Here is a 907308-nt window from a genome sequence, read left to right on the forward strand (position 1 = left end):
CCCGGGCGTCGCGCGACGCGGCCCCGGTCGCCGCCGACGCCGGTGACGGCACGCGCGCGGTGCGGGCCGGACTGCCCGAGGCGGTCAAGTACGAGCCCACGCTGCCCGGACCGGTGTTCGCGGCCCACTTCCATCTGCCGGGAGACCCGACCGGCCCGTACACCTACGGCCGGGACGAGAACCCGACCTGGACACTGCTCGAGCGCGCCGTGGGCGAGCTGGAGGCGCCCGGCCGGGACGATGCCGAGACGCTCGTCTTCGCGTCGGGCATGGCCGCGACCTCGGCGGTGCTCTTCTCCCAGCTGCGCGCCGGCGATGTGTGCGTCCTGCCCGACGACGGCTATCAGGCACTGCCCCTGGTGCGCGCCCAGCTGGAGACATACGGCATCGAGGTGCGCACCGCGCCGACCCGCGGCGACGCCCAGCTCGACGTCCTGGACGGCGCGAAGCTCCTGTGGGTCGAGACACCGTCGAACCCCGGGCTCGACGTGTGCGACATCAGGCGGCTCGCCGAGGCGGCACACGCGCGTGGTGCCCTGGTGGCCGTCGACAACACCCTCGCGACACCGCTCGGCCAGCGCCCGCTGGAGCTCGGCGCCGACTTCGCGGTGGCCAGCGGCACCAAGCAGCTCACGGGGCACGGCGACATCCTCCTGGGCTACGTCGTCGGCCGTGACACCGAGGCCATGGCCGCCGTACGCCGCTGGCGCAAGATCGTCGGAGCGATTCCCGGGCCCATGGAAGCCTGGCTCGCACACCGTTCGATCGCGACGCTGCAGCTGCGCGTCGACCGGCAGAGCACGACCGCCCTGGCGGTCGCCCAAGCCCTGCGCGAACGTCCTGAGGTGACCGGACTGCGCTACCCCGGACTCCCCGACGACCCCGCGCACAAGATCGCGGCTCAGCAGATGCGGCGCTATGGCTGCGTGGTGTCGTTCACCCTGCCCACGCGTGCGCGGGCCGACCGTTTCCTCGACGCGCTGCGGCTCGTGGACGACGCGACGAGCTTCGGCGGAGTACGGTCCACGGCCGAACGACGCGGCCGCTGGGGCGGCGACGCGGTCCCGGAGGGCTTCATCCGCCTGTCGGTCGGCGCCGAGGATCCGGAGGACCTGGTGGCGGACGTGCTGCGCGCACTGGACACGTCGACGGCCTGACCATCCCCCACGGACGGTCCGAGCCTCCCCCCTCGTGGCTCGGACCGTCCTCCGGTTCCGCGCGCAAGAACCGCGCGACCAAGGCTAGTTGACTCTCTGTCAGTGTCCAATCACAGTAGCGACAGAGACCTATCGACTTATTTATAGTTGAGCGCGGCCGGAGGGCCAGGAGCGGGGCCGAAGAGGGGAGAGCGTGCGGTGGATCTGGCCTTGCTGCGGACCTTCGTGACCGTGCACCGGGCCGGCTCCTTCACCCGCGCCGCCGCCCTGCTCGGCCTCTCCCAGCCCGCCGTCACCTCGCAGATACGGACCCTGGAGCGGCAACTGGGCCGCCCCCTGTTCCTGCGGCAGGCCCGCGGCGTGACCCCGACGAGCATCGGCGACGAGCTCGCCCACAAGGCCGCACCGCATCTCGACGCCTTGGTGGAGATAACGGAGACCGGCCTCGACGACGACTCCTCCTTACGGACGCTGCACCTGGCCGGACCTCCGGAGTTCACCGCCGAACGAGCCCTGCCCGCGCTCACGGAGCTGATCGGCGAGGACGGTCAGGGCTTCGCGCTGCGCGCCTCCTTCGGGAATGCCGAGGAAACGCTGGAAGGACTGTCCGCCGGGCATCACGATCTGGCCATCAGCACGGCCCAGCCGAGGGGCGCCCTGCTCACGGCGACTGCGCTCTGCGACGAGGAGCACGTCCTGGTCGCCGCCCCGCGCTGGGCCGAACAGATCGGCGCCGGGCAGCCGGACCGTAAGCCGGAACCGTCCCTGGAGCAGGTGCCCGTGGTGGAGGTGCACGAGTCGCTGCCCTTCGTCTCCCGCTACTGGGCCTCCGTCTTCGACTCGCGCCCCGCCGCCCCGGGCACGGTCATCGTTCCCGACCTGCGCGCGGTCCTGGCGTGTGCGGTCGCGGGGGCGGGCCTGGCGGTGCTCCCGCGCTATCTGTGCGCGGCCGCGCTGGAGCGGGGTGACGTCGTCGCCCTGCACGAGCCGGCGGTGCCGCCGCTGCGGACCTACTTCCTGGTGGTCCGCACCGGGACGCTCGCGATGCCGCATATAGCGCGGGCCCACGAGTGGTTGCAGCGCGCCTCGACCGACTGGTGTTGAGGCGCCCGGGACGGTGCCTCACTCTGAGGGCTCGGCCGGTGACGATTCGCGATGTTTCACGTGGAACCAGCCGGGCCACATTTCACACATGACCGTCCGACCCGTGGTCAAGCGCACCGCCCGTGCCGTCCTGCTGGACGGTGACGACCTGATCCTGATCAAGCGCACCAAGCCGGGCATGGATCCCTACTGGCTGACTCCCGGCGGCGGGGTCGAGCCCGATGACTCGACCGTCGTCGACGCCCTGCACCGGGAGGTGTACGAGGAACTCGGCGCCAAGATCACCGACGTGGTGCCCTGCTTCGTGGACACCGTGGAGCACATCGGGGAGGACGGCGGCGCGACCGGTGTGAAGGTGCAGCACTTCTTCGTCTGCCACCTGGAGTCCATGGACCCGTCCCTCCGCCACGGCCCCGAGGTGGACGAACCCGTCGGCGAGTACGAGATCGTGCGCGTGCCCTTCACCCGCGTAGGGATCGCCTCGGTCCATCTGGTGCCGCTGGCGCTGCGGCACTACCTGGACGGAAACATCGAGGGCGTACGGGCCATGCACTCCCCCGACCTGGGCTGACACGGGCAGCGGTTCAGGACCCGGCCGCGACCAGTTCCTCCACGGAGTCGTGCCGTATGCGGTCCGACGGGATACCGACGTCCCTCAGGGCGTCCACACCGCTGCGGATCATCCCGGGCGGGCCCGAGAGATACGCGTCGAACTCGTCCCATGGCCCGTAGGCGCGTATCGCGTCCGGCAGCTGCTGGTTCGCCTGCTGGTCGATGATCGCGCGGACCGCGAGCCAGGGATGGCTCTGCTGGAGGCGGAGCATGGTGTCGATGTCGTACAGGTCGTGATCGGTGCGGGCCCCGTAGAAGACCTCGACCGACCGGCGGTCCCCATGCTCGGCGACGTCTTCGACCAGTGCCTTGATGGGCGCTATGCCCGTGCCACCGCCCACACAGAGCAGGCCGCTCTCCGTGGTGTGGTCGACGGTCATGGCGCCGGCGGGCGGGCCGAGCCGGATGATGTCGCCGGGGCGGGCGCGGTGCACCAGGGCGTTGGAGACCCAGCCCGCCGGGACGGCCTTCACGTGGAACGACAGCAGGCCGTCGGAGCGTGGCGCCGAGGCGAAGGAGTAGTGCCGCCAGATCCGGGGCCACCAGGGCGTCTCCACGCTCGTGTACTGCCCGGCGAGGAAGGGGTACGGCTGGTCGGGGCGGACGGTGATGACCGCGACGTCCGGAGTTCTGAGGTCGTGCGTGACGACCTCGGCGTACCACCAGGCCGGTGCACGCAGTTCGTCCCTGGCCGCCGCGTCGATCATGACCTGCGAGATGGTGGTGTACGCCCGGACCCAGGCCGCCTCCATCTCCTCGTTCCAGACCTCGGCGGCGTACTTGCTCAGCGCGCCGATGAGGCATTCGCCGACGGCCGGGTAGTGCTCGGCCCGCGTTCCGTACTTCCGGTGACCCCGGCCGAGGTTCTGCAGGTAGTCGACGAGGACGTCGGTGTTGTCGATGTGCTCGGCGGCCGTGAGCAGCGCCTTGAGCAGCCGGTCCCGCTGGGTGTCCATCGCGGCCGGGAACAGCGGCCGCAGGTCCGGATAGCGGACGAAGAGCAGGGCGTAGAAGTACGACGTGACCTTCTCGGCCACGGGTGCGACCTCGGCCATGGCACGGCGGATGAGGATGGCGTCCGGGGACGCTTCCCCGGCCGGGGCGGAGGCGGCTTGGCCAGGGGCCGACACGGGGGCGGGCCGCTGCGCGGGGACCCGCGGCTCGTCGGGGCCGGTTGCGGAGGGAGCGGTGGAGGCAAAGGGCGCCGGTGTGAGCGTCGCGGGCGCGGGGCCTGCCGACGAGGCCGCGGCGACGCCTGCGGCCGCGGGAGACGAGGCGTACTGGGCGGGCGTGGGTATCGCTTCCGGGGGCTCATGCCGCTGCTCCGGCCCACCGGTGCTCGCGCTGCCGGTCGTCGAAGCGGGCGGCACCGCCGTGCCGTCGGCCGGCGTCTCCGGAGCGTCCGTTGGCCTGCCCACGGGGCGTATCGCCGCCGGGCGACGCGCCTCGGGCGTACCGGGTTCGCTGTCCGGCGTCGTCGTCGGCTTCTTGCGGGGCGTGAACCAGCCGCCTCCGCCGCCGGAAGTGCCGTTGTCGGCCGACGTGGTGGTCGGAGCGTCCATGGTGTGCCTCGCCTCGAGCATCTTTCGGTCGGTCTGCGCACTTCCCTAGTCGGAAGGTGCCTGCTTTCCCCCGTGGACGGTCTGCGTTCCCATCCATGTCGTGGCCAATGCGGCCATATTCAACCCGTATTTCGGCTCCGTACGGACAAGTAGGCAAGAGTGTGACATTACCCGCAGTGCCCTCACCCGAGCTTCCCACTCGTCTGGACGGCTCAGTCGTGTACCCGAAAACGCGGGTCTTCGATCTCTCCGTCCCATTAGGCTGCATTGCCCTGCGCTCGGCCCGCACGGAACGGGTCACCCGCCCCGAATGCGAACCGGAGTCGACCCTACCGGCCACCGCCGTGCACACAAGTCCCCCCTTCCCTCGTCACGAATGAGGGCACCGCGCGAATCATCAGTACCGCCAACTACTGGACATCGCGCCCGTGTTTCACGTGAAACGTCCGGCGTCTGACCGCTCTCTGTGCAGACGGCTACAACTGGCCAAAAGCTCGTACGGGTCCGGGGAAAGAGGTGGACGTCAGGGGCCCCTGTCGGACAGCCTGACCTGCGTGCCGACTCCTTCCCTTGCCTCTCTGCCCATCCGCCGTCTGACGCTCCGCGATCTCGCCGCCTGCGCCGACTTGTCTCAGGACCGGGGGTGGCCACGGGAGGAGCACAAGTGGGGCTTCCTCCTCACAGCCGGGAAGGGCTACGGCATCGACGGCCCCGACGGCGGCCTCGTGAGCGCCTGCGTCGTCACCGAGTACGGACCGCACGAGCACCCCGCCCTCGCGGCGATCGGCATGGTCCTGGTCGCCGAACGGCATGCGCGTCAGGGCGTGGGACGCCGGCTGATGCGCCATGTCGTCTCAGCGATGGGCCCCACGCCACTCACCCTGCACGCGACCCCGAACGGCCGCCCCCTCTACGAGGAACTCGGCTTCAAGGTCACCGGGCGGGCGGAGATGGTGTGCGGACACTTCACTCCCGGCGGAGCGGATCCCAGGGTCGCCACCCGTGCCGCGACCGCCGAGGACCTCGCCGCCATCCTCCGGCTCGACGAGCAGGCGTTCGGGACCGACCGCACGCACATCGTCACGCGACTGCCCGCCTTCGCCGACCAGTTGCGCGTGGCCGAGGAGGACGGGCGGATCATCGGGTACGCGGCCGCCTGGCCCAACATGGACACCCACGTCGTCGGCCCGCTCATCGCGCGCGACACGGCGGTCGCCCAGGCGCTCATCGCCTCCCTCGCGGCCCACACCGACCGCCCTCTGCGCACCGATATCGACGTGCGGCACGAAGAGCTCCTGGTGTGGGCGAAGGAGCGCGGCCTGGCGTCCATCGCCTTCAACTCGGTGATGGCGTACGGGATCACCGAGCTGCCCGGAGACTGGACCTGCCGGTTCGCGCCGGTCACGGTCGCGGCGGGCTGAAGGCCCCGGATACGCGGGCTGAAGGGCCCTGGACACGACGACGCCGGCTCCCCGGGGAATGGGGGAGCCGGCGTCGTCGCGTTGCGGGCCCGGGTCAGGCGAGGGCCTCCACGGCGGCCGTGGCGAAGGCGTGGTCCTGCTCCGGGGCGCCACCGCCGACGCCGATCGCGCCGATCAGGCGACCGTCGCGGTGCACCGGCACGCCGCCCGCGATGAACAGCAGCGGCCGGTCGAGCGCGGTCGGCAGCGTGTGGAAGAGGCCTCCGGGCTGCACGGCGTCGACGAGGTCGGCGGTGGGGGCATTCAGCTGGAGAGCCGTGTAGGCCTTGCGGGTGCTGGTCTCGCCGGAGATCAGGACGGCACGGTCGTCACGCCGGAAGGCGAGCAGATGGCCGCCTGCGTCCAGGACGGTGACGCTGACGGTCACTCCTGCGACCTCGGCGGCACGACGGGCGGCGGTGACGAGGGCGTCGGCGTCCTGGGTGGTCAGCGGGGCGACGGCTGTGGTGGTGCTCATGAGGGGGTTCTCCTAGGGAACTTGCTGGTTGGTTCTGGTCTGGCTCTGGGGCGGGGCCGGCCCGGTTCCTCAGTGGTGGACGGCGGTCCGCTGCTCGGCCGGCGCGGCCCCGGTGACGACGGTGCCGGCGACACCGGCACGGCGCTCCAGTGCGGCCGAGAGGAAGGCCAGGAGCAGGGCGCCCGCGGCCAGGGCGGCACCGACCCAGTTGGGGGCGGTGTAGCCGAAGCCCGCCGCGATCACGAGGCCGCCGAGCCACGCGGAGAGAGCGTTGCCGAGGTTGAAGGCGCCGATGTTCACGGCGGACGCCAGCGTCGGCGCACCGTGCGCCTGGTCGAGGACCCGCTTCTGGAGCGGCGGGACGGTGGCGAAGCCCAGGGCGCCGATCAGCGCGATCGTGACGGCCGACAGCAGCTTGTCGTGCGCGGTGAGGGTGAACAGCGCCAGGACGACGGCCAGGGCGCCCAGGGAGATGTACAGCATGGGCATCAGGGCGCGGTCGGCGAACTTGCCGCCGACGAGGTTGCCGCCGACCATGCCGAGGCCGAAGAGGACCAGCAGCCAGGTGACGGAGCCGTCGGCGAAGCCGGTGACGTGGGTCATCATCGGCGCGATGTAGGTGATGGCCGCGAAGACCCCGCCGAAGCCGAGGACGGTCATCGCCATCGCGAGCAGCACCTGCACGTTCTTGAAGGCGGCCAGCTCGTGCCGCAGGCGGACGCCCTCCGGCTTGGGCATGTCGGGGACGAGCCGGGCGATGCCGGCCAAGCCGATGATGCCGAGGGCGGCGACGATGGCGAAGGTCACGCGCCAGCCGACGGACTGTCCGACGAGCGTGCCCAGCGGGACGCCGACGACGTTGGCGACGGTCAGCCCGGTGAACATCATCGAAATGGCTCCGGCCTTCTTGTCCGGGGCCACCAGTTCGGCCGCGACGACCGCGCCGATACCGAAGAAGGCGCCATGGGCCAGCGAGGCGACGATCCGGCCGATCAGCATGACGCCGAAGGCAGGGGCGAGAGCCGAGAGCAGGTTGCCGACGATGAACAGGCCCATCAGCGCCATCAACATCCGCTTGCGGGAGACCTTGGTGCCGAGAACGGTCATCAGCGGGGCGCCGAGCATGACACCGAGCGCGTAGCCGGTCACCAGGTACCCGGCGGTGGGGATGGAGACCCCGTAGTCGCCCGCGACCTGGGGCAGCAAGCCCATGATCACGAATTCCGTCGTTCCGATCCCGAAGGCCCCGATCGCGAGGGCCAGAAGCGCGAGAGGCATGGAGGGGTTACCTTCCAGAAGATTGCAGGAGCGCTTTGCGTGCGTCCACAATAGTTGCACACGCGGGCTATAGGCAAGCGCCGTCAATTGCGATGCTGCTCTATCCTGGGTGTCAGCCGCTCCGGGACGGAGGAAACGCCAATGACAGCGACGGACCCCGCGCTCACCGCGCTCGCCCAGGGCTGGTGCGCCCTTTCCCTGCTGCACGGGAGGATCGAGGGCCACATCGAGCGCGCCCTGCAGGCCAAGCACGACCTGAGCGCGCGGGAGTACTCCCTGCTGGACGTGCTCAGCCGGCAGCACGACGGGGACGGAGGCCATCTGCAGATGAAGCAGGTCGCCGACGCGGTCGTGCTCAGCCAGAGCGCCACCACCCGTCTGGTCACCCGCCTCGAGGACCGCGGGCTCCTGGAGCGCTATCTGTGCCCCACCGACCGCCGGGGCATCTACACGAACGTCACCGAAGCAGGCCTCGAGTTGCTGGAAGCGGCGCGGCCGACCAATGACGCCGCCCTGCGTGAGGCTCTGGACGAGGCGGCGAAGAACCCCGAGCTGGCCCCGCTGGTCCGGGTCGTCGAGACGCTGAAGGCCCCGGTGCCCGCATAGGCCGCTTCTGCGCCGGCCATGTCTGCGTAGGGTGCGTCCATGGGAGATCTTGAGATACGTGCCGCCGTCTCCGACGACGTCCCCGCGATCGTCGGAATGCTCGCGGACGACCCCCTGGGCGCACAGCGCGAGTCGCCGGACGACCTCGCCCCGTACCTGACCGCGCTGGAGCGGCTCAGCGCCGACCCGAACCAGCGTCTGGTCGTGGCGGTCCGGGAGGGCCGGGTCGTCGGCACGCTCCAGCTCACGATCATTCCCGGGCTGTCCCGACGCGGTGCGACCAGGTCGATCATCGAAGGCGTGCGCGTACACGCCGATGAGCGCGGCAGCGGCCTGGGAACACAGCTCATCGAGTGGGCGATCAGCGAATCCCGGAACTCGGGCTGCCAGTTGGTCCAGCTGACCTCCGACACATCGCGCGCCGAGGCCCACCGCTTCTACGAGCGGCTCGGCTTCACGGCCTCCCACACGGGCTTCAAGCTCCCGCTGTGACGACACGGGGCGCTCTGTTTCACGTGAAACAGAGCGCCCCGTGTCGTCGCTGCCTACCCGATCCCGCGCCACCCCTCCGGGTCGACCCCGCCCGGCACAGGAGCCCCCTCCTCGTACGGCTGACGCGTGAACACGAACGAGCCGAGGTCCAGATGGCTCACGGATCCGTCCGGCCGCCGTACGGCCTTCAGGAGCTCTCCGGCGTAGTAGCCCTCCAGTCCCGTCCATGTGCCGTCGCCGTTCGGGCGGAACCGCGAGCGGCGGCCGCTGCCGGACAGCGGCCCCAGCGAGACGAGCCCGTCGGCCGTCAGCCGCAGTGCGAAGGCGTGCGTGCCCCAGTACCACTGGCCCGTCAGCTCCAGCACCGACGGGTCGACATCGCTCAGCGGCTTCCACGGGGAGGGGATGCGCGGTTCCGCCTCGGCGACGATGCGGACCAGGTCGGCGGCGACGGAGAACAGCAGCGGTCCTGAGGTGCAGTTGGCCAGGACGACCGCCGCCACGTCCTCCTCGACACCGATCATGAGGCACGCGAGGAAGCCGGGCAGCGAACCGGTGTGTCCGACGAGGGACCGCCCGTTCCGCCGGCGGATCTCCATCCCCAGGCAGTAGGCGTAGCCGCTCGCCACGTCCGCCGCGTCGTGGGGCGCTGCCGGTGTCCTCATCTCCCGCAGCGACTCGGCGCTCAGCACCCGCTCGTCGCTGTTGACCAGGAAGGCCGCGAAGCGTGCCAAGTCACCGGTCGTCGACCACAGTTGACCTGCCGGGGCCATGCGCCCCAGGTCCTCGGTGGGCTCCGGGAGCATCACGTCGGCCCAGGGATGCACCGCCCAGCCACCCGCATGCGGCGCCTGAGGCCGCACGCTCGTGCGGTGCAACAGCAGGGGTTCGAGCACTTCGCGCCGAAGGACTTCCTCCCAAGAGGCGCCACGCAGCTTCTCGATGAGCGCGCCGAGCAGCGCGTAGCCCGGGTTCGAGTAGTGGAACCGGCGGCCGGGCGCAGACAGCAGGGGCCGCTCGCCCAGCACATCGGCGAGTTCGGGCCGCAGCGATCCGGGGCTCCGCTCCCACCACGGACCCGGCGTCTCGGCCGCCAACCCTCCCGCGTGCGCCAGCAGTTCGGCGACGGTCGCCTCCCCCACCCCGGTGCCCGGCAGATGCTTCTCCAGCGGATCATCGAGGTCCAGCGCGCCCTCGTCGCGCAGCCGCAGGACGAGAACCGCCGTGAAGGTCTTGGTGATCGAGCCGATCCGGTACTGCACGTTCTCGTCCGGCGCATGCCCCTCCACCGAGGTCCGCGCGCCTGTCCACACCGGCTTCCCGTCCCGCACGACGGCCGCGACGAGCGATGGCGCCCGTCCTTCGGCCTGGGCCACGGCGATCCGGTGCAGCAGTGCGCGACGCGTGCCGGGAAGCAGCTCTCCCTGAGATGTCGTCATGGGCCCCAGTCCACCCGCCCCGGCATCCCCGCGTCGAGCACATTCCGTGCTCGCGTTGCGATCGCGGGACCACGCTCAGGTCAGGTCTGCGCCATGTCGACGAACCGTGAGTAGTGACCCTGGAAGGCGACCGTGATCGTCGCCGTCGGGCCGTTTCGGTGCTTGGCCACGATCAGGTCGGCCTCGCCCGCGCGCGGCGACTCCTTCTCGTAGGCGTCCTCGCGGTGCAGCAGGATGACCATGTCGGCGTCCTGCTCGATGGAGCCGGACTCACGCAGGTCGGAGACCATCGGCTTCTTGTCCGTGCGCTGTTCGGGACCACGGTTCAGCTGGGAGAGCGCGATGACCGGGAGCTCCAGCTCCTTGGCCAGCAGCTTGAGGTTACGGGACATGTCCGAAACCTCCTGCTGACGGCTCTCGGCCCGCTTGGACCCACCGGACTGCATCAGCTGGAGGTAGTCGATGACGACCAGCCTGAGGTCGTTGCGCTGCTTGAGGCGGCGGCACTTGGCGCGGATCTCCATCATCGACAGGTTCGGGGAGTCGTCGATGTAGAGCGGCGCCGCGGAGACGTCCGGCATCCGACGGGCCAGACGCGTCCAGTCCTCGTCCGTCATCGTGCCGGACCGCATGTGGTGCAGGGCGACCCGGGCTTCGGCGGACAGCAGACGCATCGCGATCTCGTTGCGCCCCATTTCGAGCGAGAAGATCACGCTCGGCAGGTTGTTCTTGATCGAGCAGGCTCGCGCGAAGTCCAGCGCGAGCGTGGACTTACCCATGGCGGGACGCGCGGCGATGACGATCATCTGGCCCGGGTGCAGGCCGTTGGTGAGCGAGTCGAAGTCCGTGAACCCCGTGGGCACACCGGTCATCTCACCGCTGCGCGAGCCGATCGCCTCGATCTCGTCGAGCGCGCCCTCCATGATGTCGCCGAGCGGCAGGTAGTCCTCGCTGGTGCGCTGCTCGGTGACCGCGTAGACCTCTGCCTGGGCGCGGTTGACGATCTCGTCGACGTCGTCGTCGGCCGCGTATCCCATCTGGGTGATGCGCGTACCGGCCTCGACCAGGCGCCGCAGGACGGCCCGTTCGTGGACGATCTCCGCGTAGTAGGCGGCGTTCGCAGCCGTGGGCACCGTCTGGACGAGGGTGTGCAGATACGAGGCCCCGCCGACCTTGTTGATCTCACCGCGCTTGGTGAGTTCGGCGGCGATGGTGATGGGGTCGGCCGGCTCGCCCTTGGCATAGACGTCGAGGACGGCCTGATAGATCGTCTCGTGAGCCGGCTTGTAGAAGTCGTGGCCCTTGAGGATCTCGACGACGTCGGCGATGGCGTCCTTGGACAGGAGCATGCCGCCGAGGACGGACTGCTCGGCCTCGATGTCCTGCGGCGGTACCCGTTCGAACGACGTGCTTCCGCCGCCGTCCCAGTCGCCGCTGTCCCTGCCGCGCTCGTGCTGCTCGTCGCGGCCCCGGGCGCCGTCACCACGTCGGCGGGAGGAGGGCAGACGATCACTGGGCCCGCTGTCGGCCCACGGGTCGTCCAAGGGCTCGGAAATGCTCACCGAGCCACCTCCTCCCGTCCGCCGCAGCAGACCTAGCCGTGCCTCTCTTTTCTACGGCACGGCACTGACAAATGAGAGGCCCAACTCCGGTTACTGGACGCCGGTTTTGTGACGTTTTCCAAACCGACGGACGGAGCGGGCGCCGGACTACCGTAGGCCCGTCGGCACCGTCAGCCAATCTGGTTATCCACAGGCCATGTGGACGACGGCCCAGATGCTGTGGAGAACTCGGCGAAACCTGTGCACGACCCGGTGGACAGGCCTGTGAACAAGCACCCACCCATCACAGAGAAACCGCCCTGACCTGCACCTTTACCGTCCACCGGCTGTGCAGAAGAAAAACTTCCCCAACCGGCCCAAGATCGCTTCGAATGGTGCACAGCAATGCGCACCTCTGGACGAATGGTAAGGGCCACAAAGCTTTGCATCTCTTACCTGTGGACGATTAGATTGGTGCACATGACACAGGCCCCCGCGCGCCCTCGATCCGGCCGGAGACAGCACGACCGAGAGATCGTCGCACTCGCCGTGCCGGCCTTCGGCGCGCTCGTCGCCGAGCCCCTCTTCCTCATGACCGACACCGCCATCGTCGGCCATCTGGGCACGGCCCAACTCGCCGGTCTCGGCGTCGCCTCGGCCCTGCTGATGACCTTCGTCAGCGTCTTCGTCTTCCTCGCCTACGCCACGACAGCGGCGGTCGCCCGTCGCGTCGGCGCGGGTGATCTCCCGGCCGCCATCCGCCAAGGCATGGACGGTATTTGGCTGGCTCTGCTTCTCGGCGCCGGTGTCGTCGCCGTCGCCCTGCCGATGGCACCCCACCTCGTGGACCTCTTCGGCACCTCGGACGCGGCGGCCCCCTATGCGATCACGTATCTGCGCATATCCGTGCTCGGCATACCGGCCATGCTCGTCGTCCTCGCCGCGACCGGCATCCTGCGCGGCCTGCAGGACACCAAGACCCCGCTCTATGTCGCCATCATCGGTTTCGTGGCCAACGGCGCTCTCAACGCGGGGCTCGTCTACGGGGCAGGCCTGGGGATCGCCGGCTCCGCCTGGGGCACCGTCATCGCCCAGTGCGGCATGGCCGCGGTCTACCTCGCGGTGGTTCTGCGGGGAGCGCGGAAGCATGGCGCCTCCCTGCGCCCGGACGCCGCCGGGATCAGGGCCTCCGCTCAGGCCGGAGTGCCCCTGCTGGTCCGCACCCTCTCCCTGCGGGCGATCCTGATGATCGCAACGGCGGTCGCCGCCCGACTCGGGGATGCCGACATCGCCGCCCACCAGATCATCCTGTCCTTGTGGAATCTGCTCGCCTTCGCTCTCGACGCCATCGCCATAGCAGGGCAAGCCATCATCGGGCGCTACCTCGGAGCCGGTGACACACAGGGCGCCCGAGCCGCATGTCGTCGCATGGTGGAGTGGGGTATCGCCGTCGGAGTCGTACTCGGTGTCCTGGTCGTGCTCACCCGACCGGCGTTCCTGCCCCTGTTCACCAGTGACTCGGCGGTCAAGGACGCGGCTCTGCCCGCCCTGGTCATAGTCGCCCTCTCGCAGCCGATCTCCGGCATCGTCTTCGTCCTGGACGGAGTTCTGATGGGCGCCGGCGACGGTCCCTACCTCGCCTGGGCGATGGTTCTCACCCTGGCGGTCTTCACCCCGGTCGCCCTACTGGTACCGGTACTGGGCGGTGGCCTCACCGCCCTGTGGGCCACCATGACGCTGATGATGACCATGCGGATGCTGACCCTGTGGCTCCGGAGCCGCTCAGGCCGCTGGATCGTGACCGGCGCGACCCGCTGACGACCGGGCTCGGCCGACGGACTGTTTCACGTGAAACACGGTGTTTCACGTGAAACCAGATACCGCGCATCCGGAAACGACGAGACGCGTCCGGATACGACGATGGGGCCGCACCCCGAAGGGTGCGGCCCCATCGCTCACTGCATCAGCGAGCGCGGCACTCAGGCCGCGACGACCTCGATGCTGACCTTGGCGTCAACCTCGGGGTGCAGACGCACGGACGTCTCGTGAGCCCCGAGCGTCTTGATCGGCGAGCCGAGCTCGATGCGGCGCTTGTCGACCTCGGGACCACCGGAGGCCTTGATCGCCGAAGCGATGTCGGCCGGGGTGACGGAACCGAAGAGCCGACCGGCGTCGCCGGAGCGAACGGCCAGACGGACCTTGACGCCCTCGAGCTGGGCCTTCACCTGGTTGGCCTGCTCGATGGTCTGGATCTCGTGGATCTTGCGAGCACGACGGATCTGCTCGACGTCCTTCTCGCCGCCCTTGGTCCAGCGGATAGCGAACTTCCGCGGGATCAGGTAGTTGCGAGCGTAACCGTCCTTGACGTCGACGACGTCGCCCGCGGCACCGAGGCCGGAGACCTCGTGGGTGAGGATGATCTTCATGAGTCGGTCACCCTTCCCTTATCGCGCGGTGGAGGTGTAGGGCAGCAGCGCCATCTCACGGCTGTTCTTGACGGCCGTGGCGACGTCACGCTGGTGCTGCGTGCAGTTGCCGGTCACGCGGCGGGCACGGATCTTGCCGCGGTCGGAAATGAACTTCCGCAGCATGTTCGTGTCCTTGTAGTCCACGTACGTGACCTTGTCCTTGCAGAATGCGCAGACCTTCTTCTTCGGCTTGCGCACAGGCGGCTTCGCCATGGTGATTCTCCTGTGTGATCAAGAAGTTTGGGTGCGAACCCGCCCTAGAAGGGGGGCTCGTCCGAGTAGCCGCCGCCGCCACCGCCGCCGCCGGAGTTTCCACCCCAGCCGCCGCCACCGCCCTGGTTGCCACCGGCGGGAGCGCCGGTCGCCCACGGGTCGTCAGCGGGAGCGCCGCCGCCCTGCTGGCCGCCGCCGGGGCCGCCGCCCCAGCCGCCGCCACCCTGGCCGCCGCCGCCACCGCTGCCGCCGCCGTAGCCGCCCTGGCCACCGCGGCCGGTGGTCTTGGTGACCTTGGCCGTGGCGTTGCGCAGGCTGGCGCCGACTTCCTCGACGTCCAGCTCGTAGACCGTGCGCTTGACGCCCTCGCGGTCCTCGTAGGACCGCTGCTTCAGCCGGCCCTGCACGATGACGCGCATGCCTCGCTGGAGCGACTCGGCGACGTTCTCAGCCGCCTGACGCCAGACCGAGCAGGTCAGGAAGAGGCTCTCGCCGTCCTTCCACTCGTTCGTCTGGCGGTCGAAGGTGCGGGGGGTGGACGCGACACGGAACTTCGCGACGGCCGCACCGGAGGGGGTGAAGCGCAGCTCGGGGTCGTCGACAAGATTGCCGACCACCGTGATGACGGTCTCGCCTGCCATGGGGAACCTCTCGGCGGGTTTGCTGCTGGCTGCTTGTGCTGCTACTCGAATCCCGGAATCAGCTGAGCGGGAGAGCTCAGTGGGTCTCGGGACGGAGGACCTTGGTCCGGAGGACCGACTCGTTCAGGTTCATCTGGCGGTCGAGCTCCTTGACGACCGCAGGCTCGGCCTGCAGGTCGATGACCGAGTAGATGCCCTCGGGCTTCTTCTTGATCTCGTACGCGAGACGACGACGGCCCCAGGTGTCGACCTTCTCGACCTTTCCGCCGCCGTCACGGACGACAGAAAGGAAGTTCTCGATCAACGGAGAGACAGCGCGCTCCTCGACCTCGGGGTCGAGGATGACCATCACCTCGTAGTGACGCATGTGGAACCCACCTCCTTTGGACTCAGCGGCCACGGTCGCTCCGTGGCAGGAGGGTTGTGATGCGTAGCAACGGTATCGGCCACCACTGACAGTCAGGGTTCTGTCGAGAACCCCTGCCGTGATGTGGGCAGACACCGGTGCGGACGGTACAGAGTACCCGCACAGCGGCTTGCGGTTGAAATCCGGCCGCGAGGGCAGCCAATCTGTACACATCGGGTGTGTATGGCGCTACGATGCGCCGACTTTCGCAGGAGGTGCCCTATGGCACAGGCATTGCGACCCAACACCGCCGGCGGCCTCTTCGCCACGGACGGCAAGCCCCATCCCCTCCAGGACACTCTGCTCGCGGTGACCCTGGTGCTGGGCATCACGTCGTTCGTCACGGCACTCGTCGACGATGACCTGCACCTGCTCAGCTCCTGGACCGGCCTGGTGGGCATTCTCACCGGTGCGTACGGCCAGTGGGTCTCAGTGACGACCCGTGAGCGCTTCGGCCTGATTCTGGGCCTGGGAGCCTCGGCTGTCGGTTTCTTCCTGGGCATGGCGCACGGCGGGTTGTTCGGCGGGCTCATCGACTGACGCCAGGGACACCCCCTCCTGAACATCGTGTGACGCCCCGGCCGCTCACGGGCCGGGGCGAAGGTTCCGTACGCCCAACCGGCGCGCTCCCAAGGCGCAGTAGGCTTCGCGCGAGAGCCGGAGCCCCTGAACCCATGGGGACACACCAGCCCGAGGAGCGCCCCGAAATGAGCCTGACCCTGAGGACCATCAGCCGAGAGCAGCATCTGGCCTACATCCAGAGCCTGCCGTCGGCGAGCCACATGCAGGTCCCGGCCTGGGCTGACGTCAAGGCGGAGTGGCGCTCCGAGCACCTCGGGTGGTTCGACGACAGGACCGGCGAGCTCGTCGGTGCCGGCCTGGTCCTCTACCGGCAGCTCCCCAAGATCAAGCGCTACCTCGCCTACCTGCCCGAGGGCCCGGTCATCAACTGGTTCTCGCCGAATCTGCAGGACTGGATCGAGCCGATGCTGGCTCACCTGAAGCAGCAGGGCGCCTTCTCCGTGAAGATGGGCCCGCCGGTGATCATCCGGCGCTGGGAGGCCGCCTCCATCAAGCAGGGCATCCAGAACCCCGACGTCAAGCGCCTGCGCGACATCGAGGCCGACCACATCGAGCCGCGCGCCTTCGAGGTCGCCGACAAGCTGCGCCGCATGGGCTGGCAGCAGGGCGAGGACGGCGGCGCCGGCTTCGGCGACGTCCAGCCCCGCTACGTCTACCAGGTGCCGCTGGCCAACCGCTCCCTGGAAGAGGTCCACAAGAACTTCAACCAGCTGTGGCGCCGCAACATCAAGAAGGCCGAGAAGGCCGGTGTCGAGGTCGTCCAGGGCGGTTACCAGGACCTCGAGGAATGGCAGCGGCTGTACGAGATCACGGCCGTGCGTGACCACTTCCGGCCGCGCCCGCTGTCGTACTTCCAGCGCATGTGGACGGCCCTCAACAGCGAGGACCCCAACCGCATGCGGCTGTACTTCGCCCGGCACAACGGCGTGAACCTCTCGGCGGCGACGATGCTGATCGTCGGCGGGCACGTCTGGTACTCCTACGGCGCCTCCGACAACATCGGCCGTGAGGTCCGGCCCTCGAACGCGATGCAGTGGCGGATGCTGCGCGACGCCTACGCGCTCGGCGCCACCGTCTACGACCTGCGCGGCATCTCCGACTCGCTGGACGAGACCGACCACCTCTTCGGTCTGATCCAGTTCAAGGTGGGTACGGGTGGCCAGGCCGCCGAGTACATCGGCGAGTGGGACTTCCCGCTGAACAAGCTGCTGCACAAGGCGCTCGACATCTACATGTCGCGCCGCTGACCCCGCACTCACCCCTCATCCCGCACCTCTGACAGCCACGAGAAAGGTTCCAGGTCCGGCCATGGCGCTCACGCTCTACGTCGACACCGCGCGCTGGCGTGCGCACCACAAGCACGTGCAGGATCAGTTCCCTGGGCTCGTCCCGGTCTGCAAGGGCAACGGCTATGGCTTCGGGCACGAGCGGCTGGCTGAGGAGGCCACCCGGCTGGGGTCGGACATCCTCGCCGTCGGCACGACGTACGAGGCCGCGCGCATCAAGGACTTCTTCGGCGGCGACCTGCTGGTGCTGACGCCGTACCGGCGCGGCGAGGAGCCGGTGCCGCTGCCGGACCGGGTCATCCGCTCGGTCTCGTCGATAGACGGCGTGTACGGCCTGGTCGGTGCCCGCGTGGTGATCGAGGTGATGTCCTCGATGAAGCGGCACGGCATCAGCGAGCAGGACCTCGCCCAGCTGCACGCCGCCATCGAGAACGTCCGCCTGGAGGGCTTCGCCATCCACCTGCCGCTGGATCGCACCGACGGCTCGGACGCGGTCGAAGAGGTCATCGGCTGGATGGACCGGCTGCGTGCGGCCCGGCTGCCCCTGCACACCATGTTTGTCAGCCACCTCAAGGCCGATGAACTCGCCCGTCTCCAGCAGCAGTTCCCGCAGACCCGGTTCCGTGCCCGCATCGGCACGCGGCTGTGGCTGGGGGACCACGAGGCCACCGAGTACCGCGGCGCGGTCCTGGACGTCACGCGCGTCGCCAAGGGCGAGCGCTTCGGCTACCGGCAGCAGAAGGCGGCCTCCGACGGCTTCCTGGTGGTCGTGGCGGGCGGTACGTCGCACGGGGTGGGTCTGGAGGCCCCCAAGGCGCTGCACGGCGTCATGCCGCGCGCCAAGGGCGTCGCCCGCGCCGGCCTCGCGACGGTCAACCGGAACCTTTCCCCGTTCGTCTGGGGCGGCAAGCAGCGCTGGTTCGCCGAGCCGCCGCACATGCAGGTCTCGATCCTGTTCGTGCCCTCGGACGCGCCGGAGCCGAAGGTCGGCGAGGAGCTGGTGGCCCATCTGCGGCACACCACCACGCAGTTCGACCGGCTCATGGACCGCTGACCGGCGCGGTGCGCTGAGGTCGCACAGCTCAGCAAGAAGGCCGTACACGGCTTCCCGTGTACGGCCTTTCGCATCGTTCGCTCAGAGCGAACCGCCGGTCGCACCCCGCTTGCCCCACTGGACCTGCGTCCCGTCGAAGCGGGCAGTCGTGTGCCGCGCGGGAGGGGCCGCCGGACCGAGGACGAAGACGTCCTCGGCTCCGTCGAGCACTCCGCCCGAGGGGTCGTCGTCGCCGGACCGGCGCACCGGATCCCGCTCCGGCATGAAGATGTCGCGCACGATCATGACGCACAGGTACAGCGTCCCCAGCAGATGCAGGCCGATGGCCCAGTGGTAGCCGTCGGTCGGCAGGCCCTTGTGGGCCTCTCCGCTGGTCGTGTACGCGAGGTACAGCCAGATCCCCAGGAAGTACGCCACCTCGCAGGCCTGCCAGATCAGGAAGTCCCGCCACTTCGGCCGGGCGAGGGCGGCCAGGGGAATCAGCCACAGGACGTACTGCGGCGAGTACACCTTGTTGGTGAGGATGAACGCCGCGACGACCAGGAAAGCGAGCTGAGCGAACCGCGGGCGGCGCGGGGCGGTCAGGGCGAGTGCCGCGACAGCCGCGCAGCACACGAGCATCAGCAACGTGGCGAGCGTGTTGACAGTGTCGATGCTGAGCGGGTCGTCCGAGTTCTGGGCCATGATCAGCCAGAAGGAGCCGAAGTCGACGCCCCGTTCCTGGCTGAACGTGTAGAACTTCGACCAGCCCTCGAACGCGAAGAGCATCACCGGACCGTTCACGACGACCCAGGCGATGATCGCGCCGCCCAGAGCCGTCCCGAAGGCACGCCACCTGCCCGCGCGCCAGCACAGCACCAGCAGTGGGCCGAGGATCAGGAACGGATAGAGCTTGGCGGCCGTGGCGAGCCCCAGCAGGACGCCGAAAGCGAGGGGGCGGCCGCGTGACCACATCAGCATCGCCGCGGCCGTCAGAGCGACCGCCAGCAGATCCCAGTTGATGGTCGCCGTCAGTGCGAAGGCCGGTGCCAGCGCCACCAGCAGACCGTCCCAGGGACGCCGGGCGTGGGTACGGGTCACGCAGACGGCGATGACCGACGCACACACCATGAGCATCCCGGCGTTGACCATCCAGTACCACTGCTCCTGGTACTGGATGGTGCCGCTGCCGGGCGTGAGCCAGGAGGCGACCTCCATGAAGACACCGGTCAGCACCGGGTACTCCAGGTACTGCATGTCGCCGGGGAGCCGGTCGAAGTACGGCACGAGTCCGTCGGCGAAGCCGCGCCCCTGGTAGAGGTGCGGGATGTCCGAGTAGCACGCGTGCGTGTACTGGGAGCTGGCACCGAAGAACCAGGCTCCGTTGAAGCAGGGCGCCTTCTGGACCAGGCCGAGAGCGAACATGCCGATCGCCACCAGCGCGATCACCCGCACGGGAGTCCACCGGGACGCCCCGATCAGGGCACGCCGCCCCAGCGGGCCGCCGATCAGCTCGCTGCCGGCCGCGGCGACCTCGTCCTCCTTGGTCGGCCGCACCGGGTCCGGCTCGTGGACGCTCGCTTGCGTCGATTCTGCACTGGGCATGCCGCACATCCTGCCGTACGTGTCTATCAATACGCCGAGGGCCGCCGTACCCGAGGGGGTACGGCGGCCCATGTTTCACGTGAAACGGCTTCGCGTTTCACGTGAAACACCCAAGCCGGGCGATCGGTCGGCTAGCCGGTGGGGCCTCCGAAGATGCCTCCGTTGCCGTTTCCTCTGCTGTTGCCGCCGTTCTCGCTCGTATCCGTTGGCGAGGGCGAGGTGCTCGGCTCTCCGCCCGTGCCGCCGTTCTCCGTACCACCGTCTTCCTCATCGCAGCCGAAGAAGCCGCAGGTGTCGGTGGGCGAGGGCGACGGCAGCGACGGCGTCCCGCTGGGCGTGGCGCTCGGGGACTCGGTCGCGGTCTCGCTGGGCTCCACACTGGGAGTCGGCGTCGGCGTCGGAGCGCCCACCGCGTCCTGGATGTCGCCGATCTTCTCGGGATTCGGGAAGCCGAGGTCCGTCTCGCCCTTCAGGGCGGCCTTCATGTACTCGGTCCACACCAGCGTGGGGACGTCACCACCGTGGATGGACGCCTCGCCCGCCGTGCCGTTCATGGAGAGCAGCTTGGCGCTCTTGGGGTCCTCACGGAACATCGCGACCGAGGTCGACAGCTGCTGGGTGTAGCCGACGAACCAGGCCGACTTGTTCTCGTCCGTCGTACCGGTCTTGCCGGCCGCCGTACGACCCAGGGACAGCGCTTTCTTGCCCGTACCGTTCTGGATGACGTTCTCCAGAACGTTCGTGACATTGTTCGCCACGTTCTCGGGCATCGCCTGCGTGATCCTCGGCTTCTCGAAGCCGGGAACCTCCTGCCCGTTGGACTTGACGCTCGTCACCGAGTACGGCGCGGCCTGCTTACCGGCGGCGGCGAACGTCGCGTAGGAGTCGGCCATGCGGATCGCGCTGGGAGTCGACGTACCGAGCGCGAACGACGCGTTGAGGCCGGCGAAACTACTGTCCAGGATGCCGGCCTTCTCGGCCAGATCAGCCACGTTCTTCATCCCCACGTCCATGCCGAGCTGCACGAACGGGGTGTTGACGGACTGCTCCATCGCCTTGCGCAGGGAGATGTAACCCCACGGGCGATCACTCTCGTTCTCCTGGAAGAAGGGCGTGTTGTCCTTCTTCATGACATAGGAGCCGTCGTTGTTTCTGATCTTGAGATGGTCGTTGCCGTTGTACTTGCTGAGCGGCGAGAGAGGACCGTCGCTCCGGTAGGTGCCGTGCTCCATGGCGGCGGCGAGTACGAACGGCTTCCACGTCGAACCGACGGGGACACCCGAGGTGTCCGCGTTGTTGTTGAAGTGGCCGTTCTCGTACCCCGCGCCACCGTAGAGCGCGACGATCGCGCCGTCCTTGGGCTTCACCGATGCCGCGCCGAACTGGACGTGCTTGTCCAGCTCACGCTTGTCCGGGTCGAGCTTTTCCTTCTCGACCTTCTTGACGGCCTTGGTCAGCGCCTCGACCTTGGCTTTGTCGAAGGTCGTCTTGATCTGGTAGCCGCCCTGATCGAACTGCTTCTCCGTGATGTTGGAGTGGTTCAGGACGTACTTCTTGGCCGTGTCCGCCAGGTAGCCGATCTGGCCGCTCATGCCCTTGGCCGCCTTGCGGTCATCGGGCATGGGGTACTTGCCGATCGCCTTCTGGTAAGCGGCGTCCGAGAGCTTCTTGTCGTTGTGCATCTGCTGGAGGATCCAGCCCCAGCGGTCCTTGGAGCGCTTGAGGTTGGCATCCTTGCTCGCCGTGGTATCGAGGCTCTCGTTGCCAGCGGGGTCGTAGTACGTCGGCCCCTTGAGCAGGGCCGCGAGGAAGGCGCACTCGCTCGGCTCGAGGTCGACCGCGTCCTTGCCGTAGTACGTCTGGGCGGCGGCCTGGATGCCGTAGGCGCCGCGGCCGTAGTACGAGGTGTTGAGGTACCCCTGGAGGATCTCGTCCTTGGAGAGCTTCGTGCCCACCTTGATCGAGATGAACATCTCCTTGAACTTACGGGTGACCGTCTGGTCCTGGCTCAGGTACGTGTTCTTGACGAACTGCTGCGTGATGGTCGAACCACCCTGCGTGTCGCCACCCCGGGCCATGTTCGCCAGCGCCCGGGCGATGCCCATGGGGTCGACGCCCGAGTCCTGGTAGAAGCTCTTGTTCTCGGCCGAGATCACCGCCTGCTGCATGGCCTCGGGGATGCGGTCGATCGTGACGTTCTGCCGGTTCTGGCCACTGCCGGTCGCGATCATCTGCTTGCCGTTGGCCCAGTAGTAGACGTTGTTCTGCGACAGGGCCGCCGCGTTCTCCTCGTTGGGGACGCCCACCATGGCGTACCCGATGCCCGCCACGGCCACCAGGCTCCCGAAGAAGCCGATGCACAGTCCGGAGACGAGCCTCCAGGACGGCATCCAGCGCTGCCAGCCGTACTTGCCGGCCCGCGGATAGTCGATCAATCGCTTCTTGTCGTACATGACCGGGCGCCCCTTGCCCCGTCCGGGCCCGTTCGGCCCGCCGGGGGCGGCGCGCCGGCCGCCACGTGTCGGTTCGGCCGCTCTGCGGCGGCCGCCTCCACTTCTCTGCGCCGCACGCCGGGCCTCTGCACGGCCGCCGTACTGGCGCTCCTCACCCCCCGAGTCGTAGGAGTCCGACCCATAGGAGTCGGACGGAGACCCGGTGGCGCCTCGCGGTGCCGCGCGGCGGCCGGAAGACGAGCCGGACTGGCCGCGTCGGGTCGCGGCACGTCCGCCTCCCTGCGGCTGCGGCGGTTTGCGACGGTGCTCGCTCATCGAACGACTACTCCTCGGGCAGGCGCACCCCTGCGCGCCTGGAAACGGCAGCTTGTTTCCGGTCCCCCCGAAGTACGGATGCGGTCGGCTTGGTATTCATCGGTCCCGGATGCACCCGTACTACACCGAAGACGAGGACGCCCTCAGGCGTCCCACGGTTCCCGGTGATGTGCATGGCGCACAGACTACGCACCGCCAAAACCTGCCGAGGACCGAAGTTCACCTCAAATCAGGCAACTCGCGTCTGACGAATCGGTGATGTGACCCCGGTCACCACACCCCCTCTTGTCGCATCCGCAAGGCCGTTCTATCGTCGTGATGTATCGAGTCGATACATCAGCTCGACACATCGGACCGAGACATCGGTACCGCGGGAGAGAGGAGGCGACGATGAGCCGGCGTTCCGGGATCCTCGAGTTCGCCGTACTCGGCCTGCTCCGCGAATCTCCGATGCACGGCTATGAGCTGCGCAAACGACTCAACACATCACTGGGTGTGTTCCGTGCGTTCAGCTACGGGACGCTGTACCCCTGCCTCAAGACGCTGGTCGCCAACGGCTGGTTGATCGAGGAGCCGGGGAACACCACCGAGGACGCCCTCGCAGCTCCCCTCACGGGGCGGCGCGCCAAGATCGTCTACCGGTTGACGGCGGAGGGCAAGGAGCACTTCGAACAGCTGCTCTCACAGACCGGGCCCGACGCGTACGAGGACGAGCACTTCGCCGCCCGTTTCGCATTCTTCGGGCAAACCTCACGCGATGTACGCATGCGCGTGCTGGAAGGCCGCCGCAGCCGGCTGGAGGAGCGCCTCGAGAAGATGCGCGTCTCCCTGGCCCGGACCCGGGAACGCCTCGACGATTACACGCTTGAGCTTCAGCGCCACGGGATGGAGTCCGTGGAGCGCGAGGTGCGCTGGCTGAACGAGCTCATCGAGAGCGAGCGGGCGGGGCGGGACCTCAACGGTTCCTCCTCCGGAGAGCCCGACTCGCGTGACACCACATCTGGAGCGTCGGGCGGCCTGCCCCGGCCGGGGGGCGACCCCCGTCCGGATACGCCCGACGACACCGCCACGTGAGAGCCCCTTGAAGGGCCTCACTCATACACACAGGGAGCAACCGGAATGGGTTCGGTTCGCGTAGCCATCGTCGGCGTGGGCAACTGCGCCGCATCGCTGGTACAGGGAGTCGAGTACTACAAGGACGCCGACCCGGCGTCCAAGGTGCCGGGCCTGATGCACGTCCAGTTCGGCGAGTACCACGTCCGCGACGTCGAGTTCGTCGCCGCGTTCGACGTGGACGCCAAGAAGGTCGGTCTCGACCTCGCGGACGCCATCGGCGCCTCCGAGAACAACACCATCAAGATCTGCGACGTGCCCAGCACCGGCGTGACGGTCCAGCGCGGCCACACCCTCGACGGCCTCGGCCGGTACTACCGGGAGACGATCGAGGAGTCCGCCGAGGAGCCGGTCGACGTCGTCCAGATCCTCAAGGACAAGCAGATCGACGTCCTCGTCTGCTACCTGCCCGTCGGCTCCGAGGACGCGGCGAAGTTCTACGCCCAGTGCGCCATCGACGCCAAGGTCGCCTTCGTCAACGCCCTTCCGGTCTTCATCGCCGGCACCAAGGAGTGGGCGGACAAGTTCACCGAGGCGGGCGTCCCGATCGTCGGCGACGACATCAAGTCCCAGGTCGGCGCCACCATCACGCACCGCGTCATGGCGAAGCTGTTCGAGGACCGGGGCGTCGTCCTGGACCGCACGATGCAGCTGAACGTCGGCGGCAACATGGACTTCAAGAACATGCTCGAGCGCGACCGCCTCGAGTCGAAGAAGATCTCCAAGACGCAGGCCGTCACCTCCCAGATCCGCGACCGCGAACTGGGCGAGGGCAACGTCCACATCGGCCCGTCCGACTACGTCGCCTGGCTGGACGACCGCAAGTGGGCCTATGTCCGCCTCGAGGGCCGCGCCTTCGGTGACGTCCCGCTGAACCTGGAGTACAAGCTGGAGGTCTGGGACTCCCCGAACTCCGCCGGCGTCATCATCGACGCCCTGCGCGCCGCGAAGATCGCCAAGGACCGCGGCATCGGTGGTCCCATCCTCTCCGCGTCGAGCTACTTCATGAAGTCCCCGCCGGTCCAGTACTTCGACGACGAGGCCCGCGAGAACGTCGAGAAGTTCATCAAGGGTGAGGTCGAGCGCTGACGCGCCGCAACGAGTCGCTCCTGCCAGGGCTGTGAGGGTCCCCGGGTCGTACGACCCGGGGACCCTCCCCGTATGTGAGGCTGTGCCCCATGGCCGTCGTCCGTGACCTGCGCGTCCTGTTGCGCTTCCAGGGCTTCCGGCGTCTGCTCGCCGTGCGCCTGCTCTCCCAGGGCGCCGACGGCGTGTACCAGGTCGCGCTCGCCGCGTACGTCGTCTTCTCGCCGGAGAAGCAGACCTCGGCCGCGGCCGTCGCCTCCGCGATGGCGGTGCTGCTGCTCCCGTACTCCCTCGTCGGCCCCTTCGCCGGTGTCCTGCTGGACCGTTGGCGGCGCCGCCAGGTCCTGCTGTACGGCAGCCTGCTGCGCGCCCTGCTGGCCTCGGCGACGGCCTTGCTGATGCTCAGCCCGGCTTCCGACTGGCTCTTTTACGTCTCCGCCCTGTGCGTCACCGCGGTCAACCGTTTCGTTCTCTCGGGCCTCTCCGCCGCCCTGCCGCGTGTGGTCGACGCCGAGCGCCTGGTCATCGCCAACTCCCTCTCCCCGACCGCCGGGACACTGGCGGCGACCGCGGGCGGCGGCCTGGCGTTCGCCGTCCGCCTGGTGGTGGCGGACTCCGACGCCGCCGTGGTGCTCGTGGGGGCCGGTCTGTATCTGTGTGCGGCCGTGGCGTCGCTGAGCATGGCGCGGGAACTCCTCGGCCCCGACCGGACCTCGGTGGGCGAGCGGCTCGGGCCCGTTCTCTCGGGCACCGCTCGCGACCTGGTGGCCGGCGTACGTCACCTGGCCGCGCCGCAGCGCAGGGGGGCCGCCTGGGCGCTGGCGGCGATGTCGCTGATGCGGTTCTGCTACGGCGCCCTGCTGGTCATGCTGCTGATGCTCTGCCGGTACGCGCTCACCTCGACCACGGACGACGGACTCGCCCTGCTGGGGCTGGCGTTGGGCGTCTCCGGCGCGGGATTCTTCGCGGCGGCCGTGGTGACGCCCTGGGCCGCGGGGCGGCTGGGGCCGGGCCGCTGGATCGTCGTGTGCGCGGGGGCCGCCGCACTGCTGGAGCCCGCTCTCGGGCTGCCGTTCGCCACCACCCCGCTGCTGGTCGCGGCCTTCGTCCTGGGGCTGACCACCCAAGGCGCGAAGATCGCTACGGACACCATCGTCCAGTCCTCCGTGGAGGACGGCTTCCGTGGCCGGATCTTCTCCGTTTACGACGTCCTGTTCAACGTCTTCTTCGTCGGCGCCGCCGCCGTGGCGGCCCTGATGCTGCCTCCGGACGGCCGATCCGTGCCGCTGGTGATCACGATCGCTGTTATCTACGCGGCAGTAGCGGCAGCTATGGCCCGGTTTGGCCACCGGTAAGTGTCACATCAATGACACAGAGCCACTTCTGACTACTGCGTTGTCAGTGGGGACCGATAACTTACGTGCGTCTTATCTCGCGACATGTTCGCGTCATTCACCATGTACTAGGGGGACCCCCGAATGACCACTCCGCCGCCCCAGGGCAACCCGTTCGCACAGGGCCAGCCCGCGGGTCAGCCCCAGGCTCCGTACCCGCCGCAGGGCGGCTACCCCCAGCAGCCCGGCCAGCCCGGCTTCCCACCCCAGGGCGCTCCGTACGCCCCGGTCCCGCCGCAGCCGTCCGGCCGCAAGCTCAGCTTCAAGACCATCAAGAACATCGTGATCGTCATCGCGGTGGCGGGCATTGCCATCGGCGGCTGGATAACCAGCCGGGACGACGCCAACACGGCGGCCGTCGGCGACTGCATGCACCGCGGCAGCACCAGCGACAACAACCCGGACCTCGAAGTCGTCAAGTGCAGCGACGCGAAGGCTCAGTACGTGGTGCTGGCCAAGATCGAGGGCTCGTTCCTCACGGACACGCTGGCGTCGAGCAAGTGCGAGGCCAAGGCCAAGGACTTCCAGTACTCGTACACCGAGAGCGGTGACGGCAAGGACTTCCTGCTCTGCCTGAAGGACTACAAGAAGTAGGGCAGACACGCAGACACAGAGAGGGGCGGTGTTTCACGTGAAACACCGCCCCTCTGGCTGTCTCCTGCGGGTTCATGTTTCACGTGAAACATGAACCCGTTTCACAGCCTCAGCCCTCCTGCTCGGCCCACCACTCCTTGAGCGCAGCGAGAGCGACGTCGTGCTCCATCGGCCCGTTCTCCAGCCGCAGCTCCAGCATGTGCTGGTAAGCGCGGCCGATGACCGGGCCGGGACCCACGCCGAGGATCTCCATGATCTGGTTGCCGTCGAGGTCCGGGCGGATGGAGTCCAGCTCCTCCTGCTCCTGAAGGCTGGCGATCCGCTCCTCCAGGCCGTCGTACGCACGCGACAGCGCCGTTGCCTTGCGCTTGTTGCGCGTGGTGCAGTCCGAGCGGGTCAGCTTGTGGAGACGGTCGAGGAGAGGGCCGGCGTCACGGACGTAGCGGCGGACCGCCGAGTCCGTCCACTCGCCGGTGCCGTAGCCATGGAAGCGCAGGTGGAGTTCGACCAGACGGGAGACGTCCTTCACCAGCTCGTTGGAGTACTTGAGTGCCGTCATGCGCTTCTTGGTCATCTTCGCCCCGACCACCTCGTGGTGGTGGAACGAGACCCGGCCGTCCTTCTCGAAGCGACGGGTGCGCGGCTTGCCGATGTCGTGGAGGAGGGCGGCCAAGCGGAGCGTCAGGTCGGGACCGTCGTCCTCCAGCGCCATCGCCTGCTCCAGGACGATCAGCGTGTGGTCGTAGACGTCCTTGTGCCGGTGGTGCTCATCACGCTCCAGGCGCAGGGCGGGCAGCTCGGGCAGCACCCGGTCGGCGAGGCCGGTCTCGACGAGCAGCGTCAGGCCCTTGCGCGGGTACCGCGACAGGACCAGCTTGTTCAGCTCGTCCCGCACCCGCTCGGCCGAGACGATCTCGATACGCCCGGCCATGTCCGTCATCGCCGTGACGACCTCGGGGGCGACCTCGAAATCGAGCTGAGCCGCGAAGCGCGCGGCCCGCATCATCCGCAGCGGGTCGTCCGAGAAGGACTCCTCCGGGGTGCCAGGGGTGCGCAGCACACGCGCCGCGAGGTCCTCGAGCCCGCCGTGCGGATCGACGAACTCCTTCTCCGGCAGTGCGACGGCCATCGCGTTCACGGTGAAGTCACGGCGGACCAGGTCCTCCTCGATGGAGTCGCCGTACGACACCTCAGGCTTGCGCGAGGTCCGGTCGTAGGCCTCCGAACGGTAGGTCGTCACCTCGATCTGGTAGCCGTCCTTCTGGGCACCGACGGTGCCGAAGGCGATCCCGACCTCCCAGACGGCGTCGGCCCACGGGCGCACGATCTTGAGGACGTCCTGAGGACGGGCGTCGGTCGTGAAGTCGAGGTCGTTGCCGAGCCGGCCCAGCAGCGCGTCCCGGACCGAGCCGCCGACCAGGGCGAGTGAGAACCCGGCCTCCTGGAAGCGGCGGGCGAGGACATCGGCGACAGGAGCGACCCGCAGCAGTTCACTCACCGCGCGGTGCTGCACCTGGCTGAGGGCACTGGACGTTTCTTCGTTGGCGTTCGGCACAACAGAAGAGGGTACGTGGCCCGGGCCACCGCAGGCTCCCCCTATTGCGCGTGCGGACTCGTCTCAAGCGTGCGGACTCGTCCGTGAATAGGCCCACAAGACCTGCCCTTGAGATGTAAAGAACCGCTCCCTTTTATACGGTCACAAAGCGGGCAGGACGGTGCCCGCCCGCGATCTTGTGGAGCGGACCGCGGCACTTCCCCTCAGCGCGCATCGTTACCATGCGTGGACGCACATTCCGACGACCACTGACGACGACGAGGGACGGGCGAAGCGCGTGGCCGACGCGGCAGACTTCCAGGGGACCAGTGCCTCACCTGCCCGCCGGTGGCTGCGGCGCACCGGGGCACTGCTCGCCGGTGCGCCCCTGCTGGCCGGGCTGCTCCAGCTGCCCGCCGCGGCCCCGGCGGACGCGGCCGGACAGGAGACCCCACAGGCGGCCGGCGGCGCGGGCTCTGTGTCCGTCGCTGTCGACTCGCTCAGCCCCACCGCCCCCACCGAGGGGGACACGGTGAACGTGTCGGGCACGGTCACCAACAACGGCAAGCAGGCGGTCACCGACGCGCACGTCGATCTGCGGGTGGGCCCCTCGCTCGACACCCGCTCCTCCATCGACGCCCTCGCCAAGAAGAGCGACGACGTCCAGGGACCCGCCGGCAAGGCGGTCGGCGGCAAGTACAGCGAGAAGTTCGCCAAGCTCACCCCCGGCGTGGCCGAACCCTTCAACATCTCCGTGCCGGCCGACGAGCTGGACCTCGGTCCGGACGGCGTCTACCAGCTGGCCGTCGCGCTCTCCGGGGAGACCTCCGCGCAGCCCTGGGACCAGGTCCTGGGGGTCCAGCGCACGTTCCTGCCGTGGCAGCCCGAGGAGGCCGGCACCAAGACGAAGACCACGTTCATGTGGCCGCTCACCTCCACCGTCCATATGACGGCCGAGACGGGGTCGAACGAGCAGCAGACGCCGGTCTTCCGCAACGACGACCTCGCCAAGGAGATCGCCCCGGGCGGCCGTCTCGACCAGATGGTGTCGCTGGGCAAGGGTCTCGACATCACCTGGGTGATCGACCCGGACCTGCTGGCATCCGTCGACGCGATGACGCGGACCTACCAGGTCAGAGGCGAGGACGGCACCACCACCGCCGGCCGGAACCAGGCGCTCGCCAAGCAGTGGCTCGCCCAGCTCCAGCAGGCCGTCACGGGCAAGGAGGTCGTCGCCCTGCCCTTCGGCGACCCGGACCTGGCCTCCCTCGCCCACAACGGCACGAACGTCACCGGCTCGCTGAGCCTCCTCAAGGAGGCCACCGACGTCGTCGACGACACGGTGGAGACGATCCTCCACGTGAAACCGTCCACTGACTTCGCCTGGCCCGCGGACGGCGCAGTCGATCCGTCGATCGTGAAGGTCGCGACCTCCGCGGGCGCCGACAAGGTGGTCGCCCGCAGCGACAGCCTCCAGGACAACCTGTCGTACACGCCCTCAGCGGCCCGGCCCGTCGGAGGCGGCACCACGGCGGTCGTCGCGGACTCCAGGATGTCCACGGCGTTCCAGGGCAACCTGACGAAGGCCTCCGCCTCCACGCAAGCCGTGCAGCGTTTCCTGGCCCAGAGCCTGACGCTCGGCCTGCAGTCGGGCAAGCAGCGCAGTGTCGTCGTCGCCCCGCAGCGCATGCCCTCCGTGAGCCAGGCGCAGGCCATGGCCGAGGCGCTGGCGACCCTGCAGAGCGGGAACTGGTCCGAGTCGCAGGACCTCGCTGACGCCGCCAAGGCCAAGCCGGACCCGGCGGCGAACACCAAGGTGCCGTCGACCTCCGCGTACCCCTCCTCGCTGCGCAACCAGGAGCTGCTGCGGGCCGGCTTCGAGCAGATCGCGAGGACACAGGGCAAGCTCGACAGCTTCAAGGTGATCCTCACCGACCAGTCCCGGGTGGTGACCCCCTTCGGGCGGGCCATGAACCGCGAGATGTCCACGTCGTGGCGCGGCCGGGGTGTCGCGGCGGTGGGGTACCGCGACGGCGTCGAGTCGTACCTCGACGGGCTCACCGACGGGGTCAAGCTGATCGAGAAGTCGGAGACCAAGCTCTCCGGCCGCAGCGCCACGATCCCCGTGACCGTCCAGAACAACCTGGTCCAGGGCGTCGAGCACCTCGAGCTGCGGCTCACGTCGAAGAACCCGACGCGCCTGAAGATCGGCGATTCCGCCTACGAGGAACAGCCCGTCACCGTGAACGGCGGCCACAGCCAGTCGGTGAAGTTCACCACGTCCGCCAACGCCAACGGCCGGGCCGAGGTGGTCGCCCAGCTGTACACCGAGGACGGCCAGAAGTACGGCGCACCCGTCACCTTCGACGTGAAGGTCACCGAGGTCACGGCCACCGTGATGCTGGTCATCGGCGGCGGTGTCCTGCTCCTGGTCCTCGCCGGCTTCCGTATGTACACCCAGCGCAAGCGCGCCGCCGCCCGCGAGACGGACGAGGACGGCACCGCCGAGGCGGACGACGACGCCGGCAACCCGCAGAACCCCGAGGCCCCCGGCGACCGTCTCAAGCAGGAGACCGAGGCCGAATCGCGCGCGGAGGGCCCGGAGCAGCCGAGTGACCCGGCTCCGGACACCGCAGCGGAAAGCGCCGACCCGTCCGGCACGGGTGAGAGAGTGGACCGTTAGATGTCGTGGCCGGTGGGCCGGGGACGATGAGGTGGGGTAACCATGAACGCGCCGTACGACGGTGACCGCGGCCGTGCCGCGGGCAGCTCGGGCTACCCCGAGTCGGGCGGGCCCGAGGGCGCGCCGGCCGAGCACGGCCAGGTACCGCAGCCGCCCCCCGCGGACATGTACCTCCAGGACGCCTACGACCAGGACCCCTACCGGGCACAGGACCTCTCCGCCCAGGACCCGGTCGCCGAGGCGCTCTACGACCGCGCCGCGCACCCACCGCCCCCCGCGGGCACGTACCAGCCGCAACAGATGTACGCCCAGCCGCCGCAGTCGCCGTACGCGCCGGACCCGCAGGTGTGGGCCCAGACGCCCGCGCCGGAGCCGGAGGGCCCGACGCGGCACCTGCCGTACGGCGACGACCCCAGGACCACCCAGTTCGTGGGGGTGGACGATCTGGTCTCCCAGGCGGGCGAGCCGCGCCAGGAGCCGGACGCCTTCGCCCACCTCTTCAGGGACCAGCAGCAGAACAGCGGTCACCCGTCGTACGAGCAGCCGTCGGTCCCCGGCCCGTCCCAGGCCCCGGGGCAGATGGGACAGGGCCAGTACGCGGCACAGGGCCAGTACGGGGCGCAGGGTGGGTACGGCGCGCAGGGTGGGTACGGCGCGCCCGGCCAGACCGCTCCGACGCCGCCCCTCGTGGACGAGCCCCCCGCCGCGGAGCCGGCTGCCTCGCCGGCCGCCAAGAAGGGCGGCCGCGCCGCGGGCCTCATGAAGTCCAGCGCCGTGATGGCGGCGGGCACGATGGTCTCCCGCCTCACCGGCTTCATCCGCTCCGCGCTGATCGTGTCGGCCATCGGTGTCGGCTTCCTCGGTGACACCTTCCAGGTCGCCTACCAGCTGCCGACGATGCTCTACATCCTCACGGTCGGCGGCGGTCTCAACTCCGTCTTCGTACCGCAACTCGTGCGCGCCATGAAGGATGACGAGGACGGCGGCGAGGCGTACGCCAACCGCCTGCTGACCCTCGTCATGGTGGCGCTGGGCACACTCACCGCGCTCGCGATCTTCGGCGCGCCACTCCTGATCCGCCTGATGTCCCCCTCGATCGCCAGCGACCCCGCGGCGAATCAGGTCGCCATCACCTTCGTCCAGTACTTCCTGCCCTCGATCTTCTTCATGGGCGTCCACGTGGTGATGGGCCAGATCCTCAACGCCCGCGGGAAGTTCGGCGCGATGATGTGGACCCCGGTCCTGAACAACATCGTCATCATCGTGACGCTGGGCATGTTCATCTACGTCTACGGCACGGCGGCCGACTCCAAGATGGAGGTCTCGACCATCCCGCTGGAGGGCCAGCGCCTCCTCGGCATCGGCGTCCTGCTCGGCCTCGTGGTCCAGGCGCTGGCGATGATCCCCTACCTGCGCGAGACCGGCTTCCGGCTGCGGCTTCGCTTCGACTGGAAGGGCCACGGCCTCGGCAAGGCCATGACGCTCGCCAAGTGGACGGTGCTGTTCGTCCTCGCCAACCAGGCGGGCGCCATGGTCGTCGTCTGGCTGTCCACCGCGGCGGGCAAGGCCTCGCCCGTCGACGGCACCGGCTTCTCCGCCTACGCCAACGCACAGCTGATCTGGGGCCTGCCGCAGGCCATCATCACGGTCTCCCTGATGGCCGCCCTGCTGCCGCGTCTGTCGCGCTCGGCGGCCGAGGGCGACGGCGGCGCGGTCCGCGACGACATCTCCCAGGGCCTGCGCACCACGGCGGTCGCGATCGTGCCGATCGCGTTCGGATTCCTCTCGCTCGGCATCCCCATGTGCACGCTGATGTTCGGCTCCTCGGGCACCAGCGAGGCCACCAACATGGGCTTCATGCTGATGGCGTTCGGTCTCGGCCTGATCCCGTACTCCGTGCAGTACGTCGTGCTGCGGGCCTTCTACGCCTACGAGGACACCCGAACCCCCTTCTACAACACGGTCATCGTGGCCGCGGTCAACGCGGGCGCGTCGGCGGTCTGCTACTTCGTCGTCCCGTCCCGCTGGGCCGTGGTCGGCATGGCCGCCTCGTACGGCCTGGCGTACGCGATCGGTGTCGGCGTCGCCTGGAGCCGGCTGCGCAAGCGGCTGGGCGGGGACCTCGACGGCGCCCGTGTCCTGCGGACCTACGCCCGGCTGTGCATCGCGTCGATCCCGGCCGCACTGCTCAGCGGCGCGGCCTGCTACGGCATCGGCCACACCCTCGGCCAGGGCGTCGCGGGCTCGCTCGCCGGGGTACTGGCCGGCGGTGCCGTGCTCCTCGGGATCTTCTTCGTCGCCGCCCGCCGCATGCGCATCGAGGAACTCAACTCGCTGGTCGGCATGGTCCGCGGACGCCTGGGACGCTGAGTCGGGGGGTAGGCGCACAACCATCGTCAGCCGCCGCGTGTCGTGCATAGCGGCGGACTGTGGGCACAATTGGTTTCGGCGTCGGACGGCGCGCAACGGATGCCGGCCGGCGCGCACATGGATGGGGAGGCAGGAACGACGGTGGCGGAACGTAGTACGGCTGCCGTCGACGTGGCAGACAACAGCGACGACACGTCGCTGACCGCGAAGGCGGACCAGTCCACGGCCGACGGGGTGGCCAAGAACCGGGAGCGGGACACGGACAGCGACGAGGTACAGGAGAGCACCCGGACCGACGGGCCCGGAACGACCTCGCCGCCTGAACTGCACAGTGGGCACAAACTCGCCAGACGCTACCGCCTCGAGGAGTGCGTCACCCGTCTGGACGGTTTCAGCAGCTGGCGTGCTGTGGACGAGAAGCTCCGCCGTGCCGTCGGCGTGCACATCCTGCCCGCCGACCACTCACGGGCCCGCTCGGTCCTGGCCGCCGCACGCTCTTCCGCGCTCCTCGGCGACCCCCGCTTCGTCCAGGTGCTGGACGCGGTGGAGGAGAACGACCTCGTCTACGTCGTCCACGAGTGGCTTCCCGACGCGACGGAGCTGACCCCGCTCCTCGCCTCCGGGCCACTGGAGCCGTACGACGCCTACCAGATGGTCAGTCAGATCTCCTCCGCCATGGCCGCCGCGCACCGCGAGGGTCTCGCCCATCTGCGGCTGAACCCCAACGCCGTGCTGCGCACCTCGACCGGTCAGTGGCGTATCCGCGGGCTCGCCGTCAATGCCGCCCTGCGCGGCGTCACGACCGACACCCCGCAGCGCACCGACACCGAGGCCATCGGCGCCCTGCTGTATGCGGCGCTCACCCAGCGCTGGCCGTACGAGAGCGACGCATACGGCCTGTCGGGCCTGCCGAAGGACATCGGCCTGATCGCACCCGACCAGGTGCGTGCCGGTGTGCACCGCGGGCTCTCCGAACTGTCCATGCGCGCGCTCGTCAACGACGGTGCCACCGCGTCCCGGCACGATTCGCCGTGCACCACGCCCGAGGAGCTGGTGAAGGCGATCGGCGAGATGCCCCGCATCCGCCCGCCGGAGCCGACGTTCACCGCCCCGCCCGAGTACCAGCGCACGACGTACCAGCAGGGCTCGTACGGCCGCCAGGCCCCGCGCCTCGGCGCCACCCAGCCGGTCCCGACCCCGCCGCCCCCGCTGCAGAGCCGCACGGGCAAGGCCCTGAAGTGGGCCGTGTCCGCGCTCCTGATCGCCGCACTGGGCCTCGGCAGCTGGCAGCTCGCGGACGCGCTCATGGACCAGGGCGGCAAGAACGAGGAACCGGGCCAGACGCAGACCAACGACGGGAACGACAAGAGCCCGAAGAAGCCGACGGGCGGCAAGCCCATCGCCATCAGCGGTGCCCGCGACTTCGACCCCTTCGGCGCGGACGGCTCCGAGAAGCCGTCCGACATAGGGAAGGTCTACGACAACAGCACGGCCACGTACTGGCAGACGGACTTCTACCTCAGCTCGGACTTCGGCCGCCTGAAGTCGGGCGTCGGCGTCATCCTCGACCTCGGCAAGGTCCAGCAGGTCGGCAAGGTGAAGGTCACCTTCGTCGGGGACACCTCGGTCGAGCTCCGCAGCGCGAGCGCGGACGCGAGCTCGGAGCCGACGTCCTTCGACGCCTACAGCAAGGTCGCCGAGGGCAACGGGACGACAGTGGAACTCAAGCCCAAGTCCCTCAAGAGCCGCTACCTCCTGGTGTGGCTGACCGAGCTGCCCACGCAGGCGGACGACGGCAAGTGGCGCGGCAGGGTGGCGGACATCAAGGTGACCAGCTGACGGCATCTGCCTCGAGGAAGGAGGCCGATGGCAGACGGCACCGGGTACGACGGAGTAAGCGATCAGGATCTGCTCGCCCGCCATGTCGAAGGCGACCCCGACGCCTTCGGTGAGATCGTGCGGCGTCATCGCGATCGTCTCTGGGCCGTCGCCCTGCGGACGCTGGGGGACCGCGAGGAGGCCGCTGACGCGGTGCAGGACGCCCTCGTGTCCGCCTACCGGGCCGCCCACACCTTCCGGGGCCAGTCGGCCGTCACAACCTGGCTGCACAGGATCACGGTGAACGCCTGCCTGGACCGCGCCCGCAAGGCCGCTTCCCGGAAGACCTCTCCCGTCGACGACACCGAGCGCCTCGAGCAACTGCTGGAGCCTCACGAGTCGGCCTCCGCGCCCGCCGAGCGCAACGATCTCCACCGGCAGCTGATCGAAGCCCTGGGCACCCTGCCGGCCGACCAGCGCGCGGCGCTCGTCCTGGTGGACATGCAGGGATACCCGGTCGCGGAGGCGGCCCGCGTCCTCGACGTGCCGACCGGCACGGTGAAGAGCCGATGCGCACGCGGCAGAGCCAGACTCCTGCCGCTGCTCACCCATCTACGGCCGGACAGCGGCGGCAAGGACAAGAACCCGGGCGGGGAACGGAACCGGACGCAAGAGCCAACCGTCCCACCCGCAGCGGGACCACGCCGAACGGGACCGCCGGACACAGGACCGAGCGACTCAGCTGCAGTGAAGGGCGGAGGTGGACGAGCGTGACGTCGACGACAGACATGGCCGGGCACCCGGACGTCGCGGAGATCTCCGACCTCTCCGAAGGCATTCTCCCGCCGTCCCGGAGCACCGACGTGCGCCGCCATCTGGACGACTGCGAGCTCTGCGCGGACGTCTACGCCTCCCTGGAGGAGATCCGCGGTCTGCTCGGCACGCTGCCGGGCCCGCCGCGCATGCCCGCCGATGTCGCAGGCCGCATCGATGCCGCACTCGCCGCCGAGGCTCTGCTGAACGCCACGGAGCCCGAGGCCGCAAAGGAGCCGGCGTCGGTCGGTGCTCCCCGCTCCGCTTCCGAGGACGACAGCGGTGCGCATGTTTCACGTGAAACATCGACGCCCGCCGACCGGCCCGCGGGACGCCCGCGCTCTTCCACCACGGGACCGGGCCGCAAGGGGCGCACGCGGAACGGGCGCCGCAGGATCGCTGTTCTGGGGACCGTCTTCACAGTGGCAGCCCTGGGGCTGGGCTCCGTCCTTCTGTCATCACTCGGCGACAACAAGCCGCCCCACGACACAGCGGGCGGCCGGCAGACCACCGCCGCGGACACCTTCTCCGAGGGAAAGCTGCAGAAGCAGGTCACCGATCTCCTGGCCGAGAGCCAAAGCGAGGAAGGCGGCGATTCCCGCACCCCCCTCGGCGCAGCGACCGCCCCCGGCACCAACCACCCCAGGGTCCTCAGGGAGCCCACCGTGCCCGGCTGCGTCCGTGACGGCATCGGGCGCAAGGACGCGGCCCTGGCTGTCGAGAACGGCACGTACCAGGGGAAGAAGGCCATGCTCGTGCTGCTTCCCAATGCCTCCGACGCCACCCGGGTCACCGCTTATATCGTCGACGCGACCTGTGTGGATCACCAGGCTTCCACGGCCAGGGGCAAGGTCCTCCTGGAGCGCTCCTACCCGTCCTCCTGAGCGCGTGCATCGTCGTTGCCCTGCGTGGTATCCAGCACAGTGCCGCATCTCCGTGTGCCCGGACACAGCGGGAATGCGCGCCCCTTAGGATCCGTTGGGTGGTGTGAGAGTTCCGAGAGACGCTCCCACCGGTCGAACGATGCAGACCAGAGACGAGGAAACAAGCCGTGAGCGACGTCCGTAACGTGATCATCATCGGCTCCGGGCCCGCCGGCTACACGGCGGCGCTCTACACCGCGCGCGCGTCGCTGAAGCCACTGGTGTTCGAGGGCGCCGTCACCGCCGGCGGCGCGCTCATGAACACCACCGACGTCGAGAACTTCCCTGGCTTCCAGGACGGCATCATGGGCCCCGAGCTCATGGACAACATGCGCGCCCAGGCGGAGCGCTTCGGTGCCGAGCTCGTCCCGGACGACGTCGTGACTGTCGACCTGTCCGGCGAGATCAAGACCGTCACGGACACCGCCGGTACCGTCCACCGGGCGAAGGCCGTCATCGTCTCCACCGGCTCGCAGCACCGCAAGCTCGGTCTGCCGAACGAGGACGCTCTCTCCGGCCGTGGAGTGTCCTGGTGCGCCACGTGCGACGGGTTCTTCTTCAAGGACCAGGACATCGCCGTGATCGGTGGTGGCGACACCGCCATGGAGGAGGCCACCTTCCTCTCGCGGTTCGCCAAGTCCGTGACCGTCGTCCACCGCCGCGACACCCTGCGCGCTTCCAAGGCCATGCAGGAACGCGCCTTCGCCGACCCGAAGATCAAGTTCGTGTGGGACAGCGAGGTCGCCGAGATCCAGGGCGACCCGAAGCTCTCGGGTCTGAAGCTGCGCAACCTCAAGACCGGTGAGCTCTCCGACCTGCCGGTGACCGGCCTGTTCATCGCCATCGGCCACGACCCCCGCACCGAGCTCTTCAAGGGTCAGCTCGACCTGGACGAGGAGGGCTACCTGAAGGTGGAGGCGCCGTCGACGCGCACGAACCTGACCGGTGTCTTCGGTGCCGGCGACGTGGTCGACCACACCTACCGTCAGGCGATCACCGCGGCCGGGACCGGCTGCTCCGCAGCGCTCGACGCCGAGCGCTTCCTCGCCGCCCTCGCGGACGAGGAGCAGCCCGAGCCCGAGAAGACCTCTGTCTGACCCCTCATACCCGCCCCACGCACCAACCAGTTAAGGAGCCCGCCGTGGCCGGCACCCTGAAGAATGTGACCGACGACTCCTTCGAGCAGGATGTCCTCAAGAGCGACAAGCCTGTCCTGGTGGACTTCTGGGCCGCCTGGTGCGGTCCCTGCCGCCAGATCGCGCCGTCCCTCGAGGCGATCGCCTCCGAGTACGGCGAGAAGATCGAGGTCGTCAAGCTGAACATCGACGAGAACCCGGGTACGGCCGCCAAGTACGGCGTCATGTCCATCCCGACCCTGAACGTCTACCAGGGTGGCGAGGTCGCCAAGACCATCGTGGGCGCCAAGCCGAAGGCCGCGATCGTTCGCGACCTCGAGGAGTTCATCGCCGAGTGAATCGGCTGAGCCGTCGCACCGGCGGTGCATGTTTCACGTGAAACACGAATGGGCCAACCCTTGAAGGGTTGGCCCATTCGTTTGACTGCTTGCCTCTACAGCGGCCGCAGCGCCGGCTCCTTCTGTACGGCGCCCAGGAGCCGGTCCAGCGCCATCTCGACGTCCTCCTTCCAGGAGAGCGTCGATCTCAGGTCCAGCCTCAGCCGGGGATTGGTGGGGTGCTGCCTGACCGTCTTGAAGCCCACCGCCAGGAGATGGTCGGCGGGCAGCACACAGGCCGGCTCCTTCCAGCGCACATCTCCGAACGCCTCGATCGCCCTGAAGTCGCGCCGCAGTAGATCCTTGGCGACCGTCTGGACCATCACCCGGCCCAGTCCCTGCCCCTGGTAGCCCGGCAGGATGAACGCGGTCATCAACTGAACCGCGTCGGGGGAGATGGGACTCGTGGGAAACGCCGTGGAGCGGGGGACGTAGGCGGGAGGGGCGTAGAGCACAAAGCCCACCGGCACATCGTCGACGTACACCACCCGACCGCAGGACCCCCAGTCCAGCAGAACAGCCGAGATCCAGGACTCCTTCTCCAGAGCGGGCGTGCCTGCCTTTACCGCGGCCTCACCGCTGACTGGGTCGAGCTCCCAGAAGACACACGAGCGACAGCGCTTGGGGAGGTCCTGAAGGTTGTCCAGCGTGAGCGGTAAGAGCCGACGCCCCATGAAGGCTGTTCCTCGCTTCCTTCGCCCGCAGCGTCGCGGGCGGCTGTCAGAGCGCTCCGTTCCCTGATGAGACTGCCGATGAACCCACCGACCGCTCCCAGTCCCAAACCGGCGCTCACCAGTCCGGTGCGGTTCATCGTTCCCATGGCCCCTGCCTGCCTTTCAGAGGTGCTGCCGGGTGGTCGCGCCGTATCCCAACGCATCGTATCCACGATGCGATTCCATCGATACCGCCAGAAAGGAAAGAGCGGGCCATGTTCCGGTACACACCGGACACGGCCCGCTCTGTCGGATGCACAGCGGAGGCTCCTGCCGGAGGCTCAGGAGTCGCTCTCCTCGGAGTCGCTCTCCAGAAGGCTCTTCTGCAGGACCGGTCCCTCTCCGGGAGCGAAGGACCCGAGAATCCGCTCGAGGTCCTCCATGGAGGCGAACTCGACGGTGATCTTGCCCTTCTTCTGCCCCAGGTCGACCTTCACCCGCGTCTCGAAGCGGTCCGACAGCCGCGTGGCGAGGTCGGACAGCGCGGGAGAGACCCGGGCACCGGCACGCGGGCCCTTGGGCCGCTGCGTCTTCTGAGGCCGTGAGCCCATCAGGGTCACGATCTCCTCGACGGCCCGCACCGAGAGCCCCTCGGCCACGATGCGGTGGGCCAGCCTGTCCTGCTCCTCCGAGTCCTCGACGGACAGCAGTGCCCGTGCGTGGCCGGCGGAGAGCACCCCGGCGGCGACCCGGCGCTGCACGGCCGGAGAGAGCTTCAGCAGACGCAGGGTGTTGGAGACCTGCGGGCGGGATCGGCCGATGCGGTCCGCCAGCTGGTCGTGCGTGCAGTTGAAGTCCCTCAGCAACTGGTCGTAGGCGGCTGCCTCTTCCAGCGGGTTCAGCTGGGCGCGGTGCAGGTTCTCCAGCAGAGCGTCCAGGAGGAGCTTCTCGTCCTCCGTGGCCCGCACGATCGCCGGGATCGCCTCCAGTCCCGCCTCGCGGCAGGCACGCCAGCGGCGCTCGCCCATGATGAGCTCGTAGCGGGCGGGACCCACCTGCCGTACGACGACCGGCTGGAGGAGCCCGACCTCCTTGATGGAGGTGATGAGCTCGGCCAGCGCGTCATCGTCGAAGACCTCACGCGGCTGCCGTGGGTTCGGCGTAATGTCGTCGAGGGGGATCTCGGCGAAGTGCGCACCCAAGGGCGCCGCAGGCGCGGCGGGAGCACTGGGCTGAACCGGCTCCTCTGTTTCACGTGAAACAGTCGGCAGAGTCGCCACCTTCGCTGCCGCCACCCCACGGTCGTTCGGCAGCGAAGGCACTGCCGTGGGGGATGCGGAAGCGGCTCCTCCTGCCGCTGCCTGGGCCACCGACTTCTCCGTGGGGGCAGCAGGGATCAGTGCGCCGAGTCCACGCCCCAGTCCCCTCCGTCGCTCGCTCACTGGATGCCCTCCACCATGCTCGGGTCGTTCTGCTGTACGCCGATGTGGGCGTGCGTCGCTTCATAGCTGATGCCGACGCCCTTCAGCGCGATCTCTCGTGCTGCCTCAAGGTAAGAGAGGGCACCACTCGATCCTGGATCGTATGTCAGTACCGTCTGCCCATAACTCGGCGCCTCGGAGATACGGACGGAGCGGGGGATGCTCGTCCGCAGTACCTCGTCGCCGAAGTGGGTGCGCACCTCGTCCGCGACCTGGGAAGCGAGTCGCGTCCGGCCGTCGTACATGGTGAGCAGGATGGTCGACACATGCAGGGCGGGGTTGAGGTGCCCGCGCACGAGGTCGACGTTACGCAACAGCTGACCCAGGCCCTCCAGCGCGTAGTACTCGCACTGGATGGGGATCAGGACCTCCTGGCCCGCCACCAACGCATTGACCGTCAGGAGGCCGAGTGAGGGCGGGCAGTCGATGAGGATGTAGTCCAGCGGCTGCTCGTACGCCTGGATGGCACGCTGCAGCCTGCTCTCCCGGGCCACCAGGGACACCAGCTCGATCTCAGCACCGGCGAGATCGATCGTGGCGGGGGCGCAGAAGAGGCCTTCTACATCGGGGACGGGCTGGACGACCTCGGAGAGCGGCTTGCTCTCCACCAACACGTCGTAGATGGACGGGACTTCTGCGTGATGGTCGATACCCAGTGCCGTGGACGCATTGCCCTGTGGGTCGAGGTCGACCACCAAGACACGGCCGCCGTGCAGGGCCAGCGACGCGGCCAGGTTGACGGTCGTCGTCGTCTTGCCCACACCGCCCTTCTGGTTGGCGACCACCATGATTCGGGTCTGCTCGGGCCGTGGCAGGCCCTCGCCGGCGCGGCCCAGTGCCTCCACCGCCAGTTGGGCAGCACGACCGATGGGAGTGTCGTCCATCGGAGGCGGTGTTTCACGTGAAACATCCGCCCCCATCGACTCGGTACGGGGACCGGGGACCGGATCGGTCATCGGTCCCGCGATGTTGGCGTCGGACCGCAAGGATTCACTCTCCTCGACTTCAGGCTCGCTATGAACAGAGCCTCCCATGCCTTCGGGGTCGTGAACCAGTGAGGCCTGGCGTTCTGTGGAGAAATCCACCTCTGTGGACAACTCGGCTCCCTCACCGAGTGAACCGAGAGGCTTACGGTCGCGGGGTTCGGCCGCAGCGCGGCCACGACTGATGATGCCGTGCAGCAGTGAGCGACGTTTCACGTGAAACACGATGCACAGCAGCCGGGGCCGAACTGCCGCGACACTCCGGCATGCATCGGTTTGGCAGCTTGTGTGGAGTACGTCTCGTCGTCAGGACGGATCAGCGTCGCCGGCGTGTCCGGCCCGTGCGAGCCGCCTTGGCGCGCTTCGCGGCGAAGCGCACACCGCCGGGGCTCTCCCCGACCTCGACCCGCACGACCGTGGACATCGGGTCCACCACGCCCTCACCCACATGCAGGATGGACGTCTCCACAGCACCCAGCTTGCTCAGTGCCGCGGACGCGCTCTTCAGCTCCTCCTCGGCGGCATCGCCCTTGAGCGCGAGCATCTCCCCGTAGGGCCGCAGCAGCGGGACGCCCCAGGTGGCGAGACGGTCGAGCGGCGCGACGGCTCGGGCGGTCACGACGTGGACAGGCTGGATCTTCCCCATGACCTCTTCGGCCCGGCCGCGCACGACCGTCACGTGATCCAGGCCGAGCAGCTCCACGACCTCGGTGAGGAAGTTGGTGCGCCGCAGCAGCGGCTCCAGCAGCGTGATCTTCAGGTCCTCCCGGACGAGTGCCAGGGGAATGCCGGGCAGCCCGGCGCCCGAGCCGACATCGCACACGGTCACACCCTCGGGCACGACCTCCGAGAGCACGGCACAGTTCAGCAGGTGCCGCTCCCACAGGCGGGGCACTTCACGCGGACCGATGAGACCGCGCTGCACGCCGGCCTGAGCGAGCAGCTCGGCGTACCGCACCGCATCCGCGAAGCGATCACCGAACACCTCGCGCGCCTGCTCGGGCGCGGGGGGAAGCTCCGCTGCCTCCGTCACGGGGGACCGTCCTTCCGTACGGCGTCGGCGCGCCCAGCGCCGACGCCAGAACCACCAGAACTATCAGGCTGACAAAGTTCGGCCCCGCCTGCGCAACAGACGGGGCCGGGGAACGTAAGGGCCGATCAGGCGGGCAGCACGACGACGAAGCGCTGCGGCTCCTCGCCCTCGGACTCGCTGCGCAGGCCCGCGGCCTTGACCGCGTCGTGCACGACCTTGCGCTCGAACGGCGTCATCGGCTGCATCTTCACGGCCTCACCGGTGCTCTTGGCCTCGGCGGCGGCCTTGGCACCCAGCTCGGACAGCTCGGAACGCTTCTGGGCGCGGTAACCCGCGATGTCGAGCATCAGACGGCTGCGGTCGCCGGTCTCCCGGTGCACCGCCAGACGGGTGAGCTCCTGGAGCGCCTCCAGCACCTCGCCGTCGCGGCCGACCAGCTTCTGCAGGTCGCGGCCCGCGTCGCTGATGATCGAGACGGAGGCACGGTCGGCCTCGACGTCCATGTCGATGTCGCCGTCGAGGTCGGCGATGTCGAGCAGACCCTCCAGGTAGTCCGCAGCGATCTCGCCCTCCTGCTCCAGGCGGGACAGGGTGTCTGCACCCTCGGCAGCGGCGGAGGTGGTGCCTTCCGTCACGGGATGGACTCCTTCTTACTTCTTGGACGGGGACTTGGGCCGCTGCGGGCCCTTGCGCTGTCCGGACTGGGCCTTGCTGCGGGTACCACCGCCGGACTTCCCGCCGCCCTTCTGGGCAGCAGCGGCGGGCTTGGCGTCGTCGGGCTCGTCGGACTTGCTCAGCGACGTCTTCGGCTCGGCCTCGCCGGCCGCCTTCGCGGTGCCGGACTGGCGCTGAGACTTGCTCTGGCGCTTGGGCTGCTGGCGCTTCGGGGTGGCCGTGGTCGGCGTACCGTCCTCGGTCTCGACAGCGGCAGAGGTGTCGCCCTTGATCACGGTGCCGTCGGCCTGGGCGACGAGTCCGGCCTTGCTGAGGCCGTTGATGAACTTGCGCTCGAACTCGTTGCGGTCGCGTCCCTTGGCGACGATCGCCTTGACGATGACCCGGTCGCGGCGCCGGCCGACCTTGCTGTGCTGTGTGACGTGCTTGTTCAGGCGCTCCAGGTACGAGGCCTGGGCCTTGGAACCCGGGGTCGGGTTGTTGTGGATGACGTACATCTGCTGGCCCATGGTCCACACGTTGGTGGTCAGCCAGTAGACGAGGACACCGACGGGGAAGTTGATGCCGAAGACGGCGAACATGACGGGGAAGACGTACATCAGCATCTTCTGCTGCTGCATGAACGGCGTCTTCACCGTGGTGTCGACGTTCTTCGTCATCAGCTGGCGCTGCGTGAAGAACTGCGACGCCGACATCAGGACGATCATGATGGCGGTGACCACACGGACGTCGGTGAGGGAGGCACCGAGTGCTTCCACCTTCGACGCGCTGTCGGTGAACTTCGCCGCCAGCGGCGCACCGACGATGTGGGCCTTCTGCGCGCTCTGCAGCAGGCTCTGGTTGATCACACCGATGGTGTCGCCCGTCGCGATGCTGTTGAGCACGTGGTACAGGGCGAAGAAGAACGGCGACTGCGCCAGGATGGGAAGGCACGAGGAGAGCGGGTTGGTGCCCGTCTCCTTGTACAGCTTCATCATCTCTTCGGACTGACGCTGCTTGTCGTTCTTGTAGCGCTCCTGGATCTTCTTCATCTCGGGCTGCAGCGTCTGCATGGCCCGGGTCGACTTGATCTGCTTCACGAAGAGCGGAATGAGGCAGATACGGATCAGGATCACCAGGGACACGATCGACAGGCCCCAGGCCCAGCCGGTGTCAGGGCCGAAGAGGGCGCCGTACACCGAATGGAACTGGACGATGACCCAGGAGACGGGTGTGGTGATAAAGCTGAAGAGGCTGGCAATCGTGTCCACTAATCATGCTCCTTGGGCATGGGACGGTGTCTCTGCGGCCGGGCTCGAAGGACTGGACTGACTTGTGGGAGAAGTCTGTCCCTCGGTGGCCGGGTCGGCGGCGGAGGGCCCGCCCTTGCGTGCACGCCACGCGGTACGCAGCATTTCGTGCCACCGCGGACGCTTGCGCGGCGGGACATGGTCCACACCACCCAGCGACCACGGATTGCACCGCAGGATGCGCCAGGCCGTGAGTGCCGTTCCCTTGATGGCACCGTGCCGGTCGATGGCCGTGTAGCCGTAGTGGGAGCACGACGGGTAGTACTTGCAGACCGGCCCGAGCAGCGGACTGATCGTCCACTGGTAGAGCTTGATCAGAGCCAGCAGCGGGTACTTCATCGCGCGCCCCCTCCCAGCAACCGCTGGAGAGCGGCATCCAGGTCTCGGGCCAGCTGTGCATGGTCGGCGTCGCCCGATCCGGGCAGCGCTCGTACGACTACCAGGCTACCGGGGGGCAGCTGGGCGACTCGCTCGCGCATCAGATGGCGAAGCCTGCGCTTCACCTTGTTGCGCACGACCGCGCCACCCACAGCTTTGCTCACGACGAAACCCGCACGCGTCGGGGGAGCGCTCTCCCCAGGCGCGTGCGGGTCCGTGGCACCGCTACGTAGGTGGACGACGAGGAGAGGGCGTCCGGCCCGGCGTCCTCGTCGTACCGCGGTCGCGAAGTCCTCGCGCCGCCTCAGCCGATGCTCGGTAGGCAGCACGACGTCATGACCTGATCGGGATCAGGCGGACAGGTTGGCGCGACCCTTGCTGCGGCGGTTCGCGAGAATCGCGCGGCCGGCACGGGTACGCATCCGCAGGCGGAAGCCGTGGGTCTTCGCGCGACGACGGTTGTTCGGCTGGAAGGTGCGCTTGCTCACTCGGGGGCTCCAGAAGAAATCGGTAGATGCGGGGTGCCGTCCTGGCTGTCACCGTGCGCCCACGAGTAGCTCGCAGTTACGCCCGAGTGCACCGCTGACCGATCACCCAAATGACCTGTGCCCATCGGAGGCAGGCGGCAGCAGCCATCGACAACTCGACCTGGTTACGGTACGCGCGGCTACGCCATCCGGTCAAACCGGGAGCCGCCGGGAGACACTTGTCCACAGGCTGGGGACAACAACTTGAACCCTACCGGCCGCCCTGACTACCGTGACGGAACTCCGATTCGTTCCCTTATCCCTGCCCCACCCGATTTACATCCCGAGCCGTCCCAGAACCACACGTTCGTGGGACCTGTGAGAGAGCGTGCCCTGTGGCTGACGTACCTGCCGATCTTGCCGCAGTGTGGCCACGCGTATTGGAGCAGCTCCTCGGGGAGGGTCGCGGTCAGGGGGTCGAGACCAAGGACGAGCACTGGATCCGGCGCTGCCAGCCGCTCGCGCTGGTCGCGGACACCGCTCTGCTCGCCGTACCGAACGAATTCGCGAAGGGCGTACTCGAGGGCCGTCTGGCGCCGATCGTCAGCGAGACGCTGAGCCGCGAATGCGGCCGCCCGATCCGGATCGCGATCACCGTCGACGACTCCGCGGGCGAGCCCCCGGCTTCGCCGGCGCCCCCGGCCCGCCCCCAGCAGCCGCGCTACGAGGAGCCCGAGCTCCCCGCCGCGCGCCAGGACCGCGACGGATACGAGGGGTACGGCCGCCACCGCGCCGACCAGATGCCGGGGGCACCCGGCGATCAGCATCCGCCTACGCGCGGAGATCAACTGCCCACCCCGCGTCCCGCGTACCCGTCCGAGTACCAGCGCCCCGAGCCCGGCGCCTGGCCGCGGCCCACGCAGGACGAGTACGGCTGGCAGCAGCAGCGCCTCGGCTTCCCCGAGCGTGACCCGTACGCGTCACCGGGGCAGGACTCCTACGGCTCGCAGGAACAGTACGGCGGTCAGGACCAGTACGGCGGTCAAGATCAGTACGGCGGCGGTCAGGACTCGTACAACGCGCAGGACTCCTATAAATCCCACGGGTCCCAGGACTCATACGGATCCCATGGATCCCACCAATCCCACGGCTCGCAGGACTCCTACGGCTCTCACGGACCCCGTGGCTCCCACGGCTCACAGGACTCGTACGGCTCGTCCGCCCAGGACTACCGCCCGCAGTCCATGGAGCGCCCCTCCTACGAGCCGTCGCGCTCCGACTACGACACCTCACGCCCCGAGTACGACCAGCGCGACGCGGTCCGCCGGGAGCTGCCCGAGCCGCCGGCCGGCTCGGGGCACGTGCACCGCGGCGGCCCCGTCGGCCCGAACCTGCCCACCACCGGTGCGCCCGGCCCGCTGGCCGCGCAGCCCGCGCCCGCGACCGGCCCCGGCGAGCCCACCGCGCGTCTGAACCCCAAGTACCTCTTCGACACGTTCGTCATCGGCGCCTCCAACCGCTTCGCGCACGCCGCCGCGGTCGCTGTCGCCGAGGCGCCGGCGAAGGCGTACAACCCGTTGTTCATCTACGGGGAGTCCGGGCTCGGCAAGACCCACCTGCTGCACGCCATCGGGCACTACGCCCGCAGCCTCTACCCGGGCACCCGGGTGCGGTACGTGAGCTCGGAGGAGTTCACCAACGAGTTCATCAACTCCATCCGCGACGGCAAGGGCGACAGCTTCCGCAAGCGGTACCGCGAGATGGACATCCTGCTCGTCGACGACATCCAGTTCCTGGCGGACAAGGAGTCGACGCAGGAGGAGTTCTTCCACACCTTCAACACGCTCCACAACGCGAACAAGCAGATCGTGCTGTCCAGCGACCGGCCGCCGAAGCAGCTGGTCACGCTGGAGGACCGGCTGCGGAACCGTTTCGAGTGGGGCCTGATCACCGACGTCCAGCCGCCCGAGCTGGAGACTCGTATCGCGATCCTCCGCAAGAAGGCGGTGCAGGAGCAGCTGAACGCGCCGCCGGAGGTGCTGGAGTTCATCGCGTCCCGGATCTCGCGCAACATCCGCGAGCTGGAGGGCGCGCTGATCCGGGTCACGGCGTTCGCCTCGCTCAACCGGCAGCCCGTGGATCTGGGACTGACGGAGATCGTCCTCAAGGACCTCATCCCCGGCGGCGAGGACTCGGCCCCCGAGATCACCTCGACGGCCATCATGAGCGCGACGGCGGACTACTTCGGGCTGACCGTCGAGGACCTGTGCGGCACGTCCCGGGGCCGCGCCCTCGTCACCGCCCGGCAGATCGCCATGTACCTCTGCCGTGAGCTGACGGACCTGTCGCTGCCGAAGATCGGCGCGCTGTTCGGCGGCCGCGACCACACGACGGTCATGCACGCGGACCGCAAGATCCGCAATCTGATGGCCGAGCGCCGCTCCATCTACAACCAGGTCACCGAGCTGACCAACCGCATCAAGAACGGCTGACGTACCGAGCGGCAGACCGCCGAGGGCGCTCCCGGAGGAGGTTTCCGGGGGCGCCCTTCGTCATGTCGCGGTCCCCGGCTGTTCGATTACCTGCCGGGTTACGGCCACCCTCCACAGATTCGGTGACTTTTTCCCGTCCACATCCTGGGGACTGGGAAGTTGTCCAGACTGTGTCCACAGAGGCTCCTGCTGAGGGGCCATCAGGCCAGGTCACCTGCATGTGGATTCGTGGACGAACGATCTCCACAGACTGTGGACAGAGAGGAGATCCACAGGCTGTGCATCGAGTTTTCCACCGACAACCCACAGGCTGGGGCTAGTTGTCCCCAGCGATCCCGGGCTTCTCCACATCGCTGTCCACTGTTCGGCAACACGACGCGCCTTCTCACCGGGTCGAGTGAAAGGCGTCACACAAAGCTGCCGGGTTGGGCTGTGGGAAAGGTGGGTAAAGCTGGGGACGGCGCTGGGGAGAACTCGCCTCTCCCTGTGCACGGGGTGTGCAGAACTTTCCGTTCTCCACAGAGACACCAGGTTGTCCACTGCCTTCACCCACAGGCCCGGTGGACAAAATTCCCGCTCTGAGCTGGGCAAACGGGGTTATCCACGGTATCCACAGCCCCTACTACTACTCCCAACTAGAGAGAGCTGGGAATTCGTTTCGAAGTGGGTCCTGTGCACAACTCGCTCTTCGGCGCCCGACTGCCCCTCGTCACGACTTGACCCCGAGAGGCACCTACTGTCAGTGCGGTGCGTCAGACTGGTCCCCGGTGTCCTCCCCATCCCAGGGACCGTCGACACCGAGACAGACGACGAGGGCCAGGCAGAGCGAGAAGCGCCGGCAACAGCAGGAGGCGGCAACAGTGAAGATCCGGGTGGAACGCGACGTACTCGCGGAGGCAGTGGCCTGGGCAGCGCGCAGCCTCCCGGCCCGGCCGCCGGCGCCTGTCCTCGCCGGACTGCTGCTGAAGGCCGAGGAAGGCCAGCTGAGCCTGTCCAGCTTCGACTACGAGGTCTCCGCGCGGGTGTCGGTGGAGACGGAGGTCGAGGAGGAGGGCACGGTCCTGGTCTCGGGCCGCCTGCTCGCGGACATCTGCCGCGCGCTCCCCAACCGGCCGGTGGAGATCTCCACAGACGGTGTACGGGCGACCGTGGTCTGCGGTTCCTCCCGGTTCACACTCCACACCCTGCCTGTGGAGGAGTACCCGGCCCTGCCGCAGATGCCGAACGCGACGGGCACGGTCCCCGGCGAGGTCTTCGCCTCCGCGGCCGCCCAGGTGGCCATCGCGGCCGGCCGCGACGACACGCTGCCCGTCCTGACGGGTGTGCGCATCGAGATCGAGGGCGACACCGTCACGCTGGCGTCCACCGACCGCTACCGCTTCGCGGTCCGCGAGTTCCTGTGGAAGCCGGAGAACCCGGAGGCCTCCGCGGTCGCCCTGGTGCCCGCCAAGACGCTCCTGGACACCGCCAAGGCCCTCACGAGCGGCGACAGCGTCATCCTGGCGCTGTCGGGCGGGGGCTCGGGCGAGGGGCTGATCGGTTTCGAGGGCGCGGGCCGTCGCACGACCACGCGTCTGCTGGAGGGCGACCTCCCGAAGTACCGCTCGCTGTTCCCGACCGAGTTCAACAGCGTCGCCGTGATCGAGACGGCCCCCTTCGTGGAGGCCGTCAAGCGTGTGGCCCTGGTCGCCGAGCGCAACACCCCGGTGCGGCTCAGCTTCGAGCAGGGCGTGCTGATCCTGGAGGCCGGTTCCAGCGACGACGCACAGGCTGTGGAGCGGGTCGACGCCCAGCTGGAGGGCGACGACGTGTCGATCGCCTTCAACCCGACGTTCCTGCTGGACGGCCTGAGCGCGATCGACTCCCCGGTCGCCCAGCTGTCCTTCACGACGTCCACGAAGCCCGCGCTGCTCAGCGGCAAGCCGGCGCTGGACGCCGAGGCGGACGACGCCTACAAGTACCTGATCATGCCGGTGCGGCTCAGCGGCTGAGCAGCGTCGGTTGTCCACAGGCTGGGGGCAAACCCGCAGGTGGGGGCCTACGACTGAGCGCGTATGCCCACAGATGTGCGCGAGCGTCCGGGTTTAGGCTCGGACGTGGCACGCGAGTGCCGCAACGCCACATCGGACACCTGTACACCTAAGGAAAACAACTGATGGAGCTCGGTCTCGTCGGCCTCGGCAAGATGGGCGGCAACATGCGCGAGCGGATCCGCCGCGCGGGCCACACCGTCCTCGGATACGACCGCAACGCGGATCTCGCCGATGTCCACAGCCTGCAGGAGCTTGTGGGCAAGCTCAGCGGCCCCCGCGTGGTCTGGGTGATGGTCCCGGCAGGCGAGGCCACGCAGTCCACGATCGACGAGCTCGCCGAACTGCTGGAGCCCGGTGACGTCGTCGTGGACGGCGGCAACTCCCGCTGGACCGACGACGAGAAGCACGCCGAGGAGCTGGCGGCCAAGGGCATCGGCTTCGTCGACTGCGGTGTCTCCGGCGGCGTCTGGGGCCTGGAGAACGGCTACGCGCTGATGTACGGCGGCGACAAGGAGAGCGTCGCCAAGGTGCAGCCGGTCTTCGACGCCCTCAAGCCGGAGGGCGACTTCGGCGCGGTGCACGCGGGCAAGGTCGGCGCGGGCCACTTCGCGAAGATGGTCCACAACGGCATCGAGTACGCGATGATGCAGGCCTACGCCGAGGGCTGGGAGCTCCTGGAGAAGGTCGACTCCGTGACCGACGTCCGGGATGTCTTCCGCTCCTGGCAGGAGGGCACGGTCATCCGCTCCTGGCTGCTGGACCTCGCGGTCAACGCGCTCGACGAGGACGAGCACCTGGACGGGCTCCGGGGTTATGCACAGGACTCCGGCGAGGGACGCTGGACTGTGGAGGCAGCGATCGACCACGCGGTGCCGCTGCCGGCGATCACCGCGTCGCTGTTCGCGCGGTTCGCCTCCCGCCAGGAGGACTCGCCCCAGATGAAGATGATCGCGGCGCTGCGGAACCAGTTCGGCGGCCACGCGGTCGAGAAGAAGTAAGCAACACCCGAGCGCCTGGGAGGTCGGCGAAACGACCATGCACGTCACGCATCTGTCGCTGGCCGACTTCCGCTCCTATCCCCGGGTCGAGGTCCCGCTCGATCCGGGGGTGACGGCCTTCGTCGGGCCGAACGGGCAGGGCAAGACCAACCTCGTCGAGGCCGTCGGCTATCTCGCCACCCTCGGCAGTCACCGGGTCTCCTCCGACGCTCCCCTGGTCCGCATGGGCGCCGAGCGCGCCATCATCCGGGCCCAGGTCCGGCAGGGCGACCGGCAGCAGCTGGTCGAGCTGGAGCTGAACCCGGGGCGCGCCAACCGCGCCCGTATCAACCGGTCCTCGCAGGTCAAGCCGCGTGACGTGCTGGGGATCATACGGACGGTCCTCTTCGCGCCCGAGGATCTCGCCCTGGTCAAGGGCGACCCCGGTGAGCGGCGCCGGTTCCTCGACGAGCTGATCACCGCCCGCTCACCGCGCATGGCCGGGGTCCGCTCCGACTACGACCGGGTCCTCAAGCAGCGCAACACCCTGCTGAAGTCGGCCGCGCTGGCCCGTCGGCACGGCGGCCGCAGTGTGGACATGTCCACGCTCGACATCTGGGACCAGCACCTCGCGCGCGCGGGCGCCGAGCTGCTCGCCCAGCGCCTGGATCTGATCGCCGCCGTCCAGCCGCTCGCCGACAAGGCGTACGAGCAGCTCGCCCCAGGTGGTGGCCCCATCGCCCTGGAGTACAAGCCGTCCGCGCCGGGCGAGGCGCACACCCGCGAGGACCTCTTCGAACAGCTGATGGCGGCGCTCGCCGAGGCCCGCAAGCAGGAGATCGAGCGGGGCGTCACCCTGGTCGGCCCGCACCGGGACGACCTCCAGCTCAAGCTCGGCCAGCTGCCCGCCAAGGGCTACGCCTCGCACGGCGAGTCCTGGTCCTATGCGCTGGCCCTGCGCCTGGCCTCGTACGACCTGCTGCGTGCCGAGGGCAATGAGCCGGTGCTGGTGCTGGACGACGTCTTCGCCGAGCTGGACACCCGTCGCCGTGAGCGCCTGGCCGAGCTGGTCGCGCCCGGTGAGCAGGTCCTGGTGACGGCGGCGGTCGAGGACGACGTACCGCATGTGCTGTCCGGGACGCGGTTCGCCGTGTCCGAGGGGGCGGTGGAGCGCGTATGACGGAGAACACACCCGGGAGCGACCCCAAGCCCCCGTCCGCCAAGCCCCCTGCCCCTGAGCCCTCCGGCGTCGACCTCGCGCGCGTGGCGCTCCGCGCGGCGAAAGAAGCCGCACGCGCGCGTGGAGACGCGGCTCAGCAGAAGAGGCAGGCGCGGCGCGGCGGGCTGCGCTCCGGCGCGCGCGCCGACGGCCGCGATCCGATGGCGCTCGGCTCGGCGATCAACCGGCTGATCACCGAGCGCGGCTGGGAGGCCCCGGCCGCGGTGGGCGGTGTGATGGGCCGCTGGCCGCAGATCGTCGGCGAGGACGTGGCCAACCACTGTGTGCCGGAGAAGTACGACGAGGACGAGCACGTCCTGATCGTGCGCTGTGACTCGACGGCCTGGGCGACGAACCTGCGGCTGCTCGCCCCGACCCTGGTCGCACGCCTCAACGAGGACCTGGGCCACGGCACCGTCCGGCAGATCAAGGTGCTGGGCCCCAGCGCCCCCACCCGCCGCTACGGCCCCCTGCGTGCCCCGGGCAGCAGTGGACCTGGTGATACCTACAGGTGACTTACGTCACGTCTGGCTGGGCCGTGGCGGCCCGGTCGGAGCCGTTCCGGGCACCCTTTTCTGCCACCGCACACGGTTGCGAATAGCGACCTGACTCCGAAGTAGCCAAGGGTTGACGGCCGGAAGCGCTGAGTGCCTCCGTGAGCCTCTTGGAGCCCCCATCCGCATATCGGGAGTCGGGGAAGACCCGTCGAGGGCGGCACATGCGGACTCAGGTACCGGCAAACCCCCATCAGTGTCGGTGCTACCGGTAGACTGGAAGCAATCCCGCCCCACTCGCTGGGGACCGTCCGGGACAAGCTGAGCAACGCTGATCAAGGCTTACCAACGCAACATGCCGCAGCCGCTCCGGCAACCCGCCGGCGAGCCTGGCTCGTGCTGTGCCAGAAAGGGCGCTTCGTGGCCGATTCCGGCAACCCCAACGAGAACATCCCGTCCACCGACGAAGGCGTGACCAGCGAGGCGATCACCTCCCACGGCGAGGTCACCGCCTCGTACGACGCCAGTGCCATCACCGTCCTCGAGGGTCTGGACGCGGTCCGCAAGCGGCCCGGCATGTACATCGGCTCGACCGGTGAGCGCGGCCTGCACCACCTGGTGCAGGAGGTCGTCGACAACTCCGTCGACGAGGCGCTGGCCGGGCACGCGGACACGATCGACGTGACGATCCTCGCCGACGGCGGCGTACGGGTCGTGGACAACGGCCGTGGCATCCCGGTCGGCATCGTCCCCTCCGAGGGCAAGCCGGCCGTCGAGGTCGTGCTGACCGTGCTGCACGCGGGCGGCAAGTTCGGCGGCGGCGGCTACGCGGTCTCCGGTGGTCTGCACGGCGTGGGTGTCTCCGTCGTGAACGCCCTGTCGACCAAGGTGTCCGTCGAGATCAAGACCGACGGCTACCGCTGGACCCAGGACTACAAGTTGGGCGTCCCGACGGCGCCGCTCGCCCAGCACGAGGCCACGGACGAGCACGGCACCACGGTCACCTTCTGGGCCGACCCGGACATCTTCGAGACCACGAACTACTCCTTCGAGACGCTGTCGCGGCGCTTCCAGGAGATGGCGTTCCTCAACAAGGGCCTGCGCATCAACCTCGCCGACGAGCGCGAGTCGGCGAAGGCCACGGCCGGTGCGGACGAGGCCGGTGAGGACGAGAAGCACGAGGTCAAGGCTGTCTCGTACCACTACGAGGGCGGCATCGTCGACTTCGTGACGTACCTCAACTCCCGCAAGGGCGAAGCGGTGCACCCCACCGTGATCGACCTGGAGGCCGAGGACAAGGACAAGCACCTGTCCCTCGAGGTCGCCATGCAGTGGAACGGCGGCTACACCGAGGGTGTGTACTCCTTCGCCAACATCATCCACACGCACGAGGGCGGTACGCACGAAGAGGGCTTCCGGTCCGCGCTGACCTCGCTGATCAACAAGTACGCGCGTGACAAGCGGCTGCTGCGCGAGAAGGACGACAACCTCACCGGTGACGACATCCGCGAGGGTCTGACCGCGATCATCTCGGTCAAGTTGAGCGAGCCCCAGTTCGAGGGTCAGACGAAGACCAAGCTGGGCAACACCGAGGTCAAGACCTTCGTCCAGCGCGTCGTCTACGAGCACCTGGCCGACTGGCTGGACCGCAACCCCAACGAGGCCTCGGACATCATCCGCAAGGGCATCCAGGCGGCCACCGCGCGCGTGGCGGCCCGCAAGGCCCGTGACCTCACCCGCCGCAAGGGGCTGCTGGAGACCGCGTCCCTGCCGGGCAAGCTCTCCGACTGCCAGTCGAACGACCCCACCAAGTGCGAGATCTTCATCGTCGAGGGTGACTCCGCCGGCGGCTCGGCCAAGTCCGGCCGAAACCCCGAGTACCAGGCGATCCTCCCGATCCGCGGCAAGATCCTCAACGTCGAGAAGGCGCGGATCGACAAGATCCTGCAGAACCAGGAGATCCAGGCGCTGATCTCCGCCTTCGGCACCGGGGTCCACGAGGACTTCGACATCGAGAAGCTGCGCTATCACAAGATCATCCTGATGGCGGACGCCGACGTCGACGGCCAGCACATCAACACCCTGCTGCTGACCTTCCTGTTCCGCTTCATGCGGCCGCTGGTCGAGGCCGGGCACGTGTACCTCTCCCGTCCGCCGCTCTACAAGATCAAGTGGGGCAAGGACGACTTCGAGTACGCGTACTCCGACCGCGAGCGCGACGCCCTCATCGAGATGGGCCGCAACGCCGGCAAGCGCATCAAGGACGACTCGGTGCAGCGCTTCAAGGGTCTCGGCGAGATGAACGCCGAGGAACTGCGCATCACGACCATGGACCAGGAGCACCGTGTCCTCGGCCAGGTCACCCTCGACGACGCCGCCCAGGCCGACGACCTGTTCTCGGTCCTCATGGGTGAGGACGTCGAGGCCCGCCGCGCGTTCATCCAGCGCAACGCCAAGGACGTCCGCTTCCTCGACATCTGAGTCGGTCTCAGCTGACCGCACCAGGAAGGACCTTCACCAGCAATGACCGACGAGAACACTCCCGTGACGACGCCCGAGGGTGACGCCTTGGCCATGCGCGTCGAGCCCGTCGGGCTCGAGACGGAGATGCAGCGCTCGTATCTCGACTACGCGATGTCCGTCATCGTCTCGCGTGCGCTTCCGGACGTCCGCGACGGCCTCAAGCCCGTCCACCGCCGTGTGCTGTACGCCATGTACGACGGCGGCTACCGCCCCGAGCGCGGCTTCTACAAGTGCGCCCGTGTCGTCGGCGACGTCATGGGCAACTACCACCCGCACGGCGACTCCTCGATCTACGACGCGCTCGTGCGCCTCGCGCAGTCCTGGTCGATGCGCATGCCGCTCGTGGACTCCAACGGCAACTTCGGCTCTCCGGGCAACGACCCGGCCGCGGCCATGCGGTACACCGAGTGCAAGATGGCGCCGCTGTCGATGGAGATGGTCCGTGACATCGACGAGGAGACCGTCGACTTCACGGACAACTACGACGGCCGCTCCCAGGAGCCGACCGTCCTGCCGGCCCGCTTCCCGAACCTGCTGATCAACGGCTCGGCCGGTATCGCGGTCGGCATGGCGACCAACATCCCGCCGCACAACCTCCGCGAGGTCGCGGCCGGCGCCCAGTGGTACCTGGAGAACCCCGAGGCCTCGCACGAGGAGCTCCTGGACGCGCTGCTGGAGCGCATCAAGGGCCCCGACTTCCCGACCGGCGCGCTCGTCGTCGGCCGCAAGGGCATCGAGGAGGCGTACCGCACCGGCCGCGGCTCCATCACCATGCGCGCGGTCATCGAGGTCGAGGAGATCCAGAACCGCCAGTGCCTGGTGGTGACGGAACTGCCGTACCAGGTGAACCCGGACAACCTCGCCCAGAAGATCGCCGACCTGGTGAAGGACGGCAAGATCGGCGGCATCGCCGACGTCCGCGACGAGACGTCCTCGCGCACGGGCCAGCGCCTGGTCATCGTGCTGAAGCGTGACGCGGTCGCCAAGGTCGTCCTGAACAACCTGTACAAGCACACCGACCTGCAGACGAACTTCGGCGCCAACATGCTGGCGCTGGTGGACGGCGTGCCGCGCACGCTCTCGCTCGACGCGTTCATCCGCCACTGGGTGACGCACCAGATCGAGGTCATCGTCCGCCGTACGCGCTTCCGGCTGCGCAAGGCCGAGGAGCGGGCGCACATCCTGCGCGGTCTGCTGAAGGCCCTGGACGCCATCGACGAGGTCATCGCGCTGATCCGGCGCAGTGACACCGTCGAGATCGCGCGCCACGGCCTGATGGACCTCCTGGAGATCGACGAGATCCAGGCCAACGCCATCCTCGAGATGCAGCTGCGCCGGCTCGCCGCCCTGGAGCGCCAGAAGATCGTCCAGGAGCACGACGAGCTCCAGGCGAAGATCAACGAGTACAACGAGATCCTCGCCAGCCCGGTCCGCCAGCGCGGGATCGTCAGCGAGGAGCTGGCCGCGATCGTCGAGAAGTTCGGCGACGACCGCCAGACGAAGCTGATCCCGTACGAGGGCGACATGTCCATCGAGGACCTGATCGCCGAGGAGGACATCGTCGTCACGGTCACCCGGGGTGGCTACATCAAGCGCACCAAGACCGACGACTACCGGGCCCAGAAGCGCGGCGGCAAGGGCGTGCGCGGCACGAAGCTCAAGGAAGACGACATCGTCGACCACTTCTTCGTGTCCACCACGCACCACTGGCTGCTGTTCTTCACGAACAAGGGCCGCGTCTACCGCGTCAAGGGCTACGAGCTGCCCGACGCCGGCCGGGACGCGCGCGGCCAGCACGTCGCGAACCTGCTCGCCTTCCAGCCGGACGAGGCGATCGCCGAGATCCTGGCGATCCGCAACTACGAGGCGGTTCCCTACCTCGTTCTCGCCACCAAGGCCGGGCTGGTGAAGAAGACGCCTCTGAAGGATTACGATTCGCCCCGTTCCGGCGGTGTGATCGCCATCAACCTCCGTGAGCAGGAGGACGGTTCGGACGACGAACTGATCGGAGCCGAGCTGGTCTCGGCAGACGATGATCTGCTTCTGATCAGCAAGAAGGCCCAATCGATCAGGTTCACCGCGTCGGACGAAACTCTGCGACCCATGGGCCGTGCCACCTCGGGTGTCAAGGGCATGAGCTTCCGCGAGAGCGACGAGCTGCTCTCGATGAATGTTGTTCGACCCGGTACGTTCGTGTTCACTGCCACAGACGGCGGGTACGCGAAGCGGACCAACGTCGACGAGTACCGCGTCCAGGGTCGCGGCGGCCTCGGCATCAAGGCCGCCAAGATCGTCGAGGACCGTGGCTCCCTCGTCGGCGCGCTGGTGGTCGAGGAGACCGACGAGATCCTCGCCATCACGCTGTCGGGCGGTGTGATTCGTACGCGAGTCAACGAGATCAGGGAAACCGGCCGTGACACCATGGGCGTCCAACTGATCAATCTGGGCAAGCGCGATGCCGTGGTCGGCATCGCTCGCAACGCCGAGGCGGGACGCGAGGCGGAAGAGGTCGACGGCGACATCGTCGTCGACGAGACCGCCGAAGGCGCCGCGACCACCGGCACGGACGAGGGTGAGGCGCCCTCGTCTGAGTAGCACGAGGAGTGAGTCAGCGTGAGCGGAGCCACGGGCGCCGGACCGAGCGGTACCTCGAGGGGTACGGACACGGACGACGGCGGCCGTGGCTCCGCCGCGCGTGCGGCTGACCCGCACACGACCAACCTGAAGGCGGTCAAGCCGACCGCGAAGGACGACTCGCCCTCGCCTGACACGCATGGATCCCAGGGGGGAACTGTGACGGACACCCGAGGTCCGCAGACCCAGCAGCACAGCGCTGGAGCGGGCCCGGCCGCATCCGGCGCCCAGCCACAACCGCAGCCTCAGGGGGCCGCGCAGGAGCAGGGCACCTCGCACACGGCCTCCCCGCTGCCGGGAGAACGGCAGGCACAGCAGCAGGCCGGGCCGTACCACCCGCCGCAGGCCTATCCGGCGCAGCAGGCGGCGGCCGGTGCCGGCGCCGGTGCTTCCGCCGGTGCCGTACGGCGCCCCCGCACGGGAGCGGCCCGCACCGTGCCCCGTGTCCGCAAGGCGCGGCTGCGGGTGTCGAAGGCCGACCCCTGGTCGGTGATGAAGGTCAGCTTCCTGCTCTCCATCGCGCTGGGCATCTGCACGATCGTCGCGTCCGCCGTGCTGTGGATGGTGATGGACGCGATGGGCGTCTTCTCGACGGTCGGCGGCACGATCTCGGAGGCGACCGGCTCGAACGAGTCCAACGGCTTCGACCTGCAGGCTTTCCTGTCGCTGCCCAACGTCCTGATGTTCACGTCGGTCATCGCGGTCATCGACGTCGTCCTGGCGACGGCCCTCGCGACCCTCGGCGCGTTCATCTACAACCTGTCCGCGGGCTTCGTCGGCGGTGTGGAGCTGACGCTCGCCGAGGACGAGTGACACGAACCCTTTGACATGGTTTGACGTTGTCCCGACAACCGATTTTGGGACTGCCCATGTCGTGCGCTAATCTTCAGGAGTCAGCGCGCGGGACACACCCCCGCACAGCGCGGCGGGGCTATAGCTCAGTTGGTTAGAGCGCATCCCTGATAAGGATGAGGCCACAGGTTCAAATCCTGTTAGCCCCACCAGCATGATGAACCCCCAACCGGTAGCGGTTGGGGGTTTTCTGCGTCCCGGGGACCAGGTCATGGGGGTCAGAGCGACGGGACATGAGGAAGCCCGGCGGCTCTGTCGAGCTGCCGGGCCTGTACGCGGGGTCGCCGTTCGGATGAGCCGGGGGATCAGCGCTGCAGGGGAGCGAAATAGTCCGCCGTAGGGTCTGAGTCCGCGTCCGTGTCCTCGTCGGTGCGGTCGTCGGCGGATGATGCCGTCGCGTCCGTGAGCGGGCGGTGGCGGCAGCGGGGGGTCTTGCCGTGGGCCTCGGCCCGGATGCGCTGTTTCATCGTGGGGGGCAATGCCTTGGCCTGGGACGCGGGAGATGTCGCCGACGCCGTTCGCTGGTGCGGGATGCGCTCGCTGTTGCGCTCCGGCTCGGTCTGGAGTACCGCCGGGGCGGTGGTCCTGGTGACGAATCCGAGCGTCGTGCACAGCGCCAGGAAGGCGGTGACGATGGCGGTCCACAGCTTCATGACCTTGTTCCGGGCCATGGCCCCTCACTTTCGGGTCGGGCGATTTGCGTACTTTCCTCATGATGTGTATGGGGGTCGAGAAGTGGTGGACCGACGCCCGTGGCGCGGCGATGTTCCGATGAACACCACTCGGATGGACGCAAGAGGGGTGAAAATGTAGGGAGAGAGGAGAAAAGCGCCCGAAGTAACCGTCCGTCGGGGTGTGATCACCCTCCGATCGGAGCGGTGAACTCCGCTTCTATCCCGGTCCACCGGACGGGAGTTGAGGTCCGACTCAGGTCACCGATCGGTATCGGTCGGTGTGTATAGTCGGGCGCCAGAGGTCCCCTACGTCAACGAAAGACGAGGTCGCGCGGTGAAGAAGCTTCTCCTGGTCGCACTGGCCGCCATCGGCGGGCTCCTCGTGTACCGCCAGATCCAGGCGGATCGCGCCGAGCAGGATCTGTGGACGGAGGCGACTGACTCCGTGCCCACGGGTTCGTGAGTCACGACATCCCCGAGCACACCCCGGCCGCCTCGCGGTCGGGGTTTTGTGTGTCCTGGGGCCGGCCGTACGGGCAGGATGGGCCACGGCTCGCGGATTCATGGTCCTGAGGTCCGGTGACATGAGGGGTGGCGCGTGAGGGGACGGTGTCGTACGGGGTGGGGGCGTGCGGGCGCGTGGCGTGGTCGTCCGCCGGTGGCCGTGCGCCTGGGGGTCGTGGGGGTGGTGCTGGGCGCGACGGCTGCCGTGGCGCCGGGCCCGGCCGCCGTGGCCGCCGCCGGGGCCTCCGGTGCGGCCGTGACGCCGAGCCCGTACGCCTTCGCCGACGGTGCCCGGAGCATCGAGGGAGCGAGGAGCACCGCGGACGCCGTGATCCTGAAGCCCGGCACGGCCTACAAGAGCTCGCTCCCGAGCAGCGGCAAGGTCAGCTACAGCATCGAACTCGACGCCGTGTCGAACGCGTACGTGTCCGTCACCGCCGCCCCCTCCCCCGACAGCACCGTCTCCGTCATCGACGGGCTGCGGGTGTCCATGCAGGACGCCGAGGGCAATTCCTGCTCCGTCGACACCGCGAGCTTCGGCGCCGCCCGTAGTCCGCACCCGATCGCGGCCTGGGGCATGCGCGAGATCTCGCCCGCCAAGCCCCTGTGCCGGAAGGCCGGCACCTATTACGTGTCCGTCGAGCGGGTCGACCCGAAGGGCGAGGGCTCCTCGCCGGACGCCTGGGACCTGGAGCTCCTCGCCATGACGGAGCCGCGGACGGCGAAGGCGGGGGCGACCAGCGCGCCCGAGGTGTGGGACTCCGCCACTCCCCAGCCGCTCCAGGGGGAGGCCGAGCGTCGCCGGGGCGGGGCGGGATTCGCCGTGGCGACCCCTCTCGACCAGGGCGTCTGGCGGGACGACATCCGGCCCGGACAGACGGTCTTCTACGAGGTGCCGGTCGACTGGGGACGGCAGCTCCACGTCACCGCCGAGCTGGGCAGCACGGACGCCGGCGGCACCGGCTACACGCCCGGCGCCCTGGACCTGGCCCTCTACAACCCCGCCCGCGGTCACGTCGCCGACGTGAGTGTCGGCTACGACGGCGACCAGAAGTCCGGCAGCCTGCCTCCCCTGCCGCCGGTCGACCACGCCAACCGCAATGCCGCCGTCGGCCAGGTCGGCGCCATGCGCTTCGCCGGCTCCTACTACCTCGTCGCGCATCTCGCGGAGAGCGTGGCCGACAGCTTCGGCGACGGGCCGTTCAAGATGACACTGCGCGTCCGGGTGAGCGGAGCGGCGAAGAGCGGGCCCGAGTACGCGGGGGAGTCCCGGCCCGCGGGCGTCTTCGAGGTCTCGGACCAGGAGCGTCAGGCGGCGGCGGAGGGCGTGGCCGGGGGCGACGACACCGCGATGAGGGCGGTCGCCGTGGGCGGGATCGGCACCGGGAGCGCGCTGCTGGTGGGGCTAGGGGTGTGGACCGTGGTGGCGCGGCGGAGGAGCGCCGTGTAGCGCTGGGCCGGGCCAAGGGGCGGGACTGAGGGCCCGCGCGGGCTCGGATGCGGGCTCAGATGCGGGTCAGGGCCCAGAAGCCGACGGCGTAGCAGGCCAGGGCGAGCAGCAGGAGCGGGACCGCCACCTTGGCCGGAGGGCCGGGGCGGCGGCGCGGCCGTTCCGCGCGATGCCGTGAAGCGGCCCGGGCGGGCGGTGGGGCCTGCGGGGACTGGTGCGGGACCTGGGCGGTGTACGAGGCCGTGGAGGCGTCGGTGCGGTGGTGCGCCGCGGGGGGCAGGGGCTGACCGGGGTAGCCCGTGTGGCTGGAGTACGCCGGTGGGAGCGGCTGGGAGGTGTGCAGCCGGTGCGTGGTGTCGTAGGGGGAGACGGGGGTCTCCGGCTGGTACGGGGCGTGCGCCTGTGCCTCGTGGGGCCGGCCGTCGGGCGCGGGGGAGGAGGTGCCGGTGGCCTGCGGGGGCGGCAGGTGGAAACTGCCGGTGTCCGACATGGAGGCCGGCTGAGGCCGAGCAGGGGTGGACGGGGTGGCTGACGGGTCGGTGTCCTGGCGGGGGCCGGGCTGTACGGCCCCGGGGCCCGGGACCGACCAGGCCTGGCCGTTGTCGTCCGACGGTGCCTCGTCCGGCCCCGAGGCGGACGGCTCTTCCCTCCGGCCCAGTCCCCGCGCTCGCTCCAGCGGGCCCGCGGGGGCGAACCCCGGGGGAAGCGGGCCGAGTTGGTCGAAGATCTCGATCAGCTCGTCGTCCGGGCCGGGCTCCGGGAGGAGCTCCGCGGCGGCGGCCAGCGCCTTGCGCGCCCCCGTGGCCGTACGGAACCGCGCCTGCGGGTCCGGCTGCAGCAGCGTGGCCACCACCTGCCACAGCGGCTCCGGAATGCCCTGGGGCGCACCGGGCGTCCCGTGCTCGGCGAAGTACTGGATGAGCGCCTTGCTGTCCGGCTTGGCCCCCTCCAGCAGGTACAGCGCGACCAGTCCTACGGCGAACAGGTCGGCGGGGAAGTCGGGTTCGGCGCCCATCAGCTGCTCGGGCGCGAGATAGCCGGGCGTTCCCACGACGAGGTTGGTCTCCGTCAGGCGGGGCTCGCCCAGCCGCATCGCGATGCCGAAGTCGGACAGCCGCAGCCGCGGCCGGCCGGTGCCGGTGGCCTCCAGCAGCACGTTGGCGGGTTTGACGTCACGGTGCACGACGTCCTCCGCGTGCACTGCGGCCAGCCCCGCCAGCAGCTGGTCGAGCAGGGTGCAGACGAAGGCCGGCGGGACGGGGCCGTAGTCCCCGACGAGGTGGACCAGGGAACCGCCTGCGACCAGGTCCATGGTGAACAGGACCTTGTCGTCGTCGGCCGCCCAGCTGGAGGGGGCGAGCACATGGGGGTGGTCGATCCGCAGGGCCTGTTCGCGGACGAAGCGCAGCAGCGAGTGCGCGTCGCTCTGGAGCAGGACCTTGGCGGCCACGTAGCGGCGGCGGCGGTGGTCCCAGGCGCGCCAGACGGCACCGACCCCTCCGCGCCCGATCGGGTCGACCAGTTCGTACCGGCCGGCGAAGACCTCACCCATGGCTGTACGTCGCTCCTCCCCCTGCGGCTTCCCCCCTTGCCTCCCCCTCGACGAGCACTGCGACTCCCCGACGAGCGAGACGACTCCCCCGATGAGTGATACGAATCCCCCGTTGAGCGGGAGAACCCGCTCGCGCCGATCGGTCCCCCGTGCGTGACACGCCCCCTCGTGCCCGCCCGTACCGTGCGTTGTCCCCCGTCACGCCGATCAGCGTCCCCCGTCAGATCACCCGCGTCGGCTGCCGAACCCCCTTCGGCGGCCGGGCGGTGTGATCAGCTCTGGTGGGACTGGTAGTGCGCGACCGCGTCCGAGGTGCGGCCGGCGCCGTACACCCGGAGGAACTCTGCCAGTTCCGGGTGGGTCGGGGCGAGGGTCTCCGCGGCCTCGATGATGTCGCCCGCCGCCGCGACCGAGCGCAGCAGCGACTGGATCTCCCGGACCACGCGCTTGACCGTGGGCGCTCCCGAACTGGTCGTCGTCTGCGTGGTGTTGCTCAGCACCGAACCCCCCTGTGACTTCTTGATCTCCTCCATGCGCTCAGTGGCCTCGGCCGCGCTCACGCTGCCGTCCGCGACCTGCCCCGCCAGGTCCTGCAGCAACTGCACGCGCTGCACGACGGCCGGGTTGCCGATCTTCGCCCGCTGCCCGCTCATCAGCTGCGACAGCATCGGTGCGGACAGTCCCAGAACCCCCGCGAGACGAGCCTGGTTGAGACCAAGATCGTCGATGAGCCTACGGAAGAGCGCCCCCAACGGCTCCCCGTACCAGTTCCGCTGCAGTTCCCGCGCTCTTGCGGTGGCTTCCTGCTGTGCGGCGTCCATTGCGTCTCCCCATCGCTTCCCCATGTACGGCGGTTCGCGGTAGCGAACCACGCCGAGCATCTTACGGAGAGTGGTCGGCGACGGGGACCCCCAATCCTTTTGCGGAATCACGGGGGTGACCCGGTACTCTGGTCTCCGACGCCCGCCGGGACATGCTTCGTCCGGGCGGATGTCCCCTTCCGGGGCCTTAGCTCAGTTGGTAGAGCGCTGTCTTTGCATGGCAGATGTCAGGGGTTCGACTCCCCTAGGCTCCACTTGATCAGACCCCTCTGACCTGCGAAAACGCAGGCAGGGGGGTCTTTCTCGTGCCGGTCGGCGCATCGGGTCAGGCGGTGCTCACGGGTTCGGCCTCGTTCACGTCGTACGTGCCGAGGTGACGGTTGAAGACGACCCAGGCGATGGAGGTCGCGAGACCGCAGGACGCGATGACCAGGGCCGTGGTGGGACTGAGGAACTGGGAGACGGTGCCGCCCACGATCGCGCCGACGGGTTCGAAGCCCAGTGTCGTGAAGCGCATCGCGGAGGTGACCTGACCGATCATGTGCGTCGGCGTCACCATCTGCTTGATCGTCTCGCTCATGACCAGGTTCACGACGATGGCGAAGCTCCACAGGAACATCCCGGCGGCCACGGCCAGGAACCTCAGGAGGGAGGAGTCCAGCAGTTCGGAGCCGGGGACGAGGAAGGCGCCCACGGTGGGCACGACCAGGGACAGGACGTAGAGCAGCCGGGTCCGCACCCTGCTCATGAACGAGGAAGCGGCTGTCGCGGACAGCACACCGCCGAGGCCGCCGGCCGCGCTCGCGAGGCCGACGAGGAGGGGGCTGAAGCCCAACTCCTTGACCACATAGAAGGTGTAGACGGCGAAGAACATCGCGGTGAAGAAGTTGAAGTGGGCCGCGGAGACGATCACCGGTCGCAGCACGGGGTGGGAGAAGGCCCAGGTGAAGCCGGTCAGCGCGCCCTTGACCGACTCCTGCTCCGTGTCCTCCTGCTCGGCATCCTCGTCGGCGGCGTCCTGCCCGGCCTCTTGCGCGGTGGTCTCCTCGCCCTTCTTCGTGCTGCCTCCGGACCCGAGCAGCAGCACCGTGCTCGCGACGTAGCTGCAGACATCGGCGACCAGGGCCATGGGCGCGCCCAGTGCCTGGACCAGGAGCCCTCCCAGGCCCGGTCCCGCGACCTCGCTGACCGCGGTGCTGCCCTCCATATACGAGTTGATCTTGGGGAGTTGGCGGCGGTCGAACGTCAGCACCATGTGCGAGGACAGCGCGGAGTCGTACAGGAGGGTGAGGGCGCCGACCAGGAAGACGGTCGTGAAGAGCAGGGGGATGCTCAGCATGTCCAGCGCGTAGGCCACCGGGATCATCCCGATCAGCAGCAGACGCAGGATGTTCGCCGTCACCATGACCGACCTGCGCGGGTAGCGGTCGGCGGTCATGCCCACCCACAGCCCCAGGAGCAGCACGGCCAGCGACTCGGCACTGCCGAGCAGGCCCATCTCGAACGCGGAGGCGTCGAGGGTTCCCAGGGCGAGCAGCGGGATGATGACCACGCTGGCCTGGGTACCGAACAGGGACACGGTCTGGGCAGTCCACAGGTTTCTGAAACTGCTGTCTTTGAGCACGTCTGGACTCCTGGCGGCACGCCGGTAGATCTGATGAGAGCGGTGCGGACGTCACCGCACGGCCCTGCCTGTGGCGGCCAGAGCCGTGCGGGGATCAACAACCGGCCGCCGGAGGCTCGTTGGGGCCGTCGTCTGTGAGCGGCCGCTACTTGGCCGTGCCGAAGTGTACGGCGATGGAGTAGCGCACCCAGGACTGCGAGCGGATCCCGCACACGCTGTGGTGGTATCCGGGGTTGATCCGCAGGAGCGCCACGCGTCCCTGCTCGGGCTGCGTGGCCAGGGCGGCGCCGCTGGGCGCCTCCACCACGAGTTCACCGCCGTCGCCCGCGGCCCACCCGGGGGAGAGGAAGAAGACGAGGCCGAAGCGCCGGTCGTCGAAGGTGTCGGAGTGGCGGCGCAGATAGTGGCCGGCCTCGTACTTGGCGATGTCGGCCGAGCGGAAGGACACCCGCTCGCCGAAGGCCTCCGAGAACGCGTCGGCCACGTCGGTGCTCTTGAGCGCGGAGATGAAGGCGCGGATGCCCAGGGCGGACCGGGGGATGTCACGCAGACAGCCGCTGCGCGAGAAGCGCCGTTCGGGGGCGGCCTCGGCGAACTCCTCGGCGTCGCACGGCTTCACGTTGTCATCGGGAGTGAGCAGCCAGTGCTCCGTGGCCCAGGTCGGCAAGGCGGCCAGCTCGGAGACGAGGGGGTGTGTCATGTCCGCAGGCATCAGGGGCAGGCTGGTGGCCGGAGCGTCGCTTCCTGGCCGCAGCCGGCCGAGTGCTTCCGCCACGGGGGCCGCGGTCAGCATGTCGATCGTCTTGCCGTGGAAGGCGATCGCGGCGTCCCTGCTCATGTGGTCCATGACGGAAGCGGTCTGCGCCGAGTCCTGCATCTTGCCTCTCCTTCGGTCGGTAGGGGGCCACGCCAAGGGATCAGCGGGCCCTGGTCACCCGGTTCTCGTCCCACACCGGTTCCTGCGTCTGCACCACCTCGCCGTCGGAGCGGAAGAGGAGGTAGCGGTTGAAGGAGCTCGCGAGCCAGCGGTCGTGGGTGACCACGACGACCGTGCCGTTGAACTCCTCGATGGCCTGCTGCAGGGCCTCGGCCGAGACCAGGTCGAGGTTGTCCGTCGGTTCGTCGAGCAGGAGCAGCGTCGCGCCGCCGAGTTCCAGGAGCAGGATCTGGAACCGGGCCTGCTGTCCTCCGGAGAGCGTTTCGAAGCGCTGGTCCGCCGCGGCCGCCAGTTCGTACCGCGAGAGCATGCCCGCGGCGGCCCCGCGGTCCAGGCCCTCGCGGATGCCTTCACCGCGGCCCATGATCTCCACGAGCGTCTTGCCCACCCACTCCGGGTGCTGGTGGGTCTGGGTGAAGAAGCCGGGTACGACCCGTGCGCCCAGCCGCCAGGAGCCCGCGTGGTCGACGTCGAGGCCGGCCAGCAGCTTCAGCAGGTGGCTCTTGCCGGAGCCGTTCGACCCCAGCACCGCGACCCGGTCTCCCAGGTAGATCTCCAGGTCGAACGGCTTCATGAGCCCGGTCAGTTCCAGTCGCTCACAGGTGATGACGCGGGTTCCGGTACGGCCTCCCGTCAGACGCGGGACCACACGCTGCTCCCGGGGCAGCTCGGGCGGCCGGCCGGCTTCCTCGTACTTGCGCAGCCGGGTCTGGGCGGCGCGGTAGCGGGGCGCCATGGCGGCGCTGATCTTCGCCTGTTCGCCGAGGGTGTGCACCAGGTCCTTGAGTCGTACGTGCTCCTCGTCCCACCGGCGGTGCAGCTCGACCAGCCGTTCGCGCCGCGCCTGGCGGGCTTCCTTCCATCCGGTGAAGGAGCCGCCGTGCACCCAGGTGCCGCGGCCTTCGAGAGCGACGACCTTCGTGGCGACGTTGCCCAGCAGGGCCCGGTCGTGGCTGACCAGCAGTACGGCCTTGTCGGTGGTACGCAGCTGCTCTTCCAGCCACCGCTTGCCCGGGACGTCCAGGTAGTTGTCCGGCTCGTCGAGGATGAGCACCTGCTCGCGCCCGCGCAGCAGCGCCTCCAGGACGAGGCGCTTCTGCTCGCCACCGGAGAGGGTGTTGACGTCGCGGAAGCGGGCGCGGTCGAAGGGCATGCCGAGTGCCGCGGTGGTCACCACGTCCCACAGCACTTCGATCTCGTAGCCGCCGGCCTCGCCCCAGGTGCTCAGCGCCTCGGCGTACCGCATCTGCGTGGCCTCGTCGTCGCGCTCCATCAGCTCGAGTTCGAGGGCGTCGATGTCCGCCGCGGCCGCGGCGATCCGCTCGGGGGCTGCGGCCAGCAGCAGATCGCGCACGGTGGACTCATCACGCACCGAACCGATGAACTGCGGCATCATCGCCAGGCCGCCCTGCACGTGGACGGTGCCGGCACGCGGCTTGAGCCGCTTCCCCGCGACGTTGACCAGGGTGCTCTTCCCCGCGCCGTTGTGGCCGATCAGGGCCGCGACCTCCCCTGCCCCCACGGAGAAGCTGACGTCTTCGAACAGTGTTCGCCCGTCGGCGAGATTGCACCGGACACTGTTGAATTCAAGGAATCCCATGATTCTGAGCTTCGTTCTCTCGCTTTGGAAGATGCGCTGCGTGCGGCGCGGAATTTAACGCTCCGGTTTTAGGTGGTCCGCCCAAAGGGTCCACTACCCCTCCCCGGTGGCACTTCAATCCCCCCGCATCAATCCCCCCGTAGCGCGGCGTCAAAGGCGTTCACGCGTTTCACGGATCCTGCCTGGCCAGATCCCTGAACACAAGAGGAAGAAATGTCCGTGTTGAAGGCATTGAGCATGCTTTGCGGTGAAAAATAAATCTGGATGAGAGATGCTTGACAAGCGCCTGTCCGAATGGTGAAGCTTCCTGACGTCAGAGCAATTCAGTTCCGCTGCACATGAGGAGCGACAGTGAACGAGAACGTTGCTGAGTCCGCAATTCAGGTTGCCTCGCAGGAGCAGGATGACATCTTCTTTATCGAGGAGATGGACGTGGCCGACGCCGCTCAGGTGATGGTCCACCGCTGTTGACAGTGTGAGCGGGAGTGCGGCCCCGGTGAAACGGGGCCGCACTCCCGCTCCGTGCATCCCTGAGTGGTATCCGCTTCCTGCCTCGAGGATGTGTTCGCGCGCTATGCGTGTATGGCTGAACCCGGCCTGGCAACTGGAATCGGCCGACGGCACGGTGACGTTCCAGGGCGAGAAGAAGAAATACGTCCTCGATGACAGCAAGGGCACCGTCAGCCGGCTGCTGGAAGCCCTCGAAGGCGGCTGCGACAACGAAGCCCTCGAAGCGCTGACGCGCCGTGACTCCGCATGCGAGGGCCTCGTCGGAGCCTTACGGAAACGCGGCCTTCTCATCGAGTCGCCCTCGGGACCCGCGGGCGACGACAGCCTCCATGCCCGGCAGTGGGGGCATCTGGCCCTGCACACACAACGCCCTGACGAGGCACAACGCCGCATCTGCGGCGCCAAGGTCATGGTCATGGGCGTCGGTGGCACCGGCAGTGTGATCCTCCAGCACCTCATCGGAGCCGGCGTCAGGCGCTTCGTCCTCGTCGATGCCGACAAGGTGCAGCTGAACAATCTGAACCGCCAGTTCACCTTCCCCAGGGCAGCCGTGGGCGAACCCAAACTGGACGCGGCCCGCACCTATGTCAGAGACCGTGTACCGGACGCCGACATCTCGCTCGTCGACCGGTTCGTCCGCTCGTCCGCAGAAATCGGCGAAGTCCTGGAAGCGCATGCGGACGTCGATGTCATCGCCGTGTGCATCGACCAGCCGATCGGCAGCATCTCCGATGCCGTGGCCGAATCTGCCTGGGGCCGGAATATACCGTCCATATTCGGCGGTGTGGGCATGCAGCGGGGCTTCTACGGGCCGCTCTTCGCACCGGGGAGATCAACCGTCACTCCCGAGCAGCTCTCCTTTCCGGTGCGCACCGACGCCGCGCCGGAGAATGATGCCGGGAATCTTCGGAGCACGCGCTATTCCTTCGGCCCCAACAACACCATCATCGGTGCCTGGATGGCCGCTGCCATCATTCATCACCTTGCGGGAATCACCGAGCTCGTCGAATACGACGTGCGGAAAATCATTGACTTCGAAACCGGTCATATCATCGCCCAGGCCCAATAAGCGGGCGCTCGGCATGCTGTGGTGAAGGATTGAGCGGCTGTACCTCGCCCCAGCGGCACGGTTCGCGCCAAAAACGCAGCAGTATCGCGCCAAAGGGGAAGCGGCATGTCCAAGCCGATCCGAGTGGAAACGGACCTGATTCCGTCGGGTCTCTACGGCGCGGCCGACGACTGGACCGGCCTGACCATCACGCGCCAACTCGCCCGCCCGCTCTTCGTGGAAGGCCCCGGCCGCACCCTGAGGCCAGGCCTGCTGCACCACGCGCTCCGCCTGGACGAGAAACGCTGGGACTTCGCCCTGCGGCCCGGTGCGCGGTGGTCCGACGGCCGGCCGATCCACGCTCGCGACATCGCCCGCCACATCGCCGCAGTCGCCAAGCAGGCAGGCCCCTTCGCCTGGCTCGTGTCGCTCATCGAGCAGATCCAGCCCCTCGACCCCGACCGGCTGCTGCTGACCACCCGCCACCCCGTCGGCGATCTGCCCGCACTCCTGGCCAACCCCGTCTTCGGCCCCCGGCACAGCGACCCGGCCGTCACCAGCGGCGCCTACACCCCGGCCGCCGGCCCACCCGGTGAAATCCGCCTGCGGGCAACCGGCCCCTGGCCCGATGTCACCTACGTCCTGTCCTCCGGCGCCGAGCACGGGCAGCGCCTCTACGACCGAAGAGCCGTCGACATCACCTGCCCGACGACGTTCCCCGTGCCCCGGTGGGCGCATCGCGCCGACTACCCGGACCTGCAGGTCGACGACCTCGACATCGCCGTCGCCCTCCTGCCGCCGAGCAGCATGGCCGCGGCACACAAGCAGGCCATCGCAGCCGCCCTCGACCGGCAGGACCTGTCCCGCAGGCTGCACGGCGCCCTCAGCCCACTCGACTCCTTCACCGGCCTGTGGGACCCCCACCGACCCACCGCACCGGCCCGCTCGGCACACGAACTGTTCCCCGCGGCCGGGCGCACCCCCATCCGCCTGGTCTTCCCGGACTTCTCACCGAACCAGGAGACGGCCCGCGTCCTCGCCGACCAGATCGGCGAGAACACCGGACTCACCCTCCGGCCCGAGGCCATCGAATACCGGGCCTATCTCACCGAGCTCCACACCACGCACCGCGAAGACTTCCGCCTCGTGCTGATGGCCTCGCCCTGGCCCGACCCGGTTGCCCTCCTTCTCCCCTTCACCCGCCGCCCAGCGGACCGGCTCCCCGGCGGACCCGCGTCCGCGTTCAAGGACATCGTGCACCGGGCCCTCGCCGCGGACGACCTCCAGGACCGGCTCGGCCACTGCGCCCAGGCCGAACAGCTGCTGAGCGCGACCGGCGAAGTCTGCCTGTTCGGACGGCTCAGGTCGGCCGCCCGGCTGCGCGTGAAGAACTACGTCAGCCCGCCGTCCGGCTGGGCCGACCTGTCGGTGTGCGAACCCCCGCAAGACTGAGGACAGGCGATGGCAAAGATCAATTACCTCAAGGTCAACGAGCAGTACTGGGACTCCAACAGCGAGCTCTACCACGATGCCCACCCCGAGCACTTCGACCCCGACCGGCACCCCTCCTGGGGCATCTGGCACCTTCCCGAGAGCGACCTCAAGATCTTCACCGACGACCTCCCGGCCGGCTCCCGGATCATCGACCTCGGCTGCGGCATCGGACACGACACCACCGGGTTCGCCCGCGCCGGATACGAGGCCTACGGAGTCGAACTCTCCTCCGGCCAGCTCTCGCGCGCCCTCGGCGAAGGAGCCGCGGGCTTCGTCCAAGCCGCCGCGGAGCGCCTGCCGTTCCGTTCAGGAGTCTTCGACGCGGCCTTCTGCGACCACGGCGCGTTCGACTTCTCCCCACCCCGGCGCCTGCTCCAGGAAGCCCACCGCGTGCTCCGCCCCGGCGGCATCCTCGGCCTGTGCACCTACTCCCCGCTCCTGCAGATGTGCTTCGACAACCAGAGCGGCACCGTCGGCGAGCGCCTCGCGAACCCCTACGGCGACACCCGGATGCAGTACGGCGGCGATGTGGTCGTCTTCCACTCCACCTACGCCCAGTGGATCGACATGTTCCGGGACTGCGGATTCTCCATCGAACGACTGGTGGAACCCATCGCCCCGGCCGGCGGCGCCACCTACTTCAAGGAGGCCCTCGACCGGAACTGGGCCGAGAAGTGGCCGGCGGAAGTGGTGTGGAAGGTACGCAAGACCTGAGCCCGAGCTTGTTTCACGTGAAACAGCACGGCAGGGCGGGAGACTCGCAAAGTCGGACCTCGAGTCTCCCGCCCCGCCGTGCTGTTGCCCGGGCGGCCGTCAGGAACGGTCGTCGCGCTGAGCGGTCTCTTCCTCTGCCTGCTTCGCCTGGACCTCCGGGTCCAGAACCGACTGGCCGCTGCCGTCCACGGAGGACAGCCGGCCCGACTCGGGAACCTCCGTCGCGGCGGGCGGCTCCACCAGCCAGTCCGGGTTCGCCTGCTTGTCCCACCACTTCCAGGCGGCGAAGGCACCACCGGCGAGGGCGCCCAGAATCGCCAGCGTCTTCACGGCACGGCCGGCCCTCGCCCGCCGCTCCTGCTTGCGGACCAGCTTCTGGATCTCCTTCGACGAGACCTGACCGCGCAGCGCGGCCATCGCGGCCACACTCCGGGCGGCGGCCTCGGTCGTGACGGGCCCGGCCGCGGCCATCGCCTGCTCAAGCCTCGGCCGTGAGTAGTCCGCCGCCTGCCTTGCGGCCTTGCGTGTGCGGACGGCGGCTTCCTGGGCGGCCTGGTCGACCTTCGGCGGCACATGCGTACGGGCCTGCTCCAGATACGGCTGCACATGGGCGCCGTACTGAACGCGTGCCTGTCCGGCGGCCTGGGTCACCTTGGGCGCCAGCCGTACGCGTGCCTCGTGTGCGTAGTGCGTTGCCCTGTCCTTGGCCGTGTCGGCGTAGGGCGCCACCACTTCCGCGGCGTGCAGCACGCTGTCCTTCGCCGAACCGGTCGCGGCGCGCACGCTGTCGATGCGGGTCACGGGTTCCTCCTCCTCGGTGGCGTACGGTATTTCGACTTTCCACCCTTTTACGGATCATGCCTCCGGGTGCGCCGCCAGGCATGCGCGGACGGGCATCCGGGTCACGGGAAACGGCCCCGGGCCGTCTCGGGTCGAACGCCGATCACGTGCAATAGCGGATGAATCGGGGGCAACAGGAGCTTGTCGTCGACAATGCCACGGATCGTCGCCGCGCGCCCCCGCCCCGGGACTACTCGACTGGTTTTCCGCAACCGATCGGCCCTGTTTCCCCCTGGCGAACGGAGGTCAGGCGACGCGGGGCGCCGGCCATGCGAGGATCAGGGAGTCACGGAAAGACAACGGAAGGCAGGATCGTGGCCGAGCAGCTCTACGCCACCCTGAAGACCAACCACGGCGACATCGAAGTCCGGCTTCTGCCGAACCACGCCCCCAAGACGGTCAAGAACTTCGTCGAGCTCGCCCAGGGCGAGCGGGAGTGGACTCACCCCGAGACCGGGAAGAAGTCCACGGACAAGCTCTACGACGGTACGGTCTTCCACCGGGTGATCAGTGGCTTCATGATCCAGGGCGGTGACCCGCTGGGCAACGGCACCGGCGGTCCCGGCTACCAGTTCGAGGACGAGTTCCACCCGGACCTGCGCTTCGACAAGCCCTACCTGCTGGCGATGGCCAACGCAGGCCCGGGCACCAACGGCTCGCAGTTCTTCGTCACCGTCTCCCCGACGGCGTGGCTGAACCGCAAGCACACCATCTTCGGCGAGGTCACCGACGCGGCGAGCCAGAAGGTCGTGGACACCATCGCCACGATCCAGACGAACCCGCGCACCGACCGCCCGGTCAACGACGTGATCATCGAGTCGGTCGTCATCGAGACGCGCTGAGCACGAAGGCCCCCACAGGGGAACCAATCGCCCCGCTCGTCCGTAAGGATGGGCGGGGCGGGGCTTTTCCCACCACGGCTTTCACGACCCACGGGTTCCACCACAGACCCTCGGCTTCCACGACATAGGGGATCTCATGGACGACCAGGCTGCGGGCAGCCCGCAGGACGCCCACAGCGTCCCCATGTGCTATCGCCACCCGGACCGCGAGACCGGCATCCGCTGCACCCGCTGCGAGCGCCCGATCTGCCCCGAGTGCATGGTCAACGCCTCCGTCGGATTCCACTGCCCCGAGTGCGTCCGCACCGGCTCCGGCACAGGTCACGCGCCCACCGCCGCCATGCCCCGGACGATCGCGGGCGGCGCGATCGCCTCCGACCCCCGTCTGCTGACCAAGATCCTCATCGGAATCAACCTGGCGGTGTTCATCGCCGTCCAGGTCCGCGAGTCGATCCTCACCGACATCGTCCTGCTCGGCGCGTGGCCGCCGGCGCCCTTCACGCCCACCCAGGGCGTGGCGGGAGGCGAGTGGTACCGCATGGTGACGTCGATGTTCACGCACCAGGAGATCTGGCACATCGCGTTCAACATGCTCAGCCTGTGGTGGCTGGGCGGCCCGCTCGAAGCGGCCCTCGGCCGTGTCCGCTACCTCGCGCTCTACCTCGTCTCGGGTCTCGCGGGCAGTGCCCTGGCCTATCTGCTGGCCTCTCCGAACACGGCCACGCTCGGCGCCTCCGGCGCGATCTTCGGCCTCTTCGGCGCCACGGCCGTGCTGATGCGCCGGCTCAACTACGACATGCGGCCGATCATCGCGCTCCTGGTGATCAACCTGATCTTCACCTTCAGCCCGGGCTTCAACATCTCCTGGCAGGCCCACATCGGCGGCCTCGTCGCCGGTGTCGTCCTCGGATACGCCATGGTTCACGCCCCCCGCGCGCGCCGCGCACTGGTCCAGTACGGCACCTGCGCACTGGTCCTCGGCGTGGTCGTCCTGGTGACCCTCCTGAGGACGGCCCAGCTCAGCTGAGCGTGATGTTGTCCACAGCGGGTGGCGAATCTTGTGCATACGGTGCGGGAACACATGTGCCCCCTGTCACCGACCTGCGTTTCCGCAGGTCAGGCAGGTGGCGAACAGGTTTTCGACCTCCGGTACTTCCGTCGTACCGGCGTCAACACTCAACGAGTTATCCACAGATCGTCTTTCTTTTCCACCTGTGGATAACCGCTGTGGATAACTCAGCGAACAGCCCTGGGCAGAGCTGCGGTCAGCGTCCGGTGACCGCTACTTCCACTGTGTGGAGACACCGAATCCGGCGGCGATGAAGCCGAAGCCCACCACGATGTTCCAGTTGCCCAGCGTGTCGATGGGCAGCGAGCCGTCGGTGACGTAGAAGACGACGATCCAGGCCAGACCGATGAGGAACATGGCCAGCATGACGGGCGCGACCCAGGACCGGTTGGTCAGCTTGATGGCGGTCGCCTGCTTCGCCGGCGGCGGCGTGTAGTCGGCCTTCTTGCGGATACGTGACTTCGGCACGAGGGTCTCTCCTGTCGATGCGCTGCGTGGCCGCGCAGGGAACTGGGTCTGGCTCGGGGCAGCGTGAGGGGACTCTGAGTGCTCCCCCGGTCGTCCGTTAGCGTAGTGCTTCCGTGGCGCCGAAGGAGATAAGGGTACGTTGAGCAATTCTGCCGACTCCCCCGGGACGGGATCCACCCCTGAGCGCGCGCGCCGCTTCCGGCCCGTGCGAATCCTCACGGCGGCCGTCTTCGCTCTCGCGGGTCTCATCTTCTTCACCAGCTTCAACACCGCCAAGGGCACCAACATCCGCACGGACAGTTCCCTGCTGAAGCTGTCCGACCTCATCCATGAGCGCAGCCGTGAGAACGGCGAACTGGACGAGACCAACGGAACCCTGCGCCAGGACATAGAGGCGCTCGCCGAGCGCGACGACGGCAGCACCAAGGCGGAGGACGACAAGCTCGCCGCCCTGGAGGAGCGCGCGGGCACCCAGAAGCTCAAGGGCGATTCGCTGACGGTCACCCTCAATGACGCCCCGCCGGACGCCACCGCCAAGCTGCCCGGCTATCCCGAGCCGCAGCCCGACTTCCTGGTGATCCACCAGCAGGACCTCCAGGCCGTGGTGAACGCGCTGTGGCAGGGCGGGGCCAAGGGCATCAAGGTCATGGACCAGCGGCTGATCTCCACCAGCGCGGTGCGCTGCGTGGGCAACACCCTGATCCTCCAGGGCCGCGTCTACTCGCCGCCGTACAAGATCACGGCGGTCGGTGACCCGGGCAAGCTGCAGAGGACGCTCGCGGCGTCCCCGGCGATCCAGAACTACATGGTCTACGTCAACGTCTACGGGCTCGGCTGGAAAGTCGAGGAGAACGGGCCGGTGACTCTTCCCGGCTACTCGGGCACAGTGGATCTGCACCACGCGAAGCCCGTGGAATAGGAGCCAGGCCGGGGGAGCTGCCGGTGCGCGTGATCGTCAGGACCGTCAGCGAACTGTGCATCACCGTCGGCAGCGTGATCGTGCTGTTCGTCGTCTATGTGCTGTTCTGGACCGGTGTGAAGGCCGACCATGTCATGGACGACCAGATCGACCTGCTCCAGAAGGAGTGGTCGAGGCCCCGTCCGTCGGCCGAGGGATCCCCTGCGAGTCCGCTGAGGCCGGCGCCCTACGCCAAGGGCAGGCCTTTCGCGATCATGTACATCCCGCGTCTTGGTTTCACGTGGAACAAGCCGGTGCTCGAGGGCACCGCGACCGGCACCCTGAAGAAGGGCCTCGGGCACTACGCGGACACCGCCCAGCTGGGGCAGAAGGGGAACTTCGCGGTCGCCGGCCATCGCCGCACCTATGGCGACCCCTTCAAGGACTTTCCCAGGCTGCGGCGCGGCGATGCGGTGGTGCTGACCGACGGCACGACATGGTTCACGTATCGGATCGACAAAGGCCCGTACAAAACAGTGCCCTCGGACATCGAGGTGATCGACCCTGTTCCACGTACTTCCGGGTACACGCGTCCGGGCCGGTATCTGACGCTGACCACGTGCGAACCGGAATGGGGTCACAGTCATCGTCTGATCGTCTGGGCGCACCTGGACTCCACCCAGCCTGTGGAGGCCGGGAAACCTGAGGCGTTGCGCCGTTAGTCTGGTGGCTGTACGGCGTGGGTCTGGTGCCGTGGTACGACGGAAGGGACGGCATGTACGGCTGGGTCTGGCGGCATCTGCCGGGGAACACGTGGGTGAAGGCGCTGATCTCACTCGCCCTGGTCGTGGCCGTGGTCTATGTCCTCTTCCAGTTCGTCTTCCCGTGGGCGGAACCGCTTCTGCCCTTCAACGATGTGACGGTGGACAACCAGTGAGCGCGCGGATTCTCGTGGTCGACAACTACGACAGCTTCGTCTTCAACCTGGTCCAGTACCTGTACCAGCTGGGCGCCGAGTGCGAGGTCCTGCGCAACGACGAGGTGTCGACGGCGCACGCCCAGGACGGCTTCGACGGTGTTCTGCTCTCCCCGGGTCCCGGTACTCCGGAGCAGGCGGGCGTCTGTGTGGACATGGTCCGGCACTGCGCCGCCACGGGTGTCCCGGTCTTCGGCGTCTGCCTCGGCATGCAGTCGATGCAGGTGGCGTACGGCGGGGTCGTGGACCGCGCGCCCGAGCTTCTGCACGGCAAGACGTCGCCGGTGGAGCACGCGGGCAAGGGCGTCTTCGCGGGTCTGCCCTCGCCCTTCACGGCGACGCGCTACCACTCGCTGGCCGCCGAGCCGGCCACGGTCCCGGCCGAGCTGGAGGTCACGGCCCGGACGCACGACGGCATAGTGATGGGCCTGAGGCACCGGGAACTGCCGGTCGAGGGTGTGCAGTTCCACCCCGAGTCGGTGCTGACCGAGCACGGGCACCGGATGCTGGCCAACTGGCTGGTGGAGTGCGGCGACCAGGGCGCGGTGGCGAGGTCGGCGGGGCTCGCCCCGGTGGTGGGCAGGGCCTCGGCGTGACGGCGCTGCGCCCCGAGCGCGAGTCCGACACCTCGTACGGGCAGCAGTCGTACGGGGCGCGGGGTGCGTTCGAGGACTGGTCGGGCTCGGGGGCGTACGGCGCTTCCCCGCAGCCGGAACCGCAGCCGAACCCGCAGCCGAACCCGCAGCCACAGCCGTACATGTCAGGGCCGGAGCCGGATCCGTACGCGGCGTCGTACGAGCCTCTTCCTGAGGAGCCGTACCTGCCTCCCGTCGACGAGGAGACGGTGGCGCTGCGGATACCGGATCCGCCGCCGGCGGCCGGTGACTCCATGGCGGGTTCTCCGGGCTCTTCCGCCCCGCGGCAGGCCGGACCCGCCCACGGTGGCCGGGCGGCCCGCAGAAAGGCCGCCAAAGGCCGTCACGGGCGCCATGGCGGCGCTCCGGACACCCGCTCGGCTCAGGATGGCCCGGCGCGGGAGGGGCGGCGGGCGCCGCTTTCACGGGTCGAGGCGCGGCGGCAGGCGAAGGCGCGCAAGCCGGGCGCGGCGGTCGTCGCCAGCCGGGCGATCGGTGAGGTGTTCATCACGACCGGCGTGCTGATGCTGCTGTTCGTCACCTACCAGCTGTGGTGGACGAACGTCCGGGCGCACGCGCAGGCGGGCAGCGAGGCCAGCAGCCTCCAGGACGACTGGGCGAGCGGCAAGCGCAAGCCGGGGGCCTTCGAGCCGGGGCAGGGCTTCGCCATCCTGCACATCCCGAAGCTGGACGTGGTCGTGCCGATCGCCGAGGGCACCAGCAACAAGGGCGTCCTGGACCGGGGCATGGTCGGGCACTACGCGGACGGCGCGCTGAAGACCGCGATGCCGGGCGACAAGAGCGGCAACTTCGGGCTCGCGGGGCACCGCAACACCCATGGAGAACCGTTCCGGTACATCAACAGGCTCACGCCGGGTGATCCGATCGTCGTGGAGACGCAGGACGAGTACTTCGTCTACAAGATGGCGTCGATCCTGCCGGTGACCCCGCCGAGCAACACGAGCGTCCTGAAGCCCGTCCCCACCGGGTCGGGCTTCACCGAGCCCGGCCGTTACATCACGCTGACCACGTGCACGCCGGAGTTCACCAGCAAGTACCGGATGATCGTCTGGGGCAAGATGGTCGAGGAACGGCCGCGCAGCAAGGGCAAGCCGGATGCGCTCGTCAGTTAAGGGCAGATGACCAGTGGCAGCGACCACCGACACGGATCACGAAGAGCACATCGGCGCGCCCGCGTCACGGCCGGCCGCGGCACGCCGCCGGCCCGGCCCGATCGCCATAGCGGTCAGTGTCTTCGGGGAACTCCTGATCACCGCGGGCCTGGTTCTCGGTCTGTTCGTCGTCTACTCGCTGTGGTGGACGAACGTCGTCGCCGACCGCGCGGCCGGCAAGCAGGCGGACAAGGTCCGTGACGACTGGGCCCACGGGCGGGGCGGGCCCGGTGTGCTGGACACCAAGAACGGCATCGGCTTCCTGCACGTGCCCGCGATGAAGAACGGCGAGGTCCTGGTCGAGAAGGGCACGTCGAACAAGATCCTCAACGACGGTGTCGCCGGCTACTACACCGACCCCGTCAAGTCGGCCCTGCCGATGTCGGGCAAGAACGGCAACTTCTCCCTCGCGGCCCATCGCGACGGCCACGGCGCCCGGTTCCACAACATCGACAAGATCAAGAAGGGCGACCCGATCGTCTTCGAGACGAAGGACAAGTGGTACGTCTACAAGGTCTACGACATCCTTCCCGAGACCTCGAAGTACAACGTCAAGGTCCTGTCCAAGGTCCCGAAGGAATCGGGGAAGAAGAAGCCGGGCCACTACATCACCCTGACGACGTGCACGCCGGTGTACACGAGCACGTACCGCTACATCGTGTGGGGTGAGCTGGAGCGGGTGGAGAAGGTGGACAGCGAGCGGACTCCGCCGGAGGAACTGGGCTGATCGTCCTCCTTGGGGGAGGCCGGCCGCTAGCATGACGGAGGCCCGAAGCCGCAACCATCTTTTGCGGCTTCGGGCCTTTTGTCGTGGTCCGGTTTCACTCCAGGACGGTCAGTGGCGCCCCGGCGCTCCACTCCTCCAGCAGCCCGCGGTGTACGGCGGTGATGCCGCTCTCGGCTGCGATGTTCAGGGCGTCGCGGGTGAAGGGGCAGGTCGCCACGAACAGGGCCACCTCGGATTGGTGCAGGACCTTGGCGGCCCCGACGAACTTCTGGACGTCGGGGCTGGTGATGGAGAGGTGCGGCGCGAATCTCTTGCACTGGACGACGATGCGCCGCCCGTCGGCCGTGAGTGCGGTGATGTCGATGCCACGGTCCCTTCCGCCGCCTTGAACGACGACGTTGGTGCAGCCGTCGCGGCGCAGCAACTCGGCGACGCGTTCTTCGAACTCGCGGCCGTTCATGGCGTCCATGGAGGCCATGACTCCGGCGAGGGGACGGTCTTCGCGGGGGCCTTCCAGCCGCTGCAGCCGGGCGTTGTGCTGTCGGAGCCGCTTTTCGATGCGCTGGACGCCTGCCCGTAGGGCGATGAGCTCTCGCTGGTGCTCGCCCGACGTTTCGATCAGGGCGTTGAACATGGGGACGACGGTCTTGCCCAGGATGTGGGTGATGCGCTGGTCGATCCGGTCGTCGAGGGATACGACGTCGGCCGTGACAGGGTTTTCCACAGGCTGTGTGCGGGCCTGGTACTCCATGTCGAGGAGATAGACACGCACGTGACGTGCGACTTCGCTGTCACGGAGCAGCATGGCGACGTTGAGGACGGCGCGTCTGGAGAAGAGGGCGAGGGACCGGGTGCGGGACTGGATTCCACTGAGGTTCTTGAAGGACCTCAGTTCTTCGCCGGTCAGCAGGCCGTAGCCGTTGGCCTCCAGCTCGGTTCGGTTGTCCTTGACAAGTGACTTGATGGCTTCGAGACCGACCTCGAAGTACGTCGCCACCATCGCCGTCGTCACATGCATCCCGTCCGGCAGCAGCGTCAGTGTTTTGACTCTGTCGAGTACGTCCGTGCGGTCTAGCACGCTGCAGCGCAGAGTCGGCGATTCCAGCAGTGCGGTTTCGTTGATCACGTCTTGCCCTTCGGCTCGTACGGCCGGGATGGAGTTCCGATGCCTCACCCCACCCGGTGAACGAGTCATGAAATGTGAAGACACGATCGATGGGCGTACGAGTCTGCGAGGCAGACCTAAAACGCCCTAACGCTGAAGCGGCGCGCCCAGCACCAGGCGGATCCCGGGCTCCGGGTCGAAGTGCTGCTGAGGCAGGACTACCTGACGGAACATCATGCCGTCGAGGCAGTCGAACAGGACGCGGCGGGTCATGTGGGTCAGGGCTTCGACGAAGGCCTCGGGTTCTTCTCAGGACAAAGCCGAAGGGGCCTGCCCGCACGACCTGCGGGCAAGCCCCCTTCGGCTACTCGTCATTCCACCGTGGCTCAGGTGGTGAGGTTGTACTTGAAGCCGCTGAACTTGTCGCCGCTCTTGATGAGCGAGACGCGCACGCCGACCTTGATGTTCTCGGGCACCTGGCTCCCGAAGCACTGGTACTCGTGCGTCAGGGCGGGCTGCTTCGTCTTCAGCTGGGCGATCGTCTTGTAGTCGCTCATCCTGAAGAGGTGGATCTCGACGGCGTAGCCATCGCTCTGGTCGTCGTAGACGGTCAGGCAGTCCCCGTCATGACCGAAAGCGCCCCTGCCGCCCGGGTCCCAGTCCGTCGTCTCGACGAAGCCGCTGTTGGTCCCGGCGTTCGCCGTCCCCGAGGCGAGGAAGGTCAGGGCGCAGGCAGCCCCCAGGGCCGCCACGATTCGCTTCTTGATGATTACCCCCATGTGGTCATGTCGCGTTCAAGACGCGATCATGGCGTGATCATAACCCGGCAGACAGGAAGGCGCCCCAGCACCGAGGGTGCTGGGGCGCCTTCCGTACGGGGCGCGGTCAGTCGTCTTCGCTGCGGCCGTTGAGGCCGCCGAAGATGCCGCCGTTGCCGTTGCCGCCGTTGTTGTTGCCGCCTCCGACGCCGACGGTCTGGAGGGTGACCGTCGTGGCTGCCGGGTCGTCGACCTCCTGGTTGCCCTGTGGGTCCTGGCCGGTGACCAGGGCGGTGTCACTCTGGTCGCTGCCGCCCGCGAACTGGATGTTCGTGAAGCCGGCCGCCGCCAGGGCCTGCTTGGCCTGGCCGACCGTCTGGCCGACGACCTGAGGCACGCGCGCCTTCTGCTTCTCCTTCTTGCCGATCTGGATGTTGACCGACGAGTTCTTGTCGACCGAGGAGCCGGCCTGCGGTGTGGTCTGGATGACCTTGCCGACCTGGTTGTCGTCCTGGGTGTCGACCTCGGTGCAGTTGCCGACCAGGTTGTTGGCCGTCATCTGTGCCCTTGCCTGGTCACAGCTCTGGCCGAGCACGTCAGGGACGGTGGACTTCTCCTCCGCCTTGGCGATGGTGAGGGTGATGGTGGAACCCTTCTCCACCTCCTCGCCCAGGGCCGGGTCCTGCTCGAGGACGGTGCCGGGGTCCTCGGAGTTCTCCTTCTGCTTCGTCTCGACCTTGAACTGGTACTTGTCGCCCTCCAGCGTTGCCCTGGCGTCGTCGATGATGTCGCCGACGACACTCGGCACGGCAACCTTCGGCGCCCCGGTCGACACCACGAGGTTGATGGTGTCGCCCTTCTTGACGTCCGCCCCGGCATTCGGGTCCTGGTCGCAGACCTTGCCCTTGCTCTGGTCCTCGCAGGGCTTGTTGGTGGTGGCCACCTTGAGATCGCTGTTCTTCGCCAGTCTCTTGGCGTCGTTCACCGTTTCGCCGACGAAGTTCGGAGTGGGAACCGCGTCGTTGCCGACCCCGTTGCCACTGAACGCCCACCGCCCGATCAGGATCGCGCCCACCAGCACCAGGATGCCCGCCGCCACCAGCAGGATCGTGGAGGTGCTGGACTTGCGCTGCTGCCCGCGGCGCCGGTCGGGGCGGTCGTCGTAGCCGTAGCCGCCGTCGTCCGGGTTCATGGGGGGCAGCATGGACGTGGCGCCCGCGCCGGAGTCCGCGCGCAGGGCCGTCGTCGGCTGGTCGTCGGGGTAGCCGCCGTAGCCCACCGAGCCCATCGCGGCCGTGGCCGCGACCGGCTGGCCGTCGAGGCAGGCCTCGATGTCGGCGCGCATCTCGTCGGCCGACTGGTAACGGTAGTCGGGGTCCTTGACGAGGGCCTTCAGCACGATCGCGTCCATCTCGGGCGTGATCTCGGGGTCGAAGACCGACGGGGACTGGGGCTCTTCCCGTACGTGCTGGTACGCGACGGCGACCGGGGAGTCGCCGACGAACGGCGGACGGACCGTCAGGAGCTCGTAGAGCAGACAGCCGGTCGAGTAGAGGTCCGACCTCGCGTCGACCTGCTCGCCCTTCGCCTGCTCCGGAGAGAGGTACTGGGCGGTGCCGATGACGGCCGAGGTCTGGGTCATCGTCATGCCGGAGTCGCCCATGGCGCGGGCGATGCCGAAGTCCATGACCTTGACCTGGCCGTTGCGTGTCAGCATGACGTTGGCCGGCTTGATGTCGCGGTGGACGATGCCGGCTCTGTGCGAGTACTCCAGGGCCTGGAGGATGCCGATGGTCATCTCCAGCGTCCGCTCCGGCAGCAGCTTGCGGCCGGAGTGCAGAAGCTCACGGAGCGTCGAGCCGTCCACGTACTCCATGACGATGTACGGGATCGACACGTTGTCGATGTAGTCCTCGCCCGTGTCGTAGACCGCGACGATCGCGGGATGGTTGAGCGAGGCGGCCGACTGGGCCTCCCGGCGGAACCGGGCCTGGAAGGAAGGGTCACGCGCGAGATCCGCGCGCAGCGTCTTCACCGCCACGGTGCGGCCGAGGCGGGTGTCATGCGCGAGGTAGACCTCCGCCATGCCACCACGCCCGAGCACCTGGCCCAGTTCGTACCGGCCGCCGAGGCGACGCGGCTCTTCCATAGCTACCTACCAGCCCTCTCCGTCGGTCCCGACCGGCACGCTTGTACGGTCGGAGGCTGCCGTCCGGGCCTACCGTACCCGGCTCGCTTTGTGTGACCTGGCCAAGCCCGTCAGCCGATACAGGACCGGTATCGCAACGTGCACCGATGTGAAACAGACGTGAGCGGGGTCACTTCTTGCTGTTGATGACCGCCTCCATCACGTTCCTCGCGATCGGCGCCGCGAGGCCGCCGCCGGAGATGTCGTCACGGACGGCGTTGTCGTCCTCGATCACGACCGCCACGGCCACCGGTGCGCCGCCGTCGCTGTCCTTGGCGTAGGAGATGAACCACGCGTAGGGGTTCTCACTGTTGTCGACACCGTGCTGGGCGGTACCGGTCTTGCCGCCCACCTTGACGCCCGGGATCTTGGCGTTCGCGCCCGTGCCCTTGTCGACGACCGTCTCCATCATCGACTGGAGGATCTGGGCGTTCTCCGAGGACATCGGCTGGCTGAGCTCTTCCGGCTCGGTCTTCTCGATGGTGTCGACGCTGCGGGCCTGGAGCTCGTCGACCATGTACGGCTTCATCAGCTTGCCGTCGTTGGCGACGGCCGAGGCGACCATGGCCATCTGCAGCGGGGTCGAGGCGGTGTTGAACTGGCCGATCGACGACAGCGCGGTCTCCGACGGGTTCATGCCGTCGGAGAAGACCGAGGCGTTGGCGCGGACCGGGGTGAACTGCTCCTCGGTGAAGCCGAACTTCTTGGCCATCGCGAGCATCTTCTCGTTGCCGAGGTCGGAGCCGATCTTGCCGAAGACGGTGTTGCAGGAGTACTGGAGCGCCACCCGCAGGGTCGCGTTCTTGCAGGGGATGTTCCCCTCGTTCTTCAGCGGGGTCGTGGTCCCCGGCATGGTCCACGGCAGCGGCGTCGTGGTCTTCTGGTCCGCCTCCGTGTACAGCCCGTCCTCCAGCGCGGCGGCCGCGGTGAGCACCTTGAAGGTGGATCCCGGCGGGTAGGTCTCGCGCAGCGCCCGGTTGAGCGTCGGGTCGTCGGGGTTGTTCTTCTTCTCCAGCTTCTGCCAGGCCTTGGTGTCCGTGGTCGTGGAGTTGCCGGCGAACGACGACGGGTCGTACGACGGGTAGGAGGACAGCGCCAGGATCTTGCCGGTGGACGGCTCCAGAGCCACCACCGCTCCCTTGCCGCCCTGCTTCTTCAGACCGTTGTACGCGGCCTTCTGCGCGGCGCCGTTCAGCGTCGTGACGACGTTGCCGCCCTCTTGCTTCTTGCCCGTGAGCATGTCGAGGGTGTTGCGGAAGAACAGCCGGTCGTCGTTGCCGGTGAGGATGCCGTCCTCGAGGTTCTCCAGCTGCGTGGCACCGAAGGCCTGCGAGGCGTAGCCGGTGACCGGCGCCCACATCGCGCCGTCCTTGTAGGTGCGCTTCCACTTGAAGTCGCTGCCGGACGTCTCCGTGGAACCGGTGATCGGTTTGCCGTCGACGATGATGTCGCCGCGCGGGGAGGCGTAGCGCTCGATGGTGACCCGGCGGTTGTTCTTGTTGGTGCGGAGTTCGTCGGCCTGGACGTACTGGATCCAGTTGTCGCGGATCAGCAGGGCCAGGACGAGGAGACCGCAGAAGATCGCGATCCGGCGCAGGGGCTTGTTCATGACGGGCGGACCACCTGGGTCATCTCGGCGTCGGGGTTGCTTGCCGGGGCGGGGGCCGGGCGGCGTGCGGTGTCGCTGATGCGCAGCAGGATGCCGATCAGGGCCCAGTTGGCGATCACGGAGGATCCGCCGTAGGCGACGAACGGCAGCGTCATACCGGTCAGCGGGATGAGGCCCATCACACCGCCGGCCACGACGAAGACCTGGAGGCCGAAGGCACCGGACAGGCCGATGGCCAGCAGCTTGCCGAACGGGTCGCGGGCCGCGAGCGAGGTGCGCACGCCCCGCTCGATGATCAGGCCGTAGATCAGCAGGATCGCCATGACGCCCGCAAGACCCAGCTCCTCGCCGAAGGTCGCGAGGATGAAGTCGGAGTTGGCGGCGAAGCCGATGAGGTCGGAGTTGCCCTGCCCGAGTCCGGTGCCGAGGGTGCCGCCCGAGCCGAAGGCCCACAGGGCCTGCATGGCCTGCTCGGAGTGGACGATTCCGTCCTGGACGCCGGCCCGGCTGAGCTCGAACTCGTGCAGCGGGTCGAGCCAGGCCTGCACACGGGTCTGGATGTGCGGTTCGAAGCTCGCCACACCGACGGCGCCGACCGCGGACATCAGCAGACCGAAGACGATCCAGCTGGTCCGCTCGGTGGCGACGTACAGCATGATGACGAACATCCCGAAGAACAGCAGGGATGTGCCGAGGTCGGTCTCGAAGACCAGGATGAGGATCGACATCACCCAGACGACCAGGATCGGACCCAGGTCGCGGCCGCGCGGCAGGTACAGGCCCATGAAGCGGCGGCTGGCCAGGGCCAGGGCGTCCCGCTTGACCATGAGGTAGCCGGCGAAGAAGACCGCGAGGGCGATCTTCGCGAACTCACCGGGCTGGAGCGTGCCGAGGCCGGGAATCTTGATCCAGATCTTGGCGCCGTAGACGTCCGCGCCGAGGCCGGGCACGAGCGGCAGGACCAGCAGGAACAGCGCTCCGGCCATGGAGATGTAGGTGTAGCGCTGCAGGACGCGGTGGTCCTTGAGGAAGATCAGCACGGCCACCAGCAGGGCGACGCCCATCGCGGAGTACAGCAGCTGGCGGGGAGCCGCCTCGACGAACGAGCTGGACGCCTGCAGCTTCTTCGACTGGTCCAGCCGCCAGATGACGACCAGGCCGATGCCGTTCAGCAGCGTGGCCAGCGGCAGCATCAGCGGGTCCGCGTACGGCGCGAACTTCCGTACGACGAGATGGCCCACGCCTGCCAGCAGGCCGAGACCCAGGCCGTAGCTCAGCAGGCCGGCGGGCACCTCGTCGTTGATGGCCAGCCCGACGTTGAGGTAGGCGAAGACCGGGATGACCACGGCGAACACCAGCAGCGCCAGTTCGGTGTTGCGCCGGCTCGGCGCACCGATCGCGCCGATCGTGGACGTGTGGTGCGTCGGCGAGTTCGACGTATTCGTACTGCTCATCGTGTGACAGGGCCTCTCACGGCTTGCCTACTGCTTACCGCACAGCGAGACGACCTTCTGCTCTTCCTCCGAGAGGCTGGGGCCGGGGCTGGGAGTAGGTGCGGTCGTGGACGGGTTCGGGGACTTGTCAGGCGCCGACGGAGAGCCCGACGGGTTCGACGGGTTCGGCGTCGGTGTGGCCTTGGACGTGAAGGAGGCGGGAGTGGTTCCCGTGGTGCCCCCGGCCTCGCCTTCGCCGGTCTTGGAGTTGTTCCGGCTCTCGGCGTCGCGCCGCTGCGCTTCCTTCTTGCACGCGGAGGCCTGCACGGACAGTTCCTGGATCTTCGCCTGGGCGTTCTTCAGGCCGCCCTCGGCGATGGTCGCCTCGACCAGCTTCTGCTGATAGGGCGGCAGGTACTTGAGTTCGATCTCGGGGTGGTCCTTCTCGACCTCCGACAGCGACACCCAGGCCAGATCCTGGCTGATGCCCCGGTACAGGGCGACGTGCTCGTCCTCGGTGCCGACGTAGTACTGCGTCTGCGTCCAGCGCCAGCCGCCGTACAGACCGCCGCCGATGACGGCCAGCGCGAGGGCGCCGTAGAAGGATCTCTTCAGCCAGCGGCCCTTGCGCCGCGGCTTGACGAAGTCGTCGTCGCCGTAGTCCAGGCCGGTCGCCGGGATGTAGCCGGTGGTGTCGCCGGAGCCGGGCGGGCCGAACTCGCCTCCGCCGCCGTGCCCGTGCCCGTGGCGGCCGAGGCCGGAGGCGCGGCCGGCGGGGGTCTGCATGATGCCGTTGTCGTGCAGCTGGTGCTGGTTCTCGGCGACGGCGCCGACCACGACCGGGGTGTCGGAGAGCTGGCCCGCGAGGGTGTCGCCGGTGTCCAGGTCGAGGACGTCGGCGACGATCACGGTGATGTTGTCCGGGCCGCCGCCGCGCAGCGCCAGCTCGATCAGGTTCTGGACGGTCTCCTGCGGGCCCTGGTAGCTGGCGAGGGTGTCTTCCAGGGTCTGGTGGGACACCACGCCGGACAGGCCGTCGGAGCAGATCAGGTAGCGGTCGCCGGCGCGGACCTCGCGGATGGACAGGTCCGGCTCGACGTGGTCGCCGGAGCCGAGCGCCCGCATCAGCAGCGACCGCTGCGGGTGGGTCGTCGCCTCTTCCTCGGTGATGCGGCCCTCGTCGACCAGGCGCTGCACCCAGGTGTGGTCCTGCGTGATCTGCGTGAGGACGCCGTCGCGGAGGAGGTAGGCGCGGGAGTCGCCGACGTGTACGAGGCCGAGGCGCTGGCCCGTCCAGAGCAGGGCGGTCAGGGTGGTCCCCATGCCCTCCAGCTGGGGGTCCTCCTCGACCATGGAGCGCAGCTGGTCGTTGGCGCGCTGTACGGCCGTGCCGAGCGAGGTGAGGACGTCGGAGCCGGGGACGTCGTCGTCGAGCGCGACGATGGTGGAGATCGCCTCGGAGGAGGCGACCTCACCGGCCGCGGCGCCGCCCATGCCGTCGGCGATGGCGAGCAGGCGCGGGCCGGCGTAACCGGAGTCCTCGTTGCCCTCCCGGATCATCCCCTTGTGCGATCCGGCGGCGAAGCGCAGTGACAGACTCATGCGCACCTCGCCTGTCGGCTCCGGGTACAGCCGGTCGTGTCGAGCCACACTGCCCACCCTCCGGTCGGGAGCGCGCGGGGGCCCGGGAGGCCCGCCACCGCGTGCTCGCTCCGCTCGCGCTCATTCATTGGTGTAGCACTACTTCCGCAGCTCGATGACGGTCTTGCCGATGCGGATCGGCGCGCCCAGCGCAATCGGTGTGGGAGTCGTCAGCCGGTTCCGGTCCAGGTACGTGCCGTTGGTGGAGCCGAGGTCCTCGACGATCCACTGGCCGTCGCGGTCCGGGTAGATCCTGGCATGACGGCTGGACGCGTAGTCGTCGTCCAGCACGATCGTCGAGTCGTGCGCCCGGCCCAGGGAGATGGTCTGGCCCTGGAGCGCGACCGTCGTGCCGGTGAGGGTGCCCTCGGTCACGACCAGCTTGGTGGGGGCGTTACGGCCGCGTCGGCCGCCGGCGGACTGCTGGCGCTGCTGCGGTGGCGCCTGGCGGGCGGCCTGCTGCTGCCGGCCGGCCTCGCGGCGCGATCCGCGCTGCGTGACACGCGTCCCGAACAGGTCGCTGCGGATGACCTGCACGGCCACGATCACGAACAGCCACAGTACGGCCAGGAAACCCAGCCGCATGACCGTGAGGGTCAGCTCTGACATTGCCCCCGCTTCACCCTTCGGCTTGCCGGTAAATGATGGTGGTGCTGCCCACGACGATCCGCGAGCCGTCGCGGAGCGTAGCGCGGGTGGTGTGCTGCCCGTCCACCACGATGCCGTTGGTGGATCCGAGATCCTGGATCGTCGAGGGCGTTCCGGTCCGGATCTCGCAGTGCCGGCGGGAGACGCCGGGGTCGTCGATCCGCACGTCGGCGTCGGTGCTGCGGCCCATCACGAGCGTCGCGCGGGAGATCTGATGGCGGGTGCCGTTGATCTCGATCCAGTGGCGGGTGCGTCCGCCGGCGGCCGGGGCGGCGGGAGGCCGCTGGCCGCCTGCGGGCTGCGGGTAGCCGTACCCGCCGGGGCGGCCGCCGGGCGGCGGCGCGGACGGCATGGGCGGTGCGCCGGCGGGCGATCCGGCGCCCGGCGGGTAGCCGTAGCCACCGCCGCGTCCGCCCTGCGGGGCGGCGGGCGCGGCGGCGCCGCCTCCCGGGCCGTCCTGCTGGCTGCTGGAGGAGGCGAGCGTACGGCTGCGCACCCGGTACAGACCGGTGTCGAGGTCGTCCGCCTTCTCCAGGTGGACCTTGATCGGGCCCATGAAGGTGTAGCGCTGCTGCTTGGCGTAGTCGCGCACCATGCCGGCGAGCTCGTCGCCGAGCTGGCCGGAGTAGGGGCTGAGCCGCTCGAAGTCCGGCGTGCTCAGCTCGACGATGAAGTCGTTGGGCACGACCGTCCGGTCGCGGTTCCAGATGGTGGCGTTGTTGTCGCACTCGCGCTGGAGCGCTCCCGCGATCTCCACGGGCTGGACCTCGGACTTGAACACCTTGGCAAAGGTGCCGTTGACCAGACCTTCGAGACGTTGCTCGAACTTCTTCAGGACTCCCATGGGGCACCTCCTCCTTGGCTGCCGTCCTGTGTACTGCCCTGCGGGCCGCTTGCCGGGTACTGCTGGTACTGCTTACTGATCGTATCCACGCGCCGGTCGATCGGCTGGTTCCCCCTGTCAGTGCGGCCGACGGGTGTCGACGCCTGACGAAGTTCCCTGTGGAGCTCTTCTTCGAACTCCTCCGGTGGTACTGCTGCGCGTCACCGCTTCGCGTACCCCTGCCAAGGATCGTAGAGGCGGCCGTGGACCAGTGTCCCGCACCGGGCTGCGGACCCGGACCGCCTCCTGGGGAGACAAGGGGTACCGGTACGAGGTTGATACGTGAAGCAGTGCGTGTTGATACGTGGCCAGGGCATCGAAGGTTCGGGGGCGGGTCTGCCTGCGGGGACAAGGGATGTGAACCCACCCCGTGCTGCGTGCTAATGTTCTGGGTGTCGGAAGGCGCCGGCCCGCAAGGTGCAGGAGCCCAGGACACACCCAAATGCGCGGGTGGCGGAATAGGCAGACGCGCTGGATTCAGGTTCCAGTGCCCGCAAGGGCGTGGGGGTTCAACTCCCCCCTCGCGCACAGTGAGAACCGATGAAACGGGTCTCTGCCGGTGACGGAAGTCACGGCAGGGGCCCGTTTCTCGTTTCCGTGATCCCTGTGAGGCATCACACAGCCTGGTCAGGCCCACCGACGGGCCTCGTGCGTGAGCTATCTCACGAGTGGTACCGCGGTACCACTCGGGCGCCGAAGAGTCGCCTCCGGTCCCAGGGTCCGGGCGCGCCGCGCTCCTAGCTTCGAGGGCAGGCATCGCGGCGCGTCCGCGGGCCGGTCCGAGTACGAGGCGGGAAAGGCCCACTCCCATGATCGAAGCGCGAGAGCTGACGAAGCGCTACGGCGACAAGACGGTCGTCGACAACCTGAGCTTCACCGTCGAGCCCGGTGAGGTCACCGGTTTCCTCGGCCCCAACGGTGCGGGCAAGTCCACGACGATGCGCATGATCGTCGGCCTGGACTCCCCGACCAGGGGCTCGGTCACGGTGGGCGGCAAGGCGTACGCCCGGCACGCCGCTCCCCTGCAGGAGATCGGCACGCTGCTGGAGGCCAAGTCCGTCCACCCCGGGCGCAGTGCGCGCAGCCATCTGATGGCGCTCGCGCACACCCACGGCATTCCGCGCCGCCGGGTGGACGAGGTCATAGAGCTGGCCGGACTGACCAGCGTGGCCGGCAAGCGGGTCGGCGCCTTCTCGCTCGGCATGGGCCAGCGGCTCGGCATCGCCTCCGCCCTGCTCGGCGATCCGGCGATCGTCATGCTCGACGAACCGGTCAACGGCCTCGACCCCGAGGGCGTGCTGTGGGTGCGCAATCTGCTGCGCTCCCTGGCCGACGAGGGCCGGGCCGTGATGCTGTCCTCGCACCTGATGAGCGAGACCGCGCTGATCGCCGACCACCTGGTGATCATCGGCCGGGGACGGCTGCTCGCCGACACGACCGTCGACGACTTCACCCGGGAGGCCGGCGGGGGAGGCGTGAAGGTCTGCGCCGCCGAGGCCATGCGGCTGCGCTCTCTGCTGGCCGGACCGGACGTCACGATCAGCTCCTCCTCCGCCGAGGAACTGCTGGTCGCCGGACGGGACGCCCGAGAGATCGGGGCGATCGCCGCGCAGCACGGGGTGACGCTGTACGAACTCACCCCGCAGGCCGTCTCGCTGGAGGCGGCGTTCATGGACCTCACCCGGGATGTCGTCGAGTACCAGAGTGCTCCGGCCGGTCCCGGCGGCTCCGAGCGAAAGGCCGCCTGATGACCGTCACCAGCCTCGCCCCCGCCTCCTCCCCGGTCCGCACCACGAAGTACAGGGTGACCGGCATCCGGGTGCTGCGCTCGGAATGGGCCAAGTTCTGGTCGCTGCGCTCCAGTTGGATCACGCTGGGCGTCGCCGTGTTCCTGCTGGTCCTCTTCGGGGCGATCGCCAGCTACACCTACAGTCCGGATGCCGTCGCGACCGGCGGGCCGCCCGGTCCCGGAAGCGGCGGCGGTGACAGCGACGCGGTCGGTCTCGCCCTGACCGGGGTGACCTTCGCGTCCCTGGCCATCGGGGTGCTCGGGGTGCTGCTGTCCGCGGGCGAGTACAGCACCGGCATGATCCGCTCCACCCTCGCCGCGGTTCCCCGCCGGCTGCCCGTGCTGTGGGCCAAGGCCGCCGTGATCGGGCCCATCGCCCTGGTCCTGGCCACCGTCGGTGCGCTGGCCGCGTTCCAGCTGGGCACGCCGGGCCTGGACGGCGAGAGGATCGCGCTCTCCCTGAGCGACGACGGCGTGCTGCGCAGCCTGGCCGGTGCCGGGGTCTATCTCGGCCTGGTGGCGGTGTTCGGCGTGGCCCTGGGTGTGCTGATCCGCTCCTCAGCGGGGGCCATCGCGGCCCTGGTCGGAGTCCTGCTCATCCTCCCCGGTCTGGCCTCGCTGCTGCCCGACTCCTGGTACGACACCCTCAGCCCCTACTTCCCCAGCAACGCGGGGTCGGCCGTCTACGCCCTGCACGAGTCCTCGGGCGCCCTCTCGCCGGGGGCCGGGCTCGCGGTCTTCGCCGGCTGGGTGGCGCTCACCCTCGCCGGGGCCGCGTTCCGGCTCCGCGGGACCGACGCCTGACCAGGGCACGAGGACAATGGTGTCCATGAGCGCGGAACGCGCGGCGGCCGCCGCGGACACCGCCCGGGGGGCGGCGCTCCCGCCCTCCGGGTTCGACGCCGACTGGGCCCACCCGGTCCTGGGGCGGATGTGGCGCGGTCAGCAGGACCGGCAGCGGCTGGACCGCCGGCATCCGTGGCTGCTCGACACGGTGGTGGTGCTGTTCGTCTTCCTGATCAGCCTGCCCGACCTGCTCGCCGACCGCGGCCACGGTCCCTTCGGTGAAGCGGTCCACCGAGCTCAGCTGCCGTCCGGGGCCCTGTACCTCTTCGCCGCCGCCCTCATCGTGCCGCTGTGGTGGCGGCGCAGGGCCCCGGCCGTGACCTTCTTCGTGATCGCGTCCGTGTCCCTGGTGCAGTGGTCGTTCGGGGTGTGGCAGCAGGCCGGCGTCAGTACGCTCGTCGCCCTGTACTCCCTGGCGCTGCACGGTTCGTTGCGGGCGCTGGGCTGGGCCGCCGCGGTGACGGTCGCCGAGACGACGGTGGCGGTCTGCGTCCTGGTCGACATCGGGAATCCGCTGCGCGGCATCTTCTTCCTGCTGGGGACGGCGACGGCGGCCCTGGCCGTCGGGCTGACCCTGCGGATCCGCCGGATGTATCTGGCGGCGCTGGAGGACCGCGCCCGGCGCCTGGAGGTCGAGCGCGATCAGCGGGTCCGGCTCACCGCCGCGGCCGAGCGCTCCCGGGTCGCCCGCGAGATGCACGACATCGTCGGCCACAATCTCTCGGTCATGGTCAGTGTGGCCGACGGCGCCGCGACCCTCGCCGCCCACCGGAACGAACAGTCCGCCGAGGCCCTGCGGATCCTCGGTGACACCGGCCGCCAGGCCATGAGCGAGCTGCGCCGCATGCTGGGTGTCCTGCGCGAGGACCGGGAGGACGAGCGGCCGCTCGGCCCGCAGCCCGGCATCCGGGATCTCGACGCCCTGCTGGCCCGGGTCCGCGCGGCCGGGGTGCCGGTGACGTACCGGACCGTGGGTGATCTCGACGGGCTGGGCGGCGGGGTGCAGCTCACCGTGTACCGCATCGTCCAGGAAGCGCTGACCAACACCCTCAAGCACGCCGGGGCCGGCACGTCCGCCGAGGTCACCCTCGCCGTCGAGGCGGGCGAGGTACGGGTGCGGGTCGCCGACACCGGGGCACCGCCGGGGGCACCCCCGCGGGCGAGACCGGCGACGCGGGACGACGGCCCCGGCCACGGCCTGGTCGGCATCCGCCAGCGGGCCGCCATGTACGGCGGGACCGTCACCATCGGACCGCGCGACACCGGCCACGGGTGGCTCGTGGACGTCGTGCTCGACGTACCACCGGGAGAACGACTGCCATGACCACCGTCCTCGTCGCCGACGACCAGCCCCTGCAGCGCATGGGCGTCCGCATGCTCCTGCAGGGCACGCCGGGCCTGGAACCCGTGGGCGAGGCCGAGCACGGCGCCGAGGCCGTCCGCATGGCCGCCGAGCTCCGTCCCGACGTCGTCCTCATGGACGTCCGCATGCCCGGCATGGACGGCATCGAGGCCACCCGCCGTATCGTCGCGTCCGGCGGCCGCACCCGCGTCCTCATCGTGACGACCTTCGACCTGGACGAGTACGCCTACGAGGGACTGCGGGCCGGTGCCAGCGGCTTCCTGCTCAAGGACGCCCGCCCCGAGGAACTCGTCGCCGGCATCCACGCGGTCGCGACCGGCGACGCCGTCGTGGCTCCCCGGCTGACCCGGCGCCTGCTGGACGCCTACGCCCACCAGGTCCTCGCACCGGCCGGCACACCCGTGCCGGACCCGCGGCTGCGGGCCCTCAGCGACCGTGAACGCGAGGTACTGGTGGCGATCGGGCAGGGCTGGACCAACGCGGAGATCGCCGAACGGCTCGTTCTCAGCGAGTCCACGGTGAAGAAGCACGTCGGACGGGTCCTCGCCAAGATCGGGGCCCGCGACCGGATCCAGGCCGTGATCACCGCCTACGACGCCGGGCTGGTCAGGGCGAAGTCCTAGACCCGGCGGCCGTCCCCCAGCGTCCGTCCGGGGGCGAAACGCTCCTGTACGGCGGGGTCGTCCAGGAGGCGGGGCGGGTAGCCGGGGCCGGTGCGGGCGGTCAGGTCCTGGTGGCGCAGGGGCTCGCCGCAGGAGGAGCAGACGACCCGGGCCTCGGTGTCGTGGTCGCAGGACGTGTGGTGCAGGACGACCGGGGCGCCCTCGTCGCCGGCCAGCCAGCGGTCGCCCCAGGCGTTGAGCGCGGCGAGGACGCCGAAGAAGTCGCGGCCCTTGTCCGTCAGCAGGTACTCGTGGCGGACCGGGTCGGTCTGGTAGGCGCGCCGCCGCAGGAGGCCCTCGGACTCCAGGCGGCGCAGCCGGTCGGTGAGGGTGTTGCGGGCGATGCCGAGCGAGCCGATGAAGCCGTCGAAGCGGGACTCGCCGTAGAAGACCTCGCGCAGCACCAGCAGGGTCCAGGCGTCGCCCAGGATGTCGGCGGTGCGGGCGATCGAGCAGGGCCAGGTGTCGAACGAGGTCCGTCGCATGGCTCCACTTTATTGGTCTCATGATGAGATCCACCCGGCCCTCGGGACGTCATTCCCGTACGCCTGCCAGTTCCACGGGCCGGCGGCGCAGGGCGACCGCTGCGGGGAGTGTCGCGGAGACGACGGCCAGGAGCGCGCAGGCGGCCGCTGTCGTGCCGAGGGCCTGCCACGGGAGGACGAGGGCGGGCCTGACCGACAGCAGCGCGAGGGCGCTCCACATGCCGGCCAGGTTGACGACGGCGGCCAGGAGGCCGAGGAGCGTGCCGGCCGTGACGACCGTCAGGGCCTCGGCGCCGGTCAGCCGCAGGACCTGCCACCTGGTGGCGCCGGTCAGCCGCAGCACGGCCAGGTCGCGGATCCGGTCGGAGGTGGCCATGACGGTGGTGTTGGCCACGGAGATGCCCGTGTAGAGGAGGGCGATGCCGAGGACGAGCAGGAGGCCCAGGCGGGTGGCGCGGTTGGTGCCGGGGGCGGTGGCGCGGAGCCATTCCTGCCGGGTGAGGACCTGTCCGTCGCCGGTGCCGACCGCTTGGCGCAGGGCGGTGGCGACGGCGCCCGGGTCCGCGCCGTCGGCCAGGGCCACGTCGACGCGGTCGGCCGTGGCGCCCGGGGCGTTGCGCGGGGTGACGTAGACGCCGTTGTCACCGGTGCCGGTGGTCATCACCGCGGCGATCCGCAGGGTCCGCGGTGTGCCGTCGCCGAGCCACACCCGGACCCGCTCGCCGACCCGGTGCCGCTGCCACTCCTCGTTGACGATGATCGAGTCGTCGTCGAGATCGGTCGTGCCGCCCGCGGTGAGCGGAAGGCGTGCGGTGGCCGCCAGGAGGCCGGGGGTCGCGGCGCGGGCCTCGGAGCGGACGAGGGCCACGCCGTCCTCCAGGACGTGCACGGCCGTCGTGGAGGACGGCGACACCTCGGCTCCCGGTACCGCCCGCAGTGCGCGCAAGGTGGCGGCGTCGAAGGCCGTCCCCGCCGCCGGGGTGACGACGAAGGCCGCGGTGGTGCGCTCCCTCGCCTCGGTGGACTTCGCCCCGTTGAGCGTCGCGGTGGCGCCGAGCAGGGAACCCGCGAGGGCGACCGTGACCAGCACGGGGGCCGCGAGTGCGGCGGTGCGGCGTACCCCGGCGGCGGTGTTCTCGCGGACCAGCAGGCCGCCGGCACCGGGCAGGAGGGCGGGCAGCCAGGTCAGCAGCCGGGTCAGGGGGCGCAGGACGAGCGGTGCCAGCAGGGCGGTCGCGGTGATCAGCAGCATCGGGCGGCTGATGTACGTCTTGCGCTGGAGGAGGTCGCCCGGGGCGCCGGTGAGGGCGAGGGCCAGCGTCACGGCGGCCGTCAGGAGGAGGGCCGTGCCGAACAGCAGCCGGCCCGGTGTCAGGGTCCGGCTGTCCGCGGAGGCCTCGCGCAGGGCTTCGGTTGGGCCGGTGCGGCCGGCCCGCCAGGAGGCCGCGGTCGCTCCGCCCAGGGTCACGAGCAGGCCGGTCCAGAAGGCCACGTGGTACGGCCAGGTGTGGTCGCCGATGGTGAACCAGGCCGGGGCGAGGCCCTCGGCGGCCACCCGGGCGGCCAGCAGCGGTGCCCCGTGGGAGCCGAGGGCGCAGCCGGCGGCCGAGGCGAGGGCGCCGACGGCGAGGGCCTCGACGAGGACGGACCGGCGGATCTGGCCCGGGGTCGCCCCTGCGGTGCGCAGCAGGGCGAACTCCCGGCGCCGCTGCGCGACCGCGAAGGCGAAGGTCGACGCCACGACGAAGACCGACACGAAGGCGGTGACGCCGCCGGCCGTGCCGAACAGGGCGTTCATCGCGGTGAGCGCCTCGCTGTCCCGGTCGGGATCGGCGTCGGCGAGGCGGCGCGCGTTCCCGGTGAGGACCTGGCTGCTGTCGCCCACGGCCTGCCGTACGGCTGCCGGATCCGCCGTGACCGCCAGCTGGTGGACCGGAGGGGACAGTTCGGCGGCGCGGGCGTCGGTGAAGAACACGGCGTTCTCGAAGCCGCGGGAGGTCAGGGTGCCGACGACGCGTACGGGGCCCCGGTCGGTGCGGAGCTCCTGGCCGGGGCGTGCCCAGTCGCCGGTGACGGCTGCCTCGTCGGCGGTGCGGGGCGCGCGGCCGGTGGCGAGGTCGTAGGGGGCGAACGCGGCGGTGGACCACGGGTGGCCGACCAGCTCGGCGGGGGCGCCGGCGGCGCGTACGGCGAAGGAGCGGTCCGCCACGACGGGGCCCAGCTTCCGCACCTCCGCGACCGTCGCGGCGGACAGCGGGCGCGGGTGGGCGAGCCGGGACGTGCGGTCGCCGTTCGGGGTCGCCACGCGCAGCGTGTCCTGGCCCTTGACGACGACCGGGGCGGCGGCGAAGCGTTCGGGGCCGCGCTCCGGGGCGGCGGCCGAGGAGGCCAGGGCCAGGCCCATCACCGTGAGCAGGGCCACGCCCAGCGAGAGCGCGACGAAGCTGCCGGTGAAGGTGACCCAGCGGGTGCGCAGGGTGCGCAGGGCGACGTTCAGCACGGCAGGGCCTCCGGGCGGGTTGTGCGGGCGGCGAAGGCCTTCGGGCGGGGCGGGCGCGTGGCGATGGCCTTCGGGCGGAGTGAGCGTGCGGTGATGGCCTTCGGGGAGGGTGGGCGCGTGGCGGCGGCCTTCGGGCGGAGTGGGCGTGCGGTGATGGCCTTCGGGGAGGGCGGGCGTGCGGCGATGGCCTTCGGGCGGGGCGGGCGCGTGGCGATGGGCTTCGGGGAGGGCGGGCGCGTGGCGATGGGCTTCGGGCGGGTCATGCGCACGGCACAGCCTCCAGGCGGGTCATGCGGGCCGCGACGGTCTCGGCGTCCGGGTCGGTCAACTCGCCGTGGACGCGGCCGTCGACGAGGAAGAGCACGCGGTCGGCGTACGCGGCGGCGACCGGGTCGTGCGTGACCATGACGACCGTCTGGCCCTCGCGGTCGACCATGCCGCGCAGCAGCTCCAGCACCTCACGGCCGGTCCGGGAGTCCAGGGCACCGGTCGGCTCGTCGCCGAACAGCACCTCGGGGCGGGTGATCAACGCCCGTGCCAGGGCGACGCGTTGCTGCTGGCCGCCGGAGAGCTGGGACGGTCTGTGCCGGGCCCGGTCGGCCAGGCCGACCTGCTGGAGCGCCTGACGCACCCGGGTCCTCGGGACGCGGCGGCCGGCCAGGCGCAGGGGCAGGGCCACGTTCTGCTCGGCGGTCAGCGAGGGCAGCAGGTTGAACGCCTGGAAGACGAACCCCACGCGCTCGCGGCGCAGCAGGGTCAGCCGCCGTTCGCTCAGGCCGGTCAGTTCCGTGCCGCCGACGGTGACCGAGCCGGAGGTGGGCCGGTCCAGGCCCGCGGCGCACTGGAGCAGGGTGGACTTGCCGGAGCCGGAGGGGCCCATGACGGCGGTGAAGGTCCCGTGGGGGAACGAGAGCGACACCCCGTCGAGTGCGGTGACGGCTCCGTACGTCCTGGTGACCGAGTCCAGCTGAATGGCGTTCATGTCCCTACCTCGCGTCGATTGACCGGGCTTCAAGGACATCGCGCGGGGGCGGTCCGGCGCAGTGCGGCGGGGCCTAGACCTGGGGTAGGGCCAGGCATACCCCCGGGCCTCCGTCTGAGCCCATGGCAGGGCCCCCGACCGGCTTCTACGGTGATCCCATGCACCCTCGGAACGTGTGGCAGGCCCTGTCCCGCCCCGGCTATCCGCTGTCGGCGTGGCCCTGGCGCTCGGCCGGCTACCTGCTCACCGGCGCGGTGACGGGCGCCGTCGTGCTCGTGGGGATCGTGCTGTCGGCGGCGGCGGGCGGGGTGCTCGCGCTCGCGCTGGTGGGGCTGCCGCTGCTCCTGTGCACGGTCCTGGCGGGCATCCCGGTGGCGGCGCTGGAGCGGCTGCGGCTGCGGCTGGTCGACCCGGAGCCGGCGCCCGACCCGCACGAGCCGCCCGGCGACCCGGGCCTGCGGGCCTGGCTGACGACCCGGCTGCGGGAACGGGCCACCTGGCGGGAGTTCGGCCACGCCCTGCTGTTCGCGGGGCTGCTGTGGCCGGTCGACGCCCTCGCCGTCGCCGTCGGCCTGTTGTGCCCGTTGACCGTGGTCGCCACCCCGGTGCTCCTGGCCGTCTTCGGTGAGGCGAAGGTGCTCAAGGTGTGGCTCGTCACCAGCTGGCCGGCCGCCTTCGGGTTCGCCCTCCTCGGGCTGGTCCTCCTCGTCCTGGGCGCCTATCTGCTGGGTGTCGTGGCCGGGGCCAGGGCCGGGCTGACACGGCTGCTGATCGCGCCGCGCGAGGCCGGCCTGGGGGCCAGGGTGGTCGAACTGGCCCGGTCCCGGGTGCGGTTGGTGGACGCCTTCGAGGCGGAACGGCGGCGTATCGAGCGCGATCTGCACGACGGGGCGCAGCAGCGGCTCGTCGCCCTGACGATGACGCTCGGCCTGGCCCGGCTCGACGCGCCGCCCGGCCCGCTGGCCGACCAGTTGGCCAAGGCCCACGAGGAGGCGGGCACGGCCCTCGCGGAACTGCGCGAGCTCATCCACGGCATCCACCCCAAGGTCCTCGCCGACTACGGTCTCGAGGCCGCGGTCGCCGACGCCGCCGACCGCTCGGCCGTGCCCGTGGACGTCGACCTGGAGCTGCCCGGGCGGTTCTCCCAGGCGGTCGAGGCCGCCGCGTACTTCGTGGTGTGCGAGGCGCTCGCCAACGTGGGCCGGCACAGCGGGGCGAGCCGGGCCGAGGTGAGCGGCGGGCACCGCGACGGCCGGCTGTTCCTCCTGGTCCGCGACGACGGGTGCGGGGGTGCGCGGGCCGGAGCGGGCAGCGGACTGACCGGACTCGCCGACCGGGTGTCGGTGCTCGATGGCAGACTCTCCCTGTCCAGCCCGCCGGGCGGACCGACCCTGCTGCGTGTGGAGATCCCTTGTGACCCTGCGAGTTGACCGGCCGTGACCCTGCGAGTCGACCGGCCGCTGCGCGTGGTCCTGGCCGAGGACAGTGTGCTGCTGCGGGACGGGCTCGTCGGGCTGCTCGGCCGCTGCGGACACGAGGTCGTCGCCGCCGTGGGGGACGCCGAGGCGCTGGTCGCGGCCGTCGAGGAGCACCCGCCCGACGTGGTCGTGACGGACGTACGGATGCCGCCCGGCTTCCAGGACGAGGGCCTGCACGCGGCCGTGCGGCTGCGCCAGGAGCGGCCCGCGCTGCCCGTCCTGGTCCTCAGCCAGTACGTGCAGCGCCGGTACGCCGCCGAGCTGCTGGACTCCGGCGACGGCACCGGCGTCGGCTATCTGCTGAAGGACCGCGTCGGCCAGGTCGAGGAGTTCGTCGAGGCGCTCGGCGAGGTGGCCGACGGCGGCACGGTCGTCGACCCCGAGGTCGTACGGCAGTTGCTGCGCCGCCGCCGCGACCCGCTGGAGCGGCTCACCCCGCGCGAGCGGGAGGTGCTGGCGCTGATCGCGCAGGGCAGATCCAACAGCGCCATCGCCCGCGAACTGGTCGTCTCCGAAGCGGCCGTCGGCAAACACATCTCCGGCATCCTCATGAAGCTCGACCTGCCCCCGGCGGACGAGACCCACCGCCGGGTGCTGGCGGTGCTGGCGTATCTGAGGGCCTAGGGCTGCCCCGTTCTGCGGGCAGGAGGCGGCCCCAAGGCCCGTGTGTCGCACGCGCGTTGTATAAAACCAGCGAGTTGGTTTCATTGCGCCGCCATCAGAGCCCTCCAGGGGAGCCACCGGTGACCAAACAGGACCGGGCCGTCCGGACCCGTCTCGCGCTGATCCGGTCGGCGGCCGGGCACTTCGAGGCACGGGGATACGTCCAGGCCAACCTGGCGGAGATCAGCGCGGGGGCCGGGGTCAGCTCCGGAGCGCTGCACTTCCACTTCGCGAACAAGGCAGCCGTGGCCGAGGCCGTCGAGCACGCGGCCGCCCATGCCCTGCGCCGCGCCGCCGCCCGGGGCCGCGACGGCGACGGGTGCGCCCTGCAGCGCCTCGTGGACGTCACGCACCAGGTCGCCCGGCTGCTGTGCGCCGACAGCGTGGTGCGGGCGGGGTTACGGCTGAACGCCGAGGCGGCCGCCGGGCGGGTGCGTGATCTGCGCCGGGAGTGGCGGGAGTGCGTGGACGGCCTGCTCGCCGAGGCGGAGCGCCAGGGCGAACTCGCCGCCGGTGTGCCGCCGCACCGCACCGGCGCCGTCGTCCTCGCCGCCACGACCGGCATCGAGGTGCTGGCCCGCGAGGACCACGGCCGGCTCGCCCGCCCCTCGCTGACCGATCTGTGGCAGCTGCTCCTGCCGAGCGTGGCCGCACCGCACCTGGCGGGCGCGCTGGATCCGGCGGGGACCTGTCCCGGCCCGGTGGATGCCGACCACGCGGAGACGTATCCGTCCCTGGCCAACACTCTGTGAAGCAGTGGCCAAAACAAACCGGATGCCAAGTTTTTTCGGTGGCCGGATCGCACCATTGGTTCCCCAGCCTCTGGACCAAGGAGCGAAGTGTCATGGCACAGCAGGCCTGCCCCTTCCTGACGATCGACCCGTCAGGCCAGGACCTCTACGGCGAGATATCCCGGATCCGGGCCCGGGGCCCGGCCGTCGAGGTGGAACTCCCCGGCGGCGTACGGGCGTGGTGGATCAACGGCCTGGAGCTGAACAAGCGGCTCCTGGCCGGCCCCGAGACGAGCAAGGACGCCTTCCGGCACTGGCCGGCCTGGATCAACGGGGACATCTCCCGCACCTGGCCGCTCGCGATCTGGGTCTCGGTGCGCAACATGGTCACCGCCTACGGCACCGACCACAGCCGGCTGCGCAAGCCGATGTCCGCCGCCTTCACCAAGCGGCGCGTCGAGGCGCTGCTCCCGCGCGTCCAGGAGATCGTCGACCGGGCCCTGGACGACCTGGAGCGGATCCCGCAGGGCGAAGTCGTCGACCTGCGGGCGGCGTTCGCGGCGTCGGTGCCGCACGAGGTGGTGTGCGAACTCTTCGGCGTACCGCCCGGTGAGGACGGTCCGCGCGGTGCCCTGTACCGCATCATCAACCGCTTCTTCGACACGGCGATCTCCCTGGAGGACGCCCAGGCCAACGGGGTCGAGCTGTACGGCACGCTCACCGCGTTCCTCCAGGACAAGCGCGCGCACCCGGCCGACGACCTGACGACGGCCCTCATCGCCGCCCGCGACGAAGGCAGCCTCAGCGAACAGGAGTTGATGGACAACCTGATCCTGTTGCTCACCGCCGGTTTCGAGACGACCGTCAACCTCATCGACAACACCGTGCACAGCCTGCTCGCCCACCCCGACCAGCTCGATCTGGTCCGCTCCGGGCGGGCGACCTGGGAGGACGCCCTGGAGGAGTCGCTGCGCCTCGAAGCGCCGGGCGCCATGTCGGGCCTGCGCTACGCCGTCGAGGACATCGAGATCGAGCCGGGTCTGACGATCCCGAAGGGCGACCCGCTCGTGGTCTCCTTCGCCGGTGCCGGTCGCGACCCCGAGCGGCACGGCCCGGATGCCGAGCGGTTCGACATCACCCGCGCCACCAGCCGCGACCATGTGTCCTTCGGCCATGGCGTGCACCACTGCCTGGGCCGGCCGCTGGCCATGGCCGAGGCCACGGCGGCCCTGACATCCCTGTTCGACCGTTTCCCGCGACTGGCCCTGGCCGACCCGTCCCGCCCGCCGAAGCGGCTGCGCTCCATCATCTCGACGGGGCACGAGGAACTGCCCGTACTGCTGCACGGCCCCCGTCCGGAAGAGCTGGAAGAGGCGGAGTCGGTCAGGTAGCGCCCCGGTCCCGGAGGAACGAGCGGTACCAGGGTGCCGCCCGCGTGAAGGCCGCCGCGAAGCCCTCGCCGGGCGAGCAGTCGAGGTCCTTCCAGAAGCCGTCGTCCACGAACCAGTGGTCGACCGTGAGCATGCCGAGGTGATGGAGGGCGAGCGGTGTCCCGGCGGACCGTTCCAGGGCGGTGGCGACGTCCACCGAGGCATCGGTGCCGGGCACCTCCAACTGCGCGCTCACAGCGCCGAGCAGGTCCGGGACTTTGACCGGCTCGGGGTGGTTGACGTGGTGCACACCGCCGCCGTGCGCCGGGGACAGGGCCGCCGCCACCACCGCACGGCCCAGGGTGCCGACGTCGATCATCGACTGGAGCGCCGCGCAGCCGGTCAGGGTCGCCGACAACTGGCCCAGCAGCCACACCAGTCCGGGGACCACCCAGCGGTCGCCCTCACCGTGGACGAGGTGCGGTCGCAGCACCAGGCCGCCCGCGTCGAGGACGTGCCGTTCGGCGGCGGCCCGGGTGCGGCTGGTGGCCGACGCGGGCGCGATCGGCACCTCCCCGGGGCGTACGCCGCGGAAGGGGCCCCGGCCGTACACGGCGGCCGTGCTCACGTACACGATCCGGCCCACCCCGGAGCGCACGGCCTCCTCGACCAGGGCGCGTGTGCCCAGGTCGTTGACGGCGGCGACGGTCTCGGCGTCGCCGCTGATCCGGGTGGCGCAGTGCACCAGGACGTCGGTGTCCGCGCAGGCGCCGCGCAGGGAGGCCGGGTCGCCGAGGTCGCCGTGGACGGATTCGGGGCCGGGCGGTGTCCGCCGGGACAACTGCCGTACGCGCACGCCGGGTCGCCGGTGTGCGGCGGCGGCCACATGGCTCCCGACGAAGCCGCTCGCGCCTGTGATCAGAAGGTTGACCGTCACGACAGCGACCGTATCCGGGCGGGCCGTGCGGAGGTCAGGGTGGCGGTGAAGACGGACTCGCCGTCCTGCCTCCCCGAGACCCGTACGGTCACCTCCCCCCGGTCCGTGCCGAGCACCTCGGTCTCCAGCCGACAGGGGCTGTGCAGCTCGGCGTACCGGGCGAAGGTGGCCGTCATCGCGCGGGGCAGGAAGGGGTGCTGACCGGTCGCGGCGGTCGCGGCCTGGCGGGCCGCCTCGAACAGGGCCATGCCCGGCACATGGTCGTTGGGGCGGGGGAAGAGGACCGGGTGGCGGGTGTCCACGCGCAGCAGCCAGACCCCGGGGCGGTCGGCGGGGGCCAGGACGACGTCCTCGGCGCGGGAGCGGCCGGCGAGCTCGGGCGCGATGCCCGGCAGCAGCGGCACCGGAGTCTCCAGGGCCGCCAACTGCCGTTCGCGCAGCCGGCGGTAGGCGAGCGGCGAGGTACAGCCGGTGCTGCCGGTGCCGCGGGCGACGAAGCGTCCCGCGCGGCGGAACTCCATCGTGGTCCGCATGCTGCTCAGGCCGCGACCGCGGCGGCGTACCTCGGAGCACACGACGTCGATGTCGACCGGTTCGGCGGCGTCCGACAGCGGAAGAGCGGACGGGTCGGCGTGGACCGTCAGGTCCCACATGACGAAGTGGGTGTCGGCCGGGGCGCCGTACTCGGCGTGGGCGAGCACCATGGAGGCCTGCCGCAACGTTTCTCCCACGATCATCGGGTCCTGGTGGCGGTCGTCCACGGGGCCGAAGAAGGGGTGGGCGGCCGGCCAGTGCGCGGTGAAGCGGAAGCGGGCGTCGGAGATTCGGCGCCACCGGGTGGGGAAGACGTCGGTGTCGGTGGTGCGGTGGGCGAGGTCCGTGGTGACGGCGGTGTGGGGGCCGCGCTCGGTTTGTGGCGCGTTCTCGACGGCCGCAACGGTTCTGTTTGCCGGAGGGGCCTCGCGTCCGGTCTGATCGTCCGTGGGTGCGCTTAAAGGTCCTGTCTGCGGCATGAGAACCCCCAGGATCGGCTGCCTGGCTGCGGTCGGTATGCGATGTGGACGTTTGACTAAGATACGGACGAGCCGGTTTTTTTCAAAGGGTGAGCCAAGCCGCTGGGACGGGCTCTCGCGCCCCCGCTGCACAGTGACTTCACAGGGATCGACGGAGATCAGGAGGCACCCGATGGCGCGACAGGAGCGCGCGATCCGCACCCGGCGGACCATCCTGGAGGCGGCGGCGGCCGTCTTCGACGAACGCGGCTACACCTCGGCGACCATCGGAGAGATCCTGGACCGGGCGGGCGTCACCAAAGGCGCGCTGTACTTCCATTTCGGCTCCAAGGAGGAGCTCGCGATCGGGGTGTTCGAGGAGCAGCTCGCGATCACCCTCCCGCCTCAGTCCAGCAAGCTCCAGGAACTCGTCGACTCCGGTCTGGTGCTGGCCCGCCGGCTGCGGTCCGAGCCGCTGGTGCGGGCCAGTGTGGGGCTCGCCCTCGACCAGGGGGCCATGGACCTCGACCGTACGCAGGCCTTCGGGATGTGGTTCGACCAGAACGTACAGCGGCTGGCCGAGGCCAAGGCGCAGGGCGAACTGCTGCCGCATGTCGACGTGGCGGAGACGGCCGAGCTGCTGGTCGGCAGCTTCTCGGGGGTGCAGCTGCTGTCCCAGCTGCGCTGCCAGCGGCGCGATCTGGAACGCCGTGTCGTCGTGATGTTCGAGCACTTCCTGCCGAGTATCTGCGTGCCCGCGGTGCTGGCCCGGCTCGACGTCTCGGTGGAGCGGTCGGAACGGGTGCTGGCCGAGGTGGCGGAGGTGGCGGAAGGGCAGGCGCTGCCCGCTCCCGCGTGAGTTGTCCACAGCCGGGGAGTCGTCCACAGGGTCTGACGTGTTTCAGCCGCCCGGATGTACGGTCGGCACGAGTTGATGTTCGTGCGCGTGCGGGGGAGGCGGTTGGGATGACCAAGGCTGATGTGGGGGCCGAGGGCATGGCGGCGGACGGGACGGACCGGCGGCTCCCCCGGGTGCGCGGCTTCGCCGAATGGCCGGCCGAGGGCTCGCCCAAGGACGAGGGCAAGGCCCTGCGCAAGCGCATCCCGCGGAGCGCGCACTCCCTGCTCGACCTGGACGCGTCCCGGCCCGACGCCGTGAGCGCGGTCGAGGAGTCGGGCCGCGGCCGGCTCCCCGAGCTCACCCCGATCCGGGTCGGCCGCATGGCCGCCACCCCGTTCGCCTTCCTGCGCGGCGCGGCGGGCCTCATGGCCTTCGACCTGGCGCGCACCCCCATGACCCGGATCCGGGCCCAGATCTGCGGCGACGCCCACGCGGCCAATTTCGGCCTGTACGCCGACGCGCGCGGCGGCCTCGTCATCGATCTGAACGACTTCGACGAAACGGTGCACGGCCCCTGGGAGTGGGACCTCAAGCGCCTCGCGGCCTCCCTGGTGCTCGCGGGCCGGGAGGCCGGCGCGGACGAGGACCGGTGCCGCAAGGCGGCGTACGACGCGGTGGGCGCCTACCGCCGCACCATGCGGCTGCTGGCCAAGCTCCCGGTGCTGGACGCGTGGAACGCGATCGCGGACGAGGAGCTCGTCTCCCACACGGACGCCCATGACCTGCTCGGCACGCTGGAGCGGGTCTCCGAGAAGGCCCGCCACAACACGAGCGGCCGCTTCGCGGCCAAGTCCACGGAGGCCACGGAGAGCGGAGGGCGCCGGTTCGTCGACGCCCCGCCGGTGCTGCGGCGCGTCCCGGACGCGGAGGCCGCGGCGGTCGCCGTGTCCCTGGAAGAGTACGTCGGCACCCTGCCGGAGGACCGCCTGCCGCTCCTCGCCCGGCACGCGGTGCACGACGTGGCGTTCCGCGTCGTCGGCACCGGCAGCGTCGGCACCCGGTCCTACGTCGTGCTGCTCCTGGACCACCGGGGCGAGCCGCTGGTGCTCCAGGTGAAGGAGGCGCGGGCCTCGGCGCTGGTGCCGCATCTGGTGACGGCCGGTTTCGAGGCGCCGGAGGCCGTGCACGAGGGCCGGCGGGTCGTCCTGGGCCAGAAGCGGATGCAGGTCGTCAGCGACATCCTGCTGGGCTGGACGACGGTCGACGGGTTCCCCTTCCAGGTCCGCCAGTTCCGCAACCGCAAGGGCAGCGTCGATCCGGCCGCGCTGGCCGCCGACCAGATAGACGACTACGGCCGGATGACCGGCGCGCTCCTGGCCCGGGCGCACGCCCACAGCGCCGATCCCCGGCTCGTCGCCGGGTACTGCGGCAAGAGCGAGGAGCTGGACGAGGCGATGGCGGCGTTCGCCGTGGCCTACGCGGACCGGACCGAGGCGGATCACGCGGATCTGGTGGCGGGGGTGCGGGCGGGAAAGGTCGCCGCGGAGATGGGGGTCTGACCCTGGGGACGCCTCGGGCGGGTGGCCGTCCGGGGCACAGGGGCAGGCGCCGCGTGGCCTAGGCTGGTCGGGTGACGACCCCGGAAGCTGAGCAGGGCGGTGGCGGCGCCGATGAGGAACGGGTGACGCCCGAGGGCGACGCGGCCCGTGCCGAAGGTGACGCGGCCCGGCCCGAGGAGCGGCTCGAGCGGGCCGTGCGGGCCGCCGAGCAGGCGTTGATCGAGTACGAGATCGCGGTGGAGACCTTCCGCGTCGAGGTCGAGAACTTCTCCCGGCTGCACGAACAGAAGCTCGGTCCGCTGTACGCCCGGCTCGAGGACCTGGACGCCCGGATCCTCGAGGCCAGGGCCGCTCGCAGCGGTGACCCCGACGACCTGCGGCGCGCGGAGGAGGCCAGATCGCGGCTGGCGCCGATCCCCGGTGTCGAGGAGCTGCTGCACGGCTGGATGGACGACAGCGGCCTGTTCCCGGAGGCCGTGTCGATGCTCACGGACCAGGCGGTCCGGCCCCCGCAGCGGGTCCGCCCCAGCGAGGAGGCCCGCAAGCTCTACCGGGACCTGGCCCGCAAGGCGCACCCGGACCTGGCCCAGGAGGAGAAGGAGCGCGAGCGGCGCGAGGAGTTCATCACCCGGGTCAACGCCGCCTACGCCCGCGGCGACGCGGCGGAGCTGCGCGAGCTCGCCGAGGAGTGGGCCAAGGGGCCCGAGCTGAAGCGGGGCCCGAGCCGCGCCGAGGAACTCTACAACCGCCTCGAATGGCTCGCCCAGCGCAAGGAACTGCTCGCCCTGCTCGCCAAGGAGCTGGAGGAGAGCGCCATCGGCCACATGCTCCAGCTGGCCCCGGACGATCCGGACCGCCTTCTGGACGAGATCGGGCAGCAGCTGCTCAGCCAGGTCACCGAGCGCGAGACGGAGCTGGCCACGCTGCTCGGCGAGGGCTGAGCCGAGAGGGCCGGGCCGTGGGGGCTGAGCCGCGAGGGCTGAGCCGCGTCCCGTCCGGCCCGCGGGGCGGGTCGGGTAGCGTCGGAGGCATGAGTTTTGGAGCTGGTGTGCCCACGGTCGAGGTCGCTGACCTCAAGGACGGCGACTTCCTGCTGGACGTCCGGGAGGACGACGAGTGGAAGGCCGGTCACGCCGAAGGGGCGCTGCACATCCCCATCAGCGAGTTCGTCGCCCGGTACGGCGAGCTGACCGAGGCTGCCCCGCAGGACGGCCGCGTCCATGTGATCTGCCGCTCCGGCGGCCGGTCCGCCCAGGTCACGATGTACCTGGCCCAGCAGGGCATCGACGCCGTGAACGTCGACGGCGGCATGCAGGTGTGGGAGGCGGCGGGCCGTCCCGTGGTAACGGACGACGGGCAGTCGGGGTTCGTCCTGTAGGGCCTCTCGCCCCGGGCGGTCAGGCCAGGGGGTGTGCCGCCAGCAGGTCGCCCAGGGCCTCCTCGTGTGCCGCGGCCGGGCCGAGCGACAGCTCCAGGTGCTTGGCCCAGGCGTGGTAGCGGTGCAGGGGGTAGTCGACGTCCGCGCCGAACCCGCCGTGCAGATGCTGCGCGGTCTGCACGACCCGGCGTACACCCTCCGCCGCCCAGATCTTGGCGACGGCGACGTCACCGGCGGCGGGCAGCGCGCCGGGTGCCCCCGAGGCGATCCGCCACGCGGCCTGCCACAGCGTGGCCTCCATCGCGCGCAGGTCGATGTAGCGGTCGGCGGCCTGCACGGCGACGGCCTGGAAGGTGGCGATCGGGAACCCGAACTGCTCCCGCTCGCTCGTGTACTCCCCGGTCATCCGCAGCACGCGCTCCCCGAGCCCGAGCGCCAGCGCGCACGTCCCGGTGGCCAGCAGGTCCCGCAGCCACTCCCACGCCCCGTCGGCGTCGATCACGTCCCGGGCGCTGAGCCGGACCGACTCCAGCCGCAGCTCGCCGAGCCGCTCACCGCTGGTGGAGAACTGCTCGGCGAGGGCGGCCCCGGCGTGCGCGCGGGGCACCAGGGCCAGGACGGTCCGGCCGGTCGCGGTGTGGGCGGGCACGACCGTGACGTCCGCGTCGTAGGCCCACGGCACGGCCGTCTGCACCCCGTCCAGCACCCAGACCTCGCCGTCCTGCCGTGCGGTCACGGCCAGCTCGGCCGGGTCGTGGCCGGTACGGCCGTGCGCGGCGACGGTCAGCACGATCTCGCCCCGGCCGGCCCGGGCGAGCAGGGCGGACTTCGCCTCGTCGCTCCCGAAGGCCTGGACGGCCGCCGCCGCCGCGCTGCTCTCCAGCAGCGGCACCCTGGCCAGCACCCGCGCCGACTCCCGCAGCACCAGGCACAGCGCGATGGCGTCCAGGCCGGCCCCGCCGTACCGCTCGTCGAGCAGCAGGCTCAGCAGGTCCGCGTCGGCGAGCCCGGCCCACAGGGCGCGGTCGTGGCTCTCGGCGACGGCGCCGGGGGTGAGCGCGGGGCTGGGCACGGCGTCCGGGGCGACCCCGGCGAACACGCCCTTCGCCGCCTCGGCCGCCGCCTGCTGCTCCTCGGTGAAGGTGAAGTCCACGGTGCCTGTCCTTCCGGGCCGATCCCGTTGAGCTGACGGGGCGTCAAGATAGAACAGGTTCTAGAAGAAGGGAATGGGCGTACGGGCGGGCGCCGTAGGGTGTCCCTCCTGTGGGCGACCTGCCGGGGCGCCCTGTGGATAACCTGCGGGGGTCCCCTGTGGACGAGGGGGAACGCCGCTCCGGGCGGTCGCGGGCGCCGTACGGTCGGCTTCCGCGGTGTGGCGATGGCCACGGCCGGGACCGGCGGACAGGGGCTGTGCCGGGGTGGGTGGCCTGAGTACCGTGCCCGTGCCGACGCCGCGCGGCGGTGCGCGGGCGGGACGACGGACCGGGATCTGGAACGGGGCGGAATGGACGCGTACGACGAGGGCTCGAACGCCCGGCACGGGCCGGACGCGCCTTCCGGGCTCGCCGAGCCGGGTCCGCCCGACCCGCCCCGCTCCGGCATCGCCGCGCTCTCCCTCCCGTATCAGATCGGGGTCGCGCTGGCGCTCGCGGTCGTCGCGATCGGGGTCTGTGTGCATATCGCGATGACGTTCCTGCATGTCGCGCCGGCGAACACGGTCACCAAGGAGCACGGCCGGGCCGTGGACGACTGGATCTATCCGGAGTTCGAGCAGAACTGGAAGCTCTTCGCCCCGAACCCGCTCCAGCAGAACATCTCGATCCAGGCCCGTGCCGAGGTCCGCGGCGCGGACGGCGAGAAGCTGAGCACCGGCTGGTACGACCTGTCCGCCGAGGACGGCCGGGCCATCGACGGCAATCTGCTGCCCAGCCACACCCAGCAGAACGAGCTGCGCCGCGCCTGGGACTTCTTCACCGCCACGCACGACAGCGAGAGCCGCCCGGTGGGCCTGCGCGGATCACTCTCCGAGTCGTATCTGCGCAGGATCGTGGTGCTGCGCCTCGACCGCGACGACGCGGCGGGCGCCTCGGCCGGGGACGGCGGTGTCATCGAGCGCGTCCAGGTCCGCTCCCGCACCACCAACGTGCCCCCGCCGAAGTGGAGCCGGGAGAAGGTCTCCACGACGCCGTCCTACCGCGAGCTGCCCTGGTGGCCGGTGCCGCGGGACGAGGCCCGGGGAGGCGTGCGGTGAACCGCTTCTCCCTGGCCGTCTCGCGCGGCATCGCCCGTGTCACCGAGGCCGCCCTCGGCCCGTACCAGACCGCCGTGATCCGCATCGGCTTCAGCGCGACCTGGCTGCTGTTCCTGCTGCGCGAGCTGCCCCACCGCCATGAGCTCTACGGTCCCGACGGGCCCTGGAGCTGGGGTCTCGCAGAGCAGCTGATAGGGACCAACAAGGCCTTCACCACCCTGATGTGGTCGGACGGCCGGATCTGGTTCGAGCTCGTCTACGCGCTCGCGATCCTGACCAGCGCCCTGCTGCTGCTGGGCTGGCGCACCCGCACCATGTCGGTGCTGTTCATGGTCGGCGTGCTGTCGCTGCAGAACCGCAGCGTCTTCATGGGCGACGGCGGCGACAACGTGCTGCACCTGATGTCGATCTACCTGGTCTTCACGCGCTGCGCCCAGGTGTGGTCGCTGGACGCCCGGCGGGCCTCGCGTGCCCGGGACGCCCGCGAGCGGGGCGAGCGGGTCAGGGACCTGACCGGCCCGGCCCTGTGGGGCGTACTCGGGGTCGCGCTGCTCGCGGCGACCCTGGCCGGCCGGATGGACGGCGACGACCTGCTGATACCCGTGCTGCTGTGGACCGTGTGGGCGGCGCAGGCCCTGTGGTGGCTGGTCGGGCGCCGCGCGAAGTCCGGCGAACCGCGGATCCTGCTCGACGTCGTCGCCAACATCGTGCACAACGGCGCCCTGCTCGTGATCATGGCCGAGGCGTGCCTGATCTACGCGACGGCCGGCTGGTACAAGATCCAGGGTTCCCGCTGGCAGGACGGCACCGCCGTCTACTACCCGCTCCATCTGGAGTACTTCTCGCCCTGGCCCGCCCTCGCGGACCTGCTGTCCGCCAGCGGGACGATGGTGATGCTCGTGACCTACGGGACGGTCCTCGTGCAGGTCGCCTTCCCGTTCACGCTGTTCAACCGGCGAGTGAAGAACGTCCTGCTGGCGCTCATGATCACCGAGCACGCCGTGATCGCCGTCGTTCTCGGCCTGCCGTTCTTCTCGCTGGCGATGATCGCGGCGGACGCGGTGTTCCTGCCGATGTCCTTCCTGCGCCGCCTGGGCGGCCGGTCGGCACGCGCGCGTGACCGGCTGCTGCGCCGCCGCGGCGGGCGCACGCCGGTGCCCGAGCAGCCGGCCCCCGAGAGTTCCCAGGCCACGCACGTAGGCTTCGGGGCATGACCGACCCCGTGACCGTCTGGCACCGGCTCGCCGGCAGCACCGTCCTGCTCGACGGCTTCCACGCCCTCAAGCACGCGGTGCGGTTCGGCGCCGAGGTGCCGGTGGCGGTCACCGCCGACCGGGCGGCCGCGCTCGCCCTCGCCGACGAGCTGGCCCCGGACGTACGGGACGCGCTGGGCGCGCTGCTCACGGAGGTGCCGCACGAGACGTACGCGTCGTTCGTGCCGCGCCCGCACCCCACCGCCGTGGCCGCGCTCGCCGTGCGCCCCTCTCGTGAGTCCCACCTCGCGCGGCTGGCGCACACGCCCCGCACCACCCCGGTCGTGGTCCTCGACAATCCGCGCAACCTGGGCAACGCGGGGGCGGTGATCCGCCTGGCCGCCGGCTTCGGCGCGACGGGCGTGGTGACGACCGGGACGGTCGACCCCTGGCATCCGACGGTCGTACGCGGCGGGGCCGGACTGCACTTCGCGACGGCGGTGGAACGGCTGGAGGTCCCCGACCTGCCGCCCGGCCCGCTGTTCGCCCTCGACCCCGAGGGCGACGACATCCGGGGCGTCAAGCTCCCGGACGACGCCGTCCTCGCGTTCGGCTCGGAACGCACGGGCCTGTCGACGGAACTACGTGATCGTGCGGACCACTTGCTGTCCCTGCCGATGCGTCCGCAGGTCAGCAGCTACAACCTGGCGACGAGTGTGGCGATGACGCTGTACCACTGGAGCTGCGGGAGTTTTTAGGCCTCCCGCCGCACCTCGACAACCCTGAACCGGTTGGCGACGAACGCCCCGTCACACAGCGCCGCACTGGCCGCCGGATTCCCTCCCGACCCGTGGAAGTCGGAGAACGCGGCCGTCTGATTCACATACACCCCACCCGTCAGATTCAGCGACAGCTGGGCCGCCTCCTCCAGACAGGCCTCCTGCACGTCCTGCTCGACCTCCGGGTCGGTGGTGTACGCCCCGACGGTCATCGCGCCCTTCTCCCGAACGGTCCGCCGCAGCAACTGCACCGCGTCCGAGGCCGAGTCGACGGCGACGGCGAAGGACACCGGCCCGAAGCACTCGCTCATGTACGCGGCCTCCGCGTCCGGCTTGGCCCCGTCCAGCTTCACGATCACCGGCGTCCGCACGACCGCGCCCGGGAAGTCGGGGTTGGTGATCTCCCGGGACGCCAGGGCGACCTCGCCGAGACCCGCGGCGGCCTCCAGACGGGCCTTCACGTCCGGGGTGACGATCGCACCCAGCAGCGCGTTCGCCCGGGCGTCGTCGCCGAGCAGGCCGTCGACCGACTTGGCGAGGTCGGCGACCACCTCGTCGTAGGACTTGGGGCCCTGGTCCGTGGAGATGCCCGCCCGGGGGACGAGCAGGTTCTGCGGGGTCGTGCACATCTGGCCGCTGTACAGGGACAGCGAGAACGCCAGGTTGGAGAGCATGCCCTTGTAGTCGGCCGTGGAGTGGACGACGACGGTGTTGACGCCGGCCTTCTCCGTGTAGACCTGCGCCTGGCGGGCGTTGGCCTCCAGCCAGTCGCCGAACTCGGTCGAGCCCGTGTAGTCGATGATCCGGATCTCGGGGCGCGTCGCCAGGGTCTTGGCGATGCCCTCGCCGGGGCGCTCGGCGGCCAGCGCGACCAGGTTCGGGTCGAAGCCCGTCTCGGCGAGCACCTCCCGCGCGACCTGCACCGTCAGCGCGAGCGGCAGCACCGCGCGCGGGTGGGGCTTGACCAGGACCGCGTTGCCCGTGGCGAGGGAGGCGAACAGGCCCGGGTAGCCGTTCCACGTCGGGAAGGTGTTGCAGCCGATCACCAGGCCGATGCCACGCGGGACCGGGGTGAACTGCTTGGTCATGGCCAGCGGGTCGCGCTTGCCCTGCGGCTTGGTCCACTCGGCGTTGTCGGGTGTGCGCACCTGCTCCACATACGCGTACGCCACCGCCTCCAGGCCGCGGTCCTGGGCGTGCGGCCCGCCCGCCTGGAACGCCATCATGAAGGCCTGGCCGGAGGTGTGCATGACCGCGTGCGCGAACTCGTGCGTCCGGTCGCTGATGCGCTTGAGGATCTCCAGGCAGACCACCGCACGCTGCTCCGCGCCCGCGTCCCGCCAGGCCCGCTGCCCGGCCTTCATGGCGGGCAGCAGCACGTCGAGGTCCGCGTGCGGGTACGTCACGCCCAGGTTGACGCCGTACGGGGACGTCTCGCCGCCCACCCAGTCGTCGGTGCCGGGCTGGCCCAGGTCGAGGCGGTTGCCGAGCAGGGCGTCGAAGGCGGCCTTGCCCGCCGCCGCGTCCAGACTGCCGTGCTCCCCGTAGGCCTTGGGGTGCTCGGGGTGCGGGGACCAGTACGCGCGCGTGCGGATCGCCTCCAGCGCCTGGTCGAGGGTGGACCGGTGCCGGGCGATCAGCTCGTGCGCCGAGAGTGCGGCGGTCATGGGTGACCATCTCCTCGTCTCAAGAACTCTTCGTCGAGTTCATGACCTGGGCAGAAACCTGGGCAGGAACACTCGGACAGAGCTAGAGTAACCGAACGATCGGTCGGCTCAAGGGGGTCCGCCGCATCTGTGGAAAACCCCGTGCGGGAGGATCGCGCACATGACAGCACTCGACCTCAGCAGCCCCGTGGCCGTCGTCGGCACCGGCACCATGGGCCAGGGCATCGCCCAGGTCGCGCTGGTCGCGGGCCATCCCGTACGGCTGTACGACACCGTCCCCGGGCGGGCCCGGGAGGCGGCCGACGAGATCGGCGCGCGCCTGGACCGGCTCGTGGAGAAGGAGCGGCTCACCGGCGCCGACCGGGACGCCGCCCGCGCCCGGCTGCTGCCCGCCGAGGCCCTCGCCGAGCTCGCGGACTGCGCCCTGGTCGTCGAGGCGGTCCTGGAGCGGCTGGACGTCAAGCAGGACCTGTTCCGCGAGCTGGAGGGCGTCGTGGCCGACGACTGCCTGCTCGCCACCAACACCTCGTCCCTGTCCGTCACCGCCATCGGCGGCGCCCTGCGCTCCCCCGGCCGCTTCGTCGGCCTGCACTTCTTCAACCCGGCGCCGCTGCTGCCGCTGGTCGAGGTCGTCTCCGGGTTCGCCACCGACGTCTCGTCGGCCACGCGCGCGTACGAGACCGCCCGCGCCTGGGGCAAGACGCCGGTCGCCTGCGCGGACACCCCCGGCTTCATCGTCAACCGCATCGCCCGGCCCTTCTACGCCGAGGCCTTCGCGGTGTACGAGGCGCAGGGCGCCGACCCGGCCACCATCGACGCCGTGCTGCGCGAGTCGGGCGGTTTCCGGATGGGCGCCTTCGAGCTGACCGACCTGATCGGCCAGGACGTCAACGAGTCCGTCACGCACTCGGTCTGGCAGTCCTTCTTCCAGGACGTGCGCTTCACGCCGTCCCTCGCTCAGCGGCGCCTGGTCGAGTCCGGCCGGCTGGGCCGCAAGACCGGCCAGGGCTGGTACGACCACCAGGACGGCGCCGAGCGCCCGGATCCGGACACGGCGGAGCGGCGGCAGCCGCCCGCGTACGTCGTCGCCGAGGGCGACCTGGGCCCGGCGTCCGACCTGCTCGCGCTGATCCGCGAGGCGGGCATCCCGGTCCGCGACGAGGACGACGACAACGGCACCCGCATGGTGCTGCCGAGCGGGGGCCAGCTCGCCCTCGCCGACGGGCAGACCTCCGTGGAGTTCCGGGACGTCGTCTACTTCGACCTCGCCCTCGACTACCGCAAGGCCACCCGGATCGCCCTGTCCGCCTCCCAGGACACCTCCCCGGGGACCCTCGCCGAGGCCATCGGCCTCTTCCAGGCGCTGGGCAAGCGGGTCAGCCTCATCGGCGACGTACCCGGCATGATCGTCGCCCGCACGGTCGCGCGGATCATCGACCTGGCGCACGACGCGGTCGCCAAGGGCGTGGCCACCGAGGAGGACATCGACACCGCGATGCGCCTCGGCGTCAACTACCCCCTGGGCCCCTTCGAGTGGAGCCGGAAACTCGGCCGCTACTGGGCCTACGCGCTCCTGGACGATCTCCATATGCGCGACCCCTCGGGGCGCTACACGCCGTCCCTCGCGCTGTACCGCCACGCCCACGCCTCCGACAAGCGGGAGGGCACAGCCTCATGACCACCGCAAAGCGCGACACGTACACCCCGGACACCCTGCTGTCCGTCGCCGTCCAGGTGTTCAACGAGCGTGGCTACGACGGCACCTCCATGGAGCACCTCTCCAAGGCGGCGGGCATCTCCAAGTCGTCGATATACCACCACGTCGCCGGCAAGGAGGAGCTGCTGCGCCGCGCCGTGAGCCGGGCCCTGGACGGCCTCTTCGGGATCCTCGACGAGGAGCACGCGCGCGTGGGGCGGTCCGCCGAGCGCCTGGAGTACGTCGTGCGGCGCATGGTCGAGGTGCTCATAGCCGAGCTGCCCTACGTGACCCTGCTGCTGCGGGTGCGCGGCAACACGGACACCGAGCGCTGGGCCCTGGAGCGGCGCCGCGACTTCGACCACCGGGTGGCCGACCTGATCAAGGCGGCGGCCGCGGACGGGGACGTGCGCGGCGACATCGAGGTCCGGCTGGTGACCAGGCTGGTCTTCGGAATGATCAACTCGATCGTGGAGTGGTACCGGCCCGACGGGCGCGGAATGAACGAGCGCGAGGTGGCCGACGCGGTGGTGCGGCTGGCCTTCGGAGGGCTCCGGAAGGACTCCTGAACTCACCCCTGCGGCTCGAGGTCCTCCTCCTCGAACACCAGCAGCGTGCGGGTGCTGAGCACCTGCGGGATCGCCTGGAGGCGGGTCAGTACCAGTTCGCGCAGCGACCGGTTGTCGGAGACGTGCACCAGCAGCAGCACGTCGAAGTCCCCGCCCACCAGGGCGATGTGGGAGGCGCCCGGCAGCCGTCTGAGCTCCTCGCGCACCGTGCGCCAGGAGTTCTGCACGATCTTCAGCGTGATGTACGCGGACGTCCCCTGACCGGCCCGCTCATGGTCGACGCGGGCGCCGAAGCCGCGGATGACACCGTCCTCGACGAGCCGGTTGATGCGGGCGTAGGCGTTGGCGCGTGAGACGTGGACCCGTTCGGCGACCGACCGTATCGAGGCGCGGCCGTCCGCCTGGAGCATGCGCAGGATGTCCTGATCTATGGCGTCCAGGGGCCGCGGCGGCGGTAGCACACCGCCGACGTCCTGTCCTTCGGCCATTTGTTCAGATGCCACCTGCGCCGACCTCCCTACCATGGACGTACTGCGTCCATCACAGGCTGTGGAGAACCGTTTGTCCACAGCCTGGGGCCAGCCATAGCCAAATTGTGCCGTCGACCGAACAATCGGTAGGTGAGGCGGGTCACAGCCGACCCGCCTCCCGTAGCCGCTCCCACGAGGAGGTGCCGTCATGACGGTCATGGAGCAGCGGGGCGCGTACCGGCCGACCCCGCCGCCCGCCTGGCAGCCCCGCATGGATCCCGCGCCGCTGCTGCCCGACGCGGAGCCGTACCGCGTCCTCGGCACCGAGGCCGCCGCGAAGGCGGACCCGGAGCTGCTGCGGACGCTGTACACGCAGCTGGTCCGCGGCCGCCGCTACAACGCGCAGGCCACCGCGCTCACCAAGCAGGGCCGCCTCGCCGTCTACCCCTCCACCACCGGCCAGGAGGCCTGTGAGGTCGCCGCCGCGCTCGTGCTGAAGGAGCAGGACTGGCTCTTCCCGAGCTACCGCGACACGCTCGCCGTGGTGGCCCGCGGTGTGGACCCCGTCGAGGCGCTCACGCTGCTGCGCGGCGACTGGCACACGGGCTACGACCCGTACGAGCACCGGGTCGCCCCCCTGTGCACCCCGCTCGCCACTCAGCTGCCGCACGCCGTGGGTCTCGCGCACGCCGCCCGCCTCAAGGGTGACGACGTGGTCGCCCTGGCCATGGTCGGCGACGGCGGCACCAGCGAGGGCGACTTCCACGAGGCGCTGAACTTCGCCGCCGTCTGGCAGGCCCCGGTCGTCTTCCTGGTGCAGAACAACGGCTTCGCGATCTCCGTCCCGCTCGCCAAGCAGACCGCGGCCCCGTCGCTGGCCCACAAGGCCGTCGGCTACGGCATGCCCGGCCGCCTGGTCGACGGCAACGACGCCGCGGCCGTGCACGAGGTGCTCTCCGACGCCGTACGGCACGCCCGCGCGGGCGGCGGTCCCACCCTGGTCGAGGCGATCACCTACCGCGTCGACGCCCACACCAACGCCGACGACGCGACCCGCTACCGCGGTGACGCCGAGGTCGAGACCTGGCGCGAGCACGACCCGATCCAGCTGCTGGAGCACGAGCTGACCGCGCTCGGCCTGCTCGACGAGGCCGGGAAGCAGGCCGCACGGGACGCCGCCGAGGCGATGGCCGCCGACCTGCGCGCACACATGAACCAGGACCCGGCACTCGACCCCATGGACCTGTTCACCCACGTCTACGCCGAGCCCACCCCGCAGCTGCGCGAGCAGCGGGAGCAGCTGCGGGCGGAACTGGCGGCCGAGGCCGAGACCGGGCCGGAAGGGGACACGCACCGATGACCACCGTCGCCGTCAAGCCGGCCACCATGGCGCAGGCCCTCACGCGCGCGCTGCGCGACGCCATGGCCGCCGACCCCGCCGTGCACGTCATGGGCGAGGACGTCGGCACCCTCGGCGGCGTCTTCCGCGTCACCGACGGACTCGCCAAGGAGTTCGGCGAGGACCGCTGCACGGACACCCCGCTCGCCGAGGCGGGCATCCTCGGCACGGCCGTCGGCATGGCGATGTACGGCCTGAGGCCGGTCGTGGAGATGCAGTTCGACGCGTTCGCCTACCCGGCGTTCGAACAGCTCATCTCGCACGTGGCCCGGACGCGCAACCGCACCCGCGGCAAGATGCCCCTGCCGATCACCATCCGCGTCCCCTACGGCGGCGGCATCGGCGGAGTGGAGCACCACAGCGACTCCTCCGAGGCGTACTACATGGCGACCCCGGGGCTCCATGTGGTCACGCCCGCCACCGTCGCCGACGCCTACGGCCTGCTGCGTGCCGCCATCGCCTCCGACGACCCGGTCGTCGTCCTGGAGCCGAAGCGGCTGTACTGGTCGAAGGACTCCTGGAACCCCGAGGAGCCGGCGCCCGTTGAACCGATAGGCCGCGCGGTGGTGCGGCGCTCGGGCCGGAGCGCCACGCTCATCACGTACGGGCCGTCCGTACCCGTCTGCATGGAGGCGGCCGAGGCGGCCCGGGCCGAGGGCTGGGACCTCGAAGTCGTCGACCTGCGCTCCCTGGTGCCGTTCGACGACGAGACGGTGTGCGCCTCGGTGCGGCGGACGGGACGCGCGGTCGTCGTCCACGAGTCGGGTTCCTTCGGGGGCCCGGGCGGGGAGATCGCGGCCCGGGTCACGGAGCGCTGCTTCCACCACCTGGAGGCGCCGGTGCTGCGCGTCGCCGGGTTCGACGTCCCGTATCCGCCGCCGATGCTGGAGCGCCACCACCTGCCCGGTGTGGACCGGATCCTGGACGCCGTGGGGCGTCTGCAGTGGGAGGCCGAGAGCTGATGGCACAGGTGTTGGAGTTCAAGCTGCCCGACCTCGGTGAGGGGCTCACCGAGGCCGAGATCGTGCGCTGGCTGGTGGAGATCGGCGACGTCGTCGCCATCGACCAGCCGGTCGTCGAGGTCGAGACGGCCAAGGCGATGGTCGAGGTGCCCTGTCCCTACGGCGGTGTGGTCACGGCCCGCTTCGGCGAGGAGGGCACGGAACTGCCCGTCGGAGCGCCGCTGATCACGGTGGCGGTGGGGGAACGGGCGCCGTCCGGCGGCGGTGCGGAGGAGGCCGGGACCGAGGGCTCGGGGAACGTCCTGGTCGGATACGGCACGTCCGAGGCACCCGCGCGGCGGCGCAGGGTGCGCCAGGAGCCCGCGGCCGGTGCCGCGCCCGCCGCGGCGGTGAACGGGCGGGCAGGTGTCCCCGAGGCCGAGGACGGCCCCCTCCCCGTGATCTCGCCCCTGGTCCGCAGGCTGGCCCGGCAGAACGGCCTCGACCTGCGGGAGCTGACCGGCTCCGGGCCCGACGGGCTGATCCTGCGGGCGGATGTGGAGTACGCGCTGCGCGCCGCGCCCCGGCCCGCTCCGGCAGCGGCCCCCGCCCCCCGGCCCGCCGCGACAGCCGCCCCGGGCGAGATCCGCACGCCCCTCAAGGGCATGCGGGGCGCCGTCGCCGACAAGCTGTCCCGCAGCCGCCGTGAGATCCCCGACGCGACCTGCTGGGTCGACGCCGACGCCACGGAGCTCATGCGGGCACGGACCGCCATGAACGCGGCCGGCGGGCCGAAGATCTCCCTGCTGGCCCTGCTGGCCCGGATCTGCACCGCGGCCCTCGCCCGGTTCCCGGAGCTCAACTCCACCGTGGACGCGCAGGCCAGGGAGGTCGTCCGGTTCGACCACGTGCATCTGGGCTTCGCGGCGCAGACCGACCGGGGGCTCGTGGTCCCGGTGGTCCGGGACGCGCACGCGCGGGACGCCGAGTCGCTGACCGCGGAGTTCGCCCGGCTGACCGAGGCGGGCCGGACCGGGACGCTGACGCCCGGCGAACTCACCGGCGGGACCTTCACGTTGAACAACTACGGAGTCTTCGGCGTCGACGGCTCCACTCCGATCATCAACCACCCCGAGGCCGCCATGCTCGGCGTCGGCCGCATCGTCCCCAAGCCCTGGGTGCACGAGGGCGAGCTGGCGGTGCGGCAGGTCGTCCAGCTCTCGCTCACCTTCGACCACCGGGTGTGCGACGGCGGCACGGCGGGCGGCTTCCTGCGCTACGTGGCGGACTGCGTGGAACAGCCGGCGGTGCTCCTGCGGACGCTGTGATTCCTCTCCGGCGCGCGGCCGTTCCCGGTGATCGCGTCGGTTCCCCCGCGTTCCATGTGATCGCGGGGGCACGCATACTCGGGGGGTGACCGCGTACGAGCCTCCCGGTGAACCCGGCGTCGGCCCCGGCCCCGCGCAGGGGACGGACCCCGCCGACCACGACGCCGTCGTGCTCGCCGGCGGCGCCGCCCGGCGCCTCGGGGGCGCGGACAAACCCGGGGTGCGCGTCGGCGGGCGGGCCCTGCTCGACCGGGTGCTCGCCGCGTGCGACGGCGCCCGTACCACCGTCGTCGTGGCCGCGCCCCGGCCGACGGCACGGCCCGTGACCTGGGCCCGCGAGGACCCGCCCGGCGGCGGACCGCTCGCCGCGCTCGACGCCGGCCTCCGGCACACCACGGCGGAACACGTCGTGGTGCTCTCCGCCGACCTGCCGTTCCTCGAGGAGCGGACCGTCGGCCGGCTGCTGGGCACGCTGCGGGGGACCGCCGCCGACGGCGTGCTGCTGACCGACCCCGACGGCCGCGACCAGCCGCTCGTCGCCGCGTACCGCACACGGCGCCTGCGCGAGACGCTCGCCCTCCTCGCCGAGCGGCACGGCGGTCCGCACGGACTTCCCCTGCGGCGTCTCACCGCCGAGCTGGACCTCACCCGCATCTCCGATCCCGTCGCGTCTTTCGACTGCGACACCTGGGACGACATCGCCTCCGCCAGGGCACGCATCAGGGAGCATGGGCACGTGTTGGATGAATGGATTTCCGCGGTCAAGGACGAGCTGGGGATCGACCTCGACGTCGACGTGAAAGAGCTGCTCGACCTCGCCCGCGACGCCGCCCACGGTGTGGCCAGGCCCGCCGCGCCGCTGACCACCTTCCTCGTCGGCTACGCGGCCGCGCGGGCCGGCGGGGGCCCCGAGGCGGTCGCCGAAGCCGCCCGCAAGGCCGTGGCCCTCGCCGCCCGCTGGGCGGAGGAGAGCACCCCGAAAGCCCCGGGGGACCAGCCCGACGTCGCCCCCGACGCGACGCCCGACACCCGCCCGGACGCCGGATGACGCCGCACGGCACCCGCACCGGTGAGGACGCCGAAGATCTCGACGTCGAGGAGGTGCTCGCCCTCGTGAACAACAGCAACGGCACCCACCTGCCCGACCCCGCCGCACGAGGTGAGAAGGACAGCACCCCCACGCCCCGGAAGCCGGACACCCGGCACCGGGCCACCCCCTGGCCACAGGCCCGGGACATCGCCGGACGCGCCGCCCGGAGTGCCACCCGGGCCGCCCGCCGCGACCCCGTCTCCGTGCCGCTGGACGCCGCCCTCGGCCTCACCCTGGCCACCCCCCTCGACGCCCTCACCGACCTCCCCTCCTTCGACACCTCCGCGATGGACGGCTGGGCGGTCGCCGGGCCCGCCCCCTGGGACGTACGGGACGAGGGCGTCCTGGCCGGGCACACCGCGCAGGCGCCCCTGACCGACGGCGAGGCCGTCCCGATCGCCACCGGCGCCCGCATCCCCGCGGACACCACGGCCGTCCTGCGCAGCGAGCACGGCCGCACCGACGACAAGGGCCGGCTGCACGCGACCAGGGGCGTCGTCCCCGGCCAGGACATCCGCCCCCGGGGCCAGGAATGCCGCACCGGCGACCAACTCCTGCCCGTCGGCACCCTCGTCACCCCGGCCGTCCTCGGGCTCGCCGCGGCGGCCGGATACGACACGGTCACCGCCGTCCCCCGCGCCCGCGCCGAAGTCCTCGTGCTCGGCGACGAGTTGCTCACCGAGGGGCTGCCGCACGACGGTCTGATCCGGGACGCGCTCGGCCCGATGCTGCCGCCCTGGCTGCGCGCGCTCGGCGCCGAGGTGACCGCCGTACGACGCGTCCGGGACGACGCCGGCGCCCTGCGCAGGGCGATGACCACGTCCGACGCCGACGTCATCATCACCACCGGCGGCACCGCGGCGGGGCCCGTCGACCACGTCCACCCCACCCTGCGCCGTATCGGGGCCGAACTCCTCGTGGACGGCGTCAAGGTGCGCCCCGGCCACCCCATGCTGCTGGCCCGCATCACGGAGACCCAGCACCTCGTCGGCCTGCCGGGCAACCCGCTCGCCGCCGTCTCCGGACTGCTGACGCTCGCCGAGCCGCTGCTGCGGACCCTCGCGGCCCGCCCGGCCCCGGAGCCGTACACACTGCCGCTCAGGGACGCCGTGCACGGGCACCCGCACGACACCCGGCTCGTGCCCGTCGTCCTGCGGGGCGACCAGGCCGTGCCGCTGCACTACAACGGCCCGGCCATGCTGCGCGGCATCGCGGCGGCCGACGCGCTGGCCGTCGTGCCCCCGGGCGGCGCCCGTCCGGGGCAGGAGGCGGAACTGCTCGACCTGCCCTGGGCGTCCGGAGGTATCGGAGTGTGTTTCACGTGAAACTTCCGGGCCAGGACGCGATCGCCCGCCAGGCGGACGAGCATCTGGTGACCCATCGGGTGAAACTCCCGAAGAAAGTGGTGGAGCACCCGATCCGCCAGGTCTTCAAGCGGCTCTCCATGGCGCTGGGGGTCCTCGTCGTCACCGCGCTGATCGTCTACGCCGACCGCGACGGCTACAACGACAACGCGGGCGGCGGCCTCACCCTCCTCGACGCCTTCTACTACGCCACCGTCACCCTCTCCACCACGGGCTACGGTGACATCACCCCCGCCGGCGACGCCGCCCGGCTCACGAACATCCTCGTCATCACGCCCCTGCGTGTGCTGTTCCTGATCATCCTGGTCGGCACCACCCTCGAAGCGCTCACCGAACGCACTCGCGAGGAGTGGCGACTGACCCGCTGGAGGTCCACGTTGCGCGATCACACCGTCGTCGTCGGATTTGGCACGAAGGGCAGGTCGGCGATCCGGACCGTCTGCGCGACGGGCCTGAAGAAGGAACAGGTCGTCGTGGTCGACCCCAGTTCCAAGGTCGTCGACGCCGCGACCGCGGAGGGGTACGCGGGCATCGTCGGGGACGCGACCCGCAGCGAGGTGCTGAAGCGGGCCGAGGTGCACAAGGCACGTCAGATCATCATCGCGACCCAGCGCGACGACACGGCGGTCCTGGTGACGCTGACGGCCCGGCAGCTCAACCGCGGGGCGAAGATCGTGGCCACGGTGCGGGAGGAGGAGAACGCGCCGCTGCTCAAGCAGTCCGGCGCCGACGGTGTCGTCACCAGCGCCAGCGCCGCAGGCCGCCTGCTCGGCCTGTCCGTGCTCAGCCCCTCCGCCGGCATGGTGATGGAGGACCTCATCCAGCAGGGCAGCGGGCTCGACATCGTCGAACGGCCGGTCGTCAAGGCCGAGGTGGGCAAGACCCCGCGTGAGATCGCCGACCTGGTGGTCAGTGTCATACGCGGTCACCGGGTGCTCGGCTACGACGATCCGGCCGTGGGGAGGCTGGAGTTGACCGACCGCCTCATCACGATCGTGCGGAAGACACCGGCCACACAGGTCGCGCCCGACATCCGTCCGATGCCGCCGATGCCCCGCAACTGATCGAGTATCACTTCCGGTTGTACAGCCGCATCGTGATCGGCCCGAAGACCAGCACGAACAGTCCGGCCCAGCCCAGCGACCAGGCGACCTCGTCGGCCGGCCAGTCGCCGCCCATCAGGCCGCGCACCGCCGAGGCCAGATGGGTGATGGGGCTGTTGTTCACGAAGGCCTGGAGCCAGCCCGGCATGGTCGTCGGATCGACGAACACGTTGGACAGGAAGGTGAGCGGGAAGATCACCATCATGCTGACGCCCATCACCGACTTCTCGGTGCGCAGCATCAGCCCGAACATCGTCCAGATCCACGAGAAGGCGAACGAGAAGAGCACCAGCAGGGCGATCCCGGCGAGCACACCGCCGATCCCGCCGTCCGGCCGGTAGCCCAGGATGATGCCGACGGTGAGCATCACGACCGACGCGATCGTGTACCGCAGGGCGTCGCCGAGCAGATAGCCGACCATGGTCGACGGCCGCCAGATCGGCAGCGTGCGGAAGCGGTCGAAGACGCCCTTCTCGATGTCCGTGTTGACCGAGACACCCGTGTACATCGTGATCATCACGACCGACATCACGAGGATGCCCGGCAGCAGGAACTGGATGTACTCCTTCGGCGAGCCGGCCAGCGCCCCGCCGAACAGGTACGTGTACATCAGCACCATCATGATCGGGAACGCCGTGACGTCGAAGAGCTGCTCCGGCACGTGCTTGATCTTGAGGATCGCCCGCCACCCGAAGGTCATCGAGGCCGACCAGGCGCTGGGCCGTGGGGGCCGCTCCTTGGCGATGAGCAGGGCCGCGAGGGATTCGGTGCTGACCGGGGCGAGATCCTTGGCCTCGGTGGTCGTCGTGGTGCTCATGCCGCCACCTCGTCCTTCGGGTCGTGGGAGCCGGAGCCGGCCGTGCGGTCCGGGGCGTGCGTGTCGTGCCCGGTGAGGGCGAGGAAGACCTCGTCCAGGCTGGGCTGGCCCAGCGAGAAGTTGTCGACGGTGATCCCGGCGTGGGCCAGTTCGTTCAGCGCGCGGGCGGCCTGCTGGGCCGCGCTGTCGTCGCTCGCCGCCGTACCGAGGCGGGCGGTCAGGGCCACCGCGTCGGGCTCCGGCTGCACCTGCGCGTCGAGGGTCCGGCGCAGCAGGTCCGCCGCGAGGCTCCGTTGGCCGGGATCTCGTAGCCGCAGATGGACGGATCCGGCGCCGACGGACGACTTCAGCTCGCCCTTGGTGCCCTCGGCGATCACCCTGCCGCGGTCGATGACGGCGATCCGGGACGCCAGCTGGTCGGCCTCGTCCAGATACTGCGTGGTCAGCAGCACGGTGGTGCCCTGGGCGACCACGGCCCGCACGATGTCCCACACCTGGTTGCGGCTGCGCGGATCGAGGCCGGTCGTCGGCTCGTCGAGGAACAGCAGGTCGGGGGTGCTGAGGATGGACGCGGCGATGTCGATCCGGCGCCGCATACCGCCCGAGTAGTGCTTGACCTGCTTCGCGGCGGCCTCCGTGAGGCCGAAGGCCTCCAGGAGCTGGGCGGCGCGCTCCCGGGCGGCCTTCTTGTGGTGACCGAGCAGCCGGCCCAGCAGGACCAGGTTCTCGGTGCCGGTGAGGTCCTCGTCCACCGACGCGTACTGGCCGGTGAGGCTCACCCGGGCGCGGACATCGTCCGCCTCGCGGACGATGTCGTGGCCGAAGACATGCGCTTCGCCGCCGTCCGGCCGCAGGAGTGTGGCGAGCATCTTCACGGTGGTGGTCTTGCCGGCGCCGTTCGGGCCGAGGACGCCGTAGACCGTGCCGGCGGGCACGGACAGGTCGACTCCGTCGACGGCCCTGGTCTCGCCGAACGTCTTCACCAGGCCCGCGGTCTCGATCGCCAGGCCGGACGTCTGCGTGCTCATGCTTCGGGTCCTTCCGAGTACGTGGGCTACGCATGGGGAGACCTTTACGGTCGCGCAAACTCATCGGTCCCGCATATGGATTTTCGCCAGAACCGGACCAATGACGTAGAGGGAGCCGACCCGGGGACGGAGCGGACTCCGTCCGGCGACCGAGGAGTACCGTCCCAGTCATGTATGCGATCACGATTCCCGAACCTGGTGGGCCCGAGGCGCTGGTCTGGGACGAGGTCCCGGATCCCGTGCCCGGCGAGGGCGAGGTCCTGGTCGAGGTGACGGCCGGTGCCGTCAACCGGGCCGACATCCTGCAGCGGCAGGGCTTCTACGACCCGCCGCCCGGCACGCCCCCCTACCCCGGCCTGGAGTGCTCCGGGCGGATCGCCGAGATCGGCACCGGCGTCTCCGGCTGGAGCGTGGGCGACGAGGTGTGCGCGCTGCTCGCCGGTGGCGGTTACGCCGAGAAGGTGGTGGTCCCGGCCGGACAGCTGCTGCCCGTGCCCGAGGGCATCGGCCTGCGGCAGGCCGCGGCACTGCCCGAGGTGACCTGCACCGTCTGGTCGAACGTCTTCATGATCGCCCATCTGCGCCCCGGCGAGACGCTCCTCGTGCACGGCGGCTCCAGCGGCATCGGCACCATGGCGATCCAGCTCGCCAAGGCCGTCGGTGCCAGGGTCGCCGTCACGGCGGGCACCAAGGAGAAGCTGGACCGGTGCGCCGAACTGGGCGCCGACATCCTGGTCAACTACCGCGAGCAGGACTTCGTCGAAGAGGTCAGGAAGGCCACGGACGGCGCCGGTGCCGACGTCATCCTCGACAACATGGGCGCCAAGTACCTGGAGCGCAACGTCAAGGCCCTCGCCGTCAACGGCCGGCTCGCGATCATCGGTATGCAGGGCGGCGTCAAGGGCGAGCTGAACATCGGCGCGCTGCTCGCCAAGCGCGCCGCGATCAGCGCGACGTCCCTGCGGGCCCGGCCGCTGGAGGAGAAGGCGGCCATCGTCGCGGCCGTGCGCGAACACGTCTGGCCCCTGTTCTCCGGCGGCCATCTGCGCCCGGTCATCGACCGCGAACTCCCCATGGCGGACGCTGCCACCGCCCACCAGGTCGTGGAGGACAGCGGCCACATCGGCAAGGTACTGCTGATCGCCCCGTAGAGCGCCCCGGCACACGGCCGGCCGCGTTCCCCTACGCGCGCCTCAGCCGGAGGCCCACGAACGCCAGGCCCAGCCCGAGTCCGATCAGCACCAGCCCGCTGCCCAGCGGCAGGATCCGCAGCACAGGCCCGACAGATCGGTCGGCCTGTGCCGCGGCCTCGCGTACGGGCGGCTCCGTCGGTGCGGAGGGCTCGGGGACGGCGGGGACGGCCTCCCGGGACGCCTCGGGCACGGCGCTGGCCTCACGAGCCTCCCGCTCCTCCGCGGCCTCCTCCGGCCGCCCCGGCCGCTCCCGCCCCTCACCGGCCCGGGTCCCGGCCCGCGAGGGCTCCCCGGACGCGGACGGGGCCGACGGGGCCGACAAGGCAGAGGGGGCGGCGGCCGCCCCGGCCTCGTCGTACGCGAGGACAGAGGGGACTGAGGAGATATAGAGGGCTGAGGAGACTGAGGCAACAGAACCGTAGGCCTGAACAGAACCGCAGGGTGAGACGACCACACCCGCCCCCAGGGCGACCATCAGTCCGGTCGCCCGCAGTGCGCGTAGCCATGGAGTCACGTTGGTGACCCCCTCCCGCCGCGCCCGGTAGGGCAAGATCGGCAAGTTCGGTCATTTCGAGGCAATCAGCCTCACACCGCCCCGGGCGTCCGGCACTCCGGGTTCGGCCGACGGGCGGAATCGCTGCACAATCCGGTTATGTCCATACGTCACGGGCTGCTCGCGCTCCTGGCGGCCGGCCCCCGCTACGGCTCACGCCTGCGCACCGACTTCGAGGCCCGCACCGGCGGGACCTGGCCGCTGAACATCGGGCAGGTCTACACGACGCTGGGCCGCCTGGAACGGGACGGGCTGGTGGCCCGGGAGGGCGTCGACAAGGCGGGGCGGGCGCTGTACACGCTCACCGAGGCGGGCCGGGCCGAGCTGCGCGCCTGGTACGCCCGCCCCGTGGCACGGACGAGCCCGCCGCGCGACGAGCTCGCCATCAAGCTGGTGATGGCGGTCGGAGCGGACGGCGTCGACGTACGGGAGGTCGTCGAGGCCCAGCGCCGGCACGTGACGCAGGCGCTGCACGACCTCGTGCGGCAGCGGGCCGAGGCCCTGGCCCGCGGGCCGGGGCACCCCCAGGAGATGGCCCGGCTGCTCGTCCTGGAGCAGCTCGTCTTCCAGGCCGAGGCCGAGATCCGGTGGCTGGACCACTGCGAGGCCCGTCTGCTGCGTCTCACCCGTGAGGTGGAACCACCCTCCGGCGAGCAACCCGGGCCCTGACCGATACGTCTGTCGAAACAGGGTGGATCAGCTTCCCGTGGGGGCACCACGGAGGTGAGGTGCAGGCGTGCGAGAGAATGGCGACATGGAGATGCCGAGAAACGAACGGTCGCCGGAGAGCCCGCAGATCCTGGTCGTGGGCCAGGACGGCATGGCGCTCGGGGGCGGCAGCGGAGACGAGGACTCCCGCGAGATCCCGGTCACGGAACAGGTGGAGCAGCCCGCCAAGGTCATGCGCATCGGCAGCATGATCAAGCAGCTGCTCGAAGAAGTGCGCGTGGCGCCCCTGGACGAGGCCAGCCGGGTCCGGCTCAAGGAGATCCATGCCAGCTCGGTGAAGGAGCTGGAGGACGGTCTGGCACCCGAATTGGTCGAGGAGCTGGAGCGGCTGTCCCTGCCCTTCACGGACGAGACGACACCCAGCGACGCGGAACTGCGCATCGCGCAGGCCCAGCTGGTCGGCTGGCTCGAGGGACTCTTCCACGGGATCCAGACGACGCTGTTCGCCCAGCAGATGGCGGCCCGCGCCCAGCTGGAGTCGATGCGCCGCGCCCTCCCGCCGGGCGTCGGCCACGAGGGCCTCGACGAGCAGCACCCGGGAGCCCGTTCGGGCGGGCCGTACCTGTAGGCCCGGTACCAGACCTCCCCGGACAGCAACAGAAAGGGCCCCGCGGCCGAAGCCGCAGGGCCCTTCCTCATGTCCGGGGCGTCAGGACGGCGGGTTGCCCGTCGAGACGTTGAGCTCGATGACCGGCATGTCGTCCGGGTCGACATCGGTGCCCTTGGACGGGAACTGGTTCATGACCGTGCCCTGGCCGTAGGTGTTCTCGTCCACGTTCTTGGTGCTGACCTGCCAGCCGGCCGCCTGGGCGCAGGTCTTGACCGACGTGATGTTCATGAACTTGAAGTCCGGGATCTGGATCTTGTCGGGGTCGTTGTACGACTCCTCCGGCTCCGTGCACTCCTCGGAGTCGATCGTCTTCGACGGGTCCGGCCCGCGGTAACCGGGCTTCTTGGCCGAGGCCGAGGCGCTCGCGCTGCTGCCCCCGCCGCCCTTGTCGTCCTCGCTGCCGCCGTTCATCAGCAGGGCCGCGACCAGCCCGCCGACCGCCACCACGGACACGATGACGGAGGCGATGATCACCGGCTTGTTGCTCTTGCCACCGCTCTGGGAGCCGGGCGCGGTCTGGGGCGTGAGGTTGTACGGCGGCGGGGTCGACGGGCCCTGCTGCGGGGAGTACGCGGCCGGGTGCGGCGTCTGGTAGCCGCCCTGCTGCGGATAGCCGTACGCCGGGGAGTGCGCCGACGGGGCGGGGGTGCCGTACGGGTTCGGGGGCGGGGTCGGCTGGTACGGCGTCTGGACCTGGCCCGAGGCGGCCGGGGGCGCCTGGTCGACCGGCGGGAACACGGCCGAGCCGACGCCCGCGCCGCTCGGCGCCTGGGTTCCCGGGACGATGCTCGGCGGGGCGGCGTGGAAGGACGCCGCCACGCGCAGGCACTCGTCGCGCATGGCCTCGGAGCTGGGGAAACGCTCGTTGGGGTTCTTCTTCAGCGCCCGGGCGATCAGCGCGTCCACGGCGGGCGGCAGCGCGCGGTTGATCGTGGACGGAACCGGCGGCTCCTCCTGGACGTGTGCATACGCGATGGCCAGCGGCGAGTCCGCCTCGAACGGCAGCCGCCCGGTAACCAGTTGGAACAGCATGATGCCGACCGAGTACAGGTCGGAGCGGGCGTCCACGCCACGGCCGAGGGCCTGTTCCGGCGAGAGGTACTGCGGGGTGCCGACGACCATGCCGGTCTGCGTCATCGACGTCACACCGGACTGCATGGCGCGGGCGATGCCGAAGTCCATGACCTTGACCACACCGCGCTTGGTCATCATCACGTTGCCGGGCTTGATGTCGCGGTGGACCAGGCCCATCTCGTGGCTGATCTCCAGCGCGGCCAGCACATCCGCGGTGATCTTCAGCGCCTTGTCGGCGGGCATCGCGCCCTGCTGCCGCACGTCCTCGTCGAGGACCGAGCCGAGCGGGCGGCCCTCGACGTACTCCATGACGATGTACGGCGTCGTCATGCCGTCGAGGGTGTCCTCGCCGGTGTCGAAGACCGAGACGATGTTGGTGTGCGTGAGCTTGGCCACGGACTGGGCCTCGCGGCGGAACCGCTCGCGGAAGGCCTGCTCCCGGCCGAGCTCGGTGTGAAGTGTCTTGATCGCGACCTGCCGGTCGAGCACGCTGTCGTACGCGAGGTGCACCGAGGCCATGCCGCCCTGGCCGAGGAGGTCACGCAGCTGATAGCGGCCACTGGCGAGCGCCCGCCCCGTGTACTGCCCCTGTGCGCCGTCCTGGCTCATGTTCCGTGTCCCCCGTGGCTCCCCGAGGAGCTGCCGACTGCCGCTGATCCGTCTGATCCGTCGTTGATCCAAACCGCCATTCCCGGCCAAGTCTGCCCCAGGGCACGGACACGTCAAGCTCGGTGCCCGTTCCGTGACCGTACGCGAAAGAAGCGTCGCGGAAGCGTTACCAGGGGTGTGCGGCCGGTACACAGAATTTGCACGAGAGTGCTGAGTAAAGGTTTCATGGCGCGTCCGTCCCGTGCCGGTCCCGGCACCCGTCTCGGACCGGCGGCTTGCGCGGAGGCTGTAGCGTGGCCGACGGAGACCGTAACAACACCGCGCGCACCGCGGGCAGAAACGACGGCGAGGACTGATGGCACAGCAGCAGCGCGCTCAGGGCCCGTCCGAACCCGAGGCGACTGGCGGCGGCATGTCGGACGCGCCGGAGGTCTGGGGTAACGGCGGGTTGGTCGGGGACGGCCGGTACCGGCTGACCCACAGACTCGGCCGGGGCGGCATGGCCGAGGTGTTCGCGGCCGAGGATGTCCGCCTCGGGCGCACCGTCGCCGTCAAGCTGCTCCGTTCCGACCTCGCCGAGGACCCGGTGTCCAAGGCGCGCTTCACGCGCGAGGCCCAGTCGGTGGCCGGCCTCAACCACCACGCGATCGTCGCCGTGTACGACTCCGGCGAGGACATCGTCGGCGGCCAGCCGCTCCCCTACATCGTCATGGAGCTGGTCGAGGGCCGCACCATCCGCGACCTGCTGCTGAACGCCGAGGCGCCGGGCCCCGAACAGGCCCTGATCATCGTCTCGGGCGTCCTGGAGGCGCTCGCCTACTCGCACCAGCACGGCATCGTGCACCGCGACATCAAGCCCGCCAACGTCATCATCACGCACAACGGCGCTGTGAAGGTGATGGACTTCGGCATCGCCCGCGCCCTGCACGGAGCGCAGTCCACGATGACGCAGACCGGCATGGTCATGGGCACCCCGCAGTACCTGTCCCCGGAGCAGGCGCTCGGCAAGGCCGTCGACCACCGCTCCGACCTGTACGCCACGGGCTGCCTGCTCTACGAACTCCTCTCGCTGCGCCCGCCGTTCACCGGCGAGACCCCGCTGTCGGTGGTCTACCAGCACGTCCAGGACATCCCGACGCCGCCGTCCGAGGCCTCCGACGTCTGCCCGCCGGAGCTGGACGGCCTGGTCATGCGCTCCCTCGCCAAGGAGCCCGACGACCGTTTCCAGACGGCCGAGGAGATGCGCGGGCTGGTCCAGTACGCGCTCCAGATGCTCTACGACCAGGGCGGCCACACCGGCACCTGGAACACCGGCCCGGTCGACACGCACGAGGGCCGGCACACCCCGTCGGGCGGCTTCGCCCACACGGCCGTGATGGGCCACCCCGGCGATGTCTCCGGCACCGCTCAGATCCCCTCGCCGATACTTCCCGCCGGCTACGGCGGCGGGGACGACGGCGGCTTCGAGGGCCGCGGCAACAAGGGCAGCGGCCGCGGCAAGCTGTGGATCCTCGCCGTGCTCGCGGTGATCGCCGTGGCGGCGGGTGTCGCCCTGGCGCTGCAGAACACCGGCGGCGACAAGAAGGACCCCGCCGACAAGCAGTCGCCGACCACCTCGCAGACGGAAGAGAAGAAGACCCCGAGCGAGACGCCGAGCGACGAGGTGACGGACGAGCCGACCGACACCTCCACGGACACCGACCCCGGCACCAGCTCCGGCGGCGGCGGATGGACCCCGTCGTACACCCCGTCCTACACGCCGTCCCCGAGCACTCCCGAGACGCCGACGGACCAGCCGACGGACCAGCCGACCACCGCGGAGCCGACCGGCGAGCCGACGGGCGAGGAGCCCACGGACCCGGAGACGCCGCCGGAGGAGGAGACGGGCGGTGCCGACGGCGGCGCCACGGGCAGCGTCGTCGGCGGCGCGGGCGGCTGACCGAACTCCTCGGACAGCCGAACCGGACAGCCGAATCCGACAGCCGAACAAGAACACCTCACGCGCGCGTGGGACCCGGAAACGGGCTCCACGCGCGCGTGCCGTTTCGCCGCGCCGACAAGTTGGCTCTTCCCGTGACCTGGGTCACCGGGTTAACGTGCGGTTGCTCCGGCCTCCTGCAAGGCTGTGACCAGGGCCCCTTCCCCGCCTTCCCGATTTACTTGGAAATCCAAGCAAAATCGCAGGTCAGATGGGGTTTCACAGAAATGTGGAGCACTGGGTAACGTGCTGTCTGCAGGGCGCTCGCCGGGGCACCTGTCACGCCTGTTCCCGGCCGAGTGGCACCCACCCCGTGCCCCGGTGGCCGAGAACAGGTGAGCCGCACTGGCCTACCGGCAACCCCGGGGGCCGGACCGACGGAGGAGCACACGTGACCGTGGAGAGCACTGCCGCGCGCACATCGCGACGCAGCGCCGGAAGCAAGGCCGGCACCACCGGCACCAAGGGCACCACCCGCACGCCTGCGAAGAAGGCAGCCGCGAAGAAGGCCGCCGAACCCCAGCTCGTGCAGCTGCTGACGCCCGAGGGCAAGCGCGTCAAGAACGCCGAGTACGACAAGTACGTCGCCGGTGTCACCCCGGAAGAGCTCCGCGGCCTGTACCGCGACATGGTGCTCACCCGCCGCTTCGACGCCGAGGCCACCTCCCTGCAGCGCCAGGGCGAGCTGGGCCTGTGGGCCTCGCTGCTCGGCCAGGAGGCCGCCCAGATCGGCTCGGGCCGGGCCCTGCGCGACGACGACTACGTCTTCCCCACCTATCGCGAGCACGGCGTCGCCTGGTGCCGCGGGGTGGACCCGACCAACCTGCTCGGCATGTTCCGCGGCGTGAACAACGGCGGCTGGGACCCGAACAGCAACAACTTCCAGCTCTACACGATCGTCATCGGCTCCCAGACGCTGCACGCCACGGGCTACGCGATGGGCGTCGCCAAGGACGGCGCCGACAGCGCGGTGATCGCCTACTTCGGCGACGGCGCCTCCAGCCAGGGCGACGTGGCCGAGTCGTTCACCTTCTCCGCGGTCTACAACGCCCCGGTCGTGTTCTTCTGCCAGAACAACCAGTGGGCCATCTCCGAGCCGACCGAGAAGCAGTCCCGCGTCCCGATCTACCAGCGCGCGCAGGGCTACGGCTTCCCGGGCGTACGGGTGGACGGCAACGACGTGCTCGCCTGCCTCGCGGTCACCCGCTGGGCCCTGGAGCGGGCCCGCTCCGGCGAGGGCCCGACCCTCGTCGAGGCGTTCACCTACCGCATGGGCGCCCACACCACCTCCGACGACCCGAGCCGCTACCGGGGCGACGAGGAGCGCCAGGCCTGGGAGGCCAAGGACCCGATCCTGCGCCTTCGCCGGTTCCTGGAGACCTCAAACCACGCGGACGAGGGATTCTTCGAGGAACTGGAGGCCGAGTCCGAGGCGTTGGGCAAACGAGTGCGCGAGGCGGTCCGTGCCATGCCGGACCCGGACCACTTCGCGATCTTCGAGAACGTCTACGCGGACGGACACGCGCTCGTCGACGAGGAGCGCGCCCAGTTCGCCGCGTACCAGGCGTCGTTCGCCGATGAGGGGGGCAACTGACATGGCCGACAAGATGGCACTCGCCAAAGCGATCAACGAGTCGCTGCGCCACGCCCTGGAGGCCGACCCCAAAGTCCTGATCATGGGCGAGGACGTCGGCAAGCTCGGCGGGGTCTTCCGGGTGACGGACGGTCTGCAGAAGGACTTCGGCGAGAGCCGCGTCATCGACACCCCGCTGGCCGAGTCGGGCATCGTCGGCACGGCGATCGGCCTGGCCCTGCGCGGCTACCGCCCGGTGGTGGAGATCCAGTTCGACGGCTTCGTCTTCCCGGCGTACGACCAGATCGTCACCCAGCTCGCGAAGATGCACGCCCGTTCCCTGGGCAAGGTCAAGCTCCCGGTCGTCGTGCGCATCCCCTACGGCGGCGGCATCGGCGCGGTGGAGCACCACTCGGAGTCCCCCGAGGCGCTCTTCGCGCACGTCTCGGGTCTGAAGATCGTCAGCCCGTCCAACTCCTCGGACGCGTACTGGATGATGCAGCAGGCCATCCAGAGCGACGACCCGGTGATCTTCTTCGAGCCCAAGCGCCGCTACTGGGACAAGGCCGAGGTCGCCACGGAGGCGATCCCGGGCCCGCTGCACAAGGCCCAGGTGGTCCGCGAGGGCACCGACCTCACCCTCGCCGCCTACGGCCCGATGGTGAAGCTCTGCCAGGAGGTCGCGGACGCGGCCGCCGAGGAGGGCAGGAACCTGGAGGTCCTGGACCTGCGCTCGGTCTCCCCGCTCGACTTCGACTCGATCCAGACGTCGGTGGAGAAGACGCGCCGGCTGGTCGTGGTCCACGAGGCCCCGGTGTTCTTCGGCTCCGGTGCGGAGATCGCCGCGCGGATCACGGAGCGCTGCTTCTACCACCTGGAGGCCCCGGTGCTCCGCGTCGGCGGCTACCACGCGCCGTACCCGCCGGCCCGCCTGGAGGAGGAGTACCTGCCGAACCTGGACCGGGTGCTGGATGCCGTCGACCGCTCGCTGGCGTACTGAGGAGAGGGTCGTGACGACGATGACGGAAGCGTCCGTACGCGAGTTCAAGATGCCGGACGTGGGTGAGGGGCTCACCGAGGCCGAGATCCTCAAGTGGTTCGTCCAGCCCGGCGACACGGTGACCGACGGCCAGGTGGTGTGCGAGGTCGAGACGGCGAAGGCGGCTGTCGAGCTGCCCATCCCGTACGACGGCGTGGTCAGGGATCTGCACTTCCCCGAGGGCACCACGGTCGACGTGGGCACGTCGATCATCGCGGTCGACGTGGGCGGAGGGGCCGCGCCCGAGCCGGCGCCCGCCGCCGAGCAGCCCGCGGTGTCCCCGCCCGCGGAGGAGCCCAAGGCGGAGGGCTCGGGCCGCCAGCCGGTCCTGGTCGGCTACGGGGTGGCGACCTCGTCCACCCGCCGTCGCCCCCGCAAGGGCCCGGAGGTCCCGGTCCAGCAGGCATCGACCGCGATCCAGACCGAGCTGAACGGCCATGGTGCGGCGCCCTCGGCCGCCGCCGCCGTCAAGGAACGCCCGCTGGCCAAGCCCCCGGTCCGCAAGCTGGCCAAGGACCTGGGCGTCGACCTGACGACGGTCGTCCCGACCGGTCCGGACGGCATCATCACCCGCGAGGACGTGCACGCGGCGGTGGCCCAGCCGCAGGTGCCGCAGCCGGAGGCCCCCGTGGCCGCCGCCCCGGCACCCGCGCCGGCAGCGGTGTCGTACGACACCACCCGTGAGACCCGCATCCCGATCAAGGGCGTCCGCAAGGCGACGGCGGCGGCGATGGTCGGCTCGGCGTTCACGGCGCCGCATGTCACGGAGTTCGTGACGGTGGACGTGACGCGCACGATGAAGCTGGTCGAGGAGTTGAAGGGGGACAAGGAGTTCGCGGGCCTGCGCGTGAACCCCCTCCTGCTGATCGCCAAGGCCCTGCTCGTCGCGATCAGGCGCAACCCGGACGTCAACGCGTCCTGGGACGAGGCCGCCCAGGAGATCGTGGTCAAGCACTACGTGAACCTGGGCATCGCGGCCGCGACCCCGCGCGGCCTGATCGTGCCGAACATCAAGGACGCCCACGCCAAGACGCTGCCGCAGCTGGCCGAGTCGCTGGGCGAGCTGGTGTCGACGGCCCGGGACGGCAAGACGTCCCCGGCGGACATGCAGAACGGCACGGTGACGATCACCAACGTCGGTGTCTTCGGCGTCGACACGGGCACGCCGATCCTCAACCCCGGCGAGTCCGCGATCCTCGCGGTCGGTGCGATCAAGCTGCAGCCGTGGGTCCACAAGGGCAAGGTGAAGCCCCGCCAGGTCACCACCCTGGCCCTGTCCTTCGACCACCGTCTGGTCGACGGCGAGCTGGGCTCGAAGGTCCTGGCGGACGTGGCGGCGATCCTGGAGCAGCCGAAGCGTCTGATCACCTGGGCGTGAGCCGACCGCGGCGGCCCCCTGCCCTCGGGCCGGGGGCCGCCGGCGTCTGTGCGGAGAGTTCGCCGGCCGTATGCCGAACCGCGTATGAAGCTCCCCAGACCCCTCCCAAATACCGCACAGTAAGCGGTTTAGCCGGACATACGATCACTCTCCATGCGCAACGCCATGGTGCTCAGGGCCCAGAGATTCGTGAACTCCGTCTACGGCAGCCGTATCGGCACGACCGTGGAGGAGACCGGCGAGGCCGACTGGGCGACCATGTACGCCCTGACCCGTGCGCTGCAGTACGAGCTGGGCATCACGGCGCTGTCCGACAACTTCGGTCCCACCACGCTCTCCACGCTGACCGCCAAGTACCCCGTGCTCGACGCGGACACGGTCCCCTCGCCCGACTTCTGCCGCGTCATCCAGTCCGGTCTGTACTGCAAGGGGTACGACGGCGGCGACCTGGACGGCACATACGGCGCGCGGACCCGGGCGGCCGTCACGCGGCTGAAGGCGGACATGGGCGTCGAACAGGCCCTGCCCGGCGACGGTCTGACGCCCAAGGTGTTCAAGGCGCTGCTGACGATGGACTCGTACGTCCTCGGCGGCTCCGGCACCCGGCAGGTCCGTGAGGTGCAGCGGTGGCTCAACGGCCGGTACTTCGGCCGGCAGGACTTCTTCGCGGTCGCCTGCGACGGGCGGGTGTCCCGGGACACGGCCAGGGCGCTGGTGTTCGGCGTGCAGTACGAGCTCGGCATGGCGGACGGCACCGCCAACGGAAACTTCGGCCCCGGCACGCAGTCGGCCCTGAAGTCGCACCCGGTGCGACAGGGCGACACGGGCGTCTACGTCCGGCTGTTCTCCGCCGGGATGGTCGTCAACCGGCGGCCCGTCGCCCTCACCGACAGTTTCGACTCCTACCTCGCCGCCGCCGTCCGGGCCTTCCAGAGCTTCGTCGCGCTCCCGGCCACGGGCGACGGCGACTTCGCCACCTTCGCCTCCCTGCTGGCGTCCTACGGCGACCAGTCGCGGCAGGGCCGGGCCTGCGACACGATCGCGAAGGTCACCCCGGAGCGCGCGGCGACGCTCAAGGCGGCCGGCATCACCTACGTCGGCCGCTACCTCACCAACCCGAGCGCCACGTCCCTGCCGGAGAAGGCCGTCCAGCCTGGCGAGCTCACCACCATCGCCCGGCAGGGCCTGCGCTGCTTCCCGATCTACCAGACCGTCAACAACGACGCCTCGGACTTCGACTACGTCGCCGGGCGGACGGCCGGGTACGCGGCGGTCAACGCCGCCCTGGACCACGGGTTCCGAAAGGGCACGCGGATCTTCTTCGCCGTCGACTTCGACGCGATCGACGCCGAGATCACCGCGAACGTCCTGCCCCACTTCAAGGGCATCAAGGAGGCGATGGCGGACTCCGGCCACCCGTACGAGATCGGCGTCTACGGCTCCCGCAACGTCTGCGCGCGGACCGGTGCGGCCGGCTTCTCGACGGCGAGCTTCGTGGCCGGCATGTCCCCGGGCTTCGACGGCAACGCCGGGCGCCCGCTGCCCGGCGACTGGGCCTACGACCAGTTCGTCATCCGCACCCTCGGCTCGGGCGACGGGCAGCTGGAGGTGGACGTCGACGCCGCCTCGGGACGGGACACCGGGCAGGGCGCGTTCGACCGGCCGCGGCCCGCCGTCCCGGACGTCGCCTTCGACGCCCGCCAGGTGCCCGCGCTGCGGGCGGACCTCTCGCGGTACATGCGGTCGATCGGGCGGCCGGACCTGGGCGGCATCGGGAGCGACGCGCGGCTCTACACCAACGCCCAGGCCGTCGGCACGATCCAGGACCAGGACGGGCTGATCACCGAGCTGTCGCACACGTACTCGATGCGCAAGGCGCTGATCCAGACGGCCGTCTACTGGGCCCTACGCGACTACAGCCTCGCCGACCAGGCCAGAGACCAGCAGGTCGCCGACCACCACCTCACCGGCTCCGGCTCCGTCAAGGACTCGCCCACCGGCATCGGGGAGATCAGCGCGACCGACGCCATCCAGGCCTGGAACCACTGCATCGGCTGGGGGTACACCACCGGCGACCACCGCGACCCGGGCAAGGACGCCGACCTCTGGTCCGTGTGGCAGCGGCTGAACAAGGACAACGCGTTCAGCGTGCGCACCGCGGCGCTGATCCATCTGTGGGGCGTACGGGGCAGGCCGGGCGGCCAACTGCCGCCCGGTGACCGGGTCACCACCCCGCGGTCCATGCGCCTGGACCTCGCCGAGTTCGAGATCACCGAACTCCTGCGCCGCTACCGGGCCTGGGACCCCGACGTCGGGGCCCAGACGCACCAGAGCCTGGCCGTCTACCAGATCTTCGAGAAGTACAACAGCATCGCTCGCCACGCGTGAACCGCCGGAATGAGAGACCGTTGAACCTCAACCTCCCCCAGTTCCCCCGCATCACCCGCAGAGGGCCCCGCTCGGCCGCCGCACACCGCCGAGGGCTGTCCCGCCGCGCCCTGCTCGGCCGTATCGCCGCCGTCGGCGGTGCCGTGGGCGTCGCCGCCCTGCCCGTCTCGCAGTTCCTGTCCCAGGCGTACGCCGACGCGCACAACCCCATTCCGGCCCGCGTACGGGACGCCCTGCGCAGCGCGCAGGACCGGACCCGGCGCGTGCAGGCCGGTTCGCGCTCCCACAACGGCTGGGAGATGGAGAACGTCGCCGACGACGGCGGCACCGTCTACACCCGGCCCGTCCCCGGCACCCCGCTCAAGGGGGTCGCCGTGCGGATGGGCGACGTGGAGACCGTCCTCGTCCACCTGGTGCGCCGGTTCCACTACGAGGTCGACGCCCTGCGCCGGGGCGACGTCGTCGGCTGGCACGACCCGTCCGACGTCGGCAGGGGCCGGCCGGAGTCCAACCTGGCGTCGGGCACGGCGGTACGGATCCGGCCGGGCTTCCACCCGCGCGGCGCCCGGGGCGGCTTCTTCCCGGGGCAGGAGGTCGTGATTCGCGACATCCTCGCCGAGCTCGACGGCGTCGTCCGCTGGGGCGGCGACGACCGAACGCCCGACGAGTCGCTGTTCTCCGTCGACGTACGGCCCGGCGACCAGCGGCTGGCCCGGGTCGCGGCACGGATCCGCGGCTGGGGGCTGGAGCCGGGAGCCGGGGCGGGCTCCTCCGTGAACGTGCTGGCCGGCGGGCGGCGCAAGGCGGCCCGGGAGCTGGAGCGTCGCCAGCGGACGGCTGCCTGACGTACGCAGACATACGAAGGGGGGCTCACCGCCGACGGCGGTGAGCCCCCCTTCTGTGGTGCCTGTCCTACTTGGCGAAGCCGTAGTTCAGCAGCTTCGTCGCGTCCGACTTGCGGGTGGGCCCGTCGGTCGAGGCGAGAACCGTGCCGATGACCGTCTTGCCGTTCCGCGTGGCCGCGAAGACCAGGCAGTACTTGGCCTCCGGGCCGGAACCGGTCTTCACGCCGATCGCGCCGGTGTAGCTCGCGAGCAGCGGGTTGGTGTTCTCCCACGCGGCCATCGTCCGCGTGCCGCCGGACTTCGTGGTCGTCTTCGCCGTGTACTTCTTCGTCTTGACGACCGTGCGGAACGTGGAGTTCTTCATGGCGCTGCTGGCGATCTTCGTCAGGTCGCGCGGCGTGGAGTAGTTGCTGCCCTTGCCGATGCCGTCGAACGAGTCGAAGTGGGTGTTCTTCAGACCCAGGTTCTTGGCCGTGGTGTTCATCTTGCCGATGAACGACTTCACGCGCGCCGCCCGCGTCGAGCCCGAGCCGAACTTGTCGGCGAGCGCGTACGCGGCGTCGCAACCGGACGGCAGCATCAGCCCGTACAGCAGCTGGCGGACGGTGACCTTGTCGCCGACGATCAGCTTGGCGTTCGACGCCCAGTTGTTGTCGACGATGTAGTCGCTGTACGCCTTCTGGATCGTGACCTTGCTGTCCAGGTTGAGGTTCGACTGCTTCAGCACCACCAGGGCCGTCATGATCTTGGTGGTCGAGCCGGTGGAGCGACGCGTGTCGGCAGCCTTGGTGTAGAGCGACTTGCCGGTCGCGTTGTTCATCACGTAGCCGCCCTTGGCGACGATCGTGGGCGCCGTGGCGGCCTGCGCCGGCGCAACGGTGAGGGCTCCGGTCGCGAGCATGGCGCCGGTGGTGACGGCGACGGCCGCGGCTCTACGGAGACGGGTGCCCTTAATGCCGGTTATCAAGTGAAGTACCCCGATTGCGTTGAATGCCCCAGGCGTGCGGCCGAATTGAGGACGAGGGGAAGGGAGCCGCACGTGTCTGACTCGTAACTAGCACAGTTGGTTGTGCCGTTGCCGAGGGGGACCCGCCCTTTGCCACAGACGTGTGACATTTGAGCCCGCGTGAGTCCGCATCCTGGACGGATACATCCATGCGTACCTGATGTATCTATCCTGTCGGCATGACCCTGGCCGTGAAGCACCCTCCCGCCGCCGACCGTGTGTACACCCACGTCAAGCAAGGCGTCCTGGAGCGCCGCTACGAGGGCGGGACCCTGCTCACCGAGGGCGAACTCGCCGAGGCCGTAGGCGTCTCCCGCACGCCGGTGCGCGAGGCGCTGCTCCGGCTGGAGGTCGAGGGGCTGATCAGGCTCTACCCGAAGAAGGGTGCCCTCGTGCTGCCCGTCTCCGCACAGGAGATCGCCGACGTCGTGGAGACCCGGCTGCTCGTCGAGGAGCACGCGGCGCGCAAGGCCGTGCCCGCTCCCCCCGGGCTCATCGAGCGCCTCGAAGCGCTCCTCGCCCGGCAGAAGGAGCAGGCCGCCGACGGAGACCTCGCCGCGGCCGCCGTCACCGACCGCTGCTTCCACGCCGAGATCGTCCGCAGCGGCGGCAACGAGATCCTCTCCCGCCTCTACGACCAGCTGCGCGACCGCCAGCTCCGCATGGGCGTCGCCGTCCTGCACTCCCACCCCGACCGGATCGCCAAGACCCTCACCGAACACGAGGAGATCCTCGAAGCGCTGCGCTCCGGGGACGCCGAGGCGGCCGTCGGGCTCGTCCACCGCCACGTCAGCTGGTTCTCGCACCTGGCCCGGGGGGAGGTCCGATGAGCGCCGGCATACTGCCGGGCGATCCACCGGGCGGCCGGCGGGCACTGGCCGTCTGGGGCACAGGCGTCTCGGTCTACTTCGTCGCGGTCATCTTCCGCACGTCCCTGGGCGTGGCCGGCCTCGACGCCGCCGACCGCTTCCACGTCAACGCCTCCGCCCTGTCCACCTTCTCCATCCTCCAGCTGCTGGTCTACGCGGGCATGCAGATACCCGTCGGCCTGCTCGTGGACCGGCTCGGCACCAAGAAGGTGCTGGCGCTGGGGGCGGTGCTGTTCACGGCCGGGCAGCTGGGCTTCGCGTTCTCCCCGTCGTACGGCATGGCGCTCGCCTCCCGGGCGCTGCTCGGCTGCGGTGACGCGCTGACGTTCATCAGCGTGCTGCGGCTGGGCACCCGGTGGTTCCCGGCCCGGCGCGGGCCGCTCGTCGCCCAGTTCTCGGGCCTGGTGGGCATGGCCGGCAACCTCGTCTCCACGCTCGTCCTGGCCCGGCTGCTGCACGGCATCGGCTGGACGGCGGCGTTCGCGGGCAGCGCGGTCGCCGGGGCCGTGGTGTTCGTGCTGGTGCTGCTGTTCCTGAAGGACCACCCGGAGGGCCACGAGCCGGAGCCGCTCCCGCACCAGGGCGCGGCCTACGTACGGCGGCAGATCGCCGCCTCCTGGCGGGAGCCGGGGACGCGGCTGGGGATGTGGGTGCACTTCACGACCCAGTTCCCGGCGATGGTCTTCCTGCTGCTGTGGGGGCTGCCGTTCCTGGTCGAGGCACAGGGGCTGTCCCGGGCCACCGCCGGTGAACTCCTCACACTCGTCGTGCTGTCGAACATGGGCGTCGGCATGGTCTACGGCCAGATCGTCGCCCGGCACCACGAGGCGCGGCTGCCCATCGCGCTCGGCACGGTCGGCACCACGGCGGCCCTGTGGGCGGCGACGCTGGCCTACCCCGGCGAGCACGCCCCGATGTGGCTGCTGATCGTGCTGTGCACGGTCCTCGGGGCGTGCGGGCCCGCGTCGATGATCGGCTTCGACTTCGCCCGCCCGGCGAACCCGCCCGAGCGGCAGGGCACCGCCTCCGGCATCACCAACATGGGCGGCTTCGTGGCCTCCATGACCACGCTGCTCGCCGTCGGTGTCCTGCTGGACGCCACCGGCGACGACTACGGCATCGCCTTCTCGGCGGTGTTCGTGCTCCAGGCCCTCGGCGTCAGCCAGATCCTGCGCCTGCGCAAGCGGGCCGCCCGGCGCGAGCGGGAACGCCTCGTGGCGAGCCGGGTGGAGACGGTGCACGTACCGGCGTGACGGGTGTCAGGCGGTCGGTACGAGGGTGAGGTAGGCCAGCCCCAGGACGCCGCGGTACGACAGCCACCGGGCGCGGTGCCGGTCGGCGTGCTCCCTGGTCTCGGCCGCGAGCGGGTGCCCGGGGTGCTCGGCCAGCCACACCTCGACGTCCGCCAGGTACGCCGACTCGAACTCCTCCCACTCGTCGAGGCTCGCGGTCTCCGTCCACTCCGGCCTGAACCCGGCCTCGATCGCCAGGTCCACGAGGGCCGCGAGGTCGTGGTGGTCGGTGACGGCGGCGTCCGGCCACATGCCGGACAGTTCGGCCGGGGTCGGGGTGCGCTGCCAGAACCCTTCGCCGAGCAGGACACGGCCGCCGTCGGCGACGAGCCGGCGGAGTTCCTTCAGGGCCTCGGGGAGCCGGTCGCCGAGGGCCTGGCTCGCGCCCAGGCACAGGACGAGGTCGGCGGGGTCGTGGGCGGTCTCGGTGGCGGACCCCTCGACGAGACGGACCCGGTCGGCCAGGCCGCGCGCCGTGGCGGCCTCGCGGCCCCGGGCCAGGGCTTCCGGGTCGATGTCGATGCCGGTGCCGGTGGCGTCCGGGGCGGCGGTCAGGACACGGAGCATGAGCTCGGCCCAGCCGCAGCCGATGTCCAGGACGGTGGTGGGGGTGTTGGCGGCCAGGCGTGCGACGAGTCGGTCGGCTCGTGTTTCGGACAGCGGGCCGTGGAAGGTGAGTCGGGTGTGGCGGGGTGGGGTGGTCATGGGCGGGACGCTACGTGGGGTGGTGGGCTCGCGGCACAAGGTTTTCAGGCCCTGGCCGTTGCTGCCGGGGCCGGGTGGGTGCGCGGCTCGGCGCGACGAGGTGCCTCCCCCACTCTCGGCTTCGCTCGAGCGGGGGGACCCCCACCGCCCACCCGTGCCGCCCTGGGGGCACCTCCCAGGCCCTTAAGGCACTGGGGGAGGCACGCATGCCCGCAGTTACGGCTACTGCGTGACCGTGAAGTTGCGCAGGATCGCCGCCGTCAGGTCCGGGTCGCCCTCCGTCTTGAGGCGGTCGGACACCGCCTCCGGCGTCACGCGGCCGCAGGCCAGGCGGACGTAGGTCTCCCAGTCGAGGGTGAGGGTCGCGGCGGGGCCGAGGGCGGGGGCCGTCTCGAGGGTGCCGCGGCCCTGGATGTCGACGCGGATCGTGCGCAGGAACTCGATGGGGCCGTGCACGTCGAAGACGACGGCCGAGCTGCGCGGCGCCTCGGCGTTCTCGGCGACCACGCGCGGGAGTTCGGAGAGCAGCACGTCACGGGCGACGTGCGCGCCGGGGGAGTCGAGGTTGCCGGGCCGGCCGAGGGCCGTGCGCAGGTCCTGCTCGTGCGTCCACACGTCGAAGGCGTGCCGGCGCATGGACTCCTCGAGCGTCACCTCCGTGCCGAGCGGGCCGCGCACCTTGGTGCCCGGGTCACGCGACTCGTTCCGCAGCTGGCGGTTGCGGCGGATGATCACGTACTCCAGCTCGGAGGTCATCTCCGGCGCCGTGTGGTGCCGGCGGACGTCGACCTGCATCTCCATGTAGCGCTGGTGGTCGTTCGTCACGTGGAAGAGGTCACGCGGGAGCGTGTGGATGGGGCGCGGGTCGCCGAGCATCTCGCAGTCCAGGCCGATGACATGGGAGACCACGTCCCGCACCGACCACCCGGGGCACGGCGTCCGCCGGTTCCACTCGGCCTCCGCGAGCGGCTGGAGCAGCTCGGATATCGCATCGATGGAGTGGGTCCAGGCGTCGGCGTAGGGCTGGAGGGTGGGATGCAGACTCACGGAACGGGACCCCTCGGCGGTCGGTGCACGGGCAGGTGGTGGCGGCGTTGCCAGTGGGAGGTGGCGGCTGTCGGCGGGTGTCTTGGCAGCTAAGTTACGCTGCTGTGAGGCACCCCGGCAGTGCTTTCGTGTGACGATCGTAGGCCCGGGGGGAAGCCCTTGTGGACGGGTCGAATGCCAGGACGGTGGTAGTGTGCGCGCCTCTGTGATCCAGATCGCCGTAGATGAGGGCGAATCGGTCGAATCGCGCCGACGGCGGGTGGCGTCGCTCGTCCGGGAGCAGGCCGGTGCCGATCTCGTCGTCCTGCCGGAGCTGTGGACCACGGGTGCCTTCGCCTACGAGGAGTTCGGGCGCGAGGCCGAGCCGCTCGAAGGGCCGACGTACGAGGCGATGGCGAAGGCCGCGAGCGACGCGGGCGTGTGGCTGCACGCGGGCTCCATCCCCGAGCGCGACCCTGAAGGACCGCTCTACAACACCTCCCTCGTCTTCTCCCCCTCCGGCGACCTGGCCGCCGCCTACCGCAAGATCCACCGCTTCGGCTTCGACAAGGGCGAGGCCGTGCTGATGGGCGCGGGTGCCGAGCTGGTGACGGTGCGTCTGCCGGGGACCGTCCTGGGGCTGAGCACCTGCTACGACCTCCGCTTCCCCGAACTCTTCCGCGCTCTCGTCGACGCCGGTGCCGAGACGCTCGTGGTGTCGGCGGGCTGGCCGGAGCGCCGCCGGTCCCACTGGACGCTGCTGGCCCAGGCACGGGCCGTCGAGAACCAGTCCTTCGTCGTCGCGTGTGGAACGGCCGGGACGCACGCCGGAGTTCCGCAGGCCGGTCACTCGATCGTGGTCGACCCCTGGGGCGAGGTGCTGGCCCGGGCCGGCGCCGGCGAGGAGGTCCTCACCGTGGAGTTCGACCCGGGGAAGGTCGCGACGACGCGGGAGCAGTTCCCGGCGCTGAAGGACCGGCTGCTGGGGCTGGAGCCCCCGCGCAGGCCCTGACCTGCGCCTCTCCGCCCTCCCGCTCTCAGTCCTCGCGCTCCTTCTCCGCCAGGTGGATGACACACACCGCCACGGCGATCAGCAGCGCCGGATCGGCGTCCTCGCGGACGACGTCCACGCCGTAGGTGTCCCGCAGGGTCAGCCAGCGCCGGGAGATCACCGCCAGCAGCTCACCGTCGTACTCGACGGCGAACTCCCGGTCGAGGATCTTGCCGCTGACGTCCAGTTCGTTGCCGTCGGCCAGGGACACCCGGTAGTGGTTGCGCAGCAGGGACAGCCGTTTCCTGCGGATCGTCGCCAGCGGCTCACCGGCCCGCTGGAGCACCATCGTGTCGCGCAGGGCGAGCATCTTCTGGTGGATGTCGACGAGGACGCGCCCCTGGGTGTCCTTCAGCTCCCAGGTGTCCCGCAGCCGCAGGGCCTTGCCGTCGACGAGGAACACCTTGCTGCCGCGCTCGTCCTCGATCCAGTAGTCGTCACCGAAGCCGAGGAGCCGGTCGTACACGAGGAATCTCATGACACCAGGGCTTCCCCGCGGCCCGCTGTGAAACGCCGCCGATAGGCCGACGGGCTGAGTGGGCTGTCAGTGACGGATGGCACCCTGGGGGCATGGACCACTCCGCACCCCGACGCGCCCGCGTCCGTGCCCCCGAGCTGATCGGCAAGGGCGGCTGGCTGAACACGGGCGGGCAGCAGTACACCCTCGCCGACCTGCGGGGACGCATCGTCGTCCTGGACTTCTGGACCTTCTGCTGCATCAACTGCCTGCACGTCCTGGACGAGCTCCGAGAGCTCGAGGAGAAGCACCGGGACACGGTCGTCGTCATCGGGGTGCACTCGCCGAAGTTCGTGCACGAGGCCGAGCATCAGGCGGTCGTCGACGCCGTGGAGCGGTACGGGGTGGAGCATCCGGTGCTCGACGACCCGGAGCTCGCGACCTGGAAGCAGTACGCCGTGCGGGCCTGGCCGACGCTCGTCGTGATCGACCCCGAGGGGTACGTGGTCGCGCAGCACGCCGGTGAGGGGCATGTTCACGCCATCGAGCGGCTGGTCGAGGAACTGGAGACCGAGCACGCGGCGAAGGGGACGCTGCGGCGGGGCGACGGGCCGTACGTGGCGCCGGAGCCGGAGCCGACGGTGCTGCGGTTCCCGGGCAAGGCCCTCCTGCTGCCGAGCGGGAACTTCCTGGTGAGCGACACGACCCGGCATCAGCTGGTGGAGCTGGCGGAGGACGGGGAGAGTGTGGTGCGCAGGATCGGCTCCGGCGCCCGCGGGTTCGCCGACGGGGACGCCTCGACCGTCACCTTCAACGAGCCGCAGGGGCTCGCCCTTCTCGACGACGACTCCGTGGTCGTCGCCGACACCGTCAACCACGCGCTGCGGCGGCTGGACCTCACCACCGGCGAGGTCACCACCCTGGCCGGCACGGGCCGGCAGTGGTGGCAGGGCTCACCCACCTCGGGCCCGGCCCGCGAGGTCGACCTCTCGTCCCCCTGGGACGTCGCCCGGTGGCAGGGCAGGGTGTGGATCGCCATGGCCGGTGTGCATCAGTTGTGGGCGTACGACCCGGCTGACGCCACGGTGACCGTCACCGCCGGGACCACCAACGAAGGGCTGGTGGACGGGCCGGGCGGCGAGGCCTGGTTCGCGCAGCCGTCCGGGCTGGCCGCGACACCGGAGCGGCTCTGGCTCGCCGACTCCGAGACCTCCGCCCTGCGCTGGGTGGAGCCCGACGGCTCCGTCCGCACCGCCGTCGGCACCGGCCTGTTCGACTTCGGCCACCGGGACGGCGCCGCCGGCCAGGCCCTGCTCCAGCACCCGTTGGGTGTCACCGCCCTGCCGGACGGGTCCGTCGCCGTCGCCGACACCTACAACCACGCCCTGCGCCGCTTCGATCCCGCGACCGGCGAGGTGACGACCCTCGCCACGGACCTGCGCGAGCCCAGCGACGCCGTGCTCGTCGGCGGCGACATCGTGGTGGTGGAGTCGGCCCGGCACCGGCTGACCCGGCTGCGGCTGCCGGAGGAGGCCGTGAAGGTCGCCGAGGTCGCTCACCGCACCCAGCGCGAAGCCACCGAAGTCGCCCCGGGGCGGCTCCGGCTGGACGTGATCTTCCAGGCACCGGCAGGACAGAAGCTGGACACCCGCTACGGGCCTTCCACTCGCCTGCTCGTCTCGTCCACCCCGCCGGAGCTGCTGAGCACCGGCGAGGGCGCGGGAACAGACCTGTCCCGCGCCCTCGAACTCGACCCCTCCGTACCGGAGGGCGTGCTGCACGTCTCCGCGATGGCCGCCTCCTGCGACGACGATCCGGACAACGAGTACCCGGCCTGCCACGTCCACCAGCAGGACTGGGGCGTCCCCGTCCGCCTCACCGGGGCGGGGACGGACCGGCTTCCCCTGGTGCTGGCCGGGATGGACGCCTGATCGTCGGAGGCGTCACACCCCGTATCCGTCGCTGTATCCGTCACGGCGGTGGTGGGTCGCCGGGTCCTCGACGACGCCGGGCGTCGTGGGGGGCACCACCACGCGCCGGCGCCTCGCGATGCTGCTGAACGTCGTGACGCCGATCAGTCCGACGATCATCAGGATGATGCCGACCAGGTCGAGGTTGACCCCCTGCATGTCCCAGTCGGTCGCGAACGTGAGGATGGCTCCCACGGCGATGAGGATGATGCATCCGCCGAGGCCCATGATGTGTCGCCTCCCTGTACGGTCCGGTCCTTCCGGTCCGCACCCCGGGTACCCCGCTGGGGAACACCCATGCGGTGACGGCCTGTTCTACCTCTCCAGGAACGCGGTGAGCGCTTTCGCGAGGAGGAACGGGTCGTCGGCGCCGCACAGTTCGCGGGCGCTGTGCATCGACAGGATGGCGACGCCGATGTCGACGGTCCTGATGCCGTGCCGGGCGGCGGTGATCGGGCCGATCGTGGTGCCGCAGGGCATGGAGTTGTTGGAGACGAAGGACTGGAAGGGCACGCCCGCCTGCTCGCAGGCCGCCGCGAACTCGGCGCGGCCCGAACCGTCCGTGGCGTAGCGGTTGTTGACGTTGACCTTGAGGATCGGGCCGCCGTTGACGCGCGGGTGGTGCGTCGGGTCGTGCCGCTCCGCGTAGTTGGGGTGGACGGCGTGGCCCGTGTCGGAGGAGAGGCAGACCGTGCCGGCGAAGGCGCGGGCCCGGTCCTCGTAGGAGCCGCCGCGCGCGAACACCGAACGCTCCAGCACGTTGCCGAGCAGCGGCCCGTCCGCGCCGGTGTCGGACTGGGAGCCGTTCTCCTCGTGGTCGAAGGCGGCCAGGACCGGGATGGACGCCGGATGCGACGCGCCGGAGGCCACGGCCACGAGGGCCGCCGTGCCGGCGTGCACCGAGAGCAGGTTGTCCATGCGCGGGCCGGCCAGCAGTTCGCGGTCGCGGCCCAGGTAGGCGGGCTTCTCCACGGAGTGCGTCATCAGGTCCCAGCCGGTGACCTCGCCCGCGGGGAGGCCGGCCGTCTCCTCGAGGAAGGCGATCAGGTCGCCGTCGCGCACGTCGTTGCCCAGGCCCCAGACCGGCTGCAGGTGCCGCTGCTTGTCGAGCTTGAGCCCGTCCGCCGTCACCGAGCGGTCCAGGTGGATGGCGAGCTGCGGGACGCGCAGCAGCGGCCGGTCGACGTTGACCAGGCGCGTCGAGCCGTCGCGCAGGGTCAGCCGGCCGGCGAGGCCCAGGTCGCGGTCCAGCCAGGAGTTGAGCAGCGGTCCGCCGTAGATCTCCACGGCCACCTGGCGCCAGCCGTGCGCCCCGCTGTCGGGCTGCGGCTTGACGCGCAGGTTGGGGGAGTCGGTGTGGGCGCCGACGATCCGGAACGGCGTGTGGGGCGCGGCGCCCTCCGGCACGTACCAGGCGACGATCGCGCCACCGCGCAGCACGTACTTGCCGCCGCTCGTCCCGTCCCACGCGTCCGTCTCGGCGACCTGCTTGAAGCCGGCCTTCTCCAGTCGCTCGGCGGCTGTGGCCACGGCGTGGTACGGCGTGGGGCTCGCCGCCAGGAAGGTCATGAGGTCGTCGGTGTGGCCGCGGTCGAAGCGGACTGGTTCGGTCATGGGTTCACCTTAACGACGGACGAGGGCCCGTTCCCGGCGTAGGGGAACAGGCCCTCGAACAGAGGACGTGAGGGATCTAGAACGCGGCCTCGTCCAGCTCCATCAGGTCCAGCTCGACGCCCTCGGCGACCTTGCGGGCCAGGGTGACGCCCGGCAGGACGTTGGCCGCGAAGAACTTCGCCGCGGCGATCTTGCCGGTGTAGAAGGCCGTGTCCTTGCCGGCGCCGGTCTCCAGCTTCTCGGCGGCGACCGAGGCGCCCTTGAGCAGCAGGTAGCCGACGATCACATCACCGGAGGCCATCAGCAGGCGGGTCGTGTTGAGCCCGACCTTGTAGATGTTCTTGACGTCCTTCTCGGTGGCCGCGAGGTCGGTCAGCATCAGGCCGACGATGGCCTCCAGCTCGACGGCGGCCTTGGCGAGGTGCTCGCGGGCACCGGCCAGTTCCTCGCCGCCCGTGCCGAGGGCCAGGAACTTCTTGATGTCCTCGGCGAGGGAGTTCAGCGCGGCGCCCTGGTTGCGGACGATCTTCCGGAAGAAGAAGTCCTGGCCCTGGATCGCCGTGGTGCCCTCGTACAGGGTGTCGATCTTGGAGTCCCGGATGTACTGCTCGATCGGGTACTCCTGCAGGAAGCCGGAGCCGCCGAAGGTCTGCAGCGACTGGGCGAGCTGCTCGTAGCCCTTCTCGGAGCCGTAGCCCTTGACGATGGGCAGGAGCAGGTCGTTCAGCGCGTGCTCGGTGGAGGCGTCCTCGCCGGCGGTCTCCTTGATGGCGATGGAGTCCTGGACGGAGGCCGTGTAGAGCACCAGGGCGCGCATGCCCTCCGCGTACGCCTTCTGCGTCATGAGCGAGCGGCGCACGTCGGGGTGGTGGGTGACGGTGACCTTGGGCGCGGTCTTGTCCATGAAGTTCGCCAGGTCGGGGCCCTGGACGCGCTCCTTGGCGTACTCCAGCGCGTTCAGGTAGCCCGTGGAGAGCGTGGAGATCGCCTTCGTGCCGACCATCATGCGGGCGAACTCGATGATGCGGAACATCTGGCGGATGCCGTCGTGCTTGTCGCCGATCAGCCAGCCCTTGGCGGGGTGCCGGTCGCCGAAGGTCATCTCGCAGGTGTTGGAGGCCTTCAGGCCCATCTTGTGCTCGACGTTGGTGGCGTAGGCGCCGTTGCGCTCGCCCAGCTCGCCGGTCTCGAAGTCGAAGAGGTACTTCGGGACGAGGAAGAGCGACAGGCCCTTGGTGCCGGGGCCGGCGCCCTCGGGGCGGGCCAGCACGTAGTGGAGGATGTTCTCCGACATGTCGTGCTCACCGGACGTGATGAAGCGCTTCACGCCCTCGATGTGCCAGGAGCCGTCCTCCTGCTGCACGGCCTTGGTGCGGCCGGCGCCCACGTCGGAGCCCGCGTCGGGCTCGGTGAGCACCATCGTGGAGCCCCACTGCTTCTCCGTGGCGAACTTGGCTATGTGCTTCTGGACCTCGTTGCCCTCCTCGAAGAGGATGCCGGCGAAGGCCGGGCCCGAGGAGTACATCCACACGGCCGGGTTGGCGCCCAGGATGAGCTCGGCGTACGCCCAGATCAGGGAGCGGGGCGAGGTGGTGCCGCCGATCTCCTCGGGCAGGCCGAGGCGCCAGTACTCGGAGTCCATGAAGGCCTGGTAGCTCTTCTTGAAGGACGCGGGGACCGGCGCGGTGTTGGTCTCCGGGTCGAAGACCGGCGGGTTGCGGTCGGCGTCGATGAAGGACTCCGCCAGCTCGTTCTCCGAGAGGCGGGTCAGCTCCTCCAGGATGCTCTTCGCGGTCTCGACGTCCATCTCCTCGAACGGGCCGGTGCCGTACACCTTGTCTCGCCCGAGTACTTCGAAGAGGTTGAACTCGATGTCGCGGAGATTCGACTTGTAGTGCCCCATGGCGACGGCTCCCGGCTCCGTAGAGAGATCGGCGAGGCACTGGATCCTCGCGCTAGTTCACGTACCAACAAGTAGCTACGATGATGCTACCCGTCGGTAATAAGAAGCAACCCCGAACCGGTCATCTGTGACGCGTGGCTCATACCGGCATCGTGGAGGCACGGAGCCTCGCTCTCGGTACGCTTGCGCCCATGTACGGCTACGACCAGACAGCGGGCCCGCAAGCGCAGTACGCCCCTCCGCAGCAGCCGATGTCCGGCGGGTACGGGCAGCAGCCGCCGCTGTACCCCGAGCCGTCCCCGCCCTCCCTCACGGACGCGGTGCGCGCGTTCACGACCGGGCAGATGGCCGCCGAGGACTTCCAGCAGGCCTTCGCGACGTCGAAGGTCTACTGCCCGCGCGGCGACAACCCCGGCTTCCTCGCGCTGCACAACACCCAGCAGCCGGTGATCCCGATGTTCAGCACGCTCAAGGAGCTGCGCCGGTACGCGGGCAAGGAGTCCAAGTACTTCGTGATCACCGGTTCCGAGGTGCTGGACCTGCTGCCGACCGGCTACGGGTTCGTCCTCGACATGGAGGGCGAGCACCGGATGGTGTTCGACGCGAAGGCCGTCGAGCAGATGGTCGAGTTCGCGATGCGCCGGATGTATGGCGGCTGACGTCCCTATTCCGGCAGGCGCAGTGCCAGGCCGTCCAGGACGACCTCCAGGCCGTAGGTGAACTTGTCGTCCCGGATCCGGGCGGGGTCGACGGCCTGGTCCGCGGTCCTGGCGTCGGCGGCCGCCAGGTGGTCGTAGCCGGCGGAGACCTCCCGGGCCGTGGGCAGTAGCCGCGCGACGAACTCCGGCTCGGTCTCGCCGGAGCGGGCGACCGTGGTGAGCCAGGCGGCCTCCGTGGTGCTCATGCCGATGACGTACGAGAAGACCGCGTCGATCGCTCGGCTCGGCTCGGGGAACCCCGCCGCGGTGAACAGCGCCGCGAGCCGCTCGGAGAAGGTCATGTAGTTCGGCCCGAGGTAGGCGAGCCCGGCCTGGCCCAGGACCAGGGTCAGCCAGGGGTGCCGTAGCGCCGTCGTACGGAAGGACCCCGCGGCCTCGGTCACCGCCGCGCGCCAGTCGGGGCCGCCGGCCGGCGGGACGTGGATCTCGGCGGCGACCTCGTCCACCGCGAGCTCCATCAGCTCGTCCTTGGTGGCGACGTGCCGGTACAGGGACGTCGCGCCGGCGTTCAGGCGGGCGCCGAGCTTGCGCATGCTGAGCGCCTCGATGCCGTCGGCGTCGAGCATCGCGATCGCCTCCCGCACGATCGCGTCCCGGCTGAGCGCGGGCTGGTCGGGGCGGCGCTGCTCCCGGGTCCATACGGACGGGATCGGGTTCTTCTCCGTCGTCTTGCTCCGGCTCATGGACGCTCCTCCTGCTGGACCTTCGGCACCTTCGTGCGAACAGCGTGCGCAGTCAGCGTACAGAACTCAAGGGTTGCGCACGCTGTTCCGCTGTGCGTACAGTGTTCGCATCGAAGGAACGGTGTTCGCAGGAGGGGAAACTGACATGGACGCTCGCAATCCACGCCGCTGGTGGATCCTGGTGGTGCTCTGCCTGAGCACGCTCGTGCTGGTCGTCGACAACATGGCGCTGACGGTGGCGGTGCCCACGCTGACCGAGGACATCGGCGCGAGCACCCAGGACATGCAGTGGATCCTCGACTCCTACACCCTGGTCTTCGCCGGACTGCTGCTGACCTCGGGAAGCCTGGGGGACCGGTTCGGGCGCCGGAAGGTGATGCTGATCGGCCTGCTGCTGTTCGGGGCGGCCTCGCTGGGGGCGGTGTTCTGCTCCACCCCGGGTGAGCTGATCGCGGTGCGGATCGCGATGGGGGTCGGCGGGGCGCTGATCATGCCGTCGACGCTGTCGATCCTGATCACCGTCTTCGACGAGGACGAGCGGCCCAAGGCGATGGCGGCCTGGGGCTCGGTGTCGATGCTGGGGCTGGTCGGCAGCCCGGTCCTCGGCGGTGTGCTGATCGACCACTTCGCCTGGCAGGCCATCTTCCTGATCAACGTGCCGATCGTCGCGCTGGCGCTGCTGGCCGGTGTGCTGCTGATGCCGGAGTCCAAGGCGCCGTGGCAGAAGCCGGACCCGCTGGGCGCGGTGCTGTCGGCGGTGGGCATGACCGCCCTGGTGTGGTGGATCATCGAGATCCCGCAGCACGGCGCGTTCGAAGGCCGATCCCTCATCGTCCTGGCCGTCGCGGTGGTCGCCCTGGCCGGCTTCGTGATCTGGGAGAACGTCACCCGCTCGCCGATGGTCCCGCTGGTCCTCTTCAAGAACCGCAACTTCAGCGGGGGCTCGCTCTCCCTGTCGCTCGTCCAGATCGGCAACGCCGGCCTGCTGCTGGTCCTGACCCAGTACCTCCAGTTCGTGCTCGGCTACTCCGCCGTCAAGGCGGGCCTGGCCTTCCTGCCGCTGGCCGTGGCCGCGCTGGCCGGCAACGCCGCCGGGGCCCAGCTCGCCGTGAAGGCCGGGAACCGGATCGTCATCCTCGCCGGGATGCTGCTGATGGCCGCCTCCTTCGGGCTGCTGACCACGCTCAGCGCCGACAGCGGGTTCACGGTCCCGGCCGTGGCGCTGGGGATCCTGGGCCTCGGTGCGGGCCTCGCGATGCCGGCCGCGGTGGCCGCGCTGATGGGCACCATCCCCGAGGACAAGGCGGGCGTCGGCTCGGCCCTCAACGACACCATCCAGCAGTCCGGCACCGCCCTCGGCATCGCGATCCTCGGCTCCCTGCTCTCCAGCGGCTACGCCGACGAGATGCCGGCCGGTGCTCCCGGGCAGGCGAAGGAGTCCATCGGCGGGGCCCTGGCCGTCGCCGGCGGCGACACGGGCCTGGTCCGGGCGGCTCGGGAGGCCTTCACCGCCTCGATGTCGACGACCTTCACGATCAGCGCGATCGGTGTCCTGGCGGCGGCCGTGGTGGCGACGCTGGTGATGCGGGACCGCAAGGCCGAGCCCACCGGGGCCGAGAACGAGGAGCACCGGCTGGCCGCCTGACGCCGCGGACTCGAGGCCGGCACCCCGTGAGGGGGTGCCGGCCTTCCGTCATGTCGGTGCCGGGTGGTTCGGGCGGTCCTCCGCTGGGAATGCCCTCCCGGTTTTCTCTGTTTGGGGTAGCAGAAAGTTCAACGCTCAACTAAACTGGGCGTACACGAGGAGGAACCGACATGCCTGCAGTGACCGTCGAGAACCCGTTGACGCTGCCCCGCGTGACCGCGCCGACCGACGCCGTGGCACGTCCCGTGCTCGCCGTCACGACCGCTCCGAGCGGTTTCGAGGGCGAGGGCTTCCCGGTGCGCCGGGCGTTCGCGGGGATCAACTACCGTCATCTCGACCCGTTCATCATGATGGACCAGATGGGCGAGGTGGAGTACGCGCCGGGTGAGCCGAAGGGCACGCCCTGGCACCCGCACCGGGGCTTCGAGACCGTCACGTACATCATCGACGGGATCTTCGACCACCAGGACAGCCAGGGTGGTGGCGGGACCATCACCAACGGCGACACCCAGTGGATGACGGCCGGCTCGGGCCTGCTGCACATCGAGGCCCCACCGGAGCATCTCGTCATGTCCGGCGGGCTCTTCCACGGCCTCCAGCTGTGGGTGAACCTCCCGGCCAAGGACAAGATGATGGCGCCGCGCTACCAGGACATCCGCGGCGGCTCGGTCCAGCTGCTCTCCACCCCCGACGGCGGCGCGCTCCTGCGGGTCATCGCCGGTGAGCTGGACGGGCACGCGGGCCCCGGCGTCACGCACACCCCGATCACGATGGTCCACGCGACCCTCGCGCCGGGCGCGGAGCTCACCCTGCCGTGGCGTGAGGACTTCAACGGCCTGGCGTACGTCCTCGCCGGCCGGGGCAGCGTCGGCGCCGACCGCCGCCCGGTCCACACGGGCCAGACGGCCGTCTTCGGCGCGGGCTCCTCGCTGACCGTCCGCGCGGACGAGAAGCAGGACTCGAACACGCCGGACATGGAGGTCGTGCTGCTCGGCGGACAGCCGATCCGCGAACCCATGGCGCACTACGGCCCGTTCGTGATGAACACCAGGGAAGAGCTCCAGCAGGCGTTCGACGACTTCCAGAAGGGACGGCTGGGCACGATCCCGGCCGTGCACGGGATGTCCGAGGGCGGCCTCTAGGGCTCGCTGAGGCCACAAGCGGACGAGTCCGGCCCGGACACGGGCGGGGCTCGTCCGTGTTTGCTGCCTGGTTCGGTCCCTCGGGACCGGCTCCCCGTCGGCCAGGATGCTAGATGCGGGCGAACCTCTCCGTCTGCTGGGCGAATTCCTTGGCCATGGCGGCGCTGACCGTGGGCTGGGTGCCGTGGATCGTGTCGAGGTAGTCGTCGGTGGTGGCGGCGGTCCGGGTCCCGGTGTCGAAGGTGCGCTCGAACTGGGCCTGGGAGACGGTTCGCGCCGCGTGTGCGATGTCGGCGGGCGTGAACCCTTCGCTGGCCGACGCGAGTGCCGCGCTGTCGGCCTTCGCGTCCGCCCGGGCCAGATAGCTCTCCCACAGCGCGGTCCTCGCGGTGTGGTCAGGGGGGCCGATGGGCAGCACGTAGTCGAAGCGGCCGTGCCGCAGGAAGGCCGGGTCGAGCGTGATCACGTTGTTCGTGGCGCAGACGAGCAGCCGCCCTTCCTGACTCCGGAAGCGGACGATCGCCTTGAGCAGCTCGTTGACGACGCCGACCGCTGTCGCGTCCGCACCGCTGCGTGTCCCGGCGACCTCCTCGACCTCGTCGATGAAGACCAGGACGTGGTCGAGCCGGGTGATCTCGTCGAAGCGCCGGTTCAGCCCGCTCGCCAGGCCGTACTCGGCGGCCAGACGTGCGGGGAAGAGTTCGAGGAAGGGCCACCCCAGGCGGCCGGCGATCGCGTGTGCGAACGTGCTCTTGCCGGTCCCGGGCGGGCCGAACAGCATCACCGCCCGTGGCAGCTCGACTCCGTGCTGGGCGGCCAGTTCGGGATGGGCCAGCGGCAGGACCAGACGCCGCTCGATGAGCCGCTTCTCGTGCTGCATGCCCGCGACCTTCTGCCACAGTCCCCCGGGCGGCAGCTCCGCTCCGAGCGAGGAGAGCGTACCGGCCGACTGCGGGGTCACCGGCCCGCGTTTCTCGAAGAAGACCAGCCCGGGGCGGGCGTCGAATTCGCAGTTGCGCAGAGCGGTGGCACCGGTCTCGCCCTCGGGCAGGGCGGCGTGCACCGCCCGGACGCCGTCGGCGAAGAGCCGCTGCTCAAGAGCGGTGATCAGGTCACTGCCCAGTCCGCGCTGCCGCCAGCCGGGCGCCAGGCAGATGCGAAGGATCCATGCCCGGTCGCCCTCCACCCGGCTCACCGCGGCGCCGATCAGGACGTCGTCCGCCGTGGCCACGACAGCCGGGTGGCGGGCCTGGAGGGCTGTCACGGTGTCCGCGAGCGGGAAGAGCGGCGACTCCTCGGTCGTGCCGCTCTCCGCGTCGACGCGGACCACCGCCTCGAGATCGTCCGGGGAGTAGTCCCTGACCCGCCAACCCGTCATGATCAGCTCCACGTGTTCGGCCGTACTCCCATCATCGGCCGCTGCCCCGAGGACGCGCGCGACAGACGGCGGCCCTGACGCCGGGCATCCCCGGTCCGGGCATCCCCGGTCCGGGCGGCCCCGCGGCGCGGGGCCCGCCAGGTCGCTGCCGATGCCGACGGCGGGTCTCCTCGTTCCGGTCGCCCCGGCGGGCGGAGGCCGCGCGGTCCGTGCCGGCGGCGACGTGACCTGAACCGGCGATCGGAGCGGCGGCGCTGACGCCCCGTCACCCGGGCGGGCCGTTCCGGCGGGACGGGGCGTTCGGGGCGTGGTCGGGTGGAGGGGTGCAGGATTCCGATCCGATCGCGGCCGGGGCCGGGACGCTTCTCCCGGCCCCCCTCCGGCGCCTCGCCGCCTGGTGCGCGCTGATCCTGCTCGTCTCCGGGGTCGTCTACGTCGGGATCCGGCTGTGCGACGAGTTCCGGACCGCTGTCGTGCCCGTGCTGCTCGCGCTGCTGGGGACGGCGCTGCTCGGACCGCTGCACCGGCGGCTCGTGAAGGCCGGGGTGCGGCGGTCGGTCGCGGCCGGGCTCACCTGTGTGGCCGTGGTCGCCGTGGTGGGCGGGGCCGTGTACATCGTGGTCGCCGCGCTCATCGACACGGGCGACGAGATCATCGCCTCGCTCAAACAGGCCGCCCGCGGTGTCTCCGAGCACTTCGGGGCCGCCGGGACCTCGCTGGACGACCTGGCCTCCAACGCGCGGGAGCTGCTGGGGAAGTTCGGCGGCAGCGCCGCCTCCGGTGTGATCAGCGGGGTCAGTGTCGTCGGCGAGTCCCTCGCCATGGCCGTGCTCGCGCTGCTGCTCGTCTTCTTCTTCCTGCGCGACTCCGACAAGGCCACCGGGGCGCTGTGGGCGCTGGCTCCCCGGGGTTCGGCCGACACCCTGGAGGCCATGGCGCGGCGGGCCTTCCACGCCGTCGAGGGGTTCATGCGCGGCACCACCTTCATCGCGCTCATCGACGCTCTCTGCATCACCGTGGGGCTGCTCGTCCTGGATGTGCCGGGTGCGGCGGGACTGGGCGCGCTGGTCTTCGTCGGGGCGTACATCCCCTACCTCGGCGCCTTCCTCTCGGGCGCCGTGGCCGTGCTGGTCGCGCTCGCCGACCGGGGGTTCGTCATCGCGCTGTGGGTGCTGGGGGTCGTACTCGCGGTGCAGGTGCTGGAGGGGCATGTGCTTCAGCCGATGATCCAGAGCCGGACCGTGCAGATGCACCCGGCGGTGGTGATGGTGGCGATCACGGCCGGCGCGTCCGTCGCAGGCGTGCTCGGCATGCTGCTCGCCGTGCCGCTCACCGCGGCCGCCTTCGGCGTCCTCCAGGAGCTCCGTACCCGCTACGGCGACCAGGAGCCGTCGCCCGAGCCGTCCACGGACTCGTAGAGCTCGAACCAGATGCTCTTGCTCTCGCCCCGCGGGTCCACGCCCCAGGCGTGCGCGAGCAGTTCGATCAGGACCAGGCCGCGGCCGGAGGACGCCAGCTCGCCGGGTCTGCGCTTGTGCGGCAGGTCGTCACCGCCGTCGGTGACCTCGATGCGCAGCCGCCGCTCCCCCACCGCGCCGGTGATCTCGGCGACGAGCAGCGCGTCGGAGTCGGTGTGCACGAGGACGTTCGTCAGCAGCTCGGACAGCAGCAGCACCGCCGAGTCGACCTGGTCCGGGGAGGACCAGTCGTGCAGCAGCTCGCGCAGCTGCTGCCGGGCCGCCGCGACCCGCTCGGGTTCGGCCTGCGCGACCGTCAGCACCGTGCGCCGCACCGGGCGCACCGCGGTCATGGTGTCGCCGCACCCGCAGCCGTCGCCCTCCCGGCTCAGCAGCAGCACGGCGATGTCGTCCTCGCGGCGGTCGGCCAGCGGGCCGGTGGTGTGGTGCGAGGACGGCCCGTGCACGGCCTGGACGAGGGTGTCGGCGAGTTCCTCCAGATCGCCCTTGTGCTCCTCCAGGATCACGCGCAGCCGCCGCCAGCCGGTGTCCAGGTCGTGCCCGCCGGTCTCGATCAGGCCGTCCGTGCAGATCAGCATGGTCTCGCCGGGTTCCAGCGCGAGCCGGGTCGTGGGGTAGTCGGCGTCCGGGTCGATGCCCAGCGGCAGTCCGCCCGACGTCGGCCGTGTCAGCACCGTGCCGTCGGCCATCCGGAACGCCGGGTCCGGGTGCCCGGCACGGGCGATGTCCAGCACCCCCGTCGCCGGGTCGACCTCGACGTACACGCAGGTCGCGAAGCGCGGGTCGGACGGATCCTCGTCGCTGATGCCGTGCAGGAAGCGGGCGGCGCGGGACAGCACCGCGTCCGGTCGGTGGCCCTCCGAGGCGTAGGCCCGCAGGGCGATCCGCAGCTGGCCCATCAGGCCCGCCGCCTGTACGTCATGACCCTGGACGTCGCCGATGACCAGCGCGAACCGCCCGTTCGGCAGCGGGATCACGTCGTACCAGTCGCCGCCGACCTGGAGTCCGCCGCCGGTGGGGACGTAGCGGGCGGCGACGCTCATGCCCGGGATGCGCTGCGAACCGAGCCTCGGCAGCATCGTGCGCTGGAGCCCGTCGGTGAGGGCCCGCTCGCTCTCGACCACGCCCGCCCGGGTCAGGGCCTGCGCCAGCATCCGCGCCACCGTCGCCAGCACGGACCGCTCGTCCGGCGTGAAGGCGACCGGGTAGGTGAAGGCGGCCATCCACGCGCCCATCGTGCGGCCGGCCACGGTCAGCGGCAGGAACGCCCAGGAACGGCGGCCGAAGCGCTCGGCGAGCGGCCAGGCCAGCGGATAACGGGCCTTGTACTGCTCGGGGGAGGACAGATACACGGCCCGGCCGGTGCGCGCCGCCTCGGCGGCTGGGTAGTCCGTGTCCAGCGGCATCTCCGAGAACGGGCTCTCGTCGCCCTGCTGTTGCCCGTGGTGGCCGATGATCGTCAGCCGGTCGCCCGCCACACCGAACACCGCGAGCCCGTCCGGCGAGAACCCCGGCATCGACAGATTGGCCGTGACCCGCAGCACCTCCTGGGTGGAGCGCGCCTCGGCCAGCGCCCGGCCCGCGTCCAGCAGGAACGCCTCCCGCGAGCGCCGCCAGTCGCCGGTGACCGCGCTGCGCCCGGCCGGGGTGCCCGGCGTCGGCTCCGTCACCTCCTGGAGGGTGCCGATCAGCCGGTACGCCTTGTGGACCCGGTCGAAGGACGGCTTGGAGCGGCTGCGGACGATCCGGACGATCCGGCCCTGCTCGTCCATGACACGGATCCGCACCTCGGCGAGGGTGCCCTCGGCGACGGCGAGCTGGACCACGCCCGTGATCTCGTTCCAGTCGACCGGGTGCAGCCGGGCCCGGGCTTGTGCCTCCGTGAGGCTGACCTGCTCGGCGGGCAGCCCGAGCAGCCGTGCCGCCTCGGCGTCGACCGTGACCAGCCCGGTAGCGGTGTCCCAGTGCCATAGGCCGGTCGCGAGGGCGGCGAGGGCCTCCCCCACGGCGGGCAGGGGCTCGCCAGTGCGCATTGCCCTACTTTAAGAAGAGGGGATCGAAGACTGCCACCGATGACCGAAGTGTGCTCGATCGTTAACTGTGGAGAGCCGATCTTGCCCTGCCCGGTACGCTGGGGACCAGTTTCACGTGAAACACAGACCCCGATCAGCGAAGACTGGATGAACGACGATGCATCGGTACAGGTCCCACACCTGCGGCGAGCTCCGCGCCTCTGACGTCGGCACCGACGTCCGGCTGAGTGGCTGGCTGCACAATCGGCGCGACCTGGGCGGCATCCTCTTCATCGATCTGCGCGATCACTACGGCATCACGCAGCTCGTCGCCCGTCCCGGCACGCCCTCCTACGAGGCTCTCGACAAGCTCTCCAAGGAGTCGACCGTCCGCATCGACGGCAAGGTCGTCTCCCGTGGCGGGGAGAACATCAACCCCGAGCTGCCGACCGGTGAGGTCGAGGTCGAGGTCGGCGACGTCGAGCTGCTCGGCGCGGCCGCCCCGCTGCCCTTCACCATCAACGCCGAGGACGGGGTCAACGAGGAGCGGCGCCTGGAGTACCGCTTCCTGGACCTGCGCCGCGAGCGCATGCACCGCAACATCATGCTGCGCACGGCGGTCATCTCGGCGATCCGGCACAAGATGACGGCGCTGGGCTTCAACGAGATGGCGACGCCGATCCTGTCCGCGACCTCCCCCGAGGGCGCCCGCGACTTCGTCGTCCCGTCCCGTCTGCACCCGGGCAAGTTCTACGCCCTTCCCCAGGCGCCCCAGCAGTTCAAGCAGCTGCTGATGATCTCCGGCTTCGACCGCTACTTCCAGATCGCGCCCTGCTTCCGCGACGAGGACGCCCGCGCGGACCGCTCGCCGGGCGAGTTCTACCAGCTCGACGTCGAGATGAGCTTCGTCGAGCAGGAGGACGTCTTCCAGCCGGTCGAGAAGCTGATGACCGAGCTGTTCGAGGAGTTCGGCGGCGGACGCCACGTCACCTCGCCGTTCCCGCGGATCCCGTTCCGCGAGGCGATGCTGAAGTACGGCTCCGACAAGCCGGACCTGCGCGCCCAGCTCGAACTCGTCGACATCACCGATGTCTTCGAGGGCTCGGAGTTCAAGGCGTTCGCCGGCAAGCACGTGCGTGCCCTGGCGGTGCCGGACGTCTCGGCGCAGCCCCGCAAGTTCTTCGACCAGCTCGGTGACTACGCCGTCTCCCAGGGCGCCAAGGGCCTGGCCTGGGTCCGCGTCGCCGAGGACGGGTCGCTGTCCGGCCCGATCGCGAAGTTCCTCACCGAGGAGAACGTCGCCGAGCTGACCAAGCGCCTGTCCCTGGCCGCCGGTCACGCCGTGTTCTTCGGCGCGGGCGAGTTCGACGAGGTCTCGAAGATCATGGGCGCGGTGCGGGTCGAGGCCGCCAAGCGTGCCGGGCACTTCGAGGAGAACGTCTTCCGCTTCTGCTGGATCGTCGACTTCCCGATGTACGAGAAGGACGAGGAGACCGGCGCGATCGACTTCTCGCACAACCCCTTCTCCATGCCGCAGGGCGGTCTGGAGGCACTGGAGACCCAGGACCCGCTGGACATCCTGGGCTGGCAGTACGACATCGTCTGCAACGGCGTCGAGCTGTCCTCCGGCGCGATCCGGAACCACGAGCCGGAGATCATGCTCAAGGCCTTCGAGATCGCCGGGTACGACCGCGAGACGGTCGAGGAGAAGTTCGCCGGCATGCTGCGCGCCTTCCGCTTCGGCGCCCCGCCGCACGGCGGCATCGCCCCGGGCGTCGACCGCATCGTCATGCTGCTCGCCGACGAGCCCAACATCCGCGAGACCATCTCCTTCCCGCTCAACGGCAACGCCCAGGACCTGATGATGGGCGCGCCGACGGAGCTGGAGGAGGCGCGGCTGAGGGAGCTGCACCTGTCGGTGCGCAAGCCGCAGCCGAAGTAGGACTTCCGGCGAACGCGTAGGTGGCTCGGAACCGGCGTCGGTTCCGAGCCACTTTCGTACCCAGGGCATTTACCCAGCTCGTACCCAGGTTCCTGACAGACGCGCTCCCTAGCTTCCCTTCCCATGACGGGACAGGAAACGGCCCAAGGGCCGAAACACAAACGGGATCTCACACGCCGTAAGGTCGTCGCCGCGGGCGCCGGTGCGGTGGTGGCGGCGGGCGTCGGCGGTACGTTCGCGGCGGGCGCGTTCGCCGGGGAGGAGCCGAGGGCCGCCAAGGGAACGGCCGCCGCCGGCTCGGGCGAGGCCTGCTACAAGCTGACTTCTGAGACCACCGAGGGCCCCTACTACATCGACGCGGACAAGCTCCGCCGGGACGTCACCGAGGACCAGGAGGGCATCCCGCTCACCCTGCGCCTCAAGGTGATCGACTCCGAGAGCTGCAAGCCCCTCGCGAACGCTGCCGTCGACATCTGGCACTGCAACGCGCTGGGCGTGTACTCGGGTTACGAGGACATGGGCAGCGGCGGTGGCGGCGGGGGCGGTACGCCGCCCTCCGGTACGCCGACCGGCACGCCCACGGGCCCGCCTCCCGGCGGTGGCGGCGGTGGTGGAGGCCACCAGGAGCCGACCGACGACGAGCGCTATCTGCGCGGCACCTGGCGCACGGACAAGCGGGGCTTCGTCGAGTTCCGTACGGTCTTCCCCGGCTGGTACCAGGGCCGCTGTGTGCACATCCACACCAAGGTGCATGTCAACGGCACCTGGACCGACGCCGGTTACGAGGGCGGCACCACCTGCCACACCGGGCAGCTCTTCTTCGACGAGGAGTCCGTGCTGGCCTCCGCCGAGGCCGAGCCGTACTCCACCAACACCACGACCCGCACCACCCTCGACGAGGACACCATCTACCCCGGCAACGGAACCGAGGGCGGGCTGCTGAAGCTCAAGTACCGGAAGAACGCCATCGCCAAGGGCGTCGTCGCCACCCTCACCCTGGGCGTCGACCCCGAGGCGACGCACGACGGCACGGATGACGCGGTCCAGCCGGGCGCGTCGGCGCCGGCATCGACGTCGGCTTCCGCGAGCTGACGTAGCTGACGGACTGGGGGTGTGTGGGGCGGACGTCTACGGGACGTCCGCCCCACATTCACATATATGTACTTCTGCTCAATCCGTTGACCCGGAAGGCGGGCCTCCATAAGGTCCCTTCGAGAACGCGTACGTGATTGCTGTTCACGTATGTGCACATCGAGGGAGACAACGATGTCAGAAGCCGCGACCGCCATACCTGAGGTCGAGCAGCGAGCGGTAAGCAAGTTCCTGCGCCGCATGCTGCCGATCCTGGTCCTGATGCTGCTGGTCAACCAGATGGACCGGACGAACGTGGGCTTCGTCCAGAACGAATTGCGGGCCGACGTCGGAGTCAGCGCCACCGCCTACGGCCTCGGAGCGGGCCTGTTCTTCATCGGATACGCCCTGTTCGAAGTGCCGAGCAACATGCTCCTGGAGCGGCTCGGCGCCCGGGTCTGGCTGACCCGGATCATGATCACCTGGGGTGCGGTGATCGTGGCGATGTGCTTCATCCACAACGTGTGGATGTTCTACTCGCTGCGCTTCCTGCTCGGTGTCGCGGAGGCCGGCTTCTTCCCCGGTGTGCTCCTGTACTTCACCCAGTGGCTGCCGGACTCCAGCCGGGGCCGGGCCAGTGCGATCTTCCTGGGCGGCTCGGCGACGGCGTACATCGTGACGGGCCCGATCACGGGCGCGCTGCTGGAGCTGCACGGCGCGGGCGGCATCGCCGGCTGGCGCTGGATGTTCGCCCTCGAAGGAGCCTTCTCCATCCTGGTCGGCTTCATCGCCGGGTTCTTCCTCGTCTCCCGGATCCAGGACGCCAAGTGGCTCACGCAGGAGGAGAAGGACGCGCTGAGCGAGGCGGTGGCCCGGGACAAGGAGGCGCGGGACCGTGCCCCCTCGGTGTCACGTATGAAACTGATCTTCCACCCGCAGGTCGCTGTCCTGACCGCCGTCTTCTTCGCGATGGCCCTCACCGGCTACGCGATCACCTTCTGGCTGCCGAGCCTGGTGGAGGAGATCGGCGGACTGTCGCCCTTCCAGATCGGCCTGCTGTCGGCGATCCCGTGGGTCTGCGCCGTCATCGCGATGTACACGATGAGCCACTTCACCGACCGCGCCCCGGACCGCCGTCCCTACCTGGCGATCGCCCTGGTCCTCTCCGCCATCGGCACGTTCCTCGCCACCCTCGGCTCGCCCTGGTTCGGCCTCATCGCCCTCACGCTGGCCGCGGTCGGCGGCAAGTGCGCGGCCACACTGTTCTGGCCGATGGCCCAGTCGGGCCTCGACCTGAAGATCGCGGCGCCGGGGTTGGCGTTGGTCAACTCGATCGGCAACCTGGGTGGATTCGTCTCGCCGACGTTGTTCGGGTACCTGAAGGACACGACGGGCAGCACGAACGGGGGGCTGTACACACTGTCGGCGGCGTCAATTCTGGCCGTGCTGGGGGTGGCGTTCGTACGGCACACCAACCGGGGGCCGCGGGCGGGCTCGGGCGGTCGTACGGGGGTGAAGGGGGAGGCGGCAGTGGGGTAGCGCGCTGACTCCTGCGACACGGAGGCGCCCGGGGTGCGGTCACCCCGGGCGCCTTCTGGTGTCCGTCTGCCTGTCAGGCCGGGCTGGCCTGGCCGTCCGCGAACAGCTCCTCCGCCGCGGTGGCCGTCAGGGAGCGGTCGAACCAGAGGGTGAGGGTGTCGAGGTCGGTGCAGGAGGTGATGCGTTCCCTGGCCGTCTCGGGGATGTCGATGCCACGCTTCTCCAGCACGCGGAGGATGAGCATCGTGCGATCTTCTGCCCTGCCTTCTGCCTTGCCCTCCAGGTACGTCTGCTCGAAGAGGGTTCCCCTGCCCGGGAAGTAAGTGCCGACCATTTTCTCCAGCTCTCTCCAGGTTTCCTGGACCGGGGCGGGCTGCCGCTCACTCCTCGGCGAACAGGTCCGCCGCCGTGGTGGCCGTCAGGGAGCGGCCGAACCAGAGGGCGAGAGTGTCGAGGTCGGTGCAGGACGTGATGCGGTCGCGGGTGGCTTCGGAGATGGGGACGCTGTGCTTGTCCAGCACCTGGAGGATGGCTTCGGCTTTGCCTTCGGCCTTGCCTTCCAGGTACGTCTGCTCGAAGAGGGTTCCCCTGCCCGGGAAGTAAGTGGCGACCATTTTCTCCAGCTCTCTCCAGGTATCCCGGACCGGAGTGTTCTCCAGCCCGACTTCAAGCCATTCGCACCAGTATTTCGCTGTGGCCTCGTCGAGCGTCCGCATGCCGCGGGCCACCATGCCGAGTATGGCGGGGGCATTCTGGCTTCCGCTATGCACGATGGCTGAAAGCGTGGCCAGGGCCGGTTGCCGGGCGACAGCGGACTCGTCGGTGATCTCCGGAACGTTGTCGGGTCCCAGCACGAAAGGGCGGGTGCTCTGGGTCGTCCAGGTGCCGACGCGGCACTCAAAGGGGCCGGCCGCCCAAGTCGCGGTCGGCCGGTGCTTGCAGACCGCGACCAGTAGTACGGGCATGCCGAATTTCGCGTGCAGGTACGCCACGTAGTAGGCCCAGCTGGTCCCCTTGCCGGGAGCCCGGGCGGTCTGGGCCTCGATCGCGATGAGGAAGCCGTCCCCCTCGGACGGCTCGACCTTGAGCACCGTGTCCACCCGGCGCTCAAGCGGCTTGATCTCGGTTGCGTCGGGCGTGAGCGCCTCGACGATTGCCTTCGCGGGCGCTGGTAGACCCAACGCTTCGAAGACTGGGGTGAGAACCTCCGGATGGTCCTGGAAGATCCGGTGCGAGGTCTCATGGGTTGATGTGACCATGTGCGCAAGCTAGGTCCAATGGCCCTGGCATATGCGGTGGATGGCCGTGAGTTCACTCTTTCGAGCTTGGGCGAAACGTTCGGGCGCTACCTCGCCACGAACTGGGTCAGGATCGCCTGGACCTCGTAGATGTCGACGCCCTTGGTGAAGGTCTTCTGGATCGGGAGCTGGGAGCCGGAGAGCCAGATCTTGAGTTCGGCGTCGAGGTCGAAGGTGCCGGCGGTTTCCACCGCGAAGTGGGTGATGCTGCGGTAGGGGACCGAGTGGTACTCGACCTTCTTGCCGGTGATGCCCTGCTTGTCGATCAGGATCAGGCGGCGGTCGGTGAAGAGGATGGTGTCGCGGATGAGGAGGTACGCGGCGTGGACCTGTTCGCCGTGGCCGAGGAGGCGGGCGTAGTCCTGCTGGGCCGAGGCCGGGTCTACGGTGTGCGCGTTGCCGAAGAGTGCCATGGAAACCCCCGTGGTGAGTGGCGGCGGCCGGGTGGCCGGGTTGCCGTGCTTTGTGCGATCTTCGCAAAGCGCGGGGCCCGGGAGAAGGTGCTCGTTCTCCCGGGCCCCGCGCTGTAGCGAGCGTGTTACGACCGTTACGCCCTGACCTACTCGCTCTCGCCGCCGAAGCGGGTCTTGTACGACTCCAGGTCCTCGTCCGTGAGCTTGGCGAACAGGACCGGCGGGATGGTGAACGGGGTGCCGGCGGGGACCGAGGACAGGGACTTCGCCTCGTCCCGGGTGACCCAGGTCGCGGTGTCGTTCTCCAGGGAGAACGCCTCGCGCATCGTCTTCGCCGAGGTCGGGATGAACGGCTCGGAGACCACGGCGTAGAGGTGGATCAGGTTCATCGCCGTGCGGAGGGTGAGGGCGGCGCCCTCCGGGTTGGTCTTGATCTCCAGCCAGGGGGCCTTCTCCTCCAGGTAGGAGTTGCCCGCCGACCACAGGGCGCGCAGCGCGGCCGCGGCCTTGCGGAACTGGATGGCCTCCATCTGGGCCTCGTACTCCGCGAGCAGGCGGGCGACCTCCTCGCCCAGCTTCGCCTCCGCCTCGCCGGGCTCGGCGCCTGCCGGGACCTCTTCGCCGAAGCGCTTCTTGGAGAAGGACAGGACGCGGTTGACGAAGTTGCCGAGGGTGTCGGCGAGGTCCTTGTTGACCGTGGCCGTGAAGTGCTCCCAGGTGAAGGACGAGTCGTCCGACTCGGGGGCGTTCGCCATCATGAAGTAGCGCCAGTAGTCGGCGGGCAGGATTTCGAGGGCGTCGTGTGTGAAGACCCCTCGGCGCTGCGACGTCGAGAACTTGCCGCCGTAGTAGTTCAGCCAGTTGAAGGCCTTGATGACGTCGACCTTCTTCCACGGGGCGCGGGTGCCCAGCAGGGTCGCGGGGAACATCACGCTGTGGAAGGGGACGTTGTCCTTGCCCATGAACTGCGTGTAGTGGACGTCCGCGTCCGACTTCCACCACCAGGAGCGCCAGTCACGGTTCTCCGGGTCCTGGTCCGCCCACTCCTTCGTCGAGCCGATGTACTCGATCGGGGCGTCGAACCAGACGTAGAAGACCTTGCCCTCGGCCGCCAGGTCGGGCCAGGTGTCGGCCGGGACCGGGACGCCCCAGTCCAGGTCACGCGTGATCGCGCGGTCGTGCAGGCCCTCGGTGAGCCACTTGCGGGCGATGGACGAGGCCAGCACCGGCCAGTTGTCGGCGCGCTCGTCGACCCATGCCTCGACCTCGCCGGCCAGCACCGACTGGAGGAGGAAGAGGTGCTTGGTCTCGCGGACCTCCAGGTCGCTGCTGCCGCTGATCGCCGAGCGGGCGTCGATCAGGTCGGTCGGGTCCAGGACGCGGGTGCAGTTCTCGCACTGGTCGCCGCGGGCCTTGTCGTAGCCGCAGTGCGGGCAGGTGCCGATGATGTAGCGGTCGGGCAGGAAACGGCCGTCGGCGTTCGAGTAGACCTGGCGGATCGAGCGTTCCTCGATGAAGCCGTTGGTCTTGAGCTCGCGGGCGATCTCCTGCGTGATCTCGTGGTTCTGCGGCGAGGAGCTGCGGCCGAAGTAGTCGAAGGCCAGGTTGAAGCCGTCGTAGATCGCCTTCTGCTGGTCGTGGGCCTGGGCGCAGAACTCGTCCACGGGGATGCCCTGCTCCTTGGCGGCGAGCTCTGCCGGGGTGCCGTGCTCGTCCGTGGCGCAGATGTACAGGACCTCGTGGCCGCGCTGGCGCAGATACCGTGAGTAGACGTCTGCCGGGAGCATGGACCCCACCATGTTGCCCAGGTGCTTGATCCCGTTGATGTACGGAAGGGCGCTGGTGATGAGGTGTCGAGCCATCGCGGGCTGCTCCCAAGTCGCTACGCGGGGTGACGATCTCGTGGTCTCGGTCGTCTACGGAACCTTGAAATCGTAGCTGACATGGGTACGCCGCCCGCCTCCCCTTTTACGGGGTGAGAAGCGGGCGGCGTCGGTGGAGCGCTGAGGGGCTACGGGCGCCAGTTCGCCAGGACGCCCTCGTAGAGCTCCTTGTCCGTGAGCTCGCGGGGGGTTTCGCCGGCGAGGAAGTGGGACGTGTTGGGGGTCTTGAGCTTGCGGAGGTAGTCGAAGGCCTTGTTCTCCGGGTCGCCGAAGGCGACGAAGGAGAAGAAGACGGCGGGGTGGGACTTGGCCGCGTCGGTGAGGGCCTGGGTTGCCGGGGTCTTGGCGTCGGGGGCGCCGTCCGTCTGGAAGATCACCAGGGCCGGGGTGTCGGTCGCCGCTTCCTTGCTGTGGTGGGCGAGGACTGCCTCCACTGCCGCGTGGTAGCTGGTGCGGCCCATGCGGCCGAGGCTCGCGTGCAGGGTGTCGATCTTGTTCTCGTGGTCGGCGAGGGTGATCTCGCCGGTTCCGTCGAGTTCGGTGGAGAAGAAGACGACCTGGACCGTGGCCTCGGGGTCGAGGTGGGCGGCGAGGGCGAGGGTCTGTTCGGCGAGGGCCTGGGCGGAGCCGTCCTTGTAGTACGGGCGCATGGAGGCGGAGCGGTCGAGGACGAGGTAGACCTTGGCTCGGGTGCCGGTGAGGTTGTGGGTCTTGAGGGTGGTGGTGGCGGCCTTGTAGGCGGTGGTGAGGCCGGGGGCGTGGGACTTTACGCGGGTGAGGGGGAGGGCGGGGGTTGCGTCGCCCTCGGTTGCGGGTTCTGTGTCGGCCTCGGCTTCGCCTTCGGCCGAGTCGTTCCCACCCGCACCACCCGTGCGGTCATCGTTGTCGGGTGCGGGTGGCCCCTGTGGGGCGGATTCGCCGTCGGCGGGTGCGGGGGCCTCAGCCTCTGGCTGCGGGGTCGCTTCCGCCTTCGGCTCCGCTTCCGGCTCCGGCTTCAGTTCCGGCTCCGGCTCCGGCTGTTCCGCGGCAGGCTCGGGCTCGGCCTCGTTAACGGCCTCGTCCTGGGCCTCCGGCTTCGCCTGGGCCACCGGCTTCGCTTCTTCCGGAGCTGCCTCGGGCTCGGCAGCCGCCGGCGTCTCGGCAGCGGTCGGTCCTGCGGCTTCCGCCTCATCGGCAGCAGCCGGCTGCTCCTCGACGACTGCCGGCTTTTCGGCGGCCGTCGGCTCTTCGACGGCAGCGGCCTTCTCCGCGGCCTCCGCGACCGCCGGCTTCTCGGTGCCCTCGGGCTCCTCGGCGACTGCCGGCTTTTCGGCGGCCGTCGGCTCTTCGACGGCAGCGGCCTTCTCCGCGGCCTCCGCGACCGCCGGCTTCTCGGTGCCCTCGGGCTCCTCCGCAACCGCCGGTTCCTCGACGACCGCCGGTTCCTCGACGACCGTCGGCTTCTCGACGACCTCCGGTTCCTCCGCGACCGCGGCCTTCTCCGCGACAGCCGGCTCCTCGGCAGCCGTCGGCTCGGCAACCGCCGCCTCCGGCGTCTCCCCCGCCGCAGCCTCAGCCTCAGCCGGCGCCGCCTCGTCGGTCTCCGAAGAGCGCGTCGGCCGAGGTACCGCCGCCACCTTGTCGAAGGCCGCGGAGACCAGGTCGTGTTCGTCGGGGGAGGAGGTGCGGGGTTCGGGGACGTTCGCCGTGGGGGAGGGGGTCTGGCGTTCGCCGGAGGCGGTCGGGGGCTCCTGGGCGGGTACCTGGCCCCGGGGCGTCGATGTGTCGGCCGGCGGCGTTGCCGTCGGCTCCTCCGGGGTCGTCGTCGGCCGCGCCGCACCCTCCGCCTCGGCGGTCCGTGACTTGCGTGACCGTCCGAACGCGTTCCGCAAGAGAGTGAGAATGCCCATGTGCGCGCAACCCTTCGCGTGAGTTGAAGCCCGTCAATCCCTGGCCAGGACGGACACGTAAGGTTAGCGGCCCTCCTGTGTGATCTTGGGCAGGGTCGGGTGTGCGAGGCACAGACTGTCAAGGGGACATCCGGCCCGCGACGGTGTCGCCCTGCTGAATCGAAGCAACTGCCGCACGGATGCCGCAGGTTCACCCGCAGTTCATCCAGGCGCCCGGCTCCCGCACGTATGTGCTCCTACGGTCACGCTGACACCAAGGGCATCCAAGGAGAGAGCAAAGTGCGAAAGCTGCTGCCGTTGATCGGAACGCCGTCCGGTTCGCACCCTGGCGGCCGGTCCGCCATGACCTGTCGTTTCCGGTGTGGTGACGCCTGCTTCCACGAGGTGCCCAACACCAGCTCCAACGAGTACGTCGGTGATGTGATCGCCGGTGCGCTCAGCCGCCGGTCGATGATGCGGGCCGCGGCCGTGGTGACCGTGGGCGCCGCGGGTGCGGGGGCCGTGGGTCTCGGGCAGGCGCAACCCGCCGGTGCGGCACCGGCATCCGCACCGGCGACGGCAGCGGACGCCGCCGCGGTCGCCCGGCGTAAACACAAGGGCGCGCGCGGGCTGCGCTTCGCGCCCGTCGCGCCCAACACCACCGACGCCGTGACCGTGCCGGACGGGTACGGGCAGAACGTCGTCATCCGCTGGGGCGAGCCCATCCTGCGCGGGGCGCCCGCCTTCGACCCGGAGAAGCAGACCGCCAAGGCGCAGGCCGGGCAGTTCGGGTACAACTGTGACTTTCTCGCCCTCCTTCCGCTGCCGGGTGAGCGGGGCAGGCAGCTGCTCGTCGCCAATCACGAGTACACCGACGAGATCCTGATGTTCCGGGGGTACGACGCCGCCAACCCCACCCGTGAGCAGGCCGAGATCGCCTGGGCCGCGCACGGGCTGTCCGCCGTGGTGGTGGAGGGGGACCGGAAGACGGGGAAGCTGACCGTCGTCTCGCGGCATCAGCTCAACCGGCGCGTCACCGTCACCACCGAGTTCCGGCTGACCGGGCCCGTCGCCGGGTCGAAGCTCGTGCGGACCTCCGCGGACCCGACCGGCACCAAGGTGTTCGGCACCCTCAACAACTGCTCGGGCGGGGTCACCCCGTGGGGCACGACCCTGCACGGCGAGGAGAACTTCAACCAGTACTTCGGCAACGCGAGCCGGGACACCGACAAGCGGTACGGGGTCGGGACCGGCGCGACCGAGCGGAAGTGGGAGCGGTTCGACAAGCGGTTCGACGTCGCCCAGGAGCCGAACGAGGTGCACCGGTTCGGGTATGTCGTCGAGTTCGATCCGTACGATCCGGAGTCGACGCCGCGCAAGCACACCGCGCTCGGGCGGTTCAAGCACGAGGCCGCGACCGTGCGGCTCACGCAGGACGGGCGGCCCGTCGTGTACTCCGGTGACGACGAGCGGTTCGACTACTTCTACAAGTTCGTCGGCAGCAAGCGGATGCGTCACGGGTCCTCGCGTGCCGTGCGCGAGCACAACCTCTCGCTGCTCGACGAGGGGACGCTGTACGTCGCCAAGCTCACCGGTGACTCCCCCGCCCTCGAGATCGACGGCACGGGCAAGCTGCCGAAGGACGGGGAGTTCGACGGGAGCGGGCAGTGGATTCCGCTGGCCACCGCCACCGCGAAGGGTGCCGTCTCGCATGTGGACGGGATGACCGCGGAGGAGGTGTTCGTCTTCACCCGGCTCGCCGGTGACAAGGTGGGCGCCACCAAGATGGACCGGCCCGAGGACATCGAGCCCAACCCGGTGACCGGCAAGGTGTACGTCGCCCTGACCAACAACACCAACCGCGGTGTCGGCTCCAACGCCAAGGCGGACGAGGCCAACCCGCGCCACGCCAACAAGCACGGGCACGTGCTGGAGCTCACCGAGCGCTGGAACCGGCCCGAGAGCACGAAGTTCGCCTGGTCGCTGTTCCTGGTCGCCGGTGACCCGGACGACCCGGCGACGTACTTCGCCGGGTTCCCGAAGGACGGCGTCAGCCCCATCTCCTGCCCGGACAACGTCGCCTTCGACCCCTACGGCAACCTGTGGATGTCCACCGACGGCGCCCAGCTCGGCTCGCACGACGGCCTGTTCGGCGTGGCGACGCGGGGTGAGCGGCGCGGTGAGCTCAAGCAGTTCCTGACCGTGCCGAAGGGCGCCGAGACCTGCGGTCCGATCATCCAGGACCGGCGCGTCCTCGTCTCCGTGCAGCACCCGGGCGAGATCGACGGCGCGTCCGTGGAGAAGCCGGCCAGCACCTGGCCCGACGGGCCCGGGAAGTACGTCCGGCCGGCGGTCGTGGCCGTGTGGCGCGCGGACGGCTCCGACATCGGCGTCTGAGCGGCCGCGCCTTCAGCGGGATCAGGGCAGGGCCGGGCTCGGCGGTCTGTGCGGGCCGTCGGGTACCGGTCGTGCCCCGAGCCGCGCCGTGCCATGAGGCGCTCGGTCCAGCCAGTCCCGGTACGCCGGTGCCTGCCGCGCCACCTCCCCGTACGCCTCCTCCAGCGCGGGGTAGACGCCGGCCAGGGCCGTCTCCGTACGAGCCGCGACGAGCAGCCGTACGCCGAGAGGGTCGCCTTTGAGGCGGCGTACGGCCATGTCGGGGCGGGGGGTGCGGGTCGGCTGGCACACGGTGACCACCTCGCCGGTCGCGACCAGGGCGTCGGCCGTGTGGTAGTCGCCGTGCAGCACGTGGGGGCTGACGTCGGCGGCGCGGAACATCCGCTGGACGGCGTCCCATTCGCCGTCGACCGTGGGGTCGATCATCCAGCGGTCGCCGGCCAGGTCGCTCAGGTCGACCTCGGGTTTCGCGGCGGCCGGATGGTCGACGGGCAGCGATACGCACTGCGGCTCGCGTTCGACCAGGACGCGCAGCCGGAGTTCCGGGGGGATGCGCAGCGGGCAGCCCTCCACCTCGTGCACGAAGGCGACGTCGAGCTGGCCGTCGAGGACCATGCGGAGCAGGGCGTTCGCGGAGACGTTCATATGAAGGGTGGGATTCTGGCCGTGGGCGCGCAGGCGGCGCAGCCAGCCCGCCAGGGCCTTGCTCGCGGTCGAGCCGACACGGAGCTCGGCGCCGCCGGCCGCCGCCGCCCTGGCCTCGACCACCAGCAGGTGCATCTCGCCCAGCAGCGGACGGGCGCGGCTCAGGACCAGGCGGCCCAGCGGGGTGGGGCGGCAGCCGGTGTGGGCGCGCAGGAACAGCGGGCCGCCCAGCTCCTGTTCGATACGGCGCAGTTGTGTGCTCAACGATGGCTGGGCAACGCCCAGGTGCCGGGCGGCGCGGTGCAGACTGCCGGTGTCGGCTATGGCGCACAGCGCGCGGAGGTGCCTCACCTCGAGCTCCATGCTCTGTGAGGCTAAAGCGGAATCGCGCCTATAACCAGCCACATAATTCACCGCTAAAGCATGTGAATTGGGCAGCCAATAGTTCTGTCCTATCGCTGGTTGCCATCATCACAGGCGCCGCACAGGCATCGAGACTCACCGGTGACGACTCAATCCCCCACCAAGGAGTCTCGATGCGAAAGTCCATGTCCGCGCTGGCGGTTCTCGGTCTCGGCCTTGCGACGGTCGGCTTCGGTACGGCGGTTCCCGCCGCGGCGGCCCCGGCCCCGCACGCCGGGTACGTCGCCCAGTCCGCCGAATCGGACGCGAGCAAGGCCTTCTTCCAGGCCGTCCTGAAGTCCGTCGCCGAGAAGCGTGCCGCGAACCCGAGTGCCACCGCCGCCGTCACCGTCGTCTACGACGCGTCCCGCGCCCCGACGTTCAGCTCCCAGATAGCGCGCAGCACCCAGATATGGAACAGCTCGGTGTCGAACGTGAGACTCCAGTCGGGGTCCGCGTCCTCCGCCGACTTCAGCTATCGGGAGGGCAATGACTCCCGTGGCTCGTACGCCTCCACCGACGGGCACGGCAGCGGCTACATCTTCCTCGACTACAGGCAGAACCAGCAGTACGACTCCACGCGGGTCACCGCCCACGAGACCGGTCACGTCCTCGGTCTGCCCGACCACTACACGGGCCCGTGCAGCGAGCTGATGTCCGGTGGCGGGCCCGGCACGTCCTGCACCAACGCCATTCCGAACGCCAACGAGCGGTCCCGGGTGAACCAGCTGTGGGCCAACGGCTTCGCGGCGGCGATGGACAAGGCTCTGGAGAAGTCCGGCCGTTAGGACCCATCCTCAGGCCGCTGATGGAGCGTCAGGTCGGTGATCACCGACCGGTGGTCCGTGTCGGCCAGGTCCAGGACGCGGGTGTCGCGGGCCGCGAAGTCCCGCGACACCAGCACATGGTCGATCTGGGCGCCGAGCGTCGGGGCGGTCCGGGCCGGCCAGGTGGCCGTGCGGTCGGCGCCGTCCAGGCGGGAGGCGTCGCGCAGGCCGGTGTCGAGGATGCGGCGGAAGGCGGCGTGGTCCTGGGAGGCGTTGAAGTCGCCGGCCAGGACGAGCGGGGTCCCGCGGTCGGTGACGGCCGCGGCGCGCACGGCGCCGAGTTCCCGCTTCCAGAGGTCCACCTGCCCGGGCAGCGGGGGCATGGGGTGGGCGAGCTGGAGCCGTACGGCGTGCCCGTCCACGTCGGCGATCGCCCCGGGCATGCCCATGGTGGCGGGGACCCCGTCGGTGGGCCGGAGCGCGAAGCGGCTGAGGATGACGGAGCCCTCGGAACCGCCGCCCTCGACGGCACTGCGGTGCGGATAGCCCTGGGAGAGGTCCTTCTTCAGCCGCGCGTCACAGTCGTAGTCGCACTCCTGCACGAAGACAATGTCCGGTTTCTCGCGGCGGACGGCGGCGACCAGGGAGTCGGTGCCCTGCCCGAACTCGACGTTCGAGGTCAGCACGCGCAGGTCGGCGACCGGGCGGCCCGCGGGGTCGTCGACCTTGCCGTACGGCTCGATGAACCAGGCCAGCAGGCCGAGCACGGCGACTCCCCAGACCGTTCCGAGCCACCAGCGGGAGCGCAGGGTGAGCAGCAGCGCCAGGCCGGTGGGCGCGAGCAGCCAGGGGAGGAAGGCGAGGAGCTGCGGGACGGGTGTGATGCCGTCGCTGTCGGCGGTCCGGAAGCCCACGACCACGCTCACACCCGCGAGCAGCAGGAAGGCGAACCCCGCGCCGAACCTCCGCCGGGGCGGGCGGTGCTCCGGCCCGTCGTCCGTGGCGGTCCATTCGGCAGCGGCGGTGTTCACAGGCCGGCCTTCCGTTCGCGGGGTGGTTCGCCCGCATCCTCCCTCAAGGACGGGGTGGGGCGGAGGAAGGTTGCCGTGCGTCGACGCGGGCCAGGAACTCCCCCAGCGCCTGGTCGAACACGTCCGGGCGTTCCAGGTTCGGCATATGGGCCGCGCCGTCGATGATGTGCAGCGCCGCGTCCGGGAGGGCCGCGTGCATGGCCAGGGCGTCGGAGACCGGTGTGAAGGTGTCGTCCGCTCCCACGACGACCAGGGCCGGGACGGAGACGCGGGTCAGCAGATCGTCGTAGCCGGGGCGCCGGGCGCGGGCGCGCAGGGCCGCGGCGGCGCCCTCGGGGGCGGTGGCCGTCATCATGCCGTGGACGTGGGCCTTGACCCCGTCGGGGGCGTAGGGGGCGACCATCCGCTCCAGGACCTCGTCGGCGTAGCCGCCCATGCCCTCCGCCAGGAGGCGGTCCGCCATGGCGTCGCGGGTGCGGACGCCCTGAGGGGTCTCCGCCGACGGGAAGGTGTCCGCGAGGACCAGGCCGCTGACCCGCTCGGGGAACAGGCGGTAGCAGTCCATCGCGATCTGGCCGCCCATCGACAGGCCCGCGAGGACGAACGACTCCACCTTCAGCTCGTCCAGCAGGGCCTCGATGTCCCGGGCGAATCCGGAGAAGTCCGTGACGGCCGGGGTGACCGGAGAGGCGCCGTAGCCGCGCAGGTCGGGGGCGATGACCCGGCGGTCCGCCGAGAACGTCTCGAGCTGCGGGGCCCACATCGTGCGGTCGAAGGGGTGGCCGTGGACGAGAACGAGGGGGACCTTGGGGACAAGGGGCTGCCGGGAGGAGTCGGGGCCTTTGTCCTCGTATGCGAGGAAGGGTGCCATGGGGACGACCCTAGGCCGCCCAACTACTCGGTGCAATAAGATCTTTGCTCTCGGTGCAATGCAAGGGGAGGCCGACCGATGGGTGACTACCGGCGTATCGCCGACAGGATCGCCGACGACATCGCCACCGGACGGCTTCGGCCCGGTCAGCGGCTGCCGCCGCAACGGGCGTTCGCGCGGCGCCGCGGGATCGCCTCGTCGACGGCCGGCCGGGTGTACAGCGAACTCGTACGGCGCGGGCTGGTCGTCGGCGAGGTGGGGCGCGGCACCTTCGTACGGGCCGGCCCGGCGGGTCCGACGGGGCAGGCGCTCGCCGAGCCCGGCCCGGCCGACGCCCCCGTCAACCTGGAGCTCAACTACCCCAGCGCGCCCGGTCAGCCGGAGCTGCTCGCCCCCGTCCTCGCGCCCCTGCTGCGCCCCGACGTGCTGGCCGAGGCCCTGCTGCCGGCAGCCGCCACCGGCACCCCGGAAGCGCGGGAGGCCGCGGCCGCCCTCCTCACCACGCCCGGCTGGCGCCCTGGCCCGGACCGGCTGCTGTTCACCGGCAACGCCCGCCAGGCCATCGCCGCCGTCCTGGCCTCCCTGGTCCGGCCGGGCGGCCGGGTCGGCGTGGAGCAGCTGACGTATCCGCTGGTCAAGGAGATCGCGGCCCGGCTCGGCATCACCCTGGTGCCGCTGGCCGGTGACCCGGCCGGGCTGCTCCCGGAGTCCGTCGCGGCCGCGCACCGCACGGCGCCCCTGTCCGCCCTGTACGTGCAGCCGACGCTGCACAATCCGACGTCCCTGACGACGAGCCGGACACGGCGGCTGCAACTCGCCCAGCTGATCCACCACTTGAACCTCCCGATCGTGGAGGACCGCATCTGGTCCTTCCTGCACGGGTCGGGCGAGCGGCACGGGGCCGGTGATCCCCTCGCCGCCCATGCCCCGGCCCTCGCCCATGTCGTCGACGGGCTCTCCAAGCGGGTCGCCCCCGGGCTCACCGTCGGGTTCCTCGTCGTGCCGCCGCAGCGGGTCGCCGCCGTGGCCGACGCCGTGCGGTCGGGCGGGTGGAACGCGGGCCGGTTCGCGCTGGAGGCGGCCGTGCGCTGGGCGTCGGAGGGGACGGTGGCGCGGCTGGTGGAGGCCAAGCGGGCGGACGCGGTGCGGCGGCAGCGGATCCTCGCCGAGGAACTCGCCGGCTTCGCCGTGCGCTCCGACCCGCGCGCATATTTCGCCTGGTGGGAGCTGCCGTCCCCGTGGCGCGCCGACACCTTCACGGCCGCCGCCGCGGCGCACGGCATCGCCGTCACGCCCGGCCCTGCCTTCGCCGTGGCCCCCGGCCATACGCCCGACGCCGTCAGGCTCGGGCTCGCGTCGGCTTCGGAGGGGGATCTGCGGCGGGCGCTGCGGACGCTCGGCCGCGTCGCCGCGCGGCGGGGGACGGGTTTGTGAGTCACGTGTCTGGTGCCACCGGTGGCGGCTGCGGCGCACGGTATCGCCGTGACGCCCGGTCCTGCTTTCGCCGTGGCCCCCGGCCATACGCCCGACGCCGTCAGGCTCGGGCTCGCGTCGGCTTCGGAGGGGGATCTGCGGCGGGCGCTGCGGACGCTCGCGCGCGTCGCCGCGCGGCGAGGCACCGGCCTGTGAGCCACGAGCCGAGCGCCACCGTCAGGCCGAGGACGAGCAGCAGCCAGGACACCGTGCGCAGGGTGGTCGTGAGGGCGTCGTAGACCGCGCCCGCCGCCGGGCGGTGGAGTGCGTCGGGCAGGTCGGCGAGGGTGAGGCGGCGGCCGATCGCGACGGCGAGGACCAGCAGCCCGCCGCCCAGGGCCGTGCCGAGGCCGAGGGCGGTGACCGCGCGGCGGCGGCAGGCGGCGACGGCGATCCCGGCGACGGCCAGGACGGCGGCGGTGAGCGGCAGCCAGAACGCGGCGGTGTCCAGCACGTGGTATCCCCTGCGCAGTCGGTCCATGTCCCCGGCCGGGAGCACCGGGACCCGGGCGTGTGCGACCGGGATGCGGTGGGCGAACGCCACGTGGTCGTCGGCGAGTTGGCGTTTGACCCGGGCGACGACCGGGGCGAGGTCGACGGTGACCGCGGCAGCGTGCGCCTCGTCGTCGCGCAGGGAGTGCAGCACGGCGGCGTGGACGGCCTGGTTCGCCGCGTCCCAAGCGGCCTGGAACGCCTCGGTGCGGGTGAAGGAACGCGCCGCGTCGTGCACGAAGGGCCCGACCGCGCCGCGCAGGGAGCCGGTGTCGAGCTCGTACCCGGCCTCCCGCATGATGCCGTCCCCGACGGCGTCCGCGACCGCGCGCTGCACGTCCGGGTCGGCGGCCAGCGGCGCCATCGTCCGGACGTAGCGGCCGGTGTCGGTCAGCCCGTGCGCCGCCCAGGACGCGAGCGCCCCGAACGGCACGAGCAGGCACGCGAGGGCCAGCAGAACGGCCGACAGGGCGTTCCGCGGTCGTGGGGGCGCCTTCTCGGGTACGGGCGCCCGGTCTGGCTCGGGCACCCTCCCAGGCAAGCCGCCCCGGGCCCCCTTCGCGCGCGGAGTGACTGCAATCGGCCCCACATGTCGAGCCGAACGAGGGCCGGCCGATCAGCCGATGCGGTGGCCGGTCGCGTCCTCACGCGAGTAGTACCGGTAGAACAGCATCACGAGCACGCCCGCCCCCACCGCCAGCCCCAGCCCGGCCGACTTCAGCACGGATCCGCCGGTCTGGCTGTAGAGGAAGCCCATCGCGCAGCCCGTGAAGACGAACCAGAGCAGCGCGTGCAGCTCGCGGCGCAGCCGCTGGGCGACGTTCCAGACGGCGGCGAACACCACCGCGAAGACGAACGTCGTGAGGAAGCCGAACAGCAGGTTCCAGCCCGTGATGGGCCCGGCGTCGCGCCGCAGGGCCGCGGCCCAGTAGCCGTAGACGAGCCCGACGGCGACGGGCACCGCGACCTTCGCCATGGCGTGGGTGCGCGGGCTGAAGACATCGGGTGTACGGCGCCGCAGGACGATCTCGCGTGAGGCGGGTGCCGCATGAGCCATGAGAGTGCTCCTCTCTCCCTGCCCCTGCCTACCAGGGCACACCTGCGGGGGGCCGCTGGCAAGTCGGCGTACGGGAACGCGGCCCGGGCGACATCGTGCCCGAGGCCGGGGGCGAACCACCCGAAGGCGGACGTTTGCGGTCCTGAGGGCCCCCTTTGCAGCCGCAGAGGTTACGGTGCTGCCGTACGTGATCGACCGGGGGAGGGGAAGAGATGCCCGGAACCGTGCTGCTGCTGGCGGCCTCGCCGCTGGGCAAGGGGCGCCTGGTGGACGCCGCCTCCGTGCTCCCCGTCCTGGCCGCGGTGCCGCCCGCCGTGCTGTCCGGCACGGACACGGCGAACGTCGTCGAACTGGCCGACCCGCTGGAGCCGCAGGCCGTCCTCACCCGGCTCCGTGCCGCCGCCACGGCCCCCGGCCCGCTCACCGTGTACGTCACCGGACAGCTCCAGCTCGACCGCAAGCAGCGCCTGCCGCATCTCGCGCTGGCCCGCACCACCGCCCCGACCGTGCGCTACACGGCCTTCCCCTGGCACTGGTTCCGGGAGGAGCTGCGGCTCAGACCCGCCGGGGCGACCACGCTGATGCTCGACCTGCACGCGGACGCCGAGGCCTGGGAGCTGCTGCGGAGCACCCCCCTGGACTCGGGCCGCGGCACCGCCGTCCACGGGCGTATCGCACCACCGCCGTCCCGGCGCTCGGTGGCGGCACCGGCGTACATGAAGGCCGTGGCGACGATCCTGCGCAGCGGGTTCCGCCCGCCGCCGGAGCAGCTGCACCAGCAGGCGCTGGCCCGGATCGCGCAGGAGAGCGCCGGCCGCGACATCGTGGTCAGCACGCAGGGGCCGGTGAGCGGCGATCCGCACACCGCCATCACCGCCGCGGTCCAGTCCGGCCGGCACCAGGACGCCGACGCGCTCGCCGCCCGGCACGAGCAGGCCGCCGTGGCCGCGCACGGACCCGCCTCCGAAGAGGCCCTGCACTGGGCCGAGGTACGGGCCGACCTGGCGATGTTCGCCGGGGACGCGGCCCGCAGCTGCCGCACCTGGCTGTCGGTGGCCACCGCCCGGCTGAACGCGGGGCAGGCGGTGGACGCGCCCGCCGTCGAGTCGGCCGTCGACCGGGCCCACCACCAGTGGGGGCAGATAGCCGACTCCGCGCAGGCACGTGAACTGGGCTTCGGACTCGCCGAGTTGCGCGGCCGGGTGCCCGGGCGGCGCGAGGGGGCCCTCGACCACGTCCAGCGGCAGTTGCGCCAGCTCCAGACCCAGGGCTGAGCCGCGTGCGCCGGGTGCGCGTGGCGTGAAAGGGGCGTGCAATCGCCTTCGCGGGTCGTGTCAAAGGTCTGCCCCGGGGGCCTGACCCGGTGTCATGATGTCGGGTATGACAGAGGGGGACGAAGTGGCTGTCTTAGGCGTACGCGTCCGGCTGGGCGAAGGCGCGACCGTGGACGATGTCAGAGCCCTGCGGGCCTGGCTGGAACGGGACGAGCCGCTGGAGGAGTTGCTCTCCGCCGGGCAGCTGCGTATCGAGGAGCGGACCAGCACGGACGGGCCCAAGGGGCGTCTGGGGCCCGACATCGAGCTCGTCCTCCAACTGCTCGGTGACGTCGCGACGGTCGTGGCGCTGACCGAGTACACCAACCGCGCGGTGAAGACCTGGAAGAACAACCGCCGCAGGCTCCAGGGCGGCGAACCCGATTCGGAGATCCGTCCGCTGGGCTCCGACGGCGAGTAGCCCGGTGACCCGCTTCGACCCGCGCGGCCGAGCGAACCGTGCGCTGCTCGTCGGCGTGTCCGAATACGACCACACGGCGCCGGATCCGCAGGGCGTGACCGGCCAGCTCCCCGCCGTGCGGCACAACCGGAAGACACTTCAGGACGCCCTGAACCGGAGCGGGGTGTTCGGCGCGGGAGAGGTCAGGGTGCTGGCCTCACCGTCCGAGGAGGACTTCAGGGGCCAGCTGCGAGGCGCCGTGCGCGAGGCCGAGGGCCTGCTGCTGCTCTACTTCGCCGGGCATGCCGTCGTGAACACGTCCGGCGGCGAGCTGCACCTCCAGATGCGCACCGCGCAGGTGGTCGCGGGCGAGCTGCCAGGCGCGGTGAGTTTCGCCCAGGTGCTGGGCCAGATCTGCGTCGCCGAGAGCCGCGCCGAGAAGGTGCTGGTGATCCTGGACTGCTGCTACGCGGGCCACGCGGCGGGGGTCTGGCACCGCTTCGCCGATCCGGAGGGGAACAAGGAGAAGGTCCTCCTCCTGATGAGTGTCCAGCCCAACCGCTGCATCCTGGGCGGGGACGCCGACATCGCGACGCCCTTCACCCGTGAGCTGGCGGAGGTTCTCGACGAGGGCGGGGAGGTGTGGCTCTCCGAGCTGTATCCCACGCTGAAGCAGCGGATGGACGAGGCGGGTTACACGGCGGAGGAGGACGACCCGCAGATACCGCAGGCACTGGCTCCTCCGTGGGATCCGGACGCGGACATCCTGCTGGCGGCGCGTCCGGTGCCCTCGCCTGCGCCTGCGCCTGCGCCTGCGCCCTCGCCCTCGCCTGCGCCTGAGCCCCTGCCTGAGCCCGTGCCTGTGCCTGAGCCCGCGCCCGCAGCGGATCCGGTGCCGGTGCCGGTGCCGGATCCACTGGAGGCGCCGACGCCCGGCCCTCCGCCCCGCCCCCGACGGTCACGCCCGCTCGGGCGCGCGGTCAACAGCGTCCGGGCCGTCGCCGACCGGCTCGGCCGAACCCTGCTCACCTTCCTGCTGGCCCTGCTCGCCACCGGCGCCGGCGGCTACGGGATCTTCGCCCTGATGGGCGACTCCGCGACCTGCGCGCCGTCCCTGGAGTTGCGCGTGCTGACCGATCCCGACCTGGAGCCGGCGATGCAGGCCGCCGCGGACGCCTACTTCGCCTCGGACGCGAACACCACCGACGACGGCTGCCGGCGCGGCGGCGTCACCGTCTACAGCGCCGGTGCCGCCGCCGTGGTGACCGCGCTGGGCGAGCGGACCGATGCCTGGCAGCAGCCGCGCGAGGACGACAACCCGCAGCGGGACATCGGCCCGCAGCCGGACGTGTGGATTCCCGCGACCGGTGCCGACGTCGGCCGGGTCGCCGCCGCGCAGGAGGACCGGGTCTTCGCCCGACTGGAGCCGGACGCCGAGCCGTTCGCCTCTTCGCCGGTCGTGCTGGCCGTCCCTCGGGGCCTCGCCCCCACTCTCGGGAAGCCCACCGGGCGGTCGCTGTCGGAGCTGGTCGACGCCCTGGAGGGAGCACCCGGCGGCGCCGAGGTGCACCGCCCCGACCCCGGCCTCACCGGCGCGGCACTGCTGGCGACCGCGGGCCTGTACGGCCACGGGGACGACGCGCGCGGTGCCGAGCGGCTCATCACCCGGCCCGAGCGCCCCGAGCCCTCGGCCGTCAAGCTGCTGTGCACCCTGCCCGACGACGGCGCCGTGGACGACCGCGGCGCGGCCCTGGTCCCGGAGTTCCTGCTCAGGAGCGGGGTCGGCTGCCACCCGGCCACGCGCGTCCCGCGCACCGCCGCCTACCCGGACGACGTACCCGGTCTGGAACCGACGTTCGTGCGGGTGCGCTGGGATCACGGCGACCTGGACGCGGACGCGCGCGACGACGAGGCGAACCGCTTCCGCACCTGGCTGACCGGTGCGGAAGGCCGGGCGGTGCTCGGCGAGCAGGGCTTCAGGTCCGCGAGCGGTGACCGCGCTCTGCTCGACGCCGGGTCGGCCCCCGACGGGCTGACCGGCGCCGTCCCCCCGGCGGAGTCCGCCGACCCGTCGGATCTGGACACGGCACTGGAGCGGTACGGCAACGCGCACGGACCCGGCCGGGTCCTCTTCCTGCTCGACAGCTCCGGCTCGATGGCCGGTCTGTGGGACGGCCCCAGCGGCGGCCCCGGCATCCTCAAGCAGACCCTGTCCGGGCTCGGCGGGGAGGACGAGTACGGGATGTGGGCCGTGCACGGCCTCACGGGCCGTACGCACACCGAGCTGCTGCCCTTCGGCACGCACCCCCGCGAGGACGCCGAGCAGGCCCTCGACACCGGCAAGGTGCGGGACGCGGAGGCCGATCCGCCCGCCGCCCTGCTGGACGCCCTGACGTTCATGCGCGAGCGCGGCGCCGACGACGAAAGGCCGCAGCTGATCGTGTACCTCACCGACGGCGAGGACGACACCCGCCTGACCGGCGACCGGCTGAAGCAGGTGGTCGACCGGGCCGGGACCGCGGGCATGCCACCCGTGGCCATGGTGACCCTGAACAGCGGCGCCTGCGACAGCGGCCGTCCCGGCACGCTCATCGCCGAGGCCGGCCGGGGCCGCTGCCTGGACGCCGGAGACGACCTGGTCCCCGCCCTGCGCGACGAGGTCGCCCGCATCGGAACGGGGGAGGAATGACGGCCCGCCGCCTGCCCGCCGCCGTGCTGTCCCTGCTGTCGCTGCTCGCCCTGGCCTCCTGCACCGGCGGTGAGGGGCAGGAGCAGCCGCAGGGCGCCGACACCTCCACCCGGATCGTGGTGGCCAGCGGCCAGGACGTCACCGGCAAGAACGGCATCCGCCAGCAGCTCATCGACGCCTGGAACACCAAGGAGGGCAGACACGGCTACCAGGCCCGCCTGGTGGAACTGCCCGGCTCCGCCGACCAGCAGCGCAGCCAGTTGCTCGGCGCCCTCCAGTCGGGCAGCGCCGACTACGACGTGGTGAACCTCGACGTGACCTGGATCCCGGAGTTCGCCGAATCCGGCCTGATCCGCCCGCTGACCGAGGCGGCCGTCAAGTCCCCGAAGGACCTCATCCCGTCCGTGAACAGCACGTCGTACTGGGACGGCGAGCGGTACGCGGTCCCCTTCAACAGCGACGCGGGCCTGCTGTACTACCGCAAGGACCATCTGCGGAAAGCCAGTGCCTACCGGACCGAGCTCAGCGGCGGGGTCACCTGGGACGAGCTGCGGGATCTGATCGACGCCGTCGACCCCGCAGGCGACAACGCGGGCTGGACCACCCAGCTCGCCGCGTACGAGGGCCGTACCGTCAACGCGATCGAGGCGTTCGCCTCGGCCGTCCCCGGCTTCCGGCTGACCGACCGCGACGGCACGTACGTCGCGACCAGGGAACAGCTGACGGCGGGCGTGACCGAACTGCGTGCGCGTACGGCGAAGGCCTACACGCTCAAGGAGGCCACCGAGTCCCGCGAGGCCGAGTCGCTGAGCGCATTCGCGGAAGGCCGCACCACCTTCCTGCGGCACTGGCCGTACGTCTATCCCACCCTCTACGAGACCTTCAAGGGCAAGCTCGGTGTGGCCCGGCTGCCCGGCAAGGCGGTGCTCGGCGGCCAGAACCTCGCCGTCACCTCGTCCATGTCCGGGCCACGGGCCGCGAAGGCCGAGGAACTCATCGCGTTCCTGACCGACCCGGACAGCGAACGCTGCCTGCTGCGCGCCGGGTTCGCCGCGACCCGCGCCTCCGCCTACGAGGAGTCCGGCACCGCCCCCGACTGCCGGCACGCCCCCGCGTACGCCGAGGCGCCCTCGGCGTCCCCCACCGGCGAGAGCACGGTCCGTACGCCTCCCGACCGCTTCGCCGACGGCACCAGCTACTCCCGCGGCATCCTGTACCCGGCCCTCAAAGAGGCCGTGCACCGCCCGGTCACGCCCCTGTACGGCGCGGTGAACCGCACCCTCATCACCGAACTCGACGCCCTGTACGACCCTCCTCCGCGCGGCCCGGGGGGAAGCGGGCTCGGTGACGCGGAAATAGCGAAAAACCTTGACGAGGCGTTGAGGGAAGTTTTACCCGGTTGAATCTCCTCCCAATGATGTTCACAACTCCTCCATTGCGCACGCGTGTCCCCGTGGGTAGCCTCAATTTCGCACTGACCATGCAACAATTGAAGAAAACGGGGACGGACTTCGTGAGCGTACGAAGCAAGGGAATATCTTCCGTAATCGCCTTCGCGATGACCGGTGCGCTGTGTGCCGCCGGAGCGCAGTCGGCACAAGCGGCTCCGGCACAGCCGGAACTCCGCGCCGGAGCGGACGAGATCTGCGCGGTCCTGGGGATCGGCAGCGGCGCGGCGGGCCTCACCAAGGCCCTGGCCAAGGGCGCCTCGTGGGTCGGGATCGGCGCCAGCGTCGGGTGCTACCTGTACACGAAGGCGAAGGAGGCCACGCCTGCTGAGAAGCGAGCGGCCATGATCGCTTCCTACAAGAAGTACCAGGCGATGAGTGACATCAAGAAGCTCGACGCGCTCGGCTACTACTGCCGCAAGAAGGACACCGGCGGTGGCGGCGGAACCGATGTCGCTCCCACCAACCCGACCGTGAAGGTGGGGTACCGCGACATCAGGATGAAGGGCGTGACGTACAAGTGCACGGCTACCGGGGACTGACCGGCCGTCGCGGCCCGGGCTATGGAGAACGCCTGCTGTTCTCCATGGCGCTGGTCGTGGTGAGCCTGCTGTGGATTACGCGGGACATGGCCGCGTGGGCGACGGCTGCGTGTGCCGTCGGTGCGGCCGCAGGGACTCTCGGAGTTTTCTACTTCGGCTGGCGTTATATTCGCGCACGCGGGAATTCGCACTGACTGAATTCCTTAACCGCCTTACGGCTTCGCGTCACATTCGAACCAGACGGTCTTTCCGGGTCGGTCGGGCAGCGGATCCCACCCCCACCGATCCGTGACGGCCTCGACGATCAGCACGCCGCGTCCGTCTTCGGCGAGTTCGTCCACGGCTGTGGACAGCGGCGGTCGCGGGCAGGTGTCCGTGACCTCCACCCGCACCCCACGCCCGTCCGGCCACCGCATCATCAGCACCGCGGCGCGCCGGTCGGGCGTGTGGCGTACGACGTTGGCGACGAGTTCGGTGAGGGCGAGGCCGGCCGGGTCGCACAGTTCACTCATCTCCCAGGCTGTGAGGTACACCCTGAGGATCCGGCGCAGATGCCGGGCGGAGTCGAGTGATTACGCTCGGCTACAGACCGAAATGAACGCCGTGGTCGAGGTCGCCGACCTCGGACCCGGCGTCGCCGTGCGCGACTCCAAGAATCCCGGGGCCGGGATCCTCACCGTCTCGCCGGAGGCCTACGTCGCCTTGAAGGACTGGGCGACGAGGGCTGCCAAAGCGTAGTAGGCGTCGCGGAGTTCGTGGTCGAGTCCGCCGAGGTCGGCCTCTCCCGCGTTGGCCAGGTACGGGCTGTGAGGGATGGCCACGATGCCCCGGCACAGATGGCGCAGTTCGGTGGGCCGATCGACGACGCCCGATGGGTTGAGCCTCTGCCGCCCGTCAGGCGACGCCTTCGACAGGACGATGACGCTCCGCGACAGCAGTTCCTTGTAGCCGAGTCCCAGCAGGCGGCTGAAGTACTCGTTCGCGTGCGATGTCACCAGGGACTGCAGGGACTCCGCCACGATGACCAGCTGATGCGCGGGGCCCAGGACGGCGTGCTTGCTCGCGTCGAGGTCCGTGGAGTGGGAGTCGGTGATCAGGATCTCGTAGTGCTGTCGCAGCAGGTCGTGGACCCGCTGGACGGGCGCCGGGTCCGGCGCGGGCAGACCGACCAGGTCCGTCAGGACGTGCGCGCCCGACCTCATGGTGGACAGGTACGGGTCGAGATCTCGGACGTTGTTGATACGGCTCAGGGCCCGGGTGAGAGCGGTCATGCCCCGGCCCCGGTTCTCGTTCACCCGGAAGCCGAGCGTGCCTACCCCGGGATCGGCGTCCACCACGATGGTCCCGCCGCCCCGCTCGGTGGCGAAGACCGTGGCCAGCAGGGCGGCTGTGGTGCTCTTGCCGGAAGTGCCGCCCAGGCCGAGGACGGCGACCTGGCGGCAGGAGCGGACTCGTGTGCGGATCAGTTCGGTCCTGGCCCGCGCGTCCATCGCGGCGACGAGCATGCCGTCGTCCCCCTGCATGCCCAGCCGGCCGGCCAGTACCTCCGCGAGTTGTCCCGCAGTCGGCCGGAATCCCCGATGGGCGGGATCACACGCTTCGATGAGCTCCCGGAGCTCGCCGAGATCCCCGGGTGCGAAGGTGATCAGCTGGGCGAGGAGGGTCCCCAATGCCGCGATGTCCCGGTCGATGCCGCGATCCGACAGGTAAGAGGACCGGAACCAGTCCGTCAGGATCACCGTACGGCCCAGGCACCGCACCGTCTCGGGAGTGAGGTCCTCGTGCGCCAGGTCGGCTCGGTGACTGGTGTCCACGGCCTCGCACAGGCGCTGGGCCAGTTCCAGGGCGGCATCCGGTTCGAGGTCTCCGCGCGCCAGGACCGTGGCCAGCGGCTCGGCCGGGATGCCGTCCGGTGAGTGGGGAGGACTCTCGGCGATCCAGGGCGGGTCCTCGGTGAGGCCGCGGCCAAGGAGCCGGGGCGCGCACCTGCCGCCGACGAGATGAAGAGCGTTCACCTCGATGCTCAGATGGTTCACGTGCCACCCGTCGGCCGTGAGGACGACAACCTCCGTACCGTCCGCATCGCGCCCCAGGAACTTGCGACACAGCCCGTCGTCGGCCCCCCTGGCGTGCAGGGTGTACGGCCCGATGCGCCACGGGTCGCCCGATCGGAGCGGCCGCCACACGCTCCCCATGCGCCGTTCCAGGCTGCCGACGCCGAAGCGGGCCGCCAGCCGGGGGCCGATGGCCGCGAAGGCCCGGGTCGAGGACGGGATGCGTTCGGTGCCCTCGGGGTGGGCGAGCCAGGCGGGGAACTCGGGGGAGCGGCCGGCCAGTCGCTCCAGGCGGGCGCTCACGGTCCGGCCGGTCTCCACGACATCGGCCAGCGGCACGGCGTTGAGCAGGATGTTTCCGATGTCGCTGTCGAAGTCGAAGAGCTGGTGCTGCGGCGGCAGGGACTCGCCCGGCGGCCCGGGCAGCGGACGCAGCAGCCCGCCGAGGAACACCTCGGCCAGGTTCGCGGTGTCCGCCCAGGGGATGGCCGCCTGCACCAGCCGCATCACCGGGAGGGACAGGGGGGCGACACCGGCCAGATGGGCCGCGAGCCGGTACGCCTCCGGGGAGGCGGCGGCATGGAAGCGCCGTAGCCGGGGCAGCCCGGTGTCCACGGGCCGGGCTCCCGACGACCCGGGAGCGGCCAAGAGGGGCAGCGTCGCGGACGAGGCGGGCGAGGCCACCAGCCGCACCCAGGCGGCGAGTGCGGCCGGTGCGGGCTCCAGCACCGGTACGGGGACCCCGCGGAAGGACACCACGTGCCGCGGTAGCACCGGGTCGGCGACACCCCACTCGGTGTTGGCCGAGCCGCGTCGCTCGCTGGTCACCTGCCAGCGCTGGGAGCGCAGACCGGAGCCGCCCCACATGCGCCTCGGCAGCGCGTGCACCACGGCCGTCGGCCCGCAACGGGCCCAGTTGTTCAGCGTGCTGTGCATACGGCCGTCGCGCCAGGCCCGGCCCACACCGTCGCTCACGAGCAGGACCAGGGTCCGGCCCGTGGGGTCGGCGATCAGGTCCGTCGGGATCCGGTTCGCCTCGGCCGAGAAGGGCCGTCCGCGCAGGTGGACCTCGTCGCCCCGGGTGTGCAGTCCGTAGGCGCGGATCATCCGGAACGCGCCCGCCCGGCGCAACAGGGCGTGCAGTTCGGTGGCGAGGCGCTGCCACAGCAGCATGGACATGCCGTCGTCGACCACCAGGGCGAGGTCGAGCCAGCGCTCCGGAGCCGGCCGCAGCACCACATCGGGCAGCCCCGTCTCCGCCAGGGCGTGCACGGTGGCCTCCTCGTCGAAGTCGTAGCGCAGGGTGCTGGGGCGCGACTGCTTCAGCGGCCGGAGGACGCGTCCGATGAGCAGCTCGTCGGCCAGGGCCTTGGCCTCGGGCACGCGCAGCGGCATCGCCCGTGTCTCGTCGGCCTGGGGCATCGCGGCCGGCTGCGGTGTCTCCGGTTCGGGCCCGGACGAGGCGGTTTCCGGTTCAGCGCGCGTTTCCAGCCGCGGGGCGCCGTACAGACCGGCCCTGCCTCCCGGTGCCGTGTGTGGCCTGCGCCGGTCGGGCACGACCGGGGTGGGGGGAGGGGCGACACTGGGCGTGGCGTCCCGCTGGAGGGGCAGGGACTCGGGTGAGCCGGTCAGCTGTCGCGCCAGCCACAGGGTGTCGAGCAGTTCCTCCTGGGAGAGGGTGACCCCGCAGTCGGCGAGCAGGTTCAGCACGCGCCGGAGCCCGCATCCCGTGCTGTCCTCGGGCATTCAGATGGTCCCGCCGAGCCGGTGCAGTACGGCGTCCAGGAGCCCGTCGGCGTCCAGGTCGACCCCGCCGGCGCGCAGGAACACCGCGTTGAGCAGCTGGTCCGTGGCGAGTCCGCCGCGTTGCTGACGGCTCAGGAAGACCTGGAGCAGGTCCTCGACATCGGCTGCCGCGGCTCCGCCCAGGTGGGCCGAGACGATCTCGCGCAGGCGCTGGCTGTCGGGCGGCGGCAGTTCGAGCCGTACGCACCTGCGCAGGAACGCGGGCGGGAAGTCGCGCTCCCCGTTGCTGGTGATCACCACGACGGGGAACTCGTCGCACCTGACCCGCCCCCGGGTCACCGTGATCCGGGTGTCGGGCTCGGCAGACAGCACGTCGACGACGGACTGGTCCTCGGGGAGCCGGGCCAGTTCGGGGATCTCGTACTCGCCCTCCTCGAACACCGTCAGCAGGTCGTTGGGGAGGTCGACGTCGCCCTTGTCCAGTTCGTCGACGAGCAGGACACGCGGTGTCGTCCGGGGCACCAGCGCCGTGCCGAGAGGGCCGAGCCGGACGAAGGTGCCGATCGGTGGCTCTTCGTGTCCCCGGTCCCGGTACAGGGTGGTCTCGCGCAGCCGGCCGACCGCGTCGTAGCGGTAGAGGGCCTCGCTCACGGTGGACCGGCTGTTGACGGGCCAGTGCAGAACGTCCCCGAGCCGGAGTTCGTGCGCGATGGCCCGGGCCAGGGATGATTTGCCGGTGCCTGGCTGACCGGTGACGAGCAGGGGGCGGCGCAGATGCAGGGCGGCGTTGACGACATCGGCGTCCTTGGGGGAGATGAGGTAAGGGGCCGCGTTCGTGCCGGAGCGCGGGCCGTCGCCGAAGCGGCGCCAGGGCGGAGCGGGCGGAAGACCGTCGATGCCCCGGGGTTCGCCGTCTCCCCGGAAGATCCGCCAGTGTGCGTCGGATGTCATGCGAGCTCCTCCGAGGGGTCATCGAGGTAGAGGTCTCCGGGTGGCGGTCCTGTGTCGTCGCACCAGGCCAGCACGGGTCGTCCGAGGTGTACGGCTGGTTCCTTGAAGGAGTCTCGGCGGTACTCGCGCACCGTCATCGGCAGCGTTGCCGGGGCGTCACGGACGAGCCGGCTCTCGGCCCGCGCCCAGTCCTGCCCGCCCCGCTCGAACAGCACCACCGGCATGCCGACCGCCAGGCAGTACTGCACGACCAGCTCGCGGAAGGCGGGGTCGACCTCGCCGATGACGACCCCTACGGCGTCCATCTCGCCCGCCAGACGTCCGTAGACCTCGTCGAGACTGCTGACCGACGCGTCGATGCGCACCAGGACACCTCGGTTCAGGCGCTTCTTCCGCTCCCGGAGGAACTCCGCGTCGCAGCCCTGCTCGACCAGCTCCGGACAGGTGAAGACCACGGGGAATTCCACGCCCAGGGCCCGGTGGGTGTTCAGCGGGCCCGGTGCCATCCACCAGTGCGGGTTCAGGTCCAGGTCGGCGCGGTCCAGGAGTAGTTCGACGATGGGCCGGGTACCGGGCCGCAACAGTGTGGAGGCGGTGTTGAAGATGGTCGCGGCCGTGTCGGCGGTGTCGCGGGCCTGCCGCTCGTCGACGCGGACGCGCTGCCACGTGGTGCTCTTGCGGCTCCACATGCGCAGGGTGAACCGGCAGTTGTCGCCCTTGCCGTCGACCTTTCGCAGGCGTACGAGCAACCGCGGCGCGTTCTGGTTCGGCGCCGCCAGCCGCCAGGCCAGTCCCTTGGCGTGTGCCAGCCGCTCCTCGAGCGCGGCTTGGTGTCCCTGGGTCCGCCGGACGACCTTGGCGCACCAGCCGACCAGATCGGCCCCGTTCGGGTCGGGTGACGCGGCGGCCACATGGAGGACGAAGCAGACCAGGGCGGGCAGCAGCGGGCTGTGGGACCGTTCGGTCGCGGGGGCGCGGCGGTTGCGCTCCAACTGGTCGAGCAGCGCCGCCAGCGGGGCACTGGCGGTGTCGGCGTTCTGCCAGTCGGGATCGGTGTGCAGGGCGTCGGGAAGGTCGATATCGGGGAGTGCGTCGTGGACGAGGGTGGGGACGGTCGCGACGATGTCGTGGGGCAGTGACGCCAGCAGCCTGTTCAGGCGCTCCCGTTCGGTGTGGGTGAGCAGCGCGCACTGCGGGATTCGGGCGCCCACCTCCAGCAGTTCGGCCACGGCGCCGGGTTTGGCGGACAGCGCCTGTGTGAGTTCGGCCAGGGCGCGAGGGTGGGTGAGCAGGACGCGCGCGAACTCCTCGACGGAGGGGGCGGATCGGTCGCGCGGATGACCCAGACCGCACTTCTTCGCCACCACGCGGCCGGACCTGGCCAGCTGCTTGGTGCCGTCCACCTTCCGGCTCAGGATGTCCGCGAGGTCGAAGGCCTCGCTGGAGGTGTCGGGTTCGTCCGTGTCGGGCGTCGGGTCGAGCAGGTGCGCGACGCCCTCGGCGTCGAGTTCCCTGCGGATGCGCTGGGTGGGCAGAAACCAGCTGAGGTCGTCGACCCTTCTGCGGTCGTGGGCCCTTGGCACGCCATTCACCTTGGCCACCATCATGCCGACGACGGCCCGTTCCTCGTTGCACCAGACCGGGCCGCCGCTGTAGCCGTGCCCGATGGGCACTGCGCTGCGGGTGGTGTCCACGACGGCGAACTCGTACTCCGGTTTGACCGCGATCACTTCGCACAGGGCCAGGGAGAACTCGGGCTGGCCCGACGGATCCCAGGCGCAGACCCGCATCCCCTCGCGGACCTCCAGCCACGGGGGCGGTACGAGGTTCGGCGGTAAGTTGTGCGGGAGTTGGAGCACGGCCAGATCGCCCCTCCAGTCCGTCTTCTTCCGATCGCGTACCGGTATCCAGACCTTGACCCGGGCGTCCTGCCAGTGGTGGCCGACGCGCACGCGCAGCACGGTCTCGTTGCCAGGGTGGGCGGTGTCTTCCGCGTCCTCCCGGCCCAGGGCCATGTTGACGACGTGCGCGGCGGTCAGGACACGGTTGCCGGGCAGCAGGACGCCGGCGCCGACGCACTTTCTGCTCCCGGAGGACGGGAACACGGACACGGTCGCCGGGCGGGACGGGCCCGGCGGGGAGAACCACGGCAAGGTGGCGCCCTAGACGACGGTGTCCGGGACGGGCCGCCACGTCGCCGAGACCTTCACGCTGCTCGTGCTGTTGACGCCCACGATGCCGAGCTTCAGGTCCTGCCCGAGTTGCAGGCCGAACTCGACGCTGAACTCCTGGGGCGGGTCGTCCACCGAGGTGACGGTGGCGTGGACCTCCCGCAGCAGCGGGCCGAGCGGGCTCAGCACACCACGTACCGTCCCGCCGACCAGGACGCGTGCGGCATCACGCAGTCGGCCGATCGGCTCCGAACCCTGGATGCCGTCCGGCAGCTCCTCGTACTCCCCGTCTTCCCCGTACTCCCCCGGGTCGGACTCCTGGCCCTCGGCCTGCGGCCCCCCGACCGGTGACAGCTCCAGGCGTATCACCGTGCTGTCGTCCAGCAACAACTCCGCGTACTGAGTCATGGGTCACAGTGTGCCCATCGCGGGCGGGTCAGGATGCCGGTTTCGAAGAGCCTGACGGGTGTTCGAATTGCGCGGACGGTGGCTCCGACGCTCTCGCCGGCCCCGCGTTCGCCGCGAGCAGTAGTGTCGCGACGGCGATGACGGCCGCGGTGAGACCTCGGGCGTAGCGCTCGGCGGTGCGTGTGCGTTCGAGCACGGCGACCTCGCAACTGGGGCGGTGGCTACGGCGGCAGCGTATTAAGCGTGTACGACAATTCGGCTTAACACTCCGTTTAACCTAGGGGCTGTTCGCGGCGAACGGCAAGAGGGGCAGGGGGAGTTGGCATGGGGGAGCGTGACGATCCGGGGACGATCGGGCGCCGGGTGCAGCGGTTGCGTGTCGAACGCGGGCTGACACAGCGGCAATTGGCGGAACCCGTGTACACACCGGCCTATGTCTCCACCCTGGAGTCGGGCCGGGTGCGGCCCTCCGACGACGCTCTGCGGCATCTCGCCGAGCGGCTCGGCGTCGCCTTCGACGAGCTGGCCACCGGGCGTTCGGCGCGGCTCGTGACCGAGCTGCGGCTGCGGCTGACCGAGGCCCAGCGCACCTTCGCCGTCGGCGAGGCCGAGCCGGCGGCGGAGCAGTACGCCGAGCTGCTCGTCGAGGCCGAGACGCACGGGCTGGCCGCGGAACAGGCCGCCGCGCTGCTCGGGCTCGGCGAGTGCGCCCTGGAGACCGGCGAGCTGGTGGCGGGCCGGCAGTACTTCGAGCGGGCCGAGGCATGTCTGGCCGGGGCACCGCTGCCCGCCCGGGTTCCGGCCCTGCGCGGCCGGGCCGTCGCGCACTATCTCGCCGGGGAGCTCCGGTACGCCGTCTATCTGCTGGAGTCCGCTCTCGATGAGTTGAACCGGGGTGGGCTGCACGATCCCGACGCGCTGCTGCTGCTCTACGCCAGCGTCATCGGGCCCTATATGGACATGGGCGCGCACGCGCGAGCGGCCCAGGCCGCCGAGTTCGCCCTGGCGCTCGCCCCGCAGTCCGGCGATCCGGCCCTGGTCGCCCGGATGCACCGGTCCGTCGCCCGCACCCTCGTCGCCGAGGGGCGTCTCGCCGAGGCAGACGCCTCGCTGGCCAAGGCCGCCGAGCTGTACCGCGGCCTGCAGATCCGCACCGAACTCGCCAACTGCCACTGGATGCGCGGCTATGTGTATGCCCAGGACGGGCAACTCGAGGGCGCGGAGGACGAGTTGCGGGAGGCCCTCGGCATGCTGTCGGCCAAGCGCGCCGCCCTCTACAGCAGCCAGGTCGCCGTCGAGCTGGCCGATGTGCTCCATCGGCGTGGCAAGTCCGACGAGGCCGCCGCCCTGCTGCACGGGGTGCTCGACGACCTCTCCTCCGAGCGCGGCGCCGTCCACTCCGCCGCCGCGCACCGGCTGCTCGGCATCATCGCCGAGGACGCCCGCCGCACCGAGGACGCCGAGGAGCACTACGTCCGTGCCCTGAGCCTGCTGGAGCGGGCGGGCGCGGCCGGTGACCTGGCCGACCTGTGCCGGCTGCTGGGCGATCTGCTGCGGCGGACCGGGCGGGTGGAGGCGGCCCTGGACGCCTACCGGACGGGGCTCGGACACCGTACGGCCCCCGGTACGACCACGCTCGGGCCCGCGCCCGCACAGCCTCCTCTGTGAGGAAGCAGGGGCTTCGCACAGTCGTGCGGGTTAGCCTCCTCCCGGGATGTGAACGACCGGGGCGGGGCACGTGGAGAACGAACGGACGGCGGCGGTGGCCGATGGGCTGCGGACGGCCCTGCGCACCCTCGTGTACACCGTCCTCGGCGGTGCCGCGCTGATCGCCATCGTGACGGTGGGGTCGGTGCTCGGCCCCCTGCTCGCGCTCGATCTCTACACCCCGCCGGTCGCGGCCTGGTGGACGGTCTTCACCGCGATCGCCGTCCAGGGCGTGCCCTTCCTGCTGCTCGGCACGGTCGTGTCGGCGGCGATCGGCGCGTTCGTGCCCGAGCGGGTCTTCACCCGTCTCCTGCCCCGCCGCACGGCGCTGGCCGTGCCGGTCGCGGGCGCGGCGGGGGTCGTCCTGCCCGGCTGCGAGTGTGCGTCCGTGCCGGTGGCGAGCAGTCTGATGCGGCGGGGTGTCGCCCCGGCCGCCGCGCTCGCCTTCCTGCTGTCGGCGCCCGCGATCAACCCCGTCGTGCTCGTGGCGACCTCGATCGCCTTCCCCGGGCAGCCGGAGATGGTCCTCGGCCGGCTGGCCGCCTCGCTCGCCACGGCCGTGGTGATGGGCTGGCTGTGGGCGCGGTTCGGACGGGAGGAGTGGCTGCGGCCGCCGAAGCGGAGCACCGGTCACACGCCGGGTGGCGGACCGCGCGCCTTCGTCTCCGGGCTCCAGCACGACTTCCTGCACGCGGGCGGTTTCCTGGTGCTCGGGGCGGCGGCCGCGGCGACCTTCGACATCGTCGTGCCGAGGTCGCTGCTGGAGGCGTTCACGGGGTCGGCCTGGCTGTCGGTGCTGCTGCTCGCCGTCCTCGCGGTGGTGCTGTGCGTGTGCAGTGAGGCCGACGCGTTCGTGGCGGCGTCGCTGAGCGGCTTCCCGCCCACCGCGCGGCTGGCGTTCATGGTGGTCGGGCCGATGGTGGACCTGAAGCTGATCGCCCTCCAGACGGGCACCTTCGGCAGGGCCTTCGCACTGCGGTTCTCGTCCGCGACCTGGCTGGTGGCCGTGGCGAGCAGCGTGCTGGTGGGGTGGTGGCTGCTGTGAGGCGCTACGGACCGGCCGTCCTGCTCGCCCTCGTCGGCGCGGCGATCCTGCGGGTGTCGCTCTTCAGCGAGCTGTACCTGCGGTACGTCCAGGCGGGGTTGCGGCCGTATCTGGTGGTGTCGGGGGTGGGGCTGGTGCTGCTGGGTGTGGTCGTGGGGGTGGTGGTGCGGACCGCGGGGGAGCATGACGGGCCCGAGGAGCGCGGCGGGCCCGAGGAACGCGGCGGGCACGAGGAGGAGCAGCACGACGGGCACACCCACGGCCCCGCCGGCCCCCGCGTCGCCTGGCTCCTCGCTCTCCCCGCACTGGCCCTGCTGCTGTTCCCGCCGCCCGCCCTCGGCTCCTACAGCGCGGAGCGCGAGGCGGCCCAGCGGGCGGCCCAGGGCGTCGGCGGCTTCCCCGCGCTGCCGTCCGGGAACCCCCTCGACCTCACCCTCGGAGAGTTCGGCTCCCGCGCGGTCTACGACAGCAGCCGCTCGCTGAAGGGACGTACGGTCCGGCTCACCGGCTTCGTCACCCGCGGCGACGACGGCACCTGGTACGTCACCCGCCTCCTCGTCTCCTGCTGCGCCGCCGACGCCACGACCGGCAAGGCCGAGGTGCGCGGCGCCGACGCCCCGCCCGTCGACACCTGGGTCACGGTCACCGGCACCTGGCATCCCAAGGGTGAGCCGGGCTCGGCCGCCGCCTGGCCCCCGGTCCTCGACGTCACCTCCGTACGGCGGGTGCCGCAGCCGGACAACCCGTACGAGAAGCGCTGAGCGGGGGTTTCGCCCCATCTGTGACGGGTAGTCGGGGCTCGATTCCAGGAGGTCTTCGGAGCGCGCGGGTGTCGCCGCCGGGCGTGTGGTGCTGACCGGCCCGCCGGGGTGATCGAAGGAGGCGGTTGTCGTGCGGCCCAGGGACGACCCCGGCGGTGACCCCGGCGGTGACCCCGGCGGTGACCCCGGTGGTGACCTGGACCTGGACGGGATCCGGGCCGCCGATGTGATCGCCGAGGGCGTGCGGGGTGCCGAGCCCGGTGAGGTTCCGGGGCGGCTGTGCGAGGTCGCGGTCGAGCTGCTGCCGGTGGTCGGCGCGAGCGTGTCGCTGCGCGGCGACGGCATGCCCGTGCAGCTCAGCGCCAGCAACGCGCGCGCCGCGCACCTGGCGCAGATCCAGGCGACGCTGGGCGACGGCCCCTGCCAGAGCGCTGTGGAGGACGGCGCGCCCGTGCTCGCCTGCGACCTGGCGACGGGCCGCGACGCCGGACGCTGGCCGGTCTTCGCCCAGGAGGCGACGGCGGCCGGGGTGCGCGCGGTGTACGCGGTGCCGCTGGGCAGCGATGCCGTGTACGTGGGCACGCTCGACCTGTACCGCGACAGCCCGGGCGGGCTCACCGCCCGCCAGCTGCACGTGGCCCGGCTCGTGGCCGGTGTCATGACGGTGGCCCTGATGGCACTGGCGCGCGGGGACGAGCCCGAGGCGCGGGACGGGGAGGCCTGGCTGAGCGGGCTGGCCGCGGACCACGACGAGGTCTGCCAGGCCGTCGGCATGATCATGGCGCAGCTCGGCGTCGGCGCGGACGACGCGCTCGCGCGGCTGCGGGCGGACGCCTTCGCGCACGGGTGCACGGCCCTCGACGTGGCACGCGACGTGCTGGCCCACCGCACGCGCCTCGAACGGGACTGACCCCTCGGGGACCGGTGGACCGGCCGGCCGGTGAGCCGGTCAGATCTGCGCCCGGCCCTGCTTTCTTAGATCGGTCAGCCGCTGTACCCCGAGCTGCACGGTCTGCTGCGTGACCTTCGCGTGCACCTCGTCGAGGCCGGCGTTGGTGACGGTGATGGCCTCCTCGCCGACGCGCGCGGCGGCGAGGTCCATGGTGAGGTACGTCAGCTCCCCCTCCTCCGTCTCGCCGGCCAGCGTCACCCGCAGGGCCTGGCGGGCGTTGCCCACCGGAGGCAGCGGCATCCTGCTGACCTCGACGGTCTGGATGCCGCCGCGCGTGGTCGCGGCCATGAACTGCCCGCATTTGCCCGGCAGCGACTTCAGCCAGTCGAGGGCACGGTCGACGTCCGCCGGGGGGTGGGCGGCGACCTGGTAGCGCAACTGGGCGTCGGTGTCGGCGTCGTCGAGCGCGGACACCGCGTGCGGGCCCTTCGGGGGGCCGAAGAGGTCCTCGGCGTAGAGGGCGTCGAGCAGCCGTTGGCAGTCCCGTTTCTCCGTGGTCGCCTTGAGCAGCCCGTCCCGCCAGGTCCTGGCCCCTCGCGTCGGCCCCCACGGCTCGCCCAGATCGGCCTCGGTGATCAGCGCGGCCTGGGCCTGGGCCTCGGTGAGCGCGGCCCCGGAGCCCGCGGGCTGCTCGACGGCGGGCGAGGCGGCCGAGGCGGGGGCGGAGGCGGAGAACCACCGGGGCCGCGGCTCCTCGACGGAACAGGCGGCCGTGGTCAGCAGTCCGGTCACGGACAGCGCGGAGGCGAGGAGGACACGGGCGGTGGCCGGAGGGTGGGTCATCGGGGGTGCCTCCTGCACGGGGCTCATCAAGGAGGCGCCTTCTGGCGGGCGGGCTCTCCGAGATCGGGTCTGAGATCGCATCTGTGATCGCGTCTGTGCTCATACGGCACCACCGCGACGGGCGGCACACCAGTGCGACGGGCTGTTCGGGTGAGGACGGAAAATCCGTCGCCCGGGCGCCGACGCCCTGTTACGGTCACGCCCATGCAGCGCGCCCAGCCGTTCCCGTCTCTCACGACGACGCCGGAGAGTGTCCCGGCGCGCTGACAGCTGACCCAGATGTCCGAAGCCCCGGGGCGAGTGCCCCGGGGCTTCGTCGCGCGGTGCTCGCCTCAGATCCGAGGGAGACCACCATGCACGACCACCGCAGGCTCGGCCGCGAACTGAACCTCTTCGACACCGACCCGCTGATGGGCGCCGGGCTGCCGTACTGGCTGCCCGACGGAGCGGTCGTGCGGCACACCCTGGAGGAGTACATCCGCGAGGCGGAACGGCGGGCCGGCTACCGGCACGTGTACTCACCCGCCCTCGGCAAACGCGAGCTGTACGAGATCTCCGGCCACTGGGACCACTACGGCGACGACATGTTCCCGCCGATGGACCTGGGCGCGGAACAGGTCCTGCTGCGCCCCAGCCTCTGCCCCCACCACGCCCTCATCTACCGCTCCCGCTCCCACAGCTACCGTGAACTCCCCCTACGCATGGCCGAGTTGGGCGGTATGTACCGCTCGGAGCTGTCCGGGGTCCTCGGCGGGCTGACCCGAGTGCGGGCCATCACCCTCAACGACGCGCACATCTTCTGCACCCTGGAACAGGCCGTCGAGGAGGCGCGAGCCGCGCTGGAGCTGATCGGCCGCGCCTACGCGGACCTGGGCATCCGCGCGTCCCGCCACCGTCTCTCGCTGCCCGGCGAGGGCGGCAAGTACGTGGCCGACCCGGACCTGTGGCGGCGGGCCACCGCCCTGCTGCGGGAGGTCCTGGACGGCTCCGGCGTCCCCTACGAGGCCGCCGAGGGCGAGGCGGCGTTCTACGGCCCCAAGATCGACGTCCAGATCACCGATCCGGCCGGCCGCGAGACCACCCTGTCCACCGTCCAGATCGACTTCCACCAGCCCGAACGCTTCGACCTGCACTACATCGGCGCGGACGGGGCGAAGCACCGCCCGGTCATGGTGCACCGCAGCGTCATCGGCAGCGTGGAACGCGCGGTGGCGCATCTTCTGGAGACCCACGGCGGCGCGTTCCCGGCGTGGCTGGCGCCGGTGCAGCTGGTCGTCCTGCCGGTCGCGGAGGACCAGGCGGACCACGCCCACGCCCTCGCCCGACGGGCCCGCGAACTCGGCCTGCGCGCCGAGGTGGCGGGCCCCGAGCAGGGCACCCTCGGCGCCCGTATCCGGGCCGCCCGGCTGGTCCCGTACCAGGCGGTGATCGGACAGCGGGAGGCCGCGGCGGACCTCGTGTCCCCGCGCCTGCGCGACGGCCACCAGCCCCCCGCCCTCCCCACCGCCGAACTGCTGCGGCGGATCGCCGACCGGGTGGCGTCCCGCGGCACCGGCCTGTGGGACCGGTCGTAGGACGGGCTCAGGGGACGGGCTCAGAACGACCAACGCGTATGGGAGTAGATCCCGTTGTCCCGCCCAAAGCCGTATGCCGTGTCCGGGGCCACCGCGTACACGACGTCATCGCCCCTGCGGAAGGCGTCGCCGATGCCGTGGAAGGTGCCCTCGGGGGAGGTGATGTGCGCCCCGTACTGCTCCTCGTACGCCGCGATGACCTCCTCCAGCAGCGCCGGGTCGGCGACGGGGCGTGCTCTGCCCTCCACCACGAGGTCGAAGCCCTCGGTGAGGGAGTTCGCCCCGGTGGTCAGCGCGCAGTGCGCGTCCCGCGCGAGGTTCTTCGCCTTCTGCTCCTGCCGGCCGGTGGAGAAGTACAGCACCCCGTCGTGCCAGGCGGCGATGACGGGCGTGACGTGCAGCCTGCCGTCGGGCCGGACCGTGGACACCCAGAAGATCTCGGCGGCCCCCAGCCGCCGCTGCGCCTCGTCCCACTGGGTGGCGGTGACGCCCGAGGCGCCCGGGCGGGGGTTGAGCGCGGAGCTGTAGCGGGGGTCGAGTTCGGTGGTGGGCTGCTGCGCGGGACCTGGTGCCGGCATGGCGTCTCTCCTGTCGTCCTCTGCTGTCGCTGCTGTCGTACTCCCAGCGGTCTCCCTACGTCCTTCCCGTGTGCGCCCCGGCGTCGGTTCGCCCGTTCGAGGGGCGCGTAAGGTCGCTCGTAGGAGCCCAGCCCGGGACCAGTGGAAGGAGCCCTCGCCGTGACGGACGGTCAGCCCATCCCGGTGATCATCGACTGTGACACCGGCGTCGACGACGCCCTCGCCCTGCTGTTCGCCGTACGGCATCCGGCGCTCGACGTGCGCGCGATCACCTGCGTGGCCGGGAACACCGACGTGGACGGGGTCGTCCGCAACACGCTGACCGTGCTGGAGGTGGCCGGTGCCGGTGACATCCCCGTGGCCCGAGGCGCCGAGCGGCCGCTGATCGAACCCGTGCGGACGGCGCGGCATGTGCACGGGGAGGACGGCATGGGGGATCTGGGGCTGCCCGCGCCGACCCGTGTGCCGGTCGACGTGGACGCGGTGACGCTGCTGCGCCGCGAGATCCTTGCCTCGCCGCGGCCGGTCACGCTCATCCCCACCGCGCCCCTGACGAACATCGCGCTGCTGCTGCGGACGCACCCCGAGGTGACCCGCAACATCGAGCGGATCGTGTTCATGGGCGGCGCGGTGGCGACCGGGAACGCCACGCCGGTCGCGGAGTTCAACGTGTGGCACGACCCGGAGGCCGCCGCGGTCCTGCTCACCGCGGGGGTGCCGATCACGATGTACGGCCTGGACGTCTTCAAGAGGGTCCTGGTGCCCGCCGGGGAGGTGCAGCGGCTGCGGACCAGCGCGGAACCGAGTCTGCGGCTGGCCGGTGAGCTGCTCGCCCACCGCGATCCGGCGACCTCGGGCGACCCCACGCCGATGGGTGGTCTCGGCGACGCGGGCGCGATCTGCGCGGTCGTCGACCCGAAGGGCATCACCACCGAGGCCCTGCCGGTCGAGGTCGTCCTGGCCCCCGGGCCCGCCCGCGGCCAGACGATCGTCGACCGCCGCCCGCGCCCCGGGGAGTCCGAGATCCACGAGGGGACGCGCGAACAGCCCCTGGTGGACGTGGCGTTGGACGTGGACGTGGAGCGGTACGTCAACCTGTACCTGAAGACGCTGTAGGGCGGGAAGCGGCGCGGGGATCGATTGACTTTCGATCGATACCGATCGAGAATCGATATATGAATGGCTTCCTCATCGCCGCGCTCCGAGCCGGTATCGGCTTCGCGGTCCTGGTCGGGCTCTTCGGGCAGTTCGTGGTCATACCGACGACGGCGGCCGACGAGGTCGACCGTTTCCCGCCCTACGCTCCGTTCGCCACGCCCTATTCGGCCGTGGCGATCGTGGGGGTCGTCTGCGTGCAGGTCGCGCTCGTCGCCGTGTGGATGCTGCTCACGATGGTGCAGCGGGACGCGATCTTCACGCCGCGGGCCTTCCGGTGGGTCGACGTCATCATCGGCGCCTCGGTCGTGGCGACCGTCCTGGCGCTCGGGGTCGCCGGGCATCTGACCGTCGCGGAGATCCCCTCTCCCGGCGACGGCATGGACGTCGAGAGCGCCCTGGTCGCCGCGACGGCGGGAGTCGCCGTCGGGGCGGCCTTCGCGATGCTGATGGTCGTCATGCGGAGTCTGCTGCGCAAGGCGACCAGCCTGCAGGCCGAGATGGCCGAGGTCGTCTGACGCCGAACCCCGCCCTGCCGCAGGCATGGAGGGGTGTCGGCAGGGCGGGGGGTAGGGGGGCCTGGCTCAGGGTCGGTGGCCCTGGCCTGCCGTGGTGGCAGGGCAGGGCTTCACCGGCGGGGCCTGGCTCAGACGCCGGAGGCGTTTCGCTTCGCCGTGCGGCGGCGGGTGACGATCATCATGGCCGCGCCGCCCGCCAGCAGGGCCGCCGCGCCGAAGGCGATCGGGCCGGTGCTGCTGTTGGCGCCGGTCTCGGCGAGGTCGCCGCCACCGCCGTTCGGCTTGGGGGCCGGGGGCGTCGAGGACTCGGACTCGGACGGGGTGGGCGTGTCCGTGTCCGTCGCCGGCGGGGACGAGGGCTCGGACGGCTCCGACGGGGCCGGCGGCGTCGTCTGCTCGGTCGGCGGCTCCGAGGGGCCGGCGGGCGGGCTGGACGGAGGCGGCGTCTCCGCGGGCGGAGGCGTCTGCGTGCAGTCCTTCGTGCCGCCGTTCCAGGCCGCGATCAGCTTGTCCTTGATGACCGGGCGGTCCGGGCCCTTGGGCAGCTCGCCGTGCTCGAAGCCGTCCTTCGCGCCCAGCTCGCCGTCGAACTTCACCGCGCCCCGGTAGAGGTCGATCTGCCCGAAGCAGCCCTTGTCCGGGATGGCGATGTCGAGCGAGTCGGTGCCGCCCGGCTTGACCGTCACCGTGTCGAAGTCGACGAACACCTGCTCGCCCGAGGTCCCGAAGGTCGCGCCGTGGGCGAGGTAGGAGGCGAGGGAGGCCGTACAGGTGGCCGCGTCACCGGCGGTGCGGACCTTGATGTGGACCTTGCCGTCCTCGGTGGGCTTCAGGTTCTGGTCGTCGACCTTCACCGAGTCGTAGAAGTTCGTGCCGTCGAGCGAGAACTGGCAGCGGTCGGTGCCGGTCTCCGTCCCCGCGCCCGTCCCGGGCTTGTAGCTGCCGCCGGACGACCAGCCGTCGCCGCCGGGCGTACCGTGCGCGAAGGCGGTGGTGGCGGAGGCGGCGCAGAGGGCGAGGGCCGCGGCGCCCGTCCCCAGCAGGCGTCGCGCGGTGACACGTCTCGCTATGGACATGCGATCCCATTTCTTGGCGTGTGCCGGAACCCGGGTGACGGCAGCAGGGCAGCACGCGGCGGCCGGCCGTACCGGGGTGAGTGGTCTGAGAAACACTGGGCTCATTGGTCACATGCGCCACAGTGCGACCTCATCGTGGCGGCGCCGCAGCACGCTGTCAACCTGCGGGTATGCAAAGGAAGTTACTCCTCCATCACACTTTCATCACAGCGGGAATGGATCACTCCGACCTCCCTGATGTTTCCTTTTTCCGGCATTCTGGACAGATTCAATGCTGTCGCCCGTATGCCCCGCGAAGGAGACCGCGTGACCGATCGCTCCACTCTCGACCTGTCGTCCCGGGATCCCGACTGGTGGCGGCAGGCCGTCGTCTACCAGGTCTATCCCCGCAGCTTCGCCGACGCCGACGGCGACGGACTCGGTGATCTGCGCGGCATCACCCGCCGCCTCACCCACCTCGCCGCCCTGGGCGTGGACGCCCTGTGGCTCAGCCCCTTCTACCCGTCCGAGCTCGCCGACGGCGGCTACGACGTCGCCGACCCCAGAGACGTCGACCCGCGCCTGGGCACCCTCGACGACTTCGACGCCCTGGTCGCCGAGGCCCACCGCCTCGGTCTGAAGGTCATCGTCGACATCGTGCCCAACCACTCCTCGCACCAGCACGTCTGGTTCCAGGAGGCCCTGCACGCCGGCCCCGGCTCGGCGGCCCGCGACCGCTACGTCTTCCGCGACGGCCGCGGCGAGCACGGCGAACTCCCGCCCAGCGACTGGCAGTCCGTCTTCGGCGGCAGCGCCTGGAAGCGCGTCCCCGACGGGCAGTGGTACCTGCACCTGTTCGCCCCCGAGCAGCCCGACCTCAACTGGGAGAACCAGGAGGTCCGCGCCGACTACCGCACCACCCTGCGCTTCTGGTCCGACCGCGGGGTCGACGGCTTCCGCATCGACGTCGCCCATGCCCTGGTCAAGGACCTGAGCGAGCCGCTGCGCGACCTCGGCACGCACGCGTCGGGCGGCGAGGAGGCGCTCGCCGGCCTGCCGCCGGGCACGCACCCCCTCTACGACCGGGACGACGTGCACGAGATCTACCGCGACTGGCGCAAGATCCTCGACGCCTACCGTCCGCCGCGCATGGCCGTCGCCGAGGCCTGGGTGCCGGGCGCCCGGCGTGCGCTGTACGCCCGTCCGGACGAGCTGGGGCAGGCCTTCAACTTCGAGTATCTGGAGGCCGGCTGGGACGCCGGCGAGCTGAGGCAGGTCATCACCGACTCGCTCGCCACCGCCCGGGCCGCAGGCGCCTCGGCCACCTGGGTGCTCTCCAACCACGACGTCGTACGCCACGCCTCCCGGCTGATGCTGCCGCCCGGCACCGACCTCAACGCCTGGCTCCTCGCCGACGGTCGCGCCCCGGCCGTCGACGAGGCGGCCGGTCTGCGCCGGGCCCGGGCGGCCACCCTGCTGATGCTGGCGCTGCCCGGCTCGGCGTACGTCTACCAGGGCGAGGAACTCGGCCTGCCCGAGGTCGCCGACCTGCCCACCGCGGTGCTCCAGGACCCGATCTGGGAGCAGACGGGCCATGTCCGCAAGGGCCGCGACGGCTGCCGGGTGCCGCTGCCGTGGACGACGGCCGGACCGTCGTACGGCTTCGGGCCGGGCGGCGCCTGGCTGCCGCAGCCGTCCGGCTTCGCCGCGTACGCCGTCTCGGCCCAGGACGGGGTGGAGGGTTCCACCCTGGAGCTGTACCGCACGGCCCTCAGACTGCGCCGCAAGCTCCTTGCCGGAGAGGAGCTGACCTGGGCCGCGGACGCCCCGGACGGGGTGCTCCGGTTCGACCGCGGTGAGGGCTGGCGGTGCGTGACGAACCTGTCCGGTGCGGCGGTCCCGCTGCCCGCGGGTGAGGTGCTGCTGAGCAGCGCGCCGCTGGAGGACGGTCGGCTTGGGCCGGACACCACGGTGTGGCTCGGACGCTGAGCGCTCCGCGGGTGGGTCGTCTTTTGTGTGCGGCGGCGTCGTGGCTGGTCGCGCAGTTCCCCGCGCCCCTTTGGGGGCGTGGGCCACCCGGGCGGCGGATCAGCGCGGGTTGGCTGCGGGGGTGGCCGGGAGGATGGGTGGCGGAGTGCCGTCGACGTCCGTACAGGGAGTCACGTCCGCGATGAACAGGTACAGCAGGACAGCAGCCGTGGCGGGGGTAGTGGTCGTCGGGGTGCTCGCGGTTCCGGGGGCGCCCGCGGCCGCCGAGGGTGGCGGGCTGTGGGGTGCGGCGGTCATCGCGCCCGGGCGGGAGGGCATCGTCGAGGTCGCCGGCTACCTGGGGTCGGCGCCGGGCGCGGGAGCCACGCTGACGCTGACCGCGCCCCGCGGGACCCGGGTGACGGACACGCCGCTCGGCGCGTCCGGCTACCGCGGTTCGGTCGCCGCCGACGGCCGCAGCGGGACGTACACCGTCACCGGCGACGCGACCGGACCGTCCTGGCGGGGCCGTACGTTCCCGTTCGTGCTGGCGGTGCCCGCGGGCGCCGTGCCCGGCACACGGCTGCGGGACTGCGCCCTGCGGATCACCGACGCGCGCGGCGTGCGGCGGGCCGCCGGCCGGTGTGCCGTCACCGTGGGCCTGGCCGGGCCGACGCTGACCCGTCCGCTGTCCGGCGTGCCGCTGCACGCCCGGCCGGAGATCGCAGGCAAGGCGCACCCGGGCGCCCAGGTCACCGTCCGTGACAAGGACGACCGCGAGGCCTGCGCGACGACGGCCGCCCGCGACGGCACCTGGGCGTGCACCCCGGCCCCGGCCCTTCCGGCGGGCGCCAACCGCCTCCAGGCGGTCGCCACCCTGAACGGGGTGAGCGCCATGAGCGAGCAGATCGACATCGCGGTGAGGGAGTCCGGCGTCGGTCGGTAGCGCACGGCCCGGGTAAACCGTGCCGATGTCGCGGTCCTTCGTCCGGGTCTCGCCGGGCAGGGTGTGTGTTGGGGGCAGTGGCGGTGGTGGGGTGGCCTGGCTGTGTGTGTCGGGCGTTGGTGATGACCGTGCCGATGTCGCGGTGACGCGGTCCGGCGTCGTTCAGTAGCGCACGGCCCGGGCCACCTCTGCCCCGACCTCGCCGGACACGTCGTGCGTACCGCGGGCGGTGGCCGTGGCGGAGTGGCCCGCCTGCACGTTGCTCACCGTGACGATGACCGTGTCGATCAGCTGGTTCCCGGCGTCGGTGAAGTTGACCTGGACGGCGAAGGACCGGGCCGCGTCGTCGGTGTTGTCGACGGTGACCTCGGACCGGGCCCGGCCGTCGGAGCCGACGGTGGGCGGGGCGGCCTTCACGTCGCCCTTGACGTCGATGCCGTCCTGGATGTCGTCGAGCCGGCGCTGGGCCTCCGCCGTGGCCGACTCGACCGCCTCGGAGGCGCCCGAGGCGATCGACCCGACCGCCGACTCCGCCTTGCTGGCGGTGTCGGAGGGGCTGTCGTAGCCGCTGCAGCCGGTGAGCGCGGCGGCCAGGGCGAGCGCCAGCGCCGCCCCGCCCGTCGCCCAGCGCGTCCGGTGGCGGGCAGCCATAAAGCCTCCCGGTTGGCCGTCGGCCCGCAGGGCCCGGCCTACGGCGTCACGTGCGTCCGAGGCCGCCGCCGCCGAAGGATCCGCTGGATCCGGGCGACCAACGGCGCGGATTCTGGTCCTTGCCCGTCCTGGTGCTCGCGTGGTGGAGGTCGTGAGGCAGGATCCGGTCGCCGTCCTTCGTCGTGATCGGCATCTCGTCGGGCTCGCGCCTCTCACGCATCTCGTGGACCGGCCCGCCGTCCGGGACGTGTGGCTGTTCCTCCAGGCCGGGGTGGTGGGTGTCCTTGTCCATGACCCGCATCCCGACCCGTACGGCCCAGATCAGGGCGCAGGCCACGATCAGCCCGCAGACGAAGGCGATGGTCACGGCGATCGCGTGATCCGACGACGCCGCCAGCAGTTCATACGTGGCCGTTTTCATACTCCGATTATCGCCGACGGAATGCCATAAAGCGCCCGGAATGTCCGACGGCAAGTGCAGGGCAGCAACCTCTGCCGCGCCGGTGACGACCTCACGGTGATACCCCGTCCCCCACACGAGGGAGATCACCATGCGCAGACATCTCGCGCGACTGATCACCGTGCTCGCCGTCCTGGCCGCGGTCTTCGCGACGCCCGGCCTGGCCAACGGCAAGGCGCAGGCCGCCGACGAGTGGAACCCGCCCGCGAACCTCGTCCAGCCCCTGAACGAGGTCTGGCGGCACGTCGAGACGACCTACCCGAACCTGTACGGCTTCCGGAACTACGGCTGGGACCAGGTCATGGCCAACCGGGGCAGCGTCAACTACTGCGTCCGCTGGGAGTCCGACGCCCCGGTCAGCGCCGCCCTGCGCGACCGGATCCACGCGGCGCTGAAGAAGCAGTTCGGCAAGTGGATGACGGGCATGACCGAGAACGGCAAGGGGCACAACGCCTGGCCGTACACCAACGTCCCGGTCAACATCGTCGGCTGGGCCGTCAAGAACCGCTCCACCCTCCAGTGGACCGACAACTCCGTCGACATCTACACCGGCAATCTCGACGGCGGCGGCGCCCCGCAGTGCGCCCCGGACTGCGGCCGCTTCTTCCACCAGGACGGCAACTACTCGAAGTGTCCGGGCGGCGCCGCCCGCCACTACGACCAGTCACTGTGGCTGACCAAGGGCTTCGGCGGCGGCGCGGGCGGCGACTGGGGCCAGCGCATGGGCCAGGAGTACTTCACCGGCGCCCTCAACCAGGAGAACATCCACATCTACCTGCACGAGGTCGGCCACACCTTCGGCCTCGACGACTTCTACGACTGGTCGCCGACCGGCCAGTGCTGCTTCCTGATGAAGGCGGGCAGCGCCACGCAGATCACCGAGTTCGACAAGTGGATGGCGCGTGACTTCTGGCGCCATCTGAAGAACCGCTACGGCCTCTGACCGGCGGCGGGCGGTGCGGGCGGCCCTGCTCCCGCACCGCCCTGCGGCGTACGGTGGAGAGACCGGGGGTATGTCGCAACCACCGGTGGCTGAACGGTCTCCTGGCCACGTCCCCCCGTTCACAGCAGGAGCCCCGATGACGTCCGCCTCCTCGTCCCCGCCGCCGCTCCCCGCACCGCGGGACGTCCGGCTGCGGCTCGCCGAGCCCACGCGCTTCGGCCGTACGGCACGCCGGATCGACGGGGCGTGGTGGCCCCGCTCGGACGACCTGGCGGAGGAGCTGGCCGGGTTGCTGGGCGTGCTGCCGCGCGCGTGGGGGCGCATCAGCAGCGTCCTGGTCCACGGCGACACCTGGCCGGACTGCCCGGAGCAGATGGTCGTCGCCGGGCAGACGGTGCACGTCGGTCACACCGACTCGCCCACCGCCCCCCACACCGTCTGCCTGCTCGCACCCGGCCGGGGCCGCTACGACCTGCTGGTGGTGCCGCCCGCGACGGCTCAGGCGGAGGCGGACCTGCTGATGGAGCGGGCCGTCACACAGGGCGCGTGACGCCCGGCCCCTGCCCGCTCAGTGCGCGATCAGCACCAGGGCCAGGGCGACCAGCGCCGGGACGGTCTGCACGAAGAGGATCTTCCGGCTGGCGGTGGCCGCGCCGTAGACCCCCGCGACCGCCACGCACACCAGGAAGAACACCGAGACCTGGAAGCCCACCGGGTCGGACGCCACCGCGCCCCACAGCAGGCCGGCCGCGAGGAAGCCGTTGTAGAGGCCCTGGTTGGCGGCCAGGGCCTTCGTCTCCGCCGCGAACTCGGCGGTGGTGCCGAAGGCGGCGCGGGCGCGCGGAGTGGTCCACAGGAACATCTCCAGCACCAGGATGTAGGCGTGGAGGGCGGCGAGAGCCAGCACCGCGAGGGTGGCGAGGGTCGACATGCACGCATCATCCCAGGCGCGCTCCGCCGTCCTCGCCCGACCAGCCTCACCCCGCCGTCCTCACCCCGCCGAACCTCACTCCGCCGTCCTCACCCCGCCGTCCTCACCCCGCCGTCCTCGCTCCGCCGTCCTCGTTCGGGCCTCCCCGGGAGGCGGCGGGCGGTGCCGGGTGGCAGATTGCGGGCAGTGGAAGGCCGGTCCGGGCCGACGCGTCCCCGCGTGTGCCGCTCGGGAGCCCGGCCCGGCCTTCCCGCCTTCCCTGCTCGACCGCGGGTCAGTAGCCGATACGGAACGTCGCGTCCGCCCGGTCCGTGGCGGTGGAGACGGGGTCGATGCGCAGGGCGTAGTCGGCGTGGCGGATGTAGCGCGTCGGGTTGTTGTACGAGCGGAACGACGTCCAGGAGGCGTCCGCGAGCCCGGCGACCTTGTGGAACGTGGCGTCTCCGGCGAACGCCGAGGTGCCGTCATTGACGTCGAGCCGCAGCGCGTAGCCGTAGTGCCGCAGGTACCGCTCCGGGTAGTTGACCGACTGGAAGGACACCCCCGACGCGTCGGCGAGGCCGGGGACGAGCTTCCACTGGGCGTCGGTGTACGGGTCGAAGGGGTAGGGGTCGATCCGGCCCGCGAAACCGGAGTGACGGACGTAGCGGTCCGGGTGGTTGTACGACTTGAGCCGGTTCCAGGCCGGGGCTCCCCAGTGCGCGAGGAGGTTGTCGTACTGCGTGCCCGTGAGCGGCGCGATGCTGCCGTGCTTGGAGTTCACCGGCTGGGTGTAGCGGCGCTGGTCGACCGGCGTCCAGGTGCCGGAGGCCAGGTCGGTGGTCTGCCAGGCGTAGAAGACGCCGTTGGGCGTGTAGGTGTCGCCCCAGAGGTACCAGGTGCCGGTCGACTGCGACCGCACCAGGATCGGCGCCTCGGTGCCGCCGTGGGCCACCGGCGTGCTGAAGACCTGCCAGCTGCCCGGGGCGAGGGTCGCGGACCGGGCGCCGACCAGAGTCTGCTTCGAACTGTCCTTGAAGTACATGTAGTTCGTGCCGCCGACACCGAGGGCGAGGCTGCCGTCGATCACGTCGTAGCCCGGGTCGAAGAAGACCTGGGGCGCGGAGGCCGTACGGAAGTCGGTCGTGTAGTTGACCATCAGCACGTTGTGGCCGCTCGCGTTGACCGACGAGTAGACGACCCCGTACTGCCCGCGCGAGGCGTCCCAGAAGGCCTCCGGGGCCCAGCTGTGGGTGGTCATGTCGTGCAGCTTCAGCAGGCGGTAGCCAGTGAGGGAGCGCAGGTCGGCGGAGTCCCAGACGTGGATGTACTGGCTGTTGCGGCTCCAGTCGGTGCCCTTCAGGTCGGTGGCCAGCACGACGAACGTGCCGTCCTGCTTGCGCAGGACGAACGGGTCGCGCAGGCCGCCGGCGCCCTGGGTGGGCGTGACCACCGGCCTGTTCTGGTTCAGCGGCGTCCACTCCAGGCCGTCGAGGCTGACGGCGAGATGCAGGCCGTAGTCGGTGCCGAGTCCGTTCGGGGACTCGGTGAAGGAGGCCATCACATACGCCGGGCCCGTCGCCGCGCCTGCCCCGCCGGCGCCCAGGGCCAGGTCGGTGGTCAGAGCGAGCGGCAGGGTCGCGGCCATGCCGAGGACATGGCGGCGGGAGGGTCTGCGGGGGGAGGTCATGGCGGCTCGGCCTTCCGTCGGGGGGTACGGAGTGCAGCATGTTCGCGTTCGAGATTGCGAACGAGGTTCGGCAATTCGGCCAGACGGTAGGGCCGGGAGTCGTGTGCCGTCAATGAGTCGGACGCGACGAGGAAATCCCCGACGCGGCGGGATCTACGGGGCGATGGCCTTCCGCAGGGTGTGCAGGCACAGCGTCATGGCGGAGTGCTTCGAGGCGCCGGCGGTGCGGGTGTGTGCCCAGGCCGAGTACAGCAGGGACCAGACCAGGTTGCGGACCCACTCGTCGTCCAGCTCGGGGTCGATGCTGCCGTCCGTGTGCCCGCGCCGGACCGTGTGCAGGAAGTGCTGGTCGGCGGCGGTCTCCTCGTCCCAGCCGGACCAGGTCGCCAGTTGCGGCGTCTCGAACATCAGCGTGAGGCCGTCGCCGAGCTCGAAGTACTCCTGGCAGAGCCGCTCCAGGGCCTTGGCGGCCGGGCCGTCGTCGAGCCGGGCGCGCTCGGTCGCCGCCGCGACCTTCTCCAGGATGTCCGTGCCGATGGCCGTGAGGAGGTCGGAGCGCTCGGGGAAGTAGCGGTGGACCGTCGTACGCCCCACACCCGCCGCCGCGGCGACATCGCCGAGCGACGCGGTCGGGTCACCGGCCAGCAGGCCGATGGCGGCGTCGATGATGGCGCGCCGCGTGCGTGCCCGTGTCCCGCTTCCGGCCGCCCCGCTCCGCTCCTCAACCATGCGCATACGGTAGCGCGTCTTCCATGATGAAAATCTCTTGACCGTTATGGAACATCAGTGTTCCATTCAGCAGCATGACTGTTCCGGATGGTGCGTCTCCCAAAGTGTCCGTTCCGCGGCTGCGGATCCTCTGGTCGTTCGCCCGGCCGCACCAGCGCTCCCTGGCCCTGGCCCTCGTCCTCGCCCTGGTGGGGTCGGGGATGGGGCTGGCCACCCCGATGGTCACGAAGGGCGTGCTCGACGCGCTCGGCGGCTCGGACTCGCTGCGGGGGCCGCTGCTGGCGCTGCTGCTTCTGCTGGTGGTCGGCAGTGCCGTCATGTACTGGCAGTGGACGCTGCTCGGCGCGCTGGGCGAGCGTGTGGTGCTCCGGGCCCGTGAGTCGATGGTGCGGCGTTTCCTGCGGGCCACCGTCCCCGCCGTCACCCGGCGCCCGCCCGGCGAACTCGTCACCCGCGTCACCTCCGACACGGTCCTGCTGCACCAGGCCGCCACCGGCGCCCCGGTCGGCCTGATCAACGCGGTGGTCATGCTCCTCGGGACCCTGGTCCTCATGGGCGTCCTCGACCTGGTGCTGCTGGGCACGGTCGCGGCGGCGGTGGCGGTGGTCGGCGTCCTGTTCGCCGTCCTCATGCCCGGGATCGCGACCGCGCAGCAGCGCGCCCAGGACCACCTCGGACGGCTCGGCGGCAATCTGGAGGGCGCGCTGCGCGCGATCCGCACGGTGAAGGCCGGCCGGGCCGAGGACCGCACGGCCGAGCGCATCGTGGCCGACGCGCGCGTCTCCGCCGAGCACGGCGTCCGCGCGAATCGCCGCGAGGCCCTGGCCTGGACGATCGCGCTGGCCGGCATCCAGCTGGCGATCATCCTGGTCCTGGGCGTGGGTGCCTGGCGGGTCGCCGAGGGGGACCTCGAGGTCTCCAGCCTCATCGCGTTCCTGCTCTACGCGTTCGGGCTGATGGACCCGATCAGCGAACTCAGCCAGAACATCACCACGCTCCAGTCCGGGATCGCGGCGGCGGAGCGGATCCGGGAGACGGATGAGCTGGACTCGGAGGAGGGGGCGGTGCGCGAGGGTCCGGTCCAGGAGGCCGTCGTCGTCGTGGAGAAGACGTCCGTACAGGACACCCCCGTACTGGAACTGAGGGCCGTCACCGCGGCCTACGGCCCCGACGCGAAACCGGCGGTGCGCGGGGTCGACCTGGTCATCCCGCGGCACGGGCACACCGCGATCGTCGGACCTTCGGGTGCGGGCAAGACGACCCTGTTCTCCCTGGTGCTGCGCTTCCTGGAGCCGACCGGCGGCGAACTGCTCCTGGACGGCCGCCCCTACCGCGGCCACAGCCACGACGAGATCCGGTCGCGCCTGGCGTACGTCGAGCAGGACACCCCGGTCGTGCCCGGGACGATCCGCGACAACCTGCTGCTGTCCCGCCCCGACGCGACGGACGCGGAACTGCGCCGGGTCCTGGACGAGGTACGGCTGGCCGAGAAGGTCGACGCCCTGGGCGACGGGCTCGACACGCCCCTGTCCGGCGCGGCCGTGTCGGGCGGCGAGCGGCAGCGCATCGCCCTGGCCCGGGCCCTGTTGCGCACGCCGGACGTGCTGCTGCTGGACGAGGCGACGGCCCAGCTCGACGGGCTCACCGAGGCCGCCGTGCAGAGTTGCGTCCGCGCCCGCGCGGCCACCGGTGCCGTGGTCACGATCGCCCACCGGCTGTCGACCGTGATCGACGCGGACACCATCGTCGTGATGGAGGCGGGCCGGGTCCGGGCCCGGGGCAGCCACGGGGAACTGCTCGCCACGGACACGCTGTATCGGGAGCTGGTGGAGGCCCTGCGCATCGCGGCCCCCGCCGGCCGTCCGGAATCAACCATTCTCGGTTGACCGGCAGCCCCAGGTTTGATCAGCTGTCTCACTGGTCTTGTTCGATTCTGATCGAGCGTTTCATGGCTCCCTGGGGGGGAGCTTGTGACAAGTTGGGGAGTTTTCTTGATGCATCACGATTCCGCTGTGCCGCGCCGGACCAGATTCCGGCGCGGCGCGGCCGCGTTGACGCTGCTGGCGGTGACCGGGGGGACGGCTTTGGCGGGGGGTTCGGCCGCCGGTGCCGCCGTGCCCGCCGGGAAGGCGTGCACGCCGACGGAGGGGTTCTCCGGGTGCCGTCTGTTCGATCCGACCGGCGTTCGCGAGGAGTTCCAGGTCCCGGCCGGTGTCACGGCGCTGGACGTGCGGGCATGGGGCCAGGGCGGCGAGGGCACCCCCCACGCCAATGGCGGCGCGGGCGGCTACACCGCGGGCACGCTCCGCGTCACGTCCGGGGAGCGGCTGTCGCTCGCCGTCGGCGTCCAGCGCTTCGGTGACGCGCTCGGCGGCGCGGGCGGCAAGTACTCCGCGGTCGGCGGCAACAGCAGCGGCGTCCGCACCGCCGACGGGAAGCCGCTGCTCATCGCGGCCGGTGGCGGCGGCGGTGGGTACGGCACCATGGACGCCGGCCAGGGTGGCCCCGGCGGCGGTGAGCGCGGCCAGGACGACACCGAGTCGGAGCGCGGCGGCAAGGGCGCGGTCGGTGCCACCGGCGGCGCGGGCGGCGGCAACGGTTCCGCGGGCGCCGACGCCTCCGGGGGCGGCAAGGGCGGTGCGGGCGGCTCCGGTTCGGGCGGCGAAGGCGGTGGCGGCGGCGCGGGTTACGCGGGCGGCGGCGGTGGCGGCGGTACGGACGAGGCCCCGGGCGGGGTCGGCAGTGGCGCGGGCGGCAGCAGCTACGTCGACGCGGCCCGCGTGAGCGACGCCCGTCTGCTCAGCGGCACCCGCACGGTGGCCCCCGCGAAGAGCGACCCCTTCTGGCAGGCCTCCGGCGAGCCGGTGCGCGGCGGCATCGCCGAGGGCGGCGTCAACAAAGACCGCTCCGGCGACGGGCGGATCGTGTTCCAGTGGAGGACCTCCGCGATCGCGGAACTGACCCAGGTCTCCGGCTCCGACCAGACCACCCAGCCGGGCGCCGGCGCCGACCCGATGGCCGTGGTGGCCCGGGACAAGGCCGGCAAGCCGGTCGAGAACGCCTCCGTGACCTTCACGATCGAGGACCCGGACAAGCTGGGAGCCTTCTTCTTCATCAAGAACGGCCCCGACACCACGAAGCTGGCCGTGCCGACCGACGCACGAGGACGCGCCGAGACCGCACCGCTCGAGGTGGGCGGCAAGGAAGGCGAGTTCACGGTCCGCGCCGCGGCCGACGGTGTGTCGACGGTCTTCACGGTGAAGGTGAAGAAGTCCGCCTACGTCGTGTCCGTCGCGGGCGGCGACGACCAGCGGGCCGAACAGGGCAAGGCCTTCGCGGACGCCCTCCAGGCCCGCGTGGTCAGGTCGGGTGCCTCGGCACCGGCCGGTACGGAGGTGGAGTTCCGGGTCGAGGACGACAGCGACGACGCGCCCCGCTTCGAGGACGGCGAGCAGGTCGTCCGCGTCAAGACCGACGCGGCGGGCAAGGCGACGGCCCCGCCCCTGACCGCCGGTGAGGGCATCGGCACGTACACCGTGGCCGCATCCGTCGGTGACGCCATGACCCAGTTCGCGGTCGAGGTCGTCGCCGGTGACGACGAGTCCGGCTCGCCCTCCCCGAGCCCCTCGGCCGACCCGAGCCCCTCGGCCGACCCGAGCCCCTCGGCCGACCCGAGCCCCTCGCCCAGCGCGAGTGAGTCCGGGACGACCGGCGGCAGCGGTACGAGCACGGGCGGCGGCACGTCGACGAACCTCGACGGCGGCAGCCTCGCCTCGACCGGCGCGGGCGGCATCGGCCTCCTGCTCGCGGCGGCCGCGGCCCTGGCCACGGTGGGCTTCGCGGCGTTCCGCTTCGCCCCGCGCCTGAAGCTCCGCTCGCGCGACTGAGCCCGACACCGGGCCGTCACGACTGCCCGCACCCGATCACGGGTGCGGGCAGTCGCCGTTTCGGCCGTGAGAGAAGTGGCAGATGAGAGAGGGGCGCGTTTTGCGGAACCTTTGCCTGCGGGTCGGGCGTTGATCCGTTGAGCGCGCGGGAGCGGGTTCGTGAGATGACTCCGACTAACACCGAGGTGACTCAATGGCAGTGTGGGACAAGCTCAAGGACCAGGCCAAGGCCTTCCAGCAGAACCAGGGCGGGCACGGCGCGACGGGCGGGCACGGCGCGAGCGGTGGGCACAGCTCGGGTTCGCGGTCCGGCGGTGGCAGCAAGGCGCAGCTGGTCGGCCTGTTCAAGACGCAGCTCGGGTCGCTGAAGAACGAGCTGAAGAGCGGTGCCTACCGGGACGCGAGCATGGCGATGTGTGCCCTGGTCGCGGCGGCCGACGGGCAGGTGGATCCGTCCGAGCGGCAGCAGGTCGAGTCGATGATCCTGAGCAACGACGTGCTGCAGAACTTCCCGCCGGAGCAGCTGCGCCAGCGCTTCAACAAGCATGTGGACCAGCTGACGATGAACTTCCAGCACGGCAAGACCGAGGCGATGCAGGAGATCGCCAAGGCCGCCAAGAAGCCCACCGAGGCCAGGGCCGTGATCCAGACCGGCATGGTCATCGCCGGGGCCGACGGCCACTTCTCCCAGGCCGAGGCGACGGTCCTGCGCGAGGCCTGCGCCGCGCTGGGGGTGTCTCCCGCCGAGTTCCAGCTCTGACCCGCGGACCGGCGCGGCGGCTGCGCGGGCCTACTGGGGAGCGCGCAGCGCGTCCACGGCCAGGCGGGCCGCCGTGCCGATGACGGCGTCGGCGGCGGGCAGCAGCGCTGAGGTGCGGGCCGTGCGCGTGAAGACGGCGACGGCGTAGCGCCCCCCGTCGGGGTACTCCACGACGCCCACCTCGTTGCGCACGGTCGGCAGGCTCCCCGTCTTGCCCGCCACATGGACATCGTCGAAGGGGAAGCCGGAGGCCATCCGGTGCGGCCACACCTGGAGCGCGAGGACGCGGCGGACGGCCGCGCCGTGCTCCGGCGTGCACGCCTCGTCCCGCCAGACGGCGCCGAGCAGGCGCGTCATGTCGCGCGGGGTGCTGCGGTTGGTGCGGGCCGGGTCGAGCGCGCGCAGCCGGGTGACGACGAGCGGGTCGGCCAGCGCCCGTGCGCCACCGGGGCCGGCGTCCTCCTTGATGGTGGCCAGGAGCTCGCCGAAGGTGTGGACGGCGTAGGTGCGGGTGAGGCCCAGGCGGGCCGTGGTGCGGTTGACGGCGTCGAGGCCGACGCGCTCCAGCAGCAGGTCGGCGGCGGCGTTGTCGCTGACGGACATCATCAGATACGCGAGGTCCCGCAGGGACAGCCGGGCACCGTCGAGCATCGCGGCGAGCCCCGTCGGCCCGGTGGTGCGGCCCTCCGGCGGGCACTCGACCTGCTCGGTGAGGTCCAGGATCCCCGCCGCGGCCTGCTCGTGGAGCGCGACGAGCAGACACAGCTTGTGGACGCTGGCGGTGCAGACCGGCTGGTCCGCACCGGCGTCGAGCTGGGTACCGGAGTCGATGTCGACGGCGTGCAGCCGGCCGGTGACCCCGGCGTCGGCGAAGGCCGCGTGGATGCGGGCGAGGGGGTCGGTCACAGCCAGTACTCCGAGGCCGGGCGCAGATGGAGCGGGCGGGAGGGCAGGTCGGGGGTCGCGCCGGCGGTGGTGCGCAGCGCGCGCGTGGCGGCCTCGGCGAAGGCGGCCACGGCGGCGTCACCGCGTCCCCCGGGCCAGGCGACGGAGTGCCGCAGGGCCAGCGGCGCCCCGGTGAGCGGACGCCAGACGACACCTGCGGCCGGGCCTCGGCGAAGACCCTCGTCAGGGTCCGCGCCGCTCTCCCCGGGGCTGTGCGCGTCCCGTGGGCTGAAGGACACGGCCTCCGCCGACAGGACCAGTCCGCGTACGAAGCTGGCGCCCTGGGCGTGCCGTACGGCGGGTGGGGTGTAGCCGTTGCGGGCGCAGGTGGTCAGCAGGTCGTCGTAGACCGCGGGAGCGCCCGTGCGGGGGAAGAGGATCAGGTCGTAGCCGGTGAGGGAGGCGAGGGGGACCTCGTCGAGCCCGGCGGCCGCCGCGCCGCGCGGCAGCAGTACGCCCAGTTCGCGGCGCAGCACCGGGCCCAGCTCCAGACCGGAGACGTCACAGGGGTGGTGGATGAGCCCGACGTCCAGCTCGTGCGCGGCGAACCGCTCCAGTTGCTGTGCGGTGGGCAGCTCGTGCAGTTCGAGTTCCACGCCGGCGCGACCGGCGCCGGCGAAGCCCGCGAGCAGCGCGGCGACCGTGTCGCCGGATATGTCGGGTGGCAGCGCGGCCCGCAGCAGACCGGTCTCGCCGTCGCGGATACGGCGTGCGGTGGCCATGAGCGCCTCGGAGCGGGCGAGCACCTCCCGTGCCTCGGGCAGCAGCAGCGCCCCGGCCTCGGTGATGGTCACCTGCCGGCTCGTGCGGTCGAAGAGCCGGACGCCCAGATGCCTCTCCAGCCGCTGGACGCGCTGCGAGAGCGGCGGCTGGGCCATGCCCAGGCGGGCCGCGGCACGGCCGAAGTGTGACTCTTCGGCAACAGCCACGAAGCACTCCAGGTGCCGCACCAGGTCCACGAACAGTAACCATATCCGGTATTGATCGATGCGAGATCGATAAAGGTCTTGGACAGGTTGCCCACGCCGCTGCTCTTCTCGGCGCATGGACTCCCTTGCCGAATACACCAGCGCAGGCCCCCGGAACCGCAGACCTCGCCGGAACGCCGTGCGGGCCGTCACCGCGGGAGCGGTGGTGCTGGCCGTCGCCGCGGGCGGGGCGTACGCGGCCGGTCTCGGTCCCTTCGCACGGGACACCGGACCCGACCCCGCCGCCGGGAAACAAGCCCGCGCGTTCCTCGCCGACTGGGCCGCCGGCCGGCTGCCGAGCGCGGCCGCCCGGACGACCAGCCCCGGTGCGGCCGGGCGCGTGCTGGACAGCTTCACCGCCGGACTCGAGATCACGAAGCCCGCGCTCAAGGCCGAGGCCGCGACCGAGGCGGAGGACGGCACGGTCACCGTCCCCTTCACCGCCCGGATGCCCGTCACCGGCCTGGGCACCTGGACCTACGCGTCGAAGCTGCCGCTGCGTCAGCAGGGCGACGGCACCTGGAAGGTGGCCTGGAAACTGTCCGTCGTCCACCCGCGCCTGAGCGGCACCGAGAAGTTCCGCCTCGAACGGGAGGAGACGAAGCCCCCCGAGGTCATCGACCGGCAGGGGACGGCCCTGTCCGGCGACGAACTCCCCTCCCTCGCGCCCCTGATGGCCCGGCTCGGCGGCAACGGCACGGACTCCGGCGCGCGCGGCGCGATCCACCTGGTCGACCGGGCCACCGGGGACGTCGAGCGCACGGAGGCCAGGTTCGGCACGCGGACGGTCCGGGCCAAGGGCCCCGTCCGCACGACCCTGCACGCCGGCTGGCAGTCCGCCGCCGAGCAGGCCCTCGCCACCCACGCCGAGGGCAAGAACGCCGCGCTCGTCGCCCTGCGCATCGACGACGGCGAGATCCTGGCCGTGGCGAACTCCCCGTCCTCCGGCTTCAACCGCGCCCTCTCCGGCACCTACGCGCCCGGCTCCACCTGGAAGATCGTCACCAGCAGCGCCCTGCTGCTCAAGGACGCCGTCAAGCCGGACGACGTCGTCGACTGCCCCAAGTACCTCACGGTGGGGAAGCGGTTCCAGAACGTGGAGCTCTCCGAACACCCGGGCGCCACCTTCCGCAAGGACTTCACCGAGTCGTGCAACACCGCGTTCATCAGCCTGCGCGACCGGCTCTACGACGGGGAACTCGGGGATGTGGCCCGTAAGTACTTCGGCGTGGGCCAGGAATGGCACGTCGGGGCTCCCACGTACGACGGCTCGGTGCCGGCGCCGAAGGACGAGACGGAGAAGGCCGCCTCGATGATCGGGCAGGGCCGGGTGCAGGCCAACCCGCTGCTCATGGCGTCCGTGACCGCGACGGCCGTGTCCGGCACCTTCCACCAGCCCTCGCTCACCGACGGCAACGAGGACAGGACCACCACGACCCCGCTCCCGCGGGGCGTCGTCACGCAACTGCGCGCGATGCTGCGGGCCACCGTCACCGACGGCACCGCGGACGTCCTCTCCGATCTGCCCGGCGAGATCGGCGCCAAGACCGGCACCGCCGAGGTCTCCGACGCGCAGGACAACAACGGCTGGCTCGTCGCCCACCGCGGCAACGTCGCCGTGGCCTGCGTCGTCGAGGAGGGTGTCACCGGCGGCGGCTCCGCCGGGCCGATCGTCCACAGCCTGCTGGCCGCCGCGTCCGGCGACCCCGAGTGACAGGAGCACCCCGCATGTCCGTCGACGGACCCGCTTCGTCGTCCCGCCGCGCCTTCCTGGCCGCCGCGGCCCTCCTTCCCCTCGCCGGCTGCGGCACGGGCAACGACCGGGACAGTGGCCGGGCAGGCAGCACCGCCACGACCGGCCCGCCCTCCCCCGCGCCTCCCGTCCGTCGCGCCCGGCTGGCGGATCTGGAACGCGAGTACGGCGCCCGCGTCGGCGTCTACGCCCTCGCCACCGGCACGGGCGCCACCGTGCTCCACCGCGCCGACGAGCGCTTCGCGTTCTGCTCGACCTTCAAGGCACTGGCCGCGGCGGCGGTCCTGCACCACAGCTCCCTCCGTGGCCTGGACCGGCGCGTCACCTACACCCGTGCCGACCTCAAGTCCACGGCGCCGATCACCGGGAAGCACGTCGCGACCGGCATGACCCTCCGCCAACTCTGCGACGCCGCAGTCCGGTACAGCGACGGCACGGCCGGGAACCTGCTGATGCGCGACCTCGGCGGCCCGGCGAAGCTCACCGCCTATCTGCGCGAACTCGGCGACAAGGCCAGCCGCATGGACCACTACGAGCCCGAACTGCACGACGTACGACCCGACGACCCCAGCGACACCACCACCCCCCGGGCGATCGCCACCGACTTCCGCGAGCTGCTCCTGGGCACCGCCCTGCCCGCCGGCGAACGCGCCCTGCTCACGGACTGGCTCTCGCGCAACGCCACCGCCGTCGGCGCCCGGCGCATCCGGGCCGGACTCCCCAAGGGCTGGGAGGTGGCCGACAAGACCGGTACGGGCAACTACGGCAGGGCCAACGACATCGCCGTCGTCCGCCCGCCCCGCGCCGAACCGCTCGTCCTGGCCGTCATGACCGACCGGCCCGGCTACGAGGCCGAGCCCTCGGACGCCTTGATCGCCGCAGCCACCGCACGGACCATCACCGCCCTGGGGTCCCAGCGGACGCTCTCCGGCCGGGGGCTATAACGGGGCCATGATCTATCACGTCGTACCGCTCACCGTCTGGAACACCGCCCCCGGCCGGACGTACGCGCCCGACTCCCTCGCCGAGGAGGGCTTCGTGCACTGCTCCCCGGACGAGCCGGCCACGCTGGCCGTCGTCAACGCCTTCTACCGGGACGCGCCCAGGCCCCTGCTGGTGCTCGCCCTCGACGAGGCGCGCCTCACCGCGCGGGTGGCGTTCGAGGCGGCGGCCCCCGCCCCGCCGCCCGGGGTGGCCGGGGACGTCCTGTTCCCGCACGTGTTCGGCCCGCTCGACCGGGACGCCGTGGACCACGTCCTCGAGGTGCGGTGGGACGAGGAGGGCCGGGCGGCGGGACTGAGCCGGCGGGACTGAGGGCGACCGGATGGCCGGGTGAACGAGTACGACAGGATGACCGGGTGAACGAAAAGGAACCCCCCGTCGCCCCTCAGGCCCCCGCCCCGCGCCCGGTCCGGGGCGCGGCCCGCCTCGCCGTCGTCGCTCTCGCCCTCGCCGGAGTCGCCTGGGCGGCCCGGGCGGTCTGGCACATCCGGCTCGCCATGGCCGGCCAGCCGGCGTCCGGCCCGCCCGACCAGGGCGACGGCGTACACCGTCCCCTGAACGCCCTGGAGAACTCCTACCATCTGGTCGACTCCGCGGGCGGCGCCGTCACGGCGGTCTGCGCCATCGTGTTCCTGCTCTGGCTGGACCGCGTACGGGACAACGCCCGGGCCCTCTCGGGCGCGGAGCCGCGCTACCACCACCTCTGGCTCTTCCTGGGCTGGATCGTGCCCGTCGTGAACCTGTGGATACCCCGGGGCATGGTCGCGGACGTCCACCGGTCGGTCTTCCCCGACCGGCGGCTGCCCGCCGTCGTGAACTGGTGGTGGGGCCTGTGGCTGGCCGGCCTGGCCGGTGGAGTCGGCCTGATCTACGCCGACTCCACCGACGAGGTCATCGCCCGCGCCTACACCGGCGTCTGGCCCCTGCTCGCCGCCGACCTGGTGATCGTGGCCGCGGCCGGGACCGCCGCCCTCATGGTCCGCACCCTCACCGCGGCGCAGCAGGAGCGCATCGACGAGGTCGCGCCGGCCAACTCCTAGTCCCCGGTGGCCGGGTCGGCCGCGGCGCAGGTGCCGCCGTCGCGCGGGACCTTCAGGGCCAGGAGGTAGCCGTCCATCGCGTCACGGGTGCAGTCGCTCCGGTCGTAGACGCGGTGTCCCGCGCCCTCGTACGTCAGCAGGACGGCCGTACCGCGGGTCTGCCGGCGCACCTCGGCCGCCCAGGAGAGGGGGTTGGCCGGGTCGTGCCGGGAGTGCATCATCAGCAGCTTCGGGGCCTCGGTGATGCGCAGCCGGTGCTGCGGGTTGTTCACCCGCTCCGGCCAGCCGACGCACCCGGCCAGCCCGGCGTGCACGCGGGGCGAGCCGCGCATGTGCGGTGCCGCCTGCCGCTCGGCCGCGGCCAGACGCGCGAACTCCCGGTGGTCGCGCGGCCGGAACCGCCAGTCCTGGCAGAACACCGCGGGGAACGGCGCCGCCTCCAGCGGCTGGCCGGTCTCCGGGCCGGCCGCCGCGGGCCGTAGCTCCGGCCGCTGCGCGTCGAGTCGGGCCACGTACGTCGCCGCCTCGGCCCAGTCCGGTCCGTAGAACATCCTGAAGGCGCGCTGTGTGATCTCGTTCGCGCCGAGGGTCCGGCCCGGTTGCTCCGGATCCCGTATCTCTCCCCGGTCGGCCCGCTTCAGCAGTTCGTCCCAGACGGCGGGTACGTCGCGCCCGTGCAGGGCACACGAGCGCGCGCGGTCGCACCACTTCACGAACTGGTGCCATGAGTCCTCGGCGGACGTCGCCGAGGAGACGAGGAACTCCCGCGTGCCGGTGATGCTGTGGTCGACGTTCGCGGTGAGGGACATGGTACGGATCCGGTCGCCGTACAGCTCCGCGTACTGCTCGCCGATCAGCGTGCCGTAGGAGTGGCCGAAGAAGTTGATTCTCCGCTCGCCGAGCGCCTTGCGCAGGGCCTCCATGTCGTGGACGACGGACAGCGTGTCGGCGTGGTCGAAGACCGGGCCGGTGTGGCGGCGGCAGTCCTCGCGCAGCTCGCGGTTGTAGGCCGCCAGCCGTTCGAACTCCTCCTGGTCGCGCGGATACACCGACGGCTGTGCGTCCAGCAGCTTCTTCGAGCACATCACCGGCCGGCTGCCGCCCACGCCCCGCGGATCGAAGCCGACGATGTCGAATCTGGACCGCAGTTCGGCACTGAGCTGGGCCTCGGCCCGCGTCAGGGTGTAGTTCACGCCGGAGTCGCCCGGCCCTCCCGGGTTGACCAGGAGGACGCCGACCCTGCGATCCGGGTCGGTCGCCTTACGGCGGGCCACGGCCAGGTCGAACGTCTCGCCCCCCGGCCGGGCCCGGTCCACGGGCAGCCGCAGCGTCCCGCACTCGGCCGTCGCGTGATCGGGGCACGGCTTCCAGTCGATCGCCGGCTCCGGCGTCCTGGGAGTATCGGCCCCCGCCACACCTCCCCCCAGCACCAGTGCCCCGGCGGCGAGCGCTCCGGCCAACCCCTTGAACAACGAACGCACAGAGTTCCTCCTGTCGGCCATGCGAGCACGGAAACAGGAGTGGCCACCCCCACCCGAGGAGCGTGGCAGCCGGCCCGCCGCCGCCACAACGCTCCCCGGCCCGAATCAGGGGCGGACCGGGGAACGCACGCACAGGGCCTGGGGGTTGGCCCCTAGGGAGCTGCCGGCCTGTACACCGACGCGACGAACGAGGCGGTCACCCGCATCGGCGCGTCCGTCTCCAGCTCCGCGACACGGCGGCCCAGTTCCGCGGCGCCCACGTGGTGCGCGGTGGGGCTCATGGCCACCAGAGCGGCGATGTCCTCGGCGGTGAGGCGCATGGCGTACTCCAGCGGTTCGGTGCGTTCGTGTGCGAAGTGGGCCTCCAGAGTCCGGCGCAGGCGTTCCTCCTTCCGGGGGTCGATCGCCAACAGCCCTACGGTGTCGCGCAGTTCGCGCAGGTGCCGGTCGGTGGGCGTGACGACGAGCAGGGCGCCGTCCGGCCGGAGGACGCGGTGGAACTCCGGACCGTTGCGGGGCGCGAAGACGTTGAGCACGAGGTGGGCGCAGCCGGTGCGGACGGGCCACGGCTGCCAGACGTCCCAGCCGGCGGCCTCCCCACGGGCGTGGGCGCGGGCCGCGGCGCGCAGGGCGGCGGCGGAACTGTCCAGCCCGAGCCCCAGGGCATCGGGAAGGGCGTCCAGGACCGCCGCCAGGTAGTGACCGGTGCCTGCCCCGGCGTCCAGGACAGTGGCGTCGGGCGGGGCCAGTTCCGTGGCGAGTTCCGCGAGGGTGCGGGCGAGCGGGTCGTAGTGCCCGGCGCGCAGGAACGAGGCGCGGCTGCGGACCATGTCGGCGGAGTCGGCGCTCGCGGCACGCCGGTGTCCGGTCAGCAGACTGACGTATCCGTGGCGGGCGATGTCGAAGGTGTGCCGGTCGGCGCAGCGCAGGGCGCAGTCGGCGTGCGCGAGGTCTGCCGGGCACAACGGGCAGGTCAGGACGGTCAGGAGGCGGTCGGACGGGCGGCGTCGGCCGGTACCCGGATGCGTGGGAGGCATGGAGGAGCTCCTCGGAGCGCGGCGCGGCACGACGCGGCGAAGCGCGGGCCGGGCCGCGTGCGGGCGGTGGGCGGTGAGTCGTCGGCGCCCGCGGACCGGTGGTCGGTGGCGGGCGCGCCGAGGACGGCGACGTGAGGGACCCACGTCGCGGTCCTCACCGCGGCGTCAGAGGAAGCAGTGCGGAAGGCCGGTGCATGCCAATGCCATACCGCGAGGTTACCGGCCGCGGCCTCTTCCTTAACTTCGACCGCTACCGTCCGCTGCCTGGTCTGTCTGGTCTGCGTGGAAAGGGGACTGCACGGTGGGTGACGCGATGCGTGAACTGTCGGCCGGATATCCGCCGGAGCCGACCCTCGGGCGGCTGCTGGAGTCATGGCAGCCGGACGTTCCCGCGCTGCTGCTGGTCGGGGTCCTGGGCGGGCTGTACGGCTGGGGTGTCGTGCGGGTGCGAAGGCGCGGCGGGTCCTGGTCGCTCCCGCGGCTGCTCGCCTTCGTGGTCCTCGGGCTGGGTGCGATCGTCGTGTCCACGATGTCGGGGCTGGCCGTCTACGACCACGAACTGTTCTGGCCGGCCGCCGTACAGAACGCCGGGCTCGATCTGCTCGCGCCGCTGGGTCTCGCCCTCGGCGACCCGCTGCGGCTGGCGGTCGAGGCGCTGCCGGAGGGCGGTGCGGGCCGGGTGCGGCGGGTCCTGACCGGACGGCTGGTGCGGACGCTGACGTTCCCCCTCGTCAGCACGGTCCTGGTGCCGGCCACGGAACTGACCGTCTACTTCACGCCGTACTTCGCCACCGCGCTGCGCGTGGGCTGGCTGCACGAGCTGATGTATCTGCATCTGCTGGCGGCCGGCTGTCTGTTCGTCCTTCCGGTGCTCACCCGCGAACAGGCCCTGCCCGCCTGGTGCACCCACCCCGTCCGGGCGGCCCTGGTCTTCCTCGACGGTGTCGTCGACGCGCTCCCGGGGCTGGTGGTCATGACGCACGGCACCCTGATCGCGGGCGCGTGGTACCTGCACCACGCGCCGCCCTGGTCCCCCGACGTCCACCACGACCAGCAGATCGGCGGCGGCGCCATGCTGGCCGTCGCCGAACTGGTCGCCGTCCCCTTCCTGCTGGCGATCCTCGCCCAGTGGGTCCGCGCGGAGCGCGTCCGGACGGTCGTACTGGACCGCCGTCTCGCCGGCGAACCATCCGTTCCGGGGGCGTCTTCCGGGCTGGTCCGGCCCTGGTGGGAGACCGAGGAGAGCGAGGTGGCGGCGCGGGTACGGCGGCAGGGGCGGGGCGGCTGACGTGGGTCACCGGCTGTCGACGGCTACCTCTGGACCGTGCTGGGCCGGGCCGACGGGGTGCGGGGCACGGCCGTCGGGCGTGGGGTGGCGCGGGGGATGTCCGTGCGCGGGCCGGTCGTGTCGGGGGCCGGGGCTTCGGTCGCGGAGGACGGCGCGGAGGACGGCGCGGAGGACGAGGCGGGGTGGGAAGGGGAAGGAGAGGGGGAAGTGGGCGGGGTGGGAAGGGGCGTGGTCGCGGGGGGCGGGGCCATCGGGATCGTCGGAGTGGCAGGGCGGTCCGGGGCCGTGAGGCGCAGGGGGAGTGCGATGAGGGCCGCCACGGCACAGCACACGCCGGCTCCGGCCGCGGTGCGCAGGAGGCGCCGGCGGGTCGCCCTGCGGCGGATCGCCTCGTACTGGCCGGGCGGTGCGCCCAGGTAGTCGGGGGAGGAGGGACGCAGGATCACGGCGAGGGGGTCGTCGGGGCCGGACTCCGGGTCGCCCGGGACGTCGTCAAGGCGTGTGGTCAAGGCTTCTCCTCAGGTGGACGCGGAGCAGTTCCCGGGCCGCGTGCAGATCGGCCTTGACGGTTCCTTCCTTGCGCCCGGTCAGTACGGACACCTCCCGGATCGGCATGTCAGCGTAGTAGTGGAGGAGGATCGGCACGCGCAGTCGCTCCGGGAGCGACTGGACGAGCAGGCGCACCGAGGGGTCGGCCTGCTCGGGGTGGGGCCGTACGGCGGCTTCCGAGGTGACGCGGTGCATGGCCCGGCGCTCGCGCTCCAGTTTGCGCCAGTGGTCCCGGACGAGGTTGGCCGCGGTGACGTAGAGGAAGCCGCGGGGCTCCTCCACGGACGTCCAGCGGGCCCAGAGCCGGGTGAACGCCTCCGAGGCGATCTCGTGGGCCGTCCCGTCGTCGTCGACGAGCCGGCGGCACCAGCCGGCGAGGCGCGGGTAGAGGGCGGCGAACAGTTCGGACGCGGCCTTCTCGCGGGACCGTTTCAACGCTCTCCAGGGGTCGGGGACTCGGCGCCGCTCAGCGCCGCGAAGACGATCACGTTGTCCGCGTATCCGTCGCCGGTACGCGCTCCGCCGCACGTGATCAGCCGCAGCTCCGGGCGGTCCACGTCCCCGTAGACGTCGTCCGCCGGGAAGTCGGTTTTCGGGGTGGTCCGTACGGCCGTGACGGCGAACTCCGCCGCCGTGCCGTTCTCCAGGCGCGCCACGATCCGGTCGCCCCGGCGCAGCCGGTCGAGATGACGGAAGACGCCGTCGCCGTACGTCCCGACCGTGACATGACCGAGGATCACCGACGGCCCGGTCCGGCCGGGGGTCGGCGAGTGCCGGTACCAGCCCGCCCGGTCGTCCGCCGTGACCGGCGGCACCTCCACCGTGCCGTCCGGTGCCAGGCCCAGCCGGATGACCGGCGTGTCGACGCCGATGGCCGGGACGAGCAGCCGGACCGGAGCGGAACGGGCCAGGGGACGCGCCCCCTTGGCCGGAACCGACCGAGGCTTCGGCGGCCTTTCGGTGGTCTCGTGGCTCCCGCACGCCGTCAGCAGGGACGCCAGTGCCGCGGTCGTGAACGCGCGCCTGGAGAACGCGGTCATGCCCCGGTCGCCCGGCGGCGGCGTACGACGAAGACCGCCCCGCCGCCCAGCGCGAACGCCGCGGCGGCGCCCGCGCCGATCGCCGTGCCGTCGCTCCCGGAGGACGACGACGCCGGCGTCACACCGGTGTCGGGCGCGCCGCTCGGCCGGACGGAGACCTGGTCCTCGGCCGGTGCCCGGGTCGGTTCGGGCTTCGGGGCCGGAGGGGTGGCGTCCGGCGCGCGGGTCGGTTCGGCACTGGCCTCCGGCTGGGGGGTGCTCGCCGGGGTGGCCGACGGGACCGGGCTCGGGGTCTTGCCCCCGTCGGCGAACGCGGGCCCGGTGCCCAGCAGTACGGCGGTGCCCGCGAGGGCCAGGGCGCTCAGGACGGTTCGGCGCATGGAATCGCTCTCCTTCGTCGGTCCCGCCCGATGGTTCGGCGGGGTGGGTGACGGGTCGTGCGGAGAGACGAGGCGGCCGCGGGGCAGGTTGTAAAGAGATGGCAAAGTCCTCGGAAGGCGGATGGGTGCTGACCCGTCCGTCGACGCCGAGGGCCGGTCCGGCGCACGATGGCGTGACGACAGGTTCGCCCGCGCGGAACCGCGCAGGACCCCGGAAGGGATGGCCCGTTGACCTCCTCACCCGTCTTCCCCACCGTGCCCCGCACCGCCGACGTCGTGATCATCGGCGGCGGTGTGATGGGCACGAGCATCGCCTTCCACCTGGCCGAGGCCGGGGTCCGGAACATCGTCGTCGTGGAACGCGGCGAGCTGGGCCGCGGCAGCTCGGGCAAGCCGATCGGCGGCGTACGGGCGCACTTCTCGGACCCGCTCAACATCGAACTGGGCGACCGCAGTCTGCGCGCCTTCCGGGACTTCCCGGACCGCCCCGGCGCCGACATCCGCCTCGACACCGTCGGCTACCTCTTCCTGCTCACCACCGAGCGGCAGGCCGCCGACTTCGAGGCCGCCGTCCGCCTGCAGAACTCCCTCGGCGTCCCCAGCCGCATGACCGGCCCCGAAGAGGCCCGCCGCCTGTGCCCCTACGTCAGCACCGACGGCCTGGTGGCCGCCGCCCACTCGCCCGCCGACGGCCACGCCCGGCCCGCACTGGTCGTCCAGGGCTATGCGCGTGCGGCCGCCCGGGCGGGGGTCGTCCTGGCGACCCACACCGCCGTCACCGGCCTCGACACCGCCGGCGACCGGGTCACCGCCGTCCACACCGACCGCGGGCGGATCGACTGCGCCACGGTCGTCTGCGCCGCCGGCGCCTGGTCGGCACGGATCGGCGACCTGGCCGGCGTCCCCCTCCCGGTGCGGCCGGTCCGCCGCCAACTGGCCTTCACCGTCCCGCTCGTACCCCCCGCCCCGCGGATCCCCTTCACCATCGACTTCTCGTCCTCGGCGTACTTCCACAACAGCGACGACGGGCTCCTGTTCGGCCTGGCCGACCCCGCCGAGCCGGACGGCTTCGACACCACCTGGACCCCCGAGTGGCTGGAGCTCTTCCGCGACGTCGTAAGCCACCGCGCCCCCGGCCTCGCCGACATGGAGACGGCGGGCGGCTGGGCCGGGCTCTACGAGGTCACGCCCGACCACAACGCGCTCATCGGCCGCTCGGCCGAGGTCGTCAACTTCCTCTACGCCACCGGGTTCTCGGGCCATGGCTTCCTCCAGGCCCCGGCGGTCGGGGAGATCGTCCGCGACCTGTACCTGGACCGGGCCCCCTGCGTCGACGTCGGCCCGCTCAGCGCCGACCGCTTCCGGGCGGGGGCGGCGATCCGGCCCGAGTCGCACGTCGTCTGAGCCGCGGAGGGTGTCCGGGTCTCCTCAGGGCCTGTCCAGCAGCCCCCGTTCCATCGCCACCACCACCGCCCGTGTGCGGTCGTTGACGTCGAGCTTGGCGAACAGCCGCAGCAGATGGGTCTTCACCGTGGCCTCGGCGATGACGAGGCGGCGGCCGATCTCGGCGTTGGTCAGCCCGTCCGCGACCGCGTTCAGGACGTCCGCCTCGCGGGCCGTGAGCGGGATCTGGGCGGGCTGGCGCATACGGGCGACGAGGCGTTCGGCGACCCTGGGCGCGAGTACCGTCTCGCCGCGCGCCGCCGCGTGGATGGCGTCGGCCAGCTGTTCACGGGTGGTGTCCTTGAGGAGATAGCCGATCGCCCCGGCCTCCACCGCGCGCTCGATCTCCGCGTCCGTGTCGTACGTCGTCAGGATCAGCACCCGGGTGCGGGGGAAGCGCGTCACGATCTCGGTCGTGGTCGCCACGCCGTCCAGGACGGGCATCCGCAGGTCGACCAGGGCGACATCGGGCTCGTGGCGCTCGACGAGGCCGAGGGCCGCGCGGCCGTCGCCCGCCTCGCCGACGATCTCGATGCCGGACTCGGAGGCGAGCAGGGCCACCACTCCGGCCCGCATGACGGTGTGGTCGTCGACCACGATGATGCGCAGCGGTCCGTCGGTCATGCGGAGGCCTCTCTCGCTTCGGCCGTCAGGGGTATCAGCGCCAGCACCCGCGTCCCGTCGCCCACCGAACTCGTCACCGTCAGCCTCCCGCCCAGTTCCGCCAGCCGCTTGCGCATGCCGTCCAGGCCGAAGCCCGACGACTCCGCCACCACGAACCCGGTCCCGTCATCGGTGATCTCGAGCTCCACGCCGTCCGGCTGCCGGGCGAGGACCACGCCGACCGTGGAGGCGCGGGCGTGCTTGCGTACGTTGGCCAACGACTCCTGGGTGCAGCGCAGCAGCGCGATCCGGGTCTGCTGGTCGCACTCCAGGTCCGCCAGCTCGGCGTCGACGGTGAGGCCGGTGTCCTCGGCGAAACGGTCCAGGGTGCGGCGCAGGGTCTGGGCCACCGAACCCGCTGCCGCCTGGCCGGGGCGCTGGGGCGAGCCGACCAGTTCCCGCGCCTCGGCGAGGTTCTCCCGGGCGGTGGACTCGATCGACCGCAACTGCTGGGCGCTGCGGGCAGGTTCGGAGTCGAGCCCGGCCCGGGCCGCCTCGGCGAGCACGATGATCGAGGCGAAGCCCTGGGCGAGGGTGTCGTGGATCTCCCGCGCCAGCCGCTCCCGCTCGTCGGCCGCGCCCTGCCGCTGATGCGCCTCGGACAACCGGGCCTGGGTCTCCTCCAGTTCGGTGATGAGCCGGGCCCGCTCGGCGCTCTGCCCGACCACCGAGTGCGCCCACAGCCCGATCAGCACCCCCACACCGACGACGAGCACCGTGGAGACGAGCGTCTCGGTGAAGAACTCCACCGTCCAGCCGTCCTGCCGCAGCACGCTCGCGGTCAGGGTCGCGGCCGTGGCGAGCCCCAGGAACACCACCGACGCCCGCGGCGTCCGCCCGAACAGCCAGTAGTGCGGCAGCGTCACCATGAACAGCGCCGCGTAGTTGCTCCGCAGATACGCCAGCCCGCCCAGCGCGACCACCAGCACCGACAAGTACACGTGCGGCCGTACGACGGGGTTGGTCGGGAAGCGGTACAGGACCGCGTAGGACACCATCACCCCGCCCAGCAGGACCAGCGCCAAGTACTTGCTCCCGCCGGGCCGGTCGATGGCGACCAGACCGACGGCCATCACAGCGAAGAGCAGCCAGCACACCGCGTTCCAGCGGCGCAGCGACGTGGTCCAGAAGGCGTCGGCGGTGGAGCCGGCGGATGCGGTCATGCCGATCAACGTACGTCGACCGCCGGACGGGAGGAGGACCTTTTCTCCGGGACGGCGAGCGCCCGCCGCACCGCCCGCGAGGGCCACCAGCTCGACTCGCCCAGCAGCAGCATCGCCGCCGGCAGGACCAGGGCCCGGACCACGACCGCGTCGATCAGCACGGCCGCCGCCAGGACGAAGCCGATCTGCTTCATCTCGATGATGTGCAGGAAGACGAAACTGGCGAACACCGTCGTCATCACGACCGCGGCGCTGGTCACCACGCTCGCCGAGGAACGGATCCCGTCCAGCACCGCCTGCCGCGTCGGCACGCCGGCGAGCGCGGCCTCCCTGATCCGGCTGACCACGAACACCTGGTAGTCCATCGACAGTCCGAAGAGGATCACGAAGAGGAACAGCGGCACCCGCGACCCGATCGACCCGGTGGAGTCGAAGTCCAGCAGGCCCTCGGCCCACGTCCCCTGGAAGACCAGCACCAGCAGCCCGAGCGCCGCCGCCGCGGACAGCAGGTTCAGGACGACGCCGAGCAGTCCGAGCACGACCGAGCGGAACGCGTACACGGTCATCGCGAACGTCACCAGCAGCAACGCGCCCAGCACCAGGGGCAGTTTGCCGTTCTGGTGGGCGGGATAGTCGGCGTAGCGGGCGACGTCCCCGCTCACGCCGTACTCGGCGCCGCTGATCCGGCCCACGGTCGCGGGCAGGAAGTCGTCCCGGAGCCGGTCGAGGGAGTCGTAGGCCTCTTCGGAGTTGCCGAGGTACGGCACCTTCAGTTCGAGGGTGCTGGTGCGGTCGTCGGCCGAGGTCCGGATCCGCGACGCCCCGGTGAACAGCCGGTCGTCCTCCGCTCGCCCGGCCACCTCCCGCAGGGCGGCGACGACCTCCGCCGACCGCGCGGCATCCGCCCGCACGACGACCTGGTGGGTCACCCGCTGCTCCGGGAACGCCTCGTTGAGCCGGTCGTACACCCGCATCGCCGGGATGTCGCGGGAGTGGGTGTCCCGGCTCATCTCGGTGATCTTCAGCCCGGCCAGCGGGACGACGAGGGCGAGCAGGGCCACGACCGAGACGCACAGGGTGGCCAGGGGGTGCCGGGCGGCGGGCCGCAGCAGGGCACTCCACACCCGGCCGCCGCCACGCTCACCCCGCACCCGGCGTACGGGCTTCCCGCGCTCGGCCCGCCGCCGCGCCCGGCGTTCCGCCCGCTGCCCGAGCTTGACGAGCAGCGCGGGCAGGGCCGTCAGCGAACTCGCCACCGCCACCAGGACGACCACGATCGTGCCGGTCGCGAGGGACGAGAAGATCACGTCGGAGGCGAGATACAGCGTCGCCGTGGAGGCGACCACCGCCATCCCGGAGACCACGACCGCCCGGCCCGAGGTCGCGGCGGCCAGTTCCACCAGCGCCTCCGAGGACAGCCGTCCGCCGGAGCGGGACCGTTCCTCCCGCTCGCGCTTGAGATAGAAGAGCGTGTAGTCGACGCCGACCGCGAGGCCGATCATCAGGATGACGTTCGTGCCGATCCCGGCGTCGGGCGACACATGCGAGACGACCATCGAGAGGCCGACCGCCGCCGCGATCGACGACAGCGCCAGCAGCAGCGGCACCCCGGCCATGGTCACGGACCCGAACACGACCAGCAGCGTGAGCAGGGTGACGGGCAGGGTGATCGCCTCGGACAGCGCCAGATCGTCACTGCGCTGCTGGTCGACCCCCTTGCTGACGGAGGGGCTTCCGGTCTCCTCCAGCAGCAGCCCGGGGTGGCCCTTCTGCACCGCCGAGGTCTGCGCCACGAGCGCGTCGACCTTGTCCTTGGCGTCCCGCTCCTCGCCCTTCAGCGCCACCTCGACCATCAGAGTCCGGCGGTCCTCGGACAGCAACGGCTCCGCCACTCCTGCCACGTCCGGCAGTCTTCGCATCCGCTCGGTGAGATCCTTCGCGGCGGCCCGGGCGGCGCCCTGGTCGAGAGCACCGCCCGAACGGGAGGAGATCAGCACCTGCTCGGCGGCCCTGCGCTCCAGATGGGCCTCGGCGGCGAGGGCCTCGGCCCGCCCGGCCTCACCGACCCGGTAGTCCGCCGTCTTCGCACTGTTGGTGCCGACGGCACTGCCGGCCCCCAGACACAGCGCCACGAACACCAGCCAGCCGACGATCGCCCGCCAGGGGTGCCGCGCGCTCCAGCGCGCCACGCGCACAGAGAATGAGTTCATGCCCAAAAGGGTTGCCGGGCAGGGCAGTTGACGGACAGAGGTACTCGGTTGAACCTGCCGTCCACCGGTCGGTGGACCCGGTCCCTGGGGAAAACCCCACGTCCCTCAGTCTCAGCTCGGCCTCAGCACGACCGCCTGTCCGCCCGCCGGTGCCATCGCCACGTCGAGGGTGTCGGCCCGGGTCACGGTCCGGGTGCTGACCACCACCGGGGTCTGGTACGGGCTCGCGCCCGGGGTGCCGTCGGCGTAGACCGTCGCCGTGTACGTACCGCGCCCGAGGAAGGACAGCGGCAGGGACAGCGTCCTGGACGACTCGTTCGTCATCGCGCCCAGGTACCAGGTGCCGGCGTCGCGCCGGGCGACCGCGACGTACTCGCCGATCGAGCCGGCCAGGGTGCGGCTCTCGTCCCAGGTGGTCGGGACGGCGTTGAACCAGGGCAGCCCGGGCCAGTTCGCGGGGTTGCCGTACTTGGACGGCTTGTCGTACCAGAAGAGGAAGTTGAGAGGCTGGTAGTAGACGGCGGCCATGGCCATCTGGTGGGCGTTGGTCGTCCTGTCGCGGGATTGGCCGTAGCAGATCGTGTAGTCCATCGGGCCGCCGATGTTGCGGGCGAACGGCAGCGTCACGTTGTGCGTGGCGGTCGGGAACTGCTCGTTGCCGCGCACGCCCTCCAGGCTGATCCAGTTCGGGAAGGTCCGCTCGTAGCCGAACGGCCGGACGTCGTCGTGCATGTCGATCAGCAGCTCGTACTTCGCGGCCGTCTTCGCCCAGTCGATGATCTGGCCGGTCATCGCCTGGGTGCCGTCGTTGATGAACCCGAGCTTGATGCCCCGCACGCCCCAGCTCTTGTAGAGGCCGAAGAGCGAGTCCGCGTCGGTCAGGGCCAGGCGGTTGACGTAGAGGAAGACGCCGATGCCCTTGCTCGTGGCGTACGAGATGACCGACGGCAGGTCGATCGCGGCGATCGGCGCGGTCGCGTCGGGCGTCGTGAACTCCGGGCCGTACCAGCCGGCGTCGTACTCGATGTACTCCAGCCCGCGGGCCACGGCGAAGTCGACGCCCGCCAGTCCGGCCGCGGTGGTGAGCTCGCAGCGGAAGACCTTGCCCGGCTTGATCCAGGAGGGGTCGGGGAGGGCGTTCGGCGGGGCCAGGTTCAGCACCAGCTCGGCGTTGTCGACGAGTTCGGCGTGGGTGGCGCCGATGACGACGGCCCGCCAGGGTGTGGCGAAGGGCGTGGCGACGGTGGAGGTCGTCTCGACGGGGCCGGTGCCCCGGGCGGTGTGCTCCATGAGGAAGGCGGAGAGGGTGTTCGGCTCACCGGCGACCGAACCGAGCATCAGCCGGGGGAAGTCGACGCGCGCGGACTCGCAGACGCAGGCGATGAAGCCACCGGGGAGCGTGGCGGCCAGGGGGAGATCGGTGAGCGGGCCGTTGTCCGTGGTGGCGGTGCCGGTGACGGGTATGGAGCCCGGGGCCACCGGCTCGTAGGCGTTCTCGTCACGGGCGCTGTAGACGGTGGTGCCGTCCGGGAAGACGAAGGTCGTCAGCTCGTCGGCGATGGTGGCGGTGCCGTGGTCGAGGAGGAGGTAGCGCAGGGCGACGCCGGTCCGGTAGGCACGGACCTCGACGGCGAAGCGGATGCCCGTGCCCTTGTCCTTCAGGTCCCAGCGCTGCTCCTGGTAGTGGTCGGTGACGGTCGCGTTGCGCCCGTACACCGGCGTCCAGGTGGAGCGGCGGGCGCGGTGCCGCTTTCCGGTCACCCGGACGTCACTGCCGAGGACGGTGCCGTCGGCGAGCCTGATGCCGAGGGCGGAGGCGCCGATCACCGTCCGGCCGTCGCGCCGGGCGGACCAGCGGAGTGTCCCGTGGGTGACGGACAGCGTGATGGAGGTGCCTCCCCTGCGGGCGGTCACGCTCTCCGGTCGGTCCAGGTGGTCCGGTCGGTCCGGTCGGCTGTCGGCGGCGTACGCGGGGCGCGCGGTGACGATGCCCGCCGCGGCCAGCCCGGCGCCGGCGGCCGCGCCCTTGAGCACCTCCCGGCGGGCCCGTTCTCCCGAAGCTCTCATCGTGAGGGACCTTTCCCTTGCGGTAAATGATGCGCGGCAGTAAGTGGTAGTAACCGTTTTCTTCCGGTGGCGAGTGCAGTTGTACGCGCCGCCGCGAAGGCGGGTCAAGAGGCCGGAGCCACCGGGATGCGCGAACACCCCGGGTGCCGGGCCTGGTGCGGCCCGGCACCCGGGGTGCCGTCGTGCGGGGTCGGTCAGCGCAGGACGCCGAGGCGGTCGAGCCGCTCGTTGACGCCGTTGCGGAGTTCACCGAGGGTCGTGCCGGGCGGGGCCACCTTCGGCGTGGAGGAGGGCGGCTGGGTCTCGTCCGCGCAGGTCGTGCCGCGCGCCGGGACCTTCAGGTCCACCAGGTAGCTCGTGACGGCGTCCGTCGCGCAGGCGCTGCGCCCGAAGGCCGTGTGCCCCTCCGCCTTGAAGGTGAGCAGCCGGCCGTTGTCCAGCTCCCGGGACAGGGCCACCGCGTCCTGGTACGGGGTGTCCGGGTCGCCGGTGTTGCCGACGACCAGAATCGGCGCGGAGCCCTTCGCGCGGAAGGAACCGTCGTAGCGGCTGACCTGTTCGCCCTTCCACTGGGCGCAGGCGGTGGCGTGCTGGTGGTCGTAGAGCGGCGGGCCGTACGCCAGGGCCGGGCCGAGCAGCGGCGCCAGCTTGGCGTTGGCCGTGACCTGCCGCTTCAGCAGGGCCGCGTCACGCGGGTAGGCCTTGTCGGTGCACTCGACGACGACGTTCGGGTTGAGGAAGTCGTAGCTGGCCGCGGACGGCGGCCGGAGCAGGAACGAGGTGGTGTCGCGCTGCTGGGCCTTGCGCAGGGCCTCGCCGAGCGAGGGCCAGATGACCTTGCCCTCGTTGATGTTGAACAGGATGCGGTAGACGAGGGTGTAGCCGTTCGCCTGCCCGCCGTTCGCGGTCGGTACGGGGTCGGCGTCGAGGTCGGCCTTGAGCTTCTCGAACGCGGCCCGGGGGTCGCCGTCGCCGAACCCGCACGTGGCCTGGTCCGCCTTGCACCAGTCGAGGAAGCGGCTCATCGCGCCGTCCAGGGCCAGGTACTGGGGCCGGTCGTAGGCGTACGGCTGGTTCGCGTAGTGCTCGGGGTCGTAGGCGCCGTCGAGCGCGAGGGCACGCACCCGGTCGGGGAACAGGGCGGCGTAGACGGTGCCTATGTAGGAGCCGAACGACCTTCCGTAGTAGGTCAGTTGGTTCTCGCCGAGGGCCTGGCGCAGCAGGTCGATGTCCCGGGCGACGTACTCGGTGCCGACGTACGGCAGCAGGTCGCCGGCGTTGTCCTGGCAGGCCTGGTCGAACTCGGCGGCCTGGCGTACGGCGGGTTCGTAGGCGTCCGGGCCGGGGACGCCCTTGGCCGCGGTGATGGCCCGGGTGTACGTCGGGTCGTCCCAGCACTGGACCTGTGAACTGCGCCCGACGCCGCGTACGTCGTAGCCGAAGACGTCGAAGGAGTCGCGCAGGGAGGCCGGCAGTTCGGCGTAGTTCCCGCGCACGAAGTCGACGCCGGAGTTGCCGGGCCCGCCGGGCTGGAGGAAGAGGGTGCCCTTCTTCTTGGCCTGGTCGGTGGCCTTCTTGCGGATGACCGCCAGGGTGATGGTCCTGCCCTGCGGATCGCGGTAGTCCAGCGGCACGTCGGCGTTCGCGCACTCGAAGCCGTCCTGGCAGTCGGACCAGGCGAGGGACGGCACGGCCGGCTGCTTGCCGGTCTCGTCCGGCTGGGCAGCCATCACCTGGGCGGCGGTTCCGGCGACGGCGAAGGAGACGGCGGCGGCGATGGCGATCCTCAGACGCGGGAGGCGTCTGCGCGCGCGGGTGCCGGAGCCGGACCGGCCGGATCCGTGAGCTGGTGTGGTCACTGTGTGTTCCCCTCGGGCGCGAGTGCCGTGGCGCACCCCTTGGTGTGGTGCGGCCCGGTTCGTTGAAGTTTCTAGCTCACTCGGGAGGGGAAGGGGAGCGGGAGTGGCATCGCGGGCCCGCTTGTGGGTGTCTTGTTACGTGATCTCTCCAGTACCCGGCGGTAGTTGCGGCGTTGTTCACCCAAGATCTGGGTTCATAGGCCGAAGAGCCTCGCCCCGTTGTCGTGGCACACGGCCCGCAGCCACTGCTCCCCGAGTCCCAGCCGCTCCAGCGCGTGGAGCTGGTGCAGGTACGGATAGGGAATGTTGGGGAAGTCGGAGCCGAGCAGAATGCGGTCGCCGAGCCCGGCCAGCCGGGGCAGGGCGCGGCGGGGGAGCGGCATGAACGCCTCGGTGAAGTCGGTGAACGCCATCGTCGTGTCCAGCCGCACCTCCTCGTACCGCTCGGCGAGGTCGAGGAACTCCTCGTACTCGGGCATCCCCATGTGCGCGACGATCAGCCGCAGCCGGGGGTGCTGTGCCAGCACGCGCGCGATCGGCTCGGGCCCGGTGTGCTTGCCGGGCGCGGGCCCGGAGCCGCAGTGGATCACCACGGGGATCCCGGCCTCGGCCAGCACTCCCCAAGCGGGCCGCAGCAGTTCGTCGGCCGGGTCGTACGCCCCCACCTGCACATGCGCCTTGAACACCCGCGCCCCCGCCTCCACGGCCTCCCGGACGTACGCCTCGACCCCCGGCTCGGGGAAGAGGGTCGCGGTGTGCAGGCAGTCGGGCGTACGACGCGCGAAGTCCACCGCCCAGCCGTTCAGCCAGGGGGCCATGCCGGGCTTGTGCGGGTAGAGCATCGACGTGAAGGCCCGTACGCCGAACTCCCGCAGTAGCTCGGCTCGTTCCGCCTCCTCCTTGCGGTAGGTGATGGGCCACTCCAGCCCGCCGGTGAGCGGCCCGAGCCCGTCGAAGTACTCCCAGACCTTGCGCAGGACCCGCTCGGGCATGAAGTGCGTGTGCACGTCGACGAGGCCGGGGAGTCCGAGGCGGCTCCAGAAACGGCGGATCTCGTCGGGCTCGTCACCGTGATCGTTCATGGTGCCCACGATCGGGGCGGGTGGGGTGGTGGGGCCAGTGGCTTGCGCGAAGGGGCCCTGAGGGATCCATCACCCCCGCTCTACTGCCAGGTCGCGGTGTCGGGGTCGATGCCGTGGGCGTGCGCGCTGGCGTCGACGATGCGGCGGAACCACGTGGCAAGGCCGGCGCGGATGCCGTCGTAGTGGGCGGCGAATCCCGGATCGGACTCGTACCTGCGGCCGAGACAGACCTGCATCTGCCTGCTGAGGGGAAAGTACGAAGCGAACACCTCACGGTGCCGCTCGACGAGTTGATTCGCTTCCGGGCCGCCAGGGGTGACGCCGGCGTCCATCGCATCCCCGAGGGCGCGCTCGAAGCCGGCGACGGCGTCGGCGATCTCCTGCCATTCCTCGGGACCGCGAGAGGCCGAGCGTTCGGCGTACTGCCGCCATTGCGTCGTGTCTCCGTAGCGCTGACGGGCCTGGGCGGGCGAGTCCGGGTCCCACTGGGGGCCGAAGATCGAGGCCTGCTGCTCGGTGGTCAGCAGCAGGCCGCGCTCGTGGGCGTCGATCATCCGGTCCAGTCCGGTGCTGAGCTGCTGGAGACGGTCGATCCGTTCACCGACCTGGGTGCGCTGCGCGCGCAGCGCACCGGGCACGTCCGCGGTCGAGTCGTCCAGGACGGCCCGGATCCTGTCCAGGCCGAGACCGACCTCGCGGTAGACGACGATGCGGTGCAGGCGTTCCAGGTCACCAGCGGTGTAGAGCCGGTATCCGGCAGCCGTGCGCAGCGACGGCCGCGCCAGGCCGATCTCGTCCCAGTGGTGCAGCGCGCGGACTGTCACGCCCAGCCGCGCCGAGACCTGACCGACGGTCAGGCCAGCGGCGTCAGTGGCATCAGGCATGCTCCTCATTGTCGCCATGACCGACGCCCGGTGGGGTGATCCCGACGGCTTCAAGGTTCCTTGCCTCCTGGCTGGCCGGATCGTAGGGCTTCGCCGCGGTGAAGACGATCCGTGCGTTCTCGGGGGTGATCACCGCGATATCGCGGGTGGTCCAGGGAGTGTCCCGTGGACCGTCGACCGAGTCCGGGCGCACCGCACGACAGGCCTCGACGAGGGAATCGACCTCGCTGAGCACGCACGCGAAACTGACGCTCATCGCCGGTGCCTGCTCCGGAACGTTCTCCGCCGGGACGAGGAGTACGTCCTGGAACGCCCACCGGCGCAGATGCACCACTCTGCCGGGGATGCCGAACAGCTCGAAGAACCCGAGCCCACGAGTCCAGAAGTCCACCGACGCCGCCAGATCGCTCGTGGGGATCGTCACGAACGCGGGCATCCCGTAGATGCCACGGAACGGCTCCGGCGGAACCGCATCCGGGCCGGGAGCGGGCACGGGACTCATCTCGAACGCGTCGTAGTAGTCGCTCATGCACCCCACCCTCCGGCCTCACGCAACGTGAGGGTCAAGCCTGATTTTCTTGGATCTCGGCCTCCCCCGACGATGCTCGAAATCCAGTGGAGCACCGCCGCTGTGCGCCACTACCGTGCTGCCGACCCAAGTCGTCTGAGCGAGGACGTGCCGTTGTACACCGTGTGAGACCTCCCGAGCGCTGATCTGTCGCGCGTCGCGCATGTGCGCCGCGCTGCTTTTGCTGCGGACTTCTCACTGAAACCGGTGTACTTCTGTGCTCGAGAACTGGGTGGTCATGCCCACCTGCCTGCCGCTCGTCCTCCGCCGTTGCCACACGTGCGCGTCCGAACGCTTCCGGGCAGACGGCAAGTTCCGCGTCAACGCCCACCACAAGCTGCTCGACGCCTGGCTCCTCGTGCTCTGCACCGCTTGCGGGGAGACGGCGAAGCTCACGGTCCTGGAGCGGACGAATGTGCGCTCCGTACGGCCTGAGCTGCTGGACCGGCTGCACGGCAACGACCCCGATCTGGCCGCTGAGTTGCTTCAGGATCCGGTCGTGCTGCGCCGCAATCGCATCGCCCTCGACTGGGACGGCGCCTGGCGCCTCGACACCGGCGGATCGGAACACCTGGACCGCGAGGTGATCGACGTATCGGTCCGCTTCGCGGCGCGGATCCCCCTCCGGCCGGTGCGACTGATCGCTGAGGGCTGCGGTCTTTCCCGGGCCGAGGTCGAGAGACTGATCAGGGAGGGGAAGCTCGTTTCGGCAGTCCGGCTGAGCGGCAGGCTCTCCGGCGACTTCACCTTCACGCTCAAGCGCTGAGCCTCCCCGGGACCAGGGGCCTGTCCGGCACGATCCGCCGTACAGGCCCTGGTCCTCGGTCTTCCGTCTCAGTCGATGCGGGCGCACAGGTCGTCCGTAGTCCCCCGGACAAGGTGTACGGCCTTGTATCCGGTGGCGCTGATGTCCATCGTGTAGACGCCGTCGACGATGTACAGGCCGCGCGGCAGGGTGCCCTGGCCCTCCCCTACGCCGACGAGCACCGGGCCGCGCACCGCCCAGAGTTGTGAGCCGTCGGGCCGGTACTCGACGACGGCCGAGCCGCTCGCGTCGGCGTCGTGGGCGACGCCGGTCTCGGTGTTCGTGACGCGGATGACCAGGTCGCCCTTGTAGGCGACCCGGCGCTCGGAACCGTCGGGGTGGGTGCTCAGGACGCGCCGCACCACCTCGTCGACGACGGGCTCGCCGTGCACGGGGAAGTCGCAGCGCACGCCGGCGGCGACGTCCCACGGTGAGGAAGGTGCCGGTTCCCAGCCGCTCTCCGTGTCGGCCGTCGCGGGCTGCGTCCCGAGGAGCGCGGCGGCAAGTGTGAGCGTCGCGAGGGCGGTTCGTCGCATGGTTCTCCCTGGTCGGAGGGGTGGCAGGAGGGCTCGCCGCAAGGGCGTGCGCCAGTCTGTCCCCGGCCTCTGACCAAAGCCTCACCATCCTCGGCGTGGACACGGGGACGCCGTCCGCGTCCTGGGCGACACTGGTCGCGTGATTGTCGAACGTGCGTACGCCCACCTCTCCTCGTACGACGAGGACACCTGGCCCTGGTCGGTGCCCTGTGTACGGCAGCTGCTCGACGAGGGGCTGCGCTTCACCGCACCGGTGACCTTCCTGGTCGGTGAGAACGGCTCGGGGAAGTCGACGCTGGTCGAGGCGCTGGCGGAGGGTTTCGGCCTGGACTCCTACGGCGGCTCCCACGACTGGCGCTACGCCTCCCCGCGCGGCAAGTCGGCGCTCGGCGAGCGGATCAAATTCGACGCGGCCTCACGCGGGCGCCGCATGGTCACCAACTGGTCGGCCCGCAAGGGCTTCTTCCTGCGGGCCGAGACCGCGCTGGACGCGCTCGGCAGGGAGGGGTTCTCGCCGGACTCGGTCAGTCACGGAGAGGGCTTCCTCGCGGCGTTCCGCGGGAAGTTCCTGCACGCAGGCCTCTACGTTCTCGACGAGCCGGAGGCGGCGCTCTCCTTCTCCTCCTGCCTGGAACTCATCGGGCACATCGACCGGTTGGCCAAGGAGGGCGGCCAGGTCATCTGTGCCACGCACTCCCCGCTCCTCACCGCCCTGCCGGGCGCGGACATCGTCGAGGTCGGCGAGCACGGCCTCCGGAGAGTCGCCTGGCAGGAACTCGGCGTCGTGGACCACTGGCGCCGGTATCTCGCCGACCCGCACGCCTATCTGCGGCACATCGTCGAATCGTAGGCGGCGTCTCCCTCGACTGTCGTCAGTCGTAATAACTGTCGTCAGTCGTAATAGTGGACGCGGACCATTTCGGAATCTTCTCCCGTGCCGATGTAGAATTCCGCGCGATCGTTGGCGCCGTCGACATATGCTCCGATGTCGCGGAATACCCAGCAGCTGGCCTTGTCGACGGTCGTCACCAGCTTCGAGTTCAAGGACTCCGCGTCCTCTTCGTACAGGCCGTAGGTCGCGTCGGAGCTGGTGGAGCTGGTGATGCAGGCCTTGAAGTCACCACCGCTGGACTGCACGGTCTTCGTCCTGTACTCGCTGAAGTAATAGACGTTCTTCGTACCCAGGTCGTCCCAGCTGCCCCCGCCGGCCGGGGCGGCCAGGGCGGACTGCGTGAAGCACATGGAGAGTGCGGCCGCCGCCACCGCGACAACTGCTGCCTTGCATCGATCGAGCGTCTTCACTTTTCCCCCGTGCGTAGAAGTGATGTGCTCCCTCACCCTCTCAAAAGGGGTCTGGCCGGCTCCACGGCGACCCCAGGCGAATTCCATTATCGTGCCCGCTGAGTGAATTGCTCTTTATTCACGGGCGGGTCACAACTGCCGGCCCTGCGGGCTAGGCTGCCCGGTAGCCATGGAGTTCCAGCTGCTCGGTCCGTTCGCCGCCCGCCACGAGGGGCGGCAGGTCCTGGTGGGCAGCCGCCGCCAGGAGCGGTGCCTGCTGGCGGTCCTGCTGCTGCACGCGGGCCGTGCCGTCACCACCGAACGCCTCATCGACCTGCTGTGGGACGGCGACCCGCCCGCCTCCGCCCGCGCCACCGTCCACACCTACGTCGGCCGGCTGCGTGCCGCGCTCAGACCGTACGGGGTGCCCGTCGAGACCCGGTACGAGGGTTACGTCGTAGAGCTAGGCCAACACCGGCTCGACGCACAGGAGTTCACGGCCCTCGCCGGACGGGCGGCGGCTTCCGGCGACCCGGCCGAGCGGATCCGCCTGTACGACGATGCCCTGGGGCTGTGGCGGGGCGAGCTGCTCGCGGACGTGGCCGACGAGCGGCTGCGGACGCGGCTGGGCGGCAGGCTCGCCGAACTGCGGCTGTCCGCCGTGGAGCAACGGGCGGAGGCGCAGCTCGCCATGGGGCTGCACGATCGGGTCGCGGCGGACCTGGCACCGCTGCTCGACGAGCACCCGACGCGTGAACGGCTGGTCGCCGCCCGGATGACCGCCCTGTACCGGACCGGCCGCCAGGCCGACGCACTCCGGCTGTACGACGGCACCCGCATCCTGCTGGCGTCGGAACTCGGCATCGAGCCGAACCGTGAACTGCGCACCCTGCACGAACGCATGCTGCGCGGCGACCCCCGGCTGGACCGGCCACCCGGGCCCGTCTACGCGGTACGGGTCGGCGACCAGTGGCTGCCGTGGAGTACGAGCGGACACCCCGCGCTGGAGTTCTGCAACACCTACGCCGGGTGGGGCGGGGACCCGCTGCCCGGGTCGGACTGGCTGCGGGGCTATGCCGCGCTCGCCGTATGGGCCGGGCATCTGGACCTGATCGAGGAGTGGGCGGTCACGCGGCTGCGGGAACAGGCCGTACGGGAGCCCGCCGAGGCCGACGCCGCGCTCGACGAGGCCCGGCGGTTCCGTACGGACCTGTACGCCTGCCTGACCGATCCGCAGGACGGCCGGGCCTTCAAGGCGGTGGCCGGGGTGGTGGAGGACGCCGCGCGGCTCTCGGTCTTCACCCGGGGCGAGGACGGGTTGGGACGCTGGCGGCCGTCCCCCTCCGCCGGCCTGCGCCTGCCGCTGTGCGCGGTGGCCCGCAGCGCGGCCGAACTGCTCGCCGACGCCCGCCGCTTCAGCATCCGCGCCTGCGCGAGCCCGGACTGCGGCTGGCTGTTCCTCGACGAGAGCGGGCGGCGGAGGTGGTGCAGTCTGGCGACGTGCGGTGCCCAGCGGACCGACTCGCACCGTTGAGGCCGGCGTCAGCGGGCGCGCGTGTTACCGGCCGGCCGGAACCGGTCCGTGGCCGCCAGCACGGCATCCGTCGTGGCGTCCCCGGACAGCCCGTGCCCCTCCCCGCCGATCAGCACGAGCTCCGCGTCCGGCCACACCTGGGCCAGCTGCCACGCGATGTCCGCGGGCCCGCTGATGTCCAGCCGCCCGTGGACCATCACCCCCGGGATGCCGGCCAGCTTCCCGGCGCCGCGCAGCAGGGCCCCGTCCTCCAGGAAGCCCGCGTGCCGCCAGTAGTGCGTGACGAGGCGGGCGAAGCGCAGCCGGAAGCGCGGGTCCTCGTAACGGGGATCGGGCTTGTGCCCGGGGTGGGTGGACACATGCACGTCCTCCCAACGGCACCACTCCCGCGCGGCCCGCTCCCGCACGGCCGGATCGGGGTCGGCGAGCATCCGGGCGTACGCCTCCACCAGGCTGCCGTCACGCTCCCCCTCCGGTACGGCGTCCCGGAACCGGGCCCACTCCTCGGGGAAGACCCGCCCCATGTCCCGGGTGACCCACTCCACCTCGCGGCGCGTGGTGTTGGTGACGCTGAACAGGACCAGCTCCGACACGGATCCCGGGTGCCGCTCGGCGTAGGCCAGCGCGAGGGTCACGCCCCAGGAGCCGCCGAGGACCAGCCATTCCTCGATGCCGAGGTGCCGCCTCAACCGCTCGATGTCGGCGATCAGATTCCGGGTGGTGTTGGCGGCGAGCGAGGTCCCCGGATCGGCGGCGTCGGGCGTGCTCCGCCCGCACCCGCGCTGGTCGAGGAGCACGATGCGGTACGCCGCCGGGTCGAAGAGCCGGCGCCAGAACGGCCCCGCTCCGGACCCCGGACCGCCGTGCAGGACGAGAGCGGGCTTGCCCGTGGGATTCCCGCAGGTCTCCCAGTAGACGCGGTCGCCGTCGCCGACGTCGAGCATGCCGTGTGCGTACGGCTCGATGGGTGGATGGCGCTCGGTCATGTGGGACGTGCCCTCCTCGACGCCGCTGAGATGTAACAGCGCTGTTAGATTAACAAGGTGAGAGACATCCCTGATCCGGCCGCGGTGGGAACGCTGCTCCGCCACGTCCTGGAACTGCTCGACGGTGACCTGTCCAGGATCTACGAGGAACAGGGCCTCCCCGAGTACCGGCCCCGCTTCTCCCCGGCCGTACGGGCCCTCCTGGCCGAAGGCCCGCTGTCCGTAAGCGACTTGGCGACGGCGGTCGGCGTCACGCACTCGGCCGCGAGCCAGACGGCGGCCCAGATGGCCCGCGCGGACCTGGTCACCCACACCCCCGACCCCCTGGACGCCCGCCGCCGCCTCATCGACCTGACACCGAAGGCCCGCGCCCTGCTGCCCCGGATCGAGGCGGAGTGGGAGGCCACGGCGGCGGCGATGGCGGAGCTGGACACGGAACTGTCGATGCCGCTCGCGGAGCTGCTGAGGGAGGTGGCGGAGGCGGTGGGGCGGCGGCCGTTCCGGGAGCGGGTGGGGGCGGTGTATCGGGGCCCGGGGAGTGGGGGTCCTTCGTGAGCCGCAGGGTGATCGGCGGACAGCGGGTCCACCGGCCCTGTCCATGCGGTCGGTATCCCCGAGAAGGGGGCAGGAGTCTCCACCGCATCCTCATGCCCAGGAGGATCCATCTGCGAGCGCCGACGCCTCCACCAATCCGGAGGTGCTTACGCGAACGCTCGCCGGCACTGCCCGAGCAGCTCACGCACCGCAGGGCCGTGCGTCCCCTTCCAGATCAGGGCCAGCAGAGCCGGTGCTGTCACGTCGTCGATGGTGCGGGCGACGATCCGGTCGCCATGGCTCGCGGCCATCGACTCGCTGAGGACGGCGACGCCGAGGCCGCGGGCCGCGAGGTCCACGATGGCGTCCGCGGCGCTGGCCTGCAGGGCGATCGTGGGGTGGAGGTCCTGTGCGGCGCAGGCGCGGTCGAAGAGCGTGCGCAGGCCGGTGCCCGGGGGCATGCAGATGATCGGCTGGGCTGCCAGGTCGCGCAGAACGACCCGCCGTTGCTCCGCCAAGGGGTGCTCGGGCGCCACCGCTACGACGAGTCGCTCGCTGATGAGCGTCAGCGCCTCGAGCCCCTCGGGGGCGGCCGTCGCGGTTCCGACGAGGGCCAGGTCGACGGTGCCGGTGCGCACCGTCTCGACGAGCCGGTCGGAGTTGTCCTCCAGCAGGGAGATCTCGACCCCCGGATGCGCGCGGTGGAACGCGGAGAGCGCGTCGAACAGGGGCGTGAGGGTGCAGCCGATGACCATCCCGACCACGAGCCGACCGCGGATCAGGCCCGTCACCTCGTCGACCGCCTGGCCCACCGCCCCGGCCGCCGCGAGTGTCGCGCGGGCGTGGTCGAGCGCTGCCCTGCCCGCCGCGGTGAGGGTGGCGGTGCGCGCCGAGCGGTCGAACAGCTCGGCACCGAGTTCACGTTCCAACTGGCGGATCTGAGCGCTGACACCGGACTGGCTGATGTGCACCCGCTCGGCCGCCCGCGTGAAGTTCCGCTCCTCGGCGACCGCGACGAAGTATGCGAGCTGCCTCAGTTCCATGACTGGGAATTCTAGTGTGCAGTAGATCCATCTGTTGGACTTCTGATTCCGGGGTGAGCACGCTGGAAGCAGGCATCGACCTTCGACGACGTTCAGGAGACCCGCCATGCCGGAGTACGAGAAGGCCCTGCGCCCCGAGGACCTCACCCGCTTGTTCGTCGAGCGGTCCAACGCCGGTGACGCGGCCGGGGTCGCCGCGCTCTACGAGGAGGACGCGGTGCTGGCCTATCCGCCCGGTCAGCGGACGGTGGGGCGGGACGCGATCCGCGCGTTGTGGGAGAAGGTGCTCGCCGGCCGTCCCCGCTTCGAACCGGAAGCGCCCCTGCCGACGCTGGTCAGCGGGGACATCGCCCTGACGTCGACCCCGCCGAGGGACGGGGCCGGCGCCCGCGCGCAGGTGGTGCGGCGCCAGCCCGACGGCAGCTGGCTGCGCGTCCTCGACCAGCCCGAGTTCACCTCGCCCACCGGCTGATCCCGGGCCAGTGCTGTCGGCCCTACAGCCGTCGGCCCTACCGCCGCCGGACCCCCGTACTCTCCCTCCGCACCAACCGCGTAGGCACCAACGTCGTGCCGTGCTCCGCCCCGTCCCGCCGCATCTTGTCCAGCACCCCCTCCACACACAGCCGTCCCACCTGGGCGAAGTCCTGGTGGATGGTGGTGAGGGGCGGGAGGAAGGACGCGGACTCGGGGATGTCGTCGAAGCCGATGACGCTGATGTCGTCGGGGACCCGGCGGCCGCGTTCGTGCAGGGCGCGCAGCAGGCCCAGGGCCATCTGGTCGTTGGCCGTGAACACCGCCGTGCAGTCCGGCTCGTCGGCCAGCCGCAGACCGGCCCGGTAGCCGGACTCGGCCGACCAGTCGCCGCGGACCAGGGGCGGCGTGACCCGGCCCGCGGCCCTCAGCGTGTCGCGCCAGGCGTTGGCGCGGCGCTGGGCGGCGAAGGAGCCCTCGGGTCCTGCCAGGTGCCACACCGTGTCGTGGCCGAGGTCCAGGAGATGCCGTACGGCGTCCCGCGCTCCGCCCGCCTGGTCGGTGTCGACGACGGTGTAGCGGTCGCCGGCGTCCGAGTCGGCCACCACGACCTGCACGCCGGGCGGGAGCGAGACCGTCGCCGCGTCCAGGAGGTGGATCTCCATGATGACGATGACGGCGTCCACGGCGAGTTCGCCCAGGCGGGAGAAGGCGCCGTTCACCTCGTCCTGGGTGGGGACGGCGACGGGCAGCAGCGTGACGGCGTAACCGTGCTGGGCCGCTGAGGTGGCGATGGCCTCCAACGTGCGGATGTTGCCCATGGTGGAGAGGGAGAAGGTGATCACGCCGAGGGTGCGGAACTCGCCCCGGCGCAGCGCCCGGGCCGCGCTGTTGGGGCGGTAGCCCAGCTCCCGCATCGCGGCCAGGACCTGCCGGCGGGTGTCCTCGGTGACGCCGGGGAAGCCGTTGGAGACGCGGGAGACCGTCTGGGAGGAGACGCCGGCGAGCTGGGCGACGTCGGCCATGGACGCGCCCTGGCGGGGGCGGGCCGTACGCCTTCTCGTACGGCTCGTGCCGCCGGTGCTCCCGGGTTCGCTCTCGCCGTTCACTGTGCCCACCTGCCCCTCGCTCCCCTCGCCGCGCGACCGGCGCGAAAAATTAGGTCCGGAACGACTCCTTGACCCCTGAGATTCGGACAGTGTAGACATCCCGCCAGTGGATGTTTACGTAAACATTGCCAAGCAGAAATCAGCGGAAAACGTACGAGAAGGCGCCACACCGCACCAGAGCCCTGGAGTACTCGAGATGGCACACCGCACCCGTAAGAGAAGGCTCCTCGGCGCCATCGGCGTCACCGCCCTGGCGACCGGAACCGTCCTGGCCACGACCACCCTGCCCGCCGCGCACGCCGAGACCACCGTCCAGGCGGCCGGGGTCACCGTCCGGCCCGACCCCTCCTACTCGGGGGAGAAGTTCGAGGGCTGGGGCACCAGCCTCGTCTGGTTCGCCAACGCCACCGGCGACTACCCGCCCGCGATACGCGAGAAGCTCTACAAGCTCCTCTTCGGCGACGACGGACTCGCGCTGAACATCGCCCGCTACAACATCGGCGGCGGCAACGCCCCGGACGTCAAGGACTACCTGCGGGCCGGCGGGGCCGTCGAGGGCTGGTGGAAGGCGCCGGCGGGCACGACCCGCGAGGACGTCGACTGGTGGGACGCCGAGGACTCCGGCGACTGGAACAAGAACGCCGACAAGACGCAGCGCTGGTGGGTCGACCGCATCAAGAAGGACATCACCCACTGGGAGACCTTCAGCAACTCCCCGCCGTGGTTCATGACCGAGAGCGGCTACGTCTCCGGCAACTTCGACGCGGGCAAGGACCAGCTCAAGCCGGAGTCCGTGGAGGACTTCGCCAAGTACCTGGTGGGCGCGACCGAGCGGCTGGAGAAGGCGCACGGCATCAAGGTCGACACGCTCGACGCCTTCAACGAGCCGAACACCGACTACTGGGGCACCAAGCTGGGCCCGGACGGGGAGCCGACCGGCGGCCGTCAGGAGGGCGCCCACATCGGCCCCGAGATGCAGCAGAAGGTGCTGCGGGCGCTGGGTCCGGTGCTGCAGAAGTCCAAGTCGGACGCGAAGATCTCGGCGATGGACGAGACCAACCCGGGCACCTTCGCCACCAACTGGAACTCGTACCCCCAGGAGGTGCGTGACCTCGTCGACCAGATGAACGTCCACACCTACGGCACCGGGCAGCGCACCACCGTCCGCGACCTGGCCAAGGCCGCCGACAAGCCGTTGTGGATGAGCGAGGTCGAGGGCGACTGGGGCGACGGCCAGAGCTTCACGGACATGCGGCCCGGGCTGGGCCTCGCCCAGCGCATGGTCGACGATCTGCGTGAACTGGAGCCCAAGGCCTGGGTGTTCTGGCAGCCCGTCGAGGACTACGACAACATGAAGCCGGGCGGCGAGTCCGCGAAGGGCGGCAACTGGGGAGAGATCCAGCTCCCGTTCAGCTGCACCTCGAAGGACACGCTGGAGTCCTGCCCGGTCTACACGAACACCAAGTTCGACACGGCCCGCAACTTCACGCACTACATCAAGCCCGGCGACCGGCTGATCAAGACGAACGACACGTCCAGCACGGCGGCGGTCTCCCGCAAGGGCGACGCGGCGACGGTCGTCCACGTCAACAGCACGACCGAGGCCCGTGAGGTCACCCTCGACCTCTCCAAGTTCGGCCGGGTCTCCTCCCGCGCCACCGTCACACCCGTGGTGACCAGCGCCGACGGCAAGCTCGACAAGCAGAAGGCCGTCCGCGTCAACGGCAAGCAGGCCACGCTCACCGTGCCCGCCCAGTCCGTGACGTCCTTCCTCGTCAAGGGTGTCTCCGGTACCGCCAAGGACGCGGCGGAGCTTCGGAAGGGCCACACCTACCGTCTGACCGGCGCCCAGAGCGGCAAGGACCTCACGATCGCCGACAACGGCACGGGCCTGGTCATCCGGAGCGCGAACGCGTCCGACCCGAGCGGTCAGGAGTGGAAGCTGGAGCAGATCCGCGGGAGCGACAACCGCAAGCGGTACGTCTTCACCGAGACGTCCGCTGACAAGCGTCTGGCCATCCGCGACGGCAAGCTGGTCGCCGAGCCGGACGAGGGCCGCCGCGACAAGGCCACCGAGTGGATCATGTCGTCGACCGGCGACGGCACGTGGACCCTCGTCAACGCCGCCACGGGTCAACTCCCGGACGTCTCCGGCCAGTCCACCAGCGACGGCGCGTCCGTCGGCGTGTGGCAGCCGAACTCCGGGGCCAACCAGCGGTGGAAGCTGACGGATGTGACGGGCCACTAGCTCTTCGTCCGTCGTACGCCTTCCCGCGACGCCCCCGCCCGCCGTTGCCGCATGGTGACGGCCGGGTCGGGGGCGTTGTGCCGCCAGGGGCGGAGCTTCTCGGGGTTTCGTACGGCCCAGATACGCCTGATCCGGTCACCCGCGATCTCGAACGCGAACACGGTCGCGACGGTGCCGTCCTGCCACGCCACCAAGCCGGGCAGACCGTTGACCGTGCATTCCCGGAACGTGGTGCGGTCGCCCGACAGCCGGGCGATCTCGGCGTAGGCACGGGCGATCCGCTCACTGCCCACGAGCGGGTGCAGGTGGGTGACGGCCAGCCCGCCGCCGTCGGCGGTCGCGGTGGCGTCGGGGTCGAGCAGGCCGATCAGGGCGTCGATGTCCTTGGCCTCCCACGCCGTTCTGAACTGCCGGACGATGCCTGCCTGCCCGGCACTCGGGCCCGCCGGGGACCGCGCGGTGCGGATGCGACGGCGGGCGGACGAGGCGAGTTGGCGGCACGCCGCCGGAGTGCGGCCGACGATCCCGGCGACCTCGCCGAAGGGGTAGCGGAAGACGTCGTGCAGGACGAACGCGACGCGCTCGGCCGGGGTCATCGCGTCGAGGACGACCAGGAAGGCCATCGTCACCGACTCGTCGAGGGTGATCCGGTCGGCCGGGTCGGTCCCGCCGGGGCCGGAGCGCCCGGTGATCCACTCCGTGGGCTCGGGCAGCGGTTCCGGGATCCAGTCGCCCACGTACGTCTCCCGCCTGGCCCGTGCCGAGCCGAGCAGGTTCAGGCAGATGCGGCCGGCGACCGTCGTCAGCCAGGCGCCGGGCGACTCGATGGCCTGCTGCTCCCGTGCGGACAGGGCGTACCAGCGGGCGTAGGTCTCCTGCACGACGTCCTCGGCGTCGGCGAGGGACCCGAGGAGCCGATAGCCGAGGTTGATCAGCCGGCGCCGCTCGCTCATGATCGCGCTGAGGCCGGGATCGCCCTGATCGCTCTGAATGTCGCCGGGCTCGGCTCTGGTGGTCATGGTCCGGCCGTCTCCCTCACTCGTTTTCCGCGCTTACCCGTTACGACAAGACAGCCCCGCGAAATGTGAGGCCGACGCGCCGCCTCACATTCCGGGGGGCTGTCCTGTCGTAACGGTGAGGACGACAACAGGACCGAGAGGCGACTTCCATGAACGACTTCCAGGCCATCGCGGACCGCGTCGAGATCGAGGCACTGCGCGGCGAGTTCACCGACGCGGCGATGATGCGCGACCGGCCCCGCATGGCGGCGCTGTTCACACCGGACGGTGCCCTGCGCATGCCCAACATCCCCGTCGAGCTGGTCGGCCGCGAGGAGATCCGTGCCGGGGGCGAGCGGCTGCAGAGCCAGTGGGACTTCTTCGTACAGACCACACACCCCGGCACGATCGTGCTCGACGGCGACACCGCGACCGGCCGCGCTTACATCCAGGAACTCGCGCGCACCCTCGACGAACGCCAGGGTCTGAACTACGCCGTCTACCACGACCGCTACCAGCGCACCGTGGAGGGCTGGAGGTTCGCCGAGCGGGTGTACGAGGTCAGATACCTCGACACCTCCCCGCTGGCGGGCACGGCGCCCCGGGCGGGGACCGGCCCGGCAGAGGCCACGGCCACCCCGGCTCCGGCCCCGTCCTTCGCCGACCCGGCGTCGGCCGAACGACTGGAGCGGGCAGCCGCCGCGCTGCGGGCGGGCGGCTTCGCCGCCGAGATCCTCGACGACGCCGCGGCCGCCCGCGCCCGCGTCAAGGACCTGGTCCCCGAGGGCGCCAGTGTGCTCACCGGAGCCAGCGAGACCCTCCGGCTGTCCGGCATCGACGACGACATCAACACCGGCGGCCGCTACGACGCCATCAGGCCGCGCGTCCGGGCCATCGACCGTGCCACCGGCGCCGACGAGATCCGAAAGCTGGTCGCCGGGCCCGAATTCGTCGTCAACAGCGTCGCCGCGGTCACCGAGACCGGCTCGCTCGTTCTCGCCTCGGGCAGCGGCAGCCAGCTCCCCGCCAACGCCGGCGGCGCCGCCCACGCGGTCTGGATCGTCGGCGCCCAGAAGGTGGTGCCCGACCTGAGCACAGCCCTGCGCCGCGTCGAGGAGCACGCCCTCCCCCTGGAGAACACCCGCGCCCAGCAGGTGTACGGCAGGCCCAGCGCCGTCAACCGCCTCCTCATCCTCAACGCGGAGCCCCACCCGGGGCGCGGCACCGTCCTGCTCCTCCGGGAGGCCATCGGCTACTGACCCGGCCCGGGGCCCGCTCGACATGGCCGGTTGATCCATTGCCCGCTCCCGTGCCGTGCAGCAGGATGCGGGGATGCGTTTCTCGGTCAACCTTCCGAACTTCGGTGACTTCGCCGACCCCCGGACCGTGGCGAAGGTCGCCGTGGCCGCGGAACAGGCGGGGTGGGACGGGCTGTTCGTCTGGGACCACGTGCTGCATCGCCGGCACGAGGGCAGGCCCTTCGGGGACCCCTGGATGCTCCTGACTGCCGCCGCGCTGGCGACTTCCCGGATCAGGCTGGGCACGCTGGTCACCCCGGTCGCCCGGCGGCGCCCGCAGCAGCTTGCCCGGCAGGTGGCGACGCTGGACGCCGTGAGCGGGGGCCGGGTCACCTTCGCCGCGGGGCTGGGCGGGCCCATCGAGGACGAGTACGCGAGCTTTGGTGACACCACGGACCCGAAGGTGCTGGCCGAGCGGCTGGACGAGGGCCTGAACCTGCTGCGGCGTTACTGGTCGGGCGAGCCGGTGAACCACGACGGGCGGCACTACCGGGTACGGGACGTGACGTTGCTGCCCGGCACGGTGCAGCGGCCTCGGCCGCCGGTGTGGGTCGCCGGCTTCTGGCCGAACCGTCCGCCCATGCGCCGGGCCGCCCGCTGGGACGGAGCGGTCCCCCTGTTCCACGACGCCCGGCACGGCCATGTGCCGGCTGTCGACCAGGTCCGCGACCTGGTCGCCTACCTCCGCGAACAGCGCGCCGACCGGTCCGGCACTCCCTTCGAGATCGTCCTCGGCGGTGCCACGCCGGGCGGCGACCCGGCCCGGGCACGTGATCTCATCGGCCCGCTCGCCGACGCGGGAGCCACCTGGTGGGACGAGCGGCAGCTCCAGACCAGCGAGGCCATCGACCGACTCGCACCGGTGCTGCGCCGCGTCGAGCAGGGCCCGCCGGTCCTGTAGTCACCTGGCGTTGTCCCGCTCGGGTCAGGCCCTCACCCGGCCTCCCCCGGCGTCACCAGTCCCGCCTCGTACGCCACGATCACCGCCTGCGCCCGGTCGCGGACCTCCAGCTTGGTGAAGAGGCGGTTGATGTGGGTCTTGACCGTGTGGTCGGTGATGGTGAGGCGGTCGGCGATGTCCGCGTTGGAGTGGCCCTGGGCGATCAGGAGGAGGACCTCGACCTCGCGGGCGGTGAGGCGGTCCAGGAGGGGCTTGGGGGCGGTGACCGGGCGGCGGGGGGCGAACTCGGCGATGAGGCGGCGGGTGATGCCGGGGGCCAGCATGGCGTCCCCCGCGGCCACCACCCGGACGGCGTGCAGGAGTTCGGGGAAGGTGGCGTCCTTGAGGAGGAAGCCGCTGGCGCCGGCCGCGAGCGCGTCGAAGACGTACTGGTCGAGGTCGAAGGTGGTGAGCATCAGCGCCTTCGTGGCGCCCTCGGTCTCCTGGAGGATCGTGCGCGCGGCCTGGATGCCGTCCAGCCTGGGCATCCTGATGTCCAGCAGTGCCACGTCGGGCCGGTGGGCCAGCGCGAGGGCGACGGCCTGTTCGCCGTCCTCCGCCTCGCCGACGACGTCGATGTCGTCCTGGGTGGACAGCAGGTTCACGAAGCCGGTTCTCACGACTGCCTGGTCGTCGGCCACGATCGCGCGGATCGGTTCCCCCGCCGTCACTCGTACACACCCTCCGCGAAGCTCTTCGCGCCCGCCCGCACCGGGAGTCCGGCCTCGACGAGGAAGCCGCCCCCGGGGCCGGCCGGCCCGCAGGTCAGACGTCCGCCGAGTAGCGTCGCACGCTCCCGCATACCGCTCAACCCATGCCCGCCCGAGTCGAGTTGGCCCTTCAGAGGGCCCGGGCCTTCGTCGGCGATACGGACCCGCAGCTCGTCCTCCTCATAGGTGAGGAGTATGTCGACCGCGGCGCCCCTCGCGTGGCGGCGGGCGTTGGTCAGGGCCTCCTGGACGATGCGGTAGGCCGTGAGTTCGAGGGAGGGCGGGAGCACCGGGGGCCGGGTGCCCTCGGTGCGCAGGGTGACCTGGCCGCCGCCCGACCGGTGGGCCTCCAGCAGGTCCTCCAGGGAGTCGAGCGTGGGCTGCGGCAGCACCGGTGCCGGGTCCTCGGCCCCGGCGTCCGCGTGCAGCACGCTGAGGAGCTGGCGCAGTTCGGTCAGGGCCGAGCGGGCGGACGAGGCGATCTGCTGGAAGCCGTCGCGCGCGGGCGGCGACAGGCCGGGCGTGGTGTACGTGGCGCTCTCCGCCTGGACCGCGATCACCGACACCGAGTGCGCCACGATGTCGTGCAACTCCCGTGCTATGGCAGCTCGTTCCTGGGCGGCGGCATGCCTGCGCTCCATGGCGATCAGCTCCCGCTGGGCCGTCTCCCGCGCCTGCCGGGACTCCTCCCGGCTGCGGAAGGCGTCCGCGATGCCGACCGTCGCCACCACGCCCACGGCCAGGACGAACGACTCCGTGAAGTACGACAGCGAGCCGTCGGCGCCCAGGGCGGGCGACCGGCCGCCGAGGTCGTACACGCCCGTCGCCACATGGCCCGCGTTGACGAGGAGCGAGCCCGTGATCGCGGCGGCGCTGAGCAGCGCCGGATGCAGGACGCGATGGCGCGCGAGGGTGTAGAGGCCCATGACCCCGGCCACCGCCACCGCCATCAGCAGCTCGGGCCGGAAGAGGAAGTTCAGCAGCGCCGCCGGTACCACCAGGAGTCCGAGCCGGGGTTCGCGCTGCCGCCACAGCAGCGGGAGCACCACGAAGGGCAGGGTCGCCAGCACCGTCGTCGAGGTGATGCGCGCGTGCAGGACCTCGGCCGCGGCCAGGAGGATCAGCAGGACGCCGGTGACGTACGGGTAGCGGGGGGAGCGCGGCCAGGCGGTGGGGCGCAGGGACGGCTTCTGACGCATCCCCACATTGTCGGCCAGGGCCCTCCGGCTCGCGTCACCGTACGGGTTGACCCGGGCGCCGGACGAGTACCACGGGTTGACGCCCAGGATCGGAATCCGGTGTGACGCTTCTCGACCCCCTCTTGCGAAGACTTGCCGGCAGTGGACCGACACCGGCAGGCAGGGGACAGGGGGAGCGGGATGCGGGGCGCTTCGAGAGGGCTGTTCGAGTCGCTGGCGCCCTCGGCGGTAGCCGTGGGGACCGCCCCGCCGGTGCGTCCGGCGGCCGCCCTCCCCGTCTCCCTCCCGCGGCCCCGGCGCCGTACGGCCCGCCGCCCCTGGGAGACGCTCTGCTGGACCGGCTGCGCGGTGTTCGCGCTGCTGCTCTGTCTGCGTACGACCCTCACCCCGCACCAGGTGTGGGGCGCCTGCGCCGCCGCCGGATACGGACTCGCCGCGCTCGTCGCCCACTTCTCCGCCCGGCCCTGGGGCCGGGCGAGCGCGGCGGTGGCCGCCGTCGGGTCGGTGCTGGTGCCGCTGGTGTTCCTGGTCGCCGACGGGGCCCGGCAGATGGAGGTCACGGTCGTCGAGCGGTCCGGCGCGCTGCTGCTGGACTCCGGCACCCCGTACGTATCCGACCCGGCCGAACTGCCCGACTACAACCCGTACTTGCCCGGCATGGCCCTCTTCGGGCTGCCCCGTGCCGTCCTCGGTGACGTCCCGCTCGCGGACGCCAGGCTCTGGTTCGCGCTGGTGTCGCTCGGGGCGATGGGACTCGCGGCGCTGTTGTGCGGGGGGTCCCGGCCGTCCCGGCCCGGCTCCCTCCCATGGTGGGCGGGCTCCCGGTCGTTCCGGCGCGGCATCGCCCTGCTGTCCTCGGGCGACCAGCCGTCCCGGCGGGTCTCCGCCTTGCTGTCCGCGGGCGACCGATCGACCCGGTCCGGCTCCCTCCCGTGGTGGGCGGGCGCCCGGACGTTCCGGCGCGGCACCGCCCTGCTGTCGTCGGGCGACCAGCCGTCCCGGCGGGTTTCCGCCTTGCTGTCCTCGGGCGACCAGCCGTCCCGGCGGGTCTCCGCCTTGCTGTCCGCGGGCGACCGATCGACCCGGCGCGGCACTGTCCCGCTGTCCGCAGGTGAGCTGTCCGCGGGCGACCGACCGACTCGGCGCGGCACCGTCCCGCTGTCCGCGGGCGAACTGTCCGCGGCCGAGCCGTCCGCGGGCGACCGGTCGGCTCGGCGTGGCCCCTTGCGGTCTCTCCTCTGGCTCGCCGCGACCCCCGCCGTCGCCCTCCCCCTCGCCGTCGGCGGGGTCGATCTCCCGGTCATCGCCCTGATGTGTCTCGCGCTCGCCCTGGCGGGCCGGGGCGGGCCCGTCGCCGCCGGGCTCGCGCTGGGCGCCGCCGCAGCGCTGAAGTGGACCGCCTGGCCGCTGCTGCCCGTCGGGCTCGCGCTGCTCGCCGTGACCGCCGGCCGCCGGGCCGCCGTACGGGCCGGTGCCACGGCCGTCGGACTCGCCGTACTGGCCGTGCTGCCGGTCGCGCTCGCCGACCCGGGGGCGTTCGCCGAGCACGTGCTGCTCTTCCCGCTCGGCGAGGGGGCCACCGGGTCCCCGGCGACCAGCCCGTTGCCGGGCTACCTTCTGGCGACGTACGTGCCGGGGGGCTTCGCCCTCGCGGTGGCGGCGCTGGCGCTGAGCGCGCTCGCCCTGGCGGTGTCCCTCGTGACGCGCCCGCCGCGCAGCACCGTCGCCGCCGCCGACCGGCTCGCGCTGGGCCTCGGGATCGCCATGTGCCTGATCCCCGCCACCCGCTTCGGATACGTCGTCTACCCGCTGGTGCTGCTCGGCTGGTTCCGGCTCGTGCCGGCCGGCCGCAGTCCGGCCCGGCCAGGAGCTGCCATGCCCACGCGACTCGCCCCGTCCCGGGAGACCGGGCGTCCCCTGCGCTGGACGTACTCCGCGCTGTGCGCGCTCAGCCGCCGCTTCTCCTTCGTGGAGGACGAGGTCGACGGGCTGCGGCAGGTGGTGGAGGACGGGGACGTCTGCCTCGACATCGGGGCCGAGTACGGGGTGTACACGTACGCGCTGTCGTATGTGGCCGGGCCCAAGGGATGCGTGCACGGCTTCGAGCCGCTGCCCGGGCCGTACCGCGTGCTCGGCGCGGGGGTGCGGCTGCTGTGCAGCGGGCGGGCCCACGCGCACCGGATGGCCCTCGGCGACCGGCCCCGGGACGCGGCGGTGATGAGCCTGCCGTACCGCCGCGGACTGCCCGTCCACGGGCGGGCGTTCCTCACCGACGGAGCTCAAGGGCTCGGGCCCAACGCGGAGTTCGCGGGCGAACGCCGGCCCGTCGTGCGGGTCGGCACCGTGGACGAGGTCGTCGCGGCGGCCGGGCTGCCGCGCGTCGACTTCGTCAAGGCGGACGTCGAGGGCGCGGAGCCGCTGGTGCTGGCCGGGGCGGCCGGGACGCTGCTGCGGGACCGGCCCACACTGCTGCTGGAGATCGAGGAACGGCACCTGGCCAAGTACGGGGCGCGGGCCGGGCGGCTCGTCGGGGAGCTGCGGGACGCGGGCTACTCGATGTTCCTGTGGCGGGACGGCCGGTGGCGTCCCGTGGACCGGGTCACCGGGGCGCACCGCAACTACCTGTTCACCGTGAAGCCGCTGGAGGACTGACCGATCATGCCGCGCACGCTCGTCGTCACCAACGACTTCCCGCCCCGCCAGGGCGGCATAGAGACCTTCGTCCACGCCATGACGGTCCGCTTCCCGCCCGACCGGGTCGCCGTCTACGCCTCCAGCACGCCGGGGGACCGGGCCTACGACGCCCGGCTGCCGTTCCCCGTGGTGCGCGACCCCACCCACATGCTGCTGCCGACCCGGCGGGTGACCGCCAGGGCGGCGGAGCTGGCCCGCCGGTTCGACTGCGACAGCGTCTGGTTCGGGGCCGCCGCCCCGCTCGGGCTGATGGCCGGCGAACTGCGCCGCCGTACGGACGTCGAGCGGCTGGTCGCCACCACGCACGGGCACGAGGTGTGGTGGGCGCGCACGCCCGGCGCCCGCGCGCTGCTGCGCCGCGTCGGCGCCGGGGTGGACAGCGTCACGTACCTCGGTTCCTACACCCGGGCCCGGATCGCCGCCGCCGTCGGGCCGGAGGCCGCGGCGCGCATGCGGCGGCTGGCGCCGGGCGTCGACGCCGAGGTCTTCCAGGGCTCCGGGGCCGCGGCGGCCCGGGTGCGGGAACGGTACGGACTGGGCGACCGGCCGGTCGTGCTGTGCGCGGCGCGGCTCGTCCCGCGCAAGGGGCAGGACACGCTCATACGGGCGCTACGCCTGGTGCGCCGCAGCGTGCCCGACGCGATGCTGCTGCTGGTCGGGGACGGCCCGCACGCACGCGCCCTGCACCGGCTGGCCGCCGAGGAGGGACTGGCCGGGGCGGTGGTCTTCGCGGGGGGCCACCCGCACGAGGACATGCCCGGGTTCTACGCCGCCGCGCAGGTGTTCGCCATGCCGTGCCGGACCCGCCGGGCGGGCATGGAGGTGGAGGGTCTCGGGATCGTGTTCCTGGAGGCGGCGGCGGCCGGACTGCCGGTCGTCGTCGGCGACTCGGGCGGGGCGCCGGACACGGTCCGGGACGGGGAGACCGGCTTCCTGGCCGACGGCCGCGACGTGCGGGCACTCGCCGACCGGCTCACGCTGCTGCTGGGCGATCCGGAACTGGCCCGGGACATGGGCCGCAAGGGCCGGGAATGGGTGCGGGAGCAATGGGGGTGGGACGGCGCCCACGAGCACCTGACGTCCCTGCTGGGGGTGGCCTGAGGCCGGGACGTGGCCGACGGGCCGGGCACAGGGCCCGCCCCGCCGAAGCCGGTCGTCCTTACGCGCAGTTCGTCAGCCACTTGGCGACGATGGCCGCGCGGGAGCGGACGCCGTAGCGGTCGAAGAGACGTTGCATGTGGGATTCCACGGTCTTGGGCGACATCCGGAGGATGCGGGCGATCTCCTTTCCGGAGTAGCCCTCGGCTATGAGGGCGACGATCTCGGCCTGACGTCTGCTGAGCCGCATGGCGTCTTTGTGCCCAACGGCTCCACCGTGCTGCGTAGCTGGCGTGCTCAACGTGTTCTGCCTCTCCGATGTCGTGGGGGTGACAGGCGATGCGAACTTGCGGCCGCACAAGATCCTGACGTGTGTTCGGCCGTTGCGCGCCGGAGGCATCCCCGGGGGACCCGGGCAGCGGGGGACCGTTTTGTGGCGATCCCAGGGTCTTTTCGTCGGCGCGCGTACACGAAATGATCAAGAATTGTTCTGTTCGGAACGGGGGAGCGTGTGCAAAGTGGTGGGACCGTCCTTGTGGAGAGAGAACGAGAAGCGGAACGGATCGAGGACGCCCTCGCGGACGTGTCGGCGGGGCGCGGACGGGCACTGCTCGTCGAAGGCGACCCGGGCTCCGGCCGGTCCGCCGTCCTCGGCGTCGTACGGGAGAGCGCGCGCGGCGCCGGGCTGCTCGTCCTCACCGCGCGCGGCAGCACCGAGGAACGCCAAGTGCCCTACGGGGTCTGCCTCCAGCTCTTCGAGGCGCTGCTGGAGGAGGAGCCGCCCGGGGGCAGAACGGCCGAGCGGGTACGGGCCCTGCTCGAACCGGCCGGGAGACCGACGGAGGCCGAGGTGGACGCCCTGGTCCGGGAGCTCCACCGGCTCACGCTGCGGCTCGCCGCCCGGTCACCGCTCGCCCTGGTGGTCGACGACCTGCAGTGGGCCGACGAGCCGTCCCTGCGGTTCCTGACCCACCTGGCCAACCGTCTGGACGACCGGCCCGTGCTGCTGGCCGTCGCCATGACCGCACCGCACACCGACGGCCCGGCCGCACGGGCGGCGGACCTGCTCGCCCGGCTGGCGCCCACCGCCTCGCTGTGGCTGGCGCCGCTGACCCCGGCGGGGACCGAGACCGTGGTGCGCGGGCACTGGCCGGAGCCGCCGCGCGAGCGGTTCGCCACGGTGTGCCACGAACTGACGGGCGGCAACCCGCTGTTGCTGCGCGAGCTGTGCGCCGAGGCCGCCGGCGACGGCATCGAACCGGACCCGGCCCACCTCGGCCGGCTCCGTACGACGCTGCCGCGCGGGGTCGTACGGCGGACCCGGCTGCGGCTGGCGGGCCTGAGCCGGGAGGCGGCGCGACTGGCCGAGGCCCTGGCGGTGTTCGGCGACAGCGGAGCCACCGTCGACGAGGCGGCCCGGGCCGCCGACCTGCCGCCGGACGCGGCCCACACAGCCGCCGCGGAAGCCGTCGCCGCCGGGCTGCTGCGGGACGAGGAGCACCTCAGGCTCGCCCAGCCCCTGCTGCGGACCGCCGTGCTGGCCCTGACCCCACAGGCGGTGCGGGAGCGCGCCCACGGCGCCGCCGCCCGGGCCCTCGCGGCCCGCAACGCCCCCCTGCCCGCGGTCGGTGAGCATCTGCTGCACACCCCGCCCGCGGGCGACCCGTGGGCCGAGTCCGTCCTGCGCGGCGCCGCACGGCAGGCCGTGACGGAGGGCCGTGCGGACCGGTCGGTCCTGCTGCTGCGGCGCGCCCTGCGCGAACAGGCCCCCGCCACCCGGGAGTACGACCTGCTCGCCGAACTCGGGGCCGCGGCGCTGGCCGCCGGCAGCCCCGAGGCGCTCGCGTATCTGCGCCAGGCCCTGGAGAAGGCGCCCTCCCCCGCGACCCGGGTGGCCACCGGCCTGCACTACGCGCACGCCCTGGCCAGGGAGCACCGGCATCCGGCCGCGCTGTCCCTGCTCGGCGAGCTGGCGGCCGCGCTGCCCGGCGGGGACGAGCGGCTGCGCACCCGGCTCGACGCCGTCACCGCGCTGCTGTCCCTGGGGCAGGTGGAGACCCGGGCCGGTGCCCGTGCCCTCGTCCACTCGCGCTACCCCGCGCGCAGCGCGGCCGGGCCGGACGCCACCCTGCTGCGGGCGCTGCGCCTGGTCGTCGACCGGGACAACGGGGCCACCGCGAGCACTCTCGTGCGGCAGGTCGGCAGCATGCTGCGGATCACCCAGTTCCCCGTCGACGGGCTGACCGGGCTGCCCTCCGTCCACCTCGTCGTCTGTGTCCTGGCCGCCACCGGCCGGCTCTCCGAGGCGCGCGGGCTGCTCCTGGACACCCTGCCCCACAGCACCGACCTCCGCGCCGCCGAACACCAGCCGGACTCCGTGGCGCTGCACGCCATGCTGTCGTACGGCCTGGGGCGGCTGGACGAGGCGGAGCGCCAGGCCCGCGCGGTGCTGGCGTTACGGGCCCGGGGCTGGCCGCCCGGCATGGGCGTGGCGGTGGCGTCGTCCGTGCTGGGCCATGTCCTGCTGGACCGGGGCGAGACGGAGGCAGCGGAGCGGGTCCTGCGCGACGGTGTGCCGCCGGGGAAGCTGCCCGGCCATCTGCTCTTCAGCCCGACCCTGGAGGCCCGGGCCCGGCTCTGCGCCGAATCGGGGCGTCTCGACGAGGCGCTGGAGGTGTGGCGGCACGCCCGCCGGCTGACCTCGGACGGGCGGCTGGGCCTGCGGGTGACCGGCGGGTGGCACCACGTCGCCCTGGCGCTGATCGTGGCGGGCCGCGAGGACGAGGCGGCACCCGTGCTGCGGCTGGAGACGGAGACGGCCCAGGAGTTCGGCGCGGCGGTGCCGCTGGCGCTGGCCCACCGGGTGAACGGGGCCCTGCGCGGCGGCAGCCGGGGCGTGGAGGAACTCCAGCGGGCCGTGACGCTGCTGCAGTCTGCGGAGCAGCCGCTGGAACTGGCGGCGGCGCTCGTGCAGTTGGGCTCGGCCGAGCGCCGGTCGGGACAGCGCGCCGCGGCCCGGCGGTCCCTGTGCCGGGGGCGGGAGATCGCCCGGGAGCGCGGCGCGGCCGTCCTGGCGGACCTGGCCGACACGGAGCTGCGGGTCCTCGGCTCGCGGGGCGAGCGCGGCGGGAACGACCGGCTGACCCCCAGCGAGCGGCGGGTGGCGGAGCTGGCGAGCACCGGGCTGTCCAACCGGGAGATCGCGCGGGGCCTGTACGTCTCCGTCAAGACCGTCGAGTGGCACCTGAGCCATGTGTACCGCAAGCTCGGGGTCCGCTCCCGCCGTGAACTGGCCCCGGCCCTGGCCCGCTCGGCGGGGCGGCCCGACGGTGCGTCAGCCCACCAGCGGACGGCGGAAACCGCGCACGGCCAGCAGGATCCCGACCGCCGCGACGCCGGTGCTCGCCGCCAGCGCGCCCAGCAGCCCGGCCGCGTCCGGCGTCCCCAGGCACAGACCGCGCGCGGCGTCGACGGCGTAACTGAGCGGGTTGGCACGGGCGATCAGCTGGAGCCAGAAGGGCATGCCGTCCACCGGGGCGAATGCGCTTGAACCGAACATCAGGGGAAAGGTGGCCACACCGGCGATGCTCTGCATGGCGTCCAGGCTGCGCAGCCAGCAGCTCAGCGCGAGGAAGACCCACGTCAGTGCCCAGATCACGAACGCCGCCAGCGCCAGGGCGGCGGCCGTGCCCGGGACGCCCCCGGGCGGGCTGTAGCCGAACAGCGCCCAGGCGCAGACCACCATGATGACCATCTGGACGCAGCAGCGCGCCACATCGGCGCAGCAGCGGGCGAAGAGCACCGAGGACAGGGCGATGGGCAGCGAACGCAGCCGGGCCGTCATGCCGTTCTCCATGTCCCGGCTGAGGATCGCGCCCGATGCCGCGGCCGAGCCGATGCCGCTCGTCACCAGCAGCGCCGGCAGCAGGAACTCCATGTACGGCACTCCGCTCGGCAGCAGCCCGGGATCGACCATGCTGCCGAAGAGCTGACCGAGCACCACCAGCAGGAGCAGCGGCTGGACGAGTTTGATCACCAGCACCCGGCGGTCCGCGAACTGGGACCACAGGGCGCGCCGGGTCAGGACGAGAACCTGGGTGACCCGGCCGCTGCCCTGCCAGCTCTCCCGGGTGCCGCCCCGGACCGCCGGGCCGTCCGGGACGGTGACCGGCGTGGCCCTGCCGTCTGCCGGAGCCGTCATCGCTGCTCCTTCCCCGCCGCGGCCGGGGCGCGCTGCCCGCTCCGGGTGAGGGCGAGATACACGTCGTCGAGGGTCGGCGAGCTCAAGTCGAGACCGGTCACCACGACACCGGCCCGGTCCAGGGCCCGGACCACCGCCGGGACCTCGGCGGACGACTCCACGGGCACGCCGACGCCCGTGTCGTCCGTGCCCGGGCCCGGCCGCAGGCCCGAGCGGCGCAGCGCGTCCGTCGCGGCGGCCCGCTCCCCGGGCCCGGCGAAGGACAGCTGCACGGTGAGCGTGCCCACCCGGGCCTTGAGTTCACGGGCCGTGCCCGTCGCGGCGACCGTGCCGGAGTCGAGCAGCACGATGGTGTCGGCGAGCCGGTCGGCCTCCTCCAGGTACTGCGTCGTCAGCAGCACGGCCACCCCGTCCGCCGCCAGTCGCTCGACGATCTCCCACAGCCGCATGCGGCTCTCCGGGTCGAGTCCGGTGGTCGGCTCGTCAAGGAACAGCACATCGGGCCGCCCGACCAGGCCGATCGCCAGGTCCAGGCGGCGCCGCATACCGCCCGAGTACGTCCGGGCCGGACGCCGGGCCGCGTGCTCCAGACCGAACAGGGCGAGGAGTTCCTCGCTGCGCCGCGCCGCCTGCCGTGGGCTCGCCCCCAGCAGCCGGGCCACCAGCAGCAGGTTCGCGTACCCGGTCAGCCGGTCGTCGACGGCGGCGAACTGCCCGGTCAGCCCGATCCGGCGGCGCACCTGATGCCCCTGCCCGACCACGTCGTGCCCGGCCACCGTGGCGGAGCCCGAGGTGGGCGGCAGCACGGTGGTGAGGATGTCGACCAGGGTCGTCTTGCCCGCCCCGTTGTGGCCCAGCAGCCCCAGTACGGAGCCGGCGCCGACCGTGAGGCTGACGTCGTCCAGGGCCCGTACCCGGCCGAACGTCCGCCCGACCCGGCGGGCCTCGATCATGGGCGCCGTCATGCGGCGGAGTACGGCGTGACGTCCATGCCCGGGTACAGCTCCGCCAGTCCGGCCACGGTCTCCCGGTTCCAGTAGGGCGAGCCGGCCGGCGGGAAGCCCAGCAGTTCCCGCTGGCGCGGGGAGGCCTCGACGACGAACCGGGTCGCGGCCGGGCCGTTCGCCGAGGCGGGGGAGCCCACCCAGGTCTGCTTGTCCAGCCAGACCGAGTCGGCGGCGTGGAAGGTGAGATGGAGGGCGAAGCGGTGACCGGTCGCGTCCCGCAGCGCGGAGCAGCGGTGCACGGTCGTCCCCGCCAGCAGCAGCACCGAGCCGGCCCGCGCGGGCACCGGCTCCTCGAGCTCGTACAGCCACGGGTACTCGTCCCGGCTGTAGGCGGAGTATCCCGAGGACAGCAGGGGCACGCCGGCCGTGTGCTTCCTGGGCACCACACAGGTGGGCCCGAGGTCCTCGGTGACGTCCGAGAGGTAGACGAGCGCGACGACGCGCTGGAACACGCCGTCCCCGCGGGGCGGTACGAGGGTGTTGCGCCCCCAGGCCTCGTTGTGCAGCCGCTGGTCGTTGGCCGGCGCGATCCGGCTGCCGTACTTGGCCTGCAGGATCGAGTCGCCCAGCCGGACGTCCCGGGTGCCGGTGACCCGCTCCGCGAACGCGATCAGCTCCGGGTGCAGCGACAGATGGCTGAGCTCGACCGGCTCGTACGGGAATCCCGCCGACCTCCTCAGGGAGGCGTACCGCTCCGGTGCGCGCAGCCGCTCGGAACTCTCCGGGAAATAGCGCAGGGTCGCCGCACGCGCCTTTTCGAGGTCCTCGCCGTCGAGGAATCCGTCCACCAGGACATAGCCGTCGCGCTGGAATTTTTCCAGGTACTCGTCCGTGATACGCATATCCGCCTCCTGGCCGCTCTATATGGCTCACCGTAACCGCGGTGACGTGTATTCAGCTGTAGGTGATTTCCCCTGCGGGAAATGCAGCAGGGGAAAACAACTCGGTGATTCGTCGGAATGGTGCCGCCGTTCGCCGTGGGCCAGAGTTATGGCCATGGGACGAGCCCCCAGGGGTTCGGACCGGATGGGTTCACCCACATATCTAGGAGGTGCCAGATGGAGAAGATCGAGATCGCGGTCGACGACTTCGAGTTCGTCGGCGAGCTGGACGAGGTCACCATGGGCTGGAGCGGCCCGACCGACGACACGTTCGACGGCGACTGGACTCCGTGAGTGTCCTTGTCCTCCGGGGAGCGGAATTGATTCCCTCCCGGTGACACACCCGGGCGTGGCTTTCCTTCGGGAGGGCCACGCCCGGCGCCTTGCCCGGCATTTCGCCCCGTGCAGGAAAAGCAGTTCTTCGAGCAGGAAAGAGGAGAACGTGTCTCCCGCCCCATCAGCTCTCCGGCCGGCCGCCGGATCTCCCCGCGAGACCCCGCGCGAGCTGCGGCGCCGCCTGGTCCGTTCCGCCCTCGCCGACGTACGGGTGCCCGCGGAGGTCCCGGTGCGCGGCCGTGAGCTGCCCCGGGCGGTCGCGGACTACCTGCGCGTCGGCCGCGCCTTCCGCACCGGCGGGCTGGCCGCCGCCCTTCCGCTGCTGCCCCCGGTCGATCCGCGCCGGCCGCGGCGCGCCCTGCGGGACGAGGCGACCGCCTTCTGCGCCCGCGCGGCCGCCTGGCAGATCCAGGGCCTCGCCCGCACGGTCGCGGGCGCCCATCTGTGTCTGCACGAGTCGCTCGGCGTCTGCGCGGCCCTGCGCGGACTGGGCTTCGACGCCGAGGTCGTCATCGGCTACCCCGTCATCGAGCACTCGGACGGCAGCGAGGAACTGCACGCCTGGCCCGCCCTCGGCGACCTCCCCCTGGTCGGCCGCGGCGGGGAACGCCCCCTCGGCTACGTCGAGTTGCTCCGCTACCCACAGGAGGCCTGACATGCAGCTCACCGCTTTCGGCATGGCGGGCCGGGCCCACACCCCGGGCGGCGCGCTCCTGGACACGCCCACGGCCTACGACGCCACGGGCACGGCTTCCCCTCGGGCCGCGGGAGCCGGTTCCTGGCTGTCACGGGGCCCGGTCCACCCCCGGAAGGAGGCCTGACATGCAGCTCACCGCTTTCGGCATGGCGGGCCGGGCCCATACCCCGGGCGGCGCGCTCCTGGACACGCCCACGGCCTACGACGCCACGGGCACGGCTTCCCCTCGGGCCGCCGGAGCAGGCCCTTCGCTGTCTCAAGGCCCGGTCTACGAGAACGGTGCCGCGCTGGACGGTGCCCGGGTGGAGCGGGCCGGGCGGATTCAGTTCACCGGGTGGCTCGACCTGTCCGCTCTGCCCGAGTTCCTGCTCCTCGACAGCGGCCGTGAGCCAGGGGCCGCCCTCACCGGGCTGCAGCGCCTGCTCGATCTGCGCGGCGCCGAGGCGGTTCGCCGGCTGCGCGGCGACTTCGTGCTCGCCCATGTGGCCCCCGACGGAGGGCGGCTGACGCTGTACCGGGCGGTGAACGCCCTCACCCCGCTGTTCTGGACCCAGGACGGCGAGAGCCTGCTGTGGGCCGCCGACCCGGCACGGCTGCTGGGCGACCGACCGCCCCGGCTGTCCGACGTCGACACCGACGTCCTGCCCATGCTCATCGCCGAGCGCGGCATGCCCGACGACCGCTCCTGGTTCACCGGCGTCCGCAGACTGCCGCCCGGCAGCGCGCTGGTGCTGGAGTCCGGCCGGCGGCCCCGGGTCGAGACCTTCGACGAGTTCCGCCCGCACGAGAACCCGCCCCGCACCATCGACGAGGCCGCCGACGGGCTGCGCGAGCGCCTGGCCCGGGCCTGCGGCCGGATGCTCGCGCACGAGCCGGACGCGGTCCTGATGCTCAGCGGCGGCATCGACTCGGCCGCCGTCGCCCACGAGATCGGCTCCGGACCGGGCCGGGCCATGGGACTGCACTTCACCCTGGAGGGCTTCCCGGGGTTCGACTCCGACCGGGAGGCGGCGGAGTCGGTGGCCCGCGCCTGCGGGCTGTCCTGGATGCCGTACGACATGTCCAAGCACACCCGGGCCGGCGGCGACTACATCGACATCCCGGCCACCGGCGCGCTGCCGCAGACCCATGTGCCGCTGCGGGGCATCGCGGCCGCCGTGGACCTCGCCGAGGCGGCCGGCGCCCGGTTCGTGCTGTCCGGGCTGCTCGCGGACCAGATCCTCGCCCACGACCTGCAACGCGGCCTGTTCTCCGTGGCCGGCCCGGCGATCCTCGACCCCCGGGTGGCGGGCGAACCGGTCTGGCAGACGCTCGCGGCGGCGGCGAAGACGTCGTTCGCGGGCGGCGCCCCGGCGACAGCCGGGCAGGGCACCGGACGGCCGGGTGGCAAGGCACTGGCCACGGCCCGGTACCTCTACCGCCTGCTCAGCGGCGACCCCACCACCGCGCTGCCGGACCGCGATGCCATCGTGCACCCCGTCGGCTTCACGGAGGACGCCGGCGCCCGCGTCACCCTCGCCCTGCGCGAGGCCGCCGACCGGGCCCGCGACAGCCTCCACTCCACGATGGAGCGCGGCGGCTGGTCCCGCCGCCGGCTGCCGCAGGGCATCACCTCGCTGTTCATGCTCGGCCAGTCCCTGAGCACCGCCAACCTCCAGGCGGCCTGGATCAACTACGCCCTGCCCAAACACCGGCTGATCAGCACGCCCTTCGCGGACCGGGACGTCGTGGAGTACGCCCTCGCCCTGCCCGCCCGGCACCGCATCGGCTTCGGACACGGCCTCACCGTCGACAAGTTCGCGCTGCGGCTCGCCTACGCCGACCGTGCGGTGCCCGCCGGGATCGGCCACCGCATGCAGCAGGCCCGGATCGACTCGATCTCCGCGATGTTCGTCAACCAGAACGTCGAGGCGTGCCGTGCGCTGCTCACCCCCGACTCGCTGCTGTGCCGCACGGGCGTGCTGAGCCGGACCTTCGTCGACGGTCTGACGCCCGCCCGGGTGCACCGCAACGGGGAGGAGATCGCCCGACTCTGCGTCATCGAGCGCTGGCTGGAAGGACTGGACGATGCGTGAACCGGAAACCGCGGCGGGCGCCACCGTCAGGCTCGCAGAGCACATCGTGTTCCGGGAACTCCCCTTCTGCGGAGTGCTGCTGGACACCAGACGGTTCACCGTGCACCGGCTGTCCCGCCGCGCCAGTCACGTCCTGCGGACCGCGCTCGACCCCGGGACCCCCAACCCGTACGCCCCGCTGCTGCCCGACGGTGACGAGGAGACGGCGGAGCGGCTCCGCCGGCAGCTGCTCGACCGGCTGGAGTCGAGCGGCATGGTGCACCGGGTGGCTGCCGGGAAAGCCGCGGGGGAGCGCGCGTGACCTCCGGTCCGGCGACCCGCCCGGGGACGCTTCCCGAGCCGCTGACCCGCGCCCTGGCCTGGGTCGGCGACCGGCTGCCCGCGTTCCTGCCGCCGTCGGACCCGGCCGCGCCGCGCGACCGCCTCAAGCCGCTGAGCGAACTCGCCCTCGCCCACCACTGGCTGGCAGGACGGCTCGGCCCGGACGTCCGTGAGCTGGACGGCTGGCGAGCCTTCCTCGTCGAGGCCTGCGCCGGCGGACTCGCGGCCCGGGCGGCGACCGCCGAACCGGCCGACGCGCTCTACCTCATGCAGCCGTATCTCTGGCTCCGGGCCGCCGGCCACGTCGTGGAGGAGTGCGAGCACGTCCTGCGCGAGCGGGCCCGCGCCGGGGTGCGTCCCGGCTCACCGGGCGTCCTGCACGCCCTGGAGGCGGCCGGCCTGCTGCGCTCGGGCCAGGACTGGGCCGGGCTGTGCCGTACGGCGGTCCTGGGCCGGGCCCGGACGGAGAAGGACCTCACCCGGGACGCCTACCGCGTCACCCACGCGGTGTTCTACGCCACCGACATGGGCGGCACGGCACCCGCCCTGTCCGCCGCCGAACGGGACCGGATCGCCGCGCTGCTGCACCGGCTGCGCGGCCTCGCCGAGCGGGCCGGCCGCTGGGACCTGCTGATCGAGACGCACATCGCGCTGCGCGGTGTCGGCGCCGGGTCCCCGGCGGCCGAGGAGGAGTGGGCGGCCCGGCGCGAGACGCTGGCCGTCCACTGCCACGGCGGCACACCGCTGGACGAGGCCGCCGCGCGCCGGCTGGCCCGGGACCGGCCCGCGCCGGACGATCCCGCGCTCTTCCGGTCCTGCTATCACGCGACCCTGGCCGATCTGCTGCTCCAGTCCCTGTCGGTGCCGGGAACACGAGAGCCGACAGGGACGACAGAGGTGACAGAGACGACACGGCCGCCAGAGAGGCCAGAGACGCAAGGAGACCCCTCACCATGCCCGAAGCCTCCCTCCCAGCAGCCTCCGTCCCGGCAACGACCGCCCCTGACGCGGACGTCATCGTCGTAGGAGCCGGTCCGGTGGGCCTGATGCTGGCCTGTGAGCTGGCCGTCGCGGGGGTCGGCGTGCTCGTCCTGGAGCGGGCCGCGGACTTCGACCGGCGGCTGCGCGCCCCGGGCATCACCGCGCGCAGCATCCAGGCCCTGGACCGGCGCGGTGTCCTGGACCAGTTGATGAAGGCGACGGCGGAGGCCGAACCGGCCTACCGCACCGAACGTGACGAGGACGGCCGGGCGCCCGAGATGCTCCCGGTCCGCGCCGGGATCCTCGAAGAGGTGCTGTACGACCACTTGGCGGGGCTCGGCGGCAGGGTGCGGCGAGGTCTGGCCGTGACCGGCCTGAGCGATGCGTCGACCGGCCTCGTCACCGTCACCGCCACCGACGGCCAGGGCACCGAGCACACCTTCCGTGCCGCCCACCTCGTCGGCTGCGACGGCGGGCGCAGCGCCGTCCGCAAGGCCCTCGGCATCGGATTCCCCGGGGGCGGCCCGAGTGTGACGGGCTATCAGGCCGTGGTGACCGTCGAGCCCGAGGGCGCCCTGGAGCGGACCTGGCGCCGCACTCCCCGGGGCATCGCCGCCTACGCGCACGGCCCCAGCCGGATCGTCAGCGTCGAGTTCGACACCCCGCCGGTCGACCGCCACAGCGAGGTCACCCTGGACGACGTAGAGGCCAGTCTGCGCCGCACCAGCGGCGTCCAGGTCACCCTGCGCGACCCGGTCTCCCTCGCCCGGTTCACCGGCACCTGCCGGCTGGCCGACCGCTACCGCCGGGGCCGGGTCCTGCTCGCCGGCGATGCCGCCCACGTCCATCCGCCGTTCGGCGGGCAGGGCCTCAACCTCGGCCTCCAGGACGCCGTCAACCTCGGCTGGAAACTCGCCGCCACCGTACGCGGCGACGCCCCCGAGGGTCTGCTCGACAGCTACGAGAGCGAGCGCAGGCCGGTCGCCGCCCGGGTGCTGCGCAACTCGGAGGCGGCCACCAGGCTGCTGCATCCGGGCCCGGACAACACGGCCCCCTACGAGCTGTTCTTCAAGGAGCTGATGACCGACCCCGCGGTCAAGCAGCGCCTGCACGACGTCTACGCCATGAAGGACGTGGTCCATCAAATGGGCGCCGGGGCATCCGAGCCGGCCGGCCTCCTCGGCCGCGCCTGTCCCGATCTCCTCCTGGAACGCCCGCGGCGGGACGGCGGCGGCACGGTCCGCCTGGCCACGCTCCAGCAGGAGGGCCGGGCGGTCCTGGTCCACACCGCCGGCCAGACCGAACTCGCGTCACAGGCCGGGGCATGGCGCGACCGCGTCGCCGTGCTGACCGCCGAGCGGGTCTCACCGGACGTGCCCACTCCGCTGCTCGTACGCCCCGACGGCTATGTCGCCTGGACCCCCGAGGCAGCTCCGGAGACCACCCTCGTCAGCGCGCTCCACCGCTGGTTCGGGGAGCCGCGGGCCGACGCCTGAGCGGCCTGACGCGCGATGTCATCGCTGCTCGACGGCGTCGACCATCCGCAACGCGCGCCTGACGGTCTCCGCCAGGGACGGCCCGGCCGCCGGGTCGGACCGCAGCGCCCAGTCCTCCACCGCGATGCGCATCGCGGTGTTCAGCACGCCCGCCTCCACCCGGACCGCCAGATCGCCGACGGGCCGGCCCGTGCGCTCGGCGATCATCGCGGCGAACGTCGCCTCCGCGTCGTAGTGCGCCTCCAGCCACACCGCCCGCAGCCCCGGATCGTCACGGCACAGCAGCAGCAGGTCGCCCAGGGTCCGCAGACGGGGTGTGGCGTCGTCGTCGTACCGGACGCTCAGGATCGCCTCGGCGAGTGAGCCGTGCTCGCCCCGGTCTTCCCGCAGATGCTCCGTCAGCAGCTCGAGACCCGTGGTGAGCAGGGGGCGTACGCACTCCTCCTTGGAGCGGAAGTACCGCCACAGCGTGCGCGTCGACACCCCCGACGCGGAGGCGATGTCCTCCGCGGTCACCGCCGCCACGCCCTTGGCGGCGAAGAGCCGGACCGCTTCCTCGGCGATCTCCATACGCGTCTCGGCGCGCCGCCGCTCCGTCAGCGGTGGCCGCCCCGTGGCCCCACCTGCTCGTCCGGCCATGCGCCCTCCTCGACTTGCCGTGCTCACTCTATTTTACGTCGCTTCACGTCTGACTGGCGTGAAACGACCTGTTGGCACTTCGCGTCTTTATGTCGCACTGAGACAAAAACCAGTACCGTGCCTGACGCCACACCACATCGCGCCGCGCGACGCGACGAGCAGAGGAGCGCCATGGGAGCCACGGGTCTGTCGGGCAAGAGCGTCATCGTCACCGGAGCCGCCTCCGGCATCGGCCGCGCCACCGCCCTGCGGTTCGCCGAGGAGGGAGCGAAGGTCGTGGTCGCCGACCTGAACGAGGAGGGCGCCAAGGGCGTCGTCGAAGCCATCGAGTCCGCGGGCGGGACGGCCGTCGCCGTTACGGGCGACCTGAGCGACGGCGCGGTGGCCGACGCGGTCGTGGCCGCCGCGGTCGGCACCTTCGGCGGCATCGACGTCCTGGTCAACAACGCGGGCGTCATGGACAGCATGTCCGCCACGGCGGACGTCACCGACGCCGAGTGGGAGCGGATGCTGCGGATCAATCTCACCGCGCCGTTCCTGCTGAGCCGGGCCGCCCTGCCGCACATGATCGCCGCGGGCGGCGGCGCCATCGTCAACACCGCGTCCGAGGCGTCGCTGTGCGGCAGCGCGGCGGGCACGGCGTACACCGTCTCCAAGCACGGGGTCCTCGGCCTCACCCGGTCCCTCGCGGTGATGTACCGGGACCAGGGCATCCGCACCAACGCCATAGCCCCGGGCGGCACGGCCACCGACATCACGGCCGATGTCCACATCGACCGGGAGGCCCACGGACCGTCCGTCATCGGCAGGCACTTCGTCAACATGGGCCGCATCTGCGCACCGGAGGAGCAGGCCGCCGCCATCGTCTATCTCGCCTCCGACGCGGCGAGCGGCGTCAACGGCGTCATCCTGCCGGTGGACAACGCCTGGGCCGCCGTCTGACCCCACCCGACCCCTCACCTACGGCACACCGCGAGAGGAAGAGGACACGCATGTCCACCCCCCACACCCCCGTGTCAGCCCTGGGATTCGACCCGGACGCCCTGCGCGAGCGGTACCGGGCCGAGCGCGACCGGCGGATCCGTCCGGACGGCAACCGCCAGTACCGCCGTACCGCGGGCGAGTTCGGCCACTTCGACGAGGACCCGCACGCCGAGCCCGGCTTCACCCGGGAGCCCCTGCACGACCACGTCGAGGTGGCGGTCGTCGGCGGCGGGTTCGGCGGCCTGCTCGCCGCCGCCCGGCTGCGCCAGGCGGGCCTGCGGGACATCCGGATCATCGAGAAGGGCGCCGACTTCGGCGGCACCTGGTACTGGAACCGGTACCCGGGGATCCACTGCGACATCGAGTCGTACGTCTACCTGCCCCTGCTGGAGGAGCTCGGCTACGTCCCGAAGTGGAAGTACGCGCCGGGCGAGGAGATCAGGGAGCACGCCGAGGCGATCGCACGGCACTTCGACCTCTACCGCGACGCCTGCCTCCGGACGCAGGTGAGCGAACTGCGCTGGGACGAGGCCGAGTCCGTGTGGGTCATCGGCACCGACCGCGGCGACCGGATGACCGCCCGGCACATCGTCGTGGCGACGGGCCTGCTCAGCCAGCCCAAGCTGCCCGGGATCGAAGGCATCGAGACCTTCAAGGGGCACATGTTCCACACCAGCCGCTGGGACTACGACTACACCGGCGGCGACGCGAACGGCGGACTGACGGGGCTCGCCGACAAGCGCGTGGCCCTCATCGGCACGGGCGCCACGGCCATCCAGGTCGTCCCGCATCTGGGCCGGGACGCCCGGCACCTGTACGTGTTCCAGCGCACCCCGTCCTCCGTGGACGTGCGCGGACAGCGCCCCACGGACCCCGAGTGGGCCGGCTCGCTGAAGCCCGGCTGGGCCCGGGAGCGCAGGGACAACTTCCTCGCGGTCGTCACGGGCGGCCGCACCGAGGAGGACCTGGTCGCCGACGGCTGGACCAGCAGCGCCCGCCTCCAGCAGAAGCTCATCCCGACCAACAGCTACGACGCCCTCACGCCCGAGGAGCGCGAACGCCTGGAGGAGATCGCCGACTTCCAGAAGATGAACGAGCTGCGGGCCCGGGTGGAGAGAATCGTCGAGGACCCGGCGACGGCCGAGAAGCTCAAGCCCTGGTACCGCTACATGTGCAAACGGCCCACCTTCAGCGACCTGTACCTGGAGACCTTCAACCGGCCGAACGTCACCCTCGTGGACACGGCCGACCACGGGGGCGTCGAGCGCGTCACCGAGCACGCCGTCGTGGTGGGCGGGGTGGAGTACGAGGTCGACTGCGTCGTCTTCGGCACCGGCTTCGAGGTCGGCGTCTCCGGGCTGCTGTCCGGGCAGCTCCCCGCGTACGGCCGGGACGGCACCGCCCTGCTGGAGTCCTGGCGCAAGACCGGCCCGAGGACCCTGCACGGCTTCTACAGCCGGGGTTTCCCCAACCTGTTCATGCTCGGCTCCGTACAGAGCGCCAGCTCCGTGAACTACGTGCACGTCCTGGACGAACAGGCCACCCATGTCGCCGAGGTGATCGCCGAAGCGGTCAGGCGCCAGGCCCCGTGCGTGGAGCCGACGGCCGAGGCCGAGGCCGCCTGGCGAGACACGATCCGTCAGAAGTCGGCGGACCTGTACACGTTCCAGTCCGAGTGCACCCCCGGCTACTACAACGGCGAGGGCATGCCCAGGCCCCGCAGCGAGTCCTACGGCGACGGCCCGGTCGCGTTCTACGAGCTGATCAGACGCTGGCGCGCGGAGGGCGGCATGTCCGAGGTGCTGGGATCGTGACGGGCGGTTCGAGCCGGTACGACGCGGGTGAGGTGCGCGGCTCCCACCGGCAGGCCGAACGCCTCAACCCGCCCAATCCGCTGTGGGGTTCCAACGGCGTGGCGTTCGGCCCGGACGGGCGGCTGTACGTCGCCCAGTTCCTCGCCGGGAAGATCAGCGCCGTGGACCCGGCCACCGGGGACGTCGAGGTCGTCGTCCCGATGGACGGCCCCGTCGAGTCGCCCGACGACCTGGCCTTCGGGGCGGACGGCTCGATGTACATCGCCGACCTGGTCCCCGGCCGGGTGTGGCGCCGCAGCCCCGAGGGCGAGTACACCCTGGTCTCCGCCGAGGTGCGGGTGCCCAACGGCATCACCTGCGTCGGCGACCGGCTCTTCGTCAACGAGATGAAGATGAACGGCCGGCTGCTGGAGCTCTTCCCCGAGGGCGGCGACCCGGTCGTCCTCACCGACGGACTGGCCTTCGGCAACGCGATGCAACTGGGCCCGGACGGCTGCCTCTACTACCCGCACATGATCAGCAGGCAGGTCTGGCGCATCCCCCCGGACGGCGGGGTGCCCGAGGTGGTCGCCGAGGACGTCCACGACCCGGTCGCGGTCCGCTTCGACCTGGGCGGTGTCCTCCACGTCCTGTCGCGCGGCCCCGAGGGCATCGTCACCCGCGTCGACCTGCACGGCTCGGGCTCGCGCTCACTGGTCACCAGCGGGGTCACGGGCCTGGACAACGCCGCGTTCGACGCGGAGAACCGCATGTTCGTCTCCAGCTTCGCCAGCGGCGGCATCACGGAACTGCGTCCCGACGGCCGCACCCGCCCCGTGGTGCCCCGCGGCCTGGACGGCCCCTACGGCGTGACGATCGACCTCGGCGGCACGGTGTACGCGGCCGACCACTACCGGGTGGCCCGGCCGGAACAACCCGACGAGGGCGGCTCGGGCGACGTGACCACGGAGATCCTCCAGCCCTTCTTCCACGGCATCACGGCCGACGGCGATCTCCTGCACACCACCTCGCAGTTCGGCACCGTCCAGACCTACGACCCCGCGGCCGGGACGACCCGGCTCCGGGCGAACGGCCTGAACCAGCCCCTGGGCATCGCGACCCGGGCCGACGGCGCCCTGGTCGTCGCCGAGACGGGCGCGGGCCGCGTGGTCGCCATCGACGGGACCGACACGGTGACCGTCCTCGCCGAGGGCCTCGACCACCCCGTGGACGTGGCCCTCGACGCCGGGCAGCGCTGTTACGTCAGCGACGACCGGCGCGGAGCGATCCTGCGCATCGACGACGGCGAGGCGGTACCGGTCGCCGAGGGCCTCGGCGCCCCACAGGGCCTCGCCGTCCACGGCGACGAACTCTTCACCGTGGACACCGAGCACCGCCGGCTGTGGTCGGTCTCCCTGACGACAGGTGCCGCCCGTGTCGAGGCCGAATCGCTGGCGGTCGGCATCCCACCGGGCACCGACCCCCGCCCTGCCCCTGCCCTGTTCACCCACCAGGTCCCCGGCCTGGCCCACCGGTTCGCGGGCCTCACCGCGGCCCCGGACGGCTCCCTGCTGCTGTCCGCGAACGGGGAGGGAACGGTGGTGCGGCTGACTCCGGCGCGGAGCGACCCGTAGCGACACGTGGCGAAATGAACAGGGCGGCACGGAGCGCGGATCGCGCTCCGTGCGGCGGTTCAGCGGCGGCGGCCCCGGGAGGGCCTGCCGCGCCGGGCGCGCGGGGCGGTACCCGTGCGGGCGGGGCGGTTCTCGGCGGGCGGCGGGGTGAGGACGACGGGCACGCCCGAGGGCGCCTGGGCGCCGGTGATGCGGTTCAGTTCGGCCTCGCCCGAGCGGACCCGGGTGATCCGCGGCGTGATGCCGGCGTCCGCCATCAGACGGGCCGTCTCGCGCCGCTGGTGCGGCAGGACCAGCGTGACGACGGTGCCCGACTCGCCGGCCCGGGCGGTACGGCCGCCCCGGTGCAGATAGTCCTTGTGGTCGCCGGGCGGGTCCACGTTGACGACGAGGTCGAGGTTGTCGACGTGGATGCCGCGGGCGGCGACGTTGGTGGCCACCAGGACCGTGACCTCGCCGTCCTTGAACCGGGCCAGCGTCCGGGTGCGCTGGGACTGGGACTTCCCGCCGTGCAGGGCCGAGGCGCGCACCCCGACGGCCAGCAGCTTCTTGGCCAGCCGGTCGGCGGCGTGCTTGGTGTCCAGGAACATGATCACGCGTCCGTCGCGGGCGGCGATCTCCGTCGTGGTGGCGTGCTTGTCGTCGTCCTCCACGTGCAGCAGGTGATGCTCCATCGTGGTGACCGTGTTCGCCGACGGATCGACCGAGTGGACCACGGGATCGTGGAGGTAGCCGCGGACCAGACGGTCGACGTTGCGGTCCAGCGTGGCCGAGAACAGCAGCCGCTGGCCATCGGGGCGCACCTGGTCGAGCAGGGCCGTCACCTGCGGCATGAAGCCCATGTCGGTCATCTGGTCGGCCTCGTCCAGGACGGTGACCGAGACCCGGTCCAGCCGGCAGTCGCCACGGTCTATGAGGTCCTTGAGCCGGCCGGGCGTTGCGACGACGACCTCGGCTCCGGCGCGCAGCGCGCTCGCCTGACGGCCGATCGACATCCCGCCGACCACCGTGGCGAGCCGCAGGCGCAGCGCGCGGGCGTAGGGGGTGAGCGCGTCGGTGACCTGCTGGGCCAGTTCCCTGGTGGGCACGAGGACGAGGGCCACCGGCTGCTTGGGCTCGGCCCGCTGCCCGTCGATACGGGCCAGCACGGCCAGGCCGAAGGCGAGGGTCTTGCCCGACCCCGTGCGTCCGCGGCCCAGGACGTCCCGCCCGGCCAGCGAGTTCGGCAGCGTCGCCGCCTGGATCGGGAAGGGCTCCACCACGCCCTCGCCCTGCAGCGCGGTCAGCAGCCGCTCGGGCAGGTCGAGGTCGGCGAACGCCTCGACGGCGGGCAGGGCCGGAGTGAGGGTGGCGGGCGGCGCGAACTCGCCGCCGGGCGCGGTACGGCGCCGGGGGCCGCCGCGTCCCGCGCCGGCCGCACGGGAGGAGTTGTTCCGGCCCCCCGTCCTGCGGGAGTGGGGCGAGCCGTTGTTCTTGCGAGCGGTGCGATCCAAGGGGATCCTTCCTCGATGCGGCACGTATCGGGGAATTCCCGGAGGTCAGACGGCCTCTGGGGGGCCGCACCAGGATTCGCAAGAATGAGCCGGGTAGGGAATGAAACGTGCGGAGGCCCGCACCACATGGGTGCGGGCCCCGATCACGTCGAACGCGTCAGCGTCAGGCGGGAACGATGTTCTCGGCCTGCGGGCCCTTCTGGCCCTGCGTGACGTCGAAGGTGACCTTCTGGCCTTCCTGAAGCTCGCGGAAGCCGGAGGTGGCGATGTTCGAGTAGTGGGCGAAGACGTCCGGGCCGCCACCCTCCTGCTCGATGAAGCCGAAGCCCTTTTCCGCGTTGAACCACTTCACGGTGCCAGTTGCCATAGTGAATCTCCCTTGAGGGGCAAATACCCGAGATCCGCACTTTACGGACTCGGAGTCGCCGCAATGATCACCCTCGGAGAGATCCGAAAATCCTCGGAAACTAAAAAGAGTGCTCGTCGACGAAGGTCGATAGAGCACTCGAAGTCTCTGGGAACCAAAACTGCAACACCAGCCAAGGTAGCACAGGTCGTCGGGGAGGGCCGGGGAATGTCGTACCCGAGGCGGACACAGGGGGCCGTCGTACTGCGTTCTCAGTACCCCGGATTGTCGGCAGCCGCACGACGACGCGGGGGCCTTGTCACGGACACGCTGGGCGGACGATCGACACCGGATGTGGAGACCTGCTGCCGTGGCAACTTTCCTGTATCGAGTGGGCCGTCTGGCCTTCCGGCGACGCTGGTACGTCGCCCTGGTCTGGGCGGCCGTGCTGGCCGCCGTGGGGCTCGGCGCCCTCAAGGCGCCGGGGGCCGTCGACGAGGAGTTCTCGATGCCCGGCATCGAGTCCCAGAAGGCGTTCGACCTCATGGAACAGCGCTTCCCCGGCGCCACGGCCGACGGGGCGACCGCCCGGGTCGTCTTCATCGCGCCGGGCGGCGGGAAGGTGACCGCCGCCGAGAACAAGGAGGCCATCGAGAAGGCCGTGACCGGCCTGGGCGACGGCACGCAGGTCGCGAGCGCCGTCGACCCGTTCCAGGCGAGGACGATCAGCAAGGACGGCTCGACCGCCTTCGCGACCGTCACCTACAAGGTCAAGTCCACCGACCTCACCGACGCCAGCCGGACCCAGCTGGAGCACACCATCGAGGGAGCCCGGGACGCCGGGCTGACCGTCGAGGCGGGCGGCACCGCGCTGGCCGCCGAGGGCGGGCCGGGCGGCATGGCCGAGGTGATCGGCGTCGCGATCGCCGCCGTCGTGCTCCTCGTCACCTTCGGCTCGCTGGCCGCCGCCGGGCTGCCCCTGCTGACCGCCGTCATCGGCGTCGGCGTCAGCATGGCCACGATCCTCGCCCTGGCGAGCGCCCTCGGCCTGTCCACCACCACCGGCACCCTGGCGATGATGCTGGGCCTCGCCGTCGGCATCGACTACGCCCTGTTCGTGGTGTCCCGCTACCGGGAGGAGCGCGCCAAGGGCAGTACGCCGCAGGAGGCTGTCGGCATGGCCGTCGGCACGGCCGGGTCCGCGGTGGTCTTCGCCGGGCTCACCGTCGTCATCGCGCTGGCCGGGCTCGCCGTGGTCGGTATCCCGATGCTCACCAAGATGGGCCTGGCCGCGGCGGGCGCGGTCGTCGTCGCCGTGCTGATCGCGCTGACCCTCGTCCCGGCGTTCCTCGGCTTCTGGCCGAACGCGGTGCTGCCGCGCCGGTCCCGCAAGAGCGGCCGGATCGAGGAGAGCACCGGGACCAACGGCGGCGCCCGCTGGGCCCGGTTCGTCCTGCGGCGCCCGATACCCGTCCTGCTCCTCGGCGTCGTCGGCCTCGGCGCCCTCGCGCTGCCCGCGGCCGACCTCCAGCTGGGCATGCCCGGGGACGAGGCCAAGCCCACCTCCACCACCGAGCGCCGGGCCTACGACGCGCTCGCCGAGGGCTTCGGGCCGGGCTTCAACGGGCCGCTGACCATCGTCGTGGACGGCAAGGGCGCCGCCGACCCCAAGGGGGCCGCGGACTCGATCGCCCAGGAGATCGGCGCCACCAAGGGCGTCGTGTCCGTCTCCCCGGCGCGCTTCAACACCGCCGGCGACACCGCCGTCTTCTCCGTCGTGCCGTCCACCGCGCCGACCGACGAGAAGACCAAGACCCTGGTCACGACCATCCGGGACGAGCGGCCCGGCATCGAGTCCGGCACCGGCGCGAGCTACGAGGTGACCGGCAGCACCGCGATGAACATCGACATCGCCGAGAAGGTGCAGGCCGCGCTGGTCCCGTATCTGATCGTCGTGGTCGGTCTGGCGATCGTCCTGCTGCTGGTGGTCTTCCGGTCGCTGCTCGTCCCGCTCAAGGCGGCCCTCGGCTTCCTGCTGTCGGTGCTGGCCTCGCTCGGCGCGGTCGTCGTGGTCTTCCAGCAGGGCCACGGCGCGGAGCTCCTCGGTGTGGAGCAGACCGGCCCGATCATGAGCCTGATGCCGATCTTCCTGGTGGGCATCGTCTTCGGCCTGGCGATGGACTACGAGGTGTTCCTCGTCTCACGGATGCGGGAGGCGTACGTCCACGGCGAGTCGTCCGCGCAGGCGGTCACGTCCGGCTTCCGGCACAGCGCCCGCGTGGTCGTGGCGGCGGCCCTGATCATGATCGCGGTCTTCGCCGGTTTCATCGGCGAGAGCGACTCCATGATCAAGATGATCGGGTTCGGGCTCGCCTCCGCCGTCCTCTTCGACGCCTTCGTCGTACGGATGGCGATCGTGCCGGCCGTGCTGGCCCTGCTCGGCGACAAGGCGTGGTGGCTGCCGAAGTGGCTGGACCGGGCGCTGCCCCGCGTGGACGTGGAGGGCGAGGCGCTGAGCCGCCGGCCCGGGACGGATCCGGCCGCGGACACCGCCCCCGATCTGGAACCGGCGCGCACCTGACCCCACCCCTCACCAGGGCCGCCCGTGGCGAAGGACACGGGCGGCCCCTCGGGCTTTCCCGCCCGGAGTCGACCACGATGGTCCCCAGCCCCACCGACCGGAGAGCCCGATGAGTATCAGCCTGGAGCGGCGCTACGCCGATCGCCTCGAGGAGTTCTCGGCACGCCACACGTTCCTCGTCGATCTGGTGATGGGCCTGGCGCTGATGGGCTGCGCGGCCCTCGGCGGTTCGCTCACCATGCCCGGCGCCGCCCCGCCGGACCAGGACAAGACCGCGACCGTCCTCATGGGAGTGGCCTGCCTCGTCCTGCTCAAGCACCGCACGCACCCGCGCACCGCCGTCGTCGTGGCCGGGGTCTCCACGGTGGCCGCGGTCGCGCTGGGCTACCTGGTCACGCCCCTGCTGCTGGCCCCGGTCATGGCGGCGCTCTACTGGCTGGCCGCGCTCACCGACCGCAGGTCCATCCGCGTCTACGGCCTCACCACCCTGGTGGCGTTGACGCTCGCGGCCGTGTTCTCCGACTCCATGAACCATGTCTCGCTGGTGCTCAGGACGATCGGCCCGGTCTTCTGGCTGATGCTGCCGCTCGCCGCGGGCAAGACGACCCAGCTGCGGCGCGCCTACCTCCAGTCGGTGCAGGCCCGCGCCGAACACGCCGAGCGCACCCGGGAGGAGGAGGCCCGCCTGCGCGTCACCGAGGAGCGGATGCGCATCGCCCGGGAGCTCCATGACGTGGTCGCGCATCACATGGCCCTGGCCAACGCCCAGGCCGGCACTGCGGCACACCTCGCCCTCACCAGCCCCGAGCAGACCAAGAGGATCCTCACCGACCTGACCGGCACCACGTCCTCCGCGCTGCGGGAGCTGAAGGCCACGCTCGGCCTGCTGCGTGACAACGACGACGACCCCGGCTCCCCGGGGCTGGAACCGTCCCCGGGCCTGGCCCGGCTGCCCGAGCTGGTCGCGGCGTGCGAGTCGGCGGGCCTTCAGGTCACCGTCACGACGGAGGGGGAGCCGGAGCAGCTCTCACCGGGGGTGGATCTGACGGCCTACCGGATCGTGCAGGAGGCCCTCACCAACGTCGCCAAGCACGCCGCCGCCGAGGCCGCCCACGTCCGCCTCGTCTATACCGGCTCCCGCCTGCTGATCGCGGTCGTCAACGACGGCCCCAGCAAGCCGGAGGCCGCCCAGGGCCGCGGCTTCGGCGTGGTGGGCATGCGCGAACGCGCCCACTCCATCGGCGGCGAGCTGTGCGCCGGCCCCCGCCCGCAGGGCGGTTTCGAGGTCACCACCGCCCTGCCGCTGCAACCCTCCCCCGACCTCGCGGAAGGAACCACGCCATGACCATCAGGGTGCTGCTCGCCGACGACCAGGCCCTGCTGCGGGCCACGTTCCGGATCCTCATCGACTCCTGCGCGGACATGGAGGTGGTCGCCGAGGCCTCCGACGGCGCGGAGGCGGTGGAGCTGACCCGCGCCCACCGCCCCGACATCGTCCTGATGGACATCCGCATGCCCGGCACCGACGGCCTCGCCGCCACCGCGGCCCTCTGCGCCGACCCGGAGCTGTCCGCCACCCGGGTCCTCATCCTGACCACCTTCGAGACCGAGGACTACGTCGCCGAGGCCCTGCGCGCCGGTGCCAGCGGCTTCCTCGGCAAGGACGTCACCGCCGACACCCTGCTGACCGGCCTGCGCACGGTGGCCTCCGGCGAGTCCCTCCTCTCACCGGCCGCCACCCGCTCCCTCATCACCCGCTTCCTGCTGGCCCCCGCCCCCGGCACCCATCTGGCACCGCCGGAACGCCTCGCCGACCTCACGGTCCGCGAGCGCGAGGTGATGGCCCTGGCCGCGGACGGCCGGTCCAACAGCGAGATCGCCGAGGACCTCACGGTCAGCCCGCTGACCGTGCGCACCCACATCCACCGGGCCATGACCAAACTGGGTGCCCGCGACCGCGCGCAACTGGTCGTCATCGCCTACCAGACGGGCCTGGTACGGGCGACGCCGCCCGCGGGGTGAGGGGGGCGGGCGGCTAGGGCCTGCCGTACGTCGCCACCATGATGGTCTCGGCCACCTTGTTCATGTCCTGGCCCTTGGCGTCGGTGGAGTTGACGCTGTAGACGAGGGTGCGGGAGCCACCGCGGGTGCCGGCGATGGCCGCGTTGTACCCCCAGCGCCCGCCCGTCTTGCCCCACACCTCGCGGCCGCCCAGCACCTTCATCGAGAGGCCGACGGAGTACGCGGCCGGCTTCCCGGTCTTGGAGTCGGTCACCTTCGGCAGGGTGAACATCTCGTCCAGCAGCGGCCCGCGCACGACCCGGCCCTGGAACAGGGCCTGGGTGAACCGCTCCAGGTCCGCCGTGGTCGACACGATGTCCCCGGCCGCCCACCCGTCCGTCGAGCCCCACACGGACACGTCGCGGAGCCCGACCGTGCCGTCGTCCAGCCGCATCCTCTGGTAGCCGTGGTTGTGCGGCCCGACGATCCGCGGGTTCGCCCCCGGGAAGTAGGTGTCACACAGCCCCAGCGGCTTGAGCACCCGCCGGGCGACCTGACGCTCGTAGGAGTCATCGGTGACCCGCTCGATGATCAGACCGGCGATCGTGTAGCCGATGTTGAGGTAGTGCTGCCGCTCGCCCGGCGCGAACTCCGGTGCCTTCGACGTCGCCGAGCGGACCATGTCCCGGGGGTCGTGGATCTGGAAGCGGTTCGCGTACGCCTCCTCGACCGTGGTGCCGGGGAAGTCGGGGGCCGGGATGCCGTGCGTGTGGTTCAGGAGCTGCCGGACGGTGACGCCCGCGTACGACGCCGGGATCAGCTCCGGCAGATACGAGCGGGCACTGCGGTCCAGGTCCAGCCGGCCCTCGGAGGCCAGTTGCAGGGCGACCGCCGCGGTGAAGACCTTGGTCACGGAACCGGCGCGGAAGCGGGCGGCGGGGTCGGCGGGCCGGTTGGTCCGCAGGTCGTGCACGCCCGAACTGCCCTGCCAGGTGCCCTCCTTGCCGCCGACCCGCACGAGCGCGGCGGTCGCGTCGGCCGTGGGCAGGCCGGCGATGGCGGTCTCCAGGGCGGTGTCGGGGGACTGCGCGGACACCACGGCGGTCGGGGCGGCCGGGCCGGACGCGGCGGCCGGGACGACCGACGGCCCCGCCACGACCACCCCCGCGACGAGCACGGCGGCCAGTAAACGGGTACGGGTCATGGTCAACTCCGTTGATCGGAACCGGTGTTCTGGACGGTTCCATCCTCCGGACCCGAGGCGCCCGGCGGATCGCCCCCGCGGGCGGTTCCGGGGCGTCAGTTCCTCGCCGACGCGGGGGAGGAACCGGCCGGGCCGGGTCCCCCGGGCGGGGGATCACCGGCCGCGATCAGCCCCGACTCGTACGCGCAGATCACGGCCTGGATCCGGTCCCGCAACCCCAGCTTCGCCAGCACGTTGCCGACATGCGTCTTCACCGTGTGGTCGCTGACCACCAGCTCGGCGGCGATCTCGGCGTTCGACAGGCCCCGCGCGAGCAGCAGCAGCGTCTCCCGCTCCCGCCCGGTCAGCACGTCCAGACGGGGATCGGGGCGACGGGGCCGGGCGGCGGCGGGCCGTGTGTACTGCTCGACCAGACGCCGGGCCACGGACGGCGCGAGCAGCGAGTCGCCCCGGGCGACGACCCGTACGGCTTGCACGAGATCGTCCCGGCGTACGTCCTTGAGCAGGAAGCCGCTCGCGCCCGCGTGCAGCGCCTCGTAGACGTACTCGTCGGAGTCGAAGGTCGTGAGCATCACGGTCCGGCAGTCGCCCAGGGCGCTGATCGCGCGGCAGGCCTCGATCCCGTCCATGCGCGGCATCCTGATGTCGAGCAGCACCACATCGGGCGCGTGCCGCCGCACCGCCTCGACCGCCTCGGCCCCGTCGCCCGCCTCGGCGACGACCTCGATGTCCGGCTGCACGTCCAGGATCATCGCGAAGCCGCTGCGCACCAGCTCCTGGTCATCGGCCACCACGACACGGATCGTCACCGCGCCACCTCCGCGGCGGCCGGTACGGGGATCGTCACGCGCACCTCGAACCCCCGCCCGTCCGCTCCCCGCCCGGTCACCGCGCTCCCTCCGTGTGCGGCGGCCCGCTCCCGTATCCCGGCGAGCCCGTGCCCGCGCCCGCCGCGGCCGGGTCGCGGCCCGTGCCCGTCATCGGTCACCCTGACATCCAAGTCACTGCTTCCGTAGGTGAGTTGTACCGCGACGGTACGTGCTCCGGCGTGCCGGACGGTATTGGTCAGGGACTCCTGGACGATCCGGAAGACGGTGGCGGCGACCGCCTCCGGCACGGGCCGGACGTCGCCCGACGTCCCGTACGTGACGTCGAGGCCCCCGGCCCGCACCCGGTCGAGGAGTGCGGGCAGCTCCGCGAGCCCCGGCTGCGGCTCGCGAGGGGCGGCGCTGTCGTCGTCACCCTCCCGCAGCACGCCCAGCATCCGGCGCAGCTGCGTCATGGCGTCCCGCCCGGTCGAGGAGATCGCGTCGAAGGCGGCCTCCGCCCGCTCGGGCGCGGCACGCACCGCCACCGGCCCGGCCTCCGCCTGCACGATCATCAGGCTCACCGCGTGGGAGAGGATGTCGTGCATCTCCCGTGCGATCCGGGCCCGTTCGCGGGCGGCGGCCTGCTCGGCCTCGACGCGGTTCGCCCGCTGACGGGCGTCGGTGAGCCGCCCGAAGACATAGGCGGCCGTGAACACGATGAGGGAGAAGGTCAGTTCACGCGCGGACCGCGTGTTGAGCCACACCCCCACCGGCACGGCGACCAGGAGCACAGCCCCGGTGACGAGCCGCTTCCGCGCGGGCGACAGGGCGGCAATCGTGTAGACGACCACGAGTCCGGTGTACGGCAGCGGCTGCCCGGGCCCGTCCGCCGCCAGCCCGTACAGCGCGTTCGCGGTCAGCACCGCGAACAGCACGGCGAGGGGAGCGCGCCGCCGCCAGACCAGGGGCAGCACGGTGAGTGTGCTCAGCCCGTACGCGCCCCAGGTCGCGGGCGGCAGCCCGGCCGCTCGCGGCACGACGAACGGCATGGTCATCGCGCCTTGCACGAGCAGCGCGATGCCGATGTCGACGACGAGCGGATTGGCCGCCGACAGCGCCCGTCCCCGCTCCCACCACCCTCGCGGATCTCCGCGTAAGCCCCCCATGCCTCCCCAAGGTAATGCGCCCTGACGGGTGCTTACGCTCCAGGCGCGCGAAAGGCGACCTGCCGGCGGGTGGCCTCGTCGATCTCGTCGAGGGTGAGGAGCGGGGTCGCCCGGGACCGCACGGCACCGCTGGCCTTGACGGTGAGGCTGACGGCGGCCATGGAGACGGTGTCGGGAAAGTCCACGATCATCACGAGGTCGTCGGCCCCGAAGGCGAAGTACATGGCCTCGACCTCCCCACCGAGACCGGAGACCACCTGATCGACGACAGCCCGCCGCCCACTGGCACCTTCCTTGAGCAGCCCCTTGGTGCCTTCGGGCGTGTACGTGGCCTGGATCAGGAATTTCGGCATGGGGCATGCCTTCCCGGGGGCCCCTCGGCCGCTACCGGCGCGGCCGCCGCATTCACTCGCCCGCGTCATACAGCCTGGCCGACGCGTCGACATGGGCCAGACGGCGGAGCGAGCTGAGGACCGCCTCGCCGAGGACCGTGCCGATCACCACGCCCTCCACCTTCTCCTCGATCGCCAGGTGCCGGTCCACGTACGCGAGATCGGCGCGGGCGACTTGTTCGGCGGCGTCGGCGTAGGTGTCGAGCAGATCGGCGAAGGCGCCATGACCCAGCCGGGCCATGGCGGCGAGGGCCTCGGACAGATCGGCGGCCGCGGGGTTCGACGGGTGGGTGCGCCAGCCTCGTCGGGAGATGAGGTCGGTGACAGCGGCACGGGCCGCCGCCGACTCGGCGTCGTCGTTCTCGCCGTCCGGCCCGCTCATGGGGCGCGCGGCGGAGCCGAGCACCTTGTGCAGCGGGCGCTCCGGGTCGTCGACGGCCGCCAGGACCTCCGCGATCTCGGCCACCTTCATGCCGCCCACATCGGCCAGGGCGCGGATCAGCTGGAGCCGGCGCTCGTGCGGTTCGCCGTAGCTGGCCTGGTTCCGGCTGGTCAGCTCGCCCCCGGGCAGCAGGCCTTCGCGGACGTAGTACTTGATCGTCGGCACCGGCACCCCGGTCTTCCGGCTCAACTCACCGATACGCAATGCCGGTTCACTCCTCGGTTTTCTGCCTGCCCGCCGCGCCGGCCCTTGCCGACCCGGCTCCCATGATAGATAGTTCAGCTATCGGATAGCGGATAGTGCTGCTATCCATTCACGGGGAGGGGTGGGCATGGTGGTGTCCTTACGTACGTCGTCCTGGCATCGACCGCTGGTGCTGTTCTCGGCCGCGATGGCGGTGATGGCGGTCGTGTCCGCGGTGGGGCTCCTGGTCGACGACCGCGTCCTCGTGGGGGCGCCGATCTGGGCCAAGCCGTTCAAGTTCGCGGTCTCGTTCGTGGCGTACTGCCTCTCCCTCGCCTGGATGCTGTCGCTCCTCCCCGGCAACCGGCGCGCGGGCTGGTGGGCGGGGACCGTCGTCGCGCTGGCCAGCCTCGTCGAGATGGTGATCATCACCGGGCAGGTCGTCCGCGGGAAGCGCAGCCACTTCAACTACGCGACTCCGTTCGACGAGGCGCTGTTCAACGCGATGGCCGTCACGGTCGTCATCCTCTGGGCCGGCACGCTCGTCGTGGCCGTGCTGCTGCTCCGGGCCCGCATCGCCGACCGGGCATCCGCCTGGGCCGTGCGCTGCGGAATCCTCCTGGCGCTGGCCGGGGCCGCCGTCGGCTTCCTGATGACCCAGCCGGCGCCCGGGCAGCGGCGCGGCGTCTCCAAGGTGGTCGGCGCGCACAGCGTGGGCGTGCCGGACGGGGGTCCCTCGATGCCGCTGACCGGCTGGTCCACCACCGGCGGCGATCTGCGGATCCCGCACTTCTTCGGCATGCACGCGCTCCAACTCCTGCCGCTGCTGGTCATGGTGCTGAGCCTCCTGGCCCCGCGGTTCGCCCGGCTGGCCGACGACCGGGTGCGACTGCGCCTCGTGCTTCTCGCCTCGGGGGCGTACGCCGCCCTTTTCGCCCTGCTCCTGTGGCAGGCGCTGCGCGGCCAGCCGCTGACCGGCCCGGACGGAGCGACGCTCGGGGCGGCCGGCCTGATCCTGCTGGCCGTCGCGCTCGGGACGTACGCATCCCTGCGGACGCCCCTTGCGCCCAGGGCCACCGACGCCGAAGCCGCTCCCGACCCGAAGGGCCTCGTGCCATGACCGGATTCCTCTTCGAGCTGTCCTTCCTGCTGGCCGCACCCGTCTGGCTGCTCATGATCTTCGCGCCGGCGTGGGGGCCGACCGCCCGCATCGCCGGGTCCCCCTTGACGGTGGTGCCGGTCCTGCTCGTCTATCTCGCGCTCGCGGTCCCGGTGTTCCCCGAGCTGTGGAGCGCGGTCAGCAGCCCGGACCTCGGCACCTTCCGCGAGCTGACGGCTCTCCCGGACGGGGCGGGGGCCGTCTGGGCGCAGGTCATCGGCTGGGATCTGCTGATCGGGCAGTGGATGTACCGGGAGGGCAGGCGGCTGGAGATCTCCGCCCTGCTGATGGGGCCGTTGCTGGTCCTCACGGTGCTGCTGTCGCCGTTCGGGTTTCTGGGCTTTCTGGGGGTACGGGCGGTGAGGGAGCGGCGGGGAGAGCCAAGGGCCGTCGCCGGCAGCCCGGTTCCGGGTCAGGCGCGGAGATAGGCCAGTACCGCCAGCACACGGCGGTGGTCGTCGGGGGCCGACGGGGGGAGGTCGAGCTTCTGGAGGATGCTCGCGATGTGCTTCGCGACGGCGATCGCCCCGGTGCTGGCGACCGTCGCCTTCGCCGTTCTGATCACCAGCGCCGTGCAGACCACCCAGAGCGCCGACACCACCCGGCAGGCCGCGGCCGTACGGGCCGGGGCGGCGGTCGTGCCTCGGGGGACACCGGGTTTGTCGGACGCCGCGGTCGCCCGGGCCGGGGGCACGGCGCTGCTGTCGACGACCGTCTACGGCGGAGAGGGCAGGGCCGCCCTGTCGGCGGCCGGGGTGTCGCCCGGCTTCGAGCAGGCGTACACGGCACCGGCACCTCGCGCGAACACGGTCGTCGTCACCGCAGCGGTGGCCGCCGCGCACGGCTGGCGGGAGGGCCGTACCGCCGTACTCACCTTCGAGGACGGCCGTGCCGGGCGCCTGCGTGTGACCGGCGTGGTGGACGACTCGATGCCGTACCAGGTGTTCCTGCCGCGCGAACTGGTACGCGCCCACGACCCGTCGGCACTGGCGGACGTCGCCTACCGCACGAGCCCCACCCCCGCCCCGCTCCCCGCCGGACTCGGCGCCGAGCAGGTGCCGGTGGCGGTGTACGCGGCCTCGGACGACGCGGAGGAGGAGCGGCTGGTGTGGCGCTTCACCCTGATCCTCGTCACCATCACGGCGGGCTACACCATGATCTCCGTGGCCTCCACCCTGCTGGCGGCCACCGCCGGCCGGACACGGGACTTCCGCGTCCTGCGCCTGTCCGGTGCGACACCGCGCCAGGTGCTGCTGACGCTCGCGGCCGAGACGTGCTGCGTCGTCACCCTGGGCGCCGCCCTGGGACTGGTGGTGGCCGCCCCCGCCCTGTTCGGCACCGCCCACGGCCTGCGCGAGGAACTGGGCCTGCCGGTCGAGTTGGCGGTGGCCTGGCCCTGGGTCGCGGGCGTGATCACCGGATGCCTGCTGGTCGCCACGGCGGCCACCGTCCTCCCGGCCCGGGCCGCCCTGCGGCGGATGCGGCGGGCGTGACGGCCCGGGAGGAGCCCCGGCCGTGAGGGCAGCGGCCGATGGCCGGGCGGAAGGCGTTGCGTGCGCCCGACCGGCGGCGACCATTCGGTCCGGCTGTGGGACGTGGCCGACCCGGCCCGTGCCGAGCCCGTCGGCCAGGAACTCACCGGTCATCTCGACACCGCCACCACCGTCGCGCCCAGCCCCGCGGCGACGCCCTCGCCCGGGCCGACGGGGTGCGGCTCAGGAGGTGCTGAACCTCAGCACGGCACCGTCCTCGTTGTGCGCGACGATGGTCGCCTTCAGCGAGTCGCCGAACCCCGCCTCGCCGCCGGTGCCACCGAGTTGCATCACCGCGCCGTCCGTCCGGAAGGTGACGTGGTCGTCCGCGACGGAGACACGCACCTTCCTCCCGTTCGCCGTGATGTCCGCCGTGGAGGTCACCAGGACCTCGCACCCGCCGTCCGAGCAGGCCGCGTAGTTCTTGCCGTCCGCCGCCTCGGGCAACGGGCCGGAAGGGTCGGGCGCGGGCGTGTCCGCATCGCCGGACCCCTCGCCGGGCTTCCAGCCCGGGGCGCACTGCTCGGCCTTCCGATACGCGGCCGCGAGTCGCGGATCCTTCATGGCCAGCGCGGGCAGGTCCGGCTTCGGCGGGGTGAGGGTCTGCACCTGCTTGTCGACGTCCGCGGCACTGTCCCCGGCGTCCTCGAGGCCCACCGCCGGTGACACCCCTTCGAGTTTCGCCGCGACACCGCTCACCTTTTTCCGCAAGGCATCGAGCATCCGGTCGGCCGCGGGAACGCCCGACGGGCCGAGGTCCTCCAGACTGCTCTGCACCCTGTCCACCGCCGACGGTGTGCTGGAGAGATAGCCGAGGGCGGTGGCCCCGGCGACGAGATCCCCCTCGCCCGCGCCCCGGATCTCCTTCAGATCCGCGGCGCTCTCCGCCCGCAGATCATCGAGGGCGATCGTCGACTCGCAGACACCGCCCGCCCACGTCACCAATTCCCCGGACGGCGGCCGAACCTGCGTGGACGAGGCCGATTTCCTTCCGGCCGAGCCGTCTGCGTCACCGGCCCCACCGCCCCCACACCCCCCGACGGCCAGCACCAGCCCGGCGACCACGACCGCGACGCTCCCTTTGTTGCCCATCCGACGACCCCTCTCCCTGTCACGACCCGTCTCCCCTGAACAACGCGGTGGGCGGCCGTTGGTGGTGGTACGTATTCCGCAAGTGAATTATTCATGGGATTTCAAGCCCAATTCCCTTCCGTCTCTGGCGAATCTCCCGTCCGTCGAAAAAGAATTCGAGCAAGGTGGGATTCCGTCAATAAGGGCAACCAATGCTTTCCGGACTTTATTCGCCGGTGAAACCACGAAATCGTTTCGCCATATCTACGATCGCTGGCTATGACCGACACTTCTCGGGACAGCTCCGCCACCCGTGCGCGCTGGCAGACCTGTCTCCGGCTCGCCCGCGAACTGCTGCTCGTCGGGCCGGACGGCAAGGACCTCAAACTCGACTATCTGCACACCCTGATAGACACGGGCCGCCTCGGCCCCACCCATCACCCGCGCAAGAAGATCCTCGTCATCGGCGCCGGAATCACGGGCCTCGTCGCCGGGCGATTACTCAAGGACGCCGGCCACGACGTCACCATTCTGGAGGCCAACGCCAGCCGGGTCGGCGGGCGCGTCAAGACGTTCCGGGCCACCAAGCACCACCAGCCCTTCGACGACCCGGCCCAGTACGCCGAGGCCGGTGCCATGCGGCTGCCCGACTTCCATCCGCTCGTCCTCGCCCTGGTCGACAAACTCGGGCTCGGCCGCCGCCAGTTCTACAACGTGGACGTGGACCCCGGCACGGGCAGCGGCCCCGACGTCCCCGTGCCCCCGGTGACGTACTCCTCCTTCACCGGCCGGACCTGGACCTACGGCGACGACAGCCCCGACTTCCGCGAGCCCGACAAGCGCGGCAACTCCTGGATCCGCGTCAACCGCGTCCAGGTGCGGCGCTCCGACTACGCCGCCGGGCCGGAACGCGTCAACGAGGGCTTCCACCTCACCGGCGACGAAGTACGCGCCCCCGTCGTGAAGATGGTCGACGACGCGCTGGAGGCCGTGCGCGACTACTACTCCGACCTCGTCGACGGCCGGCGCGTCAACAAGCCGTTCGAGGAGTGGGTCGAGGGCTGGGCGCGGGTGATCCGCGACTTCGACGGCTACTCGATGGGCGGGTTCCTGCGCGATCACGCCGGGCTCAGCGACGAGGCGATCGAGGCCGTCGGAACCCTGGAGAACATGTCCTCGCGGCTGCATCTCTCCTTCTTCCACAGCTTCCTGAGCCGCAGCGACATCAACCCCGGCGTCCGCTACTGGGAGATACCCGGCGGCAGCTGGCGCCTGCCGCACGCCCTCCACCAGGGCCTGCGCGACGAGGTGCGGCTCGGCCACCGCATGATCCGCCTCGAGTACCACGACCCCAGCCGCGACACCGACCCCGAGGGCACCGGCGCCGTCGGATCCGACGGCTGGGGCGTGGCCGTGCAGACCGTCGCCGAGAACGATCCACAGGCCCCGCCCCGTCTGTGGACGGCGGACCTGGCGATCGTCACCGTCCCGTTCTCCGCCCTGCGCTTCGTGGAGATCGTCCCCTCGATGTCGTACAAGAAGCGCCGCGCCGTCATCGAGACCCACTACGACCAGGCCACCAAGGTGCTGCTGGAGTTCAGCCACCGGTGGTGGGAGTTCACCGAGGACGACTGGCGCGAGGAGCTGGACCGCATCTCGCCCGGGCTGTACGAGCACTACCGGCAGGGCGCGGACGCGGACACCGGTCTCACGGTCGTCTCCACGGACAACGGACCCAGCCTCACCTTCGCCGGGCTGCTCGGGGCCGCCGTCAAGGACAGCGCCGTCACGGAGGAGATGCGGCAGCTCGACAGCGCCCTGCCGCTGCGCGGCCCCGCCGTCCGACCCGCCACCCACTGCTTCGGCGGGGGCTCCGCCGCCGACAACCCCAACCGGTTCATGTACTACCCCTCGCACCGGGTCGAGGGCAGCACCGGCGGCGTCGTCCTCGCCTCGTACTGCTGGTCCGACGACGCCGCGCGCTGGGACTCCATGCGGAGCGCCGAGCGCTACGTCTACGCCCTGCGCAACCTCCAGGCCCTGCACGGCCGCCGTATCGAGGTGTTCTTCACCGGGCGGGGCGCCACGAAGAGCTGGGCCCGTGACCCGTACGCCTTCGGCGAGGCCGCCATCTACACCGCGCACCAGATGACCAGCTTCCACCTGGACGTCTCCCGGCCCGAGGGACCGGTGCACTTCGCCGGAGAGCACACCTCCCTCAAGCACGCCTGGATCGAGGGCGCCCTGGAGAGCGCCGTGCGGGCCGCGCTCGCCGTCCACCAGGCCCCGCCGGTCACCGTCCCGGGCCCGGACCGGCAGGGGGAGAGCTCGTGACCGCGATCGACCGCGGGTGCACGGTCGCCCGCTATCTCGCCCTGCGGCTGGCCGAGTTGGGCATCACCCACCTGTTCGGCGTCCCCGGCAACCACCTCGGCCCGTTCCTGACCACCCTGCGGGCCGAGGACGAGATCGAGTGGGTCGGCACCCCCACCGAGGGCGGCGCGGGCCAGGCCGCCGACGCCTACGCCCGCATCCACGGTGTGGGAGCGGTCGCCGTCACCTACAGCGTGGGCGCGTTCAACCTGCTCAACGCCTGCGGCGGCGCCTACGTCGAACAGGTCCCGCTGGTCGCGGTCAACGCCTCCCCGCCCTACGAGCAGTGGCAGAACTACCGTGCCGTCGGCCTGCTCACCTCGCACATGAGCCCCCGCGCCGAGAGCAACCTGGACGTCTACCGGCAGGTCACCGTGGACGCGCAGGTCGTCTCCCACCCGGGCCTCGCCCCCGGCCAGATCGACGCCGCGCTCACCGCCTGCCTCTCCGAGCGCCGCCCGGTCTACCTGGAGATCATGGAGGACCTCTGGGACGAGCCCTGCCCCGAACCCGAGGTGCCGCTCGTGCCCCGCGAGCGGCCGTTCAGCGCACGCAACCAGACCATGCTGGACCACGCCGTGCAGGCGATCCTGACCCTGGTCGAGGAGCACCCCGGCCCGGACGGCAGGCCCCGCCCGATCGTGTGGGCCGGCGAGGAGATCGACCGGTTCCGCCTCGGCGAGCAGCTCACCGGCCTGGTGGAGGCCACCGGCGTGCCGTTCTGCACCACCGTCGGCGCCAAGGCCGTCGTCGACGAGGACCTGCCGCAGTTCCACGGCGTCTACAACGGCCCGGCCAGCCACCCCGACGTGCACGCCGTCTTCAAGGACTGGGCCACCTGCCGCATCGGGCTCGGCGCCTGGTCCACGTCGAAGAACCTCGGCGGCGAGCAGTCCGTCGGCGGCGACTGGGTGATGGCCGCGCTCGGCGGCGTCAGCGTCGGCACCTCCTACTTCCCCGACGTCCAGCTCCGCCACCTGCTGCCCGCCCTCCAGGACGCGCTGGTGAAGGCCTACGGCTCCGGGGGCCTGACCGCCGACTACTACGCCGAGTCCTACGACCACCACGGCTCGCCGGGCGACCGCCCCGCGGCCCTCGAACAGCACCGCGCCTCCCTCCGCGCCGGCGCCGCGCGATCCCGCCACCCGGACGGGCAACGCCTCACCTACGACGGTGTCTTCGACCGGCTCAACCACTTCCTGAACCACGACACCGGGGAGGACTGGACGGTCGTCTCGGACGCCGCGTTCTCCCTCATCGGCTCGATGAACCTGTCCCTGCCGGCGGGCGGGTTCCTCTCCCAGGTCAGCTGGCTGTCCATCGGCTGGTCGGTCGGCGCGGCCACCGGCGCCGCGCTCGCCCCCGAGCGGGCGGACGCCCGCCCGATGGTGTTCGTCGGCGACGGCGCCTTCCAGGAGACCTGCCAGGAGCTCTCCACCCACACCAGGCTCGGACTCCGCTCGGTGGTGTTCGTCATGGACAACGGCCACTTCTACGGCATCGAACAGATGCTGGTGCACCCGGAGTTCTACGCGGACCGGGACGCCGCGGACGCCGACTTCTACAACGTCCTGCACCCCTGGCACTACGACCGCCTCGCGGCCGTCTTCGCCGGCGGGAAGACCCCGGCCAACGGCGTCAGCGTCACGCACCCCGCCGAGTTGGACGACCTCCTGGCCCGCCTCACCGACCCGGCCGACCCGCTCAACGCCGGACCGCTCCTGGTGCGCGTCCGGCTGCACCGGCACGACTACCCGCGGGCGATGGCCTACAAGGTTCCGCACTCATAGAGGGAGAGAAGAGAATGGCAGATCTCAACGTCCTGATCGCGTTCGACGCGGCCACGATCGTCGAACGGAACCCCAACGCGTCCCGCAACCCCGACGCGCCGACCCAGGTCGACCAGAGCCTGATCTACATGACGACCCGCCACGACCACATCGTCGGCACGTCGGGCGCCGAGCTGAACCTCCGCGCCGAACCCGGCGACACCGTCAAGTGGCGCGAGACGACCGTCTCCCTGGGCAGCGACTACAAGGCCCTGCTCTACCGCTACGTCAGCAGCGACAGCCAGCACCAGCTCATCCGCACACCGGAGATCGAGGTGATCGACGGTATATACCCCCTGCCGAAGGAGGGCAGCGAGGGCCGGCCGGAGTTCGACACCCAGCGGTACCAGGACCACTACTGGCGGACGACCGTCAAGAGGTCCGGCAAGGTCACCTACCACTTCTACTTCCAGATCCTGGACCGCCACCGCCAGTTGAAGGGGTACTTCCAGTGGGACCCCTTCATCACCATCGAGGACGCCTGACGCGTCCCCGGCCGGTCGAATCCTCCCCTCCCTGAGGGGAGGGGATTTCTGGCTCAGGCTGCCTCCTGGAGCAGCGCTCCAGGAGGTCTTGCGCCATCGGCACCAGCCGGGTTGAGACCAGCCCGGACGAGCATCACGCGTGCGGAGTTCTTGTCCCGTGAGGATGCGGTTCCGCAGGTGGTGCAGGTGTAGGTGCGCTCACCCAGCGGCAGTGCGTGCTTGGCTCTCGCATCGCAGTTGGCGCAGTCCATCGTGGTGTGCGCGGGGTGGACCAGGCGGAGAACTCATACGCGGCGTGCCCTGCGGGACTGCGCCGTCCGTACCGACCCTCAGGCGGCGCGCCTAGCGCTTCTGCGCTCTGTAGCGCTTCATCAGCGTGAGGATCCGGGCCCGGTCCGCCCGCCCGTTGAGCTCGGTGAGAAGATCGTCGGGGCACAACTCGTAGAGGTCGCCCCACCAGCGCTGTCCCCGGTTGTCCCAGATGCGATAGCCCCCGGGCACACCCCTGGCCACGTGACTTCTCCTGGCCACGGTCCTCCCACCCTCGGCTCCCCCTGGCCGACTGTCCGGATTCGGTGTTTCTCCGGAGCGGCGTTGATGGCACCCTGGCGAGCACTTCGGAACCGGCCGGCAGAGCGGAAGCGGCAGCATGATCAAGTGGATGCCCCTGGGCACCGGAGCCAGGCCCGTCCCCCAGCCGGTGGCGACCCCGCTGGTCTGGGCGGGGGCCTTCGCGGGCGCGCCGGCGCTGGTGGCGTGCCTCAACACCGTGGTGGGGCCGGACCGTCCGGAACTGGCCCTGCCCGCGCTGTCCGTGCTGGCCGCCGTGCTCGGCCTGGGTGCCCGCTTCACGGCCGCCCCCGGAACGGCCCTGCTCTGCTGGCTGTTCCTCAACGGCTTCGTCATCCCGCCCGCCGGCACCCTCACCTGGGCCGGACACCGCGACACCACGTGGCTGGCCTGCCTGTTCGCCGCCGCCCTCCTGGGCACGGCCCTGGCCCGCCTGGCCCACGCCCGCGCCGCCTACCGCCGCCTCACCCCCAGGAGCGCCCGCTACGACGGCGGGCACGGCGACGGGCCGTACGACTCCTAGTCCGGGCGGGAGAGTTCGTCCAGTTCGGCGGCGAAGAGCTGTGCGGGGTCGATTCCCATCCCCCTGAAGTGGCCCGCGAGTTCCAGGGACAGGACGCCGTGCAGCCGGGTCCAGAAGGCCAGGGCCCGGCGGAGGGCCGCGGGCTGGGCGGGATGGCCGTCCGCCCAGTCCCGGTGGTCTTCGAGGTGCGCGTCGAGCGGCGTCGCCGGGCTGTCCGGCGACAGCGCGGCGCAGGCGTCGAGCAGGGTCGCCAGGATCTCGGACGAGATCGCGGTGACGTCGTCGGGGGCGTGGTAGCCGGGGACGGGCGTGCCGTAGATGAGGAGGTACCGCTGGGGATCCTCCAGGGCCCAGCCGCGCAGGGCGTGCCCCAGCGCGGCGACGTCGGCGCCGGTTCCGGAGGCCGTGCGGAAGGTGTCGGCGAGGCTTCGGTAGGCGTCGGTGACGAGCTCGGTGATCAGCTCGTCGCGGCCGGCGAAGTACCGGTACAGCGCGGGCCCGCTCATCCCCATCCGCTTGGCGATCGCGTTGAGGGACAGCGCGGACGCCCCTGCCGTGGCGATCTGCTCCCACGCGTGTTCCTTGACCTCCGTACGCACCTGGGCGCGGTAGCGCTCGCGCGGGGTCTTCGCTCCTGCTTCAGTCACTGTTAGAGGCTATCACCAAAGTTATTGACACTCTCTCGACTGGTGAGTTACAACTTCTAACGAACGAGAAGACGGATAACCGAACATCGAGAGGGACAGTCATGGTCAGCAACAGCAACGTTCGAGGCGGCGCCGTCACGGGCCTGGTCGCGCTCGCCGTCGCCGGCGTTCTCGCGAGCACCGTCCCCGCCGCCCAGGCCGCCCCGCACGGCGGTACGTCCCAGTGCCGCGGGCGCGGCGTCGACAGCGGCGCCCTCATCCGCTACGAGGCCGACACCGTGATCAAGGCCCCGCTCAGCACCATCTGGAAGCTGCAGACCGACGTCGAGAGCTGGCCCTCCTGGCAGCCCCCGGTCACGACCATGGAGCGTCTCGACTCCGGCCGTCTGCGGAAGGGTTCGCAGTTCCGGTGGACGACCCCGGCGCCCGCCACCCCCACAACCCCCGCCACCACACTGGAGATCACCTCCACCGTCCGGGAACTCCGCGACCGTGACTGCCTCCTGTGGAGCGGACCCGCGATCGGCGAGGGGCTGCGCATCGACGAGGGCGTCCATCTGTGGACGTATCGGAAGGTGAAGGGCGGCGTGCGCGTCCACACCGAGGAGACCTGGACGGGCGCCCAGGTCGAAGCGGACGTCCCCACCGCGACGAAGGCCCTCGGCGACGGTCTCGACGCGTGGCTGCGCGATCTGAAGGCCGCCGCCGAGTCCCGCGCCGCCGCCGAGTCCCGCTCCGGCGCGGCAGACGGCCAGGAAGGTGCGCAGCAGGTTCAGGTCGGCGTGGGCGGGTAGCCGCCTGCCGGTACCGGCGGCCTCGGTCGTCCGGTTCGCCATGACGTCAGCGGAGCCGCCGAGACACACCGGAGTGTCGATGGCCGATATCGACTCTCCTACGGGTACTCCGATGGGAACCGGCTCTGGCGTCGTGGCGACGACGCGGCCGGACCATGCGGACCCACCACCCTCGAACGCGTAGGAGCACCCCATGGCGAAGATCCTTTTCCTGATGACCGGCGCCGACCACTGGACGCTGGCCGACGGCAGCAAGCACCCCACCGGCTTCTGGGCCGAAGAGGCGGTCGCCCCCTATGAGGCGTTCAAGGCCGCGGGTCACGAGATCACCGTGGCCACCCCGGGCGGCGTCGTCCCGCCGGTCGACGCGGGCAGCCTGGCCCCGGAGGCCGCAGGCGGCGCGGAGAACGCCGCGAAGATCAAGGCCGTGGTGGAGGGCGCCGCGGAGTTCCGCACCCCGCTGACCCTGGCCGACGTACGCCTCGACGACTTCGACGCGGTGTACGTCCCCGGCGGCCACGGTCCGATGGAGGACCTGGCCGTCGACACCGACTCCGGCCGTCTTCTCGCCCGGGCCGTGGAGTCCGGGCTGCCGGTGGGCGTGGTCTGCCACGGACCGGCCGCGCTGCTGGCCGCCGTGAAGGAGGACGGCACCAACGCCTACGCCGGCTACCGGATCACCGCCTTCACCAACACCGAGGAGCAGCTCGCCGGCAGCGCCGACAAGGCGAAGTGGCTGCTCGAGGACCGGCTGACCGAGGCCGGCCTGACGGTCGAGACCGGGGAGCCGTGGGCACCGCACGTCCGGGTCGACCGCAACGTCGTCACCGGCCAGAACCCGGCCTCCTCCGCTCCGCTCGCCGCCGAACTGCTCAAGAAGCTCCCCTGACACCGCACTGACGAGAGAGGGCACCCCCGAACGGCGACGGTCCCCGGCCGAGGGCGTCCCCGGCCGAGGACCTGCCCGGCGGCCGGGTGCGGATCCTGACCCAGGAGACGCGGATCGGCCGGCCCGCCGCGGCCCTGGCGGCCGAGCCCCCGAACCCGATGCTCGACGGGCACCAGGCCTGGCTGGACGGCCTCGTCACCGCCGCCTCCAAGGAGCCGCACACCCCGGGGTTCCCGGCCGTGGTCCCGGCGGACGGGTGTGCGACCGGGAGTACCGTGGAGGTACCGAGAGCCCTTCGCGCACCGGCCCCGACACCGGTGCCGCCCTCGGCGACCGACGACCCCGGGTCGGGTCCCCCGTGCCCGGAGCAGGGTTTGCCTCATGACGGTGCACGTTCCGGTCGCGCCGACGACCACAGAGCTTCCCGGGCGGCAGGCCGTCCCCGACCGGCGAGACCGGCTGAGGCCGCGTCCGCCGAGGCCGGAGCGGGGCTCCTCGCCCCGTGAAGGCGCCCGTGTCCGCGAGCTGACCCGGTGTCAGGTCGAGGACCGGCTGGGGGAGCTGGGCGATCTGTACGCGGACACCTCCGGCGGCGGCCCGTGGGCGTGGAACGAGGCCCGCGGCGCCTTCCTGCGACGGCTGGCGGCCGACGCGAGGCGACCGGGGTTCTCGCTGCTGATCGCCGAGACCACCGCCCTGACCGGGTGCGCCTACGGCTTCCCCGTACGCGGCGACGGGCCCTGGTGGGAGGGCTTCGACGGATACCTCCCGGGGAGCCTGCTCCGTCTCGCGGGCTCCGGGCGGCTCTTCGTGGTCTGCGTGATCCTCGTCCAGCCCTGGGTGCGCAGACAGAACCAGGACCGTGCCTGGAACCTCGCCCGGCGCCTCCAGAGGCGGCTGCTCACCGACCACGGCGCCACCGCCGGTGTCACGCTGGTGAACCGCTCCGACACCAGGACCGTCGAGGCGCTGCGGTCCTGGGGGTGGCGGTGCCTCGACGGCGACACCCCGACCACCCTGCCCCCGGGTCCGTTCCGCGTCCTGGTCCTCGGGACCTGAGCACCACGCCCCCCGTCACCGCAGTCACGGCATCGGCAGCCGCAGGGCCAGGAGGGCCACGTCGTCGGTGCTGCCGGGCGGCATACGGGCGAGCAACTGGTCGCACAGCATGTCCAGCGGTGCGTCGGCGAGCGCGAGGGCATGGCGGCGCAGCCGGCGCAGGCCGGTGTCGAGGTCGCTGCCGGGGATCTCGACCAGGCCGTCGGTGTAGAGCAGCAGGGTGGAGCCCGGCGGCAGCTCCTGCGTGGCATTCGGCCGGTCCGCGCCGGTGCCCAGGTGGGCGCCGAGCAGGAGTCCCTGTCCCGCTTCGAGGTACCGGGCGTCTCCGCCGGGGGTGAGGAGGAGCGGCGGCGGATGGCCGGCGCTGGTCCACCGCAGCGTCCACGGGCCGGTGTGGGGATCGCCTTCGACCCGGGCGAGGACGAGCGTGGCCAGGGGGACGGTGGTGATCGCGGGCATGGCGTCGTCGAGCCGGTCGATGACGGCGCCGGGCGGTCCGATGTGGTCCCAGGCCAGTGAGCGCAGGACACCGTGCAGTTGGGCCATCCCGGCGGCCGCGGTCAGGTCGTGGCCCACGACGTCGCCGATGACCAGCGCGAGCGTGCCGTCCTTCAGCTCGAACGCGTCGTACCAGTCGCCGCCGACCTGGGAGCCCGCCGGTGCGGGCTGGTAGCGGGCGGCCAGCAGCAGCCGGCCGGGCTGGGGCAGCGGGGCGAGCAGGTTGCGCTGCATGGCCTCGGCGACGGCCCGCTGGCGGCCGAACCGCCGTGCGTTGTCGATGACCAGGCCGACCCGCCGGCCGATGTCGCTCACCACCGCCACGTCCTCGGCGTCGAAGGGGTGCGCCGGGTCGGTGCGCACCACCGTCAGGGCGCCGGTGATCCGCTGTCCGGAACCCAGCGGCACCGTGAGGGCGGAGGTCGCGCCCGCCGCCCGCAGGAAGTCGCTGTGGACGGTGGCCAGGGGAGAGCCGGGCGGTGTGGCACTCTCCGCCTCGTTCCGCAGTACGGGATCACCGCCGCTCAGCACCTGGACCAGGGGTGAACCGTCCGCCTCGCCGGCCTCGGGCAGGTGCTCACGCCTGCCCTCCAGACCGGCCTCCCGGCCCGCGGGACCGGTCACCGCGACCCGGTGGACCTGCCCGGAAGCGGCCAGGAGGTCCACCGCCGCCCAGTCGGCGAGGCGGGGCACCAGCAGGCGGCCCAGCCGGGCGAGGGCCTCGTCGGTCTCCAGGGTCTGCCCCAGGACGTCGGTGATCTCCGCGACCAGCGTCAGCCGCGCGGTGCGGTCCTCCAAGGCCCTGGTGTAGGCCGCACGTTCCCGACGCACACCCTGGTCGCCGGTGGCGTCGGTGAACAGCACGGCCATGCCCTCGACGGAGCTGTCGTCCGTCAGGGGGGAGGCGGACCAGGAGATCGTGACCAGGTGGCCGTCACCGTGCAGATAGCGGTCGCCCTCCCCGCGCGCGAAGGCCCCCTCGGCCAGCGCCTGGAGCAGGGGGCACCGTTCCCGGCGGAGCGTGCCGCCGGACGCGTCCCGGTGCAGCAGTTCGTGCGCGTCCTGTCCGCGCATCGCGGTGGCGGCACGGCCCAGCAGCCGCTCGGCGGCCGGGTTGACGGCGCGGATCCGTCCGGCCGGGTCGACCACCATCAGGGCTGTGCCCAGCTGCTCGACGACCCGCGGCCAGAGGCCCGGCTCGGCCGCCGGCCCCGACAGTCCCTGATCGCCCACACCGGGCACCGCACCCTCCACCACGCCGCCCCTCAGTCATGGCAGCCTCTCACCGAAGACCGCCGGGCGCATCAGAAACGCCGCGGTGCCCGCCTGTGTGAACGCGATGCCGATTCCGGACAGTCCCGGTTGTTACACAGGCGGGAGTACGGTGGAGAGCACGAGCACTTCCGTATGCCGGAATCGACCGGCCCCGGACCGTCGCCTCGTCTCCGGCGAGTCCATTCGAGCACCTTTCCTCCAGAGCAGGACACCCGTTCTCACTGGGGCAGCCCGTGACCCCGGCCGCGCCATCCGCATCCAGGCCGAGGAGCCACGCATGCCGTCCATTCCGGCCACGCCCACGACGGTCACACCGTCGGATCCGGCACCGCCGCCCCAGGCCTACGACGGGACGTCCCCCTTCCCGGCGGACGCCCCGGCGCCCGCACGCGACGGCGGTGAGCGGCTGTACGTCGCGGTGACGGGGGTGATCGTCGTCCTGCCGTTCGTGGCGATCGGTCTCGCGGGCTGGCTGCTGTGGGGGAGTCTCATCCACCCCGCCGACATCGTGCTCGCCCTCGTCCTCTACACGGTCACGGGTCTCGGCGTCACCGTCGGCTTCCACCGCGGCCTCACCCACGGCGGCTACCGGGCCACCCGCCCCGTGCGGATCGCGCTCGCGGTCGCCGGCTCGATGAGTTTCCAGGGCGACGTCATCGGCTGGGTCGCCACCCACCGCCGCCACCACGCCTTCACCGACCGGCCGGGCGACCCGCACTCCCCGTACCGCTACGGCACGCATCTGCGCGGCCAGTTGCGCGGACTGCTGCACGCACACGTCGGCTGGCTGTTCCGCAACGACCGGACGCCGCCGGAGCGTTACGCCCCCGACCTCCTCGCCGACCGCGACCTCCGCGCCGTCGCCCGCGCCTTCCCGGTGCTGTGCCTCCTCACGCTCGCCCTGCCGTTCGCGCTGGGCTGGGCCATCGGCGGTACCTGGGTCTACGGCATGACCGCCCTGCTGTGGGCGGGACTGGTGCGCATCGCGTTGCTCCACCACGTCACCTGGAGCGTGAACTCCCTCTGCCACCTGATCGGTGAGCGCCCGTTCCGCACCCGGCGCCACGACCGTGCCACCAACCTGTGGCCCCTCGCCCTGCTCTCGTTCGGGGAGAGCTGGCACAACCTCCACCACGCCGACCCCACCAGCGCCCGGCACGGCGTCGACCGCGGCCAGATCGACCCCTCCGCCGCCTTCATCCGCCTCCTCGAACGTCTCGGCTGGGTGCACGACGTGCGCTGGCCGACCGCCGAGCGGGTCGCGGCCCGGCGCGCCTGACCTCAACCACTCGACTTCTTACGGCAGTTGGCAGGAGCTCATCATGACCACCGCACTGCAGCCCGAGATTCCCTCCCACCCCGTCCTCCGGCTGCGTCTCGCACCCCGCAGCGGCATGCCCCGGCCCATCGACGGAGCATGGTGGCCCCGTTCGTACGACCTGCTCGCGGAACTCCCTTCGCTGCTCGCGGGGTTGCCGCGCGCGTGGGGCCAGATCACCAGCGTCACCGTCAACGGGGCGGTGTGGTCCGCGGTGCCCGGCCGCACGCTCGTCTTCAACCAGGTCGTACGACTGCACAGGGCACTCGCCGCGTCCGCCCCGCACACCGCCGTCCTGCTCGCCCCCGGCCGGGGACGCTGGGACCTGCTGGTGGTGCCTCCGGATACGGCCGAGGCGGCGGCGGAACCGCTGATGGCGGCCGCCGCGAGCGATCAGGAGTGACGACAGGTAAGCAGGTGAGTGCGATGACCGACTCCTCCGCCCCGCGGGTGACCAGGCTCCTGCCGGACGCCGTCCACCAGGCCGTGCGGCCGGGGACGGCTGTCGTACGGCTGGAGACGACTCATGAGCGGCAGGGCGTGCTCGACGGGGCGTGGTGGCCGCGCTCCCGCGACATCGCCGCCGAACTGCCCAACCTGGTCTCCGCACTGACCGAGTACCTCGGGCCCATCACACGTGTCGGCCTGGACGCCGGCGCCTGGGAAGGGCTGCCGACGCGGATGACCATCGACGACCGTGTCGTCCACATCGACTCCTTCGCGGCAGGCGACAACACCGTCCTCATCACCCGGGGCGAGCAGGATCTCTTCTCGCTGCTCGTGGTCCCGTCGCACGCGACGCCCGACGCCGCGCGCGCGGCCATGGCCGAAGCCGTCCGCGCCGGCAGCGGGACGCGGGCCGAACGGATCCTCCTGGACACCGGCAGCGCATAGGCCGGGCCCTCCGAACGGTCCGTCGGGCCTGTTCGAGGAGTACGCTGGAATTACCGAGGATATTTCGAACACCGGCTTTCAGGCTCGTGTCGTTTTCGGCGATTGAATATTCCGGGCCGGTCGTGACCGGCCCGGGGCAGGGTTCGCGTCATGACTGCGACCATCTCCCGTCCGCCGACGACCGAAGCCGATGACCGGTTCTCCTCGTCCTCCCCGCGTCTGTCACTGGCTCCCGCCGGTTCCGCGCCGGCTCTGCTGGACGGCGCCTGGTGGCCCCGCTCCCGCGATCTCGCGGCGGAACTCCCGGCCCTGACCGCCGTACTCGATCCGCTGTGGGGGCGGATCACCCGTGTCACGGTGAACCCCACCCAGTGGCCGGTCATCCCACGCAAGGTGCCCGTCGCCGGGCATGTGGTGAACGTGGGCTGGTTCCTGGCCGAGCAGGACCCGCACGAACTGCTGTTGCTCTCCTACCACGTGGGCCGCTGGAACCTCCTGGTCGTCCCACCGCGTACCACTCCCGACTCGGCCGCCTGGCTGATGGCCGCCGCGAGTGACCCACGCGGCATGCTGACCGCGAGCCGGTTGCTGGAGGAGGCGGCGCGTCTGCGGACACTGCGCGACGCCGACCGGGCCGTGGAAGCGGTCTGGGACTCCGAAGGAGGGCATGAGGCCGGCGACCCGGCCGCACGTCGACGCATCCCGATGGGAAGGTGAGGACAGTGGTGACGACGTTCGTGACCGTGGCCGTGATCCTCGCCATGATCGTGGTCGGGGTCCTCCTCATCCGCCTGCTGAACTCACAGCACGGCGACCGCATGGCCGCCATCCACTACGGCCATACCGGGATGCCCGTCGAGGGACCGGCTCCGTCGGCCCGGCGCAAGGCACGCGGGCGACTCCGCCTCAGGCGCCGCGCCCGTAAGCAAGCACGGTACGGCTGACGGTCAGGACCGCGTGCGCCCTTGCCGCCCGGCCTTCGTCTCCGCGGCCCTGGCCGGTTCGGGGGCGGTCAGGTCGAGGAGGAGCATGGCGTCGTGGTCGGGGGTGCCGGGGTCGGCGGTGTAGACGCCGAGGCGCTGGCCGGGGGTGCCTTCGAGTTGCATGCTCTGGCCGGTGAGGGTGAGGACGCCGACCTCCGGGTGGTGGAAGGTCTTCTGGAGCTTCTTGCGCCCGATGACGTCGTAGCGCTCCCACAGCTTGGCGAAGTCCGGGCTCTTGACGACGAGTTCGCCCACCAGCTGGGTGAGGTCGGGCGCGTCCGGGGCGGTGCCGGCCAGGCTGCGGAGCCGGGCCACACAGCCGCGGACCTGTTCGTCCCAGTCGGGGAAGAGGCCGCGTGCGGTGGGGTGCAGGAACAGATAGCGGGCGAGGTTGCGCTGCCCCGCGGGCCAGTCGGCGATCCCCGCGTACAGGGCGAGTCCGCCGGGGTTCCAGGCGAGCAGGTCCATGCTCCGGCTGATGACGTACGCGGGGCTCGGGCGGAGCGTCTCCAGGATCAGCTTCAGGTGCGGGCGCACGGTCCGGCTGGGCGGCGGCGGGGGCTCGGGGGCGTATCGGGCGGCCCGGGCGGCGAGCTCGCGCAGGTGCTGGTGCTCGGCGTCGTCGAGTCGCAGGGCGCGGGCGAGGGCGTCGAGCACGGCGGGGCTGGGGCGGGTCTCCTTGCCGCGTTCCAGACGGACGTAGTAGTCGATGCTCATCCCGGCGAGCGTCGCCAGCTCCTCACGGCGCAGGCCGGGGGTGCGACGCAGACCGGGACCGACCGTGAGGCCGACCTGCTCGGGGAGGGTCTGGGTGCGACGGGCGCGCAGGAACTGCCCCAGCTCCCCGCTGCTCTGCTCGGATGCCATACGGCCAGTGTCACACCGCCCTGACCTGCCCGGCGGAGATGTGGGGGGCCCTGTCACTCCCCCCGAACAGCCCGCCCTGCCACCTCGGCCACCAACACGCGAGGCTCGATCTCCGTAAGCGACCGGCGGCGTCCGGCGTACCCGGCAGCCGGCGCGGGTACGGGTGTGCCCTGGCCCGTCCGGTGCGGGTACGGGTGTGCCCTGGCCCGTCCGGCAGCGCCCGGCGTGTACCCGGCGGCCCGTCCGGTGCGGGTGCGGGCATGACCTGGCCCTCGGCGCAGAGGCCGGAGGCACGCACCCCGCCCACCCGGTGCAGGAGATCTCGATGTCCCCGCGCACGGGCCGACCCGCACAGAGGCACGAAAGGAAACCCCATGCGGCACGTCACCCTCAACAACGGCGTCGAGATGCCGATCCTCGGCTTCGGCGTCTACCAGATCCCGCCGGAGCAGACCGAGCAGGCCGTCGCCGACGCCCTGGCCGCCGGCTACCGCTCCCTCGACACCGCCGCCGCCTACCGCAACGAGGAGGCCGTCGGCCGGGCCGTCAAGGCCAGCGGCATCCCGCGCGAGGACCTGTTCGTCACCACCAAGCTGTGGGTCCAGGACCCGGGCGAGGACAACACCAAGCGCGCGTTCGACGCCTCACTGCGCAGGCTCGGCCTGGACCACCTCGACCTCTACCTGATCCACCAGCCCTACGGCGACGTCTACAGCGAATGGCGCGCCCTGCAGGACCTCCACCGCGAGGGCCGCGTCCGTGCCATCGGGGTCTCCAACTTCTTCCCGGACCGGCTCATCGACCTGATCGACAACAACGACATCGCCCCCGCCGTCAACCAGGTCGAGACCCACCCCTTCCACCAGCGCGTCGCCGACCAGCGGTTCATGCGCGAGCACGGCGTCCAGATCGAGTCCTGGGGCCCCTTCGCCGAGGGCAGGAACAACCTCTTCACGCACCCCGCCCTGACCGCTGTCGCCGAGGCCCACGGCAGGTCCGTCGCCCAGGTCGTGCTGCGCTGGCTCATCCAGCGCGAGGTCGTCGTCATCCCCAAGTCCGTCCGCCCGGACCGCATGGCGGAGAACCTCGACGTCTTCGACTTCACCCTCACCGAGGAGGAGATGGCCGTCATCGCCGCCCTCGACGCGGGCACGTCCCTGTTCTTCGACCACCGCGACCCCGCCATGGTCAGCAGGCTCGGACGGGTCCGCGTCGAGGACTGACCCGCTACCGGGCCGGCAGCTGCCACCACGCGGCCGAGGCGTCGCGCAGGGTGTTGGTGCCGCAGTGCACCTCGCCCATGCCGAGGTGGTACGTGTACCAGTCGTCGATGTACGACACCTTCATGCCGACCCGCGTGTAGACGGCGTTGACGGCCTCCGTGAAGATGTCCTTGCCGCCGATGACCGGCCCCCACTGGCGCGGGGCGAGGTAGCGGTCGCGGCCCAGGAGCACGCCGTTGACCGCGCCGGGCACGTACGCGCTGGTCTCCACCGTTGCCGGAGCCGCCGCACGCGGGGCCGCCGGGTTCTCGGCGAGCCACTTCTGCTGGCCGCGGTCCCGGAGGCTGTCCACGAGGTCGGACCCGGCGCCCATGCGCGTCAGACGCGGCACGGGAACGTCCTGGCCCTCGGCGGTGAAGGCCTCCGACTCACGGGTGTACAGCGCGGGCACCCGCACGATCTCCTCGTCGGTGACACCCGTCTCGCGCTTGAGGATCTCCAGGTTGGCCGCGATGCGCCGGGCCGCCATCTCGTTGTCGGACACCAGGTGCCGGGAGGCGAGCGCCTGGTCGATGGTCTCCTTGGGCGCGGGGCTGTCGCTGCGGCCCGGGACGGAGAACATCTTCGTCGTGCCGTGTCCGTCGCGCTTGGCGTCGCGCAGCAGCCGCAGCCCCGCCTCCGGGTCGGCGACGCCGATGCGCCAGCCGCGCGGGGTGTCGGCAGGCAGGAACTGCACGAACTCGTCGACGTGCCCGACACCCAGCCAGGAGGTGTCCAGCAGCAGCGGGTCCTGCATGCCCTGCGACTTCAGCATCGTCCGCATCACCTTCGACGGGCGTGCCCCGCTGTCCTTGCGCTCGCCCATGATGATGCGCCCGGCCGGGAACGAGCGCCCGTTGTGCGCGTAGGGCGGGATGGTCTCCAGGTTCCCGAAGGAGTTGAGCGACCAGTCGTCGGGCTCCGCCGGGTCGGTCACCTGCACGACCCCCATGTCCCGGCCGCGGATCTTCTCGAACAGCTCGCGGCCCGCGTCCCGGTCCGGCTGGGCGGAGCGCAGCATCACCCGCATCACCTGCCGCTGACCGCCCGGCCCGGTCATGTTGACGTAGGCCGGTTCGACGAAGTCCTGGGCCCAGGGGTCGGCGTACTTCGTGAACTTGACCAGCGGCGTGGTGACCCCGGCCTTCTTGACCTCCTTCCCGAGCTCGGTGACGAACTTCTGCTGGAGGCGGCTGTACTCGCCCTCACCCTGGACCTCGGTCACCATCACCTGCTGGGTGTCCTGCAGGTGATGCTGGGTCAGCAGCGGCGCGACCCGCAGGGTCACGGCGTCGGAGGTCGACGTCTGCCCGGACGTCACCGTCAGCCGGATCACCGCGCGGCCGTCCCACTTCGCCGTGTCCCGGACGATGTCGGTGGCCTCGACCCCGAACTCCACGCCGGAACGCAGCTCGGCGGCGGTCAGCCGGGTCGCGGACGTCACCAGGACCCACTTGCCGTCCCGCTTGAGGAAGAGGTGCGCGTGCTTGCCGCCCGTGGTGAGCTTCAGGCTGCCCTTGGCGTCCGCGGGGAGGCCGGGCAGGGGCACCGAACGGACCCGGGCGAGGTCGGCGGCGTCCGCGGTGCCGTTCACCTTGGTGTCGGTGCCGTCGTTGCACGCGGCCAGCTTGGCGTCGGACAGGGGTCTGCCGCCCGGTCCGGTGACGGGACACCGCTTGGTGTCGTCGTCGATGTTGGGCAGATAGACGGCCCCCCGCCCGACCGACCAGCCGTCCTCGCCGTTCTTGTCGCTGCCACCGGTGACATCGACCCGCCCGTCGCGGTTCACGTCCACGCGCAGATCGGCACGGCCGGCCGTCTCGACGGCGGAGGCGGAGCCGGCCGGCCCGGCCAGCACCGATCCGGCCGCGGCGAGAGCCAGGACCATCGACCCGGCCGGGTTCAGACGTGGACGTATGGAACTACGTGAACGCACAGTGCGGTCCTCTCGATTGAGGGGTTGGGAACTGCTGGGGCTTGACTGACCATGCGGCGGCGAGTTCGTCGGCCGTGGCGACGACGGTGGCGCTGAGCGCGGTCATCGCCGTGGACCCGGCCTGCACCTCGAAGTGGGGCGGCTGCCGCCGTGGCGATCGGACGGCGCGCCCACCAGAACGCCCAACACCGTTCGGGGCGTTCGGCTGAGCACGAGTACCGGCAACAGGACTCACTCCCGCTCAGTCCTCAGGAACGGTGACGTTGTGCAAGAGGCGGAACGGGGCCTGTGCGTTGCTTTTGAAAGGGCGCTTATCGCTCGGGCGCCAGGAACTCCGTCAGTGACTTCGCCGCAGTTGGAGCGGCGTGTGCGGCGGGCCGCACTCCACCGACGTACTCCCCCGGTGGGGCGGAGCGCAGGTGAACAGTGAACCCGGCATCGACCACGGCCCGTGGTCGACCGGCTGGGGCGGCTGGGGCGCGTTACCCGCGGCCGCGGGAGCCCAGGGCTTTCCGCCGGCCGTTCGTGACGTCACCGTGGCAGGGCGGGGGTCTCGCCGTGCCGTGAGCGGAACGTCCGGCGGTAGGAGTCCGGCGGCACGCCGACCGTCCGGTTGAAGTGCCGGCGCAGCGTCGTGGCGGTGCCCATGCCGGTGGCCGTCGCGATGACGTCGACCATGTCGTCGGTGCTCTCCAGCAACTCCTGGGCGCGGCGGATCCGTTGCGTCAGCAGCCATCGCAGGGGCGTTGTGCCGGTCACCGCCTTGAAGTGGCGGCCCAGGTTGCGCGAGCTCATGCCCGCCCGGCGTGCCAGGTCCTCCACCGTGAGCGGCTGGTCGAGGCGCTCGATCGCCCAGGGGAGCAGCGCGGCGAGCGGGTGGTCGTCCCGCGTGGGAACCGGCGCGGCGACGAACTGGGCCTGGCCGCCGGCTCGGTGCGGCGGCACGACCAGACGGCGGGCCACCGCGTTGGCGACGGACGAGCCGTGGTCGAGCCGGACGAGGTGCAGGCACAGATCCATCGCGGCGGCCTTGCCGGCTGAGGTGAGCACGCTGCCGTTGTCCACGTAGAGCACGTCCGGATCGACCTCCACGCGCGGGTGGAGGCCGGCCAGGGCCTCGGTGTGGGCCCAGTGCGTCGTCGCGCGCCTGCCGTCCAGCAGCCCGGCCGCCGCCAGTACGAACGCGCCCGTGCACAGGGAGGCCACGCGCGCACCCGCCTCGTGGGCCGCGCGTACCGCGTCGACGAGCTCGGCGGGCGGGTCCACGTCGACGTCCGCCCAGCCGGGGACGATCACGGTGCCGGCGTGCCGGAGCCGGTCGAGCCCCTGGTCGGGCTCCAGCCGGAACCGGCCGACGCGCACGGCTGCCGACCCGCAGACCTCGACGTCGTACCAGGGGACGGTCACGCCCGCCGGGACCGAGCCGAACACCTCGTACGCCAGGGACAGTTCGAAGTGCAGCATGCCCTCGGTGACGGCGAGTGCGACAGTGGTCATGTCCGAAACTGTACGGGCCACGTCGTTCCGGACACTCACGGCGGTGCGCCCGCCCTCGCCAGGATGGTCGCGACGGGTCAAGCGGATCCGGCGGATCGTTCGAGCAGGGGGAGAAGTCATGGGGTCGGCAATGCGACCGGGGCAGACGGTGACGGTGTTCGGCGCGTACGGGCACACCGGGCGTTTCGTGGTGGCCGAGCTGCGGGAGCGCGGGTTCGTCCCGGTCCTCTCCGGCCGTGACGCCGGCAAGCTGCGGGCGCTGGCGGCGGCCGTCCCCGGCGCCCCCGAGGTCCGGCCGGCCTCGGTCGACGACCCCGCCTCGCTCGACCGCGCCCTGGACGGCGCGGACGCCGTGATCAACTGCGCCGGGCCCTTCGCCGTGACCGCCGCTCCCGTGATCGAGGCGGCACTGCGCGCCGGGATCCCGTACGTCGACGTGGCGGCCGAGATCGAGGCCAACCTCGACACCTTCACGCACTTCGCGGACCGCGCCCGCGCGGCGGGAGCCGTGATCGTCCCCGCGATGGCGTTCTACGGCGGCCTCGGCGACCTGCTGGCCACCGCCGCGATGGGGGACTGGACGACCGCCGACGAGGCGAACATCGCCTACGGACTGAGCGGTTGGCACCCCACCCCCGGGACGCGCGTCGCGGGCACGGTCTCCCGGGAGCGCCGGGCCGGCCGGCGGGTCCGCTACACGGACGGGCGGCTGGAGTACCACGACGACGAGACGACCCTCCTCACCTGGCCCTTCCCCGACCCGATGGGCCCCCGGGAGGTCGTCGGGGAGTTCACGATGGCCGACGTGGTGACCGTCCCCAGCCACCTCTCCGTCCCCGAGGTGCGCACCCATATGACGACCGAGGCGGCGGGCGACCTCTCGGCCCCGGACACCCCGGCGCCCACCGCGGCCGACGAGAACGGGCGTTCCGGCCAGACCTTCCTGGTCGACGTGGTCGTACGGCGCGGCGACACCGAACGGCGTGCCGTGGCACGCGGCCGGGACATCTACGCCGTCACCGCACCGCTCGCTGTGGAGGCGGTGCACCGCATCCTCACCGGCCGGACCCGCACGCTCGGCGTCGCCTCCGCCGGCCGGATCTTCGACGCCCCCGACTTCCTCCGGGCCCTGTCCCCGCACATCACCCTCGACCCGCTCCCGCGGCGGACGGCGTCCTGACGGCCGGAGCGGGCGCTGCGTCCGTCCGACGGTTGTGCGTCGCCGGTACCGGCGAGGTTCGGCGGGCGGGCGGAGACCCTCGACCAGAGTGGCCGGATGCGGTATATGCGGCGTATGGCCGGTGGAGGACCGTCCATGCTGACGCGCGTGGTGCTGGCGACGACCATCGGCACCGCGCTGGAGTGGTACGGCTTCATCCTGTTCAGCACCATGAGCGCGCTCGTCCTGAACCGGCTGTTCTTCCCGCCCGGCGACCCGGTCGCGGCGACCCTGGCGTCCTTCGCCACGTTCGCGGTCGGGTTCGCCGTCCGGCCGCTCGGCGCCCTGGTCATCGGGCACTACGGGGACCGGCTGGGCCGCCGGCGCATGCTGGTGATCACGTTGGTCACCGTCGGCCTGGCCAGCGCGCTGATGGGCGCGCTGCCGACGTACGAGACCGCCGGGGCGTGGGCTCCCGCGCTGCTGGTCGTGCTGCGGGTGATCCAGGGGTTCGGCGCGGGCGCCGAGTACGCGGGCGCCTCCCTCACCCTGGCCGAGTTCGCCACGCCGGAGCGTCGCGGGCGGTACGCCGCCATCCCCCCGGCGGGTGCGGCGGTCGGCGCGCTGCTCTCGGCCGGGGCCGTCGCCGCCGTGGCGGCCCTGCCCCCGGACGACTTCCTCGACTGGGGATGGCGCATCCCCTTCCTGGTCACCCTCCTCGTCACGGCGACCGGCTTCTACATCCGCGTCGGCGTGGCCGAGAGCCCGATGTTCGAGCAGGCCAAGCGGGAGCGGGGAGTCGCACGGGCACCCGCCGTGGAGCTGGCCCGCGGGGCTCCGCGGACCCTCGCCCTCGGGGTGGTCAGCAGTATCGGGCCGAACGTCGCCGCGTACATCCCGGTGGTGTTCGCGCTCGCCTACCTCACCGAGCAGCTCGGGGTCTCCCGTACGGTCACCCTCGTCGGCGCGCTGATCTACTTCGCGTGCAGCGCGGCGGTGACGCCGGTGGCCGGGGCGCTGGGCGACGCGGTCGGCCGCCGGATGGTGCTCGGCTGGGCCATGGTCGGTGCCGCGGCGTTCGCGTTCCCCTTCTTCTGGCTGCTGGACACCGCGGAGACGGGGTACGTGTGGTGCGCGTTCGGCCTGAGCGGGCTGCTGCTGGGGGCCCAGCTCGGCGCCCAGGCCGGCTTCCTGGCGGACCTGTTCACGACCAGGACCCGGTTCAGCGGGGTCGCCCTCAGCCGCGAGGTCGCGGCGGCGCTGGCGGGCGGCACCGCACCCCTCATCGCGGCCGCACTGCTGGAGGCGGCCGGGGGAGAACCCTGGCCGGTGGTCCTGTACATGAGCGTGCTGCTGCTGATCAGCGCGCTGGCGGTGGCCCTGATCCACGGCTTCGGACGGCACGAGCAGCGGGGCGAGGCCGGGCGACGGCCCTGAGGGGGCCCAGGGCCGTTCACCCTTCGGGGAGGCGATCTGTCAGGGCGGGAGCATGCCCACGGCGGTCGAGGCCGCGAGGCGGTGCCAGTCGGCGTCGCCCCGGAGCATCGCGTGGTCACCACCCCGTACGAGGCGGACGTCCGCCCGGGCCCCGGCCGCGCGGGCCCGCCGCACGAACGACACCGACGCGCTCGGGTCGGTGACGCGGTCCCGGTCCCCGTGGATCACGACGACGTCCTTGTCCCGCAGCTGGGCCACCGGCTCGCCGTCCGGGCACCAGGGGGCCAGCGCCAGCACCGCCCGGACCTGCGGCGCGCCCGCGGCGCGCAGGGCCGCCCGGCCCCCCATCGAGTGACCCACGAGAACCACCGGGACGTCACCGGCGCGACGGGCGAGCTCGTCGAGCGCCCGCCGGACGTCCCGCAAGGCGTCGCCCTCGTCGCCGGCACCGCCGTTCCAGCCGCGCACGCGGTAGCGCACCTCCCCCAGGAAGATCCCGTCGTCCGGCAGCGCCGCGGCGACGGCCCGCACGAAGGGCCTCATCCGCAGAGCCGCCAGATGCCAGGGCCGCGACGGGGCCCGGCCCTCGGACCTGCCGCCGTGCAGGAACAGCACGGCCGCCCGCGTCGTAACAGGGGTGCGGCGCGGCACCAGCGCGGCCGTGGCGCCGGGCGCCCCGGGGGTGCCCTCCTGCTCGTGAACCGTCATCCGCGCTCCTCACATGTCTCCTTCGGGGGAGTTCCCTTCAAGGGTCATCCGTAGCCGGCCGACGGTCGGGTCCGGCCGGCCCACCTCGGCGCCGGTGGCCGCCATGGCCTTCCCCGCCCGACGCTCACCTGGGTGGCAGCGGGAAGAAGCCGCTGGTCCGGGCCGCGTACGCGGCATACCCCGGCCGCTCGGCCATGTGCCGCTCCAGCAGCCGCTTCCCGCTGCCCTTGGTCAGCAGCAGGCTCATCACCACCGGCGACACCAGAACGGCCGCCGCCGCGGCGGGCGCGTCGCAGGCGATCAGGAACAGGCCCCACCACACGCAGAAGTCCCCGAAGTAGTTGGGATGGCGGGTGTAGCGCCACAGCCCCCGGTCCATGATGCGGCCCTTGTTCTCCGGATCCGCCTTGAACCGGGCGAGCTGGGCGTCCCCGACCGCCTCGAAGAACAGGCCGGCCGCCCACAGACAGGCGCCCGCAGCGGCCCACGCCGTCATGGGCCCGGTGATGTACTGCGCGGCCTGGACCGGCAGCGACACCAGCCACACCAGCGCGCCCTGGAGCAGATACACGATCCGCAGGGCGTACAGGTTCCGGCTGCCGGGCGCCTTGGCCAGCATCTCCTCGTAGCGCGGGTCCTCGCCGTGTCCGCGCCCGCGCCGGGCGATGTGCCGGGCCAGGCGCAGCCCCCACACCGCCGTCAGCACGGTGACCAGGATCCGCCGCCCCGGGTCACCGGTGCCCGCCGACGCCGCGAAGGTCACGGCGGCGACGGCGGTGAAACCGAGCCCCCAGGCCACGTCGACGATCCGGTGCAGGCCCTTGCGCACGGCGACGGCGAAGGTCACCAGCATCACGGCGAGAGCGGCCCCCGCCGACCAGGCGAGGCCGACCGCGAAGGCGGCCCAGGCGAAGCCGTTCACGGCCGGTCCAGCTCATCTGCGGTAGTCATCGGGGCGTGGCCTCCTTGGTGAGCAGGTAGTGCTGCACGTCCAGGTAGCCGGAGCGGAATCCGGCCTCGGAGTAGGCGAGGTAGAACGTCCACAGGCGGCGGAACGTCTCGTCGAAGCCGAGCGCGGAGACCTCGTCCGCGTGCCCGGCGAAGCGTTCGCGCCACAGGCGCAGGGTCTCGGCGTAGTGGGCGCCGTAGGCGTCCCGGCGGGTGACGCTCAGCCGGGTGTGCTCGCGGACGGTCGCGGCGACGGCCTCGACGGAGGGGACCAGGCCGCCGGGGAAGACGTACTTGGAGATCCAGGTGAAGGTGTCCCGGCCGGCCAGCATCCGCTCGTGGGGCATGGTGATGGCCTGGAGGGCGGCGCGTCCGCCCGGGGCCAGCCGCTCGTCGAGGACGCGGAAGTAGACGGGCCAGAACTCCGCGCCCACCGCCTCGACCATCTCTACGCTCAGGACGGCGTCGTAGGTGCCGCGTGCCGCGCGGTAGTCGCACAGCTCCACCGAGACCCGGTCGGCGAGACCGGCCGCCGCGACGCGCTCGCGGGCCAGGGCTGCCTGTTCCCGGGAGAGGGTCAGCGAGGTGACGTGCGCGCCGCGCGCGGCGGCGCGCAGGGCGAGTTCGCCCCACCCGGTGCCGATCTCCAGCACCCGGGTGCCCTCCCGCACGCCGGCGAGATCCAGCAGTCGGTCGATCTTGCGGTGCTGGGCGGCGGCGAGCAGGTCCCAGCGGGCGGGGAAGCCGCGGAAGAGGGCCGAGGAGTAGCTGAGGGTGTCGTCGAGGAACAGGGCGAACAGGTCGTTGGACAGGTCGTAGTGGTGGCTGATGTTGGTGTGCGAGCCGCCGGGGGTGTTGCGCTGGGCGTCCGGCCGGCGCGGCGCCCACAGTCCGCGCAGCCGCTGCAGCGGTGCGGGAACCAGCTCGGCCAGGTCCGCCGCGAGCACGGTGAGGGCGGCGACCAGGTCGGGCGCGTCCCACTCCCCGGCCATGTACGACTCGCCGAAGCCGACCAGGCCCTGGCTGCCCACCCGGGCGTGGAACGCCCGCGGGTCGTGGAGGTCCAGGGCGGGGCCGCCCTTCCCGAGCGAGGTGCCGTCGGGGAACCGGACGCGCAGCGGCAGGTCCCGCAGGGCATGTCGTACGACGGCTGCCGTGATCGCGGTCCGTGCCCGGGAGGCCTTCGGCGGCCGGGCCACGTCGGGCCAGCGGGCCGCGTCCACGGCCGGCAGGGTCACGGCCCGCCCCGTGCCGCCGGGGCGGAGCTCGGCTGTCGTCATGCGGAGTTCTCCCTGTGCTGGTGGTCGGGTCGGGGCTGAACGGGCAGCCCGCGCAGATACAGACGGATGCCGTGCAGGCGGATGGCCGCGGACACGGCGAGCGTGGACCAGGGATGCCGCAGGGCCAGCCGCAGCAGCGTTCCCGTACGGACTTCGTGACGCGCCCCGCGCACGGTCGCGGTGAACGGCCTGCCGCCCTCCCGTTCCAGGTGCACGGTGAGGTCGAGCCGGTCCCCGGGAGCGGGCAGGCGCATGCGGTAGCGGCCGTCGACGGGGAAGAACGGCGAGACGTAGAACTCCTTGCCGGCCACCGCCGTCCCCGAGGCGTCCGGGCGCAGCAGATAGCAGTGGCGTTCGCCGTAGGTGTTGTGGACCTCGGCGACCACACAGCGCACGGCGCCGTCGGGGCCGTGGCACCAGTAGACGGTGAGCGGGTTGAAGACGTGTCCGAACACCCGCGCGTGCGTGAGCATCACGACCTCGCCGCCGTCCGGCCGCACCCCGTGGCCGGCCAGGAAGGCGTCCAGTCCCGCGCGGATGGAGGGGTGCTCGCCGGAGAAGTGGTCGCGCGCCTCGAAACGCGCCAACGGGCGCAGTGCGCGGGGGAGTTGGGGAGGCCGGTCGGCGTCGATGAGCCACATGTACGTACGGTGGCGCAGCGCGTACCGCAGGGGCGCGGTGCGCACATGGGCGATAGCGCAGCGGTACAGGGCGGGCACGGGCGCGGACAGGGGCGCGGCCGCTGGTACGGGCGCGGGTGCGTACGCCGGTGAGGGGGTGCGTGCGGGCGTCACCACCGCACCCCCAGCGCCGCGGCGGCCGCCACCCCGGACCGGCAGCCGTCCTCGTGGAAACCCCAGCCGTGGTAGGCGCCCGCGAACGCCGTCACGGGGCCGCCCAGTTCGGGCAGCCGCCGTTGGGCGGCCACCGACTCCGGGGTGCAGACCGGGTGTTCGTAGACCATGCGGGCGCGGATCCGGGCCGGGTCGACACGGTCCTCGCCGCCGAGGGTGACCACGAACGTCTCGGCGGCGTCGAGCCGTTGGAGCCGGTTCATGTCGTAGCTGACCCGCACCCGGTCGGCGCCCGCCCCGCACGACGGCATCAGGTAGTTCCACGACGCCCGCGCCCCGCGCGCCCGCGGCAGCAGCCGGGTGTCGGTGTGCAGGAGCGTGGTGTTGCGGGAGTACCGGAAGGCCCCGAGCACCTCCTTCTCCTCCGGCGTGGCATCGGCGAGCAGTCGCAGGGCCTGGTCGGGGTGCGTGGCGAGGACCACCGAGTCGTACGACCGTGTGGTGCCGTCGGCCGTGGTGAGGCCGACGCCGTCGGGATGCCGCCGCAGGGCCCGGACCGGAGCCGCGAGACACACCTCGTCCAGCCGGGCCGCCACCCGCTCCACATACGCGCGGGAGCCGCCGGTGACCGTGCGCCACGTCGGCGATCCGCTCACCGAGAGCAGGCCGTGGTGCTCCAGGAAACGGAACAGGTAGGCGGCCGGACAGCGCTGCGCCGTCGCGGCGTCGCAGGACCACACCGCCGACACGACCGGGGTCATGAAGTGCGTGCGGAAGTAGGACGAGAAGCCCTCGTCGTCGAGAAACTCCCCGAGGGTGAGGTCTTGTTCGGTCCCCCGCTCGAGGTATCGCCGTGCGGAGCGGTGGAAGGCCGGTATCTCCCGCAGCATCCGCAGATAGGCCCCGCGCAGGGCGTTGCGGGGCCGGGCGAACAGTCCGGCGGGGCCACGGGCACCGGCGTACTCCAGGCCGCAGCCCTCGCACCGCACCGACATGCTCATCTCCGACTCCTGCGTGGCGACGCCGAGTTCGCCGAAGAGGCGCAGGAGGTTCGGGTAGGTGCGGCGGTTGTGCACGATGAAGCCGGAGTCCACGTGGTGCGTCGCGCCGCCGGGCGAGGTCAGCTCGTGGGTGTGGGCGTGCCCGCCGAGCCGGTCGTCGGCCTCGAACAGCGTGACGTGATGCGCGCGGGCGAGCACGTACGCGGCGGTCAGGCCCGCCACCCCGCTGCCGATCACGGCCGTGCGCGGCCGCTCCGGTACGGCGTTTCCCGGCACCTGTGACATCGCCTCTCCTCCTGGTCGGACCTGGACCTGGACACGGACCTGGGTCTCGCGCGTAATCCGGAGCCGCCGCGCGAGCGGATGAGACCGGACCACTACCAGGTACTTCCGGGCGCGGACGCCGTCCGGATGCCGGGGCGGCCGTGGAATCCGTAGCGAATCCGGCGGGTGGGTCGGGATCGGACGGGTCAGGAAGGGGAAACCGCGCTCGCCGTCATCGCGCCCCGCCCGCGTGAGCCGTCACCGTCACCGTGCTGATGCCGGGCAGCCGACCGTTCCGCGGGTACCAGGGCAGGTCGTCGGCACGACGGACGCTTCCGCACATGCGTCCGGGGGTAGGGGTCCAGCCGGACGCCGCCCCCACCGACGTCCTGCCCACCCTCACCGCACGCGCCACCCCCATGGAGACGGCCCTGCCCCCCTACAGTGTCCGTACCCACGTCCGTCCCAGCACGTTCTCGCACCGCAGGCGCCATGTCAGCTGAACCACACTCCCCGGCAGCCCACCGCCCGCCCGCCGGCACCGCCCCACGGCCGGGCGTCCGGCTCGCAAGGCCCTGGGCGGCCGCCCTGCGCCGCACCCCGGTGTCGATGTGGCGCGACGACGTGTCGGACTTCGCCGCCGCCCTCACCTACTACGCCATCCTGGCCGTACTGCCCGCCCTGCTCGTCACGGCCATCGCGTTCGGCCTGTTCAGCCCGGGTACGGCCGAGGCCTTCATCGCGCACGTCACCGCCTACGCGCCCGGCCAGTCGGGTGCCCCCCTGCACGACGTGCTGTCCCGGACCCTGCGGGACGGTTCGGCCGTCTGGACCCTGCTGTGCGGCGGCATCGTGAGCGCGGTGTGGTCCGCCTCCAGCTACCTCGCCGTCTTCCGCCGGGCCCTGCACCGTATGCACCGGGAGGCCGACCGCCGCTCGCCCTGGCGCAAGGCCCCCCGCATCCTGCTCACGGCGCTGGCCCTGCTCGGTCTGCTCGTCGTCGGTTCCCTCGTCCTGTTGCTGACCGGCCCCGCCGCCGAGAGCATCGGCCGCTATCTCGGCCTCGGCGCGATGGCCGCATGGACCTGGAGCCTGCTGCGCTGGCCCCTCCTGCTGTGCGTGGTGGCCCTGCTGGTCGTCATCGTCTTCCACACCGGCCCCAGGGCGGCCCGCACCCGCGGCCACAGCCTCCCCGGCGGAGCCCTGGCCGCCGCCCTGTGGCTCACGGTCTCCGCGGGCTTCGCCCTCTACGCCTCCGCACTGAGCACCTACAGCAGGCTCTACGGCTCCCTGGCCGGCGTCGTGGTCTTCCTCGTCTGGCTGTGGCTGTCGAACCTGGCACTGCTGGCCGGCGCCCAGTTCACCGCCGAACTGAGCGAGCCGGCACGCGGACGAGGGCGGTACGACAGCCCGGACGACGGCGGCCCGGACGCCTGACGAGTGTCGGGCGATGGCGGTATCTCACATCTGAGGCTGTGTCACAGGCGCGTGACGGCGATGTCCGGGACGTGAGACGGCGTGAACCGGAAGCCGGAACCGATCGTCTTCATGATCGTAAATGTGCGGTACCGATCAGTTGGTGCCGCGCAGTTGTCGCCCTTGGAGGGAAATCCGTCATGAACCGTCGTCTGCGCACCGCCCTTGCCGTCACCGCCGTGATCGGCTCGGGCCTGCTGATGACTGCGTGTGGGGGCGGTGACGAGTCGTCGGCGTCCGACTCCTCGGCGGCATCCTCCAGCCAGGCAAGCCCGACGGCGTCCGGCGGCGGCGAGGGCGGCAGCGACAGCAGCGGTTCGGGCACCTCGAAGTCCTCCGGCGGCGGGGCCGCGGGCAGCGGCTCTTCGGACAAGTCCGGTACGGGCGGCAGCGACGCGTCCGGCAGCGACTCGGCCGGAGACAAGAGCGGCTACGGGCAGAGCTGCGGCACCAACGACATCTCCTGGAGCGTGAGCTCCGAGGACCAGGCCGGCGGCTACTTCCTGATCAAGGCCACGGCCAAGTCCGGCATCACCTGCATCCTGCCCGCCGAGCTGCCGGTCGTGGCCTTCGGCTCGGACGGTACGCAGGCCGAGCCGGCGGAGCAGTCGGCCGGTCAGCCGATCACGCTGCGCGCGGGGGTCACCGCCTACGCCGGCGTCAACCCGAAGACCACCAAGGAGGACGGCGGCAAGGAGCTGGACAGCCTCATCGTCTCCGTCTCCAACGACGACCCGAACCCGGAGTCCCTGAAGGTCGGTTCGTTCGTCGTCGACAAGCCGATCGTCTCCAGCTGGCACACGTCCGCCGCCGACGCCGTCCCCTTCTCGAGCTGAGAACCAGGGGCAACTCCGGGGGAGCGCAAACAAATTGCGCTCCCCCTCTCGCCGGCCCCCGCTCACCCTCACGCTCCAAGGGCCGGACCACTGGGTGGTCCGGCCCTTGGAGCTGGCGGAGAATCGAGCCCGGTCCGTCCTCAGACGGCCGTCTGCCGCTGCCGCTCTGCCACGGCCCGCACGGCCGAGCCCGAGACGAGCACTCCTGACAATGCGATCAGACTGGTCAGGATGTCCTGGATCTGCGCCGCCGGCGCATAGACGATCACGATGACGATGAGCAGGGCCGCCCAGTCCCGAGGGCGAGCGATGGACAGTACAGAGCGAGTTGGAGCCACAATCATTGCGGTACCTCCTGGTCCTCGTTGCTGCTTGGACTCATAGTGGCCCCTTCTGTCACCAGGACGTCCGTTGAGCACCCGGGTCATGGCCCACGGTCCCTCGAACGGCGGATTGTGCGGGCGAGTTGCTCTTGACTCGCCAGAACCTCCCGCTGTGAGGAGAAGCGGAGTTACGTCAACCGCTTCATGCCGTACGTACACAGCGGACGCCCGCTAGCCGGCGGGTGAGGAACGCGCATCGCCTCTGAAGTCCCGTATGCAGAAGAGGAGTTCGGCCCGGCACGGCGGGGCGTACGGCAACGCCCGGGCGTGTCGTCTGTGGGCTTATCGCATCGGGGCGGCGCACGAACGTCCACGAACCGCGGGATCGGGTCGTACGCCGTCCAGGACCGAGGTCCGTGACGCGGTCTCCGCCGGGGTCCGCCCCGAGACGGCCTCCGGAACTGCCACGTGATCATCGTCGTCGCGGACACCTCCCGTCGCCGGAGGCCCTCGCGGAAGCCGCGTGGTAGCGTCCGTATACAAGGTGTATGCGAGAGCTGGGGGCTGCCGTGACGTCCGGTCGGGAGAAGGCGTACGCGTATCTCAAGGACACGGTGCTGACGGATCCCGGTATGCAGGGCGCCTTTCTGTCGGAGCAGGAGCTCGCGGACCGTATCGGCGTCTCCCGCACGCCCATCCGCGAAGCGCTGCTGCAGCTCGCGGCCGAGGATCTGGTCGAGCTGGTGCCCAAGCGGGGCGCCCGGGTGTCCCCTCTGACGGGACGGGAGATCCGCGAGCTCATGGAGCTGCGGGGCATCGTCGAGCGGTACGCCGCCCAGGAGCTCGTCTCCGGTGGGGGAGCGCCGGTGGCGGAGCTGCGGTCCCTGCTGGAGCGGCAGCGCGAGCTCACCGGTGCCGACCAGGCCCGGGAGTTCATCGCCGTGGACCACTGTTTCCACGCGGCCCTGGTGTCCGCCGTCGGCAACGCCCTCCTCGACCGGCACTACGAGGGCCTGCGCAGCCGCCAGGTCCGTACCGGAGTGGTCGCCCTCTTCAACCAGCAGGGGCGCCAGGAGGCGGTGCTGGAGGAGCACGAGGCCATCCTGGACGCCCTGGAGGCCGGTGACGCGCAGGCCGCGTGCGCCGCCATCGACCACCATCTGGAGTCGACGCTCAAGGTGCTGCTCGCGGGCTAGGGGGTGCCCGGGTAGGTGATCACCAGCATGGTGACCCCGTCCGGGGACGTCCACGGCCCGTGCGGCATCCCGGGCGGGCGGCAGGCGTACATGCCGGCGGTGAAGGTCCGGCCGAGCGTCAGGTCGTGCAGCGCTCCCTCGACGAGGTAGACCTCCTCCCAGAAGTCATGGCGGGTCACGCCGTCCGCCGAGGTGTCGGTGCCCGGCGCCCAGCGGACGAGCGCCGTACGGGATCCGCGCTCGGGGTCGTCGGCCAGCACGCGCTCCTCGACGCCCGGGCCGGAGCCGGCCGGGGTCCGCCACGGTCCGTCGGGGAGGTGGAACTCCAGCTCGGGCTTGCTCATCGCCACATCTCCGGACGCCGGTTCGCGAGTACGGAGGTCCGCCGCCGGACCGCGGCGACCTCGTCGATGTCCAGGTCCGCCACCAGCAGCTCGGGTTCGGCGCCCAGAGCGTGCCGTACGGTCCCGTCGGGTCCGGCGACGAGGCTGTGCCCGATACCCGTCGGGGCGGAACCCGCGCCGGCGCCCGGATCGGCCTGGTCGACGGCGGCGAGCCACACCGTGGCGTCCAGCGCACGGGCCCGCGCCAGCAGCTCCCACTGCTCCGGCTTGCCCGGCCCCGCGCCCCAGGAGGCGGCCAGCAGTGTGGCGGCGGCTCCGGCGTCGGCGTGCGCCCGGAACAGCTCCGGGAAACGGATGTCGTAGCAGGTGGCGAGGCCCAGCCGTACGCCGTCCACGTCGATGACCGTCGTGGCCGAACCCGCGGCGACGGTGTCGGACTCACGGAAGCCGAAGGCGTCGTAGAGGTGGATCTTGTCGTACGAGGCCTCGACGCCGGGGCCGGTGGCGAGCAGGGTGTTGGCCACCCGGCCCCCGGTCGCCGGGGTGAACATGCCGGCCACGACGACCGTGCCGGTGGCGCGGGCGATCCGCCGCACGCCATCGGCCCACGGTCCGTCCAGGGGCTCGGCGAGCGGTGCCAGCGGGGTGCCGAAGCAGGCCATCGTCGCCTCCGGGAAGACGACGACGCGGGCCCCGGCGTCCGCAGCGCGCCGGGTCCATTCCTCGACGAGCAGGAGGTTCTTCTCGGGGTCGGGGCCGGTGGTGAGCTGGCTCAGGGCGATGCGCACGATGTGGTCCTCCTCAGAAGCGGGTGGCGTCGGCCGTCCGCGGCGCCTTCGGCGCGGCGAGGGCGGCGTCCTCGTCGAGGGCGGCCTCGGGGTCGCGCCCCAGCCAGACGCCGACGAGGGAGACGGCCGAGGCCAGCGCGATGTACACGGCCAGCGGCGCCCAGGTGCCGTAGGCGCTCAGCAGGCTGGTGAACAGCAGCGGGGCGACGGCGCCGCCGATGATCCCGGCCAGGGTGTAGGCCAGGGACGAGCCGGTGGAGCGCAGCCGGGGCGCGAACTGCTCGGTGATGAAGGCGGCCTGCGGACCGTACAGACAACAGTGGATCACCAGGCCCACGACGACCCCCGTCGCGAGGGGCAGCCAGGTGCCGCCGCCGATCATCGGGAAGAACACGAAGGGCCACACCCCGGCGGCCACCGCGGCACCGCCGTACAGCAGCCGGCGGTTGACCCGGTCGGAGAGGGCGCCGGCCAGCGGCATCAGGAAGACCTGGATCGAGGAGCCGATGAGCACGGCCGCGAGGGCGGAGCCGCGTGACATGCCGAGTTCCTGGGTGGCGTACGTGAGGACGAAGACGGTGAACATGGCGTACAGCACGTCGGGGCCGACGCGGCACAGGATCGCGGCGAGCAGGGCGCGGGGCTGGGTGGTGAACACCTCGCGGATCGGCGCCTCCGGGCGGGAGTGCTCGGCCTCCATCGCCTTGAAGACCGGGGTCTCCTCCAGCTTCGCCCGGATCCACAGCCCGAACCCGACGAGGACGCCGGAGAACAGGAACGCCACACGCCAGCCCCACGACTCGAACTGCGCCTCGGTCAGCAGCGCGCCGAGGGCGGCCAGGACGCCGTTGGCCAGCAGGTTTCCGGCGGGCGGGCCGACCTGGGCGGCGGATGCGTAGAAGCCGCGGCGGCGTGGGTCCCCGAACTCGCTGGACAGCAGTACGGCACCGCCCCACTCGCCGCCGACGCCGACGCCCTGCGCGAAGCGCAGCACGACCAGGGCGATCGGGGCGGCCACACCGGCCGTCGAGTACGCGGGCAGGACGCCGATCAGGAACGTCGCCGCGCCGATCAGGACCAGCGTGGCGATCAGCACCTTCTTGCGGCCGATCACATCGCCGAGGCGGCCGAAGACGAACCCGCCCAGCGGGCGCGACACATAGCCGACCGCATAGGTGGAGAACGCCAGGAGCGTGCCGGTGAGCGGGTCCTCCGAGGGGAAGAACAGGTCGCCGAAGACCAGGGCGGCCGCGGCGGAGTAGACGGCGAAGTCGTACCACTCCAGCGCCGTGCCGGTCAGGCTCGCGACGAAGGCGCGGCGGACGCCGGAGTGCTTCTCCGCCGCCCCGGCGTCGCTCTTCGGGGTGTCTTGCATGGTGCCCATCCTTGCTCGGGGACATCGACCTTCCGGCATACTTCTTGTATACAGGTCGTATGCGCAACCCCTGCGCCGGAAGTTAACCGCGGAGAAATCAGGATCCGCGGACCGTTCCAAGATCCCTGGGAGTGCCCTCATGGCCGTGCTGACCTTCGAACTGCCCGACGGATCGACGCGCGAGGTCGACGTCGTCCAGGTCCTCAACGCCGGGTACGCCGGACGCAGCCAGGAGGACGTCGCCGCACACGTCGCGGAGCTCGCCGAGCTGGGCGTGCCCGGCCCGTCCGTGACGCCCGCCCTCTACCCCGTCTCCCCCTACCTCGCCCAGCAGACCGACCGGGTCCACGCGCAGCACGGGCACACCTCCGGTGAGGCGGAGTGGGCGCTCGTCGTGGCGGACGGCGGGGAGCTGCTGCTGACCGCCGCCTGCGACCACACCGACCGCGACCTGGAGGTGCACGGCGTGGCCTGGAGCAAGAACGCCGGCCCCGACGTCCTGGCCCGTCGCGCCTGGCGCCTGGCAGACGTGGAGTCCCGCCTCGACGACCTCACCCTGCGCGCCTGGGTCACCCACGGCGGCACCTCGACGCAGATCCAGCACGGCACCCTCGCCGAACTCCTCGCCCCCGCCTACTGGGTCGACGTCCTGCGCTCACGCGACGCGCTCACGCCCGGCACCGTCCTGATCTCCGGCACCATCCCCATGACCCCCGGCGTCGACCAGTTCGCCGACGGCTGGAGCGTGGAACTGTCCGACCCCGCCACGGGAGACACGATCCGCCTCGACTACGACGTCCGGCCGATGCCGGCACCCATCGGCTGACGTTCCTTCCGTCACGCCGAGGCCGGCCGGGCCTTCCTGACGTGCAGCACATTGCCGTCCAGGGGCAGCGGTACCCGGCCCACCAGGGCGAGGCCGGCGTCGGCGAACAGTCTGCCGAAGTGGGCGGCCTGCCGTTCGCGCCCGCCGACGTTGCACATCATGTGGAGATCCCAGGCGGTCGCCAGCGAGACCGAGCCGTCGGAGGGCAGGACGCGTTCGACGACGAGCAGATCGGCGTGATCGGGCATCGCGCGGGCGCAGTGGCCCAGGATCTCGCGGCAGCGCTCGTCGTCCCAGTCGTGCAGGACGCGGGACAGGAGGTAGACGTCACCGCCCGCGGGCACGTCCGCGAAGTCGCCGGCCAGGAAGTCGCACCGCGTGCCGTGACCGGCCTCCTTCAGCAGGCGGCGGGCGGTTTCCACAGCGTGTGGACGCTCCAGCAGCACTCCGTTCAGACGCGGGTGCGCGGCGAGGACGCGCCCGAGCAGTTCCCCGTTGCCACCCGCGACATCGACGACCGTGCCCCCGTCGGGTGCCTCGGCCGCGGCCGTGAGCGCCGGATGCGTGGGGACCGGGTCGAACATGGCGGATCCGGCGGCCATGGACTGGTCGAAGAGTTCCGCGAGGTGCGGGTCGCGGGCGAAATGGTCGAAGTGGTTCTCGCCGAAGACGTGCTCGAAGGCGACCTCTCCCGTGCGTACGGTGTGCCCGAGCCCGGCGAAGGACGCGTAGAACGGGCCGCCGTACATCAGCGCCAGCGCCCGCATGGACCCGGGGGCACCGGCCCGCAGCAGTGCGCCCAGCTCGGTGAGCCGGAAGCCGTCGTGGCCTTCCTCCACCGCGCCCAGCATCGCGAGATAGCGCAGCAGCGTCGCCAGATTCCGCGGCCTCGCGCCGGTCTCCCGCGCCAGTTTTCCGACGCCGGCCCCTCGCTCGCCGTCCATGGCGTCGGGCACCCGGAGCTGGGCGAACGTGGCCAGTGCCTGGGTCGTCCACGCCCCGGTCAGCAGGCGCAGGAGCGTTTCGGCGGGCTGCCGGGCGCGATGCTCGTCGAGGTGGTCGGCGAGCACGTCGCGGTGGTCCCCGGGGACGTACAGCTCCACGCGCCGGTACCCCGCCTTGGCCTCGGCGGCCGCGCCGAAGTAGAAGACCGTGCCGTTCTCGTGCGGGTTGTAGCCGCCGCCGTCCGGGGTGGCTCCGTACCGCGCGAAGGTCGCGCACAGGCCACGCAGCACCAGCGGGTCGGGCGATACGACGTCGAAGGCGACGTGTGCCTCGTGCTGCCGCTCACGCTCGTACGCGGCGACCGTTTCCAGGCCCGATCCCGGCGGCACGGTCAGCGCGAACAGCTCGACCGTACGGTGCTCCCCGTCCGCGCCGACCACGGCGGGGCGCAGGATGCCGACGTCCAGCTCGTCCGCCCGTCGCCGATGCCGTACGGCCAGCCGCTCGCGTACGACGACACTCGGCCGCGGAGGCGGGCCCGCGACGAGCCCGCAGTCGCCGAGCATGGCCCGCAACTCGGCCTCGTCCGACGGGAAGACGAGCAGCGCGGCATGGGAGAAACGGCAGTGCTCCACGAGAGTCCGCAGCTCGGGACCGTCGAGCCCGGGGAACAGGAGCGGGAGCAGGGCGGCGGTGTCCTGCTCCTTGACGAAGTCGACCGTCGCGAGCAGGCGGGACGTGTCGCCCGACAACGTCGTGATCATTGCGGGGATCCTCATTCAGATCTGGGATGACGCGGGGCAGGGAGAAGGTGGGACGGTGGACCTCAGACGCCGACGTAGTGCTCGGCGAACCAGTCCTGGTGGCTGCGCGACGTACGCAGCGACGTGAGGCGGGAGCGCCGCAGGGAGTTGTGGAACGACGACGTGCCGTCCGAGCCGGACGGGCCGTGCAGCAACCGGATCATCCAGTGCGAGAACTCCTGCGCCCGCCAGATGTACGCCAGGCACCGCGCGGAGTAGGCGTCGAGCCCCTCGGAGTCGCCGTGGACGAGGTCGTCGACCAGGGCTCCGGCGAGGATCTCCGCCTCGAGGACCGCGAGATTGGCGCCCTTCGCCGCGCACGGGCTCACGAGGCCGGCGGCGTCGCCCGCCAGGAACAGCGAACCGTGACGCAGTGGTTCGAGGACGTCGGACTCCAGGTCGACGACGGCGCGCTCCACGACGCGGCCGCGGTGCAGCGGGCCGTACTCCGTCCCCCGCATCCGCAGATCCAGCTCGTCCCAGATCCGTTCCTCGGACCAGGCGTCGGCCGGGGTGCCGCGCTCGCACTGCACGTAGTAGCGGGTGATCTCGCTCGTGCGCGCCATGTGCCCGGCGAAACCCCGTTCGTGCACCGCGTACCCGACGGCGTCCAGACTGGGCGGCGCCTCGGCGAGCAGTCCGAGCCAGGTCACGCCGTGGTCGCAGTGGTGCCGGCGCACCGAGCCGGCCGGCAGCGAACGCCGGGCCGCGCCGTGCCGCCCGTCGCACCCGGCCACGTAACGCGCGGCCCATCGGCCGGGGTGCCCGTCCGCCTCGCGCACGGTCACCGAGGGCCGGTCGGTGTCGGTGTCGAGGACGGCCACCGCCTCGGTGGCGAAGTCGACCCGGCCGCCGGAGGCCAGGAACCGCGTCAACAGATCGGTGACCAGCTGCTGTTGGGGATAGACGGTGTGCCGCTCACCGCGCCCGAGCCCGCCGTAGTCCAGCCGGAACCGGCCGTCCGCGGTACGGAACTCGCACGTGCTGTGGACCCGCCCACTCCGGTGCAGCCCCTCGGCCAGCCCGTGCCGCTCCAGGATTCGCACGGTGTTGGCCGCCAGGAACCCGGCGCGCGCCCGCGTCTGGATGTGCGCGCGCTCGGCCCGCTCCAGGACGACGCAGTCGATCCCGCTGTTCTGAAGGAGATTGCCGAGCACGAGCCCCGCCGGACCGGCGCCGAGGATGACCACGTCGGTTGCGCTTCGGGTCTGCCTGTCTGTCACGAGAGGGGATAGTAGATCCCATGAAGTGACTTACCGGACAGAAATCACCTGAATGAGGAGGGCCGTAGCAGTGGGGTGGGGCGTGCGGCCCGGAGAAGCGCGCTGACCGGCACGTGATCAGCTGGAACCGGGAAGGGGACGGTCGGCCGCTTCGTGCTCGGCACGGCGGCGGTACTCGGCGTTGATGCGCTGGGCTTCCTCGAGCTGGTCCTCGAGGATGACGATGCGGCAAGCGGCCTCGATCGGGGTGCCCCTGTCGACGAGCTCGCGGGCGCGTGCCGCGATCCGCAGTTGGTAGCGGGAGTACCGGCGGTGTCCGCCCTCCGAGCGCAGCGGAGTGATCAGGCGAGCCTCACCGATGGCTCGCAGGAAAGCAGGGGTGGTGCCGAGCATCTCGGCGGCCCGCCCCATCGTGTATGCGGGGTAGTCGTCGTCGTCCAGACGACCACTGAGCGGGGTATCTGCTGTCATGTCACCTCGTTGTGCAACGCGTCGAGGGGCCCTGGTGCCGTACGGCACCAGGGCCCCGAAGGAAATTCAACACCATCTGTCGGCCCTACTGCTGTGCCGACCTTCTGTTTCCGCTACCGGCCCTGCTGAAGGGGGGTGCGGGGATCGCGGCTGCGTGACCGGGGACCACCTTCCAATCCGGGGTCTTGCGGTACCCGGCCGAGTGCCTCTCGGGCCGGGCGATCCTGATGGCGTCTCTCCTCCGTCCTTGCCGGTTCGTGTCTGCCGAGCTTCGCTCGACCGTCTCAACGAGAAAAACAGTAACCGCGCTGATGGCCAATGTCTACCCTGGCAAAGGTAGATTTCGTTCCTCTGGTGGACTAGATAGCCTGTGACCTGCAACAACGGGTGACGTAAGCCGTTGTGGGCGGCGAAACGACGGTGAGGGCCCTGCCGACACGTGTCGGCAGGGCCCTCACCGGGATCCTGATGGCGGTTGGCCGCCCGTCGTTATGCCGTCGAACTAGGCAGCCGAGTCGAAGGCGGGCCGCTGCGCCCTGCGCCGCCCCGCTCGTCCGGTCGCGCGTCCCTGGGCGGGGCGGTCGCGACGGCCTCGGGACGAGGGATCCGCGGAGGACACGGCGCGGCGGGGGCGTTGGGCGACGGGCGCGGTGATGACGACGGGAACACCGGAAGGGGCCTGGGCCCCGGTGATGCGGCTCAGTTCCGCCTCGCCCGAACGTACCGGGGTGATCCGGGGGGTGATGTCGGCCGCGGCCATCAGCCGGCTCATGCTGCGGCGCTGGTTGGGGGTCACCAGGGTGACGACGCTGCCGGTCTCTCCGGCGCGGGCGGTACGGCCGCCGCGGTGCAGGTAGTCCTTGTGGTCGGTGGGCGGATCGACGTTGACGACCAGGTCGAGGTTGTCGACGTGGATCCCGCGCGCCGCGACGTTGGTCGCCACCAGTACCGTCACATGCCCGGTCTTGAACTGGGCGAGGGTCCGCGTGCGCTGCGGCTGGGACTTGCCGCCGTGCAGGGCCGAGGCGCGGACGCCGCTGTTCAGCAGGTGCTTGGTGAGCCGGTCCACGGCGTGCTTGGTGTCCAGGAACATGATCACCCGGCCGTCTCGTGCCGCGATCTCGGTGGTCGTCCGGTACTTGTCCGCTTCGTGCACGTGGAGTACGTGGTGTTCCATCGTGGTGACCGCGCCCGCGGACGGGTCGACGGAGTGGACCACCGGGTCGGTCAGGTAGCGGCGGACGAGCAGGTCGACGTTGCGGTCCAGGGTGGCCGAGAAGAGCATGCGCTGCCCTTCGGGGCGCACCTGGTCGAGCAGGGCGGTGACCTGCGGCATGAAGCCCATGTCGGTCATCTGGTCGGCCTCGTCGAGGACGGTGATGGCGACGTCGTCCAGCCGGCAGTCGCCACGGCCGATGAGGTCCTTGAGCCGCCCCGGCGTCGCGACGACGACCTCCGCGCCGGCGCGCAGCGCACCGGCCTGCCTGCCGATGGACATCCCGCCGACCACGGTGGCCAGCCGCAGCCTCACGGAGCGGGCGTACGGAGTGAGCGCGTCCGTGACCTGCTGGGCCAGCTCGCGGGTGGGTACGAGGACCAGGGCCAGCGGCTGCCGCGGCTCGGCGCGCCGACCCGCTGTCCGGGCCAGCACCGCCAGGCCGAAGGCGAGGGTCTTGCCCGAGCCGGTACGGCCGCGGCCGAGCACGTCGCGTCCGGCGAGAGAGTTCGGAAGGGTCGCCCCCTGGATGGGGAACGGTACGGTCATGCCCTCATGACCGAGTGCGGCCAGCAACGGCGTCGGCAGGGCGAGATCGGCGAACGCCTCGACGGCGGGCAGCGCGGGCGTGACCGTCACCGGCAGCGCGAACTCGCCCTGGGCTGAGGTCGGCCGGCGATCGTTGCCCTTGGAACGCCGGGGAGCCCCCGAGCGCTTGCCGGCGGAACCCCAGGAGCGGTCGTTGGTACGGGGCGTGCGGGTGGTGCGTGCGCGGTTCAAGCGGAACCTTTCCTCGATGTGAGCACGTAGGCACGTAGCAAGGAATTTCCGCAGCAAAATGAACTGCGCAGGGAATCGCGAGAACGCGCCGGAGATGATGGGCGCCGAGTCGTATCGACGGGGAAATACATCACCCTTGGGTGAGGTAATGGGGTTATCCCGTCACGCGCCCTGAAATGCAGCGAGCTGGGGCCCGCACCCCAAGGTGCGGGCCCCAGCTGCGAAGTATGCGTTGCTGCCGGTGTCAGGCGGGAACGATGTTCTCCGCCGTCGGGCCCTTCTGGCCCTGCGCGATGTCGAAGGACACCTTCTGGCCTTCCTGCAGCTCGCGGAAGCCCTGGGTGGCGATGTTCGAGTAGTGGGCGAAGACGTCGGCGCCGCCGCCGTCCTGCTCGATGAAGCCGAAGCCCTTTTCCGCGTTGAACCACTTCACGGTGCCAGTAGCCATGTCATTTCTCCTTCGGAGACGATGTTTGGAATTCGCCTTGTGCGGATTCCGCGTCGCCGTGCTGATCAACCCGTCGGAAAATGAACCTTATGGCAACCACACCTGCAACTGAGATAAACACTAGCATGACGCGATCGGCCCCGTGCCATCAAATAATTCCGTTCGGGTCGGCGGTCGAGGAATACTCGCCGTGTGCCGCACCTATTTCTCACCTCGCGGATGCAGATATTGATCCACGCGGATGCGGGGTTCCCGCCGAACGTTTCCGGCCACAGCGCTGTGACCTCCGTCGATGGGCCGTGCGCCGCTGCCGTCGTCCTCAACGGGTGGGACGACGGGGAGCGCGCCGAGACCCGACCACCGCGATGTAGGTCACACGGTCCCGTCCGCGCTCGCTGGTTCGGCGCGTGCGGTGGTCCAGGTGATGTGAGGGGGTTCGACACGTGCGCACAGGGGCCCGCCCTGCGCGTCGGTCAGGCCGAGGCGTCCGATCAGCAGCCCGTCGCGTGCGGCGGCGGCGAGCACGTCGGCGGGGATGACGTCGAGCATGAGCTTGGCGCGGCGGAACATCGTGAAGGTGCCCGACTCGTCGACCGTGCCCCACGACAGGTAGATGAACCTTCGGCCCAGACGGTCCTGGATGTAAGGGCCTTTGATCTCGATGCCGTTCGGCGAGGCGCTCGTGGTGCACTCCAGGGTCCATGTCGCGGACGGTGCGTCACCGGGCTGTGGATCGAGGAGTTCGGCCGGACGGTCGCGGCGTTGCACGGCGACGTGGATCTTGTCGTAGGCAGGGACTCTGCCGTCAGCGGTCGCGGGGCGGGTGAGGCCGGGCAGGTCGACGGCGTCGATGCGGATGCGCATGGCGGCCATCATCCCGCCATCACTTCGGCACTGAGGGGTGGGGTCGGTGCTGTGTGGCGACCGTGCTTTCGATCTCCTGGTCCGCTCAATCGAGGGCGGCGAGATGATCGGCGTCGCCGCCTCGCCACTCGATCAGGAAGATGGTCGCGTCGTCGGTCGTGGTGCCGCCACGTTCGTGTTTCAGGGCGTGCGAGAGCGCTCGCACCACCGCCCGTACCTCGGTGCGGTCGAGGAGGATCCGGTTGGTCCACTCGACGAGCTGCTCCTCACCGAACTGTTCCCCGCCGGTCTGGTGCTCCTCGAACAAGCCGTCGGTGAAGCACAGCACTCGGTCGCCGGGTTGCAGCATCCGCTCGCTGACCACCGGCTCCTCACCGCCGAAGCCGACCGGCAGCGTGGTCGGGCTCTCCAGCCGGTCCACCACAGCGCGGTCCCGGATCAGGAACGGAGCCGGGTGGCCGGCGTTGACCCACTGCAGCCGGCCCGTGGTGATGTCCAGGATCATCATCTGCGCGGTGACGAAGTGGTCGAGGCCGAACTGCTCATTGATGGCCCGGTCCATGAACGCGTACACCTGGGAGAGGTCGGTATGGGACCGTCGTGTGTGGCGATAGGCGCCGATGGCCACCGTCGCCATGGTCGCCGCGTCCAGCCCGTGGCCCATCGCGTCGATCATGGCCACGTGAAGGATGTCGCCGTTGAGGGCGTAGTCGAAGCTGTCGCCGGCCACGTCGTAGGCGGGCTCCAGGATTCCGGCCACCTCGACCTGCGGAACGGTCATCGACAGCGGGGGCAGCAACGACCACTGGATCTCCGCGGCCACACTCATCGGGGCGCTGCGCCGGGCCTGGAAGAACAGATCGGTGTAGGCGTCCTTGGTGACGATCATGTCCGCGACCAGACCGGCGAGTCTGCGGAGCAACCGCCGGTCGTCGTCATCGGCCCTGTCCAGGGTGACGGCCATGGCCCCGATCTGGTCGCTGCCGTCCAGCAGCGGCAGGTACATCCGCACACTGCCGTCCTGCGCCACCTCCACCGTTCTGCGGCTCAGGAACGCCTCGCCGGCGGGGGAGTCCTCGACCGGCTCGGGTCCGCCGACCTTCAGCCTCCGGCCCGGCAGCGGCACCAGCAGCACCTGTTCGTAGTCCTGCAGGAGGATGGAGACCTCCCGCCCCCCGACCCTGGCCACCTCTTCCGCGACCAGGGGGGCGATCAGGTCCGGCGGCATCTCGTGGGCACGGTCCAGCAGAACCCCCAGCAGCCGTTCGCCGAACCCCTCCGACCGGTCCACTCCAAACCTGTCCGGCCGCCGCCCACTGTCCGTCATCGGTGCTCGCTTCCCTTCGACCCGGGGTAGGGCGAACCCTTGGGTGGCTGTGTCCAGCAGGCTCGCAGCGCCGACCGGTCCAACGAGCCGATTACGCCATAGGCGGCATGTCGCCCAAATCGACGTCGCGTGGTGGCGAGAGGCGATGCCCCGGCGTGCAACGGCCCCGGCGTACGCACACCGGGGCCGCCCTTCCGGGCCGTGGCACGTGAGAGTGCACTGACCCACTTATCATGTTATGCCCGATAAGCTCCAAATGCTCAGATGGTGCCCGCCCACCCTTGGCCGCCTTGAGGCACGCCCAGCCGGGCCGAGGCGGCCCGTGCGTCGCGCCCGCTGTCACCCACGCGCGCGATCGGCATGAACGGCGACCGGCACGCCGCGCTGCCTGCTCACGGGCGCCACCGGTTACCTGGGCGCGGCAGGCATCCGAGGGATGCGGAACGCGTGGTCCGCTCGTCGCGACCAACTACGCTCCCACAGTCGGCGGAGCCGGACGTCAGGTCGCCGCCCGTGTCTCGCGCATACGGTATTCGCTGGGGCTGATGCCGTGTTCCCGCTTGAACGCGGCGCTGAAGGCGAAGGCGTTGGCGAAGCCGACGCGGTCCGCCACCGTGGCGAGCGTGGTGCCGGGTTCGCGCAGCAGGTCCGCGGCCAGGGCGAGGCGCTGTTCCCGTAGGTAGGTCATGGGCGGCCGGCCGACCAGGGCGGTGAAGCGTCGGGCCAGGTGGGCCCGGGACACGCCGGTCTTCGCCGCCAGGGCCGGCAGGGTCCACGGGTGGGCGGGGTCGGTTCGCAGCATGCGCAGGGCGGGGCCGACCACGGGGTCGCTGTGGGCCCGGTACCAGGCGGGGACCTGAGCGCCGGGGCGGGTGAACCAGGCGCGCAGGGCGGTGATGAGCATCAGGTCCAGCGCCCGGTCCAGGAGGATCTGCTGCCCGGGCTCCTCGCGGGTGATCTCCTCGAAGGTCGTCCGGCTGACCGGGCAGACACCCACGTTCGCCTCGACGACAGCCACGGGTGGCAGTGCGGCGAGCAGCCGGCCCGGGGTGCCGCTGTCCACGGTGTACAGCCCGCTCAACAGGAGTGTGCCGTCGGCCTCTTCCATGTCCCAGGCGCCGGCACCCGGAACTCGGGGGCCGACCGGTTCCTCGCCCTGAACGTTCGTGCAGTGGCCACCGTGATGGATCACCACGTCCGGTTCGGTGTCCGGGGCGTCGGCGATCACGTACGGTGCGCCGCCGCACAGCACCGCGACATCTCCGGGGCCGATCCGTACCGGGTCGCCGTCCTGGGGAGTGATCCAGGCGGAGCCGTGCACGAGGACCGCGAGGGCCAGCGGCGAGCCGTCCTCGAAGCGCGCTGCCCAGGAGCCGGTCAGGGAGGACCGGTGGAAGACGGCGCCACTGGTCCGTACCCCGTTCAGGAGATCCGTCAGCGGATCCGTGCTGGTCAGCCGCATGGGATCCATGGCGGTCAGCGTAGACGAACGCATATGGACGTGAGCCCGCACGGCATGGCTCGGGCGGATGGCGACTGGTTCTGTTGAGGCCATGAGCGACGAGATGATCCTGGTGACAGGGGCCACGGGCAAGACCGGCCGTCGAGTGGTGCGGATGCTTCAGCAGCGGGGCGTGACGGTCCGCGCCGCGTCCCGTTCCGGTACGCCGTCCTTCGACTGGACGGACCGCTCCACCTGGGAGCCGGCCCTGCGGGGCGTGACGGGGATGTACCTGGTGGCGCCCGGCCTCGGCAGCCCGCAGGCCGCGGAGCACATCGCCGCCTTCGCCCGGCGGGCGTCCGCAGCCGGATCCCGGCGTGCGGTGCTGCTGTCCGTGCCCGAGGGAGGGGCGGACCAGGAGCACGTCCTCGCCGCGGAGCAGGCCCTCGAACACGCGGGCCTGGACTGGACCGTTCTCCGGCCGCGGTGGTTCTTCCAGAACTTCAGCGAGGACTTCCTCCACGACCCGGTGATGAGTGGCGAGGTACGGCTGCCGGCCGGGGACGGCAAGGAGGCGTTCGTCGACGCGGAGGACATCGCCGAGGTGGCGGTCGCCGCCCTCACGGAGGCCGGGCACGCCGGGTGGCACTACGAGCTCAGCGGGCCCCGGTTGATGACCTTCGGGGACGCGGTCGCGGAGATCGCCCGGGCCACCGGCCGCGACCTGCGCTATGTGCCGCTGACCGCGGAGGCCTACGCGGACGAGCAGCGGGCGCAAGGTGTGCCCGAGGAGTGGGTGCAGCTGTCGGCGGGCCTGTACGACTACGTCCGGTCAGGAGGCCTGGCCTCGCTGAGCGACGGCGTCCAACGGGCGCTGGGCCGGGCTCCCCGGGACTTCTCCGAGTACGCCGGCCTCGCCGCCCGGCAGGGTGTCTGGAACATCTGAACCGCAGTAGCAGGGTCATGCAACGAGCCGACAGGCGAGGCTTGGTGAGGAACCGCCAGGCCTTCAGCGGTTCTCCGCGACCGGCCCCCCGCCGCTGCCGGACGGATCATCAGGGCACAAACACAGCCGCACAGTTGCATCAGCTCAGGGACGGCCCGTTCGGGCTCGTCGGCGCGGTTCAGGACCCAGGGCCGCTCGCTCTCGGGACGGGCGGCGGGCTTGCGCTACCGGGCGCCCGGCTGCTGGTCGATCCCGCGGTCCAGGACGCGCCGGGCCGCCTCGGCCTCTGCTGCCGGCGGTGACAGTTCGTCGAGGGTGTCGAGTTCGTCGTCCCCTTCCAGTTCCTGTTCCCAGGCCGCCGCAAGGCGTTCCTGCTCCTGGTGCGGCTTGGCGCCGACGGCCTCGCGCCGCTCGGGGGCCAGGGCCGCCAGGAATCGTCCGACCGAGTCCGTGGGCATGCGGTGCTCCTTGTCGCAAGAAGGGTTCCGCCCTGCCCCAGCATGGCTGAACTCTCCCCGGCTCGCCCCCCGACGCTGCCGGGGATACCCACGACTGCGAAAGGGAGCTCATCAGGCAGCACTGTCCGACCTCGCCCCGCCACCGGTGAGGCGAGGAGTCACAGGTGTGCAAGGTGATTATGTCATAATGCGGGCATATTGCCATTAAAGGGAATCATGTGGGTATGGCATGACTGGGCCGCACATCGCAGTGAGGGCAGCCGTCGCCCTGGCGCTTGCCGGGGCGCTGATCACGGCGTGCGGCTCCGGCGGTGGCGGCTCGACGACGTTGACCTGGTCGATGTGGGCCAGCGGTGGTGAGGAACAGCAGGTCTGGCATGAACTCGCGGACCGCGTGTCCCTCGAGGAACCGCAGATCACGATCAAGCTCGAGACCTCGTCCTTCGAGGACTACTTCGCCACACTCGGCACCCGCCTCGGCAGCGGCGACGCCCCCTGCATCGTCTCGATGCAGGCCCTCCGCACCACGGGCTACACCCAGAGCATGCTGCCGCTCGACGATCTGATCGCCAGGAACAAGTTCGATGTGACGGACTTCGACAAGTCCGTCATGGAAGGACTGAGCGCCGACGGCAAGCAGTACGCGCTGCCGTACGACGTCGGCCCGGTGATCCTCACGTACAACAAGAACATGTTCCGGAACGCGGGGATGCCGGAGCCCAAGCCGGGGTGGACCCTGGCCGAGTTCGAGTCGGCCGCCCGCAAACTGACCGGGGACCGGACGTACGGGTTCGTGGCGTCGCCTCAGGATGTGTGGATGTTCCCCATGGTGCTGACCAAGACCGGGGCGCAGCCCACCGACGGGGCGGGCAAACTGCGACTGACCACCCCCGCCATGACCGAGGGCGTGCAGTGGTACGCCGACCTGGCGGCCAGGAAGAAGGTCGCTCCCCCCGTGCCCGCGGACGATCCCACATTCGCCGACAAGGAGTTCCTCAGCGGCGACGCGGCCATGGCCGCCAACGGACCGTGGGCGCTGCTGACTCTGAAGAACCAGGCCGGCTTCCAGGTGGGCCTGACCACGATTCCCGCCGGCCCGGACGGCAGCAGGACGTACTCGTCCGGTTCCGGATTCGGCATCTCCAAGTCCTGCCCGGACCCGGAGCGGGCGTTCAAGACGATCACGCTGATGACCGCCAGGAAACAACTGGAGTGGCTCGGCGGGGTGGGACGTGCCTATCCGTCACGCGAGTCGGCACAGCACGCGTGGTACGAGAACGCCCGCCTTGCCGGAGCCCGAGAGGTCCTCGAAGCCGCCAACGCCACGGCGATTCCGCTGCGTACGACCAAAAACTGGGAGCGGGTCAACGTACTGCTCAACCAGTCCGGCCCCGACCTCTTCAGCGGGACGAGCTCCGCGAAACAGGTACTGGAGCAGGTGCAGAGACAGGCCGGGCAGGATTGATCGGTGTGTGAGTGGGCTGGGGGGGGGGCGACTGATCGCGGTGGACAGCTTACGGGCACGCCGGATGGCGGTGGGGGAAAGCAGCGTCCGCAGGTGGGTCGCAGCGGGACATCGCGTGAGTTCCGCGAGACGCTGCCGCCGGGGCGGCTCGGAGCGCCGCCCTTCCCTGGTCCTTCACCTGTCCGTTCTCCTCACTGGAGTCCGCCATGGCAGCGCAGTCCGCCTCTCCCACCGATGCCCTGCACCACTACGACGACCTGACCGCGCTCTACATCAACTGCACCCTCAAGCCGTCTCCGCAGCTCAGCCACACCCAGGGCCTCATCGACAAGAGCCGGGCCATCATGGACGGCGCAGGTGTGACCACGGACCTGATCCGCGCCGTCGACCACGACATCGCACCCGGTGTCTACCCGGACATGACCCAGCACGGCTTCGCCGCCGACGCCTGGCCGGAGTTGTACGGGAAGGTGATGGCGGCGGACATCCTCGTCCTGGCCGGACCGATCTGGCTGGGCGACAACAGCTCGGTGACCAAGCAGGTCGTAGAGCGCCTCTACGCGTGCTCCTCTGTGCTGAACTCCCAGGGCCAGTACGCCTACTACGGCCGTGTCGGCGGTTGCCTGATCACCGGTAACGAGGACGGCGTGAAGCACTGCGCCATGAACCTCCTCTACAGCCTCCAGCACCTCGGCTACACGGTCCCGCCCCAGGCGGACGCGGGCTGGATCGGCGCCGCCGGCCCCGGGCCGTCGTACCTCGACGCGGGTTCGGGTGGCCCGGAGAACGACTTCACCAACCGCAACACCAGTTTCATGACCTGGAACCTGATGCACCTCGCCGCCCTGCTGAAGCGTGCCGGAGGCATTCCCGCCCACGGCAACCAACGCTCGGAGTGGGACGCGGGCTGCCGCCCCGGGGCGGACAACCCCGAGCACCGCTGAGCCGCACGGACGCCCCGCGGCTGCGGGCAGCCGGGCGAGGAACATGCAGGGTTCCGCCCCGTCACCAGCCGGTCTTCAGCATGTGGTCCAGGAGCAGGGCGAGTACGGCCTGCGCGGAGGGAGAGAACGTGTCCTGAGCCGTGCCGCTGACCTGACGTGGATCGTGTGGGATGAGCTGGGGGACCGCTTGGAGCCGCTGTTTCCTTGATCACCGACGGGCACGGCACCCCGCTCGCGGTCCTGCTGACCGGCGGCAACCGCAACGACGTCACCCAGCTGATCCCGCTGCTCGATGCGATCCCGCCCGTCCGCGGCCGGGTGGTTCGTCCGCGCCGCAAGCCCGACCCGCTGTTCGCCGACCGCGGCTACGAGCACGACATCTACCGCGACCAGGTCCGCGATCGCGGCATCGTTCCGGCCATCGCCCACCGTGGCACCCGGCACGGTACTGGGCTGGCTACGTACCGGTGGGTGGTCGAGCGCACCTTCGCTTGGCTGCACGGCTTCCGGCGACTGCGCATCCGACGGGAACGCAGGCCGGCATCCACGAGGCGCTTCTCAAACTCGCCTGCTGCTGCGGGCGCCACCCAGCGACAACTCAGCTCATTGTGTCAGCCGCTGTGCTAATCGTTCCTCTGTTCGGCCCAATCCCGGGTCGCTGAGGTTCTCGCGCGAACCTAGCGTCTTCCACCAGGGCCGGTCGCCAGCCGGACGACCGGCTGACCGCCCAGACCCTGCGGTCACGAGGAGCGCAATGAGCGGGGTACCGAAGTGGGGCAGCGGACAAGAACCTGCCCCGACGCACGAAGAGATCCAGGCCAGAATCGGAAAGCGTCTGGACGACGTTGCCAAGATCCTGGCCGGCGCCCTCGTCGCCGTTGCCGGCGTCATGACCCTGCTCGGCCTCAGCAGCGACGTCGTGTTCGTTGCCCTCAACAACGACTCGTGGCCCATCTATGTGGCCTCGCTCTGCGCCATCCTCGCCATCGTCTGCAGCATTGTGGCTCTGCTCGTCCACCCCACACGGCGGGGCAACCTGTGGGAGACCGTGGTGCTCATTCTCGGGGTGATCCTCTACATGGTGGCCCTGAGCGTGGCGGTTATCGGTGCGGCCAAGGCTGCCGGGGGAAACGGGCGGCCGACCATCACCAACATCAAAGTCGACGGTCCTCGGCCCAATCTGAAATTGAGTTTCGCTGTTCATGCTGACGGCGTCGAGACGGGGGCCAGCATCGAGGTGTTTGTAAACGCTGTCAGGGCCGACTTGTCGGAGCCTGTTGTTGAGTCGGTCGACGCCTACTCAAGTGAGCTCAGACCCAACGACAAGGGCGTGGTCGAGCAGCGGGTCAGCATGCCGATCTCCCTTCCACCACAGGCCGCAGGCATCAGCATCATGGCCCTCAACGCGGGCGACGGAACCCAGGACGAGTGTGGCGAGCTCACACGGCGCGGGCCGGCGTGCGCAAGGTTCCGGGTTCCCTAGCAACGGCCAAAGCGCTCACGCCTGCAGCGGTACAACGAATCGTGTCCGGGAGGTGGCGGTGTGCCATGCCTTCCACGCTACGACCCCCACCCCGCGGGGTGGGGGTCGAGCTTGCACCCCCCATAAACCCGACCTGCCACGCCTGGCGCAGAAGCGGTTCGCTGGAATCGCGCCTCGGTCACGACACGACCGACCGTCGCGCCTTTCCTCCACCGATCGAAGATGAGGTCCACTCGATGGAACGTCGCAAAGCGCTCGGACTGATCGCAGCCACCGGCGCCACCGCCTCCTTCACGGCTCTGCCCTCCTTCGGTGCGGAAACCGGCCGCGCCGCAGGCGCCACAGGACAGGGCAAGGCCACGGCCAAGGGCGGCTACACCTTCGCGCTGGACAAGAACGTCAAGCGGACCTCGGTGCGGTTCAAGAACCGCTACGGCATCGAGGTCGCCGCGGACCTCTACGTGCCGCTGACCGCCAGGGGCAAGCTGCCCGCCCTGGCGGTCAGCGGCCCGTTCGGCGCGGTCAAGGAACAGTCCTCGGGGCTCTACGCCAACGAGTTCGCCCGCCGCGGCTACGTCGCACTCGCCTTCGACCCCTCCTTCACCGGGGAGAGCGGCGGCACGGTGCGCGACGTGGCCTCGCCCGACATCTACACCGAGGACTACAGCGCCGCCGTCGACTTCCTCGGCCTGCAGAGGATCGTCGACCGCGAGCGGATCGGCGCGCAGGCCGTCTGCGGCTTGAGCGGTATGGCGCTCACCGCGGCGGCTGCGGACAGCCGTATCAAGGCGGTCGCCGCGGCCTCGATGTACGACATGTCGCGCAGCATGTCCCGCGGCCACGAGGACTACTACGCGCGTGAGCAGCGCCAGAAGATCGTGGACCACCTCAGCCGGCAGCGCTGGATCGACGCCGAGAACGGCACCTTCGCGCGCGGGTCCCACGAGATCCCCTTCGACGAGAACGGCAACGCCGCCCCCTCAAACCGCATCCTGCCCAAGACCCTCCCGGCGGACGCCGACCCGATCACGAAGATCTTCTTCGACTACTACCGCACCGAGCGCGGCTACCACCCGCGCTCGATCAACTCCACCACCGCGTGGAACGCGACCACACCGATGTCGTTCTTCGCCTTCCAGCTGATGACGAACATCGACATGCTGGCGCCCCGCAAGGCCCTCCTGGTGGCCGGCGCCGACGCGCACTCCCGCTACTACTCCGAGGACGTCCAGGCGAAGGCCCCCGACACCGTCGACCTCGTGATCGTCCCGGGCGCGGACCACGTCGACCTGTACGACCGCAAGGACCTCATCCCCTTCGACAGGCTCGACGAGTTCTTCACCAAGAACCTCGCCTGAGCGGAAGCGCCCCCGGATCCGCCGCCTGGACGGGAGTGGTTGCCAGGCTGGCGAGAATCCTGAGGCGTTCTTCGGAGGTGCTGCCCGGTTCAGCGGTGTAGAGGCTCAGATCGTGCACGGCCCGGTGAGACACGGGCAGGTCCAGGGACTGGTAGGTCAGCTCCAGGAGGCCGACCTCGGGGTGCTGCAGCCGCTTGACGCCCTCGTGGCGGATACGGACGTCGTGCGCGGCCCACATGGTGCGGAAGTCGGGGCTGACTGTGGACAGTTCGCCGATGAGTTCGCGCAGGGCCCGGTCACGCGGTTCACGCCCGGCCTCGGCACGCAGCAACGCGACGGATGGGCACCACCGAGTTCGCCGTGGCCGGCCTGGTCCCCGAGATCGCGGGTGACCTGCAGGTCAGCGTCGCCCGGACCGGACTGCTGATCACCGTCTTCGCGGTCGGCATGATCGTCGGCGCGCCGCTGATGGCGATGCTCACGCTGCGGCTGCCCAAGCGGCTGACCCTGATGCTCGCCCTGGGCGTCTTCGCCGCCGGGCACGTCATGGTCGCCCTCAGCTCGAACTTCACCCTGATCCTGGCGGTACGGTTCCTGACCGCGATCGCCACCGGCGCGTTCTGGGCCGTGGCCAATGTGGCCGCCGCGCACGCCGCAGGCCCGGCCGCCAGCTCCCGCGCCCTCGGGGTCGTAGGGGCCGGCGCCATGCTCGCCCACGTCGTCGGCGTGCCGCTGGGCGCGTTCGCCGGGCAGCTCATGGGCTGGCGGGGACCGTTCTGGGCCCTCGCCGTCCTCTCCGCCGCGGCCATCGTGCTGATCGCCCGCACCGTTCCCCACGACGACCTGGCCCAGCACACGGGATCCATCCGCTCCGAGTTGACCGCCCTGCGCTCCGGTCGCCTGTGGCTGGTCCTGGCCGCCTGCGCCACCACGACCGGCGGCGTCCTGGCCGCGTACTCCTCCATCGCACCGCTGCTGACCGACCGGACTGGTCTCGCCGCCGGGCTGGTGCCGCTGGTCCTCGTCGGCTTCGGCCTCGGAGCCCTCGCGGGCTCGATCATCGGTGGCCGCCTGGGCGACCGCCGTCCGCACGCGGTGACCATCATCGCCGCCGCAGGCGCCACCCTCCTGCTGCTCGCGATCGTCCTGCTGGCCGGCTCCGCCCCCACCACCGCCATCGCCCTCACCCGGCGGCGCCACTCCGCAGCAGCCGCCTAGGCCGTGTCCGGCGCATCACGTGACCGCGCTGTGCTTGATGAGCCCTCGGTGGTCACGAACGGAGGTCAGAAGCGCAAGTGATCGGCCGAGGGACAGGTTGGGCCTTCCCGCTCAGTTGACGATGGTGTGGAAGAAGAGCACAGCGACTGTCGGCGACAGAGACGAAGACGGTGCCCCGCCCTCGCCGGGAAATCAGGGGCCAAGGTGCACGACTGCGGCGATGGCGAGTGCGCGGTCCGAGGATTCGGCGATCGCCCTCCGTACGACTTGGTGCAGGACGTGAGCCGAACGCCCCGGGCGAAGCCCTCCGTCCGGGGTCCACAACCGCTCGTACACCTCACGCGCGAGGTCCGCGGCGGCCGCGTCCGCAGCCCATGCCGACAGCGCGATCACATGGTCGAAGCCGGCGGTCTGGAAGCGCGTCGCCAACGCCCATCCACCGCTGTAGTGGGCCAGATCACTACCGCTCGTCTCGCGGACCGAGAGATAGGCCAGTGCTCCGCCGCCGACGGGAGGCAGTGGAGGACGCGGCCGATCACGCCCGTCCTCGGCGCCGAGCCGCAGTCGCGTGACGCCCCCGTCGAGATGTGAACCGCCGATGAAGTGGAAAATGGTGTGCTCGCTGAGCCGTGCCGCGACATTCGCATCCGTGGCCTGCGCGTCGCGCAGGACCTGGGCGTGCGGGACACGCCGATGGATTGCTTCGAGCTCCCGCTGTCCGTGCGGCAGGTCGTCGTCCGCGAGGACCAGCAGCATCGACTGGCCGGGATCGCGGATCAGGTACGTCTCGCGATGGCGTGCGGACGTCAGCGCCTGAAGGCTCGACGTATAGGAATGCACCGCGTAATCCATGGCATTGCCTTGGCGCTGCCCCGCCAGATGGAGAGGCAGCATCGTGAACAGGCCGGTAGGACACCACCACACTCGTGGCAGGACGTCGGACGGGGCAGCCGTGGGACGCTCGTAGGCCGGATCCGGCAGGCCCGGGTCGATGCGAGCGACCATCCCGAAAACGGCGAGGACCGGCCCCACCGCTTTGTCCCACAGCCAGCCGAGTACGGACCAGAGCCCGTGTACATCCAGTGGCGACGGGCCCTCATCCACCGCGGACCGATACCGCTGCGCCTGGTCGGCCAGCCCGGTCAGGCTCACTTCGTGCAGCGGGAGCACCGACACACCCTGGCGGGTCACGAGCAGGGCGTCGCAGCGGTGGGCGGCGGCGTTGAGAACGACGACGGGGCCTTCGCTCGCGGCCGCCACCAGCCGTTCAGCGGGCACGGGGGCGAGGAAGTCCGCAAAGCCGGGAAGGGCCCGCACCGCGTCGACGAGCTGCTCCAGCCGCCGGGCTGGAGCCGTGCCCTTTCGCCGGTGCGTCCGCGACGAGGCCGGCTGGGGGGCGAGATGGAGGAACGCCCACAACCGGCGGAGTTCCGCGACGAGATCCGGCGCGGCTTCCCGCAGCCGGTCCACCTCCGCGTGAGAGTCCTGCCACCAGGCCGACAGGAGAACGCTGCGCTGTTCCAGGAACTCCAGTGCGCGTTCCGGCGCCCCCACCCCGATCGCGTGGGCGGCGGCCTCCCTGCTCAGCTCCTCCCAGGCACTGATGTGGCCCGAGTCTTCCCGGCCGGACGTCAGCAGCACCAGGGGGACAAGCTCGGTGACGGTCTCGTAGCTCAGTACGACGTCCTCGGAGTCGTTGCGGCGTATCGCCAGCTCTCCCCAGAGAAGTCCGGCCCTCAGACGTTGCAACGGCGGCACGTACCGGTTGATGGTGACCTGCCGCGCCTTGTCGGCCGCGCGGCGGAGGGAGGCGTCCGACTGCTTCGGCACGTGTGAGACGAACGCGGCCTGGGCCAGAAGGACGGACGCCCACTCCGGGCCGGCGAACATGGGGTCGAGGTCGTCGTGGAGCAGCAGCGAGTGCAACTCCGTGAGGGCGCTCGTGAGATCCGGCCGCGAGGGGCCGAGTGTGTGCAGTTCGAGCAGCATGGAGGCGTAGGCGTCGCTTCGGGCGTCGCGCTGCGCGAGGCTGAGGTCCCTGGTCGCTCTGAGGCTTTCGACGGCCTGGTCCAGTGACGCGCGGTCCCAGGTCGCCTTGTACCTCAGAACCAGACATTCGCCTTGCTGGACGAGTGCGGTGTGCCGGTACGGCAGATCCGGGTGATGGCGCGACTGCGAGACGACTTCCCGGGAGGCGTTGACGGCGAGGTCGAGGGCGGACACGGCCCCGGACCGGCGGTGGCTGTCGAGCAGGCACCGGTTCAGGCCGATCAGCGCCGCCATCCTCCAGACGGACCTGGTCGGCAGAGCCCCGGCCGCCCGTTCGGCGTGAGTGACCGCCTCGTCGAGATCCGTACGCTCGGACAGCACGGCGGCGCGCACCCGCAGGACGTCACTCAGAGCGTGGCGCAGCCGGGCCCGGAGCAGTTTGTCGCTCCCGGGACAGATCCTGACGGCCGAGCGGCACTGCCTCAGCGCCGCGTCGAGAGCTGCCTGTGAACCGTCGCTCCAGAAGCGGGCCATGTGCACCGAGGTGAGCACGGCGCCGCGCTCGGCCTGTACGAATCGGGGTTCCCGGGGGGAGGGGACAGCCGCCGCCAAGTCCTCGGCCTGGTCGAGGTCGGCCGGATCCCCTTCCGCCTCGTACTGAGCGACGAGGACCCGGGCGAGCGGCAGCGCGATGGCCTCCCGGTCGGCGCGGGACGCGAACGCCACCGCGAGATCCAGAGCCTGATGCAACACACCCTGACGCGGCTGGACCTCGTGGAGGAGCAGGTAGGTCTGGAGAAGCTCCGAGACGAGCGGCCCGACGCGGACAGAACCGCCCGTCAGCCGGTTCATCCAGGTTCGGAGCGCGTCGACGGACCTGTGCAGCAGGGAGAGGTCCCCCGTGTGGCAGAACAGCTCGCGCTGGGCGGCTCCGAGGAGAGCACCGGCCCGCATGTTCAGCTCCGGGGCAGGGGCGTCGCCGATGTGCTGCACGACGTGGACGGTTCGCTGAAGTGACCTTCGCGCACCGAGACGAAGCCCGTGGAGATACAGCGTCTGCGCTGCCTCACAGCCGAACTCGGGGAAGTCCCGCGGTTCGTATCCGGCGTCGAGGGCACGCTCCGTCAGCGTGAGGGCCTGGCGCAGGGGCTCGACGTCGTCCGTCTGGCTCGACCGGTCCAGCAGGTGCCGGATCGCCCGGGTTAGCCGTGGTACCAGCTCGGGATCCACCTCGGGCCCGATCAGATTGGCCAGCCCCTCGAACGGCGGAACGGGTGGCCGCGGGCCCGCGTCGGGTTCGTCGAGGACGTAGACGTGACCCGCACCGGTGCGAAGACTGACGGGGCCGGCCCCCACGACGATCCGGACGACCTCGGCCGCGTCGACCCGCACCGTACGGACGGTGGCGCCCGCGGTGACCTCGACCACCCGCGGCGAGGTGTCGGGGACGAGGACGGCCGCCGCGTCCCTTCCCCGTACCTTCCCCAGCAGCAGCGCGTTCCCGGTGCGCAGGACACCGAGCGTGGCGTCCCCGAGGACCGAGGCGATGGACGACACGGTGGTGAGGGTGAGTTCGGGCGCCGCGATGGGGTCGAGGGACGGAACGTAGGGGCGGGCCGCGTTGGCGAGGCTCCATGCGGTGGCCGTCGTCAGCGTCTCCGAGGGCAGCCGCCGCGATGCTTCCGCGAACCACCCGGCCAGCCCCGACCGGTTCTCCCGCACCAGCGCGTGCAGGGCGCGGTTGAGGTGCTGGGTCGCGCTCTCTGCGTCACCGCTGAGGCTGTGCCAGGTGACTTGCTCCTCGAGGAGCAGCGCGGGCGACAGGCCGCGGTGGAACTCGGTGACGATGCCCATGACCTCCCGGAGCCGTGGCTCGCTCTCCAGCTTGTCCACGAGACCCGCGCGCAGGTAGGGCAGGCATTCGGGGAGCAGCGCGATGGCCTCGGGCGTGCGGGCGCCCACCCAGTCGCAGAACCAGAGATCGGCCTCGGCACCGACGTCCAGGTGAGGCAGGAGCCGGAGCCTGACCGCGCGGATCAGTTCGGGTTCCATTCGGGTCGCGACGCTCAGCACCGTGGCGAGTTCGATCGCGCCGGCGGGCGGTGGGGGTGGCAGTGGCCCCGGGAGTTCGGTCACGGCAGCCTCACGGAGGCCCGGCTCGCGGTGGTGGTGCGGTCCCAGCTGACCAGGGGCAGCAGGCACGTCATCCACCGTGGCCAGCGCCTCGGGGGGTACGGGGAGAGCGCGACGACGCCGCATCCGGCGCGGGTGACGAGACCGACGAAGTGCTCCCAGTCCTGCCGGCCGCCGCGCTGCGGGTCCTCGGGCGGTCCGCCCAGGCCGAGGTCCGACAGCAGCAGGACGGGTCTGCCGGACTCGGGGGGAACGTAGGCCGTGCGTGTCCAGCGTGCGCCGGGCCCTGTGCCGCGCTGGGGGGTGCCTGAGAAGTAGCCCACCTCGACCAGCGAGGATCCGACCACCGCGCGGATCCGTTCGAGGAGCTCGTTCTGGTCGCGCCGGAAGGGCTGCATGCCGGGACCCCGGTCGACCAGCACCTGAACTCCGTAGCGCATCGTGGGCACGGGGAGGCGAGGCAGCCGGCCGACCGGGCGCCCATGGGCGAGTGTGTCGATGAGCGCCGGAATGTCCACGGCGCCCTCGGGTACCCGCCGGGAGACCATGGCTCTGAGGATGGCGCTGGTCCAGCCGGGGGCGAACAGCGGCAGATGCGGGAGCGGGGCCCGTCCGGCCGTCGGTCGCGCGAGTGGCTCCACCGGTTCACGTGGCGTGTGCACGGCCTCGACACGGGCCGGCCGGAGCAAAGGCAGTTCCGCCGTCACGTCGCTGTCCGGCCTCTCCTCTTCCGCGGCGGTACTCGGTAACGGCTGGGGAGCGGGCCCCGGATGCCGTTCCCGACGGACTGATTCGAGAGGGGCCCGGGGCCTGTCCGGGCCGGCGGGAAGAGCGACGTGACCGGTGGCCGGTACGGCGCCCGGGACGAACCCCAGCATCTCCAGGACTCGGGCCCGTTCGCCGTCGGTCCGCGCGGTCTCCAGGGCACGGACGACGTCACCGACCCAGATCTGCGAACGCATCCCGTCACCCGTCCTGTTGCGGAGACTTGGCCAGCGTCAGGCTGCGGACCAGGGGCCACTGCGGATGCCCCGGATGGACATGCAGCTCACGGCAGGCGCGCAGGGCGTCCAGATACTCGGCGGTACTGGGCAACCGCTCCCGTCCGGACTGCTCGTTGTCCCGCACGTGGATGAGCTCGTCGGCCAGTGTCACGGCGAGGTCGACGGTCTCGTTGTCGAAGAGCACACCCTCGTGTTCCAGATGCAGTTGTGCGATCCGCACCAGGTCCTCAGGGGTGGGGGCCGGCAGGGTGTAGGTGACACAGCGGCGCAGAAACGCCTGGGGCAGCTGCCGCTCCCCGTTGGTGGTGATGATGATCAGCGGGGCGGCGACATCCGGCTCGCGCCGGACGATCGTGCCGGTCTCGGCGATGGTGAACTCCTGCGAGCCCAGGGGCACGAGCAGGCTGTTGGGGACGTCCGGGTCGGCCTTGTCGATCTCGTCGATGAGGACGACGGCGCCCCTTGTCCCGCGCTCGTCGTGGAACCGGTTCAGCGGGTCGTGCCGGTGGGTGTCCTGGAGCAGGCCCCCACGAGTGCGGGCGGACTCGGGGGCGAGCGACCACCACAGCACACCGGGGTTGACGTAAACGCCGTCGTTCAGCCTGCCGCGGTGCATCTGAGCGTCTCCCAGCCTGCGCACACTGTCGAACGTCCACAGCAGGTCCGCGGCCTGGGTCTGTGACGTGACCACGTGTTCGTAGTACCGCAGGCGCTTCTCGCGAGCGTAGAACGGGGCCAGGGAGGACTTGCCCGATCCCGGATCACCGCTCAGCAACAGCGGCCGGTCGGTGGCCAGAGCGACGTCGATCGCGAGCTGGAGCTCCTGCGACAGGACGTAGATCCTGCCGTCCCGCGGATCCGGACCATGCGAGACGAATCGGGTCATGAAGGCTCCTAGCACATGCCGGCGAGGCGGTCGGGCAGTTGTCTGAGGCGCTTGCTGCGGAGCGCTGCCGTCTTCTCGTCCTCCGCGGTGAGCAGGGGTTCCAGCAGAACCGCGTTTTTGAAGCCCTGCCTGACCTGGTCGTCAGGGGGCGCGGTGCCCGTGGTCACCAGGACGATCAGCCAGGAGAAGGCCCGGTGGAGCAGGTTGACGGCCTCGGCGAACTCGGCGTCGGGCGGGCGCAGTTCGTTGATGACGAGGTAGTGGGTCCGGGTGCCGAGGTCGTTCGGGAACATCCGCTCCTCCTCGGAGTCGGCGTCGAAGAACTCCTTCCACACCGCGTTCTCCCAGGTGCGGATCCGTTCCCCGACCCGGTCCTCGCCCATGGGCAGGCTGCCGATCGTCTTCGTCTCGAAGCCGTGGATGGCGTTGCACGTGGCCCGGCGTATGTACTGTTCGGCCGTGCTGTTCGAAAAGGCGTTGAGCAGGAGGGTCATCTCTTGCGGCTGTCTGCCCGGGGCCGGGAGCGCACTGCGGGCGGCCTCCTCGTCGACCCAGGTGGCGTTCAGCGCGCTGGTCAGCCTGCGGATGGTCTGGTCCTGAAGGGACGGAGCGAGTACGTCGAGGGCCTTCTCCATCCGTTCGGGAGGGGCCACGAGGAGCTGATGGGCCAGGAATAGGCAGCCGCCGTGCTGAGCGGTGACATGGGCGAGGAACTCTCCCTCGACCTTGAGCGCTCTCGCGGCCTCGGCCAGCACGCTCGGCTGTCTCCGGGCCTCGGACAGATAGAGGGCCAGGTTTCCGAGCCAGAAACTCATCGGGTCTGTGCCCGTGGCCGCCTGGGGAAGCTCGGCGAAGCGTCCCAGTACCTGGTCGGCGAGGTCCTTGGCGTCCGGATCGATGCCTTGCGCGGTGCGCGCGAACTGGATCGGCCGGAGTTCCTCCAGGCCCGCCTGCTTCACGGCTCCGGTCGACAGGCCATCCAGCAGCACGGGCACCACGAGCAGGGGCGCGCCGAGCGCCTTGCGCCACATGAGGATGTTGACCTCGCGCCGTACCCAGGAGGAGTGCTGGGCCGCATTGTTGAGCAGGACGATGGCCGCGTCGCAGCGCGCGAGCCAGTCGACGAGCTGGGGCCGCCACTCGTCGCCCGGTTCGATGCCTGACTGGTCCACGAGCGGGGTGTGGGTCTTTCCCCGGAGGCCTTCCTCGATCTTCTCGAGTACGGCCATCGCGAATGCGTCGCCCCGCGCACTGTGACTGATGAATACGTCCCCCACGCAGCAGATTGTGATCCATCGTCAGCCACCACGCGGGCAAGTCTCACAAACCGGCATCGAACTCGGTCTTGGCGACGATGATGCGCCAGCGGCGGAGTTCCTCGGTGAGGGTCGACTCGACCCGGACGACCAGTGAGCGGAACGGGACGGCACGTTCGGCGCCGGCCGGTTCGGCGAGCAGACGGCGCAGGGTGTGCTCGTGCTCGAGCAGTTCCTGGCGGGTCTCCCGGTAGGAGGACGCCAACCGCTGCGAGGCGAAGAGGTTCTGTACCGCCAGCGCCATGTTGCACAGGGGTGGGAGGACCGCGGCGAGCAGGGCGATGACCGCCGACGTCGTCGACGGACCGCCCCCGGTCCCGCCCGAGTGCAGGAGAACCGCGTACGCGACGGCGACGGCGACCGCCGCCAGGACCGCGGCCTTGGCCGTCCTGCCGAGCTTGTCCTCGGTTCCTTCGCAGGTGCCGGCGGCCAGTTCGAAGAACAGACTCTGCCGCTTGACGCGGTAGTCGAGATACGTCCGCATCCGCTCGGTGATCTCGGCGCCGGTGACGCGCACGCCGTCGTCCCCGAGCAGCCAGACCGCGTCCTGCCAATGCTTCTCCGTGCCGTCCGGGCCGCGTTCGCAGAGCCGGGCGAATGTGCTGAGTTCAGCCGGGCCCGCGGCCGCGAGCAGACTCAGCCGGGCATCGCGGACCTGCTCGGCTTCCTGATCGGTCCGCCCCAGATAGGGGCCGACGGCCGCGAGGAGGAGGAACATCTCGCGGCGGAAGAGTTCCGCCCTGATCCGGCTGGTGACCCATGGCTGGGACGGCTCCTGGCTGGTCCATACCGTCCAGACCATGGAGACGAGGAGCAGGCACTCGGCGAGGACGAAGCCGAGGGCCAGGTCACCGCCGTGCTCCAGGAACACGGTCTGAACCGTCAGGCACGTCACCGCGAGCGCGGGCAGAACGGCGAGACGGATGCCGGTCGCCCGGAACCGTCCCTGCTGGTCCACCGGGGTGTCACCGGCCGGCCGCGGGAGGATGGTCGGGTAGTCGATCGGCCGGCGTATGTCCGGAGCGGGGGACCAGGCTTCACGTCGTGGCCGGGCGACCCGGCGTCGGCGACGGTGTGCCCACTGTCGGCCGAGCAGGTATCCGCAGTCCAGGACGACCAGCAGCCAAAATGTCCCGGCCACCGGCAGGGAGACGACGAGAGCCGATGCTCTGCTCAGCACAGCCGCCACGGTCCAAGCCGACAAGGCGAGGCTCGTGCCGACGATCACCCATATCCGCACCGAAGTTCGCACGTCCCCCCCCCCTCTGTGGCGCGGAGGACGACGGTACCCAAGATGCCGGGAACGGACGCGAGGAAACCGCAACAGGTCGTCGGCCCTGGGCCGTCACGCTCCGCAATCTCATGCGTTGAGCAGTTGTGACCATGACCTTCTCATCCGTCGAACGCTTGCTCGTGGCTGACCCTGCTCTCAGTCTTCGTCCCCTACGAGTCGCCCAGCTCACGCGTGGTTGGGCCGTGGATGTCACCGCGGCCGACCTCGACATGCTCGCTGCTTCCGTCGGGGCTCCGCGCCGGCTCTCGGCCAAGCGCGGCTATCTCGGGGGAACCGGGGCCAACGTGGAGCTGGCGCGGATGCTCGAGGAGCGGCCCGAGGACTTCGGCGCCGCCGGGCAGATCGTGTTGGGCGCGGAAGCGGTCGAGGTCCAGCCCGGTCCGCGACCGTTCGCCGACACTCTGTTCGTCGTCGGACTCGAATGCATCGACGGTCTCCAGCGTTTGAGGGTCATCGCCGACATGAGGGGCCGGCTGTCCCGCGAACACCTGCAGCGTGCCGTTCTCCGCCTGGAGATTCGCTGCGGCGATGAGCGAGACAGGGCTCGTCATGCCTACGACTTCGAGGATCGCTACGTCAACGGGGTGACTGCTCAGGACCGCTTGATCCGCTGCCCGAACATCCGCCGTCTGATGGAGGGCGACTGGGAGAAGGGGGACTTCGATCCCCGCCGGGGCGTGACCGCGGGCCCTCATGGATCACGTTTTTCCATGGCCGATGTGACATCCGCCCTGGCCTGTCTGTCGGACGCGCCGCTGCCGATCGCGGCGAACCTGGCCGCCACCCCGGAAGGGCAGGAAGCTCTCTGGAGCGACCGCACCTCCGCGGTCTACCGAAGTGTCTTCCACGGACGGATGACCCCGGTGGGCGTGATGCGTGCCGTCGAGGCGTGGCGGACAGCTCGTTCGGCCCTGGCCGCCATGCCGAGGAAGTCCCGGCAGGGACACGGCCACCTCATCGAGTACGCGCCAGAACTGATCTGCTGGAAGGCCTGCCGCGGGCTGCCCCTGCTGTCGCTGCACGCCAAGTCGGAATTCCGCTGGGACCGTGCGATCGAACGCGAGCTGCCCGACCGCACAGTTCGGGCAGCGGAGTCGCTGGTGGCTCACTACAAGGAGGTTCATCCGGAACACGGCCGCCCCGGCAACTCGTACAAGTCGGAGGCGCCCAAGCTTGATCTGTGGAGGGAACTCGCGGAGTGCGTGGTGTAAACCCTGAGCGGGTGCCCGCCGGCTCTCCCCAGAGCGTGAGTCGATGAAGGGCCGGGTTCCCGGTCAGCACGGCGAGGCCGATGGTGAGGTTCTCTGCATCCGAGCGTGGTCCGCAGGTCGGAGAAGCCGTCAGACGATCAGGCGGGCGGGTTTCATCATGGAGCGGGTGACGAGAATCGAACTCGCGCTCGCAGCTTGGGAAGCGATGGTGCTTGGGCAGCCGGATAGCTTCTGACCTGGGCATACGTGCGCTGGGGTACGTCCGGGGAGCGCAGGAACGCACCGTTGTTGACCGTGGTTTACCGGTCTTGTGGGCACGCTATGGGCACGCCGTCGGCTCGGAGGTGTGGAGGCCCCTTCTGGCGGCCGACGAGCGGCCGAGCCTTGGAAGCGAGCGTTTGCCTGGAGGCCGCCGTTGCGGGAGCACATAGAGGAGGGATCAGCGGCGGCCGAACAACTCGGGGCGGAGGTGGCTCGGAAGGCTCCCGCGATGCATCCGACACCTGGCCCGCGGGGGTAGCCGGAGCCCGGCAGCTCCACGGCATCGATCAGCGGTTGTCCCCTGATCCGGGCAGGCCCGCGAGGGCGGCGGCCGTCGCGGCGTGGTCGAGGCCATGTGCCAGGTGTGCTGTCCAGGGCAGCCCGATCAGGAATGACCGCGACAGGGTGTGCCCGAAGGACACGGTTCAGGCTCGCCGCGGCCCGGGAGCAGCCGGGCCGCGGCGAGTAACTGACCTGCGGGAGGGGCTCAGCTCCCGGTGAGGGAGATGGCCAGGTCCGTGATGTTCAGGGGGAACTTGGCCCTGTCGGACACGAGCGTGGCCTCGCCGGTGAAGAGGTTGATGCTGTAGAGGGAGGGCCTGTCGGCGCCGGAGGCTGTGAGAGTGGCGAAGGCGGCGTTGCTGACGGTCTTGCCGCCCGACAGGGTGCTGAAGATGTCCATGCCGGCGTTGAGCTGGGCGTCGATGCCGAGGCTGCCGGTCGGTGCCAGCGTGCCGTTGTTGGCCGGGGACTGGATGACGACCTGGTCGCTGGTCGTGTTGATGTCGAACAGCGTGGTCCCGGTGGCCCCGTTGAGGTCATTGTTCGTGTAGGCGGCGGCGGAGACGCCCTTGGTCGTGCCCTCGATCGGCGGGGTGGTGAGGTTCAGGTCCTGGATGGTCGTGTGGTCGTTGAGGTTGTGCCGCAGGTTCTGGCCGTTGTCGCTGATCACGCGCAGCCGGTCGGCGGCCGGGTTGAAGTCGACGCCGAAGTTCGTGCCGTTCAGCGTGTACTGGAGCTGGGACACCTTGGTGATCACGACGTCCGCGGTGGCCGGCGGGGTCTTGATCGTGTAGATGCCGCCCTTGTTGCCGACGCCGTACATCAGGCCGCTCTGCACCCGGAAGTCGATGCCGATCAGAGCCGTGTCGCCACTGAGCCCGATGACGTCCCTGACCCAGTCGAGCACGTTCGGCCGGTCGGTGGTGAACGTGGCCATCTGGGTGCCGTCACCTGTGATCCCGAACGCGCGCAGGCTGGGAGTGGCGGCGGGAGCGGCCGAGCCACTGCCCGGCGCGCTCAGCATGAGCGCTGTCGACGTGGCCATGACTGCTACCGCCGCCGCGATTCTCTTTCTCGTTCCTGCTTTCATCGGTGTTTCCCTCCCGTTTGAACAAGCACCATGGAGCGGCGCGCAGATGAGAGATTCCCGTACCGATTCCCGCGCTGATCCGGAGTGGTGGCCGGAATGATTGCTGCGGTGTTCCCCCACGGGCTGGTACGCGGTTCCCATTAAGGCCAGTTCACAGTGTCTCCACAAGTGGAACAGATGATGGGAATGCCCCGATCCAGGGATTTTGCGCACTGTGACAAAGTGCCCCAGACGCGGTCGTCTCCGATGTGCGCAGAGTGATGAACGCAGTCCGGATCTCCCCTGTCGGCTTCTTCGGCCGCACTGGCATGCTCCCGCCCATGGGGAGCTTCTTCGCCGAGTTGGCCCGGCAGGCGTCGGCCAACGCGCGCCGGGAGGTCGAGGCGTACACGCGCGAGATTCCGGAGTTCGGGTTCCTGGACACGAACTCCCGGGCGCGGGCCGAGACGCTGGAGTACGCGTTGTGGCTGCGGCGCCGTACGGTCGAACTGTCCCCGGACAACAGCGAATTGAGCGACGCCGACCTCGGCTACATCGCGGCGATCGGCGAGTTGCGGGCCGCAGCGGGGATGCCGCTCGATGCCCGGCAGCGGGTCCTGCGACTGCACACCTCACTCATGCTGCGCGAGATCAACGAAGCGACCGAAGCTCAGCGCGGCGTCGGCGTCGACGAACTCATGCGGATGATGAACTGGTTCGCCCCGCAGGGAGAACGCGGTATCCGTGCCTACAGTCAGGGATTCGTGACGGCGCTGCGACACCGTCTGCCGTACGTCGAGCAGGCCGCCCTGCTGGCCAGGTCGCTGCTGAACGGAGACCCCATATCGGCGGAACTCGCTTCGGCACTGGGCATGGAACTGCCCGAGCGCTGTGCGGTGACGGTGATCCGGGTGCCGGACCGTCCCGTCGGCGATCGCGACCTGGAAAGCGAGATCGAGGCGCTGGTGAAAACCCACCACGCGCCGATCACGTGGTGCCCGGGCAGTGGAAGCAGGAGCGGTGAGCTGATTGCCCTGATTCCCTTGTATCCCCCCACACCCCAGGCGTCTCCGGGGCCCAGTACAGCCGAGACCGTACAGCCGCACCCCGTACCCGAACTTGCCCCCGACCTCTTGCCCGACCTCGTATCCGATCTCGTACGGGACTTCGCCCAGGCTCTCGGTCGCCCCTGCGCCGCCGGCACCGCCACCTCACCGCTGTCCGAGGTTGCCGACTCCCTCGACCTGGCCCGGCGGATCAGCAGGGCGGCGCCGCTGCGACGGGCGTCCGCTCGACTGCGGCCGCACACCGTGTCGGACGTGTTCGTCGAACTCGCCGTTGCAGACGCGCCGTTCGTCGATGATTGGCTCCACGCCGTGGGCCGGAGCCTGCAGCCCGGTCCGGACCTCCTTGTCACGCTTGACGCGTACTATCGCCACGACATGCACCGCGGCGCCACGGCGGCAGCCCTCAACGTCCACCCCCGCACCCTGGACTATCGCCTCCGCCGGGTGCGGGAGCTCACCGGCATCGATCCCGGCTCGACGCGCGGCGTGCGCATTTTCAGCTCGGTCGTCACGCGGCGCCTGTCGGAAGCGTGGCACTGAACCGGGCGATCATCCAGTGCCGAGACGGCCAGCTGGAGAGCCCGGACGGCTTCCGCTTCTACGACCTCCGTCACACCGGGCACACCCTGTCGACCCGCTCCGGAGCCACCCTCAAGGGACTCGATGGCGGCCTCTGACCTGGGGGTTTCGTACGGAGCGGGTGACGAGAATCGAACTCGCGCTCTCAGCTTGGGAAGCTGCGATCACCTGCGGCTGGTTCGGGCGCTGACCTGGGCGAACGGCTGGACTGCGGTTGCTGCGGGCTGGGCTGCTTTCCCTGTGATTCCCCGCTGTTCCCCGCTCGATCTGGTGCGCTTGTGGTGCGCGGACTTGCCACCGTAACGGTCGGATGGGGCTGTTGGCGCACCTCCCCACCCGGCCTCGCTGTTGGCCACGGTCAAAGTCGACGCATCTTGGCCCACCTGTAATCATCGAGCGTGTAGCTGAAGTAGTCATTGGGGGGATCTGCCTTGCCGCTGGGCAGGTTATTCAGAGCCAGACTGTACCCCTTGAATGCCGAGACTGAGCGTGTGAGGCAATTACTCCACAGCTTGTGGTACGGCTCGTGTTTGCGCTTATTGAACTCGGCCAGGGCGTTCCTTCCGGAACCGTCTGGTGTGTTTTTGCAGCGATACCAGTCGTATGGCATTCCCCTGATCTTGGCCCGATGCTCTTGCAAGTCCTTGATGGCGTTTTCCCAAAGCGCGGGGCCATGCGCCCAGTGAGTTTCCGGCTTGTTCCAGTCCTGCGCGCCGTAGTAGAAACGTCGCCCGTCTTCGGCTCGTGCCAGCCACCCCACGTGACCAAGTCCTCCTACCGCCTTGTTGGCCACGACCATGCAGACGCGGCCGCCAGGAGCCGCAGAAGCAGTCGGGGCCATCGGGGCAGTCAGTGTTGCTGTGACCAATACGCTGACGCCAGCCAGAGTGCGAATCAATGGGCGGCGAGCCATGCCTTCTCCGTTCTTCATGATCGTTAGTGAAGCTCAACCGGGTAGTCGGCGGGTATGGAATATGGGAGATAGTGCAGGTAAACCCCTCTGCTGGGTGAATTAGTGGTGGATTCAGGGGATGGCCGCTGTCACCTGAGGAATTAGGTCGGCGTAGCGGCTTTGGGCTCGCGCCAAAGTGGCTCCGTAAAGCCGTGGAGCCGACCGCCCCAGCCACGACGTACCCCTTCTCTGACCTCAGCGGTTGATCGCTATGAGCGGAGCGAGCCGCCTTGAACCCGTGAAGAAGGTTGTTACTCAGGAGCGGATGTGATGCGCCACAGGGGTGCGTCGTAGTGCTCCGGGCGGCTGTTGATGAGCAGTTGGCGTAGGTCTTCGCGCAGGGAGCCGTTGAGGTTCAAGGCCTCGGTGATGCGGCGGAATGTCGTGTGGGTGACTCCGCGGTTCCGGGCCTCGGCTTCGAACTGGTCGAGCTGGGACAGTACGGCTTCGGGGGCGAGCTGCAATGGTGGCTGGTCCTTGAGCCATGCGGCCTTGTTGCGCTCGTAGTCGATTTCCGAGTAGCCGCAGATCTCGCGGCTGTGTGCCTCTGCCTCGTCCAGGTCGACCTACGAGGAGCGGCAGCGGGGAGGTGGCCGCCGGGCTCGACGACCTCGTGCGCGCCGAGCGTGCGAAGTGCCACAAGGACGACCACGCGCACCACAGCGAGGAGGCTGCCGAGAGCTAATGGTGCGGTTATGGTGCGCGACCGGTTCACCGGTCTAGACAACAAACAACCCCCGGGTCTCTGACCTGGGGGTTTCATATGGAGCGGGTGACGAGAATCGAACTCGCGCTCTCAGCTTGGGAAGCTGATGTTCTACCATTAAACTACACCCGCGTAAGACGCCGACGGAGTCGGTGTGCGAACGTTCGCCACTTTACCTCATGTCCGGCCCCCGGTGTTGATGCCGTGGGGCCTGAGGGCGTTTCAGGGGCGGGATGAGGCTGCGGGGCACCGGAGTTGGGGCGTACGGTGGGGGCGTCGGCGAGGGTCCGGGCGGGACCGGAGCGCCGCCTCGAAGGCCGTTCCTTTGATCCCGTACTGTGGCTTTTGTCGTCAGGCAAGCACCAGCCAGACGCGGCTCTTGGGGAAGGGACTCTTGGACTTGATGGAGCGCACCGTCGTCCGCTGTGCCGATGGGCACGTGTTCACCACCGCTTCGTTCCCGATGCAGCAGGCCGAGCGACTCGGCCCCGGCCGGCTGCTCCGGTGCCCGCGGTGTACGCGGCTCCGGAGCGTCGTGCCCGTCAGCTACCAGAAGCGGTAGCGAGCGGCGGCGAGCAGGATCGAGCAGCGGACAAAGACATAGCCAAAGGGCATAAGGCGCGCGGAGTCGTCCGGTTGTGGTCGCTCCGCGCGCCTTGCGTATCCTCAGGGCGTGCTTCTCTCAGACAAGGACATCCGGGCCGAGATCGACGCCGGGCGAGTGCGTATCGATCCGTTTGACGACGCGATGGTGCAGCCGTCGAGCATCGATGTGCGGCTGGACCGCTACTTCCGGGTGTTCGAGAACCACCGGTACCCCCACATCGACCCCTCCGTCGAGCAGAGCGATCTGACGCGGCTCGTGGAGCCGGAGGGGGACGAGCCGTTCATCCTGCACCCGGGGGAGTTCGTCCTCGCCAGCACGTACGAGGTCATCACGCTGCCCGACGACCTCGCCTCCCGGCTGGAGGGCAAGAGCTCGCTGGGGCGGCTGGGGCTCGTGACGCACTCCACCGCCGGGTTCATCGACCCCGGCTTCAGCGGGCACGTGACCCTGGAGCTGTCCAACCTCGCCACCCTGCCCATCAAGCTCTGGCCGGGGATGAAGATCGGGCAGCTGTGCATGTTCCGGCTCACATCGCCCGCCGACTTCCCGTACGGGAGCGAGCGGTACGGGTCGCGGTACCAGGGGCAGCGGGGGCCGACCGCCTCCCGGTCCTTCCTCAATTTCCATCGGACCCAGGTGTGAGCGGCCGCATATGAGTGACGTACGGGAGAACCTCTCCTACGAGCAGTTCGGGGTCGCCGTGCGCGAGCTCGCGCAGACCATCGCCGACGACGGGTACGAGCCCGACGTGGTGCTCAGCATCGCCCGCGGCGGTGTCTTCGTGGCCGGCGGCCTCGCCTACGCCCTCGACTGCAAGAACATCCACCTCGTGAACGTCGAGTTCTACACGGGCGTGGGGACGACCCTCGAGATGCCCGTCATGCTCGCTCCCGTCCCCAACGTGATCGACTTCTCCGAGAAGAAGGTGCTGATCACCGACGACGTCGCCGACACCGGCAAGACGCTCAAGCTGGTCCGCGACTTCTGCCTCGACACCGTCGCCGAGGTGCGCAGCGCCGTGGTCTACGAGAAGTCCCAGTCACTGGTGAAGTGCGAGTACGTGTGGAAGCGGACCGATGAGTGGATCAACTTCCCCTGGTCCGTGGAGCCGCCGGTGGTGCGGCGGGCCGGGCAGGTGCTCGACGCCTGAGAGGCGATGAGAAAAGGGGCTCCTCCAGGAGCCCCTTTTTTCGTTCCCGTCAGTTTCCCGTCCGTGTCCTCAGACCGTGCCCAGCTTCACGATCGACAGCAGGGCGATCAGCTGGATCGCCGATGCGCCCAGTGCCTTCGGCCAGGGCAGGTCGTGGGAGCGGCTGACCATGAGGGTCAGGAGGGCGCCGCCCGCGATCCAGGTGGCCCAGCCCAGGAGCTGTACGAACGTCGCGTCGCCGCCGGCGAACATCGCGAAGACCAGGCGGGGCGCGTCCGTGAGGGACATGATCAGCATGGACAGGCCGACCGTGGGCTGCCAGGCACCGTCGCCGCCGAGCTGCCGGGCCAGGGTGTGGGTGACCACGCCCAGGATGAACGCGCTGAGCGCCATCGCGACGGCCGTCGTCAGGACGATCGGGATCGCGTTCGACAGTGTGGCGTTTATCGCGTCCTTGCGGGCGCCGTCGAAGCCGAAGACGGCGAGCAGGCCGTAGAGGAGCGTGACGATGAGGGCCGGGCCCCACATCGAGTAGTCGCGCATCTGGAGGAAGGTCTGGTTGGGGGAGAGCACGATCCCCCGGAGCAGGGCCTTCCAGTGCAGGCGCGGGCCGACCGGGCCGGACGGCGGGGCCGCCGCGCCGGCGCGGTAGGTGTCGCCCTGGTTGTAGGGGTCCTCGCCGACCGAGAAGGCCTGGGTGTGGCCCGGGTTGTTCGCCGCGTACGGATCGGGCGGGCCCTGCGGGCCGGGCGGGTACGCGCCGTCGCCGAAGTACTCCGGCTCGCCCTGGCCGCCGTAGCCGCCGCCGGGCCCGGCGTTCGCCTGCGGCCAGGTGGGGCCGCCGCCGTTGCCGTACGGCTGCTGCTGCGGGTAGGGCTGCGGCGCCGGCGGGTAGCCGTACGACGGTCCCTGCGGCGTCTGCTGCCCGTGCGGGGGGTTATGCGGTCGCGTCTGAGGAGCGCCGTTGTTCCGGCCGCGTCCGATCCTGAATCCAGCCACGTCTTCGAACGTACCTGGTCCCGGGCGGTGGCGTGCCGGGCCCGGGCTTCCGGGCCCGGCTTTGCGGCCGAGCTGTGACATCCCTTAGGGGGTAAGCCCCTTCAGGAACTCATGGGTTGTCAGGGTTCGGACGTAGGGTCCCCGCCCCGAGCCCGAGCGGTGGCGTCAGCGCAGCATGTCCTGGCCCAGCCTCAGATAGTCCGTCGTCGACATGCCGAGGGAGCCGGGTCCGAAGCTGATCGCGTTCTTCGTGATCACGCCCGAGGCCGAGCCGCGCAGGCTGTAGAGGGAGCCGGAGGGGTGGTTCTCGCCGTCGGAGCCGACGGCCAGGTCCGCCTTGCCGTCGCCGGTGAGGTCGGACAGGCGTACGGACGCGCCGAAGCGGTCGGCGGACTCGGCGGTGCCGGGGACGCCTTCCGTGTTCTGGGTGAACGACTGGGCGCCGGTGCCGGTCAGGCCGGCGGCGGAGCCGCGCAGCACGATGACGCTGCCCGCGATCTCGGCGGCGCCGACGGTCTCGTGGAGCACGCCGACGGCCACTTCCGCGTAGCCGTCGCCGTCGACGTCGGCGACCGAGAGGTCGTTGCCGAACGCGTCCATCTCCTCGTCCGCGCCGGGGACGCCCGGGGTGTCCTGGTTGATCGTCGCCTGGGGCTGGGTTCGGACGCCGTTCGCGCTGCCGAGCCAGGAGCTGACGGAGCCGCCGAGGCTCTTGCCGTTCGTGCCCGGGGCCGCCGTGACCACGTCGTCGTAGCCGTCGCCGTTGAGGTCGCCGACGGCCGCGACGTCCCAGGCGTCGCTCTTGAGGAACGTCTGGTAGGCGAGGCCGGAGCCGGAACCGAGATAGATCATGGTGCCGGCGTCGTACGTCGACGCCTCGCTGCCCGTGACGACCAGGTCGGCGGTGCCGTCGCCGTTGAGGTCACCGGAGGCGAGGTTCAGGGCGCCGCTGAGGCCGCTGCCGGTCTGGAGGCCGGTGGCGAGTTCGTGGTGGGAGCCCGAACCGGAGGCCTTGGCGATGCCCTCGTGGATCCAGATGTCGCTGCCGGTGCTGCCGACGGCGAGGTCGGCCAGGCCGTCCCCGGTGAAGTCGCCGACGGTCAGGGACATGCCGTACTCGTCGTGGGCCGCCACGGCCGGGTCGGGGACGCCGCGGCCGCCGGACAGGCCGCTCTTGCCGCCCCAGACGACGGTGACGGAGCCGCCGTCGGCGTCGGAGTCGACGTCCTCGCCGGTGCTGCCGATCACCAGGTCGGCGTATCCGTCGCTGTTCAGGTCGCCGGAGGTGAGGGTCTTGCCGAACCGGTCGCCCTGCTCGGCGGTGCCGGGGATGCCGGCCGTGTCCTGGGTGAGGACGGTACGGCGGTCGGCGCTGATGCCGTTCGCGGAGCCGTAGGTGACGACGACGGCGCCCGCGTCGCTCTTGCCGCCGACCGGGGTGTAGGGCGCGGCGGCGGCGAGGTCGCGGTAGCCGTCGCCGTTGAAGTCGTCGGCGTGCTTGGCGGGAGCGGCGGAGGCCGGGGCCGTGAGGGAGAGGGGGGTGAGGCCCGCCGCCAGGATGGCGGTGACCAGGGTGGTCGCGGTGCGGGTGCGCATGTGGGTGCGTGTCTCCTGTGCGTCGGCCGGTGAGGCCGTGCGGATACGTCAGCCGGTGAGGTCGGTGCGGATACGTCAGCCGATGAGGTTGGCGCCGAACGCGCCGTACGAGCGGGTCTGGCCGAGGCTGCCGGGGCCGAAGGAACGGGCGCCGTCGGTGACGGGGCCGGTCGCGGAGCCGCGCAGGGCCGTGATGGCGCCGATGCCCTCGTCCTCGAAGCCGGCGGTGATCGTGAACTCGGCGTGGCCGTCCTTGGTGACGTCCGCCAGCAGGACGTCGGAGCCGAAGTAGTCGATGGCCTCGGCGGCGCCCGGGACGCCGGCGGTGTCCTGGGTGAGGGTGCGCGCGCCGGTGCGCGAGACGCCGGAGGCCGCGCCGTTCATCAGGATCGTGGCGCCGGCGTCCTCCGTGGTGCCGATGTCCTCGAAGACGACGCCGATGGCGAGGTCACCGAAGCCGTCGCCGTTGGTGTCGCCGATGGAGACGGCGCTGCCGAAGCCGTCGTTGGCCTCGTCGGAGCCGGGGACGCCGGTGGAGTCCTGGGTGAGTTCCGCCAGGGGCGCGTCACCGTTGACCGGGCCGCCCTCCGAGCCGCGGATGACGACGACCCGGCCGCCGAGCGAGCCGCTGTGGTCGTCCTCCTTCGTGAAGACGTTGCCGATGGCGATCTCGTCGTAGCCGTCGCCGTCGATGTCGCCCAGCGCGAGGGAGGTGCCGCCGTTCAGCGGGCGGGGGACCGAGGTGTCCAGGCCGGTGGCGGTGCCGAGGTAGGCGACGCCCTTGGACCAGCTGTTCGCCTCGCCCTCGTCGAGGGGGACGCGGTAGGTGAGGACCAGGTCGGACCTGCCGTCGTTGTTGGTGTCACCCGCCTCCATGGCGTCGACGCTGTACGCGCCCTCCGGGGTGGCGATGTGCTGGACGGCGCCGGTGGTGCCGGTGGTGGTGAAGCCGCCGCGGATGACGTACGTGTCGGCGTAGGCGCCCGCGGCCAGGTCCGCCTTGCCGTCGCCGTCGAAGTCGCCCGCGGTCAGCAGCTTGCCCCAGTTGTCGTGCGCGGAGACCGCCGGGTCCTTCACCGTGGTGCCGTTCTTCAGGCCGCTCGCCGAGCCCCACAGGACGGTGACGGAGCCGCCGTCGACATCGGTGCCGACGTCCTCGCCGGTGGAGCCGACCGCGAGGTCGGTGTAGCCGTCGCCGTTGAGGTCGGCCATGGCCAGGGCGTCGCCGAAGGTGTCCTCGGCCTCCGCCTCGCCGGGCACGCCCGCGGTGTTCTGGCTGACCACGGTGCGCTTGGCCGGGTCGAGGCCGGTGGCGCCGCCGTAGACCACGGCGACGTAGCCGGCCATGCCCTTGCCGTCGACCTTGGCGTACGGGGCGGCGAAGGCGACGTCGCCGTAGCCGTCGCCGTTGAAGTCGGCGGTCGGGCCGGTGGCGGGCGCGGCGGTGGCAGCGGTCGCGGGCAGGGCGGTGAGCAGGCCGGTGGTCAGGGCCGTCGCCAGGAGGAGGGTGCGCTTGCGCATCGAGGTCCCCGTTTTCGGTGTGGAGTGGTGATCAGGAGTTGAGGGCCGTGCCGTACGTCGGTGCCCCGGCCGTCGAGACGCCCGTCGTGCCCGGGCCGAAGTTCGTCGAGCCGGTGGCCGTGAGGCCGGTCGTCGTGCCGCGCAGGGACCAGACGGCGCCGTCGCCGGAGTTCTCGCCCGGCGCGGAGACGGACAGGTCGGCGCGGCGGTCGCCGGTGTGGTCGGTGAGCGTGACGCGCTCGCCGAAACGGTCGCCCTGCTCGGAACCGCCGGGCACGCCCGCGGTGTTCTGGGTGTACGACGTCGCGCCCTTGGTGGTCAGGCCGGACGCCGAGCCGTACAGGACGGTGACGGCACCGGCGGCGGAGTTCTCGCCCGCGGCGCCGATCGCCAGGTCGGCGTACCCGTCGCCGTTGACGTCGCCGAGCGAGACGCCGCTGCCGAAGCGGTCGCCCTTCTCGGAGGCGCCGGGCACACCGGCGGTGTCCTGGGTGAGGACGAGCGGGGCGCGGTTCGTGTTCCGGCCCTCCGGTCCGCCGTAGACGACCGTGACCTTGCCGCCGAGGGCGCCCGCCGGGTCGGCGGAGGTCTCGCGGTCGTTGCCGACGGCGATGTCGGCGTAGCCGTCCTTGTCGACGTCCGCTACGGCGGAGACGTACCCGGCGGGCAGGTTCTGCAGCCAGTCGTTGTAGTTGCCGATCTCCAGGTCGGCCAGGGCGGTGACGGCGTCGTCGGTGCCGCCCGCGCGGCCGTGCAGGACCACCCGGGGGTGGCCGTCGCCGGTGATGGTGCCGGAGGACAGGTGGGTGATGCCGTAGGACGTGGACCACATGTCCTTGCGCGAGCCCGAACCGCCGTTGTGCGCGCCGGTCTTGGTGATCGGGCCGGCGACGAGGGAGAGGGTGATCGGGCCCGTGGAGCCGACGGCCACGTCGGGGTCGCCGTCGTTGTCGAAGTCGCCCGCGGCGAGGGTCTGGCCGTAGCGGTCGTAGTCGGTGCTGAAGAAGCTGAACAGCGAACGGGCGCTGGACAGACCGGACTTCGAGCCCCAGACGATGGTGACGGTGCCGTCGTTGGTGTCGCCGCCGTCCTCGCCGGGCGTGCCGATCAGCAGGTCGGCGTAGCCGTCGGTGTTGAGGTCCGCGGAGGCGAGGGCGGATCCGAAGGCGTCGTCGGCCTCGGCGGCGCCGGGCATGCCCGCGGTGTCCTGGGTGAGGAGCGTGCGCGTCGAGCTCTTCGGCCCGCTCGTACTGCCGTAGACGACGGACACGGCGCCGGCCTTCGCCTTCCCGGCGACCGTGGCGCCCGGGGCGCCGATCGCCAGGTCGGTGCGGCCGTCGCCGTTGAAGTCGTACGGGGCGGCGGCGGTGGCGGCGTGGGCGGCGGGCGCGGTGAGGGCAGCCGTGAGAGGAGTGAGGGCCGCCATGAGGAGAGCGGCGCTGCGCAGGCGCATGGGTTTCCTTGCCGGGTGAGAGAGCTGGCGGGGCGTCACTGGGCGATGGCCCAGGCGAAGTCGGAGCCGCCCTTGAGGGACACGTCGCGGGCCGAGAGGAACTTCGAGCCGGAGGTGGTCAGACCGGAGGCGGCGCCGCGCAGGACGGTGACCGCGCCGTAGCCGTTCTCGTAGCCGGCGCCGCTGACCAGGTCGGCCTTGCCGTTCTTGTCGAGGTCGACCAGACGCACCGTCATGCCGAAGGCGTCCATCGTCTCGTTGCTGCCGGGGACGCCGGCGGTGTCCTGCGAGTACGACTTGGCGCCCTTGCCGGTCAGCCCGGAGGCCGAACCGAACAGGATGGTCACCGAGCCGGCGTCCTCGACCGTGCCGATGTCCTCGGCCCAGGCGCCGACCGCGATGTCGGCGTAGCCGTCGCCGTTGACGTCGCCGGCGCCGACGGCCGAGCCGAACAGGTCGCCCGACTCGCCGGAGCCGGGCACGCCCGTGGTGTCCTGGTGGATCACGGTCGGCTTCTGCGCCGGGTCGGGGCCGGTGGGGCCGCCGTACCAGACGGTGATCTGGCCGCCCTTGTGGCCGGCGGGCCTGGCCGGACTCGGGTCCTGGTAGTCGCCGAGGACGAGGTCGCCGTAGCCGTCGCCGTTGACGTCGGCGATCGTGCCCTTCTCGCCGTCGGCCTGCGGCAGATAGGTGCGGGCGTACTTGGTGCCGGTCCAGCGGTGGTAGCTGATCTCGCCGCCCTCGTCGCCGTCGACGAGGAACGGGTACACGCGCTCGGCCGCGCCGTCGCCGCTCATGTCACCCGCGAACACCTCGTACGTCGAGCCGAACTCGCTGATGCCGGTGTGGCTCGCAGCACCGGTCGTACGGCTGAAGGGGCCCTTGTAGAGGCGGGTGTGGCTCTGGCCGGTGAGCGTCACGTCCGTCGCGCCGTCACCGTCGAAGTCGCCGGTCGCGACGCCGGAGGAGAAGCCGCCCCACTCGGAGAGGGTGGACGGCTGGGGCAGGCCCTTGCCGCCGGACAGACCCGACTTGCCGCCCCAGATGACGGTGGCCGAGCCGACGCCGTCCCGGTCGCCGATGGCCTCGTACTGGGCGCCGACGACCAGGTCGGAGTAGCCGTCACGGTCCAGGTCGGCGGCGGCGAGGCTGTTGCCGAAGCGGTCGCCGTACTCGGCGGTGCCCGGGACGCCCGCGGAGTTCTGCGTGATCACGGTCTTCTTCGCCGCCGAGACGCCGGACGACGAGCCGTACAGCACGACGACGGCACCGGCGCTCTGCACCGAGCCGACGTCGGCACTCATGGCGCCGATGGCCACGTCCCGGTATCCGTCGCCGTTGAAGTCACCGGCGAGCCCGGAGGGCGCGGCGGCGGCCGTGCCGGCGGGGAGGGCGGTGGTGAGGAGGCCGGTGGTGAGGCCGGCGGCCAGGAGGAGAGTGCGGGTGCGCAAGGCGGGGCTCCGGGTGAGGAGGGGTGAGGTGAGGTGGGTTCGGGCCGGGCCTGAGAGCACGGCCGTTCCCGGTGGGGCGGGGGTGTGCGGAGGTCAGGCGGTGGGGGCGAAGGCCCGGGGCGTCGGGGTCGTCCGGGAAGGGGGCGTGGCCCTGCCGGCCGTCGCCCTGCCGGTCGGAGCCGTAGGGGTGCCGGTCGTCGCCGTGCCGGTGATCGCGGGCATGAGCAACCCGCCCGTCGGCGCGGCCGGGGCGGTGGCCTTCGCGAGGGCGGGGCGCGGATGCGGACGCCTCTGCGGGCGTCGTCGCCGGTGCTGGTCCTGGTCCATGCGGGAGTCTCCTGCGGCACGCGGGATGCCTGGCGGGCATCCACCGTCGATGAAGTGCCGGGACCGTCCGTGTTCGCCGGTGGTTGTCCGGGCGTTCACGGGTGGTCGGCGATCAGGAGACCTGTGTGGGGACGTAAGGGTTGTACGTGAGTTCGGTTAATTCGGTTACTTCTTGAGGCTGAGGCGCCGGGTCATGCGGTCCGGACGGTCACGGCTGCCGGCGGACCCGGTAGCGCAGGTGCAGCACCCGGTCGCCCTGGATCACCGTGTGCGGGTCCTCCAGCAGATGCTGGGCGTCGACCGCCCCGAAGTACCGCTTGCCCGAGCCGAAGACCACCGGTACGACGTCCATCGCCACCTCGTCGATCAGACCGAGGGCGAACGCCTGCCCGCCGACGTCACCCGCCGCCACACCGACGTCACGGTCCTCCCCGGTCAGCTCCCTGGCCCTGGCGACGGCCTCCTCCACCCCGTCGACGAAGTGGAACGGCGCGTCCGGGTGCCACCCCTCGGGCCTCGGCCGATGCGACACGACCACCAGGTGCTCGCCCGCCGGCGGAGTCCCCTCCCACCCATTGGTCATGTCGAACACATGCCGCCCGACCACCAGCGTCCCGATCCTCGCCAGCGTCGGCTTCAGATAGTCGGCGGAGACCTTGGAGACCCTGGCGTATTCGTTGAGCGGGGTGTCGCCGTTGCCGTACCAGTCGAAGAGAGGCCCGACCTGGTCGTCCGCGTCGGCGATGAAGCCGTCCACGGACACGACGTTGTGCATGATCACGCTGGTCACGACATCTCCCATGCGTCCGGGGGCCGGGGCGGCCCGTCCGTATGCATGGACCGCGAGGGCACCGGAAACTCATCGCGGGACGCTTGGGCACGACGAAGTCGACGCGGCGGATGCCGGTGTCTACAACGAACAGCGGCGTCGGGTCGCCGACGGCGCTTCCGCCATTCGTGGCCGAGGCGCCGAGGCATCCTTCGCATGACGGAGCATGCGCGATCAAGGCCGTTCCGCGACCGGCACCGGCAGGTTCACCTTGCGCGTCCCCCAGTGGGTGGTACGGGCCTGGGTGAGGGCCCAATACATGGCTGGGCGGACTATGAACAGGTTGAGCAAGGTGACAAGTGGAGTGAGGAAGAGCCAGGCAACGACCTTCTGGCGAGCCGACAACTCGGGGCGCATGGCTGCGTACATGCCGGTCTGGGCGTAGGTCATGATCAACCAGTAGCCAAGGCCCTGCAGGAATAGGAGCTTGTCCTCGGTGTGGTAGGGCAGCACGAACAGGACCCAGGCGTACAGGATCGGCATCGTTGCGGTGACGACCAGGCCGTAGAGGCGGAAGAACAAGGGGGCGGCTGAGAAGTTGGTGAGCTCCCAGCCGACGTAGCGCCAGTACGACTTGAACCACCGCACGCGCTGCGTGAACAGCTCGTTGAGGTCGGTGGGCATGTTGCTGTAGACCCAGGCCTCGTTCACGGCGACGACCTGGCCGCGCTGGAGCGCGTAGTGGGTCAGGCGCCGGTCGTCTCCCGCCGTGCCGGAGGTGACGTAGTCGTCCAGGTTCTCCAGGACGAGTTCCTTGCGGTAGACGGCGAGGATGCCGGAGGTCGGGGCGACCGCGCCGACTTGGGAGCGGGCCATCCTGGTGACCAGACACCAGGTGACGATCTCGACGTCGATCACGCGGGTGAGCAGATTGTGGGCGTAGTTGGAGACCAGCGTCAGGCCGGTGCAGGCCTGGACGCGGACGTCCGACATGGCCTTCAGGCAGTGCCACAGCCCCATGCGGTGGACGACTGAGTCGGAGTCGACGGTCATGATGAGGTCGTACGTCGACGGATCGACGGTACGCAGCACGTTCGCCTGGGCCTCGCGCTTGCCGGCGTTGTCCTGGCGGTGCCAGGTGACCAGCGGGTGGTCGAACGGGACCACAGGGATCCTGGAGCCGTCGTCGACCACGTGGATCGCGTCGGGCGGGCGCACCTGGTTGATGAGGGCCCACACGGTCTTGTGCAGGGCCTCGGGGGGTTCGTTGTACGCGGGGACGATGGCCAGCACTCGGCCCTCGTGGGCGGGCAGGTGGGTGAAGCTTCTGCCCTTGATGACCGAGGCCAGAGAGTAGATGAGGACCGCGGTGATGGCGCAATAGAAGACCAGTGCGGTCCCCCAGGGCTGGGTGCTCCAGTAGAAGTGGTAGACGAGGGTCCAGGCGGTGGCCGCCAGAGTGGCGGCCACACAGACCCAGGTCTGCCACGGGGCGCTGCGGCCCCGCTTGGACGTGGAGAACATGTCAGGCGCGTCCTCGCTGACGGCGGGTGACGCCCCGGTAGGTGAAGGCACCCACCAGGACGAGTGTCACCGCGACGGCCAGGATCCAGTTCAGCGAGACGCTGGCGCCGAACAGGGTGATCGCTCCCACACCGGTTCTGGCGAGTGCTCCGTCGTCGTAACCCATGTCGTTGTTTCCTTCCGGTGTTTCAGGCAGCACGAAGCAGCCCGACAGGTGTCGTGAGGTGGTGGTTGTTCGAGCGCGGAGGCCGGCAGCTCTGGCGGGTGTGCTGCGCCGTGGGCCTCAGAGACGTTCGACGTGCGGCGCCGCTGTCATGACGCCTCGGGTGTCCAGGACGTACGTCGCCTCGGCGGCGACCCGGGTGAGGTCGAACTCGGCGTGCGGCGTGAGCAGTACGACGGCGTCGAAGTCCGCGACACTCGTCCCCTCGGTCACGTCTTGTGTGGTGAAGGGGATGGTCCGGCTGCCGTCGTCGGACAGGTAGGGGTCGACGACAGTGACGTCCGCCCCCATCGCCCGCAATCGCTCGATGACCTCTACGGCCGGTGACTGGCGAGCATCAGCGGTGCCCGGCTTGTACGCGGCCCCCAGCGCGAGAATCCGAGCCCCGTGCACGCTCCGGCGGAAGCGGCGGCTCAGGGAGTCCTGGAGGCGGCGTACGACGTAGTCGGGCTGGGACTCGTTGATGTCCTGGGCCAGTTCGATGAGCCGGAAGGTCTGCCCGTGCCGGGCCTTGACGTGGTGGCTCAGGTAGACCGGGTCGATGGGCAGGCAGTGCCCGCCCACGCCGGGCCCGGGCAGGAACTTGGTGAAGCCGAAGGGCTTGGTCGCGGCCAGCTCCAGGGTGTGCCACACGTCGACACCGAGCGTGTGGGCCATCCGGGAAAGCTCGTTGACCAGGGCGATGTTGACGTGCCGGTAGGTGTTCTCGAACACCTTGGCCAGCTCGGCCTCCTCCAGCCCGGAGGCCGGCACGGTGACGTCGGTGACCGAGTCGTAGAAGGCCTTCACGTGCCGCAGGCAGTCGTCCGTCAGCCCGGCGACGATCTTCGGCGTGTTCTCGAGACGCCAGTCGGCGTTGCCCGGGTCGATGCGCTCGGGGCTGAAGCCGACGTGGAAGTCCCGCCCGGCGACGAGGCCGGAGCCCTCCTCCAGCAGCGGGACGAGCACGTCACGGGTGGTGCCGGGGTGCGTGGTCGACTCGAGTACGACGGTGGCGCCCGGCTCGATCCACGCGGCCAGGACGCGGCCGGCGTCCCGGACGCAGCTGAGGTCCGGTGCGCGGTCGGTCAGCGGAGTGGGCACGGTGATGACCGCGACGTCGAAGCCCTTGAGGTCCTGCGGGTCGGAGGTGGCGGTGTATCCGCCCGAACCCAGCACCGCCTGAAGGCGGCTGGACTCGATGTCCTCGACGTACGACGATCCGGCGGCCAGCCTCTCGCAACGCGACCGGTCGGGTTCGTAGCCGGTCACGCTGTGACCGGCCTCGGCGGCCCTCACGGCCAGGGGCAGGCCGACATAGCCCTGCCCCAGCACACATATGTGCATGGTGGATTCCTCACCCCTGAAGTACGGCCGCCTGTTCCTGAAGCAGGCGGCCGTGGCGTGGTACTGCGTGAGAAGCGGTGTGGGAACGGCACCATCACCGCGTCACCGGTCTGCCAGGCCCCCTTGCCCGAGCATGCGCAAAGCGCAACCGGTGATCTTCACAAACCCCCCTCATTTGTGGACCTTCATAGTTCAACAAAGATTCGCTGAACGGAACCCTGTTTACTGATTCGATACCTGTGAAGTGGTGAGGGAGGGGCGGGCCTTGAGGGTGACGCTTGGTCAAGTGCCAGATAGGAGCCTTATTTGGGGCTGATGATCTTCACATTTCACGGGGTGCGTGACCCCGGGTGACGCATCGGTGCGGGTGCATTCGCGAATACCGCGCGCCCCTCAACGCGCCCCCCCGCACCACCCCTCTGCCCTGCCGTCGGTTACCCACGGTTAGTCCAGGCAGGGCGGCTCCCAACCGCTATGTGCCGGTGGGCGGATCGGCCTCGACGGCGAGCTGGATGAACCACGGGACGAGGCTCGGTTATCGCCCGATGCTCCGGCTCCATCGGATCTCGCCTTCGTGCCATTCGCCGGTGGGTGTGAGCCCGGCGGCGGTGGCGACGGCGGCGGATGCCCGATGGGCGGGGTGGATATGGGCGATGACGGTGTGCACCGGCTGACAGCCGAGCCAGGCGACGAGTCCTCGGGCTGCTTCGGCAGCGATGCCTCTTCCCTGCCACGGTGTCCCCACCACCCAGGCGATCTCGGCGATGTGGCCGTGGCCGGAGGGGCTGACCGTGGCCTGGACCGTGCCCGTCAGACAGGACTCGTCACGAAGCCGGATCACCCAGTTCAGCCAGGACACGGCCGGATCGGGAGAGCCTGCGGTCATGCGCTGGTAGCGCGAGCGCAGGGCTTGCGGGGTGTCCGGAGTGCCGCCGATGAAGGTGTGCAGGGCCGGATCGGACAGTGCCGCAGCCATCTCCTCGGCGTGCTCGATGTGCAGCGGCAGCAGGTTCAGCCTGCGGGTGCTGATGGCCTGGGCCGCGAGGGTGCTCACGCCGCCACCGCCCCGGGGCGCTCGACGAGCCGGCCGCGCTCGCGCGGTGTCAGATACGGCATCGACGTGCTGATCCACCTGTCCGCGCTCACGATGTCGTCCGGCACAACTACCTTCTCTCACAGGCTCGTTCAGGAGTCCTCGGCGTGACCCGCTCCAAAGCCGAGTCTCTCTCCATCAGGGCAGCCGAGTGAGCCGCGGCTCCAGAAGGCCGATGGCCGCCGTCCGACGGAAGCGATCGGCACCGCCGCCCGCCTTGGGCCGGTGTGGCTTGCTCCAGGCTTCGCCGGTGGGCGGGATGCGCAGCCTGGGCGCGGTGGAACAGCGCCACCGCGATCCCGGCGAGGGGAGGGTTCAGTGTGCCGTTCGGCGCGCCGTGTTCTCCCGCCACTCCCGGCCGATCGATCGCATCAGGGCCGGGTACACCCCCAGGTACCGGAAGGGTTTGATGCCGAGCATGTACAGGGAGCCGAGGCGGCCGTTGGGCTTCACCAGGACGGCCAGCTGGCCGCGGTAGCCGCCGTTCCCGTCGGAGACCCAGCCGATGTGCATCACCCCGTGCATGGTCTTGTTGGCGCACTCGGCGGCCCACTCGTCGTCTGTCTGGAAGACCGATGTGAAGGGCGCCGAGCTGAGGTCGGGCCCCCGCGGCCCCGCGCGCAGGTCGTCCGGCAGCCGGTCGCGCAGCGTCGCCACCCGGCCGCCGACGCCCGAGTCCGGCTTGTCCCAGCCGAGCAACGCGCCGAGCTTCCAGCGCACCGCGAAGAGGAAGCGGCCCACGGGGTTGCCGCCGTCCGGACCGTCCTCGCCGTCCGCCATCTGCCGGACCAGGTGGTGCAGGTCGTCCGGGCCGCCCGGCGTCGGCAGCGCCCACAGATCCTCGAGCCGGAAGTCGCCGGTGATCTCGTGGATCCGCCAGGGACGGGACGTGTGGTCGGTCGGGGGAAGGCGCAGATCGCTCATGGCGGATCCTTGTCTATACGGTGGCGTATAGATCGAGCATAGACCCATCTATACGGCTCCGTATACTGGCCGGGACATGTGAGGGGGAGACCCGGTATGGGCGCGATCCGTACGCCGCGGGACAGGTGGATCGAGGAGGGGCTGCGGGCGCTTGCCGCCGGCGGCCCCGAGGCGGTCCGGGTCGAGGTCCTCGCCCGGGCGCTCGGCGTCAGCAAGGGCGGTTTCTACGGCTACTTCCGCAACCGTGCCGACCTGCTGGCGGAGATGCTCGACGCCTGGGAGCGCGGGGTCACCGAGGAGGTCATCGAGCGGATCGAGCGCGACGGGGGTGACGCCCGCGAGCGGCTCGGGCGTCTCTTCGACTTCGTGGGGTCGGGCGAGACGCACGTGACCAGCGCCGGGGTCGAGCTCGCGATCCGCGACTGGGCCCGGCGCGACGAAGACGTCGCGCGTTGCCTGCGCCGGGCCGACAACCGGCGCATGGACTATCTGCGCGAGCTCTACGGGGCGTTCTGTCCCGACGAGGGCGATGTCGAGGCCCGCTGTCTGATCACCTTCTCGCTGCGCATCGGCGACCACCTCATCGCAGCCGACAACGGCCCGCGCAGCCGCACGGAAGTCCTCGCCGCGGTGAGGGACCGGTTGTTGGGCTGAGCGGTCCTGGCCGAGAAACGCTCGAGTCTGCCGGTGTCGGTCATCGCCCCGCCCCCGCCCGCCGCCGATGACGTCCTGGTGGCTCCGGAGCATCCACCCTGAGACCGAGCGGCCGCTCCTGCTGCGGGCGGACGCCCGGGGCGGGCCGCGTTTGAAAAGCTGTCGATCATGACGACCGTCTTACCGCCGGGCCCCGACGGCCTCCCCTATAACCGCCTGGACCACCTCACGGGCCGTCACCGCTGGTGGCGGCCCTTGGTCGGCACTCTGCTGTTCTTCGGCGCCTATCTCGTACTCAGCCTCCTGCTGCTCGCCCTCGCCTACGTCTTCGGTGAGCTGGCCGGAAGCCCTGAACTGCCCGATGGGGGACCCGACTTCGGTCCGCTGAGCAACACGGCACTGGACCTGACGTACATCGCGATCGCCCTGCCGCTGGTTCTGCTGGCCGTGTTGTGGCCGGGGCGGCGGCCGGCCGGGACGCTGTCGTCGGTGGCCGGACGGCTGCGGTGGCGCTGGCTGGGCTGGTGTCTGCTGGCCGCGGTGCTCCCTGTGGCCGTGCTGACGGGGACCGCGTTCCTCCTGCCCGACGGCGAGACCGGCGCGGGGGAGTCCGAGGTGTGGGTGGGCTGGGGCTCGTTCCTCACCTCCCTGGCCGTGCTGGCCGTCTTCGTCCCCGTCCAGGCCGCGGCCGAGGAGTACGTCTTCCGGGGCTGGCTGACACAGGCGGTCGGTTCCTTCGTCCGCTCTCCCTGGTTCGCGGTGCTCCCGCAGGCCGCGCTGTTCGCCGCCGCCCACGGCTGGGGCACCACGTGGGGCTTCATCGGCCTGCTGGTCTTCGGTGTGGTGGCGGGCTGGCTGACCATCCGTACCGGCGGCCTGGAGGCCGCCGTCGCGCTGCACGTCCTGAACAACCTGGTGGCCTTCGGCACCCTCGCCGCGGTCGTCAACGGCCTGACATCCGACGAGACCGCGGCCGACTCGCCCTGGTCACTCGCCCTCGCGGACGTGGCGACGACCCTGATGTACGCGGCGCTCGTGCTGTGGCTCGCCCGACGCCACCACCCGCAGCGCCTCGCCCCGCCGATGCCCCCGCCCGCCCCGCACCCGCCGTACGCCCCGTACCCGCCGTACGCCCCGTACCCGCCTTACGCCACGCCGCAGGGGGCCATGCCCGGCCACCCCTACGGCGTCCAGGGCGGCGTCGCCCCGCCTGGCACTGGCACTGGCACCGCATCTCACGGAGACGTACCGCCCGCTCCAGGGCCGTAGCCTCCGGGCAACCCGATCCCGCCCCGTCGCCGAGGCGGGACAGCGGTGTTACGGCGCCGGATCGAAGGTCACGTTGGTGTCGGGACAGTCCTGCGCGAGTCGGGTGAGTGCCTCGAACTCGACGGTGTCGACGGTGAGGCCCCAGCGGAGCTTGGTCCCGACCCACTCCGAGGTGTACCGGCACGTGACGCCGGCGGCCGGCGGCAGCCACTCGGCCGGATCCTTGTCGGCCTTGCTGCGGTTCGAGGCCGCGGTGACCGCGATGAGGGAGGTCAGGGCGTCGAGGTCGTTGGCGTACGCCTCACGCCGCTGGGCGGTCCATTGCGATGCCCCGGAATCCCAGGCCTCGGCGAGCGGCACCATGTGGTCGACGTCCAGGCCGCCGGCCTCGGTCACCCACCGGGCGTCGTAGTACGACCACCACCGCCCTCCGGAGAGCTTGCAGCCAGGGAGGACCTGGGGCGGGTCGACCGCCTCGGAGATGAGCACCTCCGCGCGCGTGTTGCAGCCGTCGGTGGGGTTCTGGCCCGCGTTCCAGTGCCGGAAGCTCGTGCGCTGGTAGCCGTCCCGCACCTCCTCCGCAAGGGGCAGGACGCCGACCGCGGTCGCCATCGGGAGGGTGCGCGGCTCGGCGGCCCGGCCGTGCGCCTGGGCCGGAGTGGATGCCAGAAGGGCAAGGACAACGAGTGTGACCGCGAGCGCGGCACGCCTGAGGTTTTTGATCACGCATCGCAGAATCGATCGCGTGTACCTCGTTCGAGGGGTTCGACTCGAACGAATGAGCCATATGGCTGCGCAGGTTCACCGGGCAGGTGTTCTATGGGGCACCCTGATGAGGGATTCCGGGAGCGGCGGGGGCCAGGGGGGAACGCCGTAGAGACCCGCCCCGTCGTCGTCGCCTGATCGCCGAGTTGTCGATCAAGGCTCACTGGTAAGCACTGCGACACCAAGAGTATGGTCTCTTGTATGGCGACAAAGAAGGTAACGGTGACGATTCCCGAGGATCTCCTGGACGAGATCCGTGCGGAGGCGGCCGAGAGGGGCCTTTCCGCGTACGTCGCCGAGGCTCTGCGCTTCAAGCGGGACCGGGACCGACTCAGTGAACTGGTCGGCTGGCTGCAGGAAGAACACGGCCCCGTCACTGAGGACGAGCGTGCGGCAGTCGTCGACGAGTTGGAGGATCTCGACGCCGAACACGAGCGGCGCCGCGCCACCGGAAGGCACAACGCCGGAGAGGCCGCGTGACGAAGCGGGTCGGTGAGTACGGACAGCGGCCGCTCCGTGTCTTCGTCCTGGACTGTGAAGCGCTGTCCCTGGCCGTGCGCGGCGACCGGAAGATGATCGCCTGGTTCGACCTCGCGGCGCGAGGGGAAGCCGAGGTGGTGACGTCCCCGATGACACTGGTCGAGGCGTACGACGGCAGGACGACCGAACAGCGCTGGGACTGGGTACTGTCCCGGCTGCAGGTCGTCGACATCGGAAAGGACGAAGCCCGCCAGGCACGTCGGCTCCTGGCCGACGCCAAGTTGCACGGCCACAAGTACGCAATCGACGCCGTGCTCGCCGTTATCGCGCTACAGCAGAAGGGCCAGGTCACAGTCTTCACCTCGGACGTCGACGACCTGGAGAAGCTGCTCCCGGACAGGATCGTCGTCAAGAAGGTGTGACCCGACCCGCTCCGGTGCCCGCAAACCGTGTCGGAGCCTGCGAACGACGACGTCCCCCGCTGTTCTTCCACAGCGGGGGACGTGCGTGGGGGACGGCCGGGAGCGGCGCTACTTCACCGGCTCCGGCTCCGGCGCGTTCTCCGAGTCCGTCGTGCCGGCCGGCGGCTCGCCGCCGTCGTTGTCGTCGTCACCGTCGGAACCCTCCGCGGGGACCGGCGTCTTGACGGAGTCCAGCAGGAGCTGGGCCACGTCCACGACGGTGATCGACTCCTTGGCCTTGCCGTCGTTCTTCTTGCCGTTCACGGAGTCCGTGAGCATGACGAGGCAGAACGGGCAGGCCGTGGAGACGATGTCGGGGTTCACCGACAGCGCCTCGTCGACGCGCTCGTTGTTGATGCGCTTGCCGATGCGCTCTTCCATCCACATCCGGGCGCCACCCGCACCGCAGCAGAAGCCCCGCTCCTTGTGGCGGTGCATCTCCTCGTTGCGGATGCCCGGGACGCTGGCGATGATCTCGCGCGGGGGCGTGTAGATCTTGTTGTGGCGGCCCAGGTAGCACGGGTCGTGGTACGTGATGATGCCCTCGACCGGCGTGACCGGGATCAGCTTGCCCTCGTCGACGAGGTGCTGGAGCAGCTGGGTGTGGTGGATGACCTCGTAGTCGCCGCCGAGCTGCGGGTACTCGTTGCCGAGCGTGTTGAGGCAGTGCGGGCAGGTCGCGACGATCTTCTTCGCGGACTTCGGCTTGCGGGACTCGTCGGTGACCTTGCCCTCGTCGTCCATCTCCTCGCCGAAGGCGGCGTTGAGGGACATGACGTTCTCCATGCCGAGTTCCTGGAACAGCGGCTCGTTGCCCAGGCGGCGGGCGGAGTCACCCGTGCACTTCTCGTCGCCGCCCATGATGGCGAACTTGACGCCCGCGATGTTCAGCAGCTCGGCGAAGGCCTTCGTCGTCTTCTTCGCGCGGTCCTCGAGCGCGCCCGCGCAGCCGACCCAGTACAGGTACTCGACCTCGGTCAGGTCCTCGATGTCCTTGCCGACGACCGGGACCTCGAAGTCGAGCTCCTTCAGCCACTCCAGGCGCTGCTTCTTCGCCAGGCCCCAGGGGTTGCCCTTCTTCTCCAGGTTCTTGAGCATCGTGCCCGCCTCGGACGGGAACGAGCTCTCGATCATCACCTGGTAGCGGCGCATGTCGACGATGTGGTCGACGTGCTCGATGTCCACCGGGCACTGCTCGACGCAGGCACCGCAGGTGGTGCACGACCACAGGACGTCCGGGTCGATGACGCCGTTCTCCTCGGCGGTGCCGATCAGCGGGCGCTCGGCCTCGGCGAGGGCGGCCGCGGGGACGTCCTTGAGCTGCTCCTCGGACGCCTTCTCCTCGCCCTCCATCGTCTTGCCGCCGCCGGCCAGCAGGTACGGCGCCTTGGCGTGCGCGTGGTCCCGCAGGGACATGATCAGCAGCTTGGGGGAGAGGGGCTTGCCCGTGTTCCACGCCGGGCACTGCGACTGGCAGCGGCCGCACTCGGTGCAGGTGGAGAAGTCCAGCAGGCCCTTCCACGAGTACTGCTCGACCTGGGAGACGCCGAAGACGTCGTCGTCGCCCGGGTCGGTGAAGTCGATCGGCTTGCCGCCGGACGTCATCGGCTGCAGGGCACCGAGGGCCGTGCCGCCCGTCGCCTCGCGCTTGAACCAGATGTTCGGGAACGCCAGGAAGCGGTGCCAGGCCACACCCATGTTGGTGTTCAGGCTGACCGTGATCATCCAGATCATGGTCGTGCCCAGCTTGATCATCGCGAAGAAGTAGACGAGGTTCTGCAGCGCGGCGACGCTCAGCCCCTTGAAGGCAAGGACCAGCGGGTACGACGCGAAGTACGCGGCCTCGTAGCCCTCCACGTGGTGCAGCGCGCCCTCCAGGCCTCGCAGCACGTAGATCGCCAGGCCGATGGTGAGGATGACGTACTCGACGAAGTACGCCTGGCCCATCTTCGAACCGGCGAAGCGGGACTTGCGGCCCGGGCGCGACGGCAGGTTCAGCAGCCGGATCACCATCAGCGTGGCGATGCCGAGGGTCGTCATCGCGGCGATGAACTCGATGTAGAGCTCATAGGGGAGGAAGCCGCCGATGACCGGCAGCGTCCAGTCCGCCTCGAACAGCTGGCCGTACGCGGTGATGATCGTCGGCGGCAGCGTCAGGAAGCCGATCGCCACGAACCAGTGGGCGATACCGACGATGCCCCACCGGTTCATGCGCGTGTGGCCGAGGAACTCCTTCACCAGGGTCACGCTGCGCTGGTAGGGATTGTCGGTCCGGGTACCGGCGGGGACCGGCTGGCCCAGCTTGAAATACCGGACGAACTGGCCGATCGCGCGTGCGAGCAGCGCGACGCCGACCACGGTCAGAACCAGCGACACGATGATCGCGGCGAGTTGCATGGGGGCTCCTCGGGCCTGCGAGGGGTTTCTGTCGGGGACTCTCCATAGCGAAGGGTTCCCGAGATTACTAAGCGGTAACTTATGCAGTCCGTCTGAGACTACCCCTATCCTCCGCCGCACTGTAGCCGGGTGGGGGGTGATCTGAATCGCTGAGGGTTGCCTCAGATCCGGTCGCGATCCGGTCGTGTTAGTCGTACCGAATTGTCATAGTCCCGCCTAACTTATATCCGTGCTCTACGGGATCACTGCCGCCGCCATCGCCCTTCTGCTCACCGCCCTGCTCGCGACCCTCCTCCGGGCGCCTGCCCGGTGGTCGCGGCTGGTCGACCGGCGGCGGCAGCGAGAGGTGCCGCTGTCCGGTGGCGTGGCCGTCGTGGTGGTCACCGGCGGGGTGGTGTGCGCCTACGGCTGGGTGGAGGGCGTGCCGACCGGGGGCGAGGTGCGGGAACTGCTCGTCGCCGGGGGCGTGGTGGCCCTGCTCGGGCTGGTCGACGACGTGTGGCGGCTGCGGCGGCGGGTGCTCTTCGCGGGTACGGCCGCGGCGGCGGCGTGCGTCGTGCCGTACGGGGAGACGGGCGTGGGGACCGGGCTGCTGGCCGTCGTGTGGGTCGCGGGGCTGACCCTCGGGTTCCGGGGGGTCGATCACGCCGACGGGCTCGCCGGGACCGTGGGGATCGTCACCGCCTTCGGGGTGGGGGTCTGCGCGGCGGTCGAGGTGATGGACGGGATCGCCGTGCTGATGAGCGTGCTGGCCGCCGCGCTGACCGGGTTCCTCATGCACAACTGGCATCCCGCCCGGGTCGCGCTCGGCGCGTGCGGGTCCATGTCCGCGGGGTTCGTGATCGCCATGGGGACCGTGTACGCGCGGGCCGGGTTCGGGCTCGGGGAGAGCGCGGGGGTGCTGTTCGCGCTGACCGCCCTGGTGTGTGCCGATGCCGGGCTGGTCCTGCTGTCGCGGCGGATGGCCGGCCGGGCCGTTCTCCGCAGTGGCCCCGACCATCTCGCGCACCGGCTGCGGCGGCTCGGGCTGACCGCGCCGGGGGCGAGTCTGCTGCTGGGAACCGGGGCGTTGTCCGGGGTGGCCGTCGGGGTACTCGCCCACGCCGGCTGGGTCGGCAACGACGTGCTGTGGTGGGTGGCGGGTGCGGCGCTCGTCGTCGTCCTCGCTGTGTCACGCGTCTCGGTGTACCCCTCCCGTGGCCCTCGGCGTGAGATGTCGCCGCAGGTCAGAGCCCCGTTGCGTGTAAGGAACGGATAAGACTTGAGTCCGGTCGACTCAGCTCTGTTGACCGGTTGCGGGCCGTCGTGCACACTTGAGTCCGTTCCACTCAAGTCAGCTGGAGGAATCAACCATGGCACGTGCGGTCGGCATCGACCTGGGCACGACTAACTCCGTCGTCAGCGTTCTGGAGGGCGGCGAGCCCACCGTCATCACCAACGCCGAGGGCGCCAGGACCACGCCGTCCGTCGTCGCCTTCGCCAAGAACGGTGAAGTGCTCGTCGGAGAGGTGGCCAAGCGCCAGGCGGTCACGAACGTGGACCGGACCATCCGCTCCGTCAAGCGGCACATGGGCACGGACTGGAAGATCGAGCTCGACGGGAAGCCCTTCAACCCGCAGCAGATCAGTGCCTTCGTGCTGCAGAAGCTGAAGCGGGACGCCGAGTCCTACCTGGGCGAGAAGGTGACCGACGCGGTCATCACCGTCCCGGCGTACTTCAACGACTCCGAGCGCCAGGCCACGAAGGAGGCCGGCGAGATCGCGGGCCTCAACGTCCTGCGCATCGTCAACGAGCCCACCGCGGCCGCCCTGGCGTACGGCCTCGACAAGGACGACCAGACCATCCTGGTCTTCGACCTCGGTGGCGGTACGTTCGACGTCTCGCTGCTGGAGATCGGCGACGGCGTCGTCGAGGTGAAGGCCACCAACGGTGACAACCACCTCGGTGGTGACGACTGGGACCAGCGCATCGTCGACTACCTGGTCCAGCAGTTCCAGTCCGGCCACGGCGTGGACCTGGGCAAGGACAAGATGGCCCTGCAGCGTCTGCGCGAGGCCGCCGAGAAGGCGAAGATCGAGCTGTCCTCGTCCACCGAGACCTCGATCAACCTGCCCTACATCACCGCCTCCGCCGAGGGCCCCCTGCACCTCGACGAGAAGCTCACCCGCGCCCAGTTCCAGCAGCTGACCGCGGACCTGCTGGAGCGCTGCAAGACGCCGTTCCACAACGTCATCAAGGACGCCGGGATCAACCTCTCCGAGATCGACCACGTCGTTCTCGTCGGTGGCTCCACGCGTATGCCCGCCGTCGCCGAGCTGGTCAAGGACCTGACCGGCGGCAAGGACGCCAACAAGGGCGTCAACCCGGACGAGGTCGTCGCCATCGGCGCCGCCCTGCAGGCCGGTGTCCTCAAGGGCGAGGTCAAGGACGTCCTGCTCCTCGACGTCACCCCGCTGTCCCTCGGTATCGAGACCAAGGGCGGCATCATGACCAAACTCATCGAGCGGAACACGACGATCCCGACCAAGCGGTCCGAGATCTTCACCACCGCCGAGGACAACCAGCCCTCCGTGCAGATCCAGGTCTACCAGGGCGAGCGCGAGATCGCGGCGTACAACAAGAAGCTCGGGATGTTCGAGCTGACCGGTCTGCCCCCGGCGCCGCGCGGCGTCCCGCAGATCGAGGTGTCCTTCGACATCGACGCCAACGGCATCATGCACGTCACGGCGAAGGACCTCGGCACCGGCAAGGAGCAGAAGATGACCGTCACCGGCGGCTCCTCGCTGCCGAAGGACGAGGTCGACCGCATGCGCCAGGAGGCCGAGCAGTACGCGGAGGAGGACCACAAGCGCCGCGAGGCCGCTGAGTCCCGCAACCAGGGCGAGCAGCTCGTCTACCAGACCGAGAAGTTCCTCAAGGACAACGAGGACAAGGTCCCGGGCGAGATCAAGACCGAGGTCGAAGAGGCCGTGGGCGAGCTGAAGGAAAAGCTCAAGGGCGAGGACTCGGCCGAGATCCGCACCGCCACGGAGAAGGTCGCGGCCGTCTCGCAGAAGCTCGGCCAGGCCATGTACGCCGACGCGAACGCCGCGCAGGCCGACGGCGCCTCCGCCGGAGCCGGCGCGGGTGCCGGGGCCGGTGACGCCAAGGCCGACGACGACGTCGTCGACGCCGAGATCGTCGACGAGGACCGGAAGGACGGTGCCGCGTGACGGAGGAGACCCCGGGCTTCGACGAGCAGCAGCCCGACGTCCCTTCCGGCGCCACCTCCGATGACGCCGAGCCGAAGGCCGCCTCCTCCTCCGAGGAGGGGGCGGCCCCGGCCGGGGACACGGGACAGGACGTGGCCCTGGTGGCCCAGCTGGACCAGGCCCGCACGGCGCTCAACGAGCGCACGGGCGACCTCCAGCGCCTCCAGGCCGAGTTCCAGAACTACCGCCGCCGGGTCGAGCGCGACCGGATCGCGGTCAAGGAGATCGCCATCGCGAACCTCCTGACCGAGCTCCTGCCCGTGCTCGACGACATCGGCCGCGCACGCGAACACGGCGAACTGGTCGGCGGCTTCAAGTCCGTCGCCGAGTCGCTGGAGAGCACCGCGGCGAAGATGGGCCTGCAGCAGTTCGGCAAGGAGGGCGAGCCCTTCGACCCGACGATCCACGAAGCCCTGATGCACAGCTACGCACCGGACGTCACCGAGACGACGTGCGTGGCGATTCTGCAGCCCGGGTACCGGATCGGCGAGCGCACCATCCGCCCCGCGCGGGTGGCGGTGGCCGAACCCCAGCCGGGGGCACAGACGGTCAAGGCGGACGAGTCCGCCGACGCCGACGACAAGGAGAGCGGTGGCCCGGACGAGGGCTGACGTCATAACGGACGACAGGAAGGAGGGGCGTCGAGGATGAGCACCAAGGACTTCATCGAGAAGGACTACTACAAGGTCCTCGGCGTCCCCAAGGACGCCACCGAGGCCGAGATCAAGAAGGCGTACCGGAAGCTCGCCCGCGAGAACCACCCGGACGCCAACAAGGGAAACGTCAAGGCGGAGGAGCGCTTCAAGGAGATCTCCGAGGCCAACGACATTCTCGGCGACCCCAAGAAGCGCAAGGAGTACGACGAGGCACGCGCCCTCTTCGGCAACGGCGGCTTCCGGCCGGGGCCCGGCGGGAGCGGCGGTTCCTTCAACTTCGACCTGGGCGACCTCTTCGGAGGCGGCCCCCAGGGCCAAGGACAGGGAGCCGGCGGCTTCGGCGGCGGGATCGGTGACGTCTTCGGGGGCCTGTTCAACCGCGGCGGCGCGGGCGCGGGGACGCGCACGCACCCGCGGCGCGGCCAGGACATCGAGTCCGAGGTCACGCTCAGCTTCACCGAGGCGATCGAGGGCGCGACGGTCCCGCTGCGGATGTCCTCGCAGTCACCCTGCAAGGCCTGCTCGGGCACCGGCGACAAGAACGGCACACCGCGCGTGTGCCCGACCTGCGTCGGCACCGGGCAGGTCGCCCGGGGCAGCGGCGGGGGCTTCTCCCTCACCGACCCCTGCCCGGACTGCAAGGGCCGCGGCCTGATCGCGGAGCACGCCTGCGAGGTCTGCAAGGGCAGCGGCCGGGCCAAGTCCTCGCGGACCATGCAGGTGCGCATCCCCGCGGGCGTCAGCGACGGCCAGCGGATCCGGCTGCGCGGCAAGGGAGCACCCGGTGAGCGGGGCGGCCCGGCGGGCGACCTGTACGTGGTCGTGCACGTCGACTCCCACCCGGTGTTCGGCCGCAAGGACGACAACCTCACCGTCACCGTCCCGGTGACCTTCGCCGAGGCGGCCCTCGGCGGCGAGGTCCGGGTGCCGACGCTGGGCGGCCCGCCCGTCACGCTGAAGCTGCCGCCGGGCACGCCCAACGGCCGCACCATGCGCGCCCGGGGCAAGGGCGCGGTCCGCAAGGACGGCACCCGCGGGGACCTTCTGGTCACGGTCGAAGTGAGTGTTCCGACGGACCTGACGGGGAAGGCTCGTGACGCACTCGAGGCGTATCGCGAGGCGACTTCGGGTGAGGATCCGCGGGCGGATCTGTTCCAGGCCGCGAAGGGAGCATGAGTCAGATGGACGGTCGTCGGCGCAATCCGTATGAACTGACCGAGGAAACCCCGGTCTACGTCATCTCGGTGGCGGCCCAGCTGTCCGGCCTGCACCCCCAGACCCTGCGCCAGTACGACCGCCTGGGCCTGGTGTCCCCCGACCGCACCGCCGGCCGGGGCCGGCGCTACTCGGCCCGCGACATCCAGCTGCTCCGCCAGGTGCAGCAGCTGTCGCAGGACGAGGGCATCAACCTCGCCGGCATCAAGCGCATCATCGAACTGGAGAACCAGGTCGCCGCGCTCCAGGCCCGTGCGGCCGAACTGGAGAACGCGCTCGACGGCGCGGCGGCGGCGATGCGCCAGCGCGAGGCGGCGGTGCACGCGTCGTACCGCCGCGACCTCGTGCCGTACCAGGAGGTCCAGCAGAGCAGCGCGCTGGTGGTGTGGCGGCCGAAGCGGCAGCAGCAGTCGGACTGACGCATGCGTGTGTGAACACATGCGAAAGGGGCCGGGAGGCAACTCCCGGCCCCTTTCGCATGCCTTGGCCCGGTTTCGCTGGGTCTCCCGCCGATGGGTGGCCCGTGCAGGGAACCTGGAGATGATTCCGCAGAGTCTTCACAACGCTCGCGGAGCGTGGTGTTGTCATCTCGTTAAGTGCTTCCGCTTGACGCTGGGGGCCGCGTCCGCGTTGGCTTTTCAGTCACATGGGCCACAAAGCTGTGCCCACGTCCGAATCACACGTGAAGTGAGCTCCCGACATGCGTCGTCGTATCTCCATATCCGTGGCCGCGGCCGCGATGTCCGTCACGCTCGCCGGCTGCGGCGCGCTCAACGCGACGGGGAGCAGTGACGACGCGAGCCCGGCCAAGGGCAACGACATCACGGTGGGCCTGTTGCTCCCGGAGAAGGCGAACACCCGGTACGAGAACTTCGACTACCCGATCATCAAGACGAAGGTCGAGTCCCTCACCAACAACAAGGGCCGCGTCGAGTACGCCAACGCCGAGGCGGACGCCGACACACAGGCGGGCCAGCTGCAGAAGATGATCGACGATCGGGTCGATGTGATCCTGCTGGACGCGGTCGACTCGCAGGCCATCGCGAGCGGCGTCAAGAAGGCCAAGGAGGCGGGCATCCCGGTCATCGCCTACGACCGGCTGGCCGAGGGACCGATCGAGGCCTACATCTCCTTCGACAACGAGCTGGTCGGCGAGGTCCAGGGGCGCACCCTGCTGGAGGCCATCGGCGAGGACGCGAGCCTCTCCGACAAGATCGTCATGATGAACGGCTCGTCGACCGACCCGAACGCCAAGCAGTTCAAGGCGGGTGCGATGTCCGCGCTGAACGGCAAGGTGACGATCGCGCAGTCCTTCGACACGAAGGACTGGAAGCCGGAGAACGCCGAGGCCAACATGGCCGAGGCGATCCAGGCGATCGGCAAGGACGACATCGCCGCCGTCTACTCCGCCAACGACGGCATGGCCGGCGGCATCGTCAAGGCGCTGGAGGCCGCGGGCGTGACCGACCTGCCCCCGATCACCGGGCAGGACGCGGAGCTCCCGGCGGTGCAGCGGATCATCGCGGGCGAGCAGTACATGAGCGTGTACAAGTCGTACCCGCAGGAGGCCGAGAACGCCGCGGAGATGGCCGTGGCCAAGGTCCAGGGCCGGGACATCCAGTTCGCCGCCCTCACCCGCGACAAGGTCGACAGCCCCACCCACAAGGGCATCCCGGCCCAGCTCGTGCCCGTGGTCGCGCTGACGAAGGGGAACATCAAGGACACGGTGGTCGCGGACGACATCTACAAGCTGTCGGACATCTGCACGGCCAAGTACCGGGCGGCGTGCCAGGCGATCGGCCTGAAGTGAGCCGGTGAGGAGCTGCTTCGCGCGCACGAGCTGCTTCGTGCGTACGAGCGGCTTCGCGCGTACGGAGCCGCTCAGCCCCGGTGGGCCGCCTCGCGCTCCGGCGCTCCCGGTGTGCCGGCCCTGCCCGGCCGTCCGGCCAGGGTGATCGCCCGGAGCAGCCACTCGGCGGGCCCGTGCCGGTGGCGCCGTGTCCACACCGTGCTGAGAGCGAGCTGCAGCGCGTAGACGGCGGCCGCGAGCAGCAGCACGGCGGCCGGTCCCACCTGCCCGTAGAGGGACAGCCCGTACGCCGTGGCCACGAACATCATGATCAGGGACTGCCCGAGGTAGTTCGTGAGCGCCAGGCGCCCCGCCGGGACGAACAGCCGCCGCACCCGGTCTCCCCGCGACGAGTGCAGGAGAAGCAGCAGGAGGCAGGCGTACGCGGCCGACAGGGCGGGTGCCGTCAGCATGCCGACGCCGATGCCCAGGAGTTGCCACCGGGCCTCCAGCGGACCGTCCGCCGCGGAGGCGAAGAAGAGGGCCCCCGGGACTCCGACGGACAGTCCGACAGCCGTGACGCGCAGCAGTCGGGGCCGGTCCGCTCCGCCGGATGCGAGCAGACGCCGCTTCCCCGCGGCCAGACCGAGGAGAAACGCGCCGAGCACGCCCGGAGCCATGAGGAGGGAACCGAGGAGCGCCTCGGGCAGCCGGTCCAGGTTCTCCTGGACGACGGTGCCGGGACTGCCGCGGTAGGCGGCCACGGGCTGCGCGATCCGCTCGTGCGACGCGGGCTCCTCGTCGTCCACCCGCGTGGCCAGCGCCCCCAGTCCGGTGAGGACGACGACGTAGACCCCGTAGATCCAGGCGGCGGCCTTCACGGCGGTGGCCGGTCCGATCCGGCGAGCGCACAGCAGGATCAGGCCGAGGAGGCCGTAGGTCAGCAGGATGTCGCCGCTGTACAGCAGGATCGCGTGCGCCAGTCCGAGCAGCACCAGGCCGAGGGAGCGGCGCAGAAAGCGCGCGGTGGCGTTTCCTCCGTCCCGCTCGGCGGAGGCCTGTTGCAGGGTGAGGCTGTAGCCGAACAGGAACGAGAACAGCAGGTAGAACTTGAAGGTCGCCAGCGCCGTCACCAGCCAGACGGCGGCCTGGTCCCACAGGGGCGCCCCCGGCCGGCGGATCCCCTCCGCGACGTAAGGGTCCATCATCTGGGCGCTGTTGACCACCAGGATGCCCAGCAGGGCGAAACCCCGCAGCGCGTCGACGGCGGGCAGACGCCGGGGGTCCACCCCGGTGTTGACGGTCACGGGGCCTCCGAGGTGTCCGTGGACGGCCTGGTCGGGACCCGCCCTCACAGAGGGTCACACGCCGGCTGCGCCCGCACCACCCCCCTCAGGTTTCAGCAGCCCGTGAGGGGGGTGTATTCGGCGGCAAAACGGCTGGAAAAGGGCCGTGGGTGCGGGGGAGCCGTGTTGCGGAGCAGGGCCGGTCCGCGCATAGTTGCGCTGCGGAAAGACGGCGACCGGGGGTGGGATGGGCGATGGCCGGGCACGGGGCGGAGGAGCATCCACACGGTGCTGACCGACTGTGCGAGGCCGGGGATCGCGTGTATTCCCGGGCCGTACGGCGGGGCCGCGTGCCGCGCGGGGACGCCGAACCGGTGCCCTGTCTGCTGGAACTCGCCCTGCTGCACCCGGACCCCGACGACATGGACTGGCTGGTGCCGACCTCCCCGCAGGAGGTCATGACCCGGCTGCTGCGCGGGATGTACGACGAGGTCAACGCCAGTCAGCGGCGGGTGGGTTCGGCCGTGGCGGCCGTCGAGTGGTACGCCGGTCTCGGCCGCCGGGTGCGGCCGGTCCCGTCGGCGGGCGAGGGCTCGGCGATCCGGGTGCTGGACGGACTCGCCCGGATCCAGGCGGCGGTGGACGAGGCGACCCAGGCGTGCACGACCGAGGTGCTCACGGTCCAGCCCGGCGGCATCCGGCGCGAGGCGGAACTCTCCGAGGGCCTGCACCGGGCGCTGGCGCTGCGCGGCCGGGGCGTGCGGATGCGGGACCTGTACACGCATGTCGCCCGGCACGGGCAGGGGTTGCTGACGTATCTGGAGCTGATGGGCGACGCCGTGGAGGCGCGCACGCTGGACGAGGTGATCGACCGGCTGATCCTCTTCGACCGGACGGTGGCCTTCATCCCCGCCAACACCGACCGCACGATGGCCCTGGAGCTGCGGCACCCCGCGCTCATCGAGTACCTGGTCACCATGTTCGAGCGGCTGTGGCGACTCGCCATCCCCCTGACCGCGCCGCTCCCCGAGACCGGCATCGAGGGCATCTCCCACCGGGAACAGTCCATCGCGGCCCTGCTGGCGGAGGGCCACCAGGACGCGGTGATCGCGGAACGGCTGGGGATAAGCGTCCGGACGTGCCGGGCGCACATCGCCCGCCTCTCGGAGACGCTGGGAGCGGCCAGCCGTACGCAACTGGGCGTACGCATCGCCCAGGCAGGCCTGGACGGCCCACCGCGCTCGGCCGCGGCCTTCAGGGGTCCAGGTCAAGAATCCCCGACCGTCCGATGAGAAACCCGAGTTGCGCTCGGCTCTGACTGCCCAGCATCGCCGCGAGCTTGGCGATGTGAACGCGGGCGGTACGGATGTTCATGCCGAGCCGGTCGGCGATGACGGCGTCGGTATGTCCCTCGACGAGGAGCGTGGCGATGGCGCGCTGGCGGGGGGTGACGCCGTTGAGGGAGGGCTGGGGGGTGGCGTCCGGGAACACCGGGGTGGCCAGGCGCCAGAGGCGGTCGAACGTGGTGGCCAGGTAGCCGACGATGGCCGGATGGCGGATCTCCAGCGCGAGGCCGCCGTCGCCGTCGGCGGGGACGAAGGCGACCGCCCGGTCGACGACGATGAGCCGGTCGGTGACCTCGTCCAGCGCACGCGCCTCGATGTCGCCCCGTAGCCGTTCGTGGTGGGCGACGGTGATGGGGGAGTGGCGGAGGGTGTGCTGGTAGAGGGTGCGGATGCGGCCGCCGCGGTCCAGCAGTGCCTGGTCGCGGCGGGTGGCGACGGCATAGGCCGCCTCGACCCGTTCCCTGGTGAACCGGGCGCGGGGCTGGACGGTGAGGAGTTCGCGGGACGCGTCCGCCATGGCCTCGGTGATGGCCTTGTTGATCCGCTCCTTTCCGCTGAGGAGCGTCAGCGTCGGGGTGCCGCCCGAGGCCGGGTCGTGCCCTTGGGCGGCAATGAGCGGCCCGAAGGTCTCGGCCAGCCGTTCCTCGCGTCGCCGTTCGCTCGCGATGCGTTCCCCGGAGAGCCGCAGCAGACGGTGGAGGGCGACGGTCGGCGCCACGGGCTCCAGCCGGTGGAGGTCGTCGACGGCGGGGTGCAGCAGGCCGAAGTCCGTCAGGCAGGGCGCGGCGCGGGCCGCTTCGGCGGAGACGTGCCCTTCGCTCAGGGCTCGTTCGTACAGTTCCTTCCCTGCAGGGCACAGTTCTTCCGCGTCGTGCACGGGGTGTAACGCCGACGTCACCCGGGACTTCCTCCCTTTCAGTGGTCCTGCTGCAGGATCCCCGACTGCGCTATGAGATAGCCGAGTTGAGCCCGGCTGCCGCTGCCCAGGGCCGAGGCCAGCTTGGCTATGTGGGCACGGCAGGTGCGTACGTTCATGCCCAGACGGCGGGCGATGGCCTCGTCGACATGGCCCTCGACCAGGAGCTTGGCTATGGAGTACTGGATGTCCGTGATGCCGCCGGTGGCCGCTTCGTAGGGAGTGCCGGTGCTCATCGGGACAGCTCGGTCCCACAGGTACTCGAAGACCTTGATCAGGTAGCGGACCAGTCCGGGATGGCGCAACTCCAGGGCCACTTGCTGGTCGTCACGCGCGGGGATGAAGGCGACCGTCCCATCACAGATGATCAAACGCTCGACCAGCTCGTCGATGGTGCGGTACTCCACCTTTCCCTCGGAGAGCTGGGCGACGTAGGACAGCTTCTCCGGGTTGTACCGGGCGGTGTGCTGGTAGAGGCTCCGGACCTTGACGCCGCGTTCGATCAACGGCCTGTCGCGCTCGAGGCTGCGCAGCAGGCTCCGTTCGGAGACCCGGTCACTGGGCTGCACCGTCAGAAGCTCCGTCTGGCACTGGGAGGTCGCCAGGTTGAGCGCCGCGTTGATGCGCTCACCGCCCTCCAACACCGTGATGGAGTCGCTGGTTGCCGCCGTCTGCGTGCCCAGCGCCATGAACGGCTCGAAGGTGTCCGCGAGTTGCACGGAGAGGCGCCGGCGTTCGGTGATCTCCCGCTCGAGGGGGTGCAGACGCTGAGCCAGGGCGACCGTCGGCGGCACGGGGCGCAGCCAGGTCGGATCGTCGGGATCGGGGTGCAGCAGGGCGAGTTCGACGAGGCAGGGAGCGGACTCGGTGTCAGCCCGCGCGACCCGTCCGGCACGCAGAGCTGTGGTATAGAGACGGCTTCCCGCTTCGCAGAGCTCGGTTATTGGGTGGGGATGTGCACCCTTAGTCCGATTAGTGCTCAAATCTCCACCCCCCAGGGTCCTGAACATGCAGGAACATGATGCACTGATTGTGTGGCCATGACGTGCCTGAATGAGCCATCGTCGTACTCGACGGGGGAAAAGGGGACCTTCAAGTGAGGACGAAGCCGACTATGCGTAACAAAATGCTTCGCTCGGTGCTTGTCGCCGCTTTCTCCGTCGTTGCAGCCCTCGGTGCACTGAGCGGCTTCGCTGGTGAGGAGGGCGAAAACCGGGCGAACACGCAGTGGCCGGCGGTGGCTGTGAATGTCGCAGGAGCTGCTGACAACACCCAGTGGCCGAGCCCCGGGGTCGACGGGGCAAGGAGCTGACCGTGACCACTCCACCCGACGACCGCTCCTTCCGTCGTGAGATGGCCACCGCCTACCGCTCCGGCTGGCACTTCATCGACCTGGTCACCGCCATCCCCCACAGCGGTGACTCGTTGATGGTGACCGTCTTCGGTGAGCCGGTGGTCGTCACGCGGGACGACGACGAGGACGTACGGGCTTACCGGTGTCTGCGGCGGCCTCGGGGGGCGCCGCAGCCTGTGCGATGTGCCGTACGGTACGGAATGATCTTTGTGAACCTGGACCAAAGGGACCACGAGCAGGTGGACGCCGAATCCCCTGCCCCGAGGACCATCTCTGCCACCCCCCGCAGTGCCTGACGCGATTCCCCCGTCGTAACAGATCGCTCAGGTGCTTCCCCCCGCAGCGGCGTCACCGTGACCTGAACACGGTGACGCCGCTGCAGTTTTGGGGGACATTTCCTGGAATCGACCTGGTCACGCCGTGGCCGGAAGCAATCGATCACCGGTGTGGATTTTCACTCCGCTCAACTCCTGGTCACCCTCGCCCCATCGCTCGCGTGAGCTCGATCTCGATCACCACGCGCGCCGGGTTGGGCGACGGGGTCCGGCCGTAGCGCTCCGCGTAGCGGCGTTCCGCCTCCGCGACCCGGTCGGGCTCGCCGTGGACGAAGGCCCGGCCCTCCAGCGTCGCCCACCGCTTGCCCTCCAGCTGGCAGACGGCGACGGCCGCCCCCTGCTCCCCGGCGGCCAGCACGTGGCGCACCTTGGCGCTCGCCTTGTTCGCGATCACCCGAGCCAGACGGGCCTCGGGATCGTATGTGACTCCGACGGGTACCACGTGCGGAGTGCCGTCCGGGCGGGGAGTCGTCAGGGTGCAGACGTGCCGCTCCCGCCAGAAGGCGAGGTACGGCTGGTCGGGGGCACCCGGATCGACGGAGTACTTGGTGGCCATGACCCGGAACTTAGCCCCTCACGTACTCCCGGATCCGTCCTTGAGTGGAATAGACTCAACTTTATGTACGCTGATTGAGTCAGTGCGCTGATCGGGTCAGTGCAAGGAGGAGGAGAACGCGAACGTGGACGCCGAGCTGACCAACCGGAGCCGGGACGCGATCAACGCGGCCAGCAACCGGGCCGTGACCGAGGGGCACCCCGACCTCACCCCCGCCCATCTGCTGCTCTCGCTGCTTCAGGGCCAGGACAACGAGAACATCACCGATCTGCTCGCGGCGGTCGACGCCGACCAGGCGGCCGTACGGGCCGGAGCCGAGCGGGTGCTCGCCGGGCTGCCGAGCGTGACCGGCTCCACCGTGGCTCCGCCCCAGCCCAACCGCGAGATGCTCGCCGTCGTCGCCGACGCGCAGGCGCGCGCCAAGGAGCTCGGGGACGAGTACCTCTCCACGGAGCACCTCCTCGTCGGCATCGCGGCCAAGGGCGGCGCGGCCGGCGAGGTGCTGTCCCAGCAGGGGGCCGACGCCCGGAAGCTCCAGGCGGCCTTCCAGAAGGCGCGGGGGCAGCGCCGGGTGACCACGGCCGACCCCGAGGGCCAGTACAAGGCCCTGGAGAAGTTCGGCACCGACTTCACCGCCGCCGCACGGGAAGGCAAGCTCGACCCGGTCATCGGGCGGGACCAGGAGATCCGGCGGGTCGTGCAGGTGCTGTCCCGGCGGACCAAGAACAACCCGGTACTGATCGGTGAGCCCGGTGTCGGCAAGACCGCCGTCGTCGAGGGGCTCGCCCAGCGGATCGTGAAGGGCGATGTCCCCGAGTCGCTGAAGGACAAGCGGCTCGTCGCGCTCGACCTGGGCGCGATGGTCGCCGGGGCGAAGTACCGGGGCGAGTTCGAGGAGCGGCTGAAGACCGTCCTGGCCGAGATCAAGGACTCCGACGGGCAGATCATCACCTTCATCGACGAGCTGCACACGGTCGTCGGGGCCGGTGCGGGCGGCGACTCCGCCATGGACGCCGGGAACATGCTGAAGCCGATGCTCGCGCGCGGTGAGCTGCGCATGGTGGGTGCCACGACCCTCGACGAGTACCGGGAGCGCATCGAGAAGGACCCCGCTCTGGAGCGGCGCTTCCAGCAGGTGCTGGTCGCCGAGCCGACCGTCGAGGACTCCATCGCGATCCTGCGCGGGCTCAAGGGGCGGTACGAGGCCCACCACAAGGTGCAGATCGCGGACAGTGCCCTGGTGGCCGCCGCGAGCCTCTCCGACCGGTACATCACCTCCCGCTTCCTGCCCGACAAGGCCATCGACCTGGTCGACGAGGCGGCCTCGCGGCTGCGCATGGAGATCGACTCGTCCCCCGTCGAGATCGACGAACTCCAGCGCGCCGTCGACCGGTTGAAGATGGAGGAGCTGGCGATCGGCAAGGAGACCGACGCCGCCTCCCGCGAGCGCCTGGACAAGCTGCGCCGCGACCTCGCCGACAAGGAGGAGGAGCTGCGCGGTCTCACCGCCCGCTGGGAGAAGGAGAAGCAGTCCCTCAACCGCGTCGGCGAGCTGAAGGAACGCCTCGACGAGGTGCGCGGCCAGGCCGAACGCGCCCAGCGCGACGGCGACTTCGACACCGCCTCCAAGCTGCTCTACGGCGAGATCCCGGCCCTGGAGAAGGAGTTGGAGGCCGCCTCCGAGGCCGAGGAAGAGGTCGCGAAGGACACCATGGTCAAGGAGGAGGTCGGCTCGGACGACATCGCCGACGTCGTCGCCTCCTGGACCGGCATCCCGGCCGGGCGTCTGCTGGAGGGCGAGACGCAGAAGCTGCTGCGCATGGAGGACGAGCTCGGCAAGCGCCTCATCGGGCAGACCGAGGCGGTGCGGGCGGTGTCCGACGCCGTACGACGGTCCCGCGCCGGGATCGCCGACCCCGACCGGCCCACCGGCTCCTTCCTCTTCCTGGGCCCGACGGGCGTGGGCAAGACCGAACTGGCCAAGGCCCTCGCCGACTTCCTCTTCGACGACGAGCGGGCGATGGTCCGCATCGACATGTCGGAGTACGGCGAGAAGCACAGCGTGGCCCGGCTGGTCGGTGCTCCGCCCGGATACATCGGCTACGAGGAGGGCGGCCAGCTCACCGAGGCGGTGCGCCGCCGCCCGTACTCCGTCGTTCTGCTGGACGAGGTGGAGAAGGCCCACCCCGAGGTCTTCGACATCCTGCTCCAGGTCCTGGACGACGGCCGGCTCACGGACGGGCAGGGCCGCACGGTCGACTTCCGCAACACGATCCTCGTCCTGACGTCGAACCTGGGCAGCCAGTTCCTGGTCGACCCGGTGACCAGTGAGGAGGAGAAGAAGGAGCAGGTCCTCGAGGTGGTGCGGACCTCCTTCAAGCCGGAGTTCCTCAACCGCCTGGACGACCTGGTCGTCTTCGCCGCGCTGACCAAGCCGGAGCTGGAGCGCATCGCGAAGCTCCAGCTGGAACGCCTGGCCAAGCGCCTCGCCGAGCGGCGCCTCACCCTGGACATCACGCCCGGGGCCCTGGCCTGGCTCGCGGAGGAGGGCATGGACCCGGCGTACGGTGCCCGCCCGCTGCGCCGCCTCGTCCAGTCCGCCATCGGCGACCGCCTCGCCAAGGAGATCCTCTCCGGCGAGATCAAGGACGGCGACACGGTCCGGGTGGACCGCTTCGAGCAGGGCCTGATCGTGGGTCCGGCGACGGGCAAGACGCTCTGACCGGCCGCTCATGCCCCGACGACGGCCCGCCCCCGCACAGGTGGGGCGGGCCGTCGCATGCCGTGATGAGGCGAACCGGACGGGCGTACGAGGTATTCGGCGGTATTCGGCCAACTCTGGCCGCATCTGCACGCTGCGTTCCTTCCGCTTCACGGTGGCTTCACAGTTTCCCAGCAGGGGTCGAACGTCTTTTCGCATCCGCCCGTCGATTCCGCTCGTGAAAGCGGTATCGGCCACGTTCCCGCGGATCTCTGTCGGGCGTGTTGCCCGTGTGTCTAGAGTGACCGGGCTGCCAGTGAAGTGGACCTGACCAGTCCTGCCTGGTGCGTTGACCATTCACGGGGGATTCACGGGGGAATTCAGCCATGCACGTCATTCCGTGCGCCTTCATGCCGCCACCCGTCCGCTGACGGGCATCTCATCGCGGCACGGCACACGCCGACGCCGGCACAGGTGACCAGCCCTTCGACGGCCCCCCTGCTCTGCCTCGCTCCGCTCCGCACTGGCCTCACGCGTACCGACTCCAGCCCAGAAGGAATGCCCATGCGCAAGATCCTGACCGCAGCCGGTCTCACGTCGTCCGCCCTCGCGATCGGCGTGCTGTTCGCCGGCCCGGCGGCCGCCTGGACGGCCTCGTCCCAGTTCGACGTCGTCTTCCCCGGCCAGAAGCCGCAGACGACCTACTACGTGGAGAACACCGGGGCGAACACGACGTCCAACGGCAACATGACCGGGAAGTCGGTCGTCTACTGGCAGCTCGGCGTCGACCAGGTGATCGACGGCTCGAAGCGGTTCACCAGCTTCAAGATCACAACGCGGGTCGAAGCGCGCCTCGGCACGTCCGGGACCGACGAGGTCGTGTCCAAGAAGACCTGCGACATGACCGCGGTCGTCAACGACCACTACCAGTGGTCCTTCGACTCTCCTGAGAACACCTGCGTCGCTCCGTCCGTCACGTACGACGGTGAGCTGTGGTGGTCGTCGGACGCCACGGTCGTCTACGACATCGAGGGCGACGGCAAGGGCGCCATCACCCAGGAGCTCGACGGCACCAGGCTGGTCCACGGCTGACCCGCCGAACCCGTCAGCCGACCACGACACAACCCGGAGAGACAGACGTGATACGCAGATCGCTGACGGCCGCTCTCGTGGCCACCGCCTCGGCCACCGTGCTCGTGCTCACCAGCGGCACGATGGCGCAGGCGGACGAGGAGCCCACCGCCGAGCCGTCGGTCACCGCCACACCGGCGGACGAGGCACCGGCTAACCCCGTGACCGCCGAGTACAACGGGCGGAAGATCAACCTCGCCGCTTCGTGGGAGGGCGCCGACAGCTGTACCGAGCTGCCCAGCGGTGAGGTGCACTGCTACGACTCGGACGCCGAGGCGCTGGCCGACCCCGAGCTGCCCGCCGAGATCCGCGAGGAGACGCTGAAGGCCAACGCCGCCGCTCCCGCCGGGCCCAGCGCGGCCGCCGCGCCGCCCGCCCGGTGCGTCGCCGACTACTGGTGCCTCTATATGAAGGTCGGCTACAAGGGCAAGCTCCTGCGGCTGTACTCCGACGGGGAGAAGGACCTCAAGGAGTGGGGCTGCCGGGACAAGCTGAGCGCCGTCTACTACTGGGTCGGCCGCTACTCGGTGAACTACGGCGACGCGAAGATCACCGACCTGCGCTCCTGGCCCGTCGCGGACCGGGTCCGGCGGCTCGACGCTCCGGGCGGCTGGTCGAACTTCACCAACCTCGACTACCCGGGCGGCGGGAACTGGAACAACAAGGTCGACATCTTCGAGGTCCGTCGCGCCTGACAGCCGTGTGAAGGCTCGGGTGGGTACCCGGTGCTTGCCCCGACCGGCCGGATCCTGTCAGCCGAGGGCTGATGGGGCCGGTCCGGGCTTGCCACCCCCCTCCCCGCATGGGGGAGGATGGCGGAATCCGTACGAAGGGAAATTCACGGTGACCATCGACCCGTCCTCGATTCCGAACTTCGGGGGCCAGCCCGAGCCGCAGCCCGGCGGCCCGGCCGGCCCCGTCGTCCCGGATCAGGACCTCGTGAAGCAGCTCCTCGACCAGATGGAGCTCAAGTACGTCGTCGACGACGAGGGAGACCTCGCGGCGCCGTGGGAGCAGTTCCGCACCTACTTCATGTTCCGGGGTGAGGGAGACCAGCAGGTCTTCTCCGTGCGGACGTTCTACGACCGGCCCCATGAGATCGAGGCGAAGCCGCAGATCCTGGAGTCCATCGACGACTGGAACCGCCGCACGCTGTGGCCCAAGGTCTACAGCCACACCCACGACGACGGCACGGTCCGCCTGATCGGCGAGGCCCAGATGCTGATCGGCATGGGTGTCAGCCTGGAGCACTTCGTCTCCTCGACGGTCAGCTGGGTGCGTGCCGCGATCGAGTTCGACAAGTGGCTCATCGAGCAGCTCGGTCTCGAGGAGGAGATCAACGAGGCGGAGAAGCCCGAAGACGAAGAGTAGGCCCAGCGAGGCCTCGCCCCAGCGGCGCGTCGGCGCGTACGAGCAGGACAGGTACGTGCTGTACGCGCCGTACGCCTTTTCCGGGACCGCCCGTTCGGCCGGGCGTCCCGAGGCGCCTCGCCGCCCTCAGTTCAGCCAGCCCTTTTCATGTGCGAGCAGGGCGGCCTCCACCCTGTTGGCGGCGCCGAGGCGGCGCATGATGGTGGCCAGGTGCTTGCGGTAGGTGCGCACGGACACCCCGAGGCGGCGCGCCGCCGTCTCGTCCTTGTCGGCTTCCCTGAGCATGGTCAGAATCTCGCGTTCGATGTCGGACGGCATGTCCGCGTCCTCGCCGGGGAGCTCCTCCGAGGCCTCCCACATGCGCTCGAAGAGCGTGACCAAGGTGGCCACCAGCCCGGGTTCACGCACCAGCAGCGCCCCCACCGAGGTGTGGGCCGGGTTGATGGGGGTCAGCGCGGCCGACCGGTCGACGATGATCACGCGCTCGATCGGGTGGTGGGAGACCCGCACCTCGGCTCCGTGCGAGACCAGGTCCCGCATATAGGTGAGCGTGGCCTCGTCCTGCATGATCGCGGACCCCATGATCATGCGCATGCGCACCCCACGGCGCAGCAACCGCATGTTGATCGGGTGCGAGACGGCGATCGACTCCTCGGTCAGGAGGCCGGTCGGCTCCGTCGTCAGGTCCTCGGTCCGGGCGAAGAAGGTCAGCTCGTCGATGGCTTCCCGGACCGCCTCGATGCCGTGCAGCTGCGTGATCATCTGGCCGTCGTCGCCGGCGTCCGCGCGGGGCGAGGAGGTGGCGGTCAACCGCTCCAGGAACAGGGACTCGATGATCGAGTTCCGCGTGGCCTCGCTCTCCAGGTCCTCCCGCAGGCGGAGCAGACGGCCTTCGATCAGGGCGTCCACGGCCCGGGGCGGAGGGACCGGGTGTACCGCGCCCTGGGTGTTCCGGGTGGCGAGCCCCAGCGCCACCAGCCGGTCCAGGGCCGATTCCTCGAACAACGTGTGTGAGTCCGGACCGGGTTCCTGGGGGCCGGCCGCGGGAGAGGACGAGCCGCTCCTCAGGAGGGCGCGGTACAGCCGTTCCTCTTCCTCGTTCACGCCCAGGAAAGCAAGCGAATTGCCCATGTGTCTCCCCCTGTTGATGATCGATCACACATGTGGTCCATGGAATCCTCAGACGCCCGTACTCGAGTGTCAATGACGGATTATCAATATATGTCCGTTAGTTCTGGTATCGGACAGCCAATTTGGCGACGGCGGGCGGGCCGGGGTGAGAGGGCCGCTGCAGCTTGAGGAATCCGCGGGTGCAGCAAGCTGCGCGCAGATGGCCTCGTGGCGGCCCCCGCCAGACGGCAGAGTCGTTCTCGCAAGGAAGCACGAGCACAGCGCAGAACGAATGAACGCCGCATCGAGCATCGAGGAGATATCCGTGGCCCGCTCCACGTCCCGCAGCACGCTGTCGTCCCGTCGCCGTGGACACGTCGTCGTCGGTCTGCTGACCGCGGGGATGATCGCCCTGGCCGGCCAGGGGACGGCCTTCGCCGCCGAGCAGCCGGCCAAGAGCCGGACGGCGACGGAGACGGTGGCGGTCACGGAGACGGTGGCGGTCACGGACGCGGTGGCGGTCACGGAGACGGTGGCCGGGCGCGGGGCCGGGAACGGGACGGTGTCCGCGCCGGGGCTCAACCCCTTCGCGTGGCTCCAGATCATCGGCGACCTGCTGCCCGGACCGGCCCCGCTGCCGAAGAACAACAACGACTGGAAGTAGTCAGCGGCCGCGGCCGGCCCGACATCACGACCCAGGAGAACCCGACGCCATGACCGACTACTCCGTGCTCCTCCCTTGCGTACCCCGCCGCCTGGAGCAGGCGCTCCCCTTCGCCGGACTCGTCCGGTGGACCGGGGCGAGGCGCCTCTGGCAGGGACAGGCCATGGTGATGGAGCCCCACCAGACCTTCACCGGTCTGGCCGGGGCCGGGTTCCGGGTCCCGACCGGCTTCGGCGTCACGCTGATGCCCCTGCGCCACCCGTACGAGGCGGCTCTGCAGGCGCGGTCCGTGGCCCTGGCCACCGGGGAACCGGTGATCGCGGGCTTCGGCCCGGGAGCCAGGGCCTTCCAGGAGAACATCCTCGGAGCGCCCTACGAGAAACCGCTCCAGGTGGCGCGCCAGTACGTGACGGCGGTGCGCCGGCTGCTCGACGGCGAGACGGTCGCCATGGACGGCCCGCACTTCACCTTCCGGGGCCAGCTGGCTCCGGCCGCGGCCCCCAGGGTCGACGTGGGTCTGGGCGTGCTGCGGCCGGGTATGGCCCGGCTGGCGGGCGAGGTGGCGGACGTCGTGATCACCTGGCTGACGCCGCCCGGATACCTGCGGGACGTGATCCTGCCCGCGGTGGCCGAAGGCGCCGCACGGGCGGGGCGGACGTCGCTGCCCCGGGTCGTCGCCATGGTTCCGGCGGGACTGGAGAAGGAGGGGCGCGAGGGCGCCGGGCCCGAACGGCTCGCTCTGGCCGGCAACGCGCCGCACCTGCAGGCCCCGCACTACCAGGACATGCTCGGCCGGGCGGGTGTGGACGTCGGCTCCGGGCGGATCGAGGACGTGGCGCGCGGTGTCGTGGAGACCGGCGCGTTCGCGGGTGGCGATCTGCCGCAGGTGGTCAAGGCCCTCCGGGCCTACGAGGAGGTGGGGGTGGACGAGATCGTCCTGAACACCACCGCCGTGCACAAGCTCTTCGGCACCCAGGAGTCGCTCGCGGACCTGTCGGCGATCCTGCGGTCCGTGACGGCACCGCACTGACCGGCCGCTCGCCGGCTGCTCGTGACTGACCGTCGTCGCCCGGCGCGCCGTGGCCGGGGCGCGTCTCCGCCGAACTCGATTCCCTGCTGCCCGAACGCAGAGGGGGAAGCAGACCAGTAAAGGACTACCTGGCATGGACATGACAGATCGTGGACGTCTGAAGCAGCACCTCATCTCCTGGGCCACCGCCTCCCCGCTCGCCGGGCCCGCCGGTGCCGGCGTCGGCACGCTCGTACTGGCCGACGCGGCGCACATCCCCGCCGTCACGGCCGCCGGGCTCGTCGGCCCCCGCACCCTTCTGCTGGCCCCCGACGACGGCACCGACCTCGCCCCCGCCGTCGGCTACCAGGGCAGCCTCACGGAGCCCGGCGACGAGTTCTCCAACGGCCAGGACTTCTTCCTGCAGACCCATGCCTACGCCGCCAGCCCCTTCATGACCGTCTTCGGCCCGACCGTCATCCGCGTCTTCGACGGCAACGACTTCGAGGCCTTCCTCGCCGACGCCGACCGGGCGCTCGCCGAGGGCGTCTTCCCCGAGTTCCTCATCACCTCCTCGGTGCTGCTGGCCGACCCGGCCGCCCTGAGCGGTGCTCACAACCCGGCGGACGGACCGGCCCTGCGCCTGTACGCCGACCGGAACGGGCAGGTGTCCACCAGCCCCACGGGAGCGGTGCTCGGCACGGTCGACGACAGCCTCGACACCCTCACCGAACGCTTCGCCCGGACCGGATCCGGCGCCGCCGCACTGGACGCGGCACTGCCGGCGGAGGCACGAGCCGAGGCCCTGCGCGGCCGCCCCTTCCTGGCCCGCTACCTCGAAGCCGTCAGCGCGCTGCGCGGCCTCATGGCGCGCGGAGCCACCGGCCTGCGGGTCTCCGGGTTCGGCTCCCGGCTGACGCCCGGGCTCGCCGAGTCCGGCGCCGACGCCGACCTGGCGGACCCGACCCTGCCGATCGTGCTGTACGGGGACGGGGACGGGGACGGGGAGGCGCACATCGTCGCCGGCAACCGCCTGTTCGCCGTCGACCGGCCCGCCGCACAGGCCCTGGAGTGCCTGCTCGCCACCTCCGGAGAGGTGGGCGGCCTCGTCCCCGCCGCCGAGGTGGAGCAGCTGGCCGAGCTGTTCGCCCGGCACGACCTGCCGCTGCCCGTCCCGGTGCGTGTCCCGGCGGCCGCCCGATGAGCGCCCCGGCCATGCCCCTCACGACGACCGAAGAGACCACGACGAGCGACGAGATCACGACGGCCGACGGGCCCGCGACGAGCGACGAGATCACGACGGCCGGTGGGCCCGCGACGGGTCACGAGATCACGACGAGCGACGAGATCACGACGGCCGATGGGCCCGCGACGAGCGACGAGATCACGATGGACCACGCGACCGCGACGGACCACGCGACCACGACGGTCAGGGCACGCACCCTCGCCGCCCGCAGGATCGCCGAGCTCGGTGACCGGGCCCGCGTCTGCGGCCTGTACGACGCCCTTGGCGCCCCGCTCTACCACGACCTCGCCACCTACGACGACCCGGAGACCCGGGCCCTGCTGACCGCCGTGCGGACGACGCCCGGCCCCGTGCTCGACCTCGCGGCCGGCTCGGGACGATTCACCCTGCCGCTGCTCGCCATCGGCCGGCAGGTCACCGCCCTCGATCTGTCCACCGACATGCTGGCGCTGCTGCGGACCGCACTGGACCGGGCTCCGGCGTCGATGCGAGCCCGCTGCACCGTGGTGCGGGGCGACATGTCCCGCTTCGCACTCGGACAGCGGTTCCCGCACATCCTGCTCGGCACCACCTCGCTCTCGCTCCTGGACGAGGACGGCCGCGCGGGTCTGTACCGAAGCGTCCTGGCGCACCTTGCCGAAGGCGGCCGGTTCCTGCTGACCGTCCTGGAGCGGGGCGACTCGGACGGCCCCGACGAGACGGCCGTACGGGTCACCGGAGCCGGCGGCACCGTCTACGAGCTGTACGAGCACTGGCCGGCCGGCGCCGACAGCCGCTCGGTCACCCTGCTCCCCGCCGACCCGCCGCAGGACGACAGCCCCGTCACGGTCTGCACGGACCGCGTGGCCGTCCTCGACCTGCCGCGCCTGGAGGAAGAGCTCACCGCGTCCGGCCTGACCATCACCTCCCGCCAGCTCCTCTCCCCGCCCGGCGAGCGTCACCGCGTGACACTCCTGACCACGGAAGCCTCCCGATGACCGCGCTCTGGCCCTACCTCATACCGCCCTCCAGCCACGGCGACGACAGCCTCTGCGCCGTCGGCGCCGCCGGACACCGCGTCACCTTCGCGGACGGCAGCACCGCCCTCGACGCCGACAGCGGGCTGTGGAACGTGAACCTCGGCTACGGCAACCCGCGCATCGCCGAGGCCATCGCCGAAGCCGCCGCCCACGCCTCCTACCTCGGGGCCTTCCGCTTCGAGAACAGCTACGCCCGCCGCGCCGCCGAGGACCTGCTACGGATCTGCGGGCCCGACCACTACGCCCGGGTGCTCTTCTCCACCGGCGGCGGAGTCGCCAACGACGCGGTCATGAAACTGGCGCGGATCTACCACGCCGTGCAGGGCCGGCCCGGACGCAACCTGGTGGTCGCCCTGCGGGGCAGCTTCCACGGACTGACCTTCGGCGGGTTCGCCCTGACCGGGGAGGACCTGGGACAGCGGGTCTACGGAGTGGACCAGCGGCTGATCCGCCACGTCACCCCGAACGACACGGCCGAACTCGGCCGGCTGATGGCCGCCCTCGGCGGCCAGGTCGCCGCGGTCGTCGTGGAACCCGTCGTCGGCACCGGCACGCTCCCGCTCGACGAGTCGTTCGTGGCCGAACTGGGCCGCCTGCGCGACGAGCACGGCTTCCTCCTGGTCGCCGACGAGGTCGCCACCGGCTTCGGCCGCACCGGAAGCTGGTTCGCCTCCGAGAGCTGGCCGGGCCTGCCCGACGTACTCGTCACCTCCAAGGGCCTGACCAACGGGGCCTGCCCCGCCGCCGCCCTGGTGATGTCCCACCGGGTGACCCGGGCCCTCGTGGAGCACGACACGATGTTCGCCCACGCCGAGACCCAGGGCGCGACCGCCCTCGCCTGCGCCGCCGTCAGCGCCACGATCTCCGAGATGGAGCGCCTCGACGCGGTCACGGCGGGCCGGAACGTCGCCGCCTGGCTCCAGCAGGGGCTCGCGGAACTGGTCGAGCGGCACCCGCTCGCCACGCACACCACCGGCGTCGGCTGCTTCCGCACCCTGCACCTGACCCACCCCGACGGGCGCCCCCTGGCCGGAACGGACGTCGCCGGCCTCATCACACGGATCCGGCACGCGGGCGCCATCGTCCATCCCGGTCCCTCCGGCATCCAGCTCGTGCCCTCCCTCACCTACAGCCGCGCCGAGGTCGCCGAGCTCATGACCTGCGTCGAGGAGGGACTCGACAGCCTGCTGCCGGCGACCTCCCTGGCCGCGAGGAGCTGACCCCATGCCCGTCTCCCTCGACACCTACGACCGCGTTCCCGTACTGCTGCGGGAACTGAGCCCCACCGGCGTGACCGTCCTGACCGACCCGGCCGTGGCCGACCACGCCGTCACCCGGAAGGTCCTCGCCGAGATCGCCCGTGCCGGGTTCACGCCCACCCGGGCGGTCACCCCGGCGGACGGAGGGATGCCGGCCGTCGAGGCCTTCGCCTCCCGGTTCTCTCCCGGTGAGCTGGTCGTCGGCGTCGGCGGGGGCAGCACCCTCGACTTCGCGAAGCTCTCGGCCGCCGTCGGCCGCCGCCCCGACCTCCTGCGCTACCTGACCTCCGGGCAGCGCAGCGGACTGGTGGCGCTCCCGCTCCCCTGGGGGGAGCACGCCGAGGTCCTCGCGATCCCCACCACCCTGGGCACCGGCAGCGAGGCGGGACCCGTGGCCTGCTTCCCCCACGAGGACGGCAAACGCATCGCGATGGGGGAGTGCCTGCGCCCCCGTGCCGCCCTCTGGGTGCCCGAGGCCACCGAGTCCCTCCCTGGGCCGCTCGTCATGGACGGCGTGCTGGAAGCGATCTTCAGGACCGTCATCCCGTACAGCAGCGACACCCTCGACCTCGCTGAACAGGACGCCGCTGTCGAGGAGTTGGCGGGCCGGCTGCTCACGGTCGGCGACGAACTGGCCCGGTGCTTCGCCGCCGGCCTGCCGGCCCCCGCGTCCGGGAGGCTGCGGGCCGCCCGGCTCAGTGCCGAGAGCCAGCGCGGCGCCATCAACGTCGGCCGCAACCCGTACGCGGTGAAGTGCTGGGCCCTCGCCAACGAGCTCTCCACCACGCTCGGCCTGGCCAAGATGCGCGCGGTCTCCGCCCTGTGGCCGGTCGTGTGGCGCCAGGCCCTGCGGGGAGACACCCGCTTCGGCAGCGCCGACCGCGTCCACCGGCTGTGGGAGCGCCTGCGGCAGCGGGCCCCGTGGCTCGCGCCGCGGCCCGACGACGGTCTCGAACAGCTGATGCTGCGCTGGCGGATCGACCGCACCGTGCACCTCGCCCCGCACCTGCGCCACCCCATCGCCCTGCGCAGCGTGCGTGCCTGGGGCGCCGGACTTCCCACCCTCGCCGGGTTGAGCGCCGACGACGTCGCCGCGCTCCTCGCCGAGGCCACCGAGCCGACCGCCTCCGTGGCCGGCTCCCCCGAACCCCTCCCGGCGGCCTGAGCGCCTGACCCGGAGGAGAAACCGCACCACCGCACCACAGCACCACCGCACCAAGGCACCACCAAACCGACAACACGAGGAGAACACCATGGCGCACAACAACCCGGTCGAGCAGGAGCTGCAGGAGCTCGGCACCGAGCTGGAGATGCAGGAGCTGGAGACCCTGGAGGCCCCGGGCTGGGCCACCAGCGCCGGTGTCAGCGTCGGCATCTCGATCGTCTCCGTCGCCTGGAGCCTCACCTGATCGAGCCGGCTCCGGCCGTCCGATCCACCGCACCGTGCCCCGCGCACGGCCGGACATCCCCGACGGCGGCCGCCCGGCTCCTCGTGAGCCGCGCGGCCGCCGGGGGGACCCCCGGACCCGCACCACCACATCAGCCGCACCGTCCGACTCCGTCGCACAGCCGAGAGAGGCACTGACATGAGCGAGAACCTGGGCACCGTCGAGAACGTCGAGACCGCCGAGTTCGTCGAGCTGGAGATGCAGGAGCTGGAGGCCCTGGAGGCCCCGGGCTGGGGAACCATCAGCGTCGCCTTCTCCACCGGCGTCTCGGTCGGCGTCTCGGTCACCCTGACCTGATCACCCCGTAGAACCCCCACGAACAACTTCTCAGAGAGGCAACCGACATGAGCGAGAACCTGGGCACCGTCGAGAACGTCGAGACCGCCGAGTTCGTCGAGCTGGAGATGCAGGAGCTGGAGGCTCTGGAGGCCCCGGGCTGGGGCACCTTCAGCGTCGCGTTCTCCACCGGCGTCTCGGTCGGCGTCTCGGTCACCCTGACCTGATCAGCCGGGCAACCACCGGCACTGCTCGTACCACTCACACCAATCCGCAGAACCCCTCAGAGAGGCAACCGACATGAGCGAGAACCTGGGCACCGTCGAGAACATCGAGACCGCCGAGCTCGGCGAGCTGGAGATGCAGGAGCTCGAGGCCCTGGAGGCTCCCGGCTTCTGGACCGGCGTCTCCGTCGGCACGGCCATCAGTGCCTCCGTCGCCACCTCCATCACCCTCACCTGAGAGCGACACCGGCGAGCGCGCTGACGCGACGGGAGACGGAGTAGCCGGTTCCCCGCCACACCCTGGAGCCCCCTCGGGCGATACCGAGGATCTGCGGTGGTCCGGCCGGACCCCGGCCGGACCACCGCAAGGGTGCAACGTGCTCTCCCACTCCCCGCAGCCGTCCCGTTAAGGAAACCCATGAGCGCTGTCACGAGTCCACCACCGCCCACCATCCCGGCCCACGCGCGGCGCCCCCGCCTCGCCCCGAGCGCCGAGGTCCACTCGCCGGCCGACGGCCAGGGCGACTGGGTCCTCCAGCACGGCGCCCGTTACGTACGGATCAACGAAAAGGTCGCGGATCTCGTCCAGGAGCTGGACGGGGAGCGCGACCACGAGGCCCTCGCCGCCCGGCTGGGCGGTGCCTGGAGCACCGAGCGGGTGGGCAGCGCGATCTCGCGGCTCGACTCCCTCAAGCTGCTCGACGACGGCGAGACCCCGGCACCCGCCGTCGCCCCCCGCTTCCAGATCGTCCCGCCGATGACGCTCCAGCTCACGCTGCTGCGGCCGGGACGCACGATGCAGGCCCTGGGCCCGCTGTTCGCCCGCGTCTTCTCCCGGGGCGCGGTGGCGGCCGGGATGCTCTGTGTCCTGCTCGGTCTCGTCGCCCTCGTCGCCCAGCGGGACGCGGTCGCCGCGACGCTGAACAGCCCCCTGTCCGCGGTCGCGTTCGCCGGAGTGCTCTTCGCCCTGCTGCTCGGCGTGTCCATCCACGAGCTGGGCCACGCCGCCGTGCTCATCCGCTACGGGGGCCGCCCCTCACGCATCGGCGTCATGCTCTTCTACCTGATGCCGGCGTTCTTCTGCGACGTCTCGGACGCCTGGCGCCTCCCGGCCCGCCGGCAGCGGGTCCACACGGCCCTCGCCGGGCCCGCGGTCCAGACGTCCCTGGCGGCCGCCTCGGCCCTCGCGGCCTGGCCCCTCGCGGACGGCACGGTCAAGACCTGCCTGCTCTTCTTCGCGGTCACCAGCTACGGAACGGCGCTGCTCAACCTGACGCCGTTCATCAAGCTCGACGGCTACATCGCCCTGATGAGCCATGTGGACGTCCCCTACCTGCGCGACCGCGCCATGGCCGACGCCCGCCGAGCGCTCGCCCGGTTCCTGTTCGGCGGCACCTACCAGCGCGAACTGTCCACCCGCTGGACCATCGCGTACGGCTTCGCCTGCCTCGCCTTCCCCGTGTACTTCCTGAGCGCCGCCCTCCACACCTGGCTCGGCACCCTCCAGCGGGTCGGCTGGGTGGGACTCCTGCTGGCCGCCTCCGGACTCTCGTACCTCGCGTGGATCCTGATCCGCGGCGCCCTCCGGCTCTCCGCCGAGGTGAAGGCCGCCGGCGTCCGCCCCATCCGGGTCGGAGCCGTCTGCACCCTGCTGGCCGCTCTCGCGTGCGCCGCGCTGTTCCTGCCGGCCCGTCAGACGGCCGCCGCCGCCTACGTCACCGACGCCTCCGGCACCCGCCTCGTCCTGCCGCAGGGCTCCGCGGCCGAGCAGATACGCCCCGGGCAGCGCGTGACGCTGCAGACGAACGGCCTGGTCCTCAACGACACCGTCGCCACCGCCCGGGTGGGATCCGCCCGGTCCGGCCGGACCGAGGTCCCGGTCTCCACCTACTTCCCCGTCGACCTGGGAGGTGCCGTGGTCATGGACTCGACCGCCTACCCACTGGACCTCGACCGGATCCCCGCGCCGGCCACCGGCACCGCTGAGGTCGAGCTCGGCAGCGTGCCCCTGTGGAAGTCCCTCCACCGCACCTACGTGCTTCCGTTCCTGCCCTTCTGACCCTGGAGACACCGTGCTCGACACCCGGTTCATCAACTTCTGCCGCGCGGACTCGCTCTTCTACGACGCCCCCGCCACCGAGTCCGTCGGCGCGGACTTCCACGAGGGCCGGAACCTGCCCAAGGGCTGGACGGCCACCCGGGGACGGGAGTGGACGGTCTGCGTCCCACCCGACTCCAGCGTCCCCGACCAGGGGTGGAAGATCCACGTCGCGGCGTCCCCCGGCAACGCGGCCGGACTCCTCGACACCGTCGCGCCGTACTGCGTCGAGCACGGGCTGATGTACAAGTACATATCCGACCCGGAGACGCTCGCCCGCCGGGGCAGCAAGTACGGAGACCGCAGCGCCAGCGGCAAGTTCATCACCATCTACCCCGCTGACGAGACGGAGCTGAAGCAGGCCCTGGACGACCTGGAGCAGCTCGTCGGAGGCACCCCCGCTCCCTCGATCCTGAGCGATCTGCGCTGGCGGGAGGGCCCCCTCCACGTGCGCTACGGGGGCTTCGTACTGAAGACCACGCGGCTCAAGGACGGGACCCTCACACCCGCGATCACCACCCCGGACGGCGAACTCGTCCCCGACGAGCGGCGCCCCGGGTTCCACACCCCCTCCTGGGTCACGATCCCCTCCTTCCTGCAGGAGGCGCTCGCCGAACGGCGCGCCCGCACCCTCGGCGACTTCCCCTTCCGCGTCTACAAGGCCCTGCACTTCTCCAACGGCGGCGGCGTCTACCGCGCCGTCGACAAGCGCGACGGCAACGAGGTCCTGCTCAAGGAGGCCCGCCCGTTCGCCGGCCTCGACGCGGCGGGGGACGACGCCGTCGCCCGCCTCGACCGCGAGCAGTGGGCGCTGTCCCAGCTCGCCGGACTCGCCTCCGTCCCCGCCCTGAGGGACGTGCGCAAGGGAAACGAACACCACTTCCTGGCCCGCGACTTCGTCGACGGCACCCCGCTCACGGAACTCGTGCGCCTCCGCCACCCCTACGGCACCACCGACAACACGCCGCAGGCCCGGGCGGAGTACGCGGACTGGGCGCTGCACATCATCGGCCAGGTCGCCGAGGCCGTGGCCGCCATGCACGAACGCGGTGTGGTCTTCGGCGACCTGCACCCGGGCAACATCCTGGTGTGCCCCGACGACACCGTTGCCTTCATCGACATGGAGACCGCCACCCCCGCCGAGGAGATGCGCGGGCAGGCCATGGGCTCCCTGGGCTTCCGGGCCCCCGACCACCTCCGGGGCCCCGCCGTCGACCTGTTCGCGCTCGACGTGCTCCGGCTGACCATGTTCGTCCCCATGCCGCACGTCGTGCCGTGGGGCACGGAGAAGATCCGCACCCTGATCGACACGGCGGTTCGTGACTTCCCCCTCTCCGAGTCCTTCGTCCGGCAGATCGAGCGTGGCCTCAGCGACGATGTCCTGGGCGCGCGGACGGAGTTCGGCGTGCGCTGGCCCGCCGCCGGGGAGGAGACCGGGAACCTGATAGCGAACATCGCCGCGTCCATCGTCGAGGCGGCCACCCCCGAGCGGACCGACCGCCTCTACCCGGGCGACGTCTCGCAGTTCATCGTCAACGACGGGGGCGTGACCTTCGCCCACGGGGCGGCCGGCGTGCTCTGGGCGCTCCACCGCGCCGGAGCCGAGGTGCCCGCCGAGCACGTCGAGTGGCTGCTCGGCCAGGCCGGGCAGGTCACCGGCGACGGCCCCGGCTTCTTCACCGGCCTCGCCGGCATCGCGTACACCCTGGACGAGCTCGGCCACGCCGACGCCGCCGACGCGGTCATGGACCGCGCCTTCGAGGGATGCGACGCCAACGTGGCGACGACTCTGGCGACCGGCCTCTCGGGTCTCGGACTGACGGCGCTGCACCTGGCCGCCCGGCGGGGGGACGACCAGGGCCTGCGCCAGGCGCTCCAGCTCGCCGAACGGCTGCCCGACGCCCCGGCGCCCCAGCGCATCGGACTGCTGCACGGCCGCTGCGGCAGCGCCCTCCTCCTGCTGCGCCTGTACGAACACACCGGCCGCACCGACCTGTTGGAGCGGGCCGTGGCCGAACTCCACGCCGAACTGGAGCTCATCGAGCGCACCGACTTCGACGACCGCTTCCTCAGCCCCGGGCTCGAGGGTTCCGCCGGCATCGTGCTGGCCCTGCGCGCCGCGCTCCGGCACGCCCCCGGCGACGAGCGGCTGCGCACCGCGGTGAACCGGCTCGTGAACCTGCGGCGGGGCGGCTTCGCCACGTCGTGCGGCCTGCTGCACGGACGCGCGGGCGAGATCCTCGCTCTCGAGGACGGCGGCAGCACGTCCGAGCGGGACGTCCTGCGCTTCCACCTCGAAGCCCTCGGCTGGGAGGCGATCGCCGCCGAACCCGGCCGCGTCGACTTCCTCGGCAACTACGGCTACCGCCTCTCCACGGACCTGGGCACCGGTTCGGCGGGTGTCCTCCTGGCCCTCGCCGCCCTGCGCGACGGCGCCCCGGCCCTGCCCTTCCTCGCACCCGCGGTCCTCGGGGCGCGACGGTGATCGACATCCCGGCCACCCTCGCCCCCGCCTCGGGCATCGCCCAGCGCTACGCGGTGACGCCCCCGCACGACGACGATCCGCTGTGGAGCAGCGCGGTCGAACTCCAGCCGGCGCAGGCCGCTCTCCCGGACGTTCCGCTGTCCGCCCGGTTCGCCGGGGCCAGCGGCACCTCCCGTGTCGACGCCCTGCTGCGCGGAGCGGGCGAGGCCGTCGAGCGGCGTGCCCTGCACCCCTCGGCCGCCCACCCCGCCCGCCCGGGCACCGCGGCCGGCCTGGACGGCACGACGCTGTACGCGCACCACCCGGACCACGCCCTGTCCCACCCGGACGCCGAGGCGGCCGCCCTGTCCTGGTACGAGGCCCGCGACATGGACTCGGACGCCCCCGTACTCGTCCCCGCGGACCTCGTCGACTGGCCCGCCCGCCGGGCGGACCTGTTCGACCCGAGCCCGTCCGGCGCGGCGGCCGGCGCGAGCCACGAGACCGCTCTGGCGGCCGCGATGATCGAGGTGACGGAGCGGGACGCCCTCACCGTCGCCTGGGGCCGGCAGCTGAGCCTGCCCACGTACACCCCGTCGCCCGCCCACACCGGGCTCCGGGCGGCGTGGGAGCGGGCGCGCGCGGCGGGGCTCACCCCCGTGCTCGCCCGCATCCCCACCGCCGTACCCGGTCTCTGGTGCGTGACCGCCTTCCTGATCGACCCGGAGGGCCCGGGCGCCCTGGCCACCGTCGGCATGAAGGCGTCGACCCGGCCGGCCGAAGCCGCCGCCAAGGCGTTCCAGGAGGCGTGGCAGGTACGGGCCGCGCTGCGGGCGCTGCGTGCCCAGGGCGAGACCGGACACCTGGCCCCGGTCGTGACGGAGCACGACCGGCTCTGCCACATGCTGACCGGCCCCGCCTACGAGGCCGTGCGTGACTGGGTCGCGGGCTTCCAGGAGCCGGCCACGCTCCCGGTCTCCCCGCCCGCGCGTGACCTGGGCGCGGAGGAGATCCGGCGGGCCCTGACCGCCGACGGCGCCGGTCTCCTCGCCGTCGACCTCACCCCCCGCCTTCCTTCGGCCGTCGCCGCCATGGGCTGGCACGTCGTCAAGGTGCTGGCCCCCGGCTACCAGAACCTGCGGATGGACGAGACGCATTCGTGGAGCCTGCACCTGCCCCGTCTGGCGTCGGCGGTCGAACGGACCGGCTGCCCCGCCCGCCTGGACGACCCGCGGGAAGCGGCCCCGCACCCGTTGCCCTGACCCGGCGGTGGTCCGCCGCCGCTCGTGCCCCCCACCGAACCACCGATCAACCGAGCTGAGAGAAGACGCAGATGCTGGAACTGGAAGAAGTCGTACGAGACTTCGGTGATCACCGTGCCGTCGACCAGGTGTCCTTCCGGGTGTCCAGAGGCCGGTTGACCGGGTTCGTCGGCGGGAACGGCGCCGGCAAGACCACCACCATGCGCATGATCATGGGCGTACTGGCCACCAACGGCGGCGAGATCCGCTGGGGCGGTTCCCCCGTCACGGCCGCCGACCGCAGGGACTTCGGCTACATGCCGGAGGAACGGGGCCTCTACCCCAAGCAGACCGTCCTCGGGCAGCTCGTCTATCTGGCCCGGCTCCGCGGCCAGAGCACCGCCGACGCCCGCCGCCACATCGTCGAACTGCTCGAACGCCTCGGTCTCGCCGAGAAGAGCCAGTCCCGGCTCGAGTCCCTGTCCCTGGGGAACCAGCAGCGCGTGCAGATCGCGGCCGCCCTGCTCGGCTCGCCCCGACTGCTCGTCCTCGACGAGCCCTTCTCCGGACTCGACCCGCACGCCGTCGACACGATGGCCGAGCTGCTGCGGGAGTACGCCGCCGCCGGCATCCCGGTGCTGTTCTCCTCCCACCAGCTCGACCTGGTCGAGCGGCTCTGCGACGACCTGGTGATCATGGCCTCCGGCCAGGTCGTCGGCAAGGGCACCGCGGACGAGCTCCGTCACCGCGACAGGCCCCGGTACCACCTGGTCACCGGCGCGCCCGCCGGCTGGGCCCGCGCCGTCCCCGGCGTCACCGACGTCGAGGAACTCCCCGACGGAGCCCGCGTCGAGCTGGCCGCCGACGCCGATCCCGGCGCTCTCCTGACCCAGGCCCTGAGCCGGGGAGCCGTGCACGCCTTCACCCCCCTCGTTCCCAGCATCGCCGACGTCTACCGGGAGATGACCTCCGCATGAGCACCGTGACCTCGAACCCCGCAGACCGGGCCGAGACGTCGCCCGGCCCGAAGGGCACGCCCGCGGCTTCCGGCACCCCGTCCCCCGCGGCCCCGCGGGGCTCCTGGCGGATCGTCGCCGCCCGTGAGATCTCGGTGAAGCTCACCAACCGCGGCTTCCTGGTGTCGACGCTGGTCACCCTCGCCCTGATCGTGGGCGCGATCGGACTCCAGCTCTACCTGGCCGACTCGATGGGGAAGATCACCGTCGCGGTGGCCGACCAGCAGGCCGGCCGGATCGCCGGCCAGGCCGAGCAACTGGCCGTCCGGGCGGATCAGGACGTCGAGATCACCGTCCGGCAGAAGTCGTCAGCCGGCCAGGTGCGCGAGACCGTACGGTCCGGTGAGGCCGAGGCCGGGCTGCTGTTCGAGGGCGGCCGCTGGGTCCTGCTCGGCGACACCGGGCAGAACGACATCGCGGCCACCTGGATCGGCGCCGCGGTGCAGACGAACGCCCTCGACCGGAACGCGCAGGCCGCGGGCACCAGCCTGGCGGACCTCAGCGAGGGGGCGCAGGTCAAGCACGTCCTGCTCTCGGCCGACAAGACGCCCGAGAGCGCGGTCCGGATGACGACGTACTTCTTCGGCTTCCTCTTCTACCTGGCCGCGGTCCTGCTCGGTGCAGCCCTGGCGACCAGCGTCGTGGAGGAGAAGCAGAACCGCATCGTCGAGCTCATCGCCAGCTCCGTGCCGCTGCGGTCCCTGCTCGTCGGCAAGATCGTCGGCTCCACGCTCCTGGCGCTCGCCCAGATGGCGCTGTTCTGCCTGGTCGGCGTCGGCGGCCTGATGTTCACGGGCGAGCAGGAGTTCCTCGCCGACATCAGCTCGGGCCTGGGCTGGTTCCTCGTCTTCTACGTCGTGGGCATCGCGGTCCTGGCCTGTCTGTTCGCCGCCGCGGGCGCGCTCGCCACCCGGAGCGAGGACATCCAGTCGACCACGACGCCGGTGAACGCGATCACCGCGCTCGTGTTCATCCTCGGCGTCACCGTGTCCGGCGGTGTGCGGGAGATCCTCTCGTTCATCCCGCTGACCTCGACCGTCACCATGCCGGCGCGTGTCCTGGCGGGAGAGACCGCCTGGTGGGAGCCGGCCGCCGCGCTCGTCGTGTCGGTCGCCGCCGCGGTGTTCATCGTCGGGGTGAGCGGCCGTGTGTACCGCCGGGCACTGCTCCAGACCGACCGCAAGCTCTCGTTCCGCCAGGCCATGAAGCTGACGGACTGACCTGCCCGCACCAACCGAACCGCCGGTCGCACACGCCGGTACAGCCAGGAACCCAACCCCCCACCGGAAGGAAATCCGATGACCGCCTCCCGCTCCACCACCTCCCTCGCCGCCCTTCTGGCCGTGCTCGCCTGCGTGGAGGTGGTGCTGTTCGCCAGCGACGCCGCCGACGGCGTCCGCTACGGCGTCGGCGCCGCTCTCGCCGTCGGGATCCTCGTGGTGGTCGCCCGGCTCGCCAAGGGCCGCGCCTCCGACTGACGGGCCCCCACCCCGTGTCCGGGGCCGGCCGCCCCTACCGTTCGGCCGGCCCCGGACTCCCCTTCCTTCCCTTCCTCATGCGGAGCCGTCCATGAACTCCCTCCACCAGGTGTCGATCACCGGGCCGTCCGGGGCGCCGCCGGAGACAGCAGCGATCCGCTTCCTGTCCCTCCTCCCGGACGGATGGCGTGCCGAGGTCGGCGAGTTCCAGGAGAATCGCGCCCGCCTGCGCATCGAGGCCCCGCCCGGCACCACCACGTCCGAGGCCACCCGGACCGCCACCGACATCCTGTCCCAGCCCGGCCTTCAGGGCTGGCACCTGGCCGACGAATGACACCCGGGCCCGCCCGTCGGGCCCTCACTGTTTCCGCAGCTCAGCCAGCCTCTCGCCGGCTTCGCGCAACAGATCCGTGCGCTTGCAGAACGCGAACCGCACGAACGGCGCGCCCTCCTCGCGGTGGTCGTAGAAGACCGCGTGCGGGATGGCCACGACACCCGCTCGTTCCGGCAGGGCGCGGCAGAAGGCGAAGCCGTCGGTCTCGCCGAGGGGGCGGATGTCGGTGGTGATGAAGTAGGTCCCCGACGGGCGGAACACCCGGAACCCGGCCTCCTCCAGGCCCGCCGCCAGCAGGTTCCGCTTGAGCAGCATGTCGTCCCGGAAGGCGGTGAAGTACGACTCGGGCAGCGCCAGCGCCTCGGCGATCGCGTACTGGAACGGGCCCGCCGAGACGTACGTCAGGTACTGCTTCGCCGAGCGCACCGCCGTGACCAGCTCCGGGGCCGCCGTCACCCAGCCGACCTTCCAGCCGGTGAACGAGAACGTCTTGCCGCTGCTCGAAATGGTCACCGTGCGCTCGCGCATCCCCGGGAACGTCGCCAGCGGCACGTGCTCGGCCTCGTCGAAGACCAGGTGCTCGTACACCTCGTCCGTCACCACGAGCAGATCCCGCTCCACCGCCAGCTCGGCGATCGCCGCCAGCTCCTCGCGGGTGAGGACCGTGCCGGTCGGGTTGTGCGGGGTGTTGATCAGCAGCAGGCGGGTGCGGTCGGTGACGGCGTCGCGCAGCTCGTCCAGGTCGAGACGGAAGCGGGCCTCGTCCTCCTGCGCGCGGAGGGTGACCGGCACCCGGCGCCCGCCCGCCATCGCGATGCACGCCGCGTACGAGTCGTAGTACGGCTCCAGGGCGATCACCTCGTCGCCGGGCTCCACCAGGGCCAGCAGCGAGGCCGCGATGGCCTCCGTGGCCCCGGCGGTGACCAGGACCTCCGTGTCGGGGTCGAAGGACAGGCCGTACCGCCGCTGCTGGTGGGCGGCGACCGCGGTGCGCAGCTCGGGGACGCCGGGGCCCGGCGGGTACTGGTTGCCGCGGCCGTCCCGCAGGGCCCGTACGGCGGCCTCCCTGACCTCCTCGGGGCCGTCGGTGTCGGGGAAGCCCTGGCCGAGGTTGATGGCGCCGGTGCTCAGGGCCAGGGCGGACATCTCGGCGAAGATCGTCGTCCCGAACTCGGCGAGCCGGCGGTTGAGGAGGGGGCGCGCGCTGGAGGTCATGCCGGTCATCCTCCGCCGAAGCTCTGGACTTCCTCAACTCTGCTTTGGGGCGTGAGTGGGCCGGGCATCCCCTGTTCACGCAAGAGCGAGGCGCCCACGGGGGGCCGCTTCGGGGGAAACGAAAGGAGGGTGACGCCATGGTTATGGGCATCATCCTGGCGGTGTTCGCAGTCGTCCTGATCGCGGCGCTGGTGTCCGGTGTGCGCAGGGGCGGCTCCAGGCGGTCGGCGCGTCGTGGGACCTGGTCGTCCTCGGGTTCGGCCGGCAGCAGTGGCAGCTGGTGGGCCGGCGGGGGAGACTCCGGCTCGTCCGGCGGCTCGTCCTGCAGCAGCGGCTCGTCCTGCGGAGGCGGGTCGTCCTGCGGCGGGGGCGGTGGTGGTGGCGGTGGCTGCGGCGGCGGAGGCGGAGGCAGCTGACAGCGGTCGGCCGGCCTTCCCGACGGGGAAGCCGCACCCACCGAACGCGGGGTCCGCACCTGGGGCGGGCCCCGCGTTTGCGTGCCGGGCCGGATCCCGAGATTCCCGTCCGGCGGATCCATCGAACATCTGTCGGGCAACTGTGCGAGGTCTCAGACCACTTCACATGCCTGTAGGACAACCGCGTCCATGAGATGGCGTACCCAGGCGTGACTCCGGCAACTGCGCCCGTCAAACGGCCACTTCGGGGGCGGGCCGCACACCCGGGCGCCCGTCCGTCGCGGCTCCGGTCGCGAGCCACGGCGCACCGGCGCACGCCTCCCCGGCACCGGCGCACGCCGTAGTTGAACAATTGAGCTGTAGAGCCCTCTGAGGGATGGAAACCCTACGAACTTGGGTAAAAACGCTGTGACGGCGCCACAGTTCATGATTCCCTCTCAATCACCAACGCAGCCCCTCGGACGTCCCTGCGGACACCTTCCTGACCGGCCGACTGGGCTGACCCGGGCCGAACCCCCCGGTGCGACCGGGGCGCGGCGGACCCATCTCCCTCTCCTTGTGTGCTTGCGGAGCCGATCCATGCTCACGACCCTGAACACCTCCTACACCGACACGCGCGCGGCCGATCTCGCCTGGGCGCTGGGGCGCGAGCCGCTTCCCGCACTGGCCGCACTGGACCTCGAACTGAAGGGCGCGAAAATGCAGTTGCGACTCCTCGGCGCGTCCCACCAGGTCCTGCTGGAGGAGGAGCGGGGCATCTGCTCGGAGACGGTGGCGTGCATTCCGGGCAGCAGCACTCCGCTCCCGCTCGGCGTCGCCAAGCGGGTGGGCGACTGGGAGTACGAGTTCGCGGCCCGGGTCGAGGTCCTCTCGCCCGGCTCCTTCGAGGGCCGCGCCCAGGAGTTGCTGGCCCTCGTCTCCGACCACCCGCACGGCCTCGCGGGCGTCTTTCCCGGCAGCCCGCACGCCTTCACGGCCCTGCTGGCCCAGCACCACGAGGGGCAGGTGCACTGGCGGACCTGGCACGCGTACCCGCAGGACGGCCAGTTGGTGGCGACCCGTACGAGAGTCGGCGTACGGATGCCGGCGGCGGTCTCCGCCAACTGAACCGCAAACGCCGCACGCGGCGAACCCGATCCCGTACCGATATCGGGCCTCTGTAAACCAGCACCACACGTGTGGGTGACGAACCGCAGTCGAGGCGTGACGTAACGTCGCAGCGTGATCGAGCCGCACGCGCCCGCCCCGCCCGGTTCCCCGCCGCACTGGAGTGCCCCGGGCGGCCCCGGCGGCCCGGCGCGGCTGCCCGTCCGGCCCGGCACCGGACGGTTCCTGGTCCTCGCGGGCGTGTTCGTCTGCGCGGCCTGCGGACTCGTGTACGAACTCGAACTCGTCGCCCTCGCCTCCTACTTGATGGGCGACTCGGTCACGCAGGCGTCGGTCGTGCTGTCCGTCATGGTCTTCGCGATGGGCATCGGCTCCCTCGCAGCCAAGCGGCTGCGCGGGCTCGCCGCGGCCGGTTTCGGCGCCGTCGAGGCCACGCTCGCGCTCGTCGGCGGATGCAGCGCGATGGCCCTGTACGCCGTCTTCGCCTGGACCGGCGACTGGGGCGGCATGTGGGCGAGCGGCCCCCGCTGCCTCCTGGTCGCCTTCTCCCTCGCGACCGGTGTGCTCATCGGCGCCGAGGTCCCGCTGCTGATGGAGCTGATCCAGCGCATCCGCCGCCAGGACGCGGGCGGCGCCGTGGCCGACCTGTCCGCGGCGGACTACGTCGGTGCCCTCGTCGGCGGCCTCGCCTTCCCCTTCCTCCTGCTGCCGTTCCTCGGCCAGCTGACCGGCGCGCTGCTCACCGGCGCCGTCAACGCGGTCGTCGGCGGGGCGCTGGTGCTCGGGCTGTTCCGCCGGGACCTGACCCGGCGCGCCCGCTGGCTGCTGCTGCTCGCCAACGGGCTCGTGCTCGCGATCCTCGCCTCGGCCGCCGTCCTCGTCGACGACTTCGAGCGGGCCGCCCGGCAGGCGATGTACGGCAGGGACGTCCGCGTCGCGCTCCAGACCGGCGTCCAGGAAGTCGTCCTCGCCGGCGGCACGCACGGCCGGCCCCTCGCCCTCTTCCTCGACGGCCGGCTCCGGGTCAGCGGACGCGACGAACTCCGCTACCACGAGGCCCTCGTCCACCCCGCGATGACCGGGCCGCACGCGCGCGTGCTGATCCTCGGCGGCGGTGACGGCCTGGCGGCCCGCGAGGTGCTGCGCCACCCCGGAGTGGACCGGGTCGACATCGTCGAACTCGACGCCGAGGTCGCACGGCTGGCCCGCACCGACCCGGGCCTGTCCGCGCTGAACCGGCACGCGTACGGCGACCCGCGCGTGCACGTGACGGTCCAGGACGCCTTCGGCTGGCTGCGCGGGGCGCCCCCGGCGGCGTACGACGTGGTCGTCTCGGACCTGCCGGACCCGAGGATCACGGCGAGTACGAAGCTGTACTCCCAGGAGTTCTACGGCCTCACGCGACGCGTGCTGACCCCAGGCGGCCGGCTCGTGGTGCACGCCGGGCCGGTCGCGGCGGGGCCTCGGGTGTACTGGACGGTGGACGCGACGGTGCGCGCGGCGGGCTTCCGTACCGCGCCCTACGGCATGAAGGGACGCCGCGCCGGTTTCGCCGCCGGCCCCGACCGCACACCCGCCGACCGCTCCCGGGCCCCCCGGGACTGGGGTTTCGTCCTGGCCGCCCGCACGGACCCGCGGCCACGCCTCGACCCGGACGGTCCGCGCCCGCGGATCCTCACGGACGCGTCCCTCGCGGCGGGGGCGCGGGCGGCGCGGGGGACGCGGATCGCCGGGCTGCCCGCTTCGACGCTGGTGCATCCGCGGTACTGAGGGCACCGGGGAGCGGTGGGGGAGGATACGCCGGGCGGACCCGGATGCGGAGCGAATCCCGGAGGTGGGGGTGCGTTTCCGCCTGTGCTGGGTAGAGTCCGTCGACATGGAGCACGAGGTGTTCGTTCCGGTTCCGGCCGAGCGGCTCAGGGAGGTGCTGGACGACCCCGCGCGGGTCGCCCGGGTGGTTCCCGGGCTCCAGCAGGACGCCGGCGCCGAGCCCGTCGCCGGGCGGCTGAAGATCCGGGTCGGCAGTCACTCCGTCACCTACCGGGGTGCCGTACGGGTCTCCCGGCGGGACGACGGGGCGTACGCCGTGGAGGGTGCGGCGGAGGAGTCGCGCGGCAGCGGCTCGGTCGAGCTCGTCCTGCGGATCGCCCTGCGGGAGGCGGAGGACGGCTGCACCGTCGCGTTCGACGGCACGGCCTCAGCGGACGGGCGGATCAAGGACCTGCCGGCCGACGCGGTGCAGGGCGCCGTCGTCCGGCTGCTGAACCGCTTCGCGGAACACCTGGCCGGGGCGGCACCGGAAACGACCACGTCCCTCGCCACCCAGGACTTCGAACCCCGGGCGACGACCGACCACGAAACGACCCCGGACGCCGACGACGAGGCCCCGCCTCCGGCCAGGGCCGACGGGGGTACGGCGGCGGCCGGGGACGACGAGGGCGCCGGGTCCCCGGGGACCGCGGGGACCGCGGGGAAGCCTTCCGCCACTGGCTCCGGCGGCGGGAGCCCGGCCTCCGGTACGGGCGACGAGAGCCCCGCCCCCGCACCCGACGACGAAGCCCCTGCCCCCGAACCCCCCGCCCCCAAGGGCGACCCGGACGCCGAGTCCATCGCCGAGGCGGCGCACGCGCGGCGGACGATGATCGGGCGCAGTGCCGAGGAGGTCGATCACGCCCCGCCGCGCGGCCGGTACGCGCCGGTGCCCGCGCCGCAGACCGTGACGCCCCCGGCCCCGCTGCGCTGGGCGGCGCCCGCGGCGGCGCTCGCGGTGGCGTCGGCCATCGTGGCGGTCCGGGCCCTGCGCCGCCGGCGCTGAACCGCCCCGAATCGGGTGAGGCCCTCTTGATCACCGCAGTAGGGTCGTCCCGTGAGTGACGAAGACATCACGCTGACCGCGGGCGACGCGGAGGTGACCGTGCAGCCGGGCAACGGCGGCCGGGTCGGAGGGCTGCGGATCGGCGGCGTGGAGATGCTCCGGCAGGGCGAGCGCTTCGGGTGCTTCCCGATGGTGCCGTGGTGCGGCAGGGTCCGCGACGGACGGTTCCTGGACGGCGCCGCCGTGCGGCAGATGCCGCTCAACGCCCCGCCCCACGCCATCCACGGCACCGTCCGCGACCATGCCTGGCGCACCGCCCGCACGAGCACGGCCGAAGCCGTTCTCACATACGACCTCGTCGACCCCTGGCCCCACCCTGGCCGAGTCACCCAGGTCGTCGCCCTCGCCGAGGACGCGCTGACGCTCACCATGTCCGTGGAGACGTACGACGCGTCCTTCCCGGCGCAGATCGGCTGGCACCCCTGGTTCAACCGCACCCTCGGCGGCGAGGACGTACAGCTCGACTTCGACCCCGCCTGGCAGGAGGAGCGCGGCGACGACCACCTGCCCACCGGCAACCGGATCGACCCGAAGCCCGGCCCCTGGGACGACTGCTTCGGGATGCCCGGCGGCGTCGACGTCACCCTGACCTGGCCCGGGCAGCTGGAGCTGAAGGTGGCGAGCCGCGAGGAGTGGGTCGTCGTCTACGACGAGCAGGAGGCGGCCGTGTGCGTGGAGCCGCAGACCGGGCCGCCCAACGGCCTCAACACCCTGCCGCGCCTGGTCACGCCCCTGGAGCCGCTGGAGGCCACCACGACCTGGAGCTGGCGCCGCCTCTAAGCTGGGCGCCATGACGGACACACGCGGCGCGCTGCTGCAGCAGATCAAGGACAAGGCCGTGGTGCACGGCAAGGTGACGCTGTCGTCGGGTCTGGAGGCCGACTACTACGTCGACCTGCGCCGCGTCACCCTCGACGGCGAGGCCGCCCCGCTGGTCGGGCAGGTGCTGCTGGACCTGACGGCGGAGCTGGACTTCGACGCCGTCGGCGGACTCACCATGGGCGCCGACCCCGTCGCCGCCGCCATGCTGCACGCCGCCGCCGCGCGCGGGAAGCGCCTGGACGCCTTCGTCGTCCGCAAGGCCGCGAAGGCGCACGGGCTGCAGCGGCGCGTCGAGGGCCCGGACATCGCCGGCCGCCGCGTGCTGGTCGTCGAGGACACCTCCACCACCGGCGGCTCCCCGCTCGCCGCCGTCGAGGCCGTGCGCGAGGCCGGGGCCGAGGTCGTCGCCGTCGCGACGATCGTCGACCGGGCGACCGGCGCCGCGGAGAAGATCCAGGAGGGGGCCGGGGTGCCGTACCTCTTCGCCTTCTCGAAGGACGAGCTGGGCCTGGACTGACCGGGACCTGACCAGGGCGTGGACGGTGGCCTGGACCTTCCGGCCAAGTCTGGAAAGATGGGGCCGACGATGACGTCGCATCCCAAGGTCTAGGTCAGGGCCGTAAAGAACGCAGTACGCCAACCCGCAGATACAAGGAGCGGACGCATGCCCATCGCAACTCCCGAGGTCTACAACGAGATGCTGGACCGGGCGAAGGCAGGAAAGTTCGCCTACCCGGCCATCAACGTGACCTCCACCCAGACCCTGCACGCGGCCCTGCGCGGTTTCGCTGAGGCGGAGAGCGACGGCATCGTCCAGATCTCCACGGGTGGCGCCGAGTTCCTGGGCGGTCAGTTCAACAAGGACATGGTGACGGGTTCGGTCGCCCTGGCCGAGTTCGCGCACATCGTCGCCGAGAAGTACCCGGTGAACATCGCCCTGCACACGGACCACTGCCCGAAGGACAAGCTCGACGGGTACGTACGTCCGCTGCTGGCGCTCTCCCAGAAGCGCGTCGAGGCAGGTCTGAACCCGCTGTTCCAGTCGCACATGTGGGACGGCTCCGCCGAGACCCTGGCCGACAACCTCTCCATCGCGCAGGAGCTGCTGGAGCTCGCCCGCGCCGCCAAGATCATCCTCGAGGTGGAGATCACCCCGACCGGCGGCGAGGAGGACGGGGTCACCCACGAGATCAACGACTCCCTCTACACGACGGTCGACGACGCGATCCGCACGGTCGAGGCCCTGGGCCTGGGCGAGAAGGGCCGCTACCTGCTGGCCGCGTCCTTCGGCAACGTGCACGGCGTGTACAAGCCGGGCAACGTCGTCCTGCGTCCCGAGCTGCTGAAGGAGCTGAACGAGGGCGTCGCCGCCAAGTTCGGCAAGGCGTCGCCGTTCGACTTCGTCTTCCACGGCGGCTCCGGCTCCTCGGAGCAGGAGATCCTGACCGCGCTGGAGAACGGCGTGGTCAAGATGAACATCGACACGGACACGCAGTACGCCTTCACGCGCCCGGTCGCGGACCACATGTTCCGCAACTACGACGGTGTCCTGAAGGTCGACGGCGAGGTCGGCTCCAAGAAGACCTACGACCCGCGCACCTGGGGCAAGCTGGCCGAGGCGTCCATGGCCAAGCGCGTCCTCGAGGCCTGCGGCAACCTGCGCTCCACCGGCACGAAGATCAAGTAAGTCCGGTTTTCACGGCTTGAGCCCGGCACCTCCTGTGGTGCCGGGCTCTTCCGTATGCTCCCTGCATGCCCGATGTCCGGATGGCCTCGCCCCAGGGCAAGTGGATTTTGTTCACCACCGTCCTCGGTTCCAGCATGGCCTTGCTCGACTCGACCGTCGTCAATGTCGCGCTGCCGCGCATCGGCCGTGACCTCGACGCGAACCTGTCCGCCCTCCAGTGGACGGTCAACGCCTACATGGTCACGCTGGCCGGGCTGATCCTGCTGGGCGGGGCGCTGGGGGACCGTTTCGGGCGCCGGAAGGTGTTCGTCGTCGGGGTGGTGTGGTTCGCGGTGTCGTCCCTGCTGTGCGGGATCGCGCCGAACACGGGCGCGCTGATCGCCGCGCGTGCCCTGCAGGGGGTGGGCGGCGCCCTGCTGACGCCGGGGTCGCTGGCGCTGATCCAGGCGTCCTTCCATCCCGACGACCGGGGCCGGGCGGTGGGGCTGTGGTCCGGCTTCGGCGGGGTCGGCGCGGCGATCGGGCCGTTCGTCGGCGGCTGGCTGGTGGACGGGCCGGGCTGGCGGTGGGTGTTCCTGCTGAACGTGCCGCTGGCGCTGGTGTGTGTGCCGGTGGCGCTGCGGCATGTCCCCGAGTCGGGAGGTGAAGGGGCCCGTGGCCGGTTCGACGTGCTCGGCGCGGTGCTGGGCGCCGTGGCGCTGGCGCTGCTGACGTACGCGCTGATCGAGGCCGGTGACGGCGGTTGGGTGGTGGCCGTCACGGCGGTGGCCGGGGTGGCCACGGCCGTCGCGTTCGTGGTCGTCGAGCGGCGCAGGCCCGAGCCGATGATGCCGCCGGACATCTTCTCCTCCCGCCAGTTCACGGTGATCAACATCGTCACGCTGTGTGTGTACGCGGCCCTCGGCGGGTTCTTCTTCCTCGCGGCTCTTCAGCTCCAGGTCGTCGTGGGCTACTCCGCCCTCGGGGCCGGTACGGCGCTGCTGCCGACGACCGTGCTGATGCTGCTGCTGTCGGCGCGGTCCGGTGAGCTGGCCAACCGGATCGGGCCGCGTCTGCCGCTCACGGTGGGGCCGCTGCTGAGTGCCGTCGGGATGCTGCTGATGCTGCGGGTGGGGCCGGATGCGTCCTACTGGGCTGATGTGCTGCCCGCGCTGGTGGTGCTCGGGCTGGGCCTGGTCATGCTGGTGGCGCCGCTGACGGCGACGGTGCTCGGGTCCGTGGACGTGGCGCGGGCGGGGCTGGCCAGCGGGATCAACAACGCGGCGGCCCGGGCGGCGGGGCTGGTGGCGGTGGCGGCGCTGCCGCTGCTGGCCGGGATGGGGGAGGAGGCGTACCGGGAGCCGGCCGCTTTCGACGCGGCGTTCGGGCGGGCGATGGTGTGGTGCGCCGGGGCGCTGGTGGTGGGGGCGTTGATCGCCGGGGCCACGGTGCGCAGGCCTCCGCCCGGGTGCAGGCAGCCGGAGTGTCTGCGGAACGTTGGCGTCGTGTCGCCGCCGTTGGAGGGGGAGCCGGTGCGGAAACGGCTGGGGTAGGGGACCCAGCCTGCGGGCATGCGTGCCTCCCCCAGTGCCTCAAGGGCCTGGGAGGTGCCCCCGGGGCGGCACGGGTGGGCGGTGGGGGTCCCCCCGCTCGAGCGAAGCCGAGAGTGGGGGAGGCACCCCGCTGCGCCGGGTTGCGTATCCACCCGGCCCCAGCGACAACGTCGGGCACCTCGAAGCGCCGCGTTGCGTACCCACCCCCCTCCACAACGCCGCAGCAGTCCGTGATGCCTCAGACTTGAGGCATGTCCATTCACGAGAACCTTCTCGGGGGTCCGCCCCCGACCCACCTCCCCGATGACCCCGGGCCACGGGAACTGCTCGCTTCGGGTACCGCACCGGTCGACGTCGCCGCCGCGCACCCCACCTCCTCGCTCGCCTGGGCGCAGCTCGCCGACGAGGCGTTCGAGCGGGGCGCGGCCGTGGAGTCGTACGCGTACGCCCGCACGGGCTACCACCGCGGCCTGGACGCCCTGCGCCGCAGCGGCTGGAAGGGCCACGGCCCGGTGCCGTGGGAGCACGAGCCGAACCGCGGCTTCCTGCGGGCCCTGCACGCCCTCGCCCGCGCCGCGCAGACGATCGGCGAGCAGGAGGAGTACGAGCGCTGCTCCCAGTTCCTCAAGGACTCCTCGCCGACGGCGGCGCAGGTCCTGGGCTGACAACAGCGGTCCGTGTACGCGAGGCCCGTCCGGTCAGCGGGCGGGCCTTGCGGTTCCGGGGGATTATTGCGGAGTATGCCCGTGGGGACCGGGGCCCCCGTGCCGGAATTCGGCAGGGGCGGACCGCTACCCGGAGTTATCTGCAGGAGACAGCGATGTCCCACGAGGCTCACGAGCCCGAGACCCCGCATCTCGATTTCCAAGGCACGACGCCGTACGAGGACTACGTCAAGGCGGACGTGCTCACCCACCTCCAGCACACCCTCTCGGACGACCCCGGAGAGATGGTCTTCCTGGTGACGACCCAGGTGATGGAGCTGTGGTTCACCGTCATCGTCCACGAGTGGGAGACGGCCGCGCGGGCGCTGCGCGGCGACGACATCCCCACCGCGACCGCCGCGCTCAAGCGGTCCGTGCGCGAGCTGGAGGCGCTCAACGCCTCCTGGAGGCCGCTCGCCCAGCTCACGCCCGCCCAGTTCAACTCGTACCGCAGCGCCCTCGGCGAGGGCTCCGGCTTCCAGTCGGCGATGTACCGGCGGATGGAGTTCCTGCTCGGCGAGAAGTCCGCGTCCATGCTCGTCCCGCACCGGGGCGCCCCGCGCGTGCACGCCGAGCTGGAGAAGGCCCTGCACGAGCCGAGCCTGTACGACGAGGTCGTCCGGCTGCTCGCGCGGCGCGGGTACGACGTCCCGGACGCCGTGCTGCGGCGTGACGTGGCGAAGCGCTACGAGCCGTCGCCGGAGGTGGAGGCGGCCTGGACGGCCGTCTACTCCGGTGACCAGGGTGCCGAACTCACCCGGCTCGGCGAGGCGCTGAGCGATGTCGCCGAACTGGTGTGGCGCTGGCGCAACGACCACCTGGTCGCCACCCGCCGCGCGATGGGCTCCAAGACCGGCACGGGCGGCTCCGCCGGGGTGGCCTGGCTGGAGAAGCGGGCGCAGAAGAACGTGTTCCCCGAGCTGTGGACGGCGCGGTCCTATGTCTGAACTCGTGATGAGGGCCGAGAAGCTGGACGCCGCCGACGAACTGCGCGGCAAACGGGACGGGTTCGTCCTCGACACCGCGTCCGATCATGCGGCTGACGCCGCGGGCGTCTACCTCGACGGCAACTCGCTCGGCGCGCTGCCGGCCGTCGTGCCCGGGCGGGTCGAGGACGTCGTACGGCGCCAGTGGGGCGAGCTGCGCATCCGGTCCTGGGAGGAGAGCGGCTGGTGGACGGCGCCCGAGCGGATCGGTGACCGGATCGCCCCGCTGGTCGGGGCGGCCGCGGGCCAGATCGTGGTCGGAGACTCGACAAGTGTCAATGTCTTCAAGGCACTTGTGGGTGCCGTACGCATGGCCGGGGACGGCCGTGACGAGCTCCTCGTCGACGCCACGACCTTCCCGACAGACGGCTACATCGCGGAGTCGGCGGCGCGGATGACCGGCCGCACCCTGCGGCCGGTGACACCGGCGGAGGTGCCGGGCGCGCTGTCCGGCCGTACCGCCGCCGTCCTCCTCAACCACGTCGACTACCGCACCGGCCGGCTGCACGACCTGCCGGCGCTGACGGCCGCCGTGCACGAGGCGGGCGCGCTCGCCGTCTGGGACCTGTGCCACAGCGCGGGCGCCCTGCCGGTGGAGCTGGACGAGCACGGGGTGGACCTGGCCGTCGGCTGCACCTACAAGTACCTGAACGGCGGCCCGGGTTCACCGGCGTACCTGTATGTGCGCCGGGAGCTGCAGGACCGCTTCGACTCCCCGCTGCCCGGCTGGAACTCCCACGCCGAGCCGTTCGGGATGCGCGGCGCCTACGAACCGGCCTCCGGTGCGCCGCGCGGCCGGGTCGGCACGCCGGACATCCTCTCCATGCTCGCCCTGGAGGCGGCCCTGGAGGTGTGGGACGGGGTACCGGTCGAGGCGGTGCGGGCCAAGTCCCTCGCGCTGACGGACTTCTTCCTCCAGTGCGTGGCGGAGTACGTGCCCGAGGGCAGGGTCGAGTGCCTGACGCCGGTGGCGCACGCGGAGCGGGGCAGCCAGATCGCCCTGCGCTGTGACGACGCCGGCGAGGTGATGAAACGGCTGATCGAGCGGGGTGTGGTCGGCGACTTCCGGGCGCCGGACGTGCTGCGCTTCGGGTTCACGCCGCTGTACGTGGGCTTCGCCGACGTGGAGCGGGCGGCGCGGGTGCTGGCGGAGACGCTGGGCTGAGCCGACCGTGACGGACGGCCCCCGCCGCCGCGGGGGCCGTTCGTTCCCAACTGGCCGCAGACGCGCCGTAGACGCAAGGAAACGGCTGAACCGGACGATCTTCACCCAGCGTGACATCCGCGTGTCCGCGCACGTCACGTCCCTGGTACCGTCCCGGCCAACGGCCGGCTTCTCACTGGTCCGCCCGTACGTTTCGCTGGAAGGTTGGAGCATGACGGACGACGTCGCAGCAGCACGGGCCGCTGCCGAGGAGAAGTCGGCGTTCTCCCACGAGCCCGTCGGTCCCGACGCCACCGCCGCCTACGGCGACCACCCCGACCAGGTGATCGACTTCTACGCCCCGCGCGGGGAGGCCGGCCCGGGCGGGCCCGCCCCGGTCGTCCTCGTGCTGCACGGCGGTGCCTGGCGGGCGCCGTACGACCGGCGTCACATCAGCCCGTTCGCGGACTTCCTCGCCCGCCGCGGATTCGCCGTGGCCAGTGCCGAGTACCGGTGCGGTGGTGACGAGGACTCCCTCGCGGGCCGCTGGCCCGACACCTTCGACGACGTGGCCGCCGCGCTGGACGCCCTCCCGGCGCTGGTACGGGAACTGCTGCCGCAGGCCGATCCGCGCCGTACGGTCCTCACCGGCCACTCGGCGGGCGGGCACCTCGCGCTGTGGGGCGCGGCCCGGCACGTCCTGCCGGCCGGTTCGCCCTGGCGCACCGGTGGCCCCGCGGCCCTGCGCGGTGTGGTCGCCCTCGCGCCGATCGCGGACTTCGCCGTCGCCGACAAGCTGGACGTGTGCGGGGGTGCCGTACGCCAACTCCTCGGCGGGGACGAGCACTTCGCCGAGCGGCAGCCGTACGCGGACCCGGCGCTGCTGCTGCCCACCGGCATCGCCACCACCCTCGTCCAGGGGCGCGCTGACCTCGATGTGCCGCAGATGGTCGCCGAGTCGTACGCGGAGGCGGCGGCGAAGGCCGGGGAGATGGTGGGGGTGACGCTGCTGGAGGACGTGGGGCACTTCCCGCTCATCGACCCGGCGGCGGACGCGTGTGCCGTGGTGGCCGAGGAGATCGAGCAGTTGGCCTGGTGAGGGGCGGACCCTGGTCATACCCGTAGTACTTGAGAGCCACTCCACAGGTGAGTTCCCCGGTGGGACGCGGACGACGAGTCCGGCTCCGTAACTTCCCTTCCGTGCAGACCCGATGGCCGGGTGCGCTGGAGGGGGAACGACCATGGGGCTCGCATCGAGGTACCGCCGTGGTGAGGGAGATGGCGGCGACGGTGACGGTGACGGCGTGCGGCGCCGCACCGGCCGATGGCGCAGAGCCGCGCTCGCCGCCCTCGTCACCGGTGCGGTGGTCCTCCCTCTCTCCGCGGCGGGCCGGCCGGAGATCCCCGCGCCCGCACCCGCCTCTCTCGCTCCGCTCAGCCCGTCGACGCTGGACGAGGCGTACGCGGCCAACCGCGCCAACGCCGCCGAAGCGGCCCGCATGGCCGCGGGCCATCACGACCGGGCCCGGGCCGCGACGGACCGTTCCCTGGCCGCCCCGGCCCGGCACCTCCTCGCCTTCGACGGCCGCGGCTCCGGCCGGGTCACGGAGGTCCTGGGCGACCTCGGCCGGGCCGACCGGATAGCCGTCCTGGTCCCCGGCTCCGACACGAGCCTGGACACCTACGGCCGGTTCCACGCGGCCGCCGCCGCGCTGTACGGGCAGCTCGTCCGGCAGGCCCCGGCGGGCACGCGCACCGCGGTGGTGGCCTGGCTGGGCTACGAGACGCCGGGCACGGTCAGCACGACGGTCACGACGACCGGCAGGGCGGAGCAGGCGGCCCCGCGGCTGCGCGCCCTGGTCTCCGACCTGCGCGCCATAGCGGGCGACGGACCGCGCCTCTCGCTGCTGTGCCACTCGTACGGCTCGGTCGTCTGCGGGCGGGCCGCCGCCGGGCTCGCCGCCGACGACCTCGCGCTCGTCGGCAGCCCCGGTACCGGCGCGGACTCCGCCGCCGCCCTGCACACCCGCGCCCGCGTCTGGGCGGCCCGCGGCGGTGACGACTGGGTGGAGAACGTCCCGCACCTCGACGCGGACCTGTTCGGCACCACCGTCGGCTTCGGCACCGACCCCGTCTCCCCGGCCTTCGGCGCCCGGGTCTTCGCGGCCGGCGACGGCGGCCACAGCGACTACTTCAGGCCCGGCTCGGCCTCCCTGACCAACCTGACCCGGATCGTCCTGGGCGAGACCGAGGCGGTGACCCATGACTGACATCGGCGTACGAGGTATCCGGCACGCGGTGCTCCGTGGCGCCGACCGCGTCGGCAGGGCCACCCCGGCCGACCGGGACCGGGCCGTGGACGCCCTGCGCGCCGCCGCGGTGCTGGGCGTCGTCCTCGGCCACTGGCTGGTCACCGCCCTGGTCTCCGACGGCCGCGCCCTGCGCACGGCGAGCCCGCTCAGGGACATGCCCTGGCTGACGCCCGTCTCCTGGCTGTTCCAGACCCTCGCCGTGTTCTTCCTGGTCGGCGGCCATGTCGCCACGCGCGGCTATGCCTCGGCCCGCGCCCGGGGCGTCCCGTACCACCGCTGGCTCACGGGCCGTCTGACCCGGCTGTTCAAGCCGGTCGCGGCCGTCCTCAGCCTGTGGACGGTCGCCGCGCTCGCCCTGCTGCTGTCGGGCACCGAGTTCGGGACGGTCCGCACGCTGGTGAAACTGGCCCTGTCCCCCTTGTGGTTCCTCGTGGTGTTCGCCGTGCTGACGGCGGCGACCCCGTTGCTGACCCGGCTCAACCCGCTGTGGCCGCTGGCCGTCGTACTGCATGTGGACCTTCTGCGGTTCGGCCTGGGCGGCCCCTCCTGGCTGGGCTGGGTGAACGTGGCGGCGGGCTGGATGGTGCCCTACACCCTCGGCGCGGCCTGGGCCCGGGGCGAGCTGGAGGGCCGCCGCGCGGGCTGGGTCCTGCTCGGCTGCGGTACGGCGGCGACCGCCGCGCTCGTCGTGTGGGCGGGCTACCCGGCGTCGATGGTCGGCGTCCCGGGCGAGGGCATGTCCAACCTGGACCCGCCGACGCTGGCCGTCGTCACCTTCGGCCTGGCCCAGTGCGGTCTCGCCCTGCTGCTGCGCGAGCGGCTGCGGCACGCGATGCGCCGGCCCGTGGCCTGGGCGGCGGTGGCGCTCGTCAACCTCTCCGCGATGACCATCTTCCTGTGGCACCAGACGGCCCTGATGGCCACGACGGCCACCGGCCTCCTCGCGGGCCGGCTCCCCGGGCTGCACACGCGGCCCGACGGGCTCGACTGGGTCGGGGCCCGGCTCCTGTGGCTTCCCGTGTTCGTCCTGGCCCTCGCGGTCTGCTGGGCCGCCTTCCGGTTCTGCGAGCAGGACGGCGGGCGGGGCGCCCGGCGTGGCCGACGGGGCCGCCGGTCGCGGGTGGTGCGGGCGCACCGTCCGTCCGGCCGGGGGACAGCGGCGAAGGCCCGCCATGTCTAGGCTGGGCCGCGTGACGGACACGGGGGTGGGCCGCGCGCTGCGAGCGCGCGTCAGGGGCTGGCTGCGGGTGCTGCGCGAGGACCTGTGGACGGCCCGGCTCGACCCGCTGCCGCCCTCCACCTGGCTGCGCTGGCTGCCGCACGGCCTGGTGTGCCTGGCCGCCTTCGGCGTCCTGGTCGGGGCCATGGGCGACATGGTGGACAACGGACACCTGAGCCCCGGAGGGGCGTTCCTGGTCGCGGGCGGGCAGGCCGGTGCCATGATCCTCGGGATGTGGCGGCCGGTCCCGGGGTGGTGGCTGTCCACGGTGAGCTGGGTGCTGGGGGCCGCCGTGCTGCACAGCCGGCTGGGCTCCGACGGCGACACCTACACCTGGCCCTGGACGGCGGCCGGGATCATCTCCCACCTGTTCGTGCTGCTGCTGCTCGCGCTGCGTGTGCGCACCCGCGCGGCGGTGGAGGCGCTGGCCGTGACGGTGGTGCTCACCTCCGTCCTCCAGGGCTGGTGGTCGGCCGGTGTGCGCTACGACGCCACCGGCGCGATCGCGGTCCCGCTGTCCGCCGTCGTCGTGGTCGTCGGCACCGCCCTGCGCGGCCGCCGCGAGGCCCGCGCGGAACTCGTCGAGCAGACCACGCTCACCGCCGAGGAGCGCACCCGGCGCACCCTGCTGGAGGAGCGCAGCCGTATCGCGCGGGAGCTGCACGACGTGGTGGCGCACCACATGTCGGTCATCTCCATCCAGGCGCAGGTCGCCCCGCATCTCGTCGAGAACCCGCCCGACGAGCTCAAGGAGAACCTCGCGGGCATCCGGCAGAACGCCCTGGAGGCGCTGACCGAGCTGCGCCGGGTGCTGGGCGTGCTGCGCTCGGAGCACCCCGGGCCGGGGGAGGCGCTCCTCGGCCCGGGCGGCGACACCGCCGCCCACGCACCGCAGCCCACCCTCGACCGGCTCGACGCGCTGGTGGAGAACACCCGGGCCGTCGGCCGCGAGGTCACCACCGAGATCAACGGCGAGCGGCGTCCGCTGCCGCCCGGCGTGGAGCTCTCGGCGTACCGGATCGTGCAGGAGGCCCTGAGCAACGTCCTGCGGCACGCGCCCGGCGCGAGCGCCAAGGTCCGTCTCACGTACCAGTCGGACGGGCTGGAGGTGGAGATAGTCAACTCCCGGCCGACGGGGCCCGCGTCGCCCTCGACGGGAGCGGGGCACGGACTGCTCGGCATGCGGGAGCGCGTCGCCATGCTCGGCGGCACCATGACCGCGCACCCGTGGCATTGGGACGGCTTCAAGGTCACCGCGTTCCTCCCGGACACCCCGCCCGCCGACGCGCCGGGCACCGACCGGATCACCTACCACTTCCCCGACCCCGAGGCAGGAACCCCATGACGAGCGGCGGCACCGGCGATCCCATCCGGGTACTCATCGTCGACGACCAGGCGATGGTCCGGCAGGGCTTCACCGTGCTGCTCGGCATCCAGCCCGACATAGAGGTCGTCGGCGAGGCGAAGGAGGGCCGGGAGGCCGTCGCGAAGGCCGCCGAGACCGCCCCGGACGTCGTCCTCATGGACATCCGCATGCCCGGGGTCGGCGGTATCGAGGCCACCGAGCTGATCACGGCCGCGCACCCGGACATCAAGGTGCTGGTGCTCACCACCTTCGACCTCGACGAGTACGTGTACGACGCGCTGCGCGCCGGGGCCTCCGGGTTCCTGCTGAAGGACGCGTCGTCGGAGCAGCTCGCCGAGGCGGTCCGGGTGGTGGCGGCCGGGGAGGCGTTGCTCGCCCCGGTCATCACCCGCAAGCTGATCGCCGAGTTCTCCCGGCTGGACGACCGGCCCCGGGCCCCGCTCAAGGAACGCATCGGCGATCTGACCGAGCGGGAGACGGAGGTGCTCGCCCTGATCGCGCAGGGCCTGTCGAACGGGGAGATCGCCCGGCACCTCTTCGTCGCCGAGCAGACGGTGAAGACCCACGTGGGCCGGATCCTGGTGAAGCTGGGCCTCAGGGACCGGACGCAGGCGGCGGTGTTCGCGTACGAGTCGGGGCTGGTGCGGCCGTCGGGGTACTGAGGCTCCACCCCCGGGTCCCCGTAGTACCTGAGAGGGACCCCGGGGAACCCCTCTCACTGGGGACGACCGGGACCCGGGGGTGCGCTTACCTTTCTGTACGTGACCGAGACGACTCACCTGCAGACCACGCCGCCGGGGTCCGGGGCCAAGCAGCGCAGCCCGGAGTACCGGGTGGCGGTGGACTCCCTGCGCGGGCTGCGGCAGGACCTGATCCATGACGCCTTCGCCTACCGGCCGCTGCCGGGCCGGCGCACGGACGGGCGGTTCGCCCGGCGGCTGCCGGGCCGCCTGCGGGAGTACGCGGCCTGGACGCCGCATGCCCTGATCGTCGCGGCGGCCCTGATCACCGTGGCTTTCGCCACCGTCGACTCCGGCGGACCCGCCGTGCTGATGGGTCTGTTCTGCGCGGTTCCGGTGCTGCTGACCATGGTGCGGCCGGTGGGGGCGTTCTGGGCGTCCATGGTCTCCACCCCGCTCGTGGCCGTGGTCGGCAGCCGCTGGTTCGAATGGCCGTGGGCGGCCGGCAGCTTCGTCTGCCATCTGACCGTGCTGACGGTGGTGGCGATGCGCACCAGGCCGCGCACGGCCGGGTGGATGTGGGTGCTGACGGCGCTGTACGCGATCATCGCGGACACCGGTATCGGCCCGCGGGACATGTACGGCAGCAACTCCGGCCCCATGCTGATCATCTCGGCGCTGATCCTGCTCTGTGTCACCGTCCGGCACATCCGCCGGGACGCCGTGCAGGAGGTCACCGCCCAGCAGACGGTCACCGCGCACGAGCGGTCCCGCCGCACCCTGCTGGAGGAGCGCACGACGATCGCCCGTGAGCTGCACGACGTCGTCGCCCACCACATGTCGGTGGTCGCCATCCAGGCGGAGGCCGCGCCCTACCGGGTGGAGAACCCGCCGCCGGAGCTGGAGAAGGCCTTCGCCACGATCCGGGAGAACGCGGTGGCGGCCCTGACCGAACTGCGCCGGGTCCTGGGCGTCGTCCGCGCCGAGGACTACGAGGTCCCGGACGCCCCGCAGCCCACGCTCGCCGAGCTGGACGGGCTGCTGGCCAATGTGCGGGATGCCGGGCTGAGCGTCGACAAGGTGGTGACCGGCGCGGTCCGCGAACTGCCGCAGGGCGTGGAGCTGTCGGCGTACCGCATCGTGCAGGAGGCGCTGAGCAACTCCCTGCGGCACGCGCCGGGCGCGACCGCCCGCGTCGAGATCGGCTATGTCCTCGGCGGGCTGGGTCTGCGTATAGTCAACGGCCCGCCGCCGAACCCGAGCCTGATCAAACCCTCGCCCGGCGCCGGGCACGGCGTCACCGGCATGCGGGAGCGGGTGTCGATGCTGAACGGCGAGATGACGGCGGGCCGCACGGACGACGGAGGCTACGAGGTGGCGGTGTTCCTTCCGGTCGCCCTGCCGGACGAGGGTGACGCATGACCATTCGCGTACTGATCGCGGACGACCAGATGATGGTGCGCGAGGGCTTCTCGGTCCTGCTGAACGCGATGCCGGACATCGAGGTCGTCGGCGAGGCGGTGAACGGCCGGGAGGCCGTCGCGAAGGTCCGCGAACTCGCCCCGGACGTCGTGCTGATGGACATCCGCATGCCCGAGCTGAACGGCATCGAGGCGACCCGCGAGATCGTCGCCGCCGACGGCGCGGCGAAGGTGCTGGTGCTCACCACCTTCGACCTCGACGAGTACGTGTACCAGGCGCTGCGCGCGGGAGCCTCCGGCTTCCTCCTCAAGGACGCCTCGGCCCGCCAGCTCGCCGACGGGGTGCGGATCGTGTCCACCGGGGAGGCCCTCCTGGCCCCCTCGGTGACCAGGCGTCTGATCACCGAGTTCTCCAAGCTCTCCGAGACCCCGCGCCTCATGCCCTCCGCGCAGGCGGCGTACGGGGACCTCACCGAGCGGGAGACGGAGGTGCTGGTCCTGATCGCGCAGGGCCTGTCGAACGCGGAGATCGCCGAGCGGCTGGTGGTCGCCGAGTCGACGATCAAGACGCATGTCAGCCGGATCCTGGTGAAGCTGGGCCTCAGGGACCGCACCCAGGCGGCGGTGTTCGCGTACGAGGCACGGCTGGTGACGCCCGGCTAGCCGGGGGGCGTCGCCCCGCGGCCCTCGGGCCCCGGGGGCGACAGACCGGATCAGTCCAGCTGCATCGGCGTGCAGTCGCTCACGTACGACTTGGAGACCCAGCCGGTGGTGCCCTTGGCGATGCCGCTCTTGGACTTCTGGCCGAGCTTCAGCTTGATCCAGGAGCCCTTGGTGGCGAGCTTCTTGCCCCAGTCGTTCTTGTGGAGGATGCCCTTGGACGCGTAGCCGGTGCCGGCGCCCGTGCGGAAGTTCACGCCACTGCTCTTGTAGACGTAGTAGTAGACCTTCGGCTTGCACGGCATCTCGGCGGCGGTGGCGGCCGGGGCGCTGGTCGCGACCGCGCCGGCGGTCAGCGACAGGGCCAGCACGGCCGAGGCGGCCAGACGTGCGGGGACGCGGGTGCGGAGCTTGGCTCGCTGCTGTGTCATGAAGTTTTTTCCTTACGAAAGGCTGGTGCCGCTCAGGCGGCAGGACCAGCTTAACGATCATGAAATCGCCGGTTCATCCGCCTGCCCTGCCCGAACACCCCTGGTCGGAGACGGGGATCCGGGCTAGCGTCCGTCCATGGCAGCTGCTTTCGACCTCGCGTTCGATCCGTGGGACCCGGCGTTCCTCGCCGACCCGTACCCCGCCTACGCCGAGCTGCGGGCCAGGGGCCGCGTGCACTACTTCGAGCCGACGAACCAGTGGCTCGTCCCGCACCACGCGGATGTCTCGGCCCTGCTGCGCGACCGGCGCCTCGGCCGGACGTACCAGCACCGCTTCACGCACGAGGAGTTCGGCCGCACCGCGCCGCCGCCGGAGCACGAGCCGTTCCACACGCTCAACGACCACGGGATGCTCGACCTGGAGCCGCCGGACCACACCCGGATCCGGCGCCTGGTGTCGAAGGCGTTCACACCGCGCACGGTGGAGCGGCTGAAGCCGTATGTGCGGGGCCTGGCGGACGACCTGGTGTCGGCGCTGGTGGCGGCCGGCGGAGGGGATCTGCTCAAGGACGTGGCCGAACCCCTCCCCGTCGCCGTGATCGCCGAGATGCTCGGCATCCCGGAGTCCGACCGGGCCCCGCTGCGCCCCTGGTCGGCGGACATCTGCGGGATGTACGAGCTGAACCCGTCCGAGGAGACGGCGGCGAAGGCGGTCAGGGCGTCGGCCGAGTTCTCCGACTACCTGCGCGAACTGATCGCCGCCCGCCGCAAGGAACCGGGCGACGATCTCATCTCGGGCCTCATCGAGGCACACGACGAGGGCGACCGCCTCACCGAGCAGGAGATGATCTCGACGGCGGTCCTCCTCCTGAACGCCGGCCACGAGGCCACGGTGAACTCCACGGTCAACGGCTGGTACACCCTGTTCCGCGACGAGGCCCAACTGGCGGCCCTGCGCGCGGACCACAGCCTCGTCCCCTCCGCCGTCGAAGAACTGATGCGCTACGACACCCCGCTGCAGCTCTTCGAACGCTGGGTCCTGGACGACATCGAGATCGCCGGCACGACGATCCCGCGCGGCGCGGAGATCGCCATGCTCTTCGGCTCCGCCAACCACGACCCGGCGGTCTTCTCCGACCCGACCCACCTCGACCTGACCCGCACGGACAACCCCCACATCTCCTTCAGCGCGGGCATCCACTACTGCATCGGCGCGCCCCTGGCACGGATCGAGCTGGCGGCCTCCATGACGGCCCTCCTGGAGAAGGCCCCGGCACTCCGCCTCGCCGAGGAGCCGCAGCGGAAGCCGAACTTCGTGATCCGGGGTCTCGAGGGGCTCAGCGTCGCGGTCTGAGACGCCGGAGCAGGGCCCAGGCCGTCAGGGCGGCGGCGACCCCGCCGAGGATCGCCAGCGGCAGTTCGGCGTAGAGCACGCTCCAGTCCGGGGCCGCCTCGAACCGCCAGAGGCGCTCCCGGACGCCGACGGCCCACACCGCGAGTCCCGCGCCCGCGCCGACGGCCGCGGTCAGACATCCCGCCGCGGCCTGCGTACGTTGTCCCATGCCCGGCATGGACGTACGCGGGCCGCTTCGCAGTTCCCGCCGCCGCTCAGGCCGTCATGTCCCGGCGCCGCAACCCCGCCAGGCCGGCGGCCACGAGCACCACGGCCAGCCCCAGCAGGCTCAGCACCGGCCCCCACTCCATGGATCCTCCCGGCAGCTTGGGCAGATGACCGAAGGGGGACAGGTCCAGCACCGCCTGCGGTGCGTCCAGCGCGGGTCCGACCCAGCCGATCAGCAGGACCGCCCCGGCGACGCCCCAGGCCGCCGCTGCCGCCCGGGGCAGTACGCCGGTCAGCAGGACCGCGAGGCCGCCGATCACCCAGATCGCCGGGAGCTGCACCAGGCACGCCCCCAGGATCGGGCCGATGTCCTTGCCGTAGCCGAGGGCGAAGCCCAGGCCGGCCAGCAGCATGAGGAGCGCCGAACCGCCGAAGGCGATCACCAGATGGCCGGCGGCCCAGCGGAGGCGCCCGACCGCGTTCGCCAGGACCGGTTCCGCCCGGCCCGACGTCTCCTCGCCGTGCAGGCGCAGCACCGACGCCACGATGTACAGGGCCGCGACCAGGCCGAGCATGCCGACCATCGATGCCAGGAACGCGTCCGTCAGGCCGGACCGGCCGCCCATCCGCTCGAAGATCCGCCGGGCGTTCTCGTTGTCGCCGACCAGGTCGGCCGCGCCCTCGGTCATGCCGCCGTAGACGACCCCGGCGAGGAGGAAGCCGATGCTCCAGCCCAGCACACCGCCCCGCTGCAACCGCCAGGCCAGTGCGCCCGCGCTGCCCAGGCGGCCGGTCGCCGGCCCGGGCCGGGTGGGCAGAAAGCTCATGCCGATGTCCCGGCGGCCGGCCAGCCCGTAGGCCACCGCGCCCTGGAGCAGAACCGCCCCGGCGAGCAGCGCCGGCACCCACCAGCGTTCGTCCGCGTACGGCCGCAGGTTCTCCAGCCAGCCCAGCGGTGACAGCCACGTCAGTACCGATGAGCCGTCGTTGCTCGCCGAGTCGCCCGCCGCGCGCAGGACGAACGCGGCGCCCAGCACCGCCGCCGTCAGACCACGGGCCAGCCGCGCGCTCTCCGTCAGCTGGGCGACGATCGCCGCCATCGTGGCGAAGACCATCCCGGTTCCGGCGATCCCGAGTCCGAGGGCCAGCGCCCCGGCCGCACCGTGCCCGGCGAGTCCGGCCGTCACCAGCAGCGCCAGGACCGCGTTCGCGACCGCCGCGGCCAGCAGGGCCGACGTCAGGGAGGCCCGGCGGCCCACCATCCCGGACGCCACCAGTTCCTGACGGCCGCTCTCCTCCTCGTCCCGGGTGTGCCGTACGACGACCAGCAGGCTCATCACGGCGGCCAGGGCGCCCGCGTAGACGCCGACCCGCCAGGCCGTCAGGGCACCGATCGAGTCGTCGAAGACCGGGCCGATCATCGCGCGCAGCGAGGAGTTGGTGGCCATCTGCCGGATCAGGTCGGCGCGTTCGGCCGGGGTGCCGTACAGGCCCTCCAGCGTGTTCGGCATGGAGAGGACCATCAGGGCGTTGACCCCGATCCACACCGGGATCATCAGCCGGTCGCGGCGCAGCGCGAACCGCAACAGCGTGCCCGTCCCGGCCAGTTGGCGTGAGCTGCCGGGCCGCACCGCGAAGGTCGTCATCGGGCCGCCGCCTCTGCCGTCTCGTCCGCCTCGTTCTGGTAGTGCCGCAGGAACAGCTCCTCCAGCGTCGGCGGCGTCGACGTCAGCGACCGCACACCCGACTCGCTCAGCGATCGCAGTACGGCGTCCAGTTGGTCGGACTCGACCTGGAGCCGGACGCGGCGCCCCCGCACGTCGAGGTCGTGGACGCCGGGCAGGTCCGCCAGTCCGTCGGGCGGGCCCGCGAGTTCGGCGAGGACGCTGGTGCGGGTCAGATGCCGCAGGTCGGCGAGCGATCCGCTCTCGACCGTACGGCCCTTGCGGATGATGCTCACCCGGTCGCACAGCTCCTCGACCTCGCTGAGGATGTGGGAGGAGAGCAGGATGGTGCGCCCCCGGTCGCGCTCCTCGGCGACGCACCGCTGGAAGACCTCCTCCATCAGCGGATCCAGGCCCGAGGTCGGCTCGTCCAGGATCAGCAGGTCGACGTCCGAGGCGAACGCGGCGACCAGGGCGACCTTCTGCCGGTTGCCCTTGGAGTACGTACGGCCCTTCTTGGTGGGGTCGAGTTCGAAGCGCTCGATCAGTTCTGCCCGGCGCCGGGGATCGAGCCCTCCGCGCAGCCGGCCGTAGAGGTCGATGACCTCGCCGCCGGAGAGGTTGCGCCACAGCGTCACGTCGCCCGGGACGTAGGCGATACGGCGGTGCGCCTCGACCGCGTCCGTCCACGGGTCGCGGCCGAGCACCTGCGCGGCGCCCGAGTCGGCGCGCAGCAGGCCCAGCAGGACACGGATGGTGGTGGACTTGCCGGCGCCGTTGGGGCCGAGGAAGCCGTGGACCTCGCCGGAGGCGACCTCCAGATCGAGCCCGTCGAGTGCGTGCGTCCGTCCGAAGGACTTGTGCAGTCCGGAGACGGTGATGGCCTTCGTCATGCTTCAGAAGGTACGCTTTCTTCAGAAATTTGTGAAGTTAAGGAACCGTATGAATCGCGGATAGGATGAACCGCATGACGGAATCAGCCGGGAGCGGCCGGGACGCGGAGGCCGTGTCGAGGTTCGTGGAGTCCTTCGCGGCGCAGCTCGTCGAGGCCGGCATGCCGCGGATGCCCGCCCGGGTCTTCACCGCGCTGCTCGCCTCCGACGAGGGCTCGATGACCTCCGCCGAACTGGGAGAGCAGCTGCGGATCAGCCCCGCGGCGGTGTCCGGGGCGGTGCGCTACCTGGCCCAGACGCACATGGTCTCGCGCGAACGGGAGCCGGGTTCACGCCGGGAGCGCTACCGGGTGCGCGGCGACCAGTGGTACGAGGCCCTGACCAACCGCGAGGCCGTCCTCAAGCGCTGGGAAGGAGCCCTGCGCGACGGCGTCATCAGCCTCGGCGCCACCACCCCGGCCGGCCGCCGCCTCTCCGAGACGCTCGCCTTCTTCGAGTTCCTGCAGGGCGAGGTCGAGGCGATGATGGAGCGCTGGCGGGTGCACCGGGAGAAGACGTTCGGGCCGGAGTGACCTGGCCGCGGCCGCCGCTCTGCGGGGCGGGATCAGCCCTCCGCCGGCACCGTCAGCCCCCAAGCCCCCTCCCGCACCCTCCACGTCCGGGTCCGTACCGGTCCGGACACCGCCGTGTCCGCCCGGTAGCGGAAATGGGCTCCCGAGACGGTCACCGTGCGGCCCTGTGCGAGCAGGGGGGAGGCCTCGGCGCCCACCGACACCGGTCGGACCTCCACCGACGCGATCCCCGCGGGGCCCGGTGCCACCGACACCGCCTCGACCGGCTGGTTCAGGTCGACGAGGGTCTCCCCGTCCACCTCGACGCGCAGCCGGGACGGCCCGGGCTCCGGCGCGGTGGCGAGCCGGGACGGGCGGCCGGCCGGCACCAGGGTCCGTACCAGGGACTGGCAGGTCCGCAGCCACGGGCGGCCCGTCGCCGCCTCCGGATCCTCGTCCTGGGGCTCCTCGGCCGCCGGGAAGGGCGACAGGGGCGGTATGCGCAACGCGCCGAGCACCACCCCGTCGCTGTCGTCGACCATCAGGTCCATCCGCCGCTCGACCCCGTCGAGCACCGCCCGCGCCGCGGCCACCGTCCCCGTCGGCACCCCCAGCGAACGCGCGAGGGACATCGCGCCCCCGACCGGCACCACCGACAGGGCGCACCCCGCCAGCTCCCGATGCCGGTGCAGCAGCGACACCGCGCGGATCAGGGCCCGGTCGTCGCCCACCACCACCGGGCGCCGGGAGCCCCGCCGGGCCAGCGCCCGGGCGAACTCGTCCGGCCCCTCCGGCAGGCACACCTTCATGGCGGCACCCGCGCTGAGCACGTCTTTCGCGATCCGGACGGACTCGCCGTCCGACCGACGGGCGACGTGGTCGATGACCACCAGCAGCTGCTCGGACGTCGCGGAAGTCGCCACCTCGGCCATGCCTCGCTTCCTCGGGTAGCATCTTTGTGCAAGAGCCCCTTGCGCTATTGCGCCAGGGGCTTCGTCTATTCCGGGGCATCCGGTCCGACGGTTGGCGGCCAACGGTGGTCGCGGTGCACGCGGTGGTACACCGCCGCGTTCGCCCTCGACCATGGACATGCCCCGCCCGGAAGGGGTGTACGCGCGTGCCCGCACTTGTGCTGCTCGGTGCTCAGTGGGGTGACGAAGGCAAGGGAAAGGCCACCGACCTGCTCGGTGGATCTGTGGACTATGTAGTGCGCTACCAGGGCGGCAACAACGCCGGCCACACGGTGGTCGTGGGTGACCAGAAGTATGCACTGCACCTCCTCCCTTCCGGAATCCTGTCTCCCGGCTGCACGCCGGTCATCGGTAACGGTGTCGTCGTCGACCCGTCGGTCCTGCTCTCCGAGCTGAGCGGTCTGAACGAGCGTGGTGTCGACACCTCCAAGCTCCTCCTCAGCGGTAACGCGCACATCATCACGCCGTACAACGTCACGGTCGACAAGGTGACGGAGCGCTTCCTCGGAAAGCGCAAGATCGGCACGACCGGGCGCGGCATCGGCCCGACCTACGCCGACAAGATCAACCGCGTCGGCATCCGTGTGCAGGACCTCTACGACGAGTCGATCCTCACGCAGAAGGTCGAGGCGGCCCTCGACATCAAGAACCAGGTCCTCACCAAGCTCTACAACCGGCGCGCGATCGCCGTGGACCAGGTGGTCGAGGAGCTGCTGGCCTACGCCGAGAAGCTCCGCCCGTACGTCGCCGACACGGTCCTGGTCCTGAACCAGGCCCTGGAGGAGGACAAGGTGGTCCTCTTCGAGGGCGGCCAGGGCACGCTCCTCGACATCGACCACGGCACGTACCCCTTCGTCACCTCCTCGAACCCGACCGCGGGCGGCGCCTGCACCGGCGCCGGCGTGGGTCCGACGAAGATCAGCCGCGTCATCGGCATCCTCAAGGCCTACACGACCCGTGTCGGCGCGGGCCCGTTCCCGACGGAGCTCTTCGACGAGGACGGCGAGGCGCTGCGCCGCATCGGCGGCGAGCGGGGTGTGACGACGGGGCGTGACCGGCGCTGCGGCTGGTTCGATGCCGTCATCGCCCGGTACGCCACCCGCGTCAACGGCCTGACCGACTTCTTCCTCACCAAGCTCGACGTCCTCACCGGCTGGGAGCAGATCCCGGTCTGCGTGGCGTACGAGATCGACGGGAAGCGCGTCGAGGAGCTCCCGTACTCCCAGACCGACTTCCACCACGCGAAGCCGGTCTACGAGATGCTGCCGGGCTGGAGCGAGGACATCAGCAAGGCCAAGTCCTTCTCCGACCTGCCGAAGAACGCCCAGGCCTACGTCAAGGCGCTGGAGGAGATGTCCGGCGCCCCGATCTCCGCGATCGGCGTGGGCCCGGGCCGGGACGAGACGATCGAGATCAACTCGTTCCTGTAACCGAACCGAGCGGCATACGCCCTGCGTCCCGGTGACCCTCGTGGTCACCGGGACGTTTTGCTGCCTGCTCAAGGCGACGCTCGACACGGACAAGGGCAACGAGGCCGTCCGGGGTGGCAAGATGCCGCAGATCATGCGGGAGGCCATGGCGAAGCTCAAGCCGGAGGCGGCCTGCTTCGGGCCCGTGGGCGGGCGCAGAACCTGCTCCGCGCTGACCTCAGCTGAAGACGATCATCGACCCCTGTGCCAGACTCCGCGTGACCGCCGCGTGCAGCCCCAGCCAGACGTGTCGTTCGCGGGCGAACGGGCTGGGGTCGTAGGGGGCGGGGACGGCGGGTTCCTCCAGCTCCGTGGGGGCCAGCGGTGCTTGGGGCGCCGCCGGGGGGTTGGCCGGGTCGATGCCGAGGGCCGGGGCGACCGTCTCCAGCTCACGCAGCAGGGCGTGCGAGGAGCCCAGCGGGCCGCCGCCCGCGAGCAGATCGTCGTCGGCGAGCGGGCTGGGGAAGTCGACGGGGACGTACGCGCCCGCGTGGTCGTAGTGCCAGACGAGGTGCGACTGCTGGGCCGTCGACTCGAACATCTCCAGCAACTGCTCGTAGTCGCCGCCGAGTTCGTCCACGGGCGTCACCGGCAGGCCGCACACCTGGAGCAGATAGGCGCGGCGCAGGAAGTGCAGCGCGTCGTAGTCGAAGCCCGCGACCGGGGCGACCTCGCCGGACAGGCCCGGCATGTACTGGTACACCGGTACCGGTGGCAACCCGGCCTCGGTGAGCACCTTGTTGTATTGCGCGAGTTCCTCGGCGAACGGGTTGTCCGGCGTGTGGCACAAGACGTCGACAAGCGGTACCAGCCACAGGTCACAGGCCAAAGAAGGCTCCTCGCTCAGCTCAGCGGTCGGGTGGCGCCGGGTAGCACGGTGGTCAGGGAAGGGTATCGGTGCGGCACGACAGAGGCTCCTGTCGTGCATGTCCCATACCCATACGGACAGATGCGACGCAGGCCGTCAGGGCCTGTCTGGAGTCGCAAGGCGCTCGATCAGGGCGAGTGAGTGCGCGTTGTAGCCGGCGATGATCGACCGGGCGGTGACGGTGTCCTGGGCGGCCAGGGCGTCGACCAGCGCGGTGTGGCCGGCCCACAGTTCGCCGCGCAGATCCGGGAGCCGGCGCAGATGCTGCACCGCGCCCACCCAGGTCTGGACGCGCAGCCGGTGCAGGAAGTCGCCCAGATACGGGTTGCCGAAGAGGGCGGCGAGCTCGCGCCAGTAGCGCAGGTCGTAGCCGATGAGGACGGTGAGGTCACCGGCCGCGGCGGCTCGCTGGGCCTCCTCGCCGCGCCGCCGGACCCCGGCGAGCACGGCGGCGACCCGGGGATCGTCGGGCTGGAGGGAGGCCCGCTGCCCGGAGGTGAGGGCGTGGAACATCCCCTCGATGACCAGGTCACGGGCCTCGATCATGCCGCGGAAGTCCTCGGCCGAGTACTCGTGGACCCGGAAGCCGCGGTGCTGGTCGGCGTCGAGGAGCCCCTGGGCGGAGAGGTCGACCAGGGCCTCGCGAACCGGCGTCGCGGACACCCCGTACTGCTCGGCGATCTCCTTGACCGTGAACTCCTGCCCCGGCTGGAGCCGTCCGGCCAGCACCTCGTCACGAAGAGCGTCCGCGATCTGCTGGCGCAGGGTGCTGCGCGTCACGGCGCCGTTGCCGGTGCTGCCGGGCATGGTCAGGGCGTCTCCCTCGTCGCGTTCGGGTGGCGTGCACGTATATGTATGTCTACGAGCACGCCACCTTACGCGTTCGAATGAGGCGCGAGGTTGTCGGCTACTGACGGGTTTACAGCTGTTTACTCTGCTGTTTACTCCGCTGTCTACGCCGTGTACTCGTCCGCCACCGACAGCGCCGTGTCCAGGACCGCGAGGCCTTCCTTCAGCTCGGCCTCACTGATGTTGCAGGGCGGCACCACATGCGTCCGGTTCATGTTCACGAACGGCCACAGCCCGCCGCCCTTCGCGGCGGCGGCGAAGGCGGCCATCGGCGCGTTCGCCTCCCCGGCCGCGTTGTACGGCACCAGCGGCTCGCGCGTCTCCCGGTTCCGCACCAGCTCCAGCGCCCAGAACATGCCGGTTCCGCGCACCTCGCCGACGCTCGGGTGCCGCTCGGCGAGCGCGCGCAGCTCCGGCCCGACGACGGACGCGCCCAGCCGGGCCGCGTTCTCGACGACGCCCTCCTCCGCCATGACGTTGATCGTCGCGACGGCGGCGGCGCACGCCAGCGGGTGCCCGGAGTAGGTCAGACCGCCGGGGTACGGCCGCTTCCCGAACGTCTCCGCGATGGCACCGGAGATCGCGACGCCGCCCAGCGGCACATAGCCGCTGTTCACGCCCTTCGCGAAGGTCAGCAGGTCGGGCGTGACGTCGAACAGGTCGGCCGCGAACCACTCGCCGGTCCGTCCGAACCCGGCCATGACCTCGTCCAGGACGAAGACGATCCCGTACTTGTCGCAGATCTCGCGCACGCCGGCGAGGTAGCCGGGCGGCGGGACCATGATCCCGGCCGTGCCCGGGATCGTCTCCAGGATGATCGCCGCGACGGTCGAGGGCCCCTCGAAGGCGATCGTCGTCTCCAGGTGCTCCAGCGCCCGCGCGCACTCCTGCTCCTCGGTCTCGGCGTAGAAGCGGGAGCGGTAGAGGTAGGGCGCCCAGAAGCGCGCGACCCCGGCGGAGCCGCTGTCGGAGGCCCAGCGGCGCGGGTCGCCGGTGATGTTCACGGCCTGCTGCGTGCCGCCGTGGTACGAGCGGTACGCCGAGAGCACCTTGGGACGTCCGGTGTGCAGGCGGGCCATGCGGATGGCGTGCTCGACGGCGTCGGCGCCGCCGTTGGTGAAGAAGATCTTGTCCAGGTCGCCGGGGGTCCGCTCGGCGATCAGCCGTGCCGCCTCCGACCGCGCCTCTATCGCGAACGCGGGCGCGAAGGTCGTCATCCTCGCCGCCTGCTCCTGGATCGCGGCGACGACCTTGGGGTGCTGGTAGCCGATGTTCGTGTAGACGAGCCCACTGGAGAAGTCGAGGTAGCGGCGGCCGTCGTAGTCCCAGAAGTGCGACCCCTCCGCGCCGGCGACGGCGAGCGGGTCGATGAGCTCCTGGGCGGACCAGGAGTGGAACACATGGTCACGGTCGGCGGCCTTGACGGCGGCACCGGCTTCGGGGTTCGGCTGAGGGGTCATGCGGGCGAGCGTAGGCACGCGGCGCGCGGGCGGGAAATCGGCGTCGTGTGTGAGGTCTGGGGGTTTCCGCGACAGGTTGTCGACGCGGAGGTGTCACACGGGGGACCTTCCCATCGGATATTGACAACATGCTGTCCAATCGACAGTATGTTGTCATGCTCGGATCTCCAGGAGGAGCCATGACCGGCAAGCCCGTCCATCTCGCCGTCTACGACACCCTCGCCGACTGGGAGACCGGCCACGCCACGGCCCACCTCGCCCGCGCCGGCCACACGATCCGCACGGTCGGCCCGTCCACGGCCCCGGTCACCAGCACCGGCGGACTGCGCATCCAGCCCGACGCGGCCCTGGACGACGTACGGCCCGAGGACAGCGCGCTGCTGATCCTCCCGGGCGCCGACCTCTGGGACACGAGCGACGACCTCGCGCCCTTCGCCCGCAAGGCCCGGGCCTTCCTGGCGGCGGGCGTACCGGTCGCCGCGATCTGCGGGGCCACCGCCGGACTGGCCCGGGAGGGCCTGCTCGACGACCGTGACCACACCAGCGCGGTCTCCTTCTACCTGGCCGCGACCGGCTACGCGGGCGGCGAGCGCTACGTCGAGACCGACGCGGTCACCGACGGAGCCCTGGTCACCGCGGGCCCGACCGAGCCCGTCGCCTTCGCCCGGGAGATCCTCCGGCTGCTCGGGGTCTACGAAGGGGAAGTGCTCGACGCCTGGTACCGGCTGTTCCACGACTCCGACGCGGCGGCGTACGCGGTGCTGGAGAAGGCCGGCGCGCTGTGAGCCGGGAGCGTCAGGACCTGCTCAGCCGCAGCGCCCTCGGGGTGTTCAGGCTCAACGGCCAGTTCCTCGCCGTCGCGGAGGAACTGGCCCGGCCCGCCGGGCTCACCGCCGCCTGGTGGCAGGTGCTCGGCGCGGTCCTCGGCGAGCCGCTGCCCGTCTCCGGCATCGCCCGCGCCATGGGCATCACCCGGCAGAGCGTGCAGCGCATCGCCGACCTGCTGGTGGAACGCGGCCTCGCCGAGTACCGGCCGAACCCCGCGCACCGCCGCGCCAAGCTCCTCGCACCGACCGAGGAGGGGCGTGCGGCGATCGCCCGGATCGACCCCGGGCACGCGGCCTTCGCCGACCGGCTGGCGGAGGAGTTCGGGGAGGCGGAACTGGCGGAGGCGGTGCGGGCACTGGAACGCCTGTCCACGGTGCTCGACCAGGTGGGTCCGCCTGTTACGGAACCGTAGAGTTCGCCCAGGTCACCCCGCCTCGCCCCCGCACTATTCTCGATCTGTTGCTCACGTGTGGGGGGAAGGCGGCTGAGCGATGGAGAAACTGGGGCCCGGGGATCCCGTACGGATCGGTGCCTATCGGCTGCTGGCGCGGCTCGGCGCGGGCGGTATGGGGCAGGTGTATCTGGCCCGCTCCGAGCGGGGCCGTACGGTCGCCGTGAAACTCGTGCGCGAGGAGTTGGCCGCGCAGGAGGAGTTCCGGGAGCGGTTCCGGCAGGAGGTGCGGGCCGCGCGGCGGGTCGGCGGGTACTGGACGGCGCCGGTGCTGGACGCGGACACCGAGGCGGCGGTGCCGTGGGTCGCCACGGGGTACGTCGCCGGGCCGAGCCTCCAGCAGGTCGTCGGGCACGACCACGGTGCCCTGCCCGAGCGGACGGTCCGCATCCTCGCGGCCGGGCTCGCGCACGCGCTCACGGACATCCACGCCGCCGGCATCGTCCACCGCGACCTCAAGCCGTCCAACGTGCTGGTCACCATCGACGGCCCGCGCGTCATCGACTTCGGTATCGCACGGGCCCTGGAGACCGTGACGGACGGCGGGCTCACGCGCACCGGCGCGCTCGTCGGATCGCCCGGTTTCATGGCGCCCGAGCAGGTGCGGGGCGACCGCATCACCCCGGCCTGCGACGTCTTCTGCCTCGGCTCCGTCCTGGCCTACGCCGCGACCGGCGCCCTGCCCTTCGGCACCGCCAACAGCGGTGTGCACGCGCTGATGTTCCGCATCGCCCAGGAGGAACCGGACCTGGCGGGCGTCCCCGAGGGCATCGCCGACCTCGTACGCGACTGCCTGCGCAAGGACCCCGCCGCCCGCCCGAGTCTCGACCGCGTCCTGGAGCGCACGGGCGCGGACGACACCGTCTCCGACGGCCGCGCCCTCGACCCGTGGCTGCCGAGCGCGCTGGTGGCCCAACTCGGGCGGCACGCGGTGCGGTTGCTGGACGCGGAGGATCCGGAGGGGGACGGTGCCGCGGACGGGGCACCCGAAGGGGCGCGGGGAACTGCGCGACCGGCCCCCACCGGCCCGCAGCCGGAAAGCGGCCACGACGCCACCCCCGAACACGCCCCGGCCGCCGACGAATCGTCGCCGAACCCTGTGCCGCAGGCACCCGCCGCACCCCCCGGCCCGCCCCCGCCGCGCCAACCGGGCGAGGGGCCGCCGCTGAACCACCTGCCCACCATGGTCGCGGGCCAGGGCGTCACCGCACCCCCGCCGGCCGCGCCTCCGGCCCCGGCCCCGGGAAGCCATCCACAGGCACCCCCGCCTCCGTACCCGGCCTACGGATACCCCCAGCAACACCCCCAGCCCGGCGCCGCCCCCGCGTACCCCGCCTACGGCGGCGGCCTCGGCTCCACCCCGCCCTACGGCCCACCGCCGTACGGCACGCCCCCGCCCTACGGCCCCCCGCAGGAGCCGCCACGGAGCGGCCGTTCCACCGCGCTGCTCGTCGTGATCGCCCTGGTCGTCGCGCTGGCCGCGGGCGGCTCGGTGTACGCGTTGATGCAGGGCGATGAGGGCGACCGGGCCGATGACCGCCCCACCCCCACGCAGGACAGCGGCGCCCCCTCGGACTCCGGCCCCTCCCCGGAGACCTCGCGGCCGGACACCACCGCCTCCCCGGCGGACGGCGCGGTCCCGACGGCGTACCTCGGCACCTGGACCACCACCATCGACAACGCCGACGGACAGCACACCCGTTCACTGACCATCCGGCAGGGCGAGCCGGGCGACACGGTCCTGTCCCTCGTGGCGGACGGTCCCACGGCCGGAGGCGGCACCTACCACTGCGTGTTCGAGGGGGAGCTGACCGACGCCCCTGGATCCGACGGCCCGTTGAAGATCGGCCCGTCCACCGTGACCGTCGGGCAGCCGCGCACCGCCTGCACACCGGGAGAGGCCACCGAGGTCACCCTCCTGACGGACTTCACGCTCCAGCGCGTGAACACGAGCAGCGGGGAGCGGCTGACGTACTCGAAGGAGTGAGGCAACTCCCGGTTCAGACGAGGTCGTTGAACGTCCGGCGAATTCAAGCCGACGAAATCCGGATACCCGCTCGTACAGCCGTACGGTGACCGGACGATCGAGTCCGGGCGGCGGCGGGGGCACCCACGGTGGAGTGGTTGAGCGCGGAGAACCTCGTGGCCGTGGCGACGGCCCTCCTCGGCATCGTCGCCTCGGGCGTCATGGTCTGGTACGAGCGCCGGGTGCCACGCCGCAAGCGGGTGGGCTACCGCGTGCAGATGGACAACCCGATCGGCGACGACGTGCGCTCGGGCCGCGCCAACCGCCGACTCGGCCTGTTCGACGAGGCCCCCGGCATGGCCGACGCGACCCTGGTCCTGCTGCGCATAGAGAACGACGGCTCGCAGGGCATCGACCGCGACGACTACACCGGCCCCGAACTGCACGGCCTGACCGCGGTGTTCGCCGGCCGTACCGTCCGGGGCGTCTCGGTGACCCAGCCGTCGGACACCGACCACCTCATGGACCACTTCACCGCGGCCCGCGGCTTCGCCTACGACGGCAACACCCTGCGCATCCCCCGCGTCCCGCTCAACCGGGGCGACCACTTCAAGCTGCTCGTGCTGCTCGCCGGCGGCGATGTCGGCGACGAGATCCGGCTGGTCGGCGGCCTGCGCGACGGCGAGGTGCACCCCAACCGCAGTGCCACGCCGGACGACAAGCCGCCGCTGTTCAGCCGGGCGGCGCGGCTGATCACCATCGCGCTCACGGTGAGCGTGGTCACCCTGGCGGCGATCGTCGTCGTCCAGGACGACACCCCGCCCCCGATCGGCTGCGCGAGCGGCACCCTCACCCTCACCGGCTCGACCGCCTTCGCGCCCGTCCTGCGCGAGGTGGCCGCCAAGTACGAGCGGGACTGCGGCGGCGACCCGGCCATCGAGGTGGACACCCATGGCTCGACGGCCGGGATCCGGGAGCTCGCGGCGGCCGGCGACCGGGCGGCCCGGGACGGGCGGGGCTCCCCGCCGGTGGTGGCCCTGTCGGACGGCCCCAAGCCGGCCGGCCTGCCCGCACTGCGCGAGAACCGGGTGGCGGTGTCCGTCTTCGCGCTGGTGGTCAACGACGACGTGGGCCTGAGGAACCTGTCCACGGCGGACGTACGGCGCCTCTACCGGGGCGAGGTCCGCAACTGGAGGCAGCTCGGCGGCCCGGACCTGCCCGTGCACCTGGTCAGCCGGGACGCGGGCTCCGGGACGCGGCAGGTCTTCCAGCGCCGGGTACTGGGACGGGGCGAGATCGCCAACTCCTCCGTCGACTGCGTCCACAAGGACGACCCGACGGCGGCCGTCATCCGCTGCGAACTCGACTCCACGGAACAGGTGCTGACCACGGTCGCCGGCCTCCCGGGCGCCGTCGGCTACAGCGAACTCAACCTGGCCGCCCGCGCGAAGGGCCTGCACTCCCTGCGCCTGGACGGCGACCCCGCCTCCGTCGACGCCATCGAACACGGCACGAGCGCCTACCCGTACCGCGAGATCGAGTACGCCTACACCTACGGCCGGCCCCCGGCCGACTCCCTGGCGTCGAGCTTCCTGACGTACCTCTCCCGCGGCAACGGCCAGGACGTCATCCGCACGCACGGCCACGTGCCGTGCTGGACGCCGGAGGGCCTCACCCTGTGCGCGCAGGACGCTTAGCCGCGGGCATGCGCACCGCCCCAGCTGCGGGCATGCGTGCCGCTAGGGGCGGCACGTGTGGGCGCAGCGGCACCCCGCTCCGCCGGGCTGCGCACCCACCCGACTTCGGCCACCACCCCGAGCACCAATAAACCCCGAGCAGCTCACCGCGGCTCCGGCGGCCGCTGCCGAGGCATGTTCGGCCGCGCACCCCCCGTCGGCGGCACGGAGAACCGCCCGTTCACACCCCCCGCCTCAGCCCCCCGCCCCCCACCGGACATCACCACCGCCTGCATCCCCACCGGCGCACCCCCGGCCCGGAACTCGCCCATCCAGTCCCCGGTCTCCACCCGGACCAGCTCACTCACGTCCTCGGAGAACCTCCGCAGCACCCCGAGGCACCGCTCGGCGGCCTCACCGGCCGTCCCCTCCGCGGGCCCCAGCACCTCCCGCACGCACTCCGCCGCCCAGTCGAACTGCAGAGCCTGCAGCCGCCGCTGCACGGCCTGCGCGGTGGCCACGTCCCGCATCCAGCCCGACGTCACCCCGAAGTACCGGTCGGCGGCGACACACGCCACCCCCAGCAGCAGTGCCAGGCACCCCCAGGGCGCGACCCCGCCGGCGACCCCGGTCAGATCCAGCAGGGGCAGCGCGACGCCGGTGACCGCCCCCGCCGCGGCCCCGCAGCGCAGCACCCGCGCGCACCGCCGCTTCCACACCCGGTCCTCGAGATACCAGGCGGCCGTCCGGAGCGCCCCGCGCTCCACCCACCGGTACAGCTCGTCCAGCCGGACCGCCGGCTCGCCCCAGTCCCCGAGCGGAAAGGCCCGCCCGGTCAGATCGCCCGGCCGCAGCCGGGCCGCCCCCTCGCCCCGTCCGTCCTGAGGCGGCACCTCGGGCTGCATCTCCGGCTGACCCACCCGGCACTCCCTACTGACCACGAACGACCACGCGCGGTCCCAGCCGACTCACCCTGCGCGACGAACGACACACCTGACGCGCCGGACCCTTCCTACCCCCCAATGGGTGGCGAAGGCGCAGCTTTCGCCTCTTTTCCGCCCGGAAGTATTCCTTGATCCGGTATAGGGCGCGAGGGGGACTCACTCGAAAGAGTGCTGGGGCGACGGCAGGCCTGACCACGTAGGCTCGTGCCGAACGGGAAAACCCGTACCGAGCAAGGAGCTGATCGTGATCCCCGGTGGTGGCCAGCCCAATATGCAGCAGTTGCTCCAGCAGGCCCAGAAGATGCAACAGGACCTGGCGCAGGCGCAGGAGGAACTGGCGCAGACGGAGGTCGACGGGCAGGCGGGCGGTGGCCTGGTGACCGCGACCGTCACCGGCGCCGGCGAACTGCGCGCCCTGAAGATCGACCCGAAGGCGGTCGACCCCGACGACACCGAGACGCTGGCCGACCTGGTCGTGGCGGCGGTCCAGGCGGCCAACGAGAACGCGCAGGCGCTCCAGCAGCAGAAGCTGGGCCCGCTCGCGCAGGGTCTGGGCGGCGGCGGCATCCCGGGTCTGCCGTTCTGAGACGCCCGCCGCCTTCCTCGGACGGGCGGCGGACAACTACCGTACGTACGGGAAGGCCGTACGCGGCGAACGACCTCGATGGCCCAGGAAAGGCAGTCCGTTGTACGAAGGCGTGGTCCAGGACCTGATCGACGAACTGGGGCGGTTGCCCGGCGTCGGTCCCAAGAGCGCCCAGCGGATCGCCTTCCACATCCTGCAGGCCGAGCCGACGGACGTGCGGCGCCTCGCCCAGGCCCTCATGGAGGTCAAGGCGAAGGTCCGCTTCTGCGCGACCTGCGGCAACGTCGCGCAGGAGGAGCTGTGCAACATCTGCCGCGACACCCGGCGCGACCCCGCCGTGATCTGCGTGGTCGAGGAGCCGAAGGACGTCGTGGCGATCGAGCGGACGCGTGAGTTCCGGGGCCGGTACCACGTCCTGGGCGGCGCGATCAGCCCGATCGACGGGGTGGGCCCGGACGACCTGCGGATCCGGGAGCTGCTGGCCCGCCTGGCGGACGGCACGGTCACGGAGCTGATCCTGGCCACGGACCCGAATCTCGAAGGCGAGGCGACCGCCACGTACCTCGCCCGCATGATCAAGCCCATGGGCCTGAAGGTCACCCGCCTGGCCAGCGGCCTCCCGGTGGGTGGCGACCTGGAATACGCGGACGAGGTCACTCTCGGCCGCGCCTTCGAGGGGAGACGACTCCTAGATGTCTGACGCCACGCTGCACGCGACCGATCAGAACCCGGACGACTTCGCGGTCCAGATCGCGGACCAGGTCGAGAGCTTCCTGGTGGCCGTCACGGAGGTCGCGAAGGGCGACGAGCCGGAATCGGCCGTGCCCTTCCTCCTCCTGGAGGTCTCCCAGCTCCTCCTGGCCGGCGGCCGGCTCGGCGCGCACGAGGACATCGTGCCGGACGAGCGCTACGAGCCCGACTCGGGCCCCGAGCCGGACGAGGACGAGCTCCGCGAGAACCTGGCCCGGCTGCTGGACCCCATCGACGTCTACTCCGAGGTCTTCGACCCGTACGAGCCCCGGAAGGCGCCCGTACCGGCCCGGATCTCCGACGACCTGGCCGACGTCATGGCCGACCTGCGCCACGGCATGGCCCACTACCGCGCGGGCCGCACCACGGAGGCCCTGTGGTGGTGGCAGTTCTCCTACTTCTCCAACTGGGGCTCCACGGCCTCCGCGACCCTCCGGGCCCTCCAGTCGGTCCTCGCCCACGTCCGCCTCAACCAGCCCCTCGCCGAACTCGACGGCCTGGACACGGACCAGGGCATGGGCGACGACACCCTGGAATTCGAGGCGGGCAGGGTCATGGCGGAGGAGATCGGCGGACCGCTGGGGATGCGCCCGGCCACGTAGTCGCCCTCGCCTCCGTACCGCCCGCTTCGAGCCCTTCCTCAGAGCCGTACGGCCGGGCCGGTCACGGCGATCCCGGTGTCCGTCTCCGCCGGTACCGTCACCGTGATCGTGCTCGGCCGGCCCATGTCCACGCCCTGGTGGACCGTCAGGGTGGCCGGGGTCGGTACGAGGCCGAGTTCCCGCAGGTAGCCGCCGAACGCGGCCGCCGCCGCTCCCGTGGCCGGGTCCTCCACGACACCGCCCGGCGGGAACGGGTTGCGGGCGTGGAAGACGGTGGATGACTCCCGCCGGACCAGGTCGATCGTGGTCCAGCCGTTGCGGGCCATGAGCGTGCCGAGTGCCGCCATGTCGTACTCCAGGCGGGCCAGCCGGTCCCGGCTCGCGGCGGCGAGGACCGGGTGCCAGGCTCCGGCGAAGGCCGCCCGGGGAGGCAGCGCCGGGTCCAGGTCCGCCTCGGACCAGCCCAGGATCGCCAGCAGTTCGGCCAGGTCGCCCGCCTCGATCGGTGCCGTACGAGGGGCGACGCTGACCAGCGTCGCGACCAGGGTGCCGTCCGCCGACCGGTCGGTGGTGACGGTGACCTGGCCCGCCGCGGTGCGCAGCAGCAGACGCCCGGTGCCGTGCCGCTCCGCGTGGGCCACGGCCATGGCGATCGTCGCGTGGCCGCAGAACGGCACCTCGGCGAGCGGGCTGAAGTACCGCACGTCCAGGGCGCCGTCGCCGGACGCCACCACGAACGCCGTCTCGGAGTAACCGACTTCGGCCGCCGTCGCCAGCATCGCCGCGTCGTCGGCCCCGGTGGCGTCCAGCACCACACCTGCCGGGTTGCCGCCCTGGGGATCCGTACTGAACGCCACGTAGCGCAATATCTCCATGCGCAGACGGTAGCGCCCGTCCCCACGGTCACACCGCGTGTTTTGGGAGCTCCTTGTACGACTCCTGTACGCGGGCTGCACGGGCCCTAACCGGTGAGACGCGAGTCTGGAGTCACTTCACCAACTCCCCTCGATCGCACCGGAGATGACGATGACCCGCCGCCCCGCAGCCACCTCCATACGCAAGCGCGTCGCCGTCGCCACCGCCGTGGCCGTCGTCGCCGCCGGCACCTTCGCCGCCGGTGCCGGGGTCGCCGGAGCCGACTCCGGGAGCAAGGGCAGGAAGTCCGCCAGGACCATCACCGGGGCGCAGGTGCTCGGGCTGTTCGACAACTGGAACGCCGCGCTGCGGACCGGCGACCCGCGGAAGGTCGCCGACCTGTACGCGAAGGACGCGGTCCTGCTGCCGACCGTCTTCGACAACGTCCGCACGGACAGAGCCGAGATCGTCGACTACTTCGAGCACTTCCTGCGGAACAAGCCGTCGGGGAAGAAGATCGAGTCCGTGGTCAACGTGCTCGACCGGGACACCGTGATCGACACCGGGGTGTACGAGTTCACGCTCACCGACCCCGGGTCGGGCGAGAAGAGCAACGTCAAGGCCCGCTACACGTACGCCTACGAGAAGCAGCCGAACGGCACGTGGCTGATCGTGAACCACCACTCCTCGAAGATGCCGGAGGGGTGAGCCGCCTCAGCCGCCGCCCCGGTGGGAGGCCGCCCGGAGCGTGATCGTCACGCACAGGCCACTGCCATGGGGAGCGTCCGTCAGTGCCACGGTCCCGCCGTCGTCCGTCGCCAGTTGCCGGACGACCGCGAGACCGAGGCCGGAGCCGGACTTCCCGGTCAGGCCCTGGCCCCGCCAGAACCGGTCGAAGGCGCGGGACTTCTCGGCGTCCGACATGCCGGGCCCCTCGTCCAGGACCGACACCCCCACCACATCGCCCCGGGGGTCCACCCGCACGGTGATCGTCCCGCCGTCCGGTGACACCTCCAGGGCGTTGGAGAGCACGTTGTCCAGCATCTGGTCCAGATGACCGGGGCTGGCCAGCACAGACGGCCGGCCGTCGACACTCCCCCTGAGCGCGATGGTGACTCCGCGCTCGTCGGCGGCCGGTCTCCACACGGCGAGCCGCTCCCGCACGAGGTCCATCAGCGGGAGCGGCTCGGCCGCCGCCACCTTGGCCTCGGCCCGGGCCAGCACCAGCAGGCCGTTGACCAGGCGGCTCATGCGCACCACCTCGGCCGTCGCCTGCTCCACGTCCTCGCGTACGAAGTCGTCGTCCACGCCGTCCGCGATGTTGTCCAGGGACAGCCGCAACGCCGTGAGCGGGGTGCGCAGTTGGTGAGACGCGTCCGCGACGAAGATCCGCTGGGCCGCGATCAGCGTGTCCAGGCGCTCCGCGCCCTGGTTGAGGGTGCGGGCGAGGGTCTGGGTCTCCGGCGGCCCGGTCACCGGGGAGCGAGCCGTCAGGTCGCCGTCACTGAACTTGCTGGCCATGTCGTTGAGCTGGCGCAGCGGCCGGGTGATGCGGCGGGCGGCGAACGCGCCGATCGCGGCGGCCGCCGCGAGCACGATCACCGCCAGCCCGGCCCGGAAGCCCCAGATCTGCCAGAGCCGCCTGGTCATGTCCGAGGTCGAGTAGACGATCCGCACGGCCGCGTCCCCCCGCGCGGGGACGGTGACCTTCAGGTGCTCGCCCCAGACGAAGTCGGAACCCCAGTCCGTCGTCACCTCGTTCTTCTCCGTGGCCCGGGTCAGCGCCTCGTCCGCGGCGGGCTCCGGCAGCCTCGGGTCACAGGAGGCGGTGGGGGTCGCCTGTACGTCGCCGTACGCCCTGGCCACCTGGGTCAGGGCCTCGCACGAGGCGCCGGTGCCGTTGCTCAGCAGCAGTGCCATCGTGTTCGCCTCGCGCAGGACGGACTGCCTGGTGTCGTCCCGCAGCTGCTTGGTGAGGGTGAACGCGACAGGCACCGTGAACAGGAGGATGGCCACGGCGACCAGGAGGATGTAGCTCCGGATGAGCTGCCGGTTCATGAAGCCCCGTCGTCCTTGGCGATCTCCAGCCGGAAGCCCACCCCGCGCACCGCCTCGATCGCGATCGCCCCCGCGAGCTTCCGCCGCAGCGCCGCCACGTGCACGTCCAGCGTCTTGGTCGGCCCGAACCAGTTCGCGTCCCAGACCGCTTCCATGATCTGCTCGCGCGACATCAGCGCGCCGGGCTCCTCGGTGAGGAAGGCCAGCAGGTCGTACTCCTTCGGCGCGAGGGCCACCTCCGCGCCGTCGAGGCGCACCCGGGCCGCCTTGCGGTCGATCGTCAGGCGCGTGCCGTAGCGGTCGGGGCCGGTCGCGGGGGCGCCTGCCGCGGGCGTACGGGCCTGGGTGCGGCGCATGACCGCCCTTATCCGGGCGATGACCTCCCGGACGCCGAACGGCTTGGAGACGTAGTCGTCCGCGCCGAGCTCCAGCCCCACCACCCGGTCCGTCTCGTCGCTGCGGGCGCTGATCACGATGATCGGGACGTCGCCGCGCCCGCGCAGCGCCTTGCAGACGTCCAGGCCGTCGGTGTCGGGCAGACCGAGATCCAGCAGGACGACGTCGTAGGGGCCCTCGTGCCGCAGCGCCGCCGCGCCCGTGGTCACCCACTCGACCTCGAAGCCGTAGCGCTGCAGGCCACGGCGCAGGGATTCGGCGACCGGTTCATCGTCTTCCACCAGGAGTACGCGCACAGCCGAACCCTAGTGCTTGAAAGTTGGCTTACCGGGGTCGGCCGAGCTGCGATTGTGACGCCGGGCACTTTCTCGCGTGGCCTGTGTCCAGGTGGGCATGAGCAGCTCTGAGCGAGTACCCCGGAAATCTCACCATGCGATATCGCGGAGGGGATTTTCGGACGCTCGTTAGACTGAGCCGACCGCGGTACGAATGCGTATGAGCGGATAGAGACGGATTGAGCGAGGAGCGCACGTGGGCCTTGTCGTGCAGAAGTACGGAGGCTCCTCCGTAGCCGATGCCGAGGGCATCAAGCGCGTCGCCAAGCGAATCGTGGAAGCGAAGCAGAACGGCAACCAGGTGGTTGCCGTGGTTTCCGCGATGGGCGACACGACGGACGAGCTGATCGATCTCGCCGAGCAGGTATCCCCGATGCCTGCCGGGCGCGAGCTCGACATGCTGCTGACCGCCGGAGAGCGGATCTCCATGGCGTTGCTGGCCATGGCGATCAAAAAGCTGGGCCACGAGGCCCAGTCGTTCACCGGCAGCCAGGCAGGTGTCATCACCGACAGGGTCCACAACAAAGCGCGCATCATCGATGTCACGCCGGGCCGGATCAAGACCTCGGTGGACGAGGGCAACATCGCGATCGTGGCCGGTTTCCAGGGCGTCAGCCAGGACACCAAGGACATCACCACCCTCGGCCGCGGCGGCTCCGACACCACCGCGGTGGCTCTCGCCGCCGCCCTCGACGCCGACGTGTGCGAGATCTACACGGACGTCGACGGCGTGTTCACCGCCGACCCGCGCGTGGTGACGAAGGCCCGGAAGATCGACTGGATCTCCTTCGAGGACATGCTCGAACTGGCGGCGTCCGGGTCGAAGGTGCTGCTCCACCGCTGCGTGGAGTACGCCCGCCGGTACAACATCCCGATCCACGTCCGGTCCAGCTTCAGCGGACTCCAGGGCACCTGGGTCAGCAGCGAGCCGATCGTCCAGAAGACGCAGCAGCAAGGGGAAAAGCAGGTGGAGCAGGCTCTCATCTCCGGTGTCGCGCACGACACCTCCGAGGCCAAGGTCACGGTCGTCGGTGTGCCGGACAAGCCGGGCGAGGCGGCTTCGATCTTCCGCACGATCGCCGACGCCGAGATCAACATCGACATGGTCGTGCAGAACGTGTCCGCGGCCTCCACGGGCCTGACGGACATCTCCTTCACGCTGCCGAAGACCGACGGCCGCAAGGCCATCGACGCGCTGGAGAAGAACAAGGCCGGCATCGGCTTCGACTCCCTGCGCTACGACGACCAGATCGGCAAGATCTCCCTCGTCGGCGCCGGCATGAAGACCAACCCGGGTGTCACGGCCGACTTCTTCAAGGCGCTGGCCGACGCGGGCGTGAACATCGAGCTGATCTCGACCTCCGAGATCCGCATCTCGGTCGTCACGCGCGCCGACGACGTGCCCGAGGCCGTCCGTGCCGTGCACTCCGCGTTCGGGCTCGACTCCGACAGCGACGAGGCAGTCGTCTACGGAGGCACCGGCCGCTGATGGCCCACCTCCGACAGGACGCCCGGACCGGCAGGTCCGGGCGTCCGACGCTTGCCGTGGTGGGCGCGACCGGAGCCGTCGGCACGGTCATGCGCCAGATCCTGTCCCAGCGGGCCGACGTCTGGGGCGAGATCCGGCTGATCGCCTCCCCCCGCTCGGCCGGCCGCAAGCTGGCCGTGCGCGGTGAGGAGACCGAGGTCATGGCGCTCACCGAGGAGGCCTTCGACGGGGTCGACGTCGCCATGTTCGACGTCCCCGACGAGGTCGCCGAGCGGTGGGCGCCCCTGGCGGTCGCCAAGGGCGCGGTGGTGGTCGACAACTCCGGCACGTTCCGGATGGACCCGGACGTGCCGCTCGTCGTGCCCGAGGTCAACCCGCACGCCGTGCGGATGCGGCCGCGCGGGATCATCGCCAACCCCAGCTGCACGACGCTCTCCATGATCGTGGCCCTGGGCGCGCTGCACGCCGAGTTCGGGCTGCGCGAGCTCGTCGCCTCCTCGTACCAGGCGGTCAGCGGCGCCGGGCGCACGGGCGTGACCACCCTGCGCCAGCAGCTGTCCCTGGTCGCCGGCACGGAGCTGGGCACCAGCCCCGGTGACGTACGGCGGGCCGTGGGGGACAACACCGGGCCCTTCCCGGAGCCGGTCGCGCTGAACGTCGTGCCCTGGGCCGGTTCGGCGCGCGAGGACGGCTGGTCCTCCGAGGAGCTGAAGGTCCGGGACGAGTCCCGCAAGATCCTCGGCCTGCCCGACCTGCCCGTGGCCGTCACCTGTGTCCGGGTGCCGGTGATCACCACGCACTCGCTGACCGTGCACGCCCGCTTCGAGGGCGAGGTCACCGTCGACAAGGCCCGCGAGATCCTCGCCACGGCGCCCGGTGTCGTGCTGTTCGACAACCCGGCCGCCGGGGAGTTCCCGACCCCCGCCGACGTCGTCGGCACCGACCCGACCTGGGTCGGACGGGTGCGGCGGGCGCTGGACGACCCCACGGCGCTCGAGCTCTTCGTGTGCGGGGACAACCTGCGCAAGGGCTCCGCGCTGAACACCGCGCAGATCGCCGAGGTGGTGGCCGCCGAGCTGGCCTGACTCTCGCGGCAGCGAAAACCTCCGACCGTCGAGGTGGGCGGTTTGTAGGATCTGTGTGCGACATGTGAGCTGATCGATGGTCCGGACCACTTGTCCGCGGCGCTTCGGCATCAGAGGATTTATCTCCCCGTCCTCCGCAACCGTGCGGAGGGCGGGGAGCGTCTTTGCGGTCGCCCTTCGGCCGTGCAAGCGCTTCATCAGGCGTGGGGACGCCTGGAACCGGGCGTGGGGACGTCCGTTCATAATTGGACATAGGGGAAGAGCGGGACGCATGAGGGCATTTGACGCACCATCTGTTGTGCAGCCTGACGCGGGTAGACCGTCGACGGCGACGGTCGGCGTGAAAGTGACGCCCGGCACGTACAACCCTCACAGGGGTCAGCGTGTCCAACAGGCGTGGCAGAGGTACTCGACTTCAGCGCGGCACGCGGCGCGGTCCTTCGACCGCCCCGTCCGGCGGCTTTCCGACCCAGCATGGCCGGTACGCCCGGTGGCATGCCGGTGATCGCGCCCGTGCCCGCAGCGCGGCCGGCCCGCATACCGAACCAGCGCGACGGTGCCGAGGACGAAGCGGCGGCCGGCACCACCGTCGACCACCTCACCGAGACCTACCGCGCGCACTACCGCTCGCTGCTGGGTCTCGCCGCCCTCCTCCTCGACGACACCGCCTCCTGCGAGGACGTCGTCCAGGAGGCCTTCATCCGGGTCCACTCGGCCCGCAAGCGGGTCCGCGAACCCGAGAAGACCCTGGCCTACCTGCGGCAGACGGTCGTCAACCTCTCGCGTTCCGCGCTGCGCCGCCGCATACTCGGCCTGAAGCTGCTGTCGAAGCCCATGCCCGACATGGCCAGTGCCGAGGAAGGCGCCTACGACCAGCTGGAGCGCGACTCCCTCATCAAGGCGATGAAGGGGCTGCAGCGCCGCCAGCGCGAGGTGCTGGTGCTGCGCTACTTCGCGGACATGACCGAGGCGCAGGTCGCCGAGACCCTCGGCATATCCCTGGGCTCGGTCAAGGCGTACGGCTCGCGCGGCATCGCGGCGCTCCGGCTGGCCATGGAGGCACCGGTATGAGCGCCTCGGAGGGCGCGGGGCGTGACGGGCGTGACCGGCACGAGCCGGCCAGGCCGCACGGGCAAGATCCGAAGCAATCGCACGCTGGGAACGCAACTGTGAACCACGGCCCCGACGACCAGAGCCCCGAGGGGTTCGACTCGGACGAGCTGGACCTGCGCACGATGCTGCACCAAGTGGTGCAGGAGGTGGAACCGCGCGACGGCACGCTGGACTATCTCCGCAAGGCGGTGCCCCAGCGGCGGGCCCGCAAGCGGCAGGCCGTCGTCGGCGTGGCCGCCGCCTGCCTCTTCATCGGCACGGCCGTCCCCGCGCTCGTGCACGTCTCCAACTCCACCGGCTCCGACGCCAACCCGTCCGCCATCGGCCATGCCTCCGAGGCACAGGGCGGCGCGAGCCAGGGCAAGGGACCGGACGGCGGCGAGAGCACCGTGAGCGGCACCTCCGGCAAGACCGAGGGCAAGGGCAAGGGCGAGAAGAAGGAGGAGGACAAGGGCAAGGGCACCGGCGCCGCCACCGGCGCGACCCAGGGCGCCGACCCCTCCTCCAGCACCGCCGCCGGCATCGCGGCGTGCACCGCTGCCCAGCTCGGCCCCGCCTCCGGAAGCAGCGCCGCCCCGGACTCCACGGGCGCGGTCTACGGCTCCTTCCGTGTCACCAACGTCTCCGCGGCGAGCTGCACGGTCACCGGCCCCGGCTCGGTGAGCGCGCTGCCGCAGGGCACGGCCGACATCAGCAAGGTCAGCACGGCCCGGCACGCTGCCGGGGACGCGGCGGCGGGCCTGCCCGATCCGTCCCTGGAAGCGGCCCAGCTGGTGCTCGCGCCCGGAGCCGCCTACGACGTGAAGTTCGCCTGGGTCCCCACGGAGACCTGCCCCACCCCCGGCGGCAGCGTCGGCGGCCCCGGCGACCCCAGCCCCGACCCCACCCCGTCGGGCGACGCGACGGACACGGGCGGCACCTCCACCGGCGGCGAGACGGGCACGGCCCCGCAGCTGGCCACGGAGGACGGCACGACCGACGGCAGCGTGGCGGTGACGTACACGCCGGGTACCGGCTCGGGCGCGAGCTCGGTCACGGTGTCCAACGCGTGCGCGGGGACCGTGTACTGGACGGGCGTGCTCGCGGGCGCCTAGGACACCGGCCGGCCTTGCCGGGCAGGAGGGGGAGCGGCCGCCGTCAGGCGACCACGCGCTCCTCTTCCTCCTGGACCAGGCCCAGCTCCGCGTCCCGGGCGAACTCCACCTCGCGCCGCAGCAACCGGAACCACATGAAGATCACGAACCCGACGAAGGCGAACCACTCGGCGGTGTAGCCGAGGTTCTGGAACGCCTTCAGGTCCAGCCCCGAGTCCGGCGGGGCGCTCGCGGGCACCGCCTTCATGCCCGAGTCGCCCTTGGCGAGCGTGACCCACGCGTCGTACACGTCGTACGGCACCAGGTTCACCAGGGACGCCGCGCTGATCGCCGCGGTCTGCCCGGACGGCAGGCCGCCCTGCGCGCTGACGCCGTTGTCGCCCGGGCTCTCGGACGCCTGGAGCGCCCCCGTGACGGTGACGTCACCGGTGGGCGGGGCGGGGGCCTCGGCCGCATCGGGTGAGCCGGGCAGCCAGCCGCGGACGACCGGCAGCGCCTCGCCCGAGTCGGTGCGCAGCAGCGTCAGGACGTAGTAGCCCTGCTTGTCGTCGAGCTCACGGCCCGGCACCAGCAACTGCTTGCCGTAGCGGCCGGTCGCGGTGACCTGCTTGCCGGAGGTCGCCTTGGTCACCGGCAGCATCTCGGCGAGCGGCCGGGGCGCCTCGTGCCGGGCCTCGGAGACCTGCTCGGTCGCGGTGCGGTGGTCCTGCACGCGGTCCTCGAACCGGCCCAGCTGCCAGGACCCCATGAAGATGCAGAAGGGGATGGACAACAGCACGAAGACGTTGATCCCCCACCATCGGGGCGTCAGCAGAAACCGGTACACACCCCAAAGGTACGGGGCTGCCCGAAGGGTCCGGACTGCGGGGTGGGCGCCGCTCGGTACCGCTCGGCCGGGTGCTCCCGAGGCATTCCCTGACCTGCTGGGAAGGGGGACCGGTGGAGGTTATCCACAGGCTGGGGGCCTCGGCAGCGCGATGTCGGTCGAGGCGGGCAGTATGGGGTCATGACTGAGAGCAACGCGTCCGATGCGCGGGACCAGCGGGACCGGCACGAGCAAGTGGTACAGGCGGGACAGCAGGAGCGGATGCCGGACTGGGAGAAGCGCTTCCGGGCGCCCCGGGTGTCCCTGCCCGACTGGGCGGAGGACGCGCCGGACCGCTCCCTGTTCGTGTCGAACGCGACAGGGACGTACGAGCTGTACGCGTGGGACCGCTCGACGGGCGACCAGCGCCAGGTGACGGACCGGCCGAACGGCACGACGGACGGCGTGCTGTCGCCGGACGGCGCGTGGATCTGGTGGTTCGACGACAAGGACGGCGACGAGTTCGGCGTGTGGCGCCGCCAGCCGTTCACGGGCGGCGAGGACGAACCGGCCGCCGCGGGGCTTGAGGCCTCCTACCCGGCGGGCCTCGCCCTCGGCCGCGACGGGCGCACGGCGGTCGTGGGCCGCTCGACGGACGAGGACGGTACGACGATCCACCTCGTCCGCACCGGCGAGGAGCCGGTGGAGATCTACCGGCACCGCGAGTCCGCCGGCGTCGGCGATCTCGCCCACGACGGCTCGCTCATCGCCGTCGAGCACACCGAGCACGGCGACGCGATGCACTCGGCCCTGCGCGTCCTGCGCCCCGACGGCACCCCGGTCGCCGACCTCGACGACACCGAGGGCGGTACGCGCGAGCTCGGCCTCGAGGTCCTCGGCTTCGCCCCCGTCGACGGCGACACCCGCCTCCTCATCGGCCACCAGCGACGCGGCCGCTGGGAGCCCCTCGTGTGGGACGTGGCCTCGGGCGAGGAGACGGACCTGGCGCTGGAGCTTCCCGGTGACGTCAGCGCCGAGTGGTACCCAGACGGCACCGGCCTGCTCATCGTGCACGGCTTCGAGGCCCGCAGCGAGCTGTTCCGCTACGACCTGGCGAGCCGCGCCCTGACGGAGATCCCGACCCCGCCCGGCACGGTCTCCGGCGCCACGGCCCGGCCCGACGGCAGCGTGGAGTACCTGTGGTCCTCGGCCGCCGAGCCGTCGGCGCTCCGCTCCACCGCGGGCGGTGTCGTGCTCGACCCGCCCGGCATGAAGTCCCCCGGCTCGGTGCCGGTGGAGGACGTGTGGGTGGAGGGCCCTGGCGGCCGCATCCACGCACTGGTCCAGAAGCCCGAGGGCACCACCGGCCCGCTCCCCACGGTCTTCGACATCCACGGCGGCCCGACCTGGCACGACAACGACTCCTTCGCGGCGGGCCCGGCGGCCTGGGTCGACCACGGCTACGCGGTGGTCCGGGTCAACTACCGCGGCTCGACGGGGTACGGCCGTGCCTGGACCGACGCCCTGAAGCACCGCGTGGGCCTCATCGAATTGGAGGACATCGCCGCGGTCCGGGAATGGGCCGTCACCTCCGGCCTCGCCGACCCCGACCGCATCGTCCTCACCGGCGGCTCCTGGGGCGGCTACCTCACCCTCCTCGGCCTCGGCGTCCAGCCCGACGCGTGGACGCTGGGCATCGCGGCGGTTCCCGTCGCCGACTACGTCACGGCGTACCACGACGAGATGGAAGCGCTGAAGGCGATGGACCGCACGCTGCTCGGCGGCACCCCGGAGGAGGTCCCCGACCGCTTCGAGGCCTCGTCCCCCATCACCTACGTCGACCAGGTCAAGGCCCCGGTCTACATCTCGGCCGGCGTCAACGACCCCCGCTGCCCGATCCGCCAGATCGAGAACTACGTCAAACGCCTGGAGAAGCGGAGCGCGGTCCACGAGGTGTACCGCTACGACGCCGGGCACGGGTCGCTGGTGGTGGACGAGCGGATCAAGCAGGTGCGGCTGGAGCTGGAGTTCGCGGAGAGGCACCTGAAGGGGGCTTAGCCCGCGGGCAGTCGTGCCGCCTGTAGTCCGCGGGCATGCGTGCCGCCAGGGGCGGCACGGGTGGGCGCGGGCGGCACCCCGCTGCGCCGGGTTGCGCGACGCCCCGGCCTCAGCGCACCGCCGAGCACCTCGTGACGCCCGCGCAGCGAACCGGCGTCACGCCCCCGCCCGCTCCCGCCTCCTCCGCCCCAGCAACTCCGCCAACCCCCGCCGAGTCGCCGCCAGCACCACCCGATCACCGGCTCCCAGCACATACGTAGGAGGCAGATCCCACACCAGCCCCGACGCCGGCACCCGCTCCTCACCCGCGGGCTCGTCGTCCCCTCGCCGCCCAGGAGGTGAAGTATTGAGCGCCAGCACCCGCCAGGCCCCGGCCCGGAACGCCTCCGCCACCGTCCTGCCCTCCAGCTGCGGATGCCCGGCCACCTCCACCTCCGCGAACAGCAGCACCCGCCGCTCCACCGGAATCGCCCCCAGGATCTGCCGCCCCATCATCGCCCCGGCGAACGCGGGCGCGGCCAGATGGGACACACTCCGGCTCCGAGTGAGGGCGAAGGGATGCGCGGCCCGCAGCGTCCGGTACACGGCGGTCGCGAAGTCGTCGTCGTACAGCCGCAGCACGACCCGCAGATCGGGCCGCACGGACCGCGCGTACAGCGAGGCCTCCAGATTCGTCGTGTCCGCACTGGTCAGCGCCAGCAGGGCGTGCGCCCGGTGGATCTTGGCGGCCTCCAGCACCCCTTCCTGCGTGACATCCCCGAGCACCACCGGCACCCGCAGCCGCCGCGCCGTGGCCATCCCCCTGGCCTCCGGGTCGGACTCGACGCACACCACGGGAATGTGCAGCTCACGCAGCCGCGTCAGCACCCGCGTCCCGATCTTGCCGAGCCCGAGCAGCACCACGTGCCCGCCGAGGCCCCGCGGCGGCTTGCGCAGGGTGGACGCGCTGCGGAACGTGCCCAGGGCCTCCAGCACGGCGGCCAGCAGCACCGGCAGCAGCAGCAACCCGACCAGCCCGGACAGCAGTTGCAGGATCTGCTGGCCGGTCGACTCGTGGTACGCGGGATCGTTGATGCCGAAGAGGTCGAGGAGCGTGACGTACGTGGCGTACAGGGGATGCTCCCCGGTCACGACCATCAACGCGACGGCGAGCGCGACCACGCACCCGACCAGCCCCGCCAGCGACCACCGCAGCCGGCGCGAGAACAGCGAGGCGAACGGCGGCACACCGCCCCGTCCGGAGGACAGGGACGGCCCGGAGTACGACACCTGCTCCAGGACGACGGTCCCGCGCCCGGTCGCGGACGCCACCGCCATCTCGTCCGGCAGCAGTTGAGGCCCGTGCTCCCCGCTGCCCTCGGAACCGTCCGCACCGGCCGGGTCGTTGCTCGTCGCGGACAGCAGCGCCAGGGTGCACAGCCCCGGGTCGGCCACCTCGCCCGGCCGCGGCGGCTGCCGCTCCACGGCCCGCAGGACGAGCCCCTCCGTCTGGACGACCTTGCTGGTGCCGACGAGGGCGGTGGCGGCCAGCGCGGGCGCGGCCGTGTCGGCGTCGGACAGCACGGTCGTCGAGGTGTCCATGCCCGCGCCCGGTCCCGCCCCGGAGGCCACGGCCGCCGTCTGGTCGAGCAGTTCCTCGATGTGCTGCCCCAACCGCCGGTTGTAGAGCCGCAGTACGAGCCTCACGCTGGGGTTGATCCGGCGGGCGGTGAGCGCGGCGCGGATGTTGGTCTCGTCGTCGTCGTACACGAGCGCCAGCGCCGCCGCCCGGTCGGCGCCCACCTCGGTGAGCACGGCCTCGGTGATCTCGGCGGCCTCCACGACCTGTTCGTTCGCGGCCGGTTCGGCGCCGCCCGTGCCCGTCCGGTTGACGGCCGCGCTGACCCGGTCGAACAGGGCCGCCGAGGCGGCCCGGGCCCGTCCGACCACCGGCTGCCGCACCCGGCGCACCGACGGCGGCACGACGAGCGTGACCTGTTCGCCGTAGACACCGCGGAGTTCGGCGGCCAGCCGATGGGCGAGCCCGTCGTCACCGCATACGACCATGTGCGTGGCCGGTTCGCCTGGCTGACCTTGATTCGGAACGCTCCCCACAAGGGAGAAGACTGCCTCACCGGGACGGCTGGTTCCAGAAGGGAACCGAGGTGCGTGAACGCCCGGACCCGCCCGTCCGTACCGAAGGGGAGGCAATGCATGCCCATGCGCACCACCGGAGGTACCGGGCCCGTGGCCACCACGAAGACCGTCCCGAGGGAGAGCGGCGAGCACGGGGACATCGCGACGGACCGGGGCCGCGAAGGCCAGGCAGGCCCGGAAGGCCGGGACGAGGGCAGACACCTCGATTCCGCCCTACTGCTGACCCTTCTGCTGGTCACGGCGGTGATGTTCCAGGGCCCGATCCGCGGGGCCCTGGCCGCACCCGTGATGCAGAGCTGGATGACCGTGTTCGTGGCGGTCATGGTCCAGGCGCTGCCGTTCCTGGTGCTGGGCGTGCTGCTGTCGGCGGCGATCGCGGTGTTCGTGCCGCCGTCGTTCTTCGCCCGGGCCCTGCCGAAGCGCCCGGTCCTGGCGGTCCCGGTCGCGAGCGCGGCGGGCGTGGTGCTGCCGGGCTGCGAGTGCGCCTCGGTGCCGGTCGCCGGAGCACTGGTGCGCAGAGGCGTCACCCCCGCGGCGGCGCTGGCGTTCCTCCTCTCCGCGCCCGCCATCAACCCGATCGTGCTGACGGCGACGGCCGTGGCCTTCCCCGGCAACCCGGAGATGGTCCTGGCCCGTCTCGTCGCGAGCCTGCTGGTGGCCTGCGCGATGGGCTGGCTCTGGCACCGCCTCGGCCGCACGGACTGGCTGCGTCCCCCGGCCAGGGCGTCGTACGAGGGGCAGGGCAAGGGGGCGGCCTTCTGGGGCTCGGTGCGCCACGACGTGACGCACGCGGGTGGCTTCCTGGTGGTCGGCGCGATGGCCGCGGCCACGCTGAAGGCGGTGGTACCGGCGGACTGGCTGCGCGCGGCGGCCGGTCATCCGGTCCTCTCGGTGCTGGCCCTCGCGGTCCTGGCCGTCCTCCTCTCCATCTGCTCGGAGGCGGACGCGTTCGTGGCGGCGTCCCTCACCCAGTTCTCGCTGACGGCCCGTCTGACGTTCCTGGTGGTGGGGCCCATGATCGACCTGAAGCTCTTCGCGATGCAGGCGGGCACCTTCGGCCGCGCCTTCGCCCTGCGCTTCGCCCCCGCGACCTTCGCCCTGGCCGTCGTCGTGTCGGCCCTGACCGGAACGGTCCTGCTGTGAACCGCCTCGCCCAGAGCGCCCTCCTCTTCCTCCTGGGCGCCACGCTCCTGCACGCCGGCGTGACCGACCTCTATCTCCGCTACGTCAAGGCGGGCCTGCGCCCGCTGGTCCTGCTGGCGGGCGTGGTACTGATCGCGACGGCGGCGGCGACGCTCTGGTACGAACGCCGCGGCACCGGGCACGAGCACGATCACCACCACGAACCCCGTATCACCTGGCTCCTCACGCTCCCCGTCCTCGCCCTGATCCTGGTCGCCCCGCCGGCCCTGGGCTCCTACAGCGCGGCCCACACCGGCACGGCCCTCCAGAAGCCCTTCGGCTTCCCGGACCTCCCCGCCGACGGCCCCCTGCGCCTCGGCGTGGCCGACTACGCGGGCCGTGCGGTCTACGGCGACGGCCGCTCCCTGCGCGACCGTGAGCTGAGGATCACCGGCTTCGTCACCCTGGACCGGGCGGGGTCCCCGTACCTGGTCCGCATGGGCCTCAACTGCTGCGCGGCGGACGCCCAGCCGGTCAAGATCGCCCTGACCGGCAACATCCCCCCGGTCCTGAGCCCGGACACCTGGCTGGAGATCACGGGCCGCTACACCCCGCGCCGGACCAAGGACCCGGTCAACGACGGGCCGATCCCGTACCTCGAGGTCACCCGCGCCAAGCCGGTCCCCACCCCGCACGACCCCTACGACGAAACGTGGAACACCTGAAGTGGCGTACTAGACCGCCCACTTCCGGGTACCCGTGAAACCCGCTGATCAGCGAGGGGGACGCATGACCACACTCGAAGGCGACCGCATCGCGGAACGCGACAGCGCGCGCTCGACCGTGGCCCGTGAGGAACTGGCGAAGGCCGACAGCAGAGCCGGACTGATCCTGGCGACCCTGGGCGCGGCGCTGACGGCCCTCCTCGGCGCGATCAGCACGGGCGTCATCACGCCAGGACAGTACGCGGCGATCCCCCAGCTCCTCGTCTGGTCCGGCTGCGCGGCCTGCGCCCCGTCCCTAGTCCTGCTCGGCCTGGCGGCCAAGCCCCGGCCGGGTTCCACCGCCGCGACCCCACTGGAGTCCCTGTCCCGCACGACCTCGCTCAAGTACCGCCGCATACACCAGGCCATGACGTGGGGCGCGGTCTTCCTGGTTCTCACCCTGGCGGGGACCCTGGCCGGGGCGCTCACCTAGGGCCTGTCGGCAAGACCGCGACTCAGCCATAGGGAAGGTCGGTGCTTCCTGATCGGTCAGGCCCTCGATCGGGATTGCCGTCCCGGCCGCGGGCCGTCGTCTGTGTGAGGTTGCGGCGGCGAACGTAACGGCCCGTTACCCGCTCCTGCACGGTCACTCGGACGGGTGACGCGGGCTTCCTGGCCGGGGAGGGAGGGCGGGCGGGTAGCTCTTTCCCCCGGTTCTTTCCGGAGGTCAGCGGCCCGCCGGACCCTCGTGGACAAAGGGCCGGTGAGCCCGGAAGACGGACGGTGGCCGGGGCCTGACGGGGGAGCGGTGGTCCGGCGGCGCGGCGCGTTCCCTCCTATCGTGGATTCGCACAGTGACGGGTCGGCGCCGAGGCGGGCAACACATGACGGAACCGCAGATCGACTACGCGGCGGTCTTCCACGCCCTGCCCGGCATGGTGGCTCTGCTCACCCCCGAGCTGGTGTACGCCGACGCCAACGAGGACTTCCTCCGGCTGGCCGGGCGCACGCGCGAGCAACTGCTGGGCCGCTACATCTTCGACGTCTTCCCCGAGAACCCCAACGACCCGGCCGCGGCCGGCATGCGGGAGACCCGGTCGTCGATGCTCCGCGTGGTGGCCACCGGCGAGCGCGACACCATGGCGCTGCTGCGCTACGACATCGAGGACTCCGAGCGGCCCGGCCACTGGGTGGAACACTTCTGGAGCCCGGTCAACGCACCCGTGCTGGGCCCGGACGGGCAGGTGACGCTGATCGCGCACCGGGTGGAGGAGGTCACCGAACTCATCCACGCCCGCGCCCGTGCCCGCGGCGGCACGGGCGGCGAGAGCACCCGCGCCCGCGTGCTGGAGGCCGAGCTCTACACCCGCTCCCGTGAACTGCAGGAAGTCAACGAACGCCTGCGTCGGGCCCACGCGCGCGAACGCGAGGTCGCCCTGGCCCTGCAGGCGGCGATGCTGCCCGCACCGGAGCCGGTCGGGCACCATCGGGCAGCCGTCCGCTACCGGCCCGCCGTCGGCACCCTGAACGTGTGCGGCGACTGGTACGACCTGGTCGACCTGCCCGGCGACCGCATCGCGGTCGCTGTCGGCGACGTCGTCGGCCACGGCCTGGAAGCGGCCGGTGTCATGGGGCAGCTGCGCAGCGCGCTGAGCGCCGCCGCCCGTGTCGCCGACGGCCCGGCCCGGGCGCTGGAGGCCCTCGGCCTGTACGCCCGCCATGTCGACGGTGCGGAGTCGACCACGGTGGTGAAGACCTACATCGACTGGGAGACCCACACCCTCACGTACAGCAGCGCGGGCCACCCACCGCCCGCCCTGCTCCACCCCGACGGCACGGTGCCCTTCCTCGACCAGGCGACCGACCCGCCTCTCGGCGCGCGCCCCGAACACGTGCCGCGGCCGGAGGCCCGTACGGCCTTCGCCGAGGGCGCCACCCTGGTCCTCTACTCCGACGGCCTGATCGAGCGCCGTGACGAGGACATCGACACCGGCCTGGCCCGCCTCGCCGACTCCCTCGTCCGCCACGGCCGAGCCGATCCCGAGGCCCTGGCCGACGCCCTGCTGGCAGACCTCCTCCCACCCTCCGGCAACACGGACGACACGGCGCTGGTCATCATCCGCCTGTGAGGCCAGAATCGGAGTCCTCTCTTCCGTGGGAGATTTTCGGCCGACCCGCAGCAGGGGTTCAGGGGAACGCTCAGGTGACTCGGTGTTCGCGAGTGGCGACGTGCAGACGTTTCACGTCAATCAGCGGGTGAGGCCGCAGTAACCCCTTGTTGCGCGCTGGTGGCCTGTGTCTATGGTGACTGTTGCGTTCGACGGGACATGACAACCCGCTCAAGCGCTTTCAGTCAGCGACCGGGGGGACCGGAGTCGCTACGGGGGAGGGGGAGTTCTCCATGCCGCGATGCCGGCAGCCACCTTCAACATCTGCGGACGCGAGCCCGCCGCCTCCGCGACCGCACAGCGGACCATTCCATCCGTGAATCCCTGCCAGAGGTGAAGGCCGCCGTCATGGCGCCCGCCGAATAACCACTGCTTCACCCGGTTTTCAGCCAGGAAGTTCCCGGTCCTTCAGGGCCGGGAGGACGTCACCACAGTCGGCCGTCGCAGCCCCTGCCCACCTGAGGGCCGCGCCGGCTTCTTGCCCATGCCTGAAAAGTCCCATGAAGGAGAGCAGTTGAGAGTTCGCAGACCGAGCCGGGCAGGGATCGCGGGCCTCGCGGCCACCGCGGTCCTGACCGGGCTCATACAAGCCGCGCCGGCGTTCGCCGACACCAGCCCTCCCGGTCCGAAGCCGTCACCGAAGCCGTCCGGCAGTCCGTCGTCCGATCCGCCGGCACGTGTGCAGAGTCCCGGCAAGAGGCTCGGGAAGGACTGGAAGACCTCGGCGGACCGGGCCGTGACCACCGCGGCGGACAGCGGTGGATTCAAGGTCCTCGTGGCGGACAGCAAGGACGCCTACCAGTGGCGGACCGTTGCCACACTGGCGGAGCCCGGCATGCCGGCGGACACGTGGATCGGCAACTCCTGCGTCATGGACCGTGATCACGCCGCGGTCGTGTATGCGCCGCGCACGTTCACGAACAAGCCGGACCTGATGCAGGGCGGGGCGTTCACCGCGGTCGTCGACCTGAAGTCCGGCCGGGTGACGAAACTGCCCTTCACCGCCTCGCTGGCCTACTTCGACCCGTCGTGCAATCCCGAGACCCGGACGGCCGCGTTCACCGCGTTCCGCGACAGCAGGACCCGGCTTCTCACGGTCGACACCGGCGGCAGGACGACCACCGACACCACGGTCACCGGCCAGGTGACGTCGGCCGTCCCGACGAAGGACGGCCTCGTCGCCGCACACGGCCGTCACCTGGTGCACGTCGATCCCGCGGACAGCAAGCTCCGGAAGCTGGCCGCCGCGGACGGTGTGCCCTTCGACCTCCGCCCCACCAGCAAGGGAATCGCCTTCCTCGACCGCAAGGGCGAAACCGCGCACGCCAAACTGTGGAAGGGCCAGGGCAAGCCGTCGGCGCTCGCGTCGGGGAAGCTCGGGGACCTGGCCCTCGAACAGGGCACGGGGGGCCGGGCGTTCCTCACCGGGGACGTCAAGAATGCGAAGCTCACGGGCACTTCGGTGGCACGCCTGGACGTCGCGGCGGACACGCAGGTGTCCAGCCTCGGCCGACTGGCCGTCGATCCCGTGCTGATGCCCGGCGTGCGCGCGGGCCTGGAGCGGATCGGCAACGCGGGCAAGGGCTTCACCAAGGCGGAACCCTCGCCCCGGACGGGCACCTCTGAGGACCCCACGGGTGAGGGGGCCGACCCGCTGACCATCAGCAGTGTCGCGACCGCCACCGGCGAGAAGCTCACCCAGACGGTCACCGACACGACCAGCGCTACGGGGAAGGGTTCCTTCTCGCCCGCCCTGCGCGTGGCCGGCGCGACAGGGCAGGCGTCCGGGAAGAGTGGGCGAGCCGTGCAGGCGGCCGCCGACCCGAACAATCCGGTCGACACGGACCGCTGGTGCTCCATCCCCCGTAACGACGTCAAGGCGCTCGCGCTGCAGCCGACCCCGAACCAGGTCGAGTGGGCCGTCAACATGGCCATCCGCGGCGAGCTGCGGTCCAAGTGGATCAAGCAGGGCGGCTGGCGCTCAGGCCTGGGCACCGTCGACCCGCAGGGACTGTTCCCGCCCCCGACGCTGAAGGGCAAGGCCGGCGCGCGCATCCCCGCCCAGGTGCTGCTGGGCGTCCTCGCGCAGGAGTCGAACCTGTGGCAGGCCGAAGGCGGTGCCATCCCCGGTCAGATGGGCAACCCGCAGGCGGCGATCGCCGGGTTCTACGGGCACAAGGGGGAGACCTCCGAGGCGTACTGGAAGATCAACTGGAACCTGTCGGACTGCGGCTACGGCGTCGGCCAGGTCACCGACGGCATGCGCCTGGCCGGCCTGGAGAAGCCCGACGAGACGTCCCTGCCTCCGGCGAAGCAGAAGGCCGTGGCCCTGGACTACGCGGTCAACATCGCCGCGTCGATGTACATCCTCGCGGACAAGTGGAACCAGGTGCACACCGCGGGCCAGACCATCACGGTCAACAACGACGATCCGTCGAAGCCCGAGAACTGGTTCGCCGCGCTGTGGAACTACAACCTCGGCTTCAACGAGAACAAGGGTGACGGCAAGCCGTGGGGCCTGGGCTGGTACAACAACCCGGCGAACCCCGTCTACCCGCCCTCGCGGCACCCGTTCATGTCCGACCCGCGCGACGCGGCGAAGCCCCAGAACTGGCCCTACCAGGAGAAGGTGATGGGCTGGTCGGCCTGGTCCATGGACACCGGCTACTCCTACGCCACCGACGGGCGGCAGGACTGGCCCGGCGAGTCCGGGTTCTCCAGCGCCGGTTTCCGGCCCGCCTGGTGGATCAACCCGGGGCAGCGCGACCTGGTCAAGCCGCCCCTGGATGCCTTCTGCAACACCACCAACAACTGCAACTCAGCCAACCCGCCGGACTGTCCGGACGCCGCCTGCTACGAGAAGTACTGGTGGCGCGGCTCGAACGTGACGTGGAAGGCGAACTGCGACGCCGACTGCGGCAACGAGAACATCAAGTACGTCACACTGCGCGAGGAGCCGGGCCGCGGCTATCGCTTGCAGAGCGGCAAGTCGGCGTGCGGCGCCGCCCCCGCGGGGGCGCTGATCGTGGACTCCATCCCGGACAACGTCGAGACGTACAGCGACTGCGGATCGTCCGGAACCGACGCGGGCTCCTTCCAGTTCACGTTCCATCCCAACCCGACGTCGACCGGACCGGGTCTCGGCCCGTACGAGGCCAAGGGAGACCTGCACCAGATCGGCGGTGGGCAGGGCGGTCACTTCTGGTACACGCACACCCGTGACACCGCTCATCTCGGCGGCCCCGGCGCCCGGATGACCATCGACGGCACCTGGACCCTCGACCGCAACGTCGAATGGGCCCGCGTCTTCGCCCACATGCCGGACACCGGAGCGCACACCCAGCAGGCCCACTACGTGATCAAGGGGGTCGCGGGCGGTGACCGCCACCGCTACGTCAACACCCGCTTCGGGAAGAACACCTGGGTCGAACTCGGCGTCTACCGCTTCACCGGCACCCCGCGGGTGGAGCTGACGAACACCACCGACGACGGCACCGCGGACGAGGACGTCGCCTGGGACGCCGTCGCCTTCCAGCCCCTGTCGGGCAAGCCGAAGCACATGGTCGTCGCCATGGGCGACTCCTACACCTCCGGTGAGGGTTCCGGGGACTACTCGCCCGAGTCCGACCGGGGTCACGGGAAGAGCAGCTGGAACGCGTGCCGACGCGGCGACAACTCCTGGCCGCGCAAGGTGATCCTCCCGGGCCAGACGAAGACCGTGGGCGCGCTCGCGGACAGCTCCGATCCGGCGCTGGGCTTCCAGGTCACCGCATGCTCCGGAGCCAAGACGTTCCAGATGACCGAGGGAAACCCCAATGCCTGGGGCTTCGACGGGAACTTCCACGAGAAGACCCAGATCGACTCGGGGGTGCTCAGTGCGGACACCACTCTGGTCATGCTGACCATCGGTGGAAATGACGCGCGATTCGACAAGAAGATCCAGACGTGTGTCATGGAGGGGTGCCCGTCGGAGGCCTCGATGAAGGCAGACATCGACGCTGCCGTAACCGAGACCCGGACGGTGCTGGAACAGATCCATACCCATGCGCCGAACGCGACGATTTCGCTGATGGGCTACCCACTGCTCTTCAGCCGCACTGTGCAGTGCTCGACCTTGGTGAGCGCATCCCAGCGTGTCATTCTGAACGGCATGGCCGAGTACTTCGAGGACGAGCAGCGTGAGCTGGCCCTCTCCATGAACGCGGACAACGTGAGGTACCGGTCTCCGCAGTCGGCGTTCGAGGGAAAGCGCATCTGCGATTCGCCGGAAGGGATCAACGGAGTCGTGGCCGGGCCGAACGGCGACGGCGACTTCCACCACGGCGACGACAACACCCAGCTCTGCTGGTGGTTCACGGGAGACACCTGCCTCAGCCGGGAGAGCTATCACCCGAACAAGACGGGGACCAGCGCTTACGCACAGGCATTCATGACGGCCGGCCCGATGGCTGCCGTCACACGAGAGGACTAGTGAAAACGACTATGTCTGATCACGGCACCGTGACGCGGCAGCCCCGCGTCACGGTGCCGGCCCCGGGATGCCTCGTCGCCCTCTTCGCACCTATCGTCGCCGTGCTGATCGCGGCCCTGGTGCTCGTGGTCATGTACCACCGCCAGGAGCGTGCGAATGAACGGAACGAGTCAGAAGCCCTGAAGAGGACAGCGGCCCTGGCCCGGTCGTACGCGCGTGACGTGATGGCGGTCTCGCAATTCCCTCCTGGTCAAGAAGCCGTGCGCGGCATCGCCGAACGGCACGACGGCAGGCTGACCTCCTACGCACGCTCGGAAGACCGGCTGGCCACCACCGTCCGCTTCTTCGCGGAGTACAAGGACACCACCATGTTCGGCACGTCCTACTCCCGGGCCTATCGCTGCTATTCCATCGTGTTTCGTGAGGACGCCGCGGGCGATCCGCAGGAGAAGACAACCCGGCTTGAGAAGTGCGATGCCGGCTGATTCAGCCGACATGCCGCCGAACTCGCAGGCGTCGCTGCTGCCAAGGGCCGCTCGGGGATGCCACGGATGCCTGTGCCCTGGTCATGGTCGCCGCCAAAAGGCAGCCAGTGCGACCTGACAGAACCGGCGGCGCGGTGGTCACAAGGCGGGCGAACGGCCTCGTGACCACCGGCTGCCTGACCATCCTGATCGCGTTGATTGTCGTTCTCGGCATCGTCGTCTCCTGGTTGTGGTACCGGCACTGGCATGACGGGAACGTCAACAGGGAGCGAGAGGAGAAGGCGTTCGCCTCGATCGGGAAGCAGGCCCGTGCCACGGCTCACGACACGGCCCGCGCACTCGGCACGAGCGGTACCACCGATGCCGACGCTCTCACCGGCGTGATCTGGCAGCACTCCGAAGCCCCGGTGATCACCTACGACGCGTCCCGCCGCGAGTTCACCGCCACGGCCGCGAGATCCGCCCGGTACGACAACAGGCTCTTGCTCCCCGGTGGCGGGCCCGTCGAGGTGACCCGGTGCTTCGTCTTCACCTACACCTACCGCCCCGGCCAGGCCTGGACGTCGAGGATCTCCGAGCGGGACGACGACGTGTGCCGTCCGGGCACTGAGATCGGCCACATGGTCCGTCTGGCCCTGACGCGCATCTCGAGCATGTACGCCGAGGACTTGACGCGCGCCGGCGTACAGGATGCCCTCGACCCCACCGGACGGCGTTCCTTCGACGTCAAGAATGTGGTGCGTGAGGGCGACACGATGACCGTCTCCGTCCTCGTCTCGAGCTCGGGGGCAGCGGTCGACCAGTGCTACCGCTTCACCCGGCCCGTCCCCGGCGACGACGGCCAGGGTTCCGCCACAGCGGTTCCGACGTTGTCGTGCTGACCCTGCGGCCATGACAAAGGGCCTGATCCACTCACTGGATCAGGCCCTTGACCTGGTACTTCACTGTCGGGGTGGCGGGATTTGAACCCACGACCTCTTCGTCCCGAATGAGGTTCGGGCGTGATCGACACCGGCTTGTTTGCTGTTTTGGCTGGTCAGGGCGTTGGGGTGCGGTGGTCTCGGGTGGTCTTGAAGAGGCTCGGGGAGCGGGGCGGCTCCCAGGTGGCTCCCAGCGGGGCATCAGCCAACGGCCGCCGAGTCCGGTGACCCGCCGTATCAGCTCACACGAATCCTTGGCGCCATGGCACTCGACCAGCGGGCTCAGATCACCATTGAGGGCGCCGCTCTGGCCGGCTCACAAAGCTGCCATGGTCGCTCGTCCGCGCCAATCGGCCACAGGGCATCCGGGTCGGCGGGATCCGCAAGACCACACCACTCGGTGGGACCTCGCTGTCGTCATGAGCCGCGGCAAAGAAGCCCTGTTCCCGCGAAAACCGCCTACCACAATTGTGCGCCCAACGGGTATGGAACCAAGGGATTCTGAAGGGGTGTCACCCCTGCTGCTAGCGTTTTTCGGGCAGTCACATCAGCGGACTCAAGCTCCTCACCTTCGCCATGTTGGCGGTGGGCGGCAACGCCGGCAGTCGAAGCCGGTACGTCTCGGAAGTGCGGTCGAGCGTGCTGATGCCGTCTTGGACACATCGGGTCTTGCCCGGGCGAGCCGAGGGGGAGAACGGGAAACAGCGTGACCGATCTCCTTGGACGACCACGGCGTCCAGGTGCGTGCCTGGATGGACACCGGGACGAAGATCGGAGAACACCTGATGGAGCCATCATCCGGCGCGGGCGAGACCGTGCTGCCCCGCCCCGTCGAAGCGCTGCCCCTGCCTGCATTGGCGGCCGCAACACGGAAGCTCGCCGACAAACTCATCGAACACTTCGCCATGGGCGAGCCCGCCGCATTGGCCCTCGCGCAGGCTGTCGTCGACCCATCTGCCGCCCGCCAGGCGGCAGAGTCCCCGGAGCGGCTGCGGGTGCCCGGCGGCGTGATCCTGGCCATCCGGGCTGACGTATGGGCACGCTATATCATCCCGGACCCGCGAAACCCGCGGATCGGTCCGTCGCGCCGACACCCGGCCTCGAACCTGATCGGCACTGGCGAGCGCACGCGCTTCCGTCCGTTGGCCGAGCCGATCGCGGCGTCAGGGAGTCGCCCGGAACTCGTGCAGAGGCTCGCGAACCAGGAACACCTCGCTTGGGCGGCACAACTGTCCAAGGAGTACGTGCTCGACCACAACGACTGGCGCGAGTCCCTCCGCCACCAGGGAGTGATGACAGAGGTGTGGCTGGCCGCGACGGCCTTCCAGCACGAGGACAGCACACCCGGGGTAACGGTTCCGGTCACCGTCGAGGGGTCGAGCCGCGTGACGTGCGCCCACGACTTGCTCGCCCTCAGGTCTGCCGACGTTCCCTACATCCGGGACACAGCGAAGCTGCGGTCCCACATTCGCAAGCTCAATGAGGCAATCACGACCGCGGGCGACCCGGCACAGGTCGACCCCGAAGTGGCGGTCACCGTGCGCTGCGAACGGCTTCCGGCGCTGCTGCTCGTCGGTTTCGAGCCGCACGACGGCACCACCGCTGACTTCGGCGTCGCCGTGAAGTCGTTGGTCGCGCTCCGGCACGTCGATTCCCCCAAGCCGTGGGGTGAAGCCGCGGAGAACGAGGCCCTCGCCGACGCCGTGGTGGACGAGATCGAGCGGCGGACACTGATCACTCCCACTAAGGCTGACTGGCTGCGTGGTGCCCTCACCCCCGACCAGGCAAAGGCCGCCGGATTCAACGACGACCCGTCCGTCCGGGCGGCTGCGATCGTCCGGCTCTTCGCCGAACGCGATCAGTCGATCCACGCCGCTGTGCGGGTCGCCATCACCGGACAGAGCACCCGCAAGAACATCACCACCAAGCTGCTGCTCGACGTCGCTTCCTCTCTGGTCATGCGTTCGGTTTCGGAAGAGGACTCCCGCAGGCGCGAGCGGATGCGGAAGTACCTGAAGTCGGCGTTCCCGGGCGAGCTGGCCAAGGACTGGGAGGCCACGTTCCGCGGAACGGAGGAGCTTGCCCAAGCCGCACTTGCGGAGGTGACAAAGGGAGAGCCAGGCGTGGCGACCCGGGAACTTGCGGCCCGCAGCGCCTATCCCCTGGTGATCAACGGCCAGCTCACGGGTGACCGTGGCACGAAAAACAACGATCAACCCGACCGTCGGCACCCAGGCGAGGTCATCGACCGCATGCGCAGTACCCCGCACGGCGTGCACCAGCTGAAGCAGACACTCCTCGACTCTGCGGCGGGCCGCAGGACCCGCAAGGTCGACGAGACGGGCCAGGTCACTCAGAACGAAGACGGCCGCGACATTCTCGTCACCGACGCAGACCTCCGTCGCACCTTCCCACCCGCTGGCGAAGGCCCATCACCGACTCCGGCTCCCCGAAACGCGGCTGAGATTCTCGGGAACGCCCTGCACGACTTGGCCACTTCGATCCAGGCGGTCGAGGGGGCGGTCAAGGTCGTGGAGGCGGTCAGGGCCGACGACGGGACCCGTGCTATCGATTCGCTGGGCGCCGACCGAGCCGACTGCGAGGCGTGGCGAAACATCCTGCAGGACGTGCTATTCAAGTTGCCCGTCTGGCAACAGCGGAGCGTCCAGCGACACGGGATCATCGCCGAGGACCCGTACGACCTCGACGCGGACCGTGACGACGAGGAAGGCGAGGAACCGGACGACGAGTTCGACGGTCAGCCGACTGACGAAGACACCCCACCTCAGGACGAGGTCGCCTGAATCGCTCGTGCCGCCCGGGTTCTCCGGACAGGCATAACAACCCGGCCGCGGGCCGGGAACGCGACGCGGATAAACGGTGAGGCCCACCCACCCGACCAGGGCGAGGGCGGCAACGTCGGCCTTCCGGGCTTGAGCCCGGGAAGCCGGTACACCTCGGGGCCGAACTGCGATCCGCTGCCGCTTGCCGTCACACCGGGCGTGCCCCCGGAAGACATCAAGTGGGTGCGCCGGGCAGTTCCCAGCTCACCCTAGTTATTCATTGTGGACCGGATATGGCCACGAGCTGGAGCCCCCGATGGACAGCCTGCACTTTCTCGTCGGCCGCGAACAGGAGCTTCGCGATCTGATCCAGTCGTCTCAGCACCGGGACTCAGTCCGTGCGGCTTGCAGGGGCGTGGACGTGAGTCTCTACCATCCCGAGGACGGGGAGCGGCCCGCCGAGGGTCCCTTGGCCGTATGCGTCGGCTGCGAGGGCCGCTTGGAGTGCCTAGCCCTGGCGCTGCGGGCGGAGGACTCGGAAGCCCGTCACGGTTGGTACGGCGGCCTCGGCCCGGCAGAACGCGACCGTATCGCGGTACTGCTCCGGCTTGCCAAGAGTGCAACGCCCCTGCCGGACCGAGCTCTCACGGCCATCCGTCTGGGCCGAGACGGATGGCGGATCAACGACATTGCGCAAGTGCTTGGTTGCTCCAGGCGAACCGTGCAGCGCTACCTCGGTTCCGTGCGCTGACACCAAGGTGGCACTGCCGTACGCGCATGGGGTGCTCACCGGGCTGCCGAGACCGACTCAGAGAAGACACCGCGTCCACGTCGAACTTCACAGTTGAGGTGGCGGGAATTGAACCCACGACCCTTGCGTCCTGCATGAGGATCGGTTGCTGATCTGGCCTGCGTGGACGGTGTTTTCCAGGTCAGGGCATTGGGCTGTCGTGGTTTCGACTGGCCTCGAAGGGGCTCGGGGAGCGGGTTGGCTCCCAGATGGCTCCCAGCGGGACCTCAGCCAGCGGCCACTGAGTCCGCCCTTCCCGCTGTGCCCGCGGAACCAGACTGTGACGAACAGCTCGACCTCGGCTAAGCCGCGCATACTGGCTTAGCGTTCCGCAGTAGGTGAGAGCCACGTGACGCGCGACGCAAGTCCCATTCTTGCCAGCCTCTGGCCTGCCCTGCCCCAGGGCCTGCGGCATGTCCGTAACCCAGCGTTACGCCTTGTCGCGCTCTGGAATGTATGAGTCACAGAGGGTGATACTCGTGGTCGGCTGGCCGACGGACCGGTCGGTGCTCCCCTGGCCGAGTCCCGCCCTACCTGGGGATAGTCCGATCTGATGCCATGGATGAAGAGCGGGTTGGGACACCATCGTTGGGGGCGATGTGGGGACATCCACGCGATGGAAGGGGCCGAACGGCCAGCGGTGGAGCTCCGCTGGAAGGCGGCTGGCTCGCTGGCGAGAGGACTCGCGGAACGCGGATCAGCGGCTGGAGGAGATCGCCGCGGACCATCTGCGTGCCCTGCACGAGACGCTCCGTGCCGATCGGTCGGCTTTCGGGTTGTACGACACGGCCTGTGCGGCCGGTGAACGGCTCGCCAGGGTCCTGGGTTCGCTGGCCGCAGAGGGCGCGGAGTCGGAGAACGCGCTCGTCGCGCGTCTCGTCTCGGAGGTCGGTGGGGACGGCGGCACACTCGCCGACGCCGCGGTGCGCAGGGGGATGGCCGCGGCGGTCCGCGATGTCCGGAGCAGGCATCCCGAGCTGGACGACGCCATGGGCGGGGGTGCCGCCGTCGGCGGCGGCTTCACCTGGGACATCCTGTGCGATCTCTACCAGGTGTTCTTTGCCGACATGGTGGGGGAGTTCCTCAGGGCCGTTGTCGCCGAGCACGTCAAGCTGGCGGTCCCGGTGCTTATCGCGACCGATCCGGAAGGCAGGATCGCCGACTGGGTCGCGGAGAAGGTGGTGGACCTGGTGCCGAGCCCCTGCGAGGAGTCCGCCGAAGCGACGGGCCTTGCGCAGGCTGTGGATACCGCGCAGTCGGTGGTGGGCGCTGTGCAGGATCCGTCGGCCGCACTGCCCAAGATCGCCGAGTTGTTGGTGCCGCGGGCGGTCGGAAAGGTGCTTGGCCTGATCACCGAGGAGATCACCGGCGAAGAGGGAGCTGCGGCGTGACCGATTCCGACGACTTCCTGTGGTGGCGCGGCCCCAGGGGCGACCGGCCTCCTGGGGACCGCTGGACGGAGATCGGCGAGGAAGCGTTCCAGGAAAAGGAGCGCCGCATCACCGGCCGGCACCATCTGCCCGGTCCTGTCCCCGACTGGGCCGAGGATCTGTTCCGCGTCGCCAGGGCCGCGTTCATCGCCGACAAGTACGTACGCCGGACCGGAGCGCGGGACCGGTGGACCCGCCGCATCAGCCTCGCCGTGCCCGTCACGGAACACGAGCGGTGGGGAAGCGCAGCTGTCCGTACCCACCTCACTGCCCTCCTCCAAGTCCTCACCGGAGACCTCTGGGACGTGGACTTCCGGCCTCTCACCGGTCACTACGTCGAGGAGGCGATGGTCTCTCCCGACGACCCGCGTGCATCGGAAGTCGCGTTGTTCTCCGGTGGACTGGATTCCCTCAGCTGGGCTGCCACCCGTTTGCGCGCCGACGACTCCCGACCGCTCTTGCTCGTGATGTTCCGCGAGATCGGCCTGCTTCGTCTCCAGCAACGGGTGTACAAGGCCGTTGAGCGACTGGACGGAGCACGGCCGGTGCTGCTGTTACCGATGAGCCAGACCCCAGCGGGCGACGGCTCGGGGGCACGGCTGGAGACCTCCTCCCGCACACGTGGTCTGCTGTACGCGGCGGGCGCGATCCGCGCCGCCACCGCGCACGGGGTGGGCACCGTCCACATCCCCGAGAACGGCCAGCTCGCCCTCAATCCGCCTCTGACACCGGCGCGTTCGGCCGCTTGCTCCACGCGTTCCGTGCACCCGCGGACGCTGGGCAGTCTGAACGCCTTGGTAACTGCCGTGAGTGACACAGAGAGCACGGTGCAGGTGGTTAACCCTTTGGCACGGCTGACGAAAGGCGAAGTATGCAAGGTCGGACGTGATGCGGGCCTCACTCCGTCCGACCTGGAGTCCACCTTGAGCTGCGGCAAGCCGCCAACCCGCCGAAGCGGCGGCCCTCCCATCGCCAACTGCGGCGTCTGCTTCCCGTGCCTCGTGCGCCGCTCCGGGCTACTCCACGCTAACGGCACCGACGACACCCGGTACGAGACATTGCCATGGGCGGAAGACCTACCGCTTGACCGGAGTGCCGACTGGCGCGCACTGCAGCGGTGGCTGCTCGGTCAGTACACCCTTACGGATGTCCTCACCGATACCCCGCTGCCGCCGGATATGGACCCGGTGGTTGCCTTCGACTTGATCAAGCGCGGGCGGAAGGAGCTGGAGCGCCTGCTTCCTATCGCAGCTGTCGCTGGGGCCGCTGACGCAGCGTAGGCGGCAACGTGCAATACGAATCAACGGCGCACCTGCGAAGCCCAGTTGGGACGTATTCTTCTCTCTGGGCTCAGAGCTGTGGCAGGAGTGACGGTTCCGTATCCATTCCTTGCCGTGAGCGCCGGGCAGCAGAGGCAACAGGGGGGACGTCGTGGAGATTCAGATCACGGTCGATACGCAGGGCGACGACGCGGCGACACATGATCTGTACTACTGGCTCCGGCAGGATCGCGAACTCCGGCGTCACGTGGAGTTCGAACTGGCGCGAGCCTCCGAAGCCTCTGACCGCATGAGCGCGGGCGAGATCATCAACATGTTCGTGAGCAATGGAATTGCCGCGGCAAGCTTGTTGGTGAACGTCGTGGTCGCGTGGCGAGCAGCCCGCCCTTCGCAGCCCGGGGCCGTGACCTTCGAACGCGGCGGTATGACAGTGACCGTGCACGATACATCGGGCGAAACGTTGCGCCGAGTCGCAGAGCTGTTGGCTTCCGAGCCTCATGGCGGAGACCCGGAGGCCACTGGTCTGGGGCAGCCGTCCACACCCTCGGCTTCAGGGAATCGGTGATGGGGCTGCCCGACCCCGACGGAACGCGTGTAGTGCTGATCGGCGCGGACGAGTACCAGAACTTCCCGGGCCTGCCGGCAGTGCGCAACAATCTCGTCAGGCTGGCAGAGCTGTTCACGTCCCCGCACGCCGGGTGCCTACCTGCCGGACATTGCGTGACGGTGCGCAATCCTGCCGCCCGCGATGACGTGCTCGACGCCGTTTACCAGGCAGCGAGCGAGGCGACGGACACGCTGGTGGTGTACTTCGCCGGCCACGGCATGCTGTCACCTGAAGGCTCTCTCTACCTCGCACTGGGGCATTCCGAGCCGGGCCGGAAGTTCTACAAGTCAGTGGCGTACAACGACCTCCGCACCGGAGTGCTGGAAAGCGTGGCGCCCAGGAAAGTCGTGATCCTCGACTGTTGCTACAGCGGTGCCGCGCTGGAGGGGTACATGGGGGGGCCGGATGAGTTCGCGGACCAAACCGCCATCGAGGGCAGCTATGTCATGACCGCCTCAGCAGCGACGCAGGCTGCCATGGCTCCCGTGGGTGCGCGCTTCACCGCGTTCACCAATGAACTCGTGAAAGCCGTTTCCAAGGGCGTTCCAGAAGTGTCTGGCACGCTCGATATGAACTCCCTCTTCCGGCATGTCAGTCGTGAACTGGGATCAAAGGGCATGCCGGTACCTCGGCAACGGTCCGATGACCAGGGGCACGCCATCGCGCTGTTCCGAAACAAGTGGAAGCAGCCTCGGGAGGAGCCCACGCTCGCGACACTGCGTGAGGAGTGGTTCCGCGCGATCCAAGAAGGGCTGCTCTGGCATGTAAGGGATGTCCCGACGCTTGGCAAGGGGCGACTGCGTACCGACTTCGGCGAGCCCAGGCTCATCGGTTCCCTGCTGATCGCGCGGATCGCCGTCCGGCTCGCTCGGGGTGAGAGCACGGCGAGTATCCGCGACTGGCTCGCCGCCAGTCCGTTTTTCGCAGCGCCCGGCCCTGATGGCGATGAGCTCGACGAGCTCATCGCCAAGGTTCAGTTCGGGTTCGAGCACGATGGGCTGGCCACCACCGTTGTGGTCCTCGACGGCCTGGGGTTGCTCCCCTGGAGCCCGGAGAGCACGGACATGCTCCTCATCGAGTACTGGGCTGCCCAACGAGGTCGTACGGTGCCTCGCACGCGTGTGGAACGCGAACTCAGGGAGTTGTGGGACAGCACGGACTCTCGCGTCCACGCGGCACTCTCGGCGCTGCCGTCCTCTCCACTGGAGGCATACCCCGACGTGTGGGAGAGGCTGAAGGGCGAGCCGGACTTCCGAGTCGGCAACGCCGGAGCCATGGCGCTCGGCCAGCTTGGCGGCGACCGCGCCTGGAATCGTTGGATGTCCACCCGCCCCTGGAGCATCCTCAAGGCTCGCCACCTGGTGAGCCTTGGCGGAGATGTCGCCCGCTGCCAGGCCGCGCAGCGTGCTTTGGGCCGTCTCCTCGATCAGGCACCTTCCGGCGATGAATTCCGCGGTGTTCTCGAGCGTGCCGCAAAAATCATCCGGGAGCAGTTGGAGCACATCGCCTTGGCCGTGGACGGCATGAGTGCCATCGAATCCGAGCTGCTACGCGAGCGCAGCCAGGACGAGCACTTCCAGGACGGCTGCCTCGTCACCTTCCAGCAGCATCTGCTGGAGCGGAGCCAGTCCTTCACCCCTTTCCCTGAGCATGCGACAACGCACGGCACTTGGGGCCCACTTCCATGGTGGTCGATCGCTCTTCACGACGAACGCGAACAACGAGCGGCGCAGGAACTGCTCGCCCGCGGCGGTATGCAGCTGGCCATCACCGCCAAGAGCCGCGACGCTGACGAGCTTGTTATCACCTGCCAGGAGCCCGGGCCCGGACCTTCGCGCATCACAGCCCGCCTCCGCTTTCATCTCCGCGACGCGGTGCACGCCTGCGAGCTGCTCCTTCTTGCCCGTCGGCAGAAGGTGGCGGTGGATTTCCTCTCGGAACACATCGACGAGTGGGACGATCGCGAGGTCAACCTCATCGGCACGTTGCCCATCGACCTGGGCGGCGATCTCGGAGCCACTCTTGCTGACATAGCGACCCAGGCGTTGCGCCGACTCATGCCGGGCGCGTCGGGCCCAGACTTTCACCTGGAAGGTGTCCCGTCGCTCGAAACGCTCTTGAAGTCATCACGACTCCCCCAGATCTGCCGCCATCCGAGGTAGCGACGAGCCTGGGCGACCCCACGGGTCCCGGTCCGCACTGGCCGGCTTGCCGTCGAAAGGTAGCCAAGGAATCCCTTCTGGCTGGAATGTCTAGGTCGGTCGACGGTATGCCGCAAAAGACCCGCGTGATCGCGATGGCTCCGCGAGGTTGTGCGGCGTGCGCCCACCGCCGGTGTGCGGCCGAAAGACCATGGACCCGTGCCATGCGGCCGCTCGGTTCCCGTCCACAAACCGGTTTCGGCCGCTTCCTCTCGCGATAGGCTCGACCAGGCACTTTTGCATCGTGGTCCGTGAGGAAAGCCTGGGGAGGCCGGACGGTGACAGCTCAGTCAGGCGCGTCGGGACCGAGGCCCGGCACACCCAAGCCCGGCCCGCCGCGCCCCGTCCGGCAGTGGTTCCAGGAGCGTCCCTCGCCGTACCCGTGGGAGCAGGACGCGCTGGACCACGTGCGTGCTCTCATGCCGCAGGCCGAGCCCTTCCGCGCCTGGGCCACGTTCTCCTTCACCGCGATGTCCGGCCGCGTCAACGAGTGTGATCTGCTGATCTCCGTTCCCGCCGGCCTCTTCCTCATCGAGGTCAAGGGGCATCCGGGGCAGCTCCGCAACACCGGGTCGACCTGGAACTTCCAGGGACCCGACCGCATGCGGACCATCAACAACCCCCTGCACCTGACCGACCTGAAGTCCAAGGAGCTGAAGAGCCAGCTCCAGTGGGCGGCTCGCAAACTGGGCCTCTCCGAGCGGGTGGTCCCGCGCGTCGAGCCCGCCGTGTTCCTGTCGTCGCCCGACCTGGAAAGCCACCTGGACGAGGTCCAGCAGATCAAGGTCTACGGCCGTGACGACGGCGGCAGCGGTCTGAAGCGAATCTGGCAGGACTTCCTCGGCCTGCCTCCGGACCGTCCCGACCGGCGCATCACGCCAGAGTTCTCGCGGCACACCCTGCCGCAGCTGCTGAAGGCGATCGGGATCCGCCAGTCCACGGCCCATCTCCGCTTCGGCGACGCCTGGAAGATGGAGCCGCACCCGCTCGACGCGGGACCCTCCTGGGAGGACCGCCTGGCCACCCGGGACGACGGCCTCGTCCAGGAGGAGGGCCGGGTCCGCATCTATCTGGTGAGCCAGATGGCGACGGAGGCGGCCCGCAAGGCAACCGAACGCGCTGCGCGCCGCGAGTACCAGGTGCTGCAGGGCATCACCCACCGCGGCATCGTCGACGCGCTCGACTACCGCGAGCACCAGGGCGGACCGGCGATTCTCTTCCGCCACCGCCACGGCGATCTCCGCTTGGACCAGTACCTGGACACCTACGGCGGCAGGCTGACGCCCGAGATCCGCCTGGACCTGGTCCGGCAGCTCGCCGAGGCGGTCCGTTACGCGCACAACCGCTCGCTCTACCACCGGGCGCTCGCGGCCCGCTCCGTGTACGTGTCGTTCCGGGCCGACGGGGCTAACCCCGAACTGCGGATCACCGACTGGCAGACAGCGGCGCGGGACTTCGACAGCAATGCCACGTTCTTCCGCTCCATCGGCGGATCCGCTCTCGACGCTGCTCTGATCGAGGACGCGGCCCGCGTCTATCTCGCCCCCGAGTCGGACCAGCCATACGCAGACCCGGCCGACCTGGACATCTTCGGTCTCGGCGCGGTCGCCTACCTCATCCTCACCGGCAAGCCGCCGGCCACCCAGCGCAGCGACATGGCCGAACGTCTTCGCAGCGACGGCGGGCTGCGCCTGTTCGCGGTGGCCGATGGCCTGCCCGACGCCCTCGACGACCTGGTGTTCCGGGCCACCCGGGCTGACGTCAACGAGCGGCTCGGCTCGGCCGAGGCGTTCCTGGACCTGCTCGACGAGGCCGAGCGTGCCAGTATCCTCCCGGACTCTCCGGCGGCGGCCTGCGTCGACCCTCTCGAAGCGGTGCCCGGTCAGGCGCTTGACGCCGAGTGGACGGTACGCCGGGTCCTGGGCACCGGCGCCACCGCCCGCGCCCTGCTCGTGGAGCGGGCCATGGAGGACGAGGACGGCCGCACCCAGATCGACGAGCACGTCTTCAAGGTTGCTCTCGACGAGGAGAAGGCGGGGCGGCTGCGTGCCGAGGAACGGGCGCTGCGCAAGGTCGGCGGCGGCTCTGTCGTCCAGCTTCGCGGCGAGGGGCTGCGGGAGTTCGGCGGGCGGACCGTCCTGGAGCTTGAGTACGCCGGCGCGCAGTCGCTCGGCGAGCGACTGCGCGGCAAGGGTCAACTCACCTACCACGAGCTGGAGCGCTTCGCGGACGACCTGTTCCACGCCCTGGACCAGCTCGCGGCACAGGGCGTCCGCCACCGCGACATCAAGCCGGACAACTTCGGCATCCAGCGCCGCAAGGACCGCACCTGGCAGCTCAAGCTGTTCGACTTCTCCCTGACGGACGCCTCCGACCGGGATGTGAAGGCCGGCACGCGCGGCTACCTCGACCCGTTCCTCGGCTCGATGCGCCGCGCGCACTACGACGACCACGCGGAACGGTACGCCGCCGCCGTCACCCTCCACGAGATGGCGAGCGGTGAGCGCCCGCTGTGGGGCGAGGGGCAGCTCGACCCGCTGACCAACGAGTCGGCCGAACTCCACGTCGCCACCGAGCTGTTCGAGCCCGCGCTGCGTGACGGACTCACCGCCTTCTTCCAGCGCGCGCTGTACCGCGACACCGAGCAGCGCTTCGACACGCTGCGGCAGATGTGGGACGCCTGGCGGGCGGTGTTCCGCGCGGCCGACGCGACCGCGCCCGCCACGACGCCCTCCACCGTGGGCACCACGTCCGACGATCCGGAGGAGGCCCGCGACCGCGCCGCCGCGGCGGCCGACCTGACGACGCCACTGGACGCCGCCGGCCTGTCCCCACGTGCCGTGTCGGTGGCCGGCGGACTCGGCGCCACCACCGTCGGGGAGCTGCTGGACATCCAGCCGTACGCCATCTCCAAGGCGCGCGGTGCCGGTGCTCTCGTCCGCAAGGAACTCAACCGGCGCCGCAAGCAGTGGGCCACCGCGCTGCGCCCGGCGGCGCCGTACGCACCTCGCAGGCAGTCACCGGACGCCGCCGCCCTGAAGCAGTCCGCTCCCGGCGCCGACGAGGCCCGCATCCTGTCGATAGACGACATGGCCGCGCTCCTCGCCCCCGAGCCGGGCCGCAAGGGCTCCCACCGTGCCGACGTCGTACGCCTCACCCTGGGCCTGCCCTCGGACGACGGCGGACTCTCCCCGCTCGGCGCCTGGCCCGTGCAGGCCCGCGTCGCCGACCACTTGGGCATCAAGCAGACCTCCGTCTCCCGGCACCACCGCAACGAGATCAAGAAGTGGGCGGAGGCGGACTGGCTGGACCCGGTCCGCACCGAGCTGACCGAGATCATCCAGTCTGTGGGCCGGGTGATGACCGCCGACGAGGCCGCGGCCGAACTCCGGGCCCGTCACGGTGCGGGGGCGGACACGCCGGAGCGGACCCTTGCCAGGGCCCTGGCCGTCGTCCGGGCCGCCGCCGACGCGGAAACCACCGAACGCCCGGACGAGGATCCCGCCGGGCAGCACGAGCCCCGGTTCGCCGTGCACCGGCGCGGCGAGACGGTCCTGCTCGCCGCCGAGTCCCTGCCGGGTGCGGACGATCCCAGCCCGCGGGAGTTGGCGGACTACGCGGCGCTCCTCGGCCAGGCGGCCGAACGACTGGCACGGCAGGACCCCCTGCCCGGCCGCGGCGAGGTCCTGCGCATTCTGCGCTCCGTGCCCGCACCCGACGGGCTGGCTCCGCTCGCCGACACCCGCCTGGTGTCCCTGGCCGCTGCGTCGGCCCCCGGCGTCGCGGCCACGCCCCGGCTGGAGCTGTACCCGCGTGACCTGAGCCTGGAGCGGGCGCTGCGCATCTCCCAGGCGGGCGCGGGCGTCCGCCGCGACCGGGGTATCACCGTCGCCGAGCTGGTGGCCCGGCTGCGCGCCCGTTTCCCGGGCCTGGACCTGGTGTCGGGCTCGCGGGAACCCACCCATGTGGAGCTGCTGGACGCCCTGGAAGGGGCGCGCTTCGACCTCGTGTACGACGACGAGGCGGAGAAGTTCTTCCCCAGGGCGCCGGAGTCGACGGGCACCTGGAGCTCCACCGGCGCCCTCACCAGTTACCAGCCGCCCACCCCCGTGACCCGGGCCGACCGGGAGGACCCGCACGGCCCGCTGCGGGAGCGGCTTGCCGTCGTGGCGGAGCGAGGCGGTTTCCTCGCTCTCACGGTGAAGGCGAACGCGTTCGCGGGAGCGGCGGAGACCGTCGCGTCCGCCTTCCCGGTCGAGGCCGTCGACCTGTCGGACGTGTTCCTCACCGCCTTCCGCGCCCTGGCCGCAGAGAAGGGACAAGCCTGGCAGAAGGTCCTGCGCGCCGACAGCCTCTCCACCCCGGGCAGCATCAAGCCCGGGCTGGCGTCCTTCGTCCGAGTGGTCTGGCAGCGCGTGGAGGAGGCGGTGCTGGCCCGCGCTGACGCGCCGCGCACTGTTCTGTTCCTCCACGACGCCGGCCTGGTCGCCCGGTACTGGGACGAGGGCGGACACGGCTTCTTGGTCCGGCTCCAGAACGCGGCCCGCCGCCCCGCCGACACGCCGCACGGCCTGTGGCTGCTGTGCACGGTCGAGACACGCGCACAGGAGCCGAAACTGGACGGCCGGACGGTGGAGGTGATCGGCGGCGACGGCGAACGGGAGCAACTGGACCGGGAGTTCCTGGAGTCGTTGCGGGTGCCGGCCGGCACGGGCTGAGCGGCGGCCGGCCGGCACCAGCCGCCGTACCTATCAAGGTTGATAGGTCAAGACTTACGGGGAACCCCGCCCTTGCGGCCGATGTCGAACGCCAGCCGGTACACGTCGGGGAGGTCGAGCGCGCCGCTGGTGCGTTCGGTCAGGACGCCGAGTTCGACCAGTTCCTCTATCAGGCCGATGGGGTCGTCAGCGGCGGCACGGGGACCACTGTTCTCGTCGTCGTCCTCCCGCATACGGCGCAGGATTTCCGCGAGACCGCCACGCTCCCAGCACTGGCGGACGACGGACGGCTCTATCGGCACCTGCTCGCCCTCGAGCTGTTCGATCGCCGTCGCGGCCCAGCCGATGTCCTCCTTCAGCTCGTCCACCCTGACCCGCGACGCCTCGTGCAGACTCTCCCGGATCGCCTCGTAGTGCAGCGGGTACAGCTGCGTGGCGTACCGCTCCGCCGTCAGGTCCGTGGCCGTGCGCAGCGCGAGCAGCCAGGTCCTCGGGCTCACGCGTCCCTTGCCGTCCTGGAGATGGTTCGGTACCCAGGTGAAGGTGTGGCCCTTGCGCCGGTCGGTCCCCATGTACGGCCCCGCGAGGGCGACGAAAGCCCGCTCCTGGCACTTCTCGTCGGCGATCAGGTCGACCGGGGCGACGAATCGCCCCTCACCCTGCGTCAGCCACTCGCCGTACTGCGCCCGGAACTTCTCCGCCTCGGCACTCGGATGGTTGCCCAGCCGGTGGAAGAGCAGCCCGTAGAGGTTCTCCCGGCTCCACGTGAGGTCGGCCGCGTTCGCCCCCAGCTTCGAGGCGTCCGGGAACGTCTTGGGCGCGCTGTCGTACATGTCCGGGCGTACGAAGATCTTGGCACGCAGGGCCCCCGTGGTCAGCCGCAGTTCCAGCGCCACCTGGAACAGCGCCGACACCAGCCGGTCGGCGGTATTGCGGTCCGCGTGGAGGTGGTCCAGGGCGTCGAAGAGCAGCACGCGTGTCTCGCCGCTGTCCCGCGCCTCCCGGTCGGCTTTGCGCAGTGCGTCCTCGTACGCGTCCTCGTTCTCCTCGGCCCACCGGATGCGGTCGGCCCAGTCGGGGATGCTCGCGATCTCCGGAACGCCGAGCGCCATCATCACGACAGCACACCAGAAGACCTCGGGATCGGCCCCCTCGCGCAGCAGCCGGGCGATCCTGCGCTTGCCGGGGTACGGGGTGTCGGCGCCACCCCCCGTGGTGAACCCGGTGGTGACTCTGACCCGCCGCAGCCGCGGCATCATGTACGACCGCGCGGCCACCTCCCGCAACTCGGGATCGGTCAGCGCCTTCGCCCAGTACGTCTTGCCGGTGCCGCGCGCGCCCCGGACCACGGTCACGTCAGGGTCGAGCGCGAGGCGGTGGCTGGACGGCGTGAACAGCCGCCGCAGGTCGGGGCCGTCCGTGTCCGCGTCGAGCGCGACACCGAGGGCCCTGGCGATCAGGGTGCGGTACTCGTCGGTGGTCGGTGCGGCGGTCATGAAGGCTCCGGGGCGGGGTGCGGTGGCGGCAGCAGACGCTCCACCGTAGTCGTGAACGTCCGGTACGCGGCCTCGACGAACGGCAGCTCGGGCCAGTCGCGGCTGCGCAGGGGGTCCAGCCCCACCAGGTCGTTGCCGAAGAGGATGGGGATGGCGGCGTGCGGCGCGTCGTCGTCCTCCAGCGGAGGGTGGTACAGCTCGTCGCCTTCGTCGTCCGCGCCGTCCTCGTCCGTGTCGAGCTGGTCGTAGAGGGTCGAGGCGAACAGTGTCTGGGCGCGGTCGATCAGAGCGGGCAGCCGCTTCGCGTCCCCGGCGGAGTGGAACATGGCCGCCACGATCCGCAGCCGCTCCCTCAGCTCCCGGGCCAGGGCCGGACGCCGCTGCCACTGCGTGAACAGCATCTTGTAGCCCTCCCAGGTGGAGGGGTTGTCCACCGCGAACAGCAGGGCGAGCCCGCTGAGATGGGTCAGGGTGACCGCCGCGATGTCGTGCATGCCAGCCCTGCTGTCCAGCAGGACGACGTCCGGTGGCCGCGACAGCTCGGTGACCTGGTCCTCGCAGGAGGCGATCGCCTCTTCCAGCCGCGCGGCGAACGGCCGGTCGCCGTCACCGGGGTTCAGCCCGGCGAGGTCGCTGTAGATACGGTTCAGCTTGGCGAGGTAGTCGTACGGCTCCCCTTCCAGCGGCGAGCCACCCGCGGGCGCCAGCCACACCTCCCCGTTGCCCTTGAAGGGTAATGCGGAACTGCGCGCCACCAGTTCCAGCCCGTCGGCGTTGCCGACACCGCTCTCTATCAGGTGGTCGACGACGCCGTGGCGGGGGATGCCGGCGGGGTCCTCCAGCAGGTTGGACACGCCCGGGGACTCCAGATCGAGGTCCACCACGAGCACGCAGCGGCCCGTTCCGGCCAGGTACCGGGCGAGGACGGCGGTGGCGGTGGTGCGCCCGACCCCGCCCTTGAAGCCGTACAGCGCCACCCGCCGGTCCCGGCGGCGGGAGGCTCCGGCAGAGGGCGCGGGGGTGCCCCGGGCCCAGTCGGTGCCGATCACGGTCCGCTCCAGGGCGTGGACGCTACCGACGCCGGCACCCTGCTGGGGGCTGACCTGCACGCGGTCATCGGCGTCGAAGTACAGCTCGGGCGCGAACAGTTTGTCGCCGAAGAGGAGGGGTTCGAGGCCGGTGAAGGGGCGCGTGGCGGCGGTGAACGCGTCTCGGAGGGCCACTACGTCGGGGTCGTCGTGGGCGAGGGGGCGTCCCCGGTCGTCGATGAGGATGCAGCTTCGGCCGAGCACGTCACGGGTGAGGACGACGTCCATGCCGAACTGTGCGGCGGCCTGCCGGGCATGGTCGAGGGCGGCTTGCCAGGCGGTGTCGAAACGCGCGCGGGAAGGGCTCATGCGCGGGTCCTCGTTCCCAGGATGCTCGCCTGCTCATGGGCGGCGATGAGGGCGTACGCGGCCTTCAGGTGCTGGTCGATATCCGCCTTGGTGATCGCGGTGCCGTCGCAGTAGCGGTCCGCGACGTCCCAGTTGGCGAACGGGTTCTTCCAGATGAGCTGCGTGAACAGCGCGCCCGCTCCGCCTCCCCGGCGGCGGTGGGCGACGGCGGTGAGGTGTTCCCACAGCTCGGGGAGGTGCCCGTGCTTATTGGTCCACTGCGGCTTCTTGCGGGAGCGGTCCAGGTACTTCACCTCCGGGTGCTCCGGCATGTTCCGCGCATCCAGCCGTGAGCCGAGGAAGTCGATCAGGATGGCCTTCACGGCGCACTCGGCCGCCAGCCCGGCCAGGTGGTCGGCGGATATCCGCAGGTCCTGCTCGGCGGCCAGCAAGGCCGCGTCGTAGTGGTTCCTGCTCGCCGTCGCGAATGCGGGCGGCGGCGGTGTCGCGGAGGGTGTCGAGGCCGTCACGACGATCACTTTAACGAGTCGATCAAGAGGGTTGCGGGGGCTTTCCCAGATCGCGACGACCCTGGGCCGCCGTACGGGGGCGCGGGTGCGGCAGGATGGGAGGTCCGGTCCGCGGATGACGCGGTGGGGCGCTGACGCGGTGCAGGGAAAAGGAAGCGAAGAGTGACGGTGACGACTACGGGCACGGACAAGGCGGCCCTGCTCAAAGATTTGAAGAAGCTGGTCGTCGCACTGGAGGACGACCTGCGGGCCCGCAGCGACTCCGAGGAGGAGTTCCGAACTCGGCTGGACCGCGAGTGGCGCGAGGCGAAGGAGGCGAGGCGTACCGCCCTGTCCTACCCGGCCTGGCGCGACGAGCGTGTCACGCAGGCTGCCGTGGCGTGGGTGCTGGGCTGTGTCTTCGTCCGTTTCTGCGAGGACAACGGCCTGATCGACGAGCCGTACCTCGCCGGCCCCGGCGAACGTCTCGCCGAGGCGGAGGCCCGGCACGAGGCGCACTTCCGCACCTACCCGCACCACAACAACCGCGACTGGATCATCGAGGCGTTCCGCCACCTGGCGAGCACCAACGAGACGGCCGCCGGCCTCTTCGACGAGCGGCACAACCCGCTGTGGGGACTGACTCCCGGCTACGAGACGGCGACGGAACTGCTGATGTTCTGGCGCCGCTGGGGCGCGGACGGTGAGATCCGCTACGACTTCACCGCCCCCGAGTGGGACACCCGCTTCCTCGGCGACCTCTACCAGGACCTGAGCGAGCACGCCCGCAAGACATACGCGCTGCTCCAGACCCCCGAGTTCGTCGAGGAGTTCATCCTCGACCTGACCCTGGAACCGGCGGTCGCCGACGACGGGCAGGGCTTCGGCCTCAACCCCGTGTGGACCGGCCCCGACGGCAGGGAGCGCCGCGGCCTGCGCACCATCGACCCGGCGTGCGGCTCCGGCCACTTCCTGCTGGGCATCTTCCACCGCCTGCTGGACAAGTGGCGCCAGGCGGAACCGGGTACGGACGACTGGACGCTGGTGCGCCGGGTGCTGGAGTCCGTCCACGGCTGCGACAAGAACCCCTTCGCAGCGAGCATCGCTCGTTTCCGGCTCCTAGTCGCCGCGATGCGTGCGGCGGGTACGCGGCGGCTGGCGGACGCGCCGCCATTCCGTATCAACGTGGCCGTGGGGGACTCGCTGCTGCACGGCCGGGACGCGGCGGGCATCCAGACCGACCTGGACACGTTGTTCGCGGAGGCGGTCGTGGGGCGCGAGGAGGGGGAAACGTACGCGTACGCCACGGAGGATGTGTGGGAGTACGCGAAGAGGGCGGACCTGCTGGGACGCGGGTCGTATCACGTGGTGGTGGGGAACCCGCCGTACATCACGGTGAAGGACAAGCAGGAGAACGAGAACTATCGGGCAGCGTACGACGCGTGTGCGGGGACTTATGCGCTGTCGGTGCCATTCGCTCAGCGCATGTTCGAGCTTGCGGTGAAGGGGCCCGGTGGGCGGCTAGGCGGCGGTGGCTTCGTGGGGCAGATCACCGCAAACTCGTTCATGAAGAGGGAGTTCGGCAAGAAGCTCATCGAGGTCGTCTTCCGGAACCGGGTCGAGCTGTCCCACGTGATCGACACCTCGGGTGCCTTTATTCCGGGGCACGGCACACCCACGGTGATTCTGGTGGGGCGCAACCGGGTTCCAAGCCCGCAGCGGACGGTGCGGGCGGTGCTGGGTGTGCGGGGGGAGCCGGGGCAACCGGAGGATGCGACACGGGGCGCTGTCTGGCAGGCAATTGTCGCTCAGGCGAACAAGCCAGGAAGCGAGTCGGAGTGGGTGTCAGTTGAGGACGCAGATGCCTCAGGGTTCGCGGAGCATCCCTGGTCGCTCTCGGGCGCTGGCAGCGCGCCCCTCTTGTCCGCACTCAATTCTTTTGCGTCCATAAGGTTGGGTAGTCGTGTCTCGTCAATTGGTCGGACGACGAACCCGGGAGATGACGAAGCCTGGACCCTGCCTGATCAGCGGACGGCCGAGAGGCTGCGTGAAGGAAGACTGGTTCAGCGCTTTGTTATCGGCGAGGCGGTGCGTGATTTCTCAATCCACGGGAGACTGGTCATCCGTGACCCGTATTGCGGAGAGTCTCACAGTGATGTAGTGCCCGCTCATAACTGGTTGCCGGCGCGTGCGCTTTGGCCGAGCAGGACAATTCTTAGAAATCGGCGTCTGTTTGGGAGGGTGATGGAGGAGGTCGGGAGGGCCTGGTACGAGCATCTGGAAAACTATGCGTACCGCCTGAGCGGCCAGTTCTCTATTTCTTTCGCGTTCGTTGCAACTCATAACCACTTCGTCCTTGAGCGCGGTAAGAAGCTCTTCAAGCAGTCCGCACCCGTGATCAAGCTGCCCGATGGAGCCGGGGAGAACGAGCACCTGGAGCTGTTGGGGATCCTCAACTCTTCGACGGCCTGCTTTTGGCTTAAGCAGATGAGCCAGGCAAAGGGGGGGACTGACAATTCGAGCGGCGGTGGTAATCGGTGGACGCCTGAGGCGTGGATCGACCGTTACGAGTTCACCGGTACTAAGCTGCAAGAGTTCCCCCTACCGGAAAAGCTTCCGCTTCACCTTGGTCGCATTCTCGACGCGCTGGCTCAGAGGCTTGCAACGTTCGAGCCGTCGGCCATGTGCGCCGAGGGCGTACCGCAGCGGCATGCGCTCGATGAAGCTAGGGCTAGCCACGATCGCGTTCGCCAACGCTTGATCGCTCTGCAAGAAGAGCTGGACTGGCAGGTCTACGGTCTTTACGGGCTGCTCACCGACCGCGAAGTCGCCCGGACCGTGACCCCGTCACCCGATCCCGAGACCATCCCGGAGGCTAGGCTCGGTGAGCGCGCCTTCGAGATCGTTCTCGCGCGGAAGGTCGAGGCCGGGGAGGTGGAGACCGCCTGGTTCGCGCGCCACGGTTCGACCCCTGTCACCGAGATCCCCGCCCACTGGCCCGACTGGTACCGCAACATCGTCCAGGCGCGCATCGACCTGATCACCAGCCGCAAGGACATCGCCCTCATCGAGCGCCCCGAGTGCAAGCGCCGCTGGGCTACCGACTCCTGGGAGAAGAAGGAACGCGCCGCGCTGCGGAACTGGCTGCTGGACCGCTGCGAGGACGAGGACCTGTGGTTCGAGGTGCGTGAGGGGATGCGACACCCCCGGACGCTGACCGTCAACAACCTTGCTGATCGGCTCGGTTCCGACCCCGACTTCACCTCAGTGGCCGCACTCTACGCCGCCGACCACCTGAAGAAGCCGGACCTTCCCCTCGCGCAGGTCCTCAGCGAGATCATCGCCGACGAGCACGTGCCCTACCTCGCCGCGATGCGCTACAAGGACTCGGGCTTGCGCACCCGCCGTGAGTGGGAGAAGGTCTGGGAGAAGCAGCGCGAGGAGGACCGTACCGGCACGCGGCTCGATATCGATCCGCCGACCAAGTACAAGTCCTCCGACTTCCTCAAGCAGTCCTACTGGACCCACCGCGGCAAGCTCGACGTCCCCAAGGAACGGTTCATCTCCTACCCGGAGGCGGGCCCGGGCAGCGACTCCACGCTGATGCTCGGCTGGGCCGGCTGGGACCACAAGGAGCAGGCACTGGCCCTCACGGATCTGATCGACACGCGTGTCAGGAACGACGCTTGGGGCACCGACCGGCTCGTCCCCCTGCTCGCCGGGCTGCATGAGGTCATGCCGTGGGTGCACCAGTGGTACAGCGCAGACGACGATGAGTGGGAGAGCTCGCCGGCCGAGGACCTGGAGTCGGAGTACCGGAAACTGTTGCGCACGCACGGGGTGAGCGAGGCGCAGATGAAGGACTGGCGTCCGGTGCGGAAGACACGCGGGCGGAAGGCCGTACAGCGTCGAGAGCCGACCGAACAGCCGGAGGTGGACGAGGCGTAGAGCCGACAAGGGGGAGAGACAGAGTGCTCTCCCCCGAGCTGCCGACGGCGACTCAGCGGGCGGTGCCTGATGCGTTGAGCCGAAGCACGATAGTTGTCACCAAGGCAACCTTGTTGTCACTTCGCGTCTGAGCCTGGCTCTGCCGAGGACGTGGTTCTAGCAACGCCGGTGCACGCCAGTACTGCGGTAGCGGTGGCGTTGAGGAAGAGCATGAATGTCCAGGACGCGTCCGTAGTGTCGATGCGCCCGATACGGATGGGCTCTTCAGATGCCTGGGAGAGAAGGTTGACGGTGGCGGAGAGGGCCAGCGTCGGCTGTCCGCGCTTTTGGGTGCGGCGCAGCCGGGCCCGGTAGATGCCTGCGAGCTGATTGGCGGGAACCAGGCCATCCCAGACGACGAAGGTCCTACCGGCGATCAAGGCGTCGCGTGCAGGGCCACATGCCGTGGTCTGCTCGCTGAGCATCTCGGTCAGGTCGTCGCGTATCACGCCGCGGCCTGGTGACAGGAGAGCCGCTGATGGGGAGTCTGTGACAAGTAGCCTGCCTCCCAGGTGACAACCAGGCTGCTTCGGCCCGGCTTTCTGCCAGCGTATTCGGCTTTGCCGGTGACAACCGTCGTGCTTCGGCATATGCGTGCGCCGTCAAAGCCGACCAGGCGGTTGGGGACACGAGCAGGGGCTGAATCCGGGTGTCCTTTGCCTGGCCCCGCCCGCCGACGCCGACGGGGGACGGGGCCTGCTCCTGGCCGCCGCCCTGGCCTCCCGCTGGGGTGTGACGGAGCGCACGGGGCCGGGGAAGACGGTGTGGGCGGAGGTGGACCTGCGGGCAGGGACCCCCACCAGACACCCGACGTGAGCGCACCTGGAACACCCACCGTCAGACGATCACCCACCGTGATGCCCCACCCTGAAGGTGTCACGATCTCTCCCCCTACTGTCGGACCCACCTGGCAAGATGGACGTCGCGCCAACGCCTGAGGGGGGGCGCTGTCCGGGCCGGCCGCCAGCACAGTGAGGGAATGATCGCCTGATGTCGACCACAGAACTGTTCCTCCGGGATGTCATCGACATCAAGGAGGACGTCCACGCGGGCGATTTCAAGGTCGACCTCTCCCAGGGCTTCCACGAGGCCGCCGAGCGGGTGGCGGAGTACGTCGTCACCGAGCAGCTGCAGAAGGCGTTCCGCAAGGCGCTCGGCATCGTCGCGAAGGCGGTCCGCACGGGCGACTCTCACGCCGCGTACCTGCACGGCTCGTTCGGTGCCGGTAAGAGCCACTTCCTCACCGTGCTGCACGCCGTGCTCAACGGCCACGAGGGGGCTCTGAACAAGCGAGGACTGACGGAGGTTGTCGCCGAGCATCGGGACTGGCTGGGCGGCAGCAACTTCCTAATGATCCCGTACCACCTGGTCGGATCGACCGACCTCGACTCGGCGCTGCTCGGTGGTTACGTCCACACCGTGCGGGAGGTGCGCAAGGACGCGCCGACCCCCGCCGTCTACCGGTCGGACGCGCTGCTCACCGACGCGGACCGGCAGCGGAAGTTCCTCGGCGACGACGACAAGTTCCGGCAGTGGCTCGGTGCCGGGGCGGCAGCCACCGCCCCCGGCGAGGGCGGGGCGTCCGGTGCGGACGACGAGGACGACTTGCCGGGCATCGACGGGGGAAGGGACCTGCCCGGCACGGGCGGCTGGAGCACCGCCGAGCTGGACCGGGCCTTCGCCGCGCCGCCCGGCAGTGAGGAGCGGGAGCGGCTGGTGTCGGCGCTGCTGACCGGGCCCATGGCCGCGTACACGCAGGCCGCCCGCGGCGACGCGCAGTCTTTCATCCCGCTGGAGAACGGCCTGAAGGTCATCTCCCGCCACGCCCAGTCGCTGGGCTACGACGGCGTCGTCCTCTTCCTCGACGAGCTGATCCTGTGGCTCCAGGCGCACATGGGCGACCAGGACTTCGTCCGCGACCAGGTGCAGCGGCTGGTCAAGCTGATCGAGTCCGCCGACAGCGGCAGGCCCGTGCCGATCGTGTCCTTCATCTCCCGCCAGCGCGACCTGTCCCAGCTCATCGGCTCCGACGTGGCGGGCGCCGATGTGCAGAACCTGGAACAGCAGGTCGAGTACCTCGCCGGCCGGATCGACGTCGTGGAGCTGGAGGACAGCAACCTCGTCGAGATCATCAAGCACCGGGTGCTCGCCCCGCGTCCGGGCATGGAGCAGGCTCGCGACGACGCGTTCAAGATCGTCGAGTCGTCGCGGGACGAGGTGCGGCAGGTCCTGCTCGACGCGCAGGGGCGCACGGAGGCGAGCTGGGACGACTTCCGCACCCTGTATCCGCTGTCCCCGGCCCTGCTCAACGTGTTGGTCGACCTCTCCGGTGCGCTCCAGCGCGAGCGGACCGGTCTCAAGCTGGTGCAGGAGCTGCTGCGGCGCCACCGCGACGACCTGCGGCTCGGCCAACTCGTCCCGATCGGCGACCTGTGGGACGTCATCGCCGCGCGGACCGGTGAGGCGTTCACCGCGAAGCTCCGCAAGGAGTCGGAGATCGCGCACCGCTTCCACGCCCGCGTCCGCGAGCACTTGCTGACCAAGTACGGCTCCGAGGACGACAAGCGGTTCCGGACCGACGACCGGCTCGTCAAGACGCTGCTGCTGGCCTCCCTCGCCCCCAACGTGCCCGCCCTGACCCGGCTCACGGGCGGGCGGCTCGCCGCGCTGAACCACGGCACGATCAGGACCCGGGTGGGCGACGCGGGGGCCGTCGCCGTCAAGCGCCTGCAGGAGCTCCAGGCCGAGGGCTTCGACGGCGAACTGCGCAGCGAGGGCGACTCCGCCGACCCCGTGTTCCACCTGCACCTGTCCGACCTGGATGTCGAGCCGCTGCTGGAGGAGGTGCAGGGCGTCGCCGACCAGGACGGCTACCGCCGCCAGTGGATCAAGGACCAGCTGTGGGCGGCCCTGGGCATTCCCGACACTCAGGCGTTCGTCTGCGAGCGGACCGTCGTCTGGCGTGGCACTAAGCGCACCGTCGAGTTCGTCTTCGGTAACGTCCGCGACCCGCACCTGCCCGACGCCGAGTTCGCGCCGCAGACCGAGGGCAACATCCGCTTCGTCTTCGACTACCCCTTCGACGGCCACACCCACTCGCCGATGGACGACGTGCAGCGGGTGGAGCGGATGAAGCGCGCCGGGAAGACGGCGCCGACGATCGTCTGGCTGCCGCACTTCCTGTCCGAGCAGAAGGCCCGCAACCTCGGACGCCTGCTGAAGATCAACTACCTGCTGGAGCGTGACCGGCTCGACGACCACACGGCGACCCGCCCCGCCGAGGAACGCATCCAGATCCGCAATCAGCTCAAGGCGTCCCGTGACAGCCTGACCACCCAGCTCACCGACGCCCTGCTGCAGCTGTACGGCATCAACAAGGCCGAGCCGGGCACTGCGGGTGCCGAGGTCCCCGAGGGGCACCACCTGATCTCGCTCCAGCCCGGCTTCACCCGCACCCGGCCCGAACCGGCGGTCGGCTTCGAGGAGAACCTCTTCCTGCTCGCCGACGGGCTCCTCAGCGCCCGTCACCCCAAGCATCCCGACTTCGACCCGCGCCTCACCCGCAAGGCCGTCACCACCCGCGAGCTGAAGACCACCCTCGAATGGATCACGAGGGCGATGGAGGACGGCTCCCGGCGCGTCGTGGTCGACAGCCAGCACCTGCCCGTCGTCCGCCGGATCGTGCACGCCCTCCAGCTCGGCGAGGTCCACGACGGGCCCCTGAACGTCACCACCGACTGGCGCCTGCGCGTCAACAAGAAGGCCGCCGAGACCCCCGACGCCGGCCCGGACCTGTCCGTGGAGGACATCCGCGACTGGATCGAGCAGCTCGGCTACACCGGCCTCGACCGCCACGTCAGCAACCTGATCATCGCCACGTACGCCCTGCTCGACGACCGCACCTGGGTCTACCAGACCTCGCCGCTGCCCAAGGCCCCGGAGCTGGAGCGGATCGGCCCGGGATATGGGCTGAGGGCCGTGGAACTGCCGACCGAGGACGAGTTCCACACCGCGCTCGGCCGCGCCGGCACGATCTTCGGCAGGACCGTCTCGCGGGTCCTGTTCGCCCGCAACGTCGCCCGGCTCGCCGAAGGCGTGCGCGCGGTCGCGGAGGAGCACCGCGTGGCCCTCGGCGAGGTGCGCACCCTCCTGACGGAGCACGCCCACCACCTGGGGCTGACCGGCGCCGACGCGCCCCGCCTGAAGTCCACCAAGGTCGCCGCCGACCTCGTCGCCCGGCTGCTGCGCACCATCGAACCGGCCGCGTGCGTGCGGGAGCTGGCCGCCGCCGCGTACGACGTGACCGACGAGGAGATCGCGGGCGCTCTGCGGCACGCCCCGGAGGTCGCCGCCGCGCTGCGCGGTACCAGGTGGTCCCTGCTGGAGGATGTGCGCCGCGACATCGCTGTACGCCAGGACAGCCTCGGTGAACGGGCCACCCGGTTCCTGGACGAGGTGCACCGCGCCGCCCGAGAGCACGAGCAGACCGTCTCGCTGGTGCCCGTACTGGACCGGCTCCCGGACACTGTCATGGCCCTGATGCGTGAGGCCACCCGCCTCGCGCAGCCGGCCCAGCCGGTCACTCCGCCCGTCGCGCCGGTCACGCCGGAGCCGACCGCCGAGGACGTCAGCCTCACCGACCATGGCAAACCTCCCGTCCCTTCGACGCCCACCCCGGAACAGCCCTCTACGCTGGACGACGCCTCCCGCAGCGGGGGCGACGCACAGGCCGGTCGCCGACGCGCCGTCCACCTCATCGAACCCACCCAGCTCGAGATGTCGCTGGCCACCACGGTCGCCGAGATCGACGCGGAGATCCGCGCCTACCTCGCTGCCCACCCCGGCACCCGCATTCAGGTCTCCTGGCAGCCGGTCACGGACACCGGGGCCGGGACCGACGGCTCCGCCGAGACTGAGGCGGAACCGGGCGGCGAAGGGACCACCGGCTGATGGCCCCGGCCCTGCCCCGGGTGGGCCGTCGTACCGTCGAGGCCCTGCTCGCCGCGAACGCCAAGGACCTGGGCGAGCGCAGCCTCGTACTCGTCCACGGCCGGTACGCGCCCGGCGCCCCGCCCCGGTTCACCGTCACCCTGGACGGCGAGGCGCGACGCGTCCACGTACGGGACGAAGCCTCCGTCCTCGGCGTCGTCGCCGCCCTGCACGAGCACAGGAGCGCAGCCGCTTCCTCCGACGTGCTCGTGGTGACCACGGGCGTCGACGACGAGCAGCTCGGCTGGGACGTGCGCGGCAGGGCCGTACGGCGCAAGACCCTCACCGTCGAGAACGCCGAGGTCGTCCTCCAGCGCTTCGGCGCCACCGCCCTGGATCCGCGGATGTACCGCGAGCGGTGGCTGCTGGAAGCCCTGGTCGAAGCGGAGCCCGCGGAAGACGGTTGGCCGCGTGTCGGCGGAGTACTGACCCGGGACGCGGCACTGCGCGCCCTGACGGCCGAACGGCTCGGCCTGCGCGCGCCGCACGCCCCCTCCGGCCAGGACAGGCAGGTCACCCTCGACGCGGACACGCTGCTCGCCTGGTCGCGCACGCCCGCCGGTCCCCGACGCTTCGCCGAACTGGGCGTCACCGAGCGCCTGGAACTGAAGAAGTGGCTAGCGGAGGTCGCCGGGCCGGCCGTCCCCGTCCTGCTGTCCCTCGCCGAGGCCGGACTCGGCCACGACGCCCTGCCGCTCGGACTGCTGGGCGCGGCACTGCGGGACCCCGCCGCCCAGCCTGACACGGTGCTCGCCCTCGGCGGACTGTTCGGACAGGTCATGCCCCGGCGGTCGGAACTCGCCGTGTTCACCGACGCCGTGGAGGGAACCCTCACTCGCTGGATCGCCGACGCCCGGACCAGCCATGACGCCCGCCTGCGCGTCGTCGCCGTACTGGACCGGGCCGACGAGCTGGCCGCCAAGGCGGGCCTCACCCCAGGACTCACCGCGAGCCGCTTCCTCCCCTCCAGCTTCACCGCGCAACTCCGCCGGACCGTCACGGAGGCCCGCCGTTCACCGGCCGCCGGCCAGGCCGCGCTGGCCGACCTGCTCGGCCACGCCCTGGCCGGCCTCCGCCCGGACCAGGTCCAGGCTGCCGAGACGGCCGTCCGGGTGGCGCGCTGGCTCAGCAGCCCCGAGCCCGCCGTCACCAGCGTGGCCGCCGCTGTACGGGCGCAAGTCTCCGACTGGGGCTGGGTCGACCGGGCCCTCACCGTGTTGTGGGCGGGCGATCCCGACGGCGACCTGGAGACCGGCCGGGATCTGCGCGCTCTCTACGAACAGGCACGTGAGCGCAGGCAGCGCCTCGATCAGGAGTTCGCCCGTAGGGTCGCCGCCTGGGCCGCGCACGCCACCGCCCAGCACCCTGACGGCTGCCTCGTCGTCGAGAACGTGCTGGACACCGTCGTACGCCCGCTGATCGGCCAGGCCGCTCCGCTCCTCCTCGTCCTCGACGGCATGAGCAGCGCGGTCGCCGCCCAGCTCGGCGAGGAGGCGGAACGCGACGGCTGGCGGGAAATCGTGCCACGCCCGGAGGCGGGAGAGACCCCGGCGCGGCTCGCCGCCGTCTCCATGCTGCCCTCCATCACCCGCGTCAGCCGTGCCTCCCTGCTGACGGGTGAAGCGGCGGGTGGCGGTCAGTCGGCCGAGACGAGCGGCTTCACCGCCTTCTGGAAACGGCGCCGCAAGGCGGCGGCCCTCTTCCACAAGGCCGCCATCGGTGGCGAAGCGGGCCACGCGCTCTCCCACGAACTCATGACCGCCCTCGCCTCCGACGCCGTGGTGGGCGTGATCCTCAACACCATCGACGAGGCACTGGACAACGGCCGGCACGGCCGCGGCACCACCTGGTCCTTGGCCGACGTCACGCATCTGCGTGAACTGCTCGCAGCCGCCCGCAGTTACGGCCGCCCGGTAGTCCTCGTCGCCGACCACGGACACGTCCTGGAGCGGGGCAGTCGCTCCGACGCCCAGACGGCCGTCACCGAGGGCGCGGAGTCCGCCCGCTGGCGCACCGGTGACGTGGTGGGCGAAGGGGAAATCGCCGTCCACGGCCCGCGGGTGCGCGAGGGCGGGGGAGCGGTGGTCCTGCCGTGGCGCGAGGACATCCGCTACACCGGGCGGCGCGCCGGGTACCACGGCGGAGCCTCCCTGGCCGAGGTGACCGTCCCGGTGCTCGTCCTGCTCCCGGCAGGAGAGGAGACGCCGAAGGACTGGGTGCCGCTGCCGCGCGAGCTTGCCACGCCGGGCTGGTGGCGGACGCACGTCACCCGTGACGTTCCGGAGTCTGCGGCCTTTTCCGCTGATCAGCCGACGGTGCCCACGCCCGCGTGGCCCGCGGCGCCCTCCGAGAGCGCGCCGACCACCGAGGCGCAGCCGTCCGCCCGGACGGAAGCCGTACCGCCGGTGGCAGAGTCGCTCGGCAGCACAGTGGTGAGCAGCGAGGTGTACGCGGCCCAGAAGGAGTACGTCCGCAAGGCGCCCGAGGCGAAGGTGGTGGCCGCGGTCATCGACGCACTCGTCACAGCGGGCGGGACGATGTCCCCGGCCGCTCTGGCCGCGGCGATCTCCGCGACCGGGCGGGTCCGGCGCAACATCGAGGGCTTCGTTGCCACGGTGCAGCGGCTGCTGAACGTCGAGGGGTATCCCGTCCTCGGGTTCATCGACAGCGGGCACGCGGTCAAGCTCGACGTGCCGCTCCTGCGCGAGCAGTTCCTGCCGAAGTCGCAGGACGGCGAATGGGACAAGCAGGCGGACGATGTAGCGAGTCGGGGGGAGGAGATGCGATGACCGACCCCGCTTCCGTGAGCGCGGTCCGGCGCCGCGAGGTCATCGACGCGCTGCGGCGCGGCACCGTCCCGCAGTCCGGCCTCGACCTGTTTGCGGTCGGACTGGACCGTTTCGCAGCCGCCCTGGACGACGACCTGGCCACTGTCACCCGTGGCGGCGCCGCCTTCCATGCCGTCCGCGGCGACTACGGCTCCGGCAAGACCTTCTTCGCCCGCTGGCTGGCAGAACGCGCCAAACGCGCGGGACTCGCCACCGCTGAGGTGCAGATCTCCGAGACCGAGACACCGCTGCACCGGCTGGAGACCGTCTACCGCCGGCTCACCGAGCGCCTGGCCACCGCCACCCACCAGCCCAGCGCACTACGCGCGGTCGTCGACTCGTGGTTCTACACCTTGGAGGAGGAGGTCCTCGACGGCTCGGAGATCGACGAGGACGACGAGGAAGCCCTCGCCGCGGCCGTGGACACGCTGATGGAACGCCGGCTCGCCGATGTCGCCCGCACCACACCCGCGTTCGCCGCCGCCCTGCGCGGCTACCGCCGTGCCATCACCGCTGGGGACGGCGCAACGGCGGAAGCTCTGATCGCCTGGCTCGGCGGCCAGAAGTCCGTGGCCGCATCCGCCCGCCGGGCCGCCGGAGTACGCGGAGACCTGGACCACTTCGCCGCGCTGGGCTTCCTCCAGGGACTGCTGACCGTGCTGCGCGACTGCGGCCACCCGGGGCTGCTCCTCGTACTCGACGAGACGGAGACCCTGCAACGCGTCCGCGGCGACGTGCGGGAAAAGGGCCTAAACGCGCTGCGCCAGCTCCTCGACGAGATCGACGCCGGACGCTTCCCCGGTCTCTTCCTCGTCATCACCGGGACCCCCGCGTTCTACGACGGCCAGCAGGGTGTCCAGCGGCTCCCGCCCCTGGCCCAGCGGCTCGCCACCGACTTCGCCACCGATGCCCGCTTCGACTCGCCCCGCGCCGTCCAGCTCCGCCTGGCTGGCTTCGACCTGCCGCGACTCGGGGAACTCGGCCGGAAGGTGCGGGACCTCTACCGGGGAGCGGCACGTCATCCCGAGCGTGTCACCGCGCAGGTCGACGACGCCTACGTGGGCGAACTCGCCACCGCCATCACCGGAGGTCTGGGCGGCAATGTCGGGATCGCCCCCCGCGTCTTCCTACGCAAGCTCGTCGCCGACGTCCTGGACCGCGTCGACGAGTTCGAGGACTTCGACCCGCGCCAGCACTACCAGCTCACCGTCTCGGCTGGTGAACTGACCGACACCGAACGCAACGCAGCCGCTGACCGGGCAGACGACATCGAACTGGAACTGCCGTGAACGCCGTCGACGGCCTGGAACCGGCGCTGGTCCACCACATCGTCAACACCCTGGGTTGGAAGGGACTGCGCCCGCTCCAGGAAGCCGCAGTCGCACCGCTCACCGCGGGAGACGACGCCCTGCTGCTGGCCCCGACGGCCGGCGGGAAGACCGAAGCCGCCTGCTTTCCCCTGCTGTCCCGGATGCACGGCCAGGGCTGGTCCGGCACGTCGGTGCTGTACGTGTGTCCGCTCAAGGCACTGTTGAACAACCTGCTGCCGCGCGTGGAGACCTACACCGCCTGGCTCGGCCGGACGGCGGCCCTGTGGCACGGCGACACACCGGCCGGTGCCAGACGACGCATCCTCGCTGCCCGACCGGACGTAGTGCTCACCACCCCCGAGTCGCTGGAAGCGATGCTGGTCAGCGTCAACGTCGACCACGCGTCCTTCTTCTCCGGGTTGCGGGCCGTGGTCGTTGATGAGGTCCACGCCTTCGCCGGTGACGACCGCGGCTGGCACCTGCTCGCCGTACTGGAACGCCTCCAAAAAGTCGTGGGCCGCTCCGTACAACGCATTGGTCTCTCCGCGACCGTCGGTAACCCCGAAGCTCTGCTCAGCTGGCTCCAGGGATCAGGATCAGGGAGGCGCCCCGGTCGCGTGGTCGCACCCCACCTGTCCGAGGCACAGCCCATGTCGACCGCGTCGGCCTCCGTGCCACCAGGTGATATCCAGCTCGACTACGTCGGGTCGCTCGACAACGCGGCCACTGTCATCAGCGCCCTCCACCGCGGCGAGAAGCGGCTCGTCTTCTGCGAGTCCCGGCGGCTGGTCGAAGAACTAGGCGCCAAACTGCGTGCCAAGGGCGTGACCACGTTCCTGTCACACGCCTCGCTCTCCCTCGACGAACGCAGACGCGCGGAGACCGCGTTCGCCGAAGCGCGCGACTGCGTCATCATCTCCACGAGCACGCTGGAACTGGGAATCGACGTCGGTGACCTCGACCGGGTCATCCAGGTCGACGCACCGACCTCCGTCGCCTCCTTCCTGCAGCGACTGGGCCGCACCGGACGCCGCCCCAGAACGACCCGCAACTGCCTCTTCCTGACCCTCGACCAAGGGGGACTCCTAGCCGCAGCGGGACTGCTGCTCAAATGGTCGCGAGGCTGGGTGGAACCGGTCACCGCGCCGCCCGAGCCCCGGCACATCGTCGCCCAGCAGCTGCTCGCCCTCTGCCTTCAGGAACACCGCGTAGGAGACCGGCTCTGGCAGGAGTGGTGGAACGGCCTGGGACCGTTCGGAGGGTCGGCCGAGCCGATCGTCAGGCATCTGGTCGAGCAGGGATACCTCGCCCAGGACGGCGGCATGCTGTTCATCGGCCCCGAAGCCGAACGGCGATTCGGGCACCGCCACTTCATGAACCTCACCGCCGTCTTCACCGCCCCCCCGCAGTTCACCGTCCTCCAGGGCCGTACCGAGATCGGCCGAACCGACCCTGCCCTGCTCACCGAGCGTGTCGCCGGCCCTCGTCGGCTCCTCCTCGCTGGCCGCAGCTGGCAGGTCACCTACATCGACTGGCAGCGCAAGCGCTGCTTCGTTGAGCCGGTCGACGGCGGTGGAAAGGCCAAGTGGAGCGGCACCGGATTCGGCCAGGGCACCTCCTTCGAGGTCACCCGAGCCGTGCGCGAGGTGTTGCTCGGGACGGATCCGCCCGTCTCCCTGACCCAACGCGCCACCACGGTGCTCAAAGAGGCACGTGACGTCTTCCTGGAGAAGGTCCACCCGGGCGGCACCCTGATCGTGCGGGGCGAAGGGGGGCAACTCCGCTGGTGGACCTGGGCAGGTCACCGGGCGAACGCCACTCTGTCCGCCACGTTGGAGGGGATCGCGGTGCCGGCCCAGCGCATCAACGATCACTGGATCCGTCTTCGGGAAGACCTCACTCCACCGGTGTGGAAGGAAGCCCTGAGCGAGTCTCCGGACCGGCTCTGCCTTCCCGCTGTCGACGAACGGGCAGTGCGGGGATTGAAGTTCGGGGACGCGCTGCCGCCGCGTCTGGCGGAGGCGACGCTGTCGGCCCGGCTGGCCGACTTGCAGACCGCCGAAGCTGTTCTCACTGAGCCTGTGCGTTTCGTCTACACAGGTGCGTAGGACATGAGCTGGTCGGGCAGGGACCGGTCGCAGCGCGGGCGGTGTTGTTGTCAGTGGCGTCCGGTATCAATCGATCTGGAGACGATCACTGGCCGATCTGAGGTTCGAGCTCGTGAAGGGGCCCAACACGCTTTCCAAATGTTCGTCTGAGGGTTCGGCGATGCTCAGGGACGTCCTGACCTGCGGCGGAGCACGGCATCGGGCGGGAGGCGGACGGTCCTGGACGGGGGTGAATTAGACCAGAACTGAGACCAGGCCCGGGCACCGACCTCCCTGTGCGCTCACATATGGCCGAGGGCTGCCATTCGCGCTTTGAGCCGAGCTGCTGCGGTTTCGTAGCGTCGCTCAAGGTCGGCCAACGAGGTCGCGTATCGATCGCCCCATGAGAGGTATGTCTCGACCAGACTCTGCCGTTCCGTGACGACAAGCTGTCTGACGCGCGAGCAGAGGTCGTCCCCAAGGGCATCGAGTACGCGCGCGATGTCTGGCTCGGACGGGATGCGCGAGGTCCCCAACCAGCTCGGGCGAGTGCTGTGCCATCGGTCGACAACGCCGGTAAAGCCGCGGTGGTTGAGGCTTCTGAGGTCTTCCTCGTGGTCCGACCACCACGACGCGAGGGCACCCCTCAATTGGTGCTCGCCCAAGATTCCCAGTGGCATCAGGTCCGCACAGAACGATGAGCGAAGCTGGGAGCGTAGACCGGACGTGAACAGACGGTTTGTGCCGGCCATGTCAGCGAAAAGATGGTACTGCTGCTGCCACCAGTCTCTGGAGCGGAAGATGAACCTGCGTTCCAGATCAGCGGCCAGTTCCGGAATGCGGGCCGCGGTCGCCCCGTACCCCTCCTCGAGGAAGTCCACGTAGTGGAGGCCACTAGGCTGGAACAGACCGTCGAGATCGATACCGAAGGCACGGAACCTGTGGCTTGCCAGGTCGATTTCCCTTTTTGGGACACCGCCTGTCAGTGCAGCTCGGACATCGAGCAGGGGGTCCGCGGACGGGTCGGTGTCGACGTAACGACGGATGTTGAGGTTGAAGTCGTTTGCCGCGATGTCGTCCAGTGAGACGACGCTCGCGAAGCCAGGGATGTCCTCCCAGCCTTGGAAGGATTCGACGATTCTCTCTACGTGCTGTGGTTCCAGCCGGTTCTGTGCGCGGCCTGAGGCGATGTGGTGCTCGGCATTGATGAAGAGAACGCTGCCCCGCCGGTCCGTCGGTAGACCCTGGGTACCCCTCAACACCAGGATGCAGGCGGGTAGAGCTGTGTTGTGGAAGACGTTCGGCCCGATTCCGATGACGGCTTCGAGACGACCGTCATCGATGAGCCTTCGGCGGATGTCGGCCTCCGCACCGCCCCGGAAGAGTACGCCGTGCGGAGCGACCACGGCCCCGACGCCGTCGGGACGGAGAACACTGAGTACGTGCTGGACGAACATCAGGTCGGCATTAGCGCCTGGTGTCCAGCCATACTTCATTCGCTCCGCGTAATCGACCTCCTGCCGAACGTACTTCATTGAGAACGGTGGCGCCGAGAGTACGCGGTCGAATTGCTTGATTCGCCCGTGTTCGAGGAGTGGATCGGCCAGGCAGTCGCTGACGGATACGGACGTGTCTCTGAGGCCGTGCAGGAAGAGGTTCAGCGCGCCGTTGAACCATGCGGCGTTGTTCTTCTCCTGCCCGTACAAGGCGAGATCCGCTTCGTTCCCGTCATGCTGCTCAACGTAGTGCGCCGCCTGGAGAAGCATGCCTCCCGAGCCCGCGCATGGATCGTAGACAGACTGACCCTCCTGCGGTCTTACGAGTTCTGCAAGAAGCCTGCATACGGCACGTGGGGTGTAGAACTCGCCGCTTCGCCTGTCGGACATGGCCACGGCGCTGAGAAAGCCGTCGTAGGCACGGCCGAGCACATCACCAAACTCAAGGTGGTCGTCACTGAGTCGCAGCGGGTCGAAGTGGTAGATCAATCGTTGGAGCGTAGACGGGCCGGGGACCCGCCTGTTGAAGTCGACGCGGTCGAAGAGCCCCTTCAGCTCTCTGGGGTTGCTCTTCTCCAGTGCCCATAGTGCTCTGTTGAGTGCCTCTCCCAGTTCGCGGGGATGGTGTGCAACGACGTGGGACCAGCGGGCGAGGTCCGGAACTGTGAGCAGCCCGGGCTGGTCCGATGCTCTCTTGAGAATGAGCAGCGGCGCGATGACCTCGCCGTAGTCCGAGGCTCGCAGATCACCGCGCAAGATGTCGGCGGCCTGAAAGAGGAGTTTCTCAAGTTGCTCGGTGGCCAGTGGCCCGACATGGTTCTCGTTCACTGGTGCGGCCACCTGTTGGTCAGCTCGTCGAAGACCGACGGTCGAAGGGCCTCCAGACGTGTGGCCATCTCCCGCTGAATCCTGATCTGCTCGTCGATGTCGGCGAGAGCTTCGACGACAGCTCGCTGGCGCTCCAGAGGGACCACGGTGACTGGTAGCTGATTCAACATTGCCGAATTAAGCGAGGGGACCGTGCCGGGAAGCGCCCGCCCCAGCAGTTCTCTGCGCACGGGAGGGTGCGTCAGGTACGCGGCCAGGTATGCAGGCAGTACCACATCGCGATGTGGCCGGATGCGCAGACAGGAAGAGCTGTAGAGCCAGCCCGTGTGTTCGGTTCCGATCAGGGCCAGTCGGCCAAGCGTTCCTTGCCGCACGACAACAAGGTCACCCGCGCGTAGTGCGAATCGGGCGAGTCGCTCGGCCTGTCTCGAGGGCACCCGGCGAACCCGCCGGGCGTCCACGGAGAAGTGTTCTGTGAGGTCCGGTGGTGCGATGACCGGTACCCCGTCGGGACCGTCGTGCAAGTGTTCCAAAAGAGAACCGGACGGGCCGGCTGTCACGCTGCTCAGGTGCCCCAAAGGAATCCGCTCGCCCTGGGCGTCGCCCCAAGCGTCTTGCGGAGCCATGGATCTACGGCTTCCGTGCACAGCTCGACCCGTCCTTCGTATGTCGTCGTGGATCAAACGGCGCGCAGCCAATACCGCAGAGCCGCGCGCAGGAGTTCCTCCGCTGCCACTGCCAGCATGGCCAGGGTGACCGCGGTCAGAGCGGCCCGCCCGTGCCCCGTCAGGGCGGCCGCGACCAAGCCCACGATAATGATCACGACAAGCGTCACCACTGTCTTCCTGGCTTGCGAAGGCCAGGTCCAGGCATGATGGACGTTGGCAGTTCTCATAAGAATTGCCCTTCTGTCCCTGTGAGGGGACGGTTGGGCCGCACCGCCTTGCTTGGTTGGCGCCCGGTTGGGCGGTGCGGCCGTACATGGGTCTCACACCTGCTGTGCGCGATGCCGCAGCGCAGGAAGGGCACGCCCGTTCCCCCGGCACCACACGCGAAACCCGGATCCCCGGGCCTCGGTAGCCCCAACTCTACACGTCCGAAGCTGCGAAGGGAGCTTCGCAGATCCTCAACTCTCCGTTGTGCGGCGGGAATTATGTGAATCACATTTTGTGGCGGGACTTTTCTCCGAGTTTTGTGGCGCCTGCCGCCCGGACAGTGGCGACTGTTGATACCGCTCGCTCCGGTACCTCTGCCACGCCGGCTTGCTTACGCCTGGCCGTAGAGACTGGTCAGGCCGACGAGTTGAACGCTCGGTGAGGCTTCGGCGGCTGCGTATGCCTTGTCGTCGAAGCCTGCTCCGCGGTGACCACCGGAAAGAGCAGCGGACGTCGCTGCCGTTGACGTCCGCGGTGGTCGCGTCGTTCGCCGGACCCACGCTGCCTCGCCAGGCAATCGGGATCCAGACATGGCTGACTTGCGCCCTTCTCGCGCTGCGTCGGGCTGCCCACACTGCCGTACACGGACCTGTGGGGGAGGGCTGCGATCGTGGCTGGGCGTAGACGGGGTACGGCTGCTCGCAGGCGGCGGGCGGCGCGGCTGAAGGCGATGGCGGCCAGCGGTGGTCTGGTGCTGGTTCTGCTGGTGGTGTTCTGGTCGGCCGTTTGGCCGTACATCACGGGCGCACTGGTCCTCGGCGGCGCCGGAGCGGCGGCCTGGTGGCTGTGGCGTGCGGACCGGCTCGTGCGCGGGCGGGACCGTCTCTGGCGGCAGGAAGAGGCGGTGAAGGCCGGTCATCGGACGCTCACCGAGGTGGACGCGATGACCGGCACCGAGTTCGAGGACCTGGTCGCAAGTCTGTGCCGACGGGACGGATGCACAGAGGTCCGGCAGGTGGGCGGTGCGAACGACAATGGCGTCGACGTCGTCGGCCGCCTTCCGGACGGCCGGAGCATGGTGATCCAGTGCAAGCGCTATGCGCCGAGCAGCACGATCGCGAGTCGCGAGCTACGCGATCTGCTGGGTGCCAAGGTGCACTTCGAGGCCGACCTCGCGGTGTTCGTGACGACCACGCGCTTCAGCCGCCCCTCCGAGCGGTTCGCCGTGCAGCACGGCATCCTCGCGGTGCACCGCGACCACCTCGGCCTGTGGAACAACGGAGCCTCCCTGCTCTCCCTGAGTCAGGTGAACGGCCGCGGCCAGGGAGACTCCCGGCACCGAGTGCGCTGGAAGCGCGCGTACGGGAGATGACCGGCCTCGCGGGCGCGCGAGGCCGGTTTCATGGCGGACGTTTCGCAGCGCGGCCTCAGTTAGCGCCACGGCGGTCGTGAGACCCGAGACACCTACGCCCATGACGACGACCGTCACGGCTCTCTCCTCACGCCCCGGCTCTCTGCTCAGCCCCGATGCTCACCGAAAGCCCCGCTGGCGATTCCGCCAACCAGCGCGCGCATCGCCGCCTTCGAGAAGAGCAACGGCCCACGCCCGATGTCCTTGGAATCGCGCACCGCGGCGTGGTCGCCCAGTGCAGCGACTTCCACGCAGTCGTTCGCACCCCCGCTGTACGAGCTCATCCACCACCGCGCGTGCGCGAGATCGACGTCGTGCGGGGCGGCCTCGCTGGGCGTGCTCACTCTTCGAGCTCCTTGCTGATGCGTGCGATGCGGGTGCGGGTCTCCGACGGGTCCAGGGCGGTGTCCCTCAACTGGTCGAAGATCCCCGTGTAGTTGTCCACGTCCTCCGGGGACTCGAGATACACGGAGTTCTTGGGGTTCTCCAGCCACACCAGGTCCGGCGTGGGGGGCGGGAAGGTCAGGACGACGAACGGGCCGTACAGTCCGGGATGCGCGCCGAGCGAGAACGGCAGCAGCTGTACCGTGACGTTCGGCTGCTCGCTGGCCTCCACCAACTTCCGCATCTGGTCGCGCATCACTTCGACGGAGCCGACCGTCCTCCGCAGCACGGCTTCGTCGAGGATTGCCCAGAACCTGGCTGGGGTCTCACCACCCAAGCGGCTGTTCTGCCGCTCGATGCGCACCGTGACCAGGGACTCGACCTGCGGCGCGGACAGGTCCTTCCTCATCTGGGAGATCACGGCACGCGCGTAGTCCTCGGTCTGGAGCAGCCCTGGCACGAGCATCGGCTGGTAGCTGGCGAGGTGCGTCGCTCCGGCCTCGAGCGCGAGGTACCCGTCGTAGCGGGTCGGGGTGAGCACTGTCGAGTACTTCCGCCACCAGGGCTTCTGCTGTTCCTTGTCCGCTCGCACGAGGTCGAGCACGTCGGCGCGCCGGTCCTCGTCCTTGACGCCGTACAGGTCCAGCAGTGCCCGGACGAGGACCGGCGTCGTGCCGCGTTCGCCGTTCTCGATCCGGCTCAGCGACCCCTGGTTGACCTCCAGTTGATCGGCGACCTCGGTGAGGGTGAGTCCGGTCGCGTCACGCAGTTCCTTCAGCCGTGCCGCGAGCTGTCGCCGGTACACCGACTGCGGGACCAGGCTTCTCTTCAAGGCCATGCCGGAAGTCTCTCCGTACCGGCGACACCTCTACAACCCATACGGGTCAACTTCACCAGACATATTGCCTAGTTGGCAGTTGCATCGGCATGCTGTCAGGAGTCACGGCGCGCGTTCGTACGGGCATGCGCCGCAGCCGACCGATGGGCGAGCAGGCCACGACCTCGCTACCGGCACGCGCATCCGCGTCGGTCCTGCACGCCGCACCAGGAGGGTGGGCCATGCCACGGACAACGCTGCTCCGGCAGCTGCTCCAGCAACGGCACCTGACGACGCACGAGGCTTTCGCCGCCCAGTACGAGCGGGCCGCCGTCCGGCTGGCAGAGCTCGACCGAGACCCCCGCCTGGCGTCCCTCCAGGTCTCTCCACGCCAGTTCGACCGCTGGTACGGCGGGGAGTTGCTGACCCTGCCCCGTCCTGACGCCCGCCGGGTTCTGGAGCACATGCTGGGCAGACCCGTGTCCGAGCTGTTCTCCACGGCGGACGGCGGCGACTCCGCGCACGACCGTGACGAGGAGTCGAGCACGCGCCAGCAGGCGACGAGTGCCCCTCCGCCACGAGAGGACGACGAGAACCCACTGGACATCGTCACCCGGACTCGGCAGCTCACCGCCAGCAACGCCGACGACGCGACGCTCGCCTTCCTCGACTCCTTGCTGGAGGGCATCGCCAGCCGGTACGAACAGGACGGGCCGTACGCTCTTCGCCCCCAGGCCCGCCAGGTGCGGCAGCTTGCCCACACCCTCCTCAACGGCCGCCAGCCCCCACGCACGCGCCGGGAGCTCTTCCGCCTCGCCGCCCGCGCCTCCGGCCTGCTCGGCTACATGGCGGTGAACACGGGCGACTTCGCGCTCTCGGAGGCGTACTGCACCGAAGCCCGGGATCTCAGCCGCGAGATCGGCGACCTGGACACCGACCTCTGGGCGTGCGGCACCCTCTCCTTCAGCCTCTACTACGCCGGCCGCTACGACGAGGCGGACGCCTGCGCCGCCGCGGCCGTCGAGCGAGCCCCACGCCACGCCCAGTGCATCCGCCTGCTCGCCAACGGACGGGCCAGGGCCCTCGGCAAGACCGGCGACCGGCGTGCCGTCCAGCAAGCCATCGGACAGGCACTCCGCCTCTCCGACCTCCACGAGGTACCCGTCGGGCTGACCTCCTGCATCTCCTTCGAGCCGTACGGACGGGCCAGGACGCTGGCCAACGCCGTCACGTCACACGTCGCGCTACGCAACACGGCCCAGGTACTGCGCGACGCCGAGCACATCGACGACCTGGTGGAGCACTCGACCTCCTCCTGGAGCCGTTCGCTCGTACGCCTCGACGTCGCCACCGCGCTGCTGCAGCAGCGCACGCCCGACATCGACCAGTCGATGGCACTGGGCCGTGAGGCCCTGCAGTTGTGCGGAGAGACACCGATCAGCTCCGTCTACCAACGCTCCCGTGACCTGCATGAGCAGGCCGGGCCATGGCGTGATCACCCGGCGGTACGCGATTATGACGACGAGTTCCGGACCTGGAGCTCGCAGCCAGCGGCCCTGGCCATGGCGTCATCTGCGTCGTAGGCGCTGAGGGTGTCGTCGCGCTCCGGGGCAGTGTGAAGCCGAAGGAGTACGTCGGGTGCCCCTGCTAAGCGCCGATCCCGCCGCGTTCCCCGCCGAGCCCCCCGTCGACACGCACGATCCGGCGGTCACCGCGGCCCACGACTGGGCGGCGTTCAGCGCACTCGACGAGATGACCGACCACTGGGCACGCCCCGGCTGGTCGGACGGCAGTCGCGCGTACTACTGGATGCTGACCTTCCCGGATGATCAGCGGCTCGCTGCTCTCGCCGGGCACTGCCAGGAGGAGCTGGCCCCTCTCGGCCTCGACCCGGTGCCGACGGACGGACTGCACATCACCCTCGCCCGAGTCGGAACGCCGGGCGTCGTCACCCCAGGCCAGCTGGACAGCCTGGCGCGGGACGCCGAGGCGCTGCTGCCCTCCGCTTTCTTCGTACACGCCATGCCGCTGGCCGGCTCCCGAGGCGCCGTCCGGCTGTCCCTCGGCCCCTGGGAACCCCTGCTCCGGCTGCACCACGTGCTGGCCAAGGCGGGGAGCAGCGTCGGTCTGGCCCCGAAGAAGCCGACGTCCGCTTTCCGGCCGCACCTGAGCCTCGCGTACAACAACCGTCGGCGCCCCGCAGCGCCGGTCGTGGACGCGGTCTCAAGCCTCCGAGCTCTCCCTGCCGTCGAACTCTCCGTGCCCGCCGTCCAGTTGGTGGAACTCCGCCGTGAGGGGCGGACGTACCGCTGGGATGTGCGGAAGAGCGTCCCGCTCGGATAGCACGCCGGCGTCCAGGGCGAGAACCACGACCACTTCCTTGCCGATCGCGGTCGGCCGGACGGACCACGCGGAGGCCAACTCGCCGACGAGCAGCAGTCCGAGACCACTGCCCGTCAACTCATCCACCGACTCCTCCGCAGAGCGTGCCCGGACTCTGGAGACATCCCGTCCCGCGTCATGGACGCGCAGTACCGCCACGTCCCGGTAGACCTCCACACACATGCAGTCCGGTCCACCGGCTGTGTGCCTGAGCGCGTTACCCGCGAGCTCCGAGGCGATCAGAACGGCGTCGTCGACCCGCTCCGGCGCGGCATGGCCCTCGAGGAGCTCTCGTACGTGTCTGCGCGCGAGGCCCGAAGGCTCGGTGCAATCGGCCAGCTTCACCCAATGACGCCGTACTGGCGTCCGCCTGCAGAGGCGCTCTTCGTCCACCGCGTCCATCGCCGCTTCTCGTTTCCGCTTGGCACTGGACCGATCAGCCTCGCTCCGCCTGAGCCGCGGCGGTACGCCGCGGCTCCGCCTCCTCGCGTGCCGCCGGACGGCGGACAAACGGCGTGCTGACGGCGTACCGCCGCCGACTGCCCCCGACGAGGCTCTTCGTCGAGGCGTCGAACCCTTGGCGTCTCGGCTCACCTGGCTGGAGGTAACGCGGAATGAGCGGCAGTGCGAGGCAGACCGCACCACACGAGGTGCCCCCGGGCACGCGCCTGGTGCTGTACGCCTGTCTGCCCGCGTCGCTCGGTGAGGCCGCCGACCACAGTGTGGCCAGCGCACAGCGGTACGTCGCCGATGCCGGCTGGGAGGCGGTCGAGACATACGTCGACCGGGCGGCACCGTTCGAGAGCCGTGCCCTATGCGAGGGCTGGCACAACGCTCTGGCCGCGGTCGAGCAGGGGAAGGCGGCCGGGATCGTCACCCCTCTGCTCGTGATGCTGGGGCATCTGGAGGAGGACAGGGCGAACCTCGCTGCCTGGCAGGCCCGGACCGGGGCGCTGATCACGACGCCGTGGGCGGTCGTCGACGCCGCCGGCTCCACGGCCTTACGGCGGTCGGCGGCGTGATGACCACCATGCGTCAGGGGGTTCTCCGGCAGCTGCTCGGCCAGGTCGGATGGGTGCTGCGGCATCCGGCGACGTACGTAGGTCGGTTCGGCTTCGGCACCTTCCAGGTTCTGTTCCTGCCCGTCCTGGTGACCGGCACAACGCTGACCACGCTCTACGCGGGCCAGTTCCGGTAGCCCCGGCCCGTGTCCTCGACTCCCCTCTCCGGATGCTCCGAATCCATGTCCCCCACGGAATCCGGTCAACCGGAGAGGGGCCGCACCCAAGGTGCGAATGCAGAAACCCGGCCCTGCGGCACTCCGTACGCAGGCCGGACAGCACGACGAACCGTTCGGAACTTTCCGACAGAAGAGGAAGTGCGATGACCGCAACCATGCTCAGCCCGATCATGACGGCCAGCACCGGGGCGTCCGCTGCGACGGCCACCCCCGAGGCGCCCGCCGACCCGTTCGACGTCGACCTGACCATCGTCACGGAGATCGGCGCCGACCTGCTCCCCAAGGCGTGCGGCACCGGTGACGGGTGCGCGGCCTCCTGCGCCTCGTCCTGCGCCAGCGCCGTCTGACGACGGCCCGTGCACGGGGTCGGGGGCGCTGCCGCCCCCGACCCCGCTCGTTCACAGCACTGACGGCGGAGGCATGGGGATGGGAAGCGACGGAAAGCTCTACCAGCACACAGGCGCGGCGCTGCTCCGGGCCGCCGCGATGCCGCTGACGGGTCTGCCGACATGGTGGCCTGACCCGTCCGACACGGAGGCGTGCGGCAGGTGGCTGAGGCAGGTGTGGGCCGATGCGCGGTTCGCCGACGCCGTCCGGCAGGCGAGCGGCGATCTCGCCACGCGGGTCGACGCAATCTGCGCTGGGCAGCCGACACGCTCCAAGCAGGTCCGGCGCGCCGCTTTGGCCACCGTCCGCTACTTGTTGCGCGCTACCGGGCGACCGACCCCGTTCGGCCTCTTCGCGGGAGTCGCCGCGGCCAGCGTGGGTTCGACGCCACACGTGAGGTGGGGCGACACACACCAGGCCGTGGCGCGGGTGGATACCGAGTGGCTGGACGACGTCATCGTCCGCCTGGAGGCGTGCCCGATCCTGCTGGAGCGCCTGGATGTCGTCCTGAACAACCTGGCGGCGCGCCGCGGCGGGCGGCTGCATGTCCCGCACGGCGGACCGATGGGGGCCACCGTCCGGCACACCAGTGCGGTACGCGTGATCGAGCGCCTCGCGGGCGGGCCGGTCAGCTTCGCCGCCCTCGCCGAGCAGTTGGCCGCCTCCTTCCCCCGAACCGAGCCGCAGAACATCCGCACACTGCTCGGCGCGCTGGTGCGCGAGAAATTCCTGATCACCAGTTTGCGCGCGCCGATGACCGACACCGATCCGCTGTCCCACCTGATTGACCGGCTGCACGGCGCGGACGCGGGCACGGTGTCGCAGGTCGCGCAGGTTCTGCACGAGCTGGAAGCGGTGCTACGCGCCGTACACGAGCACAACCAGCGCCCGGCGAGCGCGCAAGGGCTGGCTCGGGAGGAACTCACGGGTCGACTGCGTGGGCTCTCCGACGCGGGCCGAAGCCCCTTGGCCGTCGACCTGAGGCTGGACGCCGAGGTACGGATCCCCGAGAGCGTCGCGCAGGAGATGGAGAGGGCTGCCGATGCCCTACTGCGGCTCACGCGCCGACCGGCGGGCCAGGGTGTGTGGAAGGAGTACCAGGTCGCGTTCTGGGAGCGGTATGGCACCGGCACGCTCGTGCCGGTGAAGGAGGTCGTTGACCCGGCGTCCGGGCTCGGCTATCCAGCCGAGTATCCCGGCAGCCGCATGACCGCTCCGCCCCTGACAGTCTCCGCGCGGGACGAGCGGCTGCTGGCCCTGGCCTGGCAGGCGCTGGCCGACGGCAGCAGGGAGATCGTCCTCACCGACGACCTGATCGACCGCCTGGCCGGCGATGCGCCGACCGGGCAGGAGGCACCACCCCACGTGGAGATGTGCGCGCGCCTGCACGCCGACAGCTTGTCCGCCCTGGAGCGCGGGGACTTCACGCTCACGGTGACACCGGCCCGTGCCGCGGGCACGCTCACCTCCCGGTTCACTCCGGTCGCCACCGGCACGGGACTCGACGAGGTCTACCGCCAAGTCCCCACGGGCGTCGAGAACGCGCTGACCGCGCAGCTCTCCTTCCCGCCGCTGTACCCGCACACAGAGAACGTCGCCCGCATCCCCGCTTATCTTCCACACGTGATCCCGTTGGGCGAGCACCGCAGCCCGGATGACACCGCGCCGACGGTCATCGACGTCGACGACCTCGCGGTGACGGCCACGCACACCCGGCTGTACCTGGTCAGCATCTCCCGCCGTCGCTTGGTGGACCCGCAGGTCTTCCACGCCATGGCCCTGGACAAGCAACCCCCGCCCCTGGCCAGGTTCCTGGCGCACCTGACCCGCTCCTTCGGCCCTGCCTGGACCAGCTTCGACTGGGGGCCGCACGGCGCACGACTGCCGTTCCTGCCGCGCGTCCGCTACGGGCGCGTGATCCTCTCTCCCAGTCGCTGGAACCTGACCGACGACGACCTTCCAAGCCGCGGCGCGGACATGCGGGAGTGGACCGACGCCCTCGGCCGGTGGCGGAAGCGGTGGCACTGCCACGGTGCCGTCGAGCTGCGGGAGGACGACCGGACACGTCGGCTCCAACTCGACGTGCCCGCACACGCCACCGTCCTGCGTGCCCACCTGGACCGGGAAGGCCATGCCGTGCTGACGGAGGCGCCGGCCGAGGAGACCTACGGCTGGATCGGCGGCCACGTCCACGAGATCGCCCTGCCGATGACCAGCACCCGCCGGCCGATACCCGACCCGCTCTCCGGCTTCCTCCCCGTGCTCACCAACAGCACCCTCGGGCCCGTACCGGGGGCGGTGCAGGCACCCTGGCTGAACGCCAAGATCTACAGCCACCCCGAACAGTTCGAGGAGCTGATCGCCACCCACCTCGCGCGGCTCGTGCCCCAACTCCCAGGTACACCCGAGTGGTGGTTCATCCGTTACCGCACCCCGAACGACCTCGACCACCTCCGCTTGCGTATCCGCACCCGCAGCCCCGGACAGTACGCCGCCTGCGGTGAGCTCGTCGCCGGATGGGCCACCGGGCTGCGCCGCGAGGGGCTCAGCAGCAGGCTCGTGTTCGACACGTACACCCCCGAGATCGGCCGCTACGGCCCAGGCGCCGCCCTGCGCTGTGCCGAGGCGGTGTTCACGGCCGACTCGGCCTACGCCCTCGCCGCCTTGCAGGGCCCCGGAGGCGACGGCGTAGACGGACGCGCGCTGGCCGCGGTCGGCATGGTGGACATCGTCTGCGGCTTGCTCGGCCCCGACGAGGGCATGCGGTGGCTGGCGAACCGGCCCGCGCCTCCGGCTCGCGTCGAGCGATGCGTCAGCGACCGGGCCATCGAACTCGTTCGCCGCACTACGCCTCATGCCCGGGGCTGGGGCGAAGCGCTCGCCCAAGCGTGGCACCGTCGCGCCGTGGCCCTGGCGCTGTATCGCGAGGGCCTCGCCGAGAGCATGGACCTCGATTCCGTCCTGGAATCCTTGCTGCACATGCACCACAACCGCCTGCGTGGCCTGGACCGGGAGGACGAGAGGATCTGCCGCCGCCTTGCCCGTCAGTCCGCCGTCGCATGGGCCGCCTGGCCGGGGGAGAGCCGCTGATGAACTACGACGCGCCGCCCACACCCACCGGGCCCGGCTGGGGGCAGTCGCTGTACTCCGGCGCGGCGGGAGTCGCGCTGCTGCACGCCGTCAGGGCCCACACCGGCGAAGACGACAGGGACGCGCTCCGGCCGTGGGCCGCTGCCATGCTCAAGGGCCCGATCCAGGCCGCCCCCGAGGCATGCGGTCTGTACGAGGGTGCTCCGGCCGTCGCGTACGTCCTCAGCTTTACGCACACGAACACCGCCGCTCGCGCCCTGGCGACCCTGGACACACACCTCGCCGACGTCACACGCCAACGACTCCAGCGGGCACACGCCCGCATCGATCACGGCGCGTTGCCCACCCTGGGCGAGTACGACCTCATCAGCGGACTGACCGGGCTGGGCGTTTACCACCTGCACCGCGGCCACAAGCCGGAACTTCAGGAGGTCCTCGCCTACCTGGCGCGGCTGACGGAACCGATCACCTTCGAAGCGCAACGTCTGCCCGGCTGGTGGACGGGAGACAGCCCCGATCTGCGACCGACGCCGCGATGGCCCGGCGGACACGGCAACTTCGGCCTCGCCCATGGCATCACCGGACCGCTGGCGTTGCTGGCCACGGCGCTGCGCCACGCCCACACGGTGCCCGGACAGACGCAAGCCATCACCCGGATCTGCGACTGGCTCGACCGGTGGCGCAACGGCACCGGCTCGCGCGCCTGGTGGCCGGACCTGATCACCCGAGCCGAACACCGGAGCTGCGAGCTCCAGCGTCCAGGACCGAGACGCCCGTCCTGGTGCTACGGCACCCCCGGCATCGCCCGCGCCCAGCAACTCGCCGGCCTCGCCCTCGGCGACCGTGACCGGCAACGGCAAGCCGAGCAGGCCCTGGCCGGATGCCTGGCCGACGACCAGCAGCTCGCCCAGCTCACTGACGCCTCCCTCTGCCACGGTTGGGCGGGGCTCATACAGACCGTCTCCCGTGCCGCCGCCGACGCCCTCGACGACGAACTCGCGTCGCATCTACGCCGCCTGAACGTCCGGCTCAACAAGCACCTGGACCACCACGGACTGCCGGTCGGCGCCGGCCTGATGGACGGCACGGCAGGTATCCACCTGGTCCGTCTCACCGACCCCGTCAACACGGCGATCACCGCCCCCTGGGACCGCTGCCTGCTCCTGACAGGGTGACGCCGCGAACCGCATCCGCACACCAGAACAAATGAGAACGATCTGCCCCTGCCGTACGCACAGACGGGCACCTTCCGAAAGGACGCGATGAACACCACCACTGGCGCCTCCCCCGAGGACCTGCGTAACCGCCTGGTCGACGCCATTCTGGAAGAGGACCTCTCCGGCCTCCACGACGCACGCGTCGAGACCGCCATGCGGACCGTAGCCCGCCACGCCTTCCTCCCCGACGCGCCCATCGAGGAGGCGTACGCCAACAAGAGCGTGACGATCAAGGAGAACCCCGACGAGGACGCACTCCCGCTGAGCTGCGCCTCCCAGCCCGACGTCGTGCACTTCATGCTGGTCCAGCTCGCCGTCCGCGAAGGCGACAACGTCTTCGAGATCGGGGCCGGCACGGGCTACAACGCCGCCCTGCTCAAGCACCTCACCGGGAAGTCCGGACAGGTCACCACGTGCGACATCGACGCCGACGTGACCGCTTACGCCCGCCGGACGCTGGACGCGAACGGATACGAAGACGTTCGCGTGGTCACGAGGGACGGTGCCCTCGGCGCTTCGGAGTTCAGCCCGTACGACCGAATGATCGCCACGGTTGGCATGTGGGACCTCCCCGGTGCCTGGTGGGGCCAGCTCGCCGTCGGCGGACGCCTCGTGGTCCCGCTGCGATGGCGCGGGCTCTCCAGGGCCGTGGCCTTCCAACACGAGGAGGGGCGGATGCGGTCCGACTCCGTCAAGATGTGCGGCTTCCTCCCGGTGATCGGCCAGGACGGAGAGCGGAACGATTACATCGACGACGACCGGCTCGTCCGGCTCTACTGGGACGAGGACCAGTCCGTCGCCCCGGAACTCCTTCGCGACGCGCTCACCCGACCGAAGGCGGTTGTCTGGACCGGCGTGACGGTCGGGCCCGTCGAGTCGTTCGACGGCGTCTGGCTGCGGCTGAGCGCCACCGAGCGAGCGACCTGCCGCATCACTGCGAAGCCCGCAGCGGTGGAGGCCGGCCTCCACCGCCCCGCCTCACCCGCCCTGAGCCCCGCCCTCGTCGAGGGGGACTCCATCGCGTACCTCACTCTGGAGCGGACCGCCGAAGACCTCGAGACAGAACCCCGGTTCTGGCTGGGAGCCGTCGGCTATGGCCCGGCCGGCGCCGATCTCGCCGAGCGGATCTGCGCGCAGATCCGCGCCTGGGGCGCGGCCCGGATCGCCGAACCCGTGGTCACTGCCTACCCCGCGGACACACCGGACAGTGACCTCGCCGACGGAGCCGTGATCGACCGGCCCTCCGTGCGGCTCGTCATCAGCTACTGATCCTGACGTAGGTGGGTGCGGCCGTTGACGGGTGAGGCCGCGCCCGCCGTTGTCGCAGCACGGTGGTCAGCCCTGCGCAAGGTTCGCCTCACAGTGGGGGCACCGTCGCACGGCCCGCCGCCTCGGATTGCCCGCGGTGGCGGTCGCCGGAGAAATACTGCTCAACCGCTCCCAGAGCCCGGGAGGAGGATTCGGGATCCACCCCCAGCGCGGCGGCTGTACGTCGTCCTCGGTCATGTGGTCGCACCATCCCGGCCTGTGCGCGACCTGCTTCGGGGAGATCAGGATCGTGTCCTCCGGGTGAGTACGCCACTCCGTCCTCACGAATGTACTCATCGAACGCGGGGTCGCCGACGCCGACGCGGACGAGCCCGGCGGACACTCGCATCCGAGCCCGATGACGATCTTGCCGCCGCACTCGTCGCAGCGCTCCACGTCCACTGGACTCGTACCACCCTCACGCCGTGCCGGAATCGACCCGGTAGACGATCTTCCCGTCGAACTCGGCGAACCCGAGTGACTTGTAGAAGGCCCGTGCCCCCGGGTTGTCGCTATCAGTCATCCATTCCACGCGGCTGCACCCGGGGCGCGCTGCGGCGATGGCACGGAGTTCGTCCATGAGGCGGGCACCGATGCCCTGCCGTCGGAGCGTGTTGCGGACGTACAGCTCCTTGAGGAACAGAGAGTGTGAGGAGCCAGCGGCCGGCCAGAGGAATGAGTAGGCGGCGAGTCCGACGATGTCCCCGGTCTCGTCCTCGACGAGCAGCGCGGAGGCCAGCGGCGGCGAGCCGAACAGCGCCTCTTCGACCTGGGTTCGGCGTTCCTCCAGTGGCTGGATGTCGGTGTCGGTCGCACCGTAGAACCGCTCGATCTCCTCGATCAGCTCGGCCATGGCCGGGACGTCCCGCTTCTCCGCAGGGCGGATCGTCACGCTCATCGGCGCCTCCTGTCGTTCCTCGGTAGCTTCGGTCACTGCTGCACTCATTCGCTCCAACGCGTGATCCCCTCCTGGCGGTACGGCATACGCGTCTACGGCGACGAGGCGGCCTGCGCATACGGGTCCCAGCCGTGCTGCCGCAGGGAGCCCTGGACGTGTCGGATGAGGTACTCCAGGTCCGCGCAGTAGACAGACGGGTTCCGGTAGCCCTGGGCTTCGCTGAAGCGGTGCGGGAGGTAGCCACCGCCGCACACGTCCACGAGTGGGCAGGCCCGGCACTGCTCGGCGAGCGCCTCTTTGCCGTGCTGCCGGTGCAGCAGCTTCGGGTGCGACAGCGCTTCGTCGAAGGAGTGGCGGAGGACGTCGAGCCCGAGCCAGGAGGCGCCCTCCTCGACCGACCGCAGGGTGTCCACTGCTTCGATGGAGCCGTCGGACTCGATCACGACGCTCGTCGGCGGGGCCAGGCCAAGTGTCTCCACCGAGCCGCGAACGCCAGAGCTGAGGGCCACGATGTCCTCCAGCATCCGGACGCTGTGCCTGTACTCGGGCCGGGCGAGCCAGGCGTCGTACACCCTGCTCATCCACAGTCCGTACTCGGGCACGCTCGGGTCGGAGCGGTGCGGCGGGTCGTCGTGGGTCGCGTGCGGCAGGCCGAAGTCGATCACGGGCGGTTCGAACGCCGCCAGGTAGTCGTGGACCTCCACGGGGTCGTTGGCCAGGTCCACGACGGCGAGCAGTCCCGCGAACAGGTGTGGCCGCGACCGCAGGAGTTCGATGCCGCGCACGGCGGAGGCGGCGCTCGACCGCCCGGCGTGGGTCAGCCGGTGCCGGTCATTCGCAGGTGGCGGTCCGTCGAGGCTCACGCCGACCGCAACCTCGTACCGTTCGAAGAGGTCCAGCCAGGCACCGGACAGAAGAGTCCCGTTGGTCTGGAGCTCGAAGAGGACCCGGGTCCCGGCCGGCGCGGCGTCCCGGACGGCCTCCAGCAGACCGGCCATGTGCCCGATGCCGACGAGAAGCGGCTCCCCGCCGTGCAGTACGACGTGGATGGTCCGAAGGCGGTGTGCGGAGGCGTGTTCACCGATCCGCCGGGCCGCAGCCTGGACCACAGCGAGGTCCATTCGGGCGGGCAGGCGCCGCGCCGCCTGGTCCTTGGAGTTGAAGACGAAGCAGTAGTCGCAGTCGATGTTGCAGCGGTTGGCGACCTTGAGGATGAACGTCTGGAAAGGAGCGGGGCCTTCGGGTTCTGTCATCGAGCGGATGTGCTTACAGCGGCCAGGGCCAGATGAGCGAGGCCGCGTGGGCACCGTCACCGACCCGGCTCGTCGCGCCCTCCTCGGCCTCCAGCCGCTGCCGAACGCGGGCGGCCACGCGGTCCAAGACGGCGGTGCCGGCCACCATCGGCTCCGCGGATGCCGGGCCGACGGGCGTGATGGTGCGTGGCTCGGTGACGGACGTGGGTGACGGCATTCAACGCTCCTCGTGAGGTACGTGCCGGAGGCGGCACGGTGCGACGGGGCTGAAGCGACAGATCAGCCGGAAACGTAGCACCCGCAACCACCCACCTGGCACAGGGAATTCGGCCACCAGGTCGGCGTCAGCCGGACCGCTACACCAGCAACCGTTCGATGTCGTCCACGGACGCGCTCACTCCTAACCGCCGGTACACGGTCACGGCGGCTCGCAGCGAGTCCACGCCGTGACCAGGCCCGTCAATCGTCCAGTCGCAGCGGCCGATGCCCTCCAGCGCCCGCGCCTCCTCCAGCGGGCAGCGGATGTCCCGCGCGACCATGAGCGCCTGATCGAAGTGCCGACGGGCGGCCGGCGGTTCATCGGAGGTGAACAGCAGCGTCCCCCAGTGGTTCAGTACCTCTGCCTCGCCGCACCGGTCGCCCAGGTCCCGCAGAATCTCCAAACCGCGTTGGAACGCCTCGATCGCACCGTCTCGCTCACCGACGATGCCGCGTGCCACGCCCAGCTCGCTCAGCGAGGCGGCCTCACCCCCGCGGCTGCCGAGCTCGCGGTAGGCGTCCAGGGCCTCCTCCAGAAGCCGGATCGCCTGTGTCGCATCCCCGGTCACCCGCTCCACGACGCCAAGGTGGCGGACGCTGGTCGCGCGGCCGAACCGTTCACCGAGCTCGGTGAAGTGCGTCATGGCCTGGTTGTGTGCCGTCCGCGCTCCCTCGATGTCCCCGGTCAGCCGTCGGACGACGCCCAATTCGTTCAGCGCGTAAGCCTGGTGCACCCGGTCATCCAGCTCCAGGTAGATGTCGAACGCTTCCTGGTGATGCCGCGCGGCCAGGTCGTACGCGCCCATGAGGCAGTGCGCGACACCCAGGTCCCGCAGGGAGTTCGCCTCCCCGTACCGGTCACCGAGTTCTCGGTAGATCGCCAGGGCCTCGCTCTGCGCCTCTACCGCCGCGTCGAACCGGCTCATCTGCCGGTGTGTCATGCCGAGATCCGCGAGCGCGTTCGCCTGTCCGAGCCGGTCCCCCAGCTCACGGTAGAGGGCGAGGGCCTCGGTCTGGGCGCGGGCCGCGTCCTCGTTGTCCGTGGTCAGGTACCAGACGATGCCGAGCTGGTTGAGCGCGTCCGCCTTGCCGCGCCGGTCGTCGACCGCGTCGTACGCCGTCACGGCGTCGTTCAGGGCCTCGATCGCCTGTGGGTAGGAAGCCGTGAAGCGGCGTACGACACCCAGCTCGGCGAGGGCATCACCCTGCGCCCGCTGGTCGCCGGTGTGGCGGGCGCCCTCGGCGGCGGTCCGATGGAGCCCGACGGCCTGGTCCCAGGGGCCAGCCTGGCGCAGGAAGGGCGCCATGGCCGCGGCGAGCCGGACCACGAGGTCGTACAGGGCGAGGCCATTCGCCCGCCGGACGCAGGCCAGGACGTTGGCCCGCTCGGTCTCCAGCCAGCTCAGGGCATCCGCCCGCGACTCCAGGACCGGTGTCTCCACCCGCGAGGCGTCGTCCGGCACCGGTGGCACCGCGGCTCCGCTGCGCACGATGTGCCCGTTCGCGACGGCGAGAGCGGCCAGGTAGTAGGTGCACACACGCTGGACGGCCTGTACGTGGTCCATGCCCTCTCCCTCGGCGGTGAGACCGCGAGCGTAGGCGCGCAAGAGATCGTGCAGCCGGTAGCGACTCCCTGGTTGCTCGTCGATCAGGTGGTCGTCGTAGAGCGCCTCAAGATGCCGACGGGCCATCACGACCGAGACCTCACCAAGAGCCGCACCGACGTGCGGGTCGAGATCGGTGCCGGGGAAGAACCCGAGCTGTCGGAAGAAGCGCTGCCGCTCCGGCGCGAGATCTCGGTAGGAGAGATCGAACGTCGCGGTGACGGCGCGTTCCCCGGCGCGCAGCTCTCCCAGGCGGTCCCGTGCCGCCACCAGCCGCCCGCGCAGGTCCTCGGCGTTCCACGACGGATGGTGCCGCAGCCTCGCCGCGAGAAGCGACACGCCCAGCGGCAGACACCCGCACAGCCGCACCAACTCGTCCACCACATCCCGACAGAGAGCGTCGGACGGCCGCCCACTGAGTCGCACGAAGAGGTCGACCGCGTGATCCGGCGGCAGTGCTTCCACCGACATAACCACCTCCTCGTTCGCCACCAGCCGCTTGCGGCTGGTCACCAACACCAGGCACCCGCTCCCGCCGGGGAGCAGCGGCTCCAGCTGCCGGTAGCTGGCCGCGTTGTCGAGAATCAGCAGCGCCTTCTTGTCCGCGAGCCTGCTCCGCCACATGGCCGCCCGGGCCTCCGTGACCGCTCCGACGTCGTCACCGACGGGAATCTGCTGCGTCGGCACGCCGGCGGCCGTGAGAAGTGAGGCGAGCGCCTCGCCGGCCTGCACCGGAGTGCGCCCCGGCGTGTGCCCGTTGAGGTTCACGAAGAGTTGTCCGTCGGGGAAGCGCTCAGAAAGCAGGTGGCCGGCGTGCACGGCGAAGGCGGTCTTCCCGACGCCTGGCATGCCGTCGATCACATGAACGGGCAGCCCCTGACCACGCTCCTGTGAGGCCCGCACTGAGCCCACCAGCCGTTCCAGTTCCGCGGCACGGTCGGTGAACGCGGCTGTGTCGCGCGGCAGCGAACGCAGCACCTGGGCGGCCCCTGGTGGCCCCGCTCCATCCTCCGGTCGCCCTGGCGGGGTGGGAGGCCGCGTCTCGGAGAGCCCGGCGAGCAGGGCCGTCAGCCCCGCCATCGTCACGCCCAACACGACGAACGAGAACCAGGCGTGCTCCTGTAACCACCCCAGCCAGCCGGGCCACCGCGACTCGTCGGACACGGCGTTCGTGACGAGCCCGACCAGCATGGTGGTCACAGCGCCGCCTCCGGCGACGACGGCGATCGCGATCCCGCGCCGGAGTCTCATACGGAGGCCCCAGCAGCAGCCAGGGGAGCGGCCGATTCCCACCTGGCGCCGCTGATGAGATACCACGCACTGCCAACCGACCTGGTCACGAAGGCAACCCCCGAGTAGAACGCCCCGACTTCCCTAACGCAACAGCCCTCGTCGACCTTGGTCAAGGGCGCCTCTGAGCCACGGCGCGCACCACGAAAGCCCCTGGCGATCGCGTGCCGGAGCTACGTGGACACGGCTCGCTACTTTGGGCAAGTGTCTGCTGTCATTCAATCGAGTCGTTTGGCGGCAAACCCAGCCGTTTCGGCTGGCCTTGATGGTGAACCTAATCGCGTGGGGTGAACGTGCCGGAGGGCGCGTGTGCCGGGCGGCGAGCCGTGTGGCCGCTTCCGTGAACGTCACGTACACCGTGGCGGTTGGGAACGCTCTTTACGCGGTCTGTCGCTGTCGTCTGGCGTGCTTCCTCCTCTTTCGTGGAACGCCCGATCATTATGTTCGACGGCGGTCATTAATCATCCCCGGTTGGGGGCGCTCGCGGTCACAGACCAAGCGCTGGCTGTCCTACAGGTGGTCGAGGGGTTCGGCGGCGAAGGTGCCGTCGCCAAGCGGGGCTTCGGTCAGCTCAAAGCGGTGCGAGAGGCTGCCGATCCGGCGGGTGATGACGCTGCCGGGCGCCCGGGTGGTCTCGTACTGCACGGGGCCGCCGTCGGCGCCGGTGGTGCCCAGCAGACTGAAGCGGCGCAGCACGCGAGGTGGCGTCAGGCTGCTTCGGCGACGCCGGTAGAGCCAGCTGGCCGCAGCGGTGAGACCGGTGACGATCAGGCCGACTGCGGCCGGGATCAGGAACTTGTCGAAGAGCGCGGACACGGCGGCATCACTCCTGCGAGGCGGGTAGGGCCCGCCGCTGTGACGGGCCGCGCCGACTTTGCTGCAGACGGGGGCTAGCCGCGCAACCCCCACTCATCTGGCCGTGCCGTTCGGGAAGTTGGGGCTGGCCGGCGGCTCGTCGTCGACCATGTCGAACGCGTTCGGCACGTCGGCATCGGGCGCCCAGCCCGGGTGCGGGGCGAGTGCGGAGGGCGCATCCTCATCCCAGGCGGTCCGGGGCTCGGGGCTGGAGTGGGCGAAGGCGGTGCGGAAGACGGCCAGATCCTCGCCGGACATCTCGTAGGCCGCGGCTTGCCGCCATCCGTCCTGCGGGCCGCCGCCGTAGATGACGGTGACCGGCGCTTCGGTGCCCTCGGGCCACCAGCCGTGCTTGACGCCGCGCTTGAGGGCGTAGGTCAGGGCCACGGTGGGGCCGCGCAGTCCGCGCGGAAATGCCTCGCGCAGCACGGCGGCCTCCAGGTGGCCGTCGGATTCGACAACCAGGCGCACGAAGAGGCGGGCGCTCGCGTTGAGGGTGTTCAGGAAGATCATCGCGCGGTCGACGTTCCATGCGGTGTCGACGGAGACGGCCAGTTCGTCGCGGTGCTCGGAGAGCAGGGCGAGCAGTTTGCGCTCAAAGTCAGCTGAGGAGCCTTCAATGGTGATCCGCACAAGATCCCTCCGACACGCTCTATGTAGTCTCTATCGATCGCTATAGGGAGCGTGGCGGACCGTGGGCACGATTGTCCATGCAGTTCTCAGATACCCATGACATAGCGCTCTGCAGGCGCCCACATTGACGTGAGACGTCGCGTCTCGGCTCGGATAATGTGCCGTATCCGAGCTAAAACGGGCCTGAGCTGCGGCGTTATCGCATCTCAGGCCCATTTCGGTCCCTCAGTCACCTGCTTGCGCTGGAGAGCTCGGCTACCCGGCCGTCTTGCGGTGGCCCTATCTCCCCGCAGTCCACAGTGTGGTCCCGGAGAACCCTTTCCAAGGGTGTGGGCCGGATCTTCGAGGCGATGACCTCCTGCCCCACGTGTCAGGTGCTCGTCGGTGCCACCCCCATCACAGTCACGACGCGCAGCTGCCCACCCCGAAGCTGGGCGAGGAGAGGTGGAGCCAACTGCTCACCTTCACCGCCGGCGGACGCAGCAGCGTGGTCAAGCAGACGGCCGTCCGTACCGAGACGGTGGTCGTAGTGGTCTCTGGCAGCGCGGCCCTGGTTGACGTCCACGTGGCGAAGGCTGTCGACAAAGCTCACGGCGCGGGCTGGGTCTGCCTTTTTGGGGCTATCGCATGAAGTACGTCGGACGTTGCTGATCGTTCTGCTGTCGCACGACAGCTGAACGATCCTCCTCGAGCAGCTGCCCGGTGGGACCGCCCAGCGCCCGCTGAGTATCGATGCACCGTCACACCGCTCGTACGCGCGCGTCGTTCATCGCTCGCGGCCGCCCGGCATGCGCCACAGAGCCCGCCAACCGAAGTACTTGCCCGTTCCCGCGCCACGTCCCGGCGGTAAGCGGCAGACCGACAGCGCCTACCTCCGGCACCGTCAGCGGCCTCGGACCTGTTTGGCCACCCCAGTGGTGTTGTACCGGTACCGGGCCATCTCTTCGGTCACTCCGTAGTGCTCGGCGATCTGCGCCGGCCCCCACTGGCGGCGGACTGCGCCGAGCAGCAGGGGGCGGGGAAGCATGAGTGTTCCGCCAAAGGCAGTGGCTTGCTCTTCCTCGTCGGGGCGGCAGGTCCTGAAGGGCATGCCATTGACTTCGCGGATCTCGGTGAGGTCATGCTTCAGGACGAGGTGGGAGAGCTCGTGGGCCACGTCGCTGGCCCTGCGACCCGGGGTTCGGAGCGGGTTGGTGACGACGATGTTCCTGCCGGAGACCTGGAAGGTCGCGGCGGAGAAGGCGTACGCCTGGACCCGTTCGAGTTCTTCGAGGCGGGTGTGGCTGACGAGCTTCTCGGCGCTGACGATCTTGACCTTGAGGTGGTCGGCGAGGTCGTCGACGTTCAGGGCATCGGTGTCGCTGAGGTCGAGTTCGCGGCGCAGTCGGAGGGCTTCTCGTTCGGCGTTGGCCTTGAAGCCTCGGGGGAGGGTCACAGTTCGCCTGCTTCGACGAGTCGTTCGAGTTCGGTGTTCATGTCGGTGAGCAGGTCGGCGAGCCGCTGGGGGACGCCAGGACGCAGCACCGAGGCAGCCCGGAGGTGGCAGGCAAGGGCGGGTACGGCGGGGACCGCCTCCTTCGCGAGGGCGTCGTAGAGGTCGCGCAGAACGGAGCTGATCTTGTTCGCCGCGTCGTCGGTGAGCCGAGGGTCTGCGTGGAGGTGGGTGATGGCCTGGTCGAGGGGCGACACCTGGCGGGTGGCGGTCGGGGTGAAGAAGCGGCTTGGGGAGACGCCGAGCCAGGCGCAGAGGCGGGTGAAGGTGGCGAGGTCGGGCTGGGCGCCGGCTTCGACCCGGGTGAGGGTGCTGAAGCTGACGCCCGCTTCGGCGGCGGCCTGCCGGAGAGAAAGGGGGCCGCGGTGTTCCTTCAAGAGGCGTCCGAGTTCGGCGATGTCGAACTGTTCGACAGCGTCCGGTCCTGTCGTTTCGGGGTCCGGGAGGGGGAGCTGGCTCCGGTCGGGGCTCATACGGGCAGCGTAGCGCGCAGCAATACGGCGATGAAGCTTGACTGCATCGACCCGAGGTGATCACACTGGACTCACTGACGCTTTGCTGAATCAGCAGAGTGGTCCTGTATCACCCCCGAACGCCTTAGGAGATCGGTATGCCCCAGACCCACGAGATCAAGATCACGGTGACCTCCGCCCTCGCCGAGCACCCGTACCAGCACGACTACGCCCCGCAGATGAACGCCACGAAAGTCCTGTCCGACACCCTCACCGCCTTCGGCTTCGCCAGCGACGGCACCACCCGCTACTACCTGTTCCACGACGGGCACGAGGTCCCTCCCGAGACAACGGTGGGCGAGCTGGCCGGGCACGCCAAGGCCCTGCACCTGAAGCTGCGCACCGAGACCACCAACGGCTAGAGCCCGGGAGTCAGTCGTGGATCTCGAGAGCCGTCTGCGGCTGGCGGGCGACGTCCCGGCGGTCGAGGAGTTCCTCTCTTCGACCGCTGGCCGCCTCCATCACCGCGACCAGGACCCCGACGGCCTGTTCTGGGCCGAGGTGCAACCGAACAACGGTGAGCGCGCAGCGTTCATCGCCCGGATCGAGTGGACGGTCTACCCGGACCGGCCGCCTTCCCTCGTCTTCGTCGAGTCGATCGGCGTCTCCGGAGTCGGAGCGCCCAGTGCCTGGCCGGGAGCGAACGGCTATCGGTACGACTCCAACGACGTGTGCAAGCCGTTCACCGCCGAAGGCCAAAGGCTTCACCCCGAGTGGAGCAGCGGGCCGCACTCCTGGCGGCGCACTGGCAATCCCTTCCTGTACGTGGTGGAGAACGTGCAGGACGACGTCGATCGCGTTGACGGGAGGCGTGCCGGATGACCACCGACACGAGGAAGCTGGTGCTGCCGACCGGCGCGGTCGACCCGGTACTCCAGGAGATTCAGCGCCACGGGCTGGCCGACCAGGAGACCGGCGCGCTGCTGCTGACCGGGCAGTCGCACAAGCACGTGCTGGCCGTGGCGGTGGCCGGGAGGGCGGGGATCGTGCGGGGTCCGGGTCTGTTCACGGTGAGCGCGGTCGCGTACGACCGGCTGTTCACCTTCGCCGAGGAACGGTCCTACCGGGTACGGGCGATGATCCACTCGCACCCCGGGGAGGCTTTCCTGTCGCGGACCGACCGCGCGTACTCGTTGCGGGTGCCGGGGTTCATCAGCGCTGTCGTCCCGACCTACGTGGCGCCGCCCGCCGACCCGGAGTCGTGGGGGTGGTGGCGTTTCGAGCAGGACTGGGTGCCCTGCACCACTCCGGTTGTCGACCCGGCGCTGCCCCCGGTGCGCACGGTGGTGTTCGACGAGGAGGGTGTCCATGAGTACTGACTACAGTCGCAGCGTCCGCCTGGGCGGCCTGGCCGCCGACGTGGACGAGACCACCCTCCGGGAGCGGATGGAGGGCATCCTGATCCACCTGACGGCGGACGGGCATCTGCCTGCGGCCGCCGAGACTCTCGAAGTACTGGTGGCGGACCTGCGCCGGTGGCCGGTCCGGCTGAGTCTGGACCCCGGCTGCGGACCGGGACGGCTCGACGACGAACTCATCCGCAGGCTGGTGGAAACGGCGGCCGGGATCGATCCGGACCGGCCGCTTCGCATCGGCGAGGCCCAGAGCAGGGCGCCGCTGCATCTCCACGTGGGAACCGCACCTCCGCTGGGTACTGCGGTGGCTGGCGCGCCGGACGGGCACGGGGTCCGTCTGCGGCACACCGGTCATCCTTTCCCCCGGCTCAACGCGCCCGGCACCGGGCTGGGCGCGGTCCTTACTGCGGCGATGCTGGCCGGCGAGGCGTTCAAGGTTGTTGCCGGGCTGCCGGAGGGGAAGTTCCAGGTGACCCCGGTGGTGGACTTCTGCCCTGTCCTCCCCGGTGAGCAACCCGGGATCGTCGTCGCCCCGCCGCCTACGCTGGAGCAGGTGCTGCTGGGCGGGGGCGGTGCGATCGGCACCGGCATCGCCCTGGTCCTGGACCTGCTGCAGGTCTCCGGCGAGTTGACGGTGGTGGACAGGGAGGTCTTCGAGGAACCGAACGTCACCTCGTACAGCATCGGTACCCTGGCCGACGCGGCTGTAGGTCTGCCGAAGGTGCGGTTGATCGACGCACGCCTTCGGCGGATCGAGGTGACCCCGTTCCACGGGACGATCCAGGCTTCCATTGAGGCCGTTGATGCGGGCGCCCTGCCGTGGCCCCGGATCGTCCTCGGCGGACTGGACAGCGTCGAGGCCCGGCACGACCTGCAGCGGCTGCAGGTCGATCTCACCCTGGACGGCAGCACCGGCGGCCCGGTCGGTACCACCGTCGCCCTGCACGAGGCACTGGCCTCCGGCCCCTGCCTGCGCTGCTACTTCAAGGCCAACCACACCGGGAAGAGCGCGGAGCAACGACTGCATGAACTGACCGGGCTCCCGCTATCCCGAATCGCCCGCGGGCAGGAGCCGCTGACCGAACGGGACCTGGAATGCTTGGACAATCAACAGCGGGAGCTCGTCAGGCAGTTCCTCGGACGGCCGGTGTGCGGACTGATCAACTCGGCTGAGCTGGCCGGTAGAACGGACGACGGGTTCCGTCCTTCGGCCGCGTTCGTGGCCCAGCAGGCCGCCTGCCTGGTCGTCGGCGCCTGGATCGCACGCGGCACGGGCCTGGTCAGCGGACCTCCACGACGCATCGAATACGACACCCGCTTCGGCCCCCGGCCCGACCAGATGATCGACCACCGGCTTCCCACCCCCGGGTGCGTGTGTCAGAAGGACGCTGCTCTCATCAACCTCATCCGAGAAGCCCGACGCACCCGCCGTTGACGCCCGGCCGGAGGAGCAGCAAGGAGCGGAGTGTGCAGGTGGTGATAGGCCCGACCATGGTGCGGTCGGGCCCGTCATCTGTTTACCGGGAGCTATTCAGGCACCCTCAACGCGTTCGTTGTCGTTGCCGTGATCAACGGCGCTGTGCCCGCGATGCCGGTGGTACCGGCATCGTCCGCGCGACAGACATGTGATCGTTGGGGCGGTTGGCCCGGGTGGCTTCCTGGGCTGGGGCGCACAACGGGAGATCCGCGGTGCGGCGCAGACGCCAGACGAGAACGTCGCTGACGGAATCAGCGGTGTCCAGTTCCCGGCCAGCGGCGGCCTCGGCGAGCAGGGCGCGGGGATTGTGGTCAGCGCGTTCGACGTCGGCGAGGGTTGCGGCCAGGGCGTCCCAGCCGGGCTCGGCCAGGACGGTCTCGGCGAGCTCGGGCAGGGCGGCGCGCACCGTGGTGGCGTGATGGCGGCGCAGGGACGGGGCGATACGGCGGCCACGCTCGCGCAGCAGGGTGAGGGGTTCGGCGGCTGCCTGCTGGTAGGCGGCCCGCAGGTGTGCTGCGGCTCGGCGGGCAGCCTCGGCCTGCTGGGCGTGCTGTCGCTGGGCGTGCCAGTGGGCGGCGGCGATGGCGAGGAAGACCAGCGTGTCCAGGACCATCGCGGTGCCGGCCCCGTCCTCGCCCCGGCCGAATGCGGGCCCGCTGTACACCAGGTCGCGGGCTGCCCGGCGCAGGTCCTGCGCGTGGCGGAACTCGGCTCGGGTATGGGAGCGGGAGGCCCGCTCGAACTCCCAGGCTGCCCGGCGTAGTTCGTCACGGGTGTGCAGTGCCGAGGTCTTGGCGAGAGCGTCGAGGACCTCGCCGGTGGCGGAAATCTGGGCGGCAGCCGCGCCATCGTCGCCGCTGCGGTCGAGGACGAGCAGTGCTGCCCAGGCCGCGTGAGCGGTGGTGCGCCGTGCCACGGCGGGTGCCGAGGGCGCGGTGGGGCGTTCCGGCCGCTGGCTGTCGGTGGTCTCCGGTGAGGCGGAGTCGGTGGTGAAGCGTGCCTGGATGCGGGGCAGGGACAGGTCGGGGGCGAGCGTGGAGCCGGCGTAGTAGATCGGCTCCTTCTCCCCGTTGCGGTCACCGGGCAAGGCGACCGTGTAGCCCTTCAGGTCGCCGGAGGGCAGCACTTTGGTGCGTACGAGAAGCCCGGCGTCCTTCAGGCGTTCAAGGAACTGGTCCGTGGAGGCGGCACCGGCCACCGCGCGGCGAACGGTCTCGCGTAGCTCCTCGCGCGCGGCGCGGTCCCAGCCCAGGCGATCGGCCTTGTGCCGTTCGGCGCTGGTGGTGCGCTTCGCCGCAGTGCCGTCGCCGGGGGCAACACGATGGAGGTCGTAGTCGGCTTCGATGAGGCGGGCTTCGGCCTGGGCGCGTTTGCCGGAGCGGTGGTGGTCGGGGCGGCGGCCGTCTTCGCGGACGAGGGTGGCGATGATGTGGATGTGGTCGTCGGCGTGGCGGACGGCAGCCCAGCGGCAGCCGGCTCCGTCGTCGGGGTCGATGCCGGTGGCCGCGACGATGCGGCGGGCGATGTCGGCCCACTGGTCGTCGGTCAGGATCGGGTCGTCGGGGGCGGCGCGCACCGAGCAGTGCCACACGTGCTGCTCGGTGCGCTGGTCTGCGTCGAGCAGATGGAGGGGCTGGTCGAGGAGGTGAGCGAGGTCCTTCTTCGTGGCCGAGGGGTCACGGCCGGGGTCGGGGGCCAGGTGGTCGAAGGAGGCGACCAGGTGCGGGTCGACGTGCTCCTCGTGCGTGCCCTTGCCGTAGAGGTAGTGGAGCAGGCCGAGGGTGCTGCTGCCCTGCTGGTGGATGCTGGGGATCAAGCCGCCTCACCCTCCTGCTCCTGGCGGTTGGCGACCCGGTCGACGGCCTTCTTCGCAGCATTGGCCGCGCGGTGGACGTCGGCGAGCACCTCCTTGAGATAGGGCACTTCGCCGCCGGAGTTGAGCGCCTTGGCCACCTGGTTGAGGTTGCTGCCAGCCCAGCCGAGCTGCCGGCGCATGGCGAACAGCTCCGTGAGCACATCGCGTTCGGTAGCGATGGTGACGGCGGTGCGGGACTGGTCGCGGGCGGCGGCAAGAGCGGAGTGCGCGAGGAAGCCGGCCACACTCATGCCGACGGCATCGGCGCCCGCCTGAATGATGGCGTGCTCGTGATCGCTGAGGCGGACGCTCTGAGCGGGACGCTGCTTCTTCTCGCGCAGACGCGCCTTCCCCTTGATCTTGGTCCGGCGCGTACGGCCGGCCTTTCCCGCCTGCGATCCGCCCTCGGTCGCAGCCTCTCCGTCCGTCGCCCCCTGGCGCCGGACGGACCCCGCCACCCCCGGGGCGGGGTCGGGTTCGGGCGCTCCCCCTGTGGGGGAGTGTCCGAACCTCCAACTTGCTGCGCTGCCGAGGTCGGTGATCATCTCCTCCTGGGAGGTGGGGAGTTCGTGGTGCGATTCGTGCATTGAGTGGTTTTCCTTGGGCGTTGGGGGTGGTCTCAGTGCGGGTGGCCGACGGGCGCCGTGGGCAGCTCGGCCTTGATGGTGCGGACCACCTCGCCGGCGGTGTCGCTGGCCACGCTGTAGCCGTCCTTGCGTACGGCCACCTCCAACAGGTCGCGGGAGAGACGTCCGTGCTCGCGGAAGAGGTCACGGGCGTATTCGTTGAGGAGGTCCCGTGTAGCGCGCGGTTTGGAGCTCGGGCGCTTCGACTCCGCCCGCGAGGCGGTGCGTGGGTCGTTGCCCGGCGTTTCCCCGCCCGGTTTTGGTTCCGGGCCGACGGTGGTGCGGGCGGGCTGTTGCGGGCGGTTTTCGGGCAGGGGGCGGGCTGCCCGGTCGGCGGCGTCATCGCCCGCGACCTTGTGGGGCGGGAGGCCCGAACTTTCTGCCCGCTCTCTTGCCGTAGCCCGCGGGCGGGCCGTTGCGGAGCCGCCCCTCGTGCGTGCGGCGGCGTCGGGCCAGCGCGCGGGCAATGACCTGGAGGCCAAAACATTGACCTGTTGGCGGGTGGCGAGCTTGCGCAGCAGCAGCTCGTCCTGGCGTTCGTCGCGGTCGACGTCAGCTTGCTCCAGGGCCTGGTGCAGGCGGCGGGTGAGGCGTCGGCCTCGCCACTTGGTGCGCTTGTCGGCTGTCATGGTCTCTGCCCGGAGGATCAGCGTGACGGCCCGGTCGAGGGCGCGGTCGCGGATGATCCGGGCGGCATCCGCGTCCCGGTCGGCAATCCCCAGACGAGCCAGCATCCGTTCGCGTGCCTGTCGGGTGAGGAGGGCGGCCAGGCTGCGGGAGTCGACGTGCGGGCTGCGGTGGCGCAGTTCGATGCCCATGGCCAGGTGCCAGAGCACTGCCGCCAGGACCGGGCCGACGAAGGCCCGCACAGTTCCGCCGACCAGGCCGGACTCGGCGTAGGCGGGCACGATCTGCACGCAGGTGATCACCCAGGTGAGGGTGCCGGGCACCCCGGGCGCCTGCTTGGAACCGTTGAGGTTCGCCCGCGCCATCAGCGCGGTGGCGAACAGCGCTAGTTCGGCGGCGGCGAACATCGCGGCGCGCTCGACGGCGCTGCCCATGTCGAGGTAGTCGGCGGCGAAGCGCCAGCTGGTGTCCGCGCTGTAGGCGGTGCAGCCGATCGCGGCGACGGCGGCGACCGGGATCGCGGCGGTGCTACGGCGCTGTCCAGCGCTCGGCTTCCGTCGGTACTTCCACAGGGACCATGCGGCGGACAGTACGACGACGAGCAGAGCCGCGATGGCAGCAGGCGCAGGGAACCAGTGCGGCAAGGCGGGCATGCCGATGTCGTTGGCGCTGATGAGCGTGATGGGGCCAGGGGGCATGCAGAGGCTCTCCAAGGGACCCGGGCGCTCGAGGGCAGGCGGAAGCCCGGGCGGGTGAGGTGGTGGGACGGGAGGGGCCGCGGGCCGTTCAGATCCTGGGCGCGGTGCGGCGTCGGTCGGAGCCGGTGAGGATGACCCGCTCGGTCATCTCGGCGAGGCGGGAGGCGACGCGGTCGCCGAGCGCGGTGCGGAGCTCGGCGGTGGGGAGGTTGGTGGTGATGAGGGTGGGGAGCATGTGCTCGTACCGGTGGTTGATGAGCCGATAGGTGAGCTCCTCGGTCCATTCGCTGGTCTTGGCTGCGCCGAGGTCATCCAGGAGCAGCAGGGGGCAGCGGGCCAGTGTCTGCAGTTCCCGTTCGCCGTCGTGGCCGGCGCGGGGGCGGAGCCGCGCGTGGAGGTCGGCGGAGGTGGTGGCCTCCCAGCGCAGGCGGACGCCTCGGGTGAGGAGGGCCCGGACGGCGCCGTACGCCTGGTGGGTTTTGCCGGTGCCGGTGGGGCCGGCGATCAGCAGCGACGGGCCCTCGGCGATACCGGGTCCGGTCGGGCCGGGGCGTCCGGCGCGGGCGATCTGGTCGGCCCAGGAGGTGATCTGGGGATGGTCGGCCAGGGCGCGGCGGTAGCGGGCGGGGATGCGGGCGTCGGCGAGTTCCAGGGCGGTGACGGTCTCGGGCGCCGGTTCCTGGGCGGCAGCCGTGGTGGGGTCGATGCCGCGGTTGGCGAGGATCGTGTTGAGCCGGTCGGTGATCGCGCCGACGGGCTGGGGTGCGCGGGTGAGGGTGGCGGTCAGAGCTCATCTCCGTAGGCGGCGACGACGTCGGTGGGGTTCGTCCACGCCCGGTGGGCGGCGGGTGTGGTGGAGGATGCGGCGTTCATGACCTCGTGGACGAGGCTGGGCAGGACGCCAGGGGACAGGCCCTTGACCCGGTGGCGTTCGAGGGCGGCCCGGAGGTGTGCGGGGGCGATGCCCTCGTCGAGCAGCTTGCGCACCTGTTTGCCGAGATGGTTCAGGAAGGCATCTGGCGGGCGGTGGTTGCACGCGGCGATGTACTCGCCGAGGAGCTGCTTGGCCGAGACGGTGTCGGGCGCGTGGGCGCTTGCGCCCCCCGAAGGGATATCTCCTAGATCCACGGTCCTAGGTCCTAGATCCGGACCGTGAGACGTCACTGCTGCCTCACCGAGCGCTCCCTGATCCCTCGCGGAGGACTCCGTGAAGCCCTCTTGACCTGCGACTTCGCTCTCAAGCCCCGGATTCAGCGCGGACTCACGGACCTCGCCGGAGCCCTCAGTGAGGACTGCGTGAGGCGGTAGCGAGTACTCCGTGACACCGGCGCCCACGGCAGGAGCCGACGCGAACGAAGCGTCGTGAACCAGGCAGCTCGGGAGGCGGCTCTTGCTCGCCCGGTTGATCTTCTGATGCTGGTGCCAGGTCACGACGTGCAGGTACCGCTTGTGATCCGGCCCCTTGTAGCGGCAGATCAGTCCCGCGTCGGCGAGCTGGGCGAGGTCCGTCTCGACATCGGACGGGGTGTGCTCCGGGCGCAGCACCCACAACTGCCCGGCGATGATCGCGGCGTGGTCGCGGTGGCGGCCCTGGTCGTCGGCCTGGGTGAGCAGGCCGAGGAAGGTGCGCTCGGCGGCCAGGGAGACGACGGCCAGGGACTCGGAGACGAAGGCTTCGGGCTTGATGGTGCGGATTCGTGCCAAGTGCGGGGCGGTCCTCACTCGGTGGCCTGTGCGCGGGCATCACGGCTCACCGTCGGTCGGGGCGGGATTCGAGGGGGTGTTGGCGCGGACGCGCGCCGGGAAGCGATTGCGTTTCCGGGGGTGTCGTCAACATAGCCACACCCCAGTCGCGCAAGTCCAGCCCTATCCGGCGCAATCTCTCACGGCAGAAAGGCCGCAAGAAATGGGGCTCGGTGACGGGCGGGAGGAAAACCGTAAGGCACGATCCGCTGTTGACCAAATAGTTGCCCGGACCGCAGAGCCAGAAGGATTACATCGGCAAGCCGTTGACGGGCTGCCGACGGGGAAGCTACAACACAACACCGCACTTCAGAGCCATGATCGTCGTGCTGGTCCGTGCCCATTCCCGACTCCCTGGAACCGCATCTCGGCGAACGACGCGAGCGCAACATAGACCACGATCGCCGGTTACCCAAACCGGCGAATGCACCTTTCAATTGGAGCCATGCCCCCACGCCCACTGGAAGTCGGACCCGCAGGAATGCAGGCGGCCCGCACCATCGAAATACTCCGAACCGAACGCGGCCTGTCGCAACGCCAGTTGGCCGACCGCGTGACCGCTTTCGGCCGTCCGATGTCCAACACCATGCTGTCCCGCATCGAACGCGCCCAACGACGATGCGATGCCGACGACCTTGTCGCGATCGCCGACGCCCTCCTGGTGTCGCCTCTCGTGCTGCTGCAGGGGCCGACCGCCACGTGACGAGGACCGCTCAGCACCGCTGACCGAGCACGCCCCCACCCAGTAAGGACCCGCCCTTCTTGCACCACTCCGACATACCCCCTGCCCTCGTACGACGCCTTCCCGGCACCGAGGGCGGAGCCCCCTTGCCTCGTCTCTACCGCCCCGAAGAAATGGCCGAAGCCCTCGGCTGCTCCGCCTGGTGGGTCAAGGACCGGGCCCGACGCGGACTCATCCCGCACACCCGCGTCGGCCGCGCCTACCGCTTCACCGCCGCGCACCTCGCCGAGATCGTCCGCCTCCACGAAGAGCGCCCGAAGCGATCCGTCAGCAGCGCGCCGGCGAGTCGGGCAGCGACAAGCCCTCCCTCGGCACGAACTCGTGCCGCCCGGCCGCCTGAGCCGACTACGGCCCCGAGGCCAGGGCGTCTGCGGGCTCGACCGCCGCGCCGCACCCAGTACGAGACCGTCGCGTAGCGCGCCCGCACCCAGTCACAAGCCGAGAACAGGGGAGGAAGACGGAAGTTGGGTTTCGCGGAGAAGCGCGGAAACTACTGGCGCGGCCGGTACAAGACCGCGCCCGGCAAGCACCTCACGGTGGTCGACGACAACGGCAAAGCGATCCGGTTCGCCACCAAGGGCGAGGCCCAGCGCGCCGCGAGCGAGGCCGAGAACAAGTATCGGCGCGGCGACTGGCGCGACCCGGCACTCGGCCAGGAGACCTTCGGCGAGTACGCCAACCGCTGGTACGAGGCCCAGGACCTGGCCGCCTCGACCATGCAGAACTACAAGCGCCACATCGAGGAGCACCTCCTCCCCGACTTCGAGGACAAGGCGCTCGTCGGCATCCTGCGCACGGACGTCGACCTGTGGGAGAAGAAGGAGAAGGCCGCTTACGCGGCCTCCAGCGTCAAGACCTGGCGCTCGACGCTCCACCTGATCTTCGAGGACGCGATCGACGAGGGCCTGATCACCTCGAACCCGGCCGCCAGACGGCGCGGACGCGGCAAGCGCGCCGGACGCTCCCGCGACCGCGGCCCGGAGAAGGTCGTCACCGACCCCCTCGGCACCCTGCTGACCGCGGAGCGAGCCGCCCTGCTCTCCGGCCGCGACGACGAGTTCGTCGCCGTCGTCCTCAAGGGTTACACCGGCATGCGCTGGGGCGAAATCGTCGGCCTGGAGACGGAGTTCGCCCGCTCCGGGGCCGTCCGCGTCGAATGGCAGCTGTACGAACTCGACACCGGCGAGCTGGTTCGCTGCCCACCCAAGGACGACAGCTACCGCACCATCGACGTGATGGACTGGCTGTCGGCCCTGGTCGCCAACCACGTCGCCCGCACGAAGCCGAAACCCTGCTCGTGCCACGGCAAGACCTACGTCTTCCGGGGCCAGGGCACGGCCCGCACCGGCGGCCACCACGGCGCAAAGCTCGTCGACGTCGCACGCCGAGCCGAAGTCTCCACCGGCACGGTGTCCAACGTCCTCAACCACCCCGACCGCGTCACCGAAGCCAAGCGGGTCAGGGTGGAACAGGCCATCGCAGACCTGGGATTCGTGCGCGGCGGCGCGGTACCGCAGCACGCAGCCCACTGGCGCCGAAACGGCTTTGCCACCTGGCTGTTCACCCCGGCGGTCTCCGGCTGGTACCCAAAGAAGGCGCCGCAGGAAGCCCGCCCCGTGCCTCTCCTCGGCGAGCCGTGGCCCGGCGTCCCAGCCCGAGGGCGTGGCGCCAGCGACCGTGCCGACGCCTGCTGGCTCCCGATCGCCAAGGGCCTCACACCCCACGGCCTCCGCCACACCCACCGGACCGTGATGGAGGACCTCGGCACCGAGAAGGTCCTCATGGACGACCGCATGGGCCACATCGACGGCTCGGTCTCCGCGCGCTATGCCCACGTCACACCCGGAATGCGAAAACGCCTCATGCTTGGACTGACCGAGCAGTGGGAGGCGGCACTCGACACCCGCCTGGCGATGAGCCCCACGTCACCCGTGCGCGTACTCGATGATCTCCTACGTGCGCGCAGGGAATCACGTAAGCCTGCGGAGTCCCAGCGGTGACTGCTGCTGCACCTCTGGTGGTCACCACCAGAGGCACAGCCGTCTCCGGCGACACCTTGCGGGGGCAGCGTCAACCTCGTGGAGGTCACCTCGCTCCGGAGGTTATGGCAAACGCCCGGTGAGAGGGCCAAGGGACCTGGCTCAATAGGCACATGGAGATTGGCGAGCACTGGGCGTACCGCGCGAGGCCGAAGGACCTGGGTAGCGAGGTCCGCCAGGTCGAGGTCGTACGCGTGGGCAGCTCCGGCAGGTCTGGCTGGATCCACGTGCGGTTTCTCGAAGGCGATGCCGCTGGCCTGCAGGAGTGGGTCAGTTCCGGCTCTCTCGTAGCGCCGTGGGCGGATGTTGATACGTTCCGCGCGGATGACGCGGCGGAGCTGGCGCTCGCGGAGTCCTCTCGCCACGTCCGGGGCAGCACGGATTTCGAGGCCGCCCGCATGATCCTCGGCTTCGTCCGTCCGAAGAGCAGGCTCCGCCTGCGCCGAACAGTGGCCGACGCCGGGGTCCTGGAGCTGAGCCGCCTCGACGAGACGGCACCGCTCATCGGCATCGACGCAGCTGAACTCCGCGGTGACGCCATGGTGTACGAGAACCGCCACGGCATGTGTCTGGCTGGGTGGCCGGTCACCGAGCGCGTCGCCCGCCAAGTGGCCGGCCGTCTCGCCGACGAGATCCTTCCGGAGGTGGACCGCAAGCAGCAGGGCATCGAACAGGAGCGTGCCCAGTCCTCTTGGTACTCCTACAGCCGACGGGACGACCGGAAGCTGGACGCAGAGGCAGCTGTCTTGCGAACCGTCCGGGCCTGGTGCGGCGAAGACAAGGCCGACCGCTACGACGAGTTGGTCGCCCTTCGCGCCGAGGTCATCAGACTCGGGGGACTCGTCGAGAAGGCGGTCAAGGCTCTACGCGACCGAGGTCACGGCGTCATCGCCTCCACCATTGAGCGCGACCTTGGCGTCCATATCGCCACCCTTGATCCTGATGTGCGTCGATGACGCCGCGCCACGAGTCCGGCTCCGGCTTGGGAAGCGTTGGCTGAGCCGGAGGCTCCTTCTCCGGCCGGTCCGGCCGCCAGCCGTCGAGGAACGGTCGCAGCTGCTTCTTCGTCGGCTCCACGTTGAAGTCACGGGCGGCCAGACCCCTGCCATTCGTCGTGGGGTCGAGCTGATCGGCCTCTGTGTTCCCCCAAGCCGACCACTCGCGCAGCCTCTCAACTTCGAGGGCGTCCTCCGATGCGGCGGCGACGTCATCCAGCGCAGCACAGAAGGCCCGGATCTCACCGGCGGCCCGCCACTGCTCCAGGGCCGTGCCGAAGTGCTCGGCCCGTACCGCGTGAACCGCCTTGACCGAGGCCGCACTTACCGCAGCCTCCCACTCCCGCCGCTCGCGTTCCTCCCGCTCCGCTGCAAGTCGTCGGCGCTCGGCCTCCTGGTGCTCCCGTTCCTCTCGCAGACGCCGTTGCTCGGCCTCTCGTTCGAGCCGGGCCCGCTCCTGCTCCTCCGCGCGTGCTTTCAACGCCCGGAAGATTGAGCCGATCTGCTCCTCCAACGGCTTCTTGGCCGTGTCGGCCCATTCCTTCTTCCAGCCGTAGTTGTAGCTGTAGCCCGAGTTCTCGCTGACCAGCAGCTCCAGTTCGCCGGACGGCTCGAACTTGTGGGCCGGCGTGACCCGCTGCCAGTCGTACGTGCGCCGACCCGGCTGCTTGGGGACGTAGCGGACCTGCTTCTGCCGCTCACGGAAGCCGATCTCGTACGTCCTGCCGTGGACGGTGAGCAGCGGCCTCGGCTGCCTGCGCTTCTTGGACACCGCGATCTCGCCGTACCGCGCGAGGGCCTGTTCGGCGAGCAGCCGGAGCAGCGCGAGCACCCTCGGTAGGACCTCGTCGGAGATCTCGAAGGCGCTGTGGTCCTTGGTGACCGCGGCGAGCACGTCCTCGACATCGGTGATCACTCGGCTTCGCGCCAGTCGGATTCGGTTCCACTCGGTGTCGTCCTCGCCAGACACCCTCAGCAGACCGAGGAAGAAGTCCCCCTTCGCCCGCCCGCTGTACTTCAGGTGGTACCCATCCGGAGCGCACTGCCGGGCTGCGTCGAACGCCCTGCGATACCGAGCCCGTTCCTCCGCGCTGGGGTCAGGGATCCGAAGAAATCGTCCGGCGTCCTGCACCTGCGCGATGAGCGCCGGCCCGACAGCTGCTGGCGACGGGCGCGGAGGTTTCACAGCCCGTTTCGGGGCGGGCTTTGTCTCGGTCGGAGGATCGGCATCCTGCGACGGACCAGCGGCAACGGGCGCCCCGGCTTCAGACGCCGCCGCGCGAGGCTTGCGTGGAGCCAACTCCGGACGGTCGGGATGATGCCCGTGCTCCAGGTAGAAGCGTCCCACGTCAGTGATCTCCGCCTGCCACCTCCCCTTCTTCCTGGGCATGGTCACCAAGCCCCGGTCCCTGAGCGCGCGAGCCGTGACGGCGAGCTCGGGGCTGTTGGACGTGACGGGGTCGGCTCCGCCCCCGATGCGGGTGAGGAGTGCGAGCTGCCGGTCATTTAACGGAGACCAAGGATGCATGGCGATCGTCGTACCGTCTGTGGTCTCTCCAGCACAAGCCCACGACTCGCTGGAACCGGTGCACACCGAAGCGGCGTGCTGGTGCTCTGGAGCTAAGCGGCGCTTTCCTCCTGAACCACGTCAGCGATCTGCTGCGCGATCTCCTCGATGGAGTAGTCGCTGGTGCTCATCGCCACTTTGTCTGCGAGGGAGGGGCTGTAGCGCCGGACGTCTTCTGCACTCAGGTTGTGCCAGATTGGCAGGAGTGATTGCTCCCCGGCCACATTACGGGTGACGAGTCCGTCGAGTTCGTGGTTGGTCCAACCCTTGGCGAAGAAGGGGGCCGAGAGCACTACGATGCCGAAGCGGCTCGCCCTGATCCCTTCATCGATCTTGCGGCGGAGGCTGTGGCCGATCCGCATCTGGGCTTCGTCGAGCCAGACAGTCACACCCAGCTTGGTAAGCGCGTCTCGAAGGGGGCGGGCAACAGCTCCTTTGTCCTCGGACGCGTGGGAGATGAAGACGTCCCAGGTCTGGCCACCAAGTATGTCGCCAGTAGGCTCCTCCGGTTCATGGACCGCGACGGAGCGGGCCGGACTGCCCTGTGGGTCGCGGGCCGGGGGCAGGAAGCCCCGCGGAGGTGGCTGGACTTGGACAGACGCAGAGATGCGACCGGAATAGCCGCCAAGGTCGATGGCCACGACCCACTGTCCGTTACTGGGGATGGTGATCTGGTGAGGCGAGCGAGTGACGCGACCGCCCAGGTACCGGTATCTCTTCCCCGACTTGTATTTGCTGTACTCGCTGCGCGTCATCACCTGGACGTTGGCTTGGTTGCGCAGGGTGACGATGACCGTGGAACCTCTCTTGAGGTTGCCGAGGTCTTTGTAGAAGTAGTCCACGGGTGCTCCTGGAGATGTGCGGCCGAGCACGTCTCAGAGTAAGGACTGCCACTGACAATCGGAGGCGACGATGTCTGAAGCGGGGTGGAAGCCCACGTCGGCTGGACGCTCGTCTCTCCCCTGACGCTAGGACTCGGGGAGCCGTCCGGGAGCCGCTCACTGAGGTCGGCTCCCAAATGGCTCCCAAACTGGGCCCACAAAGCAAATCAGGCCCGGTTCTGATCTCTCAGAACCGGGCCTGACCTGGTGTTTCAGCTGTCGGGGTGGCGGGATTTGAACCCACGACCTCTTCGTCCCGAACGAAGCGCGCTGCCAAGCTGCGCTACACCCCGATGTCGCTGCTGTCGCGGCGACGACGTTTACTTTAGCCCACCGGTGGCTAGAGACGAAATCCGGTTTTCCAGGGGTGCCGTAGGGGGTTCGGGCGGGCGTGGTCGAGGGCTACGAGGAGGACCGCCAGGGCGTAGAAGGAGAGGCCGAGGAGGAGGGCGTTGCCGAGGACCTTCTTGTAGCCGTCCTGGTCGACGTCCAGGAAGGGGTAGAGGTAGCGGCCGGAGGAGCCCGGGAGGAGCAGTTCGCCTCGGACGAGGGAGAAGGCCAGATAGGCCAGGGGGTAGAGCAGCCAGGTGCTGGCCTGGCGCAGGTGCAGGCGGCCGGGGGGCGTGAGCAGGAGCCAGTCCAGTACGGCCGCGATCGGGGTCACCGTGTGGAGGGTGTAGTGGGTGAGGGCCTGCCAGCCGGCCGGGTGGGCCGCTTCGCCCGTGAGGGAGAAGGGGCTGGCCTCGTTCGCCAGGAGCAGGTGGTACGTGAGGGCGGCGATGACGACGTAGAGGGTCGTCGCGCCCAGTACGGCTCCCGGCAGGGGGCGGTCGGCCGTCCAGGCGCGGCGGGCCGAGAGGGCCATGACCAGCGCCAGCAGGATGTTGCTCTGGATCGCGAAGTACCCCAGGGCCCGGGACGGGTCGCCGAGGAGCAGTTCGAGCGTCACGCCGACGGCCGCGGCGAAGGCGACCAGCAGGCGGAAGGCCGCGGCCGCGGGGCGGCGGACCGGGGTGACGACGGCCGTGGCCGGGACGGGGGAGGGCTTCAGCGCGGGCCTGCCCGGTATCGCGGGCAGGTCCGGGATGTCCCTGGGTATCGGGGCGGTCATGCCCCCACGCTGACAGAAACGGACATAGGGGGCGATGCGGGCGGGGCTGTGTGGGTTATCCGTTACCCCGCCGACCCGACCGCGAGCCCGGCTGCTCTCCCGTTGCTCCCGCTACTCGGCTACTCCGCTACTCCCGGCCCACCAGCGTCAGCAGCGTCGCCTCCGGCGGGCACGCGAACCGTACCGGCGTGTAGCGGCTCGCACCGCAGCCGGCCGACACGTGCAGATACGACGTACGGTCCTCCACCGTGTGCGTCGACAGGCCCTTTACCCGGTCCGTGTCCAGGTCGCAGTTGGTGACCAGGGCGCCGTAGAAGGGGATGCACAGCTGGCCGCCGTGGGTGTGGCCGGCCAGGATCAGGGGGTAGGCGTCGGCCGTGAAGGCGTCCAGGGTGCGCAGGTAAGGGGCGTGGACGACGCCCATCGAGAAGTCGGCGGACTCCGCGGGGCCGCCGGCCACCTGCTCGTAGCGGTCCCGCTTGATGTGCGGGTCGTCCAGGCCCGTCAGCTCCAGCGAGACGCCCTCGATCTTGAGCGTGCCGCGGGTGTTGGTCAGGTTGAGCCAGCCCGCCGCGTCGAAACCGTCCCGCAGGTCCTCCCACGGGTTGTGCACCACACCCACGGCCGGGGCGTTGCCGTTGAGGCCGTGGCGGCCCTGGGCCTTCTCCAGCAGGTAGCGGGCGGGGTTGCGCAGCGTGGGGCCGTAGTAGTCGTTGGAGCCGAAGACGTACGCGCCCGGGAACTCCATCAGGGGGCCGAGCGAATCCAGGACCTCCGGGACGCCCTCCGGGTCGGAGAGGTTGTCGCCCGTGTTGATCACGAAGTCGGGACGCAGGCCCGCCAGGGACCGCAGCCAGCGCTGCTTCTTGTGCTGGCCGCCGACCATGTGGATGTCGGAGACCTGCAGTACGCGCAGAGGGCGCATTCCTGAGGGCAGGACCGGGACGGTGACCCGGCGGAGGCGGAAGGAGCGGGCTTCGAAGCCCGCGGCGTACAACAGACCGGCGGCACCAGCCGCCGCGATTCCCAGGGGGACTCCGTATCGCGCGCGCATACGACCATCGTCGCAGACCCCGGACGCCGACCCTGCCCGGGCGGTGCCCGAAATCCCCTCGCGGCACCGGCGCTTCGATCCGCCGCCCCGCAAAACAAGGGGCGTCTTTCCTCCCGCACCTGCGACAATCAGCCCCATGACCACGCTCAAGTCGAAGCTGCAGGATGACCTCAACGTTGCGATCAAGGAGCGCGACGAGCTCCGCTCCTCGACGCTCCGGCTGACGCTCGCCGCGATCACCAAGGAGGAGGTCGCGGGCAAGACGAAGCGCGAGCTCTCCGACGACGAGGTGCAGAAGGTGATCACCCGCGAGGCGAAGAAGCGTCGCGAGGCCGCCGAGGCCTTCGCCCAGGGCGGTCGTGCCGAGAGCGCCGAGCGGGAGAAGGCGGAGGGCGAGGTGCTCGCCGCCTACCTGCCCAAGCAGCTCTCCGACGACGAGCTGAACTCGATCGTCACGCAGGCCGTCGAGGAGGCGAAGGCCGCGGGTGCCGAGGGGCCCCGGGCCATGGGTGCCGTCATGAAGATCGTGAACCCGAAGGTGGCCGGGCAGGCGGAGGGCGGCCGGGTCGCCGCCGCGGTGAAGAAGCTGCTGGCCGGCTGACCGGCCGTCGAGTCGGCCCGTACGGGGCGGGGCCCTGCGGCTTCGAAAGCCGGTGAGAATCGGAATTCAGCCATTCTGGCCGGATGCCTTGAACAGCGGCGGGCCGACGGAAAAGCTGCGGGTTGAGCCGATTCGGTATGACGGGTGGGGCGAGGGGGGCCGATGGCTGCGGCCAATCGGGGAGACGGAAGAGATCGTGACGTGCTGAGGTTGCTTTACCAAGGGCTCGACGACGCGACCGTTGCCCGACGGCTCGGGGTCAGTCATCGGACCGTGCAGCGTCGCGTGCAGAGGATCATGACGGATCTCGGAGTGAGCGGCCGTTTCGCCCTGGGGGCGAAGGCGCAGGAGCTCGGGCTCATCTTCGGCATCAGCCAGTCGGCGAATTCGCCTGGCGGCACCGCGGCGAACGCTGTCGACCTGCATGCACAAGGTCGCAGAGAGGTCGGCCGTACCGGGTAGGGGGTATCGCGGGCCGGAAGCCCTGTCGGGGTGTGCCGCTTTCCTCTCGAGTCTCCTCGGGAGGGCCGAGAGGAAAGCGGTTCGGAGGCTTCAGCGGCGCACGTTCACCCGCAGTGGACGCGGTTGACACTCCTGCCGGCCCACAGGCCCCCGATGTCCTCGCCACCGCCGAGGTCGATGCAGTGTCCGTTGGTGTGCGTCACCGTGACTGGTCCCGCGTACTGGCTGTACGCACCGGAGTCGAGCTTGGTGTCGCTGCTGCCGGATATGTTGATGCCCACTTCCATGTAGTGGGTCGTTCCGTAGTACTTCTTCGCCAGCAGCACGGCACAGTTGGTCCCGCCGTTCGCCGACGAGTAGTACAGGCGCAACTGGCCCCACACCTCGCCCGACGCGGGTGTGTTGTACGTGTCGACGAGGCTGCCGGGACAACCGTACGCGGAGGCACTCTCGGTGGCGGCGAAGGCGCCGGGGGCGGCGGCCACGCTGAGGCCGGTGAACGCCAGCCCGAGGGCCGCTGCGGTGGCGAGAACTCTGCGCATGTGTCGGTCACACTCCCTTTCTGGTCTTCAGCTGCGGACGCGGTGGGTCAGGCCACACCGTGGCAATTCGAGACGACATTGGAACCGAAATCGATGCCGCCCGTGGTGGTGCCGTCCCAGTTTCCGAGGAAGGCGTTGATGACGACGCTTGTTCCCTCGGCAATGTCGAGGTCGACATCGCGGACGCCGGAGTCCGCGCCGTTCCTGTTCCAGTAGAAGTAGTGGCCGTCGCCGTAGATTTCGATGCCTCCGATGGCGGAGTGCCCGTCGGCGAAGATGTCGTCGACCAGGAGATGTTCGCCGTACGCCTTGAACGTGGCCTTGGCGCCGCCGTTGTCGGAGTAGTCGGTGCAGTTCGTCTCGGCCTGGGCTGTTGCCGTCATGCCGACGGTGAGCGCCGCGAAGATCGGAAGTACGGCAGCGGCGCGTGCGAATTTGCGCATGGGATTACCTCTTCTTTGTCTCGGGTGGATCCGTCGGTTTCTGGTTCAGTCCTTGCGGCAGGAGGCCGCGATCACGAGCCGCGGCTCCAGGTCCGCCGAGAAGGGGGTGCCGGCCGTGGGGCTCTGCTCGCAGACCTTGTATGACCAGCTACGTTCCTTGGACACGGTTCCGCCGGTGGCGTCCACGTGTATGTGCTTCGGTGTGTATCCCGTCAGCACGAGCCGGTCGGTGGCCTTGCGGAGCTCCGTGCCCACGACGTCCGGCGTCGCGTCGGCTTTCCCTTCGGCGCCGACCCTCGGCGGGCAGGTCTCGGAACTCCGGACCGTGAAGAGGACCACCGCGCTGAGGCTCGGTTTCTCCTTCTCGAAACAGACCTTGAATTTCTCCGCGTGGGCGGGGCTTACATACCGGTTCAGGTCTGTCGCATCACGGAGCGAGAACCCTTTGCCCTCGTCCGCTTTTTCTTTCATGACGACATCGAGGGGGCCCTCGGCCGGGTGGGCGGTGGATTCGGCTTCACCATGTGCCGCAACCGGCTCTCCGCGTTCTTCGCCGGACGCGCCCGAGCCGCACGCGGTCATACCGGCCAGAACTGTCAGAGCGGCTGCTGTGCTGGTCAAGAAGACGCGTATTCGCCGCTCGGAGATGTTCTGGAACCTCATGAATCCACTCCCCCCTCATGCGCTTGCTGGTCAAAAGAACACCAGTTCAATTGGGGGGTCAAGGGGTCAAGTGCTGTCCGGATTGGGCGGTTGCTGAGTGATTCTGGGCCTTCGTGGTCGTCTCACGTGGTGCCCTTCGGCGGGCCGCGGCGGGCACCTGCCCGGCCCGCAGCCTCGCGGCCTTCACGATCACGGCGGCCCACCCCGACTCGCCCGGGCCGGCGAGTCCGTCACGCACCGCGACCCGGTGCAGCCGTCGCCACACACCGGCCTCCGTCCAGGCGGTGAAGCGGCGGTGCGCGGTCGCCGGTGAGACCTCGAGCCAGGGCGGCAGCATTCGCCAGGGGCAACCGCTGGTCAGCACCCACACCACCGCCGTGAGCACCATGCGCTCGTCGACGGGCGCGGTGCCCCCTCCCTGCCGGCGTGGTGTGAACGGTGGCAGCAGCGGCTCCGTCAGGGCCCACAGCTCGTCGGTGACCAGTCGTCGGGCGAGATCGCCAGTCATGGTCACCATCGTCGTCGTCACCACATGAGACGGCGGCGTGCTCGACGCAGGTTGTCGTAATTACGCCAGGGCCGACGGAGCGGTGCCCAGCTTCACCCCGCCGTCCCGCGCCCGCACCGTGCGGTGTCGGGCCGGCTCCTCAGCCGAACCGCCCGCCGTTGCCGTTGCCACCCCCGTTGTCCTGGCCCCGGAAGAAGCCCTCGGGGAGGGAGAACGAAGGCGTCGGGAAGGGCTCGCCGCCCCCGCCGCCGTTGTTGTTGCCGCCGACCAGGCCGCCGATGAAGCCGCCGTTGCCGTTGTCGTCGTCGCGGTCGTCGTCACGGTTCTCGTCGCCGCGGCCCTTGTTGCGGCCGTCGGGGATGTGGATGTCGTTGAACTGCTCGACGGGCTTGCCCTCCAGCGCGCCCGACATCATGTCGCGCCAGATCGGACCGGGGACCTCACCGCCGAAGACCTTGCCGTACGGCTGGCCCCCGATGGTGATGTTGGACATCTTCCGCTTGTGCGCGGGGTCGCCGACCCACACCGCGCCGGCCATGTTCGGGGTGTAGCCCACGAACCAGGCCGCGTAGCGCTCGTCCGTCGTACCGGTCTTGCCCGCGCTGGGACGGCTGCCGAGGCCGGCCTTCGAACCCGTACCGTCCTCGACGACGCCCTTCAGCAGCGCGTTGATCGTGTCGGCGGTCTTCTCCGACATCGCACGCGAGCAGGTCGACTTCGGCACCTGGAGCGACTTCGTCTTGTCACCGACCCGCTGGCTGACCGACTCGATGGCGATCGGCGTGCAGTACATGCCGCGCGAGGCGAAGGTCGCGTACCCGTTCGCCATGGTCAGCGGGGACACCTCCTGGGTGCCCAGGGCGATGGACGGCACCTGCGGCATCTTGTCGCCGTCGGCCCGCTCGACGCCCATCTTCTTCGCCATCGTCGTCACCGGGCAGATGCCGATGTCGCTGATCATCTGGACGTAGTAGGTGTTGACCGACTTGGCGGTCGCTTCCTTCATGTCGTACGGGCCGACCTCCGAGCTGTTCTCGTTCTCGAGCTTGGCGGGGTTGCCCCGGTCGTTCATCCACCTCTTGCCGTCGCACGCCGAGACGGGGCTCGGGTAGGCCATCCGGTACGGCGCCGAGTACACCTTGTTCGCCGGCATGCCGTCCTCGATGGCCGCGGCGGCCACGATCGGCTTGAACGTCGAACCGGGCTGGTAGCCCATGCCGCCGCCCATGTCGTCGTTGACGGACAGGTTGAGGGTCGTCTCGCCCTTCTTGATGTCGACGCCGTACGGACGCGACTGGCCCATGGCGAGGATCTTGCCGGTGCCGGGCTGGACGATGCTGGCGGCGGTGGCCACCTCGTCGCTCTTGTAGACGTGGTTCTTGATGGACCGCTGTGCCGAGTCCTGGGCCGCCGCGTCCATGGTGGTGCGGATGGTGAGGCCGCCCTGGTTCCAGACCTTCGCCCTGGCCTCCTTGGTCTTGCCGAAGACCTTGTCGTTCAGGAAGACCTCGCGCACGTAGTCACAGAAGAAGCCCGCGCCCTTGACCGCCGTGATGCAGCCGTTCCTGGGCTTGCTGACCTTGAGGCCGAGCGGTGCCTTCATCGCGTCGGCGGCCTGCGCCCGGGAGATGTCACCGACGGCGGCCATGCGCTGGAGCACGGTGTTGCGGCGCTTGGTGGCCTCCGCCTCGTCGTTGACCGGGTCGTACCGGCTGGGCGACTGGACGATGCCGGCGAGGAGGGCCGACTCCTGGATGTTGAGGTCCTTGGCGGACTTGGAGAAGTAGCGCTGGGCCGCGGCCTCGACGCCGTAGGCCTGCTGGCCGAAGAACGTGATGTTCAGGTAGTTCTCGAGGATCTTCTTCTTCCCGAGCTCTTCCTCGACCTGGATCGCGTACTTCAGCTCGCGGATCTTGCGGCCGATGGTCTGCTGGGTGGCCTGCGCGACCTTCGTCGGGTCGTCGCCCGCCTCCTCGACGAAGACGTTCTTCACGTACTGCTGCGTCAGGGTCGAGGCGCCCTGGGAGACCTCACCGCTGCGCGCGTTCTTGTTGAGGGCGCGCAGGACGCCCTTCAGGTCGACCGCGCCGTGCTGGTAGAAGCGCGAGTCCTCGATCGCGACGATCGCCTTCTGCATGTACGGCGAGACGTCCTTGAGCGCGACCACCGTGCGGTCGCGCGAGTAGACCGTGGCGATCTGCCCGCCGTCGGCGTCCAGGATCGTGGTGCGCTGACTCAGCGGCGGCGTCTTCATGTTGGCGGGGAGCTCGTCGAAGCTCTCGACCGAGCCCTTCGCCGCGAGCCCCAGCGCGCCCACCGCGGGCAGCGCGATACCGGCCAGCACGGCTCCCGCAAGGACACTGACACCGAGGAACTTGGCGGCCTGCTGCGCAGGAGACAGACCACCGCCCGAGCTCTTCTTTGGCATGAGGGCAGCCTACGTTCTCATTCGCCGGACAGGCGTATATGCCTTGGCCTAAGCTGCTCTCAACTGTCACAGCAGTGAGGCCACGTATCAATACGTCCGGCGACCCCGAATCGTTCCGGGTGTTCCCCAACTTTTTTGGTGGGGTCGTGTCCGAATCCGCCTTGTGTGTCATACGGCGTCCGTTGTGACGCAACTGAACTGTCCTGGTTTGCCGGGAAAGTTATGTATGTCGCCAGCTCACTCCCCCGGGTGATCTGCCGCTTACCCATAGTCCGTTCGGGCCATTCAAGATTGGGCCCGAAGGGGGTGTTGCGCTGTGCCCACCTTCCGTAACGTCCTCAACTGGCGGCGGTGAATATGCCGCTGCCGCCGTGGGGGAGCCTCGATTCGGGAGAGGACGGCGCCGGTATGGGCTGGGTAGTCGACTGGAGTGCGCAGGCGGCCTGCCGCACTACCGATCCGGATGAACTGTTCGTTCAAGGAGCAGCGCAGAACAGGGCCAAGGCGGTGTGCACCGGATGTCCGGTGCGTACGGAGTGCCTGGCCGACGCGCTCGACAATCGCGTCGAGTTCGGCGTGTGGGGAGGCATGACGGAGCGGGAGCGCCGCGCACTGCTGCGCAGGCGGCCCACGGTGACGTCCTGGCGCCGGCTGTTGGAGACGGCGCGCAGCGAGTACGAGCGCGGCACGGGTGTCGTGTCCCTCGACGACGACGAGATCTACGAGAACTACGCCGCGGTGAGCTGAGGAGTTCCCACCGGGGACTCCACGGGGGATCCTCGGCACTGATGTCCGGTCGAGGGCCCGTACGGGCCCTCAGGCATCACGGCCGGGCGTCTCCGGCTCGGCCGCGTCGGGAAGCTCGCGTTCGTTCGCCGCGAGCCGGTCGCCGATGTCGCGCAGTCCCACGAGGTCGTGCACATCGCCGGGCAGCGCGGCCACTTCCGTCACCGCCACCTCGGGGTGGAGCGCGGCGAAGCGGTCACGCGTGCGCTGCTCACGGGAGAGCAGCTGCATGCGCTCGGCGTGCAGCCTCAGCAGGCCTGCCGTGAGCTGGTCGACGGACCGCTCGGCGTTCTCGGCGTCGTCTGCGTCCTCGGTGGGGGAGCCACCCTCGGGAGCCGCTGTCGATGCCGGATCTGGAGTCTGAGCTGGGGTTTCGGACGTCGGAGAGGCTGAACTGTCGTATGCGTCGGGGGAGTTACGAAGTCCAGCTTTCCCGCCCTCCTGATCCACAATGCGGGGCTCTTCAAGATTTTCCGCGGCGGCGAGCGCCCGCTCGGCCGACAGCCGGTCGGCCCCGCTGCCGTGGACCCGGTTGAGCACAAGACCGGCGAGCGGCATGTCCTCCGCGGCCAGGCGCTCCACGAAGTACGCGGCCTCGCGCAGCGCGTCCCGCTCCGGGGCCGCCACCACGAGGAACGCCGTCCCGGGCGCCTGGAGCAGCTTGTACGTCGCGTCCGCGCGCGTACGGAAGCCCCCGAACGTCGTGTCCATCGCGGACACGAACGTCTGGACGTCCTTGAGGAGCTGACCGCCGAGCAGCTTGCCGAGGGTGCCGGTCATCATCGACATCCCGACGTTCAGGAACTTCATCCCGGCGCGCCCGCCCAGCTTCGCCGGCGCCGTCAGCAGCCGGATCAGCCGTCCGTCCAGGAACGACCCGAGCCGCTTGGGCGCGTCCAGGAAGTCCAGGGCCGAGCGGGACGGCGGGGTGTCGACGATGATCAGGTCCCACTCGTCCCGGGCCCGCAGCTGCCCGAGCTTCTCCATCGCCATGTACTCCTGCGTGCCCGCGAAGCCCGCCGAGAGTGACTGGTAGAAGGGGTTGCCCAGGATGGCGGCCGCACGCTCGGCGTCCGCGTGCACCTCGACGATCTCGTCGAAGGTGCGCTTCATGTCGAGCATCATCGCGTGCAGCTCGCCGCCCGCGGAGTCGTCGATGCCCTTGACCCGGCGCGGTGTGTTGTCGAGGGAGTCGATGCCCATGGACTGGGCGAGACGGCGGGCCGGGTCGATGGTGAGGACGACCACCTTGCGGCCCCGCTCGGCCGCGCGCAGGCCCAGGGCCGCGGCGGTCGTGGTCTTGCCGACCCCGCCCGAGCCGCAGCACACCACGATCCGGGTCTTCGGATCCGCCAGCAGCGGATCGACGTCGAGCAGACGCGCGGGGGACAGACGAGGGCGGGCCGGGTCGTGTGTGTGGGCCGGGTCCGGACGACTCATGACATCCCCTGCTTCCGACTCATGACCAGTTTCATGACGCCTTGTTCCACGACGGCCTTCATGAACATGCCCCGTCCGGCGGCGGCCCCGCTCATGACACGCCCTGCCCGCGCAGCTCGCGGGCCAGCGCGTACAGCCCGGCCAGGTCCATGCCCTCGGCGAACAGTGGCAGTTCGTGCAGCGGGAGGCCCAGTTCGGCCAGCACCGCACGCTGCTCGTGCTCCAGCGCGTACCGCTCGGCGTACTCCTCGGCCTGCGTGAGCAGCGGGTCCACCAGCCGCTCCGCGCGCCCGCCGCGCCGTGCCCCGCCGAGCCCGGCGGCCGACAGCGACCGCGCGACCGTGGAACGCGTGGCCGTCCGGACGAGTTCCAGATCGGTCTCGTCCAACACCTCCGGCCGCACCATGTTCACGATGATCCGCCCCACCGGCAGCCGCGCCGACCGCAGCTCGGCGATGCCGTCCACGGTCTCCTGGACGGGCATCTCCTCCAGCAGCGTCACCAGGTGCACGGCCGTCTCCGGCGACTTCAGCACCCGCATCACGGCCTGTGCCTGATTGTGTATCGGGCCGATCTTGGCGAGGCCGGCGACCTCGTCGTTGACGTTGAGGAAACGCGTGATGCGCCCGGTGGGCGGCGCGTCCATGACGACGTAGTCGTAGGTGAACCGCCCGCTGCGCTCCTTGCGCCGCACCGCCTCGCACGCCTTGCCGGTGAGGAGTACGTCCCTCAGGCCCGGCGCGATGGTGGTGGCGAAGTCGATCGCGCCGAGCTTCTTCAGGGCCCGTCCGGCGCTGCCCAGCTTGTAGAACATCTGGAGGTAGTCCAGAAGGGCCAGTTCGGGGTCGATGGCCAGCGCGTACACCTCCCCGCCCCCGGGAGCGACGGCGATCTTCCGCTCCTCATAAGGCAGCGCTTCCGTTTCGAAGAGCTGCGCGATGCCCTGGCGGCCTTCGACCTCGACGAGAAGCGTCCGCTTCCCCTCCGTGGCCAAGGCCAGCGCTAGGGCCGCGGCCACCGTGGTCTTGCCGGTACCGCCCTTGCCGCTGACGACCTGGAGCCTGCTCACGTATTCGAGCCTAACCAGTCCGCGCCCGGGCTACTCCGGAGGCTGTGGACAACCGCCGCCGTGGTCGGCCGTGTGCCCCCTGTCCGCCAGGGGCTAGAGTCGGCCGCATGACCAAGTGGGAATACTCAACCGTGCCGCTGCTCGTCCATGCCACGAAGCAGATTCTGGACACCTGGGGCGAGGACGGCTGGGAGCTCGTCCAGGTCGTGCCCGGGCCGAACAACCCCGAGCAGCTCGTGGCCTACCTGAAGCGGGAGAAGCAGTAATGGGCGCCGTCGAGGCGAAGCTGGCCGAGCTCGGTCTGACCCTGCCCGACGTCGTCCCGCCGCTGGCCGCGTACCAGCCGGCCGTGCAGACCGGCCCGTACGTCTACACCGCCGGGCAGCTCCCGATGGTGGACGGCAAGCTTCCGGTCACCGGCAAGGTCGGCGCGGAGGTCACCCCGGAGGAGGCCAAGGAGCTGGCGCGTACGTGCGCGCTGAACGCCCTGGCCGCCGTCAAGTCCGTCGCCGGTGACCTGGACCGCATCGCGCGTGTGGTGAAGGTCGTCGGCTTCGTCGCCTCGGCCTCGGACTTCACGGGCCAGCCCGCGGTGCTGAACGGCGCGAGCGAGCTGCTCGGCGCGGTCCTCGGCGACAAGGGCGTGCACGCGCGCAGCGCGGTGGGCGTGGCGGTGCTGCCTTTGGACGCCCCGGTGGAGGTCGAGATCCAGGTGGAGCTCGCGTAATCCAGGCGGAGCTCGCGTAGAGCCCCTTCCGCGGGCGCGGCATGGGCCCCGAGGGCCACTCGAACATCAGCCCGTCACGGGATAGCCTCGCGACCATGGCGAACGGTCAGTGGTACCCCCCGGAATGGCCGGACCGCATCCGCGCACTGGCGGACGGCACGCTCACGCCGGTCACCCCGAAGCGCGCGGCCACCGTCATGCTCCTGAAGGACACCGGCACCGGCACCGGTCCCGCTGTCCACATGCTGCGCAGACGCGCCTCCATGGCCTTCGCCGGGGGCGCGTACGCGTATCCGGGCGGCGGCGTCGACCCCCGGGACGATGACCACCAGGTCCGCTGGGCGGGCCCCACGCGCGCGTGGTGGGCGGACCGGCTCGGCGTCGACGAGACGGCGGCCCAGGCGATCGTCTGCGCGGCCGTACGGGAGACGTACGAGGAGGCGGGCGTCCTGCTCGCCGGACCGGCGCCCGACTCGGTCGTCGGCGACACCACCGGGGCCGACTGGGAGGCGGACCGTGCCGCCCTGGTCGCCCGGGACCTGTCCTTCGCGGAGTTCCTGGAGCGCCGCGGCCTGGTCCTGCGCTCCGATCTGCTCGGCGCCTGGACCCGCTGGATCACCCCCGAGTTCGAGGCCCGCCGCTACGACACCTGGTTCTTCGTGGCCGCCCTCCCCGAGGGGCAGCGCACCCGCAACGTCTCCACCGAGGCCGACCGTACGGTGTGGATCGCCCCGGGCGAGGCGGCGGCCGGCTACGACAAGGGCGAGCTGCTGATGATGCCGCCGACCATCGCGACCCTGCGCCAGCTGACGCCGTACGACACGGCCGCCCGGGCGCTCGCGGACGCCCCGGGGCGTGACCTCACGCCCGTGCTGGCCACCGCCCGCCTCGTGGACGGCGAGATCGTGCTCTCCTGGCCGAGCCACGACGAGTTCACCAAGCACATCCCGACCACCGGTGGAGCCACCGCATGACGGACGCAGCAGCCCTTCCCGGCCAGCCCCGGGGCGGTGTCCTCACGGGCCCCGCCACCGCGCGGGCCGTCAACGTCCTGGCCCCCAACCCGTCGGCGATGACCCTGGACGGCACGAACACCTGGATCCTCTCCGAGCCCGGCTCGGACCTGGCCGTGGTGGTCGACCCGGGCCCGCTCGACGACGGACATCTGCGCCATGTCGTCGCCACGGCCGAGCAGGCCGGCAAGCGCGTCGCCCTGACGCTGCTGACCCATGGCCACCCCGACCACGCCGAGGGCGCCGGGCGGTTCGCCGAACTGACCGGCACGCGCGTGCGTGCGCTCGATCCTGCCCTCCGGCTGGGGGACGAGGGCCTGGCCGCCGGGGACGTGATCACCGTCGGCGGCCTCGAACTGAAGGTCGTACCGACTCCCGGCCACACCGCCGACTCCCTCTCCTTCCACCTCCCGGCGGACCAGGCCGTCCTGACCGGCGACACGATCCTCGGCCGCGGTACGACGGTCGTGGCCCACCCCGACGGCCGCCTCGGCGACTACCTGGACTCCCTGCGGCGGCTCAGGTCCCTCTCGGTCGACGACGGCGTCCACACGGTGCTGCCGGGCCACGGACCGGTGCTGGAGGACGCCCAGGGCGTCGTCGAGTACTACCTCGCCCACCGGGCCAAGCGCCTCGCGCAGGTGGAAACGGCCGTCGAGGACGGCTACCGCACCCCCACCGAGGTCGTCGCCCACGTCTACGCGGACGTGGACCGCTCCCTGTGGCCGGCGGCGGAACTGTCGGTGCGGGCGCAGTTGGACTACCTGGAGGAGCACGGGCTCATCTGACCCGTGCCCGCGTACGACGTCGGGCCCCGTCTCCGCGAGGAGACGGGGCCCGATGACGTACGGCGCGTACGCGTCAGCGCGAGCGCTTGGCGAGGCGTTCCACGTCCAGCAGGATCACCGCACGGGCCTCCAGGCGCAGCCAGCCGCGCTGGGCGAAGTCCGCCAGCGCCTTGTTGACCGTCTCGCGGGACGCGCCGACCAGCTGGGCCAGCTCCTCCTGCGTGAGGTCGTGGACGACGTGGATGCCCTCCTCGGACTGCACGCCGAACCGGCGGGACAGGTCCAGCAGGGCGCGGGCGACCCGGCCCGGGACGTCCGAGAAGACGAGGTCGGACATCGCGTCGTTGGTCTTGCGCAGCCGTCGGGCGACAGCGCGCAGGAGCGCCGTGGCCACCTCAGGGCGGGCGTTCAGCCAGGGCTGGAGGTCGCCGTGGCCGAGACCGAGCAGCTTGACCTCGGTCAGTGCGGAGGCCGTCGCGGTACGCGGGCCCGGGTCGAAGAGCGACAGCTCGCCGATGAGCTCGCCGGGGCCGACCACGGCCAGCATGTTCTCGCGGCCGTCCGGGGACGTGCGGTGGAGCTTGACCTTGCCCTCCGTGACCACATACAGGCGGTCGCCGGGGTCCCCCTCGTGGAACAGCGAGTCGCCGCGCGCGAGGGTCACCTCACTCATGGAGGCGCGGAGCTCCGTGGCCTGCTCGTCATCGAGCGCCGCGAAGAGCGGGTTGCGCCGCAGAACGTCGTCCACGAGTTCTCTCCTTGTCGACCTGCTCAGGGGACCTGGATCCCCCTTGTATCAAGGCACCGTGGTGCCCATTTTGCCGGACGGTCCAAACAGTGTGATCTGTCACAAGGATGCCGCACAGGTGTCCCGGGGTACGCGGCAGGGGTCCAATTGGACGCCGATCTTCAGGGCCCGGGGCGGATGTCGGTGCCACGCCTTAGGCTGGCCGGGTGTCCAAATCGCCGGTGAGAGCACAGGCCGAGGGGGCTGCGCGGGTGGTTGTACGTCGCGATTCCGCTGTGGGCGAACAGAGCCCCGATGGCGGTAGGAAAACGGCGAAAGCGACAGAGAGGGCGGCGCCTTCAGGCAAGTCGACGCCGCCCAAGAAGGCTGCCGCCAAGAAGGGCGCTGCCAAGAAGGGCGCTGCCAAGACGGCCGCCGACGAGAAGGCCGGGGCCGCAAGCAAGAAGGCATCTGCGAAGAAGGCAGCACCTGTGAAGAAGGCGGCATCCGTGAAGAAGGCGCCTGCCGCCAAGAAGGTCACCGTCGCGCCCAAGAAGGCCACAGCCCGGATCAAGGGCACCGCCCCTGCAAAGGCCGTCGTCCACCCGCCGGGTGACGAGTCGCGCACCGCACTGGTCCGCAGGGCCCGCCGTATCAACCGCGAGCTCGCCGAGGTCTACCCGTACGCCCACCCTGAGCTGGACTTCGACAACTCCTTCCAACTGGTCGTCGCCACGGTCCTGTCCGCCCAGACCACCGACCTGCGCGTCAACCAGACGACACCCGCCCTCTTCGCCAAGTACCCCACCCCCGAGGACCTGGCCGCCGCCAACCCGGAGGAGGTGGAGGAGATCCTCCGCCCGTGCGGCTTCTTCCGGGCCAAGACGAAGTCGGTCATAGGGCTGTCCAAGGCCCTGGTGGAGGACTTCGGCGGCGAGGTCCCGGGTCGGCTGGAGGACCTGGTCAAGCTGCCCGGCGTCGGCCGCAAGACCGCGTTCGTCGTGCTCGGCAACGCCTTCGGGCGGCCCGGCATCACCGTGGACACGCACTTCCAGCGCCTGGTGCGCCGCTGGCAGTGGACCGGCGAGACCGACCCGGACAAGATCGAGGCCGCCATCGGCGCGCTCTTCCCCAAGAGCGACTGGACGGACCTCTCGCACCACGTGATCTGGCACGGCCGCCGTATCTGCCACGCCCGCAAGCCCGCCTGCGGCGCCTGCCCGATCGCCCCGCTCTGCCCGGCGTTCGGCGAGGGCGAGACGGACCCGGAGAAGGCGAAGAAGCTGCTCAAGTACGAGAAGGGCGGCTTCCCCGGCCAGCGTCTGCGGCCCCCGCAGGCGTATCTGGACGCGGGCGGCCGGCCGGCGCCGCCGCTGGGGGCCGGATGAGCTGCCCGAACGGGGGATCGCGGTCGTTCGCGGAACGATCTCGGACCCGCCGCGCGTTGGAAGCGGCAGGACGACGGGGGTGGCGATGACGCGTGCGAGCGACACACAGGGCGGGCCTTTGACGCCGAGCAAGGAGGGCCTGCCCGCCTGGCTGGACCCGGTGGTGCACGCCGTGGAGACGGTCAGGCCCCGGCAGCTCAGCCGCTTCCTGCCGCCGGAGGACGGCGCCGGGCGCCAGTCCGCCGTGCTGATCCTGTTCGGGGAGGGCGAGCTCGGGCCCGAGCTGCTGCTCATGGAGCGCGCGAGCTCCCTGCGCTCGCATGCCGGCCAGCCCTCGTTCCCCGGCGGCGCCCTCGACCCGGAGGACGGCGACCCGCGGGGCGACGGCCCGCTGCGGGCCGCCCTGCGCGAGGCGGAGGAGGAGACCGGCCTCGACCCCTCAGGAGTCCAGCTCTTCGGCGTCCTGCCCAGGCTGTACATCCCGGTCAGCGGCTTCGTCGTCACCCCGGTGCTGGGCTGGTGGCGCGAACCGAGCCCGGTCGGGGTCGTCGATCCGAACGAGACCGCCAGGGTCTTCACCGTCCCCGTGGTGGATCTCACGGATCCCGCCAACCGCGCCACCACCGTCCACCCCAGCGGCCACCGAGGTCCGGCATTTCTGGTCGAATCAGCCCTTGTCTGGGGTTTCACGGCCGGAATCATCGACCGGCTGCTGCATTTCGCGGGCTGGGAGCGGCCCTGGGACCGCGAGAAGCAGGTCCCGCTCGACTGGCGCGCATGACAGGGTGGCCTCCGTGAACGTGCTGGACATCTTGTTGCTGGTCGCTGCCGTGTGGTTCGCGGTCGTCGGGTACCGCCAGGGATTCGTCGTCGGCATCCTGTCGGTGATCGGCTTCCTCGGCGGCGGTCTCGTCGCGGTCTACGTACTGCCCGTCATCTGGGACGCGCTCACGGACAACGCGGAGGTGAACACGACCGCCGCCGTCGTCGCGGTCGTCGTCGTCATCGTCTGCGCCTCCGTCGGCCAGGCCCTCACCACCCACCTCGGCAACAAGCTGCGCCGGCACATCACCTGGACTCCGGCCCGGGCCCTCGACGCCACCGGCGGCGCCCTGGTCAACGTCGTGGCGATGCTCCTGGTCGCCTGGCTGATCGGCTCGGCCCTCGCGGGCACCACACTGCCGACGCTCGGCAAGGAGGTCCGCAACTCCAAGGTGCTGCTGGGCGTCTCGCAGGCGCTGCCGGACCAGGCCGCCACCTGGTTCGCCGACTTCTCCTCCGTCCTCGCGCAGAACGGCTTCCCGCAGGTCTTCAGCCCGTTCTCGAACGAGCCCATCACCGACGTCCAGCCGCCGGACCCGGCCCTGGCCGCCAGCCCCGTGGCGAACCGCGCCCAGCGCTCCATCGTCAAGGTCATGGGCACGGCCCCGAGCTGCGGCAAGGTCCTGGAGGGCACCGGCTTCGTCTTCTCCGGCCGCCGTGTGATGACCAACGCGCACGTGGTGGGCGGTGTCGACGAGCCGACCGTGCAGATAGGCGGCGAGGGCAGGAAGTACGACGCCACGGTCGTCCTCTACGACTGGCGGCGCGACATCGCCGTACTCGACGTGCCGGACCTCAAGGCGCCCGCGCTGCGCTTCACCACCAAGGACGCGGCCAGCGGGGACGGCGCGATCGTCGCGGGCTTCCCGGAGAACGGGGCGTACGACGTGCGAGCCGCGCGCGTGCGGGGCCGCATCACGGCCAACGGCCCGGACATCTACCACCGCGACACGGTCCGGCGCGACGTCTACTCCCTCTACGCGACCGTCCGCCAGGGCAACTCCGGCGGCCCGCTGCTCACCCCCGAAGGCAAGGTCTACGGCGTGGTCTTCGCCAAGTCCCTCGACGACGCCGAGACGGGGTACGCGCTGACCGTGGACGAGATCCAGCAGGACATCACCAAGGGGCGCACCGCCAACCAGCAGGTGGACAGCGACAGCTGCGCGCTTTAGGGCCTGTCGTTCGGATCACGCCGCAGACGCGGGGTCTGGCACGCGCATCTGCCGCGTTGTCGTCGGTCGCCGAAGCTCCGCTTCGACTCCCTCCTCCGCCTTGCAGCCGCACGCACCAGACCCCGCTCACCGGCGCTGACGAGGTGCCGCCGATTCCCTGCGACCTGATCCAAACGACAGGCCCTAGGAGCGGCCCTGCGGTGGGGTGGTCGGGGCGTCACTCGCGCGGGTGGCGCCTCAGTCGCGTGTGTGGCGCAGACGTACGGAGACCCAGCGGGCCCGGCGGCGGAGGATGCGCGGGATCCCGACCCGGGGATCCGCAGTCACCATCTGCGGTGCGCCGCTTCGCTGGTGGGGGTTCGCACCGCCCGCCGAGCGGCGATTGCGGCTTGCGTCACTGTAGTCGTGCGTCCAGCCCATACCTCGACGTCTGCCCCCGCCCCATGGTCGATAACCGCTCCCGGGGCGCCCAATTGGCCTATGCGCCAGGCAATTGGCCGTTCGAAGGACAAGCGTTCACGTGCGGATACCGGGCGGGGTCAGCCGGTCACCGATCGGGTTCGGGATCCTTGAGCCAGTTGATGAGCTCCGAGGAGAACGCGACCGGGTCCTCCTCGTGCGGGAAGTGGCCGAGACCGTCGAACAGGCGCCAGCGGTACGGGGCTTCGACGTACTCGCCGGACCCTGCCGCGCTGCGCGTGCGCATCACGGGGTCGAGCGAGCCGTGCAGATGGAGGGTGGGCACGCGCACGGGCCGCTTCATGCGGCGGTTGAACTGGATGCCGTCCGGGCGGGCCAGGGAGCGGACCATCCAGCGGTACGGCTCGACCGCGCAGTGCGCCGCGGAGGGGATGCACATGGCGCGGCGGTACGTCTCGAGGGCCTCGTCCTCCGGCGGGCGCGGCCCGGACCACTCCTGGATCAGCTCGGCCACGAGCGCCCCGTCGTCGGCGGTGAGCTGCCGCTCCGGGATCCAGGGCCGCTGGAACCCCCAGATGTGTGAACCGGCGCGCGTCTGCTTGACGTCTCGCAGCATGGCCGAGCGCCAGCGCCGCGGATGCGGCATGGACGCGACCGCCAGCCGCCGCACCAGCTTGGGGCGCATCGCGGCGGCGGTCCACGCGAGGTATCCGCCCAGGTCGTGGCCGACCAGCGCGGCGTCCGGCTCGCCGAGCGAGCGGATGACGCCGGTGACGTCGAGCGCGAGGTTGGCGGGGTCGTAACCGCGCGGCGTACGGTCGCTGCCCCCGACGCCCCGCAAGTCCATGGCGACGGCCCGGAAGCCCGCGTCCGCGAGCGCCACCAGCTGGTGCCGCCACGTCCACCAGAACTGCGGGAAGCCGTGCAGCAGCAGGACCAGCGGCCCGTCGCCCAGCTCGGCGATGTGGAAGCGGGCGCCGTTGGCGGCGACGTCCCGGTGGCTCACCTTCCTCCCGCCGGGGAGGTCGAGGAGAACGGCCGAGGCCGGTTGTGCCGAGGGTGTGGCGGGGTCCGTCATGACGACGAGCGTGCCACAGCCTCGATGGCCTCGGGGACCCGGTCCTGCGGGAGCTCCGGACGCGGGTGCGGCTTGGCCTTCTGCAGGACGCCCGCGGTCTCCTTCATCGAGGCGGCGACCTTCTGCGGGCCCTTGCTCTTCTTGGCCTTCTTCGCGAAGACCACGCCGATCAGCGCGAGCACGACCGCGACCAGCACGTTCGCCGCGAAGGACAGCAGGAAGCAGATCGCGAGGTTCCAGTCGCTCCAGGTGCGGATGCCGTACGCCAGCGCGAAGTTCAGCATCGGCAGGGAGAACAGCAGCACCGCGCCGGCCATGGAGAAGGCGCCGCCGCTGGTCGCGCCGCGCTTGACGTCCTGTTTGAGCTGCGCCTTCGCCAGCGCGATCTCGTCGTGCACCAGCGCCGACATTTCCGCAGTCGCCGAGGCGAACAGCTGGCCGATGCTGCGTTCGGCGCCGACCGGGCTGCCGTCGGGTGCGCTCATCGCGGTCTCTCCCTCTTCGTCTTTTTGTACCGTCTCGTCAGATCATGCCGGACCGTCGTGGTCCTCGCCTGCCCCGCCCGGTACTTCGGCAAGCTCGTGGCGCGCGGCTGCCTTCTCCTGGGCGATCCGGCGGTGTTCCGCGGCCTTGGCTTCGTAGCGGGCGGCCAGGCGCAGGTGGTACGCCGGGTCGTCCTCCTCGTAGACGTCCGGGATGCCGTCGAGGTCGTCGTCGCGCTCCTCGTCCTCCCACAGGCGGCGGTACTTGGCGTTCCGTATCTTCAGCAGGACGGTCGCCAGCGTCGCCGCGATGAGCGAGCCCAGCAGCACGGCGGCCTTGACCTCGTTCGTCATCGTCTCGTCGCCGGCGAAGGCGAGTTCGCCGATGAGCAGCGAGACCGTGAAGCCGATGCCGGCGAGGCTCGCCACCGCGAACACGTCCCCCCAGGCGAGATCGTCGCTGAGCGACGCCCTGGTGAAACGGGCCGTCAGCCAGGTCCCGCCGAAGATGCCGAGTGCCTTGCCGACGACCAGCCCGAGGACGACCCCGAGGGTCTCCGGCGAGCCGAACACGTCCGCGAGCGCTCCGCCGGAGACGGAGACACCCGCGCTGAACAGCGCGAAGAGCGGCACGACCAGGCCCGCTGACAGGGGGCGTACGAGGTGCTCGATGTGCTCGCCGGGGGAGTGGGCCTCGCCCTCCGTGCGGTGGCAGCGCAGCATCAGGCCCATGGCGACGCCGGCGACGGTGGCGTGGACGCCGCTGTTGTACATCAGCGCCCAGATCACGAGCGCGAGCGGCACGTACACGTACCAGCCGCGTACGCCCTTGCGCAGCAGCAGCCAGAAGACGCCCAGGCCCACCGCGGCGCCGCCGAGCGCGGCGAAGTTCAGGTCGGCGGTGAAGAAGACGGCGATGATCAGGATCGCGAAGAGGTCGTCGACGACGGCCAGCGTGAGCAGGAAGGCCCGCAGCGCGCTCGGCAGGGACGTGCCGATGACCGCGAGCACGGCCAGCGCGAAGGCGATGTCGGTGGCGGTGGGCACGGCCCACCCGGCCAGGGAACCGCCGCCGGTGACGCTGGTGACGGTGTAGACGAGCGCCGGTACGGCCATGCCGCACAGGGCGGCGACGACCGGGAGCGCGGCGGCCTTGGGGTCGCGCAGATCGCCCGCGACGAGTTCGCGCTTGAGCTCGATCCCGGCGACGAAGAAGAAGATCGCCAGCAGCCCGTCGGCGGCCCAGTGCGCGAGAGACAGGTCGAGACCGAGAGCGGTGGGGCCCAGCTCGAAGTGGGCGACGCTCTCGTAGCTGTCCCGCAGTGCGGGGATGTTCGCCCAGAGCAGCGCGGCGACCGCGGCGGCGAGCAGCAGCACACCGCCGACGGTCTCGGTGCGCAGCGCGTCCGCCACGTAGGTGCGCTCGGGCAGCGAGAGCCGTCCGAAGACCTTGCGAGGGCTGGTGGAGCGGGGCGCGGTCACGGGGAAGACCTCCGGTCGGTGGGCAGGGCTGAACGCATGCCGACCAGACTTCCCGGCGCACCATGAAGCAGTTGTTTTTCTTAGTTTAGGTAATCACATGGCCGGGCGCATCCGATGATCTCCGGGTGCCTTCCGGTGATCTTCAGGGCGGACGCCGAAAGGGCACCCGGCGTGCCGTCCGCCGGGTGCCCTTCGGGTGCTCCGTCATGCCTGAGTCCTGATCAGTCCTCGCTGGGCGCGGCGGGCAGCTTGGACTGGATGAGGTCCATGACCGTGGAGTCGGTCAGCGTGGTGACGTCACCGAGCTGGCGGTTCTCCGCGATGTCCCGCAGCAGACGGCGCATGATCTTGCCGGAGCGGGTCTTGGGCAGCTCGGCCACCGGCAGGACACGCTTGGGCTTGGCGATCGGGCCGAGGGTGTTGCCGACGTGGTTGCGCAGCTCGGCGACCAGGTCCTCGGTCTCGGCGGCCGTACCGCGCAGGATCACGAACGCGACGATCGCCTGCCCGGTCGTCTCGTCCGCCGCGCCGACCACGGCCGCCTCGGCGACCGACGGGTGGGACACGAGCGCGGACTCGACCTCGGTGGTGGAGATGTTGTGCCCCGAGACGAGCATGACGTCGTCGACCCGGCCGAGCAGCCAGATGTCGCCGTCGTCGTCCTTCTTGGCACCGTCACCGGCGAAGTACTTGCCCTCGAAGCGCGACCAGTACGTGTCGATGAACCGCTGGTCGTCGCCCCAGATGGTGCGCAGCATCGACGGCCACGGCTCGGTGAGGACCAGGTAGCCGCCACCGCCGTCGGGCACCTCGCGTGCCTCGTCGTCGACGACCGTCGCGGCGATGCCGGGCAGCGGCGTCTGCGCGGAGCCGGGCTTCGTCGCGGTCACGCCCGGCAGCGGGGTGATCATCATCGAACCGGTCTCGGTCTGCCACCAGGTGTCCACGATCGGGGTGCGGTCGCCGCCGATGTTCTTGCGGTACCAGATCCACGCCTCGGGGTTGATCGGCTCGCCCACCGAGCCCAGCACCCGCAGGCTGGACAGGTCGAACTTGGCGGGGATGTCGTCGCCCCACTTCATGAACGTACGGATCGCGGTCGGCGCGGTGTAGAGGATCGTCACGCCGTACTTCTGCACGATCTCCCAGAAGCGGCCCTGGTGCGGGGTGTCGGGCGTGCCCTCGTACATGACCTGCGTGGCGCCGTTGGCGAGCGGGCCGTAGACGATGTACGAGTGACCGGTGACCCAGCCGACGTCGGCGGTGCACCAGTAGACGTCGGTCTCCGGCTTGAGGTCGAAGACGGCGTGGTGGGTGTAGGCGGTCTGCGTGAGGTAGCCGCCGGAGGTGTGCAGGATGCCCTTCGGCTTACCCGTGGTGCCCGAGGTGTACAGGATGAACAGCGGGTGCTCGGCGTTGAACGCCTGCGGGGCGTGCTCGGCGCTCTGGCGCTCCACGACGTCGTGCCACCACACGTCGCGGCCCTCGGTGAAGGCGACCTCCTGGCCCGTGCGGCGCACGACCAGGACGTGCTCGACGATGCCCGCCTTCTCGACCGCCTCGTCCACGGCCGGCTTGAGCGCGGACGGCTTGCCGCGCCGGTAGCCGCCGTCGGAGGTGATGACCACGCGCGCGTCGGCGTCCTGGATGCGGGTGGCGAGCGCGTCCGAGGAGAACCCGCCGAAGACGACCGAGTGGGCGGCGCCGATCCGGGCGCACGCCAGCATCGCGATCGCGGTCTCGGGGATCATCGGCATGTAGACGGCGACCCGGTCGCCGGCCTGAACTCCCAGCTCCAGCAGGGCGTTGGCGGCCTTGGAGACCTCGTCCTTGAGCTCGGCGTAGGTGATCGCGCGGCTGTCGCCGGGCTCACCCTCGAAGTGGATGGCGACCCGGTCGCCGAGCCCGGCCTCCACATGCCGGTCGACGCAGTTGTAGGCGACATTGAGCTCGCCGTCCTTGAACCACTTGGCGAACGGCGGGTTCGACCAGTCGAGGGTCTCGGTGGGCTCCTTGGCCCAGGTCAGCCGACGGGCCTGCTCGGCCCAGAAGCCGAGCCTGTCAGCCTTGGCCTGTACATACGCCTCCGCGGTGACGTTGGCGTTGGCGGCCAGGTCGGCGGGGGGTGCGAACCTGCGCTCTTCCTTCAGCAGGTTGGCCAGGCTTTCGTTGCTCACGGCATCTGCCTTTCCCAGGGTGTCCGTTGTGTCCCAGGCCACAGCTCATCAGACCTGGGGGTGCGATGACAAGGGCCGACCGCCGATTGGTTTAGACCTCTTGAGGGTCGTTCTCGGCGGCCGGGGTCATCCGTACCCACGGACGCCGACCAGGCAGGGTTCAGCCTTTGTAACGCCTCTCACAGTCCGGCCCAAGTACAGGTGAAGCGCACCGAGAGAGAGGACCGGCGAGTGGACGGCATACGGGGCGGGCCCGCGGCGGCGGCCCACGACCCCCAGCTCTTCGAAGAGTTCTACAGGCGCCACGTGGACGCCGTGATGTCTTTCGTGGCCCGGCGTGTCGCCGACGTCCACACGGTGGCGGACCTGACCGCCGAGGTCTTCCTCGCGGCGCTCGACTCCGCCCACACCTACCGACCCGGCCGGGGCGACGAGCGGGCCTGGCTGTACGGCATCGCCCGCAACATCGTCTCCTCCGAACGCCGCCGGGTCGCCCGGGAGACGGCGCGTGACCGCCGTATCTCGGGGCGGCGGTTGCTGGAGCCCGACGACATCGCGCGGCTCGAGGACAAGCTCGACGCCGAGAGTCCGGGACGCCGGGCGCTGGCCGCGCTGGAGCGGCTGCCGGACGGTGAACGGGCCGTCGTCGAACTCGTCGCCGTGGACCAACTCACGGTGACCGAGGCCGCCGCGGCGCTCGGCATCCGCCAGGTCACGGCCCGGGTGCGACTGCACCGGGCCCGCAAGACCCTGCGGGCGGAGGCGGATTCGGTGCCGAAGGCACCGCCCGGCGCATCCCTGTCGTACGTCACCGGCGGAGCCGGAGAAACCGGAGGAGAGGCATGACCACGAAGACCACGTTCGAGGACCGGCTGCTGGCCGAGCTGCGGCGCGAGATCGAGGTGCGGGGGGCCACCGGTGCCGCCGAGGCGGTCACCGCGCGACGCTCCCCGTTCGCGGGGGTGCTCACGGGACGGCGGCTCGCCCTGACCGCGGGCGCCTGCGCCGTGACCGGGCTGGTGCTCGTCCTCGTGCCGGGCTCACCGGGCGAATCCCCGGCGTACGCGGTGGAGCGGCACGGCGACGGCAGCGTCACACTCACCCTCACGAAGATCGCGATAGGCCAGGACTCCCAGCGCCGGCTGGCCGAACGCCTGCGGGCCGAGGGCATTCACGTGACCATCGACAACCTCTCCTTCGGTCAGCACTGCAAGCAGCCGCGCGGCACGATGCTGGCGGGCAGCGGCGTCGTGGCACGGGGCTTCATCGGCGACGAGCCGCCCGAGGAGGGCTCTGTCCCCGTCGGGGGTCCGACCGACCCGGCCTTCCACCGCAATTGGCAGGTCACCCTGCACCCGGGTGACTCCCTGGGCATGGAGAACACCAGCCGCAAGGACGGGAAACCCGGGCTCAACTCCGAGTCGTTCTACGCGATCAAGGGCAAGATCGCGCCGTGCGAGCCGGAGTCTCAGGGCTGAGGGCGCCGGCGGGCGGCGGGCGACGGCTGGCGGCGTACGGGGGTCGCCGCTCGCCTTCGCCCGGCCCGCCCCGGGCAGGGGCTGTCGGGTGGCGCGGACCGCGGCCTCGGCCGGTTGCCGGGGGGCGGGCCGCGGGCTCACGTCGGCTGCCGAGGGGCGGGCCCCGGGCTCACGCCGGCTGCCATGGGGCGAGGCCTCGGGCTCACGCCGGCTGCCGTGGGGCGGGGCCCCGACTTACGCCGGCTGCCGTGGGGCGGGGCCCCGCGCTCAGGCCGGCAGGCCGGCTTCCCGTACGTGGTCGAACACCCGGTCCCCGTCCACGTCGGTGAGCAGATAGGCCTGGGCTTCGCCGACGTGGAAGTACATGCCGTGGAGCTCCAGCTCGCCCTCCTTCAGGGCGCGGGCGACCGAGTCGTGGGCGCGCAGATGCTCCAACTGCTGGACCACGTTGGTCAGGCAGAGCTGCTCGACCGCGCCCTCGGGCGCCCGTCCGGCGAGCCTGCCCCACGGCGGGCTGTCGTCGGTCACGCGCTCCAGACTGGGCCGGCCATGCCGCAGCCATCGCTCGAGCGGGGTCCGGGTGCCTCCCGGTTCGGAGCTGAGCAGCGCCTGCATGGCTCCGCACCCGGAGTGCCCGCACACCGTGATGGACCGCACCTTCAGCACGTCCACCGCGTACTCGATCGCCGCGGCCACCGAGTCGTCGCCGCTCTCCTCGCCGGGCAGCGGCACGAGGTTGCCCACGTTGCGCACCACGAAGAGGTCGCCGGGACCACTGGAGGTGATCATCGAGGTGACCAGCCGTGAGTCGGCGCAGGTCAGGAAGAGCTGCGAAGGCCGCTGTCCCTCGCGCGCCAGCCGCGCCAGTTCACTGCGCACCAGGGGCGCGGTGTTGCGCTGGAACGCGCTGATGCCACGCGCCAGTTCGTCCCCGCTGGCTCCGCCGGGCCCCGTCGGGTCCGGCTCGGGGCGGTCCGTCCCGTCCGGGTGGTGCTCGGAGTGGGGCGCGGACCGGGGGCGGTCGCACTGGTGGTTGCGCCAGGGTGTCCAGGGCCGGCAACGGCAGCCGGTGAAGGCATGGGGCTCGGAGATACGGGTGCCGGGGTGCCGCCCGGCGATCTCCACGGTGCCGCCCTGCGCGGTGTGCGTCCTCTGCCAGTCCTGCAACGTCTCGTACGCCGCGTGGTCCATGAACGAACCGTCCATCTCGACGACGGCGTCGGCCCCATGGGGTACGAGATGCAGGGTCCGGCTGAGCCGTGGCACCGCGAGGAACGTCAGCTGCCCTCTGACGTGTACGTGATGGACTCCTTCCGTCTCGTCGTGCGTGATGCGGGTGCGGGTGAGGCGGTGCAGGGCGACGCCGACGGCCATGGCGATGCCCAGCGCCACGCCCTCCAGGACGCCGAGGAACACGACGCCCAGGGTGGTGACGGCGTAGACCCACACTTCCCGGTGGCGCGTCACCGTGCGGATGTGGTGCAGGGACACCATCTGGATGCCGACGGCCATCACCAGGGCGGCGAGCGAGGCGAGCGGGATGAGCTCCAGGAGCGGGACCATCAGCAGTGCGGCGATCACTACGAGAACGCCGTGCAGCATCGTGGAGTTCCGGCTCACCGCACCCGCGTGCACATTCGCCGAACTCCGCACGGCCACACCGGCGATGGGCAGTCCGCCGAGCGAGCCGGAGACGATGTTGGCGGCGCCCTGTCCGAGCAGTTCGCGGTCGAGGCGGGAACGCCCGACCTGGGCGGACAGGCCCGGGCGGCCCGCCACCAGCTTGTCCACGGCGACCGCGCCGAGCAGTGACTGCACGCTGCACACCAGCGTGGTGGTGAGCACCGCGGCGACTAGGCCGAGCACGGGGCCCTCGGGCAGCCCGGCCAGGGCGTGGTTGTTCCAGGACGGCAGGTCGACCTTGGGCAGGCGCAGACCCGCGAGGGCGGCGACGGCGGTGGCTCCTGCCACGGCGACGAGCGCGGCCGGGATCTTGCGCAGCAGGCGTCCGGCCCTGCCGGGCAGTCTCGGCCAGAGCAGCAGCAGCGCGAGGGTCAGCGCGCTCACCGAGAGGGCCGCCGGGTGCACGTGTGCCAACTGGGCGGGCAGCGCACGGAGGTTGTCGGGGACGGAGCTCTGCGGTGTGCCGCCGAGCACGATGTGCAGCTGGGCGACGGCGATGGTGACGCCGATCCCGGCGAGCATGCCGTGCACGATGGCGGGGCTGACGGCGAGGGCGCCACGGGCCACGCGCAGGCAGCCCAGGCCGAGTTGGGCGAGGCCGGCGAGGACGGTGATGGCGCAGGTCGTCCGCCAGCCGTAGCGCAGGATGAGGTCGGCGGTGACGACGGTGAGTCCGGCGGCCGGTCCGCTCACCTGGAGCGGGGAGCCGCCGAGCCGTCCGGCGACGACTCCGCCCACGGCGGCGGCGACGAGGCCGGCCTGCAGGGGGGCGCCGGTGGCGAGGGCGATGCCCAGGGACAGGGGCAGGGCGATCAGGAAGACCGCGATCGAGGCCGACACGTCGGCACCCGCGATACGGAAGCGGCGGGGGCCGGTCGGCGGCGGGCTGTGGGGCGGGTGGGTGCGCTCGGTCCGGTTCGGGTCGGCGGCGCGTGTGGGGACGCAGGCAGACATTGTTTCCCGTCTCCTCCGGGGCTGCGCGGTCGCGTGACTGGGGCTCCCGCTCGGGGCGGGGTTCGGTCGCGGCCGTAGGTCACGGCGTAAATCGGCGGGATGAATCAACGCTCGGTAAACGGATCGTAATGCAGAGTAAAGGGCGGGCATAGACTTTACGGGCAAATGGGCGAATAAATCACCCCGACGAGTGAAGTGGCCATTTGATCGGCTTGTCGTACTAATTCCTTCTCGGTCCCGTGCGAATTTGGCGGCGCTGTCGGCACCCGAGAGAAGGAAGAAGGTGGGCGACACATGGCCGCCACCCACAGGATTGCCGCGTGCTCCGTGATCGCCGCGGTCTGCGCCGCATCGCTCGCCGGTTGCTCGACCGGCACTTCCCGGCATGAAGGCCCCGCCCCGCAGACGGCGAAGCCGGCCCAGGCGCCGAAGAGCGCGGTCCGGCTGATCGGAGACGGCTCCACCGCCTACACCGGTGCCCAGCCCCACCTGCCCAGGCCCGAGCGGCTGCGGCCCGGCCAGAAGCCCCCGCAGTTCGTCGTCTTCTCCTGGGACGGCGCGGGCGAGGACAGCCAGAAGCTGTTCTCCCGCTTCCGCGAGGTCGCCAAGGCCAACAACGCGACGATGACGTACTTCCTGAGCGGCGTGTACATGCTGCCGGACGAGAAACGCGACCTCTACCGGCCGCCGCAGCACTCCCCGGGCCGCTCCGACATCGGCTTCAACGACCGCAGCGGCATCGCCGCCACCGCGAAGCAACTGCGCCTGGCGTGGCTGGAGGGCAACGAGATCGGCACGCACTTCAACGGCCACTTCTGCGGCAGCGGCGGCGGGGTCGGCGAGTGGTCGGTGGAGGACTGGAAGGACGAGATCGCCCAGGCCAAGCACTTCGTGAGGACCTGGAAGACCAACACGGGCCTGCGGAACGCGTCCCCGCTGCCCTTCGACTACGACAAGGAGCTCATCGGCGCCCGCACACCCTGCCTCGAAGGCCAGCGGAACTTCATGAAGGCGGCCCGCGAACTGGGCTTCCGCTACGACACCAGCGGCGTCAACGACCAGGTCTGGCCCAAGCGGAAGCAGGGCCTGTGGGATGTGTCCATGCAGCTCGTGCCCTTCCCCGGGCACTCCTACGAGCAGCTCACCATGGACTACAACTTCATGGTCAACCAGTCGGGCACCACCACTCAGGGCGACCCCGGCAAGTTCGACTTCTGGGGCGACCAGATGCGCGACGGCCTGCTCAAGGGCTTCCACCGGGCGTACGAAGGCAACCGCGCGCCCCTGATCATCGGCAACCACTTCGAGTCCTGGAACGGCGGTACCTATATGCGGGCCGTCGAGCAGGTCATCGAGGCGGTGTGCACCAAGCCGGAGGTGCGCTGTGTCTCGTTCCGCCGGCTCGTGGACTGGCTGGACGCCCAGGACCCGAAGACGCTGGAGAAGCTGCGCTCCCTGAAGGTCGGCGAGGCGCCGAAGCAGGGCTGGGCGTCCTTCCTCGCGGGTGGCCCGGCCCCGGCCCCGAAGGGCGTGCCCGGGGCGCCGGCGGCGAAGCGGTAGCGCAGTGAAGAAGGCCACTCCGCCGTGGGGAGGGCTCCCGGGGTGCGTAGGGTCGTACTCATGAGTACAGCAGGTGCGACGGCCGATCCCCTCGCGACCCTTGGGGCGCTGCCAGGCGTGGCCGAGTCCGTGGAGTCCGTGCGCAAGGCCGTGGACCGGGTCTATGGGCACCGGATCATGCGGCGGCGCAGCAACGCGGTCACCTCCGAGGCCGCCCTGCGCGGCGCTCGTGGCTCGGCGGCGCTGTCCGGCGCGGACTGGGCCCTGGAGGAGGTGCGCCGGCGTACGGACTTCAGCGGTGACGACGAGGCGCACACCGTGGGTGCCGCACTGCGGCTCACCGCTGAGGCGGGCCAGTTGCTGTCGATCTGGCGGCAGTCACCCCTGAGGGTGCTGGCCCGGCTGCACCTGGTCGCGGCCGCCGACCAGGCCGACCGGGTGGGACGGCCCCGGCAGGAGGGCGAGCCGGTCGACGAGCCGCTCGTCGCGCTGCCGCTGCCGAGCGCGGCCGAGACGCACGGCCGGCTGGAGGGGCTGGCCGGGCTGATCATCGCGGGCGGTACCGCCCCTGCGCTGGTGACGGCCGCCGTCGTGCACGGCGAACTCCTCGCGCTGCGCCCGTTCACGTCCCACAACGGCCTGGTCGCGCGCACGGCCGAGCGCATCGTCCTGGTCGGCAGCGGTCTGGACCCGAAGTCGGTCTGCCCGGCCGAGGTCGGCCACGCCGAACTGGGCCGCGGCGCCTACCTGGAAGCCCTCGACGGGTACGTCTCCGGTACGCCGGAGGGCGTGGCCGCCTGGATCGCCCACTGCGGCAGGGCGGTCGAACTGGGGGCACGCGAGTCGACGGCGGTGTGCGAGGCGCTGCAACGCGGGGCGGCGTGACACTCGTCCGCAGGGGCCGGAAAGTGATGCGGCGGTACGAGGAACTCGTACCGCCGCTGGCATGAGCATCGAGTTACCAAGCGTCCTCGATATATGCCCATCAGGTCGGGAGCTTTGCCCGTCCCTGGTGCGGCTGGCCCGTATTCGACGGGTCGACGTCGCGTGGGTGCCCGGTGTTCATGCTCGGTCCGTGGGGCCAAATGCGTATTTAAGGTGATCCTCTCGGATGTCCTTGGTCTCGCGGGCCGTTGAGTCCTTTGTACTCCTGCCCCGCAGTAAGTGGAAGTCCAGGCTGCGGTTCTTTACTTTTGGGTTCAAATAGGACTCGGAGTCGTCCCGGGTCAGGCGGCCGTCGCCCGGCGCCGGTTCGCGTACCAGACGAGACCCGCGGTGGCCGCCGCGGCGCCTATCGCGGCGACCGCGACGAGCGCCGGACGCGGCGGTACGGAGAACGCGGGAATGCGCTGCTTGAGCCGGACCGGGCGGTGGAAGTCCAGAATCGGCCACCCGCGCGCGAGGGCCTCGCGGCGCAGCGCACGGTCCGGGTTCACGGCATGCGGGTTGCCGACGGACTCCAGCATCGGGACGTCGGTCGCCGAGTCGCTGTAGGCGTAGCAGCGGCTGAGGTCGTACCCCTCGGACGCGGCCAGTTCCCTGATGGCCTCGGCCTTGGTCGGGCCGTACGCGTAGTACTCCACCTCGCCGGTGAAGCAGCCGTCGTCGCCCACGACCATGCGGGTCGCCACCACGCGGTCCGCGCCGAGCAGTTCACCGATCGGCTCGACCACCTCCGCGCCCGACGTGGACACGATCACGACATCGCGGCCGGCGGTGTGGTGTTCCTCGATGAGGGAGGCGGCCTCGTCGTAGATGATCGGGTCGATCAGATCGTGCAGCGTCTCGGCGACGATCTCCTTCACCTGCCGCACGTTCCAACCGCGGCACAGCGCGGACAAGTAGGCGCGCATGCGCTCCATCTGGTCGTGGTCGGCGCCGCCGGCCAGGAAGACGAACTGGGCATATGCGGTGCGCAAGACAGCCCTGCGGTTGATCAGACCGCCTTGGTAGAACGACTTGCTGAACGTGAGCGTGCTCGACTTCGCAATGACCGTCTTGTCCAGGTCAAAGAAGGCGGCTGTGCGGGGCAACGAGTGGTTTTCCACGCCCCTGAGCATAGGGGCAGCCCATTCGGCGTAAGGTGGGGCGCGTGGGTTTGCCTGAGAGGGCTCTCGGGTACACCATGGAAGTCACGGATCGTTCGCGACCGTGCTAACCCGGCCCGACTCCTCCCCCCCCGAGTCGGCCGTGGGGACGACCCCCGCTCTCCCCCCCGGCGGGGGTCGTCGCATGTCCGGGTGGGTTTTTCCCTTCTTCGCGCGGCCGGATCGCCGCTCTGATGTGGCGTCGGCGACAGTGTTGTCATGTCCATGATTCCTCACGTTGTGTAGCCGTCGGACTGCTCTGTGGAAGTCGCACAGAGGGCCTGCGGCGGTCACCGGTATGGGTGACGGCGATATTCACAACTGTCGAGACGTCCACAGTTATCCACCAAGATCCACACGATTTCCGGGATCGCTGCACCGTGATTCCCACGCACCCCGCTCGCGGCGAGTTCATGGCCGGTTCCGATTGCCGGGGGGCGTTTGGCCGGTTTCTGCCGGCCGTTCATTGGGAGGCCGCCTTGTCGGTTCTTCCACGTTCGGGAATCGCGGGGCCGCAGGGCCGCGCGAGGCAAGCAGTGAAGGGGGATGACCGTGGCCGGAGCCGTCACACACGATCCGCCACCGGCCGCCGGAGGGCGGCAGGGCGGACCACTGATCGTCACCGAGGACACCGACCTCCTCGACGACCTGCTGCGCCTGTGCGCGGCGGCGGGCGCCACACCCGAGGTGCACCACGGGGTGCCGGAGGGCAGAGGCGGCTGGGAGGCCGCGCCGCTCGTCCTCGTGGGGGACGACGCCGCGCGGCGCGTTCGCGGGGCCGTGCACAGAAGGGGCGTCGTCCTCGTCGGCCGGGACCAGGACGACTCGGGGGTGTGGCGGCGGGCGGTCGAGATCGGCGCCGAGCACGTCCTGATGCTGCCCGACGGCGAGCAGTGGCTCGTCGACCGCATCGCCGATGTGGCCGAGGGTGTCGGCCGGCCCGCCCTCACCGTGGGCGTCATCGGCGGCCGGGGCGGGGCCGGCGCGTCCACGCTCGCGTGCGCGCTGGCCGTCACCTCCGCGCGGGAGGGGCTGCGCACGCTCCTGGTGGACGCCGATCCGCTGGGTGGCGGACTCGACGTACTCCTCGGCGGTGAGGCGGCCGAAGGGCTGCGCTGGCCCGCGTTCGCCTCCTCCCGCGGGCGGGTCGGCGGGGGCGCCCTGGAGGAGTCGCTGCCCGAGCTGCACTCGCTGCGGGTGCTCAGCTGGGACCGTGGCGACCGGATCGCCGTCCCGCCTCAGGCGGTGCGCGCGGTGCTCGCGGCGGCCCGTCGCCGCGGCGGCACGGTCGTGGTCGACCTGCCACGCCGCATCGACGACGGAGTCGCCGAGGTGCTCACCCAGTTGGATGTCGGCGTGCTGGTGGTGCCCGCCGAGCTGCGGGCCGTCGCGGCCGCCGGGCGCGTGGCGTCCGCTGTGGGCATGGTCCTGCGCGATCTGCGGGTGGCGGTCCGCGGGCCGTACCCGCCGGGGCTCGACGACCGGGAGGTGGCCCGGCTGCTCGGACTGCCCCTGGCCGGCGAGGTGCCGGTCGAGCCCGGGCTGCTGCGCCCGGACGAGGGCACGGCACCACCGGGTGCCGCCCCGCGCGGACCGCTCGCCCGGTTCTGCAAGGGGTTCTGGGAGCGGGCGCTCGTAGAGGCGGGTGCCCCATGAGCGCGGTGACCGAAGCGGTGTCCGGACCCGAGGGGGCCGGGCTGCTCGACGGGGTGCGGCGGTGGCTGGCCGAGAGCGGGGCCGAGCCGACCCCCGCGCGCGTGGCCCAGGCCCTGCGGGAGCAGGGACGGGTGCTCGGAGACGCCGAAGTCCTGGGTGCCGCGGCACAGTTGCGGTCCGAACTGGTCGGCAGCGGGCCGCTGGAGCCGCTGCTCGCCGACCCGTCGGTGACGGACGTGCTGGTGTCGGCCCCCGACCGGGTCTGGGTGGACCGGGGCGGCGGCCTGGAGCTGACGCCGGTGCGCTTCGCGGACGCGGCGGCCGTGCGACGACTCGCCCAGCGCCTCGCCGCCGTGGCCGGGCGCCGCCTGGACGACGCCCGCCCCTGGGCCGACGCCCGGCTGCCCGACGGGACCCGGCTGCACGCGGTGCTGCCACCGGTGGCCGTGGGCTGTGCCTGTCTGTCGCTGCGGGTCGTACGGCCGCGTGCCTTCACCCTCGGCGAACTGGTCGCGGCGGGCACGGTGCCGCCGGGCGGGGACCGCGTGCTGCGCGCGCTGCTCGACGCACGGCTGTCCTTCCTGGTCAGCGGGGGCACGGGCTCGGGCAAGACGACGCTGTTGAGTGCTCTTCTGGGGCTGGTGGGACCGGACGAGCGGATCGTCCTCGCCGAGGACTCGGCGGAACTGCGGCCGGATCATCCGCACGTGGTGCGGCTGGAGACCAGACCCGCCAACCAGGAGGGCGCGGGCCTCGTCACCCTCGAGGACCTGGTGCGCCAGGCACTGCGGATGCGGCCCGACCGGCTGGTCGTGGGCGAGGTGCGCGGACCCGAAGTGGTGCATCTGCTGGCGGCGTTGAACACCGGCCACGAGGGCGGGTGCGGAACCGTGCACGCCAATGCCGCCGCCGATGTACCGGCCCGGCTGGAGGCGCTCGGCACGGCCGCCGGGCTCGACCGGGCCGCGCTGCACAGCCAGGTGGCGGCCGCCCTCTCCGTGGTGCTGCACCTCGTACGCGACCGGGCCGGGCGGCGGCGCATCGCCGAGGTGCACGTGCTGGAGCGGGATTCGTCGGGGCTGGTGCGGACGGTGCCGGCACTGCGGTGGGGAGCGGAGGCCTTCGTGCTCGAACGGGGGTGGGAGCGGCTGCGGGGGCTGCTGCGGAGCGGGGACGGCGAGGGCAGCGGAAGCGGGCCGGGTGAGGTCGGCCCTGTGCCGGTGAGAGCGGGCGGGCGAGCGACGACGGGGGCTCAGAGGGCTGAGCGATGGCCGGCACTGGGAGGGCCGAGCGATGACAGGGACTGAAGGGGTCGAGTGATGGCGGGGGCGGCTGAGATGTCGATGGGGGCGGCCGTGGCGTGTATGGGGGCGGCGGTCTGGCTGTCGGGGGAGCGGGACTCGGTGGCGCGTCGGGCGCGCTTGCTGCTCGCGGGTGGCGGAGCCGTCGGGAGTGGGCCGCCCGGGTGGCGGCAGCTGACCGGTGGGCTGCGGCGGGTCCGCGGCCGGTTGCGGGCCGAGTGGTGGTCACCGGTGGCCGGGCTGGTGCTGGCGGTGCTCGGGGCGTCGGTGCTGCCGGTCGTCCTGGGAGCGGCCGGGGTGCCGTTGCTGCGGCGGGTCCGGCTGGCCGGCCGGGCGGGGCGGGACCGGGAGCGTCGGGCGGATGCGGTGATCGCGTTGTGCGGGGCGCTCGCCGGGGAGGTGAGGGCCGGACGCCAGCCGGGTGAGGCGCTGTTGCGGGCCGCGCGGGATTGCGGGGGACTCGTGGACGCGCAGGCGACGGTTCTGGCGGCGGCGCGCTTCGGCGGCGACGTGCCGGTTGCGCTCGAGGCGGCGGCCCGGCAGCCGGGGGGCGAGGGGCTGCGGGGGCTCGCGGCGTGCTGGCGGGTGGCCGTGGACCAGGGTGCGGGGCTCGCGGCCGGACTCGACCGGCTCGCCGCCGCTCTGCGTGCCGAGCGGGACCAACGCTCCGATCTGCGCGCCCAGTTGGCGGGCGCCCGGGCCACGGCGGTGATGCTCGCCGGCTTGCCGGCCCTGGGGCTTCTCATCGGCACCGCCCTCGGCGCCGAGCCCCTCCATGTCCTGCTGCACACCGCGGCGGGTCTGGGCTGTCTGGTCGTCGGCGGTGTGCTGGAGGGCCTGGGGCTGTGGTGGGTGCTGCGGATCGTGCGGGGTGCGGAGGAGGCGGCATGAGCGGGGAAGTTGTCCACAGGCTGGGGGTGGCGGTGGGGATCGTGCTGGCCCTCGGGTGGTTTGTGCGGTGGCTGACGGAGGCGCGGCGCCGCCGGAGGATGCGGCGTCGGCTGGCCGAGCTGTCGTCCCGGGAGGAGACCGCTCCCGTCCCGCGCCTTGCCTTACGCCGGGCCGCGCGGACCTGGCTGCCTCCCGTGGGTGTGGCGTGCGCCGGATGGGCGCTGGTCGGCGGCCTCGTCGGTGCCGCCGTGGGACTGGCCGGTGCGGTGGGGATGTGGCGGTGGCGGCTCCGGCAGGAGGCGGTGGATACGGACGCGCGGGCATCCGACCTCGCCGAGGCGGCGCGGCAACTGCCCCTGGCGGCCGACCTGCTGGCGGCCTGCATCGCGGCGGGTGCCGGCCCGGTGATCGCGGCGCAGGCGGTGGGCGAGGCCCTGGGCGGTCCTGTGGGCGAAGCCCTGGCGCGTGGCGCGGCCGAGGTCCGGCTGGGCGGCGAACCGGGCACGGCCTGGCGGAGGCTGGCCGCCGTTCCGGGCGCCGGAGGCCTGGCCCGGCTGCTCGAAGGGGCCGGCGTGTCCGGACTGCCCGCCGCCGCACCGGTCCAACGGCTCGCCGCCGAGGCCCGAGCCGACTGGGGCCGCGCCGCGACCGCCAGGGCCCGCCGAGCGGGCGTCATGGTCAGCGCTCCCGTCGGGCTGTGCTTCCTGCCCGCGTTCATCGCGGTCGGCGTACTGCCCGTGGTGATCGGGCTCGCGGGCGGGGTGCTCGGAGGGGGTGGTGGATGACGCGGATACGGGCCCGGGAGGAGCCGGCGACACCCCGACAGAAGTCAGGACTTTTTCACGGAGGTTGAGATGGATCAGGTGGTACGGGCACGGCTGCGCGCCCTGGCGTGCGGAATGCGTGCGGCGCGGAGGGACGCGGGGATGGTCACGTCCGAGTACGCGATGGGAATCATCGCGGCGGTGGCGTTCGCGGTCGTGCTCTACAAGGTCGTCACCAGCGGCGCGGTCAGCGCGGAGCTGCAGAGCATCGTGACGGAAGCGCTCGATGCGCGGATGTGAGCGGGGATCGGACCGGGGGTTCGTCACGGCGGAGTCGGCCGTGGTGCTGCCCGTACTGGTGATGTTCGCGATGGCGCTGGTGGGGGGTCTGCTTGCCGTGGCCGCGCAGATCCAGTGCGTGGACGCGGCACGGACGGGCGCTCGCGCCGCGGCCCGCCAGGACCCGCCCGACGCGGTCGTGCGGCTGACCCGGGAGGCAGCACCGCCCGGCGCCAAGGTGACCGTCAGCCGGGAAGCGGAACACGTCCGGGTGATCGTCGTGGCCGAACCGCCGGTGCTGCGAGGGCTGTCCTTCGCCGTGCGCGAGGAGGCCGTCGCGTCGGTGGAGGAGGCGGTGGGCACATGAGACGCCGGGGCTTGACGCGCGACGGCTCGGACCGGGGTTCCGCCACCGTCTGGAGCGTCGGGGCGATCGCCGTCCTGTGCGTGGTGTTCGGTGTCGTCCTCGCGCTGGGACAGGCCGTCGCGATCCGGCACCGTGCGGCGGGCGGTGCGGATCTCGCGGCGCTCGCGGCGGCGGACCACTGGGCCGAGGGCGGTACGGCGGCCTGTGCCCGGGCCGGCCGGGTGGCCCGGGCACAGGGCGTCCGGCTCGTGCGGTGCGAGGTCGTCGGCGAGATCTCGGACGTGACGGCGGCGTCGGGACGGGGGCCGTTCACGGCGGAGGTCAGGGCGCGGGCGGGGCCTCCGACGGCTCCCCTGGGGCTCCCGTCGGCGGGGAGGACGGGGGCCGGTCCTCCAGCGGCTCCTCCGGACCTCCGGTCGGCTGGTCGGCCGCCCCGTTCTCCTCCGTCTCCTTCTCCTCGGGGGCGCCCTCCAGCAGCACCGTGAGCAGCCGCACCGCCCCCCTCTTGTGCAGCGGGTCGTTGCCGTTGCCGCACTTGGGGGACTGGATGCAGGACGGGCAGCCGGCGTCGCACTCGCAGGAGGCGATGGCCTGGCGGGTGGCGGTCAGCCAGGTGCGGGCGGTGTGGAAGGCGCGCTCAGCGAAGCCCGCGCCACCGGGATGGCCGTCGTAGACGAAGACCGTGGGCAGCAGCGTGTCGGGATGGAGCGGGATCGACACGCCGCCGATGTCCCAGCGGTCGCAGGTCGCGAAGAGGGGCAGCAGGCCGATCGACGCGTGCTCGGCGGCGTGCAGGGAGCCTCCGAGGATCTCCGGGTTGATGCGGGCCCGGTCCAGTTGGTCCTCGGTGACGGTCCACCACACGGCCCGGGTGCGCAGCGTACGAGGAGGGAGGTCGAGTTTCGTCTCGCCCAGCACTTCACCGGTGATGAGCCGTCTGCGGAGGAAGGAGACGACCTGGTTGGTGACCTCGACCGAGCCGTAGCAGAGGCGGCCGTCGCCCCAGGGGATCTCGGTGTCCGTCTCCAGGACGGAGATCGACGTCGTGTCGCGGGCGACCGTGGAGTACGGCGGGGCGGCCTCCTCGACGAGGGCGACGGAGTCGTCCATGTCCAGGGAGCGCACCAGGTAGGTGCGGCCCTGGTGGAGGTGTACCGCGCCTTCGTGCACCGTCGAGTGCGCGGCACCGGCGTCGACCGTGCCCAGCAGCCGGCCCGTGCCGGTCTCGACGACCTGGACCGGGCGTCCGCCCTCACCGCGGATGTCGGTCAGGTCGGCGGCGCGCTCGCGGCGGGTCCAGTGCCAGGCCTTGGTGCGGCGGCGCAGCAGCTTCGCGGCCTCCAGCTGCGGCAGGAGGCCCTCGCAGGCCGGGCCGAACAGGTCGAGGTCCTCGTCCGTGAGGGGCAGCTCCGCCGCGGCCGCGCACAGGTGCGGGGCCAGCACATAGGGGTTGTCCGGGTCGAGGACCGTGGACTCGACGGGCTGGTCGAACAGGGCCTCCGGGTGGTGGACCAGGAAGGTGTCCAGCGGGTCGTCGCGTGCCACCAGGACGGCCAGTGCCCCCTGCCCGGACCGACCGGCCCGGCCCGCCTGCTGCCACAGGGAGGCGCGGGTGCCCGGGTATCCGGCGATGACGACCGCGTCCAGACCGGAGATGTCGATGCCGAGTTCGAGGGCGTTCGTCGCGGCGAGGCCCAGGAGTTCACCCGAATGGAGGGCGTGTTCGAGTGCGCGGCGCTCTTCCGGGAGATAGCCGCCCCGGTACGCCGCGACACGCCGGGCCAGCGACCGGTCGACCTCGGCCAGACGCTCCTGGGAGATCACCGAGATCAGCTCGGCGCCGCGCCGGGAGCGCACGAAGGCGACCGAGCGCACGCCCTGCACGGTGAGGTCGGTCAGCAGGTCGGCGGCCTCGGCGGTGGCCGTGCGGCGGACGGGGGCGCCCTTCTCGCCGTGCAGCTCGGTCAGCGGCGGCTCCCACAGGACGAACACCAGTTCGCCACGCGGGGAGGCGTCGTCGGCGACCTCCAGCACCGGCAGGCCGGTGAGGCGGCGGGCCGCCACCGAGGGCTCGGCGGCCGTGGCGGAGGCCAGCAGGAACACGGGCGAGGCCCCGTAGCGGGCGCACAGGCGCCGCAGCCGGCGCAGCACCTGGGCGACGTGCGAGCCGAACACGCCGCGGTAGGTGTGGCACTCGTCGATGACGACGTATTTCAGCGATTTCAGGAAGGAGGACCACCGGGGGTGGGACGGAAGTATGCCGCGGTGCAGCATGTCCGGGTTGGTCAGGACGTAGTTGCCGTACTGGCGGATCCACTCGCGTTCCTCGAACGGAGTGTCGCCGTCGTAGACGGCCGCGCGCACCGAATGGCCCAGTGGATGTGAAAGTTCCTTCACCGAACGGCACTGGTCCGCCGCAAGAGCCTTGGTGGGAGCCAGATACAGGGTGGTCGCGCCGCGGCCGTTCGGGGCCTCGGCGCCGTCCAGAAGGGTGGACAGGACCGGCACGAGGTACGCCAGGGACTTGCCGGAGGCCGTGCCCGTGGCGACGACGACCGAATCACCGTCCAGCGCGTGCTCGGCCGCACGGGCCTGATGGGCCCAGGGGTGTTCGATGCCCGCGGCGCGCACGGCGGCGACGACCTCCGCGCGGATCCGGTCCGGCCAGACGGCATGCCGACCCTCGCGCGGGGGCAAGTGCTCCGTATGAGTAATGCGCGAAGCCCTGCTCGGACCGGATGCGAGCCGGTCCAGGACCACGCCCGGCGCGGGTCGGGAGGCGGGGTCCGTCGGGGTGCGATCGGATCGGTGATTCTTGGCCATCGGCACCGAGTGTGTCACTGGCGTGACGGACAATGGAGCCAAGGCGTCGTGCACGCCTGCCGGTAAGTGATTGAATGCCATCGCGGCTGGCGAAGCGTCCAAGGGCTGAAGCCGAGTGCCCCAAGGGCGACCGCTCGATAGCAAGGTGCTGGAGGATCCGTGGACCTGTCCCTGTCGACCGAGACCATGGGCGATCGCACGATCGTCAGGGTCGGTGGCGAAATCGACGTATATACCGCGCCCAAGCTGCGCGAGCAGTTGGTCGAGCTGGTGAACGACGGCAGTTTCCACCTTGTCGTCGACATGGAGGGCGTGGACTTCCTCGACTCCACCGGGCTCGGCGTACTGGTCGGCGGCCTGAAGCGCGTACGAGCCCATGAGGGCTCCCTGCGCCTGGTCTGCAACCAGGAGCGCATTCTGAAGATCTTCCGTATCACCGGCCTCACCAAGGTGTTCCCGATTCACACCTCGGTCGAGGAAGCGGTTGCGGCCACCGACTGACACCGGACCCGGGCCTCGCGCCCGGGCCGGCCGAAGCATGGCAGAGGTTCGGAAGAAGTGAAGACCGAGGGGGCCCGGGCTTTCGGCGGCCCGGAGCCTCCCGACAGCACGCCCGTAGTTGCGAGGGGGATGCATGGCCACCGTTGAGCTCCGCTTCAGCGCGCTGCCCGAGCACGTCAGGACCGCCCGGCTGGTGGCGGCAGCGGTGGCGCGCAGGGCCGGAGTGGACGAGGCCGTCCTCGACGAGGTCAGGCTCGCCGTCGGCGAGGCGTGCACCCGTGCCGTCGGGCTGCACCAGACCGTGGGGATCTCGGCACCGGTGAAGGTGCTGCTGATCGAGGAGGAGAAGCAGTTCTCCATCGAGGTCGGCGACGAGGCCCCGCACGCGGTCCCGGGCGAGCACGCGCCCGGCGCCGGTCCCGGCGACCCCGACGGGGAAGCCGACGAGGACGAGATGGGCCTCGCGGTCATCAGCGGACTCGTCGACGACGTCGAGGTCAGCGCGGGAGAGCACGGCGGATTGATCAAGATGACGTGGCCGACCACGCCGCCGCCGACGATTCTGGTCTGAACCGGCCACGGCGCACACCGTTCCAGACGAAGGGCCCCACTCGTGGGGCCCTTCGTCATGTGCGGCTGTCAGTGGTCGCCTTTACAGTAGTTCCTGTGCCGTTCATCGCGTGAATTCGTTCACGATCATTCGCATGCTCCACGGACGCCTCGGAATGCTTTCAGGGCATTACCTCGGAAGTCCAATTCCGTTTATCGCGCTCTGTTTTGATCAGGTTCCGGTACCTACAATCCCGTCCACATCTTGAGCTCAGCCCAAGCGTCAAGGAGGACGAATGGCGGGGCTTTTCAACTCACCACAGTCGGGCCATCCCACAGACCTCGCAGCCGCCGTACTGACCGATGGCAACCGCGTCCTCATCGTGGTCATCGCGGTCGTCGCGCTGGCGGCACTTGCGGTCGCGGGGGTCCTGGTGCGCCAGGTACTCGCGGCCGGCGAGGGCACCGACAGCATGAAGAAGATCGCGGCGGCGGTCCAGGAAGGCGCGAACGCCTATCTGGCACGGCAGCTGCGCACGCTCGGCGTATTCGCCGTGGTCGTGTTCTTCCTGCTCATGCTGCTGCCCGCGGACGACTGGAATCAGCGTGCCGGACGTTCGGTGTTCTTCCTGATCGGAGCGGCGTTCTCGGCGGCCACCGGCTATATCGGCATGTGGCTCGCCGTACGCAGCAATGTGCGTGTCGCCGCGGCGGCGCGTGAAGCCACACCGGCGGCAGGCGAGCCGGAAAAGGATCTGACCGCCGTCTCGCACAAAGCGATGAAGATCGCATTTCGCACGGGCGGCGTGGTCGGCATGTTCACGGTGGGCCTCGGCCTGCTGGGCGCCTCGTGCGTGGTGCTGGTGTACGCGGCCGACGCGCCGAAGGTGCTCGAGGGCTTCGGCCTCGGGGCCGCGCTGATCGCGATGTTCATGCGAGTCGGCGGCGGCATCTTCACCAAGGCCGCCGACGTCGGCGCCGACCTGGTCGGCAAGGTCGAACAGGGCATTCCGGAGGACGATCCGCGCAATGCCGCGACCATCGCCGACAACGTGGGCGACAACGTCGGAGACTGCGCGGGCATGGCGGCCGACCTTTTCGAGTCGTACGCCGTCACCCTGGTCGCCGCGCTGATCCTGGGCTCGGCGGCCTTCGGCGACGCCGGGCTCGGCTTCCCGCTGCTCGTGCCGGCGATCGGTGTGATCACCGCGATGATCGGCATCTTCGCGGTGGCGCCCCGGCGCTCCGACCGCAGCGGCATGAGCGCCATCAACCGCGGGTTCTTCATCTCCGCGGTGATCTCGCTCGTGCTGGTGGCGGTGGCTGTGTTCGTCTACCTGCCGGGGAAGTACTCGGAGCTCGACGGCGTCACCGATGCGGCCATCCTCGGCAAGGACGGCGACCCGCGGGTCCTCGCGCTCGTCGCGGTGGCCATCGGCATCGTGCTCGCCGCCCTGATCCAGCAACTGACCGGCTACTTCACCGAGACCACCCGCCGGCCCGTCAGGGACATCGGCAAGACCTCGCTCACGGGTCCGGCCACCGTCGTCCTCGCCGGTATCTCCGTCGGTCTCGAATCCGCCGTCTACACCGCCCTGTTGATCGGCCTCGGCGTGTACGGGGCGTTCCTGCTGGGCGGTACGTCGATCATGCTGGCGCTGTTCGCGGTGGCGCTGGCCGGTACCGGCCTGCTCACCACGGTCGGCGTGATCGTCGCGATGGACACCTTCGGGCCGGTCTCCGACAACGCGCAGGGCATCGCGGAGATGTCCGGTGACGTCGAGGGCGCGGGCGCGCAGGTGCTCACCAACCTGGACGCGGTCGGCAACACCACCAAGGCGATCACCAAGGGCATCGCGATCGCCACGGCCGTGCTCGCGGCGGCGGCGCTGTTCGGGTCGTACCGCGACGCGATCATCACCGGGGCACGCGACGTGGGCGAGAAGCTCGGGGGCGAAGGCGCCCCGATGAGCCTGATGATGGACATCTCGCAGCCCAACAACCTCGTGGGTCTCATCGCGGGTGCGGCGGTCGTCTTCCTCTTCTCGGGGCTGGCGATCAACGCCGTGTCGCGGTCGGCGGGTTCCGTGGTCTACGAGGTGCGGCGGCAGTTCCGCGAGAAGCCCGGGATCATGGACTACAGCGAGGAGCCGGAGTACGGCAAGGTCGTCGACATCTGCACCAGGGACGCGTTGCGCGAGCTCGCCACGCCCGGTCTGCTGGCCGTGCTGGCGCCGATCTTCATCGGGTTCACGCTCGGCGTCGGCCCGCTCGGCGCGTTCCTGGCGGGCGCGATCGGCGCGGGCACCCTGATGGCGGTGTTCCTGGCCAACTCCGGTGGCGCATGGGACAACGCCAAGAAGCTCGTCGAGGACGGTCATCACGGAGGCAAGGGCAGCGAGGCCCACGCGGCGACCGTGATCGGCGACACCGTCGGCGACCCGTTCAAGGACACCGCCGGTCCCGCGATCAACCCGCTGCTGAAGGTCATGAACCTGGTGTCGCTGCTCATCGCGCCCGCGGTGATCAAGTTCTCCTACGGCCCGGACAAGAGCATCGGCGTGCGGATCCTGATCGCGGCGCTCGCGTTCGCCGTGATCGCCGGGGCGGTCTACGTGTCAAAGCGGCGCGGCATCGCCGTAGGTGACGAAAACAACGCCGAACCGGAACCCAAGTCACCGGACCCGGCGGTGGTTTCGTAGGGAGGTCCGTCGAGCCCCAGCTCAAGGTGCGGGCGGGCGGCGCGCGTTGGCGCGTCGTCCGCCCGCGCCGTGTGTTCGCACGATCACGTCGTGAGCCTTATCTCGCTTGGAGCAAAAGGTAACAAAAAGGTCTTAATAGGTGCTCGGCGTGCGGTTGCCGTGCCCCTGGCGTGTATGTTCCGGGGCCGAGAGCCATGGAAGGGACCAAACCGGTGAACAAGAAGCTCGCGGCCGCACTGTCCGGCGGTGCGGTACTGGTACTGGCGCTGTCGGGCTGCGGCGGCGACGACAACGAGAAGCTGGACTCCTGGGCCAAGGACGTCTGCGACGCCGTACAGCCGCAGGCCAAGAAGATCGAGTCGGCCAATGCCTCGATCCAGAAGGAGACCTCGGACAACAGCACACCGGAGGACGTCCAGAAGACCGACGCACAGGCCTTCCAGGACATGTCCGACGCCTACAAGGCGATCGGGACCGCGGTGAACAAGGCCGGCGCGCCGGACGTCGAGAACGGCGAGCAGAAGCAGAAGGACGCGGTCAAGGAGCTCAACACGATCTCCGCGTCGTACGCCTCGTTGAAAAAGCAGGTCGACGGGCTCGACACGAAGGACCAGGGCAAGTTCGCCGACGGTCTCAAGGACATCGCCACCGAGCTGGACAAGCTGAGCAAGAGCGGGAACGACGCGCTCAGCAACCTGGAGGAGGGCGAGGTCGGCCAGGCGATGGCCCGGCAGTCGAGCTGCAAGGCCGCGACGGGGTCGGCGTCGGCCACGTAGAGCCGAGCGAGGAACATGCGGCGCCGGGGACCGCTGAGCCGGGAGTGACCGCCGAGGCGGGCAGTGCCGGCGCACCCGATCCCCGGCACGGGCAGGTGCGCCGGCCGTGCCTGCGGCCACAATGGGGGCGTGAGTAACGCCAGCCAGTCACCCCTGTCCCCGCTGCCCGCCCCCGACCGCCCCGAGGTCGCCGCCCGGCTCCGGGACGCCCTGCTCGGGGCCTCCTTCACCGCCGACGGACTGCTCGAACTGCTCGGCGCGCCCGCGTACGCGGCGCTGGCCCGGAGCGAGACCGTGCCCGCGCTCCGGGCGACCCGCGGGGACACTCCGCTGGAGATGCTCGTCCGGCTGTTCCTGCTCCAGCAGCCCGTGCCGCACGCGCGCGTGGCGGACGTCCTGCCCGTCGACGCCTGCCTGGAGACCGGCTGGCTCAAGCGCGCCGGCGCGGACGAGCTCGCCGCCACCGTGGACGTGCGGCCGTACGGCGGGCCCGGCGGCGAGGACTGGTTCATCGTGTCGGACCTGGGCTGCGCGGTCGGTGGCGCCGGCGGGATCGGCAGCCGCGACGAGGGAGTCGTCCTGGGCGTCGGCGGCGCCTCCACGACCCTCGCCGGCATCACCGTCCGTACGCCCGTCGGCGCCGCCCTCGACCTGGGCACCGGTTCCGGCATCCAGGCGCTTCACGCGGCCCGGCACGCCACGCGCGTGACGGCCACCGACCTCAACCCGCGCGCGCTGCACATCACCGGTCTGACGCTGGCCCTGTCCGGTGCCCCGGCCGCCGATCTGCGCGAGGGCTCCCTCTTCACCCCGGTCCGGGACGACGAGACGTACGACCTGATCGTCTCGAACCCGCCGTTCGTGATCTCCCCCGGTGCCCGGCTCACCTACCGCGACGGTGGCATGGGCGGGGACGATCTGTGCCGCACGCTCGTTCAGGAGGCGGGGGAGCGGCTGAACGAGGGCGGGTTCGCGCAGTTCCTCGCCAACTGGCAGCACGTGGAAGGGGAGGACTGGCAGGACCGGCTCAGGTCATGGGTGCCCCGGGGCTGCGACGCGTGGATCGTGCAGCGTGAGGTGCAGGACGTCAACCAGTACGCGGAGCTGTGGCTGCGGGACGCGGGCGACCACGAGGGCGACGCGGCGCAGTACCAGGCGCGGTACGACGCATGGCTCGACGAGTTCGAGGCGCGCAAGGTGAAGGCCGTCGGCTTCGGCTGGATCACCCTGCGCCGGACGGGCGCCGCCGTGCCCTCCCTCACGGTGGAGGAGTGGCCGCATCCGGTCGAGCAGCCGCTCGGGGACACCGTCAAGGCCCACTTCGACCGGCTCGACCACCTCCGCGGCCACGACGACGCCGCCCTGCTCGAAGGGCATTTCCGGCTCGCCGCCGAGGTCGTGCAGGAACAGGTCGGGCTGCCCGGCGCCGAGGACCCCGAGCATGTCGTGCTGCGCCAGCACCGCGGTATGTGCCGGGCGACGCGGGTGGACACGGTCGGCGCGGGTTTCGCGGGCGTCTGCGACGGCACGATGAGTGCCGGGCGCATCCTCGACGCCATCGCCCAGCTGATCGGCGAGGACCCGGTGCTGCTGCGCGACCGCACACCGGCACAGATCCGGCTGCTCGTGGAGCAGGGCTTCCTGGAGCCGGTCCGCTGAGGGAAGCCGGCGAGGCGGCGTGCTGAGGGGGCCCGGCGAAGAGGCCCGCCAATAAATTTCGAGTCGATTTGAACACCTCGTCCCGCACCGGTTCCCAGGGGCCGGTCCTTCCGGATCCACCGCCGAGTCGCCCCGGCGTTCACCTACGGTTCGCCTGCCCGCCGCCCACGCGTGTCAGCCTCCCGAGGCTGGAGAGTCGCGGACTGGGGATAAGGGGCGCGGGGGCCATGGAGAGCGAACCGGCGATCTTCGCGGGAGCGGTGTTCTCCCTGTTCGGAGGCGGACTGCTGGCGTGGACCGTGACGCGCGTACGTCAGCACCGGCCCGTCGCCGAGGGTGTGAGGCCCGTCGCATCGGCGACCCTCGCGAGCGTCGTCGCGGTGCTCGCCCTGGCGGTCGGAACATGGTGCTTCACCCGCCTCTGAAGCCGGTGTCGGCGTCGCGCCCGCCGGTAATCGAGAGGTTGCGCTCCGCATAGGGCCGGGCCTGGGCCGGGCACTCCGGGCGGCAGGAATGGTGGTAGTCGGGTTACCGTTCGAGTGGCCGTTGCGGGCTTTTCCCGTTTGACACGGGGGCGGGCTGTACCGTCACACTCCGCAGCGTCACCACGACCCAGCCCCGGGCAAGCGACTCCGGGGAGGCCCCAGCGTCGACCGGAGAGAAGAGCGAAGTTGTCCCCGACCAGCGAGACCGCAGAGGGCGGCCGCCGACTCGTCATCGTCGAGTCGCCTGCCAAGGCGAAGACGATCAAGGGCTATCTCGGGCCCGGTTACATCGTCGAGGCGAGCGTCGGGCACATCCGCGACCTTCCCAACGGCGCCGCCGAGGTGCCCGAGAAGTACACGGGCGAGGTCCGCCGCCTCGGTGTGGACGTCGAACACGACTTCCAGCCGATCTATGTGGTCAACGCCGACAAGAAGGCACAGGTCAAGAAGCTCAAGGACCTGCTGAAGGAGTCCGACGAACTCTTCCTCGCCACCGATGAGGACCGCGAGGGCGAGGCCATCGCCTGGCACCTCCAGGAAGTGCTGAAGCCCAAGGTCCCGGTCAAGCGGATGGTCTTCCACGAGATCACCAAGGCCGCGATCCAGGCCGCCGTGGCCAACCCGCGCCAGCTCAACCAGAAGCTCGTCGACGCCCAGGAGACCCGCCGCATCCTCGACCGCCTCTACGGCTACGAGGTCTCGCCGGTCCTGTGGAAGAAGGTCATGCCGCGGCTGTCCGCGGGCCGTGTCCAGTCGGTCGCCACCCGGCTCGTGGTGGAGCGGGAACGCGAGCGCATCGCCTTCCGTTCGGCTGAGTACTGGGACCTGACGGGCACCTTCGCGACCGGCCGCGCCGGTGACTCGTCGGACCCGTCGTCGCTGGTCGCGCGCCTGCAGTCCGTCGACGGCAGGCGGGTCGCGCAGGGCCGCGACTTCGACTCCCTGGGACAGCTGAAGAGCGCGAACACCCTCCACCTCGACGAGGCGAACGCCCGCGCCCTGGCCGCCGCCCTGGAGAACACGCAGTTCTCGGTGCGGTCCGTCGAGTCCAAGCCCTACCGCCGCTCGCCGTACGCCCCGTTCCGTACGACGACGCTGCAGCAGGAGGCCAGCCGCAAGCTCGGCTTCGGCGCGAAGGCGACCATGCAGGTCGCGCAGAAGCTGTACGAGAACGGCTACATCACGTACATGCGTACGGACTCCACGACCCTGAGCGACACGGCGGTCGCCGCCGCCCGTGCCCAGGTCACGCAGCTGTACGGCGGCGACTACCTGCCGCCGCAGCCGAGGACGTACGCCGGGAAGGTCAAGAACGCGCAGGAGGCCCACGAGGCGATCCGCCCCTCGGGTGATCGTTTCCGCACTCCCGCCGAGACCGGACTGACCGGCGACCAGTTCAAGCTCTACGAGCTGATCTGGAAGCGGACCGTCGCCTCCCAGATGAAGGACGCGACCGGCAACAGCGTCACGGTGAAGATCGGCGGCGCGGCGGCCGACGGCCGGGACGTCGAGTTCAGCGCGTCCGGCAAGACGATCACCTTCCACGGCTTCCTGAAGGCCTACGTCGAAGGCGCCGACGACCCGAACGCCGAGCTCGACGACCGCGAGCGCCGGCTGCCGCAGGTCTCCGAGGGCGACGCCCTGAGCGCCGAGGAGATCACGGTCGACGGGCACGCCACCAAGCCCCCGGCCCGCTACACCGAGGCCTCCCTGGTCAAGGAGCTGGAAGAGCGCGAGATCGGCCGCCCGTCGACGTACGCGTCGATCATCGGCACGATCCTCGACCGCGGGTACGTGTTCAAGAAGGGCACGGCACTCGTCCCGTCCTTCCTGTCCTTCGCCGTGGTCAACCTCCTGGAGAAGCACTTCGGGCGCCTCGTCGACTACGGCTTCACCGCCAAGATGGAGGACGACCTCGACCGCATCGCCCGCGGCGAGGCGCGGGCCGTGCCGTGGCTGAAGCGGTTCTACTTCGGCGAGGGCACGGGCGAAGGCGGTGCCGCCGACGCCGGCAACGGCGACGGGGACCACCTCGGCGGCCTCAAGGAACTGGTGACCGACCTGGGCGCGATCGACGCGCGCGAGGTGTCGTCGTTCCCCGTGGGCAACGACATCGTGCTGCGGGTCGGCCGCTACGGGCCGTACATCGAGCGCGGCGAGAAGGACTCCGAGCAGCACCAGCGCGCCGACATCCCGGACGACATGGCGCCGGACGAGCTCTCCGTCGACCTCGCGGAGGAACTGCTCGCCAAGCCGAGCGGCGACTACGAACTGGGCCCCGACCCGGCCACCGGCCACACGATCGTCGCCAAGGACGGCCGCTACGGCCCGTATGTGACGGAGATCCTCCCCGAGGGCACCCCGAAGACGGGCAAGAACGCGGTCAAGCCGCGTACGGCCTCCCTCTTCAAGACGATGTCCCTGGACACGGTGACGCTCGACGACGCCCTGAAGCTGATGTCGCTGCCGCGTGTCGTCGGCGCCGACGCCGAGGGCCAGGAGATCACCGCGCAGAACGGCCGCTACGGCCCGTATCTGAAGAAGGGCACGGACTCGCGCTCGCTCCAGGCCGAGGAGCAGCTCTTCACGATCACGCTGGAAGAGGCGCTGGCGATCTACGCCCAGCCGAAGCAGCGGGGCCGGGCGGCCGCCAAGCCGCCGCTGAAGGAACTGGGCGAGGACCCGGTCAGCGGCAAGCCGGTCGTCGTGAAGGACGGCCGCTTCGGGCCGTACGTCACCGACGGCGAGACCAACGCGACCCTGCGCTCCGGCGACAGCGTCGAGACGATCACCCAGGAGCGCGGCTTCGAGCTGCTCGCCGAGAAGCGTGCGAAGGGGCCGGCGAAGAAGACCGCCAAGAAGGCGGCCAAGAAGGCCCCGGCGAAGAAGACGACGGCCAAGAAGACCGCGGCGAAGAAGACGACGACCGCGAAGAAGACGACGGCGAAGAAGACCACCACGGCGAAGAAGACGGCGGCCAAGACGGCCACCGCCTCGAAGCCGGCGGAGGACTGAGGCCCGTTCAGGACCTGTTCGGGACCCGGGCCGCCAAGGCCTGGGTCTTCGCCCAGGGTTCGAAAAGCGAACGCCCCGGCAACACTTCGGTGTCGGGGCGTGCGCATGCCAGACCGGGCCCTCCAGGGTGTCGGCGGCTGCCGATAGGCTGAATGCATGACGCGAGCCGAGCACCCCACGGCCTCTCCGCCGGCCCCCGACGATGCCCTGGTCGCGGACTCCCGCGAGCGCGCCGTCCGCGCCCTGCTGCGCCGTCCGCAGTTGAAGCGGCTCTGGAGCGCACAGCTCGTGGGCGGCGTGGGCGACACCCTGGCCCTTCTCGTGCTGGTCCTGCTCACCCTCCAGGCGGCTGTCGCCGAGGGTGCGTTCGGGGGCGGCTACCGAGGCGTGGCGTTCGCAGTGGCGACCGTTTTCGGGGTGCGCATCCTCGCGACGCTCCTCTTCGGCGCCGTGCTCCTCGGTCCGCTCACGGCGCTCACCTCCCAGGACGGCCCGCTCGACCGCCGCTGGACCATGGTCGGCGCGGACGGGCTGCGTGCCGCGCTCCTCATCGTCGCGCCGCTGTGGATCGACTGGATGCCCGAGGACGCGCTGGCCATGCTCCTCGTCACGGCCTTCGTGACCGGAGTCGCCGAGCGCTTCTGGACGGTGTGCCGCGAGAGCGCGGCGCCCGCGCTGCTGCCCGCACCGCCCCCGGAAGGCGCGACGGTCCGGCCGCTGCCCGACCACCTGGATGCCCTGCGCCGGCTCTCGCTGCGCACCGGTTTCGTCGCGATCCCGCTCGCGGCCGTCGTGCTCGTCGTCGCGGCCCTGTTCAACAACCTGCTGGGCGTCGGCATCGACTGGTTCGGCCAGCACCAGGCGGCCCTCGCCTCGTACGTGGCGGCCGGACTGTTCGCCGCGTCCCTCTCCGTGCTGACCTTCCTCGAGCTGCCCGCGACGCGCACCCCGCGCGCGCGGTCGCCGCTCGAGGGGCTGCGCCGTCCGAAGACCACAGCCGGCGCCGACAAGGGCCGCACCGGCGCGATGCCGCTGCTGGTGCTGGCCTGCGCGGCCGTCGCCGCCGCGGTGTCCGCCTCCGTCGCCGTATCCGTGCTGCACGCCAAGGACCTGGGCGGCGGCCCGGTGCTGTACGGCCTGTTCGTGGGTGCGCTGACCGGCGGTGTCGTCGTCGGTATCCGTACGGCGCCCGCCCTGCTGCCCGCCCTGTCGCGCCGCCGGCTGCTCGCGCTGGTGATCGCCTTCACCGGTGTCGCGCTGCTGGCCGCCGGGCTGGTCCCGGACGTCACCACCGTGCTGCTGATCCTCGCCCTGGCCGGTGTCGGCGCGGGCATCGCCGCCAACATCGGGCACACGCTGCTCGACCAGGAGAGCGAGGAGTACCGGCGGTCCCGTACGACCGAGCACCTGCACGCGGTCGTCCGGGTCTGCGTGGCGCTCGGCGCGGTGATCGCCCCGCTGGTGGCGGCGGGGATCGGGCCGCACCGGCTGGAGAGCGGCAAGTTCGTCTTCGCGCACGGCGGCGCGGCCTTCACGCTGATGCTCGCCGGCGCGCTGCTGCTGCCGGTCGCCGCGCTGGTGCTGGCCAAGGTCGACGACCGTTCCGGCGTGCCGCTGCGGCAGGACCTGCGGGACGCGCTGCTCGGCGGCGACGACCCGGAGCAGGCGTCCGCGTCCTCCGGTTTCTTCATCGCCCTGGAGGGCGGCGACGGAGCCGGCAAGTCCACGCAGGCCGAGGCGCTCGCCGAGTGGATCCGCGGCAAGGGCCACGAGGTCGTGCTGACGCGCGAGCCGGGGGCGACGCCGGTGGGCAAGCGGCTGCGGTCGATCCTGCTGGACGTGTCGAGCGAGGGTCTGTCGCACCGCGCGGAGGCGCTGCTGTACGCGGCCGACCGGGCCGAGCACATCGACACCGTCGTACGGCCCGCCCTGGAGCGGGGCGCGGTCGTCATCTCCGACCGGTACATCGACTCGTCCGTGGCCTACCAGGGAGCGGGCCGCGACCTGTCCCCGACCGAGATCGCCCGGATCAACCGCTGGGCCACGAACGGGCTCGTGCCGCATCTGACCGTCCTGCTGGACGTCGCGCCGGAGACCGCGCGCGAGCGGTTCACCGAGGCGCCCGACCGGCTGGAGTCGGAGCCCGCCGAGTTCCACGCGCGCGTGCGGTCCGGTTTCCTGACCCTGGCCGCGGCCGACGCCGGGCGGTACCTGGTGGTGGACGCGGGCCAGGAGCCCGAGGCCGTCACGACCGTCATCCGGCACCGGCTCGACCAGGTGCTGCCGCTGTCCGAGGCCGAGATCAAGGCCCAGGAGGAGGCGCGGAAGAAGGCCGAGGAGGAGGCCCGCCGCAAGGCCGAGGAGGAGGCCGCCCGCAAGGCCGAGGAGGAGCGCCTGGAGCGCGAGCGCCAGGAGCAGCTGGCCCGGCTGCGCGCCGAGGAGGAGGAGCGCAAGCGGCGCGAGCTGGAGGAGGCGCAGCGGCGCGAGGCCGAACGGCAGGCGGAGGAGGCCCGGCGACGGGCCGAGGAAGCGCAGAAGAAGGCCGAGGAGGAGCGGGCGCGGCTCCTCGCGGAGGAGAAGGCCCGGGCCGAGGAAGAGGCCCGCCGCAAGGCCGAGGAGGACCGGCGCCGCAAGCAGGCCGAGGAAGAGGCCCGGCTGCGCGCCGAGGCCGAGGCGCTCCGTCTGGAGAAGCAGCGCAAGGCCGAGGACGCGCTGCTGCGGGCCGAGGAGGCGCGCCGCCTGGCGGAGGCGGCGGCAGCGGCCGCGGAGGCGGGGCCGAAGAGTTCTGCCCAGGGTTCTGGCCAGGGTGCCGCTCCGCAGGGTGCGTCGCGGGCGCCGGGCGCTCAGGACGCGCCGACCGTGCCGACGCCCGTGGTGACACCGGAGAACGCCCCGGGCGGCTCGGGCTCCGGCTCCGGCTCCGTGGACGAGACGACCGTGCTGCGCCGGGTGCGGGACGACAAGGCCGGCCGCAAGAGCGACGGCAAGGCCTCCGGCCGGGGCCGGACCTCCGGGGGAACGGACGCCGAGGTGACGGCCGAGCTGCCGAAGCCGCCGGTGCCGCCGGGGGCGGGCGAGGAGACCGAGGTGCTGCCTCCGGTTCGCCCCGGGGCCGAGAACACGCCTTCCTGGGCAGGGGACGAGACGGCCGTGCTGCCTCCGGTCCGGCCGGGGGACGCCGAGGAGACGGCCGTGCTGCCGCCCGTACGCGGCGACGAACCGGCGGACCGGTTGCCGCCCGGGTACTTCCGCGACGACTCCCCGGCCGCCCGCCCCGACGGGGCCGAGGACCGGACGCGTGAGATGCCCCAGGTCGATGCCGAGGGCGAGCCGCGCCGCCGCCGGTCCGACTGGGCCGAGGAGACGCCGCTGGACGACCTGCCCTCACTGGCGGACGAGCTGCTCGGACCGCACGAGGACGAGCAGGACGAGGGCCGTGGGCGCCGGGGAAGGGGCCGCGGCCGCTGAGGCCCTGCCCGGCAGGCAGTTCCGGAAGATCACCCGGCCCCGGCCCTCTGAGGGCCGGGGCCGGATTGTCAGTGGCCGCCCCCACAATGGATCTCGCAGCGGCAGTACGGTCCGCACACGCGGACGTGACGGAAGGGCGGCGTGACCCATGACCGTGTGGGACGACCTCGTCGGGCAGGAGAGGGTGAGCGCGCAGCTGGACGCTGCCGCCAGGGACGCCGACGCCCTGGTCACCGCGGCCGCGGCCGACACCCCTCCGCCCGAGGCGTCGAAGATGACCCACGCGTGGCTGTTCACGGGCCCGCCCGGAGCCGGGCGGAACCAGGCGGCGCGGGCCTTCGCGGCGGCGCTGCAGTGCGTCAGCCCCGACCGGGCCCTCGGCGGCTCCCCGGGCTGCGGCTTCTGCGACGGCTGTCACACGGCACTGGTGGGCACGCACGCCGACGTCACCACCGTCGCCGCGGTCGGCTCGCAGATCCTCGCCGACGACATGCGCGACACCGTCCGCAAGTCGTTCACCTCGCCGGCGACCGGCCGCTGGCAGATCATCCTCGTCGAGGACGCCGAGCGGCTGAACGAGAAGTCGGCCAACGCCGTCCTCAAGGCCGTGGAGGAGCCCGCGCCCCGCACGGTCTGGCTGCTGTGCGCCCCCTCCATCGAGGACGTCCTGCCGACCATCCGCTCCCGCTGCCGCCACCTGAACCTGAGCACGCCGTCGGTCGACGCCGTCGCCGACATGCTCGTACGACGCGAGGGCATCGAGCCGAACGCCGCCGCCGCTGCGGCCCGCGCGACCCAGGGGCACGTCGACCGGGCCCGCCGCCTGGCCACCGACCCGGCCGCGCGCGAACGCCGTGCCGCCGTGCTGAGGATGCCGCTGCGCGTGGAAGAGGTCGGCGGCGCGCTCAAGGCCGCCCAGGAACTGGTCGACGCGGCCGCCGAGGACGCCAAGCAGCTCGCCGAGGAGATGGACACCAAGGAGACCGAGGAGCTGAAGGCCGCTCTCGGCGCGGCCCAGGGCGGCCGGATGCCGCGTGGCACGGCCGGCGTGATGAAGGACCTGGAGGACAAGCAGAAGCGCCGCAGAACGCGCACGCAGCGCGACAGCCTCGACCTCGCCCTGACCGACCTCACGGCCTTCTACCGCGATGTCCTCGCCCTCCAGCTCGGCTCCCGTGTGGCCATCGCCAACGCGGACGCCGAGGACGCCCTGGAGCGTCTGGCCCGCGGCAGTTCCCCGGAGTCCACGCTCCGCCGCATCGAGGCGATCGCCGGCTGCCGTGACGCGCTCGACCGCAACGTGGCGCCGTTGCTGGCGGTCGAGGCGATGACGATGGCCCTCAGAGCGGGCTGACACCCGGTGCGGCCGGGGGACGCGAGGGGCCGGACCTGGGATTGACGTTGTAACTCGTACGAGGCACGACACGCACGCACGGCACTCATTCCATCGCGCAGAGTTACGCTCGCTGGATGTACACAAGGCGTACCCCCCGCTCCGCCTCCACCCCCGCTCCCCGCCGCGCGGGCTCCGGCGGCGCCCACCGCAAGGCCCGTGGCGGAGCCAGGACCGCTGTCGGCCTCCTCGCCACGGCCGCGCTGCTCGTCTCCGCCTGCTCCTCGGGGAGCCCGACGACGTCCGCGGCCTCGGCGGCGGCGGAGCCGGCCGCGCTGGCCGCGCTGCCGAAGTCCGTCCCCGCGGCGCTCACGTCGTACTACGCGCAGAAGCCGGCCTGGCGCGGCTGCGGCGTCCCCGGCTTCGAGTGCGCCACCATCAAGGCGCCGCTGGACTACGCCCAGCCGTCCGCCGGTGACGTCCGGCTCGCCGTCGCCCGCAAGAAGGCCACGGGCGAGCGGCTGGGCTCGCTGCTCGTGAACCCGGGCGGGCCGGGCGGTTCGGCGATCGGCTACATGGAGTCGTACGCAGGCATCGGCTATCCGGCCGAGGTCCGTGCCCGCTACGACATGGTCGCGGTCGACCCGCGCGGCGTGGCCCGCAGCGAGCCCGTCGAGTGTCTGGACGGGCCGGACATGGACACGTACACCCAGACGGACATCACGCCGGACGACGGGAAGGAGGGGGACGGGCTGGTCGCGGCGTACCGCACGTTCGCCGAGGGCTGTGGCGCGGACGCGCCCAGGCTGCTGCGCCACGTGTCCACCGTGGAGGCGGCCCGGGACATGGACATCGTGCGGGCGGCGCTCGGCGACAAGAAGCTGAACTACGTCGGCGCCTCCTACGGGACGTTCCTCGGGGCGACGTACGCCGGGCTCTTCCCGGACCGGGCGGGCCGGCTGGTGCTGGACGGCGCGATGGACCCCTCCCTGCCCGCGCGGCGGCTGAACCTGGAGCAGACGGCGGGCTTCGACACGGCGTTCCGGTCGTTCGCGCGGGACTGCGTACGGCAGCCCGACTGCCCGCTGGGCGGCGCGGGCACCTCGCCCGAGCGGGTGGGCAAGAACCTGAAGGCGTTCTTCGAGGAGCTGGACGACCAGCCCGTCCCCACCGGCGACCCCGACGGCCGCCGCCTCACCGAGTCGCTCGGCACGACCGGTGTCATCGCGGCCATGTACGACGAGGGCGCCTGGCCGCAGCTGCGCGAGGCACTGACGTCCGCGATGAAGGAGGACGACGGCGCCGGACTCCTCGTCCTGTCCGACGGCTACTACGAGCGTGACGCCGACGGCGCCTACAGCAACCTGATGTTCGCCAACGCGGCGGTGAACTGCCTGGACCTGCCGCCCGCCTTCGACACCCCCGACCAGGTGCGCAGGGCACTGCCGGACTTCGAGAAGGCGTCCCCCGTCTTCGGCGAGGGCCTCGCCTGGGCCTCGCTGAACTGCGCGTACTGGCCGGTGCACGCCACGGGCGTGCCGCGCCGCATCGAGGCGAAGGGCGCGGCCCCCATCGTGGTGGTCGGCACCACCCGCGACCCGGCGACCCCGTACCGCTGGGCGCAGGCCCTGGCCGGCCAGCTCTCCTCGGCCCGCCTCCTCACCTACGAGGGCGACGGCCACACGGCCTACGGCCGCGGCAGCGCCTGCATCGACCGCACGATCAACGCCTACCTCCTCCGCGGCACCCCGCCCGAGGACGGAAAGCGCTGCTCATAACCGCGGCCCCGGCCCCGGAGGGCCCGCCTCCGGGGCCGGTACGGAGCACCCTTCGAAACTGTGTAGACTTACCGTCGTTGCTGATCGCACCATAGTGCGGACAGCGCGCCGCCTTAGCTCAGATGGCCAGAGCAACGCACTCGTAATGCGTAGGTCTCGGGTTCGAATCCCGAAGGCGGCTCCACTGGAACCCCAGGTCGGATGGAATCCGGCCTGGGGTTCTTTGCGTCAGTGGGAGGCTTCGCGTTCCACCGGCAGCCACAGCTCGGCGTCCGCCCGGGTGCCGTCCGTGGACAGTTCGGTGCGGAGGATCTCCGGGCCGGGGCGGCTGCGGTACGGGTTGGACGGGAACCACTCGGTGAAGACGTCTCGCCAGAGCTCCTGGATGGCCTGGGGGGCCGGGCCGGAGGTGGTGAAGACCGCCCAGGTGCCGGGTGGGACGGGGAGGGGTGCGGTGCCCTCCGGGGCCGGGGCCGGGGCCGGGGCCGGGGACGAGGTGATCACGCCGTGGTAGTAGTCGAGTTCCGTGCCCTCGGCGCGGCTCGGGTCCAGGTCGTCGCAGACCGCGACGAGGCCGCGCGGCTCCTGGTCGGACCGTTTCTTCAGGTGCTCAAGGGCTTGCTTGTCGAGGCCACGGACGAAGTCGATGATCGCCTGGTTGGGGCCTGAGTGGACCAGGGGGATCCGGGCCTTGAAGCCGGTGACGGTGAAGGCCGGACGGTCCACCACTCGGTAGTGCATGCTGCTGCTCCCTTCGACGGTGAGGCGGAAGGTCAGCCGGGGCTGGGAGACGAGCGCGGCGCCGGTGCGCCGGGCCTCGCCAGGGCCCACGCCGTGCATCGTGCGGAACGCCCGGGCGAACGCCTCGCCGGAGCCGTAGCCGTAGCGCACCGCGATCTCCAGCAGCGTCTCGCCGCCCGCGAGGACCTCCGCGCCCGCGACGGTGAGCCGACGGCGCCGGACGTACTCGGACAGGGGCATGCCTGCCAGTGCGGAGAACATACGGCGCAGGTGGTACTCCGAGGTGGCCGCGATCCGCGCCAGTTCCACGGCGTCCACCGAGTCGTCGAGGTGGCGCTCGATGTGTTCCATGGCCTGGTTGAGCCGCTCCAGCACGCCTGTTCCTTCCCTTTCATGCCCCTTTGGTGTGCACCACGCTAGGCAGGGCGCGCCCTGCCGGACCCGACATCCTGTGCCCGATCGGGTCGGGCGCCGGTTCGGCTGAACGGCGTAGGAGAACCGCGGTACGGCAGGCGTACTTAAGGGGGCCTTATCGTGAACGGCTAGCATCGCCCGTCGACCCGTCAGTTGCCGACCGTGATGAGGTGAGGACATGGGGGCGCCCAGGATCGCCGTCGCCGTGGTGACGATGGGCAATCGGCCCGAGGAGGTCGACGCGCTGCTCCGTTCCGTGGCCAAGCAGGACGTGCCGCCCGAGCGGATCGTGATCGTCGGCAACGGCTGCCCGCTGCCCGAGTTCGCCCGGCGGCTGTCGCTGCCCGGTGAGGTCACCCCGATCGAACTCGACGAGAACCTGGGGTGCCCCGGTGGGCGGAACGCGGCCCTGGCCCGGCTGCGGGAGTTCGGTGATGTCGACGTCGTCATCGATCTCGACGACGACGGGCTGCTCGTGGACGCCGATGTGCTGCGCCGCGTGCGAGACCTGTACGCCGCCGACGGACGGCTCGGCATCGTCGGCTTCCGCATCGCCGACGAACTCGGCGAGACGCAGCAGCGGCACGTGCCCCGGATCGGCGGCTCGGACCCCATGCGGGGCGGATACGTCACCGGTTTCCTCGGTGGCGGGCACGCGCTGCGGATGGTGATGCTCGACGAGGTCGGCGACTGGCCCGCCGAGTTCTTCTTCGCCCATGAGGAGACCGACCTGGCCTGGCGCGCTGCCGACGCGGGCTGGCACATCCTCTACGCGCCCGAACTGCTGCTCCAGCACCCCAAGACCTCGCCCGCCCGGCACGCCATCTACTACCGCGTGAACGCCCGCAACCGGGTCTGGCTGGCCCGCCGCCGGCTGCCGGTCGCGCTCGTCCCCGTCCATCTGGGTGTGTGGGTGCTGCTCACCCTCGCCCGGAACCGTTCCGCCGCCGGGTTGCGTGCGTGGTTCGGCGGATTCCTGGAAGGCGTACGGGAGCCGGCGGGGGAGCGGCGGCCCATGCGCTGGCGTACGGTCTGGCGGCTCACGCGGCTGGGGAGGCCGCCCGTCATCTGACCTCTGATGCCGGAGTGGCGTGAGGGAGGTGAGTGGGTCCCGGCCGTTCACCTCCGCCGACCGGGACCCGGAACCGGCCGCGGCGGCGACACTCCCCCGAGTGGCGCGTCGAGACGCGCACGTCGCCGGGCCAGGTCCGACGTAGTGATCACATCAGATCGCGCCAACGGATCGCTAACATATGGCCAACGGTTGCCCGTTGCGTCGTCTGTCGATCGGCGTGCAGTCACCGAACCAAGGGCGGTGACATGGGAAGGCGGGGGAGCGATGGGGGCGTCTTCCTGCTCGGGCAGTGACGAGGGTTCAAGGGAGCGGTGCGAGCTGCGGTTCGGGTTGCTGGGGCCGCCGGGGCTCTACGACGACGGCGGCGGAGGCGGCCGGAGCGAGGTGCGGGGCATCGCGAGCCCCAAGGTCCGGGTGCTGCTCGCCGCGTTGCTGCTCGACGCCGGGCGGGTCGTCTCCGCCGAGTCGCTCAAGGACGCGCTGTGGGGCGGGGCTCCGCCCGCTTCCGCCCAGGCCTCGCTGCACAATCACGTGGCCCGGTTGCGGCGGTTGCTCGACGATCCCGAGCGGCTGCGGACCGTGCCGTCCGGGTATGTGCTGCGTGTCGACGAGGGCGAGTTGGACGTCCATCTGTTCGACGCCCGGGTCGCCGCGGCGCGTGCCGCGCACGCCGGCCGGGACTGGGAGCGGGTCGTCCGCGAGTGTGCCGCCGCGCTCGCGCTGTGGCGGGGCGCACCGCTCGCCGGGCTGCCGTCCGAGGTGGGCGGGTACGCCTTCGCGCAGCGGCTGGGCGAGGCACGGCTGCTGCTCCTGGAGTGGCGCTACGACGCCGAGTTGGCCCTGGGCGGCCCGCGGCTCGACGGGCTGGTGGCGGAGCTGGCGGCGTTGACCTCCGAGTATCCGCTGCGGGAGGCGTACCACCGGCAGCTCATGCTCGCCCTGCACCGCGCCGGCCGCCAAGCCGAGGCCCTGGCCGTCCATCACGAGCTGCGTACCCGCCTCGTCGACCGGCTCGGCATCGAGCCGGGGCCGGGGGTGCGCGAGGCGCATGTGGAGGTGTTGCGGGGGGCCGCGGGGAGCGGTGCTCCGGAGGCGCCCTCACCTGCTCAACTACCTCCACCACCAGCGCATTTCACGGGGCGTACCGGCGTATGTGACGCGTTGCGCCGTACCCTCACGGCACCAGGGCCCCACCCCACCGCCGTCCTCAGCGGCATGGCCGGTGTCGGCAAGAGCGCGCTCGCGCTGCGTGTCTCGCACGAGCTGACGGAGCGTTTCCCCGATGGGCAGCTCTACCTCAACCTGCACGGTGCCACCCCGGGCATGACCCCCCTCACCCCCGGTCAGGCGCTCGCCGCCCTGCTGCGTGACCTGGGCGTCGAGCCCTGCCGTATCCCCGAACTCCCGGACGCGGCAGCGGCTCTGCTGCGGTCCCTGCTCGCGCCGACCCGCACGCTCCTGGTGCTCGACGATGCCGCGAGCGCCGCGCAGGTACGGCCGCTGCTGCCGGGCGGTGCCCGGTGCGCGGTGATCGTGACCAGCCGTTCGCCACTGACCGCCCTCGACGGCGTGACCCGCTTCCCGCTCGCGCCGCTGACGGACGAGGAGAGCGCCGAACTCCTGCGCAGGGCCTCGGGCCGGGCCGACCGGCACGGTCCGCACGGCTCTGACCCGGGCGCTCTCGATGCCCGCCACCCCCTCGTCGCCCTCACCGGCCGGCTCCCGCTGGCCCTGCGTGTCGTCGCCGCTCGGCTCGCCGCCCGGCAGGCCCTCACCCCGGACGTCCTCGCAGGTCAACTGGCCGCCGCGGATGAGCGGTTGCACCATCTGGAGTACGACGACCTGAGTGTCCGCCGGTCCCTGGCCGTCGCGCACGACGCGCTCGCCGCCTCCGAGCGCGAGGCCGACCGGGACGCGGCCCTCGCCCTGCGCCGTATCGGCGCGCTCGACCTGCCCACGTACGGCGTCCCGCTGCTCGCCCGTCTCACCGGCACGGGCGAGCGGCGTGCCGAGGCCGCCCTCGACCGGCTCGTGGACGTCGCCCTGCTGGAGGAGACGGCGTACGGCCGGTACGAGCCGCACGACCTGGTGCGCGACTTCGCGCGTGAACGGGCCGGTGAGACGGCTGGTGAGGAGGTCGGCAGGGACGCCGTCGAGACGGCCCTGCGGTGGTACGCCGCCGTCGCCGAGCGCGTTCTCACCGCGATCGTCGAGCCCGGGCTCGATCAGGACGACCGTCGCCGGCCCACCGCGGGTCAGCCGAACGGCTCCGCGCCTGCCGACGCCGTCGCCCCTTTCGCCGGCCCCGAGGAGGCCTTCGCCTGGGGAGACAGGGAGTTGGCGAACCTCGTCACCCTGGTCGGGCGGCACGCCGACGACCCGATCCGGCGGCGGGCGGGCCTGGTCTCCGCTGTCGTCCGGCTGATCTTCCCCTACGCGCACCGCAGGGGGCGCGTCGCCGAGATGGAGGTGCTCGGACGGGCCGGCCTCGGTGTGGCGCGGCGGCTCGGTGACCGGGCGGCGGAGGCGTGCGCGCTGGTCGACCTCGCCGGACTGCACTTCCTGACCGGCCGGCAGAACGAGGCCCTCGACCTCAACGACCGTGCGCTGGTCATCTGGCGGCGGCTGGACCACCTCTCCTGGATCCGCCGCTGCCTCAACAACCGCGGCCTGCTGCTCGACGGGCTCGGCCGGCACACCGAGGCGGGCGAGACGCTGCTGCTGAGCCTGGAGTACGCACGGCAGCTGGACGACCCGTACGGCGAGGCCGTCACCCACAGCCACCTCGGCAACCTCTACGAGCACACCGACCCGCGGGCCGCCATCGAGCAGCACCGGCGTTCGCTCGCCATCGGGGACGCCATCGGTGCCGTCATCGTGCGGCACTCCGCGCACTGCAACATCGGCTACGCCCATCTGCGGCTCGGCGAACCGGCCGCGGCCCTCCCGCACTTCGAGGAGAGCCTGCGCATCCTCGGCAGCCAGGGAGACTGGCACGGTGAGTCCCAGACCCGGCTCGGGCTGGTCCGTGCCCTGCGGCTGCTGGGCCGCACCGGGCGGGCCGCCCGCGAGTGCGCCGAGCTGCTGGACCGGGCCGATGCCCGCGCCGACCGCTACACCGGCGGTCTCGCCCGCCACCAGCGCGGGCTGCTGCTGCGGGAGCGGGGACGGCCCGAGGCGGCGCACGAGGAGTGGCGCTCGGCGCTCGCTGCGCTGGACGGGACGGACGAGCGGACGGTGGTCACGGAACTCCGCGAACTGCTGGCCCCGGCCGACTGATCAACCGGCCTGTCCCCGCCCCTCACTTGGCATCCGCGTAGCACTCCACCACCGCCGTCGTGAACGGAAACCGCACCGGGGTCTCGCCGAAGGTCAGCCGGCCGGCCAGGGCCGCTGCCTCCTGGATCGCCGCGACGACCGTCGCCGTCTCCTCCTCGGGGCAGTGCACGATGACCTCGTCGTGCTGGAAGAAGACCAGCTCGGCCGCGAGGTCCGCGCAGGTCCGGCGCAGTGCGGCGAGCAGGAGCAGGGCCCAGTCGGCGGCGCTGCCCTGGACGACGAAGTTCCGGGCGAAGCGGCCGCGGGCGCGGGCGTTGGTGGAGGCGTAGCCCGGCACCCAGGGGGCGGCGGCGTCGGGGTGGTCCTCGTCGGCGACGGGGATGCCCGCCTCCTCCGCCGCGTCGTCCGTCGCCCGGGCCGCGGGCGGGCAGGTCCGGCCGAGCCAGGTCCGTACGAGCCGGCCCTCCTCGCCGGCGCGGGCGGCGTCGTCGACGTACGCCACCGCCCTGGGGAAGCGGCGTCTGAGCGCGGCGAGGTTCTTCAGGCCGTCGCCGGAGGTCTGGCCGTAGACCGCGCCGAGCACGGCGAGCTTGGCCTGGGAGCGGTCGCCGGAGAAGGCGCGGTCGGAGACGGACTGGTACAGGTCGGTCTCCCGGCCCGCCACCTCCATCAGCCCGGGGTCGCGGGAGATCGCGGCGAGGACGCGCGGCTCCATCTGGTCGGCGTCGGCGACGACCAGCCGCCAGCCGGGGTCGGCGACCACGGCCCGTCGGATCACCTTGGGGATCTGGAGCCCGCCCCCGCCGTTGGTCACCCAGCGCCCGGTCACCGTCCCGCCCGCGAGGAACTCGGGTCTGAACCGCCCGTCGCGCACCCAGTCCTGGAGCCAGGACCAGCCGTGGGCGACCCAGATGCGGTACAGCTTCTTGTACTCGATCAGGGGTTTCACAGCCGGGTGGTCGACCGTCTCGATCTCCCAGCGGCGGGTCGAGGAGACCTTGATCCCGGCCTGGGCGAAGGCCTTGACCACGTCGGCCGGCAGGTCGGGCCGCACCCGGCGGCCAAAGGCCGTGGACACCTCGTCGGCCAGTTCGGCCAGACGGCGGGGCTCGCCGCCGCCCGCGTACCGGTCGCCCAGCAGGTCGTGCAGGACGGCCCGGTGCACCTCGGCGCTCCAGGGCAGCCCGGCGCGGTTCATCTCGGCGGCCACCAGCATGCCCGCCGACTCGGCGGCGGTGAGCAGCCGCATGCGGTCGGGGTGCTCGGCGCCCGCGTGCCGCCGCTGCTGCTCGGCGTAGACCGCGAGGAGGTCCGGCAGGGGCAGCGGGACGCCCTGCGGCTCGAACAGGGAGGACTGCGAGCCCGGTTCGGCGGACCGCTGGGGCGGATCGGGCGGTACGGGGCCGCCGCGCAGCCGGGCCAGGGCGGCCGCGGCCGAGCGGGGTTCCCCGTACCGCCCCTCGCGGCCGAGGAGGAGTGTCTCGGCGGCCTCGATGTCGTAGCACCGCTCGACTCGCACCCCCGTGGCGAGCAGGCGCGGGTAGACCTCGGCGGTGGACCGCCAGACCCACCGTGTGACGCCGGGACGGCTCCGCACGGCCTCGGCGGGATCCGTCTCCCGCCGCACCGGCCCGGCGGGCAGCCCGTCCGGACCGAGGGGGGCGACGTCCACGCCACCGTCCTCGGCCGGAGCGAGCGCCCACCGGTCGGTCATGCCGCGAGTCTGACAGGGGGGTCTGACAGCGCCCCCCCAACGCCGCCGATCGCCGCCGGTCGCCCCCGGTCGCCCCCGGTCGCCGCCAGGGCGGTGTCACGCCTCGTCGAACGTCTCCTTCTGCGCCTGCACGATCTTCTCCAGCACCTTCACGACGTACTGCTCGGTCCGCTCCTTGCCGATGCCGAGGCCGCTGAGGACGCCCTCGCCGTTCTCGTGCTCCAGCAGGGCCAGCAGGATGTGCTCGGTGCCGATGTAGTTGTGGCCGAGGCGCAGGGCCTCGCGGAAGGTGAGCTCCAGGACCTTCTTGGCGGCCTGGCCGTACGGCACGAGCTCCGGGGCCTCCTCGACGGCGGGCGGGAGCGCCGCCGTCGCCGCCTGGCGCACCGCGTCGAGGGAGACGCCCTGGACGACCATCGCCTTCGCGGCGAGACCGTCGGGCTCGGCCAGCAGACCGAGGACGAGGTGCTCGGGCAGGCCCTCGGCGTTGTGCGCGGCCTTGGCCGCGTTGTGCGAGGCCATCACCGTGTTGCGCGCGCGGGGCGTGTAGCGGTTGAAGCCCTGGCTCGGGTCGAGGTCGGCCGACTCCTTCGGCACGAAGCGCTTCTGCGCGGCCTGCCGGGTGACCCCCATGCTCTTGCCGATGTCCGTCCAGGAGGCGCCCGAACGCCGGGCCTGGTCCACGAAGTGGCCGATCAGATGGTCGGCCACTTCGCCGAGGTGATCGGCTGCGATCACCGCGTCCTGGAGCTGTTCGAGGGGTTCCTGGTGAACCTTCTTGATCGCCGCGATCAGGTCGTCGAGGCGCACGGATGACGTGATGTTGGGGTTCGTCGTCATGGTGTCAACCGTAGGTTGCGCCCCCAGGGGTGTCAACCGAAAGTTGACACTCGCCGCGCTTGCGTCGGCTACTTCGGCGAGGTCGCCACCAACCGCACCGCCAGCCCCGTGAACACCGTCCCGGAGACGATGTTCAGCCAGCGGTTCACCCGGGCGCTGCGCCTGAGGAAGGACGCCAGCCGCCCGGAGACCAGGCCGACGCTGCCGTCCCACAGGAAGCCCATCACGACGAGCGTGACGCCGAGCAGCAGCAACTGGCCCCGGACATGGCCGAGCGACGGGTCCACGAACTGCGGCAGGAACGCCACGTTGAAGAGGATCACCTTCGGGTTGAGCAGGTTGGTGATCGCGCCCTGCCAGAACGCCCGCCGCATCCCGGGCCCCACGGTGCCGGTTCCCTCCTCGCCCGGCACCGACCGGTCGCGGAACGCCTTCACCGCCAGATAGAGCAGATAGGCCGCGCCCGCCCAGCGCAGCACGTGGTACAGCGTCGGCAGCGCCGTGAACAGGGCCGACAGTCCGAGAGCCGCCGCGACCGCGTGCACGAGCATCGCGCATGCCACCCCGAACGCGGCCATCACCCCGGCGGCGGGCCCGCCCCGTCCGCCCATCGCCACGATGAACATCAGGTCGGGACCGGGAGTGATGCAGAGCGCGAAGGCGGCGACGAGGAACGCCGCGTACAGAGACATGTCCACCATGCGGGCCATGCTCGAATCCCCGCCGGGCGAGGGCGACCGAATTCCGGGGAGTGAGACGTACGAGGCCGTGGGTGCGGTGCCGGGCGGTCCGGGACGGCGTGGCACCATCGGCCCGTGAGTACGTCCCCCATCGTCGACCGCGCGTTCGAAGCGGCCCTGTACGCGACCGGCGAGACGGCCCTCGACACCGGCGCGTCCCTGCTCGCCTCCGACCCGGCGGCGGATACCGAACTCGCCCGGCGCGGGGAGGAGTTCGTGGCGGCGTCCTGGCGGCGCGGCTGGCAGCCGGCCGACGTCGTACGGATCGTCCGGAGCGAGCTGGAGGACGTGCACCTGCTCCTGGTGGCCGCGCTGATCCGCGCGCAGGCACCCGGCGACCGTCCCCGCGGCCGCCGCTGGAGCGCGCAGCTCGCGGAACTCCCCGCCGACGCCCCGCCCCGCACCGACCGCTTCTCGCACGCCACCGCCGTGCTGGAGCTGTACCGCCTGCTGCTGCGGCTGCCCGCACTCGAGGCCCTCGACGAGGCGCCCGGGGAGGCGACCGGTGGGGCCAGGGCCGAGTCCCGCATGCTCACCCGCATCCGTGCCCTGCTCGCCAAGGCGGAGGCCACCGGGTTCCCGGAGGAGGCGGAGGCGCTCAGCGCCAAGGCGCAGGAGCTGATGGCCCGGCACAGCGTCGACGAGGCGCTGCTCGCGGCGCGGGCGCCCTCGCCCGACACCCCCGGCGCCTGCCGGATCGGTGTGGAACCGCCGTACGAGCAGGCCAAGGCGGTGCTGCTGGACGCCGTCGCCTCCGCCAACCACTGCCGGGCGGTGTGGAACGAACCCTTCGGCTTCTCCACCGTCGTCGGATTCGAAACGGACCTGGAGGCGGTCGAACTCCTCTACACCTCGCTCCTCGTGCAGGCCACGACCGCGATGACGAAGGCGGAGGCGGCCCAGCGCGCCGGGGGCCGCAAGCGCACCAAGACGTTCCGGCAGTCCTTCCTCGCGGCCTACGCCCACCGCATCGGCACCCGCCTGGCGGACGTGGCCCAGGCCCAGGTGACCGACGACCTGCTTCCGGTCCTCGCCTCCCGCGACGTCGCGGTCACCGGACGGCTGGACCGCATGTTCCCGGAGACGACCACGACCCGCCTGCGCGGGGTGCGCGACGCGGCGGGCTGGACCGAGGGCGCGCAGGCGGCGGACCGCGCCCAGGTCGGGCACCGGCCGCCGCTGCGCTGACCCGCCGTCAGTCGCCCGAGGACTCGAAGCCGCTCACCGAGGCCTCGGCCGCGCCGCTTTCCCCGTCCTTCCGGGCGACTTCTCCGTACGACCACGTCAGGGTGTGCGCGTCCTCGGTGGCGCCGGGCAGGGTGAAGGACGCCTTCCGCACGGGGAGACTCTTGGGCGATCCCGCCTCGCCCCGGACGTAGGTGAGGGTGAAGGACGTGGTGCCGCCCTTGCCGAGCGTGAGCGGCTGGGCCTTCACGCCCTGGTCCGGGGAGACGGACGTCGTGCTGTCGTCGGCCATCAGGTCCACGCCGGGGAAGCCCTTCAGCGTGCACTGCGCGCCCTTGTTCGTGAGCGTCACGGTGACGGTGCCGGTGTCCCCGGCGGCCGGGGCGGCGCCGGCCCCGACCTTCACGCCCATGTCGCCGAGCGCACAGGCCGAACCGGTCGGCCGGTCCGCGTTCTTGACGTCGTCGGCGCCGGCCCCGTCGTCGTCGCAGGCGGTCAGCAGGAGCGTCCCGGCGAGGGCGGCGGCCAGGGCGAGGGGAGGAAGGGTGCGCATGGGGACCTCTGGTGCGTGATGGCGGTGAGCGGTTCCGATGGAGGGATCATCTCGGACAGACGGACCATCACGCACCCGGGCAGGCCGCCCGACGGAGTCGCACTCCTACCCGAGGCCCGCCGTGGGCAGCCCGGTCGGCAGCTTGCCGCCCTCGGTCTTGGTGTAGGTCTCCGTGCCGAGGCCGCCCTCCCAGGTGACCTTCAGGCTGCCCTTCTTCAGGGAGTCGACCATGCCGGTCGTCCGGTCCTTGCTGCCGTCCGTGCACTTCAGGCGGATCATCCGCATCCCGGACTCCTCGCCGGCGGTGCCGCTGCACACGCTCCCGCCGGTGGCGAAGAGCGCGGCCTGCTTGCCGGTGATCACCAGGGCCACGGCCTTGCCGCCGGTCGTCGCGAGCCAGCTGCCCGCCAGCGTGTCGGAGCCGGAGCCGGAGCCGGAGCCTGAACCGGAGTCGCCCGAACCGCCGCCGGTGCCGGCGGACGCCGAGGCGGACGGGGCCGGGCTGGACGCGGAGTCGTCCCCGGAGTCGCCGTCACTGCTGCACGCGGTCAGCGCGAGCGCGCCCGCCAGGCCCGCGGCCACCGCCACGACCCGCAGCCGTCGACGCGCTCCCGTGCGACGCGAGAAGATCACCGAAGTCACTGCAAGCCCCCAAGCTGTTGCCGGCCGACCCGGACGGAACCGGCCGACCCTGTGCCGGAACGACCGAAGCAAGCTACCAGGGCCCGTCAAGAGCCTCGGGGGACGACCCCGCTCGGCTTCTTACCGGGACGGCCGGGCCACGGAGCGGGCCCCCCGCGCCTCGCTACGCCTCACTCCGTCTCACCACGACGACTTCCTCACCCCCGGCAGATACCCCGCGTGCGCCTGCCCTCGCAGACTCACCCGGGACAGCCCGAACGCCCGGAAGTAGCCGCGCGGGCGCCCGTCCACCTGGTCGCGGTTGCGTACCCGCGTGGCGCTCGCGTCGCGGGGCTGCCTGCGCAGTTCCGCCTGCGCCGCCAGCCGTTCGGCCTCCGTCGACGACGGGCGCCGGACGATCTCCTTCAGCTCGGCGCGCCGGGCGGCGTACCGCGCGACGGTCTCCTGCCGCTGGTCGTTCTTCGCGATCTTGCTCTTCTTCGCCATCAGACCTTCACTCCCCGGGCGCGGATCCGGGCGACGGCGGCCTCGACTCCGATCGTGTCGACGGTCTTGATCGCCCTGGCGCTCAGCCGGAGGCGGACGTACCGGCCCTCACTCGGCAGCCAGTAGCGCTTGGACTGGATGTTGGGGTCGAACCGGCGTGAAGTGCGCCGGTGGGAGTGCGAGATGCGGTTGCCGAAGCCGGGCCGGGTGCCGGTCAGCATGCAGTGCGCGGACATGGTGGTGACGTACCTCTCTGACTCAGGAGATGTAAATGGAATTCATTTTCAGTAGTGTAGCGGCATGGCACGCAACGAACTCCGGCCGGTCATCAAACTCCGGTCCACCGCCGGGACCGGCTTCACCTACGTGACCCGCAAGAACCGCCGCAACGACCCGGACCGCATGACCCTGCGCAAGTTCGATCCGGTCGCCGGCCGCCACGTCGACTTCCGAGAGGAGCGCTGACCCATGCGCGAGGGACTCCACCCGGAGTACGGCCCGGTCGTCTTCCGCGACCGTGCCGCGAACTACGCCTTCCTCACCCGCTCGACGCTCTCGGGCACGACGAGCGAGAAGACGATCGAGTGGGAGGACGGCCACACCTACCCGGTCGTCGACGTCGAGATCTCCGACGCCAGCCACCCCTTCTACACCGGCACGGCCCGCGTCCTGGACACGGCGGGGCGCGTGGAGCGCTTCGAGCGCCGGTACGGAAAGAAGGGCTGACCGGTGACTGACCCTTCCGGTCCTTTCGGTCTTTCCGATCCCTCCGGTCTCTCCGTCGTGATCGTCGGCGGGCTGCACGCCGACGCCCGCAGGGCCGCCGTGGCACGGCTGCTCGCCGACGTGCCCGGCAGCGTCGCCCTCCACCACGACCTCGCCACGGCCGCGGCCGGCACGGTCGTACGGACCGTCCGGGACGCCACCGGCGTCCTCGACGCGGGGGAGGCGCCGCTCGTCAACGACTGCGCCTGCTGCGCCCTGCGCGAGGACCTGGTCCCGGAGCTGGAGCGGCTCGCCGACGCCGGGCGGACGCCGCTGGCCGTCGTCGAGCTGTGGGACTCCGTCGAGCCCAAGGCGATGGCCGAGGTGGTCACGGCCGGCGGGCTCACCGTCACCGGCGTGCTCACCGCCGTCGATCCAGCCCTGGTTTTGCCGTACCTCGGCAACGGCGACGACCTGGCCGACGGCGGTCTCGCCGCCGCCGCGACCGACCAGCGCACGGTCGCCGACACCTTCGCACGCCAGCTGGAGTACGCCCCCGTCCTCGCGGTCGCCGCGTCCCCGGAGGCCGACGACGAGGACCGCGAGCTGCTCGCCCAGCTGCACCCGACGGCCCGCCAGGTCCCGATCGGCCACGGCGACCCGGCGGGCCCGCCGGCCGACGACGGCCTGACGGTCCCGGCCCCGCGCCGGCGCCCGGTGTCGCCGCTGGCCGAGGCGGCCCTGGCCGGCTTCGACGTGGAGGCCGCGGCGGCCGCCCAGCACCCGGCCTGCGCCCTGCTGCCCGCCGAGGCCGACGCGCACGGCGTCTCCACCCTGGTCTGGCACCGGAGCCGCCCCTTCCACCCCGAGCGGCTCTACGCCGCCCTGGAGGACCTGACCTGCGCGGCGGCCCGCAGCCGGGGCCGGTTCTGGCTCGCCGACAAGCCCGACACGCTGTTCCACTGGGACGCGGCGGGCGGAGCCCTCTGCGTGGAGAGCGCGGGGCCCTGGCTGGCATCCCTGCCGGACGCGGCCTGGGAGATGGTCCCGCCGGTGCGCCGCGCCGCCGCCGCACTGGACTGGCACCCCGAGCACGGCGACCGCGGCCAGCACCTCGTCTTCACCTCGCCCGGCCTCGACCGGGACGGGCTGGAGGAGCTGCTGGAGTCCTGCCTGCTGACCGACGCCGAGTACGCCGCCGGGCGCGACGCCTGGCAGCGGCTGCCCCACGCATTCGACACCCTCCTGGAGGTCTGATCCCGCATGCCTCGCACGTTCGACCGCAAGCCGCCGGCCAAGAACCGTCCCAATCCGCTGGACCAGGCCGGGATCACGTACATCGACTACAAGGACACCGACCTGCTGCGGAAGTTCGTCTCCGACCGCGGCAAGATCCGCAGCCGCCGTGTCACCCGGGTGTCGGCGCAGCAGCAGCGGCAGCTGGCCAAGGCGATCAAGAACGCGCGCGAGATGGCGCTGCTGCCGTACGCCTCCCGCTGAGAGGATCCGGCCCGGGTGAGGTTCCCCACGCTTGACGCGTGGGGGACCTCATGCCTGCGTTCGGGGCCTTCACCAGGTGCACGCCGGGCGGACCGGCAGGGCCGCGTGGCCCACCGGGTGTCCGCCGATGGTGCGACCCGGACATCGGCCCGCAGGACGACGTCCCGGTCCTGCGAGCGGCCCATTTTTCCCCGGCCCCGCAGGTCACGGTCGTCTTCCGCATCGAGCCCGGCCCGCCCTGCCGCGGCCCCCGGCCCGTGCGCCGCCAGCTCCCTCTTCTCCGTCACGGTCCCCGCCCGTTCCCTCGCCCCCGCCGCCGAGCGGATGCTCCGCCTCCACCGGACCTCCGCCGAACCCGCCGACTTCCCCGTCGGCCTCCGGGAACGCGCGACCGGGCAGGGCCGTCAAACAGGCAGGGCTTCGGTAGAGCGGTCGCCAGAGCTGTAACCGCGGGACCACCCCGCGTGCACGTGCATCTGCTCATGCATCCGCACATGAACAGGGCTATGATCCGGGTCAGTTGACCACTGCATCAATGGCCACATAAGCCAGTGCACCACCGGGGAGCGACCTGTGGACCACGACGTGTACAACGGGATGGCGGCCGCCGGGCTGAACGGTGTGGCCTGGCAGAAGAGCCGGCACAGCAACTCGCAGGGCTCGTGCGTCGAGTTCGCCCGGCTCCCGGGCGGGGACGTGGCCGTACGCAACTCGCGCTTCCCCGACGGACCCGCGCTGGTCTACACCCGCGCGGAGATCGAGGCGATGCTGCTGGGTGTGAAGGACGGCGAGTTCGACCACCTGGTGGGTGGCTGACGAACCGGCGGGCCCCCTACAAACCGGGGGTAATCGGAAATCCACGCGCTGTAACGCGCGTAGAACCGCGGCGCCAGGAAGCGCCGCGGTTTCTTATTCGCTGCCGGGGCGCGGCAGCCGGAACAGCGCCCAGACCACCTTGCCGCTGAGCGCGCCCGCGAGCGGGTGCCAGCCCCAGCTGTCGCTGAAGGAGTCGACGAGGAACAGCCCGCGGCCGGACTCGGCCGAGAAGTCGTCGGTCTCCCGGGCGACGGGGCTGTCGTGACTGGGGTCGCGTACCGCGCACACCAGACGCTCGGTCCAGCGCATCAGGTGCAGCCGCACCGGAGGCTCCCGGTCCGCGGCGCACGCGGTGTCGGCCGGCAGGCCGTGCCGCAGGGCGTTGGTGACGAGCTCCGAGACCACCAGACAGACGTCGTCGAAGCGGTCGCCCATGTCCCACTGGTCGAGGGTTCCGCGGGTGAACCGCCGTGCGTCGCGCACCGCTTCGTAGCGAGCGGGCAGAGCGCAGGAGGCGGCGTCGGACACGGCCGCTGGATCAAGCGGCGGAAGGCCCTGCCGTAACGGCTCGAGCATGGTTGATCCATTCGTCCCCATGCGAGGCACTCCCGGGAATTCGCGGTCGGTGCGATGCGGCGGTGGTGCGGGACCATGGTTTCGGATGCGTTCAGCAGATGCAAGGGCAGATGCACGTGCACGTGACCGGAATGAGCCGTCCCGTACCGCTTGTTGGTCAATTTTTCCGTCATCTTCGCGTCTCTCTCAGGCCGTTCGCATGCCTCCTTCTTGCATTCACGCGCGTGCGTCCTCCGATGCGATTCCGTTTCCGTAACCGGACGAGTACTGCTCGGAGTGTTTTAGTGGCAGACTTCGGCCCCTGAAGACGTTGGGGAGGCTGGCGAACGTGAGCGCGGGAGAGCCGGGATCGGTGGTGCGGCGCATGCTGCTCGGATCACAACTCAGGCGTCTGCGTGAGGCGCGGGGCATCACGCGCGAGGCGGCGGGCTACTCGATCCGCGCCTCCGAGTCGAAGATCAGCCGGATGGAGCTGGGCCGGGTGAGCTTCAAGACCAGGGACGTCGAGGACCTGCTCACGCTGTACGGCATCACGGACGAGCAGGAGCGCGCCTCCCTGCTGTCCCTGGCCAAGGAGGCCAATGTCGCGGGCTGGTGGCACAGCTACTCGGACGTGCTGCCCAGCTGGTTCCCGACCTACGTCGGCCTGGAGGGCGCGGCGTCGCTGATCCGGGCGTACGAGGTGCAGTTCGTGCACGGCCTGCTGCAGACCGAGGCGTACGCGCACGCGGTGGTCCGGCGGGGCATGCAGGGCGCGAGCGAGGCCGATGTCGAACGGCGGGTGGCGCTGCGTCTGGAGCGGCAGAAGTACCTCGTCGACGAGCGGGCGCCCGACTTCCACATCATCCTGGACGAGGCCGCCCTGCGCCGTCCGTACGGCGACCGCGAGGTGATGCGCGGTCAGCTCCAGCACCTCATCGAGATCTCCGAGCGGCCCAATGTGCGGCTCCAGGTCATGCCGTTCAGCCTCGGCGGCCACTCCGGCGAAAGTGGCGCGTTCACGATCCTCAGCTTCCCGGAGTCCGACCTCTCGGACGTCGTCTATCTGGAGCAGCTCACCAGCGCGCTGTACCTCGACAAGGCCGAGGACGTCGCCCAGTACGAGAAGGCGCTCAAGGAACTCCAGAGCGACAGCCCGGGCCCTTCGGAGAGCCGGGATCTTCTCCGAGGACTCCTCCAGCTCTCCTGAAGGGCTCCTCCAACTCTCCTAAAACAGAAGTACGATGACGTGTGATCAGATCGTGAAGGCGCGATCAGAGGTCTGCTTAGGGATCGAGGGATCACATGTCGTCGTCCTACTTCACCGACCTTGCACAGCAGTACATCGACGGTGAGTGGCGCCCGGGTACCGGCTCCTGGGACATCATCGACTTCAACCCGTACGACGACGAGAAGCTCGCGTCGATCACCATAGCCACGGCCGACGAGGTCGATCAGGCGTACCTGGCCGCGGCCCGTGCCCAGAAGCAGTGGGCGGCGACCAACCCGTACGCCCGCCGCGCCGTCTTCGAGAAGGCCCTTCGGCTGATCGAGGAGCGCGAGGCGGAGATCTCCGAGGCCATCATCGCCGAGCTCGGCGGCACCCGTCTGAAGGCCGCCTTCGAGCTGCACCTCGCCAAGGAGTTCCTGCGCGAGGCGGTCCACCTGGCGCTGCGTCCCGAGGGCCGGATCATCCCCTCGCCGGTGGACGGCAAGGAGAACCGCGTCTACCGCGTGCCGGTCGGCGTCGTGGGTGTGATCAGCCCCTTCAACTTCCCGTTCCTGCTGTCGATCAAGTCGGTCGCCCCGGCGCTCGCGCTCGGCAACGCCGTGGTGCTCAAGCCGCACCAGAACACGCCGGTCGTCGGCGGCTCCCTGGTCGCGAAGATCTTCGAGGACGCGGGGCTGCCCGGCGGTCTGCTGAACGTCGTCATCACCGACATCGCGGAGATCGGCGACGCCTTCATCGAGCACCCGGTCCCCAAGGTCATCTCCTTCACCGGCTCCGACACGGTCGGCCGGCACGTGGCGACCGTCTGCGCCCGGCTGTTCAAGCGCTCGGTCCTCGAACTGGGCGGCAACAGCGCGCTGGTGGTCCTCGACGACGCCGACATCGACTACGCGGTCGACGCCGCCGTCTTCAGCCGGTACGTCCATCAGGGCCAGGTCTGCATGGCCGCCAACCGTGTCCTGGTCGACCGGTCGGTCGCGGACGAGTTCACCGAGAAGTTCGTCGCCAAGGTGAAGACCCTCAAGGCGGGCGACCCGCGTGACCCGGAGACCGTCATCGGCCCGGTCATCAACTCCTCGCAGGCGGACGCCGTCTCCGGCGTGGTCGAGCAGGCCCTCGCCGAGGGTGCCACGGCCCTGGTGCGCGGCGGGCGGACCGACAACCTCGTCGAGCCGTCCGTCCTGACCGGCGTCCCCGCCGACTCGGCCCTGCTGAAGCAGGAGGTCTTCGGCCCGGTCGCGTTCCTCGTCCCGTTCGACGGCGAGGAGGAGGCCGTACGCCTCGTCAACGACACGCCGTACGGCCTGAGTGGTGCCGTCCACACCGGGAACATCGAGCGGGGCGTCGCGTTCGCCAAGCAGATCGACACGGGCATGTTCCACGTGAACGACGGCACCGTCCACGACGAGCCGATCGTCCCCTTCGGCGGCGAGAAGCACTCGGGGATCGGCCGGCTGAACGGCGACACGATGCTGGACTCGTTCACCACGACCAAGTGGATCTCGGTGCAGCACGGCCGCAGCGGGTTCCCCTTCTAGAACACGTCTGCCGGAGCACGTCCGCGAGGCCCCGGCAGCCGGTCGAGGCTCACTCGAGGCGCGGTCGAGAGCGGGTGGCCGGTGTCCGGAACTCGTTGCGTGAGGCGGGTCCGGCCCAGCATGCTCGTACCGCGTCCGTCGGGGCTGCCAAAAGCAGTCGTACAGCGCAACTCCCCCTTGAACCAAGTGATTTGAGGGGAAGTACTGAGTGATACTCAAATTGGAGTATCCGGTGATACGTTGTGCCCACCGACGGACGGAGTGAGTGCATGCACGAACAGGACGAGGTGCTCGACAGCCCGACCGGCTGGGTCGCTACGCATGTGCGTCGATACGTGGCCAGCGAGGGTTCGAAGGGGCACATCTGGTACGGAAAGCCCACGCTGCTGCTGACCACACGGGGACGCAGCTCCGGGGCGCTGCGGCGGACCGGACTGATCTACGGGGAGGATCAGGGCAACTACGTCGTCGTCGGGTCCAACGGCGGATCCGACCACCATCCTCACTGGTACCTCAACCTGCTGGCGGAGCCGCGGGTGCGAGTGCAGGTGGCCGCGGACACGTTCGAGGCGGTCGCCAGGGAGGCGGAAGAGGGGGAACGGGATCGCCTGTGGGAGGCGATGACCGTGATTTTTCCGCAGTACAAGAGCTACCGGAAGAAGACCGACCGGAAGATCCCCGTCGTCGTGCTGGAGCCACAGGGGCCCGCACAAGGCTGACGGGTGTCCGACGCCTCCGGTGAGGAGGCGGCTACGGCGATGCTCGGGGGAGTGCGCGTCGGTCGAGGACCCGGTTCGACCCGGGTCCCGCGCGCGGACGGCAGGGGGCCGTGCCGTGAGGGGGGGACGCGTCATCGTGCCGTTCCACCCACTCGTTTCTCATCGAAGGGTTGGGTGTTGTGCCATGGGCGGATTCAGTCGTCGCGGATTTCTGAGAAGCACAGGGGCCGGTGCCGCGGCGGTCGCCACCACGGGGGCCGCCGCGGCACCGGCCGAGGCCGCACGGGCCAGGGCCACCGTGTGCGTGCCGGAGCCGCCGGTCACTACGGTCGCCGCCGCCGACCCCCGGTACGGCGAACTGGTCAGCAGGGGATTCAACGCCCGCTTCGTCGGGGCGCCGGACCTCGTGCACGTGGTCCACACGCCGAAGCAGATCGACCAGGTCGTCACGGACGCCGTGGCGGCCGGGAAGCGGATCGCGGTCCGCAGCGGCGGGCACTGCTTCGAGAACTTCGCCGACCACCGCGACGTCCGCGTGCTCATCGACACCTCGCCCATGCGCGCGGTCTACTTCGACAAGGAGCACCGGGCGTTCGCCGTGCAGCCCGCCGCCACCCTGGGCGAGGTCTACCGCACGCTGTTCTACGACTACGGCGTGACCCTGCCCGCCGGGGTCTGCCCCCAAGTCGGTGCCGGCGGGCATGTCGCCGGCGGCGGATACGGGCCGCTGACCCGTCGCGACGGCACGGTCGTCGACCATCTGTACGGCGTCGAGGTCGTCGTGGTGGACGCCTCCGGCAAGGCCCGCACCCTCACCGCCACCCGCGAGCGGGACGATCCCCACCACGATCTCTGGTGGGCGCACACCGGGGGCGGCGGCGGCAACTTCGGCATCGTCACCCGCTATCTGTTCCGTACGCCCGGGGCCTCGGGCGACGACCCCTCGGCGCTGCTGCCCAAGCCGCCCACCCGGCTCCGCTCCACCTTTGTGACCTGGTCGTGGGCCGATCTCGACCTGGCCAAGTTCACCCGGATCGTCACCAACTTCAGCCGGTGGTACGAGCAGAACCACACCGACGCCCGGTACGGCAGCCTCTACAGCACCCTGCACCTCAACACACACGCGATCGGCTCCATCTCCCTGGACATCCGCTTCGACGGCGGCCGCGCGGACGCCGCCGAACTGATCGAGCGGTATGTCACCGCCGTCAACGCGGGGACCGGCCTGGAGCCGGCCGTCGAGCACACCGACGACCTCTGGCTCCAGGCCACCCTCGGCGCGCGCTTCGACACCGGCGGGTACGACCGGCACAAGTCGAAGAGCGCCTACCTCAGGCGCGCCTGGACACCCGAGCGCATCAAGACCGTCCACAAGCACCTGACCGACCCCGCGTTCGAGGGCTGGGGCGCCGTCGACCTCTACTCGTACGGGGGGAAGGTCAACACCGTGGCGCCCGGGGCCACCGCCGTGCCCCAGCGTGACTCGATCCTCAAGGCGTGGTTCTCCGCCACCTGGATGGATCCGGGCCTCGACGACGTGCACCTGAACTGGATCCGCGAGCTGTACCGGGACGTGTTCCGCGACACCGGCGGCGTTCCCGTGCCGAACGACGACCACGACGGCTGCTACATCAACTATCCCGACACCGATCTGGCCGATCCGCGCTGGAACACCTCCGACGTTCCCTGGCACACCCTCTACTACAAGGACGGATACCGCCGCCTGCAGAAGGTCAAGGCGAAGTACGACCCCCGCGGCGTCTTCCAGCACCCGCTCTCCGTCCGGCTTCCCTGACCCCCGGCTGAAAGGAAACCGTCACCGTGCGACCCGGCCGAGCCGTCGGTACACACATCACCCTGGGAGGCGACCTCACCGTGGGCCGGCTCGGTTTCGGGGCGCTCCGGCTCACGGGCCCCCACCACTGGGGCCCGCCCACCCGGCCGGACAAGGCCGCCGAGGTGGCACGGTGCGCGGTCGAACTCGGCGCGACGTTCATCGACACCGCCGACGTCTACGGGCTCGGGGCCAACGAGGAACTCCTCGCGTCGGCGCTGCACCCCTACGCGCCGGGCCTGGTCGTCTCCACCAAGGCGGGTGAGGTCCGGCCCGGTCCCCATCAGTGGCGGGTGCTGGGCCGGCCCGACTACCTGCGCCAGCAGGCCGAGTTGAGCCTGCGCCGGCTGCGGCTCGAGCGCATCGAGCTCTTCCAGCTGCACCGGGTCGATCCCCAGGTGCCGCTGGAGGACCAGGTCGGGGCGCTGAAGCAGCTCCAGGACGAGGGGAAGATCCGCCACATCGGGCTCTCCGAGGTGACGGTGGAGCAGATCGAGCAGGCCCGGGGCGTGGCACGCGTCGTGAGCGTGCAGAACAAGTACAACCTCTACGACCGGCGTTACGAGAAGGAGCTGGACCACTGCGAGCGGGAGGGCATCGCCTTCATCGCCTGGAAGCCGCTCGCCGGTACGGCCCGGCCGGCGCCGGACAGTGCGCTCGCCCGGGTGGCCGCGCAGGCGGGGGCGACGACGACGCAGGTGGCGCTCGCCTGGCTGCTGCACCGCTCACCGGTCCTGCTGCCCATCCCGGGCACGGCCTCCCTGTCCCATCTGCGCGCCAACATGGCGTCGGCGGACATCACCCTCGACGACGAGCAGCTGACCCTGCTCGACGGGGAGTGAGAAGCCGGGGAGCGGCCGGGCCGGGGGCATCGTCCCCGTCCCGGCACGCGTCCCAGGGGCGGTCAGATGTTCAGTTCGCTCGCCACCGCCATCACGTACTCGCCGTACCCCGACCGGGACAGTTTCGCCCCGAGCCGGTGGCAGGCGTCGGCGTCGATGAAGCCCATGCGGAGGGCGACTTCCTCCAGGCAGGCGATCCGTACGCCCTGTCGGTCCTCGAGGGTCTGGACGTACTGGCCGGCCTGGAGCAGCGACTGCGGAGTGCCGGCGTCGAGCCAGGCGAATCCGCGGCCGAACGTGACGAGTTTCGCCCTGCCCTGTTCCAGATAGATCCGGTTGACGTCGGTGATTTCCAGTTCGCCGCGTGCCGACGGGCGTATTCCGCGAGCGATCTCCACGACGTCGTTGTCGTAGAGATAGAGCCCGGTGATGGCGAGATTCGATCGGGGCTTTTCGGGCTTCTCCTCCAGGGAGACGAGCCGGCCTGATTCGTCGACCTCGCCCACGCCGTAGCGCTCGGGATCGGTGACCGGATATCCGAAGAGGACACAGCCGTCGATGTCCCGGGAGTGCACGTCCAGGAGATCGTAGAAACCGTTTCCGTGGAAGATGTTGTCGCCCAGGACGAGGGCGACCGAGTCGTCGCCGATGTGCTCGGCGCCGGTGAGGAAGGCTTGCGCCAGTCCGTTGGGAACGGGCTGTTCGGCGTAGGTCAGGGAGATCCCCAGGTGGCTGCCGTCGCCCAGCAGTTGGCGCAGCTGGGGGATGTCGCCGGGCAGGGCGATGATGAGGATGTCCCGGACGTCGGCCAGCATCAGTGCCGAGAGAGGGTAGTAGATCAACGGCTTGTCGTTGACGGGAAGCAACTGCTTCGAAACAGCCAGGGTGATCGGGTGTAAACGGCTGCCGTAGCCGCCTGCCAGCACAATTCCTTTCACTGGCTCCTCCTTAGTCTGGGCATTCTCTGCGACAGTAGGCCGGAAGTCTCCCGACCGACAACAATCGCCCCGCCGATATCGACCGCGATGCGAGGTGAGGAGCCCCATGGTCACCTTCTGTTCAAGTCCGCTCGATCGGTTCTCGAGTCTGTTCCTTCTGAATCTGCATAGGGTGAACTTCGTGGCCGTAGCCGACCGCGGTGATGCAACATCAGCCCGGTAACCGATGCGTCGGCCGGCACCGAAGGAGCGAGAGGTATCGACCGCAAGGGGAGGAAGAACTGTCGTGGCGGCACTGACGAGCGAGAAACTCTTTGCCATCCTGCGTGAGTGCGCGGGGGAAGAGGAGTCCGTAACCAGCGCGGAAAACGCAGTTGACATGGAATTCACAGACCTCGGGTATGACTCGCTGGCCCTTCTGGAGACCGCGGCCCGGGTCTCGCGCGAGTACGACGTGGAGATCCCCGAAGAGGATCTTTCCGAGGTGACGACCCCCGCCGGGTTTCTGGCCGTCGTGAATACGCTGCTGAAGGTGGCCTGATTCGTTCGGCGGCACCCGCGCACCCGGGTCGTCTTGTTGATTGCGCAACCGGTTTGTTGCTCACGCAACGAAATTCCGGCGCTGACAGCGCTTTCCTTTCTGGCGACATTCCGTTTCTCCCTGTGGGGAACTTGTGAACCGCCTGAGGCGTTGATGCTCGGTAGACCAGTCTTTCTGCGATCTATGGGGGAACGTCGTGAAGCTGGGTGTTTTAGGCCCACTTTCCGTGCAGGTCGAGGGTGATCTGCACACTCCGAGCGCACCGAAGATGAGAAGCGTTCTGGCCACATTGCTGGTGCACGCCGACCAGGTGGTACCCGTGTCGTCACTGATACGCGAACTCTGGGACGAGGAGCCTCCGGTCAGCTGCCTGACCACGCTGCAGACCTACATCCTCAACCTGCGCAAGTTGCTGGCGTCCGCGACGGGAATGACCGCCCGTCAGGTCGCCTCCGAGATCCTCGTGACCCGGTCCGGCGGCTACCTCTTCCGGACCACCCAGGGGGATCTGGACGTCCACCGGTTCCATCAGCTCGTCTCGGACGGACGCCGGGCGCTGTCGTCGGGGGACGACAGCACCGCGCTGTCCACCCTCTCCAGCGCGCTGCAGCTGTGGCGCGGACCCGCGCTCGTGGACGTCGTCGCCGGCCGGATCCTCGAAGGGCGTCGCCAGCAGTTCGAGGAGTCCCGGCTGGTCGTCCTGGAGTACCTCGTCGACACCCAGCTGCGGCTCGGCATGTACCGCGAGGTGCTCACCGAGCTCGCGGCCCTGACGGCCGACAACCCGTACCACGAGGGCCTGCACGCCCAGTACATGCGGGCCCTCTACCTCAACGGCCGGCGGGCGCAGGCCCTGGAGCTCTTCCAGCGCCTGCGGGTCAACCTGGTGAACCATCTCGGCCTCGAACCCGGCCCGATGGCCCAGGAACTGCACCGTTCCATCCTCAACGCGGAGTCGATCGACGCGCAGGGCAACCTCCGCAGGCCCACCGGGGACATCGTGCGCATGTCGTCCTCCGGCGCGGTGCGCGTCTACTGACACCACGTGGAGCCCTGTCCGAGGGGTGGACCGGGCTCCACGTGCTCCGTGGGGCCGCTCAGTCCGGGACCGACGCGCTGACGAACCGGACCGGGGTGGGCAGATGGAGCGGACCCTCGCCGCGCAGCCGGTCCAGCTCGGTGGTCAGGCGGTGGCGCAGCTGCCGGTTCTCGTACTCCGGGAGGTGCTGCCACAGCAACCGCATTCCCTGCGTGTGGGACCAGTCGACCCAGGTTTCGCCGTCCGGCGCGCGCAGATCGATGTGCTCGTCGGCGATCTCCACGTCCTCGAACCCGGCGCCGACCATCGTCCGGGTCAGGTCGCCGGTGTCCTGAAGCCAGCTGTTGAACCGCCGCTTCAGCGCGTCCGGCCGCCAGTCGGCCGGCAGGTTGCGCAGCAGGCGCTCGGGGATCAGTTCCGTGAACACCGGCGGCAGGAAGGGAAACGTGTCCTCCGTGAAGACCGGGCTGGTGAAAGCGATCCGGCCACCCGGCCGCAGCAGGGCCGCGTACCGGGGGAGCGCGGCCGGCGCGTCGGGCAGGAAGATCAGGCTGTAGCTGCCGGTCACCACGTCGAAGGAGGCGGGCGGGAAGTCCGGGTGCTCGCCGTCCATGACCCGGACCTCCACGTGCCGGGCGCCGAGCGTGCCGGCCTGCCGGCGGGCCTCCTCCACCATGGCCGGCGCGATGTCGATACCGAGCACATGGCCCGACGGGCCCACCCTTTCCGCCGCCACGAACAGGGACGCGCCCCGGCCGCATCCCACATCGAGAACGCGCTGCCCGGGCTGCGGATCGGCCCTTTCCACCAGTCGCCGGCCCATCGGTGTGAAGAACTCGACGCCCAACTGGTCATAAGTCGCCGCGGCATTGTTGAACGCCTCGGTGACCGTCGATTTGTACTTCGTCTTGTCCATGGGTCCTCCGGGTGACGAAAGCCGACCCGACCACCCTGACTCGTCCCTCTGAAATGTGAGTCGGAAGGCGCTCGGCGGCCGCTCGAAACCGGCTTGTCAACGGGTCGAGACGGTGCGGAAAAGGATTGTTGCGGAGAGGTGCGGAAGTCAGGATGAACTCATCGACGACCGACAAGGAGTGCCGACCGTGAGCGATCGCATCGACATTGTTCGCCGCATGGTGAACAGCTACAACACCGGAAAAACGGATGACGTGGCCGAGTTCATCCACGAGGAGTACCTCAATCCCGGTGCCCTGGAACACATGCCGGAACTGCGCGGTCCCGAGGCGTTCGCACTCGCGGTGAAGTGGCTGAAGCTCACTTTCTCCGAGGACGCGCATCTGGAGGAGATCTCCTACGAGGAGAAAGGCAGCTGGGTGCGGGCGAAACTCGCCCTGTACGGACGTCAGGTGGGTGAACTCGTAGGAATGCCCGCCACCGGGCGCAAGTTCTCCGGCGAACAGATTCACCTCATCCGGATCGTCGACGGAAAGATCCGCGACCACCGCGACTGGCCCGACTATCTCGGCACCTACCGCCAGCTCGGCGAGCCGTGGCCCACCGAGGAGGGCTGGCGCCCCTGAGCAGCCCGTCCGGCACACCGACGCCCAAGGGAAGGAAAACGGTGAGCTCTTCCTCACCCGGGGAACCCCTGGAACCGACCGACCAGGACCTCGACGTACTCCTGAAGAACCTCGGCAATCTGGTGACCCCGATGGCCCTGAGGGTCGCCGCGACACTCCGCCTGGTCGATCACCTGCTGGCCGGAGCCGACACCCTCGCCGGCCTCGCCGACCGTACGGACACCCATCCCCAGGCGCTCTCCCGCCTGGTCCGGCACCTGACCGTCGTCGGCGTCCTGGAGGGCGGCGAGAAGCAGGGCCGGCCGCTGCGCCCCACCCGGCTCGGGATGCTCCTCGCCGACGGCCACCCGGCCCAGCAGCGGGCCTGGCTGGACCTGAACGGGGCCGTCTCCCACGCCGACCTGGCCTTCACCGGGCTCCTCGACGTGGTCCGCACCGGCCGCCCCGCCTACGCCGGGCGGTACGGGCGGCCCTTCTGGGAGGACCTCTCGGCGGACGTGGCGCTGGCCGACTCCTTCGACGCGCTCATGTCCTGCGACGAGGACCTGGCCTACGAGGCCCCGGCCGACGCGTACGACTGGTCGGCGGTCCGGCACGTCCTCGACGTGGGCGGCGGCAACGGCGGCATGCTCGCGGCGATCGCCCTGCGGGCCCCGCACCTGCGCGGCACCCTGGTCGAACTGGCCGGTCCCGCCGAGCGCGCCCGGCGCAGGTTCGCGGACGCCGGTCTGGCCGACCGGGTCACGGTGGCGGAGGGCGACTTCTTCAAGCCGCTGCCCGTCACCGCCGACGTCGTCCTGCTGTCGTTCGTCCTGCTCAACTGGTCCGACGAGGACGCGCTGACGATCCTGCGCGGCTGCGTCAGGGCGCTGGAGCCGGGAGGCAGGCTCCTGGTCCTCGACCGTGCCGATGTCGAGGGGGACGGCGCCGACCGGTTCTTCAGCACGCTGCTCGACCTGCGGATGCTGACGTTCATGGGCGGACGGGTGCGCACCCGGGACGAGGTCGTGGACCTGGCCGGATCGGCCGGACTCGCCCTGGCCTCGGAGCGCACGAGCGGCTCCACGACCCTCCCGTTCGACTTCTCGATCCTCGAGTTCACGGCCGTCTCCGAGGAAGCGGCCCCGGCCGCCCAGGCCTCCGAAGCCCTCCCAGCACAGGAGTAGACACATGTCCGAACGCATCGTGCCGAGCGGGGACGTCGAGCTGTGGAGCGACGACTTCGGTGACCCGGCGGACCCGGCGCTGCTGCTCGTCATGGGCGGCAACCTCTCCGCCCTCGGCTGGCCCGACGAGTTCGCCCGGCGGCTCGCCGACGGCGGCCTCCACGTCATCCGCTACGACCACCGCGACACCGGCCGCTCCACCACCCGCGACTTCGCCGCGCACCCCTACGGCTTCGGCGAGCTGGCCGCCGACGCGGTCGCCGTCCTCGACGGCTGGGGCGTCGACCGGGCCCATGTCGTCGGCCTCTCGATGGGGGCGACCATCACCCAGGTCATCGCCCTCGACCACCACGACCGGCTGAGCAGCCTGACCATGCTGCTCGGCGGCGGGCTCGACATCGACTTCGACGCCAACATCGAGCGCGTGATGCGCGGCGAACCCACGCTGGACGGCCTGCCCGGGCCCCAGCAGCCGTTCCTGGACGCGCTCGCCCTGATGAACCAGCCGGCCGAGGGACGCGCCGCCGAGGTGGCCAAGCGCGTGAGCAAGTGGCGCATCCTCTCCGGCACGGGTGTGCCGTTCGACGACGCCGAGTACGCGCGGTGGGAGGAACGGGCGATCGACCACGCGGGGGGCGTCCTCGCCGAGCCGTACGCGCACTACTCGCTGACCCTGCCGCCGCCGTCCCGGGCCGCCGAGCTGCGCGAGGTCACCGTGCCGACCCTGGTCATCCAGGCCGAGCACGACCCCATCGCCCCCGCGCCGCACGGCAAGCACCTCGCCGGGCTCATCCCCACCGCGCGCCTCGCGGAGATCCCGGGCATGGGGCACGCCCTGCCTTCCTCGGTCCACGGGCCGCTCGCCGAGGTCATCCTCGCCCACACCCGCTCGGCGGCCTGACCGTGGCGGACGAGCAGCGGGCGGGAGAGACGATGTACGGGGCCGACCTCGCCCGGGTCTACGACCTGGTGCACCGGGAGCGGGGCAAGGACTACCGGGCCGAGACCGAGGCGGTCGCCGCCGCGGCCCGGCGGAGCAGGCCGGGCGCCGGACGGCTGCTCGACGTCGCGTGCGGCACCGGAGGCCATCTGCGGCACTTCGCCGACCTCTTCGCCCACGTCGAGGGAGTGGAGCTGTCGGAGCCGATGGCCGAGGAGGCACGGGCCGCGCTGCCCGGGGTGACCGTGCACGCGGGCGACATGCGCGACTTCCGCCTCGGCACCACCTTCGACGTCGTGACCTGCATGTTCGGCTCCGTCGGCTATATGACGTCGGTCGCCGAACTCGGCCGGGCGCTGAGGATGTTCGCCCGGCATCTGGAGCCGGGCGGGGTGGCCGTGGTCGACCCGTGGTGGTTCTACGAGACGTTCGCCGACGGCCATGTCTCCGCCGACATCGTGACCGTCGACGGCGTCACCGTCTCCCGGGTCTCGCACTCCGCCCGCCGGGGCCGTACCTCGCACATGGACGTGCACTTCGTGGTCGCCGAACCCGGCGCCGGCGCCCAGCACTTCGTCGACACCCACATCATCTCCCTGTTCAGCCGCTCCGAGTACGAACAGGCCTTCCGCGACGCCGGCTTCGCGGTCGAGTACCTGCCCGAGGCGCCGTCGGGCCGCGGCCTGTTCGTCGGCGTCCGGGGGTGAACCGAGCGACGGGACCCCGCGAGAAACGACGAGAACGACGAGAGCGACGAGAGCGACGAGAGAGGAACGACATGAACGACCACGAGGTCGATGTTCTGGTGGTGGGTGCGGGCCTCGGGGGCCTGTCGACGGCGATGTTCCTCGCCCGGCAGGGCGTCCGCGTGCTCGTGGTGGAGCGCAGGCCGGGCCTCTCGCCCTATCCGCGGGCCGCCGGGCAGAACCCGCGGACCATGGAGCTGCTGCGCATCGGGGGCGTCGCGGACGAGGTGGTCCGGGCCGACGACATCCGCGGCACCCAGGGCGACTTCGTCATCCGGCTCGCCGAGAGCGTGCGGGGCGAGATCCTGCGGACCGTCTCGGAGAGCTTCGACGACATGGTGGCCGCCACCGAGCCGTGCACACCGGCCGGCTGGGCGATGCTGTCCCAGGACAAGCTGGAGCCGATCCTGCTCGCGCAGGCGCGCAAGCACGGTGGCGCCATCCGCTTCGGCACCCGGCTGCTGTCGTTCCGCCAGCACGACGACGACGCCGGCGCCGGCGTCACGGCCCGGCTGGCCGGGCCGGACGGCGAGTACGACCTGCGCGCCGGGTATCTCGTGGGCGCCGACGGCAACCGCAGCCTGGTGCGGGAGTCGCTGGGCATCGGGCGGTACGGGCACGGCACGCTGACCCACATGGTCGGGGTCATCTTCGACGCGGACCTCTCCGGCATCATGGAGCCGGGCACGACCGGCTGGTACTACCTCCACCACCCGAAGTTCAAGGGCACGTTCGGGCCCACGGACCGGCCCGACCGGCACACCCTCTTCGTCGAGTACGACCCCGACGAGGGCGAGCGCCCCGAGGACTTCACACCGCAGCGCTGCGTCGAACTCATCGGCCTCGCCCTGGACGCCCCCGAGGTGAAGCCCGAGCTCGTCGACATCCAGGGCTGGGAGATGGCGGCCCGCATCGCCGAACGCTGGCGCGAGGGGCGGGTGTTCCTGGCCGGGGACGCGGCGAAGGTCACCCCGCCGACCGGGGGCATGAGCGGCAACGCGGCCGTCGCCGACGGGTTCGACCTGGCCTGGAAGCTCGCGGCGGTGCTGCAGGGGCAGGCCGGGGCGGGCCTGCTCGACACCTACGAGGACGAGCGCAAGGTCGCCGCGGAGCTGGTCGTGGCCGAGGCGCTGGCGATCTACGCGCAGCGGATGGCGCCGCACATGGCGGAGGTGTGGGACAAGTCGGTGGGGTACCCCGAGACGCTGCTCGGCTTCCGCTACCGCTCCTCGGCGGTCCTGGCCACGGACGACGACCCGGCGCGGGTGGAGAATCCGCTGACGCCGAGCGGGCGTCCCGGCTTCCGGGGGCCGCATGTCCTGGTGTCGCGGCACGGGGAGCGGCTCTCCACGGTCGATCTGTTCGGTGACGGGTGGACGTTGCTGGCGGGGGAGCTGGGGGCGGACTGGGTCGCGGCGGCGGAGGCGGTCTCTGCGGAACTGGGAGTGCCTGTGCGGGCGTACCGGGTCGGGGCGGGGCTGACTGATCCCGAGAGCGCGGTGTCCGAGCGGTACGGCATCGGGAAGGCGGGGGCGAGTCTGGTGCGGCCGGACGGGATTGTGGCGTGGCGTACGGATGAGGCGGCGGCTGATGCGGCTCAGACTCTCGAAGGGGTTCTGCGTAGGGTTCTTGACCGCTGAAGGAATGGCTTCGCGCCCCGCCGGAGGATTGGCGGGGCGCGGTGTCGTCGGCGGCTGCGGGCGGGTGGGGGGTGTTCGCGCAGTTCCCCGCGCCCCTGACTGCGTTCAGCTGAGCCCTGTGTCCTGCGCGAGGACGTCATGCGGGCGGGACTTCGGGTCGCCTATGAGACGGGCCGCTCGGCGGACCCGGTCGAGCAGCAGGGCCTGGCGCTGGATCGCCGAGGTGTCGGTGAGGGGGCCGGTGTTCGTGAGGGCCGCGCGGACGAAGGCGTCCATCGCGTTGAAGACCTGGTTGTCCTCGGGCAGCGACCGCTCCGTCACCACGTCCTGCTGCTCGATCCTGACCACCGGCTTCAGCTGCTCCGGCGGTGTGAAGGCACGCCGGACGCTCACCCGCCCCCGGTTGCCCCACAGCGCGTAGGTCGACCGGTAGGAGTGCTCGAAGCCGAAGTCCAGCTGGGCCGTCACTCCCCGGTCGTCGCTCAGCAGCACACTGCCCGCCACATCGGCCCCGGTCGTCTCGTCGACGCGCAGACACGCCCCGAGGACGTCGAGTTCCCCGGTGAGATACAGCTGGGCCGCCCGCAGCGGATACACCCCGACGTCGAGCAACGCGCCCCCGCCCAGGGCCGGCTGGTACCGGAACGACTCGGGTGCCAGCGGCGGCACGGCGAACGACCCGGAGAAGAGCCGCAGTTCTCCCACGGACTCGTCGAGCATCGCGCGTACCGCCGCGTGCTGGGAATGGTGCAGGAACATGAAGTTCTCGGCGAGCACGAGTCCGAGTTCCGACGCGGTCGACATCAGCTCGAGAGTTTTCTCGTACGTGTCCGACATCGGTTTCTCGACCAGCACGTGCTTTCCCGAACGCAAAGCCCGCAGCGCCCACTCGTGATGCATGCCGGGCGGCAGCGGAATATAGACGGCGTCAAGGTCGTCCCGCTCGACGAGCGCCGCGTAATCCCCCACGCCACCGCAGCCGAAAGCGGCCCCCACCCGCTCGGCCCGGGCCTTGTCCCGGCTGGCCACCGCGACAAGGTCGACGTGGTCATGCGCGGCGAGCACGGGCATGATCCGGCGAATCGCGATGTTCGCCGTGCCGATCACGCCCATGCGGAGCGCCCGTTGCTGACGGTGCTCTGGCATAGGGATCCTCATCACCTTGCGGGAGTCCAGTGGGTTCCCCACCGTACGACCGGGAGATCAAGCACTGCTTGAGGAACGGTGGATACGGAAAACGGCAGTTCGAGTGTTCTTCTAATTCGGCCCCGTACCTTGCCGAGGTAATCGGATGACGGAGGTGGCGGGGTGACGGCGGCGACGAATGCCCTGGGGCGCGAACTGCAACTCGTCCACGCGGCACAGTGGCTCTACGCGATCAACGCGGAGCCGTTCGTACCGGGGGAGGGTGACCCGTATGCCCGGCTGGTACGGGGGTTCGAGAGCGGCGAGAACGGCACGGACGACGCGGGGGGAACCCTCGCGTCGATCGCGGAGCGGGGGCCGGTGTGGCGCAGCCGGCTCGACACCTGGGTGGTCACCGGCCCCGCGGCGCTGCGGGAGTTGTCCGCCGGCGCGGAACCGGCGGTGTCCGCCGCGGTGCCGCAGGCGGAGGCCTGGCTGCCCGACCCGGAGCGGCAGCGCACGACGGGACTCGCCCGGGACCTGGCGCGGCGGGGCGGGACGAGGGCCGTGGGGAGGCTGGCCGGATCGCTGCGGGAGCAGGCCGGGCAGGCCGCGGCCCGGCTCGGCCCGGGTCCGGTCGACCTGGTGGCCGACTTCGCCGAGCCGCTGACCGCGGCCGGGTACGCCGCGGTCCTGGACGTCCCCGAGGAGCGGCGCGCGGCGTTCGCCGCCGACCTCGCCGCGGCGGCCCCGGCCGTGGACGCGCTGCTCTGCCCGCAGACGCTGGACACGACGCGGCGCCTGGCGGCAGGCGTACGCGGACTCCGGGAACTCTTCGCCGGGCGCGCTCACGCGGAGGCGGACCTGCTGCTCGCGGTGGCCGGGGCCCGGGCCGCGGCGGACCTGCTCGGCGACGCGCTGCGCAGGCTCCTCGACCGGCCGCGGGAGTGGGCGCTGCTGCGCTCGGACCCCGCGCACGCTGCCCGTCTGGTCGAGGAGGTACTGCACCAGCGGCCGCCGTGGCGGGCGTGCCCCCTGGTGGCCCTCGCCACGGCCGAGGTGGCCGGCACCCGTATCGAGGCCGGTGACAGCCTGACCGCCATCACGACCGCCGCCGCCGTGCCGGGTGGGCCCAGCGGCATCGCTGGGCCCACCGGGACCGCCGCGGCCGACGGGGCCAGCCGGACCGCCGGGGGCACCGTGCCCCCCGGCACCGCCGGGATCAGTCGGACCGCCGGGGCCACAGTGCCCGCCGGAGCCGCAGGAGCCGCCGGGACCGGGGCCGCCGGGGGCGTCGGCACCGCCGAGACCACCCACACCGGCCGGGTCGCCGGCACCGGCGGTGCCGGCGAACCCGGCGCGGTCACCGTGCTCGGCGAGGCCACCAGGACCAACGGCGTCCCGACGCCCCTTCCCGTGGCCGCCTGCGCCACCCTGCTCCCGGCCGCGCGGGCGCTCGCCGAGCACGCGCTGGTGGCGCTGGCCGCGCGGTTCCCGCTGCTGCGGCCGGACGGCGAGCCGGTGCGCACGCGCCGGGCGCCCCTGACCCGGCGCCTGGTCAGGCTGCCGGCCCGACTCGGCGAGGAGGAGACGCGATGAGGGTTCTGTTCACCTCACTGGCCCACCACACCCACTACTACCCGCTCGTACCGCTCGCCTGGGCGCTGCGCACCGCGGGCCACGAGGTGCGGATCGCCAGCCAGCCCGAGCTGACCGACGTCATCACGGGTACGGGACTGACGGCCGTCCCCGTGGAGTGGTCGCTCGGCGCCCTGGAGGACCTCGGGCTGCTCGGCAAGCTGCACGACGAGGCCTCGGCCCATGTGCAGGGCTTCGACTACGCAGCCCGGGGCGAACACCCCTGGAGCTACGAGCAGTTGCTGGCACTGGAGAACATCATGGTGCCCACGCTCTACGGCGCGCTCAACAACGACACCATGGTCGACGCGCTCGTGGACTTCGCCCGCTCCTGGCAGCCCGACCTCGTCGTCTGGGAGACCTTCACCCTCGCCGGGGCCATCGCGGCCCGGGTGACGGGCGCGGCGCACTGCCGGCTGGTCTCGGGCCCCGACATCAGCGTGCGGGCCCGCAAGGAGTTCCTGCGGCTGGCCGCCGAGCAGGAGCCGGAGCACCGCGAGGACCCCACCGCCGAGTGGCTGGAGCGCACGCTGCGGCGGCTGGGATCCGACGCCGGGTTCGACGAGGACATGGTCACCGGGCAGTGGACGGTCAACACCACACCGCCCAGCACCCAGCTCGACCTGAAGCTGCCGACCGTGCAGGTGCGCCACGTGCCGTACAACGGCCCCGCGGTGGTGCCGGACTGGCTGCGGGCCGACCCCGGGCGCAGCCGCGTCTGTGTGACGCTCGGCTCCTCGGCCTCCGACGTGGGCGTCGACATGGCCGAGCTCCTGGCCCACCTCGCGGAGCTGGACGCGGAGATCGTCGCGACCGTCGACGAGGCGACCCGCGAGGCCGCCGGTGACCTGCCGGACAACGTACGCCTGGTCGACTTCGTCCCGCTCAACGACCTGCTGCCCACGTGCGACGCGATCGTGCACCACGGCGGTGTCGGCACCAAGGCGACGGCCGAACTGCACGCCGTGCCCCAGCTGATCCTGGCCTTCGGCTGGGACACCGAGGTCATGGGGCGCGGACTGGAGGACATCGGCGCCGGCCTGTGCGTGCCGAGCGCCGACCTGCTGCCGGACGTCCTGCGCAAGCAGGTCCAGCGGCTGGTCGGCGAGCCGTCGTTCGCACGTGGCGCCCGCAGGCTCCAGGAGGAACTGCTCGCGGTGCCCAGTCCCAACGAGGTCGTTCCGGTGCTGGAACGGCTGGTCGCCGAGCACGGCACGCACGGCTCAGTCCACGACCGAGGGTGAGGGATCCAGACGTGACGGACACCAAGGCGCTGGTGCTGGAACTGGCGCGCAAGTACCACAAGGAACAGGAAACGCGCGGGTTCGAACCCGGAGTCACGCCGATCCTGTCCTCGGGCGCGGTCCTCGACGAGGAGGACCGGGGCGCCCTGGTCGAGGCGGCGCTGGAGATGCGGATCGCCGCCGGGGTGCGCACCCGCAAGTTCGAGAGCGAGTTCGCCCGCTACTTCCGGCTGCGCAAGGCCCACATGGTGAACTCGGGATCGTCGGCCAACCTGCTGGCGGTCAGCGCGCTCACCTCGCCGAAGCTGAAGGACCTGCGGCTGCGCCCCGGCGACGAGGCCATCACGGTGGGCGCCGGCTTCCCGACCACGATCAACCCGCTCGTCCAGAACGGCCTGACACCGGTCTTCGTGGACGTGGAACTGGGCACCTACAACGCCTCCCTGGCCCAGATCGAGGCGGCGATCTCCCCGCGCACCAGGCTCATCATGATCGCGCACGCCCTGGGCAACCCGTTCCCCGTCGCCGAGGTCGCGGAACTGGCCCGCCGGCACGATCTGTTCTTCATCGAGGACAACTGCGACGCCGTCGGCTCCACCTACCAGGGCAGGCTCACCGGCACCTTCGGCGACCTGTCGACGGTGAGCTTCTACCCGGCCCACCACATCACGGCCGGTGAGGGCGGCTGCGTCCTCACGTCGAGTCTGGAACTGGCCCGGATCGTCGAGTCGATGCGCGACTGGGGCCGGGACTGCTGGTGCGAACCGGGCACGGACAACACCTGCCTGAAGCGGTTCGACTACCAGCTCGGCACCCTCCCGGCCGGCTACGACCACAAGTACATCTTCTCCCACGTCGGCTACAACCTGAAGGCCACCGACCTCCAAGGCGCCCTGGCACTGAGCCAGTTGAGGAAGGTCGACGACTTCGGCGCGGCCCGGCGGCACAACTGGCAGCGGCTGCGGGACGGTCTGGCCGATGTGCCCGGACTGCTGCTGCCGCGGGCCACCCCCGGCAGCGACCCGAGCTGGTTCGGCTTCGCCCTGACCGTGCTGCCCGACGCGGGCTTCACCCGCAGGGACCTCGTCGACTTCCTGGAGGGCCGCCGGATCGGCACCCGCCGGCTGTTCGGCGGGAACATCACCCGCCATCCCGCCTACGAGGACGTGCGCTACCGGATCGTGGACGAGCTGGTCAACTGCGACACCGTCACGGAGGACACCTTCTGGATCGGCGTCTATCCGGGGCTCACCAAAGACATGCTCGACTACGTCGTCGAGTCCATCACCGAGTTCTGCACGCGAAAGGGCTGATCGGACGATGTCCTCGAGGTTCACACCAACCAGCCGGGTCGCCGTCGTCACCGGCGCCACCAGCGGGATCGGCCTCTCCGTCACACGGTCCCTGGCCGCCGTCGGCCACCGCGTGTTCCTCTGCGCCCGGGACGCCGACCGGGTCGCGCTCACGGTCAAGGAGCTGCGCGCCGAGGGCCACGACGTGGACGGCGCCGCCTGCGACGTACGGGACGTGGCCCAGATCGAGTCGCTGGTGTCCGCGGCGGTGGAGCGCTACGGGCCCGTCGAGGTGCTCGTCAACAACGCCGGCCGCAGCGGCGGCGGCCCCACGCACACCATCGCCGACGAGCTGTGGGACGACGTGATGGCCACCAACCTGGACAGCGTCTTCCGCGTCACCCGTGCCGTCCTGACCACCGGCCGCATGCGGGAGGGCGGCTGGGGCCGGGTCGTGAACATCGCCTCCACCGGCGGCAAGCAGGGCGTGGTGCTGGGCGCCCCCTACTCCGCCTCCAAGCACGGGGTCGTCGGCTTCACCAAGGCCCTGGGGCTGGAACTGGCCAAGACCGGGATCACGGTCAACGCGGTGTGCCCCGGCTATGTGGAGACGCCCATGGCGGTGCGGGTCCGGCAGGGCTACGCCGCCGCCTGGGAGACCTCCGAGGAGGAGGTGCTCGACCGGTTCCAGGCCAAGATCCCGCTCGGCCGCTACACCACGCCCGACGAGGTGGCGGGCATGGTCGGCTACCTGCTGACCGACGCGGCATCGTCCGTCACCGCGCAGGCGATCAACGTCTGCGGCGGGCTGGGAAACTACTGAGGAGAGCCATGTCGGACGAGACCGTGCACACCACCGTCCACGAGATCGAGGTACGGGCCCCGGCCGAGGCGGTGTTCGACCTGGTCGCCGGGGCCTCCCGCTGGCCGGTGCACTTCCCGCCGAGCGTGCACGTCGAGCGCCTGGAGGGCGACGACCGGCAGGAGCGGCTGAGGATCTGGGCGACGGCCAACGACGAGGTCAAGAGCTGGACCTCGCGCCGCGAACTGGACCGGGCCGGATTACGGGTGACGTTCCGGCAGGAGGAGTCGCGGGCGCCGGTGCGGAGCATGAGCGGCGAGTGGCTGCTGGAGCCGCTCGGCGACAAGGGGACCCGGGTGCGGTTCACCCACGCGTTCACCGCCGTGGACGACGCCCCCGAGAACGTCGAGTGGATCCGCCGGGCCATCGACACCAACACCGGGTCCGAACTCGAGGCCCTGCGCCGGGGCGTGGAGGACGCGGACCCGGAGCTCACGTTCACGTTCGACGACAGTGTGCGCGTCGAGGGCTCGGCGAAGGACGCGTACGAGTTCATCCGCGCGGCCGACCGCTGGACGGAGCGGCTGCCGCACGTCGCCCGGGTCGTCCTCACCGAGGACACCCCGAACGAGCAGATCCTGGAGATGGACACGCTCACCGCCGACGGCGCGACCCACACCACCCGTTCGGTGCGCGTCTGCTTCCCCGCCGAGCGGATCGTCTACAAGCAGATCCGGACACCCGCGCTGATGGCCGCCCACACCGGCGAATGGATCTTCGAGGAGGACGACAAGGGCTGCACCGTCACCTCCCGGCACACCGTGCGGATCGAGCCGAACGCCGTGACGAGCGTCCTCGGTCCGGCGGCGGACGTGGCCGCCGCCCGCACCATGATCCGGGAGGCGCTCGGCCGCAACAGCCTCACGACGCTGCGGTGCGCGGCCGACCACGCCGAGCGGCTGCGCGGCGCCGAGCCGGTCCCCGCCGGGACGTACGTCGCCGTGCAGCAGTTCTACGCCCGGCAGATGCGGCTCCTCGACGAGCGGCGGGCCGAGGAGTGGGCCCGGACGTTCACCGAGGACGGCGTCTTCGCGCAGAACATCGCCCCCGAGCCCCTGCGCGGCCGGGACGCCGTGGCCGCGGCCGTACGCCGCAACCTGGAGCGGACGGCGGACACACCGGAGCAGCGGCGGCATGTGTTCTCCATGCTCACCGTGGTGCCCGGGCCGGACGGTTCCCTGAGCACCCGCTGCTACGCACAGGTCCTGGTCACCCCGGCCGGGGGACCGGCCAGGCTGCACCTGAGCGCGGTGTGCGAGGACGAACTGGTGCCGCACGGCGACGGCTGGCTGGTGCGCCACCGCAGGGTCGAGCACGACGGAGTCTGAGCCGCCGCCGGCCGGGCACACACGACGACGGGCCGCACCGGTTGCAGGTGCGGCCCGTCGGCGTGCGGTCGGAGGTCCGTGCGGCCCGACTGCAGGTGCCGCCCGGCTGTCCGTGGAGCCCGGGCGGCGGCGAGACCCCGGCGCCCGCGCGGCACGTGACGGCGGCCCGGGTTTGGGTGAGGCTCCGGCGCTCGCATGGAGGTGTCGGCGGCCCGGACCTCGGTGTGGCCCGGCGGCGGGCGGTCCGGGGCCCCGTGTGGCCCGGCGGGTGCGGTCCGGCCATCTTCCGGCCCGGACACGGAGAGCCCGGCAGGCCTTGCGGCCCGGGCCCTCCGTGTGGTCCGGCGGCGGGCGGTCCGTCCCTCCGTCCGGCCCGGACACGGCGGGCCTGGCCGAGCTTGCGGCCCGGGCGCTCCGTGTGGTCCGGCGGCGTGCGGTCCGGCTCTCCGTGCCCCCCGGGGGCCCGGGGGAGCGGTCAGGTCAGGGAGAGACCGCCGTCGACCGGGACGACCGCGCCCGTCATGTAGCGGCCTTCGGGGTCGGCCAGCGCGGTGATCCACCAGGCCACGTCCTCGGGCGTGGCGACCCGCCCCAGCGGGATGCGCTCGGCGAGCTGTCCGAGGAACCCCTGGTACTCCTCGGCGGACATGCCGACGCGCTCACCGATGCCGGTGTCGGTCACGCCCGGGGCGACCGACACCACCCGGATACCGCGCGGCGCGAGCTCCACGGCCCAGGTGCGGGTGAAGTGGTTCAGCGCCGCCTTCGTCGCCCAGTAGACCGAGTTGTCGGGGAACCCCTGGATGCCCAGCGAGCCGGCCGAGCTGACGTTGACGATGGTGCCGCCGGTCGCCTCCAGGGAGTCCAGCGCGGCCTGCGCCACGAAGGCCGGGGCGATCAGGTTGACGGCGACCTGCTGCTCGGTCGCGGCCCGGTCGAGTTTGGCGAGCGGCGCGAACGTGCCGGTCCCGGCGTTGTTGACCAGCACGTCCAGCCGCCCGAACGCCCGCAGCGCGGCCTCCACCACCGCCTCGCCGGCCCCCGGCTCGGTGATGTCCGCCACCAGGGTGCGGATGCCGTCGTGGCCCTCGGCCGTCTCGTCGAGGGCGTCGGCGGTGCGGCCCACGACCAGGACACGGTCTCCCCGCCCGGCGAAGCGGCGGGCCGTGGCACGGCCGATGCCGGTGCCTCCGCCAGTGATGATCACAGTCCTAGGAGTCATGCCGGGACGCTACTGACGAGGGCTCGAAGCCGGGTCGAGGTCAGCCCGCCGGCCGGTCGTCCCGGGTGATGTGCCGCTCGGCCACGAGCAGTTCGCCGTCCCGCCGGACCAGCCGGTCGCGCATCACGCAGGACAGCTCCAGGCGCGGTGCGCCGCCCCGCGGGGTGGCCAGGATCTGCACGTACGAGACGGCCTCGGTCCCGGCGCCGGTGCTCCGGGCGGTCGTCATGGTCACCCAGTGCCGGTGCGTCTCCCCGGCCGCGGCCCGCCCCTCGACCGCCGCCCGAGCGCCGGCGGCGATGCCGTCCCGGCCCCGGACGGGCTCCGTCATCGACGGGGCCAGGAAGGTGGCGTCGGAGGTGAAGGTGCCTGCCCACGCCTCCGCCTCGCCACCGTCGAGCAGCTGCATGTGGCGGGCGTAGAACTGCTCGATCTCGGTGTCGTCCATGAACAACCTCCCCTACGACGGTTCTCCGGTCCCGACCCTGGCGCACTCCTGTCGAATCCCGCTCGAGACGGCCGCGCGGTCGTCGAGCGGTCTTCCAATGCCTTCCGAGCGGCTGCGGCCAGGCTGGCTGGGTCGTCCAGGAGGTGACCGTGCGCATCATTGACCTGTCCTCGCCGGTGGACGCCGGCTCGTTCGAACCGGACCCGGTGGTCCACGAGGTGATGTCCCCACGCGAGGGCGCGCTGCACATGCGCGACGAGATGCGGCGCCACTTCGACATCGAGTTCGACCCCGACGACCTGCCCGACGGCGAGTTCCTCTCGCTGGACCGGCTGAGTCTGACCACCCACACCGGCACACACGTCGACGCGCCCTCGCACTACGGCTCCCGGACGACGTACGGCACCGGCGTGCCCCGGCACATCGACGCGATGCCGCTGGAGTGGTTCCTCGCCCCCGGAGTCGTCCTGGACGTCCGGGGCCGCGAGGCCGGCGTGGTCGACGCGGCGGACCTGCGCAAGGAACTCGACCGGATCGGCTACCCGCTCGCCCCGTCCGACATCGTGCTCCTGAACACCGGCGCATCCGCGTGGTCCGGCACGAGCCGGTACTTCACCGACTTCGTCGGTCTCGACGCGAGTGCCATCGCCTTCCTGCTCGACGCGGGCATCCGGGTGGTCGGCACCGACGCGTTCAGCCTGGACGCGCCGTTCACCACGATCATCGCCGAGTACCGGCGCACCGGGGACCCCGCCGTGCTCTGGCCGGCCCATGTCGCCGGACGCCACCGGGAGTACTGCCAGATCGAGCGGCTCGCGGGCCTCGAGGAGCTGCCCGCGCCGTACGGCTTCCAGGTGGCCTGCTTCCCGGTGAAGGTCGCCGGCGCCGGGGCCGGCTGGGCGCGCGCGGTCGCCCTCGTCGACGACCAGGCCCCCCTGACCAGCCCCTGACCCGAGGAGAAACCATGTACAGCACCGACCTCGCCGAGGTCTACGAGACGGTGTACCGCAGCCGGGGCAAGGACTGGGCGGCGGAGGCCGAGGACATCGCGGCCGTGGCACGCCGGCACGCCCCGGGCGCCGACACGCTGCTCGACGTGGCCTGTGGCACCGCCGCCCATCTCGGCCCCTTCAGCAAGCTCTTCGCCACGGCGGAGGGCCTGGAGATCGCGGCGCCCATGCGTGATCTGGCGCTCGAGCGGTGGCCCGGCCTGACCATCCACGAGGGCGACATGCGCGACTTCGACCTCGGCCGCCGGTACTCCGTCGTCACCTGCATGTTCTGTGCCATCGGCTATCTGGGCAGCGTCGAGGAGATGCGCTCCGCCGTGGCCTCGATGGCCCGTCACCTCGAACCGGGCGGCGCGCTGGTCATCGAACCCTGGTGGTTCCCCGAGCAGTTCAAGGAGGGGTTCGTCGCCGGGGACCTGGCCCGCGAGGGCGAGAGGACCGTCGCCCGGATCTCCCACTCCACCCTCCAGGGACGCGCGACCCGGATGGAGGTCCAGTTCCTCGTCGGCGAGCCGTCGGGCATCCGGACCTTCACCGAGATCGACGTACTGACCCTGTTCACGCGCGAGGAGTACGAGCAGGCGTTCAAGGACGCCGGATGCTCCGTCACGTACCAGCCGGGCCCGCCGACCGGCCGCGGCCTCTTCACCGGAGTCAAGGAGCGGGAGGTGTCCGGGCGATGACCACCTATGTCTGGGACTATCTGCGGGAGTACGCCGAGGAGCGCGAGGAACTCCTCGACGCCGTCGACACGGTGTTCCAGTCCGGTCAGCTCGTCCTCGGGCAGAGCGTCTCCGGCTTCGAGCAGGAGTTCGCCGCCTACCACGGGCAGCCGCACTGTGTCGGCGTCGACAACGGCACCAACGCCATAGTCCTCGGCCTCCAGGCGCTCGGCGTGAAGCCGGGCGACGACGTGCTGACGGTGTCCAACACGGCGGCCCCCACCGTCCTGGCCATCGACGCCGTGGGAGCCCGGCCGGTCTTCGTCGACGTGCGCGAGGAGGACTACCTCATGCGCACCGACCTGCTGGCGGGCGCGCTCACCGAGCGGACCACGGCGATCGTGCCGGTGCACCTGTACGGGCAGTGCGTCGACATGGCCGCGGTGACCGCCTTCGCCGAGCGCCACGGCCTGAAGGTCCTGGAGGACTGCGCCCAGGCCCACGGCGCCCGCCACCACGGCCGGCTCGCCGGGACCATGGGCGACGCCGCGGCCTTCTCCTTCTACCCGACGAAGGTCCTCGGGGCGTACGGCGACGGCGGTGCCGTGGTCACCCACGACGCCGGCACGGACGCCGAGCTGCGCCGGCTGCGCTACTACGGCATGGAGGACAGGTACTACGTTGTCCAGACTCCCGGGCACAACAGCCGCCTCGACGAGGTCCAGGCCGAGATCCTCCGCCGCAAGCTACGGCGCCTCGACACCTACGTCGAGGGCCGGCGGCGCGTGGCGCGACGCTATGCGGAGGGGCTGGGGGACACCGGCCTGGTCCTGCCCGCGAACGCGGTGGGCAATGATCACGTCCACTACGTCCACGTGGTCCGCCACCCCGAGCGGGACCGGATCATCGAGCGGCTCAAGGCGTACGACATCGAGCTGAACATCAGCTACCCCTGGCCGGTGCACACGATGTCCGGCTTCGCGCACCTCGGCTACCACGAGGGCGACCTGCCGGTGACCGAGCGGCTGGCGAAGGAGATCTTCTCGCTGCCGATGTACCCCTCGCTGCCGCAGCACGTCCAGGAGAAGGTGATCGAGGCGCTCCGCGAGGTGATCGCCGGCCTGTGACGCCGTGTCCCTGTGCGAAACGCCGTGTCCCGGTGAGGCGGACCGCCTCACCGGGACACGGCGTTTCAGGGTCCCTGCCGTCAGCCCGCGTGGTACAGGCTGTGCAGGCAGGCGATCAGGCTGCGCGCCTGGACGTTGACGTAGTGGCTGTGCCGCAGCAGGTCCGACAGCTGGTGCAGCGTCATCCAGCGGTGGTCGGGATGGTCGCGGGGCACGTCCTGGTCGGTCTCCACGATCAGGTAGCGGTTGAGCGCGTGGAAGAAGCGGCCGCCCTCCTCGGAGAGCACCGTGTCGAACCGGACGCGCTCCTCGGGAGCCCCCAGCACCTCGTCGAGGAAGGGCGGCGCGGCCTGGCCGGGCAGCTGCGCGTGGCTCTCCGCGACGCACTGCACGGTGGGGCCCAGCTCCACCACGTCCGCGAAGCCCGGCTCCACGCGCGCGTGCACGAGGACGTGCAGCACCCCCTCGAAACGCCGGACGAGGAAGGCGATGACGCCCTGTCCCACCGGTTCGATCATCGGCTGGCTCCACCGGTGGACCTCACGGCCGCCGGCGTCGACCTGTACGCCGATGACGTCGAAGAAGGCGCCCGCGTCGTGGCGGATGCGGTCGTCGGTGCGGCTCCAGTCGCGCAGGTCGCCGAGCGCGACCCGGCGGACCGCGATGTCGCTGCTGGTGCGCCGGTCGGTGATCCAGCCGAGGATCTCCGCCGCGCTGTGCACACTCACCGCCCCGGGATCGCCCGAGCGCAGCAGCGCCGACCCGAAGTCGTCCCCGTCGGGCTTCTCGGTGTCCGCACCGGTGAACGGCAGGCACGACAGCACGGTCCGGGCGTCCATGTTGACCGTGTCCCGGCGCCCCAGCAGCTCATGGATCTGGCCGAGCGTCATCCAGCGGTACCCGTCGAGAGCCTCCACCGGCTCGGGGAGCTCGACGACCACGTTGCGGTTGCGCTTGCGGTAGAACCACGACCCCTGCTCGGACTGCCGCACGTCGGCGAGCACTCCCGGACGGCTGTGGATGTCCATGAAGTGCTCCAGATACGGCACCGCGCGCCCTTGGTGGACCCGGGTGTAGTTGCTCCGGGTCGCCTGGACGGTCGGGGAGAGCTGGAGCCCCTCGGCGTTGCCGGGCTCGACCTTCGCCTGCATCAGGCAGTGCAGCACCCCGTCGATCGGGGCGGTGAGAATGCCGAGGATGCCGATCTCGGGCTGGTTGATGATCGGCTGGGTCCACCGCGCCACCGGCGCGCCCGGGTTGCTGACCTCCAGCCCGTGCACGGTGAAGAACCGGCCCGTGTGGTGGCGCAGATCGCCGGTGCCCGGGTCGGTCTCCCAGCCCTCCAGGGCGTGCAGGGGGACCCGGTCGACATGGGTGTAGGCCCGCCGGCCGTAGTCGGCGAACCAGTCCGTGAAGTCGGAGAGGTCGCCGAGGGGGCCGGTCCGCAGCCGGGCCGAATCGTCGATCCGCCGTTCGACGGGATCGCGGGTCGCCGCGGACGAGGGGGCAGGGGTGTCGCTCATGAGACCTCCAGGGAGGTGGTGTCCGCTGCCGCTTCCCACATCGCCCGGACGGACTCGCCGAGCGGGATCGTGGGCCGCCAGCCGAGCACCTGGGCGGCGAACCGGATGTCCGCGCAGGTCCAGCCGCCGCCCTTGCTGGCGACCTCGGCGGAGTTGAGCTTCACCGACGCGGCGTCCACGCCGGCCGCGTCGAACAGGGCGTCGACCAGGTCGCGCATCGGCACCGCCTCGCCGCGCCCGATGTTCACGACCAGGCCGGTCACGGGCGCGTGCACCGCGGCGACGGCCGCCCGGGCCAGGTCCCGTACGTCGACGAAGTCCCGCCGGGCGTCGGCGACGTCGAGGCCGAGCACGTCGCCGGGGCCGAGGGCGCGCAGCCGGGCCACGACGGCACCGAGGAAGCTGGCCGTCGGGGTGTGCGGTCCGCAGACGTTGACCGCGCGCAGCACGACCCCGTCCACCCGGCCCGCCCGGGTCCGGTCGAGCAGATGCTCGGAGCCGGTGCGCTTGGTCAGCCCGTACGGGGTCAGCGGGCCGGGCTCGCGCTGTTCGTCGATGCGGACTCCGTCGGGCACGGGCCCGTACTCGTGGATCGATCCCATCTGGACGATCCGCAGCCGCCGGGAGGTCGCGACGCACCCCTCGACCAGGCGTTCCACCAGGTCGATGTGGGCGCTGCGCATCTCCTCGACGGTGGTGCCCCAGCCGCCGGTGGCGTTGATGACGGTGCCGACGCCGTGCCGGTCGAGGAGCGCGGCGAGCTCCTCCGGCGCGGCGGCGGCGACATCGAGGGGGACGAAGGCGTCCGCACGGGTGTGCGGGGCCGGGTGCCGGGCCACCGCGAGCACCTGGTGCCCGGTCCGCAGCAGTTCGTCGCAGAGGCTGCGGCCGACGCATCCGGTGGAACCCAGCACGGCCACGGTCCCGGCGGCCGGCCCGCCCTGGGTGGTGGTGGACATCGCCGGGCTCAGCGCGAGGCGCCGATGCCGGAGGACTGCCACAGGGCCTCCTCGACCGCCAGGGACTCGGCGTAGTCGGGCAGCAGGCCCTGGGCCCGCGCCGAGGCGAAGGACAGCGCGGCGGCGTCCCGGTCCGACTGCACCGTGTCCAGGCCCGAGGGGAGCCGCACGTCCAGGTCCTTGTCGAAGACGTCGACGGCCAGCTCGTTCTCGGCCACGTAGGGGCCCGTGAGCAGATACGACATGACGGTGTCGTCCTCGAGCGCGACGAAGGCGTGGCCGACGCCGACCGGGAAGTACGAGGCGCGGAAGTGGACCTGGTCCATCTCGACCGCGTCCCACTGCCGGAAGGTGGGCGATCCGACCCGCAGGTCGACCACGATGTCGAGGGCCCGGCCGCGCGCGCAGTACACGTACTTCGCGGTGCCGGGCGGCGTGACGGTGAAGTGGATGCCGCGGATGGTGCCGCGCCGGGAGAGGCTGTGGTTGGTCTGCGCCACCGGGAAGTGCGGCCGCCCCAGGGCCTGCTGGAACGCGTCGAGCTGGAAGGGGGAGACGAACAGCCCGCGGTGGTCGCGGAACTGTCGGGGCGTGAACTCGTACGCCCCCTCGACCTTGAGCTTACGGATCTGCATCGCTTGGTTCACCGTCCGGGAGGTAGTCGGGTACGGCAGGGCCGGCGGCCCGGGCGTGTGCGGGTGCGTCGCGCCGGTCACCGGCGGCGGTGCTCGACGGCCAGGCGCTCCAGCGTGGGGACGACCTGCGCGGGGGCGGGGGCGGCGAGCGCCTCGCGCCGCAGGGCCTCGGCGTTGCGCTTGAAGACCGGTTCCTCGAGCAGGCGGACGAGCAGCTCGCGCAGTCCCTTCGCGCTGAGCTTGCCGGGCACGTAGAGCCCGGCCTGGCGCTCTTCCAGGTAGCGGGACTTGTTGATGGTGTCCCAGACGCCGTCGACGACGATGAGCTGGGGCACGGCGTGGATCATCGCCGTGCCGAAGCTGCCCGACCCGCCGTGGTGGATCACCGCGTCGCAGGTGGGCAGCAGCGCGTCGAGCGGGACGAAGTCCACGGCCCGGACGTTGTCCGGCAGGGTGTCGAAGTCCGTCAGCTGCTTCTCGTTGAGCGTGGCGACGACCTCGACGTCCTCCAGCCCCGCGACGGCCTCCAGCAGGTCCCCGATGGAGGCCCGGTCGGCGCCGAGCACCTCGCGGTGCGCCACACCCAGGGTGATGCACACCCGGCGGCCCTTGCGCGGCGGCTCCTGGAGCCACTGCGGCACCGTGGACTGCCCGTTGTACGGCACGTACCGCATCGGCACGTAGTGCAGGTCCACCGGCAGGCGCATGGACGCCGGCAGTGGGCAGACGGTGAAGTCGCCCGTCACCGCGGCCTCCTCGAAGGAGGCGCCGTGCCGCTCCAGGCTCCAGGTGAGCCACTCGCGCAGCGGGTCGTCCCGCAGCTCCGGCGGGCGCGCGGCCAGCTGCCCGAGGAAGGTCTCGCGCATCAGGCCAGCCAGGTCGAGCCCGAACAGCAGCCGGCCGTGCGCCGTCCCGGTGGCCATGGCGGCGATCGCGCCGGCGAAGGTCATGGTGTCCCACAGGACCAGGTCCGGCTTCCAGGAGCGGCAGTGCTCCACCAGCTCGTCGACCATCTGGTCCGAGCAGCAGTTCTGGAAGACGACCGAGGTCATGGCCGTGAACACACCGAGCGTGTAGTCCGGCGTGAGCCGCTCCGGCCGGGTCTCGCTCATGTCGAGACCGACCTGCGCCTGGCTCTCCAGCTGGTCGACGTCCTGGCCGATGTTCTCCTGGGTCTCCTGCATCTGCTCGTCGAGATGCAGTTCCTCCCCGACACCGACGGCGGTCAGCCCCGTCTTGGTGATCTCGTCGGCGAGATCGGGGTGACTGGCGATCCTGACGTCGTGGCCCGCTGCCTTCAGGGCCCAGGCGAGTGTCACCTGGGCGTGCATGTGCGACTTGGCGGCGAAGGTGGTGAAGAGTACCCGCATCCCAACCCCTGTTCCGGCGAACGACCCGTATGCGATGGGCCTCCACACTCGGGCCGTGACCTCGTGCGGGAGTCGAGAGTCGTTGCAGCGGCGCTCGATCCGGGGCGTATCGCGCGCTCCGCCCCTCCCGCGCTCGCGGAGAACAGCAGGTCATGTACTACCGTGGGATCAGCCGGCGGGGCCCGGCCACAGTGACAGGACCCCTTGAGGGCGGAGCACCGGTTGCCGGTCCGTGCCGTGAGGGAGATTCAGCAGGGAGACGATGTCTGCCACGAGATTGCTCGTCCTGGGCGTCGTGCGCATGCACGGCCGGGCGCACGGCTATCTGGTCCGTTCCGAGCTGCTGTCCTGGGGTGCCGACGAATGGGCGCACATCAAGTTCGGCTCGATCTACCACGCGCTCCGGCAGCTGGCCAAGGACGGGCTGCTGAAGTCGACCGACATCCCGGACTGGCCGGGCCGGGTCGACTACGAGATCGCGCCCCCGGGCGACGAGGAGTTCTTCCGGCTGCTGCGTGACGCGCTGCGCCAGGGGAACAACCGGCCCGACATGCTGGGCGCGGCGCTCGTCCTGCTGCCCGCGCTCAGCCGCAAGGAGGCGATCGCTCTGCTGCGCGAGCGCATCGCGTCGCTCTCGGCCGAACAGTCGGAGCTGATCGCCAAGGTCGACGAGACGGCCGGCGAGCGGCCGCAGCGGGCCCACATCCGTGAGCTCCTCGGCCTCTGGGAGCACGGCGCCGCCAGTCAGGCCGCCTGGACCGAGGCGCTGATCGAGCGCCTGGAGGCGGGTGCCTACGTCATGGCGGGGGAGGAGAAGGGCGCCTGACGGGGAGCCCTTCCGGCCGTTGATCGGGATCGGGTGGAGGACGGCACGCCTCCCGTGATACTCAACTTTGTATACCCATGACGCCGGTCCCGAGAGGACGATCGCTGTGCCGATCATGCTGACCTCGGAAGACGTGGACGACGCCTTCGACGACGAGGCCTTCATGGAGGAGCGGTTCTCCGACGTCCAGCGACTGCTCCTCGGCCACGGTCCGGCGCTCGGCCCCGAGACCCTGGTCCTGCTCCCCGCCACGCACTGCCGGCTGACCGTGGGACCGCACGCTTCCGGCCCCTTCGGCCGCTGCTTCGCCGTCCGTCTCGAACCCGGCGCGGACCTGTCCGCCACGTGCGTGGAACTGCTGCTCGCCGACGACGGGTCCCTCCTCGGCCTCGTGGACGCCGGCGCCCTCGACGGCTGGCGCGGCGCCATCCCCGCCGGACTCGCCGCGCGGTACCTCGCCCCGCCGGCCCCCTCCGCGCTCGGCCTCTTCGGCACCGGAGAGGCGGCCTGGTCCTGCCTTCTGGTCCTGCACCACGCCCTGCCCTCCCTCTCCGAGGTGCGTGTCGTCGGCCGGGAGCCGGACCGGGCCCGGGACTTCGCCACCGCCGCCGCCCTGCGCACCGGCCTGAGGGTGCGCGTGTCCGAGGACGCCCGTACCACCGCCGCGGGCGCCGACGTCGTCGCCACCACCGGAGGCCACCCGCCCGTCCGCGCCGAATGGCTCGCGGCCGGAGCGCTCCTGATCGACCAGACCGCGACAGTCGTGACGGCCGCGCCGGGTGACCCCCGCGATCCGGTGATCGGCGTTCGCCCCTTCGGCGGCGACACCGGCCCGACCGCCCGGCCGCCCGGGGCCGCGCCGCCCGCCTCGGCCCCCGCCGTCCGGCACGTCGGCATCGCTCCCCCCGGCGGCCGCTCCGCGGGCACCCCGCAGGAGCCGCTCGCGCTCGCCGAGATCGTCGCGGGCCGGGCCCTGCCCCGGCGCAGCGGCTCCGACATCGTCCGCTACCAGGGCGGTGAGCTGGCCGGCTGGAGTGTCATCGCCGCCGTCGCCGGACTCGGCCACGCCTGGCGGCGGGACGTCGGCACCCCCGTGCGGCTGGGGCGCCGGGGCCCCTGACCGGGGGCGGGATCCAGCCGTCTACTAGGCCGCCGCGAGGAACGCGCCGGAGGGTTTCAGTCTGACCTCGGCGTACGCGTCGCCGGACGCCCGGACGATGAGGAGCACCGATCCCATGTCAGCCGATCAGCCCGGCCCCGCCACCGGCGGCCCGGCCACCTTCGTGAACAGCTTCACGCTTCGCACCTCCCCGGAGGAGTTCGAGGACGTCTTCGCCCGCACGGCACGCTTCATGGAGCGCCAGCCCGGATTCCTCGGCTACACCCTCGTACGCCACCTGGAGAAGCCGCACAGCTACGTCAACATCGCCCGCTGGTCCGATGTCGCCGCCTTCCGTGCCGCCGTCGGCCAGGCCGACTTCCGGCCGCACGCCGAGGCGCTGCGGGCCATCAGCACCAGCAGCTCCAACCTCTACCTGGAGCGGCACAGCGCGATCGGGGAGGCACGATGACCCGGCGGGTCGTGATCACCGGCATCGGCGTGGTGGCCCCCGGCGGCATCGGCACCAAGCAGTTCTGGCAGACCATCACCGGCGGCCGCACCGCCACCCGGACCATCAGCCTCTTCGACCCCGCCCCCTTCCGCTCCCGGATCGCCGCCGAGTGCGACTTCGACGCCGCGGAGCAGGGGCTGAGCGCCGAGGACGCCGAACGGCTCGACAGGGCGGCGCAGTTCGCCCTGGTCGCGCTGCGCGAGGCCGTCACCGACAGCGGCCTGGAGCCCGACCCGGAGACCGCCCACCGCACCGGCGTCAGCCTCGGCAGCGCGGTCGGCTGCACCCAGAAACTCGAACAGGAGTATCTGGCCCTGAGCGGCGGCGGACAGGAGTGGCTGGTCGACCACACCGCCGCGAGCGCCCAGCTCTACGACCACTTCGTGCCGAGCTCCATGGCGGCCGAGCTCGCCTGGGAGGCCGGCGCCGAAGGCCCCTGCACCGTCGTCTCGGCCGGCTGCACCTCCGGCCTCGACTCGGTCGGGCACGCGGTGGCCCTCATCCGCGAGGGCCTGGCCGACGTGATGATCGCCGGGGCCACCGACGCCCCCATCTCCCCGATCACCGTGGCCTGCTTCGACGCCATCCGGGCCACCTCGCCCCGCAACGACGACCCGGCGACCGCGCTGCGCCCCTTCGACCGCACCCGCAACGGCTTCGTCCTCGGCGAGGGCGCCGCCGTCCTGGTCCTCGAGGAACTCACCGCGGCCCGGGCCCGGGGCGCCCATGTGTACGCCGAGATCGCCGGCTACGCCTCGCGCGGCAACGCGTACCACATGACCGGACTGCGCACCGACGGACGCGAACTGGCCGCCGCCGTCGACGCCGCCCTCGACGAGGCCCGCCTCGGCCCCGACGCGCTCGGCTACGTCAACGCCCACGGCACCGCCACCAAGCAGAACGACGTGCACGAGACCGCCGCCCTCAAGCGCAGCCTCGGGGCAGCGGCCCACCGGGTCCCGGTCAGCTCCATCAAGTCGATGATCGGGCACTCGCTGGGCGCGATCGGCTCCATCGAGGTCGCCGCCACCGCGCTGGCCCTCGAACACGGCGTCATCCCGCCCACCGCGAACCTGACCGACCCCGACCCCGAACTCGACCTGGACTACGTCCCCCTGCACGCCAGGGAGCGCGACATGTCGGCCGCGCTCACCGTGGGCAGCGGCTTCGGCGGCTTCCAGAGCGCCATGGTGCTGCGCCGGCCCGAGGGGCGTGCCGCATGACCCCGGTCGTGGTCACGGGCATCGGGGTCGTCGCCCCCACCGGCATCGGACTCGACGCGTACTGGGCGGCGACGCTGCGCGGCGAGGACGGCATCCGGCGCGTCCAGGCGTTCGACCCCACCCGCTATCCCACGCGGCGGGCGGGCGAGGTGACCGGGTTCGAGGCGGGCGACCACCTGCCCAGCCGGCTGATCCCGCAGACCGACCGCATGACCCAGTTCGCCCTGGCCGCTGCCGACTGGGCCGTCGCCGACGCCGGCATCGACCTCGACTCCGTGCCGTCGCTGGCACGCGGCGTCGTCACTGCCGGCTCCTCCGGCGGCTTCGGCTTCGGCCAGCGCGAACTGCAGCACCTGTGGGGCGAGTCCCCCAAGAAGGTCAGCGCCTACATGTCCTTCGCCTGGTTCTACGCCGTCAACACCGGCCAGATCTCCATCCGGCACGGCATGAACGGGCCGACCGGCGTCTTCGTCGGCGAGCAGGCCGGGGGCCTGGACGCCCTCGCCCACGCCGGACGCCAGATCCGCTCCGGTGCACAGCTGATGATCTCCGGCGGCATGGACTGCTCCCTGTGCCCGTACGGCATGGCCGCCCAGCTGGCCGGCGGACGGCTCACCGCCGACGCCTACCTGCCCTTCGACGACCGGGCCTCCGGTCATCTGCCCGGCGAGGGCGGCGCGCTGCTCACCCTGGAGAGCGCCGAAGGGGCCCGTGCCCGGGGGCGTCACCCCTACGGCGAGATCGCCGGATTCGGCGCCACCTTCGACCCGCGCCCCGGGTCGGGGCGGCCCCCGACCCTGCGCCGGGCCGTCGAGCAGGCGCTCGCCGACGCCGGAGCCGATCCGGAGGACATCGCCGTCGTCTTCGCCGACGGCGCGGGCGTGCCCGAACTCGACGCGGCCGAGGCCGAGGCGCTGACCGCGGTCTTCGGCGCGGGCGGAGTCCCGGTCACCGTGCCGAAGACGGCCACCGGCCGGCTCTACTCCGGCGCCGGTCCGCTCGACGTGGTGACCGCCCTGCTGACCCTGCGCGACGGGCTCGCCCCGCCCACGGTCAACGTCACCCGGGTTCCCGACGCCTACGGCCTCGACCTCGTCGTCGGCGGACCCCGGCCGGTCTCCGGCAGCGCGGCACTGGTCCTCGCCCGTGGCCACCACGGCTTCAACAGCGCCATGGTCGTACGGGCCCCCGCGCCCGCCGAAGCGATCGCGGGGTCCGGGCGGAAGGTGGCGGCGTGAACGGCGGCGAGTTGTACATCCGGGTGACGGGGGCGTGGCTGTCGTCCGTCGAGTGGGTCGCGGAGGGTCGCTCCATGTCCGCCGATGCCCTCGCGTGCCCGTCCGGGGAGAGGGGGGCGGTGTGAACGGCGGCGAGTTGTACATCCGGGCGACCGGGACCTGGCTGCCCCCAGTCGAACGGGTCGCGGACGCGGTCGCCGACGGGCGGTGCGATGCCGCCGTCGCCCGCTCCACCCGGATGGAGTCGGTGACGGTCTCCGCGGGGGAGCCGGCACCCGAGATGGCGGCCCGGGCCGCCCGGACCGCGCTGGAGCGGGCCGCGGCCGAACCGGGCGACATCGACCTGGTGCTGCACGCCAGCTTCTACTACCAGGGCTTCGACCTGTGGGCCCCCGCCTCCTACGTCCAGCGGACCGCCGTCGGCAACCAGTGCCCCGCGCTGGAGGTCCGGCAGGTCTCCAACGGCGGCATGGCGGCACTCGACCTGGCCTGGGCCTACCTGGCCGCGGACCCGGCCCGGGTCGCTGCCCTGGTGACCACCGGCGACCGGTTCTGCCCGCCGGGCTTCGACCGGTGGCGCAGCGACCCCGGAACCGTCTACGGCGACGGCGGCACCGCCCTCGTGGTCTCGCGGCACTCCGGCTTCGCCCGGGTCCGCAGCGTCGCGACCGTCTCCGCACCCGACCTGGAGGGCATGCACCGCGGCGACGACCCGTTCGGCCCCGCCCCCTTCAGCCACCGTGACGTCGTCGATCTGGAGGCGCACAAGCGGGACTTCCTGGCCCGCCACGGCGTGGCCCCGACCGTCGCCCGGGTCGCCGCCGCGCAGGAGTCCGTCGTCAAGCAGGCGCTCGCCGACGCCGGGCTCGGCCTCGCGGACATCGACCGGTTCGTGCTGCCGCACCTCGGCCACCGCAGGCTCCATGTCGCCTACTTCGCCAAGTTCGGCATCGACCCCGCGCGCAGCACCTGGTCCTGGAGCCGGACGATCGGGCACCTGGGCGCCGGAGACCCCTTCGCCGGACTCGACCACCTGGTCAGCGGCGGGGCGCTCGGGCCCGGTGACACGTGCCTGCTCTTCGGCGTCGGCGCCGGCTTCAGCTGGTCCTGCGCCGTGGTCGAGATCCTTAACACGCCTTCCTGGAGGGACCGATGAACGGCACCGCTCGCCCGGTCGCCCTGCTGCTGCCCGGCCAGGGCTCGCAGCACCTGCGCATGGCCGCGGGACTCCTGGACGCCGAGCCCGTCTTCGCCGAGGCGATGGACGAGGCCCTGACCGCGCTGACGGACCTCGGCGGCCACAGCACCGGACTGCGCGAGGACTGGCTGGGAACGGATGACACCGCGGTGATGGACCACGTCACCCGCTCCCAGCCGCTGCTGTTCGCGGTCGACTACGCCCTCGGGCGGCTCGTCCTCGACTGGGGCGTACGGCCCGTCGCCCTGCTCGGGCACAGCATCGGCGAGGTGGCGGCCGCGGTCCTCTCCGGCGTCTTCACGCTGCGGGACGCCGCCGCCCTGGTGCACGACCGCGTCGGACGGCTGGCCCAGGCGCCGCCCGGCGGGATGGTCGCCGTCGCGGCCGGCCAGGACGAGGTGGCGCCCTTCCTCACCGACGGCGTGGTCGTCGGCGCCGTCAACGCCCTGCGCCAGACGGTCCTCGCCGGCCTCGACGACCCGCTGCGCACCGTCACGGCGGCACTCGCCGACGCCGGGTTCGTGCTCCAGCGCGTGCCGGCCTCCACGGCGTTCCACAGTCCTTCCCTGGCCCCGGCCATGCGCGGAGCCGGCGAGCGGATCGCCGCCCTCCCCGTCGGCGAGCCCCGCATCCCGGTCATGTCCGGGTACACGGCCCGGTTCCTGACCCCCGCGGAGACCAAGGACCCGGCCTTCTGGTCCCGTCACCCGGTCGCGCCGGTGCTCTTCTGGCCCGCCCTCGACGCGCTCCTCGCCGATGGAGACCTGGTGCTCGTCGAGGCCGGTCCGGGCCAGGGACTGTCCCAGCTGGCCCGCCGTCACCCGGCCGTGCGCTCCGGCCGCTCGGCCGTCGTCCCCCTGCTGCCGGCCAGGCCCGGCACGGCCGACCAGGACGTGGCCGCCGTACACGCCGCAGCCGGGGCTCTGGGCGTGTAGCGCGTGTCGAGTGCCTTTGTAGGCACGCGGCCTAGCGTCGCCGGTGGCGCTTCGCCCCTGCTTCTTCCCTCTTCACCCTTCTTCTTTCGAGGACGGTGTCATGCTGACCGATCAGACCAACAGCGAGTTGGGCCGGCATCTGCTGACCATCCGAGGCGTGCAGTTCATCTTCGGCGCCCAGGGCGATCCCTTCGCCATGATCCTGCGCGCCGGTGACGACGACCCGCTCGACCACGGGGCACGCGCCCGCGAACAGGGCCTGCACGAGAGCAGCGTCGGGGCGTGGGTGACCGCGAGCCGCGAGCTCGGCGCCCGCATCCTCGGCGACCCGCGGTTCTCCCCGCGCCACGCCGAGGAGGGGCCGCAGTCCCACCCGGGCGTCGACGTCTGGGAAAACCCCCTGCTGTGCCATGTCGTCCCGCTCGACGACGCCCGCCTCAACCTCGACCCGGCCGCGTACCGCGCGCTCGCCGAGGCCGCCGCGCCGCTGCTGTCGGCCGAGGCGCTCGCGGCGCGGGCGCCGGAGATCGAGGCGGCCTACCGCGAGACGCTCGCCGCGACGGGCGAACGGTTCGACCTGTACCGGGACTTCGCCGTCCCGGCCGCCCTGCGGGTGGTGGCCGATGTGCTGGGCCTGCCCGCCGAGACCCGCGAGCGCCTGCCCGAACTGCACGCGGGCCTCGCCACCGCTCTGGACGCCGGCCACTGCCCGCAGCAGCTGGGGACCGCCCGGGCGCTGCTCACGGCGGTGTCGGGCCTGTCCGCGGAGCTGACCGGCCTGGTGGAGGCCGGCCGTGCCACCGGGCTCGCCGGGGTGTCGCCGCAGGACGCGGTCGCGATCGGCGCGCTCGCCGTCGTGGTGGGCGTCGAGGTCACGGCGACCGCCGTGTGCAACGCCGTCGAGGTCCTGCTGGCGCACCCGGAGGAGTGGCAGCGGATCGGGCAGGACCCCGCGGCGGCCCCGGGCGCGGTCCGGGAGGCCCTGCGGCTGGCTCCGCCGCTGCGGTTCGAGAGCCGTATCGCCCGCGAGCAGGTCGAGTTCGACGGCAAGACGATCGAGGAGGGCCGCCGCGTGGTGGTGCTCGTCGACGCGGCCAACCGGGACCCGGAGGCCTTCGCCGACCCGGACGCCTTCACGCCCGGCCGCGGTGACGGCGACCGGTCGCTCACCCTCCTCGGCGGCCCCGCCGCGCCGGTCACCGACGCGCTGGTCCGCGTCCAGACCGAGGCCGCGGTCCGCGCCCTGGCCGCACTCCGGCCCGCCCTGCGCACGAACGCCGAGGTACTGCGCCGCATGCGCTCGGCGGTGCTGCACGGCGTTCTGCGCTTCCCGGTCGCATGACCGGGCCGGCCCGTACCAGGGGAGGAGCACCGCGGTGCGTGTACTGCTGACAGCCTTCGCACAGGACGCCCATCTCAACGGCGTCGTCCCGCTCGCCTGGGCGCTGCGGACCGCCGGGCACGAGGTCCGGGTGGCCGGCCAGCCGGCCGCGGTCGAGAGCATCACCCGGGCCGGTCTGACGGCCGTGCCGGTGGGCGAGAACCACCGGATGGACGCCGTCATCCCCACCGTCGGTCCCGGGATGCTCATGCACCACATGGACCGCGACTATCTGGAGAACCGTCCCGAGCGGCTGAGCCTCGACTACCTCCGGGCGTCGAACGCGATGCTGACGGCGACCTTCTACGCCCAGATCAACAACGACTCGATGATCGACGAGCTCGTCGACTACGCCCGCTTCTGGCAGCCGGACCTGGTGCTCTGGGAGCCCTTCACCTTCGCCGGGGCCGTCGCCGCCAAGGCGACCGGGGCCGCCCACGCCCGGCTGCTGGCCTTCCCCGACCTCTTCGCCAACACCCATCTGACGCTGCGCCGGCGGCAGGCGGACCTGCCCGCGGAACTGCGCGACGACCCGCTGGAGGAGTGGCTGGCGTACACCCTGGACCGGCACGGGGCCGCCTTCGACGCCGACGTGGTCACGGGACAGTGGTCGGTCGACCAGATGCCCCCCGGGGTGCGGATGGAGCTGGGGCTGCCGACGGTGCCCACGCGCTACGTGCCGTACAACGGGCCCGGCCCGGCCGTCGTACCGGACTGGCTGCGCCGCCCGCCGGAGCGCCGCCGGGTCTGCCTCACCCTCGGGCTCACCATCCGGGACACGGAGTTCCCCAACGCCGTCGACGTGAACGACGTCTTCGCCTCGCTGGCCGACCTGGACGTCGAGGTGGTGGCGACCCTCGGCGAGAAGGAACTCGCCCAGGTGTCGCGGGTGCCGGACAACACGCGGGTGGTCGACCACGTGGCGCTGCTGGGCCTGCTGCCCACCTGCTCGGCGGTCGTGCACCACGGCGGCGCGGGCACCTGGGCGACCGCCGCCGCCTACGGGGTGCCGCAGGTGGCGCTCGGCTGGATGTGGGACGCGATCTACCGGGCTCAGCGGGTGGAGGAGCTGGGCGCGGGGCTGCATCTGCACTCCGAGGGCCTGACCGTCGACATCCTGCGCGACAAGCTCGTCCGGGTGCTCGACGACCCGGCGTTCACGGAGGGGGCACGGCGGCTGCGCCTGGCCATGCTGTCGGCGCCGAGCCCCAACGAAGTGGTGCCGACGCTGGAGAAGCTGACCGCACGTCACCGGTCGCCGGTCGCGGCTCGCTGACGGGACGAAGGACGGGAGAAGCGTGAACATCCTGGTGACCGGTGCGGCCGGGTTCATCGGCTCGCACTTCGTCAGAACACTGCTGAGCGGCGGTTACCCGGGGCACGAGGACGACCGGGTGACCGTCGTGGACAAGCTCACCTACGCGGGGACGCTGAACAACCTGCCCTCGCACCATCCGCGGCTGACCTTCGTGCACGGCGACATCTGCGACACCCCGCTGCTGGACAAGGTCTTCCCGGGTCACGAGGCGGTGGTGCACTTCGCCGCGGAGTCGCACGTGGACCGTTCGGTGGCGGGCGCCGAGGCCTTCGTCCGCACGAACGTGCTCGGCACGCAGGCCCTGCTCGAAGCGGCGCTGCGGCACGGGACGGGCGTCTTCGTCCAGGTCTCCACGGACGAGACGTACGGCTCCATCGCCGAGGGACGCTGGACGGAGGACGAGCCGCTGCTGCCCAACTCCCCGTACGCGGCGTCCAAGGCGTCGGCCGATCTGATCGCCCGTTCGTACTGGCGCACCCACGGCCTCGACGTGCGCGTCACCCGGTGCGCCAACAACTACGGCCCCGGCCAGCACCCCGAGAAGCTGGTCCCGCTGTTCGTCACCCGGCTCCTCGACGGGCAGCCGGTCCCGCTGTACGGGGACGGCTCGAACCTGCGGGAGTGGCTGCACGTCGACGACCACTGCCGGGCCGTGCGGCTGGTGCTGGACGAGGGCCGGCCGGGGGAGATCTACAACATCGGCGGCGGCACCCATCTGACCAACAAGGAGATGACCGGCCGTCTCCTGAAGCTCTGCGGGCGCGACTGGGACCTGGTCCAGCGGGTGGCCGACCGCAAGGGGCACGACTTCCGCTACGCGGTGGACGACTCCAAGATCCGCCGCGAACTCGGCTACGCGCCGCGGTGGTCGCTGGAGGACGGACTGCGCGAGACGGTCGAGTGGTACGCCGCCCACCGTGACCACTGGGACGTCCGGGAGGAGGGCGCCGACGGGGGGTACTAAAACTTGAATATCCGGGTCGCCCTCCTCTATGCTCGCCGGGTACCCAAATTTGAGCACCCGAAAGAAGGGGCGGGCATGGGCGGCGCCGATTTGGCGATCCAGACCGAAGCTCTGAAGAAGAAGTACGGCGACAAGGAGGCCCTCGCGGGACTCGACCTGGAGGTACCCCGAGGCGTCGTATACGGCCTTCTCGGCCCGAACGGCGCCGGAAAGACCACCGCGGTCCGCATCCTCTCCACCCTGCTGAAGTACGACGAGGGCATCGCCCGGGTCGCCGGCTACGACGTCGCCACCCAGTCGGCGCAGGTCCGCTACAGCATCGGACTCCTCGGACAGCACGCCGCGGTGGACGAGGACCTGAGCGGCCGTCAGAACCTCGTGATGTTCGGGCGCTTATACCACATCGGCAAGCGCAACGCGCAGAGCCGGGCCGACGAACTGCTGGAGCGCTTCGGCCTGACCGAGGCCGCCGGAAAGCCGGCCAAGCAGTACTCAGGCGGTATGCGACGGCGGCTCGACCTCGCCGCCAGTCTCATCCTGGCCCCCTCCGTGCTGTTCCTCGACGAGCCCACCACCGGGCTCGACCCGCGGGGTCGCAACGACGTCTGGGAGTCCGTCCGCGGCCTGGTCTCCGAGGGCCGCACGGTCATGCTGACCACCCAGTACCTCGAAGAGGCCGACCAGCTGGCCGACAAGATCGCCCTCATCGACAACGGCAGGGTCGTCGAGTCCGGCACCCCGGACCAGCTCAAGAACAAGATCGGCGGAGACCGGATCGACGTCGTGCTCCGCCGCTCCCACGACCTCGAACGGGCCGGCCGCATGATCGGCGCCCTGCTGCGGGCCGAGCCCGAGACGGACACCGACAACCGGCGCGTCAGCGTCGTCGTCGACAACCGGGTCGCCGCCCTCACCGCGGTCACCCGGGAGCTCGACGACGCCGGCATCGAGGCCGAGGACATCGCCCTGCGCAGGCCCACACTCGACGAGGTGTTCCTGAACCTGACCGGCAACGGATCGGCCACGTCCGCCGAGCAGAGCCTCAAGGAGGTCGCCCAGTCATGACCGCGATCATCGCGCCCGAACTGCCCAGGAACCCGCTGGCCAAACTGGGCTGGGTCCTCGCGGACTCCTGGACGCTCACGCTCCGCGGACTGTCCCACTGGGCCCGCAACCCCACCCAGATCCTCGCCGGCCTCGCCTTCCCGATCCTCATGGTGCTGCTCTTCGGCGGCATCTTCGGCAGCGGGATGCAGGTCGAGGGCGGCGGGGACTACATGGACTTCCTGATGCCCGGCATGTTCGTCATGTCGATGGCCTTCGGCATCGGCGAGACCATGGCCGGCGTCACCGCCGACGCCTCCAAGGGTGTCACCGACCGGTTCCGCTCCATGCCCATGTCGGCCGCCTCGGTCGTCATCGGGCAGAGCATCGTCAACATGCTCTACAGCACCGTCGTCCTGATGATCCTCATGGGCTGCGGCGTCATCGCCGGGTGGAGCTGGAGCGACGGGTTCATGCAGGCGCTCGGCGCCTTCGCGCTCCTGCTTCTCCTCCGCTTCGCCCTTCTCTGGGTCGGCATCTACCTCGGCCTGATCATCAAGACCCCGGAGGCGGCCTCCGCCGTCTACACCCTGCTGTTCCCGCTGGGCATCGTCGCCAACACCTTCGCCTCCCCGGAGATGATGCCGGGCTGGCTGGCGACCATCGCCGAGTGGAACCCCCTGTCGTCCACCGCCCACGCCACCCGTGAGCTGTTCGGCAACCCCGGGGTCGGCGGCACCTCGTGGATCGCCGAACACGCGATGCTCATGTCCTTCGTCTGGCCGCTCGCGATCTTCGCGGTCTTCTTCCCGCTGGCCGTCCGCAAGTACCGGTCCCTGAGCCGGTAGGAACACCTGAGCCGGGGATGTGAGCCGGCCAATCCCCCGGGCCGGCTCACATCCCCTCGGCTTTCCCGCCAGCCCCTCGACTCGTACGCCGTCGGGGGGCGGGCCGCCCCCCGACGGGACGTCGACCACGACTGGAGCCGGTGAACCTAGCGTGCACGGCATGACCGTTTTCGACATCGCCATCGCGGAACTCAACGGCAAGCCCGACCTGCTGGCCCGGCACCGCGGCCGGACCCTGCTCATCGTCAACGTGGCGTCCCAGTGCGCCCTGGCCGGCCAGTACGCCGGACTCGACACGCTCGCGCGCCGTCACCACGAGGACGGGCTCAGCGTCATCGGAGTGCCCTGCAACCAGTTCGGCGAGCAGGAGCCGGGCACCCCCGAGGAGATCGCCGGCTTCTGCTCCCTGCGGCAGATCTCGTTCCCGCTCACCGAGAAGACCGCCGTCAACGGCGCGGACCGCCACCCCCTCTACGCCGCCCTGACCCCCTGCGCCGACGCGGAGGGCCACACCGGCGACGTGCGCTGGAACTTCGAGAAGTTCCTCGTCTCGCCCACCGGCGAACCCGTGGGCCGGTTCGGCCCCACGGTCGACCCGCAGGACCCCGAACTCCTGCGCGCCGTCCGCGCGCAGACGCAGATGCAGTGAGCTCGACGGGCACACCGGCCCGGCGAGCCACACGATGCGGAAAGGATGATTTGTGAACCAGACGCCGGTTACCGCAACCGACGAGGGCATCCAGGTCGTAGGTGCCCGAGAGAACAACCTGAAGGACGTCTCCCTCGTCATCCCCAAGAACCGGATCTCGGTCTTCGTCGGCGTCTCCGGCTCCGGAAAGTCCTCCCTGGTCTTCGACACCGTCGCCGTGGAGGCCCAGCGGCAGCTCAACGCCACCTTCCCCTGGAACATCCGGCACGACCTGCCCAAGTTCGAACGGCCGCACGTCGACGCGGTCACCCGGCTGACCACCCCGGTCGTGGTCGACCAGCGCCCCCTCGGCGGCAACGCCCGCTCCACCGTCGGCACCGTCACCGACGTCTACACCGTGATGCGCGTGCTCTTCGCCAACCACGGCAACGACGGACTCGGCCAGACCTGGCTCTACTCCTTCAACGACCCCAAGGGCATGTGCCCCGAGTGCGAGGGCCTCGGCCGCGCCCGGCGCCCCAGCCCCGAGCTGATGACCGACCCCGGCAAGTCCATCGCCGAGGGCGCCATCCTCCTGCCCGGCTACACCGTGGGCAGCGCCAACTGGCAGTTCTACGCCAAGTACGAGCACCTGGACGCCGAGAAGAAGCTCGCGGACTACACCGACGAGGAGATGCACACCCTGCTGCACGGCAGCAGCGGCACGGTCGAGGTGACCTACCCCAACGGCAACGTGCTGGCGCTGCGCTACGAGGGCCTGGTGGACAGCTTCGTCCGCCGCCACCTCAAGCGGGACACCGGCGGTATGAGCAAGGCGGCCCGCGACAAGGCGGCCGAGTTCTTCACCGACGGCGTCTGCCCCACCTGCGAGGGCGCCCGGCTCAACCAGAAGGCGCTCGCCACCCGCATCGACGGCCACAACATCTCCGACTGGTCCCGGATGCAGGTCAGCGACCTCATCGGCGTCGTCGCCACGCTCCGGGAGCGGCTCGACACCCCGCTCGTCACCACCATCATCGAGACGCTGGAGCAGATCCAGGCCATCGGCCTCGGCTACCTCACCCTCGACCGGTCCACCACCTCGCTCTCCGGGGGCGAGGGCCAGCGGCTCAAGCTCGTCAACCACCTCGGCAGCGAACTGACCGGCCTGACCTACATCTTCGACGAGCCCAGCGTCGGCCTGCACCCGCGCGACGTCAGCCGGCTCAACGACCTGCTGCGCGCGCTGCGCGACAAGGGCAACACGGTCCTCGTCGTGGAGCACGACCCCGACGTCATGGCGGTCGCCGACCACGTCGTCGAGATCGGCCCGCGGGCCGGCGTGCACGGCGGCACGATCGTCTTCGAAGGCGCCTACGGCGAACTCCGCACCAGCGACACGCTGACCGGGCAGGGACTGCGGCGCACCGGCGGGATCAAGGAGAACCCCCGCCCCTGGGGCCGGACCCTGCCGATCCGCAACGCCACGGCCAACAACCTGAAGAACGTCTCGACGGAGATCCCGTGCGGTGTCCTCACCGCCGTCACCGGAGTCGCCGGCGCCGGCAAGAGCTCCCTGATCGCCCACGCCTTCCGCGACCAGTACCCGGGGTCCGTCTTCGTCGACCAGTCGCCCATCCCGCGCTCCTCGCGGTCCACCCCGGCGAGCTACCTCAAGCTGATGGACCCGATCCGCAAGCTCTTCGCCAAGGCCAGCGGCGAGGACGCCTCCCTCTTCAGCTTCAACTCCAAGGGCGCGTGCGAGGAGTGCGAGGGCCGCGGCCTGCTCATCACCGAGGTCGCCTACATGGACCCGGTCACCACGCACTGCGAGGTCTGCGAGGGCCGCCGCTTCAAGGAGTCGGTGCTCCAGCACCGGGTGCGCGGCAAGAACATCGCGGACGTCCTGGCGATGTCCGCCGAGGAGGCGGGGGAGTTCTTCCTCTCGGGCCCGCTGCGCGCCAAGGCCAACGCCCTGATCGAGACCGGCATCGGCTACCTCGGTCTCGGCCAGTCGCTGGCCACGCTGTCCGGCGGTGAACGCCAGCGGCTCAAGCTCGCCGACCGGCTCTCCGGCTCGGGCACGGTCTACATCCTCGACGAGCCGACCACCGGCCTGCACCTGTCCGACATCGACAACCTGGTCGGACTGCTGAACCGGATCGTCGACCGGGGCAACACCGTCATCGTCATCGAGCACGACCTGGCCGTGATCTCCCAGGCCGACTGGGTCATCGACCTCGGGCCCGAGGGCGGCAACACCGGCGGCGAGATCGTCTTCACGGGCACGCCCGCCGAACTGGCGAAGGCGGCGCACTCGCACACCGGACAGCACCTGAGCCTGTACCTGGAGCAGTAGGCAGTCGCCGCGGACCCTTGCGGACAGAACTTGACCGCAAGGGTCCGTAGTTTCGTCCTTGTCAGGCAGCAGGCCAACCGACGAGAGGCGGCCGTCCATGGTGAAGCACGTGGGACCCGAGGCACCCGGCGACGAGCGCGGAGCGCTCCTGTCCTTCATCGCCGAGCAGCGCGGCGGCATCCGGCGGGCCCTGCTCGGCCTGACGGCGGAGCAGGCATCGTCCCGCCCCAGCGCCAGCGAGCTGTCCCTGGCCGGCCTGCTCAAGCATGTCGCCGAGGTCGAGCAGGGCTGGATCGCCCGGGCCAAGGGCGAGCCGCCGGCGGTGCACCGCGACGAGTCGAACTGGCACGAGTGCTTCGTGCTGGTCGGCGACGAGGACGTGACGTCGCAGCTCGCGTACTACGAGAAGGTGGCGGCCGAGACGGAGGCGTTCATCCGTGCGGTGCCCAGCCTCGACGACACCTTCGAACTGCCGAGGACGTCCTGGAACCCGAAGGACGAGTGGCTCTCGATGCGCTGGCTGTGCCTCCACCTGATCCGCGAGACGGCCCGGCACGCCGGCCACGCCGACATCGTCCGCGAGTCACTGGACGGCGCGACCGCCTTCGCGCTGGTGGCCGCGGAACAGCAGGCGGAGGCCGGGTCCTAACCTGGTTGGCATGTCAGCGATCCGCCTGCTCGTGCTCGGCGCGGTCCGCCAGCACGGGCGGGCCCACGGCTACCAGGTCCGGGGCGACCTGGAGTACTGGGGCGCCCACGAGTGGTCCAACGCCAAGCCCGGCTCGATCTACCACGCCCTGAAGCAGATGGCGAAGCAAGGGCTGCTGCGGGCGCACGAGATCGCCCCGTCCACGGCCGGGGGCCCGCCGCGCACGGAGTACGAGATCACCGAGCAGGGCACCGAGGAGTACTTCAAGCTGCTCCGGCAGTCGCTCACCGCCTACGACCAGAAGCCGGACGTGCTCACCACCGGGCTCGGCTTCATGGTGGACCTCGGCCGCGAGGAGGCCCTGGGCCTCCTCGAACAGCGAGTGCGGTCCATCGAGGAGTGGCGCGCGACCGTCGTCGAGGACTACCTGCCCGAGGACGGCCCGCAGCAGCTCGGCCACATCGGCGAGATCATGAACTTCTGGGTCCACTCGGCCGACACGGGCGCGCAGTGGACCCGCGACCTCATCGAACGCATCCGCGGCGGCGCCTACACCTTCGCGGGTGAGGGCGCCCCGTTCGTCGGGGTGCTGCCGGACGACACCCGCTAGTGGTGGAACCCGGTGGCCGCCGTCTTGTCCCGGATCAGGGGGCGCGGCTGCCGGCGCAGCTCCGGGAGCAGCCGTTCCAGGTCCTGGGTGAGCAGCTCGGCGAGGTCCGCGGAGAAGCCGTTGCGGCACACCACCCGCAGCACGGACAGGTCCTCCCGGTGCGGCGGGAAGGTGTACGCGGGCACCAGCCAGCCGCTCTCGCGCAGCCGCCGGGAGACGTCGAAGACGTCGTACGCCGTCACGTCCGGCGCGGTCGTGAAGGCGAACACCGGCAGCTCGTCGCCCCGGGTCAGCAGCCGGAAGTCGCCGAGCGCCTCGATCCGCCCGGCCATGCCCGTGGCCACGTCCCGCGCGGCCTGCTGCACGGCCCGGAAGCCGTCCCGGCCCAGCCGCAGGAACGTGTAGTACTGCGCCACGACCTGCGCGCCGGGCCGGGAGAAGTTGAGCGCGAAGGTCGGCATGTCGCCGCCCAGGTAGTTCACCCGGAACACCAGCTCCTCCGGCAGCGCCTCCGCGTCCCGCCACAGCGCCCAGCCGACACCCGGGTAGACCAGCCCGTACTTGTGCCCCGAGGTGTTGATCGACGCCACCCTCGGCAGCCGGAAGTCCCACACCAGGTCCTCGTCGAGGAACGGCGCGACCATGGCACCGGACGCCCCGTCGACGTGCACGGGGATGTCGAGCCCGGTCCGCTCCTGCACCGCGTCCAGCGCCGCGCACAGCTCGGCGACCGGCTCGTAGGACCCGTCGAAGGTGGAGCCCAGGATCCCCACGACCCCGATGGTGTTCTCGTCGCACATCTCGGCGGCGGCCTGCGGATCCAGATGGAACCGCTCGCCCTCCATGGGCACAAGCCGGGCCTCCACCTCCCAGAAGTTGCAGAACTTCTCCCAGCAGACCTGCACGTTCACGCCCATCACCAGGTTCGGCCGGGCCGCCGGGTACCGGTCGGCGTTGCGCCGCGTCCAGCGCCGCTTCAGCGCCATCCCGGCGAGCATGCACGCCTCGCTCGACCCGGTCGTCGAACACCCCACGGCCGTCTCCGGGTCGGGCGCGTGCCACAGGTCGGCGAGCATCGCCACGCACCGCCGCTCCAGCTCGGCCGTGCGCGGGTACTCGTCCTTGTCGATCATGTTCTTGTCCCGGCACTCCGCCATCAGCAGCCCGGCCTCCGGCTCCATCCAGGTGGTGACGAAGGTGGCGAGGTTCAGCCGCGCGTTGCCGTCGAGCATCAGCTCGTCGCGCACCAGTTGATGGGCGGTCCCCGGTGCGATGGGCTGGTCCGGGAGCCGGTGCGTGGGCGGGGCCTCGGCCATGTCGCCGAGCGGGTTGGCGGGGCCGTAGAAGGGGTTGACGGACAGCCGGCGCTCGCCGGGCCGGCGGATGCCTTCGTTGAGCGGCAAGGGAGTCTCCAAAGGGATCGTTGGGTTATCGGACCGGCGTCCCGTCCGTCCGCAGTTGCATCTGCGGACGGCCCGTGACCAGCAGCCAGGCGGGCAGTGAGGCGATGCAGAGCAGGACGAGGATCCCCGGCGACATGACCAGCACCGCGGCGACGAAGAGGCTGATCCAGCCCTGCCGGGTGATGGCCAGCAGCACCCCGAGCACACCGGCGGACACCCCCACCGACGGTTGCACGCCGGACACCAGGGCATGCGCGCACAGACCGAGCGCGGTGCCCACGAACACGGCCGGGAAGATCCGCCCGCCGCGGAACCCGCAGGACGCGGCGACGACCAGCGCGGCCAGCTTCACCACCGTCATGACGGCGAACTCCCCGGCCGACCAGCCGTCCGGGTCGTGCGCCAGCTCGGCGATCTCGTCGAGCCCCTTGAACAGCGTCAGATGGCCGCCCAGGGCGGCGAGACCGCCCAGCACGATCCCGCCCGCCGGGAGCATCAGCATCGGGTGCCGCAGCCGCCAAAAGGCCCCGTGGACATAGGGGAGCGCGCGCACGGCGCACATGCCGAGCAGCGCGCCGACGCAGGCCACCACGACCGCCGCCAGCAGGTCCGACCAGCCCGGCCGGCCCAAGGAGGGCAGGCCCAGGTCGAAGTTCGGGCGGTCGATGAGGCTCGCTGTCAGGGCTCCGGCCGCGGCGGAGATCAGCGGCGCGAAGAGGTTGTCCCACAGCAGACCGCGCGTCTCTTCCCGGGCCAGCACCTCGGAGATGACGAGGGCCGCCGCCACGGGCGTGCCGAACAGCGCGCCGAGCGTCGCCGCCTCCGCCAGCGCCGGCCACATCCGGCCCGGCGCCCGTGGAACGGCCTTGCCGCCCAGCCAGACCGCCAGGCCGACGTTCGCGGCGATGATCGGGTTCTCCGGGCCGAGGCTCGGCCCGCCGGCCAGCATCAGCGCGGTCGCCAGCAGCAGCCCCGGCAGCACGAGGGGAGGCAGGACCGGGGCGTCCAGTCCGAGGGTGGCCGGATCGGGGCCCGCGTGACCCGGCACCTTCCACACCACAAGACCGACCGCGATGCCGGTCGCGACGAGGACCACGAACATCCACGCCACGGAGTACCGGCCGATCCCGAGCGCGTCCGGCACGGTCTGCCACAGCACGTCCTCGAGGTGCTCGGCGGCGATCTCCACCCCCACCAGGAGCAGGCTGGAGATCACGCCCACGGCCAGGGCGGGCAGGATCGACGGCAGCAGGGCACGGGCGGGAGTCGCGGGGGTGACGGAAGGCGCCTGCCGCGCGGAGTCCTGGACCACGGGCACACGATAAACGGATCAACAGGGATAAATCGGAAACACGCTTGCACCTCACGTGGCGTGAGGCCCGACCGTGAAGCACGAAAGGAAGCACGAGAACGGCACGGAGGAAGAAGGGAGCGGAAGTGAGCTACTCCGTGGGACAGGTCGCGGGCTTCGCCGGTGTCACCGTGCGCACGCTGCATCACTACGACGACATCGGCCTGCTCGTCCCGAGCGAACGCAGCCACGCGGGCCACCGGCGTTACGGCGACGCCGACCTCGACCGGCTGCAGCAGATCCTGTTCTACCGCGAGCTCGGCTTCCCCCTCGACGAGGTCGCCGCCCTGCTCGACGACCCGGAAGCGGACCCGCGCGCACACCTGCGCCGGCAGCACGAACTGCTGACCGCCCGGATCGAGAAGCTGAGCAAGATGGCGGCGGCCGTGGAGCACGCCATGGAGGCACGCAGAATGGGCATCGATCTCACCCCCGGGGAGAAGTTCGAGGTCTTCGGGGACTTCGACCCGGAGCAGTACGAGGACGAGGTGCGGGAGCGCTGGGGCGACACCGACGCCTATCGGCAGTCACAGCGGCGCACGGCCTCGTACACCAAGGAGGACTGGAAGCGCGTCACCGAGCGGTTCGACGCGATCCACCGGCGCATGGCCGACCTGATGGCCGACGGCACGCCGGCCGACTCCGGGGCGGCCATGGACACGGCGGAGGAGCACCGCCGCTTCATCGGCGGGACGTACTACGACTGCTCGCACGAGATGCACACCTGCCTGGGCGAGATGTACGTCGCCGACCCGCGGTTCACCGCGACGTACGACGCCATCCGCCCGGGCCTCGCGGTGTACCTGCGCGACGCGATCCTGGCGAACGCCGCCCGGCACACCTCGTGACCCCTGGCCCGGGACCCCGTACGGGTCACTCCCGGGCCAGGACCACCGCGGTCCCGTAGGCGCACACCTCGGTGCCCACGTCGGCCGCCTCCGTGACGTCGAACCGGAACGCGAGCACGCCGTTGGCGCCACGCGCGCGTGCCTGCTCGATGAGACGCGCCATGGCCTGGTTGCGGGTCTGCACGAGTGTCTTGGTCAGCCCGCGCAGCTCACCGCCGACCATCGACTTCAGCCCGGCGCCGATCTGGCTCCCCAGGTGCCGGGAGCGCACGGTCAGGCCGAAGACCTCGCCGAGCACCTCCTGCACGCGGTAGCCGGGTAGGTCGTTCGTGGTGACGACGAGGATGTCGGGCTGAGGGCCCTGTCCGCCGCCGTATTCGTCGATGCCCATGGTTCACAGCTTTGACCGGGACCGCCCACAGTGCATCCTGAGTACGCCCATGGAACCTGGGCCATGACGGCCGCGTTGATACTTTGAGGCAGTCAGCCCCAGCCCGTATCCCCCCAGCAGCAGGAGCCACATCCCCGTGACCACGCTTGCGCTCGGCCCCGAGTGGCTCAGCCCGGACTACCTGATCTCCACGTTCAGCCTGCCCGGCATCCTGCTCATCGTCTTCGCGGAGTCCGGGCTCTTCGCGTTCCTGCCCGGCGACTCCCTGCTGTTCACGGCCGGCCTCTTCGTGGCCGAGGGCACCTACATCACCCAGCCGCTGTGGCTGGTCTGCACGCTGATCGTGATCGCCGCCGTCGTCGGTGACCAAGTGGGCTACATGATCGGCAAGTTCCTGGGCCCGAAGCTCTTCAACCGGCCCAACTCCAAGCTCTTCAAGCAGGAGAACCTGGACAAGGCCCACGAGTTCATGGAGAAGTTCGGCCCCAAGGCGATCGTCCTGGCCCGCTTCGTCCCGATCGTGCGCACCTTCGCCCCCATCGTGGCCGGCGCCGGCCGCATGAAGTACCGCACGTTCCTCACGTACAACGTGATCGGCGGCATCGCCTGGGGCACCGGCGTCACCCTCGCGGGCTACTGGCTCGGCCAGATCGGCTTCATCAAGAAGAACGTCGAGTCGATCCTCATCCTGATCGTCCTGCTCTCCGTCGTCCCGATCATCATCGAGTACCTGCGCGAGCGCTCGAAGAAGAAGCGCGCGGCGGCCACGGCCCCGGCCCCCCAGTCCCAGCTGCCCGCCATGGACGACGCCACGACCCAGCTCCGCCGCATCACCCCGGACGACCAGCCCCCGCACCAGCAGCCCCACGGCGACCAGAACGGCTACAACGACCAGCAGTACTACAACCAGTACCCCCAGGCCCCGGGCTACGGCCAGCAGCAGCAGTACGGCAGCCAGCAGGGGAACCAGCAGCCCTACAACGGGGGCTACTGAACCGGGGCTGCTCTTCTTGGGGGCGCGGGGAACTGCGCGAACAACCCCCACCGGCCCGCGGCCGCCAGCGGACAGGAAGCCCCGACCCTCTAGGCAAAGGGCACTAAAAGCCCCTGGTCCGCTTGGCGGCCCGCCGCTTCTCCGCAGACCCGATCCGCAGGAACATCCGCGAGATCTCGGACCCCAGATTCACCCCGATGGCGATGGCCATGGCCAGCGCCACCGCCTTGGACAGCGACACCAGCCCCTCGTCGATCTCGTTCTGCGCGATCGCCAGCAGTCCGAAGTACGTCGCGGAACCCGGCAGCAACGGCCCGATCGCCGCGGTCGTGTACGGCAGAGCCGAAGCGAACTGATACCGCGACAGCAACTGCCCGAACAACCCCACCAGCCCCGCGGCCGCGGCCGTCGAGGCCACCGGCGAGATCTCCCCGGCATAGTGCATCGCGCCGTACACGATCCACGCGACACCGCCGTTCAGCGTCACCCACACCACGGTGGATCGTTCCTGCTGAAGCAGCACGGCGAACGCCAGCGACAGCAGCATCGACGCCCCGATCAGCAGCACCGGCTCGTCGGAGACCCCGAGCGCCGCGTCGGGGTTCAGCCGCGCTCCCAGCTGCACACCGAAGTACAGCACCAGCAGCACACCCGCGACGATGCCCACGAAGAAGTACAGAACCTCCAGCAGACGCGCCGACGCGGTGATGTAGAAGCCGGTCAGCCCGTCCTGCACCCCCGCCACCAGCGCCCGCCCGGGCAGCAGCGCGAACAGCCCACCGGTGATGACCGCTGAGGCGTTCACATCCACGTGGACGAGCGTCAGCGTGACCCCGATCGCGGCCGGCGGCATCGCGGCCACCGTGAACTGGTAGAACTCCGGCAGCCCACGCCCCGCGCACAGCCACGCCAGCCGGTCACCGAGCATCGCGCCGAGCGCGGCCGCGACGAACACGAGCAGATCACCGCCGACGAGCACGGAGGCCGCACCGGCCAGCAGCCCGCTCGCGCCGGTCAGCGCCCAGCCGGGGTAGGGGTGCCGGTTACGCCGGATCTCCGCCAGCCGCCGGTAGGCCTCCTCCAGGGAGACCGCCGTCTCGTCGTCACTGAGGTCGTCCACCAGCTGGTACACGGCCGCCAGCCGTGTGTAGTCGGTGCCTCTGCGGCGCACGGTCCGCGACGCCGTGACCGGGTCGTCGACGAGCGACGGCTGGTAGGAGATCGCCAGCAGCGTGAAGGTGACGTTCGGCTCGCAGCGGTCGAGTCCGTACGACCGGCAGACGGCGAACATGGCCGCCTCCACGTCCTCGGCGCCCTCACCGCCCGCCAGCAGCAACTCGCCGATACGCAGCGTCAGGTCGAGCACGCGCGGCACGGCGGGCCCCGCCTCGTCGCTGCCGCGCTGGCTCGGTTCCGGCGCCGGCCGCTCCGCCACCGGCATGCGCAGCATGGTGCGCATCCGGTCCTGCCAGGGCACGTCCTTGGTCAGACTGACCACGGGGATCCCGCTCGGCGGGGTGAACGCGGACAGAGCGTGCTTCGCGCTGTACGTGCTGGGCGGCGTGAACGCCGACCCCTCCTCGTCCACCGAGGGAGCCTGCGCGACGTCCAGCCCGTCCGGCACGGTGAACTCGGAGGTCGTCTCGGGCTCCGCACCGGTCGTCCGGTGGAGAGCGAGCCCGTCCGGGATCGCGAACTCCGACGTCGTCGACATGTCCCCGTCGACGACGGGCCCGGAGGGAGGCCGGAACACACTCCTCGCCTCGTCCGACTTCGGCTTGCGGTCCTCCGCGTCCGTCACTGCCTGGCGCTCCCTGTACGACACGTCAGCCTCGTACCCCCCACAGCTTCAGTATGCGCACAAACGGACGAACGGGCCGCACGCGCAGGCGTGCGGCCCAAGAGCATCAGGAAGGGTCAGTGCCCGCCCTGCTCCTTGAAACGCTTGTAGGACCGCTCGATCTCGACCTCGGCGTCCGTACGGCCCACCCAGTCGGCGCCCTCGACCGACTTGCCGGGCTCCAGGTCCTTGTAGACCTCGAAGAAGTGCTGGATCTCCAGGCGGTCGAACTCCGACACGTGGTGGATGTCCCGCAGGTGCTCCACACGCGGGTCCGTCGCCGGCACGCACAGCAGCTTGTCGTCGCCACCGGCCTCGTCCGTCATGCGGAACATACCGATCGCGCGGCACTTGATGAGACAGCCCGGGAAGGTCGGCTCGTCCAGGATGACCAGCGCGTCCAGCGGGTCGCCGTCCTCGCCGAGGGTGTTCTCGACGAAGCCGTAGTCGGTCGGGTAGGCGGTCGAGGTGAAGAGTCGCCGGTCCAGGCGGATACGACCGGTCTCGTGGTCCACCTCGTACTTGTTGCGCGAACCCTTCGGAATCTCGATCGTGACGTCGAACTCCACCGGTGGCTCCTCCATGATCAACACATAGTTCTGGTGGTTAAGTGTCCCTCACGCAGGTGTGTGATCGCGAAAGGGGCTGGTGTTCGTGCCAGAGCTGAGGCCTTGGCGGTCCGCGAGACCGCACGTGGTGCGGATCGCGGGTGCCGTACGACCGCGCCTGGCCCGGGCCGCCGCGGCCGCGAAACCGCGGGTCGCGCGGCTTGCACGGGCCGGGAAACCGCAGGTCGCGCGGCTCACGCGGCCGAAGACCTGGCAGTACACCGCGGGTGCCGCCACCGCCGGTCTCGCACTGGCCGCCGGTGTGGTGACCGCCGCCGGTCCCTGGGACTCCTCGGGTCAGCGTACGGCCGAGCGGGACCGGGCCGCCGCCCTGAACCGCCCGGGTGGCACAGATCACGGCGGCACCTCCGGCGCCCCCGGCCGGCCCCGGCCCGCTCCCAGCGCCGCCCCGGTGCTGACCGGCCTCGGCGGCATCAGCAAGGTGAGGTCCGCCCCTGACGGCAAGGCCCTCGCCAACGCCCTCACGCCCCTGCTGGAGGACCCGGCGCTCGGACCCCGGCCCGCCGCGGCGGTCGTGGACGTCACGAGCGGCAGGCGCCTGTACGGCACGGGCTCGGACGCCGCGCTCACCCCGGCCTCGACGACGAAGATCGCCACGGCCGTCGCCGCGCTGTCCGCCCTGGGCGCCGACCACCGCATCACCACCCGCGCCGCGCTGGAACCCGACACGAAGGAAGTCGTCCTGGTCGGCGGCGGCGACCCCACGCTCACGGCCCACGAGGACGACGGGGGCTGGGCGAGCCTGCGCACCCTGGCCGCCGAGACGGCCGGCGCACTCGCCGAACGGGGCGTCCGCGAGGTGACGCTCTCCTACGACACGACCCTCTACGCGGGCGACGAAAAGCACCCGATCGGGGTCAACCCCAACCTCGCCCCCGTCAGCCCCCTGATGGCCGACGAGGGCCGCACCGACGACTCGACGAGCGGCCCGGTCACCCGTGTCCCCGACCCCGCGGCCGACGCGGCCCGCCGGTTCGGGGACCTCCTGAAGTCCCACGGCATCGAGACCACGGCCCCCGGCCCGTCCAAGGCCACCACCCGGGCCAAGACCCTCGCCACGGTCTCCTCGCCCCCGCTGTCGGCCCTCGTCGAACGCATGCTGACCAACAGCGACAACGACATCGCCGAGGCCCTCGCCCGCCAGACGGCCCTCGCGACCGGCGACCGCGCCGACTTCGCCGGCGCCGACCGGGCGGTCAGCGCGCAACTGCGCGAGCTCGGCCTCCCCCTGAAGGGCGCCGCCTTCAAGGACGGCAGCGGCCTGGACCGCGCCGACCGGCTGACGGCGGACCTCCTCACCGCCCTCCTGGCCGAGGCGGCCGACCCCGACCGCCCCGAACTCCGCCCCGCTCTCACCGGCCTCCCCATCGCCGGCTTCACCGGCACCCTGACCAGCCGTTACACGGACGGAGCAGCCGGCGTCGTACGCGCCAAGACCGGCACCCTGACCGGCGTCAACACCCTCGCCGGCACCCTGGTCGACCAGGACGGCCGCCTCCTGGCCTTCGCGTTCATGGCCAACGACACGACCAACCCGGAGGCAGCCCAGAAGGCCCTGGACAGAGCGGCGACGACCCTGGCGGAATGCGGCTGCCGCTAACCACCCCCGCCCGCCTGTGCCCACCCGTTCCGCCCCGCTGTGGGCAGTCGTTCCTCCCCCAGTGCCTCAAGGGCCTGGGAGGTACCCCCATGGGCGGAACGGGTGGGCACAGCCGACAACGCCCAGCACCGGCCGAGCAACCCCGGCGTCAGCCGACCCCGCAAACGCCGAGTACCTGAAAACGGACCCCGGCGTCACCCACCCTCGCCGCCCTGCCCCAGCGGCCAGCGCTCACGTACGGTTGACGCATGACGAGCATCGGTGGTGCTTCAACCGGCATGGTCGACTGGAATCTCGCGGTCGCGACCGCGACCCGGCTCGTACGGCCGGGCCCCGACGTCAGCCGGGACGAGGCCCGCGCCGTCGTCGCGGAACTGCGCCGGCACGCCAAGGCCTCGGAGGAACACGTCCGCGGCTTCACCCGCCTGGGCACCGAGGAGGGCCACGACACCCCCGTCCTCGTCGTCGACCGCCCCGGCTGGATCCGCGCGAACGTCGCCGGCTTCCGGGAACTCCTCAAGCCCCTGCTCGACAAGATGCAGGACCGGCGCGGCAACACCCCCGGCGGCGCGGTGATGAGCGCGGTCGGCGGCAAGGTCACCGGCGTGGAACTCGGCATGCTGCTGTCCTTCCTGGCCTCCCGCGTCCTCGGCCAGTACGAGACCTTCGCCCCCGCCACCAGCCGGCTCCCGGCCGCGCAGAACGGCGGCGGCCGACTCCTGCTCGTCGCCCCGAACATCGTGCACGTGGAGCGCGAACTCGACGTCGACCCCCACGACTTCCGCCTCTGGGTGTGCCTCCACGAGGAGACCCACCGCACCCAGTTCACCGCCGTGCCCTGGCTCCGGGACCACCTCGAGGGTGAGATCCAGTCCTTCCTGGGCGAGACCGACGTCGACCCCATGACCGTCCTGGAACGCGTACGCGAAGCCGCCCAGACCCTCGCCGGGGGCCGCCCCGAGGCCGAGGAGGACGACGGCGGCCGCTCCCTCGTCGAGATCGTGCAGACCCCCGCCCAGCGGGAGATCCTCGGCCGCCTCACCGCGGTGATGTCCCTGCTGGAGGGCCACGCCGACTTCGTGATGGACGGCGTCGGCCCGGACGTCGTACCGACCGTCGGAGAGATCCGCGAGAAGTTCCAGCAGCGCCGCGCCAAGGGCGCCTCCCGCCTGGACATGGCCCTGCGCAAGCTCCTCGGCCTGGACGCCAAGCTCCGCCAGTACCGCGACGGCGAACGCTTCGTGCGGGCCGTCGTCGACGAGGTCGGCATGGACGGCTTCAACCGTGTGTGGACCTCGCCCAACACCCTCCCCACCAAGACGGAGATCGCCAAACCGGCGGACTGGATCGCGCGGGTGCATCGCAGGACCGAGTAGTGAACAACGCGGGAAGGTCGTGAAAGGAATCCGGTCGACGACAGGCGAACGCCCCTCCAATCACCCGTCCGAGGGACCGTGAGGCAGGGGTAGGCGTGCAATGCTCGGGGAACGGCCCGGTTCTGTCACCATCTACACACTCTGCGTGACCGAACCTCGGGCTCACCCCCCGACAACTTCATGAAGGGAACCGGACATGGGTCCCCATCCTGCGGTCGCGGCGATACGCCTGGCGGTCCGCCGCGTCCTCCACGACCTCCTCACCGAACACCACAGCACCACCGCCGCACTCCGGCACGCCCCCTCGCACGAGCCGCCGCCCCCGCCGCTCGTGCTCGTGGCATGCTCCGGCGGCGCCGACTCCATGGCCCTCGCCTCAGCCCTCGCCTTCGAGTCCCCCAAACTCGGCATCAGAGCCGGCGGGGTGACCGTCGACCACGGCCTCCAGCCCGGCTCCGACGCCCGCGCCGCGGAAGTCGTCCAGCGCCTGCGCGAACTCGGCCTCGACCCCGTCGACTCCGTCGCCGTGACCGTCGGCCGCACCGGTGGGCCCGAAGCCGCCGCCCGCGACGCCCGCTACGCCGCACTCGACACCGCGGCCGAACGCCACGGCGCCACCGCGGTCCTGCTCGGCCACACCCGCGACGACCAGGCCGAAACCGTCCTCCTGGGCCTCGCCCGGGGCTCCGGCATCCGCTCCCTGTCCGGCATGGCCGCGGTCTCGGGGGCCGGCGGCCGTTACCGGCGCCCCTTCCTGGAACTCGACCGGCAGACCGCCCGCAAGGCCTGCATGGTCCAGTCCCTGCCCGTCTGGGACGACCCTCACAACGCCGACCCGGCCTACACCCGCTCCCGGCTGCGCCACGAAGGCCTGCCCGCCCTGGAGAAGGCCCTCGGCAAGGGCGTCGTCGAGGCCCTCGCCCGTACGGCACAGCTCTCCCGCGACGACGCCGACGCCCTCGACGGCTGGGCCAGTCGGGCCGAGTCCACCGTCCGCGACGCCACCGGGGTGCTGGAGTGCGCGAAGCTCTACGCCCTGCCCCCCGCCGTACGCCGCCGCATCCTGCGCCGGGCCGCCATCGCGGCCGGTGCGCCGGCCGGCTCGCTGTTCGCCCGCCACATCGAAGAAGTCGACCGGCTCATCACCGGCTGGCGCGGTCAGGGAGCCATCAACCTCCCCGGCAAGGTCGTGGCCCAGCGGCAGGGTGGCAGACTGGTGATTCGGCAAGGCTGAACCACGACCCCTCCGGGCAGTCGATGGAGGGGCCGCTCAGCCGGTGGGACGACCGAAAGTGATGCGGGTGGACGCGAAAGACATGGGTGCCGACCTTCAACAGGTACTCATCACCAAGGAAGAGATCGACGCCAAGCTCGCAGAGCTGGCCGCGAAGATCGACGCGGAGTACGCGGGCAAGGACCTGCTGATCGTCGGAGTCCTCAAGGGCGCGGTGATGGTCATGGCCGATCTCGCCCGGGCGCTGTCCACCCCCCTCACCATGGACTGGATGGCCGTATCCTCGTACGGGGCGGGCACCCAGTCCTCCGGTGTGGTGCGGATCCTCAAGGACCTCGACACCGACATCAAGGGCAAGCACGTCCTCATCGTCGAAGACATCATCGACTCCGGCCTGACCCTGTCCTGGCTGCTCTCCAACCTCGGCTCGCGCGAGCCCGCCTCCCTCAAGGTGTGCACCCTGCTGCGCAAGCCCGAGGCCGCGAAGGTCGCCATCGACGTGGAATGGGTCGGATTCGACATCCCCAACGAATTCGTCGTCGGCTACGGCCTGGACTACGCCGAGAAGTACCGCAACCTCCCGTTCGTCGGTACGCTCGCGCCCCACGTGTACGGCGGCTGAATCCCGGCCGGGGTGCCGTGACGGTGATCGGGAACCCCAGCGGACTTCCCGCCGTTGGAGCATGCGTAGACGGATCGCCAGTCGTCCCGCGCAGCTTCAGGTGACAATGCTGGGGTACCGTCCGAAGAACAGTCTTTATCAAACTCACTATGGCAGGAGGGACGGGGCGGCACCGCTCCGTATGGATGGACGTGAAGCGATACTTCCGTGGGCCGGTCATGTGGATCGTGCTGGCCGTCCTTGCCGTGGTCGTGTTGATGCAGGTCGTCGGCTCGTCCGGCGGCTACAAGACGGTGGACACCGGCCAGGTCGTCCAGGCGATCAATGACAACAAGGTCGATTCGGCCAAGCTGACCACCGGCGACGAGCAGACCATCAAGGCCGAGCTCAAGAACGGCGTAAAGATCGAGGGCAGCTCGAAGATCCAGGCGAGCTACATCGGTGACCAGGGCGTGACGATTGCCAACACGCTCCAGGCCAAGTTCCAGGACAAGCAGATCCCGGACGGCTACACGGTCTCTCCCTCCAAGCAGAACCCGTTCGTCGGGATCCTGCTCTCGCTGCTCCCCTTCGTCCTCATCGTCGTCGTCTTCCTGTTCCTGATGAATCAGATGCAGGGCGGCGGCTCCCGGGTCATGAACTTCGGGAAGTCCAAGGCCAAGCTCATCACCAAGGACACCCCGAAGACGACGTTCTCGGACGTCGCCGGCTCGGACGAGGCCGTCGAGGAACTCCACGAGATCAAGGAATTCCTCCAGGAGCCGGCCAAGTTCCAGGCCGTCGGCGCCAAGATTCCCAAGGGCGTGCTGCTGTACGGCCCGCCCGGTACCGGCAAGACCCTGCTCGCGCGTGCCGTCGCGGGCGAGGCGGGCGTGCCGTTCTACTCGATCTCCGGATCCGACTTCGTCGAGATGTTCGTCGGTGTCGGTGCCTCCCGAGTCCGTGACCTGTTCGAGCAGGCCAAGGCGAACGCCCCCGCGATCGTCTTCGTCGACGAGATCGACGCGGTCGGCCGCCACCGCGGCGCCGGCCTCGGCGGTGGCCACGACGAGCGCGAGCAGACCCTGAACCAGCTGCTCGTCGAGATGGACGGCTTCGACGTCAAGGGCGGCGTCATCCTGATCGCCGCCACGAACCGCCCGGACATCCTCGACCCGGCCCTCCTGCGCCCCGGCCGCTTCGACCGCCAGATCGCGGTCGACCGCCCGGACATGCAGGGCCGTCTGGAGATCCTCAAGGTCCACCAGAAGGGCAAGCCGGTCGCGCCCGACGTCGACCTGTCGGCGGTCTCCCGCCGTACGCCCGGCATGACGGGTGCCGATCTCGCCAACGTGCTGAACGAGGCCGCCCTGCTGACGGCCCGCAGCGACCAGAAGCTGATCGACAACCACATGCTGGACGAGGCGATCGACCGTGTGGTCGCGGGCCCGCAGAAGCGGACCCGGATCATGTCGGACAAGGAGAAGAAGATCACCGCGTACCACGAGGGCGGTCACGCCCTGGTCGCGGCGGCCTCACCCAACTCCGATCCCGTCCACAAGATCACGATCCTGTCGAGAGGCCGGGCCCTCGGCTACACGATGGTGCTGCCGGACGAGGACAAGTACTCGACCACGCGCAACGAGATGCTCGACCAGCTGGCCTACATGCTGGGCGGCCGCGCGGCCGAGGAGCTCGTCTTCCACGACCCGACGACGGGTGCCGCCAACGACATCGAGAAGGCCACCGGTCTGGCCCGCGCGATGGTCACGCAGTACGGCATGACCGAGCGTCTCGGCGCGATCAAGTTCGGTGGCGACAACACCGAGCCGTTCCTCGGGCGTGAGATGTCTCACCAGCGCGACTACTCGGAAGAGGTCGCCGCGCTGGTCGACGAAGAGGTCAAGAAGCTCATCGAGACCGCGCACAACGAGGCGTGGGAGATCCTGGTCGAGAACCGCGACGTGCTCGACAACCTGGTCCTGGCCCTCCTCGAGAAGGAGACGCTGGGCAAGGAGGAGATCGCTGAGATCTTCGCACCGATCGTCAAGCGCCCGCCGCGGCCCGCCTGGACGGGTTCCTCCCGTCGTACGCCGTCCACCCGCCCGCCGGTCCTCTCCCCCAAGGAGCTGGCCCTGACGAACGGGACGAACGGCGCGACGCCGGCGATCACCACCGCGAAGAGCACCGCGGCGGAGCCCGCCCCGGCGCCCGAGCGCACCCCGGAGGACCGCCCCGAGAGCTGATCACCGCTCTCCCGGCGGCCCCCGGGCCCGGAATGGATGCCGCGCCCCCCAGGTTTTAGCCTGGGGGGCGCGGCTTTTCGCCATTTCCGCAGGCCGCCCCCTGAAGAACACAGGAACGAGGCACCCAGATGACCGACCCCGTGACGCTGGCCGGCGAGGGCCAGCTCGGCGAATTCGACGAGAAGAGAGCCGAGAACGCCGTTCGGGAACTGCTGATCGCGGTCGGCGAGGACCCCGACCGCGAGGGCCTTCGGGAGACCCCGGCGCGGGTCGCGCGGGCGTACAAGGAGATATTCGGCGGGCTGTGGCAGAAGCCGGAGGACGTGCTGACGACGACGTTCGACATCGGGCACGACGAGCTGGTGCTCGTGAAGGACATCGAGGTGTACAGCACCTGTGAACACCATCTCGTACCGTTCCGGGGCGTCGCCCATGTCGGGTACATCCCGGCCACCAGCGGCAAGATCACCGGGCTGTCCAAGCTGGCCCGGCTCGTGGACGTCTACGCCCGGCGCCCGCAGGTGCAGGAACGACTCACCACTCAGATCGCGGACTCGCTGATGGAGATTCTGGAGCCGCGCGGGGTCATCGTGGTCGTGGAGTGCGAGCACATGTGCATGTCGATGCGCGGGATCCGCAAGCCCGGCGCGAAGACGCTGACGTCGGCCGTGCGGGGGCAGCTGCGGGACGCGGCGACGCGGAACGAGGCGATGAGCCTCATCATGGCGCGCTGACGCCGGGCGTCAGGTCGTCGGGGCCGCGCCCGTGCCGTCGTGTTCGTCGTCCTCCGGGAGTTTGCAGACGCGCTCCAGGAAGATGGCGGCCGCTATGACGGCGATGCCCGCGACGACGGAGAAGCCGGCGTAGATGGCCTGGTCGCGGCGGGCGGGGATGTCGAGGGACTCCAGCAGGAAGACGCCGGTGCCGCCGTACATGCCGGAGACGAGGGCGGCGACCAGGGCGCTGGCATGGCCGAAAACGACCGCGCGGGCCGCCATCATGGGGTCGACGCCCTTGGCGTCGGGCTGCCGCTCGCGCTGGGCCTTCAGCCGGGCGCGGAGCGAGAGCGCCGTGGCCAGCAGGACCACGGCGATCACGGCGAGGACGATGGGGGCGGCCAGGGGGACGCTGGGGAGGGTGCCGACCGAGTTCCACAGGCGGGCCCCGGCCCAGGACAGCACCCCGGCCACGACGAAAACGCCGACCAGCACCCTGATGCGCAGCTCTCTCACGGTGTCCCTTCAGTTCCCCCGGCGGTGGCCCCGTTCCGCGGCCGTCTTGACCTTAACGGCTACTCGGGCAGCCGGAGTTCCAGGTCCTTGCGGGGCGCCACGCCGTCCCGGGTGACGGCGTCCAGCAGACCGGCGACCGGGCCGCGTCCCGGCAGCTGCGCCTCCGGGTCGAGGTCGTGCCAGGGAGCCAGGACGAAGGCGCGCTCGTGGGCGCGGGGGTGGGGGAGGGTGAGCTGCGGGTCGTCGGAGACGACATCGGCGTAGGACACGATGTCGACGTCCAGGGTGCGGGGGCCCCAGTGCTCGTCCCGGACGCGGTGGAAGGCCTCCTCGACCGCGTGCGCGCGCTCCAGGAGCGAGGACGGCGGCAGGGTGGTCTTCAGGACGACGACCGCGTTGAAGTAGGCGGGCTGGCTGCCGGGGTCCACGCCCCAGGGCTCGGTCTCGTAGACCGGGGAGACGCCCTTGATGCGCAGGCCGGGCGTGTCCTCGAGGGCGTCGACGGCTCCCTGGAGGGTCTCCAGGCGGTTGCCGAGGTTGGAGCCGAGGGCGACCACGGCCCATTTCGGATTGCTGAGCGTGGTGTCGGCGGCGTCGACCTTGTCGACGACGGAGGCGGGTACCGGCTGTACGGTCGGGTCGCTGGGACCCTTGAGGAAGGGTGCAGTCATACTCGGCTCCGGGTGATGGTGACGGTCACGTCGTCGAAGGGGACCGTGATCGGGGCGTCCGGCTTGTGGACGCGTACCTCGACCTCCTCGACCCCCTCGTGCTTCAGACATACCTGGGCTATGCGCTCGGCGAGCGTCTCGATGAGGTTGACGGGCTCGCCCTCGACGACGGCCACGACCTCCTCGGCCACGATGCCGTAGTGCACGGTCTTCGCCAGGTCGTCGTCGGCCGCGGCCGGTCGGGTGTCCAGGCCGAGGACGAGGTCCACGACGAAGGTCTGGCCCTCCCTGCGTTCCTCGGGGAACACACCGTGGTGCCCACGGGCCTTCAGGCCGCGCAGCGCGACACGATCCACGCGAATCACTCCTGCAATCGTCGGTCACGGCCGGTCCGTGCCGTGTGCGGGCGGCACACCGGCCTCAGTCGAATCTACCTGCGAGCCCGGGCGGGGCCGGGCCACGGGGGTCGGCGCCCGGACCGGGCCGGGCAGGATTCATCCAGCGTTTCCCCTGGCGAACCCGGCGGCTCATGGGTTGGTAGCCGCCCATACCCGGGGGTCCGTGATTCCAACCACGTCGTCGTCCCGGTCCGGCCCTTGTGAGGCGCCTACCCACTCAGGAGGGGGTCTCTTCGCCCTCGTCCTCGTCGGTTTCGGCCAGAACGGGGGAAGCGTGGTGCGACCAGAGTTTCCACCCCTGGGGCGTGCGCCGGAACACGTTGGTGGCGACCACGAGCTGGCCGACGAGCGGGCCGAGCTCCTCGTCGCCCTCGGGGGCGGGGCCGCCGCTGAGGATGTTCTCCGTGCAGTTCACCAGGGCCGTGTCGCCGGTGACCGAGACGTGCACATCGGTCAGGAAGAACTGGATGTAGTCGGTGTTCGCCATGATCAGCGCGTACGACCGGAGGACCTCGCCGCGACCGGTGAGCACGGGCCAGCCGGGGTGCACGCAGGAGACCACGCCGGTGTCGGCCGGGTCGTGGTAGGACTCGTCGACGCCCAGGTCGGAGGGGGTCAGCCAGAGCGACGCCAGTACCTCGAAGTCGCCTCGTTCCAGTGCCTCGTAGAAGGCGGTGTTGGCGGCCTCGACCTGTTCGACGTCGGTGTGCGGGGCGCTCACCGGGCTCCTTCTGCGCCGGTGCCCGAGGTACGCGCCCCTTCGATGGCGTGGGCGACCCGTACCGCGTCGGCCGTGGCGCGTACCTCGTGCACGCGTACGGCCCAGGCGCCGGCGTGCGCCGCGAGCGCGGAGACGGCGGCGGTGGCCGCGTCGCGTTCGCGTGCGGGCGGGGGCGGGCCGTCGGGGCCGGCCAGGACCCGGCCGAGGAAGCGCTTGCGGGAGGCGGCGACGAGCAGCGGGTGGCCGAGGCGGAGGACCCGGTCGAGGCTCGCGAGGAGCGCGAGGTCGTGCTCGGCGTCCTTGGAGAAGCCGAGCCCGGGGTCGACGACGACGCGGTCGGGGGCGATGCCGCCGGCGAGGACGGCCTCCACGCGCGTGTGCAGCTCGTCCACGACCTCGCTGACGACGTCGGCGTACTCGCCCTTGACGTTGCCGCCCTGGAGGAAGCCGCGCCAGTGCATGACGACGAAGGGGGCGCCGGCGTCGGCGACGGCCGGGATCATGCGGGGGTCGGCGAGGCCGCCGCTGACGTCGTTGACGAGGGCGGCGCCCGCCGCGAGGGCCCGTTCGGCCACGGAGGCGCGCATGGTGTCGACGGAGACGGTGACGCCCTCGGAGGCCAGGCCGCGGACGACGGGGATGACGCGGCGCAGTTCCTCGGCCTCGTCCACCCGGGCGGCGCCGGGGCGGGTCGACTCGCCGCCGACGTCGACCAGGTCCGCGCCCTCGGTGACCAGGTCGAGGCCGTGTTTGACGGCGGCCGTGGTGTCGAAGAAGCGGCCGCCGTCGGAGAAGGAGTCGGGGGTGACGTTCACGACTCCCATGACCGCGCAGCGGTCCCATTCCGGTAGGCCCGCCACGCGCCCGCGTCCGCTCTGGTTGCTCATATGTTCAGCGTAGGCCCAGGCGGGGGCCGTCAGGCGCTGCGGCCCAAGTGACGGCCCCGTGTGGGGGGCTCGGTCATGCCGCCCGGACGTTGCGTTCGGTCGTCGTGCCGTGGGGGCAGGGCCGGCGGCCCGCCGGGCCGCGGCGGCGCAGGAAGCGCGGCAGGGGGAGGGCGAGGTCGACGAAGCCCTCGGCCTGCATGGCGGCGAATCCGATGCGAGGCAGGTCGGCGGAGGCGCGGTAGACGACGAAGCGGGGCTCCCAGCGTGGCCGGAACTTGGCGTTGAACTTGTACAGGGACTCGATCTGGAACCAGCGGGAGAGGAAGACCAGCAGTCCGCGCCAGGCGCGCAGTACCGGGCCGGCGCCGATCTTCTCGCCGCGTGCCAGTGCCGCGCGGAACATGGCGAAGTTGAGGGAGACGCGGTCGATGCCGAACTTGGGGGCGGCCTGGAGGGCGGCCACGATGAGCAGTTCGTTCATGCCGGGGTCGGCGGAGCGGTCGCGGCGCATGAGGTCCAGGGAGGCGCCGTCGGTGCCCCAGGGCACGAAGTGCAGGATCGCCTTGAGGTCGCCGTAGGGGCCGGGGTGGTCGTCCTGTTTGTGGGCGGTGGCGATGAGGCAGTCGCCGTCGGCGGGGTCGCCGATGCGGCCCAGGGCCATGGAGAAGCCGCGTTCGGTGTCGGTGCCGCGCCAGTCGTCGGCGGCGCGGCGGATGCGCTCCAGCTCGGCCTCGCCGAGGTCACGGACACGTCGTACCCGGGTTTCGTAACCGGCGCGCTCGATGCGCTTGACCATCTGGCGCACGTTGCGCATCGCGCGGCCGGCGAGTGAGAAATCCTTGACGTCCACCACCGCCTCGTCGCCCAGTTCGAGGGCGTCGAGCCCGGTCTCGCGGGTCCACACCTCGCCGCCGGTCTCGGAGCAGCCCATGACGGCGGGGGTCCAGGAGTGGGCCTTGGCCTCGTCCATGAACTGTTCGATGGCGCCGGGCCAGGCCTCGACGTCGCCGATCGGGTCGCCGCTGGCGAGCATCACGCCGGAGACCACGCGGTAGGTCACGGCCGCCTTGCCGCTGGGGGAGAAGACGACGGCCTTGTCGCGGCGGAGCGCGAAGTGGCCGAGGGAGTCGCGGTGGCCGTGCCGCTCCAGCAGGGCGCGCAGCCGGGCCTCGTCCTCCTCGGTGAGCCGGGCGGCCGGGTGTTCGGGGCGGAAGGCCAGGTAGATGGTGGTGACGGCGGTGAGCAGGCCCAGGGCGCCGAGCGAGAAGGCCACCGTCCAGGAGGTGTTGCCCTGGTAGTCGACGGGACCTTCGAAGCCGAACAGGCCGTAGATGACGTGGGTGATGCGGTCGGCCAGGCTCGGGTCGCCGATGATGCGCTCGGAGTGGACGCTGACGATGAGCAGGCCGAGCGTCAGCGAACCGGCGCTCATGAGCACGAAGTTGGCGAGCGCCCGCCAGCGGCTGCGCGGGTCGGGCAGGGCGTCGAACTGGTCGCGGTGACGCAGCAGCGGCGCCAGCAGTGCCAGGGAGATGAGTACGCCCACGAGCGAGTGCCGGTACGTGAACTGCGCGACGGCACCGGCGGGCAGCAGGGCGACGGCCGCGCGCCAGGCCCGGCGCTTGCCGCGCTTGAGGCCGTGGGCGAGCAGCAGCAACAGCACGCCGGTGCTGAGCGACAGGGCCGCCGCGAAGGGGCCGAGCGCGCCGGGCAGTACCTCGGCGATGGCGTGCATGCGGCTGTGGCGGAAGCGCGGGAACACGCCCGCGGCGATGTCCAGGACACCCACGAGGGCGCACGCTCTGCCGACCAGGACGGGGACGGCCTCGGGGCGCGGTCCGCGCAGCTGCCGGCGCAGCCGGTTCACCCGGCCCGGGGAAGCCGCGTCGCTTCTGCGACTCGGAACCTCGACCGACATTTCCTCATCTGTCCTGACAGACATCGCATCCCATAGTTCTGCGAGAGACCTTGGATCCGGTACCGATTCGGGCATCCGGCGACATTGCGCCCTCTAGGACGGTGTCTCGGGGGGAGAGGTTCACTCCCCACGTCAAAGCCGTTTCAAAGGCCAAGGAAAGTCCGGGACAAGCCCTCGCGAAGGTGTGGCCGAGGGGGCGGCCGGACGGAGAGCGCGGACAGGTAACCAACCCATGGGTCTCACGAGCAACAACGTGCTGCTGCTGGCGGTGCTGTCGGCCGTGCTGCTGTTCGCCGGCACGGTCTGGCTGTGGCCACGGCTGGCCCGGCGCGGCTGGCGGGCGGTGGGCGGGCGCGTCGGCCTGCTGCTGGCCACGCAGTTGGCGCTGTTCGCGGCGGTGGGTCTCGCCGCCAACCAGGCCTTCGGGTTCTACGCGAGCTGGGCGGACCTGTTCGGGCAGGAGAAGGACCAGGGTGTGGTCGTCGACCACGCGCGGGGCGACGGCCCGCTGGAGGTGGTCGCCTCGCGGCGGGTGCCGGGGGCGGGCGGCGCGCAGCCCCGGGCCGGCGGCCGGATCCAGGAGGTCGGCATCGTGGGCCGGACGACCCGTATCGCCACCCCCGCGTACGTCTATCTGCCGCCGGAGTACTTCCAGCCGCGGTACCGCACCCGTTCGTTCCCCGCGGCCGTGGTGCTGACCGGCTACCCGGGCACGGCGTCGGCGCTGGTGGAGAAGCTCCACTACCCGCGTACGGCCCTGGAACTGGCCAGGGCCGGCCGGATGCGGCCGACGATCCTCGTGATGCTGCGGCCGACGGTGGCGCCGCCACGGGACACGGAGTGCGTGGACATCCCGGGCGGGCCGCAGACCGAGTCGTTCTTCGCCAGGGATCTGCCCGACGCGTTGCGTTCGCACTTCAGGGTGGCCGAAAAGCCGGGCCGGCTGGGCATCATCGGCAACTCCACGGGCGGCTACTGCGCGTTGAAGATCGCCATGCACCATCCCGATGTGTACGCCGCGGGGGCCGGTCTCTCCGCGTACTACAAGGCGCCGATCGACGCCACGACAGGTGATCTCTTCCAGGGCGACAAGGGGCTGCGGAATCGCGCCGACCTGTGGTGGTACCTGAAGCACAGGCCCGCTCCCGATACGTCTCTGCTGGTCACCAGCAGCAAGGCGGGCGAGTCCAACTACAAGGACACGCTGCGGTTCATCGAGCGGGTGAAGAACACCGGGCGGACGCGTATCTCGTCGATCGTCCTGGAAAGCGGCGGGCACAACTTCAACACCTGGCGGCGCGAGATTCCGGCCACGCTGGAGTGGATCAGCGGGCGGCTGGACGGCCGTTCGCGGATCGCTGGGAATGATCTTGAGAATTGATTGAAGGGCAGATTCCGCTCCGTGCCGAGTTCTGATGCGGTGTGAACACTTCGGTATGGCTTTGTTTTGCGGGGTGGCTCACCATGATTCGCCTACGCGCGGTAAGTTTCTGGCCATGCCACGTGGACGACACCGCCATTCCCCGCCCCTGCACAGGCTGCTCCCCCCGTCGGCGATCGCAGGCGTCTCCCTCGTCTGCGCCCTGGGGCCCTGGGTGTTCACGGATCCGATGGCGCTCCGCGGTCTGGCCGCGGCAGCCGCGGCGACGGCGGTCGTCGGCGCGGTCGTGCTGCGCCGCTGGGACAGCCAGGCGGGCAAGCGCGTCGCCGACCTCACACGCGGGCGCGCGAGCGACGAGTGGCGCTTCGAGGAGCGCGTCGCCGAACTGGAGGGCGACCTCGAGGAGTCCCGCGAGCTGCGCGTGAAGCTCGAGCAGCGGCTGCGCGCCAAGCGCACGGAACTGGCCGGGCTGCGCAACGAACACGCCGCGCTGCTGCGCCGGTACGCCACGGCCGAGACCGAGCGCGCGAGCGTCCTGGAGGAACGCCGGGTGCTCGAGATCGAGGCGACGGTTCCGGTGCGGGCCGCGCTGACCGCGGGGGCGGCGAAGACGGCGGACGCTTCAGCGGAGACGGAAGGGGCACCCACGGCGGAGGCCGAGGCCCTCACCGTCGAGGAGGAGCCGGCGGTTCCCGCCGTCTTCTCGCCGGAGGGCTCCCGGCTGTTCCTGCGCGCGGCGGCAGCGCTCGCCCGGTTCGACGGCGACGCGGCCCCGGACCCGGACGGCGGCCCGGACGGCGACGGCGACGGCGCCCCCGAGGACGACGAGGACGAGCCCGCGCAGGAGGGGAAGGACGAACAGCCGGACCTGCGGGAGCCGTCGCACGAGGACGAGCCGCAGGGCCAGTCCGAGGCGGTGGACGGGCACGAGCGCGCGGCCGCCGGCACGTCCGCCACGGCCGAGACCGAGCGGCTCCCGCAGTCTGCCTCCTCAGGTCACTACACGGTGCCGACCGCGGTGGCCGTCGCACCGCAGACGCCGGTGCGGCGCCCGGTGACCGAGGGCGGGTTCGACTTCTTCGGCGCGAAGCGGGAGACGTCCCGCGCCGCCCTGGAGGCCGTGCAGAACGAGGACCTGGCCGACGTCGTCGGCCAGGAGGCCCTCGCTCTGCACAAGGCCGAGGCCGAGGCCCGGTACAAGCCCGCGGACGAGGAGTCGCGCGGGATCGGCCAGGTCATCGACCTGACCGCGCACGACGAGACGGAACAGATCGACGTGCAGGGGCTGCGCAGCGCGGTTTCCTGAAGCCCGCGCCTTACGGTTCCCGGCCGGTCACGCCATCCAGCGGTCCGGCAGCGCGTCCCTGCGCCCGGTCCGGGACCGCTCCGCCTGCCGGGCCAGCAACTCACGTGCCTCGTCCGCGTCCCGCAGCCGCGCCCGCACCACCTTGTTCGCGCCGGTGTCCACACACACGTCGGCCACGCCCCGGGCCCGCTCCCAGGGCCCCTGCGTCATCCGTACGCTCTGCACCTTGGCGTGCGGCACCAGCGCCAGACTCCGCGCCAGCAGCCCGGACCGCGCCGCGAACACCGCGTCGGTGACGGCGAGTCCGTACCCCCGCCACCACACCGGCACGCACCACCGGGCGCGGCGCGGCGACGGCGACAGGGCCGCGCTCTCCGGCACGGTCACCCCGGGCAGCACCAGCGCCACGACGGTCTCCGCGAGCTCGCGCGGAGCGACCGGCACCAGCACGGAGTTGGACGAGCCCGCCACATCGAGCTCCACGCGCACCCAGCCGCGCCGCCGCCACAGCAGCGGCTCCACGATCCGCACGGTCTGCACCCGCCCCGGCGGCACCGTCTCGTGGGCCCGGTCCAGCAGGCCGTGGTCGATGCGCAGCCCGTCGGGCGACTCGCCCACCGTCCAGTCGTACTCGCCGACGAACCGCCCCACGCTGCTCGCGCCCGCCGCGCCCAGCAACGGCAGGGCGACCGCGAGAACTGTCCACAGGCTGTGGGTGACCAGCCACAGCACCGGCGGAACGACGAGCGCCGCGGCCAGCGACCCCCAGGTCGCGCCCGTCAGCACCAGCGACACGGCGAGGACACCGGGCGGCACCCGCAGCAGCTGCCGGGACGGCGCCTCACCGACCTCGTGCGCGGTCTCGGGCGCGAAACCGGCCGCCCGGGCGAGCAGTTCGGCCCGCAGCGTCCGTGCCTCGTCCGCGCCCAGGAAGGCCAGTTCGTCCTTCTTGTCGGTCCCTATGACGTCGAGTTTCAGCTTGGCGACGCCCGCGACCCGGGCGAGCAGCGGCTGCGTGATGTCGATGGCCTGGATCCGCTCCAGCCGGATGTGCGCGGTGCGCCGGAACACCAGGCCGGTGCGGATGCGCAGTTCGGTGTCGGTCACCGCGAAGTGCGTGAACCACCAGGAGCAGAAGCCGTAGAGGGCGGCGGCCGGGACGATCACGGCGAGGGCGATCAGCAGCGTGGTCGTCGTCAGCCGGGTCAGCTGGCGCTGCGCGCCGTCGGGGTCGTGCACGGCCCAGCCTATGAGCACGGCGACCGGCGCCCAGGCCCGCCGCAGCGGGGTGACGGGATGCAGCCGCCGCTCGGCCAGGGCGCCGGCGGGTTCGAGGGTCATGGCGGGCTTGGCGAGCTCGGTGGTCCCGGCGCCCCCGGTGGTCTCGGTGGCCCCTGCGGCCCCGCCGGCCTCTGTGCCCCGGCCGGTCTCGGCGCTCTCGGGCGTCGTCACAGCCCCGCCGATCGGGCCTCGCCCAGCTCGGTGAGCCGGTCGCGCAGCCGTTCCGCCTCGGCCGGGTCCAGGCCGGGGATGGTGGCGTCGGTGGCCGCTGCGGCCGTGTGCAGTTGCACGCTGGCCAGCCCGAAGTGCCGCTCGACGGGCCCGGAGGTCACCTCGACCAGCTGCATCCGCCCGTACGGCACGACCGTCTCCTCGCGCCACAGCACGCCCCGGCTGATCAGCAGGTCGTCGGCGCGCTCGGCGTACCGCCAGGAACGCCAGTTGCGGTCGATCATCACCCAGCCCCAGGCCATCAGCGCCAGCGGCAGCACCGCGAAGACGGCCCAGGCGGGCCCGGCCAGCAGGCCCGGCAGCAGCCCGGCGGCCAGGGCGAGCAGCCCCAGCCACACCACCAGCAGCAACCGTCGCATCTTCAGCAGCCCGGGCGGCAGCGCGATCCACACCGGCCCGTCCTCGATCGCCCCCGCCGTGCCCTCGACGGACGCCGTCGGCTCCGCCTCCCGCGCACTCCCCGTATCCATGAGGCCAGCGTACGTAGGAGAGACTGTGTCCATGACTCCTACGACGGAGACCATGGTCGGAATCGGCGGCGCCGCGGAGAGCACCGACATGGTGCTCAACATCGGACCCCAGCATCCCTCCACGCACGGCGTGCTGCGGCTGAAGCTGGTCCTGGACGGCGAGCGCATCATGCACGCGGAGCCGGTGATCGGCTATATGCACCGCGGCGCCGAGAAGCTGTTCGAGGCGCGCGACTACCGCCAGATCATCATGCTGGCCAACCGCCACGACTGGCTGTCGGCGTTCTCCAACGAGCTGGGCGTGGTCCTCGCCGTGGAGCGGATGCTCGGCATGGAGGTCCCCGAGCGCGCGGTGTGGCTGCGCACGCTGCTCGCCGAGCTGAACCGGGTGCTCAACCACCTGATGTTCCTCGGCTCGTATCCGCTGGAGCTCGGCGGGATCACCCCGATCTTCTACGCCTTCCGGGAGCGCGAGGAGCTCCAGCACGTCATGGAGGAGGTCTCCGGCGGGCGGATGCACTACATGTTCAACCGCGTCGGCGGCCTCAAGGAGGACCTGCCGGCCGGGTGGACCACGCGCGCGCGTGCCGCCGTAGCGGACGTGCGCTCGCGTATGGACCGGTTCGACGACCTGGTGCTCGGCAACGAGATCTTCCGGGGCCGCACCCGGGGCGTCGGCAGGCTCACGCCCGAGGCCGTGCACGCGTACGGGGTCAGCGGGCCGATCGGGCGCGGCTCGGGCGTCGACTTCGACCTGCGCCGGGACGAGCCGTACCTGGCCTACGGCGAGCTGGGCGACGTCCTGAAGGTGGTGACCCGGCAGGAGGGCGACTGCCTGGCCCGCTTCGAGTGCCTCCTGGAGCAGACGCACAACGCGCTCGACCTGGCCGACGCCTGCCTCGACCGGCTCGCCGAGCTGCCGCCCGGGCCGGTCAACCAGCGGCTCCCGAAGGTCCTGAAGGCACCCGAGGGCCACACCTACGCCTGGACCGAGAACCCCCTCGGCATCAACGGCTACTACCTGGTCAGCAAGGGCGAGAAGACCCCGTACCGGCTGAAGCTGCGCTCGGCCTCGTACAACAACATCCAGGCGCTGACGGAGCTGCTGCCGGGGACGCTGGTCGCGGACATGGTGGCGATCCTGGGGTCGATGTTCTTCGTGGTCGGGGACATCGACAAGTAGGCCTCACACACGCAGCACGTCGGGGACGCCGACCGGCTGCACCAGCCACCCGAAGTCGCCCAGCCCTCCCGCCGCCGTGAGCTCGGCGGCCTCCCCGGCGCTGGCCAGGGCCCGGACGTAGGCGGCGGGGTCGGTGGACGCGAGCGTGAGCGGAGGGCGTGCGCCGGTCACGCCCAGGGCGTGCAGCGCCTCACGCTGGGGGAGGAGCCGCCCGCCGGGCAGCGCGCACGCGTCGAGCGCGACATGGGCGGTGATGTCGCAGGAGCCGTCCGGTACGGCCGTGGTCTCGCGGCCCTCCCGGAACCCGGTGAGCGTCCCGAACGGCGGCCGCGCGTCCGCCGTGTGCGCGTAGTCCACGGCGACGGCGAGCCCCCGGTCGAGCGTGGCGACCGCCGAGGCCCAGGCCTCGTCCCTGGTCAGGCCGATCTCGGCCCGCAGCCCCGCCTCGCCGGCCAGCGGCCACCACCGCCGCAGCCACCGCGCCTGATCCCCGTCGACCGGCTCCCCGAGCCGCTCGCTCCCGTCCTCCCGGACCAGCACCAGCCGGGCCGTGCCCGCGGAGTCCACCTCCGCGACCTCCACCGGCACGTTGTCCAGCCACTCGTTGGCGAACAGCAGCCCGGTCGTCCCTTCCGGGGGCGCGGCCAGCCACTCGATCCGGTGATCGAGCCCTGCGGGCCGCCCGGCGATCTCGACGGCGTACGCGCGCGTGCGGGCCGCCACCTCGGCCGGGAGCGCGGCGAGCACCCCGCCGGCCAGCTCGCCCCGCCCGGCCGCCATGTCGACGAAGTCCAGCGCCGCGGGCCGCCCCAGCGCCTCGTCGACCCGGCACAGCAGCCGCGCCACGGCCCCGGCGAACAGCGGCGACGCGTGCACGGACGTGCGGAAGTGCCCGGCCGGCCCCTCCTCCCGCCGGTAGAAGCCCCCCGTCCCGTACAACGCCTCCCGCACCGCCGCCCGCCACCCACGCCACTCGTGGCCCTCGGCTCCCGTACCTGGTGTCACCGGGCCAGGCTAAGGGCACACAACGAACGCAACTCCACCTTGCGGAGTACGTGCGCCCGGTGCGGATCGGTCCTCCGGTTGACCCCTGCACCTATCGCGCTTCCCTACGCTGGGTTACGTGCAGCGCCTCTATGACTTCCTCCGCAGGCATCCGATGTGGGTCGACGCCTCCTGGGCCGTGGTCCTCCTCGGGATTTCCATGGTCGGCGGAGTGGCGGGCGGATACGGTCCCGTGGCCGCCGCCGTCCCGATCACGCTGCTGCTCTGCCTGGTGGTCGCGCTGCGCCGCCGGATGCCGGAGAAGATGCTGCTGCTCGCGGCCGGGGTCGGTGTGGCCCAGCTGATCACCGACGTCGAGATGGGGCCCGCCGACTTCGCCATGCTGGTGATCGTCTACACCGTCGCGGTGGAGGGTGCGCGCTGGGCCTCCCGCTTCGCGCTGGGCGCCGGCCTGTGCGCGGCCCCCGTGGCCCACCTGCGCTGGCCGAGCGACCAGACGACGAACGTCGCGGGCAACATCGCCCTGACGGTCTTCATGACCGTGCCCTTCGCCCTCGCCTGGGTGCTCGGCGACTCCATCCGCACCCGCCGCGCCTACTTCGCGCAACTGGAGGAGCGGGCCACCCGCCTGGAGAAGGAGCGCGAGGCCCAGTCCAAGGTCGCCGTCGCCGCCGAACGCGCCCGGATCGCCCGCGAGTTGCACGACGTCGTCGCGCACAACGTCTCGGTGATGGTGGTCCAGGCCGACGGCGCCGCCTACGTCCTCGACGCGGCTCCCGACCAGGCGAAGAAGGCCCTGGAGACCATCTCCTCCACCGGCCGCCAGGCCCTCGCCGAGATGCGCCGCCTGCTCGGCGTGCTGCGCACCGGGGAGCACCAGGAGGCCGGCGAGTACGTGCCGCAGCCCGACGTCCAGCAGATCGAGGACCTCGTCGAGCAGTGCCGCACTTCCGGACTGCCCGTCGACTTCAAGGTCGAGGGCACCCCCCGTCCGCTGCCCAGCGGCGTCGAGCTCACGGCGTACCGCATCGTGCAGGAGGCGCTCACCAACACCCGCAAGCACGGCGGGCCCAACGCGGGCGCGAGCGTGCGGCTGGTGTACTTCGACGACGGCCTCGGCCTGCTCGTCGAGGACGACGGCAAGGGCGCCCCGCACGAGCTGTACGAGGAGGGCGGTTTCGACGGCCAGGGCCACGGGCTCATCGGCATGCGCGAGCGGATCGGCATGGTCGGCGGCACCCTGGACGCCGGACCGCGCCCCGGCGGAGGATTCCGCATCAGCGCCCTGCTGCCGCTCAAACCCGCCAACTGACGCCGGCACACGCCCCGCGCTGACACCTGTAACGCTCCCACCCGTAACGCTCCCACCGTAAAAGAGACTTGGAAGAGGCCCCGATGACGATCCGCGTGATGCTCGTCGACGACCAGGTGCTGCTGCGCACCGGGTTCCGGATGGTGCTCGCCGCCCAGCCGGACATGGAGGTCGTGGCGGAGGCGGGCGACGGGGTCGAGGCCCTCCAGGTGCTGCGGTCGACCGAGGTCGACGTGGTGCTGATGGACGTCCGCATGCCGAAGCTCGACGGTGTGGAGACGACCCGCCGGATCTGCGCCGACACCGACCCGCCGAAGGTGCTCATCCTGACCACCTTCGACCTCGACGAGTACGCCTTCTCCGGGCTGAAGGCGGGCGCCTCCGGCTTCATGCTCAAGGACGTGCCGCCCGGTGAGCTGCTCGCCGCGATCCGCTCCGTGCACAGCGGGGACGCGGTCGTCGCGCCCTCCACCACCCGACGGCTCCTGGACCGCTTCGCACCGATGCTGCCGGGCACCGCGAAGGAGCCCCAGCACCAGGAGCTGGAGCGGCTCACCGGCCGCGAGCGCGAGGTCATGGTGCTGGTCGCACAGGGCCTGTCCAACGGCGAGATCGCGGCCCGGCTCGTGCTGTCCGAGGCGACCGTGAAGACGCACGTGGGCCGCATCCTGACCAAGCTGGGCCTCAGGGACCGGGTGCAGGTCGTGGTGCTGGCCTACGAGACGGGGCTGGTACGGGCCGGCGGGCACGGCTGAGCCGAGCGGCGACCGGCCGGCTCCCGTCGGCTGTCCGGGGATCCCCTCTATCTGAGGATCCCCTCCAGGAACTCGCTGCCGAGCCGGGCCACCACCGTCACATCCAGCTGGTGCAGGACGTAGCGCCCGCGGCGGCGGGTGGTGAGCAGGCCCGCCTTCTTCAGCACGGCCAGGTGCCGGGATATCTCGGGGGCCGTCATGCCGTGCACCTGCGCCAGCTCGCCCGTGGTGTACGCGCTGCGGGCCAGATTGCGGCAGATCCGCATCCGCACGGGGTGGGACAGCGCGGTCATGCGCAGGGCCAGCTGTTCGAGATTGGGCGGGGCGGCGAGCTCGGGGGAGCCGACCGGGTAGTGCAGCACCGGCTGCCAGCCGTACCGGTGCAGGACCATCAGATGCGGCCAGCCCAGGCTCGTCGGGACGAGCAGCAGGCCGCCGTCGCCGGTGGACGTGCCGTCGTCCCCGCCCAGCTTGTCGACCGTGATCCGGGCGGCCGCCTCGTCGAGCGTGATCGCCGGGGACACCGCGGCCAGGGCCTCGGTCATGCCCTTGCGCCGGAAGAGGTCCGTCTTCAGCCGCGCGTCCGCCGCGAGCTGATGGCGCAACCGGGACCAGGCCTCCGCGAAGAACGCCTCGTCGCAGTCCTGGAGGAACTGCCGCAGCCAGGCCCGGATCGAGGGCGGGTCGGCCAGCAGCCGCCGGCTGAACCGCAACTGCTGGGGCCCGCGTGCGGCGGCCAGGTCCAGGGCGCGGCGGCGCACCTCGGGGTCGGACAGCGCGGTGGGCCCGCAGGAGCCGTACCCGAGGGCACAGGTGAACTCCAGTGCCGCGTCCACGAACTGCTCGTCCGACAGTTTGTCGAGCAGGTCCAGCTCCTCGGCGAGCGTGCCGCCCGGGAGTGTGCTCCGGCCCGGGACGCCGGCGAAGGGCATGAACAGGTCCGAGAACGTCGACCGCCACAGGAAGTCGGCCTCGCACATCCGGTCGGCCAGATGCGGATCGAGCCGGGCGGACACGCCCGTCACCCAGCCCTGGAGACCCGGGTGGTGCCCCGGCTCGGACAGCGCGTGCAGCGCCATGCCGAGCTCGGCCAAGGGGGAGGGCACGACGGCGATCTCCTCCGGCCGCAGCCCCGTGATGTCGATGTGCACGCTCATGCCTTCATGGTGCACTCCGCCACTGACAACGCCCCCGTCGATTGACGGGCGTCGTCAATCGACGCGACGTCGCCCCCGGCGCGGGCGCAGGGTGGGAGCACCGGGGCAGCCGCGGAGCCTTCGGACCTCCATCACCCCGTCCAGCCAAGGCGATTCACCATGAGCATCACGCAGCAGCACCTCCTCGACGTCTACCGCGCCCAGCAGCTCGGCGAGCCCGCCCCGCCCGCGCCCGGCACGCACGACCGGCAGGTGGTACGCGAGTGGCGCGACGAACGCCGGTTCCGAGCGGTCCTGGCCGGGCGCCCGGCCCGCGGACGGCAGCGGATCCGGCGCGCCCTGGGCCGGTGGCTGCCCTTGAGGCGCCGTACTACACACTGATCCGCCCTGGTCAGCCGCTCAGCCGCTCAGCCGCTCAGCCGCTCAGCCGCTCAGCCGGGCGACGAAGTCGGAGACCGCCGTCTTCACGTCCTCGGCGGTCCACTCCAGCCCGGGGGAGCGCACGCACACCTCCGTGCCGGCCAGGCCCGGACCGCCCCGGCTCCAGGCGGCGGCGAACAGGAAGACGCCCGTCTCCTCGGCCGTCCGGACCGACGCCTCCATGAGGACGTCCGCCTCGTACGGCAGCCAGACCTGGAAGTCGTGGGTGTGCGGTACCTCCGGGTACACGCGCGCCCACGGCACCCCGGCCGCCGCGAACCCTTCGCGCAGGGCGGCTGCGACCACGCGCGCGTGGGCGACGTACTCCGGCAGCCGGGGCAGCTCACGCTCCAGTCCGGCCAGCGCCGACAGGGCCGTGGGGAACTGCTGGAAGACCTGCCCGCCGTACCGGTGCCGCCAGGTCTTCGCCTCCTCCACCAGCTCCTTCGGGCCGGCGAGCGCCGCGCCGCCGAACCCCTCGAGGGACTTGTAGAACGACACGTAGACGCTGTCCGCCAGGCCCGCGATCTCCTCCAGGGACCGGCCGAGGTGGACGGTGGACTCCCACAGCCGGGCCCCGTCGAAGTGCACCACCGCGTCCCGCTCCCGCGCGGCCTCCACCACCTCCGTGAGCTCCTCCCAGGACGGCAGCACGAAACCGGCGTCTCTGAGGGGGAGTTCCAGCATCAGCGCCCCGAAAGGCTCCTCGAAGTCGCGCACCTCGGCGGCGGTGGGCAGCCGCGGCTCGTCCGTCACACGCACCGGGCGCAGGCCGCCGACCTCGCTGAACGCGTTCCGCTCGTGCACCTCGGGATGGCTGAGCGCGTGCAGGGCGACGGTCGGGTTGCCGGTGCGGCCCGCCCAGCAGCGCAGGGCCACCTGCTGGGCCATCGTGCCCGTCGGGAAGAACGCGGCGGCCTCCGTGCCGAGCAGTCCGGCGACCTTCGTCTCCAGCGCCTCGACGACCCCGTCGCCGTACACGTCGGACAGCTCGTCCAGGTCGTACAGGCCCTCCGCCCCGTCCAGCTCCGCCAGACGCTCCCGGAGCGTCTTGTGGAAGCCGAAGCGCGCGAACACCCGCCGTGCCTTGCGATGGGCGGCCAGCCGCCGCTCACGGAGCCGTGCGCGCCGCTCCTGGTCCGACCACTGCCCGGTCGCCTGCTCGTCCCGTTCCGCCGTGTCACTCATGCCCCGGATCCTGCCCCGCGCACGCGCGTGCGAGCATCCGCATTTTCCGCACACCCTGTGGACGACCGAACACCCCTCGAACCGATCGCGTTAACATGACGAGAAATCGTCCGGTACCCGGAGCGGACTGGAACGGGAAGGCCGCCGTCGAGTGAACACAACCCCACAGCCAGAGCCCAAGGACCGCCCCGCGCGGCTCGCCGTCGGCGTCGTCGGCGCCGGCCGCGTGGGACCCGCACTGGCAGCGGCCCTGCAGCTCGCCGGGCACCGCCCGGTCGCCGTCTCCGCGGTGTCCGACACCTCCCGGCGCCGTGCCGCGCAACTGCTGCCCGACGTGCCCGTGCTGCCGCCCGCCGAGGTCCTCCAGCGGTCCGACCTGGTCCTGCTGACCGTTCCGGACGACGCCCTGCCCGACCTGGTCGCCGGACTCGCCGACACGGGGTCCGTACGGCCGGGACAGCTGCTCGTCCACACCTCCGGGCGCTACGGCGCCCGGGTGCTCGACCCCGCCCTGCGCGCGGGCGCCCTGCCGCTGGCCCTGCACCCCGCGATGACCTTCACCGGCACGCCCGTGGACGTCCAGCGGCTGGCCGGCTGCTCCTTCGGCGTCACCGCGCCCGAGGAGCTGCGGCTGGCCGCCGAGGCCCTCGTCATCGAGATGGGCGGCGAGCCGGAGTGGATCGCCGAGGAGAACCGGCCGCTCTACCACGCGGCGCTCGCCCTGGGCGCCAACCACCTGGTCACCCTGGTCGCGCAGTCCCTGGAGCTGCTGAGCGCGGCCGGGGTCGCCGCCCCCGACCGGATGCTCGGCCCGCTGCTCGGCGCGGCCCTGGACAACGCCCTGCGCTCCGGCGACGCGGCCCTCACCGGCCCGGTCGCGCGCGGCGACGCGGGCACGGTCGCGGCGCACGTCACCGAGCTGCGCCGGCACGCCCCGCAGACCGTCGCCGGCTATCTGGCGATGGCCCGCGCCACCGCCGACCGGGCCCTGGCCCACGGCCTGCTGAAGCCGGAGCTCGCCGAGGACCTCCTCGGGGTACTCGCCGACGCGACCGACGGCACCGACGGCACCGAAGGGGACGCCCGATGACCACCACCCTGCTGAGCACCGCCGGCGAACTGCACGCACGCGTGCGGGCGGGCCGCCGCGCCGTGGTGATGACCATGGGCGCCCTGCACGAGGGCCACGCCACGCTGATCCGCACCGCGCGCGGCATCGCGGGCCGGGACGGCGAGGTCGTCGTCACCGTCTTCGTCAACCCGCTGCAGTTCGGTCAGGGCGAGGACCTCGACCGCTATCCGCGCACCCTGGACGCCGACCTCAAGCTCGCCGGGGAGTCCGGGGCGGACGTCGTGTTCGCCCCCGCCGTGGACGAGGTGTACCCCGGTGGCGAGCCCCAGGTCCGCATCACCGCGGGCCCCATGGGCGAGCGCCTGGAGGGCTCCGCCCGCCCCGGCCACTTCGACGGCATGCTCACGGTCGTCGCCAAGCTGCTGCACCTGACCCGCCCCGATGTCGCCCTGTACGGCCAGAAGGACGCCCAGCAGCTCGCTCTGATCCGCCGCATGGTCCGGGACCTGAACTTCGGCGTGGAGATCGTCGGTGTCCCCACCGTCCGCGAGGACGACGGCCTGGCCCTGTCCAGCCGCAACCGCTACCTCTCGCCCGTCGAGCGGCGCACCGCCCTCGCGCTGTCCAGTGCCCTGTTCGCGGGTCAGGACCGGCACGCCGCGCAGGAGGCGCTGCGGGCCCGGGCCCGTGAAGTGCCCGCCACGCGCGCGCGTGCCGAGGCGCTCAGCGCTATCGGCGAGTCCCGCGCTGCGGCCGACGCGCACGCCGTGGCGACTGCGGTCCCGGGCGGCCCGGCGGCCGTCCGCGCCGCCGCCCGCCAGGTCCTGGACGAGGCCGCCCGTCTCGACCCGCCGCTGTCCCTGGACTACCTCGCCCTGGTCGACCCGTCCGACTTCACCGAGATCGGGCACGACTTCACCGGCGAGGCGGTCCTCGCCGTGGCCGCCCGGGTCGGGGCGACCCGGCTGATCGACAATCTCCCCCTCACCTTCGGAGCCGCCTCGTGACCAGCACAGGCATACGACTGCACGCGCCGGCGCCCGGGTGGTCCATCACCGCGGACGTGGTCGTCGTCGGCTCCGGCGTCGCCGGCCTGACCGCGGCCCTGCGCTGCCAGGCCGCGGGCCTGCGGACCGTCGTCGTCACCAAGGCCCGCCTCGACGACGGCTCCACCCGCTGGGCCCAGGGCGGCATCGCCGCGGCCCTCGGCGAGGGCGACACCCCCGAACAGCACCTCGACGACACCCTGGTCGCGGGCGCGGGCCTGTGCGACGAGGAAGCCGTCCGCATCCTCGTCACCGAGGGCCCCGACGCCGTACGCCGCCTCATCGAGACCGGCGCCCGGTTCGACGAGTCCTCCGAGGGCGGACTGGAACTCACCCGCGAGGGGGGCCACCACCGCCGCCGCATCGCCCACGCGGGCGGTGACGCCACCGGCGCCGAGATCTCCCGCGCCCTGGTCGACGCGGTACGCGCGCGTGGCGTGCGCACGGTCGAGAACGCGCTCGTCCTGGACCTCCTCACGGACGCCGAGGGCCACACCGCGGGCGTCACCCTGCACGTCATGGGGGAGGGCCAGCACGACGGCGTGGGCGCGGTCCACGCACCCGCCGTGGTCCTCGCGACCGGCGGCATGGGCCAGGTCTTCTCCGCGACCACCAACCCGTCCGTCTCGACGGGCGACGGCGTGGCGCTCGCGCTCCGGGCCGGAGCGGAAGTCAGCGACCTGGAGTTCGTCCAGTTCCACCCCACGGTCCTCTTCCTGGGCCCGGACGCGGAGGGCCAGCAGCCCCTGGTCTCCGAGGCGGTCCGGGGCGAGGGCGCCCACCTGGTCGACGCCGACGGCGTGCGCTTCATGCTCGGCCGGCACGAGCTCGCCGAACTGGCCCCCCGGGACATCGTCGCCAAGGGCATCACGCGCCGCATGCAGGAGCAGGACGCCGAGCACATGTTCCTCGACGCCCGGCATTTCGGCGCCGAGATGTGGGAAAACCGCTTCCCGACGATCCTCGCCGCCTGCCGCGCCCACGGCATCGACCCGGTCACCAGCCCCATCCCGGTCGCCCCGGCCGCCCACTACGCCTCCGGCGGCGTGCGCACCGACTCCCGGGGCCGTACGACCGTCCCCGGCCTGTACGCGTGCGGCGAGGTCGCCTGCACCGGCGTGCACGGCGCCAACCGCCTGGCCTCCAACTCCCTCCTCGAAGGCCTGGTCTACGCCGAGAGCATCGCGGCCGACATCACGGCGAGCCACGCGGAGAACGGCCTCCTCACGCGCGTGCCCCGGCCGCTCCCGTACCCGGAGACCCCCGAGCACCCCCTGCTCACCGCGGAGGCCCGCTTCACGATCCAGCGGATCATGACCGACGGCGCGGGCGTGCTCCGCTCGGCCGGGTCCCTTGCCAAGGCCGCCGACCAGCTCCAGCGGCTGCACACCGACGCCCGCGACGCCCTCGCCGAGAACGGCAAGACCGCCGAGCCCGGCGTCGACACCTGGGAGGCCACCAACCTCCTGTGCGTGGCCCGCGTCCTGGTCGCCGCCGCCCGGCTCCGCGAGGAGACCCGGGGCTGCCACTGGCGCGAGGACCGCCCCGAGCGCGACGACACCAGCTGGCGGCGCCACATCGTCGTACGCCTGAACCCGGACCGCTCGCTGGCCGTGCACACCACGGACACCACACACTTCCCCTCGACCCTCCCCTCCCAGGCCCCCCAGGAGCAGTGACCGACGTGACCACCCCCGACCTTCCCCTCGCCTCCTCCGGAGGCTGCGGCGACGGCTGTGCCTGCGGCGCGGACGACGAGGCATACCTGGAGTGCGGCCTGGACCCCGCACTCGCCCAGCTCCTGGCCGACGCCGGCCTCGACCCGGTCGAGATCGAGGACATCGCCAACGTGGCCGTCCAGGAGGACCTGGCTCACGGCGTGGACGTGACGACGGTGGCGACGATCCCCGAGGACGCGGTGGCCACCGCCGACTTCACCGCACGTGAAGCGGGAGTCGTGGCCGGCCTCCGGGTCGCGGAAGCCGTCCTCTCGGTCGTCTGCGAAGAAGAACTGGCCATCGAACGCCACGCGGAGGACGGCGACCGCGTGGAGGCGGGCCAGAAGCTCCTCTCCGTCTCCACCCGCACCCGCGACCTCCTCACGGCCGAACGCAGCGCGCTGAACATCCTGTGCCGCCTGTCGGGCATCGCCACGGCCACGCGCGCGTGGGCGGACACGCTCGACGGCACCAAGGCCAAGGTCCGCGACACCCGTAAGACGACCCCCGGCCTCCGCAGCCTCGAAAAGTACGCGGTCCGCTGCGGCGGCGGCGTCAACCACCGCATGTCCCTCTCGGACGCGGCCCTGGTCAAGGACAACCACGTGGTCGCCGCGGGCGGCGTCGCCCAGGCCTTCCAGGCGGTCCGCGACCGCTTCCCCGACATCCCCATCGAGGTCGAGGTCGACACCCTGCACCAGCTCCGCGAGGTCCTGGACGCCGGAGCGGACCTGATCCTCCTGGACAACTTCACGCCGGGCGAGTGCGAGGAGGCGGTGGCCATCGTCCAGGGCCGCGCCGCCCTGGAGGCGTCGGGCCGTCTGACCCTCGGCAACGCCAAGGCCTACGCGGACACCGGCGTCGACTACCTGGCCGTCGGAGCCCTCACCCACTCCTCGCCGATCCTGGACATCGGCCTCGACCTGCGGCCGGCGGAGTAGGGCGGGTACGGGTCATGCTGCTGACGATCGACGTAGGAAACACCCACACCGTCCTGGGCCTGTTCGACGGCGAAGACATCGTCGAACACTGGCGCATCTCCACGGACGCGCGCCGCACCGCCGACGAGCTGGCGGTCCTCCTCCAGGGCCTGATGGGCATGCACCCGCTCCTCGGCGACGAACTGGGCGACGGCATCGACGGCATCGCCATCTGCGCGACCGTCCCCTCGGTCCTGCACGAACTCCGCGAGGTGACCCGCCGCTACTACGGCGACGTACCCGCCATCCTCGTCGAACCGGGCGTCAAGACGGGCGTCCCGATCCTCATGGACAACCCCAAGGAGGTCGGAGCCGACCGCATCATCAACGCGGTCGCGGCGGTCGAGCTCTACGGCGGTCCCGCCATCGTCGTCGACTTCGGCACGGCGACGACGTTCGACGCGATCAGCGCGCGCGGCGAGTACGTCGGCGGGGTCATCTCGCCCGGCATCGAGATCTCCGTCGAGGCCCTCGGCGTCCGCGGCGCCCAGCTCCGCAAGATCGAGGTGGCCCGGCCCCGCAGCGTCATCGGCAAGAACACGGTCGAGGCGATGCAGTCGGGCGTCATCTACGGCTTCGCCGGCCAGGTCGACGGCGTCGTCAACCGCATGGCGCGCGAACTGTCGGAGGACCCGGAGGACGTCACCGTGATCGCAACCGGCGGCCTCGCGCCGATGGTCCTGGGCGAGTCGTCGGTCATAGACGAGCACGAGCCATGGCTGACGCTGATCGGCTTGCGTCTGGTGTACGAGCGGAACGTGTCGCGCATGTGAGCAGGCACCGGCGTCGTCGCTGAGGCCGGGTGGGTCCGCAGCCAGGACAGCCACGACGCACCCGCACCCGCGTACGGCGAGAAGGGGACGTGTCGGGGGGTGCCCGCCCGCAGCGGTTGGCGCGTCAACGCCAGTCAGTCGGTCTCTCACCCCATCGCGCCGTTCCGAGGACGGACACCCCCCGACACGTCCCCGACCCACCACCCGGCGAAAGGCGCGACGCGCACCCGAGTGGTCCCCCACGCCACACCCACCCCCTATGCGTAATTTGTCTGATTAGCGCGTATCGTCGCCACATGCCCACGCCATACGGATCCCGCGGCGGCATGGCGTTCGGCGTGGAGGAGCTGCGTGTGCTCCGCCGCGCTCTCGCCCTCGCCCTCCACCCCACCTCCGCCTCGTCCGACGACGTCCAGGACTGCCTCCGCCTAGCAGAGTCGCTCGACGAGGCGACGCGGGAGGGAGTCAGGCTCCGTGCCTTCCTCGTGGCCGATCTCGGCCGGTACCGCGCCGCCCTGCCCGGCACCGCCGCCGGGTACCTCACCCTCCTGGACGAGGCCCTGGGCGCCGGATACCGCCCCCACCCCCACGACCTCACCGCCCTCCGCGCCCTGCGCGGCAACCCCACCGCCGCAGCCCTCCTGGACCGCTGCCGCCTGCTCGCCGAGCAGCACGTACGCGCCCACGCGCGGCAGCACTCCCGAACCACCCACCCGGTCACCCGGATGACCCCCGCCGCTCCCACCGATCCCGCCACCCCCGCCACCCCCGCCACCCCCGCCACCCCCACCGTCCCCGCCGCCCGCACCCGCCTGCTGGCCCTGGCGGGAGGCCTCTCCACCCCGGCGGACTCCGCCAAGGACACCCCCGGACAGCCGCCCGAGAAGAAGCCCGCCCGCAAGCCACCGGCCCCGAAGCCGGCCCCCAAGCCCGCCCCGGCTCCGACCCCCGCTCCCGCCCCGGGCACCCCGAAGCCCAGCCGTCGCCCGATCCCCACCCCGGGCGAGGTCTTCCCGCGCCGCAAGCCCACCCCGCCGCCCCCCGCGAACCCCCAGCAGCTCGCCGCGGGCTGACGTGGCTACTCTGGATCCATGGACTATGTCTCCGCGCTCCTGCCCCCGGTCGTCATGGCCGTCTTCTTCATCGGCGTGATCCGGGTGATCGTGAAGACACAGGGCGGCGCCAACAAGGCCAAGGAGGACGCGGCCGTGGACGCCGCCCTCGCGCGCGTGGAGGGCGCCCGCCAGTCCTCCGCGAGCACCCCGAAGGCCTGACCGCACCCCACCCCCGCCTCACCCCGCCGACGGCGTACGACTCGGCGCGGCCCGCCCACCGCGAGGCCCGCACCTACGAGTCGTACGCCCTTTTTGTTCCTGTTCGCCGCTGAAGCGCACGTCCGCCACGCCATTACCGAGATCTCCCACTATTGTTCTGAGCTGTGCCTCGCCCATTGGGAGAACTCGAAGACGCGGTCATGTCGCGGGTGTGGAAGTGGAACCGCCCTGTGACCGTTCGAGAAGTCCTGGAAGATCTTCAGAAGGAGCGGTCCATCGCGTACACCACCGTGATGACCGTTTTGGACAATCTCCATCAGAAGGGCTGGGTGCGCCGCGAGGCGGAAGGCCGCGCCTATCGATATGAGGCGGTCTCGACACGTGCCGCCTACGCCGCAGCCCTGATGAACGACGCCTGGTCGCAGAGCGACAACCCCGCCGCCGCTCTCGTCGCCTTCTTCGGCATGATGAGCGAGGAACAGCGACAGGCTCTCCGTGATGCCGTACGCATCGCCCAGGTCCCGGAAACCCAGGAACCGACCGAAGCGTCTGATTCGACTCCGGCCCCCGAGAACCCCGCCCCAGAGAACCCCGCCTCCGCTCAGGACCGCGACGGGCGATAGCGTCCGCCCATGTCCGCGAAGAGCCCCGAAGCCACCGCAAAAGCCATCACCGTCCGACGGGCCCGCACCAGCGATGTCCCGGCGGTGCGCCGTCTCCTTGACGCCTACGTCCGCGGCGGCAACCTGCTCGACAAAGCAACGGTGACGCTTTACGAGGACATCCAGGAGTTCTGGGTCGCGGAACGGGACGACAACGCGGAGGTCGTCGGCTGTGGTGCCCTGCACGTGATGTGGGAAGACCTCGCGGAAGTCCGCACTCTCGCGGTGAAGCCCGGCCTCAAGGGCGCGGGCGTCGGACACCAGTTGCTGGAGAAGTTGCTGCACACCGCCCGCTGGCTCGGCGTTCGTCGCGTTTTCTGTCTGACCTTCGAAGTCGACTTCTTCGTCAAGCACGGCTTCGTGGAGATCGGCGAGACGCCGGTCGACACGGATGTCTACGCGGAGCTGCTGCGTTCCTATGACGAGGGTGTCGCGGAGTTCCTCGGTCTCGAACGAGTGAAACCGAACACCTTGGGCAACAGCCGGATGCTTCTGCATCTGTGATCGTCGGCGATTGCGGATCGACACCTGCCCCGGTGCCCTATGTCCGAAACGCGCACGTTTCCGGACGGAGCCAGGGCTCCCGGTCTCTGCCGAGGGTTTGTGTTTTTCCGGCAAAAGCGGTTTGCTTTCCGACGTACTGCAGTACTGCATATAACAGGGGACGGCGATACGGCGGACGCCGGCACACTCCCCGGCCCTGAAGATATCGATGAAAGGAAATCCGGTGGCACAGAAGGTTCAGGTCCTTCTTGTCGACGACCTCGACGGTGGCGAGGCGGACGAGACCGTGACGTTTGCGCTGGACGGCAAGACGTACGAGATCGATCTCACCACCGCCAATGCGGACAAGCTCCGTGGCCTTCTCGAGCCTTACGTGAAGGGCGGTCGTCGTACCGGAGGCCGCGCTTCGGGCGGGCGCGGAAAGGCGCGCGCGGCTTCGAGCGGCAGCCAGGACACCGCGGCGATCCGCGCCTGGGCGAAGGAGAACGGCTACGAGGTCAACGACCGCGGCCGTGTCCCCGCGACCATCCGCGAGGCCTACGAGAAGGCCAACGGCTGAACAGCGGCACTACTGACCTTGCGTACGCAAGGCCGGCGGCTGGGCGCACGCGCGTCGCAGCCGGACCCGGTGGCAGTGCGTGGCCACCGTGTCCACCAGCCGTACGAGATCGGGGGCGTTTCCACCGCCCCCCAAGGCCGACAGCGTCGGCAGCGAGGCCTCGACCTCGCATCCCGGCTCGGGGGGCCGCAGCCACACGGCGGCCCCCTGGGAACCGACCGGGCCCAGGGCGAACGGCCGGCCGGTGAACGGCCCGGCCAAGGGCGGCAGCGTCACAGCCGCCCCAGGAGGCACAAGCCCGGCCCTCTGGCCGGGCAGCAGCGCGTTCTCACGGGGCACCAGCCGGCCCACCCCGTCCACCAGGCCCGGCACCGGCGCCTCCATGAAGCCGCCCGCGCCGATCGCGATCAGGTCGAGCGCCAGCGTTCCCCACTCCAGCCACTCCAGCAGCCCGGGCAACTCCTCCGCGCTGCCCGCGGCCACCAGCAGCCGCATACGGCCGCCCCGTACGGCCACGGGAGAACCCGGCCCCAGGTGCCGCAGCGCCGCGTGTCCCGCCTCGGCCGGCACGTCCAGGACGTCGAAGCGAACGCCCACCGCCAGCCGCACCGGATCCCCGGGCACCGTCGGCCAGCCCAGTTCCCTCTCGTACCACCGCCGGACCCGACAGCTCTCGTCGAGCGGCCGGCGGGGGAGCGGCACGAGCGGGGACGCGGACGCGGTCACGGGGTGCGGGGCGCCGAACATGCCAAGTGCAACCGCCGGAAGGACGTGCGAGTTACGCTGGGTGTCAGTGCGAGCGCACAGAGTGGCGAAATGGGGGCGCGCGGGGGGAGCCGGGAGGCGCAAGGTTGTTCGCCCGTAGCGGAGGGAACCGGGGCACCCGGCATGGACTTCCGGGCTCTACGGGTAAGACATCCCTAGTGGGAGGGGGCGACACGCAGGAAAGGCCGTCTCACGTTCGCCATCGGCGTACTGGCGATGGGGGTAACTGCCTGGCCTGCGGGAACATCGTCTCGCACCATCGGGTTGGAGCAGATGTCGGCGTTCGGGGTCAGGAGGCCATCGACGGTGTCGGCAGTTGGAATGAGCGGTCCCCGCTTGCGGGACTAAGCTGCGGAAGGACAGGGAGGGGAAGTTCCCCCCACTGCCTGACCGCTCTGAGGAGCGATTAACGATGTTCGAGAGGTTCACCGACCGCGCGCGGCGGGTTGTCGTCCTGGCTCAGGAAGAAGCCCGGATGCTCAACCACAACTACATCGGCACTGAGCACATCCTCCTGGGCCTGATCCACGAGGGTGAAGGTGTCGCCGCCAAGGCCCTTGAGAGCCTCGGGATTTCGCTCGAGGCGGTCCGCCAGCAGGTGGAGGAGATCATCGGGCAGGGGCAGCAGGCCCCGTCCGGGCACATCCCCTTCACCCCCCGTGCCAAGAAGGTCCTGGAGCTGTCGCTCCGCGAGGCCCTTCAGCTGGGCCACAACTACATCGGCACGGAGCACATCCTGCTCGGCCTGATCCGCGAGGGCGAGGGCGTCGCCGCCCAGGTCCTCGTCAAGCTGGGCGCAGATCTCAACCGGGTGCGGCAGCAGGTCATCCAGCTGCTCTCCGGTTACCAGGGCAAGGAGACCGCCACCGCCGGCGGGCCTGCCGAGGGCACCCCCTCGACGTCCCTGGTCCTCGACCAGTTCGGCCGGAACCTCACCCAGGCCGCTCGTGAGTCCAAGCTCGACCCGGTCATCGGGCGCGAGAAGGAGATCGAGCGGGTCATGCAGGTGCTGTCCCGCCGTACGAAGAACAACCCGGTCCTGATCGGTGAGCCCGGCGTCGGCAAGACCGCCGTCGTGGAGGGCCTCGCTCAGGCCATCGTCAAGGGCGAGGTGCCCGAGACCCTCAAGGACAAGCACCTCTACACCCTGGACCTCGGCGCGCTGGTCGCCGGCTCCCGCTACCGCGGTGACTTCGAGGAGCGCCTGAAGAAGGTGCTCAAGGAGATCCGCACCCGCGGCGACATCATCCTGTTCATCGACGAGCTCCACACGCTGGTCGGTGCGGGTGCCGCCGAGGGCGCCATCGACGCGGCCTCCATCCTGAAGCCGATGCTGGCCCGCGGTGAGCTGCAGACCATCGGTGCCACCACGCTGGACGAGTACCGCAAGCACCTGGAGAAGGACGCGGCCCTCGAGCGCCGCTTCCAGCCCATCCAGGTCGCGGAGCCGTCCCTGCCGCACACGATCGAGATCCTCAAGGGTCTCCGTGACCGGTACGAGGCCCACCACCGCGTCTCGATCACCGACGAGGCGCTGGTCCAGGCCGCCACGCTGGCCGACCGGTACATCTCGGACCGCTTCCTGCCGGACAAGGCGATCGACCTGATCGACGAGGCCGGTTCCCGGATGCGCATCCGCCGGATGACCGCGCCGCCGGACCTCCGCGAGTTCGACGAGAAGATCGCCGGTGTCCGCCGGGACAAGGAGTCCGCGATCGACTCGCAGGACTTCGAGAAGGCCGCCTCCCTCCGCGACAAGGAGAAGCAGCTCCTGGCCGCCAAGGCCAAGCGGGAGAAGGAGTGGAAGGCCGGCGACATGGACGTCGTGGCCGAGGTCGACGGCGAGCTGATCGCCGAGGTCCTCGCGACCGCCACCGGCATCCCGGTCTTCAAGCTGACCGAGGAGGAGTCCTCGCGTCTGCTGCGCATGGAGGACGAGCTCCACAAGCGGGTCATCGGCCAGGTCGACGCCGTCAAGGCGCTGTCGAAGGCGATCCGCCGTACGCGTGCCGGTCTGAAGGACCCGAAGCGTCCCGGTGGCTCGTTCATCTTCGCCGGCCCGTCCGGTGTCGGTAAGACCGAGCTGTCCAAGGCGCTCGCCGAGTTCCTCTTCGGCGACGAGGACGCGCTGATCTCCCTCGACATGTCGGAGTTCAGCGAGAAGCACACGGTGTCGCGTCTCTTCGGTTCGCCCCCCGGTTACGTGGGCTACGAGGAGGGCGGCCAGCTGACCGAGAAGGTCCGCCGCAAGCCGTTCTCCGTCGTCCTCTTCGACGAGGTCGAGAAGGCCCACCCGGACATCTTCAACTCGCTGCTGCAGATCCTGGAGGACGGTCGCCTGACCGACTCCCAGGGCCGGGTCGTGGACTTCAAGAACACGGTCATCATCATGACGACCAACCTCGGCACCCGGGACATCTCCAAGGGCTTCAACCTGGGCTTCGCGGCCTCGGGTGACACGAAGTCCAACTACGAGCGCATGAAGAACAAGGTGTCGGACGAGCTCAAGCAGCACTTCCGGCCCGAGTTCCTCAACCGCGTCGACGACGTGGTCGTCTTCCCGCAGCTGACCCAGGACGACATCCTCAAGATCGTCGACCTGATGATCGGCAAGGTGGACGAGCGCCTGAAGGACCGGGACATGGGCATCGAGCTCTCCCAGTCCGCCAAGGAGCTGCTGTCCCAGAGGGGCTACGACCCGGTGCTGGGTGCGCGTCCGCTGCGTCGCACCATCCAGCGCGAGATCGAGGACTCGCTGTCGGAGAAGATCCTCTTCGGCGAGCTGCGTCCCGGTCACATCGTGGTCGTGGACACCGAGGGCGAGGGCGAGGCCAAGACCTTCACCTTCCGGGGTGAGGAGAAGGCGGCCCTCCCGGACGTCCCGCCGATCGAGCAGGCGGCCGGTGGAACCGGGCCGAACCTGAGCAAGGACGCGTAAGCGTCACGGCTGAGTGAAAGGGGCCGGTGCTGAAAAGCACCGGCCCCTTTCGCATGCCCTGCGGCTTTACGACAGCTGCCCGTCGTAATCCGGCAGCTTGTACGTCTTCTCGGCATGGCCGCCCGAGAGATCGGTGGCGCTGTTGCCGATGTTCGCGATGATCGTGTAGCCCTTCTTCTCGATGTCGACGCGCTGGGCCGTCTTGTACTCGGCGACGTTCTTGAAGAGGTCGATGAAGTTCCGGACGTAGAGGCCGGAGACCCGGTAACCGGTCTGCTTGAGGTTGTACTCGGTGAACGAGGAGATGATGTCCGGGCGGGCGGTCACGAAGAACAGGGCGACGCCGTGCTCCTGGGCGTATCTGGCGGCCTCCAGGACCGGCTTGTTGGCCGGCTGCGGGTAACTGAAGCCGAAGTCGGTCTCCAGCGTCGTGTTGTCGATGTCGAAGACGATCGCCTGCTTCTCACCCGGCTTGGTGGCCGCGATCCGCTGCTTCAGATAGGGCAGCGCCTGGTCCATCACCGCCTGGCAGTCCTTCTGCCAGGTGGTGTAGTCGACGTCCGCCGCGGCGGCCGTGGCGGCGGCGGTGGCGGTCGTGGAGGCACGGGTGGCGGTCGTGGCGTCGGCCGGTGCGGCCATCGCCACGAGGGCTGCCGCCGATACGGCGGTCACTGCTGCGCGGCGCAACCAGGGGCGTCGGGTCTGCATGTCGTGGGGGTCCTCTCACGTCCGTGACGCTGCAACATGTCGTGTGCATGTTCGTGGGCGAGGGTGGCGCGAGGGGAACCGTAAGGTTACCGAACGGTAGGTGCCTAGAGGCGTGCGCCACATTTCCGGAATGGCTGAAGAGGGCCTCCGGTGACATGGCGCACAGGCGATATGTCCGTTACTAGGTGGAATAGTGGCTAACGGACCGGGAGGAAAGGGATTCTTGCCGCGCAGAGTGGGGGAAAGTGCGGTGCAGTGCGCGATTCGCCCCGTATGACTGCTGTGTCAAGAGACGTAGAACACTGAACCAAATTACTAACTTACGTCGTAGATCACGCTTTTTGGGGTTTGTCGGACTTCGGGTTACCAAGGGATGGCCATTCGGCGAGCGTCTGTGCGCCGGGTGGTTTCTCCGTCCCCTTCCACACGAGGTTTCGATGTCCCAGCGCGTCACGTCCCGTTCTTCCCGTACGTCCCAGCTCCGCACCCGTGCGACCGTGCTGGCCGCCGGCCTTGGCGTCTCGGTCGCACTGGGAGCCGGGGTCGCGTCCGCCGCCGACACCACGTCCGCGTCCGGCGCCGCCAGTGCCGTCCAGGCGCAGGCCGCCGCCCAGGCCAAGCACGCCAAGGCCGAGGCCGTGAAGGCCGAGAAGGCCGCCAAGGTCGCCGCCGCGAAGAAGGCGGCCGAGAAGCAGGCCGCTGCCAAGAAGGCCGCCGCCAAGAAGGCCAAGCCGTCCTGGGTCGACCCGGTGAAGAAGTACAAGCTCTCCGCGAGCTTCGCCCAGAACGGCGGCATGTGGGCGCACAAGCACAGTGGTCAGGACTTCGCCGTGCCGAGCGGCACCCAGGTCGTCGCCGCCCACGGCGGCACCGTGGTCAAGGCTGGCGGCAACGGCGCCGGCGACGGCCCCGCCTACGGCAACGCCGTCGTGATCAAGCACGGCAACGGCACGTACTCCCAGTACGCCCACCTGTCGAAGGTCACCGTGAACGTCGGCCAGATAGTCAAGACCGGCCAGGAGATCGCCAAGTCCGGCAACACCGGCAACTCGAGCGGTCCGCACCTTCACTTCGAGATCCGTACGACCGCGAACTACGGCTCGGCGGTCGACCCGGTGAAGTTCCTGCGCGCCAAGGGCGTGACGGTCTGACGACCCGCTGACCCGCTAGGAGCCCCCGGTTCCCCGGTGGGCCCGGGTCACGAGCTCGGTGGCGACCTCGAGGACGGCTTTGTCCTTCTCCTCGGGGTCGCCTTCCATTTCCTGGAGCAGGAACATCCCGGCGTGCAGCGTGAAGAGCGCGCTGGCGCAGCGGACCTGGTCGACCAGGTCCGCGTCCGGGTCGATGATGGTGTCCCGCAGGCTGCGGATGCGCTCCTTGAAGGAGTCGCCGATCCGCAGCTCCCGTACCGTCGCCTGGTTCTCGTGCATGAAGCGGAACAGCGGCGCCGCGTGGGACAGCGCCTCGGCGTAACGGCGGACGATCTCCTGCTTGGTCTCGAGGGTGTGCGGCTGCTGCCGGCCCCACTCGACCAGCTCGTCGATCGGCTGGGTGAGGTCCTCGAAGATGCTGACGAGGATCTCTTCCTTCGTCTTGAAGTGGTAGTAGAGCGCCGCCTTGGTGACGTCCAGGCGCTCGGCGATCTCACGCAGGGACGTCTTCTCGTAGCCCTGCTCCGCGAAGAGTCCGAGGGCCACGTCCTGGATGCGCTGGCGGGTGTTCCCGCGGCGCCGCTGCCTGGTGCCGTCCATGGTGCCGCCCATCCTCCTACGCCGCCCGCTTTCCATAAAACTTACTTGACGCCCGGCTAGTTCCGGAGCTAACTTCCCAGTGTAGTCACTAGCCGGTCGGCAAGTAAGTAGCGGTAGCTGGGGGAGTGGGAAGCGATGGCGGACACGACGGAAACACCGGCGGTCGGCGCCGGCAGCGGGGGGAAACAGCCGAAGAGCGTGCGGGTCGTCCTGCTCGCGCTGATGATCGCGATGATGCTCGCGATGCTCGACAACATGATCATCGGTACGGCGATGCCGACGATCGTCGGTGAGCTGGGCGGGCTCGAACACCTCGCCTGGGTCGTCACCGCCTACACGCTCGCGACCGCGGCCTCCACCCCGCTGTGGGGCAAGCTCGGCGACATGTACGGCCGCAAGGGCACGTTCATGACGTCCATCGTCATCTTCCTGATCGGCTCGGCGCTCAGCGGCATGGCCCAGAACATGGGCGAGCTGATCGGCTTCCGTGCCGTCCAGGGCCTCGGCGCCGGCGGTCTGATGGTCGGCGTCATGGCGATCATCGGTGATCTGATCCCGCCCCGGGAGCGCGGCAAGTACCAGGGCATGATGGCCGGCGTCATGGCGCTGGCGATGATCGGCGGTCCGCTGGTCGGCGGCACCATCACCGACAACTGGGGCTGGCGCTGGGCGTTCTACATCAACCTGCCGCTCGGCGTGGTGGCCCTGGCCGCCATCAGCGTGGTGCTGCACCTGCCGAAGAAGCGGTCCGAGGCGCGGATCGACTACCTGGGCGCCGCCCTGCTGACCATCGGCATCACCGCGATCGTGCTCGTCACCACCTGGGGCGGCACGGAGTACGCCTGGAGCTCCGCGCGGATCATGGAGCTGATCGGCATCGGGGTCGCCGCGCTCGTCGGGTTCGTGTTCTGGCAGACGAAGGCCGCCGAGCCGATCGTGCCGCTGCACATCTTCCGCAGCCGCAACTTCACGCTGATGTCGGTCATCGGCTTCGTCACCGGCTTCGTGATGTTCGGGGCCACGCTCTTCCTGCCGCTGTACCAGCAGTCCGTGCAGGGTGCTTCCGCGACGAACTCCGGGCTGCTGCTCCTGCCGATGCTCGGCGCGATGCTCGTCACGTCGATGGTCGCCGGACGGGTCACCACGAACACCGGCAAGTACAAGATCTTCCCGATCCTCGGCAGCGTCCTGATGATCGTCGGGCTCTACCTGCTCTCCACGATGGACACGGGCACCTCCCGCCTCACCTCCGGTGTCTTCATGGCCGTGGTCGGGCTCGGCATGGGCTGTCTGATGCAGATCACCATGCTGGTCGCGCAGAACAGCGTCGAGATGAAGGACATGGGCGTCGCGTCCTCGTCCACCACGCTCTTCCGCACCCTCGGCTCCTCCTTCGGCGTCGCGATCATGGGCGCGCTGTTCAACAGCCGGGTCCAGGACGTCATGGCCGAGCGGGCCGGGGCGCTGGGCTCCAAGGTGACCGAGCAGTCGGCGCAGATCGACGCGAAGGGCCTGGAGAAGTTGCCGGTGCTGGTCCGGGAGGCCTACCAGCACGCGGTCTCGGCCGGCACGCACTCGGCGTTCCTGCTCGGGGCGGTGGTGGCCGTGGTCGCACTCGCGGCGGCCGTGTTCGTGACGGAGGTACCGCTGAAGGGAGCGGGACCGAAGGCATCGGACGACGACACGGCGGACAGCCCGGCCGCGCAGACGCCGGTGGCCGAGTCCGTCTGACGGACCGCACGAAGGCCCCCGGGGTTTCGGCCCCGGGGGCCTTCGTCATGCCCGATCGCACAGGGCCCGTACGCCCTCAGGGCCGCGTCATGCCCCCGACCCCGGCAGCATCGGATAACTCCCCGTGTTCGTCGGCGCGTGCTCCGGCAGCCACAGGACCGCCACCGCGCCCTCGGCCGGCAGCTGCTCCGGTGTCCCGGGCGTGCGGACGTTGCGGAAGGTCAGCCGGGCGCCCAGCACCCGGGCCTGTCCGGCCGCGATGGTCAGGCCGAGGCCGTGGCCGTGGCCGGCCCGGTCCTTGCTGCCGGTGCGGAAGCGGCTCGGCCCCTCGGCGAGCAGGTCCTCGGGGAAGCCCGGGCCGTGGTCGCGGACCCGGATGACCCGGCCCTCCACCGTGACCTCGATGGGCGGCTTGCCGTGCCGGGCCGCGTTGGCCAGGAGATTGAACAGAACCCGCTCCAGGCGCCGCGGGTCGGTCGTGACCTCCGACTCGTGCACGACCCGCACCTCGATGGCCGGGTCCTTGGCCGTCACCCGCCGGGCGACGAACTCGCCCAGCATCAGGTCCTGCAGCTCCGCCCGCTCGGAGGCCCCGTCCAGCCGGGCCACCTCCAGTACGTCCTCCACGAGCGTGCGCATGGCCTTCGCCCGGTCCAGCACCAGCTCGGTCGGGCGCCCCGGCGGCAGCAGCTCGGCCGCGGTCAGCAGCCCGGTCACCGGCGTGCGCAGCTCGTGCGCGATGTCGGCGGTGACCCGGCGCTCCGCCTCGATGCGCTGCCTCAGCGTGTCCGCCATGGCGTCCACCGCGCTCGCCAGGTCGTCGGTCTCGTCCCGGACGACCCCGCCCATGGCGTCCCGCACCCGCACGTCCGTCTCGCCGCCCGCGAGCTGGTGGGCCGCGACGGCCGCCTTGCGCAGCCGCCGCGACAGGTGCCCGCCTATGAGCACGCCGAGCGCGCTGCCGCCCAGGACGACGGCGATGGACCCGATGAGCAGGGCCTGGTCGAGATCCTGGAGGATGTCCGAGCTGCGGTCGGTGAAGCCCGAGTGCAGGGACATCACATGCCCGTTCTTCAGCGGCACGGCGGCCCATATGTCCGGCGCGCCACCCGGCCGGTCCGCCACGTAGGTCGCCCGCTGGCCCACCTCGACCCGGTCCCGCAGCGCCTCCGGCAGATCCGGGTCGTCGATCTTGGTGTTGGGGAAGTTCATCCGCCCGGACAGCTCGAAGTTGCGCTGGGCGATCATGATGCGCTCGTCGGCGAGGTCGCGCGCGTTGTCCAGCATCGACACCCGCGCGGCGTTGTGCACGACCAGGCTCAGCGCGATCGCCACCAGCGCGCCGACCAGCGCGATGGCCGCGCTCAGCTTCCATCTGAGGCCCGTACGGATCCCCGCGCGTTCCACGCCCGTGGCGACCAGGCGCCGGAAGTGCCCCCTCATACCCTGCTCAGGCCTTCAACTTGTAGCCGAAACCACGGACCGTCTCGATACGGTCCTGGCCGATCTTCTGGCGCAGCCGCTGCACGTGCACGTCGACGACGCGGGTGTCCCCGCCCCAGCCGTAGTCCCACACCCGCTCCAGCAGCTTGTCGCGGGAGAGCACCGTGCCCGGCGCCGAGGAGAACTCCAGCAGCAGCCGCATCTCGGTCGGTGTCAGCGCCACCGGCTGCCCGGCCCGGCGGACCTCCATGCCCTCGGTGTCGACCTCCAGATCCCCGAAGGCCAGCATCCCGCCGTTCGCCGGGGAGTCCGGCTCCTCGGCCCGGCCGCCGCCCGCGTGCCCGAAGCGGCGCAGCACCGCGCGGATCCGGGCGACCAGCACGGCCCCGTCGAACGGCTTGGTCACATAGTCGTCGGCACCCGCCTCCAGGCCCAGCACCACGTCGATGGAGTCGGCCCGCGCCGACAGCATGATGACCGGCACGGTCGACTCGTCCCGGATGCGGCGGCACAGGCTGACCCCGTCGAGGCCGGGAACCATGACGTCCAGCAGCGCGATGTCGGGGCGGTCCGTCCGGAACGCCTCCAGGCCCGACAGTCCGTCGGGCATCGCGGTGACCACGAAGCCGTCCCGTTCCAGGGCGAGCTGCGTGGCCTCGCGGATGACGTCGTCGTCCTCGACGAACAGAACGTGGGTCTGGTCTGCCATCCCGGTGCTCTCAGTCCTCGTGTGGGTCGTGGGGTGCGTACATTCAGGGGACGCACGGTCCGTGCATCGCGTTCACCGAGAGATCGGTCCGAGCGGCCCGATCGGTTCACGCACGCCGTGCCCGCGTCAGCTCGCGGGCACCGGCGACGGGCTGTCGCCGACGACCTTGCCGTAGTCGTTGTGCGTGCGGTACTTCTCGCTGAACCGGCCGGAATCCCATCTGTACGTGATCACGTTCTCCCCGGAGGGGCTCGACACCGGGTCGCCCTTGTCGTACACCTGCTTGGTCACCACCAGGTCACCGCGGTCGATCTCCGCGTAGACCGGGGGTTCCTCGGCCTTGAACACATTCTCGTACGAGCCGTCCCGCTCGCGATACACATAACTGCCCACGCCCACCGCGTCACCGCAGGTCAGCACGTTGACGACGACGTCGTCGGCCGCCCCGCCGGTCAGCTTGCCGTAGGACACGTCGACGGGATACTCGTCGGCCACGCACGGCTTCAGCTCGCGCTTCACCTCGGGGGAGACCTTGGGGTCGTCCTTGACGAGCCGGACCGCGTTCACGGTGTCGGGGGTCTTGGACGGGGAGGCCGAGGGGGTGGCGGCGGAGGCGCCCGCCACCGAGTCGGCGTGCGCCGGGCCCTCGTCACGCGCGCCGGTGCCGCCGGCGCCACACCCGGACACGAAAAGGGCGAGGGCGGTGACCACGGCCGATGCCGTGCTCACCGCCTGGATGTTGCCCCGGGTCCGTGCAGACCCCTCGCCGGTCAGGCCGCGCACCGCTCCCGCTCCTCACGCTCCAGCGCGCGTGCGTCCAGATCGCGGGACTCCAGCTCCTCACGGAGCCGGGCGAGCGCCCGGTGCAGCGTGCTTTTGACCGTTCCGGCCGACATACCGAGGGCGGCGGCCGTCTCCTCCGTGGACATCTGCTCCCAGTGTCGCAGCACCACGACACTGCGCTGCTTCGGGGCGAGGACCTTCAGTATGTCCATCAGCAGGGCGCGGTCCGCGTGCTGTTCGGTGGCGTCGTCGACCGAGGCGTCCGGGAGCTGCTCGGTCGGGACCTCCTCCAGCTTGCGGGCCCGCCACCACTCGGTCCGCGTGTTGATCATCACCCGGCGCAGGTAGGCGTCCGCCAGCCGCTTGTCCTCGATGGTCTCCCAGCGGCCGTAGGTCCGTACCAGCGCCGTCTGCAGCAGATCCTGCGCGTCCGTCGGGTCCGGGACCAGGCGGCGAGCACTGCGCAGCAGTGCGTCCTGCCGGGTGCGGACGTACTCCTCGAACTCGAGCACCTCGCCCTGCGCCATGGTGAACCGCCTCCCGTTTCCCCGTTCCGGCCGGCTCCCCGCCGTCCGTGCACTGCCTGTGTTCCTTGGTCGTCCCGTGTCTTCCGGGAACGCTTTGAAGGTACGGAGGCGTTGTCACGGCGCTGTCCGAAGCAGCCTTCGGCTAGCACTCGGCTGTCCGTCGGTTGTGTAACGGCCGTCGGAACGGGGAACAGCGGTGGGGGTGTTGGGGTGACTATGAGGCGATTTGTCCACCCTACGTCTCCGTCACGGGAGACCCATGGCTGTGATCTGTCTGTACGTCAGGCCAGCGGCAGCCGGTACATCCCGCCCGCCAGCGGCTCCACCAGGCCGTCGGCGACCAGGCCGTCCAGGGCGCGGGCCCGCTGCACCGGCTCGTGCCACACGCGGTCGAGCGCCGCCTGCGGAACCGGGGCGTGGGCCTCCCGCAGCACGGCGAGCAGCCGCCCGCGGACCTGCCGGTCGGTGCCCGCGTAGGTCTGGCCGCGGCGCGGCGGCCCGTCGTGCTCCGGCTTGCCCGCCAGCCGCCACGCGCACTGCGCGGCGATCGGGCAACGGTGGCACGACTCGCTCTTCGCCGTGCACACGAGCGCGCCCAGCTCCATGGAGGCGGCGGCCCAGCGGGCGGCGGTCGGCTCATCCTCGGGGAGGAGCGCGCGGGCCAGTTTGCGCTCGGCGGCGGTGGTGGCGTTCGGCGGGTACTGCACACCGGTGACCGCGCGGGCGAAGACCCGGCGCACGTTGGTGTCCAGTACCGGGTGCCGCTGCCCGTAGGCGAAGGAGGCGACGGCGGCGGCCGTGTACTCGCCGATACCGGGCAGCGCCAGCAGCTGGGCGTGGTCGGCCGGTACGTCGCCGCCGTGCCGTTCCGTTATGGCGACGGCGGCGCCGTGCAGCCGCAGCGCGCGGCGCGGGTAGCCGAGCCGGCCCCAGGCGCGGACGGCCTCGCCGGGCGCCTCCTTGGCCAGGTCGGCGGGGCGCGGCCAGCGGGCCAGCCACTGCTCGTAGACGGGCAGGACGCGGCTCACCGGCGTCTGCTGGAGCATGAACTCACTGACCATCACGCCCCACGCCCCGGCCTCGGGGCGCCGCCACGGCAGGTCGCGGGCGTTGTCGTCGAACCAGTCGATGACGGGGGAGTGCAGGTCCCCGCCCGGCGGCGGGCCGGACGCGGTGTCGATGGGGCCGGAGCTGGTGCGCGGGGTGTTCGTGGGAGCAGTCATGGCCATTCGATCCTGCCACGCGAGAGCCGCGAATCGGGCACACCGCGACCCGAGAGGGCGAGGTACCTGACGATCGGCAGCAGTGCCGCCCCGCTGTCCGCCGATAGCGTCGGCCGAATGGAACGTCCTCGTTCGGCGCGGCTCGCCCGGGGCGCCCTCCTCTGGGTCGCCCTCGCCCTTCCCGCGCTCACGGCGGACCGGATCGGTCTGAACGAGCCGCGCACGGTCTGGCAGCAGGCCGCCGGAGTGGCGGTGCTGGCCGGGGCGGCCGGCCTGTCCCGGCGGCTTCCGCTCGCCGCCTTCGGGCTCGCGGCCGCCCTGAGCCTGGCCGCCGCCCCGGCCCTGTTCACCGTCTCCTACGGCCCGGCCCTCGGCGTGTTCGCACTGCTGCTCGGGCTGCGGGCGGGCCGGGCCCGCCCCGCGGTGCTGTGCTTCGCCGCCGTCGGCTGCGCGGGCACCGTGCGGATCGTGCTCGTCGGGGTCGACCCGGCCCCCGAGTGGCTGGTCATGACGGGCACGCTGCTCTTCGGCTGCGTCTTCCCCTGGCTCGGCGGGCGCTACTGGCGGCAGAGCCGCGAGCTGGCCGCGGAGGGCTGGCTGCGGGCGGCCCGCCTGGAGGACGAGCAGCGCCTCACCGAGGAACGCGCCCGGCTGCGCGAACGCTCGCGGATCGCCCAGGACATGCACGACTCCCTCGGCCACGAGCTGAGCCTCATCGCCCTGCGCGCGGGCGCCCTCCAGGTCGCCCCCGGCCTCGCCGGCGAACACCGGACAGCGGCGGCGGAACTGCGCGGGGCGGCCGCCGACGCCACGGACCGGCTGCACCGCATCATCGGCGTCCTGCGGGAGGAGGACGACGAGCCGGTGCCGCTGACCCCCGCGGGCGAGACCCTGGAGCAACTCGTCGCCCGCGCGGCGGAGTCGGGGCTCCCCGTGCGCTGGGAGCAGCCCGCCGGGCAGGGCACGCCCGCGGCGCCCGGCGGGCTCACCGAACGGCTGCTGTACCGCGTGGCCCGGGAGGCGCTGACCAACGCGGCACGGCACGCACCGGGCGCCCCCGTGGTCGTGGCGGTGACCGGGCGGGCCGAGGGGACGTCCGTCACCCTCACCAACGGCCCGTCCACCAAGCGGAGTTCCCGGCCCTGCGGAGGCGGCACGGGCCTGCTCGGTCTGCGGGCCGCCGTGACCGCCGTCGGCGGGGAGTTCGAGGCGGGCCCGCAGGGGGAGGGTTTCCGCGTCAGGGCGTACGTCCCCGCACAGCAGACCGCGACCAGGCCGCCCCGCCCCGCCCTCGCCCCGTTCATCCACTCCCGCCGCCGCGTGGCCGTCGGCCTCGGCACCGCGGCCGGCGTGGGCGCCGTCCTCGTCGGCGCCGCCTTCGGCTGGTACGCGTACGCGGAGAAGCACTCGGTGCTCGCACCCGCCGCCTACGCGACACTGCGCCTGGGCGCCCCGGCCGCCGACGTCGAGCGGGTGCTGCCCGAGCGGGACGTGAACGACCCGCCCGCCGAGCGGGCGCCGACACCGGCACCGGAGGGTGCCGTCTGCCGTTACTACCGGGCGAGCGGTGAGCTGTTCGTCTCCGTCGACCACTTCAGACTGTGTTTCGACGCCGGGCGGCTCGTCGCCAAGGACGTGGTCCCGCGCGCCGGCCTGTCCGGCGAAGGCCGGGAAGAATACGAGGAGTTCTCACAGTGATCCGCGTGCTGCTGGCCGACGACGAGGCGATGGTGCGGGCCGGGGTGCGCGCCATCCTGGGCAGCGGCGGTGAGACGGAGGTCGTCGCCGAGGCGGGCGACGGCCGCGAGGCGGTCGAGCTGGCCCGCGCCCACCGCCCGGACGTGGCCCTGCTCGACATCCGCATGCCGCGCCTGGACGGCCTCACGGCGGCGGAGGAGATCGTCCGGACCGTGCCCGGCACGGCCGTCGCGATGCTCACCACCTTCTCCGAGGGCGCCTATGTCACCCGCGCCCTCGGCGGCGGCGCCACCGGGTTCCTGCTGAAGTCCGGGGACCCGTACGAACTGATCGCCGGTGTACGGGCGGTGGCCGCGGGCGCCGCGTTCCTGTCGCCGAAGGTGGCCCGGTACGTCATCGACGAGGGCCTCGGCGGCGGCCGGCTCACCCGCGAGGCACAGGCACGCGCCCGTGTGTCCGCCCTGAGCCCCCGCGAACGCGAGGTGCTCGGCCTGGTCGGCGCCGGCCTGTCCAACCCGGAGATCGCCGCCCGGCTGCACCTCGTCGAGGGCACGGTGAAGGCGTATGTGAGCGCGGTCCTGGACCGGCTGGGCGTGCGCAACCGCGTGCAGGCGGCGATCGTGGCGTACGAGGCGGGACTGGTGGGACCGTGACACCCGTGACGCCCGTCGGCTCAGGGCCGCGCCTGTGTCCCGTACGACGGTACGGGCGCAGGGCCCGGCCCGGTGACCCACCGCGCGGCCGGTGCCGGCGAGCCGCGCATGGCCCCGGCCAGCCGCGTCATCGGACCCGTCCCCAGCCGTATGGCGACGAGGGCGACGAGCGTGCCGAGGCCCAGCCCCGCGACCACGTCGTGCGGATAGTGCACGCCGACGTAGACCCGGGAGAAGGCCATCAGCAGGGCGAGCGGGGCCGTCAGCCACAGGAGTGTGCGCCGGACCAGGGCCAGGGCGACGGCCGCGGCGCCCGCGATCGTGGCGTGGTTGGACGGGAAGGACCAGTCGCCGTGCGGCGGACACTCGGCCAGGGACGCGGCCGCACCGGCGACCGCCCGGCACGGACGCTCCTGCGTGACAGCGGACTTGAGCACCTCACTGCACACATACGCCACGGCCGTGGCCAGAGGTGCAAGGGCCGCGATCGCGAACGCGCGGGGGGTGTCGCGGCGGGCACGCCACCAGGCTGCGGCGAACAGCAGGGCGAAGACCAGCAGTCCGCCCTCCGTCCATAACCCGGCCCCGTGCTGTATCCACGTCGGGGAGTCGTCGGCGGAGTCGGTGATGTCGCGGTAGAGCGCGGTGTCCTCGAAGTCCATGGTCACGGACGGTAGGTGGCGGGCCCATCCCGTCACACCCAGCGATCGTCGGGTGCCGTACCTGACGAAAGACAGGGGTGGGACGGCTCCTTCCGGCATGATGATCCGGAAAAGTTGTGAGCCTGAGCGGCGGGTGGGACCGGTGAACGCGCCGATCTCTCGTAAGGTTTGCGCCGTGGGATCTCTGCGCAATCCGGTCGGGCCGCTTCCCTCCTCCATCTACTGGCGTCGGAGGGTCGTACTGGTGTCCGTGGCTGCCCTGTTGGCGCTGCTGACCACCTGGCTCGTGACCATGGGCGGCACAGGCGGCAAGGACCGCGACAACGGCGCCAACGGCAAGAATCCCGCGCCCTCCATCACTCCCGGCCCGTCGAGTTCGGGTCCGGCCATCAGCCAAGCGCCGGGCGGGCGCGACGAGTCGGGCGACGAGGGCTCGGGCGGCTCGTCGTCCGGGTCCGGGGCAGGGTCCGGCGGCGGTTCGGGTGACGGCTCGGGCGGCGGCTCCGGGGACGGTTCCGGCACGGGCTCCGGCGGCGGTTCCGGCTCCGGCGGGTCCGAGGGGTCGAGCGGTTCGGGCGGCTCCGGCGGTGCCGGTGGCTACGACGGCGGTACCACGGTGGGCGGCGTCGGCGGGGGCGACACGCTGCCGGCCGGTTCCATGCTGCCCAACTGCACCGCGAGCGCCGTCAAGTTCAGCCTGCGCAGCCAGCACAACAGCTACGACCCCGAGCAGACGCCCACGTTCCTGCTGACCGCGCGGAACGTCTCCGGCCACGACTGCAAGATCGATCTCGGGCCGAAGAACGCCGTGTTCACGATCACCGAGGCGAGCGCCGACGACGACTACTGGTCCTCCAAGGACTGCCCCAAGGTCGCCGGCAGCCGGCTGTACCGCGTTCCCGCTGGCAGCGGCATCACCTACGCCCTGAAGTGGGACCGCAAGCCCAGCGCCCCCGAGTGCGCCACGCCTCCCGCGGGCTCGGCCGGGGCGGGCACATACCTGGTGGAAGCCAAGGCTCCGGGCTATGCGAAGGTGCAGACGTCGTTCGTCCTGAAGAACGATTAGCCGCTTGTCGTTCAGTCGGCCGCTTGGTCTTCATGCGTGAGGGGGGTGTTCCCGACCGGGAACACCCCCCTCACGCATCAGCGTGCGCCGAAGGCCGGACGCTAGACGTACCGCTCCAGGATCGACGACTCCGCCAGCCGCGACAGGCCCTCCCGCACGCTGCGCGCCCGGGCCTCGCCCACGCCGTCCACCGTCTGGAGGTCGTCGACGCTCGCGGCGAGCAGCTTCTGCAGGCCGCCGAAGTGCTCCACCAGACGGTCGATGATCGCGCCGGGGAGCCGGGGCACCTTGGCGAGGAGGCGGAAGCCGCGCGGGGACACCGCCGAGTCCAGCGTCTCGGGCGAGCCCGTGTAGCCCAACGCCCGTGCCACGATGGGAAGTTCGAGCAGCTCGGCGTGGGTGAGGGCGTCGAGCTCGGACAGGGCCTCGTCGACCGTGCGGGACCGCTTGGCCGTGGGCTCGGGGACGTAGTCCCGGACGACCAGCTCGCGCTCGGGCTCCACGCCGGCGATCAGCTCGTCGAGCTGGAGGGCCAGCAGGCGCCCGTCCGTGCCGAGCTCCACCACGTACTCGGCGATCTCCGTCGCGATGCGGCGCACCATCTCCAGGCGCTGGGCGACCGCCGAGACGTCCCGGACGGTCACCAGGTCCTCGATCTCCAGCGCCGACAGCGTGCCCGCGACCTCGTCGAGGCGGAGCTTGTAGCGCTCCAGGGTGGCGAGGGCCTGGTTGGCGCGGGACAGGATCGCCGCCGAGTCCTCCAGGACGCGGCGCTGGCCGTCGACGTACAGGGCGATCAGCCGCATCGACTGGGAGACCGAGACCACCGGGAAGCCGACCTGCCTGCTGACGCGGTCCGCGGTGCGGTGCCGGGTGCCGGTCTCCTCCGTCGGGATCGTCGGGTCCGGGACCAGCTGCACGCCCGCGCGCAGGATCTTCGACAGGTCCGAGGACAGCACGATGCCGCCGTCCAGCTTGCACAGCTCACGCAGACGGGTCGCGGTGAACTCGACGTCCAGCACGAAACCGCCGCTGCACAGCGCCTCGACCGTCTTGTCGGAGCCCAGCACGATGAGACCGCCGGTGTTGCCCCGGAGCACGCGCTCCAGGCCGTCACGCAGGGCGGTTCCGGGTGCCACGGCGCTCAGTGAAGCGCGCATCAGGCCATCGGTACCGGCACTCCCACCGGATTTTCCGGGAGCTGCTGCCCGGTCGTTGGCTGCCACTGCACTCCTCCGGTCGCAGGTTCTGGGGCGCCCCGTGTCGCACACTTGGTTCGCACGGACGGGCGAGACCTGGGCAAAGTCTACCGGCGACCCTCCTCGTCCCGCGGGGCCTCTCTGCGACGGGAGCGCGGAAGGACCCGCAGCGCGTCCCCTATGTCCGAGACTTCCAGAACCTTCATACCCGCGGGGATCTTGCCCGGGTCGCCCGGTACCAGGGCGTGTGTGAAGCCCAGACGGTGGGCTTCCGCCAGCCTGCGCTGCACGCCCGTGACCCGTCTCACCTCGCCCGCGAGGCCGACTTCCCCGATCGCGACCAGGTTCTTGGGGAGAGGTGTGTCACTCGCCGCGCTCGCCAGGGCCAGGGCGACGGCCAGGTCCGCCGCGGGCTCCGAGAGCTTCACGCCGCCGACCGTCGCGGAGTAGATGTCCCGCTTGCCCAAGGCGCTGATCCGGCCGCGCTGTTCCAGCACCGCCAGCATCATCGAGACGCGGGAGGTCTCCAGGCCCGAGGTGGTGCGGCGCGGGGAGGGGATCTGCGAGTCGACCGTGAGCGCCTGGACCTCGGCGACCAGCGGGCGGCGGCCCTCCAGGGTGACGGTCAGACAGGTGCCCGGGACCGGTTCGGCCCGGCGTGTCAGGAAGAGTCCGCTCGGGTCCGCGAGGCCCGTGATGCCCTCGTCGTGCAGTTCGAAGCAACCGACCTCGTCGGTGGTGCCGTAGCGGTTCTTGACGCCTCGTACGAGGCGGAGGCGGGCGTGCCGGTCGCCCTCGAAGTGCAGCACCACGTCCACGAGGTGTTCCAGCAGGCGCGGGCCCGCGATGGCGCCGTCCTTGGTGACATGGCCCACGAGCAGCGTGGACATGCCGCGTTCCTTCGACGCCCGGATCAGGGCCCCGGCGACCTCCCGCACCTGGGCCATGCCGCCGGGCGCGCCGTCGATCTCCGGGGAGGCCACGGTCTGCACCGAGTCCAGGATCAGCAGCGACGGCTTCACCGCGTCCAAGTGGCCCAGCACCGCCGCCAGATCCGTCTCGGCGGCCAGGTACAGATGGTCGTCGATGGCGTTGATGCGGTCGGCGCGCAGCCGGACCTGGCTCGCCGACTCCTCGCCCGTGACGTACAGCGTGCGGTGCTCGTCGCTCGCCGACTTGGCCGCCACGTCGAGCAGGAGCGTCGACTTGCCGACGCCCGGCTCGCCCGCGACCAGCACCACCGCGCCGGGGACCAGGCCGCCGCCGAGCACGCGGTCCAGCTCGGGCACGCCGGTGGTGCGGGCCGTCGCCCGGCGGCCGTCCACCTGGCCGATGGGCAGGGCGGAGGTGGTGACCCTGCCCGGTGCCGTCGTACGGACCGCGGGCGTGCCGTACTCCTCGACCGTCCCCCAGGCCTGGCACTCGGGGCAGCGGCCGAGCCACTTCGCCGTCTGCCACCCGCACTCCGTGCAGCGGTAGGACGGGCGGTCCTTGGTGGTCTTCGTACGGGCAGCCATGGACGAACCGTAGCCGCAGGCACTGACACCGCGGGGACCGGAAGGCGCGGCCACCTGCGCGCCAGGGCCCCGCCACCCCGCGCCAGCGGCGGAACAACAGGTTCCTGTCCCCTATTGAGGGATCGTTTCACCCGTACGGATTAAATGTGCTCAAGCCGCCGGAAGGTAACACTCCCGGCCCCCTACGGTCGCCGAATGACGAGCAGTACGCCGGAGATCTCGACCCGCTCGGCCGGCGCCCACCGGGCGCACCGGGAAGCGCGTGACCGCGGTGCGGCGCGCACGCTGGTGCAGCGGCCGCCCGCGCGCTACGAGCCCTACCTGGACGGCCTGTTCACCTACTGCCTGTCCGTGCTGTGCGACCACGACGCCGCGACCGCCGCCCTGGGCGACGTCCTCGCGCTCGCCGAACGCCGCGGCCGGCACGTCCCCGAGGCGCCCGCGGACCGCAGGGCCTGGCTGTACGCGCTGGCCCGCTGGGCGTGCCTGCGGGGGCTGGCCGAGGCCAAGCAGAAACGTACGAGCAGCCACGCGGCGGGCCGCGCACAACGCGCCGACCGCCCGGCCGCCCCGGCCCTCTCCGAGGAGGTCCAGGAGCGGCGCCGCGGCGAACTGGCCCTGCTGGCCTGGCCGGAGGCCGCCGGAACCACCCCGGAACAGCGGGAGGCGCTCGAACTGGCCGTGCGCCACCACCTCGCCGCCCACGAGGTCGCCGCCGTCCTCGGCATGGACCTCGCCGCCACCCGCGACCTGCTCGCCTCCGCCGCCTGCGAGGTCGAACGCACGCGTGCGGCCCTCGCCGTGGTCGAGACCGGGGCGTGTCCGAGCGTCGCCCACCTCGTCGGCGACGACCGGCTCGTGCTCGGCACGGCCCTGCGCCGCGAGCTCGTCCGGCACGTCGACGACTGCCCGCGCTGCCGCCGCACCGCCGAGCGCGCCATCCCCGGACGCTGGCCCGGCACCAGCGTCACGCCCGCCGCGCTGCCCGTCCTGCCCGCGCCCCTCGCGGCCCTGCACGTCGCCATGGCCCACCATCCACGCGCGCGGGGCGCGGCCCCCCGCTTCGACCGGCGCGGCTACCCGATGGACCCCAAGGACCGCGCCGCCCGAAGGGACCGTCTCCGCGCGCGTGCCGTCACCACGACCGTCGTCGCCACCGTCGTGGCCGCCCCCGTGCTCGCCCTGTGGGCCGCCTACCGGGGCACCCCCGTGGGCGAGGCGCAGGACGGCCGCTCCGCCTCAGCCCTAGAGGTGGACGACCCGCTCGGCCTGGACGGCGAGATGGCGGGCGGCGGCTACGAGAACACCGGCAACGCGAGCACCAGACCCGGCCCCCGCTTCGGCAAGAACGGCAAGGCCGACGTGTCCGTGGAGGTCATCGGCGTCGCCGTCGCCGGCCGCGAGAGCGCTCTGGACGTCACGGCGGACAACACGGGCGACACCACCCTGATCACCCTCGCCGCCACGGGCCCGGCCCCGGTCCGCTGGTCGGCCTCCACGGGAGCCGACTGGCTCTACCTCAGCCAGTCCTCGGGAACGCTGCGGCCGGGCGAGTCGTTGACGATCAAGGTGTACGTCGACCATCTGCGTGAGCCCTCGGGCCCCTGGCACGCGCAGGTGGCGGTCGCACCCGTCGGCGCCGTCGTCCACATCGAGGGCTTCGGCACCGCGCCCACCCCCTCCGATCCCGGCCCCGGCCCGGGCCCCCGCCCCGGCGACCCGCCCCCGACCCAGCCGGACCCGACGCCCACGACCTCGGCGCCGGACCCCGACCCGACGCCGACGACCCCGCCCTCGTCACCCGACCCGGACCCCACGCCCACCGACCCGGGCCCGAGCGACCCGACGGACTCGACGCCACCGCCCTCGGAGGGCGACGACCCGAGCCCGTACACGTCCTAGGGCCTGCCGTCAGTCGACCGGATCCGCCGGATGCGGTGCCAGCAACGGCAGCTGCGAGGCCAGCCGCTCCTCGCACAGCTCGACCAGCCGGTCGTAGCCCGCCTTGCCCATCAGCTCGATCAGCTCCGGCCGGTAGGACACGTACACCGGGTCGCCCGCGCCGTGCGCCGAGGTCGCGGACGTGCACCACCAGTGCAGGTCATGACCGCCCGGCCCCCAGCCGCGGCGGTCGTACTCACCGATCGACACCTGCAGCACGCGCGTGTCGTCGGGCCGGTCGATCCACTCGTACGTCCGCCGCACCGGCAGCTGCCAGCACACGTCCGGCTTGGTCTCCAGCGGCTCGCGGCCCTCTTTCAGGGCGAGGATGTGCAGCGAGCAGCCCGCGCCGCCCGCGAAGCCGGGCCGGTTCTGGAAGATGCACGAGCCCTGGAAGGGGCGTGTCTGCCGGTCACCGTCCTCGTCCTCGGAGACCCAGCCGCTGCTCGTGCCCTCGGCGTGGTTCTGCCAGATGTCCGGAGTGAGCCTCGCCACATGCTCGGCGACCCGCTTCTCGTCGTCCTCGTCGGAGAAGTGGGCACCCAACGTGCAGCACCCGTCGTCCGCGCGGCCGGCCTGGATGCCCTGGCAGCCGCTGCCGAAGATGCAGTTCCAGCGAGAGGTCAGCCATGTCAGATCGCAGCGGAAGACCTGCTCGTCGTCCGCCGGATCAGGAAACTCCACCCACGCGCGGGCGAAGTCGAGGCCCTTCTCGTCGGACACCGCGGCACCCGATGATTTGTCGCGCTTCGCCTTTTTCGTCTTTGGCACATGTCCAGGGTACGGGCCTTGTGCCCACACCGAGGACGGCGGACGGCGCGGCTGGCAGTAGCGTTCCGTACATGAGACTCGGTGTCCTCGACGTGGGATCGAACACGGTGCATCTGCTCGTGGTGGACGCGCATCCCGGCGCGTGCCCGTTGCCCGCGCACTCGCACAAGGCGGAACTGCGCCTCGCCCAGCTCCTCGACGACGACGGCGCGATCGGCCCGCACGGCGTCGACCAGCTGGTCTCGGTCGTCCAGGAGGCGCTCCAGGCCGCCGAGGACAAGGGCGTCGAGGATCTGCTGCCGTTCGCCACCTCCGCCGTGCGCGAGGCCCGCAACGCCGATGACGTCCTCGCGCGCGTGCGCGCCGAGACCGGCGTCGAGCTCCAGGTCCTCACCGGCGCGGAGGAGGCCCGCCTCACCTTCCTCGCGGCCCGCCGCTGGTTCGGCTGGTCGGCCGGAAAACTGCTGGTCCTGGACATCGGCGGCGGCTCCCTGGAGATCGCCTACGGCATCGACGAGGAGCCCGACGCGGCCGTCTCGCTGCCGCTGGGCGCCGGCCGCCTCACCGCCGGCTGGCTGCCCGGCGACCCGCCCTCACCGGACGACGTCCGTGCCCTGCGCCGCCATGTACGCACCGAGATCGCCCGCACGGTCGGCGAGTTCAGCCGCATCGGTTCCCCCGACCACGTCGTGGCCACGTCCAAGACCTTCAAGCAGCTGGCCCGCATCGCCGGCGCCGCCCGCTCCGCCGAGGGCCCCTACGTCCAGCGCGAACTGAAGCGGGAGTCTCTGGAGGCCTGGGTCCCGAGGCTGGCCGGCATGAAGGAGGCGGAACGGGCCGAGCTGCCGGGCGTCTCCGAGGGCCGGGCGAACCAGCTCCTGGCCGGTGCCCTGGTCGCCGAGGGCGCGATGGACCTGTTCGGCGTCGAGCGCGTGGAGATCTGCCCGTGGGCGCTGCGGGAGGGCGTGATCCTGCGGCGCCTGGACCACATGGAGTCCGCGTAAGAGAGCTGCGAAGGACATGCACCCCCGCCGTGGCAAACACCACAACGGCGAAGAGGCCCCCCGCCCCGCCCCGACCACACCCCGTAATCTGTCCTGCATGGCAGAGCCAGCCGTAAAGATCCCGGACGCGAAGGTCGCCCTGTCGACGGCCTCGGTCTACCCGGAGTCGACGGCCACGGCCTTCGAGATCGCCGCACGCCTCGGCTACGACGGAGTCGAGGTCATGGTCTGGACGGATCCCGTGAGCCAGGACATCGAGGCCCTGCGCAGACTCAGCGACTACCACCAGATCCCCGTCCTGGCCGTGCACGCCCCCTGCCTGCTCATCACGCAGCGCGTCTGGTCCACCGACCCCTGGACCAAGCTCCAGCGGGCCCGTGCGGCGGCCGAGAAGCTCGACGCGAGCACCGTCGTCGTGCACCCGCCGTTCCGCTGGCAGCGCCAGTACGCCAGGGACTTCGTCGCCGGGATCTGGCGCATGGCGAACGAGACAGATGTGCGGTTCGCCGTGGAGAACATGTACCCCTGGCGCTACCGCGACCGCGAGATGCTCGCGTACGCCCCCGACTGGGACGTGACGAAGGACGACTACCGGCACTTCACGATCGACCTCAGCCACACCGCGACGGCCCGTGCCGACGCACTGGACATGGTCGACCGCATGGGAGACCGCCTCGGCCACGTCCACCTCGCCGACGGCAGGGGATCGGCCAAGGACGAGCACCTGGTGCCCGGCCGCGGCACCCAGCCCTGCGCCGAGGTGCTGGAGCGGCTCGCCCTGACCGGCTTCGACGGGCACGTCGTCATCGAGGTCAACACCCGCCGTGCCATGTCGAGCGCGGAGCGGGAGGCCGACCTGGCGGAGGCGCTGGCCTTCACGCGCCTGCACCTGGCCTCGGCGGTGAAGGTGCCGCGACGATGAGCGACCGGCCGCCGGACGGACCCCCGGCCGGAACCGGCACCACCGCCCGCCGCCGGGGCCGCCCCCCGCGCACGGAGTCGGCCGACACCCGCGACCGCATCCTCACCGCCGCCCGGGAGGAGTTCTCCGAGCGCGGCTTCGAGAAGACGTCCGTGCGCGGCATCGCCAAGGCCGCCGAGGTCGACTCGGCGCTCGTGCACCACTACTTCGGCACGAAGGAGCAGGTCTTCGAGGCGGCGATCACCCAGTCCTTCGCCCCCGCCATCGAGGCCCCGAAGGCCATCGAGGAGGGACCGCTCGACGGCGTGGGGGAGCGCTTGGTCCGCTTCTTCTTCGGCATCTGGGAGAACCCGGCGACCCGCGCGCCCCTGCTCGCCATCGTCCGCTCGGCCGTCACCAACGAAACGGCGGCCGCCGTCTTCCGCCGGATCGTCGCCACCCAGGTGCTGAGCCGCATCGCCGGCCGGCTGGACCTGCCGGACGCCGAACTGCGGGCCGAGCTCGCCGCCGCCCAGCTCGTGGGCACGGCGATGCTGCGCTACGTCATCAAGGTCGAACCGCTGGCCTCGACGGACCCGGAGCAGATCATCGCGCGCCTGGCCCCGGTCGTACAGGGCCACCTCACCGGCCCCTGACCCGCCGAAGACAGCCGTCGACCGAGACACTCATCCCGCATTTCGGACACGCCGTCCCGCCCTCTGGATGACCGGCGTACGCTCGATAGCAGTCAGAAATCTCCGAATCCTCTGACGCAGTCTCTGAAGGAGCGAGCGACGATGCCCGAGCTGAGGTCCCGCACAGTCACCCACGGCCGCAACATGGCGGGCGCCCGCGCCCTTATGCGGGCTTCCGGTGTACCGGGTGCGGACATCGGCCGCAAGCCGATCATCGCGGTCGCCAACAGCTTCACCGAGTTCGTGCCGGGCCACACCCACCTCCAGCCGGTCGGCCGGATCGTCAGCGAGGCGATCGTCGAGGCCGGCGGCATCCCGCGCGAGTTCAACACCATCGCGGTGGACGACGGCATCGCCATGGGCCACGGCGGCATGCTGTACAGCCTCCCCTCCCGGGACCTCATCGCGGACTCGGTCGAGTACATGGTCGAGGCCCACTGCGCCGACGCCCTGATCTGCATCTCCAACTGCGACAAGATCACCCCGGGCATGCTGAACGCGGCTCTCCGCCTCAACATCCCCACGGTCTTCGTCTCCGGCGGCCCGATGGAGTCCGGCCGCGCGACGCTGGTCGACGGCACGGTCCGCACGCTGGACCTGGTCGACGCGATCTCCGACGCGGTGAACGACAAGATCTCGGACGAGGACATCCTCCGTATCGAGGAGAACGCCTGCCCGACCTGTGGCAGCTGCTCCGGCATGTTCACCGCCAACTCGATGAACTGCCTCACCGAGGCCATCGGCCTCTCCCTCCCCGGCAACGGCTCGGTCCTGGCCACGCACACCGCGCGCAAGCAGCTCTACGTCGACGCGGCGAACACGGTCATGGACATCACCCGCCGCTACTACGAGCACGACGACGACACGGTCCTGCCGCGCAACGTCGCCACCATCGCGGCCTTCGAGAACGCGATGGCCCTCGACATCGCCATGGGCGGCTCGACCAACACGATCCTGCACCTGCTGGCCGCGGCCCAGGAGGCGGACGTCCCCTTCGGCCTGGAGGAGATCGACGCGGTCTCCCGCCGCGTCCCCTGCCTCGCCAAGGTCGCCCCGAACGTCGCGAAGAACCGCACGTACTACATGGAGGACGTGCACCGCGCCGGCGGCATCCCCGCCCTCCTCGGCGAACTGCACCGCGGCGGCCTGCTCAACGAGGACGTGCACTCGGTCCACAGCCCGACCCTCGCCGACTGGCTGAAGACCTGGGACGTGCGCGGCGGCTCCCCGTCCCCCGAGGCCCTCGAGCTGTGGCACGCGGCCCCCGGCTGCGTCCGCTCCGCCGAGGCCTTCTCCCAGTCCGAGCGCTGGGCGTCCCTCGACGAGGACGCCGAGGGCGGCTGCATCCGCTCCGTCGAGCACGCGTACTCCAAGGACGGCGGCCTCGCGGTCCTCAAGGGCAACCTCGCGGTCGACGGCTGCGTGGTGAAGACGGCCGGCGTCGACGAGTCGATCTGGACCTTCGAGGGCCCGGCGGTCGTCTGCGAGTCGCAGGAGGAGGCCGTCGAGAAGATCCTGCTGAAACAGATCACGGAGGGCGACGTCGTCGTCATCCGCTACGAGGGCCCCAAGGGCGGCCCCGGAATGCAGGAGATGCTCTACCCGACCTCGTACCTGAAGGGCCGCGGCCTCGGCAAGGCCTGCGCCCTGATCACCGACGGCCGCTTCTCCGGCGGCACGTCCGGCCTGTCCATCGGGCACGCCTCGCCCGAGGCGGCCGGCGGCGGCACCATCGCCCTCGTCGAGGACGGCGACCGCATCCGCATCGACATCCCGAACCGCACCATCGAACTCCTCGTCGACGACGCCGAACTGGCCCGCCGCGAGGAAGCTCTGAACGGCGTCTACGCCCCGAAGAACCGCGACCGCAAGGTCTCCGCCGCCCTGCGCGCCTACGCCGCGATGGCGACCAGCGCGGACAAGGGCGCCGTACGGGACGTGTCGAAGCTCGGCTGAGCACCCCGGGGCCGCCCCGCAAGGCGGCGGCCCCTACCAGCCGGCCGGATCACGCCCGTCGACTCCGAAGACGGTGCCGTCCGGAGCACCGACGTAGACATGGTCGTCCACGACCACGGGCTCGGGCAGCGTGGCCGGAACCCGGTCCGACTGTGCCGCCAGCCGAGGGGACGTCTGCCCGGCGAGCTTCCCGCGCCGCGCGTCGACGGCGAGCAGCCGCCCGTCCGGCGTGGTGACGTACACGTACCGATCGTCGGCGACGGGCACGGACCCCCGGGCCACACCGGTCTGCAGACTCCACAGCTGCTCGCGCGCCTCCAGATCGACGGCGACCAGCCCTCCGCCCTCCGCCATCAGATGGACGACGTCCCCACGCACACTGCCCTGAACCCCCTGCAACGGGATACGCAACGGCACACGCTCGGTCGTCCGCCCCTCCGGGCTGTACCGCACCACGGCCCGCGCCTCCCCGCGCACGGCATCGACGGAGACGAACACGACTCGCCCGCCCACCGTCCCGATCGGCTGCAACGCGCCTTCGAGCCGCGCGTCCCACCGCACCTCGCCCGTGCCGGGATCCACCGCCGTCACCTTCGTCGTGGACCCATCACCGGACACGGTCGCCGCGTACGCCAGCGGATCCCCGGGGAACGCCGTGAAGTACGGCACCTCCTGCCCCGGAATCGGCTGACGCCACTTCACGTCCCCGGAGGCACTGTCCACACCCGTCACCGTGCCGTCGGCCGCGGTGAGCAGCACCATCCCTCCCACCGCCTGCACCCCGCCCGACATGGACAGGGCCTGCCGCCGCACCACATCCCCCGAGTCCGGATCCAGCGCGGTCAGCCGCTGCCCGTGGCCGAGCCCGCCCAGCACCAGATCACCCGACACGACCGGAGCCCCACTCGGCGGCCCGTCGCCGGCGACCCCCTCCAGCGGGTACTTCCACAGCAGACGCCCGTCGGCCGGATCCAGAGCGAAGACCAGCCCGGTCTGCGCGCAGAGCAACTTCCCGGCTGCGTAGGAGCACTGAGGGGTGCCCGTCCTGGACACCGGCGTCGCCGCCCACGCCGTGAAGGCGGCAGCCGTGGTCCGCGGTGCGCTGACCGCGGGCGCCGGAGCGGGACCGCCCCCGAGCAGGGGCACCGCCGCGAGCGCGCCGACGACGGCCAGCCCGAGGGCACCGGCCCCCAGAGCGGCCCGTCTGCCGAGGCGCGGCCTGGACCGACGCGGGGCCGCGACGGCCGCCGGCTCACCCGCACCCGGCGCCTCACCCGCGTCTGGCGTCTCGTCCACGCGCTGCGCCGGTATGAACACCTGAGTGTCGTACGAGGCCGCCACCGACCGCAGCTCCCGCATCAACTCGTCGGGCGAGGGCCGGTCCTCGGGTTCCTTGGCCAGACACCGCAGCACGAGCGGCGCCAGCTGTTCCGGTACGCCGGCCAGATCGGGCTCGTCATGCACCACCTGGTACGCGACGACGTAAGGACTGTCGGAGTCGAACGGGCCCCGCCCGGTGGCCGCGTGCACCATCACAGACCCGAGCGCGAAGACATCGGCGGCGGGCCCCACTTCCCTGGGCCGCCGGAACTGCTCGGGCGCCATGAAGGGCGGCGTACCGATCAGCTTCCCGGTCTCGGTCCGCAACTCGCTGTCCTTTGGCCGGGAAATGCCGAAGTCGATGACCTTCGGCCCGTCCTCGGCGAGCAGGACATTGCTCGGCTTCAGATCCCGGTGCACGACCCCGACCCGATGGATGTCGCGCAGCGCCTCCGCGAGCCCGGCCATCACCCGCCGCAACTGCGCCGGAGCCAGAGGCCCGTTCCGTTTCACCTCCTGGGCCAGCGTCGGACCCGGAATGAACAACGTGGCCATCCAAGGCCGCCCGGCCTCGGGATCGGCATCCACAACGGGCGCGGTGAAGGCCCCGCTGACCCGCCGGGCCGCAGCCACCTCCTGCCGGAAACGCCCCCTGAACTCGGGGTCCTCGGCGAACTGCGCGTGCACGACCTTCACGGCCACCTTCATCCCGGAGGTGCTCCGGGCCAGATGCACGACCCCCATGCCGCCCGAACCCAGACACTCTTCGAGTCGGTAGTGACCGGCAAATTCAGGAAGTTCCGCTTCCGGGCCCGCTCCGGCGTTTCCCTGCGCCGCCATGGAACCACCCCCGTGCTGTTCGTCCGCGCGCGCGACGCACGGAGCCTAGTCGATGACTCGTACGAGACAGAGGCGGCTTGCTAGCCTCCGCTGGCGAATCGCGCACAAGTGTTTGATGGCGTGATTCAGGGGAATCAACGGGACCCCATGGCTGCCATGGGGTTCAACGGGGGAGGTTTTTCATGTCTGTAGAACAGGTCAGACCCAGTACCGGCATGCCGGTGGTCACCACACTGGCCGCCGCGGCCACGTACTACTCGGTCGCACCCGGCGTCCGTCTCAACGTCCGCAGCGGCCCCGGCACCGGCTACCCGATCGTCAGGAGCCTTTCGGAGGGCGCCCGGGTGGCCATCCACTGCCAGACACCCGGCACCCGCGTCACGGGCCCGTACGGCACGACCACCATCTGGGACAACATCGCGAGCGGCCAGTACATCTCGGACGCCTACGTGAACACCGGCAGCGACGGCTACATCCGCCCCCGCTGCTCCTGATCCGCACCACACAACCGCGAGCGGCCCGCCCCCACTGCGGGCCGCCCGCGGCATGTGGGACCACCCCGCACCCGCGCACGGCGAGAAGGGGCCGTGTCGGGGGGTGTCCGCCCGCAGCGGTTGGCGCGTCAACGAACAGCGAGTCGGCATCCGACCCCATCGCGCCGTTCCGAGGACGGACACCCCCCGACACGGCCCCGACCCACCACCACCGCACAGGCGCGACGCGCACCCCACCGAGACCGCACAGGCCGCCGCAGGCACCCCACACCCCCACGCGATAATCAGCCCGTGAGCGCAGAAAACGGCACCCCGCCCCCCGGCCCGAGCCCCGAACCCATCCGCTTCTTCGGCACGACCTGGCTGAACCACGACAACGGCTACACCCCCCGCCGCATCGCCGTCGCCGTAGGCTCACTGGCCACCGCGGCCGCGGCGTGCGTGGTCCTCCGCCTCGCCTACCAGGGCCTGCAGATCGCCGCGATCGGCGGCTTCGTCTCGCTCCTCATGATCGTGATGTTCGCGATCTGCAGCGCGATGGCCTTCCGCCACACCTGGGACGGCTTCACCCGCCGCCCCGACCCCGACCGCCAGGCATCCCTCCGCGGCCTCCTGGCCATCGGCTTCGTCGGCTCCCTCCTCGCGTACTTCTTCCGCTCCCTCACCGAGGCCCCCGGCGAGAAGCTCCACCGCGAGGAGTACGAGGCGGCCCGCAAGCGACACGAGAAGAGCACCACCCGCCGCTCGGGGAAGAAACGCCGCCGCGCATAGACCTCACCGAAATCTCACCGCCCCCCACCCCACCCCCGGCCACCATGGCCGTATGACCACACCTCCCTCCGCCCACCCCACCCCCGGAGCCGACCCCACCACCGAACGCACGCCCACCGAACCACCCACCACCGAACGCACGCCCACCGAACCACCCACCACCGAACCCGCGCCCACCGAACCCACGCCCACCCGAACCGCCCGAGCCCACTCCTTCAACACCGCCGCAGCCCAATACGCGGCCAACCGCCCCTCCTACCCCCCAGCCCTCTTCGACGCGATAGAAGACCTGGCCGGCCACCCCCTCCCCGGCTCCCGCGTCGCAGACATCGGCGCCGGCACCGGCATAGCGACCGCCCTCCTGAACGCCCGAGGCGCAGACGTCATCGCGGTGGAACCCGGCGACGGCATGGCAGCGCAATTCCGCCGCACCCTCCCCGCCCTCCCCCTCGTCCGAGGCACGGGCGACGACCTCCCCCTCGCCGACGCCTCCGTCGACTTCGTCACCTACGCCCAGGCCTGGCACTGGACCGACCCCGCCCGAGCAGTCCCGGAGGCCCTCCGCGTCCTGCGCCCCGGCGGCGCACTCGCCCTCTGGTGGAACACCGACGCCCTCGACGTCCCCTGGATCGCCGAGGCCGCCGCCCGCACCGGGCGCCACTTCGGCATCGACATCTCCGCCGAGAAGCGGAACGTCAACGCCCGCGCAGCCGACCCCACCGGCCGCCTCGACTTCACCCGCCGCACGGTCCGCTGGAGCCGCCGCGTCCCGGTCGACACCCACCTCGCCAACCTCGCCAGCCACTCGGTCTTCCTGGTCCACGACGAGGAACACACGGCGTCCTTCCTCGCCGCGGAGCGCGAGCACCTGCTCAGGGCCTTCCCGGACGGTTCCGTAGAGGAGGTCTACGAGGTCGTCCTCCTGCTCGCCAAGACTCCTGCTTGACGCGCACCACCCCCGGGAGCATTATTCATCGCATGATGAATAATGCTCCCAGCCCACCACGCCCGGGCGCGAACACGACCACAGACCTCACGGCCGTACACGCCGAAAACCTCACCGTCGCCCGCGGCCCCCGCACGGTCCTGCGAGCCCTCGGCTTCACCGTCCCCCGCGGCCAGATCACCGGCCTGCTCGGCCCCTCCGGCTGCGGCAAGTCGACCCTCATGCGCTCCATCGTCGGCACCCAGGCCAAGGTCACCGGCACCCTCGACGTCCTCGGCCGCCCCGCCGGCCACCCCACCCTGCGCACCCGCATCGGCTACGTCACCCAGGCCCCGTCGGTCTACGACGACCTGACCGTCCGCCAGAACCTCGACTACTTCGCCGCGATCCTCGACCCCGGCCGATCCGCCGCCGACCGCCGCCACGACAACGTCACCCGCGCCACAGCCGACGTCGACCTCACCACCCACGCCGACGTCCTGGCCGGCAATCTCTCCGGCGGCCAGCGCAGCCGCGTCTCCCTGGCCGTCGCCCTCCTCGGCACCCCCGAACTCCTGGTCCTCGACGAACCGACCGTCGGCCTCGACCCGGTCCTGCGCCGCGACCTCTGGAACCTCTTCCACGACATCGCGGCAAGCCGCGGCGCGACCCTCCTCGTCTCCTCCCACGTCATGGACGAGGCCGAGCGCTGCCACCGCCTCCTCCTCATGCGCGAGGGCGAGCTCCTCGCCGACGACACCCCCGAAGCCCTGCGCACCGCCACCGGCGCCGAAACGGTCGAGGAGGCCTTCCTGCACCTGGTGGACGAAGCGAAGGCGGCATCCCGCCCGAAGGAGACGACACGATGACCACCCCCCGCACCACAACCGTCACCCCACCGAACACCCCACCGAACCCCTCACCGAAAGCCCTGAGCGCGGCCCGCACCACCGCCACCACCACCCGCGTCCTGCGCCAGCTCACCCACGACCCGCGCACCATCGCGCTCCTGCTCCTCATCCCCTGCGTGATGCTGCTCCTGCTCCGCTACGTCTTCGACGGCAACCCCCGCACCTTCGACAGCATCGGCGCGTCCCTCCTCGGGATCTTCCCGCTGATCACGATGTTCCTGGTGACCTCCATCGCCACCCTGCGCGAACGCACCTCGGGCACCCTCGAACGCCTCCTCGCCATGCCCCTCGGCAAAGGCGACCTCATCGCCGGCTACGCCCTCGCCTTCGGCACCCTCGCGATCATCCAGTCCGCCCTGGCCACGGGCCTCGCGGTCTGGTTCCTCGGCCTCGACGTCACCGGCAGCCCCTGGCTCCTGCTCCTGGTGGCCCTCCTCGACGCCCTCCTCGGCACGGCCCTGGGCCTCTTCGTCTCGGCCTTCGCGGCCTCGGAATTCCAGGCGGTCCAGTTCATGCCGGCGGTGATCTTCCCCCAGCTCCTGCTCTGCGGCCTGTTCACCCCGCGCGACACCATGCACCCGGTCCTGGAGACCATCTCCGACGTCCTCCCCATGTCCTACGCCGTGGACGGCATGAACGAGGTCCTCCACCACACCGACATGACGGCCACCTTCGTGCGCGACGCCCTGATCGTGGCGGGCTGCGCCCTCCTGGTCCTGGCCCTGGGCGCGGCGACGCTACGACGCAGGACGGCGTGAGCCGGGCCATCCGACATCCCGCCCACCGGACACGCGAGCCACCCCGCCCTCCCCGATGCGACGATGGACACCGGACGACGCACCCCCGGAGGCACCCCGCGCCATGACCCAGAAAGTCGCAGTCCTCGGCACCGGCAAGATCGGCGAAGCCCTGCTCAGCGGAATGATCCGCGCCGGCTGGAACCCGGCCGACCTCCTGGTCACCTCCCGCCGCCAGGAACGAGCCGAAGAACTCCGCACCCGCTACGGCGTCACCCCGGTCACCAACCCGGAAGCCGCGAAGACCGCCGACACCCTGATCCTCACGGTCAAACCGCAGGACATGGGCACGCTCCTCGACGAACTGGCCCCCCACGTCCCCGCCGACCGCCTGGTCATCAGCGGCGCCGCCGGCATCCCCACGGCGTACTTCGAGGAGCGCCTCGCCCCCGACACCCCGGTCGTCCGGGTCATGACGAACACCCCCGCCCTGGTCGACGAGGCGATGTCCGTCATCTCCGCCGGCACCCACGCCACCGCCGGCCACCTCGCCCACACCGAGGAGATCTTCGGCGCCGTCGGCAAGACCCTCCGCGTCCCCGAGTCCCAGCAGGACGCCTGCACCGCCCTCTCCGGCTCCGGCCCGGCCTACTTCTTCTACCTGGTCGAAGCCATGACCGACGCCGGCATCCTCCTCGGCCTGCCCCGCGACAAGGCCCACGACCTGATCGTCCAGTCCGCCATCGGCGCCGCGACGATGCTCCGCGACAGCGGCGAGCACCCGGTCAAGCTCCGCGAGAACGTCACGTCCCCCGCCGGCACGACGATCAACGCCATCCGCGAACTCGAGAACCACGGCGTACGAGCCGCCCTCATCGCCGCCCTCGAAGCCGCCCGCGACCGCAGCCGCGCCCTGGCCTCCGGCAACAACAGCTGAAGCACCCGGGGGCGGGCCGACCACCCGCCCCCGCCGCACATCACACCGTCAGCGCGGCACCCGCCTCAGCCACCTCCGACACGGCAGGCAGCAGCCCGATCGCGCCATAGGCGGCATCCACCGTCGGCCGGGCCATCCCCCGCGCCCGCGCCGCCCCGTCCCGCAGCACGCGCTCCACATACCCGGGATCCGCACACAACTCCTTGTGCCGTTCCTGCAGAGGCCGAAGCACCTCGACGACAGCCTCGGCAGTGTCCTTCTTCAGCGCCCCGTACGACGGATACGCACCGGCCAGCTCCTCAGGACTCCCACCCGAGCACGCGGCGAGAATCTCCAGCAGATTGGCGAGCCCCGGCCGGGCCTCCCGGTCGTACACGACCTCCCGCCCACTGTCGGTCACCGCCCGCATGACCTTCTTCCGCACCACGTCCGGCTCGTCCAGCAGATAGACGATCCCCGGCCCGACGTCGTCGCTCTTGCCCATCTTCGACATCGGATCCTGCAGATTCATCACCCGAGCCGCGACCTCGGGACGCGTGGCCCGAGGCACCACGAACGTATGCTCGTAGCGCTGGTTGAACCGCACGGCGATATCCCGCGCGAGCTCCACATGCTGCCGCTGATCGTCCCCGACCGGCACCTCATCGGCCCCGTAGGCCAGGATGTCCGCCGCCATCAGCACGGGGTAGGTCAGCAGCGACAGCCGCACACTCCCACCCCGCCGCTGCTCCCGCGCGGCCTTCTCCTTGTACTGGATCATCCGCCGCATCTCACCGTCGGTGGCCACACACTCCAGCACGTACGACAGCCGAGCGTGTTCGTCCACATGGCTCTGCACGAACACCGTGCACACGTCCGGATCCAGCCCGGACGCCAGCAGCAACGTCGCCGCCTGCCGGCTCAGCCGGCGCACCCGCGCCGGATCATGCTCCACGGTGAGCGCATGCAGATCGACGACGCAGAACAAGGCATCGGCCTCGTGCTGGTCGACGGCGGCCCACCGCCGCATGGCTCCCAGGTAGTTCCCCAGCGTCAGATGCCCCGTCGGCTTGACCCCGCTGAAGACCCGTGTCATCTCTCCTCCACCTCCTGGCCGGGACCGCCGCCCCGGGCGGCCGTCCCTCGGTGGTTCCGGAGGGAGAAACAAGAACGGCCGCCGAAGCGGCGGCCGTTGAATGCATACGTGAGGACGGCCGCCGTCAGGCGGCCCACCACAGCTGGGTACACGTACGCGTCGTCATGCGTCTGAGACTACGCCCCTGGAGTGCCTCCCGTACCTGAGTTGACACGCCCAGACCCGATCCGTAGTGTTCTCCGAGTTGCCCGACGTGAGCGCCGACTCCGGTCGGTCCCCGGGCAGCCACTCCGCAAGTACCAACCACTCTTTCGACGCGCAGTACATCTGTCGTCGTTTCATTGGTATGCGTATTTACGGAATGAGGAATCCCCGTTCGAAAGGACGCGGCCCCCGATTGGCTCGGGAGCCGGGGAATCCGCTAAAGTCTCACTCGTCGGAACGGCCCAACAGCCGCAAAGACAACCCCCACTGACTGGGGATCAGGCCCGAAAGGATCTGATAGAGTCGGAACCGCCGGAAAGGGAAACGCGAAAGCGGGAACCTGGAAAGCACCGAGGAAATCGGATCGGAAAGATCTGATAGAGTCGGAAACGCAAGATCGAAGGGAAGCGCCCGGAGGAAAGCCCGAGAGGGTGAGTACAAAGGAAGCGACCGTTCCTTGAGAACTCAACAGCGTGCCAAAAGTCAACGCCAGATATGTTGATACCCCGTCTCCAGCATTCGCTGGGACGAGGTTCCTTTGAAAAAACACAGCGAGGACGCTGTGAACGGTCGGGCTTATTCCGCCTGACTGTTCCGCTCTCGTGGTGTCGACCGGATTACCGGTACACATTCACGGAGAGTTTGATCCTGGCTCAGGACGAACGCTGGCGGCGTGCTTAACACATGCAAGTCGAACGATGAACCACTTCGGTGGGGATTAGTGGCGAACGGGTGAGTAACACGTGGGCAATCTGCCCTGCACTCTGGGACAAGCCCTGGAAACGGGGTCTAATACCGGATATTGACCATCTTGGGCATCTTTGATGGTGGAAAGCTCCGGCGGTGCAGGATGAGCCCGCGGCCTATCAGCTAGTTGGTGAGGTAATGGCTCACCAAGGCGACGACGGGTAGCCGGCCTGAGAGGGCGACCGGCCACACTGGGACTGAGACACGGCCCAGACTCCTACGGGAGGCAGCAGTGGGGAATATTGCACAATGGGCGAAAGCCTGATGCAGCGACGCCGCGTGAGGGATGACGGCCTTCGGGTTGTAAACCTCTTTCAGCAGGGAAGAAGCGAAAGTGACGGTACCTGCAGAAGAAGCGCCGGCTAACTACGTGCCAGCAGCCGCGGTAATACGTAGGGCGCGAGCGTTGTCCGGAATTATTGGGCGTAAAGAGCTCGTAGGCGGCTTGTCACGTCGGTTGTGAAAGCCCGGGGCTTAACCCCGGGTCTGCAGTCGATACGGGCAGGCTAGAGTTCGGTAGGGGAGATCGGAATTCCTGGTGTAGCGGTGAAATGCGCAGATATCAGGAGGAACACCGGTGGCGAAGGCGGATCTCTGGGCCGATACTGACGCTGAGGAGCGAAAGCGTGGGGAGCGAACAGGATTAGATACCCTGGTAGTCCACGCCGTAAACGGTGGGCACTAGGTGTGGGCAACATTCCACGTTGTCCGTGCCGCAGCTAACGCATTAAGTGCCCCGCCTGGGGAGTACGGCCGCAAGGCTAAAACTCAAAGGAATTGACGGGGGCCCGCACAAGCGGCGGAGCATGTGGCTTAATTCGACGCAACGCGAAGAACCTTACCAAGGCTTGACATACACCGGAAACGTCTGGAGACAGGCGCCCCCTTGTGGTCGGTGTACAGGTGGTGCATGGCTGTCGTCAGCTCGTGTCGTGAGATGTTGGGTTAAGTCCCGCAACGAGCGCAACCCTTGTCCCGTGTTGCCAGCAGGCCCTTGTGGTGCTGGGGACTCACGGGAGACCGCCGGGGTCAACTCGGAGGAAGGTGGGGACGACGTCAAGTCATCATGCCCCTTATGTCTTGGGCTGCACACGTGCTACAATGGCCGGTACAATGAGCTGCGATACCGCGAGGTGGAGCGAATCTCAAAAAGCCGGTCTCAGTTCGGATTGGGGTCTGCAACTCGACCCCATGAAGTCGGAGTCGCTAGTAATCGCAGATCAGCATTGCTGCGGTGAATACGTTCCCGGGCCTTGTACACACCGCCCGTCACGTCACGAAAGTCGGTAACACCCGAAGCCGGTGGCCCAACCCCTTGTGGGAGGGAGCTGTCGAAGGTGGGACTGGCGATTGGGACGAAGTCGTAACAAGGTAGCCGTACCGGAAGGTGCGGCTGGATCACCTCCTTTCTAAGGAGCACTTCTAAGCCAGGCTTGCCTGGTTCAGAGGCCAGTACATCAGCGAATGTCTGATGCTGGTTGCTCATGGGTGGAACGTTGACTATTCGGCCAGGACCTCGGGTCGGAGGCTGCTAGTACTGCTCTTTTGAGCGTGGAACGCTGATCTTCGGACGGGATCTGGTCGGGCACGCTGTTGGGTGTCTGAGGGAACGAAATTTTCCTCAGTCGCCGGCCCCGGTGAAGCATCGCGTAAGTGGTGTGTGACGGGTGGCTGGTCGTTGTTTGAGAACTGCACAGTGGACGCGAGCATCTGTGGCCAAGTTTTTAAGGGCGCACGGTGGATGCCTTGGCACCAGGAACCGATGAAGGACGTGGGAGGCCACGATAGTCCCCGGGGAGTCGTCAACCAGGCTTTGATCCGGGGGTTTCCGAATGGGGAAACCCGGCAGTCGTCATGGGCTGTCACCCGCTGCTGAACACATAGGCAGTGTGGAGGGAACGCGGGGAAGTGAAACATCTCAGTACCCGCAGGAAGAGAAAACAACCGTGATTCCGGGAGTAGTGGCGAGCGAAACCGGATGAGGCCAAACCGTATGCGTGTGAGACCCGGCAGGGGTTGCGTATACGGGGTTGTGGGATCTCTCTTCTGTTGTCTGCCGGCAACAGGACGAGTCAGAAACCGTTGATGTAGGCGAAGGACATGCGAAAGGTCCGGCGTAGAGGGTAAGACCCCCGTAGTCGAAACATCAGCGGCTCGTTTGAGAGACACCCAAGTAGCACGGGGCCCGAGAAATCCCGTGTGAATCTGGCGGGACCACCCGCTAAGCCTAAATATTCCCTGGTGACCGATAGCGGATAGTACCGTGAGGGAATGGTGAAAAGTACCGCGGGAGCGGAGTGAAATAGTACCTGAAACCGTGTGCCTACAAGCCGTGGGAGCGTCGGAGTGAAGACTTGTCTTCATTCTCGTGACTGCGTGCCTTTTGAAGAATGAGCCTGCGAGTTTGCGGTGTGTTGCGAGGTTAACCCGGGTGGGGAAGCCGTAGCGAAAGCGAGTCCGAATAGGGCGTTTTAGTAGCACGCTCAAGACCCGAAGCGGAGTGATCTAGCCATGGGCAGGTTGAAGCGGAGGTAAGACTTCGTGGAGGACCGAACCCACCAGGGTTGAAAACCTGGGGGATGACCTGTGGTTAGGGGTGAAAGGCCAATCAAACTCCGTGATAGCTGGTTCTCCCCGAAATGCATTTAGGTGCAGCGTCGTGTGTTTCTTGCCGGAGGTAGAGCACTGGATAGGCGATGGGCCCTACCGGGTTACTGACCTTAGCCAAACTCCGAATGCCGGTAAGTGAGAGCGCGGCAGTGAGACTGTGGGGGATAAGCTCCATGGTCGAGAGGGAAACAGCCCAGAGCATCGACTAAGGCCCCTAAGCGTACGCTAAGTGGGAAAGGATGTGGAGTCGCAGAGACAACCAGGAGGTTGGCTTAGAAGCAGCCACCCTTGAAAGAGTGCGTAATAGCTCACTGGTCTAGTGATTCCGCGCCGACAATGTAGCGGGGCTCAAGCGTACCGCCGAAGTCGTGTCATTGCAGCATAAGGGCCAACGCCTGCTGTGATGGGTAGGGGAGCGTCGTGTGCCGGGTGAAGCAGCCGCGTAAGCGAGTTGTGGACGGTTCACGAGTGAGAATGCAGGCATGAGTAGCGATACAAACGTGAGAAACGTTTGCGCCGATTGACTAAGGGTTCCTGGGTCAAGCTGATCTGCCCAGGGTAAGTCGGGACCTAAGGCGAGGCCGACAGGCGTAGTCGATGGATAACCGGTTGATATTCCGGTACCCGCTGTGAAGCGTCAAACATCGAGCATCGTGATGCTAAGGCCGTGAAGCCGTTCCGGACCCTTCGGGGAAAGGAAAGTGGTGGAGCCGCCGGACCAAGCGGTTAGTAGGTGAGTGATGGGGTGACGCAGGAAGGTAGTCCATCCCGGGCGGTGGTTGTCCCGGGGTAAGGGTGTAGGCCGTGCGATAGGTAAATCCGTCGTGCATGTGGCTGAGACCTGATGCCGAGCCGATTGTGGTGAAGTGGATGATCCTATGCTGTCGAGAAAAGCCTCTAGCGAGTTTCATGGCGGCCCGTACCCTAAACCGACTCAGGTGGTCAGGTAGAGAATACCGAGGCGTTCGGGTGAACTATGGTTAAGGAACTCGGCAAAATGCCCCCGTAACTTCGGGAGAAGGGGGGCCACATCTGGTGAGAGGACTTGCTCCTCGAGCTGGGGGTGGCCGCAGAGACCAGCGAGAAGCGACTGTTTACTAAAAACACAGGTCCGTGCGAAGCCGTAAGGCGATGTATACGGACTGACGCCTGCCCGGTGCTGGAACGTTAAGGGGACCGGTTAGTCACTCTTCGGGGTGGCGAAGCTGAGAACTTAAGCGCCAGTAAACGGCGGTGGTAACTATAACCATCCTAAGGTAGCGAAATTCCTTGTCGGGTAAGTTCCGACCTGCACGAATGGCGTAACGACTTCTCGACTGTCTCAACCATAGGCCCGGTGAAATTGCACTACGAGTAAAGATGCTCGTTTCGCGCAGCAGGACGGAAAGACCCCGGGACCTTTACTACAGTTTGATATTGGTGTTCGGTTCGGCTTGTGTAGGATAGCTGGGAGACTTTGAAACTCGCACGCCAGTGTGGGTGGAGTCGTCGTTGAAATACCAGTCTGGTCGTGCTGGATGTCTAACCTGGGTCCGTGATCCGGATCAGGGACAGTGTCTGATGGGTAGTTTAACTGGGGCGGTTGCCTCCTAAAGAGTAACGGAGGCGCCCAAAGGTTCCCTCAGCCTGGTTGGCAATCAGGTGTTGAGTGTAAGTGCACAAGGGAGCTTGACTGTGAGACCGACGGGTCGAGCAGGGACGAAAGTCGGGACTAGTGATCCGGCGGTGGCTTGTGGAAGCGCCGTCGCTCAACGGATAAAAGGTACCCCGGGGATAACAGGCTGATCTTCCCCAAGAGTCCATATCGACGGGATGGTTTGGCACCTCGATGTCGGCTCGTCGCATCCTGGGGCTGGAGTCGGTCCCAAGGGTTGGGCTGTTCGCCCATTAAAGCGGTACGCGAGCTGGGTTTAGAACGTCGTGAGACAGTTCGGTCCCTATCCGCTGTGCGCGTAGGAATATTGAGAAGGGCTGTCCCTAGTACGAGAGGACCGGGACGGACGAACCTCTGGTGTGCCAGTTGTTCTGCCAAGGGCATGGCTGGTTGGCTACGTTCGGGAGGGATAACCGCTGAAAGCATCTAAGCGGGAAGCCTGCTTCGAGATGAGTATTCCCACCTCCTTGAGAGGGTAAGGCTCCCAGTAGACGACTGGGTTGATAGGCCGGATATGGAAGCACGGTAACGTGTGGAGTTGACCGGTACTAATAGGCCGAGGGCTTGTCCTCAGTTGCTCGCGTCCACTGTGTTGGTTCTGAAACCACGAACAGCCCCATGCCAGGTCACGGTATGGTGCGGCAGTTTACAGTTTCATAGTGTTTCGGTGGTTTTAGCGTTAGGGAAACGCCCGGTTACATTCCGAACCCGGAAGCTAAGCCTTTCAGCGCCGATGGTACTGCAGGGGGGACCCTGTGGGAGAGTAGGACGCCGCCGAACAATTTTTCAAAGAAATCCCCGTGCCATTCGGCACGGGGATTTCTGCGTTTAGGGTCATGACATGAACTACGATCTCGTCATCTTCGACAACGACGGTGTCCTCGTCGACAGTGAGCCCATCTCCAACCGGCTGCTGGCCGCGTATCTCACCGAGCTCGGGCACCCGACCTCGTACGAGGAGTCCATTCGGGACTACATGGGGTCGGCGATGCACCGAATTCATGAGCTGGTTCTCGAGCGGACGGGACAGCGGTTGCCGGAGAGCTTCGACGACGTCTTTCACGCGCGGGTGTTCGCGGCGTTCGAGCAGGAGCTCGTGGCTGTGGCCGGGGCCTCCGGCGTCCTGGAGAAACTCGCCGCGGACGGGGTGCCGTACTGCGTGGCCTCGTCCGGGAGCCATGAGCGGATTCGGGTGGGGCATCGGACGACCGGGCTCGACCGGTGGTTCGACGAGAAGCGGATCTTCAGCTCGCAGGACGTCGGGCGGGGGAAGCCGGCTCCCGATCTGTTCCTGTACGCCGCCGAGCGGATGGGGGTCGCGCCGGAGCGGTGTGTCGTCGTCGAGGACAGTCCACTGGGGGTGCAGGCGGCGGTCGCGGCCGGGATGGACGTGTACGGGTTCACCGCCATGACACCGCCGGAGAAGCTCGCCGGCGCCACCCGGCTCTTCTCCGACATGGGGGAGCTGGCCGATCTTCTGGTGTGAGCCCGTGGAAGATGAGGCAAATTCATCTTTGGCTGGATCTACCCACGGGTAGGCCGGGGCCCTACGCTCGCCGCCATGACTGATGTGCTGCGGCGCGGCAGAGGTTCGTTGGCGTTCAGCTTCTTGGTGCAGGGGGTCGCCTTCGCTCTGCTCGTGACGCGGATCCCGGCCATCCAGGACCGGTACGGGGTGTCCGACGCGCTGCTGCCCGCCTTTCTGGCCGCCGTGCCGATCCTCGCCGGGGTCGGGAGCGTCAGCACCGAGCGGCTGGTGAAGCGGGTGCCGCCGAGCCGGCTGCTGCGGTGGTCCCAGCCCGTGGTGCTGCTGGCGCTGCTGGGGGTCGGGGCCGGGGAGCGGATGGTGGAGCTGGGGGTCGCGCTCGCGGCGTTCGGGCTCGCCGTCGGGGTGCTGGACGCGTCGATGAACATGCTCGGGGTGAGCCTGCAGCGGTCGTACGGGCGCAGCATCATGCTCAGTTTTCATGCGGTCTACAGCCTGGGCGGGATCGTCGGGGCCTCGCTGGCGTGGGTGGGGGCGCACTGGGATCTGGCGTTGTGGGTGTCGTATCTGCCGGTCGTGCTGGTGCTGTTGCCGGCTGTGCTGGTGGGGAGCCGGTGGTATGTCGACGGCGGCGACGCGGGTCCGGTGGCGGAGTCCGGGGTGGAGGGGAAGGCCGGCGGGGGGCAGGCCCTCGCGTTCAAGTTGCTGTTGCCGCTGTGTCTGGTGATGACCGTCGCGTACATCGGCGACTCGACGGTCTCCAACTGGAGCGCGAAGTATCTGCAGGACGTGCTGGGGAGCTCGGAGCAGATGGCGACGGTGCCGTACAACGTGTACATGGTCACCACGCTGGTGGGGCGGGCGTTGGGGGACTTCGGGGTGCGGCGGTTCGGGGCGGTCGCGGTCGTGCGGGCCGGGGCGCTGGTCGCGGCGGGTGGGTTCGCCGTGGTGGCGGTGGCGCCCGGGGCGTGGGTCGGGATGCTGGGGTTCACGCTGCTGGGGCTGGGGTTGTGTGTGCTGGTGCCGCAGACGTTCGCGGCGGCCGGCCGGCTGTTCCCGGGGGCTTCGGACGCGGCCGTCGCGCGGCTGAATGTCTTCAACTATGTGGGGTTCTTGATCGGTTCGCCGTTGGTGGGCGCGCTCGGTGATCTGTGGAGTTATCGCGGGGCCATGCTCGTGCCGATGGTGTTGGTGCTGGTGACGCTGGTGTACGCCCGTTCGTTCGCCGCTCAACCGGACCGATACGGTGGCGGGCATGAGCGGCCGCACACAGCTGATGTGGGACGAGGCAGTAACGGGCTATGACTTCGGTCCCGGGCATCCGATGGACCCGGTCCGGCTCGCGCTGACCCGGAGACTGGTCGATGCCTTCGGGCTGGACCGTGAGGTGGAGGTGGTCGCCGCGAAGGCGGCCGGGGAGTCGACGCTGCGGCTCGTCCACCGGGAGGACTACATCGAGGCGGTCAAGGCCGCGTCGGCGGAGCCCGGGGCGGCGGACCAGTCGTACGGGCTGGGGACGATGGACGATCCGGCCTTCGCCGGGATGCACGAGGTGTCGTCGCTGATCGCCGGGCAGTCGGTGGGGGCGGCGGAGGCCGTGTGGCGGGGAGAGACGGCGCACGCGGTGAACTTCGCGGGCGGGCTGCATCACGCGATGCCGGGCGGTGCGTCCGGGTTCTGCATCTACAACGACGCGTCGCTGGCGATCGCCCGGCTGCTGGAGCTCGGGGCCGAGCAGGTCGCCTACATCGATGTCGACGTGCATCACGGGGACGGGGTGCAGGCGGCGTTCTGGGACGATCCGCGGGTGCTGACGATCTCGCTGCACGAGCATCCCCGGACGCTGTTCCCGCAGACCGGGTGGCCGGAGGAGACCGGGGCGGACTCCGCGGAGGGCTCGGCGGTGAATGTGGCGCTGCCGGCCGGGACCGGGGACGCCGGGTGGCTGCGGGCGTTCCACTCCGTGGTGCCGGAGCTGATCGCCGATTTCCGGCCGCAGGTGCTGGTGACGCAACACGGGGCCGACACGCATTTCGAGGATCCGCTCGCGCATCTGGCCGTGTCGCTGGACGCGCAGCGGGCGGTGCAGGTGGCCTGTCACGACCTGGCGCACGAGTACGCCGACGGGCGGTGGGTGGCCCTGGGCGGGGGCGGCTACGCCGTGGTGGACGTCGTACCGAGGTCGTGGACGCATCTGGTCGCGATCGCGGCGCACCGGGAGGTGGAGCCCGAGGCGGTGATCCCCGAGGGGTGGCGGCAGGATGTGTTCGCGCGGACACGGCAGTTGGCCCCGGCGCGGATGACGGACGGGCGCTGGCCCGTGGAGTGGACCGGCTGGGAGGCGGGGTACGACCCGGCGGACCGGCTGGACCAGGCGGTGCTGGCGGCCCGGCGGGCGGTGTTCCCGCTGCGGGGGCTGCTGCCGGGGTGAGGCGCCCCTGGTAGGCCGGTAGGCCGACCGTGCGGTCTTCGCCGGTTCCCGGGACAGGTGAGGCCCTGGTCGCGGACGATCTTCTCGTGCTGACCCCCGAAGTTCTGCGTACGCACCTGGTGGGCGCACGCCTCGCCGGTACCGTGGCCACGTCGCGTGAGGAGAGCCTGCGCAGCTATCGGCTCTTCGCTGCCCGGGACCCCCGTGTGCTGCTCGGCATCGATCCCGAAGGGGCCTGGAAGCAGCGGGAGTTGATCGAGCTGATGGCGGACCGGTGCGGAGTTTCGGTCGATTCTCGGCGGACTTCCGGCCAGGACGTGATCGATCCGCAGCGGACGGTGGCCGCGCTGGACGCCTTCGCGGACCGTCTCGCCGATGCCGCCCAGCGGGGTGCTCCGGTGCTTCTCGGTACCGGGCACCCGCATCGGCTGCTCGGTTTCTACGCCGCTCTGGCAGACGCGCTGTCGGCGGCGGGGTGTGCGGTTCTCACCCCCGCGCAGGGTCGCTGTGTCGACATAACGACCCGGTTCGGCCTACGTACGTACAACCTCGACTACGTACGAGGAGTCGCGTTGGTGCGGGCGCCAGGGGTGGAACGCCCCGGTTGTGAGCCCGGCGCACATACGCACTCACCCCTCCCGGTTCGTACCGCGCTGGCCGCCGCGGCGGAGGCCGGCGGGCCCCTTCCCGAGCTGGTGATCGGGGACCACGGGTGGGTCTGCGGGGCAGGTCAGCTGGGGTTCGAGGCCATCGGGCCGGCCGATACGGACGACCCGGCCCCGTTCGTCGGGCAGGCGGAGGGGTCCGTGTCCGTCGTCGTTCCACTTGATGACGGCGTGCGATCTGATTACTACCTGCCGCTTACCCGCTACGTACTCAATCGGGCGTGTCTGTCACAGTAGGCCGTTGATGGGTGCACCTCTTCCCCACTCGCATCACAGGCCCCTACATTGGGGAGTGAGCACGCAGCGACGAAGAGTCACCGGAAGGGGAAGCCGGTGGCCGTCGAGTGCGGAAGGTTCAGGTGTGTCATGGCTGCAGCTGGCGAGAGGCCTCTGAACGAGGTTCAGTTCCTTACCGTGGCGGAAGTCGCCTCGGTGATGCGAGTGTCGAAGATGACCGTGTACCGGCTGGTGCACAGCGGTCATCTGCCCGCGATCCGTGTGGGGCGGTCTTTCCGCGTCCCGGAGCAAGCGGTTCACGAGTACCTTCGCGAGAGTTACGTGGGGGTGGAAACCGCCTGACGGCTGGGGCGGGGTGATCCCTCACAGGGCACTCGGGATCACCCTGGCCCCCTCGATTACGACCTCAGCGCTCGGGCGGGTAGGCTAGCCCCTCGTAGGTCGTATGGGCCCATGGCGCCCAGCACCGAGTGATGAGAAGTGAGCGAGGGTAGTCGTGGGCTCTGTTATCAAGAAGCGGCGCAAGCGGATGGCCAAGAAGAAGCACCGCAAGCTGCTCAAGCGCACGCGCGTTCAGCGTCGCAACAAGAAGTAAGTTCGCGACGCGGACGCCGCGAGAGCGTCGTTGTGGCCCCCCACCCACTGGTGGGGGGCCACACGTGTATCGCCACGTAAGTCCGGCCGCTTCCCGTCACTTCGCGCATCGGGCGGTCATCACAGCGCAATACCGAACCGCTAAGTTGGCCCCACGGGGGAACGCGGCGGGGACAAGAGGTTGTGGAAGGAAGGCGCTGATCTTGGGCAAGGTCGTGCTCGTGACCGGAGTGGCCCGCCAGCTGGGGGGCCGGTTCGTGAGGCGGATCCAGCGGGACCCCGAGGTGGACCGGGTGATCGCCGTGGACGCGGTGCCGCCCGAGCACCATCTGGGCGGCGCGGACTTCGTCCAGGCCGACATCCGGCAGCCCACGATCGCCCGGGTGCTGGCCGAGACGGCCGCCGACACGATCGTCCACCTCGACGTGACGGGCACCCCGCTGGGCAGCGGCAACCGGGCCTCCCTGAAGGAGACCAACGTCATCGGCACCATGCAGCTGCTCGGTGCCTGCCAGAAGTCCCCGGCCGTGCAGCGGCTGGTCGTGAAGTCCAGCACCAACGTCTACGGCTCCGCGCCCCGCGACCCCGCCGTCTTCACCGAGACGACCCCGCCCAAGTCCCTGCCCAGCGGCGGCTTCGCCAAGGACACGGTGGAGGTCGAGGGCTACGTCCGCGGCTTCGCGCGCCGCCGGCCCGACGTGGCCGTGTGCGTGCCGCGGTTCGCCAACATCCTGGGCCCGACCGCGGACACCCCGCTCGCCTCGTACTTCGCGCTGCCGGTCCTGCCGACCGTGTTCGGCTACGACCCCAGGCTGCAGTTCGTGCACGAGGACGATGTGATCGAGGTGCTGCGGATCGCCTCCCACGAGCCCCGGCGGGGCACGCTCAACAGCGGCACCTTCAACATCGCCGGCGACGGTGTCCTGCTGCTCTCCCAGTGCTCCCGGCGCCTCGGGCGCCCCACCGTGCCGCTGCCGCTCCCGGCCGTCACCTGGGCGGGCTCGCTGGTGCGTACGCTGGGGGTGACGGACTTCTCGCCCGAGCAGATCCGGCTGCTCACACACGGCCGGGTCGTGGCCACGGGTCAGATGCGCGAAACGCTGGGATTCCAGCCCAAATACACGACCGCGGAAACGTTCGCGGACTTCGCCCGCAGCCAGGGACCCGGACTTCTTCCGCCGGAGGCCCTTGCGGGGGCCGTCGACCGGATCGCCGCACTGCCCCTCGCGGGCGACGGCCACCCCCCGACGCAGAGCGCCAACTGAGGAGCGCATCAACGATGGCGGATGCCAAGGTCATTCCGTTCGACGACGACCGGTCCCGCGGAAGCGCCGTGCAGCGCCCCCAGCGGCGCCGGAGCGCGGGGAACCGCCGCTCGGGCACGGAGTCGCCGCCGGTCCGTGAGGTGCAGCCCCTGCCCACCAGGGCTGTTCCGCAGGATGATGTTCCTGTGACTTCTGAGGAGCAGCCGCCGGAGCGGTCCCAGGACGGCGAGGGCGGTCTGGAACGGCGGATCGCGGGCGGGCTCGCGTTCCTGCGCCGGCGCCTCACCGGGGACTACGAGGTCGACGACTTCGGCTACGACGAGGAGCTCACCGACCAGGTCCTGATGTCCCTGCTGCGCCCGCTGTACGACAAGTACTTCCGGGTCGAGGTGAAGGGCATCGAGAACATCCCGTCCGAGGGTGGCGCCCTGATCGTCGCCAACCACTCCGGCACGCTGCCGATGGACGGCCTGATGATGCAGGTCGCGGTGCACGACAACCATCCGGCGGGACGGCATCTGCGCCTGCTCGCCGCCGATCTGGTGTTCATGCTGCCGGTGGTCAACGAACTGGCCCGCAAGCTCGGCCACACCCTGGCCTGTGCCGAGGACGCGGCGCGGCTGCTGGAGCAGGGCGAACTGGTCGGGGTGATGCCGGAGGGCTTCAAGGGCCTCGGCAAGCCCTTCGCGGACCGGTACAAGCTCCAGCGCTTCGGCCGCGGGGGGTTCGTCTCGACGGCCCTGCGCGCCGGGACGCCGATCGTCCCCTGCTCGATCGTGGGGGCCGAGGAGATCTACCCGATGATCGGCAACGCCAAGACGGTCGCCCGCCTGCTGGGCTTTCCGTATTTCCCGGTCACGCCCACGTTCCCTTGGCTCGGACCGCTCGGCGCGATTCCGCTGCCGACCAAGTGGACGATCCAGTTCGGCGAGCCGATCCTCACGGACGGCTATCCGCCGGAGGCGGCCGAGGACCCGATGCTGATGTTCAACCTGACCGATCAGGTCAGGGAGCAGATCCAGCACACGCTGTACAAGCTGCTGGTGCAGCGGCGGTCGGTCTTCTTCTGATGCTTCGCCTACGGCGCTGGGCGCCCCTCACAGGGGCGCCCAGCGCCGTCTAGTGCGCGTCCTCGCCGTCGATGCCCAGGCCCGGCAGCAGGCCGGGCAGGAGCGGCGGGAGCGTCACGTCCGGCTTGGGGACGGGTGCGCTGCCGCCGGCCGACGGTGAGGTGCTCGCCTCACTGTCCTTCGGCGGGTCGAGCAGGCCGCCGGTGTTGCCGCCGAGCAGGCCCTCGCTGTCGCTGCCGGAGCCAGCCGAGCGGCTCGGACTGCCACTGCCACTGCCGGTGCTGCCCTTGTCGGCGCGCCCGCCGCCGCTCTTGCCGGGCTGCGCCGACCGGTCGGTGTCGGACGAGCCGCTGGAGGCCGACTCGGAGGCGCCCTGGCGCTTGCCTTCGCCGCCGTTCCCGGCGGGGGGCTCGGGGAGGAGGGAGCGCAGTGGGGCGACGTCCTCCTCTATGGCGTCGAACACCGACGACACCTGCTCACTGACGTCCCCGAGCTGGACGGGGAGCCTCTCGCGCAGTTCGCCCCAGGCCTCGCGGTGGGAGCGGGAGAACGCCGACAGGGCCTGCATGGGGCCCAGGGAGTCCGGGTCGTGCTCGTACGCCTCGCTCAGCAGCCGGTGGCCTTCGGACGCGTCGTGCCGCATGCCGGACAGGGCGCGGCGGATCTCGCCGAGGGACTCGTGGTCCAGGGGGCCGCTGCGGCCGCGCTCCATCAGGCGGCGGGCTTCGCTGAGCCGGGTGGAGGCGTGGTCGAGGTAGACCCGGCCGCGCTCGTCGGCGCTGTCGGCGAGGCCGAGTTTCACGTCCTCGATGCCGCGCTTGAGCCCGTAGAGCGAATCGCCCGGCAGGGCGTCGGAGCTGGCGGCGGAGACTCCGCCGAAGGCGCTCGCGGCCACTCCGACACTGAGCCCGCCCGCGGTGAGGCCCTTGGCGAGCCGGGAACGCGGCCGGAATTTCTTCAGTGAGTCGGCGCGGTGGGCGCCACGGGAGCGCTGTCCGGGGACCGCTCGGTCCGTCGCCCCGCCTCCTGCGGTGCCCTCCTGGAGCATGGCCTCGAACGCGGCCACCAGCTGGGCCCGCTGGACGACCTTGACCTCCGGGTCGAGCTCCGGCTTGGGCAGCGCGTCGAGACCGGAGGCGAGCGCCGTGAGGCGTGCCGGTTCGGTCTGTTCCGCGGGTGCCGGGGCCGGTGCCGAACCTTCGGGCTGCTCGGCCGCCGTGCCCTGCTCGGACTGCTCCTCCAGGGCCTGGGCGAAGGCGTTCGCCCGCCGGTGTGCCGATACGTTCGCGATCACTGGCGGCACCTCCTCTCGTCATGACGGTCGACTCCCCAGGGGGTCCTGAGGGTTGCACACCCTGACCACAGCCACACGATCGAGTGATCGAGGTCGGCCAGGGGTGACCACAGGGAGCCTGCATCCCTCACAACGAGCGGCGCGGCACTTGGGTTACGGACTCCGGCTGATCGGATGCCGAAGTCAACGGACTGTCACGGAACGTGAGTTGGGTGTCGCCGAGCGTGCGGTCCGGTCAGCGGGCGTCTTCCGGGAGGAGCCGGGCGAGGGTGCGGACGGCCCGGTACTGGAGGGTCTTGATGGCGCCCTCGTTCTTGCCCATCACGCGGGCGGTCTCGGCGACGGAGAGGCCCTGGAGGAAGCGGAGTGTCACGCACTCCTGCTGCTGGGGGTTGAGTCGCCGTACGGCGTCGAGCAGGGCGGCGTTGGAGAGGGACTCCAGGACGGAGTCCTCGGGGGAGCGCTCGACCTCGTTGGCGTCGAGCATCTCGCCGGTGGTGACCTCGAGGCGGAAGCGGCTGGACTTGAAGTGGTCCGCGACGAGGTTGCGGGCGATGGTGACCAGCCAGGCGCCGAAGTCGCGGCCCTGCCAGGTGAACGTGCCGATGCGGCGCAGGGCGCGCAGAAAGGTCTCGCTGGTGAGGTCCTCGGCTGTCGCCTTTCCCCCGACCCGGTAGTAGATGTACCGGTACACGGTGTCGCTGTACTGGTCGTAGAGACGGCCGAAGGCGTCGGCCTCGCCGGCCTGGGCGCGCTCCACCAGGTCCATCATGCGGGCGCTGTCGCTGTCCGCCGCGGGCCGTCGGGCGGCGGCCCCGCCGGACGGGCGCCCTCGTCTGCCGACCGCGGCGCTGCCGTCGGCCAGTGCGTAGCAAGGGCCTACGGGTGCGGCGGTGGCGAATGCGGGGACGGCGGACGCGGTGGGGACGAAGCCGCGCAACAGGTCGAGGACCGTTGCGCGCAGCGTAGCCAGGCCCGAGGCGTCAACCCCGACGTGTGGGTACACGGGACTCCCAGAGGCAGAGCTTCCATCACGTGCAGTGCGGGACCTTTCACCCGTCGTAGCGACGGAGGGGTACCGGTTTGCGTCTGAGGAGAATAACGCTTCGTACAGGCTCTGCTACACCGAGTTGCTCAAATCATCGATTACGTCGCTTCCGTAACCGATTGACGCCGAATCAAGTGCCGGATTGTGAACGGATGTTGATCGGAAGGGTTCGGATTGCGGCTGAGTCCAGGGCGTGTTGTGGCCGTGTGCAGCCAAGAGGACTGGATACGAGGTTTTGGGGGTACGCCAGTTGGATTTACGGGCGTGGTCATCCCGCAAACGATGGTGTCCCGGATTGATCGGGTCGTCAGCGGCGACGGCGGTGCAGGGCGATCGCGGCCGCCGTTCCGCCGGCCACGGCTCCCACGCCGGCCGCCGCGGGGATGCCGACCTTGGCCGCCTTGCGGCCCGTGCGGTAGTCGCGCAGGCGCCAGTCCAGCTCGCGGGCGTGCCTGCGCAGCTTGGAGTCCGGGTTGATGGCGTAGGGGTGGCCGACCAGGGACAGCATCGGGATGTCGTTGTGCGAGTCGCTGTAGGCGGCGCAGCGGGTCAGGTCCAGGCCCTCCGCCGCGGCCAGCGCGCGGACCGCCTCGGCCTTCGCGGGGCCGTGCAGCGGTTCGCCGACGAGCTTGCCCGTGTAGACGCCGTCGACCGACTCGGCGACCGTGCCCAGGGCGCCGGTCAGGCCCAGGCGGCGGGCGATGACCTGGGCGATCTCGACGGGGGCCGCCGTCACCAGCCAGACCTTCTGGCCCGCGTCCAGGTGGGCCTCGGCGAGGGCGCGGGTGCCGGGCCAGATGCGCTCGGCCATGTACTCGTCGTAGATCTCCTCGCCGATCGACTGGAGTTCGGCGACGCGGTGGCCCTTGACGATCGACAGGGCCGAGTCGCGGGCCTCCTGCATGTGCTCGGGGTCCTCGACGCCGGCCAGCCGGAACCATGCCTGCTGCCAGGCGAACTTCGCGAGGTCGCGGGTCTCGAAGAACTTCCGCTTGTACAGCCCTCGCCCGAAGTGGAAGAGCGCGGCGCCCTGCATGACGGTGTTGTCCAGGTCGAAGAAGGCGGCGGCCTGGTCGTCGCCGTGGACCGGGAACTGCGGTTCCTCGGTCGTGCCGGAAGCTTCCTGCGAGGATTTGCGGGCTGCCTCCGCCGAGGCCTCGCCTGCCAAAACGCTCCGCGCCGTGGCGGAGCGCCTACGGGGAGTGAGCCATCCGAGAGCGGCCATGGCGTGAGCATAGCCAGTTTGTTCGGGGGTTCCGGAGTCGAGAGGTTTGGAGCCTGTGAACTCTCGGCGAGCGTGTCGTTAAAGATGCCGCTCGGGGAGGGTGGGGAGGACGCGGAGGGCGGGGTCGGCGTGTCCCGGGCGCGCGACAATGGCTGACATGAGTCCCCTCTTTCGTCGTACGCCCCCTCGGGAGCGGCTCGTCACCCTGATCCGCAAGCCCGGATGTCATCTGTGTGATGACGCGCAGGTCGTTGTGGAGAAGGTGTGCGGTGATCTCGGAGTCCCCTGGGAGCAGAAGGACATCACCGAGGATCGGGAGCTGCACGACCAGTACTGGGAGCAGATCCCGGTTGTGCTGGTGGATGGCAGGCAGCACACGTTCTGGCGCGTGAACGAGGGGCGCCTGCGCAAGGCCCTGACCGACTGAGTCCGGCCGCTGAGCGACTGACCGAGCAGTACAAAGCGGTCGGTGAGGTCGCTTAGGATCGACGGTGGCTGGTCTCGGGGGCGGGATACACAGAGGAGAGTGTGCGGTTTTGCCCCCAGAAGCGAAGGAACGACGGCGCTTGTGCGCCGGTTCCCCGGGAGTGCGCCGGGGGCGCGTGAGCCCGGTCACGTTGGGCGGGCAAAACGGACACCATCTTTGTGCACGCGTTCACAAAGACATAGCCTGCTTTCGACGGGGCGGTCATGTAGGGACGTATGACCGCCTACAGCCCCGCTCTACCCGCAGGAGCACCGTGGCAACTGGCCGAACTCACCGACCGGCGACCCGCAGCCGAGGGATTCCCGAGGCCACCGTCGCCCGGCTTCCGCTGTATCTCCGCGCTCTGACCGCGCTGTCGGAGCGCTCGGTACCCACGGTCTCCTCCGAGGAGCTCGCGGCCGCCGCGGGGGTCAACTCCGCGAAGCTGCGCAAGGACTTCTCGTACCTGGGGTCGTACGGCACGAGGGGTGTCGGCTACGACGTCGAGTATCTCGTCTACCAGATCTCCCGCGAACTGGGCCTCACCCAGGACTGGCCGGTTGTGATCGTCGGTATCGGTAACCTCGGCGCCGCGCTCGCCAACTACGGCGGGTTCGCCTCCCGCGGCTTCCGGGTCGCCGCGCTGATCGACGCCGACCCGGCCATGGCCGGCAAGCCCGTCGCCGGTATCCCCGTGCAGCACTCCGACGACCTGGAGAAGATCATCCAGGACAACGGCGTGTCGATCGGTGTCATCGCCACCCCCGCCGGTGCCGCCCAGGCCGTCTGCGAGCGGCTCGTGGCCGCCGGTGTCACCTCCATCCTGAACTTCGCGCCGACCGTGCTGTCCGTCCCGGACGGGGTCGACGTGCGCAAGGTCGACCTCTCCATCGAGCTGCAGATCCTCGCCTTCCACGAGCAGCGCAAGGCCGGCGAGGAGGCCGCCGCCTCCGACGGGGGCGCCCCGGCCGTCGCCGCCCGCAGCGAGTCCGCCGACCAGGGGCCTGACGGGGACCTGCCCGCCGTGATGCCGGCATGAGCCTTCTCGTCGTCGGACTCAGTCACCGCAGCGCCCCGGTCAGCGTCCTGGAGCGGGCCTCGCTGAACGCGGACGCGCAGGTCAAGCTGCTGCAGGACACGGTCGCCGCCGAGCCGGCCACCGAGGCCGCGCTGCTCGCCACCTGCAACCGCATCGAGCTCTACGCCGACGTGGACAAGTTCCACGCCGGTGTCGCCGAGCTGTCCACGCTGCTCGCCCAGCACAGCGGCGTCGGCCTCGAGGAGCTCACCCCCTATCTCTACGTGCACTACGAGGACCGGGCCGTCCACCACCTGTTCTCGGTGGCCTGCGGGCTGGACTCGATGGTCGTCGGCGAGGGACAGATCCTCGGCCAGATCAAGGACTCCCTGGCCCGGGCCCAGGACCTGCACTCCGCGGGCCGCCTGCTGAACGACCTGTTCCAGCAGGCCCTGCGGGTCGGAAAGCGCGCCCACTCCGAGACCGGCATCGACCGCGCGGGGCAGTCCCTGGTCACCTTCGGCCTGGAGCAGCTGGCGCAGGGCGGTGACATACAGGCATGGGCCCGGGGCAAGAAGGCCCTGGTCATCGGGGCCGGCTCGATGTCCTCCCTGGCGGCGGCGACGCTCGCGCGTGCCGGTGTCGCCGAGGTCGTCGTCGCCAACCGGACCCTCGACCGGGCCGAGCGCCTCGCCCAGATCCTCATGGAGGGCGACGACACGGACGTGGCGGCCCGCGCGGTCCCGATGGAATCGGTGCCGGCCGAGCTGACACGTGCCGACGTCGCCGTCTCCTGTACCGGCGCGACCGGCCTGGTCCTGACGGCGGACGCCATCGCCGCCGCAGCGGAGGGCCGTACGGCCGTGCTGTGGGCCGAGGCCGATGGTGAGGAGCCGGACCGCGCGGCGGGGCCCGACGGACAGCGGGGCAACCTGCCGGCCACCAGCCTCGGCAACGAGGACGGCTGTCCGCTCGACCTGGCCTCGGTGCAGAACACCGCGGGATTCTCCGTGCTGGGCGAGGCGGCCGTGGCCGGGATGGCCGCCGCCGATCTCGAACAGCACGCGGCGTGGGTGGACAACGGCGCGGTGGGCGGCGCCCAGCGGACGGCGGGCGCACCGGCCAGGCCGGGGACGATCGACCCGCTCGATCCCGCCCCGGACGCCGACGCCATCGCCGCGCTCGCCGCGACCGTGGCCACCGTCGGGCGGATCCCCGAGCGGCGCCGGCCCGAGCCGGTCGAGGAGCCGCCGCGGCCGCAGCCCGTGCTCTTCCTGCTGGACCTGGCGATGCCGCGCGACATAGACGCGGCCGTGCACCGGCTCGCCGGGGTGCGGCTGGTGGACATCGAATCGCTGGCGGAAGCCTCCGCGGGCGCTCCGATGGCTGCCGATGTGGACCAGGTCCGGCGTATCGTCTCCGACGAGGTCGCGGCCTTCGGGGCAGCACTGCGGGCCGCGCACATCACGCCGACCGTGGTCGCCCTGCGCACCATGGCCGCCGATGTCGTGGCAGGCGAGATCGCCCGGCTGGACGGAAGGCTGCCCGGCCTCGACGACAAGCACCGCGCGGAGATCACCCAGACCGTGCGGCGCGTGGTCGACAAACTGCTGCACGCGCCGACCGTCCGGGTCAAGCAGCTCGCGGCAGAGCCCGGCGGCGCCGGGTACGCGGACGCGCTGCGGACCCTGTTCGACCTCGACCCCGAGACGGTGGCCGCCGTCTCCCGCGCCGAGGACAGCACTACCGAGAAGAACCGAGGGCCGGCATGAACGACACGCGGGAGCCGCGGGGACGCGCCGCACCGGCTGAAGCGTCCCCCCGTCGAGCGGATGAAGCAGGGGCACTACGGCTCGGTACCCGCCGGAGCAGGCTCGCCATGGCCCAGTCCGGGCAGGTGGCCGAGGCCGTGACCCGGGTGACCGGGCGGCCCGTGGAGCTCGTCGAGATCACCACGTACGGCGACACCTCGCGCGAGCAGCTCGCCCAGATCGGCGGCACCGGCGTGTTCGTGACCGCCCTGCGCGACGCACTGCTCAAGGGCGAGGTCGACTTCGCGGTGCACTCGCTGAAGGACCTGCCGACCGCGCAGCCCGACGACCTGGTCGTGGCGGCCGTACCCGTGCGGGAGGACCCGCGGGACGTGATCGTCGCCCGGGACGCGCTGAAGTTCACCGACCTGCCGAGCGGGGCCCGCATCGGTACGGGTTCGCCGCGCCGCATGGCCCAGCTCAACTCGTACGCGCGCGGCCACGGACTGGACATAGCGACGGTCCCGATCCGCGGCAACGTCGACACCCGGATCGGATACGTGCGGGGCGGTGAGCTCGACGCCGTCGTGCTGGCCGCCGCCGGACTGAACCGGATCGGCCGCGGTGACGAAGTGACCGACTTCCTGTCGGTCGACACGGTTTTGCCCGCCCCCGGCCAGGGGGCTCTCGCGATCGAGTGTGCCGCAGGCAATGCGGACCTCGTCGCCGCGCTCGCCGAACTCGACGACCCGTTCACGCGGGTCGCCGTGACGGCCGAGCGGTCACTGCTCGCCGCCCTGGAGGCCGGCTGCAGCGCTCCCGTGGGCGCTTTGGCCGACTTGCTGGCCGACGGGCAGATTGTCAAGGAAATGCGCCTGCGCGCCGTCGTCGGTACGACCGACGGCACGCGCATGGTGCAGCTGTCCACCACCGGTCCCGTGCCCGAGACGCACGACGGGGCAATGGCGCTCGGTCGCGAACTCGCGGCCGAGATGCTCGCCCAGGGCGCGGCCGGTCTGATGGGGGAGCGAGCACATTGAGCCCCACCACCCTTTCCGCCGGTCCTGAACACGGGCACGTCACCTTCCTGGGTGCCGGACCCGGAGATCCGGGACTGCTTACTCTGCGCGCCGTAGAGGCGCTGGCGAGCGCGGACGTTCTCGTCGCCGAGCACGAGGTGCTCGACGTCGTACGTCAGCACGCCAGGCAGGGCGTCTCCGAAGTGCACACGGATTCGGATCCTTCCCAGGATCCGGCGCCGGGCACAGGAACGCCCCAGCTGACGGTAGTTGACGGCACGTCAACCACCGCCGCGGTCCCCGCGGTGCGGGATGCCGCACATCTTGTCATGGAGGCCGCGCGGGGCGGCAGGCGGGTCGTGCGTGCGGTGTCCGGTGACCCGGGCCTCGACACGTACGCCGCCGAGGAGATGCTGGCGTGCGCCGCCGCCGGGGTGCCTTTCGAGGTCGTCCCCGGTATCGCGAGCGCCGTCGGTGTGCCCGCGTACGCCGGTGTGCCGCTGCGCGACGCGCAGGGCGCGGACGTGCGGTTCGTGGACGCGCGGACGGCGTCGGACCGGTGCTGGACGGAGGTCGGGGCGTCGGACGGCACGGTGGTCGTGTCCACCACGCTGGACTCCGTCGCCGCGGCGGCCGGCGAGCTGGTCTCCGCGGGCCGCAAGCCGGACACCCCGATGACGGTCACCGTCGCCGGTACGACCACCCGGCAGCGCACCTGGACCGCCACGCTCGGCACGATCGCGCAGACGCTGAAGCAGGCCAAGGTGCTGCCGTCGCCGGACGGCGGCCGGCCGGTGATAGCCGTGGTCGGTGAGCGTTCCGCCGCCGCCCAGCGCGACCAGCTCTCGTGGTTCGAGTCCAAGCCGATGTTCGGCTGGAAGGTGCTCGTGCCGCGCACGAAGGAGCAGGCGGCGTCGCTCTCCGACCAGCTGCGGTCGTACGGTGCCGTGCCGCACGAGGTGCCGACCATCGCCGTCGAGCCGCCGCGCACGCCCCAGCAGATGGAGCGGGCGGTCAAGGGGCTCGTGACGGGCCGCTACGAGTGGATCGCCTTCACCTCGGTGAACGCGGTCAAGGCCGTGCGGGAGAAGTTCGAGGAGTACGGGCTCGATGCCCGGGCCTTCGCGGGCATCAAGGTCGCGGCGGTCGGCGAGCAGACGGCCAAGGCGCTGATCGCCTTCGGTGTGAAGCCGGACCTGGTGCCGAGCGGGGAGCAGAGCGCCGCCGGTCTGCTGGAGGACTGGCCGCCGTACGACCCGGTCTTCGACCCGATCGACCGGGTGTTCCTGCCGCGGGCCGACATCGCCACGGAGACGCTGGTCGCCGGGCTGATCGAGCTGGGCTGGGAGGTCGACGACGTCACGGCCTACCGGACCGTGCGGGCCTCGCCGCCGCCGGCGGAGACGCGTGAGGCGATCAAGGGCGGTGGGTTCGACGCCGTGCTGTTCACGTCGTCGTCGACCGTGCGGAACCTGGTCGGTATCGCCGGCAAGCCGCACAACGTGACCGTGATCGCGTGTATCGGCCCGGCCACGGCGAAGACCGCCGAGGAGCACGGGCTCCGGGTGGACGTCATGGCGCCCGAGCCGTCCGTGCACAAGCTGGCCGAGGCGCTGGCCGACTTCGGCGCGAAGCGCAGAGCTGCCGCTGTTGAGGCCGGGGACGCAGTCACCCGGCCGAGCGAGCGGCGGCCGGGGGCGCGGCGGCGGCGTTCGACGACGTGAATCCGAGCCGGTAGGGCGACGGCGGACCGAGGATGTGGGCTGCGGCTACGCGGGAGTCACCGCGTGGCCGTAGCGCAGCAGGTTCGCCGGGTCGTAGGTGGCCTTGTCGTGGCGTAGGCGTGCGTAGACCTCCGGGGTCCAGGCGCGGGCGATGTCCTGTTCGTCGCCCGGGGTGCCGTGGATGTTGACCATGGTGTGGCCCGTCCCGTAGGGGGCCATCGCGCTGTAGAGCCGTGCCGTCGCCTGTTCGAGGGCCTCGGCGGCGGGCGGGGCGGCCAGGATGCCGACCGAGTCGACGAAGTACTGGGCGTCGCGGGAGCAGACGGCGTCCTCGACGGCGGACGGGCGGGCCATCGCGCCGCCCATGTGACGTACCTCGACCATCAGCAGGGGATAGTCGGCACCGGCCGTGGGGCCGGCCTGCTCCAGGAACGTGCGGATGGCGTCGGGGGTCAGGTCGCGCAGGAGCAGGCAGGACTCCCTCGCGGGGAGCGGGTCCTGGGGTTCCATGTGGATTCGGTCCAGGGCCGCGTGGTCCATGACCTCGACCGTGTCGACGGCCACGGGGGCGGCTGCGCGGAGCGGTGCGATCAGGGCCTCGCCCTCGGCCGGGAGGCCGGGCCAGGCGATCGCCACGCGGGCCCAGAAGCCGCCGCGCAGGGGCTCCGGGATCTGGGGGATCGGGGGGAGGCGCAGGATCGTGAACGCGCTGCACATCTCGTCCGGGACGGTGCGGGTCCAGTCCGCCCAGGTCTGGAGGAGAGCTTCCGTGTGCTCGCCCGGGCAGTAGATGCCGCCGCCGTAGAGGCGGGGGAGGGGGAGCAGGTCGGTCACGAGCGAGGTGACGACGCCTACGTTGCCCTTGCCGCCGCGCAGGGCCCAGAACAGTTCCGGTTCGTGCTCGGGGTCCGTCTCGCGCAGCAGGCCGTCCGGGGTGACGACCTGGAAGGAACGGACCAGGTCGGCGGCGTAGCCGTAGGCGCGGCCGAGGACCGGGAGTCCGCCGCCGAGGGTGTAGCCGATGACGCCCGCGTCCGTGGAGGTGCCGCTGAGGCCGGCCAGGCCGTGGGGGGCGGCCGCGGCCATGACGTGGCTCCACTTCGCGCCCGCGGCGATGGTGGCGGTGCGGGAGGTGGGGTCTATCCGCACGTCGGTCATGCGGGCGGTGTTGATCAACAGGCCCTGTTCGATGGGGAAGTTGGCGCCGTGGCCGGTCGCCTGGACGGCTACGGGGGTGTCGGTGGCCTTCGCCCAGCGCATGGCGGTGACGATGTCGTCGGGGCCGGTGGCTCCTATGACGATGTCGGGGGTGTGCAGGGCGGCCAGGTTGAAGCCGGTGACTTCGTCGGCGTAGGCGGGGTCGCCGGGGCGTAGGACCGGGCCGTGTATGTCCGACAGGGCGAAAAGGTCGGGAATGTGGTGGGGGGCGGTCATCGCGTCCTCCGTGGATGGGCGTACGGAGGGACGGCGGCGGCGGGGTGGTGGGGCCAGGCCGTCGGGGTCCTTTTCCTTTGATTTCAGGATGGACCTGGGTGGGTGGGGGCGCATTGTGGGGCTGTGGGCTTCATGGTGCTCTGCGTTGGGGCTGAGGCGCGGGTGGGTGCGCAGCCCGGCGTAGCGGGGTGCCGCCTCTTTGGGACGGGCGCCGCCCTCAGCGGCACGATTGCCCGCGGTTACGCGACAGGGCGTCGGCATCGGGACGTTTCGGGCGGGCGTAGCGTAGGTGGCATGACGACGTACGGATCTTTTCCCGGTACTCGGCCGCGGCGTTTGCGGAGTAACCCCGTCATGCGTCGGATGGTTGCCGAGACCCGGCTCCACCCCGCCGATTTCATCCTTCCGGCCTTCGTGCGCGAGGGCGTCAGTGAGCCGGTGCCGATCGGGGCCATGCCCGGGGTCGTGCAGCACACGCGCGACAGTCTGAAGAAGGCCGCCGCGGAGGCGGTCGCGGCGGGGATCTCCGGGATCATGCTGTTCGGCGTGCCGGAGGAGTCGAAGAAGGACGCCCTCGGGACGCCGGGGACCGACCCGGACGGGATTCTTCAGGTCGCCCTGCGGGACGTGCGGGCCGAAGTGGGGGACGACCTGCTGGTCATGTCCGATCTGTGTCTCGACGAGACGACCGACCACGGGCACTGCGGGGTGCTGGACGCCGAGGGGCGGGTCGACAACGACGCGACCCTGGAGCGGTACGCCGAGATGGCCCAGGTGCAGGCCGATGCCGGGGCCCATGTGGTCGGGCCCAGCGGGATGATGGACGGGCAGGTCGGGGTCGTCCGTGACGCCCTGGACCAGATCGGCCGCGAGGATGTGGCCATCCTCGCCTACACCGCCAAGTACGCCTCCGCGTTCTACGGGCCGTTCCGGGAGGCCGTCGGCTCCTCCCTGCGGGGGGACCGGAAGACGTACCAGCAGGATCCCGCGAATGTGCGGGATTCGATGCGGGAGCTCGCCCTCGATCTCGAGGAGGGCGCCGACATGGTGATGGTCAAGCCGGCCGGGCCCTACCTGGACATCCTCGCCCGGGTCGCGGACGCCGTGGACGTGCCCGTCGCCGCATACCAGATCTCCGGTGAGTACTCGATGATCGAGGCCGCCGCCGAGAGGGGCTGGATCGACCGGGACCGGGCGATCATGGAGGCCCTGACCGGCATCCGGCGGGCCGGTGCGCGGAACATCCTCACCTACTGGGCCACGGAGGCGGCCCAGAAGCTGAACCGTCAGTAGGACTCAGTAGGACAGCGCGTCGTCCATGTCCCGCAGCCAGTACGTGGCCGACAGGGAGCTGTCGTAGTACACGCCCTTGGCCGGGAGGGACGGGAGCGCCGAGGGGCCGCCGCTGCTGTTCGGCGTGCGGCCCTGGAAGCCGACCTCGAGCTTGTGGCCGGTGGTGCCGCCGTCGCCGCTGCCGTCGGCCGCCGACAGCAGGACGCCCGCGTAGCCGGACTCGCCGGGGGCCAGGGTCGTCACCGCCTGCGGCTTGGAGTCCTCGATCGGCCGCGGGGCCCACTGCATCTCGTCGAAGCGCAGCACCGGGTAGTAGGTGAGGTCGCACATCTTCGAGCCGGTGTTCCTGACCGTGATCAGCATGTGGTTGAGCGGGCGGCGGACCGGCTGGGCGGTGACGGTGGTGTTGGTGCCGTTGCAGGAGACACGGGCGGCGGGGGCCGCTTCGGACTTCGTGCCCTTCGCGTCGGTGGCCGTCTGCTGGGGCGCGGTGGTCGCCGTCGTCGACGACGTCAACTGAGGCTTGGCCGCGCCCTCGTCCTGCGTGCCCGTGCCGTCCTCGCACGCCGTGAGGGCGAGTGCGGCCAGGAGGGCTACGGGGAGGGCGTGGTGCTTGCGCATGGGTGGGTTCCCTTTCGGACAAAGGCGGTTGGCGAGAAGGCCCGAGCGAGCCGCCGACCGGTCGGCCGGGAGCGGCGTGCTTGGATGACCAGAGCTTGTGCGGTGATCCGTCCCGGCCGCCACACCCGGCGGATCATCAGGGACGCTGGAACGCCCGTACATGCTGTGACCTGGGGAAACGTCTCTGCTCTGGAACGGGTGAATGGGACATGGGGGTTGGAGGAAGGGTGTCGGGAGGCACGGCCGCGGCGGAGTTCGCCGCGCTGCTGGGGGAGTTGAAGGAGCGTTCCGGGCTGAGCTACGGGGTGCTCGCCAAGCGGCTCCACATGAGTACGTCGACGCTGCACCGGTACTGCAACGGGGATGCCGTGCCCGCTGATTACGCGCCGGTGGAGAGGCTCGCCCGGCTGTGCAAGGCGTCGCCCGGGGAGCTTGTCGAGCTGCATCGGCGGTGGGTGCTGGCGGATGCCGGGCGGGGGCGCAAGGGGGGTGGGGGTTCCTCCGAGCCTGTGGTGGCAGGGGCAGTGGCTCCGGTTGCCGACGGGCCGGCTTCGGTCGCCGAGGCTCCGGCTTCGGGTGCCGATGCGCCGGATGCGGAGGCGGTGCCCGCGGAGGAGGCTTCTTCGGGAGCGGGCCTTCCCGGAGCGGGCCTTCCGGGGGAGTCGGAAGAGGGCGCTAAAGAGGAGCGCCGGTCACGACGTCCTCGGCCCGCACTCCTCGCCGGTATCGCCGTGGCCGTCGTCCTCGGTGGGGTCGGGCTCGCCGTGGCCGTTCCCTCCGGCGGGGCGGACGACGACGGGCGCCGGGGTGCGGCCGCGGTGTCCGACGGTGGACCGACACCGGACGGCGGCACGGGCGGCTCGGCGTCGCCCTCGGGCAGTTCCTCCGCCGGCACCGGCAAGGACAAGAGCAAGAGCGAGGGGAAGGAGTCCGCCGCCGCGACCCCTGCCTCGCGCGCCCCCGCCGCCGGCGGCGACAGCGACCGGCCCGGTCGTACCAGCGCCCCCGCCGCCGGCTCGGTCCCCCTCACCGTGAACACCACTCCGCACGCCTGGGAAAGCCCCTGTTCCCAGCGCTACTTGGTGAACCGTCCGCCGGGGCAGGTCGGGCCGCCGCCGCTGGAGCAGGACGCGCCCGCCTGGGTGGCGGCGAACGGGGCCGTTCCGTCGGGGCAGCAGTTCCTGAAGCTCACCGTGCAGGGCACCGGCAAGGAGACGGTGGTCGTCGACGGGCTGACGGTCCGTATGGCCGGCAAGCGGACGCCGCTCGCCTGGAACGACTACGCCATGGGCTACCCGGGCGTCGGCTGCGGCGGTGGCGTCCCGACGCGCTTCTTCACGGTCGCCCTCGATGCCGCGCGACCCTCCGTCGTCCCCGAGGCGGGCCATGACGACTTCCCGTTCTCGGTGAGCCAGTCCGACCCGGAGGTCTACTACATCCGGGCCGACGCCTCCGCCTACGACGTCAGCTGGTACCTGGAGCTGAGCTGGTCCAGCGGCAGCCGGCACGGCACGCTGACGGTGGACGACAAGGGCCGGCCCTTCCGTACGAGCGGGAACAACGGGCGCCCGGCGTACGAGTTCCCACTGGGCGGTGACAAGTGGGTCGAGGCCGGGACCACTGAGTGACCGACTGATGCTCAGTGGAACTCGTCGAGTTCCTCGGCCGGGACCCACAGTTCGAGGATCGTCCGCCCGCCCGCCTGCTGGACCGGGTAGCGGCTCAGGAACTCGGAGTCGACCTCGAACCGGGAACCAAGTCCAGTTCCTTGGGGCCGGTGGGACGCCACAGGGTCGTCGTCGCTCGCTCGCCGGTCTGCACGGGCACCATCAAATCACTTGAGGCGTTAGGTTGTTGACCGTCGTAGTGGTTGCTGATTGAACCACCTACTCTTCAGGGAGACGTCCATGTCCGGTGACGCGCTCAGCCAGGATCCCGCCGAGCTGCAGAGGAGGATCGACAGCGGCAAGGCGCACCCGGCGCGGGTCTACGACGTCTTCCTCGGAGGCAAGGACCACTACCCCGCCGACCGGGACGCGGCCGCCGCCGCGCTCACCGCCAACCCGCGCGGGTACCTCGACGTCCGGCACAACCGCGACTTCCTGCGCCGCGCGGTGACCACGCTGGTGGAGCAGGACGGCATCCGGCAGTTCCTCGACATCGGCACGGGGCTGCCGACCGCCGAGAACGTGCACCAGATCGCGCAGCGCGTCGCCCCCGAGTCGCGGGTCGTGTACGTCGACAACGACCCGGTCGTGCTCGCGCATGCGCGGGCCCTGCTGACCAGTGGGCCCGAGGGCCGTACGGACTACATCGACGCCGATCTGCGGGACCCGGCCCGCATCCTCGAACAGGCCGCCAAGACACTGGACTTCGACCAGCCGGTCGCGCTGTGCCTGGTCGCGATCCTGCACTTCGTCGAGGACGGCGAGGCGTATCCGCTGGTGCGCGAGCTGCTCGACGCGCTGCCCGTCGGCAGCCGGCTGGTGCTCAGCCACCTCACCGAGGACCTCAACCCCGAGAACATCCGCGCGGTCCAGCGGACGTACACCGAGCGGGGGTTCACCTTCGTGCTGCGGTCCCGGGCGGATGTCGAGCGGTTCTTCACGGAGAACTTCCTGGAGATCGCCGACCCGGGCGTCGTCCCGGCGCACCGGTGGCGGCCCGACCACGCGGCTCCCGTCCCCGAGCAGCCGGAGGAGTCCTTCCTCGCCGGTCTCGACGACATCGAGAGGGTCCGCTACCGCGACATCAACGACGTCACGGACGCGGACATCAACGTGTACGCGGGGATCGGGGCCAAGGGCTGAGCGGCAGACCGGCCGCTCCCGGGCCGAGCAGCGGACCGGCTGCTCCCGTGTCCGGATCCCGGAAACCTTCTTGTAGACAGCACGTATTTCCCTAGGCTGCGGGCACGAGGCGTCACCGCAGCCGAAGGAGCCGTGTCATGACCGTCGCCGACCACGCGCCCACCCGCTCTCCCGTGCCGCCGCTCGCCGCGCGGGCCCGGTCCGTCGGCGGCTCCCCCGTACGGGACATCCTGGCGGTCACCGCCCGCCCTGAGGTGATCAACTTCGCGGGCGGGCTGCCGGCGCCGGAGCTGTTCGACGCGGCGGGCATCGCGGCCGCGTACCGGGCGGTGCTCGCCGAGGTGCCCCAGCGGGCGTTGCAGTACTCCACGACCGAGGGCGAGCCCGTGCTGCGGGCCGCGCTCGCCGCCCGGACCAGCGCGCGCGGCCTGCCGACCGGCGCCGAGGACCTGCTCATCACCACCGGCTCCCAGCAGGCCCTCTCGCTCCTGGCCACCGCGCTGCTCGAACCGGGGGACACCGTCCTCGTCGAGAACCCCTGCTATCTGGCGGCACTTCAGGCCTTCGGCTTCGCCGGAGCGCGGGTCGTGGCCGTGCCCGGGGACGAGCACGGCGTCGATCCCGAGGCGCTGGAGGATCTGGTGGTGCGCGAGCGGCCCAAGCTGCTGTACACCGTGCCCACCTTCCAGAACCCCACCGGACGTACGCTGCCCGCCGAGCGACGCGCCGCCGTGGCCGCCGTCGCCGCGCGGCGCGGGCTGTGGATCGTCGAGGACGACCCCTACGGCGAGCTTCGCTACGAGGGCGAACGCGTGCCCTGGATCGCCTCCCACCCGGGGGCCGAGGACCGTACGGTGCTGCTCGGCAGCTTCTCCAAGGTCATGGCGCCCGGAATGCGGCTGGGCTGGCTGCGCGCGCCCGGTGAGCTGCTGCGCGCCTGTGCCGTCGCCAAGCAGGCCGCCGACCTGCACACCCCGACCGTCAACCAACTCGCCGCGGCCCGGTACCTGGCGGACAACGACCTGGACGCCCATGTCACGCGTGTCGCCGGCGTGTACGGCGAACGCCGGGACGCCATGCTCGCGGGGCTGGCCGGAGCGCTGCCCGAGGGGTCGGTCTGGAACCGGCCCGAGGGCGGCATGTTCCTGTGGGCGCGCCTGCCGGAGCCGTACGACACGACGGCCCTGCTGCCGCAGGTGGTGCGCCACGACGTGGCGTATGTCCCCGGCGCCCCCTTCTACGCCGGCGACCCCGACCGCACGACCCTGCGGCTGTGCTTCGTGACGCAGACGCCGGAGGAGATCGGGGAGGGGCTGCGGAGGCTGGGGGAGGGGCTCAGTCCCACCAGAAGTGCCAGGTCGGCTGATCGATGACCTGGCGCTCGGCGTAGGCCCGCAGGGTGGGGTCGGTGCTCTGCCAGATGTTGTCCGGGCAGAACGCGAAGTGCTCGGCGGCGACGGCTTCCGCCTCCGCGAGGGTGGCGGGCGGGGCGGCGACCGACACCAGCAGATGGTCGAAGCCGAGGGCCACCACCCTTATGCCGAAGCGGTCCTCCCAGGAGCGCAGCACCGCGCTGAGGCGGGCCGTGTCGCCCTCGTGGTTCGCCGGGCCCGTCCAGCCGATCGCCGTCGGGATGTCGGCGCTGCGGCGGGCCGGGACCAGGGCGAGGCGGGGGTCCTTGAGCGGACCGCCGTCCTCGAGCAGCGAGTCCGCGATGTCCGCGGCGACCGCGTCCGGGTCCTGAACCCGGGCGGCCGGCGTGGCCGGCCCGGGCCAGGTGCCGCCCTCCGCCGCGCACTCCTCCCAGTACTCCGCCAGCACCTCCTCGGCGTCGTGATCGCCGGGGTAGGACACCTCGCCGGGCATCAACTCCCAGCTGTCCGGCCCGCCATGCCCGTCCCCCACATCGAGCACGACCGGCAGCAGCCCGACCCGCCGCGTCGGCTCCAGCGCCGTCCAGCCACCCGGCTCGGCCCGCTCCTGCGCGCACCACAGCAACGGCTCGTGCCAGGGGCCCTCGTCGGTGCTGTCGAGCAGTGTCCCGGCGGGGAGCCGGAATCCCAGCGCGCGGCCGCTCGGGTCTGCCGCCAGGGTCGGGAGCGGGTTCGGAAGTGTCGCCATGTGGTGACTGTAAATCCGACCACTGACAAGGGGACATCAGCGGACGCGAGCTGACCTAATTGCTCCGTACGGTCCTTCCATGACCACTTCCTCGGAGAAGACCGACCTGTCGTACGCGCTCGCCGAGCAGCGGGAACTGCTGCTGATCACCGTGCGCGGACTCGACGACGAGCGGGCCGCCCGGCGTACGACCGTGAGTGAGCTGACCCTGGGCGGGATCGTGAAGCATCTCGCTCAGGGGGAGGCGGCGTGGACCCGGGTCATGGTCAAGGGCGACGGTGAACTGCCGGACGGCATGCTCGACATGGGGCAGTACCGCATGGCCGAGGGCGACACGCTCGACGGGCTGCTGGAGGCGTACACGGCGGCCGCGCGGGCGACCGACGAGGCCCTGGCGGGGCTGCCGGATCTGGACCGCGGTGTGCCCCTGCCGATGACTCCCTGGTCGCCGCCGGAGCGCGAGTACTGGTCGGCGCGCCGGATCCTGCTGCATCTGATCCGGGAGACGGCCCAGCACGCCGGGCACGCGGACATCATCCGGGAGGCACTGGACGGCGCGAACAGTACGGCTCAGCGTTGAGACGGAGACGGTGACACCTCAGACGCGGGCCTCGAAGCATTCGCGGCTGCCTCCCGTCACCGGGCGGAAGCAGGCCCGCACGGTCGTGCCGCGCTCGCCGCATTCTGCATCAGCATCCACGCGGTGCCCCCTACCTCGGTTCCGATCCCCCCGCCGCCCCCTACCGATTCGGCCACCGCACGCCGCGAGCGTCCCGCCGTACCGTCCCGGCGGCTGGTGTCCATGCAGGTCAGAGCGGGGGACGTCCCGTGAGTACGTCACTTCTGCGGCGACTGTGGTGGATCCCCGTCCCTGGCCCGCAGTCTCGTTGTCGAGCCGGCCGGTGCGGTCGGCCCACCACGAAGGGGGCAAGCAACATGCGTATGACCAGGAAGCTCGCCGTCATGGCCGGGGGGATCGCGCTGACGGGTGGTCTGCTGGCCGGCAACGCGGGTACGGCCGGCGCGGCGGAGGCCTCGCCGCAGGCGGCGTCGGACTGTCCGTCGGGCTGGTTCTGCGTGTGGGCCGGGCAGAACTACACCGGGCGCATGCAGAAGGTCGCCGGGACCAACAAGGACCTGACCCAGTACGCCGTGTTCCAGAGCTTCAAGTCCTGGTACAACCACGGCGCGTCCTGCGACTTCAAGTGGTTCTCGGCGAAGAACCACGGCGGGTCCAGCGGGGTCATCCCGAGGGGATACAAGACGACCGACAGCGCGAGCCACTACATGAAGTCCAACACGTGGGTCAACTGCAGCTGACCAGCGGCACCCCACAACGCCCGAGGGCGGCACTCCACGGGGGAGTGCCGCCCTCGGCCTGTCGTGCAGGGGCCGGGTTCAGAGCCGCTCGGGCGTCCGGATGCCCAGCAGGCCCATGCCCTGGTGGAGGGTGCGGGCCGTGATGTCGCAGAGGAACAGGCGGTTCTCGATCTGCTCGGGCGTCTCGGCCTTGAGGACCGGGCACTTGTCGTAGAACGTCGTGTACAGGGACGCCAGCTGGTACAGGTACGCGGCCAGCTTGTGCGGGGCGTACTCCGCGGCGGCTTCGAAGACCGTGTCGCCGAACGCGTCCAGGTGCAGACCGAGCGCCCGCTCCGCCGGGGCGAGTTCGAGCTCCGGGTGCGCGACCGGCTTCGTCTCACCGGCCTTGCGCAGGATCGACTGGATCCGGGCGTACGCGTACTGGAGGTAGACGGACGTGTCGCCGTTCAGCGACACCATCTGGTCCAGGTCGAACTTGTAGTCCCGGTTCGGCGACGTCGACAGGTCGGCGTACTTCACGGCACCGATGCCGACCTGTGCGGCCCGCTCCTGGATCTCGTCCTCGGTGAGGTCCTGTGCCTTCTCCCGCACGACCTCGGCGGCCCGCTGCACCGCCTCGTCCAGTAGGTCCTCCAGCCGTACGGTCTCGCCCTCACGCGTCTTGAACGGCTTGCCGTCCGCCCCGAGCACCGTGCCGTAGCCCATGTTGTGCGCGGTGACGCCGTCGCTCAGCCAGCCTGCCCGGCGAGCCGTCTCGAAGACCATCTTGAAGTGCAGCGACTGACGGACGTCCACGACGTAGAGCAGGGACGCGGCGTGCAGGTCCTGGACGCGGTTGCGGATCGCCGTCAGGTCGGAGGCCGCGTAGCCGAAGCCGCCGTCGGCCTTCTGCACGATCAGCGGGACCGGCTGGTCGTCCTTGCCTCGGATCTCGTCGAAGAACACCACGAGCGCGCCCTCGGAGCGCACCGCGACACCCATCTCCTCCAGGAGGCGGGCGGTCTCGGGCATGCCCTCGTTGTAGGCGGACTCGCCGACGATCTCCTCGTCGCGGATCTCCATGTCGAGCTTCTCGAAGACGGAGTAGAAGTAGACCTTCGACTCGTCCACGAACTGCTGCCACAGCTCGAGCGTCTCCTTGTCACCGGACTGCAGGGCGACGACCCGCTTGCGGGCCCGCTCCTTGAACTCCTCGTCCGCGTCGAAGAGCGCACGCGACGCCTTGTACACCCGGTTCAGGTTGCTCATCGCCTGCTCGCCGTCGACGTCGGCCGCGGGGGCCAGCTCGCCGGGGTGCTCGAACAGGTACTGGATGAGCATGCCGAACTGGGTGCCCCAGTCGCCGATGTGGTGCCGGCCGATCGTCTTCTCGCCGGTGAAGTCGAGCATGCCGCGCAGGGCGTCGCCGATGACCGCCGACCGCAGGTGACCGACGTGCATCTCCTTCGCCACGTTCGGCTGGGCGTAGTCGACGACCGTGATGCCCGCGTTCTCCTTCAGCGGCACGCCGAGACGCTCGCCGTCCGCGTGCCGCGCGGCGAGGTTCTCGGCGATCGCCCGGTCGGCGATCGTGATGTTGAGGAAGCCGGGGCCGGAGACCTCGACGTCCTTGATCACGTCACCGGTGACGATGTTGCCGACGACCTCCGTCGCCAGTTCCCGGGGGTTCGACTTGGCCTTCTTGGCGAGGGCCAGGATCCCGTTGGCCTGGAAGTCGGCCCGGTCGCTACGTCGCAGCAGCGGGTCGGCGTCGGCCTCCGGCCGGGTGGCCGACAGGGCGTTCGCGAGACGCTGCTGGACTTGATCGGTGAGCGACGTGACCGAGGTCATGGGATGGATGCCGTTCTCCTCGTGGATCGATAGACACGCTCAGTATCCCACGGGGGGTAAAGCGGTTTTCCCGGGCGCTGTGCCGTCTGGGAGAATGGGCCCCGGCCGTTGACCGTACGGCTGCCCTGGAGAAAGAAGGACGTGCCGATCGTGGCTCAGAGCACCGAGACCACCGACTGGGTCTCCCGTTTCGCGGATGAGGTCATCGAGGAGTCGGAGCGTCGGGCCCCGGGCAAACCCGTCGTCGTCGCGTCCGGACTCTCACCGTCCGGCCCCATCCACCTCGGGAACCTGCGCGAGGTCATGACCCCGCATCTCGTCGCCGACGAGATCCGCCGCCGGGGCCACCAGGTGCGGCATCTGATCTCGTGGGACGACTACGACCGGTACCGCAAGGTGCCGGCCGGTATCGCGGGCGTCGACGAGTCGTGGGCCGAGCACATTGGCAAGCCGCTGACGTCCGTCCCGGCGCCGGAGGGCTCCTCGTACGCGAACTGGGCCGAGCACTTCAAGGCCGCGATGGTCGAGTCGCTGGCCGAGCTGGGCGTGGAGTTCGACGGGATCAGCCAGACCGCGCAGTACACGTCCGGCGTGTACCGCGAGCAGATCCTGCACGCCATCAAGCACCGCGGCGACATCGACGCGATCCTCGGCCAGTACCGGACGAAGAAGGCCCCGGCCAAGAAGCAGCAGCAGAAGCCGGTCGACGAGGCCGAGCTGGAGGCCGCCGAGGGCTCCGGCGCGGCCGGTGAGGACGACGGCAGCTCCGGCACCGCCGGCTACTTCCCGTACAAGCCGTACTGCGGCAACTGCGAGAAGGACCTCACCACCGTCACGTCCTACGACGACGACTCCACCGAGCTGACGTACGCCTGCACCGCGTGCGGCTTCTCGGAGACGGTCCGGCTGAACGAGTTCAACCGCGGCAAGCTCGTCTGGAAGGTCGACTGGCCGATGCGGTGGGCGTACGAGGGGGTCGTGTTCGAGCCGAGTGGTGTCGATCATTCGTCTCCCGGGTCGTCGTTCCAGGTCGGCGGGCAGATCGTCGGGATCTTCGGCGGGCAGCAGCCCATCGGGCCGATGTACGCCTTCGTGGGCATCAGCGGGATGGCGAAGATGTCGTCCTCGCGCGGCGGCGTGCCGACCCCGGCGGACGCCCTGAAGATCATGGAACCGCAGCTGCTGCGCTGGCTGTACGCGCGGCGCCGGCCCAACCAGTCCTTCAAGGTCGCCTTCGACCAGGAGATCCAGCGGCTGTACGACGAGTGGGACCGGCTGGACGCCAAGGTCGCCGACGGCAGCGTCCTGCCGGCCGACGCCGCCGCGCACGCGCGTGCGGTGGGTACGGCCGCCGGTGAGCTGCCGCGGACGGTCCGGCCGATGCCGTACCGGACGCTGGCGTCCGTCGCGGACATCACCGCCGGGCACGCGGACCAGGCGCTGCGCATCCTCAGCGAGCTGGACCCGGAGCAGCCGCTGACCTCGCTCGACGAGGCGCGGCCGCGGTACGACAAGGCCGAGGCCTGGATCAACACGCACGTACCCGCCGACCAGCGGACGATCGTGCGGGAAGAGCCCGACGCCGAGCTGCTGAAGTCGCTCGACGAGGCGTCCCAGCAGTCGTTGCGGCTGCTGCTCGACGGGCTCGCCGGGCACTGGTCGCTCGACGGGCTGACGCACCTGGTGTACGGCGTGCCGAAGGTGCAGGCCGGGTTCTCCGCCGACGCGACGCCGAAGGAACTGCCGCCGGAGATCAAGACGGCTCAGCGGTCGTTCTTCGCGCTGCTGTACCACCTGCTGGTCGGGCGGGACACCGGGCCGCGGCTGCCCACGCTGCTGCTGGCGGTGGGGCAGGAGCGGGTCCGGGCGCTGCTCGGGGAGTAGTCGCCATCGCATGACGAAGGGGCCCTGGTGTCAGGGCCCCTTCGTCATGCGATGTGCTCTTCTTCCATTTCCTGGTAGTGGCGGCTGCTGAAGCGGTCGACCATGCGCTTGGCCTCCGTGGTGTCCAGGCGGATGCCGTACTCCGCCTCCACGTTGTCGAGGAGCTGGTTGGGTGTCGGGTAGCTGCCGTTGATCGACTGCTTGAAGACCTGGTAGTACGACTCCTCGTCCGGTTCGGCGACGGGCGGGGTGCCGCCGCCCTCGCCGAGTTCGCGGGTGCGGTTCGGGCCGACCGGGATGGGGAAGCTGCCGGTGTCTTCCGGGGTGAGGTCCTGCTCGTACTGCGTTTGGTACTGCTCGGCCTCTTGTTGTTCCGCGATCCACTCGGCGTACTGATCGGGGTTGTAGGCCGGGTCGTAACCGCCCTGGTATTCGACTTCCCGCTGGGTGTTGAACCAAGGGCTCTGATCCGGCTCGGGGTCGTAGTCCAGGTGCTCGGCGTCGGGGCCGCGGTCGAGCTCCAGGCGCTGCTCGCTGTGAGGTGCCGCTCTCCGTGGGACGGGTGCCGCCCCGGCGGCACGATCGCCCGCAGCTGGGCCTGTGCCGAGCTCCGGCTGCGGTGCCGGCGGGATCAGCGCAGGCTCTATCCCCGCCGCCGCCAGGCCCGCCGGGGCCGTCTCCGCCAGCGGTACCCCGTAGCGCGCCAGCCTCAGCGGCATCAGGGACTCCACGGGAGCCTTGCGGCGCCAGCTACGGCCGAAGCGGGAACGCAGCCGCGCCTGGTAGACGAGACGTTCCTGCTCCAGCTTGATGACCTGTTCGTAGGAGCGGAGCTCCCAGAGCTTCATGCGGCGCCAGAGGAGGAACGTGGGGACGGGGGAGAGCATCCAGCGGGTGAGGCGGACGCCTTCCATGTGCTTGTCGGCCGTGATGTCGGCGATCCGGCCGATCGCGTGGCGGGCCGCCTCGACCGAGACCACGAACAGGATCGGGATCACCCCGTGCATGCCGACGCCGAGCGGATCCGGCCAGGCGGCCGCGCCGTTGAAGGCGATCGTCGCCGCTGTCAGGAGCCAGGCCGTCTGACGGAGCAGAGGGAAGGGGATCCTGATCCAGGTGAGGAGCAGGTCCAGGGCCAGCAGGACGCAGATGCCCGCGTCGATGCCGATCGGGAAGACGTAGGAGAAGTTCCCGAAGCCCTTCTTCAGGGCCAACTCGCGGACCGCCGCGTACGAACCGGCGAAGCCGATACCGGCGATCACCACGGCGCCGGCCACGACCACGCCGATGAGAACGCGGTGCATCCGAGTCAGTTGCAGTGGCGCGGCCACCCGTCTTCCCCTCCCCTTGCGAGTTGTTGCGCGCAACAGGGTGGCACATGTGTGCGGAGGACGGGTGGCCGGTTCCGGTCGGTGGTGTTCAGCTCTTCTTGGCGGGCGACTTCGAAGGCGACGCGGAGGAGTCCTTCGAAGCCTCCTTCGAGGGCTCCTTGGACGGGGACTTCGACGCCGGCTTCGACGGGTCGCCGCTCGCCTTGCCGCCGCCCGCGCCGTTCGCCTCGGACACCGCGGCCACCGCTTCCTTCGCGGCCTTCTTGGCGTCCTTCGCCAGGTCGTCGGCGCTCGGGGACTTGTCGCCGGCCAGACCCGCGCCGTTGTAGTCCAGCGTCACGACGACATTCTCGACGCGCGCCACGACCGTCTGCTGCTTGAAGGTGCCTTCCTTCTTCTTCAGGTCGTAGCGCACGGCCGTCGCCTGGTCGCCCGTGTCGGGCACCGGCTCCGACTTGACGCCCTTGGCGCCCTCGGCGGCCTGGACGTCCTGGATCTGCTTCTCGTAGTACTGCTGGGCCAGCTTCTCGCCCGAGCCGCGCGTGGCGTCCGACTCGAAGCGCAGCATCGACACGTTCAGCCAGCGGAACTGCGAGCCCTTCACGCCGTTGTTGTCGAGGCTGTTCCAGGAGCAGCTGCCGCGCGTGGAGATATCATCCGACTTGCCCTCCTTGCCGGACTTGCTCTCCGGAACGAGGTCCTTCAGCGTCTTCTTCGACAGCGCCTTGCAGGGCTCCGGAAGCTTGCCGTACGCCGCCGCCTCGACGGTCGGCGACGGGCTCGCGGACGCCGAGGCCGCCGCGTTGGCGGCCTTGTCCGTGCTGTCGCCGGAGCCGGAGTCCGAAGAGCAGCCGGCGGCGACCAGCATCACGGGGACGGCGGCCGCGCAGACAAGGACGCGGTGGAGTCGCTTCGCTCGCTGATCCTGCTGGTCTCGCTGTGCTCGTCGCTGCATGGTTCCTTCACTCATGACGCTCGTGGTTCCCTGCGGTCGGAACGGGGCCGAGTGGTCACCGTACGCGGTGAGGCGGTGGTGTGGTCTTCCTTCGCGTGCTTTGCGGGTGTGCGTGAAGGGGGCGTGAAGGGGCCTCAGTCGCTCAGCGAATCGGCCAGCTGGGAGGCCAGTTTCTGGGCCCTGTCCTGCAATTCCTTGCTGTCCGGGACGACGCCGACGGTGGCCGGCTGTTCGGCGTACTCGATGGTCACGATGACATTCGACGTGCGGAACGCCACAGTCACCGTCCGCTGCTTGGCCGTCGAACCGGAGCTGCTCAGCTCGTCGTCGATGAAGGCCTCGTCACCGAAATCCTCCAGCACGCGGGGCTGGAGTTCCGTCGGGGTGGCGGAGGCGGACGTCGACGGCGACGAGGAGCCGGAGGGGGAGGTGGGGGAGGTGGTCGAGCCGGGAGAGCCGCTCGGGGCGGCGGAGGCGCCGCCTGCCGGGGTGCTGCCCGCGGCGGGGGACTCCGTGGCGGCCGACTCGGTGGCGGCCGACTCGGTGGCCGTCGGCTCGGGGAGGTGGGCCGCGGCCTCCCGCTCCGCGAAGAGCTGCTCGGCCTGGTTGTCGTCGCTGACGGCGTTGTCGTAGGAGACGACCCGTTCGAAGTCGACGAGCAGATGGTCGCTGGCCTCCCGGCCGTCGACCTTCCACTGGCAGCCGACCTTGCGGTCGGTGTCGAACGTGACCGTCGGCTCGCCCTCGTAGGCCTTCTCGCGCTGCTCGCCGTCGGTGATCTGCCGGATGCCGGGCAGGAGTTCGTCGAGCATGCTCTGGCCGACCGCCGTGCAGGGCTCGGGGAGCGTGCGGTAGCGGCCCGGCTCGGCGGCGGCCGAAGCCGTGCCGGTGTCACCCGGGTTGGAGTCGTCCGTCGGGCCGCCGTCGCCCGAGCTGCCGGTGCAGCCGGCCAGCAGGGCCGCGAGGAGCGCGGCGATACCGGGTGCGTACGCCTTCCGTTGCACGTGGTGGCTCCTCTCGGGGCGGATATTGGCTTGCCGTCGCGGGGCAGCCGATGAACACAATGTGTATCGCACGCACTGCCGTGAACGCCGGTCCGGAATCCCTTTCGTAGACCTTGGCTCCGGTATTTGCTCTTGAAGACTTCTGTTCGCGTACGGGGGATTGAGGACGTTATGTCGTATGTAGAGGTACCTGGTGCGAAAGTACCGATCCGGATGTGGGCCGACCCGGCCTCGGTCGAGGGCGGCGCGCTCCAGCAGCTCCAGAACGTCGCCACGCTGCCGTGGATCAAGGGCCTGGCCGTCATGCCCGACGTGCACTACGGCAAGGGCGCGACGGTCGGTTCGGTCATCGCGATGCAGGGTGCGGTGTGCCCGGCGGCGGTGGGGGTCGACATCGGCTGCGGAATGTCGGCGGTGAAGACGTCCCTGACGGCGAACGACCTGCCCGGGGATCTGTCGCGGCTGCGGTCGCGGATCGAGCAGGTCATTCCGGTGGGGCGGGGGATGCATGACAGCGCCGTCGACCCGGGGCGGCTGCACGGGTTCGGTACGGCCGGGTGGGAGGACTTCTGGGGGCGGTTCGACGGGGTTGCGGAGGCGGTCAAGTTCCGTGCGGAGCGCGCCACCAAGCAGATGGGAACGCTCGGCGGCGGAAACCATTTCGTCGAAGTTTGCACGGATACGACCGGTTCTGTCTGGCTGATGCTGCACTCCGGTTCCCGCAACATCGGCAAGGAACTGGCCGAGCACCACATCGGCATCGCCCAGAAGCTCCCGCACAACCAGGGCCTGGTCGACCGCGACCTCGCCGTCTTCGTCGCGGACACCCCGCAGATGGCGGCGTACCGCAACGACCTGTTCTGGGCGCAGGAGTACGCGAAGTACAACCGCTCGATCATGATGGCGCTCCTGAAGGACGTGGTCCGCAAGGAGTTCAAGAGGGCGAAGCCGGCCTTCGAGCCGGAGATCAGCGCGCACCACAACTACGTGGCCGAGGAGCGCTACGACGGGATGGACCTGCTCGTGACCCGCAAGGGCGCGATCCGGGCCGGCTCCGGCGAGTACGGGATCATCCCCGGCTCCATGGGCACGGGTTCGTACATCGTGAAGGGCCTCGGCAACGACAAGTCCTTCAACTCGGCCTCGCACGGCGCCGGCCGGCGCATGAGCCGCAACGCGGCGAAGCGGCGCTTCTCGACGAAGGACCTGGAAGAGCAGACCCGGGGCGTGGAGTGTCGCAAGGACTCCGGCGTCGTGGACGAGATCCCGGGCGCCTACAAGCCCATCGAGCAGGTCATCGACCAGCAGCGGGACCTGGTGGAGGTCGTGGCGAAGCTGAAGCAGGTTGTTTGCGTGAAGGGCTGACGCGCCGGCTCACTCCACGAGGCCCTCCCGGAGGGTCGCCGAGAGGGCTGACGCGTCCAGCTCCAGGGCGTTGGTCACATAGCCGGCTGTCGAGCCGTAGCGGTTCGTCAGGTCCGTCAGGAACAGGTGCATGACCTCGGCGGGGGCGCGGCCGAACGACGGCCAGGTGGGGGAGCGGCCGTCGTTGCGGGATGTCCAGTCGGCGAGGAGGGCGGGGGCCGCCAGGTCCGTGAGGGCGAAGTCCTCGACGACGGTGGGTCGCGGGACGTCGAGGAGCTCCAGGACCAAGGCCGCGAGCAGGCCTGTGCGGTCCTTGCCCGAGGCGCAGTGGAAGACGAGCGGCTCGTCGGCCCGCGCCGCCTGTGTCACCAGTTCCAGGGCCCGACGGATTTCCTTGGTGCCGTCCTGCGCCACTTCCATGTAGCGCTCGGCCAGGTAGGGGCCGGGGGCGATGTCGGGGGTGAGGGCCGCCTGGTCGTAGGGGCGGTGCTCGATGCTGAGGTTGTGGTACGTGAAGGACGGGTGGTCCGGGATGCGGCCCCGTGAGTCGATTTCCCAGGGGTAGCGCAGGTCGACGACCGTGCGGATGCCGAGGGAGAGGAAGCGGGTCCAGTCGTCCGTGCCCGTGCTGAGCTTGCCCAGGGAGTCTGCGCGGTAGACGCGGGCCCGGCGGACGCGGTTGCCGTCTGCGGTGGTGCGGCCGCCCAGGTCACGGAAGTTGTGGAGGGCGTCGAAAGGTATGTGTCTGTCGATGTCCACGAGGGGTGACCCTATGGGCCACCCCGGCTCGGTGCCTGTGCTTTCACGGCTGTGGATGCGGCCCCGCCGGCGTCACAGCTCGCGGTGGACCTTCGTGTTCGAGGCCTGGGCGCGGGGGCGGAGGACCAGGAGGTCCACGTTGACGTGGCTGGGGCGGGTGATGGCCCAGGTGATGGTGTCGGCGACGTCGTCGGCCGTGAGGGGCTCGGCCACGCCCTCGTAGACCTTCTCGGCCTTTTCCGTGTCGCCGGAGAAGCGGGTCAGGGCGAACTCGTCCGTCTTGACCATGCCGGGGGCGATCTCGATGACGCGGACCGGCCGGCCGACGATCTCCAGGCGCAGAGTCTCGGCGAGGACGTGGGCGCCGTGCTTGGCGGCGACGTAGCCCGCGCCGCCCTCGTAGGTGCCGTGGCCCGCGGTGGAGGAGACGACCACGACCGTGCCGTCGCCGCTCGCGTCCAGCTTGGGCAGCAGGGCCTGGGTGAGGTGGAGCGTGCCGATGACGTTCGTCTCGTACATCTGGCGCCAGTCGGCCGGGTCACCGGTCGCGACCGGGTCGGCGCCGAGCGCGCCGCCGGCGTTGTTGACCAGGACGCCGATCGTCTTGAAGGCCGTGGCGAACTCGTCGACCGCCGCGCGGTCCGTGACGTCGAGGGCGTAGGCCGTGGCCTGGTGGCCCGCCTTGTTGATCTCCTCCGCCAGCGCCTCGATGCGGTCCTTGCGGCGCGCGGTGAGGACGACGCGGTAGCCCGCCGCGGCGAGCCGCCGGGCGGTGGCGGCGCCGATTCCGCTGCTCGCACCGGTGACGACGGCGATGCGGGAGGCTGCGGACGGGGCGGCGGTGGCCATGGGAGCTCCTCGGGCGTGGGTGCGGTGTACGGGGCCATCAGAAGGCCCTCAGGGCTTCCGGCCAGGATAGGCGGGGCCCGCGGTGGGAGAATGAGGGCGGGTGGTCCCCTGTTTTCCGGTCTTTCCTGGAGGTGGATCATGGGCGAGGCACGTGAGGTCATGGACCGGCTCACGGACGCGGTCACCACGCACGCCGATCTGAAGGTCATCGGCGAGCTGTACGCCGAGGACGCGGTCGCCTTCACCCCTGACGAGGGCGAGCTGCGCGGGCGCGACAACATCGTCGAGTACTGGCGGGCGATGACGGAGGCGGTCCCCGAGGCGACGTTCCAGCCGTTGCACTCCTACGAGGTCGGCGACACGGCCATCGACGAGGGGTTCTTCAGCGGGCGCAACACCGGGCCGCTGGAGCTGCCCAACGGCGAGACGCTCCCGCCGACGCAGAAGGAGATCAGGATCCGCGGGGTGGACATCGCCACCGTGCGGGACGGGCGGATCGTCGACTACCGGCTGTACTTCGACGAGATGGATTTCCTGGGGCAGTTGGGGTTGCTGCCGCCTGACGAGCCGTTCTGAGATCCCGGGCCGCGGGCCGGTCAGTTTCCTCGCGGGGCGTACATGATGACCGCCATGCCCGCGAGGCAGATCAGTGCGCCCGTGATGTCCCAGCGGTCCGGGCGGTAGCCGTCCGCGACCACGCCCCAGAGGATCGAACCGGCGACGAAGATCCCGCCGTAGGCGGCGAGCACGCGGCCGAAGTGGGCGTCGGGCTGGAACGTCGCGACGAAGCCGTACGCGCCGAGCGCGAGGACGCCGCCGGCCGCCCAGAGCCAGCCCCGGTTCTCGCGCACGCCCTGCCAGACCAGCCAGGCGCCGCCGATCTCGAACAGTGCGGCGACGACGAAGAGGGCGGCGGAGCGGAGGACGAACATGGTGGTCAGCTTCGCATGCTGCCTAGCGGCCGGCCCGGGTCTCCGCCGCGTAGGCAGTGGGAGGCACTCCCACCGTCGTCGTGAAGTCCCGTACGAGGTGGGCCTGGTCGGCGTAGCCGAGGTCGGCGGCGAGGGCGGCCCAGTCGACGTCGTCGCGGTGGCCGGCCTGTTCCAGGGCCTCGTGGATGCGGTAGCGGAGGATGACCCACTTGGGGCTGACGCCGACCTGGGTCGAGAAGAGCCGTTGCAGCGCCCGTACCGACAGGCCCCGGGCGTGGGCGAAGTCGCCGACGCGGCGTACGGTGCGGTCCGCGCGGATGCGGCGGACGAGGTCGATCGCGAGGTCCGCCTGCGGGTCCGGGGCGCAGGGCAGGGAGAGCAGGAAGGCGTCGAGGGCGGCGACCTGGGCGCGGTCGTCGGCGGGGGTGACGACCGCGTGGGCGGTGTCGGCGGTGACCTGCGGGAACACCTCTTGGGCGGGCAGCGTGCGCCCGGTCCAGCGGGAGACCGGCTCCTCGGGGGCGTACGGCCGGAAGCCGCCGGGGCGGAACTTCGCTCCGCAGACCCGGCCCCGCCCGGTCAGCTTCCTGGTGTAGAGGCCGAGCGCGACGCCGGTGACCTCGCCGTAGGGCGGGGCGTCCTCCTCGTCGGCCCCGTCCCACTGGAAGGTCAGGTTCACGGACGGATGCGGAACGATGTGGGAGGCGTAGGGCGCGGGCAGGTCCCAGTCGATGAGCCAGTACCACTCGACGTACCGGCGCAGCGGCTCGGCGGGCTCGTGGCGGCGGAATCGCACGCGGTTCAGCAGCCCGGACGGGTCGACGATCCCGCGGGTGTCGTGGCGGGGTGCCTCCATGGCCGGATCGTACGTCGCGTTTCTTCAAGATGGGCGGTCGTGGCTGTCCCTACGGTCGGAGCATGGACACGAACCCTGTGAGGACGTACCGCATCGCTGAGCTGCTGGGCATGGCGCGGGAGCGGGCGGTGCCGGTGGTGCGGGGCATTCCCGACGCGACGCTCGCCGCGCCCACGCCCTGTGCCGAGTACGACGTGCGGGCGCTGGTCGATCACCTCTTCCAGGTGATCGTGCAGTTCCAGCGGCTGGCCGCGAAGGAGGCGTCGGACTTCGGTGAGGCGCCCGACCCGGTCGCCGGGAGTCCCGAGTGGCGTGAGCGGTTCGCCCGGGAGGCGGACCGGCTGGTGGCGGCCTGGTCGGCGCCGGGTGCCGAGGAGGGCACGACGGGCGGGATGAACCTGCCGGCGCGGCTGGTCGGCTCGATGGCGCTGCTCGATCTGACGGTGCATGTGTGGGACCTGGCGCGGGCGACGGGCCAGGAGTACCCGGGTGCCGACGAGGCGGTCGTGGCGGAGCTGTCCGGCGCGGTGGACGAGCTGGCGCCGACGGCCAGGAAGATGGGGGTGTTCGGGGAGCCGGTGCCGGTGGCGGAGGGCGCGTCGGCCCTGGAGCGGCTGCTCGGGGGGACCGGCAGGGACCCCCACTGGAATGCCCCCGCGCCCGCTGTCGTTCCCCCGAGTACTGTTGAAGGGTAAACAACCTGGAGGGTGAGCGACCATGCAGTTCGGGATCTTCAGTGTCGGCGACGTCACGCCCGACCCGACCACGGGCCGGACACCGACCGAGCGCGAGCGGATCAAGGCCATGGTCGCCATCGCGCTCAAGGCCGAGGAGGCCGGGCTCGACGTCTTCGCGACCGGCGAGCACCACAACCCGCCCTTCGTGCCCTCCTCCCCGACCACGATGCTCGGCTACATCGCGGCCCGCACCGAGCGGCTGGTCCTCTCCACGGCCACCACCCTCATCACCACCAGCGACCCGGTGAAGATCGCCGAGGACTTCGCGATGCTCCAGCACCTGGCCGACGGCCGGGTGGATCTGATGCTGGGCCGCGGGAACACCGCGCCGGTCTACCCATGGTTCGGGCAGGACATCCGGCAGGGCATCCCGCTCGCCGTCGAGAACTACGCCCTGCTGCACCGCCTGTGGCGCGAGGAGGGCGTCGACTGGGAGGGGAAGTTCCGTACGCCGCTGCAGGGCTTCACGGCGACGCCCCGCCCGCTGGACGGCGTACCGCCGTTCGTCTGGCACGGGTCGATCCGCTCGCCGGAGATCGCCGAGCAGGCCGCGTTCTACGGCGACGGCTTCTTCCACAACAACATCTTCTGGCCGGCCGACCACACCCGGCGCATGGTCGAGCTGTACCGGGCCCGGTACGCCCACCACGGGCACGGCACGCCCGAGCAGGCGATCGTCGGGCTCGGCGGGCATGTGTTCATGCGGCGGAACTCGCAGGACGCCGTGCGCGAGTTCCGGCCGTACTTCGACGTCGCGCCGGTGTACGGGCACGGGCCGTCGCTGGAGGACTTCACGGAGCAGACGCCGCTGACCGTCGGCACCCCGCAGCAGGTCATCGAGAAGACGCTGGCCTTCCGGGAGTACGCGGGCGACTACCAGCGGCAGCTGTTCCTGGTCGACCACGCCGGGCTGCCGCTGAAGACCGTGCTGGAGCAGATCGACCTGCTGGGCGAGGAGGTCGTACCGGTGCTGCGCAAGGAGTTCGCCGTGGGCCGACCGGCGGACGTGCCGGAGGCGCCGACGCACGCGGCCCGGCTCGCGCGGGCCCAGGGGTGAGAGGACGGCAGGCCCCCCGGCCCGTGGTTGCGTGAGCCCTGGTGAGAGGCGAGTAAGAAGGACGCTCCGGCGCAGCGCATCCGGTCCCGGGGAGCCGGTCGCCAGGCACACTGGACGCGTGCCCCACACCGTGCTGCTCGCCGAAGACGACCGCGCCATCCGCAACGCCCTGGAGCGCGCCCTGACCCTGGAGGGCTACCAGGTCATGGCGGTCGCCGACGGTGTCGAGGCACTGGCGCAGGCCCACCGCAACCGTCCGGACGTGCTCGTCCTGGACGTGATGATGCCCGGCATCGACGGGCTCCAGGTGTGCCGGGTGCTGCGCGCCGAGGGCGACCGGACGCCGGTCCTGATACTGACGGCCCTCGTGGAGACCGCCGACCGGATCGCCGGCCTGGACGCGGGCGCCGACGACTACGTGGTGAAGCCCTTCGACGTGGAGGAGGTCTTCGCCCGGCTGCGCGCGCTGCTGCGCCGCACCAGCCCGGTGGGGGTGGGCGACCCCCACGGCGGCGCACCGGTCGGCGGCGCTCCCGCCGGTGGCGCTCCCGTCGGCGGCGCGTCCGCGCCCGAGGCGCCCAGGCAGCTCCCCGAGCGGTTCATCGAGGCCGCCGGCATCCGCATGGACCCGCAGGCGCGCCGGGCCTGGCGGGGCGCGCGCGAGCTGGAGCTGACCCGCACCGAGTTCGAGCTGCTGGAGCTGCTGGTCCGCAACGCGGGCATCGTCCTCGACCACTCGACGATCTACGACCGCATCTGGGGCTACGACTTCGGCCCCGGCTCGAAGAACCTCGCCGTCTACGTCGGCTATCTGCGCCGCAAGCTCGACGATCCGGACGGGCCGCAGCTGATCCACACGGTGCGGGGCGTGGGTTACGTGCTGCGGGAGGACTGAGTGGGTCGCCTCCGCCGGCTGCTGAGCGGGCGGCGGCCGAAGCTGGTCTCGCTGCGCACGACGTTCGCGGTGTCGTTCGCCGCGGTCACCGCGGCCGTGACGGTCCTGGTCGGCATCCTGTCCTACAGCGCGGCGGCCCGGCTGGTGCGGGTGGACCAGCAGACGGTGTTCGACGAGGTCGTGCAGGACCTGCGGGACGAGGTGCGGGAGAACCGGATGACGCCCGGGGACTTCTCCTCCGCCGCGCCCGGCCATGACCTCGTGCGGCCCGCCCGTACCGATGTGCAGGTGCTCGGCCCGGACGGCCGTGTCGTCGACCGGGGCAGTCCGGGACTGCCGGTGACCGGGGCCGATGTGCGGATCGCCGCCGCGTCCTTGTCGGGGCGGGTGGCCGAGCACAAGGACGTCGACGTGGGCGACGACGTCTACCGGGTGGCGACCGTCTCCCTCGGCGGCGGGCGGGGCGCGGTGCAGGTCGCGCAGGAGTTCAGCGACGTCGAGGACCTGCTGCGGGCGCTCCAGCGGCGGACGCTGCTGCTGATGGCCGCCGTCGTGATCGCCGCCGGTCTGTTCGGCTGGTGGCTCGCCCGGCGCATCACACGGCGCCTGTTCGTCCTGACCGACGCCGCCGAGGACGTGGCCCGGACCCGTCGTCTCGGCATCCAGGTGCCGGTCGCCGGTCATGACGAGGTGGGCCGGCTGGGCCGGGCCTTCGACCGCATGCTGGGCCGGCTCGCGCAGTCCGAGGAGGACCAGCGCCGCCTGGTCCAGGACGCGGGCCATGAGCTGCGGACGCCGCTGACCTCGCTGCGGACGAACATCTCGATGCTCCGCCGGATCGACGAACTGCCGCCGGAGACCCGGGAGGAACTGGTCGCCGACCTCGGCCAGGAGGCCCGTGAGCTGACCGACCTGGTCAACGAGCTCGTCGACCTCGCGGCCGGGCAGTCCGACACCGAGCCGCCCCGGCGGGTGGACGTCGCCGACCTCGCGGAGGAGGTGGCGGGCCTGGCCCGGCGCCGCAGCGGCCGGCAGATCACGCTCCGCGCGAGCGGCGACACCACGACCGACGGACGGCCCGGGATGCTGACCCGGGCGCTGTCCAACCTCGTCGAGAACGCCGTGAAGTTCGACCAGCGCGGCACGGCCCCCGTCGAGATCGTCGTCGCCGGGCCCGCCCGGCCCGGCACGATCCGCGTCGAGGTCCTCGACCGTGGCCCCGGCATCACCGACCACGACCTCGCCCGCGTCTTCGACCGCTTCTACCGCGCCGCCGACGCCCGCTCCCTGCCGGGCTCCGGCCTGGGCCTGTCCATCGTCCGCGAGGTGGCTCTCGCGCACGGGGGAGCGCCGTTCGCGGTCCGGCGGGACGGGGGCGGGACGGTGATCGGGTTCACGGTGGGCGGCCCCATCCCGGGCGGCCTCGACCGGGAGTGAGGAGAGGCCGGAAGCAGGCGCGGCATGGGGTGAGGAGAAGCCGGGAAACCCGTCACCGCTTCCCCCGCAGGGCCCGGACCACCTCCGCCACCGCCACGAGGATCCGTGCGCGGTCCTTGGAGTCGGCTCCGCCGAGCGCGGAGCGGACGACGAGCACGGCCGCACAGGCCACGATCAGAAGCGTCAGAACGCCGCAGGCGGCAGCGGCGAGCACGGGGTCCATCGGGGTTCCCTCCCAGGGAGTCACAAAGCGGCGGGTCGACGCCGACCGTGCCCCGGGCGCCCCGGTAGAGGTTCAGGCGCAATCGCCGAATACCGGGTGATGCCGCAGGTCAAGGCGGTAGTGTGCGGCTCGACGAGTCGTACGGGTCGTACGAGTCGTGCGGCTCGGCCGACTGGGGCGCCGGTGGGGGCGCGGAAGGGGGACGGCGGCGATGGCGGAACCACAGCGATACGACCAGGCCCTGGCCAGGCTGATCGAGTGGGCCGGGAACCCCAGCTCGGCCGAACTGCGCGAGGAGATAGCACGGGAGCTGGAGCGCGGACGCCGCCCCCCGGGCATCAGCTCGGTCGACTCCCGCCTCGCGGGCGCGATCCCGCGTGACCGCAGGGACCGTCACGACTTCCTGAACGCCCTGGCGAGGATCGCGCACCGGCGCAACGGCCGACGCTTACGGCTGCCCACACTCGCGCAGTGGGACAACATGGCCGAGGAGGCTCGCAAGGCCCGTCTCAGGCGCCCCTCCGGCGCTGCCGCCCCCGCCGATTCCGCCCCCGAGCCCCGGCCGCTCCCGGACTGCCCCGAGGGGCCGGACTGGCGGGACGACACCGCCCGGTCCCAGGCCTGGCAGTTCGTCAGCCCCGGGACCGAGGAACGCGCCGACGCCATGAAAGAGCAGGCTCGCGATGTCGCAGGCCGCCTCGCCGAGCTGTACGCCCCCGCGCGCGACCTCCTCTCCGACGCCGACCCGTGGCACGACCCGGCCCTGGCCCGGCGCATCGCCCACCGGACCAACCTCCTGCTGTACCAGCTCCGTTGCCACCAGCCAGGGATCCTCGCCCCGGCCGAGGCGGCCCTCCTCGCGCTGCTGCCGTTCCTCTACCAGACACACCGGGCCCTCACGGCATCGGCGTTGTCCCACGTGGGCCCGACCGACCTCCAGGAGCTGACGGAAGGGAGTCCCGATCGCCGGGAGTACGAGGTGCTGCTGCGCTCCCGCAAGCGGCTGGTCCGGCAGGCCATGCGCGGTGACCTGCTCAGGGACCGGGAGGACGGCCGCCGGGAGATCGGCTGGTGGCTGTTCCACCAATGGGCGAAGGGACAGCCCGGGGACGTCCGGACCGTACTGACCGCCGCGGACGGGGCCGGGGTGGACATCGCGACCGTCTGCCGACCGGAGCTGGTCTCCCGGCTACTGGCCTGCGCCCAGGTGGCACCACGCACCCTCTACGGACGCGGGACGGCCACGGCGTTGCGCGAGGAGCCCTTCCAGCTCGACTTCGAGGGCGGGGAATGGCAGCAGGTCCGCGAATGGCTGGTGGGACCGCTGTTCGCGATCGCCCACGCCCTGGCGATCGAGGCCACGGACCTGCCCGCTGCGGTCGTCAGACACGTCGGCATCCCCGAACCACTGGACCTGGAGCACCTGTTCACCACCGTTAAGGACGCGTCCTGGACCGTCCACCGGGACGTCCTCGGCCTGAAAGCGGTGTGCGATCACCCCGCCGCCGTGGCCGCGCTGTCCGAACACACCGAACTCGTGGACGCCCTGCTGCGCGGCGCCCGGCGTTCGCGACTGGCCGAGGAGGCCGGCGCCCTGCCGGTGTACGCGCACGCCGACGAGGTGCAGGAAGCGGTCGACGGGCCCGGGCAGGCCGGCGAGGTGATCCGGTTCCGGCTCGACGAGGAGCGCATCCAGGAACTCCTGATGGGCGAGAATCTCTACCGCGACCGCAGCCTCGCCATCCGCGAGCTCTACCAGAACGCCCTGGACGCCTGCCGCTACCGCCGGGCCCGGCAGCACGCCCGTGACGGGCGCGACACCTACGACGGCGAGATCACCTTCACCCAGGATTTCGACCGGGAGGAGGGCCGCTACTTCCTGGAGTGCTCGGACAACGGGATCGGCATGGACGAGACCGTCCTGGCGGACGTCTTCTCCCGCGCGGGCGTCAGGTTCACCGACCTGCCCCGCTACCAGGAGGAGCAGCAGGACTGGGAGAAGCAGGGCATCACCGTCCACCCCAACAGCAGGTTCGGCATCGGTGTGCTCAGCTACTTCATGATCGCGGACGAGATCCGGGTCACCACCTGCGCCATGGACGGCGGCACCGGACGCCCGGAGGAGCTCACGGTCCTGATCACCGGCCCCGGCCACTACTTCCGGGTGCGCCGGACCGGGCGCAGGGGCCCCGTCGGCACCCGGGTGCGCCTCTACCTCCGGGACGGAGACAAGGCGCCGTCCTGCGTACGGGAGTTGCGCCGGCTGCTGGGCCTGGCCGAGTTCCGCACGAGCGCGCGGCACGGAACTCAGGAGGCCAAGTGGAAGCCCGGGCAGCTACGGCTGCGGGAGGCCCCGGGGACCCGGCCCGACGGGTTCTTGGCCCACGGACGGACGGTCGCCTGGCCGGACGGGGCATACGTGGCCGACGGTCAGGTGATCTGGTGCGAGGGGGGCGGGGGCATCCTGGTCGACGGTATCCACACCGAGCCCCGGGTACGGCGAGGGGCGCTGACCGACCCCAGTGATCACCGCCGCCCGCGTGGAGTCGTCGTCAACCTGACCGGGAGGACCCGGCCACGGGACCTGTCGGTGGACCGTACGGAGATCCTGGACGACGACGTGTGCGAACCAGTGGGGCGGCTCATCGAGGAGGCGCTGCCGGCCCTGCTGTCCGCCGATCCTCCCCTGCTCGACTTCGAGTGGCTGTCCGAGGTGGCGGCGCGCAGCCCGCGGCTCGCGGACATCGTGACCGACGCGGCCGGGGCGGCCGGGCTCGTGATGGACCTGCACGGCCACCCGGCACCGGTTGCCAGGGTCGGGTTCTTCCCGCCGGACGCCCGCATCGTCCACCGGGCCGACTCGGGTGTACCCGAGTCCGCGGCGTACGCGGGACGTGCTGCCGAGGGCACCATCTACGGGCTTCCCGACGACAGCACGTTGCTGTGGCGCCTGCTCGCCCATCGGCCGAACCCCGAACTCGCCCTGCTGACCGCGCTGGTGCCGGAGCTGGCCCGGGTCGAGTCGGTGCTCGCCGCCCGGCCCTCGGACGTGCTGCTGCGCACGGAATCCGCGACCGCGTGGAACAACAGGAACTGGCTGGAATCGGCAGAGCCCGGCCTCCCGTCGATACACCCGGGGCATGCCCTGTCCGTGGCGCTGATCTGCGGAACGTCCTACGAAGCGGCCGTCGCTCGCCTGGAGCGACTCCGCCTGCCCGCACCGGGCCGTGCCGACGCCGTTGTGGTCGACCTCACCGGTGCGGCATTGCTCGAGCAAGGCCACACGGCCTTCGGCGGCAACTGGTGCGAGCGCACGGAGGAGGTGCCTCCTGGCCATCTCCTCAAGGCGGCACTGCTGTTGAACATCGGGGTCGAAGAGGCGATCGACCGGATGCGGGCCTTCGGCTTCGACGTCCAGGGCGGGGGAATGCCCACGGAAACCCCCGACGACTGGGTGGTGAGCCTGCTCAGCCGCGACCTGGACGGCGTCAGGCCTTGGCTGGATCTCCATACTCCCGTCTCCGCGGGGCACGTCATGTCCGGTATGGCGGGCTGCCGACGCTCCTTCGGCGAGGTGACCGAGGTGCTCAGAACGTACGGCTTCCACCTGGAACTCGGCCCTCTCGACGAGGAGACTGCCGAGGAACTGATGAGACAGGGCGCGGAGTGGGGCTGGGAGCAGGTCTTCGCAGGGTCCCTCAGGGTGGGAGAAGCTGTACCTCCGGGCCTCCTGGCCCGCGCGGCGCTCAACTCGGGCGTTCCCCTGCCCGACATCACACGCCGCCTCGCGGAGTTCGGCTTTGCCGCCGGTACTCACCCCGAGCATGCCGTTCCCACGGACACGTTGATTCTCAGCACCGGCACCCAGGAGCGCTACTGGCGTGAGGTAGACGACGAGCTCGACCTCCAGTCCGTGGTGGACGCGGTACACAGAAGCGGGCTGCCGCCCAGGGAAGTGGTGGCACGACTCCGTGCCTACGGTTTCCGGGTGCCGGACATGGAACTGCCCGAACGGGTGGGCCCGGACGACGCGGCGATGCTGCACCAGCTCTTGGCCGCCATGCCCCAGGCCGAGGAACTCGTGCCGGATCAGCCTGTGCCCATGCTCGCGGTGATCCAGGTCGCGCAGAGGCTGGGCATCTCTCCTCTGGCGGTCGTCGACCGGCTGGCCCACTACGGCCTGCGCACACCGTGCACCTCGGCGCCGGCCAGGGCGAGCAGGTATGACACCGAACTGGTCGCCCCCTGGGTGGGCAAGTACGCGCGGGAGGCGCTCGCCTGGGACGATCCGGTGCCCCTGCACTACCTGGTCTCCGCACCGCACACCCTGCTCATGGAGGTCGAGGAGGTGGTGGACCGGTTGTCGGCCTTCGGCCTTGACGTGCCCGTCCACGCGCTGAGCGGCCTGGACGAGATCGACCGGCGTCTGTGCCTGGAGGAGCACGAGCACAGTGGGGACAGCCTCCACCTCCCGCTCCTCCTGGACCGGCCGGTCAGCGACTTCCTCGCCATCGCCCGCTTCGCCGGCCTGCCCCTGGACGAACTCCTGCCCCGCCTGGCCCGCCTGGGGGTGGACGTGCCGCGTGTGGCCGCCGCCGTGCGTGCCGCCCTCTCGCTGGTCCCCGGCCTGGTCATGGCGCCCGAGGAGGCACGGGTCACGTCCCCCGCAGCGCCCGGTGCGGATGAAAACGCCCTCCGTGCGTGAGCCGCACCCCGGGCGTTCCCGAGAACAGCTCGTGCCCTTGGTCGTGGTCACCGGCCTCGGCGGCCTCCTGGTGGGCCTCGGCGCTGGTCCACTCCGTGTACAGCAGCACCCGGCTGCCGTCGGCGCTGTGCAGGAAGTGGGCCGAGATCGCCCCGGGGTGGCCGCCTTCGCGCGGCTGGGCCGCGATCACGGCGTCGGTGAACGACCGCTGCCGCTCGGGTCCGTCGACATCGAACGCGGCGGTGATCAGACAGCCCGGGACGCGTGTCTCCCGCTCCTCGGCCAGGCTGCGGTAGAGGCGATAGCGGGGCGGTCCGGCCGGCGGAACCCCGGCGTCGTCCTCCCATCGAGCGAGCGTCAGCACGGTCTCCCCGTCCGTGCTCAGGAACCAGCTGACGTCGGCCGGACCGGCGGGCGACGGTTCCAGTAACGCCGACTCGTCGTCCACGAGGGACTGTTGCCGGTCGGGGCCGTCGGCATAGCGGGTGCCGATCACCCATGTGCCGGGGGCGGACAGATCCGGGAAGAGTGCTGAGGGCACGGACGGAACTCCTTCACGCGTGCGGAGGACGGAAGCGGAACCGTGATCGTGCCCGTGGACAGCGGGGAGCGGTCAACTGCATTTCACCGGCGGCCTACACCGCCAGCCACACTGCCTGGTCCGGCCCCAGCCGGCCGTTCTCGAGCGGGCCGCTGGACAGGAGGAGCCCGGAGTGTGCGGGCAGCTCGTACGGCTCGGCGGAGAGGTTGACCACGCACACGAAGCCCGGGTCCCGGGTGAAGGCCAGCACCCCGTCCGGTGTGTCCAGCCAGGTCAACGTGCCGTCGCCGAGGGCGGGGTGGTCGCGGCGGACGCGCAGCGCCGCACGGTAGAGCTCCAGCATGGACGCCGGGTCGCCGGTCTGGCTCTCGACGGTGTGCTCGGCCCAGAGCGCGGGCTGGGGCAGCCAGGGGCCGGCCGTGGTGCCGTCGGGGCTGAAGCCGTAGGGAGCCGTGCGCCCGGACCAGGGGATCGGGACGCGGCAGCCGTCGCGGCCCCGGTCGGTGTGGCCGGAGCGTTCCCAGGTCGGGTCCTGGAGGACGTCCTCGGGCAGGTCCTCGACCTCGGGCAGGCCGAGTTCCTCGCCCTGGTAGACGTAGGCGCCGCCGGGCAGGGCGAGCATCAGCAGGGCGGCGGCGCGGGCCCGCCGGGTGCCGAGTCCGAAGTCCAGGGGGCCTTCCGGGCGGTAGCTCTCGTTGGCCACCCAGCGCTTGGCGGTGCGGCGGCCGTAGCGGCTCGGGTGGCGCGTCACGTCGTGGTTGGAGAGGACCCAGGTGGCCGGTGCGCCGACCGCGCCGAGCATGGCGAGGGAGTCGTCGATGACCCCGCGCAGGTCCTTCGGGTCCCAGCTCGACATGAGGAAGTCGAAGTTGAAGGCGGTGTGCAGACCGTCCCGGCGGACGTACGCCGCCAGCCGCTCGGGCGTGTCGGCCCAGGCCTCGGCGACGAAGGAGCGGTCGCCGGGGAACTCGTCGGCGACCCTGCGCCAGGAGCGGTATATCTCGTGCACCTCGTCCCGGTCCCAGTGCGGATGGTCGACGTGCCGCGAGGCCGGCCCGGCGTCCGGGTCCCGGCGGGGCGGCAGGTCCGGCAGCTCCGGGTGCTTGATCAGACCGTGGGCGACGTCGATGCGGAAGCCGTCCACGCCCCGCCCGAACCAGAACCGCAGGACGGACTCGAACTCGGCCCGCACCTCGGGGTGCTGCCAGTTCAGGTCGGGCTGCTCGGGAGCGAACAGGTGCAGGTACCACTCCCCGTCGGGCAGCCGGGTCCAGGCCGGGCCGCCGAAGCAGGACACCCAGTCGTTGGGCGGCTGCGCCCCGTCGGCTCCGCGCCCGGGCCGGAAGACGTAGCGCTCGCGTTCCGCGCTGCCCGGCCCGGCGGCCAGGGCCGCCTGGAACCAGGCGTGCTGGTCGGAGGTGTGGTTGGGCACGATGTCGGGGATCACACGGATCCCGTGCGCGTGCGCTTCCTCGATGAACCGCTCGGCGTCGGCCAGGGTGCCGAACAGCGGGTCGATGGTCCGGAAGTCGGCGACGTCGTAGCCGTGGTCGGCCATGGGCGACTTGTACCAGGGGTTGATCCAGACGGCGTCGACGCCGAGGGACTTCAGGTAGGGCAGGCGGGAGCGGAGCCCGGCGATGTCGCCGACGCCGTCGCCGTTCCCGTCGGCGAAGCTGCGGATGTAGACCTGGTAGATGACGGCACTGCGCCACCAGGGTGCGGTGAAAGACACGAGGTGTGGCTCCTTCGAAGTCTCAGGGGGGCGTGTCTACTTGGCGGCGCCGGCGGTGAGCCCGGCGACGATACGGCGCTGGAAGAGCAGCACCATGACCACCAGCGGGACCGTGACGAGGACACCGGCGGCCATCTGGCTGCCGAACGGCGTCTCGTAGGTCGTGGCGCCGGTGAACTTGGAGATGGCGACGGTCGCGGTCTGCATACCGGGCTTGTTGGTCATCGACAGGGCGATGAGGAACTCGTTCCAGGCACAGATGAAGGTGATGATTGCGGTGGTGAAGATGCCCGGCGCGGCCAGCGGCACGATGACCTTGCGGAAGGCCTGGCCGCGGGTGCAGCCGTCGACCATCGCCGCGTGTTCCAGCTCGTCCGGCATCTGCCGGAAGAACGTGGTCAGGTTCCACACCGCCAGTGGCAGCGCGAAGGACATGCTCGGCACGATCATCGACTGGTAGGTGTTGATCCAGCCGATGTCCGTGAACAGCTTCAGCAACGGCACCACGATCGAGACGACCGGGAACATCGAGGTGGCGATGATCAGCGTGAGGATCAGCCGCTTGAAGCGGAACTCCAGCCGGGCCATCGCGTAGGCGGTGAACGTGGCGAGCAGCAGCGCCGCCGCGGTCGTGATCCCGGCGACGATCAGGCTGTTGAGCAGCGCGCGCCCGAAGCCCTGCGTGGGGTCGAACACGGCCCGGTAGTTCTCGAAGGACAGCGGGGCCGGGACGAGCGAGGTGTCGAAGATGTCGCCGGTGCGGCGGAGACTGGAGACCAGCATCCAGTAGAACGGGGCCAGACAGTAGGCCACCACCGCGGCGATCCCCAGATACGGCAGCCACCGCCGCCACTTGACCGTGAGCGTCATGCCGCCACCTCCGTACGACGGCGCCTTCTCCCGCTGTCGCCCCCGACGAGGTCGGCGCCGAGCAGCCGCACAAAGGCGAGCGCGATCAGGAACACGTACAGGAAGAGGATCACCGCGTACGCGGAGGCCGGTCCGAAGCGGACGTTGGCCGCCTCGTTCTGCGCGAGCATCGACAGCGTCTCCACCGAGTGCTTCTGCGCGCCGACGAGGATGTAGGGCAGATCGAACATCCGCAGCGCGTCCATGCAGCGGAACAGCACCGCCACCAGCAGCGCGGGCTTCACCAAGGGCAGGGTGATGTGCCAGAACTGGTGCGCCGGACGGGCCCCGTCCATGCGGGCCGCCTCGTAGACCTCCTTCGGGATCACCTGGAGGCCGGCCAGCACCAGCAGCCCGATGAAGGGCGCGGTCTTCCACACCTCGGCGACAATCACGGCGACCTTGGCGTGGAAGCCCTCGGTGGTCCACAGGATCTGCTGCCCGAGCAGCGCGTTGGCGACGCCGTCGCTGTTGAAGATCCACCGCCACAGCAGTCCGGAGATGGCCGTCGGCACCGCCCAGGGCACCAGGATCCCGGCCCGCACCAGGGCCCGGCCCCGGAACGCCTTGTGCATGATCAGCGCCATGGCCACCCCGACCACCGTCTCCAGGCCGACCGTGACGACGGTGAAGAACGTGGTGTTCCAGAAGGCGTTCCAGAACCGCGCCCCGGCCTCGCCGAAGATCTCGGCGTAGTTCTGGAGCCCGACGAACGGCTCGGTGTCGCTGATGAACCCGGTCCTCGGGTCCAGCTCCTTCGCCCCGTACAGCGACTCCTTCAGTGCCATGAGCGTCGGATAGAGCACGACGATCGTCAGCACCAGCAGCGTCGGCGAGACCAGCAGCGCGGCCAGCCGCCCCGAACCGGCGGTCGCCCGGCCCGGCTTCGGCGTCCGCCGCACTCCCGCACGGACACCGACCTCGGGCGGAGTCTCGGTCATGGCCCCGGCCCTCACAGCGCCACCGCCTTCCGCAGCGCCTTCTGCAGGTCCTTCAACGCCCGCGCGCTGCTCTTCTCGCCGGTCAGGGCGGCGTACGTCTCCTGCTGGACGGCCGAGGTCACATCGCCGTACTGCACCACCCGGGGCCGCGGTACGGCCCGCAGGATGGACTCCTTGAGCACCGGCAGATACGGGTACTGCGCGATGAGCGCCTTGTCGTCGTAGAGGGAGGCGTACGGCGGGGCGACGGAGGCGTCCTCGAGGAAGGTCCTGGTGTTGTCCTCACTGGACATGAACTTGATGAAGTCCAGGGCCGTCGCCTTGTTCCCGGCGGAGGAGGACACGGCCATGTTGTGCCCGCCGAGGCTGGAGGAGCCGGGCCCGTTCAGACCGGGCAGGGGCGCGGTGGCGAACTTGCCCTTGACGCCGCTCCTCTGGGCCAGGGAGTACGCGTACGGCCAGTTGCGCAGGAACACCAGCTTGCCGGACTGGAAGGCCTGGCGGCCGTCCTCCTCCAGGTAGGTGATGGCCTTCCTCGGGATCGTGCCGTCCTTGAAGGAGCGGGCGAGGAAGTCCAGGCCCTTCCTGGCCTCGGGGGTGTCGACGTCCGGCCTGCCGTTCGGGTCGGTGACGGTGCCGCCCGCGGAGTTCACCGCCTCGGCGAAGTTCACCGTCAGGCCCTCGTACTTCTGGAACTGCCCGGCGTAGCAGGACATGCCTTTCGCCTCGGGCAGCCTCTTCACCTTGGCGCAGGCGGCGGTCATCTGCGCCCAGGTCGTGGGAGGCCGGGCGACGCCCGCCTTCTTCAGCAGGTCGGTGCGGTAGTAGAGCAGGCCGCCGTCCGAGCTGCCCGGCACCGCGTACAGACCGCCGCGGTACCGCGAGGTCTCCACCACCGGCTTCAGCATCCTCCCCAGCGGGAACCGCTTCTCGGGCAGCCGGTCGATCCACCGGTGGGCGGCGAACTCCGAGGTCCACACGGCGTCGAGGGACAGCACCGTGTAGGCGTCGGACTTCGTCTCCGCGTTCTGGATCATCTGCTGGCGCTGCGCGTCCGGGTCCGTCGGCAGCTGGATGAAGGTGACCTTCTCCTTCGGGTGCGCCTTGTTCCAGCGGTCGAGCATCGGCTGGACGGTGCCCGTGGTGTCCTTGCCGGCCACGTACGTGATGGGCCCGCGCCCTTCGAACGACGGTGGCCCGGCCTGCCCGGAGCCGCTGCCGCAGGCGGTGAGGAGAAGCCCGGTGGCGGCGAGCGCGGTGGCTCTGCTGGTGGTTCTGGTCGTCATGTCTCTCCTGGTCGCGCGGAACCGGGGTCATGGCTGCTGCTGAGACTGCGTTGTCACGGAGTGAATGAAGGAGATGTGCAGCTCAGAGCGATGCTGATGAAGCTTGCAGGGGTCTCGTCAGGGTCACTCGGACAACGCTTGCAAGCTAGGGGCGTGTTTTGCCGAAGTCAATGCGTTACGCGGGGGTAATCGGCTGACCGCTTGGGCTTCACTCCCGTGAAATCGCTGTCACAACCAGAGGTGGGGGAGCGAATTCCTGTGCTAACGTCCGGCTCATGCCTCCAGCTCAGCGGCACCCCACGATGGCCGACGTCGCCGAACGGGCCGGGGTCTCCACCTCCACCGTCTCGCGCACGCTGCGCGGCCTGTCCACGGTGTCGCCGGAGGTGCGCGCCCGGGTGGAGAAGGCCGCGCGCGAACTGAACTTCGCCGTGTCACGGCAGGCCGCGAGCCTGGTCACGGGCCGGACCGGGACGGTCGCGGTGATGGTCCCGACGCTCAACTCGTGGTTCATGGGATCCGCCCTGTCCAGCCTGGCCCCGCTGCTGCGGGCGGCGGGCCTGCAGCTGAACGTCTACGAGATCCCGGACCTGGCCGAGCGCACGGCCTTCTTCGAACACCTCCCGGCGCGCCGCAACGCCGACGCGCTCCTGGTGTTCTCCTTCGACCTCACCGACGAGGAGACGGCCCGGCTGGACGACCTCGGCATGCCGGTGATCTACGTCAGCCAGCACGTCGACGGCCGCCCGAGCGTCTACGTCGACGATGTGGCCGGCGCCCTGCACGGCACCCGGCACCTGCTCAACCTCGGCCACCGCCGGATCGCCTTCGTCCAGACGCAGGGTGCGAGCGGCTTCTCCTTCAGCTCCGACGAACGGCTGCTGGGCTACCAGCAGGCGCTCACCGAGGCGGGCGTCCCGCTCGACGACGACCTGGTGGTCTCCACCCGGGTCGGAGACAAGCGCGCCGCCGCCGAGGCGCTCGGCACGCTGCTGAGCCTGCGCGAGCCGCCGACCGCCCTCTTCGCCGAGCAGGACGAGGTCGCCGTCGCCCTCGTCTGGAACCTGCGCAAGACGCGGATCGCCGTGCCCGAGCGCATCTCCGTCCTCGGCTTCGACGACCAGCCGCTGGCGGACTGGTTCGACCTGTCCACGGTCGCCCAGTCACCGTCGGACATGGGGCGCGAGGCAGGCGAACTGGCGTTGAAGCTCATCGGCGACGCCGAGGCGGAACACGGCCGGCATCTGGTCCTGCCGACGCATGTGATCCCCCGCTCCACGACGGCGCCGGTGGCCCAGCCGGCTGATCAGCCCTTGAGCGAGTAGAACCGCATCGGGGAGTTCGGCTCGAACCCGATGCGCGGATACACGGGCGCTCCGGCGGCGGTCGCGTGCAGTGTCGCCCGGGTCAGTCCGGTGGCACGACCACCCTCGTACAGCGCCTTGCGCGTCACCGCCTCCCCGTATCCCCGCCGCTCCCACTCCGGATCGGTGGCGACCATCATGACGAAGAGCCGCCCCTGTGCCGCCACCGTGGCGGCACAGCTCACGGGCGTACCGTCCCGTAGCCCCAGATAGGCGTGCACCTCGCTCTTCCACAGCGAGGACGTGGCGAGCCCGTCCCGCCCGTCTTCCAACGGAAACCCGTACGCACGCGAGTTGATGTCCGCATAAGCCCGCAGCAGCTCGTCATCGCTGACGCGCGCGAAGGTCAGCTCGGGGTGGACCGGTTCGGGAAGGGGCAGCAGGTCTCCCGCCATGCCGGTGCCGGGAAACGAGTAGGCGAGCCCCGCTTCCCCGGCGGCCTCCCCGAGCACGGCCCGTGCCTCGTCGTCGAGGAGATCCTCGAAGACCCATAAGAACCCGGACTGTTCCTTCGACCGCATGACCTCCGCCGCCTCGTTCAGCCGTTGCTTCAGAAGCCCCGCGTCCGCGCCGACGTCGGTCAAGGTCACGCAGTTCCAGAAGGCGAACCGGCAGTCGGCCCACCGCACGGCGATCCCGGGAAGGTCGCGGACATCCGCACGCGGATCCCGGTCGAGGACCATCACCCGCCAGACGGCGGCGAGTTGCTCCATCGACTCGATCGAGTCCGCGAGATCGCGCATGAGTACCCCTCAGATCGGTGGCGGGACACGGGAGTTGTCCGCACTCCGCACCCTGCCCTCCACAGACCTTTCTCATCCACACCCGGGAACATTCTCGATCGCGAACCGCGGGGCGCTCACCCCTACACTGAGCCGCGTTTTCAAGATGATCGGAGCACGACATGCGTCGCCTCGCCACCGCTTTCGTGGCAGTCAGCGTCCTCGCCCTCGCCGGATGCGCGCAGGACTTCGACAAGGGCCCGGAGGGCAAGGTCACCGAGAAGGTCAAGGACGGGAAGAAGTTCTACCTGGTCGTTGATCCGGCGAAGGCCGGTGACGAGACGAAGTTCAGGGTCAGCAAGTACGACTATCACGACTGCAACCGGGGCTCGAAGTACCCCAAGTGCGTCGGGGACTGAGCAGCGCCCGCTAGACAGCCGGGCGGGCGACCACGTTGATGTTGAACGTGTGCGAGCCCAGCCCGCCCGCGATGCCCATGAAGAGCAGGGCGAAGTGCTCCTGTCCGCGTGCGGTGCGGATACCGCCGATGTCGAGCTGGGACGACGGCGGCCAGCCGAGGTCGGTGAGCAGCCGTCCGGTGGTCCGCTTCGCCTCGGCGTCGTCGCCGGAGAGGAAGACGGTGCTCGGGCCGTCCAGATCGCCCGGGGCGATCATCACCATGGAGTCCATGGTGCACAGCGTCTTCACGACGGGGGTCAGGGGGAACGCGTCCTGGATCCGTTCCCCCAGGCTGCTGTTGGGGTGCGAGAGCTCGACGAAGTCGTCGGAGAGGCCGACCCCGACATCGATCAGCGGGATACCGGCGAGCGCCGGGGCCCCGATCGAGTGCAGCAGCTCCACGGAGACGGTCCCCGGGGTGGCGTTGACCAGGACCTCCGCGTGAGCGGCCGCTTCGCTCAGACTCCCCACGGGGAGTGCGAGGTCCGTCCGTTCCCCGGGCCGGCGTGAGCCGAGGAGGACGTCATGCCCCGCGGCGCTCCAGCCGTGGGCGAGTGCTCGGGCGACGTTGCCGGTGCCAAGTAGTCCGATACGCATGGCTGGAACGCTAGCCCCGCCGGGACCACGGCGAATCGGGCCCCGGGCCCGGGTCGCCCGGCACGAAAGACCTAGTCCGGTGGTCGCCCACCCGGGACCCTCAGGTCCGTCGCCGCCCTACCGCGCCGTGGGCGAGTGCCCGGCCTCTGCGTCCCCGGGCAGGTCCTCGCGCAGCGGTCGCCGGTCGGCGGCCTTCCGGTACCAGGCGCCGTACCGCTTCGCGAGGACCACCGCGGACATGCCGTGCAGGAGGATGCTGAGCGCGACGGTGACCGCGATCACCCGGCCGAGGAGCTGCAGGCCCGGGACGTGTTCCTCCACCAGGAGGAGCCCGAAGACGACGGAGGCGAGGCCGCGCGGCCCGAACCACCCGATGTAGGCGACCGTGGGCAGGGCCAGGCCGGTCCCGGCCAGGGAGAGGGCGACCGGCAGCATCCGGACCACGGTGAGGCTCAGCACGGCATAGACGACGATCCGCCAGTCGAGGTCGTCCAGCGTCGGCCCGAGCAGGACGGCACCGAAGACCAGGAAGCTCAACGAGGCGAGAAGGTCGGCGAGATGCGCGGTCAGACCGGCGGAGTCGTCGACGGCGGCCGGCGCCTCAGCCGGTGCCTTGTCCGACGCCTCCGCCGGTGCCGCGGCCGGCGTCTCAGCCGGTGCCTCCGCCGGTCCGCTCCGCCGCAGGGAGACACCGAAGGCGAAGCCGGCCACCCAGGCCGCGATGAAGCCGCTCCCGTCGAAGGCGACGGCCACGGCGTACGCGCCCGCGGCCACGGCCAGGACGAAGGCCTGCCGCCAGTCACCACTGATCCAGCCCCTCGCACGCGACCAGCGCAACAGCCACCCGCCGAGCCCTCCCGCGACCAGTCCCCACGCCGTACTGAGCACCAGCGCCCGCCAGAAGACCCCGGCGGCTCCCTCCTCCGAGGTCATGGTTCCGGGCAGCGCCGCGAGGAAGAGCACGAAGAAGGGCAGCGCCATACCGTCGTTGAGGCCGGATTCGACATTCAGGCCGCCGCGCACCAGCGGGGGGACACGCCGGTCGGAGACCGCCGTCTTGCCGAGGGCGGCGTCGGTCGGCGCGAGAACGGCACCGAGCAGGGCCAGTTCCCACAGGGTCAGCCCCGGCAGCAGGGGCCACGCCAGCAGCCAGCCCGCCCCGATGGTCAACGGCAGACCGATCCCCAGCAGGCGGCCGGGGAGGAATCCGCCCAGGCGCAGATCCCGTCGCCGTACGGACATCGCGTCGGTGAACAGGACCAGCGTCAGGGCGGCTTCGACGAGGGTGAGCACGGGGCCCGCGTCGTGCTTCAGGTCGAGCAGACCGAGCCCGATCGGGCCGATGGCGATCCCGCAGCCGGTGAACACCATCGGTGCCGACACGACGGTCGTGGCCAGCCGCCGGGAGAAGAGGGCGTACCCCGCCGTCACGGCGGCCACGGCCGCCCCCGCCCACAGGCTGCCGCTCACCGCGTCCTCGCCGCCGTGTCATCGCGGACGCGGTGGAATCGTGTCGTCCGTGTCGAGGCCCCGGTGCGTGCGGAGCCGTTTGTCACCACTTTGTCAACTTTATCGAGGGTGGGTGAACGGCGCATCGCCGGCACCGACGGCCCCAGGACGCACCGGCCCGCCCGAGTGGCAGCCCTACCGCGGCCTCAGCAACGTCGGCGCGTGGAACTCCCCGAGTCCCGTGACCCGGTCCCGGTCCAGCCAGTAGCGGCGCGGCTCCGCGAGCATGACGGCCACGCTGACGGCGGTGACGCCGGGGATCCTCGCCAACTCGCCGTCGATGAAGCGGGCCAGGGCGGAGCGGTCGGTGACCAGGCCGGTGGCGAGTACGGACAGGTCGCTGGCGACATGCGCGGCGAGGCGGGTCTGGGGGAGCAGGTCGATGCGGCGCATGACCTCGGGGGTCTCGCCGGGGTCGACGCGCAGCCGGAGCATGAACGGGGTCTGGAAGCCGAGCCACTCCGACACGATCTCCAGCCGGGGCTGGACCCAGCGCTCGTCCAGGACCCGGCGTACGACGCGGTGCGCGGTGGACGTGGCCAGGTCCGCGGCCCGGGCGATGCTCGCGGCGGAGGCGCGACCGTCCCGCAGCAGCAGGGCGACGACCGCGCGCTCGGACTCGCTCAGCGGCCGGTCGGGGGGCGTCGCCGTCGCGGTGCCCTCCGGCTGCGTGCCGGTCAGCTCCAGCAGCCCGGCCCGCTCGCTGCCGGTCAGGAACTGCGGGTCCCAGGTGATGCCCCGGCGCAGGGTGCTGAGCGCGGGCAGGGCGTTGACGCGGCGGACGCCGGGGATCGAGAACATCCGGTCGATCGCCTCGCTCGTGGCCGCCTCCGAGGGGGCGTGGACGACGGCGTAGAGGGGGTAGTCGCCGGAGATCTGCGCCAGGAGCTGGAGGTGGGGGAGGGCCCGCAGCCGATCCAGGACGGCCAGCGGGGTTTCGCCGGTGATGTCCAGAAAGACGTGGACCGGCATCGCCGTGGAGTGCATGCCCCAGTCGGCCTGCCCGATCACGCGGACCATCCGGGCCTCGTGCAGCCGGTCGAAGCGGCGCTTCAGCGTGCCGGCGTCGGCGGACAGGATCCCGCCGATGTCGTCCCAGGTCGCCCGGGGGGCCAGGTGCAGCGCCCCGATCAGGCGCCGGTCGAGCTCGTCGAGGAGAGGGCGCGTCATGGTGCCCCACCTTAGACCGCGAGCACCTGCCGATTAATCCCACTGTTACACGCAGGGTCTAGAGAATCCCCCACTTCGCTGTCATCGTTTGCGGGAACGTCCCCCAGCGTCCCTCGGCGCGTCCCCCGCGCGTCGCCTCGAAACCTCCCCTCATGCGCGAAGAGGTACCCATGAGCGCCACCTCCACCGAGCCCCGTCCCACCGAGCCCCCGTCGAGAGCCCTGCGTGCCGCGTTCCGCGCCTTCGCGGCGATCGAGAAGGTCGGCAACAAGCTGCCCAACCCGTTCTGGCTGTTCTGGATCCTCGCCGGGGCCGTGATCGTCCTCAGCGCGATCCTCGCGGCGGCCGGTGTCGGCACCGTGCACCCCGGAACGCACGACACCATCGAGGTACGGAGCCTGCTCAGCAAGGCGGGACTGACGACGATGGTCGAGGGGGCCGTCGACAACTTCGCGACCTTCCCGCCGCTGGCCACCATCCTCATCGTGGGCTTCGGCATCGCGGTCGCCGAGGCCAGCGGCCTGTTCACGACCCTGCTGCGCCGCATGGTCGCGCGGGTGCCGGGCAAGTACCTCACCTTCGCGCTGTCGATGACGGCGATGGTCGCGCATGTCGCCGGTGACGCCGCGTACGTCACGCTCATCCCGCTCGGCGCGCTCGTCTTCCGCGCGGCCGGCCGCAGCCCCGTCCTCGGCTGCGTCGTCGCCTACGTCGCCATCTCCGCCGGCTACGACGCCTCACCGGCGATCACCACCACCGACACCCTGCTGTCGTCGATCTCCACGGCCGCGGCCCACACCATCGACCCGGACCACGTCGTCACCCCGGTCGCGAATTACTTCTTCGGCCTCGCCTCGTCCGTCCTGGTCGCCCTGGTCATCACGGTCGTCGTCGAGAAGGTCATCGCCAGGCGCTCGGACCTGGACCCCGACGAGCCGGTCAAGGCGCTGACCGCCGAGGAGCTGAAGGCGGTCGAGGTCACCCCGGAACAGCGCCGCGCCCTGCGCCGGACCGGCGTGGCCGCGCTCGGCTTCGTCGCGGTGGTCGCGGCAGCCATGTTCCCGGCGGACTCCCCGCTGCGCGGCGAGCACGGCTCCCTGGTCGAGTCCCCGGTGATCACCGGCATGTCGGTCGTGTTGTTCCTGTTCTTCGCCCTGCTCGGCTGGGTCTACGGGCGCGGCGTCGGGACCTTCCGCACCGCGAACGACATCGTCGACGCGCTGGTCGAGGGCGCCCGCAGCTACGCCCCGATCCTCGTGCTGTTCTTCGCGATCTCCCAGTTCCTCGCCTACTTCAAGTGGACGAACATCGGCAACGTCATCGCCGTCGAGGGCGCCGAGGCGCTGAAGGGCATGCACCTCAGCGGCTGGACCGTGCTGGTCGGCATCGCCGTGCTGATCACCTTCATGAACCTGGTCATCACCAGCGGATCCGCCCTGTGGGCGCTGGCCGCTCCGGTGCTCATCCCGATGCTGATGCTCATCGGCATCGAGCCGGAGACCACCCAGGCCGTCTACCGCGTCGCCGACTCGGTCACCAACTGCGTGACCCCGATGAGCCCCTACTTCGCCATGTGCCTCGGCTTCATCCAGCAGCACAAGAAGTCCGCCGGCATCGGCACGCTGGCCTCCTTCACCATCCCGATCGCCGCCGTCGTATGGATCGTCTGGGTCGCCTTCTTCGTGGCCTGGTACCTGCTCGGCATCCCGTTCGGCGTCGGCTGACCCGACCCTTCAGCAGCCCACCCGACACCGTCGTACGAGACGTGCGACAGACACGAGAAAGCCGGTCATGACCACATCGTCACCCGCACCCGCCGCCGTCACCGCCCGCGCACAGGAGGTCTCGTCGGAGATCGTCACCGACATCCTCGCCCTCGTCCGTCAGGAGACCGGAAGCTACGACCTGCCGGGACTCGCGGCGGGCCTGGACCTCCTGCGCGAGCTGGCCGTCCACAGGCTGGGGAAGCCCGACCGCGAGCAGCGGTACGACGGCGGCGCGTGCGGTGACACCCTCACCCTGACGTACCACGGCACCGGACCCGGGCACGTCGCCCTCGTCGGCCACTACGACACTGTGTGGCCCACCGGCACGCTCGCCGGATGGCAGCAGCCGCCGGCCGGCCCCGACGGCCGGGAGAAGCTCAGCGGGCCGGGCATCTTCGACATGAAGACCGGCCTGGCCCAGGGCATCTGGGCCCTGAAGCTGGCCCGCGAGACCGGCACGCCCCTGCCCACCGTCACCTTCCTCTTCAACGGCGACGAGGAGATCGGCTCCCTCTCCTCCCGCCCGGTGATCGAGGAGACCGCCCGGAAGGCCGACGCCACGCTGGTCCTGGAGCCCACCGCCCACGGCGCGGTCAAGACCTCCCGCAAGGGCTCCGGGATCTTCAAGGTCACCGCCACCGGGGTCGAGGCGCACGCCGGGCTGGCGCCGCAGGACGGGGCGAGCGCGATCACCGCGCTGTCCGAGTTCGTCCTCGCCGCGGCGAGGATCGCCCGCCCCGAGAAGGGCACGACCATCAACACCGGCCTGATCAGCGGCGGTTCGGCCACCAACGTCGTCGCAGGTCAGGCCACCGCCAGCGTCGACATCCGGGTCAGCAGCGAGCCCGAACAGGATCGCGTGGACGCCGAGTTCGCCGCCATCGAGGTCAGCGACCCCCGGGTACGCATCGAGGTCGACCACGCCTGGAACCGGCCGCCCATGACCCTGAACGCCGCCTCCGCCCCGCTCCTCGCGCTCGCCCGCGACGTCGCCCGCGCGCAGGGTCGCGCCGATCTTCCCGCCGCCGCCGTCGGCGGAGCCAGCGACGCCAACTTCGTCGCCGCCCTCGGCCTGCCGGTCCTGTGCGGCATGGGCGCGATCGGCGACGGTGCCCACGCCCAGGGCGAGTTCATCCACCCCGACACGGTGCCCGCCCAGACGGCCCTGGTCGCCGGCCTGCTGGCCCGGCTGACGGAGCCACCGCGCGGCTGAACACGGCGGTCGGGGGTAGTCGGGTCCGGCAAGGTCCCTCGTACGGAAGTGATGCCCGCCCCATGACCGAGACACGAGACGTCGTCGAACTCATTCTCCAGGACCACAGAAAAATGGAGGATCTCTTCCACCTGATGCGCAGCGTCGAAGCCGACCGCGCGGCCGCCCTGCGGGAATTCGCCGACCTGCTGATCGCGCACGCGCTGGCGGAGGAGTCCGAGGTGTACCCCGCCCTCAAGCGCTACAAGAAGATCGACGACGACGAGCTCGAGCACGGCGAGGAGGAGCACGAGGAGGGCAACAAGGCGCTTCTCGAACTCCTGGAGGTCGACGAGGTCGGCTCCGCGGAATGGGACGAGAAGCTGGAAAACCTCGTGGAGGCCATCACCCACCACACCGACGAGGAAGAACGCACCATCCTCAACGGAGCCCGCGAGAACGTCGCCATGGACCGCCGGGAGGAACTGGGCGCGGCGTTCCTGGAGGAACGGGAGCGCCTGCTGAAGGAGGGCGGCGGCGCCGTGGACAACGTGCGCTGCATCGTCCGCTCCTGACCGCGACGCGTCGCCGCGTACGCGGCGGGGTCAGCGATTGCGTGGAGTGACCAGGCCGGATTCGTAGGCGAGTACCACGAGCTGGGCCCGGTCGCGGGCATGGAGCTTGGCCATGGCGCGGTTGATGTGAGTCTTCGCGGTCAGCGGGCTGATCACCAGGCGGTCCGCGATCGCGTCGTTGGACAGCCCCCGCGCGACCAGCGCGACGGTCTCTCGTTCGCGGTTGGTCAGTTCTTCCAGCCCCGCGCCGGCACCGGTGGCGAGCGGCTGGGTGACGTACTGGTCGATCAGCCTGCGGGTGATCGACGGGGCCAGCAGCGCGTCGCCGCGGGCCGCGACGCGCACCGCGTGCAGGAAGTCGTCCGGCAGGATGTCCTTGACGAGGAAGCCCGCGGCGCCGGCGCGCAGCGCGTGGAAGACGTACTCGTCCATGCCGTAGTTGGTCAGGATGACGACGTGCACACCGGCCAGGTCCGGGTCGGCGGCGATGCGCCGGGTGGTCTCGATGCCGTCGAGGACCGGCATCTGTACGTCGACGAGCGCGATGTCGGGCAGGTGTTCCCTGGCGAGTGCCAGGCCCTCCATGCCGTCGCCGGCCTCGGCCACCACCTCGATGTCTTCCTCGAGGTCGAGGAGCGCGCGGAAGCCGCTGCGCACGAGCGGCTGGTCGTCGACCAGCAGCACACGGATCATGAGGTGTGCTCCAGGGGGAGTTCGGCCTGGACGGTGAAGCCGCGCTCGCCGCGCGGTCCGGCACGCATCCGGCCGCCGAGGGCGGTGACGCGTTCCCGCATGCCGAGCAGCCCCATGCCGGGCACCGGGGCGCTGTCCGGTGTGGCCTCGCCGTCGTCGTCGACCCGGATCGCGAGGGAGTCGCGGTGGTAGGCGATGCGGACCGACGCGGTGGCCGCGCAGGCATGCCGGGCGACGTTGGTCAGCGACTCCTGCACGATCCGGTAGGCGGTCCGGCCCACCGCCGCCGGCACGTCGGGCCGCTGTCCTTCGATCACCAGGTGCGCCTCCAGGCCCGTCCGGCCGGCCCGTTCCACCAGCTCCGGGATGTGGTCGAGCCCGCACGGCGGGCTGGTGTCATCGTCGCGCAGGGCCTGGAGGGTGGCGCGCAGCTCCCGGGTCGCCTCCCGGCCCGCCTCCTGGATCGCCATCAGCGCCTCCGGCACCTGCTCGCCACGCCTGCGGGCGACGTGGACGGCGACTTCGGACTGAACCTTGATGATCGATATCTGATGGGTCAGCGCATCGTGCAACTCCCGCGCGATGCGCAGCCGTTCCTCATCCGCGCGACGCAGTGCGGCCTCCTCGCGGGTGCGCTCCGCCTCGTCCGCCCGCCGCTCGGCTTGCCGCAGCGCCTCCCCGGCGGCACCGGCCGCGACCAGCCACGCGATCTCCAGGGCGCCGCGGGCCCGCGCGTACGCCTCCTCCATGTCGTGCAGGGAGACCAGGGTGGCGAGCGGCAACGCGGCCACCATGACCACCGACGCGATCACCGTGACGGTGCGGTGCCCCGCCCGCACCGCGGCGTACACCGCGAACAGGAAGGCGACGACCGGCACGTCGAACCCGGCCGCCTGATACCCCATCGAGCACAGCCCGGTGGCGGCCAGCACGAGGACGGGAGCCCGGCGGCGGGCGGCCAGCGCCAGACCGCCCGCTGCCAGCAACGCCCAGCCCAGCAGGCCGAGTTCCGTGCCGGAGTGCTTCCCGGACCGCCCGGCGAGCAGCAACGCCACCGCCACGCCGACGGCGACAGCCCAGTTCATGACACCGGGTGGGACACCGAACCGTCCTCTGTCCATGCGCGCACCCTAGCCACAGGCCGGCGGGGGCGAGTCCCGCTGGGGCATGAGCGCCCAACTACCGCGGGCGCGGTACCGGTACCCCCGCCTGCCGCGTCGGCGGTAGACGGGTGCGCCGTCGGCGGCAGCGCGAAGTGCCTGCGGCCGGGGGACGACCGGAGGTGTCCCCGCAGGCAGCATCGGGTGACATCCGGAAGCCAGCCCCACGAAGCAGGAGGTCCAGCATGCGCACATCAGTGGTTCTGCGCGCCGCGGTCGAGCCGACCGCCGCCGATGTCTACGACATGAGCGCCGGGCGGCTCGGGGCCGTCGCGGCCGGCGTGCTCGCGCTGATCGGCGTGGTGGTCGGTGGGCTGGCCCTGGCCCGCCCCACCGGCCGTTTCGGCACCGGCACCGGACGGCGCGGCGCCGCCACCGCTCTGACGGCGGGGCTGCTCGCCATGGTCCTCGGCGCTCTGGTGGCGGCCACCGCCGACGGAGGGCTAGGCACCGGCAACGGGCTGGGAGGAGCCTTCGTGGCCCTGATCGTGGGACTGATCGCCACGGCCCTCGGAGGGCTGGCACTGACCCGCGATCCTGAGGTGTGACAGGTCAGTGGTGGGAGTGGACGACGGCGTGGCCCTTGCCGCGGCCGATCATCCACTTGTTGACCGGCGTGGTGATCGCGAACGCCACGGCGAAGCCGCCGAGCAGCGCGTACCAGAACAGCCCGTCCGACAGATGGGCGTCCATCGCTCCTGGCGTCAGCGCGATGATGACGTTGTCGACCAGTTCCATCACCGCGATGGAGACGGTGTCGGCGGCCAGGGCCACCTTGATCGCCGCCTTCGGGGACACCCCGGCGCGTACCACCGCGAAGAGGGTGAACGAGTAGCCGAAGACGAAGGCCAGGGCGATCGCCAGGATCATCGTCGGCACGTTGCCCCACCCCAGGGCGGTCCCGATGACCATGCCCAGGATCTCACCGATGGCACATCCGGTGAGGCAGTGCAGTGTCGCCTTCATCGCCGTCGTCCAGGTCGTGCCGTGGTCCATGACCTTCATCTCCATTCGACGCTCCGCAAGAACTCGGACGGCCTCAGAACGGAAACATATACCCCCCGTGGGTATCTGAACAGGGGTGGGGCGGGCACCCACCGGGAGCCCGCCCCACCCTGACGCGCTGCGGTCAGTCCTTGCCGAGCAGCTTGTTCATCTGCTCGATCTCCGCGCTCTGCGAGGTGATGATCTCTCCGGCCATCCTGGTGGCCGGTCCGTAGGCACCGTCGGCCTGCTCGGTCTTCGCCATCTCGACCGCGCCCTCATGGTGTTTGATCATCAGCTTCATGAAGGCGGTGTCGAAGGCCTTGCCCGAGGCGTTCTCGAGCTCGGTCATCTCCCCGTCCGTCATCATGCCGCCCATGTCGTGCGCGGAGTGGTCCATGGCACCCTTCGCGGGCACGTCCTCGCCCCAGGAGGTCAGCCAGCCGGAGAGCGTCTTGATCTCCGGGTCCTGGGCCTTCCTGATGTCCGCGGCGAGCTTGCTCACCTCGGCCGACTGCGCCCGGCCGGACGCGAGGCCGGCCATCTCGACGGCCTGGCGGTGATGGGGGATCATCCCCTGCGCGAAGGCCACGTCGGCGGCATTGCGCTGCCCCTGCGACGCGGAAGCGGACGCGGAGGAAGAGGCGGAAGCGGAGGCGGTGGCCTTGTGGCCGCCGTGTCCGGCCGAGCTGTCGCTGTCGCCGTCTCCACCACAGGCGGCCAGGACGAGCGCGGCCGCACCTGCGGCGACAACGGCGGCACCGCGGCGGGCGAGTGAACGGTTTTGGATCATGGTTGTGCAACTCCTCGACGCGCGCCGTTCGCGGCACGCGGTGGGAACGGATGTGAGGGCGTGCGAAGGCACGGCACCCTTCACCGGAGAACTCCGGACGAGGGGGTGCCGAGCGGGCCGCTCTATATCCGCAGAAGCTGCAGCTCGGAAAGATCGGGCGGAGCCCGGCCGTCATGAGGCGCCCCCGAGGAGGCCGCAGCGGGCGCGGGGGCCTGGGGCGCGTCCGGCAGGACGCCGGTCAGCGCGGGCGGCGTGTACGCCGAACCGATTCCGGCGGCCGCACACGTCCCGTCGGCGTGTTCGAGATGCCCCGAGCCGCCATCCGCATGCGCGCAACCCCCGCTCGCGTGCGGGACACCCGCCGCGGAGGCCATCACCATGTCGTGACCGGCAGCTCCCTGCGTCGCCGGCATCCCCCCGGGAGCGAGCCCGTGCATGCCCAGCACACCGGCCAGCAACGCCATCACCAGCAATTTGAGCAGCCGACCGGCGGGGCGGCTGCTGGATCGGGCGCTGGTGGTCACGGGCCCATCGTACGGGCCCGTCATGGGAGTTCCCCTTCAGCCTCGAAGGGGCTTGACCATGACGGCGTAGACAGGCGAGTCGGCGAACGGCTGTTGCTCGCCCGCCTTGGCGTACCCCCACGCCTCATACAGGCCCTGCACCTTGGGGTGCGTCTCGGTTCGCATGCGGTCTGCCCAGTCCCGGGCGTAGGAAGCGGACGGGGCCAGGACGAACAGGCCCCGATGGAAGTCGCCGATGAGCGTGCGCATCCTGGACAACGTCACCGACTCCTTCGCCGTGCTCGGTCCCGCCGTCAACGGTTGGCAGGTCCGCCAGGCGTGACGGTCTCCCGCGATGCTCAGGTGGTCTGGCTCGGGAACCCGGACGGCCCGCAGTGGCCGCTGCCCTCCTGAGGCGGCAGCCACCGGCCGGACGACCGCGCGCCGTGCCCGTGGTCTGCGGCGACGGCCTCAGACCACCGGCGCTCAGGTAAACCGATCCAGCGACGTCAAGTCGCATGTGCCCTATGCAGACCGGCCGCCCTCATCCGTGTGATACCGGGGTCTGACGGGATCCGCCGACAGGGGTACAGCCAAGTACCCCTGGAGCCGGACGTGTTGAGGCGAACCAGGGCCTAGCGTCGACTGCATGATCTCCAGACATCGCAGAGCCGCTGCGGCCACCCTGCTCACCCTGGCCCTGGCAGCGCCGCTTCTGGGCGCCACACCGGCCGCCTCCGTCAACGCCGCGCAGACCGCGCCCCAAGTCCCTTACAGCAGTGGGTTGGAACTACCATCCCCCACCGGTCCGTACCCCGTGGGTCGCCGTACCCTGCACCTGGTCGACCGGAACCGCACCGACCCATGGGTGCCGACGGCCGGTAACCGGGAGCTGATGGTGACGGTGTCCTACCCGGCACGCTCGGCGAGTGGATTACGGGCGGCATACATGACCGACGAGGAGGCGCGGCTCCTCCTGGAGGCGAGGGGACTCGACGGCGTCGTGCCCCACGAAACGGTTGCCGGGGCGCGTACCCACGCGCACGTGGGCACGCGCCCGGCGCCAGGGCATTTCCCCCTGGTGCTGCTCTCCCCGGGCTTCTCGATGCCGCGCACCACCCTCACCTCGATCGCCGAGGATCTCGCGAGCCGTGGCTACGTCGTCGCCTCGGTGGACCACGCCTACGAATCCGTCGGCACTGCCTTCCCCGGGGGCCGGATGCTGACCTGCGTGGCCTGCGAACGGGGCGACACTCTGCAGGAGCGGGCGGCTGTCGTGCGTGGCCGGGCCAGGGACATGTCCTTCGTGATCAGCGAGTTGACCAACGGCCGACGGGCCGGGACGCTGTCCCATGTGATCGACCCGCGCCGGATCGGAATCGGCGGGCATTCGATCGGGGGTGCAACCGCGGCGGCGACCATGGCCGCCGACCGTCGCGTGCGGGCGGGGGTCGACCTGGACGGTAACTTCGTTCTGCACCCTGCCGCGACAAGGCTCGGCGGGCGCCCGTTCATGATGCTCGGCGCCCAGTCCGCCCACAGCCCCGACAGCCCGACAACCGACTGGCCCAAGGCGTGGAAGCACCTGAACGGCTGGAAACGCTGGCTGACCGTGGCCGGCGCTGGACACTTCTCCTTCACGGACCTGCCGTATCTGGCTGGGCAGTTGGGCGTGTCGGACCCTGCCGTACCGCTGTCCGGAGAACGCGGGTGGCGCATAACCCACGACTACGTGTCAGCCTTCTTCGACCTTCACCTGCGGGGCATATCGCAGCCGCTCCTCGACGGCCCCAAGGCCACGCATCCTGAGGTCACGTTCCAGCAGCCGTGACCTGGCACCCGACAACAGTGCCGCAACCGCGTGGGTTCGCCTCAGGTGCCGGCGCCGACCTTGTTCGTGTCGACCTCGGTGTCGGGCGACGGCGCGGATGGCTCGGTCTCCTTGCCGGACCTGAGGATTTCCCGGGCCTTGTCGGTGTCGAAGTCGTTCTCCCACTTGCCGATCACGATGGTGGCGACGGCGTTGCCGCACGATGAACGCGCCGCCCGCGATGCCGGCGGTGCCCTTGCTGGTGAGCATCATGACGCCGGCCATGACGAGATGCTGTAGGCCAGGACAGGTCGATGCCCATGGCCTGGCCCAGGAAGAGGGAGGTCATCGTGAGGTAGACCGCGGAGTCGTCCAGGTTGAAGGAGAACCCTGACGGGATGACGATGCCGACGACCGGCCGGCCGACGCCGAGGGTCTCCAGCTTGCGCACGAGCTGCGGCAGGACGGCCTCGCTGGAACAGGTGCTCAGGGCGACGAGCAGCTCGGCCTTGAGGAAGCGCATCAGGCCGATCCGCCTGCTGGACGACCTGTGGGACAAGTCCGACCGCTACCGGCGCCTCGGCCTCGAACTCCCGCCCGGCGACGAACCCCGTACGCGCGACCTCCAGGTGCACCACCAGCTCGTCGACCTCGTCGAGGACGGCCGGGCCGCCGAGGCGGCCCAGCTGATGCGCGACCACATCACCCACAGCCTCACGGCCACCGCCATCAGCGCGCTGGAAGACCGCGAAGGCGCCCGTACCGTGTGACGCGCGCCGACGGATGTCCGGACGCTGGAACGCGCGCGACCTGGCCGCCTGACGGCCCCTCCCCGGCACGCAAAAGGGCGAGGCCCGAAGACCCCGCCCGACCCTCACGAAACCCCAGCTCAGGGCCACACCAGGCAATAAGGCTGATGCCCCGCCTCATGCAGCCGATGCGAGAAGTCCTGCCACTCGTGCAGCAGTTGGTACACGTTGAACGCGTCCCGGGGGCCACCCCGGTCCGGCACCGTCGACCAGATGAAGGCCGCCGCGCCCACCGCCTCCTCGCCGATGCCCCGCAGGGGGTCGACGACGGTCATCGGGAGCTTCACCACCGCGTAGTCGGGGTGCAGGACGACCAGTTCCAGGGGCGGGACCTTGTGCAGGGGGACGCCCTCGATGCCCGTCAGGACCATCGCCGCCATGGTCTCCGGCTTGATCTTGGTGAACATGCCGTTCATGCCGAGTTCGTCGCCGCCGAGTTCCTCGGGGCGCATCGAGATCGGGACGCGGGCCGCCGTCGCACCGTCGGGTGCGCCGAAGTACTTGTACGTCACCCCCACCCGGCCACCATTCCTGCTCCCCGCACGAAGATCGTCCACCCGGTGTTCAGCCTGAAATTCATCCACGCGACGCTCACCCCGACGTTCAGCCCGAAGATCGTCCAGCCGATGTTCAGTACGTCCGTCGGACCGCTCCGGTTCACTCTGCGGACCCTGCGTCTGACGAGTTTCCTGAGTGTCCTCCGCCTCGCGCCGGTGCTTGCCCCGCCGGGCACGTCGAGGACCCAGGTCATCGGTCCCCTCGCCCAGTCCGCCACCGCGATGCATATCTCCACCCGACTGCTTTTTCTAGGACGCGTCGCCCCCGCCGCGCAACCCGATCATCGTGTCAGTGACCTCCCCCGCGGCCGCCCGCCGAAACGTGCGCCGAAACATCTGTCCGCAGGATCTTCGCAGCCTCTGACCACCCTGGGCCGTTTGATCTGTGTGTATCAGGTCCAGTCTCGCAGACGGCCGGGAATCGCGGGCTGGATGCGGGCTCGCTCACACCTTGCGCGTCCCCTCGTCCGTCCGCCCCGTCACCTCCCCTGGCCTACCCTGAACAGGTCACTGGCACCCGGAGCCCGACAACGTCGGAGAAGGTCGGAGAAGTCGCAGGTCATGAGCGAACTGGCATATCCGTATGAAGCACCGGCCTCGCAGGCTCTGTTCGACCGAGCGGCGGCCGTCACGCCCGGCGGTGTGAACTCACCGGTACGGGCCTTCCGAGCCGTCGGCGGCACGCCGCGTTTCATGGTGTCCGGCACCGGTCCGTATCTCACGGACGCCGACGGACGCGAGTACGTGGACCTCGTGTGCTCCTGGGGGCCCATGATCCTCGGGCACTCGCACCCCGAGGTCATCGCCGCCGTCCAGGACGCCGTCGCCCGCGGTACGTCCTTCGGTACGCCCGGCGAGGGCGAGGTCGCGCTCGCCGAGGAGATGGTCGCCCGCGTCGCACCGCTGGAGCAGGTCCGGCTCGTGTCCAGCGGGACCGAGGCGACCATGTCGGCGATCCGGCTCGCGCGCGGGTTCACGCAGCGCGCCAAGGTGATCAAGTTCGCCGGGTGCTACCACGGGCACGTCGACTCGCTGCTCGCCGCGGCCGGCAGCGGTGTCGCCACCTTCGCGCTGCCCGACACCCCGGGCGTCACCGGCGCCCAGGCCGGCGACACCGTCGTCCTGCCCTACAACGACCTCGACGCCGTACGCGAAGCCTTCCGGGCGCACCCCGGCGAGATCGCCTGCGTGATCACCGAGGCCTCCCCGGGCAACATGGGCGTCGTGCCGCCCGCCCCGGGGTTCAACCAGGGGCTCAAGGACATCTGCTCCGAGAACGGCGCCCTCTACGTCTCCGACGAGGTCATGACCGGCTTCCGGACCAGCCGCGCCGGGTGGTTCGGGGTCGACGGCGTCGTCCCCGACCTGATGACCTTCGGCAAGGTCATGGGCGGCGGCTTCCCCGCCGCGGCCTTCGGCGGGCGCGCGGACGTCATGGAGCGTCTCGCTCCGGCCGGGCCCGTCTACCAGGCCGGCACGCTGTCCGGGAACCCCGTCGCCACCGCGGCCGGCCTCGCCCAGCTGCGGCTGCTCGACGACGCCGCCTACGCCAAGGTCGACGCCGTCTCGAAGCAGATCCAGGGCCTCGTTACCGACGCCCTGACCAAGGAGGGCGTCGCGCACACGCTCCAGAACGCCTCCAACATGTTCTCCGTGTTCTTCACCGACCGGCCGGTCAGGAACTACGAGGACGCCAAGGCGCAGGAGTCCTTCCGCTTCACCGCCTTCTTCCACTCGCTGCTCGCGGACGGCGTCTACCTGCCGCCGTCGTCCTTCGAGTCCTGGTTCGTGTCCACCGCGCACGACGAGCGTGCCGTGCAGCGGATCGCCGACGCCCTGCCGGCAGCGGCCCGCGCGGCCGCGGAGGCGACGGCATGAGCAACCAGAGCAACGGCGCGAGCGACGACATCACCGTCGTCCACGTCGTGCGCCACGGCGAGGTCGCCAACCCGGACGGCATCCTCTACGGCCGTCTCCCCGGCTACCACCTCTCCGAGCTGGGCCGGCGCATGGCGGACCGGGTCGCCGAGCACCTCTCGGACCGCGATGTGACCCACGTCGTCGCCTCCCCGCTGGAGCGGGCGCAGGAGACGGCCGAGCCGATCGCCAAGGCGCACGGCCTCGACCTCGCCACCGACGAGCGGCTGATCGAGGCCGACAACGTCTTCCAGGGGAAGACGTTCGGCGTCGGGGACGGGGCGCTGCGCCAGCCCGCCAACTGGAAGCACCTGGTCAACCCGCTGAGGCCGTCCTGGGGCGAGCCGTACGTCGACCAGGTCGTCCGCATGATGAGCGCGCTGAGCACGGCGAAGGACCGGGCCCGGGGGCACGAGGCGGTGGTGGTCAGCCATCAGCTGCCGATCTGGATCGTCCGGTCGTACGTGGAGCGGCGGCGGCTGTGGCACGACCCGCGCAAGCGGCAGTGCACGCTCGCCTCGCTGACGACCTTCACGTTCCGGGGCGACCGGATCGTCTCCGTCGGCTACACCGAGCCGGCCCGCGATCTCGTCCCGGCGCATCTCCTCGCCGGTGCCAAGCCGGTGAAGGGGAAGGACAAGGCGTTCGGCGCCTGAGCCGCGCACACGGCGCCCGGACAGCGCGTAAGCCCTTTCTGTTCGCTTCTGATTCCTCTGTTACGGAATCTGCAAGTTTCTGAGGAACCTCCCCGTTCATCACGTCCTCTGACTGGGTGACCACCAGAGAACGTGACGAACGGGGATGCAATGCGCCCTTACTCCCGCAGGGGAATGCTCGGAATCGGCGCGGGTGCCGCGGCCGCCGTCTCGCTCGCCGGGTGCGGTGGCCTCACGGGGGCAGATGGGTCCAGCCACGCCGACGGTTCCGGCGACACCGCACAAGGCGGCTCCAAGCCGAAGCCCAAGCCCAAGCCCATCGGCGACGGCTCCACCGCCTACACGGGCAAGCAGCCCCACCAGCCCGGCAAGCCCGAGCCGCTGGAGCCCGGCCAGACCCCGCCGCAGTTCGTCGTGTTCTCCTGGGACGGCGCCGGCGAGGTCGGCAACGGGCTCTTCCCGCGCTTCCTTGACCTGGCCAAGGAGCACGGCGCGAGCATGACCTTCTTCCTGTCCGGGCTGTATCTGCTGCCCGAGTCGAAGAAGCGCCTCTACGACCCGCCGAACAACCCGCGCGGCGCCTCCGACATCGGCTACCTCACCGACGGGCACGTCAAGGACACGCTGAAGAACGTCCGCCGGGCCTGGCTGGAGGGCCACGAGATCGGCACCCACTTCAACGGGCACTTCTGCGGCGAGGCCTACGGCTCGGTCAAGAACTGGACGCCGCAGCAGTGGCGCAGCGAGATCGACCAGGCGAAGTCCTTCGTGAAGGAGTGGCGCACCAACACCGGCTGGACCGACCTGCCCTCGCTGCCGTTCGACTACGACAAGGAGCTCGTCGGCGGCCGTACGCCCTGTCTGCTCGGCCAGGACAACCTGCTGCCCACCGCCCGCGAGCTCGGCTGGCGCTACGACGCCTCCTCGCCCGGCGGCCGCCAGGTGTGGCCCGTGAAGCGGCAGGGGATCTGGGACCTGCCCCTGCAGCAGATACCTTTCCCCGGCCGGGGCTTCGAGGTCCTCTCCATGGACTACAACATGCTCGCAAATCAGTCCATAAGCACCACAAAGGCACCCGCGCACAACTACCCGGGCTGGCGGGAGCAGTCGGCCCAGGCGTACATCCAGGGCTTCCAGCGGGCCTACGAGTCCAATCGCGCGCCCCTCTTCATCGGCAACCACTTCGAGCAGTGGAACGGCGGCATCTACATGGACGCCGTGGAGGAGGCCTTCAAGCACATCGCGCGCGAGAAGGACAAGGGCGGGGATGTGCGCCTCGTCTCCTTCCGGCAGTTCACCGACTGGCTGGACGTGCAGAAGCCGGAGGTGCTCGCGGGGCTCCGTACGCTCGAGGTCGGGCAGCAACCGGCCGGTGGCTGGAAGGGGTTCGTCGAGAAGACCCCGCAGGGGGCCGGGACGCCCTCACGGAACGCTGCCTGAAATGCGGTTTTCCGCCCGCAAGGGGGGTGCGCGAGAGCCCCGGAACGGGCATGCGAAACTTTTCACATGAGTGCCGCCAGCCGCGCCCCCCTGGGCTCGAACAGCTCGCCCCGCACGACCCGGACCACCCGTTCACCCCGGGTCCGTCGCCGCGCCGCCCTGACCGCCGGTGCCGCCGCGGCCGCACTGCTCGTCTCCGCGTGCGGCTCGGGCGGCACCTCCGGCGGGGGCGGCAACACCAACTTCGTCACCGGCTCCGACGGCACCGCCACGGTCGCCAAGGGCGAGCGCACCCCGGCCCCCGACCTGTCCGGCAAGACCATCGCCGGCAAGACGCTCGACGTCGCCGACTTCAAGGGCAAGGTCGTCGTCCTCAACGTGTGGGGCTCCTGGTGCAACCCCTGCCGCGCCGAGGCCAAGTACTTCGCGAAGGTGTCCAAGGCGTACGCCGACAAGGGCGTGCAGTTCGTCGGCATCAACACCCGCGACACCTCCACCGGCGCCGCCCTCGCCTTCGAGAAGGACTGGGACATCACCTACCCCAGCCTCTACGACCCGACCGGCAAGCTGCTGCTGCGCTTCGACAAGGGCACGCTCAACCCGCAGGCGATCCCCTCCACCCTCGTCCTCGACCGGGACGGGAAGATCGCGGCCCGCTCGCTGTCCGCGCTCAGCGAGGAACGGCTGCTGAAGATGCTCAAGCCCGTCGTCGCGGAGAAGTGACGTGACGGACGTCACCACCCTCGCCGCGGTCGCGGACCCCAACGGCACGGTGCTCAACGGCGCCCTGCTGGCGGCCCTGCCCCTCGCCCTGCTCGGCGGCCTCGTCTCCTTCTTCTCACCCTGCGTGCTGCCGCTCGTGCCGGGCTATCTGTCGTACGTCACCGGCGTCAGCGGCACGGACCTGGCCGAGGCCAGGCGGGGCCGGATGGTCGCCGGTGCCTCGCTGTTCGTGCTCGGCTTCACGGCGGTCTTCGTCTCCGGCGGTGCCTTCTTCGGCTACTTCGGCCAGACGCTCCAGGAGGAGCGCGGCGTCCTGTCGAAGGTGCTGGGCGTCTTCATGATCCTCATGGGCGTCTTCTTCATGGGGCTGATGCCCTGGCTCACCCAGCGCGAGTTCCGCTTTCACCGCAAGCCGGCGGCCGGCCTGGTCGGCGCTCCCGTGCTGGGCGCCCTGTTCGGCATCGGCTGGACGCCCTGCATCGGCCCGACGCTGGCCGCCGTGCAGACACTCGCCCTGAACCAGGGCAGCGCCGGACGCGGTGCCCTCCTGACCGTCGCGTACTGTCTGGGGCTGGGCGTGCCGTTCGTGCTCGCCGCGGTCGCCTTCCGCAAGGCCCTCGGAGCCTTCGGCTGGATCAAGCGCCACTACGTCTGGGTGATGCGGGTCGGCGGCACCATGATGATCGTGACCGGTCTGCTGCTGCTGACCGGCGCGTGGGACCGCATCGTGCAGGAGATGCAGGTCTGGTCCGACGGCTTCACTGTGGGGATCTGATCGATGAGCAAGACCACCGCCTCCGACCCGGCCCCCTCCGCAGCCGAGGACCAGGACCTGGGGGCCGCCGGATCCCAGCTGTCCACCGCCCCCAAGGAGGACCTGCCCAACCTGCCCGCCCTGGGCGTCATCGGCTGGGCCCGCTGGTTCTGGCGCCAGCTGACCTCCATGCGGGTCGCCCTGCTGCTGCTCCTGCTGCTCTCCCTCGGCGCGATCCCCGGCTCGCTCATCCCGCAGTCCGGCCAGGACGAGACGAAGGTCGCCGACTTCCGCAAGAACCACGAGACCCTCGGCGACATCTACGACAAGCTCGGCCTGTTCCACGTCTACGGCTCGGTGTGGTTCTCCGCGATCTACATCCTGCTGTTCATCTCCCTCATCGGCTGCATCGTGCCCCGCACCTGGCAGTTCGTGGGCCAGCTGCGCGGCCGCCCGCCGGGCGCGCCCAAGCGGCTGACCCGGCTGCCCGCCCACACCACCTGGCGCACCACGGCCGAACCCGAGCAGGTCCACGAGGCCGCCCTGGCCCTGCTCAAGAAGCGCCGCTTCCGCGCCCACCTCGCCGGTGACGCCGTCGCCGCCGAGAAGGGCTACGTGCGCGAACTGGGCAACCTCGTCTTCCACATCGCCCTCATCGTGATGCTGGTCGCCTTCGCCTGGGGCCAGCTCTACAAGTCCGAGGGCAACAAGCTGGTCGTCGAGGGCCAAGGATTCTCCAACACCCTCACCCAGTACGACGACTTCAAGTCCGGCAACCTCTTCTCGTCGGACGACCTGGTGCCGTTCAGCTTCAACCTGAAGGACTTCGTCGGCACCTACGAGCGCACCGGCCCCAACAAGGGCACCCCGCGCGTCTACAAGGCCGACCTCACCTACAGCGCGGGCCCCTACGGCAAGGACGAGAACACCACCGTCGAGGTGAACCACCCCCTGGAGATCGGCGACTCCAAGGTCTACCTCGTCAGCCACGGCTACGCCCCCGTCATCACCGTCCGGGACGCCCAGGGCAAGGTCGTCTACGACGACGCCGTGCCGCTGCTGCCGCTGGACGCCAACGTCACCTCCTCCGGAGTCGTCAAGGTCCTCGACGGCTACCGCAACGCCCAGGGCAAGAAGGAACAGCTCGGCTTCAACGCGTTCCTCGTGCCGACCTACGGCGGCCACGCCAGCGGCACGATGCTGTCGCAGTTCCCCGCGCTGGACTCTCCGCTGCTCGCGCTGTCCGCCTACCACGGCGACCTCGGGGCCGACTCGGGCATCCCGCAGAGCGTGTACCAGATGGACAAGACCAACATGAAGGAGTTCAAGGACTCCAAGGGCAAGCTGTTCAAGAGGCTGCTGCGGCCCGGCGATTCCATGACGCTCCCGAACGGCGCCGGTTCGGTCACCTTCGGCAAGACCGTCAAGGAGTGGGCCGGCTTCCAGGTCGTCCAGGAGCCCGGCGGCGGCTGGGCCCTCGCCGGGGCCATCGCCGCGATCGGCGGCCTCGCCGCCTCCCTGTTCATCCAGCGCCGCCGCGTCTGGGTGCGCGCGGTCCGAGGCGCCGACGGCGTCACCGTCGTCGAGATGGCCGGCCTCGGCCGCAGCGAGTCCGCCAAGGTCCCCGAGGAACTCGGCGACCTCGCCGGCATCCTCTACGACCAGGCCCCGGGCGCGCCCGACCCCGACGACCCCGCAGATTCCCCCGTACCTGCCGAAGGGGCTGAGAAGTGACTCTCGCCGCCGCAACCGATCTCGCCGCCGCCACCAACGAGAATCTCGCGAGCATCAGCAATGTGCTGATCTACTCGTCGATGGCCGTCTACACCCTGGCCTTCTTCGCCCATATCGCCGAATGGCTCTTCGGCAGCCGCAGCAAGGTGGCCCGTACCGCCGCCGCGCTCACCGGGCAGGCCGAGAAGAAGGCGGCCCCGGCCGTCACCGTGAACAAGGCCGGCGGCACCGCCGTCCTGGAGCGGCCGAAGGTCACCGTGCGGGCCGCGTCGGGTCAGCGGGACGTGCCGGACGGGCCAGGCGCCGCGGGCGGGGACGAGCAGGGCGACCTGTACGGCCGGATCGCCGTGTCCCTCACCGTGCTCGCCTTCCTGATCGAGTTCGGCGGTGTCCTCACCCGCGCCCTGTCGGTGGAGCGGGCGCCGTGGGGCAACATGTACGAGTTCAACATCACGTTCTCCACGGTCGCCGTCGGCGTGTACCTCGGGCTGCTCGCCCTGAAGAAGAACGTCGGATGGCTCGGCCTGCCCCTGATCACCACGGTCCTTCTCGACCTGGGTCTCGCCGTCACGGTGCTGTACACGGCCAGCGACCAGTTGGTCCCGGCCCTTCACTCGTACTGGCTGTACATCCACGTCTCGACCGCGATCTTCTGCGGCGCGGTCTTCTACGTCGGTGCGATGTCGACGATCCTGTACCTCTTCAAGGACTCCTACGAGAACAAGCTCGCGACCGGCGGAACGCCCGGCACCTTCGCGACCTCGGTCCTGGAGCGGCTGCCGTCCTCCGCCTCCCTCGACAAGTTCGCCTACCGCGTCAACGCCGCCGTCTTCCCGCTGTGGACGTTCACGATCATCGCGGGCGCGATCTGGGCCGGCGACGCCTGGGGCCGCTACTGGGGCTGGGACCCCAAGGAGACCTGGTCCTTCATCACCTGGGTCGCCTACGCCTGCTACCTGCACGCCCGCGCCACCGCCGGCTGGAAGGGCCGCAAGGCCGCCTACCTGGCCCTTCTCGCCTTCGGCTGCTGGCTGTTCAACTACTACGGCGTGAACATCTTCGTCTCCGGCAAGCACTCCTACGCGGGCGTGTGACCCTGCCCCGGACGACAACGAAGGCCGGTTCCCGCGACTCCACGTCACGGGAACCGGCCTTCGCCGTCTCCAGGCGCGTCTCCTAGGACCGGCCGACAGTGCTCGTGACGATGTCCCGCAACCGCTCCGCGTACAGCCGCAGGTTCTTGTGGGCGATGTCCGTGTCCGGGTAGCGGCTGGCGAACCACAGGCCCTCGTGCAGCCGGGTGATCCAGGCGCACACCTGGTCGCCGTAGGACACCCGGAGCAGCCCGTACGCGTTCTGGTCCGTCCAGTCGGCGGAGCCGGGGATGGCGCGGGTGTCGACGAACGAGACGATCGAGTACAGGTCGGGGGAGGTGGGGCGGAAGTCGGCGCCCAGGAGGTGCAGGACCCGGGCGAGGGGGATGCGGGCGAGCCGTCGGTTGGCCTGGAGGGCGGCGCGTACGGTGCGCAGGGCGCTGGGGAAGTCGGGGGCCTCGGACATGGGGATCTCGATCGGGGCGCCGCCCACGTACCAGCCGACCGACTGCGACCACTGGGACTTCACCCGGGTGTGGAACGGCACGACCGTGCGGTAGACGGGCTCGCCGCCGATCTCGTGCAGGATCAGGGCGCTGGCCGCGAGGACCCCGACGAGGCTCCCGCCGTACGGGCGGCAGTACGCCTCGAACGCGGCGGCGGCGTCCGCGTCCACCAGCATCTCGCGCATGAACTTCTGCGTGGGTAGCCCGCCCTCGGGATCCAGCCCGAGGTCGATCGGGAAGCTCGGCAGCCGTCCGTCGCAGCGCTGGATGAACTCCCGCCAGCGGGCGACGATGTCGTGGTCCGCGTCGATGCGGTCGGCGTCCGCCCGCTCGGCCTCGCAGAAGTCGACGTAGCTGCCCACCGGCTCCGGCTCCGGCGCCGCCGCCACCTCACCGCCCGCGCGGGCCGCCTCGTACAGCTCGTGGATCTCGGCGGGGATGCGGTGGATGGAGTAGGCGTCGACATTGCTGTGGTCGAACGCCATGTAGACGCTGGTGCGGTCGTCCCGGACGACCGCCGTGTAGATGAGGTTGGGCCAGCGCAGGGCGTCTGCCGTGGTGTCGAAGCGGTCCTGGAGGTGCTGGGCCAGGGCCGCCGGGTCGGTGAAGTCGCCGGCCTCCTCGCGGTGCAGGGACACCGAGGAGGCGTCGAGCGTGAAGCGGCGGATCGAGTCACCGGGACCGCCCGCCCAGCGGAAGCCGCTGCGCAGGGTCTCGTGCCGCAGGGTCCAGCCGCGCAGCGCTTCACCCAGCGCGTCCAGATCGGCCCGCCCCGGGATGTCGAACGCCGCGCCCAGCCAGGTCGGCACGAACAGCCCGTCCTCGCGCACGGACCGCGCCGTCCGGAGGTGCGACTCCTGGATGTACGCCGGCGGCCTGGAGTCCTCCGGCAGCGCCTTCGCCGTCGCGACGGTCGCCGGACTGAGTGTCCATTCGACGAGTCGCCCAGGTCGCACCTCGCAACGCTGGATGTCAGTCATTCGCACAGGGCGTCTCCGTTCGCAGGTGGGATAGACCCGACCAAAGGAATGCCGAACTTGCCCTCGGCGACACTGGGTTTCGCCACATTTCAATGGAACGGATGGCATCTCGAACGGCGATACGAGCCTTGAACGGTGCGTTCAGTTGACGCCGATGTCCTCGTTCCACAGCGCCGGGTTGACCGCGATGAAGTCCCGCATCAGGCCGGCGCACTCCGCGTCGCCCAGCAACACGATCTCCACACCGTGTTCGGAGAGCCAGTCGTGGCCGCCGTGGAAGGTGGCCGCCTCGCCGATCACCACCCGGGAGATGCCGAACTGCCGGACCAGGCCGGAGCAGTACCAGCAGGGGGACAGGGTCGTCACCATCGTCGTGCCCCGGTAGGAGCGCTGCCGTCCGGCCGCGCGGAAGGCGGCCGTCTCCGCGTGCAGGCTGGGGTCGTCGTCCTGCACGCGCCGGTTGTGGCCGCGGCCCAGCAGGGTGCCGTCGGCGCCGTAGAGGGCGGCGCCGATCGGGATGCCGCCCTCGGCGAGCCCGGCACGGGCCTCCTCCACGGCGGTGGCGAGCCACGCGCGTGCCTGTGCCTGGTCCAAGACGTCGTTCGTGACCTCGTTCATGACCTCATCCATGACCTGAACAGGACGCTCTGTAACCTGGCCCGATCATTGCCGCGCGGGCGGCAGTTGAGTCCCCGGGTGTGGAGGAGCGGTCATGGGTGCTGCGCCGGTTCTGGAGGAGCTGCGGGAGGTCTGCCAGCCGCACGCGAAGCTGGCGAGCCGCAACGGCGAGCACTGGGCGGGCCGGCTCTACATGCGGCGGATCTCCCTGCACACGACCCGGCAGCTGGTGCGCACGCCCGTCACCCCGGACCAGCTCACCTGGACCATGGTGGTGTGCGGTGTCGCGTCCGGCGCCGCGCTGATGATCCCGGGCCTGACGGGCGCGGTGCTGGCCGTCGTCCTGATGCAGCTGTTCCTCCTCTTCGACTGCGTGGACGGCGAAGTGGCCCGCTGGAAGGGGCAGAACAGCGCGGCCGGCATCTACGTCGACCGCCTCGGCGCGTATCTCGCGGACGCGGCGCTCATGGCGGGAGCCGGTTACCGGGCGGCCGAGTCGGGCGTCGGCGGCTGGCTGTCGATCGGCGTCGCCACCGCCCTCGGCGTCGTCCTCCTCAAGGCCTCCACCGACCTCGTGGACGTGGCCCGGGCCCGGCGCGGGCTGATGGTCGTCGACGACGAGGCGACCCGCCCGCGCTCGCAGGGCGTGGCCACGGTCCGCCGGGTCGCCGCCGCCTTCAAGATCCACCGCGTGACGAACGGCATCGAGGCGTCCCTGGTCCTGCTCGTCGCGGCCGTCGCCGACCTGGTGACCGGCGGCATCGAGCCGACCCGCTGGGCGCTGGGCGCGCTGGCCGTCATCACCTGGCTGATGGTCCCGGCCCACCTGCTGTCGATCCTGTCGTCGTCCCGGCTTCGGTGAGCCGGTCGAGGTAGGTGTGGAGGGCCCCGGAGCCCTCGATCATGGCCCTGGTCCGAGCGGTCAGGGCCTCCCCGCGAGCCGCGACGGCCGCGCGCAGGGCCTCACGGCTGCCCTCCCTTCTCAGCCCCTCCAGCACGGGCCGGATCTGGTCGAACAGATAGTGACTGCGGCGCAGGGTGTGCACGAGCCGGGCGTCCCGCACGTCGGCCGGTTCGTAGACCCGGTAACCCGTGCCGCGCTCGCGCCGGGGCGCGAGCAGCCCGGCCGCCTCCCACACCCGTAGCGCGGAGGTCCGTACGCCCAGCAGCGCGGCCACCTCCCCGATGCGCAACCCGCCGGACCGGGGGAGCGGGGCGGGGGGCTCGGCCGCCAGCAGCTCCAGGGCCTCGCTCGCCGCCCGCAGGGAGACGCGCTCCTCGTGCAGGGCGGCATGCGCGGCGTCGACCAGCGCGAGCGCGCCCGCGACATCACCCTCGTGCAGGGTCCGCATGATCCGCGTCGCCGCGACCGGCCCGTACCCGCGCATCAGGGTCCGGTACGCCAGCAGCGCACCGCGGTGCACCTCGGTGAAGGCGCGGTAGCCGGACGCGGTCCGGTCGGCCGGCGGGAGCACGCCGGCGTCCTCGTAGTTGCGGATCTGCTGCGTCGAGACCCCGGCCGACCGGGCGAGGTCGACGGGCCGCAGGCGGCGTGCGTTCGTCATCGATTTGAAGGTTACGGCAGCGACATCACGCCATAACGCTCAAAAGTCTCAACACCGCGGTTCAATGGAAGACTTGAAGGAATGGACTCCTTCATCCGCGTGACCGGCGCCCGTCTCCACAACCTCAGGAACGTCTCCCTCTCCCTCCCGAAGAACAAGCTGGTCGTCCTGACCGGCCTGTCCGGCTCCGGCAAGTCCACCCTCGCCTTCGACACCCTCCACCGGGAGGGCCAGCGGCAGTACCTGGAGTCGCTGGGCATGGTCACCGGCTTCGTCAGCAAGCCCGCCGTCGACTCGATCACCGGCCTGTCCCCGTCCATCAGCGTCGACCAGCACCTCACCAACCGCAGCCCGCGCTCCACGGTCGGCACGGTCACCGAGGTGTTCACGTACCTCCGCCTTCTGTGGTCGCGCATCGGAGTACGGCCGTGCCCCGGCTGCGGGAAGGACATCCCGCCGTCGTACGCCGAGAGCGACGAGGACGCCGAGGCCGGGCAGACGCCCTGCCCGCACTGCGGCACGCTCGTGCCCGAGCTCGTGATGGGCTCCTTCTCCTTCAACAAGCCCGCAGGAGCGTGCCCGGAGTGCACCGGCCTCGGCGAGGTGATCCGGCCCGACGTACGGCGCCTGGTCGACGGCGGGAAGTCGGTCGCCCAGGGCGCGGTGAAGGGCTGGAACGCGAAGTACACCGACTGGAGCCTCCCCGTGCTGCGGGCCGCCGCCGGCCACTACGGCTTCACCTTCGACGCGGACGCACCGGTCGACGAACTGGGCGACATCCCGAGGGATCTGCTGCTCCACGGCGTCGAAAGCCCCGAGTTCCGACGGCACTTCCCGGACACAGATCCACCGGCGACCGTGTCGGGGGGCCGCTTCGAAGGGGTCGCCACGGCGCTGCTGCGCCGCTACAGCGAGCGTGCCGACGACCCCGAGTACCGCGAACGGGCCGAACAGCAGGGCCTGTTGAAACAGCCCTGCGGGGAGTGCGGCGAGACCCGGCTGCGGCCGGAGAGCCGGGCGGTGACCGTGCACGGACGCAGCATCGTCGACGCCGCCCGGCTTCCCCTGACCGACCTCGACACCTGGCTGGCCGGTCTGCGGGAGCGGTCGGACGGGGACGAGTGGCTGCTCGTGGAACCGGTCGTCGCCGACCTGGAGGAGCGGGTGCGTCGCCTGGTGGACGTCGGAGTCGGCTACCTCACCCTCGGCCAGGCCACGCCCAGCCTCTCCGCCGGGGAGACACAGCGGCTGCGACTGGCCGCCCTGCTCGGCTCCGGCCTCACCGGTGTCCTCTACGTCCTCGACGAGCCGACGATCGGACTGCACCCCTCGGACACCGCCCGCCTGATCGACGTCCTGCGCAGGCTCCGCGACCTCGGCAACACGGTCCTGGTCATCGAACACGACCTGGACGTGCTGCGGGCGGCCGACCATGTCGTGGACGTCGGCCCGGGGGCGGGACGCGACGGAGGCCGGATCGTCGCCGAGGGCACACCGGCGGAAGTGGCGCGGACCGAGGGTTCGACGACCGGGGCGTACCTGTCGGGCCGGCTGCCCGCTCCCGCGTCGCGGGGCCGCGCGGACGCCGACCAGGCGCTGGTGATCCACGGCGCCCGGGCGCACAACCTCAAGGACGTCACCGCCCGGATCCCGCTCGGCCGCCTGGTCACGGTCACCGGCCCGTCCGGCTCGGGCAAGTCGACGCTGATCCTGGACGTCCTGGGCCGGGCCGCCCGCCGCCACTTCCACGGGGCCGGGGAGCAACCGGGTGAGCATGACCGCATCGACGGCTGGGAGCACCTGTCCAAGGCGGTCCTGATCGACCAGGAGCCGATCGGCAGAATGCCGCGCTCCAACGCGGCGACGTACTCCGACGTCTTCACCCTCGTCCGGGAGACCTACGCGGCTCACTCCAAGGGCGCCCTCACACCCGGCCACTTCTCCTTCAACACCCCCGGAGGCCGCTGCGAACGCTGCGAGGGCGCCGGCGTGCTCACCGTCCACATGCACTTCCTCCCGGCCGTGGAGGTGCGCTGCCCCACCTGCAAGGGGCGCCGCTTCCGGCCCGAGGTGCTGGCCGTGCGCTACGAGGGGCACGACATCGCCGAACTCCTCGCGGCGACGGTGGACGAGGCGCTGACGGTCTTCGCGGGCGTCCCGGCGGTCGCCTCCAGGCTCCGGCGCATGGCGGACGTGGGCCTCGGCTACCTCCCCCTGGGCCAGCCCGCCACCACCCTCTCCGGCGGCGAGGCCCAGCGCCTCAAACTGGCCAAGGAGCTGGGCCGCCGCGCCACCGGCCGCACCCTCTACCTCCTGGACGAGCCCACCACCGGCCTGCACGCCGCCGACACCGCCCGCCTCCTCGGCGTCCTCCAACGCCTCGTCGACGCCGGACACTCCGTCGTCACCATCGAGCACAACCTCGACGTCATCCACGCCTCCGACTGGCTGATCGACCTGGGGCCGCAGGGCGGTTCGAACGGCGGACAACTGGTGTCGCAGGGCGCACCCCGAACCTGAACCGATCCACAACCGCGGACGTCTTCGTTGCGTATCCACCCAGCCGGAGCCGAGGCTCCAGAAGGAGACATACCGATGCAGGCCTTACTCGCGCTGGCCGGCCGCGGACGCGCCTGGGCGCTGCTCGAGGCGACCCTCGCCCCGTTGTCCGCGGGCTGCACGTCGGTGTCGTCGTCGGACGACGGCGACGGCGTGCGGCCCGAGGCGTCCTGCGCCTACGTGGTCGAGTACGACAGCCGCAGATACCTCGGGAGAGAGGAGACCGACGTCCCCGTGGGCAAGTCGCTCGGCGGGGCGACCCGCGCGGGGTGCGACGACACTCCGGGCGACGGCGACGACGGGGAGGGCCCGGCCCTGATGACCGCGTTCGCGGTGCGGGGTGTCGACCCCCGGGTCGCCATCGCCGTGGCCGAGGACACCGACGAGTACCGTCTCGTCGTCGCCGACACCGTCAAGGAACTCCCGCCCGAGCTGAAGAAGGTGACCGACCGCCCCTGACGCCGGGGCCTCAGCCCTGCCGTTCCAGTACGGCGTAGTCCGCGAAGCTGCGGCGGTAGCGCAGGTGCCGGGTCTCCTGGGTGTGCCTGCGCTGCCACTCCTCGACCTCGGCGGGGGCCGAGCAGGGCCCTGAGCTCGCCCCGCAGTCCGTCTCCTCCCCGGAGACGCAGTACGCCTGGTACTCCGGCAGGGCGGAGGCGTCCTGGACGATCGTGTACGGGACGTACCGGAAGAGCCTGCGCCCTGACGATTCCCCGCCGTGCTCCTCGCGTTGGTGCTGCCGCAGCAGCACGTTCGCGTCCGTCACGGCACTTCCGTCGAACGCCGCCCGGGCCCTGTCCCGCCGGGCGGCGAGCTCCTCGCAGCTCGCGCACCCGGGCACCGGGACGGGGGGTCGGGTCGGGTCGAATGTGATCCCCTCCCTGGAACGGTCGTTGGCCGCGCGTACGCCCGCGCTGAGCCGTTCCTCCGGTGTCGCCTCGCGGATCCGTGCCGGGTCGGCCTGCCATTCCCGGCCGCCGCCGACCGGGCGCAGCATCACGTACGGGCCGGTCTTGTCCTGGTACTCGCCGACCTTGTGCGTGTGGGGGTCGTAGACGAGCGTTCCCGGTTCCATTTCGTGCTCCTCCGTAACTCTGGGTGTATCGAGCGTTGCGCAGGGGAATGGGCCGGATCAATGTTTCGGGCGTGCGGGTGGTGCACTGTCACGGAGGGGGAGCCCGTGAGTCGACGGAATGCCGAGGCGGGGCTGGGGGTGAGCACGGCGGCGGTGTTCGGGGAGGTGCTCAAGCACTTCCGCGAGGCCGCGTTGCTCACGCAGGAGGGCTTGGCGGGGCGCATCCCGTGCGACCGCTCGCACGTGGCCCGTGTGGAGGCGGGGACGAGGGTTCCGACGGACGGTTTCGCGAAGACCTGCGATGAACTGCTTGGTACGGGTGGGGTGTTGCTGCGGTTGTGGGGCCGGATCGACTGGTATCCGCAGGTGGAGCATCCTGACTGGTTCCGGCGGCGGGCTGAGATGGACGAGGTGGCCGTCACCTTGCGCGAGTACCAGGAGCGGGTGATCCCGGGCCTGTTGCAGACGCCTGAATACGCGCACGCGCTGTTCAGCCGCCGCCGTTCGGACGCGCATGAAATCGAGTCACGCGTCAGTGCGCGCATGAGTCGACAGCGACGCTTCCTGGCTGAGTGGGGCCCTCTGTACGTCGCCATCCTGGACGAAAGCTGCCTGCGCAACGCGGTGGGAAGCCCAGAGGTCATGCGGCAGCAGTGCGCGCACCTGCTGAGCGTCGGGCAGCGCCCCAACATCCGCGTCCAGGTCGCCCCGGCCGACCTCTTCGGGCTCGTACGTCCGAGAGGCTCCATGTCGTTGATCGAACTGGCCGATGAGCGATGGGTGTACTCGGAGTCGTTGGACCGGGGCCACTTCAACAACGATCCGGCCCTCTTTGCGCGGCATTCGCACACCTATGATGTGCTCAGGGCAGACATCTTGTCAGCTCGGCAGTCCGCCGCCCTGATCAGCGACGTGATGGAGAGGTACGAGCAGCATGGACAGCTACCGACTCAGCGCGGCGTCCTGGATCAAGAGCAGTTACAGCGACGACAACGGCGGCAACTGCATAGAAATAGCCCCCGGTTTCCCCGAAACCGTCCCCGTCCGCGACAGCAAAACCCCTGACGGACCGGTCCTGCTCGTCACCCGGTCCGCCTGGTCCGCTTTCCTTGCCGGCGTGTGCTGAGGGCGCTGCCCTACTGCCCGCTCAGCATCTGCAGGATCCGGTTGGCCGCCTCCGCCACCGGCTGGCCCACGGCCCCGACGGCCGCGGCGATCGCGGCTACAGCCATCAGCGCACGGTGCCGTTCCTCGGGAGGCGCGGCGTCAGCCGAAAGCACCGGCAGTGACTCGTCGATGAGCTGCGCGCTGGGCTGCGGAAGCTGTTCGCGCAACTCGCGGACACCCTGAAGCAGTTCGGCGATGGCAAGCCGCAGGGTGGGATCCATCGAGTCGCCGGTCGCCCCGTTCTTCACGATGCCCGTGTTGCCGCTGCCGCCGTGCATGTTGACGTTGTCGCCGTAGTAGTAGTTGTTGCCGCTCATGCCGCGATCCCCACGTTCCCGCTGCCGCCGTACATGTTCACGTTGTCGCCGAAGTGGTAGTTGGTGGGCGAGTTGATGGTGAGCTGCTCCACCGTCACCTGGAACTCGGTGTCGGGGTTCTCCAGTGCGCCCGCCACGTAGCCCACGAGCTGGTCGAGGTGCTGCGGGGTCCGGCTGGTGACCATGGCGGTGGACGGGCCGGCCGTCTCGATGGCGAGGACGTAGTGGGACGGCGCCGTGACCACGGAGAGCATGTCGACGAAGAAGTAGATCAGCGCCGCACCGGAGCAGATCCATACGAAGATGATCAGTCCTCCGCCGCTGGACTGACTACCTTCATACGGGGACATCCCGCTGTCGCCGGCCTCGTTCGCGAGGGAGATCAGGCCGCCGATGATCGACAGGCCGATGGCCACGGCCAGGATGATTCCGGTGCGTGCGAGGAAGCGGAAAACCGCCTCCTTGCGCTTCGGACGGAGGGTGAACGTGTACACCCGCGCGATGTTCCGCAGCGGGTAGGCCGCTGCGCCGACCCATAACAGCCGCTTGCTGACGCGCAGTTCGATGTCCGTCATGGCACGTGGCGGGGTGGAGGGCGGGGGTGGGACGTCCCACTGCCCCGATGGCTGCGCTGTTTCCATGAAGTCCCCCTGGTAGGCGGCGAGTTCTAAGTGACAGCCGTAACTGTCCGAAGACCATTGACGACCATGCGTTGCCCGAGAGCAAGTCGTTTCACTGGGGTCAGCAGATCTCGATCAGGCAACGTTCATGGCCATGACATCTACGTGGTGTGAAGATCCTCCTCGCATGTGTGACCGATCGAGGAGATGTGATGAGGGGTATGCCCTTCAAGACGAAGATGGCCGCCTGCGCCACCTCATTCGCGGCAGTGGCAGCGGTGATGGCGACCGCCGGTTCGGCGGATGCGGCGGAGTACACCGTCATGGACAACTGTGACGTTCCGTGGATCAACTGCTCGTACGGCGACTTGTGGCTGTTCTACAACTCGAAGGACATCGCCGTCCAGGGCGGCTACTACAAGTCGGCGTTCACGACGTTCTACAGCAACGTGTCCGACCACTGGGGTACGAGCCAGTACCAGGGTTCGTCACTGTCGACCTACCGGTACGTGTTCGGCAACGGCGGCAATGGCAACGGCCAGTACATGAAGAACAATGCGGCGTCCGTGCAGAACTGCGCCCGGGACGACAACTACCGCGTGTACTACAACTCCGGCTACGGCGGCACGTCTCAGTACTTCGCGAAGAACGGCCCTTACGGAGACTGCAACATCACCGACCTGATCTCCGCGCTGAAGAACAACAACGCGTCTTCGCACTTCGCCTGAGAAGGAAGCCCCCGTGAAGCACATCAAGCAGACGGCCACCACAGTAGCCCTGGCCGCTTCAGCTCTTCTGATCAGTGCCTGTTCCTCCGGCACGACTCCGGACACCGCGCAGAACGCGGCTGACGGCAAACCGATAGTGAACAAGGAAAACTGGCCCAAGAAGGTCCCCACCAGTGGTCTGGCCAAGGATCTGACCCTTCCGCTGGAGGCGTACATGGCCTCCTACGAGGATCAGGTCACCGTTGAGCAGGCCGCCAACGATCTCCAGCAGTCCTGCATGAAGGACTACGGCATCGACCTGACCCTGCCGCGAGCGGGCGCCAACCCGCCTCCCAGTGACAACGACGCCAATATCGAACGCCGTTACGGCATCACCGACCGGGCTCAGGCCGAGAAGTACGGCTACGAGCTCCCGCCGGCGCTGCGGGAGCACACCAAGCAGCCCATGCGTGATCTGTCCGGTGTCGAGGTCGAGGTCCTGACCGGCCACACCAAGCCCGAACCGCCCAAGGCCCCCGAGGGAGTCAAGGCGGGAGCGGCGTTCACCGGCCCCGGTCAGACGAAGCCCGCTCGGGCGGAGTACAACGGAAAGAAGTTGAGGACGGGCGGCTGCATCGGCTGGTCCAAGGATCAACTCGGCGTGCGGGAAGCCGCCCCGATCATCGTGGCGCAGCTCGCCGGGGACAGCCTGGTGCAGTCGATGAAGGACGAGAAGGTCGTCAAGGCCATCGCCGCGTGGTCCTCGTGCATGGACGGCAAGGGACACACGGGACTTGCCGATCCGTACAAGGCGATGGACCAGGGTGTCACCAACGATGGGAAGCCGTCGCAGGAATCCATCGTGCTGGCGGTCGACGACATCGACTGCAAGAAGCAGACGGATCTGGTGAAGATCTGGTCTGGCGTGGAGACCGCGATCCAGGACAAGCAGATCGCCGACAACAAGAGCCGGCTGACCGGCATCAAGGAGCAGCACGGCAAGGAAATCGCTGCCGCGCGCAAGCAGATGGCGACTTCCGCCCAGTGAAGGCTGGTGCAGTAGTGCCCGGATCGAGCATCGTCCGGGCACTGTGTCTGATGGCGGCGTGTGTGCTGGCCGCCGGGTGTACGGACGGTGGGCCCGCTGACAGGGCCCCCGCGTCGCAGCGGCCGGCGACTCCGAGCGCGGAGCAGAGCAGTCCGCAAGTACGTCCATCGCCTGTGGCTTCGGTGCACTCCGAAGGTCGCACGCGTGTCCTGGAGTACGGAGACCTGGTCGTGCGTGCCACGCCGGAAAAGAGCGGTGTGCGTACCGAGATCCAGGTGGCCAACACCAACGAGCGGAAAGCGACGTACTCGGTCCAGATCAGCATCGCCGACGGTAAGGGCTGGACCGCGCACAACCGGTTCTGGCTTCAGGATGTCCCTCCCGGAAAGACCGGACGGGACGATGCGGTGATCGGCTCGGCAGACATGGGTCCGGTGCCGCAGGTTCCGAAGATTTATGTGGATGAGTTCAGTCCCCTCGTCGACCGAAAATAGAAAAGGGAGCGCTTCTTACTGTGCGTATAAGACAGAGGCAACGCGCGGTGGTGATAGCGGCAGCGACTGCGCTTCTCGCATCGTCGCTGTCCCTCTCCGCGCAGGCTCAGGGACCGGAGGTCCCCGACAACGCCGTGCAAGGCGGAAAGAGCCTGCCGAAAGCTACGAGCAAGCCCCGCGAGGTCGGCAAGAAGGACCGCGCAACCGTCCTGGGCAAGAATCACTCTTCTTCCAAGGATGTGGCCCTGTCCACGTCCGGCGACGGCACCGGTTTCCATGTCCTGACAGGCAAGGAGAAGGACGGCTACCAGTTCACCACCGTAGCCACCTTGCGCGAGGACGGATTCGATGCGGACTCCTGGATCGGTAACGCGTGCGTGACCGGGTCCGGGAAGTACGCGGCCATCGCCTACGCACCCCGGACGTTCACCAACAAGCCCGAGCTGATGGTGCGCGGCGCGTTCACCGCCGTCGTCGACCTGGGCAGCGGCAAGGTCACCAAACTGCCGTTCACCGCGTCGCTGGCCTACTTCTCTCCGGGCTGCGGCACCGGGGACGATGCGGTGTTCACCCAGCTGACCCACGACGGGGACGAGGAGCAGAAGACCCGTCTGATCACCGTCGACGCGGCCACGGGCAAACAGTCCAAGCCGGTCGCCTTCCCCGGTCAGGTCACCTCGGCTGTCCCGACCCGGCACGGCATCGTGGCCGGCCAGGGCAACAGGCTCGTTCGCATCAACGGGCAGAAGGAAACCGTCCTCGCCGCAACGAAGCATGTGCCCTTCCAGATCGCGGCCGACAGCGGCGGCGGCGTGACCTTCATCGACCGGGAAACCGACTCGAAGAAGGCCAAGGCGAAGTCCTGGGCCAAGCGCCTGGACGCGGCCCAGGTCAAGGGCGGGAAGACCACCCCGAAGACGGTGGCCGAAGGCCGACTGAGCGACTGGGACCTGTCCGCCACCCCTGGCGGCACGGTGTTCCTCACGGGCAAGGTCAAGAACACGGGGACGCTGCCGGGACCGGTGAAGAACCCGGGGCATCTCGCCAAGGGCGCCCGCATGTCGAGCCTGGGCCACGCGGGTGTGTCCACCTCGTGGGCGGACGGCAAGACCAGCCTGATCACACCCGAGGACGCCAAGCAGGTCCGCGATGCGCGGATCACCCTGGACGTGGTCGCCACCGGCAAGCACACCGAACTGGACGCCACACCCCGGCTGTCCGCCGAGCGGGCGGAGGCCGGAAGCCGGCTCTCCCCGGCTCTGGGCGTCCCGACGGGGAAGGACTCCTCCGCGAAGCCGTCGGTCAGTGGTGACGGCAAGGGCCTGTCCGCGCAGACGGTGCGCACGCAGGCTCTGGCGGCGTCGCCGACCGGTCCGAGCGAGGGCACCGACGAACGCTACTGCGCGGTCGCCCGCAACGACGTCAAGAAGCAGGCGTTCCAGCCCACTCCCCGGCAGGTGGAATGGGCCGTGGACCAGGCCGTCGTCGGCGAGCTGAACTTCTACCGCTCGCCGAACTGGAAGAACACGGGCATGGGCGGCTACCAGCCCCAGGGCCTGTTCCCGCCGATCGTGCTGGCCGGCGACCCCAACGGCACCCTCGACAACGAGGACCCCGACGTCACCGACCGCTGGCACATACCCTCGCAGGTGATGCTCGGTGTCACCGCGCAGGAATCCAACATGTGGCAGGCCACCCGGTTCGCCGTCCCCGGTGTCACCGCCAACAGCCTCATCGGCAACTACTACGGGACCCAGTACACCTCCGACGGTACCCAGGCCGACCCGTGGCGCATCAACTTCTCCGAGGCGGACTGCGGTTACGGCATCACCCAGGCCACCGACGGCATGCGGCTGGCCGGCAAGGAGAAGAAGGGCGAGACGGCTCTGTCCCCGCTCACCCAGGATGCCGTCGCGCTGGACTACACCGCCAACATCGCCTATGGCGTGCAGATCCTCTCCGACAAGTGGAACCAGACCTACCGGGCCGGCGTGAAGGTCAACGACGGCCATCCGCAGTGGATCGAGAACTGGTTCTTCGCCCTGTGGGCCTACAACTCCGGCTTCTACGAGACGGCCGACTCCGCCGGGCACAAGGGACTGGGCTGGACCAACAACCCGGCCAACCCGTTGTGGAAGGCCAACCGGATCCCCTTCCTGCAAAGCGCCGTCGACCCGTCCAAGGACGACTACAGCCATGCCGCGCACCCGCAGGACTGGCCCTATGAGGAGAAGGTCCTCGGCTGGGCCGCTCGCCCGATCTCGGCGATGTTCGCTCCCGGCGACTTCAAGCCGGGCTACCTGGCCGCCTGGTGGAACAGCAACGCCTACCGCAGCACCGTCAAGCCGCCGATCGACCTGTTCTGCGACGCGTCCAACGACTGCGACCCGTCAAAGATCAGCGACAGCGACTCCAACGATCCCGGCATGGGCGCCTGCAAGCTCGACGCGGGCGACTCCGACACCAACTCGCACTGGCTGCACTGCTGGTGGGACAAATCGGCCCAGTGGAAGGAGTGCGACCGGCTGGCCGAGTGCGGCCACCAGGTCCACCGCTTCAACACGTCGTATCCGGAGCAGCCGGACGCCAACTCCTACCCGCCGCGCTGCAGCAGCGGCCTGCCCTCGAACGCCCTGATCGTCGACGACGTGCCCAACGGCACCACGCCGGCAGGATCCGCTTCACGCGGCTGCGGGGCAGCGAAGTCCGACGGCACGTTCACACTCACCTATCAGCCCAGCGACATCATCGATGCCGACACCGGACAGACGATCACCACCTACCCGGGGAAGATCGACACTCATCAGATCGGCGCGGCGTACGGCAACCACTTCTGGTTCACCCACACCCGCTCTCCCGAGTCCTATCCGGCGCCCGGGGACCGCATGAAGGTCACCGGCACCTGGAAGCTCGGCCAGAAGATCACCGAGCACAGCGGCCAGGCCAAGGTCTACGCGCACATCCCCGACCACGGGGCGCAGACCTCCAAGGCCGAATACCGCATCAAGCACGCACACGGCACCACCGTCAAGGCGATCTCCCAGGACGCCAACCAGTCCAACAAATGGGTCGACCTGGGCGCCTACCGGTTCAACGACAACGTGCCCGAAGTCAGCCTGGACAACTTCAACGGTGGCGACGGCACCAAGGACATCGCCTTCGACGCCATCGCGTTCGTGCCCGGGGACTACGACGGTCTGAACGACATCATCTTCCCCGAGGCGGACCCGAACGCGCCCGACGTCGACTTCGTGGCCGCTCAGGACGCCAAGGAAGTCCCGGCGGGCGCCGCTCTGAAGGCTTCGGCGGCCGCCGAGCCGGGGGAGCAGACATGTGCGACCGGTCGCGACGGGATCAGCTGGTGCGGCTCCTACGTCCCGTTGGACGAGGAGAAGGCCAAGTCCTCGAAAACGCTCAGGAGCGCCGCCGCGGCAGCGACCGCGGGCCCCGTCGGATGGTGCTCGAACGTCAATGGCGCGGCCATGCAGACCAGGACGCAAGGATGTCTGCGCGGTCTGCTTCCGCTGACCGCGACACGCGACGGCGTCCCCGTCGGCAACGCGACGATGAAGGTCATCCAGGAGATCAACCTCAACCCCAAGTCCAACCAGTTCACCACGTGGACCGAGCTGTCCCTGGTCAACATGACGGGGCTCACCTCCACCACGCTCACGTCGTTCGCGGAGGAGTGCTGGCCCACCGGCGACTGCACCGAAAGCACCGGCCCCTGGACCGGCAGCACCACCTGGACCCCCGGTGACACACACGTCGCCACCCGGACCAACACCTACACCTGGAACAAGACCACGGGAGGCGAATCGAAGCTGGACTTCACCTGGGACACCACCTGGTCCACACCCAGCGCCGGAGTTCAGGCCGTCCCGAAGTGGAGCAACAGGGCCTTCGATGTCCGCTGTGACAACAAGGTGGGCGGCAACACCGGATGCGTGTTCCCCGACTACACTCCGACGCTTCAACTGAACACGAAGAAGTACCCGGCCGCTGCCGCGTACTACTGGGTACTCATGGAGAAGCTGGCCTCCCACCCCGGTAGCGAGCAGCACAACAAGCCCCTGCACCGCCTGGCGGACGAGGCGAAGGCAAAGGAAAACCGGGACAAGATGTGCATGCTCGCGGTCGCGGAGTGGGACCCCCACCCGAACGCGGACGGCACCAGCTGCGACGAGTACCCGTTCGCGAAATCCCGTGAGAGCGGCGGGATGACGCTGACCTCGGGCAAGTACTGCGCGCAGTTCTACGCGGACAAGCAGTCGGACGGCAGCTGGATGCTGGAGCTCGACAACAAGTACCCGTATCCGACATGGAACGAGATCTGCGGTCGTGCCGCGGTCCCGGCCAGGCAGAACACGGATGCCGGTGGCGACCTCGGGCGGTTCACGTCCGAGATCCGCCTGCTCGACAGTGACGCGTACTTCGTTCAGACCGGGTTCGAGTACTGCGACATCAAGTCGGTCTGCAACATCGCCTGACAGCGGGTCCCACAGCGAAGCGTCCTGCCGGATCACGGTGATCCGGCAGGACGCTTCGTTTCGCGGGTCAGCCCGTGACCCACTCCAGCATGCGCCCTTCATGGACCGACGGGCGACGGCGCGCGGTCGGAAGCCGCAGCGATGCCTCCACCGCGTCGCACAGGTCGGTCAGCATCAGAGTCATGGACGGCCAGAGCCGCAGGTACTCGGGATCGCCGAACGAGATCTCGCCGACCTCTCCGTAGTGGTCCGTACGGTGGTCGACGAACAGCAGATCACCGGTGAGGGCCTGAGCGAAGGGAACCCACTGGGTGTGTGCGGTGCGCCCGACCACTTCTTCCTCATAGCCTTCCTCGGCCGCTTCGTGGGCCATGGAGGAAAGGTTCTGATGCCATTCCAGGATTCCTTCGGTATCCAGAAGGCTGTACCCGAGAAGAAAGGCGCCGGGCGCCATGCTGGATCTGCGCGGTGTGACACCGTTGTGTTCCGACAGAAGCGACTTCAGGTCACCGTGGAGCGGGAAACCAACTTCGCTCTCCAGCCTGGATATATCGACGTCTGACGCTCCTGGGCGGAGCGTGGAATAATCCCCGGGCGCGTTCTGTCGAAGCCACTCCTCAAACCGGCGCCACAGTTCCCGCATGTTGTCCATCCTTGGTGGATCCTCACTGGACGTCGGCGACCCTCAGGGCTCATCCCGCTTGGGATCGTCGTCCCGCTTCTCCTCGTCGAGGGACTTCAGGAAGTCGGGGTTGTCGTCGGGCGCCACCCACTGCCGCGGACGCGGACGGCCCCCCGCCGCGGCACCTCGCTTCTTGCCGGCGATCAGCCAGGAGATCGAACCGACGAGCGGGAAGACCAGCACGAGGAGTGCCCAAAGCGGCTTGGGCATGTGACGGATGTCGTCGTCCTTCGTGCTGATGCAGTCGATGAACGCGTACACGCTCAGCGCCAGCGGCACGAGGAACATGAGTACCCGGAGCATGCGGCCTCTCAGCGAAAGCGGGTGGGCGGTTCAGGGCCAGGGTAGCCGCTCGGGGATACTGGACCGCATGGCTTACGACGATCTTCGCTCCCTGCTCAGGGCGCTGGAGCGCGAGGGCGACCTCAAGCGCATCAAGGCCGAGGTGGACCCGTATCTGGAGATCGGGGAGATCGTCGACCGGGTGCAGAAGGCCGGCGGCCCCGCGCTGCTCTTCGAGAACGTGCGCGGGTCGGGCATGCCGCTCGCGATGAACGTGTTCGGCACGGACCGGCGGCTGCTGAAGGCCCTGGAGCTGAAGTCGTACGGCGAGATCTCCGAGCGGATCGGCGGGCTGCTGAAGCCCGAGCTGCCGCACGGGTTCGTCGGCGTGCGCGAGGCCTTCGGAAAGCTCGGCTCGATGACCCACGTCCCGCCGAAGAAGGTCAAGGACGGCCCGGTGCACGAGGTCGTCCTCACCGGCGACGACGTCGACCTGGACCAGCTCCCGGCCCTGTTCACCTGGCCCAAGGACGGCGGCTCCTTCTTCAACCTGGGGCTCACCCACACCAAGGACCCGGAGAGCGGCGTCCGCAACCTCGGGCTGTACCGCCTGCAGCGCCACGACAAGCGCACGATCGGCATGCACTGGCAGATCCACAAGGACAGCCGCAACCACTACCAGGTGGCGGCGCGCCGGGGTGAGCGGCTGCCGGTCGCGATCGCCTTCGGCTGTCCGCCCGCCGTGACGTACGCGTCCACGGCCCCGCTGCCCGGCGACATCGACGAGTACCTGTTCGCCGGCTTCCTCGCGGGCAAGCGGATCGAGATGGTCGACTGCAAGACCGTGCCGCTCCAGGTGCCGGCGCAGGCGGAGGTCGTCATCGAGGGCTGGCTGGAGCCGGGCGAGATGCTGCCCGAGGGTCCCTTCGGCGACCACACCGGCTTCTACACCCCGCAGGAGCCCTTCCCCGCGCTGAAGATCGACTGCGTGACGATGCGGAAGCGGCCGCTGCTCCAGTCGATCGTCGTGGGCCGTCCCCCGACGGAGGACGGGCCCCTGGGCCGGGCGACGGAACGCTTCTTCCTCCCCCTCCTCAAGATCATCATCCCGGACATCGTGGACTACCACCTGCCGGAGGCGGGCGGCTTCCACAACTGCGCGATCGTCTCGATCGACAAGAAGTACCCGAAGCACGCGCAGAAGGTCATGCACGCCATCTGGGGCGCGCACATGATGTCGCTGACCAAGCTGATCGTGGTCGTCGACTCCGACTGCGACGTGCACGATCTGCACGAGGTCGCCTGGCGGGCCCTCGGCAACACGGACTACGCCCGCGACCTGTCGATCGTCGAGGGCCCCGTCGACCACCTCGACCACGCCTCCTACCAGCAGTTCTGGGGCGGCAAGGCGGGCATCGACGCGACGAAGAAGTGGCCCGAGGAGGGCTACACCCGCGACGGGGGCTGGCCCGACATGGTGGAGTCCGACCCGGAGACGGCGGCGAAGGTCGACCGCCGGTGGAAGGAGTACGGGCTGTGAGCTCCGCATCCGCCGCGATCCCCCAGCCGGGACGCACGAAGGCGTTCCTGCGCCTGGTGATGATCGAGCACTCGGTCTTCGCGCTGCCCTTCGCCTACATCGCCGCGCTCTCCGCGATGTTCCAGCTCGACCGGAACATCCACTGGGGCCGGCTGCTGCTGGTCACCGTCTGCATGGTGGGGCTGCGCACCTTCGCCATGGCGGTCAACCGGATCATCGACCGGGAGATCGACGCCCGTAACCCGCGTACGGCGCAGCGCGAGCTGGTGACGGGCGCGATGTCGGTGAAGCACGCCTGGACGGGCGCGCTCGTCGCCCTCGTCGTCTTCCTCGGCGCGGCGGCCCTGCTCAACCCCCTGTGCCTGGCCCTGGCCCCCATCGCGGTGATCCCGATGGTGGTCTACCCCTACGGCAAGCGCTTCACGAACTTCCCCCAGGCCATCCTCGGCCTCGCCCAGGCGATGGGCCCGGTCGGCGGCTGGCTCGCGATCACCGGCACGTGGTCCTGGGACGCGGTCATCCTCGGCCTCGCCGTCGGCATCTGGATCGGCGGCTTCGACCTGATCTACGCCTGCCAGGACGTCGAGACCGACCGCGAGATCGGCGTCATGTCCGTCCCGGCCCGCTTCGGCATCCCGGCGGCCGTCTGGGGAGCGCGGGTCTGTCACACCCTCACGACGGCCCTCTTCGTCTGGTACGCCCTGGCCACCGACGCCGGCGCCTTCTTCTGGCTGGGCCTGCTGATCGTCGCGGGCGCGTTCCTCTACGAGCACTCGATCGTCCGCCCCCACGACCTGTCCCGCGTGAACAGGGCGTTCTTCAGCGTCAACGGCTTCATCGGCATCGCCCTGTTCGTGTGCGCGCTGCTGGATCTGCTGGTGCGCGGCCTCACCGTATGAGTTCGGGCGGCGCCGCCCGGCGGCGGAACAAGAACGCCGCCGCCACGCCCGCCAGCAGCCCCAGCAGATGACCCTGCCAGCTGACGCCCGACTGGGTCGGGGCGAGGCCGGTCAGGATCGAGCCGCCCCAGATCGCGGCGATCAGGATGCCGGTCAGGATGCCCAGGGGGCGGCGCTCCAGGAAGCCCGTGACCAGGAGGAAGCCGAAGAGGCCGAAGATCAGGCCCGAGGCGCCCGCGGTGTTGGTGTGGGCCGGGGATATGAGCCACACGCCCAGGCCGTCGACGAGGATGATCAGCGCGCAGACCAGCAGGAAGCGGCGAAGCCCGCCGAGCGCGGCCAGGAAGCCCAGGACCAGCAGCGGGATCGTGTTCGCCGCCAGATGGGCGAAGCCGAAGTGGATGAACGCCGAGGGGACGACGTCCACCAGCTCGGACGGCTCGCGCGGGGTGACGCCGAAGCCGTCCAGCGCGTGACCGCTCGCCACGTCCACCACTTCCAGCAGCCACAGCAGCGCCACCCAGGCCAGCATCAGCTTGCCCGCGGCCATCGCGCGGTCGCCGCTCGACCACCGCGCTTCGACACCCGACATGGCGACCCCCAGTGCTCGCTCATCCCCTCCATGCAACGGCCCGCACCCCTGCACCGGTTCCCACCCTGCGACGCCCGATAGGCTCGGTGTCGTGAACCCAGTCAAGCCAGGCGAGACGCCACGTACGCCTTGGATCGTAGGGGTGTCCGGGGCCTCCGGCACCCCGTATGCCGCTGCCGTGCTGCGGGCCCTCCTCGCGGCCGGTGAGAGCGTCGACCTCGTGGTCTCCCGGGCCTCCCGGCTCACCCTGCTGGACGAGACCGGGATCTCCTTCCGGGACGCCCACTGGCAGGACGACCTGCGGGAATGGCTGTCCCGGGGCGCCGACGGCAAGCCGGACACCTTCGCCGTCGACCTCGACGCCGTACGGCACTGGAGCGCCGGCGACCTGGCCGCCGGGCCCTCCTCGGGGTCGTACCCCACCAAGGGCATGCTCATCGTGCCCGCCTCGACGGCGAGCGTGGCCGGGGTCGCGCTCGGGCTGTCGAAGGACCTGCTGCAGCGGGCGGCGAGCGTGACCCTGAAGGAGGGCCGCCCCCTCGTCGTGGCCGTACGCGAGACCCCGCTGAACGGCCAGACCCTGCGGCACCTGGTCACCCTCGACGACGCGGGCGCGAGCGTCGTACCGGCCTCACCCGCCTTCTACGCGGGCGCCACGCACATCCAGGACCTGGTGGACTTCGTCGCCGGACGCGTACTCGACGCGGCGGGCGTGCCGCACCGGCTCTACCGCCGTTGGCAAGGTGAGCTCGGCGGCGGATCACACCGCGCCGGCTGAGCACGACCCCGAACCTCATCGGACCCACAGACAACTTCAGCGGAAGGCTTCGATCGCAATGGACGCGGTGGACAGGCAGCTCATCCAGGCCCTGAGGGAGAACGGCCGGGCCTCCTACGCGGAGCTGGGACGCCTCGTCGGACTGTCGGGACCCAGTGTCACCGACCGCATCAACCGGCTGGAGGCGGCCGGTGTCATCACCGGCTACCGGGCCACCGTCGACGCCGCCTCGCTCGGCCTCGGCGTCACCGCCCTCATCGGCATCTCGCTCTCCGACGCCACCGACCACGAGGACGTGGCGCAGCGGCTGAAGGACCTCTCGGAGATCGAGGACTGCTGGTTCATCGCGGGCGACGACTCGTACATGCTCAAGGTGCGGGCGGCGGACGTGGACGGCCTGGAGAAGATGATCCGCCGGCTCAGCGGAATCGAGGGCGTCTCCCGGACGCGTACGACCATCGTGCTCTCCACCAAGTGGGAGAACCGGGTGGGGGAGCTGCCGGAAGAGGAGTAGGGGAGTAGCCGTACCGTTGGGACGTCTTCGTAGAAAGGTGTGGGCATGGATCTCGGGCTCAAGCGCGAGCTGGAGGAGAAGGTCAGGGCGGGCGTCCGGCTGACCCGTGAGGACGGCATCGCGCTGTACGAGTCGGACGACCTGGCCTGGCTCGGCGGCCTCGCGCACGAGGTGCGCACCCGCAAGAACGGCGACGTCGTGCACTTCAACGTCAACCGTCACCTCAACATGACGAACGTGTGCACGGCCTCCTGCGCGTACTGCTCCTTCCAGCGCAAGCCGGGGGAGAAGGACGCGTACACGATGCGCATCGAGGAGGCCGTCAAGCTCGCCAAGGCGATGGAGGGCGAGAACCTCACCGAGCTGCACATCGTCAACGGGCTGCACCCGAATCTGCCGTGGCGGTACTACCCCCGGTCGCTGAGCGAGCTGAAGAAGGCACTGCCCGGCGTCTCGCTCAAGGCGTTCACGGCCACCGAGATCCACCACTTCGAGACGATCTCCGGGATGCCGGCCTCCGAGATCCTCGACGAGCTGATCGAGGCCGGTCTGGAGTCGCTGACCGGCGGCGGCGCGGAGATCTTCGACTGGGAGGTCCGGCAGCACATCGTCGACCACCGCACCCACTGGGAGGACTGGTCGCGCATCCACCGGCTCGCGCACGAGAAGGGTCTGAAGACCCCGGCGACGATGCTCTACGGCCACATCGAGGAGCCGCGTCACCGCGTGGACCACGTGCTGCGGCTGCGTGAGCTGCAGGACGAGACCGGCGGCTTCCAGGTCTTCATCCCGCTGCGCTACCAGCACGACTTCGTCGACGTGAAGGACGGGAAGGTACGCAACCGCCTTCAGGCGCGGACGCAGATGGCGACGGGCGCGGAGGCGTTGAAGACCTTCGCCGTGTCGCGGCTGCTGTTCGACAACGTGCCGCACGTCAAGGTCTTCTGGGTGATGCACGGGGTGCAGACCGCGCAATTGGCTCTGCAGCACGGCGCCGACGACATGGACGGGTCGGTCGTCGAGTACAAGATCACGCATGACGCGGACAACTTCGGCACGCCGAACAAGCTGACGCGTGAGGATCTGCTCGACCTGATCCGGGACGCCGGGTTCCGTCCCGTGGAGCGCAACACTCGGTACGAGATCATCCGTGAGTACGAGGGGGCCGACCCGGAGCGCCGGGAGTCGCCTCAGCCGATGCGGGTCTGACGCGTCTCAGGGCGTGCGGGCGCATTGTCGTAATAGCTACAATCCCCGCATGCCCCTTACGTTCACGCTCGATCCCGCCGTCACGCCCGACCTGCGTGACGGCATTCTCGACCTGTGGGCCGACGTCTCCAACGCCGGGGGAGCCGTCGGGTTCGTGCCGCCCGTGACGCGGGAGGACATCCGGCCCTCGCTGCTGAAGCACTTCGCGTCGATGGCGGAGGGCAAGGTCAGGCTGCTCGTCGGGCACGACGAGGAGGGGCGGGTCGCGGCGACCGCGTTCCTGACCCTCAACACGCACCACCTGATGACGCACTGGCTGTGGCTGTACACGGTGATGGTGCATCCGCGTCACCAGGGGAAGGGGTACGGCCGTGACCTGCTGGACGCGGCGGCGGACGGGGCCCGGGAGCTGGAGGGCATCGGGGCGATCCGGCTGACCTGCCGGGGCGGGCTCGGTCTTGAGCGGTTCTACGAGTCCTGCGGCTACAAGGAGGTCGGCCGGATCCCGGGCGCCATCCGGGTCGCGCCGGGTGATGACCGGGACGACGTGATCATGCTCCTGCCGCTGAGCTGACCCCCCTGAAAGATCGGCCTCCGGGCGTGCTTCACTGAACATGGCCCTTTTTGGAATCGGAAGAGTGGATTGAGATGCTCCGCTACACACTGATGCGCCTCGGGATCTTCGTGGGCTGCCTCGTGGTCGTCTGGGGCCTCGTCTACTCCGGCCTCGCCCCGCGCGGCCTCGGCGACAGCAACGGCCTGTGGATCGTGACCCTCGCCCTGCTGTTCTCCGCGCCGATCAGCTTCATCGTGCTGCGCAAGGAGCGGGACCGCGCCTCCGTGCAGATCGTGGAGCGGGTCGACCGGATGAAGGCCAACATGGAGGCCAGTCGCAGCCAGGAGGACTCGGCCGACGACACGAGCCGGGCGCAGGGTCAGGCCTCGTAAGGCTCCTCACACCCGCGCGCAGCGCCCCGTTTCCGTACATGCTCGGAAACGGGGCGCTTTGCCTTGTATGGGTGCCTGCGCGTTTCTGCCTGTCAAAGCGAGGCTTTGGGGTCCTCAAAGTTCAGGTGTTAAGGTGTGGCTGTTATGAACTCAGCAGTCGTGCCTCTGCCGCCCCGGAGCGTTCCGCTCCGGAGGCTTGCGCTCGTCGCGCGGCTGCACGTGGATCTCTGTCGGTGCGCGTCCGCTAACTGTCGTCTCTGACGTAACGCCAACCCCCGTCGTCTCCCACGTCAGCTCCCCCTACGCGTCCCCCCAACGGAGTCAGTCCGTGTCCTCATACACGAAGTCCTTCAAGGTGCCCTTCTGGGCTCAGATACTCGCCGGTCTCGTCCTGGGTGTGCTGCTCGGCTGGCTCGCCCGCGACCAGGACCTGTCCTGGCTGACCACGACCCTGGAGAAGGTCGGCGAGACGTTCATCGGCCTGCTGAAGCTCGCCGTCGCGCCGCTCGTCTTCTTCGCGATCCTCGTCTCGATCACCAACCTGCGGAAGGTCAACAACGCGGCCCGCCTGGCCTCGCGCACCCTTCTGTGGTTCATGGTCACGTCGCTGATCGCGGTGAGCATCGGCCTGGTCATCGGCCTGGTCACCAACCCCGGCGCCGGTACCGGCCTCACGCCCAAGGACGGCGCGAAGCCCGACGAGACCGGCTCGTGGATCGACTTCCTGACCGGCATCGTGCCGACGGACGTGATCACGCCGTTCACCGAGCTGAACGTCCTCCAGATCGTCTTCATGGCCGCCGTCGCCGGTATCGCCGCCCTCCAGCTCGGCGAGCGGGCCCAGCCGATCCTCAACCTGAGCGAGTCCGTCCTGGAGCTGCTCCAGAAGGCGCTGTGGTGGGTCATCCGACTCGCCCCGCTCGGCACGGTCGGCCTCATCGGCAACGCCATCGCCACCTACGGCTGGGACCTGATCGGCAAGTACGCGACGTTCACCGCCGACATCTACGTCGGCTGCCTGATCGTGCTGTTCGGCGTCTACCCGGCGCTGCTCGCGACCGTCGCCAAGGCCAACCCGATCCAGTTCTTCAAGGGCGCCTGGCCCGCGATCCAGCTGGCCTTCGTCTCCCGCTCCTCCGTGGGCACGATGCCGCTGACGCAGAAGGTCACCGAGCGGCTCGGCGTGCCGAAGGAGTACGCGTCCTTCGCGGTGCCGTTCGGCGCGACGACCAAGATGGACGGCTGCGCCGCGATCTACCCCGCGATCGCCGCGATCTTCGTCGCCCAGATCTTCGACATCCAGCTGGGTGTCGGCGACTACCTGCTGATCGCGTTCGTCTCGGTGGTCGGCTCCGCCGCCACGGCCGGACTGACCGGCGCGACGGTCATGCTGACCCTGACCCTCTCCACCCTCGGCCTGCCGATGGAGGGCGTCGGTCTGCTCCTCGCGATCGACCCGATCCTCGACATGATCCGCACCGCGACCAACGTCGCCGGCCAGGCCCTCATCCCGGTCCTGGTCTCCGCCCGGGAGAACCTGCTCGACCGCGAGGCCTACGCCACGGCCGACGGCTCCTCCCTGGACGGACCGCGCGACGCACAGCCCGAGCGGGTCCCCGCCGCGGTGTGACGGGGTGACGTCCCCTGGCCGGTCCGCTTCGGTTCACGACCGAGGGCAGGCCAGGGGGACCGTACGCTAAGCCGTATGGGTGCCGTGAAGACCAAGCGGATGCCGCGTGCGGTCCGCGAACAGCAGATGCTGGACGCCGCCGTGCGGATCTTCGGCCAACGGGGCTACATGGCCGCGTCGATGGACGAGATAGCCGAACTCGCGGGCGTGTCCAAGCCGCTGGTCTATCTGTACCTGAACTCCAAGGAAGACCTCTTCACCGCCTGCATCCGCCGCGAGGCCAAGGCCCTCGTGGAGGCGGTGCGGGCCGGGGTCCGGCCCGATCTGCCCTCCGACCGGCAACTGTGGGAAGGGCTCGGGGCGTTCTTCGCCCACACCGCGCGCAACCCCGACGCCTGGGCGGTCCTGCACCTCCAGGCCCGCACGCACGGCGAGCCGTTCGCCGCCGAGGTCGCCGCGATGCGCGAGGAGATCGTCGCGTTCGTGACCCAGCTGATCCTCACCGGTGCCCGTGAGGCCCACCACGACCCCGACCTGCCGGAGCGCGAGGTAGCCGGCCTCGCCGAGGCCCTGGTCGGCGCCGCCGAGTCCCTCGCCGCCTGGGCCAACGCCACCCCGGGCATCACGGCCCGCCAGGCCGCGGCCACGATGATGAACTTCGCCTGGGCGGGCCTGGGCGACCTCATGGCGGGGCGGCCCTGGGCACCTCCGGAGGAGGAGCAGACGGGCGCTCAGGCCGGGTAGACATCCCCCGCCACATGCACCCGCTCGTCCCCGTCCCGCAGTTGGAAGCGGCCGTCCTCCGCCGCGTACGTCACCGTCCCCGGCAGCAGGACCGGCGCCTTGAAGGCCGCGCGTACGTGGCAGGAGTCCGGTGTGCCGTGCGCGGCGAGGCAGCGGGCGAGGGTCCACATGCCGTGTGCGATGGCCCGGGGGAAGCCGAACAGCCGGGCGGCGAGCGGGTGGAGGTGGATCGGGTTGCGGTCCCCGGAGGCGACGGCGTAGCGACGCCCGACGTCCTCGGCGAGCCGCCACTCGGCGACCGCGGGCAGGGGCTTCCGTACCTCCTCCCCGGGAGTCTCGACGAGCCGAGACGTGCGGTGCCGGGCGAGGTAGGTGCTGCTCGACTCCCAGACGACGTCCCCGCCTTCCCGCACCTCCGTGACGACCGTGGCCTCCGTGCCGCGCCGGTGGGGTGCCAGCCCCTCGACCCGCACCGCGAGTTCGTACGCGCCGGTGGCCGGCATCCCCCGGTGCCGGGTGACCGTGATCGACGTGTGGACCAGGCCCAGCAGCGGCAGCGGGAAGTCCCGGCCGCTCATCAGCCGCATGGCCAGGGGGAATCCGAGCACGTGCGGATACGTCAGCGGCAGCGCGTCCTCCCCGGTCGGGAACCCGCAGACCCGCTCGTACGCCGCCAGCCGCGCGAGGTCGACGCGCAGACCGGGCAGGACGAGCCGGGTGCGGGGGAACTCCGCGTCGGGTGCGGGCCGTTTGAAGGGGGACAGCAGGGCGCCGCGGGCCAGGAGCGGGGCGAGGGAGGGGGACCCGGTGAGGACGAGAGCGGCGTCGGCCATCACGCCCCCAGCAGGCTCTGGCCGCAGACGCGCACGACCTGGCCGTTGACCGCGCCCGAGCCCGGGTGCGCGAGCCAGGCGGTGGTCTCGGCGACGTCGACCGGAAGACCGCCCTGGGCGAGGGAGTTCATGCGGCGGCCCGCCTCGCGGATGAACAGCGGGACGGCGGCCGTCATCCTCGTCTCGATGAAGCCCGGCGCGACCGCGTTGACCGTCACCCCGTGCTCCGCGAGCGCGCGCGGCGCGAGGGAGCGGACCAGGCCGACGATGCCCGCCTTGCTCGCCCCGTAGTTGGTCTGGCCCGCGTTGCCGGCGAGGCCCGCGATCGAGGCCGTCGCCACGATCCGGCCGCCCCGCTTCAGCGCCCCGGCCTTGAGCAGCGCGTCCGTCGTGCGCAGCACGCTCGCCAGGTTCACCTCCAGCACCGGGATCCAGCGCTCGGCCGGCATGTTCACCAGCCGCCGGTCACGGGTGATGCCCGCGTTGTGGACCAGCAGGTCCAGTCCGTCCGGCAGCGCCTCGACGATCCGCGCGCCCGCGTCGGCGGCCGTGATGTCGAGGAGCAGGGCACTGCCGCCGAGCCGGTCGGCGACGCGCCGGGCGTCCTGTTCGGCCCCCGGCACATCGAGGACGACGACCCGGGCGCCGTCCCGGGCGAGTGTCTCGGCGACCGCCTCACCGATACCGCGCGCGCCACCGGTGACCAGGGCGGTCCGGCCGGTCAGCGGGCGGTCCCCGTCCAGTGCCCCCTCCGACTCGTGGGGCTCCTGGGGCGTGCCCACCTCGATCACCTGCCCGCTGACGTACGCCGACTTGGGCGACAGCAGGAAACGGAGCGTGGACTCCGCGGCGGACGCGTCCGTGAGCCGGACCAGGTTCACGGTCCTGCCCCGGCCGATCTCCTTGCCGAGGGAGCGCGTGAAGCCCTCCAGGGCCTGCTGGGCGGCGGCCTGGTGATGGTCGGCCGGGTCGAGCGGCGCGCCGAGCACGACCACGCGCCCGCTCGCGCTGAGTGACCGTACGACGGGATGCAGAGCCGCGTGCACCTCGGCCAGCCCCTCGACGTCCCGCACCCCGCTCGCGTCCAGGACGACGGCGGCGGCCCGGTCCGAGCCGGCCGGGGCGATTCCCGTACGGGCGAGGACCGGTGCGAGGCCGAGGCCGGACCGGCCGGCGGTGAGGTGACGCAGGCCGCCGTCCAGGGCCGGGCGTCCGGCGGACCAGCGGGTCAGCGCCGCGGGCTGGGGCAGGCCGAGCCGGCGGGTGAGGAAACGGCCGGGCGCGGTACCGGTGAAGCGCAGATAGCGGTCGGCCATTCCAACTCCCAGCTGCCGGAGGATGCTCGCTGTTCCTTACTCTGGAGTAAGGTTACCGGAGGTAATGCTACGTCACAGGCGAGGAGCAGGTCGAGATGAGCCCCCAGCGGACGGCGCCGTCGGTACGGCGCGTGGCGGTCATCGGCGGAGCGCGCATCCCGTTCGCCCGCTCCGACGGCCCCTACGCCACCGCCTCCAACCAGCAGATGCTCACCGCCGCCCTCGACGGCCTCGTCGAGCGGTACGGACTCCAGGAGCCCGGCGCGGTGGGCGAGTTCGTCGCCGGCGCGGTCCTCAAGCACAGCCGCGACTTCAACCTCGCCCGCGAGACGGTCCTCGGCTCGACGCTGCACCCGCGCACCCCGGCCTACGACATCCAGCAGGCCTGCGGCACCGGACTCCAGGCCGTCATCGCCGCCGCCAACAAGATCGCCCTCGGCCAGACGGATTCGGCGGTCGCGGGCGGCGCCGACACGGCCAGCGACGCGCCCCTCGGCGTCAACGACACCCTGCGCCGCATCCTGCTGGAGGCCCGGCGCGCGAAGTCGGCGGGCGCCCGCCTGAAGGCCCTGGCGAAGGTGCGCCCGTCCCACCTCGTCCCCGACGTCCCGCGCAACGCCGAGCCGCGCACCGGCCTGTCCATGGGCGAACACGCCGCCGTCACCGCCCGGGCCTGGGACATCGGCCGCGAGGCCCAGGACGAACTGGCCGCGGCGAGCCACCGACGGCTGGCGGCGGCGTACGAACGCGGCTTCTTCCAGGACCTGGTGGTCCCCTTCCGCGGCCTGGCCCGCGACCAGAACCTGCGCCCCGGCTCGACCGTGGAGAAACTGGCCTCCCTGAAGCCGGTGTTCGGCCTGGACCACCCCGGCCCGACCATGACCGCCGGGAACTCGACCCCGCTGACGGACGGGGCCGCCACCGTCCTGCTGGCGAGCGAGGAGTGGGCCCGGGAGCGCGGCCTGACACTGCTGGCGTACCTGACCGCGTACGAGACGGCCGCCGTGGACTTCGTGGACGGCGATGCGGCGGGCGGCGAGGACGGCCTGCTCATGGCACCGGCGTACGCGGTCCCGCGCATGCTGGAGCGGGCCGGGCTGGATCTGGCCGATTTCGAACTGATCGAGATCCACGAGGCGTTCGCCTCCCAGGTGCTGGCGACGCTCGCCGCCTGGGAGAAGCGGGGCCTCGGCACGGTGGACCGCGACCGGCTGAACGTCGCCGGCTCGTCCCTCGCGACCGGGCACCCCTTCGCCGCCACCGGCGCCCGGATCGTGGCCACGCTGGCCAAGCTCCTCGCCGAACGGGACGCGCCCGCACGCGGACTGATCTCGGTGTGCGCGGCGGGCGGGCAGGGGGTGACGGCGATCCTGGAGCGGGCGTGAAGGCGGAGAGAGCACCAAAACTGAAGGTCCCTCACGTAACCCCCGAGATTGCACAGGCCCGGCTCCGGACCATCCCCGAACCCGCACAAACCCGCCACGTGAGGGCCGTACGATCCCGTTCCTACCGGCAGTAACCCCTTTCTGCGGGTTCAGCCGGTTGAGCGCCTCGGCGTGCGAGGCACGTACGTCATGCAGCAAGCAGTTTCCAGCTGCACGCCCCAGGAGCCGCCCGTGTCCACTGCGTATCCCTCCTCCGCCTACGGCGACGTGTACGGAGGACCGGTCCTGGTCGAACCCGAGACACGACGGCTGGACGGGGTGGTGCGGGAGGCCGCCGTACCGCCGCTGGCGCCGCCGTGGACGCACGGGTCGCTCGCCGACCTGCCGTTCGACAACGCGAGCGCGGAGCCGGATGCCGTGGCGCTCAGCCGCAAGGACGCAGAGGGGCGCTGGAGCGACGTCACGGCCGCCGAGTTCGCCGCCCAGGTGCTCGCCGTGGCGAAGGGGCTGATCGCCGAGGGCCTGATGCCGGGCGACCGGGTCGCCGTGATGGCCCGCACGATCTACGAGTGGACGGTCCTGGACTTCGCGGCCTGGTCGGCCGGTCTGGTCACCGTCCCCGTCTATCCCACGTCCTCCGTCTTCCAGGCCCGCTGGATCCTCCAGGACTCGGGCGCGGTCGCCCTGCTCACCGAGACCGCCGGACAGGCCGCCGCCCTCGGCCCGGAGCGCGAACGCCTGCCGGACCTCCAGCACATGTGGATCGTCGAGAAGGGCCACGTGGACCGGCTCGCGGAAGCCGGGGCACACCTGTCCGACCAGGAGGTGGAGGTGCGGCGCGGCATGCTCGGCCCCGACACGCTCGCCACCCTCATCTACACCTCGGGCACCACGGGCCGCCCCAAGGGCTGCGCCCTCACCCACGGCAACTTCTTCGCCGAGGTCGACAACGCCATCGAGCTCCTCTACCCCGTCTTCAAGACGAAGACCAGCGAAGAGGCCTCGGTCCTGCTGTTCCTGCCCATGTCCCATGTCTTCGGCCGCATGGTCGCGATCGCCTGCATCCGAGCCCGGGTACGGCTGGGCCACGCGCCGAGCATCAAGGCGGACCACCTGCTGCCGGACCTGGCGAGCTTCCGGCCGACCTGTCTGCTGGCCATCCCGTACATGCTGGAGAAGGTCTTCAACTCGGCCCGCGCCAAGGCCGAGGCGGGCGGCCGGTTGACCTCGTTCGACCGCGCGGTGTCCGTGGCGCAGCGCTACGGCGAGGCGATGGAGGCCCAGCAGACGGGCACCGGCCCGGGCCCCTCCCGCGCCCTGAAAACCGCCCGGGTCTTCTACGACCCGCTGGTCTTCCGCCGTATCCGCAACGCCATGGGCGGCCGGGTCCGCTACGCGATCTGCGGCGGCTCACCCCTGGGCCGCCGCCTCGCCGCGTTCTACGCCGGAGCCGGCATCGAGATCTTCGAGGGCTACGGCCTGACGGAGACCACCGGCGCCTCCACCGTCACCCCGCCCCTCAAACCCCGCCTGGGCACGGTCGGCTGGCCGCTGCCCGGCACCCGCGTCCGTATCGCCGCCGACGGCGAGATCCTCCTCGCCGGCGACCACGTGCTGCGCGGCTACTGGGACCCCCAGGCCGGCGGCGTCGTCCCCGCCGCCCCCGACGGCTGGCTCGCCACCGGCGACATCGGCGAACTGGACGACGAGGGCTATCTGACGATCACCGGACGCAAGAAGGAACTGCTGATCACGTCAGGCGGCAAGAGCGTCGCCCCGGCCCCGCTGGAGAACTGGCTGCGGTCCCACCCGCTGATCTCCCAGTGCCTCGTCCTGGGCGACGGCCGCCCCTTCGTCTCGGCCCTGATCACCCTCGACCCGGACGGCATCACCCACTGGCGCCAGATGAACGGCAAACACCCCGTACCGCCCAAACTCCTCGTCGACGACGAGGATCTGCGCGCCGTCCTCCAACGCGCCATCGACGAGGCCAACAAGATGGTCTCCCGCCCGGAATCCATCCGAGCCTTCGCCATCCTCCCCCAGGACTTCACCGAGGAGGCAGGCCATCTGACCCCCTCGATGAAGCTCCGCCGCCAGGCGGTACTGCGCGCCTTCACGGAGGAAGTCGAGGGGCTGTACGCACGGTGAGCCGGCCGGGTGTGAGGCGGCCTTTGCGATGTCTTCACACGAATTTCTTGACGCCGCACGCCGTCTCCCCTTTGGCTTTCGAGCAATCCCGTCGCGATGCTCCCCCTCCACGGAAGGCACCACCAGTGAAAGCGCGTAACACCCGTCGGACCGCTGTGCGCACCGTCGCCATAGCCCTGGCGGCCTCCGTATCGGCCCTGTCCCTCACCGCGTGCGGCGACGACGGGAGTGACGACACCGCCGCGCAGAAGGGCAACGACATCACCGTGGGCCTGTTGCTGCCCGACCGGGACACGGCCCGCTTCGAGAAGTTCGACTACCCCCTGATCAGGGAGGAGGTCGCGTCCCTCACGGAGAACAAGGGAAAGGTCCGCTACGCCAACGCCGAGGCGAGCGTGTCCAGACAGAGTGCGCAGTTCCAGAAGATGATCGACGACAAGGTCGACGTCATCCTGGTGGACGCCCTGAACTCCAAGAAGATCGCCACGGACGTGCAGAAGGCCAAGGACGCCGGCATCCCGGTCATCGCCTACGACCGGCTCGCCGAGGGCCCGATCGACGCCTATGTCTCCCACGACAACGAACTCGTCGGGCAGGTGCAGGGCCGCGCCATCATGAGCGAGCTCGGCGAGAACTCCGAGAAGAGCAAGATCGTCATGATGAACGGCGACCCCGGCGACCCGAACACGGCCCGGTTCAAGGACGGCGCGCTGAGCGAGCTCCAGGGCCAGGTGGACATCGTCGAGCAGTACGACACCAAGGAGTGGAAGCCCTCCATCGCCAAGGCGAACATGGAGAAGGCGATCCGGACCGTCGGGCTGAACAACATCGCCGCCGTCTACTCGGCCAACGACGGCATGGCGGGCGCCGTCATCGAGGCGCTGAAGGATGCGGGCGCCACCAAGATGCCGCCGGTGACGGGGCAGGACGCCAACCTGGACGCGGTGCAGCGGGTCGTGTCGGGGGAGCAGTACATGACCGTCTACAAGTCCTTCCTGCTGGAGGCGACGAACGCCGCGAAGATCGCCGTGGCCAAGGTCCAGGGCCGTGCGATCGAGTTCGCCGCGCTGACCCGGGAGACGGTCGACAGCCCGACGGCGAAGAACATCCCGGCGATGCTGGTGCCGGTGGTCGCCCTCACCAAGGACAACATCAAGGAGACGGTGATCACGGACGGCGTCTACACCGTGAAGGACATCTGCACCTCGAAGTACAAGGCGGACTGCCAGGCCATCGGTCTCGAGTAGGCGGATGCGCGGTGGGTGGCGCACGGGTCTTGACTTCGCAAGACCCCCGCGCGACATTCCCCACCCCTTTCGCGTTCCTCCCGGGCTGGAGCGGCCATGACCACTGACACGAACTCCGCACCACCCGCTGGTTCCCCTTCCCGGCCTCCTTCCCGAAGACGAGTGCTGGCCGGTGCCGCGGGTGCCGGGCTCGCGGTCGCCGCCGGAGTGCAGCAGGGCGCCCAGGCCGCCGACTTACCCCCGCTCGGCACCTACGACGTCGTCGTCATCGGCTCCGGCGCGGCCGGGATGACCGCCGCGCTGACCGCCGCCGGGCAGGGGCTGAGCTGCGTCGTCCTGGAGAAGGCCCCGACCTTCGGCGGCTCGGCCGCCCGCTCCGGCGCCGGGATCTGGATCCCCAACAACCCCGTGCTCCTGGCGGCCGGCGTCCCGGACACCCCCGCGAAGGCCGCCGCCTACCTCGCCGCCGTCGTCGGCCCGGACGTCCCCGCCGACCGGCAGCGCGCCTTCCTCGCCCACGGCCCGGCCACGATCTCCTACGTCATGGCCCACAGCCCCCTGCGCTTCCGCTGGATGGAGGGCTACAGCGACTACTACCCGGAGCTGCCCGGCGGCCTGCCGAACGGCCGCTCCATCGAGCCCGACCAGCTCGACGGCCGGATCCTGGGCCCCGAGCTGGCCCGGCTGAACCCGCCGTACATGGGCGTGCCCGCCGGGATGGTCGTCTTCAGCGCCGACTACAAGTGGGTCACCCTGGCCGCGGTGAACGCCAAGGGCACGGCCGTGGCGGCCCAGTGCCTGGCACGGGGTACGGCGGCGGCACTGCGCGGCGAGAAGCCGCTGACCATGGGCCAGTCGCTGGCGGCCGGGCTGCGGGCGGGACTGCGGTCGGCCGGGGTGCCGGTGTGGCTCGACACGCCGCTCACCGACCTGTACGTCGAGGGCGGCACCGTCAGGGGAGCGGTCGTCACCCGGAACGGCGGCCCCGGCCTGGTCCGCGCCCGCCGGGGTGTGATCGTCGGCTCCGGCGGCTTCGAGCACAACGCGGCGATGCGCGCACGCTTCCAGCGCCAGCCCATCGGCACGGACTGGACGGTCGGCGCCAAGGAGAACACCGGCGACGGCATCCTGGCGGGGGAGCGGCTCGGGGCCGCCCTCGACCTGATGGACGACGCCTGGTGGGGCCCGGCGATCCCGGTCCCGGGCCAGCCGTACTTCTGCCTCGCCGAACGCACCCTCCCCGGCGGCCTCCTGGTCGACGGGTCCGGCCGGCGCTTCGTCAACGAGGCCGCCCCCTACAGCGACGTCGTCCACACCATGTACGACGCACGCGAGGCCATCCCGGCCTGGCTGATCACCGACCAGAACTACCGCAACCGGTACCTCTTCAAGGACGTCCTGCCGGCCCTGCCCCTCCCGGACGCCTGGTACGACTCGGGCGCCGCACACAAGGCCTGGTCCCTGGACGCCCTCGCGGCCTCGATCGGCGTCCCGGCGGCGGCCCTGCGCACGACGGTCGACCGCTTCAACTCCCAGGCACGGCGGGGCGAGGACCCCGACTTCCACCGCGGCGACAGCGCCTACGACCACTACTACACGGACCCGTCCGTCCTCCCGAACTCCTGCCTGGCCCCCCTGTGGCTGCCCCCGTACCACGCCTTCCGCATCGTCCCCGGCGACCTCGGCACGAAGGGCGGCCTGCTGACGGACGCCCGGGCCCGCGTCCTGCGGGAGGACGGCTCGGTCATCCCGGGCCTCTACGCCGCCGGCAACGCGAGCGCCGCGGTCATGGGCCACAGCTACGCGGGCGCGGGCTCGACCATCGGCCCGGCGATGACGTTCGGGTACATCGCGGCGAGGGAAGTCGCGGGGGTGCTCTAGGCGGTGGGCTCCGGTGGCTTGCGGGCCACCAGACATGCCTGGGGGGCCGGCTCCCCGAGCTCCTCGTCGGCCTCCCGCACGGTCCGGGAGCGCAGGGCGAATCCGGCGGCTTCCAGCAGGGCGATCATCTGCTCCGGCCGGCGCCGCCGGAAGTCCAGTGCCACCTTGTGCCCGAAGGCCTCCTCGTAGCGGCGGGGCTCGTCGCCGACCTGGAAGCCGAGCAGCAGATGCCCGCCGGGCCGCAGGACGCGGTGGAACTCGGCGAAGACGCCCGGCAGGTGGTCCAGGGGGGTGTGGATGGTCGAGTACCAGGACACGACCCCGTCGAGCGACCTGTCGGGCAGGTTCAGCTCCAGCATCGAGCCCCGCTCGAACCGCAGGCCGGGGTTCTCGCGGCGGGCGATCGCGAGCATCGACTCCGACAGATCGAGGCCGAACATCGACAGCCCCCGGCCCGCCAGAAACGCCGTCACCCGCCCGGGCCCACACCCCAGATCGGCGACCTCGCCCCCCTCCCCCACCAGCTCCGCGAAACCGACCAGCAGCCCCCGGTCCAGGGGCGTGGTCCCGTGCAGACCAGGGAAGTGGACGGCGTAGTCCTCGGCCACGGTGTCGTAGAAGGTACGGGTCTGGGTCACGAAATCGGCGTCGGTCATGGCCCGAGACCCTAGTGCGAGGGCCGGTCCGCCTGCCCGCCGTTTGCCTCTCCCCGGGGATCGTCGGGTGCCTGGCCGGTCTGCTCGGCTCCCTGGCCCTGGCCTTCGCCCGGCCGGACGTCCCCGTGACCCTCGGCCGCCCTCGTGGCCCCGGCCCCCGCCGCCGCTCCGACAGCCGTGCCCAGTCCCAGGCCCAGGGCCAGTCCCAGCCCGATGTTGTCGAAGACGGTCATGCCGAGGGCCAGCCCGAGGGCCGTGCCGAGCGACAGCCCGAGTGACACGCCGGTCGCCAGACGGTTGGGCGCGGGAGTTCCGCTTTCCTGCTCGCCGTTCTCTTCATGTCCCTGCATCCGGACATCTTCTCCCGGCCTGTGCCCGAGCCGGTCGGACCCCCGGGCCGGCCCCACCCAAGCGGAGCGCCCCGCAGAATTCGCCGGGAATTCACCGACCTCTCCGGGAACGGGAGAACCGGAAGAGGACGGGAAAAGGCAGGAGCCCCGACGCCTGACGGCGCGGGGCTCCTTGGGTACTACTGATCAGACCGGCGTGACGTTCTCAGCCTGCGGACCCTTCGGGCCCTGCGTGACGTCGAAAGACACCTGCTGGTTCTCCTCGAGGGAGCGGAAGCCGCTCGCGTTGATCGCGGAGTAGTGGACGAAGACGTCGGGGCCGCCGCCCTCCTGGGCGATGAAACCAAAGCCCTTTTCGGCGTTGAACCACTTCACGGTTCCGGTAGCCATAAGCCCTCCTTGGGCCCAAAAGGGTTGCCCTGCTCCAGAACCAGCAAGTGTGAAGATGAATTCTGCACAACTGCATACGTCTGAGAATGACGAGAGCCCGCGGTCACATGCTCCGCAGGCTCTGTACTGCAAGGGAAACCAAACTGCAACTTGCGATGAGCCTAGCACGCAGGCCCCGGAATGCAATAGGGGTCAAGATCACGTCACCCGAATGTTTGAACATCCCGCCGCCGACTGGCGGAGAGGGCCTCTGCCGCCGATCACGAACCCACGGCGGGGCCGGACGCGGGCCACTGGGCCGAGAGGGCTAGCCTCACGATGTGGACAATCCTCGCACCCGGCCGCGCGTCGGCCACATCCAGTTCCTGAACTGCCTGCCCCTGTACTGGGGGCTCGCGAGAACGGGCACGCTCCTCGACTTCGAGCTGACGAAGGACACCCCGGAGAAGCTCAGCGAGAAGCTGGTGCAGGGCGAACTCGACATCGCACCGATCACCCTGGTCGAGTTCCTCAAGCACGCGGACCAACTGGTCGCCTTCCCCGACATCGCCGTCGGCTGCGACGGCCCGGTGATGTCGTGCGTGATCGTCTCGCAGGTCCCGCTGGACCGGCTGGACGGCGCCCGCGTCGCCCTCGGATCGACTTCCCGCACCTCCGTCCGCCTCGCCCAGCTGCTCCTCGCCGAGCGCTACGGCGTACAGCCGGACTACTACACGTGCCCGCCCGACCTCAGCCTGATGATGCAGGAGGCCGACGCGGCCGTCCTCATCGGCGACGCGGCGCTGCGCGCGAACATGCTCGACGGGCCGCGCTTCGGCCTGGACGTGCACGACCTGGGCGCCCTGTGGAAGGAGTGGACGGGCCTGCCGTTCGTCTTCGCGGTCTGGGCGGCGCGCCGCGACTACCTGGAGCGTGAGCCGGTCCTCACGCGCAAGGTGCACGAGGCCTTCCTCGAATCCCGCAACCTCTCCCTGGAGGAGGTCGCCAAGGTCGCCGAGCAGGCCGCCCGCTGGGAGGACTTCGACGAGGAGACCCTCGCCCAGTACTTCACGACGCTCGACTTCCGCTTCGGCGGCCCGCAGCTGGCGGCGGTCGCCGAGTTCGCCCGGCGCGTCGGCCCGACGACCGGGTTCCCGGCGGACGTGAAGGTGGACCTGCTGCAGCCGTGAGCGGGCGCTCCTCGCGCACTACTCTGCTGGGAGTGCAGGCGGACGGGGGCCTACCCGGGCTTCCGGACGCCTACGGGGGAGGGGTGACGCCATGCGGCCGCTCGAAGTCGACGAACCCACCGTCGTGGGGCCCTACCGGCTGCTCGGCCGGCTGGGCTCGGGTGGGATGGGCCGGGTCTACCTGGGCCGCAGCGCCGGAGGCCGTACGGTCGCCGTGAAGATCGTGCATCCGCACTTCGCGCTGGACGAGGAGTTCCGGGCGCGCTTCCGGCGCGAGGTCGAGGCCGCGCGCCGGGTGGGCGGCGCGTGGACGGCGCCGGTCCTGGACGCGGACCCGCAGGCGCGGGTGCCGTGGGTGGCGACGGCGTACGCGGCGGGCCCCTCGCTGTCCGCCGCGGTGGCGGACTTCGGCCCCTTGCCGGCCCACACCGTACGCGTCCTGGGAGCGGGACTCGCCGAGGCGCTGGCGGCGGTGCACGAGCTGGGCCTGGTGCACCGGGACGTGAAGCCGTCGAACGTCCTGCTCACGCTCGACGGCCCCCTGCTGATCGACTTCGGGATCGCCCGGGCCACGGACGGTACGGCCTCCCTGACGTCCACGGGCGTCTCGATCGGCTCGCCCGGCTACATGTCGCCCGAGCAGATCCTGGGCAAGGGCGTCACCGGCGCGGCGGACGTCTTCTCCCTGGGCGCGGTCCTGGCATACGCCGCCACTGGCCAACCGCCCTTCCCCGGCGACTCCTCGGCGGCCCTGCTCTACAAGGTCGTCCACGAGGAGCCGGAACTCGGCCCGCTGGACGGGGAGCTGCGGTCCCTGACGGCCGCCTGCCTGACGAAGGACCCGGGCGCACGGCCCGCCCCGGCGGAAGTGGCCCGACGACTGGCTCCCGAGGGAGCGGCCCGGCTGGTGACGGGCGGGTGGCTGCCGGGGTCGCTGGTGGAGCAGGTGAGCCGGAGCGCAGTGCAGCTGCTGAACCTGGAGGCGACGGGGCCGGGAGGCGGGGGGCCTTCAGGGCCGGTGGGGTTCAGTAGTCCCTCTGTGGGGGCGGGGGAGACAGGGGAGTCGGCTGAGTCGGCTGATTCGATTGGTGCGGTTGGGACTGCCGGGACTGCCGGGACTGCCGGGGCTGCCGGGGCTGCGGGGGCTGCGGGGGCTGCCGAGCCCGGGGTGTTCGGGCCGCCGCCGGTCATGCCCACGCCTGCCGGGGCGCCGCCCTTCGCCGCCGTACCCGCACCCCGTGACGCCGGACCGCAGGACACGGACCCGTCGTCCACCGGGCGCCGCCCCGGCAAGGTCACCGTCTCCGTGGCGGCGACGTCCACGCCGGAGGGCGACGGGCGGGTGCGAAGGCTGAGCTGCTCGGTCGCCCTGGCGGTCGCCGGGGCGATGGCGGCCGTGACGATCGGGTCGGTGTTCGTGTTCGACCTGCTGCCGGGCGGCCACAACGCCCAGGACGACAGGGACGGGGCCGCTCCGGGCGCCGACCACTCCGCACCGTCGGCGAGCAGCAGCGCCCCCGGCGCCGTGCCCGCCGCCTACCTCGGCACCTGGGAGGGCCAGGGCACCGCCCTGGACGGCAACCTGCCCCTCGGCACGTTCCGCATCACGGTCGAACGGGCCGCCGTCGGCCAGGAGCTGGGCCGACTCCGCCAGACCGACCAGATCGGCGGCGTCTGTATCGACGTACTGACCCTGAAGCAGGTGACGAAGAAGGAGCTCGTCGCGACGTCCGTGGGCGCGAAGACCAACCACAGCGGCTGCAACCCGGCCGCCACGACCGTCCGTCTCAGCCCGATGGGCGACGACCTCCAGTACCGGTCGGAGAGCGAGGAGTCGGGGCGGCCTCAGGCTCGGATGTCGAAGGTGCGGTAGACACGCCGACCCCCCGCTCGACGCCTCACCCCGGGATGACGACCGTCCGCAGCTCCCCGTCCCCGAGGTGCAGCATGCCCTTGCCCGGGGCGACCTGGCCGCCGACCATGCTGCGGTTCAGGCGTACGCCGACGAGGTCGCCGCTGGAGGACTCCTGCGGGGAGAGCAGGATGCCGCGGCGAGCCTTCTTCGCGTCGACCTGCCAGCCGGAGAAGCCGCTGCACACGTCCTCCTCGTCACCGGCGATGACCATGGCGAGGCCGCGTTCGGCGCCGCGGGAGACCAGCTTCTTCATCTGGCTCTCGGCGTCGCAGTCCTCCAGGATCTCGCCGTCGTCGATGAGGACCGCGATCGGCTCCTCCAGCGACGCCTGGTCGATGAGCTCCTCGAACTCGTCCTCGTCGATGTCGTCGCCGGTGAAGACCTTCAGTACGCCTTCCGCGCCGTCGAGTTGGCGGAGAGGAGACTGGCGCGGGGCCGCGATCACCAGGCGCGTGCCCTGGGCCAGGAAGGACTGCGCGAAGTTCCACAGCACCGTCGAACGGCCCGACTTGGCCGGACCCGCGACGACGAACGCCGGCACACCCTCCGCCAGGTCCGGGCCGAAGCCGACGATCTCGTCGCCGCCGATACCGACCAGACCCCACAGGCGCGAGCGGGACGCGTCCGGGTCGCGCATCTCCCAGGCCTCCGGGAAGGAGATACGGCTGGGCAGGCTGTCCACACGGAACGGGCGCCGCGAGCGCGGCACGTCGGCGTCGCGGGCCGCGGCCGCCTCGCCGATCGCCGCCAGCGCGGCCGCCTGCCCCTGACCGGTCGTGTCCTCGGCGAGCAGCGCGAACTGCGTCTCCGTACCGAACTCGTTGCGGAAGGCACGCCCCGGCGGGATCTCCTCGGGCACCTTGCGGGCCGGAATGCCGAGCGAGGAGAAGTCGCTGCGATCGGCCAGCCGCAGACCGTACTTGTCCTCGGTGAGGGTCGCGATACGGCCGACGAGCAGGGTCCGGTCACCGGTCAGGACCAGGTGGATGCCGACGCTCGCGCCCTCGCGCATCATCGTCTGCAGCTCGTCCGTGAGCGAGCCGTGGTCGATCTCGCCGAGCGTGGGCACCCAGCCCTCCCAGCGGTCCAGCAGCACGACGATGTGCGGCAGCCGCTCGTCCTCGGCGACCGAGGACCGCTGTTCACCGATGTCCGCGAAGCCCTTGTCCGCCAGCAGGTCCTGGCGGCGGCCCATCTCGCCCTTGAGCCGGTTGACGAGCCGTACGACCCGCTCGGTCTGGTTACGGCCGACGACCGCGCCGCAGTGCGGCAGCCGCGTCAGGGCGTTGAGCGCGCCGTTGCCGCAGTCGATGCCGTAGAGGTGCACGTCGGCGATCGAGTGCGTACGGGCGATCGAGCCCGCCAGGGTGCGCAGCACCTGCGAACGGCCGCTGCGCGGGGCACCGCCGATCATCAGATGGCCGAAGGAGGAGAAGTCCACGGCGACCGGGCGCCGGGCCTGGCTGGCGGGCAGGTCCTCGATGCCGTACGGGGCCGGCGGCAGCTTGCCGGGGCCGCCGGCGAAGGCGGGGAGTTCGACGTCGTCCAGCAGCAGCGTCTCGTCGAGCGCGGGCAGCCACGGGCTGTGCTGCGGTGGGATGCCGAGCGAGCTGTTGGCGTCGCGGATGGTGTCGACGAGGACCTTGAGGTCGGTGATCTCCTCTTCCTCACGGGCCTCCGCCTTGGGCTTGACCAGCGCCGCCCGGCCCAGGTCCTCCCAGGTCAGCGGGCCCACCCAGGGCATGAGCACGGCCGGGTCGGCCGCACCGGGCCGACGGCCACCCACGCGCCCGGACTGGAAGGGGACCAGCGAGGCGTGGCCGAGCCGGGCGTAGGCGCGGCCCGGGGTGTTCTTGGAGATGTGCCCGGCCTCGGGCGAGTCGATGACGTCCGACGACTCACCGCCGTCCGTCACGCGCAGCGCGATACGGAGGTTGGTGTTGGCGCGGATCTCGGGCGACACCACACCGGACGGCCGCTGGGTGGCCAGCAGCAGATGGATACCCAGCGAACGGCCTCGCTGGGCGATGTTCACCAGCCCGGTCACGAAGTCCGGCAGGTCACGCACCATGGACGCGAACTCGTCGATGACGATGAGCAGCCGGGGCACCGGCTGGTGCGACGGATCCCGGCGCACCAGGTCCTGGTAGTCCTCGATGTCCTTGGCGTCGGCGGCGGCCAGGATGTGCTCGCGCCGGTGCAGCTCGGCACCCAGCGACTCCAGGGCCCGCTCCACCAGGTGGGCGTCGAGGTCGGTCACCATGCCGACGGTGTGCGGCAGATGCACACAGTCCTTGAAGGCCGCGCCACCCTTGTAGTCGACCAGCACGAAGGTCATGTTCTCGGGCGTGTTCGCCACGGCCAGCGCCGCCACGATGGTCTGCAGCAGCTCCGACTTACCGGAACCGGTCGTACCGGCGATGAGGCCGTGCGGGCCGTCCTTGCGGATGTCGAGCCCGAACGCCCCGTCGTACGACTCACCGATGACGGCCAGCGTCGACTGCCCGCCCATCCGCCACCGCGCCACGATCGCGTCGCTCGTCGGCGGCTCCAGCTGCAGCACGTCCAGCAGCCGGCTCGAACCCGGGAGCGCCGAGTCCTCGGTCTCACCGCTGATGTCCCTCAGCGGCGACAGCGACCGCGCCAGCCGCAGGCACCAGGCGGCGGAGACGAAGTCGGGCCGTACGTCCTTCAGCCGCTCCGCTCCGGCCTCCTCGACGCGCAGCCTCAACTGCTCGGTGCGGCTGGCCTGTTCGGGCTGCTGTGCGGTGTTGTGCCAGGCCTGGAAGGAGGGGAACCCACCGGCGGCCTGCTGCGTCTGTTGCTGCTGGATCTGCTGGGCGGGCTCGTACTCCTGGGCCTTCGGCTCGGCCACGACGTACGCCTGGCACTCACCGGGCAGGAACCGCTCCTCGGCGTCCAGGCAGATGGCGAACATGGACACGGCGGGCCCTTCGCGCAGCAACCGCACCACGCCGGGGAGGGACCTGAGCCTCCGCGACCCGTCCCACACCACGACGATGTCGGGATCGCCGAAGGACGACGCACCCTGCGACTTGTTCTCCTCGGCGGCCTTCTTGCGCGCGTCGAGGATCTGCGTCAGCTCGCCGATGCGGGCACCCACGGTCTCGGCGTCGGTCCCGATGAGCGCGTTGACGTCCTGCCCGCCGGACGGCCGGGAGTGCGGCAGCCAGCGCGTCCAGTCCCAGGACTCCTGCGCGGCGTTCTCGCTCAGCACGTAGAACTGCACGTCCATCGGGCTGTGCAGGGCCGCGGTCTGCGCGACGGCCCACCGCCCGAGAGCGCGGGCGGAGTCCCCGGGCCCGGCCATGCCGATGACACCGAGGCCGCGGAGATTCAGCGCGACCGGGGCGTCCTCGATCTTCCAGGTCACCTGGCGGCGGTGGTCGTCCTGCTCGGGGTCGTCGAGCACCACCTCGGAGGGCAGCTGCCCGGTCCCGAACCGGACGAGGAGATGGTCACGGTCGGTACGCCGCCGCTCCCAGAGCCGCGTCCGGGGCCCGGTCCCGAGGGCCAGTACGGTCGCCGGATCGGGCAGGGCGTGCCGCCGGTCGTTCCGCTCGGCGACGAGCGCGTCCTGCGCGTCCTTCTCGATCCGCTCCTTCTGCTCCTCGTACTCCTCGACCTGCTTGGCATGGGACTTACGCCCGTGCTTCTTGTCGTTGTAGTAGTTCGCGAAGAGCAGGATCGGAGCCAGACCGGCCATGATCAGGTAGTACCAGCGCTGGAAGATCATCACCGACACGACGGCACCGACCAGCGGCGTCAGCGCCATCAGCCAGGGCAGCGGCCGGGCCTCGTAGTCGCGGGGCGGCGACGGCAGCCGGAAGCTGGTCTGCCGCTCGGGCGGGCGCAGCCGCGGAGGACGGTTGTAGTCGAGGCCGACGCCGTCGTCCGACCACTTGAGGGCGGCGTTCGGGGGTGTGTAGCGGGTGAGTTCGAGGAGGGTGTTGCCGAGGGCGATCTGCGCGCCGAGGGGCCACTCGGTGGGGCCGTCCTTCTTCTCTGCCTTCTTCTCCTGGTCCTTCTTCTTGCCGCGCTTCTTGCCCTGGTCCTTCTTGTCCTCGTCCTCTTCGTCGTCTCCGGCGAGGGACTTGCCGTCGAGGGTGACGTGGGCCTTGTCCATGTGCACGGCGACCTGGCAGGTGCCGTCGGTGGCGACGGAGAGGGTGAGGGCCCGGGCGTCGACCTCGGGGTCGTCGATACGGACGTACGAGGCGGCGCCGCTGCCGATGTCGTAGCGCCCGACCCCGAGCCGGTGCACGAACCCGGCGGCGGGCCCGCCGACGACACGCAGCTCGACGAGCCCGGTGGGCTCACCCGGCAGACACCCGGACGGATCCTGAAGGCTGACGACGGCACCCTCGCGCAGGGGCGACCCGACGACGGTGGCGCTGGGATCGACGGCATACCCGTCCACGTACACGAGGGGCGCGTTGTTGACCGGCGCGTGCCGGTGCTGCCCGAGCGGGATGACCTGCGCCCCGCTGTGCCCGACCTGCTTGGCCAGCTCCTGGGCGATGTCCCCCACGGTGGACTCAGGATCGGCATCGAGCACGACGTCGGCGGTGCCACCGCCGTACGGGTCGACGACGGTCAGAGTCAGGCGCACGACTAGTCCTCCCCGTGCCACTGGGCCGGTGTGGCCGCTGTGGTCTCTGTCGCTGCGTCCGCTGTCTGTTCGCTTCAGTCACGCGGGTCACAGTCGTAAGGGACGATATCCGTTCGGTACGACGGTGAGGCAATGGGGAGGCGCCGAGACGTTCCCGATGGCAACGTCGTACACGACTTCATGACGTCTCGTTCACAAGCCGGGGATGTGGCATCCCAGGCCCCACCCGTAAGCTGCAGACGCAAGAGCGGACGATCACACCGGTTGCCACGTGCGATCAGTAACTCGGCCTGCGGGTCGATGAGTCCGCAAACAGGGAGCCACGGGGGTTGGCCCTGCGGCGTTGTGAAAGGGAGCGGCTTCATGGCCAAGGACCTTGATGTCACTTATCAGGACATGCGGGATGCTGCCAAGCATGTCGTGAAGGAGAAGGAAAAGCTCCAGGAGAAGCTCGAGGGCCTCAAGAAGTACATCAACAACCTCGTGCAGGGCGGCTACGTCACGAAGAGCTCGTCGAAGGCGTTCGACGAGAACTTCGACGAGTTCGTGCGCGGCATGAAGGACACGCTGGACGGTCTCGACGGCATGGGTGACTACCTGACCATGGCCGCGGACAAGTTCGAGCAGATTGATGACGAGCTGGCCAAGCAGGCCCGGAGCAAGTAGGGGTCAGGTGTTTGTCCGGTGCCGGCGGCGGGGCTGCCGGTGCCGGGCAGGCGTCCGGTCGACGGGGTGTGTCAGTTGTGGGGGAGAGGCTGCCGGAGCACGTACATGTGCAGGTCGCTGCGGAGCTCTTCCGTATCGACGCGCAGCCAGGATCCGTCACTGAAGCGTATGAGCAGGATCCTCGTCTCGAACTCGCCGGAGAAGGGGTCGTCGAGGGTTGCTTCGGAGGCGGCAATGCGGGCGACGACCTGCAGGCGCTTCTCCCGCCCCACACTGACACGCTTCGGCGGAGCCGCCAGAACGATCCCCTCCTCGGTCGCGAACAGCATGCGCTGGTGGTGGGTGGAGTGGCTGTACCAACGGAGCAGGAACTGCCCGGCGTTACCGTGCCAGTCTCCGTCGAAGACCTTGTCGAGGCCTTGCCGGGCGATGATGGCGTCCCGGCGCCTGTCCTCTTCCTTCTTGGCGAGCCGCCGCTCCTTTTCGTCCTTCGTGTCGAGGGCTCGCTTGACGGCTTCTTCCGCTTCGGCCAGAAGGGTCAGCAGCATGAGGAGGGGCATGAACGGTGCACCGAGCACCGCACCGAGCATGCCCAGCGGGGGCATTGTGGCAGGGCGGATCCGGGGGTTGCCCGCGGCGTGCAGTACGTCCGCGGGGGGTTGCGGGATCTTGTCGATGAAGCACCAGGCGCCGGATTCGGGGTGGATGCCGAGGTGGTCCATTGCCAGGCGCTGCTTGCCCCTAGGGCTCACGTCAAGACTCTCCTCGCCGACGCGGAACAGGATTGATGTCGGCACCGTACCGAAAGGTCGCGCACGTCAAGCGACGGGGAGGAGTGGATATCCTCGCTCACCATGGTTCCGCCGGAGTGGTTCCGCATCGACCTCATTCAGGACCGCTGGCGCGTCCAACTCAAGACCTTCGTGGACCGGCAGGAAGAAGGCCAGAAGGAGAGCGTCGAGTAGCCCACCTCGCCGGGCGTCAAGGTATGGACGTCATGGCCGGCTCACAGAGGTGGGTGCTGTGAGGGGACGGCAGGTGCGGAGACCGGCTGAAGACCCAGAAGCCCACGTCCGGTTCGGAGCGCGAGACGGCTTCGGCATGGCAGGGGTGATGCTCTGCCTGGTGGTTGGCATGGGCGCCATCCTGCTGGTCATGGGCATGTGGAAGCGGTTCGCGCGTGAGACGGTGCCGACGCTGGTGGACTTGCCCGGTGGATCTTGGGCGGTTGGTGCCGTCCTGGGCGTGATCACCGTCCTCGGAGCAACCGGAGCGCTGCGGTGTGCGGGCGGAGCCTCGGGCCGCACCCGCCTGGCGCGTGGTCTGCATGCCGCGGGGACGGCGCTCTGCTGCGCGGCCGCGTTCGGGCCGCTGTTCTATTTGCTGAGTGGGCTGCCTGGCAAGAATTGCCGTTCGGAGAGCTGTGCCTACATCCCCGGTACCGGCAGCGCGTTTCTGGGCTACGCCATCAGCGCCGGCCTGATGGGCTGGCTCGTCCACCGCTGGATCAGCGCTCGGGCCGAGGAAGAAGCGGCTCGGGAGCGGGAACGCGTGCGGAGGCTTCGGAAGAAGGGCAAGGGGAAGAGCCGGGCAGGGCGTCTGCGGTAGCGCGGCCGCGAAGCCCGGCTTGACTACCTGGGCGCAGTCAGAGAAGCGGGCGGTGCGACGGCTCTCGCCGGACGCACCGCCCACCGCTCGAAGGTGTTGCTAGGCAGTCGCCACAGGCACGCCTACGTCGGCCAGCGCCTCTGTGATGGCCTTGGCATCGGGCGACCGGAATTCGATCGCCTCTCCCGAGCGAAGCAGCACGTCGACCGAGGGGGGAAGCCACGCCACACCGCTGCCGACAAGGACTGCACCCTGTACTTCGGCGAGCGGCAGATCCAGGGCAGCCCCGTCCGTGCCACGAGCCAGCAAGGCACCCCTGTCGACTGCAAGCGCCCCGGTGCGCGAAGGGCCGAGGTCCCAAGGAAAGGAGACCGACCCGGCGGACTGGCCGGCCGGCTCCCCGAGTCCGTAGCGCACTGGATGCACCGCGACTCCGCCGGTGAAGGCCGAGGTGAGGGAACTCGCAGCGGAAGCGAGTTCGGCCTGCTCGCGGCGGCGCCTACGCGCGACCACGGGCACGCCCAACACGATGACCAGCAAAGCCAGCAGGCCTGCTACGGCCAGACCGGAGGCGTCCTGCGGGCGGGCGACGACGAAGACCACGGTGACAATGGCAGCGGGGCTGAAGAGAGCCGCGTAGAGCAGTGCGGGATGAATTCGCGTGCCCGAGAGGTAGGTCTTCGGCGACGCGGCCGACGCCGCTTGTGCCAGCTGCGCGCGGTGCAGCTCCCTCCTGCGAGCTCGGGCACGGATCACTCGTTCACGTTCGGCCCAGCCGTACCGAGCCGCATACTTCCTGATCGTGCTCCAGGCGAAGAGCCCCGCGACGACCAGGCAGGGCAACAGCCCGAGGACGGCGGGATCGGACAGTCCGGCGAGGACAACGATCACCGAGATGAGCGCCAGGACAAGCAGCAGCGCCGAATAGAAGAAACGGCCGTGGGGATACCCCTCCGTGCCGTAGCTGGTGGGGAAATCCGAGTCATGCCCACGGTCTACTGCCGCCCACTGCCGAAGCAACTCAAGGCGTCGGGCCGACCGCTTGCGCAGTGCGCGGAGGACGAGCAGCGCCGGAACAGCGACGATGGCCAGCAGCACAATGCCCAGCACGACCGCCACCGCGACGTCGGTGGTGTCGCCCGACTGGGAGTCCGCGGCATCGATCACCATTGCGGGGACCAGTCCGGCGACAAGGGTCACGACGCCCGCGCACAGGAGGAAAACAAGGGCACGGCCGCGCGAGAGGTCCTCGCGGACCAGAACGTCGAGTGCCTTCGCCTGGTCCTGCAAGCGGGAGCCACGATCCGGCCAACTGTCCGGTGCGCTGGGGGGCTCAGGTAGCGGCGCCGACCGGAAGAGCGAGGTGCGGGCGGGGGAGTTGGTGGTGTTCGTCGTCATGTCCGTTCCTGTGTCGTCCGCTCATTCACTCGACGTTCGAGAGACGAACCAGCACCTGACCGGCTTGGCCGCCATGGGAGAGGTACTAGTCAGGCGTGCTGTCCGGGATCGGCACGAAGTACTCGACCCGGCGGTGAGCGACGTCGACGGGCAGGGCGACGCCATGGCGGCGTTCGGTGGGGAGGTAGAGGGTCATTCCTCCCTTGGCACGGGCCCGGCGAACGACCTTCTTCATCTCCTGGATGAGCTTCAGTCGGGCCTTCGGAATGTCGTCCGAAAACCGGTGGGCAGTTGTTTGACGGCCTTGTGGGCGATGCGGTCCATCGCCTCCTGAGTGCCCGAGTGCAGCGGAATCACGTCCCAGCCGAGCGGAGGCACCAGATTGAAGCCATTCGGGGCCCGGCTGTGCTCAACGGTGGTCATTGCGCCCCCGCGTCACTTCCACGGCATAGGCAACGCCTACGAAGAGTGCCCATGCCGGGGCGGCGATCATGCCCGGCCAGAAGCCGAAGAACAGCGAGGGCAGGAAGAAGCCGCCGCCCATGGCCAGATCTCGGGTGAGGTAGGGCGGACGGCCCGCATAACGGGGGTACTTCGCGAACACCCAGACGTAGTGCAGGAGGCAGCCGACGATCCCGGCCTCATAGACGTAGAGCACGTCATTCATCAGGGACTTCGGCACCAGGATCATAATTCCCAATACCGGCAGGAACAGGGGCATTCCTATGATCAGCGTCAGACGGAGCCGCCGGTTGGGGCCGGTGCCGAGTCCGGTGCGGGCGGCTTCGGCCTCGACAATGCGTTGCGCCGAGTTCAGGTCCATGCTCATCCTCACCAGTGGGTGTCGGGCGCGGGCTTCAGTGTGTTGTCCTTCCAGTCCGAGTACGCCGCGTTGTACGGCTTCTCGCCGGTTCCGAACTTCTCGTGGGTCAAGCTTGTCAGGTCACTCTTCCCCAACGCCTTGTTCGTGACGTCCATCCCCATGCCGGTCCAGGCGACGCCGAAGGCCCCTGATAGGACTTGTACGCTTTGTCCGCGGCGGCCCCTGCGGCCTCCGGGAAGGCAGCCTTGTTCGCCTGCACCATCTTCGCCATGCCGGCCATCTCCTTGTCACCGAGGTGCACCAGCGTCGACAACGGGCTGACCCTCAGCGGCCCCTTGGCGACCAGGCCGACGCTCTGGGAGATGGACTTGCGCATCGCGTTACGGGCTGCTCCGAGGGCCTGCCGCCCCGGTCCTTGCGGCATTGGATGCCTGCCACAACCCCGTGCTCGTGGGGAACTTGACCATGACGACTTTGTAGTAGCCGGAAGTCCTTGAGGCTTGGCTTGCCCCGGCGTCACCTACTTGCCGCAGCTGTCGTGATCTCGACCGGACTGGTTTTGGTGGGGTGGCTCCTCCACCGCTGGAGCAGCGCGAAGCCGGGAGCGAGCGGCGCGGGAGAGGGAACGGATGCGGAGGCTTCGGAAGAAGGGCAAGTGCAAGAGTCGAGTGGCCCGTCTGCGGTAGCACGGCCTTCCACTCTTGGCCCTACGCTCATGAGCGAAGACAACGCAGTCCTCGCCTCAGGCCGGTCGGAAGAGAACTCCGAGACATCGGGCCGGCGAACAGGGTGGTCACCCGTTGTCTGAACCATCATGCGGAGTTCCGTCTCCCGGTCCTTGCCCTCCAACTGCCCGGCGAGAGCGTAGAAAGGTTGCGGAACCCGGCCGGGGGCACCGCCGTAGACGAAGGCATGGTGCGCCGGAACGTTCGGGAGCGGATGGGCCTCGGCCAGTTGGAGAAAGCGATTGGCATCGCAAGCCGCTTGGGCCGCCACCACCGCTTGTGGCGTTGATGAACGATCTCCGCACACATGGCGGCCCACTTCACCATCTCGTCCTGGTCCCGCTCGTTGTCCGTCCACGCTGGGGCAGAGGAAACCACTCCGTCGGGTCGACCTCGGACTTGAGGAAGATCATGTGTGGTCAGGGGGCCGATCAGGCGAATCGTCGGACGGAGTGCCGAAGGACACCGTTTCCAGGACGGAAGCCGTCATTTCGCAGATTTCCCCCCAGTGCTCTATAGCGACCATATCCAGACTTGGATCTGGTCGGTGAGGAGTCTGGCTTCTTCGCCTGTCGAGGTGCGCTCCGCAGCCAACGCACGATGCAGTCGCCGGCATCCGCCAGGATCATGAGGAATTCCAGGTATCCACTTCCTCATCCGGGCTTATCCGGATGGTGCGGGCGAATTCGTCGACATCGTCGAGAGCTCGGAGGATCCGGCCGGCGTCGGGATCGGCCAGGATGATCAGGACGTCCGCAGCTTCCGTGCCCTTCTCGTAGCGCCAGGCGTATCGGAGGCCGACGTGCACCTCGTTGCTGTCCTCGTCCTGGTAGTAGCGCAGCACCCGCAAGCCGGTTCCTAGATGCGGGGAGTCGAAGTCCTCGACAATGGGGGGCTCGACGGCGTAGCTCGCATCGGCGTGGGTCAGCTCACGAAGTGCCGTTCTCTGGTCCTCGCCCTCCTCGATCTCCACCAGGTCGACGTACGCAGGAAGCGGGATATCTCGCGGGTGCGGGAGATGGAGGAAGACCTCGAAGTCTGGAAAGGCTGCAGGGGCCCTGATGGCGTACATCAACAGGATGTTGGCCAGCAGGTCGACTTCGCCCGGTTCTGGCTTCTCCGACGGAAAATCCTCCCAGAGACCCTCGGCGAAGTAGCGTGCCCACGCCTCAGGTGTTTGTGCCTCCTCGACGTTCTCAAGACCCGGTTCCGGCCACATGAGCGGGATGCGGATCCAAGGGGACAGTTCCATGGCGTGCTTGACGTTAAGCCAGCTCACTCATAACTCCATCTGAACGTGCCGACCACCGCGTCGAACAATTCGACCAGAACGCCGGTGAATTCACTGTCGATATCGCCGTCACCCGGTGTGGAGAAGTTGATGCTGATCCAGCGACCGGGATCGTCCGCCACGGGGATCACATACTCGACCCGCCGCGTTGGCAGGGCGGCCTGCTGTACGGCTTCGGGGGCGGAACTCAGCTTCTCCTCGTCAGGGGTGGAGCGGTAGGCGCGGCGGAGTGCGGGTGCCCCTGCCACGTCAACCTCTGTCGCCGATCCGCCGCGGACATCTTCGTTGGCCAGTTGAGCGATCACTGCCTGCGGAGGAACCGAATGGCCTTGGCCGATCGGCATCTCGGCAACGATGAAAGAGGCCATGAGGAAGATTCCCCCGCGCGGGAGCACCGGAAGGTAGAGGTCAAGGCCACCGTTTCTCCTGGCCGCACGGGCCTGCTTCTCCAGCTGGCGACGCATGTCCAGCCGGAAGCGCATGGCGTCGTCTCGGGGAATGCCCTCCGGAACTTGCCCCATGTGCGAGAAGAGGACCTTCTCGAGTGCTTCTTTCGTGCCCTCGCGCAAGGGGATGCGGACCCAGCCGGGTGGCAGGATGAGCTCGTAGCCGCGGGGAGAGGTTACTTCGACGAGGGGTGACTGTTGCTCTAGATCGGACGTGCTCATGCGTGGGCCTGCTTCTTGAGCTGTCGGTCGGCCACCAGGATCGTCAGGGAGGAGAGCACCGAAATCACGGCCAGCCAGCTGTAGCCGATGGCCGCGAATACGTTAGGGATCAGGAACAGGCAGGAAACGATCTTGATTACCTGGGAGAAGTTGGCACCCCTCCGAGGGTCACGGATCAGCTCTCGGTTCTTGATGAACAGGAGCAGCATCAGGACAGGTGCAATCATCATCGGCCAAGCTGCGTAGCCTTTGGTAAGCCAGTCCATACCTCCATACTTGCTTCCGAGGTCCTGGAAAGCGAAACAGAGGATGGGTGCCAATGTGAACACGGCAAGGAATTTCATGGCCCGAGACTCTTCTGGGCTTTTCGCCGGAACTGTTGCCACTATCTCCCACTCCAGAAAACTTGGCTTCGAATCTTGCTGTTCCTGACTGTCGGTCGAACCTTACGCAGGATTTTTCACCAGCGGCTCCCGACTTCACGCGTCAGTACATCCTTGGCGTCTCCGTACGCGTCCCCGCCAAACTTTTCCCCAGCCTTGTCTCCGAGGTCCACGAAGGTGGCTGCTCCGTAGTTCAAGCGGAAATTCCTTACGGCCTTGTCCGTTGCGTCGGCCGCCTCCCGCACGCCGGCATTCCCGCTGAATTCGGCCCGCATCGCCTTGGCGAACTTGGATGCGCTGGCGACCTCCCCCTCGCCGCTCAGCAGGCGGTCCAGCCGGTTCGTCCCAGGCCGTGTTTCCTTCGCCCCGATCCGGCGCAGCGCATCCTTCGCACGCACTGCCTTCGCGCCACGGGCCGAGTCAGTGCCATATCGCATGATGTTCTTGTTGAGCATCTTGCGTAGATTCGCGTACCGCTGGAACCGTCCCGCCCTACTGGCGGTCTTGAGCGTCGCCGCTGCGGCCTTCACGCCCTTCATCGCGATGGTGCCGAATCCCAGCGTCGCCAGCGCGAAAACGTCCATGGCGACGTCCGTCCAGCTCCCGTCACCGGAGAGGGCCAACAGCGTGTGCCCGACGCCGACGAGCGCTGTAAGACTGAGAGTGGTCACCGCGATGAGGGTCGCCACCCATCCGACCGGCGTGAAAAGGAGGGCGATAACCCCGATAATGGTCGCTGCCCAACTCAAGATTTCAACGACGGTTTTGATCGTATCCGCATGCTCGTGCACCCAGTCCTTGAAGTTCTCCCAATCACTGTCCTTGATTATATCCGAGATGTCTTTGTCGATGTTCTCGGCATAATGCTGGGCGCGGGAGTCGCGGTCTGAGATGACCTGGTTGAGCTGCTTGTGGTACGACGCCAGATGGCTGACGGGATCGGACTCCTCTGACGACTTCTTGTCGCCGTCCTTGCCGTCCTTCTTCGCCTCGGCTTCCTTCTTCTTCACCTCGGCAGCGTGTTCCTCGTCGGCCCGCTTCGCGGCACGGAGGACGCTGTCGGCCCGTTCCTGGAAGCCCTCCAGGTCGTTGGCCCATTTGCCGAGGTCGCCGACCACCCGTTCGTAGCGGCCCGCTGTCTCACGGAAGCGCTTTTCGAGGTCGCCGGACTTTTCGCGAATCTTGTCGGCGTACTTGCCCTGCAGCGCGTCGCCATCGGCGGCCTTACGCAGGATGCCAGCCTGGTCACGGAGGGTCGAGGCGAGGTCCTTCATCCTGCGGACCTCGTCGCGGATATCCTCCGGATCGCCGGGGATCGGGTCCTTCTCCGCCAGTGGATGCCAGTCGACCGGTCGGCGCCTGCCCTTACCCGTACCCATCGGTCAATTCCCCCCTTTTTTGCCGCGCTTCTTCTCGCTCGCGTTCTTGAGGTCGAGGTCCAGCTTCTCGAAGCTCGTGAGCGCGGTCTCTACTTGTTTGCTCAAGTCCTTGACGTTTTCGAGGAGTTCACGCCGATAGTTGTCCCAGTTGCTGACGAACTGGTCCATCTTGCCGGCGATGCTGTGATGGCCCCAAATGTCATGGATGTCGGCACGGTGTTTGTCAATGTCATTGAGGGCTTTGTTGATGTCTCTCAGATTCGTCTTCGAAGACTCCAGAAGTTTGTAGTCGACTACCAGGCGGTCGTGCTCCCCCATGGACCCCTCCGTTGACACTTACGTGGTCAGCATGCTCCCGTTGGGCTCACCTCACCGGCACGGTTACGAAAGGCTGCTGTCAACGATTGACGGCGCCGCGCCGGTCGCGCCGTAAGAGCCCGAACCTCTGGTGCCGCATGCCCATGTCCCATCTTTCGGAATGTGCGCCCCGGGACCAGTCGGTGGAAGCTTGCCGAATACATGTCCCATCGTACGGACGTGGCTGCTGGTGGCAGGGGCCTGGCCACGGGGTCTTCACATCTATGAGCGGCGGTTGAGTGTCGCCAGGGCGGAGGCCGTGCCGCCTTGCGCAGCGTCTGGCGAGCAGGAGCGGTCACGCGGGTGAAGCACCTGCTTCAAGGTGACGAGGAATCGCCGGGCCAACCGGTACTGCTGTCTCACGTTCGGTGTCTTCACCTGTTGACGGCCTGGATCTCCTGGACAGTGATGTCCTGGTCGTTGCCGAAGGTGCCGTTCGGGAGGTCGTCGCCGGCGCCGCCTGTGCCGGTCCAGGTGATCTCCCACGTGATGGTGGCCTGGAGCTTGTACGTGCCGTTGCCGGAGGAGCGGAGGTACTTGACCCCGCAGGGCGGTGTCTCGTTGGCCTTGCCCTTGGCGTAGGGCTCGCCGATGGAGTCGTCGGCGTTGATGGTGCACTCACCGGAGGCCGGGTAGGTCTCGGCGTCCTCGGTGCCCGGCTCCAGCTTGAGGGACACCGGTTTGGCGGTGGTGGTGGCCTGGATGTTGAAGCCGGGGACGTTGAGGGCCGCCGTGGCCTGGACCTCGTCGAAGACGGCCTTGTCGAGCCAGGCCCAGGTCGGCAGGTTCACCTTGGTGTTGGTCTCGGGGGCGAGGGTGACCTCGGTGTCGGGAAGCTCCATGTGCTGGTAGGCGAGCGCGGCGAGGATTTCCGGGGTGATGGCCTCTTCGTACCGGGGCGGCGGGGCATCGCCGTTCTCGACCCAGAAAGGGAGGTCCGTGCACGAGGACCGCTTGAGGTAGTCCGGCTCGTTCGGGTTCTCGACGCCGGCCCAGAACATCCCCTTGCCGTCGTTCTCGACGTTGTAGTCCTTGTAGCCGGGTGCTCCGGTCCAGCCGAACTCGTCCTCGTAGTGGCGTTTCGACTGGCCGATCGCCGAAGCCGCGGTCCCGCCCATTCCGGGTGTGCTCAGCTGGCTCTCGATGTGCTTGGACATCTCCTTCTTGAAGTCCTTGGCGCCGAGGTAGGGGGCGTACCAGCAGGGAGGTGGTGTCCAGTTGACGTCCGAGGACGTGACGTTTCCGGTGCCGCCGTCCTTGGCTACGGCTCCGGAGTACCGGATGCGGGCGGCGGCGTAGACGCCGTTGCCGTCACCGCCGCCCGACTGTTCTGTGTTGGCACCCTGAGTGTTGCCCGGCTCTTCTCCCGCAGAGGCCGGTTCCGCAAGGGCGAGGATGCCCAAGGCCAGCGTTAGGGCAGCCACGCCGGTGCTGAGGGCTGTATGCCGTGACCTGTTCACTGGCACTTCGCCGCCTTCGCCTCGACATACACCTTGGACGCCTGCCACAGATCATCTCCGGTGGGGAGCTTGACCATAATGATCTTGAAGTAGTCGAAGTCCGTGATGCTGGGCGCACCCTTCAGGACCTTCCCGGTCTTGATCTCCTTGGAGTAGAACTTGCTCGAGTCCACGCAGAACGCGACCTCCACCGAGTTGCCGTTCGGGGCAGACCGTGTGGTGGCCTGGTAGTGGCGACGGGTGCCGGTTGCAGTCCAGCCGCCTTCGAGCCTGACGTCGATCTGAGTCTTCGCGTACTTCAGCCCATCGCCTGTGGAGTAGGCGACCAAGGCGGCGTCCTTGGTCGTGCGCTTGTTGACGCCCCGATAGATGGCGCGGACGTAGTTCGCTGCGTCCTCCATCGCGGCCGCCTCGGTCTTGTCCTTCGGCTTGTCCCAGTCGAAGACCAGGTCCATGTCCTTGGGCAGGGACACGTCCACGCCGTCCGGCTTGTCCGCTGCCGGTGCTCCCGACGGCGATGCCGACTCCTTCGGCGTCTCCGCTGCCTGGTCGGCGCCGGCGATCTTGTCCTTGTCGCTGGACTTGTCGTCCCCGCTACCGCAGGCCGTCAACAGCAGTGCTGCCGTCGCTGCCAACGCGGCAGCAACGGGCAATGGGCGGCGCTTCACAGTGGCTCCCCGTGAGAGACAGAAGTTCAGTAGGCGCTCTGACGGTACCGGTGAGGTTTTCGGTTTCACCAGCGTGAACTTTCGCGAGAACAGATGCAATCCGGGATGTATCGGGCTCTCGGGAAGCGGGCTGTGTCCTGATCGTGCCCAAACAGGTGACCGCGCCGAATTCCACGTGTGCGGCGCGCACGCCGTGTTGTTGACGGGTTGCGATTCGCTAGTGCGGTGCCCTGCGTCTCGAGCAGCCGTGGTGCTGGGGCACGTTCTCGGTAGGGGCGATGGTGTCCCGCGAGGCCCCGCGACTGCATGTTCCTTATGCCGTTCATGAGCGGCGTCTTCGGGATGGGCCACCGCGGTGCTCCGCTAGGGCTGGACTGTCGCCGAGTGGCCCTGCTCAGGAACAGTGCCGCCGTTGAGGAGTTCGACCAGCTCGGTGGTGTGGGTCGAGAGGCGCGTCGTGAGCCGTGCCCAGGAGCCGTCCTGGAAGGTGAGCCGGAAGTCCCGTCGGCCGAGGCTGAATTGTTTGACGGTCGCCTCGGCGACGTTGTCGCGTGGTGTATCCCAGAGTGTCGTGTCGGACTCGACGACGCAAAGGCGTCCCGGGGTCAACACGATCTCTGTGACGCAGCGCGACGGACGTCGGGCAGGGTCGAGCTGCCAGGGCAGGGCGCGGGCGGTGTCGCCGGGGTCGGCCCACATGACCGGGAAGTCGTCGACCTCGTTCTCCCGTTCCTCCAGCTTCCCGCGGCCCGGTTCGGGGTCGATCGTGCCGCCTCCGAGGAGGTCACAGAGGATGCCCCAGGCGATGACGAACGGGGCGGAGAGGGCGTCGCGCGCGTACACGCCGATCTTGCCGGGGAGGCGGCGGACCGAGAAGGTGCTGCTGCCCTCCGGCCAGCCGGGGAGCTCGGGTTCGATGTCATCGCGGCGGCGGTCGCGGAAGGAGCGGCGGCCGTCCACGGAGGCGGCGGTGCCGGTCGCGAAGGAGACCGCGTAACGCCCCAGCAGTGGCTCGTCGGGTTCAGGATGACAGTCCACAGGGCCCCTAATCGGCAGAGGGTGTCTCGGACAGCGCATCAGTCGGATCGATGAAGGAAACCGTTTGAAGCACTGCTTCCATCAATTCGCAGAACTGCTGCCAGTGATCGACGTATGCCGTCAAGAGCGTGAATACCGCTGTAAACGGACCGGTGGGAAAGGGGATGTGCACTTGTAGCTGCGCGGTGACGAGATCCTTCGGTTCACCGTCCGCTGTCATGTCGGCGTTGACCTGGAACTGACGCCACGTGGCGCATGCGACCGCCGGTCCACAAGGAAGGTCGAGCCAGTGGACGTCGTTGTACGGGTCCTGAGAGAGCGTCGCGAGGATGCCCTGCGCCACGACGTCGGTGTTCGCGCCGGTGTGATCTGTAGGGATGGCGGCCAGGGTGAAGGCGCACTGGGCAGCGCCCTCGGAGAGGTCGTGCCTGACCACGTCGCCTTGCGGGGTGTGCTCCTCCTCGGAGGTGGAGAACAAGCCCAGCGCCGCGTAGGACACCCCGGTGTCCACCAGGAGCTCCGCCACTCCCGCGTAGTAGGGGGAGGCGGGACTCCATATGGTTTCGTCCCCGCGCGAGTACAGATCACGTACGAAGGAGTCGGCGCGCTGTGCCCGCTCTTCAGGGGTGGCAGCGAGCGGGAGGGTGAAGAAACCCTCGGGGGTGAGGAACCAGACGGGGGGTGGGTCGCTCGGCGGAGCCGGTGGCAGAAGCGGTGCCGTGGAATCAGAAGCGGGTGTCATTGCGTCGCAGGCCGTTCCGGATGAGATGAGGAGATGAGGTCAGAAGTCCTCGGGGAGGTAGTCGTCGATGTCAACCCTTGTTCCATCGGGTTCCATGGTGATGTTCACTTCCGAGGCTCCGAATAGAGATGTGTACCTGCTCGGCAGCAGGATTTCGACCCGGATTCGACCGGTTGGGTTTCGCGTGATGATGGGAGACACGGATGCCGGCATCTCCTTCTCGGCGGCGAAGTCCAATACCGTGGCCCGCTGTTGTGGCGTCAAGGACTCAAGAGCAATCAGCTCGCGTGGGGGAGCCAGACAGCGGGTGAGCTTTCGGCGTGCCTTGCACCGCAGTCTGCACCACGAGCCGTCGACGAAGGTGACCCTGAAGTCTTCGCCGTCCTTGAAGTTCTTGAGTTCTACGTTGCTGATGTCGGAGCGAGGGCACTCCCAGATCACGTTGTCGTCGATGAACTCCATGTCCTTCTTGACGAAGGGCAGGTGGACGATGACGATCCTGCGGTCGGTGACGATCAGATGCGTGAAATGGTGCTTCTGATCCGCTCGGCCGGGATCCAGTTGCCAGGGCAGGGTGCGGGCGATTGTCCCTGACCCGGCCCACATGACCGGGAAGTCCTCGACCTCGTCCGCCGGGTCGTCCGGAGTGTCGGAGCCCTCGCCGCCGGATGTGCCGCCGCCACTGAGATTGCCGCCGGCTGCGCTGAGAAAAGCCATGACCGCGACGCCCGCCGCCGTTGCGGCGCCTCTCAGCGTCTTGTCGGCGACCGCCCCGCTCGTGGAGCGGGGCGCGTAGGAAGGTCCCTCGGGCCAGCCCGGCAGCTCGTGCTGAATGTCCTTGCGCTCAAGGTCACGGAACCAGCGCATGCCCCTGACAGGCGCGGCAGCGCCCGTGGCGAACGTGACCGGAGCGCGGGCGAGCAGTGTCTCCCCGGGACCGGGCTGCCAGATGTTCATTGCGGTGCGGCCTTCCTCACGTGGAGCGCTCGGTTCTGCGACTAGTCACCGGACAGTGCCTGGCCTATGTGCGTACCGACCTTCGGCGCGATCTTGAAACCACCATCGATCGCCCTGCCAAGGCCACTGATCGGATCCATGTTTCCCTTGAACAGCGTGTTGATCCCCTTTGTGCCCAACCACTGCCCTTCTTGGTATCCGGCACTCACGAGACCGCCCGCACGGGACATCAAATTACTGCTTGCGTGTGAGACCTGATAGGCATTCTCTGACACGCCGCCGATCTTTATCAGGCCAGCTTTCCCGAACCCCTCTGTGAGACCTTCTGAGGCCTTCCCAAAGGAAAGCAGGACCTTGGATCGGCCGATGTCCTTGTACTTGAACCCCTCCCCGAGCAGCTTCGATGTGGCCTTGGCGGCATCCAGGGCTTCGTCCGCCGTCTTGCCGACCACCTTGACGCCCTTGCCGAACATGCCGATGCCCGGCATCAGGCCCAGCGCGTCCAACCCGAGCGTGGCCCAGCTCACATCCGCGCCGGCCGCCTTGGCCACGCCGTGCGTCGCCAGCGTCAGGCCCGCGCCGATGAGTGCGGCGGTGCCGAAGATGGCCGCGAGGGGCGGGAACGGGAGGGTGACGATGGCCAGCAGTCCGAGGACCGCGGTGATGTCGCTCAGCACGTCGCCGATCGCCTTGATCAGGTCGGCGTGCTCCTTGAGCCAGTCGCCGGTGGCGTCCCAGGCGTCCGCGATGCCGTTGCCCAGCTTCTCCCAGAAGCCCGGCTCGTCGGGGGCGATGTCCGCGGCCTTGTCCAGCTCCTTGCCGATCTTCGCGGCGGCCTGCTTGTAGCGGTCCTCGAGCTCATGGACCTTCTGGATGAGGCCGGTGACATCGCCGGATGCCTTGCCGTACTCGTCGGTGCCTTCCTTGGCCTCGGCCTTGGCGTCGAGTTTCTCCCCGGCCTTCTTCTCCAGCCGGTCCGTCTCGTCCTGGAAGTCCTGGAGGTCGTTGGCCCAGCGGTGCAGTGCGCGGGATGCCTTGTCGAAGGACTCGTGGCTCTTGCGGATGAGCGGGGTGACGTCCTGGCCTATGTACTCGGTGAAGGCGACGGCGGTCTTGCCCTTCCAGGCGCCGCACTCTATTCGCTCCAGCTCTCGTACCGCCGTGCCCAGTTCACCCGCCAGCTTGCCCAGCCGTTTGGCGAGTTCGCGGGTGTCCTCCACGCTTCCGGGAGTGGGGTCCCAGCCGATGTTGGGAGGGACGGTGCGCTGACCAGCCACGCTACTTGCCCTTCTTCTTGGCCTTGAGCGACTGAGCCAGCTCAAGGTCAAGGCCGTCGAACGTCTCGCCGATCTTGTTGATCATCTTCACCGCGCCGTGGGTGTGTTTGCCGAGCTGCTTGATGCCGTAGCCCCAGTCGTCGGCGAAGTCCTGGACGTCCTCGATGAGTTGGCTCTCGCCGACCGCCGAGGAGTCTGTGCCTCGGAGGTCGCGGCGGGCATCCTCCATGCGGTCACTGATGGAGGAGAAGGTCTTCTTCAAGTGCTCGAAAATGGTGTCTTCGAGGCGCAGATCGCTCATCTTGAAATCAGTCTCTGTCGGTGGGCGGCGGCCTGCGGAGTGCCGGACCCCGCCTGTGCCAAATCAGCGGTCGCCGGCTGTGAGCGCCGGGAGGGTGAGGTCGCGGTCGCTGCCGACGGGGCCGTGGGTCGGGCCCTCGCGAAGGACGCGCGGCGGACACGGTGGCGTGCGGAGTGGATGGCGGCGCTTCAAGTGACTCCCCCGAGTAGCAAGAAAGATCTGCCAGGTACGCCGACCGTAGCTGCTGGGTTCCTGGGTTCGCCAGTGCGAACTTCTTTATAGAATCAGGCGATTCCTGCGCTCAGGGTGAAGTTCGGAGCGTGCGTATATGTGCGCGCCTTTCCCAGGAGCTGGGGAGTGTGAACATTTGACGAGGGTGGACGGTCTTCATCGTGACGACACCTTCACAAAGGCTGTACGAGCGCATCAGTCCTGTTGGGAGTCTGAGGTGGGCGGCTTCCTCGCATGGATCGCCGTTGTCGCGCCGACCATCAGCTCCTGCGGGTGGGCGCCGTGCTGCCATGCGCCGGAGGGTGGCCGCGGCTCGCCGCGATGCCGCTGTCTCCCCTTCCGGGCTGGTTGCAGCAGTGACGTACGACCTGGAGTCGGCAGCCGGCGATCAGCGCTCGCGCCAAGACGGAGGAGTCTGTGAAGCTCGCCGTTCCACCCATACGGCCACCACTCCGAAACTACACTCGCGCCCCATGCGTAACTCCCGCAGCGTGCAAGCCAAGTCAGCGCCCCTTCTGTGCGGAACGCTCCCCGGCACGCTCTGCAGAAGACGGCTCGCGGGAGGCGGGGTGTGGTCCGCGCCCGGGGGCGGTGACGCACCCTGACCCCCGCCAAGGCCACCCCCAAGGCCCGCGCCCGCCACAAACAGTCCCGCGACCCCCGGGCCCACTGGCTGCTCCTGGCCCTCACCCTCCCCGTCGTCTTCGCCTTCCTGATCTTCGAAGGCTGGACCCAGCACGAGGTCGACGCCGCGAAGACGCGGTCGCCCTGTGCCTCGCCCGTGCCCGATGCCGTGGCGAAGGGCGGGCCCGTGATCGGGATCAACCGGGACGGGATACGGACCGGGGCCATGCCCGCCCGGACTGTCGCGCTCACCTTCGACGGTGGGCCGGACCCCGTGTGGACCCCGCGGCTGCTGGATCTGCTCCGCAGGAACAACGCGCGGGCCACCTTCTTCGTGCACGGGGCACAGGCCGCCCGGCACCCCGAACTCGTGCGGCGGATCCGGGCCGAGGGGCATGAGATCGGGTCCAACACATACACCGGGGCCGTGCTGGGGGAGTCGTCCGCGCCGCGTTTCGAGGCCGAGCTCGAACTGACCCAGAGTGCTCTGGCCGGGACCACCGGGCAGCGGACCAATCTGCTGCGGATGCCGCGGACGACGACCCCCGAGACACTGTGCGGTCGGGAGTGGGACGCGGCGCGGCGGGCCACCGGGTACGGGTACGTGCTCGTCGCCGCCGACAAGGGGGCGCGGAAGCCGGCGCAGGGGATCGTCCGGCAGCTGAGCCAGACGGAGAGCGCCTACGCGGAGGCGCGCAGGTTGCTGAAGAACCGGACCGTCGACCGGTTCACCACCGTGTCCGACGGGCTCGGGCTGGTTCCCTACAAGTCCGCCTCCTTCGTGGAGCGGTGGTCGGGGGAGGCGCTGATCTGGACCACGCGGATCGGGCAGGTCTTCTCCACCGCCATGATCTGGATCCTCGGTGTCGCCGGTGGTCTCGGCATACTGCGGCTGTTGCTGCTCGCCCTGTTCGCGCGGGCGCATGTGCGCCGGCTGGAGCGGTTCCGGACCGGGGCGCCCTGGATGCGCGAGGCGTCCGGGCCGGTGACCGTGCTCGTCCCGGCGTACAACGAGGAGGCCGGGATCGGGTCGACCCTGCGGTCGCTCCTCGACTCCAGCCATCGGGAGGTGCAGATCGTCGTGATCGACGACGGGTCGAGCGACCGGACCGCCGACATCGCCGAGAACATGGGCGACCCGAGGGTGGAGGTGGTGCGGCAGGCCAACTCCGGCAAGGCCGCCGCCCTCAACACCGGGCTCGCCCACGCCCGGTACGACATCGTCGTGATGGTCGACGCCGACACCGTCTTCGAGCCCGACGCCATCGAGCGGATCGTCCAGCCGCTCGCGCATCCCGCCGTGGGGGCCGTCAGCGGCAACACCAAGGTCGGCAACCGCCGCACCCTGCTGGGCCGATGGCAGCACCTCGAGTACGTCTTCGGCTTCAACCTCGACCGGCGCATGTTCGAGGTGCTGGAGTGCATGCCGACCGTGCCGGGCGCGATCGGGGCGTTCCGCCGGGACGCGGTGATCGGCGTCGGCGGGGTCAGCGAGGACACCCTCGCCGAGGACACCGACCTGACGATGGCCCTGTGGCGGGCCGGGTGGCGGGTGCTGTACGAGGAGTCCGCCGTCGCCTGGACCGAAGTGCCCACCAGTGTCAGGCAGTTGTGGCGGCAGCGGTACCGGTGGTGCTACGGCACCCTCCAGGCGATGTGGAAGCACCGCGGGGCGCTCTTCGGCAGGGGCACCGCCGGGCGGTTCGGGCGGCGCGGACTGACCTATCTCGCGCTCTTCCAGGTCGCCCTGCCGCTGCTCGCGCCCGTCATCGACGTCTACGCCCTGTACGGCGTGCTGTTCCGCGACCCGGTGGAGTCGGCCGCGGTGTGGTTCGCCTTCTTCGGCGTGCAGGTCGTCTGCTCCGGCTACGCGCTCAGACTGGACGGGGAGCCGGTGCGGGCGCTGTGGTCGATGCCGTTCCAGATCGTCGTCTACCGGCAGTTGATGTATCTCGTCGTCATCCAGTCGCTGGTCGCGCTGCTGGTCGGGAGCAGGCTCAGGTGGCAGCGGATGCAGCGCTCGGGCACGGCCGCTGAACAGATCGGTGGGCCCGTCCCGTATAAGAGCGTGCCGATGCCCTGACACCCACAGCACCTTCGAGGGGCCGATGAGCGACTGGACCGACCATCCGGGAGACCACCGGGCGGGGCGGGACCCGAGAAGGGTCCCGCCCTCGTCCCCGATGGTGCCCCCGCCGTCGACCCGTACCGCCCCCCTGCCCGGCATGTCCTCGTCGGCCGCGCCCGGCCGCTACGACATCGGCGTCCAGGAACCCGGCCGAAGAGACGACAGCGAAAACCCAGGCGGCAGGAATCCCGGCGGCAGGAATCCCGGCGGCAGAAACCCCGGCGGCAGGAACCCGGGTGGCAGGAACCCGGGCGGCGGAAGCCGCGGCAGCAGGACCCCGCGGCGCCGGGCCGGACGCAGCCGCCGCTTCGTGCGTACGGCGGCCGTCCTGTCGACCGTCCTGGTGCTCGCCGGCGCCGGTACGTACGTCTGGGCCGACACCCGGCTCAACCAGCAGGTCGACCTCGGCACGCTCAGCAGCCGGGTGCCGCCCGGCGAGGGCACCAACTACCTGGTCGTGGGCTCCGACAGCCGCGACGGCCTGTCGGAGAAGGACAAGAAGGACCTCAACACCGGCTCGACCGACGGCCGCCGTACCGACTCGGTGATCCTGCTGCACACCGGGGCGAACGGCACCACCATGCTCAGCCTGCCGCGCGACTCCTGGGTGACCCTCCCGCCCTACGTCGACCCCGACACCGGCAGGAGCTACCGGGCCACACCGAACAAACTGAACGCCGCGTTCTCGCTGGGCGGCCCCGACCTGCTCGTCCAGACCGTGGAACGCAACACCGGCGTGCACATCGACCACTACGCGGAGATCGGCTTCGCCGGCTTCGTGGGGGTGGTGGACGCGGTCGGCGGCGTGGACATGTGCCTGGACAAGGCCGTACGGGACAAGGACTCCGGCGCCGATCTGCAGGCCGGCTGCCAGACCCTGGACGGCTCCGAGGCGCTGGCCTTCGTACGGCAGCGCAAGCAGGAGGCCCAGGGTGACCTGGGGCGCACCCGCAACCAGCAGAAGTTCCTCGCCGCCCTGGCCGCCAAGGCGGCCACCCCGTCCACCCTCGCCGACCCGTCCAAGTCCTTCCCGACCCTGAGCGCCGGCCTCGACACGCTCATCGTGGACGAGGGCACGGAACTGCCCGACCTCATGAAGCTGTTCGAGGCCATGAAGAAGGCCACGGCCGGCGGAGGCAGCCAGCTCAACGTGCCCGTGGCCGACCCGGACCTGCGGACCTCCAAGGGCAGCGCGGTGAAGTGGGACGACCGGCGGGCCCGCGCCCTGTTCACGGCGATACGGGAGGACCGGCCGCCCGGCACCTGAGACAGGGCGGCTAGACGAAGGGCGTGCCCGGCTCCAGTCCCGCCAGCACCCTGCCGTACAGCTCCAGGTTGGTCGCCGGATGGACGAACGCGTGCAGGTTCAGCGCCCGCAGATCGCGCACGGTCCGCTGGATCGGCACCTCCTCGTGGAGGGAGGAGGCGCCCGAGGCCGAGCCGAGCAGGTCGGCGGCCTCCAGACAGAGCCGCGCCACATAGCCGCTGCGCGCCCGGACTCCGGCCCGCTCCTCGGTCGTGTACGGCTCCCCGCTCGCCGCCCGCTCCTCGAGCAGCGTGAGGATCTCGTCGGTCAGATGCTCGGCGCAGGAGATCTTCAACGCCGCCTCGGCCGTCTGCAGATGCGTGACGGGCGCCTCGTTCTGCCGCTCGTAGAAGGTGTACGTGATGCCCCGCCGGTGGATCCGCTCGCGGAACTCCGCCAGAGCCGAGCGGGCGAGGCCGAGGGCGTTCGGGGTCGCCCAGGCGCAGAACATCAGCAGCACCGGCACCCGGTAGAACGGGTCGTCGGCGTTGGCCTTCGACGCGAACTCGCCGCCCAGCAGCGGGGCGACCGGCAGCACGCGGTGAGCCGGTACGACGACATCGCGCGCCACAACACTGTTGCTGCCGCTGCCCGCGAGACCCGACACCCGCCAGTCGTCGAGGATCTCCAGCTCGGCCACGGGCACGGCGGTCCACACCGACTCGGGCCGGCCCTCGACCCGGGCGGTCAGCAGATGCCAGTCGGCGTCCCGGCAGCCGGTGGCGAAGGGCGAGGTCCCGTTGACCACATAGCCGCCGTCGCCCGTCGGGACCGCGATCGCGCTCGGGATCAGGCTGCCGCCGACGCGTACGTCGGGGCTGGTGAAGATCTCGTCCTGCGCCTCGTCCGGGAAGAGCGCGGCGACGTACGCGCATCCGGCCTGGATCAGCGTCATGAAACCGGCCGAACCGCACGCGGCGGACAGCTCCGCCAGCGCGTCGACCTGGGTCCGCAGGCTGCTCTGGTAACCGCCGTATCGCCGGGGCACGTTCATCCGCTGGATCCCGGTCCCGGTCAGTGCCTCCACGACCTCCCGCGTCACCCGCCGCTCCCGCTCGGTCCGCAGGGCGTGCTCGCGGACGAGGGGCCCGAGCTCGCGGACGCGCTCGACCAGGCCGGTGTCGGTGGGAGGTGCAGGCAGAACGGTGTCTCGCGTGCCCGAAGTCATGGCTGCACCGTGACCTGCCCCGGGCCCGGTGTCAACGGGCCCTGATCCTCCGGGAGTTGATCCCGGCCAGCGGCGCCGTCAGCGAGCCGTATCCCGTCGCGGCCCACACGCTCCGCTCGGCCGGCAGCTCGAAGTAGGGGACGGTACGGCCGTCCTCGTCCGTGTCCGTGAGCACCTCCGGGGCGCGGCGGTCCCGCAGGGCGTCCGCGCACTCCTGGCACACCGCCACGTCCAGCCGGTCCCGGCGGCCGAGCGGACGCCAGCCGGTGCGGAGGGCGGCGCGGCCGTGCAGGGGGTGGAAGAAGCAGCGGGGGAGGGCCGCGTCCGTGCCGGTCAGGGCGTCCTGGCCCTCTTGGACCAGGGCCAGGACGCCCGCCAGGTCCGGCAGGCCCCTGGCCTCGTCGAGGACCGTGCCGGCGGCGGCGTACGCGTCGAGGGCGTGCTGGAGACCCGGCGTCGTGGCGAGGTCGGCGGCCTGGGTGGCCTCGCCGAGCACCAGGACCTCCGCCTCCGCCCGGCGCCGCAGCTCCGCCTCGTCGGCCGCGCGGGCCGTCGCGAACACCAGCTGCGGCACGGCCGGGGCCGGCTTGCGGGTACGGATCCCGCCCCGGGCCGCGAGGGCGGCCAGGGCCAGGGCCGGTACGCCGACGAGGAGCCACCAGGCGGAGCCGCCCGAGTACGACGCGGCCGAGGTCGCCGCCGAGTCGCCCGGGTCGTCCGGCGTCGCGGAGGGCGCTGCCGAGCCGTCCAGGTCCTTGATCGCCTCCTCGTACCGCTGCGTGCCCTTCCCCTCCGCCACCAGCTCCACGGCCTTGCCGGTCAGGTCGGCGAGTCCCGCGTCCCGCGTCTCGTCCAGGAAGCCGGCGGCGGCCACGGCGTCCCGGGTCTGATGGGTGTCGGCGGGCCACTCGTAGCCGTTCAGGGAGTCCGCGAAGTCACCGTCCGTCGTGATGAGGACGAGCTCGCGCCGGTCCGGGAGCCGGTCGCGGACCGTCCCGGCCAGGACGCCGGAGTCGCCGTCGAAGGCGTCGCCCCTGGTGAGGGGCGTGAGCACGACCTTGATCGGCAGACCCGTTCGACGGATCTGCTGCGCCAACTGCCGCTGCCGGGACGGCGGTACGGCATCGGCGTACGCCTCGTCGACGTAGACGGGAGAGGTGCGCAACGCGTCCGCGATGCGCTGCCCGGCGCTCTGGCCGGCGCTCTGGCCGGCGCTCTGGCCGTCGCCGTCCGCCGCCCGGGCGGAGGGGCTCGCCGTGGTGGTCAGCGCCGCCAGCAGCAGCGCCGTGAGGACGGTGATCACGCGCTTGACGTCAGTGGACACCTGCGGTCTCCCTCACCTTGTCGATGAGCCGGGCGATTCCGTGGGGTACGGCGGTCAGCGGGCCGTCGGTCGCGTCGTAGTAGGGCATGCGGCTGTTGCCGAGGGAGGGGTCGGGCAGCTTCAGCAACCTGCCCGGGATGCCGCCCGGTTCGGCGACGGCCGTGTCACGGCAGGGCTCGCAGACCGGGAGCAGCCGTCTGCTGTTGCCCTGCGCCGATACGCGGACGTGGTGGCGGCTCACGGCGGGCCCGTGCAGGGGGTTGATGCCGCAGCACAGGTCGTGGCGCAGGTCGTCTGCGTCGTCTGTGTCGTCGGCGAGCGCGGCACGGCCCGCCCGCGCGAGCACGATGACGGCGACCAGGGTCGCGGGATCCGTGCCCGCCGCCCGGGCGCGGTCGGGGTCGCCGTCGACCAGGAGCATCGCCGCGTCGAGGTGGTCCCAGGCGCGGGTGCGGTCGTCCGGATCGGTGAACTGGCTGGTGAGTGTGGTGAGTTCGGTGTACGCGGTGCGCCGGAGGTAGGAGGCCGACGGCTCGGTGGGGGCCGTGAAGGGCAGGAGGTCAGTGGGCTCGGGCGCGGGATCGCGGCGTCGCAGCAGACGGCCGGCGCTCCACATCACGCCCGCCACGACACCGGACAGCAGGAGTGCCGCGAAGGCGCCCACGAACAGGCCGGGCCAGAAGTCGGTGGCGAACAGCGGCGGAAGGGTGTGCTCGTCGGCCTCCGGGGCGGCGGCCGGCGTGGATTCGAAGTCTGGACGGTCCGTGCGCGGGGCCTTGTCGAGGAAGGTCATGAGCGTGTCGAGGCGCTCGCCGAGGAGGTGGTCGTCGGCCTCGTCCGCCTTGCTGTCGCCGAGCGTGACCGCGTCCGGCAGGTCGAAGGACAGGCTGTCGGCGTCGATGCGCAGGCCGTAGTTGTAGACGTCGATCGTGCCGTCGTCCGGGTCGGCCACGACGTACAGCCCGTCCTGGCGCGCCTTGGCGTGCACGGCGGCGGCAAACAGCCACGAGTCACCGGCCGACTCGCTCGCGGGCGTCTGCGGCACGAGGGAGACGTAGACCGGTCCGCCGCCGTCGGAACGCCGGAAGTCGCGGATCCGGTCGTGCAGCCGGTCCAGTTGGCGGGAGTCGAGGACCCTCGGGCTCTCCGGGTCGGCGTAGACGGGGTCCTTCTCCAGGCCCGCCGCGACGCGTTCGACACGGGCGGACAGTTCGGCGGGGGTGGGTGGCCGGGCCGCGCTCGACCTGGTCTGGTCGAAGACGACGGGAGCGGCGAGGGCGATCGTCGCGGCGGTGAGGGCGGCCGCGCCGGGCACGACCCACCGAGGGACGCGCCGCTCGGCTCCGGAACGCCGGCGGTGGCGCCGCGCGTACCAGGCTGTCAGCACGATCATCAGCGGTACGCCGGTCAGCAGGATGCCCGTGAGGAAGGACTGGTTGTTGCGGTCGGAGGGGCCGATGTACATGTCGGCGGGCTCGTCGTCCTGGTACGTCTCGCGAGCCGCTTCGGCACGGGCGCCGGCCTTGTCGCCGCCCAGGGCGATGACATCGGCGAACCGCTCGAAGCTACGCAACGGGCCCGCGTCGTAGGGGAGTTCGTACCGTGTGACAGTGATGGCGGCATCGGCGGGCACGCGGACGCCGTAGGCCGTGGCCTCCGCGAGGTCCGCCCCCTCGAACAGGACGTACAGCCCGTCGCGTCCGAGCCGGTCGTGCACCGCGCCGAGCAGCTGCTTGCCGTCCGTGCTGGTCTGCATGGGCAGGACCAGGACGTACGTCGGCACGCCGGTCTTCTTCGCGAGCCTGGCGAAGCCGGGGGCGGTGGACCGCGGGACCTCGCGGGGGAGTTGGTCGGTGACGTGGACCGGGTTCTCGCGGAGGCGGTCGGCGAGGTAGGCGGCCTGGGTGACCGGGGTGGTGGCGTCCGCTGCCCGGGCCGGGGTGGCGGTTGCGAAGAAAGCCGATACGGCGCACAGCGCGAGCAGCAGCCGGAGGAGACGGAGCCGGCCTCTGCTCCACGCCGGCATATGCGCTGCGTATGCCCTGTTTGTCGCGACTGCTCTCACCGGTATGCCCCCCGCGTTCCGATCGCTGTCCGCCCGGCACTCTACTCGGGGCTTCGCTAGTGCTACAGGTCGCCGGTTCCCCGGCGGGGCGATCGGGATGGGTGAATACCCGTCGGTGGAAGGATGGGGGGTGTGCCGGGGCTTGGCGCGGAGGGAAGTGAGGTCCGGGATGTGGCGCGACTCGCTCGAAGACCTGGAGACGGGCCCTTGGCGCCCTCCCGCGTCCCCCGCCGCTCTCCACACCATCGAGACGGCTCTGGGCCGGCCCCTGCCACCCACCCTGCGCTCTCTCCTCCTGGAGACCGACGGGATCGAGGGCCCCTACGGCGAGGACGTCGTCTGGCCCGCCGAGCGCATCCTGAACGACAACGTCGCCTTCCGCACCAGCCCCGAACTCCGTTCTCTCTACCGGCCCTTCGACCCGCTGCTGTTCTTCGGCGACAACGGCGGGGGAGACCAGTTCGCCCTTGTACGGGCCCCCGAGGGCGACGGCGTGCACGTCTGGGACCACGAGACGGACGAACGCAGCCTCGTGGCAGCCGACCTGGCCACCTATCTGCGCGAGGCGCTGGGCAGCGGCGGAGAGGACTGGTACCGGTAGCGGGCTCCGGCGCTTCAGCCCAGCTTCGCGTTCTGCGCCTTCACCACCGCCGCCGGGAGCTTCGCGTCGCCCGGCCTCTCCTGGACCATGGCCATGCCGTCGACGGAGAAGTAGACGGCGAGGACGTCACCCTTGCGGACGGCCTGGGCGTGCATGGTGTGGGTGATCCCCTTGAGGGGCGTCGTGGAGCGGAAGGCCAGTGACTCGTCACCACCCTCGGCCACCGGCTTCTCGGTGGTGACGGAGTCGTACGGGGCCGTGCCCTTCGCCTTCGCCGTGAAGCCACCGCCGCACGAGTCGACGCCCTTGGCCAGCCCGGCGAAGGCGGACTCGGCCTTGCCGGGCGCGTACGTCGTGAGCGTGATGTACGTGAACTCGCTCCCCTCCAGGACAGAGTGGGTCAGGTCGCCCTGAGACTCGCCGAGGGGAAGCTGGTTCATCGCGTAGACCAGCGGGGCGCAGGCCGGCTTGTCGACCGTGACGTCGTCCGGGGACTGGGCGAAGGCGTACTCGTTGTCCTCCCTGGAGGCGGGCTTCACGGCGAGCCCCGGCACATCCGCCTTCGTGATCATGAGCTTCGCCAGCCGCTCGGCCGGAGTCACCTGCTTCGCCCGGGACGCGATGGGCCTGGGCCCACCGGTCGCCGAATCCGATTCGGCGTCCCCGCCGCACGCCGTGAGCGTGGCGAGGGAGAGCAGGGACAGGGTGGAGGCGGCGAGCGCGGCCCGCTTCATGGAGGACTCCTCGTGGGGGACAGGCCGACGATCATGGCACGGCGAAATCCCGGCTCACGTGAGTGAATCGTGTGGGCCTCATGGCAGAGGCGTGACGAAAGGGCCGGTGGCCGTATGTCCGTCGGTCCGGGGTGGATTCGCTGCCGCACAGGGAACGGCCTGTCGGCGGGCCGCCGTCAACGGGTTTGCCCAGGCCGGAAGTTGCAGATGGATAACGGTGCGCGCCGTGAGGTTCAGGACGCAGGACGCGCCTTGAGGGGCTTATGTGCGGCTGATACGGTGCGATGGCTTGACACTCACCCCCAGTGCTGGCTATTCGCCCAGGTCGGGCGGGTACGTCCGGCCCGTCCCGCAGTTTCCGTGCGGGGCAGGCGCGGGTGAAGTGTCCAATTTTGAAGGCAAATTGACAGACATCATCTTGGGTGTACGGGGAGCGGTTGCGTGAAGATCCAAGAGCGTACGGGGGCGGGCGCGGGCCGTTCCGCCTCTCCGGCTCAGCCGTCGGTCGGCGACCGCCTTCCCGCACCACCTCGCGAGCGCAAACCGGCACTGGCCGCGCTCGCGGTGCTGCTCATCCTGGTGGGTGCGCTGGGCGCGACGATGCTGGTGCTGCAGGCCGGTGACCGGGTCGAGGTCGTCAAGGTGAAGAGCGACGTCCAGGCCGGGGAGTCCCTCAAGGACACTGACGTGACCTCCGTCATGGTCGCCAAGGACGAGAGCATCCACTACGTCGAGTGGTCGCAGCTGAAGACCATCCAGACCTACAAGGCCAAGTCCACGATCTACGCGGGGACTCTCGCGGTCGGTGAGATGTTCGCCAAGAAGGCCAGCCTCCCCGCGGGCAAGGCCTCCGTCGGCCTCGCTCTCAAGGAGGGCCAGTACCCCTCCGACATCAAGTCCGGTGACGTCGTCGCCGCCTACCGCGTCAGCACCAGCGGAACCCCCTCGAACAACACCGACGACAACACCGGCTCGAGCGGCACCTCGTCCTCCGGCGCCATCGTCGACAACGCGCGCGTGAACAATGTCGCCGAGGACGATGACGCGACCGTGAGCACCGGCAACCTCTCGCTCACCGTCCTCGTCGACGAGGCCGACGCGGCCGCGCTCGCCTCCGCGGCGGCCGCGAACCAGGTCGCCATCGTGCACGTCCCCGGCAACTAGAAGGCGGCACCCATTCCATGGCGCTCATCGCTCTCGCCGCCGACAAGGGTTCCCCCGGCGTCACCACCGCGGCCGTCGCTCTCTCGGCGGTCTGGCCGCGGCGTGTCCTGCTCGCCGAGGCGGACCCGGCGGGCGGTGACCTCGTCTACCGCAGTGCGGCCGCACACGGCGGACCGCTCAACCCCAACACCGGCATGCTGTCCATCGCCGCCACCGCGCGCCGCGGACTCGTGCCGGACCAGCTCTGGGACCACGTCCAGCCGTTGAGCGGCGGTCTCGAGGTGCTCGTCGGGCTCGGTATCGCCGAGCAGGCGGCCGGCCTCGCGGGACTGTGGCCGACCCTCGGGCACGCCTTCGCCTCCCTCGCCGACTCCCCGCACGCCGCCGCCGACGTCATCGCCGACTGCGGACGCGTCAGCGGGGACACCCCTGCCGTCGAACTGTTCCCGCACGCCGCGCTCGTGCTGCTCATCTCGCGCACCGAGCCGGAGGCCATCGCCCGGGTCCGCGACCGCGCCGCCGCCCTCGCCGGCAAGCTGCACGGCGGATCGCGCGGCGCCGCGAGCCTCGGCACCCCGATGATCGGCGTCGTCCTGATCGCCGACACGGGCACGGCGGGCAAGCTCGCCTCGCAGGTCAACGACATGCTCGTGCACGCCCAGACCGGTGCCCGCGTGGTCGGCACCATCGCCGACGACCCGGCCGGCGCCGACCAGCTGGCCGGCCGCAGGCGCGGCCGGCTCGACAAGTCGCTGCTGATCCGCTCGGCCCGCAAGGTCGCGGCCGACATCTACCAGCAGTACGGCGCCGCCTGGGCCGCCTCCGCCCAGGCGAACCAGGCCCACCAGTCCCAGCACAACCACCCGGGCCAGATGCAGGGCCACGCGGGGGCCGGCGCATGACCGCTGTCGACCACCAGTTGGTCAAGCGGTTCCGCCAGGACGCCGGCGACCGTATCGCCGAGCAGCGCCGACAGGACCAGGTCAGCAACGTCACTCCGATGTCCACGGAGGACGAGCGGCACTACGCGCGTGCCGTCATCGCCCAGATCCTGGAGGAGTACGCCCGCGCCGAGATCAACGCGGGCCGTACGCCGCTGGACGCCGAGACCGAGGAGCAGTACGCGTCCGCCGTGCACGCCGCGCTCTTCGGCGTCGGCCGGCTCCAGCCGCTGTTGGACAACCCCGACGTCGAGAACATCGACATCAACGGCTACGACCAGGTGTTCGTCGGCTACGCCGACGGCCGTGAGGTGACGGGCGACCCCGTCGCCGAGACCGACGAGGAGCTCATCGAGCTCATCCAGGTGCTGGGCGCGTACTCGGGTCTGTCCTCCCGCCCCTTCGACTCGGCCAACCCCCAGCTCGACCTCCGGCTCCCCGACGGTTCGCGTCTGTCGGCCGTCATGGACGTCACCCGGCGCCCCGCCCTGTCCATCCGCCGCGCGCGCATGGGCAAGGTGTTCATCTCCGACCTCGTCGGCAACGGCACGGTGACGCCCGAGGTCGCCCACTTCATGGCCTGCGCGGTCCGCGCCCGCAAGAACATCATGATCGCGGGCGCCACCAACGCCGGTAAGACGACGCTCCTTCGGGCCCTCGCCAACGAGATCCCCCCGAACGAGCGCCTCATCACCGTCGAGCGGGCCCTGGAGCTCGGCCTCGACACCTTCGCCGACCTGCACCCCAACGTCGTCGCCTTCGAGGAACGCCTGCCCAACTCCGAGGGCCAGGGCATGATCTCGATGGCGGAGCTGGTGCGACGCTCGCTGCGTATGAACCCCTCACGCGTCATCGTCGGTGAGGTCCTCGGCGACGAGATCGTCACGATGCTCAACGCGATGTCGCAGGGCAACGACGGTTCGCTGTCCACGATCCACGCCAACAGCTCCCACGAGGTCTTCAACCGTATTTCCACCTACGCGTTGCAGGCCTCCGAGCGGCTGCCCATCGAGGCCAGCCAGATGCTGATCGCGGGCGCGGTGAACTTCGTCGTCTTCATCCAGCGGCGCAACAACTACGGCAACGGCGGCCGCCTCCAGCGCATGGTCACCTCCGTCCGCGAGGTCAACGGCGTCGACGGACGCGTCCTGTCCAGCGAAGTGTTCGCGGAGGCTCCCGACGGCCGCGTCGTACCGCACGCCCCCATAGCCTGCGTGGAGGAACTGATGGCACACGGCTACCGGCCGACCGGGACCTGGGGGTGACGGGCGTGAACACGACTCTCGCGGCACTCGGCTCGCTCGGCTCCATGGGCGGACTGTTCTCCACCACCGTCCTGTACTCGATCGGCAGCGGCGTCGCCGTCGGCGGCGGCATCGCGCTCCTCCTCCTCGCCGTACGCGGCCTGCCCGTCAAGCCCGACCACGAGAAGCAGAAGGCGGCCGAGCGGGCGAGCGAGCTGATCCGCTTCGCCGGCCGGCGCGGCTCGCTCGCGGCCATCGTCGGCCTCGTCGTCCTCCTCCTCACCCGCTGGGCGGTCGCGGGCATCGCGGCCGGCGTCCTCGTCTTCTTCTGGGACCGCCTGTTCGGCGGCGCCGGCGAGGAACGGGCCGCCATGCGCCGCGTGGAGGCCCTCGCCTCCTGGACTGAGTCCCTGCGCGACACCATCGCCGGCGCGGTGGGCCTCGAACAGGCCATCCCGGCCTCCGCCCGCGCCGCGGCCCCGGTCCTGCGCCCCCACCTCGACGCCCTCGTCGACCGTCTGCGCGCCCGCACCCCGCTGCCCGAGGCGCTCCAGCAGCTCGCCGACGAGATCGACGACGCCTCCGCCGACATCATCGTCGCGGCCCTGATCCTCAACGCCCGCCTGCGCGGCCCCGGTCTGCGCCAGGTGCTCGGCGCCCTCGCCAAATCGGCCCGCGAGGAGGTCGACATGCGCCAGCGCGTGATGGCCCAGCGGTCGTCCACGCGGCGGTCGGTGCAGATCGTCGTAGCGGTCTCGATCTCCTTCGTCCTCGGCCTGTCGATCTTCAACCGTGAATTCGTGGAGCCGTATGGCACGCCCGCCGGCCAGCTCGTCCTGGCCTGTGTCTGCGGTCTGTTCGCGCTCGGCTTCTGGTGGCTGCGCAAGCTGTCCACCATCGAGACGCCCGAGCGCTTCCTGGTGCGGGACGAGGCAGCCGTCCAGTTCGTCCGTCCCAGGACGCCGTCGCAGCAGTCGCAGCAGTCCCAGCAACTGCCGCAGGAAGAGGGGGCACGCCGATGAACCTCACGATGCCGCTCGTCGTCGGCGCCGTCATCGGCCTGGGCATCTACGCCCTCGTCCGCGCCCTCATGCCCAGCAAGCGCAGCGCGATCTCACAGGTCGCGCGGATCGACGCGATGCGGGCGCGCGGCTCGGCGTACGAATCGGCGCGCCGCGAACGGGAGAAGGGCCGCCTCGGCGCGCTGCGGGCCGAAGTCGGCCTGCGGGTCTCCGAGTTCTACCTCCAGCAGGGCTGGGAGCAGCGCTCGCTGCGCGCGGACCTGGCGGTGCTGGAGCGCAGCTGGGAGAAGTTCCTGGCGACGAAGGTGCTGCTGGGTGTGGCGGGCCTGTTCTTCGGCCCGTTCCTGTTCGCCATCGTCTGGACCCTGGGCGTCGGCAAGAGCCCGATCATCCCGGTGTGGCTGGCGCTGCTGTTCGCGGTGGTCTTCTTCTTCCTGCCCGACCTCGAGGTACGGCGGGACGCCGCCGACAAGCGGCGTGACCTGCGGCGTGTGATCGGCGCGTACCTCGACCTGGTGTCGATGAGCCTGGCCGGCGGACGCGGTCTGCCGGAGGCCCTGATGGCGGCGGCGGAGGTGTCGGACGGCTGGGCCAACCAGCGCATCCGCAACGCCCTGTCCGACGCCCGCATCACCGGCCTCAGCCAGTGGCAGGCGCTCGGCCAGCTCGGCGAGGAGATCGGCGTCGAGGAGCTCAAGGATCTCTCCGCCTCCCTGGCCCTGGTCGCGGACGACGGAGCGAAGGTCCGCGAGTCCCTCGCCTCCCGCGCCGAGACCATGCGGCACCGCGAACTCGCCGAGATCGAGGGCAGCGCGGGTGAGAAGTCCCAGTCGATGCTCGTGGCGCAGCTGCTGCTGTGCGCCGGGTTCCTGGTGTTCCTGATCTTTCCGGCGGCGATGCGGGTGTTCCAGGTGCAGTGAGCCGTGCATGAGCCTTGCAGCGACCTTCACAACTCCAGAACCTCCGTGAACCGATTTCGAAAGGACAAGACGTCATGAACGGACGCAACTTCCACACCGGCATCCCGGCCGTGGACTTCCTGGTCACCTTCCTGCAGGCCCGCACCGAGCGGGCCCGCTCCGGCGAGCTGGACCGCGGTGCCTCCGCGGTCGAGTGGGTCATCATCTCCGCGGTCGTCGTGGCGATCGTCGGTGTCGTGGCCGCCATCATCAACGCCGCGCTGAGCGAGGGCGCCAACAAGGTCGGCGACTGCATCAAGGGCGCGGACGCGGGCAAGACCTGCTGATCGCCTGATCGTCGTAGAGACAGTCGCAGGGACAGACGTAGGGACGACGGGGTCACGGGGATGCTGGCGGACGTGAGCAGACGGGTACGCCGCAGGGTGGAGGCCGCACGGAAGAGGGCGGCCGCCCGCGGTGACTCAGGCATGACCGCGATCGAGTTCGTGCTGCTCACTCCGGTGCTGTTCTTCATGATCTTCGCGACGGTGCAGTTCGCCCTGTACTTCTTCGCGGACCACGTGGCCCAGGCGGCGGCCCAGGCGGGAGCGCGCAAGGCGCGTGCCACGGCCGACGAACGCCCGGGCGCCTGGCGGGGCGAGGCGCAGAACGTGGTGGACGCGTACATCAGCCAGCTGGGCCCGCAACTGGTGCTGGGGCCGGATGTGACGATGCTCCAGCCGGACCAGAACACGGTGGGCGTGGAGATCGCGGCGCGGGTGCCGACGGTGTTCCCGGGCCTGGATCTGACGGTGCACGCGCAGTCGGCGGGCCCGGTGGAACGGTTCGTTCAGGAGGAGAACTGATGACTCTCTCTCCTCCTGCTGTCCTTTCGAGGGACGGCCGGTCCATGGACGACCGGGGCCTCTCCACGATCGAGGTCGTGATCCTCGCCCCGGTGATGATCCTGTTCATCCTCGTCCTGGTGGCCTTCGGCCAGCTCGTGGACGGCCGTGGGGCGCTCGACGGCGCGGCCCGGGACGCGGCCCGCGCGGGCTCGATCCAGAAGAACCACGCCACCGCCATGGCCGAGGCGAAGAAGGCCGCGGAGGCGAACCTGACGGACGTCTGCGCGGGTCCCGTATCGGTCGTCCAGACGAGCGAGGGCTTCGAGCCCGACACCATCTTCACGGTCGAGGTGAGCTGCGAGGTGCGAGGCCTCGCCATGATCGGCCTCGACGTCCCGACGACGCTGACGGCGAGCTTCAGCTCTCCGCTGGACCCGTTCCGGAGGTCGGCGTGAGCCACAACCGCCCGTCCCTGCCGCTCCGGCGTTCCTGGTGGGCCGCCCGTCGCGCACACCTGGACGACCGCGGCTCGGGCGCCGGCGCGGTCATCATCTTCACGCTGGTCTTCCTCTCCCTCTCCGCGTTCGTGATCGACGGCGGCCTGTCCATCTCCAAGCGGGAACGGGCGGCCGACATCGCGGAACAGGCGGCCCGTTTCGCCGCCCAGGACATCGACCGCGAGGCCCTCTACGACGATGTGGGCGGCCCCGCTCCGATCAACTTCGGGAACTGCAACGCCCGTGTGAAGGCCTTCGCCCGCGAGATGGACATGACGGGCGCGGACATCGCGGCGACCCACTGCGTGGCTGCGACCGCCGAGCAGGTGGAGGTCGACGTGCAGCTCACCTACTCCCCGGTCTTCACGGGGATGTTCTACGGCGGCGACGTGGTCGTCCACGGGCAGGCGGTGGCACAGAACGAGGTCCAGTGAGGCCCTCTCGGCCTCCCTGAGACCGATCCCCCCCCACTGGAGGTACACCCCCATGCGCACACGCACGACCACGGCGGCCGCGACCGCCCTGACCGCGGCGGTGGCGCTGCTGCTGACGGGCTGCGGTGGCTCGGACACGGCGGACAAGAAGGACGACGACAAGATCGCGGGCGCGGACACGGGCGCGGGGTCGGGCTCGGCGAACCCGTCGGCGTCGGCGTCTGCCGACGGCATCGACCGGCCGGAGATCAAGCTGCCGGCGGATGTGAAGAACGTCTTCGAGGGCGGTACGACCGGTGACCCGGCCAAGGACGCCGTGCTCGCGGACAACGAGCGGATGATCAACTCGATCGACGAGGCCATCACCGTGGACGCCGACAAGCACCCGGCGCTCAAGTTCTACAGCAAGGACGACGCCCTGCTCGCGGCCGCGACCTACGTCCAGTCCTTCTACGACGCCGGAACGTCATGGGCCGGCGAGACGCGCTACTACGACCGCGAAGTCACCCTGGACGGCAAGACGTCCGCCACGATGACGTACTGCGGTGACGAGACGAAGTCCAACAGCAAGGACCGCAAGACCAAGAAGGTCAAGCAGGCGCCGGGGTCCGCGGACGACTACGTGTCCTACAACGCGCGCATGAAGAAGAACGCGACGGGCGTCTGGCAGACCGTGAAGGTGACGTCCGAGCGAGGAGCGGAGAAGTGCCGACCGTGATGTGCATGCGTACGCGAGCGGGGGTCGCCACCGCGCTCGCCCTGCCGCTGGCTCTCCTGCCGACGATGGCACAGGCCGGAAGCAAGACGGACCAGGGCGCCAGTCTGGGTGACGCCCAGGGCGGCAAGAAGGGCCAGAACATCACCGTCCGGACCAAAGTGCAGACGACGGTCGACGGCGCTCCCGGTTCCACGAAGTCCGGCTCCCTGTCCTCCACCGACAGCAACTGGACACCCCCGGCCTGCTGGTACGAGCCCGCGTTCTCGCCGAAGGAGATCCAGTCCACGGTGAAGACGTGGCGGAACTTCGACATCTCGTTCTTCTACGGGATCGGGGACTTCATCGGAGACTCCCTGGACCAGCGGTACAAGAACGGGCACCCGTACAAGAACTACAACCTGGACAAGCAGGGCGAGGGAATGTTCTGGGCGGCCGCGGTGAACCCCAACCGCAAGGACGAGCCCGAAGCCCTGTCCTGCGACAAGCCGCCCTTCTGGGTCGACGAGGGAGACCCCCCGAAGGAGCCCCTGGCCGTCTCCCCCCAGGTCCTCGCCGAATACGCCTACGACGAACTCCCCGTCCCCGACACCGAGATCAAGATGGCCCCGACGGGCAAGTCGACCGTCAACCTGCCCACCTGGATCTGGCTCGACAAGGCCAAGTTCAAGAAGCTCTCGGTGACGGCGAGCCTCCCCGGCACGGGCCTGTCGGCGACCACCACCGCCGAACCCGTCTCCCTGCACATCGAACCGGGCACGGGCGACGCCGAGACCTACCCCGCCTCCGGCGAATGCGCGATCAACGAGGACGGCAGCATCGGCGAACCGTATGCGAAGGGCAAGGCCGGCAAGACCCCGCCCTGCGGCGTGAGCTACCTGCGCTCCACGGGTGACGGAGAGTCCTACCCGCTGAGCGCCACGGTCACCTGGAAGATCAACTGGACGAGCACGAACGGCGACGGCGGCGACCTCCCCGACGGCACATTCGGTACGACCCAGGACGTGACGGTGCAGGAGATCCAGTCGGTGAACCGCTGATCCGGAACATTCGACGGATCTGCACACCGTTCACCGCGGGGTCGTAGGCATCCCGGACAGGGGCCGCGCTCGGCGCATTTCCCCCGCCGCGCAATACATTCCCGTATCGCGAAGTGGCGGAACATGTGAAGAGAGCGCGGCACCCGGTGACCAAATGGTCACACCCATGAATTAGACCCCCGAAATCCACCGCACCCCCATAACCACTGACTGGCCGCGCCTTCTCCCGACGTGCTTTGATCGGTCACGCTCGAGCACTTCGAATTATTGAACGAAGGGAACCGCCCCCCATGGCCTTCACCCCGCAGATCGCGACCGCCCAGATGTCCGACGCCGAGCTGGACACCATCGCCGGCGGCCAGGCGGGTGCCGCCGCGGGTGCCGGCGCCGCAGCCGGTCTCTACGTCGAGACCTCGGCCGCCGGCGTCAACGCCGGTGTCGGCGGCGGCGTGGGCCTCGCCGTCTCGCCCCAGGGCGTTGCGGCGGACCTGCACCTCAACGCCGCCGTCGCTTCCTGACGAAGGCACGCGAAAGGCCCCGGATCTCCGGATCCGGGGCCTTTTCATGTCTCACGGACAGCGGGCTACTTATCCCCGCCATCCCCCTTACCACCTTTACTGCCCTTACCGCCCCGCTTGTCCTCGGTCTTCATGGCGTCGTTGGCCTTCTTGGCAAGCTCGTCATCAAGCTTCTTGAACTCGCGAACAACGGCATCGGACATACTCGCCAACGCATCGAGCTGCTGCGTGATGTCCTCGCGCCCGTCTTCCCAGTTGGACTCGAAATCCCCGAGCGCGTCATTGACGCTGCCGTCGCCGATGTCGTCCTTGTAGGACTCGAAGAGCTTCTTGGTGTGATTCAGACGGGTCTTGATGGAACGAAGCCGGCGCCCATAGCCCTCCAGCTCGGTGAGCGGGAGCGCGAGGTCGCTCTTGCCCTTGCCCATGTGGATTCCCCCAGCAGGTCAGACGACTCAGATGAAACGGAACGTGCTCGTCACAGCGTCGAAGATGTCATGGAAGGCCTCGGCCAGGTCCAGCACGGGGCTGGCCCCGGAGATGAGTACGACCTGGTCGGCGGTTCCCGGGACGGGTACGTACGTCTGGGTCAGCACCATACGCAGCGTACGGCTGTCCCCTTCGGCGACGGGCACGTCCTCGACGCCGTACGTGCGCGCGGCCGGACCCACTTCCGGAATCTCGACGGTCGTGACCTTGCGCCAGGCGTCTCCCTCACGCCGGGGTGTGATGGCACGCAGACTGTCGGCGATGGCACGAGGATCGGTGGACAGGGCGACGCCCTGCTTGTTCTTGGCGCCGAGGACGGAGAGGGTGACGGTGGCGGAGAGCGGGATGCCCTCGAAGTTCTCCGCCATGCAGCCCATGTACAGGGCACCGGAGTCGTGCGCGTCCTTGGCCATCTTCCGCAGCATGCCGGTCACATCGGCGCGGTAGGGCGCCAACTCGGGCGTTTCCCGCACCCGCTCGTCGACGAGGGCGCGGATGGTCGCCTCGCGACCTTCGGGGCGGATGTCGAACTCCCACCATGAGTCCGGGACGGAGAGGGACAGGCCGGCCGGCACCACACTCTGTGTCGTCATACGTCTTCCTCGTCCTCGAAGCTGACGGGGATGTAGCTCTCGATGTAGTCGGCGAGGAACGCGTGCGCTTCCTGCGGGATGGAGAGGGGCGCTCGGACGGCGTACTCGAGGAGCAGCTTCGGGGGGTAGTAGTCGACGTACTCGTATTCGATGCCCTCCAGCTCGCTTTCTGGAGCGTAACGATCGGCGACGCCGAGCGCGTCCAGCATCTCGTGAAGGCCGTACTCGCCGATCTCGTTCCCCAGATCGACAGGTAGCCGATACGGAATGACCTCGGCAGGGGACCGGGGGACCTGGCCTCGCCCGATATTCAAGAGGTCTTCGTGACTCAGCCGGAACCAGGGCCCTGTCCGCTTCACCACCATCCACCGGTCGGACACACCGCTCTGGAAGACAGTGCATTCCGCCCCGGAGAAGATCTGGGTCATGGCGAGGCCCATTCTCGTAAGGGGAGGCGGCGAGCCGTCGAGGCTCTCGATTTCCTCGTGTCCTGCTTGCGTCATCCGCGTGAACTCGGCATAGAAGTCGGAGCTCTTGCCCGACTCCTCCAGACAGGAGAAGTGCAGGTTGCCGTCAAGGAACGAAGGAGTCGCGGACCACGGGTCCCGAATCAGGCGATACCCGGCGACTCCGTCGCTCTGTCCAGGGATCGGAGGGGCCGGTGCTCCGCAGATCTGGCATTCGTTGATGTCCGGCATGTTCGTGCGCCCGTCGGGTCGGTTCGGATGGATGGAGGCGTTCATCGTAGGCCTGCAACAGGAATGATTCCGCCGCGATCACCGATCGGGCCCCCCGGAGGGTAGGTGCCCTGGGGCAGGTCGAGCACTCCGTTGTTGTCGAAAAAGCGCACGTTCCCGTCCCGGCTGATGACAGCTTCCATGTGTGGTGTGCGCTTGTTGTCCAGGTCCCGGCTCATGCTGTTCTTCATTCCTCGCGCCGCTTCCATCTCATCGGGTGGCCCGGGAATCCGGTCTTCGGGATGAGTGTGCACGGTGAATTTGTAACCCTCGTCCCTCAGCTCCTTGGGGATGATCGTGGTCACTTCATCACCCTGGAAGAGGCGCATCTCTCCGGCGGCGTTCTGCACCACTGCGTGCTCGACGCCATGGAACTTCTGAAGTTCGGCCATATGTGAAATGTTCACCTCGTTGGGGGTGATGTTCACGGGACCTTTCGTGAGGTCCCTGGCCAGTTGGCGAGACTTGGGAGAGAGGGCGCGGTAGGGGATCGTCCCGCCAAACAAACGACTGGAGCCCTTGAAGGGGCGGTAGATTGAGCGAAGGCCTTCTCCTGAACGGAGTTGCTGAACCTTCTTGAGGAGCCCGCCACCGATCCCTTTCATAGCGCCGGTGCCAAGTGCCTTGAGGCCTCCGGCCTTCCACAGTTTCCCGAGCTTCGCGAGACTGGTGAAGCCCTTTGTGGCCGGTATGCAATCCAGAGCCGCCCATAGCAGGTCACCCCACCCGGCTTGCCCCTTGATGACTTTTCTCAGTGTGTCGGCGAGCACCACGAGGGCAGCCGCGAAGACGAGCCAGCCGAGCGGGCCGCCGATGATCATCACGATGATGCCGACGACGGTCACGACCCACTTGCAGATGGTGACGATCTCGTCCCAGTGGTCGGTGACCCAGTCGCCGATCTCCTCCCACCAATGGCGGTTGGGGATCCCTGCGTCGGAGGCCTCCTGCAGTTTCGTGACCGTGCGCCGGGCCGCGTCCTCCCGCATCCGCTGCGCCTGACCGGCGAGCTTCTTGGCCGCGTCGAGGGCACTTTGGGCGGTCTGGACGTTCTGCTCGGCCGCCGTCTGGCGGGCCTTGGCGTGCTGCGCGTTGCGGGTGGCGCGGCGGACCTCGTCCTCGTCCGGCTTGGGGACGTCCTTGCCGCCGTTCTTCGACGGATCGTAGGAGTCGGCCTTCTCGGTCGCCGTCCGTACCCAGTCGTCGGCGCCGGACAGTGCCGTCTGGGCGGTGGTGAGTTCGGCGCGCGCCTTCCGCCCGTCGCGAAGCGCCTTGTCGGCCTTGTCCTGAGCGGTCTCGAGGTCGGGCCAGAAGGAGGCGAGGGCGTCGCCGGCCAGGTCGTACGACTTCTTCAGCTTCCGCAGCTTCTTGGGTGCGTCCGCGAACTCCTCCGCGAACACGTCCGCCGTCTTCCCCGCCCAGGAGAGGATCTCGTCCTCCTTGGCGATGCCCTTCAGATCGCGCAGAGCGTCGGCGACATCGTCAGCGAACTCGTGCAGGGTTCCGGCGAGTTTCCGGATGCGTTGGGGGTCGCCTGGCGTCGGGTCCTGGTCCAGGTCGAGTATGTGCCAGTCGGTCGGCCTGTGTGACACGTGTGTTCCCCCATAACACCTGCAACGTCTGCATCAGAACGCGTGTCGAACCTATCGCACGTCAAGTCGGTGTCTGCGAGGGATTTCGATGTCACCCTTGGAGTTCCCCGACGGGCGCGCGAGAGGCAGGAGGCAGGCGGGGTGGACATCATCCTGGACCCGCCGAACGGCGTTCCGCCGGTGAGTATGGGGATGCCCTTCGAGGCAGCCGTGTCCGTCTGACCGACACCTTCCATGGTCGGAGGAGAGGGCTGCTCGAGCTCGTCCGAGGTATCGGCGGTTTCTCTTCGTCCACGATGGCCGTCGCCGACGAACTGGGCTATCTGCGCGAGCATGAGGTGACGGCACCTTCCTTGCTGCTGTGGTCGAGTGCGGTCGAGGGGATTCCGTCCCGGCTCGACGAGCTCGAACGACCGGAAGTCGTGCGCCGTATGTGCCACATGGCCGCCGACCTGCAGCTGACGTACTTCGGATGTGGCGAGTCGCTCATCTCCCGGGCCTTCTCCGCCCCGAGGCGGGCACGCCCGAGTACGGGAAGGCGGGTTTCCGGGCCTACGATCGCGCGCTCGAAGCCGTGGTCGCCCAAGCCGGATGCTGTGCTCCGGCTCAGGCTCCCGTCAGCGGTTGATCGACTGGATTTCCTGGACGTTCATGTCCTGAGTCGTCTCGAAGGTGCCGTCGGGCAGGTCGCCGCCGGTGCCGTCGGAGCCCTCCCAGCTGATCTGCCAGGTGACGCTGGCGGAGAGTTGGTACGGCGTGCCGTTCGTGGCGCGGAGGTAGCGGAGGCCGCAGGGTGGGGTCTTGTCGGCGTTGCCCTTGGTGTACGGGGTGCCGATGGAACCG

822 protein-coding genes, 6 tRNA genes, 3 rRNA genes and 11 pseudogenes (2 of these 842 cut by a window edge) are annotated in these 907308 nt (G+C 70.8%); 483 read left to right on the forward strand and 359 right to left on the reverse strand.

Annotation, left to right across the window (positions count from 1 at the left end; genetic code table 11):
- From OHU35_RS20995 to OHU35_RS21005, 3 genes are all read left to right on the forward strand, one after another.
- Positions 1 to 1157: the 3' portion of a cystathionine gamma-lyase gene (locus OHU35_RS20995; RefSeq protein ID WP_405506350.1), read on the forward strand. Its footprint begins 49 nt before the window's first position; 1157 of the gene's 1206 nt are visible here — the last part of the coding sequence; its start codon lies off the left edge, out of view; its stop codon occupies positions 1155 to 1157.
- A 198-nt stretch (positions 1158 to 1355) separates the two neighbouring features.
- Positions 1356 to 2261 (forward strand): LysR family transcriptional regulator, encoded by a 906-nt coding sequence (locus OHU35_RS21000; RefSeq protein WP_184593822.1) that lies wholly within the window; start codon positions 1356 to 1358, stop codon positions 2259 to 2261.
- Between the two features lie 88 nt (positions 2262 to 2349).
- Positions 2350 to 2832 carry an NUDIX domain-containing protein gene (locus tag OHU35_RS21005; protein WP_189727213.1) on the forward strand — a complete coding sequence of 161 codons (483 nt, stop codon included), beginning with the start codon at positions 2350 to 2352 and terminating at the stop codon, positions 2830 to 2832.
- A gap of 13 nt (positions 2833 to 2845) precedes the next feature.
- On the opposite strand, the gene OHU35_RS21010 is transcribed toward OHU35_RS21005, so the two are convergent.
- Positions 2846 to 4435: a globin domain-containing protein gene (locus OHU35_RS21010; protein WP_189727212.1), complete on the reverse strand. Its 1590-nt coding sequence runs from the start codon at positions 4433 to 4435 to the stop codon at positions 2846 to 2848.
- 554 nt (positions 4436 to 4989) lie between these two features.
- Between OHU35_RS21010 and OHU35_RS21015 the strand changes: the two genes are divergently transcribed.
- Positions 4990 to 5856 (forward strand): GNAT family N-acetyltransferase, encoded by an 867-nt coding sequence (locus OHU35_RS21015; protein ID WP_189727211.1) that lies wholly within the window; start codon positions 4990 to 4992, stop codon positions 5854 to 5856.
- A gap of 94 nt (positions 5857 to 5950) precedes the next feature.
- Here the strand turns inward: OHU35_RS21015 and OHU35_RS21020 are convergent, their stop codons facing one another.
- On the reverse strand, positions 5951 to 6373 hold the full coding sequence (locus OHU35_RS21020) for a heme-binding protein (protein ID WP_189727210.1): 423 nt from the start codon (positions 6371 to 6373) through the stop codon (positions 5951 to 5953).
- Between the two features lie 69 nt (positions 6374 to 6442).
- Positions 6443 to 7651 carry an MFS transporter gene (locus tag OHU35_RS21025; protein ID WP_189727209.1) on the reverse strand — a complete coding sequence of 403 codons (1209 nt, stop codon included), beginning with the start codon at positions 7649 to 7651 and terminating at the stop codon, positions 6443 to 6445.
- 141 nt (positions 7652 to 7792) lie between these two features.
- Here OHU35_RS21025 and OHU35_RS21030 point away from each other — a divergent pair, with 141 nt between their 5' ends.
- Positions 7793 to 8257 (forward strand): MarR family winged helix-turn-helix transcriptional regulator, encoded by a 465-nt coding sequence (locus tag OHU35_RS21030; RefSeq protein ID WP_189727208.1) that lies wholly within the window; start codon positions 7793 to 7795, stop codon positions 8255 to 8257.
- A 39-nt stretch (positions 8258 to 8296) separates the two neighbouring features.
- On the forward strand, positions 8297 to 8749 hold the full coding sequence (locus tag OHU35_RS21035; protein ID WP_189727207.1) for a GNAT family N-acetyltransferase: 453 nt from the start codon (positions 8297 to 8299) through the stop codon (positions 8747 to 8749).
- A gap of 53 nt (positions 8750 to 8802) precedes the next feature.
- On the opposite strand, the gene OHU35_RS21040 is transcribed toward OHU35_RS21035, so the two are convergent.
- Both OHU35_RS21040 and dnaB read right to left on the reverse strand, forming a co-directional pair.
- Positions 8803 to 10188, reverse strand: coding sequence for a serine hydrolase domain-containing protein (locus OHU35_RS21040; RefSeq protein ID WP_405506355.1), 1386 nt, complete (start codon positions 10186 to 10188; stop codon positions 8803 to 8805).
- 80 nt (positions 10189 to 10268) lie between these two features.
- Positions 10269 to 11750, reverse strand: a complete 1482-nt coding sequence (dnaB, locus tag OHU35_RS21045; RefSeq protein WP_189727205.1) for a replicative DNA helicase — start codon at positions 11748 to 11750, stop codon at positions 10269 to 10271.
- A 459-nt stretch (positions 11751 to 12209) separates the two neighbouring features.
- Between dnaB and OHU35_RS21050 the strand changes: the two genes are divergently transcribed.
- A complete protein-coding gene (locus tag OHU35_RS21050) occupies positions 12210 to 13547 on the forward strand; it encodes an MATE family efflux transporter (protein ID WP_359891281.1) in 1338 nt (445 codons plus the stop codon).
- Between the two features lie 161 nt (positions 13548 to 13708).
- Here the strand turns inward: OHU35_RS21050 and rplI are convergent, their stop codons facing one another.
- The 4 genes from rplI to rpsF all read right to left on the reverse strand — a co-directional run bounded on the left by rplI (position 13709) and on the right by rpsF (position 15418).
- Positions 13709 to 14155 carry a 50S ribosomal protein L9 gene (gene rplI / locus OHU35_RS21055; protein ID WP_189727203.1) on the reverse strand — a complete coding sequence of 149 codons (447 nt, stop codon included), beginning with the start codon at positions 14153 to 14155 and terminating at the stop codon, positions 13709 to 13711.
- Positions 14156 to 14173: 18 nt separating this feature from the next.
- Positions 14174 to 14410 (reverse strand): 30S ribosomal protein S18, encoded by a 237-nt coding sequence (gene rpsR, locus OHU35_RS21060; protein ID WP_003949403.1) that lies wholly within the window; start codon positions 14408 to 14410, stop codon positions 14174 to 14176.
- Between the two features lie 44 nt (positions 14411 to 14454).
- Positions 14455 to 15051, reverse strand: a complete 597-nt coding sequence (locus tag OHU35_RS21065) for a single-stranded DNA-binding protein (RefSeq protein WP_233878583.1) — start codon at positions 15049 to 15051, stop codon at positions 14455 to 14457.
- A gap of 76 nt (positions 15052 to 15127) precedes the next feature.
- Positions 15128 to 15418 carry a 30S ribosomal protein S6 gene (gene rpsF / locus OHU35_RS21070; protein ID WP_030847098.1) on the reverse strand — a complete coding sequence of 97 codons (291 nt, stop codon included), beginning with the start codon at positions 15416 to 15418 and terminating at the stop codon, positions 15128 to 15130.
- A gap of 261 nt (positions 15419 to 15679) precedes the next feature.
- On the opposite strand from rpsF, the gene OHU35_RS21075 reads away from it, so the two are divergent.
- From OHU35_RS21075 to OHU35_RS21085, 3 genes are all read left to right on the forward strand, one after another.
- A complete protein-coding gene (locus OHU35_RS21075; protein WP_189727201.1) occupies positions 15680 to 15997 on the forward strand; it encodes a hypothetical protein in 318 nt (105 codons plus the stop codon).
- A 167-nt stretch (positions 15998 to 16164) separates the two neighbouring features.
- Entirely contained in the window at positions 16165 to 17286 is a 1122-nt protein-coding gene (femX, locus tag OHU35_RS21080) for a peptidoglycan bridge formation glycyltransferase FemX (protein WP_189727200.1), read from the forward strand.
- A gap of 61 nt (positions 17287 to 17347) precedes the next feature.
- Positions 17348 to 18379 (forward strand): alanine racemase, encoded by a 1032-nt coding sequence (locus OHU35_RS21085; protein WP_189727199.1) that lies wholly within the window; start codon positions 17348 to 17350, stop codon positions 18377 to 18379.
- An 81-nt stretch (positions 18380 to 18460) separates the two neighbouring features.
- On the opposite strand, the gene OHU35_RS21090 is transcribed toward OHU35_RS21085, so the two are convergent.
- Together OHU35_RS21090 and OHU35_RS21095 are read right to left on the reverse strand one after the other, a co-directional pair.
- Positions 18461 to 19972, reverse strand: a complete 1512-nt coding sequence (locus OHU35_RS21090) for a glycosyltransferase family 87 protein (RefSeq protein ID WP_189727361.1) — start codon at positions 19970 to 19972, stop codon at positions 18461 to 18463.
- A 122-nt stretch (positions 19973 to 20094) separates the two neighbouring features.
- A complete protein-coding gene (locus tag OHU35_RS21095) occupies positions 20095 to 22353 on the reverse strand; it encodes a transglycosylase domain-containing protein (RefSeq protein ID WP_189727360.1) in 2259 nt (752 codons plus the stop codon).
- Positions 22354 to 23121: 768 nt separating this feature from the next.
- Between OHU35_RS21095 and OHU35_RS21100 the strand changes: the two genes are divergently transcribed.
- The 4 genes from OHU35_RS21100 (at position 23122) to OHU35_RS21115 (ending at position 26918) form a co-directional block, all read left to right on the forward strand.
- On the forward strand, positions 23122 to 23805 hold the full coding sequence (locus OHU35_RS21100; protein WP_189727198.1) for a PadR family transcriptional regulator: 684 nt from the start codon (positions 23122 to 23124) through the stop codon (positions 23803 to 23805).
- Positions 23806 to 23850: 45 nt separating this feature from the next.
- Complete coding sequence (locus tag OHU35_RS21105) at positions 23851 to 24933, forward strand: inositol-3-phosphate synthase (protein WP_184593856.1); 1083 nt, start codon at positions 23851 to 23853, stop codon at positions 24931 to 24933.
- A gap of 89 nt (positions 24934 to 25022) precedes the next feature.
- Positions 25023 to 26285, forward strand: a complete 1263-nt coding sequence (locus OHU35_RS21110) for an MFS transporter (RefSeq protein WP_189727197.1) — start codon at positions 25023 to 25025, stop codon at positions 26283 to 26285.
- Between the two features lie 123 nt (positions 26286 to 26408).
- The gene (locus OHU35_RS21115) at positions 26409 to 26918 is read left to right on the forward strand and encodes a hypothetical protein (protein WP_189727196.1); all 510 of its coding nucleotides are present in this window, start codon (positions 26409 to 26411) and stop codon (positions 26916 to 26918) included.
- 109 nt (positions 26919 to 27027) lie between these two features.
- Here OHU35_RS21115 and OHU35_RS21120 read toward each other — a convergent pair whose 3' ends face one another.
- Complete coding sequence (locus tag OHU35_RS21120; RefSeq protein ID WP_359891271.1) at positions 27028 to 28473, reverse strand: CCA tRNA nucleotidyltransferase; 1446 nt, start codon at positions 28471 to 28473, stop codon at positions 27028 to 27030.
- A gap of 277 nt (positions 28474 to 28750) precedes the next feature.
- On the opposite strand from OHU35_RS21120, the gene OHU35_RS21125 reads away from it, so the two are divergent.
- The 7 genes from OHU35_RS21125 (at position 28751) to trxA (ending at position 38533) form a co-directional block, all read left to right on the forward strand.
- A complete protein-coding gene (locus OHU35_RS21125) occupies positions 28751 to 31135 on the forward strand; it encodes a DUF6049 family protein (protein ID WP_405506362.1) in 2385 nt (794 codons plus the stop codon).
- Positions 31136 to 31177: 42 nt separating this feature from the next.
- A complete protein-coding gene (gene murJ / locus OHU35_RS21130; protein ID WP_405506364.1) occupies positions 31178 to 33505 on the forward strand; it encodes a murein biosynthesis integral membrane protein MurJ in 2328 nt (775 codons plus the stop codon).
- Between the two features lie 141 nt (positions 33506 to 33646).
- Positions 33647 to 35344 carry a protein kinase family protein gene (locus OHU35_RS21135; protein ID WP_189727192.1) on the forward strand — a complete coding sequence of 566 codons (1698 nt, stop codon included), beginning with the start codon at positions 33647 to 33649 and terminating at the stop codon, positions 35342 to 35344.
- A 27-nt stretch (positions 35345 to 35371) separates the two neighbouring features.
- Positions 35372 to 36097, forward strand: coding sequence for an RNA polymerase sigma factor SigM (gene sigM, locus OHU35_RS21140; RefSeq protein ID WP_189727191.1), 726 nt, complete (start codon positions 35372 to 35374; stop codon positions 36095 to 36097).
- A complete protein-coding gene (locus OHU35_RS21145) occupies positions 36094 to 37020 on the forward strand; it encodes an anti-sigma factor (protein WP_189727190.1) in 927 nt (308 codons plus the stop codon). Before sigM ends, OHU35_RS21145 begins: the two co-directional genes overlap by 4 nt.
- Positions 37021 to 37187: 167 nt before the next feature.
- On the forward strand, positions 37188 to 38156 hold the full coding sequence (gene trxB, locus OHU35_RS21150; protein WP_184593873.1) for a thioredoxin-disulfide reductase: 969 nt from the start codon (positions 37188 to 37190) through the stop codon (positions 38154 to 38156).
- 44 nt (positions 38157 to 38200) lie between these two features.
- Positions 38201 to 38533: a thioredoxin gene (gene trxA / locus OHU35_RS21155; RefSeq protein WP_184593875.1), complete on the forward strand. Its 333-nt coding sequence runs from the start codon at positions 38201 to 38203 to the stop codon at positions 38531 to 38533.
- 95 nt (positions 38534 to 38628) lie between these two features.
- Here trxA and OHU35_RS21160 read toward each other — a convergent pair whose 3' ends face one another.
- The 9 genes from OHU35_RS21160 to rpmH form a co-directional block, all read right to left on the reverse strand.
- The gene (locus OHU35_RS21160) at positions 38629 to 39246 is read right to left on the reverse strand and encodes a GNAT family N-acetyltransferase (protein WP_189727189.1); all 618 of its coding nucleotides are present in this window, start codon (positions 39244 to 39246) and stop codon (positions 38629 to 38631) included.
- Positions 39247 to 39566: 320 nt separating this feature from the next.
- Positions 39567 to 40667 (reverse strand): ParB/RepB/Spo0J family partition protein, encoded by a 1101-nt coding sequence (locus OHU35_RS21165; protein ID WP_189727188.1) that lies wholly within the window; start codon positions 40665 to 40667, stop codon positions 39567 to 39569.
- The gene (locus tag OHU35_RS21170) at positions 40664 to 41740 is read right to left on the reverse strand and encodes a ParA family protein (RefSeq protein ID WP_189727359.1); all 1077 of its coding nucleotides are present in this window, start codon (positions 41738 to 41740) and stop codon (positions 40664 to 40666) included. The genes OHU35_RS21165 and OHU35_RS21170 overlap by 4 nt, the downstream gene beginning before the upstream one ends.
- A gap of 265 nt (positions 41741 to 42005) precedes the next feature.
- A complete protein-coding gene (gene rsmG / locus OHU35_RS21175; RefSeq protein ID WP_189727187.1) occupies positions 42006 to 42722 on the reverse strand; it encodes a 16S rRNA (guanine(527)-N(7))-methyltransferase RsmG in 717 nt (238 codons plus the stop codon).
- 125 nt (positions 42723 to 42847) lie between these two features.
- A complete protein-coding gene (locus OHU35_RS21180; RefSeq protein ID WP_189727186.1) occupies positions 42848 to 43357 on the reverse strand; it encodes a R3H domain-containing nucleic acid-binding protein in 510 nt (169 codons plus the stop codon).
- A 15-nt stretch (positions 43358 to 43372) separates the two neighbouring features.
- The gene (gene yidC, locus OHU35_RS21185; protein WP_189727185.1) at positions 43373 to 44647 is read right to left on the reverse strand and encodes a membrane protein insertase YidC; all 1275 of its coding nucleotides are present in this window, start codon (positions 44645 to 44647) and stop codon (positions 43373 to 43375) included.
- Positions 44648 to 44650: 3 nt separating this feature from the next.
- Positions 44651 to 45025 carry a membrane protein insertion efficiency factor YidD gene (gene yidD, locus OHU35_RS21190; protein ID WP_189727184.1) on the reverse strand — a complete coding sequence of 125 codons (375 nt, stop codon included), beginning with the start codon at positions 45023 to 45025 and terminating at the stop codon, positions 44651 to 44653.
- A complete protein-coding gene (rnpA, locus tag OHU35_RS21195) occupies positions 45022 to 45393 on the reverse strand; it encodes a ribonuclease P protein component (RefSeq protein WP_184593889.1) in 372 nt (123 codons plus the stop codon). The genes yidD and rnpA overlap by 4 nt, the downstream gene beginning before the upstream one ends.
- Before the next feature lie 21 nt (positions 45394 to 45414).
- Positions 45415 to 45552, reverse strand: a complete 138-nt coding sequence (gene rpmH, locus OHU35_RS21200; RefSeq protein WP_018846094.1) for a 50S ribosomal protein L34 — start codon at positions 45550 to 45552, stop codon at positions 45415 to 45417.
- Between the two features lie 404 nt (positions 45553 to 45956).
- Between rpmH and dnaA the strand changes: the two genes are divergently transcribed.
- The 9 genes from dnaA (at position 45957) to OHU35_RS21245 (ending at position 58907) form a co-directional block, all read left to right on the forward strand.
- Positions 45957 to 48023: a chromosomal replication initiator protein DnaA gene (dnaA, locus tag OHU35_RS21205; RefSeq protein WP_405506371.1), complete on the forward strand. Its 2067-nt coding sequence runs from the start codon at positions 45957 to 45959 to the stop codon at positions 48021 to 48023.
- Positions 48024 to 48883: 860 nt separating this feature from the next.
- Complete coding sequence (dnaN, locus tag OHU35_RS21210; RefSeq protein ID WP_189727182.1) at positions 48884 to 50014, forward strand: DNA polymerase III subunit beta; 1131 nt, start codon at positions 48884 to 48886, stop codon at positions 50012 to 50014.
- 164 nt (positions 50015 to 50178) lie between these two features.
- Positions 50179 to 51054, forward strand: a complete 876-nt coding sequence (gene gnd / locus OHU35_RS21215; protein WP_189727181.1) for a phosphogluconate dehydrogenase (NAD(+)-dependent, decarboxylating) — start codon at positions 50179 to 50181, stop codon at positions 51052 to 51054.
- Between the two features lie 37 nt (positions 51055 to 51091).
- Positions 51092 to 52213, forward strand: a complete 1122-nt coding sequence (gene recF, locus OHU35_RS21220; RefSeq protein WP_189727180.1) for a DNA replication/repair protein RecF — start codon at positions 51092 to 51094, stop codon at positions 52211 to 52213.
- On the forward strand, positions 52210 to 52767 hold the full coding sequence (locus OHU35_RS21225) for a DUF721 domain-containing protein (protein ID WP_189727179.1): 558 nt from the start codon (positions 52210 to 52212) through the stop codon (positions 52765 to 52767). The genes recF and OHU35_RS21225 overlap by 4 nt, the downstream gene beginning before the upstream one ends.
- A gap of 399 nt (positions 52768 to 53166) precedes the next feature.
- Positions 53167 to 55227, forward strand: coding sequence for a DNA topoisomerase (ATP-hydrolyzing) subunit B (gene gyrB / locus OHU35_RS21230; RefSeq protein ID WP_189727178.1), 2061 nt, complete (start codon positions 53167 to 53169; stop codon positions 55225 to 55227).
- 42 nt (positions 55228 to 55269) lie between these two features.
- Positions 55270 to 57864 carry a DNA gyrase subunit A gene (gene gyrA / locus OHU35_RS21235; RefSeq protein WP_189727177.1) on the forward strand — a complete coding sequence of 865 codons (2595 nt, stop codon included), beginning with the start codon at positions 55270 to 55272 and terminating at the stop codon, positions 57862 to 57864.
- An 18-nt stretch (positions 57865 to 57882) separates the two neighbouring features.
- The gene (locus OHU35_RS21240) at positions 57883 to 58716 is read left to right on the forward strand and encodes a DUF3566 domain-containing protein (protein WP_189727176.1); all 834 of its coding nucleotides are present in this window, start codon (positions 57883 to 57885) and stop codon (positions 58714 to 58716) included.
- 114 nt (positions 58717 to 58830) lie between these two features.
- Positions 58831 to 58907: transfer RNA gene (locus OHU35_RS21245), tRNA-Ile, on the forward strand.
- Positions 58908 to 59060: 153 nt separating this feature from the next.
- On the opposite strand, the gene OHU35_RS21250 is transcribed toward OHU35_RS21245, so the two are convergent.
- Positions 59061 to 59426 carry a DUF6344 domain-containing protein gene (locus OHU35_RS21250; RefSeq protein ID WP_189727175.1) on the reverse strand — a complete coding sequence of 122 codons (366 nt, stop codon included), beginning with the start codon at positions 59424 to 59426 and terminating at the stop codon, positions 59061 to 59063.
- Between the two features lie 337 nt (positions 59427 to 59763).
- On the opposite strand from OHU35_RS21250, the gene OHU35_RS21255 reads away from it, so the two are divergent.
- The gene (locus OHU35_RS21255; protein ID WP_003999697.1) at positions 59764 to 59892 is read left to right on the forward strand and encodes a DLW-39 family protein; all 129 of its coding nucleotides are present in this window, start codon (positions 59764 to 59766) and stop codon (positions 59890 to 59892) included.
- Between the two features lie 195 nt (positions 59893 to 60087).
- Positions 60088 to 61383, forward strand: a complete 1296-nt coding sequence (locus tag OHU35_RS21260; RefSeq protein ID WP_405506376.1) for a hypothetical protein — start codon at positions 60088 to 60090, stop codon at positions 61381 to 61383.
- Between the two features lie 55 nt (positions 61384 to 61438).
- Here the strand turns inward: OHU35_RS21260 and OHU35_RS21265 are convergent, their stop codons facing one another.
- A complete protein-coding gene (locus tag OHU35_RS21265; protein WP_405506378.1) occupies positions 61439 to 62935 on the reverse strand; it encodes a protein kinase domain-containing protein in 1497 nt (498 codons plus the stop codon).
- A gap of 272 nt (positions 62936 to 63207) precedes the next feature.
- Entirely contained in the window at positions 63208 to 63756 is a 549-nt protein-coding gene (locus OHU35_RS21270) for a DNA-binding protein (protein WP_189727172.1), read from the reverse strand.
- Between the two features lie 181 nt (positions 63757 to 63937).
- Between OHU35_RS21270 and OHU35_RS21275 the strand changes: the two genes are divergently transcribed.
- Positions 63938 to 64010: transfer RNA gene (locus OHU35_RS21275), tRNA-Ala, on the forward strand.
- Positions 64011 to 64081: 71 nt separating this feature from the next.
- On the opposite strand, the gene OHU35_RS21280 is transcribed toward OHU35_RS21275, so the two are convergent.
- The 3 genes from OHU35_RS21280 to OHU35_RS21290 form a co-directional block, all read right to left on the reverse strand.
- The gene (locus OHU35_RS21280; protein ID WP_359891238.1) at positions 64082 to 65380 is read right to left on the reverse strand and encodes an MFS transporter; all 1299 of its coding nucleotides are present in this window, start codon (positions 65378 to 65380) and stop codon (positions 64082 to 64084) included.
- A gap of 145 nt (positions 65381 to 65525) precedes the next feature.
- Complete coding sequence (locus OHU35_RS21285; protein ID WP_359891235.1) at positions 65526 to 66257, reverse strand: 2OG-Fe(II) oxygenase; 732 nt, start codon at positions 66255 to 66257, stop codon at positions 65526 to 65528.
- A gap of 40 nt (positions 66258 to 66297) precedes the next feature.
- Positions 66298 to 67917, reverse strand: coding sequence for an ABC-F family ATP-binding cassette domain-containing protein (locus OHU35_RS21290; RefSeq protein ID WP_405506381.1), 1620 nt, complete (start codon positions 67915 to 67917; stop codon positions 66298 to 66300).
- 574 nt (positions 67918 to 68491) lie between these two features.
- Between OHU35_RS21290 and OHU35_RS21295 the strand changes: the two genes are divergently transcribed.
- The 3 genes from OHU35_RS21295 to OHU35_RS21305 all read left to right on the forward strand — a co-directional run bounded on the left by OHU35_RS21295 (position 68492) and on the right by OHU35_RS21305 (position 71683).
- Complete coding sequence (locus OHU35_RS21295; protein WP_405506383.1) at positions 68492 to 69496, forward strand: ThiF family adenylyltransferase; 1005 nt, start codon at positions 68492 to 68494, stop codon at positions 69494 to 69496.
- Between the two features lie 105 nt (positions 69497 to 69601).
- The gene (locus OHU35_RS21300; protein WP_405506385.1) at positions 69602 to 70927 is read left to right on the forward strand and encodes an ABC transporter substrate-binding protein; all 1326 of its coding nucleotides are present in this window, start codon (positions 69602 to 69604) and stop codon (positions 70925 to 70927) included.
- Positions 70928 to 70936: 9 nt separating this feature from the next.
- Positions 70937 to 71683 carry a class I SAM-dependent methyltransferase gene (locus OHU35_RS21305; RefSeq protein WP_189727166.1) on the forward strand — a complete coding sequence of 249 codons (747 nt, stop codon included), beginning with the start codon at positions 70937 to 70939 and terminating at the stop codon, positions 71681 to 71683.
- Between the two features lie 99 nt (positions 71684 to 71782).
- On the opposite strand, the gene OHU35_RS21310 is transcribed toward OHU35_RS21305, so the two are convergent.
- Entirely contained in the window at positions 71783 to 72484 is a 702-nt protein-coding gene (locus OHU35_RS21310) for a DUF5324 family protein (protein ID WP_189727165.1), read from the reverse strand.
- Between the two features lie 353 nt (positions 72485 to 72837).
- Here OHU35_RS21310 and OHU35_RS21315 point away from each other — a divergent pair, with 353 nt between their 5' ends.
- Complete coding sequence (locus OHU35_RS21315; RefSeq protein ID WP_189727164.1) at positions 72838 to 73365, forward strand: peptidylprolyl isomerase; 528 nt, start codon at positions 72838 to 72840, stop codon at positions 73363 to 73365.
- Positions 73366 to 73501: 136 nt separating this feature from the next.
- Entirely contained in the window at positions 73502 to 74392 is an 891-nt protein-coding gene (locus OHU35_RS21320; protein ID WP_189727163.1) for a rhomboid family intramembrane serine protease, read from the forward strand.
- A 255-nt stretch (positions 74393 to 74647) separates the two neighbouring features.
- Here the strand turns inward: OHU35_RS21320 and crgA are convergent, their stop codons facing one another.
- Entirely contained in the window at positions 74648 to 74902 is a 255-nt protein-coding gene (crgA, locus tag OHU35_RS21325; protein ID WP_189727162.1) for a cell division protein CrgA, read from the reverse strand.
- Positions 74903 to 75041: 139 nt separating this feature from the next.
- Here crgA and OHU35_RS21330 point away from each other — a divergent pair, with 139 nt between their 5' ends.
- Genes OHU35_RS21330 through OHU35_RS21355 form a run of 6 tightly spaced genes read left to right on the forward strand, consistent with a single transcriptional unit; the run spans position 75042 to position 79310 of the window.
- Positions 75042 to 75821, forward strand: a complete 780-nt coding sequence (locus OHU35_RS21330) for a DUF881 domain-containing protein (protein ID WP_189727161.1) — start codon at positions 75042 to 75044, stop codon at positions 75819 to 75821.
- Between the two features lie 23 nt (positions 75822 to 75844).
- Complete coding sequence (locus OHU35_RS21335) at positions 75845 to 76522, forward strand: class E sortase (protein ID WP_405506389.1); 678 nt, start codon at positions 75845 to 75847, stop codon at positions 76520 to 76522.
- 17 nt (positions 76523 to 76539) lie between these two features.
- Positions 76540 to 76737 (forward strand): hypothetical protein, encoded by a 198-nt coding sequence (locus OHU35_RS21340; protein ID WP_189727378.1) that lies wholly within the window; start codon positions 76540 to 76542, stop codon positions 76735 to 76737.
- Positions 76734 to 77372, forward strand: a complete 639-nt coding sequence (locus tag OHU35_RS21345) for an aminodeoxychorismate/anthranilate synthase component II (protein ID WP_189727159.1) — start codon at positions 76734 to 76736, stop codon at positions 77370 to 77372. Before OHU35_RS21340 ends, OHU35_RS21345 begins: the two co-directional genes overlap by 4 nt.
- A complete protein-coding gene (locus OHU35_RS21350) occupies positions 77369 to 78544 on the forward strand; it encodes a class E sortase (RefSeq protein WP_405506391.1) in 1176 nt (391 codons plus the stop codon). The genes OHU35_RS21345 and OHU35_RS21350 overlap by 4 nt, the downstream gene beginning before the upstream one ends.
- A 13-nt stretch (positions 78545 to 78557) precedes the next feature.
- Positions 78558 to 79310: a class E sortase gene (locus OHU35_RS21355; protein WP_189727158.1), complete on the forward strand. Its 753-nt coding sequence runs from the start codon at positions 78558 to 78560 to the stop codon at positions 79308 to 79310.
- Positions 79311 to 79404: 94 nt separating this feature from the next.
- Here OHU35_RS21355 and OHU35_RS21360 read toward each other — a convergent pair whose 3' ends face one another.
- The 9 genes from OHU35_RS21360 to OHU35_RS21400 all read right to left on the reverse strand — a co-directional run bounded on the left by OHU35_RS21360 (position 79405) and on the right by OHU35_RS21400 (position 89536).
- Positions 79405 to 80436, reverse strand: coding sequence for a restriction endonuclease (locus OHU35_RS21360; RefSeq protein WP_229873170.1), 1032 nt, complete (start codon positions 80434 to 80436; stop codon positions 79405 to 79407).
- 126 nt (positions 80437 to 80562) lie between these two features.
- Entirely contained in the window at positions 80563 to 80688 is a 126-nt protein-coding gene (locus tag OHU35_RS21365; RefSeq protein ID WP_359891212.1) for a hypothetical protein, read from the reverse strand.
- Positions 80689 to 80801: 113 nt separating this feature from the next.
- Positions 80802 to 81194, reverse strand: coding sequence for a hypothetical protein (locus OHU35_RS21370; protein ID WP_189727156.1), 393 nt, complete (start codon positions 81192 to 81194; stop codon positions 80802 to 80804).
- Positions 81195 to 81300: 106 nt separating this feature from the next.
- Positions 81301 to 83322 carry a Stk1 family PASTA domain-containing Ser/Thr kinase gene (gene pknB / locus OHU35_RS21375; protein ID WP_405506394.1) on the reverse strand — a complete coding sequence of 674 codons (2022 nt, stop codon included), beginning with the start codon at positions 83320 to 83322 and terminating at the stop codon, positions 81301 to 81303.
- 169 nt (positions 83323 to 83491) lie between these two features.
- The gene (locus tag OHU35_RS21380) at positions 83492 to 84970 is read right to left on the reverse strand and encodes a penicillin-binding protein 2 (protein WP_189727154.1); all 1479 of its coding nucleotides are present in this window, start codon (positions 84968 to 84970) and stop codon (positions 83492 to 83494) included.
- The gene (locus tag OHU35_RS21385; protein ID WP_189727153.1) at positions 84967 to 86424 is read right to left on the reverse strand and encodes an FtsW/RodA/SpoVE family cell cycle protein; all 1458 of its coding nucleotides are present in this window, start codon (positions 86422 to 86424) and stop codon (positions 84967 to 84969) included. The genes OHU35_RS21380 and OHU35_RS21385 overlap by 4 nt, the downstream gene beginning before the upstream one ends.
- Positions 86425 to 86451: 27 nt before the next feature.
- Positions 86452 to 88005 carry a Stp1/IreP family PP2C-type Ser/Thr phosphatase gene (locus tag OHU35_RS21390; RefSeq protein ID WP_189727152.1) on the reverse strand — a complete coding sequence of 518 codons (1554 nt, stop codon included), beginning with the start codon at positions 88003 to 88005 and terminating at the stop codon, positions 86452 to 86454.
- 138 nt (positions 88006 to 88143) lie between these two features.
- The gene (locus OHU35_RS21395; protein ID WP_189727151.1) at positions 88144 to 88653 is read right to left on the reverse strand and encodes an FHA domain-containing protein; all 510 of its coding nucleotides are present in this window, start codon (positions 88651 to 88653) and stop codon (positions 88144 to 88146) included.
- A gap of 10 nt (positions 88654 to 88663) precedes the next feature.
- Entirely contained in the window at positions 88664 to 89536 is an 873-nt protein-coding gene (locus OHU35_RS21400) for a DUF3662 and FHA domain-containing protein (RefSeq protein ID WP_189727150.1), read from the reverse strand.
- A 483-nt stretch (positions 89537 to 90019) separates the two neighbouring features.
- Between OHU35_RS21400 and OHU35_RS21405 the strand changes: the two genes are divergently transcribed.
- The 5 genes from OHU35_RS21405 to OHU35_RS21425 all read left to right on the forward strand — a co-directional run bounded on the left by OHU35_RS21405 (position 90020) and on the right by OHU35_RS21425 (position 94196).
- Positions 90020 to 90103 (forward strand) — tRNA-Leu (locus tag OHU35_RS21405).
- 281 nt (positions 90104 to 90384) lie between these two features.
- Entirely contained in the window at positions 90385 to 91323 is a 939-nt protein-coding gene (locus OHU35_RS21410; protein ID WP_359891199.1) for an ABC transporter ATP-binding protein, read from the forward strand.
- A complete protein-coding gene (locus OHU35_RS21415) occupies positions 91323 to 92168 on the forward strand; it encodes an ABC transporter permease (protein ID WP_405506398.1) in 846 nt (281 codons plus the stop codon). Before OHU35_RS21410 ends, OHU35_RS21415 begins: the two co-directional genes overlap by 1 nt.
- 25 nt (positions 92169 to 92193) lie before the next feature.
- A complete protein-coding gene (locus tag OHU35_RS21420) occupies positions 92194 to 93534 on the forward strand; it encodes a sensor histidine kinase (RefSeq protein ID WP_405506400.1) in 1341 nt (446 codons plus the stop codon).
- Positions 93531 to 94196, forward strand: coding sequence for a response regulator transcription factor (locus OHU35_RS21425; protein WP_189727146.1), 666 nt, complete (start codon positions 93531 to 93533; stop codon positions 94194 to 94196). The genes OHU35_RS21420 and OHU35_RS21425 overlap by 4 nt, the downstream gene beginning before the upstream one ends.
- On the opposite strand, the gene OHU35_RS21430 is transcribed toward OHU35_RS21425, so the two are convergent.
- Genes OHU35_RS21430 through OHU35_RS21445 form a run of 4 tightly spaced genes read right to left on the reverse strand, consistent with a single transcriptional unit; the run spans position 94193 to position 98202 of the window.
- Positions 94193 to 94720, reverse strand: coding sequence for a helix-turn-helix domain-containing protein (locus OHU35_RS21430; protein ID WP_189727145.1), 528 nt, complete (start codon positions 94718 to 94720; stop codon positions 94193 to 94195). The genes OHU35_RS21425 and OHU35_RS21430 overlap by 4 nt on opposite strands.
- A 49-nt stretch (positions 94721 to 94769) precedes the next feature.
- Entirely contained in the window at positions 94770 to 97220 is a 2451-nt protein-coding gene (locus OHU35_RS21435) for an FtsX-like permease family protein (protein ID WP_405506403.1), read from the reverse strand.
- Positions 97214 to 97489, reverse strand: coding sequence for a hypothetical protein (locus OHU35_RS21440; protein ID WP_405506405.1), 276 nt, complete (start codon positions 97487 to 97489; stop codon positions 97214 to 97216). Before OHU35_RS21440 ends, OHU35_RS21435 begins: the two co-directional genes overlap by 7 nt.
- Positions 97480 to 98202, reverse strand: a complete 723-nt coding sequence (locus OHU35_RS21445; protein ID WP_405506407.1) for an ABC transporter ATP-binding protein — start codon at positions 98200 to 98202, stop codon at positions 97480 to 97482. Before OHU35_RS21445 ends, OHU35_RS21440 begins: the two co-directional genes overlap by 10 nt.
- A 158-nt stretch (positions 98203 to 98360) precedes the next feature.
- On the opposite strand from OHU35_RS21445, the gene OHU35_RS21450 reads away from it, so the two are divergent.
- The 4 genes from OHU35_RS21450 (at position 98361) to OHU35_RS21465 (ending at position 102465) form a co-directional block, all read left to right on the forward strand.
- Positions 98361 to 99632: a sensor histidine kinase gene (locus OHU35_RS21450; RefSeq protein ID WP_405506409.1), complete on the forward strand. Its 1272-nt coding sequence runs from the start codon at positions 98361 to 98363 to the stop codon at positions 99630 to 99632.
- Between the two features lie 12 nt (positions 99633 to 99644).
- Positions 99645 to 100304, forward strand: coding sequence for a response regulator (locus tag OHU35_RS21455; RefSeq protein WP_405509292.1), 660 nt, complete (start codon positions 99645 to 99647; stop codon positions 100302 to 100304).
- A gap of 119 nt (positions 100305 to 100423) precedes the next feature.
- Positions 100424 to 101095, forward strand: a complete 672-nt coding sequence (locus tag OHU35_RS21460; RefSeq protein ID WP_189727141.1) for a ScbR family autoregulator-binding transcription factor — start codon at positions 100424 to 100426, stop codon at positions 101093 to 101095.
- 92 nt (positions 101096 to 101187) lie between these two features.
- On the forward strand, positions 101188 to 102465 hold the full coding sequence (locus OHU35_RS21465; RefSeq protein ID WP_405506411.1) for a cytochrome P450: 1278 nt from the start codon (positions 101188 to 101190) through the stop codon (positions 102463 to 102465).
- Here the strand turns inward: OHU35_RS21465 and OHU35_RS21470 are convergent.
- On the reverse strand, positions 102458 to 103381 hold the full coding sequence (locus OHU35_RS21470) for an NAD-dependent epimerase/dehydratase family protein (protein WP_405506413.1): 924 nt from the start codon (positions 103379 to 103381) through the stop codon (positions 102458 to 102460). The genes OHU35_RS21465 and OHU35_RS21470 overlap by 8 nt on opposite strands.
- Positions 103378 to 104394 (reverse strand): ScbA/BarX family gamma-butyrolactone biosynthesis protein, encoded by a 1017-nt coding sequence (locus OHU35_RS21475; protein WP_405506415.1) that lies wholly within the window; start codon positions 104392 to 104394, stop codon positions 103378 to 103380. The genes OHU35_RS21470 and OHU35_RS21475 overlap by 4 nt, the downstream gene beginning before the upstream one ends.
- Before the next feature lie 172 nt (positions 104395 to 104566).
- Here OHU35_RS21475 and OHU35_RS21480 point away from each other — a divergent pair, with 172 nt between their 5' ends.
- The 4 genes from OHU35_RS21480 (at position 104567) to OHU35_RS21495 (ending at position 108151) form a co-directional block, all read left to right on the forward strand.
- Positions 104567 to 105232, forward strand: coding sequence for a ScbR family autoregulator-binding transcription factor (locus tag OHU35_RS21480; RefSeq protein WP_189727137.1), 666 nt, complete (start codon positions 104567 to 104569; stop codon positions 105230 to 105232).
- A gap of 107 nt (positions 105233 to 105339) precedes the next feature.
- Complete coding sequence (locus tag OHU35_RS21485; RefSeq protein ID WP_189727136.1) at positions 105340 to 106773, forward strand: DUF2252 domain-containing protein; 1434 nt, start codon at positions 105340 to 105342, stop codon at positions 106771 to 106773.
- 71 nt (positions 106774 to 106844) lie between these two features.
- The gene (locus tag OHU35_RS21490; RefSeq protein WP_372498760.1) at positions 106845 to 107714 is read left to right on the forward strand and encodes a hypothetical protein; all 870 of its coding nucleotides are present in this window, start codon (positions 106845 to 106847) and stop codon (positions 107712 to 107714) included.
- Between the two features lie 107 nt (positions 107715 to 107821).
- Positions 107822 to 108151 (forward strand): rhodanese-like domain-containing protein, encoded by a 330-nt coding sequence (locus OHU35_RS21495; protein ID WP_189727355.1) that lies wholly within the window; start codon positions 107822 to 107824, stop codon positions 108149 to 108151.
- 19 nt (positions 108152 to 108170) lie between these two features.
- Here the strand turns inward: OHU35_RS21495 and OHU35_RS21500 are convergent, their stop codons facing one another.
- Positions 108171 to 109304 carry an acyl-CoA dehydrogenase family protein gene (locus tag OHU35_RS21500; protein WP_405506418.1) on the reverse strand — a complete coding sequence of 378 codons (1134 nt, stop codon included), beginning with the start codon at positions 109302 to 109304 and terminating at the stop codon, positions 108171 to 108173.
- A 351-nt stretch (positions 109305 to 109655) separates the two neighbouring features.
- On the opposite strand from OHU35_RS21500, the gene OHU35_RS21505 reads away from it, so the two are divergent.
- Genes OHU35_RS21505 through OHU35_RS21515 form a run of 3 tightly spaced genes read left to right on the forward strand, consistent with a single transcriptional unit; the run spans position 109656 to position 112353 of the window.
- Positions 109656 to 110402 (forward strand): DUF5819 family protein, encoded by a 747-nt coding sequence (locus OHU35_RS21505; protein ID WP_405509295.1) that lies wholly within the window; start codon positions 109656 to 109658, stop codon positions 110400 to 110402.
- A complete protein-coding gene (locus tag OHU35_RS21510) occupies positions 110399 to 111616 on the forward strand; it encodes an HTTM domain-containing protein (RefSeq protein ID WP_405506420.1) in 1218 nt (405 codons plus the stop codon). Before OHU35_RS21505 ends, OHU35_RS21510 begins: the two co-directional genes overlap by 4 nt.
- The gene (locus tag OHU35_RS21515; protein ID WP_189727133.1) at positions 111613 to 112353 is read left to right on the forward strand and encodes an RNA methyltransferase; all 741 of its coding nucleotides are present in this window, start codon (positions 111613 to 111615) and stop codon (positions 112351 to 112353) included. The genes OHU35_RS21510 and OHU35_RS21515 overlap by 4 nt, the downstream gene beginning before the upstream one ends.
- On the opposite strand, the gene paaN is transcribed toward OHU35_RS21515, so the two are convergent.
- Entirely contained in the window at positions 112350 to 114041 is a 1692-nt protein-coding gene (gene paaN / locus OHU35_RS21520) for a phenylacetic acid degradation protein PaaN (protein ID WP_405506421.1), read from the reverse strand. The two genes, OHU35_RS21515 and paaN, sit on opposite strands and share 4 nt — an antisense overlap.
- 160 nt (positions 114042 to 114201) lie before the next feature.
- Here paaN and OHU35_RS21525 point away from each other — a divergent pair, with 160 nt between their 5' ends.
- Both OHU35_RS21525 and OHU35_RS21530 read left to right on the forward strand, forming a co-directional pair.
- Positions 114202 to 115719 carry a 3-hydroxyacyl-CoA dehydrogenase gene (locus tag OHU35_RS21525; protein ID WP_189727131.1) on the forward strand — a complete coding sequence of 506 codons (1518 nt, stop codon included), beginning with the start codon at positions 114202 to 114204 and terminating at the stop codon, positions 115717 to 115719.
- The gene (locus tag OHU35_RS21530; RefSeq protein WP_189727130.1) at positions 115716 to 116306 is read left to right on the forward strand and encodes a TetR/AcrR family transcriptional regulator; all 591 of its coding nucleotides are present in this window, start codon (positions 115716 to 115718) and stop codon (positions 116304 to 116306) included. The genes OHU35_RS21525 and OHU35_RS21530 overlap by 4 nt, the downstream gene beginning before the upstream one ends.
- Before the next feature lie 2 nt (positions 116307 to 116308).
- Here OHU35_RS21530 and OHU35_RS21535 read toward each other — a convergent pair whose 3' ends face one another.
- Positions 116309 to 116794, reverse strand: a complete 486-nt coding sequence (locus tag OHU35_RS21535) for an Lrp/AsnC family transcriptional regulator (protein ID WP_405509296.1) — start codon at positions 116792 to 116794, stop codon at positions 116309 to 116311.
- 190 nt (positions 116795 to 116984) lie between these two features.
- Between OHU35_RS21535 and pdhA (OHU35_RS21540) the strand changes: the two genes are divergently transcribed.
- The 6 genes from pdhA (OHU35_RS21540) to OHU35_RS21565 all read left to right on the forward strand — a co-directional run bounded on the left by pdhA (OHU35_RS21540) (position 116985) and on the right by OHU35_RS21565 (position 123962).
- Positions 116985 to 118136: a pyruvate dehydrogenase (acetyl-transferring) E1 component subunit alpha gene (gene pdhA / locus OHU35_RS21540; protein WP_359891158.1), complete on the forward strand. Its 1152-nt coding sequence runs from the start codon at positions 116985 to 116987 to the stop codon at positions 118134 to 118136.
- On the forward strand, positions 118133 to 119137 hold the full coding sequence (locus OHU35_RS21545; protein WP_189727128.1) for an alpha-ketoacid dehydrogenase subunit beta: 1005 nt from the start codon (positions 118133 to 118135) through the stop codon (positions 119135 to 119137). Before pdhA (OHU35_RS21540) ends, OHU35_RS21545 begins: the two co-directional genes overlap by 4 nt.
- Entirely contained in the window at positions 119137 to 120444 is a 1308-nt protein-coding gene (locus OHU35_RS21550; RefSeq protein ID WP_189727127.1) for a dihydrolipoamide acetyltransferase family protein, read from the forward strand. Before OHU35_RS21545 ends, OHU35_RS21550 begins: the two co-directional genes overlap by 1 nt.
- A gap of 85 nt (positions 120445 to 120529) precedes the next feature.
- Positions 120530 to 121492, forward strand: coding sequence for an NTP transferase domain-containing protein (locus OHU35_RS21555; protein WP_405506425.1), 963 nt, complete (start codon positions 120530 to 120532; stop codon positions 121490 to 121492).
- On the forward strand, positions 121489 to 122859 hold the full coding sequence (locus OHU35_RS21560; RefSeq protein WP_189727125.1) for a molybdopterin molybdotransferase MoeA: 1371 nt from the start codon (positions 121489 to 121491) through the stop codon (positions 122857 to 122859). Before OHU35_RS21555 ends, OHU35_RS21560 begins: the two co-directional genes overlap by 4 nt.
- A complete protein-coding gene (locus tag OHU35_RS21565) occupies positions 122856 to 123962 on the forward strand; it encodes a TrkA family potassium uptake protein (RefSeq protein ID WP_189727124.1) in 1107 nt (368 codons plus the stop codon). Before OHU35_RS21560 ends, OHU35_RS21565 begins: the two co-directional genes overlap by 4 nt.
- Before the next feature lie 7 nt (positions 123963 to 123969).
- On the opposite strand, the gene OHU35_RS21570 is transcribed toward OHU35_RS21565, so the two are convergent.
- Together OHU35_RS21570 and OHU35_RS21575 are read right to left on the reverse strand one after the other, a co-directional pair.
- Positions 123970 to 124818: an ABC transporter permease gene (locus OHU35_RS21570; RefSeq protein ID WP_405506428.1), complete on the reverse strand. Its 849-nt coding sequence runs from the start codon at positions 124816 to 124818 to the stop codon at positions 123970 to 123972.
- Complete coding sequence (locus OHU35_RS21575; protein WP_189727122.1) at positions 124815 to 125846, reverse strand: ATP-binding cassette domain-containing protein; 1032 nt, start codon at positions 125844 to 125846, stop codon at positions 124815 to 124817. The genes OHU35_RS21570 and OHU35_RS21575 overlap by 4 nt, the downstream gene beginning before the upstream one ends.
- A gap of 170 nt (positions 125847 to 126016) precedes the next feature.
- On the opposite strand from OHU35_RS21575, the gene OHU35_RS21580 reads away from it, so the two are divergent.
- Entirely contained in the window at positions 126017 to 126997 is a 981-nt protein-coding gene (locus OHU35_RS21580; protein WP_189727121.1) for an NAD(P)H-quinone oxidoreductase, read from the forward strand.
- 31 nt (positions 126998 to 127028) lie between these two features.
- Here the strand turns inward: OHU35_RS21580 and OHU35_RS21585 are convergent, their stop codons facing one another.
- Positions 127029 to 127361, reverse strand: coding sequence for a hypothetical protein (locus tag OHU35_RS21585; protein ID WP_229873169.1), 333 nt, complete (start codon positions 127359 to 127361; stop codon positions 127029 to 127031).
- A 330-nt stretch (positions 127362 to 127691) separates the two neighbouring features.
- On the opposite strand from OHU35_RS21585, the gene OHU35_RS21590 reads away from it, so the two are divergent.
- Both OHU35_RS21590 and OHU35_RS21595 read left to right on the forward strand, forming a co-directional pair.
- Positions 127692 to 128261, forward strand: a complete 570-nt coding sequence (locus OHU35_RS21590) for a PadR family transcriptional regulator (RefSeq protein WP_189727120.1) — start codon at positions 127692 to 127694, stop codon at positions 128259 to 128261.
- Positions 128262 to 128346: 85 nt separating this feature from the next.
- Positions 128347 to 128889: a bacterial proteasome activator family protein gene (locus tag OHU35_RS21595; RefSeq protein WP_189727119.1), complete on the forward strand. Its 543-nt coding sequence runs from the start codon at positions 128347 to 128349 to the stop codon at positions 128887 to 128889.
- 81 nt (positions 128890 to 128970) lie between these two features.
- Here the strand turns inward: OHU35_RS21595 and OHU35_RS21600 are convergent, their stop codons facing one another.
- Positions 128971 to 130614: a protein kinase domain-containing protein gene (locus OHU35_RS21600; RefSeq protein WP_405506431.1), complete on the reverse strand. Its 1644-nt coding sequence runs from the start codon at positions 130612 to 130614 to the stop codon at positions 128971 to 128973.
- 355 nt (positions 130615 to 130969) lie between these two features.
- Here OHU35_RS21600 and OHU35_RS21605 point away from each other — a divergent pair, with 355 nt between their 5' ends.
- The 6 genes from OHU35_RS21605 (at position 130970) to OHU35_RS21630 (ending at position 139815) form a co-directional block, all read left to right on the forward strand.
- A complete protein-coding gene (locus tag OHU35_RS21605; protein ID WP_189727117.1) occupies positions 130970 to 132553 on the forward strand; it encodes a protein kinase domain-containing protein in 1584 nt (527 codons plus the stop codon).
- A 430-nt stretch (positions 132554 to 132983) separates the two neighbouring features.
- Complete coding sequence (gene pdhA, locus OHU35_RS21610) at positions 132984 to 134186, forward strand: pyruvate dehydrogenase (acetyl-transferring) E1 component subunit alpha (RefSeq protein ID WP_189727116.1); 1203 nt, start codon at positions 132984 to 132986, stop codon at positions 134184 to 134186.
- A 1-nt stretch (position 134187) separates the two neighbouring features.
- Entirely contained in the window at positions 134188 to 135165 is a 978-nt protein-coding gene (locus tag OHU35_RS21615) for an alpha-ketoacid dehydrogenase subunit beta (RefSeq protein ID WP_189727115.1), read from the forward strand.
- A 10-nt stretch (positions 135166 to 135175) separates the two neighbouring features.
- Positions 135176 to 136582 carry a dihydrolipoamide acetyltransferase family protein gene (locus tag OHU35_RS21620; RefSeq protein WP_189727114.1) on the forward strand — a complete coding sequence of 469 codons (1407 nt, stop codon included), beginning with the start codon at positions 135176 to 135178 and terminating at the stop codon, positions 136580 to 136582.
- A 153-nt stretch (positions 136583 to 136735) separates the two neighbouring features.
- Positions 136736 to 138970 (forward strand): glycoside hydrolase domain-containing protein, encoded by a 2235-nt coding sequence (locus tag OHU35_RS21625; RefSeq protein ID WP_405506435.1) that lies wholly within the window; start codon positions 136736 to 136738, stop codon positions 138968 to 138970.
- A gap of 20 nt (positions 138971 to 138990) precedes the next feature.
- Positions 138991 to 139815 carry a hypothetical protein gene (locus OHU35_RS21630; protein WP_405506437.1) on the forward strand — a complete coding sequence of 275 codons (825 nt, stop codon included), beginning with the start codon at positions 138991 to 138993 and terminating at the stop codon, positions 139813 to 139815.
- Positions 139816 to 139882: 67 nt separating this feature from the next.
- Here the strand turns inward: OHU35_RS21630 and OHU35_RS21635 are convergent, their stop codons facing one another.
- The gene (locus OHU35_RS21635; RefSeq protein WP_189727112.1) at positions 139883 to 140782 is read right to left on the reverse strand and encodes a D-alanyl-D-alanine carboxypeptidase family protein; all 900 of its coding nucleotides are present in this window, start codon (positions 140780 to 140782) and stop codon (positions 139883 to 139885) included.
- A 218-nt stretch (positions 140783 to 141000) separates the two neighbouring features.
- Between OHU35_RS21635 and OHU35_RS21640 the strand changes: the two genes are divergently transcribed.
- Together OHU35_RS21640 and OHU35_RS21645 are read left to right on the forward strand one after the other, a co-directional pair.
- The gene (locus OHU35_RS21640) at positions 141001 to 141651 is read left to right on the forward strand and encodes a GntR family transcriptional regulator (RefSeq protein WP_189727111.1); all 651 of its coding nucleotides are present in this window, start codon (positions 141001 to 141003) and stop codon (positions 141649 to 141651) included.
- The gene (locus tag OHU35_RS21645) at positions 141648 to 142943 is read left to right on the forward strand and encodes a nitrate/nitrite transporter (protein ID WP_189727110.1); all 1296 of its coding nucleotides are present in this window, start codon (positions 141648 to 141650) and stop codon (positions 142941 to 142943) included. Before OHU35_RS21640 ends, OHU35_RS21645 begins: the two co-directional genes overlap by 4 nt.
- 6 nt (positions 142944 to 142949) lie before the next feature.
- Here the strand turns inward: OHU35_RS21645 and OHU35_RS21650 are convergent, their stop codons facing one another.
- Both OHU35_RS21650 and OHU35_RS21655 read right to left on the reverse strand, forming a co-directional pair.
- Positions 142950 to 143687 (reverse strand): SAM-dependent methyltransferase, encoded by a 738-nt coding sequence (locus tag OHU35_RS21650; protein WP_405506439.1) that lies wholly within the window; start codon positions 143685 to 143687, stop codon positions 142950 to 142952.
- 222 nt (positions 143688 to 143909) lie between these two features.
- Entirely contained in the window at positions 143910 to 144734 is an 825-nt protein-coding gene (locus OHU35_RS21655; RefSeq protein ID WP_189727108.1) for a maleylpyruvate isomerase family mycothiol-dependent enzyme, read from the reverse strand.
- 193 nt (positions 144735 to 144927) lie between these two features.
- Here OHU35_RS21655 and OHU35_RS21660 point away from each other — a divergent pair, with 193 nt between their 5' ends.
- On the forward strand, positions 144928 to 145725 hold the full coding sequence (locus OHU35_RS21660; RefSeq protein ID WP_189727107.1) for a carbon-nitrogen family hydrolase: 798 nt from the start codon (positions 144928 to 144930) through the stop codon (positions 145723 to 145725).
- Positions 145726 to 145750: 25 nt separating this feature from the next.
- Here the strand turns inward: OHU35_RS21660 and OHU35_RS21665 are convergent, their stop codons facing one another.
- Complete coding sequence (locus tag OHU35_RS21665; RefSeq protein WP_189727106.1) at positions 145751 to 146242, reverse strand: LURP-one-related/scramblase family protein; 492 nt, start codon at positions 146240 to 146242, stop codon at positions 145751 to 145753.
- A gap of 92 nt (positions 146243 to 146334) precedes the next feature.
- Here OHU35_RS21665 and OHU35_RS21670 point away from each other — a divergent pair, with 92 nt between their 5' ends.
- Positions 146335 to 148152 (forward strand): thioredoxin-like domain-containing protein, encoded by a 1818-nt coding sequence (locus OHU35_RS21670; RefSeq protein ID WP_405506442.1) that lies wholly within the window; start codon positions 146335 to 146337, stop codon positions 148150 to 148152.
- Positions 148153 to 148164: 12 nt separating this feature from the next.
- Here OHU35_RS21670 and OHU35_RS21675 read toward each other — a convergent pair whose 3' ends face one another.
- The 3 genes from OHU35_RS21675 to OHU35_RS21685 all read right to left on the reverse strand — a co-directional run bounded on the left by OHU35_RS21675 (position 148165) and on the right by OHU35_RS21685 (position 151708).
- A complete protein-coding gene (locus tag OHU35_RS21675) occupies positions 148165 to 148419 on the reverse strand; it encodes a DUF6458 family protein (RefSeq protein WP_189727104.1) in 255 nt (84 codons plus the stop codon).
- Between the two features lie 87 nt (positions 148420 to 148506).
- Complete coding sequence (locus OHU35_RS21680) at positions 148507 to 149805, reverse strand: M18 family aminopeptidase (RefSeq protein WP_189727103.1); 1299 nt, start codon at positions 149803 to 149805, stop codon at positions 148507 to 148509.
- Positions 149806 to 149881: 76 nt separating this feature from the next.
- Positions 149882 to 151708, reverse strand: a complete 1827-nt coding sequence (locus tag OHU35_RS21685; protein ID WP_359891116.1) for an acyl-CoA dehydrogenase — start codon at positions 151706 to 151708, stop codon at positions 149882 to 149884.
- A 191-nt stretch (positions 151709 to 151899) separates the two neighbouring features.
- Here OHU35_RS21685 and OHU35_RS21690 point away from each other — a divergent pair, with 191 nt between their 5' ends.
- Complete coding sequence (locus OHU35_RS21690) at positions 151900 to 152367, forward strand: SseB family protein (protein ID WP_189727101.1); 468 nt, start codon at positions 151900 to 151902, stop codon at positions 152365 to 152367.
- Between the two features lie 5 nt (positions 152368 to 152372).
- Here OHU35_RS21690 and OHU35_RS21695 read toward each other — a convergent pair whose 3' ends face one another.
- A complete protein-coding gene (locus OHU35_RS21695) occupies positions 152373 to 153110 on the reverse strand; it encodes a TetR/AcrR family transcriptional regulator (protein WP_189727100.1) in 738 nt (245 codons plus the stop codon).
- A 145-nt stretch (positions 153111 to 153255) separates the two neighbouring features.
- On the opposite strand from OHU35_RS21695, the gene OHU35_RS21700 reads away from it, so the two are divergent.
- Together OHU35_RS21700 and OHU35_RS21705 are read left to right on the forward strand one after the other, a co-directional pair.
- Positions 153256 to 154755, forward strand: a complete 1500-nt coding sequence (locus OHU35_RS21700; RefSeq protein WP_189727099.1) for an MFS transporter — start codon at positions 153256 to 153258, stop codon at positions 154753 to 154755.
- A gap of 170 nt (positions 154756 to 154925) precedes the next feature.
- Complete coding sequence (locus OHU35_RS21705) at positions 154926 to 155897, forward strand: pirin family protein (protein WP_233878581.1); 972 nt, start codon at positions 154926 to 154928, stop codon at positions 155895 to 155897.
- A 109-nt stretch (positions 155898 to 156006) separates the two neighbouring features.
- Here OHU35_RS21705 and OHU35_RS21710 read toward each other — a convergent pair whose 3' ends face one another.
- Entirely contained in the window at positions 156007 to 157275 is a 1269-nt protein-coding gene (locus OHU35_RS21710) for an ATP-binding protein (RefSeq protein WP_189727098.1), read from the reverse strand.
- Positions 157276 to 157598: 323 nt separating this feature from the next.
- On the opposite strand from OHU35_RS21710, the gene OHU35_RS21715 reads away from it, so the two are divergent.
- The gene (locus OHU35_RS21715) at positions 157599 to 158693 is read left to right on the forward strand and encodes an AI-2E family transporter (RefSeq protein ID WP_189727097.1); all 1095 of its coding nucleotides are present in this window, start codon (positions 157599 to 157601) and stop codon (positions 158691 to 158693) included.
- Here the strand turns inward: OHU35_RS21715 and OHU35_RS21720 are convergent.
- Positions 158648 to 160786 carry a SpoIIE family protein phosphatase gene (locus OHU35_RS21720; protein ID WP_189727096.1) on the reverse strand — a complete coding sequence of 713 codons (2139 nt, stop codon included), beginning with the start codon at positions 160784 to 160786 and terminating at the stop codon, positions 158648 to 158650. The genes OHU35_RS21715 and OHU35_RS21720 overlap by 46 nt on opposite strands.
- Before the next feature lie 157 nt (positions 160787 to 160943).
- Between OHU35_RS21720 and aspS the strand changes: the two genes are divergently transcribed.
- The 3 genes from aspS to OHU35_RS21735 all read left to right on the forward strand — a co-directional run bounded on the left by aspS (position 160944) and on the right by OHU35_RS21735 (position 165317).
- Positions 160944 to 162707, forward strand: a complete 1764-nt coding sequence (aspS, locus tag OHU35_RS21725) for an aspartate--tRNA ligase (RefSeq protein WP_405506448.1) — start codon at positions 160944 to 160946, stop codon at positions 162705 to 162707.
- Between the two features lie 123 nt (positions 162708 to 162830).
- The gene (locus OHU35_RS21730) at positions 162831 to 163799 is read left to right on the forward strand and encodes an intradiol ring-cleavage dioxygenase (RefSeq protein WP_359891103.1); all 969 of its coding nucleotides are present in this window, start codon (positions 162831 to 162833) and stop codon (positions 163797 to 163799) included.
- 174 nt (positions 163800 to 163973) lie between these two features.
- Positions 163974 to 165317 carry an MFS transporter gene (locus OHU35_RS21735; protein ID WP_359891100.1) on the forward strand — a complete coding sequence of 448 codons (1344 nt, stop codon included), beginning with the start codon at positions 163974 to 163976 and terminating at the stop codon, positions 165315 to 165317.
- A 73-nt stretch (positions 165318 to 165390) separates the two neighbouring features.
- Here the strand turns inward: OHU35_RS21735 and OHU35_RS21740 are convergent, their stop codons facing one another.
- From OHU35_RS21740 to OHU35_RS21760, 5 genes are all read right to left on the reverse strand, one after another.
- Positions 165391 to 165561 (reverse strand): hypothetical protein, encoded by a 171-nt coding sequence (locus tag OHU35_RS21740; protein ID WP_405506451.1) that lies wholly within the window; start codon positions 165559 to 165561, stop codon positions 165391 to 165393.
- Positions 165562 to 165697: 136 nt separating this feature from the next.
- Entirely contained in the window at positions 165698 to 166576 is an 879-nt protein-coding gene (locus OHU35_RS21745) for a hypothetical protein (protein WP_405506453.1), read from the reverse strand.
- A gap of 86 nt (positions 166577 to 166662) precedes the next feature.
- Complete coding sequence (locus tag OHU35_RS21750) at positions 166663 to 167028, reverse strand: PH domain-containing protein (protein WP_189727091.1); 366 nt, start codon at positions 167026 to 167028, stop codon at positions 166663 to 166665.
- Positions 167029 to 167174: 146 nt separating this feature from the next.
- Positions 167175 to 168890 (reverse strand): methionine--tRNA ligase, encoded by a 1716-nt coding sequence (metG, locus tag OHU35_RS21755; RefSeq protein WP_189727090.1) that lies wholly within the window; start codon positions 168888 to 168890, stop codon positions 167175 to 167177.
- 149 nt (positions 168891 to 169039) lie between these two features.
- Positions 169040 to 170800, reverse strand: coding sequence for a VWA domain-containing protein (locus OHU35_RS21760; protein ID WP_405506456.1), 1761 nt, complete (start codon positions 170798 to 170800; stop codon positions 169040 to 169042).
- 279 nt (positions 170801 to 171079) lie between these two features.
- On the opposite strand from OHU35_RS21760, the gene OHU35_RS21765 reads away from it, so the two are divergent.
- A complete protein-coding gene (locus OHU35_RS21765; protein WP_189725488.1) occupies positions 171080 to 173176 on the forward strand; it encodes a PhoX family phosphatase in 2097 nt (698 codons plus the stop codon).
- Between the two features lie 21 nt (positions 173177 to 173197).
- Here the strand turns inward: OHU35_RS21765 and OHU35_RS21770 are convergent, their stop codons facing one another.
- Positions 173198 to 174184, reverse strand: a complete 987-nt coding sequence (locus OHU35_RS21770; RefSeq protein WP_189725489.1) for a LysR family transcriptional regulator — start codon at positions 174182 to 174184, stop codon at positions 173198 to 173200.
- A gap of 173 nt (positions 174185 to 174357) precedes the next feature.
- Here OHU35_RS21770 and snpA point away from each other — a divergent pair, with 173 nt between their 5' ends.
- Positions 174358 to 175011, forward strand: a complete 654-nt coding sequence (snpA, locus tag OHU35_RS21775) for a snapalysin (protein WP_189725490.1) — start codon at positions 174358 to 174360, stop codon at positions 175009 to 175011.
- Here snpA and OHU35_RS21780 read toward each other — a convergent pair.
- Both OHU35_RS21780 and OHU35_RS21785 read right to left on the reverse strand, forming a co-directional pair.
- Positions 175008 to 176021 (reverse strand): endonuclease/exonuclease/phosphatase family protein, encoded by a 1014-nt coding sequence (locus OHU35_RS21780; protein WP_405506459.1) that lies wholly within the window; start codon positions 176019 to 176021, stop codon positions 175008 to 175010. The genes snpA and OHU35_RS21780 overlap by 4 nt on opposite strands.
- Positions 176022 to 176064: 43 nt before the next feature.
- Positions 176065 to 176892, reverse strand: a complete 828-nt coding sequence (locus OHU35_RS21785; protein ID WP_359891083.1) for an alpha/beta hydrolase — start codon at positions 176890 to 176892, stop codon at positions 176065 to 176067.
- 78 nt (positions 176893 to 176970) lie between these two features.
- On the opposite strand from OHU35_RS21785, the gene OHU35_RS21790 reads away from it, so the two are divergent.
- Positions 176971 to 178326, forward strand: coding sequence for a PLP-dependent aminotransferase family protein (locus OHU35_RS21790; RefSeq protein ID WP_405506461.1), 1356 nt, complete (start codon positions 176971 to 176973; stop codon positions 178324 to 178326).
- Positions 178327 to 178426: 100 nt separating this feature from the next.
- On the opposite strand, the gene OHU35_RS21795 is transcribed toward OHU35_RS21790, so the two are convergent.
- Positions 178427 to 179386 carry a hypothetical protein gene (locus OHU35_RS21795; protein ID WP_189725494.1) on the reverse strand — a complete coding sequence of 320 codons (960 nt, stop codon included), beginning with the start codon at positions 179384 to 179386 and terminating at the stop codon, positions 178427 to 178429.
- Between the two features lie 87 nt (positions 179387 to 179473).
- A complete protein-coding gene (locus OHU35_RS21800) occupies positions 179474 to 179914 on the reverse strand; it encodes a hypothetical protein (protein WP_189725495.1) in 441 nt (146 codons plus the stop codon).
- 212 nt (positions 179915 to 180126) lie between these two features.
- Here OHU35_RS21800 and OHU35_RS21805 point away from each other — a divergent pair, with 212 nt between their 5' ends.
- From OHU35_RS21805 to OHU35_RS21825, 5 genes are all read left to right on the forward strand, one after another.
- Entirely contained in the window at positions 180127 to 181188 is a 1062-nt protein-coding gene (locus tag OHU35_RS21805; RefSeq protein WP_189725496.1) for a hypothetical protein, read from the forward strand.
- Positions 181189 to 181357: 169 nt separating this feature from the next.
- Positions 181358 to 181648: a hypothetical protein gene (locus OHU35_RS21810; RefSeq protein ID WP_229873054.1), complete on the forward strand. Its 291-nt coding sequence runs from the start codon at positions 181358 to 181360 to the stop codon at positions 181646 to 181648.
- A gap of 4 nt (positions 181649 to 181652) precedes the next feature.
- Complete coding sequence (locus OHU35_RS21815; protein ID WP_405506464.1) at positions 181653 to 184316, forward strand: substrate-binding domain-containing protein; 2664 nt, start codon at positions 181653 to 181655, stop codon at positions 184314 to 184316.
- Positions 184313 to 185719, forward strand: coding sequence for an extracellular solute-binding protein (locus OHU35_RS21820; RefSeq protein ID WP_405506466.1), 1407 nt, complete (start codon positions 184313 to 184315; stop codon positions 185717 to 185719). The genes OHU35_RS21815 and OHU35_RS21820 overlap by 4 nt, the downstream gene beginning before the upstream one ends.
- Positions 185720 to 185829: 110 nt before the next feature.
- Positions 185830 to 186306 carry a hypothetical protein gene (locus tag OHU35_RS21825; protein WP_359891061.1) on the forward strand — a complete coding sequence of 159 codons (477 nt, stop codon included), beginning with the start codon at positions 185830 to 185832 and terminating at the stop codon, positions 186304 to 186306.
- A gap of 212 nt (positions 186307 to 186518) precedes the next feature.
- Here the strand turns inward: OHU35_RS21825 and OHU35_RS21830 are convergent.
- Positions 186519 to 186860, reverse strand: a pseudogene (locus OHU35_RS21830) (ATP-binding protein); the annotation flags it as partial.
- Between the two features lie 40 nt (positions 186861 to 186900).
- On the opposite strand from OHU35_RS21830, the gene OHU35_RS21835 reads away from it, so the two are divergent.
- Positions 186901 to 187044, forward strand: a complete 144-nt coding sequence (locus OHU35_RS21835) for a DUF397 domain-containing protein (RefSeq protein WP_189725500.1) — start codon at positions 186901 to 186903, stop codon at positions 187042 to 187044.
- Here OHU35_RS21835 and OHU35_RS21840 read toward each other — a convergent pair.
- The 4 genes from OHU35_RS21840 to OHU35_RS21855 are packed head-to-tail and all read right to left on the reverse strand — an operon-like array spanning position 186999 to position 193636.
- Positions 186999 to 190106 (reverse strand): SAV_2336 N-terminal domain-related protein, encoded by a 3108-nt coding sequence (locus OHU35_RS21840; protein ID WP_405506469.1) that lies wholly within the window; start codon positions 190104 to 190106, stop codon positions 186999 to 187001. The genes OHU35_RS21835 and OHU35_RS21840 overlap by 46 nt on opposite strands.
- On the reverse strand, positions 190107 to 191057 hold the full coding sequence (locus OHU35_RS21845) for a MoxR family ATPase (protein ID WP_189725502.1): 951 nt from the start codon (positions 191055 to 191057) through the stop codon (positions 190107 to 190109). It lies immediately after the preceding gene.
- The gene (locus OHU35_RS21850; protein WP_359891054.1) at positions 191054 to 193210 is read right to left on the reverse strand and encodes a trypsin-like peptidase domain-containing protein; all 2157 of its coding nucleotides are present in this window, start codon (positions 193208 to 193210) and stop codon (positions 191054 to 191056) included. Before OHU35_RS21850 ends, OHU35_RS21845 begins: the two co-directional genes overlap by 4 nt.
- A 9-nt stretch (positions 193211 to 193219) precedes the next feature.
- Positions 193220 to 193636, reverse strand: a complete 417-nt coding sequence (locus OHU35_RS21855; RefSeq protein WP_405506472.1) for a CU044_2847 family protein — start codon at positions 193634 to 193636, stop codon at positions 193220 to 193222.
- A gap of 324 nt (positions 193637 to 193960) precedes the next feature.
- Here OHU35_RS21855 and OHU35_RS21860 point away from each other — a divergent pair, with 324 nt between their 5' ends.
- The 4 genes from OHU35_RS21860 (at position 193961) to OHU35_RS21875 (ending at position 198059) form a co-directional block, all read left to right on the forward strand.
- Entirely contained in the window at positions 193961 to 195304 is a 1344-nt protein-coding gene (locus OHU35_RS21860) for a tetratricopeptide repeat protein (RefSeq protein ID WP_359891050.1), read from the forward strand.
- 70 nt (positions 195305 to 195374) lie between these two features.
- Positions 195375 to 196388 carry a permease gene (locus OHU35_RS21865; RefSeq protein ID WP_405506475.1) on the forward strand — a complete coding sequence of 338 codons (1014 nt, stop codon included), beginning with the start codon at positions 195375 to 195377 and terminating at the stop codon, positions 196386 to 196388.
- Entirely contained in the window at positions 196385 to 197149 is a 765-nt protein-coding gene (locus OHU35_RS21870; RefSeq protein WP_189725910.1) for a TIGR03943 family putative permease subunit, read from the forward strand. The genes OHU35_RS21865 and OHU35_RS21870 overlap by 4 nt, the downstream gene beginning before the upstream one ends.
- A gap of 130 nt (positions 197150 to 197279) precedes the next feature.
- Positions 197280 to 198059, forward strand: coding sequence for a GAF and ANTAR domain-containing protein (locus OHU35_RS21875; protein ID WP_405506477.1), 780 nt, complete (start codon positions 197280 to 197282; stop codon positions 198057 to 198059).
- Positions 198060 to 198098: 39 nt separating this feature from the next.
- Here the strand turns inward: OHU35_RS21875 and OHU35_RS21880 are convergent, their stop codons facing one another.
- Positions 198099 to 198884, reverse strand: coding sequence for a hypothetical protein (locus tag OHU35_RS21880; protein ID WP_405506479.1), 786 nt, complete (start codon positions 198882 to 198884; stop codon positions 198099 to 198101).
- Between the two features lie 353 nt (positions 198885 to 199237).
- Here OHU35_RS21880 and thrS point away from each other — a divergent pair, with 353 nt between their 5' ends.
- The gene (thrS, locus tag OHU35_RS21885) at positions 199238 to 200458 is read left to right on the forward strand and encodes a threonine--tRNA ligase (protein ID WP_405506481.1); all 1221 of its coding nucleotides are present in this window, start codon (positions 199238 to 199240) and stop codon (positions 200456 to 200458) included.
- A gap of 20 nt (positions 200459 to 200478) precedes the next feature.
- On the opposite strand, the gene OHU35_RS21890 is transcribed toward thrS, so the two are convergent.
- A complete protein-coding gene (locus OHU35_RS21890) occupies positions 200479 to 201036 on the reverse strand; it encodes a pyridoxamine 5'-phosphate oxidase family protein (RefSeq protein ID WP_189725510.1) in 558 nt (185 codons plus the stop codon).
- A gap of 159 nt (positions 201037 to 201195) precedes the next feature.
- On the opposite strand from OHU35_RS21890, the gene OHU35_RS21895 reads away from it, so the two are divergent.
- Both OHU35_RS21895 and OHU35_RS21900 read left to right on the forward strand, forming a co-directional pair.
- Positions 201196 to 202152, forward strand: a complete 957-nt coding sequence (locus tag OHU35_RS21895; protein ID WP_359891044.1) for a nucleoside hydrolase — start codon at positions 201196 to 201198, stop codon at positions 202150 to 202152.
- Between the two features lie 59 nt (positions 202153 to 202211).
- Positions 202212 to 202709: a DUF2975 domain-containing protein gene (locus OHU35_RS21900; protein WP_359891041.1), complete on the forward strand. Its 498-nt coding sequence runs from the start codon at positions 202212 to 202214 to the stop codon at positions 202707 to 202709.
- Between the two features lie 128 nt (positions 202710 to 202837).
- On the opposite strand, the gene OHU35_RS21905 is transcribed toward OHU35_RS21900, so the two are convergent.
- Positions 202838 to 203785 (reverse strand): LAETG motif-containing sortase-dependent surface protein, encoded by a 948-nt coding sequence (locus OHU35_RS21905; RefSeq protein ID WP_405506484.1) that lies wholly within the window; start codon positions 203783 to 203785, stop codon positions 202838 to 202840.
- Positions 203786 to 204070: 285 nt separating this feature from the next.
- Between OHU35_RS21905 and OHU35_RS21910 the strand changes: the two genes are divergently transcribed.
- Positions 204071 to 205753 (forward strand): glycoside hydrolase family 13 protein, encoded by a 1683-nt coding sequence (locus OHU35_RS21910; RefSeq protein ID WP_405506485.1) that lies wholly within the window; start codon positions 204071 to 204073, stop codon positions 205751 to 205753.
- Between the two features lie 181 nt (positions 205754 to 205934).
- Positions 205935 to 206678: a carboxypeptidase regulatory-like domain-containing protein gene (locus tag OHU35_RS21915; protein WP_405506487.1), complete on the forward strand. Its 744-nt coding sequence runs from the start codon at positions 205935 to 205937 to the stop codon at positions 206676 to 206678.
- 162 nt (positions 206679 to 206840) lie between these two features.
- Here OHU35_RS21915 and OHU35_RS21920 read toward each other — a convergent pair whose 3' ends face one another.
- Entirely contained in the window at positions 206841 to 207329 is a 489-nt protein-coding gene (locus OHU35_RS21920; protein ID WP_359891032.1) for a hypothetical protein, read from the reverse strand.
- A gap of 46 nt (positions 207330 to 207375) precedes the next feature.
- Entirely contained in the window at positions 207376 to 207750 is a 375-nt protein-coding gene (locus OHU35_RS21925) for a DUF6479 family protein (RefSeq protein WP_189725517.1), read from the reverse strand.
- A 130-nt stretch (positions 207751 to 207880) separates the two neighbouring features.
- Here OHU35_RS21925 and OHU35_RS21930 point away from each other — a divergent pair, with 130 nt between their 5' ends.
- Together OHU35_RS21930 and OHU35_RS21935 are read left to right on the forward strand one after the other, a co-directional pair.
- On the forward strand, positions 207881 to 208732 hold the full coding sequence (locus OHU35_RS21930) for a hypothetical protein (RefSeq protein ID WP_405506489.1): 852 nt from the start codon (positions 207881 to 207883) through the stop codon (positions 208730 to 208732).
- A gap of 136 nt (positions 208733 to 208868) precedes the next feature.
- Positions 208869 to 209282 (forward strand): DUF5994 family protein, encoded by a 414-nt coding sequence (locus OHU35_RS21935; RefSeq protein ID WP_189725519.1) that lies wholly within the window; start codon positions 208869 to 208871, stop codon positions 209280 to 209282.
- An 18-nt stretch (positions 209283 to 209300) separates the two neighbouring features.
- Here OHU35_RS21935 and OHU35_RS21940 read toward each other — a convergent pair whose 3' ends face one another.
- The 3 genes from OHU35_RS21940 to OHU35_RS21950 form a co-directional block, all read right to left on the reverse strand.
- Entirely contained in the window at positions 209301 to 209663 is a 363-nt protein-coding gene (locus OHU35_RS21940; protein WP_189725520.1) for a DUF1304 domain-containing protein, read from the reverse strand.
- 274 nt (positions 209664 to 209937) lie between these two features.
- Positions 209938 to 211332, reverse strand: a complete 1395-nt coding sequence (locus tag OHU35_RS21945) for a glycoside hydrolase family 43 protein (RefSeq protein ID WP_359891028.1) — start codon at positions 211330 to 211332, stop codon at positions 209938 to 209940.
- A gap of 153 nt (positions 211333 to 211485) precedes the next feature.
- A complete protein-coding gene (locus OHU35_RS21950; protein WP_189725522.1) occupies positions 211486 to 212061 on the reverse strand; it encodes a TetR/AcrR family transcriptional regulator in 576 nt (191 codons plus the stop codon).
- 104 nt (positions 212062 to 212165) lie between these two features.
- Here OHU35_RS21950 and OHU35_RS21955 point away from each other — a divergent pair, with 104 nt between their 5' ends.
- The 3 genes from OHU35_RS21955 (at position 212166) to OHU35_RS21965 (ending at position 216708) form a co-directional block, all read left to right on the forward strand.
- Positions 212166 to 213947, forward strand: a complete 1782-nt coding sequence (locus tag OHU35_RS21955) for an ABC transporter ATP-binding protein (RefSeq protein WP_405506492.1) — start codon at positions 212166 to 212168, stop codon at positions 213945 to 213947.
- 108 nt (positions 213948 to 214055) lie between these two features.
- Positions 214056 to 215948, forward strand: coding sequence for a glycine-rich protein (locus tag OHU35_RS21960; RefSeq protein ID WP_405506494.1), 1893 nt, complete (start codon positions 214056 to 214058; stop codon positions 215946 to 215948).
- 193 nt (positions 215949 to 216141) lie between these two features.
- A complete protein-coding gene (locus tag OHU35_RS21965) occupies positions 216142 to 216708 on the forward strand; it encodes a tellurite resistance TerB family protein (protein ID WP_189725523.1) in 567 nt (188 codons plus the stop codon).
- A gap of 30 nt (positions 216709 to 216738) precedes the next feature.
- Here OHU35_RS21965 and OHU35_RS21970 read toward each other — a convergent pair whose 3' ends face one another.
- Both OHU35_RS21970 and OHU35_RS21975 read right to left on the reverse strand, forming a co-directional pair.
- On the reverse strand, positions 216739 to 217614 hold the full coding sequence (locus OHU35_RS21970) for a serine hydrolase (RefSeq protein ID WP_405506496.1): 876 nt from the start codon (positions 217612 to 217614) through the stop codon (positions 216739 to 216741).
- The gene (locus OHU35_RS21975) at positions 217611 to 218612 is read right to left on the reverse strand and encodes a LysR family transcriptional regulator (protein ID WP_405506498.1); all 1002 of its coding nucleotides are present in this window, start codon (positions 218610 to 218612) and stop codon (positions 217611 to 217613) included. The genes OHU35_RS21970 and OHU35_RS21975 overlap by 4 nt, the downstream gene beginning before the upstream one ends.
- A gap of 85 nt (positions 218613 to 218697) precedes the next feature.
- On the opposite strand from OHU35_RS21975, the gene OHU35_RS21980 reads away from it, so the two are divergent.
- Genes OHU35_RS21980 through OHU35_RS21995 form a run of 4 tightly spaced genes read left to right on the forward strand, consistent with a single transcriptional unit; the run spans position 218698 to position 222416 of the window.
- Positions 218698 to 220335 (forward strand): penicillin-binding transpeptidase domain-containing protein, encoded by a 1638-nt coding sequence (locus OHU35_RS21980; protein WP_189725526.1) that lies wholly within the window; start codon positions 218698 to 218700, stop codon positions 220333 to 220335.
- Positions 220336 to 220349: 14 nt separating this feature from the next.
- On the forward strand, positions 220350 to 221318 hold the full coding sequence (gene bla / locus OHU35_RS21985) for a class A beta-lactamase (RefSeq protein ID WP_405506500.1): 969 nt from the start codon (positions 220350 to 220352) through the stop codon (positions 221316 to 221318).
- A gap of 7 nt (positions 221319 to 221325) precedes the next feature.
- Positions 221326 to 221688, forward strand: coding sequence for a DUF952 domain-containing protein (locus OHU35_RS21990; RefSeq protein WP_189725529.1), 363 nt, complete (start codon positions 221326 to 221328; stop codon positions 221686 to 221688).
- Positions 221689 to 221732: 44 nt separating this feature from the next.
- The gene (locus OHU35_RS21995; RefSeq protein WP_405506502.1) at positions 221733 to 222416 is read left to right on the forward strand and encodes a DUF4328 domain-containing protein; all 684 of its coding nucleotides are present in this window, start codon (positions 221733 to 221735) and stop codon (positions 222414 to 222416) included.
- On the opposite strand, the gene OHU35_RS22000 is transcribed toward OHU35_RS21995, so the two are convergent.
- Positions 222413 to 223897, reverse strand: a complete 1485-nt coding sequence (locus tag OHU35_RS22000; RefSeq protein ID WP_405506504.1) for an alpha/beta hydrolase — start codon at positions 223895 to 223897, stop codon at positions 222413 to 222415. The two genes, OHU35_RS21995 and OHU35_RS22000, sit on opposite strands and share 4 nt — an antisense overlap.
- Before the next feature lie 152 nt (positions 223898 to 224049).
- The gene (locus tag OHU35_RS22005) at positions 224050 to 224934 is read right to left on the reverse strand and encodes a putative RNA methyltransferase (RefSeq protein WP_405506506.1); all 885 of its coding nucleotides are present in this window, start codon (positions 224932 to 224934) and stop codon (positions 224050 to 224052) included.
- Between the two features lie 313 nt (positions 224935 to 225247).
- Here OHU35_RS22005 and OHU35_RS22010 point away from each other — a divergent pair, with 313 nt between their 5' ends.
- Positions 225248 to 226222, forward strand: coding sequence for a cytochrome c oxidase assembly protein (locus OHU35_RS22010; RefSeq protein ID WP_189725912.1), 975 nt, complete (start codon positions 225248 to 225250; stop codon positions 226220 to 226222).
- Positions 226223 to 226245: 23 nt separating this feature from the next.
- On the opposite strand, the gene OHU35_RS22015 is transcribed toward OHU35_RS22010, so the two are convergent.
- From OHU35_RS22015 to OHU35_RS22030, 4 genes are read right to left on the reverse strand one after another with little or no spacing between them, the layout of a single operon-like run.
- A complete protein-coding gene (locus OHU35_RS22015) occupies positions 226246 to 226731 on the reverse strand; it encodes a hypothetical protein (protein WP_405506508.1) in 486 nt (161 codons plus the stop codon).
- Positions 226715 to 227206, reverse strand: a complete 492-nt coding sequence (locus tag OHU35_RS22020; RefSeq protein WP_184594146.1) for an RNA polymerase sigma factor — start codon at positions 227204 to 227206, stop codon at positions 226715 to 226717. Before OHU35_RS22020 ends, OHU35_RS22015 begins: the two co-directional genes overlap by 17 nt.
- Entirely contained in the window at positions 227203 to 227811 is a 609-nt protein-coding gene (locus OHU35_RS22025) for a class F sortase (RefSeq protein ID WP_405506510.1), read from the reverse strand. The genes OHU35_RS22020 and OHU35_RS22025 overlap by 4 nt, the downstream gene beginning before the upstream one ends.
- Positions 227808 to 228191 carry a sortase-dependent protein gene (locus tag OHU35_RS22030; RefSeq protein WP_405506512.1) on the reverse strand — a complete coding sequence of 128 codons (384 nt, stop codon included), beginning with the start codon at positions 228189 to 228191 and terminating at the stop codon, positions 227808 to 227810. The genes OHU35_RS22025 and OHU35_RS22030 overlap by 4 nt, the downstream gene beginning before the upstream one ends.
- Positions 228192 to 228419: 228 nt before the next feature.
- On the opposite strand from OHU35_RS22030, the gene OHU35_RS22035 reads away from it, so the two are divergent.
- Positions 228420 to 229595, forward strand: coding sequence for an NAD(P)/FAD-dependent oxidoreductase (locus tag OHU35_RS22035; RefSeq protein ID WP_405506514.1), 1176 nt, complete (start codon positions 228420 to 228422; stop codon positions 229593 to 229595).
- Between the two features lie 24 nt (positions 229596 to 229619).
- On the opposite strand, the gene OHU35_RS22040 is transcribed toward OHU35_RS22035, so the two are convergent.
- The 8 genes from OHU35_RS22040 to OHU35_RS22075 form a co-directional block, all read right to left on the reverse strand.
- Positions 229620 to 230258, reverse strand: a complete 639-nt coding sequence (locus OHU35_RS22040) for a response regulator transcription factor (protein WP_189725537.1) — start codon at positions 230256 to 230258, stop codon at positions 229620 to 229622.
- Complete coding sequence (locus OHU35_RS22045; RefSeq protein WP_189725538.1) at positions 230255 to 231460, reverse strand: sensor histidine kinase; 1206 nt, start codon at positions 231458 to 231460, stop codon at positions 230255 to 230257. Before OHU35_RS22045 ends, OHU35_RS22040 begins: the two co-directional genes overlap by 4 nt.
- 5 nt (positions 231461 to 231465) lie before the next feature.
- Positions 231466 to 233670: an MMPL family transporter gene (locus OHU35_RS22050; protein WP_405506516.1), complete on the reverse strand. Its 2205-nt coding sequence runs from the start codon at positions 233668 to 233670 to the stop codon at positions 231466 to 231468.
- A gap of 111 nt (positions 233671 to 233781) precedes the next feature.
- Entirely contained in the window at positions 233782 to 235737 is a 1956-nt protein-coding gene (locus OHU35_RS22055) for a glycoside hydrolase family 97 protein (protein WP_189725540.1), read from the reverse strand.
- Between the two features lie 194 nt (positions 235738 to 235931).
- Positions 235932 to 237596, reverse strand: a complete 1665-nt coding sequence (locus OHU35_RS22060; RefSeq protein ID WP_405506518.1) for an alpha/beta hydrolase — start codon at positions 237594 to 237596, stop codon at positions 235932 to 235934.
- 194 nt (positions 237597 to 237790) lie between these two features.
- Complete coding sequence (locus tag OHU35_RS22065; RefSeq protein ID WP_189725542.1) at positions 237791 to 238678, reverse strand: amidohydrolase family protein; 888 nt, start codon at positions 238676 to 238678, stop codon at positions 237791 to 237793.
- Positions 238679 to 238758: 80 nt separating this feature from the next.
- On the reverse strand, positions 238759 to 239562 hold the full coding sequence (locus tag OHU35_RS22070; protein ID WP_405506520.1) for a MerR family transcriptional regulator: 804 nt from the start codon (positions 239560 to 239562) through the stop codon (positions 238759 to 238761).
- Positions 239555 to 240091, reverse strand: coding sequence for a VOC family protein (locus OHU35_RS22075; protein ID WP_031102607.1), 537 nt, complete (start codon positions 240089 to 240091; stop codon positions 239555 to 239557). The genes OHU35_RS22070 and OHU35_RS22075 overlap by 8 nt, the downstream gene beginning before the upstream one ends.
- A gap of 256 nt (positions 240092 to 240347) precedes the next feature.
- Here OHU35_RS22075 and OHU35_RS22080 point away from each other — a divergent pair, with 256 nt between their 5' ends.
- Positions 240348 to 240896, forward strand: coding sequence for a DUF1062 domain-containing protein (locus tag OHU35_RS22080; RefSeq protein ID WP_405506521.1), 549 nt, complete (start codon positions 240348 to 240350; stop codon positions 240894 to 240896).
- A gap of 68 nt (positions 240897 to 240964) precedes the next feature.
- Here the strand turns inward: OHU35_RS22080 and OHU35_RS22085 are convergent, their stop codons facing one another.
- Positions 240965 to 241471, reverse strand: coding sequence for a hypothetical protein (locus OHU35_RS22085; RefSeq protein ID WP_405506523.1), 507 nt, complete (start codon positions 241469 to 241471; stop codon positions 240965 to 240967).
- Between the two features lie 139 nt (positions 241472 to 241610).
- Here OHU35_RS22085 and OHU35_RS22090 point away from each other — a divergent pair, with 139 nt between their 5' ends.
- On the forward strand, positions 241611 to 242321 hold the full coding sequence (locus OHU35_RS22090) for an AAA family ATPase (RefSeq protein ID WP_405506525.1): 711 nt from the start codon (positions 241611 to 241613) through the stop codon (positions 242319 to 242321).
- A 41-nt stretch (positions 242322 to 242362) separates the two neighbouring features.
- On the opposite strand, the gene OHU35_RS22095 is transcribed toward OHU35_RS22090, so the two are convergent.
- On the reverse strand, positions 242363 to 242773 hold the full coding sequence (locus OHU35_RS22095) for a hypothetical protein (RefSeq protein WP_405506527.1): 411 nt from the start codon (positions 242771 to 242773) through the stop codon (positions 242363 to 242365).
- Positions 242774 to 242942: 169 nt separating this feature from the next.
- On the opposite strand from OHU35_RS22095, the gene OHU35_RS22100 reads away from it, so the two are divergent.
- Positions 242943 to 244286, forward strand: a complete 1344-nt coding sequence (locus OHU35_RS22100) for a BTAD domain-containing putative transcriptional regulator (RefSeq protein WP_405506529.1) — start codon at positions 242943 to 242945, stop codon at positions 244284 to 244286.
- A gap of 8 nt (positions 244287 to 244294) precedes the next feature.
- On the opposite strand, the gene pip is transcribed toward OHU35_RS22100, so the two are convergent.
- Complete coding sequence (gene pip / locus OHU35_RS22105) at positions 244295 to 245272, reverse strand: prolyl aminopeptidase (protein ID WP_405506531.1); 978 nt, start codon at positions 245270 to 245272, stop codon at positions 244295 to 244297.
- 57 nt (positions 245273 to 245329) lie between these two features.
- On the opposite strand from pip, the gene OHU35_RS22110 reads away from it, so the two are divergent.
- A complete protein-coding gene (locus OHU35_RS22110) occupies positions 245330 to 245827 on the forward strand; it encodes a MarR family winged helix-turn-helix transcriptional regulator (protein WP_405506533.1) in 498 nt (165 codons plus the stop codon).
- A gap of 146 nt (positions 245828 to 245973) precedes the next feature.
- On the opposite strand, the gene OHU35_RS22115 is transcribed toward OHU35_RS22110, so the two are convergent.
- Positions 245974 to 246849, reverse strand: a complete 876-nt coding sequence (locus OHU35_RS22115) for a LysR family transcriptional regulator (protein ID WP_405506534.1) — start codon at positions 246847 to 246849, stop codon at positions 245974 to 245976.
- 106 nt (positions 246850 to 246955) lie between these two features.
- Between OHU35_RS22115 and OHU35_RS22120 the strand changes: the two genes are divergently transcribed.
- Positions 246956 to 247321 (forward strand): YybH family protein, encoded by a 366-nt coding sequence (locus OHU35_RS22120; protein ID WP_405506536.1) that lies wholly within the window; start codon positions 246956 to 246958, stop codon positions 247319 to 247321.
- Positions 247322 to 247358: 37 nt separating this feature from the next.
- On the opposite strand, the gene OHU35_RS22125 is transcribed toward OHU35_RS22120, so the two are convergent.
- Positions 247359 to 248345, reverse strand: coding sequence for a LacI family DNA-binding transcriptional regulator (locus OHU35_RS22125; RefSeq protein WP_359891527.1), 987 nt, complete (start codon positions 248343 to 248345; stop codon positions 247359 to 247361).
- A 280-nt stretch (positions 248346 to 248625) separates the two neighbouring features.
- Between OHU35_RS22125 and OHU35_RS22130 the strand changes: the two genes are divergently transcribed.
- Positions 248626 to 250677, forward strand: a complete 2052-nt coding sequence (locus OHU35_RS22130; RefSeq protein WP_189725553.1) for a glycoside hydrolase — start codon at positions 248626 to 248628, stop codon at positions 250675 to 250677.
- Here OHU35_RS22130 and sigJ read toward each other — a convergent pair.
- The gene (gene sigJ / locus OHU35_RS22135) at positions 250674 to 251696 is read right to left on the reverse strand and encodes an RNA polymerase sigma factor SigJ (RefSeq protein WP_189725554.1); all 1023 of its coding nucleotides are present in this window, start codon (positions 251694 to 251696) and stop codon (positions 250674 to 250676) included. The two genes, OHU35_RS22130 and sigJ, sit on opposite strands and share 4 nt — an antisense overlap.
- 149 nt (positions 251697 to 251845) lie before the next feature.
- On the opposite strand from sigJ, the gene OHU35_RS22140 reads away from it, so the two are divergent.
- Together OHU35_RS22140 and OHU35_RS22145 are read left to right on the forward strand one after the other, a co-directional pair.
- Positions 251846 to 252934: a nuclear transport factor 2 family protein gene (locus OHU35_RS22140; RefSeq protein ID WP_405506539.1), complete on the forward strand. Its 1089-nt coding sequence runs from the start codon at positions 251846 to 251848 to the stop codon at positions 252932 to 252934.
- A gap of 73 nt (positions 252935 to 253007) precedes the next feature.
- Positions 253008 to 253874 (forward strand): LLM class flavin-dependent oxidoreductase, encoded by an 867-nt coding sequence (locus tag OHU35_RS22145; RefSeq protein WP_405506540.1) that lies wholly within the window; start codon positions 253008 to 253010, stop codon positions 253872 to 253874.
- 32 nt (positions 253875 to 253906) lie between these two features.
- Here OHU35_RS22145 and OHU35_RS22150 read toward each other — a convergent pair whose 3' ends face one another.
- On the reverse strand, positions 253907 to 254584 hold the full coding sequence (locus OHU35_RS22150) for a response regulator (RefSeq protein WP_405506542.1): 678 nt from the start codon (positions 254582 to 254584) through the stop codon (positions 253907 to 253909).
- Positions 254581 to 255822: a sensor histidine kinase gene (locus OHU35_RS22155; RefSeq protein ID WP_405506544.1), complete on the reverse strand. Its 1242-nt coding sequence runs from the start codon at positions 255820 to 255822 to the stop codon at positions 254581 to 254583. Before OHU35_RS22155 ends, OHU35_RS22150 begins: the two co-directional genes overlap by 4 nt.
- 1224 nt (positions 255823 to 257046) lie before the next feature.
- On the opposite strand from OHU35_RS22155, the pseudogene OHU35_RS22160 reads away from it, so the two are divergent.
- The 3 genes and pseudogenes from OHU35_RS22160 to OHU35_RS22170 form a co-directional block, all read left to right on the forward strand.
- A pseudogene (locus OHU35_RS22160) lies at positions 257047 to 257688 on the forward strand (glycosyltransferase 87 family protein); the annotation flags it as partial.
- Positions 257689 to 257697: 9 nt separating this feature from the next.
- Positions 257698 to 258474: an FkbM family methyltransferase gene (locus OHU35_RS22165; RefSeq protein ID WP_405509299.1), complete on the forward strand. Its 777-nt coding sequence runs from the start codon at positions 257698 to 257700 to the stop codon at positions 258472 to 258474.
- A 6-nt stretch (positions 258475 to 258480) separates the two neighbouring features.
- Positions 258481 to 259617 carry a glycosyltransferase family 4 protein gene (locus OHU35_RS22170; RefSeq protein WP_405506546.1) on the forward strand — a complete coding sequence of 379 codons (1137 nt, stop codon included), beginning with the start codon at positions 258481 to 258483 and terminating at the stop codon, positions 259615 to 259617.
- A 58-nt stretch (positions 259618 to 259675) separates the two neighbouring features.
- Here the strand turns inward: OHU35_RS22170 and OHU35_RS22175 are convergent, their stop codons facing one another.
- Entirely contained in the window at positions 259676 to 259864 is a 189-nt protein-coding gene (locus OHU35_RS22175; protein WP_020271300.1) for a response regulator transcription factor, read from the reverse strand.
- A gap of 285 nt (positions 259865 to 260149) precedes the next feature.
- Between OHU35_RS22175 and OHU35_RS22180 the strand changes: the two are divergent.
- Positions 260150 to 262897: pseudogene (locus tag OHU35_RS22180) on the forward strand (AAA family ATPase); the annotation flags it as partial.
- Between the two features lie 51 nt (positions 262898 to 262948).
- On the opposite strand, the gene OHU35_RS22185 reads toward OHU35_RS22180, so the two are convergent.
- Genes OHU35_RS22185 through OHU35_RS22195 form a run of 3 tightly spaced genes read right to left on the reverse strand, consistent with a single transcriptional unit; the run spans position 262949 to position 265664 of the window.
- Positions 262949 to 263815, reverse strand: a complete 867-nt coding sequence (locus tag OHU35_RS22185) for an ABC transporter permease (protein ID WP_229873062.1) — start codon at positions 263813 to 263815, stop codon at positions 262949 to 262951.
- On the reverse strand, positions 263812 to 264780 hold the full coding sequence (locus tag OHU35_RS22190) for an ATP-binding cassette domain-containing protein (protein WP_189725562.1): 969 nt from the start codon (positions 264778 to 264780) through the stop codon (positions 263812 to 263814). The genes OHU35_RS22185 and OHU35_RS22190 overlap by 4 nt, the downstream gene beginning before the upstream one ends.
- Positions 264777 to 265664 carry a phytanoyl-CoA dioxygenase family protein gene (locus OHU35_RS22195; RefSeq protein ID WP_189725563.1) on the reverse strand — a complete coding sequence of 296 codons (888 nt, stop codon included), beginning with the start codon at positions 265662 to 265664 and terminating at the stop codon, positions 264777 to 264779. Before OHU35_RS22195 ends, OHU35_RS22190 begins: the two co-directional genes overlap by 4 nt.
- A 481-nt stretch (positions 265665 to 266145) precedes the next feature.
- Between OHU35_RS22195 and OHU35_RS22200 the strand changes: the two genes are divergently transcribed.
- Genes OHU35_RS22200 through OHU35_RS22225 form a run of 6 tightly spaced genes read left to right on the forward strand, consistent with a single transcriptional unit; the run spans position 266146 to position 271609 of the window.
- The gene (locus OHU35_RS22200) at positions 266146 to 266694 is read left to right on the forward strand and encodes a lasso peptide biosynthesis protein (protein WP_405506549.1); all 549 of its coding nucleotides are present in this window, start codon (positions 266146 to 266148) and stop codon (positions 266692 to 266694) included.
- A gap of 1 nt (position 266695) precedes the next feature.
- Positions 266696 to 266860: a hypothetical protein gene (locus tag OHU35_RS22205; RefSeq protein ID WP_405506550.1), complete on the forward strand. Its 165-nt coding sequence runs from the start codon at positions 266696 to 266698 to the stop codon at positions 266858 to 266860.
- A gap of 1 nt (position 266861) precedes the next feature.
- The gene (locus tag OHU35_RS22210; RefSeq protein WP_405506552.1) at positions 266862 to 268811 is read left to right on the forward strand and encodes an asparagine synthase-related protein; all 1950 of its coding nucleotides are present in this window, start codon (positions 266862 to 266864) and stop codon (positions 268809 to 268811) included.
- Positions 268804 to 269112, forward strand: coding sequence for an actinodefensin-associated protein B (adfB, locus tag OHU35_RS22215; RefSeq protein WP_189725567.1), 309 nt, complete (start codon positions 268804 to 268806; stop codon positions 269110 to 269112). The genes OHU35_RS22210 and adfB overlap by 8 nt, the downstream gene beginning before the upstream one ends.
- The gene (locus OHU35_RS22220) at positions 269109 to 270158 is read left to right on the forward strand and encodes a DUF6895 family protein (RefSeq protein ID WP_405506554.1); all 1050 of its coding nucleotides are present in this window, start codon (positions 269109 to 269111) and stop codon (positions 270156 to 270158) included. Before adfB ends, OHU35_RS22220 begins: the two co-directional genes overlap by 4 nt.
- Positions 270086 to 271609, forward strand: coding sequence for an FAD-dependent monooxygenase (locus tag OHU35_RS22225; protein ID WP_405506556.1), 1524 nt, complete (start codon positions 270086 to 270088; stop codon positions 271607 to 271609). Before OHU35_RS22220 ends, OHU35_RS22225 begins: the two co-directional genes overlap by 73 nt.
- Positions 271610 to 271627: 18 nt before the next feature.
- Here OHU35_RS22225 and OHU35_RS22230 read toward each other — a convergent pair whose 3' ends face one another.
- The gene (locus OHU35_RS22230) at positions 271628 to 272248 is read right to left on the reverse strand and encodes a TetR/AcrR family transcriptional regulator (RefSeq protein WP_189725570.1); all 621 of its coding nucleotides are present in this window, start codon (positions 272246 to 272248) and stop codon (positions 271628 to 271630) included.
- A gap of 171 nt (positions 272249 to 272419) precedes the next feature.
- Here OHU35_RS22230 and OHU35_RS22235 point away from each other — a divergent pair, with 171 nt between their 5' ends.
- From OHU35_RS22235 to OHU35_RS22245, 3 genes are read left to right on the forward strand one after another with little or no spacing between them, the layout of a single operon-like run.
- Positions 272420 to 273190 carry an SDR family NAD(P)-dependent oxidoreductase gene (locus OHU35_RS22235; protein ID WP_405506558.1) on the forward strand — a complete coding sequence of 257 codons (771 nt, stop codon included), beginning with the start codon at positions 272420 to 272422 and terminating at the stop codon, positions 273188 to 273190.
- Between the two features lie 50 nt (positions 273191 to 273240).
- Positions 273241 to 275046 carry a flavin-containing monooxygenase gene (locus OHU35_RS22240; RefSeq protein WP_405506560.1) on the forward strand — a complete coding sequence of 602 codons (1806 nt, stop codon included), beginning with the start codon at positions 273241 to 273243 and terminating at the stop codon, positions 275044 to 275046.
- Positions 275043 to 276659: a hypothetical protein gene (locus OHU35_RS22245; protein ID WP_405506562.1), complete on the forward strand. Its 1617-nt coding sequence runs from the start codon at positions 275043 to 275045 to the stop codon at positions 276657 to 276659. The genes OHU35_RS22240 and OHU35_RS22245 overlap by 4 nt, the downstream gene beginning before the upstream one ends.
- A 59-nt stretch (positions 276660 to 276718) precedes the next feature.
- Here the strand turns inward: OHU35_RS22245 and OHU35_RS22250 are convergent, their stop codons facing one another.
- Entirely contained in the window at positions 276719 to 278152 is a 1434-nt protein-coding gene (locus OHU35_RS22250) for a DEAD/DEAH box helicase (protein ID WP_189725574.1), read from the reverse strand.
- Between the two features lie 163 nt (positions 278153 to 278315).
- Entirely contained in the window at positions 278316 to 278519 is a 204-nt protein-coding gene (locus OHU35_RS22255) for a cold-shock protein (protein ID WP_030846597.1), read from the reverse strand.
- Positions 278520 to 278868: 349 nt separating this feature from the next.
- On the opposite strand from OHU35_RS22255, the gene OHU35_RS22260 reads away from it, so the two are divergent.
- From OHU35_RS22260 to OHU35_RS22270, 3 genes are all read left to right on the forward strand, one after another.
- Positions 278869 to 281079 (forward strand): MMPL family transporter, encoded by a 2211-nt coding sequence (locus OHU35_RS22260; RefSeq protein ID WP_405506565.1) that lies wholly within the window; start codon positions 278869 to 278871, stop codon positions 281077 to 281079.
- 109 nt (positions 281080 to 281188) lie between these two features.
- Positions 281189 to 282424 carry a sensor histidine kinase gene (locus OHU35_RS22265; RefSeq protein ID WP_405506567.1) on the forward strand — a complete coding sequence of 412 codons (1236 nt, stop codon included), beginning with the start codon at positions 281189 to 281191 and terminating at the stop codon, positions 282422 to 282424.
- On the forward strand, positions 282421 to 283101 hold the full coding sequence (locus OHU35_RS22270) for a response regulator transcription factor (protein WP_189725577.1): 681 nt from the start codon (positions 282421 to 282423) through the stop codon (positions 283099 to 283101). Before OHU35_RS22265 ends, OHU35_RS22270 begins: the two co-directional genes overlap by 4 nt.
- Before the next feature lie 13 nt (positions 283102 to 283114).
- On the opposite strand, the gene OHU35_RS22275 is transcribed toward OHU35_RS22270, so the two are convergent.
- The 5 genes from OHU35_RS22275 to OHU35_RS22295 form a co-directional block, all read right to left on the reverse strand.
- Entirely contained in the window at positions 283115 to 284284 is a 1170-nt protein-coding gene (locus OHU35_RS22275; RefSeq protein WP_405506569.1) for a serine hydrolase domain-containing protein, read from the reverse strand.
- A gap of 95 nt (positions 284285 to 284379) precedes the next feature.
- Positions 284380 to 285093 carry a response regulator gene (locus tag OHU35_RS22280; RefSeq protein WP_405506571.1) on the reverse strand — a complete coding sequence of 238 codons (714 nt, stop codon included), beginning with the start codon at positions 285091 to 285093 and terminating at the stop codon, positions 284380 to 284382.
- Positions 285090 to 286259, reverse strand: coding sequence for a sensor histidine kinase (locus OHU35_RS22285; RefSeq protein WP_405506573.1), 1170 nt, complete (start codon positions 286257 to 286259; stop codon positions 285090 to 285092). Before OHU35_RS22285 ends, OHU35_RS22280 begins: the two co-directional genes overlap by 4 nt.
- Before the next feature lie 32 nt (positions 286260 to 286291).
- Positions 286292 to 286612, reverse strand: coding sequence for a GYD domain-containing protein (locus OHU35_RS22290; RefSeq protein WP_189725581.1), 321 nt, complete (start codon positions 286610 to 286612; stop codon positions 286292 to 286294).
- A gap of 52 nt (positions 286613 to 286664) precedes the next feature.
- A complete protein-coding gene (locus OHU35_RS22295; RefSeq protein WP_189725582.1) occupies positions 286665 to 287297 on the reverse strand; it encodes a MerR family transcriptional regulator in 633 nt (210 codons plus the stop codon).
- A gap of 187 nt (positions 287298 to 287484) precedes the next feature.
- On the opposite strand from OHU35_RS22295, the gene OHU35_RS22300 reads away from it, so the two are divergent.
- Positions 287485 to 288396 (forward strand): hypothetical protein, encoded by a 912-nt coding sequence (locus tag OHU35_RS22300; protein ID WP_405509301.1) that lies wholly within the window; start codon positions 287485 to 287487, stop codon positions 288394 to 288396.
- The gene (locus tag OHU35_RS22305; RefSeq protein WP_189725583.1) at positions 288393 to 288863 is read left to right on the forward strand and encodes an ABA4-like family protein; all 471 of its coding nucleotides are present in this window, start codon (positions 288393 to 288395) and stop codon (positions 288861 to 288863) included. Before OHU35_RS22300 ends, OHU35_RS22305 begins: the two co-directional genes overlap by 4 nt.
- Here the strand turns inward: OHU35_RS22305 and OHU35_RS22310 are convergent.
- A pseudogene (locus OHU35_RS22310) lies at positions 288848 to 288955 on the reverse strand (DNA-binding response regulator); the annotation flags it as partial. The gene OHU35_RS22305 and the pseudogene OHU35_RS22310 overlap by 16 nt on opposite strands.
- A gap of 409 nt (positions 288956 to 289364) precedes the next feature.
- Here OHU35_RS22310 and OHU35_RS22315 point away from each other — a divergent pair.
- Complete coding sequence (locus OHU35_RS22315) at positions 289365 to 289928, forward strand: FtsX-like permease family protein (protein WP_405509303.1); 564 nt, start codon at positions 289365 to 289367, stop codon at positions 289926 to 289928.
- 222 nt (positions 289929 to 290150) lie between these two features.
- On the opposite strand, the gene OHU35_RS22320 is transcribed toward OHU35_RS22315, so the two are convergent.
- Positions 290151 to 291059 carry a hypothetical protein gene (locus tag OHU35_RS22320; protein WP_405506576.1) on the reverse strand — a complete coding sequence of 303 codons (909 nt, stop codon included), beginning with the start codon at positions 291057 to 291059 and terminating at the stop codon, positions 290151 to 290153.
- A 258-nt stretch (positions 291060 to 291317) separates the two neighbouring features.
- On the opposite strand from OHU35_RS22320, the gene OHU35_RS22325 reads away from it, so the two are divergent.
- The 3 genes from OHU35_RS22325 to OHU35_RS22335 are packed head-to-tail and all read left to right on the forward strand — an operon-like array spanning position 291318 to position 295725.
- On the forward strand, positions 291318 to 293372 hold the full coding sequence (locus OHU35_RS22325) for an FAD-dependent oxidoreductase (protein ID WP_189725588.1): 2055 nt from the start codon (positions 291318 to 291320) through the stop codon (positions 293370 to 293372).
- A complete protein-coding gene (locus OHU35_RS22330) occupies positions 293369 to 295201 on the forward strand; it encodes an alpha-keto acid decarboxylase family protein (RefSeq protein WP_405506577.1) in 1833 nt (610 codons plus the stop codon). The genes OHU35_RS22325 and OHU35_RS22330 overlap by 4 nt, the downstream gene beginning before the upstream one ends.
- A 14-nt stretch (positions 295202 to 295215) precedes the next feature.
- Positions 295216 to 295725 (forward strand): inclusion body family protein, encoded by a 510-nt coding sequence (locus tag OHU35_RS22335; RefSeq protein ID WP_189725590.1) that lies wholly within the window; start codon positions 295216 to 295218, stop codon positions 295723 to 295725.
- A gap of 53 nt (positions 295726 to 295778) precedes the next feature.
- Here OHU35_RS22335 and OHU35_RS22340 read toward each other — a convergent pair.
- Positions 295779 to 296006, reverse strand: a pseudogene (locus OHU35_RS22340) (zinc ribbon domain-containing protein); the annotation flags it as partial.
- A gap of 61 nt (positions 296007 to 296067) precedes the next feature.
- Entirely contained in the window at positions 296068 to 296238 is a 171-nt protein-coding gene (locus OHU35_RS22345; protein WP_405506579.1) for a hypothetical protein, read from the reverse strand.
- A gap of 136 nt (positions 296239 to 296374) precedes the next feature.
- Between OHU35_RS22345 and OHU35_RS22350 the strand changes: the two genes are divergently transcribed.
- Positions 296375 to 296818, forward strand: coding sequence for a hypothetical protein (locus OHU35_RS22350; protein WP_189725592.1), 444 nt, complete (start codon positions 296375 to 296377; stop codon positions 296816 to 296818).
- Here the strand turns inward: OHU35_RS22350 and OHU35_RS22355 are convergent.
- Positions 296815 to 297465 (reverse strand): TetR/AcrR family transcriptional regulator, encoded by a 651-nt coding sequence (locus tag OHU35_RS22355; protein ID WP_405506581.1) that lies wholly within the window; start codon positions 297463 to 297465, stop codon positions 296815 to 296817. The genes OHU35_RS22350 and OHU35_RS22355 overlap by 4 nt on opposite strands.
- A gap of 101 nt (positions 297466 to 297566) precedes the next feature.
- Here OHU35_RS22355 and OHU35_RS22360 point away from each other — a divergent pair, with 101 nt between their 5' ends.
- The 3 genes from OHU35_RS22360 to OHU35_RS22370 all read left to right on the forward strand — a co-directional run bounded on the left by OHU35_RS22360 (position 297567) and on the right by OHU35_RS22370 (position 300207).
- Positions 297567 to 298259 (forward strand): SRPBCC family protein, encoded by a 693-nt coding sequence (locus tag OHU35_RS22360; RefSeq protein WP_359890899.1) that lies wholly within the window; start codon positions 297567 to 297569, stop codon positions 298257 to 298259.
- 193 nt (positions 298260 to 298452) lie between these two features.
- Positions 298453 to 299148 carry a type 1 glutamine amidotransferase domain-containing protein gene (locus OHU35_RS22365; RefSeq protein ID WP_405506583.1) on the forward strand — a complete coding sequence of 232 codons (696 nt, stop codon included), beginning with the start codon at positions 298453 to 298455 and terminating at the stop codon, positions 299146 to 299148.
- A 381-nt stretch (positions 299149 to 299529) separates the two neighbouring features.
- The gene (locus OHU35_RS22370) at positions 299530 to 300207 is read left to right on the forward strand and encodes a hypothetical protein (RefSeq protein ID WP_189725596.1); all 678 of its coding nucleotides are present in this window, start codon (positions 299530 to 299532) and stop codon (positions 300205 to 300207) included.
- Positions 300208 to 300231: 24 nt separating this feature from the next.
- On the opposite strand, the gene OHU35_RS22375 is transcribed toward OHU35_RS22370, so the two are convergent.
- Positions 300232 to 301938, reverse strand: a complete 1707-nt coding sequence (locus OHU35_RS22375) for a SpoIIE family protein phosphatase (protein WP_229873063.1) — start codon at positions 301936 to 301938, stop codon at positions 300232 to 300234.
- Between the two features lie 319 nt (positions 301939 to 302257).
- Here OHU35_RS22375 and OHU35_RS22380 point away from each other — a divergent pair, with 319 nt between their 5' ends.
- The 5 genes from OHU35_RS22380 (at position 302258) to OHU35_RS22400 (ending at position 305136) form a co-directional block, all read left to right on the forward strand.
- The gene (locus tag OHU35_RS22380; RefSeq protein WP_405506585.1) at positions 302258 to 303259 is read left to right on the forward strand and encodes an acyl-CoA desaturase; all 1002 of its coding nucleotides are present in this window, start codon (positions 302258 to 302260) and stop codon (positions 303257 to 303259) included.
- 43 nt (positions 303260 to 303302) lie between these two features.
- On the forward strand, positions 303303 to 303701 hold the full coding sequence (locus tag OHU35_RS22385) for a DUF5994 family protein (protein WP_189725598.1): 399 nt from the start codon (positions 303303 to 303305) through the stop codon (positions 303699 to 303701).
- 23 nt (positions 303702 to 303724) lie between these two features.
- On the forward strand, positions 303725 to 304192 hold the full coding sequence (locus tag OHU35_RS22390; RefSeq protein WP_405506587.1) for a DUF5994 family protein: 468 nt from the start codon (positions 303725 to 303727) through the stop codon (positions 304190 to 304192).
- Positions 304193 to 304342: 150 nt separating this feature from the next.
- Positions 304343 to 304909 (forward strand): DUF5994 family protein, encoded by a 567-nt coding sequence (locus tag OHU35_RS22395; RefSeq protein WP_359890885.1) that lies wholly within the window; start codon positions 304343 to 304345, stop codon positions 304907 to 304909.
- An 8-nt stretch (positions 304910 to 304917) separates the two neighbouring features.
- Complete coding sequence (locus OHU35_RS22400; protein ID WP_189725601.1) at positions 304918 to 305136, forward strand: hypothetical protein; 219 nt, start codon at positions 304918 to 304920, stop codon at positions 305134 to 305136.
- 3 nt (positions 305137 to 305139) lie between these two features.
- Here OHU35_RS22400 and OHU35_RS22405 read toward each other — a convergent pair whose 3' ends face one another.
- Complete coding sequence (locus OHU35_RS22405) at positions 305140 to 306042, reverse strand: helix-turn-helix transcriptional regulator (protein ID WP_189725602.1); 903 nt, start codon at positions 306040 to 306042, stop codon at positions 305140 to 305142.
- Positions 306043 to 306416: 374 nt separating this feature from the next.
- Between OHU35_RS22405 and OHU35_RS22410 the strand changes: the two genes are divergently transcribed.
- Positions 306417 to 307265, forward strand: coding sequence for an aldo/keto reductase (locus OHU35_RS22410; protein ID WP_405506588.1), 849 nt, complete (start codon positions 306417 to 306419; stop codon positions 307263 to 307265).
- 4 nt (positions 307266 to 307269) lie between these two features.
- On the opposite strand, the gene OHU35_RS22415 is transcribed toward OHU35_RS22410, so the two are convergent.
- Both OHU35_RS22415 and OHU35_RS22420 read right to left on the reverse strand, forming a co-directional pair.
- Positions 307270 to 309192, reverse strand: a complete 1923-nt coding sequence (locus tag OHU35_RS22415) for a protein-arginine deiminase domain-containing protein (protein ID WP_405509305.1) — start codon at positions 309190 to 309192, stop codon at positions 307270 to 307272.
- Positions 309193 to 309771: 579 nt separating this feature from the next.
- Positions 309772 to 310737, reverse strand: coding sequence for a helix-turn-helix domain-containing protein (locus OHU35_RS22420; protein ID WP_189725604.1), 966 nt, complete (start codon positions 310735 to 310737; stop codon positions 309772 to 309774).
- A gap of 130 nt (positions 310738 to 310867) precedes the next feature.
- Between OHU35_RS22420 and OHU35_RS22425 the strand changes: the two genes are divergently transcribed.
- Together OHU35_RS22425 and OHU35_RS22430 are read left to right on the forward strand one after the other, a co-directional pair.
- Positions 310868 to 311917: a saccharopine dehydrogenase family protein gene (locus OHU35_RS22425; RefSeq protein ID WP_405506590.1), complete on the forward strand. Its 1050-nt coding sequence runs from the start codon at positions 310868 to 310870 to the stop codon at positions 311915 to 311917.
- A 135-nt stretch (positions 311918 to 312052) separates the two neighbouring features.
- Positions 312053 to 313333, forward strand: a complete 1281-nt coding sequence (locus OHU35_RS22430) for an MFS transporter (protein WP_405506591.1) — start codon at positions 312053 to 312055, stop codon at positions 313331 to 313333.
- 39 nt (positions 313334 to 313372) lie between these two features.
- On the opposite strand, the gene OHU35_RS22435 is transcribed toward OHU35_RS22430, so the two are convergent.
- From OHU35_RS22435 to OHU35_RS22455, 5 genes are all read right to left on the reverse strand, one after another.
- Complete coding sequence (locus OHU35_RS22435) at positions 313373 to 314041, reverse strand: alpha/beta fold hydrolase (protein WP_405506593.1); 669 nt, start codon at positions 314039 to 314041, stop codon at positions 313373 to 313375.
- 124 nt (positions 314042 to 314165) lie between these two features.
- A complete protein-coding gene (locus tag OHU35_RS22440) occupies positions 314166 to 314963 on the reverse strand; it encodes a DUF1295 domain-containing protein (protein ID WP_189725607.1) in 798 nt (265 codons plus the stop codon).
- Between the two features lie 25 nt (positions 314964 to 314988).
- Positions 314989 to 316269, reverse strand: a complete 1281-nt coding sequence (locus OHU35_RS22445; protein WP_405506594.1) for a class I SAM-dependent methyltransferase — start codon at positions 316267 to 316269, stop codon at positions 314989 to 314991.
- On the reverse strand, positions 316266 to 317000 hold the full coding sequence (locus OHU35_RS22450; RefSeq protein ID WP_405509307.1) for a DUF1365 domain-containing protein: 735 nt from the start codon (positions 316998 to 317000) through the stop codon (positions 316266 to 316268). Before OHU35_RS22450 ends, OHU35_RS22445 begins: the two co-directional genes overlap by 4 nt.
- 59 nt (positions 317001 to 317059) lie before the next feature.
- The gene (locus OHU35_RS22455) at positions 317060 to 318349 is read right to left on the reverse strand and encodes an NAD(P)/FAD-dependent oxidoreductase (RefSeq protein WP_405506595.1); all 1290 of its coding nucleotides are present in this window, start codon (positions 318347 to 318349) and stop codon (positions 317060 to 317062) included.
- A gap of 320 nt (positions 318350 to 318669) precedes the next feature.
- Between OHU35_RS22455 and OHU35_RS22460 the strand changes: the two genes are divergently transcribed.
- From OHU35_RS22460 to OHU35_RS22470, 3 genes are all read left to right on the forward strand, one after another.
- A complete protein-coding gene (locus tag OHU35_RS22460; RefSeq protein ID WP_189725610.1) occupies positions 318670 to 318831 on the forward strand; it encodes a hypothetical protein in 162 nt (53 codons plus the stop codon).
- Positions 318821 to 319765, forward strand: coding sequence for a YihY/virulence factor BrkB family protein (locus OHU35_RS22465; protein WP_189725611.1), 945 nt, complete (start codon positions 318821 to 318823; stop codon positions 319763 to 319765). Before OHU35_RS22460 ends, OHU35_RS22465 begins: the two co-directional genes overlap by 11 nt.
- A gap of 179 nt (positions 319766 to 319944) precedes the next feature.
- Positions 319945 to 320640, forward strand: a complete 696-nt coding sequence (locus OHU35_RS22470) for a DUF4232 domain-containing protein (RefSeq protein ID WP_405506597.1) — start codon at positions 319945 to 319947, stop codon at positions 320638 to 320640.
- A 140-nt stretch (positions 320641 to 320780) separates the two neighbouring features.
- On the opposite strand, the gene OHU35_RS22475 is transcribed toward OHU35_RS22470, so the two are convergent.
- Entirely contained in the window at positions 320781 to 320984 is a 204-nt protein-coding gene (locus tag OHU35_RS22475; protein ID WP_189725613.1) for a hypothetical protein, read from the reverse strand.
- Between the two features lie 527 nt (positions 320985 to 321511).
- Here OHU35_RS22475 and OHU35_RS22480 point away from each other — a divergent pair.
- Complete coding sequence (locus tag OHU35_RS22480; protein ID WP_229873064.1) at positions 321512 to 322159, forward strand: GntR family transcriptional regulator; 648 nt, start codon at positions 321512 to 321514, stop codon at positions 322157 to 322159.
- Here OHU35_RS22480 and OHU35_RS22485 read toward each other — a convergent pair.
- The 3 genes from OHU35_RS22485 to OHU35_RS22495 are packed head-to-tail and all read right to left on the reverse strand — an operon-like array spanning position 322156 to position 324666.
- Positions 322156 to 322503 (reverse strand): cupin domain-containing protein, encoded by a 348-nt coding sequence (locus OHU35_RS22485; RefSeq protein WP_189725614.1) that lies wholly within the window; start codon positions 322501 to 322503, stop codon positions 322156 to 322158. The two genes, OHU35_RS22480 and OHU35_RS22485, sit on opposite strands and share 4 nt — an antisense overlap.
- Positions 322500 to 323291, reverse strand: a complete 792-nt coding sequence (locus tag OHU35_RS22490; protein ID WP_189725615.1) for a carbon-nitrogen hydrolase family protein — start codon at positions 323289 to 323291, stop codon at positions 322500 to 322502. The genes OHU35_RS22485 and OHU35_RS22490 overlap by 4 nt, the downstream gene beginning before the upstream one ends.
- A 13-nt stretch (positions 323292 to 323304) precedes the next feature.
- Positions 323305 to 324666: an MFS transporter gene (locus OHU35_RS22495; protein ID WP_189725616.1), complete on the reverse strand. Its 1362-nt coding sequence runs from the start codon at positions 324664 to 324666 to the stop codon at positions 323305 to 323307.
- Positions 324667 to 324805: 139 nt separating this feature from the next.
- On the opposite strand from OHU35_RS22495, the gene OHU35_RS22500 reads away from it, so the two are divergent.
- Positions 324806 to 325492 (forward strand): DUF2848 domain-containing protein, encoded by a 687-nt coding sequence (locus OHU35_RS22500; protein WP_189725617.1) that lies wholly within the window; start codon positions 324806 to 324808, stop codon positions 325490 to 325492.
- Between the two features lie 11 nt (positions 325493 to 325503).
- Here OHU35_RS22500 and OHU35_RS22505 read toward each other — a convergent pair whose 3' ends face one another.
- The 8 genes from OHU35_RS22505 to OHU35_RS22540 all read right to left on the reverse strand — a co-directional run bounded on the left by OHU35_RS22505 (position 325504) and on the right by OHU35_RS22540 (position 335040).
- A complete protein-coding gene (locus OHU35_RS22505; RefSeq protein WP_405506601.1) occupies positions 325504 to 327201 on the reverse strand; it encodes a methyltransferase in 1698 nt (565 codons plus the stop codon).
- Positions 327202 to 327263: 62 nt separating this feature from the next.
- A complete protein-coding gene (locus tag OHU35_RS22510; protein WP_405509309.1) occupies positions 327264 to 328430 on the reverse strand; it encodes a 4-hydroxybenzoate 3-monooxygenase in 1167 nt (388 codons plus the stop codon).
- A gap of 150 nt (positions 328431 to 328580) precedes the next feature.
- Positions 328581 to 328934: a MerR family transcriptional regulator gene (locus tag OHU35_RS22515; protein WP_405506603.1), complete on the reverse strand. Its 354-nt coding sequence runs from the start codon at positions 328932 to 328934 to the stop codon at positions 328581 to 328583.
- A 502-nt stretch (positions 328935 to 329436) separates the two neighbouring features.
- Positions 329437 to 330930, reverse strand: coding sequence for a DEAD/DEAH box helicase (locus OHU35_RS22520; RefSeq protein WP_405506605.1), 1494 nt, complete (start codon positions 330928 to 330930; stop codon positions 329437 to 329439).
- A gap of 244 nt (positions 330931 to 331174) precedes the next feature.
- The gene (locus OHU35_RS22525) at positions 331175 to 331378 is read right to left on the reverse strand and encodes a cold-shock protein (RefSeq protein WP_189725621.1); all 204 of its coding nucleotides are present in this window, start codon (positions 331376 to 331378) and stop codon (positions 331175 to 331177) included.
- Between the two features lie 372 nt (positions 331379 to 331750).
- A complete protein-coding gene (locus tag OHU35_RS22530) occupies positions 331751 to 332242 on the reverse strand; it encodes a DUF5990 family protein (RefSeq protein ID WP_359890846.1) in 492 nt (163 codons plus the stop codon).
- 85 nt (positions 332243 to 332327) lie between these two features.
- Complete coding sequence (locus OHU35_RS22535; protein WP_189725623.1) at positions 332328 to 333569, reverse strand: PP2C family protein-serine/threonine phosphatase; 1242 nt, start codon at positions 333567 to 333569, stop codon at positions 332328 to 332330.
- Between the two features lie 499 nt (positions 333570 to 334068).
- Positions 334069 to 335040 carry a cupin domain-containing protein gene (locus OHU35_RS22540; RefSeq protein ID WP_405506608.1) on the reverse strand — a complete coding sequence of 324 codons (972 nt, stop codon included), beginning with the start codon at positions 335038 to 335040 and terminating at the stop codon, positions 334069 to 334071.
- Between the two features lie 82 nt (positions 335041 to 335122).
- Here OHU35_RS22540 and OHU35_RS22545 point away from each other — a divergent pair, with 82 nt between their 5' ends.
- A complete protein-coding gene (locus tag OHU35_RS22545) occupies positions 335123 to 335956 on the forward strand; it encodes an NAD(P)H-binding protein (protein WP_405506610.1) in 834 nt (277 codons plus the stop codon).
- Between the two features lie 224 nt (positions 335957 to 336180).
- On the opposite strand, the gene OHU35_RS22550 is transcribed toward OHU35_RS22545, so the two are convergent.
- A complete protein-coding gene (locus tag OHU35_RS22550; protein WP_189725625.1) occupies positions 336181 to 336414 on the reverse strand; it encodes a hypothetical protein in 234 nt (77 codons plus the stop codon).
- A 229-nt stretch (positions 336415 to 336643) separates the two neighbouring features.
- Between OHU35_RS22550 and OHU35_RS22555 the strand changes: the two genes are divergently transcribed.
- The 5 genes and pseudogenes from OHU35_RS22555 to OHU35_RS22575 all read left to right on the forward strand — a co-directional run bounded on the left by OHU35_RS22555 (position 336644) and on the right by OHU35_RS22575 (position 341664).
- Positions 336644 to 337879, forward strand: coding sequence for an ABC transporter substrate-binding protein (locus OHU35_RS22555; RefSeq protein WP_405506612.1), 1236 nt, complete (start codon positions 336644 to 336646; stop codon positions 337877 to 337879).
- 206 nt (positions 337880 to 338085) lie between these two features.
- The gene (locus OHU35_RS22560) at positions 338086 to 338823 is read left to right on the forward strand and encodes a flavodoxin family protein (protein ID WP_189725627.1); all 738 of its coding nucleotides are present in this window, start codon (positions 338086 to 338088) and stop codon (positions 338821 to 338823) included.
- Positions 338824 to 339027: 204 nt separating this feature from the next.
- A pseudogene (locus OHU35_RS22565) lies at positions 339028 to 339485 on the forward strand (IS5 family transposase); the annotation flags it as partial.
- A 92-nt stretch (positions 339486 to 339577) separates the two neighbouring features.
- Positions 339578 to 340306 carry a hypothetical protein gene (locus tag OHU35_RS22570; protein WP_189725628.1) on the forward strand — a complete coding sequence of 243 codons (729 nt, stop codon included), beginning with the start codon at positions 339578 to 339580 and terminating at the stop codon, positions 340304 to 340306.
- Positions 340307 to 340542: 236 nt separating this feature from the next.
- Positions 340543 to 341664 (forward strand): alpha/beta hydrolase, encoded by a 1122-nt coding sequence (locus tag OHU35_RS22575; RefSeq protein ID WP_189725629.1) that lies wholly within the window; start codon positions 340543 to 340545, stop codon positions 341662 to 341664.
- Here OHU35_RS22575 and OHU35_RS22580 read toward each other — a convergent pair.
- Positions 341645 to 341995: a hypothetical protein gene (locus tag OHU35_RS22580; RefSeq protein WP_189725630.1), complete on the reverse strand. Its 351-nt coding sequence runs from the start codon at positions 341993 to 341995 to the stop codon at positions 341645 to 341647. The two genes, OHU35_RS22575 and OHU35_RS22580, sit on opposite strands and share 20 nt — an antisense overlap.
- Before the next feature lie 8 nt (positions 341996 to 342003).
- Between OHU35_RS22580 and OHU35_RS22585 the strand changes: the two genes are divergently transcribed.
- Positions 342004 to 342882, forward strand: coding sequence for an MFS transporter (locus OHU35_RS22585; RefSeq protein WP_189725631.1), 879 nt, complete (start codon positions 342004 to 342006; stop codon positions 342880 to 342882).
- A gap of 192 nt (positions 342883 to 343074) precedes the next feature.
- Here the strand turns inward: OHU35_RS22585 and OHU35_RS22590 are convergent, their stop codons facing one another.
- The 5 genes from OHU35_RS22590 to OHU35_RS22610 all read right to left on the reverse strand — a co-directional run bounded on the left by OHU35_RS22590 (position 343075) and on the right by OHU35_RS22610 (position 351390).
- Entirely contained in the window at positions 343075 to 345825 is a 2751-nt protein-coding gene (locus OHU35_RS22590; RefSeq protein ID WP_373310137.1) for a CHAT domain-containing protein, read from the reverse strand.
- 1178 nt (positions 345826 to 347003) lie between these two features.
- Positions 347004 to 347966 carry a hypothetical protein gene (locus OHU35_RS22595; protein ID WP_189725633.1) on the reverse strand — a complete coding sequence of 321 codons (963 nt, stop codon included), beginning with the start codon at positions 347964 to 347966 and terminating at the stop codon, positions 347004 to 347006.
- Positions 347967 to 347970: 4 nt separating this feature from the next.
- Complete coding sequence (locus OHU35_RS22600) at positions 347971 to 348894, reverse strand: MoxR family ATPase (RefSeq protein ID WP_189725634.1); 924 nt, start codon at positions 348892 to 348894, stop codon at positions 347971 to 347973.
- Between the two features lie 8 nt (positions 348895 to 348902).
- Positions 348903 to 350171 carry a toll/interleukin-1 receptor domain-containing protein gene (locus OHU35_RS22605; RefSeq protein WP_405506616.1) on the reverse strand — a complete coding sequence of 423 codons (1269 nt, stop codon included), beginning with the start codon at positions 350169 to 350171 and terminating at the stop codon, positions 348903 to 348905.
- Between the two features lie 43 nt (positions 350172 to 350214).
- Positions 350215 to 351390, reverse strand: coding sequence for a hypothetical protein (locus OHU35_RS22610; RefSeq protein WP_189725636.1), 1176 nt, complete (start codon positions 351388 to 351390; stop codon positions 350215 to 350217).
- Between the two features lie 296 nt (positions 351391 to 351686).
- Between OHU35_RS22610 and OHU35_RS22615 the strand changes: the two genes are divergently transcribed.
- Complete coding sequence (locus OHU35_RS22615) at positions 351687 to 352715, forward strand: hypothetical protein (RefSeq protein WP_189725637.1); 1029 nt, start codon at positions 351687 to 351689, stop codon at positions 352713 to 352715.
- 748 nt (positions 352716 to 353463) lie between these two features.
- On the opposite strand, the gene OHU35_RS22620 is transcribed toward OHU35_RS22615, so the two are convergent.
- Positions 353464 to 354303, reverse strand: coding sequence for a DUF4394 domain-containing protein (locus tag OHU35_RS22620; protein WP_189725638.1), 840 nt, complete (start codon positions 354301 to 354303; stop codon positions 353464 to 353466).
- 365 nt (positions 354304 to 354668) lie between these two features.
- Here OHU35_RS22620 and OHU35_RS22625 point away from each other — a divergent pair, with 365 nt between their 5' ends.
- Positions 354669 to 355934 carry a CdaR family transcriptional regulator gene (locus OHU35_RS22625; RefSeq protein ID WP_189725639.1) on the forward strand — a complete coding sequence of 422 codons (1266 nt, stop codon included), beginning with the start codon at positions 354669 to 354671 and terminating at the stop codon, positions 355932 to 355934.
- A 41-nt stretch (positions 355935 to 355975) separates the two neighbouring features.
- A pseudogene (locus tag OHU35_RS22630) lies at positions 355976 to 356050 on the forward strand (integrase); the annotation flags it as partial.
- Positions 356051 to 356331: 281 nt separating this feature from the next.
- Here OHU35_RS22630 and OHU35_RS22635 read toward each other — a convergent pair.
- The 3 genes and pseudogenes from OHU35_RS22635 to OHU35_RS22645 all read right to left on the reverse strand — a co-directional run bounded on the left by OHU35_RS22635 (position 356332) and on the right by OHU35_RS22645 (position 357763).
- Complete coding sequence (locus tag OHU35_RS22635) at positions 356332 to 356904, reverse strand: hypothetical protein (RefSeq protein WP_189725640.1); 573 nt, start codon at positions 356902 to 356904, stop codon at positions 356332 to 356334.
- Positions 356905 to 357176: 272 nt separating this feature from the next.
- Positions 357177 to 357485: pseudogene (locus OHU35_RS22640) on the reverse strand (hypothetical protein); the annotation flags it as partial.
- 204 nt (positions 357486 to 357689) lie between these two features.
- A tRNA-Gly gene (locus OHU35_RS22645) sits at positions 357690 to 357763 on the reverse strand.
- Positions 357764 to 358304: 541 nt separating this feature from the next.
- Here OHU35_RS22645 and dcd point away from each other — a divergent pair.
- On the forward strand, positions 358305 to 358880 hold the full coding sequence (gene dcd / locus OHU35_RS22650) for a dCTP deaminase (RefSeq protein WP_184594305.1): 576 nt from the start codon (positions 358305 to 358307) through the stop codon (positions 358878 to 358880).
- A gap of 10 nt (positions 358881 to 358890) precedes the next feature.
- Positions 358891 to 359388: a phosphoribosyltransferase gene (locus tag OHU35_RS22655; RefSeq protein ID WP_189725641.1), complete on the forward strand. Its 498-nt coding sequence runs from the start codon at positions 358891 to 358893 to the stop codon at positions 359386 to 359388.
- Positions 359389 to 359457: 69 nt separating this feature from the next.
- Here OHU35_RS22655 and OHU35_RS22660 read toward each other — a convergent pair whose 3' ends face one another.
- The 13 genes and pseudogenes from OHU35_RS22660 to OHU35_RS22720 form a co-directional block, all read right to left on the reverse strand.
- On the reverse strand, positions 359458 to 360468 hold the full coding sequence (locus tag OHU35_RS22660) for a Yip1 family protein (protein WP_189725642.1): 1011 nt from the start codon (positions 360466 to 360468) through the stop codon (positions 359458 to 359460).
- An 84-nt stretch (positions 360469 to 360552) separates the two neighbouring features.
- On the reverse strand, positions 360553 to 361983 hold the full coding sequence (locus OHU35_RS22665; protein WP_189725643.1) for a VCBS repeat-containing protein: 1431 nt from the start codon (positions 361981 to 361983) through the stop codon (positions 360553 to 360555).
- Positions 361984 to 362058: 75 nt separating this feature from the next.
- Positions 362059 to 363504 (reverse strand): FG-GAP-like repeat-containing protein, encoded by a 1446-nt coding sequence (locus OHU35_RS22670; RefSeq protein ID WP_189725644.1) that lies wholly within the window; start codon positions 363502 to 363504, stop codon positions 362059 to 362061.
- A 31-nt stretch (positions 363505 to 363535) separates the two neighbouring features.
- Positions 363536 to 364957, reverse strand: coding sequence for an FG-GAP-like repeat-containing protein (locus tag OHU35_RS22675; RefSeq protein ID WP_189725645.1), 1422 nt, complete (start codon positions 364955 to 364957; stop codon positions 363536 to 363538).
- A 35-nt stretch (positions 364958 to 364992) separates the two neighbouring features.
- Positions 364993 to 366408, reverse strand: a complete 1416-nt coding sequence (locus tag OHU35_RS22680) for an FG-GAP-like repeat-containing protein (RefSeq protein WP_189725646.1) — start codon at positions 366406 to 366408, stop codon at positions 364993 to 364995.
- A 93-nt stretch (positions 366409 to 366501) separates the two neighbouring features.
- A complete protein-coding gene (locus tag OHU35_RS22685) occupies positions 366502 to 366735 on the reverse strand; it encodes a hypothetical protein (RefSeq protein WP_189725647.1) in 234 nt (77 codons plus the stop codon).
- Positions 366736 to 366943: 208 nt separating this feature from the next.
- Positions 366944 to 367537, reverse strand: coding sequence for a dihydrofolate reductase family protein (locus tag OHU35_RS22690; protein ID WP_267943753.1), 594 nt, complete (start codon positions 367535 to 367537; stop codon positions 366944 to 366946).
- 201 nt (positions 367538 to 367738) lie between these two features.
- Positions 367739 to 369028, reverse strand: a complete 1290-nt coding sequence (locus tag OHU35_RS22695) for a glycosyltransferase (RefSeq protein ID WP_189725649.1) — start codon at positions 369026 to 369028, stop codon at positions 367739 to 367741.
- A 1-nt stretch (position 369029) separates the two neighbouring features.
- Positions 369030 to 369194: a hypothetical protein gene (locus OHU35_RS22700; protein WP_189725650.1), complete on the reverse strand. Its 165-nt coding sequence runs from the start codon at positions 369192 to 369194 to the stop codon at positions 369030 to 369032.
- A gap of 117 nt (positions 369195 to 369311) precedes the next feature.
- On the reverse strand, positions 369312 to 370577 hold the full coding sequence (locus tag OHU35_RS22705) for a nucleotide sugar dehydrogenase (protein ID WP_189725651.1): 1266 nt from the start codon (positions 370575 to 370577) through the stop codon (positions 369312 to 369314).
- 535 nt (positions 370578 to 371112) lie between these two features.
- Entirely contained in the window at positions 371113 to 371631 is a 519-nt protein-coding gene (locus OHU35_RS22710) for a GNAT family N-acetyltransferase (RefSeq protein ID WP_189725652.1), read from the reverse strand.
- A 177-nt stretch (positions 371632 to 371808) separates the two neighbouring features.
- Positions 371809 to 371944, reverse strand: a pseudogene (locus OHU35_RS22715) (flavoprotein); the annotation flags it as partial.
- A 41-nt stretch (positions 371945 to 371985) separates the two neighbouring features.
- Complete coding sequence (locus tag OHU35_RS22720) at positions 371986 to 372594, reverse strand: DUF2867 domain-containing protein (RefSeq protein ID WP_189725653.1); 609 nt, start codon at positions 372592 to 372594, stop codon at positions 371986 to 371988.
- 96 nt (positions 372595 to 372690) lie between these two features.
- Here OHU35_RS22720 and OHU35_RS22725 point away from each other — a divergent pair, with 96 nt between their 5' ends.
- Positions 372691 to 373248, forward strand: a complete 558-nt coding sequence (locus tag OHU35_RS22725) for a TetR/AcrR family transcriptional regulator (protein ID WP_189725654.1) — start codon at positions 372691 to 372693, stop codon at positions 373246 to 373248.
- Between the two features lie 168 nt (positions 373249 to 373416).
- Positions 373417 to 374517: a CPBP family intramembrane glutamic endopeptidase gene (locus tag OHU35_RS22730; RefSeq protein ID WP_229873068.1), complete on the forward strand. Its 1101-nt coding sequence runs from the start codon at positions 373417 to 373419 to the stop codon at positions 374515 to 374517.
- A 48-nt stretch (positions 374518 to 374565) separates the two neighbouring features.
- Here OHU35_RS22730 and OHU35_RS22735 read toward each other — a convergent pair whose 3' ends face one another.
- Positions 374566 to 375243: an HNH endonuclease family protein gene (locus OHU35_RS22735; RefSeq protein ID WP_189725655.1), complete on the reverse strand. Its 678-nt coding sequence runs from the start codon at positions 375241 to 375243 to the stop codon at positions 374566 to 374568.
- A gap of 240 nt (positions 375244 to 375483) precedes the next feature.
- Between OHU35_RS22735 and OHU35_RS22740 the strand changes: the two genes are divergently transcribed.
- Both OHU35_RS22740 and OHU35_RS22745 read left to right on the forward strand, forming a co-directional pair.
- Positions 375484 to 375762: a CopG family transcriptional regulator gene (locus tag OHU35_RS22740; protein WP_189725656.1), complete on the forward strand. Its 279-nt coding sequence runs from the start codon at positions 375484 to 375486 to the stop codon at positions 375760 to 375762.
- Entirely contained in the window at positions 375759 to 376184 is a 426-nt protein-coding gene (locus tag OHU35_RS22745; RefSeq protein ID WP_189725657.1) for a PIN domain-containing protein, read from the forward strand. The genes OHU35_RS22740 and OHU35_RS22745 overlap by 4 nt, the downstream gene beginning before the upstream one ends.
- Positions 376185 to 376292: 108 nt before the next feature.
- Here the strand turns inward: OHU35_RS22745 and OHU35_RS22750 are convergent, their stop codons facing one another.
- Positions 376293 to 378620: a (Fe-S)-binding protein gene (locus OHU35_RS22750; protein WP_189725658.1), complete on the reverse strand. Its 2328-nt coding sequence runs from the start codon at positions 378618 to 378620 to the stop codon at positions 376293 to 376295.
- A 229-nt stretch (positions 378621 to 378849) separates the two neighbouring features.
- Here OHU35_RS22750 and OHU35_RS22755 point away from each other — a divergent pair, with 229 nt between their 5' ends.
- From OHU35_RS22755 to OHU35_RS22780, 6 genes are all read left to right on the forward strand, one after another.
- Positions 378850 to 379878: an MraY family glycosyltransferase gene (locus OHU35_RS22755; protein WP_189725659.1), complete on the forward strand. Its 1029-nt coding sequence runs from the start codon at positions 378850 to 378852 to the stop codon at positions 379876 to 379878.
- Between the two features lie 94 nt (positions 379879 to 379972).
- Complete coding sequence (gene dnaK / locus OHU35_RS22760) at positions 379973 to 381832, forward strand: molecular chaperone DnaK (protein WP_233878706.1); 1860 nt, start codon at positions 379973 to 379975, stop codon at positions 381830 to 381832.
- The gene (grpE, locus tag OHU35_RS22765) at positions 381829 to 382482 is read left to right on the forward strand and encodes a nucleotide exchange factor GrpE (RefSeq protein WP_189725661.1); all 654 of its coding nucleotides are present in this window, start codon (positions 381829 to 381831) and stop codon (positions 382480 to 382482) included. Before dnaK ends, grpE begins: the two co-directional genes overlap by 4 nt.
- Before the next feature lie 36 nt (positions 382483 to 382518).
- A complete protein-coding gene (gene dnaJ, locus OHU35_RS22770) occupies positions 382519 to 383703 on the forward strand; it encodes a molecular chaperone DnaJ (RefSeq protein ID WP_189725662.1) in 1185 nt (394 codons plus the stop codon).
- A gap of 5 nt (positions 383704 to 383708) precedes the next feature.
- Positions 383709 to 384161: a heat shock protein transcriptional repressor HspR gene (locus OHU35_RS22775; protein ID WP_184594941.1), complete on the forward strand. Its 453-nt coding sequence runs from the start codon at positions 383709 to 383711 to the stop codon at positions 384159 to 384161.
- A gap of 281 nt (positions 384162 to 384442) precedes the next feature.
- Positions 384443 to 385552, forward strand: coding sequence for a sugar ABC transporter substrate-binding protein (locus tag OHU35_RS22780; protein ID WP_189725663.1), 1110 nt, complete (start codon positions 384443 to 384445; stop codon positions 385550 to 385552).
- Between the two features lie 71 nt (positions 385553 to 385623).
- On the opposite strand, the gene OHU35_RS22785 is transcribed toward OHU35_RS22780, so the two are convergent.
- Positions 385624 to 386838 (reverse strand): DUF418 domain-containing protein, encoded by a 1215-nt coding sequence (locus OHU35_RS22785; RefSeq protein WP_229873069.1) that lies wholly within the window; start codon positions 386836 to 386838, stop codon positions 385624 to 385626.
- Positions 386839 to 387071: 233 nt separating this feature from the next.
- Between OHU35_RS22785 and OHU35_RS22790 the strand changes: the two genes are divergently transcribed.
- Positions 387072 to 388109, forward strand: a complete 1038-nt coding sequence (locus OHU35_RS22790; RefSeq protein ID WP_189725664.1) for a helix-turn-helix transcriptional regulator — start codon at positions 387072 to 387074, stop codon at positions 388107 to 388109.
- Here the strand turns inward: OHU35_RS22790 and OHU35_RS22795 are convergent.
- Together OHU35_RS22795 and OHU35_RS22800 are read right to left on the reverse strand one after the other, a co-directional pair.
- Positions 388072 to 389061 (reverse strand): helix-turn-helix transcriptional regulator, encoded by a 990-nt coding sequence (locus OHU35_RS22795; protein ID WP_189725665.1) that lies wholly within the window; start codon positions 389059 to 389061, stop codon positions 388072 to 388074. The genes OHU35_RS22790 and OHU35_RS22795 overlap by 38 nt on opposite strands.
- A 17-nt stretch (positions 389062 to 389078) precedes the next feature.
- Positions 389079 to 390089 carry a helix-turn-helix transcriptional regulator gene (locus OHU35_RS22800; protein WP_189725666.1) on the reverse strand — a complete coding sequence of 337 codons (1011 nt, stop codon included), beginning with the start codon at positions 390087 to 390089 and terminating at the stop codon, positions 389079 to 389081.
- Positions 390090 to 390393: 304 nt separating this feature from the next.
- On the opposite strand from OHU35_RS22800, the gene OHU35_RS22805 reads away from it, so the two are divergent.
- Positions 390394 to 390729 (forward strand): hypothetical protein, encoded by a 336-nt coding sequence (locus OHU35_RS22805; RefSeq protein ID WP_189725667.1) that lies wholly within the window; start codon positions 390394 to 390396, stop codon positions 390727 to 390729.
- Positions 390730 to 390907: 178 nt separating this feature from the next.
- Here OHU35_RS22805 and OHU35_RS22810 read toward each other — a convergent pair whose 3' ends face one another.
- Positions 390908 to 391324 (reverse strand): pyridoxamine 5'-phosphate oxidase family protein, encoded by a 417-nt coding sequence (locus OHU35_RS22810; RefSeq protein WP_189725668.1) that lies wholly within the window; start codon positions 391322 to 391324, stop codon positions 390908 to 390910.
- A gap of 124 nt (positions 391325 to 391448) precedes the next feature.
- Here OHU35_RS22810 and clpB point away from each other — a divergent pair, with 124 nt between their 5' ends.
- From clpB to OHU35_RS22830, 4 genes are all read left to right on the forward strand, one after another.
- Positions 391449 to 394046 carry an ATP-dependent chaperone ClpB gene (clpB, locus tag OHU35_RS22815; RefSeq protein WP_189725669.1) on the forward strand — a complete coding sequence of 866 codons (2598 nt, stop codon included), beginning with the start codon at positions 391449 to 391451 and terminating at the stop codon, positions 394044 to 394046.
- A 543-nt stretch (positions 394047 to 394589) separates the two neighbouring features.
- On the forward strand, positions 394590 to 395117 hold the full coding sequence (locus tag OHU35_RS22820) for a hypothetical protein (RefSeq protein WP_189725670.1): 528 nt from the start codon (positions 394590 to 394592) through the stop codon (positions 395115 to 395117).
- A 47-nt stretch (positions 395118 to 395164) separates the two neighbouring features.
- On the forward strand, positions 395165 to 395851 hold the full coding sequence (locus OHU35_RS22825) for a peptidase inhibitor family I36 protein (RefSeq protein WP_189725671.1): 687 nt from the start codon (positions 395165 to 395167) through the stop codon (positions 395849 to 395851).
- A gap of 148 nt (positions 395852 to 395999) precedes the next feature.
- Positions 396000 to 396527, forward strand: a complete 528-nt coding sequence (locus OHU35_RS22830) for a YbjN domain-containing protein (RefSeq protein ID WP_031142427.1) — start codon at positions 396000 to 396002, stop codon at positions 396525 to 396527.
- A 126-nt stretch (positions 396528 to 396653) separates the two neighbouring features.
- Here the strand turns inward: OHU35_RS22830 and OHU35_RS22835 are convergent, their stop codons facing one another.
- Entirely contained in the window at positions 396654 to 397658 is a 1005-nt protein-coding gene (locus OHU35_RS22835) for a LuxR C-terminal-related transcriptional regulator (protein WP_189725672.1), read from the reverse strand.
- A 271-nt stretch (positions 397659 to 397929) separates the two neighbouring features.
- On the opposite strand from OHU35_RS22835, the gene OHU35_RS22840 reads away from it, so the two are divergent.
- The 17 genes from OHU35_RS22840 (at position 397930) to OHU35_RS22920 (ending at position 413413) form a co-directional block, all read left to right on the forward strand.
- Positions 397930 to 398301: a hypothetical protein gene (locus OHU35_RS22840; RefSeq protein ID WP_189725673.1), complete on the forward strand. Its 372-nt coding sequence runs from the start codon at positions 397930 to 397932 to the stop codon at positions 398299 to 398301.
- Positions 398302 to 398350: 49 nt separating this feature from the next.
- Positions 398351 to 399331 (forward strand): LLM class flavin-dependent oxidoreductase, encoded by a 981-nt coding sequence (locus OHU35_RS22845; RefSeq protein ID WP_189725674.1) that lies wholly within the window; start codon positions 398351 to 398353, stop codon positions 399329 to 399331.
- A 133-nt stretch (positions 399332 to 399464) separates the two neighbouring features.
- Positions 399465 to 400514 carry a daptide biosynthesis RiPP recognition protein gene (gene mpaB / locus OHU35_RS22850; protein WP_189725675.1) on the forward strand — a complete coding sequence of 350 codons (1050 nt, stop codon included), beginning with the start codon at positions 399465 to 399467 and terminating at the stop codon, positions 400512 to 400514.
- 11 nt (positions 400515 to 400525) lie between these two features.
- Positions 400526 to 401533 carry a daptide-type RiPP biosynthesis methyltransferase gene (gene mpaM / locus OHU35_RS22855; RefSeq protein ID WP_229873070.1) on the forward strand — a complete coding sequence of 336 codons (1008 nt, stop codon included), beginning with the start codon at positions 400526 to 400528 and terminating at the stop codon, positions 401531 to 401533.
- Entirely contained in the window at positions 401530 to 402795 is a 1266-nt protein-coding gene (gene mpaD / locus OHU35_RS22860; RefSeq protein ID WP_189725676.1) for a daptide-type RiPP biosynthesis aminotransferase, read from the forward strand. The genes mpaM and mpaD overlap by 4 nt, the downstream gene beginning before the upstream one ends.
- Positions 402796 to 402799: 4 nt before the next feature.
- On the forward strand, positions 402800 to 403999 hold the full coding sequence (gene mpaC / locus OHU35_RS22865) for a daptide-type RiPP biosynthesis dehydogenase (protein WP_189725677.1): 1200 nt from the start codon (positions 402800 to 402802) through the stop codon (positions 403997 to 403999).
- An 88-nt stretch (positions 404000 to 404087) separates the two neighbouring features.
- Complete coding sequence (locus tag OHU35_RS22870) at positions 404088 to 404243, forward strand: daptide-type RiPP (RefSeq protein ID WP_189725678.1); 156 nt, start codon at positions 404088 to 404090, stop codon at positions 404241 to 404243.
- A 177-nt stretch (positions 404244 to 404420) separates the two neighbouring features.
- Positions 404421 to 404579 carry a daptide-type RiPP gene (locus OHU35_RS22875; RefSeq protein ID WP_189725679.1) on the forward strand — a complete coding sequence of 53 codons (159 nt, stop codon included), beginning with the start codon at positions 404421 to 404423 and terminating at the stop codon, positions 404577 to 404579.
- 47 nt (positions 404580 to 404626) lie between these two features.
- On the forward strand, positions 404627 to 404785 hold the full coding sequence (locus tag OHU35_RS22880; RefSeq protein WP_189725680.1) for a daptide-type RiPP: 159 nt from the start codon (positions 404627 to 404629) through the stop codon (positions 404783 to 404785).
- Positions 404786 to 404858: 73 nt separating this feature from the next.
- A complete protein-coding gene (locus tag OHU35_RS22885; RefSeq protein WP_189725681.1) occupies positions 404859 to 405020 on the forward strand; it encodes a daptide-type RiPP in 162 nt (53 codons plus the stop codon).
- A 180-nt stretch (positions 405021 to 405200) separates the two neighbouring features.
- A complete protein-coding gene (gene mpaP, locus OHU35_RS22890; RefSeq protein WP_189725682.1) occupies positions 405201 to 406841 on the forward strand; it encodes a daptide biosynthesis intramembrane metalloprotease in 1641 nt (546 codons plus the stop codon).
- 13 nt (positions 406842 to 406854) lie between these two features.
- Complete coding sequence (gene lanKC, locus OHU35_RS22895) at positions 406855 to 409365, forward strand: class III lanthionine synthetase LanKC (RefSeq protein WP_189725683.1); 2511 nt, start codon at positions 406855 to 406857, stop codon at positions 409363 to 409365.
- Positions 409362 to 410606: a YcaO-like family protein gene (locus OHU35_RS22900; protein WP_405506635.1), complete on the forward strand. Its 1245-nt coding sequence runs from the start codon at positions 409362 to 409364 to the stop codon at positions 410604 to 410606. Before lanKC ends, OHU35_RS22900 begins: the two co-directional genes overlap by 4 nt.
- A gap of 71 nt (positions 410607 to 410677) precedes the next feature.
- Positions 410678 to 411562, forward strand: coding sequence for an ABC transporter ATP-binding protein (locus tag OHU35_RS22905; RefSeq protein ID WP_189725685.1), 885 nt, complete (start codon positions 410678 to 410680; stop codon positions 411560 to 411562).
- The gene (locus tag OHU35_RS22910) at positions 411559 to 412821 is read left to right on the forward strand and encodes an ABC transporter permease (protein ID WP_405506637.1); all 1263 of its coding nucleotides are present in this window, start codon (positions 411559 to 411561) and stop codon (positions 412819 to 412821) included. The genes OHU35_RS22905 and OHU35_RS22910 overlap by 4 nt, the downstream gene beginning before the upstream one ends.
- 78 nt (positions 412822 to 412899) lie before the next feature.
- Positions 412900 to 413079 carry a hypothetical protein gene (locus OHU35_RS22915; protein ID WP_189725687.1) on the forward strand — a complete coding sequence of 60 codons (180 nt, stop codon included), beginning with the start codon at positions 412900 to 412902 and terminating at the stop codon, positions 413077 to 413079.
- Positions 413080 to 413170: 91 nt separating this feature from the next.
- Entirely contained in the window at positions 413171 to 413413 is a 243-nt protein-coding gene (locus OHU35_RS22920) for a hypothetical protein (RefSeq protein ID WP_189725688.1), read from the forward strand.
- 24 nt (positions 413414 to 413437) lie between these two features.
- On the opposite strand, the gene OHU35_RS22925 is transcribed toward OHU35_RS22920, so the two are convergent.
- Complete coding sequence (locus tag OHU35_RS22925) at positions 413438 to 414637, reverse strand: pyridoxal phosphate-dependent aminotransferase (RefSeq protein ID WP_189725689.1); 1200 nt, start codon at positions 414635 to 414637, stop codon at positions 413438 to 413440.
- Between the two features lie 128 nt (positions 414638 to 414765).
- Between OHU35_RS22925 and OHU35_RS22930 the strand changes: the two genes are divergently transcribed.
- The 18 genes from OHU35_RS22930 to OHU35_RS23015 all read left to right on the forward strand — a co-directional run bounded on the left by OHU35_RS22930 (position 414766) and on the right by OHU35_RS23015 (position 433562).
- Entirely contained in the window at positions 414766 to 415044 is a 279-nt protein-coding gene (locus tag OHU35_RS22930) for a hypothetical protein (protein ID WP_189725706.1), read from the forward strand.
- Positions 415045 to 415623: 579 nt separating this feature from the next.
- On the forward strand, positions 415624 to 416151 hold the full coding sequence (locus tag OHU35_RS22935; RefSeq protein WP_405506638.1) for a DUF2617 family protein: 528 nt from the start codon (positions 415624 to 415626) through the stop codon (positions 416149 to 416151).
- Positions 416152 to 416265: 114 nt separating this feature from the next.
- Complete coding sequence (locus OHU35_RS22940; RefSeq protein ID WP_189725708.1) at positions 416266 to 417921, forward strand: polyamine aminopropyltransferase; 1656 nt, start codon at positions 416266 to 416268, stop codon at positions 417919 to 417921.
- 106 nt (positions 417922 to 418027) lie between these two features.
- On the forward strand, positions 418028 to 418966 hold the full coding sequence (locus OHU35_RS22945; RefSeq protein ID WP_189725709.1) for an SRPBCC domain-containing protein: 939 nt from the start codon (positions 418028 to 418030) through the stop codon (positions 418964 to 418966).
- A 51-nt stretch (positions 418967 to 419017) separates the two neighbouring features.
- Positions 419018 to 419806 carry an aldose 1-epimerase gene (locus OHU35_RS22950; RefSeq protein ID WP_405506639.1) on the forward strand — a complete coding sequence of 263 codons (789 nt, stop codon included), beginning with the start codon at positions 419018 to 419020 and terminating at the stop codon, positions 419804 to 419806.
- Between the two features lie 10 nt (positions 419807 to 419816).
- Positions 419817 to 420365 carry an orotate phosphoribosyltransferase gene (pyrE, locus tag OHU35_RS22955; RefSeq protein WP_189725711.1) on the forward strand — a complete coding sequence of 183 codons (549 nt, stop codon included), beginning with the start codon at positions 419817 to 419819 and terminating at the stop codon, positions 420363 to 420365.
- A 147-nt stretch (positions 420366 to 420512) separates the two neighbouring features.
- Complete coding sequence (gene fbaA, locus OHU35_RS22960; RefSeq protein WP_189725712.1) at positions 420513 to 421535, forward strand: class II fructose-bisphosphate aldolase; 1023 nt, start codon at positions 420513 to 420515, stop codon at positions 421533 to 421535.
- A gap of 65 nt (positions 421536 to 421600) precedes the next feature.
- A complete protein-coding gene (locus OHU35_RS22965; RefSeq protein ID WP_189725713.1) occupies positions 421601 to 423067 on the forward strand; it encodes an MFS transporter in 1467 nt (488 codons plus the stop codon).
- A 251-nt stretch (positions 423068 to 423318) separates the two neighbouring features.
- Positions 423319 to 423732: a DUF3151 domain-containing protein gene (locus OHU35_RS22970; RefSeq protein WP_184594398.1), complete on the forward strand. Its 414-nt coding sequence runs from the start codon at positions 423319 to 423321 to the stop codon at positions 423730 to 423732.
- Positions 423733 to 423887: 155 nt separating this feature from the next.
- The gene (locus tag OHU35_RS22975; RefSeq protein ID WP_189725714.1) at positions 423888 to 424718 is read left to right on the forward strand and encodes a tryptophan 2,3-dioxygenase family protein; all 831 of its coding nucleotides are present in this window, start codon (positions 423888 to 423890) and stop codon (positions 424716 to 424718) included.
- The gene (kynU, locus tag OHU35_RS22980; protein WP_189725715.1) at positions 424711 to 425922 is read left to right on the forward strand and encodes a kynureninase; all 1212 of its coding nucleotides are present in this window, start codon (positions 424711 to 424713) and stop codon (positions 425920 to 425922) included. The genes OHU35_RS22975 and kynU overlap by 8 nt, the downstream gene beginning before the upstream one ends.
- A gap of 211 nt (positions 425923 to 426133) precedes the next feature.
- Positions 426134 to 427000 (forward strand): alpha/beta hydrolase, encoded by an 867-nt coding sequence (locus tag OHU35_RS22985; RefSeq protein WP_189725716.1) that lies wholly within the window; start codon positions 426134 to 426136, stop codon positions 426998 to 427000.
- A gap of 142 nt (positions 427001 to 427142) precedes the next feature.
- A complete protein-coding gene (locus OHU35_RS22990) occupies positions 427143 to 428171 on the forward strand; it encodes an alpha/beta hydrolase (protein WP_233878650.1) in 1029 nt (342 codons plus the stop codon).
- On the forward strand, positions 428164 to 429393 hold the full coding sequence (locus tag OHU35_RS22995) for an acyltransferase (RefSeq protein WP_405506642.1): 1230 nt from the start codon (positions 428164 to 428166) through the stop codon (positions 429391 to 429393). Before OHU35_RS22990 ends, OHU35_RS22995 begins: the two co-directional genes overlap by 8 nt.
- Complete coding sequence (locus tag OHU35_RS23000; RefSeq protein WP_405506645.1) at positions 429386 to 430777, forward strand: sensor histidine kinase; 1392 nt, start codon at positions 429386 to 429388, stop codon at positions 430775 to 430777. Before OHU35_RS22995 ends, OHU35_RS23000 begins: the two co-directional genes overlap by 8 nt.
- Entirely contained in the window at positions 430774 to 431460 is a 687-nt protein-coding gene (locus tag OHU35_RS23005) for a response regulator transcription factor (RefSeq protein WP_189725720.1), read from the forward strand. The genes OHU35_RS23000 and OHU35_RS23005 overlap by 4 nt, the downstream gene beginning before the upstream one ends.
- 99 nt (positions 431461 to 431559) lie before the next feature.
- Positions 431560 to 432900: a sensor histidine kinase gene (locus OHU35_RS23010; RefSeq protein ID WP_405506647.1), complete on the forward strand. Its 1341-nt coding sequence runs from the start codon at positions 431560 to 431562 to the stop codon at positions 432898 to 432900.
- Positions 432897 to 433562, forward strand: coding sequence for a response regulator transcription factor (locus OHU35_RS23015; RefSeq protein ID WP_189725722.1), 666 nt, complete (start codon positions 432897 to 432899; stop codon positions 433560 to 433562). Before OHU35_RS23010 ends, OHU35_RS23015 begins: the two co-directional genes overlap by 4 nt.
- Before the next feature lie 50 nt (positions 433563 to 433612).
- Here the strand turns inward: OHU35_RS23015 and OHU35_RS23020 are convergent, their stop codons facing one another.
- Entirely contained in the window at positions 433613 to 433990 is a 378-nt protein-coding gene (locus OHU35_RS23020; protein ID WP_359890676.1) for an SH3 domain-containing protein, read from the reverse strand.
- 136 nt (positions 433991 to 434126) lie between these two features.
- On the opposite strand from OHU35_RS23020, the gene OHU35_RS23025 reads away from it, so the two are divergent.
- Complete coding sequence (locus tag OHU35_RS23025) at positions 434127 to 435344, forward strand: cytochrome P450 (protein WP_405506649.1); 1218 nt, start codon at positions 434127 to 434129, stop codon at positions 435342 to 435344.
- Here OHU35_RS23025 and OHU35_RS23030 read toward each other — a convergent pair.
- Genes OHU35_RS23030 through OHU35_RS23040 form a run of 3 tightly spaced genes read right to left on the reverse strand, consistent with a single transcriptional unit; the run spans position 435328 to position 438108 of the window.
- On the reverse strand, positions 435328 to 435552 hold the full coding sequence (locus OHU35_RS23030; RefSeq protein ID WP_229873076.1) for a hypothetical protein: 225 nt from the start codon (positions 435550 to 435552) through the stop codon (positions 435328 to 435330). The two genes, OHU35_RS23025 and OHU35_RS23030, sit on opposite strands and share 17 nt — an antisense overlap.
- 46 nt (positions 435553 to 435598) lie before the next feature.
- Positions 435599 to 437197, reverse strand: coding sequence for an ABC transporter permease (locus tag OHU35_RS23035; RefSeq protein ID WP_359890670.1), 1599 nt, complete (start codon positions 437195 to 437197; stop codon positions 435599 to 435601).
- The gene (locus OHU35_RS23040; RefSeq protein ID WP_189725727.1) at positions 437194 to 438108 is read right to left on the reverse strand and encodes an ABC transporter ATP-binding protein; all 915 of its coding nucleotides are present in this window, start codon (positions 438106 to 438108) and stop codon (positions 437194 to 437196) included. Before OHU35_RS23040 ends, OHU35_RS23035 begins: the two co-directional genes overlap by 4 nt.
- A gap of 74 nt (positions 438109 to 438182) precedes the next feature.
- Between OHU35_RS23040 and OHU35_RS23045 the strand changes: the two genes are divergently transcribed.
- A complete protein-coding gene (locus OHU35_RS23045) occupies positions 438183 to 438680 on the forward strand; it encodes a GbsR/MarR family transcriptional regulator (protein ID WP_405506652.1) in 498 nt (165 codons plus the stop codon).
- A 32-nt stretch (positions 438681 to 438712) separates the two neighbouring features.
- Here the strand turns inward: OHU35_RS23045 and OHU35_RS23050 are convergent, their stop codons facing one another.
- Positions 438713 to 439591, reverse strand: a complete 879-nt coding sequence (locus OHU35_RS23050; RefSeq protein ID WP_189725729.1) for a diacylglycerol kinase family protein — start codon at positions 439589 to 439591, stop codon at positions 438713 to 438715.
- Between the two features lie 185 nt (positions 439592 to 439776).
- Between OHU35_RS23050 and OHU35_RS23055 the strand changes: the two genes are divergently transcribed.
- Positions 439777 to 441060 carry an adenylosuccinate synthase gene (locus OHU35_RS23055; protein ID WP_189725730.1) on the forward strand — a complete coding sequence of 428 codons (1284 nt, stop codon included), beginning with the start codon at positions 439777 to 439779 and terminating at the stop codon, positions 441058 to 441060.
- A gap of 217 nt (positions 441061 to 441277) precedes the next feature.
- Here the strand turns inward: OHU35_RS23055 and OHU35_RS23060 are convergent, their stop codons facing one another.
- The 3 genes from OHU35_RS23060 to OHU35_RS23070 all read right to left on the reverse strand — a co-directional run bounded on the left by OHU35_RS23060 (position 441278) and on the right by OHU35_RS23070 (position 444276).
- Positions 441278 to 441928 carry a hypothetical protein gene (locus OHU35_RS23060; protein ID WP_189725731.1) on the reverse strand — a complete coding sequence of 217 codons (651 nt, stop codon included), beginning with the start codon at positions 441926 to 441928 and terminating at the stop codon, positions 441278 to 441280.
- 135 nt (positions 441929 to 442063) lie between these two features.
- The gene (locus OHU35_RS23065) at positions 442064 to 442774 is read right to left on the reverse strand and encodes a GntR family transcriptional regulator (protein ID WP_189725732.1); all 711 of its coding nucleotides are present in this window, start codon (positions 442772 to 442774) and stop codon (positions 442064 to 442066) included.
- A gap of 146 nt (positions 442775 to 442920) precedes the next feature.
- A complete protein-coding gene (locus tag OHU35_RS23070) occupies positions 442921 to 444276 on the reverse strand; it encodes an aspartate aminotransferase family protein (protein ID WP_189725733.1) in 1356 nt (451 codons plus the stop codon).
- Positions 444277 to 444455: 179 nt separating this feature from the next.
- On the opposite strand from OHU35_RS23070, the gene OHU35_RS23075 reads away from it, so the two are divergent.
- The 4 genes from OHU35_RS23075 (at position 444456) to OHU35_RS23090 (ending at position 449218) form a co-directional block, all read left to right on the forward strand.
- Positions 444456 to 445061, forward strand: coding sequence for a type 1 glutamine amidotransferase family protein (locus tag OHU35_RS23075; RefSeq protein ID WP_189725734.1), 606 nt, complete (start codon positions 444456 to 444458; stop codon positions 445059 to 445061).
- Positions 445058 to 445516 (forward strand): MarR family winged helix-turn-helix transcriptional regulator, encoded by a 459-nt coding sequence (locus OHU35_RS23080; protein WP_189725735.1) that lies wholly within the window; start codon positions 445058 to 445060, stop codon positions 445514 to 445516. The genes OHU35_RS23075 and OHU35_RS23080 overlap by 4 nt, the downstream gene beginning before the upstream one ends.
- A gap of 79 nt (positions 445517 to 445595) precedes the next feature.
- Positions 445596 to 447542, forward strand: a complete 1947-nt coding sequence (locus tag OHU35_RS23085) for a serine/threonine-protein kinase (protein WP_405506655.1) — start codon at positions 445596 to 445598, stop codon at positions 447540 to 447542.
- 128 nt (positions 447543 to 447670) lie between these two features.
- Entirely contained in the window at positions 447671 to 449218 is a 1548-nt protein-coding gene (locus OHU35_RS23090) for a substrate-binding domain-containing protein (RefSeq protein WP_405506657.1), read from the forward strand.
- 143 nt (positions 449219 to 449361) lie between these two features.
- Here the strand turns inward: OHU35_RS23090 and OHU35_RS23095 are convergent, their stop codons facing one another.
- Complete coding sequence (locus OHU35_RS23095; protein ID WP_189725738.1) at positions 449362 to 450117, reverse strand: SLATT domain-containing protein; 756 nt, start codon at positions 450115 to 450117, stop codon at positions 449362 to 449364.
- A gap of 268 nt (positions 450118 to 450385) precedes the next feature.
- Here OHU35_RS23095 and OHU35_RS23100 point away from each other — a divergent pair, with 268 nt between their 5' ends.
- From OHU35_RS23100 to OHU35_RS23110, 3 genes are all read left to right on the forward strand, one after another.
- Positions 450386 to 450727, forward strand: coding sequence for a YbaB/EbfC family nucleoid-associated protein (locus OHU35_RS23100; protein WP_078899404.1), 342 nt, complete (start codon positions 450386 to 450388; stop codon positions 450725 to 450727).
- A 100-nt stretch (positions 450728 to 450827) separates the two neighbouring features.
- Positions 450828 to 451427: a recombination mediator RecR gene (gene recR, locus OHU35_RS23105; RefSeq protein ID WP_003991835.1), complete on the forward strand. Its 600-nt coding sequence runs from the start codon at positions 450828 to 450830 to the stop codon at positions 451425 to 451427.
- Entirely contained in the window at positions 451420 to 452079 is a 660-nt protein-coding gene (locus tag OHU35_RS23110; RefSeq protein WP_189725739.1) for a DUF5063 domain-containing protein, read from the forward strand. The genes recR and OHU35_RS23110 overlap by 8 nt, the downstream gene beginning before the upstream one ends.
- A gap of 38 nt (positions 452080 to 452117) precedes the next feature.
- On the opposite strand, the gene OHU35_RS23115 is transcribed toward OHU35_RS23110, so the two are convergent.
- On the reverse strand, positions 452118 to 452954 hold the full coding sequence (locus tag OHU35_RS23115; RefSeq protein ID WP_189725740.1) for a PhzF family phenazine biosynthesis protein: 837 nt from the start codon (positions 452952 to 452954) through the stop codon (positions 452118 to 452120).
- A 151-nt stretch (positions 452955 to 453105) separates the two neighbouring features.
- On the opposite strand from OHU35_RS23115, the gene OHU35_RS23120 reads away from it, so the two are divergent.
- Complete coding sequence (locus OHU35_RS23120; RefSeq protein WP_405506659.1) at positions 453106 to 453642, forward strand: SgcJ/EcaC family oxidoreductase; 537 nt, start codon at positions 453106 to 453108, stop codon at positions 453640 to 453642.
- Between the two features lie 6 nt (positions 453643 to 453648).
- Here the strand turns inward: OHU35_RS23120 and OHU35_RS23125 are convergent, their stop codons facing one another.
- Positions 453649 to 454992 (reverse strand): sensor histidine kinase, encoded by a 1344-nt coding sequence (locus OHU35_RS23125; RefSeq protein WP_405506661.1) that lies wholly within the window; start codon positions 454990 to 454992, stop codon positions 453649 to 453651.
- Positions 454989 to 455684 (reverse strand): response regulator transcription factor, encoded by a 696-nt coding sequence (locus tag OHU35_RS23130; RefSeq protein WP_405506662.1) that lies wholly within the window; start codon positions 455682 to 455684, stop codon positions 454989 to 454991. Before OHU35_RS23130 ends, OHU35_RS23125 begins: the two co-directional genes overlap by 4 nt.
- A 235-nt stretch (positions 455685 to 455919) precedes the next feature.
- Here OHU35_RS23130 and OHU35_RS23135 point away from each other — a divergent pair, with 235 nt between their 5' ends.
- The 4 genes from OHU35_RS23135 (at position 455920) to OHU35_RS23150 (ending at position 460504) form a co-directional block, all read left to right on the forward strand.
- Positions 455920 to 457212 (forward strand): aspartate kinase, encoded by a 1293-nt coding sequence (locus OHU35_RS23135; protein ID WP_184594473.1) that lies wholly within the window; start codon positions 455920 to 455922, stop codon positions 457210 to 457212.
- Positions 457212 to 458297: an aspartate-semialdehyde dehydrogenase gene (locus tag OHU35_RS23140; RefSeq protein WP_189725744.1), complete on the forward strand. Its 1086-nt coding sequence runs from the start codon at positions 457212 to 457214 to the stop codon at positions 458295 to 458297. The genes OHU35_RS23135 and OHU35_RS23140 overlap by 1 nt, the downstream gene beginning before the upstream one ends.
- Before the next feature lie 495 nt (positions 458298 to 458792).
- Positions 458793 to 459368 (forward strand): SigE family RNA polymerase sigma factor, encoded by a 576-nt coding sequence (locus tag OHU35_RS23145; RefSeq protein WP_189725927.1) that lies wholly within the window; start codon positions 458793 to 458795, stop codon positions 459366 to 459368.
- Positions 459369 to 459466: 98 nt separating this feature from the next.
- Positions 459467 to 460504, forward strand: coding sequence for a hypothetical protein (locus OHU35_RS23150; RefSeq protein WP_405506664.1), 1038 nt, complete (start codon positions 459467 to 459469; stop codon positions 460502 to 460504).
- 43 nt (positions 460505 to 460547) lie between these two features.
- Here the strand turns inward: OHU35_RS23150 and OHU35_RS23155 are convergent, their stop codons facing one another.
- Positions 460548 to 461330: an SURF1 family protein gene (locus tag OHU35_RS23155; RefSeq protein ID WP_405506666.1), complete on the reverse strand. Its 783-nt coding sequence runs from the start codon at positions 461328 to 461330 to the stop codon at positions 460548 to 460550.
- 180 nt (positions 461331 to 461510) lie between these two features.
- Between OHU35_RS23155 and OHU35_RS23160 the strand changes: the two genes are divergently transcribed.
- Positions 461511 to 463367 (forward strand): prolyl oligopeptidase family serine peptidase, encoded by a 1857-nt coding sequence (locus tag OHU35_RS23160; RefSeq protein WP_189725747.1) that lies wholly within the window; start codon positions 461511 to 461513, stop codon positions 463365 to 463367.
- Positions 463368 to 463523: 156 nt separating this feature from the next.
- Here OHU35_RS23160 and OHU35_RS23165 read toward each other — a convergent pair whose 3' ends face one another.
- Complete coding sequence (locus OHU35_RS23165) at positions 463524 to 465413, reverse strand: NAD-binding protein (RefSeq protein ID WP_405506668.1); 1890 nt, start codon at positions 465411 to 465413, stop codon at positions 463524 to 463526.
- Between the two features lie 147 nt (positions 465414 to 465560).
- Between OHU35_RS23165 and OHU35_RS23170 the strand changes: the two genes are divergently transcribed.
- From OHU35_RS23170 to pglW, 14 genes are all read left to right on the forward strand, one after another.
- Complete coding sequence (locus OHU35_RS23170) at positions 465561 to 466646, forward strand: permease (protein ID WP_229873079.1); 1086 nt, start codon at positions 465561 to 465563, stop codon at positions 466644 to 466646.
- Positions 466643 to 467350, forward strand: coding sequence for a TIGR03943 family putative permease subunit (locus OHU35_RS23175; RefSeq protein ID WP_189725749.1), 708 nt, complete (start codon positions 466643 to 466645; stop codon positions 467348 to 467350). Before OHU35_RS23170 ends, OHU35_RS23175 begins: the two co-directional genes overlap by 4 nt.
- 64 nt (positions 467351 to 467414) lie before the next feature.
- Positions 467415 to 467822 (forward strand): hypothetical protein, encoded by a 408-nt coding sequence (locus OHU35_RS23180; protein ID WP_189725750.1) that lies wholly within the window; start codon positions 467415 to 467417, stop codon positions 467820 to 467822.
- A gap of 391 nt (positions 467823 to 468213) precedes the next feature.
- A complete protein-coding gene (locus tag OHU35_RS23185; RefSeq protein ID WP_405506671.1) occupies positions 468214 to 469458 on the forward strand; it encodes a PP2C family protein-serine/threonine phosphatase in 1245 nt (414 codons plus the stop codon).
- A 553-nt stretch (positions 469459 to 470011) separates the two neighbouring features.
- Positions 470012 to 473968 carry a hypothetical protein gene (locus OHU35_RS23190; RefSeq protein ID WP_405506673.1) on the forward strand — a complete coding sequence of 1319 codons (3957 nt, stop codon included), beginning with the start codon at positions 470012 to 470014 and terminating at the stop codon, positions 473966 to 473968.
- Positions 473969 to 473979: 11 nt separating this feature from the next.
- Positions 473980 to 474453, forward strand: coding sequence for a hypothetical protein (locus tag OHU35_RS23195; RefSeq protein WP_405506675.1), 474 nt, complete (start codon positions 473980 to 473982; stop codon positions 474451 to 474453).
- Between the two features lie 107 nt (positions 474454 to 474560).
- Complete coding sequence (locus OHU35_RS23200; protein WP_405506676.1) at positions 474561 to 475334, forward strand: hypothetical protein; 774 nt, start codon at positions 474561 to 474563, stop codon at positions 475332 to 475334.
- 791 nt (positions 475335 to 476125) lie between these two features.
- Entirely contained in the window at positions 476126 to 478177 is a 2052-nt protein-coding gene (locus OHU35_RS23205) for a hypothetical protein (protein WP_405506677.1), read from the forward strand.
- Positions 478178 to 478472: 295 nt separating this feature from the next.
- Entirely contained in the window at positions 478473 to 478907 is a 435-nt protein-coding gene (locus tag OHU35_RS23210) for a WhiB family transcriptional regulator (RefSeq protein WP_405506678.1), read from the forward strand.
- 815 nt (positions 478908 to 479722) lie between these two features.
- Positions 479723 to 480337: a hypothetical protein gene (locus tag OHU35_RS23215; protein ID WP_405506679.1), complete on the forward strand. Its 615-nt coding sequence runs from the start codon at positions 479723 to 479725 to the stop codon at positions 480335 to 480337.
- Positions 480334 to 481656 (forward strand): 7-cyano-7-deazaguanine synthase, encoded by a 1323-nt coding sequence (locus OHU35_RS23220; protein WP_405506681.1) that lies wholly within the window; start codon positions 480334 to 480336, stop codon positions 481654 to 481656. The genes OHU35_RS23215 and OHU35_RS23220 overlap by 4 nt, the downstream gene beginning before the upstream one ends.
- Before the next feature lie 151 nt (positions 481657 to 481807).
- Positions 481808 to 482221 carry a hypothetical protein gene (locus tag OHU35_RS23225; protein WP_405506683.1) on the forward strand — a complete coding sequence of 138 codons (414 nt, stop codon included), beginning with the start codon at positions 481808 to 481810 and terminating at the stop codon, positions 482219 to 482221.
- Entirely contained in the window at positions 482221 to 484425 is a 2205-nt protein-coding gene (locus tag OHU35_RS23230) for a caspase family protein (protein ID WP_405506685.1), read from the forward strand. Before OHU35_RS23225 ends, OHU35_RS23230 begins: the two co-directional genes overlap by 1 nt.
- 317 nt (positions 484426 to 484742) lie before the next feature.
- Entirely contained in the window at positions 484743 to 489182 is a 4440-nt protein-coding gene (gene pglW / locus OHU35_RS23235; protein WP_405506687.1) for a BREX system serine/threonine kinase PglW, read from the forward strand.
- 47 nt (positions 489183 to 489229) lie between these two features.
- Here pglW and OHU35_RS23240 read toward each other — a convergent pair whose 3' ends face one another.
- The 3 genes from OHU35_RS23240 to OHU35_RS23250 are packed head-to-tail and all read right to left on the reverse strand — an operon-like array spanning position 489230 to position 492584.
- The gene (locus OHU35_RS23240) at positions 489230 to 490678 is read right to left on the reverse strand and encodes a hypothetical protein (RefSeq protein WP_405506689.1); all 1449 of its coding nucleotides are present in this window, start codon (positions 490676 to 490678) and stop codon (positions 489230 to 489232) included.
- Complete coding sequence (locus tag OHU35_RS23245) at positions 490675 to 492075, reverse strand: KGGVGR-motif variant AAA ATPase (protein WP_405506691.1); 1401 nt, start codon at positions 492073 to 492075, stop codon at positions 490675 to 490677. The genes OHU35_RS23240 and OHU35_RS23245 overlap by 4 nt, the downstream gene beginning before the upstream one ends.
- Complete coding sequence (locus OHU35_RS23250) at positions 492072 to 492584, reverse strand: hypothetical protein (protein WP_405506693.1); 513 nt, start codon at positions 492582 to 492584, stop codon at positions 492072 to 492074. The genes OHU35_RS23245 and OHU35_RS23250 overlap by 4 nt, the downstream gene beginning before the upstream one ends.
- Positions 492585 to 492746: 162 nt before the next feature.
- Between OHU35_RS23250 and pglX the strand changes: the two genes are divergently transcribed.
- Positions 492747 to 496511, forward strand: coding sequence for a BREX-2 system adenine-specific DNA-methyltransferase PglX (gene pglX, locus OHU35_RS23255; protein ID WP_405506695.1), 3765 nt, complete (start codon positions 492747 to 492749; stop codon positions 496509 to 496511).
- Positions 496512 to 496627: 116 nt separating this feature from the next.
- On the opposite strand, the gene OHU35_RS23260 is transcribed toward pglX, so the two are convergent.
- Positions 496628 to 496999, reverse strand: a complete 372-nt coding sequence (locus OHU35_RS23260) for a hypothetical protein (protein ID WP_405506697.1) — start codon at positions 496997 to 496999, stop codon at positions 496628 to 496630.
- A gap of 541 nt (positions 497000 to 497540) precedes the next feature.
- Here OHU35_RS23260 and OHU35_RS23265 point away from each other — a divergent pair.
- Genes OHU35_RS23265 through OHU35_RS23280 form a run of 4 tightly spaced genes read left to right on the forward strand, consistent with a single transcriptional unit; the run spans position 497541 to position 507785 of the window.
- Positions 497541 to 501500, forward strand: a complete 3960-nt coding sequence (locus tag OHU35_RS23265) for a PglY protein (protein ID WP_405506699.1) — start codon at positions 497541 to 497543, stop codon at positions 501498 to 501500.
- Positions 501500 to 504328: a BREX-2 system phosphatase PglZ gene (gene pglZ / locus OHU35_RS23270; RefSeq protein WP_405506701.1), complete on the forward strand. Its 2829-nt coding sequence runs from the start codon at positions 501500 to 501502 to the stop codon at positions 504326 to 504328. The genes OHU35_RS23265 and pglZ overlap by 1 nt, the downstream gene beginning before the upstream one ends.
- The gene (gene brxD / locus OHU35_RS23275; protein ID WP_405506703.1) at positions 504325 to 505656 is read left to right on the forward strand and encodes a BREX system ATP-binding protein BrxD; all 1332 of its coding nucleotides are present in this window, start codon (positions 504325 to 504327) and stop codon (positions 505654 to 505656) included. The genes pglZ and brxD overlap by 4 nt, the downstream gene beginning before the upstream one ends.
- Positions 505653 to 507785, forward strand: a complete 2133-nt coding sequence (locus OHU35_RS23280) for a DEAD/DEAH box helicase (RefSeq protein ID WP_405506704.1) — start codon at positions 505653 to 505655, stop codon at positions 507783 to 507785. The genes brxD and OHU35_RS23280 overlap by 4 nt, the downstream gene beginning before the upstream one ends.
- 281 nt (positions 507786 to 508066) lie before the next feature.
- Here OHU35_RS23280 and OHU35_RS23285 read toward each other — a convergent pair whose 3' ends face one another.
- From OHU35_RS23285 to OHU35_RS23295, 3 genes are read right to left on the reverse strand one after another with little or no spacing between them, the layout of a single operon-like run.
- Positions 508067 to 510088, reverse strand: coding sequence for an N-6 DNA methylase (locus tag OHU35_RS23285; protein ID WP_405506706.1), 2022 nt, complete (start codon positions 510086 to 510088; stop codon positions 508067 to 508069).
- Positions 510085 to 510714, reverse strand: a complete 630-nt coding sequence (locus OHU35_RS23290) for a restriction endonuclease subunit S (RefSeq protein ID WP_405506707.1) — start codon at positions 510712 to 510714, stop codon at positions 510085 to 510087. Before OHU35_RS23290 ends, OHU35_RS23285 begins: the two co-directional genes overlap by 4 nt.
- A 53-nt stretch (positions 510715 to 510767) precedes the next feature.
- Complete coding sequence (locus tag OHU35_RS23295; RefSeq protein ID WP_405506709.1) at positions 510768 to 510911, reverse strand: hypothetical protein; 144 nt, start codon at positions 510909 to 510911, stop codon at positions 510768 to 510770.
- A gap of 722 nt (positions 510912 to 511633) precedes the next feature.
- On the opposite strand from OHU35_RS23295, the gene OHU35_RS23300 reads away from it, so the two are divergent.
- On the forward strand, positions 511634 to 512335 hold the full coding sequence (locus OHU35_RS23300; RefSeq protein WP_405506710.1) for a restriction endonuclease: 702 nt from the start codon (positions 511634 to 511636) through the stop codon (positions 512333 to 512335).
- A 146-nt stretch (positions 512336 to 512481) separates the two neighbouring features.
- On the opposite strand, the gene OHU35_RS23305 is transcribed toward OHU35_RS23300, so the two are convergent.
- Positions 512482 to 512718 carry a DUF397 domain-containing protein gene (locus tag OHU35_RS23305; protein ID WP_405506712.1) on the reverse strand — a complete coding sequence of 79 codons (237 nt, stop codon included), beginning with the start codon at positions 512716 to 512718 and terminating at the stop codon, positions 512482 to 512484.
- Entirely contained in the window at positions 512715 to 513596 is an 882-nt protein-coding gene (locus tag OHU35_RS23310) for a helix-turn-helix domain-containing protein (RefSeq protein ID WP_405506714.1), read from the reverse strand. Before OHU35_RS23310 ends, OHU35_RS23305 begins: the two co-directional genes overlap by 4 nt.
- Positions 513597 to 513817: 221 nt before the next feature.
- Between OHU35_RS23310 and OHU35_RS23315 the strand changes: the two genes are divergently transcribed.
- Both OHU35_RS23315 and OHU35_RS23320 read left to right on the forward strand, forming a co-directional pair.
- The gene (locus tag OHU35_RS23315; protein WP_405506716.1) at positions 513818 to 515158 is read left to right on the forward strand and encodes a hypothetical protein; all 1341 of its coding nucleotides are present in this window, start codon (positions 513818 to 513820) and stop codon (positions 515156 to 515158) included.
- Between the two features lie 55 nt (positions 515159 to 515213).
- A complete protein-coding gene (locus tag OHU35_RS23320; RefSeq protein ID WP_405506718.1) occupies positions 515214 to 515918 on the forward strand; it encodes a 2'-5' RNA ligase family protein in 705 nt (234 codons plus the stop codon).
- Here the strand turns inward: OHU35_RS23320 and OHU35_RS23325 are convergent.
- Positions 515799 to 516359: an ATP-binding protein gene (locus OHU35_RS23325; protein WP_361709465.1), complete on the reverse strand. Its 561-nt coding sequence runs from the start codon at positions 516357 to 516359 to the stop codon at positions 515799 to 515801. The genes OHU35_RS23320 and OHU35_RS23325 overlap by 120 nt on opposite strands.
- A 212-nt stretch (positions 516360 to 516571) precedes the next feature.
- On the opposite strand from OHU35_RS23325, the gene OHU35_RS23330 reads away from it, so the two are divergent.
- From OHU35_RS23330 to fxlM, 6 genes are all read left to right on the forward strand, one after another.
- On the forward strand, positions 516572 to 516979 hold the full coding sequence (locus OHU35_RS23330) for a hypothetical protein (RefSeq protein ID WP_361709467.1): 408 nt from the start codon (positions 516572 to 516574) through the stop codon (positions 516977 to 516979).
- Positions 516979 to 517155 carry a hypothetical protein gene (locus OHU35_RS23335; protein ID WP_280858727.1) on the forward strand — a complete coding sequence of 59 codons (177 nt, stop codon included), beginning with the start codon at positions 516979 to 516981 and terminating at the stop codon, positions 517153 to 517155. The genes OHU35_RS23330 and OHU35_RS23335 overlap by 1 nt, the downstream gene beginning before the upstream one ends.
- A gap of 185 nt (positions 517156 to 517340) precedes the next feature.
- Positions 517341 to 517544 carry an FxLD family lanthipeptide gene (gene fxlA, locus OHU35_RS23340; protein ID WP_405506721.1) on the forward strand — a complete coding sequence of 68 codons (204 nt, stop codon included), beginning with the start codon at positions 517341 to 517343 and terminating at the stop codon, positions 517542 to 517544.
- Between the two features lie 79 nt (positions 517545 to 517623).
- Entirely contained in the window at positions 517624 to 520674 is a 3051-nt protein-coding gene (locus tag OHU35_RS23345; protein ID WP_405506722.1) for a lantibiotic dehydratase, read from the forward strand.
- On the forward strand, positions 520674 to 521849 hold the full coding sequence (locus OHU35_RS23350) for a lanthionine synthetase C family protein (RefSeq protein WP_405506723.1): 1176 nt from the start codon (positions 520674 to 520676) through the stop codon (positions 521847 to 521849). Before OHU35_RS23345 ends, OHU35_RS23350 begins: the two co-directional genes overlap by 1 nt.
- An 87-nt stretch (positions 521850 to 521936) precedes the next feature.
- Positions 521937 to 523160 (forward strand): methyltransferase, FxLD system, encoded by a 1224-nt coding sequence (fxlM, locus tag OHU35_RS23355; protein WP_405506724.1) that lies wholly within the window; start codon positions 521937 to 521939, stop codon positions 523158 to 523160.
- A 457-nt stretch (positions 523161 to 523617) separates the two neighbouring features.
- Here the strand turns inward: fxlM and haaN are convergent, their stop codons facing one another.
- The 8 genes from haaN to OHU35_RS23395 all read right to left on the reverse strand — a co-directional run bounded on the left by haaN (position 523618) and on the right by OHU35_RS23395 (position 531955).
- Positions 523618 to 524097 (reverse strand): cyclophane-containing RiPP N-acetyltransferase HaaN, encoded by a 480-nt coding sequence (gene haaN, locus OHU35_RS23360; protein ID WP_319299619.1) that lies wholly within the window; start codon positions 524095 to 524097, stop codon positions 523618 to 523620.
- Positions 524098 to 524189: 92 nt separating this feature from the next.
- The gene (locus tag OHU35_RS23365; protein ID WP_405506726.1) at positions 524190 to 525350 is read right to left on the reverse strand and encodes an FxsB family cyclophane-forming radical SAM/SPASM peptide maturase; all 1161 of its coding nucleotides are present in this window, start codon (positions 525348 to 525350) and stop codon (positions 524190 to 524192) included.
- Between the two features lie 13 nt (positions 525351 to 525363).
- On the reverse strand, positions 525364 to 525567 hold the full coding sequence (gene haaA, locus OHU35_RS23370; RefSeq protein ID WP_134040030.1) for a HaaA family cyclophane-containing RiPP peptide: 204 nt from the start codon (positions 525565 to 525567) through the stop codon (positions 525364 to 525366).
- A gap of 139 nt (positions 525568 to 525706) precedes the next feature.
- Positions 525707 to 528463 (reverse strand): cyclophane-containing RiPP biosynthesis TPR protein HaaT, encoded by a 2757-nt coding sequence (haaT, locus tag OHU35_RS23375; RefSeq protein WP_405506728.1) that lies wholly within the window; start codon positions 528461 to 528463, stop codon positions 525707 to 525709.
- A 549-nt stretch (positions 528464 to 529012) separates the two neighbouring features.
- Positions 529013 to 529318, reverse strand: a complete 306-nt coding sequence (locus OHU35_RS23380) for a hypothetical protein (protein ID WP_257850720.1) — start codon at positions 529316 to 529318, stop codon at positions 529013 to 529015.
- Between the two features lie 93 nt (positions 529319 to 529411).
- Entirely contained in the window at positions 529412 to 529990 is a 579-nt protein-coding gene (locus OHU35_RS23385) for a hypothetical protein (protein ID WP_388466006.1), read from the reverse strand.
- Between the two features lie 883 nt (positions 529991 to 530873).
- Positions 530874 to 531425, reverse strand: coding sequence for an ImmA/IrrE family metallo-endopeptidase (locus OHU35_RS23390; RefSeq protein ID WP_159083194.1), 552 nt, complete (start codon positions 531423 to 531425; stop codon positions 530874 to 530876).
- Positions 531422 to 531955, reverse strand: a complete 534-nt coding sequence (locus OHU35_RS23395) for a helix-turn-helix domain-containing protein (protein ID WP_107443189.1) — start codon at positions 531953 to 531955, stop codon at positions 531422 to 531424. The genes OHU35_RS23390 and OHU35_RS23395 overlap by 4 nt, the downstream gene beginning before the upstream one ends.
- A gap of 137 nt (positions 531956 to 532092) precedes the next feature.
- Between OHU35_RS23395 and OHU35_RS23400 the strand changes: the two genes are divergently transcribed.
- Genes OHU35_RS23400 through OHU35_RS23415 form a run of 4 tightly spaced genes read left to right on the forward strand, consistent with a single transcriptional unit; the run spans position 532093 to position 534784 of the window.
- Positions 532093 to 532356 (forward strand): hypothetical protein, encoded by a 264-nt coding sequence (locus tag OHU35_RS23400; protein ID WP_086800763.1) that lies wholly within the window; start codon positions 532093 to 532095, stop codon positions 532354 to 532356.
- Between the two features lie 16 nt (positions 532357 to 532372).
- Positions 532373 to 532816: a hypothetical protein gene (locus OHU35_RS23405; protein ID WP_086800764.1), complete on the forward strand. Its 444-nt coding sequence runs from the start codon at positions 532373 to 532375 to the stop codon at positions 532814 to 532816.
- Positions 532813 to 533313 (forward strand): hypothetical protein, encoded by a 501-nt coding sequence (locus OHU35_RS23410; protein WP_388466010.1) that lies wholly within the window; start codon positions 532813 to 532815, stop codon positions 533311 to 533313. The genes OHU35_RS23405 and OHU35_RS23410 overlap by 4 nt, the downstream gene beginning before the upstream one ends.
- Positions 533303 to 534784, forward strand: a complete 1482-nt coding sequence (locus OHU35_RS23415; protein ID WP_405506732.1) for a ThiF family adenylyltransferase — start codon at positions 533303 to 533305, stop codon at positions 534782 to 534784. Before OHU35_RS23410 ends, OHU35_RS23415 begins: the two co-directional genes overlap by 11 nt.
- A gap of 133 nt (positions 534785 to 534917) precedes the next feature.
- Here the strand turns inward: OHU35_RS23415 and OHU35_RS23420 are convergent, their stop codons facing one another.
- The 5 genes from OHU35_RS23420 to OHU35_RS23440 all read right to left on the reverse strand — a co-directional run bounded on the left by OHU35_RS23420 (position 534918) and on the right by OHU35_RS23440 (position 540336).
- Positions 534918 to 536642, reverse strand: coding sequence for a relaxase/mobilization nuclease domain-containing protein (locus OHU35_RS23420; RefSeq protein WP_405506733.1), 1725 nt, complete (start codon positions 536640 to 536642; stop codon positions 534918 to 534920).
- Entirely contained in the window at positions 536639 to 537268 is a 630-nt protein-coding gene (locus tag OHU35_RS23425; RefSeq protein ID WP_405506734.1) for a plasmid mobilization protein, read from the reverse strand. Before OHU35_RS23425 ends, OHU35_RS23420 begins: the two co-directional genes overlap by 4 nt.
- 32 nt (positions 537269 to 537300) lie before the next feature.
- On the reverse strand, positions 537301 to 538632 hold the full coding sequence (locus OHU35_RS23430) for a hypothetical protein (RefSeq protein ID WP_405506735.1): 1332 nt from the start codon (positions 538630 to 538632) through the stop codon (positions 537301 to 537303).
- 88 nt (positions 538633 to 538720) lie between these two features.
- On the reverse strand, positions 538721 to 539419 hold the full coding sequence (locus OHU35_RS23435; protein WP_386317735.1) for an ATP-binding protein: 699 nt from the start codon (positions 539417 to 539419) through the stop codon (positions 538721 to 538723).
- Positions 539416 to 540336: a hypothetical protein gene (locus tag OHU35_RS23440; RefSeq protein WP_405506736.1), complete on the reverse strand. Its 921-nt coding sequence runs from the start codon at positions 540334 to 540336 to the stop codon at positions 539416 to 539418. The genes OHU35_RS23435 and OHU35_RS23440 overlap by 4 nt, the downstream gene beginning before the upstream one ends.
- A gap of 484 nt (positions 540337 to 540820) precedes the next feature.
- On the opposite strand from OHU35_RS23440, the gene OHU35_RS23445 reads away from it, so the two are divergent.
- The 4 genes from OHU35_RS23445 to OHU35_RS23460 all read left to right on the forward strand — a co-directional run bounded on the left by OHU35_RS23445 (position 540821) and on the right by OHU35_RS23460 (position 544112).
- The gene (locus tag OHU35_RS23445; RefSeq protein ID WP_256904143.1) at positions 540821 to 541078 is read left to right on the forward strand and encodes a helix-turn-helix transcriptional regulator; all 258 of its coding nucleotides are present in this window, start codon (positions 540821 to 540823) and stop codon (positions 541076 to 541078) included.
- A 152-nt stretch (positions 541079 to 541230) separates the two neighbouring features.
- The gene (locus OHU35_RS23450; protein ID WP_405509312.1) at positions 541231 to 541533 is read left to right on the forward strand and encodes a DNA-binding protein; all 303 of its coding nucleotides are present in this window, start codon (positions 541231 to 541233) and stop codon (positions 541531 to 541533) included.
- A gap of 48 nt (positions 541534 to 541581) precedes the next feature.
- The gene (locus OHU35_RS23455) at positions 541582 to 543117 is read left to right on the forward strand and encodes a LacI family DNA-binding transcriptional regulator (RefSeq protein WP_364802904.1); all 1536 of its coding nucleotides are present in this window, start codon (positions 541582 to 541584) and stop codon (positions 543115 to 543117) included.
- Between the two features lie 152 nt (positions 543118 to 543269).
- Positions 543270 to 544112, forward strand: a complete 843-nt coding sequence (locus OHU35_RS23460) for a PE-PGRS family protein (RefSeq protein WP_405506738.1) — start codon at positions 543270 to 543272, stop codon at positions 544110 to 544112.
- On the opposite strand, the gene OHU35_RS23465 is transcribed toward OHU35_RS23460, so the two are convergent.
- The 5 genes from OHU35_RS23465 to OHU35_RS23485 form a co-directional block, all read right to left on the reverse strand.
- The gene (locus tag OHU35_RS23465) at positions 544042 to 545067 is read right to left on the reverse strand and encodes a hypothetical protein (RefSeq protein ID WP_405506739.1); all 1026 of its coding nucleotides are present in this window, start codon (positions 545065 to 545067) and stop codon (positions 544042 to 544044) included. The two genes, OHU35_RS23460 and OHU35_RS23465, sit on opposite strands and share 71 nt — an antisense overlap.
- 704 nt (positions 545068 to 545771) lie before the next feature.
- Positions 545772 to 546560, reverse strand: a complete 789-nt coding sequence (locus tag OHU35_RS23470; RefSeq protein ID WP_125514183.1) for a DUF1883 domain-containing protein — start codon at positions 546558 to 546560, stop codon at positions 545772 to 545774.
- Between the two features lie 258 nt (positions 546561 to 546818).
- Positions 546819 to 546892: transfer RNA gene (locus OHU35_RS23475), tRNA-Pro, on the reverse strand.
- A 47-nt stretch (positions 546893 to 546939) separates the two neighbouring features.
- Positions 546940 to 547710, reverse strand: a complete 771-nt coding sequence (locus OHU35_RS23480; RefSeq protein WP_189725755.1) for a Pr6Pr family membrane protein — start codon at positions 547708 to 547710, stop codon at positions 546940 to 546942.
- A 127-nt stretch (positions 547711 to 547837) separates the two neighbouring features.
- On the reverse strand, positions 547838 to 548764 hold the full coding sequence (locus OHU35_RS23485; RefSeq protein WP_189725756.1) for a metallophosphoesterase: 927 nt from the start codon (positions 548762 to 548764) through the stop codon (positions 547838 to 547840).
- Positions 548765 to 548900: 136 nt separating this feature from the next.
- On the opposite strand from OHU35_RS23485, the gene OHU35_RS23490 reads away from it, so the two are divergent.
- Together OHU35_RS23490 and OHU35_RS23495 are read left to right on the forward strand one after the other, a co-directional pair.
- Positions 548901 to 549365 (forward strand): GatB/YqeY domain-containing protein, encoded by a 465-nt coding sequence (locus tag OHU35_RS23490; protein WP_189725757.1) that lies wholly within the window; start codon positions 548901 to 548903, stop codon positions 549363 to 549365.
- A gap of 162 nt (positions 549366 to 549527) precedes the next feature.
- Positions 549528 to 549827, forward strand: coding sequence for a helix-turn-helix transcriptional regulator (locus OHU35_RS23495; RefSeq protein ID WP_359890628.1), 300 nt, complete (start codon positions 549528 to 549530; stop codon positions 549825 to 549827).
- Positions 549828 to 549931: 104 nt separating this feature from the next.
- Here OHU35_RS23495 and OHU35_RS23500 read toward each other — a convergent pair whose 3' ends face one another.
- From OHU35_RS23500 to OHU35_RS23520, 5 genes are all read right to left on the reverse strand, one after another.
- Positions 549932 to 550369, reverse strand: a complete 438-nt coding sequence (locus OHU35_RS23500) for a hypothetical protein (RefSeq protein WP_189725759.1) — start codon at positions 550367 to 550369, stop codon at positions 549932 to 549934.
- Between the two features lie 47 nt (positions 550370 to 550416).
- Positions 550417 to 550812, reverse strand: a complete 396-nt coding sequence (locus tag OHU35_RS23505; RefSeq protein WP_189725760.1) for a hypothetical protein — start codon at positions 550810 to 550812, stop codon at positions 550417 to 550419.
- Positions 550813 to 550857: 45 nt separating this feature from the next.
- Positions 550858 to 551475 (reverse strand): hypothetical protein, encoded by a 618-nt coding sequence (locus OHU35_RS23510; RefSeq protein ID WP_405506742.1) that lies wholly within the window; start codon positions 551473 to 551475, stop codon positions 550858 to 550860.
- A gap of 58 nt (positions 551476 to 551533) precedes the next feature.
- Positions 551534 to 551983, reverse strand: a complete 450-nt coding sequence (locus OHU35_RS23515) for a transposase (protein WP_405506744.1) — start codon at positions 551981 to 551983, stop codon at positions 551534 to 551536.
- A gap of 139 nt (positions 551984 to 552122) precedes the next feature.
- Positions 552123 to 554411, reverse strand: a complete 2289-nt coding sequence (locus tag OHU35_RS23520) for a transglycosylase domain-containing protein (protein WP_189725763.1) — start codon at positions 554409 to 554411, stop codon at positions 552123 to 552125.
- A 408-nt stretch (positions 554412 to 554819) separates the two neighbouring features.
- Here OHU35_RS23520 and wblA point away from each other — a divergent pair, with 408 nt between their 5' ends.
- Positions 554820 to 555158 (forward strand): transcriptional regulator WblA, encoded by a 339-nt coding sequence (gene wblA, locus OHU35_RS23525; protein WP_184594573.1) that lies wholly within the window; start codon positions 554820 to 554822, stop codon positions 555156 to 555158.
- A 69-nt stretch (positions 555159 to 555227) separates the two neighbouring features.
- Here the strand turns inward: wblA and OHU35_RS23530 are convergent, their stop codons facing one another.
- Entirely contained in the window at positions 555228 to 556637 is a 1410-nt protein-coding gene (locus OHU35_RS23530; protein ID WP_189725764.1) for an ArsA family ATPase, read from the reverse strand.
- 91 nt (positions 556638 to 556728) lie between these two features.
- Positions 556729 to 557706 (reverse strand): ArsA-related P-loop ATPase, encoded by a 978-nt coding sequence (locus tag OHU35_RS23535; RefSeq protein WP_189725765.1) that lies wholly within the window; start codon positions 557704 to 557706, stop codon positions 556729 to 556731.
- Between the two features lie 107 nt (positions 557707 to 557813).
- On the opposite strand from OHU35_RS23535, the gene OHU35_RS23540 reads away from it, so the two are divergent.
- From OHU35_RS23540 to OHU35_RS23555, 4 genes are all read left to right on the forward strand, one after another.
- Positions 557814 to 557972 (forward strand): DUF4177 domain-containing protein, encoded by a 159-nt coding sequence (locus OHU35_RS23540; RefSeq protein ID WP_097218487.1) that lies wholly within the window; start codon positions 557814 to 557816, stop codon positions 557970 to 557972.
- Positions 557972 to 558433: a RidA family protein gene (locus OHU35_RS23545; RefSeq protein ID WP_189725766.1), complete on the forward strand. Its 462-nt coding sequence runs from the start codon at positions 557972 to 557974 to the stop codon at positions 558431 to 558433. The genes OHU35_RS23540 and OHU35_RS23545 overlap by 1 nt, the downstream gene beginning before the upstream one ends.
- A 95-nt stretch (positions 558434 to 558528) precedes the next feature.
- Positions 558529 to 559407, forward strand: coding sequence for an NUDIX hydrolase (locus OHU35_RS23550; protein ID WP_405506746.1), 879 nt, complete (start codon positions 558529 to 558531; stop codon positions 559405 to 559407).
- Complete coding sequence (locus OHU35_RS23555; protein WP_359890610.1) at positions 559404 to 560234, forward strand: MBL fold metallo-hydrolase; 831 nt, start codon at positions 559404 to 559406, stop codon at positions 560232 to 560234. The genes OHU35_RS23550 and OHU35_RS23555 overlap by 4 nt, the downstream gene beginning before the upstream one ends.
- Before the next feature lie 73 nt (positions 560235 to 560307).
- On the opposite strand, the gene OHU35_RS23560 is transcribed toward OHU35_RS23555, so the two are convergent.
- Positions 560308 to 560982: a Crp/Fnr family transcriptional regulator gene (locus tag OHU35_RS23560; RefSeq protein WP_184594584.1), complete on the reverse strand. Its 675-nt coding sequence runs from the start codon at positions 560980 to 560982 to the stop codon at positions 560308 to 560310.
- A gap of 275 nt (positions 560983 to 561257) precedes the next feature.
- On the opposite strand from OHU35_RS23560, the gene nth reads away from it, so the two are divergent.
- From nth to OHU35_RS23575, 3 genes are all read left to right on the forward strand, one after another.
- The gene (gene nth, locus OHU35_RS23565; protein WP_405506748.1) at positions 561258 to 562349 is read left to right on the forward strand and encodes an endonuclease III; all 1092 of its coding nucleotides are present in this window, start codon (positions 561258 to 561260) and stop codon (positions 562347 to 562349) included.
- 85 nt (positions 562350 to 562434) lie between these two features.
- Positions 562435 to 563130: a CoA pyrophosphatase gene (locus OHU35_RS23570; protein WP_189725770.1), complete on the forward strand. Its 696-nt coding sequence runs from the start codon at positions 562435 to 562437 to the stop codon at positions 563128 to 563130.
- A gap of 13 nt (positions 563131 to 563143) precedes the next feature.
- On the forward strand, positions 563144 to 564343 hold the full coding sequence (locus OHU35_RS23575) for a MarP family serine protease (protein ID WP_189725771.1): 1200 nt from the start codon (positions 563144 to 563146) through the stop codon (positions 564341 to 564343).
- 237 nt (positions 564344 to 564580) lie between these two features.
- Here the strand turns inward: OHU35_RS23575 and OHU35_RS23580 are convergent, their stop codons facing one another.
- The 5 genes from OHU35_RS23580 to acs all read right to left on the reverse strand — a co-directional run bounded on the left by OHU35_RS23580 (position 564581) and on the right by acs (position 569982).
- On the reverse strand, positions 564581 to 564763 hold the full coding sequence (locus OHU35_RS23580) for a hypothetical protein (protein ID WP_078506886.1): 183 nt from the start codon (positions 564761 to 564763) through the stop codon (positions 564581 to 564583).
- A gap of 127 nt (positions 564764 to 564890) precedes the next feature.
- On the reverse strand, positions 564891 to 565841 hold the full coding sequence (locus OHU35_RS23585) for an alpha/beta fold hydrolase (protein WP_189725772.1): 951 nt from the start codon (positions 565839 to 565841) through the stop codon (positions 564891 to 564893).
- Positions 565838 to 566326, reverse strand: coding sequence for a phage holin family protein (locus OHU35_RS23590; RefSeq protein WP_189725773.1), 489 nt, complete (start codon positions 566324 to 566326; stop codon positions 565838 to 565840). Before OHU35_RS23590 ends, OHU35_RS23585 begins: the two co-directional genes overlap by 4 nt.
- A gap of 42 nt (positions 566327 to 566368) precedes the next feature.
- The gene (nhaA, locus tag OHU35_RS23595) at positions 566369 to 567805 is read right to left on the reverse strand and encodes a Na+/H+ antiporter NhaA (RefSeq protein ID WP_189725774.1); all 1437 of its coding nucleotides are present in this window, start codon (positions 567803 to 567805) and stop codon (positions 566369 to 566371) included.
- A 221-nt stretch (positions 567806 to 568026) separates the two neighbouring features.
- Entirely contained in the window at positions 568027 to 569982 is a 1956-nt protein-coding gene (gene acs, locus OHU35_RS23600) for an acetate--CoA ligase (RefSeq protein WP_189725775.1), read from the reverse strand.
- Positions 569983 to 570213: 231 nt separating this feature from the next.
- On the opposite strand from acs, the gene OHU35_RS23605 reads away from it, so the two are divergent.
- Together OHU35_RS23605 and OHU35_RS23610 are read left to right on the forward strand one after the other, a co-directional pair.
- Positions 570214 to 570828: an RNA polymerase sigma factor gene (locus OHU35_RS23605; protein ID WP_189725776.1), complete on the forward strand. Its 615-nt coding sequence runs from the start codon at positions 570214 to 570216 to the stop codon at positions 570826 to 570828.
- On the forward strand, positions 570825 to 571460 hold the full coding sequence (locus tag OHU35_RS23610) for a hypothetical protein (protein ID WP_359890598.1): 636 nt from the start codon (positions 570825 to 570827) through the stop codon (positions 571458 to 571460). Before OHU35_RS23605 ends, OHU35_RS23610 begins: the two co-directional genes overlap by 4 nt.
- 267 nt (positions 571461 to 571727) lie before the next feature.
- Here the strand turns inward: OHU35_RS23610 and OHU35_RS23615 are convergent, their stop codons facing one another.
- Positions 571728 to 574097: a bifunctional SulP family inorganic anion transporter/carbonic anhydrase gene (locus tag OHU35_RS23615; RefSeq protein WP_189725778.1), complete on the reverse strand. Its 2370-nt coding sequence runs from the start codon at positions 574095 to 574097 to the stop codon at positions 571728 to 571730.
- A 294-nt stretch (positions 574098 to 574391) separates the two neighbouring features.
- Here OHU35_RS23615 and OHU35_RS23620 point away from each other — a divergent pair, with 294 nt between their 5' ends.
- Together OHU35_RS23620 and OHU35_RS23625 are read left to right on the forward strand one after the other, a co-directional pair.
- Positions 574392 to 575657: a hypothetical protein gene (locus OHU35_RS23620; RefSeq protein ID WP_189725779.1), complete on the forward strand. Its 1266-nt coding sequence runs from the start codon at positions 574392 to 574394 to the stop codon at positions 575655 to 575657.
- A gap of 60 nt (positions 575658 to 575717) precedes the next feature.
- On the forward strand, positions 575718 to 576542 hold the full coding sequence (locus OHU35_RS23625) for an oxidoreductase (RefSeq protein WP_189725780.1): 825 nt from the start codon (positions 575718 to 575720) through the stop codon (positions 576540 to 576542).
- A gap of 341 nt (positions 576543 to 576883) precedes the next feature.
- On the opposite strand, the gene OHU35_RS23630 is transcribed toward OHU35_RS23625, so the two are convergent.
- Positions 576884 to 577717 carry an HAD family hydrolase gene (locus tag OHU35_RS23630; protein WP_405506762.1) on the reverse strand — a complete coding sequence of 278 codons (834 nt, stop codon included), beginning with the start codon at positions 577715 to 577717 and terminating at the stop codon, positions 576884 to 576886.
- Positions 577718 to 578296: 579 nt separating this feature from the next.
- Between OHU35_RS23630 and ssd the strand changes: the two genes are divergently transcribed.
- The 7 genes and pseudogenes from ssd to OHU35_RS23665 form a co-directional block, all read left to right on the forward strand.
- Positions 578297 to 579400, forward strand: a complete 1104-nt coding sequence (ssd, locus tag OHU35_RS23635; protein WP_359890589.1) for a septum site-determining protein Ssd — start codon at positions 578297 to 578299, stop codon at positions 579398 to 579400.
- A complete protein-coding gene (locus tag OHU35_RS23640) occupies positions 579397 to 580707 on the forward strand; it encodes a TadA family conjugal transfer-associated ATPase (protein WP_229873082.1) in 1311 nt (436 codons plus the stop codon). The genes ssd and OHU35_RS23640 overlap by 4 nt, the downstream gene beginning before the upstream one ends.
- A gap of 12 nt (positions 580708 to 580719) precedes the next feature.
- Positions 580720 to 581592, forward strand: coding sequence for a type II secretion system F family protein (locus OHU35_RS23645; RefSeq protein ID WP_189725783.1), 873 nt, complete (start codon positions 580720 to 580722; stop codon positions 581590 to 581592).
- Positions 581589 to 582377, forward strand: a complete 789-nt coding sequence (locus tag OHU35_RS23650) for a type II secretion system F family protein (RefSeq protein ID WP_405506765.1) — start codon at positions 581589 to 581591, stop codon at positions 582375 to 582377. Before OHU35_RS23645 ends, OHU35_RS23650 begins: the two co-directional genes overlap by 4 nt.
- A gap of 69 nt (positions 582378 to 582446) precedes the next feature.
- Positions 582447 to 582656, forward strand: coding sequence for a DUF4244 domain-containing protein (locus OHU35_RS23655; RefSeq protein ID WP_189725785.1), 210 nt, complete (start codon positions 582447 to 582449; stop codon positions 582654 to 582656).
- Complete coding sequence (locus OHU35_RS23660; RefSeq protein ID WP_189725786.1) at positions 582643 to 583002, forward strand: TadE family type IV pilus minor pilin; 360 nt, start codon at positions 582643 to 582645, stop codon at positions 583000 to 583002. The genes OHU35_RS23655 and OHU35_RS23660 overlap by 14 nt, the downstream gene beginning before the upstream one ends.
- Positions 582999 to 583385: pseudogene (locus tag OHU35_RS23665) on the forward strand (Rv3654c family TadE-like protein); the annotation flags it as partial. The gene OHU35_RS23660 and the pseudogene OHU35_RS23665, both read left to right, overlap by 4 nt.
- Here OHU35_RS23665 and OHU35_RS23670 read toward each other — a convergent pair.
- A complete protein-coding gene (locus OHU35_RS23670; protein WP_359890582.1) occupies positions 583324 to 585906 on the reverse strand; it encodes a DEAD/DEAH box helicase in 2583 nt (860 codons plus the stop codon). The pseudogene OHU35_RS23665 and the gene OHU35_RS23670 overlap by 62 nt on opposite strands.
- A 78-nt stretch (positions 585907 to 585984) precedes the next feature.
- Here OHU35_RS23670 and bldG point away from each other — a divergent pair, with 78 nt between their 5' ends.
- From bldG to OHU35_RS23725, 11 genes are all read left to right on the forward strand, one after another.
- Entirely contained in the window at positions 585985 to 586326 is a 342-nt protein-coding gene (gene bldG, locus OHU35_RS23675) for an anti-sigma factor antagonist BldG (protein ID WP_003991900.1), read from the forward strand.
- 133 nt (positions 586327 to 586459) lie between these two features.
- On the forward strand, positions 586460 to 586897 hold the full coding sequence (locus tag OHU35_RS23680; RefSeq protein WP_184594622.1) for an ATP-binding protein: 438 nt from the start codon (positions 586460 to 586462) through the stop codon (positions 586895 to 586897).
- Between the two features lie 274 nt (positions 586898 to 587171).
- A complete protein-coding gene (locus OHU35_RS23685; RefSeq protein WP_359890576.1) occupies positions 587172 to 589577 on the forward strand; it encodes a sodium-translocating pyrophosphatase in 2406 nt (801 codons plus the stop codon).
- A gap of 194 nt (positions 589578 to 589771) precedes the next feature.
- The gene (locus tag OHU35_RS23690) at positions 589772 to 590353 is read left to right on the forward strand and encodes a small secreted protein (protein ID WP_189725788.1); all 582 of its coding nucleotides are present in this window, start codon (positions 589772 to 589774) and stop codon (positions 590351 to 590353) included.
- 129 nt (positions 590354 to 590482) lie between these two features.
- Complete coding sequence (locus OHU35_RS23695) at positions 590483 to 592012, forward strand: methyltransferase (RefSeq protein ID WP_359890572.1); 1530 nt, start codon at positions 590483 to 590485, stop codon at positions 592010 to 592012.
- A gap of 227 nt (positions 592013 to 592239) precedes the next feature.
- Entirely contained in the window at positions 592240 to 592437 is a 198-nt protein-coding gene (locus OHU35_RS23700) for a hypothetical protein (RefSeq protein ID WP_189725790.1), read from the forward strand.
- Positions 592438 to 592683: 246 nt separating this feature from the next.
- Complete coding sequence (topA, locus tag OHU35_RS23705) at positions 592684 to 595512, forward strand: type I DNA topoisomerase (RefSeq protein WP_189725791.1); 2829 nt, start codon at positions 592684 to 592686, stop codon at positions 595510 to 595512.
- Positions 595513 to 595668: 156 nt separating this feature from the next.
- Positions 595669 to 598980, forward strand: coding sequence for a dTMP kinase (tmk, locus tag OHU35_RS23710; RefSeq protein WP_405506769.1), 3312 nt, complete (start codon positions 595669 to 595671; stop codon positions 598978 to 598980).
- 148 nt (positions 598981 to 599128) lie between these two features.
- Entirely contained in the window at positions 599129 to 600334 is a 1206-nt protein-coding gene (locus OHU35_RS23715) for a DNA polymerase III subunit delta' (RefSeq protein ID WP_189725793.1), read from the forward strand.
- A gap of 116 nt (positions 600335 to 600450) precedes the next feature.
- The gene (locus OHU35_RS23720) at positions 600451 to 602091 is read left to right on the forward strand and encodes an alpha/beta hydrolase (protein ID WP_405506771.1); all 1641 of its coding nucleotides are present in this window, start codon (positions 600451 to 600453) and stop codon (positions 602089 to 602091) included.
- Between the two features lie 107 nt (positions 602092 to 602198).
- Positions 602199 to 602275: transfer RNA gene (locus tag OHU35_RS23725), tRNA-Thr, on the forward strand.
- A 44-nt stretch (positions 602276 to 602319) separates the two neighbouring features.
- Here the strand turns inward: OHU35_RS23725 and OHU35_RS23730 are convergent.
- Positions 602320 to 603207 carry a helix-turn-helix domain-containing protein gene (locus OHU35_RS23730; protein WP_405506773.1) on the reverse strand — a complete coding sequence of 296 codons (888 nt, stop codon included), beginning with the start codon at positions 603205 to 603207 and terminating at the stop codon, positions 602320 to 602322.
- Positions 603208 to 603424: 217 nt separating this feature from the next.
- On the opposite strand from OHU35_RS23730, the gene OHU35_RS23735 reads away from it, so the two are divergent.
- Both OHU35_RS23735 and OHU35_RS23740 read left to right on the forward strand, forming a co-directional pair.
- The gene (locus OHU35_RS23735; RefSeq protein WP_189725796.1) at positions 603425 to 604318 is read left to right on the forward strand and encodes a glycosyltransferase family 2 protein; all 894 of its coding nucleotides are present in this window, start codon (positions 603425 to 603427) and stop codon (positions 604316 to 604318) included.
- Positions 604319 to 604585: 267 nt separating this feature from the next.
- The gene (locus tag OHU35_RS23740) at positions 604586 to 607600 is read left to right on the forward strand and encodes a BTAD domain-containing putative transcriptional regulator (protein WP_405506775.1); all 3015 of its coding nucleotides are present in this window, start codon (positions 604586 to 604588) and stop codon (positions 607598 to 607600) included.
- Between the two features lie 22 nt (positions 607601 to 607622).
- On the opposite strand, the gene OHU35_RS23745 is transcribed toward OHU35_RS23740, so the two are convergent.
- The 3 genes from OHU35_RS23745 to OHU35_RS23755 form a co-directional block, all read right to left on the reverse strand.
- Positions 607623 to 609314, reverse strand: a complete 1692-nt coding sequence (locus OHU35_RS23745; RefSeq protein WP_189725798.1) for a bifunctional 3'-5' exonuclease/DNA polymerase — start codon at positions 609312 to 609314, stop codon at positions 607623 to 607625.
- A gap of 96 nt (positions 609315 to 609410) precedes the next feature.
- Positions 609411 to 610154, reverse strand: a complete 744-nt coding sequence (locus OHU35_RS23750; protein ID WP_189725799.1) for a Clp protease N-terminal domain-containing protein — start codon at positions 610152 to 610154, stop codon at positions 609411 to 609413.
- A 68-nt stretch (positions 610155 to 610222) separates the two neighbouring features.
- Complete coding sequence (locus OHU35_RS23755) at positions 610223 to 610855, reverse strand: LysE family translocator (protein ID WP_189725800.1); 633 nt, start codon at positions 610853 to 610855, stop codon at positions 610223 to 610225.
- A 114-nt stretch (positions 610856 to 610969) separates the two neighbouring features.
- Between OHU35_RS23755 and OHU35_RS23760 the strand changes: the two genes are divergently transcribed.
- Positions 610970 to 612082, forward strand: coding sequence for a DUF2786 domain-containing protein (locus tag OHU35_RS23760; RefSeq protein WP_405506778.1), 1113 nt, complete (start codon positions 610970 to 610972; stop codon positions 612080 to 612082).
- Positions 612083 to 612089: 7 nt separating this feature from the next.
- Here OHU35_RS23760 and OHU35_RS23765 read toward each other — a convergent pair whose 3' ends face one another.
- The 4 genes from OHU35_RS23765 to rpmB all read right to left on the reverse strand — a co-directional run bounded on the left by OHU35_RS23765 (position 612090) and on the right by rpmB (position 613996).
- Positions 612090 to 612632, reverse strand: a complete 543-nt coding sequence (locus OHU35_RS23765) for a DUF4232 domain-containing protein (RefSeq protein ID WP_189725802.1) — start codon at positions 612630 to 612632, stop codon at positions 612090 to 612092.
- 105 nt (positions 612633 to 612737) lie between these two features.
- Complete coding sequence (locus OHU35_RS23770; protein WP_405506780.1) at positions 612738 to 613274, reverse strand: hypothetical protein; 537 nt, start codon at positions 613272 to 613274, stop codon at positions 612738 to 612740.
- Between the two features lie 180 nt (positions 613275 to 613454).
- Entirely contained in the window at positions 613455 to 613760 is a 306-nt protein-coding gene (gene rpsN, locus OHU35_RS23775) for a 30S ribosomal protein S14 (RefSeq protein WP_189725804.1), read from the reverse strand.
- Entirely contained in the window at positions 613760 to 613996 is a 237-nt protein-coding gene (gene rpmB, locus OHU35_RS23780) for a 50S ribosomal protein L28 (protein ID WP_184594657.1), read from the reverse strand. The genes rpsN and rpmB overlap by 1 nt, the downstream gene beginning before the upstream one ends.
- 64 nt (positions 613997 to 614060) lie before the next feature.
- On the opposite strand from rpmB, the gene rpmG reads away from it, so the two are divergent.
- The 5 genes from rpmG (at position 614061) to OHU35_RS23805 (ending at position 616781) form a co-directional block, all read left to right on the forward strand.
- A complete protein-coding gene (gene rpmG, locus OHU35_RS23785; RefSeq protein ID WP_030846000.1) occupies positions 614061 to 614225 on the forward strand; it encodes a 50S ribosomal protein L33 in 165 nt (54 codons plus the stop codon).
- 3 nt (positions 614226 to 614228) lie between these two features.
- On the forward strand, positions 614229 to 614486 hold the full coding sequence (locus OHU35_RS23790) for a type B 50S ribosomal protein L31 (RefSeq protein WP_189725805.1): 258 nt from the start codon (positions 614229 to 614231) through the stop codon (positions 614484 to 614486).
- A 3-nt stretch (positions 614487 to 614489) separates the two neighbouring features.
- Positions 614490 to 615722, forward strand: a complete 1233-nt coding sequence (locus OHU35_RS23795) for a GTP-binding protein (RefSeq protein ID WP_229873084.1) — start codon at positions 614490 to 614492, stop codon at positions 615720 to 615722.
- 6 nt (positions 615723 to 615728) lie between these two features.
- The gene (gene rpsR, locus OHU35_RS23800) at positions 615729 to 615965 is read left to right on the forward strand and encodes a 30S ribosomal protein S18 (RefSeq protein ID WP_189725806.1); all 237 of its coding nucleotides are present in this window, start codon (positions 615729 to 615731) and stop codon (positions 615963 to 615965) included.
- Positions 615966 to 616562: 597 nt separating this feature from the next.
- Positions 616563 to 616781 (forward strand): DUF397 domain-containing protein, encoded by a 219-nt coding sequence (locus OHU35_RS23805; protein WP_229873094.1) that lies wholly within the window; start codon positions 616563 to 616565, stop codon positions 616779 to 616781.
- A 93-nt stretch (positions 616782 to 616874) separates the two neighbouring features.
- Here OHU35_RS23805 and OHU35_RS23810 read toward each other — a convergent pair whose 3' ends face one another.
- On the reverse strand, positions 616875 to 617378 hold the full coding sequence (locus OHU35_RS23810; RefSeq protein ID WP_189725808.1) for an ATP-binding protein: 504 nt from the start codon (positions 617376 to 617378) through the stop codon (positions 616875 to 616877).
- A gap of 343 nt (positions 617379 to 617721) precedes the next feature.
- Between OHU35_RS23810 and OHU35_RS23815 the strand changes: the two genes are divergently transcribed.
- The 5 genes from OHU35_RS23815 to OHU35_RS23835 all read left to right on the forward strand — a co-directional run bounded on the left by OHU35_RS23815 (position 617722) and on the right by OHU35_RS23835 (position 623500).
- Positions 617722 to 618546: a helix-turn-helix transcriptional regulator gene (locus OHU35_RS23815; RefSeq protein ID WP_189725931.1), complete on the forward strand. Its 825-nt coding sequence runs from the start codon at positions 617722 to 617724 to the stop codon at positions 618544 to 618546.
- A gap of 95 nt (positions 618547 to 618641) precedes the next feature.
- Entirely contained in the window at positions 618642 to 620105 is a 1464-nt protein-coding gene (locus OHU35_RS23820) for an aldehyde dehydrogenase family protein (RefSeq protein ID WP_189725809.1), read from the forward strand.
- 269 nt (positions 620106 to 620374) lie between these two features.
- The gene (locus OHU35_RS23825) at positions 620375 to 620824 is read left to right on the forward strand and encodes a nitroreductase family deazaflavin-dependent oxidoreductase (RefSeq protein WP_189725810.1); all 450 of its coding nucleotides are present in this window, start codon (positions 620375 to 620377) and stop codon (positions 620822 to 620824) included.
- Between the two features lie 184 nt (positions 620825 to 621008).
- Positions 621009 to 622619 carry an FAD-binding oxidoreductase gene (locus OHU35_RS23830; protein ID WP_189725811.1) on the forward strand — a complete coding sequence of 537 codons (1611 nt, stop codon included), beginning with the start codon at positions 621009 to 621011 and terminating at the stop codon, positions 622617 to 622619.
- Between the two features lie 26 nt (positions 622620 to 622645).
- On the forward strand, positions 622646 to 623500 hold the full coding sequence (locus OHU35_RS23835; RefSeq protein ID WP_189725812.1) for an aldo/keto reductase: 855 nt from the start codon (positions 622646 to 622648) through the stop codon (positions 623498 to 623500).
- 62 nt (positions 623501 to 623562) lie between these two features.
- Here the strand turns inward: OHU35_RS23835 and rfbA are convergent, their stop codons facing one another.
- Complete coding sequence (rfbA, locus tag OHU35_RS23840) at positions 623563 to 624438, reverse strand: glucose-1-phosphate thymidylyltransferase RfbA (protein WP_189725813.1); 876 nt, start codon at positions 624436 to 624438, stop codon at positions 623563 to 623565.
- A 286-nt stretch (positions 624439 to 624724) separates the two neighbouring features.
- On the opposite strand from rfbA, the gene OHU35_RS23845 reads away from it, so the two are divergent.
- Complete coding sequence (locus OHU35_RS23845; protein WP_031103832.1) at positions 624725 to 624979, forward strand: acyl carrier protein; 255 nt, start codon at positions 624725 to 624727, stop codon at positions 624977 to 624979.
- 268 nt (positions 624980 to 625247) lie between these two features.
- Positions 625248 to 626018, forward strand: a complete 771-nt coding sequence (locus tag OHU35_RS23850) for an AfsR/SARP family transcriptional regulator (protein WP_184594679.1) — start codon at positions 625248 to 625250, stop codon at positions 626016 to 626018.
- A gap of 58 nt (positions 626019 to 626076) precedes the next feature.
- Here OHU35_RS23850 and OHU35_RS23855 read toward each other — a convergent pair whose 3' ends face one another.
- Complete coding sequence (locus OHU35_RS23855) at positions 626077 to 626934, reverse strand: class I SAM-dependent methyltransferase (protein ID WP_189725814.1); 858 nt, start codon at positions 626932 to 626934, stop codon at positions 626077 to 626079.
- Between the two features lie 187 nt (positions 626935 to 627121).
- Between OHU35_RS23855 and OHU35_RS23860 the strand changes: the two genes are divergently transcribed.
- The 5 genes from OHU35_RS23860 to rdmE all read left to right on the forward strand — a co-directional run bounded on the left by OHU35_RS23860 (position 627122) and on the right by rdmE (position 632051).
- Positions 627122 to 627559, forward strand: coding sequence for an ester cyclase (locus OHU35_RS23860; RefSeq protein ID WP_189725815.1), 438 nt, complete (start codon positions 627122 to 627124; stop codon positions 627557 to 627559).
- A 41-nt stretch (positions 627560 to 627600) separates the two neighbouring features.
- Positions 627601 to 628725, forward strand: a complete 1125-nt coding sequence (locus tag OHU35_RS23865) for a methyltransferase (RefSeq protein ID WP_189725816.1) — start codon at positions 627601 to 627603, stop codon at positions 628723 to 628725.
- A gap of 4 nt (positions 628726 to 628729) precedes the next feature.
- Positions 628730 to 629626 (forward strand): alpha/beta fold hydrolase, encoded by an 897-nt coding sequence (locus tag OHU35_RS23870; protein ID WP_189725817.1) that lies wholly within the window; start codon positions 628730 to 628732, stop codon positions 629624 to 629626.
- Positions 629627 to 629658: 32 nt separating this feature from the next.
- Positions 629659 to 630372, forward strand: coding sequence for a trans-aconitate 2-methyltransferase (locus tag OHU35_RS23875; protein WP_189725932.1), 714 nt, complete (start codon positions 629659 to 629661; stop codon positions 630370 to 630372).
- Positions 630373 to 630443: 71 nt separating this feature from the next.
- On the forward strand, positions 630444 to 632051 hold the full coding sequence (gene rdmE, locus OHU35_RS23880) for an aklavinone 12-hydroxylase RdmE (RefSeq protein ID WP_405506785.1): 1608 nt from the start codon (positions 630444 to 630446) through the stop codon (positions 632049 to 632051).
- Between the two features lie 105 nt (positions 632052 to 632156).
- On the opposite strand, the gene OHU35_RS23885 is transcribed toward rdmE, so the two are convergent.
- The gene (locus tag OHU35_RS23885; RefSeq protein WP_229873085.1) at positions 632157 to 633197 is read right to left on the reverse strand and encodes a Gfo/Idh/MocA family protein; all 1041 of its coding nucleotides are present in this window, start codon (positions 633195 to 633197) and stop codon (positions 632157 to 632159) included.
- 162 nt (positions 633198 to 633359) lie between these two features.
- On the opposite strand from OHU35_RS23885, the gene OHU35_RS23890 reads away from it, so the two are divergent.
- From OHU35_RS23890 to OHU35_RS23910, 5 genes are read left to right on the forward strand one after another with little or no spacing between them, the layout of a single operon-like run.
- Positions 633360 to 634775, forward strand: coding sequence for a hypothetical protein (locus OHU35_RS23890; protein WP_233878646.1), 1416 nt, complete (start codon positions 633360 to 633362; stop codon positions 634773 to 634775).
- The gene (locus tag OHU35_RS23895; RefSeq protein ID WP_189725819.1) at positions 634772 to 636058 is read left to right on the forward strand and encodes an activator-dependent family glycosyltransferase; all 1287 of its coding nucleotides are present in this window, start codon (positions 634772 to 634774) and stop codon (positions 636056 to 636058) included. Before OHU35_RS23890 ends, OHU35_RS23895 begins: the two co-directional genes overlap by 4 nt.
- Before the next feature lie 11 nt (positions 636059 to 636069).
- Positions 636070 to 637371: a lipopolysaccharide biosynthesis protein RfbH gene (gene rfbH, locus OHU35_RS23900; protein ID WP_189725820.1), complete on the forward strand. Its 1302-nt coding sequence runs from the start codon at positions 636070 to 636072 to the stop codon at positions 637369 to 637371.
- 7 nt (positions 637372 to 637378) lie between these two features.
- Positions 637379 to 638173, forward strand: a complete 795-nt coding sequence (locus OHU35_RS23905) for an SDR family NAD(P)-dependent oxidoreductase (protein ID WP_189725821.1) — start codon at positions 637379 to 637381, stop codon at positions 638171 to 638173.
- A gap of 8 nt (positions 638174 to 638181) precedes the next feature.
- Positions 638182 to 639540 carry a nuclear transport factor 2 family protein gene (locus OHU35_RS23910; RefSeq protein WP_189725822.1) on the forward strand — a complete coding sequence of 453 codons (1359 nt, stop codon included), beginning with the start codon at positions 638182 to 638184 and terminating at the stop codon, positions 639538 to 639540.
- Positions 639541 to 640015: 475 nt separating this feature from the next.
- Here the strand turns inward: OHU35_RS23910 and OHU35_RS23915 are convergent, their stop codons facing one another.
- On the reverse strand, positions 640016 to 640747 hold the full coding sequence (locus tag OHU35_RS23915) for an SDR family NAD(P)-dependent oxidoreductase (protein ID WP_189725934.1): 732 nt from the start codon (positions 640745 to 640747) through the stop codon (positions 640016 to 640018).
- Positions 640748 to 640802: 55 nt separating this feature from the next.
- Positions 640803 to 641210, reverse strand: coding sequence for a nuclear transport factor 2 family protein (locus tag OHU35_RS23920; RefSeq protein ID WP_189725823.1), 408 nt, complete (start codon positions 641208 to 641210; stop codon positions 640803 to 640805).
- Between the two features lie 149 nt (positions 641211 to 641359).
- Here OHU35_RS23920 and OHU35_RS23925 point away from each other — a divergent pair, with 149 nt between their 5' ends.
- From OHU35_RS23925 to OHU35_RS23935, 3 genes are read left to right on the forward strand one after another with little or no spacing between them, the layout of a single operon-like run.
- Positions 641360 to 642160, forward strand: coding sequence for a cyclase family protein (locus OHU35_RS23925; RefSeq protein ID WP_189725824.1), 801 nt, complete (start codon positions 641360 to 641362; stop codon positions 642158 to 642160).
- Between the two features lie 14 nt (positions 642161 to 642174).
- On the forward strand, positions 642175 to 642903 hold the full coding sequence (locus tag OHU35_RS23930) for a bifunctional 2-polyprenyl-6-hydroxyphenol methylase/3-demethylubiquinol 3-O-methyltransferase UbiG (protein ID WP_189725825.1): 729 nt from the start codon (positions 642175 to 642177) through the stop codon (positions 642901 to 642903).
- Positions 642900 to 644009 (forward strand): DegT/DnrJ/EryC1/StrS aminotransferase family protein, encoded by a 1110-nt coding sequence (locus OHU35_RS23935; protein ID WP_189725826.1) that lies wholly within the window; start codon positions 642900 to 642902, stop codon positions 644007 to 644009. Before OHU35_RS23930 ends, OHU35_RS23935 begins: the two co-directional genes overlap by 4 nt.
- 80 nt (positions 644010 to 644089) lie before the next feature.
- Here OHU35_RS23935 and OHU35_RS23940 read toward each other — a convergent pair whose 3' ends face one another.
- The 4 genes from OHU35_RS23940 to OHU35_RS23955 form a co-directional block, all read right to left on the reverse strand.
- On the reverse strand, positions 644090 to 645532 hold the full coding sequence (locus OHU35_RS23940; protein WP_189725827.1) for an NDP-hexose 2,3-dehydratase family protein: 1443 nt from the start codon (positions 645530 to 645532) through the stop codon (positions 644090 to 644092).
- Positions 645529 to 646533, reverse strand: coding sequence for an NAD(P)-dependent oxidoreductase (locus OHU35_RS23945; protein WP_359890502.1), 1005 nt, complete (start codon positions 646531 to 646533; stop codon positions 645529 to 645531). Before OHU35_RS23945 ends, OHU35_RS23940 begins: the two co-directional genes overlap by 4 nt.
- Positions 646500 to 647126 (reverse strand): dTDP-4-dehydrorhamnose 3,5-epimerase family protein, encoded by a 627-nt coding sequence (locus tag OHU35_RS23950; RefSeq protein ID WP_189725829.1) that lies wholly within the window; start codon positions 647124 to 647126, stop codon positions 646500 to 646502. The genes OHU35_RS23945 and OHU35_RS23950 overlap by 34 nt, the downstream gene beginning before the upstream one ends.
- Before the next feature lie 77 nt (positions 647127 to 647203).
- A complete protein-coding gene (locus tag OHU35_RS23955; RefSeq protein ID WP_189725830.1) occupies positions 647204 to 648496 on the reverse strand; it encodes an activator-dependent family glycosyltransferase in 1293 nt (430 codons plus the stop codon).
- Between the two features lie 262 nt (positions 648497 to 648758).
- Here OHU35_RS23955 and OHU35_RS23960 point away from each other — a divergent pair, with 262 nt between their 5' ends.
- The 16 genes from OHU35_RS23960 (at position 648759) to OHU35_RS24035 (ending at position 665330) form a co-directional block, all read left to right on the forward strand.
- Positions 648759 to 649322 carry a PadR family transcriptional regulator gene (locus OHU35_RS23960; protein ID WP_189725831.1) on the forward strand — a complete coding sequence of 188 codons (564 nt, stop codon included), beginning with the start codon at positions 648759 to 648761 and terminating at the stop codon, positions 649320 to 649322.
- Between the two features lie 115 nt (positions 649323 to 649437).
- Positions 649438 to 650442 (forward strand): hypothetical protein, encoded by a 1005-nt coding sequence (locus OHU35_RS23965; RefSeq protein ID WP_405506789.1) that lies wholly within the window; start codon positions 649438 to 649440, stop codon positions 650440 to 650442.
- A 115-nt stretch (positions 650443 to 650557) separates the two neighbouring features.
- Complete coding sequence (locus tag OHU35_RS23970) at positions 650558 to 650893, forward strand: antibiotic biosynthesis monooxygenase (RefSeq protein WP_189725833.1); 336 nt, start codon at positions 650558 to 650560, stop codon at positions 650891 to 650893.
- A complete protein-coding gene (locus OHU35_RS23975; RefSeq protein ID WP_189725834.1) occupies positions 650890 to 652158 on the forward strand; it encodes a beta-ketoacyl synthase in 1269 nt (422 codons plus the stop codon). The genes OHU35_RS23970 and OHU35_RS23975 overlap by 4 nt, the downstream gene beginning before the upstream one ends.
- Positions 652155 to 653396, forward strand: coding sequence for a ketosynthase chain-length factor (locus OHU35_RS23980; protein ID WP_405506791.1), 1242 nt, complete (start codon positions 652155 to 652157; stop codon positions 653394 to 653396). The genes OHU35_RS23975 and OHU35_RS23980 overlap by 4 nt, the downstream gene beginning before the upstream one ends.
- Positions 653397 to 653517: 121 nt before the next feature.
- The gene (locus OHU35_RS23985; protein WP_189725836.1) at positions 653518 to 654552 is read left to right on the forward strand and encodes a ketoacyl-ACP synthase III family protein; all 1035 of its coding nucleotides are present in this window, start codon (positions 653518 to 653520) and stop codon (positions 654550 to 654552) included.
- Complete coding sequence (locus OHU35_RS23990; protein ID WP_405506793.1) at positions 654549 to 655529, forward strand: acyltransferase domain-containing protein; 981 nt, start codon at positions 654549 to 654551, stop codon at positions 655527 to 655529. Before OHU35_RS23985 ends, OHU35_RS23990 begins: the two co-directional genes overlap by 4 nt.
- A 100-nt stretch (positions 655530 to 655629) precedes the next feature.
- Positions 655630 to 656871 carry a P450-derived glycosyltransferase activator gene (locus OHU35_RS23995; protein ID WP_359890488.1) on the forward strand — a complete coding sequence of 414 codons (1242 nt, stop codon included), beginning with the start codon at positions 655630 to 655632 and terminating at the stop codon, positions 656869 to 656871.
- A gap of 34 nt (positions 656872 to 656905) precedes the next feature.
- A complete protein-coding gene (locus OHU35_RS24000) occupies positions 656906 to 658186 on the forward strand; it encodes an activator-dependent family glycosyltransferase (RefSeq protein WP_405506796.1) in 1281 nt (426 codons plus the stop codon).
- Positions 658187 to 658208: 22 nt separating this feature from the next.
- The gene (gene rfbB / locus OHU35_RS24005; RefSeq protein WP_405506798.1) at positions 658209 to 659192 is read left to right on the forward strand and encodes a dTDP-glucose 4,6-dehydratase; all 984 of its coding nucleotides are present in this window, start codon (positions 658209 to 658211) and stop codon (positions 659190 to 659192) included.
- A 75-nt stretch (positions 659193 to 659267) separates the two neighbouring features.
- Positions 659268 to 660257 carry an ATP-binding cassette domain-containing protein gene (locus OHU35_RS24010; protein ID WP_189725841.1) on the forward strand — a complete coding sequence of 330 codons (990 nt, stop codon included), beginning with the start codon at positions 659268 to 659270 and terminating at the stop codon, positions 660255 to 660257.
- Positions 660254 to 661084, forward strand: a complete 831-nt coding sequence (locus tag OHU35_RS24015) for an ABC transporter permease (protein ID WP_189725842.1) — start codon at positions 660254 to 660256, stop codon at positions 661082 to 661084. Before OHU35_RS24010 ends, OHU35_RS24015 begins: the two co-directional genes overlap by 4 nt.
- Positions 661085 to 661244: 160 nt before the next feature.
- Positions 661245 to 661733 carry a glutathione peroxidase gene (locus OHU35_RS24020; protein WP_184594731.1) on the forward strand — a complete coding sequence of 163 codons (489 nt, stop codon included), beginning with the start codon at positions 661245 to 661247 and terminating at the stop codon, positions 661731 to 661733.
- A 52-nt stretch (positions 661734 to 661785) separates the two neighbouring features.
- On the forward strand, positions 661786 to 664071 hold the full coding sequence (locus OHU35_RS24025) for an excinuclease ABC subunit UvrA (RefSeq protein ID WP_189725843.1): 2286 nt from the start codon (positions 661786 to 661788) through the stop codon (positions 664069 to 664071).
- Positions 664072 to 664168: 97 nt separating this feature from the next.
- Positions 664169 to 664720: a DinB family protein gene (locus OHU35_RS24030; RefSeq protein ID WP_405506801.1), complete on the forward strand. Its 552-nt coding sequence runs from the start codon at positions 664169 to 664171 to the stop codon at positions 664718 to 664720.
- Positions 664721 to 664730: 10 nt separating this feature from the next.
- The gene (locus OHU35_RS24035; protein WP_405506803.1) at positions 664731 to 665330 is read left to right on the forward strand and encodes a PadR family transcriptional regulator; all 600 of its coding nucleotides are present in this window, start codon (positions 664731 to 664733) and stop codon (positions 665328 to 665330) included.
- Here the strand turns inward: OHU35_RS24035 and OHU35_RS24040 are convergent.
- The gene (locus OHU35_RS24040; RefSeq protein ID WP_405506804.1) at positions 665327 to 666733 is read right to left on the reverse strand and encodes a glutamate decarboxylase; all 1407 of its coding nucleotides are present in this window, start codon (positions 666731 to 666733) and stop codon (positions 665327 to 665329) included. The two genes, OHU35_RS24035 and OHU35_RS24040, sit on opposite strands and share 4 nt — an antisense overlap.
- A gap of 25 nt (positions 666734 to 666758) precedes the next feature.
- The gene (locus tag OHU35_RS24045) at positions 666759 to 668045 is read right to left on the reverse strand and encodes an ion channel protein (protein ID WP_405506806.1); all 1287 of its coding nucleotides are present in this window, start codon (positions 668043 to 668045) and stop codon (positions 666759 to 666761) included.
- A gap of 125 nt (positions 668046 to 668170) precedes the next feature.
- Between OHU35_RS24045 and OHU35_RS24050 the strand changes: the two genes are divergently transcribed.
- Positions 668171 to 668932, forward strand: coding sequence for a MerR family transcriptional regulator (locus OHU35_RS24050; protein ID WP_405506808.1), 762 nt, complete (start codon positions 668171 to 668173; stop codon positions 668930 to 668932).
- 25 nt (positions 668933 to 668957) lie between these two features.
- Here OHU35_RS24050 and OHU35_RS24055 read toward each other — a convergent pair whose 3' ends face one another.
- The gene (locus OHU35_RS24055; RefSeq protein WP_189725849.1) at positions 668958 to 669323 is read right to left on the reverse strand and encodes a YbjQ family protein; all 366 of its coding nucleotides are present in this window, start codon (positions 669321 to 669323) and stop codon (positions 668958 to 668960) included.
- 136 nt (positions 669324 to 669459) lie between these two features.
- On the opposite strand from OHU35_RS24055, the gene OHU35_RS24060 reads away from it, so the two are divergent.
- Positions 669460 to 670317 carry a DedA family protein gene (locus OHU35_RS24060; protein ID WP_405506810.1) on the forward strand — a complete coding sequence of 286 codons (858 nt, stop codon included), beginning with the start codon at positions 669460 to 669462 and terminating at the stop codon, positions 670315 to 670317.
- A 103-nt stretch (positions 670318 to 670420) separates the two neighbouring features.
- Here OHU35_RS24060 and OHU35_RS24065 read toward each other — a convergent pair whose 3' ends face one another.
- Positions 670421 to 672118, reverse strand: coding sequence for a threonine/serine exporter ThrE family protein (locus tag OHU35_RS24065; RefSeq protein ID WP_189725851.1), 1698 nt, complete (start codon positions 672116 to 672118; stop codon positions 670421 to 670423).
- A gap of 116 nt (positions 672119 to 672234) precedes the next feature.
- The gene (locus OHU35_RS24070) at positions 672235 to 672726 is read right to left on the reverse strand and encodes an inorganic diphosphatase (protein ID WP_184594751.1); all 492 of its coding nucleotides are present in this window, start codon (positions 672724 to 672726) and stop codon (positions 672235 to 672237) included.
- Positions 672727 to 672805: 79 nt separating this feature from the next.
- On the opposite strand from OHU35_RS24070, the gene dacB reads away from it, so the two are divergent.
- The 6 genes from dacB (at position 672806) to folE (ending at position 680577) form a co-directional block, all read left to right on the forward strand.
- Positions 672806 to 674386: a D-alanyl-D-alanine carboxypeptidase/D-alanyl-D-alanine-endopeptidase gene (dacB, locus tag OHU35_RS24075; protein WP_189725852.1), complete on the forward strand. Its 1581-nt coding sequence runs from the start codon at positions 672806 to 672808 to the stop codon at positions 674384 to 674386.
- Positions 674387 to 674634: 248 nt separating this feature from the next.
- Positions 674635 to 675762 carry a zinc-dependent metalloprotease gene (locus OHU35_RS24080; RefSeq protein ID WP_189725853.1) on the forward strand — a complete coding sequence of 376 codons (1128 nt, stop codon included), beginning with the start codon at positions 674635 to 674637 and terminating at the stop codon, positions 675760 to 675762.
- Between the two features lie 196 nt (positions 675763 to 675958).
- Positions 675959 to 676996: a tRNA lysidine(34) synthetase TilS gene (gene tilS / locus OHU35_RS24085; protein WP_189725854.1), complete on the forward strand. Its 1038-nt coding sequence runs from the start codon at positions 675959 to 675961 to the stop codon at positions 676994 to 676996.
- Between the two features lie 61 nt (positions 676997 to 677057).
- The gene (hpt, locus tag OHU35_RS24090) at positions 677058 to 677618 is read left to right on the forward strand and encodes a hypoxanthine phosphoribosyltransferase (protein WP_184594965.1); all 561 of its coding nucleotides are present in this window, start codon (positions 677058 to 677060) and stop codon (positions 677616 to 677618) included.
- A gap of 185 nt (positions 677619 to 677803) precedes the next feature.
- On the forward strand, positions 677804 to 679843 hold the full coding sequence (gene ftsH / locus OHU35_RS24095; RefSeq protein WP_189725855.1) for an ATP-dependent zinc metalloprotease FtsH: 2040 nt from the start codon (positions 677804 to 677806) through the stop codon (positions 679841 to 679843).
- 128 nt (positions 679844 to 679971) lie between these two features.
- A complete protein-coding gene (folE, locus tag OHU35_RS24100) occupies positions 679972 to 680577 on the forward strand; it encodes a GTP cyclohydrolase I FolE (RefSeq protein ID WP_189725856.1) in 606 nt (201 codons plus the stop codon).
- Positions 680578 to 680586: 9 nt separating this feature from the next.
- Here the strand turns inward: folE and OHU35_RS24105 are convergent, their stop codons facing one another.
- From OHU35_RS24105 to OHU35_RS24130, 6 genes are all read right to left on the reverse strand, one after another.
- Positions 680587 to 681075, reverse strand: coding sequence for a DUF3180 domain-containing protein (locus tag OHU35_RS24105; protein ID WP_189725857.1), 489 nt, complete (start codon positions 681073 to 681075; stop codon positions 680587 to 680589).
- A gap of 59 nt (positions 681076 to 681134) precedes the next feature.
- Positions 681135 to 681746 (reverse strand): 2-amino-4-hydroxy-6-hydroxymethyldihydropteridine diphosphokinase, encoded by a 612-nt coding sequence (gene folK, locus OHU35_RS24110; protein ID WP_189725858.1) that lies wholly within the window; start codon positions 681744 to 681746, stop codon positions 681135 to 681137.
- Complete coding sequence (gene folB, locus OHU35_RS24115; protein WP_184594766.1) at positions 681743 to 682102, reverse strand: dihydroneopterin aldolase; 360 nt, start codon at positions 682100 to 682102, stop codon at positions 681743 to 681745. Before folB ends, folK begins: the two co-directional genes overlap by 4 nt.
- Before the next feature lie 259 nt (positions 682103 to 682361).
- Positions 682362 to 682865 carry a nuclear transport factor 2 family protein gene (locus OHU35_RS24120; RefSeq protein WP_189725859.1) on the reverse strand — a complete coding sequence of 168 codons (504 nt, stop codon included), beginning with the start codon at positions 682863 to 682865 and terminating at the stop codon, positions 682362 to 682364.
- Positions 682862 to 683752, reverse strand: a complete 891-nt coding sequence (gene folP, locus OHU35_RS24125; protein ID WP_189725860.1) for a dihydropteroate synthase — start codon at positions 683750 to 683752, stop codon at positions 682862 to 682864. Before folP ends, OHU35_RS24120 begins: the two co-directional genes overlap by 4 nt.
- A 73-nt stretch (positions 683753 to 683825) precedes the next feature.
- Positions 683826 to 685670, reverse strand: coding sequence for a phosphatidylglycerol lysyltransferase domain-containing protein (locus OHU35_RS24130; RefSeq protein ID WP_405506814.1), 1845 nt, complete (start codon positions 685668 to 685670; stop codon positions 683826 to 683828).
- Positions 685671 to 685902: 232 nt separating this feature from the next.
- On the opposite strand from OHU35_RS24130, the gene OHU35_RS24135 reads away from it, so the two are divergent.
- Both OHU35_RS24135 and OHU35_RS24140 read left to right on the forward strand, forming a co-directional pair.
- Positions 685903 to 687051 (forward strand): alpha/beta hydrolase-fold protein, encoded by a 1149-nt coding sequence (locus OHU35_RS24135; RefSeq protein WP_359890453.1) that lies wholly within the window; start codon positions 685903 to 685905, stop codon positions 687049 to 687051.
- A gap of 115 nt (positions 687052 to 687166) precedes the next feature.
- Positions 687167 to 688357 (forward strand): hypothetical protein, encoded by a 1191-nt coding sequence (locus OHU35_RS24140; RefSeq protein ID WP_359890452.1) that lies wholly within the window; start codon positions 687167 to 687169, stop codon positions 688355 to 688357.
- Positions 688358 to 688384: 27 nt separating this feature from the next.
- On the opposite strand, the gene OHU35_RS24145 is transcribed toward OHU35_RS24140, so the two are convergent.
- Positions 688385 to 689698 (reverse strand): PH domain-containing protein, encoded by a 1314-nt coding sequence (locus OHU35_RS24145; protein ID WP_405509315.1) that lies wholly within the window; start codon positions 689696 to 689698, stop codon positions 688385 to 688387.
- A gap of 107 nt (positions 689699 to 689805) precedes the next feature.
- The gene (locus tag OHU35_RS24150; RefSeq protein ID WP_405506815.1) at positions 689806 to 690339 is read right to left on the reverse strand and encodes a PH domain-containing protein; all 534 of its coding nucleotides are present in this window, start codon (positions 690337 to 690339) and stop codon (positions 689806 to 689808) included.
- Positions 690340 to 690370: 31 nt separating this feature from the next.
- On the opposite strand from OHU35_RS24150, the gene OHU35_RS24155 reads away from it, so the two are divergent.
- Positions 690371 to 691522, forward strand: a complete 1152-nt coding sequence (locus OHU35_RS24155; protein ID WP_189725865.1) for an NADH-quinone oxidoreductase subunit D — start codon at positions 690371 to 690373, stop codon at positions 691520 to 691522.
- A 3-nt stretch (positions 691523 to 691525) separates the two neighbouring features.
- Here the strand turns inward: OHU35_RS24155 and OHU35_RS24160 are convergent, their stop codons facing one another.
- Positions 691526 to 692527, reverse strand: coding sequence for an SAM-dependent methyltransferase (locus OHU35_RS24160; RefSeq protein ID WP_189725866.1), 1002 nt, complete (start codon positions 692525 to 692527; stop codon positions 691526 to 691528).
- Between the two features lie 118 nt (positions 692528 to 692645).
- On the opposite strand from OHU35_RS24160, the gene OHU35_RS24165 reads away from it, so the two are divergent.
- Positions 692646 to 693839 (forward strand): sensor histidine kinase, encoded by a 1194-nt coding sequence (locus OHU35_RS24165; RefSeq protein WP_189725867.1) that lies wholly within the window; start codon positions 692646 to 692648, stop codon positions 693837 to 693839.
- 83 nt (positions 693840 to 693922) lie between these two features.
- On the forward strand, positions 693923 to 694594 hold the full coding sequence (locus OHU35_RS24170; RefSeq protein WP_189725868.1) for a response regulator transcription factor: 672 nt from the start codon (positions 693923 to 693925) through the stop codon (positions 694592 to 694594).
- Positions 694595 to 694641: 47 nt separating this feature from the next.
- Here the strand turns inward: OHU35_RS24170 and OHU35_RS24175 are convergent, their stop codons facing one another.
- Positions 694642 to 695751 carry a DUF5937 family protein gene (locus OHU35_RS24175; RefSeq protein WP_405506818.1) on the reverse strand — a complete coding sequence of 370 codons (1110 nt, stop codon included), beginning with the start codon at positions 695749 to 695751 and terminating at the stop codon, positions 694642 to 694644.
- Positions 695752 to 695910: 159 nt separating this feature from the next.
- Here OHU35_RS24175 and OHU35_RS24180 point away from each other — a divergent pair, with 159 nt between their 5' ends.
- Positions 695911 to 696132: a hypothetical protein gene (locus OHU35_RS24180; protein WP_405506820.1), complete on the forward strand. Its 222-nt coding sequence runs from the start codon at positions 695911 to 695913 to the stop codon at positions 696130 to 696132.
- 42 nt (positions 696133 to 696174) lie between these two features.
- Here the strand turns inward: OHU35_RS24180 and OHU35_RS24185 are convergent, their stop codons facing one another.
- Positions 696175 to 697359: a threonine aldolase family protein gene (locus tag OHU35_RS24185; protein WP_405506821.1), complete on the reverse strand. Its 1185-nt coding sequence runs from the start codon at positions 697357 to 697359 to the stop codon at positions 696175 to 696177.
- A 151-nt stretch (positions 697360 to 697510) separates the two neighbouring features.
- Between OHU35_RS24185 and OHU35_RS24190 the strand changes: the two genes are divergently transcribed.
- The 10 genes from OHU35_RS24190 to OHU35_RS24235 all read left to right on the forward strand — a co-directional run bounded on the left by OHU35_RS24190 (position 697511) and on the right by OHU35_RS24235 (position 705947).
- Positions 697511 to 698449 carry a Rossmann-like and DUF2520 domain-containing protein gene (locus OHU35_RS24190; protein ID WP_405506823.1) on the forward strand — a complete coding sequence of 313 codons (939 nt, stop codon included), beginning with the start codon at positions 697511 to 697513 and terminating at the stop codon, positions 698447 to 698449.
- The gene (panC, locus tag OHU35_RS24195; protein ID WP_233878639.1) at positions 698446 to 699438 is read left to right on the forward strand and encodes a pantoate--beta-alanine ligase; all 993 of its coding nucleotides are present in this window, start codon (positions 698446 to 698448) and stop codon (positions 699436 to 699438) included. The genes OHU35_RS24190 and panC overlap by 4 nt, the downstream gene beginning before the upstream one ends.
- Positions 699435 to 701156, forward strand: a complete 1722-nt coding sequence (locus OHU35_RS24200) for an L-aspartate oxidase (protein WP_405506825.1) — start codon at positions 699435 to 699437, stop codon at positions 701154 to 701156. Before panC ends, OHU35_RS24200 begins: the two co-directional genes overlap by 4 nt.
- A 5-nt stretch (positions 701157 to 701161) precedes the next feature.
- Positions 701162 to 702136, forward strand: a complete 975-nt coding sequence (gene nadC, locus OHU35_RS24205; RefSeq protein WP_189725875.1) for a carboxylating nicotinate-nucleotide diphosphorylase — start codon at positions 701162 to 701164, stop codon at positions 702134 to 702136.
- Positions 702137 to 702150: 14 nt separating this feature from the next.
- Positions 702151 to 702948, forward strand: coding sequence for a type III pantothenate kinase (locus tag OHU35_RS24210; RefSeq protein ID WP_184594802.1), 798 nt, complete (start codon positions 702151 to 702153; stop codon positions 702946 to 702948).
- Positions 702949 to 703274: 326 nt separating this feature from the next.
- A complete protein-coding gene (locus OHU35_RS24215) occupies positions 703275 to 704021 on the forward strand; it encodes a hypothetical protein (protein WP_405509317.1) in 747 nt (248 codons plus the stop codon).
- A gap of 18 nt (positions 704022 to 704039) precedes the next feature.
- Positions 704040 to 704222, forward strand: a complete 183-nt coding sequence (locus OHU35_RS24220; RefSeq protein WP_184594804.1) for a hypothetical protein — start codon at positions 704040 to 704042, stop codon at positions 704220 to 704222.
- A 200-nt stretch (positions 704223 to 704422) separates the two neighbouring features.
- The gene (locus tag OHU35_RS24225; RefSeq protein WP_229873089.1) at positions 704423 to 704845 is read left to right on the forward strand and encodes a BlaI/MecI/CopY family transcriptional regulator; all 423 of its coding nucleotides are present in this window, start codon (positions 704423 to 704425) and stop codon (positions 704843 to 704845) included.
- Positions 704846 to 704854: 9 nt separating this feature from the next.
- Positions 704855 to 705388, forward strand: a complete 534-nt coding sequence (locus OHU35_RS24230; protein WP_189725877.1) for an amino-acid N-acetyltransferase — start codon at positions 704855 to 704857, stop codon at positions 705386 to 705388.
- Positions 705389 to 705611: 223 nt separating this feature from the next.
- Positions 705612 to 705947, forward strand: coding sequence for an Lsr2 family protein (locus OHU35_RS24235; RefSeq protein ID WP_010048839.1), 336 nt, complete (start codon positions 705612 to 705614; stop codon positions 705945 to 705947).
- 9 nt (positions 705948 to 705956) lie between these two features.
- Here OHU35_RS24235 and OHU35_RS24240 read toward each other — a convergent pair whose 3' ends face one another.
- Positions 705957 to 706694, reverse strand: a complete 738-nt coding sequence (locus OHU35_RS24240; RefSeq protein WP_359890427.1) for an SCO3374 family protein — start codon at positions 706692 to 706694, stop codon at positions 705957 to 705959.
- Positions 706695 to 707124: 430 nt separating this feature from the next.
- Here OHU35_RS24240 and OHU35_RS24245 point away from each other — a divergent pair, with 430 nt between their 5' ends.
- A complete protein-coding gene (locus OHU35_RS24245) occupies positions 707125 to 709650 on the forward strand; it encodes an ATP-dependent Clp protease ATP-binding subunit (RefSeq protein ID WP_189725879.1) in 2526 nt (841 codons plus the stop codon).
- A 66-nt stretch (positions 709651 to 709716) separates the two neighbouring features.
- Here the strand turns inward: OHU35_RS24245 and OHU35_RS24250 are convergent, their stop codons facing one another.
- Positions 709717 to 710358: an HAD family acid phosphatase gene (locus tag OHU35_RS24250; RefSeq protein WP_189725880.1), complete on the reverse strand. Its 642-nt coding sequence runs from the start codon at positions 710356 to 710358 to the stop codon at positions 709717 to 709719.
- 437 nt (positions 710359 to 710795) lie between these two features.
- On the opposite strand from OHU35_RS24250, the gene OHU35_RS24255 reads away from it, so the two are divergent.
- Positions 710796 to 711509: a M23 family metallopeptidase gene (locus OHU35_RS24255; protein ID WP_189725881.1), complete on the forward strand. Its 714-nt coding sequence runs from the start codon at positions 710796 to 710798 to the stop codon at positions 711507 to 711509.
- 15 nt (positions 711510 to 711524) lie between these two features.
- Here the strand turns inward: OHU35_RS24255 and OHU35_RS24260 are convergent, their stop codons facing one another.
- Complete coding sequence (locus OHU35_RS24260) at positions 711525 to 712121, reverse strand: TetR/AcrR family transcriptional regulator (RefSeq protein WP_359890421.1); 597 nt, start codon at positions 712119 to 712121, stop codon at positions 711525 to 711527.
- A gap of 123 nt (positions 712122 to 712244) precedes the next feature.
- On the opposite strand from OHU35_RS24260, the gene OHU35_RS24265 reads away from it, so the two are divergent.
- A complete protein-coding gene (locus tag OHU35_RS24265) occupies positions 712245 to 713840 on the forward strand; it encodes an MDR family MFS transporter (protein ID WP_405506830.1) in 1596 nt (531 codons plus the stop codon).
- Positions 713841 to 713927: 87 nt separating this feature from the next.
- Here the strand turns inward: OHU35_RS24265 and cseC are convergent, their stop codons facing one another.
- From cseC to OHU35_RS24290, 5 genes are all read right to left on the reverse strand, one after another.
- The gene (gene cseC, locus OHU35_RS24270; protein ID WP_189725884.1) at positions 713928 to 715283 is read right to left on the reverse strand and encodes a two-component system sensor histidine kinase CseC; all 1356 of its coding nucleotides are present in this window, start codon (positions 715281 to 715283) and stop codon (positions 713928 to 713930) included.
- A gap of 7 nt (positions 715284 to 715290) precedes the next feature.
- Positions 715291 to 715992 carry a two-component system response regulator CseB gene (gene cseB, locus OHU35_RS24275; RefSeq protein WP_189725885.1) on the reverse strand — a complete coding sequence of 234 codons (702 nt, stop codon included), beginning with the start codon at positions 715990 to 715992 and terminating at the stop codon, positions 715291 to 715293.
- A gap of 126 nt (positions 715993 to 716118) precedes the next feature.
- Entirely contained in the window at positions 716119 to 716775 is a 657-nt protein-coding gene (locus OHU35_RS24280; protein ID WP_405506833.1) for a hypothetical protein, read from the reverse strand.
- Positions 716763 to 717302: a SigE family RNA polymerase sigma factor gene (locus OHU35_RS24285; RefSeq protein ID WP_030251439.1), complete on the reverse strand. Its 540-nt coding sequence runs from the start codon at positions 717300 to 717302 to the stop codon at positions 716763 to 716765. Before OHU35_RS24285 ends, OHU35_RS24280 begins: the two co-directional genes overlap by 13 nt.
- A 281-nt stretch (positions 717303 to 717583) precedes the next feature.
- Positions 717584 to 718525 carry an A/G-specific adenine glycosylase gene (locus tag OHU35_RS24290; protein ID WP_189725887.1) on the reverse strand — a complete coding sequence of 314 codons (942 nt, stop codon included), beginning with the start codon at positions 718523 to 718525 and terminating at the stop codon, positions 717584 to 717586.
- 117 nt (positions 718526 to 718642) lie between these two features.
- Between OHU35_RS24290 and OHU35_RS24295 the strand changes: the two genes are divergently transcribed.
- Together OHU35_RS24295 and OHU35_RS24300 are read left to right on the forward strand one after the other, a co-directional pair.
- The gene (locus tag OHU35_RS24295; protein ID WP_405506835.1) at positions 718643 to 720223 is read left to right on the forward strand and encodes a sensor histidine kinase; all 1581 of its coding nucleotides are present in this window, start codon (positions 718643 to 718645) and stop codon (positions 720221 to 720223) included.
- The gene (locus OHU35_RS24300) at positions 720220 to 720876 is read left to right on the forward strand and encodes a response regulator transcription factor (protein ID WP_189725889.1); all 657 of its coding nucleotides are present in this window, start codon (positions 720220 to 720222) and stop codon (positions 720874 to 720876) included. Before OHU35_RS24295 ends, OHU35_RS24300 begins: the two co-directional genes overlap by 4 nt.
- A 20-nt stretch (positions 720877 to 720896) precedes the next feature.
- On the opposite strand, the gene OHU35_RS24305 is transcribed toward OHU35_RS24300, so the two are convergent.
- Positions 720897 to 721538, reverse strand: a complete 642-nt coding sequence (locus tag OHU35_RS24305; protein WP_405506837.1) for a phosphatase PAP2 family protein — start codon at positions 721536 to 721538, stop codon at positions 720897 to 720899.
- A 175-nt stretch (positions 721539 to 721713) separates the two neighbouring features.
- Here OHU35_RS24305 and OHU35_RS24310 point away from each other — a divergent pair, with 175 nt between their 5' ends.
- The gene (locus OHU35_RS24310; protein ID WP_189725891.1) at positions 721714 to 722604 is read left to right on the forward strand and encodes a hypothetical protein; all 891 of its coding nucleotides are present in this window, start codon (positions 721714 to 721716) and stop codon (positions 722602 to 722604) included.
- Positions 722605 to 722705: 101 nt separating this feature from the next.
- Here OHU35_RS24310 and disA read toward each other — a convergent pair whose 3' ends face one another.
- Positions 722706 to 723830 (reverse strand): DNA integrity scanning diadenylate cyclase DisA, encoded by a 1125-nt coding sequence (gene disA / locus OHU35_RS24315; protein WP_189725892.1) that lies wholly within the window; start codon positions 723828 to 723830, stop codon positions 722706 to 722708.
- A gap of 80 nt (positions 723831 to 723910) precedes the next feature.
- Complete coding sequence (radA, locus tag OHU35_RS24320; protein WP_189725893.1) at positions 723911 to 725320, reverse strand: DNA repair protein RadA; 1410 nt, start codon at positions 725318 to 725320, stop codon at positions 723911 to 723913.
- Positions 725321 to 725515: 195 nt separating this feature from the next.
- On the opposite strand from radA, the gene OHU35_RS24325 reads away from it, so the two are divergent.
- Positions 725516 to 727222 carry a BACON domain-containing protein gene (locus tag OHU35_RS24325; RefSeq protein WP_405506840.1) on the forward strand — a complete coding sequence of 569 codons (1707 nt, stop codon included), beginning with the start codon at positions 725516 to 725518 and terminating at the stop codon, positions 727220 to 727222.
- Positions 727223 to 727231: 9 nt separating this feature from the next.
- Here the strand turns inward: OHU35_RS24325 and OHU35_RS24330 are convergent, their stop codons facing one another.
- Positions 727232 to 728032, reverse strand: coding sequence for a hypothetical protein (locus OHU35_RS24330; RefSeq protein ID WP_189725895.1), 801 nt, complete (start codon positions 728030 to 728032; stop codon positions 727232 to 727234).
- Between the two features lie 71 nt (positions 728033 to 728103).
- Between OHU35_RS24330 and OHU35_RS24335 the strand changes: the two genes are divergently transcribed.
- The 4 genes from OHU35_RS24335 (at position 728104) to ilvD (ending at position 732588) form a co-directional block, all read left to right on the forward strand.
- The gene (locus tag OHU35_RS24335) at positions 728104 to 729036 is read left to right on the forward strand and encodes a Ppx/GppA phosphatase family protein (RefSeq protein WP_189725896.1); all 933 of its coding nucleotides are present in this window, start codon (positions 728104 to 728106) and stop codon (positions 729034 to 729036) included.
- Positions 729037 to 729133: 97 nt separating this feature from the next.
- Complete coding sequence (locus OHU35_RS24340; RefSeq protein ID WP_189725897.1) at positions 729134 to 729958, forward strand: sugar phosphate isomerase/epimerase; 825 nt, start codon at positions 729134 to 729136, stop codon at positions 729956 to 729958.
- Complete coding sequence (locus OHU35_RS24345) at positions 729955 to 730593, forward strand: TetR family transcriptional regulator (protein ID WP_405506841.1); 639 nt, start codon at positions 729955 to 729957, stop codon at positions 730591 to 730593. The genes OHU35_RS24340 and OHU35_RS24345 overlap by 4 nt, the downstream gene beginning before the upstream one ends.
- Before the next feature lie 141 nt (positions 730594 to 730734).
- Entirely contained in the window at positions 730735 to 732588 is a 1854-nt protein-coding gene (gene ilvD, locus OHU35_RS24350; protein WP_359890399.1) for a dihydroxy-acid dehydratase, read from the forward strand.
- A gap of 33 nt (positions 732589 to 732621) precedes the next feature.
- Here ilvD and OHU35_RS24355 read toward each other — a convergent pair whose 3' ends face one another.
- Positions 732622 to 734748, reverse strand: coding sequence for a protein kinase domain-containing protein (locus OHU35_RS24355; RefSeq protein ID WP_405506843.1), 2127 nt, complete (start codon positions 734746 to 734748; stop codon positions 732622 to 732624).
- Between the two features lie 182 nt (positions 734749 to 734930).
- On the opposite strand from OHU35_RS24355, the gene OHU35_RS24360 reads away from it, so the two are divergent.
- The 6 genes from OHU35_RS24360 to proC all read left to right on the forward strand — a co-directional run bounded on the left by OHU35_RS24360 (position 734931) and on the right by proC (position 739523).
- On the forward strand, positions 734931 to 735242 hold the full coding sequence (locus OHU35_RS24360; RefSeq protein ID WP_189725901.1) for an SH3 domain-containing protein: 312 nt from the start codon (positions 734931 to 734933) through the stop codon (positions 735240 to 735242).
- Positions 735243 to 735533: 291 nt separating this feature from the next.
- Entirely contained in the window at positions 735534 to 736013 is a 480-nt protein-coding gene (locus OHU35_RS24365) for an EamA/RhaT family transporter (RefSeq protein ID WP_405506845.1), read from the forward strand.
- Between the two features lie 52 nt (positions 736014 to 736065).
- The gene (locus tag OHU35_RS24370) at positions 736066 to 736959 is read left to right on the forward strand and encodes a class I SAM-dependent methyltransferase (RefSeq protein ID WP_405506847.1); all 894 of its coding nucleotides are present in this window, start codon (positions 736066 to 736068) and stop codon (positions 736957 to 736959) included.
- Between the two features lie 32 nt (positions 736960 to 736991).
- Positions 736992 to 737807 carry an ABC transporter ATP-binding protein gene (locus OHU35_RS24375; protein WP_405506849.1) on the forward strand — a complete coding sequence of 272 codons (816 nt, stop codon included), beginning with the start codon at positions 736992 to 736994 and terminating at the stop codon, positions 737805 to 737807.
- Positions 737804 to 738607 carry an ABC transporter permease gene (locus OHU35_RS24380; protein WP_405506851.1) on the forward strand — a complete coding sequence of 268 codons (804 nt, stop codon included), beginning with the start codon at positions 737804 to 737806 and terminating at the stop codon, positions 738605 to 738607. The genes OHU35_RS24375 and OHU35_RS24380 overlap by 4 nt, the downstream gene beginning before the upstream one ends.
- A gap of 103 nt (positions 738608 to 738710) precedes the next feature.
- A complete protein-coding gene (gene proC, locus OHU35_RS24385) occupies positions 738711 to 739523 on the forward strand; it encodes a pyrroline-5-carboxylate reductase (protein WP_189725906.1) in 813 nt (270 codons plus the stop codon).
- Positions 739524 to 739563: 40 nt separating this feature from the next.
- Here proC and trpS read toward each other — a convergent pair whose 3' ends face one another.
- Positions 739564 to 740598 carry a tryptophan--tRNA ligase gene (gene trpS / locus OHU35_RS24390; protein ID WP_189725907.1) on the reverse strand — a complete coding sequence of 345 codons (1035 nt, stop codon included), beginning with the start codon at positions 740596 to 740598 and terminating at the stop codon, positions 739564 to 739566.
- An 834-nt stretch (positions 740599 to 741432) separates the two neighbouring features.
- Here trpS and OHU35_RS24395 point away from each other — a divergent pair.
- The 11 genes from OHU35_RS24395 to OHU35_RS24445 all read left to right on the forward strand — a co-directional run bounded on the left by OHU35_RS24395 (position 741433) and on the right by OHU35_RS24445 (position 753561).
- A 16S ribosomal RNA gene (locus OHU35_RS24395) occupies positions 741433 to 742958 on the forward strand.
- A gap of 305 nt (positions 742959 to 743263) precedes the next feature.
- Positions 743264 to 746385: ribosomal RNA gene (locus OHU35_RS24400) — 23S ribosomal RNA — on the forward strand.
- Between the two features lie 91 nt (positions 746386 to 746476).
- Positions 746477 to 746593: ribosomal RNA gene (gene rrf, locus OHU35_RS24405) — 5S ribosomal RNA — on the forward strand.
- Together the 16S, 23S and 5S rRNA genes form the textbook arrangement of a ribosomal RNA operon.
- Before the next feature lie 61 nt (positions 746594 to 746654).
- Complete coding sequence (locus OHU35_RS24410) at positions 746655 to 747299, forward strand: HAD family hydrolase (RefSeq protein WP_405506854.1); 645 nt, start codon at positions 746655 to 746657, stop codon at positions 747297 to 747299.
- Between the two features lie 75 nt (positions 747300 to 747374).
- Positions 747375 to 748604 (forward strand): MFS transporter, encoded by a 1230-nt coding sequence (locus OHU35_RS24415; protein WP_189728246.1) that lies wholly within the window; start codon positions 747375 to 747377, stop codon positions 748602 to 748604.
- Positions 748555 to 749730, forward strand: a complete 1176-nt coding sequence (locus OHU35_RS24420; RefSeq protein WP_405506855.1) for an acetoin utilization protein AcuC — start codon at positions 748555 to 748557, stop codon at positions 749728 to 749730. Before OHU35_RS24415 ends, OHU35_RS24420 begins: the two co-directional genes overlap by 50 nt.
- An 86-nt stretch (positions 749731 to 749816) precedes the next feature.
- Positions 749817 to 750632, forward strand: coding sequence for a phosphatase (locus tag OHU35_RS24425; protein ID WP_405506857.1), 816 nt, complete (start codon positions 749817 to 749819; stop codon positions 750630 to 750632).
- 129 nt (positions 750633 to 750761) lie between these two features.
- Entirely contained in the window at positions 750762 to 750974 is a 213-nt protein-coding gene (locus tag OHU35_RS24430) for a helix-turn-helix domain-containing protein (protein ID WP_004984898.1), read from the forward strand.
- Between the two features lie 154 nt (positions 750975 to 751128).
- Positions 751129 to 751227 carry a 30S ribosomal protein bS22 gene (locus OHU35_RS24435; protein WP_003948845.1) on the forward strand — a complete coding sequence of 33 codons (99 nt, stop codon included), beginning with the start codon at positions 751129 to 751131 and terminating at the stop codon, positions 751225 to 751227.
- Between the two features lie 202 nt (positions 751228 to 751429).
- A complete protein-coding gene (locus OHU35_RS24440; RefSeq protein ID WP_189728252.1) occupies positions 751430 to 752491 on the forward strand; it encodes an NAD-dependent epimerase/dehydratase family protein in 1062 nt (353 codons plus the stop codon).
- A gap of 14 nt (positions 752492 to 752505) precedes the next feature.
- Complete coding sequence (locus tag OHU35_RS24445) at positions 752506 to 753561, forward strand: lysophospholipid acyltransferase family protein (protein ID WP_189728257.1); 1056 nt, start codon at positions 752506 to 752508, stop codon at positions 753559 to 753561.
- Positions 753562 to 753610: 49 nt separating this feature from the next.
- Here OHU35_RS24445 and OHU35_RS24450 read toward each other — a convergent pair whose 3' ends face one another.
- The 3 genes from OHU35_RS24450 to OHU35_RS24460 all read right to left on the reverse strand — a co-directional run bounded on the left by OHU35_RS24450 (position 753611) and on the right by OHU35_RS24460 (position 757128).
- The gene (locus OHU35_RS24450) at positions 753611 to 754855 is read right to left on the reverse strand and encodes a DUF5667 domain-containing protein (protein WP_405506860.1); all 1245 of its coding nucleotides are present in this window, start codon (positions 754853 to 754855) and stop codon (positions 753611 to 753613) included.
- Positions 754856 to 755090: 235 nt separating this feature from the next.
- Positions 755091 to 755861 (reverse strand): ECF subfamily RNA polymerase sigma factor, BldN family, encoded by a 771-nt coding sequence (locus tag OHU35_RS24455; protein ID WP_405506862.1) that lies wholly within the window; start codon positions 755859 to 755861, stop codon positions 755091 to 755093.
- Between the two features lie 349 nt (positions 755862 to 756210).
- The gene (locus tag OHU35_RS24460; protein WP_189728263.1) at positions 756211 to 757128 is read right to left on the reverse strand and encodes an HAD family phosphatase; all 918 of its coding nucleotides are present in this window, start codon (positions 757126 to 757128) and stop codon (positions 756211 to 756213) included.
- A gap of 148 nt (positions 757129 to 757276) precedes the next feature.
- Between OHU35_RS24460 and OHU35_RS24465 the strand changes: the two genes are divergently transcribed.
- From OHU35_RS24465 to OHU35_RS24485, 5 genes are all read left to right on the forward strand, one after another.
- Positions 757277 to 757555: a glutaredoxin family protein gene (locus tag OHU35_RS24465; RefSeq protein ID WP_189728265.1), complete on the forward strand. Its 279-nt coding sequence runs from the start codon at positions 757277 to 757279 to the stop codon at positions 757553 to 757555.
- Between the two features lie 313 nt (positions 757556 to 757868).
- Positions 757869 to 758633: a redox-sensing transcriptional repressor Rex gene (locus OHU35_RS24470; RefSeq protein ID WP_189728267.1), complete on the forward strand. Its 765-nt coding sequence runs from the start codon at positions 757869 to 757871 to the stop codon at positions 758631 to 758633.
- On the forward strand, positions 758630 to 760384 hold the full coding sequence (locus OHU35_RS24475) for a glutamyl-tRNA reductase (RefSeq protein ID WP_189728269.1): 1755 nt from the start codon (positions 758630 to 758632) through the stop codon (positions 760382 to 760384). The genes OHU35_RS24470 and OHU35_RS24475 overlap by 4 nt, the downstream gene beginning before the upstream one ends.
- On the forward strand, positions 760381 to 761403 hold the full coding sequence (gene hemC, locus OHU35_RS24480) for a hydroxymethylbilane synthase (protein ID WP_189728279.1): 1023 nt from the start codon (positions 760381 to 760383) through the stop codon (positions 761401 to 761403). Before OHU35_RS24475 ends, hemC begins: the two co-directional genes overlap by 4 nt.
- Complete coding sequence (locus OHU35_RS24485) at positions 761400 to 763106, forward strand: bifunctional uroporphyrinogen-III C-methyltransferase/uroporphyrinogen-III synthase (protein ID WP_189728281.1); 1707 nt, start codon at positions 761400 to 761402, stop codon at positions 763104 to 763106. The genes hemC and OHU35_RS24485 overlap by 4 nt, the downstream gene beginning before the upstream one ends.
- Before the next feature lie 45 nt (positions 763107 to 763151).
- On the opposite strand, the gene OHU35_RS24490 is transcribed toward OHU35_RS24485, so the two are convergent.
- Complete coding sequence (locus tag OHU35_RS24490) at positions 763152 to 764540, reverse strand: FAD-binding oxidoreductase (RefSeq protein WP_359887706.1); 1389 nt, start codon at positions 764538 to 764540, stop codon at positions 763152 to 763154.
- A 294-nt stretch (positions 764541 to 764834) separates the two neighbouring features.
- Here OHU35_RS24490 and hemB point away from each other — a divergent pair, with 294 nt between their 5' ends.
- Positions 764835 to 765833, forward strand: a complete 999-nt coding sequence (gene hemB / locus OHU35_RS24495; protein WP_189728285.1) for a porphobilinogen synthase — start codon at positions 764835 to 764837, stop codon at positions 765831 to 765833.
- A gap of 3 nt (positions 765834 to 765836) precedes the next feature.
- Here the strand turns inward: hemB and OHU35_RS24500 are convergent, their stop codons facing one another.
- The gene (locus OHU35_RS24500; protein ID WP_405506866.1) at positions 765837 to 766454 is read right to left on the reverse strand and encodes a DUF4232 domain-containing protein; all 618 of its coding nucleotides are present in this window, start codon (positions 766452 to 766454) and stop codon (positions 765837 to 765839) included.
- A gap of 227 nt (positions 766455 to 766681) precedes the next feature.
- Between OHU35_RS24500 and OHU35_RS24505 the strand changes: the two genes are divergently transcribed.
- Positions 766682 to 768082 (forward strand): helix-turn-helix domain-containing protein, encoded by a 1401-nt coding sequence (locus tag OHU35_RS24505; protein WP_405506867.1) that lies wholly within the window; start codon positions 766682 to 766684, stop codon positions 768080 to 768082.
- 11 nt (positions 768083 to 768093) lie between these two features.
- Here OHU35_RS24505 and OHU35_RS24510 read toward each other — a convergent pair.
- Positions 768094 to 768284 (reverse strand): annotated as a pseudogene (locus OHU35_RS24510) (hypothetical protein).
- Between the two features lie 77 nt (positions 768285 to 768361).
- Between OHU35_RS24510 and OHU35_RS24515 the strand changes: the two are divergent.
- Together OHU35_RS24515 and OHU35_RS24520 are read left to right on the forward strand one after the other, a co-directional pair.
- Positions 768362 to 769264, forward strand: coding sequence for an SAM-dependent methyltransferase (locus OHU35_RS24515; protein ID WP_359887697.1), 903 nt, complete (start codon positions 768362 to 768364; stop codon positions 769262 to 769264).
- 137 nt (positions 769265 to 769401) lie between these two features.
- Positions 769402 to 770637, forward strand: a complete 1236-nt coding sequence (locus tag OHU35_RS24520; RefSeq protein ID WP_189728294.1) for a PLP-dependent aminotransferase family protein — start codon at positions 769402 to 769404, stop codon at positions 770635 to 770637.
- Here the strand turns inward: OHU35_RS24520 and OHU35_RS24525 are convergent.
- Positions 770600 to 771385, reverse strand: a complete 786-nt coding sequence (locus tag OHU35_RS24525; protein ID WP_405506868.1) for a DUF4253 domain-containing protein — start codon at positions 771383 to 771385, stop codon at positions 770600 to 770602. The two genes, OHU35_RS24520 and OHU35_RS24525, sit on opposite strands and share 38 nt — an antisense overlap.
- A gap of 79 nt (positions 771386 to 771464) precedes the next feature.
- On the opposite strand from OHU35_RS24525, the gene OHU35_RS24530 reads away from it, so the two are divergent.
- On the forward strand, positions 771465 to 771965 hold the full coding sequence (locus OHU35_RS24530) for a DinB family protein (RefSeq protein ID WP_189728298.1): 501 nt from the start codon (positions 771465 to 771467) through the stop codon (positions 771963 to 771965).
- 356 nt (positions 771966 to 772321) lie between these two features.
- Positions 772322 to 772705: a peptidase inhibitor family I36 protein gene (locus OHU35_RS24535; RefSeq protein WP_405506870.1), complete on the forward strand. Its 384-nt coding sequence runs from the start codon at positions 772322 to 772324 to the stop codon at positions 772703 to 772705.
- A gap of 78 nt (positions 772706 to 772783) precedes the next feature.
- Here OHU35_RS24535 and argS read toward each other — a convergent pair whose 3' ends face one another.
- Positions 772784 to 774538, reverse strand: coding sequence for an arginine--tRNA ligase (gene argS, locus OHU35_RS24540; protein ID WP_189728313.1), 1755 nt, complete (start codon positions 774536 to 774538; stop codon positions 772784 to 772786).
- Between the two features lie 141 nt (positions 774539 to 774679).
- Between argS and lysS the strand changes: the two genes are divergently transcribed.
- Complete coding sequence (gene lysS / locus OHU35_RS24545) at positions 774680 to 776422, forward strand: lysine--tRNA ligase (RefSeq protein WP_359887680.1); 1743 nt, start codon at positions 774680 to 774682, stop codon at positions 776420 to 776422.
- A gap of 44 nt (positions 776423 to 776466) precedes the next feature.
- Here lysS and OHU35_RS24550 read toward each other — a convergent pair whose 3' ends face one another.
- From OHU35_RS24550 to OHU35_RS24560, 3 genes are all read right to left on the reverse strand, one after another.
- Positions 776467 to 777726: a DUF2637 domain-containing protein gene (locus OHU35_RS24550; protein ID WP_405506873.1), complete on the reverse strand. Its 1260-nt coding sequence runs from the start codon at positions 777724 to 777726 to the stop codon at positions 776467 to 776469.
- A gap of 115 nt (positions 777727 to 777841) precedes the next feature.
- On the reverse strand, positions 777842 to 778708 hold the full coding sequence (locus OHU35_RS24555) for a DUF3558 family protein (RefSeq protein WP_405506875.1): 867 nt from the start codon (positions 778706 to 778708) through the stop codon (positions 777842 to 777844).
- 134 nt (positions 778709 to 778842) lie between these two features.
- Positions 778843 to 779712 (reverse strand): DUF3558 domain-containing protein, encoded by an 870-nt coding sequence (locus OHU35_RS24560; protein WP_405506877.1) that lies wholly within the window; start codon positions 779710 to 779712, stop codon positions 778843 to 778845.
- Positions 779713 to 779883: 171 nt separating this feature from the next.
- Here OHU35_RS24560 and OHU35_RS24565 point away from each other — a divergent pair, with 171 nt between their 5' ends.
- On the forward strand, positions 779884 to 781077 hold the full coding sequence (locus OHU35_RS24565; protein ID WP_405506879.1) for an RtcB family protein: 1194 nt from the start codon (positions 779884 to 779886) through the stop codon (positions 781075 to 781077).
- A gap of 9 nt (positions 781078 to 781086) precedes the next feature.
- On the opposite strand, the gene OHU35_RS24570 is transcribed toward OHU35_RS24565, so the two are convergent.
- On the reverse strand, positions 781087 to 781836 hold the full coding sequence (locus tag OHU35_RS24570) for a tyrosine-protein phosphatase (protein WP_308400970.1): 750 nt from the start codon (positions 781834 to 781836) through the stop codon (positions 781087 to 781089).
- 72 nt (positions 781837 to 781908) lie between these two features.
- Complete coding sequence (locus OHU35_RS24575) at positions 781909 to 782685, reverse strand: SDR family NAD(P)-dependent oxidoreductase (protein ID WP_184591750.1); 777 nt, start codon at positions 782683 to 782685, stop codon at positions 781909 to 781911.
- 138 nt (positions 782686 to 782823) lie between these two features.
- Here OHU35_RS24575 and OHU35_RS24580 point away from each other — a divergent pair, with 138 nt between their 5' ends.
- A complete protein-coding gene (locus tag OHU35_RS24580; protein ID WP_189728325.1) occupies positions 782824 to 783261 on the forward strand; it encodes an ester cyclase in 438 nt (145 codons plus the stop codon).
- Positions 783262 to 783281: 20 nt separating this feature from the next.
- Here the strand turns inward: OHU35_RS24580 and OHU35_RS24585 are convergent, their stop codons facing one another.
- The gene (locus OHU35_RS24585; RefSeq protein ID WP_189728327.1) at positions 783282 to 783617 is read right to left on the reverse strand and encodes a YnfA family protein; all 336 of its coding nucleotides are present in this window, start codon (positions 783615 to 783617) and stop codon (positions 783282 to 783284) included.
- Positions 783618 to 783639: 22 nt separating this feature from the next.
- Positions 783640 to 784473, reverse strand: coding sequence for a DUF6597 domain-containing transcriptional factor (locus OHU35_RS24590; RefSeq protein ID WP_405506882.1), 834 nt, complete (start codon positions 784471 to 784473; stop codon positions 783640 to 783642).
- Between the two features lie 62 nt (positions 784474 to 784535).
- Between OHU35_RS24590 and OHU35_RS24595 the strand changes: the two genes are divergently transcribed.
- From OHU35_RS24595 to OHU35_RS24610, 4 genes are all read left to right on the forward strand, one after another.
- A complete protein-coding gene (locus OHU35_RS24595; RefSeq protein ID WP_405506884.1) occupies positions 784536 to 785168 on the forward strand; it encodes a TIGR03086 family metal-binding protein in 633 nt (210 codons plus the stop codon).
- Between the two features lie 22 nt (positions 785169 to 785190).
- A complete protein-coding gene (locus tag OHU35_RS24600) occupies positions 785191 to 786267 on the forward strand; it encodes an LLM class flavin-dependent oxidoreductase (RefSeq protein ID WP_189728335.1) in 1077 nt (358 codons plus the stop codon).
- A gap of 118 nt (positions 786268 to 786385) precedes the next feature.
- Positions 786386 to 787162, forward strand: coding sequence for a response regulator transcription factor (locus tag OHU35_RS24605; protein ID WP_189728337.1), 777 nt, complete (start codon positions 786386 to 786388; stop codon positions 787160 to 787162).
- Positions 787163 to 788599, forward strand: a complete 1437-nt coding sequence (locus OHU35_RS24610; RefSeq protein WP_189728339.1) for a HAMP domain-containing sensor histidine kinase — start codon at positions 787163 to 787165, stop codon at positions 788597 to 788599.
- 52 nt (positions 788600 to 788651) lie between these two features.
- On the opposite strand, the gene OHU35_RS24615 is transcribed toward OHU35_RS24610, so the two are convergent.
- A complete protein-coding gene (locus tag OHU35_RS24615) occupies positions 788652 to 788822 on the reverse strand; it encodes a hypothetical protein (protein WP_189728341.1) in 171 nt (56 codons plus the stop codon).
- Positions 788823 to 789033: 211 nt separating this feature from the next.
- On the opposite strand from OHU35_RS24615, the gene OHU35_RS24620 reads away from it, so the two are divergent.
- Positions 789034 to 793527: a hypothetical protein gene (locus OHU35_RS24620; RefSeq protein ID WP_189728343.1), complete on the forward strand. Its 4494-nt coding sequence runs from the start codon at positions 789034 to 789036 to the stop codon at positions 793525 to 793527.
- Here OHU35_RS24620 and OHU35_RS24625 read toward each other — a convergent pair.
- From OHU35_RS24625 to OHU35_RS24645, 5 genes are all read right to left on the reverse strand, one after another.
- Entirely contained in the window at positions 793478 to 794068 is a 591-nt protein-coding gene (locus OHU35_RS24625; protein ID WP_189728345.1) for an antibiotic biosynthesis monooxygenase, read from the reverse strand. The genes OHU35_RS24620 and OHU35_RS24625 overlap by 50 nt on opposite strands.
- A 94-nt stretch (positions 794069 to 794162) precedes the next feature.
- Positions 794163 to 795803, reverse strand: coding sequence for a glycoside hydrolase family 13 protein (locus OHU35_RS24630; protein WP_189728348.1), 1641 nt, complete (start codon positions 795801 to 795803; stop codon positions 794163 to 794165).
- A 36-nt stretch (positions 795804 to 795839) separates the two neighbouring features.
- Positions 795840 to 796673, reverse strand: a complete 834-nt coding sequence (locus OHU35_RS24635; protein WP_189728350.1) for a carbohydrate ABC transporter permease — start codon at positions 796671 to 796673, stop codon at positions 795840 to 795842.
- On the reverse strand, positions 796670 to 797653 hold the full coding sequence (locus OHU35_RS24640) for a carbohydrate ABC transporter permease (protein WP_229873265.1): 984 nt from the start codon (positions 797651 to 797653) through the stop codon (positions 796670 to 796672). The genes OHU35_RS24635 and OHU35_RS24640 overlap by 4 nt, the downstream gene beginning before the upstream one ends.
- Positions 797654 to 797664: 11 nt before the next feature.
- Positions 797665 to 798939, reverse strand: coding sequence for an ABC transporter substrate-binding protein (locus tag OHU35_RS24645; protein ID WP_189728352.1), 1275 nt, complete (start codon positions 798937 to 798939; stop codon positions 797665 to 797667).
- A 302-nt stretch (positions 798940 to 799241) separates the two neighbouring features.
- On the opposite strand from OHU35_RS24645, the gene OHU35_RS24650 reads away from it, so the two are divergent.
- A complete protein-coding gene (locus tag OHU35_RS24650; protein ID WP_189728761.1) occupies positions 799242 to 800264 on the forward strand; it encodes a LacI family DNA-binding transcriptional regulator in 1023 nt (340 codons plus the stop codon).
- Here the strand turns inward: OHU35_RS24650 and OHU35_RS24655 are convergent.
- Entirely contained in the window at positions 800246 to 801046 is an 801-nt protein-coding gene (locus tag OHU35_RS24655) for a GNAT family N-acetyltransferase (protein ID WP_189728354.1), read from the reverse strand. The two genes, OHU35_RS24650 and OHU35_RS24655, sit on opposite strands and share 19 nt — an antisense overlap.
- A gap of 161 nt (positions 801047 to 801207) precedes the next feature.
- On the opposite strand from OHU35_RS24655, the gene OHU35_RS24660 reads away from it, so the two are divergent.
- The gene (locus tag OHU35_RS24660) at positions 801208 to 801444 is read left to right on the forward strand and encodes a hypothetical protein (protein WP_031102696.1); all 237 of its coding nucleotides are present in this window, start codon (positions 801208 to 801210) and stop codon (positions 801442 to 801444) included.
- A gap of 10 nt (positions 801445 to 801454) precedes the next feature.
- Here OHU35_RS24660 and OHU35_RS24665 read toward each other — a convergent pair whose 3' ends face one another.
- The 3 genes from OHU35_RS24665 to OHU35_RS24675 all read right to left on the reverse strand — a co-directional run bounded on the left by OHU35_RS24665 (position 801455) and on the right by OHU35_RS24675 (position 804760).
- Positions 801455 to 802081, reverse strand: coding sequence for an NADPH-dependent F420 reductase (locus OHU35_RS24665; RefSeq protein ID WP_189728356.1), 627 nt, complete (start codon positions 802079 to 802081; stop codon positions 801455 to 801457).
- A gap of 117 nt (positions 802082 to 802198) precedes the next feature.
- The gene (locus tag OHU35_RS24670) at positions 802199 to 803551 is read right to left on the reverse strand and encodes a sodium:proton antiporter (protein ID WP_189728358.1); all 1353 of its coding nucleotides are present in this window, start codon (positions 803549 to 803551) and stop codon (positions 802199 to 802201) included.
- 174 nt (positions 803552 to 803725) lie between these two features.
- A complete protein-coding gene (locus tag OHU35_RS24675; protein ID WP_189728360.1) occupies positions 803726 to 804760 on the reverse strand; it encodes an Lrp/AsnC family transcriptional regulator in 1035 nt (344 codons plus the stop codon).
- A gap of 170 nt (positions 804761 to 804930) precedes the next feature.
- Here OHU35_RS24675 and OHU35_RS24680 point away from each other — a divergent pair, with 170 nt between their 5' ends.
- The 3 genes from OHU35_RS24680 (at position 804931) to OHU35_RS24690 (ending at position 808293) form a co-directional block, all read left to right on the forward strand.
- Positions 804931 to 806484, forward strand: coding sequence for an AbgT family transporter (locus tag OHU35_RS24680; protein ID WP_189728362.1), 1554 nt, complete (start codon positions 804931 to 804933; stop codon positions 806482 to 806484).
- Positions 806485 to 806551: 67 nt separating this feature from the next.
- Entirely contained in the window at positions 806552 to 807739 is a 1188-nt protein-coding gene (locus OHU35_RS24685; protein WP_189728364.1) for a M20 family metallopeptidase, read from the forward strand.
- A 62-nt stretch (positions 807740 to 807801) separates the two neighbouring features.
- Positions 807802 to 808293, forward strand: a complete 492-nt coding sequence (locus tag OHU35_RS24690; RefSeq protein WP_189728366.1) for a hemerythrin domain-containing protein — start codon at positions 807802 to 807804, stop codon at positions 808291 to 808293.
- A 30-nt stretch (positions 808294 to 808323) separates the two neighbouring features.
- On the opposite strand, the gene OHU35_RS24695 is transcribed toward OHU35_RS24690, so the two are convergent.
- Positions 808324 to 808986 carry a response regulator transcription factor gene (locus tag OHU35_RS24695; protein ID WP_189728368.1) on the reverse strand — a complete coding sequence of 221 codons (663 nt, stop codon included), beginning with the start codon at positions 808984 to 808986 and terminating at the stop codon, positions 808324 to 808326.
- Positions 808983 to 810107: a sensor histidine kinase gene (locus OHU35_RS24700; protein ID WP_189728370.1), complete on the reverse strand. Its 1125-nt coding sequence runs from the start codon at positions 810105 to 810107 to the stop codon at positions 808983 to 808985. Before OHU35_RS24700 ends, OHU35_RS24695 begins: the two co-directional genes overlap by 4 nt.
- A 224-nt stretch (positions 810108 to 810331) precedes the next feature.
- Here OHU35_RS24700 and OHU35_RS24705 point away from each other — a divergent pair, with 224 nt between their 5' ends.
- Complete coding sequence (locus OHU35_RS24705) at positions 810332 to 810694, forward strand: DUF6223 family protein (RefSeq protein ID WP_189728373.1); 363 nt, start codon at positions 810332 to 810334, stop codon at positions 810692 to 810694.
- 4 nt (positions 810695 to 810698) lie between these two features.
- Here OHU35_RS24705 and OHU35_RS24710 read toward each other — a convergent pair whose 3' ends face one another.
- The 4 genes from OHU35_RS24710 to OHU35_RS24725 all read right to left on the reverse strand — a co-directional run bounded on the left by OHU35_RS24710 (position 810699) and on the right by OHU35_RS24725 (position 812711).
- Positions 810699 to 811157 (reverse strand): DUF4396 domain-containing protein, encoded by a 459-nt coding sequence (locus OHU35_RS24710; protein WP_189728375.1) that lies wholly within the window; start codon positions 811155 to 811157, stop codon positions 810699 to 810701.
- A 118-nt stretch (positions 811158 to 811275) separates the two neighbouring features.
- The gene (locus tag OHU35_RS24715) at positions 811276 to 811923 is read right to left on the reverse strand and encodes a DUF305 domain-containing protein (RefSeq protein WP_189728378.1); all 648 of its coding nucleotides are present in this window, start codon (positions 811921 to 811923) and stop codon (positions 811276 to 811278) included.
- 122 nt (positions 811924 to 812045) lie between these two features.
- Entirely contained in the window at positions 812046 to 812447 is a 402-nt protein-coding gene (locus OHU35_RS24720) for a DUF6153 family protein (RefSeq protein WP_189728380.1), read from the reverse strand.
- A 36-nt stretch (positions 812448 to 812483) separates the two neighbouring features.
- A complete protein-coding gene (locus OHU35_RS24725; protein ID WP_372498790.1) occupies positions 812484 to 812711 on the reverse strand; it encodes a hypothetical protein in 228 nt (75 codons plus the stop codon).
- A gap of 364 nt (positions 812712 to 813075) precedes the next feature.
- On the opposite strand from OHU35_RS24725, the gene OHU35_RS24730 reads away from it, so the two are divergent.
- On the forward strand, positions 813076 to 814257 hold the full coding sequence (locus OHU35_RS24730) for an alpha/beta hydrolase (RefSeq protein ID WP_189728382.1): 1182 nt from the start codon (positions 813076 to 813078) through the stop codon (positions 814255 to 814257).
- Between the two features lie 41 nt (positions 814258 to 814298).
- Here OHU35_RS24730 and OHU35_RS24735 read toward each other — a convergent pair whose 3' ends face one another.
- Together OHU35_RS24735 and OHU35_RS24740 are read right to left on the reverse strand one after the other, a co-directional pair.
- Positions 814299 to 814433 (reverse strand): hypothetical protein, encoded by a 135-nt coding sequence (locus OHU35_RS24735; protein WP_267943914.1) that lies wholly within the window; start codon positions 814431 to 814433, stop codon positions 814299 to 814301.
- Entirely contained in the window at positions 814430 to 814759 is a 330-nt protein-coding gene (locus OHU35_RS24740; RefSeq protein ID WP_359887615.1) for a cation:dicarboxylate symporter family transporter, read from the reverse strand. Before OHU35_RS24740 ends, OHU35_RS24735 begins: the two co-directional genes overlap by 4 nt.
- Here OHU35_RS24740 and OHU35_RS24745 point away from each other — a divergent pair.
- Positions 814746 to 815006 carry an FCD domain-containing protein gene (locus OHU35_RS24745; RefSeq protein WP_229873279.1) on the forward strand — a complete coding sequence of 87 codons (261 nt, stop codon included), beginning with the start codon at positions 814746 to 814748 and terminating at the stop codon, positions 815004 to 815006. The genes OHU35_RS24740 and OHU35_RS24745 overlap by 14 nt on opposite strands.
- Before the next feature lie 119 nt (positions 815007 to 815125).
- On the opposite strand, the gene OHU35_RS24750 is transcribed toward OHU35_RS24745, so the two are convergent.
- Positions 815126 to 815563, reverse strand: coding sequence for a hypothetical protein (locus OHU35_RS24750; RefSeq protein ID WP_003974483.1), 438 nt, complete (start codon positions 815561 to 815563; stop codon positions 815126 to 815128).
- 600 nt (positions 815564 to 816163) lie between these two features.
- On the opposite strand from OHU35_RS24750, the gene hemL reads away from it, so the two are divergent.
- From hemL to ccsB, 7 genes are all read left to right on the forward strand, one after another.
- Entirely contained in the window at positions 816164 to 817480 is a 1317-nt protein-coding gene (hemL, locus tag OHU35_RS24755) for a glutamate-1-semialdehyde 2,1-aminomutase (RefSeq protein WP_189728388.1), read from the forward strand.
- Complete coding sequence (locus tag OHU35_RS24760) at positions 817477 to 818175, forward strand: histidine phosphatase family protein (protein ID WP_189728390.1); 699 nt, start codon at positions 817477 to 817479, stop codon at positions 818173 to 818175. Before hemL ends, OHU35_RS24760 begins: the two co-directional genes overlap by 4 nt.
- A gap of 150 nt (positions 818176 to 818325) precedes the next feature.
- Complete coding sequence (locus OHU35_RS24765) at positions 818326 to 819615, forward strand: hypothetical protein (RefSeq protein ID WP_359887612.1); 1290 nt, start codon at positions 818326 to 818328, stop codon at positions 819613 to 819615.
- A 66-nt stretch (positions 819616 to 819681) separates the two neighbouring features.
- On the forward strand, positions 819682 to 820338 hold the full coding sequence (locus tag OHU35_RS24770; RefSeq protein ID WP_189728397.1) for a TlpA disulfide reductase family protein: 657 nt from the start codon (positions 819682 to 819684) through the stop codon (positions 820336 to 820338).
- Position 820339: 1 nt separating this feature from the next.
- Positions 820340 to 821113 (forward strand): cytochrome c biogenesis CcdA family protein, encoded by a 774-nt coding sequence (locus tag OHU35_RS24775; protein ID WP_405506894.1) that lies wholly within the window; start codon positions 820340 to 820342, stop codon positions 821111 to 821113.
- A gap of 3 nt (positions 821114 to 821116) precedes the next feature.
- Positions 821117 to 822826, forward strand: a complete 1710-nt coding sequence (locus OHU35_RS24780; RefSeq protein ID WP_405506896.1) for a cytochrome c biogenesis protein ResB — start codon at positions 821117 to 821119, stop codon at positions 822824 to 822826.
- The gene (gene ccsB / locus OHU35_RS24785) at positions 822823 to 823920 is read left to right on the forward strand and encodes a c-type cytochrome biogenesis protein CcsB (protein ID WP_189728404.1); all 1098 of its coding nucleotides are present in this window, start codon (positions 822823 to 822825) and stop codon (positions 823918 to 823920) included. Before OHU35_RS24780 ends, ccsB begins: the two co-directional genes overlap by 4 nt.
- 82 nt (positions 823921 to 824002) lie before the next feature.
- Here the strand turns inward: ccsB and OHU35_RS24790 are convergent, their stop codons facing one another.
- Positions 824003 to 825412, reverse strand: a complete 1410-nt coding sequence (locus OHU35_RS24790) for a condensation domain-containing protein (protein WP_189728406.1) — start codon at positions 825410 to 825412, stop codon at positions 824003 to 824005.
- A 135-nt stretch (positions 825413 to 825547) separates the two neighbouring features.
- Positions 825548 to 826024: a nucleoside deaminase gene (locus OHU35_RS24795; protein WP_405506898.1), complete on the reverse strand. Its 477-nt coding sequence runs from the start codon at positions 826022 to 826024 to the stop codon at positions 825548 to 825550.
- A 94-nt stretch (positions 826025 to 826118) separates the two neighbouring features.
- Here OHU35_RS24795 and OHU35_RS24800 point away from each other — a divergent pair, with 94 nt between their 5' ends.
- On the forward strand, positions 826119 to 826886 hold the full coding sequence (locus OHU35_RS24800) for a CDP-alcohol phosphatidyltransferase family protein (protein WP_189728410.1): 768 nt from the start codon (positions 826119 to 826121) through the stop codon (positions 826884 to 826886).
- Here OHU35_RS24800 and OHU35_RS24805 read toward each other — a convergent pair.
- Positions 826825 to 827589 carry a MerR family transcriptional regulator gene (locus tag OHU35_RS24805; RefSeq protein WP_189728412.1) on the reverse strand — a complete coding sequence of 255 codons (765 nt, stop codon included), beginning with the start codon at positions 827587 to 827589 and terminating at the stop codon, positions 826825 to 826827. The two genes, OHU35_RS24800 and OHU35_RS24805, sit on opposite strands and share 62 nt — an antisense overlap.
- Positions 827590 to 827670: 81 nt before the next feature.
- On the opposite strand from OHU35_RS24805, the gene uvrA reads away from it, so the two are divergent.
- Both uvrA and OHU35_RS24815 read left to right on the forward strand, forming a co-directional pair.
- Positions 827671 to 830109, forward strand: coding sequence for an excinuclease ABC subunit UvrA (uvrA, locus tag OHU35_RS24810; RefSeq protein WP_405506900.1), 2439 nt, complete (start codon positions 827671 to 827673; stop codon positions 830107 to 830109).
- A 75-nt stretch (positions 830110 to 830184) separates the two neighbouring features.
- A complete protein-coding gene (locus OHU35_RS24815) occupies positions 830185 to 830607 on the forward strand; it encodes a DUF6281 family protein (protein WP_405506902.1) in 423 nt (140 codons plus the stop codon).
- A 10-nt stretch (positions 830608 to 830617) separates the two neighbouring features.
- Here the strand turns inward: OHU35_RS24815 and OHU35_RS24820 are convergent, their stop codons facing one another.
- Positions 830618 to 831223, reverse strand: a complete 606-nt coding sequence (locus OHU35_RS24820) for a hypothetical protein (RefSeq protein WP_189728418.1) — start codon at positions 831221 to 831223, stop codon at positions 830618 to 830620.
- A 105-nt stretch (positions 831224 to 831328) separates the two neighbouring features.
- On the opposite strand from OHU35_RS24820, the gene OHU35_RS24825 reads away from it, so the two are divergent.
- Both OHU35_RS24825 and OHU35_RS24830 read left to right on the forward strand, forming a co-directional pair.
- Positions 831329 to 832288 carry a helix-turn-helix transcriptional regulator gene (locus OHU35_RS24825; protein WP_189728420.1) on the forward strand — a complete coding sequence of 320 codons (960 nt, stop codon included), beginning with the start codon at positions 831329 to 831331 and terminating at the stop codon, positions 832286 to 832288.
- Positions 832236 to 832349, forward strand: a complete 114-nt coding sequence (locus OHU35_RS24830) for a DUF397 domain-containing protein (protein ID WP_308400971.1) — start codon at positions 832236 to 832238, stop codon at positions 832347 to 832349. Before OHU35_RS24825 ends, OHU35_RS24830 begins: the two co-directional genes overlap by 53 nt.
- A 10-nt stretch (positions 832350 to 832359) precedes the next feature.
- On the opposite strand, the gene OHU35_RS24835 is transcribed toward OHU35_RS24830, so the two are convergent.
- The gene (locus tag OHU35_RS24835) at positions 832360 to 832707 is read right to left on the reverse strand and encodes a hypothetical protein (protein ID WP_189728422.1); all 348 of its coding nucleotides are present in this window, start codon (positions 832705 to 832707) and stop codon (positions 832360 to 832362) included.
- The gene (locus tag OHU35_RS24840; protein ID WP_189728765.1) at positions 832704 to 833282 is read right to left on the reverse strand and encodes a DUF6232 family protein; all 579 of its coding nucleotides are present in this window, start codon (positions 833280 to 833282) and stop codon (positions 832704 to 832706) included. The genes OHU35_RS24835 and OHU35_RS24840 overlap by 4 nt, the downstream gene beginning before the upstream one ends.
- Positions 833283 to 833539: 257 nt before the next feature.
- On the opposite strand from OHU35_RS24840, the gene OHU35_RS24845 reads away from it, so the two are divergent.
- The 4 genes from OHU35_RS24845 (at position 833540) to OHU35_RS24860 (ending at position 840066) form a co-directional block, all read left to right on the forward strand.
- The gene (locus OHU35_RS24845) at positions 833540 to 834055 is read left to right on the forward strand and encodes a hypothetical protein (RefSeq protein ID WP_359887591.1); all 516 of its coding nucleotides are present in this window, start codon (positions 833540 to 833542) and stop codon (positions 834053 to 834055) included.
- Between the two features lie 13 nt (positions 834056 to 834068).
- Positions 834069 to 835082 (forward strand): hypothetical protein, encoded by a 1014-nt coding sequence (locus tag OHU35_RS24850; RefSeq protein WP_405506905.1) that lies wholly within the window; start codon positions 834069 to 834071, stop codon positions 835080 to 835082.
- Between the two features lie 230 nt (positions 835083 to 835312).
- A complete protein-coding gene (locus tag OHU35_RS24855) occupies positions 835313 to 835576 on the forward strand; it encodes a hypothetical protein (protein WP_189728428.1) in 264 nt (87 codons plus the stop codon).
- A gap of 47 nt (positions 835577 to 835623) precedes the next feature.
- Positions 835624 to 840066 (forward strand): hypothetical protein, encoded by a 4443-nt coding sequence (locus OHU35_RS24860; RefSeq protein ID WP_405509319.1) that lies wholly within the window; start codon positions 835624 to 835626, stop codon positions 840064 to 840066.
- 67 nt (positions 840067 to 840133) lie between these two features.
- Here OHU35_RS24860 and OHU35_RS24865 read toward each other — a convergent pair whose 3' ends face one another.
- Both OHU35_RS24865 and OHU35_RS24870 read right to left on the reverse strand, forming a co-directional pair.
- Positions 840134 to 840718, reverse strand: coding sequence for an SMI1/KNR4 family protein (locus OHU35_RS24865; RefSeq protein WP_328411778.1), 585 nt, complete (start codon positions 840716 to 840718; stop codon positions 840134 to 840136).
- Between the two features lie 33 nt (positions 840719 to 840751).
- Complete coding sequence (locus OHU35_RS24870) at positions 840752 to 841051, reverse strand: PLD nuclease N-terminal domain-containing protein (RefSeq protein WP_189728432.1); 300 nt, start codon at positions 841049 to 841051, stop codon at positions 840752 to 840754.
- A gap of 67 nt (positions 841052 to 841118) precedes the next feature.
- On the opposite strand from OHU35_RS24870, the gene OHU35_RS24875 reads away from it, so the two are divergent.
- A complete protein-coding gene (locus OHU35_RS24875) occupies positions 841119 to 842570 on the forward strand; it encodes a menaquinone biosynthesis decarboxylase (RefSeq protein WP_405506908.1) in 1452 nt (483 codons plus the stop codon).
- The gene (gene mqnP / locus OHU35_RS24880) at positions 842567 to 843469 is read left to right on the forward strand and encodes a menaquinone biosynthesis prenyltransferase MqnP (RefSeq protein WP_405506910.1); all 903 of its coding nucleotides are present in this window, start codon (positions 842567 to 842569) and stop codon (positions 843467 to 843469) included. Before OHU35_RS24875 ends, mqnP begins: the two co-directional genes overlap by 4 nt.
- On the opposite strand, the gene OHU35_RS24885 is transcribed toward mqnP, so the two are convergent.
- Positions 843459 to 844061: a rhomboid family intramembrane serine protease gene (locus tag OHU35_RS24885; protein WP_189728441.1), complete on the reverse strand. Its 603-nt coding sequence runs from the start codon at positions 844059 to 844061 to the stop codon at positions 843459 to 843461. The genes mqnP and OHU35_RS24885 overlap by 11 nt on opposite strands.
- A gap of 91 nt (positions 844062 to 844152) precedes the next feature.
- On the opposite strand from OHU35_RS24885, the gene OHU35_RS24890 reads away from it, so the two are divergent.
- From OHU35_RS24890 to OHU35_RS24925, 8 genes are all read left to right on the forward strand, one after another.
- On the forward strand, positions 844153 to 844839 hold the full coding sequence (locus tag OHU35_RS24890; protein ID WP_189728443.1) for a UbiX family flavin prenyltransferase: 687 nt from the start codon (positions 844153 to 844155) through the stop codon (positions 844837 to 844839).
- Positions 844840 to 844897: 58 nt separating this feature from the next.
- Positions 844898 to 845353, forward strand: coding sequence for an Lrp/AsnC family transcriptional regulator (locus tag OHU35_RS24895; protein WP_033314055.1), 456 nt, complete (start codon positions 844898 to 844900; stop codon positions 845351 to 845353).
- 45 nt (positions 845354 to 845398) lie between these two features.
- Positions 845399 to 846562, forward strand: coding sequence for an aminofutalosine synthase MqnE (mqnE, locus tag OHU35_RS24900; protein WP_189728445.1), 1164 nt, complete (start codon positions 845399 to 845401; stop codon positions 846560 to 846562).
- A gap of 49 nt (positions 846563 to 846611) precedes the next feature.
- Positions 846612 to 847136, forward strand: coding sequence for a GNAT family N-acetyltransferase (locus OHU35_RS24905; RefSeq protein WP_189728447.1), 525 nt, complete (start codon positions 846612 to 846614; stop codon positions 847134 to 847136).
- Positions 847137 to 847210: 74 nt separating this feature from the next.
- On the forward strand, positions 847211 to 847510 hold the full coding sequence (locus OHU35_RS24910; RefSeq protein ID WP_189728449.1) for a DUF4229 domain-containing protein: 300 nt from the start codon (positions 847211 to 847213) through the stop codon (positions 847508 to 847510).
- Positions 847511 to 847654: 144 nt separating this feature from the next.
- A complete protein-coding gene (locus tag OHU35_RS24915; protein ID WP_359887577.1) occupies positions 847655 to 847771 on the forward strand; it encodes a putative leader peptide in 117 nt (38 codons plus the stop codon).
- A gap of 67 nt (positions 847772 to 847838) precedes the next feature.
- Positions 847839 to 849140: a dicarboxylate/amino acid:cation symporter gene (locus OHU35_RS24920; protein ID WP_405506914.1), complete on the forward strand. Its 1302-nt coding sequence runs from the start codon at positions 847839 to 847841 to the stop codon at positions 849138 to 849140.
- Positions 849141 to 849215: 75 nt separating this feature from the next.
- Positions 849216 to 849884: a TetR/AcrR family transcriptional regulator gene (locus OHU35_RS24925; RefSeq protein WP_189728454.1), complete on the forward strand. Its 669-nt coding sequence runs from the start codon at positions 849216 to 849218 to the stop codon at positions 849882 to 849884.
- Here the strand turns inward: OHU35_RS24925 and OHU35_RS24930 are convergent.
- The gene (locus OHU35_RS24930) at positions 849872 to 850717 is read right to left on the reverse strand and encodes a MaoC family dehydratase (RefSeq protein WP_405506916.1); all 846 of its coding nucleotides are present in this window, start codon (positions 850715 to 850717) and stop codon (positions 849872 to 849874) included. The genes OHU35_RS24925 and OHU35_RS24930 overlap by 13 nt on opposite strands.
- Positions 850717 to 852033, reverse strand: a complete 1317-nt coding sequence (locus tag OHU35_RS24935) for a 3-oxoacyl-ACP reductase (RefSeq protein ID WP_359887569.1) — start codon at positions 852031 to 852033, stop codon at positions 850717 to 850719. Before OHU35_RS24935 ends, OHU35_RS24930 begins: the two co-directional genes overlap by 1 nt.
- Before the next feature lie 95 nt (positions 852034 to 852128).
- Here OHU35_RS24935 and OHU35_RS24940 point away from each other — a divergent pair, with 95 nt between their 5' ends.
- The 4 genes from OHU35_RS24940 (at position 852129) to kstD (ending at position 858697) form a co-directional block, all read left to right on the forward strand.
- Complete coding sequence (locus OHU35_RS24940; protein ID WP_405506917.1) at positions 852129 to 853418, forward strand: acetyl-CoA C-acetyltransferase; 1290 nt, start codon at positions 852129 to 852131, stop codon at positions 853416 to 853418.
- 231 nt (positions 853419 to 853649) lie between these two features.
- Positions 853650 to 855569 (forward strand): long-chain fatty acid--CoA ligase, encoded by a 1920-nt coding sequence (locus OHU35_RS24945; protein WP_189728463.1) that lies wholly within the window; start codon positions 853650 to 853652, stop codon positions 855567 to 855569.
- 155 nt (positions 855570 to 855724) lie between these two features.
- Positions 855725 to 856816: a sugar ABC transporter substrate-binding protein gene (locus tag OHU35_RS24950; RefSeq protein WP_405506918.1), complete on the forward strand. Its 1092-nt coding sequence runs from the start codon at positions 855725 to 855727 to the stop codon at positions 856814 to 856816.
- Between the two features lie 96 nt (positions 856817 to 856912).
- Positions 856913 to 858697: a 3-oxosteroid 1-dehydrogenase gene (gene kstD / locus OHU35_RS24955; protein ID WP_189728470.1), complete on the forward strand. Its 1785-nt coding sequence runs from the start codon at positions 856913 to 856915 to the stop codon at positions 858695 to 858697.
- On the opposite strand, the gene OHU35_RS24960 is transcribed toward kstD, so the two are convergent.
- The 3 genes from OHU35_RS24960 to OHU35_RS24970 form a co-directional block, all read right to left on the reverse strand.
- Complete coding sequence (locus tag OHU35_RS24960) at positions 858694 to 859353, reverse strand: class I SAM-dependent methyltransferase (protein ID WP_359887559.1); 660 nt, start codon at positions 859351 to 859353, stop codon at positions 858694 to 858696. The two genes, kstD and OHU35_RS24960, sit on opposite strands and share 4 nt — an antisense overlap.
- 11 nt (positions 859354 to 859364) lie before the next feature.
- Complete coding sequence (locus OHU35_RS24965; protein WP_405506919.1) at positions 859365 to 859703, reverse strand: hypothetical protein; 339 nt, start codon at positions 859701 to 859703, stop codon at positions 859365 to 859367.
- Positions 859704 to 859889: 186 nt separating this feature from the next.
- The gene (locus tag OHU35_RS24970) at positions 859890 to 860093 is read right to left on the reverse strand and encodes a cold-shock protein (RefSeq protein ID WP_003992177.1); all 204 of its coding nucleotides are present in this window, start codon (positions 860091 to 860093) and stop codon (positions 859890 to 859892) included.
- A gap of 320 nt (positions 860094 to 860413) precedes the next feature.
- On the opposite strand from OHU35_RS24970, the gene OHU35_RS24975 reads away from it, so the two are divergent.
- Both OHU35_RS24975 and OHU35_RS24980 read left to right on the forward strand, forming a co-directional pair.
- Positions 860414 to 861262 carry a menaquinone biosynthetic enzyme MqnA/MqnD family protein gene (locus OHU35_RS24975; RefSeq protein ID WP_189728474.1) on the forward strand — a complete coding sequence of 283 codons (849 nt, stop codon included), beginning with the start codon at positions 860414 to 860416 and terminating at the stop codon, positions 861260 to 861262.
- Between the two features lie 91 nt (positions 861263 to 861353).
- Entirely contained in the window at positions 861354 to 863135 is a 1782-nt protein-coding gene (locus tag OHU35_RS24980) for a serine/threonine-protein kinase (RefSeq protein ID WP_405506920.1), read from the forward strand.
- A 25-nt stretch (positions 863136 to 863160) separates the two neighbouring features.
- Here the strand turns inward: OHU35_RS24980 and OHU35_RS24985 are convergent, their stop codons facing one another.
- The gene (locus OHU35_RS24985) at positions 863161 to 867810 is read right to left on the reverse strand and encodes an FtsK/SpoIIIE domain-containing protein (RefSeq protein ID WP_405506922.1); all 4650 of its coding nucleotides are present in this window, start codon (positions 867808 to 867810) and stop codon (positions 863161 to 863163) included.
- Between the two features lie 363 nt (positions 867811 to 868173).
- Here OHU35_RS24985 and OHU35_RS24990 point away from each other — a divergent pair, with 363 nt between their 5' ends.
- Entirely contained in the window at positions 868174 to 868476 is a 303-nt protein-coding gene (locus OHU35_RS24990; protein ID WP_030840100.1) for a WXG100 family type VII secretion target, read from the forward strand.
- Between the two features lie 71 nt (positions 868477 to 868547).
- On the opposite strand, the gene OHU35_RS24995 is transcribed toward OHU35_RS24990, so the two are convergent.
- On the reverse strand, positions 868548 to 869198 hold the full coding sequence (locus tag OHU35_RS24995) for a hypothetical protein (protein WP_405506924.1): 651 nt from the start codon (positions 869196 to 869198) through the stop codon (positions 868548 to 868550).
- A gap of 412 nt (positions 869199 to 869610) precedes the next feature.
- Here OHU35_RS24995 and OHU35_RS25000 point away from each other — a divergent pair, with 412 nt between their 5' ends.
- The gene (locus tag OHU35_RS25000) at positions 869611 to 870084 is read left to right on the forward strand and encodes a hypothetical protein (protein WP_405506926.1); all 474 of its coding nucleotides are present in this window, start codon (positions 869611 to 869613) and stop codon (positions 870082 to 870084) included.
- Between the two features lie 99 nt (positions 870085 to 870183).
- Here OHU35_RS25000 and OHU35_RS25005 read toward each other — a convergent pair whose 3' ends face one another.
- From OHU35_RS25005 to OHU35_RS25080, 16 genes are all read right to left on the reverse strand, one after another.
- Positions 870184 to 871482: a hypothetical protein gene (locus OHU35_RS25005; RefSeq protein WP_405506928.1), complete on the reverse strand. Its 1299-nt coding sequence runs from the start codon at positions 871480 to 871482 to the stop codon at positions 870184 to 870186.
- Between the two features lie 249 nt (positions 871483 to 871731).
- Positions 871732 to 871905, reverse strand: a complete 174-nt coding sequence (locus tag OHU35_RS25010; RefSeq protein ID WP_405506929.1) for a hypothetical protein — start codon at positions 871903 to 871905, stop codon at positions 871732 to 871734.
- Complete coding sequence (locus tag OHU35_RS25015) at positions 871892 to 872305, reverse strand: hypothetical protein (protein WP_405506931.1); 414 nt, start codon at positions 872303 to 872305, stop codon at positions 871892 to 871894. The genes OHU35_RS25010 and OHU35_RS25015 overlap by 14 nt, the downstream gene beginning before the upstream one ends.
- A gap of 115 nt (positions 872306 to 872420) precedes the next feature.
- Entirely contained in the window at positions 872421 to 872681 is a 261-nt protein-coding gene (locus OHU35_RS25020; protein WP_405506933.1) for a hypothetical protein, read from the reverse strand.
- 974 nt (positions 872682 to 873655) lie between these two features.
- Positions 873656 to 874309: a hypothetical protein gene (locus OHU35_RS25025; RefSeq protein WP_405506934.1), complete on the reverse strand. Its 654-nt coding sequence runs from the start codon at positions 874307 to 874309 to the stop codon at positions 873656 to 873658.
- Positions 874306 to 874989, reverse strand: a complete 684-nt coding sequence (locus OHU35_RS25030) for a hypothetical protein (protein WP_405506936.1) — start codon at positions 874987 to 874989, stop codon at positions 874306 to 874308. Before OHU35_RS25030 ends, OHU35_RS25025 begins: the two co-directional genes overlap by 4 nt.
- Entirely contained in the window at positions 874986 to 875255 is a 270-nt protein-coding gene (locus tag OHU35_RS25035) for a hypothetical protein (RefSeq protein ID WP_405506938.1), read from the reverse strand. Before OHU35_RS25035 ends, OHU35_RS25030 begins: the two co-directional genes overlap by 4 nt.
- A 194-nt stretch (positions 875256 to 875449) precedes the next feature.
- A complete protein-coding gene (locus tag OHU35_RS25040; RefSeq protein WP_405506939.1) occupies positions 875450 to 876751 on the reverse strand; it encodes a putative T7SS-secreted protein in 1302 nt (433 codons plus the stop codon).
- Positions 876752 to 876754: 3 nt separating this feature from the next.
- Positions 876755 to 877069: a hypothetical protein gene (locus OHU35_RS25045; RefSeq protein WP_405506941.1), complete on the reverse strand. Its 315-nt coding sequence runs from the start codon at positions 877067 to 877069 to the stop codon at positions 876755 to 876757.
- A 413-nt stretch (positions 877070 to 877482) separates the two neighbouring features.
- Positions 877483 to 878568 (reverse strand): hypothetical protein, encoded by a 1086-nt coding sequence (locus tag OHU35_RS25050; protein WP_405506943.1) that lies wholly within the window; start codon positions 878566 to 878568, stop codon positions 877483 to 877485.
- Positions 878565 to 879236, reverse strand: a complete 672-nt coding sequence (locus tag OHU35_RS25055; protein WP_405506944.1) for a hypothetical protein — start codon at positions 879234 to 879236, stop codon at positions 878565 to 878567. Before OHU35_RS25055 ends, OHU35_RS25050 begins: the two co-directional genes overlap by 4 nt.
- A gap of 363 nt (positions 879237 to 879599) precedes the next feature.
- Positions 879600 to 880274, reverse strand: a complete 675-nt coding sequence (locus tag OHU35_RS25060; RefSeq protein WP_405506946.1) for a hypothetical protein — start codon at positions 880272 to 880274, stop codon at positions 879600 to 879602.
- 7 nt (positions 880275 to 880281) lie between these two features.
- Positions 880282 to 880800 (reverse strand): hypothetical protein, encoded by a 519-nt coding sequence (locus OHU35_RS25065; RefSeq protein ID WP_405506947.1) that lies wholly within the window; start codon positions 880798 to 880800, stop codon positions 880282 to 880284.
- Positions 880801 to 881055: 255 nt separating this feature from the next.
- Positions 881056 to 881973: a hypothetical protein gene (locus tag OHU35_RS25070; protein WP_405506949.1), complete on the reverse strand. Its 918-nt coding sequence runs from the start codon at positions 881971 to 881973 to the stop codon at positions 881056 to 881058.
- Positions 881974 to 882014: 41 nt separating this feature from the next.
- Entirely contained in the window at positions 882015 to 883250 is a 1236-nt protein-coding gene (locus tag OHU35_RS25075) for an enoyl-CoA hydratase/isomerase family protein (RefSeq protein ID WP_405506951.1), read from the reverse strand.
- A 1-nt stretch (position 883251) separates the two neighbouring features.
- Positions 883252 to 883551 (reverse strand): hypothetical protein, encoded by a 300-nt coding sequence (locus OHU35_RS25080; protein WP_391103271.1) that lies wholly within the window; start codon positions 883549 to 883551, stop codon positions 883252 to 883254.
- 1012 nt (positions 883552 to 884563) lie between these two features.
- On the opposite strand from OHU35_RS25080, the gene OHU35_RS25085 reads away from it, so the two are divergent.
- Both OHU35_RS25085 and OHU35_RS25090 read left to right on the forward strand, forming a co-directional pair.
- On the forward strand, positions 884564 to 886489 hold the full coding sequence (locus OHU35_RS25085; protein ID WP_405506954.1) for a glycosyltransferase: 1926 nt from the start codon (positions 884564 to 884566) through the stop codon (positions 886487 to 886489).
- 25 nt (positions 886490 to 886514) lie between these two features.
- Positions 886515 to 887801: an LCP family protein gene (locus OHU35_RS25090; protein ID WP_405506955.1), complete on the forward strand. Its 1287-nt coding sequence runs from the start codon at positions 886515 to 886517 to the stop codon at positions 887799 to 887801.
- A gap of 10 nt (positions 887802 to 887811) precedes the next feature.
- Here OHU35_RS25090 and OHU35_RS25095 read toward each other — a convergent pair whose 3' ends face one another.
- Genes OHU35_RS25095 through OHU35_RS25105 form a run of 3 tightly spaced genes read right to left on the reverse strand, consistent with a single transcriptional unit; the run spans position 887812 to position 892358 of the window.
- On the reverse strand, positions 887812 to 889008 hold the full coding sequence (locus OHU35_RS25095) for an acyl-CoA dehydrogenase family protein (RefSeq protein WP_405506956.1): 1197 nt from the start codon (positions 889006 to 889008) through the stop codon (positions 887812 to 887814).
- 31 nt (positions 889009 to 889039) lie between these two features.
- Complete coding sequence (locus OHU35_RS25100) at positions 889040 to 890332, reverse strand: hypothetical protein (protein ID WP_405506957.1); 1293 nt, start codon at positions 890330 to 890332, stop codon at positions 889040 to 889042.
- Positions 890322 to 892358, reverse strand: coding sequence for a hypothetical protein (locus OHU35_RS25105; RefSeq protein WP_405506959.1), 2037 nt, complete (start codon positions 892356 to 892358; stop codon positions 890322 to 890324). The genes OHU35_RS25100 and OHU35_RS25105 overlap by 11 nt, the downstream gene beginning before the upstream one ends.
- A gap of 208 nt (positions 892359 to 892566) precedes the next feature.
- Here OHU35_RS25105 and OHU35_RS25110 point away from each other — a divergent pair, with 208 nt between their 5' ends.
- Positions 892567 to 892998 (forward strand): SMI1/KNR4 family protein, encoded by a 432-nt coding sequence (locus OHU35_RS25110; protein WP_405506961.1) that lies wholly within the window; start codon positions 892567 to 892569, stop codon positions 892996 to 892998.
- A 14-nt stretch (positions 892999 to 893012) separates the two neighbouring features.
- Here OHU35_RS25110 and OHU35_RS25115 read toward each other — a convergent pair whose 3' ends face one another.
- Positions 893013 to 893732 (reverse strand): hypothetical protein, encoded by a 720-nt coding sequence (locus tag OHU35_RS25115; RefSeq protein ID WP_405506963.1) that lies wholly within the window; start codon positions 893730 to 893732, stop codon positions 893013 to 893015.
- 441 nt (positions 893733 to 894173) lie between these two features.
- Here OHU35_RS25115 and OHU35_RS25120 point away from each other — a divergent pair, with 441 nt between their 5' ends.
- The 12 genes from OHU35_RS25120 (at position 894174) to OHU35_RS25175 (ending at position 903054) form a co-directional block, all read left to right on the forward strand.
- The gene (locus tag OHU35_RS25120; protein WP_359887487.1) at positions 894174 to 894896 is read left to right on the forward strand and encodes a hypothetical protein; all 723 of its coding nucleotides are present in this window, start codon (positions 894174 to 894176) and stop codon (positions 894894 to 894896) included.
- Between the two features lie 17 nt (positions 894897 to 894913).
- Positions 894914 to 895798 carry a hypothetical protein gene (locus OHU35_RS25125; RefSeq protein WP_184591609.1) on the forward strand — a complete coding sequence of 295 codons (885 nt, stop codon included), beginning with the start codon at positions 894914 to 894916 and terminating at the stop codon, positions 895796 to 895798.
- Entirely contained in the window at positions 895795 to 897102 is a 1308-nt protein-coding gene (locus OHU35_RS25130) for a CpaF family protein (protein ID WP_405506965.1), read from the forward strand. The genes OHU35_RS25125 and OHU35_RS25130 overlap by 4 nt, the downstream gene beginning before the upstream one ends.
- Positions 897103 to 897146: 44 nt before the next feature.
- Positions 897147 to 898103 (forward strand): type II secretion system F family protein, encoded by a 957-nt coding sequence (locus OHU35_RS25135; protein WP_359887798.1) that lies wholly within the window; start codon positions 897147 to 897149, stop codon positions 898101 to 898103.
- The gene (locus OHU35_RS25140) at positions 898100 to 899023 is read left to right on the forward strand and encodes a type II secretion system F family protein (protein WP_359887480.1); all 924 of its coding nucleotides are present in this window, start codon (positions 898100 to 898102) and stop codon (positions 899021 to 899023) included. Before OHU35_RS25135 ends, OHU35_RS25140 begins: the two co-directional genes overlap by 4 nt.
- Positions 899024 to 899097: 74 nt before the next feature.
- Entirely contained in the window at positions 899098 to 899349 is a 252-nt protein-coding gene (locus tag OHU35_RS25145) for a hypothetical protein (RefSeq protein ID WP_010041603.1), read from the forward strand.
- 60 nt (positions 899350 to 899409) lie between these two features.
- The gene (locus tag OHU35_RS25150; RefSeq protein ID WP_405506967.1) at positions 899410 to 899868 is read left to right on the forward strand and encodes a TadE family protein; all 459 of its coding nucleotides are present in this window, start codon (positions 899410 to 899412) and stop codon (positions 899866 to 899868) included.
- A complete protein-coding gene (locus OHU35_RS25155; protein WP_405506969.1) occupies positions 899868 to 900305 on the forward strand; it encodes a TadE/TadG family type IV pilus assembly protein in 438 nt (145 codons plus the stop codon). The genes OHU35_RS25150 and OHU35_RS25155 overlap by 1 nt, the downstream gene beginning before the upstream one ends.
- Entirely contained in the window at positions 900302 to 900781 is a 480-nt protein-coding gene (locus OHU35_RS25160) for a pilus assembly protein TadG-related protein (protein ID WP_405506970.1), read from the forward strand. Before OHU35_RS25155 ends, OHU35_RS25160 begins: the two co-directional genes overlap by 4 nt.
- 52 nt (positions 900782 to 900833) lie before the next feature.
- A complete protein-coding gene (locus tag OHU35_RS25165; RefSeq protein WP_359887472.1) occupies positions 900834 to 901499 on the forward strand; it encodes a hypothetical protein in 666 nt (221 codons plus the stop codon).
- Positions 901500 to 901504: 5 nt separating this feature from the next.
- On the forward strand, positions 901505 to 902536 hold the full coding sequence (locus OHU35_RS25170) for a hypothetical protein (RefSeq protein ID WP_405506972.1): 1032 nt from the start codon (positions 901505 to 901507) through the stop codon (positions 902534 to 902536).
- A gap of 290 nt (positions 902537 to 902826) precedes the next feature.
- Positions 902827 to 903054 (forward strand): hypothetical protein, encoded by a 228-nt coding sequence (locus OHU35_RS25175; protein ID WP_405506973.1) that lies wholly within the window; start codon positions 902827 to 902829, stop codon positions 903052 to 903054.
- Positions 903055 to 903119: 65 nt separating this feature from the next.
- Here the strand turns inward: OHU35_RS25175 and OHU35_RS25180 are convergent, their stop codons facing one another.
- The 5 genes from OHU35_RS25180 to OHU35_RS25200 all read right to left on the reverse strand — a co-directional run.
- Positions 903120 to 903482 (reverse strand): hypothetical protein, encoded by a 363-nt coding sequence (locus tag OHU35_RS25180; RefSeq protein ID WP_405506974.1) that lies wholly within the window; start codon positions 903480 to 903482, stop codon positions 903120 to 903122.
- A 27-nt stretch (positions 903483 to 903509) separates the two neighbouring features.
- Positions 903510 to 904136, reverse strand: a complete 627-nt coding sequence (locus tag OHU35_RS25185) for a hypothetical protein (protein ID WP_405506976.1) — start codon at positions 904134 to 904136, stop codon at positions 903510 to 903512.
- The gene (locus OHU35_RS25190; RefSeq protein ID WP_405506977.1) at positions 904133 to 904879 is read right to left on the reverse strand and encodes a hypothetical protein; all 747 of its coding nucleotides are present in this window, start codon (positions 904877 to 904879) and stop codon (positions 904133 to 904135) included. Before OHU35_RS25190 ends, OHU35_RS25185 begins: the two co-directional genes overlap by 4 nt.
- The gene (locus OHU35_RS25195; protein ID WP_405506979.1) at positions 904876 to 906465 is read right to left on the reverse strand and encodes a putative T7SS-secreted protein; all 1590 of its coding nucleotides are present in this window, start codon (positions 906463 to 906465) and stop codon (positions 904876 to 904878) included. The genes OHU35_RS25190 and OHU35_RS25195 overlap by 4 nt, the downstream gene beginning before the upstream one ends.
- Before the next feature lie 617 nt (positions 906466 to 907082).
- On the reverse strand, positions 907083 to 907308 hold the final stretch of the coding sequence (locus OHU35_RS25200; protein ID WP_405509321.1) for a hypothetical protein. Its footprint extends 836 nt past the window's final position; 226 of the gene's 1062 nt are visible here — the last part of the coding sequence; the start codon falls outside the window, past its right edge; the stop codon is at positions 907083 to 907085.

The sequence above is a fragment of the Streptomyces purpurascens genome, assembly GCF_045040895.1.
In the GTDB taxonomy this organism is placed as follows: domain Bacteria; phylum Actinomycetota; class Actinomycetes; order Streptomycetales; family Streptomycetaceae; genus Streptomyces; species Streptomyces purpurascens.

Bases quoted from the DNA above. Each gene is read 5' to 3' on its own strand.
- OHU35_RS21005 (WP_189727213.1), top strand. From the start codon at position 2,350: ATGACCGTCCGACCCGTGGTCAAGCGCACCGCCCGTGCCGTCCTGCTG.
- OHU35_RS21010 (WP_189727212.1), bottom strand. From the start codon at position 4,435: ATGGACGCTCCGACCACCACGTCGGCCGACAACGGCACTTCCGGCGGC.
- OHU35_RS21020 (WP_189727210.1), bottom strand. From the start codon at position 6,373: ATGAGCACCACCACAGCCGTCGCCCCGCTGACCACCCAGGACGCCGAC.
- OHU35_RS21025 (WP_189727209.1), bottom strand. From the start codon at position 7,651: ATGCCTCTCGCGCTTCTGGCCCTCGCGATCGGGGCCTTCGGGATCGGA.
- OHU35_RS21030 (WP_189727208.1), top strand. From the start codon at position 7,793: ATGACAGCGACGGACCCCGCGCTCACCGCGCTCGCCCAGGGCTGGTGC.
- OHU35_RS21035 (WP_189727207.1), top strand. From the start codon at position 8,297: ATGGGAGATCTTGAGATACGTGCCGCCGTCTCCGACGACGTCCCCGCG.
- OHU35_RS21040 (WP_405506355.1), bottom strand. From the start codon at position 10,188: ATGACGACATCTCAGGGAGAGCTGCTTCCCGGCACGCGTCGCGCACTG.
- OHU35_RS21050 (WP_359891281.1), top strand. From the start codon at position 12,210: ATGACACAGGCCCCCGCGCGCCCTCGATCCGGCCGGAGACAGCACGAC.
- rplI (WP_189727203.1), bottom strand. From the start codon at position 14,155: ATGAAGATCATCCTCACCCACGAGGTCTCCGGCCTCGGTGCCGCGGGC.
- rpsR (WP_003949403.1), bottom strand. From the start codon at position 14,410: ATGGCGAAGCCGCCTGTGCGCAAGCCGAAGAAGAAGGTCTGCGCATTC.
- OHU35_RS21065 (WP_233878583.1), bottom strand. From the start codon at position 15,051: ATGGCAGGCGAGACCGTCATCACGGTGGTCGGCAATCTTGTCGACGAC.
- rpsF (WP_030847098.1), bottom strand. From the start codon at position 15,418: ATGCGTCACTACGAGGTGATGGTCATCCTCGACCCCGAGGTCGAGGAG.
- OHU35_RS21075 (WP_189727201.1), top strand. From the start codon at position 15,680: ATGGCACAGGCATTGCGACCCAACACCGCCGGCGGCCTCTTCGCCACG.
- femX (WP_189727200.1), top strand. From the start codon at position 16,165: ATGAGCCTGACCCTGAGGACCATCAGCCGAGAGCAGCATCTGGCCTAC.
- OHU35_RS21085 (WP_189727199.1), top strand. From the start codon at position 17,348: ATGGCGCTCACGCTCTACGTCGACACCGCGCGCTGGCGTGCGCACCAC.
- OHU35_RS21090 (WP_189727361.1), bottom strand. From the start codon at position 19,972: ATGTGCGGCATGCCCAGTGCAGAATCGACGCAAGCGAGCGTCCACGAG.
- OHU35_RS21095 (WP_189727360.1), bottom strand. From the start codon at position 22,353: ATGCCGTCCTGGAGGCTCGTCTCCGGACTGTGCATCGGCTTCTTCGGG.
- OHU35_RS21100 (WP_189727198.1), top strand. From the start codon at position 23,122: ATGAGCCGGCGTTCCGGGATCCTCGAGTTCGCCGTACTCGGCCTGCTC.
- OHU35_RS21105 (WP_184593856.1), top strand. From the start codon at position 23,851: ATGGGTTCGGTTCGCGTAGCCATCGTCGGCGTGGGCAACTGCGCCGCA.
- OHU35_RS21110 (WP_189727197.1), top strand. From the start codon at position 25,023: ATGGCCGTCGTCCGTGACCTGCGCGTCCTGTTGCGCTTCCAGGGCTTC.
- OHU35_RS21115 (WP_189727196.1), top strand. From the start codon at position 26,409: ATGACCACTCCGCCGCCCCAGGGCAACCCGTTCGCACAGGGCCAGCCC.
- murJ (WP_405506364.1), top strand. From the start codon at position 31,178: ATGAACGCGCCGTACGACGGTGACCGCGGCCGTGCCGCGGGCAGCTCG.
- sigM (WP_189727191.1), top strand. From the start codon at position 35,372: ATGGCAGACGGCACCGGGTACGACGGAGTAAGCGATCAGGATCTGCTC.
- OHU35_RS21160 (WP_189727189.1), bottom strand. From the start codon at position 39,246: ATGGGGCGTCGGCTCTTACCGCTCACGCTGGACAACCTTCAGGACCTC.
- OHU35_RS21170 (WP_189727359.1), bottom strand. From the start codon at position 41,740: ATGGGAGGCTCTGTTCATAGCGAGCCTGAAGTCGAGGAGAGTGAATCC.
- yidD (WP_189727184.1), bottom strand. From the start codon at position 45,025: ATGAAGTACCCGCTGCTGGCTCTGATCAAGCTCTACCAGTGGACGATC.
- gnd (WP_189727181.1), top strand. From the start codon at position 50,179: ATGGAGCTCGGTCTCGTCGGCCTCGGCAAGATGGGCGGCAACATGCGC.
- recF (WP_189727180.1), top strand. From the start codon at position 51,092: ATGCACGTCACGCATCTGTCGCTGGCCGACTTCCGCTCCTATCCCCGG.
- OHU35_RS21225 (WP_189727179.1), top strand. From the start codon at position 52,210: ATGACGGAGAACACACCCGGGAGCGACCCCAAGCCCCCGTCCGCCAAG.
- gyrA (WP_189727177.1), top strand. From the start codon at position 55,270: ATGACCGACGAGAACACTCCCGTGACGACGCCCGAGGGTGACGCCTTG.
- OHU35_RS21250 (WP_189727175.1), bottom strand. From the start codon at position 59,426: ATGGCCCGGAACAAGGTCATGAAGCTGTGGACCGCCATCGTCACCGCC.
- OHU35_RS21265 (WP_405506378.1), bottom strand. From the start codon at position 62,935: ATGGGTGAGGTCTTCGCCGGCCGGTACGAACTGGTCGACCCGATCGGG.
- OHU35_RS21270 (WP_189727172.1), bottom strand. From the start codon at position 63,756: ATGGACGCCGCACAGCAGGAAGCCACCGCAAGAGCGCGGGAACTGCAG.
- OHU35_RS21285 (WP_359891235.1), bottom strand. From the start codon at position 66,257: ATGCAGGACTCGGCGCAGACCGCTTCCGTCATGGACCACATGAGCAGG.
- OHU35_RS21290 (WP_405506381.1), bottom strand. From the start codon at position 67,917: ATGGGATTCCTTGAATTCAACAGTGTCCGGTGCAATCTCGCCGACGGG.
- OHU35_RS21295 (WP_405506383.1), top strand. From the start codon at position 68,492: ATGCGTGTATGGCTGAACCCGGCCTGGCAACTGGAATCGGCCGACGGC.
- OHU35_RS21300 (WP_405506385.1), top strand. From the start codon at position 69,602: ATGTCCAAGCCGATCCGAGTGGAAACGGACCTGATTCCGTCGGGTCTC.
- OHU35_RS21305 (WP_189727166.1), top strand. From the start codon at position 70,937: ATGGCAAAGATCAATTACCTCAAGGTCAACGAGCAGTACTGGGACTCC.
- OHU35_RS21320 (WP_189727163.1), top strand. From the start codon at position 73,502: ATGGACGACCAGGCTGCGGGCAGCCCGCAGGACGCCCACAGCGTCCCC.
- OHU35_RS21365 (WP_359891212.1), bottom strand. From the start codon at position 80,688: ATGACCCGCCGCGTCCTGTTCGACTGCCTCGACGGCATGATGTTCCGT.
- OHU35_RS21370 (WP_189727156.1), bottom strand. From the start codon at position 81,194: ATGGGGGTAATCATCAAGAAGCGAATCGTGGCGGCCCTGGGGGCTGCC.
- pknB (WP_405506394.1), bottom strand. From the start codon at position 83,322: ATGGAAGAGCCGCGTCGCCTCGGCGGCCGGTACGAACTGGGCCAGGTG.
- OHU35_RS21380 (WP_189727154.1), bottom strand. From the start codon at position 84,970: ATGAACAAGCCCCTGCGCCGGATCGCGATCTTCTGCGGTCTCCTCGTC.
- OHU35_RS21385 (WP_189727153.1), bottom strand. From the start codon at position 86,424: ATGAGCAGTACGAATACGTCGAACTCGCCGACGCACCACACGTCCACG.
- OHU35_RS21390 (WP_189727152.1), bottom strand. From the start codon at position 88,005: ATGAGTCTGTCACTGCGCTTCGCCGCCGGATCGCACAAGGGGATGATC.
- OHU35_RS21395 (WP_189727151.1), bottom strand. From the start codon at position 88,653: ATGTCAGAGCTGACCCTCACGGTCATGCGGCTGGGTTTCCTGGCCGTA.
- OHU35_RS21400 (WP_189727150.1), bottom strand. From the start codon at position 89,536: ATGGGAGTCCTGAAGAAGTTCGAGCAACGTCTCGAAGGTCTGGTCAAC.
- OHU35_RS21410 (WP_359891199.1), top strand. From the start codon at position 90,385: ATGATCGAAGCGCGAGAGCTGACGAAGCGCTACGGCGACAAGACGGTC.
- OHU35_RS21415 (WP_405506398.1), top strand. From the start codon at position 91,323: ATGACCGTCACCAGCCTCGCCCCCGCCTCCTCCCCGGTCCGCACCACG.
- OHU35_RS21420 (WP_405506400.1), top strand. From the start codon at position 92,194: ATGAGCGCGGAACGCGCGGCGGCCGCCGCGGACACCGCCCGGGGGGCG.
- OHU35_RS21425 (WP_189727146.1), top strand. From the start codon at position 93,531: ATGACCACCGTCCTCGTCGCCGACGACCAGCCCCTGCAGCGCATGGGC.
- OHU35_RS21430 (WP_189727145.1), bottom strand. From the start codon at position 94,720: ATGCGACGGACCTCGTTCGACACCTGGCCCTGCTCGATCGCCCGCACC.
- OHU35_RS21445 (WP_405506407.1), bottom strand. From the start codon at position 98,202: ATGAACGCCATTCAGCTGGACTCGGTCACCAGGACGTACGGAGCCGTC.
- OHU35_RS21450 (WP_405506409.1), top strand. From the start codon at position 98,361: ATGCACCCTCGGAACGTGTGGCAGGCCCTGTCCCGCCCCGGCTATCCG.
- OHU35_RS21465 (WP_405506411.1), top strand. From the start codon at position 101,188: ATGGCACAGCAGGCCTGCCCCTTCCTGACGATCGACCCGTCAGGCCAG.
- OHU35_RS21475 (WP_405506415.1), bottom strand. From the start codon at position 104,394: ATGCCGCAGACAGGACCTTTAAGCGCACCCACGGACGATCAGACCGGA.
- OHU35_RS21480 (WP_189727137.1), top strand. From the start codon at position 104,567: ATGGCGCGACAGGAGCGCGCGATCCGCACCCGGCGGACCATCCTGGAG.
- OHU35_RS21485 (WP_189727136.1), top strand. From the start codon at position 105,340: ATGACCAAGGCTGATGTGGGGGCCGAGGGCATGGCGGCGGACGGGACG.
- OHU35_RS21505 (WP_405509295.1), top strand. From the start codon at position 109,656: ATGGACGCGTACGACGAGGGCTCGAACGCCCGGCACGGGCCGGACGCG.
- OHU35_RS21515 (WP_189727133.1), top strand. From the start codon at position 111,613: ATGACCGACCCCGTGACCGTCTGGCACCGGCTCGCCGGCAGCACCGTC.
- paaN (WP_405506421.1), bottom strand. From the start codon at position 114,041: ATGACCGCCGCACTCTCGGCGCACGAGCTGATCGCCCGGCACCGGTCC.
- OHU35_RS21525 (WP_189727131.1), top strand. From the start codon at position 114,202: ATGACAGCACTCGACCTCAGCAGCCCCGTGGCCGTCGTCGGCACCGGC.
- OHU35_RS21530 (WP_189727130.1), top strand. From the start codon at position 115,716: ATGACCACCGCAAAGCGCGACACGTACACCCCGGACACCCTGCTGTCC.
- OHU35_RS21535 (WP_405509296.1), bottom strand. From the start codon at position 116,794: ATGGCCGAAGGACAGGACGTCGGCGGTGTGCTACCGCCGCCGCGGCCC.
- pdhA (WP_359891158.1), top strand. From the start codon at position 116,985: ATGACGGTCATGGAGCAGCGGGGCGCGTACCGGCCGACCCCGCCGCCC.
- OHU35_RS21545 (WP_189727128.1), top strand. From the start codon at position 118,133: ATGACCACCGTCGCCGTCAAGCCGGCCACCATGGCGCAGGCCCTCACG.
- OHU35_RS21550 (WP_189727127.1), top strand. From the start codon at position 119,137: ATGGCACAGGTGTTGGAGTTCAAGCTGCCCGACCTCGGTGAGGGGCTC.
- OHU35_RS21560 (WP_189727125.1), top strand. From the start codon at position 121,489: ATGACGCCGCACGGCACCCGCACCGGTGAGGACGCCGAAGATCTCGAC.
- OHU35_RS21570 (WP_405506428.1), bottom strand. From the start codon at position 124,818: ATGAGCACCACGACGACCACCGAGGCCAAGGATCTCGCCCCGGTCAGC.
- OHU35_RS21575 (WP_189727122.1), bottom strand. From the start codon at position 125,846: ATGAGCACGCAGACGTCCGGCCTGGCGATCGAGACCGCGGGCCTGGTG.
- OHU35_RS21580 (WP_189727121.1), top strand. From the start codon at position 126,017: ATGTATGCGATCACGATTCCCGAACCTGGTGGGCCCGAGGCGCTGGTC.
- OHU35_RS21590 (WP_189727120.1), top strand. From the start codon at position 127,692: ATGTCCATACGTCACGGGCTGCTCGCGCTCCTGGCGGCCGGCCCCCGC.
- OHU35_RS21595 (WP_189727119.1), top strand. From the start codon at position 128,347: ATGGAGATGCCGAGAAACGAACGGTCGCCGGAGAGCCCGCAGATCCTG.
- OHU35_RS21600 (WP_405506431.1), bottom strand. From the start codon at position 130,614: ATGAGCCAGGACGGCGCACAGGGGCAGTACACGGGGCGGGCGCTCGCC.
- OHU35_RS21605 (WP_189727117.1), top strand. From the start codon at position 130,970: ATGGCACAGCAGCAGCGCGCTCAGGGCCCGTCCGAACCCGAGGCGACT.
- OHU35_RS21615 (WP_189727115.1), top strand. From the start codon at position 134,188: ATGGCCGACAAGATGGCACTCGCCAAAGCGATCAACGAGTCGCTGCGC.
- OHU35_RS21625 (WP_405506435.1), top strand. From the start codon at position 136,736: ATGCGCAACGCCATGGTGCTCAGGGCCCAGAGATTCGTGAACTCCGTC.
- OHU35_RS21640 (WP_189727111.1), top strand. From the start codon at position 141,001: ATGACCCTGGCCGTGAAGCACCCTCCCGCCGCCGACCGTGTGTACACC.
- OHU35_RS21645 (WP_189727110.1), top strand. From the start codon at position 141,648: ATGAGCGCCGGCATACTGCCGGGCGATCCACCGGGCGGCCGGCGGGCA.
- OHU35_RS21650 (WP_405506439.1), bottom strand. From the start codon at position 143,687: ATGACCACCCCACCCCGCCACACCCGACTCACCTTCCACGGCCCGCTG.
- OHU35_RS21665 (WP_189727106.1), bottom strand. From the start codon at position 146,242: ATGAGATTCCTCGTGTACGACCGGCTCCTCGGCTTCGGTGACGACTAC.
- OHU35_RS21670 (WP_405506442.1), top strand. From the start codon at position 146,335: ATGGACCACTCCGCACCCCGACGCGCCCGCGTCCGTGCCCCCGAGCTG.
- OHU35_RS21675 (WP_189727104.1), bottom strand. From the start codon at position 148,419: ATGGGCCTCGGCGGATGCATCATCCTCATCGCCGTGGGAGCCATCCTC.
- OHU35_RS21680 (WP_189727103.1), bottom strand. From the start codon at position 149,805: ATGACCGAACCAGTCCGCTTCGACCGCGGCCACACCGACGACCTCATG.
- OHU35_RS21685 (WP_359891116.1), bottom strand. From the start codon at position 151,708: ATGGGGCACTACAAGTCGAATCTCCGCGACATCGAGTTCAACCTCTTC.
- OHU35_RS21690 (WP_189727101.1), top strand. From the start codon at position 151,900: ATGTACGGCTACGACCAGACAGCGGGCCCGCAAGCGCAGTACGCCCCT.
- OHU35_RS21695 (WP_189727100.1), bottom strand. From the start codon at position 153,110: ATGAGCCGGAGCAAGACGACGGAGAAGAACCCGATCCCGTCCGTATGG.
- OHU35_RS21700 (WP_189727099.1), top strand. From the start codon at position 153,256: ATGGACGCTCGCAATCCACGCCGCTGGTGGATCCTGGTGGTGCTCTGC.
- OHU35_RS21705 (WP_233878581.1), top strand. From the start codon at position 154,926: ATGCCTGCAGTGACCGTCGAGAACCCGTTGACGCTGCCCCGCGTGACC.
- OHU35_RS21710 (WP_189727098.1), bottom strand. From the start codon at position 157,275: ATGACGGGTTGGCGGGTCAGGGACTACTCCCCGGACGATCTCGAGGCG.
- OHU35_RS21720 (WP_189727096.1), bottom strand. From the start codon at position 160,786: ATGCGCACTGGCGAGCCCCTGCCCGCCGTGGGGGAGGCCCTCGCCGCC.
- aspS (WP_405506448.1), top strand. From the start codon at position 160,944: ATGCATCGGTACAGGTCCCACACCTGCGGCGAGCTCCGCGCCTCTGAC.
- OHU35_RS21730 (WP_359891103.1), top strand. From the start codon at position 162,831: ATGACGGGACAGGAAACGGCCCAAGGGCCGAAACACAAACGGGATCTC.
- OHU35_RS21735 (WP_359891100.1), top strand. From the start codon at position 163,974: ATGTCAGAAGCCGCGACCGCCATACCTGAGGTCGAGCAGCGAGCGGTA.
- OHU35_RS21740 (WP_405506451.1), bottom strand. From the start codon at position 165,561: ATGCTCATCCTCCGCGTGCTGGAGAAGCGTGGCATCGACATCCCCGAG.
- OHU35_RS21745 (WP_405506453.1), bottom strand. From the start codon at position 166,576: ATGGTCACATCAACCCATGAGACCTCGCACCGGATCTTCCAGGACCAT.
- OHU35_RS21750 (WP_189727091.1), bottom strand. From the start codon at position 167,028: ATGGCACTCTTCGGCAACGCGCACACCGTAGACCCGGCCTCGGCCCAG.
- metG (WP_189727090.1), bottom strand. From the start codon at position 168,890: ATGGCTCGACACCTCATCACCAGCGCCCTTCCGTACATCAACGGGATC.
- OHU35_RS21760 (WP_405506456.1), bottom strand. From the start codon at position 170,800: ATGGGCATTCTCACTCTCTTGCGGAACGCGTTCGGACGGTCACGCAAG.
- OHU35_RS21770 (WP_189725489.1), bottom strand. From the start codon at position 174,184: ATGGAGCTCGAGGTGAGGCACCTCCGCGCGCTGTGCGCCATAGCCGAC.
- snpA (WP_189725490.1), top strand. From the start codon at position 174,358: ATGCGAAAGTCCATGTCCGCGCTGGCGGTTCTCGGTCTCGGCCTTGCG.
- OHU35_RS21785 (WP_359891083.1), bottom strand. From the start codon at position 176,892: ATGGCACCCTTCCTCGCATACGAGGACAAAGGCCCCGACTCCTCCCGG.
- OHU35_RS21790 (WP_405506461.1), top strand. From the start codon at position 176,971: ATGGGTGACTACCGGCGTATCGCCGACAGGATCGCCGACGACATCGCC.
- OHU35_RS21800 (WP_189725495.1), bottom strand. From the start codon at position 179,914: ATGGCTCATGCGGCACCCGCCTCACGCGAGATCGTCCTGCGGCGCCGT.
- OHU35_RS21805 (WP_189725496.1), top strand. From the start codon at position 180,127: ATGCCCGGAACCGTGCTGCTGCTGGCGGCCTCGCCGCTGGGCAAGGGG.
- OHU35_RS21820 (WP_405506466.1), top strand. From the start codon at position 184,313: ATGACGGCCCGCCGCCTGCCCGCCGCCGTGCTGTCCCTGCTGTCGCTG.
- OHU35_RS21835 (WP_189725500.1), top strand. From the start codon at position 186,901: ATGAACGCCGTGGTCGAGGTCGCCGACCTCGGACCCGGCGTCGCCGTG.
- OHU35_RS21840 (WP_405506469.1), bottom strand. From the start codon at position 190,106: ATGCCCGAGGACAGCACGGGATGCGGGCTCCGGCGCGTGCTGAACCTG.
- OHU35_RS21845 (WP_189725502.1), bottom strand. From the start codon at position 191,057: ATGACATCCGACGCACACTGGCGGATCTTCCGGGGAGACGGCGAACCC.
- OHU35_RS21855 (WP_405506472.1), bottom strand. From the start codon at position 193,636: ATGACTCAGTACGCGGAGTTGTTGCTGGACGACAGCACGGTGATACGC.
- OHU35_RS21860 (WP_359891050.1), top strand. From the start codon at position 193,961: ATGGGGGAGCGTGACGATCCGGGGACGATCGGGCGCCGGGTGCAGCGG.
- OHU35_RS21880 (WP_405506479.1), bottom strand. From the start codon at position 198,884: ATGACCCACCCTCCGGCCACCGCCCGTGTCCTCCTCGCCTCCGCGCTG.
- thrS (WP_405506481.1), top strand. From the start codon at position 199,238: ATGCACGACCACCGCAGGCTCGGCCGCGAACTGAACCTCTTCGACACC.
- OHU35_RS21890 (WP_189725510.1), bottom strand. From the start codon at position 201,036: ATGCCGGCACCAGGTCCCGCGCAGCAGCCCACCACCGAACTCGACCCC.
- OHU35_RS21900 (WP_359891041.1), top strand. From the start codon at position 202,212: ATGAATGGCTTCCTCATCGCCGCGCTCCGAGCCGGTATCGGCTTCGCG.
- OHU35_RS21905 (WP_405506484.1), bottom strand. From the start codon at position 203,785: ATGTCCATAGCGAGACGTGTCACCGCGCGACGCCTGCTGGGGACGGGC.
- OHU35_RS21910 (WP_405506485.1), top strand. From the start codon at position 204,071: ATGCCCCGCGAAGGAGACCGCGTGACCGATCGCTCCACTCTCGACCTG.
- OHU35_RS21915 (WP_405506487.1), top strand. From the start codon at position 205,935: ATGAACAGGTACAGCAGGACAGCAGCCGTGGCGGGGGTAGTGGTCGTC.
- OHU35_RS21920 (WP_359891032.1), bottom strand. From the start codon at position 207,329: ATGGCTGCCCGCCACCGGACGCGCTGGGCGACGGGCGGGGCGGCGCTG.
- OHU35_RS21925 (WP_189725517.1), bottom strand. From the start codon at position 207,750: ATGAAAACGGCCACGTATGAACTGCTGGCGGCGTCGTCGGATCACGCG.
- OHU35_RS21930 (WP_405506489.1), top strand. From the start codon at position 207,881: ATGCGCAGACATCTCGCGCGACTGATCACCGTGCTCGCCGTCCTGGCC.
- OHU35_RS21935 (WP_189725519.1), top strand. From the start codon at position 208,869: ATGACGTCCGCCTCCTCGTCCCCGCCGCCGCTCCCCGCACCGCGGGAC.
- OHU35_RS21940 (WP_189725520.1), bottom strand. From the start codon at position 209,663: ATGTCGACCCTCGCCACCCTCGCGGTGCTGGCTCTCGCCGCCCTCCAC.
- OHU35_RS21945 (WP_359891028.1), bottom strand. From the start codon at position 211,332: ATGACCTCCCCCCGCAGACCCTCCCGCCGCCATGTCCTCGGCATGGCC.
- OHU35_RS21950 (WP_189725522.1), bottom strand. From the start codon at position 212,061: ATGGTTGAGGAGCGGAGCGGGGCGGCCGGAAGCGGGACACGGGCACGC.
- OHU35_RS21960 (WP_405506494.1), top strand. From the start codon at position 214,056: ATGCATCACGATTCCGCTGTGCCGCGCCGGACCAGATTCCGGCGCGGC.
- OHU35_RS21965 (WP_189725523.1), top strand. From the start codon at position 216,142: ATGGCAGTGTGGGACAAGCTCAAGGACCAGGCCAAGGCCTTCCAGCAG.
- OHU35_RS21980 (WP_189725526.1), top strand. From the start codon at position 218,698: ATGGACTCCCTTGCCGAATACACCAGCGCAGGCCCCCGGAACCGCAGA.
- bla (WP_405506500.1), top strand. From the start codon at position 220,350: ATGTCCGTCGACGGACCCGCTTCGTCGTCCCGCCGCGCCTTCCTGGCC.
- OHU35_RS21990 (WP_189725529.1), top strand. From the start codon at position 221,326: ATGATCTATCACGTCGTACCGCTCACCGTCTGGAACACCGCCCCCGGC.
- OHU35_RS22005 (WP_405506506.1), bottom strand. From the start codon at position 224,934: ATGCCTCCCACGCATCCGGGTACCGGCCGACGCCGCCCGTCCGACCGC.
- OHU35_RS22010 (WP_189725912.1), top strand. From the start codon at position 225,248: ATGCGTGAACTGTCGGCCGGATATCCGCCGGAGCCGACCCTCGGGCGG.
- OHU35_RS22025 (WP_405506510.1), bottom strand. From the start codon at position 227,811: ATGACCGCGTTCTCCAGGCGCGCGTTCACGACCGCGGCACTGGCGTCC.
- OHU35_RS22030 (WP_405506512.1), bottom strand. From the start codon at position 228,191: ATGCGCCGAACCGTCCTGAGCGCCCTGGCCCTCGCGGGCACCGCCGTA.
- OHU35_RS22040 (WP_189725537.1), bottom strand. From the start codon at position 230,258: ATGACCGACGGACCGCTGCGCATCATCGTGGTCGACGACCACACCGTC.
- OHU35_RS22045 (WP_189725538.1), bottom strand. From the start codon at position 231,460: ATGACCGCATCCGCCGGCTCCACCGCCGACGCCTTCTGGACCACGTCG.
- OHU35_RS22050 (WP_405506516.1), bottom strand. From the start codon at position 233,670: ATGAACTCATTCTCTGTGCGCGTGGCGCGCTGGAGCGCGCGGCACCCC.
- OHU35_RS22055 (WP_189725540.1), bottom strand. From the start codon at position 235,737: ATGAGAGCTTCGGGAGAACGGGCCCGCCGGGAGGTGCTCAAGGGCGCG.
- OHU35_RS22065 (WP_189725542.1), bottom strand. From the start codon at position 238,678: ATGAACGATCACGGTGACGAGCCCGACGAGATCCGCCGTTTCTGGAGC.
- OHU35_RS22070 (WP_405506520.1), bottom strand. From the start codon at position 239,562: ATGCCTGATGCCACTGACGCCGCTGGCCTGACCGTCGGTCAGGTCTCG.
- OHU35_RS22075 (WP_031102607.1), bottom strand. From the start codon at position 240,091: ATGAGCGACTACTACGACGCGTTCGAGATGAGTCCCGTGCCCGCTCCC.
- OHU35_RS22085 (WP_405506523.1), bottom strand. From the start codon at position 241,471: ATGCGACGAACCGCCCTCGCGACGCTCACACTTGCCGCCGCGCTCCTC.
- OHU35_RS22100 (WP_405506529.1), top strand. From the start codon at position 242,943: ATGGAGTTCCAGCTGCTCGGTCCGTTCGCCGCCCGCCACGAGGGGCGG.
- pip (WP_405506531.1), bottom strand. From the start codon at position 245,272: ATGACCGAGCGCCATCCACCCATCGAGCCGTACGCACACGGCATGCTC.
- OHU35_RS22115 (WP_405506534.1), bottom strand. From the start codon at position 246,849: ATGGAACTGAGGCAGCTCGCATACTTCGTCGCGGTCGCCGAGGAGCGG.
- OHU35_RS22120 (WP_405506536.1), top strand. From the start codon at position 246,956: ATGCCGGAGTACGAGAAGGCCCTGCGCCCCGAGGACCTCACCCGCTTG.
- OHU35_RS22125 (WP_359891527.1), bottom strand. From the start codon at position 248,345: ATGGCCGACGTCGCCCAGCTCGCCGGCGTCTCCTCCCAGACGGTCTCC.
- OHU35_RS22130 (WP_189725553.1), top strand. From the start codon at position 248,626: ATGGCACACCGCACCCGTAAGAGAAGGCTCCTCGGCGCCATCGGCGTC.
- sigJ (WP_189725554.1), bottom strand. From the start codon at position 251,696: ATGACCACCAGAGCCGAGCCCGGCGACATTCAGAGCGATCAGGGCGAT.
- OHU35_RS22140 (WP_405506539.1), top strand. From the start codon at position 251,846: ATGAACGACTTCCAGGCCATCGCGGACCGCGTCGAGATCGAGGCACTG.
- OHU35_RS22145 (WP_405506540.1), top strand. From the start codon at position 253,008: ATGCGTTTCTCGGTCAACCTTCCGAACTTCGGTGACTTCGCCGACCCC.
- OHU35_RS22155 (WP_405506544.1), bottom strand. From the start codon at position 255,822: ATGCGTCAGAAGCCGTCCCTGCGCCCCACCGCCTGGCCGCGCTCCCCC.
- OHU35_RS22165 (WP_405509299.1), top strand. From the start codon at position 257,698: ATGCCCACGCGACTCGCCCCGTCCCGGGAGACCGGGCGTCCCCTGCGC.
- OHU35_RS22170 (WP_405506546.1), top strand. From the start codon at position 258,481: ATGCCGCGCACGCTCGTCGTCACCAACGACTTCCCGCCCCGCCAGGGC.
- OHU35_RS22175 (WP_020271300.1), bottom strand. From the start codon at position 259,864: ATGCGGCTCAGCAGACGTCAGGCCGAGATCGTCGCCCTCATAGCCGAG.
- OHU35_RS22185 (WP_229873062.1), bottom strand. From the start codon at position 263,815: ATGACGGCTCCGGCAGACGGCAGGGCCACGCCGGTCACCGTCCCGGAC.
- OHU35_RS22190 (WP_189725562.1), bottom strand. From the start codon at position 264,780: ATGACGGCGCCCATGATCGAGGCCCGCCGGGTCGGGCGGACGTTCGGC.
- OHU35_RS22195 (WP_189725563.1), bottom strand. From the start codon at position 265,664: ATGCGTATCACGGACGAGTACCTGGAAAAATTCCAGCGCGACGGCTAT.
- OHU35_RS22205 (WP_405506550.1), top strand. From the start codon at position 266,696: ATGCAGCTCACCGCTTTCGGCATGGCGGGCCGGGCCCACACCCCGGGC.
- OHU35_RS22210 (WP_405506552.1), top strand. From the start codon at position 266,862: ATGCAGCTCACCGCTTTCGGCATGGCGGGCCGGGCCCATACCCCGGGC.
- adfB (WP_189725567.1), top strand. From the start codon at position 268,804: ATGCGTGAACCGGAAACCGCGGCGGGCGCCACCGTCAGGCTCGCAGAG.
- OHU35_RS22225 (WP_405506556.1), top strand. From the start codon at position 270,086: ATGCCCGAAGCCTCCCTCCCAGCAGCCTCCGTCCCGGCAACGACCGCC.
- OHU35_RS22230 (WP_189725570.1), bottom strand. From the start codon at position 272,248: ATGGCCGGACGAGCAGGTGGGGCCACGGGGCGGCCACCGCTGACGGAG.
- OHU35_RS22235 (WP_405506558.1), top strand. From the start codon at position 272,420: ATGGGAGCCACGGGTCTGTCGGGCAAGAGCGTCATCGTCACCGGAGCC.
- OHU35_RS22240 (WP_405506560.1), top strand. From the start codon at position 273,241: ATGTCCACCCCCCACACCCCCGTGTCAGCCCTGGGATTCGACCCGGAC.
- OHU35_RS22255 (WP_030846597.1), bottom strand. From the start codon at position 278,519: ATGGCAACTGGCACCGTGAAGTGGTTCAACGCGGAAAAGGGCTTCGGC.
- OHU35_RS22265 (WP_405506567.1), top strand. From the start codon at position 281,189: ATGAGTATCAGCCTGGAGCGGCGCTACGCCGATCGCCTCGAGGAGTTC.
- OHU35_RS22270 (WP_189725577.1), top strand. From the start codon at position 282,421: ATGACCATCAGGGTGCTGCTCGCCGACGACCAGGCCCTGCTGCGGGCC.
- OHU35_RS22275 (WP_405506569.1), bottom strand. From the start codon at position 284,284: ATGACCCGTACCCGTTTACTGGCCGCCGTGCTCGTCGCGGGGGTGGTC.
- OHU35_RS22285 (WP_405506573.1), bottom strand. From the start codon at position 286,259: ATGGGGGGCTTACGCGGAGATCCGCGAGGGTGGTGGGAGCGGGGACGG.
- OHU35_RS22290 (WP_189725581.1), bottom strand. From the start codon at position 286,612: ATGCCGAAATTCCTGATCCAGGCCACGTACACGCCCGAAGGCACCAAG.
- OHU35_RS22300 (WP_405509301.1), top strand. From the start codon at position 287,485: ATGGCGGTGATGGCGGTCGTGTCCGCGGTGGGGCTCCTGGTCGACGAC.
- OHU35_RS22305 (WP_189725583.1), top strand. From the start codon at position 288,393: ATGACCGGATTCCTCTTCGAGCTGTCCTTCCTGCTGGCCGCACCCGTC.
- OHU35_RS22315 (WP_405509303.1), top strand. From the start codon at position 289,365: ATGCCGTACCAGGTGTTCCTGCCGCGCGAACTGGTACGCGCCCACGAC.
- OHU35_RS22320 (WP_405506576.1), bottom strand. From the start codon at position 291,059: ATGGGCAACAAAGGGAGCGTCGCGGTCGTGGTCGCCGGGCTGGTGCTG.
- OHU35_RS22325 (WP_189725588.1), top strand. From the start codon at position 291,318: ATGACCGACACTTCTCGGGACAGCTCCGCCACCCGTGCGCGCTGGCAG.
- OHU35_RS22335 (WP_189725590.1), top strand. From the start codon at position 295,216: ATGGCAGATCTCAACGTCCTGATCGCGTTCGACGCGGCCACGATCGTC.
- OHU35_RS22350 (WP_189725592.1), top strand. From the start codon at position 296,375: ATGATCAAGTGGATGCCCCTGGGCACCGGAGCCAGGCCCGTCCCCCAG.
- OHU35_RS22360 (WP_359890899.1), top strand. From the start codon at position 297,567: ATGGTCAGCAACAGCAACGTTCGAGGCGGCGCCGTCACGGGCCTGGTC.
- OHU35_RS22365 (WP_405506583.1), top strand. From the start codon at position 298,453: ATGGCGAAGATCCTTTTCCTGATGACCGGCGCCGACCACTGGACGCTG.
- OHU35_RS22370 (WP_189725596.1), top strand. From the start codon at position 299,530: ATGACGGTGCACGTTCCGGTCGCGCCGACGACCACAGAGCTTCCCGGG.
- OHU35_RS22380 (WP_405506585.1), top strand. From the start codon at position 302,258: ATGCCGTCCATTCCGGCCACGCCCACGACGGTCACACCGTCGGATCCG.
- OHU35_RS22385 (WP_189725598.1), top strand. From the start codon at position 303,303: ATGACCACCGCACTGCAGCCCGAGATTCCCTCCCACCCCGTCCTCCGG.
- OHU35_RS22390 (WP_405506587.1), top strand. From the start codon at position 303,725: ATGACCGACTCCTCCGCCCCGCGGGTGACCAGGCTCCTGCCGGACGCC.
- OHU35_RS22395 (WP_359890885.1), top strand. From the start codon at position 304,343: ATGACTGCGACCATCTCCCGTCCGCCGACGACCGAAGCCGATGACCGG.
- OHU35_RS22405 (WP_189725602.1), bottom strand. From the start codon at position 306,042: ATGGCATCCGAGCAGAGCAGCGGGGAGCTGGGGCAGTTCCTGCGCGCC.
- OHU35_RS22410 (WP_405506588.1), top strand. From the start codon at position 306,417: ATGCGGCACGTCACCCTCAACAACGGCGTCGAGATGCCGATCCTCGGC.
- OHU35_RS22415 (WP_405509305.1), bottom strand. From the start codon at position 309,192: ATGGTCCTGGCTCTCGCCGCGGCCGGATCGGTGCTGGCCGGGCCGGCC.
- OHU35_RS22420 (WP_189725604.1), bottom strand. From the start codon at position 310,737: ATGACCACTGTCGCACTCGCCGTCACCGAGGGCATGCTGCACTTCGAA.
- OHU35_RS22425 (WP_405506590.1), top strand. From the start codon at position 310,868: ATGCGACCGGGGCAGACGGTGACGGTGTTCGGCGCGTACGGGCACACC.
- OHU35_RS22430 (WP_405506591.1), top strand. From the start codon at position 312,053: ATGCTGACGCGCGTGGTGCTGGCGACGACCATCGGCACCGCGCTGGAG.
- OHU35_RS22435 (WP_405506593.1), bottom strand. From the start codon at position 314,041: ATGACGGTTCACGAGCAGGAGGGCACCCCCGGGGCGCCCGGCGCCACG.
- OHU35_RS22445 (WP_405506594.1), bottom strand. From the start codon at position 316,269: ATGACGACAGCCGAGCTCCGCCCCGGCGGCACGGGGCGGGCCGTGACC.
- OHU35_RS22455 (WP_405506595.1), bottom strand. From the start codon at position 318,349: ATGTCACAGGTGCCGGGAAACGCCGTACCGGAGCGGCCGCGCACGGCC.
- OHU35_RS22460 (WP_189725610.1), top strand. From the start codon at position 318,670: ATGCGTCCGGGGGTAGGGGTCCAGCCGGACGCCGCCCCCACCGACGTC.
- OHU35_RS22465 (WP_189725611.1), top strand. From the start codon at position 318,821: ATGTCAGCTGAACCACACTCCCCGGCAGCCCACCGCCCGCCCGCCGGC.
- OHU35_RS22470 (WP_405506597.1), top strand. From the start codon at position 319,945: ATGAACCGTCGTCTGCGCACCGCCCTTGCCGTCACCGCCGTGATCGGC.
- OHU35_RS22475 (WP_189725613.1), bottom strand. From the start codon at position 320,984: ATGATTGTGGCTCCAACTCGCTCTGTACTGTCCATCGCTCGCCCTCGG.
- OHU35_RS22480 (WP_229873064.1), top strand. From the start codon at position 321,512: ATGCGAGAGCTGGGGGCTGCCGTGACGTCCGGTCGGGAGAAGGCGTAC.
- OHU35_RS22485 (WP_189725614.1), bottom strand. From the start codon at position 322,503: ATGAGCAAGCCCGAGCTGGAGTTCCACCTCCCCGACGGACCGTGGCGG.
- OHU35_RS22495 (WP_189725616.1), bottom strand. From the start codon at position 324,666: ATGCAAGACACCCCGAAGAGCGACGCCGGGGCGGCGGAGAAGCACTCC.
- OHU35_RS22500 (WP_189725617.1), top strand. From the start codon at position 324,806: ATGGCCGTGCTGACCTTCGAACTGCCCGACGGATCGACGCGCGAGGTC.
- OHU35_RS22505 (WP_405506601.1), bottom strand. From the start codon at position 327,201: ATGATCACGACGTTGTCGGGCGACACGTCCCGCCTGCTCGCGACGGTC.
- OHU35_RS22515 (WP_405506603.1), bottom strand. From the start codon at position 328,934: ATGACAGCAGATACCCCGCTCAGTGGTCGTCTGGACGACGACGACTAC.
- OHU35_RS22525 (WP_189725621.1), bottom strand. From the start codon at position 331,378: ATGGCTACTGGCACCGTGAAGTGGTTCAACGCGGAAAAGGGCTTCGGC.
- OHU35_RS22530 (WP_359890846.1), bottom strand. From the start codon at position 332,242: ATGCGCATCCGCATCGACGCCGTCGACCTGCCCGGCCTCACCCGCCCC.
- OHU35_RS22535 (WP_189725623.1), bottom strand. From the start codon at position 333,569: ATGACGGACAGTGGGCGGCGGCCGGACAGGTTTGGAGTGGACCGGTCG.
- OHU35_RS22540 (WP_405506608.1), bottom strand. From the start codon at position 335,040: ATGGATCCCATGCGGCTGACCAGCACGGATCCGCTGACGGATCTCCTG.
- OHU35_RS22545 (WP_405506610.1), top strand. From the start codon at position 335,123: ATGAGCGACGAGATGATCCTGGTGACAGGGGCCACGGGCAAGACCGGC.
- OHU35_RS22550 (WP_189725625.1), bottom strand. From the start codon at position 336,414: ATGCCCACGGACTCGGTCGGACGATTCCTGGCGGCCCTGGCCCCCGAG.
- OHU35_RS22555 (WP_405506612.1), top strand. From the start codon at position 336,644: ATGACTGGGCCGCACATCGCAGTGAGGGCAGCCGTCGCCCTGGCGCTT.
- OHU35_RS22560 (WP_189725627.1), top strand. From the start codon at position 338,086: ATGGCAGCGCAGTCCGCCTCTCCCACCGATGCCCTGCACCACTACGAC.
- OHU35_RS22570 (WP_189725628.1), top strand. From the start codon at position 339,578: ATGAGCGGGGTACCGAAGTGGGGCAGCGGACAAGAACCTGCCCCGACG.
- OHU35_RS22575 (WP_189725629.1), top strand. From the start codon at position 340,543: ATGGAACGTCGCAAAGCGCTCGGACTGATCGCAGCCACCGGCGCCACC.
- OHU35_RS22585 (WP_189725631.1), top strand. From the start codon at position 342,004: ATGGGCACCACCGAGTTCGCCGTGGCCGGCCTGGTCCCCGAGATCGCG.
- OHU35_RS22590 (WP_373310137.1), bottom strand. From the start codon at position 345,825: ATGCGGGCCGGTGCTCTCCTCGGAGCCGCCCAGCGCGAGCTGTTCTGC.
- OHU35_RS22595 (WP_189725633.1), bottom strand. From the start codon at position 347,966: ATGCGTTCGCAGATCTGGGTCGGTGACGTCGTCCGTGCCCTGGAGACC.
- OHU35_RS22600 (WP_189725634.1), bottom strand. From the start codon at position 348,894: ATGACCCGATTCGTCTCGCATGGTCCGGATCCGCGGGACGGCAGGATC.
- OHU35_RS22620 (WP_189725638.1), bottom strand. From the start codon at position 354,303: ATGGCCACGTCGACAGCGCTCATGCTGAGCGCGCCGGGCAGTGGCTCG.
- OHU35_RS22625 (WP_189725639.1), top strand. From the start codon at position 354,669: ATGGGGAGCTTCTTCGCCGAGTTGGCCCGGCAGGCGTCGGCCAACGCG.
- OHU35_RS22635 (WP_189725640.1), bottom strand. From the start codon at position 356,904: ATGAAGAACGGAGAAGGCATGGCTCGCCGCCCATTGATTCGCACTCTG.
- OHU35_RS22655 (WP_189725641.1), top strand. From the start codon at position 358,891: ATGAGTGACGTACGGGAGAACCTCTCCTACGAGCAGTTCGGGGTCGCC.
- OHU35_RS22660 (WP_189725642.1), bottom strand. From the start codon at position 360,468: ATGTCACAGCTCGGCCGCAAAGCCGGGCCCGGAAGCCCGGGCCCGGCA.
- OHU35_RS22665 (WP_189725643.1), bottom strand. From the start codon at position 361,983: ATGCGCACCCGCACCGCGACCACCCTGGTCACCGCCATCCTGGCGGCG.
- OHU35_RS22670 (WP_189725644.1), bottom strand. From the start codon at position 363,504: ATGCGCAAGCGCACCCTCCTCCTGGCGACGGCCCTGACCACCGGCCTG.
- OHU35_RS22675 (WP_189725645.1), bottom strand. From the start codon at position 364,957: ATGCGCCTGCGCAGCGCCGCTCTCCTCATGGCGGCCCTCACTCCTCTC.
- OHU35_RS22685 (WP_189725647.1), bottom strand. From the start codon at position 366,735: ATGGACCAGGACCAGCACCGGCGACGACGCCCGCAGAGGCGTCCGCAT.
- OHU35_RS22690 (WP_267943753.1), bottom strand. From the start codon at position 367,537: ATGGGAGATGTCGTGACCAGCGTGATCATGCACAACGTCGTGTCCGTG.
- OHU35_RS22695 (WP_189725649.1), bottom strand. From the start codon at position 369,028: ATGTTCTCCACGTCCAAGCGGGGCCGCAGCGCCCCGTGGCAGACCTGG.
- OHU35_RS22700 (WP_189725650.1), bottom strand. From the start codon at position 369,194: ATGGGTTACGACGACGGAGCACTCGCCAGAACCGGTGTGGGAGCGATC.
- OHU35_RS22705 (WP_189725651.1), bottom strand. From the start codon at position 370,577: ATGCACATATGTGTGCTGGGGCAGGGCTATGTCGGCCTGCCCCTGGCC.
- OHU35_RS22720 (WP_189725653.1), bottom strand. From the start codon at position 372,594: ATGAGCGATCTGCGCCTTCCCCCGACCGACCACACGTCCCGTCCCTGG.
- OHU35_RS22725 (WP_189725654.1), top strand. From the start codon at position 372,691: ATGGGCGCGATCCGTACGCCGCGGGACAGGTGGATCGAGGAGGGGCTG.
- OHU35_RS22730 (WP_229873068.1), top strand. From the start codon at position 373,417: ATGACGACCGTCTTACCGCCGGGCCCCGACGGCCTCCCCTATAACCGC.
- OHU35_RS22740 (WP_189725656.1), top strand. From the start codon at position 375,484: ATGGCGACAAAGAAGGTAACGGTGACGATTCCCGAGGATCTCCTGGAC.
- OHU35_RS22750 (WP_189725658.1), bottom strand. From the start codon at position 378,620: ATGCAACTCGCCGCGATCATCGTGTCGCTGGTTCTGACCGTGGTCGGC.
- dnaK (WP_233878706.1), top strand. From the start codon at position 379,973: ATGGCACGTGCGGTCGGCATCGACCTGGGCACGACTAACTCCGTCGTC.
- dnaJ (WP_189725662.1), top strand. From the start codon at position 382,519: ATGAGCACCAAGGACTTCATCGAGAAGGACTACTACAAGGTCCTCGGC.
- OHU35_RS22775 (WP_184594941.1), top strand. From the start codon at position 383,709: ATGGACGGTCGTCGGCGCAATCCGTATGAACTGACCGAGGAAACCCCG.
- OHU35_RS22780 (WP_189725663.1), top strand. From the start codon at position 384,443: ATGCGTCGTCGTATCTCCATATCCGTGGCCGCGGCCGCGATGTCCGTC.
- OHU35_RS22790 (WP_189725664.1), top strand. From the start codon at position 387,072: ATGGCCGGGCACGGGGCGGAGGAGCATCCACACGGTGCTGACCGACTG.
- OHU35_RS22800 (WP_189725666.1), bottom strand. From the start codon at position 390,089: ATGTTCAGGACCCTGGGGGGTGGAGATTTGAGCACTAATCGGACTAAG.
- OHU35_RS22810 (WP_189725668.1), bottom strand. From the start codon at position 391,324: ATGGCCACCAAGTACTCCGTCGATCCGGGTGCCCCCGACCAGCCGTAC.
- OHU35_RS22820 (WP_189725670.1), top strand. From the start codon at position 394,590: ATGCGCAAGATCCTGACCGCAGCCGGTCTCACGTCGTCCGCCCTCGCG.
- OHU35_RS22835 (WP_189725672.1), bottom strand. From the start codon at position 397,658: ATGGGCAATTCGCTTGCTTTCCTGGGCGTGAACGAGGAAGAGGAACGG.
- OHU35_RS22840 (WP_189725673.1), top strand. From the start codon at position 397,930: ATGAACGCCGCATCGAGCATCGAGGAGATATCCGTGGCCCGCTCCACG.
- OHU35_RS22845 (WP_189725674.1), top strand. From the start codon at position 398,351: ATGACCGACTACTCCGTGCTCCTCCCTTGCGTACCCCGCCGCCTGGAG.
- mpaB (WP_189725675.1), top strand. From the start codon at position 399,465: ATGGACATGACAGATCGTGGACGTCTGAAGCAGCACCTCATCTCCTGG.
- mpaM (WP_229873070.1), top strand. From the start codon at position 400,526: ATGCCCCTCACGACGACCGAAGAGACCACGACGAGCGACGAGATCACG.
- mpaD (WP_189725676.1), top strand. From the start codon at position 401,530: ATGACCGCGCTCTGGCCCTACCTCATACCGCCCTCCAGCCACGGCGAC.
- mpaC (WP_189725677.1), top strand. From the start codon at position 402,800: ATGCCCGTCTCCCTCGACACCTACGACCGCGTTCCCGTACTGCTGCGG.
- OHU35_RS22870 (WP_189725678.1), top strand. From the start codon at position 404,088: ATGGCGCACAACAACCCGGTCGAGCAGGAGCTGCAGGAGCTCGGCACC.
- OHU35_RS22875 (WP_189725679.1), top strand. From the start codon at position 404,421: ATGAGCGAGAACCTGGGCACCGTCGAGAACGTCGAGACCGCCGAGTTC.
- OHU35_RS22880 (WP_189725680.1), top strand. From the start codon at position 404,627: ATGAGCGAGAACCTGGGCACCGTCGAGAACGTCGAGACCGCCGAGTTC.
- OHU35_RS22885 (WP_189725681.1), top strand. From the start codon at position 404,859: ATGAGCGAGAACCTGGGCACCGTCGAGAACATCGAGACCGCCGAGCTC.
- mpaP (WP_189725682.1), top strand. From the start codon at position 405,201: ATGAGCGCTGTCACGAGTCCACCACCGCCCACCATCCCGGCCCACGCG.
- OHU35_RS22905 (WP_189725685.1), top strand. From the start codon at position 410,678: ATGCTGGAACTGGAAGAAGTCGTACGAGACTTCGGTGATCACCGTGCC.
- OHU35_RS22910 (WP_405506637.1), top strand. From the start codon at position 411,559: ATGAGCACCGTGACCTCGAACCCCGCAGACCGGGCCGAGACGTCGCCC.
- OHU35_RS22915 (WP_189725687.1), top strand. From the start codon at position 412,900: ATGACCGCCTCCCGCTCCACCACCTCCCTCGCCGCCCTTCTGGCCGTG.
- OHU35_RS22920 (WP_189725688.1), top strand. From the start codon at position 413,171: ATGAACTCCCTCCACCAGGTGTCGATCACCGGGCCGTCCGGGGCGCCG.
- OHU35_RS22925 (WP_189725689.1), bottom strand. From the start codon at position 414,637: ATGACCGGCATGACCTCCAGCGCGCGCCCCCTCCTCAACCGCCGGCTC.
- OHU35_RS22930 (WP_189725706.1), top strand. From the start codon at position 414,766: ATGGTTATGGGCATCATCCTGGCGGTGTTCGCAGTCGTCCTGATCGCG.
- OHU35_RS22935 (WP_405506638.1), top strand. From the start codon at position 415,624: ATGCTCACGACCCTGAACACCTCCTACACCGACACGCGCGCGGCCGAT.
- OHU35_RS22945 (WP_189725709.1), top strand. From the start codon at position 418,028: ATGGAGCACGAGGTGTTCGTTCCGGTTCCGGCCGAGCGGCTCAGGGAG.
- pyrE (WP_189725711.1), top strand. From the start codon at position 419,817: ATGACGGACACACGCGGCGCGCTGCTGCAGCAGATCAAGGACAAGGCC.
- fbaA (WP_189725712.1), top strand. From the start codon at position 420,513: ATGCCCATCGCAACTCCCGAGGTCTACAACGAGATGCTGGACCGGGCG.
- OHU35_RS22965 (WP_189725713.1), top strand. From the start codon at position 421,601: ATGCCCGATGTCCGGATGGCCTCGCCCCAGGGCAAGTGGATTTTGTTC.
- OHU35_RS22970 (WP_184594398.1), top strand. From the start codon at position 423,319: ATGTCCATTCACGAGAACCTTCTCGGGGGTCCGCCCCCGACCCACCTC.
- OHU35_RS22975 (WP_189725714.1), top strand. From the start codon at position 423,888: ATGTCCCACGAGGCTCACGAGCCCGAGACCCCGCATCTCGATTTCCAA.
- kynU (WP_189725715.1), top strand. From the start codon at position 424,711: ATGTCTGAACTCGTGATGAGGGCCGAGAAGCTGGACGCCGCCGACGAA.
- OHU35_RS22985 (WP_189725716.1), top strand. From the start codon at position 426,134: ATGACGGACGACGTCGCAGCAGCACGGGCCGCTGCCGAGGAGAAGTCG.
- OHU35_RS22990 (WP_233878650.1), top strand. From the start codon at position 427,143: ATGGGGCTCGCATCGAGGTACCGCCGTGGTGAGGGAGATGGCGGCGAC.
- OHU35_RS22995 (WP_405506642.1), top strand. From the start codon at position 428,164: ATGACTGACATCGGCGTACGAGGTATCCGGCACGCGGTGCTCCGTGGC.
- OHU35_RS23000 (WP_405506645.1), top strand. From the start codon at position 429,386: ATGTCTAGGCTGGGCCGCGTGACGGACACGGGGGTGGGCCGCGCGCTG.
- OHU35_RS23005 (WP_189725720.1), top strand. From the start codon at position 430,774: ATGACGAGCGGCGGCACCGGCGATCCCATCCGGGTACTCATCGTCGAC.
- OHU35_RS23015 (WP_189725722.1), top strand. From the start codon at position 432,897: ATGACCATTCGCGTACTGATCGCGGACGACCAGATGATGGTGCGCGAG.
- OHU35_RS23020 (WP_359890676.1), bottom strand. From the start codon at position 433,990: ATGACACAGCAGCGAGCCAAGCTCCGCACCCGCGTCCCCGCACGTCTG.
- OHU35_RS23025 (WP_405506649.1), top strand. From the start codon at position 434,127: ATGGCAGCTGCTTTCGACCTCGCGTTCGATCCGTGGGACCCGGCGTTC.
- OHU35_RS23030 (WP_229873076.1), bottom strand. From the start codon at position 435,552: ATGGGACAACGTACGCAGGCCGCGGCGGGATGTCTGACCGCGGCCGTC.
- OHU35_RS23035 (WP_359890670.1), bottom strand. From the start codon at position 437,197: ATGACGACCTTCGCGGTGCGGCCCGGCAGCTCACGCCAACTGGCCGGG.
- OHU35_RS23040 (WP_189725727.1), bottom strand. From the start codon at position 438,108: ATGACGAAGGCCATCACCGTCTCCGGACTGCACAAGTCCTTCGGACGG.
- OHU35_RS23045 (WP_405506652.1), top strand. From the start codon at position 438,183: ATGACGGAATCAGCCGGGAGCGGCCGGGACGCGGAGGCCGTGTCGAGG.
- OHU35_RS23050 (WP_189725729.1), bottom strand. From the start codon at position 439,591: ATGGCCGAGGTGGCGACTTCCGCGACGTCCGAGCAGCTGCTGGTGGTC.
- OHU35_RS23065 (WP_189725732.1), bottom strand. From the start codon at position 442,774: ATGCCCGGCAGCACCGGCAACGGCGCCGTGACGCGCAGCACCCTGCGC.
- OHU35_RS23070 (WP_189725733.1), bottom strand. From the start codon at position 444,276: ATGACCCCTCAGCCGAACCCCGAAGCCGGTGCCGCCGTCAAGGCCGCC.
- OHU35_RS23075 (WP_189725734.1), top strand. From the start codon at position 444,456: ATGACCGGCAAGCCCGTCCATCTCGCCGTCTACGACACCCTCGCCGAC.
- OHU35_RS23085 (WP_405506655.1), top strand. From the start codon at position 445,596: ATGGAGAAACTGGGGCCCGGGGATCCCGTACGGATCGGTGCCTATCGG.
- OHU35_RS23110 (WP_189725739.1), top strand. From the start codon at position 451,420: ATGTCTGACGCCACGCTGCACGCGACCGATCAGAACCCGGACGACTTC.
- OHU35_RS23115 (WP_189725740.1), bottom strand. From the start codon at position 452,954: ATGGAGATATTGCGCTACGTGGCGTTCAGTACGGATCCCCAGGGCGGC.
- OHU35_RS23120 (WP_405506659.1), top strand. From the start codon at position 453,106: ATGACCCGCCGCCCCGCAGCCACCTCCATACGCAAGCGCGTCGCCGTC.
- OHU35_RS23125 (WP_405506661.1), bottom strand. From the start codon at position 454,992: ATGAACCGGCAGCTCATCCGGAGCTACATCCTCCTGGTCGCCGTGGCC.
- OHU35_RS23140 (WP_189725744.1), top strand. From the start codon at position 457,212: ATGGCCCACCTCCGACAGGACGCCCGGACCGGCAGGTCCGGGCGTCCG.
- OHU35_RS23145 (WP_189725927.1), top strand. From the start codon at position 458,793: ATGCCGGTGATCGCGCCCGTGCCCGCAGCGCGGCCGGCCCGCATACCG.
- OHU35_RS23160 (WP_189725747.1), top strand. From the start codon at position 461,511: ATGACTGAGAGCAACGCGTCCGATGCGCGGGACCAGCGGGACCGGCAC.
- OHU35_RS23165 (WP_405506668.1), bottom strand. From the start codon at position 465,413: ATGGTCGTATGCGGTGACGACGGGCTCGCCCATCGGCTGGCCGCCGAA.
- OHU35_RS23170 (WP_229873079.1), top strand. From the start codon at position 465,561: ATGCCCATGCGCACCACCGGAGGTACCGGGCCCGTGGCCACCACGAAG.
- OHU35_RS23180 (WP_189725750.1), top strand. From the start codon at position 467,415: ATGACCACACTCGAAGGCGACCGCATCGCGGAACGCGACAGCGCGCGC.
- OHU35_RS23185 (WP_405506671.1), top strand. From the start codon at position 468,214: ATGACGGAACCGCAGATCGACTACGCGGCGGTCTTCCACGCCCTGCCC.
- OHU35_RS23195 (WP_405506675.1), top strand. From the start codon at position 473,980: ATGTCTGATCACGGCACCGTGACGCGGCAGCCCCGCGTCACGGTGCCG.
- OHU35_RS23205 (WP_405506677.1), top strand. From the start codon at position 476,126: ATGGACACCGGGACGAAGATCGGAGAACACCTGATGGAGCCATCATCC.
- OHU35_RS23210 (WP_405506678.1), top strand. From the start codon at position 478,473: ATGGACAGCCTGCACTTTCTCGTCGGCCGCGAACAGGAGCTTCGCGAT.
- OHU35_RS23230 (WP_405506685.1), top strand. From the start codon at position 482,221: ATGGGGCTGCCCGACCCCGACGGAACGCGTGTAGTGCTGATCGGCGCG.
- OHU35_RS23240 (WP_405506689.1), bottom strand. From the start codon at position 490,678: ATGACCGCCGCACCGACCACCGACGAGTACCGCACCCTGATCGCCAGG.
- OHU35_RS23245 (WP_405506691.1), bottom strand. From the start codon at position 492,075: ATGAGCCCTTCCCGCGCGCGTTTCGACACCGCCTGGCAAGCCGCCCTC.
- OHU35_RS23265 (WP_405506699.1), top strand. From the start codon at position 497,541: ATGTCGACCACAGAACTGTTCCTCCGGGATGTCATCGACATCAAGGAG.
- pglZ (WP_405506701.1), top strand. From the start codon at position 501,500: ATGGCCCCGGCCCTGCCCCGGGTGGGCCGTCGTACCGTCGAGGCCCTG.
- brxD (WP_405506703.1), top strand. From the start codon at position 504,325: ATGACCGACCCCGCTTCCGTGAGCGCGGTCCGGCGCCGCGAGGTCATC.
- OHU35_RS23290 (WP_405506707.1), bottom strand. From the start codon at position 510,714: ATGGCTCCGCAAGACGCTTGGGGCGACGCCCAGGGCGAGCGGATTCCT.
- OHU35_RS23310 (WP_405506714.1), bottom strand. From the start codon at position 513,596: ATGGCCTTGAAGAGAAGCCTGGTCCCGCAGTCGGTGTACCGGCGACAG.
- OHU35_RS23315 (WP_405506716.1), top strand. From the start codon at position 513,818: ATGCCACGGACAACGCTGCTCCGGCAGCTGCTCCAGCAACGGCACCTG.
- OHU35_RS23325 (WP_361709465.1), bottom strand. From the start codon at position 516,359: ATGGACGCGGTGGACGAAGAGCGCCTCTGCAGGCGGACGCCAGTACGG.
- OHU35_RS23330 (WP_361709467.1), top strand. From the start codon at position 516,572: ATGAGCGGCAGTGCGAGGCAGACCGCACCACACGAGGTGCCCCCGGGC.
- OHU35_RS23335 (WP_280858727.1), top strand. From the start codon at position 516,979: ATGACCACCATGCGTCAGGGGGTTCTCCGGCAGCTGCTCGGCCAGGTC.
- fxlA (WP_405506721.1), top strand. From the start codon at position 517,341: ATGACCGCAACCATGCTCAGCCCGATCATGACGGCCAGCACCGGGGCG.
- OHU35_RS23345 (WP_405506722.1), top strand. From the start codon at position 517,624: ATGGGAAGCGACGGAAAGCTCTACCAGCACACAGGCGCGGCGCTGCTC.
- OHU35_RS23350 (WP_405506723.1), top strand. From the start codon at position 520,674: ATGAACTACGACGCGCCGCCCACACCCACCGGGCCCGGCTGGGGGCAG.
- fxlM (WP_405506724.1), top strand. From the start codon at position 521,937: ATGAACACCACCACTGGCGCCTCCCCCGAGGACCTGCGTAACCGCCTG.
- haaN (WP_319299619.1), bottom strand. From the start codon at position 524,097: ATGAGCGTGACGATCCGCCCTGCGGAGAAGCGGGACGTCCCGGCCATG.
- OHU35_RS23365 (WP_405506726.1), bottom strand. From the start codon at position 525,350: ATGACAGAACCCGAAGGCCCCGCTCCTTTCCAGACGTTCATCCTCAAG.
- haaA (WP_134040030.1), bottom strand. From the start codon at position 525,567: ATGCCGTCACCCACGTCCGTCACCGAGCCACGCACCATCACGCCCGTC.
- haaT (WP_405506728.1), bottom strand. From the start codon at position 528,463: ATGAGACTCCGGCGCGGGATCGCGATCGCCGTCGTCGCCGGAGGCGGC.
- OHU35_RS23395 (WP_107443189.1), bottom strand. From the start codon at position 531,955: ATGAGCCCCGACCGGAGCCAGCTCCCCCTCCCGGACCCCGAAACGACA.
- OHU35_RS23400 (WP_086800763.1), top strand. From the start codon at position 532,093: ATGCCCCAGACCCACGAGATCAAGATCACGGTGACCTCCGCCCTCGCC.
- OHU35_RS23410 (WP_388466010.1), top strand. From the start codon at position 532,813: ATGACCACCGACACGAGGAAGCTGGTGCTGCCGACCGGCGCGGTCGAC.
- OHU35_RS23415 (WP_405506732.1), top strand. From the start codon at position 533,303: ATGAGTACTGACTACAGTCGCAGCGTCCGCCTGGGCGGCCTGGCCGCC.
- OHU35_RS23425 (WP_405506734.1), bottom strand. From the start codon at position 537,268: ATGCACGAATCGCACCACGAACTCCCCACCTCCCAGGAGGAGATGATC.
- OHU35_RS23430 (WP_405506735.1), bottom strand. From the start codon at position 538,632: ATGCCCCCTGGCCCCATCACGCTCATCAGCGCCAACGACATCGGCATG.
- OHU35_RS23445 (WP_256904143.1), top strand. From the start codon at position 540,821: ATGCCCCCACGCCCACTGGAAGTCGGACCCGCAGGAATGCAGGCGGCC.
- OHU35_RS23450 (WP_405509312.1), top strand. From the start codon at position 541,231: ATGGCCGAAGCCCTCGGCTGCTCCGCCTGGTGGGTCAAGGACCGGGCC.
- OHU35_RS23460 (WP_405506738.1), top strand. From the start codon at position 543,270: ATGGAGATTGGCGAGCACTGGGCGTACCGCGCGAGGCCGAAGGACCTG.
- OHU35_RS23480 (WP_189725755.1), bottom strand. From the start codon at position 547,710: ATGACCGCCCCGATACCCAGGGACATCCCGGACCTGCCCGCGATACCG.
- OHU35_RS23485 (WP_189725756.1), bottom strand. From the start codon at position 548,764: ATGCGCGCGCGATACGGAGTCCCCCTGGGAATCGCGGCGGCTGGTGCC.
- OHU35_RS23490 (WP_189725757.1), top strand. From the start codon at position 548,901: ATGACCACGCTCAAGTCGAAGCTGCAGGATGACCTCAACGTTGCGATC.
- OHU35_RS23495 (WP_359890628.1), top strand. From the start codon at position 549,528: ATGGCTGCGGCCAATCGGGGAGACGGAAGAGATCGTGACGTGCTGAGG.
- OHU35_RS23500 (WP_189725759.1), bottom strand. From the start codon at position 550,369: ATGCGCAGAGTTCTCGCCACCGCAGCGGCCCTCGGGCTGGCGTTCACC.
- OHU35_RS23505 (WP_189725760.1), bottom strand. From the start codon at position 550,812: ATGCGCAAATTCGCACGCGCCGCTGCCGTACTTCCGATCTTCGCGGCG.
- OHU35_RS23510 (WP_405506742.1), bottom strand. From the start codon at position 551,475: ATGAGGTTCCAGAACATCTCCGAGCGGCGAATACGCGTCTTCTTGACC.
- OHU35_RS23515 (WP_405506744.1), bottom strand. From the start codon at position 551,983: ATGACTGGCGATCTCGCCCGACGACTGGTCACCGACGAGCTGTGGGCC.
- OHU35_RS23520 (WP_189725763.1), bottom strand. From the start codon at position 554,411: ATGCCAAAGAAGAGCTCGGGCGGTGGTCTGTCTCCTGCGCAGCAGGCC.
- wblA (WP_184594573.1), top strand. From the start codon at position 554,820: ATGGGCTGGGTAGTCGACTGGAGTGCGCAGGCGGCCTGCCGCACTACC.
- OHU35_RS23530 (WP_189725764.1), bottom strand. From the start codon at position 556,637: ATGAGTCGTCCGGACCCGGCCCACACACACGACCCGGCCCGCCCTCGT.
- OHU35_RS23540 (WP_097218487.1), top strand. From the start codon at position 557,814: ATGACCAAGTGGGAATACTCAACCGTGCCGCTGCTCGTCCATGCCACG.
- OHU35_RS23545 (WP_189725766.1), top strand. From the start codon at position 557,972: ATGGGCGCCGTCGAGGCGAAGCTGGCCGAGCTCGGTCTGACCCTGCCC.
- OHU35_RS23550 (WP_405506746.1), top strand. From the start codon at position 558,529: ATGGCGAACGGTCAGTGGTACCCCCCGGAATGGCCGGACCGCATCCGC.
- OHU35_RS23555 (WP_359890610.1), top strand. From the start codon at position 559,404: ATGACGGACGCAGCAGCCCTTCCCGGCCAGCCCCGGGGCGGTGTCCTC.
- OHU35_RS23570 (WP_189725770.1), top strand. From the start codon at position 562,435: ATGACGCGTGCGAGCGACACACAGGGCGGGCCTTTGACGCCGAGCAAG.
- OHU35_RS23580 (WP_078506886.1), bottom strand. From the start codon at position 564,763: ATGGGCTGGACGCACGACTACAGTGACGCAAGCCGCAATCGCCGCTCG.
- OHU35_RS23585 (WP_189725772.1), bottom strand. From the start codon at position 565,841: ATGACGGACCCCGCCACACCCTCGGCACAACCGGCCTCGGCCGTTCTC.
- OHU35_RS23590 (WP_189725773.1), bottom strand. From the start codon at position 566,326: ATGAGCGCACCCGACGGCAGCCCGGTCGGCGCCGAACGCAGCATCGGC.
- OHU35_RS23610 (WP_359890598.1), top strand. From the start codon at position 570,825: ATGACCACGAAGACCACGTTCGAGGACCGGCTGCTGGCCGAGCTGCGG.
- OHU35_RS23615 (WP_189725778.1), bottom strand. From the start codon at position 574,097: ATGTCTGCCTGCGTCCCCACACGCGCCGCCGACCCGAACCGGACCGAG.
- OHU35_RS23620 (WP_189725779.1), top strand. From the start codon at position 574,392: ATGGCCGCCACCCACAGGATTGCCGCGTGCTCCGTGATCGCCGCGGTC.
- OHU35_RS23625 (WP_189725780.1), top strand. From the start codon at position 575,718: ATGAGTACAGCAGGTGCGACGGCCGATCCCCTCGCGACCCTTGGGGCG.
- OHU35_RS23630 (WP_405506762.1), bottom strand. From the start codon at position 577,717: ATGCTCAGGGGCGTGGAAAACCACTCGTTGCCCCGCACAGCCGCCTTC.
- OHU35_RS23640 (WP_229873082.1), top strand. From the start codon at position 579,397: ATGAGCGCGGTGACCGAAGCGGTGTCCGGACCCGAGGGGGCCGGGCTG.
- OHU35_RS23645 (WP_189725783.1), top strand. From the start codon at position 580,720: ATGGCGGGGGCGGCTGAGATGTCGATGGGGGCGGCCGTGGCGTGTATG.
- OHU35_RS23650 (WP_405506765.1), top strand. From the start codon at position 581,589: ATGAGCGGGGAAGTTGTCCACAGGCTGGGGGTGGCGGTGGGGATCGTG.
- OHU35_RS23655 (WP_189725785.1), top strand. From the start codon at position 582,447: ATGGATCAGGTGGTACGGGCACGGCTGCGCGCCCTGGCGTGCGGAATG.
- OHU35_RS23660 (WP_189725786.1), top strand. From the start codon at position 582,643: ATGCGCGGATGTGAGCGGGGATCGGACCGGGGGTTCGTCACGGCGGAG.
- OHU35_RS23670 (WP_359890582.1), bottom strand. From the start codon at position 585,906: ATGGCATTCAATCACTTACCGGCAGGCGTGCACGACGCCTTGGCTCCA.
- OHU35_RS23680 (WP_184594622.1), top strand. From the start codon at position 586,460: ATGGCCACCGTTGAGCTCCGCTTCAGCGCGCTGCCCGAGCACGTCAGG.
- OHU35_RS23685 (WP_359890576.1), top strand. From the start codon at position 587,172: ATGGCGGGGCTTTTCAACTCACCACAGTCGGGCCATCCCACAGACCTC.
- OHU35_RS23690 (WP_189725788.1), top strand. From the start codon at position 589,772: ATGGAAGGGACCAAACCGGTGAACAAGAAGCTCGCGGCCGCACTGTCC.
- OHU35_RS23700 (WP_189725790.1), top strand. From the start codon at position 592,240: ATGGAGAGCGAACCGGCGATCTTCGCGGGAGCGGTGTTCTCCCTGTTC.
- tmk (WP_405506769.1), top strand. From the start codon at position 595,669: ATGACGCGAGCCGAGCACCCCACGGCCTCTCCGCCGGCCCCCGACGAT.
- OHU35_RS23715 (WP_189725793.1), top strand. From the start codon at position 599,129: ATGACCGTGTGGGACGACCTCGTCGGGCAGGAGAGGGTGAGCGCGCAG.
- OHU35_RS23720 (WP_405506771.1), top strand. From the start codon at position 600,451: ATGTACACAAGGCGTACCCCCCGCTCCGCCTCCACCCCCGCTCCCCGC.
- OHU35_RS23735 (WP_189725796.1), top strand. From the start codon at position 603,425: ATGGGGGCGCCCAGGATCGCCGTCGCCGTGGTGACGATGGGCAATCGG.
- OHU35_RS23740 (WP_405506775.1), top strand. From the start codon at position 604,586: ATGGGGGCGTCTTCCTGCTCGGGCAGTGACGAGGGTTCAAGGGAGCGG.
- OHU35_RS23745 (WP_189725798.1), bottom strand. From the start codon at position 609,314: ATGACCGACCGGTGGGCGCTCGCTCCGGCCGAGGACGGTGGCGTGGAC.
- OHU35_RS23750 (WP_189725799.1), bottom strand. From the start codon at position 610,154: ATGACGACGAACCCCAACATCACGTCATCCGTGCGCCTCGACGACCTG.
- OHU35_RS23755 (WP_189725800.1), bottom strand. From the start codon at position 610,855: ATGGTGGACATGTCTCTGTACGCGGCGTTCCTCGTCGCCGCCTTCGCG.
- OHU35_RS23765 (WP_189725802.1), bottom strand. From the start codon at position 612,632: ATGCGCACCCTTCCTCCCCTCGCCCTGGCCGCCGCCCTCGCCGGGACG.
- rpsN (WP_189725804.1), bottom strand. From the start codon at position 613,760: ATGGCGAAGAAGAGCAAGATCGCGAAGAACGACCAGCGGCAGGAGACC.
- rpmB (WP_184594657.1), bottom strand. From the start codon at position 613,996: ATGTCCGCGCACTGCATGCTGACCGGCACCCGGCCCGGCTTCGGCAAC.
- rpmG (WP_030846000.1), top strand. From the start codon at position 614,061: ATGGCACGCAACGAACTCCGGCCGGTCATCAAACTCCGGTCCACCGCC.
- OHU35_RS23790 (WP_189725805.1), top strand. From the start codon at position 614,229: ATGCGCGAGGGACTCCACCCGGAGTACGGCCCGGTCGTCTTCCGCGAC.
- rpsR (WP_189725806.1), top strand. From the start codon at position 615,729: ATGCCTCGCACGTTCGACCGCAAGCCGCCGGCCAAGAACCGTCCCAAT.
- OHU35_RS23805 (WP_229873094.1), top strand. From the start codon at position 616,563: ATGGCGGCCGCCGGGCTGAACGGTGTGGCCTGGCAGAAGAGCCGGCAC.
- OHU35_RS23810 (WP_189725808.1), bottom strand. From the start codon at position 617,378: ATGGGGACGAATGGATCAACCATGCTCGAGCCGTTACGGCAGGGCCTT.
- OHU35_RS23815 (WP_189725931.1), top strand. From the start codon at position 617,722: ATGCTGCTCGGATCACAACTCAGGCGTCTGCGTGAGGCGCGGGGCATC.
- OHU35_RS23820 (WP_189725809.1), top strand. From the start codon at position 618,642: ATGTCGTCGTCCTACTTCACCGACCTTGCACAGCAGTACATCGACGGT.
- OHU35_RS23825 (WP_189725810.1), top strand. From the start codon at position 620,375: ATGCACGAACAGGACGAGGTGCTCGACAGCCCGACCGGCTGGGTCGCT.
- OHU35_RS23830 (WP_189725811.1), top strand. From the start codon at position 621,009: ATGGGCGGATTCAGTCGTCGCGGATTTCTGAGAAGCACAGGGGCCGGT.
- OHU35_RS23850 (WP_184594679.1), top strand. From the start codon at position 625,248: ATGAGAAGCGTTCTGGCCACATTGCTGGTGCACGCCGACCAGGTGGTA.
- OHU35_RS23855 (WP_189725814.1), bottom strand. From the start codon at position 626,934: ATGGACAAGACGAAGTACAAATCGACGGTCACCGAGGCGTTCAACAAT.
- OHU35_RS23870 (WP_189725817.1), top strand. From the start codon at position 628,730: ATGTCCGAACGCATCGTGCCGAGCGGGGACGTCGAGCTGTGGAGCGAC.
- OHU35_RS23875 (WP_189725932.1), top strand. From the start codon at position 629,659: ATGTACGGGGCCGACCTCGCCCGGGTCTACGACCTGGTGCACCGGGAG.
- rdmE (WP_405506785.1), top strand. From the start codon at position 630,444: ATGAACGACCACGAGGTCGATGTTCTGGTGGTGGGTGCGGGCCTCGGG.
- OHU35_RS23885 (WP_229873085.1), bottom strand. From the start codon at position 633,197: ATGCCAGAGCACCGTCAGCAACGGGCGCTCCGCATGGGCGTGATCGGC.
- OHU35_RS23895 (WP_189725819.1), top strand. From the start codon at position 634,772: ATGAGGGTTCTGTTCACCTCACTGGCCCACCACACCCACTACTACCCG.
- OHU35_RS23905 (WP_189725821.1), top strand. From the start codon at position 637,379: ATGTCCTCGAGGTTCACACCAACCAGCCGGGTCGCCGTCGTCACCGGC.
- OHU35_RS23910 (WP_189725822.1), top strand. From the start codon at position 638,182: ATGTCGGACGAGACCGTGCACACCACCGTCCACGAGATCGAGGTACGG.
- OHU35_RS23920 (WP_189725823.1), bottom strand. From the start codon at position 641,210: ATGGACGACACCGAGATCGAGCAGTTCTACGCCCGCCACATGCAGCTG.
- OHU35_RS23930 (WP_189725825.1), top strand. From the start codon at position 642,175: ATGTACAGCACCGACCTCGCCGAGGTCTACGAGACGGTGTACCGCAGC.
- OHU35_RS23935 (WP_189725826.1), top strand. From the start codon at position 642,900: ATGACCACCTATGTCTGGGACTATCTGCGGGAGTACGCCGAGGAGCGC.
- OHU35_RS23940 (WP_189725827.1), bottom strand. From the start codon at position 645,532: ATGAGCGACACCCCTGCCCCCTCGTCCGCGGCGACCCGCGATCCCGTC.
- OHU35_RS23950 (WP_189725829.1), bottom strand. From the start codon at position 647,126: ATGCAGATCCGTAAGCTCAAGGTCGAGGGGGCGTACGAGTTCACGCCC.
- OHU35_RS23955 (WP_189725830.1), bottom strand. From the start codon at position 648,496: ATGCGGGTACTCTTCACCACCTTCGCCGCCAAGTCGCACATGCACGCC.
- OHU35_RS23960 (WP_189725831.1), top strand. From the start codon at position 648,759: ATGTCTGCCACGAGATTGCTCGTCCTGGGCGTCGTGCGCATGCACGGC.
- OHU35_RS23965 (WP_405506789.1), top strand. From the start codon at position 649,438: ATGCTGACCTCGGAAGACGTGGACGACGCCTTCGACGACGAGGCCTTC.
- OHU35_RS23970 (WP_189725833.1), top strand. From the start codon at position 650,558: ATGTCAGCCGATCAGCCCGGCCCCGCCACCGGCGGCCCGGCCACCTTC.
- OHU35_RS23975 (WP_189725834.1), top strand. From the start codon at position 650,890: ATGACCCGGCGGGTCGTGATCACCGGCATCGGCGTGGTGGCCCCCGGC.
- OHU35_RS23980 (WP_405506791.1), top strand. From the start codon at position 652,155: ATGACCCCGGTCGTGGTCACGGGCATCGGGGTCGTCGCCCCCACCGGC.
- OHU35_RS23990 (WP_405506793.1), top strand. From the start codon at position 654,549: ATGAACGGCACCGCTCGCCCGGTCGCCCTGCTGCTGCCCGGCCAGGGC.
- OHU35_RS23995 (WP_359890488.1), top strand. From the start codon at position 655,630: ATGCTGACCGATCAGACCAACAGCGAGTTGGGCCGGCATCTGCTGACC.
- OHU35_RS24010 (WP_189725841.1), top strand. From the start codon at position 659,268: ATGGGCGGCGCCGATTTGGCGATCCAGACCGAAGCTCTGAAGAAGAAG.
- OHU35_RS24015 (WP_189725842.1), top strand. From the start codon at position 660,254: ATGACCGCGATCATCGCGCCCGAACTGCCCAGGAACCCGCTGGCCAAA.
- OHU35_RS24020 (WP_184594731.1), top strand. From the start codon at position 661,245: ATGACCGTTTTCGACATCGCCATCGCGGAACTCAACGGCAAGCCCGAC.
- OHU35_RS24030 (WP_405506801.1), top strand. From the start codon at position 664,169: ATGGTGAAGCACGTGGGACCCGAGGCACCCGGCGACGAGCGCGGAGCG.
- OHU35_RS24035 (WP_405506803.1), top strand. From the start codon at position 664,731: ATGTCAGCGATCCGCCTGCTCGTGCTCGGCGCGGTCCGCCAGCACGGG.
- OHU35_RS24055 (WP_189725849.1), bottom strand. From the start codon at position 669,323: ATGGGCATCGACGAATACGGCGGCGGACAGGGCCCTCAGCCCGACATC.
- OHU35_RS24080 (WP_189725853.1), top strand. From the start codon at position 674,635: ATGACGAGCATCGGTGGTGCTTCAACCGGCATGGTCGACTGGAATCTC.
- tilS (WP_189725854.1), top strand. From the start codon at position 675,959: ATGGGTCCCCATCCTGCGGTCGCGGCGATACGCCTGGCGGTCCGCCGC.
- hpt (WP_184594965.1), top strand. From the start codon at position 677,058: ATGCGGGTGGACGCGAAAGACATGGGTGCCGACCTTCAACAGGTACTC.
- ftsH (WP_189725855.1), top strand. From the start codon at position 677,804: ATGGACGTGAAGCGATACTTCCGTGGGCCGGTCATGTGGATCGTGCTG.
- folE (WP_189725856.1), top strand. From the start codon at position 679,972: ATGACCGACCCCGTGACGCTGGCCGGCGAGGGCCAGCTCGGCGAATTC.
- folK (WP_189725858.1), bottom strand. From the start codon at position 681,746: ATGACTGCACCCTTCCTCAAGGGTCCCAGCGACCCGACCGTACAGCCG.
- folP (WP_189725860.1), bottom strand. From the start codon at position 683,752: ATGAGCAACCAGAGCGGACGCGGGCGCGTGGCGGGCCTACCGGAATGG.
- OHU35_RS24130 (WP_405506814.1), bottom strand. From the start codon at position 685,670: ATGTCGGTCGAGGTTCCGAGTCGCAGAAGCGACGCGGCTTCCCCGGGC.
- OHU35_RS24135 (WP_359890453.1), top strand. From the start codon at position 685,903: ATGGGTCTCACGAGCAACAACGTGCTGCTGCTGGCGGTGCTGTCGGCC.
- OHU35_RS24140 (WP_359890452.1), top strand. From the start codon at position 687,167: ATGCCACGTGGACGACACCGCCATTCCCCGCCCCTGCACAGGCTGCTC.
- OHU35_RS24145 (WP_405509315.1), bottom strand. From the start codon at position 689,698: ATGACCCTCGAACCCGCCGGCGCCCTGGCCGAGCGGCGGCTGCATCCC.
- OHU35_RS24150 (WP_405506815.1), bottom strand. From the start codon at position 690,339: ATGGATACGGGGAGTGCGCGGGAGGCGGAGCCGACGGCGTCCGTCGAG.
- OHU35_RS24155 (WP_189725865.1), top strand. From the start codon at position 690,371: ATGACTCCTACGACGGAGACCATGGTCGGAATCGGCGGCGCCGCGGAG.
- OHU35_RS24170 (WP_189725868.1), top strand. From the start codon at position 693,923: ATGACGATCCGCGTGATGCTCGTCGACGACCAGGTGCTGCTGCGCACC.
- OHU35_RS24175 (WP_405506818.1), bottom strand. From the start codon at position 695,751: ATGAGCGTGCACATCGACATCACGGGGCTGCGGCCGGAGGAGATCGCC.
- OHU35_RS24180 (WP_405506820.1), top strand. From the start codon at position 695,911: ATGAGCATCACGCAGCAGCACCTCCTCGACGTCTACCGCGCCCAGCAG.
- OHU35_RS24185 (WP_405506821.1), bottom strand. From the start codon at position 697,359: ATGAGTGACACGGCGGAACGGGACGAGCAGGCGACCGGGCAGTGGTCG.
- panC (WP_233878639.1), top strand. From the start codon at position 698,446: ATGACCACCACCCTGCTGAGCACCGCCGGCGAACTGCACGCACGCGTG.
- OHU35_RS24210 (WP_184594802.1), top strand. From the start codon at position 702,151: ATGCTGCTGACGATCGACGTAGGAAACACCCACACCGTCCTGGGCCTG.
- OHU35_RS24215 (WP_405509317.1), top strand. From the start codon at position 703,275: ATGGCGTTCGGCGTGGAGGAGCTGCGTGTGCTCCGCCGCGCTCTCGCC.
- OHU35_RS24220 (WP_184594804.1), top strand. From the start codon at position 704,040: ATGGACTATGTCTCCGCGCTCCTGCCCCCGGTCGTCATGGCCGTCTTC.
- OHU35_RS24225 (WP_229873089.1), top strand. From the start codon at position 704,423: ATGTCGCGGGTGTGGAAGTGGAACCGCCCTGTGACCGTTCGAGAAGTC.
- OHU35_RS24230 (WP_189725877.1), top strand. From the start codon at position 704,855: ATGTCCGCGAAGAGCCCCGAAGCCACCGCAAAAGCCATCACCGTCCGA.
- OHU35_RS24240 (WP_359890427.1), bottom strand. From the start codon at position 706,694: ATGTTCGGCGCCCCGCACCCCGTGACCGCGTCCGCGTCCCCGCTCGTG.
- OHU35_RS24245 (WP_189725879.1), top strand. From the start codon at position 707,125: ATGTTCGAGAGGTTCACCGACCGCGCGCGGCGGGTTGTCGTCCTGGCT.
- OHU35_RS24250 (WP_189725880.1), bottom strand. From the start codon at position 710,358: ATGCAGACCCGACGCCCCTGGTTGCGCCGCGCAGCAGTGACCGCCGTA.
- OHU35_RS24255 (WP_189725881.1), top strand. From the start codon at position 710,796: ATGTCCCAGCGCGTCACGTCCCGTTCTTCCCGTACGTCCCAGCTCCGC.
- OHU35_RS24260 (WP_359890421.1), bottom strand. From the start codon at position 712,121: ATGGGCGGCACCATGGACGGCACCAGGCAGCGGCGCCGCGGGAACACC.
- OHU35_RS24265 (WP_405506830.1), top strand. From the start codon at position 712,245: ATGGCGGACACGACGGAAACACCGGCGGTCGGCGCCGGCAGCGGGGGG.
- cseC (WP_189725884.1), bottom strand. From the start codon at position 715,283: ATGAGGGGGCACTTCCGGCGCCTGGTCGCCACGGGCGTGGAACGCGCG.
- cseB (WP_189725885.1), bottom strand. From the start codon at position 715,992: ATGGCAGACCAGACCCACGTTCTGTTCGTCGAGGACGACGACGTCATC.
- OHU35_RS24285 (WP_030251439.1), bottom strand. From the start codon at position 717,302: ATGGCGCAGGGCGAGGTGCTCGAGTTCGAGGAGTACGTCCGCACCCGG.
- OHU35_RS24290 (WP_189725887.1), bottom strand. From the start codon at position 718,525: ATGACTGCTCCCACGAACACCCCGCGCACCAGCTCCGGCCCCATCGAC.
- OHU35_RS24295 (WP_405506835.1), top strand. From the start codon at position 718,643: ATGGAACGTCCTCGTTCGGCGCGGCTCGCCCGGGGCGCCCTCCTCTGG.
- OHU35_RS24305 (WP_405506837.1), bottom strand. From the start codon at position 721,538: ATGGACTTCGAGGACACCGCGCTCTACCGCGACATCACCGACTCCGCC.
- radA (WP_189725893.1), bottom strand. From the start codon at position 725,320: ATGGCTGCCCGTACGAAGACCACCAAGGACCGCCCGTCCTACCGCTGC.
- OHU35_RS24325 (WP_405506840.1), top strand. From the start codon at position 725,516: ATGACGAGCAGTACGCCGGAGATCTCGACCCGCTCGGCCGGCGCCCAC.
- OHU35_RS24335 (WP_189725896.1), top strand. From the start codon at position 728,104: ATGAGACTCGGTGTCCTCGACGTGGGATCGAACACGGTGCATCTGCTC.
- OHU35_RS24340 (WP_189725897.1), top strand. From the start codon at position 729,134: ATGGCAGAGCCAGCCGTAAAGATCCCGGACGCGAAGGTCGCCCTGTCG.
- OHU35_RS24345 (WP_405506841.1), top strand. From the start codon at position 729,955: ATGAGCGACCGGCCGCCGGACGGACCCCCGGCCGGAACCGGCACCACC.
- ilvD (WP_359890399.1), top strand. From the start codon at position 730,735: ATGCCCGAGCTGAGGTCCCGCACAGTCACCCACGGCCGCAACATGGCG.
- OHU35_RS24355 (WP_405506843.1), bottom strand. From the start codon at position 734,748: ATGGCGGCGCAGGGAAACGCCGGAGCGGGCCCGGAAGCGGAACTTCCT.
- OHU35_RS24360 (WP_189725901.1), top strand. From the start codon at position 734,931: ATGTCTGTAGAACAGGTCAGACCCAGTACCGGCATGCCGGTGGTCACC.
- OHU35_RS24370 (WP_405506847.1), top strand. From the start codon at position 736,066: ATGACCACACCTCCCTCCGCCCACCCCACCCCCGGAGCCGACCCCACC.
- OHU35_RS24375 (WP_405506849.1), top strand. From the start codon at position 736,992: ATGATGAATAATGCTCCCAGCCCACCACGCCCGGGCGCGAACACGACC.
- OHU35_RS24380 (WP_405506851.1), top strand. From the start codon at position 737,804: ATGACCACCCCCCGCACCACAACCGTCACCCCACCGAACACCCCACCG.
- proC (WP_189725906.1), top strand. From the start codon at position 738,711: ATGACCCAGAAAGTCGCAGTCCTCGGCACCGGCAAGATCGGCGAAGCC.
- trpS (WP_189725907.1), bottom strand. From the start codon at position 740,598: ATGACACGGGTCTTCAGCGGGGTCAAGCCGACGGGGCATCTGACGCTG.
- OHU35_RS24410 (WP_405506854.1), top strand. From the start codon at position 746,655: ATGAACTACGATCTCGTCATCTTCGACAACGACGGTGTCCTCGTCGAC.
- OHU35_RS24415 (WP_189728246.1), top strand. From the start codon at position 747,375: ATGACTGATGTGCTGCGGCGCGGCAGAGGTTCGTTGGCGTTCAGCTTC.
- OHU35_RS24420 (WP_405506855.1), top strand. From the start codon at position 748,555: ATGAGCGGCCGCACACAGCTGATGTGGGACGAGGCAGTAACGGGCTAT.
- OHU35_RS24430 (WP_004984898.1), top strand. From the start codon at position 750,762: ATGGCTGCAGCTGGCGAGAGGCCTCTGAACGAGGTTCAGTTCCTTACC.
- OHU35_RS24445 (WP_189728257.1), top strand. From the start codon at position 752,506: ATGGCGGATGCCAAGGTCATTCCGTTCGACGACGACCGGTCCCGCGGA.
- OHU35_RS24460 (WP_189728263.1), bottom strand. From the start codon at position 757,128: ATGGCCGCTCTCGGATGGCTCACTCCCCGTAGGCGCTCCGCCACGGCG.
- OHU35_RS24465 (WP_189728265.1), top strand. From the start codon at position 757,277: ATGGCTGACATGAGTCCCCTCTTTCGTCGTACGCCCCCTCGGGAGCGG.
- OHU35_RS24475 (WP_189728269.1), top strand. From the start codon at position 758,630: ATGAGCCTTCTCGTCGTCGGACTCAGTCACCGCAGCGCCCCGGTCAGC.
- hemC (WP_189728279.1), top strand. From the start codon at position 760,381: ATGAACGACACGCGGGAGCCGCGGGGACGCGCCGCACCGGCTGAAGCG.
- OHU35_RS24490 (WP_359887706.1), bottom strand. From the start codon at position 764,540: ATGACCGCCCCCCACCACATTCCCGACCTTTTCGCCCTGTCGGACATA.
- hemB (WP_189728285.1), top strand. From the start codon at position 764,835: ATGACGACGTACGGATCTTTTCCCGGTACTCGGCCGCGGCGTTTGCGG.
- OHU35_RS24500 (WP_405506866.1), bottom strand. From the start codon at position 766,454: ATGCGCAAGCACCACGCCCTCCCCGTAGCCCTCCTGGCCGCACTCGCC.
- OHU35_RS24515 (WP_359887697.1), top strand. From the start codon at position 768,362: ATGTCCGGTGACGCGCTCAGCCAGGATCCCGCCGAGCTGCAGAGGAGG.
- OHU35_RS24520 (WP_189728294.1), top strand. From the start codon at position 769,402: ATGACCGTCGCCGACCACGCGCCCACCCGCTCTCCCGTGCCGCCGCTC.
- OHU35_RS24525 (WP_405506868.1), bottom strand. From the start codon at position 771,385: ATGGCGACACTTCCGAACCCGCTCCCGACCCTGGCGGCAGACCCGAGC.
- OHU35_RS24530 (WP_189728298.1), top strand. From the start codon at position 771,465: ATGACCACTTCCTCGGAGAAGACCGACCTGTCGTACGCGCTCGCCGAG.
- OHU35_RS24535 (WP_405506870.1), top strand. From the start codon at position 772,322: ATGCGTATGACCAGGAAGCTCGCCGTCATGGCCGGGGGGATCGCGCTG.
- argS (WP_189728313.1), bottom strand. From the start codon at position 774,538: ATGACCTCGGTCACGTCGCTCACCGATCAAGTCCAGCAGCGTCTCGCG.
- OHU35_RS24550 (WP_405506873.1), bottom strand. From the start codon at position 777,726: ATGCACCGCGTTCTCATCGGCGTGGTCGTGGCCGGCGCCGTGGTGATC.
- OHU35_RS24555 (WP_405506875.1), bottom strand. From the start codon at position 778,708: ATGCAGCGACGAGCACAGCGAGACCAGCAGGATCAGCGAGCGAAGCGA.
- OHU35_RS24565 (WP_405506879.1), top strand. From the start codon at position 779,884: ATGTCGTATGTAGAGGTACCTGGTGCGAAAGTACCGATCCGGATGTGG.
- OHU35_RS24575 (WP_184591750.1), bottom strand. From the start codon at position 782,685: ATGGCCACCGCCGCCCCGTCCGCAGCCTCCCGCATCGCCGTCGTCACC.
- OHU35_RS24580 (WP_189728325.1), top strand. From the start codon at position 782,824: ATGGGCGAGGCACGTGAGGTCATGGACCGGCTCACGGACGCGGTCACC.
- OHU35_RS24585 (WP_189728327.1), bottom strand. From the start codon at position 783,617: ATGTTCGTCCTCCGCTCCGCCGCCCTCTTCGTCGTCGCCGCACTGTTC.
- OHU35_RS24590 (WP_405506882.1), bottom strand. From the start codon at position 784,473: ATGGAGGCACCCCGCCACGACACCCGCGGGATCGTCGACCCGTCCGGG.
- OHU35_RS24595 (WP_405506884.1), top strand. From the start codon at position 784,536: ATGGACACGAACCCTGTGAGGACGTACCGCATCGCTGAGCTGCTGGGC.
- OHU35_RS24600 (WP_189728335.1), top strand. From the start codon at position 785,191: ATGCAGTTCGGGATCTTCAGTGTCGGCGACGTCACGCCCGACCCGACC.
- OHU35_RS24615 (WP_189728341.1), bottom strand. From the start codon at position 788,822: ATGGACCCCGTGCTCGCCGCTGCCGCCTGCGGCGTTCTGACGCTTCTG.
- OHU35_RS24620 (WP_189728343.1), top strand. From the start codon at position 789,034: ATGGCGGAACCACAGCGATACGACCAGGCCCTGGCCAGGCTGATCGAG.
- OHU35_RS24635 (WP_189728350.1), bottom strand. From the start codon at position 796,673: ATGACGCTCACGGTCAAGTGGCGGCGGTGGCTGCCGTATCTGGGGATC.
- OHU35_RS24640 (WP_229873265.1), bottom strand. From the start codon at position 797,653: ATGACCGAGACTCCGCCCGAGGTCGGTGTCCGTGCGGGAGTGCGGCGG.
- OHU35_RS24645 (WP_189728352.1), bottom strand. From the start codon at position 798,939: ATGACGACCAGAACCACCAGCAGAGCCACCGCGCTCGCCGCCACCGGG.
- OHU35_RS24650 (WP_189728761.1), top strand. From the start codon at position 799,242: ATGGCCGACGTCGCCGAACGGGCCGGGGTCTCCACCTCCACCGTCTCG.
- OHU35_RS24655 (WP_189728354.1), bottom strand. From the start codon at position 801,046: ATGCGCGATCTCGCGGACTCGATCGAGTCGATGGAGCAACTCGCCGCC.
- OHU35_RS24660 (WP_031102696.1), top strand. From the start codon at position 801,208: ATGCGTCGCCTCGCCACCGCTTTCGTGGCAGTCAGCGTCCTCGCCCTC.
- OHU35_RS24665 (WP_189728356.1), bottom strand. From the start codon at position 802,081: ATGCGTATCGGACTACTTGGCACCGGCAACGTCGCCCGAGCACTCGCC.
- OHU35_RS24675 (WP_189728360.1), bottom strand. From the start codon at position 804,760: ATGACGCGCCCTCTCCTCGACGAGCTCGACCGGCGCCTGATCGGGGCG.
- OHU35_RS24680 (WP_189728362.1), top strand. From the start codon at position 804,931: ATGAGCGCCACCTCCACCGAGCCCCGTCCCACCGAGCCCCCGTCGAGA.
- OHU35_RS24685 (WP_189728364.1), top strand. From the start codon at position 806,552: ATGACCACATCGTCACCCGCACCCGCCGCCGTCACCGCCCGCGCACAG.
- OHU35_RS24690 (WP_189728366.1), top strand. From the start codon at position 807,802: ATGACCGAGACACGAGACGTCGTCGAACTCATTCTCCAGGACCACAGA.
- OHU35_RS24695 (WP_189728368.1), bottom strand. From the start codon at position 808,986: ATGATCCGTGTGCTGCTGGTCGACGACCAGCCGCTCGTGCGCAGCGGC.
- OHU35_RS24700 (WP_189728370.1), bottom strand. From the start codon at position 810,107: ATGGACAGAGGACGGTTCGGTGTCCCACCCGGTGTCATGAACTGGGCT.
- OHU35_RS24705 (WP_189728373.1), top strand. From the start codon at position 810,332: ATGCGCACATCAGTGGTTCTGCGCGCCGCGGTCGAGCCGACCGCCGCC.
- OHU35_RS24710 (WP_189728375.1), bottom strand. From the start codon at position 811,157: ATGGAGATGAAGGTCATGGACCACGGCACGACCTGGACGACGGCGATG.
- OHU35_RS24715 (WP_189728378.1), bottom strand. From the start codon at position 811,923: ATGATCCAAAACCGTTCACTCGCCCGCCGCGGTGCCGCCGTTGTCGCC.
- OHU35_RS24730 (WP_189728382.1), top strand. From the start codon at position 813,076: ATGATCTCCAGACATCGCAGAGCCGCTGCGGCCACCCTGCTCACCCTG.
- OHU35_RS24740 (WP_359887615.1), bottom strand. From the start codon at position 814,759: ATGCGCTTCCTCAAGGCCGAGCTGCTCGTCGCCCTGAGCACCTGTTCC.
- hemL (WP_189728388.1), top strand. From the start codon at position 816,164: ATGAGCGAACTGGCATATCCGTATGAAGCACCGGCCTCGCAGGCTCTG.
- OHU35_RS24760 (WP_189728390.1), top strand. From the start codon at position 817,477: ATGAGCAACCAGAGCAACGGCGCGAGCGACGACATCACCGTCGTCCAC.
- OHU35_RS24765 (WP_359887612.1), top strand. From the start codon at position 818,326: ATGCGCCCTTACTCCCGCAGGGGAATGCTCGGAATCGGCGCGGGTGCC.
- OHU35_RS24770 (WP_189728397.1), top strand. From the start codon at position 819,682: ATGAGTGCCGCCAGCCGCGCCCCCCTGGGCTCGAACAGCTCGCCCCGC.
- OHU35_RS24780 (WP_405506896.1), top strand. From the start codon at position 821,117: ATGAGCAAGACCACCGCCTCCGACCCGGCCCCCTCCGCAGCCGAGGAC.
- OHU35_RS24795 (WP_405506898.1), bottom strand. From the start codon at position 826,024: ATGAACGAGGTCACGAACGACGTCTTGGACCAGGCACAGGCACGCGCG.
- OHU35_RS24800 (WP_189728410.1), top strand. From the start codon at position 826,119: ATGGGTGCTGCGCCGGTTCTGGAGGAGCTGCGGGAGGTCTGCCAGCCG.
- OHU35_RS24805 (WP_189728412.1), bottom strand. From the start codon at position 827,589: ATGACGAACGCACGCCGCCTGCGGCCCGTCGACCTCGCCCGGTCGGCC.
- uvrA (WP_405506900.1), top strand. From the start codon at position 827,671: ATGGACTCCTTCATCCGCGTGACCGGCGCCCGTCTCCACAACCTCAGG.
- OHU35_RS24815 (WP_405506902.1), top strand. From the start codon at position 830,185: ATGCAGGCCTTACTCGCGCTGGCCGGCCGCGGACGCGCCTGGGCGCTG.
- OHU35_RS24820 (WP_189728418.1), bottom strand. From the start codon at position 831,223: ATGGAACCGGGAACGCTCGTCTACGACCCCCACACGCACAAGGTCGGC.
- OHU35_RS24835 (WP_189728422.1), bottom strand. From the start codon at position 832,707: ATGAGCGGCAACAACTACTACTACGGCGACAACGTCAACATGCACGGC.
- OHU35_RS24840 (WP_189728765.1), bottom strand. From the start codon at position 833,282: ATGACGGACATCGAACTGCGCGTCAGCAAGCGGCTGTTATGGGTCGGC.
- OHU35_RS24845 (WP_359887591.1), top strand. From the start codon at position 833,540: ATGAGGGGTATGCCCTTCAAGACGAAGATGGCCGCCTGCGCCACCTCA.
- OHU35_RS24865 (WP_328411778.1), bottom strand. From the start codon at position 840,718: ATGGACAACATGCGGGAACTGTGGCGCCGGTTTGAGGAGTGGCTTCGA.
- OHU35_RS24870 (WP_189728432.1), bottom strand. From the start codon at position 841,051: ATGCTCCGGGTACTCATGTTCCTCGTGCCGCTGGCGCTGAGCGTGTAC.
- OHU35_RS24875 (WP_405506908.1), top strand. From the start codon at position 841,119: ATGGCTTACGACGATCTTCGCTCCCTGCTCAGGGCGCTGGAGCGCGAG.
- OHU35_RS24885 (WP_189728441.1), bottom strand. From the start codon at position 844,061: ATGTCGGGTGTCGAAGCGCGGTGGTCGAGCGGCGACCGCGCGATGGCC.
- OHU35_RS24895 (WP_033314055.1), top strand. From the start codon at position 844,898: ATGGACGCGGTGGACAGGCAGCTCATCCAGGCCCTGAGGGAGAACGGC.
- mqnE (WP_189728445.1), top strand. From the start codon at position 845,399: ATGGATCTCGGGCTCAAGCGCGAGCTGGAGGAGAAGGTCAGGGCGGGC.
- OHU35_RS24905 (WP_189728447.1), top strand. From the start codon at position 846,612: ATGCCCCTTACGTTCACGCTCGATCCCGCCGTCACGCCCGACCTGCGT.
- OHU35_RS24910 (WP_189728449.1), top strand. From the start codon at position 847,211: ATGCTCCGCTACACACTGATGCGCCTCGGGATCTTCGTGGGCTGCCTC.
- OHU35_RS24915 (WP_359887577.1), top strand. From the start codon at position 847,655: ATGAACTCAGCAGTCGTGCCTCTGCCGCCCCGGAGCGTTCCGCTCCGG.
- OHU35_RS24925 (WP_189728454.1), top strand. From the start codon at position 849,216: ATGGGTGCCGTGAAGACCAAGCGGATGCCGCGTGCGGTCCGCGAACAG.
- OHU35_RS24930 (WP_405506916.1), bottom strand. From the start codon at position 850,717: ATGGCCGACGCCGCTCTCGTCCTCACCGGGTCCCCCTCCCTCGCCCCG.
- OHU35_RS24935 (WP_359887569.1), bottom strand. From the start codon at position 852,033: ATGGCCGACCGCTATCTGCGCTTCACCGGTACCGCGCCCGGCCGTTTC.
- OHU35_RS24940 (WP_405506917.1), top strand. From the start codon at position 852,129: ATGAGCCCCCAGCGGACGGCGCCGTCGGTACGGCGCGTGGCGGTCATC.
- kstD (WP_189728470.1), top strand. From the start codon at position 856,913: ATGACCACTGACACGAACTCCGCACCACCCGCTGGTTCCCCTTCCCGG.
- OHU35_RS24960 (WP_359887559.1), bottom strand. From the start codon at position 859,353: ATGACCGACGCCGATTTCGTGACCCAGACCCGTACCTTCTACGACACC.
- OHU35_RS24965 (WP_405506919.1), bottom strand. From the start codon at position 859,703: ATGCAGGGACATGAAGAGAACGGCGAGCAGGAAAGCGGAACTCCCGCG.
- OHU35_RS24970 (WP_003992177.1), bottom strand. From the start codon at position 860,093: ATGGCTACCGGAACCGTGAAGTGGTTCAACGCCGAAAAGGGCTTTGGT.
- OHU35_RS24980 (WP_405506920.1), top strand. From the start codon at position 861,354: ATGCGGCCGCTCGAAGTCGACGAACCCACCGTCGTGGGGCCCTACCGG.
- OHU35_RS24990 (WP_030840100.1), top strand. From the start codon at position 868,174: ATGGCCAAGGACCTTGATGTCACTTATCAGGACATGCGGGATGCTGCC.
- OHU35_RS24995 (WP_405506924.1), bottom strand. From the start codon at position 869,198: ATGGACCACCTCGGCATCCACCCCGAATCCGGCGCCTGGTGCTTCATC.
- OHU35_RS25000 (WP_405506926.1), top strand. From the start codon at position 869,611: ATGGGCGCCATCCTGCTGGTCATGGGCATGTGGAAGCGGTTCGCGCGT.
- OHU35_RS25005 (WP_405506928.1), bottom strand. From the start codon at position 871,482: ATGACGACGAACACCACCAACTCCCCCGCCCGCACCTCGCTCTTCCGG.
- OHU35_RS25010 (WP_405506929.1), bottom strand. From the start codon at position 871,905: ATGACCACCGTTGAGCACAGCCGGGCCCCGAATGGCTTCAATCTGGTG.
- OHU35_RS25015 (WP_405506931.1), bottom strand. From the start codon at position 872,305: ATGGACCTGAACTCGGCGCAACGCATTGTCGAGGCCGAAGCCGCCCGC.
- OHU35_RS25020 (WP_405506933.1), bottom strand. From the start codon at position 872,681: ATGCGCAAGTCCATCTCCCAGAGCGTCGGCCTGGTCGCCAAGGGGCCG.
- OHU35_RS25030 (WP_405506936.1), bottom strand. From the start codon at position 874,989: ATGAGCACGTCCGATCTAGAGCAACAGTCACCCCTCGTCGAAGTAACC.
- OHU35_RS25035 (WP_405506938.1), bottom strand. From the start codon at position 875,255: ATGGACTGGCTTACCAAAGGCTACGCAGCTTGGCCGATGATGATTGCA.
- OHU35_RS25040 (WP_405506939.1), bottom strand. From the start codon at position 876,751: ATGGGTACGGGTAAGGGCAGGCGCCGACCGGTCGACTGGCATCCACTG.
- OHU35_RS25045 (WP_405506941.1), bottom strand. From the start codon at position 877,069: ATGGGGGAGCACGACCGCCTGGTAGTCGACTACAAACTTCTGGAGTCT.
- OHU35_RS25070 (WP_405506949.1), bottom strand. From the start codon at position 881,973: ATGAACATCTGGCAGCCCGGTCCCGGGGAGACACTGCTCGCCCGCGCT.
- OHU35_RS25080 (WP_391103271.1), bottom strand. From the start codon at position 883,551: ATGAGCGATCTGCGCCTCGAAGACACCATTTTCGAGCACTTGAAGAAG.
- OHU35_RS25090 (WP_405506955.1), top strand. From the start codon at position 886,515: ATGAGCGACTGGACCGACCATCCGGGAGACCACCGGGCGGGGCGGGAC.
- OHU35_RS25095 (WP_405506956.1), bottom strand. From the start codon at position 889,008: ATGACTTCGGGCACGCGAGACACCGTTCTGCCTGCACCTCCCACCGAC.
- OHU35_RS25105 (WP_405506959.1), bottom strand. From the start codon at position 892,358: ATGCCGGCGTGGAGCAGAGGCCGGCTCCGTCTCCTCCGGCTGCTGCTC.
- OHU35_RS25110 (WP_405506961.1), top strand. From the start codon at position 892,567: ATGTGGCGCGACTCGCTCGAAGACCTGGAGACGGGCCCTTGGCGCCCT.
- OHU35_RS25115 (WP_405506963.1), bottom strand. From the start codon at position 893,732: ATGAAGCGGGCCGCGCTCGCCGCCTCCACCCTGTCCCTGCTCTCCCTC.
- OHU35_RS25125 (WP_184591609.1), top strand. From the start codon at position 894,914: ATGGCGCTCATCGCTCTCGCCGCCGACAAGGGTTCCCCCGGCGTCACC.
- OHU35_RS25130 (WP_405506965.1), top strand. From the start codon at position 895,795: ATGACCGCTGTCGACCACCAGTTGGTCAAGCGGTTCCGCCAGGACGCC.
- OHU35_RS25135 (WP_359887798.1), top strand. From the start codon at position 897,147: ATGGGCGGACTGTTCTCCACCACCGTCCTGTACTCGATCGGCAGCGGC.
- OHU35_RS25140 (WP_359887480.1), top strand. From the start codon at position 898,100: ATGAACCTCACGATGCCGCTCGTCGTCGGCGCCGTCATCGGCCTGGGC.
- OHU35_RS25145 (WP_010041603.1), top strand. From the start codon at position 899,098: ATGAACGGACGCAACTTCCACACCGGCATCCCGGCCGTGGACTTCCTG.
- OHU35_RS25150 (WP_405506967.1), top strand. From the start codon at position 899,410: ATGCTGGCGGACGTGAGCAGACGGGTACGCCGCAGGGTGGAGGCCGCA.
- OHU35_RS25155 (WP_405506969.1), top strand. From the start codon at position 899,868: ATGACTCTCTCTCCTCCTGCTGTCCTTTCGAGGGACGGCCGGTCCATG.
- OHU35_RS25165 (WP_359887472.1), top strand. From the start codon at position 900,834: ATGCGCACACGCACGACCACGGCGGCCGCGACCGCCCTGACCGCGGCG.
- OHU35_RS25170 (WP_405506972.1), top strand. From the start codon at position 901,505: ATGCGTACGCGAGCGGGGGTCGCCACCGCGCTCGCCCTGCCGCTGGCT.
- OHU35_RS25175 (WP_405506973.1), top strand. From the start codon at position 902,827: ATGGCCTTCACCCCGCAGATCGCGACCGCCCAGATGTCCGACGCCGAG.
- OHU35_RS25180 (WP_405506974.1), bottom strand. From the start codon at position 903,482: ATGGGCAAGGGCAAGAGCGACCTCGCGCTCCCGCTCACCGAGCTGGAG.
- OHU35_RS25185 (WP_405506976.1), bottom strand. From the start codon at position 904,136: ATGACGACACAGAGTGTGGTGCCGGCCGGCCTGTCCCTCTCCGTCCCG.
- OHU35_RS25190 (WP_405506977.1), bottom strand. From the start codon at position 904,879: ATGAACGCCTCCATCCATCCGAACCGACCCGACGGGCGCACGAACATG.